The sequence below is a fragment of the Streptomyces sp. NBC_00576 genome (genome assembly GCF_036345175.1).
GTDB lineage: Bacteria > Actinomycetota > Actinomycetes > Streptomycetales > Streptomycetaceae > Streptomyces.
The window spans coordinates 1550648-2473393 of sequence record NZ_CP107780.1 but is presented as its reverse complement, the minus strand read 5'-3'; the positions used below and the strand labels follow the sequence as shown (position 1 = coordinate 2473393).

Annotated in this window: 727 protein-coding genes, 1 tRNA gene and 23 pseudogenes (2 of these 751 only partly in view); 422 read left to right on the top strand and 329 right to left on the bottom strand. The window is 70.2% G+C overall.

What is annotated here, in order from left to right; genetic code table 11:
* A protein-coding gene (locus OG734_RS10280; protein ID WP_330287184.1) for an SDR family NAD(P)-dependent oxidoreductase crosses the window boundary here: on the bottom strand, positions 1 to 248 show its 5' portion. It extends 556 nt beyond the left edge of the window; only the first 248 of its 804 coding nucleotides appear in the window; the start codon lies at positions 246 to 248; the stop codon falls past the left edge of the window.
* Positions 245 to 1309 (bottom strand): MupA/Atu3671 family FMN-dependent luciferase-like monooxygenase, encoded by a 1065-nt coding sequence (locus OG734_RS10275; RefSeq protein ID WP_330287183.1) that lies wholly within the window; start codon positions 1307 to 1309, stop codon positions 245 to 247. The genes OG734_RS10280 and OG734_RS10275 overlap by 4 nt, the downstream gene beginning before the upstream one ends.
* Before the next feature lie 159 nt (positions 1310 to 1468).
* Between OG734_RS10275 and OG734_RS10270 the strand changes: the two genes are divergently transcribed.
* The 11 genes from OG734_RS10270 (at position 1469) to OG734_RS10220 (ending at position 46652) form a co-directional block, all read left to right on the top strand.
* A complete protein-coding gene (locus OG734_RS10270) occupies positions 1469 to 15289 on the top strand; it encodes a type I polyketide synthase (RefSeq protein ID WP_330287182.1) in 13821 nt (4606 codons plus the stop codon).
* 63 nt (positions 15290 to 15352) lie between these two features.
* A complete protein-coding gene (locus OG734_RS10265; RefSeq protein WP_330287181.1) occupies positions 15353 to 21943 on the top strand; it encodes a type I polyketide synthase in 6591 nt (2196 codons plus the stop codon).
* Between the two features lie 26 nt (positions 21944 to 21969).
* Positions 21970 to 33594, top strand: a complete 11625-nt coding sequence (locus tag OG734_RS10260; RefSeq protein ID WP_330287180.1) for an SDR family NAD(P)-dependent oxidoreductase — start codon at positions 21970 to 21972, stop codon at positions 33592 to 33594.
* Positions 33595 to 33651: 57 nt separating this feature from the next.
* On the top strand, positions 33652 to 36936 hold the full coding sequence (locus OG734_RS10255) for a type I polyketide synthase (RefSeq protein WP_330287179.1): 3285 nt from the start codon (positions 33652 to 33654) through the stop codon (positions 36934 to 36936).
* Positions 36933 to 38432, top strand: coding sequence for an FAD-dependent monooxygenase (locus OG734_RS10250; protein WP_330287178.1), 1500 nt, complete (start codon positions 36933 to 36935; stop codon positions 38430 to 38432). Before OG734_RS10255 ends, OG734_RS10250 begins: the two co-directional genes overlap by 4 nt.
* Positions 38433 to 38727: 295 nt before the next feature.
* Complete coding sequence (locus OG734_RS10245; protein WP_330287177.1) at positions 38728 to 39972, top strand: cytochrome P450; 1245 nt, start codon at positions 38728 to 38730, stop codon at positions 39970 to 39972.
* On the top strand, positions 39969 to 40190 hold the full coding sequence (locus OG734_RS10240) for a ferredoxin (RefSeq protein ID WP_330287176.1): 222 nt from the start codon (positions 39969 to 39971) through the stop codon (positions 40188 to 40190). Before OG734_RS10245 ends, OG734_RS10240 begins: the two co-directional genes overlap by 4 nt.
* A complete protein-coding gene (locus OG734_RS10235; RefSeq protein WP_330287175.1) occupies positions 40187 to 41647 on the top strand; it encodes an MFS transporter in 1461 nt (486 codons plus the stop codon). Before OG734_RS10240 ends, OG734_RS10235 begins: the two co-directional genes overlap by 4 nt.
* 204 nt (positions 41648 to 41851) lie before the next feature.
* Positions 41852 to 42664 (top strand): hypothetical protein, encoded by an 813-nt coding sequence (locus tag OG734_RS10230; RefSeq protein ID WP_330287174.1) that lies wholly within the window; start codon positions 41852 to 41854, stop codon positions 42662 to 42664.
* A 26-nt stretch (positions 42665 to 42690) separates the two neighbouring features.
* A complete protein-coding gene (locus OG734_RS10225; RefSeq protein WP_330287173.1) occupies positions 42691 to 45864 on the top strand; it encodes a non-ribosomal peptide synthetase in 3174 nt (1057 codons plus the stop codon).
* Complete coding sequence (locus OG734_RS10220) at positions 45861 to 46652, top strand: AfsR/SARP family transcriptional regulator (RefSeq protein WP_330287172.1); 792 nt, start codon at positions 45861 to 45863, stop codon at positions 46650 to 46652. The genes OG734_RS10225 and OG734_RS10220 overlap by 4 nt, the downstream gene beginning before the upstream one ends.
* Before the next feature lie 78 nt (positions 46653 to 46730).
* On the opposite strand, the gene OG734_RS10215 is transcribed toward OG734_RS10220, so the two are convergent.
* Positions 46731 to 48275 carry an MDR family MFS transporter gene (locus tag OG734_RS10215; RefSeq protein WP_330287171.1) on the bottom strand — a complete coding sequence of 515 codons (1545 nt, stop codon included), beginning with the start codon at positions 48273 to 48275 and terminating at the stop codon, positions 46731 to 46733.
* 180 nt (positions 48276 to 48455) lie between these two features.
* Between OG734_RS10215 and OG734_RS10210 the strand changes: the two genes are divergently transcribed.
* On the top strand, positions 48456 to 49121 hold the full coding sequence (locus OG734_RS10210) for a TetR/AcrR family transcriptional regulator (RefSeq protein ID WP_330287170.1): 666 nt from the start codon (positions 48456 to 48458) through the stop codon (positions 49119 to 49121).
* A gap of 164 nt (positions 49122 to 49285) precedes the next feature.
* Here OG734_RS10210 and OG734_RS10205 read toward each other — a convergent pair whose 3' ends face one another.
* Entirely contained in the window at positions 49286 to 50062 is a 777-nt protein-coding gene (locus OG734_RS10205) for a thioesterase II family protein (RefSeq protein WP_330287169.1), read from the bottom strand.
* A 144-nt stretch (positions 50063 to 50206) separates the two neighbouring features.
* Between OG734_RS10205 and OG734_RS10200 the strand changes: the two genes are divergently transcribed.
* On the top strand, positions 50207 to 53749 hold the full coding sequence (locus OG734_RS10200) for a multifunctional oxoglutarate decarboxylase/oxoglutarate dehydrogenase thiamine pyrophosphate-binding subunit/dihydrolipoyllysine-residue succinyltransferase subunit (RefSeq protein ID WP_330287168.1): 3543 nt from the start codon (positions 50207 to 50209) through the stop codon (positions 53747 to 53749).
* Positions 53750 to 53804: 55 nt separating this feature from the next.
* Here the strand turns inward: OG734_RS10200 and OG734_RS47940 are convergent.
* Positions 53805 to 54069, bottom strand: a pseudogene (locus tag OG734_RS47940) (IS630 family transposase); the annotation flags it as partial.
* A 668-nt stretch (positions 54070 to 54737) separates the two neighbouring features.
* Positions 54738 to 55289: a non-ribosomal peptide synthetase gene (locus OG734_RS10195; RefSeq protein ID WP_330287167.1), complete on the bottom strand. Its 552-nt coding sequence runs from the start codon at positions 55287 to 55289 to the stop codon at positions 54738 to 54740.
* Here OG734_RS10195 and OG734_RS10190 point away from each other — a divergent pair.
* Positions 55264 to 55680: a hypothetical protein gene (locus OG734_RS10190; protein WP_330287166.1), complete on the top strand. Its 417-nt coding sequence runs from the start codon at positions 55264 to 55266 to the stop codon at positions 55678 to 55680. The two genes, OG734_RS10195 and OG734_RS10190, sit on opposite strands and share 26 nt — an antisense overlap.
* 1200 nt (positions 55681 to 56880) lie before the next feature.
* Here the strand turns inward: OG734_RS10190 and OG734_RS10185 are convergent.
* Complete coding sequence (locus OG734_RS10185; RefSeq protein WP_330287165.1) at positions 56881 to 58410, bottom strand: helix-turn-helix domain-containing protein; 1530 nt, start codon at positions 58408 to 58410, stop codon at positions 56881 to 56883.
* Positions 58411 to 58474: 64 nt separating this feature from the next.
* Entirely contained in the window at positions 58475 to 58672 is a 198-nt protein-coding gene (locus tag OG734_RS10180; RefSeq protein WP_330287164.1) for a DUF4236 domain-containing protein, read from the bottom strand.
* Between the two features lie 210 nt (positions 58673 to 58882).
* On the opposite strand from OG734_RS10180, the gene acnA reads away from it, so the two are divergent.
* Positions 58883 to 61600 carry an aconitate hydratase AcnA gene (gene acnA, locus OG734_RS10175; RefSeq protein ID WP_330287163.1) on the top strand — a complete coding sequence of 906 codons (2718 nt, stop codon included), beginning with the start codon at positions 58883 to 58885 and terminating at the stop codon, positions 61598 to 61600.
* 83 nt (positions 61601 to 61683) lie between these two features.
* On the opposite strand, the gene OG734_RS10170 is transcribed toward acnA, so the two are convergent.
* Complete coding sequence (locus tag OG734_RS10170) at positions 61684 to 62685, bottom strand: helix-turn-helix transcriptional regulator (protein WP_330287162.1); 1002 nt, start codon at positions 62683 to 62685, stop codon at positions 61684 to 61686.
* A 56-nt stretch (positions 62686 to 62741) separates the two neighbouring features.
* Positions 62742 to 66416 carry a S8 family serine peptidase gene (locus OG734_RS10165; protein ID WP_330287161.1) on the bottom strand — a complete coding sequence of 1225 codons (3675 nt, stop codon included), beginning with the start codon at positions 66414 to 66416 and terminating at the stop codon, positions 62742 to 62744.
* Between the two features lie 272 nt (positions 66417 to 66688).
* Here OG734_RS10165 and OG734_RS10160 point away from each other — a divergent pair.
* From OG734_RS10160 to OG734_RS10150, 3 genes and pseudogenes are all read left to right on the top strand, one after another.
* Positions 66689 to 67404 (top strand): annotated as a pseudogene (locus tag OG734_RS10160) (response regulator transcription factor).
* A gap of 309 nt (positions 67405 to 67713) precedes the next feature.
* A complete protein-coding gene (locus OG734_RS10155; RefSeq protein ID WP_330287160.1) occupies positions 67714 to 68814 on the top strand; it encodes a lytic polysaccharide monooxygenase auxiliary activity family 9 protein in 1101 nt (366 codons plus the stop codon).
* A gap of 375 nt (positions 68815 to 69189) precedes the next feature.
* A complete protein-coding gene (locus OG734_RS10150) occupies positions 69190 to 72477 on the top strand; it encodes a GH92 family glycosyl hydrolase (RefSeq protein ID WP_330287159.1) in 3288 nt (1095 codons plus the stop codon).
* A gap of 36 nt (positions 72478 to 72513) precedes the next feature.
* Here OG734_RS10150 and OG734_RS10145 read toward each other — a convergent pair whose 3' ends face one another.
* Positions 72514 to 76335, bottom strand: coding sequence for a GH92 family glycosyl hydrolase (locus OG734_RS10145; RefSeq protein ID WP_330287158.1), 3822 nt, complete (start codon positions 76333 to 76335; stop codon positions 72514 to 72516).
* Between the two features lie 453 nt (positions 76336 to 76788).
* Between OG734_RS10145 and ngcE the strand changes: the two genes are divergently transcribed.
* The 7 genes from ngcE to OG734_RS10110 all read left to right on the top strand — a co-directional run bounded on the left by ngcE (position 76789) and on the right by OG734_RS10110 (position 85395).
* Complete coding sequence (gene ngcE / locus OG734_RS10140; protein ID WP_330287157.1) at positions 76789 to 78285, top strand: N-acetylglucosamine/diacetylchitobiose ABC transporter substrate-binding protein; 1497 nt, start codon at positions 76789 to 76791, stop codon at positions 78283 to 78285.
* A 266-nt stretch (positions 78286 to 78551) separates the two neighbouring features.
* Positions 78552 to 79478 (top strand): carbohydrate ABC transporter permease, encoded by a 927-nt coding sequence (locus OG734_RS10135; RefSeq protein ID WP_330287156.1) that lies wholly within the window; start codon positions 78552 to 78554, stop codon positions 79476 to 79478.
* A gap of 5 nt (positions 79479 to 79483) precedes the next feature.
* Positions 79484 to 80413, top strand: coding sequence for a carbohydrate ABC transporter permease (locus OG734_RS10130; RefSeq protein WP_330287155.1), 930 nt, complete (start codon positions 79484 to 79486; stop codon positions 80411 to 80413).
* Between the two features lie 192 nt (positions 80414 to 80605).
* Positions 80606 to 81805: an ROK family transcriptional regulator gene (locus OG734_RS10125; RefSeq protein WP_330287154.1), complete on the top strand. Its 1200-nt coding sequence runs from the start codon at positions 80606 to 80608 to the stop codon at positions 81803 to 81805.
* Positions 81806 to 81927: 122 nt separating this feature from the next.
* Entirely contained in the window at positions 81928 to 83031 is a 1104-nt protein-coding gene (locus OG734_RS10120; RefSeq protein WP_443064847.1) for a sugar ABC transporter substrate-binding protein, read from the top strand.
* 250 nt (positions 83032 to 83281) lie between these two features.
* Positions 83282 to 84070: an ATP-binding cassette domain-containing protein gene (locus OG734_RS10115; protein ID WP_330287153.1), complete on the top strand. Its 789-nt coding sequence runs from the start codon at positions 83282 to 83284 to the stop codon at positions 84068 to 84070.
* Positions 84067 to 85395, top strand: coding sequence for a sugar ABC transporter permease (locus OG734_RS10110; protein ID WP_330287152.1), 1329 nt, complete (start codon positions 84067 to 84069; stop codon positions 85393 to 85395). The genes OG734_RS10115 and OG734_RS10110 overlap by 4 nt, the downstream gene beginning before the upstream one ends.
* Positions 85396 to 85403: 8 nt before the next feature.
* Here OG734_RS10110 and OG734_RS10105 read toward each other — a convergent pair whose 3' ends face one another.
* Positions 85404 to 86222, bottom strand: coding sequence for an IS5 family transposase (locus tag OG734_RS10105; protein ID WP_330285514.1), 819 nt, complete (start codon positions 86220 to 86222; stop codon positions 85404 to 85406).
* Positions 86223 to 86547: 325 nt separating this feature from the next.
* Here OG734_RS10105 and dxs point away from each other — a divergent pair, with 325 nt between their 5' ends.
* Both dxs and OG734_RS10095 read left to right on the top strand, forming a co-directional pair.
* Complete coding sequence (gene dxs, locus OG734_RS10100; RefSeq protein ID WP_330287151.1) at positions 86548 to 88473, top strand: 1-deoxy-D-xylulose-5-phosphate synthase; 1926 nt, start codon at positions 86548 to 86550, stop codon at positions 88471 to 88473.
* Between the two features lie 147 nt (positions 88474 to 88620).
* Entirely contained in the window at positions 88621 to 90144 is a 1524-nt protein-coding gene (locus OG734_RS10095; RefSeq protein WP_330287150.1) for an amino acid permease, read from the top strand.
* Between the two features lie 46 nt (positions 90145 to 90190).
* On the opposite strand, the gene OG734_RS10090 is transcribed toward OG734_RS10095, so the two are convergent.
* Positions 90191 to 90568: an NTP pyrophosphohydrolase gene (locus OG734_RS10090; RefSeq protein ID WP_330287149.1), complete on the bottom strand. Its 378-nt coding sequence runs from the start codon at positions 90566 to 90568 to the stop codon at positions 90191 to 90193.
* A 93-nt stretch (positions 90569 to 90661) separates the two neighbouring features.
* Between OG734_RS10090 and OG734_RS10085 the strand changes: the two genes are divergently transcribed.
* A complete protein-coding gene (locus OG734_RS10085) occupies positions 90662 to 91732 on the top strand; it encodes a hypothetical protein (RefSeq protein ID WP_330287148.1) in 1071 nt (356 codons plus the stop codon).
* A gap of 192 nt (positions 91733 to 91924) precedes the next feature.
* Here the strand turns inward: OG734_RS10085 and OG734_RS10080 are convergent, their stop codons facing one another.
* From OG734_RS10080 to OG734_RS10065, 4 genes are all read right to left on the bottom strand, one after another.
* Positions 91925 to 94051, bottom strand: coding sequence for a 3-hydroxyacyl-CoA dehydrogenase NAD-binding domain-containing protein (locus tag OG734_RS10080; RefSeq protein ID WP_330287147.1), 2127 nt, complete (start codon positions 94049 to 94051; stop codon positions 91925 to 91927).
* Positions 94048 to 95274, bottom strand: a complete 1227-nt coding sequence (locus tag OG734_RS10075; RefSeq protein WP_330287146.1) for a thiolase family protein — start codon at positions 95272 to 95274, stop codon at positions 94048 to 94050. The genes OG734_RS10080 and OG734_RS10075 overlap by 4 nt, the downstream gene beginning before the upstream one ends.
* A gap of 232 nt (positions 95275 to 95506) precedes the next feature.
* The gene (locus tag OG734_RS10070; RefSeq protein ID WP_330287145.1) at positions 95507 to 96553 is read right to left on the bottom strand and encodes a LacI family DNA-binding transcriptional regulator; all 1047 of its coding nucleotides are present in this window, start codon (positions 96551 to 96553) and stop codon (positions 95507 to 95509) included.
* A complete protein-coding gene (locus OG734_RS10065; protein WP_330287144.1) occupies positions 96550 to 99018 on the bottom strand; it encodes a glycoside hydrolase family 2 protein in 2469 nt (822 codons plus the stop codon). The genes OG734_RS10070 and OG734_RS10065 overlap by 4 nt, the downstream gene beginning before the upstream one ends.
* A 158-nt stretch (positions 99019 to 99176) precedes the next feature.
* Between OG734_RS10065 and OG734_RS10060 the strand changes: the two genes are divergently transcribed.
* From OG734_RS10060 to OG734_RS10050, 3 genes are read left to right on the top strand one after another with little or no spacing between them, the layout of a single operon-like run.
* Positions 99177 to 100490 (top strand): extracellular solute-binding protein, encoded by a 1314-nt coding sequence (locus tag OG734_RS10060; RefSeq protein WP_330287143.1) that lies wholly within the window; start codon positions 99177 to 99179, stop codon positions 100488 to 100490.
* Positions 100491 to 100510: 20 nt separating this feature from the next.
* A complete protein-coding gene (locus OG734_RS10055; protein ID WP_330287142.1) occupies positions 100511 to 101464 on the top strand; it encodes a carbohydrate ABC transporter permease in 954 nt (317 codons plus the stop codon).
* Positions 101461 to 102291, top strand: a complete 831-nt coding sequence (locus OG734_RS10050) for a carbohydrate ABC transporter permease (RefSeq protein WP_330287141.1) — start codon at positions 101461 to 101463, stop codon at positions 102289 to 102291. The genes OG734_RS10055 and OG734_RS10050 overlap by 4 nt, the downstream gene beginning before the upstream one ends.
* 13 nt (positions 102292 to 102304) lie before the next feature.
* Here OG734_RS10050 and OG734_RS10045 read toward each other — a convergent pair whose 3' ends face one another.
* The 3 genes from OG734_RS10045 to OG734_RS10035 form a co-directional block, all read right to left on the bottom strand.
* On the bottom strand, positions 102305 to 103594 hold the full coding sequence (locus OG734_RS10045; protein ID WP_330287140.1) for a ribonuclease D: 1290 nt from the start codon (positions 103592 to 103594) through the stop codon (positions 102305 to 102307).
* Between the two features lie 228 nt (positions 103595 to 103822).
* Complete coding sequence (locus OG734_RS10040; protein ID WP_235474254.1) at positions 103823 to 104482, bottom strand: helix-turn-helix transcriptional regulator; 660 nt, start codon at positions 104480 to 104482, stop codon at positions 103823 to 103825.
* 357 nt (positions 104483 to 104839) lie between these two features.
* Positions 104840 to 105463 carry a DUF3000 domain-containing protein gene (locus tag OG734_RS10035; protein WP_330293621.1) on the bottom strand — a complete coding sequence of 208 codons (624 nt, stop codon included), beginning with the start codon at positions 105461 to 105463 and terminating at the stop codon, positions 104840 to 104842.
* A gap of 171 nt (positions 105464 to 105634) precedes the next feature.
* Here OG734_RS10035 and hemE point away from each other — a divergent pair, with 171 nt between their 5' ends.
* Positions 105635 to 106729 carry a uroporphyrinogen decarboxylase gene (gene hemE / locus OG734_RS10030; protein WP_330287139.1) on the top strand — a complete coding sequence of 365 codons (1095 nt, stop codon included), beginning with the start codon at positions 105635 to 105637 and terminating at the stop codon, positions 106727 to 106729.
* A gap of 18 nt (positions 106730 to 106747) precedes the next feature.
* Here hemE and OG734_RS10025 read toward each other — a convergent pair whose 3' ends face one another.
* Positions 106748 to 107566: a rhomboid family intramembrane serine protease gene (locus tag OG734_RS10025; protein ID WP_330287138.1), complete on the bottom strand. Its 819-nt coding sequence runs from the start codon at positions 107564 to 107566 to the stop codon at positions 106748 to 106750.
* A 124-nt stretch (positions 107567 to 107690) separates the two neighbouring features.
* On the opposite strand from OG734_RS10025, the gene OG734_RS10020 reads away from it, so the two are divergent.
* Entirely contained in the window at positions 107691 to 108023 is a 333-nt protein-coding gene (locus OG734_RS10020) for a hypothetical protein (protein WP_319200062.1), read from the top strand.
* Positions 108024 to 108093: 70 nt separating this feature from the next.
* On the opposite strand, the gene OG734_RS10015 is transcribed toward OG734_RS10020, so the two are convergent.
* Both OG734_RS10015 and OG734_RS10010 read right to left on the bottom strand, forming a co-directional pair.
* Complete coding sequence (locus OG734_RS10015; RefSeq protein WP_330287137.1) at positions 108094 to 109509, bottom strand: FAD-dependent oxidoreductase; 1416 nt, start codon at positions 109507 to 109509, stop codon at positions 108094 to 108096.
* A 57-nt stretch (positions 109510 to 109566) separates the two neighbouring features.
* A complete protein-coding gene (locus OG734_RS10010; protein WP_330287136.1) occupies positions 109567 to 110556 on the bottom strand; it encodes a DUF4349 domain-containing protein in 990 nt (329 codons plus the stop codon).
* A 207-nt stretch (positions 110557 to 110763) separates the two neighbouring features.
* Here OG734_RS10010 and hemG point away from each other — a divergent pair, with 207 nt between their 5' ends.
* Positions 110764 to 112221: a protoporphyrinogen oxidase gene (gene hemG / locus OG734_RS10005; RefSeq protein WP_330287135.1), complete on the top strand. Its 1458-nt coding sequence runs from the start codon at positions 110764 to 110766 to the stop codon at positions 112219 to 112221.
* Between the two features lie 4 nt (positions 112222 to 112225).
* On the top strand, positions 112226 to 112957 hold the full coding sequence (gene hemQ / locus OG734_RS10000) for a hydrogen peroxide-dependent heme synthase (protein ID WP_330287134.1): 732 nt from the start codon (positions 112226 to 112228) through the stop codon (positions 112955 to 112957).
* A gap of 15 nt (positions 112958 to 112972) precedes the next feature.
* Here hemQ and OG734_RS09995 read toward each other — a convergent pair whose 3' ends face one another.
* The 7 genes from OG734_RS09995 to OG734_RS09965 form a co-directional block, all read right to left on the bottom strand.
* Positions 112973 to 114610 (bottom strand): alpha/beta hydrolase, encoded by a 1638-nt coding sequence (locus tag OG734_RS09995; RefSeq protein WP_330287133.1) that lies wholly within the window; start codon positions 114608 to 114610, stop codon positions 112973 to 112975.
* A 149-nt stretch (positions 114611 to 114759) separates the two neighbouring features.
* Positions 114760 to 115548, bottom strand: a complete 789-nt coding sequence (locus tag OG734_RS09990; protein ID WP_330287132.1) for a TIGR04222 domain-containing membrane protein — start codon at positions 115546 to 115548, stop codon at positions 114760 to 114762.
* Positions 115549 to 115642: 94 nt separating this feature from the next.
* A complete protein-coding gene (locus OG734_RS09985) occupies positions 115643 to 116455 on the bottom strand; it encodes a DUF4142 domain-containing protein (protein ID WP_330287131.1) in 813 nt (270 codons plus the stop codon).
* 319 nt (positions 116456 to 116774) lie between these two features.
* The gene (locus tag OG734_RS09980; protein WP_330287130.1) at positions 116775 to 118130 is read right to left on the bottom strand and encodes a DUF692 domain-containing protein; all 1356 of its coding nucleotides are present in this window, start codon (positions 118128 to 118130) and stop codon (positions 116775 to 116777) included.
* 109 nt (positions 118131 to 118239) lie between these two features.
* Entirely contained in the window at positions 118240 to 119037 is a 798-nt protein-coding gene (locus OG734_RS09975) for a DUF4142 domain-containing protein (protein ID WP_330287129.1), read from the bottom strand.
* 133 nt (positions 119038 to 119170) lie between these two features.
* Positions 119171 to 119779 carry a DUF4142 domain-containing protein gene (locus OG734_RS09970; RefSeq protein WP_330287128.1) on the bottom strand — a complete coding sequence of 203 codons (609 nt, stop codon included), beginning with the start codon at positions 119777 to 119779 and terminating at the stop codon, positions 119171 to 119173.
* 85 nt (positions 119780 to 119864) lie between these two features.
* Positions 119865 to 120605, bottom strand: a complete 741-nt coding sequence (locus tag OG734_RS09965; RefSeq protein ID WP_330287127.1) for an aminoacyl-tRNA hydrolase — start codon at positions 120603 to 120605, stop codon at positions 119865 to 119867.
* A gap of 55 nt (positions 120606 to 120660) precedes the next feature.
* On the opposite strand from OG734_RS09965, the gene OG734_RS09960 reads away from it, so the two are divergent.
* Both OG734_RS09960 and OG734_RS09955 read left to right on the top strand, forming a co-directional pair.
* Entirely contained in the window at positions 120661 to 121593 is a 933-nt protein-coding gene (locus OG734_RS09960) for an ABC transporter ATP-binding protein (protein WP_330287126.1), read from the top strand.
* Complete coding sequence (locus OG734_RS09955) at positions 121590 to 122261, top strand: ABC transporter (RefSeq protein ID WP_330287125.1); 672 nt, start codon at positions 121590 to 121592, stop codon at positions 122259 to 122261. Before OG734_RS09960 ends, OG734_RS09955 begins: the two co-directional genes overlap by 4 nt.
* On the opposite strand, the gene OG734_RS09950 is transcribed toward OG734_RS09955, so the two are convergent.
* The 9 genes from OG734_RS09950 to zapE form a co-directional block, all read right to left on the bottom strand.
* Positions 122253 to 122435, bottom strand: coding sequence for a hypothetical protein (locus OG734_RS09950; RefSeq protein WP_330287124.1), 183 nt, complete (start codon positions 122433 to 122435; stop codon positions 122253 to 122255). The genes OG734_RS09955 and OG734_RS09950 overlap by 9 nt on opposite strands.
* Before the next feature lie 22 nt (positions 122436 to 122457).
* The gene (locus tag OG734_RS09945; RefSeq protein ID WP_330287123.1) at positions 122458 to 123345 is read right to left on the bottom strand and encodes a PPK2 family polyphosphate kinase; all 888 of its coding nucleotides are present in this window, start codon (positions 123343 to 123345) and stop codon (positions 122458 to 122460) included.
* A gap of 68 nt (positions 123346 to 123413) precedes the next feature.
* Positions 123414 to 124808 carry a serine/threonine-protein kinase gene (locus tag OG734_RS09940; protein ID WP_330287122.1) on the bottom strand — a complete coding sequence of 465 codons (1395 nt, stop codon included), beginning with the start codon at positions 124806 to 124808 and terminating at the stop codon, positions 123414 to 123416.
* A 49-nt stretch (positions 124809 to 124857) separates the two neighbouring features.
* Complete coding sequence (locus OG734_RS09935; RefSeq protein ID WP_330293620.1) at positions 124858 to 126279, bottom strand: PhoX family protein; 1422 nt, start codon at positions 126277 to 126279, stop codon at positions 124858 to 124860.
* 104 nt (positions 126280 to 126383) lie between these two features.
* Positions 126384 to 127175 (bottom strand): slipin family protein, encoded by a 792-nt coding sequence (locus tag OG734_RS09930; protein WP_330287121.1) that lies wholly within the window; start codon positions 127173 to 127175, stop codon positions 126384 to 126386.
* Positions 127176 to 127288: 113 nt separating this feature from the next.
* Entirely contained in the window at positions 127289 to 128758 is a 1470-nt protein-coding gene (locus tag OG734_RS09925; protein WP_330287120.1) for a SulP family inorganic anion transporter, read from the bottom strand.
* A gap of 8 nt (positions 128759 to 128766) precedes the next feature.
* Entirely contained in the window at positions 128767 to 129363 is a 597-nt protein-coding gene (locus OG734_RS09920) for a carbonic anhydrase (protein ID WP_330287119.1), read from the bottom strand.
* 74 nt (positions 129364 to 129437) lie between these two features.
* Positions 129438 to 129836, bottom strand: coding sequence for a hypothetical protein (locus tag OG734_RS09915; protein WP_330287118.1), 399 nt, complete (start codon positions 129834 to 129836; stop codon positions 129438 to 129440).
* Between the two features lie 198 nt (positions 129837 to 130034).
* Positions 130035 to 131141: a cell division protein ZapE gene (zapE, locus tag OG734_RS09910; protein WP_330287117.1), complete on the bottom strand. Its 1107-nt coding sequence runs from the start codon at positions 131139 to 131141 to the stop codon at positions 130035 to 130037.
* Positions 131142 to 131409: 268 nt separating this feature from the next.
* Between zapE and OG734_RS09905 the strand changes: the two genes are divergently transcribed.
* The 4 genes from OG734_RS09905 to msrB all read left to right on the top strand — a co-directional run bounded on the left by OG734_RS09905 (position 131410) and on the right by msrB (position 134903).
* The gene (locus tag OG734_RS09905) at positions 131410 to 132246 is read left to right on the top strand and encodes a pyrimidine reductase family protein (protein ID WP_330287116.1); all 837 of its coding nucleotides are present in this window, start codon (positions 131410 to 131412) and stop codon (positions 132244 to 132246) included.
* A gap of 156 nt (positions 132247 to 132402) precedes the next feature.
* Positions 132403 to 132876: an indole-3-glycerol phosphate synthase gene (locus OG734_RS09900; protein WP_330287115.1), complete on the top strand. Its 474-nt coding sequence runs from the start codon at positions 132403 to 132405 to the stop codon at positions 132874 to 132876.
* 162 nt (positions 132877 to 133038) lie between these two features.
* Positions 133039 to 134427 (top strand): UDP-N-acetylmuramate--L-alanine ligase, encoded by a 1389-nt coding sequence (murC, locus tag OG734_RS09895; protein WP_330287114.1) that lies wholly within the window; start codon positions 133039 to 133041, stop codon positions 134425 to 134427.
* A gap of 68 nt (positions 134428 to 134495) precedes the next feature.
* Positions 134496 to 134903 (top strand): peptide-methionine (R)-S-oxide reductase MsrB, encoded by a 408-nt coding sequence (gene msrB / locus OG734_RS09890; RefSeq protein WP_330287113.1) that lies wholly within the window; start codon positions 134496 to 134498, stop codon positions 134901 to 134903.
* Between the two features lie 79 nt (positions 134904 to 134982).
* Here the strand turns inward: msrB and OG734_RS09885 are convergent, their stop codons facing one another.
* The 6 genes from OG734_RS09885 to OG734_RS09860 all read right to left on the bottom strand — a co-directional run bounded on the left by OG734_RS09885 (position 134983) and on the right by OG734_RS09860 (position 142194).
* Positions 134983 to 135390, bottom strand: a complete 408-nt coding sequence (locus OG734_RS09885) for a hypothetical protein (protein ID WP_330287112.1) — start codon at positions 135388 to 135390, stop codon at positions 134983 to 134985.
* A 252-nt stretch (positions 135391 to 135642) separates the two neighbouring features.
* Positions 135643 to 137784, bottom strand: coding sequence for a beta-galactosidase (locus OG734_RS09880; protein WP_330287111.1), 2142 nt, complete (start codon positions 137782 to 137784; stop codon positions 135643 to 135645).
* Between the two features lie 57 nt (positions 137785 to 137841).
* On the bottom strand, positions 137842 to 138780 hold the full coding sequence (locus OG734_RS09875) for a carbohydrate ABC transporter permease (RefSeq protein ID WP_330287110.1): 939 nt from the start codon (positions 138778 to 138780) through the stop codon (positions 137842 to 137844).
* Positions 138777 to 139658 carry a carbohydrate ABC transporter permease gene (locus tag OG734_RS09870; RefSeq protein ID WP_330287109.1) on the bottom strand — a complete coding sequence of 294 codons (882 nt, stop codon included), beginning with the start codon at positions 139656 to 139658 and terminating at the stop codon, positions 138777 to 138779. Before OG734_RS09870 ends, OG734_RS09875 begins: the two co-directional genes overlap by 4 nt.
* 1 nt (position 139659) lies before the next feature.
* Positions 139660 to 141048, bottom strand: coding sequence for an ABC transporter substrate-binding protein (locus OG734_RS09865; protein WP_330287108.1), 1389 nt, complete (start codon positions 141046 to 141048; stop codon positions 139660 to 139662).
* Between the two features lie 90 nt (positions 141049 to 141138).
* Positions 141139 to 142194: a LacI family DNA-binding transcriptional regulator gene (locus OG734_RS09860; protein WP_330287107.1), complete on the bottom strand. Its 1056-nt coding sequence runs from the start codon at positions 142192 to 142194 to the stop codon at positions 141139 to 141141.
* A 701-nt stretch (positions 142195 to 142895) separates the two neighbouring features.
* Here OG734_RS09860 and OG734_RS09855 point away from each other — a divergent pair.
* A complete protein-coding gene (locus OG734_RS09855; protein WP_330287106.1) occupies positions 142896 to 143099 on the top strand; it encodes a hypothetical protein in 204 nt (67 codons plus the stop codon).
* Positions 143100 to 143186: 87 nt separating this feature from the next.
* Here the strand turns inward: OG734_RS09855 and OG734_RS09850 are convergent, their stop codons facing one another.
* The 9 genes from OG734_RS09850 to OG734_RS09810 form a co-directional block, all read right to left on the bottom strand.
* A complete protein-coding gene (locus OG734_RS09850; RefSeq protein WP_330287105.1) occupies positions 143187 to 143630 on the bottom strand; it encodes a hypothetical protein in 444 nt (147 codons plus the stop codon).
* A 110-nt stretch (positions 143631 to 143740) separates the two neighbouring features.
* The gene (locus tag OG734_RS09845) at positions 143741 to 144346 is read right to left on the bottom strand and encodes a GTP-binding protein (RefSeq protein ID WP_330287104.1); all 606 of its coding nucleotides are present in this window, start codon (positions 144344 to 144346) and stop codon (positions 143741 to 143743) included.
* Positions 144333 to 144689 (bottom strand): DUF742 domain-containing protein, encoded by a 357-nt coding sequence (locus OG734_RS09840; protein WP_330287103.1) that lies wholly within the window; start codon positions 144687 to 144689, stop codon positions 144333 to 144335. The genes OG734_RS09845 and OG734_RS09840 overlap by 14 nt, the downstream gene beginning before the upstream one ends.
* A 1-nt stretch (position 144690) precedes the next feature.
* Positions 144691 to 145116 carry a roadblock/LC7 domain-containing protein gene (locus OG734_RS09835; RefSeq protein ID WP_053746758.1) on the bottom strand — a complete coding sequence of 142 codons (426 nt, stop codon included), beginning with the start codon at positions 145114 to 145116 and terminating at the stop codon, positions 144691 to 144693.
* 14 nt (positions 145117 to 145130) lie between these two features.
* Positions 145131 to 147575, bottom strand: coding sequence for a sensor histidine kinase (locus OG734_RS09830; protein ID WP_330287102.1), 2445 nt, complete (start codon positions 147573 to 147575; stop codon positions 145131 to 145133).
* A gap of 272 nt (positions 147576 to 147847) precedes the next feature.
* A complete protein-coding gene (locus OG734_RS09825; protein WP_330287101.1) occupies positions 147848 to 148867 on the bottom strand; it encodes a substrate-binding domain-containing protein in 1020 nt (339 codons plus the stop codon).
* Between the two features lie 452 nt (positions 148868 to 149319).
* Positions 149320 to 150135 (bottom strand): SAM-dependent methyltransferase, encoded by an 816-nt coding sequence (locus OG734_RS09820; protein WP_330287100.1) that lies wholly within the window; start codon positions 150133 to 150135, stop codon positions 149320 to 149322.
* A gap of 67 nt (positions 150136 to 150202) precedes the next feature.
* The gene (locus OG734_RS09815) at positions 150203 to 150502 is read right to left on the bottom strand and encodes a DUF397 domain-containing protein (RefSeq protein WP_443064846.1); all 300 of its coding nucleotides are present in this window, start codon (positions 150500 to 150502) and stop codon (positions 150203 to 150205) included.
* A gap of 1 nt (position 150503) precedes the next feature.
* The gene (locus OG734_RS09810) at positions 150504 to 151379 is read right to left on the bottom strand and encodes a helix-turn-helix domain-containing protein (RefSeq protein WP_330287099.1); all 876 of its coding nucleotides are present in this window, start codon (positions 151377 to 151379) and stop codon (positions 150504 to 150506) included.
* Between the two features lie 397 nt (positions 151380 to 151776).
* On the opposite strand from OG734_RS09810, the gene OG734_RS09805 reads away from it, so the two are divergent.
* From OG734_RS09805 to OG734_RS09770, 8 genes and pseudogenes are all read left to right on the top strand, one after another.
* Positions 151777 to 152535 carry an ATP-binding protein gene (locus OG734_RS09805; RefSeq protein ID WP_330287098.1) on the top strand — a complete coding sequence of 253 codons (759 nt, stop codon included), beginning with the start codon at positions 151777 to 151779 and terminating at the stop codon, positions 152533 to 152535.
* Between the two features lie 100 nt (positions 152536 to 152635).
* Positions 152636 to 153097, top strand: a complete 462-nt coding sequence (locus tag OG734_RS09800) for a hypothetical protein (RefSeq protein ID WP_330287097.1) — start codon at positions 152636 to 152638, stop codon at positions 153095 to 153097.
* A 226-nt stretch (positions 153098 to 153323) separates the two neighbouring features.
* On the top strand, positions 153324 to 154514 hold the full coding sequence (locus tag OG734_RS09795; RefSeq protein WP_330293619.1) for an MFS transporter: 1191 nt from the start codon (positions 153324 to 153326) through the stop codon (positions 154512 to 154514).
* Positions 154515 to 154603: 89 nt separating this feature from the next.
* Entirely contained in the window at positions 154604 to 156370 is a 1767-nt protein-coding gene (locus tag OG734_RS09790) for a glycoside hydrolase family 35 protein (protein ID WP_330287096.1), read from the top strand.
* Complete coding sequence (locus tag OG734_RS09785; RefSeq protein ID WP_330287095.1) at positions 156367 to 158766, top strand: beta-galactosidase; 2400 nt, start codon at positions 156367 to 156369, stop codon at positions 158764 to 158766. Before OG734_RS09790 ends, OG734_RS09785 begins: the two co-directional genes overlap by 4 nt.
* 97 nt (positions 158767 to 158863) lie before the next feature.
* Positions 158864 to 159949 carry a LacI family DNA-binding transcriptional regulator gene (locus OG734_RS09780; RefSeq protein ID WP_330287094.1) on the top strand — a complete coding sequence of 362 codons (1086 nt, stop codon included), beginning with the start codon at positions 158864 to 158866 and terminating at the stop codon, positions 159947 to 159949.
* Between the two features lie 9 nt (positions 159950 to 159958).
* Positions 159959 to 160315 (top strand): ArsR/SmtB family transcription factor, encoded by a 357-nt coding sequence (locus OG734_RS09775; RefSeq protein ID WP_330287093.1) that lies wholly within the window; start codon positions 159959 to 159961, stop codon positions 160313 to 160315.
* A 54-nt stretch (positions 160316 to 160369) separates the two neighbouring features.
* Positions 160370 to 160921, top strand: a pseudogene (locus OG734_RS09770) (cation transporting ATPase C-terminal domain-containing protein); the annotation flags it as partial.
* On the opposite strand, the gene OG734_RS09765 reads toward OG734_RS09770, so the two are convergent.
* On the bottom strand, positions 160912 to 162414 hold the full coding sequence (locus OG734_RS09765; protein ID WP_330287092.1) for an LCP family protein: 1503 nt from the start codon (positions 162412 to 162414) through the stop codon (positions 160912 to 160914). The pseudogene OG734_RS09770 and the gene OG734_RS09765 sit on opposite strands and share 10 nt — an antisense overlap.
* Before the next feature lie 93 nt (positions 162415 to 162507).
* Here OG734_RS09765 and tatA point away from each other — a divergent pair, with 93 nt between their 5' ends.
* Together tatA and OG734_RS09755 are read left to right on the top strand one after the other, a co-directional pair.
* Complete coding sequence (gene tatA, locus OG734_RS09760) at positions 162508 to 162792, top strand: Sec-independent protein translocase subunit TatA (protein WP_330287091.1); 285 nt, start codon at positions 162508 to 162510, stop codon at positions 162790 to 162792.
* 10 nt (positions 162793 to 162802) lie between these two features.
* Complete coding sequence (locus OG734_RS09755) at positions 162803 to 163543, top strand: peptidase E (RefSeq protein ID WP_330287090.1); 741 nt, start codon at positions 162803 to 162805, stop codon at positions 163541 to 163543.
* Here OG734_RS09755 and OG734_RS09750 read toward each other — a convergent pair.
* Together OG734_RS09750 and OG734_RS09745 are read right to left on the bottom strand one after the other, a co-directional pair.
* Positions 163465 to 164022: a DUF6114 domain-containing protein gene (locus OG734_RS09750; protein WP_330287089.1), complete on the bottom strand. Its 558-nt coding sequence runs from the start codon at positions 164020 to 164022 to the stop codon at positions 163465 to 163467. The two genes, OG734_RS09755 and OG734_RS09750, sit on opposite strands and share 79 nt — an antisense overlap.
* Complete coding sequence (locus OG734_RS09745; protein WP_330293618.1) at positions 164022 to 164753, bottom strand: DUF6230 family protein; 732 nt, start codon at positions 164751 to 164753, stop codon at positions 164022 to 164024. Before OG734_RS09745 ends, OG734_RS09750 begins: the two co-directional genes overlap by 1 nt.
* A 776-nt stretch (positions 164754 to 165529) precedes the next feature.
* Here OG734_RS09745 and OG734_RS09740 point away from each other — a divergent pair.
* Positions 165530 to 166189, top strand: a complete 660-nt coding sequence (locus OG734_RS09740; protein ID WP_330287088.1) for a Tat pathway signal sequence domain protein — start codon at positions 165530 to 165532, stop codon at positions 166187 to 166189.
* Between the two features lie 33 nt (positions 166190 to 166222).
* Here the strand turns inward: OG734_RS09740 and OG734_RS09735 are convergent, their stop codons facing one another.
* On the bottom strand, positions 166223 to 167194 hold the full coding sequence (locus OG734_RS09735) for a lytic polysaccharide monooxygenase (RefSeq protein WP_330287087.1): 972 nt from the start codon (positions 167192 to 167194) through the stop codon (positions 166223 to 166225).
* Between the two features lie 484 nt (positions 167195 to 167678).
* Here OG734_RS09735 and OG734_RS09730 point away from each other — a divergent pair, with 484 nt between their 5' ends.
* Positions 167679 to 169484 (top strand): S8 family peptidase, encoded by a 1806-nt coding sequence (locus tag OG734_RS09730; RefSeq protein WP_330287086.1) that lies wholly within the window; start codon positions 167679 to 167681, stop codon positions 169482 to 169484.
* 187 nt (positions 169485 to 169671) lie between these two features.
* On the opposite strand, the gene OG734_RS09725 is transcribed toward OG734_RS09730, so the two are convergent.
* Both OG734_RS09725 and OG734_RS09720 read right to left on the bottom strand, forming a co-directional pair.
* Positions 169672 to 170538: an SDR family oxidoreductase gene (locus tag OG734_RS09725; protein ID WP_330287085.1), complete on the bottom strand. Its 867-nt coding sequence runs from the start codon at positions 170536 to 170538 to the stop codon at positions 169672 to 169674.
* Positions 170535 to 171191: a ScbR family autoregulator-binding transcription factor gene (locus tag OG734_RS09720; RefSeq protein ID WP_330287084.1), complete on the bottom strand. Its 657-nt coding sequence runs from the start codon at positions 171189 to 171191 to the stop codon at positions 170535 to 170537. The genes OG734_RS09725 and OG734_RS09720 overlap by 4 nt, the downstream gene beginning before the upstream one ends.
* 257 nt (positions 171192 to 171448) lie before the next feature.
* Here OG734_RS09720 and OG734_RS09715 point away from each other — a divergent pair, with 257 nt between their 5' ends.
* From OG734_RS09715 to cyc2, 4 genes are all read left to right on the top strand, one after another.
* Positions 171449 to 172345: a ScbA/BarX family gamma-butyrolactone biosynthesis protein gene (locus OG734_RS09715; protein WP_330287083.1), complete on the top strand. Its 897-nt coding sequence runs from the start codon at positions 171449 to 171451 to the stop codon at positions 172343 to 172345.
* 73 nt (positions 172346 to 172418) lie between these two features.
* Positions 172419 to 173069, top strand: a complete 651-nt coding sequence (locus OG734_RS09710; RefSeq protein WP_330287082.1) for a ScbR family autoregulator-binding transcription factor — start codon at positions 172419 to 172421, stop codon at positions 173067 to 173069.
* 118 nt (positions 173070 to 173187) lie between these two features.
* Positions 173188 to 174402, top strand: coding sequence for a damage-control phosphatase ARMT1 family protein (locus OG734_RS09705; RefSeq protein WP_330287081.1), 1215 nt, complete (start codon positions 173188 to 173190; stop codon positions 174400 to 174402).
* Between the two features lie 126 nt (positions 174403 to 174528).
* The gene (gene cyc2 / locus OG734_RS09700; protein WP_330287080.1) at positions 174529 to 176682 is read left to right on the top strand and encodes a germacradienol/geosmin synthase Cyc2; all 2154 of its coding nucleotides are present in this window, start codon (positions 174529 to 174531) and stop codon (positions 176680 to 176682) included.
* 54 nt (positions 176683 to 176736) lie between these two features.
* Here cyc2 and OG734_RS09695 read toward each other — a convergent pair whose 3' ends face one another.
* Positions 176737 to 178317 (bottom strand): hypothetical protein, encoded by a 1581-nt coding sequence (locus tag OG734_RS09695; protein WP_330287079.1) that lies wholly within the window; start codon positions 178315 to 178317, stop codon positions 176737 to 176739.
* A 171-nt stretch (positions 178318 to 178488) separates the two neighbouring features.
* Between OG734_RS09695 and OG734_RS09690 the strand changes: the two genes are divergently transcribed.
* Positions 178489 to 179154: a PDZ domain-containing protein gene (locus tag OG734_RS09690; protein ID WP_330287078.1), complete on the top strand. Its 666-nt coding sequence runs from the start codon at positions 178489 to 178491 to the stop codon at positions 179152 to 179154.
* A gap of 10 nt (positions 179155 to 179164) precedes the next feature.
* Here OG734_RS09690 and OG734_RS09685 read toward each other — a convergent pair whose 3' ends face one another.
* Positions 179165 to 179920: a phosphodiesterase gene (locus tag OG734_RS09685; protein WP_330287077.1), complete on the bottom strand. Its 756-nt coding sequence runs from the start codon at positions 179918 to 179920 to the stop codon at positions 179165 to 179167.
* 191 nt (positions 179921 to 180111) lie between these two features.
* On the opposite strand from OG734_RS09685, the gene OG734_RS09680 reads away from it, so the two are divergent.
* Together OG734_RS09680 and OG734_RS09675 are read left to right on the top strand one after the other, a co-directional pair.
* Entirely contained in the window at positions 180112 to 181239 is a 1128-nt protein-coding gene (locus OG734_RS09680; protein ID WP_330287076.1) for an aminopeptidase P family protein, read from the top strand.
* A gap of 53 nt (positions 181240 to 181292) precedes the next feature.
* On the top strand, positions 181293 to 182246 hold the full coding sequence (locus OG734_RS09675; protein WP_330287075.1) for an aminoglycoside phosphotransferase family protein: 954 nt from the start codon (positions 181293 to 181295) through the stop codon (positions 182244 to 182246).
* Between the two features lie 15 nt (positions 182247 to 182261).
* On the opposite strand, the gene treZ is transcribed toward OG734_RS09675, so the two are convergent.
* Positions 182262 to 184007, bottom strand: coding sequence for a malto-oligosyltrehalose trehalohydrolase (treZ, locus tag OG734_RS09670; protein ID WP_330287074.1), 1746 nt, complete (start codon positions 184005 to 184007; stop codon positions 182262 to 182264).
* A gap of 184 nt (positions 184008 to 184191) precedes the next feature.
* Between treZ and OG734_RS09665 the strand changes: the two genes are divergently transcribed.
* The 3 genes from OG734_RS09665 (at position 184192) to OG734_RS09655 (ending at position 186693) form a co-directional block, all read left to right on the top strand.
* Complete coding sequence (locus OG734_RS09665) at positions 184192 to 184743, top strand: DUF1707 and FHA domain-containing protein (RefSeq protein ID WP_330287073.1); 552 nt, start codon at positions 184192 to 184194, stop codon at positions 184741 to 184743.
* Between the two features lie 163 nt (positions 184744 to 184906).
* Positions 184907 to 186238: a M14 family zinc carboxypeptidase gene (locus OG734_RS09660; RefSeq protein ID WP_330287072.1), complete on the top strand. Its 1332-nt coding sequence runs from the start codon at positions 184907 to 184909 to the stop codon at positions 186236 to 186238.
* Positions 186235 to 186693, top strand: a complete 459-nt coding sequence (locus OG734_RS09655) for an SSI family serine proteinase inhibitor (RefSeq protein ID WP_330287071.1) — start codon at positions 186235 to 186237, stop codon at positions 186691 to 186693. The genes OG734_RS09660 and OG734_RS09655 overlap by 4 nt, the downstream gene beginning before the upstream one ends.
* Positions 186694 to 186732: 39 nt before the next feature.
* Here the strand turns inward: OG734_RS09655 and OG734_RS09650 are convergent, their stop codons facing one another.
* The 3 genes from OG734_RS09650 to glgX form a co-directional block, all read right to left on the bottom strand.
* Positions 186733 to 187992, bottom strand: a complete 1260-nt coding sequence (locus OG734_RS09650; RefSeq protein WP_330287070.1) for a M14 family zinc carboxypeptidase — start codon at positions 187990 to 187992, stop codon at positions 186733 to 186735.
* A gap of 358 nt (positions 187993 to 188350) precedes the next feature.
* Positions 188351 to 190747, bottom strand: coding sequence for a malto-oligosyltrehalose synthase (gene treY / locus OG734_RS09645; protein WP_330287069.1), 2397 nt, complete (start codon positions 190745 to 190747; stop codon positions 188351 to 188353).
* Positions 190748 to 190857: 110 nt separating this feature from the next.
* Positions 190858 to 193011, bottom strand: a complete 2154-nt coding sequence (glgX, locus tag OG734_RS09640; RefSeq protein WP_330287068.1) for a glycogen debranching protein GlgX — start codon at positions 193009 to 193011, stop codon at positions 190858 to 190860.
* A 190-nt stretch (positions 193012 to 193201) separates the two neighbouring features.
* Here glgX and OG734_RS09635 point away from each other — a divergent pair, with 190 nt between their 5' ends.
* From OG734_RS09635 to OG734_RS09615, 5 genes are all read left to right on the top strand, one after another.
* Positions 193202 to 194035: a Tat pathway signal sequence domain protein gene (locus OG734_RS09635; RefSeq protein WP_330287067.1), complete on the top strand. Its 834-nt coding sequence runs from the start codon at positions 193202 to 193204 to the stop codon at positions 194033 to 194035.
* An 85-nt stretch (positions 194036 to 194120) separates the two neighbouring features.
* Positions 194121 to 195419, top strand: coding sequence for a copper amine oxidase (locus OG734_RS09630; RefSeq protein ID WP_330287066.1), 1299 nt, complete (start codon positions 194121 to 194123; stop codon positions 195417 to 195419).
* 114 nt (positions 195420 to 195533) lie between these two features.
* Positions 195534 to 196772 carry an SAV2148 family HEPN domain-containing protein gene (locus OG734_RS09625; RefSeq protein ID WP_330287065.1) on the top strand — a complete coding sequence of 413 codons (1239 nt, stop codon included), beginning with the start codon at positions 195534 to 195536 and terminating at the stop codon, positions 196770 to 196772.
* Between the two features lie 128 nt (positions 196773 to 196900).
* The gene (locus OG734_RS09620) at positions 196901 to 197623 is read left to right on the top strand and encodes a 3'-5' exonuclease (RefSeq protein ID WP_330287064.1); all 723 of its coding nucleotides are present in this window, start codon (positions 196901 to 196903) and stop codon (positions 197621 to 197623) included.
* A gap of 88 nt (positions 197624 to 197711) precedes the next feature.
* A complete protein-coding gene (locus OG734_RS09615; protein WP_330287063.1) occupies positions 197712 to 198065 on the top strand; it encodes a VOC family protein in 354 nt (117 codons plus the stop codon).
* On the opposite strand, the gene OG734_RS09610 is transcribed toward OG734_RS09615, so the two are convergent.
* On the bottom strand, positions 198019 to 199002 hold the full coding sequence (locus OG734_RS09610; protein WP_330287062.1) for a DMT family transporter: 984 nt from the start codon (positions 199000 to 199002) through the stop codon (positions 198019 to 198021). The genes OG734_RS09615 and OG734_RS09610 overlap by 47 nt on opposite strands.
* A 94-nt stretch (positions 199003 to 199096) precedes the next feature.
* Between OG734_RS09610 and OG734_RS09605 the strand changes: the two genes are divergently transcribed.
* Positions 199097 to 199999 (top strand): LysR family transcriptional regulator, encoded by a 903-nt coding sequence (locus OG734_RS09605; protein WP_330287061.1) that lies wholly within the window; start codon positions 199097 to 199099, stop codon positions 199997 to 199999.
* A gap of 89 nt (positions 200000 to 200088) precedes the next feature.
* Here the strand turns inward: OG734_RS09605 and OG734_RS09600 are convergent, their stop codons facing one another.
* Entirely contained in the window at positions 200089 to 200958 is an 870-nt protein-coding gene (locus OG734_RS09600) for a phosphotransferase enzyme family protein (protein WP_330287060.1), read from the bottom strand.
* Positions 200959 to 201162: 204 nt separating this feature from the next.
* Here OG734_RS09600 and OG734_RS09595 point away from each other — a divergent pair, with 204 nt between their 5' ends.
* The 3 genes from OG734_RS09595 to OG734_RS09585 are packed head-to-tail and all read left to right on the top strand — an operon-like array spanning position 201163 to position 204205.
* Complete coding sequence (locus OG734_RS09595) at positions 201163 to 202101, top strand: carbohydrate ABC transporter permease (RefSeq protein ID WP_330287059.1); 939 nt, start codon at positions 201163 to 201165, stop codon at positions 202099 to 202101.
* Positions 202098 to 202931 carry a carbohydrate ABC transporter permease gene (locus OG734_RS09590; protein ID WP_330287058.1) on the top strand — a complete coding sequence of 278 codons (834 nt, stop codon included), beginning with the start codon at positions 202098 to 202100 and terminating at the stop codon, positions 202929 to 202931. The genes OG734_RS09595 and OG734_RS09590 overlap by 4 nt, the downstream gene beginning before the upstream one ends.
* The gene (locus OG734_RS09585) at positions 202931 to 204205 is read left to right on the top strand and encodes an ABC transporter substrate-binding protein (protein ID WP_330287057.1); all 1275 of its coding nucleotides are present in this window, start codon (positions 202931 to 202933) and stop codon (positions 204203 to 204205) included. Before OG734_RS09590 ends, OG734_RS09585 begins: the two co-directional genes overlap by 1 nt.
* Positions 204206 to 204311: 106 nt before the next feature.
* On the opposite strand, the gene OG734_RS09580 is transcribed toward OG734_RS09585, so the two are convergent.
* Positions 204312 to 206582: an MMPL family transporter gene (locus OG734_RS09580; RefSeq protein ID WP_330287056.1), complete on the bottom strand. Its 2271-nt coding sequence runs from the start codon at positions 206580 to 206582 to the stop codon at positions 204312 to 204314.
* Positions 206583 to 206817: 235 nt separating this feature from the next.
* Between OG734_RS09580 and OG734_RS09575 the strand changes: the two genes are divergently transcribed.
* A complete protein-coding gene (locus OG734_RS09575) occupies positions 206818 to 207399 on the top strand; it encodes a DUF1697 domain-containing protein (protein WP_330287055.1) in 582 nt (193 codons plus the stop codon).
* A gap of 5 nt (positions 207400 to 207404) precedes the next feature.
* The gene (locus OG734_RS09570; protein WP_330287054.1) at positions 207405 to 207803 is read left to right on the top strand and encodes a nuclear transport factor 2 family protein; all 399 of its coding nucleotides are present in this window, start codon (positions 207405 to 207407) and stop codon (positions 207801 to 207803) included.
* A gap of 15 nt (positions 207804 to 207818) precedes the next feature.
* Here the strand turns inward: OG734_RS09570 and OG734_RS09565 are convergent, their stop codons facing one another.
* A complete protein-coding gene (locus tag OG734_RS09565) occupies positions 207819 to 208655 on the bottom strand; it encodes an aldo/keto reductase (RefSeq protein ID WP_330287053.1) in 837 nt (278 codons plus the stop codon).
* A gap of 49 nt (positions 208656 to 208704) precedes the next feature.
* Between OG734_RS09565 and OG734_RS09560 the strand changes: the two genes are divergently transcribed.
* Positions 208705 to 209754, top strand: a complete 1050-nt coding sequence (locus tag OG734_RS09560) for a ketopantoate reductase family protein (protein WP_330287052.1) — start codon at positions 208705 to 208707, stop codon at positions 209752 to 209754.
* A 61-nt stretch (positions 209755 to 209815) separates the two neighbouring features.
* On the opposite strand, the gene OG734_RS09555 is transcribed toward OG734_RS09560, so the two are convergent.
* The 21 genes from OG734_RS09555 to OG734_RS09455 form a co-directional block, all read right to left on the bottom strand.
* The gene (locus tag OG734_RS09555) at positions 209816 to 210568 is read right to left on the bottom strand and encodes a sirohydrochlorin chelatase (protein ID WP_330287051.1); all 753 of its coding nucleotides are present in this window, start codon (positions 210566 to 210568) and stop codon (positions 209816 to 209818) included.
* A gap of 6 nt (positions 210569 to 210574) precedes the next feature.
* Positions 210575 to 211495, bottom strand: a complete 921-nt coding sequence (locus OG734_RS09550; protein ID WP_330287050.1) for an ABC transporter permease — start codon at positions 211493 to 211495, stop codon at positions 210575 to 210577.
* Entirely contained in the window at positions 211482 to 212267 is a 786-nt protein-coding gene (locus tag OG734_RS09545) for an ABC transporter ATP-binding protein (RefSeq protein ID WP_330287049.1), read from the bottom strand. The genes OG734_RS09550 and OG734_RS09545 overlap by 14 nt, the downstream gene beginning before the upstream one ends.
* Positions 212268 to 212302: 35 nt before the next feature.
* Positions 212303 to 213415 (bottom strand): ABC transporter substrate-binding protein, encoded by a 1113-nt coding sequence (locus OG734_RS09540; protein ID WP_330287048.1) that lies wholly within the window; start codon positions 213413 to 213415, stop codon positions 212303 to 212305.
* A 230-nt stretch (positions 213416 to 213645) separates the two neighbouring features.
* Positions 213646 to 214974 carry a sulfate adenylyltransferase subunit 1 gene (locus OG734_RS09535; RefSeq protein ID WP_330287047.1) on the bottom strand — a complete coding sequence of 443 codons (1329 nt, stop codon included), beginning with the start codon at positions 214972 to 214974 and terminating at the stop codon, positions 213646 to 213648.
* Between the two features lie 2 nt (positions 214975 to 214976).
* Entirely contained in the window at positions 214977 to 215918 is a 942-nt protein-coding gene (cysD, locus tag OG734_RS09530; RefSeq protein WP_330287046.1) for a sulfate adenylyltransferase subunit CysD, read from the bottom strand.
* The gene (gene cysC / locus OG734_RS09525; RefSeq protein ID WP_330287045.1) at positions 215915 to 216502 is read right to left on the bottom strand and encodes an adenylyl-sulfate kinase; all 588 of its coding nucleotides are present in this window, start codon (positions 216500 to 216502) and stop codon (positions 215915 to 215917) included. The genes cysD and cysC overlap by 4 nt, the downstream gene beginning before the upstream one ends.
* Complete coding sequence (locus tag OG734_RS09520) at positions 216502 to 217212, bottom strand: phosphoadenylyl-sulfate reductase (RefSeq protein ID WP_330287044.1); 711 nt, start codon at positions 217210 to 217212, stop codon at positions 216502 to 216504. The genes cysC and OG734_RS09520 overlap by 1 nt, the downstream gene beginning before the upstream one ends.
* Positions 217209 to 217397 carry a hypothetical protein gene (locus OG734_RS09515; RefSeq protein WP_330287043.1) on the bottom strand — a complete coding sequence of 63 codons (189 nt, stop codon included), beginning with the start codon at positions 217395 to 217397 and terminating at the stop codon, positions 217209 to 217211. Before OG734_RS09515 ends, OG734_RS09520 begins: the two co-directional genes overlap by 4 nt.
* Positions 217394 to 219088: a nitrite/sulfite reductase gene (locus tag OG734_RS09510; protein ID WP_330287042.1), complete on the bottom strand. Its 1695-nt coding sequence runs from the start codon at positions 219086 to 219088 to the stop codon at positions 217394 to 217396. The genes OG734_RS09515 and OG734_RS09510 overlap by 4 nt, the downstream gene beginning before the upstream one ends.
* Positions 219089 to 219264: 176 nt before the next feature.
* Complete coding sequence (locus OG734_RS09505; RefSeq protein WP_309486338.1) at positions 219265 to 219348, bottom strand: putative leader peptide; 84 nt, start codon at positions 219346 to 219348, stop codon at positions 219265 to 219267.
* 150 nt (positions 219349 to 219498) lie between these two features.
* Positions 219499 to 220071, bottom strand: a complete 573-nt coding sequence (locus OG734_RS09500) for a GNAT family N-acetyltransferase (RefSeq protein WP_330287041.1) — start codon at positions 220069 to 220071, stop codon at positions 219499 to 219501.
* 122 nt (positions 220072 to 220193) lie between these two features.
* Complete coding sequence (locus OG734_RS09495; RefSeq protein WP_330287040.1) at positions 220194 to 221600, bottom strand: hypothetical protein; 1407 nt, start codon at positions 221598 to 221600, stop codon at positions 220194 to 220196.
* Between the two features lie 168 nt (positions 221601 to 221768).
* Positions 221769 to 223124, bottom strand: a complete 1356-nt coding sequence (locus OG734_RS09490) for a GAF domain-containing protein (RefSeq protein WP_330287039.1) — start codon at positions 223122 to 223124, stop codon at positions 221769 to 221771.
* Positions 223125 to 223369: 245 nt separating this feature from the next.
* Positions 223370 to 225004, bottom strand: coding sequence for an acyl-CoA dehydrogenase family protein (locus OG734_RS09485; RefSeq protein ID WP_330287038.1), 1635 nt, complete (start codon positions 225002 to 225004; stop codon positions 223370 to 223372).
* A gap of 76 nt (positions 225005 to 225080) precedes the next feature.
* On the bottom strand, positions 225081 to 226076 hold the full coding sequence (gene sbnA, locus OG734_RS09480) for a 2,3-diaminopropionate biosynthesis protein SbnA (RefSeq protein ID WP_330287037.1): 996 nt from the start codon (positions 226074 to 226076) through the stop codon (positions 225081 to 225083).
* Positions 226077 to 226173: 97 nt separating this feature from the next.
* Entirely contained in the window at positions 226174 to 227229 is a 1056-nt protein-coding gene (gene sbnB, locus OG734_RS09475; RefSeq protein ID WP_330287036.1) for a 2,3-diaminopropionate biosynthesis protein SbnB, read from the bottom strand.
* Positions 227229 to 228284 carry a TauD/TfdA family dioxygenase gene (locus OG734_RS09470; RefSeq protein WP_330287035.1) on the bottom strand — a complete coding sequence of 352 codons (1056 nt, stop codon included), beginning with the start codon at positions 228282 to 228284 and terminating at the stop codon, positions 227229 to 227231. The genes sbnB and OG734_RS09470 overlap by 1 nt, the downstream gene beginning before the upstream one ends.
* A 35-nt stretch (positions 228285 to 228319) precedes the next feature.
* Positions 228320 to 230674: an amino acid adenylation domain-containing protein gene (locus tag OG734_RS09465; protein ID WP_330287034.1), complete on the bottom strand. Its 2355-nt coding sequence runs from the start codon at positions 230672 to 230674 to the stop codon at positions 228320 to 228322.
* Positions 230671 to 233208 (bottom strand): Pls/PosA family non-ribosomal peptide synthetase, encoded by a 2538-nt coding sequence (locus OG734_RS09460; protein WP_443065075.1) that lies wholly within the window; start codon positions 233206 to 233208, stop codon positions 230671 to 230673. Before OG734_RS09460 ends, OG734_RS09465 begins: the two co-directional genes overlap by 4 nt.
* Positions 233209 to 233266: 58 nt before the next feature.
* Positions 233267 to 234517 carry a heparan-alpha-glucosaminide N-acetyltransferase domain-containing protein gene (locus OG734_RS09455; RefSeq protein WP_330287033.1) on the bottom strand — a complete coding sequence of 417 codons (1251 nt, stop codon included), beginning with the start codon at positions 234515 to 234517 and terminating at the stop codon, positions 233267 to 233269.
* Positions 234518 to 235208: 691 nt separating this feature from the next.
* On the opposite strand from OG734_RS09455, the gene OG734_RS09450 reads away from it, so the two are divergent.
* On the top strand, positions 235209 to 236372 hold the full coding sequence (locus tag OG734_RS09450; protein WP_330287032.1) for a YihY/virulence factor BrkB family protein: 1164 nt from the start codon (positions 235209 to 235211) through the stop codon (positions 236370 to 236372).
* A gap of 83 nt (positions 236373 to 236455) precedes the next feature.
* Positions 236456 to 237133, top strand: a pseudogene (locus tag OG734_RS09445) (helix-turn-helix domain-containing protein); the annotation flags it as partial.
* Here the strand turns inward: OG734_RS09445 and OG734_RS09440 are convergent.
* Complete coding sequence (locus tag OG734_RS09440; RefSeq protein WP_330293616.1) at positions 237125 to 237577, bottom strand: VOC family protein; 453 nt, start codon at positions 237575 to 237577, stop codon at positions 237125 to 237127. The pseudogene OG734_RS09445 and the gene OG734_RS09440 overlap by 9 nt on opposite strands.
* 239 nt (positions 237578 to 237816) lie before the next feature.
* On the opposite strand from OG734_RS09440, the gene OG734_RS09435 reads away from it, so the two are divergent.
* Complete coding sequence (locus OG734_RS09435; RefSeq protein ID WP_330287031.1) at positions 237817 to 238389, top strand: RICIN domain-containing protein; 573 nt, start codon at positions 237817 to 237819, stop codon at positions 238387 to 238389.
* A gap of 46 nt (positions 238390 to 238435) precedes the next feature.
* On the opposite strand, the gene OG734_RS09430 is transcribed toward OG734_RS09435, so the two are convergent.
* The gene (locus OG734_RS09430; RefSeq protein ID WP_330287030.1) at positions 238436 to 239560 is read right to left on the bottom strand and encodes a LacI family DNA-binding transcriptional regulator; all 1125 of its coding nucleotides are present in this window, start codon (positions 239558 to 239560) and stop codon (positions 238436 to 238438) included.
* A 409-nt stretch (positions 239561 to 239969) separates the two neighbouring features.
* Between OG734_RS09430 and OG734_RS09425 the strand changes: the two genes are divergently transcribed.
* The 10 genes from OG734_RS09425 (at position 239970) to OG734_RS09380 (ending at position 254996) form a co-directional block, all read left to right on the top strand.
* Positions 239970 to 241514, top strand: coding sequence for a glycosyl hydrolase family 28 protein (locus tag OG734_RS09425; RefSeq protein WP_330287029.1), 1545 nt, complete (start codon positions 239970 to 239972; stop codon positions 241512 to 241514).
* The gene (locus tag OG734_RS09420; protein ID WP_330287028.1) at positions 241511 to 244864 is read left to right on the top strand and encodes an alginate lyase family protein; all 3354 of its coding nucleotides are present in this window, start codon (positions 241511 to 241513) and stop codon (positions 244862 to 244864) included. Before OG734_RS09425 ends, OG734_RS09420 begins: the two co-directional genes overlap by 4 nt.
* Positions 244865 to 244902: 38 nt before the next feature.
* The gene (locus OG734_RS09415) at positions 244903 to 246180 is read left to right on the top strand and encodes an alginate lyase family protein (protein ID WP_330287027.1); all 1278 of its coding nucleotides are present in this window, start codon (positions 244903 to 244905) and stop codon (positions 246178 to 246180) included.
* 93 nt (positions 246181 to 246273) lie between these two features.
* A complete protein-coding gene (locus OG734_RS09410) occupies positions 246274 to 247929 on the top strand; it encodes a carboxylesterase/lipase family protein (protein ID WP_330287026.1) in 1656 nt (551 codons plus the stop codon).
* 178 nt (positions 247930 to 248107) lie between these two features.
* Positions 248108 to 248878 (top strand): GntR family transcriptional regulator, encoded by a 771-nt coding sequence (locus OG734_RS09405; protein WP_330287025.1) that lies wholly within the window; start codon positions 248108 to 248110, stop codon positions 248876 to 248878.
* 65 nt (positions 248879 to 248943) lie between these two features.
* Entirely contained in the window at positions 248944 to 249171 is a 228-nt protein-coding gene (locus OG734_RS09400) for a 4Fe-4S dicluster domain-containing protein (RefSeq protein WP_330287024.1), read from the top strand.
* 14 nt (positions 249172 to 249185) lie between these two features.
* Positions 249186 to 250625 carry an ABC transporter substrate-binding protein gene (locus OG734_RS09395; protein ID WP_330287023.1) on the top strand — a complete coding sequence of 480 codons (1440 nt, stop codon included), beginning with the start codon at positions 249186 to 249188 and terminating at the stop codon, positions 250623 to 250625.
* Complete coding sequence (locus tag OG734_RS09390; RefSeq protein ID WP_330287022.1) at positions 250622 to 251494, top strand: ABC transporter permease; 873 nt, start codon at positions 250622 to 250624, stop codon at positions 251492 to 251494. Before OG734_RS09395 ends, OG734_RS09390 begins: the two co-directional genes overlap by 4 nt.
* The gene (locus OG734_RS09385; RefSeq protein ID WP_330287021.1) at positions 251491 to 252273 is read left to right on the top strand and encodes an ABC transporter ATP-binding protein; all 783 of its coding nucleotides are present in this window, start codon (positions 251491 to 251493) and stop codon (positions 252271 to 252273) included. The genes OG734_RS09390 and OG734_RS09385 overlap by 4 nt, the downstream gene beginning before the upstream one ends.
* A 14-nt stretch (positions 252274 to 252287) precedes the next feature.
* Positions 252288 to 254996, top strand: coding sequence for a fumarate reductase/succinate dehydrogenase flavoprotein subunit (locus OG734_RS09380; protein ID WP_330287020.1), 2709 nt, complete (start codon positions 252288 to 252290; stop codon positions 254994 to 254996).
* Between the two features lie 16 nt (positions 254997 to 255012).
* Here OG734_RS09380 and OG734_RS09375 read toward each other — a convergent pair whose 3' ends face one another.
* Together OG734_RS09375 and mmuM are read right to left on the bottom strand one after the other, a co-directional pair.
* Positions 255013 to 256086, bottom strand: a complete 1074-nt coding sequence (locus OG734_RS09375) for a LacI family DNA-binding transcriptional regulator (protein ID WP_330287019.1) — start codon at positions 256084 to 256086, stop codon at positions 255013 to 255015.
* Between the two features lie 145 nt (positions 256087 to 256231).
* Positions 256232 to 257170: a homocysteine S-methyltransferase gene (gene mmuM, locus OG734_RS09370; protein ID WP_330287018.1), complete on the bottom strand. Its 939-nt coding sequence runs from the start codon at positions 257168 to 257170 to the stop codon at positions 256232 to 256234.
* A gap of 181 nt (positions 257171 to 257351) precedes the next feature.
* Between mmuM and OG734_RS09365 the strand changes: the two genes are divergently transcribed.
* Positions 257352 to 258788, top strand: a complete 1437-nt coding sequence (locus OG734_RS09365; protein WP_330287017.1) for an amino acid permease — start codon at positions 257352 to 257354, stop codon at positions 258786 to 258788.
* A gap of 15 nt (positions 258789 to 258803) precedes the next feature.
* Here the strand turns inward: OG734_RS09365 and OG734_RS09360 are convergent, their stop codons facing one another.
* Positions 258804 to 259415: a hypothetical protein gene (locus OG734_RS09360; RefSeq protein WP_330287016.1), complete on the bottom strand. Its 612-nt coding sequence runs from the start codon at positions 259413 to 259415 to the stop codon at positions 258804 to 258806.
* Between the two features lie 163 nt (positions 259416 to 259578).
* On the opposite strand from OG734_RS09360, the gene OG734_RS09355 reads away from it, so the two are divergent.
* A complete protein-coding gene (locus OG734_RS09355) occupies positions 259579 to 260697 on the top strand; it encodes an aminoglycoside phosphotransferase (protein WP_330287015.1) in 1119 nt (372 codons plus the stop codon).
* A gap of 92 nt (positions 260698 to 260789) precedes the next feature.
* Here OG734_RS09355 and OG734_RS09350 read toward each other — a convergent pair whose 3' ends face one another.
* From OG734_RS09350 to OG734_RS09335, 4 genes are all read right to left on the bottom strand, one after another.
* A complete protein-coding gene (locus tag OG734_RS09350) occupies positions 260790 to 260975 on the bottom strand; it encodes a DUF1737 domain-containing protein (RefSeq protein ID WP_330287014.1) in 186 nt (61 codons plus the stop codon).
* A gap of 155 nt (positions 260976 to 261130) precedes the next feature.
* Positions 261131 to 261385 carry a hypothetical protein gene (locus OG734_RS09345; protein WP_330287013.1) on the bottom strand — a complete coding sequence of 85 codons (255 nt, stop codon included), beginning with the start codon at positions 261383 to 261385 and terminating at the stop codon, positions 261131 to 261133.
* 100 nt (positions 261386 to 261485) lie between these two features.
* The gene (locus OG734_RS09340) at positions 261486 to 261821 is read right to left on the bottom strand and encodes a DUF6191 domain-containing protein (protein WP_330287012.1); all 336 of its coding nucleotides are present in this window, start codon (positions 261819 to 261821) and stop codon (positions 261486 to 261488) included.
* Positions 261822 to 261885: 64 nt separating this feature from the next.
* A complete protein-coding gene (locus tag OG734_RS09335) occupies positions 261886 to 264063 on the bottom strand; it encodes an autotransporter (RefSeq protein ID WP_330287011.1) in 2178 nt (725 codons plus the stop codon).
* Between the two features lie 230 nt (positions 264064 to 264293).
* Here OG734_RS09335 and OG734_RS09330 point away from each other — a divergent pair, with 230 nt between their 5' ends.
* Complete coding sequence (locus tag OG734_RS09330; RefSeq protein ID WP_330287010.1) at positions 264294 to 265412, top strand: glycoside hydrolase family 43 protein; 1119 nt, start codon at positions 264294 to 264296, stop codon at positions 265410 to 265412.
* A complete protein-coding gene (locus OG734_RS09325) occupies positions 265409 to 266821 on the top strand; it encodes an RICIN domain-containing protein (protein ID WP_330287009.1) in 1413 nt (470 codons plus the stop codon). The genes OG734_RS09330 and OG734_RS09325 overlap by 4 nt, the downstream gene beginning before the upstream one ends.
* Positions 266822 to 266836: 15 nt before the next feature.
* Here the strand turns inward: OG734_RS09325 and OG734_RS09320 are convergent, their stop codons facing one another.
* Entirely contained in the window at positions 266837 to 268525 is a 1689-nt protein-coding gene (locus OG734_RS09320; protein ID WP_330287008.1) for a rhamnogalacturonan lyase B N-terminal domain-containing protein, read from the bottom strand.
* A gap of 223 nt (positions 268526 to 268748) precedes the next feature.
* Between OG734_RS09320 and OG734_RS09315 the strand changes: the two genes are divergently transcribed.
* Positions 268749 to 269807 (top strand): rhamnogalacturonan acetylesterase, encoded by a 1059-nt coding sequence (locus tag OG734_RS09315; RefSeq protein ID WP_330287007.1) that lies wholly within the window; start codon positions 268749 to 268751, stop codon positions 269805 to 269807.
* A 152-nt stretch (positions 269808 to 269959) separates the two neighbouring features.
* Here the strand turns inward: OG734_RS09315 and OG734_RS09310 are convergent, their stop codons facing one another.
* On the bottom strand, positions 269960 to 271366 hold the full coding sequence (locus OG734_RS09310; RefSeq protein ID WP_330287006.1) for a hypothetical protein: 1407 nt from the start codon (positions 271364 to 271366) through the stop codon (positions 269960 to 269962).
* A 149-nt stretch (positions 271367 to 271515) separates the two neighbouring features.
* On the opposite strand from OG734_RS09310, the gene OG734_RS09305 reads away from it, so the two are divergent.
* Positions 271516 to 272301: an isocitrate lyase/PEP mutase family protein gene (locus OG734_RS09305; protein ID WP_330287005.1), complete on the top strand. Its 786-nt coding sequence runs from the start codon at positions 271516 to 271518 to the stop codon at positions 272299 to 272301.
* 47 nt (positions 272302 to 272348) lie between these two features.
* On the opposite strand, the gene OG734_RS09300 is transcribed toward OG734_RS09305, so the two are convergent.
* Together OG734_RS09300 and OG734_RS09295 are read right to left on the bottom strand one after the other, a co-directional pair.
* Complete coding sequence (locus OG734_RS09300; RefSeq protein WP_330287004.1) at positions 272349 to 273158, bottom strand: alpha/beta hydrolase; 810 nt, start codon at positions 273156 to 273158, stop codon at positions 272349 to 272351.
* 151 nt (positions 273159 to 273309) lie between these two features.
* On the bottom strand, positions 273310 to 274629 hold the full coding sequence (locus OG734_RS09295) for a jacalin-like lectin (RefSeq protein WP_330287003.1): 1320 nt from the start codon (positions 274627 to 274629) through the stop codon (positions 273310 to 273312).
* A 219-nt stretch (positions 274630 to 274848) separates the two neighbouring features.
* On the opposite strand from OG734_RS09295, the gene OG734_RS09290 reads away from it, so the two are divergent.
* Both OG734_RS09290 and OG734_RS09285 read left to right on the top strand, forming a co-directional pair.
* On the top strand, positions 274849 to 276552 hold the full coding sequence (locus OG734_RS09290) for a PHP domain-containing protein (RefSeq protein WP_330287002.1): 1704 nt from the start codon (positions 274849 to 274851) through the stop codon (positions 276550 to 276552).
* The gene (locus OG734_RS09285; protein WP_330287001.1) at positions 276549 to 277061 is read left to right on the top strand and encodes a hypothetical protein; all 513 of its coding nucleotides are present in this window, start codon (positions 276549 to 276551) and stop codon (positions 277059 to 277061) included. Before OG734_RS09290 ends, OG734_RS09285 begins: the two co-directional genes overlap by 4 nt.
* Positions 277062 to 277080: 19 nt before the next feature.
* Here the strand turns inward: OG734_RS09285 and OG734_RS09280 are convergent, their stop codons facing one another.
* From OG734_RS09280 to OG734_RS09240, 9 genes are all read right to left on the bottom strand, one after another.
* A complete protein-coding gene (locus tag OG734_RS09280) occupies positions 277081 to 277881 on the bottom strand; it encodes an ABC transporter permease (protein WP_330287000.1) in 801 nt (266 codons plus the stop codon).
* Between the two features lie 5 nt (positions 277882 to 277886).
* A complete protein-coding gene (locus OG734_RS09275; protein ID WP_330286999.1) occupies positions 277887 to 278690 on the bottom strand; it encodes an ABC transporter permease in 804 nt (267 codons plus the stop codon).
* 1 nt (position 278691) lies between these two features.
* Positions 278692 to 279705: an ABC transporter ATP-binding protein gene (locus OG734_RS09270; RefSeq protein WP_330286998.1), complete on the bottom strand. Its 1014-nt coding sequence runs from the start codon at positions 279703 to 279705 to the stop codon at positions 278692 to 278694.
* 40 nt (positions 279706 to 279745) lie between these two features.
* On the bottom strand, positions 279746 to 282676 hold the full coding sequence (locus OG734_RS09265) for a glycoside hydrolase family 2 TIM barrel-domain containing protein (RefSeq protein WP_330286997.1): 2931 nt from the start codon (positions 282674 to 282676) through the stop codon (positions 279746 to 279748).
* Between the two features lie 29 nt (positions 282677 to 282705).
* Positions 282706 to 283602 (bottom strand): carbohydrate ABC transporter permease, encoded by an 897-nt coding sequence (locus tag OG734_RS09260; RefSeq protein WP_443064845.1) that lies wholly within the window; start codon positions 283600 to 283602, stop codon positions 282706 to 282708.
* Entirely contained in the window at positions 283599 to 284564 is a 966-nt protein-coding gene (locus OG734_RS09255; protein WP_330286996.1) for a carbohydrate ABC transporter permease, read from the bottom strand. Before OG734_RS09255 ends, OG734_RS09260 begins: the two co-directional genes overlap by 4 nt.
* 20 nt (positions 284565 to 284584) lie before the next feature.
* Positions 284585 to 285847, bottom strand: coding sequence for an ABC transporter substrate-binding protein (locus OG734_RS09250; protein WP_330286995.1), 1263 nt, complete (start codon positions 285845 to 285847; stop codon positions 284585 to 284587).
* A gap of 222 nt (positions 285848 to 286069) precedes the next feature.
* Positions 286070 to 287305, bottom strand: a complete 1236-nt coding sequence (locus OG734_RS09245; RefSeq protein WP_330293614.1) for an ROK family transcriptional regulator — start codon at positions 287303 to 287305, stop codon at positions 286070 to 286072.
* A 175-nt stretch (positions 287306 to 287480) separates the two neighbouring features.
* On the bottom strand, positions 287481 to 288725 hold the full coding sequence (locus tag OG734_RS09240) for an FAD-binding protein (protein ID WP_330286994.1): 1245 nt from the start codon (positions 288723 to 288725) through the stop codon (positions 287481 to 287483).
* 149 nt (positions 288726 to 288874) lie between these two features.
* Here OG734_RS09240 and OG734_RS09235 point away from each other — a divergent pair, with 149 nt between their 5' ends.
* A complete protein-coding gene (locus OG734_RS09235; protein ID WP_330286993.1) occupies positions 288875 to 290197 on the top strand; it encodes a radical SAM protein in 1323 nt (440 codons plus the stop codon).
* A gap of 277 nt (positions 290198 to 290474) precedes the next feature.
* Positions 290475 to 291971, top strand: coding sequence for a cellulose binding domain-containing protein (locus tag OG734_RS09230; RefSeq protein WP_330286992.1), 1497 nt, complete (start codon positions 290475 to 290477; stop codon positions 291969 to 291971).
* A 91-nt stretch (positions 291972 to 292062) separates the two neighbouring features.
* On the opposite strand, the gene gndA is transcribed toward OG734_RS09230, so the two are convergent.
* Both gndA and OG734_RS09220 read right to left on the bottom strand, forming a co-directional pair.
* Positions 292063 to 293505 (bottom strand): NADP-dependent phosphogluconate dehydrogenase, encoded by a 1443-nt coding sequence (gene gndA / locus OG734_RS09225; RefSeq protein WP_330286991.1) that lies wholly within the window; start codon positions 293503 to 293505, stop codon positions 292063 to 292065.
* A gap of 347 nt (positions 293506 to 293852) precedes the next feature.
* Positions 293853 to 296192 (bottom strand): alpha-L-fucosidase, encoded by a 2340-nt coding sequence (locus OG734_RS09220; protein WP_330286990.1) that lies wholly within the window; start codon positions 296190 to 296192, stop codon positions 293853 to 293855.
* Positions 296193 to 296255: 63 nt separating this feature from the next.
* On the opposite strand from OG734_RS09220, the gene OG734_RS09215 reads away from it, so the two are divergent.
* Complete coding sequence (locus tag OG734_RS09215) at positions 296256 to 296411, top strand: hypothetical protein (RefSeq protein ID WP_330286989.1); 156 nt, start codon at positions 296256 to 296258, stop codon at positions 296409 to 296411.
* A 39-nt stretch (positions 296412 to 296450) separates the two neighbouring features.
* Here OG734_RS09215 and OG734_RS09210 read toward each other — a convergent pair whose 3' ends face one another.
* Positions 296451 to 298424 (bottom strand): glycoside hydrolase family 97 protein, encoded by a 1974-nt coding sequence (locus OG734_RS09210; protein WP_330286988.1) that lies wholly within the window; start codon positions 298422 to 298424, stop codon positions 296451 to 296453.
* A gap of 144 nt (positions 298425 to 298568) precedes the next feature.
* A complete protein-coding gene (locus tag OG734_RS09205; protein ID WP_330286987.1) occupies positions 298569 to 299753 on the bottom strand; it encodes an ROK family transcriptional regulator in 1185 nt (394 codons plus the stop codon).
* 317 nt (positions 299754 to 300070) lie between these two features.
* Between OG734_RS09205 and OG734_RS09200 the strand changes: the two genes are divergently transcribed.
* The 5 genes from OG734_RS09200 (at position 300071) to OG734_RS09180 (ending at position 306381) form a co-directional block, all read left to right on the top strand.
* Positions 300071 to 301342 carry an ABC transporter substrate-binding protein gene (locus tag OG734_RS09200; protein ID WP_330286986.1) on the top strand — a complete coding sequence of 424 codons (1272 nt, stop codon included), beginning with the start codon at positions 300071 to 300073 and terminating at the stop codon, positions 301340 to 301342.
* Between the two features lie 15 nt (positions 301343 to 301357).
* Positions 301358 to 302326, top strand: a complete 969-nt coding sequence (locus tag OG734_RS09195; RefSeq protein ID WP_330286985.1) for a carbohydrate ABC transporter permease — start codon at positions 301358 to 301360, stop codon at positions 302324 to 302326.
* Positions 302326 to 303198, top strand: a complete 873-nt coding sequence (locus tag OG734_RS09190) for a carbohydrate ABC transporter permease (protein WP_330286984.1) — start codon at positions 302326 to 302328, stop codon at positions 303196 to 303198. The genes OG734_RS09195 and OG734_RS09190 overlap by 1 nt, the downstream gene beginning before the upstream one ends.
* 65 nt (positions 303199 to 303263) lie before the next feature.
* A complete protein-coding gene (arfA, locus tag OG734_RS09185; protein ID WP_330286983.1) occupies positions 303264 to 304799 on the top strand; it encodes an arabinosylfuranosidase ArfA in 1536 nt (511 codons plus the stop codon).
* Between the two features lie 79 nt (positions 304800 to 304878).
* Positions 304879 to 306381, top strand: coding sequence for an RICIN domain-containing protein (locus OG734_RS09180; RefSeq protein ID WP_330286982.1), 1503 nt, complete (start codon positions 304879 to 304881; stop codon positions 306379 to 306381).
* Positions 306382 to 306792: 411 nt separating this feature from the next.
* Here the strand turns inward: OG734_RS09180 and OG734_RS09175 are convergent, their stop codons facing one another.
* The 5 genes from OG734_RS09175 to OG734_RS09155 all read right to left on the bottom strand — a co-directional run bounded on the left by OG734_RS09175 (position 306793) and on the right by OG734_RS09155 (position 319692).
* A complete protein-coding gene (locus tag OG734_RS09175) occupies positions 306793 to 308700 on the bottom strand; it encodes a hypothetical protein (RefSeq protein ID WP_330286981.1) in 1908 nt (635 codons plus the stop codon).
* Positions 308697 to 312665, bottom strand: coding sequence for a vWA domain-containing protein (locus OG734_RS09170; protein WP_330286980.1), 3969 nt, complete (start codon positions 312663 to 312665; stop codon positions 308697 to 308699). Before OG734_RS09170 ends, OG734_RS09175 begins: the two co-directional genes overlap by 4 nt.
* Entirely contained in the window at positions 312662 to 313822 is a 1161-nt protein-coding gene (locus OG734_RS09165) for an ATP-binding protein (protein ID WP_330286979.1), read from the bottom strand. The genes OG734_RS09170 and OG734_RS09165 overlap by 4 nt, the downstream gene beginning before the upstream one ends.
* A gap of 111 nt (positions 313823 to 313933) precedes the next feature.
* Positions 313934 to 318829: a DNA-binding protein gene (locus OG734_RS09160; protein ID WP_330286978.1), complete on the bottom strand. Its 4896-nt coding sequence runs from the start codon at positions 318827 to 318829 to the stop codon at positions 313934 to 313936.
* Positions 318826 to 319692: a DUF4132 domain-containing protein gene (locus tag OG734_RS09155; protein WP_330286977.1), complete on the bottom strand. Its 867-nt coding sequence runs from the start codon at positions 319690 to 319692 to the stop codon at positions 318826 to 318828. Before OG734_RS09155 ends, OG734_RS09160 begins: the two co-directional genes overlap by 4 nt.
* Before the next feature lie 131 nt (positions 319693 to 319823).
* On the opposite strand from OG734_RS09155, the gene OG734_RS09150 reads away from it, so the two are divergent.
* Together OG734_RS09150 and rsgA are read left to right on the top strand one after the other, a co-directional pair.
* Positions 319824 to 320027, top strand: coding sequence for a hypothetical protein (locus OG734_RS09150; RefSeq protein WP_330286976.1), 204 nt, complete (start codon positions 319824 to 319826; stop codon positions 320025 to 320027).
* A 404-nt stretch (positions 320028 to 320431) separates the two neighbouring features.
* Positions 320432 to 321544, top strand: a complete 1113-nt coding sequence (gene rsgA / locus OG734_RS09145) for a ribosome small subunit-dependent GTPase A (protein WP_330286975.1) — start codon at positions 320432 to 320434, stop codon at positions 321542 to 321544.
* A 207-nt stretch (positions 321545 to 321751) separates the two neighbouring features.
* Here rsgA and OG734_RS09140 read toward each other — a convergent pair whose 3' ends face one another.
* Positions 321752 to 322123 carry a PPOX class F420-dependent oxidoreductase gene (locus tag OG734_RS09140; protein WP_330286974.1) on the bottom strand — a complete coding sequence of 124 codons (372 nt, stop codon included), beginning with the start codon at positions 322121 to 322123 and terminating at the stop codon, positions 321752 to 321754.
* Between the two features lie 129 nt (positions 322124 to 322252).
* On the opposite strand from OG734_RS09140, the gene OG734_RS09135 reads away from it, so the two are divergent.
* Positions 322253 to 323524, top strand: coding sequence for an SGNH/GDSL hydrolase family protein (locus tag OG734_RS09135; RefSeq protein ID WP_330286973.1), 1272 nt, complete (start codon positions 322253 to 322255; stop codon positions 323522 to 323524).
* A 270-nt stretch (positions 323525 to 323794) separates the two neighbouring features.
* On the opposite strand, the gene OG734_RS09130 is transcribed toward OG734_RS09135, so the two are convergent.
* Complete coding sequence (locus OG734_RS09130; RefSeq protein ID WP_330286972.1) at positions 323795 to 324277, bottom strand: DUF456 domain-containing protein; 483 nt, start codon at positions 324275 to 324277, stop codon at positions 323795 to 323797.
* A 359-nt stretch (positions 324278 to 324636) separates the two neighbouring features.
* Between OG734_RS09130 and OG734_RS09125 the strand changes: the two genes are divergently transcribed.
* The gene (locus OG734_RS09125) at positions 324637 to 326904 is read left to right on the top strand and encodes a protein phosphatase 2C domain-containing protein (protein WP_330286971.1); all 2268 of its coding nucleotides are present in this window, start codon (positions 324637 to 324639) and stop codon (positions 326902 to 326904) included.
* 33 nt (positions 326905 to 326937) lie between these two features.
* Here OG734_RS09125 and OG734_RS09120 read toward each other — a convergent pair whose 3' ends face one another.
* On the bottom strand, positions 326938 to 328167 hold the full coding sequence (locus OG734_RS09120) for a transcriptional regulator (protein ID WP_330286970.1): 1230 nt from the start codon (positions 328165 to 328167) through the stop codon (positions 326938 to 326940).
* A gap of 263 nt (positions 328168 to 328430) precedes the next feature.
* Between OG734_RS09120 and OG734_RS09115 the strand changes: the two genes are divergently transcribed.
* The 3 genes from OG734_RS09115 to OG734_RS09105 all read left to right on the top strand — a co-directional run bounded on the left by OG734_RS09115 (position 328431) and on the right by OG734_RS09105 (position 330636).
* Positions 328431 to 329102: a hypothetical protein gene (locus tag OG734_RS09115; RefSeq protein ID WP_330286969.1), complete on the top strand. Its 672-nt coding sequence runs from the start codon at positions 328431 to 328433 to the stop codon at positions 329100 to 329102.
* 530 nt (positions 329103 to 329632) lie between these two features.
* Positions 329633 to 329821, top strand: coding sequence for a hypothetical protein (locus tag OG734_RS09110; protein WP_330294038.1), 189 nt, complete (start codon positions 329633 to 329635; stop codon positions 329819 to 329821).
* Between the two features lie 440 nt (positions 329822 to 330261).
* Positions 330262 to 330636: an ATP-binding protein gene (locus tag OG734_RS09105; protein WP_330293613.1), complete on the top strand. Its 375-nt coding sequence runs from the start codon at positions 330262 to 330264 to the stop codon at positions 330634 to 330636.
* Positions 330637 to 330694: 58 nt separating this feature from the next.
* On the opposite strand, the gene OG734_RS09100 is transcribed toward OG734_RS09105, so the two are convergent.
* Complete coding sequence (locus OG734_RS09100) at positions 330695 to 331738, bottom strand: DUF2637 domain-containing protein (RefSeq protein ID WP_330286968.1); 1044 nt, start codon at positions 331736 to 331738, stop codon at positions 330695 to 330697.
* Between the two features lie 332 nt (positions 331739 to 332070).
* Positions 332071 to 332913, bottom strand: coding sequence for a (2Fe-2S)-binding protein (locus OG734_RS09095; RefSeq protein ID WP_330286967.1), 843 nt, complete (start codon positions 332911 to 332913; stop codon positions 332071 to 332073).
* Positions 332914 to 333162: 249 nt separating this feature from the next.
* On the opposite strand from OG734_RS09095, the gene OG734_RS09090 reads away from it, so the two are divergent.
* Entirely contained in the window at positions 333163 to 334035 is an 873-nt protein-coding gene (locus OG734_RS09090; protein WP_330286966.1) for a GntR family transcriptional regulator, read from the top strand.
* 113 nt (positions 334036 to 334148) lie between these two features.
* Here OG734_RS09090 and OG734_RS09085 read toward each other — a convergent pair whose 3' ends face one another.
* Both OG734_RS09085 and OG734_RS09080 read right to left on the bottom strand, forming a co-directional pair.
* Positions 334149 to 334922 (bottom strand): hypothetical protein, encoded by a 774-nt coding sequence (locus OG734_RS09085; RefSeq protein WP_330286965.1) that lies wholly within the window; start codon positions 334920 to 334922, stop codon positions 334149 to 334151.
* Between the two features lie 194 nt (positions 334923 to 335116).
* Positions 335117 to 336814, bottom strand: a complete 1698-nt coding sequence (locus tag OG734_RS09080) for a PucR family transcriptional regulator ligand-binding domain-containing protein (RefSeq protein ID WP_330286964.1) — start codon at positions 336812 to 336814, stop codon at positions 335117 to 335119.
* Between the two features lie 299 nt (positions 336815 to 337113).
* On the opposite strand from OG734_RS09080, the gene OG734_RS09075 reads away from it, so the two are divergent.
* The 4 genes from OG734_RS09075 to OG734_RS09060 all read left to right on the top strand — a co-directional run bounded on the left by OG734_RS09075 (position 337114) and on the right by OG734_RS09060 (position 342224).
* Complete coding sequence (locus OG734_RS09075; protein ID WP_330286963.1) at positions 337114 to 338004, top strand: FAD binding domain-containing protein; 891 nt, start codon at positions 337114 to 337116, stop codon at positions 338002 to 338004.
* Positions 338004 to 338591, top strand: a complete 588-nt coding sequence (locus OG734_RS09070; protein WP_330286962.1) for a (2Fe-2S)-binding protein — start codon at positions 338004 to 338006, stop codon at positions 338589 to 338591. Before OG734_RS09075 ends, OG734_RS09070 begins: the two co-directional genes overlap by 1 nt.
* 1 nt (position 338592) lies before the next feature.
* A complete protein-coding gene (locus tag OG734_RS09065) occupies positions 338593 to 340992 on the top strand; it encodes a xanthine dehydrogenase family protein molybdopterin-binding subunit (protein WP_330286961.1) in 2400 nt (799 codons plus the stop codon).
* Positions 340993 to 341066: 74 nt separating this feature from the next.
* Complete coding sequence (locus OG734_RS09060; protein ID WP_330286960.1) at positions 341067 to 342224, top strand: XdhC family protein; 1158 nt, start codon at positions 341067 to 341069, stop codon at positions 342222 to 342224.
* A gap of 180 nt (positions 342225 to 342404) precedes the next feature.
* Here OG734_RS09060 and OG734_RS09055 read toward each other — a convergent pair whose 3' ends face one another.
* The gene (locus OG734_RS09055) at positions 342405 to 342845 is read right to left on the bottom strand and encodes an SRPBCC family protein (protein ID WP_330286959.1); all 441 of its coding nucleotides are present in this window, start codon (positions 342843 to 342845) and stop codon (positions 342405 to 342407) included.
* Between the two features lie 224 nt (positions 342846 to 343069).
* Here OG734_RS09055 and OG734_RS09050 point away from each other — a divergent pair, with 224 nt between their 5' ends.
* The 5 genes from OG734_RS09050 (at position 343070) to OG734_RS09030 (ending at position 348220) form a co-directional block, all read left to right on the top strand.
* Complete coding sequence (locus OG734_RS09050; RefSeq protein ID WP_330286958.1) at positions 343070 to 344338, top strand: cytochrome P450; 1269 nt, start codon at positions 343070 to 343072, stop codon at positions 344336 to 344338.
* Positions 344339 to 344450: 112 nt separating this feature from the next.
* Positions 344451 to 345797: an ABC transporter substrate-binding protein gene (locus OG734_RS09045; protein WP_330286957.1), complete on the top strand. Its 1347-nt coding sequence runs from the start codon at positions 344451 to 344453 to the stop codon at positions 345795 to 345797.
* A complete protein-coding gene (locus OG734_RS09040) occupies positions 345794 to 346738 on the top strand; it encodes a carbohydrate ABC transporter permease (RefSeq protein ID WP_330286956.1) in 945 nt (314 codons plus the stop codon). Before OG734_RS09045 ends, OG734_RS09040 begins: the two co-directional genes overlap by 4 nt.
* A complete protein-coding gene (locus tag OG734_RS09035) occupies positions 346735 to 347607 on the top strand; it encodes a carbohydrate ABC transporter permease (RefSeq protein WP_330286955.1) in 873 nt (290 codons plus the stop codon). The genes OG734_RS09040 and OG734_RS09035 overlap by 4 nt, the downstream gene beginning before the upstream one ends.
* Before the next feature lie 4 nt (positions 347608 to 347611).
* The gene (locus OG734_RS09030) at positions 347612 to 348220 is read left to right on the top strand and encodes a hypothetical protein (RefSeq protein WP_330286954.1); all 609 of its coding nucleotides are present in this window, start codon (positions 347612 to 347614) and stop codon (positions 348218 to 348220) included.
* A gap of 160 nt (positions 348221 to 348380) precedes the next feature.
* Here OG734_RS09030 and OG734_RS09025 read toward each other — a convergent pair whose 3' ends face one another.
* From OG734_RS09025 to OG734_RS08985, 9 genes are all read right to left on the bottom strand, one after another.
* Positions 348381 to 351386, bottom strand: a complete 3006-nt coding sequence (locus OG734_RS09025) for an SdrD B-like domain-containing protein (protein ID WP_330286953.1) — start codon at positions 351384 to 351386, stop codon at positions 348381 to 348383.
* Between the two features lie 163 nt (positions 351387 to 351549).
* Positions 351550 to 352503, bottom strand: a complete 954-nt coding sequence (locus OG734_RS09020; RefSeq protein ID WP_330286952.1) for a sugar phosphate isomerase/epimerase family protein — start codon at positions 352501 to 352503, stop codon at positions 351550 to 351552.
* Positions 352500 to 353108 (bottom strand): nucleoside deaminase, encoded by a 609-nt coding sequence (locus tag OG734_RS09015; RefSeq protein ID WP_330286951.1) that lies wholly within the window; start codon positions 353106 to 353108, stop codon positions 352500 to 352502. The genes OG734_RS09020 and OG734_RS09015 overlap by 4 nt, the downstream gene beginning before the upstream one ends.
* A gap of 40 nt (positions 353109 to 353148) precedes the next feature.
* Entirely contained in the window at positions 353149 to 354678 is a 1530-nt protein-coding gene (locus OG734_RS09010; RefSeq protein ID WP_330286950.1) for a GMC oxidoreductase, read from the bottom strand.
* 55 nt (positions 354679 to 354733) lie between these two features.
* Positions 354734 to 355891 carry an ROK family transcriptional regulator gene (locus OG734_RS09005; protein WP_330286949.1) on the bottom strand — a complete coding sequence of 386 codons (1158 nt, stop codon included), beginning with the start codon at positions 355889 to 355891 and terminating at the stop codon, positions 354734 to 354736.
* Positions 355891 to 357303: a carboxylesterase family protein gene (locus OG734_RS09000; RefSeq protein WP_330286948.1), complete on the bottom strand. Its 1413-nt coding sequence runs from the start codon at positions 357301 to 357303 to the stop codon at positions 355891 to 355893. Before OG734_RS09000 ends, OG734_RS09005 begins: the two co-directional genes overlap by 1 nt.
* The gene (locus tag OG734_RS08995; RefSeq protein ID WP_330286947.1) at positions 357300 to 358181 is read right to left on the bottom strand and encodes a carbohydrate ABC transporter permease; all 882 of its coding nucleotides are present in this window, start codon (positions 358179 to 358181) and stop codon (positions 357300 to 357302) included. Before OG734_RS08995 ends, OG734_RS09000 begins: the two co-directional genes overlap by 4 nt.
* Positions 358178 to 359134 carry a carbohydrate ABC transporter permease gene (locus tag OG734_RS08990; protein ID WP_330286946.1) on the bottom strand — a complete coding sequence of 319 codons (957 nt, stop codon included), beginning with the start codon at positions 359132 to 359134 and terminating at the stop codon, positions 358178 to 358180. Before OG734_RS08990 ends, OG734_RS08995 begins: the two co-directional genes overlap by 4 nt.
* 7 nt (positions 359135 to 359141) lie before the next feature.
* Complete coding sequence (locus tag OG734_RS08985) at positions 359142 to 360443, bottom strand: extracellular solute-binding protein (protein WP_330286945.1); 1302 nt, start codon at positions 360441 to 360443, stop codon at positions 359142 to 359144.
* Positions 360444 to 360739: 296 nt separating this feature from the next.
* On the opposite strand from OG734_RS08985, the gene OG734_RS08980 reads away from it, so the two are divergent.
* The 9 genes from OG734_RS08980 to OG734_RS08940 all read left to right on the top strand — a co-directional run bounded on the left by OG734_RS08980 (position 360740) and on the right by OG734_RS08940 (position 371849).
* Positions 360740 to 362521 (top strand): hypothetical protein, encoded by a 1782-nt coding sequence (locus OG734_RS08980; RefSeq protein WP_330286944.1) that lies wholly within the window; start codon positions 360740 to 360742, stop codon positions 362519 to 362521.
* Between the two features lie 59 nt (positions 362522 to 362580).
* Entirely contained in the window at positions 362581 to 363855 is a 1275-nt protein-coding gene (locus OG734_RS08975) for an AAA family ATPase (RefSeq protein WP_330286943.1), read from the top strand.
* Positions 363852 to 365111, top strand: a complete 1260-nt coding sequence (locus OG734_RS08970; RefSeq protein WP_330286942.1) for a vWA domain-containing protein — start codon at positions 363852 to 363854, stop codon at positions 365109 to 365111. The genes OG734_RS08975 and OG734_RS08970 overlap by 4 nt, the downstream gene beginning before the upstream one ends.
* Positions 365112 to 365215: 104 nt before the next feature.
* A complete protein-coding gene (locus OG734_RS08965; protein ID WP_330286941.1) occupies positions 365216 to 366550 on the top strand; it encodes a cytochrome P450 in 1335 nt (444 codons plus the stop codon).
* Between the two features lie 478 nt (positions 366551 to 367028).
* Positions 367029 to 367292 (top strand): hypothetical protein, encoded by a 264-nt coding sequence (locus tag OG734_RS08960; RefSeq protein ID WP_330286940.1) that lies wholly within the window; start codon positions 367029 to 367031, stop codon positions 367290 to 367292.
* A complete protein-coding gene (locus OG734_RS08955; protein WP_330286939.1) occupies positions 367292 to 369571 on the top strand; it encodes a heavy metal translocating P-type ATPase in 2280 nt (759 codons plus the stop codon). The genes OG734_RS08960 and OG734_RS08955 overlap by 1 nt, the downstream gene beginning before the upstream one ends.
* Positions 369568 to 370095 carry a copper chaperone PCu(A)C gene (locus OG734_RS08950; protein WP_330286938.1) on the top strand — a complete coding sequence of 176 codons (528 nt, stop codon included), beginning with the start codon at positions 369568 to 369570 and terminating at the stop codon, positions 370093 to 370095. Before OG734_RS08955 ends, OG734_RS08950 begins: the two co-directional genes overlap by 4 nt.
* Positions 370096 to 370254: 159 nt before the next feature.
* Positions 370255 to 370986 carry a hypothetical protein gene (locus tag OG734_RS08945; RefSeq protein WP_330286937.1) on the top strand — a complete coding sequence of 244 codons (732 nt, stop codon included), beginning with the start codon at positions 370255 to 370257 and terminating at the stop codon, positions 370984 to 370986.
* Between the two features lie 284 nt (positions 370987 to 371270).
* Complete coding sequence (locus OG734_RS08940; RefSeq protein ID WP_443065073.1) at positions 371271 to 371849, top strand: sigma-70 family RNA polymerase sigma factor; 579 nt, start codon at positions 371271 to 371273, stop codon at positions 371847 to 371849.
* Between the two features lie 62 nt (positions 371850 to 371911).
* Here OG734_RS08940 and OG734_RS08935 read toward each other — a convergent pair whose 3' ends face one another.
* Positions 371912 to 372433, bottom strand: a complete 522-nt coding sequence (locus tag OG734_RS08935) for a copper chaperone PCu(A)C (protein ID WP_330286935.1) — start codon at positions 372431 to 372433, stop codon at positions 371912 to 371914.
* A gap of 318 nt (positions 372434 to 372751) precedes the next feature.
* On the opposite strand from OG734_RS08935, the gene OG734_RS08930 reads away from it, so the two are divergent.
* The 29 genes from OG734_RS08930 (at position 372752) to hypE (ending at position 402625) form a co-directional block, all read left to right on the top strand.
* A complete protein-coding gene (locus tag OG734_RS08930; protein ID WP_330286934.1) occupies positions 372752 to 373504 on the top strand; it encodes an aspartyl/asparaginyl beta-hydroxylase domain-containing protein in 753 nt (250 codons plus the stop codon).
* A gap of 11 nt (positions 373505 to 373515) precedes the next feature.
* Positions 373516 to 374871 (top strand): MFS transporter, encoded by a 1356-nt coding sequence (locus tag OG734_RS08925; protein ID WP_330286933.1) that lies wholly within the window; start codon positions 373516 to 373518, stop codon positions 374869 to 374871.
* Between the two features lie 90 nt (positions 374872 to 374961).
* Positions 374962 to 376014 (top strand): beta-ketoacyl-ACP synthase III, encoded by a 1053-nt coding sequence (locus OG734_RS08920; protein WP_330286932.1) that lies wholly within the window; start codon positions 374962 to 374964, stop codon positions 376012 to 376014.
* Positions 376011 to 376250 carry an acyl carrier protein gene (locus OG734_RS08915; protein WP_330286931.1) on the top strand — a complete coding sequence of 80 codons (240 nt, stop codon included), beginning with the start codon at positions 376011 to 376013 and terminating at the stop codon, positions 376248 to 376250. Before OG734_RS08920 ends, OG734_RS08915 begins: the two co-directional genes overlap by 4 nt.
* 40 nt (positions 376251 to 376290) lie before the next feature.
* Positions 376291 to 377181 (top strand): (3R)-3-[(carboxymethyl)amino]fatty acid oxygenase/decarboxylase, encoded by an 891-nt coding sequence (scoE, locus tag OG734_RS08910; protein WP_330286930.1) that lies wholly within the window; start codon positions 376291 to 376293, stop codon positions 377179 to 377181.
* Positions 377178 to 377678, top strand: a complete 501-nt coding sequence (gene scoD, locus OG734_RS08905; RefSeq protein WP_330286929.1) for a (2E)-enoyl-ACP glycyltransferase — start codon at positions 377178 to 377180, stop codon at positions 377676 to 377678. Before scoE ends, scoD begins: the two co-directional genes overlap by 4 nt.
* 18 nt (positions 377679 to 377696) lie before the next feature.
* On the top strand, positions 377697 to 379259 hold the full coding sequence (locus OG734_RS08900) for a fatty acid--CoA ligase (protein WP_330286928.1): 1563 nt from the start codon (positions 377697 to 377699) through the stop codon (positions 379257 to 379259).
* Positions 379260 to 379303: 44 nt separating this feature from the next.
* Positions 379304 to 379549, top strand: a complete 246-nt coding sequence (locus OG734_RS08895; protein ID WP_330286927.1) for a phosphopantetheine-binding protein — start codon at positions 379304 to 379306, stop codon at positions 379547 to 379549.
* Positions 379546 to 383844 carry an amino acid adenylation domain-containing protein gene (locus OG734_RS08890; protein ID WP_330286926.1) on the top strand — a complete coding sequence of 1433 codons (4299 nt, stop codon included), beginning with the start codon at positions 379546 to 379548 and terminating at the stop codon, positions 383842 to 383844. The genes OG734_RS08895 and OG734_RS08890 overlap by 4 nt, the downstream gene beginning before the upstream one ends.
* A gap of 89 nt (positions 383845 to 383933) precedes the next feature.
* Positions 383934 to 384971, top strand: coding sequence for an ABC transporter substrate-binding protein (locus OG734_RS08885; RefSeq protein ID WP_330286925.1), 1038 nt, complete (start codon positions 383934 to 383936; stop codon positions 384969 to 384971).
* A 68-nt stretch (positions 384972 to 385039) separates the two neighbouring features.
* Entirely contained in the window at positions 385040 to 386014 is a 975-nt protein-coding gene (locus tag OG734_RS08880; RefSeq protein ID WP_330293612.1) for a FecCD family ABC transporter permease, read from the top strand.
* A 13-nt stretch (positions 386015 to 386027) separates the two neighbouring features.
* Positions 386028 to 386852, top strand: a complete 825-nt coding sequence (locus OG734_RS08875) for an ABC transporter ATP-binding protein (RefSeq protein WP_330286924.1) — start codon at positions 386028 to 386030, stop codon at positions 386850 to 386852.
* 77 nt (positions 386853 to 386929) lie between these two features.
* Positions 386930 to 387244 carry a DUF6400 family protein gene (locus OG734_RS08870; protein WP_330286923.1) on the top strand — a complete coding sequence of 105 codons (315 nt, stop codon included), beginning with the start codon at positions 386930 to 386932 and terminating at the stop codon, positions 387242 to 387244.
* Positions 387231 to 387488, top strand: coding sequence for a hypothetical protein (locus tag OG734_RS08865; protein ID WP_318323164.1), 258 nt, complete (start codon positions 387231 to 387233; stop codon positions 387486 to 387488). Before OG734_RS08870 ends, OG734_RS08865 begins: the two co-directional genes overlap by 14 nt.
* 154 nt (positions 387489 to 387642) lie before the next feature.
* Positions 387643 to 389424: a hydrogenase maturation protein gene (locus OG734_RS08860; protein ID WP_330286922.1), complete on the top strand. Its 1782-nt coding sequence runs from the start codon at positions 387643 to 387645 to the stop codon at positions 389422 to 389424.
* Positions 389425 to 389487: 63 nt separating this feature from the next.
* Positions 389488 to 390561, top strand: a complete 1074-nt coding sequence (locus tag OG734_RS08855; protein WP_330286921.1) for a hydrogenase expression protein HypE — start codon at positions 389488 to 389490, stop codon at positions 390559 to 390561.
* A gap of 82 nt (positions 390562 to 390643) precedes the next feature.
* Entirely contained in the window at positions 390644 to 392428 is a 1785-nt protein-coding gene (locus OG734_RS08850; RefSeq protein WP_330286920.1) for a nickel-dependent hydrogenase large subunit, read from the top strand.
* Positions 392425 to 392970, top strand: a complete 546-nt coding sequence (locus tag OG734_RS08845) for a hypothetical protein (RefSeq protein ID WP_330286919.1) — start codon at positions 392425 to 392427, stop codon at positions 392968 to 392970. The genes OG734_RS08850 and OG734_RS08845 overlap by 4 nt, the downstream gene beginning before the upstream one ends.
* Positions 392967 to 393608: a DUF5947 family protein gene (locus OG734_RS08840; RefSeq protein WP_330286918.1), complete on the top strand. Its 642-nt coding sequence runs from the start codon at positions 392967 to 392969 to the stop codon at positions 393606 to 393608. Before OG734_RS08845 ends, OG734_RS08840 begins: the two co-directional genes overlap by 4 nt.
* Positions 393605 to 394297 (top strand): DUF6084 family protein, encoded by a 693-nt coding sequence (locus OG734_RS08835; protein WP_330286917.1) that lies wholly within the window; start codon positions 393605 to 393607, stop codon positions 394295 to 394297. The genes OG734_RS08840 and OG734_RS08835 overlap by 4 nt, the downstream gene beginning before the upstream one ends.
* Positions 394294 to 395724 (top strand): hypothetical protein, encoded by a 1431-nt coding sequence (locus OG734_RS08830; RefSeq protein ID WP_330286916.1) that lies wholly within the window; start codon positions 394294 to 394296, stop codon positions 395722 to 395724. The genes OG734_RS08835 and OG734_RS08830 overlap by 4 nt, the downstream gene beginning before the upstream one ends.
* A complete protein-coding gene (locus OG734_RS08825) occupies positions 395721 to 396272 on the top strand; it encodes a hydrogenase maturation protease (protein ID WP_330286915.1) in 552 nt (183 codons plus the stop codon). The genes OG734_RS08830 and OG734_RS08825 overlap by 4 nt, the downstream gene beginning before the upstream one ends.
* A gap of 11 nt (positions 396273 to 396283) precedes the next feature.
* A complete protein-coding gene (locus tag OG734_RS47935) occupies positions 396284 to 396394 on the top strand; it encodes a DUF6893 family small protein (RefSeq protein WP_443064844.1) in 111 nt (36 codons plus the stop codon).
* Between the two features lie 144 nt (positions 396395 to 396538).
* Complete coding sequence (hypA, locus tag OG734_RS08820) at positions 396539 to 396946, top strand: hydrogenase maturation nickel metallochaperone HypA (RefSeq protein ID WP_330286914.1); 408 nt, start codon at positions 396539 to 396541, stop codon at positions 396944 to 396946.
* A 3-nt stretch (positions 396947 to 396949) separates the two neighbouring features.
* The gene (gene hypB / locus OG734_RS08815) at positions 396950 to 397726 is read left to right on the top strand and encodes a hydrogenase nickel incorporation protein HypB (RefSeq protein ID WP_330286913.1); all 777 of its coding nucleotides are present in this window, start codon (positions 396950 to 396952) and stop codon (positions 397724 to 397726) included.
* Positions 397723 to 400098, top strand: coding sequence for a carbamoyltransferase HypF (gene hypF, locus OG734_RS08810; RefSeq protein WP_330286912.1), 2376 nt, complete (start codon positions 397723 to 397725; stop codon positions 400096 to 400098). Before hypB ends, hypF begins: the two co-directional genes overlap by 4 nt.
* A gap of 31 nt (positions 400099 to 400129) precedes the next feature.
* A complete protein-coding gene (locus OG734_RS08805) occupies positions 400130 to 400435 on the top strand; it encodes a HypC/HybG/HupF family hydrogenase formation chaperone (protein ID WP_330286911.1) in 306 nt (101 codons plus the stop codon).
* Complete coding sequence (hypD, locus tag OG734_RS08800) at positions 400432 to 401562, top strand: hydrogenase formation protein HypD (protein WP_330286910.1); 1131 nt, start codon at positions 400432 to 400434, stop codon at positions 401560 to 401562. Before OG734_RS08805 ends, hypD begins: the two co-directional genes overlap by 4 nt.
* A complete protein-coding gene (gene hypE / locus OG734_RS08795) occupies positions 401555 to 402625 on the top strand; it encodes a hydrogenase expression/formation protein HypE (RefSeq protein WP_330286909.1) in 1071 nt (356 codons plus the stop codon). The genes hypD and hypE overlap by 8 nt, the downstream gene beginning before the upstream one ends.
* Before the next feature lie 38 nt (positions 402626 to 402663).
* On the opposite strand, the gene OG734_RS08790 is transcribed toward hypE, so the two are convergent.
* Both OG734_RS08790 and OG734_RS08785 read right to left on the bottom strand, forming a co-directional pair.
* On the bottom strand, positions 402664 to 403050 hold the full coding sequence (locus OG734_RS08790; protein ID WP_330286908.1) for a hypothetical protein: 387 nt from the start codon (positions 403048 to 403050) through the stop codon (positions 402664 to 402666).
* 110 nt (positions 403051 to 403160) lie between these two features.
* Positions 403161 to 404324 carry a magnesium and cobalt transport protein CorA gene (locus tag OG734_RS08785; protein ID WP_330286907.1) on the bottom strand — a complete coding sequence of 388 codons (1164 nt, stop codon included), beginning with the start codon at positions 404322 to 404324 and terminating at the stop codon, positions 403161 to 403163.
* 189 nt (positions 404325 to 404513) lie between these two features.
* Between OG734_RS08785 and OG734_RS08780 the strand changes: the two genes are divergently transcribed.
* Positions 404514 to 405755, top strand: coding sequence for a winged helix DNA-binding domain-containing protein (locus OG734_RS08780; RefSeq protein ID WP_330286906.1), 1242 nt, complete (start codon positions 404514 to 404516; stop codon positions 405753 to 405755).
* Positions 405756 to 405849: 94 nt separating this feature from the next.
* Here OG734_RS08780 and OG734_RS08775 read toward each other — a convergent pair whose 3' ends face one another.
* From OG734_RS08775 to OG734_RS08765, 3 genes are all read right to left on the bottom strand, one after another.
* Positions 405850 to 406641 (bottom strand): S1 family peptidase, encoded by a 792-nt coding sequence (locus OG734_RS08775; protein ID WP_330286905.1) that lies wholly within the window; start codon positions 406639 to 406641, stop codon positions 405850 to 405852.
* A 264-nt stretch (positions 406642 to 406905) separates the two neighbouring features.
* A complete protein-coding gene (locus OG734_RS08770) occupies positions 406906 to 409734 on the bottom strand; it encodes a helix-turn-helix transcriptional regulator (protein ID WP_330286904.1) in 2829 nt (942 codons plus the stop codon).
* A gap of 182 nt (positions 409735 to 409916) precedes the next feature.
* Complete coding sequence (locus OG734_RS08765) at positions 409917 to 410753, bottom strand: response regulator transcription factor (RefSeq protein ID WP_330286903.1); 837 nt, start codon at positions 410751 to 410753, stop codon at positions 409917 to 409919.
* Positions 410754 to 410910: 157 nt separating this feature from the next.
* Here OG734_RS08765 and OG734_RS08760 point away from each other — a divergent pair, with 157 nt between their 5' ends.
* The gene (locus OG734_RS08760; RefSeq protein WP_330286902.1) at positions 410911 to 412581 is read left to right on the top strand and encodes an AMP-binding protein; all 1671 of its coding nucleotides are present in this window, start codon (positions 410911 to 410913) and stop codon (positions 412579 to 412581) included.
* On the top strand, positions 412578 to 414191 hold the full coding sequence (locus OG734_RS08755; protein ID WP_443064843.1) for an AMP-binding protein: 1614 nt from the start codon (positions 412578 to 412580) through the stop codon (positions 414189 to 414191). Before OG734_RS08760 ends, OG734_RS08755 begins: the two co-directional genes overlap by 4 nt.
* A gap of 16 nt (positions 414192 to 414207) precedes the next feature.
* Here the strand turns inward: OG734_RS08755 and OG734_RS08750 are convergent, their stop codons facing one another.
* Both OG734_RS08750 and OG734_RS08745 read right to left on the bottom strand, forming a co-directional pair.
* Positions 414208 to 414714 (bottom strand): GNAT family N-acetyltransferase, encoded by a 507-nt coding sequence (locus tag OG734_RS08750; RefSeq protein ID WP_330286901.1) that lies wholly within the window; start codon positions 414712 to 414714, stop codon positions 414208 to 414210.
* An 83-nt stretch (positions 414715 to 414797) separates the two neighbouring features.
* A complete protein-coding gene (locus OG734_RS08745; protein WP_330286900.1) occupies positions 414798 to 415562 on the bottom strand; it encodes a hypothetical protein in 765 nt (254 codons plus the stop codon).
* A gap of 221 nt (positions 415563 to 415783) precedes the next feature.
* Between OG734_RS08745 and gcl the strand changes: the two genes are divergently transcribed.
* Positions 415784 to 417568 (top strand): glyoxylate carboligase, encoded by a 1785-nt coding sequence (gcl, locus tag OG734_RS08740; protein WP_330286899.1) that lies wholly within the window; start codon positions 415784 to 415786, stop codon positions 417566 to 417568.
* A gap of 264 nt (positions 417569 to 417832) precedes the next feature.
* Here gcl and OG734_RS08735 read toward each other — a convergent pair whose 3' ends face one another.
* Together OG734_RS08735 and OG734_RS08730 are read right to left on the bottom strand one after the other, a co-directional pair.
* Positions 417833 to 418723 carry a 2-hydroxy-3-oxopropionate reductase gene (locus tag OG734_RS08735; protein ID WP_330286898.1) on the bottom strand — a complete coding sequence of 297 codons (891 nt, stop codon included), beginning with the start codon at positions 418721 to 418723 and terminating at the stop codon, positions 417833 to 417835.
* Positions 418724 to 418773: 50 nt separating this feature from the next.
* Positions 418774 to 419613: a TIM barrel protein gene (locus tag OG734_RS08730; protein WP_330286897.1), complete on the bottom strand. Its 840-nt coding sequence runs from the start codon at positions 419611 to 419613 to the stop codon at positions 418774 to 418776.
* 261 nt (positions 419614 to 419874) lie between these two features.
* On the opposite strand from OG734_RS08730, the gene OG734_RS08725 reads away from it, so the two are divergent.
* The 7 genes from OG734_RS08725 to OG734_RS08695 all read left to right on the top strand — a co-directional run bounded on the left by OG734_RS08725 (position 419875) and on the right by OG734_RS08695 (position 424914).
* Entirely contained in the window at positions 419875 to 420699 is an 825-nt protein-coding gene (locus OG734_RS08725) for a hypothetical protein (RefSeq protein ID WP_330286896.1), read from the top strand.
* 125 nt (positions 420700 to 420824) lie between these two features.
* Positions 420825 to 421079 (top strand): hypothetical protein, encoded by a 255-nt coding sequence (locus tag OG734_RS08720; RefSeq protein ID WP_164415567.1) that lies wholly within the window; start codon positions 420825 to 420827, stop codon positions 421077 to 421079.
* Positions 421076 to 421456, top strand: a complete 381-nt coding sequence (locus tag OG734_RS08715) for a helix-turn-helix domain-containing protein (RefSeq protein WP_330286895.1) — start codon at positions 421076 to 421078, stop codon at positions 421454 to 421456. The genes OG734_RS08720 and OG734_RS08715 overlap by 4 nt, the downstream gene beginning before the upstream one ends.
* Before the next feature lie 180 nt (positions 421457 to 421636).
* Positions 421637 to 422149 (top strand): 2-oxo-4-hydroxy-4-carboxy-5-ureidoimidazoline decarboxylase, encoded by a 513-nt coding sequence (uraD, locus tag OG734_RS08710; RefSeq protein ID WP_330286894.1) that lies wholly within the window; start codon positions 421637 to 421639, stop codon positions 422147 to 422149.
* A gap of 5 nt (positions 422150 to 422154) precedes the next feature.
* Positions 422155 to 422580, top strand: a complete 426-nt coding sequence (gene uraH / locus OG734_RS08705) for a hydroxyisourate hydrolase (RefSeq protein ID WP_330286893.1) — start codon at positions 422155 to 422157, stop codon at positions 422578 to 422580.
* Positions 422581 to 422587: 7 nt separating this feature from the next.
* Positions 422588 to 423508 (top strand): factor-independent urate hydroxylase, encoded by a 921-nt coding sequence (gene pucL, locus OG734_RS08700; RefSeq protein ID WP_330286892.1) that lies wholly within the window; start codon positions 422588 to 422590, stop codon positions 423506 to 423508.
* A 32-nt stretch (positions 423509 to 423540) separates the two neighbouring features.
* Positions 423541 to 424914 (top strand): 8-oxoguanine deaminase, encoded by a 1374-nt coding sequence (locus OG734_RS08695; RefSeq protein WP_330286891.1) that lies wholly within the window; start codon positions 423541 to 423543, stop codon positions 424912 to 424914.
* 107 nt (positions 424915 to 425021) lie between these two features.
* Here OG734_RS08695 and OG734_RS08690 read toward each other — a convergent pair.
* The 5 genes and pseudogenes from OG734_RS08690 to OG734_RS08670 all read right to left on the bottom strand — a co-directional run.
* Positions 425022 to 425105 (bottom strand): annotated as a pseudogene (locus OG734_RS08690) (chitosanase); the annotation flags it as partial.
* Positions 425106 to 425177: 72 nt separating this feature from the next.
* Positions 425178 to 425600, bottom strand: a complete 423-nt coding sequence (locus tag OG734_RS08685) for an acyl-CoA thioesterase (protein ID WP_330286890.1) — start codon at positions 425598 to 425600, stop codon at positions 425178 to 425180.
* A gap of 132 nt (positions 425601 to 425732) precedes the next feature.
* On the bottom strand, positions 425733 to 426386 hold the full coding sequence (locus OG734_RS08680) for a hypothetical protein (RefSeq protein WP_330286889.1): 654 nt from the start codon (positions 426384 to 426386) through the stop codon (positions 425733 to 425735).
* Between the two features lie 85 nt (positions 426387 to 426471).
* Entirely contained in the window at positions 426472 to 427017 is a 546-nt protein-coding gene (locus OG734_RS08675) for an HAD domain-containing protein (RefSeq protein ID WP_330286888.1), read from the bottom strand.
* Positions 427018 to 427065: 48 nt separating this feature from the next.
* Positions 427066 to 428274 (bottom strand): pyridoxal phosphate-dependent aminotransferase, encoded by a 1209-nt coding sequence (locus OG734_RS08670; protein WP_330286887.1) that lies wholly within the window; start codon positions 428272 to 428274, stop codon positions 427066 to 427068.
* Between the two features lie 87 nt (positions 428275 to 428361).
* On the opposite strand from OG734_RS08670, the gene OG734_RS08665 reads away from it, so the two are divergent.
* A complete protein-coding gene (locus OG734_RS08665) occupies positions 428362 to 429006 on the top strand; it encodes a winged helix-turn-helix transcriptional regulator (RefSeq protein WP_330286886.1) in 645 nt (214 codons plus the stop codon).
* Positions 429007 to 429087: 81 nt separating this feature from the next.
* On the opposite strand, the gene OG734_RS08660 is transcribed toward OG734_RS08665, so the two are convergent.
* The 3 genes from OG734_RS08660 to OG734_RS08650 all read right to left on the bottom strand — a co-directional run bounded on the left by OG734_RS08660 (position 429088) and on the right by OG734_RS08650 (position 432759).
* Positions 429088 to 429891: a hypothetical protein gene (locus OG734_RS08660; RefSeq protein ID WP_330286885.1), complete on the bottom strand. Its 804-nt coding sequence runs from the start codon at positions 429889 to 429891 to the stop codon at positions 429088 to 429090.
* 32 nt (positions 429892 to 429923) lie between these two features.
* On the bottom strand, positions 429924 to 431189 hold the full coding sequence (locus OG734_RS08655) for a VWA domain-containing protein (protein WP_330286884.1): 1266 nt from the start codon (positions 431187 to 431189) through the stop codon (positions 429924 to 429926).
* A 61-nt stretch (positions 431190 to 431250) separates the two neighbouring features.
* Entirely contained in the window at positions 431251 to 432759 is a 1509-nt protein-coding gene (locus OG734_RS08650) for an IucA/IucC family protein (protein ID WP_330286883.1), read from the bottom strand.
* A 148-nt stretch (positions 432760 to 432907) separates the two neighbouring features.
* Here OG734_RS08650 and OG734_RS08645 point away from each other — a divergent pair, with 148 nt between their 5' ends.
* From OG734_RS08645 to car(A), 5 genes and pseudogenes are all read left to right on the top strand, one after another.
* Positions 432908 to 434425, top strand: a complete 1518-nt coding sequence (locus OG734_RS08645; protein WP_330286882.1) for an IucA/IucC family protein — start codon at positions 432908 to 432910, stop codon at positions 434423 to 434425.
* Between the two features lie 268 nt (positions 434426 to 434693).
* The gene (locus OG734_RS08640; protein WP_330286881.1) at positions 434694 to 435212 is read left to right on the top strand and encodes a DUF1203 domain-containing protein; all 519 of its coding nucleotides are present in this window, start codon (positions 434694 to 434696) and stop codon (positions 435210 to 435212) included.
* 46 nt (positions 435213 to 435258) lie between these two features.
* Positions 435259 to 435501, top strand: a pseudogene (locus OG734_RS08635) (hypothetical protein); the annotation flags it as partial.
* 951 nt (positions 435502 to 436452) lie between these two features.
* Entirely contained in the window at positions 436453 to 437904 is a 1452-nt protein-coding gene (hflX, locus tag OG734_RS08630) for a GTPase HflX (protein ID WP_443064842.1), read from the top strand.
* 331 nt (positions 437905 to 438235) lie between these two features.
* On the top strand, positions 438236 to 439888 hold the full coding sequence (gene car(A) / locus OG734_RS08625; protein WP_330286880.1) for an ABC-F type ribosomal protection protein Car(A): 1653 nt from the start codon (positions 438236 to 438238) through the stop codon (positions 439886 to 439888).
* A 55-nt stretch (positions 439889 to 439943) separates the two neighbouring features.
* On the opposite strand, the gene OG734_RS47930 is transcribed toward car(A), so the two are convergent.
* Both OG734_RS47930 and OG734_RS47925 read right to left on the bottom strand, forming a co-directional pair.
* Complete coding sequence (locus tag OG734_RS47930; protein ID WP_443065072.1) at positions 439944 to 440165, bottom strand: cytochrome P450; 222 nt, start codon at positions 440163 to 440165, stop codon at positions 439944 to 439946.
* Between the two features lie 143 nt (positions 440166 to 440308).
* Positions 440309 to 441139 (bottom strand): annotated as a pseudogene (locus OG734_RS47925) (nucleotide disphospho-sugar-binding domain-containing protein); the annotation flags it as partial.
* 1339 nt (positions 441140 to 442478) lie between these two features.
* On the opposite strand from OG734_RS47925, the gene OG734_RS08615 reads away from it, so the two are divergent.
* Positions 442479 to 443393: a HipA family kinase gene (locus OG734_RS08615; protein ID WP_330293609.1), complete on the top strand. Its 915-nt coding sequence runs from the start codon at positions 442479 to 442481 to the stop codon at positions 443391 to 443393.
* Positions 443390 to 443695 carry a SelT/SelW/SelH family protein gene (locus OG734_RS08610; RefSeq protein WP_330286878.1) on the top strand — a complete coding sequence of 102 codons (306 nt, stop codon included), beginning with the start codon at positions 443390 to 443392 and terminating at the stop codon, positions 443693 to 443695. The genes OG734_RS08615 and OG734_RS08610 overlap by 4 nt, the downstream gene beginning before the upstream one ends.
* A gap of 18 nt (positions 443696 to 443713) precedes the next feature.
* Here OG734_RS08610 and aceB read toward each other — a convergent pair whose 3' ends face one another.
* Both aceB and OG734_RS08600 read right to left on the bottom strand, forming a co-directional pair.
* On the bottom strand, positions 443714 to 445345 hold the full coding sequence (aceB, locus tag OG734_RS08605; protein ID WP_330286877.1) for a malate synthase A: 1632 nt from the start codon (positions 445343 to 445345) through the stop codon (positions 443714 to 443716).
* Between the two features lie 151 nt (positions 445346 to 445496).
* Positions 445497 to 446108: a nucleotidyltransferase family protein gene (locus OG734_RS08600; protein ID WP_330286876.1), complete on the bottom strand. Its 612-nt coding sequence runs from the start codon at positions 446106 to 446108 to the stop codon at positions 445497 to 445499.
* Positions 446109 to 446323: 215 nt separating this feature from the next.
* Between OG734_RS08600 and OG734_RS08595 the strand changes: the two genes are divergently transcribed.
* On the top strand, positions 446324 to 446611 hold the full coding sequence (locus OG734_RS08595) for a DUF5955 family protein (protein ID WP_330286875.1): 288 nt from the start codon (positions 446324 to 446326) through the stop codon (positions 446609 to 446611).
* Positions 446612 to 446871: 260 nt separating this feature from the next.
* Here the strand turns inward: OG734_RS08595 and OG734_RS08590 are convergent, their stop codons facing one another.
* The gene (locus OG734_RS08590; protein ID WP_330286874.1) at positions 446872 to 447675 is read right to left on the bottom strand and encodes an IclR family transcriptional regulator; all 804 of its coding nucleotides are present in this window, start codon (positions 447673 to 447675) and stop codon (positions 446872 to 446874) included.
* 280 nt (positions 447676 to 447955) lie between these two features.
* Here OG734_RS08590 and allB point away from each other — a divergent pair, with 280 nt between their 5' ends.
* The 5 genes from allB to OG734_RS08565 all read left to right on the top strand — a co-directional run bounded on the left by allB (position 447956) and on the right by OG734_RS08565 (position 454457).
* Positions 447956 to 449296, top strand: coding sequence for an allantoinase AllB (gene allB, locus OG734_RS08585; protein WP_330293608.1), 1341 nt, complete (start codon positions 447956 to 447958; stop codon positions 449294 to 449296).
* A gap of 67 nt (positions 449297 to 449363) precedes the next feature.
* Positions 449364 to 450479 (top strand): allantoicase, encoded by a 1116-nt coding sequence (alc, locus tag OG734_RS08580; protein ID WP_330286873.1) that lies wholly within the window; start codon positions 449364 to 449366, stop codon positions 450477 to 450479.
* A 98-nt stretch (positions 450480 to 450577) separates the two neighbouring features.
* The gene (locus OG734_RS08575; protein ID WP_330286872.1) at positions 450578 to 451204 is read left to right on the top strand and encodes a dihydrofolate reductase family protein; all 627 of its coding nucleotides are present in this window, start codon (positions 450578 to 450580) and stop codon (positions 451202 to 451204) included.
* A gap of 200 nt (positions 451205 to 451404) precedes the next feature.
* Positions 451405 to 453762, top strand: coding sequence for an alpha-L-fucosidase (locus OG734_RS08570; RefSeq protein ID WP_330286871.1), 2358 nt, complete (start codon positions 451405 to 451407; stop codon positions 453760 to 453762).
* A gap of 299 nt (positions 453763 to 454061) precedes the next feature.
* On the top strand, positions 454062 to 454457 hold the full coding sequence (locus OG734_RS08565) for a ribonuclease domain-containing protein (RefSeq protein ID WP_330286870.1): 396 nt from the start codon (positions 454062 to 454064) through the stop codon (positions 454455 to 454457).
* Positions 454458 to 454541: 84 nt separating this feature from the next.
* Here OG734_RS08565 and OG734_RS08560 read toward each other — a convergent pair whose 3' ends face one another.
* Positions 454542 to 454742, bottom strand: a complete 201-nt coding sequence (locus OG734_RS08560) for a hypothetical protein (protein ID WP_330286869.1) — start codon at positions 454740 to 454742, stop codon at positions 454542 to 454544.
* Between the two features lie 178 nt (positions 454743 to 454920).
* Between OG734_RS08560 and OG734_RS08555 the strand changes: the two genes are divergently transcribed.
* Both OG734_RS08555 and OG734_RS08550 read left to right on the top strand, forming a co-directional pair.
* A complete protein-coding gene (locus OG734_RS08555) occupies positions 454921 to 456246 on the top strand; it encodes a histidine kinase (RefSeq protein WP_443064841.1) in 1326 nt (441 codons plus the stop codon).
* Between the two features lie 158 nt (positions 456247 to 456404).
* Positions 456405 to 457085, top strand: a complete 681-nt coding sequence (locus tag OG734_RS08550) for a response regulator transcription factor (protein WP_330286867.1) — start codon at positions 456405 to 456407, stop codon at positions 457083 to 457085.
* Positions 457086 to 457148: 63 nt separating this feature from the next.
* Here the strand turns inward: OG734_RS08550 and OG734_RS08545 are convergent, their stop codons facing one another.
* Positions 457149 to 458162 (bottom strand): Gfo/Idh/MocA family protein, encoded by a 1014-nt coding sequence (locus OG734_RS08545; protein WP_330286866.1) that lies wholly within the window; start codon positions 458160 to 458162, stop codon positions 457149 to 457151.
* Between the two features lie 130 nt (positions 458163 to 458292).
* Here OG734_RS08545 and OG734_RS08540 point away from each other — a divergent pair, with 130 nt between their 5' ends.
* The 7 genes from OG734_RS08540 (at position 458293) to OG734_RS08510 (ending at position 467682) form a co-directional block, all read left to right on the top strand.
* A complete protein-coding gene (locus OG734_RS08540; protein WP_330293607.1) occupies positions 458293 to 459030 on the top strand; it encodes a GntR family transcriptional regulator in 738 nt (245 codons plus the stop codon).
* Positions 459031 to 459197: 167 nt separating this feature from the next.
* On the top strand, positions 459198 to 460385 hold the full coding sequence (locus OG734_RS08535; RefSeq protein WP_330286865.1) for an ROK family glucokinase: 1188 nt from the start codon (positions 459198 to 459200) through the stop codon (positions 460383 to 460385).
* Positions 460382 to 460975: a sugar kinase gene (locus tag OG734_RS08530; RefSeq protein ID WP_330286864.1), complete on the top strand. Its 594-nt coding sequence runs from the start codon at positions 460382 to 460384 to the stop codon at positions 460973 to 460975. The genes OG734_RS08535 and OG734_RS08530 overlap by 4 nt, the downstream gene beginning before the upstream one ends.
* Positions 460976 to 461089: 114 nt before the next feature.
* Complete coding sequence (locus tag OG734_RS08525; protein ID WP_330286863.1) at positions 461090 to 463921, top strand: DEAD/DEAH box helicase; 2832 nt, start codon at positions 461090 to 461092, stop codon at positions 463919 to 463921.
* Positions 463921 to 466065 (top strand): SWIM zinc finger family protein, encoded by a 2145-nt coding sequence (locus tag OG734_RS08520; protein ID WP_330286862.1) that lies wholly within the window; start codon positions 463921 to 463923, stop codon positions 466063 to 466065. Before OG734_RS08525 ends, OG734_RS08520 begins: the two co-directional genes overlap by 1 nt.
* A 228-nt stretch (positions 466066 to 466293) precedes the next feature.
* Positions 466294 to 466875 (top strand): hypothetical protein, encoded by a 582-nt coding sequence (locus tag OG734_RS08515; protein WP_330286861.1) that lies wholly within the window; start codon positions 466294 to 466296, stop codon positions 466873 to 466875.
* Between the two features lie 42 nt (positions 466876 to 466917).
* Positions 466918 to 467682: a YcnI family copper-binding membrane protein gene (locus OG734_RS08510; RefSeq protein WP_330286860.1), complete on the top strand. Its 765-nt coding sequence runs from the start codon at positions 466918 to 466920 to the stop codon at positions 467680 to 467682.
* Positions 467683 to 467880: 198 nt separating this feature from the next.
* Here OG734_RS08510 and OG734_RS08505 read toward each other — a convergent pair whose 3' ends face one another.
* The gene (locus tag OG734_RS08505; protein ID WP_330286859.1) at positions 467881 to 469329 is read right to left on the bottom strand and encodes a hypothetical protein; all 1449 of its coding nucleotides are present in this window, start codon (positions 469327 to 469329) and stop codon (positions 467881 to 467883) included.
* A 114-nt stretch (positions 469330 to 469443) separates the two neighbouring features.
* Between OG734_RS08505 and OG734_RS08500 the strand changes: the two genes are divergently transcribed.
* Positions 469444 to 470721, top strand: coding sequence for a molybdopterin-dependent oxidoreductase (locus OG734_RS08500; RefSeq protein ID WP_330286858.1), 1278 nt, complete (start codon positions 469444 to 469446; stop codon positions 470719 to 470721).
* Positions 470722 to 471046: 325 nt separating this feature from the next.
* Here the strand turns inward: OG734_RS08500 and OG734_RS08495 are convergent, their stop codons facing one another.
* From OG734_RS08495 to OG734_RS08485, 3 genes are read right to left on the bottom strand one after another with little or no spacing between them, the layout of a single operon-like run.
* Positions 471047 to 471808 carry a class I SAM-dependent methyltransferase gene (locus tag OG734_RS08495; protein ID WP_330293606.1) on the bottom strand — a complete coding sequence of 254 codons (762 nt, stop codon included), beginning with the start codon at positions 471806 to 471808 and terminating at the stop codon, positions 471047 to 471049.
* Between the two features lie 47 nt (positions 471809 to 471855).
* The gene (locus OG734_RS08490; protein WP_330286857.1) at positions 471856 to 472482 is read right to left on the bottom strand and encodes a TIGR04282 family arsenosugar biosynthesis glycosyltransferase; all 627 of its coding nucleotides are present in this window, start codon (positions 472480 to 472482) and stop codon (positions 471856 to 471858) included.
* Complete coding sequence (locus OG734_RS08485) at positions 472479 to 473201, bottom strand: glycosyltransferase family 2 protein (protein WP_330286856.1); 723 nt, start codon at positions 473199 to 473201, stop codon at positions 472479 to 472481. Before OG734_RS08485 ends, OG734_RS08490 begins: the two co-directional genes overlap by 4 nt.
* Before the next feature lie 126 nt (positions 473202 to 473327).
* On the opposite strand from OG734_RS08485, the gene OG734_RS08480 reads away from it, so the two are divergent.
* Both OG734_RS08480 and OG734_RS08475 read left to right on the top strand, forming a co-directional pair.
* A complete protein-coding gene (locus OG734_RS08480; RefSeq protein ID WP_330286855.1) occupies positions 473328 to 474089 on the top strand; it encodes a response regulator transcription factor in 762 nt (253 codons plus the stop codon).
* A gap of 2 nt (positions 474090 to 474091) precedes the next feature.
* Positions 474092 to 475204 carry a sensor histidine kinase gene (locus OG734_RS08475; RefSeq protein ID WP_330286854.1) on the top strand — a complete coding sequence of 371 codons (1113 nt, stop codon included), beginning with the start codon at positions 474092 to 474094 and terminating at the stop codon, positions 475202 to 475204.
* A 28-nt stretch (positions 475205 to 475232) separates the two neighbouring features.
* Here OG734_RS08475 and OG734_RS08470 read toward each other — a convergent pair whose 3' ends face one another.
* The 5 genes and pseudogenes from OG734_RS08470 to OG734_RS08450 form a co-directional block, all read right to left on the bottom strand.
* The gene (locus tag OG734_RS08470) at positions 475233 to 476231 is read right to left on the bottom strand and encodes an NAD-dependent epimerase/dehydratase family protein (protein ID WP_330286853.1); all 999 of its coding nucleotides are present in this window, start codon (positions 476229 to 476231) and stop codon (positions 475233 to 475235) included.
* Positions 476232 to 476279: 48 nt separating this feature from the next.
* Positions 476280 to 476530, bottom strand: a pseudogene (locus tag OG734_RS08465) (SulP family inorganic anion transporter); the annotation flags it as partial.
* A 203-nt stretch (positions 476531 to 476733) separates the two neighbouring features.
* Entirely contained in the window at positions 476734 to 480186 is a 3453-nt protein-coding gene (locus OG734_RS08460; RefSeq protein ID WP_330286852.1) for a family 78 glycoside hydrolase catalytic domain, read from the bottom strand.
* Positions 480187 to 480404: 218 nt separating this feature from the next.
* Positions 480405 to 483212: a family 78 glycoside hydrolase catalytic domain gene (locus tag OG734_RS08455; protein ID WP_330286851.1), complete on the bottom strand. Its 2808-nt coding sequence runs from the start codon at positions 483210 to 483212 to the stop codon at positions 480405 to 480407.
* Positions 483213 to 483326: 114 nt separating this feature from the next.
* Positions 483327 to 484370 carry a LacI family DNA-binding transcriptional regulator gene (locus tag OG734_RS08450; RefSeq protein WP_330286850.1) on the bottom strand — a complete coding sequence of 348 codons (1044 nt, stop codon included), beginning with the start codon at positions 484368 to 484370 and terminating at the stop codon, positions 483327 to 483329.
* A 321-nt stretch (positions 484371 to 484691) separates the two neighbouring features.
* Between OG734_RS08450 and OG734_RS08445 the strand changes: the two genes are divergently transcribed.
* The 5 genes from OG734_RS08445 to OG734_RS08425 all read left to right on the top strand — a co-directional run bounded on the left by OG734_RS08445 (position 484692) and on the right by OG734_RS08425 (position 490324).
* Positions 484692 to 486017 (top strand): ABC transporter substrate-binding protein, encoded by a 1326-nt coding sequence (locus tag OG734_RS08445; protein ID WP_330286849.1) that lies wholly within the window; start codon positions 484692 to 484694, stop codon positions 486015 to 486017.
* 68 nt (positions 486018 to 486085) lie between these two features.
* Positions 486086 to 487018 (top strand): carbohydrate ABC transporter permease, encoded by a 933-nt coding sequence (locus OG734_RS08440; RefSeq protein ID WP_330286848.1) that lies wholly within the window; start codon positions 486086 to 486088, stop codon positions 487016 to 487018.
* On the top strand, positions 487015 to 487842 hold the full coding sequence (locus tag OG734_RS08435) for a carbohydrate ABC transporter permease (protein ID WP_330286847.1): 828 nt from the start codon (positions 487015 to 487017) through the stop codon (positions 487840 to 487842). Before OG734_RS08440 ends, OG734_RS08435 begins: the two co-directional genes overlap by 4 nt.
* Positions 487843 to 487885: 43 nt before the next feature.
* The gene (locus tag OG734_RS08430) at positions 487886 to 489316 is read left to right on the top strand and encodes an RICIN domain-containing protein (RefSeq protein WP_330286846.1); all 1431 of its coding nucleotides are present in this window, start codon (positions 487886 to 487888) and stop codon (positions 489314 to 489316) included.
* A 444-nt stretch (positions 489317 to 489760) separates the two neighbouring features.
* Positions 489761 to 490324 (top strand): dihydrofolate reductase family protein, encoded by a 564-nt coding sequence (locus OG734_RS08425; protein WP_330286845.1) that lies wholly within the window; start codon positions 489761 to 489763, stop codon positions 490322 to 490324.
* A gap of 45 nt (positions 490325 to 490369) precedes the next feature.
* On the opposite strand, the gene OG734_RS08420 is transcribed toward OG734_RS08425, so the two are convergent.
* Together OG734_RS08420 and OG734_RS08415 are read right to left on the bottom strand one after the other, a co-directional pair.
* Complete coding sequence (locus OG734_RS08420) at positions 490370 to 491485, bottom strand: LacI family DNA-binding transcriptional regulator (RefSeq protein WP_330286844.1); 1116 nt, start codon at positions 491483 to 491485, stop codon at positions 490370 to 490372.
* A gap of 133 nt (positions 491486 to 491618) precedes the next feature.
* The gene (locus OG734_RS08415) at positions 491619 to 492632 is read right to left on the bottom strand and encodes a hydroxyacid dehydrogenase (protein ID WP_330286843.1); all 1014 of its coding nucleotides are present in this window, start codon (positions 492630 to 492632) and stop codon (positions 491619 to 491621) included.
* A gap of 309 nt (positions 492633 to 492941) precedes the next feature.
* Between OG734_RS08415 and OG734_RS08410 the strand changes: the two genes are divergently transcribed.
* The 7 genes from OG734_RS08410 to OG734_RS08380 all read left to right on the top strand — a co-directional run bounded on the left by OG734_RS08410 (position 492942) and on the right by OG734_RS08380 (position 503317).
* Complete coding sequence (locus OG734_RS08410) at positions 492942 to 494273, top strand: ABC transporter substrate-binding protein (RefSeq protein ID WP_330286842.1); 1332 nt, start codon at positions 492942 to 492944, stop codon at positions 494271 to 494273.
* A 57-nt stretch (positions 494274 to 494330) separates the two neighbouring features.
* Positions 494331 to 495293, top strand: coding sequence for a carbohydrate ABC transporter permease (locus OG734_RS08405; RefSeq protein ID WP_330286841.1), 963 nt, complete (start codon positions 494331 to 494333; stop codon positions 495291 to 495293).
* A gap of 23 nt (positions 495294 to 495316) precedes the next feature.
* Entirely contained in the window at positions 495317 to 496156 is an 840-nt protein-coding gene (locus tag OG734_RS08400) for a carbohydrate ABC transporter permease (RefSeq protein ID WP_330293605.1), read from the top strand.
* A gap of 30 nt (positions 496157 to 496186) precedes the next feature.
* On the top strand, positions 496187 to 499594 hold the full coding sequence (locus OG734_RS08395; RefSeq protein WP_330286840.1) for a Tat pathway signal sequence domain protein: 3408 nt from the start codon (positions 496187 to 496189) through the stop codon (positions 499592 to 499594).
* Positions 499595 to 499680: 86 nt separating this feature from the next.
* On the top strand, positions 499681 to 500910 hold the full coding sequence (locus tag OG734_RS08390) for a hypothetical protein (RefSeq protein WP_330286839.1): 1230 nt from the start codon (positions 499681 to 499683) through the stop codon (positions 500908 to 500910).
* 32 nt (positions 500911 to 500942) lie between these two features.
* Positions 500943 to 502535 carry a glycoside hydrolase family 43 protein gene (locus tag OG734_RS08385; protein ID WP_330286838.1) on the top strand — a complete coding sequence of 531 codons (1593 nt, stop codon included), beginning with the start codon at positions 500943 to 500945 and terminating at the stop codon, positions 502533 to 502535.
* A complete protein-coding gene (locus OG734_RS08380; RefSeq protein ID WP_330286837.1) occupies positions 502532 to 503317 on the top strand; it encodes an alpha/beta fold hydrolase in 786 nt (261 codons plus the stop codon). Before OG734_RS08385 ends, OG734_RS08380 begins: the two co-directional genes overlap by 4 nt.
* A 124-nt stretch (positions 503318 to 503441) precedes the next feature.
* Here OG734_RS08380 and OG734_RS08375 read toward each other — a convergent pair.
* A pseudogene (locus tag OG734_RS08375) lies at positions 503442 to 503846 on the bottom strand (hydrolase); the annotation flags it as partial.
* A gap of 92 nt (positions 503847 to 503938) precedes the next feature.
* Positions 503939 to 504331: a nuclear transport factor 2 family protein gene (locus OG734_RS08370; protein WP_330286836.1), complete on the bottom strand. Its 393-nt coding sequence runs from the start codon at positions 504329 to 504331 to the stop codon at positions 503939 to 503941.
* A gap of 125 nt (positions 504332 to 504456) precedes the next feature.
* Between OG734_RS08370 and OG734_RS08365 the strand changes: the two genes are divergently transcribed.
* A complete protein-coding gene (locus OG734_RS08365; RefSeq protein WP_330286835.1) occupies positions 504457 to 505032 on the top strand; it encodes a PadR family transcriptional regulator in 576 nt (191 codons plus the stop codon).
* Positions 505033 to 505116: 84 nt separating this feature from the next.
* Here the strand turns inward: OG734_RS08365 and OG734_RS08360 are convergent, their stop codons facing one another.
* The 3 genes from OG734_RS08360 to OG734_RS08350 all read right to left on the bottom strand — a co-directional run bounded on the left by OG734_RS08360 (position 505117) and on the right by OG734_RS08350 (position 509240).
* The gene (locus OG734_RS08360) at positions 505117 to 506415 is read right to left on the bottom strand and encodes a DUF3533 domain-containing protein (protein ID WP_330286834.1); all 1299 of its coding nucleotides are present in this window, start codon (positions 506413 to 506415) and stop codon (positions 505117 to 505119) included.
* 69 nt (positions 506416 to 506484) lie between these two features.
* Positions 506485 to 507291, bottom strand: a complete 807-nt coding sequence (locus tag OG734_RS08355) for an SGNH/GDSL hydrolase family protein (protein ID WP_330286833.1) — start codon at positions 507289 to 507291, stop codon at positions 506485 to 506487.
* A gap of 329 nt (positions 507292 to 507620) precedes the next feature.
* Complete coding sequence (locus OG734_RS08350; RefSeq protein WP_330293604.1) at positions 507621 to 509240, bottom strand: PucR family transcriptional regulator; 1620 nt, start codon at positions 509238 to 509240, stop codon at positions 507621 to 507623.
* Between the two features lie 293 nt (positions 509241 to 509533).
* On the opposite strand from OG734_RS08350, the gene OG734_RS08345 reads away from it, so the two are divergent.
* From OG734_RS08345 to OG734_RS08335, 3 genes are read left to right on the top strand one after another with little or no spacing between them, the layout of a single operon-like run.
* A complete protein-coding gene (locus tag OG734_RS08345; protein ID WP_330286832.1) occupies positions 509534 to 510802 on the top strand; it encodes an aspartate aminotransferase family protein in 1269 nt (422 codons plus the stop codon).
* Positions 510799 to 513666, top strand: coding sequence for an FAD-binding and (Fe-S)-binding domain-containing protein (locus tag OG734_RS08340; protein ID WP_330286831.1), 2868 nt, complete (start codon positions 510799 to 510801; stop codon positions 513664 to 513666). The genes OG734_RS08345 and OG734_RS08340 overlap by 4 nt, the downstream gene beginning before the upstream one ends.
* Complete coding sequence (locus OG734_RS08335; protein WP_330286830.1) at positions 513663 to 515102, top strand: NAD-dependent succinate-semialdehyde dehydrogenase; 1440 nt, start codon at positions 513663 to 513665, stop codon at positions 515100 to 515102. Before OG734_RS08340 ends, OG734_RS08335 begins: the two co-directional genes overlap by 4 nt.
* 356 nt (positions 515103 to 515458) lie before the next feature.
* On the opposite strand, the gene OG734_RS08330 is transcribed toward OG734_RS08335, so the two are convergent.
* Positions 515459 to 516202 (bottom strand): IclR family transcriptional regulator, encoded by a 744-nt coding sequence (locus OG734_RS08330; RefSeq protein WP_330286829.1) that lies wholly within the window; start codon positions 516200 to 516202, stop codon positions 515459 to 515461.
* A gap of 728 nt (positions 516203 to 516930) precedes the next feature.
* Positions 516931 to 517677, bottom strand: coding sequence for an IclR family transcriptional regulator (locus OG734_RS08325; RefSeq protein ID WP_330293603.1), 747 nt, complete (start codon positions 517675 to 517677; stop codon positions 516931 to 516933).
* Positions 517678 to 517939: 262 nt separating this feature from the next.
* Here OG734_RS08325 and solA point away from each other — a divergent pair, with 262 nt between their 5' ends.
* The 18 genes from solA to OG734_RS08235 all read left to right on the top strand — a co-directional run bounded on the left by solA (position 517940) and on the right by OG734_RS08235 (position 536364).
* On the top strand, positions 517940 to 519082 hold the full coding sequence (gene solA, locus OG734_RS08320) for an N-methyl-L-tryptophan oxidase (protein WP_330286828.1): 1143 nt from the start codon (positions 517940 to 517942) through the stop codon (positions 519080 to 519082).
* Positions 519083 to 519087: 5 nt separating this feature from the next.
* Positions 519088 to 520077, top strand: a complete 990-nt coding sequence (locus OG734_RS08315) for a succinylglutamate desuccinylase/aspartoacylase domain-containing protein (protein WP_330286827.1) — start codon at positions 519088 to 519090, stop codon at positions 520075 to 520077.
* Positions 520078 to 520204: 127 nt separating this feature from the next.
* Positions 520205 to 521278 carry an ABC transporter substrate-binding protein gene (locus OG734_RS08310; protein ID WP_330286826.1) on the top strand — a complete coding sequence of 358 codons (1074 nt, stop codon included), beginning with the start codon at positions 520205 to 520207 and terminating at the stop codon, positions 521276 to 521278.
* Positions 521271 to 522416, top strand: coding sequence for an ABC transporter ATP-binding protein (locus OG734_RS08305; RefSeq protein WP_330286825.1), 1146 nt, complete (start codon positions 521271 to 521273; stop codon positions 522414 to 522416). Before OG734_RS08310 ends, OG734_RS08305 begins: the two co-directional genes overlap by 8 nt.
* Before the next feature lie 5 nt (positions 522417 to 522421).
* Positions 522422 to 523345, top strand: a complete 924-nt coding sequence (locus OG734_RS08300; RefSeq protein ID WP_330286824.1) for an ABC transporter permease — start codon at positions 522422 to 522424, stop codon at positions 523343 to 523345.
* Positions 523342 to 524208 (top strand): ABC transporter permease, encoded by an 867-nt coding sequence (locus tag OG734_RS08295; RefSeq protein WP_330286823.1) that lies wholly within the window; start codon positions 523342 to 523344, stop codon positions 524206 to 524208. Before OG734_RS08300 ends, OG734_RS08295 begins: the two co-directional genes overlap by 4 nt.
* On the top strand, positions 524205 to 525614 hold the full coding sequence (locus OG734_RS08290) for an aminotransferase class III-fold pyridoxal phosphate-dependent enzyme (protein WP_330286822.1): 1410 nt from the start codon (positions 524205 to 524207) through the stop codon (positions 525612 to 525614). The genes OG734_RS08295 and OG734_RS08290 overlap by 4 nt, the downstream gene beginning before the upstream one ends.
* A 26-nt stretch (positions 525615 to 525640) precedes the next feature.
* The gene (locus OG734_RS08285) at positions 525641 to 526594 is read left to right on the top strand and encodes a succinylglutamate desuccinylase/aspartoacylase family protein (protein WP_330286821.1); all 954 of its coding nucleotides are present in this window, start codon (positions 525641 to 525643) and stop codon (positions 526592 to 526594) included.
* Entirely contained in the window at positions 526591 to 528045 is a 1455-nt protein-coding gene (locus OG734_RS08280; protein WP_330286820.1) for an aldehyde dehydrogenase family protein, read from the top strand. Before OG734_RS08285 ends, OG734_RS08280 begins: the two co-directional genes overlap by 4 nt.
* Positions 528042 to 528977 carry an aldo/keto reductase gene (locus OG734_RS08275; protein WP_330286819.1) on the top strand — a complete coding sequence of 312 codons (936 nt, stop codon included), beginning with the start codon at positions 528042 to 528044 and terminating at the stop codon, positions 528975 to 528977. Before OG734_RS08280 ends, OG734_RS08275 begins: the two co-directional genes overlap by 4 nt.
* Positions 528978 to 529021: 44 nt before the next feature.
* A complete protein-coding gene (locus OG734_RS08270) occupies positions 529022 to 529687 on the top strand; it encodes a haloacid dehalogenase type II (RefSeq protein WP_330286818.1) in 666 nt (221 codons plus the stop codon).
* A 42-nt stretch (positions 529688 to 529729) separates the two neighbouring features.
* Entirely contained in the window at positions 529730 to 531013 is a 1284-nt protein-coding gene (locus tag OG734_RS08265; protein WP_330286817.1) for an NAD(P)/FAD-dependent oxidoreductase, read from the top strand.
* 181 nt (positions 531014 to 531194) lie between these two features.
* Positions 531195 to 532604 (top strand): aspartate ammonia-lyase, encoded by a 1410-nt coding sequence (aspA, locus tag OG734_RS08260; RefSeq protein ID WP_330286816.1) that lies wholly within the window; start codon positions 531195 to 531197, stop codon positions 532602 to 532604.
* 166 nt (positions 532605 to 532770) lie between these two features.
* Positions 532771 to 533124: a cupin domain-containing protein gene (locus OG734_RS08255; protein WP_330286815.1), complete on the top strand. Its 354-nt coding sequence runs from the start codon at positions 532771 to 532773 to the stop codon at positions 533122 to 533124.
* Positions 533125 to 533234: 110 nt separating this feature from the next.
* Complete coding sequence (locus OG734_RS08250; protein ID WP_330286814.1) at positions 533235 to 533609, top strand: IS110 family transposase; 375 nt, start codon at positions 533235 to 533237, stop codon at positions 533607 to 533609.
* A 229-nt stretch (positions 533610 to 533838) separates the two neighbouring features.
* Complete coding sequence (locus OG734_RS08245) at positions 533839 to 534249, top strand: hypothetical protein (protein ID WP_330286813.1); 411 nt, start codon at positions 533839 to 533841, stop codon at positions 534247 to 534249.
* Positions 534250 to 534326: 77 nt separating this feature from the next.
* A complete protein-coding gene (locus tag OG734_RS08240; protein ID WP_330286812.1) occupies positions 534327 to 535442 on the top strand; it encodes a PfkB family carbohydrate kinase in 1116 nt (371 codons plus the stop codon).
* A gap of 1 nt (position 535443) precedes the next feature.
* A complete protein-coding gene (locus OG734_RS08235; protein ID WP_330286811.1) occupies positions 535444 to 536364 on the top strand; it encodes a pseudouridine-5'-phosphate glycosidase in 921 nt (306 codons plus the stop codon).
* Between the two features lie 1018 nt (positions 536365 to 537382).
* Here the strand turns inward: OG734_RS08235 and OG734_RS08225 are convergent.
* Positions 537383 to 537955 (bottom strand): DUF4760 domain-containing protein, encoded by a 573-nt coding sequence (locus OG734_RS08225; protein WP_330286810.1) that lies wholly within the window; start codon positions 537953 to 537955, stop codon positions 537383 to 537385.
* 154 nt (positions 537956 to 538109) lie between these two features.
* Here OG734_RS08225 and OG734_RS08220 point away from each other — a divergent pair, with 154 nt between their 5' ends.
* The 4 genes from OG734_RS08220 (at position 538110) to OG734_RS08205 (ending at position 541374) form a co-directional block, all read left to right on the top strand.
* On the top strand, positions 538110 to 538334 hold the full coding sequence (locus OG734_RS08220) for a hypothetical protein (RefSeq protein ID WP_330286809.1): 225 nt from the start codon (positions 538110 to 538112) through the stop codon (positions 538332 to 538334).
* A gap of 528 nt (positions 538335 to 538862) precedes the next feature.
* Positions 538863 to 539303, top strand: a complete 441-nt coding sequence (locus OG734_RS08215; RefSeq protein WP_330286808.1) for a hypothetical protein — start codon at positions 538863 to 538865, stop codon at positions 539301 to 539303.
* A complete protein-coding gene (locus OG734_RS08210) occupies positions 539296 to 539568 on the top strand; it encodes a hypothetical protein (protein WP_330286807.1) in 273 nt (90 codons plus the stop codon). The genes OG734_RS08215 and OG734_RS08210 overlap by 8 nt, the downstream gene beginning before the upstream one ends.
* A gap of 150 nt (positions 539569 to 539718) precedes the next feature.
* Entirely contained in the window at positions 539719 to 541374 is a 1656-nt protein-coding gene (locus OG734_RS08205) for a M48 family metalloprotease (protein WP_330286806.1), read from the top strand.
* Between the two features lie 274 nt (positions 541375 to 541648).
* On the opposite strand, the gene OG734_RS08200 is transcribed toward OG734_RS08205, so the two are convergent.
* The 4 genes and pseudogenes from OG734_RS08200 to OG734_RS08185 form a co-directional block, all read right to left on the bottom strand.
* On the bottom strand, positions 541649 to 542869 hold the full coding sequence (locus tag OG734_RS08200; RefSeq protein ID WP_330286805.1) for a metallophosphoesterase: 1221 nt from the start codon (positions 542867 to 542869) through the stop codon (positions 541649 to 541651).
* 11 nt (positions 542870 to 542880) lie between these two features.
* Positions 542881 to 543114: pseudogene (locus OG734_RS08195) on the bottom strand (Fic family protein); the annotation flags it as partial.
* A gap of 427 nt (positions 543115 to 543541) precedes the next feature.
* Positions 543542 to 543667, bottom strand: a complete 126-nt coding sequence (locus OG734_RS08190) for a hypothetical protein (RefSeq protein WP_330286804.1) — start codon at positions 543665 to 543667, stop codon at positions 543542 to 543544.
* A gap of 11 nt (positions 543668 to 543678) precedes the next feature.
* A complete protein-coding gene (locus OG734_RS08185) occupies positions 543679 to 544779 on the bottom strand; it encodes a barstar family protein (protein ID WP_330286803.1) in 1101 nt (366 codons plus the stop codon).
* A gap of 108 nt (positions 544780 to 544887) precedes the next feature.
* Between OG734_RS08185 and OG734_RS08180 the strand changes: the two genes are divergently transcribed.
* The 3 genes from OG734_RS08180 (at position 544888) to OG734_RS08170 (ending at position 549254) form a co-directional block, all read left to right on the top strand.
* Positions 544888 to 545532, top strand: coding sequence for a hypothetical protein (locus OG734_RS08180; protein ID WP_330286802.1), 645 nt, complete (start codon positions 544888 to 544890; stop codon positions 545530 to 545532).
* Between the two features lie 251 nt (positions 545533 to 545783).
* A complete protein-coding gene (locus tag OG734_RS08175) occupies positions 545784 to 546299 on the top strand; it encodes a hypothetical protein (RefSeq protein WP_330286801.1) in 516 nt (171 codons plus the stop codon).
* 276 nt (positions 546300 to 546575) lie between these two features.
* On the top strand, positions 546576 to 549254 hold the full coding sequence (locus OG734_RS08170; RefSeq protein ID WP_330286800.1) for an ATP-binding protein: 2679 nt from the start codon (positions 546576 to 546578) through the stop codon (positions 549252 to 549254).
* Between the two features lie 218 nt (positions 549255 to 549472).
* On the opposite strand, the gene OG734_RS08165 is transcribed toward OG734_RS08170, so the two are convergent.
* Positions 549473 to 549877 carry a hypothetical protein gene (locus OG734_RS08165; RefSeq protein WP_330286799.1) on the bottom strand — a complete coding sequence of 135 codons (405 nt, stop codon included), beginning with the start codon at positions 549875 to 549877 and terminating at the stop codon, positions 549473 to 549475.
* Positions 549878 to 550358: 481 nt separating this feature from the next.
* On the opposite strand from OG734_RS08165, the gene OG734_RS08160 reads away from it, so the two are divergent.
* The 5 genes from OG734_RS08160 (at position 550359) to OG734_RS08140 (ending at position 558132) form a co-directional block, all read left to right on the top strand.
* Positions 550359 to 550853, top strand: a complete 495-nt coding sequence (locus OG734_RS08160; protein ID WP_330286798.1) for a hypothetical protein — start codon at positions 550359 to 550361, stop codon at positions 550851 to 550853.
* 572 nt (positions 550854 to 551425) lie between these two features.
* Positions 551426 to 552910, top strand: coding sequence for a DUF3375 domain-containing protein (locus tag OG734_RS08155; RefSeq protein WP_330286797.1), 1485 nt, complete (start codon positions 551426 to 551428; stop codon positions 552908 to 552910).
* Positions 552907 to 553533 (top strand): DUF4194 domain-containing protein, encoded by a 627-nt coding sequence (locus OG734_RS08150; protein ID WP_055524872.1) that lies wholly within the window; start codon positions 552907 to 552909, stop codon positions 553531 to 553533. Before OG734_RS08155 ends, OG734_RS08150 begins: the two co-directional genes overlap by 4 nt.
* Positions 553530 to 556946 (top strand): ATP-binding protein, encoded by a 3417-nt coding sequence (locus OG734_RS08145; RefSeq protein WP_330286796.1) that lies wholly within the window; start codon positions 553530 to 553532, stop codon positions 556944 to 556946. The genes OG734_RS08150 and OG734_RS08145 overlap by 4 nt, the downstream gene beginning before the upstream one ends.
* Before the next feature lies 1 nt (position 556947).
* Positions 556948 to 558132: a Wadjet anti-phage system protein JetD domain-containing protein gene (locus OG734_RS08140; protein WP_330286795.1), complete on the top strand. Its 1185-nt coding sequence runs from the start codon at positions 556948 to 556950 to the stop codon at positions 558130 to 558132.
* A gap of 475 nt (positions 558133 to 558607) precedes the next feature.
* Here the strand turns inward: OG734_RS08140 and OG734_RS08135 are convergent, their stop codons facing one another.
* Both OG734_RS08135 and OG734_RS08130 read right to left on the bottom strand, forming a co-directional pair.
* Positions 558608 to 559504, bottom strand: coding sequence for a hypothetical protein (locus OG734_RS08135; protein ID WP_330286794.1), 897 nt, complete (start codon positions 559502 to 559504; stop codon positions 558608 to 558610).
* A 708-nt stretch (positions 559505 to 560212) separates the two neighbouring features.
* Positions 560213 to 561313: a barstar family protein gene (locus OG734_RS08130; RefSeq protein WP_330286793.1), complete on the bottom strand. Its 1101-nt coding sequence runs from the start codon at positions 561311 to 561313 to the stop codon at positions 560213 to 560215.
* A 240-nt stretch (positions 561314 to 561553) separates the two neighbouring features.
* Between OG734_RS08130 and OG734_RS08125 the strand changes: the two genes are divergently transcribed.
* The gene (locus OG734_RS08125; protein WP_330286792.1) at positions 561554 to 564004 is read left to right on the top strand and encodes an NACHT domain-containing protein; all 2451 of its coding nucleotides are present in this window, start codon (positions 561554 to 561556) and stop codon (positions 564002 to 564004) included.
* 26 nt (positions 564005 to 564030) lie between these two features.
* Here OG734_RS08125 and OG734_RS08120 read toward each other — a convergent pair whose 3' ends face one another.
* Entirely contained in the window at positions 564031 to 564459 is a 429-nt protein-coding gene (locus OG734_RS08120) for a hypothetical protein (protein ID WP_330286791.1), read from the bottom strand.
* Between the two features lie 950 nt (positions 564460 to 565409).
* Here OG734_RS08120 and OG734_RS08115 point away from each other — a divergent pair.
* From OG734_RS08115 to OG734_RS08105, 3 genes are all read left to right on the top strand, one after another.
* Positions 565410 to 567515: a hypothetical protein gene (locus OG734_RS08115; protein WP_330286790.1), complete on the top strand. Its 2106-nt coding sequence runs from the start codon at positions 565410 to 565412 to the stop codon at positions 567513 to 567515.
* A 262-nt stretch (positions 567516 to 567777) separates the two neighbouring features.
* On the top strand, positions 567778 to 568026 hold the full coding sequence (locus tag OG734_RS08110) for a helix-turn-helix domain-containing protein (protein WP_330286789.1): 249 nt from the start codon (positions 567778 to 567780) through the stop codon (positions 568024 to 568026).
* 44 nt (positions 568027 to 568070) lie between these two features.
* Complete coding sequence (locus OG734_RS08105) at positions 568071 to 569678, top strand: esterase/lipase family protein (protein ID WP_330286788.1); 1608 nt, start codon at positions 568071 to 568073, stop codon at positions 569676 to 569678.
* Positions 569679 to 569842: 164 nt separating this feature from the next.
* Here OG734_RS08105 and OG734_RS08100 read toward each other — a convergent pair whose 3' ends face one another.
* The 3 genes and pseudogenes from OG734_RS08100 to OG734_RS08090 all read right to left on the bottom strand — a co-directional run.
* A complete protein-coding gene (locus OG734_RS08100; RefSeq protein ID WP_330286787.1) occupies positions 569843 to 572215 on the bottom strand; it encodes a tetratricopeptide repeat protein in 2373 nt (790 codons plus the stop codon).
* 45 nt (positions 572216 to 572260) lie between these two features.
* Entirely contained in the window at positions 572261 to 572614 is a 354-nt protein-coding gene (locus OG734_RS08095) for a hypothetical protein (RefSeq protein ID WP_330293602.1), read from the bottom strand.
* Between the two features lie 96 nt (positions 572615 to 572710).
* Positions 572711 to 572929 (bottom strand): annotated as a pseudogene (locus OG734_RS08090) (ISAzo13 family transposase); the annotation flags it as partial.
* A gap of 501 nt (positions 572930 to 573430) precedes the next feature.
* Between OG734_RS08090 and OG734_RS08085 the strand changes: the two are divergent.
* A pseudogene (locus tag OG734_RS08085) lies at positions 573431 to 573769 on the top strand (alpha-ketoglutarate-dependent dioxygenase AlkB); the annotation flags it as partial.
* A 596-nt stretch (positions 573770 to 574365) separates the two neighbouring features.
* On the opposite strand, the gene OG734_RS08080 reads toward OG734_RS08085, so the two are convergent.
* The 3 genes from OG734_RS08080 to OG734_RS08070 all read right to left on the bottom strand — a co-directional run bounded on the left by OG734_RS08080 (position 574366) and on the right by OG734_RS08070 (position 576354).
* On the bottom strand, positions 574366 to 575031 hold the full coding sequence (locus OG734_RS08080) for a hypothetical protein (RefSeq protein WP_330286786.1): 666 nt from the start codon (positions 575029 to 575031) through the stop codon (positions 574366 to 574368).
* A 42-nt stretch (positions 575032 to 575073) separates the two neighbouring features.
* On the bottom strand, positions 575074 to 575733 hold the full coding sequence (locus tag OG734_RS08075) for a hypothetical protein (RefSeq protein WP_330286785.1): 660 nt from the start codon (positions 575731 to 575733) through the stop codon (positions 575074 to 575076).
* Positions 575734 to 576084: 351 nt separating this feature from the next.
* The gene (locus tag OG734_RS08070) at positions 576085 to 576354 is read right to left on the bottom strand and encodes a hypothetical protein (RefSeq protein WP_330286784.1); all 270 of its coding nucleotides are present in this window, start codon (positions 576352 to 576354) and stop codon (positions 576085 to 576087) included.
* Positions 576355 to 577154: 800 nt separating this feature from the next.
* Here OG734_RS08070 and OG734_RS08065 point away from each other — a divergent pair.
* From OG734_RS08065 to OG734_RS08045, 5 genes and pseudogenes are all read left to right on the top strand, one after another.
* Positions 577155 to 577793, top strand: coding sequence for a hypothetical protein (locus tag OG734_RS08065; RefSeq protein ID WP_330286783.1), 639 nt, complete (start codon positions 577155 to 577157; stop codon positions 577791 to 577793).
* A gap of 39 nt (positions 577794 to 577832) precedes the next feature.
* Positions 577833 to 580268, top strand: a complete 2436-nt coding sequence (locus tag OG734_RS08060; protein ID WP_330286782.1) for a WD40/YVTN/BNR-like repeat-containing protein — start codon at positions 577833 to 577835, stop codon at positions 580266 to 580268.
* A 90-nt stretch (positions 580269 to 580358) separates the two neighbouring features.
* Positions 580359 to 580649, top strand: a pseudogene (locus OG734_RS47920) (transposase); the annotation flags it as partial.
* Positions 580650 to 581054: 405 nt separating this feature from the next.
* Positions 581055 to 581369: a CU044_2847 family protein gene (locus OG734_RS08050; protein WP_330286780.1), complete on the top strand. Its 315-nt coding sequence runs from the start codon at positions 581055 to 581057 to the stop codon at positions 581367 to 581369.
* Positions 581370 to 581403: 34 nt separating this feature from the next.
* Positions 581404 to 585825: an nSTAND1 domain-containing NTPase gene (locus tag OG734_RS08045; RefSeq protein ID WP_330286779.1), complete on the top strand. Its 4422-nt coding sequence runs from the start codon at positions 581404 to 581406 to the stop codon at positions 585823 to 585825.
* 70 nt (positions 585826 to 585895) lie between these two features.
* On the opposite strand, the gene OG734_RS08040 is transcribed toward OG734_RS08045, so the two are convergent.
* Together OG734_RS08040 and OG734_RS08035 are read right to left on the bottom strand one after the other, a co-directional pair.
* Positions 585896 to 589696: a type VII secretion system-associated protein gene (locus tag OG734_RS08040; protein ID WP_330286778.1), complete on the bottom strand. Its 3801-nt coding sequence runs from the start codon at positions 589694 to 589696 to the stop codon at positions 585896 to 585898.
* A complete protein-coding gene (locus tag OG734_RS08035) occupies positions 589693 to 590100 on the bottom strand; it encodes a hypothetical protein (RefSeq protein WP_330286777.1) in 408 nt (135 codons plus the stop codon). The genes OG734_RS08040 and OG734_RS08035 overlap by 4 nt, the downstream gene beginning before the upstream one ends.
* Before the next feature lie 238 nt (positions 590101 to 590338).
* Here OG734_RS08035 and OG734_RS08030 point away from each other — a divergent pair, with 238 nt between their 5' ends.
* From OG734_RS08030 to OG734_RS08005, 6 genes and pseudogenes are all read left to right on the top strand, one after another.
* Positions 590339 to 590485 (top strand): hypothetical protein, encoded by a 147-nt coding sequence (locus OG734_RS08030; protein ID WP_330286776.1) that lies wholly within the window; start codon positions 590339 to 590341, stop codon positions 590483 to 590485.
* Positions 590486 to 590594: 109 nt separating this feature from the next.
* Positions 590595 to 591191, top strand: a pseudogene (locus tag OG734_RS08025) (MFS transporter); the annotation flags it as partial.
* 589 nt (positions 591192 to 591780) lie between these two features.
* Positions 591781 to 592878 (top strand): IS110 family transposase, encoded by a 1098-nt coding sequence (locus tag OG734_RS08020; RefSeq protein WP_330286775.1) that lies wholly within the window; start codon positions 591781 to 591783, stop codon positions 592876 to 592878.
* Positions 592879 to 592910: 32 nt separating this feature from the next.
* Positions 592911 to 594206, top strand: a complete 1296-nt coding sequence (pcaDC, locus tag OG734_RS08015; protein ID WP_330286774.1) for a bifunctional 3-oxoadipate enol-lactonase/4-carboxymuconolactone decarboxylase PcaDC — start codon at positions 592911 to 592913, stop codon at positions 594204 to 594206.
* Positions 594207 to 594278: 72 nt separating this feature from the next.
* Positions 594279 to 594911, top strand: a complete 633-nt coding sequence (locus tag OG734_RS08010; protein ID WP_330286773.1) for an MBL fold metallo-hydrolase — start codon at positions 594279 to 594281, stop codon at positions 594909 to 594911.
* A gap of 36 nt (positions 594912 to 594947) precedes the next feature.
* Positions 594948 to 595727, top strand: a complete 780-nt coding sequence (locus tag OG734_RS08005; RefSeq protein WP_330286772.1) for an exodeoxyribonuclease III — start codon at positions 594948 to 594950, stop codon at positions 595725 to 595727.
* Positions 595728 to 595851: 124 nt separating this feature from the next.
* Here OG734_RS08005 and OG734_RS08000 read toward each other — a convergent pair whose 3' ends face one another.
* Complete coding sequence (locus OG734_RS08000; protein WP_330286771.1) at positions 595852 to 597669, bottom strand: GDSL-type esterase/lipase family protein; 1818 nt, start codon at positions 597667 to 597669, stop codon at positions 595852 to 595854.
* A gap of 176 nt (positions 597670 to 597845) precedes the next feature.
* On the opposite strand from OG734_RS08000, the gene OG734_RS07995 reads away from it, so the two are divergent.
* The 3 genes from OG734_RS07995 (at position 597846) to OG734_RS07985 (ending at position 599363) form a co-directional block, all read left to right on the top strand.
* Entirely contained in the window at positions 597846 to 598286 is a 441-nt protein-coding gene (locus tag OG734_RS07995; RefSeq protein ID WP_330286770.1) for a DUF6278 family protein, read from the top strand.
* A gap of 125 nt (positions 598287 to 598411) precedes the next feature.
* Entirely contained in the window at positions 598412 to 599155 is a 744-nt protein-coding gene (locus tag OG734_RS07990) for an amino acid ABC transporter ATP-binding protein (protein ID WP_330286769.1), read from the top strand.
* 7 nt (positions 599156 to 599162) lie between these two features.
* Positions 599163 to 599363, top strand: coding sequence for a hypothetical protein (locus OG734_RS07985; RefSeq protein ID WP_330286768.1), 201 nt, complete (start codon positions 599163 to 599165; stop codon positions 599361 to 599363).
* Positions 599364 to 599399: 36 nt separating this feature from the next.
* Here OG734_RS07985 and OG734_RS47915 read toward each other — a convergent pair.
* Both OG734_RS47915 and OG734_RS07980 read right to left on the bottom strand, forming a co-directional pair.
* Positions 599400 to 599622: pseudogene (locus tag OG734_RS47915) on the bottom strand (acyl esterase); the annotation flags it as partial.
* Positions 599623 to 600381 (bottom strand): hypothetical protein, encoded by a 759-nt coding sequence (locus tag OG734_RS07980; protein WP_330286767.1) that lies wholly within the window; start codon positions 600379 to 600381, stop codon positions 599623 to 599625.
* 104 nt (positions 600382 to 600485) lie between these two features.
* Here OG734_RS07980 and ggt point away from each other — a divergent pair, with 104 nt between their 5' ends.
* On the top strand, positions 600486 to 602306 hold the full coding sequence (gene ggt, locus OG734_RS07975) for a gamma-glutamyltransferase (protein ID WP_330286766.1): 1821 nt from the start codon (positions 600486 to 600488) through the stop codon (positions 602304 to 602306).
* Between the two features lie 76 nt (positions 602307 to 602382).
* Here ggt and OG734_RS07970 read toward each other — a convergent pair whose 3' ends face one another.
* Positions 602383 to 602784, bottom strand: coding sequence for a GNAT family N-acetyltransferase (locus OG734_RS07970; protein WP_330286765.1), 402 nt, complete (start codon positions 602782 to 602784; stop codon positions 602383 to 602385).
* Positions 602785 to 602882: 98 nt separating this feature from the next.
* Positions 602883 to 603674, bottom strand: a complete 792-nt coding sequence (gene map, locus OG734_RS07965) for a type I methionyl aminopeptidase (protein WP_330286764.1) — start codon at positions 603672 to 603674, stop codon at positions 602883 to 602885.
* A 32-nt stretch (positions 603675 to 603706) separates the two neighbouring features.
* On the opposite strand from map, the gene OG734_RS07960 reads away from it, so the two are divergent.
* The 9 genes from OG734_RS07960 (at position 603707) to OG734_RS07920 (ending at position 615601) form a co-directional block, all read left to right on the top strand.
* Positions 603707 to 603967, top strand: coding sequence for a helix-turn-helix domain-containing protein (locus OG734_RS07960; RefSeq protein ID WP_330286763.1), 261 nt, complete (start codon positions 603707 to 603709; stop codon positions 603965 to 603967).
* 162 nt (positions 603968 to 604129) lie between these two features.
* Positions 604130 to 606448, top strand: coding sequence for a hypothetical protein (locus OG734_RS07955; RefSeq protein WP_330286762.1), 2319 nt, complete (start codon positions 604130 to 604132; stop codon positions 606446 to 606448).
* A gap of 163 nt (positions 606449 to 606611) precedes the next feature.
* Positions 606612 to 607454, top strand: a complete 843-nt coding sequence (locus OG734_RS07950) for a nitrilase-related carbon-nitrogen hydrolase (RefSeq protein ID WP_330286761.1) — start codon at positions 606612 to 606614, stop codon at positions 607452 to 607454.
* Positions 607451 to 608737: an aspartate aminotransferase family protein gene (locus OG734_RS07945; RefSeq protein ID WP_330286760.1), complete on the top strand. Its 1287-nt coding sequence runs from the start codon at positions 607451 to 607453 to the stop codon at positions 608735 to 608737. The genes OG734_RS07950 and OG734_RS07945 overlap by 4 nt, the downstream gene beginning before the upstream one ends.
* Before the next feature lie 22 nt (positions 608738 to 608759).
* Complete coding sequence (locus tag OG734_RS07940; protein WP_330286759.1) at positions 608760 to 610328, top strand: PucR family transcriptional regulator; 1569 nt, start codon at positions 608760 to 608762, stop codon at positions 610326 to 610328.
* Positions 610329 to 610517: 189 nt separating this feature from the next.
* Positions 610518 to 611360, top strand: a complete 843-nt coding sequence (locus OG734_RS07935; protein WP_330286758.1) for a nitrilase-related carbon-nitrogen hydrolase — start codon at positions 610518 to 610520, stop codon at positions 611358 to 611360.
* Between the two features lie 105 nt (positions 611361 to 611465).
* Positions 611466 to 612869 carry a dihydropyrimidinase gene (hydA, locus tag OG734_RS07930; RefSeq protein ID WP_330286757.1) on the top strand — a complete coding sequence of 468 codons (1404 nt, stop codon included), beginning with the start codon at positions 611466 to 611468 and terminating at the stop codon, positions 612867 to 612869.
* Positions 612870 to 612880: 11 nt separating this feature from the next.
* On the top strand, positions 612881 to 613900 hold the full coding sequence (locus tag OG734_RS07925; protein ID WP_330286756.1) for a TIGR03842 family LLM class F420-dependent oxidoreductase: 1020 nt from the start codon (positions 612881 to 612883) through the stop codon (positions 613898 to 613900).
* 156 nt (positions 613901 to 614056) lie between these two features.
* Positions 614057 to 615601, top strand: a complete 1545-nt coding sequence (locus tag OG734_RS07920) for an NCS1 family nucleobase:cation symporter-1 (RefSeq protein ID WP_330286755.1) — start codon at positions 614057 to 614059, stop codon at positions 615599 to 615601.
* Between the two features lie 41 nt (positions 615602 to 615642).
* Here OG734_RS07920 and OG734_RS07915 read toward each other — a convergent pair whose 3' ends face one another.
* The gene (locus OG734_RS07915) at positions 615643 to 616305 is read right to left on the bottom strand and encodes a hypothetical protein (protein WP_330286754.1); all 663 of its coding nucleotides are present in this window, start codon (positions 616303 to 616305) and stop codon (positions 615643 to 615645) included.
* Positions 616306 to 616591: 286 nt separating this feature from the next.
* Between OG734_RS07915 and OG734_RS07910 the strand changes: the two genes are divergently transcribed.
* The 3 genes from OG734_RS07910 to OG734_RS07900 all read left to right on the top strand — a co-directional run bounded on the left by OG734_RS07910 (position 616592) and on the right by OG734_RS07900 (position 620327).
* Entirely contained in the window at positions 616592 to 617428 is an 837-nt protein-coding gene (locus tag OG734_RS07910) for a class I SAM-dependent methyltransferase (protein ID WP_330286753.1), read from the top strand.
* A gap of 92 nt (positions 617429 to 617520) precedes the next feature.
* A complete protein-coding gene (locus tag OG734_RS07905; protein WP_330286752.1) occupies positions 617521 to 619395 on the top strand; it encodes a gamma-glutamyltransferase family protein in 1875 nt (624 codons plus the stop codon).
* An 86-nt stretch (positions 619396 to 619481) separates the two neighbouring features.
* Entirely contained in the window at positions 619482 to 620327 is an 846-nt protein-coding gene (locus OG734_RS07900) for an inositol monophosphatase family protein (RefSeq protein ID WP_330286751.1), read from the top strand.
* Here OG734_RS07900 and OG734_RS07895 read toward each other — a convergent pair.
* Entirely contained in the window at positions 620263 to 620925 is a 663-nt protein-coding gene (locus OG734_RS07895; RefSeq protein ID WP_330286750.1) for a hypothetical protein, read from the bottom strand. The genes OG734_RS07900 and OG734_RS07895 overlap by 65 nt on opposite strands.
* 96 nt (positions 620926 to 621021) lie before the next feature.
* Between OG734_RS07895 and OG734_RS07890 the strand changes: the two genes are divergently transcribed.
* A complete protein-coding gene (locus OG734_RS07890; protein ID WP_330286749.1) occupies positions 621022 to 622431 on the top strand; it encodes a phytoene desaturase family protein in 1410 nt (469 codons plus the stop codon).
* On the top strand, positions 622428 to 622940 hold the full coding sequence (locus OG734_RS07885) for an O-acetyl-ADP-ribose deacetylase (protein ID WP_330286748.1): 513 nt from the start codon (positions 622428 to 622430) through the stop codon (positions 622938 to 622940). Before OG734_RS07890 ends, OG734_RS07885 begins: the two co-directional genes overlap by 4 nt.
* A 183-nt stretch (positions 622941 to 623123) precedes the next feature.
* Here OG734_RS07885 and OG734_RS07880 read toward each other — a convergent pair whose 3' ends face one another.
* The 3 genes from OG734_RS07880 to OG734_RS07870 all read right to left on the bottom strand — a co-directional run bounded on the left by OG734_RS07880 (position 623124) and on the right by OG734_RS07870 (position 626150).
* On the bottom strand, positions 623124 to 623474 hold the full coding sequence (locus tag OG734_RS07880; RefSeq protein WP_330286747.1) for an ArsR/SmtB family transcription factor: 351 nt from the start codon (positions 623472 to 623474) through the stop codon (positions 623124 to 623126).
* A 291-nt stretch (positions 623475 to 623765) separates the two neighbouring features.
* The gene (locus OG734_RS07875; protein WP_330293601.1) at positions 623766 to 625499 is read right to left on the bottom strand and encodes a SulP family inorganic anion transporter; all 1734 of its coding nucleotides are present in this window, start codon (positions 625497 to 625499) and stop codon (positions 623766 to 623768) included.
* A 264-nt stretch (positions 625500 to 625763) separates the two neighbouring features.
* Positions 625764 to 626150, bottom strand: coding sequence for an ArsR/SmtB family transcription factor (locus OG734_RS07870; RefSeq protein WP_330286746.1), 387 nt, complete (start codon positions 626148 to 626150; stop codon positions 625764 to 625766).
* A 67-nt stretch (positions 626151 to 626217) separates the two neighbouring features.
* Here OG734_RS07870 and OG734_RS07865 point away from each other — a divergent pair, with 67 nt between their 5' ends.
* From OG734_RS07865 to OG734_RS07850, 4 genes are all read left to right on the top strand, one after another.
* Complete coding sequence (locus OG734_RS07865; RefSeq protein ID WP_330286745.1) at positions 626218 to 628197, top strand: heavy metal translocating P-type ATPase; 1980 nt, start codon at positions 626218 to 626220, stop codon at positions 628195 to 628197.
* A gap of 384 nt (positions 628198 to 628581) precedes the next feature.
* On the top strand, positions 628582 to 630090 hold the full coding sequence (locus OG734_RS07860; RefSeq protein WP_443065071.1) for an AlkA N-terminal domain-containing protein: 1509 nt from the start codon (positions 628582 to 628584) through the stop codon (positions 630088 to 630090).
* 17 nt (positions 630091 to 630107) lie between these two features.
* On the top strand, positions 630108 to 630599 hold the full coding sequence (locus OG734_RS07855) for a methylated-DNA--[protein]-cysteine S-methyltransferase (protein ID WP_330286743.1): 492 nt from the start codon (positions 630108 to 630110) through the stop codon (positions 630597 to 630599).
* A gap of 266 nt (positions 630600 to 630865) precedes the next feature.
* Positions 630866 to 633406, top strand: a complete 2541-nt coding sequence (locus OG734_RS07850) for a sugar-binding domain-containing protein (RefSeq protein ID WP_330286742.1) — start codon at positions 630866 to 630868, stop codon at positions 633404 to 633406.
* A gap of 11 nt (positions 633407 to 633417) precedes the next feature.
* Here OG734_RS07850 and OG734_RS07845 read toward each other — a convergent pair whose 3' ends face one another.
* On the bottom strand, positions 633418 to 634155 hold the full coding sequence (locus tag OG734_RS07845; protein WP_330286741.1) for an SIR2 family NAD-dependent protein deacylase: 738 nt from the start codon (positions 634153 to 634155) through the stop codon (positions 633418 to 633420).
* A 130-nt stretch (positions 634156 to 634285) separates the two neighbouring features.
* Here OG734_RS07845 and OG734_RS07840 point away from each other — a divergent pair, with 130 nt between their 5' ends.
* Positions 634286 to 634492 (top strand): DUF2191 domain-containing protein, encoded by a 207-nt coding sequence (locus OG734_RS07840; protein WP_330286740.1) that lies wholly within the window; start codon positions 634286 to 634288, stop codon positions 634490 to 634492.
* A 20-nt stretch (positions 634493 to 634512) separates the two neighbouring features.
* Here OG734_RS07840 and OG734_RS07835 read toward each other — a convergent pair whose 3' ends face one another.
* Entirely contained in the window at positions 634513 to 635004 is a 492-nt protein-coding gene (locus OG734_RS07835) for an NUDIX hydrolase (protein ID WP_330286739.1), read from the bottom strand.
* Between the two features lie 51 nt (positions 635005 to 635055).
* On the bottom strand, positions 635056 to 636135 hold the full coding sequence (locus OG734_RS07830) for an ADP-ribosylglycohydrolase family protein (RefSeq protein ID WP_330286738.1): 1080 nt from the start codon (positions 636133 to 636135) through the stop codon (positions 635056 to 635058).
* Positions 636136 to 636331: 196 nt separating this feature from the next.
* Here OG734_RS07830 and OG734_RS07825 point away from each other — a divergent pair, with 196 nt between their 5' ends.
* The gene (locus tag OG734_RS07825) at positions 636332 to 637450 is read left to right on the top strand and encodes a glycerate kinase (protein WP_330293600.1); all 1119 of its coding nucleotides are present in this window, start codon (positions 636332 to 636334) and stop codon (positions 637448 to 637450) included.
* A gap of 47 nt (positions 637451 to 637497) precedes the next feature.
* On the opposite strand, the gene OG734_RS07820 is transcribed toward OG734_RS07825, so the two are convergent.
* Positions 637498 to 638739, bottom strand: a complete 1242-nt coding sequence (locus OG734_RS07820) for a PucR family transcriptional regulator (RefSeq protein WP_330286737.1) — start codon at positions 638737 to 638739, stop codon at positions 637498 to 637500.
* Between the two features lie 198 nt (positions 638740 to 638937).
* On the opposite strand from OG734_RS07820, the gene OG734_RS07815 reads away from it, so the two are divergent.
* Genes OG734_RS07815 through OG734_RS07795 form a run of 5 tightly spaced genes read left to right on the top strand, consistent with a single transcriptional unit; the run spans position 638938 to position 643913 of the window.
* The gene (locus tag OG734_RS07815; RefSeq protein WP_330286736.1) at positions 638938 to 639843 is read left to right on the top strand and encodes an ABC transporter ATP-binding protein; all 906 of its coding nucleotides are present in this window, start codon (positions 638938 to 638940) and stop codon (positions 639841 to 639843) included.
* Positions 639844 to 639849: 6 nt separating this feature from the next.
* Complete coding sequence (locus OG734_RS07810; protein ID WP_443064840.1) at positions 639850 to 640665, top strand: ABC transporter ATP-binding protein; 816 nt, start codon at positions 639850 to 639852, stop codon at positions 640663 to 640665.
* Complete coding sequence (locus tag OG734_RS07805) at positions 640662 to 641552, top strand: branched-chain amino acid ABC transporter permease (RefSeq protein ID WP_330286735.1); 891 nt, start codon at positions 640662 to 640664, stop codon at positions 641550 to 641552. The genes OG734_RS07810 and OG734_RS07805 overlap by 4 nt, the downstream gene beginning before the upstream one ends.
* Positions 641545 to 642645 carry a branched-chain amino acid ABC transporter permease gene (locus OG734_RS07800; RefSeq protein WP_330286734.1) on the top strand — a complete coding sequence of 367 codons (1101 nt, stop codon included), beginning with the start codon at positions 641545 to 641547 and terminating at the stop codon, positions 642643 to 642645. The genes OG734_RS07805 and OG734_RS07800 overlap by 8 nt, the downstream gene beginning before the upstream one ends.
* Positions 642642 to 643913, top strand: a complete 1272-nt coding sequence (locus OG734_RS07795) for an ABC transporter substrate-binding protein (RefSeq protein ID WP_330286733.1) — start codon at positions 642642 to 642644, stop codon at positions 643911 to 643913. The genes OG734_RS07800 and OG734_RS07795 overlap by 4 nt, the downstream gene beginning before the upstream one ends.
* Before the next feature lie 82 nt (positions 643914 to 643995).
* On the opposite strand, the gene pssA is transcribed toward OG734_RS07795, so the two are convergent.
* From pssA to OG734_RS07750, 9 genes are all read right to left on the bottom strand, one after another.
* Complete coding sequence (pssA, locus tag OG734_RS07790; protein WP_330293598.1) at positions 643996 to 644814, bottom strand: CDP-diacylglycerol--serine O-phosphatidyltransferase; 819 nt, start codon at positions 644812 to 644814, stop codon at positions 643996 to 643998.
* A gap of 16 nt (positions 644815 to 644830) precedes the next feature.
* A complete protein-coding gene (locus tag OG734_RS07785; RefSeq protein WP_006377315.1) occupies positions 644831 to 645487 on the bottom strand; it encodes a phosphatidylserine decarboxylase in 657 nt (218 codons plus the stop codon).
* A gap of 169 nt (positions 645488 to 645656) precedes the next feature.
* Positions 645657 to 646862 (bottom strand): acyl-CoA dehydrogenase family protein, encoded by a 1206-nt coding sequence (locus tag OG734_RS07780; RefSeq protein WP_330286732.1) that lies wholly within the window; start codon positions 646860 to 646862, stop codon positions 645657 to 645659.
* A 2-nt stretch (positions 646863 to 646864) separates the two neighbouring features.
* A complete protein-coding gene (locus tag OG734_RS07775) occupies positions 646865 to 647434 on the bottom strand; it encodes a MaoC family dehydratase (RefSeq protein ID WP_266863553.1) in 570 nt (189 codons plus the stop codon).
* 5 nt (positions 647435 to 647439) lie between these two features.
* Positions 647440 to 648405: an HpcH/HpaI aldolase/citrate lyase family protein gene (locus OG734_RS07770; RefSeq protein ID WP_330286731.1), complete on the bottom strand. Its 966-nt coding sequence runs from the start codon at positions 648403 to 648405 to the stop codon at positions 647440 to 647442.
* Positions 648402 to 650552: a protein meaA gene (locus tag OG734_RS07765; RefSeq protein ID WP_443064839.1), complete on the bottom strand. Its 2151-nt coding sequence runs from the start codon at positions 650550 to 650552 to the stop codon at positions 648402 to 648404. The genes OG734_RS07770 and OG734_RS07765 overlap by 4 nt, the downstream gene beginning before the upstream one ends.
* 16 nt (positions 650553 to 650568) lie before the next feature.
* Positions 650569 to 651912 carry a crotonyl-CoA carboxylase/reductase gene (gene ccrA / locus OG734_RS07760; RefSeq protein WP_330286730.1) on the bottom strand — a complete coding sequence of 448 codons (1344 nt, stop codon included), beginning with the start codon at positions 651910 to 651912 and terminating at the stop codon, positions 650569 to 650571.
* Between the two features lie 409 nt (positions 651913 to 652321).
* Positions 652322 to 653152 carry a TetR family transcriptional regulator gene (locus OG734_RS07755; protein WP_330286729.1) on the bottom strand — a complete coding sequence of 277 codons (831 nt, stop codon included), beginning with the start codon at positions 653150 to 653152 and terminating at the stop codon, positions 652322 to 652324.
* Between the two features lie 172 nt (positions 653153 to 653324).
* On the bottom strand, positions 653325 to 655130 hold the full coding sequence (locus OG734_RS07750) for a 3-hydroxyacyl-CoA dehydrogenase family protein (protein WP_330286728.1): 1806 nt from the start codon (positions 655128 to 655130) through the stop codon (positions 653325 to 653327).
* A gap of 408 nt (positions 655131 to 655538) precedes the next feature.
* On the opposite strand from OG734_RS07750, the gene OG734_RS07745 reads away from it, so the two are divergent.
* Complete coding sequence (locus OG734_RS07745) at positions 655539 to 656120, top strand: adenylosuccinate lyase (protein WP_330286727.1); 582 nt, start codon at positions 655539 to 655541, stop codon at positions 656118 to 656120.
* A gap of 22 nt (positions 656121 to 656142) precedes the next feature.
* Here the strand turns inward: OG734_RS07745 and OG734_RS07740 are convergent, their stop codons facing one another.
* Both OG734_RS07740 and OG734_RS07735 read right to left on the bottom strand, forming a co-directional pair.
* Positions 656143 to 656670, bottom strand: a complete 528-nt coding sequence (locus OG734_RS07740) for a GNAT family N-acetyltransferase (RefSeq protein WP_330286726.1) — start codon at positions 656668 to 656670, stop codon at positions 656143 to 656145.
* A gap of 12 nt (positions 656671 to 656682) precedes the next feature.
* On the bottom strand, positions 656683 to 657729 hold the full coding sequence (locus tag OG734_RS07735; RefSeq protein ID WP_330286725.1) for an Rv2578c family radical SAM protein: 1047 nt from the start codon (positions 657727 to 657729) through the stop codon (positions 656683 to 656685).
* 176 nt (positions 657730 to 657905) lie between these two features.
* Between OG734_RS07735 and OG734_RS07730 the strand changes: the two genes are divergently transcribed.
* The 5 genes from OG734_RS07730 (at position 657906) to OG734_RS07710 (ending at position 665734) form a co-directional block, all read left to right on the top strand.
* Positions 657906 to 658349 carry an SRPBCC family protein gene (locus tag OG734_RS07730; protein ID WP_330286724.1) on the top strand — a complete coding sequence of 148 codons (444 nt, stop codon included), beginning with the start codon at positions 657906 to 657908 and terminating at the stop codon, positions 658347 to 658349.
* 189 nt (positions 658350 to 658538) lie between these two features.
* Positions 658539 to 660962 (top strand): MFS transporter, encoded by a 2424-nt coding sequence (locus OG734_RS07725; protein WP_330286723.1) that lies wholly within the window; start codon positions 658539 to 658541, stop codon positions 660960 to 660962.
* 197 nt (positions 660963 to 661159) lie between these two features.
* Positions 661160 to 663649, top strand: a complete 2490-nt coding sequence (locus OG734_RS07720; RefSeq protein WP_330286722.1) for an ATP-binding SpoIIE family protein phosphatase — start codon at positions 661160 to 661162, stop codon at positions 663647 to 663649.
* A 203-nt stretch (positions 663650 to 663852) separates the two neighbouring features.
* Positions 663853 to 664578: a class I SAM-dependent methyltransferase gene (locus OG734_RS07715; RefSeq protein ID WP_330286721.1), complete on the top strand. Its 726-nt coding sequence runs from the start codon at positions 663853 to 663855 to the stop codon at positions 664576 to 664578.
* Positions 664579 to 664813: 235 nt separating this feature from the next.
* Complete coding sequence (locus tag OG734_RS07710) at positions 664814 to 665734, top strand: hypothetical protein (RefSeq protein WP_330286720.1); 921 nt, start codon at positions 664814 to 664816, stop codon at positions 665732 to 665734.
* Between the two features lie 144 nt (positions 665735 to 665878).
* Here the strand turns inward: OG734_RS07710 and OG734_RS07705 are convergent, their stop codons facing one another.
* The 3 genes from OG734_RS07705 to OG734_RS07695 all read right to left on the bottom strand — a co-directional run bounded on the left by OG734_RS07705 (position 665879) and on the right by OG734_RS07695 (position 668398).
* A complete protein-coding gene (locus tag OG734_RS07705) occupies positions 665879 to 666901 on the bottom strand; it encodes an SDR family oxidoreductase (protein ID WP_330286719.1) in 1023 nt (340 codons plus the stop codon).
* Between the two features lie 100 nt (positions 666902 to 667001).
* Positions 667002 to 667628 (bottom strand): cysteine hydrolase family protein, encoded by a 627-nt coding sequence (locus OG734_RS07700; protein ID WP_443064838.1) that lies wholly within the window; start codon positions 667626 to 667628, stop codon positions 667002 to 667004.
* Between the two features lie 206 nt (positions 667629 to 667834).
* Positions 667835 to 668398, bottom strand: coding sequence for a hemerythrin domain-containing protein (locus tag OG734_RS07695; protein WP_330286717.1), 564 nt, complete (start codon positions 668396 to 668398; stop codon positions 667835 to 667837).
* Between the two features lie 177 nt (positions 668399 to 668575).
* On the opposite strand from OG734_RS07695, the gene OG734_RS07690 reads away from it, so the two are divergent.
* The 7 genes from OG734_RS07690 to OG734_RS07660 all read left to right on the top strand — a co-directional run bounded on the left by OG734_RS07690 (position 668576) and on the right by OG734_RS07660 (position 676468).
* Positions 668576 to 670390: a thiamine pyrophosphate-requiring protein gene (locus OG734_RS07690; RefSeq protein ID WP_330286716.1), complete on the top strand. Its 1815-nt coding sequence runs from the start codon at positions 668576 to 668578 to the stop codon at positions 670388 to 670390.
* A 105-nt stretch (positions 670391 to 670495) separates the two neighbouring features.
* Positions 670496 to 671329, top strand: a complete 834-nt coding sequence (locus tag OG734_RS07685; RefSeq protein ID WP_330286715.1) for a M55 family metallopeptidase — start codon at positions 670496 to 670498, stop codon at positions 671327 to 671329.
* Complete coding sequence (locus OG734_RS07680; protein ID WP_330286714.1) at positions 671322 to 672626, top strand: M20/M25/M40 family metallo-hydrolase; 1305 nt, start codon at positions 671322 to 671324, stop codon at positions 672624 to 672626. Before OG734_RS07685 ends, OG734_RS07680 begins: the two co-directional genes overlap by 8 nt.
* Positions 672627 to 672641: 15 nt before the next feature.
* A complete protein-coding gene (locus OG734_RS07675; protein WP_330286713.1) occupies positions 672642 to 674600 on the top strand; it encodes a prolyl oligopeptidase family serine peptidase in 1959 nt (652 codons plus the stop codon).
* Entirely contained in the window at positions 674597 to 675523 is a 927-nt protein-coding gene (locus OG734_RS07670; protein WP_330286712.1) for a S66 peptidase family protein, read from the top strand. Before OG734_RS07675 ends, OG734_RS07670 begins: the two co-directional genes overlap by 4 nt.
* An 88-nt stretch (positions 675524 to 675611) precedes the next feature.
* Entirely contained in the window at positions 675612 to 675866 is a 255-nt protein-coding gene (locus OG734_RS07665) for a DUF1049 domain-containing protein (RefSeq protein WP_330286711.1), read from the top strand.
* A gap of 26 nt (positions 675867 to 675892) precedes the next feature.
* Entirely contained in the window at positions 675893 to 676468 is a 576-nt protein-coding gene (locus tag OG734_RS07660) for a GNAT family N-acetyltransferase (RefSeq protein ID WP_330286710.1), read from the top strand.
* An 8-nt stretch (positions 676469 to 676476) separates the two neighbouring features.
* On the opposite strand, the gene OG734_RS07655 is transcribed toward OG734_RS07660, so the two are convergent.
* Positions 676477 to 676830, bottom strand: coding sequence for a VOC family protein (locus OG734_RS07655; RefSeq protein ID WP_330286709.1), 354 nt, complete (start codon positions 676828 to 676830; stop codon positions 676477 to 676479).
* 104 nt (positions 676831 to 676934) lie between these two features.
* On the opposite strand from OG734_RS07655, the gene OG734_RS07650 reads away from it, so the two are divergent.
* The gene (locus tag OG734_RS07650) at positions 676935 to 677423 is read left to right on the top strand and encodes a phage holin family protein (protein WP_330286708.1); all 489 of its coding nucleotides are present in this window, start codon (positions 676935 to 676937) and stop codon (positions 677421 to 677423) included.
* Between the two features lie 333 nt (positions 677424 to 677756).
* On the opposite strand, the gene OG734_RS07645 is transcribed toward OG734_RS07650, so the two are convergent.
* On the bottom strand, positions 677757 to 678716 hold the full coding sequence (locus OG734_RS07645; protein WP_330286707.1) for an LLM class F420-dependent oxidoreductase: 960 nt from the start codon (positions 678714 to 678716) through the stop codon (positions 677757 to 677759).
* Between the two features lie 227 nt (positions 678717 to 678943).
* On the opposite strand from OG734_RS07645, the gene OG734_RS07640 reads away from it, so the two are divergent.
* From OG734_RS07640 to OG734_RS07580, 13 genes are all read left to right on the top strand, one after another.
* Complete coding sequence (locus tag OG734_RS07640) at positions 678944 to 680335, top strand: NAD(P)/FAD-dependent oxidoreductase (RefSeq protein WP_330286706.1); 1392 nt, start codon at positions 678944 to 678946, stop codon at positions 680333 to 680335.
* A complete protein-coding gene (locus OG734_RS07635) occupies positions 680332 to 682203 on the top strand; it encodes a transketolase (RefSeq protein ID WP_330286705.1) in 1872 nt (623 codons plus the stop codon). The genes OG734_RS07640 and OG734_RS07635 overlap by 4 nt, the downstream gene beginning before the upstream one ends.
* Positions 682200 to 683123, top strand: coding sequence for a non-homologous end-joining DNA ligase (gene ligD, locus OG734_RS07630; protein ID WP_330286704.1), 924 nt, complete (start codon positions 682200 to 682202; stop codon positions 683121 to 683123). Before OG734_RS07635 ends, ligD begins: the two co-directional genes overlap by 4 nt.
* A gap of 74 nt (positions 683124 to 683197) precedes the next feature.
* Entirely contained in the window at positions 683198 to 683503 is a 306-nt protein-coding gene (locus tag OG734_RS07625) for a gas vesicle protein GvpO (protein ID WP_330286703.1), read from the top strand.
* A gap of 73 nt (positions 683504 to 683576) precedes the next feature.
* Positions 683577 to 684005: a gas vesicle structural protein GvpA gene (locus tag OG734_RS07620; protein ID WP_330286702.1), complete on the top strand. Its 429-nt coding sequence runs from the start codon at positions 683577 to 683579 to the stop codon at positions 684003 to 684005.
* 38 nt (positions 684006 to 684043) lie between these two features.
* Positions 684044 to 684844 (top strand): GvpL/GvpF family gas vesicle protein, encoded by an 801-nt coding sequence (locus OG734_RS07615; RefSeq protein ID WP_330293596.1) that lies wholly within the window; start codon positions 684044 to 684046, stop codon positions 684842 to 684844.
* Complete coding sequence (locus OG734_RS07610; RefSeq protein ID WP_330286701.1) at positions 684835 to 685101, top strand: gas vesicle protein GvpG; 267 nt, start codon at positions 684835 to 684837, stop codon at positions 685099 to 685101. Before OG734_RS07615 ends, OG734_RS07610 begins: the two co-directional genes overlap by 10 nt.
* The gene (locus tag OG734_RS07605; protein ID WP_330286700.1) at positions 685098 to 685697 is read left to right on the top strand and encodes a DNA primase; all 600 of its coding nucleotides are present in this window, start codon (positions 685098 to 685100) and stop codon (positions 685695 to 685697) included. Before OG734_RS07610 ends, OG734_RS07605 begins: the two co-directional genes overlap by 4 nt.
* Positions 685694 to 686806, top strand: coding sequence for an SRPBCC family protein (locus OG734_RS07600; protein WP_330286699.1), 1113 nt, complete (start codon positions 685694 to 685696; stop codon positions 686804 to 686806). The genes OG734_RS07605 and OG734_RS07600 overlap by 4 nt, the downstream gene beginning before the upstream one ends.
* Positions 686803 to 687132, top strand: a complete 330-nt coding sequence (locus OG734_RS07595; RefSeq protein ID WP_330286698.1) for a gas vesicle protein — start codon at positions 686803 to 686805, stop codon at positions 687130 to 687132. Before OG734_RS07600 ends, OG734_RS07595 begins: the two co-directional genes overlap by 4 nt.
* On the top strand, positions 687129 to 687932 hold the full coding sequence (locus tag OG734_RS07590) for a GvpL/GvpF family gas vesicle protein (RefSeq protein WP_330286697.1): 804 nt from the start codon (positions 687129 to 687131) through the stop codon (positions 687930 to 687932). Before OG734_RS07595 ends, OG734_RS07590 begins: the two co-directional genes overlap by 4 nt.
* Positions 687929 to 688117 (top strand): gas vesicle protein, encoded by a 189-nt coding sequence (locus OG734_RS07585; protein WP_330286696.1) that lies wholly within the window; start codon positions 687929 to 687931, stop codon positions 688115 to 688117. The genes OG734_RS07590 and OG734_RS07585 overlap by 4 nt, the downstream gene beginning before the upstream one ends.
* Positions 688114 to 688395 carry a gas vesicle protein K gene (locus tag OG734_RS07580; protein ID WP_307630331.1) on the top strand — a complete coding sequence of 94 codons (282 nt, stop codon included), beginning with the start codon at positions 688114 to 688116 and terminating at the stop codon, positions 688393 to 688395. The genes OG734_RS07585 and OG734_RS07580 overlap by 4 nt, the downstream gene beginning before the upstream one ends.
* Before the next feature lie 17 nt (positions 688396 to 688412).
* Here OG734_RS07580 and OG734_RS07575 read toward each other — a convergent pair whose 3' ends face one another.
* The 3 genes from OG734_RS07575 to OG734_RS07565 form a co-directional block, all read right to left on the bottom strand.
* On the bottom strand, positions 688413 to 688583 hold the full coding sequence (locus OG734_RS07575) for a hydrophobic protein (RefSeq protein WP_330286695.1): 171 nt from the start codon (positions 688581 to 688583) through the stop codon (positions 688413 to 688415).
* Between the two features lie 62 nt (positions 688584 to 688645).
* Positions 688646 to 689479 (bottom strand): class I SAM-dependent methyltransferase, encoded by an 834-nt coding sequence (locus OG734_RS07570; protein WP_330286694.1) that lies wholly within the window; start codon positions 689477 to 689479, stop codon positions 688646 to 688648.
* A 158-nt stretch (positions 689480 to 689637) separates the two neighbouring features.
* Positions 689638 to 691131, bottom strand: coding sequence for a bifunctional phosphatase PAP2/diacylglycerol kinase family protein (locus tag OG734_RS07565; RefSeq protein ID WP_330286693.1), 1494 nt, complete (start codon positions 691129 to 691131; stop codon positions 689638 to 689640).
* An 89-nt stretch (positions 691132 to 691220) separates the two neighbouring features.
* Between OG734_RS07565 and OG734_RS07560 the strand changes: the two genes are divergently transcribed.
* From OG734_RS07560 to OG734_RS07550, 3 genes are all read left to right on the top strand, one after another.
* Positions 691221 to 691877: a histidine phosphatase family protein gene (locus tag OG734_RS07560; RefSeq protein ID WP_330286692.1), complete on the top strand. Its 657-nt coding sequence runs from the start codon at positions 691221 to 691223 to the stop codon at positions 691875 to 691877.
* 86 nt (positions 691878 to 691963) lie between these two features.
* Entirely contained in the window at positions 691964 to 693583 is a 1620-nt protein-coding gene (locus OG734_RS07555; protein WP_330286691.1) for an ABC-F family ATP-binding cassette domain-containing protein, read from the top strand.
* A 74-nt stretch (positions 693584 to 693657) separates the two neighbouring features.
* Complete coding sequence (locus OG734_RS07550) at positions 693658 to 693891, top strand: DUF6158 family protein (RefSeq protein WP_330286690.1); 234 nt, start codon at positions 693658 to 693660, stop codon at positions 693889 to 693891.
* A 187-nt stretch (positions 693892 to 694078) separates the two neighbouring features.
* Here OG734_RS07550 and OG734_RS07545 read toward each other — a convergent pair whose 3' ends face one another.
* The 3 genes from OG734_RS07545 to OG734_RS07535 form a co-directional block, all read right to left on the bottom strand.
* A complete protein-coding gene (locus tag OG734_RS07545; protein ID WP_330286689.1) occupies positions 694079 to 694621 on the bottom strand; it encodes a type 1 glutamine amidotransferase domain-containing protein in 543 nt (180 codons plus the stop codon).
* A gap of 30 nt (positions 694622 to 694651) precedes the next feature.
* Positions 694652 to 695059 (bottom strand): DUF2795 domain-containing protein, encoded by a 408-nt coding sequence (locus OG734_RS07540; protein WP_330286688.1) that lies wholly within the window; start codon positions 695057 to 695059, stop codon positions 694652 to 694654.
* 185 nt (positions 695060 to 695244) lie between these two features.
* The gene (locus OG734_RS07535) at positions 695245 to 695820 is read right to left on the bottom strand and encodes an SDR family NAD(P)-dependent oxidoreductase (protein WP_330286687.1); all 576 of its coding nucleotides are present in this window, start codon (positions 695818 to 695820) and stop codon (positions 695245 to 695247) included.
* A gap of 155 nt (positions 695821 to 695975) precedes the next feature.
* On the opposite strand from OG734_RS07535, the gene OG734_RS07530 reads away from it, so the two are divergent.
* The 4 genes from OG734_RS07530 (at position 695976) to OG734_RS07515 (ending at position 700205) form a co-directional block, all read left to right on the top strand.
* A complete protein-coding gene (locus OG734_RS07530; RefSeq protein WP_330286686.1) occupies positions 695976 to 696770 on the top strand; it encodes an RNA polymerase sigma factor SigF in 795 nt (264 codons plus the stop codon).
* 339 nt (positions 696771 to 697109) lie between these two features.
* A complete protein-coding gene (locus OG734_RS07525; protein ID WP_330286685.1) occupies positions 697110 to 697814 on the top strand; it encodes a hypothetical protein in 705 nt (234 codons plus the stop codon).
* A 124-nt stretch (positions 697815 to 697938) separates the two neighbouring features.
* Complete coding sequence (locus OG734_RS07520; RefSeq protein WP_330286684.1) at positions 697939 to 699186, top strand: aminotransferase class I/II-fold pyridoxal phosphate-dependent enzyme; 1248 nt, start codon at positions 697939 to 697941, stop codon at positions 699184 to 699186.
* Positions 699183 to 700205, top strand: a complete 1023-nt coding sequence (locus tag OG734_RS07515) for an MBL fold metallo-hydrolase (RefSeq protein WP_330286683.1) — start codon at positions 699183 to 699185, stop codon at positions 700203 to 700205. The genes OG734_RS07520 and OG734_RS07515 overlap by 4 nt, the downstream gene beginning before the upstream one ends.
* A 452-nt stretch (positions 700206 to 700657) precedes the next feature.
* On the opposite strand, the gene OG734_RS07510 is transcribed toward OG734_RS07515, so the two are convergent.
* Together OG734_RS07510 and OG734_RS07505 are read right to left on the bottom strand one after the other, a co-directional pair.
* Positions 700658 to 701281 (bottom strand): DedA family protein, encoded by a 624-nt coding sequence (locus OG734_RS07510; RefSeq protein ID WP_330293595.1) that lies wholly within the window; start codon positions 701279 to 701281, stop codon positions 700658 to 700660.
* A gap of 2 nt (positions 701282 to 701283) precedes the next feature.
* Complete coding sequence (locus OG734_RS07505; protein ID WP_330286682.1) at positions 701284 to 702060, bottom strand: MBL fold metallo-hydrolase; 777 nt, start codon at positions 702058 to 702060, stop codon at positions 701284 to 701286.
* A gap of 122 nt (positions 702061 to 702182) precedes the next feature.
* Between OG734_RS07505 and OG734_RS07500 the strand changes: the two genes are divergently transcribed.
* The 6 genes from OG734_RS07500 (at position 702183) to dnaK (ending at position 710258) form a co-directional block, all read left to right on the top strand.
* Positions 702183 to 702617, top strand: coding sequence for a hypothetical protein (locus tag OG734_RS07500; RefSeq protein ID WP_330286681.1), 435 nt, complete (start codon positions 702183 to 702185; stop codon positions 702615 to 702617).
* An 80-nt stretch (positions 702618 to 702697) separates the two neighbouring features.
* Entirely contained in the window at positions 702698 to 704797 is a 2100-nt protein-coding gene (locus tag OG734_RS07495) for a phage holin family protein (protein WP_330286680.1), read from the top strand.
* Between the two features lie 112 nt (positions 704798 to 704909).
* Positions 704910 to 705971: an ATP-binding protein gene (locus tag OG734_RS07490; RefSeq protein ID WP_330286679.1), complete on the top strand. Its 1062-nt coding sequence runs from the start codon at positions 704910 to 704912 to the stop codon at positions 705969 to 705971.
* Positions 705968 to 707770: a vWA domain-containing protein gene (locus OG734_RS07485; protein ID WP_330286678.1), complete on the top strand. Its 1803-nt coding sequence runs from the start codon at positions 705968 to 705970 to the stop codon at positions 707768 to 707770. The genes OG734_RS07490 and OG734_RS07485 overlap by 4 nt, the downstream gene beginning before the upstream one ends.
* Positions 707771 to 707847: 77 nt before the next feature.
* Positions 707848 to 708276, top strand: coding sequence for an OsmC family protein (locus OG734_RS07480; RefSeq protein WP_330286677.1), 429 nt, complete (start codon positions 707848 to 707850; stop codon positions 708274 to 708276).
* 98 nt (positions 708277 to 708374) lie between these two features.
* Positions 708375 to 710258 (top strand): molecular chaperone DnaK, encoded by a 1884-nt coding sequence (gene dnaK / locus OG734_RS07475; protein ID WP_330286676.1) that lies wholly within the window; start codon positions 708375 to 708377, stop codon positions 710256 to 710258.
* Positions 710259 to 710357: 99 nt separating this feature from the next.
* Here dnaK and OG734_RS07470 read toward each other — a convergent pair whose 3' ends face one another.
* A complete protein-coding gene (locus OG734_RS07470; RefSeq protein WP_330286675.1) occupies positions 710358 to 711173 on the bottom strand; it encodes an SAM-dependent methyltransferase in 816 nt (271 codons plus the stop codon).
* Between the two features lie 94 nt (positions 711174 to 711267).
* The gene (locus tag OG734_RS07465) at positions 711268 to 712131 is read right to left on the bottom strand and encodes a helix-turn-helix domain-containing protein (RefSeq protein WP_330286674.1); all 864 of its coding nucleotides are present in this window, start codon (positions 712129 to 712131) and stop codon (positions 711268 to 711270) included.
* 224 nt (positions 712132 to 712355) lie between these two features.
* On the opposite strand from OG734_RS07465, the gene OG734_RS07460 reads away from it, so the two are divergent.
* Positions 712356 to 712772 carry a hypothetical protein gene (locus tag OG734_RS07460; protein WP_330286673.1) on the top strand — a complete coding sequence of 139 codons (417 nt, stop codon included), beginning with the start codon at positions 712356 to 712358 and terminating at the stop codon, positions 712770 to 712772.
* Positions 712773 to 712788: 16 nt separating this feature from the next.
* Here OG734_RS07460 and OG734_RS07455 read toward each other — a convergent pair whose 3' ends face one another.
* Entirely contained in the window at positions 712789 to 713655 is an 867-nt protein-coding gene (locus OG734_RS07455) for a helix-turn-helix domain-containing protein (protein WP_330286672.1), read from the bottom strand.
* Positions 713656 to 713809: 154 nt separating this feature from the next.
* Here OG734_RS07455 and OG734_RS07450 point away from each other — a divergent pair, with 154 nt between their 5' ends.
* Positions 713810 to 714115, top strand: coding sequence for a 4a-hydroxytetrahydrobiopterin dehydratase (locus OG734_RS07450; protein WP_330286671.1), 306 nt, complete (start codon positions 713810 to 713812; stop codon positions 714113 to 714115).
* Positions 714116 to 714136: 21 nt separating this feature from the next.
* Positions 714137 to 714877 (top strand): class I SAM-dependent methyltransferase, encoded by a 741-nt coding sequence (locus tag OG734_RS07445; RefSeq protein ID WP_330286670.1) that lies wholly within the window; start codon positions 714137 to 714139, stop codon positions 714875 to 714877.
* Between the two features lie 83 nt (positions 714878 to 714960).
* Here the strand turns inward: OG734_RS07445 and OG734_RS07440 are convergent, their stop codons facing one another.
* Positions 714961 to 716547 (bottom strand): hypothetical protein, encoded by a 1587-nt coding sequence (locus OG734_RS07440; RefSeq protein WP_330286669.1) that lies wholly within the window; start codon positions 716545 to 716547, stop codon positions 714961 to 714963.
* Positions 716548 to 716761: 214 nt separating this feature from the next.
* On the opposite strand from OG734_RS07440, the gene OG734_RS07435 reads away from it, so the two are divergent.
* On the top strand, positions 716762 to 718597 hold the full coding sequence (locus OG734_RS07435; protein ID WP_330293594.1) for a rhamnogalacturonan lyase: 1836 nt from the start codon (positions 716762 to 716764) through the stop codon (positions 718595 to 718597).
* Between the two features lie 41 nt (positions 718598 to 718638).
* Here the strand turns inward: OG734_RS07435 and OG734_RS07430 are convergent, their stop codons facing one another.
* The 3 genes from OG734_RS07430 to OG734_RS07420 all read right to left on the bottom strand — a co-directional run bounded on the left by OG734_RS07430 (position 718639) and on the right by OG734_RS07420 (position 724956).
* A complete protein-coding gene (locus OG734_RS07430) occupies positions 718639 to 718893 on the bottom strand; it encodes an SCO0607 family lipoprotein (protein ID WP_330286668.1) in 255 nt (84 codons plus the stop codon).
* A 168-nt stretch (positions 718894 to 719061) separates the two neighbouring features.
* Positions 719062 to 721734, bottom strand: coding sequence for a cellulose binding domain-containing protein (locus tag OG734_RS07425; RefSeq protein WP_330286667.1), 2673 nt, complete (start codon positions 721732 to 721734; stop codon positions 719062 to 719064).
* A 306-nt stretch (positions 721735 to 722040) separates the two neighbouring features.
* Entirely contained in the window at positions 722041 to 724956 is a 2916-nt protein-coding gene (locus OG734_RS07420) for a glycoside hydrolase family 48 protein (protein WP_330286666.1), read from the bottom strand.
* A 275-nt stretch (positions 724957 to 725231) separates the two neighbouring features.
* Between OG734_RS07420 and OG734_RS07415 the strand changes: the two genes are divergently transcribed.
* Both OG734_RS07415 and OG734_RS07410 read left to right on the top strand, forming a co-directional pair.
* On the top strand, positions 725232 to 726722 hold the full coding sequence (locus OG734_RS07415; RefSeq protein ID WP_330286665.1) for a cellulase family glycosylhydrolase: 1491 nt from the start codon (positions 725232 to 725234) through the stop codon (positions 726720 to 726722).
* Between the two features lie 67 nt (positions 726723 to 726789).
* Entirely contained in the window at positions 726790 to 728511 is a 1722-nt protein-coding gene (locus tag OG734_RS07410) for a glycoside hydrolase family 6 protein (RefSeq protein WP_330286664.1), read from the top strand.
* 111 nt (positions 728512 to 728622) lie between these two features.
* On the opposite strand, the gene OG734_RS07405 is transcribed toward OG734_RS07410, so the two are convergent.
* Positions 728623 to 729393 (bottom strand): phytanoyl-CoA dioxygenase family protein, encoded by a 771-nt coding sequence (locus OG734_RS07405; RefSeq protein WP_330286663.1) that lies wholly within the window; start codon positions 729391 to 729393, stop codon positions 728623 to 728625.
* A gap of 156 nt (positions 729394 to 729549) precedes the next feature.
* On the opposite strand from OG734_RS07405, the gene OG734_RS07400 reads away from it, so the two are divergent.
* Positions 729550 to 730470, top strand: a complete 921-nt coding sequence (locus OG734_RS07400) for a class I SAM-dependent methyltransferase (RefSeq protein WP_330286662.1) — start codon at positions 729550 to 729552, stop codon at positions 730468 to 730470.
* Positions 730471 to 730605: 135 nt separating this feature from the next.
* Entirely contained in the window at positions 730606 to 731307 is a 702-nt protein-coding gene (locus tag OG734_RS07395; protein ID WP_330286661.1) for an SDR family oxidoreductase, read from the top strand.
* A 129-nt stretch (positions 731308 to 731436) separates the two neighbouring features.
* Here the strand turns inward: OG734_RS07395 and OG734_RS07390 are convergent, their stop codons facing one another.
* Positions 731437 to 732129 carry a glycoside hydrolase family 75 protein gene (locus tag OG734_RS07390; protein ID WP_330286660.1) on the bottom strand — a complete coding sequence of 231 codons (693 nt, stop codon included), beginning with the start codon at positions 732127 to 732129 and terminating at the stop codon, positions 731437 to 731439.
* Positions 732130 to 732343: 214 nt separating this feature from the next.
* A complete protein-coding gene (locus OG734_RS07385) occupies positions 732344 to 733180 on the bottom strand; it encodes an aldo/keto reductase (protein WP_330286659.1) in 837 nt (278 codons plus the stop codon).
* 263 nt (positions 733181 to 733443) lie between these two features.
* On the opposite strand from OG734_RS07385, the gene OG734_RS07380 reads away from it, so the two are divergent.
* Positions 733444 to 734238 carry a Tat pathway signal sequence domain protein gene (locus tag OG734_RS07380; RefSeq protein WP_330286658.1) on the top strand — a complete coding sequence of 265 codons (795 nt, stop codon included), beginning with the start codon at positions 733444 to 733446 and terminating at the stop codon, positions 734236 to 734238.
* 9 nt (positions 734239 to 734247) lie between these two features.
* Here the strand turns inward: OG734_RS07380 and OG734_RS07375 are convergent, their stop codons facing one another.
* Positions 734248 to 736074 (bottom strand): AMP-dependent synthetase/ligase, encoded by a 1827-nt coding sequence (locus tag OG734_RS07375; protein ID WP_330286657.1) that lies wholly within the window; start codon positions 736072 to 736074, stop codon positions 734248 to 734250.
* Between the two features lie 283 nt (positions 736075 to 736357).
* Positions 736358 to 737221, bottom strand: coding sequence for a LysR substrate-binding domain-containing protein (locus tag OG734_RS07370; protein ID WP_330286656.1), 864 nt, complete (start codon positions 737219 to 737221; stop codon positions 736358 to 736360).
* 177 nt (positions 737222 to 737398) lie between these two features.
* Between OG734_RS07370 and OG734_RS07365 the strand changes: the two genes are divergently transcribed.
* A complete protein-coding gene (locus tag OG734_RS07365) occupies positions 737399 to 738421 on the top strand; it encodes a bile acid:sodium symporter family protein (protein ID WP_330293593.1) in 1023 nt (340 codons plus the stop codon).
* A 121-nt stretch (positions 738422 to 738542) separates the two neighbouring features.
* Here OG734_RS07365 and OG734_RS07360 read toward each other — a convergent pair whose 3' ends face one another.
* A complete protein-coding gene (locus tag OG734_RS07360) occupies positions 738543 to 740444 on the bottom strand; it encodes a sialidase family protein (RefSeq protein WP_330286655.1) in 1902 nt (633 codons plus the stop codon).
* Between the two features lie 302 nt (positions 740445 to 740746).
* Here OG734_RS07360 and OG734_RS07355 point away from each other — a divergent pair, with 302 nt between their 5' ends.
* The gene (locus OG734_RS07355; RefSeq protein ID WP_330286654.1) at positions 740747 to 741178 is read left to right on the top strand and encodes a MarR family winged helix-turn-helix transcriptional regulator; all 432 of its coding nucleotides are present in this window, start codon (positions 740747 to 740749) and stop codon (positions 741176 to 741178) included.
* An 84-nt stretch (positions 741179 to 741262) separates the two neighbouring features.
* Here the strand turns inward: OG734_RS07355 and fdhD are convergent, their stop codons facing one another.
* A complete protein-coding gene (gene fdhD, locus OG734_RS07350) occupies positions 741263 to 742120 on the bottom strand; it encodes a formate dehydrogenase accessory sulfurtransferase FdhD (protein ID WP_330286653.1) in 858 nt (285 codons plus the stop codon).
* 340 nt (positions 742121 to 742460) lie between these two features.
* On the opposite strand from fdhD, the gene OG734_RS07345 reads away from it, so the two are divergent.
* From OG734_RS07345 to OG734_RS07265, 18 genes and pseudogenes are all read left to right on the top strand, one after another.
* Entirely contained in the window at positions 742461 to 743795 is a 1335-nt protein-coding gene (locus OG734_RS07345) for an OFA family MFS transporter (protein ID WP_330286652.1), read from the top strand.
* Positions 743770 to 743919 (top strand): MFS transporter small subunit, encoded by a 150-nt coding sequence (locus OG734_RS47910; protein WP_443064837.1) that lies wholly within the window; start codon positions 743770 to 743772, stop codon positions 743917 to 743919. Before OG734_RS07345 ends, OG734_RS47910 begins: the two co-directional genes overlap by 26 nt.
* A gap of 137 nt (positions 743920 to 744056) precedes the next feature.
* Positions 744057 to 745013 (top strand): beta-ketoacyl-ACP synthase III, encoded by a 957-nt coding sequence (locus OG734_RS07340; protein WP_330286651.1) that lies wholly within the window; start codon positions 744057 to 744059, stop codon positions 745011 to 745013.
* A 244-nt stretch (positions 745014 to 745257) separates the two neighbouring features.
* Complete coding sequence (locus OG734_RS07335) at positions 745258 to 746439, top strand: ROK family transcriptional regulator (protein ID WP_330286650.1); 1182 nt, start codon at positions 745258 to 745260, stop codon at positions 746437 to 746439.
* A 140-nt stretch (positions 746440 to 746579) separates the two neighbouring features.
* Complete coding sequence (locus OG734_RS07330; RefSeq protein WP_330286649.1) at positions 746580 to 748154, top strand: sugar ABC transporter ATP-binding protein; 1575 nt, start codon at positions 746580 to 746582, stop codon at positions 748152 to 748154.
* Positions 748151 to 749170 carry an ABC transporter permease gene (locus tag OG734_RS07325; RefSeq protein WP_330286648.1) on the top strand — a complete coding sequence of 340 codons (1020 nt, stop codon included), beginning with the start codon at positions 748151 to 748153 and terminating at the stop codon, positions 749168 to 749170. Before OG734_RS07330 ends, OG734_RS07325 begins: the two co-directional genes overlap by 4 nt.
* Positions 749171 to 749187: 17 nt before the next feature.
* A complete protein-coding gene (locus tag OG734_RS07320; protein WP_330286647.1) occupies positions 749188 to 750237 on the top strand; it encodes a substrate-binding domain-containing protein in 1050 nt (349 codons plus the stop codon).
* 129 nt (positions 750238 to 750366) lie between these two features.
* Positions 750367 to 751602, top strand: coding sequence for a Gfo/Idh/MocA family protein (locus OG734_RS07315; RefSeq protein ID WP_330286646.1), 1236 nt, complete (start codon positions 750367 to 750369; stop codon positions 751600 to 751602).
* 15 nt (positions 751603 to 751617) lie between these two features.
* Positions 751618 to 752622: a sugar phosphate isomerase/epimerase family protein gene (locus tag OG734_RS07310; RefSeq protein ID WP_330286645.1), complete on the top strand. Its 1005-nt coding sequence runs from the start codon at positions 751618 to 751620 to the stop codon at positions 752620 to 752622.
* 83 nt (positions 752623 to 752705) lie between these two features.
* Positions 752706 to 755219, top strand: a complete 2514-nt coding sequence (locus OG734_RS07305) for a PQQ-dependent sugar dehydrogenase (protein WP_330286644.1) — start codon at positions 752706 to 752708, stop codon at positions 755217 to 755219.
* A gap of 12 nt (positions 755220 to 755231) precedes the next feature.
* On the top strand, positions 755232 to 756590 hold the full coding sequence (locus tag OG734_RS07300; protein WP_330286643.1) for a ThuA domain-containing protein: 1359 nt from the start codon (positions 755232 to 755234) through the stop codon (positions 756588 to 756590).
* Between the two features lie 108 nt (positions 756591 to 756698).
* Positions 756699 to 757859: pseudogene (locus OG734_RS07295) on the top strand (inositol-3-phosphate synthase); the annotation flags it as partial.
* A 224-nt stretch (positions 757860 to 758083) separates the two neighbouring features.
* Positions 758084 to 759241 carry a sugar phosphate isomerase/epimerase family protein gene (locus OG734_RS07290; protein ID WP_330286641.1) on the top strand — a complete coding sequence of 386 codons (1158 nt, stop codon included), beginning with the start codon at positions 758084 to 758086 and terminating at the stop codon, positions 759239 to 759241.
* Positions 759238 to 759912 carry an EboA domain-containing protein gene (locus OG734_RS07285; RefSeq protein ID WP_330286640.1) on the top strand — a complete coding sequence of 225 codons (675 nt, stop codon included), beginning with the start codon at positions 759238 to 759240 and terminating at the stop codon, positions 759910 to 759912. Before OG734_RS07290 ends, OG734_RS07285 begins: the two co-directional genes overlap by 4 nt.
* Positions 759912 to 760760: a TatD family hydrolase gene (locus tag OG734_RS07280; protein ID WP_330286639.1), complete on the top strand. Its 849-nt coding sequence runs from the start codon at positions 759912 to 759914 to the stop codon at positions 760758 to 760760. Before OG734_RS07285 ends, OG734_RS07280 begins: the two co-directional genes overlap by 1 nt.
* Positions 760761 to 760763: 3 nt before the next feature.
* Positions 760764 to 761933: a metabolite traffic protein EboE gene (gene eboE, locus OG734_RS07275; RefSeq protein ID WP_330286638.1), complete on the top strand. Its 1170-nt coding sequence runs from the start codon at positions 760764 to 760766 to the stop codon at positions 761931 to 761933.
* Positions 761930 to 763435 (top strand): nucleotide pyrophosphatase/phosphodiesterase family protein, encoded by a 1506-nt coding sequence (locus OG734_RS07270; protein ID WP_330286637.1) that lies wholly within the window; start codon positions 761930 to 761932, stop codon positions 763433 to 763435. The genes eboE and OG734_RS07270 overlap by 4 nt, the downstream gene beginning before the upstream one ends.
* Before the next feature lie 60 nt (positions 763436 to 763495).
* Complete coding sequence (locus OG734_RS07265) at positions 763496 to 764536, top strand: sugar phosphate isomerase/epimerase family protein (protein WP_330286636.1); 1041 nt, start codon at positions 763496 to 763498, stop codon at positions 764534 to 764536.
* Positions 764537 to 764610: 74 nt separating this feature from the next.
* Here the strand turns inward: OG734_RS07265 and OG734_RS07260 are convergent.
* Together OG734_RS07260 and OG734_RS07255 are read right to left on the bottom strand one after the other, a co-directional pair.
* Positions 764611 to 764859, bottom strand: a pseudogene (locus tag OG734_RS07260) (MFS transporter); the annotation flags it as partial.
* Positions 764860 to 765131: 272 nt separating this feature from the next.
* Complete coding sequence (locus tag OG734_RS07255; protein ID WP_330293592.1) at positions 765132 to 766523, bottom strand: OFA family MFS transporter; 1392 nt, start codon at positions 766521 to 766523, stop codon at positions 765132 to 765134.
* Between the two features lie 326 nt (positions 766524 to 766849).
* Between OG734_RS07255 and OG734_RS07250 the strand changes: the two are divergent.
* The 4 genes and pseudogenes from OG734_RS07250 to OG734_RS07235 form a co-directional block, all read left to right on the top strand.
* Positions 766850 to 767050: pseudogene (locus OG734_RS07250) on the top strand (succinate--CoA ligase subunit alpha); the annotation flags it as partial.
* 93 nt (positions 767051 to 767143) lie between these two features.
* Positions 767144 to 768700 carry an aldehyde dehydrogenase family protein gene (locus OG734_RS07245; RefSeq protein WP_330286635.1) on the top strand — a complete coding sequence of 519 codons (1557 nt, stop codon included), beginning with the start codon at positions 767144 to 767146 and terminating at the stop codon, positions 768698 to 768700.
* Positions 768701 to 768795: 95 nt separating this feature from the next.
* Positions 768796 to 770025 (top strand): formyl-CoA transferase, encoded by a 1230-nt coding sequence (gene frc / locus OG734_RS07240; RefSeq protein WP_330286634.1) that lies wholly within the window; start codon positions 768796 to 768798, stop codon positions 770023 to 770025.
* 103 nt (positions 770026 to 770128) lie between these two features.
* Positions 770129 to 770692: a beta-class carbonic anhydrase gene (locus OG734_RS07235; protein ID WP_330286633.1), complete on the top strand. Its 564-nt coding sequence runs from the start codon at positions 770129 to 770131 to the stop codon at positions 770690 to 770692.
* Between the two features lie 16 nt (positions 770693 to 770708).
* On the opposite strand, the gene OG734_RS07230 is transcribed toward OG734_RS07235, so the two are convergent.
* On the bottom strand, positions 770709 to 771401 hold the full coding sequence (locus tag OG734_RS07230) for a GntR family transcriptional regulator (RefSeq protein ID WP_330286632.1): 693 nt from the start codon (positions 771399 to 771401) through the stop codon (positions 770709 to 770711).
* Between the two features lie 202 nt (positions 771402 to 771603).
* On the opposite strand from OG734_RS07230, the gene OG734_RS07225 reads away from it, so the two are divergent.
* The gene (locus OG734_RS07225; protein ID WP_330286631.1) at positions 771604 to 772374 is read left to right on the top strand and encodes an acyl-CoA dehydrogenase family protein; all 771 of its coding nucleotides are present in this window, start codon (positions 771604 to 771606) and stop codon (positions 772372 to 772374) included.
* A gap of 42 nt (positions 772375 to 772416) precedes the next feature.
* On the opposite strand, the gene OG734_RS07220 is transcribed toward OG734_RS07225, so the two are convergent.
* Positions 772417 to 773106, bottom strand: coding sequence for a GntR family transcriptional regulator (locus OG734_RS07220; protein ID WP_330286630.1), 690 nt, complete (start codon positions 773104 to 773106; stop codon positions 772417 to 772419).
* Positions 773107 to 773357: 251 nt separating this feature from the next.
* On the opposite strand from OG734_RS07220, the gene OG734_RS07215 reads away from it, so the two are divergent.
* The 5 genes from OG734_RS07215 to OG734_RS07195 are packed head-to-tail and all read left to right on the top strand — an operon-like array spanning position 773358 to position 779507.
* Positions 773358 to 773861: a formate dehydrogenase subunit gamma gene (locus tag OG734_RS07215; protein ID WP_330286629.1), complete on the top strand. Its 504-nt coding sequence runs from the start codon at positions 773358 to 773360 to the stop codon at positions 773859 to 773861.
* Entirely contained in the window at positions 773858 to 775498 is a 1641-nt protein-coding gene (locus tag OG734_RS07210; protein ID WP_330286628.1) for a formate dehydrogenase beta subunit, read from the top strand. Before OG734_RS07215 ends, OG734_RS07210 begins: the two co-directional genes overlap by 4 nt.
* Positions 775495 to 778311: a formate dehydrogenase subunit alpha gene (gene fdhF / locus OG734_RS07205; RefSeq protein WP_330286627.1), complete on the top strand. Its 2817-nt coding sequence runs from the start codon at positions 775495 to 775497 to the stop codon at positions 778309 to 778311. The genes OG734_RS07210 and fdhF overlap by 4 nt, the downstream gene beginning before the upstream one ends.
* A 1-nt stretch (position 778312) precedes the next feature.
* A complete protein-coding gene (locus tag OG734_RS07200; protein ID WP_330286626.1) occupies positions 778313 to 778525 on the top strand; it encodes a formate dehydrogenase subunit delta in 213 nt (70 codons plus the stop codon).
* Positions 778526 to 778571: 46 nt separating this feature from the next.
* A complete protein-coding gene (locus OG734_RS07195) occupies positions 778572 to 779507 on the top strand; it encodes a LysR family transcriptional regulator (protein ID WP_330286625.1) in 936 nt (311 codons plus the stop codon).
* Positions 779508 to 779516: 9 nt separating this feature from the next.
* Here the strand turns inward: OG734_RS07195 and OG734_RS07190 are convergent, their stop codons facing one another.
* On the bottom strand, positions 779517 to 781091 hold the full coding sequence (locus OG734_RS07190; protein WP_330286624.1) for a FadD7 family fatty acid--CoA ligase: 1575 nt from the start codon (positions 781089 to 781091) through the stop codon (positions 779517 to 779519).
* Positions 781092 to 781347: 256 nt separating this feature from the next.
* Between OG734_RS07190 and oxc the strand changes: the two genes are divergently transcribed.
* Together oxc and frc (OG734_RS07180) are read left to right on the top strand one after the other, a co-directional pair.
* Positions 781348 to 783096, top strand: a complete 1749-nt coding sequence (oxc, locus tag OG734_RS07185) for an oxalyl-CoA decarboxylase (RefSeq protein WP_330286623.1) — start codon at positions 781348 to 781350, stop codon at positions 783094 to 783096.
* Between the two features lie 72 nt (positions 783097 to 783168).
* Positions 783169 to 784425, top strand: coding sequence for a formyl-CoA transferase (gene frc / locus OG734_RS07180; RefSeq protein ID WP_330286622.1), 1257 nt, complete (start codon positions 783169 to 783171; stop codon positions 784423 to 784425).
* Between the two features lie 72 nt (positions 784426 to 784497).
* Here the strand turns inward: frc (OG734_RS07180) and OG734_RS07175 are convergent, their stop codons facing one another.
* Positions 784498 to 784929, bottom strand: a complete 432-nt coding sequence (locus OG734_RS07175) for a PAS domain S-box protein (RefSeq protein WP_330286621.1) — start codon at positions 784927 to 784929, stop codon at positions 784498 to 784500.
* Between the two features lie 149 nt (positions 784930 to 785078).
* Complete coding sequence (locus tag OG734_RS07170; RefSeq protein ID WP_330286620.1) at positions 785079 to 786050, bottom strand: 2-dehydropantoate 2-reductase; 972 nt, start codon at positions 786048 to 786050, stop codon at positions 785079 to 785081.
* Positions 786051 to 786287: 237 nt separating this feature from the next.
* Here OG734_RS07170 and OG734_RS07165 point away from each other — a divergent pair, with 237 nt between their 5' ends.
* The 7 genes from OG734_RS07165 to OG734_RS07135 all read left to right on the top strand — a co-directional run bounded on the left by OG734_RS07165 (position 786288) and on the right by OG734_RS07135 (position 791995).
* On the top strand, positions 786288 to 786962 hold the full coding sequence (locus tag OG734_RS07165) for a GntR family transcriptional regulator (RefSeq protein WP_443065070.1): 675 nt from the start codon (positions 786288 to 786290) through the stop codon (positions 786960 to 786962).
* 177 nt (positions 786963 to 787139) lie between these two features.
* Positions 787140 to 787224 (top strand) — tRNA-Leu (locus OG734_RS07160).
* A 296-nt stretch (positions 787225 to 787520) separates the two neighbouring features.
* Positions 787521 to 789398 (top strand): DNA/RNA non-specific endonuclease, encoded by a 1878-nt coding sequence (locus OG734_RS07155; protein WP_330286618.1) that lies wholly within the window; start codon positions 787521 to 787523, stop codon positions 789396 to 789398.
* 349 nt (positions 789399 to 789747) lie between these two features.
* A complete protein-coding gene (locus tag OG734_RS07150; protein ID WP_330286617.1) occupies positions 789748 to 790686 on the top strand; it encodes a trypsin-like serine peptidase in 939 nt (312 codons plus the stop codon).
* A gap of 66 nt (positions 790687 to 790752) precedes the next feature.
* Positions 790753 to 791025 carry a carboxypeptidase regulatory-like domain-containing protein gene (locus OG734_RS07145; protein WP_330286616.1) on the top strand — a complete coding sequence of 91 codons (273 nt, stop codon included), beginning with the start codon at positions 790753 to 790755 and terminating at the stop codon, positions 791023 to 791025.
* Positions 791026 to 791177: 152 nt separating this feature from the next.
* Entirely contained in the window at positions 791178 to 791570 is a 393-nt protein-coding gene (locus OG734_RS07140; protein ID WP_330286615.1) for a hypothetical protein, read from the top strand.
* Positions 791571 to 791572: 2 nt separating this feature from the next.
* Positions 791573 to 791995 carry a DUF1036 domain-containing protein gene (locus OG734_RS07135; RefSeq protein WP_330286614.1) on the top strand — a complete coding sequence of 141 codons (423 nt, stop codon included), beginning with the start codon at positions 791573 to 791575 and terminating at the stop codon, positions 791993 to 791995.
* A gap of 111 nt (positions 791996 to 792106) precedes the next feature.
* Here OG734_RS07135 and OG734_RS07130 read toward each other — a convergent pair whose 3' ends face one another.
* The 7 genes from OG734_RS07130 to OG734_RS07095 all read right to left on the bottom strand — a co-directional run bounded on the left by OG734_RS07130 (position 792107) and on the right by OG734_RS07095 (position 800025).
* Positions 792107 to 792355 carry a hypothetical protein gene (locus OG734_RS07130; protein ID WP_330286613.1) on the bottom strand — a complete coding sequence of 83 codons (249 nt, stop codon included), beginning with the start codon at positions 792353 to 792355 and terminating at the stop codon, positions 792107 to 792109.
* Complete coding sequence (locus OG734_RS07125; protein WP_330286612.1) at positions 792352 to 793686, bottom strand: S8 family peptidase; 1335 nt, start codon at positions 793684 to 793686, stop codon at positions 792352 to 792354. The genes OG734_RS07130 and OG734_RS07125 overlap by 4 nt, the downstream gene beginning before the upstream one ends.
* A gap of 376 nt (positions 793687 to 794062) precedes the next feature.
* A complete protein-coding gene (gene sthA / locus OG734_RS07120; RefSeq protein WP_330286611.1) occupies positions 794063 to 795466 on the bottom strand; it encodes a Si-specific NAD(P)(+) transhydrogenase in 1404 nt (467 codons plus the stop codon).
* Positions 795467 to 795557: 91 nt separating this feature from the next.
* Complete coding sequence (locus tag OG734_RS07115) at positions 795558 to 796874, bottom strand: DUF3533 domain-containing protein (RefSeq protein ID WP_330286610.1); 1317 nt, start codon at positions 796872 to 796874, stop codon at positions 795558 to 795560.
* A 508-nt stretch (positions 796875 to 797382) separates the two neighbouring features.
* Positions 797383 to 798387, bottom strand: coding sequence for an RNA polymerase sigma factor (locus OG734_RS07105; RefSeq protein ID WP_330286609.1), 1005 nt, complete (start codon positions 798385 to 798387; stop codon positions 797383 to 797385).
* A 236-nt stretch (positions 798388 to 798623) separates the two neighbouring features.
* The gene (locus OG734_RS07100; RefSeq protein ID WP_330286608.1) at positions 798624 to 799016 is read right to left on the bottom strand and encodes an SCO5389 family protein; all 393 of its coding nucleotides are present in this window, start codon (positions 799014 to 799016) and stop codon (positions 798624 to 798626) included.
* Between the two features lie 58 nt (positions 799017 to 799074).
* Positions 799075 to 800025 (bottom strand): ATP-binding protein, encoded by a 951-nt coding sequence (locus OG734_RS07095; protein WP_330286607.1) that lies wholly within the window; start codon positions 800023 to 800025, stop codon positions 799075 to 799077.
* Positions 800026 to 800218: 193 nt separating this feature from the next.
* Here OG734_RS07095 and OG734_RS07090 point away from each other — a divergent pair, with 193 nt between their 5' ends.
* From OG734_RS07090 to OG734_RS07070, 5 genes are all read left to right on the top strand, one after another.
* On the top strand, positions 800219 to 800755 hold the full coding sequence (locus OG734_RS07090; protein ID WP_330286606.1) for a GNAT family N-acetyltransferase: 537 nt from the start codon (positions 800219 to 800221) through the stop codon (positions 800753 to 800755).
* A gap of 118 nt (positions 800756 to 800873) precedes the next feature.
* Complete coding sequence (locus tag OG734_RS07085) at positions 800874 to 802379, top strand: ABC transporter substrate-binding protein (protein ID WP_330286605.1); 1506 nt, start codon at positions 800874 to 800876, stop codon at positions 802377 to 802379.
* 3 nt (positions 802380 to 802382) lie between these two features.
* Positions 802383 to 804143: an ABC transporter permease subunit gene (locus OG734_RS07080; RefSeq protein WP_330286604.1), complete on the top strand. Its 1761-nt coding sequence runs from the start codon at positions 802383 to 802385 to the stop codon at positions 804141 to 804143.
* Between the two features lie 184 nt (positions 804144 to 804327).
* On the top strand, positions 804328 to 805512 hold the full coding sequence (locus tag OG734_RS07075) for an MDR family MFS transporter (RefSeq protein WP_330293591.1): 1185 nt from the start codon (positions 804328 to 804330) through the stop codon (positions 805510 to 805512).
* Positions 805513 to 805708: 196 nt separating this feature from the next.
* Entirely contained in the window at positions 805709 to 806620 is a 912-nt protein-coding gene (locus OG734_RS07070) for a UTP--glucose-1-phosphate uridylyltransferase (protein WP_330286603.1), read from the top strand.
* Positions 806621 to 806728: 108 nt separating this feature from the next.
* On the opposite strand, the gene OG734_RS07065 is transcribed toward OG734_RS07070, so the two are convergent.
* Positions 806729 to 807520 carry a CDP-alcohol phosphatidyltransferase family protein gene (locus tag OG734_RS07065; protein ID WP_330286602.1) on the bottom strand — a complete coding sequence of 264 codons (792 nt, stop codon included), beginning with the start codon at positions 807518 to 807520 and terminating at the stop codon, positions 806729 to 806731.
* Positions 807521 to 807626: 106 nt separating this feature from the next.
* Between OG734_RS07065 and OG734_RS07060 the strand changes: the two genes are divergently transcribed.
* The 7 genes and pseudogenes from OG734_RS07060 to OG734_RS07030 all read left to right on the top strand — a co-directional run.
* Positions 807627 to 808610, top strand: a complete 984-nt coding sequence (locus OG734_RS07060) for a zinc-dependent alcohol dehydrogenase (protein WP_330286601.1) — start codon at positions 807627 to 807629, stop codon at positions 808608 to 808610.
* A 113-nt stretch (positions 808611 to 808723) separates the two neighbouring features.
* Positions 808724 to 809122, top strand: coding sequence for a 6-pyruvoyl trahydropterin synthase family protein (locus OG734_RS07055; RefSeq protein ID WP_105971207.1), 399 nt, complete (start codon positions 808724 to 808726; stop codon positions 809120 to 809122).
* Positions 809119 to 810372: a glycosyltransferase family 4 protein gene (locus OG734_RS07050; protein WP_443064836.1), complete on the top strand. Its 1254-nt coding sequence runs from the start codon at positions 809119 to 809121 to the stop codon at positions 810370 to 810372. Before OG734_RS07055 ends, OG734_RS07050 begins: the two co-directional genes overlap by 4 nt.
* Complete coding sequence (locus tag OG734_RS07045) at positions 810369 to 810644, top strand: hypothetical protein (RefSeq protein WP_330286600.1); 276 nt, start codon at positions 810369 to 810371, stop codon at positions 810642 to 810644. The genes OG734_RS07050 and OG734_RS07045 overlap by 4 nt, the downstream gene beginning before the upstream one ends.
* On the top strand, positions 810641 to 810772 hold the full coding sequence (locus tag OG734_RS07040; protein ID WP_330286599.1) for a hypothetical protein: 132 nt from the start codon (positions 810641 to 810643) through the stop codon (positions 810770 to 810772). The genes OG734_RS07045 and OG734_RS07040 overlap by 4 nt, the downstream gene beginning before the upstream one ends.
* Positions 810769 to 811803 carry a trans-aconitate methyltransferase gene (locus tag OG734_RS07035; protein WP_330286598.1) on the top strand — a complete coding sequence of 345 codons (1035 nt, stop codon included), beginning with the start codon at positions 810769 to 810771 and terminating at the stop codon, positions 811801 to 811803. The genes OG734_RS07040 and OG734_RS07035 overlap by 4 nt, the downstream gene beginning before the upstream one ends.
* Positions 811800 to 812921 (top strand): annotated as a pseudogene (locus OG734_RS07030) (lysylphosphatidylglycerol synthase transmembrane domain-containing protein); the annotation flags it as partial. The gene OG734_RS07035 and the pseudogene OG734_RS07030, both read left to right, overlap by 4 nt.
* Positions 812922 to 813001: 80 nt before the next feature.
* Here the strand turns inward: OG734_RS07030 and OG734_RS07025 are convergent.
* Complete coding sequence (locus OG734_RS07025; protein ID WP_443064835.1) at positions 813002 to 813808, bottom strand: creatininase family protein; 807 nt, start codon at positions 813806 to 813808, stop codon at positions 813002 to 813004.
* A 38-nt stretch (positions 813809 to 813846) separates the two neighbouring features.
* On the opposite strand from OG734_RS07025, the gene ribA reads away from it, so the two are divergent.
* The 6 genes from ribA (at position 813847) to OG734_RS06995 (ending at position 819142) form a co-directional block, all read left to right on the top strand.
* A complete protein-coding gene (gene ribA / locus OG734_RS07020; RefSeq protein WP_330286596.1) occupies positions 813847 to 814503 on the top strand; it encodes a GTP cyclohydrolase II in 657 nt (218 codons plus the stop codon).
* 101 nt (positions 814504 to 814604) lie between these two features.
* Entirely contained in the window at positions 814605 to 815585 is a 981-nt protein-coding gene (locus tag OG734_RS07015) for an ornithine cyclodeaminase family protein (protein ID WP_330286595.1), read from the top strand.
* A complete protein-coding gene (locus OG734_RS07010) occupies positions 815582 to 815743 on the top strand; it encodes a hypothetical protein (RefSeq protein WP_330286594.1) in 162 nt (53 codons plus the stop codon). Before OG734_RS07015 ends, OG734_RS07010 begins: the two co-directional genes overlap by 4 nt.
* Positions 815740 to 816888, top strand: coding sequence for an NAD(P)/FAD-dependent oxidoreductase (locus tag OG734_RS07005; RefSeq protein WP_330286593.1), 1149 nt, complete (start codon positions 815740 to 815742; stop codon positions 816886 to 816888). The genes OG734_RS07010 and OG734_RS07005 overlap by 4 nt, the downstream gene beginning before the upstream one ends.
* Positions 816885 to 817964: a saccharopine dehydrogenase gene (locus tag OG734_RS07000; protein WP_330286592.1), complete on the top strand. Its 1080-nt coding sequence runs from the start codon at positions 816885 to 816887 to the stop codon at positions 817962 to 817964. Before OG734_RS07005 ends, OG734_RS07000 begins: the two co-directional genes overlap by 4 nt.
* Complete coding sequence (locus OG734_RS06995) at positions 817961 to 819142, top strand: saccharopine dehydrogenase family protein (protein ID WP_330286591.1); 1182 nt, start codon at positions 817961 to 817963, stop codon at positions 819140 to 819142. The genes OG734_RS07000 and OG734_RS06995 overlap by 4 nt, the downstream gene beginning before the upstream one ends.
* Before the next feature lie 54 nt (positions 819143 to 819196).
* Here OG734_RS06995 and OG734_RS06990 read toward each other — a convergent pair whose 3' ends face one another.
* The 3 genes from OG734_RS06990 to OG734_RS06980 form a co-directional block, all read right to left on the bottom strand.
* A complete protein-coding gene (locus tag OG734_RS06990; RefSeq protein ID WP_330286590.1) occupies positions 819197 to 820423 on the bottom strand; it encodes a serine hydrolase domain-containing protein in 1227 nt (408 codons plus the stop codon).
* A gap of 60 nt (positions 820424 to 820483) precedes the next feature.
* The gene (locus OG734_RS06985; RefSeq protein ID WP_330286589.1) at positions 820484 to 821812 is read right to left on the bottom strand and encodes an MFS transporter; all 1329 of its coding nucleotides are present in this window, start codon (positions 821810 to 821812) and stop codon (positions 820484 to 820486) included.
* A 77-nt stretch (positions 821813 to 821889) separates the two neighbouring features.
* The gene (locus OG734_RS06980) at positions 821890 to 822468 is read right to left on the bottom strand and encodes a TetR/AcrR family transcriptional regulator (protein WP_330286588.1); all 579 of its coding nucleotides are present in this window, start codon (positions 822466 to 822468) and stop codon (positions 821890 to 821892) included.
* Positions 822469 to 822553: 85 nt separating this feature from the next.
* On the opposite strand from OG734_RS06980, the gene OG734_RS06975 reads away from it, so the two are divergent.
* A complete protein-coding gene (locus tag OG734_RS06975; RefSeq protein WP_330286587.1) occupies positions 822554 to 822991 on the top strand; it encodes a PPOX class F420-dependent oxidoreductase in 438 nt (145 codons plus the stop codon).
* Between the two features lie 158 nt (positions 822992 to 823149).
* On the opposite strand, the gene OG734_RS06970 is transcribed toward OG734_RS06975, so the two are convergent.
* Together OG734_RS06970 and OG734_RS06965 are read right to left on the bottom strand one after the other, a co-directional pair.
* A complete protein-coding gene (locus OG734_RS06970; protein WP_330286586.1) occupies positions 823150 to 824523 on the bottom strand; it encodes an MFS transporter in 1374 nt (457 codons plus the stop codon).
* A 203-nt stretch (positions 824524 to 824726) separates the two neighbouring features.
* Positions 824727 to 825389, bottom strand: coding sequence for a TetR/AcrR family transcriptional regulator (locus OG734_RS06965; protein WP_330286585.1), 663 nt, complete (start codon positions 825387 to 825389; stop codon positions 824727 to 824729).
* A gap of 119 nt (positions 825390 to 825508) precedes the next feature.
* On the opposite strand from OG734_RS06965, the gene OG734_RS06960 reads away from it, so the two are divergent.
* Positions 825509 to 826402: a shikimate dehydrogenase gene (locus OG734_RS06960; protein ID WP_330286584.1), complete on the top strand. Its 894-nt coding sequence runs from the start codon at positions 825509 to 825511 to the stop codon at positions 826400 to 826402.
* 53 nt (positions 826403 to 826455) lie between these two features.
* On the top strand, positions 826456 to 828258 hold the full coding sequence (locus OG734_RS06955) for a bifunctional sugar phosphate isomerase/epimerase/4-hydroxyphenylpyruvate dioxygenase family protein (protein ID WP_330286583.1): 1803 nt from the start codon (positions 826456 to 826458) through the stop codon (positions 828256 to 828258).
* A gap of 245 nt (positions 828259 to 828503) precedes the next feature.
* Here OG734_RS06955 and OG734_RS06950 read toward each other — a convergent pair whose 3' ends face one another.
* The gene (locus OG734_RS06950; RefSeq protein ID WP_443065069.1) at positions 828504 to 829325 is read right to left on the bottom strand and encodes a helix-turn-helix transcriptional regulator; all 822 of its coding nucleotides are present in this window, start codon (positions 829323 to 829325) and stop codon (positions 828504 to 828506) included.
* Between the two features lie 335 nt (positions 829326 to 829660).
* On the opposite strand from OG734_RS06950, the gene OG734_RS06945 reads away from it, so the two are divergent.
* Together OG734_RS06945 and OG734_RS06940 are read left to right on the top strand one after the other, a co-directional pair.
* Positions 829661 to 830695 (top strand): hydroxyacid dehydrogenase, encoded by a 1035-nt coding sequence (locus OG734_RS06945; RefSeq protein WP_330286582.1) that lies wholly within the window; start codon positions 829661 to 829663, stop codon positions 830693 to 830695.
* Between the two features lie 11 nt (positions 830696 to 830706).
* Positions 830707 to 831384 (top strand): HAD-IA family hydrolase, encoded by a 678-nt coding sequence (locus OG734_RS06940; protein WP_330286581.1) that lies wholly within the window; start codon positions 830707 to 830709, stop codon positions 831382 to 831384.
* Positions 831385 to 831690: 306 nt separating this feature from the next.
* Here OG734_RS06940 and OG734_RS06935 read toward each other — a convergent pair whose 3' ends face one another.
* From OG734_RS06935 to tkt, 8 genes are all read right to left on the bottom strand, one after another.
* A complete protein-coding gene (locus OG734_RS06935; protein ID WP_330286580.1) occupies positions 831691 to 833160 on the bottom strand; it encodes a membrane-associated oxidoreductase in 1470 nt (489 codons plus the stop codon).
* Between the two features lie 101 nt (positions 833161 to 833261).
* Positions 833262 to 833861, bottom strand: a complete 600-nt coding sequence (locus OG734_RS06930; RefSeq protein WP_330286579.1) for a histidine phosphatase family protein — start codon at positions 833859 to 833861, stop codon at positions 833262 to 833264.
* Positions 833862 to 833867: 6 nt separating this feature from the next.
* Positions 833868 to 834746, bottom strand: a complete 879-nt coding sequence (gene gnd / locus OG734_RS06925; RefSeq protein ID WP_330286578.1) for a phosphogluconate dehydrogenase (NAD(+)-dependent, decarboxylating) — start codon at positions 834744 to 834746, stop codon at positions 833868 to 833870.
* 1 nt (position 834747) lies between these two features.
* Entirely contained in the window at positions 834748 to 836409 is a 1662-nt protein-coding gene (gene pgi / locus OG734_RS06920) for a glucose-6-phosphate isomerase (protein WP_330286577.1), read from the bottom strand.
* Entirely contained in the window at positions 836402 to 837337 is a 936-nt protein-coding gene (gene opcA, locus OG734_RS06915) for a glucose-6-phosphate dehydrogenase assembly protein OpcA (protein WP_330286576.1), read from the bottom strand. The genes pgi and opcA overlap by 8 nt, the downstream gene beginning before the upstream one ends.
* The gene (gene zwf / locus OG734_RS06910; RefSeq protein WP_330286575.1) at positions 837334 to 838911 is read right to left on the bottom strand and encodes a glucose-6-phosphate dehydrogenase; all 1578 of its coding nucleotides are present in this window, start codon (positions 838909 to 838911) and stop codon (positions 837334 to 837336) included. The genes opcA and zwf overlap by 4 nt, the downstream gene beginning before the upstream one ends.
* Entirely contained in the window at positions 838908 to 840056 is a 1149-nt protein-coding gene (gene tal, locus OG734_RS06905; RefSeq protein ID WP_330286574.1) for a transaldolase, read from the bottom strand. Before tal ends, zwf begins: the two co-directional genes overlap by 4 nt.
* A gap of 19 nt (positions 840057 to 840075) precedes the next feature.
* Complete coding sequence (gene tkt / locus OG734_RS06900; RefSeq protein WP_330286573.1) at positions 840076 to 842169, bottom strand: transketolase; 2094 nt, start codon at positions 842167 to 842169, stop codon at positions 840076 to 840078.
* Positions 842170 to 842315: 146 nt separating this feature from the next.
* Here tkt and OG734_RS06895 point away from each other — a divergent pair, with 146 nt between their 5' ends.
* The gene (locus OG734_RS06895) at positions 842316 to 843239 is read left to right on the top strand and encodes a helix-turn-helix domain-containing protein (RefSeq protein WP_330286572.1); all 924 of its coding nucleotides are present in this window, start codon (positions 842316 to 842318) and stop codon (positions 843237 to 843239) included.
* A gap of 78 nt (positions 843240 to 843317) precedes the next feature.
* Here OG734_RS06895 and OG734_RS06890 read toward each other — a convergent pair whose 3' ends face one another.
* The 5 genes from OG734_RS06890 to OG734_RS06870 all read right to left on the bottom strand — a co-directional run bounded on the left by OG734_RS06890 (position 843318) and on the right by OG734_RS06870 (position 849058).
* Positions 843318 to 844727 (bottom strand): glycoside hydrolase family 16 protein, encoded by a 1410-nt coding sequence (locus OG734_RS06890; RefSeq protein ID WP_330286571.1) that lies wholly within the window; start codon positions 844725 to 844727, stop codon positions 843318 to 843320.
* A 183-nt stretch (positions 844728 to 844910) separates the two neighbouring features.
* Positions 844911 to 846155: a L,D-transpeptidase gene (locus OG734_RS06885; RefSeq protein ID WP_330293589.1), complete on the bottom strand. Its 1245-nt coding sequence runs from the start codon at positions 846153 to 846155 to the stop codon at positions 844911 to 844913.
* Between the two features lie 135 nt (positions 846156 to 846290).
* Complete coding sequence (locus OG734_RS06880) at positions 846291 to 847046, bottom strand: IclR family transcriptional regulator (RefSeq protein WP_330286570.1); 756 nt, start codon at positions 847044 to 847046, stop codon at positions 846291 to 846293.
* Positions 847047 to 847152: 106 nt separating this feature from the next.
* Positions 847153 to 848520 (bottom strand): MFS transporter, encoded by a 1368-nt coding sequence (locus OG734_RS06875; protein WP_330286569.1) that lies wholly within the window; start codon positions 848518 to 848520, stop codon positions 847153 to 847155.
* Positions 848521 to 848632: 112 nt separating this feature from the next.
* Positions 848633 to 849058, bottom strand: coding sequence for a MarR family winged helix-turn-helix transcriptional regulator (locus OG734_RS06870; RefSeq protein WP_330286568.1), 426 nt, complete (start codon positions 849056 to 849058; stop codon positions 848633 to 848635).
* Positions 849059 to 849329: 271 nt separating this feature from the next.
* Here OG734_RS06870 and OG734_RS06865 point away from each other — a divergent pair, with 271 nt between their 5' ends.
* The 4 genes from OG734_RS06865 to OG734_RS06850 all read left to right on the top strand — a co-directional run bounded on the left by OG734_RS06865 (position 849330) and on the right by OG734_RS06850 (position 853218).
* A complete protein-coding gene (locus OG734_RS06865) occupies positions 849330 to 850247 on the top strand; it encodes an SDR family oxidoreductase (protein WP_330286567.1) in 918 nt (305 codons plus the stop codon).
* A 2-nt stretch (positions 850248 to 850249) separates the two neighbouring features.
* A complete protein-coding gene (locus OG734_RS06860) occupies positions 850250 to 851134 on the top strand; it encodes an amidohydrolase family protein (protein WP_330286566.1) in 885 nt (294 codons plus the stop codon).
* Between the two features lie 55 nt (positions 851135 to 851189).
* Positions 851190 to 852695, top strand: coding sequence for an o-succinylbenzoate--CoA ligase (gene menE / locus OG734_RS06855; protein WP_330286565.1), 1506 nt, complete (start codon positions 851190 to 851192; stop codon positions 852693 to 852695).
* Positions 852696 to 852762: 67 nt separating this feature from the next.
* Positions 852763 to 853218, top strand: coding sequence for a MaoC family dehydratase (locus OG734_RS06850; RefSeq protein ID WP_330286564.1), 456 nt, complete (start codon positions 852763 to 852765; stop codon positions 853216 to 853218).
* Here the strand turns inward: OG734_RS06850 and OG734_RS06845 are convergent.
* The 8 genes from OG734_RS06845 to OG734_RS06810 all read right to left on the bottom strand — a co-directional run bounded on the left by OG734_RS06845 (position 853209) and on the right by OG734_RS06810 (position 865227).
* Positions 853209 to 854066: a PaaX family transcriptional regulator gene (locus OG734_RS06845; RefSeq protein WP_330286563.1), complete on the bottom strand. Its 858-nt coding sequence runs from the start codon at positions 854064 to 854066 to the stop codon at positions 853209 to 853211. The two genes, OG734_RS06850 and OG734_RS06845, sit on opposite strands and share 10 nt — an antisense overlap.
* A 261-nt stretch (positions 854067 to 854327) precedes the next feature.
* The gene (locus OG734_RS06840) at positions 854328 to 855998 is read right to left on the bottom strand and encodes a PHP domain-containing protein (protein WP_330286562.1); all 1671 of its coding nucleotides are present in this window, start codon (positions 855996 to 855998) and stop codon (positions 854328 to 854330) included.
* Between the two features lie 79 nt (positions 855999 to 856077).
* Positions 856078 to 857937 carry a LamG-like jellyroll fold domain-containing protein gene (locus tag OG734_RS06835; RefSeq protein ID WP_330286561.1) on the bottom strand — a complete coding sequence of 620 codons (1860 nt, stop codon included), beginning with the start codon at positions 857935 to 857937 and terminating at the stop codon, positions 856078 to 856080.
* A 127-nt stretch (positions 857938 to 858064) separates the two neighbouring features.
* Positions 858065 to 861028, bottom strand: coding sequence for a glycoside hydrolase family 2 TIM barrel-domain containing protein (locus OG734_RS06830; protein WP_330286560.1), 2964 nt, complete (start codon positions 861026 to 861028; stop codon positions 858065 to 858067).
* The gene (locus OG734_RS06825) at positions 861025 to 861864 is read right to left on the bottom strand and encodes a carbohydrate ABC transporter permease (protein WP_330286559.1); all 840 of its coding nucleotides are present in this window, start codon (positions 861862 to 861864) and stop codon (positions 861025 to 861027) included. Before OG734_RS06825 ends, OG734_RS06830 begins: the two co-directional genes overlap by 4 nt.
* A 14-nt stretch (positions 861865 to 861878) precedes the next feature.
* On the bottom strand, positions 861879 to 862829 hold the full coding sequence (locus tag OG734_RS06820; protein ID WP_330286558.1) for a carbohydrate ABC transporter permease: 951 nt from the start codon (positions 862827 to 862829) through the stop codon (positions 861879 to 861881).
* On the bottom strand, positions 862829 to 864115 hold the full coding sequence (locus tag OG734_RS06815) for an ABC transporter substrate-binding protein (protein ID WP_330286557.1): 1287 nt from the start codon (positions 864113 to 864115) through the stop codon (positions 862829 to 862831). The genes OG734_RS06820 and OG734_RS06815 overlap by 1 nt, the downstream gene beginning before the upstream one ends.
* Positions 864116 to 864222: 107 nt before the next feature.
* Entirely contained in the window at positions 864223 to 865227 is a 1005-nt protein-coding gene (locus OG734_RS06810; protein WP_330286556.1) for a carbohydrate kinase family protein, read from the bottom strand.
* A gap of 127 nt (positions 865228 to 865354) precedes the next feature.
* Between OG734_RS06810 and OG734_RS06805 the strand changes: the two genes are divergently transcribed.
* From OG734_RS06805 to OG734_RS06795, 3 genes are all read left to right on the top strand, one after another.
* Positions 865355 to 866119, top strand: a complete 765-nt coding sequence (locus OG734_RS06805; RefSeq protein ID WP_330286555.1) for a DeoR/GlpR family DNA-binding transcription regulator — start codon at positions 865355 to 865357, stop codon at positions 866117 to 866119.
* Positions 866116 to 867453: a 6-phospho-beta-glucosidase gene (locus tag OG734_RS06800; protein WP_330286554.1), complete on the top strand. Its 1338-nt coding sequence runs from the start codon at positions 866116 to 866118 to the stop codon at positions 867451 to 867453. The genes OG734_RS06805 and OG734_RS06800 overlap by 4 nt, the downstream gene beginning before the upstream one ends.
* Positions 867454 to 867515: 62 nt before the next feature.
* Positions 867516 to 870563: an alpha-mannosidase gene (locus OG734_RS06795; protein WP_330286553.1), complete on the top strand. Its 3048-nt coding sequence runs from the start codon at positions 867516 to 867518 to the stop codon at positions 870561 to 870563.
* A 116-nt stretch (positions 870564 to 870679) separates the two neighbouring features.
* Here the strand turns inward: OG734_RS06795 and OG734_RS06790 are convergent, their stop codons facing one another.
* Both OG734_RS06790 and OG734_RS06785 read right to left on the bottom strand, forming a co-directional pair.
* Positions 870680 to 870838, bottom strand: a complete 159-nt coding sequence (locus tag OG734_RS06790; RefSeq protein ID WP_330286552.1) for a hypothetical protein — start codon at positions 870836 to 870838, stop codon at positions 870680 to 870682.
* Between the two features lie 102 nt (positions 870839 to 870940).
* Positions 870941 to 872086 (bottom strand): ATP-grasp domain-containing protein, encoded by a 1146-nt coding sequence (locus OG734_RS06785; protein ID WP_330286551.1) that lies wholly within the window; start codon positions 872084 to 872086, stop codon positions 870941 to 870943.
* A gap of 364 nt (positions 872087 to 872450) precedes the next feature.
* On the opposite strand from OG734_RS06785, the gene OG734_RS06780 reads away from it, so the two are divergent.
* A complete protein-coding gene (locus OG734_RS06780) occupies positions 872451 to 873359 on the top strand; it encodes a metallophosphoesterase family protein (protein ID WP_330286550.1) in 909 nt (302 codons plus the stop codon).
* Complete coding sequence (locus tag OG734_RS06775; protein WP_330286549.1) at positions 873307 to 874035, top strand: 4'-phosphopantetheinyl transferase family protein; 729 nt, start codon at positions 873307 to 873309, stop codon at positions 874033 to 874035. The genes OG734_RS06780 and OG734_RS06775 overlap by 53 nt, the downstream gene beginning before the upstream one ends.
* On the opposite strand, the gene OG734_RS06770 is transcribed toward OG734_RS06775, so the two are convergent.
* Positions 874010 to 874237, bottom strand: coding sequence for a hypothetical protein (locus OG734_RS06770; RefSeq protein ID WP_330286548.1), 228 nt, complete (start codon positions 874235 to 874237; stop codon positions 874010 to 874012). The two genes, OG734_RS06775 and OG734_RS06770, sit on opposite strands and share 26 nt — an antisense overlap.
* A 215-nt stretch (positions 874238 to 874452) precedes the next feature.
* Here OG734_RS06770 and OG734_RS06765 point away from each other — a divergent pair, with 215 nt between their 5' ends.
* The gene (locus tag OG734_RS06765) at positions 874453 to 875463 is read left to right on the top strand and encodes an alpha/beta fold hydrolase (RefSeq protein WP_330286547.1); all 1011 of its coding nucleotides are present in this window, start codon (positions 874453 to 874455) and stop codon (positions 875461 to 875463) included.
* Positions 875464 to 875512: 49 nt separating this feature from the next.
* Here OG734_RS06765 and OG734_RS06760 read toward each other — a convergent pair whose 3' ends face one another.
* From OG734_RS06760 to OG734_RS06750, 3 genes are read right to left on the bottom strand one after another with little or no spacing between them, the layout of a single operon-like run.
* Positions 875513 to 876691, bottom strand: coding sequence for an MAB_1171c family putative transporter (locus OG734_RS06760; protein ID WP_330286546.1), 1179 nt, complete (start codon positions 876689 to 876691; stop codon positions 875513 to 875515).
* Between the two features lie 13 nt (positions 876692 to 876704).
* Entirely contained in the window at positions 876705 to 877232 is a 528-nt protein-coding gene (locus tag OG734_RS06755; RefSeq protein WP_330293588.1) for a toxin-antitoxin system, toxin component, read from the bottom strand.
* 32 nt (positions 877233 to 877264) lie between these two features.
* Positions 877265 to 877921, bottom strand: a complete 657-nt coding sequence (locus OG734_RS06750) for a helix-turn-helix domain-containing protein (protein ID WP_330286545.1) — start codon at positions 877919 to 877921, stop codon at positions 877265 to 877267.
* Between the two features lie 239 nt (positions 877922 to 878160).
* On the opposite strand from OG734_RS06750, the gene OG734_RS06745 reads away from it, so the two are divergent.
* Entirely contained in the window at positions 878161 to 878832 is a 672-nt protein-coding gene (locus OG734_RS06745; protein WP_330286544.1) for an MmyB family transcriptional regulator, read from the top strand.
* Between the two features lie 72 nt (positions 878833 to 878904).
* Here the strand turns inward: OG734_RS06745 and OG734_RS06740 are convergent, their stop codons facing one another.
* The 9 genes and pseudogenes from OG734_RS06740 to OG734_RS06700 form a co-directional block, all read right to left on the bottom strand.
* Positions 878905 to 879765: an ABC transporter ATP-binding protein gene (locus OG734_RS06740; protein ID WP_330286543.1), complete on the bottom strand. Its 861-nt coding sequence runs from the start codon at positions 879763 to 879765 to the stop codon at positions 878905 to 878907.
* A 32-nt stretch (positions 879766 to 879797) separates the two neighbouring features.
* A pseudogene (locus OG734_RS06735) lies at positions 879798 to 880055 on the bottom strand (ABC transporter permease); the annotation flags it as partial.
* Between the two features lie 12 nt (positions 880056 to 880067).
* Positions 880068 to 881039: an ABC transporter substrate-binding protein gene (locus OG734_RS06730; RefSeq protein ID WP_330286542.1), complete on the bottom strand. Its 972-nt coding sequence runs from the start codon at positions 881037 to 881039 to the stop codon at positions 880068 to 880070.
* A 187-nt stretch (positions 881040 to 881226) separates the two neighbouring features.
* A complete protein-coding gene (locus OG734_RS06725) occupies positions 881227 to 882162 on the bottom strand; it encodes a PDR/VanB family oxidoreductase (RefSeq protein ID WP_330286541.1) in 936 nt (311 codons plus the stop codon).
* Positions 882159 to 882347: a hypothetical protein gene (locus tag OG734_RS06720; RefSeq protein ID WP_330286540.1), complete on the bottom strand. Its 189-nt coding sequence runs from the start codon at positions 882345 to 882347 to the stop codon at positions 882159 to 882161. The genes OG734_RS06725 and OG734_RS06720 overlap by 4 nt, the downstream gene beginning before the upstream one ends.
* The gene (locus OG734_RS06715; RefSeq protein ID WP_330286539.1) at positions 882344 to 883408 is read right to left on the bottom strand and encodes an aromatic ring-hydroxylating dioxygenase subunit alpha; all 1065 of its coding nucleotides are present in this window, start codon (positions 883406 to 883408) and stop codon (positions 882344 to 882346) included. Before OG734_RS06715 ends, OG734_RS06720 begins: the two co-directional genes overlap by 4 nt.
* Before the next feature lie 466 nt (positions 883409 to 883874).
* Positions 883875 to 885425: an alpha/beta hydrolase gene (locus tag OG734_RS06710; RefSeq protein WP_330286538.1), complete on the bottom strand. Its 1551-nt coding sequence runs from the start codon at positions 885423 to 885425 to the stop codon at positions 883875 to 883877.
* Positions 885426 to 885704: 279 nt separating this feature from the next.
* Positions 885705 to 886577, bottom strand: a complete 873-nt coding sequence (locus OG734_RS06705; RefSeq protein ID WP_330286537.1) for an aldo/keto reductase — start codon at positions 886575 to 886577, stop codon at positions 885705 to 885707.
* On the bottom strand, positions 886574 to 886705 hold the full coding sequence (locus OG734_RS06700) for a hypothetical protein (protein ID WP_330286536.1): 132 nt from the start codon (positions 886703 to 886705) through the stop codon (positions 886574 to 886576). The genes OG734_RS06705 and OG734_RS06700 overlap by 4 nt, the downstream gene beginning before the upstream one ends.
* Before the next feature lie 336 nt (positions 886706 to 887041).
* On the opposite strand from OG734_RS06700, the gene OG734_RS06695 reads away from it, so the two are divergent.
* Positions 887042 to 887578 (top strand): dihydrofolate reductase family protein, encoded by a 537-nt coding sequence (locus tag OG734_RS06695; protein ID WP_330286535.1) that lies wholly within the window; start codon positions 887042 to 887044, stop codon positions 887576 to 887578.
* 336 nt (positions 887579 to 887914) lie between these two features.
* On the opposite strand, the gene OG734_RS06690 is transcribed toward OG734_RS06695, so the two are convergent.
* From OG734_RS06690 to OG734_RS06675, 4 genes are all read right to left on the bottom strand, one after another.
* Entirely contained in the window at positions 887915 to 889975 is a 2061-nt protein-coding gene (locus tag OG734_RS06690) for a glycoside hydrolase family 2 protein (RefSeq protein ID WP_330286534.1), read from the bottom strand.
* 59 nt (positions 889976 to 890034) lie between these two features.
* Positions 890035 to 890241 carry a hypothetical protein gene (locus OG734_RS06685; protein ID WP_330286533.1) on the bottom strand — a complete coding sequence of 69 codons (207 nt, stop codon included), beginning with the start codon at positions 890239 to 890241 and terminating at the stop codon, positions 890035 to 890037.
* 142 nt (positions 890242 to 890383) lie between these two features.
* Positions 890384 to 892441, bottom strand: coding sequence for an RICIN domain-containing protein (locus OG734_RS06680; RefSeq protein ID WP_330286532.1), 2058 nt, complete (start codon positions 892439 to 892441; stop codon positions 890384 to 890386).
* A gap of 232 nt (positions 892442 to 892673) precedes the next feature.
* Positions 892674 to 893711 (bottom strand): LacI family DNA-binding transcriptional regulator, encoded by a 1038-nt coding sequence (locus tag OG734_RS06675; protein ID WP_330286531.1) that lies wholly within the window; start codon positions 893709 to 893711, stop codon positions 892674 to 892676.
* A gap of 340 nt (positions 893712 to 894051) precedes the next feature.
* On the opposite strand from OG734_RS06675, the gene OG734_RS06670 reads away from it, so the two are divergent.
* The 3 genes from OG734_RS06670 to OG734_RS06660 all read left to right on the top strand — a co-directional run bounded on the left by OG734_RS06670 (position 894052) and on the right by OG734_RS06660 (position 897460).
* Positions 894052 to 894471, top strand: coding sequence for an FAD-dependent oxidoreductase (locus OG734_RS06670; RefSeq protein ID WP_330286530.1), 420 nt, complete (start codon positions 894052 to 894054; stop codon positions 894469 to 894471).
* Positions 894472 to 895034: 563 nt separating this feature from the next.
* Positions 895035 to 896045, top strand: coding sequence for an arabinan endo-1,5-alpha-L-arabinosidase (locus OG734_RS06665; RefSeq protein WP_330286529.1), 1011 nt, complete (start codon positions 895035 to 895037; stop codon positions 896043 to 896045).
* On the top strand, positions 896027 to 897460 hold the full coding sequence (locus OG734_RS06660; protein ID WP_330286528.1) for a family 43 glycosylhydrolase: 1434 nt from the start codon (positions 896027 to 896029) through the stop codon (positions 897458 to 897460). Before OG734_RS06665 ends, OG734_RS06660 begins: the two co-directional genes overlap by 19 nt.
* A gap of 223 nt (positions 897461 to 897683) precedes the next feature.
* Here the strand turns inward: OG734_RS06660 and OG734_RS06655 are convergent, their stop codons facing one another.
* The 4 genes from OG734_RS06655 to OG734_RS06640 all read right to left on the bottom strand — a co-directional run bounded on the left by OG734_RS06655 (position 897684) and on the right by OG734_RS06640 (position 904039).
* A complete protein-coding gene (locus OG734_RS06655) occupies positions 897684 to 899117 on the bottom strand; it encodes a polysaccharide deacetylase family protein (RefSeq protein WP_330286527.1) in 1434 nt (477 codons plus the stop codon).
* 175 nt (positions 899118 to 899292) lie between these two features.
* Positions 899293 to 903093, bottom strand: a complete 3801-nt coding sequence (locus OG734_RS06650) for an nSTAND1 domain-containing NTPase (RefSeq protein ID WP_330286526.1) — start codon at positions 903091 to 903093, stop codon at positions 899293 to 899295.
* 107 nt (positions 903094 to 903200) lie between these two features.
* Complete coding sequence (locus OG734_RS06645) at positions 903201 to 903368, bottom strand: hypothetical protein (RefSeq protein ID WP_330286525.1); 168 nt, start codon at positions 903366 to 903368, stop codon at positions 903201 to 903203.
* A complete protein-coding gene (locus tag OG734_RS06640) occupies positions 903365 to 904039 on the bottom strand; it encodes a GntR family transcriptional regulator (RefSeq protein WP_330286524.1) in 675 nt (224 codons plus the stop codon). Before OG734_RS06640 ends, OG734_RS06645 begins: the two co-directional genes overlap by 4 nt.
* Before the next feature lie 119 nt (positions 904040 to 904158).
* On the opposite strand from OG734_RS06640, the gene OG734_RS06635 reads away from it, so the two are divergent.
* From OG734_RS06635 to OG734_RS06625, 3 genes and pseudogenes are all read left to right on the top strand, one after another.
* On the top strand, positions 904159 to 904590 hold the full coding sequence (locus tag OG734_RS06635) for a VOC family protein (RefSeq protein ID WP_330286523.1): 432 nt from the start codon (positions 904159 to 904161) through the stop codon (positions 904588 to 904590).
* Between the two features lie 52 nt (positions 904591 to 904642).
* A complete protein-coding gene (locus tag OG734_RS06630; RefSeq protein WP_330286522.1) occupies positions 904643 to 905296 on the top strand; it encodes an NAD(P)H-binding protein in 654 nt (217 codons plus the stop codon).
* A gap of 19 nt (positions 905297 to 905315) precedes the next feature.
* A pseudogene (locus OG734_RS06625) lies at positions 905316 to 905706 on the top strand (oxidoreductase); the annotation flags it as partial.
* A gap of 100 nt (positions 905707 to 905806) precedes the next feature.
* Here OG734_RS06625 and OG734_RS06620 read toward each other — a convergent pair.
* On the bottom strand, positions 905807 to 907081 hold the full coding sequence (locus tag OG734_RS06620) for an ArgE/DapE family deacylase (protein WP_330286521.1): 1275 nt from the start codon (positions 907079 to 907081) through the stop codon (positions 905807 to 905809).
* A gap of 170 nt (positions 907082 to 907251) precedes the next feature.
* Between OG734_RS06620 and OG734_RS06615 the strand changes: the two genes are divergently transcribed.
* Positions 907252 to 907689: an Lrp/AsnC family transcriptional regulator gene (locus OG734_RS06615; protein WP_330286520.1), complete on the top strand. Its 438-nt coding sequence runs from the start codon at positions 907252 to 907254 to the stop codon at positions 907687 to 907689.
* A gap of 100 nt (positions 907690 to 907789) precedes the next feature.
* Here the strand turns inward: OG734_RS06615 and OG734_RS06610 are convergent, their stop codons facing one another.
* The 9 genes and pseudogenes from OG734_RS06610 to OG734_RS06575 form a co-directional block, all read right to left on the bottom strand.
* The gene (locus OG734_RS06610) at positions 907790 to 909370 is read right to left on the bottom strand and encodes a ricin-type beta-trefoil lectin domain protein (protein ID WP_330286519.1); all 1581 of its coding nucleotides are present in this window, start codon (positions 909368 to 909370) and stop codon (positions 907790 to 907792) included.
* Positions 909371 to 909818: 448 nt separating this feature from the next.
* Positions 909819 to 911195 (bottom strand): poly(ethylene terephthalate) hydrolase family protein, encoded by a 1377-nt coding sequence (locus OG734_RS06605; protein WP_330286518.1) that lies wholly within the window; start codon positions 911193 to 911195, stop codon positions 909819 to 909821.
* 101 nt (positions 911196 to 911296) lie between these two features.
* A complete protein-coding gene (locus tag OG734_RS47905; RefSeq protein ID WP_443064834.1) occupies positions 911297 to 911467 on the bottom strand; it encodes a hypothetical protein in 171 nt (56 codons plus the stop codon).
* 128 nt (positions 911468 to 911595) lie between these two features.
* Positions 911596 to 911775 (bottom strand): annotated as a pseudogene (locus OG734_RS47900) (cellulase family glycosylhydrolase); the annotation flags it as partial.
* A gap of 584 nt (positions 911776 to 912359) precedes the next feature.
* Positions 912360 to 913031, bottom strand: a complete 672-nt coding sequence (locus tag OG734_RS06595; RefSeq protein WP_330286517.1) for an enoyl-CoA hydratase-related protein — start codon at positions 913029 to 913031, stop codon at positions 912360 to 912362.
* A 44-nt stretch (positions 913032 to 913075) separates the two neighbouring features.
* Positions 913076 to 913690 (bottom strand): TetR/AcrR family transcriptional regulator, encoded by a 615-nt coding sequence (locus OG734_RS06590; protein WP_330286516.1) that lies wholly within the window; start codon positions 913688 to 913690, stop codon positions 913076 to 913078.
* A 212-nt stretch (positions 913691 to 913902) separates the two neighbouring features.
* A pseudogene (locus tag OG734_RS06585) lies at positions 913903 to 914322 on the bottom strand (sensor histidine kinase); the annotation flags it as partial.
* A gap of 294 nt (positions 914323 to 914616) precedes the next feature.
* Positions 914617 to 916935 (bottom strand): glycoside hydrolase family 3 N-terminal domain-containing protein, encoded by a 2319-nt coding sequence (locus OG734_RS06580; RefSeq protein ID WP_330286515.1) that lies wholly within the window; start codon positions 916933 to 916935, stop codon positions 914617 to 914619.
* A 48-nt stretch (positions 916936 to 916983) separates the two neighbouring features.
* Positions 916984 to 918009 (bottom strand): LacI family DNA-binding transcriptional regulator, encoded by a 1026-nt coding sequence (locus OG734_RS06575; protein ID WP_330286514.1) that lies wholly within the window; start codon positions 918007 to 918009, stop codon positions 916984 to 916986.
* Positions 918010 to 918252: 243 nt separating this feature from the next.
* Here OG734_RS06575 and OG734_RS06570 point away from each other — a divergent pair, with 243 nt between their 5' ends.
* From OG734_RS06570 to OG734_RS06560, 3 genes are all read left to right on the top strand, one after another.
* Positions 918253 to 919572, top strand: a complete 1320-nt coding sequence (locus OG734_RS06570) for an extracellular solute-binding protein (RefSeq protein ID WP_330286513.1) — start codon at positions 918253 to 918255, stop codon at positions 919570 to 919572.
* A 62-nt stretch (positions 919573 to 919634) separates the two neighbouring features.
* Positions 919635 to 920480, top strand: a complete 846-nt coding sequence (locus OG734_RS06565) for a carbohydrate ABC transporter permease (RefSeq protein WP_443065068.1) — start codon at positions 919635 to 919637, stop codon at positions 920478 to 920480.
* Entirely contained in the window at positions 920480 to 921394 is a 915-nt protein-coding gene (locus OG734_RS06560; RefSeq protein ID WP_330286511.1) for a carbohydrate ABC transporter permease, read from the top strand. The genes OG734_RS06565 and OG734_RS06560 overlap by 1 nt, the downstream gene beginning before the upstream one ends.
* A 409-nt stretch (positions 921395 to 921803) precedes the next feature.
* Here the strand turns inward: OG734_RS06560 and OG734_RS06555 are convergent, their stop codons facing one another.
* Together OG734_RS06555 and OG734_RS06550 are read right to left on the bottom strand one after the other, a co-directional pair.
* On the bottom strand, positions 921804 to 922223 hold the full coding sequence (locus tag OG734_RS06555; protein WP_330286510.1) for a TOBE domain-containing protein: 420 nt from the start codon (positions 922221 to 922223) through the stop codon (positions 921804 to 921806).
* A 108-nt stretch (positions 922224 to 922331) separates the two neighbouring features.
* Positions 922332 to 922746: the end of an ABC transporter ATP-binding protein gene (locus OG734_RS06550; RefSeq protein WP_330286509.1), read on the bottom strand. Its footprint extends 674 nt past the window's final position; the window shows 415 of its 1089 coding nt (coding positions 675-1089); its start codon lies beyond the right edge, outside the window; its stop codon occupies positions 922332 to 922334.

The following is a 922746-nucleotide window of genomic DNA, read 5'->3' as shown; positions in this document are numbered from 1 at the left end:
TCCAGGCCGCCCAGCCGTTCGGCGGCCTTCGCCACGGCCGTGTCCACCGAGGCGTCGTCCGCGACGTCGCCGTACACCCCGATCAGCGGCTCGGGAACGGCCGACTTCCCGTCCGCGTCCAGCGCGTTGAGGTCCAGGCAGGCCACCTGCGCGCCCCGGGCCGCCAGCATGCGGGCGGTGGCCAGCCCGATGCCGGAGGCACCGCCAGTCACCAGGGCTGTCAGCCCGGTCAGTTCACCACTGCTCATCGGTCCTCCCCGTGGTCGTCGGCGCATCGCTCGCGCAGCGTGTTCAAGGGGTGCAAGCCCTCCAGCACCCGGTCCTCGGGCACCCCGAAGTCGATCAGGCAGGCGACCTCGTCGACCCCTGCCGCGCGCAGCCGCCCAACGGTTTCCAAGCCGTCCTCGATCGTGCCGAACAGTCCGCCCGTGTCGAAGTAGCGGTCGAACGAACGCGCCACGAGGAACTCGCGGTCCTGCGGCGACAGCCGTTCCAGATCGATGCCACCGGGCAGTGCCGCCGCGGCCGTCTTCGTGATCAGTCCGATCGAGCTGCGCAGGTAGTCGCCGAACGGCTCGCGGACCTCCTCACGGACCTTCTCGCGGTCCGTGCCCAGCAAGGTGTGCAGCATCAGCGCCACATGGCCGCGCGCCCCGGGGCCGTGCGCGGCCGCCAGTTCCGCGCGGTAGGCGGTGATGTTGCGCTCCAGGTCGGAGATCTCCTGGCCGATCAGATGCGTCAGCACACCCGTGCCGAGCCGGCCGGCCGTACGGAACGTCTCGGCGGAACCGGCGCTCGTCAGCCACATCGGCAGCTCCGACTGGACCGGCGGCGGGAAGATCCGCACCTTCGACTCCTGGCCCGCGCCGTCCGGGAACGCCACCTCCTCCCGCGCCCACAGCCGGCGCAGCGTCTCCACGGTGCGCACCAGGACCTCCTTGCGGTCCTGGTAGTTCTCCGGCCGCAGGACGAAGTCCACCGAGTGCCAGCCCGACGCCAGCGACACGCCCACCCGGCCCCGGGACAGGTTGTCCACCACGGACCACTCCTCCGCGATCCGCGCCGGATGGTGCAGCGGTGCGACCACACTGCCCGCGCGGATGGCTATCTGCTCGGTCGCCACCGCAAGCGCAGCGCCGGTGACGGCCGCGTTGGGATATTGGCCGCCGAATTCATGGAAATGGCGTTCCGGTGTCCACACTGCGGTGAATCCGTGGGTGTCCGCGAATTTCGCGCTGTCCAGCAGAAGACGGTAGCGGTCATCGGCCGCGGCCCCGTAGTCCGCGAAATAGAAGAGACTGAAGTCCACGAAACTCCTCCCACCTGGCGCGGCTGGTCATGCAGGACCGTAGCCGCGACTCGCTACGCAGGGAACTCGCCTTTAGTGCGCGCCAAGAATGCCTTTGGCCCAGGCCGTGACACTGACCGGACGATCTGCGATCGGCACCAGAGGGAGCAGTGAACCACCGTGGTGAAGAAGAGTTTTTCCGACGGTTTCCCCACGGATCAGGTGGGTCGGGCCGAACAGGAGGCGATCGCGGTGGTCGGCCTCTCCTGCCGGCTCCCGCAGGCCCCCGATCCGGCCGCGTTCTGGGACCTGCTTCGGACCGGCCGTGACGCCATCAGCCCGCCGCCGCCCGGCCGTTGGCAGGCCGACGCGCCGGGGGACCTCACGCCGGACGCCATCACCGGAGCCGCCCACGGCGGCTTCCTCGAGCAGGTCGACGCCTTCGACGCCGAGTTCTTCGGCATGTCGCCGCGCGAGGCCGCCGCCGTCGACCCGCAGCAGCGGCTGGTCCTCGAACTCGCCTGGGAGGTCCTGGAGGATGCCGGGATCCTGCCCGCCAGCCTGACCGGCAGCCGCACCGGCGTCTTCGTCGGCGCGATGCACGACGACTACGCCGCACTGCTCCAGCGCCGCGGAACCGGCTCTGTCACCCCGCATTCCGCGACCGGCCTGAACCGCGGAGTGCTCGCCAACCGGGTCTCCTACACGCTCGGCCTGCACGGGCCCAGCCTGGCTGTCGACACGGCACAGTCCTCCGCGCTGGTCGCCGTCCACCTGGCCTGCGAGAGCCTGCGCCGCGCCGAGTGCGACCTCGCGATCGCGGGCGGCGTCAACCTCAACCTCACCCTGGCCGGCACGGTCGAGGCGTCCCGATTCGGCGGCCTCTCCCCGAACGGACGATGCGCGACCTTCGACGCCGACGCCGACGGCTATGTACGCGGCGAGGGCGGCGGCCTCGTCCTGCTCAAGCCGCTGTCCCGTGCCCTCGCCGACGGCGACGAGATCCACGGCGTCCTGCTGGGCAGCGCCGTGAACAACGACGGCGCCACTCCCGGACTGACCGTGCCCGACCAGGCGGCCCAGCGGCGCGTCGTGGAGGCGGCCTGCAGTCGGGCCGGAGTCCGCCCCGAGCAGGTCCAGTACGTCGAACTGCACGGCACCGGCACCAAGGTCGGCGACCCGATCGAGGCAGCCGCCCTCGGCTCGGCCCTGGGCCGCGGCCGCGGGGTTCCGCTGGCGGTCGGGTCGGCCAAGACCAACGTCGGCCACTTGGAGGGCGCTGCGGGCATCGTCGGCCTGCTGAAGACACTCCTGAGCATCCGGCACCGCCAACTGCCCCCCAGTCTCCACTTCCGCACCCCCAACCCGCGCATCCCGCTCACCGAACTCGGCTTGACCGTCCAGCGCGAGCTGAGCGACTGGCCCCGCCCGGACGCGCCCCTCGTCGCCGGTGTCAACTCCTTCGGAATGGGCGGCACCAACTGCCATGTGGTGGTGTCGGAGGCACCCGCGCCGACGGAGGCGGTGCGACGGAGCGACGTGCACGAGGCGGACCGGGCGGCCGGCGACGGGCGCCCGGTGGTGTGGCCGTTGGCCGGGCGCGGGCCCGAGGCGCTGCGGGAGCAGGCGGCCCGGCTGCACGCCCGGCTGGCCGCCGACGGCGCGGCGCTCGACCCGGCGGCCGACGTCGGGTACTCCCTGGCCACCACCCGCACCCAGTTCGAACACCGTGCCGCCGTGGTCGGCTCCGAGCCCGAGCGCCTGCTCGACGGCCTCGCGGCCCTGGCCCGGGGCGAGGCGGCCCCCGGCACCGTCACCGGAACCATCGCGCGCACCGGCGATCTAGCCTTCCTCTTCTCCGGGCAGGGCAGCCAGCGGGCGGGCGCGGGCGCCGAGTCGTACCGCACCCATCCCGCCTTCGCCGAAGCGCTCGACCGTGCCTGCGCCGAACTCGACCGGCACTTGGAACGTCCTCTGAAGGAGGTGCTGTTCGCGCCCGACGGCACCCCCGAGGCCGCCCTGCTGGACCGCACCGGCTACACCCAGCCCTCCCTGTTCGCCGTGGAGGTGGCGCTGTTCCGCCTGCTGGAGACCTGGGGTGTCACCCCCGACCGCCTGTTCGGCCACTCGGTCGGCGAACTGGCCGCCGCCCACGTCTCCGGCGTCCTGGACCTCACCGACGCGGCGACCCTGGTGACCGCCCGCGGACGGCTGATGGAGGCGCTGCCCGGCGGAGCCATGGCCGCGCTGGAAGCCTCCGAGCAGGAGGTACTGCCGCTGCTGGAGGGCCGGGTCGGACAGGCCGACATCGCCGCCGTCAATGGCCCGCGCGCTGTCGTCGTATCGGGCGACGAGACCGCCGTCGAGGAGATCGCCGCGGCTGTGGCCGCACTCGGCCGCCGGACACGACGACTGAGGGTCAGCCACGCGTTCCACTCTCCGCACATGGACGCCATGCTGGAGGAGTTCCGCGCCGTCGCCGCCACGCTGACCTACGCCCCGCCGCGCATCCCCGTCGTCTCCGACGTCACCGGCCTGCCCGCGACCCCGGAGCAGCTGTGCTCGCCCGACTACTGGGTACGGCACGTGCGGTCCGCGGTCCGCTTCGAGGCCGGCATGGCCACCCTCCTCGAGGCCGGCACCACCGCCTTCCTGGAGATCGGCCCCGACGGTGTCCTCACCGCCATGGGCCGCGAGTGCCTGCGGGGTCGGCGGGCGGTCCTGCTGCCGACCATGCGCCGGTCGTCCGCGCCCGAGCCGGAGGTCCTGCTCACCGCCGTCGCCGGACTCCACGTCCACGGCCACGCGCCGGACTGGGAGCGCCTGTTCGAGGGCACGGGAGCCCGACGCGTCCCCCTGCCGGGCTACGCCTTCCAGCGCCGACGGCATTGGTACGGCGACGACGAGACGCAGCCGCTCGGGCAGCCGGCCCAGGGCGCGAACGTCACGCCGGTGCCCGCCCCGGAGCCGGCGCAGGTCGATCCGGCCCCCGGACAGGATCACGCCGACTCCGCTTCCCAGCCGTCGGCAGGGCCCCGCACCGATGCGGCTGACCAGGAGCGCGTCATGCTCGACCTGGTGCGCTCCACCGCCGCCATCGTCCTCGGCCACGGCACGGCCGCCTTCGTCGACCCCACCCGGCCGTTCCGCGACCTCGGCTTCGACTCGCTTCTCGCCGTCGAACTCCGGGACCGGCTGAGCGAGGCCACCAGCCTCACCCTGGAGTCCGGGCTGCTGTTCAACCACCCCACGCCCGCAGAACTGGCCCACTGGCTGGCGCAACACCTGTCCGACCCCGCCGACCGGGCCGATCCGCGCGGCGCCGAACCGGACACGGCCACGGTCACCACGGTGAACGATCCCGTGGTCATCGTCGGAATCGGCTGCCGCCTCCCCGGAGGCGTCGACAGCCCCGAGGACCTGTGGCGGCTGGTCACGGACGGCCGGGACGCCATCGGCTCCTTCCCCACCGACCGCAGCTGGGACCTGGACGCCCTCCACGATCCCGACCCCGAGCGCCCCGGCACCACCTACACCGGGGAGGGCGGCTTCCTGGCCGAGGCCGGCCACTTCGACGCCGCGTTCTTCGGTATCTCGCCCCGAGAGGCCACGGCCATGGACCCCCAGCAGCGGTTGCTGCTGGAAACCGCGTGGGAGTCGCTCGAACGCGCCGGCATCGTCCCCGAGAAGCTGCGCGGCACACGCACCGGCGTCTTCGTCGGCGGCACCGCCCTCGACTACGGCCCCCGTCTGCACGAGGCTGACGAGGAAACGGGCGGCTACCTGCTGACCGGCAGCACCGCCAGCGTGATGTCCGGCCGTATCGCCTACACCTTCGGTCTGGAGGGGCCGGCGGTGACGGTGGACACGGCGTGCTCGTCGTCCCTCGTGGCGATCCACCTGGCGATGCAGGCGCTGCGGCGCGGCGAGTGCACCCTCGCTCTCGCCGGCGGTGTGACGGTGATGGCCACCCCGGGCATGTTCGTGGAGTTCAGCCGCCAACGCGGGTTGGCAGCGGACGGCCGCTGCAAGGCGTTCGCGGCAGGGGCGGACGGCACGGCGTGGGCCGAGGGCGCAGGGCTCCTGGTCCTGGAGCGGTTGTCGGATGCGCGGCGGAATGGTCATCGGGTGTTGGCGGTGATCCGGGGGAGTGCGGTCAATCAGGATGGTGCGTCGAATGGGTTGACGGCGCCGAATGGTCCGGCTCAGCAGCGGGTGATCCGGCAGGCGTTGGCGGATGCGGGTGTGTCGGCGGCCGAGGTGGATGTGGTCGAGGCGCATGGCACGGGTACCACGTTGGGTGATCCGATCGAGGCGGAGGCGCTGATCGCGACCTATGGTGCGGCTCGTTCTGTGGATCGGCCGTTGTGGTTGGGGTCGTTGAAGTCGAATATCGGGCATGCGCAGGCGGCTGCGGGTGTTGGTGGTGTGATCAAGATGGTGGAGGCTGTCCGTCGGGGTGAGATGCCGCGGACGTTGCATGTGGATGAGCCGTCGCCGCATGTGGACTGGTCCGCGGGTACGGTCCGGCTGCTGACCGAAGCCCAGGAGTGGCGGAGCGACGGTCCGCGCCGGGCGGGGGTGTCCTCCTTCGGTATCAGCGGCACCAACGCCCACCTGATCCTGGAAGAGGCCCCCGAGGAGGCCCCGTCCGTCGCTGTCGACGGGATAGCGCCAGTGGCGTTGTCGGCGCGGTCGCCGGAGGCGCTGCGGGACCAGGCGAACCGGCTGCGTGCGCACCTGGCGGCGCGGTCTGACATCAGCGCGGGTGATGTGGCGTACGCGCTGACCACCGCTCGTACGGCGTTCAGGCATCGAGCTGTTGTTGTCGGTGGGGATCGTGATGAGCTTCTCCGTGCTCTTGAGGCTGTTGCCGAGGGGCGGGATGTGTCGGGTGTGGTGTGTGGGGAGGCTGTCGTCGGGGGGCGTACGGCGTTTGTGTTTACCGGTCAGGGTGCTCAGTGGGTGGGGATGGGCCGGGAGTTGTATGGGGTGTTTCCGGTGTTCGCGGCTGCGTTGGATGAGGTGTGTGGGTATCTGGATCCGTTGTTGGGGTGGTCGTTGCGGGAGGTGATGTTCGAGGGGCCGGGGGAGGTGCTGGATCGGACGGAGGTGACGCAGCCGGCGTTGTTCGCGTTCGAGGTGGCGTTGTTCCGGTTGGTGGAGTCGTTCGGGGTGTGGCCGGATGCGGTGGTGGGGCATTCGGTGGGGGAGTTGGCGGCGGTGTGTGTGGCGGGTGTGGTGTCGCTGGCGGATGCGTGTGCGGTGGTGGTGGCCCGGGGTCGGCTGATGGGTGCGGTGCGTGCCGGGGGGGCGATGGTCGCGGTGGAGGCGTCGGAGGCTGAGGTGGTGGCCGTCCTGGGTGAGGGGGTGTCGGTCGCGGGGGTCAACGGGCCTGCGGCGGTGGTGATCTCCGGGGACGAGGTGGCGGTGCTGACGGCCGCGGGGGTGTTGGAGGGGCGGGGGCATCGCACGCGTCGGCTGCGGGTGAGTCATGCCTTTCACAGTGCGCATATGGATGGTGTGCTGGAGGAGTTCGCTGCGGTGGTGCGGGGGGTGGTGTGGGGGCGGCCGTCGTTTGTGGTGGCGTCGACGTTGTCGGGGCGGGTGGATGCGGGGCAGTGGTCGGATCCGGAGTACTGGGTGCGGCAGATCCGTGAGCCGGTGCGTTTTCTTGACGGGGTGCGGGCGTTGGAGGCGGAGGGCGTCACGGCCTTCCTGGAGTTGGGTCCGGATGCGGCGTTGACCGGAGCGGTGTTGAGCAGTGTGCGGGCGGGGGTGCTGGCGGTGGCCGCTGCCCGTCGTGATCGTGACGAGGTCGCCTCGGTGTATGGCGCGTTGGCCGTGCTGCACACGCACGGGGTGGACGTGGACTGGTCGGTGCAGCTGGCTGGTGCCGGGGTGGTGGATGTGCCGACGTATGCGTTCCAGCGGCGTCGTTACTGGCTGGATGCCTCCGCGCAGGTCTGGGGCGCCGACCGGTTCGGGCTCGATGCCACAGGCCACCCCCTCCTCAGCGCCGCCGTGGAACCGGCCGAGGACGGAGGTCTGCTGCTGACAGGCCGGCTCGGCCTCGGCACGCATGGCTGGCTGGCCGACCACAACGTTGGTGGCGCCGTGCTGCTGCCCGGGACCGTCTTCCTGGAGTTCGCGCTGGCCGCGGCCGATTACGCGGGCTGTGACAGTGTGGCCGAGCTGACCATCGAGAGTCCGCTGGTGATGCCCGACCGTTCGGCCGTTCGTCTCCAGGCCGCCGTGGGCCGGCCCGACGCGGAGGGCCGTCGCACGATCGGCGTGTACTCCGCCACCGGGTCGGGCGAGTGGGCCAGGCACGCCACGGGCCTGCTGGAGACCGCGCGACCCGCCGCGGTCACTGGGCTCACCGACTGGCCGCCGCCTGGCGCGACCGCCGTACCGACGGACGGCGCCTACGCCGAACTGGAGTCGCGCGGTTATTCGTACGGCCAGGCATTCCAGGGCCTGCACGCGCTGTGGCGGCAGGGTGAGGAACTGTACGCGGAGGTACGTCTGCCCGCTGGTCCGGACGGTGAGGCCGGGCGGCTCGGCATCCACCCCGCGCTGCTCGACGCCGCGCTGCATCCCGTCGTACTGACCCAGCCAGAGGACAGGATGCTGCTGCCGTTCTCCTGGAACGGCGTACGTCTGCACGCGATCGGGGCCACCGCCCTGCGGGTGCGCTGGTCGCCGGCCGGAGCGGACACCGTGTCCCTCGCCGCAGCCGACAGCACCGGCGCGCCGGTGCTGAGCGTCGACTCGCTGGTGCTGCGTCCCTCGGCACCCGTCCGGCACCGGGCCGCCGGAGCCGACGACTGCCTGCACCGTGTCCTCTGGTCGCCGGCGTCCACGGGGCAGCCGCGGACCAGCGGTTGGGTGGTTGTGGAAGCGGAAGCCGGCCGGGGTGGCGAGCAGCCCGCCGACGCAGTGCTGCTGCCGGAGCTGCGCAGGTGTGCCGGACTCGGCGAACTGACCGCCGACGCAGGAGCGGTGCCGGACACGGTCGTCATCGAGTGCGGACCGGTCGGCGGCGAGGAACCCGCGGCCGACGCCACCCTCGGTGTGGGCCGGGTGCTGGAACTGGTCCAGGACTGGCTGGCCGAGGAGCGGCTCGCCGATGCCCAGCTCGTCGTGGTGACCCGGGGCGCGATCGGTGCCCTGCCCGAAGACACCGTCCCCGATCCGGCGGGCGCCGTGCTGTGGGGTCTGCTGCGCACGGCACAGACAGAACACCCTGGCCGGTTCGTCCTGGTGGACGTCGACGACACGAACGCCTCGGCACAGGCCCTGCCCGCCGCCGTGGCGGGTGGCGAACCGCAGCTCGCGATACGCGTCGGCGTCCCCCACGCGCCCCGCCTGACTACCGCCCGCGCCGGCGACGAACCGACGGTGTACGACAGCGACGGCACGGTGCTCGTCACGGGCGGTACGGGTGGGCTGGGCGCGCTGTTCGCCCGGCATCTGGTCGCCGAGTACGGCGTACGGCGTCTGTTGTTGACCAGTCGCCGGGGGTTGGAGGCTCCGGGTGCGGCAGAACTCGCGGCGGAATTGCGCGAGTCGGGTGCCGAGGTGACGGTCGCCGCGTGTGATGTGGCGGACCGGTCGGCGCTGGCGGACCTTCTCGCGGGCATCCCCGCCGAGCATCCGCTGACCGCCGTCGTGCACGCGGCCGGCGTTCTCGACGACGGGACCCTGGAGACGCTGACTCCCGAACGCTGCGCCGCCGTCCTGCGGCCCAAGGTGGACGCCGCCTGGAACCTCCACCTGCTGACAAGGGAGGCTCCGCTCGCCGCCTTCGTCCTGTTCTCCTCGATCGTCGGCCAGATCGGCAACGCCGGCCAGGCCAACTACGCCGCCGCCAACACCTTCCTGGACGCGCTCGCCCACCACCGACGGGCCCGCGGCCTGCCCGGCGTCTCCCTGGCGTGGGGCCTGTGGAACACCGCCGACGGCATGGGCGCGGGGCTGACGGACACCGAGCTGTCCCGCTGGCGCCGGAACGGGCTGGAACCGCTCGACGCCGAGGTGGGGCTCGCCCTGTTCGACGCGGCGCTCGCCACCGACCAGGCGCTGCTCGTGCCCGCACGGCTGGACGCGACGGCGCTGCGCGCCCGGTTCGAGGCCGGAGTCCTCCCCCCGATGCTCCGGCCGACGCTCCGCCGCCCGGCCCGGCAGCAAGCCGGCAACAGGGCCTCCGGCGAGAGCTCCTGGCTCCAGCGGCTCGCCGTCCTGGGGGCGGACGAACGCCGGGGAACCGCACGGGAGTTGGTGCTCTCCACGGTGGCCTCCGTGCTCGGTCACGGGGACCCGCAGACCGTCGACGCCCAACTCTCCTTCCGCGAACTCGGATTCGACTCGCTCACTGGAGTCGAACTGCGCAACCGCCTGAACTCCCTCGCGGGCACACGGCTCCCCGCAACTGTGGTCTTCGACCACCCCACGCCCGACGCACTGGCGGAACTGCTGCTCGGCCTCGTCCCGGGAACGACACCGTCCGGCGCCGGGGAGGAGACCACCGCCCCTGTCGTCTCCGACGACGAACCGATCGCCATCATCGGCATGGCCTGCCACTATCCCGGAGGCGTCGACAGCCCCGAGGACCTGTGGCGGCTGGTCACGGACGGCCGGGACGCGATCACCGGGTTCCCGACCAACCGCGGTTGGGACCTGGACTCCCTCCATGACCCGGATCCCGAGCACGCCGGCACCACGTACTGCCGCCAGGGCGGCTTCCTGCACGACGCCGACCGCTTCGACGCCGAGTTCTTCGGGATCTCGCCGCGCGAGGCTGTACCGATCGACCCCCAGCAGCGGCTGCTGCTGGAAACCGTCTGGGAGAGCCTGGAGCACGCCAGGCTCGACCCCGGCACCCTGCGGGGCAGCCGCACCGGCGTCTTCGTCGGCGCCATGTACAGCGACTACGGGTCGCGCATCGCCAAGGCGCCCGAGGAGTACGAGGGTTACCTGCTGACCGGCAGCACCGGGAGCGTGACCTCCGGCCGTATCGCCTACACCTTCGGTCTGGAGGGGCCGGCGGTGACGGTGGACACGGCGTGTTCCTCGTCCCTCGTGGCCCTCCATCTGGCGGCCCAGGCGTTGCGGCGCGGCGAGTGCACCCTCGCACTCGCCGGCGGTGTGACCGTGATGGCCACCCCCAACACCTTCGTGGAGTTCAGCCGCCAGCGGGCACTCTCCCCCGACGGCCGCTGCCGCTCGTTCGCCGCCGGCGCCAACGGCACCACCTGGAGCGAAGGCGTCGGCATGCTCCTGGTCGAGCGGTTGTCGGATGCGCGGCGGAATGGTCATCGGGTGTTGGCGGTGATCCGGGGGAGTGCGGTCAATCAGGATGGTGCGTCGAATGGGTTGACGGCGCCGAATGGTCCGGCTCAGCAGCGGGTGATCCGGCAGGCGTTGGCGGATGCGGGTGTGTCGGCGGCCGAGGTGGATGTGGTCGAGGCGCATGGCACGGGTACCACGTTGGGTGATCCGATCGAGGCGGAGGCGCTGATCGCGACCTATGGTGCGGCTCGTTCTGTGGATCGGCCGTTGTGGTTGGGTTCGTTGAAGTCGAATATCGGGCATGCGCAGGCGGCTGCGGGTGTTGGTGGTGTGATCAAGATGGTGGAGGCTGTCCGTCGGGGTGAGATGCCGCGGACGTTGCATGTGGATGAGCCGTCTCCGCATGTGGACTGGTCCGCGGGTACGGTCCGGCTGCTGACCGAAGCCCAGGAGTGGCGGAGCGACGGTCCGCGCCGGGCGGGGGTGTCCTCCTTCGGTATCAGCGGCACCAACGCCCACGTCATCGTCGAGGAAGCCGAGCCCGTCGAGCCCACCCCCGCACGGGCTCCGACACCGGGTGCCGTACGGCCGCTCGTTCTCCAGGCCCGTACACCTGCCGCACTGCGTGCCCAGAGCGACCGTCTCCGCCAGGCTCTCAGCGCCGACGCCGGCCTCGACCCGGCGGACGTGGCACTCTCCCTGCTGACCACCCGCGTCCCGATGAGGCATCGAGCTGTTGTTGTCGGTGGGGATCGTGATGAGCTTCTCCGTGCTCTTGAGGCTGTTGCCGAGGGGCGGGATGTGTCGGGTGTGGTGTGTGGGGAGGCTGTCGTCGGGGGGCGTACGGCGTTTGTGTTTACCGGTCAGGGTGCTCAGCGGGTGGGGATGGGCCGGGAGTTGTATGGGGTGTTTCCGGTGTTCGCGGCTGCGTTGGATGAGGTGTGTGGGTATCTGGATCCGTTGTTGGGGTGGTCGTTGCGGGAGGTGATGTTCGAGGGGCCGGGGGAGGTGCTGGATCGGACGGAGGTCACGCAGCCGGCGTTGTTCGCGTTCGAGGTGGCGTTGTTCCGGTTGGTGGAGTCGTTCGGGGTGTGGCCGGATGCGGTGGTGGGGCATTCGGTGGGGGAGTTGGCGGCGGTGTGTGTGGCGGGTGTGGTGTCGCTGGCGGATGCGTGTGCGGTGGTGGTGGCCCGGGGTCGGCTGATGGGTGCGGCGCGTGCCGGCGGGGCCATGGTCGCGGTGGAGGCGCCGGAGGCCGAGGTGCTGGAGGTTGTGGGCGTGGGGGTGTCGGTCGCGGGGGTCAACGGGCCTGCGGCGGTGGTGATCTCCGGGGACGAGGCGGCGGTGCTGACGGCCGCGGGGGTGTTGGAGGGGCGGGGGTATCGCACGCGTCGGCTGCGGGTGAGTCATGCGTTCCACAGTGCGCATATGGATGGTGTGCTGGAGGAGTTCGCTGCGGTGGTGCGGGGGGTGGTGTGGGGGCGGCCGTCGTTTGTGGTGGCGTCGACGTTGTCGGGGCGGGTGGATGCGGGGCAGTGGTCGGATCCGGAGTACTGGGTGCGGCAGATCCGTGAGCCGGTGCGTTTTCTTGACGGGGTGCGGGCGTTGGAGGCGGAGGGTGTCACGGCCTTCCTGGAGTTGGGTCCGGATGCGGCGTTGAGTGCGGCGGTGTCGGGCAGTGTGCGGGCGGGGGTGCTGGCGGTGGCCGCCGCCCGTCGTGAGCGCGACGAGGTCGCCTCGGTGTATGGCGCGCTGGCCGCGCTGCACACGCACGGGGTGGACGTCGACTGGTCGGTGCAGCTGGCTGGTGCCGGGGTGGTGGATGTGCCGACGTATCCGTTCCAGCGGCGTCGTTACTGGCTGGATGCTTCCACGCAGGTCTGGGGCGCCGACCGGTTCGGGCTCGATGCCACAGGCCACCCCCTCCTCGGCGCCGCCGTGAAACTGGCGGCTCGGCAGGAGCTGGTGCTGACCGGGCGGCTGTCGGTGGCGGCGCAGCCGTGGCTGGCCGACCATGCCGTGGGCGGCGCGGTGCTGCTGCCCGGCGCGGCCCTGCTCGACCTGGCGCTGCACGCGGCCGTCTCGAGCGGATGCTCCTCCGTCGAGGAACTGGCGTTGGAGGCACCGCTGGTCCTGCCAGAACAGGGTGCCATGGACGTGCAGTTGATCGTCGGCCAGCCGGCCGACTCGGGGCGGCGGCCGCTGGGAGTGCACTCCCGGCCCGGCGACGCTGAGCCGGACGCCCCCTGGACCACGAACGCGACCGGTGCTCTCAGCCCCGTACCGGCCGGTCCGCCGCCCGCCGATCCGGCGGCGGCCGGAGCCTGGCCGCCGCCGGACGCGGTCCCCGTGGCGCTCGACAAGGTCTACCCCCGGCTGTCCGAACTCGGGTACGCCTACGGGCCCGCCTTCCAGACCCTTCAGGCGGTGTGGCGGCTCGGCGACGACCTGCTGGCCGAGGTCCGGCTCCCGGAGGCCGCTCCGTCGGCCGACGGACACACCGTTCACCCCGCTCTGCTGGACGGTGCCCTGCACCCGCTGTTGCTCGATCTGCTCGACGAGACGTCCGAGCGGCCCGGGAGCGTACGGCTGCCCTCCGGCTGGCGCGGTGTCACACACCGTGCCCGGGCGGGGGAGGGGACTGTACGGGTCCGGCTCGGCCGGGTCGGCGCGGACGAAGTGTCCGTCACCCTGACCGACGCCGCGGGCGACGTCCTGCTGACCGCGGACTCGCTCACCCTGCGGACGGTCGCGGCCGACCGACTCGCCGACACGGCCGTGCGCGGCATGCTGTTCGGCGTCGAGTGGACCGCTCCACCCGCCGGTGCCTTCGAAGCTCCCGGCACGCCGGAACCGGCGCGCCCCTGGGCGGTCGTAGGTCCGCTGCCCGAGCCGCGCGACGCCGGCGCCCCGGTCCGGCACCATGAGGACCTCGCCTCGCTGCTGGCCTCGATCGCCGCGGGCGCCCCGGCTCCCGGCGTGGTCCTGCTGTGGGCCGGACCGGCGCCCAACGAGCCGGACGTCCCGGCGGCGGCCGGAGCGGCACTCGCCGACACCCTCGCCCTTGTGCAGCGGTGGCTCGCCGAGCCGGCCACGGCGGGCAGCCGCCTCGTCCTGGTCACCCGATCGGCGGTCGCCACCCGTGACGCCGAGGTGCCGGATCCGACAATCGCGCCGGTGTGGGGGCTGGTCCGCAGCGCACAGTCCGAGGAACCGGGCCGGTTCGTCCTGTTGGACACGGACGGGGCGGAGCTGTCCGGCCGTGCCGTGGCCGCGGCTCTGGCGGCGGGCGAACCCCAGCTCGCGGTGCGTGGCGCTACCGTCCTGGTGCCGCGGCTCACCCGGACCGCCGCACCGGCCGGGCAGGCCCCGGCCGACTGGGACGGCGACGGCACGGTGCTGGTCACCGGCGGTACGGGTGGGCTGGGCGCGCTGTTCGCCCGGCATCTGGTTGCCAAGTACGGCGTACGCCGTCTGCTGCTGACCAGCAGGCGCGGTACGCGGGCTCCGGGGGCGGCAGAACTCGCGGCTGAGTTGCGTGGGTCGGGTGCCGAGGTGACGGTCGCCGCGTGTGATGTGGCGGACCGGTCGGCGCTGGCGGACCTTCTCGCGGGCATCCCCGCCGAGCATCCGCTGACCGCAGTCGTGCACGCGGCAGGCGTCCTCGACGACGCCACCGTCGCCACCATGACCGCCCAGCAGTTGCGCACCGTCCTGTCCGCCAAGGTGGACGCCGCCTGGAACCTCCACCTGCTGACCCAGGACACCCCGCTCACCGCCTTCGTCCTGTTCTCCTCCGTCGCCGGCACCCTCGGTACCGCGGGGCAGGGCAACTACGCGGCGGGCAACGCCTTCCTGGACGCGCTTGCCCAGTACCGCCGGGCGAACGGTCAGCCGGCCGTGTCCCTCGCCTGGGGCCTGTGGGAACGGGAGAGCGGCATGGGCGGCGCACTCGACGCGGGCGCGCTGGCCAGGCTCAAGCGGTCCGGCATTGCTGGCATCGACGACGCCCAGGGCCTGCGGCTGTTCGACACCGCCCTGTCCCTCGACCGGCCCGTGCTGGCGCCGGCGCACCTGAACCTGGCCGCGTTGCAGGCCTCCGGGGAGGAACCGCCCGCCCTGCTGTCTGGTCTGGTGCACGTCACCCGGCACCCGGCCCGGGAGACTACCCGGGCCGCGTCCGCCGACGAAGCGTTCGCCGACCGGCTGCGCCGCCTCCCGGAGCAGGACCGCCGCCCGGCCGTACGGGACCTGGTCCGCGCCGAACTGGCTCGCGTGCTGGGCTTCGAGACGGCCGATGGCATCGACACCGAGCGCGGCTTCCTCGACATGGGCGTCGACTCGCTGACCGCTGTCGAACTACGGCGGCGGCTCGGCACACGCACCGGCCTGCAGCTGCGGACCACCGTCGTCTTCGACCACCCCACCGTCACGAGTATGGCCGATCACCTGCTCGCCGAGCTGCTCCCGGACGGCACCCACCGCGCGTGGACAGCCACGTTCGAACGATGGGAGACCGAGCTGGCCGAGCTGGCCACGGATCCGGAGGCACGCGGCGAGGTCGTGGCGAGACTCCAGCAGTTCCTGGGCAGGCTGCGCGGGCCGGAGCACGAGCCCGACTCCGGCCCGGTCGACGACGCGATCGACGACGCCAGCGACGAAGAACTGTTCCGCCTGCTCGACGGCACTCTCGAAACCCCCGAATGACCAGGTGGTCGCGGCTGCCCGCTTTAGCGACGGCTAAGGGGCCGCCAAGACCACCGACCTACCGTGAACGAATCGCGTGGCTGCCTCCCGGAACGGGAGGCCCATCCCGCCGTGGACCCTGAGGAGAGTGGATCGCCGATGGCGGACGAGGACAAGCTCCGTGCCTATCTCAAGCGGGCGACGACGGACCTTCAGGAGGCCCGACGCCGGCTCCAGCAGGTCGAGTCGGACAGGCGTGAGCCGATCGCCCTCGTCGCCATGTCCTGCCGGTATCCCGGTGACGTCCGTACCCCGGACGACCTGTGGCGGACGGTGGCCGACGGGCACGACGCCGTCGGGGAGTTCCCTTCCGACCGCGGCTGGGGCGTGGACGAGCTGTACGACCCCGACCCCGACAGCGTCGGCAAGTCCACCACCCGCCAGGGCGGCTTCCTGTACGATGCCGGCCACTTCGACGCCGGTTTCTTCGGCATCTCGCCGCGCGAGGCACTCGCCGTCGACCCGCAGCAGCGGCTGCTACTCACCCTCGCCTGGGAGGCGGTGGAGCGGGCCGGCATCCTGCCCGCCGCCCTCCGCGGCGAACAGGTCGGCGTGTTCACCGGCGTCATGTACAGCGACTACGGCACCCGTATCCACAAGCCCTCCGAAGAGTTCGAGGGCTACCTCGTGCAGGGCAGCGCCGCTAGCATCGCCTCCGGCCGGATCGCCTACACCTTCGGCTTCCACGGCCCGGCGGTGACGGTGGACACGGCGTGCTCTTCCTCCCTCGTGGCGATCCACCTGGCCGCCCAGGCGCTGCGGCGCGGCGAGTGCACCCTCGCACTCGCCGGCGGTGTGACCGTGATGGCCACCCCCAACACCTTCGTGGAATTCAGCCGCCAGCGCGGACTCGCCCCCGACGGTCGCTGCAAGGCCTTCTCCGCGCGGGCCGACGGAACCGGCTGGAGCGAGGGCGCCGGGGTGCTGCTTCTCGAGAGGCTGTCGGACGCGCGACGCAACGGGCACCCCGTCCTGGCGGTGATCCGGGGCAGCGCCGTCAACCAGGACGGCGCCAGCAGCCAGCTCACCGCGCCGAACGGTCCGGCCCAGCAGCGGGTGATCCGGCAGGCGTTGGCGGACGCCGGTCTGTCGGCGGCCGAGGTGGATGTGGTCGAGGCGCACGGTACCGGTACGGCGCTGGGTGATCCGATCGAGGCCGATGCGCTCATCGCCACGTACGGGCGGGAGCGCTCCGGGGACCGGCCGTTGTGGCTGGGCTCGTTGAAGTCGAACATCGGCCACACGCAGGCCGCGGCCGGTGTCGGTGGTGTGATCAAGATGGTGGAGGCCATCCGCCACGGCAAGCTGCCACGGACCCTGCATGTGGACGAGCCCTCTCCGCACGCGGACTGGTCCGCGGGCACGGTCCGGCTCCTGACCGAAGCCCAGGAGTGGCGGAGCGACGGTCCGCGCCGGGCCGCGGTGTCCTCCTTCGGGATCAGCGGCACCAACGCCCATGTGATCCTCGAACAGGCCCCGGACAAGGATTCCTCCGCCCCGCGGGAGGAGACGACGCTTCCGTTGTTGCTGTCGGGGCGGTCGCCGGAGGCGGTGCGGGAGCAGGCGGCCCGGCTAAGCGCGCACCTGACGGCGCAGCCCGGGATCGGGGCCGGGGACACGGCGTACACGCTGGCCACCGCCCGTACGGCGTTCCGGCATCGAGCCGTCGTCCTGGGCACCGACCGCGACGGACTGCTGAGTGCTCTCGAAGCCCTCGCGCAGGACAGGCCGTCCGCCGACGTGGTGTCCGGCGCCTCCCCCGACCACACCGGCAAGGCCGTGTTCGTCTTTCCGGGGCAGGGGTCGCAGTGGGTCGGGATGGGCCGGGAGCTGCTGGTTGGTGAGCCGGTGTTCGCGGAGCGTCTGGCCGAGTGTGCGGCGGCGTTGGAGCCGTTCACCGGGTGGTCGGTGGTGGATGTGCTGCGGGGGGTGGCGGATGCGCCGTCGTTGGAGCGTGTGGATGTGGTGCAGCCGGTGTTGTTCGCGGTGATGGTGTCGCTGGCGGCGGTGTGGCGGGAGTTCGGGGTGCGGCCGGCTGCTGTGGTGGGGCATTCGCAGGGTGAGATCGCCGCTGCGTGTGTGGCGGGTGCGTTGCGTCTTGAGGACGCGGCGCGTGTGGTGGCGCTGCGTAGCAGGGCGATCAGGGCGCTCGCCGGAAAGGGCGGCATGCTCTCCGTCGCGGCCTCCGCCGAACAGGCCGCCGCCCTCATCGCCGACCGGCTGGGACGGCTCGCGCTCGCCGCTGTCAACGGACCCGCTGCCGTGGTCGTCTCCGGCGACGGCGAGGCCCTCGACGAACTGGCCGACCGCTGCGCACACGAGGGCATACGCACCCGCCGGATCCCCGTCGACTACGCCTCGCACTCGGCCCACGTCGAGGCCATCGAGGAGGAGATCCGCACCGCCCTCGCCCCGATCGTCCCCAGGAGCGCGGAGATCCCGGTGTTCTCCACCCTCACCGGCGACTGGGCCGGGCCGACCGCCTTCGACGCCGACTACTGGTACCGCAACCTGCGTCACCCGGTGCGGTTCGGCCCGGCCACCCAGGCCCTCGCTGCATCGGGCCACACCGTGTTCATCGAGGTCAGCGCCCACCCGGTGCTGGTGATGGGCATCCAGGAAACGGTGGACGCGGCCGACCTGCCCGGCACCGCCTTCGGCACTCTGCGCCGTGACCAGGGCGGACTCAGGCAGTTCACCGAGGCCGTCGGGCACGCCCACCTGGCCGGCCTCCCCGTCCACTGGGGCCGACTCGCACCGGACGGCGCCCGCCCGGTCGAGCTGCCCACCTACCCGTTCCAGGAGGAACGCCTCTGGCTGGACTCCGAGTCGGCGCTGTCCGACGTCACCGAACTGGGGCTGCTCGCCGCCGGTCATCCGCTGCTGGGAGCCGCCGTCGATCTCGCGGACGGCGGCACGGTCCTCACCGGGCGGCTCTCAGCCGCCGCCCAGCCCTGGCTCGCCGACCACGCCGTCCTCGGCACGGTCCTGCTCCCCGGCACCGCCTTGCTCGAACTGGCCATCCGCCTCGGCGACGAGGTGCACTGCCCGCGCGTCGACGAACTCACCCTGGAGGCACCGCTTGTCCTGCCCGAGCACGGCACCCTGCGGATCCAGGTGGTGGCCGAGGCAGCCGACGACAGCGGGCGACGCGCCTTCGCAGTGTACTCCCGCACCGATGACGACCTGCCCTGGCAGCGGCACGCGTCCGGTGTCCTCGCCCCGGATGACGCGGCGGCCGCACCCTCGCCCGCCCCCGCGACCTGGCCGCCACCCGGCGCCCGACCCGTCGAACTGGACGGCTTCTACGCCCAACTGGCCGCCACTGGGTACGGCTACGGCCCCGCCTTCCAGGGCCTGCGGGCGTTGTGGCAGGACGGTGACGACCTGTACGCCGAGGTCGAACTGGCCGACGCGTCCGCCGCCGAGGCCGCACGGTACGGCATCCACCCCGCGCTGCTGGACGCCGTCCTGCACGCGCTCTGCTCCGACCAGCCGGACACCGTCCGGCTGCCTTTCGCCTGGGCCGGCGTCCGGCTGCACGCGAGCGGCGCCACCGCCGGCTGGGCCCGGCTCGGCCGTACCGGGCCCGACCGGGTCACCCTCACGCTCACCGACGCCAGCGGAGCGCCGGTGCTCACCGCCGACTCGCTCACCCTGCGCGCCACCGACGTCGCGCGGCTCGCCGACCGCCGCCACAGCCCCGACGCGCTGCTCGCCCCGCACTGGCGACCGGCCGCCCTGGACCAGGCCACACCGGTGGCCGTCTCCGCCTGGGCCCTCCTGGGGGACGCCCCGCTCGGCGACCCGAGCCGGGTGGCGGCCGACGCCCCGCGCCGCCACCGCCACCTGGACGGCCTCCGCGCCGAGCTGGCGTCCGGCGCGACGGCGCCGGAGATCGTCCTCCTGCCCGTCGACACGGTGGCCGGCCCGACGGCGGGCGCCGCCGGGACCCCGGTCGATCCGGCAGCCCCGGACACCACCAGGGCCACCGTCCTCACCGCGCTGACGGCCGTACAGCAGTTCCTCGCCTCGCCCGAGTTGGCGGAGAGCCGGCTCGTCCTGCTCACCCACGGTGCCGTCGCCGCGGCGCCCGGGGAGACGGTGGACAACCCGGCCGCCGCCGCCGTATGGGGTCTGGTGCGTACCGCGCAGTCCGAGCACCCCGGCCGGTTCGTGCTGGCCGACCTTGACGCGCCGGATGCCGCACCCGAGCTCCTGGCTGCCGCGCTCGGCGGAGCGGAACCGCAGTTCGCGATCCGGGGCGGCGAGATCCTGCTGCCCCGCCTGATCCGCACCGGCGAGCAGGAGCGGCTCGTCCCGCCGTCCGACACGGCCGGCTGGAAGCTCGGCACCACCGGCAGGGGCACCTTCGAGAACCTCGCCCTCGTCCCGTCCGTCGATGACACCCGGCCCCTGGAACCCGGTGAGGTCCGGGTCGCCGTCCGCGCCGCCGGCCTGAACTTCCGCGACACGCTGATCGCCCTCGGGATGTACCCCGGCGAGGCCGCGATCGGCGGCGAAGCCGCCGGAACCGTCGTCGAGGTCGCCCCCGACGTCACCGGACTGGCGCCCGGCGACCGCGTGATGGGCCTGTTCCCGCGCGGAGGCATCGCGCCCCTCACGGCCACCGACCACCGTTTGCTCGGCAGGATCCCGCTCGGCTGGACGTACACGCAGGCCGCCTGCGCCCCGGTCGTCTACCTCACCGCCTACTACGGGCTGCGCGACCTCGCCGACGTACGGCAGGGTGAGTCCCTGCTGATCCACGCAGTCACGGGCGGAGTCGGCATGGCCGCCCTGCAACTCGCCCGCCACTGGGGCCTGGAGGTGTACGGCACTGCCAGTCCCGGCAAGTGGGGCACCGCCCGCGCCCTCGGCCTGGACGGTGAACGGCTCGCCTCCTCCCGTGACCTGGAGTTCGAGGAGCGGTTCCGGGCCGCCACCGGTGGGCGGGGCGTGGACGTGGTGCTCAACTCCCTTGCCCGCGAGTTCGTCGACGCCTCGCTCCGGCTGCTCGGCCCCGGCGGACGGTTCCTGGAGATGGGCAAGACCGACATCCGGCCCGCCGCCGACCTGGCCCTCACCCACCCGGGAGCCGCCTACCACCCGTACGACCTGGTGTTGGACGCCGGACCCGACCGGATCGGCGAGATGCTCGCCGAACTCGCCGACCTCTTCGACCGGGGCGTCCTCACCCCCCTGCCCACCACCATCTGGGACGTGGCACGGACACCCGCCGCCTTCCGCCACCTCGCCCAGGCCCGCCACACCGGCAAGCTGGCCGTGGTGCTCCCGCCACGCCTCACCCCCGCCCACACCGTCCTGATCACCGGCGGCACCGGCACCCTGGGCGTCCTCACTGCCCGGCACCTGGTCACCCGGCACGGCGTACGGCACCTGCTGCTCGTCGGTCGGCAGGGCGAACGGGCGCCCGGAGCGGCCGAACTGCACGCGGAACTCACCGCGTTGGGCGCCGACGTCACCATCGCCGCCTGTGACGCCGCCGACCCCGAGGACCTGGCGGCCCTGCTCGCCCGCGTCCCAGCCGAGCATCCGCTGACCGCGGTCGTCCACGCGGCCGGCGTCCTCGACGACGCGACCGTGGACCGGTTCACCCCCGAACAGTTCGACCGCGTCCTGCGCGCCAAAGCGGACGCCGCCTGGAACCTGCACCGACTGACCCAGGACGCGGATCTGTCGGCGTTCGTGGTCTTCTCCTCCCTCGCCGGCACGCTCGGCAGCCCCGGCCAGGGCAACTACGCCGCCGCCAACGCCTATCTGGACGCACTCGTCCAGCACCGCCGCGGCCAGGGACTCCCGGCCACCTCCCTGGTCTGGGGCCTGTGGACCCAGGCCTCCGGCATGACCGGAGCGATGAGCGCGGCCGACGTACGGCGGGTCTCGGCCCTCGGCATCCGCCCGGTCGAACCCGCCGAAGGCCTGGCCCGGTTCGACGCGGCCCTCGCCCACGGCGGCGCCGTCCTCGTACCGGCCGCCCCCGACACCGCCGCACTGCGCGCCGCCGAGCCCACGTCCGTACCGGTGCTGCTGCGCGACCTGGCCCACCACACCGTACGGCCCACCGCGCGCACCGCGCGGCCCGCCCAGGGCGCGGTCCTGGACGGCATGGACGAGACCGAACAGCTCCGGTATCTGCTCGACCTGGTCCGCACCCACGCGGCCACAGTCCTCGGACACGCCACGGCCGAGGCGATCGACGCGGCACAGGAGTTCAAGAAGATCGGCTTCGACTCGCTGACCGCCGTCGAACTGCGCAACCGGCTCGCCGCCGCTACCCGGCTGCGCCTGCCGGCCACCCTCGTCTTCGACCATCCCACGCCCACCGGGCTGGCCGCCGAACTGCGCACCCGGCTCGCCCCCGCCGGCTCCACCCCGAGCGTCCTCGACGAACTCGACCGGCTCGCGGACCGGTTGCACACCGCCGACGCCGACGCCGACACCCGTACGGCCATCGGCGAACGGCTCGGCGCGCTGCTGCGCTCCTGGACCATCCCGCCCGACGGTGCCGGCGACCAGGCCGCCGAGGACCTCGGCTCCGCCACCGACGATGAACTGTTCAGCGTGATCGAGAACGAGCTCGGAATCTCCTGAGCCTGGCCGGAGGATGTTGACGTCGCATGGCAAACGAACAGACGGCGAACGACGCCAAACTGCGTGACTACCTGAAGAAGGTCACCACCGAGCTCCGGCAGGCCCGCCAGCAACTCGCCGACACCGAGGCCCGCGCACACGATCCGGTCGCCGTGGTCGGCATGGCCTGCCGCCTGCCCGGCGGCGTGGCCTCCCCCGACGACCTCTGGCAACTCGTCGCCGAAGGGCGCGACGCCCTCGGCCCCTTCCCGACCGGCCGCGGCTGGGACTTCGGCACACTGTTCGACCCCGATCCCGAGCGACCTGGCAGCTGCTACGCCCGCAGCGGCGGCTTCGTCGAGGACGCGGACGGCTTCGACGCCGGGTTCTTCGACATCTCCCCGCGTGAGGCGCTGGCCATGGCCCCGCAGCAACGGCTCATCCTGGAGACCGCCTGGGAGGCCCTCGAGCGCGCCGGCCTCGAACCCGGCACCCTGCGCGGCAGCCACACCGGTGTCTACACCGGCGCTGACGACCAGGACTACGCCACCGTGCTCGCCGGCACCTCCGCCGACCTGCACGGCTACATCGGCACCGGCACCCTCTCGGCTCTGATCTCCGGCCGTATCGCCTACACCTTCGGTCTGGAGGGGCCGGCGGTGACGGTGGACACGGCGTGCTCGTCGTCCCTCGTGGCGATCCACCTGGCGATGCAGGCGCTGCGGCGCGGCGAGTGCACCCTCGCCCTCGCCGGCGGCGTCGCGGTGATGGCCACCCCCAACGTCCTCACCGATTTCAGCCGCCAGCGCGGCCTCGCGCCGGACGGCCGCTGCAAGGCGTTCGCGGCCGGGGCGGACGGCACGGGCTTCGCCGAGGGCGCAGGGCTCCTGGTCCTGGAGCGGTTGTCGGATGCGCGGCGGAATGGTCATCGGGTGTTGGCGGTGATCCGGGGGAGTGCGGTCAATCAGGATGGTGCGTCGAATGGGTTGACGGCGCCGAATGGTCCGGCCCAGCAGCGGGTGATCCGGCAGGCGTTGGCGGATGCGGGTGTGTCGGCGGCCGAGGTGGATGTGGTCGAGGCGCATGGCACGGGTACCACGTTGGGTGATCCGATCGAGGCGGAGGCGCTGATCGCGACTTATGGTGCGGCTCGTTCTGTGGATCGGCCGTTGTGGTTGGGGTCGTTGAAGTCGAACATCGGCCACACGCAGGCCGCGGCCGGTGTCGGTGGTGTGATCAAGATGGTGGAGGCTGTCCGTCGGGGTGAGATGCCGCGGACGTTGCATGTGGATGAGCCGTCGCCGCATGTGGACTGGTCCGCGGGTACGGTCCGGCTGCTGACCGAAGCCCAGGAGTGGCGGAGCGACGGTCCGCGCCGGGCGGGGGTGTCCTCCTTCGGTATCAGCGGCACCAACGCCCACCTGATCCTCGAACAAGCCCCGGACGAGGAACTCCCCGCTCCCGCGAACCCGCCCGTCGGCACCCTGCTGCCCTGGGTGCTCTCCGCGCGGAGCGCCAACGCCCTGCACGAGCAGGCCCGTCGGCTCGCCGACCGGCTGCCTCTCATGTCGGCCGAGGCAGGCCTCACCGACATCGGACACGCCCTGCTGACCACCCGCGCCGCCTTCGACCACCGCGCGGTGGTCGTCGCCGGTGAGACGGACGACTTCCTTGCCGCGTTGCGCGCTGTTGCCGAGGGGCGGGATGTGTCGGGTGTGGTGTGTGGGGAGGCTGTCGTCGGGGGGCGTACGGCGTTCGTGTTCACCGGTCAGGGTGCTCAGCGGGTGGGGATGGGCCGGGAGTTGTATGGGGTGTTTCCGGTGTTCGCGGCTGCGTTGGATGAGGTGTGTGGGTATCTGGATCCGTTGTTGGGGCGGTCGTTGCGGGAGGTGATGTTCGAGGGGCCGGGGGAGGTGCTGGATCGGACGGAGGTGACGCAGCCGGCGTTGTTCGCGTTCGAGGTGGCGTTGTTCCGGTTGGTGGAGTCGTTCGGGGTGTGGCCGGATGCGGTGGTGGGGCATTCGGTGGGGGAGTTGGCGGCGGTGTGTGTGGCGGGTGTGGTGTCGCTGGCGGATGCGTGTGCGGTGGTGGTGGCCCGGGGTCGGCTGATGGGTGCGGCGCGTGCCGGCGGGGCCATGGTCGCGGTGGAGGCGCCGGAGGCCGAGGTGCTGGAGGTTGTGGGCGTGGGGGTGTCGGTCGCGGGGGTCAACGGGCCTGCGGCGGTGGTGATCTCCGGGGACGAGGCGGCGGTGCTGACGGCCGCGGGGGTGTTGGAGGGGCGGGGGTATCGCACGCGTCGGCTGCGGGTGAGTCATGCCTTTCACAGTGCGCATATGGATGGTGTGCTGGAGGAGTTTGCTGCGGTGGTGCGGGGGGTGGTGTGGGGGCGGCCGTCGTTTGTGGTGGCGTCGACGTTGTCGGGGCGGGTGGATGCGGGGCAGTGGTCGGATCCGGAGTACTGGGTGCGGCAGATCCGTGAGCCGGTCCGTTTCCTTGACGGGGTGCGGGCGTTGGAGGCGGAGGGTGTCACGGCCTTCCTGGAGTTGGGTCCGGATGCGGCGTTGACCGGAGCGGTGTTGAGCAGTGTGCGGGCGGGGGTGCTGGCGGTGGCCGCTGCCCGTCGTGATCGTGACGAGGTCGCCTCGGTGTATGGCGCGTTGGCCGCGCTGCACACGCACGGGGTGGACGTGAACTGGTCGCCGGCCTACGCCGGCCTGGTCGACGGGGACCGGTCGGTGCCAGTGGAGTTGCCCACCTATCCCTTCGAGCACCAGCGCTACTGGGCGGACGGCACGGGTGCCACCGCCTCGGTGGCGTCGGCCGGGCTGGAGACGGTCGAGCACGCGGTGCTGTCGGCGGCCGTCGACCTGGCGGACGAGGACGGCCTGGTGCTGACCGGCCGTTTCGCCCTCCGTGAGCAGGAGTGGCTGGCCGACCACACGATCGTCGGCACGGTCGTCGTGCCCGGCACGGCCTTCGTGGAACTCGCTGTCCGCGCCGCCGACCGGGTGGGCTGCGACGAGGTCGAGGAACTGGTCCTGGAGTCGCCGCTGGTGATGTCGGACCAGGAGACCGTCGACCTGCAGATCGTGCTGGGGCAGCCCGATGGCGCCGGTCGGCGCACCCTCGGCATCCACAGCCGCCCCGGTGGCGCGACCGGCCGTACCGCGCCGTGGACCCGGCACGCCACCGGTGTTCTCGCGCCCGGTACCCCGGTGCCCGACGCCGACCTGACGGCCTGGCCGCCGCCGGCCCCGGAACTCCCCATCACTGACGCATACCAGCGGCTGGCCGCGCACGGTCTCGGCTACGGACCGGCACTGCGCGGCATGACCCGCGCCTGGGGCAGCGGGGACGACCTGTGGGCCGAGGTCGAACTGCCCGCCGGTAACTCGGCCGCCGGGTACGGCGTGCACCCCGCGCTGATGGATGCGGCGCTCCACCCGTTCGCGCTGCTCGCGGTCGAGGGCGCCGGAGCGGACACCGCTCCAGTCCGGCTGCCCTTCTCCTGGAGCGGCGTCCGGCTGCACGCGACCGGCGCGACCGCGCTGAGGGTGCACCTCGCGCGCCGGGGCGAGGACGCGGTGGCCCTGGAGGCGGCCGACGCTGCGGGCGCGCCGGTCGTGTCGGTGGCGTCTTTGGTGTTCCGCGCCATCGCGCCGGAACAGCTGAGTGCCGCCGGTGCCCGGCGGCACGACACCCTGTTCACCACCGTGTGGAGTCCCGTACCGGCTGGCACGTCCGGCGGTTCGCGGGCGGCGCTCCTCGGCCCGGACGACCTGGGACTGACGGGCGTGGAGCGCCACCCGACGCCCGCGGCACTGGCCGAGGCGGCCGCGGCCGGGGCCCGGCTGCCCGATGTCGTACTGGTGGCTGTCGGCCCGACGGACGGGACGGACGCACCCGCCGACGGTTCGGCCCAGGGGCCCGTACCCGCCGCCGTCCACGACACCGTCTCCCACGTGCTGACGCTGCTCCAGGAGTGGGTGGCCGACGAGCGGCTGGACGGCTGCCGACTGGCTCTGGTGACCCGGGGCACGGTCGCCCCCGGCGCCGGGCCCGGCCCGGACGATCCGGTGGCGGCTCCGGTGTGGGGGCTGGTCCGTGCGGCGCAGGCCGAGCACCCGGGCCGGTTTCTGCTGCTGGACCTGGACGACGATCCGGCCTCGGCGCGCGCCGCGCTGACCGCGCCCGCCGTCGACGAACCCCAACTGTCCATCAGCGGCGGTACGTTGTACGCCCCCAGGCTGGCCCGGGTGCAGCTCGGCGGCCGGCTCCTGCCGCCGGCGGACGCACCGGCCTGGCGGCTGGACGCCGTACCCAGGGGTTCGCTCGCCAACCTGGCGCTGGTGCCGGCTGAGACCCCGGCCGGCCCACCCGGTGCCGGGCGGGTACGGATCGCGGTCCGGGCCGCGGCCCTGGACAACCAGGACGTGCTCGCGGCCCTCGGCATGCTGCCCGGTGAGGCGCCGCTGGGCGCGGAGGGCGCCGGAACCGTGACCGAGGTCGGTCCCGGCGTCACCGGACTCGCCCCCGGGGACCGGGTGTTCGGTCTGTTCCCCGGTGCCGTCGCCTCCCTCGCGGAGACCGACCACCGGCTCCTCGCGCCGATACCCGCCGACTGGACGTACACGCAGGCCGCGACCTTGCCCCTGACCTCGCTCGCGGCTCACCGGGCCCTGCGCGCGCTCGCCGTCGGCCGGCCGGGGCAGACGCTGCTGGTGCGCGCGGCGGACAGCGCGGCGGGCCCGGCGGTGGTGCGTCTGGCCCGGCACTACGGCTGGGAGGTCCAGGCGGTGGCCGCGGACTCCACGGAGGCCCCCGAAGGCCCGTTCGACGCGGTCCTCGACGCCGCCGAACTCCCGCCGTGGCCGGACCGGCACACCCTGGAGGAGGCCCTGGAGGCGTTCGCGGAACTGGTGCCGCTGTGGACGCGGGGCGTGCTCACCCCGCTGCCGGCTGTGGTGCGTGAGGTGGCCGGCGTCCGTGAGTCGCTGAGCCTGCTCAACGAGACCGGGCAGGCCCGGAAGGCCGTCCTGGCCATCCCGGCCGCACCCCGGCCCGACGGCACCGTGCTGATCACCGGCGGCACCGGCGGACTCGGCGCTCTGCTCGCCCGCCACCTGGTCGCCGAACAGGGCGTACGGCATCTGCTGCTGACCAGCAGGCGCGGTCCGCAGGCTCCGGGTGTGGCAGAACTCGCGGCGGAATTGCGCGGGTCGGGTGCCGAGGTGACGGTCGCCGCCTGTGATGTGGCGGACCGGGCGGCGCTGGCGGACCTTCTCGCGGGCATCCCCGCCGAGCATCCGCTGACCGCAGTCGTGCACGCGGCCGGCGTCCTCGACGACGCCTCGCTGAGCGCACTGACCCCCGGCCGGCTGGCCTCCGTGCTGGCCCCCAAGGTCGACGCCGCCTGGCACCTGCACGAGCTGACCCGCGGCCTCGACCTGGCCTCCTTCACGCTGTTCTCCTCGCTGGCCGGCGTCCTGGGCAACGCGGGACAGGGTAACTACGCGGCGGCCAACGCCTTCCTCGACGCTCTCGCCGCGCGCCGCCGCGCCGAGGGACTTCCCGCGGCCTCGCTCGCCTGGGGTCCCTGGGCCACCGCCGGGATGGCCGGCGATCTCGACGCGGCAGGCCTCGAGCGGCTGGCCCGGCTCGGTGCCGTACCGCTGACGGCCGACGAGGGCCTCGCTCTGTTCGACGCGGCGGCGGGACTGCCCGGAGCGTTCGTGGCGGCCCGCCTGGCGCCGCCCCGGCACCCGGACGGCGAGGTGCCGCATCTGCTGCGCGGCCTGCTCCCGCGTCCGGCCCGCCGGGCCGCCCAAGCGGCGTCCGCACCGCGCTCCGCACTCGCCGACCGGCTGGCCCGGCTGCCCGAGGCCGCCCGGGCGCAGGCCCTGACCGACCTGGTCCGCGAGCAGGCCGCAGACGTCCTCGGACATTCCGGGCCCGCCACCGTCGACCCGGTACGGCCCTTCAAGGAGTCCGGTTTCGACTCGCTCACCGCCGTCGAACTGCGCAACCGCCTCGACGCGGCGACCGGGCTGCGACTGCCCGCGACGCTGGTCTTCGACCACCCCACCCCCGAGGCCGTCGCCGCCCTGCTGCACGAACGGTTCGCTCCCTCCGTATCGCAGCCCGCTCTTCCCGACACCGACGCCACGGCGACTCCGGACGACGACGCCATCGCCATCATCGCCATGAGCTGCCGCTACCCCGGCGGTGCGAACGACCCCGAGGACCTGTGGCGGCTGGTTGCGGACGGCCGGGACGGGACCTCCGCGTTCCCGACCGACCGCGGCTGGCGCGTCGAGGACCTCTACGACGCGAACCCGGACGCCCTGGGCACCGCGTACACGCGGCGCGGCGGCTTCGTCGACCACGCCGACGGCTTCGACGCCGCGTTCTTCGGCATCTCGCCACGTGAGGCCCTGGCCATGGATCCGCAGCAGCGGCTGCTGCTGGAGACCGCCTGGGAGATCTTCGAACGAGCCGGCATCGACCCCGCCGCGGTGCGGGGCAGCGACACCGGAGTGATCCTCGGCGTCGTACCGGCCGAGTACGTCACCCGCCCGCCCGGCACCCCGCACGATCTGGAGGGCTACCTGCTGACCGGCAACACCACCAGTGTCGCCGCCGGACGCGTGGCCTACACGTTCGGCCTCCAGGGCCCCGCCTTCACCGTCGACACGGCGTGTTCCTCGTCCCTCGTGGCGCTGCACCTGGCCGCCCGCGCGCTGCGCAACGGCGAGTGCTCACTGGCCCTCACCGGAGGGGCCACGGTCATCGCCAGCCCCACGGTGTACGTCGAGTTCAGCCGCCAGCGCGCGCTCTCGCCGGACGGCCGCTGCCGGGCGTTCGCGGCGGGTGCGGACGGTACGGGCTTTGCCGAGGGCGCGGGCATGCTGCTCCTGGAGCGGTTGTCGGATGCGCGGCGGAATGGTCATCGGGTGTTGGCGGTGATCCGGGGGAGTGCGGTCAATCAGGATGGTGCGTCGAACGGGTTGACGGCGCCGAATGGTCCGGCCCAGCAGCGGGTGATCCGGCAGGCGTTGGCGGATGCGGGTGTGTCGGCGGCCGAGGTGGATGTGGTCGAGGCGCATGGCACGGGTACCACGTTGGGTGATCCGATCGAGGCGGAGGCGCTGATCGCGACCTATGGTGCGGCTCGTTCTGCGGATCGGCCGTTGTGGTTGGGGTCGTTGAAGTCGAACATCGGCCACACGCAGGCCGCGGCCGGTGTCGGTGGTGTGATCAAGATGGTGGAGGCCATCCGCCACGGCGAGCTGCCACGGACCCTGCATGTGGATGAGCCCTCTCCGCATGTGGACTGGTCCGCGGGTACGGTCCGGCTGCTGACCGAAGCCCAGGAGTGGCGGAGCGACGGTCCGCGCCGGGCCGCGGTGTCCTCCTTCGGAGTCAGCGGCACCAACGCCCATGTGATCCTCGAACAGGCACCCGACGGCGAACGGCCCGCTCCCGCCCCGGCGGTGCCGCAGGGCACGGTGCTGCCCTGGGTGCTCTCCGCCCGGAGCGCCAACGCCCTGCGGGAACAGGCTCGCCGGCTGCTCGACCGGCTCGCGGCCGACCCGGACGCCGAGTCGGCCCCGCTCGCGGCAGCGCTCGCCACCACCCGCGCCGAGTTCGAACACCGGGCCGTGATCGTCGGCGCCGGCCGCGCCGAGCTGATCCAGGGCCTGACCGCACTCGCCGACGACGTGCCCGCGCCGAACCTTGTCACCGGACTTGCGGAGAGCCGGATCGACCCCGTGTTCGTCTTTCCGGGGCAGGGGTCGCAGTGGGTCGGGATGGGCCGGGAGTTGCTGGTTGGTGAGCCGGTGTTCGCGGAGCGTCTGGCCGAGTGTGCGGCGGCGTTGGAGCCGTTCACCGGGTGGTCGGTGGTGGATGTGCTGCGGGGGGTGGCGGATGCGCCGTCGTTGGAGCGTGTGGATGTGGTGCAGCCGGTGTTGTTCGCGGTGATGGTGTCGCTGGCGGCGGTGTGGCGGGAGTTCGGGGTGCGGCCGGCTGCTGTGGTGGGGCATTCGCAGGGTGAGATCGCCGCTGCGTGTGTGGCGGGTGCGTTGCGTCTTGAGGACGCGGCGCGTGTGGTGGCGCTGCGTAGCAGGGCGATCAGGGCGCTCGCCGGAAAGGGCGGCATGCTCTCCGTCGCGGCCTCCGCCGAACAGGCCGCCGCCCTCATCGCCGACCGGCTGGGACGGCTCGCGCTCGCCGCTGTCAACGGACCCGCTGCCGTGGTCGTCTCCGGCGACGGCGAGGCCCTCGACGAACTGGCCGACCGCTGCGCACACGAGGGCATACGCACCCGCCGGATCCCCGTCGACTACGCCTCGCACTCGGCCCACGTCGAGGCCATCGAGGAGGAGATCCGCACCGCCCTCGCCCCGATCGTCCCCAGGAGCGCGGAGATCCCGGTGTTCTCCACCCTCACCGGCGACTGGGCCGGGCCGACCGCCTTCGACGCCGACTACTGGTACCGCAACCTGCGCCGGACCGTCCGCTTCCACGAGGTCGTCACGGCGCTGGCCGAGCAGGGCCACCGGCTGTTCGTGGAGAGCAGCCCGCACCCCGTCCTGGCCCCGGCGGTCCAGGAGACCCTGGACGCCGTGGCGCCCGGCACCGCCGGAGCCCTCGGCACGCTGCGGCGTGACGACGGCGGCCGCACCCGGCTGCTGCTGTCACTGGCCGAGGCATACGTCCAGGGCGCCCCGGTCTCCTGGCGCGCGCTGTTCGCCGCCGCCGAGGCGGCCCCGCTGCCGACCTACCCCTTCCAGCGGGAGCGGTACTGGCTCGACCCGGTCGTGCGGCCCGGCGCCGCCTCCGTCGCCGGCCCGGGGGGCCTCGGGCATCCGCTGCTCGACACCGTCGTCGTCCTGGCGGGCGAGGCCGGTGTCCTGCTCACCGGGACGCTCTCGCTCGCCGCCCACCCGTGGCTGGCCGACCATGCCGTGGACGGAGTGGTCCTGCTGCCCGGCACCGCGTTCCTCGAACTCGCCGTGTACGCCGGCCGGCAGACCGACTGCGCTGAGGTGGAAGACCTCACCCTGGAGGCGCCGCTCGCCCTGTCCGCCGCCGAAGAGATGCGGCTGCAGGTGCTGGTGGGCCCCGCCGACGCCGAGGGTCACCGCCCGGTCGCCGTGCACTCCCGCCCCGCGGCCGCCGCTTCCGCGGACGAGACGGACTGGACGCGGCACGCCTCCGGCACCGTACGGCCTGCGACCGCGCTGACCCCGCCGCTGGCGCCCGCCGGCACGTCCTGGCCGCCGCAGGACGCGGTCCCGGCCGACGTCGACGCGTTCTACCCGCTGCTGGCCGAGCGCGGCTACGGCTACGGCCCGGCCTTCCAGGGGCTGCGTGCCGCCTGGCGACGGGACGGGACCAGATTCGCCGAGGTGCGGCTCCCCGGCGGCGACGGCTTCACGCTGCACCCCGCGCTGCTCGACGCGGCCCTGCACGTGCTGGCCCTCGAAACGGCCGCCGAGCCGGCCGACGGCGGGATCCGGCTGCCCTTCTCCTGGAGCGGGGTCCGGCTGCACGCGACCGGTGCCACCGCCCTGCGCGTCGAGGTGACCCCGGTCGGCCCGGACGTCGTGTCGCTGGCCCTGAGCACGCCGGACGGCACCCTGCTCGGCACCGTGGACGAACTGACGGTCCGCCCGATCAGCGCCCGGCAGCTGGCCGCTCTCCGCGGCGCCGACCCCCTGCCGCTACACCAGGTGGAGTGGGCCGAACTGCCCTCCGTACCGGCCTCGCCCGCACCCTCCTGCGTCCTGCTGGAAACCGTGGACGAGACGCACACCCCCACCGGGAACCCGGCCGTGGACCCGGAACTGCTGGCCCTCGCCGCCCTGGCCGATGCCGAGCGGGTGCCCGAACTCGTGCTGGTGCGGTCCACGGCCGCCCCGGACGACGGCAGTCCCGAAACGGTCCGGGCCGCGCTCCACCGCGTCCTGGACCTCGTCCAGACCTGGCTGGAGGACGAGCGCTTCGACGGCTCCCGGCTGGTCGTGTGCACCAGGAACGCAGTCGGCGCCGACCAGGAGACCCGGCTCACCGGCCTCGCGGACGCCGCCGTGTGGGGGCTCGTCCGCTCCGCCCAGTCCGAACACCCCGACCGGCTGGCCCTCCTCGACCTGGACGAGGACGCCGACCGGCTCGCCGTACCGCACCCGGTGCTGTCCCGGCTGGCCGCCGGCGAACCCCAACTCGCCCTGCACGACGGGCGGATTCTTGCCCCCCGGCTCACCCCGGCCTCGCCCGCCGGGAACCCGGCGCCGAGCACCGACCCGGCGGCGCCCGCCGATCCGTCGGACCTCTCCGTGCTCATGGGCATCGACCCGGCGGGCACCGTCCTGATCACCGGCGGCACCGGCACCCTCGGTGCCCTCTTCGCCCGCCACCTGGTCGCCGCACACGGTGTACGGCACCTGCTGCTCGCCGGCCGGCGAGGCACGGGCGCCCCGGGAGTCGCCGAACTCGTCGCCGAGCTGGCGGAGTCGGGCGCCGAGGTGACGGTCGCCGCCTGCGACGTGGCGGACCGGACGGCACTGGCGGACCTGCTCACGGGCATCCCCGCCGAGCACCCGCTGACCGCCGTCGTGCACACCGCGGGCGTCCTCGACGACGGCGTCGTCGCCTCGCTCACACCGAGCCACCTCGACACCGTCCTGCGGGCCAAGGCCGACGCGGCCTGGCATCTGCACGAGCTGACCAGGGACATGGATCTGGGCGCGTTCGTGCTGTTCTCCTCCGTCGCCGGCACCCTCGGCAGCCCCGGCCAGGCCAACTACGCCGCCGCCAACGCCTACCTCGACGCCCTCGCCCGGCACCGCGGGGCCACGGGCCGGCCGGCCCTGTCGCTGGCCTGGGGACTGTGGGCCGAGTCCAGCGGCATGACCGGCCACCTCGACGGCGCTCACCTCGAACGGCTGCGGCGCGGCGGTGTCGTACCGCTCACCGGCGACGACGGGCGCGCCCTGTTCGACGCCGCGCTCAGCTCCGGACATCCCGCGCTCGTTCCCGTCCGGTTGGACACCGCCGAGCTGCGGCAGGCGGCGGCCCAGGGCACCCTGCCCGGCGTGCTCCGCGGCTTGGTCCCCGCCCCCGACCGCGAGGTCGCGAGCACCCAGGCGGAGGTCCCGGCGGTCGACCGGATCCTGGCCCTCCCGGCGGAGCAGCGCGACGAGGCCCTCCTCGGCCTGGTCCGGGCCTCCGTGGCCGCGGTCCTCGGCCACGCCTCACCGGACTCGGTGGATCCGCTCCAGGCGTTCAAGGAGATCGGCTTCGACTCGCTCACCGCCGTCCAGCTGCGCAACCGGCTGAACGCGGCCACCGGGCTGCGGCTGCCCGCGACCCTCGTCTTCGACCACCCCACCCCGGCGGCACTCGCCGCCCATCTGGGCACCGAACTGCTCCCGCCCGCCAACGCGCCGGCGGACCGTCTGCTGGCCAAGCTGACCGAGCTGGAGGACGCGCTGCCCGACGAGGCGACGGACGTGGCGGCCAGGGACCTGGTCACCGCCCGGCTGGAGGCCGTTCTCGCCCGCTGGCGCAGTCCCGCGGCCACCCAGCCGGCCGAGAAGCTCAAGGAGGCGTCCGCCGACGAGATCTTCGCCTTCATCGACAACGAACTCGGCCGACGCACCACCTGACAGGCCCCGGCGCGGCTGCGGCCGTCCCCAACGAGGCTGAGAAGAGGCTGAACCTGCATGACAAACGAAGAGAAGCTCGTCGACTACCTCAAGTGGGTCACGGCCGATCTCCAGCGGACCCGCGAACGCCTCCAGGAAGTGGAGGCCGAACGGCTGGAGCCGGTCGCCGTGGTCGGCATGGCGTGCCGCTTCCCCGGCGACGTCCGTGCCCCGGAGGACCTGTGGCACCTGGTGGCCTCCGGTACCGACGCCATCGGCGACCTGCCCACCGACCGGGACTGGGACCCGGACCTGTACGACCCGGATCCCGAGCGGCCGGGCCGTGCCACCACCCGCCAGGGCGGATTCCTGTACGACGCGGCCGAGTTCGACGCCGAGTTCTTCGGCATGTCCCCGCGCGAGGCACTCGCCGTCGACCCGCAGCAGCGGCTGCTGCTGGAGACCTCCTGGGAGGCGGTGGAACGCGCGGGCATCGTCCCCGGCACGCTCCGCGGCGAGCGCGTCGGTGTGTACGTCGGCGCGATGTACGGCGACTACGGCTCCCGGCTGCGGCAGGTACCGAGAGACCTGGAGGGCTTTATCGGCAGCGGCAGCGCGGGCAGCGTGGCCTCGGGCCGTGTCGCCTACACCCTTGGTCTGGAGGGCCCGGCGGTGACGGTGGACACGGCGTGTTCCTCGTCCCTCGTGGCGATCCACCTGGCGATGCAGGCGCTGCGGCGCGGCGAGTGCACCCTCGCACTCGCCGGCGGTGTGACCGTGATGGCCACCCCGGGCGTCTTCGTGGAGTTCAGCCGCCAGCGCGGGCTGGCCCCGGACGGCCGCTGCCGGGCGTTCGCGGCGGGTGCGGACGGTACGGGCTTCGCCGAGGGCGCGGGCATGCTGCTCCTCGAGCGGTTGTCGGACGCGCGGCGGAACGGGCACCGGGTGCTGGCGGTGATCCGGGGCAGTGCGGTCAATCAGGATGGTGCGTCGAACGGGTTGACGGCGCCGAACGGTCCGGCCCAGCAGCGGGTCATCCGGCAGGCGCTGGCGGACGCCGGTCTGTCGGCGGCCGAGGTGGACCTGGTCGAGGCGCACGGTACCGGTACGGCGCTGGGTGATCCGATCGAGGCCGATGCGCTCATCGCCACGTACGGCCGGGAGCGGTCCGGGGACCGGCCGTTGTGGCTGGGTTCGTTGAAGTCGAATATCGGCCACACGCAGGCCGCGGCCGGTGTCGGTGGTGTGATCAAGATGGTGGAGGCCATCCGCCACGGCGAGCTGCCACGGACCCTGCATGTGGACGAGCCCTCTCCGCACGTGGACTGGTCCGCGGGTACGGTCCGGCTGCTGACCGAAGCCCAGGAGTGGCGGAGCGACGGTCCGCGCCGGGCCGCGGTGTCCTCCTTCGGGATCAGCGGCACCAACGCCCACCTGATCCTGGAACAGGCACCCGAGGAGGACCGGCCCACTGCCATGGAGACGGCGGCGCCACTCCTGCTGTCGGCGCGGTCGCCTCAGGCACTGCGGGACCAGGCGAACCGGCTGCGCGTGCACCTGGCGGCGCGGACCGGGATCGGGATGGGCGATGTGGCGTACACACTGTCCACGGCCCGTACGGCGTTCAAACACCGCGCCGCCGTCCTGGGCACCGACCGCGAGGCACTGCTCACCGGACTCGAGGCCCTGGCCGAGGGCAGGGAGGCCCCCGGCGTGGTGCGCGGGAAGGCCGTCACCAAGAACCGTACGGCGTTCCTCTTCACCGGTCAGGGTGCCCAACGCGTGGGAATGGGCCGGGAGTTGTACGAGGGCTTCCCGGTGTTCGCCGCCGCCCTGGACGAGTTGTGCGGGCATCTGGATCCGCTGCTGGGACGGTCGCTGCGGGAGGTGATGTTCGACGGCCCGGCCCAGACGCTGGACCGCACGGCCTTCACCCAGCCCGCGCTCTTCGCGTACGAGGTGGCGCTCTTCCGGCTCGTCGAGTCCTACGGCGTACGTCCGGATGTGCTGATCGGGCACTCGGTCGGGGAGCTGGCGGCGGCGCACGTCGCCGGCGTGCTGTCGGCCGGCGACGCGTGCGCGCTGGTGGCGGCGCGCGGGCAGCTGATGGAGGCCGCCACGTCGGGCGGAGCCATGGTCGCCGTCCGGGCTTCCGCCGAAGAGGTGGCCGCCTCGCTGCCGGAGGGCGATCCGGTGGCGATCGCCGCGGTCAACTCGCCCGGCTCCACGGTCGTCTCCGGTGACGCCGACGCCGTGGCGGCGACGGCCGCGCACTGGAGGGAACGCGGCGCCAGGGTTCGCCGGCTGTCGGTCAGCCACGCCTTCCACTCCGCGCACATGGACCCGGCCCTCGACAAGTTCCGCGGGGTGGCCGCCACCGTCGAGTTCCGGCCGCCGACCCTGCCGGTCATGTCCAACCTGACCGGCGAGGAGGCCACCGCCGAGCAGCTGACGTCCCCGGACTACTGGACCCGGCACATCCGCGAGACCGTCCGCTTCGGCGACTGCGTCCGCGGCGCCGAGGCCCGCGGAGTGACCGCCTTCCTGGAGATCGGGCCCGACGCGGTCCTCGCCCCGCTCGCCGCAGAGTGCCTGTCGGCCGACGCCCTGTCCGCCGACGCGCTCACAGCTCCCGCCGTGCGGCGCGACCGGTCCGAGGCGCAGAGCCTGCTTGCCGCCCTGTGCCGGCTCCACCTGCACGGAGTCGCGGTGGACCGGTCTGCGCTGGTCCCGTCGGCCGGCGCCGTCGAGCTGCCGACGTACGCCTTCCAACGGCGCCGGTACTGGTTGCGGGACACGGCCTGCGAGCCGGGCGAGCGGCTGGACGGCTGGTTCTGGACGGCCGTGGCGAACGGCGACACCGAGGCGCTCGTCGACACCCTTGGTCTCACCCCCGGACAAGTGGCCTCCGCCGAAGGACTGTTGACCGCCGCGCGGCGGTGGCGCGAGGACGCGCTGAGAGCGGTCGCCGTACTCGATGGCCCACCGCCGGCGGGGGACGCCCGGGAAGCCGTCGCGGACGGTCTGCCGCACAGTCCCGACGCGCTGGCCGAGTGGCTCGCGGGGCACGACCGTGCCGGCCGGGAACGCCTGTTGCTGACACTGATCCGCACCATGGCGGCCGAGGTGCTCGCGCTGCCCGGTCCCGACGATCTCGACCCGGAGGCCGACTTCCTCGACGTCGGGTTCTCCTCGCTGACCGCCGTGGAGCTGCGCAACCGGCTGTGCGCCGTGACCGGGCTGGCGCTGCCGCCCGGCGTCATCTACGACCTGCCTACCCCGCGCGCGGTGGCGGCCTGTCTGGACGAGGAACTGAGCGAGAGGGAAGCAGTGGGCGAACCGACCCCGGAGGCGACGGCGTGAACGACACCGTGGTGATCGCCGGCGGGGGACCCGCAGGCCTGATGCTGGCCTGTGAACTCCAGCTGGCCGGGGTGCCCGCCGTGGTTCTGGAGGGCCGGCCGGTACGCGAGCGGTCGTCCGGCGGGATGCTGCTGCACGCCCGCTCGGTCGACGCGCTGCGCAGACGCGGCCTGGCGGACCGCTTTCGCGACGCCACCACTCCCGTCTGGCCGCGCACCCACTTCGCCTTCCTCTGGCTGGACCTGTCCGAACTCGGCGACACCGACTACGACCTGATCGCCCCGCAATGGCGCACCGAGGAGCTGCTGGAGCAGCGCGCGGTGGAGTTGGGCGTGCGCGTCCTGCCCGGCCACCGGCTTATCGGGCTGCGCGAGGACGCCGACGGGATCGCGGTTCGGGTGCGTTCCGCCGCAGCTGAGCAGGTGTTGCGCTGCGCCTTTCTGGTGGGGTGCGATGGCCCGCACAGCACCGTGGCGGAGCTGGGCCGTTTCGAATTCCGGACGTTGGCGCCGTCGTACTACGGAGTGATCGCCGACGTGCAAGTGTCCGGCGACGCCCAGGAGCACTTCCGGGCCGGTGTCCACCCCAACGGCCAGTTCGGCGTGCTGCCCATGAACCCGAGCGACCCGTCCGAAGTGCGGCTGATGACCGTCGAGTTCGACCGTGAACCGCCGGCCGCCGACGTTCCGGTGACCGCCGAGGAGATGCGCGCCGCGATCCGCCGGATCACCGGTGTCGACGCCGACTTCGCCGAGCCGCGCTGGATGACCCGGTACGGCAGTCCCACACGGCTGGCCACCTCGTACCGCAAAGGACGGTTGCTGCTCGCCGGCGACGCCGCCCACCCGCATCCCCCGTCCTCAGGCAACGGACTGAACACGGCCTTGCATGACAGCGTGAACCTGGGGTGGAAGCTCGCTGCGACGATCCACGGCTGGGCGCCGGCCGGCCTGCTCGACACGTACCACGACGAGCGGCACCCTGTCGGCCGCCGGGCCTGCATGCGCGCGCTTGCCCAGGTACCGCTCCAGCACCCGCCGGAGCGGGCGGAGCCACTGCGCGAGCTGTTCGCCGAGCTGATCGAGTTCTCCGATGTCAACCGGCACCTGGTCCAGGCCGTCACCCGGGTGCGCTACCCAATCGCCTACCCCGGCCTCCAGGGCAGGGGCCACCCGTTGCTCGGTGCCACGCTGCCCGACGTGACCCTGCGCACGGTGGACGGCGAGGTGGAGGCGGCGGGGCTCCTGGCGGACGGCCGCGGGCTGTTGCTGTCCCTCGGCGCGGACGAGACCCCCGATCTCACTGGCTGGACGGACCGCTTGGACGTCGTCCGCGCGGACAAGGCCGAGGGCCTGGACGCCCGATGGCTGCTGGTCCGGCCGGACGGTCACATCGTCTGGGTCGACACCGGCGAGGGCGACCAGGAGGCGCTGCGGGCTGCGATGACAAGCTGGTTCGGACCGGCCCGGAAACCCCGGACCGTGCACAAGGGTTGACGGGCGGCGCCCGGCCGGGAACCGGCCACGGCAACACACTGGGCCAGGCCCCGCGCCCAACGCACCCTCCGTACGAGATCCGTCCTGGTCACGGCGCGTTTCACCACCCCGCGCAAGGCTCGCCCCGCTCCCGCCGAAGGGTCGGCCCGTCGAACGGACCGGGCCCGTCGTGCCCGGCCGCAGGCGCTTAGTCCTGCCTTAAGGGCGTCCTTAGTGGCCCCCTCCATCCTGGCTGAAGATGCACCGTGTGCGGCCGGTCGCCGCACACGGTTCGGACGTCGGAGGGAGTTGGCGGATGAACCAGACGGCGGCGCAGCACCAGGGGTGCCCGGTGGCACCGGGCACCCCACAGGAGCGGATCCGGAGATGGAGCGCCTACCAACCGTGGCTCCAGGCAGACCCGGTCGGCGCGTGGCAAGAGATCCGGGAGTACGGACCGGTGCTGCGCTCCGAGGAGTTCGGCGGCTACTGGATCCTCACCCGGTACGCCGACATCGAGTGGGCGGCCCGCAATCCGGACCTCTTCTCCAGCGCCGACATCGGAATACCCAACCGCCAGATATACAAGGACAAGCTCATCCCGATCCAGCTCGACGGGGAGGACCACCGCAAGTGGCGGCAGGCCCTGTCGGCCCTGTTCAACCCCGCCGTGGTCAACCACATCACCCCGCAGATCCGCGAGGCGGCCGTGGACGCCATCGAGCCCATCGCCGCCCGCGGTTCCTGCGAATTCGTCGAGGACTTCGCGGTTCGGCTGCCCGCTGAGACCTTCCTGATCAACTTCGGTATCGACCGCTCCTACCTGCCGGAACTCCTCGACCACAAGAACTGGTTGCGCCGCGAGGGCCTGCCGAACGCCAGGAACGACGAGGAGCTGCATGCGGCCGGACGGCCGTTGTGGGAGTTCTTCAGCGCCGCCGTCGACGCGCGCCGCGCCGAGGGCATCGAGGGCCGGCGTGACGTCATCAGCTCACTGCTGCGCGCCGAGCACGAGGGCCGGCCGCTGACCCAGGACGAGATCGTCAACATCATCCTGATGACGATGTTCGCCAGCCTGGACACCTCCAACTCGTTGCTCAGCATGGTCTTCCGGCACCTCGCCGAGCACCCCGGGACCCAGCGCACGGTCGTCGAGGAACCGCACCGCGTCCCGGCCATGGCCGAGGAGCTGATCCGCCACGAGGCGATGGTCTCCACCGCCCGTGTGGTCACCCGGGAGGTCGAACTGCACGACGTCAAGCTCCGCGTGGGCGACCGGGTACTGATGTCCTGGGGCATGGCGGGAATCGACCCCGAGGTCTTCGAGCGTGCCGACGAGGTCGACTTCGACCGGCAGTCGGCGCGCCACCTCGCCTTCGGTATCGGCCCGCACCGCTGCCTCGGCATGCACCTCGCCCGCCGGATCGTGAAGGTCGCGCTGGAGGAGTGGCACGCCAGAATCCCGGAATACCACATCACCCCCGGCACCGAGCCGGTCTCCCGTTACTCGCCGATTCGCGGTCTGGACCGCCTGGACCTCACGCTGGGGGCGGCCCGATGAGCGAGCGGTTCGGCATCCGGGTCGACGCCGAGGTCTGCCAGGGGTACTCCCTGTGCCACGCCATGGCGCCCGATGTCTACGAGATCGACGAGAACACCGGTTTCAACGGCATGGGGGAGTTCGAGGTGCACGAGCGGCTGCGCGGCCCGGCCGCGCGTGGTGCCGCGGCCTGCCCCGAACGCGCCATCACGCTGCTGTCCGAGGCGGTGGAGCGATGAGCGAGCCCTCGCTGCTGTCCCAGAACACCGGCACACAGGACAGCGCGACTCCGGTACGGCATCCCGGTGTCACCCTCGCGGTGATCATCAGCTGCCAGCTGATGATCGTCGTCGCGACGACCGTGGTGAATATCGCGCTGCCCGGTATCCGGCAGGATCTCGGCTTCTCGCCGACCGACCTCTCCTGGGTCGTCAACGCCTACATGCTGACCTTCGGCGGCCTGCTGCTGCTCGGCGGTCGGTGCGGTGACCTGCTCGGCCGCCGTGCGGTCTTCCTGACCGGCATCGCGATCTTCACCGCCTGCTCACTGCTGGCCGCGCTCTCGCCGACGGCGCCGGTGCTGCTGGCGGCCCTCGTGGGCCAGGGCCTCGGCGCCGCGCTCGCTGAGCCGACCTCGCTGGCGATGCTGGCCACCACCTTCGCGGAGGGCCCGCAGCGCAACCGCGCGCTCGGCGCGTTCTCCACCGTGGCCGGCGCGGGCACCGCCGTGGGAATGATCCTGGGCGGCCTGCTCTCCCTGGCCTCCTGGCGCTGGACGCTTTTTCTCAACGTGCCGATCGGCATCGCCGTTCTGCTGGTCACCCCGCGGTTCGTCGCGGAGTCCGAACGCCGGCCCGGCCGGTTCGACCTGGCGGGCGCGCTGACCTCCACGAGCGGCATGGCGGCCCTGGTGAACACCTTCATCCAGGCGCAGAGCCACGGCTGGACCGACCGGGCCACGCTGCTCTCGGGAGGAGCGGCCGTGCTGCTGCTGGCGATCTTCGTGGTGGTCGAACTGGGGGCCGAGCAGCCGGTGGTGCCCCTGCGCCTGCTGGCCCGGCGTGAGCGCGCGGCCGCCTATGCGGACACCCTGCTGGTCGGCGCCACCGTCTCCGGACTGTTCTTCTTCCTCACCCAGTTCCTGCAGACGGTGCTGGGCTTCAGCGGACTGCGGGCCGGCTTCGGGTTCCTGCCTCTGGCTGTCCTCATGATGGTCTCCGCGGTCGCCGCGCCGCGCCTGCTGGCCCGGTGGGGTGCCCGGCCGCTGCTGGTCGTCGGCGCGGCGGTGCTCGGTGCCGGGACGTTCTGGTTCTCCCGTATCACCGAGCAGACCGGTTACGCGAGCGGGCTGGCCGTTCCGCTGGTCCTGGTCGGTCTCGGGCTGGGGCTGACCATCATGCCGCTCAACTCCATCATTCTCGCTGGAGTGTCCCGCGGAGAGGCCGGTGCCGCCTCCGGGCTCCAGCAGGCCATGCTGCGGGTGGGTGCCTCGCTGGGCCTGGCGTTGCTCGTCACGGCAGGCGGGGGCGGCCTCGGCGCCCATCGCGCGCCCGCTCCCGGTACGGGGCACGGAGCACTCGTCCACAGCATTGAGACGGGATTCACGGTCGCCACAGGTTTCGTTCTTTGTGCACTGGTTCTCGGACTGCTCGCATTTCGGAAGGGATCGACCAGCCCTGCTCGAAATGACAACTGACGATCATTCAGGGAAGTAATTCGACTGTTGTGGCATCGTGCGCGAGTGCTAAGTTGCCATTGCATCCATCTCCGACATGAAAGGAATTCCATAGGTTCGGAGTTGCTCATCTCGCAATATGAGATGAGGCATTCCAATCACCTATTCAGGCAAAGCGGTAGCCAAAGATTCCCCAAATTCACCTCAAGAATTCGGAATGGGATAATGACCGCGAATGTATGGAACGTTCTGAGCGGCACCGGAGCCACCGCGGCAGTGCTGGCCTCCGACTTTCCGGCGACCGGCCGCACCGTAGCCGGATTCGCCGATCTGGTGCGCGAGTTCGGCGATGCCGCGCCCACCGTGTGGGAGACCGCCCCGCCCCGGCCCGGCCGGGAGGCCGGAATGACCGGAGACGACTATCTCCGGCACTGGCAGCCGGGAGTGGAGTCCGCCGGACCGGTGAGCGCGGTGCTCGGCTTCTGTGTGGGCAGCGTGTTCGCCGCCGGGCTCGCCGCCGAGATCGGCCGCCGGCAGGGCAATGCGCCGCGCCTCGTCCTGTTCGACCCCGAGCGGCCCGACGCCGACCTGCTGCATCGCCACTACCACGAACTCATTGGCGGCCTCTCCCCGATGCTCTCTCCAGACGAGATCGACGAGGCGCGCCGCGCCGGCGAGGACACCCGGCGAGCACACACGGCCATGCGCCCGCTGGCCGAGGAACTGTGCGAGTTGTTCCGCAAGTACGGCGAGCCCGCCTTCCGGCGCACCGGCCTGGACGCGGAGCGCGGCGCCGAAGTCGTCGCCACGTTCGCCTCCTTTCTCGGCTACCTCGTCGCCGCCTCCGACCTCGACCCGCGCGAGGCCTGGGCGAACGCGGTCGCCATCAGCTCCGCCACGCCGCACAGTGGCCTCAACCCCCTCCCCGCACGGGAGCGCTCGGCGCTGGTGGCCCGCGAGATCTCCTTTGAACTCCCGCACACGGGACTGCTCCGTGACACCGGCGTCGCGCGAACGGTGTCCGAGCTTCTCGCGTGACGGTGTCCGAAAAGGAAGGAACAGCAATGCAGGCGTTGGGAATCGGGGCATCCACCGAGGTTCGCGGCCTGGACAGAGCAGAGGCCGCCGGCCGTAAGGAGGAAGCGCTCTGGCTGCTGGAGCGACTGGCCCCGCGCAGCGCGGCCAACAATCTGTCGGTCGCCTTCCAGGTGGACGGCAGGCTCCAGGAGTCCCCGTTGCAGGAGGCCCTCACCCTCCTGGTGCGCAGACATGAGGTGCTGCGCAACGTCTACCGGTCCTCCGGGGCCCACTTCACCCGGTCCGTCCTCGACCCCTCGACCGTGAACCTCGTCCCGCGCGTGCTCACCACGCGCCCGAAGGACCTCGACACCGACCTGACGGCCTTCGTCGCCGAGCGCTTCCCGCTTGACGGCAGTCTGCTGCAACGCGCCGCCGTCTTACGCGGCGCCGGCGGCGACGTGTTCTGCCTGGCCGTCCACCACCTGGTCTTCGACACCCTCTCGGGTGTCTCTTTCCTGTCCGAACTGGCCGAGGCCTACGGCGCCCTGGTCGGGACCGGTGTACCACCGTCGGCCCTGCTGGAGCCGGTGCCGGCCCTCGTCGAGCCCGAGCCCGCCGAGGAGAGCCTGGGGTTCTGGCGCAGCCAACTCGCCGACTATGACCTGAGCGCTCTCGACCTGTGGTGCGGCGTGCCGGACGCCGCCGAACCGACCCTGGTCGGGGACCGGGTGCTCCACGACCTGTCCGAGGCCGCCCGAGCGGCGGTGAAGCGACTTCAGCGGGAGCTCCGGGCCCCGGAGACGGCCGTCCTGCTCGCTGCCTACCAGCTGCTGCTGGCCGCCCATGGCGCCGGACCCGACCTGGCGGTCGGCTCGCCCGTGGACGTACGCCCGCGCGAGGCGGCGGGCGCCATCGGCTACCACGTGAACGTGCTGCCGCTGCGGGCCCGCGTGACACCCGGGCAGACCGTCCGCGCCTTCGTCCGCGGCACCCGTGACGTCTTCTTCGACGCCTTGGCGCACGCCGACGTTCCGGTCGACCACCTGACCCCGCTGGTGCCGCGCGGCGGCTCCAGCTGGCGGAACATGCTGTTCCGGCACCTCTTCAACTATGTGCCCGGCAGTGTCCTGCCCCGGTTCACCATCGGCTCACTGCAGGCCGAACCACTGGTGGTGGAGAACGGCTTCAGCAAGTTCGACCTGGAGTTCTTCGTGGTCGCCGCACCGGACCGGCTGCGTGTCCGGGCGGTCTACTGCACCGATCTGCTGGCCCGTCAGGACGTCGAACTGCTCCTGGAGCGCTACGACGCCCTGTTGGTCCAGCTGGCCGAGGACGTCGAGCGGCCGATCGGCGCGTTGCGGGTGTGGAGCGACCGGGACCGCGAGGTGATCGCGGCAGCCAACCGAACCCAGGCGGAGGTGGGTTCGGAATCGGTTCTCTCGGCGTTCACAGACGGGCTTCTGGCCCGCCCGGACGCCCCGGCGGTGCACACGGCGGACGGCACCACCAGCTACCGGCAGGTGTGGCATGCGGCGCTCACCGTACGGGAGCGGCTGACCGAGGCCGGGGTGCGGGGCGGCGACGTGGTCGCCGTCGCCGCCCAGCGCGGTCCCGAACTGGCCGCGGCCGTCCTTGGGAGCTGGCTGGCCGGTGCCGCGTACCTGCCGCTCGACCCCGAGCATCCCGAGCAGCGGATCGCCTACCAGCTCGCCGACTCCGGCGCCCGCGCCGTCCTTGCGGGGCCGGGAGTCCGCCTGACGGGCACGGGCGACCGGACGGTGCTGACCCTGGCCCCGGCCGGTGACGCGCCCGCCCGGCCGCTGCCGGCCGAGCCCGTGGCGGCCGACCCCGCCGCAGCCGCGTATCTCATCTACACGTCGGGCTCGACCGGCCGGCCCAAGGGCACTGTCGTCGGCCACCGGGCGCTGGCCAACCTCGTCGCACACTTCGGGACCGAGCTGGACGCAGGCCCGGACACCACCGCGGTGTGGCTGACCACCTTCTCCTTCGACATCTCCGCGCTGGAGTTGTACGTCCCCCTCGCGTACGGCGGCAGCGTCGTGGCCGCCCCGGACGCGGCCCGCACCGACGGCGGTGTCCTGCGCGAGCTGATCGAACGGCACGACGCGGACGTAGTCCAGGCCACCCCCACCACCTGGCGGTTGGTGCTCGATGCGGCCGGCTCCGCCCTGCGCGGCCGCCGCGTCCTGTGCGGCGGTGAGGCGGCGCCGCGACCGCTGGTGGAGCGGCTGGTGGCCACCGGCTGCACCCTGCACCATGTATACGGCCCCACCGAGACGACCATCTGGTCCACCTCGGGGATCCTGCGACCGGGCGACGACCCCGAGCCTGCCGGGATCGGCCGGCCCATCGCCAACACCCAGGTCATGGTGCTCGCACCGGACGGCACCGAACTGCCGATAGGCGTGCGCGGTGAGCTGTGCATCGGCGGTGACGGCGTCGCCCACGGCTACCACGGCAGACCCGAGCTGACCGTCGAACGGTTCGTGGACGACCCCGAGCGGGGCCGCTACTACCGGACTGGGGACCTGGCCCGCTGGCGGGCCGATGGCACCCTCGAACTGCTCGGCAGGGCCGACCGCCAGATCAAGCTGCGCGGCAACCGGATCGAACCGGGCGAGATCGAGGCCGTACTGCTCGCCCACCCCTCCGTCCGTGGCGCGGCGGTCGCGCTGGTCGGCGATCCCGACACCGACGCGGGCCTGGTCGCCTTCGTCGAACCGGCCGGCGCCGGTTCCGCCGATGCGACCGAGGACCTGGTGGAGCGGCTCTGGGAGCACGCCCGGGCCGAGCTGCCGCGCGCCCTGGTACCGCAGGAGTTCCTGGTCCTGGACGCGCTTTTGACCACCCTCAACGACAAGGTGGACTACCCTGCGCTGGCGGAGCTGGCCCGGGCACGGCGGGCCGAGACCGCGGCCCAGAGCTCGGCGGACCGCACCGAAGACACGTTGGTGCGAGACCTGATCGGGCTGTGGCAGCGCGTGCTGAATCGCCACGACATCACCGCAGACACCAACTTCTTCTCCCACGGCGGGCATTCACTGCTCGGAGCGCTGGTGGTGCAGGAGGCCGAGGCGCTCCTCGGGGCGCGGGTCGCGCTGTCCGAACTGTTCGAGCATCCGACGCCGTCAGGGCTGGCCGGACATCTGCGCGCGGCCGGAGGGGACCAGACAGAGGGAAGGCGGGAGAACGAATGAGATACCGGGTATTAGGGCCGCTCCAGGTCATCGACGACGAAGCCGTCCGTCAGATCAGCGCACCCAAGATGGAGAACGTCCTCGCCACCCTGCTGGCACGTGCCAACCAGGTTGTCTCGGTGCCGCAGCTCACACTGGAGATATGGGGCGAGAACCCGCCCCGGCGGGCCACCTCGGCAATCCACGTCTACATATCCCAGTTGCGCAAACTGCTGTCCGAAGCCACCTCGGACGAGTCCCCGCGAGTGGTCGGCCCGATCGTCACCTCGACCTCGGGCTACCTGCTCCAGGCGAAGCCGGACGACCTGGATTGCCGGGTCTTTCAGCGACTGGTGCAGCACGGGCGCAGCGAACTTACCGCACGCCGGTTCACGGCGGCCAGCACGATCCTGTCCGACGCGCTCGACCTTTGGCGCGGCTCGGCGTTCGGCCAGCTCGGCAGCGGGCCGATCGTCACCGGGTTCACCGACTGGCTGGAAGAACTGCGTCTGGAATGCATCGAGATGCAGATCGAGGCCGAACTGGCCCTCGGTCACCACCGCGAGCTGGTGGGCCGACTGTACCGGCTGATCTCGGAGCACTCGCTGCACGAGGTGTTCTACGCGCAGCTGATGCGCGCGCTGTTCGCCTCCGACCGGCGGGCCGACGCGCTGGCCGTGTACATGCAGGCTGCGGACGTGCTGCGCAACGAGCTGGGTCTGGAACCGGGTCTGCGCCTGCGCGAGTTGCAGCGGGTGGTGCTGATCGCGGACAGCCGGCACCGAGTGGCGCTGGCACCGGCGGTCTGACGCAACGTGGAGAATGGCCCTGTGGCGAGCGCTCGCCACAGGGCCATTCTCCACGTTGCGCACACCTGGTCCGTGGGCTCAGCTCGCGGACCCGGCCTGCTGGGGTTTGGCGGGCGCGGGGGCCTGTGCCTGCTTGCTCTTGTCCTGCAGGAACAGCGCCACCAGGAAGGCGACGACGAAGAACGGCAGGGCCCAGCGGAACATGTTCTGGGTGCCGCTGGCCACGGCGTCCACGTACGCGGTGTGGGCCGACGGGGACAGCGACTCGATCGCGCTCGAACCCGCACGACCGCCGTTGTTGTGCACGGCGCTCAGTTCGGCGGGGGAAAGCTTGGAGTTGAGGGAGTCGGTCAGCCGGCTGGTGAACACGGTCGCGAAGAGCGCCGTACCGAACGAGCCGCCGACGGAGCGGAAGAACGTCAGCGTGCCGCTGGCCACGCCCATGTCCTTCAGTTCGACGCTGTTTTGGGTGATGACCATGACGTTCTGGAACAGCAGCCCCAGACCGATACCGAAGACCACCATGTAGACCGAGGCGATGACGCGGGAGGTGTCCACGTCCAGCATCGACAGCAGGAACGAGCCGACGCTCAGGAACACCCCGCCGGCCAGGAGGATTGGCCGGTGGCGGCTGGACTCGCTCATCAGTCGGCCGCTGTACATCGAGGCGACCAGCATTCCGCCGAGCACGGGAAGCAGCAGCAGACCGCTGCTGGTCGCGGACAGATCCTGCACGCTCTGCTGATAGACCGGCAGGTAGGTGATGGTGCCGTAGAGGGCGATGCCGACGAGGAAGCCGAGCACCAGGCTGGCCACGAAGTTGCGGGAGCGGAACAGGTGCGGCGGCAGGATCGGCTGGGCAGCGCGGCGCTCGACCACCACGGTGGCGATGACGGCGACCACCGCGAGCGCGATCAGACCGAGGATGGTGGGCGAGCCCCAGGCGTACTGGTTGCCACCCCAGGTGGTGAACAGCACCACAGCGGTGCTGGCCACGGAGAGCAGGGCGGCACCGAGGTAGTCGATGCGGCCGGCGACCCGGTTGTGCGGCAGGTTGAGCCGGGCCGTCACGAACCAGACGGCGACGGCGGCGATCGGCACGTTGAGGTAGAACGCCCAGCGCCAGGAGGCGTGGTCGGTGAGCGCGCCACCGAGCAGCGGACCGCCGACGGTGGCGACCGCGCTGAGAGCGGCGATGTAGCTCTGGTACTTGCCGCGCTCCTTCGGGGGAGCCATGACGCCGATCACCGACATCACGCCCACCATCAGTCCGCCCGCGCCGATGCCCTGAAGAGCACGGAAGGCGATCAGCGCTCCCATGGACTGGGCGACACCGCAGAGCACGGAACCGATTGTGAAGATCAGGATCGAGGCCAGGAGCAGCTGCCTGCGACTGAAGAAGTCGCTCATCCGGCCCCAGAGCGGGGTGGAGACCGTGGAGGTCAGGATGTATGCGGTGATGACCCAGGAAAGGCGGTTGAACCCGCCGAGGTCGCCCGCGATGGTCGGCAGAGCGGTGGTGACGATCATCGCGTCGAGCATGGAGAGCAGGAGCGCGAGCATCAGCCCGGGCAGCACTCTGTGGAGGCCGGAGTTGGGGCTTGGCGCCGCTGAAGTTGACACGGTGGGGACTCCCCGGAAATGGAAGGAACGGGTGGAACCAGTCGAGCTAACCGGGTCCACTGACCCGGTTGCGGACGATACGGTGCCGCCGCCCCGGTTGTCAACGGAGTGCGGTTACAATCGAAGGCCTCCGCCGCCCTGAGGCGTACCCGCGGGGTCTTGTCACGACCGGGAGGCACCATGGCAGTCGGGAAGTCGACGGGGCTGGACTCCGCCATCCCCTATGCGCCGCCACCCCCACGGCCACTGCGCGCCGACGCCCGCCGCAACCGCGACCAGATCCTCGCCGCCGCACTGGAGACCTTCGCGCTGGAAGGGCACTCGGTCTCGCTGGATGAGATCGCGCGCCGCGCTGGCGTCGGGCCGGGCACCGTGCACCGGCACTTCCCCACCAAGGAGCTGCTGTTCGAGGCCGTGATCATCACCCGGATCCAGCGGCTGACCCAGAAGGCCCGCGCGCTGACCGGCCTGGCGGATCCCGTCGGTGTGCTGTTCGGCTTCCTCTTCGACGTCCTGGAGGAGGGGCGCGCCAAGAAGGACCTGGTCGATGCGCTGATCGGGGCAGGGGTCGACGTCGGTGAGGTCACGGGCCCAGCCGCCCTTGGCCTGAACGAGGCACTCGGCGAGCTGCTGACGCGGGCTCAGGAGGCCGGTGTCCGCGAGGACGTAACCGTTGCCGATCTCATGGCAGTCATGGCGAGCACCCTGATCGCGGCGCAGCGCACAGGTGACGCGCAGCTGCCCAGCAGAATACTCGCGGTCTACTGCGACGGTCTGCGTGGTGAGGGCAGCTTGGCGGCCGAGCGGTGGAGGCAGGCCGGTGACGGCCCGGCACGGGGGGAGTGACATGCGAAGCGGGGGTGGGACGCACGGCGGCGCGCGCCGAGGCGGGCGGGGGGTGACGACGGTCCCGACGGCGCCGCCCGACGGCGGGCGGCGCCACATGCCGACTCGGCCGCCGGAGAGCGTTGGGGGCCGCCATGACGAGCGGTCATGTCACGAGCCCCGGCTCACAGATGCTCGCGCAGCGCCGCCCGAATTCCGGCCACGACGGCATCCCTCTGCTGCTCCAGATAGAAATGACCGCCTGGCAGCACCCGCAGGTCGCAACCCCCGCTGGTGTGCTCCTCCCAGGGGTGGGCGTCCGCCTCCGAGACCCGGGGGTCGGCGTCCCCGATCAGCACGGTCACCGGGCAGGCGACCGAGGCCCCAGGCTCACCCCGATAAGTCTCGATCGCCCGGTAATCGGAGCGGATCGTCGGGAGAAGCAGGGCCCGCAATTCGGGATCGGTGAGCAGTGCGGGATGTGTACCGCTGAGCGCCTGCAACTCGGCGACCAGCCCGTCGTCGTCCTTGCGGTGCACGAATTCCGGGCGAAAGACGCTGGGCGCCCGCCGGCCCGAGGCGAAGAGGCGCAGCACCTGCGGACCCGGCCCGTCCTGCAGCCGACGGGCCGTCTCGAAGGCTACCGCCGCACCCATGCTGTGGCCGAAAAACGCCAAGGGCTCGTTCGGGTGACGCCCTCTCAGCACCTCGGCCGCCCGGTCCGCCAATGCGTCGATCGTGTCCAGGAACGGCTCTCCTCGCCGGTCCTGCCGCCCCGGATACTGCACCGCCAGCACCTCGATTCCGGGCCGCAGGAGTTTGGCGTACGGGAAGTAGAAGCTTGCCGAGCCCCCGGCGTGCGGGAAGCATACGAGGCGAAGTCCGGGGACTGCGGATCCGCTTTCCGAACCTGCGTCGAATGTCCGTATCCAGGCGTCGTAGTCGAGTGCTGCAGCGGTCATGGGTACTCCTTGTGTGCTGCGGAACTTGGCAGTTGCAGACTAACGGCAACTGGTCTTATTTTGCAGACCAATTACTGCAGATGAACGGAAGTGCGGAGTAGTCTCCGCGGAGAGTTTTTCGTTACCGACGGAAGTTGAATACCGATGCCCGAGGGATCAGTTCCGATTCAGAGTTTCGGCGCCAATGAGTGGGTCGTCGAAGAAATCCGCCAGCAGTACCGCGAGGACCCCGATTCGGTCGACCTGTCCTGGCGTGAATTCTTCGGTTCCCAGAGAGCGGGCGCCGGGACCCGGTCCGGGGCAACCGGCGGCAGATTGATCCCCGCCCCTTCGACCGCCCCCGCCGCGGCGCCGGAGCGGATCTCGGCCCTCACCGCCGACCTCTCCCCGGACATTCCCACGGCGACATCGGTACGGGCGTTTCCGGCCAAGTTGCTGATCGACAACCGGATCGTCATCAACAACCATCTCAAGCGAGCCCGTGGCGGGAAGACGTCCGTCACGCACCTCGTCGGATACGCCCTGGTACGAGCGGCGCGGCTCCATCCGGGCATGAACCACAGCTACACGATGCGGGACGGCAAGCCCACCCTGGTCAAGCCCGAGCACATCAACCTCGGCCTGGCCGTCGACGTGGTGGAGCCGAACGGCGCGCACCGGATGGACGTCGTGGTCATCAAGCAGGCCGAGACGATGGACTTCAGGACGTTCTGGCAGAGCTGCGAGGCCGCCGTGGCCCGGGCCCGGGAGAGCCGGCTCACCCCGGAGGACCGCACCGGGGCCACTCTGTCGCTCGCCAACCTCGGTGCCATCGGCACGGTCCACGCGGTGCCGCGCCTGCCGCAGGACCAGGGAACGATCGTGACCGTCGGCGCGATGGAATACCGGGCCGAGTTCCAGGGCACCTCCCAGGACACGCTGAACAGGCTCGGCATCTCGAAGACCATGACCCTGACGTCGACGTATGACCACCGGGTGATCCAGGGCGCCGCCTCCGGCGAGTTACTCCGGACCATGCACCAACTGCTGCTCGGCGAGGACGACTTCTACGACGAGGCCTTCACGTCGCTGCGCATCCCCTACGAACCGGTCCGCTGGGTCGCCGACGTGACTGAAGCGCACGACGACGTCACCAAGGCCGCCCGGGTCTTCGAGCTGATCCACTCCTACCGGGTCCGCGGCCACGTCATGGCCGACACCGACCCGCTGGAGTACCGCCAGCGCAAGCACCCCGACCTGGACATCACCGAGCACGGGCTCACCCTGTGGGACCTGGAGCGCGAGTTCGCCGTGGGCGGCTTCTCCGGCAAGTCCCTGATGAAGCTGCGCGACATCCTCGGCGTGCTGCGCGACTCGTACTGCCGCACCACCGGCGTCGAGTTCATGCACATCCAGGACCCGAAGCAGCGCAAGTGGATCCAGGACCGCATCGAGCGCCCGCACTCCAAGCCGGAGCGCGAGGAGCAGCTGCGCATCCTGCGCCGGCTGAACGCGGCGGAGGCCTTCGAGACCTTCCTGCAGACGAAGTACGTCGGCCAGCGACGGTTCTCGCTGGAGGGCGGTGAGTCGGTCATCCCGCTGCTGGACGCGGTGCTGGACTCGGCCGCCGAGTCCCGTCTGGACGAGGTCGTCATCGGCATGGCCCACCGTGGCCGGCTGAACGTGCTCGCGAACATCGTCGGCAAGTCGTACGCGCAGATCTTCCGGGAGTTCGAGGGCAACCTGGACCCGAAGTCGATGCACGGCTCCGGCGACGTGAAGTACCACCTGGGCGCCCAGGGCGTGTTCACGGGCCTGGACGGCGAGCAGATCAACGTCTCGCTGGCCGCCAACCCGTCCCACCTGGAGACGGTCGACCCGGTCATCGAGGGCATCGCCCGCGCCAAGCAGGACATCATCAACAAGGGCGGCACGGACTTCACGGTCCTGCCGGTCGCCCTGCACGGTGACGCGGCCTTCGCGGGCCAGGGCGTGGTGGCCGAGACGCTCAACATGTCGCAGCTGCGCGGCTACCGCACCGGCGGCACCGTCCACATCGTCATCAACAACCAGGTCGGCTTCACCGCCGCCCCGGAGTCGTCGCGCTCCTCCATGTACGCCACGGACGTGGCCCGCATGATCGAGGCGCCGATCTTCCATGTGAACGGCGACGACCCTGAGGCCGTCGTCCGCGTCGCTCGCCTGGCCTTCGAGTTCCGCCAGGCGTTCAACAAGGACGTCGTCATCGACCTCATCTGCTACCGCCGCCGTGGTCACAACGAGTCCGACAACCCGGCGTTCACGCAGCCCCTGATGTACGACCTGATCGACAAGAAGCGCTCGGTGCGCAAGCTCTACACCGAGTCCCTCATCGGTCGCGGCGACATCACCCTGGAAGAGGCCGAGCAGGCGCTCCAGGACTTCCAGGGCCAGCTGGAGAAGGTCTTCACGGAGGTCCGCGAGGCCACCGCGCAGTCCGCCGCGGCCGCCTCCCCGGAGCCGCATGACGACTTCCCGGTTTCGGTCCCCACCGCGATCTCCACGGAGGTCGTCAAGCGGATCGCCGAGTTCCAGGTCAACATCCCCGACCACGTCACCGTCCACCCGCGGCTGCTGCCGCAGTTGCAGCGCCGGGCGTCGATGATCGAGGACGGCACGATCGACTGGGGCATGGGCGAGACGCTCGCGATCGGCTCGCTGCTCCTGGAGGGCACCCCGGTGCGCCTCTCCGGGCAGGACTCCCGCCGGGGCACGTTCGGCCAGCGCCACGCGGTCCTCATCGACCGGGTCACCGGCGAGGACTACACCCCGCTCCAGTACCTCGCGGACGACCAGGCCCGCTACAACGTCTACGACTCGCTGCTCTCCGAGTACGCGGTCATGGGCTTCGAGTACGGCTACTCGCTGGCCCGCCCCGACGCGCTCGTGCTGTGGGAGGCCCAGTTCGGCGACTTCGTCAACGGCGCCCAGACGATCGTCGACGAGTACATCTCGGCCGCCGAGCAGAAGTGGGGCCAGACGTCCGGCGTCACCCTGCTGCTCCCCCACGGCTACGAGGGCCAGGGCCCGGACCACTCCTCGGCCCGCGTCGAGCGGTTCCTCCAGCTGTGCGCCCAGAACAACATGACGGTCGCGCAGCCGACGCTCCCGTCGAACTACTTCCACCTCCTGCGGTGGCAGGTGCACAACCCGCACCACAAGCCGCTGGTCGTCTTCACCCCGAAGTCGATGCTCCGTCTCAAGGCGGCGGCCTCGAAGTCGGAGGAGTTCACGACGGGCCAGTTCCGCCCGGTCATCGGCGACGCGTCGGTCAACCCGGCCGCCGTGAAGAAGGTCGTCTTCTGCGCCGGCAAGGTCTACTACGACCTGGAGGCCGAGCGCACCAGGCGCGGGATCACGGACACGGCGATCATCCGCATCGAGCGCCTGTACCCGCTGCCCGGCGCCGAGGTCCAGGCGGAGGTCAACAAGTACCCGAACGCCGAGAAGTACTTGTGGACCCAGGAGGAGCCGGCCAACCAGGGCGCCTGGCCGTTCATCGCCCTCAATCTGATCGACCACCTGGACCTCGCGGTCGGCGCGGACGTCCCGCACGGCGAGCGCCTGCGCCGTATCTCCCGCCCGCACAGCTCCTCCCCTGCGGTGGGCTCTGCCAAGCGCCACCGCCAGGAGCAGCAGCGCGTCATCGAAGAGGTCTTCATGCCCTGATGGCGTTGCCGGGTCGCATCGTCCGGTGCCCGAGACATCAACAGCGGCTGCTCGGAAACACCGTCAGCCACTCGCGTTCGGCGATCAACTCGCGCCTGGCGTAGGAGACATCGGTGTTCAGCCGGTCCCACACCAGCACGAGCTGCGCCTTGACCAGCCGGTGGACACCGTCGATCAGCGCGATGAAGTCGCGCTCGCCATGCTGCGACGCTTGACCTTGCCCGCAGGGTGGGTGTGTAGGCGGTGCTCAGACGGGTGCGTGAGCCGGGCCGCAACGCGATCAGCCCGGCGACCGAGAGCCGCCCCGAGCGGCGCCCACCGCAGTTCGGGCGCACGATCTCTACGAGCGCCATCTGCAGGATCTTCCTCAGCCAGCCGGCGCGTCCGCATCGCGCCGGCCCTGGCCGACCCGGCCGGTTCTCGGATGGCCGCCACGCTGGGCAACACGGCGGACCGGATGGGGCCGGCACATCCTGGACGGCCGTGACTCGTTGGTCTTTCCACGGCGGAAGCGCGTGAGCCGGAGCCGCCGGACGATCGACGACGGATGGCTGAGCATCACTACCGCGCGGTGCTCCAAGTGCTGGACGGGGCGCCGGTCGCGCAGGGTAGCCCGCCAGTTCGGTGCGTCGCGGCAGCCGGCGTACACCTGGAGCGAGCGGTACCACGCCGGCGGGCTGGAGGCGCTGGTGGCCAGGTCGTGCCGACCGTACTTCGCTGCGCATCAGGTGCCCGCCGAGGTCGGTCGATCGAGGCCCTGGTCTGCGAACTACGCCGCTCCTACCCACGCCGGGGCGCTCGCCGGATCGTCCACGAGCTGGGCGGCACGGGCTGGTGCCGGTGCCCAGCCTGTCCACGGTGCGCCGCGGCCCGTGTGACCGTACTGGGGTCTCCGACCCGGGCCGGGAGGACCGCAGCGCCCCGCGAGGGGTGCACACAACCCCGCCCGAAAGTTCCTCTGCCTGCGGTTGGTTGCAGTCGGACTCGCTCACTGGACCAGTTCGATGTGTGGATGGTCCGGGGATGCCGGGCAGACGTGGAGTTGCAGGTCGTAGCCGCTGGCGATGTCGATCAGGGTGAAGTTCGCGGGCGGGGTGCCGAGGAGGAGCGGAGTCGGGTACGTGCGTTCCTCCTCGGGGGTCCAGCTCTCGCTGCTGGAGTCCCATTCCGCGCACGCGATGGTGAGGAGGGGGGTCGCCTCGGTGCCGCATTCGGGGCAGGGGCGGGGCATGGGGTCGGTGAGGCCCCAGCGGGTCCAGCCGCCGGTCTTCCAGCCGGGGGCGTGGCACAGCTTGCTGAAGTAGAACTCCTGCGGGGTCATCGCGTCACCGCTGTCCCACGCGGATCCGACTGTCTCCCACCGGCTCATGTCGCCCAGCTGCTCTTGCAGCTCCTTGCTCAGTTCCATGGGGTTGGGGTACTCGGTGACCTGCTCCGGTGCGAGCAGGCACGGTTGCGGGAGGTGGCTTTCGAACTGGATCACGGGCGGCTCGGGCGGGGCGTCGAGGACGTCGGTGACGGTGGTGGAGGACCGGAACAACGGCAGCAATCCGGCCGACAGCGGCACCAACGACGACGTCAACGAGAACGGCAGCGGAGGCGACAACGACGAGTGGTACTCGGACGGCGGCTGGTGGGCCGACGCCTTCAACTACGTCAGCATCGGCGCGGGATTCATCTCCGCCGGCCTCGGGGTCGCCAGCCTCGTCTTTCCCCCGTTCGCCGTCGTCGGTGTCCCGGCCGCGGCGATCTTCGGCGGCATCGCGATGGGAGCCGGCGCGCTGAGCACCCTGTTCACCAGCATCGAATACGGCTTCACCAGCGGCGAGTTCATGTGGTCCGCGGCCGGCACCGCGCTGAGCCTGGTCACCTACGGCCAGTCCAGGTGGATCACCCCGGTCGCCAAGAGGGTGGCTCCCGCGGTGAAGTAGGTCGCGGAGGAGGGCAAGGAGCTCGTGTCCTCGATCACCAGCGGCCTGTCGTCGATGTTCTGACCGCCGTCCCGTGAGCCGTCTCGGCTCCCCGTCGGGTGATCGGCTTGGTGTTCAACCTTGGCCGGTCACCCGACCCGCTGATCTTGGTTTGAGTAGGGCGGCCGTTCTTCACGCTTCGAAGTGTCGAGCAACGTCGCGTGAAGGAACGGCTGCTGGTGAAGGGTCTCGCCCCTGAACAGCCCGATGACGCCGCGCTGGGCATCCTGTGGTACTCCAGCCCGCGGCGCACCCACATTCCGTCATGTGATGGCGCCAGTGCAGGTCGGCGCCCTCTGGCACACCGAGTTCATCGAAGTCCTGCACGACGATCCGCCGAAGCCTGCCGACGGTGGCGTAGGCGAGTGTCGTCTTCCCCGAGCAACTGGAGCCGGTGAGCTTGAAGAGCGTCGCGTCAGGAGTCAGTGAAGCGAGAGCGCCGAGCCCCTGCTCGAATTGTCTGACGGTGACAACCCGGCTGCAGGCAGGGAGTTGGGGTCGCTGTCCGAGATTGGATTGTCACCGGTGGTGACGAGGGAAGCGCAAAGGGAGCGCGGACGCCTTTGGATGGGGAGAGGCCGGTCAGCCGCTGCTCCAGGCGCGAGTTTTCCGCAGCACTCAAGTGTCGAATGGTACCCCTCAAGCGGCATAGGAATCGATTTGATACATCCTGGCGACGGTCGGCGGTCAGGGCGGATCGGGACAGTGATCCAGGCTGCCACGAACCCCAAGGTCAGGCTCTCGTCCCATGGGATTTCCAGATCCTCGACACCATCCAGGACCTGCTGAACTGCTGGACCGGCACCTGCACCACCTGCCACCGCCCCCTGCCCAGAACATCCACCACCAGCCCGAACCCAAGAGCCAGAGCAACCTAACGGAGTCCTACGAGGACTGAACTCCGAATCTCAGGAACGCCAGTGGCACCGCCGGTGCGGACATTGCGAGGCCCCTTTGGCGAGCACTCTCCGTGAAGGCTGACGGACGCTCAGATATCTCTGATGCATCGTCACCAATTTAAGATCATCTTGCACGCACGTTGCACAAGGTGATGAAAAACAGCGATGATCAATGGAGCGTCCCGCAAGTGTGTAACAGCAGGTCAGCAGGCATTTAGTAGTGTCGTACCCCTCATCTCCTAGGGGCACGACACTCCGCCGATCAGATGTCCCGGAAGATCTCGATCTGCGCCCCCACCGAGTTGAGCCGCTCCGCCAGATCCTCGTACCCCCGGTTGATGACGTACACGTTCCGCAGCACGGACGTACCCTCCGCCGCCATCATCGCCAGCAGGACCACCACCGCCGGTCGCAGCGCGGGCGGGCACATCATCTCGGCCGCTCGCCAGCGGGTCGGGCCCTCGACCAGCACCCGGTGCGGGTCGAGGAGTTGGAGGCGTCCGCCGAGGCGGTTGAGGTCGGTCAGATAGATCGCGCGGTTGTCGTAGACCCAGTCGTGGATGAGGGTCTTGCCCTGGGCGGAGGCCGCGATGGCCGCGAAGAACGGCACGTTGTCGATGTTCAGGCCCGGGAACGGCATCGGGTGGATCTTGTCGATCGGCGCCTCCAGCTTGGAGGGCCGGACCGTGAGGTCGACCAGCCGCGTGCGGCCGTTGTCCGCGAAGTACTCCTGCGTACGGTCGTGATCGAGCCCCATCTCCTCCAGGACCGCCAGCTCGATCTCCAGGAACTCGATCGGCACCCGGCGCACGGTCAGCTCGGACTCGGTGACGACCGCCGCCGCCAGCAGGCTCATCGCCTCGACCGGGTCCTCGGAGGGCGAGTAGTCCACGTCGACGTCGATCGTCGGCACGCCGTGCACGGTGAGCGTCGTCGTGCCGACGCCCTCGATCCGTACGCCCAGGGCCTCCAGGAAGAAGCACAGGTCCTGGACCATGTAGTTGGAGGACGCGTTGCGGATGACGGTCACGCCGTCGTGCCGGGCGGCGGCGAGCAGCGCGTTCTCGGTGACGGTGTCCCCGCGCTCGGTCAGCACGATCGGGCGGCCGGGGGAGACGGAGCGGTCGACCCGGGCGTGGTAGAGCCCCTCCGTCGCCGCGATGTCGAGCCCGAACCGGCGCAGCGCGATCATGTGCGGCTCGATGGTCCTGGTGCCGAGGTCACAGCCACCGGCGTACGGCAGCCTGAAGGCGTCCATGCGGTGCAGCAGCGGGCCGAGGAACATGATGATCGAGCGGGTCCGGCGGGCGGCCTCGGCGTCGATGGCCGCCATGTTCAGCTCGGCCGGCGGCACGATCTCCAGGTCGACGCCGTCGTTGATCCACCGCGCCCGTACGCCGATCGAGTTGAGCACCTCCAGCAGGCGGTACACCTCTTCGATGCGGGCGACCCGGCGCAGCACTGTGCGCCCCTTGTTGAGGAGCGAGGCGCACAGCAGCGCGACACACGCGTTCTTGCTGGTCTTGACGTCGATGGCGCCGGACAGCCGACGGCCGCCGACCACGCGCAGGTGCATGGGACCCGCGTATCCCAGCGAGACGATTTCGCTGTCGAGGGCTTCACCGATCCGAGCGATCATCTCAAGGCTGATGTTCTGATTGCCGCGCTCGATACGGTTGACCGCGCTCTGGCTGGTGCCGAGCGCTTCGGCAAGCTGCGTCTGTGTCCAGCCCCGGTGCTGCCTGGCGTCACGGATGAGCTTGCCGATACGTACGAGGTAGTCGTCTGCCATGGGGTTGAGGCTATCTCAGATATGAGATGGCGCCTTCTGGGGAGGCCGTGCGGGTGACGTACCGTCAGTGGCGCTTGCCGGAGCGGGTGCGGCGCCAGCCGAAGGGTCCGGGCAGATCCATCGACGTCGTACGGCGTCCTGTGCTGCTGTGGGTGTGGCGGGGGCCGTGGCTGCCGCCGGTCGTGATCGACCAGGAGCCCTTGTTTATGTTCAGTCGTACTCCCGGGAGTATCCGGAAGCTCTTGCGGAAGGTGAGAGGCATAGGGGTCGGTTACCCCGGATCGGCGTAGTGATGGGCCACATCACATGGCGGCGGGGCATGACCATCCGCCACCCATGTACTAGAGTTATCTCGACATCGAGATATCTCTGCCACTAAGGCTTACCTAACTTAGCCTTACCTTAGCGGATCGGCCAAGTCGTCGTGGCGGCAGGATGCGGTGGAACGCGCACATCAATGAAGGAGACTGTCGTGTCGGCGAACAGCTTCGACTCGCGTAGCACGCTCAGCGTGGGCGACGAGTCGTACGAGATCTTCCGGCTGGACAAGGTGGAAGGCTCGGCTCGCCTTCCGTACAGCCTGAAGGTGCTGCTGGAGAACCTGCTCCGCACCGAGGACGGCGCGAACATCACCGCCGACCACATCCGGGCCATCGGCGGCTGGGACTCGCAGGCGCAGCCCAGCCAGGAGATCCAGTTCACGCCGGCCCGCGTGATCATGCAGGACTTCACCGGCGTGCCCTGTGTCGTGGACCTCGCCACCATGCGTGAGGCCGTGAAGGCGCTCGGCGGCGACCCGGCGAAGGTCAACCCGCTCTCTCCGGCCGAGATGGTCATCGACCACTCCGTCATCGCCGACAAGTTCGGCACCAACGAGGCCTTCGCGCAGAACGTCGAGCTGGAGTACGGCCGCAACAAGGAGCGCTACCAGTTCCTGCGCTGGGGCCAGACCGCCTTCGACGACTTCAAGGTCGTCCCGCCCGGCACCGGCATCGTCCACCAGGTCAACATCGAGCACCTCGCCCGTACGGTCATGGTCCGTAACGGCCAGGCGTACCCCGACACCCTCGTCGGCACCGACTCCCACACCACCATGGTCAACGGCCTCGGTGTGCTCGGCTGGGGCGTCGGCGGTATCGAGGCCGAGGCCGCGATGCTGGGCCAGCCCGTCTCGATGCTCATCCCGCGTGTCGTCGGCTTCAAGCTCACCGGTGAGCTGACGCCCGGCACCACCGCCACCGACCTCGTGCTGACCATCACGGAGATGCTCCGCAAGCACGGCGTGGTCGGCAAGTTCGTCGAGTTCTACGGCGAGGGCGTGGCCGCCACCTCCCTCGCGAACCGCGCCACCATCGGCAACATGTCGCCGGAGTTCGGTTCCACGGCCGCGATCTTCCCGATCGACGGCGAGACCATCAAGTACCTGAAGCTGACGGGCCGCGACGCCCAGCAGCTCGCGCTCGTCGAGGCGTATGCCAAGGAGCAGGGCCTCTGGCTCGACCCGGCCGCTGAGCCCGACTTCTCCGAGAAGCTGGAGCTCGACCTCTCGACGGTCGTCCCCTCCATCGCCGGCCCGAAGCGCCCGCAGGACCGTATCGTCCTCGCGAACGCCGCCGAGCAGTTCAAGGTCGACGTCCGCAACTACGTCGACGACGTCGACGAGGCCGGCAAGGAGTCCTTCCCGGCCTCCGACTCCCCGGCCGTCGCCCCGAACGGTGCCCCGTCCAACCCGGTCACCGTGACCGCCCCCGACGGCTCGACCTACGAGATCGACCACGGTGCGGTGACGGTCGCGGCCATCACCTCCTGCACCAACACCTCGAACCCGTACGTCATGGTCGCCGCCGCGCTGGTGGCCAAGAAGGCGGTCGGGAAGGGTCTCACCCGCAAGCCGTGGGTCAAGACCACCCTCGCCCCGGGCTCCAAGGTCGTCACCGACTACTTCGACAAGGCGGGGCTCACCCCCTACCTCGACAAGGTCGGCTTCAACCTCGTCGGCTACGGCTGCACCACCTGCATCGGCAACTCCGGCCCGCTGCCGGACGAGGTCTCCAAGGCCGTCAACGACCATGACCTGGCCGTGACTTCGGTGCTCTCCGGCAACCGTAACTTCGAGGGCCGGATCAACCCCGACGTCAAGATGAACTACCTGGCGTCCCCGCCGCTGGTCGTCGCGTACGCCCTCGCGGGTTCCATGAAGGTGGACATCACGCGCGACGCGCTCGGCACGGACCAGGAGGGCAAGCCGGTCTTCCTGGCCGACATCTGGCCCTCCGAGGCCGAGGTCAACGACGTCGTGGCGAACGCCATCGGCGAGGACATGTTCAGCAAGTCCTACAAGGACGTCTTCGCGGGCGACGCCCAGTGGCAGGCGCTGTCCATCCCGAGCGGCAACACCTTCGAGTGGGACCCGCAGTCGACGTACGTCCGCAAGCCCCCGTACTTCGAGGGCATGACGATGGAGACCACCCCGGTCTCGGACATCGCCGGCGCCCGCGTCCTCGCCAAGCTCGGCGACTCGGTCACCACCGACCACATCTCCCCGGCCGGTGCGATCAAGGCCGACACCCCCGGTGGCAAGTACCTCACGGAGCACGGTGTCGAGCGCCGTGACTTCAACTCGTACGGTTCCCGCCGTGGCAACCACGAGGTGATGATCCGCGGTACGTTCGCCAACATCCGCCTGCGCAACCAGATCGCGCCGGGCACCGAGGGCGGCTACACCCGCGACTTCACCCAGCCGGACGCGCCCGTCGCGTTCATCTACGACGCCTCGCGCAACTACATCGAGCAGGGCATCCCGCTGGTCATCCTGTCCGGCAAGGAGTACGGCTCCGGCTCGTCCCGCGACTGGGCCGCCAAGGGCACCGCGCTCCTCGGCGTCAAGGCCGTCATCGCCGAGTCGTACGAGCGCATCCACCGCTCGAACCTCATCGGCATGGGCGTGCTGCCGCTCCAGTACCCGGAGGGCGCCACCGCCGAGTCCCTCGGCCTCACCGGCGAGGAGACCTTCTCCTTCACCGGCGTCGAGGAGCTGAACAACGGCACCACCCCGCGCACGGTCAAGGTGACCACCGACACGGGCGTCGACTTCGACGCGGTCGTCCGCATCGACACCCCCGGTGAGGCCGACTACTACCGCAACGGCGGCATCATGCAGTACGTGCTGCGCAACCTGATCCGCAAGTAAGCGGTCAAGTAAGCAGTTCGGTAGGGCAGTTGGGCCGCACTCCCCGCTCAGGCGGGGGTGCGGCCCTTCGCGCTGTACTACCCCTACACCCAGCCCCGCTGTGCGGCCCGCACCCCCAGCTGGAACCGGCTCGCCGCGCCCAGCCGGTCCTGCAGCTCACTCACCCGTCGTCGCAGGGTCCTGAGGCTCACCCCCAGATGGCGGGCCACCGCCTCGTCCTTCATTCCGGCCGCCAGCAGCCGGGTCAACGTCCGCTCTCCCTCTGAGAGTTCACCGTCACCGGCCCCCTGGCCGAGCGGTGTCGCCTGCTGCCAGGCCAGGTCGAAGAGCTTCTGCAGGGCCTCGGTCACCGCCGAGTGCCGCACGACCGCCGCGCAGTAGCCGCCCGCGTCGGACGAGGTCAATGGAAGCATCGCCCGACGGCCGTCCACCACCAGCAACTTGACCGGCACCGAGGGCAACACCCGGGCCTGCTCGCCGAGTTCGACCATCTTCCAGGCGTGGAAGAGGACGTCCGGATCCTCCAGGGCGGTCGCCGCGTACACCGTGCGGTACACGATCCCTCGGCTGAGCAGATCGGACTGGAGGTCCAACTGTGGGGTGCGCGGGGCCAGATACGGGGGAGTGTCGAAGACGCACACCTCGCGCTCGGCGCCCGCGTACAGCTCTTCCAGCCGGGCCGCGTTGGCGCCCTCCCCGGACACCACCTCGACCAGCCGGGACGGCTCCTCCCGCAGCAGCCCCGCCTCGTACGCGGTCGCCATCTCCTCGGCGGTGGCGGTGAGCAGTTCGGACTCCGTCTCGCGCCGCCGGATCAGTGCGCGGATCGCCACCCGCGGGTCGACAGCGCGTAACCCGCCCATGGAGTCCGGCGGTTGCAGCAGACCGAGCGCGAGCAGCCGGTTGCAGGACTCGCGGATCCGGGCCGGATCCGCGCCGGTCAGCAGGGCCCAGCCGGCCGCGCCCGCGTCGGGCTGATGGAGGATCGACTGGTACACCAGCTCGTCGAAGGCGGATACCCCCACCGCGGACCATGGGCTCGCGGCAGGGGTCTGTCCTGGCGTGTCATATGCCGTGTTCACCATGACTCGGCACGCTAGAGGATCTCTGTTAAGGCCAAGGCACAGGTTACGGGCGTCGCCTACTTCAGCCCGAAGGCCCGCAGCACCGTCTGGTCGATCCCGTTGCCGTCCCGGTCGGCGGCCCGGACACGCAGCGACACCGACTCGGCGCCCTTCGCGGCCTTGAACCGGGCCGTACCGCCCTTGACCTTCACCTCCTTCCAGGACGTACCGTCGTCGTAGGAGACCCACGCCTTCAGATTGCTCGCCCGCACGCTGCCCAGCTGGTTCGCGACAGGCAGCCCGATCTCCAACTCCCGCTTTCCGTCAGCCCGGTTGAGGAGGTCGAGCCCCTTCGGGGCGATGCCGACGGTGAGCAGCGGAAGCGCCGTGGCGGCGCCGGTGTGGGCCGAGTCGAAGGTCCACTCGGTGTGCGTGCTCGTGGAGTACTTAGCCCAGGCCGCCCGGCGCTGCACGTCCAGTACGAAGCGGTACGAGGCCTTGTCCGCCGGTACGTCGAAGATGCCGTACCCGCCGAACGTCGAGTCGCCGACCAGCTGCCCGTCCGCGTAGAGCCTGCCCTTCGCGGTGTTGTCGGCGCCGTCGATGTATCCGTAGTGACCCGGCGTGGAGTCGTTCAACTCCGTCACCGACATGGTGAGTTGGTCGCCGGTTCGCTCGGAGAGGCCGTACTCCTCGCTGGTTCCGGGGCGGACGACCTGACGCAGCCAGTTCTCCGTCGTCTTGTCCGTGGCCGCCTTGTCGAAGGTGCGCAGCGGGCTCCACTGGCCCCTGGACGTGTTCCAGTTGGGATAGGCGACGTGCCAGGTACGGGTGTCCGGGTCGACGTAGTAGTACTCGTCGCGTTCCGTGCCCAGCTGCGTGTACTTGCTGTTCTCGATGCCGTAGAGCTGCCAGGGACGGAAGGTGTACAGGGTGTCCGCGCCGATCTCCCCGGCCGTCGCTCCGTAGTAACGGGCCTTCCGCTTCACGGTGTTGGACTTGTCCAAGCTGTACGTCTGGTTCGCGGAGATGGCGCCGCTCTGCGCGGCGAGCAGGTTGTAGACGTACGGACTGACCGGCGTACCGCCCAGCTTCAGCGTGACCTTCTTGCCGGTCTTCAGCAGGCCGGCCAGCCTGGCGCCCTCCTCGCCGGTGGCGATCATCAGCGGGACAGTGGTCGCGCGGTCCACGGCCTCGATCCAGAAACCGGGGGTCTTGCGGTACGCGATGAGGTAACCCGCGCCTGCCTTGGTCGCGTTGTCCAGAGCGCCCTGAGCCCGCTCCGTGGCGCCGAGCCCGACCACGGCGACCTTGCCCCGGACGTCCAGCCCCGCGAAGTCGGCCGCGGTACCACCGCCGGCGTCCACCGCCCGGACCGTGTGGTCACCGCTGATCTTCAACGGGAAGCCGTTGTACGTCTGCGAGTAGTAGAGCGAGGACAGCGCGGACTTCTCCGGGCTGGTGACACTGGCGGTCAAGTCCCTCGCGTACAGCCGGAACTTGGCGGAGAACTCCAGGGTTCCCTCGGTGACCTGCGGGGTCGGCGCCACATAGACGTGGTCGGTCCAGAAGCCCTGGCTGTAGGTGAGCCCCCAGGCGCTGCCCGGCCCCTCGCGGTGCCAGCTGGTGGCGAAGCCCTGGAACTCGGAGTCCTCCTTCGTCTTCGGCTTGATCTCCACCGCCTCGCGGGCGTCGAGGACGACCTCGGTGTCCCCCTCGACCTTGATCTCGGGGTTGCCGACAATGGAGGTGCCGACGGCCAGACCGCCCGCGTCCAGGTCCGAGATCCAGGTCGCGATGGAGTACTTACCGGCCGGGACCTGCCAGGTGTGGGTGGAGCCGAGGAAGCCGTAATCGTTGGGGAAGGCGCCGCCCAGCTCCTGCATCGTGAAGAGCGACCCGCCGGTGGTCGGCTTGCCGTTGCGGCCCACCAGCGACACCTTCAGGTCGTAGGTCTTGGGCAGCTTCTCGAACCCGACGCCCGTGGTGACCAGGACGCCGTCCGCGCTCGCCGTGATGTGCCCCGCGTACCGGCCCTGGGCCTGCTCCGCCGGGTCCACACTGACCGGGACCGTGGCGGTGCCTCCCGCCGCGACGGTCACGGTGCCGGCTCCCGGGGCGGCCTCGGCGAGCGAGGTCGTGATCTTCAACTCCACTGCCTTGTCAGTGGTGTTGGTGTACGTGATGTCCTTGCTGACGACCTCGGTGTCGCCGTCCTCGTACCTGCCGAAGCTCAGTGCCGGCGTCGCGAAGACGCCCTGCCCGACCGCCCGTACGGCGTCGACCCGCCCGTCGCCCTGCTCGAAAACGGAGTTGTCGGCATTCGTCTTCGCCGTGCTGGCCAGCGCCTCCTTGAGCTGCGCTCCCGTCCAGTCCGGATGGGCCTGCGCGACCAGCGCCGCCGCGCCCGCGACATGCGGGGTCGCCATCGAAGTACCGTTCGCCGTCGTGTAGTTGTCGTCGACCGGCGTACCCATGGTGGTGCCCGCGGCCCGGGCCGCCGTGATGCTCACGCCCGGCGCGGTGATCTCCGGCTTGACCGCGAAATCACCGGTGCGGGGACCCCGGCTGGAGAACGGCGCCAGCTTGTCGGACTTGTCGACCGCGCCCACCGTCAGCGCCGAGTCGGCGATGCCCGGGGTGCCCACGGTCTGCTCGCCCGGGCCCGCGTTGCCCGACGCGATCACGAAGAGGGTGCCGGTGGACGCGGACAGCTCGTCGACGGTCTCACTGAGCACGTCGGAGGGGCCGGTCGCCGTGCCGCCCAGCGACATGGAGACGATCTTCGCACCGGAGTGCGCCGCCCACTCCATGCCCGCGATGATCCAGGAGGACTGGCCCTTGCCGAGGTTGTTCAGGACCTTGCCGACCAGCAACTCCGCACCCGGCGCCACACCCTTGAGGCGGCCCGCCGAGGCGGTGCCCGAGCCGACGATGGTGGACGCCACATGGGTGCCGTGGCCGTGGCCGTCCTGCACCGACTCGTCCGGTACGAAGCTCGTCGACTCCGCGATCCTCCCCGCGAGGTCCGGGTGCCCGGCGTCCACGCCCGTGTCCAGGACCGCGACCTTGACGCCCTTGCCGTCGTAGCCGGCCTGCCACACCTCGGGTGCGCCGATCTGCGGGACACTCGCATCGAGGGACGCCTTCACCTGGGCGTCCAGCCAGAGCTTGTCGATGCCCTCGCCGAGTTGCTTCGCGGCCTTCGCGGTGGGCTCGGTGCCGAGGGCCGGGGCGATGTCCGCCCAGAACGCGGTGGACTTGCTCGCGCTCAGCGCGGCACCGTCGATCCCGGGCAGCGCGAGCGTCCGGCGCGCGCCCTCGGGGGTCGTGCTGCCCTTGCTGTACGTCGCGATCACGGGGGTGGCGCCGGTCTTCGCGTCCGTGTAGCCCTGCTTCACCAACTGGCTGACGTTGAACAGGGTCGGGTCGACGCGACCCGCCTGGATCAGCGGGACGGCGTCCGCGGGCAGGACGCTGACCTCGCCGTCCTTCTCGCTGGACAGGAAGGTGGCGGCCTCGCGCCCCTTGGCACGCCGGACGTCGACGGCGTTCCTGCCGTCTGCTCCGGTGGTGAGCGACACGGTGTCGCCGGTGATGAGGGTGACGGTCTGGGTGCTCGTAGCGCCCTGCTGGGTCTTGGGCGTGGAGACACTCTGGGGGCCTGTGGTGCCCGGCTCGGTGACCGGGGACACGGGACCGGCCGCCGCGGGCGTGACCACGCCCGCGACCAGTCCGGCCGCTCCTGCCACGGCCCATAAGGAATGGAGTCTTCGCATGTGTGGACGTCCTCCCCTGAACGCTGAAAACGCTTCCGGCCCGGTGAGCGGAAGCCAGTGATCAGCGTGGGCGCTGCACGGAACGGGGCTCAAGGGATTCCTGTGGCCGGGGAGTGCCAATGCCGCCTTCGGCCACGGCAGTTGACGGCATCCCGGCCTGCATCCGCTGCCGCCACGAGGGCGTCCCACGGCAGCCGCCCAGGCTGAACACAGGGTTCCCCAGCGAACCGCGACACGATTCGTACATGTCTGGCACTTCTGGGGTTTGCGGCGGTCACGTCCGTGTGCTGATCGTCGACCACGAGCCGGCGCTCACGGAACTGTTGTACGTGGCCGTCACCGAGGCGGGCCGACGGCCCTGTCCGGCCGCCGACGGCGAGGGCGCGCTGCGCATCGCTCGCTCCTCGGCTCCGCATGCCGTCGTCCTCGACGGCATGCTGCCCGTCCTCGACGGCCTCCAGGTGCTCCGCAGCCTGCGGTACGAGAGCCCGCGGCTGCCCGTCCTCATGCTCACCGCCCGCGATGCCCTCGAACACCGTCTCGACGGACTGGAGGCGGGCGCCGACGACTACGTCACCAAGCCGTTCTCCCCGGAGGGGGTCGTGCTGCGGCTGCGCGGACTGCGGCGCCGAACAGACACGCACCGACGACTCCGTACGCGTCCTCGGCGACCTGGTGATCAACGAGGAGACCCGCGAGGTGCACCGCGACGGCACGCCCGTCCGGCTCACCGCCAAGGAGTTCGACCTGCTCAGCCTGCTGATGGGCCGTCCGCGCCAGGTGATCGGCAAAAGGGCAGATCCTCGACCGGGTGCGGACCGGCTGCTTCGACAGCGGCGACAACCTCGTCGAGGTGTACATCTCCAGCCTGCGCCGCAAGATCGACAGGGGCCGGGCCCCGATGATCCACACCGTGCGCGGACTCGGCTACGCGATCCGGGCGGGGGAGGCCGAGAGATGACCGTACGTCTGCCCCCGGCTTCAGGTTTCGCGAGGACCGAAACTAATCGAGGGCGGCCCCCGTGCGTCAGCCGTTTACAACTTCACCCCGCGGCGCTAGCTTCGAGAGGGAGTGAGGTGGGAGCGCTCCCATACCGAGCGGACCGGAACCCGTAAGCGGGAGTCGCTCCCACCCCACCACCCCCCACGCATCACACCGTGCACATCGCACATCACGCGCACCCCCAGCCGGGCGCGCCCCTTCACCCGGACGTTCCGTACGTACCGCACGACGTACGGCGCATCGCGTACGACTGAAGGAGATCATGACATGGCCCTGACATCAACGTCCCCACCATCCCCCCGCACCCCACGCCGATTACCTCTCCCCACCCGAGGCAGAGCCCTCCTCCTCGTCCTCCTGGCCCTGCTCACCGCGATCCCGGCCCTCGGCCTGGTCGTCACGGCGGGCGGCGACGCGGAGGCCCACGGCACCCCGATGAAACCCGGCAGCCGTACCTTCCTGTGCTGGCAGGACGCCCTCACGGACACCGGCGAGATCAAGGCGATCAACCCGGCCTGCAAGACGGCACAGCAGGTCAGCGGAACCACGCCGTTCTACAACTGGTTCTCGGTCCTGCGCTCCGACGGCGCCGGCCGCACCCGGGACTTCGTCCCGGACGGCCAGCTGTGCAGCGGCGGCAACACCAACTTCACCGGGTTCAACACCCCCAGCGCCGACTGGCCGTTGACCCACCTCACCTCGGGCGCCAACATCGACTTCTCGTACAACGCGTGGGCGGCGCACCCGGGTTGGTTCTACGCCTACATCACCAAGGACGGCTTCGACCCGACCAAGACGCTCACCTGGGACGCGATCGAGTCCCAGCCGTTCCTGAGTGTCGACCACCCGCCGCTCAACGGCTCCCCGGGCACGGTCGAGGCCAACTACTCGTGGAACGGCAAGCTTCCGGCGAACAAGTCCGGGCGCCACCTCATCTACATGGTGTGGCAGCGTTCCGACAGTGCGGAGACCTTCTACTCCTGCTCCGACATCGTCTTCGACGGCGGCAACGGCGAGGTGACGGGCATCAAGGACCCCGGCAACCCGCCCACCGAGCCCCCGCCCGGCGCGTGCACCGCCACCCGCCGTACGACGGGCAACTGGAACGGCGGCTACCAGTCCGAGGTGACCGTCACCAACTCCGGGACCGTGCCGATGCTCGGCTGGATGGTCGACTGGGCACTCCCGGCGGGCCAGAAGGTGGACAGCCTCTGGAACGGGAACGCGACCTACAACGGCCAGGCGGTGATGGTCCACAACGCCAACTGGAACGGCTCGCTCGATCCGGGCAAGACCGCGACGTTCGGGTACGTCGTCCAGGGCTCCGGTGGTGATGCGGCAACCACCCTGCCCTGCCGGGTCGGTTAGGCACGCGGGGCCGCACGTTCGAGTCAGGCAGGTGCAAGGCTGCTCAGGGCGGACCCGGTGGTCGAAACCCACCGGGTCCGCGAGCCGGGCCGGCACGGGGGATGAGGCCCGGGTAAGTAGGTCTTCGGGGGTGCGACCGACTGGAGAGACAACGTTGTCCAGTGGTCTAAACATCACTCTATCGCCCCAACGGACAACATCGTCAAGCCGGTTGCCTCCCCCACAGGAGTGCACCCGATACCCCGCACGCGTGACCGACGTGCGCGTCCCCTCGGATGCCCGCGCCCTCCCGTGGTACCGCTGGCGCACGTCACTGTCCCCGCGGCTTGTGCGACCTGTGGTGCGCGACCCGTCCGAACGAGGAGGGGCCGCGTCATGCGTGTCCGCCCTACGTCCCTGCTGCTGGCCGTTGCCCTGGCCCTCGGCACCCCCGCCCCGACGCTCGCGGCGACCGCGCCCCCGAACCCCCTGGCCCAGGACCCCACGCCGTACGTCGATCCGCTCATCGGCACCAGAAACGGCGGCGATGTCTTCCCCGGCGCGGTCGTCCCGTTCGGCATGCTCTCCTGGAGCCCGGAGAACACCCGGGGCGACGCCACCCGAACGGCCGCCCCCGGCGGCTACCACTACGACGCCACCCGCATCCGGGGCTTCAGCCTCACCCACATGTCCGGCACGGGCTGCGCGGGCGGCAGCGGCGACATCCCGTTCTTCCCGTACGCCGGAGAGGTCACGTCCTCCCCGGCGAGCGACACCAAGGACGCCGTGTACGCGGCCGACTTCAGCCACGCCGACGAGACGGCGGAGCCCGGCCACTACAGGGTGGGCATGGCGTCCGGGGTCACCGCCGACCTCACGGCAACCACCCGCACCGGTTCCGCCCGCTTCACCTACCCGCCCGGCAGACCGGCCTCGATGCTGATCCGCACCGCCAACTCCGAGGTGGGCTCGACGGATTCGACGGTCACCATCGACCCCGCGGCCCGTACGGTCTCCGGTTCGGTCACCTCGGGCAACTTCTGTGGCCACCTCGACCCCGAAGCCCGACGCCCTTACTACACCCTCCACTTCACGGCCCGCTTCGACCGCGCCTTCAAGGCGACGGGCACCTGGCAGGACGACCGGCTGATCCCGGGTGCCACCTCCGCGTCCGGCGGAACAGGAGGCTTCACCGCCAACAGCGGCCGTCCCGTCGCGGGCAAAGGGGCAGGCGGATACGTGGAGTTCGAGCCCGGCGCGGGCCCGGTGGGCGTCAAGGTCGGTATCTCATACGTCAGTCGGGCGGGCGCCGAGGCCAACCTGGCGGCCGAGAACCCGCCCGCCCGCTCCTTCGCGTCGGTCCGGTCCGCAGCCCGACTCGCCTGGCAGGACAGGCTCGACGCCATCAGGATCGGCGGCGGCACGGAAGCCGAACGCACCACCTTCTACACCGCCCTCTACCACTCCCTCCTCCACCCGAACGTCATCAGTGACGCCGACCGCCGCTACCGGGGCGGCGACGCCAGGGTCCACCTGGTCGAGGCGAGTCACGCCAACCAGTACGGCACCTTCTCCGGCTGGGACGTCTACCGCTCGCAGGTCCAGCTGCTCACCTTCCTCGACCCCGACACCGGCTCGGACATCGCCCAGTCCCTCTACGAACTCGCCCGCCAGAACAACGGGTTGTGGGACCGCTGGCTGCACGGCGCGAGCGGCACACACGTCATGAACGGCGACCCCTCGCCCGCCGCCCTCGCCGGCATCCGTGCCTTCGGCGGCACCCACTACGACCTGCGCGACGCGCTGGACTCCCTGGTACGGGCGGCGACGGTACCGACGGCACAGGACCTGTCACCGGCAGGCAGGCCGGTCCTTTCGGTCGGTCAACGCCCTTCCCTGGACAAGTACTTGGACCACCACTACATGCCGTCCGTGTCCAACGCCTGGGGCGGGGCGGCGGAGACCCTGGAGATGTCGGGCGCGGACTTCGCCCTCGCCGAACTGGCCCGCGCAGCCGGGGGGACCAGGACGGCGGACAGCTTCATGAAGCGCGCCCAGTGGTGGCAGAACAACTTCGACATCGCGGCCCATCGAAGCGGCGGCTACATCGCCAACCGCAGGGCGGACGGCAGTTGGGCCCCCGGTTTCACCCCGGCCACCGGCAACGGCTTCGTCGAGGGCACGGCGGCCCAGTACACCTGGATGGTCCCGCACAACCCGGCGGGCCTCTTCTCGGCGATGGGCAACACCGCCACGGCAGTCGACCGCCTGGACGCCTTCTTCCACCACGCCGACGGAAGCTGGGCCCTCACCGGCAGCGGCGGCGAGAAGTCCGAGCTGGACAACGAACCCTCGGTCAACGTCCCCTACCTGTACGCCTACGCGGGCGCACCCCACAAAACCCAGGAGACGGTGCGCGCGGCGATGACGAGGCTCTGGTCGACGGGCCCGGGCGGTATCCCCGGCAACGACGACCTCGGCGCGATGTCCTCCTGGTACGTCTTCGCGGCGCTCGGCATGTACCCACAGGTGCCGTCCCGAGCCGAACTGGTCCTGGCCTCACCCCTGTTCCCGAGGATCGAGATCAACCGCCCGTACGCCAACGACATCTCGATCCGCGCACAGGGAGCGGCGGCGACCGCCCCGTACGTCCAGTCCCTCGCGGTCAACGGCCGTACGAGCGACCGCCCCTGGCTCCCGGCGTCCTTCGTCCGGCACGGAGGCACCCTGGACTACACCCTCGCCGCCACCCCCAACCCCACCTGGGGCGCCGCTCCGTCCGACGCCCCGCCGTCCTTCCGGGCGGGCGAGCAGCCGTACCAGATCGGCGTCGGCCCCACGACGGCGACGATCGCACCGGGCGGCAGCGCGGGGGTGGACATCCGCACCCTGTCCCTGACGGGCGGGGGCGGCGACGCGAGCCCGGAGCCGCGCTTCGAGGTGGAGACACCGACCGGAATGACAGCAACGCCCGCCTCCGGAAGGGTTGTTGGCGGCCGACAGCGGATCACGATCTCCGTCCCGCCCACCGCCGAGCAGGGTTTCCACGAGGCGAAGGTCAAGGTCACGTCGACGGACACGACATACGAGCAGCCGATCTTCCTCACGGTGGCGGCCCCCGGCTCCCTCCTCGCCGCCTACAACAACACGGGCACCTCCGACGACACCGGCGACCACACCGAGGCCGACTACGACGGCGGCGGCTGGAGTTACTCACGACAGGCCCTGGCAGCGGCGGGCCTGGCCCCGGGCACGCAGGGCAGGCTGCCGTCAGGCCTGGCTTTCACCTGGCCGATCTCGCCGTCGGGACGTCCCGACAACGCGTCGGCGACCACCCGGACAATCCAACTCCCCGCCAGCGCTACCCAGTTGTCGTTCATCGGCAGCGCGGCCTTCGGCAACCAGCGGACGCAGACGACCGTCACCTACACCGACGGCACCACCGACACGGTCGACCTGGCCCTCACCGACTGGACGCTCGACGGCGGCACGGGCAGTGTCCGTTACGGCAACGAGGTCGTTACGAGGACCGGGTACCGGAACGTGGCGGGAGCGGGCCGGGACCCGGTCCCGACGTACGTCTTCGCCACCAGCCCGTTCCGGGCACCGGCCGGCCGGAGCATCGCGAGCGTACGTCTCCCGGCCGACGCCAACCTGCACGTCTTCACCCTCGCCACCGCCTGACCGTCGCCGCCTCCGGCGGGCCACACCGGGGAGCAGTCAGCCCAGCAACTCCACCTCCGCCAGTGTCGACTCACCGTCGAGGACCAGCCGGTACCGCGTGTACGAGCCCACCGACGCCACCGAGAACGCCCGGGTCTGCCTGTCCCACCTGAACGATTCGCCGGAACGCCGGTCCAGCGTCCGCCAGTTCGTGCCGTCCGAGGAGCCCTGCACCACCCAGCCCGTCGGGGCCTGGGTCCGGTCCGAGGACGTCAGCGTGTACTGAACGGCCTTCGTGCGACCGGCGATCGGCAGGTCCACGGACGCCACCGCTGCGTCGGTCGCCGAGGTGTTGTCGAACAACGCGCCCTCACCCACCACCACATCCGCCCGCGGCGTCGGCACCTCGTCGTCCTGGGTGATCGAGACCGGGGCCGCGTTCCTGGCCGTTCCCCAGGCGGAGGGCTCGGGGCCCATGTCGAACTCCAGGGTTCCGCCCTGGGAGACGATCGAGTGGGGGAGCGAAGTCGACGTCCAGGGCAGGCCGTTGACCTTCAGGCCCTGTACGTACACGTTCCGCGCGCTGTTGCCCGGCGCCTTGATCACCAGGTCACGGCCGTTCTCCAGGTGGACCGTCGCCTTGGTGAACAGCGGGGAGCCGATGGCGTATTCGCCGCTGCCCATGACCAACGGGTAGAAGCCGAGCGCCGAGAACAGGTACCAGGCCGACTGCTCGCCGTTGTCCTCGTCACCGTGGTAGCCCTGCCCGATCTCGCTGCCCGTGTAGAGCCGGGACAGGACCTCGCGGACGTTCTTCTGCGTCTTCCAGGGCCGGCCGGCCGCGTCGTACATGTAGTTCACGTGGTGGGCCACCTGGTTGGAGTGGCCGTACATGCCCATCCGGACGTCCCGGGCCTCCGTCATCTCGTGGATGACCCCGCCGTACGAGCCCACGAACTCCGGGGAGGCCGTCTCCGGGGTCTCGAAGTAGTCGTCGAGCTTGTCCGCGAGGCCCGCCCGGCCGCCGTACAGATTGGCCAGGCCCCGGCTGTCCTGCGGGGCCGTGAAGGCGTACCCCCAGCCGTTCGTCTCCGTGTAGTCGTGGCCCCAGACGCGCGGGTCGTACGCCGACGACTCCACCCGCCAGTCGCCCCGCGCGTTCCGGCCCTGGAAGAAGCCGGCCTTCTTGTCGAACAGCCGCACATAGTCCTGGGCGCGGTTGAGGAAGTACTCGGACTCCTCCTTGTACCGTTTCTGCCCCGTCTCCCTGTGCAGCTCCTGACCCATCCGGGCGATGCCGTAGTCGTTGAGATAGCCCTCCAGCGCCCAGGACAGGCCCTCATGCGTCTCGGTGCTCGTGTAGCCGAGGAAGGGCGAGGTCGCCATGCCCTTGCGGCCCACGCCAGACATGGGGGGCACGACGGTCGCGTTCTTCACGGCCGCGTCGTACGCCGACTTCGCGTCGAAACCGACGCCCTTCACATAGGCGTCGGCGAACGCCACGTCCGACGAGGTGCCCGTCATCAGGTCGGCGTACCCGGGGGAGGACCAGCGGGAGGTCCAGCCGCCGTCCTTGTACTGCTGCACGAACCCGTCGACCAGTTCACCTGCTTGACGGGGCGTCAGAAGCGAGTACGCGGGCCAGGTGGTCCGATACGTGTCCCAGAAGCCGTTGTTGACGTACACCTTGCCGTCCACGATCTTCGCCCCGGTGTGCGTCGGGGTGTCGGGACCCGGCATGGGGGAGAACGGAGAAGCGTACTGGTACTTCGAACCGACCTTCTCGAAGCCGGAGTTGGGGTACAGATACAGCCGGTACAGGCTGGAGTACAGCGTCGTCAGCTGGTCCGGCGTCGCCCCCTCCACCTCGACCTTCCCGAGCAGCCCGTCCCACTGCCGCTGCGCTCCGGCCTGCACCGCCTCGAAGGTCGTACCCTCCGGAATCTCCTGACGCAGATTGTCCTTGGCCTGGTCGACGCTGATGAGCGAGGTGGCGAGCCGCAGCGTCACCACCCCGGTCGGAGCCCTGAACCGGAGATAGCCCTTGACCCCGCTCGACGACCCCTCCGTGACCACCGCGTCGTCGTCGAACACCCCGTACACGAACAGCCGGGTCGCCCCCGTAGACAGCCCCGACTTCACGTCCGAGTAGCCGGTGAAGGTGCCGTTCTCCTGGTCGAGGGTCAGACCGGCCTGGTCGGTGACGTTGTCGAAGAGCACGCTGGCGTCGTCGCCGGGATAGGTGAAGCGCAGGACCGCCGCATGGTCCGTCGGCGTCATCTCGGCCTTGACGCCGTTCTCGAACCGCACCCCGTAGTAGTACGGCCGCGCGGTCTCGTTCTCGTGCCGGAAGGCCAGCGCCCGTGCGGTACGGCCGGTGTCCGGGGTGCCGGCGGCGGCCGACGGCATCACCTGGAAGGTCTGCCGGTCGCCCATCCAGGGGCTCGGCTCATGACTCGCGCTGAACGCCTGGATCGTCGGCAGGTTGTCGGCGTTGTTGGCCCGCGCGTAGTCGTACAGCCAGCTCAGCGAGCCCGCGTTGGTCACCGGCGTCCAGAAGTTGAAGCCGTGCGGCACGGCCGTCGCCGGGAAGTTGTTGCCCCGCGAGAAACCACCGCTGGAATTGGTGCCCCGGGTCGTCGACGCATAGTCGGACAGGTGTTCCCGAGGCGGCTCGGGGGCGACGGCCCGAAGCGTCACGTCGTCGATCCAGCCCCGGAACTTCGCGGGACCGGCCGGCGAGTCGTACGCCACCAGCACCCGGTCGACGGTCTTCCCCGCCGCCACCGCCCCGATCCGCGAGGCGACATGGTTCCACTGGTTGACGTACAGCACCTTCGCCGCGCCCTGCCCCCGCGGCGTCAGCGCGAAGCCGTGCTGGTCGACCGCCGACAGTTCACTCAGCAGCGTTCCGTCCGTGAAGACCAGGTCCATCGACACGTTCGTGGCGTCGTAGTCGAGATCGCCGTCCGCCATCGACGGGAAGACCCGGTACGACAGCTCGGTGTCCCGTTCAACGGCCACGTCCACGTCGAACACCTTGTTGTACGAGTACGCCCGGCCGGCCGCCCGGTGCGTACCGGCGTACCGCAGCGCCCGTTTGCCCGTGAAACCGGCGCGGGCCTTCGCGGTCGGCGAGCCGCTCGGGCCGCGGTCGACCAGTGACCGCATGTCCCGGGGCACGGGTGCGTCGACGCTGCCCGTCGAAAACTGGACATCGGCGAGCTGGGTGATGGCGCCCCCGTTGTTCCGCCCGATGTCGAGCCGGAAGTGCCGGTACTCGGCAGGCACGGCAAGGTCGTACGACCTGGTCTGGAACCGCTCGGCGAACAGCTCGTCCGTGCGGCTGTCGAGGGTCTTCCAGCCCGTCGTCCCGTCCGCCGAGCCCTGGAGCGTCCAGTCGGTGGGGTCGCGCTCCGCGTGGTCGTTGGCCGAGGTCAGTGCATAGGTGACGACCCCGACCGGCTCGTCCAGGTCGAACTCCGCCCAGCCGGTCGACGCGAACGTCAGCCACTTGGTCCCCGGCACACCGTCGACGAGGTTCTCCTTCACCTCGCCCCCGCCGATGTTCTCCGCGCTCGCCCGTACGTCGGTCACCTGGTCGGTCACATTGCCCGGGATGCCGCTGCTGTAGCCGCCGTCGACACCGGAGGCCCGCCTCGTGCCGTCCGGCCCGGCATCGACGGTGTTCAGCCAGTCCGGCGCCGGCTCACCCGCCTCGAACGAGGAGACGAACTCCCGGTCGACGGCTTTTGCAGCGGCGGGCAGGGCGGTTGCCGCACCCTGTGCGCCGATCACCAATGCGAACACCGCTGCGATGGCCGGAAGTGATCCGAACTGCCATCCGTATCGAGCCCTGTATCGAACTCCCTGCCGCATGCGAGAGCACCCTCCCTGCCGTCGGACAACGTTGTCACCTTGGCTGCGCAGGACCAGTAGGGAGTCAAGTGGTCAGTGGTGTCAAGGGCGTTGGGTGTGGCATTCGGGTCCCATATCGCGAACATTTCGCGCAAAGGGATGTGTGCGGTCCGCATATTTCCGCGAGGTCTCAACTCGGAAAAGACCCGCGACCAACCCTGCATTCGATCTTGCCCCTTTGACGGGAAGTGGACTATACCTGTCGGCGTCAGCCACTGTTCGACCGGTCGACGACAGGTGGGAGGGGAGCCGGAAGGGTGGTTCGACGTGCTGAACGCGCGGCCCGCCGGGTATTCCCTCTGATCAGGGCGCATCACGCACTAAGTACTTCCTGCACGACCCAGTTCGACCCGATCGCGGTGCCGGGAGGATCCGGTTCACCGCCTGAGTCCTGGAGAAGGCGAGGACTTGAGCATGGGATCCACTTCCGACGAGAGCCGCACCCCCGACCGCAGCACCGCCACCACCGGCACCACCACTGGCACCACGGCCACCGGCCTCGGCCGTCGCGACCTGATCAAGCGGTCAGCAGCGCTCGGCCTGATCTCCGTCCCCACGATGAGTTTCCTGTCCGCGTGTGCGAGCAGCGGCGGAGGTGACGAGGACAAGGCCGAGTCGGGCAAGAAGACCGCGAAGAACCCCCTGGCGGTCAACGACAGCGCCCAGATGGAGTTCGTGCTCTTCGACGGCGGCTTCGGCAAGGAGTACGCCGAGGACGCGGTCAAGATCTACGAGCAGAACTTCCCGAAGGCGAAGGTCAAGTTCTCCGCCACCCAGAAGATCCAGTCCACGCTCCAGCCCCGCTTCAACCAGGGCACCCCGCCGGACCTCATCGACAACTCCGGCGCCGAGCAGATGGACATGGGCGTCCTGGCCGGCAAGAGCCAGCTCGCCGACCTCACCCCGCTGCTGGACGCCCCGTCCTTCGACGACCCGAACAAGAAGGTCCGCGACACGCTGCGCCCGGGCATCGTCGAGATGGGCCAGCTCGACGGCGACCCGGTGTGGATCATGTACTACGCCTACACGGTGTACGGCGTCTGGTACTCCCAGAAGGCCCTGGACTCGCTCGACGCCACCTACCCCCAGACGTGGGACGAGATGCTCGCCGTGTGCGAGAAGGCCAAGAAAAAGGGCATCGCCGGCTGGACCTACGCGGGCAAGTACCCGTACTACCTGCCCTTCTCGCTCTACGCGATGATCGGCAAGGTCGGCGGCGTCGAGGTCCTCGACGCGATCGACAACCTGGAGCCGAACGCCTGGAAGGCCCCGGCTGTCAAGGCTTGTTTCGAGGCGTACTACGAGCTCTACAAGAAGGGGTACGTCCTCAAGGGCACCCCCGGCCTCGACCACATCCAGTCGCAGACCGCGTGGGCCAAGGGCAAGGCGCTGTTCATCCCGAACGGCTCCTGGGTGGAGAACGAGTCGGCCAACGTCATCCCCGCCGACTTCGACCTCGCCGTCTCCGCGCCGACCGGCATCGACAGCTCCGACAAGCTGCCGTTCGGCACGATCTGGGCCTCCGGCGGCGAGCCGTTCATCGTCCCGGCCAAGGCGAAGAACACCGCCGGCGGCATGGAGCAACTGCGCATCATGCTCAGTGAGGCCTCCTCGAAGAACTTCACCACCAAGGTCAAGTCACTGACCGCGTACAACGGCGGCACCGACGGAATCACCCTCACCCCCGGCCTCAAGTCGGGTGTGGCGGCGCTGGAGAAGGCCGGCGACAACGTGGTGAACCCGCGCCTGCAGGACTGGTACGTGCAGCTCCAGAAGGAGAAGATCGGCGTTTCCGGGCTCGGCGAGATGATGGCGGGACGGCTCACCCCGGCCGAGGCCATCAAGAAGATCCAGGGCTACGCCGACGAGACCGCGAAGGACTCGTCGATCAAGCACTACAAGCACCATTGAATCCTCCCCCAGCCGAAGCAGGGGGATTCCTGGCTCACGCCGCCTGCGGGTCAGCGACCCAACAGGTCTTCCACGATCAACACCAGCCGGGTTGAAACCAGCCCGGTTTGTGCCGCAAAGCTTGGAGGTGCATGTGCTGTCTTGGTTCTCGATCAGCACGTCGTACGCGCTTGGTTCTCGCAACGCACGGCGATCAGCCTACCCGACTAGCAGCCGATGATCTGTCACCAGCGGCGGCACCCGCGTACGGAACGGGGTCTGTGGTAATGCAGCACGGCAAGTACCGCTTCATCGTGGGATTCCTGGCGGTCCCCCTGGGGCTGTACGCACTATTCGTCATCTGGCCGTTCATCCAGTCCATCTATTACTCGTTCACCGACTGGACCGGACTGAGCCCGGAATTCAAGATGGTCGGCTTCGACAACTACAAGAGGATGCTCGACGACGACATCTTCTGGAAGTCGTTGCAGCACAGCCTCCTGTTCGCGTTGGTGCTGCCGCTGGTGACGATCAGTCTGGCGTTGTTCTTCGCCTTCATGATCAATGTGGGCGGGAAGCGCCGCCGCGGTGGACCGGTGATTTCCGGTGTCCGCGGTTCCTCGTTCTACAAAATCGTCTATTTCTTCCCGCAGGTGCTGTCCATCGCGATCGTCGCGCTGCTGTTCGCCTTCGCGTACAACCCGGACAGCGGCTCGATCAACTCGCTGCTGCGCGGCATCGGGCTCGACAGTGTCCAGCCGCTCTGGCTGGGCGACCCGAGCCTCGCCCTGTGGTGTGTGATGGCGGTACTGGTCTGGTCGACGGTCGGCTTCTTCGTGGTGCTGTTCTCCGCGGGCATGGCGTCCATCCCGGCCGACCTGTACGAGGCCGCGCTGCTCGACGGTGCGGGCCGGGCGACCACGTTCTTCCGGATCACCCTGCCGCTGCTGTGGGACACCGTGCAGTCCGGCTGGGTCTACATGGGCATCCTCGCGCTGGGCGCCGAGTCGTTCGCGGTCGTCCAGATCATGACGACCGGGCCCGGCGGCCCGGACTACTCGACGACCGTCATGGTCCTGTACGTGTACCAGAAGGCCTTCCGCGACGGTCAGGCCGCCTACGCAACCACCATCGGGGTCGCCCTGCTCGTCGTCACGCTGGCCTTCGCGGCCCTCGTGATGCGGCTGGGCCGGCGCGAGCGGCTGGAGTACTGACACATATGAAAACGACCGACAGCACACCGTCGGAGACGGTTCCCCAGCAGTCCGGCGGGCCCGTACGCAAGGAGAACGGGCCCGGCAAGGAGACGCCGCGGGAGAAGAAGGAGGGCAGGGCGCTCAACGTCTTCTCGCACGGCATGCTCGTCCTGTGGGCGTTCATGGTCGTGATGCCGCTCCTGTGGGCGGTGATGACGTCCTTCAAGGACGACAACGCGATCTTCAGTTCGCCCTGGTCCCTGCCGGACAAGCTGCACTTCGACAACTGGGCGCGGGCGTGGACCGACGCCAACATGAGCGACTACTTCCTCAACACCATCCTGGTGGTGGGCGGTTCGCTCATCGGCACCCTGGTGCTCGGCTCGATGGCGGCGTACGTCCTGGCCCGCTTCGACTTCCCGGGCAACCGGTTCATCTACTACCTGTTCATCGGCGGCATGAGCTTCCCGATCATGCTGGCGCTGGTCCCGCTCTTCTACGTCGTGAACAACATGGGTCTGCTGAACACGATCCACGGGCTGATCCTGGTCTACATCGCCTACTCGCTGCCGTTCACGGTCTTCTTCCTGACCGCGTTCTTCCGGACCCTGCCGACCTCGGTGGCGGAGGCGGCCTTCGTCGACGGCGCCTCGCACTCCCGGACCTTCTTCCAGATCATGCTGCCGATGGCCAAGCCCGGGCTGATCAGCGTGGGCATCTTCAACTTCCTCGGCCAGTGGAACCAGTACATGCTGCCGACGGTGCTCAACACCGACCCCGACAAGCGGGTCCTCACCCAGGGTCTGGTGCAGCTGGCCGCCAGCCAGGGCTACAAGGGTGACTGGTCGGGTCTCTTCGCCGGCCTGGTGATGGCGATGATCCCGGTACTGGCCGCGTACATCGTCTTCCAGCGTCAGGTGGTGACGGGACTCACGGCGGGTGCGCTGAAGTAACCGGAACCTTCTGTTCAGCTGCCGTACGCGCGCGTGCATGCCACAAACGGCGCACGCGCGCCACTATGTGTACAAGACCTCGGATGCAGTTCAACCTCTTGACGGGAGGTGACCCGAACGGCTCAGCTTAGAGTTCACTAGTTGGACATAGACGGGGCCTCATCGAAGCGGTCCCGCGCGCAGGAGGTCGTCGTGGAGACTCCAGGTTCGCAGTCGTCGCTGCACCGGGCCAACCTGGAACGGGTCGTACGGGCCGTGCGCCTCGCCGGGTCGCTCACGCAGGCCGAGATCGCCAGGACCACCGGTCTGTCCGCGGCCACGGTGTCCAACATCGTGCGCGAGCTGAAGGACGGCGGAACGGTCGAGGTCACGCCCACCTCGGCGGGTGGCCGAAGGGCCCGGGCCGTCTCGCTGAGCGGCGACGCCGGCATTGTGATCGGTATCGATTTCGGCCATACGCACCTACGTGTCGCAATCGGCAACCTCGCCCACCAGGTGCTGGCCGAGGAGTCCGAGCCGCTGGACGTCGACGCCTCCGCCGCGCAGGGCTTCGACCGGGCCGAAGAGCTGGTCAGTCGCCTGATCGCAGCAACGGGGGTCGACCGATCCAAGATCGCCGGCGTGGGCCTGGGTGTACCGGGTCCGATCGACGTGAAGTCGGGCACCCTGGGCTCCAGCGCGATCCTGCCCGGCTGGATCGGCACCAGGCCCGGCGAGGAGATGCGCGGGCGCCTCGGCGTACCGGTGCACGTGGACAACGACGCCAACCTCGGCGCCCTCGGTGAGCTGGTCTGGGGCAGTGGCCGGGGGGTGCGCGACCTGGCGTACATCAAGGTCGCGAGCGGTGTCGGGGCGGGACTGGTGATCGAGGGCAAGATCTACCGGGGTCCGGGTGGCACAGCGGGAGAAATCGGGCATATTACTCTTGATGAATCCGGCCCCGTCTGCCGCTGTGGAAACCGGGGCTGCCTGGAGACCTTCGCGGCCGCGCGCTATGTGCTTCCGCTCCTCCAGTCCAGCCACGGAACCGACCTGACCATGGAAGGTGTCGTGCGGCTGGCGCGGGACGGCGACCCGGGCTGTCGTCGCGTGATCGCCGACGTCGGCCGGCATATCGGCAGTGGAGTCGCCAATCTTTGCAACCTGCTGAACCCGAGCCGGGTGGTCCTCGGCGGTGATCTCGCCGAGGCCGGTGAGCTGGTGCTCGGTCCTATAAGAGAGTCTGTCGGCCGCTATGCGATCCCCAGTGCGGCACGTCAACTGTCCGTTCTTCCGGGGGCACTTGGAGGTCGTGCGGAGGTGCTCGGAGCGCTCGCTCTCGCGTTGAGCGAGATGGGCGATTCGACCCTTTTGGACGGCGCGCTGACCACAGCCACTCCTGTCTTCACCTAGAGAACGAACAAAGCCGTTGCCAACCCGTTAAGGATTTACTTCTTGACGTCGCACGTGTGGCCGAGTTGACTTCCAGCCACCTCGGCCGCAGCGTTGCGGCCCTGTCAGGGAGGCACCACCGAATGAACGCCATGATGCGTAGAGTCGTTATCGGAACCACGGCGATTTCCATGGCCCTTGCCGTGGCCGCCTGTGGCAAGGCCGGCGACGACAAGTCCGACAGCGGCGACAAGACCAGCTCGGGCGGCGACAAGTCGATCGGCCTGCTCCTGCCCGACAGTGTCACCACCCGGTACGCCAAGTTCGACAAGCCGTACTTCGACGCCAAGGTCAAGGAACTCTGTTCCGACTGCACCCTGGAGTACGCGAACGCGGCGGGCAGCGCTGCCACGCAGGCCCAGCAGGTCAGCAGCATGATCACCAAGGGCGTCAAGGTCATCGCGATCAGCGCCGTGGACTCCGCCGCCATCAAGTCCTCCATCCAGGCCGCGGTCGACAAGGGCATCAAGGTCGTCGCGTACGACCGTCTCGCGCAGGGCCCCGTCTCCGCGTACGTCTCCTTCGACAACGCGAAGGTCGGCGAGCTCCAGGGACAGGCCCTGCTCGACGCGATGGGCGCCAAGGCCACCCCGAAGGCCAAGGTCGTCATGATCAACGGTCTGGCCTCGGACCCGAACGCCGCCCTCTTCAAGTCGGGCGCCCACAAGGTCCTCGACAGCAAGGTCGACATCGCCTACGAGCAGGCCGGAGACTGGGACGCGGGTGTCGCCGCGCAGAAGATGTCGGCCGCCATCACCCAGCTGGGCGCCAAGAACATCGCGGGCGTCTACGCGGCCAACGACGCCATGGCCGGTGGTATCGCCACCGTCCTCAAGGGCAAGAACATCAGCTCCACTCCGCTGACGGGCCAGGACGCTGAGCTGACCGGTATCCAGCGGATCGTCGCCGGCACCCAGTCCAGCACCATCTACAAGGCGTACAAGCCGGAGGCCGACGGCGCCGCCGAGCTGGCCGTCAACCTGCTGCAGGGCAAGAGCATCGACTCCATCGCCACCTCGACCGAGACCAGTGGTTCCGGCGACAAGGTGCCCTCGCTGCTGCTGCCCCCGGTCTCGCTGACCAAGGCCAACATCAAGGACACCGTGGTCAAGGACGGCCTCTACACGGTCGCCGAGATCTGCACCGGCGAGTTCGCCGCCGCCTGCAAGACCGCCGGTCTCCAGTAGGCACACCCCGACCGCCGACACCGGGTGGGCGCTCACGGGCGCTCACCCGGACATGACCGCCCGGCGGTCCCGCGAGACCTGTCCGACGCCCGCCCCGGCCTTCATACCCCGCTGCCGGGACGGGCGTCGGACGGAACCGTTGCCAACGGCAGCGGAATCGCGCATGTTCACCTTGTAAACCAGTGCCTTGTGCACAACCCTCCGCGCCTTTTGACAGCGCGGCATCCCCGCCGGTCAGGCGGCGAAGGAGATGGTTCACGTGTCCGCTACGCCCGTGTTGGCGTTGCGCGGAGTCTCCAAGCGATTCGGTGCGGTGCAGGCCCTCACCGATGTCGAACTGGAGGTCCACGCCGGAGAAGTGGTCGCGCTCGTCGGCGACAACGGCGCAGGAAAGTCCACCCTGGTCAAGACGATCGCGGGTGTGCATCCCATCGATGACGGCGTCATCGAGTGGGAGGGCAGTCCGGTCAGTATCAACAAGCCGCACGACGCCCAGGGACTCGGCGTCGCGACGGTCTACCAGGACCTCGCGCTGTGCGACAACCTCGATGTCGTCGGCAACCTCTACCTCGGACGAGAACTGCTGCGCCGCGGCGTCATCGACGAGGTCACGATGGAGAAGAACTCGCGTGAACTGCTGAGCACGCTCTCCATCCGCATCCCGAGCGTGCGCATCCCGATCGCGAGCCTCTCCGGTGGCCAGCGCCAGGTCGTCGCGATCGCCCGCGCGCTGATCGGTGACCCGAAGGTGGTCATCCTCGACGAGCCCACCGCCGCTCTCGGCGTCGAGCAGACCGCGCAGGTCCTCGACCTGGTCGAGCGGCTGCGCGAGCGCGACCTCGGCGTCATCCTCATCAGCCACAACATGGCCGACGTCAAGGCCGTCGCCGACACCGTCGCGGTGCTGCGCCTGGGCAAGAACAACGGTTCCTTCGCGGTGAAGGACACCACCCACGAAGAGATCATCGCCGCGATCACCGGTGCCACGGACAACGCCGTGACCCGTCGCGCGGGGCGCACCACGGAGGCGGCAAAGTGAGTGACACGTCCAAGACCGTGAAGCCGGACCCGGCCGACCCAGAGGCGCGGGACCGGAAAACGTTGGCCCCGGCCGACGACCCCACCTCGGCGCACGTCCCCGTCGTCGACCCGCGCCTGCTGGTCCGCGAAGAGGGATTCAAGGGCTACTGGACCGAGTTCAAGCGCAAGACGAAGGGCGGCGAGATCGGCTCCCTGCCGGTCGTCGTCGGCCTGATCATCATCTGGACCATCTTCCAGGTGCAGAACGACCGGTTCCTCAGCGCCGAGAACCTGTCCAACATCAGCTACTACCTGTCGGCCACCGGCATGCTCGCCATCGGCCTGGTGTTCGTACTGCTGCTCGGTGAGATCGACCTGTCCGTCGGCTCGGTCAGTGGTCTCGCGTCCACCCTGTTCGCCGTGTTCGTGGTCAACCACAGCCTGAACTCCTGGCTCGGCCTGCTGCTGACCGTGCTGATCGGTATCGGTATCGGTGGGTTGCAGGGCTGGTTCTTCGCCAGAATCGGTGTGCCGGCCTTCGTCGTGACCCTGGCCGGCTTCCTCGGCTGGAACGGTCTGATGCTGTGGCTGCTCGGCAGCAGCGGCACCATCAACATCCCGGACGACGGTCCGATCCACCTCCTCGGCCAGCGTTCCTTCTTCATGGACCAGGCCATCATCGGTGCCTACCTGCTGGCCGGCCTCGGGGTCGTCTCCCTGCTCGCCGGATCGCTCATCGAGCAGCGTCGCCGCAAGGCGGCGGGGGTGCCGTTCCGGCCCACCAGCGAGATCGCGGCGCGCGTCGGCGCGCTCGCGGTGGCCGCGTTCGTCGCCGCGTACGTTCTGAACTCCGCCTCAGGTGTGTCCAACGCGCTGGTGATCTTCCTCGGCTGCCTGGTGATCGTGGACTTCGTACTGCGGCGTACCCCGTTCGGACGCAAGGTGTTCGCGGTCGGCGGCGGGATCGAGGCGGCGCGGCGTGCCGGTATCAACGTGCCGATGGTGCGGATCACCGTGTTCGCCATCGCGGGTGGATTCGCGGCGATCGGCGGCATGTTCTTCGCCGGACAGACGCAGAGCGCTTCGCTGACGTCGGGTGGCGGCAACACGCTGATGCTGGCCATCGCGGCGGCGGTCATCGGTGGCACCAGCCTCTTCGGTGGGCGCGGCACGGTGTGGTCGGCGCTGCTGGGCATGTTGGTGATCCAGTCGATCCAGACGGGTCTGGACCTGCTGAACATGAACACGTCGATCCAGTACATGATCACTGGTGCGGTGCTGTTGGGTGCGGTTGTCATCGACTCGGTGTCGCGTAAGAGTCAGAAGGCGGCGGGTCGGGCTTAGGGGTCCTTTCAGAATGCTGGATTCTTCCGGGCCAGGGTCATGCAGTGGGCGAGCTGGAGGAAGGCGTCGTGCATGTCGTCGCGTGCTTCCCAGCGGGTTCGTAGGCGGCGGGGGCCGTGGAGCCAGGCGATGGCGGACTCGGCAACCCACCGGACTTTGCCCAGGCCGGAGCCGTGCGGCTGGCCGCGCCGGGCGATCTTCGGTGTGATGCCGCGCTCGCGCAGACGGCGGCGGTAGATGTCGTGGTCGTAGCCGCGGTCGGCGTATAACGTGCGGGGCTTGCGCCGGGGCCGGCCCCGCTTGCCGCGTACCGGTGCCAGCCCGTCGACCAGCGGCAGGAGCTGGGTGACGTCGTTGCGGTGACCGCCGGTCAGGGACACCCGCAGCGGGATGCCGTGCGCCTCGGTCAGCACGTGATGCTTCGAGCCCGGCCGCGCGCGGTCAACCGGGCTCGGACCGACTTTTGGGCTGCTGCGCCCCCGCTTGGCCTGCACGTGCGAGGCGTCGATCGTGGCGCGGGAGAAGTCGAGGCGATCAGCCGCCCGAAGCCGGTCCAGCAGCACCCGCTGGAGTTCCTCCCACACCCCGGCCTCCTGCCACTCGGCCAGCCGCCGCCAGCACGTGGGACCCGAACCGAACCCCAACTCCTGCGGCAGGAACTCCCACTGGACACCGGTGTACAGGACGAACAGCACCCCCTGGAGCGTCTTGCGGTCATCGATCCGCTTGCGCCCCGGGTGCCGGAACCGCCGCTCATGCTTCGGCAGCAGCGGCTCGATCACCGCCCACAACTCGTCACTGACCTCCCACGGCTTCCGCCGCGCCATGATCACACCCCACAAAACACGGAGTCACATACAACCCCACCGTGCCACAAGAGGATCATTCTGCAAGGACCCCTTAGCGGGGGGCTGGTCGCGCCCACGCGGCGGAGCCGCAGATCGAACACAGCCCCGCGCCCCTGAAGGGCGTTCCTGTGGCCCGGCATCGAATGTGATGCCGGGCCACAGGCATGTCATAGATGTGGTCGTTGTTGGGTACGGCCGATCGCGTGACGTATCACGCAGAGGCCGGGCGTCGGTCGCGAAGGCGGAACACTAGACTCGACACGCCCGGCGAAAGCTCGATCAGCTCTACTGCAAGGAGGCACGGGTGCCGCTGCTGACCCGCATCAAGGGACCGCGCGATCTTGACCGGCTCAGCCTGGAGCAGCTGGACCAGCTGGCCGAGGAGATCCGGACCTTCCTCGTCGACGCGGTCTCCAAGACCGGTGGCCACCTCGGCCCCAACCTCGGTGTCGTCGAGCTCACCATCGCGCTGCACCGGGTCTTCGACTCGCCGAAGGACAAGGTGCTGTGGGACACGGGCCACCAGTCCTATGTCCACAAGCTGCTCACCGGCCGTCAGGACTTCTCGAAGCTGAAGATGAAGGGCGGCCTGTCGGGCTACCCCTCGCAGGCCGAGTCCGAGCACGACATCATCGAGAACTCGCACGCATCGACTGTCCTGGGCTGGGCCGACGGTCTCGCGAAGTCCAACCAGGTACTGAAACGCGACGACCACCACGTGGTCGCCGTCATCGGTGACGGAGCGCTCACCGGCGGTATGGCCTGGGAGGCGCTGAACAACATCGCCGACGCGAAGGACCGCCCGCTGGTCATCGTCGTCAACGACAACGAACGTTCGTACGCGCCGACCATCGGCGGTCTCGCCAACCACCTGGCCACCCTGCGCACGACGGACGGCTACGAGCGGTTCCTCGCCAGGGGCAAGGACCTGCTGGAGCGGACCCCGGTCGTCGGCAGGCCGCTGTACGAGACCCTGCACGGCGCCAAGAAGGGCCTCAAGGACTTCATCGCCCCGCAGGGCATGTTCGAGGACCTGGGACTCAAGTACGTCGGCCCGATCGACGGCCACGACATCGAGGCCCTGGAGTCCGCGCTCGCCCGCGCCAAGCGCTTCGGCGGCCCGGTCATCGTGCACTGCCTCACCGAGAAGGGCCGCGGCTATCAGCCCGCCCTTCAGGACGAGGCCGACCGCTTCCACGGCATCGGCCCCATCCACCCCGACACGGGTCTGCCGGTCAAGGCCTCCGGCGCCGACTGGACTTCCGTCTTCGGCGACGAGATGGTCAAGCTGGGCCAGGAGCGCGAGGACATCGTCGCGATCACGGCCGCGATGCTCCAGCCGGTCGGTCTGAAGAAGTTCGCGGACGCCTTCCCGGACCGCATCTACGACGTCGGTATCGCGGAGCAGCACGGCGCCGTGTCCGCGGCCGGGCTCGCCACCGGGGGCGTGCACCCCGTCTTCGCGGTGTACGCCACCTTCCTGAACCGGGCCTTCGACCAGGTCCTCATGGACGTGGCGCTGCACAAGTGCGGCGTGACGTTCGTGCTCGACCGGGCCGGCGTCACCGGCACCGACGGTGCCTCCCACAACGGTATGTGGGACATGTCGATCCTCCAGGTCGTACCCGGACTCAGGCTGGCCGCCCCGCGTGACGCCGACCAGGTCCGTGCCCAGCTCCGCGAGGCCGTCGAGGTCGACGACGCGCCGACCGTCGTCCGCTTCTCGAAGGGCGCCGTCGGCCCCGCCGTACCCGCCGTGGGACGCGTCGGCGGCATGGACGTGCTGCGCGAGCCCGGCACCGACACCCCGGACGTGCTCCTCGTCTCGGTGGGCGCGCTGGCGCCCATGTGCCTGGAGATCGCCGGGCTGTTGGAGCAGCAGGGCATCTCGACCACGGTCGTCGACCCGCGCTGGGTCAAGCCGGTCGACGAGGCCATGGCGCCCCTTGCCGAACGGCACCGCGTGGTGGTGACGGTCGAGGACAACTCCCGGGTGGGCGGCGTCGGTTCGGCCGTCGCGCAGGCCCTGCGGGACGCCGGGGTCGACGTACCGCTGCGTGACTTCGGTATTCCGCCGCGCTTCCTCGACCACGCCTCCCGGGCCGAGGTCATGGCGGAGATCGGCCTGACGGCACCGGACATCGCCCGCCAGGTCACCGGGCTGGTCTCCAGGATCGACGGACGGTTCGAGCAGGCCGAGGTCGACTCGGTGGAGCCGGCCCGCGACTGACCCACTGTTGATCCCCAATGGGCCGGTTTTCCCCACCCTTTACGGTGGTGAGACCGGCCCATTAGCGTGAAATCCCCCGCGCCGGGGCATGCGCACCACGCCCCCTCTCGATCATGTCCGGGACGACGCAGCGTGGGAGGTACACCCGTGAGCAGCACCCTCTTCAGGACGAAGAAGGTCGAACAGTCCATCCGCGACACCGAGGAACCAGAGCACACGCTCAAGAAATCCCTGTCCGCGTTGGATCTGACGGTCTTCGGCGTCGGCGTCGTCATCGGCACCGGGATCTTCGTCTATACAGGCTCGGTCGCCAAGCTGAGCGCCGGCCCGGCGATCTCCCTGTCGTTCGTCGTGGCGGGTGTCGTCTGTGCCCTCGCCGCGCTCTGCTACGCGGAATTCGCTTCCACGGTCCCGGTGGCGGGATCCGCATACACCTTCTCGTACGCGTCGATCGGTGAGCTGCCCGCCTGGATCATCGGCTGGGACCTGGTCCTGGAGTTCGCGCTGGGCACGGCTGTGGTCGCGGTGGGCTGGTCCGGCTACTTCCGATCGTTCCTGGACAACAACCTCGGCTGGCAGGTTCCCGAGGTGCTGGGCGGCCGGGACGGTGCGTCAGGCTTCGGCTTCGACCTCTTCGCCGCCCTTCTGGTCCTGGCACTCACATGTGTGCTCGTCCTCGGTATGAAGCTGTCCGCGCGGGTCACCACGGTGGTCGTGGCGATCAAGGTGACCGTCGTGCTCATCGTGATCATCGCCGGGGCGTTCATCGTCAAGTCCGCCAACTACCACCCCTTCATCCCGCCCGCCGAAACCGTGCCGGCCGGGAACAGTCTCAAGGCCCCGCTGATTCAGTTGATCTTCGGCTGGGCGCCGTCCAACTTCGGTGTGATGGGCATTTTCACCGGTGCCTCGATCGTGTTCTTCGCCTTCATCGGTTTCGACGTGGTGGCCACGGCTGCCGAAGAGACCCGCAATCCGCAGCGCGACATGCCCCGTGGCATCCTCGGTTCACTGCTGATCTGTACCACCCTTTATGTCGCGGTCTCGATCGTCGTCACCGGCATGTTGAAGTACACGGAGCTGTCTGTGACCGCCCCGCTCGCGGAGGCGTTCAAAGCCACGGGACACCCCTGGTTCGCGGGTGTGATCAGCTTCGGTGCCACGATCGGCCTGATCACCGTCTGCATGATCCTGCTTCTCGGTCAGACCCGCGTGTTCTTCGCGATGAGCCGCGACGGGCTTCTGCCGCGATTCTTCTCGCACACCCACCCGCGCTTCAGGACGCCGTACCGGCCCACCATCCTGCTCGGCGTGGTCATCGCGATCGTCTCGGGTTTCACCAGTCTCGAGACACTCGGTGAACTGGTCAACATCGGCACGCTGTTCGCGTTCATCGTCGTCGCGATCAGCGTCGTCATCCTCCGCAGGACCCGCCCCGACCTGCATCGGTCCTTCCGTACCCCGTGGGTGCCGGTCCTGCCGATCCTGTCGGTGCTGGCCTCGCTGTGGCTGATGCTCAACCTGCCCACCGAGACCTGGCTGCGGTTCGGCATCTGGATGGCCATCGGGTTCGTCGTGTACTTCCTCTACGGCCGCTCCCACAGCCGTCTCGGACGACAGGAGGGGGCGCCGGCGGGCCAGGCGCCCAAGCCACCGATCGACACCAACTGACCTGAACGGTCAGCGGAGTTGGTCATCGGATTCGGTACGGTACGGGCTAGTCGCTCCGTACCGTACGGGGCCCGGTGACCTCGGCGCCCAACTCCAAGACCCTGCGCCGCAGTTCACGATCAGCAGTGACGACAAGAACGTCCCGCCCTCCGCCCTCGGCGACCAGCTCGACCATCCTGTCGTCCCCGCTGCCGGGCGCCGACACGACTCGTACACCCGGAACCGAAGCCACCCCACGGGCGGCGCCCTCGACCACCAGGACGAGCTCCAAGGGCCCCGCGCGCCCCGGCAACCCGCCCTCCACGTACGCCACCAGCCGGTCCCGCAGACGTTCCGTGGCCCCACGCCGGTCCCGCCACCAGCCGTCGGGAACCGAGCCGACGACATTCGCGGCGTCGACGATCACGAGCAGGGGGGCATCCATGGGAATCAGGGTCGCACGCGGCACCGGAATCCGAGGTACCGGATAAGGGGGCCGGGGGGCGCGGTGAAGGTAAGAGCACACTAAAGTAGTCCAGTGCCCATTGTTCCTCCTTCCGCGACCGCGGCCGCGGGGCGTCCCGAGTCGGTCAACGGCGACTGGCTCATACGGGGTCGCGACGGCCGGTTGAGTACGTACGACGCCGTGGGAGACGCGATCGTCTGCCGCGCGGAGTCCCGACCCGGCGGGTCCTGGCTCCCACCCAGGCGCATCGGCGGCGACCTACGTCTGCACGCCATGGTCGGCGTCGGCCAAGGCGCCGACGAATACGCCCACTTGGCGACGTGGCGGCCCACGGTGAAGGGCGAGGCGGGCCTCGTCCACACCACGCACTTCCGGCCCGCCCTCGCCGCCCTCGACTGGACGCGCCTGGGCCACCCGAACGACAAGGGCGACTGGACCGGCGTACCGGCTGTCGCCGTCGACGCGGAGGGCCGCGCCCATGTCTTCGTACGGAACGCCGTGGGCGGTGTCAGCATGCGCGGCCAGAAGGAGCGCGGCGGCTGGGGCCCCTGGCGTGACCTCAAGGGCGAGGACGTGGAAGAGCAGTTGGCGGCTGTCACGCGTGCCTCCGGACGCGTCGAGCTGTACGGCAACTCGCCCCACGGCATCCTGCGCTGGACGCAGCGCGGCCCAGGCCATATCCCGGAACTCGACGAGACCCCGCTGAAGGTGACGGCCCGTCCGGGCAGCCTGCGGGCGCTGGTCACGTCCGACGAGCACGTGACCCTCTTCTACATGGACGAGACGGACACGGTGTGCGTGTGGCGTCCGGGCAGTGACCCGATCGAACTGCTCCCGGGCGCGGGCCCCGGCCCGGTGTCGGTGATCCGCTGCACCCTGGACGAGGCCGACTGCACGCTGCTGGCCCAGCGCTCGGCGAGCGGACGGGTGGCCTTCGCCGCGTATCCGACCGAGCAGGAGTCGGCGGGGGCATGGTGGACCGAGTCGGGTCCCCAACTCCCGCTGAACGCACGGGTGTCACTGTCGGAGGACGCGGACGGCAGGGTGGTGGCGGCGACGGCGGTGCCCGGGGGCGGGGAACTGAGGGTGGCGCGGCGGAAGCGGGAGGCGGGGCTCGCGTTGGAGGCGTGGGAGACGGTGTGAGAGCCCCGTACCTGGGGGTTGCGCCCCCGGACCCCCCTGAACTACTCAGCCCCTCCGGCGTTTGAGGAGCGGGGGTTCGGGGGCAGCGCCCCCGCGGATGGGACGGGTAGGGGCGGCGGGGGCGAAAAACCAAGCGCCCCGCACACCACACGGCATGCAGGGCACTCGGCTCGGAACGATCACAGCAACCCGTTACGCCGGGACGGAAGCCACCCCAGCCTCCAGGAACCGCTTCCCGTTCACCCGCTCGGAGACACCCTCACGGTCCAGGTAGGGCGTGATCCCACCCAGGTGGAAGGGCCACCCCGCGCCAGTGATCAGGCACAGGTCGATGTCCTGCGCCTCGGCCACGACACCCTCGTCGAGCATGAGCCCGATCTCCTGGGCGACCGCGTCGAGCACCCGGTCCCGTACCTGCTCCTCGCTCAGGGACACATCCCCCTGCTTCAGCAGCGCGGCGACCTCGGGGTCCAGCTCGGGCTTCCCGCTGTCGTACACATAGAACCCACGCTTGCCCGCCTTGACGACGGCGGCGAGGTTCGGGGAGACCGTGAAGCGGTCCGGGAACGCCCGGTTCAACGTCTCCGACACGTGCAGACCGATCGCCGGCCCGACCAGCTCAAGCAGCACCAGCGGCGACATGGGCAGCCCCAGCGGCTCCACCGCCTTCTCCGCGACCTCGACCGACGTACCCTCGTCGATCACGTTCTGGATCTCGCCCATGAAGCGGGTAAGGATACGGTTGACGACGAACGCCGGGGCGTCCTTCACCAGTACCGCGGTCTTCTTCAGCTTCTTGGCGACACCGAACGCCGTGGCCAGCGAGGCGTCGTCCGTCTGCTCGCCGCGCACGATCTCCAGGAGCGGCAGGATCGCGACCGGGTTGAAGAAGTGGAAGCCCACGACCCGCTCGGGGTTCTTCAGCTTCGAGGCCATTTCCGTCACCGAAAGCGAAGACGTGTTCGTCGCGAGGATCGCGTGCGCCGGGGCGACCGCCTCGACCTCCGCGAACACCTGCTGCTTGACGCCGATCTCCTCGAAGACGGCCTCGATGATGAAGTCGGCGTCGGAGAAGCCCTCCGCCTTGTCCAGGACACCGGTGACCAGGGCCTTCAGGCGGTTGGCCTTGTCCTGGTTGACGCGGCCCTTGCCGAGCAGCTTGTCGATCTCGGCGTGGACGTAGCCCACACCCTTGTCGACGCGCTCCTGGTCGATGTCGGTCAGCACGACCGGCACCTCGAGGCGGCGCAGGAAGAGCAGCGCGAGCTGCGAGGCCATCAGACCCGCACCCACGACGCCGACCTTGGTCACCGGACGGGCCAGCGACTTGTCCGGCGCACCGGCAGGCCGCTTGGCGCGCTTCTGCACCAGGTTGAACGCGTAGATACCGGACCGGAGTTCGCCGCCCATGATCAGGTCGGCGAGGGCAACGTCCTCGGCGTCGTACCCCTGCTGGAGGTCGCCGTTCTTGGCCGCGGCGATGATGTCGAGGGCGCGGTACGCGGCCGGAGCCGCCCCGTGCACCTTGCTGTCCGCGATGAACCGGCCCTTGGCGACGGCCTGGTCCCAGGCCTCGCCGCGGTCGATGGCCGGACGCTCGACCTTGATGTCGCCCTTGAGGACGGAAGCCGTCCAGATCAGCGACTGCTCCAGGAAGTCCGCGCCCTCGAACAGCGCGTCGGCGATGCCCAGGTCGAGGACCTGCTGCCCCTTGAGCTGCTTGTTCTGGTTGAGCGAGTTCTCGATGATCACGCTCACCGCACGGTCCGCGCCGATGAGGTTCGGCAGGATCGTGCAGCCGCCCCAGCCTGGGACGAGGCCCAGGAAGACCTCGGGGAGGGAGAAGGCGGCGATGGACTTCGACACGGTCCGGTACGCGCAGTGCAGACCGACCTCGACGCCACCGCCCATGGCGGCACCGTTGTAGTAGCCGAAGGTCGGGACCGCGAGCCCGGACAGCCGCTTGAAGACCTCGTGACCGCCCTTGCCGATGGCGAGCGCGTCGTCGTGGTTCTTCAGGAGCTCGACGCCCTTGAGGTCCGCGCCGACGGCGAAGATGAACGGCTTGCCGGTGATGCCGACACCGACGATCTGGCCGGCCGACGCCTCCTTCTCGACCTGGTCGATGGCGATGCTCAGGTTCGCCAGCGAGGCCGGGCCGAAGGTGGTCGGCTTGGTGTGGTCGAAGCCGTTGTCGAGGGTGATCAGCGCGAAACGGCCGGCGCCGAACGGCAGGTCGAGGTGGCGTACGTGCGCGGACGTCACGACCTCGTCGGGGAACAGCTCGGCCGCGCCCTTGAGGAGTTCGGTGGTGCTCACTTGTCGCCTCCGGCGTCCTTGTGGTGCGGGTTCTCCCAGATGACGGTCGCGCCCATGCCGAAGCCGACGCACATGGTGGTGAGGCCGTAACGGACCTCCGGCTGCTCCTCGAACTGGCGGGCGAGCTGCGTCATCAGACGCACACCCGACGAGGCCAGCGGGTGACCGAAGGCGATGGCACCGCCGTACTGGTTCACGCGCGCGTCGTCGTCCGCGATGCCGTAGTGGTCGAGGAAGGCCAGGACCTGGACCGCGAAGGCCTCGTTGACCTCGAACAGACCGATGTCACCGATGCCGAGGCCCGCCTTGGCGAGGGCCTTCTCGGTCGCCGGGATCGGCCCGTAGCCCATGACCTCGGGCTCGACGCCGACGAAGGCGTAGGAGACGAGGCGCATCTTGACGGGCAGGTTGTTCTCGCGCGCGAAGTCCTCGGACGCGATGATCGACGCGGTGGCGCCGTCGTTCAGACCGGCCGCGTTACCGGCGGTGACCCGCCCGTGCACCCGGAACGGCGTCTTGAGCCCGCTCAGGTTCTCCAGGGTGGTCCCCGGCCGCATCGGCTCGTCGGCGGTCACCAGACCCCAGCCGGTCTCGCCGACCTGGTCGTTGGTGTTCCGTACGGAGATCGGCACCAGGTCCTGCTGGATCTTGCCGTTGGCGTACGCCTTGGCGGCCTTCTCCTGCGAGCGCACGGCGTACTCGTCGGCGCGCAGCTTGGTGATGTGCGGGTAACGGTCATGCAGGTTCTCGGCGGTCATGCCCATGAACAGGGCCGACTCGTCGACGAGCTTCTCGCTCACGAACCGCGGGTTCGGGTCGACGCCCTCGCCCATGGGGTGGCGGCCCATGTGCTCGACGCCACCGGCGATGACGGCGTCGTAGGCGCCGAAGGCGATCGAGCCGGCGGTCGCGGTGACGGCGGTCAGCGCGCCGGCACACATGCGGTCGATGGAGTAGCCCGGGACGGACTGCGGCAGACCGGCGAGAATCCCGGCCGTACGGCCGAGCGTGAGCCCCTGGTCACCGATCTGCGTGGTCGCGGCGATGGCGACCTCGTCGATCTTCTTCGGGTCGAGACCCGGGTTGCGGCGCAGCAGCTCCCGGATCGCCTTCACGACGAGGTCGTCGGCGCGGGTCTCGTGGTAGATGCCCTTCGGGCCCGCCTTGCCGAACGGGGTGCGGACGCCGTCGACGAAGACGACATCCCTGACGGTACGAGGCACGATGGCTCTCCTCCAAAGGTGCGGGACGGCACTGCTGCGATACGCAACCGCTGAGCGGGCGCTCAGCCCCATGCTACTTGTGAGTAACCGCGCTGCACACCCCTGGATGGAGGAGCGGCGAAGGTCACACGGGGTTCGCATGTTACCCCCGGTTACATCTCTTCGCCCGAGGGGCGCGCCGGGCTGCGTGACCAGCCGCAACAGGCCCGCAGCCCGCAAGCAACAGCAGCCTCTACCCCCTGGGTGGAGCGGTGGACCCCCGAGGAGTAAGTACAGGCGTGGCCACCGGATGGGACCGATGAGGTCCATCCCCACCCCCGGCGATCACCCCGAACAGCGTCCGGGCAACGTCCGCCCCGAACCCGTGCACGTCATGACTCATCGCCGACAGCGTGGGCCGCGTCAACCGGCACAGCTGCGAATCGTCCCAAGCCAGCAACGACACGTCACCCGGCACGCTCAGCCCCATCTCCGCGGCCACGGACAGGCTCGCCACGGCCATGATGTCGTTGTCGTACAGGATCGCCGTGGGCCGGTCCGCCGCCGCGGAGGACAGCAGCGCCCGGGTGGCCCGGGCCCCCGCGTCGCCGGAGTAGTCGGTCGCCACCTGCGACGCTCCGGCCAGTTCCAGACCCCACGCCGCCTCATCGAATGCTGCCGTACGCATGTTCGAATGCCCGAGTGTCGCCGGCCCCCCCACCCGGGCGATCCGCCGATGCCCGAGCGCCGCGAGATACCGCACCGCCTCCGTCACGGCCGTGGCGTCGTCGGTCCACACGGAGGTGAGGCCGCCGGTGAACGACGGATGCCCGACCGCGACCGCGGGCATCCCGAGCCGCTCGACGGCCGGGACCCTGGGATCGTCGGCGCGGAGGTCCACCAGGATCGCCCCGCCGATGAGCCGCCCCTTCCACCAGGACTCCTGGAGCCCGACCTCCTCCTCCAGGGTCCGTACGAGCCTGAGCAGCAGCGAACACGCATGCTCGGTCAGGACGCTCTCCACGCCCGAGATGAAGTCCATGTAGAACGGTTCGAGCCCGAGCAGCCGGGCCGGCCGGCAGATCGCCAGCCCCACCACGTCCACCCGGGACCCGGCCAGCGACCGCGCGGTGAGGTTCGGCTCCCAGCCCAGCTCACGGGCGGCGGCGAAGATCCGGTCCCGGGTCGCCTCGGCGAGCCCCGGCTTGTGGTTGAAGGCGAGGGACACCGCCCCCTTGGACACGCCGGCGCGCGCGGCGACGTCCTTGATGGTGACGCGGGGGGTCGGCAATGCCGTCATCTGGCGGGCTCCACGCAGTACAGGGCCGATCGGGCGGTCTCGGCATCCGGAGTCTCCCAGCCGCGCACCCCGATGGTCACCTGTTCCCCGGGCAACAGGGTCACCAGCCCACGATCGGCCCGCGCTCCCGGGTCCAGCCGGTCGGCCTGCAACAGCAGATCCCGTACGAGGGTGCGAGCCGTGACGGTAACCGCCCCCGGACCGACACTCACGTCGAACTCCGGGCGGGGGTAAGGGATTTCACTGTCCCGAACGGGAAAGTACAGCGCCCGCAGCCCCACCCCGTCGGCTCCCTCTGCTCTCTCTGCCCCCTCTGCCCCCTCGACGTCCGCGACCAGGAACTCCTTCGCCCCCACCGGCACGACGTCCCCCGGCACCCGCACCTCGGCAACCGCCCGTCGCTCCGCCACGAACGGGACCCGCACCGACTCGCCGGCAACGCCCCCGTCCACGGACACCCGCCGCAGCTCCACCGTCCCCGCCCACCGCTCCGCCGTCTGATTGACGACGGCCAACACCACGTCCTCACCCCGCACTTGAAGGCTGAGCAGTCGGTCCGCGTACAGCCGCCGCAGCTCGTGGTAGAGCGGCTTCTCGCGCCCGTCCCCGTCGATCGCCGCCCAGGACGTCACCGGCCAGCAGTCGTTGAGCTGCCACACGATCGTCCCCGCACACACCGGCCAGTGCGCACGCCAGTGCTCGATCCCGGTGGCGACGGCCCGGGCCTGGTTGACCTGGGTGAGGTAGTGCCAGCGGTCGAAGTCCCCTTCCGGCAAGGGGAAATGCCGGGCGAGCCCGCGCTCCAGCTTCCCGTTCCCGTCCTCCGCCTTCTGGTGGTGCAGCATGCCGGAGGAGTCGGCGGCGAGCCGCTCACCCGGCAGCGCGCGCCGCATAGTGGCGTACGCGGCCGGTGCCTGCCACCCGAACTCGGCCACGAAACGCGGGACTTCGAGCCGATAGTCGGCGTAGTCCTCCCGGTTCCACACCTCCCACGAGTGGTGCGTACCGTGCGCCGGATCGTTCGGATGCCGCTCCCAGGACCCGGACCAGGGACTGCCCGCCGTGTACGGCCGTGTGGGATCCAACTCGGCCACCACACGCGGCAGTACGCCCAGGTAATAGCCCTCGCCCCACGACTCCCCGGCGAGGCGCTGCTCCCATGCCCAGTCCCTGAAGCCCCACAGGTTCTCGTTGTTCCCGTTCCACAGCACGAGCGAGGGATGCGGCATCAGCCGTACGACGTTCTCCCGGGCCTCCGCCTCCACCTCACCCCGCAGCGGCTGCTCCTCGGGGTAGGCGGCGCACGCGAAGGGGAAGTCCTGCCAGACAAGGAGCCCCAACTCGTCGCAGGCGTCGTAGAAGTCCTCGCTCTCGTAGATCCCGCCGCCCCACACCCGGACGAGATCCACACCGGCGCCGGCCGCCTGCGTGAGCCGCTCCCGGTACCGCTCCCGGGTGATCCGGGACGGAAACACGTCGTCCGGGATCCAGTTGACGCCCCGCGCGAACAGCCGCTCCCCGTTGACGACCAGGGTGAACCCGGTCCCGTGGGCGTCGGAGGAGGTGTCGAGCCCGACGGTCCGGAATCCGACCCGCCGCCGCCAGCCGTCCAGCAGGACGTCTGCATGACGGAGCGTCAACTCAACGTCGTACAAAGCCTGTTGCCCGTATCCACGCGGCCACCACAGCTCCGCGTCGGGCACTTCGAGCCGTACGACACCGCTGGTCCCGTCGATCTCGCCCCGCGCCAGGACCTCACCGCCACCGGAAAGGCCGCGACCACTCACCCGCGCCTCCAGGGTGAGCCCGGCCTCGACTCTGGTGCGCTCGACGTCGACCGCCAACTCGACGTGTCCCAGCCCGTGTTCGTCCACCGTCACCTCGGGGCGCACCCGGGCGATCCGGGCCGTCGACCAGTGCTCCAGGCGCGCCGGCCGCCAGATCCCGGCGGTGACGAGGGTCGGACCCCAGTCCCAGCCGAAGGAGCAGGCCATCTTCCGGATGTACTGATAGGGCTCGGCATAGGCGCCGGGCCGCTCGCCCAGCCGCTCCCGAACGGCCTCGGCCTCGGCGTACGCGGAAGCGAACCGCACGGACAGCCGCCCAGTCATACCGGTCACATCGAAGCGGTACGAGCGGTGCATGTTCCGTACCCGGCCGAGGAGTTGACCGTCGAGCCGGATCTCGGCGGCGGTGTCGAGCCCGTCGAAGACGAGATCGGTCTGCTCATGAACCTCGTGCCGGCCATGGACCGAAGGGGCCGCGAGCTGTGTCTCGTAGGTCCACTCCCGGCGCCCCACCCACGCGACCTCGGTCTCGTTCCGGCCGATGAAGGGGTCCGGGATCACTCCGGCCGCCAGCAGGTCGGTGTGCACGCACCCGGGGACGGTGGCAGGCAGTTCGCCCCCCTCGCCTCCCTCGTACCGCACGGTCCAGCCCTCGGTGAGTGGTGTGGCCTCCAGCATGCGCACTCCTAAACCGTTCCATTCCCGCAGGGGTCAAGCGCGGAAAACATGGCGGCACCCTTGGCGAAATAGGGACTTTACCGGTTCAGTAAGTGGTGTCAGAGTGCCGAATCAGCCATCCCTGTAGTGCTCGTCCGTCCCGAACGGAGCTGATGCACATGAACCGCCGAACGATTCCCGCACTCCTCACCGCCGGCCTGCTGCTTTCCGCGTGCACAGGAACCGGAGGAACCTCAAAGGGCGCCGATGCCAAGGCTGTTGACGACCCGTCAAAAGTGAGTGGAACCATCAAGGTCCTCACCGTGCGGACCGATCTCGTGCAGGACGGCACGATGAAGAAGTACGCCGACGACTTCCGGAAGACGTATCCGAAGGTGAAGGTCGAGTTCGAGGCGCTCACCAACTACGAGGCCGAAGTCAAGATCCGTATGAACACGGAGAACTACGGCGATGTCCTGCTGATCCCCGCGGTGATCAAGAAGAGCGACTACCCGAAGTTCTTCGCCTCGCTGGGCACCCAGGCGGAGCGCGCCAAGAAGTATCGCTTCACCGACTACACCACCGTCGGGGGCAAGGTCTACGGCCAGAGCCCGATCGGGGTGTCCCCCGGGTTCCTCTACAACAAAAAGGTCTGGCGGGAGGCCGGGATCACCGACTGGCCCACCACACCCGCCGAGTTCATCACCGCCCTGAAGGCGATCAAGTCGAAGACGGACGCGGACCCGTACTACACCAACTTCGCCGCCCAGTGGCCGCTCACGTCATGGACGTCCGTCAACGGCTCGGTCGGCTGCGACACCGGGGCGACGACGAAACTGGTCGAGAGCGACCCCTGGGCCAAGGGCGCCGACCTGCGCGTCGGCGACACCCTGCTCTACGACATCGTGCACGACGGGCTCGCAGAGAAGGACCCGACGACCACCAACTGGGAGGCGTCCAAACCCCGTATGGCGAAGGGTCAGATCGCCACGCAGTGGCTCGGCACCTGGGCGATCATCCAGTTCCAGGACGCGGCCAAGAAGGCCGGCACCGACCCCGCCGACATCGGGTTCATGCCGTTCCCGGCCCAGGTGGACGGCAAGTTCTGCGCGGTGATCGGTCCCGACTACAACCAGGCGGTCAACGTCCACAGCAAGCACAAGGAGGCGGCCCGCGCCTGGATCGACTGGTTCACCGACAAGTCCGGTTACGGGGAGGACAACCTGGCCATCTCTCCGCTCAAGGACGCTCCGCTGCCCACCGTGCTCCAGCCGTACGAGGACGCCGGAGTGAAGTTCATCGAGGTCGACGACAAGGCGGGCGCCCAGCTCAAGCTCATCGACACCGAGTCGGAGGTCGGCCTCTACGCCCCCGACTACCGTCAGGATCTCGTCGACCTGGCCCGCGGCGCCCGCAAGGGCAGCCTCGACGACTTCCTCGGGGACCTCGGCAAGCGCTGGACCGACGCCCAGCAGTCCGTGGGGACGCAGTGACGGACACGACCGAGGCAGGCATGACGGGACGAAGGGCGGCGCGACGAAAGGAACCGCCGCCCGCGCCCCCCACCGGCACCCCCGGACCGCCTCCACCCCCGCCCAGGGCACGCCTGTGGCGGGGCGTGACCCCCTGGCTGTTCCTGATCGCCCCGCTCGCGCTGCTGCTGACCTTCACCTACGCGCCGATCGTCAACATGGTCGCCTACAGCTTCACCGACTGGGACGGCGTCAGCCCCGAACTGCACTACACGGGCACCGAGAACTACACCGAACTCCTCACGCGCCCCGAGCTGTTCGAGGTGTTCTTCGTCAGTGGCTACTACCTGGCCGCCTCCGCGCTCCAGATCGTCGCCGCGCTCTACTTCGCGACGATCCTCAGCTTCAATGTCCGTTTCCGGAGCTTCTTCAAGGGCGTGCTGTTCTTCCCGTACCTGATCAACGGGGTCGCGATCGGCTTCGTGTTCCTCTACTTCTTCCAGGACGGCGGCACCCTCGACTCGGTGCTCAGCCTCTTCGGCGTCCACACGGACCATGCCTGGCTGGGCACACCGGAGTCGGCGAACATCTCGCTCGCCGGCGTCTCGGTGTGGCGCTACATGGGCCTGAACTTCGTTCTGTTCCTGGGCGCGATCCAGTCCATTCCGCGGGAGTTGTACGAGGCCGCGGAACTCGACGGGGCGAACCGCTGGCACCAGTTCCGGTACATCATCGCGCCGGGCATCAAACCGGTGCTGAGCCTGACCGTGATCCTGTCGATCTCGGGATCCCTGTCGGTCTTCGAGATCCCGTACATCATGACCGGCGGGGCGACCGGCACCGAGACGTTCGTGATCCAGACGGTGAAGCTGGCGTTCCAGTTCAACAAGACGGGGCTCGCCTCGGCGGCGGCCGTCGTACTGCTGCTGATCGTGCTGGCCGCGACCTGGGTGCAGCGGCGGCTCGTTCCGGACGACAGGGTGGACCTCGTATGACGCGCCGAGCGGTTGCCCGTACGTTCGTGTACCTGTCCCTGGTCCTCGCGGCGGTGATCGTCCTGCTGCCGCTGGGCGTGATCGTCCTGACCTCGCTCAAGACCGAGCAGGAGATGGCGGACGACAGCGGGGCGCTCTCGCTGCCGGGCGACCTCCTGAACTTCCACAACTACGTGACCGCGTTCCAGGACGGCGAGATGCTGGCCGCGTTCGCCAACACGGCCTTCATCCTGCTGTTCGCCGTCGCGGGAACCGTCCTCATCGGCTCGATGACGGCGTACGCGATCGACCGCTTCACCTTCCGCTTCCGGAAGCTGGTGATCGCCCTGTTCCTGGTGGCGACCCTGGTCCCCGGCGTCACGACGCAGGTGGCGACGTTCCAGATCGTCAACAGCTTCGGCATGTTCGACACCCTCTGGGCGCCCATCGCGCTCTACATGGGCACGGACATCGTGTCGATCTACATCTTCCTGCAGTTCGTCCGGTCGATCCCGATCTCCCTGGACGAGTCGGCACGCCTCGACGGAGCCAACGCCTTCACGATCTACCGGAAGATCATCTTCCCGTTGCTCAAACCGGCGATCGCGACGGTGGTGATAGTGAAGGGGATCACCGTCTACAACGACTTCTACATCCCCTTCCTCTACATGCCCTCCGAAGATCTTGGCGTGATTTCGACGTCCCTTTTCCGCTTCAAGGGCCCCTTCGCGGCCCACTGGGAGACGATCTCGGCAGGCGCGGTCCTGGTCATCCTGCCGACACTGATCGCTTTCCTGTCCCTACAGCGCTTCATCTACAACGGCTTCATGAAGGGAGCGACGAGGTGAGGGGCTTGTCTCCCTACGGCACCTCGGCGGAAAGCGCCTCCACCAAAACCGGCGTCACCTGCTCCACCTGCCAGCCCCTCGCCCCGTACCCCGCAAGCGCCGCAGCCACGGACTCGGAGTCGACAGGAGTGGGCGGCTCCCAGCAAACCCTTCTCACCGTGTCCGGGGTGATCAGATTCTCCTGAGGCATGTTCAGCTGCTCGGCCAGGGCGGAAACCCCGGCCCGCGCAGCCGACAACCGCGCCGCGGCCACCGGATCCTTGTCCGCCCAGGCCCGCGGCGGCGGCGGCCCGACCACAGGCTGCCCCGGCTGGGGCAACTGCGCGTCGGTGAGTGTCTTCACGTGATCCACCGCCGCCTGCCACTGCTCCAGCTGCCGCCGCCCCATCCGATGCCCGAACCCGGTCAGCGCGGCCAGCGCCTGGACGTTGGCCGGCACGGCGAGCGCGGCCTCGACGATGGCCGCGTCGGACAGCACCTTGCCCGGCGAGACGTCCCGGCGCTGCGCGATCCGGTCCCGGGTCTCCCACAGTTCCCGTACGACGGCGAGCTGTCGACGTCGACGCACCTTGTGCATGCCGGACGTCCGACGCCAGGGGTCCTTGCGGGGCTCCGGCGGCGGCGCCGACGCGATCGCGGCGAACTCCTCGCGGGCCCACTCCAGCTTGCCCTGCCGGTCCAGCTCCTTCTCCAGCGCGTCCCTCAGGTCGACCAGGAGTTCGACGTCAAGCGCCGCGTACCGCAGCCAGGGCTCCGGCAGGGGCCGGGTCGACCAGTCGACCGCGGAGTGGCCCTTCTCGAGTACGAAGCCCAGGACGCCCTCGACCATCGCGCCCAGGCCGACCCGGGGGAACCCGGCCAGCCGTCCGGCGAGTTCGGTGTCGAACAGGTGGGCGGGGATCATACCTATCTCGCGGAGACAGGGCAGGTCCTGCGTGGCGGCGTGCAGTACCCATTCCACGCCGTCGAGCGCCTCGCCGAGGCCCGACAGATCGGGGCAGGCAACGGGGTCGATGAGCGCGGTGCCGGCGCCCTCGCGGCGCAGCTGCACCAGATAGGCACGCTGTCCGTAGCGATAACCCGACGCGCGTTCGGCGTCGACGGCGACGGGGCCGCTGCCGGCGGCGAACGCGGCGATCACCTCGGCGAGCGAGTTCTCGTCGGTGACGACGGGCGGAATTCCGTCACGGGGTTCGAGGAGAGGGATCGGCGCCTGAGCCTCAGAAGATCCGTTGTCGTCCGGAGGGGCGCCTCCGGTGGTTCGCAGTGAGCTGTCTGCTGCGGTCTCTTGGGCTTCGGTCACCTGTCAAGGGTATCTGTGTATGGACGGCGCCCGCCGACGGAACGTTCCGTCGACGGGCGCCTTGGGGTCGTAAACCGGTCACGTGTCACACGTGTCAGTGAATTCTGTCGGTCATCTCGGTCAGGAATGGTGGCGAAGCGGTCGTCAGGAGCCGGTCGCCGATGGTCGTTCGTCAGTGATCAGGATCGTGATCGGGAATCAGTGATCGGGATCAACGCCGGTGTCAGGTCAGTGGATGATTCCGGTCCGCAGGGCGACCGCCACCATCCCGGCGCGGTCGCCCGTGCCGAGCTTGCGGGCGATACGGGCGAGGTGGCTCTTGACGGTCAGCGCGGACAGGCCCATCGAGACGCCGATCGCCTTGTTCGACTGGCCCTCGGCGACCAGTCGCAGGACCTCGACCTCGCGGCCGGACAGTTCGCGGTAGCCGCCCGGGTGGCTCGGGGCACCCGGGGGGCGGCGGTGCATACGGGCGCCGGCGCCGATGGGCGCGGCGCCAGGTCGGCTGGGAAGCCCGACGTTGTTGCGGGTGCCGGTGACGACGTAACCCTTCACACCGCCCGCGAGGGCGTTGCGTACGGCTCCGATGTCGTCGGCGGCGGACAGGGCCAGGCCGTTGGGCCAGCCCGCGGCACGGGTCTCGGACAGCAGGGTGAGCCCGCTGCCGTCGGGCAGGTGGACGTCGGCGACGCAGATGTCGCGGGGGTTGCCGATGCGGGGACGAGCCTCCGCGATGGACGAGGCCTCGATCACATCGCGCACACCGAGCGCCCACAGATGGCGGGTGACGGTGGAGCGGACGCGGGGGTCGGCCACGACCACCATGGCGGTCGGCTTGTTCGGGCGGTAGGCGACCAGGCTTGCGGGCTGCTCAAGAAGAACGGACACCAGGCCTCCTGGAGTGCGGGACGGATCCGGCTCTGGGGGTGAATCCGGATCGACCGTGCTTTCAAGGTCACAGAGGTCTTCGGCATCAAACCTGTGCTCCTTTAGAGAAAGATCACGATCTGGTGAGTAACAATCTGTGCAATTCGGACACGCGATCGATCATCCGAAGATCGAACGGTTTCGCTCTACGTCGATACGCGGCCGAAAGTGGCCGTATCGACAAAGAGCTACTAAAGACGGCGTGCCGATACCGGGAGAAGGAGGACGCATGGAGGGGGGGCGCAAAGGAACGGCCTTGCGGTCCCCGTGCAGGGACCGCAAGGCCGTTCAGTGGGTTGAGCGGAGTTGCCGGGTGGGTCAGCGGGTCTGGGGCCCCCGCCGCTGCGGCAGCGACACCACCGACGCGTCCCCGGGGCCGGCCGGCGGCAGGCCCGCGATCTGGGCGAGCAGGTCGCACCAGGAGGCGAGGTGGGACGCGGTGTCCGGGACGCCGCCGAGGCTCTCGCGGGGTGTCCAGGAGGCGCGGATCTCGATCTGGGAGGCGGCCGGCCGCTCCGACATGCCGCCGAAGTAGTGCGAACTCGCGCGCGTGACCGTGCCGCTGGCCTCGCCGTACGACAGGCCGCGCGCCTGGAGTGCCCCCGTCAGCCAGGACCAGCACACGTCCGGCAGCAGCGGGTCCGCGGCCATCTCCGGCTCCAGCTCGGCGCGCACCAACGTCACCAGCCGGAAGGAGCCCTGCCAGGCGTCGTGCCCGGCCGGGTCGTGCAGCAGGACGAGCCGGCCGTCGGCCAGGTCCTCCTCGCCGTCGACGACCGCCGCCTCCAGGGCGTACGCGAACGGCGCCAGGCGCTGGGGCGCCCGCGTCGGCTCGATCTCGATCTGCGGCCTCAGCCGCGCGGACCGCAACGCCTCGACAGCAGCCCGGAAGGGCAACGGAGCCGTTTCCGCATCCCGGTCCCCCTCCTTCGCGTCGTCCATTCCGCCAGCGCCGTCCGACAGTCGTCCCTGAGCCGCAGCCATGCGGGGAAGATTAAGGGGAACGGAGCCTCCGCGCGGGGAGGGACACCCGTGGGACGGACCACAGTCCGGTAAGAGCCGTCAGCAGGGCTGTTCGCGGGACTGTCGGTGGGGCGTGCGAGACTTTGGGTCGTGAGCGCGAACCAGAGCCCCGCGGGCCAGCAGCCGACAGCGACGTCCGCCGCCGTGAAGAACGACGCCGTGCAGGATTCCGCCTTCCTGAAGGCGTGCAGACGCGAGCCGGTGCCGCACACGCCCGTGTGGTTCATGCGGCAGGCCGGGCGTTCCCTGCCCGAGTACCGCAAGGTCCGCGAGGGCATCCCCATGCTGGAGTCCTGCACCCGGCCCGAGCTGGTCACCGAGATCACGCTCCAGCCGGTGCGCCGGCACAACGTGGACGCGGCGATCTACTTCAGCGACATCGTCGTCCCGCTCAAGGCCATCGGTGTCGACCTCGACATCAAGCCCGGCGTCGGCCCGGTCGTCGAGAAGCCGATCCGCACCCGCGCGGACCTCGCCCAGCTCCGCGACCTCACCCCCGAGGACGTCCCGTACGTCACCGAGGCCATCGGCCTGCTCACCCGCGAACTGGGTGCCACCCCGCTCATCGGCTTCGCCGGAGCGCCCTTCACCCTCGCGAGCTACCTCGTCGAGGGCGGCCCGTCCAGGACGTACGAGAACGCCAAGGCGATCATGTACGGCGACCCGCAGCTGTGGGCCGACCTCCTCGACCGTCTCGCCGACATCACGGCAACCTTCCTCAAGGTCCAGATCGAGGCGGGTGCCAGCGCCGTCCAGCTGTTCGACTCCTGGGCAGGAGCCCTCGCCCCGGACGACTACCGCCGCTCGGTGCTCCCGGCCTCCGAGAAGGTCTTCAAGGCCGTCGAGGGGTACGGCGTGCCGCGCATCCACTTCGGCGTCGGCACCGGCGAACTGCTCGCCCCCATGAGCGAGGCCGGCGTGGATGTCATGGGCGTCGACTGGCGCGTCCCGCTCGACGAGGCGGCCCGTCGGGTCGGCCCCGGCAAGGCACTCCAGGGCAACCTCGACCCGACGGTCCTGTTCGCCTCCACGGAGGCCGTCGAGGCGAAGACCCGCGAGGTCCTCGACTCCGCGAAGGGCCTTGAGGGCCACATCTTCAACCTCGGCCACGGCGTCATGCCGAACACGCCCCCGGACGCCCTGACCCGCCTCGTGGAGTACGTCCACACGAACACCGCCCGCTGAGCCGCGGGCCGGCGCCCGTCACCACGTATGCCGTGCCTGCCTGCCCCACAGCAGGCGGCCCGGCTCGGGCGGCGACGGGGTCCCGGCCCTGAGCGGCCAGGCGAGCAGCATGCCCGCGAGAAAGCCGACGACATGGGCGGCGTACGCCACGGTGCCGGCCTCGGAGATGCCCTCGCCGGACGAGTACACCGCCTGCAGGACGAACCAGAAGCCCAGCACCAGCCAGGCCGGCAGCCGCAGCGGCAGGAAGACCAGGAAGGGCACCAGGACCCAGACCCTGGCCTTCGGGAACAGCACCAGATAGGCGCCCAGGACACCGGCGATCGCCCCGGAGGCGCCGATCAGGGGGTCGCCCGAGTCCGCGTTGAGCAGCGCGAAACCGTACGACGCCGCGTAGCCGCAGATGACGTAGAAGAGCGCGTACCGCACATGTCCGAGGCGGTCCTCGATGTTGTTGCCGAAGATCAGCAGGAACAGCATGTTGCCCAGCAGGTGCAGCCAGCCGCCGTGCAGGAACATCGCCGTGAACACGGAGAGCGCGGGCGACTTGTCGTAGCCCGGCGGGCCGATCACACAGCCCGGCCCTTCTCTGCCGATCCCGACGTCGCCCGTCGGCACCAGGCGTGGCAGCTGGTGGTGGATCAGCTCCTGGGGCACGGCGGCGTACTGGTCCAGGAAGGCCTGGAGATGGCACAACTGTGCAAGGCCGCTCTCGCCTGTCACCGAACCCGCTGTGCCGGGCATGGCGAGGAACACGAGGACGTTGGCGGCGATCAGCGCGTACGTGACCCAAGGGGTCCGGCTTGCCGGGTTCACGTCATGGACGGGGATGACCACAAGGAAGTAGTGCCCCCGATGCGTCCCGCGAATCGGTGAACGCGGCTGTGCGTGTGTCCGTATCTGTCCTCAACGTCCGCGACACGACGAAGGCGCGTCGCGGGGACGACGTGAGGAACAGGCGATGAACGACCGAGTTACTCCTCCGATGCAGTCGGTGCAGGCTCTGCCGAACGGAGAGGCCGAACTCGCGCTGGTGGTCCACCTGCCCTGGGAGGACGTGGCCAGGCTCGGCCAGGAGGCGGGGCGGCTGGCCACGCAGATGCAGCGGCCGGTGTCGCTCGACGAGGCGGTGAGTCATCGGTTGCGGTCCAGTGGACTTGGCGCCCACGCGAAGCCGGCACAGGCTCAGCAGGCGCCGTCGGTTTCGGCCTCGGCGTCTGTGTCCGCGTTGCCTTCTCGGCCGCCGGGGGAGCAGGCTCGGCAGGCTATTGATCGGATCAACGGGACGGCGTAGCGCCATAGGGGTGCGGCGGTTGGTTGCCGGGTGCCGCCCTGCGCCCCTGGGCGGGTGAGCTGCTCCCCTGTCAAGAAGTGCCCTTGCGTACCGCTGTGGTTGCTTTCCTTGCCGCTACCAGTACCGGGTCCCAGACGGGGGAGAACGGTGGGGCGTAGCCCAGGTCCAGGGCTGTCATCTGTTGGACTGTCATGCCTGCTGTGAGGGCTACTGCCGCGATGTCCACCCGTTTCGCCGCGCCCTCGCGGCCGACGATCTGGACGCCCAGGAGGCGGCCTGTGTGGTGTTCGGCGAGCATTTTGACCGTCATCAGGGCTGCGCCGGGGTAGTAGCCCGCGCGGCTCGTCGACTCGATGGTGACCGATTCGAAGCGGAGGCCCGCCCGGTGTGCGTCTTTCTCGCGCAGGCCGGTGCGGGCGATCTCCAGGTCGCACACCTTGCTCACGGCGGTGCCGACGACGCCGGGGAAGGTGGCGTAGCCGCCGCCGACGTTCGCGCCGATGACCTGGCCGTGCTTGTTGGCGTGCGTGCCCAGAGCGATGTGCCGTTCCTGGCCGGAGACCAGGTCCAGGACCTCCACACAGTCGCCGCCCGCCCAGATGTTCTCGTGCCCGCGCACCCGCATCGCCAGGTCGGTGAGGACGCCGCCGTGGGCACCCACGGGGAGTCCCGCCGCTCGTGCGAGCGTCGTCTCGGGACGGACGCCGATGCCGAGCACGACCACGTCCGCCGGGTACTCGGCGTCCTCCGTGGCGACCGCGCGCACCCGGCCGTCGTCGCCGGTGAGCAGCTTGGTGACCTCGGCGTCGTTCACCATGGTGATCCCCAGGCCCTCCATCGCCTCGTGCACCAGGCGGCCCATGTCCGGGTCGAGCGTGGGCATCGGTTCCTTGCCGCGGTTGACGACCGTCACCTCGTAGCCGCGCTTGATGAGGGCCTCCGCCATCTCCACGCCGACGTAGCCCGCGCCGACCACGACCGCGCGGCGGCCCCTGGTGGCGGCCAGGGTGTCCAGGAGCGCCTGGCCGTCGTCCAGGGTCTGTACGCCGTGGATCCCGGGGGCGTCGACGCCCGGCAGGGAGGGGCGGACAGGACGGGCGCCCGTGGCGATCACCAGTTTGTCGTACGAGGTCCATGACTCGGCGCCCGTTTCGAGGTCCCGGGCGCGTACCCGGCCGCCAGGGACGTCGATCTCCATGACCTCCGTACGCATGCGCAGGTCGATGTCGCGGTCCCGGTGCTCCTCGGCCGAGCGGGTGATCAGCTGGTCCCGGTCCGGGACGTCGCCGCTCACCCAGTAAGGGATGCCGCACGCCGAGTAGGAGGTGAAGTGGCCGCGTTCGAACGCCACGATCTCCAGTTCGCCGGGGCCCTTCAGCCGCCGTGCCTGCGACGCGGCGGACATGCCCGCCGCGTCGCCGCCGATCACCACCAGCCGCTCGGTCCCACGCTTCGTGTCGCTCGTACGGCCATCGCTCATGCTCATACGAACACGCTACGGGGACCGGGCATTTCAATCCTGGCCAGTCCCGGTCAACCCTGATCAGTCCTGGTCCGGGCCGTTCGACTGCGCCGGGGGTGTCGTCGGCAGGGTCGTCGTCGGTGCCGGTCCCGTGGCCGTAGCCGGGGCGGGGTTCCGACGGCGGGCGAGACGCAGCCAGGCGAACACCAGCAGGGCCGCCACCGCCGCGAACGGCAGTACCGCGGCGAGGGCCACGACGATCCAGCGCAGCATCGTCACGAACGCGCTCCAGCCGCCCGCGAGGGCGTCCAGGAAGCCCGGGTCGTCGTCCTCGGCGGACTCCTCGGCCGGGTTCTCGGACAGTGAGACGTTGATCGTGGCCAGGGAGGTGCGGTCCTTCAGGGAGGCCTGGCGGGCGAGCAGCGACTCCAGATCGGCCTGACGGCGGCTCAACTCGCCCTCCAGAGTGACCACATCGGCGAGTTTGGTGGCCTTGTCCATCAGCTCACGGATGCGGTTCACACTGGCGCGCTGGGTGGTGAGGCGGCTCTCCACGTCGACGACCTGCTCGGTGACGTCCTGCGCCTTTGCCTCACGGTGCAGGAGCTTGCCGGTGCCTTCCAGGTCTTTGAGGACCTGCTCGTACTCGCCGACGGGCACCCGCAGAACGACGTCGGTGTTCTCGTTGCCCTCCTCCTCGTCCAGGGTCGTGGTCTCGCTGCCGACGAAACCGCCCGCGTTCTCCGCGGTGGTGCGAACCTTGGCCAGGGCCTTGGGTACGTCCTTGACCTGTACGGAGACGGATACCGTGCGGATGATGTGCGGGCCGGTGGCCGCCTGGGGTGCCGTACTGGCCTGGGCGCCGCTGCCCTTGCCGCCCCCCGGCTTGCTGTCGGTCCTGGCCTCGTCCGCGTAAGCGCCGGCGCCACCCTTTGCGGCGGAGTCGGAGTCGCCGCTGGAGTCGTCGGCGCCGGCGCCGGCGCCGCAGCCGGCGAGGGCGAGGGACGCGGCGAGGAGGATGCCCGCCAGGACCTGAACGGGTCGGGTACGGCTTGTGCGCAGGGTGTTCATCTTGCGGATCCCCCCGAGGGTTGTCGTTGGACCGTCTTGGACTGTCCTGGACCGTCGTGTTGCACGACTGACGCTCCTTCGACGCCCGAAGGGGCCCGGACGTTGGCCGGTTAGGGTCCCGATGAGGTCACGGTCGGGACTCGCGCCGGACACCTTGGGCGGACGTGCGCCGACGGGAGTGTCAGAGGGGTCTGAGAAGGTGGTGGCATGAGCGCAGTGGAGGCCCGTGCGGGTGCCGGGCATGTCATCGTCATCGGGGGCGGGATCGCGGGTCTGGCCGCCGCCCACCGACTGCTGGACCGGGGCGCCAGAGTCACGGTCCTGGAAGCGTCCGACCGCCTCGGCGGCAAGCTCCTGCCCGGCGAGATCGCGGGCGCGCGGGTCGACCTCGGTGCCGAGTCGATGCTCGCGCGCAGACCCGAAGCCGTCGCGCTGGCCCGTGAGGTCGGCCTCGACGACCGCCTTCAGCCGCCCGCCACCTCGACGGCCTCGATCTGGACCCGGGGCGCCCTGCGCCCCTTTCCCAAGGGGCACGTCATGGGCGTCCCCGGCAGTGCCTCGGCGCTGGCAGGCGTCCTCTCGGACGAGGGGCTGGCCAGGATCGGGCTCGATGCCGACCTGCCGCGCACGGAGGTCGGGGACGATGTGGCGGTGGGGGAGTTCGTCGCCGCGCGCCTCGGCCGCGAGGTCGTCGACCGGCTGGTCGAGCCGCTGCTGGGCGGGGTGTACGCGGGCGACGCGTACCGCATCTCGATGCGCTCGGCCGTACCCCAGCTCTTCGAGGTGGCCAAGAAACACGCGTCCCTGACAGAAGGGGTGCGCGGCATCCAAGCGCGGATGGCAGCCGCTCCGCAGCAGGGCGGGTCGGTCTTCATGGGCATCCAGGGGGGCGTTGGCCAACTGCCGCTCGCCGTCGCGGAGTCGGTGCGCGCGCGAGGCGGCGAGATCATCACCGGGGCGCCCGTGACCGAGCTGCGCCGGGCGGCAGGCACATCGACGGCATGGCGGGTCGTCGCGGGGGAACGGGTGCTCGACGCCGACGGGGTGGTCGTCGCCGTTCCGACCCCGGTGGCCGCCGGACTGCTGCGCGCCGAGGCACCGGCCGCCGCGGCCGAACTCGCGGGCGTGGAGTACGCGTCGATGGCCCTGATCACCCTGGCCTACCGCCGCGCCGACGTCAGCCTCCCCGAGGGCAGCGGCTTCCTGGTGCCGCCCGTCGACGGACGGACCATCAAGGCGTCGACGTTCGCCTCCCAGAAGTGGGGCTGGATCGCCGAGGAGAACCCGGACCTGCTGGTCCTGCGGACCTCCGTGGGGCGGTACGCCGAAACGGAGATCCTCCAGCGCCCCGACGCCGACCTGGTCGAGGTCTCACGCCACGACCTCAAGGAGGCGACCGGACTGACGGCGGCCCCCGTCGAGACCCGCGTCACCCGCTGGGACGACGGCCTGCCCCAGTACCCCGTCGGCCACCACGCGCGCGTGGACCGTATCCGCGAGCACATCGCCAAGCTCCCGGGCCTCGCCGTGTGCGGCGCAGCGTACGACGGAGTCGGCATCCCGGCCTGCATCGCGAGTGCGTACGCGGCGGTGGACGCCCTGGAACCGCTTCAGCGGCCTGAGGCCAACCCGGTGCGAAGCGCGACCGACGGAGCGGGAGAATAGGCACATGAGTGACGACGCCCCCACCACCGACGCGGCCCGCATCCCGAACAAGGGCAAGCTGGCCAAGGACCTCAACGAGGTCATCCGCTACACCCTGTGGTCCGTCTTCAAGCTGAAGGACATCCTGCCCGAGGACCGCACGGGCTACGCCGACGAGGTCCAGGAGCTCTTCGACCAGCTCGCCGCTAAGGACGTCACCGTCCGCGGCACGTACGACGTGTCGGGTCTGCGCGCCGACGCCGACCTGATGATCTGGTGGCACGCGGAAACCGCCGACCAGCTCCAGGAGGCGTACAACCTCTTCCGCCGCACGAAGCTGGGCCGCGCCCTTGAGCCGGTGTGGTCGAACATGGCGCTGCACCGCCCCGCCGAGTTCAACCGCTCGCACATCCCCGCGTTCCTGGCCGACGAGACGCCCCGGAACTACATCAGTGTCTACCCGTTCGTGCGCTCGTACGACTGGTACCTGCTGCCCGACGAGGACCGCCGCCGGATGCTCGCCGACCACGGCAAGATGGCCCGCGGATTCCCGGACGTGCGCGCCAACACGGTCGCCTCGTTCTCCCTCGGCGACTACGAGTGGCTGCTGGCCTTCGAGGCCGACGAGCTGTACCGCATCGTCGACCTCATGCGCCACCTGCGCGCCTCCGAGGCCCGCATGCACGTCCGCGAAGAGGTCCCGTTCTACACGGGGCGCCGTAAGGACATCGGCGAGTTGGTCGCCGGTCTCGCCTGACGGTTACCCCCTGCCTCAGGAGGCCTGGGCGGCCTTTTCCTTCCGGGATCGGTCGGCCCCGGCCGCAGGCCGCGGCTCCGGATGCGGGGCGCACTCCGCACTCCGTCCCGGCAGGCGGCCGTCCAGCAGATACGCGTCCAGGTGGCCGTTGACGCACCGGTTCGGGCCGCCGGCGATGCCGTGCGTGCCCGCGCCGCGCTCGGTCACCAGGGCCGAGCCGGGCAGCCGGCGTCGCAGTTCGAGCGCGCCCGCGTACGGCGTCGCCGCGTCCCGCTCGGCCGCGAGGATCAGCACCGGCGGCAGGTCGCCGGGCCCGGTCCGCACGTCGAGGGGTGTCTGGCGGGGCGCCGGCCAGTAGGCGCACGGCAGGTTCATCCACACGTTGTCCCAGGTCTCGAACGGCGCCGTGCGCGCGAGCCGCGTGTTGTCCTGGTCCCAGACCCGCCAACTCGTCGGCCAGGGCGCGTCGTTGCACTCGACGGCCGTGTAGACCGCGTTGCCGTTCTCCGCCTCGACGGCCGCCTCCGTCACCGGCGCCGCCTGGTCGATCAGCGGCTTCGGATCACCCTTGAGGTAGGCGGACAGGGCGTGGGCGCGGTGCGGCCAGTAGTCGTCGTAGTACCCGGCCTGCAGGAACGCGCCCTGCAACTGCCCGGGCCCCACCTTCCCTCCGGCCGGCTCGGCGGCGAGTCGTGCCGCCGCCTTCTGGTAGCTCCGCTGCACCGCCTCCGGCGTGGCGCCCAGCCCGTACACGTCGTCGTGCCGGGCGACCCACGCCCGGAAGTCCGCCCAGCGGCTTTCGAACGCGGCCGACTGGTCGAGGTTGTTGCGGTACCAGATCCCGCCCGGGTCCGGGTTCACCGCCGAGTCGAACACCATCCGCCGTACGTGCGAGGGGAACAGGGTCGCGTACAGCGCCCCGAAGTAGGTGCCGTAGGAGGCGCCCATGAAGGTCAGCCGGTCCTCGCCGAGTGCGGCGCGCAGGACGTCCAGGTCACGGGCGTTGTTGAGGGAGTGGTAGTGGCGCAGCGCGTCGCCCGAGCGCTCGGCGCACCCGCGCGCGTACGCCTTGGCCTCGGCGACGCGCTCCATCTTGTACGACTCCGAGGGGTGCACCGGGGCCTGCGTGGGTCCCTTGAAGAAGTGCTTCGGGTCCTTGCAGGACAGCGGCGCCGACCGGCCCACGCCGCGCGGGGCGTATCCGATCAGGTCGTACGCCCCCGCGATGCGCTTCCACTCCGGGATGACGCCGATCATCGGGAAGAACATGCCGGAGGCGCCGGGGCCGCCCGGGTTGTAGACGAGGGCGCCCTGGCGTTCCACCTTGTGCTCGGGGTCGCGCGGGTTCTTGCCGGTCGCCTCGGCCTTGCTGACGGTGAGCTTGATCTGCTTGCCGTCGGGGTGCGCGTAGTCGAGCGGCACGGTGACGGTGCCACAGCGCAGACTGTCCGGCAGTTCCTCGTCCGCCGCGCACTTTCCGAAGCGGATACCGGCCGCCTCGGCGCGCGCGGCGGCCAGCACGGAACCCCGGAACTCGGCCGAGCCGGGGCCTCCTGGGAGGCCGGACAGGCCCGGGGCGCTGTCCGCCGGGGCGGCGGCCAGGGTGGTCAGCAGCAAGGACCCGGCAGCCGAGTAGAGGGCGGCAGCTCGCATCGCGTATCCCTTCGGTGGCAACAGAAGGGATGTTTCGGGCGGCGACCGGAGAAGGCAAGCACCGGCCGCCCGGTGTCGCCGCGAGCACTCCTATGCGCCCCCGCACACTCCCGGGGCGCCGGGGCAGCGCGGAAGTCGGCAACCGGGACCTAGGACTCGCGGTGCGCGAAGGCCGCGCGAAGGTCGGGCTCGTCGACCGCGCGAACGCCGAGTACGGCGACGGAGGTGAGGTACGTCCGTTCGTCGCCGGCGCTGTGGGGGCCGGTGGTCCGGGTCCGCCGGGTCAGGGTGGTGAGGAGGCGTTGCCCGGCCGGTGACGCCCAGCGCGAGTAGGGGTGGACCTCGATCCGGGCGATGGCGAGGCAGCTCAGGGTGAGGACGAGGGGGAGCGCGAACCAGAGGGCGACCAGGTCGCGCGGCACGGTGCCGCGCCCCGGCACCAGCAGCGCCACCGCGCCCAGCGCGAGGACTGCCAGCGCGGCGGTCTGCACCTGGCGGACCGCGAACGCGATCCCGCGCCGGGCGCCTTCGGGTACGGCCAGGCCCGCCGCGACGAGCCGGTCCGCGAGCCCCCGTACGGCCTCTGTGCCGGCCGCGGCCGTCCGTACCGGAGCGATGCGCGACTGGCCCTCCGGCCCGATGGCGCCTATCACCGACCGTTCCATCTCGTCGCGCCCGCTGGGGTCCACGACGGTCGCCCAGCCGGTGTGGGCAAGCAGCAGACGTCGCTGGCGGGCCATCGACACCAGGGTCAGATCGGCGACCCGCGCCGGTCCGCCGGACAGGAACGCGGCCTCGTACAGCGTCAGGTCGCGCCCGCGTCCGCCGGGGCCCGCGTCCGGATCGGCGGCAGCCGCGTGTACGGCGGCCAGACACAGCCGGGTGCACGCCGTACCGGCGGCGATCCAGGCCAGCAGCAGGAGGAAGGACCAGAACATGCCGTTGTTCTATGCGAAGGGTGCCAGGAACGCCATGGGCTTTCAGGATATGGACGAGGTATGGCCGGTACGTGCCGTATGGGCGGTGGCCGGATCAGGCTGCTTCGGACGGCTCCGCGGGCTCGGTGGGCTCGGTGCGCTTCGCAGCGGCCGATGGCGGGCTGGTCGCGGGCGGCGGCAGCGGATAGGTCGTGACCGGCGAGGGCGTCACCGGCACGGCCGACGCGGGGGCGGGCGTCGGGCCGGGTGGGGCCGGGGAGTTGGTGAGCGGCGGGGTGCTCGCGGCGGCCATGTCGCTCGCGAGGGCGTCGAAGTCGACGTACCCCGTGGCCTCCAGGACCTGGATGTGGTCGAGCACGGTCGTGTTCGCGTCGTCGGCGAGGGTGCGGACCAGGGAGTTGCGGGTGCTCGCACGGACCTGCGCGACGACGGAGAATACCTTGCCGTGCGCCATGCGCAGCAGGTTGGCGAACTCACGGTCGAAGTCCTCGCCCTGGGCCGCGTCCATCGTGCTGAGCCACTCGCGCTGCTGCTCACTCGGCTGGTTGGGCAGCTCGAACCGGAGCCGCGAGGCGACGTCCCGGACCCGTTCGTCGAGGAACGTGTGCCCTGCGATCAGATGCCGGCCCGCGATCCGTACGGCCTCGGTGGTGCCGCGTTCCTGGGCCTGCTGGCCGGCGGGCAGTTCCCACAGCCCGGCCAGCCGGACCTTGGTGAGGAACTCGCGGTCGAGCGCCGACAACGGACCGAACTGTGTCGACACGGTCTGCGCGTTGAGCACGTCCACACCGGTTCCGGAACGGTCCGTGTACGACCAGACAGGAAAAATCAGTGCTACGAGGGTCGCCGCCAGCCCCGCGACGATGAGCCCGGTGCCGCCGAGACCGGAACGTTGGATGGATCGCATGGTGCCTTGCCTCCTGTTGCGGCACCGCACGCTAATGCGCTTCGGGCACGGAGTTGGCATCGTACTGCGGGTCCTACGCCAACTGCGGTATGGGAGGAGGTGACCGCGGGGGAGGGGGCGGGCGCCGGATGAGGGAGCGCGACCCCTGTGCATACCTCACGAAACGCCGACAAAGGCGACGGCGAAGTGCGCTGTATTGGGTGGCACTGTTAACCCCCGCACAGTTTGCGCGGGTTGAGGCGGAGGTGCCCCGTCCGGTGGGGCAGGTGGGGCGGAGTACGCGGGGGGAGTGACGTTCGTCGCTCGGTGCCCCGGCGCGTCAGCGGCGCAGGAGCACGCGGCGGGTGGCCCGGGCCAGCCGGGCCGTGGGGTGCTGGGAGCGCGGGGCCGGGCCCGAGCGGTCCAGCCACCACTCGCGCAGCCGCCGCAGGCGCTCTGTGTCCTCGGGGGTCTCGGGGGACTTGGGTTGCCCGCCGAGCAGCAGATGCGCGGCGAAGTCCAGCGCGTCGTGCCGGTAGCCGTCGGACATGGGGTGCCCGTGCGCGTACGCGAGGAAGGCGGGCCGGTATTCCGCCCCGAGGATCTCGGGCAGCTCCGGCGCGACCTTCGCCACGACCTCGGCCCGCTTCGCCCCGAGCGCCCGTGACTGCACCGCGAGCCGCGCCCGGTCGAATCCCTCCGGCGCGGGCGTCCCCGCGACGAGCGCGGAGAGCAGCGCGGCCTGCGCGAGGGCGACGCGCTGACGGGCGGACGCGGACGCGGAGGTGTCGGGCGGGTCGACCGCGTCGCCGATGGTGGGCGCTTCGCCCGGCTCCGGAGTCGCGGCCCGCGCCAACGCACCCCGGATCGCGCCCAACTCCCGCTCCAGCTCGCCCGCCTCGGGGAAGTTGTCGTCCCTTTCCAGCAGAACGCCGGGCGGGGTGACCCGGGAGGCGAGGTCCGTGAGGATGTGGAGAACGGCGTCCGGGACCGGGTGGGCGTGGCTGTCGTGCCAGACGCCGTCCCGCTCGAAGCCGCCCGCGACATGGACGTACGCGATGGCCTCGACGGGCAGCTCGGCGAGGGCCTTCGCCGGATCCTCGCCCCGGTTGACGTGGTTCGTGTGCAGGTTGGCGACATCGACGAGGAGACGTACGCCGGTCCGGTCCGCCAGTTCGTACAGGAACTGGCCCTCGGTCAGCTCATCGCCCGGCCAGGCGATGAGCGCGGCGATGTTCTCGACGGCGAGCGGCACCGGCAGCGACGCCTGCGCGATGCGGACGTTCTCGCACAGCACGTCGAGCGCGTCCCGGGTGCGGGGCACCGGCAGCAGGTGTCCGGCCTCCAGCAGCGGCGACGCGGTCAGTGGACCGCCTGCCCGGACGAACGCGATGTGCTCGGTGACCAGGGGCGAGTCCAGCGCCTCGGCCCGCTCGGCGAGCGCGGTGAGCCGGTCCTCGGCGGGCCGGTCCGCGCCGCCCAGGCCCAGGGAGACACCGTGCGGGACCACGGTCACCCCGCGCTCGCGCAGCCGCAGCAGCGACTCGGGGAGATGCCCCGGGCAGAGGTTCTCGGCCACGGCCTCGACCCAGTCGATGCCCGGCATGGCCTCCACGGCGTCCGCGATCTCCGGCCGCCACCCGATGCCCGTACCCAGTCGCCCCGGTCGCTGCTGTCGCTGTTGTTGCTGCTGCATCGTGTTCTCGCCTTCTCCGACCTTCTCGGTCCACGGAGTGATGGCCCGTGTCCCCGGAGCCGAACCCCTCCAGGGACACCTTCAGAGCAACATTTGAGCTTTCGACCGCCTACTGGGTCGGAACAACGCTGTTGGGGTCCTTCGCCGCCGGCCGGTTGGTGTTGACCACGCCCGGTGTCGTCGGTGACGGCTTCGACTTCCCCGGGGTGTTGCCGGTCGGCTCCACCGCGGGTGCGTTGGGCGGCACCACTCCGGCGGAGGGCGGCGGCGGACCGGTTGGACTGGCGCTCGGCCCGGCGGCGGCCTCGGCGATTTCCTCGAAGTCGACCTGGCCGGTCTTCTCCAGAATCGTGATGTGGTCGAGCACGGTCTGGTTGGCGTCCGAGGCCAGCTGACGCACCAGCGTGTTGCGGGTTTGGTTCCGTACCGTCGCGATGGCCGGGAAGATCTTGCCGTGCGCGTTCCGCAGGAGGTTCGCCCAGACCTTGTCGTAGTCCGAGGCCGAGGCATCCGTCATCTGCTTCAGGAAGCCCTGCTGCTGTGCGTTCGGCTGGTTGGGCAGGGGGACGTTGAGCTGGGCGGAGATGGTCCGCACCCGCATGTCGAGGTCGTTGTGACCCACGATCAGGTGGTTCGCCGCTTCCTTGACGGCGGCGCTGCTGGACCGCTGCATCGCCTGCTGACCCGCGGGCAGCTCCCACAGCCCGGCCAGGCGCACGCGCACGATCAGGTCGCGGTCGACGGCGGTCAGCGGCCCCCACTGGGTGTTCACCGTCTCTCCGGTGACCGCGGCCGCCTTCGCGGCGTCGTCGCGGTGGGGGTACGAGTAGATGACGGGGTATGCGAGCGCGCCGATCGTGCCTGCGATTGCCAGGCCGACGAGGATCGAGCCGTTCATGCGGGGCAAAGAAGCCTCCCGGGGGAAACCAACTGGTCGTTGGGGACTGTCACTTGGCCAGTGAGGGAGATACGTGAGGCGTATCGGGATGGTCGGATGGGCGGGCCGGGGCCAGGGCCTTGGCCCGCGTTGCCGACACGTGTCAGATCGTGCCGTTGGCGATGGAGTCGAAGTCGACCACGCCGGTCTTCTCCAGCATCGTGATGTGGTCGAGCACGGTCTGGTTGGTGTCCGTCGCCAGCTGACGCACCAGTGTGTTGCGGGTGTTGTTCCGCACCGTCCCGATGGCCGGGAAGATCTTGCCGTGCGCGGAGCGCAGGAGGTTCGCCCAGGTCCGGTCGAAGGATTCCCCCTGAGCCGCGTCCATCTGCGCCAGGAAGCCCTGCTGCTGTGCGTTCGGCTCGTTGGGAATCGCCACACCGAGCTGGGACGCGACGGTCCGTACCCGCTGGTCGAGGTCGGCGTGGCCCACCAGCAGGTGGTCCGCCGCGTCCTTGACCGTGGCGCTGCTGGAGCGTGCCATCGCCTTCTCCGCCGCGGGCAGCTCCCACAGCCCGGCCAGCCGGACGCGCACGATCAGGTCGCGGTCGGAGGCGGTCAGCGGACCCCACTGTGTGTTCACCGTGCCGGAGGCCACGTTGGCCACCCCGGTGCCGGAGCGGTCGGCATACGACCACACAGGGAACGAGAGTGCGGCAATGGTGGTCGTCAGGGCCGCGATGACGAGGGCCGAGTGGTTGAAGCGCGGCAAAGGAGCCTCCCGGGGAAACCAACTGGTCGTTGGGCAGGTGTTGCATGGCCAGCGACAGAAGGTACGCGCGGGAACCCGATGATGTTCAACGAAGATGTTTGAACCCTGTGCGGCCCAGGGGACGATGGTCGGCGACCACCGTCGCCGAACCGGGCGCGATCTCCGTGAAACCGGCATCACGGACCAAAGGGAGCCCGCCGGAGGTGAGTTCACGCCAGCGGTCCGGCTCCGCCGTGCGGACGGCGAGCGGGAAGCCCGCGTCGCGCCAGAGCGCGCGAGCCTCGTCCGACAGCTCCCACCACGCCAGCTGGGCGCCGTGTCCCGTCTGGGCCATCGCCTTGCCCGCCGACATGTCCAGCTCAGGGTTCAGCCAGAGGACGGGCACCGCAGGGTCGGGGTCGAGCGGCGGCTCCGGGTCGTCCAGGTCGGTGCCGGAGACCTGGAGCCGGGCCAGGTCCTTGGGCCAGCCGTCCAGCGGAACGGGTGGGAAGACCCGCACCTCGGCCGACTTGCCGGTGACCGTGATGCCGGGCAGCGCCTCGGCCCGCCGCCACTCGGCGCCCCGTGCCCGCCGCACGACCTTGCGGATCCGGGCGTCCTGCCAGTCCCGCATGACCTGCGCCCACTCACCCTCACTGGCCGACCGCTCGTCCCCGAGGATCACGAGAACGGCCCGGGCGGCGGTCTCCAACGCGTCCGTACGAGCGGGCGGTTCGGCCTTCTCGATCCGGGCGACGAGGGGGAGGACGAACTGAGGGGCCTCATCACGTGAGGAAGGCTCGGAGCGGAAAGGGCTGTCGCCGGGAACGGCCGGGTCATTGGTCACGTCCTTCAGTTTGCCAGGCGGAAGATCGGTTCCTCTGGGGAGAGGGCGGGGGCGTATGGGACACGAACTTCGACTGGACGGCGTGGGCCGCCGCTACGGCATACGCGGCCCCTGGGTCCTACGCGGCGTCGACCTGACTCTCACCCCCGGCACCCTCACCCGCATCGAGGGTGCCAACGGCACAGGCAAGTCCACGCTCCTGCGCGTGCTCGCCGGCATCGACGCCCCCACGGAGGGCACCCGCACCGGCCGCCCACGCACCGCATACGTCCCCGAACGCTTCCCAACGGTGCTGCCTTTCACCGCGCACGGCTACCTCACCCATCTCGGCGCCGTGCACGGACTGTCCCGTACGGCCGCCGCCCGCGCCGCCGACGAGTGGCTGGAGCGCTTCGGCGCCGCCGCATACGCCCGCACGCCCATGGCGCAGCTGTCGAAGGGCAGCAGCCAGAAGGTCGCGGTCGCGCAGGCCCTGCTCGCCGACCCGGAGCTGCTCGTCCTCGACGAGGCGTGGACGGGCCTCGACACCGCCGCCCGGGGCGAGTTGGAGCGGGTCGTCGCCGAACGGACCGCGTCCGGCGCCTCGGTGGTGTTCGTCGACCACGACCCAGGCCGCCTGGCGGGGGCGCCCGACGCGACGTACATCGTGACCGAGGGCAGCCTCAACCGCCGTACGGCACAAGCCGGTTCACCAAAACCCTCCGGCCCGCACCTGGTCGTCGAGGCCCAGGGGCCGCCGGGCGCTCAGCCCCCGGCCGAGGCGTTGAAGTGGACGACGTCGAGCGCGGAGGCCGTGCCGTCGGGCGGCCACCGGCTCACCGTCCCCCGGACCCACTCGGACGTCGTGCTCCGCGCCCTGCTCACGGCCCGTCCGCCCTGGCACGTGGTGAGCGTCGGACCAGCGGCGACGGGAACCCCCGGCACGACGGGAACGTCCGCCGACACCGCCGCACACGCACCCCTCGCCACCGACGAAAGCCGCCGATGACCCACCTCCTGCGCTACCAGGCAGCCCTGCTCGTGCGTTCGCAGCGCTGGCTGCCGCCGTTCATCCTGTACGCGGTGTTCCTGGGCGTCGGGGTGCAGGGCGGGCAGCCGGTGCTCGACTCGCTCGGGTACGCCGCGGCGGCCGTACTGCCGGTGGCCGCCTGGCTGGTGCGGATCTGCGCGGGCAACGAGCCGCCCGCCGCCCGCGCCGCCGTGGCCGCGGCCGCCGGCCCCGGACGGGCGCACCTCGCCTGTCTCCTGGTGGCACTGTCCGCCGCGGCGGCCCTCGGCACGACCGCGACCGTCGTGGTGACCCTGATCAGCGACCCGGCGAGCGCCGACCACCAGATCCGGGTGGAGCCGCTTCCGGCAGGGGCCGCCGGACTGCTCGCCGCCCTGGCGTGCGCCCTGCTCGGCACGGCCGTCGGCGCGCTCACGACGTGGCCGCTGCTGCGCTCGCCCGGCCGGGCGGTGCCCGCGATGATGCTCGGCGCGCTGCTGGCGATGGTGGGGACGGGGTCCCCGGCGAAGTCGGCGATCACGTCCCTGGTGACCGGCTCGCGCTCGGGCACCGTCCCGGTGCCCCTGCTGCCGCTGGTTGCGGCAGCCCTGCTCACGGTGGCGGCGACCGCCGTGGCCTGCGCGCTCACCTCACGCCGCTCACCCTGAACACGCGGTGCGCTGCGCCTCCTGCCATTCACACACCGGGCAGAGGGTGATGCCCTTCTGCGACTCCGGGTACTCGGTCGGCTTCCGGCACAGCACACACTCCGCGTACGGCGGCCCGTCGCCTCCGTCCTCGTGCGCCTCGCGCTCGGGGCGCTCGTCGTGCTTTTCGCTCATGACACCAGCGTAGGCCGGTCGCCTACGTGGCGAGCAGGCGCGCCCTGGACTCCGCCACGTCGAAGTCCGCCTTCGGGTACTGCGGGGCGAGCGCCTCCAGGTGCTCCAGCAGCAGTCGGCTGATCGCCCAGTTGCGGTACCACTTGCGGTCCGCCGGGATCAGGTACCAGGGAGCGTCGGCCGAACACCGCTCCAGGGCGATCTCGTACGCCTCCTGGTACGCGGGCCACAGGGCGCGCTCGTCGATGTCGCCGACGTTGAACTTCCAGTGCTTGTCGGGGTTGTCGAGGCGTTCGAGGAGACGGCGTCGCTGCTGGTCGTAGGAGATGTGCAGGAAGCACTTCACGACGGTCACGCCGTCGTCGGCGAGGGACTTCTCGAAGCCGTTGATCTGGCTGTAGCGGCTGGTGAGCTGGGCCCGGGAGACGAGTTCGCGGACCCGGGCGATCAGGACGTCCTCATAGTGCGAGCGGTCGAAGATGCCGATCTCGCCGGGCTGCGGGAGGGCCCTTTTGATGCGCCAGAGGAAGGAGTGGCCCAGTTCCTCGTGGGTGGGTGCCTTGAACGCCTTGATCCGGCAGCCCGACGGGTTGAACAGGCCGATGACGTGCTTGACGGTGCCGCCCTTGCCGCTGGTGTCCATGCCCTGCAGGACGAGCAGCAGCCGCCGCCGGTCCCCGGCCGAGCCCGCCGCCCACAGGCGCTCCTGGAGGTCCGCGAGCCGTTCGCCCATCCGAGCGGTGTCGACGAGCCCGGCGGCCTTGCCGGCGGGCCCGCCCGGGGTGGCCCCGGTGTCGTACGCGCCGAGGTCCACGTGCTCCCCGCCCGGGACGCGCAACAGCTCACTCAGCGTGTTCGGGGCACTCTCCGTATGCTTCCCGGCGTCCTGTTTCGAGCCCTTCTCGGCCATGGGGCACCTCTTCCGGTCCGGTCCCTCGATCCTGCGGCGCGGGAGCGTGACGCGCCAGCCGTCGGCGGCTACCGGCGCGTGCAGCGCCCGGTGGGGTTGGCGGCGGGCGGGCGGCACTGGTCGGCGAAGTCGGTGGCGCTGGTGCTCAGGTAGCGGCCCAGGCAGGTGGCCAGTGTCGTGCGGCCGCGTTCGTGGCAGAAGGCCAGTGCGGCCCGGCCGTCGGCGAACGGGCCTGGGGCGTAGATCACCCAGTAACCCGGTCGCAGGGACGCGTATGTGTCGCTGCGCACGAACACCGCCTCCGGCACGGACTCCCTGACCTCGGCGAGCCGTGCGTCGCGGGCGGCGGTCCCGGAGCCGACCGGCTCGGAGTGGAGCTGGGCGATCCAGCGGCCGGCCGCGGCGGGCGAGGGAGCCGGTGAGGTTCTCGTACCGGAGGCCCGGCCCGAGTCGCCGTCCGTCTTGTTCCCGTCGAGGACGCGCGGCGCGAGGAAGAGGGCGGCGAGGGCGACGAAGACCGCGAGCACGGCGGACCCGACGACCCGCTTGCGACGGTTCGGCGACGGCAGGAGCCGCCCTCCCGCCCTACGTGGCTCCGCGCCGGTCGCCATGTGTCGGGGCGCCGCCAGCGTCCGCTGAACGGATCCCGCTGTTCCGCCCGTCGCCACCTGCTCCAGCATCGCCGCCAGTCGGCCCGCCTCGGGGCGCGCCGCCGGGTCCCGTTCGAGCAGTGCTTCGAGTACGGGGGCCAGCGGGCCGGAGCGGGACGGCGGCGGGACCTCGGACTCCAGGACGGCGGCCAGGGTCGTGAGCGAGGTCTCGCGGCGCAGGGGGCTCACGCCCTCCACACACACGTACAGCACGATTCCCAGGGACCACAGGTCGGCGGCCGGGTCGTCGGAGGGGCCACGGATGCGTTCCGGGGCGATGTACTCGGGGGAGCCGATGAGTTCGCCGGTCACCGTCAGGGCCGTCGCGCCCTGGAGCGCGGCGATCCCGAAGTCGGTGAGGACCGCGCTCCCGTCCTCTCGCACCAGGATGTTCGCCGGTTTGACGTCCCGGTGCTGGACGCCCGCCGCGTGCGCCGCGCGCAGCGCGTCCAGTACCTGGCCGCCGATCCGCGCTGCCTCCACCGGCGTCAACGGGCCCGATTCCAGGCGCTTGTCGAGCGAGACGCCGGGCACCAGTTCCATGACGATCCAGGGCTGCGGATCGTCGTCGATGATCTGATGGACCGTCACCACGTGCGGGTGGCTGAGCCGGGCGAGCGCCCGTGCCTCGCGCATCACCCGTTCCCGTACGACGTCGGACGCCGCCGCGTCGTGCCGGACCCGTACCGCCTTCAGGGCCACCTCGCGGTGCAGTACGGCGTCGCGGGCCCGCCACACCGTGCCCATCCCGCCGCTGCCGAGCCGCTCCAGCAGCTCGAACCGGCCGTCGATCACGTCCCCCGGTACGTTCATGGCGGACAGGTTATGGCCTGCCCGCCATGTCCCGTTCAGGGGGCGCCCGTTACCGCTTCCACGGGCCCCGCACCGCGAAGGTCGTCCCCGGCGTGTAGCAGTTGACGTACATCGTCCTGCCGTCGGGAGAGAAGGTGACGCCCGCGAACTCGCCCCATTCCGGGGCGCTTTCGGTGCCGATGTTCTGCGCGTTGCGGGCCATCGCGTACACCGTGCCCTTGCGCGTCACGCCGTACACGTGCTGGGCGCCCTCCCCGTCCTCGCACACCATCAGGCCGCCGCTCGGGGCGAGGGTGATGTTGTCCGGGGATTCGCCGGGCAGTTGGACGTCCGTGTCCGGGCCGAAGACGATGACGAGGGTGAGGCGGCGCGCGGCGGGGTCGTAGCGCCAGATCTGGCCGAAGTGGGTGGCCGCCGAACCCTCGCCCGCGTGGGCGAACGACGACACGAAGTACACGCACCGCCCGCCCCAGTAACAGCCCTCCAGTTTCTGCGCGTGCGTGATGCCCTTCGGGCCGAAGTCCTGGAGGCGGACGGGGGTCTGGGCGGCCAGCGGGTCCGGTACGTCCACCCACTCGACACCGTCGAAGGTGGCGCCCGGCTCCTGGATCGAGGAGAGGTCGGGCACTCCCGGTACGCGCATCGCCTGGAGCCGGCCGCCCGCGCGCAGTGAACCGACCCCGCCCAGCGGCCTCTTGGGCAGGAAGCGGTAGAAGAGACCGAAGGGTTTGAGGAAGGCGTCCTCGGTCTCGTAGACGATGCCGTTCCTCGGGTCGACGGCGATCGCCTCGTGCTGGAAGCGGCCCATCGCGGTGAGCGGGACGGCGCCGGTGCGGTGCGGGTCGGCCCCGTCGACCTCGAAGATGAAGCCGTGGTCCTTGGTGTAGCCGTTGGTGCCGGCCTTGTCCTCGGTCTCCTCGCAGGTCAGCCAGGTGCCCCAAGGCGTGGGCCCGCCCGCGCAGTTGACGGCCGTACCGGCGATGGCGACCCGTTCCGAGAGGACGTCCCCGTCCCGGTCGAGGGTGAGGGACGTACAGCCGCCCTTGCCCATCGGGTCGTAGGTGAGGCCCTTGACCGTCGGGACCGGGATTCTGGGAGTGGCTCGGTTCTCGTGGTTGCGGACCAGATGGACGCGGCCGTGCCGGCCCGCGAAGGCCGCCATGCCGTCGTGGTTGGAGGGGACCGGTCCCTCGCCCGAGCGCAGGGGATCGCCCTCGCGGGACAGGACCCGATAGCGGAAACCTTTCGGCAGGTCGAGCAGACCCTTCGGGTCGGGGACCAGGGGGCCGTAGCCCGAGTGCCCCAGCTCCTGGGCGGCGGCCGTCCCGGCGAAGAGTTCGGAGAGGGCTCCGGTGAAGGCGATCCCGGCCCCCAGGGCGCCGGTGCGGGCGAGGACCTGGCGTCGGGAGGCGGGCGAGCTGTCAACTGCCTTGGAATGACCGGCTGTTGAGGAACCATCGATTTCGGGCATATCGATTTCGGACATGAGGCGACCTTCCTGCTGGCGGACAGGACTGTGACCTTGCCGTGTGTATCACGCCCTACGGGCCTCGGGAACCACGCGCGTAGCGCGCCTCATCCGGGTGACCCTTCTGGAGGCGGCTGCTGGGGCTGCGCCCGTTCCAGGAAGCGGAGCAGTTCCACCGGGAAGGGCAGGACGAGCGTCGAGTTCTTCTCGGCCGCGACCGCCACCACCGTTTGGAGCAGCCGGAGTTGGAGTGCGGCGGGCTGCTCGGACATCACTCCGGCGGCCTCCGCCAGTTTCTTCGAGGCCTGCAACTCGGCGTCCGCGTTGATGATCCGGGCCCGCCTTTCCCGGTCGGCCTCGGCCTGGCGGGCCATCGAGCGCTTCATCGTGTCCGGCAGGGACACGTCCTTGATCTCGACCCGGTCGATCTGCACGCCCCAGCCGATGGCCGGGCTGTCGATCATCAGCTCCAGGCCCTGGTTGAGCTTCTCCCGGTTGGAGAGGAGGTCGTCCAGGTCGCTCTTGCCGATGATCGAGCGCAGCGAGGTCTGCGCCATCTGGGAGACCGCGAACCGGTAGTCCTCGACCTGGATGATCGCGTTCGCCGCGTCGACGACCTTGAAGTAGACGACCGCGTCCACGCGCACGGTCACGTTGTCCCGTGTGATGCCCTCCTGGGCCGGCACCGGCAGCGTGACGATCTGCATGTTGACCTTGTGCAGTCGGTCCACGAACGGGACCACCAGCGTGAAGCCGGGCGGCCGTACGTCTCCGGTGAGGCGGCCGAGCCGGAAGACGACCCCGCGTTCGTACTGCTTGACGACCCGTGCCGCCGCCCCGATGTAGACGAGCCCGGCGCTTGCGGCGGCGACGCCCGCGGCCAGCAGTTCCTCAAGCATGACGACGACCTTTCGCAGCCGTCCCGTACGTGCCGATCGGCACCCTTAACAAACGATATGCCCGGTCCGGGGCTCGGGGCGAGTCCCGGACCGGGCAACCTCGTACGCGGAGGCTATGGCGCGGTCGTCATCATCCTCACGGGTTCCGTCCCGGCCTCGCTGTGTCGCTCCGCCCAGCTCTCCAGGGCCGTGCGGCAGGCGTGGTCCAGGTGGTGCAGGCCCGAGAGGTCCAGCTCTATCGGCCGGTCCTGGGGCAGCGCCTCAAGGTTGTCGAGGATCTTCGGCAGCCGCAGGAAGGTCGCGTTGCCCGACAGATACGCCTGGATGGGCCCGGCGCCCTTGTCTATGACCTCCAGCTTGAGGTGCGAGGCCTCCCAGGCGGTCTTGCCCACCGACAGTGCGAGACCGATCAGCACGCCCTCGAACATGTTCACGGACACGATCGCCACGGCCGTGACCACCAGGATCAGCGCCTCACCCCGGTGCTCGCGCCAGAGCGAAACGACCCCGCGCACCGGTATGAGCTTCCAACCGGCGTGGACGAGGATGCCGGCCAGTGCGGGCAGCGGGATGAGCGCCAGCGCGCCGGGCAGCAGCGCCGCGAACAGCAGCAGCCATACGCCGTGCAGCACCCGGGACGCCTTCGTCCGCGCGCCCGCCTGGAGGTTCGCCGAGCTGCGCACGATCACCGCGGTCATCGGCAGCGCGCCCAGCAGGCCGCACACGGTGTTGCCGGCGCCCTGCGCCATCAGTTCCTTGTCGTACTGGGTGCGCGGACCGTCGTGCAGCCGGTCCACCGCGGCGGCGCTGAACAGGCTCTCGGCGGACGCGATCAGCGTGAACGCCACGACCGTGCCGAGGACGCTCAGGCTCGCCAGTTCGCCGAAGGCGCCGAGCCCGGGCAGCTGGACGGCGTCCAGCAGGCCCTTCACCTCGACGGTTCCCACCGGCAGGTTGAACACGAGGGTGACGGCGGTCGCCAGGACCACCGCGGCGAGCGCGCCCGGTACTGCCCGCACCTTCTTGGGCAGCCGCTGCCAGAGCACGATCACGGCTATCGTGCCCGCGCCGACCGCCAGCGAGGCCAGCGCGCTGGTGCTCCCCACGGCCTTCGCGGCGGCGTCGGGCAACCCGGTGATCTTGTCGAGCCCGGCGGCCGGCGCCTTCAGCCCGGCTGCCGCGTACAGCTGCCCGGCGATGATCACCAGCCCGATCCCGGCCAGCATGCCCTCGACGACGGACACCGATATGGCCCGGAACCAGCGCCCCAGCTTCAGGGCGCCCATGGCCAGTTGGAGCAGCCCGGCGGCGAGCACGATCACCCCGAGCGCGGGCAGCCCGTGCTCCCGTACGGCCTCGAAGACCAGCACGGTGAGGCCGGCGGCGGGTCCGGAAACCTGGAGGCTGCTGCCCGGCAGGAGTCCGGTGATGATGCCGCCCACGATGCCGGTGACCAGGCCGAGTTCGGCCGGCACGCCGGAGGCGACAGCGACCCCCACGCACAGCGGCAGGGCGACCAGGAACACGACGAGCGAGGCGGCGAAGTCCTGCCGCAGATGGGGGACCTTGGCAAGTATGGACATGGCGGCCCTCACAGCGCTTCGAACGCGTCGGTGGCGGCGCGGTGTTCGCGCACGGAGCCGGTGTGCACCTCGTAGTACCAGCCGCGCAACCGCAGTTGACCCTTCGCCAGGCGTTGCTCCACGCACGGGTAGGAGCGCAGCCGCAGCAGCTGTGCGAGGACGTGGTTCTGGACGGCCGAGGCGACCGTCGGGTCGTCGGTGGCGGACGAGGCCGTGGCTGCGGCCGTGGGGTCGTCGGCGGCGTGCGCGAGCCAGTCGCGTACGGCGGGTACGGCGGTGAGGTCGTCGCCGCGCACCAGGGCGCCGACGGCACCGCAGTGCGAGTGGCCGCAGACCACGATGTCGCTGACGCCGAGGACCTCCACGGCGTACTCGATGGTGGCCGCCTCGCCGGTGGGGCGGGCGGAGGCGTACGGGGGAACGATGTTGCCCGCGGTGCGCAGTTCGAAGAGCTCGCCGGGCCTGGCACCTGTGATCAGGGCCGGCACGACCCTCGAATCGGAGCAGGTGATGAACAGGACCTGGGGGGACTGGCCTGCGGCCAGCTTGGCGAACTCCTCAGGGCGCTGACCGAAGGTACGGGCGTTCTCGATGAGGGGCTGCATGTGGTGACTCCTCCTGGCGCGCCTCGATGGCGCGTCGGACGTACATGACAGAGCGTGGGGGGAGGCTTCTGCTGTCAGCAGCGGAACACTTGGAGCGCGGCCGGGGTGTGCGCGGTCAGCGATCTGGGCGCCTGATGGCGGGACGTGACGCGCGTTTCCGGTTCGTGCGGGGCGGCGGGGTCCACTGCGCGGAGCGGGCGCTCGGGTATCTGGGGACCTGAATCGGCGATGCGATGCCGGTCGCGGGTGCGCAGAGGCAGGCTCGGGTCGTGATGGCGGCCGCCATCACCGCAGGTGACGTACTCGTCGCGCTGGGCTGCTGCCCTGGGTTTGATTCTGGGCTCGGTCTTGGCCTCGGCTTGACGGACTGTGTGCGCGGATGCGAAGGAGGCTGTGGGAGCGAAGAACTGGAGGGCCAGCAGGGCGGCGGCGAGGAGCGAAATCACGGTCCGGGCCGTAGTACCTCGGAACATGCGCCCCCCTCCAGGTGTTCGCGGTCTCTTGCGCTCGTCAACGGTTGGTCAACTGCGGGTCAAGAAACACGTTAACCCTGCGAAGTTGTTTGCAGGGTTAACTTAACGTTTCAAGCTGAAGAGAGCCTGAAAAGCGCGGGTGGGATGACGTGAACTGAGCCTTGACCTGCGGTAGTTCATATGGCTGACGAGCGAGGCTCAGGCGTGTTCCACGAGACCCTTGGCGTCGCGGGCCAGTGCGGTCAGGCGGGAGATCGCGCGGAAGTACTTCTTGCGGTAGCCGCCGTTCAGCATCTCCTCGCTGAACAACTGGTCGAAGGGCAGACCGGAGGCGAGCACCGGCACCTCGCGGTCGTACAGCCGGTCGGCGAGCACGACGAGCCGCAGCGCCGTCGACTGGTCGGGAACCGGCCGCACGTCGGTGAGGCACACGGCCTTCAGGCCGTCCGTGAGGGCGCCGTACCGGCTGGGGTGCACGCGTGCGAGGTGGTCGAGGAGGTGCGGGAAGTCGTCGAGCGACGAGCCCTCGGTGGCATACGCCGCCTTGGTCACCTGCTCCTCGGAGTACGGCGCCGGGGCCTGGGGCAGCCCCCGGTGGCGGTAGTCCTCGCCGTCGATGCGCAACGCGCGGAAGTGGGCGGACAGGCCCTGGATCTCGCGCAGGAAGTCGGCCGACGCGAACCGGCCCTCACCGAGCTTGCCCGGCAGGGTGTTCGAGGTCGCGGCGAGCGCGACACCCGCGTCGACGAGCTTCCCGAGCAGCGTCGAGACGAGGACGGTGTCGCCCGGGTCGTCCAGTTCGAACTCGTCGATGCAGAGCAGCCGGTGTCCGGACAGGGTCTGGACGGTCTTCTGGAAGCCGAGGGCGCCGACCAGGTTCGTCAGCTCCACGAAGGTGCCGAAGGCCTTGAGGGCGGGCTCGGCCGGGGTGGCGTGCCAGAGGGAGGCGAGGAGGTGGGTCTTGCCGACGCCGTAACCGCCGTCGAGGTAGACGCCACGGGGACCGGCCGGCACCTTGGGCGCCTTGACCTTCCCGAACCCGAAGAACCCCCGCTTGCCGCCCCCCACGGCGTGGGCCCCGCCGAGCCCGCCCGCGAAGCCGTCGAGGACGCGCACGGCCTCGGTCTGGCTGGGCTGGTTCGGGTCCGGGATGTACGTACCGAAGCGCACCGAGTCGAACCGGGGCGGCGGCACCATCTCGGCGACCAGCCGGTCCGCGGGGACGTGCGGCTCACGGACGCACAGGGACAGCGGGGCCGTGTCGGCTATCGGGCCGAAACCGGGGGCGGCGGGGGTGGTAGGCACGGTTCACCATGCTAGTTCCTGTCCGGCGGGCCCAGCCGGTCTGGATCGACCGTGCACGGACACGATGCCGGGTGGGGGCCGGTGTGTGCGGCGGCAGGCAGGAGGAGGGCGGCGGCCTGCGGGGGTCCCTCCGGCCGAGCGAAGCCGGGAGCGCGGGGAGTGAAGGAGCCGGTAACCAGGGCAAACGCCGCATACAGGCGCACCGGGCCTCGCGATCCAGGGCTCGGCCCGCCGGACAGACCCTGGGTACCGTGCCAGACTGCCTGGCATGCGACGCCTGTTCCCTGTGACCGAAGAGACAGTTGCCGGGGCCTCGGGAGGGGCCGTGGAAACCGGTGGTGCCGGTGGTTCGCCCGGCGGTGCCGGGACGGGCGACCGGGAGTGGAGCCTCGATGAGCTGGCCGCCGCCTACGCCTACCCCGAGCGGACGAACGGGCGCCAGGAAGCCTGGCTACGCGCCAACATGGTGTCCACGCTCGACGGCGCCGCCCAGCACGACGGCCGCTCGCAGCCCATCTCCTCCGCCGCCGACATGCGTGTCTTCGGCACCCTGAGGCAACTGGCCGACGTGGTCCTCGTCGGTGCGGAAACGGTACGCCAGGAGGGTTACCGTCCCGTTCGCGCACGTCCGGAGTTCACCGCGGCCCGGGAGGCGGCCGGACAGGCCGAGGTCGCGGCGGTCGCGATCGTCAGCGCGAGTCTGGAACTGGACTACTCGCTCCCGTTGTTCACCTCGCCCCTGGTTCCCACCCTGATCCTCACGGGTGCCGCGGCCGCTCCCGACCGGGTCGCGGCGGCCGAGAAGGCGGGTGCCCAGGTGGTCGTCGCCGGTGACGGCATGGGCGTGGACCCGGCGCGCGCCGTACAGGCCCTCGCCGACCTCGGGCACACCCGGCTGCTGGCCGAGGGCGGGCCTCGACTGCTGGGGCAACTGGTGGCGGCCGGTGTGCTCGACGAGCTGTGCCTGACGATCTCCCCGATGCTCACCGTCGGGGACGCCCAGCGGATCTCGGGCGGGCCTTCGGTGGGGGTTCCCCGTCACTTCGAACTGGTGTCGTTGCTGGAGGAGGCCGGCTTCTTGTTCAGCCGGTATCACCGCTCCTGACGCGTGAGTTCCCGCCCGTGTCGACACGATTCGGAATCGCTCGTTCCGTTTGACTTTCGCTGGGCACACTAAATTTCGCAGTCCCCGTGCGATCACGGGGCAGGATGGTTTCAGCAGGGGCCTACGGACGGCCCACGGAGGAGAAGGGCACCTGTCGTGTTCACAAGCGTACTGATGATCGAGAAGGCCCTGACGTCCGCCGACGTGGAGTTCGTCACCACCTTGCACGGCGAGGAGGGAGTGGCCTTCCACGTGCTGCTCCAGCCCCGTGGCGATCAGGCCGACCGGTTGCTGCGGGCCATCGACGACATCGCACTGGGCGAGCTCGACGACGCGGCGCACGAAGGGGAGACCCCCGAGGGCGAGGACGCGGCGGCGACGGCGGAGCGGGCGCTGGAGGTGTCGCTGGCGGCGTTGCGGGTGGCGGGGCACGAGGCGGACGGGCAGATTGTCGAGGACCATCCGCTCGATGCGTTGAAGGGCTTGGTGGAAGAGATCGACGCGGATGAGGTCATCGTGCTGACCGATCCCCACTACGTGGAGGAGTTCTTCCACCGGGACTGGGCCTCTCGGGCTCGGCACAAGGTGGGGGTGCCGGTTTTGAAGTTGTTCTCGCACAGTAAGGCGTAGTTGTCCGGGTGCGGGTGCGTGGGGGCCGGTCGCGCCCACGCGGCGGAGCCGCATATCGATACAGCCCCGCGCCACTCAGGGCGATGCGGTCACCCTCGTTTCACAGGCAATAGGCTGACTCCTCGAACGTCCGCCGTACGCACCACGCACAGGGAGACACACATGGCACCCGGCCTTCCCATCGCCATGGACCGACCGCACTTCATCGGCATCGGTGGTGCAGGGATGTCGGGGATCGCGAAGATCCTGGCGCAGCGTGGGGCCGTGGTGGCCGGGAGTGATGCCAAGGAGTCCGAGACCGCCGCGGCGCTTCGGGCGCTGGGGGCGACCGTGCACATCGGGCACGCGGCCGGGCATCTGGCCGACGACGCCACCTGCGTCGTGGTCTCCTCCGCGATCCGGGCGGACAACCCGGAGCTGGCGCGGGCGGCGGAGCTGGGGATCCCGGTTGTCCACCGTTCGGACGCGCTCGCCCGGCTGATGGACGGCCTGCGGCCGATCGCGGTCGCGGGCACCCACGGCAAGACGACCACGACGTCGATGCTGGCGGTGTCGCTGAGTGAGCTGGGACTGAACCCCTCGTACGCGATCGGCGGCGACCTCGACGCGCCCGGCTCGAACGCCCTGCACGGCGACGGCGACATCTTCGTGGCCGAGGCGGACGAATCGGACCGCAGCTTCCACAAGTACGCGCCCGAGGTCGCGATCGTCCTCAACGTCGAACTCGACCACCACGCCAACTACGCCTCCATGGACGAGATCTACGAGTCCTTCGAGACGTTCGCGGGCCGCATCGTGCCCGGCGGGACGTTGGTGATCGCCGCCGACCAGGACGGTGCCCGCGAGCTGACGCGGCGCCTGCCGGACTCCGTGCGGGTGGTGACGTACGGGGAGTCGGCGGACGCGGATGTGCGGGTGCTGTCCGTCGTGCCCCAGGGGCTGAAGAGCGAGGTGACCGTCGAACTGGACGGGGCCTCGCTCACCTTCACGGTCTCGGTGCCCGGCCGGCACTACGCGCACAACGCGGTGGCCGCGCTGGCGGCGGGCGTCGCGCTGGGCGTGCCCGCCGGCGAGCTGGCCCCCGCCCTGGCGGCGTACACGGGGGTGAAGCGGCGGCTCCAGCTGAAGGGCGAGGCGGCGGGCGTCCAGGTCATCGACTCGTACGCCCACCACCCGACCGAGATGACGGCCGACCTGGAGGCGATGCGGGCGGCGGTCGGTGACGCGCGCATCCTGGTGGTCTTCCAGCCGCACCTCTTCTCCCGTACCCAGGAGCTGGGCAAGGAGATGGGCGAGTCGCTGGCGCTGGCGGACGCGTCGGTGGTCCTCGACATCTACCCGGCCCGCGAGGACCCCATCCCCGGCGTGACGAGCACGCTGATCATCGATGCCGCGCGGACCGCGGGCGCCGATGTCACGGCCGTGTCCGACAAGGCGGAGGTGCCCGAGACCGTCGCGGGAATGGCGAAGCCCGGTGATCTCGTTCTCACCATGGGCGCGGGTGACGTGACGGACCTGGGCCCGCGGATCCTGGACCGCCTGTCACGGTGACGTTCACGGTTCCGCAGTGACTGTCGCGGTGATTTCGCGGTGACTTTCGTAGTGAGGGGCTGAGCTTCATGTCGTACGACGTCGAAAAGCCGGATGAGCAGTGGCGCGCGGAGCTGACGCCGGCCGAGTACACGGTCCTGCGCCAGGCCGGCACGGAGCCCGCCTTCGTGGGTGAGTACACGGACACCAAGACGAAGGGTGTCTACTCCTGCCGGGCCTGTGGCGCCGAACTCTTCACCTCGGACACGAAGTTCGAGTCGCACTGCGGCTGGCCGTCCTTCTTCGACCCGAAGGACACCGACGCGGTGGAACTGCTGTCGGACCGGACCCACGGCATGGTGCGGACCGAGGTGCGATGTGCGCGGTGCGGGTCGCATCTCGGACATGTGTTCGAGGGGGAGGGGTATCCGACCCCGACCGATCAGCGGTACTGCATCAACAGCATCTCGTTGCGGCTGGCGGCCGACGAGGGCTGAGGACGGGAAGCGCAACTGACTGTCGCAACCGACGACCGGGGCCCTGCCGTCTGCGGACGGCAGGGCCCCGGTGGTGTTCCTACGATGTGCAGACGTCCGTCAGCCTGTCGGCGGCCGCGTCGATCCTGCTGGAGTCCGGGTTCGTGTCGCCGTTCAGGATCGACTTGTTGTAGTCGTCGATCGCCTTGTCCAGGTCGTCGACCGCCTTGTCGACCTTGTTGTCGTCCGTCTCCTTGTTGATCTTGTCGAGGTTCTTGTCGATGGTGTCGATGGAGTCGTCGGTCTTCGACGGGTCCTTCACCGCGTCCCAGCCGGCCTCGTGGATCGCCTTGACGCTGTCCGAGATCGAGTCGGCGTTGCTGAGGCAGTCCAGGGAGCTGTCGAGGTCCTCGCAGCCGGTCAGGAGCCCGGCGGTCAGGGTGACGGCGGCAGCGGCGGTCGCGATGGCGGCGATACGACGACGTCCACGGCGGCGGTTCGAGGGCATGGAAAGGGTCCCTTCACTTCATGGGTTGACGAGGGCTTCGGCGATCGGGCGATCAGGCGAGACCAGGCACATGCCCCGTTGTGATCTCCTGCCGACTACGATCCCGCCGTCCGCCCGCCGCCACGAGGGACCGCTCTCCCGAATGCATGGTGTAGCCCGCTCCACCATCCGCCGTGCCGCGCGCTTGTCGGTGCTCTGGAACCGCTCAGGGGCTGTTGTCGTCACGTGACGACAACAGCCCCTGAGCGGAGGTCAGTTGGTGCTGAATACCCGTACGTCCCAGGCGCCGAGGTCCAGCTCGGTGCCCGCCGGGACCGGGCTGCCGTTCAGTACGTCCGTCAGGTCGGCCGGCGCCGTGACGCGCACGGGCTCCCAGCTCCAGTTGTGGACGATGTGCACGCGCCGCCCGTCCTCGGCCGTGCCGGTGGTCGCCGTGACCGAGGCCGGCAGGTCCCCCCAGACACTGCGCGCGGCGGGGGTCAGCCAGCCGGCCAGCTCCCGGGCGAGGTCCCGGCCCGGCACCGTGCCCACGTACGTCACCTGGCCCGCGCCGTGGCGGCGGGTGGTGACCGCCGGCCAGCGGCCGAAGTGCGGGTGGTCGTACGTGACCAGCGGCTCGGCATCGGTGACGGTGAGACCGTCGACCCAGTGCGACGCCGTTGCGCTGTCCGGCAGCCGGAGCGGGCCGCCGGGTACGGCACGCACCGGGATCTCGGCGGTCAGGTTGCTGAACTCGTCGTAGCCGACGCCCGCCGCGTCCACCAGTCGACCGGGAGCGAGCTCGTTGCGGGCCCGCGCCTCGTGGTCGGCGTACGCCGTGCGCGGGCCGAGGACCAGGTGGCCGCCCGCGTGGGCGTACGCGGCGAACCAGTCGAGGGTCGTGTCGTCGACGACGTACAGCGCCGGGACGACCAGGACCGGGTGACGGCTCGCCGCCTCCTCGGGGGTCAGGCTCTCCCGCTCACCGCTCGGGTCGTGGAGCTGGCGGGCGTGGACGATCCGGACCTGCCGGCCGGCGTCGAAGGCGCCCCGGTAGAACGGGTCGAAGATCCGGTGGTAGGCGGTGTCGTCCGGCTCGCCGTCGCCCGTCGCGAGCGGCGGGTACTTCTGCATCAGCCACTTGCTGGGCGTCGAGTAGACCATCGTGATGTCGGCGTCCGGTTCGAGACCGGCGACCAGAGAACCCGCCGTGTCCAACTCGGCGCCCAGCTTGGCCAGTTCGGCGTACGTACGACCGGGTCGGCCGCTGTGCGGGATGACTCCGCCCCAGTACGTCTCGGCGCCGAAGTGCAGGGTGTGCCAGTGCCAGTACTCGATCATCCTGGCACCGCGCCCGACCAGCGCCCAGGCGGCCTGGCGCCACTGGCCGTCGTAGGCGGGGCGGTTGTCCCACGCGAAGCCGATGGAGCCGGCGTTGGTCTCGGTGACGAGGAACGGGGCCTGCTTGGAGGAGAACATCCAGTCGGCGGTCTGGTACAGGGCCCAGACGCCCGTGGTCTTCCAGCGCTGGGCGTGCGCGTCCGGCGTACGGTCAGGGAGCGCGAGGCCGTCCTGCATGTCGTAGTACGGGTTGCCCGACGCGATGTCGAGCCGGTCGGACATCTCGTCGTCCTCCACCCCCGGGCGGGTGTACGAGATACAGGTGGTGACGAACTGGTCCGGGTTCGCGTACTCGCGGACGATGTCGGCCTGCCATCCGATGAACTCGGTGACCTGCCGGGCCTGGAACTCCCGCCAGGCGACGTCGTACTGGGGCTGGACATTGCCGTCCGGGGTCCACAGGTCGGCCCAGGTGGACAGACGGTGCGACCAGTAGACGAGGCCCCATTCGCGGTTCAGGGTCTCGATGTCCCCGTACTTCGCCCGGAGATGGTCGACGAAGCGCTCGAACACGCCCCGGTTGTGCAGGAGTTCGTTGCCGGGTTCGTTGTCGACCTGGAAACCGATGACCGCCGGATGCCCGGCGTACCGTGCGACGATCTTCCGGATCACCCGCTCGGCGTGGAACCGGAACGCGGGGTGCGTGAAGTCGACCTCCTGCCGGGCGCCCCAGCCGATGCGCTGCCCGGTGGCCCGCTCGCCGGTGATCTCCGGGTACTGGCGAGCCAGCCACGGCGGCACGGCGTACGTCGGGGTGCCGAGGACCACGGCGATGCCGCGCTCATGGGCGCCGTCGAGCACCGGCTCCAGCCAGTCGAGGTCGAAGTGCCCGTTTTCCGGCTCCCAGGTCGACCAGACCGACTCGCCGACCCGGATCACGGTGAACCGGGCGTCGGCCATCAGATCGAGGTCGGTCTTGAGCTGTTCGCCGGGACGGAACTCGCGGCCGTGGGTGGGCTGGTACTCGTGGTAGTACGCGGCGCCGAAGAGGACGCGGGCGGGCAGAACCGCCATGAAGTCAACCTCCAGGGGAGAAAGGGGAGTTGGGCAACCGGTGTGACCGGCCGGGAGCTACTGCTTCACACCGCCGGTGGCCAGGCCGCTCTGCCAGTACCGCTGGAGCAGCACGAAGGCCACGACGAGCGGGACCACCGAGATCATCGACCCGGTCACGACGAGCGCGAGCATGTCGCTGCTGGCACCCGCCCCGCCGTTCTGCGCCTGGGCGGCCCAGGAGGAGAGCCCGACCGTGATCGGGTACAGGTCCGGGTCGTTGAGCATGATCAGCGGCAGGAAGTAGTTGTTCCAGGTCGCCACCAGCGTGAACAGCAGCACCGTCACCAGCCCTGGCGCCAGCAGCCGCAGCACGATCTGGAGGAAGATCCGGAACTCACCGGCCCCGTCCATCCGCGCGGCTTCGAGGATGCTGTCGGGCACGGCGTCCTGCGCGTACACCCGCATGAGATACAGCCCGAAAGGACTCACCAGCGAGGGCAGGATGATCGCCCACGGCGTGTTCACCAGCCCCACCTTGGCGAACAGCAGGTACGTCGGAATGGCCAGGGCGGTAGCCGGCACCATGACCGCGCCTAGTACGAGGTTGAAGGCGGCGCCGTTCCCGCGGAACCGGAACTTGGCGAACCCGTACCCCGCGGCTGCCGCCAGGACCGCGGCGCCGACGGCGCTGACACCGGCGTACAACAGGGTGTTGAGCAGCCAGTGCAGGAAGACGCCGTCGTCCTGGGTGAAGGTGTCGCGGATGTTCGTCAGCAGTTGCGGGGTGTCGGAGAACCACAGACCGAAGCTGTTGATCAGGTCCTGGGTGCTCTTGGTGGAGGCGATCAGCAGCCAGAGGAGGGGGAGGAGGAAGTAGGCGAGCACCGCCAGCATGGCGATCGTCAGGGGGGTGCTGCGGCGGCCGGCCGGTCCCCCGCGTCGCCGCTTCGGCGCTTTGGGCGCCTGGGCCGTCGTACGAACCACTCCGGTCGCGGGGGGAGTTGTGGTGGTCACGCGGGCCTCCTGCGGTTCGCGGTGAGCAGGAAGGCGTACGAGATGATCACGATGAGCAGGCCGAGGAGGAAGGAGACCGCTGCCGCGTAGTTGATCTGCTGGCTGGTGAAGGCCAGCGTGTACGCGTAGAGGTTGGCGGTGTACGAGCTGTCGATGACGTCCGGGACGATCTTCATCAGCAGGTTGGGCTCGTTGAAGAGCTGGAAGCTGCCGATCACCGAGAAGAGCAGGGTGAGCGTCAACGCGGGCCGCAGCGCCGGGAGTTTGATGGACCAGGCGACCCGCCAGGCGCCCGCCCCGTCCAGTGCGGCGGCCTCGTACAGGTCATGCGGAATGGTCCGCAGGGCCGCGTACAGGATGATCATGTTGTAGCCGACGAACTCCCACGTCACGATGTTCGCCAGGCTGCCGAGCATCCAGCTGTCGGTGAGGAAGTGCGGGGCGGGCAGGCTCAGTTTGTCGCTGAGCTGGGCGAACGGGCCGAAGTCGGGGCCGTAGAGGTAGCCCCACATCAAGGTGGCGACGACGCTCGGGACGGCGTACGGCACGAAGATGCCCAGCCGGATCACCCGGGACAGCCGCAGCAGGCCGCTGTCCAGGGCGAGGGCGAAGAGCAGGGCGAGCAGCAGCATCACCGGGACCTGGATCACGAAGAAGGTCGCCACCCGGATGACACCCTCGCGCAGCTGCGGGTCCTTGACGGCGGTGAGGTAGTTCTCCAGGCCGACGAACGACGTGCCGCCGACCAACTTCTCCTGGAACAGGCTCAGATAGGCCGCGTAGCCGAGCGGAGCGAGGAAGAGGAGGAGGAACAGGACCATGAAGGGGGCGATGAACAGCGGGCCTGCCGACCGGGGTCGTGCGAGATGCTTGGCCATGTCAGGGAGCCGCCTTCACCGTGAAGCCCTGGCTCTTGGCGAACGTGGTGATCCGCGTCTGCCAGCCCCCGAGCGCGGCGACCGTGTCGGTCTTTCTGGCCAGCGAGCGGCCGACGGTCTCCGTCCAGTCGGTGGCCACCTGGTCGAGGAACGGCGGCCACTGGAAGGCGGGGTCGACCTGGGCGCTGATACCGGCGAAGACCTCGTTGACCTTCTGGCCACCGTAGAAGGCGGGCGTGTCGCCGATGTAACTCGCGTCCGCGAGCAGCGCCTTGGTGGCCGGGAAGAAGAACTGCTTCGTCGCGAACATCTTCGCGGTCTCGGGGTCGCTGTTGATGAACTGGGCGAACTGGGCCGCGGCGATGGGGTTCTTGGTGGAACGGATCACGGCGGTCGTCGAGCCGCCCCAGTTGCCCGCGCTGGGCGCGGAGGCGTCCCACTGCGGCATCGGCGCGGCCCGCCACTTGCCGGAGGTGTCCTTGGCCGAGCCGGAGAGGAAGGCCGGGCCCCAGGCCCCGGTGAGCCAGGTGGCGTACTTGCCCTTGTTGAGCGCGGCGTACCAGGAGTCCGTGAAGTCCGGCTCGACGCCGATGACGCCCTCCTGAGCGAGCCCGCCCCAGAACGCGCCGAGCTTCTTGGAGACCGCGTCGTCGACACTGATGGTGATGTCACTCTTGCCGGAGGTGATGTAGGGCTTGGCGCCCGCCTGCCACAGCAACCCGTGCCACGCGGCCACCTGGTTGGCGGCGAGGTTGGTCAGATAGACGTTCGGGTCGGCCTTGTGCAGCTTGCGCGCGGCTTCGGCGAACTCGTCCCAGGTCTTGGGGACTTCGATGCCGTGCTTGTCGAAGATGTCCTGCCGGTACAGCATGCCCATCGGACCGGTGTCCTGCGGGACCGCCCACACCTCGCCGCCGCTGCCGCTGACCTGGCTCCAGGTCCAGTCGACGAACTGCGACTTGAGAGCGGAGACGCCGTACGGCCGCAGGTCCAGCAGGCTGTCGGTGATCGTGAAGGTCGGGATGGCCTGGTACTCGATCTGCACCATGTCCGGGGCGCCGCTGCCGGCCTTGAGAGCGGTACGCAGCTTGGTGTACTCGGGGGTGCCCTGACCGGCGTTGACGGCCTTGACCTTGATCGCCGGGTACTTCTTCTCGAAGAGGGCGATCTCCTGCGCGATCTCAGGGACCCACGTCCAGAACGTCAGCTCGGTCGGGGTCTTCATGGCCTTGTCGATGTCGGCCTGGCTGACCGGCTTCGACGAGGACGATCCGCTGTCCGACCCGCCCCCGCCGCAGGCGGTGAGGGCCGCCCCGAGCGAGGCGGCGCCGGCCGCGGTGAGGAGGAGACGACGGCTGATGGCAGAGGAGGAGACGATGTTTCTGGGCATGGTGAACTCCGGCCGGGGCGAAAGGGAGTGGAGAGAGGGAAACAGGGGAGGGGGCCGCAGGTGGGGCTGGCCGGCCTCTTGTCGGTGCGGCTACCGGTGGGGCGGGGGTGCGGTGGAGGACCGTACGACGAGGTCGACCGGTGGGTCGCTCGGCGGCAGGGGATCCGCGTCCGGGTTCTCGATGGCGTGCAGGAGCCGCTTGAGGCCTTCCTGCGCCACGGCGTCGAACGGCTGCCGCACCGTGGTGAGGGGCGGCGTGACATACGCGGCGACCGGGATGTCGTCGAACCCGACCACGCTGACGTCGTCCGGCACGCGCCGGCCGGCCTCCGTCAGAGCCCGGATCAGCCCGATGGCCATGTCGTCGTTGGCGGCGAAGACGGCGGTCACCGAGGGATCGGCGGCGAGCTGACGGCCCGCCGCGTATCCGGAGGCGGCCGACCAGTCGCCCACGACGACGGGCGGCTCGGGCGCGCCGTGGGCGGCGAGGGCGGCCCGCCAGGCGGTGAGCCGGTCCCTGGCCGCGAACCAGCGTGGCGGTCCGGAGAGGTGATGGACCGTCACATGTCCGAGATCCAGCAGGTGTTGGGTGGCGGCCCGGGTCAGTACGTCCGCACCGCCGCCCGAGGTGACCGGGCGGGAAGTAGCTAAGGGGGACGGCGCACCGATGACCAGGACAGGTACGTCGACGGACAGCTCCGCCAGGCCCGCACCCCTGCCATGGCCTTCGTCGATCGGCTCGGAGACGACGATGCCGTCCACCCCCTGTTCGAGGAGTGAGCCGACGGCACCGGCGACGCCCGAGGGGTCGCCCTCCACCGTGTTGACGACCCGCAGTGCGTACCCGGTGTCCCGGACGGCGCGCTCGATGCCCATGAGCAGCGACGCGGGCCCGTACAGGGCGGTGCCCAGCGTCACCACGCCGATGGATCTCGTCCGCCCGGAGGCGAGTGCCCGGGCGGCGTTGTTCATCCGGTAGCCGAGGTCCTCGGCGGCCTGGAGAACACGGCGCCGCACGTCTTCGGAGACGTACGGCTCGCTGTTGAAGACCCGGGACACGGTCTTCTGCGAGACCCCCGCGAGACGCGCCACGTCGACACTGCGGGGCGTCGACGAGGTCGCGCCCCGTCCTGTCTGTCGTGTCACGGTGACTCCCGGTGGTCGTTGCCCACGGTAGCCGGAGGATGACCGCGGCTGCCGTGGACTGAAGGTAGGACAGCGCCCGCCGGTGTTCTGACTGCGCTGTCATGACTGCGCAGTCATATCTACGCAGTCGGAGCCGCCGCGTCAAGGGTTCGCGCAATCTCGGCGTAACTTTCGAGGTCCGTGCGGTGGCCGTGCGGCGGTCGTAGCGCGGCCGTGCGGTGATCGCCGGGCGACCGTGGGGCGGGCTTCACCGGCGGCCGGCGTCCGTGATTCGCCGGGTTCCTGGGTAGCTACCGTGTCTCCCGGCGTCGTCCGTCGTCCGAGGAACTGCCCATGTCGGTGCATGACAGCGAGACCCTGGCCCGTACCGCCCTGCCCGAGATGACCGGCGACCTCGCGGGCGCTGGTGGGGTACGAGACGCCCAGCGACGAAAAGGAGCTGCTGTCCGCCGGGCTTGCCGCCATCGAAGAGTGGGCGCTTCGGCGCCTCGGCCCGCCGGACGAGGCCGTGCGCCACGACGGTGGTCGGCACGGACGGCCCAGGCCCGGTGGGCGGGAGCGCATACCCGCGACGAACATGTGCTGCTGGCCCACATCCCCGCCTGTACCGCGCTCCTCACGGGGCTGCTGAACTCACGCGGGAGCGTCGGACCCTCACGTACGCTGGAATCGCGGGTCGGCTCAAGCGAACGGGGACTGAGATGACGTACGAAGCGAAGATCGAAGTGCCGCAGACCGTAGCGAGGGTCACGGAAACCGCCGAGGCCGCGCGCCAGGCCCGCTTCGGGCGGCTGCCGGAGCGGATCCGCCTGGAGGACATGGTGGCGGCTCAGCCGGCGTCGATGCCGGATCCGGCGAAGGACGCGTACAACGAGGACGAGTGGCTGGTCCGGTACTGCCTGTGAGGTGAGGCGGCGTCGGCTGGACATGAGTGGGCGGGCCGCCGGAGGAATTCCCGTGGCCCGCCCGTGGGGACGTGCGGAGCAGGGCGGTCAGCTGACGTCGGAGGCGTCCAGGCGGTACAGACCGCTGCTGGTCGACGTGGACGTTGACGTCGATGTGGAAGTCGATGTCGTCGGGCTGGTGGTCGAACTGGAGCTGTACGCCGAGGCGTTGACCGCCGTGCCGTGCTCCTTCACCCAGGTGGCGATCTCCGAGTCGGTGCCCTGGCCGGTGTCGCTGCTGACGATGATGTAGTGCAACTTCCCCGACTTCACGAGGCTCTTGAGCTTGGCCAGGGTCATCGCGTCGTCCGTCGAGCGGCTCCGCACGTTGGCGTTGTCCGCGGCCGTGATCCGGAACGGGAACGGGAAGGAGGCTTCGAGGTCGGCGTGGGGACGGCCGATGCTGTCGGCGAGTGCGTGCGCCTCGTTGTACACCGGCACCACGATCTCGGCCGAACGCCGCCGGACGCCCCTCGCGTTCGTTTCGTTCATGCCAGTGACGATCGAAGCCCCGTCTGGGGCGACCCTGAGGCGACTCTGAGCGACGAATGAGAATCAGCGAACTCACAGCTTGCCCACAGGCAGCCTGTGCGGACGCTGTCTCAGGTGCTGTGCGCGCTTGCGCCGCCCGAAGCCGCCGACGCTATCAACTGGTCGATCAGCGCGATCAGCACGTCCCGGCACGACTCCCGGTTCCGCGCGTCGCACAGCAGGACCGGCGTGTGCTCCGGCAGCGCCAGCGCCTCCCGGATCTCGTCCGGCTCGTACGGATGTTCCCCGTGGAAGCCGTTCACCCCGACGACGAACGGGATGTTCCGGCGCTCGAAGAAGTCGATCGCGGCGAAGCTCGACTCCGGCCGGCGTACGTCGATGAGGACCACGGCCCCCAGCGCGCCGATCGCCAGGTCGTTCCACATGAACCAGAACCGCTGCTGTCCCGGCGTACCGAAGAGGTACAGGATCAGTTCCCGGCTGAGGGTGATGCGGCCGAAGTCGAGGGCCACCGTGGTGGACTTCTTCTCCTCGATGCCGTCGAGGTCGTCGATGCCGAGGCCGGCCGCGGTGAGCGGTTCCTCGGTGCGCAGGGGCACGATCTCGCTGACCGAGCCGACCATCGTCGTCTTGCCCACGCCGAAGCCGCCGGCGATGAGGATCTTGACCGTGTCGGGCGCCGAGGTCCCGTTCAGGGTCGGGTCAGAGCCGGCCAAGGCCGTCCCTCACTTTCTGGAGCAGGTCCATGTCCGTGGTGCGCGAGATCTGGCGCGGGGACTGGGCGGTGATCCGGCCGGCCTCCAGCAGGTCGCACAGCATGATGACGACCACGCTCACCGGGAGATCCAGATGGGCGGCGAGTTCCGCCACCACGACGGGCCGTGCGCACAGCCGCAGGATCCGAGCGTGCTCGGGCTGCGGCCGCGCGCCCCCGTCGGGCTGTGGATCCACCGCCGTCACCGAGGTGATCAGTGTGAAGTCGGCGCGGCTGGGCCGGGTCCGCCCGCCGGTGAGCGTGAACGGCCGTACGAGACGGCCGGCCGCGTCGCTTCCGCTCACTTCACTCGCCGGCCGCGCCGGCGACCCCGGCACGCGGCGCCGCGCTGAGGTGCTCACCGATCTTCTTCACCAGCATGTTCATCTGGTACGCCACCACGCCGACATCCGCGCCCTGGCTGGTCAGGACGGCGAGATGGGCGCCCGGGCCGGCCGCGGTGAGGATCAGGTAGCCGTTGCGCATCTCGATCAGCGCCTGGCGCACCGGTCCGCCCCGGAAGTCCATGCTGACACCCTTGCTGAGGCTCATCAGCCCGGACGCGGTCGCCGCGAGCCGCTCGGCGTCGTCGCGCAGGAACGCCGTGGACCTGCTGACGACCAGTCCGTCCTCGGAAAGCACTACGGCGTGGTTGACCTCGGCTACCCGGTCCACGAGTCCGGTGAGCAGCTGGTCGAGCTCGGTGTGCGTGGCGGGGGTGGGGCGTGTCATTTCTCTGTCCTTCATCAGCGGTCTGCGGGCGGAGTCGAGGTGACCGGAGTGCCTGCGTCGGGGAGCGGTGCGTCAGGTTCCTGAGGCGGGTTGTCCTCCCCATGGTCGTACTGCTCTTCGGCGTCGTCGTCACGGGCCTGGAGGGTTCCGCGCTGGAAACCGGAGAGCGAGGAGGCCGCGCGCTCCGCCGAGAACTCGTCGAGGGCGTCCTCGGACGTGCCGTCGGCTTCGGTGTCCAGCAGTTCCGCGGCCAGACTGGTCTGCGGCACACGGCGCGGCAACGGCGTGAGTCCGCCCTTGCGCGCGGCGCCGCCGCCTTCGGCTGTGCGGTCACCACCTCGCCCGCCCCGGTCCGCCCCGACGAGAGCGGCCGGCCGAGGCGCGGAACCGGCGTCGGCGGTCCGGACGCGGGCCGCGGTGGGTTGCGTCTCGCGGATGCGCTCGTGCGCCGGGCGCTCCGCGGCGACCGGGCCGGGGGTCTCGGCGGACGCTTCCGTCTCGGCGGACAAGTCCGCGTCCGGCGCGGTGAGTTCCCGTACGACGACCTCGTGCGGGATCAGCACGATCGCCGTCGTGCCGCCGTACGGCGAGGAGCGCAGCGTGACGTGGATGCCGTGCCGGACAGCGAGGCGCGCGATCACGAACATGCCGAGCCGCAGGTCGTCGGCGAGTGCCACGACGTCGAACTGCGGGGCCTGGGCCAGGTGTTCGTTGAAGGACGCGTAGTCCTCCTCGGACATGCCGAGACCGCGGTCCTCGATCTCGATGACCAGCCCCTTGGCGACCATCGCGGTCCGTACGCCCACCGGGCTGGGCGCGGGGGAGTAGGCGGTCGCGTTGTCGATCAGCTCGGCCAGCAGATGGATGACGTCGGCCACCGCGGGCGGCGCGAGATACACGTCCTCCTCGGTCTGCACCTCGACCCGCTGGTACTCGGCGACCTCGCCGACGGCGCTGCGCAGGATGTCGATCAGTGCGACCGGCTCGGTCCAGCTGCGGCCGGGGCGCTCGCCGCTGATGATGACGAGGTTCTCCTCGTAGCGGCGCAACTGGCTCGCCGTGGAGTCGAGTTCGTACAGCCCCTTGAGGATCTCCGGGTCCTGGTGGGCGCGTTCAAGCGCGTCCAGCTTGGTGAGCTGGAGGTTGACCAGGTTCTGGCTCTGCCGGGCGATGCCCAGGATGACCTTCTGGAAGCCCCGCCGGGTGTCGGCGAGTTCGACCGCGGTGTGTACGGCGGTGCGCTGCGCGGCGTTGAACGCCTGGGCCACCTGGCCGAGTTCGTCGTGGCCGTAGTCCAGTGGCGGGGTGGCCGACTCGACGTCGACCTTCTCGCCCCGGTTGAGCCGCGCCACCACGTCCGGCAGCCGCTCCTCGGCCAGGCCCAGGGTGGCCATGCGCAGCCCGCGCAGCCTGCGGGACAGGGACCGGGTGATGCGCCAGGACAAGGCGATGCACAGCAGCAGTCCGCCGAATCCGCCGGCGCTCAGCGAGGCGGCCTTGATCAGCAGCGACCGTGCTTCGTCGGCGCTGCGGCTGAGCAGCCCCTGGGTCTCGTCGTGGATGAGCGAGCCGTACTGGATGCTCAGTTCGTCCATCGCCGCGGTCCACTGCTTCTGCCTGTCGGGCAGGGTGATCTTCCGTTCGGTGCCGCCGCCGGGCGTGCCCGACGCGAGCACCTGGTCCTCGATGGAGGTCAGTGTCCGCCAGGCGGCCCCCCGCAGGATCGCCTCGGTGCGGGCCTTCGCCGAGCCGCTCAGCGACTGGATCAGCTGGTCCTCGACGACCCAGCGCCGGGCGCTTACCAGCCGGACGTACGACTCCCACTCCTTCTGGTCGAACCGCCCCGAGGGCCACGCGAGCATGAGCTGCGAGTCCTCCTGGGCGACCAGTTCGGCCGCCTGCTCCAGCGAGACGAGCGGGCCGGCCTGTGAGGTGAGGTCGCCGTCGTCGACCTGGGAGAGCTCCTGGAAGGAGTGGATCTGGTTGCCGATGATCGACGAGTACTGGTCCAACACCTGCTGGGGGGAGATGTCGGTGAGATGGTCGACCTGCCCGCGGTAGTACTCCAGGCTGCCCGTCGCCGCGATGACCGAGTACATGCGTTCCCCGATACGGTCGGGGGCCTCCTGGATCGCCCTGGTCTGGCCGACCAGCTTGGCGACCGCAGCGTCCGTCGCCTTGCGCTGCGCGTCCAACTCGGTGCGGTCACCCCTGGGCGAGGCCAGCCACGAGGCCGACAGGGTGCGCTCCTTCTGCAGCGCGAGCGTGGCGTCCGTACCCATGGCACCGGTCGCCTTGCTGAGTCCCGTCTGGTCCCGCAGCCGCAGGCCCTCCGAGAACATCTGAATCGTCGTCACACCCCACATCGCGGCGAGCGTGACGGTGGGAACCAGCGCGAGCAGGATCAGCGAGAGACGTATGGAGCCGAGACGGCGCCGGGCACCTTTGCGTGGAGGCATCGTCGTCCTAGGGCGATCAGCGGTGGGTGGGAGGGACAAGTGGCAGGTGACAAGTAGCAGGTGACAGCGGAAACGGAACGGGTGGCGGAACTCGCCGGGGTCCGCAGGATGCTATCCGTACAAGTGAACATACGCACCGTGAGCCCCCAAAGCTTGGTGCAGCCGTTGTACGACGGTTGCTGTGCAAAGGGGTTCGGGAGCGGGGCGGAAGGGGATACGGAACCGGCTGCGGAAGGGGAGGAGGGGTCGGGAGGTGCGTACGGGGGTGACGCTCAGCGGGTGCCGTTGGCCATGAACCTGGCGACGTCGGCGATGTTCTGCTTGGTGACGAAGGCGGGCCCGGTGAGTACGGGAGCCGCTCCACCGCCGCTGAAGTTGCCGTTGGACCTGTACAGCCAGAGCGAGTCGACGGCGAGATAGCCCTGGAGGTACGGCTGCTGGTCCACGGCGAACTGCACGTCACCGCTCTTGATGGCCCCCACGATGTCGTTGTTCAGGTCGAAGGTCGCGATCTTCGCCTTACTGCCCGACTCGTCCACCGACTTCGCCGCCGAGAGCGCGAACTGCGCGCCCAGTGTGACGACTTCGTCGATGCTCGGGTCCTGGTTCAGCCGGGCCGCGATGACCGTCGTCACCGCGTCCGTGTCGGTGCCGTTCACGTACAGGTTCTCGGTCTCGCCGGCGAACGTCTTCTTCACCCCGGCACAGCGCGCCTCCAGGGCGACGTTCCCCTGCTCATGGATGACGCAGAGGGCGTGTTTGACCTTGAGCGTGTCCAGTTTGTCGCCGAGCGCCCGGCCGGCGGTGCTCTCGTCCTGGCCGAAGAACTCCAGCAGGCCCGCGGAACGCCAGGCGTCGATACCCGAGTTGAGGCCGACCACGGGTATCCCCGCCGCCTTCGCCTGCGCGACCGCGCTCTTCATCGCCTCCGGCTTGGCGAGGGTCAGGGCGATTCCGTCGACCTTGTCCTTGACCGCGTCGCGCACCAGACCGGCCTGGCCGGCGGCATCAGGGTCACTCGAGTACGTCAGCTCGATGTTGTCCTTGGCCGCCGCGGCCTGCGCGCCTTTCCGCACCCGCTCCCAGAAATCGTCGCCCTTGGCTCCGTGGGTGATCAGGGCGACCTTGAGCCGGGCGGTGCCGACGGCGGCGGAGCCCTTGTCGGAGTCCGACCCGTCGGAGCCGGAGCCCGAACAGCCGGCCGCGAGAAGACAGACGGCGGCCACGCCGGCGGCAACAGCCGTGGCACGGGCGGATCGTGCGGAACCGGAAGAGGCGGGGGGTGTGTTCATGGGAGTGCGGCACCTCGCTGCGCGGCCGAGGAGGAGAAGGGGGGTGGGATGAGCAAGAGAGGGGGACGAGAGAGGGGTGTGGGTACGCCGAAATCTGCGCGATCGTCGGGCGACCTGCACTGACTGTCCGACTTTCGCTGGGCGGAGCCAATCGGATGTGACGCCTGGTAGTCAAGTGAGCAACCAGCTGGAACCAGGGTGCATGGGCCGGTGCGGGGTGTGTCCGGCGCGTGTGATCCCCTCGGTCGGTCCGGGGTGGTGTCAGAAGGATTGCCGGTGTGGAGGGGGAATGGAAGGGGAAATGGGACCTCCGGTTCCCTTTCGCGCCGCGATGCACCGGCTGGGGGCGAACAGCCCGTTCACCCTGGCGGTGCGCCAGGGTGAACGGGCTGTGCCGGGACTTCGAACCGCAGCCGGAGGGACCACGGTCGCCCTTACGGCTCCTACGGCTCCTACGGCTTCCGAGCCACCGCCCCGTACATGGCGATGTCCTCGTCCCGGATCCCCTCGCCGCTCGTCGTGTCCGGGTGCCACTTGTGGACCTGGACGATGCCCGGCTCGACCAGGTCGAGACCCTCGAAGAACTCCTCCGCCTCCGGGAACGTGCGCAGACGCATCGGCATGTTGCGGGCCTTGTACTCGCGGGCGACCCGGCCCACCTCCTCCGGGGCGAACTCGGCGGTGCCGATGGACATCGCCAGGTAGCTGCCCGAGGGGAGGGGGTCGAGGAGGCGCCGGACGATGCCCACCGCGTCGTCCTCGTCCAGGACGAAGTGGACGATCGCGATCACCGTGAGGGCGACCGGCTTGGTCAGGTCCAGGGTCTCGCGGAAGTCGGGGGAGTCGAGGATGGCCTCCGGGTGCTGGAAGTCGGCCTCGATGTACGCCGTCCGGCCCTCCGGTGTGCTGGCCAGCAGGCCCTGGGAGAGGGTGAGGACGATCGGGTCGTTGTCGACGTAGACGACCCGGGACTCGGGGGCCACCGACTGGGCGATCTCGTGCAGGTTGGGGGAGGTCGGGATGCCGGTGCCTATGTCGAGGAACTGGCGGATGCCCGCTTCCTTGGCCAGGTAGGCCACCGCCCGGTTCATCCAGTCGCGGTTGGCCTTCATATGGATCGGCAGGGCGGGCCACTCGTGCGACATGGCGTCGCCCGCTTCCTTGTCGGCGGGGTAGTAGTCCTTGCCGCCGAGGATGTAGTCGTAGATCCGCGCGGAGTGCGCGTTCTCCGTGTCGATTCGGTCGGCCGGCCATCCGTTGTCGGGCACGCCGCCCCTCCCATTCGGTTCGTAAGTCTGAGTCAAGCCAGTCAAGTCTCAGTAGAAACAAGGCAGTTCAGAGCAGGAAGTCTGCGTCACCCGCCTTCACACCGGCCAGGAAACTCGTCATCTCGTGCGGGGTGAAGACCAGGGCCGGGCTGTCGGGGTCGGTCGACTGGCGGACTGCGACCCGGCCGTCGGCGAGCTTCTTCACTTCGACGCAGGCGCCGCCCGCGTCGTCGCTCCACGGCTTGGACCAGCCGCGGGAGCCGAGTTCACGGGCCGGCATGCCGTTTCGTACGGGGTGGGAGTGGTTGGATTGGCTGGAGTGGTTGGCGTGGGCGTTCGGGAGGTGGGGATGTGTGGGGTGGTGCATGTCAGAGCTCCTTGCGAATCGCACCGAGGAGGGCCTCGGTCTTTCTGGCGGGCGCCGACTGCGCGCCCAGCCGGTCCAGAGCCTCGCGATAGACGACGACGTCGTCGCCCTTGTCGAGATACACCGCGCCGACCAGACCGCTCAGATAGACGATGTCCGGCAACTCGGGTGCCCTGAACCGGAAGAGATGGAACGCCCCGGCCCGCATCGCGGGATGCGGGCCGTTGCCGAACGGCATGATCTGCAAGGTCACATGGGGCAGCGCGTTCATCGCGATCAGATGGTCGATCTGCGCGCGCATCACCTCCGGACCGCCGACCGGCCACCGCAGCACGGTCTCGTCCATCACGATCCACACCCGCGGCGGTGCCTCGCGGGTCAGCAGCTCCTGGCGGCGCAGACGTAGCGCCACCCGGCGGTCCGTCGCCTCCGAGGAGGCGTGCGGATTGCCGGCGCCCAGCAGGGCACGCGCGTAGTCCGCCGTCTGGAACAGACCCGGCACGAACTGCGCCTCGTACGCACGGATCTGCAACGCAGCCTGTTCCAGGCTCAGATACGCGGCGAACCAGTCGGGCAGTACATCCCGGTAGTTGTGCCACCAGCCGCGCTTGTTGGCCTCGCGGACCGACTTCAGGAACGTGTCGATCTCCTGCTGGTCCGTCACCCCGTACGTCTGCAGCAGTTTCTCGACGTCCGGCAGGCGGAGCCGGGCCACCTTGGCCGCTTCCATCCTGCGGATCGTGGAGTGGCTGACACCGATCGCCATACCCGCGTCCTCGAACGAGAGACCGGCGCGCGTCCGCAGCTCCTCCAACTGTCTGCCGAGGATCATGCGCAGGACGGAAGGGGCGCCGCCCCAGTCGGTCTCCGCGGTCACGCCTACCCCCTCACACCGGGCTCAGGGTCGCAGTCTGTCACGATCATCTTTCGACGGGAGCAGCATGCACCTCACAAATTGCAAATTTCAACTTGCTGGTTGCGAGCCGTTGTTGTCAGGTGTCACAGTGTTCGTACCTTCCCGGAAACGGTGAACGACGAGAGTGAACGGCCCAGTTGGGGGAGAAGGGGCCGCAACCTGCGCTGTTTTGATGCGGGTTGACCTGCTCGCGGCTCACGTCGGGGCGGTGTCGCACCGGCCAGGGTGCGCAGGCAACGAAAGGCGAACGGCGATGGCTCCGCCCTCCCTCCCCCAGCCACTCGGCCGAATGCCCAGGGGCCGGCTCGCCGGCCACCCACACCTCCCCGACCACTCCGGTCACTCTCCGCAGTCGGACATGTTCGTTCTGACCGCGACTCCCGCCTCCGTCGGCACGGCCCGGCGGAAGGTGCGCGAAGTGCTCGGCGCCTGGGGCGTCGGCCCCGACACCTCCGACAACGCCCTGCTGGTGACCTCCGAGCTCGTCACCAACGCCCTCACCCACGCCGCCAGTGAGCGGATCGTGTGCCGGCTGCACCTCTCCACCGGGCGGCTGTACATCGAGGTCGAGGACGAGAACCGCGGCGGCACCCTGCCGGCCCAGCGCAGACCCGGCCCCGACGAACAGTGCGGACGCGGACTCCTGCTGGTCGGCGTCCTGAGCAGTGACTGGGGTGTCCGCGACGCCCCGCACGGCTCCGGGCGCGTCGTCTGGGCCGAACTCCCCACCGAGCAGACGGAGCCGGCGGAGGCCGCCGCACCGGCGGCGCCGGTCGCGTCATCGGTGCCGGTCACGGCGTCGGTTCCCGTCGAGACGGCAACTCCTGCCGGGGCGAAGGTGTTTGTCGCGACGCAGGCCTCTGCCGCGGTGTCGGCCCCCTCCGGGAGTGCGCCCGACGCGGCCGACGCGCCGGCGCCGGTCGGCCCCGTAGCCGCACCCGTACCCACCCTCCCTCCGACTCCCCCCGCCGCCCCCGTAGTACAGGCCGCCGCAGCTGCCCCCTGGCACCCGTCGGCCCCGCACCGCATCCGGCCCGTCCCCCACTCGGCCGAAGGAATCGCCTCACATGGACCGTATGGAACGCCAGTACCGCATCCCCCGTACTCCCGCTCCTGACCCGCGCCCGCACAGCCCGCACGGCCCGGTCACCCACCCGCCCCATACGCCCCCCGCACCTCGCACGCCCCACGCGCCTCGCCCCGTCCAGTCCTCGGCCATGCACCCCCCGTCCCCGCCGCTCCACGCACCCCCCTCGATCAAGTCCTCGCGCGAGCATCCTGGCCACCCCGGCCGCACCGGCCGGCTCGTCCTCCCCGCCCGCCTGACCGCCGGCCTCGGCTGTGACGCCGTGGGCACGCCCCGTGAGCACGGGCAGCGGATCATGGACTCCCTGCCCCGCGTCGGCTGTGTCTTCGCCGACGACCAGCGCTGGTGGTGGATCGTCCCGTCCGGTTCCCACCTCGGGGTCACCTGGCCGCCGAGCACCCGTTACGTGGTCGGTGCCCAGCTGGCCGACCCGTCCTGGACGCGCACCCGGCCGGCGTCCCCGTCCGCCCGGCCCCGGCTGATCCACAGCCCAGAGGGCGACTCCCCGTACACCCCGCCGATACCGCTGTACGTCGTCGCCTGCCGACTGGCCGGCAGCGTTCCCAGCTGGTCGCTCGGCCCGGGCGGCTGATCCCGCCCACCCCCTTGTGAATCCCCTGGGGCGAAAGGCCCCGGGGGTCTCTTGACGGCACGTATGTTACCGGTAACATCGTTGCCGTCCCCGCACCGGAGCGAGGGCGAGTCAGCCGCGTTCTCGACCACAGGCGACGGGAGTCCACGTGACCGATCGACCCACCGGACAACCGGCGGTCACCGAGCAACGGGACCCACCACCTGCTCCGACGGCTCCGCCCACCCTGCCTGCCCCGACCACCCCGACCACCCCGGCCACTCCCGTCTTCAGCCCCGTCGCCGTGGTCGCCTCCTGCGTCGGCTTCGTGCTGATCGGGGTCGTCCAGGCCCTGTACGGTCCGTCGATCCCGGCGTTCCGTGACGAGTTCGGGCTCTCCCCGTCGGCCGCGGGTCTCGGGCTGAGCGCCCATTTCGCCGGCGGGGTCGTGGGGGTGCTCCTCATCGACCGGCTGTACGTGCGGCTGGGCAACCGGCGCGTTCTCGGCAGCTCGTACATCCTGATGGCCGTCGGCGCCGCGGGCTTCGCGCTGGCGCCGAACTGGCCGCTCGCGCTGGCCGCCGCCCTGCTCACCGGGCTCGGCTTCGGCGGTATCGACTACGGCCTCAACCAACTGTTCGCGGTCGGCTTCGGCGACCGTTCGACGGCGATGCTGAACATCCTCAACGCCCACTTCGGCATCGGCGCGATCCTCGGGCCGGCACTGATCGGTGCGGTCGGCTCCGAGCACTATCCGGCCGTGTTCCTCGCCTTCTCCCTCGCCAACCTGCCCCTGTTGCTGTGTCTTCGAGGCGTACGGGAACACGTACCGCAGCAGACCCCCGCGCCCGGGTCCGGCGCCTCCGGCAGCCCCGGCGGGCAGGTGCTCGCCCGCAGCCTGGGTTCCGTACTCGGCGTCTTCGTCACCCTCTATGTCCTGCACGTGGGCATCGAGGCGGGCGTCGGCGGTTGGGAGCCGACGCACCTGGAGACCGTCGGATACGGGGCCGCAGCAGCCGCCACGGCCACCTCCGTGTACTGGCTGATGATGACCGTCGGCCGTTTCCTGGCCGCTCCGCTCGCCCTGCGCTTCTCGCCCCAGTCGATCATCGCGGTGTCCTGCGCCGGCATGACCGTCTGCCTGCTCCTGGCCGCCGTACCCGCCCTCGCGCCCTACGCCTACGCGGGCGTCGGCCTCTTCATCGCGCCGATCTTCCCCACCGGGCTGCCCTGGCTGAACCGGGCCGCCCCAGCGGCGCGGAGAGCCGGTGCCGTGGTCATCGCCGCGTCGATGGCCGGTGGAGTGGCCGCGGGACCGGCGCTCGGCAAGGCCATCGAGTGGTCCGGCGTACGGGCGGTGCCGCTGCTGCTGTGCGGGATCTCGGCGCTGTGCCTGGCGGCCACGCTCTGGCTGATCCGGGCTACCCGGACCCACTGAACGCCCCCGACCGAACGACCTCCACCGACCGCCTCACCCCCCAGCGAACCGGCTGGAACCCACGAACCGAACCGAAGGGAAACCCCCGCATGCCCGCTCCCGCTCTGACAACGACGTCCGACGGTTTCCTGCTGCACGGCGAACCGTTCCGGATCATCTCCGGCGCGATGCACTACTTCCGCGTCCACCCCGACCAGTGGGCCGACCGGCTGCGCAAGGCCCGCCTGATGGGCCTCAACACCGTGGAGACGTACGTCCCCTGGAACCTCCACCAGCCCGAACCCGGCACTCTCGCCCTCGACGGCATCCTCGATCTGCCGCGCTATCTGCGGCTGGCCAAGGCGGAAGGGCTGCATGTCCTGCTGCGGCCCGGCCCGTTCATCTGCGCCGAATGGGACGGCGGCGGGCTGCCCTCCTGGCTCACCACCGACCCCGACATCCGGCTGCGCTCCAGCGATCCCCGCTTCACGGGCGCCATCGACCGCTACCTCGACCTGCTGCTGCCGCCCCTGCTGCCGTACCTCGCCGAGTCCGGCGGTCCCGTCATCGCCGTCCAGGTGGAGAACGAGTACGGGGCGTACGGCGACGACACCGCGTATCTCGAACATCTCGCGGAGGCTCTGCGTTCGCGCGGGATCGGGGAGTTGCTCTTCACCTGCGACCAGGCAAACCCCGAGCACCTGGCGGCCGGCAGCCTCCCCGGCGTGCTCACCACGGGTACCTTCGGCAGCAAAGTCGCCGCGTCGCTGGAGCAGTTGAGGGCACATCAGCCCGAAGGGCCCCTGATGTGCGCGGAGTTCTGGATCGGCTGGTTCGACCACTGGGGCGAGGAGCACCACACCCGGAGCGCGGCCGACGCCGCCGCAGACCTGGACCGGCTGCTCTCGGCAGGTGCGTCCGTCAACATCTACATGTTCCACGGCGGCACCAACTTCGCCTTCACCAACGGCGCCAACCACGACCACGCCTACCAGCCCATCGTCACCTCCTACGACTACGACGCCGCCCTCACCGAGAACGGCGACCCCGGACCGAAGTACCACGCCTTCCGCGAGGTGATCGCCCGGCACGCACCCGTCCCGGACGAGCCGGTCCCCGCACCGAGCGTCAAACTCCCGCCCACCGTCGTCGAGTTGGGTCAGCGCGCGCCTCTGCTGCCCAACGCGGGGCTCCTCGCCAAGCCCGTGCGCACCGAGGACCCGGTGACCATGGACGAACTGGGGCTGCGCGCCGGGTATGTGCTCTACCGCACCACCGCTCCCCTCGCGGGCGACGGGCTGCTGCACTTCGCCGGCGGGGTGGGCGACCGGGCGCAGGTGTTCGTCGACGGCGCACCCGTCGGCGTACTCGAACGCGAGCGGCACGACGAGAGCCTGCCGGTCCGGATTCCCTTCACCGGCGCGGTGGTCGAGGTGCTCGTGGAGAACATGGGCGGGGTCAACTACGGTCCGCGTATCGGCTCGCCCAAGGGGCTCCTCGGGGCGGTCACCTTCAACGGCACCGCCCTGCACGGCTGGGACAGCCATCCCCTCACCCTGGACGACCTCGGTGCGCTGCCCTTCGCCCCCTCGGACGCGGCCCCGGCCACCCAACCGGCGTTCTACCAGGGCACGTTCGAGGTCGCCACGCCCGCCGACACCTTCCTGTCGCTGCCCGGCTGGACCAAGGGCCAGGCCTGGATCAACGGCTTCCATCTCGGCCGCTACTGGAACCGCGGCCCGCAGCGCACCCTCTACGTGCCCGCGCCCGTACTGCGCCCGGGCAGCAACGACCTGCTGCTCCTGGAGCTGAACGCCACCACCTCGGCGCAGGTCCTGCTCACCGACACGCCCGACCTCGGACCGGTGAAGCCATGACCCACCATTCCCTCCGGGTCCCCACTCCCGCCGGGCCCCCGCTGGTCGGCCACCTTCCCTTCGCCGACGCGCCCGCAGTCGCCGACCCGATCGCGGTGACCAGCCGCTGGTTCACGCGTGGCGGACGTCCCTGGTTCCCCGTCTCCGGCGAGTTCCACTACAGCCGCTACCCGGCGGACGAGTGGGAGGAGGAGCTGCTGAAGATGAAGGCGGCCGGTGTGACGGCTGTCGCCAGTTACCTCATCTGGATCCACCATGAGGAGATCGAGGGCCGGATCCGCTTCGACGGTGATCGCGACCTGCGCCGTTTCGCGGAACTCTGCGCCCGCCACGGCCTGGACTTCATCCCGCGCATCGGCCCCTGGAGCCATGCGGAGGTACGGGGCGGCGGACTGCCCGACTGGCTGCTCGCCCGCACCGGCGCCGGGATGGCCCCCCGCACCGACGACCCCGCCTACCTGGCGCCCGTACGCGGCTGGTTCACGGCGATCGCCGAGCAGTTGAAAGGGCTCGACCGGGCGCACGGCGGCCCGATCGTCGCCATCCAGATCGAGAACGAGCTCTACGACCAGCCCGGGCATCTCCTCACCCTGAAGCGGATGGCGCAGGAGGCCGGGCTGAGCGCACCGCTCTGGACCTCGACGGCCTGGGGCGGAGTCCAACTCCCGCCCGACGAACTGCTGCCGCTGTACGGCGGCTACCCGGAGACCTTCTGGACCGACTGGGACGGCGGCTGGCCCGACACCTGCCGCAAGCACTTCTTCTTCACCCACCAGCGCGACGACGAGGGCATCGGCGCAGACCTGCGGCCGACACACGTGCGAGGCGGAGAACCGGCGCCGACCGGCCGATTCCCGTGGGCCACCTGCGAGTTGGGCGGCGGGATGGCCGTGGCCTACCACCGCAGGCCGCGGGTCGACGCCGCCGACATCGGCGCCCTCGGGCTCACGAAGATCGGGTGCGGGTCGGTCTGGCAGGGCTACTACATGTTCCACGGCGGCACCAACCCGGCGGGCGAGCTGACCACCCTCCAGGAGTCCCACGCCACCGGCTACCCCAACGACCTCCCCGTCCTGACGTACGACTTCCAGGCACCGCTCGGCGAGTACGGGCAGTACCGGCCCTCGTACGACGAACTACGGCTGCAGCACCTGCTGTTGGCGGACTTCGGCGAGCTCATCGCGCCCATGGAGTCCGTGCTGCCCGAGCGGCAGCCGACCGGGCAGGACGACCGCACGACGCTGCGCTGGGCCGTGCGCGGTGACGGTGGGTCGGGCTTCCTGTTCGTCAACAACCACCAGCCGCACGAGCCGTTGCCCGACCATCCGGACACGTCGTTCACCGTGGAGTTCGCGGACGCCCCTGAACTGACGCTGCCCAGTGCGCCGGTGACCGTCCCTCAAGGTGCCTATTTCTGCTGGCCGTTACGGCTGGACGTGGCCGGTCTCCGGCTCGACTGGGCCACCGCCCAGCCGGTGTGCACGGTCGACGCCGACGGACGTACCGTCCTGGTGCTGGCGGCCACGGACGGGATTCCCGTCGAACTGGCTCTGGACATCGGGACGTTGAGGTACGTGCACACCCCCATGGGGAAGGTCGTGTCCGCCGACGGACGCTTCCTCGTCACCGGACTGCGCGCCGGCACGGATGCCCTCGTCGAGGTGGGAACGTTGGACGGCGGCCAGGTCGGCCTGCTGGTGCTGGACGCGGCGACCGCCCGTACCGCCTACCGGGGTATGGCCTGGGGCGCCGAGCGGCTCATCCTGTGCGGCGACGGCGAGGACGGCGGGGGTGGGGTCGTCTTCGACGAGCCGGCGGGGGAGGTACGGTTGCACAGCGCGGCGGCGAAGACGTCGTTCGCCGTGCTGCCCGCGCCCGAGAGGCCTCCCGGCGAGAACCTGACGGTGGCGGCCGACGGGGTGTTCACCCGCTACACGCTCCCGACCGGCGAAGAGCGCGGCGGCTACGGCACCCTCGACGTGTCCCTCGTCCGGCCCGCCGGGCCCGCCCCCGACACAGTCACCGGCGTACTGGACCGGGCCAGTGCCCCCGCCGACAAGTGCTTCGACACGTCCGCAGCCGAGTACCTCATCGACGTGCCGGACGAACTCCCGCGCCCCGGCACGCTGTTGCGCATCCACTGGACCGGAGACGTGGCCCGAGCGTATGCCGGGGACACGCTGGTCGCCGACCAGTTCCACTCGGGACGGGTCTGGGACATCGCCCTAGACCGGCTGCCGGCCGATGCAATGCGAGCCAGCGGGGGGCTGCGGGTGAAGGTGCTGCCGTTCGCCGCCGACCCACCCGTGTACCTGCCGGTGCCCGTGCCGGTGGGGGAGGCCGGGATCGCGTGCGTCGAGTGGGTCACCGTACGGACTCAGGCGATCGTCGGGTAGGTCCCGGTCGGTGGTGACCTCCGTCCGGCGGCCTATCCTGTGGGCCAGCCGGGCGGGGCACCACCCGCCACCGGACGAAGCCGAAGGATGCGACCCCATGACCCGAAGTGCCGGTGGCGGCGCCGCTCCCAAGGGACGCAGCCGGCGCAACTTCGCGGGAACGCGGCCGGTGATGGACGACGTGGCACGGCTGGCCGGTGTCTCCAAACAGACCGTGTCGCGGGTGCTCAACGACAATCCGGCCGTCCGGGCGGAGACCCGCGAGTCGGTGCTGGAGGCCATGCGGTCGCTCGGGTACCGGCCGAGCCGCAGCGCGCGTTCGCTGGCCAGCGGGCGGACCCGGATGCTCGGGGTGATCTCCTTCGACGCGGCCCGCTACGGGCCCGCCTCCACGCTCACCGCGATCAACACCGCCGCCCAGGACGCCGGTTACCTGGTCAGCTCCATCGCCCTCGACACCGCCGACCGGGACACCGTCGTCCAGGCCGTGGACCGGCTGTCGGCGGAGGGCGCCGACGGGGTCATCGCCATCGCCCCACAGCGGCGCGTCGGCAAGGCGCTCGCGGAGGCCCACCTCGACATTCCCCTCGTCGTGATGGACAACGCGCTGGGTGACGACACCCCCATGGTCACCGCCGACTCCCGGGGCGGAGCGCGCCTGGCCACCGAACACCTCCTGGGCCTGGGCCACCGTACGGTCCGGCACATCGCCGGACCGACCGGCTGGACGTCCGCCGAACGCCGGGCCGCGAGCTGGCGCGAGACCCTGGAGAGGGCCGGGGCCGAGGTGCCCGAGCCGCTCGTCGGCGACTGGAGCGCGGACTCCGGGTACGAACTGGGCCGGTGGCTCGCCCGCGATCCGGACGTCACCGCCGTCTTCGCCTCCAACGACCAGATGGCGCTCGGGGCGCTGCGCGCCTTCCACGAGGCCGGCCGCCGGGTCCCGGACGACGTCAGCGTCGTGGGCTACGACGACATCCCGGAAGCCGCCCATCTGCTGCCCCCGCTCACCACCATCCGCACCGACTTCCAGGAGATCGGCACCCGTTCGCTGCGGCTGCTCCTCGCACGGATCGACGGTCGGGCGGACACGGGTACGAAAGCGGAGACAGACCTTGTCACCGTCATCCCCGCGCACCTCATCGTGCGGCGCAGCACAGGTCCGGCACCGGGCAGGTCCTAAACTGGGCCGGTGGTGACAGGTACCGACAGTTCCGGTTTCGACGATCCGTCCGCCGAGGTGCTGGTGGAGGCCGCCGGGGTCTTCGGGTTACTCGCCTCGCCCGCCCGCCTGCACATCGTGTGGGCGCTGGCGCAGGGCGAGAGCGATGTGACCGGGCTCGCCGAACGGGTCGGCGGCGCGCTGCCCGCCGTGAGCCAGCACCTCACCAAACTGAGACTCGCCGGGCTCGTACGGTCACGGCGCGAAGGGCGCCGGCAGGTCTACTTCGTGGACGACCCGGACATCGTCACCGTCGTACGGCTGCTGGTCGGACGGCTGACCGACCGGGCCGAGCACGTCCCCGCACGGCACCTCCGTGGAGTCTGATTTCCGGACGCTGTGGCGACTCGACAGCTCCCCGCACGGTCTGACCGCCAGCGCGCGATGCTCGCCGCCGGACTCCTGCTGCCCTTCCTGCCGATGCTCCCCGGCCCAGGTCCTCGCACACAACCTGTGCTTCGATGTCGCCCAACTGGCGTTACGCGTACGACCGTCCCGCCCTCGGCGCCCTGGCCCGGCCGACCGTTCTGCGCCCCCGTGACCTGCTCCGCTTCCTCGGCGGCTTCGGCGCGGTCAACACCGTCGCAGACCTCGCGTCCTTCGCCGTGCTCGCCCTCGCGCTGCACGGGCCCGACACCTGGACGACCGGGCCGTCTTCCACTCGTCCTGGTTCACCGAGAACCTCCTCACCCAGGCCGTGGTGATGGTGCTCCTGCGCGGCGGCGGCGGGGGCCGGGCCATGGGAGCCGTCGGGCGGGCGACGGGTGCGCTCGCGGCCCTGGGCCTCCTGCTGCCGGTGTCTCCGCTCGGTCCGACGCTGGGGCTGGTTGGGGGCTGCCGGGTCCGTACTACGCGGTTGTGGTGGTCGTGCTGGGGCTGTACGGGGGTGCCCTCGCCGTCGCTCGGCGGTGGCGGGGTGCCCGTCAGCCGTAGGTGAGGTTCGAGCAGGGGTTGTCGTCCGCCGAGCGGGCGTCCTCGGTGACGTCCTTTGGGATCGCGGTGGGCTGCGGCGAGGCGGTTGAGCCGCCCTTGTACGACTCGCCGACGACCACGTTGATGCCCGCCCCCGGCACCGGCTGGACGGCCGCGCCGGGGAAGGCACGGGCTACGGTCTGGGCCTTCGACCTGTACTCGGGGCCGTACTCGATGACTGTCGTCGCATGGTCCTGGCTGCGCGCGGTCGCCGTGCCGGTGACCGTGAATCCGGCGGCGGTCAGCTCGGTGGCGGCCTTCGCGGCCAGGCCGGTCACGGTGGTGCCGTTGTAGACGGTGACGGTGATTCCCTTACCGGACACGGGAGTCGCGGCGGCCGTGGGACGGGCGCTCGGTGAGGTCTTCTTCTTGCCGCTCGCGTCCTTGCCGTCCAGGGTGCGGTCCGCCTTGAGGGCGGCCCAGAGGTCGCTCGCGTCGGGTTCGACGATCGCGACGCGTGCACCCTTGTACCGCCAGGGGATGGTGACGAACTTGGTGTTGTGCAGGTCGATGTCCTTCAGCGACATCGCGAAGGAGATCAGCTTGTCGGCGGAGCCGAGACCGGGGTCCACGGTCAGGGACTTGGTGGCCGCGTCGGCGAGGGGGAGCAGCTTGGTCGGGCTCAGGCCGTTGCTCTTCACCTCCTTCATCAGGCTTGCCACAAAAGCCTGTTGGCGCTTGATCCGGCCTATGTCGGAGCCGTCGCCGATGCCGTGCCGGATCCGGACGTAGTCCAGCGCCTTCTGCCCCGAGACCTCCTGCTCGCCCTTCTCGAAGAGCAGCTTGCCGCGCGTGGGGCGCTTGGGATTGAGATCACGCTCGTACACGTTCTGGGGGACGCACACCTTCACCCCGCCCACCACATCGGTCAGCGCGGCGAAGCCCTTGAAGTCGACGACCACCGTGTGGTCGACGCGCAGACCGGTGATGCTCTCGACCGTGTTCTGGGTGCAGGCGGGGTTGCCCTTGGCGGTCTCGCCGACCGAGTAGGCCGCGTTGAACATGTCCGGCTGCGCGGTCGTCCACTTGCCGTCGGGCAGCTTGCAGGGCGGGATCGTGACCAGGGTGTCGCGGGGGATGGAGACGGCGACGGCGTTCTTGTGGTCGGCGTAGACGTGCAGCAGGAACGCGGTGTCGGAACGGCCGATGTCGTTGACGTCGCCGCCGCCGAGCGCGGCGTTGCCGTCGTTGCGCGCGTCCGAGCCGATGACGAGGACGTTCTCGCCCTTGGACGAACCCGCGGCCGGGCGGTTGTCCGAGAGGCCGCCCGCGTCGAAGGTGTTGATGTCACCGTCCAGCTTCAGATACACCCAGCCGGCGCCGGCCGCGACGAGCAGCAGGAGTGAGAGGGAGATCGCCAGTGCCAGCCGTCCACGCCGAACCGGCTTGCGCCGCCGGGTGCCCGCAGCGGACCGGTGTCGCGGGGGTACGGCCCTGCTGGTGCTGGTGGTCATCGGCGCCCTTCTGACGTCTCACCCTGGTTGTACAGTTGCGCAAAGTAGCAACTGTTATGTGTGATGTGAGACGAAGGAAAGGGCGGTGAGGTTGTGCTCCGGAACGGACTGGAACCCTGGCACCTGCTGGTCGTGGCCATCGTGTTCATCGTGATGTTCGGCTCGAAGAAGCTGCCGGACACGGCACGCGCGCTGGGCCGCTCGATGCGCATCCTCAAGAGCGAGGCGCAGGCGATGAAGGCGGAGCAGCCGACAGGGGATGCGTCTTCGCAGGTGGGCGGGGGTTTCGCCACTGAGCCTGTGGTCGACCGGACCGAGTCTGCCGGCCATCGGGGCGAGTCTGCCGCCGACCGCCGGGAGCCCGTCGTCGATCGGTAAGATCATCCGCATGGCCGCTTCCGAACCGACCATCCTCGCGACCTCCGGCGGACACCGCACCGGCGGCCGGACCATGGTGGCGTTCGACGCCCTCGTGCATCACGCCGTCGACCTCTCCGGGGCCCACGGCCGCAGGCCGCGCGTCCTGTACGTCGGTACGGCCATCGGGGACGCCGAGCACTTCACCGCCCGCATGGGCGAGGCCGCCCGGGTCGCGGGCTTCGACCTCACGCCGCTGCATCTCTTCCCCATGCCCAACCTGGACGACATCGAGGGAACGGTGCTCGATCAGGACGTCGTCTGGGTCATGGGCGGCTCGGTCGCGAATCTGCTGGCCGTGTGGCGGGTGCACGGCCTCGACCAGATCATGCGGCGCGCCTGGGAGGCCGGCGTGGTGCTCAGCGGGGTGAGCGCGGGCTCCCTCTGCTGGTTCAGAGGGGGCACCACCGACTCCTTCGGTCCCGAACTCCGGCCGCTCACCGACGCGTTGGGCTTCCTGCCGTACGGCAACGGAGTGCACTACGACAGCGACGCGGGCCGCCGCCCGCTGGTCCACCGGCTCGTTGCCGACGGCACCCTGCCCACCACGCACTGCACCGACGACGGGGTCGGTCTCGTCTACCGAGGAACCGAACTCGTCGAGGCCGTCGCGGAGTTGCCGGGCAGGGGCGCCTATGTCGTCAGGTGCGAGGCTGACTCGGCGGTGGAGGAGCGCATCGAGCCGCGCAGGCTGCCTTCGCCGCCTTCGTGACCGTCGTCCGCCGCCGCGGGCCCGGTGGATTCCGTGGCGTCACGGTCCGCCATGGTGGCCTTGCTCTCTTCCTTTTCCTTGTCCATGCGCCGCTGGCTGCGGCTGGCGCGCGGTTCCTGGTCGGGAAGCCAGCCGAAGGCCATACAGCTGCCCACGGCTCCCAGCAGGAGGCCCACGAAGAAGCCGCCGAGGTTCGAGGTGACCCAGGTGCCCAGCGTCAGCATGATGCCGACGATCGAGTAGAACAGGCGCTGCGCGGGGTTGAAGAGGATCAACAGACCGCACACCACCATCAGCGCCGGCAGCAGATAGCCCGCCAGCCCCTGCATGCCCAGGTGCACGACGAGCTTCAGCGAGATCTTGATGGTGAGCAGGATCTCCACCCCGCCCAAGGTGAGCAGCAACCCGCCCACGAACGGACGGTGGGCCCGCCAGGTTCTGAAGGCGGGCCCCACCCCCTCTTGCTCGATGCCGGACATCAGCAACCCGACGCGCTGAAGCTGAGCTTCAGCCCGGGCAGCTTGAACACGGCTGCCGTAGTGGCGTAGTTGGTCGACCGCAGGTTGGCGATCGTGACGGTTCGCGACTGCTGGCCGAAGACACCGGCAGGACCCTTGACGCCCGCCCTGTCGAGCGTGCTGGCGTCGTTCCCGATCTCGATGTCGTCGAAGGACGCGTCGCCCGCCAGCTCGGTGCCGTCGAGCGTCAGATCGGTCGCGGACACCGGAGTGCCGTTGCCGCCCGCCTTGATCAACAGGTTGATGCCGCCGAGGTCGACGCTCTGGCACAGCTTGGTGATCGTCGCGGTCTTGATCGCGGAGGTGACGACCAGGACCTGGCCGCCGGTGTCGCCCTCGTTCGGGCTGTCCTTGATCATGTTGTCGAGGGCGCCGAACTGCTCGAAACCGGTGCCCTTCATCTCGGTCGCGGTGACCGTGAACGGCATGCCCGAGATGGCGAACTGGACGCCCAGGGCGCCCTGGGCGGTGAGGACCGCGAGCGTGGCGGCGACCAGGGTGGCCGGCACCGCCATCACGGCGGCGCGGCGCGCACGGACCCGCCCGCGTCGTTCGGCGACCTTTCCGGCACCTTCGAAGAATTCGGACACATTGGCGGATCCCGTGGCCCCGGCGGCTTCGGAAGCGTTACCGCTTCCTGGCTGCTCGGGGCTGGATCCGGCGGACGACGAGGCGTCCGAGGACGAGGCCATGGCTGCTCCCAGTACATAGTCAACTGCGTCAATGCTGGTCACGCTTCAGTGGCACGTTGTCCTGGCGCGGACAGCGGCTGCGGCGTACGCCTCCTCGCAACTCCCGGCGGTTGCAAGGGCTTTCATGGTTACGCCCCAGTAGCCGACGAGGAAGTTACCCGTGGTTACTTTGGAGGGTCAAGGGAGTTGTGGAAAAAGGGTGCGGATTATGCGCCACCTGTGACTTCACGGGGTGATCGAGGCCCTTTCGGGCCCTCCGGAGGGCCCTGAGAGGGGTGTCGCGGGGGTCGCCGAAGCACGCGAGGTTCACGGAGAAGTCGGCAGGGAGGTCCCTGGGGAAGTCGACGGGCGTCATCAACTTCCGTTCGATGCCTTGACGTTGACGGTCCCTCAGGTCTACAACTCATCCTGGTTTCCCCGGATCCGTGGCGCCGGATCCGCAGCGGTGCGAGTCACCGCTCTTCCCGGACTCATTGCTCATTTCCGAAGTCCGCCTCCGAGGCGCCGGCGTGGCCGTTTCCCCCCTGGGCCGCCGCCGGTCCGCCCTGTCCCGCCCGGTCCGGCAGGAAGCCTCCCTCCAAGTCTTCCTGCCGGTCACCGGCCGGTTGTCGTTGCCGGTCCGTCGCGTACGGAGAAGGCGTCACGGGCCGGCGACGCCGTCCTTCCCCGCGCCCTTCAGATGTCCTGAAACGCGTACTTCCGCGTGTCCTGACCTCCTCGGCACCCCCCGACACCACCCCCCAACACCCCCAGTTCCAGAAAGAGGCACCCGCATCATGCGTACTCGTACTCGCTCCGCCCTCGCCCTCGCCGCCGCCGTCGCCGGGCTCTCGGTCGCGGCGGTCACCCCCGCGTCCGCCGCCGACACCGTGCTCACCATCAACAGCGCGGCCGGCGACGCCGTCGCAGTGGGCGATGTCCTCAGTGCCTCCCTCGCCACCGGCACCTCGGCCACGCTCTACTCCAGCGCGACCGGCACGAGTGGTGTCAAGTGCGCGGCGTCGACCTTCACGGCGGCCGTCACCGACAACCCCGCCGCGCCCGGCGTGGCCACCGAGTCGGTCACCGCGCACACCTTCGGTACTTGCACCAGCAACGTCCTGGGTGTGCTGGGCGTGAACAGCGTGACCGTCAACAACCTGCCGTACACCACCGTGGTGGGCTCCGACGGCTCTGTCAGCGTCACCCCGGCCGAGGGCTCCACCATCCAGACGACCGTCGTGCTGCGCACCCTGCTGGGCACCATCAACTGCGTCTACCAGGCGCCCAGCCTGTCCGGTACGACCGGCGCCGACGACAACAGCATCAACTTCGCCGCCCAGGCGTTCACCAAGACGTCCGGCTCGTCGCTGTGCTTCGCCAACGGCTACTTCACCGCCAAGTACGCCCCGGTGCAGGACGTGACGCAGGGCAACGCCACGGTCTTCGTCAACTGACGGACCGTCAATGAACGGCTGGGCGGCCGGTGTTCACCGGCGGCGCAGCCGCAGGAGGAGGGCAGCGACCACGGCGAGCAGTACCGCCGCGGCGCCGCCCGCGATCAGGTGCCGCGGCCCGGTACCGTCGGTGGTTGACGCCACCGGCGCACCGGCCACGGTGCTTGCGGCCTGCGGGGCGGCGGAGTCGGCGGACTCCGTCGCCCCTCCTGTCTCCGCGGCCGGTGCCGGCTGCTCGGCCGGGGCGCTCGACTCGGTCGTCCTGGGCCGAGCGGCCGGGGAGGCGGAGGCCGTCGGCGCGGAGGCGCCGGAGTTGCCGGAACCCTCAGCGCCGCCCGTGCTGCTCTTCGCTGCCGGGAACACCACGTCCGAGCACGAGTAGTACGTGTCCGCCGTACTGGAGTTCTGCCAGATCGTGTACAGCACATGGCGCCCGCTCCGGTCCGACGGCAGCGTCATCCCGATCCGGTACGCGTCGCCCGTCATCGCGGGATCCTTGACCTCGGCGAACGGCCGGTCCGGCAGGTCGGACCACTTCAGCGGGCCGGACGGGTCGTACCCGGGCTTCGTCAGGAACATCTTGAACGTGCCGGTGTGCGTGATGGTCGAGCGGTACGTCATCGTCAGCCGGGCGCCCGGCGACAGTGTGGTCGAGGGCCAGTCGGTGCGGGCGAGGTCGAGTCCCCGGTAGTCGGACTTCCCACCGCTGCACAGTCGGCCGTCGGGGATCACCGCGCGGTCCCGGCCGTTCACGTCGGCGACCCGCAGGTTGTCCCAGAAGGTGAAGGGCGCCCCGCCGTTCGCGGTGAGAGCCGCCCGGCAGGCCGCCGTACCGGCCAGGCTGCCGCCGTCGGGGGAGCAGGCGAAGGCGCGACTGACCGGATTCGTCGGCGCACCGTGCGCCTGAGCGGGAACCGCCGCCGACAACGTGAGCAGCAGCGGAGCCGCGAAGGCGGCGCTGCCGGCGAGTGCGGCGGCCGAGAGGGTGCGGCGGTGGGCGGTCATCCGGGAAACGTCTCCTCGACCGAGGGGGAACAGGTCTGCTGCGGGCCGACCCGGGAACGGGTCTCCTTTCGGGCAGTACGGGAAGCAGGCGGGCCGCGTTCAATCGGCGGTCCTCGCCCCCGACGGGACGACCATCCTCGTGTCGTCCTGCCCCGCTCGTCACGATGGCCCGCCCCCATGTCCAGGCAATCCGCCGTATCTCACCCAACCCGGTCAACTGGCCGCCGTTCAGGGGCGGTTTTCGGCGTACGAGGGTGGGGATCCGGACCGATCGAGGGTTTCCCCTGTATCCGGATGACCTTCCCTTTGCCTACTGTTCCACCACAGCCGCCCCACAGGTAACCCCGGAACGGGCCGCTCGCGCTCAGGCCGGCCGCCGCGCCGCTTTTCGAACCGCACCCCCCGCCGCTTCGACGACGAAGCGATTCGACCGCCACTCCCCGCTGCCCGCGCGGCCCGGAGTACGGCCCCGAAAGGCAAGCCCTTGCGTACTTCACCCACCCGTGCCACGGGGCGGAAGCTGATATCCGCCGCTGCGGTCTCCGCCGCTCTGGTGGCCGCGGCCACCACCTCGGTCGCCGTCGCCCAGGAGCCCGCAGCCCCCGGCGTCACGCTGGACGCCGCCGCGCAGGCGGTAGCCGTACCGGCCGAGCGACTCATCGTCGGCTACAAGACCGGCGCCGCCGAGGCCACGTCGAACCAGGCCGCCGACGCCGACGCCGCCGCCAAGGGCAAGGAGGCCGGCGAGAGCCTGGACTTCCAGCGCCGCCTCGGCACCGGTGCCGCCCTCGTCGACCTGGGCGAGCAGCTCAGCAAGACGGACGTCGCCGATGTCATCGCCGAGTACAAGGCCGACCCGCAGGTCGCCTACGTCGTGCCGGACCGCCTCAACAAGCCGATGGCGGACCCGAACGACACCGAGTACGCCAAGCAGTGGGACCTGTTCGAATCGACCGCGGGCATGCGCGTCCCGGGCGCCTGGACCACCGCGACCGGCACCGGCGTGACCGTCGCCGTCATCGACACCGGCTATGTCACGCACTCCGACGTCGCCGGGAACATCGTCGCCGGCTACGACTTCATCTCCGACACTGCCGTCTCCGTCGACGGTGACGGCCGTGACAGCAACCCGGCGGACCCCGGCGACTGGTACGCCGCCGGTGAGTGCGACCAGGCCGAGGGCAGCAGCTCCTCCTGGCACGGCACGCACGTCGCTGGCACCATCGCCGCCGTCACCAACAACAACAAGGGTGTCGCGGGCATCGCGTACAACGCGAAGGTCTCCCCGGTCCGCGCGCTCGGCAAGTGCGGTGGCTACGACTCCGACATCATCGACGCCATCACCTGGGCGTCCGGCGGCACCGTCTCCGGTGTACCGGCCAACACCAACGTCGCCAAGGTCATCAACATGAGCCTCGGCGGGGGCGGCGCCTGCTCCTCGGCGACCCAGAGCGCCATCACCGGCGCGTTCAACCGCGGCACCACGGTGGTCGTCGCGGCCGGCAACGAGAACGCGAACGCCTCCACCTCCAACCCGGCGAACTGCAACAACGTCATCACCGTCGCCGCGACCGGACGCACCGGCGCCCGGGCCTCGTACTCCAACTACGGCTCCGTCGTGGACATTTCGGCCCCCGGTGGCGAGATGAGCACCGGCAACGCCAACGGCATCCTCTCCACGCTGAACTCCGGCGCGAAGACCCCGTCCACCGAGTCGTACGCCTACTACCAGGGCACCAGCATGGCCACCCCGCACATCGCGGGCCTGGTCGCGCTGATGAAGTCGGCGAACTCCTCGCTCACCCCGGCCCAGATCGAGACGGCCATCAAGAACAACGCCCGTGCCCTGCCCGGCAGTTGCTCGGGTGGCTGCGGCGCTGGCCTGGCCGACGCCGCCAAGACCGTGCAGGCCGTGAGCGGCAGCACCGGTGGCGGCACGACGGGGACCGTCTTCTCCTCCAGCACCGCCGTCTCGATCCCGGACAACGGCTCCGCCGTCGAGTCCTCGATCGCCGTCAGCGGCCGGACCGGCAACGCCCCCTCGGCCCTCCAGGTCGGCGTGGACATCACCCACACCTACCGCGGTGACCTGGTCGTCACCCTGGTGGCGCCCGACGGCACGACCTACCCGCTGAAGGCCTCCAGCACCTCGGACTCCGCCGACAACGTGAACACCACGTACACGGTGAACGCCTCCAGCGAGACCGCCAACGGCACCTGGAAGCTGCGTGTCCAGGACGTGGCCTCCTCGGACACCGGCAAGATCAACGGTTGGAAGCTCACCTTCTGATCTTGTGGCCGAGTGGCCGAGTGGCCGAGTGGCTGAGTGGCCGAGTGGTCGGCGGCCGAGTGGCCGCGTGGCCGAGTGGGTGAACCACTCGCCGGTGGATGAACCGGCGGTGTGACAGAAAGCGGGCGGGTCGGTCGGCGTGGATGGACGCCGGCCGGCCCGTCGTCGTGTGTGAGCCCCGCGCTCGTCACTCGGCCGTCGGGCCGGTGAACTCCGTCAACTGCTCCGCGGCCCACTCCCGGTACCCGCGTGCCGGCCGGCCGAGCAACTCCGCAACGTCCGGCTCCGCTTGACCCTTCGACCCGTGCCGTCCCCGCGCCGCACTCTCCACGAGGGCGCGGGCCACCGGCTCCGGACAGCGTGCGAGCAGCGACTGCAATACCTGATCTTCCGTCAGTTCAACGAACTTCAGCGGCCGTTGCAGCAACTCGCCCAGGATCTCCGTCTGTTCCACCGGGGTGATTGCCGCGGGCCCGGTCAGCGCGTACGCCCGCCCGGCGTGTCCCGCCGGGTCCGTCAGTGCTCGCACCGCCACATCGGCGATGTCCCGCGGGTCGATCGCCGCGGTTTCCACCGTGCCGTTCGCGCCCCGCACCACGCCCTCCGCCCGGATCGAACGGGCCCAGCCCAGCGTGTTGGACATGAAGGCGCGCGGTCGCAGCAGGGTCCAGGACAGTCCCGAGGCGCGCAGCAGCCGCTCGTTCTCCCGCTGCCACTCCGTCACCAGGTCGGTCGCGTCGGGCTCGGTCACCGACAGGGTCGTCAGCTTCACCACGTGCCGGACTCCCGCGTCCCGGGCGGCCGTCAGGAAGTTCTCGTCGTGGGCGTGCGTCAGCGGATTCGTGGTGACGAGCAGCGCCGACCGTACGCCGGTCAGGGCCCGGCGCAGACTGGCGGAGTCCTCGAAGTCACCGCCGACCACCTCGGTATGCGGGCCCGCGAGGGCGGCGGCGCGGGCGGGGTCGCGGGACAGCAGCCGTACCGGCTCGGCGGCGGGAAGGCGCTGGGCCACCAGGCGGCCGACGGTGCCGGTCGCCCCGGTCAGCAGGATCATGACGCCTTCAGATCGAGCGAGTCCAGCGAGGAGAGGACCCGGGAACCCCGGTCCGCCCTGCTGTCGAGGCCGAGCAGCAGCCCCGGCACCGCGATGCTCGGCAGGATGTGCGCCCACAGTACGGACAGCCGGTGGCCGAGATCGGCCCGGTCGGTCATCGCCCGCGACATCAGCTGGATGCCGGTGAAGCCGCCGACCAGTAGGTCCACCGTCTCCGGCGGATCCACCGTGGGCAGCAACTCGCCCTGCTCGCGGGCCTGTTCCATGAGAGACGTCAGCCGCTCCGACCACTGCCGGAAGGGCTGCGAGTGATCGACATGGTTCGGGGTCTCCTGGTCCACCGCCAGCCGGACACTGCCCCGCAGCAGGGAGTTGGTCAGCAGCCGCTGGCCGACCACGAACGTCATGTCGATGATCTCCTGCAACTTGCAGGGCTGCTCCGGCACACTGCCGAACGGCACCTGTTCGTCGAGGACCGCCTGTGCCAGCGATTCCTTGGAAGGGAAGTGGAAGTACAGGGCGCCCTTGGTGACCTCGGCCCGCTCCAGCACCATCGAGATGGTCGTGGAGGTGTAGCCGTGTTCGTCGAAAACCGCGCCCGCGGCTTCCAGGATCGCCTTTCGCGTCCTGATGGCGCGCTCCTGTTTCGCCATAAGAGCCCCTCCCTGGCGCCCAGTTGGCCGGTGTCCGTGTCGGCGTCGAATTGGCGCCGTGCTGGTGCGTGACGGCGCGTGGCCGGTGCGCCGGAACCGCCGATCATAGGGCCGGACCGACTCATCTCGTTGAAAACAAACCGGTCGCCTCGTACTCTATCGCTCATCCAAGCGGGCGCCTTTCCGTCTGCCACGCCATACGGGGGACCGAGGGAAAGACATTGCTTCCAGTGCCGCAGTCTGCCGAAATCCAGACCATGACGTCGAGCGTTCCGCGCCAGCTCGTGCACCGCGCGGCGATCGCCGAGACGTTCCTCACCGGCTGGTCCCGAACAGAAACCGACCGGTTCAGCGTCTCCGCACAGTGGCCGCGCGTCCACTGTTTACACGTGTCGCCCGACCGGACGGCGTACGATCCACTGCTCGTCGTGGAGACCGTACGCCAGGCCGGAACCCTGCTCAACCACACCGAGTACAAGGTGCCGTTGGATCACCAGTTCGTGCTCCAGGAGTTCCGGATCACCACGTTCCCCGAGCGCCTGGGTGTCGGGCCGGTCCCGGCCGAACCCGTCGTCGACATCACCTTCTCCGACATCCGGCATCGGGGCAAGCGCCTGGTCTCGGCCCGGTATGAGGCCGACGTACGGCTTGACGGGGAGCGGGTCGCGCACGCCGACGTCGCCTTCACCTGCACCAGCGGCGCCGTCTTCAGCAGGCTGCGCGGCGGCCGTACGGCGGCCACCGTGACCGCGCTGCCCGTGCCGGCGGGCCTGCCGGCCGCCGACGTGGGCCGGGACTCGGATGCGGACGTGGTCCTGGCGCTTCCCCAACAGGCGCATGGATACTGGCAGTTGCGAGTTGATACCGGTCATGCTGTTTTCTTCGATCATCCCCTCGATCACATACCGGGCATGCTGCTCCTGGAATCCGCCCGGCAGGCCGCGATGGCACGAACGGGCCCTGACAGCGGCCTGATACCCGTCTCGTTCGACACGACCTTCCATCAGTTCGCCGAACTGGACCTGCCCACCTGGATCGAGTCGACGGACGAAGGCGACGGGACGCGGAAGGTGGTGGGAACGCAGGAGGGGCGCACCGTTTTCGAGTGTGTGGTGGGCATCGCGGAACGGTCGGCTATCTTGTACGAGGAGTAAGAAACAAACGGCATATCCCGTTTTTCTTCGGGGAGTTCGAGAGCACCGGGACGGTGGGGAGGGGTGGGTGCCGATGGCGAGGCAGTTACGCGCCGAGCAGACCCGCGCGACGATCATCACGGCAGCGGCCGACCTGTTCGACCGTCACGGCTATGAATCGACCAGCCTGAGCGACATAGTCGAGCACGCGCACGTCACCAAGGGCGCCCTCTATTTCCACTTCGCGGCGAAGGAGGACCTGGCCCACGCGATCCTGGAGATCCAGTCCAGGACTTCCCGGCGGATGGCCAGAGACATCGACGGCCGCGGCTACTCCTCGCTCGAGGCGCTGATCCGCGTCACGTTCGGGATCACGAGGATGGCCGTCGAGGGCCCGATCGCCAGGGCGGGCCTGCGCCTGGCCGCCGGCGATGTCTCCGTACGGCCTCCGCTGCGCCACCCGTTCCGCGAGTGGTCGGAGATGGCCTCCGGCAAACTCCTCGGCGCGGTCAAGGAGTCCGACGTACACCCGGACGTCGATGTCGACGCGATGGCGCACTCCCTCGTCAGCTTCTTCGTCGGCAGCCGCATGGTCAGCCGCGCGGTGGAGCCGGTGGCGCGCCAGCCCCGTCGGACGGCGGACATGTGGCGCCTCACCATCCGGGCGCTGGTGCCCACGCCGAGGCGGGCGCGGTATCTGAGCCTGGTGGCCCAACTGGAGCGGGAGATACGGGCGGTGGCGTGAAACGGGCGATACGGATGAGGCAGGCGGTCTGATCCGGAGTGCGGTGGGCTCAGGAGCTGCCCGTCTGTGCGTGATGACGTCCCCGGCCTCGCGTTTCGCGGACGGTACGGTGAGTCGCATGCCTGCCTCCGACTCCGTGTCCTCGCCCGTGATCCTCGGCAACGAGCCGGGCTCGTTCCCCTGGAGCGTGCTGGCCGAACGGCATCCCGCGCTCATCCAGAAGGTGCGGGACGCCTTCCCGTACGGCCCCGAGCAGCACCGCGCACTCGACGCGCTCCTCAAGAACTGCACCGAGGGTGTCGTCGAACCGCTTCCCGCCGGCGCTGAGGACCGGGAGCAGTGGGAACAGTGGGGGATCCGGGAGTACGCGGGCCGGTCCTGGTTCGACGTGCCCTGGCTGTGGGCGGAGGGGTACTTCTACCGCCAACTCCTCGAAGCGGTCGGGTACTTCGGCGGAGCCGGCGGAGAGGCGGGCGCTTGGCGCGGGATCGATCCCTTCCGCCCTTTCAAACTCGCCGAACTGGATGCCCCCGAGACCGACGAGGAACTGGCCGCGCTCGACGACCTGGTGAGCAGGCCCGAGGAGGAGCAGGCGCGCGCTCTGCTCCTCGGGTCGGTGTGGGGCAACCGGGCCGACCTCGGTTTCCGGCTCTCCGGCGCGGACGAGGGAGGGGAGGCGGCGGGACTCGTCGCCGACGACAGCGAGGCCCTCTGGTCGCTGCTCAGGTCCGCCCGACGAGGCGCCGGCCCGGTGTGTCTGGTCGCGGACAACGCGGGCCGGGAACTCGTCCCCGACCTGCTGCTCCTGGACCACCTGCTGACCCGGGGGTACGCCGAACGCGCCGTCCTGCACGTGAAGCCGCACCCGTACTTCGTCTCCGACGCGACCACCGCCGACGTGGTCGACGCCCTGCGCCGGCTGACCCGCGCGCCGGGGGTCGCCGCCGCGTACGGCCGCCGCCTCTGGTCCGTGCTGGCCGAGGGCCGCCTCGCGGTACGCGCCCACCCCTTCTCCTGCGCCCCGCTCCCGTACGCGGCGATGCCCGGCGATCTCAGCGAGGACTTCGCCTCGGCCACGGTCACCCTGATGAAGGGCGACCTGAACTACCGTCGCCTGGTCGGTGACCGCCTCAGGCCCCCCACGACGCCCTTCGCGGACGTGACCGCGTACTTCCCCGGCCGGGTTGCCGCCCTGCGCACCCTGAAGTCCGACGTGATCGTCGGCCTCGACGACCGTACCGAGGCGGCGCTCGTCGCCGCGGAAGGGCAACGCTGGCGCACGAGCGGTACGCGTGCGGTGATTCAGGTGTCGTCGACCGAGGTGTCGTCGTAGTCCTCGCATGTCGAGTGAACTCACAACGCCCGCCCGCAATCCCGGAATCGGCCCTGATTCACGCGATGGTGTGATCATGTCCCGCCCCGTGGATGGCAGGTCCAGGGCAGGGGTAGGGCCCCGCCCATGACACAGCCGTTCGTACTCCCACACTTCTACATGCCGTATCCCGCGCGGCTGAACCCGCATCTGGACGAGGCGCGCGCCCATTCGACCGTCTGGGCACGGGAGATGGGAATGCTGGAGGGCTCAGGCGTCTGGGAGCAGTCCGACCTCGACGCGCACGACTACGGGTTGTTGTGCGCGTACACGCACCCCGACTGCGACGGGCCCGCCCTCTCGCTCATCACCGACTGGTACGTGTGGGTCTTCTTCTTCGACGACCACTTCCTGGAGGTCTTCAAGCGCAGCCAGGACCGCGACGGCGGCAAGGCGTATCTGGACCGGCTGCCCCTTTTCATGCCGCTCGACCTCTCGACTCCCGTACCGGAGCCGCAGAATCCGGTGGAGGCGGGCCTCGCCGACCTGTGGGCGCGCACGGTTCCGGCGATGTCCGTGGACTGGCGCAGGCGGTTCTCCGTCGCCACCGAGCATCTGCTGAACGAGTCGATGTGGGAACTGTCCAACATCAACGAGGGGCGCGTCTCCAACCCCGTCGAGTACATCGAGATGCGCCGCAAGGTGGGCGGCGCCCCCTGGTCGGCGGGGCTCGTGGAGTACGCGACCGCCGAAGTGCCCGCCTCCGTCGCGCAGGCGAGGCCGCTGAGGGTACTGATGGAGACCTTCTCGGACGGCGTCCACCTGCGCAACGACCTGTTCTCCTACCAGCGGGAGGTCGAGGACGAGGGCGAGCTCAGCAACGGCGTGCTCGTCCTGGAGACCTTCTTCGGGTGCACGACCCAGGAGGCCGCCGACACCGTCAACGACATCCTCACCTCACGGCTCCACCAGTTCGAGCACACCGCGCTCACCGAAGTGCCCGGGCTGGCCCTGGAGAAGGGCCTCACGCCGGACCAGGTCGGCGCGGTGGCCGCGTACACGCGCGGGCTGCAGGACTGGCAGTCGGGCGGCCACGAATGGCATCTGCGCTCCAGCCGGTACATGAACGAAGGAGCCCTGGAGGAGTCGAGGCCGTTCGGAGTGGGCGGGTTCGGCACGTCCGCCGCCAACATCGGCGCACTCCTGGCCTCGGCCGGCGCCGAACGCCTGCGCGCCTACACGCACGTGCCCTACCAGCAGGTCGGCCCGTCCCTGCTGCCGGATTTCTACATGCCGTTCGGGCTCTCTCTGAGCCCTCATCTGGACGGCGCCCGGTCCCGTCTCGTCGACTGGTCGCACAGCATGGGCATCCTCCAGGAGGGCGTCTGGGACGAGGACAAGCTCGCTGCGGCCGACCTGCCGCTGTGCGCGGCAGGCATCCACCCGGACGCGACGGCCGACGCCCTCGACCTCAGCTCCGCCTGGCTGGCCTGGGGCACCTACGGCGACGACTACTACCCCCTCGTCTTCGGCCACCGCCGCGACCTGGCCGCGGCCCGCCTGTGCACGGAGCGCCTCTCCGCCTGCATGCCCATCGAGGGCGACGGGTTCCCCGCTCCGGTCAACGGCATGGAACGCGGCCTGATCGACCTGTGGCGTCGCACCACGGCCGGGATGGCCCCCGACCAACGGCGCACGTTCCGTGCCGCGGTGGACGTGATGACCGAGAGCTGGGTGTGGGAACTGGCCAACCAGACCCAGAACCGTATCCCCGACCCCATCGACTACCTGGAGATGCGCCGCGCCACCTTCGGCTCGGACCTCACGATGAGCCTGTGCCGCATCGGCCACGGCCGGACCGTCCCGCCGGAGGTCTACCGCAGCGGCCCCGTCCAGTCGCTGGAGAAGGCGGCCGCCGACTACGCGATGCTCATCAACGACGTCTTCTCGTACCAGAAGGAGATCCAGTACGAGGGCGAGATCCACAACGGCATCCTCGTCGTCCAGAACTTCTTCGGCTGCGACTACCCGACCGCGCTCGGCATCATCCACGATCTGATGACGCAGCGCATGCAGCAGTTCGAGCATGTCGTCGCTCATGAATTCCCCGTCCTGTACGAGGACTTCAAGCTCACGGAGGATGCGCGCGCGACGATGGACGGCTATGTGGCCGAGCTGCGGAACTGGCTGTCCGGCATCCTGAACTGGCACCGGGAGGTCCCCCGCTACAAGTCCGACCACCTGGAGAGCAGGTCCCACGGGTTCCTGCCGGACCGCGGCTCGGCACTGACGCTCGGCTGACGGCTTCCCGCACGCCGGGTCCGAGGCCGATCGACGGTGCCGAGCCGCTGTCCGTCAGCCGAGGTCGCGCACCCGCTCCGCTGTCTCCTCGGCGAGCTCCCGGACACCCGCTGCGGCATTCCCCGAGAGCTCGCCGAGTATCGCGTCGGAGGAGGCCAACAGGGCGCGGGCCTCCTCCGGGAGGTCGGCGTCGGCCAGCGCGCGGGTCAGGGCGTAGTGCTCCTCGGCGATGGAACGGCCCAGGTTCACGCCGTGCCAGAGCCGCAGGGACGTGTCCCGGGGGTCGGTCAGCGTGGCGCGCAGGGTCGTCAACGTGGCCGTGGCCCGCGGCAGCAGGCCCAGCTCCCGTTCGAGGCGGGCCTGCGTCAGACGGGCCGACACCCGGGCCCAGGCCGTGTCCTGGAGGTCGGCGGACAGCCGCTGGGCGCGCAACGCCTGGAACAGGTCGCCCAGTTCCTGGAACTCCCGGCTGAGCGCACGCAACGGCGAGGTGTCCAGCGGCTCCGACGCCCCGCCGGGCGCCCGGAGCAGGTACTGCCCCAACTCGATCTCGTCCAGCAGGCGGATCAGCGCGACCCGGGCAAGTTCCGTCATGCCCTGGTCGCGGGCCAGCTCCGTCCAGGAGAACACCGGCTCGTCCGCCGGTTCCGTGCCGAACATCGAGGCGTCCGTCTCCAGCGCCCACTGCCGCAGATCGGCACCTGTGTCACCGGGCCCGGGCAGCTCGCTCAGACCGCACGCCGTGTCGAAGTCCGTGTCCCGGACCTCGTGCAGCAGCGCCAGATCCTCGGCCAGGCCGTGCAGGCCCACCAGGACGGCTCCGAGACGCAGTTCATCCGTCATCGACGACTGGGCCTCGTACCTCACCAGATGCCGCAGCAGGTCCAGATCGCCGTCCGCGCGGTCGAACTGCGCGGCCCGCAGGGCTAGGCGGCGGCGCAGCGGATCACGGGCCACCGCGTCCCACGCCGCCGGGCCCCCGCCCGCCCGCAGCGTGGCCAGGTCGGCCCGGCCGCGGGCGAGCACCGGCTCCCACAGGGGCGGGCGCGGATGCGGGTCGAGTCGTTCGTACGCACCGCCCTCCTCCGCGTTGAGCAGCAGGAAGTCGGGCTCGGTGCGTAGCAGCGCCGTGTGCAGCATGCCGATCAGCTCCACAGGGGAGCGCTCGGGCAGCCCCAGGGTGCCGCGCAGTTCGGCGCGTTCGGCGTCTATGTTGCCGTCGTTGCCGTCGTTGCCGTCGTTGCCGTCGTTGCCGTCGTTGTTGTCCTCGTACTCGCGGATCTCGTCTTCCGTCTCCGCGACCCGCGCGAGGATCTTCTCCCTGCCGTCGGCGGGCGACAGGTCCAGGTAGTCGTGCCAGCCGGGCAGGCCGATCACAATCTCCAGCGCCTCGTCGGCACTGGAACCGATGATCCCCGCCGAGCCCTCCGAGTCGGCGTACAGCACGGATCCGTCCGCGCACACGAAATACGTACCTCCCGCGCCGTCACCCGCCACCGGAGTCAGCGGTCCGCCCGAGGCGAGGCGGACCTCCTCTCCGTGGTCGGCGCGGTCGAGGTCGAACTCGAAGGGGAACGCGGCCAGTTCGGCGGCGGAACGGCTCTGTCGCAGCAGCCGCAGGGCGTGATCGGTCATGCCGCAGAACGTAACAGCCCCCACTGACAACGGGAATATCGCGTCCTATTATCAGTTTCCGTACCAAGGTGGACGCCTATGGCTGCCCATTTCTGACCCTGCGTCAGTCTCACTCGTTCGTGGCTCGTGGTGCGCAGGTGTGCCGGGTAGAGCACCTGCCGGAGGCGAACCATGGAACAGACTGCGCTGCGTCCCAAGCCGATGCCCGGGCGGGAACCGGCCGACGGCACCACATCCCGCCCGGTCCGGCGCCCGCATGCCGCGCGCCGACGCGGCCGACGGCTGACGACCCTTCTGTTCGGCCTGTTCATCGGGATCGTCCTGGTTCTCGCGGGCGTCGGGCTCGGCACGCTCGGCGCCACGGTGATCGGCATGAGCAAGCTCGCGGACCTGCAGCGTCAGGCGGGACAGGGCGAGCGGACGGGGCAGCCGGGGGAGGGGCCGGGCGCACGGGGCGGGGCGCACGCCGAGTCCGGACCCGGAGTCGGGCCCGGGTCCGGATCCGCGTCCGGAGCGGGCCCTTCCAGGTCGCCCTCGCGCGGCGCGAGTGCGGCCTCCTCGCCGCCCTCCGTGACATCGACGCTCGGCCTGGAGGCCGTCGACGCCGGGAAAGCGGGAGCCCTGCTCGTCGGCGTCCATGTCCCCGGCCCGGGCTACACCGCGGGCCTCGTTCGAGGCGACGTACTCCTCGTGTTCGGCGGGACCCGGATCGACTCGGCGGCCGATCTCGCCCGTGTGGTCGCCCGCGCCCGCCCTGGTGCGGAGATCACCCTCACGGTCCTTCACCGCAGCGGCGGCTACCAGCAGTTGGTCGCGATCCCGGGCGTCGTCACCTGACCGACCCCCGTCACACGACCACCCGGAAGTGGCTGGTCAGCCGCCCGGTGTCGGCCAGTACGTGAAAGGCGAGACCGACCGGCGCGTCCCGGTCCGCGACCTCCTCGCCCTCCCAGGGCAGCCGGAGGGTCCAGGTCACCCCCGGGCCGACGAGCAGTGGCCGGCCGGCGAAGGTCGTGGCGGCCGGTGTGTGCGCGTGCCCGGTGATGAGCCCGGCGATCTGGGGTCTGCGCTCTAGCAGGGCGGCCAGCCGGCCGGGGTGGCCCAGCTGATAGGCGTCCGGCAGCGGATGGTGCAGGGCGACCGGCGGATGATGGAAGGCGAGCAGTGCCGGGACGCCGTCGTCCAGTTCGTCGAGCGTTGCCTCGATCCAGTCGTACGTCTCGTCGTCGAGGGCGCCTTCGTCCTTGCCCGGCACGCTGGAGTCGCACATCAGAACGGCGGCGTCGTCGAAGACGTGCGCGCTGTTGACCGGCCCCTCGGCGTCGGGCAGTCCGAGCAGCGCCTTGCGGTACGGCGCGCGGCTGTCGTGGTTGCCCGGGCAGGTGAGCACCGGGAAGGGTGCGTCGCCGGTGCGCAGACCGAGGATGCGCGCCGCCTCCTCGTACTCGGCCTCCGTGCCGTGGTCCGCGATGTCCCCGGTCACCAGCAGGGCGTCCACGTGCCCCGGCAGCTCCCACAGCCGATCGCGCACCCGTTCGGCGCGCGCCGTCGACCGCGCGGTTCCGTCGAGGTGCAGATCGCTGATGTGGGCGAGTACGAGCATGGCCTTCCGCCTCCCTTAATGGTTCGGTTAGATCTAAGCATTAGATCTAATGGTTACTCAACTCCCATCCGTTAGTTGAGGGGAGTGAAGGCAGGTGCGGAAGGTGATTACAGCCGTCAACCGGCTCGCGCCGCCCCCTGCATCCGGGCAGGATGCTGCCCGTAGCCCCTCGCCCTTCCACGGAGGCCCGGATGACCGGCAGCAGTCCCGCGCCCTTCACCGCCGACGACTACCGGGCCCGGATGCGGCGCGCCGCCCGGGCAGCCGAGGACGCGGGACTCGCCGGGCTCCTGGTGGCGCCGGGACCCGACCTCGTCTGGCTCACCGGCTACGCGCCCACCGCCGTCACCGAGCGCCTCACCCTGCTGGTCCTGGCCGCCGGACAGGACCCGGTCCTCGTGGTCCCCGCGCTGGAGGCCCCGGACGCGGCACACGCGACGGGTGCGCCCGCCCTGACCCTGCGCGACTGGACCGACGGTAAGGATCCGTACGCGGTCACCGCCGACCTCCTCGACGGAGCAGGCCGCTTCGGGGTCAGCGACAACGCGTGGGCCCTGCACCTGCTGGCACTCCAGCAGGCGCGGCCCGGCACCTCGTACGTCTCCCTCACCGAGGGGCTGCCGATGCTGCGCGCGGTCAAGGACGCGGCGGAACTGGCACGCCTGGCAGCCGCGGGCGCGGCTGCGGACGCAACGTACGAGGAGATCCGGAAGGTTCCCTTCGGCGGACGCCGGGAGAGTGACGTCGCGGGCGAGCTCGCCGATCTGCTGCGGCGGTTCGGGCACTCCCAGGTCGACTTCACGATCGTTGCCTCCGGCCCCAACGGCGCCAATCCCCATCACGAGGCCGGCGACCGCGTCATCGAACAGGGCGACATGGTCGTCCTCGACTTCGGCGGCCTCCTGCACGGCTACGGCTCCGACACCTCGCGCACGGTCCACGTCGGCGAACCGGACGCCGAGCAGCGCAGGGTCCACGACATCGTGCGTGAGGCCCAGGAGGCCGGTTTCCGCGCCGTGCGCCCCGGCGCCGCGTGCCAGGACGTCGACCGGGCGGCCCGCGCTGTCATCACCGAGGCCGGGTACGGCGAGTACTTCATCCACCGCACCGGCCACGGCATCGGCGTCACCACGCACGAGCCGCCCTACATGATCGAAGGCGAGGAACGGCCCCTCGTCCCAGGCATGTGCTTCTCCGTGGAACCCGGCGTCTACCTGCCCGGACGCTTCGGCGTACGCATCGAGGACATCGTCACGGTGACCGAGGACGGCGGCCGACGCCTCAACAACACGGCCCGCGAGATGGTCATAGTGGACTGACCGCACACCAGGAGCCCCCCCCGCCATCACCCCCGGACGACAGTGGCGCGACCATGACCCAGGCACCGACACCCACCGCGGACACGGTCCGCCGACTGGTCCGTTCCCTGCTCGCGGACGGCACCGTCGGCGCGGGCGGCACCACCGGTACCGGACCCGACATCCGGCCCGCCGACACCGGCGGCGAGTACTCCACCTGGTGGGTCGGCTCCCGGCACGTACTGCGACTGGCCCCCGACCGCGAGGCCTCCGCGCGACTGCGCCGCGAACTGCGCCTGCGCGACCTCGTACGCCCGCACATCGGTGTCGCCGTCCCCGTCGGCGTGGCGCACGGCGAGTGGGCCGACGGACTGGCCTACACGCTGGACACCAGGGTGCCCGGCGGCACTGCCGAGGAGCACGAGGTCTCCGCCGTCGGCGAGGCCGACCTGGCCGCGCTGCTCACGGGCTTGCGTGAGGTGCCCGTACGCCAGGCCGAGACGCTCGGCGTGCCGCGGGCCGCGCCACGGTCCCTGGAGGCGCTGCGCCGGGCCGCCGCAGGCGCTGTCGAACGCCTCGCCGCGGCCGACGAGTTCGACCCCGCGCGGCTCCACCAGCTGACCCCGTCCGCCACCACGCAGCTCGCCGCGCAGGCGGGTACGGCGGTCCTCGTCCACCACGCCCTCAAGGGCGAGCGCCTCGTGGTGAGCGACGACGGGCGGGTGCGCGGTGTCGTCGACTGGACCGACGCGGTCGTCGGCGACCCGGCCGAGGACATCGCCGGCCTCGCCCTCGCGGTCGGCTCGCCCGCGGCCGTACGTGCCGCCACGCTCGCCGGCTACGCGGCCCGCCCCTGCCTGCGCGGCCTGTGGCTCGCCCGCTGCGACACGGTCGTCCGGCTGGCCGAGAGCCTCGCCGGCCGCGACGCGGACCCGCTGCCGCTCGTCAGAGTCCAACTGCGGCGCGCGTGGGAGGCGATCCTGCTGGAGCGGGTGACGGAGTTGCGGGAGGAGGACGACAAGGGGTAGTTCGCACCCTCCGGCTCACCCCTGCTCCAGCACCACACACGACTCGCCGAGAACGTGCAACAACCCGTCCGCGCCCGGCAGTTCGACCGGTTCCCAGGCGGCCAGCACCCGCGCCCGTCGCGGGCCCAGGGGGATCGCCGCCGACTTCGGGGCGAGGTTCGCCACGACCCGTACGTCTCCGCGCCGGAAGCCGATCCAGCGGGCGTCCTCGTCGTACGCGACCTTGATGTCCGAGAGGTCCGGGTCCGTGAGGTCGGGCTGGGCGTGGCGCAAGGCGATCAGCTGCCGGTACCAGGACAGCACGCGCGCGTGCGGCTCGCGTTCGGGCTCGGACCAGTCGAGGCAGGAGCGGTCACGGGTCGCCGGGTCCTGGGGGTCGGGCACGTCCTCCTCGGCCCAGCCGTGCGCCGTGAACTCCCGCCGCCGGCCCCGCCGTACGGCCTCCGCGAGCTCCGCGTCCGTGTGGTCGGTGAAGAACTGCCACGGGGTGCCCGCCGCCCACTCCTCGCCCATGAACAGCATCGGCGTGAACGGCCCGGTGAGCATCAGGGCGGCGGCGCAGGCGAGCAGCCCGGGGGAGAGGGAGGCCGAAAGACGGTCCCCCTGGGCCCGGTTGCCGACCTGGTCGTGGGTCTGCGTGTAGCCGAGCAGCCGGTGCGCGGCGACACCGGTGCGGTCGAGCGGGCGGCCGTGCAGGCGGCCCCGGAAGGTCGAGTACCTGCCGTCGTGGAAGTAGCCGCCCGAGAGCGTCTTGGCGAGCGCCGCGAACGGGGCCCGCGCGAAGTCCTCGTAGTAGCCCTGCGATTCACCGGTCAGTGCCGTGTGCAGGGCGTGGTGGAAGTCGTCGCTCCACTGCGCGTGCAGTCCGAGGCCGCCGCCCGCGCGCGGGGTGACGATCCGCGGGTCGTTGAGGTCGGACTCGGCGATCAGGGAGAGCGGCCGGTCGAGGTCGGCGGCGAGGGCGTCCACGGCCGTCGACAGCTCCTCCAGGAAGTGGCATGCACGCGTGTCCCGCAGTGCGTGCACCGCGTCCAGCCGCAGCCCGTCGATCCGGTAGTCGCGCAGCCAGGCCAGCGCGCTGCCGAGCAGATACGCGCGCACCTCGTCCGAGCCGGGCGCGTCCAGGTTCACGGCGGAGCCCCAGGGCGTCTGATGCGTGTCCGTGAAATACGGGCCGAAGGCGGGCAGGTAGTTGCCGGACGGTCCCAGGTGGTTGTGCACGACGTCCAGGACCACGCCGAGACCGAGTGCGTGCGCCTGGTCGACAAAGCGCTTCAGCGCCTCGGGGCCGCCGTACGGCTCGTGCACCGCCCACAGGGAGACCCCCTCGTACCCCCAGCCGTGCCGCCCCGGGAACGGGCACAGGGGCATCAACTCGACGTGTGTGACACCCAGTTCCACGAGGTGGCCGAGCCGCTCGGCCGCCGCGTCCAGCGTGCCTTCAGGCGTGTACGTGCCGACGTGCAACTCGTACAGGACCGCACCCGGCAGCGCGCGGCCGGCCCACTCGGTGCGCCAGGTGTGGCGCCCGTGGTCGACGACGGCGCTCAGCCCGTCCGGGCCGTCCGGCTGGCGGCGCGAGCGCGGGTCGGGCAGCACCGGTCCGTCGTCCACGGCGAAGCCGTAACGCGATCCGTCCCCGGCCTCGGCCTCGCCGGACCACCAGCCCGTGCGTTCCGGATCGCGCTCCAACGCGCGCGTGGCGCCTTCGCACCGGAGCGTCACACGACTGGCCTGCGGTGCCCACACCTCGAAGTGCACGGACGGATCCCCTTACTCTGCCGAGCGGTGCTCACCGGGACGTAGCCCGTTCCATGGTGCTTCAAACGCGGACGCTCCGCGCTTGCATCCTCACGTTTGCCTCGGGTGTCGTCAGATCGGCCCAGCGAGCCGTCGTTTCCGAGTTTTCTGGACACCCCGCGCGCGCTGCCCGACAATCACGAACGTGACGTCGTCCTTCGAGTTCCACACGTATCCCGCTCGCCTGTCCGACGCGGAGCGCGACCGGGCGCTGAAGGTGCTGCGGGACGGGGTCGCCCTGGGCCGGCTCTCGCACGACACCTTCATCCGGCGCATGGAACTGGCGCTCGCCGCCCGCCGGTCCGACGAACTGGCCGTCCTCACCGCCGATCTGCCCACCGAGAGCCGGATGTCCCGCCTGGTGTTCGGGACGGTCGAAGCGGTCTCCGGCTTCACGGTACGGCTGCGCAGGGCCTGGCAGTCCGAGCGGCTCCCCAAGCTGCTGCTGCCCCACCCCGGCAACGGTCACCCGCTGCGCATAGGACGCGACCCCGCCAACGGCCTGCGGCTCACCCACGAGACGGTCTCGCGCGTCCACGCCGAACTCCGCCACCAGGGCAGCCTGTGGGTGCTGCGCGACCTCGGTTCGACCAACGGCACGACGGTGAACGGCCGCCGCGTGATCGGCGCGGCCGTCGTCCGCGACGGCGACCAGATCAGCTTCGGGCACATGGTGTTCCGGCTCTCGGCGCAGTGAGAGCGCTCCCGTAGAAGTTGCTCTTTGGAGCAATTCGCTTTGTGTGCCGCGGTGTTGACGTGCCCCCTCAGCCGTGACTGACTGTGCGTGCGCCATACACGTCAAGTGAACCCACGGCCCCGTTGCGGAGGTTGCCCTGTCGCCACTCCTCCGCTACCCGTCCGTGGACGAGCTGGCCGACCGGGCCGCCGCACTCGTCGCCCGCCACCCCGCCGACGCCCGGCTGCGCACCGTCGGCACCTCGCGCGCGGGCACGCCCCTGTGGCTGCTCTCCGTGGGACACGGCAGCCGTCAGGCCCTGGTCGTCGCCGGACCGCACGCCAACGAGCCCGTGGGCGGCGCGACCGCCCTCCGGCTGGCCGAACGGGCCCTCGCCGACCCCGGACCGACCCTCCGCGCGGACGCCACCTGGAACCTGCTGCTGTGCCTCGATCCCGACGGCTCGCGCCGCAACGAAGGCTGGCTCGCGGGCCCCTACACCCTCGGCCACTACTTCCGGAACTTCTTCCGGCCCGGCTTCCTGGAACAGCCCGAATGGCTGCCCGACGGCGCGGCCGGAGCCGTCCTGCCGGAGACCCGCGCCCTGCTCGCCCTCCAGGACGAACTGCGGCCGTTCTTCCAGTGCTCCCTGCACGGCGTCGACGTCGGCGGCGCCTTCGTGGAGCTCACCCGCGACCTGCCGGGCCTCCCGCAGCGCGTCGAGCAGACGGCGGCCCGGCTCGGCATCCCGCGTGAGCTGGGCCCGTACGACACCCTGTACTGGCCCAGTCTGGGACCCGCCGTGCACCGCATACCGCCGCCGAGACCGGGCGACCTGGCCGCCGCGATCACAGAGGCCGCCGTCGAGTCGACCTGGTTCCACCCGCACCGGTACGGCACGGTGACAGCGATCGTCGAGGCCCCCATGTGGGGCGTGGCCGCCGTGGAGGACGACACTCCTGCCGTCGACGCTGACGCCGATGCGGTGCTGCGCACCGTCAGCCACACGCTGCGGCACGACACGCGGTACCTGGAGGTGGTCCTCGGACGGCTGCGGCCCCACCTCGCGCGCGTACCGGACGCGGACCGTCTCCTCGCCCCGGTGGGCGACTATCTACTGGTCTGTCCCGGTCTCGCCGACGCCTGGGACCCCGACACGGACGACGCCGCCGCGCACCCGCTGCCACCGCTCAACACCGCCCACCTGGTCGCCCTGCGCATCGCAGGGCGACGGCTGGCACTGCGTACGGCGGGACTGCTGTACCAGCTGGCGCGCGGCGCCGGTCCGGGGGCCGCCGACGTCCTGTGCACCCTCGAACGGCTGATCGATGAATGGTGCGCCGACTACCGCGAAGGCTGCGGGGCGCGCTGGATACCGGTCGCCCGTCAGGTCGAGTACCAGTCGCGGGTGGTGCTCGCCGCGTTCGAACTGGCGGGCCGCAACGCGCGCGCGGGCTCCCGTTCGGGTGAGTCGGACTGGGGCGCGGGGACCGCGGTGCCGATGCACAGGGAATGACCCACACGATCGACACCGCCGACACGAACAACCCCGTAGGCGTCATCGCAACCGTCAGGACCGCGCGAGCGGTACGCGGTGCCCTGCTGGCCGTCGGCCTCCTCGTCGCGGGCTCCGCCCCCGCCCAGGCGGTCTCCCAGGAGGACGTCCGGGACAACTGGCTCTACGTCACCGTCACCCGGGGCGAGTCGGGCTCCGGGGACACCCGCGGCACCTTCGTGCTGTGCGACCCGCCCCAGGGGCACTCCCAGGCGGCCCGGGCCTGTGCGGAACTCGCCAGGGCGGACGGTGACATCGGCGGCATCCCGCCGAAGAAGGCCATCTGCCCGATGCTCTACTCGCCCGTCACCGTGCACGCGCACGGCGAGTGGAACGGCCGTCCGCGGGAGTACGACAGGACCTTCTCCAACGGATGTGAACTGGCGGCACGGACCGGGGCGGTGTTCGCGCTGTAGGGCCCGTCGAGGGCGCCCTGAGGAGGTGAACGGTTTTGCCTAGTCCCTCCGAGGGGCCCCCTCGCGCGCGTGCCGTGCCGCGGCCACCACCGTGCGGGCCTGGTGCTCGACCTGATGCTCCAGAGGCACCCAGCGGGCGCGGAAGCGGTCCATGAAGGCCTCGCTCCAGGTCGCGACCAGGTGTTCGAGGTGTGGTGCCGCGCGGTCGTCGGTCTCCAGCAGGACCCGCAGCAGCATCGCGGCGGCCCGCAGCGGCAGCCGGCGGCCGAATGCGTCCACGCTGCCGACGTACGCCATCGTCGTGTCGGCGGGCGGCGTGTGCGTCCAGTCGGAGGCCAGCCCGGGCACCAGCTCCAGCGCCCACTGGGCGGCCCGCAGCAGTGGCCCCTCGGGGCCCGTCAGACGGGGCAGCGCGTCGGTGAGGACCCGTTCGACCTCCAGGCCGTCCCGCAGCAGCCGGCCCGCCAGCCGCCGTATCGCCGCCGCCGGCGCGGGATGCGGGGCCGGGTCGTCCACCAGGTCGCTCGCCCACATCGGCACCTCGACGACCGCGGTCAGGCCGCCGTAGCGGTGGGCGTGGTACCAGGTGCTGTGCCGGGCGTCGTCCGGCATGCTCGGGTACGCCGCGTCCGAGCCCGGCGCCGGCATCACGTGCACGCCCGGCCCCGACGCGGGCCAGCCCGCCGCGTCCGAGGCACCCGTCTCCACCGGGATGTGCAGTTCCGCCGCCGACTTGGCGAACGGCTCGGCGAGCCCGGGGACGTCCTTCGTCAGCTGTACCCAGCTGCCGCCCACGTCGGTGCCGTGCAGGGTGACCTGGAGGTAGGGCCGCAGTTCGTCGATGACACGGGTCAGGGCACGGGTCTCCGGGGGCAGCCGGTCCGGGGGCAGCACGGAGGGCGACCACTCCGGCTGCTCGGGCCCGGCGGGCCGGTAGAAGCCGTGGTGGTAGTCGAGCAGGCTGCGCGGCGCCGGTGTGACGTGCAGGCTGGCCCCGTCCGGGTCCGCGCACAGCAGGAAGTGCCAGGAGGTGCCCGTCCGCAACTCGCGGTCGTGCACGGCCCGTTCCGCGAGTGCCAGGAGCGTGGAGCCACCCGTGGGTTCGTTGGCGTGGGCGCCCGCGACGACGAGCACGGCGCGTCGTGCGTGGCCCACGGACAGCAGGTGCAGGGGCCGTCCGGCGCTGGAGGAGCCCACCTGTCTCAGGGCGCACAGGCCGGGCCGAAGAGCCGCCAGCGCCCGGGCGGACGAGACGAGTTCGTTCACACTGGGGTAGCGCAGCTCCGGCAGGAGACTCACCCCCGTTAGGTCCACCCTGCGTCGCAATCCGCAGTACCCCATGGCGTCCAGGAACTGTCAAGGAGGTAGTGGGGGCGGCTCCAGGGGGCGCCAAGGAGCATTCACCGCCGACGGCGCGGACGGGTACGGCCGACGGGACGGTGAGCAGGGACATCCGCCGCGCGGGACGGCCCGCACACCGCCCGCCGAAGGCGAGTACGCGTGCCACCGCCCGAGCGCGAAGGGTGCGAAGTCGTTCACCACCACGCGCCGGTCGTCCCGCGCGGGCGCCGGGAGCACGCGCTCCGTGAGCCTGGCGCCTGGGCGCGTGAAAGAGCGCGCGGTGAACTGTTCACGCCCCAGCCCCAGCCTCCTGCCGTCATTCCTCGCCGACCCGCTCCAGCAGCGCCACCGGCAGTCGCGCGAAGAGCTCCTCCACGCGCGCGTACTCGGTGAACTCCCGCTCCGGAGTCAGCAGATCGGCCCACCGGCCCGGCGGCAGCGGCAGCCGCGTGTCGTGCCAGCCGCCCGTGTCCGACAGCCGCAGGGACAGCCGGGTGACCGCCGTGACCACCTCCCCGGAGCGCGCGTACGCCAGGCAGTGCGCCGCCGCGGGGCCCTGCGCGACGAGCGGCGTGTACGTCGCCGTGTCGCCGAACACCGCCGGGCGCCGCGCCCGCAGCCGTAGCGCGGTCGCCGTCAGCTCGTCCTTCTCGCCGGGTGCCTCCGGAGGGAAGCGGACGGGACGGCGGTTGTCCGGGTCCACCAGGGCCCGGTACTCGCTCTCCGTGCCCTGATACAGGTCCGGTACGCCCGGCATCGTCAGGTGGACCAGGGCCGCGCCCAGGACGTTCGCCCGGACGGACGGCTCCAGGGCGCTCCGCAGCGCGGCCACGTGCTCGCCGGGCGCCCCGCACGGGCCCGCCGCCACGAACGCCGCCACCGCCTCCTCGTACGCGGGTTCCTGCTCCGTCCAGGCGGTGTGCAGGCCCGCCTCCCGTACGTGCTTCAGCAGGGCGCCCTGGAGGCGCTCCCCGTCCGCCGGGCCCAGGCCGAAGGCCGTCTGCCAGGCCGCCCACGCGAGCTGGGCGTCTGGCACGCCCTCGCCGGTGCGTGTGACCTCCGCGAGGACGTCGGCCCAGCGCTGCGGGCACTCGGTGAGGACGGCCAGCGCCGCGCGTACGTCGGCGCTGCGCTTCGTGTCGTGTGTCGACAGCGCCGTCCCCGTGGCCGGCCAGTCGCGCTGCACGCGCGCGCAGTAGGCGTGGAAGTCCTCCGGGGACACCGCGGGGCTGCCCGGGCTGCCGCCCACCTCGGTCGCCGACAGCAGCGGCACATAGCGGTAGAACGCCGTGTCCTCCACGGACTTGGCCCGCAGTGCCGACGAGGTCTGCGCGAACCGGTCCCGGAACTCGGCATGCTCGGGCCCGGCCGCGTCTCCGCCTTCGACCCGTCCGAGCAGCAGGTCCCGTACGACGTCCACGGCCCCGCCCTCCTCCGGGACGACGAACGCCTGCCGGGCCTCGGCGGCGGCCTCCTCGGTGACCACGGAGGCCGTGTCCCCGGGGGTGTAGGGGCGGTAGACCTCCAGCCGGACCAGCAGCTCGCGCAGCGCGGTACGCAGGGCCCAGGGGGCGCGGTCGCGCAGCGCGGGGTCGGGGGAGGCGGCGCAGAGACGGTTCGCCACACGTGTCAGCCGGTCCACCTCGGTGGCCAGCTCGTGCGTCACCACCTTGTACGCGGCCCGCCGTACCGTCGCCTCCCAGTGCCCGCCCCGGTCGGCCTGCGGGGCCGCGAACCGCCGGTACTGGCCGAGGAGTTCGCCCGCGCCCGCAGGGTCCGTGAACAGGCCGTCCACGTGCCGCAGGGCGTCGTAGCCGGTGGTCCCCGCGACCGGCCAGCCCGCCGGCAGCTGCTCGCCGTCCGCCAGGATCTTCTCGACCACCGTCCAGCGGCCCCCGCTCGCCTCGTGCAGCCGGCGCAGATACCCGCCCGGGTTCGCGAGACCGTCGGGGTGGTCGACCCGCAGCCCGTCCACCACACCGTCGTCGAGCAGCTCCAGCAGCTTCCCGTGCGTCGCCGCGAACACCTCCGGGTCCTCGACCCGCACCCCGATCAGCTCCGAGATGCTGAAGAAACGCCGGTAGTTGAGCTCGGTGCGCGCCAGCCGCCACCACGCCGGGCGGTACCACTGCGCGTCGACGAGCTGCGGCAGCGGCAGCTTCTCGGTGCCCTCGCGCAGGGGCAGGACGTGGTCGTAATAGCGCAGGACGTGGCCGTCGTAGCCCAGGTGCGCGTCCGCCCAGTGCTCGACCTTCAGCTGGTCCCACTCCGTGCCGAGCGGCTGCCCGAGCACCGGCAGCAGCAGCCGGCCGTCCTGTGCCTCCCAGTCGATGTCGAACCACCGCGCGTACGGTGACTCGGGGCCCTCCCTCAGCACCTCCCACAGGGGGCGGTTGTGGCGTGGGGACATGGCCATGTGGTTCGGCACGATGTCGGCGACCAGCCCGAGACCGTGCTCACGCGCGGTGCGTGCCAGCGCGCGCAGCCCCTCCTCGCCGCCGAGTTCGCCGCGCACGCGTGCGTGGTCCACGACGTCGTAGCCGTGCGTCGAACCCGGGACGGACTCCAGGAACGGCGACAGATGCAGATGAGAGACGCCGAGCGAGGCCAGATACGGCACGGCGGCCGCCGCGGCACCGAACGGGAACGCGGGCTGGAGTTGCAGCCGGTAGGTGGCCGTGGGTACGACCGGGTCAGGACGCTCAGGTGTCATGGGAACCTACGTACCCGCCAGACGGCCTTTCGTGTCATCGACTCCTGCACCCGGCCGCCGAAACGGCCCTTCACGCGCGCGTGAAGGGCCGTAGGGCGGACTCGGACGGATCAGGCGGGGCGCTGCAGCACCGTCAGGCTGTGGTCCAGCAGGGTCAGGCGGTCGCCTGCCTTCACCTTCGCGCCCGTGCCCGGTGTCACGCCCTCCGGGCGGGCCGTGTCGATGACGACCTGCCACTGGCGGCCGTGGTTGACCGGCACCACGAACTCCAGTGTCTTCGCCGAGGCGTTGAACATCAGCAGGAACGAGTCGTCGGCGATGCGCTCACCGCGCGCCCCGGGTTCGGAGATCGCGTTGCCGTTGAGGAACACGCTCATCGCGCCCGCCTGCGCCGAGTCCCAGTCGCGCTGGACCATCTCCTCGCCCGCCGGAGTGAACCAGGCGATGTCCGACAGGTCGTCGTGGGTGCCTTCCACGGGGCGGCCGTGGAAGAAGCGGCGCCTGCGGAAGACCGGGTGGTCCTTGCGCAGCCACACCATCGCGCGCGTGAAGTCCAGGAGTTCCGCGGAGCCGGGCTCGGCTTCGGAGCCGGGTTCGCCGTCGGCGTTGTCGGCGGAGTTCGGCCACGGCACCCAGGAGATCTCGTTGTCCTGGCAGTACGCGTTGTTGTTGCCGCCCTGGGTGCGCGCGAACTCGTCGCCGTGGCTGAGCATCGGCACACCCTGGGACAGCATCAGCGTCGCGATGAAGTTCCGCAGCTGGCGCGCCCGGAGAGCACGGACGGCGGGGTCGTCGGTCTCGCCCTCCGCACCGCAGTTCCAGGACCTGTTGTGGCTCTCGCCGTCCCGGTTGTCCTCGCCGTTGGCCAGGTTGCGCTTCTCGTTGTACGACACCAGGTCGTTGAGGGTGAAACCGTCATGGCACGTCACGAAGTTGATCGAGGCCAGTGGACGGCGACCGTCGTCCTGGTACAGGTCCGAGGAGCCCGTCAGGCGGGACGCGAACTCCGCGAGCGTGCGCGGCTCGCCCCGCCACATGTCCCGGACGGTGTCGCGGTACATGCCGTTCCACTCGGTCCACAGCGGTGGGAAGTTGCCCACCTGGTAGCCGCCCTCGCCCACGTCCCACGGCTCGGCGATCAGCTTCACCTGGGACACCACCGGGTCCTGCTGGACCAGGTCGAAGAACGACGACAGCCGGTCCACCTCGTGGAACTGCCGGGCCAGCGTGGCCGCGAGGTCGAAGCGGAAGCCGTCGACGTGCATCTCGGTGACCCAGTAGCGCAGCGAGTCCATGATCAGCTGGAGCACGTGCGGGGACCGCATGAGCAGCGAGTTCCCGGTGCCCGTGGTGTCCGTGTAGTAGCGCTGATCCTCGGCGAGCCGGTAGTACTGCGCGTTGTCGATGCCCCGGAAGGACAGCGTCGGGCCCAGATGGTTGCCCTCCGCGGTGTGGTTGTAGACCACGTCCAGGATGACCTCGATACCGGCCTCGTGCAGCGCCCGCACCGCCGACTTGAACTCCAGGACCTGCTGGCCGCGGTCACCCCAGGAGGCGTACGCGTTGTGCGGGGCGAAGAAGCCGATCGTGTTGTAGCCCCAGTAGTTGTTCAGGCCCATGTCCACCAGGCGGTGGTCGTTCACGAACTGGTGCACCGGCATCAGTTCCAGGGCCGTCACGCCGAGTTCGGTCAGATGTTCGATGATTGCGGGGTGGGCGAGCGCCGCGTAGGTGCCGCGCAGTTCCTCGGGCAGCGCCGGGTGGCGCATCGTGAGGCCCTTCACATGGGCCTCGTAGATCACCGTGTGGTGGTACTCGGTGCGCGGGCGCCGGTCGTCGCCCCAGTCGAAGTACGGGTTGACCACGACCGACGACATGGTGTGCGGCGCCGAGTCGAGATCGTTGCGCCGCTCGGGCTCGCCGAAGTGGTAGCCGTACACCTCCTCGCCCCAGGTGACCGAACCGCTGATCGCCTTCGCGTACGGATCGAGCAGCAGCTTCGCCGAGTTGGTCCGCTGCCCGCGCTCGGGCGCGTACGGGCCGTGCGCCCGGAAGCCGTACCGCTGTCCCGGCATCACTCCGGGCAGATACGCGTGCCGGACGAACGCGTCGCTCTCCCGCAGTTCCACCGCCGTTTCCGAGCCGTCGTCGTGGAGCAGACACAGCTCGACCCGGTCGGCGGCCTCCGAGAAGACCGCGAAATTGGTGCCGGCGCCGTCGTACGTGGCACCGAGTGGATATGCCTCTCCTGGCCAGACCTGCATGCACTCGACTCTTTCAGTTGTGGTCCGCCGCTGGGGGCGACTCCACTCCGAGTCTCCCCGAAAGTGATGGAACCACCTACGACTTACGTCCCTCTTACCGATCGACCAGTGCGTACCCGCGTACACGGGTACGCCAAAACATTCCATCTTCACGTACTCCCTGGGCTCTGAGGGGGAGTAAGGGGACAACGTGCGCAAGATCGTGCGCCGCCACCTTGGCAAGGTGGTGGCGGGTACGGGGATAGCGGTGGCCGGCACGGCGGTGATGGTCGCGGTGACGCTGCCGGGATCGGCGGGGGCCGACGACTCGGGAGGGACGGGCCCCTCCGGGAGCACGGCGAGTACGGCGAACACGGGCGGGGGTGCGGGGCAGTCCGCGCAGCAGCAGGGCGCGGTGCCGCCCGGTGTCGTCGAACAGGTGCCCGCCGAGGGCAAGAAGGGCAAGGGCCGTGATCCCCTCACCGATGGTGAGATGGCCCAGGTCGAGCGGCTCGCCCTGAACCGGCAGCTGCTCAACTCCGGTGAGAACGTGGAGGGAGCGCGCGGCCCGCAGCGGCTCGGCATCGACCTCGCCGACCCCGAGGCCGCCGAGGTGGACGACCCGAACGCGCCCCGGCGCGCGGACGTGTCGTACTACGACTACAAGGACGACACCCTGGTCACCAGGACCGTCAATCTCGACACCGGCAAGGTCGAGCGGACCGACACCCAGCACGGCGTGCAGCCGCCCCTGAGCCGCGCCGAGACGGTTGAGGCGACCAGGCTGCTGATAGCCGACCCGCTGGGCGCGGGTCTGAAGGCCGACTACAAGGACGCCACCAGCTCGGAACTCACCTCGCCGGACCAGCTGCTCGTCACCAGCATGGTGTACAAGGCCGTTCCGGGCGCCCAGCCCGCCGTACTCGACTCCTGCGGCGACCACCGCTGTGTGCGGATCTTTCCGAAGGTGAAGAACGGACCGTGGATCGACGCCCGTTCGCTCGTGGTCGACCTGAGCGCCCACAAGGTGGCCAAGCTCGGCTGACCTGGGGCGACGACAGGCCCTGGTTCACCACCACCTCCGAACCTCTCCCCTTCTCAACTCTCTCCTCCTAGGGAGTCTCTTCGTCATGCGTGAAAAGTATGTGCTCGTCGGCCTCTCCGCGGTCGCGCTGGCCGCCGGGCTCACCACGGCGGCGGGCCCGGCCACCGCCCAGCCCAAGGCCGCCCCCGTACCGCCCGCGGAGTGCAGTGCGCCCTACCGCATCGAGCAGAAGCTCACCTCCGGTACCACCTGGCGGATGTGCTGGCGCTACGAGAGCGAGGCCGGGCTCGTCCTGGAGAAGGTCTCGTACCAGCCCCCGGGCGAGCCCCGGCCGATCAAGGTCCTCAACTCCGCGAAGCTCGCCCAGATACACGTCCCCTATGACGACGGAAAGGCCGAGTACCAGGACCTGACCGCGGCGGGCTTCGCCCAGGGCCTGATGAACATGGCGCCCGGTGAATGCCCCGGCGGCACCATCAAGACCGTCAAGGTCCCCGAGGCCTGGGACCCGGAGCACGCGAACGTCAAGGGCCTGTGCACCACGACCCGTTCGCGCGGCCACGCCTACCGTATGCAGGGCGACACCGCGAACAAGGTCTGGCAGACCCAGGGCAAGGACCTGCTCGTCTACACCGTCAACCAGACCGGCTGGTACGAGTACATCACCGAGTGGCGCTTCCAGGACGACGGCACCATCAACATGAGCGTCGGCGCCACCGGCAGCCTCGCGCCCGACGACTACGACGCGGGCGACGGCCGCGGCTGGCCCATCGGCAAGGGCGCCAAGGACTACGCCACCAGCCACAGCCACAACGTCTTCTGGCGGCTCGACTTCGGCCTCGACGGCTCCTCCAAGGGCAAGGTCGAGCAGTACGACTCCGTGGTCAGCCCGCCCGCGAGCGGCCAGGAGGGACCCACCACCAAAACGACCCGCACCCAGGTCAAGAAGGAACTCGCGGGCGACGCCAAGACCATGCGCTGGTGGCGGATGGTCAGCGCCACCGGCAAGAACAAGGACGGCCACGCACGGTCGTACGAGATCGTCCCCGGCGCCACCACCAAGTACCCGGGCCGCAGCTACACCCGGCACGACGTCTACTTCACCGAGTACAACAAGTGCGAGCAGTTCGCCAGCGACAACCTGCCCAACTGCGGCGTGGGCGCCAAGAAGTCCGTCGACGGATGGGTCAACGGACAGACCCTCACCCACCCGTTGGCCTGGGTGAACGTGGGATTCCACCACATCGCCCGGGACGAGGACCAGCAGCCCATGCCCGTCCACTGGCAGGGCTTCGCCATCGCCCCGCGCGATGTCACCGCTATGAATCCGCTCACTCCCGCCGCCCTCGCCAACCAGAACGGGCATGTCGAAAGCGGTAGTTGAGAAACGACCCTGTCCATCCTGCTGCACCGCCGACCACTCCCGGAGTACCCTTCCTTGATCGTTGGCCGGGACCGGCCACGGGGAGAGCTCGGGGGAGCGGAAGGCGGTGCGCGGGTGGGCTCGGGAGGGCTGGAGCTGCCCCCTGGTGACGAGGGTCACGAGGGTCACTCCACAGAGGTCCCGCCCGGCGCGGTGTCCCTGGCACGGCCGATGGAGACGGGTTCCATTGGACCGGAACTGGACTGGGACGCCGACGCCTGGCGCGAGGTGCGTACACGCGCCCAGCGGGCCGGCCGGGCCTACATCTGGCTGAACCTGGTCGAACAGCGGCTGCGCGCGGTCGTGGCCGCCGTCCTGCGCCCCATCTACGAACCCGTCCACGGCGACGAGTGGGTGGTCGCCGCCGCAGGACCGGCCGGCCAGGAGTGGGTGCAGCGCGCGGTCGCCGTACGCGAAGTCAGCCGCCGCAAGGGCTACTTGCTCGACCCCGCCGACGACAACGTCCTCAGCTTCCTCACCCTGCCCCAGCTGCGCGAGCTGATGGTGCAGCACTGGCCGTGCTTCGAGCCGTACGTCGACGAGCGCCGCGACGTCGAACTCGCTCTGGACGAGCTGGAGGTCACCCGTAACGTCGTCTCCCGCAACCGGGCCCTGTCCGAGGCCGTCCTGGGCCAGGCCGAGCGGGCCTCGGGCAAGCTCCTGGAGACCCTCGGCGCGGGGGGTGACGTGCCCTCCGCGCGCCGTCTGCCGGTGGACGCGGTCGAGGACCTGGTGGGCGACCGGTACGGGGACGTGGTTGCCGTACACACCGACCGCGTACGGCTGATGCGCCAGTTCCCGGCCGAGGACATCTTCGGCGGCGCGCGTCGCCTCGACGCCATCGGTATCGGCCTCAACCTGCTCGTGCAGAACTTCTCCGGGCGGCGGCTGGTGCGGCTGGCGGAGTCGGGCTGCCGGGCGAGGCTGCTGTTCCTGAACCCCGCGTCCAGTGCGGTGAAGCGGCGTGAGCGGGAACTCGGCATCAAACGAGGCGAGCTGAGCCGCGCGGTGGAGATGAACATCCTGCACATGCGCCGGGTGCGGTCGAAACTGCGCGACCCGGGCGCCTTCGAGATCCAGGTCTTCGACGAGACGCCCCGCTTCACGGCCTACCTCGTCGACGGGGACGCCTCGGACGGGGTCGCGATCGTGCAGACCTATCTGCGCCGGACGCGCGGGATGGAGGCACCCGTGCTGGTGCTGCGCGCCGGAAGCCGGACGGTCAGATCGGACGACGCGGAGGAGAGCGGCCTTCTCCCGACATACCGCGAGGAGTTCGAGGTGGCCTGGGCGGATTCGCGGCCTGTGTCCTGACCTGTCCGATGCGCTCGACTGCTCACCTTCCACAAGCGGAACGCGGTCCCCTGATTGTCAGTGGCTCATGGGATCGTGGAGACCACTGGGGGAAAGCACCACCAAGAAGGTAAGAAGGGGGGCCAGGCATGGGCTGGCACCATGAGCTGCTGATCGGCTTCGACCTGGAGACGACCGGGACGGACCCGCGCGAGGCACGCATTGTCACCGGCGCGGTGATCGAGGTGAGGGGCGGTGAGCCGCTCGGCCGCCGCGAATGGCTGGCCGATCCGGGCGTGGAGATCCCGGCGGACGCGGTCGCCGTGCACGGCATCACCAACGAGCGCGCGACCAGCGAGGGCCGACCGGCCGACCAGGTCGCGGACGCGATCGCGGACGTACTGGCGACGTACTGGAAGACCGGTGTGCCGGTGGTCGCCTACAACGCGAACTTCGACCTCACGCTGCTCTCCGCCGAGCTGCGGCGGCACGGTCTGCCGTCCCTGCGGGAGCGGTTGGGCGGCCTGGATCTGGCGCCGGTGATCGACCCGTACACGATCGACCGCTCCGTCGACCGGTACCGGCGCGGCAAGCGCAACCTCGAAGCGGTGTGCACGGAGTACGGCGTCCTGCTGGAAGCGGCCCACGACGCGTCGGCGGACGCTTTGGCCGCGGCGCGCCTGGCGTGCGCGATAGCCGAGCGGCATCCGAAGGTTGCGGCACTCGGGCCGGTGGAGCTGCATCGGCGCCAGATCGAGTGGTACGCGGAGTGGGCGGTGGATTTCCAGAGCTTCCTGCGCCGCAAGGGGGAGACGGACGCGGTGGTGGACGGCACGTGGCCGGTACGGGAGGTAGTGGACGAGGTGGTGTGAGGCACAGCGAGAACGCCACGCTCAACTTCCACCGCGAGCGTTGGTGTGGTGGCGGACCGCCCGGTCGCCGTCCTGGCAGGATGGCGGCATGGAACGTGTGCTGGGGATCGGTGGATACTTCATGCGGGCTGCCGACCCGGTGGTACTGAGCGCGTGGTATCGCGACTGCCTGGGTCTGGAAGCCGACGAGAACGGCCTGTGGGGTCAGGAAGCCGGGCCGACGGTGTTCGCGACGTTCGAGTCCGGGACCGACTACTTCGGGTCCCGCACCCAGCAGACGATGCTCAACTTCCGGGTCCGCGACCTGGAGGCGATGCTCGCGCAACTGCGCGCCAAGGGTGCGGACGTGGCCGCGGAAACGCAGGACATGGAGGGCGTCGGCCGCTTCGGCTGGGTCACCGATCCTGAGGGCAACCGGGTGGAGCTGTGGCAGCCGGTATGACGGCGGCGGGGGCGAGCACCCTGGCGGGTGCCCTCCGCGTGCGGTGGGCGCGTTCCACCGACTGGCCCCAGTACGTGCCCGTGACCATCAGCGTCGCGCCCAGCGCCGTGAGCGGCGTCAGATGTTCGCCGCCCAACGCGATGCCGATCGCGGCGGCCCAGATCGGCTCCGTACCCAGCAGCAGGCTGGCCCGGCTCGCCGACGTCCGCTGCACGGCCCACGTCTGGGCGAGAAACGCGAACACGCTGCAGAACAGGGCGAGATAGACCAACTGTGTCCAGGTTCCGGAGTCGGCGCGGGTGAGCGCCGACAGGTCGGGAGCGGCGGCCGGCAGGAACAGAGCCGTGCCGATCACGGTCTGGAGGGTCGTCAGATGGAGGGGGCGGATCGGCCGGCCTGTGGTGAGGCGTCCGACCAGGGCGACATGACCCGCCCGTACCAGCGCCGCGCCCAGCATCAGCAGGTCACCGAGACGCAAAGCGTGGAAGCCGTTGCCGGACATGAGCAGGCCGACGGCGAGGACACACACGCCGGCGGCTGCGTAGAAGGCCGGGGGCAGGCCGTAGGGGTGTCCGGCGCGGTCCAGGAGAGGGGTGAGCACAATGGTCAGGCTGATGATCAGGCCCGCGTTGGCGGCGGTGGTGTGGGCGACTCCGTACGTCTCCACGACGAGTACGGCGGCCTGCGTGACCCCGAGCGGCAGCCCGGCCCGCACCTCCTCCCGGGTCCACAGACGGAAACCCCGGCCACGCTCCTGGTCCTTCCCCCGTCCGGCGCCGACCAGGCCGAGACAGGCGAGCGCGGAGAGGGCGTACCGCGCGAACAGGACCACGAGGACGGGCAGGGCGGAGGTGGCCGTCTGGGCGGACAGATAACTGGAACCCCAGACAAGCGCGACCAGGAGGAGTACCGCGTCGGTACGGCGGGAGTCGGACACGCGACTACGGTGCACCGGCGACGACCCTGAAGCCTAGAACCACCTTCTAAAACGATCTTTTAGATCCCCTACACAGTCTGCCTACACTCGTCCCATGGACGAACGTCAGCTGAGGATCCTGCGCGAACTCGGTGAGCTGGGCAGCGTCACCGCCGTCGCCGACGCGTTGCTCGTCACGCCCTCGGCGATCTCGCAGCAGTTGCGGCTGCTCCAGCGCGCCATCCCGGTCCCGCTCACCGAGCGACAGGGGCGGCGGCTGGTGCTGACCGACGCCGGGCAGGCGTTGGCGGGCGCCGCGACCGAGGTGGAGTCGGCGCTGGCGCGGGCCCGGCACACCGTCGAGGAGTTTCTGGACCGGCCGGACGGGGAGGTGTCCGTGGCTGCGTTCTCCAGCGCGGGCGCCGCCTTCTTCCCGCTGCTGCTGTGGGCCCTCGCGGGAGTGGACGGGCCGGTGCTCGCGCTGGCCGACGAGGACGTGACGCAGGACGACTTCCCGCCGCTGACCAGGGAGTACGACCTCGTCCTCGCTCACCGTCTGGACCACGCCCCGCCCTGGCCGCGCACGGTGGCGGCGACCCCGCTGCTGCGCGAACCCCTCGACGTGGCCATGCCCGCCGACCATCCGCTCGCCGCCAGGCGACGACTGACCCCCGCCGATGTGGCCGACCAGCCCTGGATCGCCGTACACGACGGCTTCCCGATCATGGCCACGATCGAGGCCATCGCCACCGCGGCGGGGCGTCGGCCCCATCTCGCCCATCGCATCAACGAGTTCGCGGTGGCGGCGGAGGTGGTGGCCGCCGGCGGAGGCCTCGCACTGATGCCCCGCTGGACCTCGCGCCCGCACCCCGCCCTCGTCCTCAAGCCCCTCAGCGGCGTCCGGGCCAGACGCCGAATCGACGCCCTCCACCGCCCGGAACGATCAGCCCGCAGGGCGGTACGAACGGTACTGACGGAACTGCAGCGAGCAGCACAAACAATCCAGGCCAAGGAGTAGCGCCCCCGACAGGGGCGCGGGGAACTGCGCGACAAGCCACACTCAACTCGCAGCCGCCGAAAAACAGCAAGCCCCAACCCACTGGGCGCTCAGAACGGATACCACCGCACCGTCGAATCCCCCGCCCGCAAAGACCCCACCCGCCGCGAGAACTCGGCCAATGCCTTCGGATTGACAGGCGCATGCTGCGCAACCCACGCACAGCTCGCCGTCTCCCGCGCCCCGCGGAGCGTCCCGCACCCCTCCCACTCCCGTACGTCCCACCCGTACGCCTCCGTGAACGCGTCGTAGGACTCGGTCGGGAGGGCGTAGCGGTCGTGGGAGAGGGCCATGACCACCAGGTCGTGTTCGCGCAGGTCGGCGGAGAAGGTCTCCAGGTCGACCAGGACGGGGCCGTCGGGGCCGATGTGCACGTTCCGGGGAAGCGCGTCGCCGTGGATCGGGCCGGGCGGGAGCTGCGGGGTGAGCGCGGCGGCGGCCGTGGCGAAACCGTCGCGACGCTCGCGCAGATACGCCGCGTCCGCCGGGTCGATCGCGTCGCCCGCGAGCCGCAGCCAGCGTTCGACGCCGCCCAGGAGTTCACGGGGCGGCAAGGTGAAGGCGCGGGGGAGCGGCAGGGCGTGCACGATGCGTAGGAGTTCGGCCAAATCCCCGGGTTCGGCCGGGCGTACGGGATCGGGCAGCCGGTGCCACACCGTCACCGGGTGGCCCTCGACGAGTCGCGCCGTCGGGTCGGCCGCGCGTACCGCCGGGACGTCCGCCTCGGCGAGCCAGAGCGCGATGTCCAGCTCCCGCCGCGCCCGGTCGAGGAGTTCGGCGTCGCGGCCCACCTTGACGACCAGGTCACCGGCCGCGAACACCGCGTTCTCGCCCAGCGCGAGGAGCCGCGCGCCCGCTGCCGGGCCGGGCGGCAGTACGCCCGCCGCGGCCAGTACGTCCCGGGCCCGTGCCTCGTCCATCGTCCGCCTCCCGCGCAGTCCCTCGTACACAGCTGGGTACCGCTGTGCACGCCCATGTACATCCGCGAACGGCGTCGGGTTCACGCCATCCGCCGGTCAGTGTCGCATTCGCACTGGTGGGGGCGTGTGCGCGGTGCCTTGACTGTGTACCCGGGTTTCACGACCATGACCGGGTCGTCCGGGGCGTCCGAAGGAGCCGACCACGTGACACTGGTGACCGGGGCGAGGCGGCCGGCCAAGCGCGTGACCCGCGCCGGACCCGGCAGTCGGCCGCTCGGCGGACACGGCGCCTGGTTCCTCGTCCTGCCCGCCCTGATCCCCATCCTCGTCCTGAGCGTGGGGCCACTGCTGTACGGGATCCTGCTGGCGTTCACCGACGCCCAGTCCGGCCGGACCGCGTCCACACAGTGGATCGGCACGCTCAACTTCCAGGACCTGCTGCACGACACGCTGTTCTGGCAGTCGTTTCGGATCGGGCTGGTCTGGGCGGTCGGGGTGACCGTGCCGCAGTTCCTGCTCGCCCTCGGCCTCGCCCTCCTCCTCAACCAGGAGTTACGGCTGCGCTGGCTGGCCCGCGCCCTCGCGATCATCCCGTGGGCGATGCCCGAGGTCGTCGTCGGCATCATGTGGCGGCTCGTCTACAACGCGGACGCCGGCGTCCTCAACGAGACACTGCGCGACCTGGGCCTGGGCGACGGACACGACTGGCTCAGCGGCCTGACGACCGCACTGCCCGCCGTCATCGTCGTCGGCGTCTGGGCGGGGATGCCGCAGACGACGGTCGCGCTGCTCGCCGGGCTGCAGAACACGCCGCGCGAACTGCACGAGGCGGCGGCGATGGACGGCGCCGGTGCCTGGCGCCGCTTCCGGACGGTCACCTGGCCCGCCCTGCGGCCGGTCGCGCTCGCCATCACCGCCCTCAACCTGATCTGGAACTTCAACTCGTTCGCCCTGGTGTACGTCCTGACGAACGGCGGCCCCGGCGGCCGTACCCGGCTGCCCATGCTCTTCGCCTACGAAGAGGCCTTCCGCTACGGGCAGTTCGGCTACGCGGCGGCGATGGGCTGTGTGATGGTCGCGCTGATCTCCGTCCTGCTGGCCGTGTTCCTCGTCGGCAGGCTGAGAGGAGGTGAGGAGCGTTGAGGACGAGCAAGAGCGCCCGCATCGGCCAGTACGCGGCCCTTCTCGCCTATCTCGCCTTTCTGGCCCTCCCGTTCCTGTGGCTTCTGTCCACCGCCTTCAAGCCCCCGCGTGAACTGGGCAGTCTGCACCCCACCTGGGTCCCGAGGAACCCCACCCTCGACAACTTCCGTCAGGCCTTCGACGAACAACCGCTGCTGCACGCCGCGTTGAACTCCCTGCTCGCGGCGGCCTCGGCCGCGCTGGTCGCCGTACTGCTGGCGACCCCGATGGCGTACGTCATGGCCAGGCACCGCACGTTGCTCGGGCGGGCGGCCACCGGATGGGTGGTGGTCAGCCAGGCGTTCCCGTTCGTGCTGGTGATCATTCCGCTGTTCCTGGTGCTGAAGAACCTGCGCCTGATCGACTCCGTCTTCGGGCTGGTGATGGTTTACGTGGTGTGGTCGCTGCCCTTCGCGCTGTGGATGCTCGTCGGGTATGTACGGGCCGTACCCGCCGAGTTGGAGGAGGCGGCGGCCGTCGACGGGGCCGGACGCCTGCGCACCCTGGTCTCCGTCATGGCGCCGTTGCTCGCGCCGGGGATCGTGGCGACGGCACTGTTCGCGTTCGTCACCGCCTGGAACGAGTTCTTCTTCGCCCTGGTGCTCCTCAAGACCCCGGAGAAACAGACCCTGCCGGTCGTCCTCACCCACTTCATCGGCGCGGAGGGCGTGGCGGATCTCGGCCCGCTGGCCGCCGCCGCGTTCCTGGCGACGCTGCCCTCGCTCGTGGTGTTCGCGATCGTCCAACGCCGCATCACCGGCGGCCTGATGGCAGGGGCGGTGAAGAGCTGATGCGTGCACGATGGCTCGTCGTCCTCGTGCTGCTTCTCGCCGGCTGCACAGGCGGTGATGGCGGTAGCGAGGACGGCACGATCACCCTCCGCTTCCAGTCCCTCGCCTGGCAGGACGAGTCGGTCGCCGTCAACAAGGCACTGGTGAAGGAGTGGAACGCGATCCATCCGAACGTCAAGGTCGAGTATGTACAGGGGAGTTGGGACAGCGTGCACGACCAGCTCCTCACCTCCTTCGAGGGTGGCGAGGCCCCCGACATCATCCACGACGCCTCGGACGACCTCGCGGACTTCGCCTACGGCGGCTACCTCGCCGATCTGCGCCGGCTGCTGCCCGAGCGGCTCAAGTCCGACATCCCGCAGCGCAGTTGGGAGACGACGACCTTCGGGGACGGTGTCTACGGCGTGCCGTTCCTCCAGGAGCCGCGCGTGCTGATCGCCAACGCGAAGTGGCTGCGGGAGTCCGGGGTGCGTGTCCCCACCCCCGAACACCCCTGGAGCTGGGCCGAATTCCGGTCGGTCACCCGCGAGTTGAGCGGGGACGGCAAGTACGGCGTTGCCTGGCCGCTCAAGGAGCCCGTCTCCGCCACGCTCAACCTGTCACTGTCGGCGGGCGGGCAGCTGTTCCACCGGGGAGCGGACGGCAAGGTCACCGTCCGGTTCGCAGCGCCCGAGGAAGTGGTCCCCCGTACGATCCACGACCAGGTCAACTCCGATGACAGCGCGTCGAGTTCGACACTGGGCAGTGGCGGCTCCGACACCCTGCCCGGGTTCTTCGGCGGCCGGTACGCGATGGTCCCGCTCGGCTTCTCCTACCGCCAGCAGATCACACAGCAGGCACCGAAGGGCTTCGAGTGGCAGGTGCTGCCCGCCCCGGCGGGCGCCGACGGACTCACCCAGGGCGTCAGCCCGCAGACCCTCTCCATCGCCGAGGACAGCCGACACCAGGCGGAGGCAGCCGAGTTCATCGACTTCATACTGCGCCCCGAGAACATGGTCCGTCTCGCCCTGGGCGACTGGATGCTCCCCACGGGCACCCAGGCCCTGAAATCCCCTTCCCTGCACACACGGAAGGACGGCTGGGCCACGGGCACCGCCCTCGCCACCCACCTCCGGTCGGCCCCCGCCCAGTCCGTACGGGGCTACCCGGAGTGGAAGGACAAGGTCGCGACCCCCGCGTTCCAGGAGTACTACAGCGGCGCGATCGACCTCGCCGAACTGCGGAAACGGCTGGAGGACGACGGGAACCTGGTGCTGGCGCGCTATCAGCGGTAAGTGAAAGTGCAGAGGGCCCGCTGGCTCCCCGGTGACCAACGGGCCCTCAGATCAAGGGACTTGCAGAGTGTTCAAGGGGTGTGGAGGGTGGGGCGCGGGGGAGTGATCAGACTCCGACCCGCTTGCCCTCCACGGCGGGCGGCGGAGGCGGTGACACGGGCTCCGGGGCCTCGTCGTGGGTCAGGTCCGGGAGGCGGCTCAGCCACTTCGGGAAGTACCAGTTGCGCTCGCCGAGCAGGGCCATCACCGCAGGCAGCAGCACACCCCGGATGATCGTCGCGTCGATGAGTACAGCCGCCGCGAGGCCCACCCCCATCTGCTTCATGGACTGCATCGACAGCGTCCCGAAGATGGCGAAGACGGCGACCATGATGACGGCGGCACTGGTGACGACCCCGGCCGTGGTGACCACCCCGTGCTGGATCGCGTCCTTCGTCGTACGGCCCCGTATGTGCGCCTCGCGGATGCGGGAGACGACGAACACGTGGTAGTCCATCGACAGGCCGAACAGGATCACGAAGAGGAACAGCGGCAGCCAGGTGATGATGGCGCCCACGCCCTCCGCGCCCACCAGTGACGCACCCCAGCCGTGCTGGAAGACGGCGACCAGGATGCCGTAGGCCGCCCCGACCGAGAGCAGGTTGAGCACGATCGAGGTGATCGCGATCGTCAGGGAACGGAACGACAGGAGCATCAGCAGGAAGGCGAACACGACCACGAAGGCGAAGACCGGGGCGACCGCGCCGGCCAGCTGGTCGTTGAAGTCCTTCGAGCCCGCGACCTGCCCGGTGATCGGCGCCTGGACGCCGTCGACCTTGCCGAGGGTGGCCGGGCGTACCTCGTCGCGCAGCTTGTCCAGGCTCTCGCCGGCCTTGTCCAGGTCGGAACCGCCGACCAGCGGGACGTACACGAAGGCGATGTTCTCCGCGTCGTGCAGCTTGATGTCCACCGGGCCGCGCGAGGCACCCGAACTGATCGCCCGCGCACGGAAGTCGGCGAGCGCGGACTTCACGTCGGCCGCGTTGATGTCCTTTGCCTTGACGATCACCTCGGCGGGGTCGGAGCCGCCGGGGAACGCGTCGTTGACGCGGTTGTAGGTGCCGACGATCGGCAGCGAGTCGCCGAACTCCTGGTCCAGGGTGAGGTTCTGGGTCTTCATGCCGAGCGCGGGCGCGGCCACGGCGAGCAGCGCACCGGCGGCGACGACCAGCGAGATGGCAGGCCTGGCGAGTACAACCTTCAGCACCGCCGTCCAGAAACGGCTCTCCCCGTTGCTCTTGCCACGGTTGCCGTTCTTGCGCCGCTTGTCAGGGTGCAGGAACGGAATCCGGCCCTTCTCGACCCGCTCACCGAGCAGCGACAGCAGCGCCGGAAGGACCGTCACCGAACCGACCATGGCGACCGCCACGACCATCAGCGAGGCCAGTCCCATCGCCTCGAACGTGGCGAGCCCGGTGAACAGCATGCCCGCCATCGCCACGCACACCGTGACACCGGAGACGACGATCGCGCGGCCACTGGTCGCCGCGGCGATCCGGAGCGCGGCCTCGGGACTGCGGCCCGCCGCCCGCTCCTCGCGCTCCCGGCGCAGATAGAACAGGCAGTAGTCGACGCCGACGGCGAGGCCGACGAGCAGCATCACGGAACTGGCGGTGTCGTCCATGGGCTGGAGGTGGCTGACGATGCCCATCAGGCCCATCGTCGCCATGATCGCGGTGACCGCCAGCGCCACCGGCAGCAGCGCCGCGACCAGCGCGCCGAACGCGATCAGCAGAATGCCGAGGGCCACCGGCACGGCGGACAGCTCCGCCTTCTTGAAGTCGTCACCGAAGGCGTCGCTGAACGTCTTGTTCATACTGGCGCCGCCGATCTCCTCGATCCGCAGCTCCGAGTGGTCCTTCTGGACGTCCGCGACGGCCTTCAGCACCGGCTCGACCCGGTCGCCCGCTGTCTCGGCGTCGCCCCGCATGTCGAACTGGACGAGCGCGCTGCGTCCGTCCTTCGAGAGGGTGTCCGTGTCGTAGGGCGACTGGACGTCCGTGACCTTGCCGGTCCCGTCGACCGCCTTCATGACATCGGCGACGGCGGTCCGGAACGCGGCGTCCGTGGCCTTGACGCTCGCGTCCTTCGCCTGGATGAGGACGGTCTCGCTCGAGGGCTCGTCGATCCCGGCATCTTCGATGATCTTGGCGGCTGTGTGGGTCTCGCCCCCCAGCTGGTCGCTCTCCTTGACATCGACGCTGCCGGCGGCGGACCCGAGCCCCATCGCCAGGACGACGAACAGCACCCAGATCCCGACGGCCGCCCAGCGATGCTTGGCGCTCCAGCCGCCGGCCCGGGCGGCTATGCCCCGTACCCGCGTTTCTCCGTTCCCCATGACGGGCTTGCCCCCTCGTATGCGGCAACAGCCCCCTGCCATCACCTTTAGTTCGAAGGTATGGGCCGGATAAGACCATCTCCTCGTACTCGCCGGTGAGGTGCGGTCGGCCCAAGTCCTCCCCTCGGGTACCGGTGTCTCCCCACTGGGTAGGACACTGGCCCCTTACATCTAAAAGATGATCTCGGGGTGGTTCGTCAGGGGGACTGCCAGTAGGCCGCCTTATGGTGTGCGGATGACACCGGGTGAGCAGGCGACGACCACGTACGCGGCGCTGCTGCGCGGCGTCAACGTGGGCGGCCACAAGAAGGTCCCGATGGCCGAGCTGCGCACGCTCCTGGAGGGCCTCGGGTACGACGGCGTCCGGACATATCTGCAGAGCGGCAACGCCGTGTTCGCCGCCGGTCACGGGGACGAGGAATCCCTCGCCGGGGAAATCGAGAAGGCCATTGCCCAGCACTTCGGATTCACCGTCGACGTGATCGTGCGCGACCACGCGCACCTACGGGCGATCAGGGACGGCTGCCCTTTCCCGGCAGCCGAGTTGGAGGCGAAGCAACTCCACGTCACCTACTTCTCGACCCTGGTCGACGAGACCCGCTTCGCGGACATCGACCAGGCCGCCCACCTCCCCGAGGAGTTCCGGCTCGGCGACCGCGCGCTGTATCTGTACGCCCCCGACGGACTCGGCCGCTCCGAACTCGCCGAGCAGCTCGCCAAGCCCCGATTTCTGAAGGGCCTGATCGCGACCACCCGCAACTGGAACACCGTCGTCAAGCTGGTGGAACTGACCGAGGACGAGACCCCGGGGAGGTGAGACCGATGCCCGCCCACGACCGTGACCGGGATCGCGACCCCGCAGTGGAGGCCGCCATCGAGGCCGAGCTACGGCTCCTCGACCCGGAGGTCCGCAGCTCCCCCGAGCTGACCGGAGCGCTGCTGCACCCCGGGTTCCACGAGTTCGGCGCCTCGGGGCGGCACTGGGACCGGGCGTCGATCATCGAGGCCCTCGCCGCGACCACCGAACCGGGCACCCGTCCCTTCGCCGTCTCGCACATGAAGGGCGCACGGCTGGCCCCGGACCTGGTCCACCTGACCTTCGACACGGAGAACAACGGCCGCTGCGCCCACCGGAGTTCACTGTGGCGCCGGAACACTGAGGGCGACGGCTGGCTGCTGTACTTCCACCAGGCGACACCGTTCGGCGACACCGTCCAGTGACGCCGAACGGCTGCCCTATCGGAGGTCCAGGCGCGACAGCTCGGCCCCGGACAGCCGTACCGCCCCGGCGCCCAGGTTCTCCTCCAGGTGTACGAGGGAGCTGGTGCCCGGGGTCGGGCAGAGCACCGGGGAGTGGTGCAGCAGCCAGGCCAGCGCGATCTGGGCCGGGGTCGCTCCGTGTGCGGCGGCGATCTCCGCGCACACCGGGTCGGCCGCCAGCTCGCCGTTGCCCAGCGGAAACCACGGCAGGAACGCGATGCCGTGGGCTTCGCACAGCCTGAGCAGCGGCTCGGAGGCCCGGTCGAGCAGGTGGTAGCGGTTCTGGACGGACGCGATCGTCGTCAACTCGCGTGCGGCGCCGAGCTGTTCGACCGTCACTGAGTCGAGGCCGAGCTGCCGGATCTTGCCCTCCGCCCGCAACTCGTCGAGGGCGCCGAGCTGTTCGGCCATCGGGACGTGCGGATCGAGCCGGTGCAGCTGATACAGGTCGATCGTGTCGCGGCGCAGCCGCCGCAGGCTCCCCTCGCACATCGCGCGCAGCCGCTCCGGCCGGCCGTCGATGTGCCAGGCGTCGGGGCCGGTCCGCACGACCCCGCCCTTGGTGGCGACCAACACCCCGTCCGGGTACGGGTGCAGGGCCTCGGCGACGAGTTCCTCGGCGATCGACGGCCCGTAGTTGTCGGCGGTGTCGATCAGCGTCACGCCACGGTCGACGGCCCGGCGCAGTACGGCCACCGCGTCGGCAGTGTCGCCACGCGGGCCCCAGCAGCCGGGGCCGGTCAACTGGACCGTGCCGTACCCGAGGCGGCGGACGGGCAGTTCGCCGCCGATCGTGAATCTTTCCGAAGCCATACGACGGACGCTACCTGTCCGGTGCACGCACCATGGCAGGCTGATCGGTATGCGTTACATCATCATCGGGGCAGGGGCGGTCGGCGGTGCCATCGGCGGGCGGCTGGCCGGGGCGGGACACGAGGTCGTCCTCGTCGCCCGGGGTGCCCAGTACGAGGCGCTGCGCGCGTACGGGCTGCGCCTGGTGACGCCGGACGGGACGCACACGTACCGCCTGCCGACGGTAGACGGACCCGCCGGACTCGGGGAGTTGCGCGCCGACGACGTGCTCGTCCTCGCCGTCAAGACGCAGGACAGCGAAGGCGCCCTGGCTGCCTGGGGACCGGTGCCCGTCGCCGGCGGCGGCACGGCGGCCGAGCGGTTGCCGTTGCTCTGCGCGCAGAACGGTGTGGAGAGCCCACGTCTCGCGCTGCGCCGCTTCCGGCGGGTGTACGGCGTCTGCGTCTGGCTGCCCGCGGCCTACGAGGAACCCGGCGTCGTCTCCGCGGCAGGCGCCCCGCTCACCGGCATCCTCTTCCTCGGCCGCTACCCGCACGGCACCGACGACACGGTCCGCCGGATCGCCGCCGACCTGGAGAAGACGACGACGTTCGAGGCGCCGGTCGTGGCGGACGTGACCCGCTGGCAGTACGCCAAGCTGCTCACCAACCTGGGCAACGCCATCCGGGCACTCAGCGGCGCGGCGGACAGCGAGGAGAGCGAACGGCTGCGCCAACGGGTGTATGCCGAGGGCGAGTCGGTGCTCGCGGCGGCCGGCATCCCGTACGCGAGCGCCGCGGAGGAGAGGACACGGCGCGGTGACAAGATCACCCTGCGGCCACTGCCCGGCGCCGAGCCCGGCGGCGGCTCCTCCTGGCAGTCCCTGAACCGGGGCACCGGCACGATCGAGACCGACTACCTGAACGGCGAGATCGCGCTCCTGGGACGGCTGCACGGCGTACCGACGCCCTTGAACGAACTGCTGCAACGACTGGCCAACACGTTCGCACGGGAACGGCGACCGGCGGGTTCTCTGCCGTCGGCGGAACTCGTACGGCTGGCTGACGAGGCAGTGTTCCACCGGGCATCGGCAGCCCATGGGCGGGAGCCGGGGGAGTGATGACCCGAACTCCGCCTGCCCGCAAGGCGGTTCAGGCGGGCGAAGGTACCTACGCAGCCACCTACGCGCTCACCGCGGTCCGCCCCGGCAACGGCACCCGCACCGCCGCCTCCGCGTACCGCCGCAGCAGCAGCCGGGCCACCTCGGGCGCCGGTCCCAGGACGTCCGCGAGTACGTCCGCCTGCGCCGCGCCCCGTGCGATGCGGTCCGGGAGGAAGCCCGGGGCGAGGACGTAGGGCGCGACGGCGACGCGCTCGCAGCCCAGGTCCCGCAGCTCCCGTACCGCGTCCTCGGTGCGCGGAAGGGATGCGGAGGCGAACGCAGGCCGCACGGCGCACCAACCGGTGTGCCGCCACTCCCGCGCGATTTCAGCGATCACTGCGATCGCCTCCGGGTCGGTGGACCCCGCCGAGGCCAGCACGACCCCGGTCGAGGACTTGTCGGCGGGCGTCAACCCCGCCTCGTACAGCCGTCGTTCGAGCGCGGAGAGGAGCAGCGGCGACGGGCCCAGCACCTCCGCCTGGCGGATGTTCAGCCGCCTCGGCGCGTCCCGCAGGACCGCCGGGATGTCCGCCTTCGCGTGGAAGGCGCGGGTCAGCAGCAGGGGCAGGGCCACCACGTCCCGTACGCCCTCCGCGGCCAGGGACTCCAACACCCCTTGTACGGACGGGATGTTGAAGTCCAGGAAGCCGGTCTCCACGCGCAGCCCCGGCCGCAACGACCGTACGCGCCGCACGAGGGCGTGCACGGTCGCCGCGTGCCGCGGATCGCGGCTGCCGTGGGCGATGACGAGAAGAACCGGCTTCTGGAACACGTGACGTCAGCCCTTCACCAGCAGGCCCCGGCTGCGCAGCACCCGCCGCTCCAGTGGGCTGAAGATCAGCAGGTCGACGGCGATACCGACGAAGAGGATCAGGAAGATCGCCTCGAAGATCATCGGCATGGAGCTGGCGTTGCGGCCGTTCTCCAGCAGCGCGCCCAGACCGATGCCCAGCTCGGGGGAGGAGGCGATGATCTCCGCCGCCATCAGCGAGCGCCAGGAGAACGCCCAGCCCTGCTTCAGACCGGCCAGATAGCCCGGCAGCGAAGCCGGCAGGACGATGTGCCAGGCACCCCTCCACCCGGTCGCGCCCATCGTGCGGCCCGCCCGCAGGAACAGCGGCGGCACCTGGTCGATGCCGGAGACCAGGCCGTTGGCGATGGACGGGACCGCGCCGAGCAGGATCACCGCGTACATCATCGAGTTGTTCAGGCCCAGCCACAGGACCGCCGGCGGCACCCACGCCACCGAGGGCAGCGACTGGAGACCCGACAGGACCGGTCCGATCGCCGCACGCACGAACTTCACGCGGGCCACGATCAGACCCAGCGGGGTGCCGATCGCCAGCGCCAGCAGGAAGCCGAGCAGACCGCGCTCGACACTGGTCCAGATGTAGCCGAGAAGCTTGCCCTTCAGCCAGGAGTCCTTGAACTCGGCCGCCACATCGCCGGGCGAGGGCAGCCTGGTCGGGTCGCTGACGATGTTGAACGAGATCAGGGCCTGCCAGATCACCAGCACCACGGCGGTCGCGACGAGCGGCGGGAAGATCTTGGTGCGGAAGGTCACCGAGAAGGGCGTACGCCCGGTGGCCACGTTCTCCAACGCGTCCAGACCGGCCTCCAGGCCGCCGAACTGCTGGTTGCCGTCAGCCCGCGTCTGGCGCGTGTCCGTCAGGCCCGACTTCGTGTCACTGCTGGCCATGACGGCGGATCTCCCCACGCAGTTGTTCGGTGATCTCAATGGACAGTTCGGCCACGGGAGCGTCCTCGATGCGGCGCGGCTGCGGGATGTCCACCGTCCACTCGTGCGCCACCCGTCCCGGCCGGGACGACAGCAGGACGACGCGCTGCGCGAGTCGCACCGCCTCCCGCACGTTGTGCGTGACGAACAGGACGGAGACACCCGTCTCCGCCCAGATCCGGGTCAGCTCGTCGTGCAGCATGTCGCGTGTGATCGCGTCGAGCGCCGCGAACGGCTCGTCCATCAGCAGCAGCCGGCTCTCCTGGGCCAGCGCCCGCGCCAGCGCGACCCGCTGGCGCATACCGCCCGACAGCTCGTGCACCCGCTTGTCGTACGAGCCCTGCAGCCGGACGAGGGCGAGCAGCTCGTCGGCGCGTCCGCGCCGCTCGTTCTTCGGAACTCCCCCCAGTTTCAGGGCGAGTTCGATGTTCTTGCCCGCGGTCAGCCACGGGAAGAGGGCGTGCTCCTGGAACATCAGGGCAGGACGCCCGTCGGTCTTGATGCTGCCGGCGCTCGGGTCGTCGAGACCCGCGACGAGGTTGAGCAGTGTGGACTTGCCGCAGCCCGAGGCCCCCAGGAGGGTGACGAACTCACCCGGTGCGACATCGAGTGTGATGTCGTCGAGGACGAGCTGCTGCCCGGCGGGCCCGGCGAAGGACTTCGATACGTGCTCGATTCGGGCGGCGTACTCGACTGACTCGGCCCGTTCGGCCTTGGCGATCGCGGTGGCCATGGTCGTCACCTCCTGGGAACTCTCGGGGATCGGGACTACTTGACGCCGAGACCGGCGTCGTCGACCGGGCTCTCGCCCTCGGCCTTGAGGACGTTGTTGAGCGGCGTGAGGTCGTAGATGCCCTTCAGCAGCGGGTCCTCCAGCAGACCGGCCTTGACCGCGTGCTCCGCCTCGGAGTTGAGGGTGGCGGCCAGCGGGTCATTGGTGAACTGAATGGACTTCCACGCCGGGTCGATGACCTCGGGCTTCAGCGCCTTGCCGGAGTCGATCTCGAGCTGGGCGTTGGCAGCAGCCTTCGCCGCGTCGGAGTTGGCGTTGATCCACTTGTTGGTGTCGACCGAGGCCTTCAGGACCGCCTCGACGGCCTTCGGGTGCTCCTTGAGGAACTTCTGCGACACGATGATGTTCGTGATCACGAACTTCTTGTCCGGCCACAGGTCCGCCTCGTCGAGCAGCACCTTCGCACCCTCGGCAACCAGCTTGGACGCGGTCGGCTCGGGCACCCAGGCACCGTCGATGGAACCGGACTTGTAGGCGTCCGGGGTGACCTTGTTGTCGGTGCGGACGACCGACACATCGCCCTTGCCGCTCTCCGCGTCGACCTTCCAGCCCTGGTCGGCGATCCAGTTGAGGAACGCCACGTCCTGCGTGTTGCCCAGCTGAGGGGTGGCGATCTTCTTGCCCTTGACGTCCTTGATGGACTTGATCTTCTTCGGGTCGACGACGAGCTTCACACCGCCGGACGCCGAACCGCCGATGATGCGCAGGTTGGTGCCCTTGGACTTGGTGTATCCGTTGATCGACGGGGAGGGGCCGATCCAGCCGATGTCGATGGAGCCGGAGTTGAGGGCCTCGATCTCGGAAGGACCGGCGTTGAAGACCTGGTACTTCGCTTCCGTGGCGCCCAGCGCCTTCTGGAAGTACCCCTTGTTCACACCGACCAGCGCGGTGCCGTGGGTCAGGTTGCCGAAGTAGCCGATCTTGACGGAGTCGAGCCCGTCGATCTTCTGGGCGCCGGCGGCGACCTTCGCCTTGGAGCTGTCGTCCTTGGAGTCCGACCCGTAACCGCAGGCGGCGAGCGTCAGGAGGGGCAGTGCGGTCGCTGCGGCGAGGCCGCGGCGGAGAAGTGCTGAGCGGTTGGCAGGCACGGGAGGTGTTCCTCTCGTTGGCCCGGCGGTCACGGCCCCAAGGGCGTGGCCGGGAGGTCGGCAGGTCTTCGTCGATGTCGGGACGTCCGGTGGGGGGACAGGGCGCGCAGGCAGTGCGCGTACGTCAGCACGCACATCGCGCGACTCCGCCCTGCCCGCTGCCGAGGGCGCCGCTGCCGACGCGGCCGCCCTCCTTCGCGAACGTGGAGTAGTAGTCGGTGGAGTTCATGTCAGAAGTCCCACCCGTCGTCCTCGGCCTCGTCCTTGACGGGCTCGGGGGACGCGAACGACTCGCCGACCATGCCCGCGGTGAGCGTGGTGCCGTCGTTCGGGTCGATCAGGATGAACGAGCCGGTGCGCCGCGAGTCGGCGTACGAGTCGACGGGCAGCGGCTCCGCGGTACGGATCTTCACCCGGCCGATGTCGTTGGCGACGAGCTGTCCCGGATGCGGGTGCAGGGACAGGTCGTCGAGGGTGAGACGGGACGGGATGTCCTTGACGATGGCCTTGACCGTGCGGGTGCCGTGCTTGAGGAGCACCCGGTGGCCGACGGTGAGCGGCGCGTCGGCGACATGGCACACGGTCGCCTCGATGTCCTGCGTGGTCGGCGGGGCGTCCTTGCTGGGCACGATCAGGTCGCCGCGCGAGATGTCGATGTCGTCCTCCAGGAGGACGGTCACCGACTGCGTGGTGTATGCGACCTCGACCGCCTCGCCGAGCAGGTCGATGCCGGAGATCTTCGACGCGTGGCCGGACGGCAGGACCGTCACGGACTCGCCGACACGGAAGGAACCGGCGGCGATCTGGCCCGCGTAGCCCCGGTAGTCGGGGTGCTCGGCGGTCTGCGGCCGGATCACGTACTGCACCGGGAGGCGGGCGTGGCAGTGGCTCAGGTCGTGGGCGACCGGAACCGTCTCCAGGTGCTCCAGGAAGGTCGGCCCGCCGTACCAGTCCATCTTCGCGGACGGGTCCACCACGTTGTCGCCGGCCAGCGCCGAGATCGGGATCGCGGTGATCTCCGGGACGCCCAGCTCCAGCGCGTACGCCGTGAACTCCTGGGCGATCGCGGCGAACACGGACTCCTGGTAGTCGACGAGGTCCATCTTGTTGACGGCGAGCACCACGTGCGGGACGCGCAGCAGCGCCGCGAGGGCGGCATGCCGACGGGTCTGCTCGACGACGCCGTTGCGGGCGTCGATCAGGATCACCGTCAGCTCGGCCGTGGAGGCACCCGTCACCATGTTGCGGGTGTACTGCACGTGGCCGGGCGTGTCGGCGAGGATGAACCGGCGCTTGGGCGTGGCGAAGTAGCGGTAGGCCACGTCGATGGTGATGCCCTGCTCGCGCTCGGCGCGCAGGCCGTCGGTGAGGAGTGCGAGGTCCGGGGCGTCCTGGCCGCGGCTCGCCGAGGCGCGCTCCACCGCTTCCAGCTGGTCGGTGAGGATCGACTTGGAGTCGTGCAGCAGCCGGCCCACGAGCGTGGACTTGCCGTCGTCGACGGAACCGGCGGTGGCGAACCGCAGGAGCGTGGTCTCGGTGAGTTCCGTGGTCGTGGTCATGGCTAGAAGTACCCCTCGCGCTTACGGTCTTCCATCGCGGCCTCGGACATCTTGTCGTCGGCGCGGGTGGCGCCCCGCTCGGTCAGCCGGGAGGCGGCGATCTCGGCGATGACGTCGTCCAGCGTCACCGCGTCGGAGTCGACTGCGCCCGTGCAGGACATGTCGCCGACCGTGCGGTAGCGGACCTGCCGCTTCTCGACGGTCTCGTCGGCCTTCGGGCCGCCCCACTCGCCGGCGGTCAGCCACATCCCGGCCCGCTGGAACACCTCACGCTCGTGCGCGAAGTAGATGTCCGGCAGCTCGATGCCCTCGCGGGCGATGTACTGCCAGACGTCCAGCTCGGTCCAGTTGGAGAGCGGGAAGACACGGACGTGCTCGCCGGGCGCGTGCCGACCGTTGTAGAGGTTCCACAGCTCCGGACGCTGCCGGCGCGGGTCCCACTGCGAGAACTCGTCCCGCAGCGAGAACACCCGCTCCTTGGCCCGGGCCTTCTCCTCGTCGCGCCGGCCACCGCCGAACACGGCGTCGAACTTCTCGGCCTGGATCTTCTCGGTGAGCGGCAGCGTCTGGAGCGGGTTGCGGGTCCCGTCCGGACGCTCCTTGAGCACACCCCGGTCGATGTAGTCCTGCACGGAGGCGACATGCAGCCGCAGCCCATGAGCCGCCACGGCCCGGTCGCGGTACTCCAGCACCTCGGGGAAGTTGTGCCCGGTGTCCACATGCAGCAGCGTGAAGGGGACCGCGGCCGGCGCGAACGCCTTGAGCGCCAGATGCAGCATGACGATCGAGTCCTTGCCGCCGGAGAAGAGAATCACCGGCCGCTCGAACTCACCCGCCACCTCGCGGAAGATGTGCACGGCCTCGGACTCGAGGGCGTCCAGGTGGGAGAGGGTGTACGGGGCGTCCGTGTCGCCCCCGTGCACCTTGGCAACGGTCGTCGTCATGCCAGTCCCCTCTCGGTGAGCAGCGCGTGGACAGCCGCCGCGGACTCCTGGACGGTCTGGTCCTGCGACTCGATCCGCAGATCCGGCGTCTCGGGCTCCTCGTACGGGTCGTCGACCCCGGTGAGCCCGGTCAGCTTGCCCGCCGCCTGCTTGGCGTACAGACCCTTCACATCGCGTACGGAGCACACCTCGACCGGGGTCGCCACATGCACCTCGACGTACGCGGTGCCGCTCTCCTGGTGCCTCTTGCGCACGGCCTCGCGGCTGTCCGCGTACGGCGCGATCACCGGGACCAGTGTCTTGACGCCGTTACGGGCGAGCAGCTCGGCGAGGAAGCCGATGCGCTGCACGTTCGTGTGCCGGTCCTCGCGGCTGAAGCCGAGGCCCGCCGAGATGAACTCACGGATCTCGTCGCCGTCCAGCACCTCGACGAGGTGGCCCTCCTCGCGCAGCCGGCCGGCCAGTTCGTACGCGATGGTGGTCTTGCCGGCGCTCGGCAGACCCGTGAGCCATACGGTGGCTCCGGTCGTCACTGGTGTCTCCTGGTCCTCGGGGGTCGCGGTCGCGATCTCGGTCTGGGTCATCAGCCGTGCAGCCCGCACTCGGTCTTGCCGCGGCCCGCCCAGCGGCCGGCGCGCGCGTCCTCGCCCTCCAGCACCCGGCGGGTGCAGGGCGCGCAGCCGACGGAGGCGTAGCCGTCCATCAGCAGCGGGTTGGTGAGTACGCCGTGTTCGGCGACGTACGCGTCCACGTCGTCCTGCGTCCAGCGGGCGATCGGGGAGACCTTGACCTTCTGCCGCTTCTCGTCCCAGCCGACGACCGGGGTGTTCGCCCGGGTCGGGGACTCGTCGCGGCGCAGGCCGGTCGCCCAGGCCGCGTACTCCTTGAGGCCCCGCTCCAGGGGCTCCACCTTGCGCAGTGCGCAGCAGAGGTCGGGGTCGCGGTCGTGCAGCTTCGGCCCGTACTGGGCGTCCTGCTCCGAGACCGTCTGGACCGGGGTCAGCGTGAGGACGCGGACGTCCATCACGGCCTCGACCGCGTCACGGGTGCCGATGGTCTCGGGGAAGTGGTAGCCCGTGTCGAGGAACACGACGTCCACACCGGGCATGGCACGGGAGGCGAGGTGGGCGACCACCGCGTCCTCCATGGAGGAGGTCACGCAGAAACGCTTGCCGAAGGTGGCGGTCGCCCACTGGAGGATCTCCAGCGCGGAGGCGTCCTCCAGGTCACGTCCCGCCTGCTCGGCGAGCGCCTTCAGATCGTCGGTCGTACGGTCTTCCTGAACCGCGGTCATATCTCGTCCCCTCCCGGTTCCGTGTGCTGAAGTCCACGGGCGAGCAGCCCGAGGAACTTCAACTGGAAGGCTCGATTGCAGGCTCCGCATTCCCAGGCGCCATGGCTGCCCTCGATGGATTCATTCGGCCGAAGGTCCTCGTCGCCGCAGTAGGGGCAGTAGAAGGGCGCGGCACGCTCGCTCATGACAGTGCCTCCTCGGAGGCGCGGGACGCCCACGTGGCGAAGCGCTCGCCGTCCTCGCGCTCCGCCTGGAAGTTCTTCAGCACGCGCTCGACGTAGTCCGGCAGCTCCTCCGAAGTCACCTTCAGACCACGGACCTTGCGGCCGAAACCGGCCTCCAGACCGAGGGCGCCGCCCAGGTGGACCTGGAAGCCCTCGACCTGCTCGCCCGCGTCGTTGAGGACCAACTGGCCCTTGAGACCGATGTCCGCGACCTGGATACGGGCGCAGGCGTTCGGGCAGCCGTTGAGGTTGATGGTGATCGGCTCGTCGAACTCCGGGATACGGCGCTCCAGTTCGTCGATCAGGGAGGCGCCGCGCGCCTTCGTCTCGACGATCGCGAGCTTGCAGTACTCGATGCCGGTGCAGGCCATCGTGCCGCGCCGGAACGGGGACGGCTTGACGATCAGGTCGAGCGCCTCCAGGCCCTCGACGAGCGAGTCGACCTGCCCCTCCTCGATGTCGAGCACGATCATCTTCTGCTCGACGGTGGTGCTGAGGCGGCCCGAGCCGTGGGCTTCGGCCAGGTCGGCGATCTTCGTGAGGATCGTGCCGTCCACGCGGCCCACGCGCGGGGCGAAACCGACGTAGAAGCGGCCGTCCTTCTGACGGTGCACGCCGACGTGGTCGCGCCAGCGCTCGACGGGCTGGGCCGGGGCCGGGCCGTCGGTCAGCTTGCGCTTCAGGTAGTCGTCCTCCAGGACCTGGCGGAACTTCTCCACGCCCCAGTCGGCGAGCAGGAACTTCAGGCGGGCGCGGGTGCGCAGCCGCCGGTAGCCGTGGTCGCGGAAGATCGAGATGACGCCCTCGTAGACGTCCGGGACCTCGTCCAGCGGGACCCAGGCGCCCAGGCGCTGGCCGATCTTCGGGTTGGTGGAGAGGCCGCCGCCGACCCAGACGTCGAAACCGGGGCCGTGCTCGGGGTGCTCCACACCGACGAACGCGATGTCGTTGATCTCGTGCGCCACGTCGAGCAGCGGCGAGCCGGAGATCGCGGACTTGAACTTGCGGGGCAGGTTCGAGAAGTCCTTGTTGCCGATGATCCGGCGCTGGATCACCTCGATGGCGGGCGTGCCGTCGATGATCTCGTCCTCGGCGATCCCGGCGACCGGCGAACCGAGGATGACGCGGGGCGTGTCACCGCAGGCCTCGGTGGTGGACAGGCCGACCGCTTCGAGCCGGTTCCAGATCTCCGGGACGTCCTCGATACGGATCCAGTGGTACTGGACGTTCTGCCGGTCCGTGAGGTCGGCCGTACCGCGCGCGAACTCCTGCGAGATCTCGCCGATGACCCGCAGCTGGTCGGTGGTGAGCCGGCCGCCGTCGATCCGGACGCGCAGCATGAAGTACTTGTCGTCCAGCTCCTCCGGCTCCAGGATCGCGGTCTTGCCGCCGTCGATCCCGGGCTTGCGCTGCGTGTACAGGCCCCACCAGCGCATCCGGCCGCGCAGATCGTTGGGGTCGATCGAGTCGAAACCCCGCTTGGAGTAGATCGTCTCAATGCGTGTCCGCACATTGAGACCGTCGTCGTCCTTCTTGAACTGCTCGTTTCCGTTGAGCGGGGTGAAGTGTCCCGCGGCCCACTGACCCTCACCACGGTGACGGCTCACCTTGCGGCGGGGCGCGGCGGCAGGGTTCTGCGGGGTGGCGGCCATGATTTTGGTCCTTCGGGACAGAGACGGAAGGGGTCGGCGCGAAGCGCCGTCCGTGAGGGGCGGCGGTCGGGTGGCGGGTGGGAGGCTCTTACCTGCGCATAAGGGCGCACGGTCAGACTGGCGCGGCTCTGCGCAGGCTGAGGCAAAGGGGAGGAAGCGGCGGTGCTGAGGGCTGGTCAGCTCGCCGGACAGATGGCGCTGGACATGCGGCCGAGGTCGACGTGCCGCCGACTCACCAAGGCAATCCCAGTTCCAGACATGACGGAAGCGTGTCACGGCGATCTGGACACAGTCCAGCATTGTCCGCCATGCGGACACCCTGGTCCCGTAGGGTGAGACGAGGGTGTCGTCGGTCACATGGCGGGGTCACGACAGGTCGAACGCCCGGCGGCCGACCGTTCCCGACCAGGTCAGATGCGGTGCGCCCCCGGCCAGGGTCCGGGTGCGGACACCTCGGCCTCCTCCTCGACCTTGGTGTCGAAGAGGGTGAAGCCGCGGCGCAGATAGTTGTCCATCGCGTGCTCGCCGTCCTTGCTGCATGTATGCAGCCAGACCCGCTTCGTCGGCGCCAGCCCCGGCCACCGTTCCCCGAGGTCCCAGGCCCGGGCGGCCCCGTACGACAGCAGGTGCCCGCCGATCCGCCGGCCCCGGAAGGCGGGGATCAGCCCGAAGTAGGCGATCTCCACGACGCCGTCGTCCTGGGGCTCGAACTCCACGTAGCCCGCCGGGGTGCCGCGGTCGTAGGCGACCCAGGTCTCCACGCCCGGGCGCTCCAGATACTCCTGCCACCGTGCGTACGTCCAGCTCAGCCGGTCGGTCCAGCGGATGTCGCCGCCGACCGAGGCGTAGAGGAAGCGGCTGAGCTCCGGTGAGGGGAGTTCGGCGCGGGTGATTCTGACGTCCCCGTCGGGGGTCTCTGCGGGGAGCAGGTCGGTCGGTGCGGTTTGTTCGAGGGACCAGGTGGTCACGGCGATGTTGCTCATAGCGGTCAGGGAATCATTCGGGGCTGTCGGCTGTCGATCGCCTGCGGGCCCGGTGTGGGCTTGTCGCGCCCCGGGGCGGAGCTGCAGATCGCTACAGCCCCGCGCCCGACATCATCCCGTGGTTATTTCAGCGAACCGGTGATCGATGACAGGGGTACGGCGTACAGCACTCGCTCCGGGACCGGCGTCCCCCGCCATCCGGCCCGTTCGTCCGCCGCCCATTCCGTCAGTGACCAGACCTCGCCGGTGGTCTCCCAGTAGGAGAGGGACTCGGCGTGTTCGGCCCAGCAGCGGCGGGACGCGTCGTCTGAGCCGCAGCGGGCGGCCTTCGCGCCGTCGGAGTCCAGCCGCCAGAGGGTGCCGTGGCGGTCCTTGTCGTCGGGGGCGAGGCCGATGTACCAGTCCGCCTTCTCGTCGCCCGCCGACCGGTAGGACAGCACGCCCTGGATGGCGGTGGCCTTCGTCGAGTACGCCTCGACCGCGTTCACGCGGCCGAACGCGTTGGCGGCGAGGAGGCCGGAACGGTCGCCCGCGCGGCTGAACGAGTAGCGCCAGAGGCGGCTGCGCTGATCGGCGCCGGCCGGGAACCACTCGCTCGCGACCAGGCTGTCGGGCGTGGAGGTGCGGTCAAGGGAGAGCGAGCCGAAACAGGGGACGCGGTCGTCGGCCGCCGGGTCGCACGTGCCACCGGCCAGGCTGTACGAGGCGACGGCGGGCATCACGTACCCGTAGCCGTGCGCCGACCAGCCGCCGGGCACCCGGCCGACCGCCGGGCTGTCGACCGAGGCGCGCTGGATGCGGTTCATGTCGTACACGTACAGCGACTTGCGGTCGGTGTCCTTGGGCGAGGCGGTGACCAGCAGCTTGTCCTGGTACCAGACCATGCCGGAGATCGAGGACTCCAGCTTGCGGTAGTCCGAGCCGTCCTCGGTCGGGACGACCAGCAGCACCCAGCGGTACGTCATGCTGCTCAGGTCGTTCGCGTCGATGACGGCGACCCGCGCGAGACCCCGCGAGACCTCGGGCTCGCCCGGTTTGGCGTCGTTGTGCGTCCAGCCCGAGAGAATCACACGGTTGGCGCCCCAGCGGCCGTCCTCGTCCGCGTCACCGGAGGTGGTGACGGACTGCGGCAGCCAGCGCTGACTGGCCGAATCGGCGTGGTCCCAGCAGTACCCACGGGTGGCCGTCGGAGCGACGGGCAGCGCCTCGGTCTCGGTGGGGGCACAGTCGGCCGCGTCGCGCATCGTGCGGTTGGTGTGTTCCAGGACGGTGCTCACACCCACCGTGCCGCCCATGGAGGTGGCCAGCCGGTCGAGTGAACTCTTGGACGCCAGGTGCTCCTTGAGCTGGAAGTTCTTCAGCTCGGCGGCGGACGTGACGGACTTCAGGGGCCCCGGGTTGTCGCTGCTCACTGCCTGGGAGGCGCTGACGATGGTGGCCGCGGCGGTCAGGGCGAGAGCGGTTCCGGCGAGAACTCCGCGCAGCGCTCTGCCCCTCCTCTGCCTGCGGTGTCTGCCGCGATGTTTCATTCATCCTCCCGAGGCAGGCCAACTGCGGCTCACGGTCCGTGCGTTCAACCGGGAAGGCAGTGTGGGGGGCCGTGGGAAGGATGGTACGTCAGGGGGCACCGGGCCTGGTCGAATACTCCGGAATCCGTCGGCCTGTGTTGAACCCGGCGGCCGTTCGGGTGCGTTTTCTCACACCGGTGTCACCGACGGGTCACTGTGCGCCAGTATCGGCTCCGCTCGTCTCCCGGAATCCTCGCCGCCCTCGGCCTCCGTGCCCCGCCCCTTCGCCACGGTCGGCGCCGTCGAGTGGGGAAGCAGATCGCGGGGGTCGTCCGGGAGGAGGAGGGCCACCTCCGTGTCCTCGCTGAAGCGGTACGGGCGGTGGTCGAGAAACGCCCCGAGATATCGCCGTATCCGCGACATCTCCGCGCGCACCGTGACCGTGCGACTCGGGTCACCGAACACGTCGTCGGCCAGGCCCGCCGCGCTGCGGCCGGCCGGGTGCAGTGCCAGGAGGTACAGCAACTCGGCGTGCCGGGGGCTCAGTTCGTGGGTCCAGGAACCCGCGGGGCCCGACACCGCCACCGACCAGCGGCGCGCACGGCCCAGGTCCAGGACGATCCGCGTGGCACCGCGCGGTTCGAGCTCGGCGGCGACGCGGATCAGCCAGCCCCCGGCCAGCGGCTCCACCGCGCACAGTCCCAGCGCCGGCAGCCAACGGCGGCCCGGGGACAACGACTTGGGCAGGGCGACGCGGTTCGTGTACGGCAGGCCGGTGACCGCGGCCGTCCAGCCGTCCCGGTCCACCGCCAGGGCCCGCCCGCCGAGCCGCGCCAGCACCGGCGCCGCCGACGCGCGCAGCCGCTCCAGCGAGTGATGGTGCCGCTCCCGCAGCCGCGCCTCGGCGAGTTTGGCGACCGAGTCGACCCAGGCGAGCGTCGCCGGATGCATGGTCTCCAGCGGCCCGCTGACATCCACCACGCCGATCAGCCGGCCGTCACGCGGGTCGGTGATCGGGGCGCCCGTGCACGTCCAGGTGGCGAGCGACCGTACGAAGTGCTCGGAGGCGAAGACCTGTACGGGGCGCCGGGCGACCGCCGGGGTGCCCACACCATTGGTGCCGACGACCTCCTCGGCCCAGTCGGCGCCGGGCTCGATCCCGAACCGGTCGGCCCTGCGCAGCACCGGCGTACTGCCCTCGCGCCACAACACCCGGCCGTCCTCGTCCGCGACGAGCATGATGTGCTGGGTGGCGTCCGCGACCGACAACAGCCCCTGCCTCAGCACCGGGAGGACATGCCGCAGCCGGGACGTCTCGCGCCGCCGTTCCAGTTCCTCGCGGGTCAGCAGCCCCGTCCGGACGCCGTGGTCGGGGTCGACGCCGCTGCGCAGCATGCGGTCCCAGGACTGGTCGATCACCGGGCGGGGTGCCAGGCGCGGTCGCTGTCCGGTGAGGCGGGCCGCGCGTACGTCGCTGAGCAGCCGCGCCGCCTGCGCCGTGTCACGGCCTGCGAGTCGCGTGACGTCCATCGGCGGGTTCGCCACTGTGTTCTCGTCCTCCCGGCCCGTACTGACTCGATGTCTTATGGTGCCGCCCCGGGGGCGCGGAGGACCACACTCCGCACACAGATGCCAACAAGTTGCAACCCCCTGCAACCCTGGTGAACCGCTCTGCGGTGGCTGAAACTTGGGCGACGCCGCCGCGCGGCGTCCGTGCTCCCGATCGATGCGGGGCAAGTGAGCGGGGGTGGTGCCGTGTCGGCGCAGCACCACCCCCGCGACTCCGGCGCCTACGCGACCGGCCGGGCCCGCTCCACGACCGACGCCAGGTCCAGGGTGTGCGGGAGGGTACCGAAAGCGTTGCCCCAGTCGCCGCCCAGGCGTGAGGCGCAGAACGCGTCGGCGACCTCCGGGGGTGCGAACCGGACCAGCAGCGAGCCCTGGAGCACCAGCGCGATCCGCTCGACCAGCCGTCGCGCCCGGCCCTCGATGCCGTCCAGATCGGCGAGTTCGGTCAGCAGGTCCTTGATGGCGCCGTCCAGACGGTGGTCCGCTCCGCGCGCCTTCCCGACCTCCTGGAGGAACGCGTTGAGGGCTGCGGGCTCCCGCTGCATCGCCCGCAGCACGTCCAGCGCCTGGACGTTCCCGGCGCCCTCCCAGATCGAGTTGAGCGGCGACTCGCGCAGCAGCCGGGGCATGCCCGACTCCTCGACATAGCCGTTGCCGCCCAGACACTCGGACGCCTCCACGACCAACGGGGTGCAGCGTTTGGTCACCCAGTACTTGGCGGCCGGCAACGCGAGCCGCAGGAACGCCCGTTCCTGCTCGCCGCCGTCGTCATAGGCGGCGGCCAGCCGCAGCGCGAGAGTCGTCGCCGCCTCCGACTCCAGGGCCAGATCGGCCAGCACGTTGCGCATCAGCGGCTTGTCGACGAGTTTTCCGCCGAAGGCCTCGCGGTACGTGCAGTGGTGTACGGCCTGGGCGACCGCCTGTCGCATCAGCGCGGTCGCGCCGAGCACACAGTCGAGCCGGGTCATCGCGACCATCTCGATGATGGTGCGCACCCCGCGCCCCTCGTCCCCGACCCGGCGCACCCACGTCCCGTCGAACTCGACCTCGCCGGACGCGTTGGACCGGTTGCCCAGCTTGTCCTTGAGCCGCTGGATGCGGAACTCGTTGCGCGTGCCGTCAGGCAGGACGCGCGGCAGCAGGAAGCAGGTCACCCCGCCGGGAGCCTGCGCCAGCACCAGGAAGCCGTCCGACATGGGCGCCGAGCAGAACCACTTGTGGCCCGTCAGCTCGTACGTCCCGTCCTCGGCGAGCGGCGTCGCGACGGTCGTGTTGGCCCGTACGTCGCTGCCGCCCTGTTTCTCCGTCATGCCCATCCCGAAGAGCACGCCGGCCTTCTGGTCCGCCGGCCCGAGCCCCTCCTCGTAGACGGTGGACGTCAGCCGGGGCTCCCACTCGGCGGCGAGCGTCGGGTCGGTGCGCAGCGCGGGTACCGCCGCGTGGGTCATCGACAGCGGGCAGCCATGGCCCGCCTCGGCCTGCGACCAGACCACGAATCCCGCGGCGCGCCGCACATGTCCGCCCGGTCGCGTCCAGGCCGCCGTCAACCCGGCCGACACGCCCTTGCCGAGCAGCCGGTGATAGGCCGGATGGAACTCCACCTCGTCGACCCGGTTGCCGTACCGGTCGTGCGTCCGCAGTTTCGGGGGGTTCTCGTTGGCGAGCGCCCCCCATTCCTGCACCTGCGCGGACCCGGTCGACTTACCGAGCCCGGAGAGGTCCTCCCGGGCCTCGTCGAGAAGCCCGGGGTCCAGATGCCGTTCGACGGCCGCCACCAGGGCCTTGTCGGCGGTGAACACGTCATATCCGACCAGGGGCGGCGCCTGGTTGGTCACGGTGTGGGTGCTGGCTGCCATGGAAGGAACCTACCCCCCGGTACGGTGTCGGTCACCGGATTCCCCGCCGCGCAGCACCCCATGCCGTGGTGGCCTGTCAGGCCGGCCCGGAGAGTGCCGCCAGTTCGTCGGAGGCCAGGGAGGCCAGGTCCTGGTCGGCCTGGAGGGACTCCAGCCAGCCGGGGTGGTACACGGTGTCGAGGTAGCGCTCGCCGAGGTCCGGGGCGATCGCCACCGCCGTGAGGTCCCGCCCGTCGTGCCGGGCCAGCCACTGGGTCGCCCCGCTGATCACCGTGCCCGTGGACCCGCCGAACAGGAAGCCCCGGGAGGCGAGCCGGCGGCAGACGCGCACCGCGTCCGGTTCCTCGACGTGGATCACCTCGTCGATGTACGACTCGTCCAGCATCGGCGGCCGTACGCTCGTGCCCAGGCCCGGGATCATCCGGGGCCCGGGCGGCCCTCCGAAGGTGACCGAGCCGACGCTGTCGACGGCGACGATCCGCACCCGCCGGTTCCACTGCCAGAACCAGCGCGCGCAGCCCATCAGGGTGCCGGTGGTGCCGGCGCCGACGAACAGGACGTCCAGGCCGGGGAACCGGCGGGCGATCGCCGGTGCCGTGGTGCGGTAGTGCGCCCGCCAATTCCCCTGGTTGGTGTACTGGTTGAGCCAGACGTACCGCTCGTCGGAGGCGCACAGCGCGCGGACGTATCCGATCCGGGCGCCCAGGAAACCGCCGTGCAGGTCGGGCTGGTCGATGACGTGCACCCGGCTGCCCAGCGCCTCCATCAGACGGATCGCCTGCGCGTTGCAGCGTGAGTCCGTCACGCACAGGAACCGGTAGCCCCGGCTCGCCGCGAGCACACTGAGCGCCACGCCCAGGTTGCCCGAGGAGGACTCCACGAGAACGGATCCCGGTCGCAGCCTGCCGTCCCGTTCGGCGGCCGTCACCATCTCGTAGGCGGCCTTCATCTTGATCGAACCGGCGAAGTTGAAGCCCTCGCACTTCAGGAAGAGGGGGAGCCCGACCGTGGCCCGCAGGTCGACGTAGAGCTCATCCTCGTTGAAGTCCGATGGCTGGGAAATGACTGGCATGTTGTCCCCCTGTGTCGGCGCGCCTGTTCCTCGACACGCCTGCTGATCTGTGGCACGGCGCCCGGCGACCGGGCGCTGCGACCGACCCCCTGACGGGTCAGCCGTGCCGGCGCAGTTCGTGGAAGAAGCCGTCGACGACACGCAGTTCGCCGCGGCGGGCCACCTCGTCGTGGACGAACCTGCCGACGGCGAGGTCGAGCACCCCGAGGCCGAAGGGCGAGAACACCACCGGCCGGTCCACCGGGACCTTTGTGCGCCCGGTGAGTACGTCGTCCAGTGTGCCGTCGATGAAGTCCCGGCCGCCGGTGAGCTGTTCGGCCAGGTGCGGCGAGGTCTCCGCCTTCAGGCAGTGCTCGATGTCGTCGACGTAGTTCGCCGAGGCGAGCAGGATCTCCGGCGCGAGATCGCGGAGCGAGATGTGCAGGACGAGCGGATGGTGGTCGAACCACGACACGTCGTGGATGTGCGGTTTCGCGGTGACGGTGGCGAACACCAGCAAGTCGCTGGACCTGACCAGTTGTTCGGCGCTGTCGTGCACGGTGACCTTGCCGCCGCCGTCCGACCGTTCCAGGTAGCCCCGGAAGCCGGCCGCGCTGTCGGCGGACAGGTCGTACACGCCCGTTTCGTCGAACTCCCAGCCGGTGGCGGCCAGATAGGTGTGGATGTAGCGGGCGATGAGCCCGGTGCCGACGAACCCCACCCGGGTCGGCCGACCGCGTCCCCGGCTCAGCCGGTCGGCGGCCAGTGCGGCAGAGGCCGCCGTGCGGGAGGCGCTGATGATGGAGCTCTCCAGGCAGGCGAACGGGTAGCCGGTGTCGTGGTCGTTGAGGATCAGCACGGCCGACGCCCGCGGAATCCCGGCCGCCACGTTCTCCGGGAAGCTGGAGACCCACTTCAGTCCGTCCACGTGCACGTCCCCGCCAATCGACGCGGGCAGCGCGATGATCCGCGACGACGGACGGTCCGGGAACCGCAGGAAGTACGAGGGCGGGTTCACCGAGTCCCCGGCCCCGTGCAGCAGGTACACCGCCTCGACGAGGTCGACGACGTCCGATTCCCGCCCCTGGAGAGCCTGTTGGACCTGCCCGCCGGAGACCACCGCGAACGGCGGGACGGTGAGGGGGGCCGACTGCTCCGAGTTGTACGTGGTCATCAGGCTGTCCCTTCGAAGGAACCGGCGGAGCCGGTCGAGTCGGCGGAGTCGGGGGAGTCGGTGCGGCGGACCGGGTCGGCCAGGGCGGCGAGGACCTCGCGTGGCCCCTCGAAGGGCTCCCGGCTGTGTGCCGTACGGATGTTGTCGACGAGCAGCAGATCGCCGCCGCGCCACGGCTCACGCACGGTGTGTGCCTCGTACACCTCGTTGAGGGTCTGGACGACGTCCAGGCCGATCGGATCGCCGTTGCCGTAACGGGTGTTGAAGGGGAGGCCGTCGGCGCCGTACACGTCGACCAGGTACTCGTGGACCTCCGGGTCCATCGTCCACTCGTTGAGGAAAGCGATCTGGTTGAACCAGCAGCGGTGGCCGGTGACCGGGTGGCGCAGAACGGCGCTACGGTGCTGGCGGGTGCGCAGGGAGCCGTCCAGCTCCCAGGCGAACTCGATGGCGTGGGCCCGGCAGTAGCGTTCGACCGAGGCCCGGTCGGAGGTGCCGAAGGCCTCGGCGACCGTTGCGCCCATCTCGTCGTTGAACGTCCGGGTGAGCAACCAGCCCTCCCGCTCGAAGCGTTGGACGAGTTCGGCGGGTAGCGCGTCGAGCACGGCCGCGGAGTCGGCCACCCCGGTCGCGCCGCCCTCGGCGGGCGCTTCCAGACAGGCGAACATCAGCAGGCCGGGGAACTCCAGCGCGTAGCTCAGCTCGTGGTGCATGCACATCGGCTGGTTCGGCGGCCACTTGGAGGACGAGTACACGCCGTCGGCGTACCGCCGCCGGGGCGCGAAGGCCTCCTGGTCGATCGTCAGGCGGTCGGCGAGCCGCCGCAGGACGGCGCCGGTCATGGCAGGCTCGTGCAGGCCTAGGCCGCGCACCAGCAGCGAGCCGTGTTCGGCGACGGCCGCCCGCAGCGCGTCCCGGTTGACGCCCGCCCACTCCGCCGGGTCGGCGACGGGCGGGGTGCGCAGGGTCGGCGGCCGGCCGGGGAGCAGTTCGATGCCGGGAAGTACGGCCTGGGGTACGGGAGTTGAGGCCGGTGAAGCGGATGAGAGTGTCATGGTGTCGTTCCTTTCGGTGCGGCGCGCGGCCGTCGTCAGGCTGTGGTGGCCGGCGCGTCGAGCAGCTCGGCCAGGTCCGCGAGGACCGGGTGGCGGATGACGTCCTTGAGGGTGATCGCCCGGTTCAGGGCGATCGCGAGCCGGACCGCCGACAGCGAGGTGCCGCCGCGGTCGAAGAAGTGGTCCAGACGGCCGATCCGGTCCGCCGGAACGCCGAGCACCTCGGCCCAGGCGGCGGCCAGCCGCCGCTCACCGGCGCTCTCCGGCCCCACGAGGCCTTCCCCGGCGCGGTCTTCGGCGGAGTCGAGTTCCTCCGCGAGCGCGGTGAGTGTCCTGCGGTCGGTCTTGCCGTTGGCGGTGAGCGGCAGCCGCTCCCGCCAGTGCACAGCCGCCGGAACCATGTACGCGGGCAGAGACTCGGCCAACCGCTCCTTTACGCCGACGAGTTCGGCGCCGGTGCAGAACGCCACCAGCCGCGCACCCCGCACGACCACCACGGCGCCGTCCCGGACCCCGGGCACCCGCAGCAGCGCGTTCTCGATCTCGCCGATCTCGATCCGGAAGCCCCGCAGCTTGACCTGGGTGTCCCGGCGGCCGAGGAACTCCAGCCTGCCGTCGGGCAGCCAGCGCCCGTGGTCACCGCTGCGGTAGAGCCGCTCACCGGGCCGGTACGGGTCCAGTGTGAAGGCCGCCGCCGTGCGCTCGGGGTCGTTGACGTACCCGCGCCCGACACACACCCCGGAGAACACGATCTCGCCGGGCGCCCCGAGCGGCACGGGCGCGAGGTGCTCGTCGACCACGTACACGCGTACGTTGCGCACGGGCCGGCCGAGCGGAATGCGGGGCCCGTCCGGTACCCGGTCCATCACCTCGTGGTTGGTGTCGTCCGAAGTCTCCGTCAGGCCATAGGCGTTGGCGACCTTGATCCCCGGCTGGGCCGCGAACCAGCGCTGCACCAGCTCCCGCTTCACCGCCTCCCCGGTGACCGACACACAGTGCAGATCGGGGAGTTCACGAGGACGCTGCTCCAACTCGGCCAGCACGGCTTCGAGATACGACGGCACGATCTGGAGCACATTGACGCCACCGTGCACGATCGTGTCCACGAACCGGGGGACGTCCAGGATCACGTCCTGCCCGACCAGCAGCGTCCGGCCGCCGACGAGCAGCGCGGACACCAGTTGCCACAGTGAGATGTCGAAGCACTGGGGAGCGGTCTGCGCGACCACCTGTCCCTCGCCGACACCCAGGTCCTCCAGCTTGGCGAGGACGTGGTTGACGAAGCCCGCGTGCTCGCACATAGCGCCCTTGGGCTCACCGGTCGACCCGGACGTGAAGTAGATGTAGGCCAGCTGGTCCGCGCCGACGCTCACCCCGAGGTCGTCGTCCGCGTGCCCCAGGGCCGCGATCTCGTCGACGTACAGCCTCGGTACGTCCGTCCCCGTCCCGTCCAGCGTGGTGGTGCTGCCGTGTTCGGTGACCACGTACGCGCACTCGGCGCGGATGAGGGTGGCGGCGATGCGCTCGGCCGGGAAGTGCGGCTCGACCGGCAGATAGACACCGCCCGCCTTGAGGACCCCGAGCACGGCGGCCATCCAGTCGAGGTTGCGCTCGGTGACCACGGCGACGACACCCTCACGGGTCAGTCCTCGAGCCAGCAGTGCCCGACCGAGCTGGTTCGCCCGGGAGTTGAGCTCCCGGTAGGTCCACTCCGTCCCGCCCTGCACCGCCGCGACGGCGTCCGGGTGGTGCCGTACCCGCTCCTCGAACAGCTCGTGCACCCGGCGGTCCGGGAGTTCACGGACCGCGCCGGCCAACCCGTCCAGCTGGAAGGCGAGTTCGTCTCCCGACAGCAGGCTCTGCTGCTCGTGGTCGGCGTCCGGGTCGGCGGCCATCAGGGAGAGGGCGGTGAGGTGGTAGCCGGCGATCCGGGCGGCGGCGCCGGTGTCGAGGACATCGGTGCGGTGGTGCAGCCGCAGGGTGCGCTCTCCGACGCTCAGGTACAACACGGCGCTGTCGGCGCCGTCGTCCGAGGGGGCGCCGCCGTGCGGGTCGAGCACGCTCTCGTACGGGGGCTCGTCCGCGTCGCTCACCTCGTCGGCGAGGTCCGTCAGCGCCAGCAGCTCCTGCCAGGAGCCGGGGGCGACCACCATCCGGCGGGGCACGGGCCGTTCGCCCTTCACCGCCACGTACCCGGTGGTGACCTCCCGCTCACCGGAGAGCGCGGCGAGGACCTTGGCGTGCGCGGCGAGCAGCGCCGACTCGAACCAGGCCGACCTCGACAGGCTCGCGTCGAGCGGGACTTCGTATTCGGCGTACGCCGAGTGGCGCGGGTGCTGCGGGTCCTCGCCCGGGACCGGGCCGGGTACCCAGCGTGGGATCGTGTTCATCGGACTGCCCCCGTCGAAATCTGTGCGATGTGTGCGAGCTGGTTGGTCTGTTCGGAAGGCGCGATCTGGTCGCTGCGCAGGGCCGTTGCCGGGTTGCCGCCCCAGCGGGCCAGGCACGGCACGTCCTCGCCCTTCATCAGGAAGGAGTCCGGGGCGAGTTGGGATCCGTCGCCCATCGACACGCCGTAGTGGACCAGCGCGCCGGTGCCGAGCGTGACGCCCGAGCCGAGGACGATCTGGTCGGACTTGTAGGTGCCGTCCTCCTGCGAGTGGGCCTGGATCTTGCTGTGGGCGCCGAGCGTGCAGTCGTCGCCGATCGTGGTGAGCGTGCGCTCGGTGATGGCGGCGCCGTCGTCGAAGACCCGGCGCCCGATGCGGACGCCCAGCAGCCGCCACAGCACGTTCTTGAACGGCGTCCCGTTGAACACGACGAGGAAGTCGACCGGCACCTTCCACAGGCGTTCCTGCCACCAGAAGTGCGGATCGTAGATGGAGACCAACTGCGGTACCAGGCGCCGGAACCGGGTGATGAACCGCTCGACCAGCACGTAGTACCCGGCGGTGAGCACGAGCCCGAGGACCAGAGAGGCACCGACCAGCGCGCCGGCGGCGATGCCGTGCGTGCCGTACACGGCGAACGCGGCGAAGCCGAGCACCGTCAGGAGGAAGGAGTGCAGCCAGCGGACGAACAGGAACAGGCCTATCGTGCGCAGGTTGTAGCGGTTCTTCGCGGCGAGACGGCGGTGGAACTCGTCGCCCTCCCGCAGATGGTCGAAGCTGCTGTCGCGCTCCACCGACCGCGGGATCTCGAAGGACGGTGATCCCAGCAGGCCGACGTTCTCCCGGAGTTGGCCGTCGAGCGGCACCTGCACCTTCGTCGCCAGCAGGACGTTCTCGCCGGTGCGGCCACCGGTGGGGTAGGCGATGTGGTTGCCGAGGAAGCTGTGCGCTCCGATCGACGCCCGCGAGACACGGAAGGACGTGGCGGAGTAGTCGGCGTTGAGCACCGACAGTCCGTCGGCGACCATCGTGCCGCGACCGACGGAGACCAGGTACGGGTTCTCGTGCTGGACCTCCGTACCGAAGTTGGAGCCGGTCTGCTCGACGTGCGAGAGGTCGTAGCCGAGGGCCCGCAGATAGTGGACGATGTACGAGCTGTCGCCGCACAGCCACTTGAAGAACTTGAGGTTGGTCAGACGGGTGACGGCCCGCTGCGCCGAGTAGTGCGGCCCGTACAGCGGATAGACCCGGTCCGGCCTGATCACCAGGTTCAGCAGCCGGGGGACCAGGGTCACGGTCGTGGCTCCGACGACGATCACGGCGGCGAAGAGCGTGAGGGAGACGCCCAGGGCCTCGGCGTAGAAGCGGACAGAGCTCATGTCGGCCACGTCCGGGTCGAACAGCGCCTTGAGGCGGGGTGCCAGGTCGAGCAGCAGAAAGCTGCCGCCGACCGCCAACGGCACGTACACCAACAGGAGTTGCAGGAGACTGGCGAAGCCGTAGGCGAAGCGTCGGACGGTGGAGCAGTGGGCTCCGGGGATCCGTACGTAGTCCACGTCGGTGGGCTCGGCGGGCGAGCCGTGCCGGCGAAGGCCCGCCGGCACCGTCTGCCCCTCGAACAGCGCGGAGGTGTGGCCGAGCTGGGACCCGTCGCCCATCGAGGTACCGATGTCGAGGACGGTCTTCTCGCCGACGTACACGTCCCTGCCGAGGGTGACCGGGCCGGTCTGGACGCGTCCGGCGACGGCTCGGTAGCAGAGGAAGTAGGAGTCCTTGCGGATGACCGTGCCCGCGCCGACCGTCAGCAGGTCGGTGCAGACCGGAACGGCGGGCGAGAGGATGGTCACGCCCTTCCCGATCCGCGCGCCGAGCGCCCGCAGATAGAGCACATAGAGCGGGTTCCCGGTGAACAGGCGCATCGGGTTGGCGTTCAGCAGCGACCTGACCGTCCAGAAGCGCAGATAGGCGAGACCCCAGACCGGGAACTCGGTCGCCTTCCACCGGCCGACCAGCACCCACTTGGCGACCACCGGCAGCACACACATCCCGGCGAAGGCGGCGCCGCCGAACAGAACCGACCGCAGATAGACGTCGACGGCCCCCGCACCGGCGTTGATCCACTGGTAGCCCTCGACCGTGACGAGCCCGGCGAGGAAGCAGTACGCGGCGAAGACGATCAACTGCGCGGCCCCGCACAGGACATACCGCGAGGTACTGCCGGGCACCGGGGCCTCGGCCGGCGGCGCGACGGGAGCCTCGGCCGGGGCGGCGGTGAGCGCCGCCGCCAGGCTCCGGATCGTCGGATTGCCGTACACGTCCTTCATCGACACCGAGGGCAGGTCTTCCCGCTTCCTGACCCGGGCGCAGAAGTGGGCCATGACCAGGGAGTTGGCGCCGAGGTCGTCGAAAAAGTGGCTGTCGAGCGGAACTTGGTCGGTCTTCACGACGCCCGCGAGCACCTCGGCGAGGATCCCCTCGGTGCCGCCTCCGGCGTCGGTCGGGTGCCCGGTCGGGTGCCCGTTCGTGTGCTTGATCGGATCGGTCGGCGGTACGGGCGCCAACTCGATCGGCTTTCCCCCCACAGTGAGCTCCTTAGCGGTGCTGGTCCTGGCTTTCGGTTCGTTCGGTTCGGTCCGTTCGTTCTGTTGGTTCGGATCGGTGGACCGGCAACTCGGGCGGGCTCCCCTGCGCCCGCCCCCGTTCCCACCCCCGGGCGCGCCGCGCCGTCCCCGCGACCAGGGCTTCCAGGGGTCCCTGGCCCCTGGTGAGCCGCCACCCGGCCGCGAAGAGCAGCGAGCCCGCGACGAGTACGGCGTACTGGAGGCCGGGGGAGCCGTTCAGGGTTCCGGTGGCGAGGAACAGGACGTGGGCGGTGTAGAGGGTCAGCGGCATGCTTCCGGCAGCCGCCAGCGGGAGCAGCGCGCGCCGCACCACGGTGATCCGGGTCAGCAGCAGGACCGCCGCGAGCAGGGCCGTGGCCGCGCCGAGGGTGTGCAGCAGGTCGAACGGCGAGGTGGAGTGCGGGGCGCGGGAGAGCATCGACCACCAGGTCTCGCCGTCCGGGGGGTCCCACAGGACCTCGTCGCGGGCGTGCGGCCCGGTCGCGTCGGGGAACTCGGTCTGCCGCAGCCGCTCCAGACCGCCCCAGCGGAAGAGCCACAACGAGCAGGTCAGCCAGGCGGTGGCGGCGAGCGCCAGCCCACCGGTCAGCAGCCGGGTCGCGGTGCGCCGGTCGAAGAGGTCGAGGCGCCCGATGGCGAGACCGGCGCACAGGTACGCCGTCCACGCCAGGACCGGGTAGGGGCCGTGGACGAGAAGGTCGCCGAGGAGACCGGCCGGGTCGGTGACGACGTCCTGGAGCGTCGGATCACCGTCGAAGGCGGGTTCGGGCAGTGCGCCCCGGAGAAGGTGGACGAGGAACGGCGCGACCACGCCCAGGGCGAGCGCGAGGCAGGCCAGCGTCCTGGCCCGCAGGGCCAGCAGCGGCAGCGCGAGCAGGAACAGCAGGGCGTAGAAGGCGAGGATGACGTCGACGCTGAGCCCGCCCGCGTTGGCGGCGTAGCCCAGCAGCAGCCCGATCAGACCGACGGTCGCCGCCCGGGCGGCGACCGAGGCGAGCGAGCCCCGGTCGACGCGGGGTGTGCGGCCGCCGGTGGTGAAGGCCAGGCCGACACCGGCCACCAGTGCGAAGGTCGCCGAGGACCGGCCGCCCGCGAACTGCCAGGCCGCCGTCGGGGAATCGTCCGGCTCGAACGTTCCGAAAACGTGCACGGAGAACATACCGAGCAGTGCGAGGCCACGGGCCACGTCTACACCGGCAATGCGCGGTGTCGATAAAGGCATGGGTCGCTCCGTAAAATGGCACGATGGATTTCGCGTCCACTGTGTGTCCGCGGTGCAGCTGTGAGCGGGAGTGGCAGTTGACGCGATATGGGAATGACGTACGAACGAATGACGTACGAACAAATGAAGTACGGGACGAATGGCGTATGGGCGTATGAGCGGAAGTTGTCGGTGAGCGCGGCGTGCGGCACGGCGTCGATCCGCACGTTTTCGTGCGGATCACAGGCAACGCGGCTCGATCGGGCTTGGTCGGAGCCCGGATGCCCCCGTGTCGTGGTACTTCGCACTCCCTTGGGCGGGTGTGCCCCGGCGAATGCAATCCGAATTGTTTCGACCTGGTTATGAACGGGTCAAGGTGAACTGGCGTAATGTCGCTTTCCTGTTACAGAGTCACGACTTTTCGTACAGATGGCGACCGCCTGTTCGCCCACTTCACCAGGGAGCTTTCTGCAAGCCAGGTGTAATTGCCGGGCGGTATTCCGTTTAGAGGCACCCGAATGTGGCCGCCAAGGGCATGACAGGAATAGTATTCGATTTCCCTGCCGAATCGTTCCGCCTGGTTTCCGCTGGGTTTCTCTTCGCTTTCTGCTGTGTCACGGGAACGGAGGGGAGGGAGCGGCGCAGGAGTGCTGCGCCGTGACCGGGGCACCGGAGGGTGAGAGGGGTAGCGCCCGCCCGATACCGTTAGGGCGTGCAGGCAGCAAGTGAACCCTCCGAGAACCCCAGCGGCCGACTCCACCGCGCGCGCGTCCTCTACCGGAACGTCTCCAAGCGCAGGACCGCGTGGCTGTTGCTCAAGGACACCGTCAACTCGTGCATCGAGTACCGGATCCTGGGTCTGGCGGCGGAGGCGGCGTTCTTCACGCTGCTCTCCGTGCCGCCGCTGCTGCTGAGCCTCATCGGGCTGCTCGGCTACGTCGACGACTGGACCGGCACCGACACGATCACCAGCCTGGAGACCAACCTTCTGGAGGCGTCCCGCACGGTCCTGTCCGACAAGGGCGTCACCGAGATCGCCCGGCCGATCCTGGACGACGTGATGAAGGGCGGCCGGCCCGACGTCATCTCCATAGGGTTCCTGTTCGCCCTCTGGTCCGGCTCGCGCGCGGTCAACGTCTTCATCGACACGATCACCGTGATGTACGGCCTCGACGGCGTCCGCGGCATCGTCAAGACCCGCCTCGTCGCCTTCGTCCTCTTCGTCGTGGCGCTGCTGATCGGCTCGGTCGCACTGCCGCTGATGGTGGCGGGCCCGGACGCGGTGCTGGGCGTCCTGCCATGGTCGGAGACGCTCGTACAGGTCCTGTACTGGCCGGTCGTGATCCTGCTGTCGATCGCCTTCCTGACGACGCTGTTCCATGTGTCGGTCCCGGTGCGCTCACCGTGGATCGAGGACGTCCCGGGCGCGCTGGTGGCCCTCGGGATGTGGGTGCTCGGCAGCTTCCTGCTGCGCATCTACCTGACCAAGACGATCGAGGGCGCCACGATCTACGGATCGCTCGCCGCGGCCGTCGCGGTCCTGCTGTGGGTCGGGGTGTCCGCGTTCGCGGTGCTCGTCGGGGCCGCGGTCAACGCGGCGATCGACCGCGTCTGGCCGGCCGCCTCGACCGCCGCCGCGCGCGCCGCCAACGAACGGATCCGTGAGGAGGAGGCCGCCGAGTACGTCGCCCGGATGACCGCCCTCCACTCCCACGAGCGCGACGACGACCCGGACGACCCCGACGACTGCGACATGCCCTCCGAGTTCCCGGAACGCTGGTCGCGCTTCCTGCCCCCGGAGGACGTGACCTCCCGTCTGCGGACCCATGTGAAGAGCACACCCAAGACGGGAGAGGGCCCGCCCGCCGAGAAGTGACGGAATGACGCCCAGCACTGGCCGAAGGCCCTCACCACCACAACCTCTGCGGCCGAGGCGATGGGCGGCGTAGCCTTTCCTACGTGTACGAGGAACGGCCCTCCCGACTGGCGGGCGCGGTGGTGTGGACGAACACCCCGGCCGGGTCCGGCGTACAGCCGGTGCTGCCCGACGGCTGCATGGACCTCTTGTGGCGCGAAGGGCGACTGCTGGTCGCGGGCCCCGACACCCGCCCGTACGTCCCCGAAGGCGCCCCCGCGCCCTGGGCGGGCGTCCGTTTCCACCCCGGCACCGCGCCCGCCCTGCTGGGCGTGCCCGCGCACGAACTCCGGGACCGGCGCGTCGAGTTGGCCGACCTCTGGGGAGCGGCCGAGGTCAGACGCCTGAGGGCACGCGTCGACGCGGCGCCCGACCCGGCGACGGCACTCGAGGAACTGGCACTGGATCGGGCGGCGCACACGGATCCGCCCGACGCCCTGCTGGGCGGCCTGGTCGAGGCGCTCCGAGCGGGCCGCCCGGTCGGCCGTACGGCAGATGAACTCGGCCTCAGCGCCCGCCAGTTGCACCGCCGTTCCCTGTCCGCCTTCGGCTACGGCCCCAAGACGCTGGCCCGCATCCTCCGCCTCCAGCGCGCGCTGGCCCTGGCCCGGAAGGGGGTGCCCTTCGCGGAGACGGCGAGTCTCGCGGGGTACGCCGACCAGGCCCACCTGGCGCGGGACGTCAGGGAATTGGCGGGGATGCCGCTGGGGAAGCTACTCGGGGGCGGGAGCGGGGGAGGAGGCCAGGGGCGCGAACAGGTCGACGCCGTTGCCGTCCGGGTCCAGCACGCACGCGTACCGCTGTCCCCATACGGCGTCCCAGGGCTTCAGCTCGCTCCGATATCCGGCGCCCACCAACTCCTCGTACAGGGAGTCGACTTCGGTGGCCGAGCCGCAGAGCAGGGCCAGCCCGATCCGCCCGCCGCCGCTGGGTGGCTGCCACCGGGGGTGGAAGGACCGGACGGTCGCCTCGGTGTCGAGCAAGAGCCGCATCCCTCCCGGGAGCTCGGCCTCGACGTGCGGCTGCTCATCGGCGCCCTCGGGGAAGTCGAGCCCGAGCCGACGGTAGAAGGTGACGGACGCGGCGAGGTCGGCGGTGACGATGCCGATGGCGTCGAACCGCGGCGTGGGGCGTGAGGTCGGTTGTGAGGTCGGTTGTGTGGTCATACGGCCAGGTTAGGCATAGCGTCGACGGCCGGTCTTGAAGGAATCGGACGCGACGGCGTCCTCGTTCCACCCCCGGTTGCGGGCCCGGCGGAGGGCGCCAATAGTGGGAGGGACAGCTGCACCTTGATCGGTGGCCAGAGCCCCTCGCCCGGAGCCGGCCCGGTCTCCCGACCGCGGCAGCCCACCGCCCCGCACCCCTTTGCTGGTCTCCCCTTGCCTGCCGAGAGAGGAGTGCTGCCATGCGCAAGCACACTCGGGCACATCGACTTATGACGGTATCGACGGTCCTGTTCGCCGGAGGCGTCCTGCTACTGCCGACTCCCACGATCGCCCAGCCCGAGAAGGTGGACTCCAGGACCTCCCCGGCAGTGATCTCGGGAGCCGCGTTCCAGATCAAGAACCCGCAGACCGGCAAGTGCATGACGGTCGCGGGCGGGCGTTCCACCGAGAACAACGTCGAACTGGTCCAGTTCAACTGCGACACGGACCCCTCGCGCCGCTGGAAGCTCACCAACGGGGAGGACAACTCCTACCAGCTGGTGAACACGCAGACCCGCAAGTGCGCGACGGTCGCGGGCGGGCGTTCGACCGAGAACAACGTCGAACTGGTCCAGTTCGACTGCGATTCGGACCCCTCGCGCCGCTGGAGCCTCGCCAACTGGGACGGCAGGTCCTACGAACTCGTCAACGACCAGACGGGCAAGTGCGCGACGGTCGCCGGTGGCCGTTCGACCGAGAACAACGTCACGCTGGTGCAGTTCGACTGCGACAAGGACCGTTCCCGCACCTGGAACCTGAACCTGGCGGGCTGACGCCGGACTGAGGGGGCGTGGCAGACTCCGGTGCGCTGGGCGCCCGTCAGGGGCGCGGGGCTGTATCGGTCAGCGGCTCCGCCGAGGGGCGCGACAAGCCCCCACCGACCCGCAGCGTACGAACTGCCTGACCCGCCGGCGAACCCGTACTCCCCCGTTCCACCAGCCGCGTAGACAGTTCCGTACGCGTACCCTCCGGCCGTTCCCCCGCCATCATCCGCACCAACAACCGCAGCGCCGTCGCCGCCATCTCCGAGAGAGGCTGGCGGACGGTCGTGAGCGCCGGCGAGACCCACCGCGCCTCGGCAAGGTCATCGAAGCCGACCACGCTGACATCCTCCGGCACCCTCAACTTCCGCTCCGCCAAAGCCTTGTACGCCCCGAGCGCCATCTTGTCCGAGCACACGAACACCGCCGTCGGCGGCTCGGGCAGGTCGAGGAGCTCCAGCATGCGCCGGTGGGCGACCGTCTCGTCGAAGCTCCCGTAGCGGACGTACTCGGGGCGCTGGCGCACACCGGCCGTGACGAGCGCCGAGCGGTAGCCGGCCACCCGGGCGCTGCTGCACATCTTGCGCCGGTACCCGGCGATGACCGCGATGCGTTCGTGACCCAGCGCCAGCAGGTGTTCCGTCGCCGTCACCCCGCCGTGCCAGTTCGCCGCGCCCACCGACACCACGCCCGGCGGCGGTTCCAGTACCGGGTCGATCATCACGAACGGGATGTGGTGCTGGTCGAGCCAGGCGTACTGGGACGGAGTCAGCTCGGCGAGGTTGAACAGGACGCCGGCCGAGCCGCGGGTCGTCAGTTTGTCCAGCCAGCCGCGTTCCGGGCGCCCGCCCCGGGTCCGGGTCAGGCCCGCCGACACGACCATCTCCAGGCCCGCGTCGTGCGCGGCCTCCTCCACGCCGTGCAGCACCGCACCCGACCAGGAACTGTCCAGCGAGTGGACTACGAGATCGACCAGGCCGGGCGCCTTCGACGCGTCGAAGCGGGGTCTGCGGACATAGCCGAGCCGGTCCAGCGCCTCGGTGACCCGCCGCCGCGTCTCCGGCGCCACGTCCTCCCGGCCGTTCACGACCTTCGAGGCGGTCGGTACGGAGACCCCGGCCTCCCGGGCGACGACCGCCAGTGTGGGACCCGTGGGGGCGGCGCCGCCTCCGGTGCGGACCATCTTCCAACCGCCTCTCCGGCCCGCCCGAGGGCCGTCGAAAGTTTCGAATAGCACTGCTCACGCGACGGAAACATTGACCGCGCAGCAAGCGCTTCCTACATTAGGCCCGCCCCAACGTGGCGGGAAGACGTAGGGATTCGAAGGGTCCCGGCGACCGAAAATCTCGAAAAACCGAAACTCCGGCAACCGGCGGAAGATGTCAGCAACCGGTTGCTGATCTGGCCGCCACGATCCACCTGGCTGCTCCTCCAGCGACGCTGTCGTCCGGGAAGCCCCAACGCGTCACTGACTCGTGTAAACGACGACAACCAGTCTTTTCGAAAGTCGTCCGAGAGTCTTGACGCCGTTTGCGGACAGGAAGAAGCTCTGCCACGAATAACGACAACCGGTTGTCATCGAGGAGTTGTTCATGACCCCGTCCCAGGCCCCGTCCCCCTCTCTGTCCCGCCGCACCGCACTCCAGGCGGCCGGTGTCACCGCGCTCGCGGCCGGTCTCACCAACCTGACGGCCACGACGGCCGGGGCGGCCGACGCCGGGGCGGCGGCGACACTCGTCACGTACCCCCGCCCGTCCGCCATGCCGACCAACACCAGCTTCAAGGTGCGGGTCCGTACCGCCCCCGACGGCGAGTGGCAGACGCTGGACATCTGGCGCCCGCAGCTGTCGGAGATCAACGCGAACACCGGGTCGAGCAAGGTCTACAACTCGTCGCTGGCGTACTTCGACTTCCAGGGCTCCGTCGAGGTCGAGGTCACCTACCTCAAGGGCGGCACCACCAAGGTCCGGGTGAGACCGGATTCGTACGGCATCAAGCCCGAAGTCCTCGGTGACACCCTGCGCTTCACGCTCGACCAGCCGCGCAACATCGTCGTCCAGATCAACGACGACATCTTCGACTGTCTCCATCTGTTCGCCCGCGCTGTCGAGAAGAAGAAGCCCGCGACGGACGACCCCGACGTCATCTACTACGGCCCTGGCGTCCACACCACCGCCGACGGCTACCTGACCGTCCCCGCCGGCAAGACCGTGTACCTCGACGGCGGTGCCGTCCTCAAGGCGACCGTCCTCTTCCGCAACGTCGAGCACGCCGGGCTCGCCGGCCGTGGTGTGCTCGCCGGGACGGTGGACGGCGGCGTCCTCGTCGAGAACTCGCGGAACATCTCCATCGGCGCCGTCACCGTGCTCAACCCCGCCGGCTACGCCGTCAAGACCGGCGAGGCCACCGGCGTCACGATCAAGGGCCTCGGCTCCTTCAGCTCAAAGGGCTGGGGCGACGGCATCGACATCTTCTGCAGCAGCAACGTCGTCATCGACGGCGTCTTCATGCGCAACTCCGACGACTGCATCGCCATCTACACCCACCGCTGGGAGTACTACGGCGACACCACCGATATCACCGTCCGCAACTCCACCCTCTGGGCGGACGTCGCCCACCCCGTCAACGTCGGGACGCACGGCAACTCCGACAATCCCGAGGTGCTGAAGAACCTCACCTTCCGGAACCTCGACATCTGTGACCACCGTGAGCCTCAGATGGGCTACCAGGGCTGCATCGCCCTCAACCCCGGCGACAGCAACCTGATCAAGAACGTGAAGGTCGACAACGTCCGCGTCGAGGACTTCCGTTGGGGCCAGCTCATCCATATGCGGGTCATGTACAACACGAAGTACAACACCTCGGTCGGCCGTGGCATCCAGAACGTCTACGTCAAGGACCTCTCCTACACCGGCAAGCCGCTCGCCACATGCCTGCTGCTCGGCTACGACGCCAAGCACGCGATCAAGGACGTGACGTTCGAGAACCTGGTCGTCAACGGCACGGTGATCGCCGACTCGATGAAGAAGCCGACCTGGTATCTCACCACCGACACCATCCCGATGCACACGAACGAGCATGTGACGAACCTCCGCTTCCTCACCACCGCCGAGGCCGAGGCGGCCGCGACCTCATGACGATCTCCCCACTCAGCCGCCGGGGCTTCCTCGGCGGCACCGGCGCCGCGGCGCTGCTGCTGGCATCCGGCGCGACCGGCCTCGCCGTTCCCGGCCCCGCCTGGGCGGCGCCCCGTGAACGGACCTTCACCCACCCCGGACTGCTGCACGGTGCCACCGACCTGACCCGGATGAAGGAAGCGGTCGCAGCACAGCAATCCCCGGTGTACGAGGGCTACTTGGCACTCGCCGCCCATGCCCGCTCGAAGTCGACGTACACCGTGCAGAACACCGGCCAGATCACCTCCTGGGGCCGCGGCCCGTCCAACTTCATGAACCAGGCCGTCGCCGACTCGGCCGCCGCCTACCAGAACGCCCTCATGTGGTGCGTGACCGGCGACCGCGCCCACGCCGACAAGGCCCGCGACCTCCTCAACGTCTGGTCGGCCTCGCTCACCGCCGTCACGGGCGCCGACGGACCGCTCGGCGCCGGACTCCAGGCCTTCAAGTTCGTCAACGCGGCCGAACTCCTGCGCCACGGCGGCGACTACGACGGCTGGACGGACACTGACATCGCCCGCTGCGAGGCGTCCTTCCTCGATGTCTGGTATCCGGCGGTGTCCGGCTACATGCTCTACGCCAACGGCAACTGGGACCTGACGGCCCTGCAGACCATCCTGGCCATCGGTGTGTTCTGCGAGGAGCCGACCCTCTTCGAGGACGCCCTGCGGTTCATGGCGGCCGGCGCAGGCAACGGCAGCGTCCGCCACCGCATCGTCACCGACGCCGGCCAGGGCCAGGAGAGCGGCCGCGACCAGGGCCACGAACAGCTCGCTGTCGGCCTGCACGCCGACACCGCCCAGGTCGCCTGGAACCAGGGCGTCGACCTGTACGGCTACGACGACAACCGGCTCCTCGCCAACGTCGAGTACGCGGCCCGCTACAACCTCGGCGCCGCCGTCCCCTTCACCCCCGACCTCGACCGCACCGGCAAGTACATCAAGACGACGGTGTCGGACAAGGTCCGCGGCAGCCTGCCCCCGATCTACGAGATGGCGTACGCGCACTACGCGGGCGTACGCGGCCTCGACGCCCCGTACACGAAGGCCGCCGTTTTCCGGGGAACAGGCGGCGCCCGTGTCGTGGAGGGCAGCAACGACGACCTGCCGAGCTGGGGCACCCTGACCTTCGCGGGCACAACGGCGCCCGCACCGGCCGCGCCCACCGTCCCGGCGGGCGTCACGGCACACGGCGCGGACGACACCGTCACCGTCTCCTGGCTCCCGTCCGCGTGGGCGACCGGCTACACGGTCCGGCGGGCCACCCGCCCCGAGGGCCCGTACGAGACGATCGCCGCCGCGGCGACCACCGACACGTACACGTACACGTACACGGACCGGGACATTCACCGGGGCCGGACCTTCTACTACACCGTCATCGCGTCCAACTCCCTTGGTGTGAGCGGTAGTTCGGGATGGGCTGCGGGATCCGCCGGCCTTCCCGCGCCCTGGTCGAGCCAGGACGTCGGGGAGACGGGCGTCCCCGGCTCGGCGGTCTTCGACGGCGAACGATTCGTGCTGGAGGCGGGCGGCACGGCGGACACCCACCACCTGGCCCACGTGCCCCTGCGCGGCGACGGCACGGTCACCGCGCGGATCGTGTGGCCGCTCAGCTCCCAGTACTCCAAGATCGGCGTCACCCTGCGCGCCTCCCTGGACGCCGCCGCCCCGCACGCGTCGATGCTGATCCAGGGCCTGCCGCTGCACACCTGGAGCGGCGTGTGGACCGTACGCCCGGCGCCCGGAGCGGCGGTCTCGGCGACGGGCAGCACCCCGGTACCGCCCTCGCAGCAGCAGACGATCACCACGGCCGCGTCCTTCCCGATCTCCGACCTCGGCACGCTCCCGGAATCGGCGACACCACTTCAGGCGCCCTACGTCGAGGCCGCCGGCGACGGCTACCGGCTGCGGGCCCCGTACTGGGTCCGCGTCGCGCGCAAGGGCCGCCGCTGCACGGGGTCCATCTCCCCGGACGGTGAGCACTGGACCCAAGTAGGCGTCACCGAGGTCGAGTTGGGGCGCACGGTGTACGCCGGGCTCGCGCTCACCTCCTGCCTGGGCATCGACGCGGAGTACGCCGAGACCGGCACCGGCGCCTTCGACAACGTCCAGGTGACCTCCGCTTCCGGCCCCGTCTGGTGCGTGCCGCGTCCCCGGCGTACCGCCACCGATCTGCGGGCGGCCACCGGAGCCGACGCCATCGAGCTGATGTGGACCGACCCCGACCTGTCGGCGCGGTACACGGTGTTGCGGGCCACGCGTCCCGAGGGCCCGTACGAGAGTGTCGCCACCGGCGTCGGACCGGTCGGGTTCGGCACCCGCGTGCGGTACGCGGACGCCACCGGAACGCCAGGACGGACGTACCGCTACGCCGTCGCCAAGACCAACTCGGGTGGCCGTGGCCCGCGTTCGGCGCCCACCTCCGCCCTGATGCCGACACCGTCGGTGCCCGAGGCGCTGTCGGCCGGCATGGCGTTCGCCAACGTGGGCGTCCCGTTCCGGCACCTGATCCGGGCCTCGCACGAGCCTGTGCGGTTCACCGCCGCCGGGCTGCCGAAGGGGTTGACCGTTGACCGGCGTACCGGGCTCGTCTCCGGAACGCCCGCCGAGAGTGGGGAGTTCGCCGTCACCACGGCCGCGAGCAACGCCTCCGGCACGGCGACGGCCCCCCTCACGCTCACCGTCTCCGCCCCGCCGCCCGCCCCCTGGACGTACGGCGACCTCGGTGATGTCGTCGTCGACGAACGGGAGTTGGGGACCTACGGCGTGGCGGCGGTACGCACGCCCGGCTCGACCTCGTACACGGACGGGACCTTCGTCGTGCGAGGCGCCGGGACCGACCTGAACGTCAACGGGCAGGGCATGACCGGGCAGTTCGTCCGACGGCCGGTCACCGGGGACAGCGTCCTCACCGCCCGGCTGGTCTCCCGCACCGGAGCCACGGCCGCCGACCGGGTCGGGCTGCTCATGGCCAAGTCCCTGTCGCCGTTCGACCAGGCGGCCGGGGTGATCGTCACCGGTGGTACCAGCGCACAGCTGATGCTGCGCAAGACGGTGGCGGGCGCCTCGGCCTTCACCGGAACCGCCGGACCGACCCTTCAACTCCCTTCCCTGCTAAGGCTGAAGCGCACGGGGACCACCTTCTCCGCGGCCTTCTCCACCGATGACGGCGTCAGCTGGACCCCCCTCGCCGAGGGAGACATCCCCGGCTTCGGCGACGCCGCCTACTACGTGGGCCTCGTGGTCTGCTCCCGCGACCCCCTGGCCCGCTGCACCTCGTACTTCGACGAGGTGAGCATCAGCCCCACCTGATCACTCCTGGACCCCACCAGGATTGGAGATGCATCGCAATGAGCCGCGAAAACCCCCACAAGCACTCCTACGCCCACCAAGTTCACGACAACCAGCCCAAGTTGAGCCGCCGCGGACTGCTGAGGTCCGCCGGCGGTCTCACCGCCGCTCTCGCCGTGGGCGCGTCAGCCGCCGCGCTCACGGCCCCCGCCGCGGAGGCCGCGCCCGCGACCTTCACCCACCCCGGCATGCTCCACGCGTACGGCGAACTCAACCGCGCCAAGGTACGGGTCGCCGCCGGCGACGACCCCTGGCTCTCCGGCTGGAACCGCCTCACCGCCAACTCCCACTCGGCGTCGACCTGGACGGCCCGGCCCCAGGCCACGATCGTCCGGGGCGGCACCGGCGAGAACTACAACCTCCTCTACAACGACATCCACGCCGCGTACCAGAACGCCCTGCGCTGGAAGATCGCGGGCACCACGGCCAACGGCGACAGGGCGGTCGCCATCCTCAACGCCTGGTCGTCGACCCTCACCAACGTCACCGGCAACGCCGACCGCTTCCTGGCCGCCGGGATCTACGGCTACCAGTTCGCCAACGCCGCCGAACTCATGCGCGGCTACAGCGGGTTCGACCTCGGCCGGTTCAAGACGATGATGCTCGACGTCTTCTACCCGCTCAACAACCAGTTCCTCACCGGCCACAACGACGCCTGCATCACCAACTACTGGTCCAACTGGGACCTCTGCAACATGAACTCGATCCTCGCGATCGGGATCCTGTGCGACGACGCGGCCAAGTACGACCAGGCGGTCAACTACTTCAAGACGGGCGCCGGAAACGGCTCCCTCGCCCATGCCGTCCCCTACCTCTACACCGACTCCGCCGGCTACGCCCTCGGCCAGTGGCAGGAGTCGGGACGCGACCAGGGGCACACCATGATGGGCATGGGCCAGATGGGTGCCTTCTGCGAGATGGCCTGGTCCCAGGGCGACGACCTGTACGGCTACGACAGCAACCGGTTCATGAAGGCTGCCCAGTACGTCGCCAAGTACAACCTGGGCAACGACGTCCCGTTCACCACCTACACCTGGGGCACCGGCCAGAACTGTTCCCAGTCGTCACAGACCGTGATCTCCTCCGTGAACAGGGGCCAGGTCCGCCCGGTCTGGGACATCCTCTACTACCACTACGCCAAGCGGCGCGGCCTGTCCGTGCCGTACATCCAGGCGATGGCCGAGAGCATCCGCCCCGAGGGCGGGGGAGGTGACTACGGCACGACGAGCGGCGGCTTCGACCAGCTCGGTTTCGGGACGGTGATGTACGCCAAATAGCTCCACCTCGGCCCCTTCCGCGGGAATACCGGCAGGTCATGTGTTGCTCTGATCTGAACGGTTCACGCGCGGCGGCGAGGGGCTGGTGGGCAGATGACGGCAGAACTGGCGGAGCCCGTGGTCAGGACGCCCTACGGGGACGTCCGTGGCAGATACGAGGTACGCGAAGGGCACGGGGGCGACCGGATCGCCGTGTTCCGTGGCATCCCGTACGCCGCACCGCCCTTCGGCCCCCGCCGGTTCCGGCCGCCCGTGCCGCCCACCCCCTGGGACGGGGTGCGCGACGCGGGCGGCTTCGGTCCCACCGCGCCGAAACCGCCGTACTCCGAGGCCTTCGCCCGGCTGCTGTCGGACCCGGTGGTGCCCGGCGACGACTGTCTCAACCTCAATGTGTGGACACCTCAGCCCGCTCGTGGCGCCCGGCTCCCGGTCATGGTGTGGATCCACGGCGGCGCCCTGACCCGTGGCTCATCGGCTGTCCCCGTCTACGACGGCCACGCCTTCGCCCGCGACGGTGTGGTCCTCGTCTCGGTCAACTACCGTCTGGGCGTGGAGGGTTACGGCCTCTTCCCGGACGCACCCCCGAACCCCGGCCTGCGTGACCAGCTCGCCGCGCTGGAGTGGGTACGGGCGTCGATCGCGGCCTTCGGCGGCGACCCCGACCGCGTCACCGTCTTCGGCCAGTCGGCCGGTGCGATCAGCATCGGCGCGCTGCTCGCCTCCCCACGGGCACAGGGGCTCTTCCGGCGGGCGGTGCTGCAGAGCGGTCCGCCCGAGGCGAGCGACCGCGAGAAGGTACGGCGGATGGTGCGCCGGATGGCGACCCGGCTGAAGATCCCGGCGACCGCCGAGGCCTTCGCTGCCGTCGACCGGGAGTTGCTGCTGCGTACCCAGGGCGAGGTGGGGCGGCTGAGCAGTCCGGTGCTCGGCGGGCCCGCCTTCGGCATCGTCGTCGACGGCGACCTCGTACCCCGCGACCCCCTGGAGGCACTGGTCGACGGGGTCGCCGCCGACGTCGACCTGCTGCTGGGCTGGACCCGGGACGAGTACCGGCTGTGGCTGGTGCCGGGCGGGCTCGTGGAGCGCGTCGACCGGCTCGGTACGGTCGCCCTGGCCGGCGCGATGGCCCGCTGCCACTGCGGCCCCGAGGTCCCGCGCGGCTACCGCACGCTGCATCCCGGCGCCGGTACGGCCGACCTCGTCGGCCAGCTGGTCACCGACCACCTGCTCCGCGTACCGCTGCACCGGCTCGCGGACACACGAGGCGACGGCAGCGAGGGCAGCGAGGGCAGCGCGGGCGGCGAGGGTGGACGGGCACATGTGTACGAATTCGCCTGGCCGTCCACCCATCCCGGTCTGGGCGCCTGCCACGCCATCGAACTGGGATTCGTGTTCGACACCCATCACGCCCCCGAATCCGCCAAGCTCGCGGGCGAGGGCGCCCCGCAGGACCTCGCCGAGGCCATGCACACCGCGTGGGTACGCTTCGCCGTCGACGGTGACCCGGGCTGGCAGCCCTGGGACGCCTCGCACCCCGTGCGGATCTTCGGCGACGGCGACCCGCACACCGTAGAGGGCCCACGGGACCGCGAACTGGCCCTGTGGGCCGCCGACCGGACCGCCGAGACCCCGGCGACTCCGGACTCCGCGCCGGGGTCGGCTGCCCGGCCCCGGTTGCCCGTACGGGGCGCGGAAACGCTGTCCGCCGTACGGCGTCTCCGTCGCCCGGGTGGGATCCCCCGACGCTGATCACCGCCACCTGGTGAGATGCGGCCAGGTGGCAGATCTGTCACTCGCGGCGGCAAACGGCCAGTTCACACCGGTGAACGACCGATTCCGGGGTGGCGCAACACTGCCGCAACACCACGGAGGGCGGCCCACGGTTATGGTCCGGGGGACACGAACCCCCGCCCCGCTGGGAGCCCCGATGCCCGCCGACCGCATTCGCGAACACACCGCGCCCGTCGCGGCCGCGCGACGCCGCCGGCTGCGCGCGGACCGGGCCCGGCAACTCGCCGACCTGTTGCGTCACCAGCTCCTGACGGAGGGCTTCCCCGACGGCGTACTCCCGCACGAGGACGCCATCGGCGCCGACTACGGAGCGTCCCGCAACACGGTCCGCCAGGCCCTTGACCTGCTCCGAACCGAACAACTGGTCGAACGGCTGCCCGGCGTTGGAACGGTCGTCACCTGTCAGAAGTACCCGCACGGCCTGGACCGGCTGATGGGACTCGCCGAGACCCTGCACGAGCACGGCCACGTCACCAACGAGGTCCGCACCATGAGCCCGGTCCCCGCACCCGGGCCGGTCGCCGCCCGCCTCGGACTGCAGCCGCGCGCCGAGGTCCTGTACGTGGAGCGGCTGCGCCGCCTGGGCGGGGTGCCGCTGTCGCTGGACCTCACCTACATCCCGATGGACATCGGCGTCGAACTCCTCGGCGCCGATCTGGAGAACACCGACGTCTTCCGGCTGCTGGAGCAGATCACCGGCCGGCGCCTGGGCACCGCCGAGATCACCCTGGAGGCCGTCACCGCCGACGCGCACTCCGCCGCCGTCCTGGAGGCTCCGCGCGGAGCGGCCGTACTGATGCTGGAGCGGCTCACCTGTCTGTCCGACGGGCGGCCCGTGGACCTGGAGTTCATCCGCTTCCGGGGTGACCGGATCACTATGCGCGGGCTGCTCCACCGGTCCGCCTGACACGCCCCTGCTCCTCCCGCTCTTCCTTTCTCACACCCCTCGCCAGCCGATTCCCGGAGACAGCCATGCCTCTCGTCCCCCAGCGTGCCGACGTGCCCGTCACGATCGACGGGTCCAAGTGCATCGACGGCTGCACCCTCTGCGTCGACATGTGCCCGCTGGACTCCCTCGCCATCGACCCGGACACCAGCAAGGCGTACATGCACGTCGACGAGTGCTGGTACTGCGGCCCGTGCGCCGCCCGCTGCCCCACCGGCGCGGTCACCGTCAACATGCCCTACCTCCTCCGGTGAAAGGTTCCTCCCGCATGGCTTCCGTGGCCCGCACCCAGGCACGCGCGACAGTCCGGTCCCGCAGAATCGCTCCGGCCGTCCTCGCCGCCGCCCTGCTCCTCCCGCTCACCGCCTGTGGCGGCTCCGCCGACGCGAGCGACAGCAAGTCGGTCACCGTGACCGTCGGCTACCAGTCCAAGACCATCAACACCGTCACCGCCGGGACCCTCCTGCGCTCCCTCGGCTACTTCGAGAGCGCCCTGAAGGCCCAGGGCGCCCGCGACGGCATCACCTACAAGGTGGAGTGGCAGGACTACGCCACCGGCGCCCCGATCACCGCCGCGATGGTCGCCGGGAAGGTCGACATCGGCTCCATGGGCGACTTCCCGCTGCTCATCAACGCCTCCCGGGGCAAGCAGCTGGGCGCCCCGACCCGACTGGTCTCCGTCACCGGCTACAACGCGCGCGGTGCCCTCAACACCGTGGTCACCGCCCCGGACTCCGACCTGAAGTCACTGGCCGACCTGCGCGGCAAGAAGGTGTCGACGAGCGTCGGATCGGCCGCCGACGGCACCCTCGTCCGCGCCCTGGAGCAGGCGGGGCTCGACCCCGACAAGGACATCGGCAAGCTCAACCAGCAGCCCGCGGTGGGCGCTTCGGCGCTGGAGGCGGGCAGTGTCGACGCGCTCTCGCAGTTCGTGGCCTGGCCCGGCCTGCTGGCCTTCCAGGGCAAGGCGAAGGCCCTGTACGACGGCGGCTCGCTCGGCCTGCCCACCCTGCACGGCGTCACCGTGCGCGACGCCTTCGCCGACCGGCGCCCGGCGGTCGTCGAGGCCTTCCTCGCCGCCCAGATCAAGGCCACCGCGTATCTCGACGCCCACCCGGTCACCGCCGCCGAGAAGGTCGCCGAGGTCACCGGCCTGCCCGCCGAGGTCGTCTACCTCTACAACGGCAAGGGCGGCATCGCCACCTTCGACCCCACCCTCAAGCCGCAGTTGGTCGCCGCCCTGAAGAAGGACGTCCCGCTGCTGGTCTCCGCCAAGCTCGCCGGCCCGGTGAACGTCTCCGACTTCGTCGACGACAGCTACCTCAAGAAGGCCTACGCAAACGGAGAAGGAGAGGGAGCCGGGACCGGCGGCGGAACCGGGACCGGATACGCCAAGGCCGTCGCCGCCACGGCCCCCGCCTCCCGGCCCGAAGTCTGGCTCAAGGGCGCGTCCACCACCAGCACCTACGCCGACCCGGCCGCCCTGCTGCGCTACGTCGCCGCGCACAGCACCGCCGTACGGGCCGCGTACGTCCCTGACGCCACCACCGGCACCCGCTGGTTCGCCGACAAGTCGGTCTGGGCCCAGGACGGCACCGACCTGGAGCCCTTCGTCACCGAGGCCGCCGCCGACGCGTGGACCGCCGCCCACCCCGGAGCACGGATCGTCAGCTACGCCACGGCACTGCGGCAGGCGGCAGCCAAATGACCGCCCCCTCCGCCGCTGCCTCCTCCTTTTCCCCGTGTACCCGCTACGCGCTGCGCGCGGCCTCGCTGCTGGCCGCGCTCGGCATCTGGCAGCTGCTCACCAGCCGGCACGTCAATCTGTGGCTGCGGTTCGCCCAGTTCCCCACCGCCACCCAGGTCGCCCGCGAGTTCGGGCACCGCCTCGGCACGGCCGTCTACTGGCAGGACCTCACGGACAGCCTGACCCGCATCCTCACCGGCTTCGCGCTCGCCGCGGTGGCCGGGATCGCGGTCGGCACCGCCATCGCCCGCTCCCGGATCGCCGCCGACCTGCTCGGCCCGCTCCTCGAAGTCCTGCGCCCCATCCCGGCGATCGCCCTCGTACCGGTGGCGATCCTGCTCTTCCCCACCAACGAGCAGGGCATCGTCTTCATCACCTTCACCGCCGCCTTCTTCCCGGTCCTGGTCTCCACCCGGCACGCCGTCCGGGCCCTGGCCCCGGTCTGGGAGGAGGCCGTCCTCACCATGGGCGGCGGCCGGCTGCGCATCCTCGCCTCCGTCGTCCTGCCCGGCGCACTGCCCGGCATCCTGGGCGGGCTCTCGGTGGGCATCGGCGTGTCCTGGATCTGTGTCATCTCCGCCGAGATGATCTCCGGCCAGTACGGCGTCGGCTACCGCACCTGGCAGGACTACACCATCGTCAACTATCCCGGCGTCCTCGTCGGCATGGCCACCATCGGCCTCCTCGGCTGGCTCACCTCCACCGCCGTCGAGGTCGCCGGACGCCGCGTCACCCGCTGGCTACCGCGCCCCGCCGCCGAACGGGCGGTGCCCGTGCGGGTCCGCCGGCCGGCCGCCACCCCGCAAGCGTCCGGGAGGGCGGCCTCATGACGACCCAGGTCAGCACGTCGACGGTGGAGACCGAGGCCCCCAAGGGCGTACGGCTGCGGCTGTCGGACGCGACCATCGGGCGCCCGGGACTGCCGGTGCTCAGCGGCCTCGACCTCGACATCGCCCCCGGCGAACTCCTCACCGTCGTGGGCCCGTCCGGCTGCGGGAAGTCGACGCTGCTGCGGACCCTGGCCGGGCTGCTGCCCGCGCTCGACGGACACGTCAGCCAGGACGACCGGCCGATCACCCGGCCGGAGGCCGACCGGGCACTGGTCTTCCAGGAAGACGGCCTGCTGCCCTGGCGCAACGCCCGCCGCAACGTCGAACTCCCGCTCGCCATACGGGGGTTGCCGCGCGCCGAACGCCGAGCCCAGGCAACGGAGTGGCTGACCCAGGTCGGCCTGGCCGGCCGGGAGGAGCAGCTACCGCACCGTATGTCCGGCGGCCAGCGCCAGCGCGTACAGCTGGCCCGCGCCCTGGCCGGCCGCCCGCGCGCCGTGCTGATGGACGAACCGTTCGGGGCGCTGGACGCGCAGACCCGGGCCGGGATGCAGAACCTGCTGGTCGACGTCCTGAACGGGACCCGCGCGACGGTCGTCTTCGTCACCCACGACGTCGACGAGGCGGTGTTCCTCGGCGACCGCGTCGCCCTCCTCGGCACCGGCCAGGTACTGGACGTCCCTCGGCCGCGCGAGCGCACGGCCCACGGCGAGCCCACGACGGTCGCCCTGCGCCGCGAGATCCTCGCTTCCCTCGGCACCGCTTCCCACGGCATTTGAGAGGCACCACCCCCATGGACCGCACCGAGATCCCCGCCCTCCACGACGCCGACGAGCTGACCTGCGACGTCCTGGTCATCGGCGGCGGCACCGCCGGCACCATGGCCGCGCTGACCGCCGCAGAGCACGGCGCGAACGTCCTGCTCCTGGAGAAGGCCCACGTCCGCCACTCCGGCGCCCTCGCCATGGGCATGGACGGCGTCAACAACGCCGTCGTCCCCGGCCGGGCCGAACCCGACGACTACGTCGCCGAGATCACCCGCGCCAACGACGGCATCGTCAACCAGGCCACCGTCCGCCAGACCGCCACCCGCGGCTTCGCGATGGTGCAGCGCCTGGAGTCCTACGGCGTGAAGTTCGAGAAGGACGAGCACGGCGAGTACGCGGTCCGCCAGGTCCACCGCTCCGGCTCCTATGTGCTGCCGATGCCCGAGGGCAAGGACGTCAAGAAGGTCCTCTACCGGCAACTCCGCCGCCGCGAGATGCGCGAACGCATCCGCATCGAGAACCGAGTGATGCCGGTCCGGGTCCTCACCGCCGGCGGCAGAGCGGTCGGCGCCGCCGGTTTCGACACCCGCACCGGACGGTTCGTCACCGTAAGGGCGGGGGCGGTGATCCTGGCGACCGGCGCCTGCGGCCGCCTCGGCCTGCCCGCCTCCGGCTATCTGTACGGCACATACGAGAACCCCACCAACGCGGGCGACGGCTACGCGATGGCGTACCACGCGGGCGCCGAACTCAGCGGCATCGAGTGCTTCCAGATCAACCCCCTGATCAAGGACTACAACGGCCCGGCCTGCGCCTACGTCGCCAACCCCTTCGGCGGCTACCAGGTCAACCGGCACGGCGAACGCTTCGTCGACTCCGACTACTGGTCGGGCCAGATGATGGCCGAGTTCGCGGCGGAGGTGGCGAGCGAACGGGGCCCCGTCTACCTCAAGCTCAGCCACCTCCCGGAGGAGTCCGTAACCGCTCTGGAAGACATCCTGCACTCCACGGAACGGCCGACCCGCGGCACCTTCCACGCCAACCGCGGCCACGACTACCGCACCCACGACATCGAGATGCACATCTCCGAAATCGGCCTGTGCGGCGGCCACTCGGCGTCCGGAGTCTGGGTCGACGAGCACGCCCGCACCACCGTCCCCGGCCTGTACGCGGCCGGCGACCTGGCCTGCGTCCCGCACAACTACATGATCGGCGCCTTCGTCTTCGGCGACCTCGCGGGCGCCGACGCGGCCACCGAACACCGCGCCTACGAAGGCGAGTTGCCGCCCGACCAGCTTCGCGAGGCGCACGAGCTGATCTACCGTCCGCTGCGCAACCCCGACGGGCCCCCGCAACCGCAGGTCGAGTACAAGCTGCGCCGCTTCGTCAACGACTACGTCGCCCCGCCCAAGAGCGGCGCCCGACTCTCCCTGGCCGTCGAGGCGTTCGAGCGGATGCGCGACGAGATCGCCGGCATGGGCGGCCAGACCCCGCACGAGTTGATGCGCTGCGCCGAGGTCGACTTCATCCGGGACTGCGCAGAGTTGGCCGCCCGGTCGTCACTGGCGCGTACGGAGAGCCGCTGGGGCCTCTACCACGAGCGCACCGACATTCCGCAGCGCGACGACACGGACTGGCTGGTGCACCTCAACGTCCGTAAGGCGGCGGACGGTTCGATGGAGTTCCTGACCCGACCGGTGGCGCCCTACCTGGTCCCGGTCGAGGGATTCGACCCGACGGGCGGCGCCGTGAACGTCCTCGGCGAGGTCCACCCCGAACAGGTCGCCACCGCCGGCCCGCGCGAGGTCGCCCCGGTCGGCTCCGGCACAGTGAAGACCCGCACGGTCCTGCCCACGGCGACTGCGCCCTCCCCGCGCATCCTCGAACTCCTCGCCCTGGCCGAGGACCAGCCCGGCCTGCTGGAACTGCGCCCCTACCTCACCGACCCCGACCCGGCCGTACGCCGCACCGCCGTCGCCACGCTCACCGAAACCACCCCCGACGGCACCGGCCCGGCCCTGGCCACCGCACTCGGCGACCCGGACCCGGGCGTACGCGAGGCAGCGGCGGCCTCCCTGCGCGAACTGGTCGAGGTACTGCCGCCCGAGGACGCGCTGCGCGACGCCCTGATCGCCGCACTGGCCCTGGACGACCCCGGCCGGGAGGGCGTACGGGCCGCCGCGCTCGACGTTCTGCGCGCCCTGCGCCTGGGCTCCGCCGCCCTGTACGCCCGCACCCTCGCCGACCCCGACCTCGGGGTGCGCATCCAGACGGTCCGGGCCCTGGTGTCGGTGGACGCGGTCCCCGAACTGGCCCGCGCCGCCGCCGACGCCTCCCGCGAGGTACGGGTCGCCGCCGCCCAGGGCCTTGGCACCGTCGGCACCCCGGACGACCTCAAGGCCCTCCTCGCCGACACGGACGCCCTGGTCAGGGCCGCCGCGCTCACCGGCCTCGCGACCACCGGCTGCCCACCGCCCCTGGACATGGCGGCTGCCGCCGCGCTGACCGACCCCGCCTGGCAGGTCCGTTCGGGCGCGGCGACGGCACTGGGTGCCGCCGCACCGGGCGTGGCGATTCCCGCCCTGACGGAGGCGCTGTCCGACACGTTCGCCGACGTCCGCAAGGCGGCCGTCCGGGCGCTGCGCCGCCATGACGGGCGGCCGGGGGTCACCGATGCCCTTGCCTCGGTGGCGGGGGACGCGGACGCGGATGTGCGGGCCTACGCCCGGCTGTGACAAGGGCGGCAGTGGTTCAGCGGTGAGCCGTCGCCACCGGCGCCAACGAGTTCCGTACGACGACATGTGTGCCCAGCAGCAGATGCTCGTCCGGGTCTTCCGGCGTACGGCCGAGGGCGGTGCGGACTGCGAGGCGGCCCAGTTCCTCGTACGGGACGTGGACCGTGGTGAGCGCCGGGTGCAGGTCGCGGGCGAACGGGATGTCGTCGTACCCGGCGAGTGAGACATCGCCGGGTACGGACAGGCCGGCCTCGTGGAGGGCGGTCAGCGCACCGGCGGCGACCATGTCGGTGGCGGCCATCACGGCCGTGAACTCCAGCCCCTGGGACAGAGCTTGGCGCACCAGACGGTGGCCCGAGTCCCGGGTGAAGTCGCCGTGCAGAAGCAGCGCCGGGTCCGGCGCCAGGCCGCGTGCACGGTGGGCGGCGGTGTAGCCGCGTTCGCGGCCCTGGGCGGTGGTGTGATCGGGGCGACCGCCGAGGAAGAGGACGCGCTGATGGCCCTGGGCGAGGACGTGCGCGCACAGGGCGTAGGCGCCGCCCTCGTTGTCGTACTCGATGACCGTGACCGGCGTACCGGGATCCAGCGGAGGCCGCCCGCACAGCACCAGGCGGGAGCCGACGGAGGCCAGGGAATCGGCGATGCGGGCCGTGCGGGCGCGGTACTCGGGGGTGTCGGCGGTGCCGCCGACCAGGATCACGGCGGCGGCACGCTGGGCGCGCATCATCTCGACGAACTCCAGCTCGTGCCCGGCGTCGCCGTCCGTGCTGCACACCAGGCAGAGATGGCCCAGCCGGGCCGCCTCGCGCTCCACGCCGTGCGCCATCAGCGCGAAGGAGGGGCCGGTGATGTCGTCGAGCACGAAAGCGAGCGTGGGCGTCCCGACACCGGCGACCGCCTTGGCACGCGCGTCGGCGACGTAGTCCAGCTCACGGACGGCCCGCATGACGCTGGTGCGGGTCGCGGCGCTCACCGGGTAGTCGCCGCCGAGCACCCGGGACACGGTGGACGCGGACACCCCCGCCCGGGCCGCCACGTCGCGGATGGTGCTGCGCGTCGGGCTGTCCCCGGTGCTGCTCTTCCTCGTCATGCTGGGTGCCGCCCCTCTCGTGGGAGGTACGGCAGCAACACGTCAGCAACCGGTTCCCGTCCGGAGGCTAACAGCGGACGCGAACGGACGGGAGCCGCAGAACGCGGGCCCCGAAGCCGAAACTTTCACTACAGCGCGTACGCGGTCACCGCAACGTGTCGGCGATCGCCGTGATCGCCTGCGGACCCACCCGGCAGCACCCGCCGATCAACCGCGCCCCCGCGTCCCGCCAGCCCGTCACCTGACCGGCGGCGAAGGTCGAACTGCCGCGCCAGGCACGGGCGTCGGCGTCCCAGACCTCACCGCTGTTCGGATAGACCACGACCGGCTTCCCGGTCACCCGAGCCGCCAGCTCCACCGCGCCGTCCACATCCTCGGGCACACAGCAGTTCACGCCGACCGCGACGACCTCGTCCGCCTCGCCGGCCAACGCGAACGCCTCCGCCAACGGCTGCCCGGCCCGCGTCTTCTCCCCGGCCACGCTGTACGACAGCCACACCGGCACCCCGAGCCCACGCACCGCGCGCAGCAGGGCCTCGGCCTCGTCGGCGTCCGGAACCGTCTCCAGGGCCAGCACATCGGGCCCGGCGGCGGCCAGCACCTCCACCCGCGGCCGGTGGAAACGCTCCAACTCGGCCACGCTCAGCCCGTACCGCCCCCGGTACTCGGACCCGTCCGCGAGCATCGCCCCGTACGGCCCGACGGACGCCGCCACCCACAACGGCCGCTCCGTTTCCGCCCGGCGCGCGGCCTCGCGGGCCAACTCCACGCTGAGCCCGAGCAACTCGGCGGCACGCTCCCGGCCGACGCCACGCTTGGCGAACCCCTCGAAGGTGGCCTGGTAGCTGGAGGTGATCGCGACGTCCGCGCCCGCCTCGTAGTAGGCGAGGTGCGCGTCGACGATCGCCTCGGGCTGCTCGACGAGCAGCCGAGCCGACCACAACTCGTCGCTCAGATCGTGCCCGGCGGACCCCAGTTGGTTGGACATGCCACCGTCGAGGACGAGGGGCGCGCCCGAGGCCAGGGCGGCGGAGAAGGAGTCGGCAGAGGAGGCGCGGGAGGCTTCGCTGGTCTCGCTGGTCATGCCTCGACGCTAGTCGACGGCGGACCCGACGGCCGTATGTGTCCAGCACATGAACAGATGGCCCACAATGTGGGATGGCGAGTTACGATCGCGCCCTCCCCACGCTTTCTCGCTCTTTCCCGCTTTTTCTCGCAGGTTTTGCCGCACCCTTCCCCGTCCGTCCCCGTCGACCGGAAGTGTCATGACTGCCCCCAGCACCACCGAGGCCGACGAGCCGGAGCTGAATCCCACCGCGCCGGCCGCTTCGAACGACCCCTCGCCCCGCCGCCGCACCTTCGGCCTGGCCGCCGCCACCGCGCTCGTCATGGGCAACATCATCGGCGGCGGCATCTTCGTCCTGCCCGCCACGGTCGCCCCGTACGGCTCGATCAGCCTGCTCGCCTTCCTGGTCCTGTCGATAGGCGCGGTACTGCTCGCCCTGCTCTTCGGCAAACTGGCCCGCCGCAGCCCTGTCACCGGCGGCCTGTACGTGTACCCGCGCGACGCGTTCGGCCCCTTCGCGGGCTTCCTGTCGGCGTGGTCGTACTGGACGATGACCTGGGTCAGCATCGCCGCCCTGGCGGTGGCGGTGGTCGGCTACGTCGACGTACTGATCCCCCTGAACGACAACCACGCCCTGGGAGCGCTGGTCGCGATACTGGCGCTCTGGCTGCCGGCCGCCGCGAACTTCGCGGGCACCCGGTGGGTGGGCGGCGTACAGATCGTGTCGACGATCCTGAAGTTCGTACCGCTGCTGGTGGTCGCCACGGTCGGCCTGTTCTTCATCGACACCGACAACTTCGGCGCCTTCAACGCGTCGGGCGACAGCGTCCCCGGCGCCCTGGCCGCCTCCGCCGCGCTGCTCCTCTACAGCTTCCTCGGCGTCGAGTCGGCGGCTGTCAGCGCGGGCGAGGTCGAGGACCCCGAGCGCAACGTGGGCCGTGCGAGCGTCCTGGGCACGCTCGGCTCGGCCCTCGTCTACATCCTCGGCATCGTCGCCGTCTTCGGCCTGGTCCCGCACGACAAGCTGGTGAACTCCGGCGCCCCCTTCGCCGACGCGGTGAACGCGATCACCGGCGGCAGCTGGGGCGGCACGGCCATCGCGCTGGTGGCTGTGGCGTCGATCGTCGGCTGCCTGAACGGCTGGATTCTCCTGGCCGCGCAGATGCCGTACGCGGCGGCCCGGGACGGTCTCTTCCCGGCACCGTTCGCGAAGGTCGGCAAGGGCGGGGTGCCCGGCTTCGGCGTCTGGGCCTGCGCGGTCCTCGGCACGATCCTTATCGCGTTCAACTACACGGCGGGCCCGGACACCACGTTCCGCGTCCTCGTCCTGATCACGACGTTCACGGGCTGCGTCCCGTACCTCCTCTCGGCGGCGGCCCAGCTGTACTGGCTGGCCAAGGGCACGCGCGACGCCGTCCGCCCGGCCGGCCTGATCCGCGACCTGATCGTCGCCGCCCTCTCCTTCGCCTTCTCCTTCTGGCTGATCGCGGGCGCGGGGTACGCGGCGGTGTATCAGGGGGTGCTGTTCCTGTTCGCGGGGATTCCGGTGTACGTGTGGATGCGGGGGCGGCAGGTGACGGAGGAGGCGGAGGAGGCGGTCGGCGCTGAGGAAGCGCCGGGAATCAAGGCCCTGTGACCCCACCCGCTCGCTTCACCCGCTCCGCACCTCGGAGAAGACGACCTCGAACTCCTCCAGCCCGGTCACGGTGACATGGGCCTTGGCGGCGCCCTCATGCCGGGCTGCCGCCTGGCCTGCGCGGGACGCGGCAAGGGAGTCACGGTCGGTGAACACGGTGGCGACCAGCCCGCGTCCCCGGTCCCGGTCGATGAGCAGGGACGCCCTGGCCAGTCCCTGGAGCGTTTCCAGCTTGGGGATCACCGTCGCCCGGAATGTCTCGGCGAACAGATCCGCGTCCGAGGGGTCGAACTCCACCCTGGTGATCCGCAGTCCCGCTCCCGCCTTCGGCTGTCGGACCGGGTGGAAGACCACCGCTTCGTAATTGTCGATCGTTGTCGTTGCCGCGAACCGCTCCAGGAGTGCCGCCCGCCGCTCGCGCAACACCTCGTCGCTGTTCCTCCGGTCCTCCTCCGTCTCCCACCAACTGGCCGCCAGCAGCTTTCCGAGTTCGCGGTCCACGAAGATCCCGAAACCGCGGAATCCTGGCTGCTGCGCGATCAATTCCCTGCCATTGGTGTTGAGCCCCTCGATGGCCGTGTCGATGTTTGCCGGATCACCGGTCGCGTACATCGCGCGTACGAACATGACGCCTCCCTGAAGCCGCGCGTACATCCGAAAGCTTCTGACAGGGCCAGTCTTCTACCAGGGTCGAACCGGGGCAAACGGGTGATTGGCGGCGTCAGGGCTTCAGGATGCTGGGCTCGCCAGGACAGACGGTCAGCAGGCGTGCGGTCGCTAATCTGGGGCCATGTCGGAGATCCCTTTCGCGGAAGCCGAAGCGCGTGAGGTCCTGGGCCCGTTCACCGGGCCGATGTTCTACGCGACCAACACGCACAACCCCAAGAACGGCGTCACGGCAGGCGTGTGGACCGTGAGCGCCGGGGAGAATCACGCGGTTCTGAAGATCCTCACCCGGCGCAAGGAGACGGAGGCCCACTGGGCGGCTTCCGAAGACCCGCGACACTGGAACTACTGGCGCCGCGAGGCACACGTGTACCAGTCGGGTCTGGCCCAGCTCTGGCAGCCGTACGGCATCCGCGCGCCCCGGCTGCTGGCCTGCGTCGAACGCGCGGACGGCGATGTCGCGCTGTGGCTGGAGCCCCTACGGGGCAGACCCGCCACGGTGTGGCGCATCCCGAGCCACACCGCACACGCCCGCCGGCTGGGCGCGGCCCAGGGTGCGGTGGGCGAGACGGCGGACCAGCCGTGGCTGTCCCGCGGCTTTCTGCGGGAGTACGTAGGGGGCAAGACGCTCGGCCAGGAACTCCTGGACGACGACGAGGCCTGGCAACAGCCCCTGATCCGCGACCACTTCCCGCCGGGCCTGCGCAAGGACATGGTCCGACTGCACCACGACCGCGAATGGTTCCTGGGCATCATGGAGTCGTTGCCGAGAGCACTCAGCCACCTCGACCACTGGCCGGCCAACGTCCGCTCCAGCGGCCGCAACAGCGCCCTGTTCGACTGGTCCTTCACCGGCGACGGCGCGCTCGGCGAGGACATCGGCAACTACATCCCGGACACCTTCTTCGACCTGTTCCTGCCCGCCGCCCGCCTGCCCGAACTGGCGTCGGCCGTGTACGGGGCATACCTGGACGGGCTGCGCGAGGGCGGGTGGCGGGGCGATGAGCGGCTCGTACGGCTGGGGGTGTGTGCGTCGGCGGTCAAGTACGACTGGATCACCGCGCTGATGCTCGCGCGCGCGAGCGAGGAACAGCAGGTCGGTTACGGGGGCGGGGAGCGGGTGTCTCCGGAACAGCTTTATCGGGAGCGGGGGTTGGTGCTGGCCTTTCTGGCGGGGTGGGCTGCGGAGGCGCGGGAACTGGCGTCGGAGGTTGGGTTTCCCGAGGCGCCCGGCGGGCGTTGAGAGGGGTCGTCCCGGCGGACGTGCCCGACACTGCTCGTACTGGCGTGCGGCAGCCGGCGGCGCAGACACCCGAGCGTGACCAGGAGCCGTCGCTACGGCAGTGTCGGCCAGACCAGCGCCTGGACGACGATGACGTTCTCACCGTTGAAGGTGACGGCGGGGCCTTCGTGCAGTTCGTAGCCAAGCCCCAGCGCTTCGCTCACTCGCCGGCAGAACGCGGCGTCGTCCGGACCGGTCAGAACTCGGTAGACGGGCAACCCGTCTGGTGGCGTGCTCATGAGGAGAAGGATCGCAGAGTCCTCCGTCAACCGTGCTGTTGGACGGGCACGTCCGCGCAGGGACAGGAGATAGCTGACACGCACGACGATTGAGCACGTTCAGCCAGCCCTCCTCCTGCCGTGAGGGTTGCCGTGAGGGAGCGCCTTCGTGCTGACTACGTGGCGTTCTTCTGCGCCAACTCGTCAACGTAGTTGTACGCCGCGTTGCTCCCCTGCTTGCCGGGCGAGATCTTCATGATCGCCTGGTCCTTCTCCGGGTTGCCGCTGAGATACGCCTCGGTCAGGACGTAGGGCAGTCCATCGACGCGGAAGCGGATGCTGCCGTCGGGATACGCGCTCACGCGGACCTTCCGGCCGTCGGGAAGGCTCACGGTCTCGGTGAAGTGTGCCTCGAGCGGCTGTTCAGCCATACAGACCCCCAGGTCAAACGGGCTCGACTGGTCGCACGAGAGTACAGCCCGGCCCTCGGACGGAAAGTGGCGACTGCCGCTCCGACGCAAGGGCGAGCAATTACGGCGTGGCGGAAGCGGTGGGGGCCAGCGGCATCCGGACGACCGCGACCCCGCCCTCCAGATCCACGGTCGTCCTGTTCGGCGGCGCCCCGTCCTCCTCGTCGTCCCGCATGATCAGGGCCGACTGCCGCTCCTTGAGTTCGTTCTGCTTCCCGGGCGAGAAGGTCGCGTGGAGCTGCTCGAACCCGGTCGCCGATATCTGGCCCTGGCGACCGCTGTTGCGCCAGGGGAGCCATCCCGCCCGCCCGGCCCGCAACAGCAGCTGATCTGCGAAGGCCGCGGCGGTCAGCAGGATGACGAGCCCCGGCAAGGTCATGAAGACGGCGAATCCCATGTCCTCCAGTATCCGGCGCAGGGGCCGACGCCGACAGGTTTCGCCCGCCCCGGATCAGTCCCGCTCAGCCCTGCGCCGCATGCCGTCCGCCCCGCCGCCGTCCGTTTCCACTCCTGCGCCCCCGCACCTTCCGAGCAGCCGGAACCATCAGCCCCGCCAGGAGCCCGACCGCCATCGCGTAGGGCCACCAGCCGAGCCCCGTACCGGCCGCCGCAGGAGCGGAGTTGGTGCTCGCGTCGGCCGCCGCCACCGAATCGGACCCCGCCGCAGACCCCGAGCGCACCCCCGCACCCGCCGTCGGTGAGGCGCTCTTCGTGACCGCTGTCAGGACCACGTCGTTGCCGTCGCCGCCCCGGTAGCTGATCCGGTAGGTCCTGTCGCCGAGCTTCAGCGAGGTGCCCTCCTTCAGCCCACTGAACGCGCCCACCGTCTTCGCCCGCCCCGTGTGGTTCAGCACCGTGATCGTGCGGGCGGGGTTCGAGGCCGCACCCGCCGCCGACAGATCCACCGCCCCCGCCAGCCGCACCGCCCCGCCAACCTTCAACGGCCGCCCCCGCAGCACCAGTTCACCCGTCGCGCCCTGCGTGTAGCCTCCCGTGACCGTCAACCCGCCTGCCACCAGGCCCTCGTTCGTCACCGAACCCTTCACCGTCCCCGAGCCGGTGAGCGTGTTCCTCACCCGCAGCCCCGCCGAGCCCACGTCCAGCCGCGCGCCCGCCGTGGTCAGCCCGATCACCTTGCTGCGTGCGAGAGTTGCCCCGCCCGTCAGCGCCAGCGTCCCCTTCGTGACCGTCGTTTTGCCGGTGTACGTCACTCCACTGCCCGTCAGCGTCGTCGTGGCCGCGCCCGACTGTGTGAACGACCCGCTGCCGCTGACCCGCGACAGCGTCAGCGCCCTGCTCGTGTTCCGCACCACCAGCGAGCCGTTGTTCACGACTCTGTAGAGCGACCCCTTCGTGTACAGACCGCCGTCGCCGCCCGCCTTCCCGCTCCCCAGCCGCAGTACCGCGCCCTTCTCGACCGTCGTCGACCCGTCGTAGTACTGCACCGCCGCGAACGTGACGTCGTTGCCGCGGGTCCCCTTGATGACGATGTCCCCGGCGCCGGGCGCGGACAGCGTGTCGTGGAATCGGCCGCCGCCGATGGGGGCGCCCAGCGTCACCGGGCCGTTGTAGTCGAACGTGAGCAGTGAACGGGACCTCGCCGCAAGGAGGTTGATGTACACCGTCTCGGCCGTGCCCGGCATGAAGATCTTGTTCGTCGTGCCGTCGCCCCACTGGACGTTCGCGCCCTTGATGTTGGTGCCGCGCTTGTTGACGTTCTTGCGGGCGGGCGTCCAGTTGAGGGCGGGGTCGCTGAGCGACGGATTGGTGTCGCCGCCCTGGTTCGACCAGCTGTACTGGCCGGTCAGGACCACCTTCGAGCCCGGGCGGGACTGGACGTTGATGTCGCTGCCGTACTCGCGCTGGTAGAAGTCCATGCCCATGCTGACCGTCTGGCCGAGCGGGGTGTCGACCGTCCAGGTGCCCTGGTTGAGGACCTTGCGCACCCGGGGGAGGGACGTCGCGAACTCCGGTCGTCCCGCGTTGACCTGGGTGCCGTTGTCGATCACCCCGGAGAAGGCGTGGATGCCCGAGAGGTCCCAGGTGCCCCAGAGGAAACGGGGTTGGGTCACGAGTCCGGCGCCGCTGATCGTGCCCAGGTTGTACGCGCTCTTCAGGGACAGGCGCAGGGTGCCCTCGACCCGGATGTTGTCCTGGTTCAGGCGGAACGCCGGGGTGTTGTACGGGAAGTGGCCGATCAGGCCCGTCGTACCGCCGTTGCCGTACTGGAGGGTGGCTCCCCGTTCCACCGTCACCGCCGGCGGGTCGGGGTTCGTCACCGTGACGTACGGATGGTTGCCGCCCGGGATGCTCACCTTCTGCCCCTGCCGGGACCTGGGCAGCGTGAAGTCGCTGTCCCTCGTCAGGATCAGGGTGCCCGTGCCGCGCACGGTGAGGGTGCCCTCGCCGCGGAAGACACCGTTGTACGTCGTCGTCCCGGCGGGCACCCGCACCACCGTGTCGCCGGTGAGGGTGACGTCCCGGCCGGCGAGTACGTCGGCGGTGGCGTCGCGGGGGCCGGCCGCCGAGGCGGGCGGGGCGCCGAGCAGCAGAGCGGCCGTCGCGAGGGCCGCGGCAGCCGTCACTGTCCGGTGGGCGGCCCTGGGGGCGGGGCTGGTGAGGGGGGAGTGGCTGTGCACGTGACAGGAGACGGACCGGACTTCCCGGTAATAACAGAAAGTTGCTCAGTGGTTTTCGTCCCCTCCGACCCGTTGACCTTCCCGTAACACACGCTTACCTTTTCGGCGTTCGGAATGACAGATCTTGTTCGTAATTACGAACATTTCTCGTGTCACCCCCCACAAAAGCACACACATACACACGCACACACGCCACCAATCTCGCGCCCCACCCCCGAGAGGCAGTCCGCATGAGCCGCGCCGATGACCTGTCCGAAGACTCCGACCTCTCCCCCCTCTCTGCCCGCAGGACGCTCCTGAAGGGCGCCCTGGCCGCAGGCGCCCTGGTGAGCGTTCCCGGTGTCGCGCACGCCGCCGCAGCCCCGGCGGGCGCCCCCTGCGCCACCACCCCGTACGTCAACCCCCTCGTCCGCAACCGCGCCGACCCCCACATCCACCGCCACACCGACGGCCGCTACTACTTCACGGCCACCGCCCCCGAGTACGACCGCATCATCCTGCGCCGATCCCGCACCATCCGCGGGATCGCCACCGCCGACGAGTCCGTCATCTGGCGCAAGCACGAGACCGGGCCCATGGGCGCGCACATCTGGGCGCCGGAGATCCACCACATCGACGGCAAGTGGTACGTCTACTTCGCCTCCGCGCCCGCCGAGGCCATCTGGGACATCCGTATCTGGGTGCTGGAGAACGCCAACCGCGATCCGTTCAAGGGCACCTGGGTCGAGCGCGGGCAGTTGAAGACCGCCTGGGAGACCTTCTCCCTCGACGCCACCACCTTCACCCACCGCGGTTCCCGCTACCTCGCCTGGGCGCAGCACGAGCCCGACATGGACAACAACACCGCCGTCTGGCTGTCGAAGATGGCCGACCCGGTGACTCTGACGGGACCTCAGATCCGGCTCACCACACCGGAGTTCGACTGGGAGCGCATCGGCTACCGGGTCAACGAGGGGCCGTCGTTCATCAAGCGCAACGGCCGGATCTTCATGTCGTACTCGGCGAGCGCCACCGACTTCCACTACTGCATGGGCCTGTTGACCATCGACGCCCGCGCCGACCTCATGGACCCGGCCAACTGGACCAAGTCGCCGACGCCCGTCTTCACCAGCAACGACACGACCAAGCAGTACGGCCCCGGCCACAACTGCTTCACCGTCGCCGAGGACGGCCGTACCGACGTCCTCGTCTACCACGCACGGCAGTACAAGGAGATCGTCGGCGATCCGCTCAACGATCCCAATCGGCACACCCGAGTGCAGAAGCTCGGCTGGAACATCGACGGCACCCCGGACTTCGGCATCCCCGTCGCCGACACGCAGGTCAACTCAACGGAGAGTGGCTCATGAGACGTGTGTACGCGGTTCTCCTCGCCCTGTGTCTGGCACTGGCCGGTGCCCTCGCCACCGCCGGGCCCGCCCAGGCAGCGGCCGTGACCATCACCAACGGCACCCAGTTCACCGCCACCAACGGCGACCCCGTGCACGCGCACGGCGGCGGAGTCATCAAGGTCGGGTCCTACTACTACTGGTTCGGCGAGCACCGCAACGCGGACAACACCTTCCAGTACGTGGACGCCTACCGCTCCACCGACCTGAAGAACTGGGAGTTCCGCAACCATGTCCTGACCCAGTCCAGCGCCTCCGAACTCGCCGCCGCCAACATCGAGCGGCCGAAGGTCATCTACACCGCGGCCACCGGCAAGTACGTGATGTGGATGCACAAGGAGAACGGCACCGACTACAGCGAGGCCCGCGCCGCGGTCGCCGTGTCGGACACGGTGGACGGCAACTACACCTGGCGGGGCAGCTTCCGTCCGCTGGACACCCACATGTCCCGTGACATCACGGTGTTCGTCGACACCGACGGCACCGGCTACATGATCTCGGCGGCCCGCGAGAACTACGACCTCCAGATCTACCGGCTCACCGCCGACTACACCGGCATAGCCGCGCTGGTCGCGGATCCCTGGCACAACGGTCACCGCGAGGCGCCGGCCCTCTTCAAGCGGGGCGGCGTCTACTTCATGGTGACGTCGGCCGCCACCGGCTGGAGCCCCAACCAGCAGCAGTACGCCACCGCGACCAGCATCACCGGCCCGTGGACCGCGATGACGAACGTCGGTGACTCGACGACGTACGGCTCGCAGGCCGCGTACGTCCTTCCCGTGCAGGGGAGTTCGGGCACCTCGTACCTCTACATGGGCGACCGCTGGGGCAACGCCTTCGGCGGGACCGTCAACGACTCCCGTTATGTCTGGCTGCCGTTGAGCTTCCCGTCCTCCACCACGATGTCCATGTCCTGGTCCCCCGAGGTCACCCTCGACACCGCCACCGGTACGGTGACGGGCAACAGCGCCACGTACAACACGCTGATCGCCCGGCACTCCGCCAAGTGCGCCGATGTCACCAGCCAGTCGCTGTGGGCGGGCGCCCAGATCAAGCAGTACGACTGCAACAGCGGCAACAACCAGAAGTACTGGTTCAAGTCCGTGACCGGTGGCTACTACCAACTCGTGGGCAGGGGCAGCTCCCTGTGCGTGGCCGAGGGCGCCACGACCGTCACCCAGGAGAACTGCAGCGCGACGGCCACCAACCAGCAGTGGTCGGTGACCGCCTCCGGCAGCTACGTCCTGCTGAAGTCCCGCGCCACCGGCGAGTGCCTCGACGTGAACGGCGCGTCCACCGCCAACGGCGCCGCGCTGCTCACGTACACCTGCAACGGAGGAACCAACCAGCAGTGGACGCGCGGAACGTGACGTCCTGTCAGGCGACTAGCCCAGCAGGTCCAGCGCATCGATCGAGGTGCCCGCACTGAGATAGCTGGTCGTTCCCGAACCGCTCACCACGTTGATCTTCAGCACGTTGTACTGACTGGTGTCCGTGAGCCAGGCGCTCGCCGGCACGCTGTAGGTGAACGTGTTGTTGTTCCCCCGGTAGGACCCGTTGGTCAGGGACCGGGTGTTCGGCTGGGTGGGCGGGGACGGGATGGCCGACGTCCAGGTGTCGTTGACGACGACCTGCGGGCGGCCGTTGGCGTAGGCCGTCGTCACGCCGATGCGCAGGGTGTGCGCGGCGGCGGCCTGGGCCGCGGTCAGCTTGAAGTACACCAGCAGACCGCTGTTGACGTCCTTCCAGATGTAGCAGGGGAACCCCGACGTCTCGGTGCCGCTGCCGACCACCACGTTGCCGGTCCAGGCGGCGGCCCGGACGTCCGACGGATGCGCGTACGTCATCAGGTCGGCGTTCTTGAAGCCGCTCGGGGTGCCGTTCCAGTCGTTGATCCGCCAGATCGCGCTCGCGTTGCTCGGGTCGTTCGAGGACGGGATCGCGATCGAGTTGAGCGTGGTCGTGCCACCGGCCGACACCGACACCGAGGTGGTGTAGACGGCGAGTTCACCCTTGAACACGGTGAGCGTGTACGTCCCCGGCAGGACTCCCGCGATGGAGAAGTAACCGTCGGAGGCACGGGCCGAACCCCAGTACTGGGCCGCTGAGTTGGCGATCCCGACCGTGTACGCGTACGCCGTGTTGCGCCCGGTGATCCCGACGCCCGCGACCCGGCCCCGGCCGCCCGCGCCGACGTAACCGGAGATGCCGAGCGAGTCAGCCCACGAGGTGGTGAGCGTGCCCGCGTACAGGGACGACGAGGGCGCTCCGCCGTCCGTGAACGCGATGACGTACGGGCCCTGGAGGCCGAAGCGCTGGTCCTCGGTCTGGTTCTGGCCGTAGTACAGGATCTCGTACAGACCGCCGCCGTCCGCGCTCTGGTGGCGCAGGAGGGAGCGGTAGAACGGGCCGCCGGAGGCCTTCTCGTGGTTGCTTCGCACCACGTACAGGCCGACGCTGCCGGTCTTCCAGCCGACGTAGTTGTAGTCCATGACCCGCAGCCTCGAGTAGTGCTTCGAGCGGGTCTGGCCGTCGGACTTCGCGAAGACGTCCGAGGCCTCGATGGTGCTGTTCGTGTACGTGTACGAGTCAGGCTCGTCGTTGAGGAACAGGCCCGCCTTGACGCGCAGGATGAAGCGGGTCGCCGAGACCGACGTGTCGGCCTTGTTGGTCCACACGTAGACGTTGTTCTCGCCGCTGCGGGCCGCGTAGTAGTGCTTGAGCGTGCCGTAGGTGACGCTGACCAGGATCGTCGAACCGGACTGCTGGATCGTCACCGTGGAGGAGCCGAGGCCGGACTCGATGTGCGAGTTCATGCCGCCGTAGCCCTGGTACTCCGTGCCCCGGTAGACCAGCGAGGACAGGTCGCCGTTGGACTTGCGGACCTTGAAGACGAGGTTGGCGCCGGTGTCGATGACGTAGTTCGTGCCGTCGTCGGTGTAGCCGAAGGTCGCCGCCTGCGCGGTGCCGGGGAGAGCGAGTCCGGCGGCGGCGGCCGTGGCGCCGAGGACGAGCGCACGGCGGCCGAGGTGGGTCACGGAGTGCCCGGGGTGTCTGTCGTTGGCTGCGGACATGTGGGGGTGCCTCCTTCGGAGGTGGGGTGTGGGGGTGTGGGGCGTGGGGGGTGCGCGGTGTTCGGAAGACTGACAGTTGAATCGATTTCGCGAAAGGGCTTTCGTTGTAAGGAAGTTGGCAGTTGTGTGAAATCGTGCACGACTCTAGAAAGCGCTTGCCAGACGATGTACGGTCCTGCCGCTGGGCCTTGTCGAGCGTCGGAGGACTGCTGTGGGAAACACAATGAGACGTTTCAACCGAGCCGTGCTGGCGGCCGTGACCCTGAGCACGGCCACCACCCTGGCCGCCGTACCCGCAGCCGCCCACCAACGGCCCTCGCACGGCCCGCGCGCCCTGGGTATCGAGAACTGCACCGCCACCGCCTGCCACTTCGACGTCGCGCCGGGCACGTACGACGTACGGGTGCTGCTGGGCGGTGAGGCCGCCGCCGGTACGGCCGTCACGGGCGAGACCAGGCGCGCGCTCCTCCCGGAGACCGCCACGGCCGCCGGCGAGCACGTGGCCCGCAGCTTCACCGTCAACGTCCGTACGCCCGAGGGCGAACCGACCGGCCCCGAAGGCACACCAGGCCTCGACCTGGTGCTCGGCGGCTCGGCGCCGGCCCTGGCGGACATCCGGGTGACCCCAGCCGCCCGCCACACCCGGCAGATCTTCCTGGTCGGCGACTCGACCGTCTGCGACCAGCCCGGCGACCCGTACACCGGCTGGGGTCAGGAACTCCCGCAGTACCTCCGCAAGGGCCTGTCCGTCGCCAACTACGCGGATTCCGGCGAGAGTACGGTCACCTACCTCGCCAACTCGGCGCTCTTCCCGACCGTCCAGCCGCTGATCCGCCCCGGCGACCTGGTCCTCGTCCAACTCGCCCACAACGACAAGCAGACCGACGGGCCGACGTACCGCGCGAACCTGGAGACGCTCGTCGCGGGTATTCGCGAGCGAGGGGGGAAACCGGTACTGGTGACCCCGATCGTGCGCCGCTGGTTCAACTCCGACGGCACCTTGAACAACGGCACCGCCCTGCTGGTCAACGGCCTCGGCGTCGACCACCCGGCGGTGATCCGCGCGGTCGCCGCGGAGCGCGGTGTGCCGTTGATCGACCTCACGGCGAAGACGAAGGCGCTGGTGGAGTCCCTCGGCGTCGAGGGCTCCAAGGCGCTCTACCTCTACAACGAGAAGCGCGACAACACCCACACGTCCGTCCACGGGGCCACCGTGTACGCCGAGTTGGTGCGCGACGAGCTGGTGGCGCAGCGGCTGGTTCCGCGCGGCGGGGTGCGCTAGCGCCGCCCCTGGCCCGGCAAGAGCCCCTGGAGCGTCCCGACCGGAACCGGGGCGCTCCAGGTTTGACAGCAGCGCGCCCCGGCTGCTCAGTACCTCTCCGGTGCCGCGATTTCGCGGGCCGAGATGCATGTGGTCCTGCCGGTGCGGCCGGTTCAGAGCGCCAGACGGGCGATGCGCAGCGTCGCGGCGGTCGGGGACGCGCCTGTGAGCGGGGTCGCGTAAGACGGGGTCACCGGTGCGTACGCCCAGGCCAGAGAGCCGTCCTTCAGGGCCGCCATGTCACCCGTGATGCGCGCCGGCACGACCTTGTCCGGTGTCTTGAACGCGCCGTTCCAGTCGATCAGCCGCAGATGCGTGCCCGTGAACGTGCCGGTGCAGGTGCCGCTCGCGCACTTGGCGTTCTTCAGGGACTCCCAGGACACCAGCAGCCGGTTCTTGCCGTACGGGGCGACCCGGACGTTCACGTGCTCGGTGCCCGGCGCGTTCGTCAGGTAAATGGCCTTGCCCGCAGGGGAGTTGCGGTTCTTGAGGAACGACACCGCCACCTGGTGGGTGCTCCACCTCGGCTTCACCGTCCAGCCCCGGCCGCTCGAGTCGTCCGGGTTCTTCGCGGCGGAGGCCGAGCCGCGGGAGCCGTAGGCGGTGGCGTAGCGGCCCGTGGACGCCTTCACCAGGTCGCCGGTGCGGCCCGCGTACGTGCCGCCGCAGTAGCCCGCCCAGCACTGCTCGCGCTGCACGGCCGGGGCGTTGTCCGGGGCGCCGATGCCCGTCGACACGAACAGGCCCGAGCGCCAGTCGTCGAAGCAGAGGGAGGTGAAGGCGCCGGTGGCCTCGGCGTGCAGGGCGATGCCCTCGTTGTGGGAGCAGCCCCAGCCCCAACCACCGCTGAGCTTCGCCCCCTTGGAGCTCAGGTACGACAGCTTGTCGCCGAAGTGTCCGTCGGCGAAGCCGCCCGCGCCGTGTACGACGAAGTAGGCGCCGTACTTGGTGCCGTTCCAGGTGAGCTGGCCGTCCAGAGTCGGGGACGTGTCGTGGGACGCGGTGCCGGTGAGCTTGGTGCGCCAGGCCTCCTTGCCCTGCGAGAAGCGGACCAGGGCCGCCGCCGTCTCCTTCCACTTGTTGGTGTCGGCGACCCGGGTGAGCAGCGCGAAGCCGTCGTTGTGCGCGACCAGTCCACCGACCTCCTTGGCCCCCCTGACGACCGAGTCGCCGCCCGCGCGCTTGCCCGCCGAGGTCAGCGGCGTCACGTGCACACCGTCCGAGGCCGGCCACGCCACCCGCAGCGTGCCGTTGGGCGCGACCGCTGTCGCCGTGCGAGTCCACTCCCGCGTGTTGTTGTAACCGGCGGACAGATAGGGGAACTTGGCCGGCAGCGTCACGGAGGTGCTCGTGACGGCGAGGGTGGGCGCGGCGGGCGTCGCCGTGGTGGTCGCCGCCCCGGCGGTCGCGTACCAGGCGCCGGCGAGCAGCCCGACCGCCGCGAGCCCGCCGATCAGGGGCTTGCGGGCCGCGTGGGTGCGGCGGTGGGCGGGGGTGCGGGGGAGTGGTGCTGATGTCATGCCTGTCTGTTGCCGGGGGGTGGGGAAAGGTTGCCGCCGGGGGTGAGGAAAGGTTGCTGCCGGATCGGGCCGGACCGGGTCTGGCCGCAGGCCGATCAGGCGGGGACGGTTCGGCGGGCGCCGAACGATTGCGCCCTTACCGTGGCCGCATGACCGCGCCCATGTCCGCCTTCGCCGCCCTCCACCACCGCGACGAGCCGCTCCTGCTCCCCAACGCCTGGGATCACGCCTCGGCCGTGCTCCTCGCCGCACAGGGCTTCGCGGCGATCGGCACCACAAGTCTCGGCGTCGCCGCGGCCGTCGGACTGCCCGACGGTGCGGCGGCGACCCGCGACCACACTCTTCAGCTCGCCCTGAACCTCGGCACGGAGGACTTCCTGCTGTCCGTCGACGCCGAGGGCGGCTTCAGCGAAGATCCGTTCCAGGTAGGGGAGTTCGCCCGGGAACTGTCCGTGGTCGGCGCCGTCGGCATCAACCTGGAGGACGGTCTCGGACCGGCCGCACTGCACGCCGAGAAGATCGCCGCCGTCAAGGCCGCCGCCCCGGGCGTCTTCGTCAACGCCCGGACGGACACGTACTGGCTCGGTGACCGTCGGTCCACCACTCTGGCCCGGGACACCATGACCCGCCTCGACGCCTACCAACAGGCGGGCGCGGACGGGGTGTTCGTGCCCGGCCTGACCGACCCGACCGGGATCGCCGCGTTGGTGAAGAGCCTGGACGTGCCGCTCAACATCCTCTGCTCGCCTACCGGACCCACCGTCGCCCAACTCGGTGACCTGGGCGTACGCCGCGTGAGCGTCGGTTCGCTGCTCTACCGGCGGGCACTCGGCGCGGCCGTGGAGGCGCTCGGCGACATCCGGGCGGGCCGGGCGCCCCGGGGCGCGTCACCCTCGTACGACGAAGTGGCGGCGCTCGGTCACCAGCGTCGCTAGCGCCAACCAGTGTCATTGGCGCCAGGGCTCCAGGACGCCGGCCCGGATCAGCCGACCGGAATCAGCGTCTCCCTGAGACGCGCCGTGAACTCCGCCGGGTGGGTGAGCAACCCGAGATGCCCTCCCGGGAACTGGCGGGCGGCGCTGCCTGTGCGGCGGGCGAGGAACGTGGCGGTGCGGTGCAGGAGTTGACCGGCGGAGTCGATGCCCACGGCGACGGTGAGCCGGGGGGAGGGGGCGGAAAGGGCGGCGAGATCGGGGGCGTAGGAGGTGAACGGGACCAGGACGCGGGTGAGAAGGACGGCCATGGGCGTCGTCAACTCATCTGCGGGGGAGGGGGCTTGGGCTTCCGGATTCGACTCCTTGGCCAGTTCCTCCTGGGTGAGGGCCCGTTCCTCGAAGCCCGCCGTCATATGAACCGAGGCGGCCTCGATGCCCCGGGCGCGGTAGGTGTCGCGCACCTCGGTGAACATCGTCCGCTGCCGCTCGGCGTCCGGCAGGACCGCGACGACCGGTGGCTCGTGCGCGATCACATGGCGCAGTCGGTCCGGGTGCCGGGACGCCAGGTCGAGGGCGGCGATGGCGCCCGAACTGGTGCCGAACACATAAGCGGACTCGCCTTCGGGGAGCACCGCGTCGAGAACCCGGGCCGCGCCCTCGCTCCACCACTCGACGCGCTGTTCCTCGACGGGCTTGCCGAGTTGGCCGTGGGCGAGGCCGAGGGGATCGTAGGTCACGACGGTGAAGCGTTCGGAGAGGAGAGCGGTGGTGTTCTCGAGGCCCATGGGGTGTCCGGCGCCGCCGGGGATGATGAGGAGGACGGGGCCGGAGCCGCGCACGTCGTAGTGATCACTCATTCTCCCGAAGCTACCGGCTGGCAGGGCCCGGCGCGGAATGATTTTCCGGAAGCGCGGACGCGCGGACGGGCGCGGAGGCGGGGATGCGGGCGGCCACCGGAGTGATGTCCGCCCACACAACAGCCCTACGTAACCAGGAGAGTTGGCCGGGTCAGGCGATCGGCGCGTACACCACGCCCAGCTTGTCGATCTCGTCGCCCGAGCGGCCCGTGAAGCCCACGATCTGCCAGCCCGACGGTGCCGTGAACGTCGCGGTGTCCGTCGTGGTCGTGCCGGAGGCCAGGGTGCGGGACTTGTCCGTGGTGAACGCCGCCGAGAAGATCCTTGTACGGCCGTCCTTCTGACCCTGCGTCAACTTCACCGAGGTGAGGTGTTCGCCGGACGCCAGGGTGAGGGAGGTGGCCGTGCCGCCCGTGCCGCCGTGGGTCAGCGTCGTGCCGCCGTCGTGCGTCAGGGACACCCCGTCCAGCCGGGAGCTGCCGCGCAGGGTGAGCGTGCGGGGCGCGGGCGTCGCCGGGAGGTCGTCGGCGTCGGTGAACGCCGTGCCGTGCGGGCCGCCTACGACGTCACTCGCGCGCAGCTTCGAGGGCAGCGTCCAGGAGAAGTCGACCGTGTGCGGGAAGTGGTCGGAGAGGTTGCCGCCCGCCGAGTCCAGGAACGACGCCCACTCGTTGTTGTAGCGGGTCGCGGAGAGGTTCACGAGCTTGCTGCCGCGGTAGAGGACCTTGTCGACGACCTCACAGCTGTTCGTCGGCGCGGTCGTCGGGCACATGAGCGGCTCGGCGCCCTGCGTCGGCTGTACCCCGCCCTTCGCCAGCTGGACCCAGGCGTCGGTCAGGCCGTTGTCCGACACGAGGGTGCGGATGTTGTCGGGAGTGCGCGTGTACCGCGTGTTCGTGTCACCGGCGACGATCACCGCGTTGCCCGCGGAGTTGGCCTGGATGAAGGCGGACAGCTGCGAGATGTTGGCCCGACGGGCGGCGTACGCCTCTTCGGAGTCGTCCGCGTTGGGGTGGGCGTTGTACACGTCCACGTAGACGCCCTCGGCGAGTCGCACCCGGGCCAGTGAGAAGCCCTTCGGGGTAAGGCAGTTGGTGCCGGTGCACTTGTTCCACTTCACCCGCTCGAAGTCCTGGAAGGCGTAGTCCGAGAGGGTGTTGAGACCGTCCCCGAAGGGCACTCCGCCACTCGTCGCGGTGCGGTACGCGTGGTTGTCGTTCGCGTACAGCGCCGCGTGGTAGTTGAAGTCCTCCTGCACGTTGACGATGTCGTACGCGCCCAGACGCGGCGAGATCAGCGGGGTGTTCACCTTGGGGTTGCCCGAGCTCACCAGGTCCGGAAGGCCCGCGACGTTGTACGTGAGGACGTTGAAGGTGCCCGAGGTGGCGGCGGCCGCCGGGGTCGAGCCGGTCGCGGCGAGCCCGGCCAGTGCCAGGGCGCCGGCCGCGAGGGTACCGATGAGTCTTCTCATGGTGGGGGTGTCTCCAGGGGGGTTAGGTGAACACTGCTCAGGTTCACGGCCAACAGTGTGATGGACAAGGGCTGTTGGGGGAACAGTGAGTGGAGTGACGATCTGCCGTGTCGGGGTCGCCCGGCGATCACCCGCTGGTTGAACAAGGTTCATGTTTGACACCGATTCTCCTCGGGCGGCACACGACTACGGGCGCCGTGACACGGAGGAGGCGCAGCCATGGGGCACGGGCACTCGCACGGACACGGGGATCACCACCATCACGATCACGGTCACGAGGGCGGTACCGGTACGGCGCTGCCCGCGGCCTTCGACACCTCGGTGCCCGACGAGGCACTGAGCCCCGAACAGCAGTCGCGCCGCTCGCTCCTGCGCAGGGCAGGGCTGCTCGGTGCCGGTCTCACCGCCGCGAGCGTCGTCGCCCCGGCCGCCGCCCCCGCGTACGCGGCCACCAACGGCCGCCGCACGAACGGCTTCCTGTGGCTGGCCGGTGACCACCACATCCACACGCAGTACAGCAACGACGGCAAGTACCGTGTCGTCGACCAGGTCCGTCAGGGCGCCCGGCACGGCCTGGACTGGCTGGTCATCACCGACCACGGCAACGTGACGCACTCGAAGATCGGTGTCGAGAAGGTCAACCCGGACATCAGGGCGGCCCGGGCCGCCTACGAGGACACCCTCGTCTTCCAGGGCCTGGAGTGGAACATCCCGGCCGCCGAGCACGGCACGGTCTTCGTGCACCCCGGCAAGAACGAGGTCTCCGTCCTCAAACAGTTCGAGACCGACTACGACGGCGGTGTGAAGGGCGCCACCGACTCGACGCCCGCCAATGAGGCGCTCGCCGTCGCCGGTCTCAACTTCCTCGCGGAGCAGGTGAAGCGGCGCAAGGTCAAGGACGCGCTGATGCTCGCCAACCACCCGGCGCGAAAGGGCATCGACTCGCCGCACGAGATCCGCGCCTGGCGCGACGCCACCGCGGTGCGCCGTATCGCCGTCGGCATGGAGGGCGCTCCCGGACACCAGGCCGCCGGGATGCGCGCGGACATCGGCATGGGCCGGGCCCGGGGCCTCTACGACGGCAGCCCGGGCGCGAACTCCTTCGCGGGGTACCCGCTGGAGAGCTACCGCACCTGGGGCGGCTTCGACTGGATGACGGCCACGGTCGGCGGCCTGTGGGACAGCCTGCTCGCCGAGGGCAAGCCGTGGTGGATCACCGCCAACTCCGACTCGCACAACGTCTACACGGACACCGCGGTCCGCGGCCCGAACAGTAACTTCGAGGCCAACGGCAAGCAGGACGACCCGGTCTACGGCGGGAAGATCGACCTTACCGAGGGCGACTACTGGCCCGGCCAGTACAGCCGCACCCACGTCGGCTCCGACGGCTTCTCGTACGCCGCCGTCATGGACGGCATCCGGGCCGGCCGGATCTGGGTGGACCACGGCCGGCTGATCAGCGCCCTCGACGTGCGCGTCTCGGGCGGCGGCCGATGGAGCACGCTCGGCGGCGCCCTGCACGTGAAGAAGGGCACGAAGGTCACCCTCACGGTGGACGTGGCATCGGCCGACGGCCCCAACTGGGCGGGATTCGTACCGAAGTTGGCCCGCGTCGACGTCATCCAGGGCGATGTCACCGGCCCGGTCGCGGACCGGGACACCTTCACGGCGCCCACGGCCAAGGTCGTCAGGTCGTACGACGTGAACCAGTCCACCGGCAGGGTCCGGCTGACGTACGACCTCGGGCGCGTCGACCGTCCGGTGTACGTCCGGCTGCGCGGCAGCGACGGCAACCGGTCCGCCGTGGGCGCGTTGGGCGCTGCGGTCGACCCGGCGGGCCCGGCCATCGACGTGGTCGGAGACGCGGACCCGTGGCGCGACCTGTGGTTCTACTCGAACCCGGTGTGGGTGCTGCCTTCGTGACGTCATACGCACTCTGGGCGGGCACTTCGGTGTCGGCCCTGCGCGAGGCCGATCACCTCGTCCTCGGCCTCGCGGCCGAACTCGCCTTCCCGGAGGCCGCGTTCGGCTGCACCCACTTCCTGCGCGGTGACCGGCCCCGGATGGCCCTGTCGTTCACGCTGCCGTCGGAGCCGCTCCTGCGCACCGCCGAGGAGCGGCTCCGAGCCCAGGGTTACGAGGTGACGCCCGGGGTGCCCGACGCGGCGGGCCGCGCGGTGGTCTACCCGGGCGCCGACGCGCTCACCGGCACGCTGACGGTGGGGGAGTTGCTGGCCCGGAGCGCGATCGACCGGGTGACGGTGCTGGGAACTCCGGGCCAACCGCCTCCGGCACAGCGGCTGGTGACGCATGGTCATGTCCGACCGCAGTGGCAGGGCGGCGAACTCGTCCTCGCCGCCATGCCCGCCGTCGGGGGCACCCTGGTGCCGTTCGAGGTGCCCGACCCGACACCGTGCTGCGCGGATCACTGAAGGGATCACCGCACGGGTGTCACCCGTTGACCCCCGTGTAGTGCCCCAGACTCCACCGCCACAGCAGCCGCGCCCCCAGGAACGCCACCACCCCCAGCAGCGGAGAGGCCGCCGCCAGCCAGTACGGGACGCCCGTGTCGTGGCCGTGGCCGGTCAGTACCGCTGCCGGGAAGTACGCGACGAAGGCGAGCGGCAGCCCGAAGGTGAGGAAGCCGCTCACCGCCCTCGGCAGTACGTTCAGGGGATAGCTGCCGAACGTGCCGAGCAGCTCCTCCAGCCAGCGGCCCCAGTAGTCGGCGGCCGGGAAGCGCAGCGAGGCGCAGGCCACCGCCGTGAACAGGGCCGCCTCCAGGAGCATCCCGCCGAGGACGCAGACCACGAGGTACGTGATCCGGCCCGCCGTCCAGTCCAGGTCGCTGCGCGAGAGCGCGCCCGCCATCAGGCCCACGGCCACCGTCAGGTCGCCGATGGCGTTGGTGGGGAAGTAGGACAGCTGGACCTGCCGGAACACCGGCATCGGACGTACCAGATAGGTGTCTATCGCGCCCTCCTGGATGATCCGGCCGATGCCGTGCATCCGCCCGAGGAACAGTACGAAGATGCCGTGCGCCAGCATCCGGGTCGCCGGGATCAGCAGCACCTCCGAGCTGTCCCAGCCGCCCATCCCGGTGAACCGGGTCAGCAGCACCGTCGCGAACACGATCACCGACACCTGCCAGATGGCGCCGATCCCGATCATCAGGAGGAACTCGGAGCGGTACTCCAACTGGGCGCGGAAGTTGAGGCGCGTGATGCGCCACGCGATACGCACACCGTTCACGGGCCTCAGCCTCCCTGGGAGACGACACGGAGGGCGGCGCGCCGCCACAGGAACCGGGTGAACAGGGCCAGGACGAGGATCCAGCCGGCCTGCACGGCGAGCTGGAAGGCGGCGTCCGGGAGCGGGATGCGCCCCACGTACAGCGACAGCGGCACGCTCAGCGTGGCCTGGAAGGGCAGGAAGGAGCTGAGGGTGACGAACCAGTCCGGGAAGAACCACAGCGGTGCGTACACCCCGGACAGCAGGTTCTGCGCGAAGATCAGGATGAGCATCGCGGCGCCGTTGCGCAGCGTCCAGAAGCACAGCTGGTCGATGACGAGCATGACGTAGTAGAGAACCGACTGGCCGAGCAGCAGACTGAGCGCGAACACCCCGGCCACAGCTGCCGATTCGGGCGGCTGGACCACCCCGAAGGCCAGGCAGAGGGCGAACCCGGCCAGCGCCCACGCGAACCCGTACAGCTGCTCGCCGAGCGCCCGCAGCGCGTAGTAGCGCTGGGGTGGCAGCGGCCGCAGGTACCAGTACACGATCGTGCCGAAGTGCATGTGCTGGAGCACGGTGTCGCGGCCCGCGTACTGGTCCAACTCCCGCAGCCGGGAAGCGAGTACGGCCATGACGGCGTACGTCACCGCCTGCTCGCGGTCGAGGCCGGCCGTCGTACCGGTCTGCTGGTACAGGCCGTTCCACAGGGACGCGACCAGGACCACCTGGACGGTCAGCCGGATCAGGGCGGCGGTCATCCGGGGCGGGGCGTACAGCTCGCCGAGGGGGGTGACCCTGGCGGCCCGCCAGGAGTGCAGGACGGCCATGTCAGCCGCCTCCGCGAGACTCGGGTATCTCGGCCTGGACGTACGCGGCCCGCATCACGTCCTCCAGGTCGGCCTCGTCGAGGGCGATGTCTGTCACCTCGTACCGCTCGATGACCCGCTTGAGCGCCTGGTGGACCGTCGGGGCGTCCGGACCGTCGGGGCCGAAGACCACCTGCGGGCCCTCGCGGCGCAGCAGCGCGATGCCGGGGAGTGCCGAGACCTCCGTGTGCGGGTCCGCCAGGGTGGCGCGGACCTGCCAGGTCGAGCCGAACTTCTTCTTGATCTCGTCCAGCGTGCCGTCCAGCACGAGCCGGCCGTGGTTGACGAGGACGACCCGCTCGGCGAGCCGCTCGACCTCCGTCATGTCGTGGGTGGTCAGCAGCACGGTCCGGCCGCGCTCCTCGACCTGGTGGCGCAGGAACTCCCGTACCTGCTCCTTGACCACCACGTCCATCCCGATGGTGGGCTCGTCGAGGAACACCACCGGCGGGTCGTGCAGCAGTGCCGCCGCCAGGTCGCAGCGCACCCGCTGGCCCAGCGACAGATGCCGTACGCGGGTGTCCCAGAACGTGGACAGTGCCAGCAGGTCGTCGAACTCCTGGAGGCGTAGGGCGTGTTCGGGCCCGGGTATCTCGTAGATGTCCCGCAGGATCGAGAACGACTCGCGCACCGGCAGGTCCCACCAGAGCTGGGTGCGCTGGCCGAACACCGCCCCGATGTTGCGGGCGTTGCGCTCCCGCTCCAGGTACGGCACCACGCCGACGACGCGTGCCTCGCCGGACGTGGGGGTGAGGATGCCGGTGAGCATCTTGATGGTCGTCGACTTGCCGGCGCCGTTCGGCCCGAGCAGGGCGAGGAGTTCACCCGGCGCGACATCGAAGGTGATGTCGGAGACGGCGTCCTTCGCGACCCGCTCCGGCTGGACGAGGGAGCGCAGCGCCCCGGTGAAACCGGGACGCCGCACTGTGGTGTGGAAGGTCCGGGACAGGCCACGGACCTCGATACTGCCGCTCACTGACCCTCCGGGTGGAGCGAGTTGACGGAATTTCAGTCGATCATTCGATGGCGGAGAACACAAACGAGAATTCCGCCGGCGCCACCCGCAGCAGGTACTGCTCAAGCGCGCCCGGCCCGCAGGACTGCGAGCCGATGCCCTGCTGCCCGTGGTCGAGGTTGACCCACACCGTGTCGGTGGGCGTCAGGTCGGTGAGGTGGTCGGCCGCGTCGAGCTGTTCGCTGGTCCAGCGGCGGGCCGTGAACCAGAACTCCGGGTCGCCGTCGACCCGCAGCCCGCCGATCTCCGCCCAGCGGACGTCGGCACGGGCGCCGTTCTCCTGCGGGCGGACGTAGGGAGTCTGGAGGTCGTCGACGGTGGTCTCCCAACGGCCCAGCATGGAGGCCGACTTGGTGTCGGGATAGCCCTCGCCGGGGCCGCCGCCGAACCAGGTCACGCGGTCCGCGCCCGACAGCCCGAGACGGATACCGAGCCTCGGCAGCGGCAGCGTCCAGTCGCCCTCCGGGACGACGGACACGGTCAGCCTCAGCTTGTCGCCGTCGGACGTCCAGCGGTACACCGTGTTCAGGCCCAACTCGGCCGCCGCAGGCGCCACCCGGGTCCGTACCGTCAGCGCGTCCTCACCCAACTCGACGGAATCCAGGCGGTGTTGCATACGGTGCAGGCCCAGCTTGCGCCAGAGCATGCCGTAGCGCTCGTCGGGCTGCCAGGCAGCGCCGTCGTCGTTGTCGGTGGGCGCCCGCCAGACGTCCAGCTTCGGGCCGATGACATCGACCCCGTTGATCGACATCAATGCGCCGGTCGACGGGCTGAATACGGCAGGACCGAGCATGATGCCGTCCCACTCGTCGCGGGCGGAAGGCTCGCCCCCTGTGCTGATCCGCAGCAATCTGGACTCGGCGGGACGCTCGCTCGCGGCGACGTTCACCAGGGTGCGTGCCTGGACGGGGAGTTGGCCCCACGCCACCGGATGCCCCTTCGGTCCCCACGCCGTGTCCTCGGCGAGCATGGCCCGCACGGTCCAGCGGGTTTCGGCGCCCTGGCCGTCGGACGGCGGCTCGGGCAGCTTCACGTCGGCCGACTCGCCGGGGGCGAGGGTCGCGGGCACCGCCAGGGTGCCGGCCTGGACCGTCGTGCCGTCGACGTCGTACGACCACTCGAAGGTGAGCGCGGACAGGTCGGCGAAGTCGTACGCGTTGGTCACGCGCACGGTGCCGTCCGTGCCGTCACCGTCGATCCGGACCGGCTCGATGACCTTCTTGTACTCGACGAGCCCCGGTGACGGCGTCCGGTCCGGGAAGATCAGTCCGTCACAGACGAAGTTGCCGTCGTGCAGCTCCTCGCCGAAGTCCCCGCCGTACGCGTAGCCGAACCGTTCGTCCTTGATGCCGTGGTCGATCCACTCCCAGATGAAGCCGCCCTGGGTGCGTTCGTGGGCCTCGAAGATGCGCTGGTAGTCGGCGATGCCGCCGGGGCCGTTGCCCATGGCGTGCCCGTACTCGCAGAGGATGAAGGGCAGTTGGCGGCGCTTCTCGGTGCCGCCGTCCAGGCGCCCGCCGATGCGCTCGGTCTCCGCGTGGTCGGCGTACATGCGGGAGTACATGTCCGTGTCGCGGCAGTCCCAGTCGCCCTCGTAGTGCACGAGCCGGGAGCTGTCGCGGCCGTGGATCCACTCGGCCATGGCGGTCAGACCGCGTCCGGTGCCGGCCTCGTTGCCCAGCGACCAGATGACGACCGAAGGATGGTTCTTGTCGCGCTCGACCATCCGGGACGCGCGGTCCAGGAGGGCCGGGGTCCAGCGGTCGTCGTCGACGGGGTTGTCGCGCCAGTTCTGCTCGGTGAAGCCGTGGGTCTCCAGGTCGCACTCGTCGATGACCCACAGGCCGTACTCGTCGCACAGGTCGAGGAAGGCCGGGTGCGGCGGGTAGTGCGAGGTGCGGACGGCGTTGACGTTGTGCCGCTTCATCAGCAGCACGTCGGCCCGCATGGTCTCCAGGTCGAGGGCGCGCCCCTTCTCGGGGTGCCACTCGTGCCGGTTGACGCCCTTGAAGAGGACGGCCCTGCCGTTGACCTTGATGAGCCCGTCCGCCAGTTCCACGGTCCTGAAGCCGATGCGCAACGGAACCCGCTCGCCCTCCGTGACCAGCTCACCCTCGTACAGGCGGGGCGTCTCGGCGGTCCACGGTTCGACCGCGACCGTCACCGGCTCGCCCGTCCTGACATCGATGTCCAGCTCGGGGACGGTGACCCGCCCGTCGACGTCGGACTCGACGCGGAGGGTGCCCTCACCGGTCGTGTGGTCGTACGAGGAGTGCGTGAAGAAGTCGAGGACACTGCCCGCCGGGCGGTGCAGCAGCGTGACGTCCCGGAAGATGCCCGGCAGCCACCACTGGTCCTGGTCCTCCAGGTACGAGCCCGCCGACCACTGGTGGACCCGGACGGCGAGGACGTTGCCGCCGGGCTTCAGCAGGTGCCCGACCGCGAACTCGTGCGCCAGGCGCGAGCCCTTGAACTCGCCGATGTCCGTGCCGTTCAGCCACACCCGGGCACACGACTCGACCCCGTCGAAGCGCAGCACCGCCCCGCCGTCCGACAGGTCGGGCCAGTCGGACGGCAGGTCGAAGACGTGCAGGTGGTCGCCGGTCGGGTTCTGGGTCGGCACGCGCGGCGGGTCCACCGGGAACGGGTAGAGAACGTTGGTGTAGATCGGAGCACCGAAGGCCCCGTCGCCCTGGAGGACCCAGTGACCGGGGACCGTCACCTCGGCCCAGTCCCCGGTGTCGAAGCCCGGCTCGGCGAACGAGTCGTCCGCGCCGTCGGCGGTCGGCGACAGCCTGAAACTCCAGCTGCCGTTCAGGGACAGCGAAGCGGCGTCCGAGGACGCGTACCAGGCGCGGGGCAAAAGGGCCCCGCTGCCGGGTGAGACGTCCTCGACGTAGTCGGTCGAGGTGGCCGTGGTGCGGAAGGACATCGGTCTCCTAGTTCAGCCCGATAGGCGGCTCAGCCCTTGATGCCGGTCTGTGCGATCCCCTGCACCAGCCAGCGCTGGAGGAAGAGGAACACGAACACCAGGGGCAGGATGGAAAAGGCGGTGGCCATGAAGACCATATGGAAGATGACGGTCTGGTTGCTCATGTAGTTGGACAGCGCAACCTGAACGGTCCACGCATCCGGACTCTGACCGATGACCAGCGGCCACAGGAAGGAGTTCCAGCCCTGGATGAAGGTGATGGTCGCCATCGCCGCGAAGAAGTTCAGCGAGTTGGGCACCACGATGCGCCAGTACGCACCCCAGTAGCCCAGGCCGTCCACGCGCGCCGCCTCCTCCAGCTCTTTGGGGAACCCCAGGAAATACTGCCGGAACAGGAAGCAGGTGAAACCACTGAACAGGCCCGGGACGATGAGACCCTGGTAGGTGTCCACCCAGCCGAGCGACGAGACCAGCACGAAGCTCGGGACGAAGGTGACCGCCGTCGGGACCATCAGGGTCCCCAGGACGGCGTAGAAGACCTTGTTGGCGTGCTTGTACGGGATGCGGGCCAGACCGTAGCCCGCCAGCGAGCACACCAGCAGGACGCCGACGGTGTGCAGGGTGGCCACTACCGCCGAGTTCCACAGGGACTGGGCGAAGGGCACCGTCCCGTCGTTGAACAGTTCGCTGATGTTGCCCCACTGGATGTCCGTGGGGAAGAACTTCCAGTTCTCGCCGGTGATGTCGGCGTCCGTGGAGAGGGCGTTGCGGACCAGCAGGTAGAACGGGACCAGGAAGAGGAGGCCGGCGATCCCGGTGGCGATGTAGAGCCCGGTGGAACTCATCACGCCGCCACCGTGCTTGACGCGACGGGGCTTGTCCGGCGGTGGTGTGGATTCCCGTACCTCGGGCATCGTGGTGGTCACTTGGACTCCTCCCCCCTTCCGAAGCCCATGAGCTTGCCCTGGAGCAGGGTCACGGCACAGATCAGCACGGTCAGGATGAGCGCTCCCGCGCTGCCGGCACCGTAGTCCTGGCTCTCGCCCAGGGCCTTGTAGTACAGCTCGAGGAGGGGCGGGCGGCCCCAGGTGGTCTTCGACAGGAGGTTGTAGAACTCGTCGAAGGCCTGGTACGCGGCGACCAGCAGCAGCAGGACCACGGCGGTGGACGTGGCGCGCAGCTGGGGCAGGGTGATGTAGCGGAAGGTCTGCCAGCCCGGCTTGGCGCCGTCGATGGCGGCGGCCTCGTACAGCTCGCCCGGGATGTTCTGCAGCGCGGCGATGAACAGGATCATGTAGAAGCCGGCCTGCAGCCACAGCCGCGCGCTGACGATGACCACCCAGTACCAGGGCGGATTGGGGTCGGCCAGCCAGGCGATGTTCTCGATCCCGAACCAGCCGAGGACCGTGTTCATCAGGCCGAACCGGACGCCGCTGAAGATGGACATCTTCCAGATCATCGAGGCGGCCACGTAACTGCAGGCGGTCGGCAGGAAGAAGACCGACCGGAAGAACGCCCGCATGAAGCGTAGCCGGTTCACCAGCAGGGCCAGCCCCAGCGAGAGCGCCCAGGTGGTGGGCACGATGAACGCGGCGAAGGCGGTGAAGGTGCCGAGCGAGCCGACGAAGTCGTCGTTCGTCAGCATGTACGTGTAGTTCTCGAAGCCGACGAACTTGTCGGGCGTGACGGTGAAGCGGGCCTCGAAGAAGCTGAGCCAGAGGCTCCAGAGGATCGGCGCGTAGACGAAGATCGCCAGGCCGATGAGGAACGGCCCGGTGAAGAGCCAGAAGTTGAAGGTGGGGCTGCCCCGCAGACCCCGCCGCGGCTTGGCCGGTGAGGCCTTCGCCGGGGCGGGGCGCGCGAGGTCGCGCGTGTTCGTCGTCGACATCTCGTGGTCCGTCCCGCGGCCTATCCGAACAGCTTCTTGAGCTCGCGGTTGACTGCCGCGTCGGCCTTGTCGAGCGCGGCCTCCGGGTCCATGTCCTTGCGGACGGAGTTGGCGAAGACGTCCTCGAGGGCGGTGATCATGGCCTGGGTCCAGCCGATGTTGTCGAAGTGCCCGAACTCGTTGAAGAGTTTGACGCCCTCAGCGGCGTTGCCCGACTTGAGCTTGGTGGCCGACTGCGCGAGCGAGGCGCGCGGCGGGATGTGGAAGCCGAAGTTGGTGGCCCACTCCTCCTGGTACTGCTTCTGGTCGATCCACAGCCACTTGACGTACTCCTTGGCGGCCTCGACGTTCTCGCTCTTGGCGTTGACGAACATCGACCAGCCGCCGTTGTAGACCGACTGCTTGCCGGAGTCGACGGTCTTCGGGAAGGGGAAGACGCCCCAGTCGTCGCCGAGCGCGGCCTGGATCCCCGGCATCGCCCACATGCCGCAGAACTGGATGGCGCACAGGCCCTGGTTGAGCGAGGAGGGGTCCCAGGACTCGGTCGGCGCGCCGAGGAGAAGGTCGCCGCTGGTGAACAGCTTGCGCATCTTCTTGATGCCCTCGACGACGCCGTCCGTGTGGTAGGCGATCTCGTTCTTCTCATTGAGGGTGTCGGCGCCGGCCGACCAGATCATCGGGTTGATGACGTTGTGCAGGTCGTTGCCGATGTACAGGCCCTTGACCTTGTTGGTGGTCAGCTTGGCGGCGGCCTCCATCAGCTCGTCGAGCGTGGTCGGCACCTCGACCTTGGCCGCCTCCAGCATCGACTTGCGGTAGAAGAAGAACTGCGGGTCGTCGATCATCCGGACGCCGTAGATCTTGCCGTCGACCGTGTGCGACTTGATGTCCGCCGGGTTGAAGTCCGACTTGACCGGCTCGATGATGTCGGTCAGGTCCGCCACCTGGCCGCTCTTGATCATCTGGATCTGCGGGTGGAACTCGAAGAGGTCGGGCGCGCTCTTGGTGAGCAGCGTCGCGAAGAGCTTGCTCTCGAAGTCGGCGCTGGTGATCCACTGCGTGGTCACGTTGGCCTTGTCGTAGGCCTTGGCGTACTTCTTGATGGCCTGCTCGGTGCCCGCCTCGCCGTACGCGTGGAAGTACTGCGTGAGGTTCGTGCCCGAACTTCCCCCACCGGAGCGGCCGTTGTTGCCGCCACAGGCGGTCAGCGCGCCCGCGGCGGACAGGCCTGCTGCGGCGCGGAGGATGGATCGGCGGTCCCAGTTGCTGCTCATGGCCGACATGGTGACGTCCTTGTCTCTGGTGCGGCTGCGGGCCACGGGCTCAACGCCGAGTGGCTGAAACAGGAGGTGCGGAGCGGGACGTTAACCTTCGGCTAAGGCTTCGGCAAGGGGTTGGACGAAGCCCGTTCGAAACGTTGCGGAGTGTTCGGCATGTCGGACATGGCGAAGTGGCGGACCGCTCAACGGCGGTTCGCGCGAAGGTGATTGACGATTGGACCAGATCTATTTCAGTGGCATCGGGCCAGTGCGCCGGGCGGCCGACGACCGCTGGATGACCGAGGACAGCGCGCCTTCCAGGGCGAACGTCGCCGCACCCAGGCACGCCGGATCGGTGGGGATGGGGGAGAGGACGATCTCGGTGGCGGCGAACGGCCGCCTGAGCGCGTGCCGACCGACGGCCTCGCGCACTTCGCGCAGCAGTGGTTCGCCGAGCCTGCGCGCGACCCAGCTGCTGAGCACGACCACTTCGGGGTTGAGGACGTTGACCAGGTTCGCGATGCCCGCGCCGATGTAACGGGCCGTCTCCCGTACGACCTTGATGGCCACGGGGTCGTTCGCCTCCACGCCGCGGGCCAGCGCGTCGATGGTGGCGGTCTGGTCCTCGGGATGCAGCAGCGGGCTCTGCGGGCTGAGCTCCCGCAGGTTCAGCATGATGCCCGGCGCGCCGACATAGGCCTCCACGCAGCCGTGGTTGCCGCATCGGCACAACCGCCCGTCCAGGACGAGCGTGGTGTGACCCCACTCGCCGGCACTGTTGCTCACCCCCCGGTACAGCGCGCCATGGAGCGCGAGTCCGGCGCCGACTCCCGTCCCGAGGTTGACCACCACCACGTCCTCGCGCCCGCGCGCCGCCCCGAACCACATCTCGGCGACCGCGCCCGCGCGCAGCGGATTGTCCAGGTAGAGGGGGTAGGCGATGACCTCGGACAGCAGGTCGAGCAGCGGCACGTCGTGCCAGTCCCAGTTGGGCGCGTACTCCGAGACGCCGGTGTCCCGGTCCACCTGCCCCGGCACACTCACCCCGACGCCCAGCACCCGCGCGCCCTCGATGCCCGCCTGCGCGACCACGGACCCGACGGCGGCGGCCACATGGCTGACCACCTGCTCGGGCAGGCTCTCGCCGGGACGCATGTCCTCGTCGGCGCGGGCCAGCACGTTCAGCGCGAGGTCGAACAGCTCGACATGGACGTACGTCTCCGCGATGTCGACGCCGATCAACGCGCCCCCCGACGCGTTGACAGCCACGAGGCCCCGGGGACGGCCGCCCGCCGAGTCCTCGAACCCGACCTCCGTGATCATCCGCAGCTCGAGCAGCTCGCCGACGAGCGTGGCGACCGTGGCCAGACTCAGCCCACTGGCGGCGGCCAGCTCCTGCCGGGAGGTAGGAGAGTGGGCGATGATCTGGCGCAGCACCTCATAGCGGTTCGCGGTGCGGATATCACGTGAAGTGCGCTTCACCACCGGGCTTGCCCCCTCGCCGTGCAGACCTCAGTGCAGATCTGAATGCGGACAGACCGGAGCACGACGGCACCGGCGCGGCGCAAGGCTATGGGCAGCGGGGGAGGTTCGACAAGGGGTTAGGAAAGGGGCTGAAGAAAGTCCACCCGCACGTGGCGCCGCCCCTGGCCGGAGGTCAGTCGCCGAGCACCTCACGCACGAACGCGTTCGTGAACTTCGCCGACGGGTCGAGGAAGGCCGCCAGCGCCCTGAAGTCCGACAGCCGCGGATACCGTCCGCGCACCACCTCCGCCGGTACGGCGAACACCTTGCCCCAGTGCGGACGCGGCCCGAACGGGTTGAGCGCCGCCTCGACCCGCCGCACCACGGGCAGCACCGCGTCGGTGTCCGCCACCCAGGTGAAGTGGAAGGCCACGCTGTCCCGCCCGTACGCCGGACTCAGCCACTGGGTGTCGGCGGCGATCGTCCGGACCTCGCACACCTGCAGCACCGGCGCGACGACGTCCCGGATCGCGTCGAGCGAACGCAGGGCGTCCAGGGCGTACGGGCGCGGCAGCAGGTACTCCGACTGGAGCTCCTCGCCGCTGCTCGGCGTGAACTCCGCCCGGAAATGCGGGAGTCGCTCGTGCCAGGGCCCCGGCACCCCGAACTGCTCGGTGCAGTTCACGGCCGGCATGCCCGGCACCGGGTGCATCGCCTCGGTGGCGGGCGCGGCCCACGGGAAGTCCGGCCGAGCCTGGTCGGTACGCCGCTTCAGCCACACCTGGCGGAAGCCCGGCGCGCGCCAGTCCGTGAACAGACTCACGCTGTACGCGGCACCGGCGACGGCCTCGAAGTCCAGCCCGTCCAGCGGCAGTTCGGTGAACACGTACTGCTCGACCTCGAAGTCCGCCTCCAGGTCCAGGGTGAGGGCCGTGACGACTCCCAGGGCGCCGAGCGCGGTGACCGTGCCCTCGAACCGCTCCTCGCCCCGCGTGATCGTCACCGTGGAGCCGTCCGCCGTGACCAGCTCGACCTCGCGCACCGCGGCGGCGAGCGCACCGTTGTCGACCCCCGAGCCGTGCGTACCGGTGGCCACCGACCCCGCCACCGAGATGTGCGGCAGGGACGCCATGTTGTGCAGCGCGAGCCCGCGCCCGTGGACGACCCGCGCCAGCTCCGCGTACCGGACCCCGCCCCCGACCCGGACCGTACGGGCCGCCGTGTCCACGTCGACCTCCTGCGGCAGCGCGGACAGGGAGAGCAGGACACCGCCCGCGCCCGGCTCGGCGATCTCGTTGAACGAGTGGCCGCTGCCCAGCACCCGCACCCGCTCGCTGTCCGCCACGAGCGCCCGCAGGGCGTCCAGGGAACGCGGTCGGTGCAGCTCCTCGGGCGTGTAGATGATGTTGCCCGCCCAGTTGGTCAGCGCCTCGGCCATGGGGTTTGTCCCTCCGCTCAGATGCGTCGACCCTCTCACGGGGCGGCGCGTGACATGCCCGAGGGGCCCCGCAGCCACGGACACGCAGGCGGGGGCATACCGTGAGGAGTCGAACGCCGGAGTACCGCCGGAGCTGGAGGAGACACGGGATGGGCAGCCGCACCGCGCTGGTCGAGGATCTGATGGAGCGCTTTCCCCACGTACCGCGGGAAGCCGTCTTCAAGGAAGACCTGCTCAGGGGTGGTGTGGCCTTCGATCCGTCCGCGCTCAGCGACAATGAGGGCGGCGACGTCAAGCCGAAGTCGTACTTCATCTTCTCCTTCGACCACGGCACCCTCCCCGAGCTGGGCGAGGCCGCGCTGCGCCGCCCGCCGGAGGAGATCATCCTCACCGGCGGCCCGTACGACCTGCGCCGGACCGTCGTGTCGGTGCGGGTGAACCCGGCGTCGCCCTACCGGGTGGCCGCCGACGAGGACGGCGTCCTCGGCCTCTACCTGGACGGGAAGCGGATCTCCGACGTCGGCGTGCCGCCCATGCCGGAGTACTACCGCCACACCCTCTCCAACGGGAAGTCGGTCATGGAGGTGGCCCCGACCATCCAGTGGGGCTATCTGATCTACCTGACCGTCTTCCGGGTCTGCCAGTACTTCGGCGCCAAGGAGGAGTGCCAGTACTGCGACATCAACCACAACTGGCGCCAGCACAAGGCGGCCGGGCGGCCCTACACGGGCGTGAAGGACGTCGACGAGGTCCTGGAAGCCCTGGAGATCATCGACCGCTACGACACGGCGAAGGCCTCCACCGCCTACACCCTCACCGGCGGCGCGATCACCTCCAAGCTCCAGGGCCGTGACGAGGCCGACTTCTACGGCATGTACGCCAAGGCCATCGAGGAGCACTTCCCGGGACGCTGGATCGGCAAGGTCGTCGCCCAGGCACTGCCGAAGGACGACGTACAGCGCTTCAAGGACTACGGCGTGCAGATCTACCACCCCAACTACGAGGTGTGGGACCGCCGGCTCTTCGAGCTGTACTGCCCCGGCAAGGAGCGCTACGTAGGCCGCGACGAGTGGCACAAGCGCATCCTCGACTCGGCGGAGGTCTTCGGCGCGCACAACGTCATCCCCAACTTCGTGGCCGGCGTGGAGATGGCCGCGCCGTCCGGGTTCACGACGGTCGACGAGGCGATCGCCTCCACCACCGAGGGCCTGCGCTTCTTCATGTCGCACGGCATCACGCCCCGTTTCACCACCTGGTGCCCCGAGCCCACCACCCCGCTCGGCAAGGCCAACCCCCAGGGCGCGCCGCTGGAGTACCACATCCGTCTGCTGGAGGCCTACCGCGCCACGATGGACGACTTCGGCCTCGCCGCGCCCCCCGGTTACGGCGAACCCGGCCCCGGTCGCGCGGTATTCTCCGTCAGCTCCTTCATGGACAGTCTGCCGGCCCGGGATTCGGTGCCGACGGTCTGAACGGAACGCCGCCGCGATCCGTATGGGGGGACGGTGGTCGGACTCAAGGGGAACGAATCCGGTCGTTTTTCGCACCTCGTGACCACCGTAGGGTGAGCCCGCATTGACAGATGGCGACATGTGAGTACGTCGCTTGTCAGTTGTGCGGGAAACGTGAAAAGCTCTGGGCTCCGCTTTGGGAAACGTTCCCCAACTCCCCTGTTCCTGGGGGTAGTTGACGTTTTGCCTTGACCTTGACGTTGGCGTGTGCAAGCCGTTGATGCTGGAGTCCCCCCATATGCCAGATCTGCCGACCCCTCAGGACGCCGCCGAAGCAGCGCTGTTCTCCGAGTGCTGGGACGCGGTCCTCTCGTACGCCGACCTGTGCACGTCCGGCTCGTCCGCCGGCACCGAACTGGCCGCCGAGGCGTTCACGCACGGTATCCACGCGGCCCGGGCCGCCGACTTCGGGGCCCGCAGCACCGGGCGCCGCATACCCCGCCTGCCCTGGATACCCCTGCTGCTTGCGGCAGTTCGCAGTACCGCCGCGTCCTGGGAGGAGACCGGGCACGGCAACCATCTCGCCCCCGACCTGCGGCTGTGGCTCAACTCCGACCAGGCCGCCCGGTACGTGGGGCCGCCGCTGCGCCGCCCGCTCGCCCTGCGCACCCTGCGCGACATGCAGGAACCGGACGCCGCCCTGCTCTGGCTGGCCGAGGTGGAGGCGCTGCCGCTGCCCCAGGTGGCCCGTCGGCTCGGCCTCGACCCGGAGAGCGTCGCCGAGGAACTCGCCCAGGTACGCGTCCTGTTCAGGGACCGCTGCCAGCGCAACCTCCTCGACACCCCGATGAGCCCCCACTGCCGCAGCTTCGCCCGGCTGCTCGACGCGGTCACCCGCTCGCAGGGCGCCGAGGTCCCCGAGGACCTCTCCCGGCACCTCGCGACCTGCGTGGACTGCGCCGAGGCCGCCGCCTGTCTGCGGCTGTACGGCGGGATCGGCGGACTGCCCGCCGCGCTCGCCGGCGGTGTCATCGGCTGGGGCGGGCTCGCCTACCTGGAACGGCGCCGCCGCGCGGCCGAGGCCGGTCTGCTCGGCGGGCGCACCGAGGCGGGCGTGAACACCGGTCTCACCATCGGGGAGTTCCGCCCGCGCATCGGACGTACGGCGATCATGGTCGCGGCCGTCATCGTCTCGGCGCTGACGCTCACGGTCTCGCTGATGCCCTTCGACGGCTCGGGCGGCGACGCCACCGCGCGGGGCGGCGCGACCGACAACAAGCCCGTGGTGGACCCGGCGCCCGTCCTGCCGTCCGGCCTGACCGTGCCGGTGGGTGCCACCCCGTCCGCGTCCCCCCTGCCGTCGGACTCGGACACCGGCTCGTCCCCGACGCCCGCCGACAAGCCCGACCCGGAGCCCCAGGGCACCTCCTCGTCCACGGAGCCCGGCGGGACACCGAAGCCGAGCCCCGACAAGAGCGACCCGGTGTCCTGCGAGGTCGAGTACGACCTCGTCAACGAGTGGCCCGACGGCTTCCAGGCCACCATCAGCGTCACCTCCGCGAAGGCCATCGACGGCTGGACCATCGCCTGGAGCTTCCGCAACGGCCAGCAGGTCAGCCAGATGTGGGACGCGAACTTCGCGCAGGACGGCGCCCGCGTCACGGCCACGTCCGCCGACTACAACAGAACGGTCGCGGCGGACGGCACGGTCTCCTTCGGCTTCCTCTCCAGCTGGCAGGGCAGCAACGCGGCCCCGTTCGACTTCACACTGAACGGCAGCAGCTGCACGAGCTGAGTCCCCTGCAGTCAGAACCTGGGCCGGCCACGTCGAGCGATACCGCTACAGGCGTGGCCGGACCGTTCTTGCGGTTCGGGCGGGCCCGAGGTCAGATCACCTCGGTCTCACTCCGGTCGGCCCGCTCCCAGAGGGTGTGGAAGCGGCCCTCGCGGTCGGTGCGCCGGTAGGTGTGGGCGCCGAAGTAGTCGCGCTGCCCCTGGGTGAGGGCGGCCGGCAGACGCTCGGCGCGCAGGGTGTCGTAGTACGAGAGGGCGGCGGAGAAGGCAGGGACCGGGACGCCGTGCCGGGCGGCCGTGGCGACGACCTCGCGCCAGGGGACCTGGGCGTCGGCGATCTCGGCCGCGAACCCCTCCTCGGTGAGCAGGGTGACCCGGCAGGGATCAACGGCGTAGGCGCCGCGGACCCGGTCGAGGAAGGCGGCGCGGACGATGCAGCCGCCGCGCCAGATTTTCGCGATCGCGCCGAGGTCGATGTCCCAGCCGTACTCCGCCGACGCGTCCAGGATCATCTTCCAGCCCTGGTCGTAGGCGATGAGCTTCGACGCGTACAGGGCGTGCTCGACCAGACAGGCGAACCGCTCCGCCTCGTACGCGGTGAGGTCCCAGCTGGTTCCGCCGGGCAGCTCCCGGTACGCGGCGCGCAGGGCCCGCTGGCCCGAGGCGGCGCGGGCGAAGGTGGCCTGGGCTATGGCGGTGACCGGGGAACCGAGCTCCAGGGCCGTGCGTACGGTCCAGCGGCCCGTGCCCTTCTGCCCGGCGGCGTCGGCCACCACGTCCACGAAGGGTCTGCCTGTGGCGGCGTCGGTGTGGGCGAGCACCTCGGCGGTGATCTCCATCAGATACGAGTCGAGACGGCCCTTGTTCCACTGCCGGAAGACCTCGGCGATCCGCGCCGGTTCATAGCCGCCGACCTGGCGCAGCAGATGATAGGCCTCGCCGATCAACTGCATGTCGGCGTACTCGATGCCGTTGTGGACCATCTTCACGAAGTGCCCGGCGCCGTCCGTGCCGACATGGGTGACACAGGGCTCGCCGTCCACCTTGGCGCTGATCGTCTCGAACATCGGCCCGAGCGCGGCGTACGCCCCCGCAGAGCCGCCGGGCATGATGCTCGGCCCGTTCAGCGCGCCCTCCTCACCGCCCGAGACACCCACACCGACGAAGTGGATACCGAGCCCGCGCAGGGCCTGTTCCCGGCGGCGGGTGTCGGCGAAGTGGGCGTTGCCCCCGTCGATGATCATGTCGCCGGGTTCCAGGAGCGCGGCGAACTCGTCGACCACCGCATCGGTGGCCGCCCCGGCCTGCACCATGATCATGAGCCGCCGAGGGCGCTCCAGGGCCGCCACGAACTGCTCAGCCGTCTCGGCTGCCACGAAGTCGCCCTCGTGCCCGAAATCCTCGACCAGCGCCTTGGTCCTGGCGGGGGTCCGATTGTGAAGGGCCACGGTGTAACCGTGCCGGGCGAAGTTCCGGGCCAGATTCCGGCCCATCACCGCAAGGCCGGTGACGCCGATCTGCGCGGTCGCCTTCATGGTGTGCTCCTTCGCTCGGTGCGGTCCCAACCGCCACACAGATCAGTTACGGCTGGTGGGGCCCCAGTTGTTCAGCCGGATATTCGATGGCGCCGGGAGCGAGGGCACGCCTGGGGTGAGAGAGCTTTCCGCGACGGCCGTCAGAGCCCGGGTGCTGAGGGCCGACCAGAAGGGACAACGAGGAGGTGGGACCACGATGAAGGCCCGGTGCTGTCCTGACGTGGTCGGCTGCCGAACACCCCGGTGGCGACAGCGGAACGGCCGGGACACGACAGTCACCGGCGACCAGATTTCCAGAGGGCATGGCAGGGGCGCGCCGTCCCGCGGCGCACCCCTGCCATGCGCCGTCACAGCGCGAGGATCTGCCAGTCCTGGTTGGCGCCGCCGGTGGAGGGCCACTGGATGACGTTGGCACCGTCTGCGGTGGAGGCGTCCTTGACGTCGGCGCACCAGCCGGTGCGGACGTTGACGAGCCGGTAGTAGCCGCTGGTGGCCGAGGGGACCAGCTTCCACCACTGGTTGTCGCCGCCGTTGTCGGACAACTGGGTCAGGGCGGCGCCCTGGGTGCTGTCGGGGCTCTGCAGGAGCTTGCCGCTCTTGGCGTTGACCAGCCGGAACGATCCGTCAATGTTCGGCAGGAGGCTCCACTGCTGGTTGGTCCCGCCGCCGTAGGGCCACTGGATGAGCGTGGCGCCGTCGGTTGTCGAGGCGTTGGCGACGTCCAGTGCCTTGCCGCTCTTGCGGTTGATCACCTTGTAGGCGCCCAGGTCCGCGGTGAAGGGACGGTCGTAGACCTCCAGGTTGCGGATCGACGCGTACACCCCGGCGGGCAGCCCGGTGACGGTGACGCGGACGTACCGTGCCTGGGCCTGGAACACGGCCGTCTGGACCTGGCGCGTGCCGGGGGTGGCGGTGTTGTCGACGAGCGTGGTCCACGTGCTGTTGTCGGTGGACCCCTCGATCTTGTACCGGTAGTTGGTCTTGTCCAGTTCCCAGGAGACCCGGGTGCCGGTCAGCGAGCGGGTCGAGCCGAGGTCGACCTTGACCCAGTGGCCGGTGCTGCCGTCGTTCGCGCACCAGCGGGTGGCGGTGGCTCCGTCGACCGCCTTGGCCGCGGTGTTGCCCTTGGACGTCTCCTCGCTGTCGGCGGTCGCGGTCTTGCCGGCGGCGATGTCGGCCGGCTGCACGGAGCGGTCCAGCGTGACCCCGACGACGCTGTCCTCGGGGATGCGGGTGCGGTTGATGCCGGTGATGGTCACCCTGCCGTCCGCGCCGACGGTGTACGGGAGGTCGGTGCCCGCGGCGACGTCGAAGACGCGCGTGACCTTGGCGTCCCCGATCGACGGGGTGGTGAAGGAGGTTCCGCTGTAGCCGGGCAGCAGATGGATGTAGAAGGTGCTGTCCTTGGACGTGAAGCCGTACTTGCCGTCCACCGGTTGCCAGGGTCCGCCGCGGGTGCCGTAGACGGCCTGGCCGCAGGAGGTCAGGAAGGAACCGACCCGGCGCACCACTGCGGCCTGGTCGGCGGGGACCGCCCCGGTCCGGTCGGGACCGATGTTGAGCAGGCAGACCATGTTGCGCACCCAGGCGTTGACCAGGATGGCCAAGATGGTGCCGAAGCTCATCACGGGTGCGCCGGCCTTGTAGCCCCAGGCACCGCCGATGGTGAAGTTCTTCTCCGCCAGAAGCCCGGTGCGCATGGCGCCGGAGGGGATCGAACCGCCTTCCTCGCTGAGGTAGTCGCCCATCCAGCCGGAGCGCGGGTTGACCGCGACGTCGGGTTGGTGCTTGCGCACCAGGCCCATCACACCGAGGGGGCTGCCGGTGGCGGAGTCGGTATCGCTGTAGGCGGCGTCCACCGGCCACTGATTGGCGCTGTCGCGAACCTTTCCGGGCTCCCAGAAGAAGGCAGCGTCCGCGTCCGTGCCTTGTTGGCCCAGCCAGCCGCCGTCGAAGTAGATGTCATCGATCTTGCCGTACTTGGTCATCAGCTCCTTGACCTGCTGGTACACCTCGTTCTTCATGATCCGCGCGTTCTCCTTGTGCGCGGGATCGGTGGTGTAACCCCACTTGTTCGGCAGGCAGTTGGTGCCGGTGACGTCGTAGTAGCCGGGGTAACGCCAGCTCAGCGGGGAGAAGTACAGGCCCACCTTGAGCCCGGCGTCGCGTACGGCGGTGACGTACTCGCCGACCAGGTCCCGCTGCATCGGGGCCTGTCCGGCATGGAAGGCGTTCGGGTGGGTGGACGGCCACAGGGCGAAGCCCTCGTGATGACGGGTCGTCAGGACGGTGTATTTCGCGCCCATGTCCTTGGCCAGCTGGGCCCAGTCGGCCGGCTTGTAGGCGCTCGCCGTGAACTGCTCGGTGGTCGCGTCGGTGAAGTACTTCTTGTAGTTCTCCGGAGTGACCGCGGAGTTCTCCATGTACCACTCGCCCTTGGCCGGGCCCGAGTACACACCCCAGTGGATGAACATGCCCAGTTTGGCGTCCTGCAGCCACTGGAGCTTCTCGTTGGACTGCTGCTCGATGCCCAGCTCCGACTTGGGGATCCGCAGCGGGAGAAGGGGCAGCGGCTGAGGGGAGGTGGCGGCGTGTGCGGGTGTCGCCAGCGTCGGTGAGACGGCAGCGGCAACCGTCATGGCAGCCATGCCGGACAGCACTCGGCGGCGACTCAGCGGTTCGGACAAGGTTCTCTCCTGATTGTGCACAGAACAGCACGGACGGTCATGCGGCTCAGGTGTGGAGCGAGCATGTCTGGGGGCACCGGGGCGATGCGCCGCATGTCATCGCTGACCAAGAAACATGGGGTCTCCCGCAGCCGCCTCCGGGTGCCGCGGGGGCGGGGCTCGTCGTACGTCAACGGCTCCTCCGGCGACTCCGTCAACTCCACGACCCACGGCGCCTGAAGTGCGTCACCATCACCGACGGAAGCCGCGTCCGTCGCGTCAGCTCGGTTTGAGGATGATCGCCTGACCGCCCGCGGGAGCCATCGCCACGTCCAGCGTGGTGGCCGAGGTGACCCTCCGGGTGCTGACCACGACCGGCGTCTGGTAGGGGCTGGTGCCCGGGGTGCCGTCGGCGTAGACGGTCGCCGTGTATGTTCCGCCGCCCAGGAACGTCAGCGGGAGCGACAGGGTCCGGGACGTCTCGTTGGTCATCGCTCCGAGGAACCAGGTGTCGCCGTGGCGGCGGGCGACGGCGGCGTACTGGCCGATCGATCCGGTGAGGGCGCGGCTCTCGTCCCAGGTGGTGGGGATGGCGTCGAACCATGGCAGCCCCGGCCAGTTGGACGTGTTGGCGAACCTGGACGGGGAGTCGTACCAGTACAGGAAGTTCAGCGGCTGGTAGAAGACCGCCGCCATGGCCATCTGGTGGACGTTGGTGGTCCGGTCCCGCGACTGGCCGTAGCAGATGGTGTAGTCCAGCGGCCCGCCGATGTTGCGGGCGAACGGCAGGGTCACGTTGTGGCTCGCGGTGGGGAAGCGCTCGTTGCCGCGCACGCCCTCCATGCTGATCCAGTTCGGGTAGGTGCGCTCGTAGCCGAACGGCCGCACGTCGTCGTGCAGGTCGATCAGCAGCTTGTACTTGGCCGCCGTCCTGACCCAGCTCGTGATCTGGTTCGTCATCGCCTGGGTGCCGTCGTTGATGAACCCGAGCTTGATGCCCGCGGCGCCCCAGCTCTTGTAGAGGCCGAACAGGCTGTCGGGGTTGCTCGCCGCTCTGCGGTCGACGTAGAGGATGACGCCGATGCCCTTGCTCGTGGCGTAGGAGATGACCGAGGGCAGGTCGATGTCCGGTATCGGCTTCGTCGCGTCGGTGCTGTGGTCGGCGTCGCCGTACCATCCGCCGTCGTACTCGATGTACTGCAGGCCGCGAGCCACGGCGAAATCGACGCCCGCCATCCCGGCGGCGGTGGTCAGCTGTACCCGGAAGGCCTTGCCGGGCTTGATCCACGAGGTGTCGGCCAACGCGTTCGCGGGGGCCAGGTTGAGCACCAGCTCGGCGTTGTCGACCAGTTCGGCGTGGGTGGAGCCGGTCACCACCGCCCGCCAGGGCGTGGCGAACGGTGTGGTGACCGTCGTGGTCGTCTGGACCGTGCCCGAACCGCGGGCGGTGTGCTCCATCAGGTAGGCGGCGAGGGTGCCCGGCTGCCCGGACACGGAGCTGAGCATCAGCCGCGGGAAGTTGAGACGGGAGGATTCGCAGATGCAGGCGATCACGCTGCCGCCGGCGTAGGTGGCGGTCAGCGGCAGGTCGGTCAGCGGGCCGGTGTCCGTGGTCGAGGTGCCCGTGGAGGGGATCGAGCCGGGCGCGACCGGGTTGTAGGGGTCCTCGTCACGCGCGCTGTAGACCAGGGTGCTGTCGGGGAATGCGAACGTGGTCAGCTCGTCGGCGATGGTGGCGGTGCCCTTGTCGAGCAGCACGTACCGGAAGGCTACGCCGGTCGGGTAGGCGCGGATCTGGAGGCTGAAGTTGATCAGCGAGGCGGTGTCCTGGAGGTTCCAGCGCATCTCCTGGTACCGGTCGCGGACGGTCGCGTTGCGGCCGTACACCGGAGTCCAGGTGTTGTCGATGGTCCAGTGCTGGTAGTTGGTGATCACCGTGCCGGCGGAGCCGAGCACCGTCCCGTCGCTCAGCTTGAGGCCGAGAGTCGAAGTGCCGACCACCGTCGCGCCTTTTCGCTTCGCCGACCAGCTGAGCGCGCCCGAAGTCAGCGACATCGTGATGGTGTTGCTGCCGTCGGGGGCCGTCGCGGTGACCGAGGCGTCGGCCGCCGCGGCCGTCCCGGCGGCGCCGGCACCCAGCGCCGCGGCTCCCATGGTGACGGCGGCGCCCTTGAGGAGTCGACGCCGCGAAAGCTGTCCCGGGGTGTCGGCCGACGGCTGGTCAGGTATGGCGTGGCTCGCTGAATCTGCCATGACTCGTGCACCTCTCCATTGCGTGCATTTCGATTTGAAAACAGATAAGAATGAACAAATACTGTCAAATGTTCCTGGTCGCAGGCGCAGTTGGGCACGCGCGGGCGTTCCGTCCTCAAGCTGGAGCCGCTCACAGCAGGAGTGTCAGGACAGGAACCCTTCCAGGACGAGGGTCGCTGCGCCGAGGCTGACCGGGTTGCGGTCGATGGGGCAGAGACTGATCTCGGTGCCTTCCCAGGGTTCGGCCAGTGCGTAGCGGGCGGCGGTGGCGCGTATGTGCGGCAGGACGGCGCTTCCCAGACTGTCGGCGACCCAGCCGGTGAGCACGATGATCTGCGGGTTGCACAGGTTGATCAGGTTGGCGATGGCGATGCCGAGGTAGCGGCCGGTCGTGGCGATCACCTGTTGTGCGGCGGGGTCGCCGGCCGCGTGGGCGGCGGCCAGGGCGTGGATGGTCGCCGTCTGGTCGTCGGGGTGCAGGAGCGGGCTGTCCGGGTCGGTCTCCGCGAGGTGCTGCATGATGCCGGGTGCGCCCACGTAGGTCTCCACGCAACCGACGCATCCCCGGCGGCACTCGCGGCCGTCGATGACGAGGTTGGTGTGGCCCCATTCGCCGGCCGTGTTCGTGGCCCCGCGGTAGAGCGCCCCCTGGACGGCCAGGCCCGCGCCGACGCCGGTTCCCAGGGTGAGGACGGCGACGTCGTCGCGTCCTCGGGCGGCACCGAACCACAGTTCGGCGACGGTGCTCGCACGCAGCGGGTTGTCGAGGAAGATCGGTAGATCAGGGATCCGATCGGTGAGCAGGGCTCGCAGCGGTACGTCGTTCCAGTTCCAGTTCGGGGCGAAGACGGAGGTTGTGCCGTCCGCGCGCACCTGGCCGGGAATGCTGACGCCGACTCCGAGAATCCTGCCGCGCTCCACCTGGGCCCGCGCGATCGCGTCGTCGACTCCGCGGACGATACGGTCCACGACGTAGTCCGGCGGGTTGTCGTGCGGGTGAAGTTCGTACTCGGCTCTGGCCAGAACCTGCAGAGACGGATCGAAGACCTCGACGTGGACGTAGGTCTCGGCGATGTCGACGCCGATGAGCCGGGGGCCCTCGCGGGCGGGCGCGAGAAGGTTCCGCGGGCGTCCGCCCCCCGAAGCCTGCTGTCCTATCTCGGCCAGAAGCCCGAACTCGTGCAACTCGTTGACGATGTCGGAGGCAGTGGCCACGGACAGGCCGGTGGCCGCGGCGATGTCGCGCCTGACGACGGGCGCCGAGGCAATGAGATGCCGCATCACCGCGAAACGGTTGGTCCGGCGTATGTCCTGGTACGTCCGCTTCAACGGCGCTGTCCTGTGCTCGATGGGGCTTGGGCGCCTGATCGTAACCACGGGTGGCGTGCCGTTGGAACTGCCGTGCACAGACTTTTTCTGGCTTGTTGACGAAGGGGTGTAGCGCGCATAACCTGCGTCTCGCTCCGCTCGCTGCAACCCCGTCAGCGGCAGGAATGCCCTCCTCCGATTGCGTGCCCCCACCCTGCGGGCTTCGCGTCGCGCTCAATCCGGCCGCACTCCGCGGCCGTCCACAGCGTCATCACCAGCCGTCTCGGCCCCGTCCCCAAGGGCCGGACCCACACCCGTTCTTCACAGCAGAGGTAGCCATGTCCCCTGAGCAGAACCCCAGCAGATCGTTCGGCCGCAGGTCCTTCCTGCACGCCTCCGGCACCGTGGCGGCGGCGGGATTCCTCGCCGCGTGCGGCGGGAACACCGGTCGCGGCGGCTCCACCGGCGGTACGGCGGCGATCAGCCAGTGGTACCACCAGTACGGCGAGGCCGGCACCCAGCAGGCGGCGCTGCGGTACGCGAAGGCGTACAGCAAGGCCGACGTGTCGGTGCAGTGGATCCCCGGTGACTACGCCTCCAAGCTCTCCAGCGGCCTGGTCTCCAGCAGCGGCCCGGACGTCTTCGAGTTCCACCCCGACGTCCAGATGGCCAAGTCCGGACAGATCGTGCCGCTGGACGACATCATCGCGGACGTGAAGTCCGACTTCACGGAGAACGATCTGGCCGCCAACTCGGTTGACGGCAAGGTCTACGGCATCCGCATGATCGACGACCCGCAGTTCCTGTACTACCGCAAGAGCCTGCTGGAGAAGGCGGGCGTCCAGCCCCCGACCACCTTCGACGAGCTGATAGACGCCTCCCGCAAGCTCGACAAGGACGGGGTCAAGGGCCTGTACCTCGGCCTGAAGGCCGGCAGCGACATCCTGGCCAGTCCACTGGTCTGGGCCACCGGCAGTGAACTGCTGACCGCCGACCACAAGGTCGCCTTCGACACCCCGGCGACGGTCGAGGGCCTGAAGAAGATGCGCGAGCTGTACACCAGCAAGACGCTGCTGCTCGGCGCGCCCACCGACTGGTTCGACCCGTCGGCGTTCATCCAAGGCCTGACGGCGATGCAGTGGTGCGGCTTGTGGGCGATGCCCGGCATCCAGAAGGCATTGGGCGACGACTTCGGCATCGTCCCCCTGCCCGCCATCGGCAGCGCCGGCCGCCCGGTGGTCTACAACGGCGGCTGGTCCACCTACGTAAGCGCCAAGGCCAAGGACGTCGACGCGGCCAAGGCGTTCGTGAAGTGGCTGTGGATCGAGCAGACGAAGCTCCAGGAGGACTGGTGCACCTCCTACGGCTTCCACATCCCCCCGCGCAAGAGCCTGGCGGCGAAGGCCACCAAGCTGCAGAGCGGCACCGCCGCCGAGGCGGTGAAGCTCTTCGGGACCAACGGGCACTACGACGACCCGTACTGGACCCAGGCCATGGCGACGATTTCCCAGGACATGGTGAACAACGCCGTGGTCAGCGGAAAGAACCCCGAGTCCGAGGTGGCCAAGGCCCGCACCCGGGTCGAGGCCGAACTCAAGAAGATCGCCTGAGGGGCCCTGACAAGCATGACGACCACCACCACCGGTGGCGCCCGTCCGGGCGCCACCGCGCCACCCGGCCACGCGGTGAAGGCGAAACGTGACAGGCACGGGGTGCGCGGCAGCACCCGCACCTTCTGGCTCTTCGCGGGTCCCTTCCTGGCCGGTCTCCTGCTGTTCGTCTACGTGCCGGTCGGCTGGAGCTTCTACCTGAGCCTCTTCCAGGCCCAGAACACGGTCAGCCCGACGAAGTTCGTCGGCCTGGACAACTACGCGGACATTCTCACCGAAGGGCCGTTCACCGACAGCCTGTGGACTTTCACGCTCTTCGCGCTGATCGTCGTCCCTCTCACCTACGTCCTGGCTCTGGCGCTCGCGCTGCTCGTCCACCGCATCCGCGTCGCCCGCGCCTTCTTCCGGTCGGTGTTCTTCATACCCACCGCGTGCTCCTACGTCGTGGCCTCGATGGTGTGGAAGCTGTCGATCTTCAACGGGGTGCGCTTCGGTCTCGCCAACACCGTCCTGGGCTGGTTCGGGATCGAACCCATCGCCTGGATCGGCACCGTCTCCCCGCCCTGGTACTGGATGGTGCTGGTCACCCTACGGCTCTGGCTCCAGCTGGGCTTCTACATGATCCTCTTCCTGGCCGCCCTCCAGCAGATCCCCAAGGAACTGTACGAAGCGGCCTGGACGGACGGCGCCCGACCCGGCTGGCAGACCTTCCGGCACATCACCCTGCCGCAACTGCGTACCACCTCGGTCGCCGTGGTGCTCCTCATGCTGATCGCGGCCTACCAGGCGTTCGACGAGTTCTACAACCTGCTGCCCAACACCCCCTACGCACGGCCGCCGTTGGTCTACCTCTACTACACGGCCCTCGGGCAGGGTCAGGACTTCGGCCACGGCAGCGCCGGGGCGCTGGTGCTGTCGGCACTCATCACGATGGTGACGCTGCTGCAGGGCAGGATCTTCGGCTTCGGAAAGGCGGACAGCTGATGGCCACCTCCTCCACCACCCCGGTCCGCGGCCGTCCACGCGCAGTGCGCGGACAGGCCGGCAGCGTCGCCGTCTACACCGTCGCGGTCGTCGCGGCGCTGCTGTTCCTGGTCCCGTTCTACCTGCTGCTCCGCAACAGCCTGGCCAGCGACGCCGACATCACCGGGACGAACTGGAAGTTCTTCCCGACCGAGCTGCACTGGGAGAACATCTCCGAGCTGTTCAACGACCCCGCGGTACCCATGGCGCGCAGCATGTGGAACTCCCTCGTCGTCGGGGTGCTCGGCACCGCCGGGCAGCTGCTGGTCTGCTCCCTGGCCGGCTACGCGCTGGCCCGCGTCCCGTACCGGCACGCCAACAAGATCTTCTATGCGGTGCTGGCCACCCTCATGATCCCCAGCGCGGTCACCTTCGTGCCCAGCTTCGTCCTCGTGTCGTCACTGGGCTGGGTCTCCAGCCTGCAAGGTCTGATCGTGCCCGGCCTGTTCAGCGGCTTCACCGCCTTCCTCTTCCGGCAGTACTTCCTCGGCTTCCCCAAGGAACTGGAGGAGGCCGCCCGCATCGACGGTCTCGGCAGCTGGGGCACGTACTGGCGGATCGTCGTCCCCAACTCCACCGGCTTCTTCGCGGCGATCGCGGTGATCACCTTCATCACCAACTGGAACGCCTTCCTGTGGCCGCTGGTCATCGGGCAGGACTCGTCCAGCTGGACGGTGCAGGTGGCCCTGTCGACCTTCACCACCGCGCAGACCGTCAACATCCACGAGCTGTTCCTCGCCGCCACCGTGTCCATCCTGCCGCTGGTGCTCGTCTTCCTCTTCCTGCAGCGCTACCTGGTCGAAGGCGTCGCGCACACCGGCATCAAGGGCTGACCGCAGAGCGCCCCGGCAACCGCACAGAACGCCACTCTTCGCACCGATCCATCCCGGAGTGACCCATGCCCAACCCCGTCAGCCACCCGCCGCTCGCAGCGGCCGTCCATCTGGACCCCAACTTCACCGTCGGCGAGGTGAATCCGCGGCTGTTCGGATCCTTCGTCGAGCACCTCGGCCGCTGCGTCTACACCGGCGTCTTCGAACCGGACCACCCGAGCGCCGACGAGGACGGACTGCGCACCGACGTCCTGGCCCTGATCCGGGAACTGGGCGTCACCATGGTCCGCTACCCCGGCGGCAACTTCGTCTCCGGCTACCGCTGGGAAGACGGAGTCGGCCCGGTGGAGCAGCGGCCGCGCCGACTCGACGGCGCCTGGCGGACCGTCGAGACGAACCGGTTCGGGCTGAACGAGTTCATGCGCTTCGCGGCCAAGGCCGACGTCGAGCCGATGCAGGCCGTCAACCTCGGCACCCGCGGCCTGCAGGAGGCACTCGACCTCCTGGAGTACACCAACCACCCCGGCGGCACGGCCTTCTCCGAGCTGCGCCGCTCGCACGGCGTGGACAAGCCGCACGGCATCCACCTGTGGTGCCTGGGCAACGAGATGGACGGCCCCTGGCAGCTCGGCCACAAGAGCGCCGACGAGTACGGCCGCCTCGCCGCCGTCACCGCCAAGGCCATGCGCGACGTCGACCCCGGTCTGGAACTGGTCGCCTGCGGAAGCTCCAACCGCTCCATGCCGACCTTCGGCGCGTGGGAGGCGACGGTCCTGGAGCACACGTACGACCTCGTCGACTTCATCTCCTGCCACGCCTACTACGAGGAGAGCGACGGCGACGTCGACAGCTTCCTCGCCTCGGCCGCAGACATGGAAGCCTTCATCGACGGGGTGGTCGCCACCGCCGACCACATCGGGGCCAAGCGCCAGCTGAGCAAGCGGATCAACCTCTCCTTCGACGAGTGGAACGTCTGGTACCAGAGCCGGCCGGTCAACAACACCGACACCCCGGAGTGGAGCGTGGCCCCGCGCCAGCTCGAGGACGTCTACAACGTCACCGACGCCGTCGTGGTCGGCAGCCTGCTGATCACCCTGCTGCGCCACTGCGACCGCGTCACCGCGGCCTGCCTCGCCCAGCTGGTGAACGTCATCGCCCCCATCATGACCGAGCCCGGCGGCCCGGCCTGGCGGCAGACCATCTTCTATCCCTTCGCCGACGCGGCCCGCCACGGTGGCGGCCAGGTGCTCCGGCTCGCCCTGGACAGCCCCGTCCACGACACCGCCCGCTACGGCGAGGTGCCCCTGCTGCACGCGACCGCCGTCCAGCGCGAGGACGGGACGCTCACCGTCTTCGCTGTCAACCGGGACACCACGAGGCCGCTCGAACTCACCGCGGACCTGCGGGCGTTCAGCCCGGTGTCTGGGCAGGTGACGCATACCGCCCTGGCCGACCCCGACCGCCGCGCGGCCAACACGCTCCAGCATCAGGACCGTGTGACGCCGAAGCCGGTGACCGGCACCGTCACGGACGGCGGGCGGCTGAGCGCCCTGCTGCCGCCGATGTCCTGGAACACCATCACCATCCCGCTCGCCCCCTGAGCGGCCCCAGGATCCCACCGCTCGACCCGTACACCCGTACGCCCGCACCATCCCCGGACCTCAACGGAGAGGCGAGACCATGCCCTTCACCACATCGCACCGCACACCGCCACCGCGTGCCCGATGGCGGACCACGCTCGTCACGCTCCTGACCCTGCTCGGCGGTCTCGCCGCCCTGCTCGTCCCCGCCACGCAGGCACAAGCGGCCTCGGTGACGTTCACGACGGGTGCCGACCGGACCGACCAGAACGGCAACACCCTGCAGTTGCACGGCCTGGGCATCATCAAGGTGGGCAGCACCTGGTACGGCTTCGGCGAGGACAAGACCGGCAAGGCGTCGGGGGACACGTCCTTCCAGGACATCCCGTGCTACACCTCGACCGACCTCGCCAACTGGACCTACCGGGGTCAGGCCCTGGGGCTGCAGGCCAGTGGTGACCTGGGCCCCAGCCGCATCGTGGAGCGGCCGAAGGTCATCTACAACGCGTCGACCAGCACGTACGTGATGTACATGCACATCGACAGCACCAACTACGCCGAGGCCAAGGTCGGTGTGGCCACCAGCAGCACCCCGTGCGGCCCGTACACCTACCGGGGCAGCTTCCGGCCGCAGGGCAACCTCAGCCGGGACCTCGGCCTGTTCCAGGACACCGACGGCACCGGCTACCTGCTCAGCGAGGACCGCAACAACGGCCTGCGCATCTACAAGCTGTCCGCCGACTACCTCTCCGTGGACAGCTCGGTGGCGGTGCTGGGCAGCAGCGGCAGTGGCAGCGTCGAGTCGCCCGCCATGGTGAAGATCGGCGGCATGTACTACGTCTTCGGCTCCCACCTGACGGGCTGGAGCCTGAACGACAACGTCTACGCCACCGCCACCTCACTGAGCGGCCCGTGGTCGGCGCTCCGGAACTTCGCCGCCCCCGGCACCAAGACCTACGGCAGCCAGACGGCGAACGTCATCACCGTCCAGGGCACCTCCGGCACCACGTACATCTACGCCGGTGACCGCTGGGACACCGCCAACCTGGGCGCGTCGAAGCTGATCTGGCTGCCGCTGACCATCCGGGGCACGACGGTGAACCTCGGCCAGTACCCGACCTGGTCCCTCGACGTGGACGCGGGCACGTGGACGGCCGGCAGCGGGATCCCGTCGGAAGGGGTCCACACGCTGAAGAACCTCGGCAGCTCGATGCTGATGGACGTGTCGAGCGGGTCCACGGCGACCGGCGCCAAGATCATCCAGTGGCCGTCCACCGGCGGTACCAACCAGCAATGGACCCTCACCCGGGTCGCGGACAACATCTACACGCTCAAGAGCGTCAAGAGCGGCCTGTGCCTGGACGTCCCCGACAAGTCGGCCACCACCGGCGTCCAGTTGCACCAGTGGACCTGCAACGGCCAGACCAACCAGCAGTGGGCCCTCGACCTGACCGGCAGCTACACCGGCAGCAACTACATGCTGGTGGGCATCGGCAGCGGCCTGCACATCGGCGTCGCGGGCTCCACCACCCAGGGAGCGGCGGTGGACCAGGAACTCGGCGGCAGCGCCAGCACCAACAGCGAGACCTGGACCGTCTCCTGACCGCGTGCCCCGGCGGCCCCGCCACCGAGCGGACCGCCGGGGCACGTCCCCTACGGGGGATCATCCCAACTCCCGCATTCCGCACAGCTCTCCGCAGACAAAGGAGTTTGTGCAATGGACCACTCCCTGGATCGTGCGGCCGGCCGCACGGTCGACACCACCCTGAGCGTCAACACCGCGCTCGACGGGGTGCCGAGCAGCGTCGGTTTCACCACGCGCGCCACCACGAGCAACGGATCCGGCTACCTGAACCTGCGCGGCACCTACCAGTCCGGGCAGGGCGCCTTCGGCTACGAGGGAGTCACCCGGGGTCGTCGCCACGGGATCGGGGGCCTCCGTCAGCGTCAGCGGCTCCACCATCGTGGTAGCGAGGGCGTAGCCCTGGGCCATGGCCAAAGCCTCTCCTGGCATTCACGGATCGATGTTCGACGCGGCATCTACAGATCGTCGGTCATGGACCTCCGAGGTTTCCTGGTGGGCCTGCCAGGTGGCTTGGACCAGAACCCGTTCGGTGCTCGCCAGATGGACCGCCGCGGCGAGCCAGGCCGACGCGTAGTGGTCGGGGTCGGCTTCGTCGAGCCGGCCGAAGACGTCACGGGTGCGGCGGTCGGCCGCTGCGGTGAGGGCCGCGGCCAGGTCGGCGGCGGTGCGGAATCCCGTACGGCGCAGGGAAGCCGTGTCGCGGTCGAGATCGCCGCTGCGGGCGGGCTCGGCGACCGCACGGCGGCCCCCGGCGACGGCCAGCTCGACCAGCCGCCGCACCCGCCACAGCGGTGAGTCGGCCAGCGGGTCGGGCGGGGACGGCGTGAGCGTTTCGGCGGGCGGACCGGCGTCGGGGGGCGGAAGGTGCGCGCCTTGGATGCGGTCATAGCCGAGATCGGCGCGGTCCAGCCACTCCGGAGGCAGACGGAGTGTCGCTTCGGCGCCGGGTACCGGGCCGACGGCGAGTGGGTGCAGGGTGGCGGCCCGGTCGGGGTCGAGCCGGCCGATCACGCGTATGTGGAGGCCGGGGCGGGAGGCGAGTCGGCGGAGGTTGGCGGTGTGGGCGAGGTCGGGGTGGGCATTGGCGGGGGCCAGACGGATGACGGGGCCGGTGGCGGCCTGCAGTTCGCGGGCCAGGAGGTGATCACCGGAGGCGCCGACGACGACCAGGTCGCAGCCGATCGGTTCACCTGGCCGCCCGTCCTCGCCGTCCTGGCCGGGGGCCGTGGCGAGCCTTTCGGCGACGGTCTCGGCAAGCGGGCGGGCGAACAGGGCGGCCAGAGGCACCGATGACCAGGGGACGCCGGTCAGGGGGGTGGCCCGGACGCCCTTTCCGGAGCCTAGGCGGCCGTCCGGGGAGACCGTGGCCCCGGTGATCAGCAGGCCGCCGCGCGCGAGTTGGGCGTGGTTGAGCGCGGCCGGGCCGAGGGAGACGGGAGCCGTGGCGGCGCCCCGGGCGCGGGCCGGGCCGCCGGGCTTGACGTCGGCGACGGAGAACCAGCGGCCGTCGTCGGTGACCAGGTGGGTGACCACGCCGCCGTAACCCGTGGCGCTGATCACCGGCTCGCGGCAGACCCCGTGGACGCGCAGGCCGCCGTCGCCCGGCCGGTAGCCGCGGCGGGCGGTGCCGATCAGGGCCGGGTCGGGGTGGGCTGCCGCCAACAGGCGTGTGGTGAGCAGGAGTTCGCGCAGAGCGGCGACCAGGTCGGCCAGGCGATGGCCGTCGTGCCGGGCGCGGGCGCCGCGCAGGCCGCGTACGACGCGCACGGCGGCGGCCTCGGCCCGGTGCAGGCCGGCCAGCCGGGCCGTGTGGGCGGCCCGCAGCAGCTCGGCCTGGGGCACCGCTCCGGCGGCGGGCACCCCTGCGGCGAGGACCGCCGCGGCGGCCGACCACAGGCCGGCTGCCGCCGTGGTCTGGGCCGGGGTGAGGGCGGCGGTCACCGGCTCGGGGAGTGCCGGGGCCGCGACGGGCTCGGGCTCGGGTCTGTCCGCGCTCCCTGCCGCCGGGGCCTCCGCCGCCGGGGCCTCCGCCGCCGGGGCCTCCGCGTCCGCCACCGGGCAGGCACCCAGGACGGCGGCCCGGTGCAGGCAGCGGGGCGCGAGCAGGCATGTGCAGCGGGCCTGGTCGGCGGTGGTGACCGTACCCGAGGGCCCGGGCGCCAGGGTGACCACGGCGTCCTCGCCGCAGTTGACGGAGACGGTGTCGCCCTCAACCGCGGCGGGCACGGCGGCGTACTGCTCGATCGCCGCGTCCAGCTTCTTGCGCAGCCGGGAGGTCAGGCCCTCCACAGCGGCGGCCACCACATCCGGGGCGACGGGCGGGAGTTGCTCGTTCATCGGGGTTCTCCGCGGAGGCGGTCGCCCACCCAGCGGGCGAGGGCGAGTGGGCTGAGGGCGGCCACGGGCATTCCGGCCGCGACGAGTTGCTGGGCGACGGACACCGAGTAGCGCGGGGCTCCGGTGTCGTCCAGGGCGGCGCAGCCCATCAGGTGGACGCCGGACGCGGCCAGCGAACGTACCTCTCCGAGCAGGCCGCCCAGCGGATACCCCTCCTCGAAGTCGCTGACGACGACCACGAGGGTGCGGCTGGGCACCGTCACCAGCGAGCGGGCGTGCGCGAGCCCGGCCGCGATGTGGGTGCCGCCGCCGACCCGTACCTCCAGGAGGAGGGACAGGGGGTCGGTGACCTGGTCCGTCAGATCGATCACGCGGGTGGAGAAGGTGAGGAAGTGGGTGGAGAGGGTGGGCACGCCGCCCAGTACGGCGGCGGTCAGCGCCGACCAGATGACGGAGGCCTCCATCGAGCCGGACACATCGACCACGAGGATCAGCCGCCAGTCGGCCTCGCGCCGGGACCGGGTGCTGAAGACCGGCTGCTCCGGAACGACGACGGTCCGGCCGTCGTCGAGCCGGCGGGTGTGGACGAGGTTGGCCCGCAGGGTGCGGGGCAGATCGAGCCGGCCGCCGGGACGACGCGTCGGGCGCGGGGTGGCGAGGCCGGTCAGGGCGGGGCGCAGCCGGGTGGCGAGTTCGCGGGCCAGTTCGTCGACCAGGCGGCGTACGAGCGGCCGGAGCCGGGCGAGTTGCTGCTCGGGCATACCTCCGGCGAGAGAGAGGACGGAGGCCAGCAGCTCGACGGAGGGGCGTACGGAGTCCGGGTCGAGCTGTGTGAGTACGTCGGTGCGGCCAGTGCCGGCGGCCTTGCCGAGGACCTCCTCCCGGACCTCGGCCCCGAACAGGGCGTCGAGTTCCTCGGCCCATTCGCGAGCGGTGGGGAAGGCCCCCTCCTGGCCGCCGCCCGTTCCGTCGGCGAGGTCGGTGGCGCCCTCGCCGCGCCCGGCCCCGTACAACTCGTCGAGGGCGTGCGCGTAACGGCGGGCTCCGGCAGGGAGCCGGTCGGTCTCCCTGCCGAGCAACAGCCGCCACCGGTCGGCGGGAACGAGGCGCGGCTCCGCCGCGGCTGCCGGTGCCGTTGCGCTGCCGGCCGGCGCAGTGGTCGCCATCGCACCGGCCGGCTCGTCCCCCGTGCCTACCGGGACGGCCACAGCCCCGGGCGCGGTCGCGACGGCGGCCGGTACTGCGGGTTGTGTGAAGGCGTCCCCGGCGTCAGCCGGTTTTCCCTTCGCGGTTTCCGGCTCGGTGTGCTCGGGTGCTGTCGCGGCGGTCTCGGGCGGCTGCGCCGATCCGCGGGCTCCTTCGGACGTGTCCAGGGCCCCCTGCGCCACCCGATGGGCTGAGCCGTCGGCACCGGGCACGCCGTCCGCCGGGAACGGCAGGTGCAGGGCGTTGAGCGCGGCGAGCCCGGCGGTGTCGGCGGCGGTCCACAGGGCGATGAGTTCGGGCGGGGCGGCCAGCGTGAGGTCGAGCCGGTCGCCGAGGCGTTCGGTGATGGTGTGCAGCAGCCGGTCGCGGGCCGCCGGGGAGAGAGTGTCGAAGCCCCCGCGCAGCGCGGGCAGGCGGTCCAGGAAGGCCTGGTCGGTGAGTCTGTCGATGCGGTCCAGCAGCGGGGCGAGGGTGGCGGGGGCCGCCTGGAGCAGCGGTCCGGCGGCGGTGAGCAGGCCGGTGAGCAGTCGCGCCAGGCGGTGGCGGCCGTCGGGGCCGGTCGCGGTGTCGACCCAGCCTGCGGCTCGGGCGCCGAGCGCGTCGGGGCTGTCGAGGTCGAGCAGGACCCTGGCCGCCGACGCGGCCCCCTGGACGAGTGGGGAGCCGGTGCGCGCGAGAGCACCCAGGGCGTCGTCCATCCGCAGCCCGAGGTGGTGTTCGCCGGCCCTGGCCGCCAGGGCGACCAGCGCGGCGGCGTCCTGCGGATCGTCGCTGCCGGCCAGTCCGGGGAGGGCCCTCACGGCGGCTTCGAGCAGGGTGACGGCCAACTCGGCGGCCTGCCCGCGCCCCTCCGGCGTGGTGCCGGGCAGGTGGCCTCGGCGCAGCGCCTCCAACAGGTCGAGTGCGTCGAGCAGTTCGGGGAGGGTGGCGGCGGAGGGAAGGACGACGGCGGCCTCGGCAAGACGGTCGGCGACCAGATCGGGCAGGTCGCACCGGGCCGCGTCGCGCAGCCCGCTCAGGAGCTGTGCGCAGGTGGCGCCGCCGTCGGCCGTCTCGCGACGGTAGGTCTCGCGCAGCGTTCCGGCGGCGGCCTGGGCGGCGCTGACGCCGCGTACGCCCGCCAGGTCGAGCCGCGCCGGCACGGACGGGGTCCAGGCCAGCCGCCATCGTGTGGTGAGGGCGGACGCGTCCCCCGTACCGGCCACCGCGACCGGCTCGCCGTATCCCACGCCGCACACCCGGAGCCGCTGGAGCAGGGTCTCCCGTCCGCCGTCGAGTGCGGACCGCAACGGGTCCAGGCGCATTTCACGGGGTTCCGCGCTGTCCGGGCCCGGCAGCCGCAGCGTGACCAACTCCGCCTCCACCGACGGGCCCAGGCCCGATCGGGGCGTGCCGGGCGCGATGCGTCCCCGCTCGGCACCGACCAGCACTGTTTCGAGCGCGCGGGCCAGCGCCCGGCCCCGGCCCAGGGGTTCGCCCTGGCCGAGCACGGTGGTCACCGCCTCCAGCAGCTCCCCCCGGCCGGGTGCGGGCAGGCCGCGCAACCTGGCGAGGTCGCAGGCCAGTCGCAGGGTCTCGGTCGCCTCACCGGTGCCCGCGGTGTGCCCGGCAGCGCGCATCTCCCGGACAAGCGCGGTGATCGCGCGGGCGGCGGCGTCACGCACCCGGTCGGGGTCGCCGCCGGCCGTGAGGACCGCCTGCTGCCAGCGGGGGTCGCGGATTCCGGCGGGGTACCCGGAGCGCGAGTCCAGCAGATCGAAGGCGTACGGGACCAGCGAGGTGACCGGCGCTCGGCGCGCGGCCTCACTCGTCGGCTCCGCGCCGGGCAGGATCGGGACCGAAGCAGTGCTGTTCGGACCGGACAGGTCGGCTGCGGCGCCGATGGGGGCGTTCGGAACGGCCCCCTCGGTCGCGGTGCCGGATCCGGCTCCGGTGCGGTTCGCATCGGCCACGGGCGGCACCGTGTCGTCCGGGCCGGTCAGGGCCGGGGCGTGGAAGGCGCCGACGACGGCTGCGACGCGGCGGCCGTCGGCGGCGGCCTCGGTGAGGACGTGGCGCATATGGGCTTCGCGGGCGAGGTCGGTGGCGGGGATGCCGCCGGTGGCCGCCGCGTCCTGGCGGAGGGCCCAGCCGACGCCGAGGGCGGCGCGGCGGACGGCTTCGGGGGTGCAGCCGGGGGCGAGGACCTCGACGGCGCGGTCCCAGAGGTCGTCGCCGTCGCGTCCGGTGCCGGCGGCGGTGAGGCCATCGGTGTAGACGGTTGCGGCGTGGGCCGGTGGGGTGTGGGCGCCGGTGTCCACACCGCTGCCCGTACCGGGCTTTCCGCCGCCTTGCGTCGGGCTCGGCCCGGCCGGTGCGGACCAGCCCGCATCGGCCAGCGGAAGGTCGCAGCACAGCACGGCGGCCCCTCGCTCGCGGGCCCAGCGGATCGCGGCGAGTTCCGGCGAGAAGTCGGCGAAGGGGTAGAAGGCGAGCCCGCCGTCCTCTCCGGCGCCGGCGACGGCCAGCGGGGCGACGGCGCGCGGGTCGGCGAGATACGGCAGCCACCGCTGGAAGTCGGCCGGCAGCTCGACGCACACCACCTCGGCCCCGGCGGCGTCCAGCAGGGCGGGCACGGCGGAGGCCAGCGCGGGGCTGTGGTGGCGTACGCCGAGAAGGTACGGCCGTACGGAGGCCGCGAGGGTTGCCACTGCCTCCCGGGGGTCGGCGACGGATGTCCTCGGCGGCGCGGCGGTCACCGCCGCCTGGTCGACGGTCAACGCAGGTTCTCCCGCAGGTCCCAGAGGCGGCGCCACATGGCGGAGCCGTCCTCGGCGCGGCGGCGGACCGGGCCGTCCCAGTAGCCGAGCAGGCGCCCGTGGTCGGCGGGGTCGTCCTTGCGTACGACGCCGAGGAGGTGCCCGGGCACGAGGTCGAGGAGGTCCCCGGCGGGGAGGTAGGCGGCGGCCAGGCCCAGGGAGGCGGCGACCTGTACGGCCTCGGCGGTGGACATCACCGTGCCGGGCCGCTCGACGTCCCAGCCTTCCGCCGAGCGGCCGGAGCGCAGGTCGCGGAAGACGGTGACCAGCGCGTCCAGTACGGCGTCGTCCACCGCGAAGGCGGCACCTGCCCGCTGGACGGCGGCGGTGGCCTGGCCGTGCACGAGGGCGGTTTCGGCGTCGGCGTCGGCGATGGGGTGGACGGTCTCGAAGTTGAAGCGCCGCTTGAGGGCGGCGGACATCTCGGAGACGCCCCGGTCGCGGAGGTTGGCGGTGGCGATGACGCTGAAGCCGGGGGCGGCGGGGACCAACGCGTCGGCCGTGCCCGCGAGTTCGGGCACGCTCAGCCGCCGGTCGGACAGGATCGACACCAGGGCGTCCTGCACCTCCGGCAGGCAGCGGGTGATCTCCTCGATCCGGGCGACCTGTCCGCCGCGCATGGCGGTCAGCACCGGGGAGGCCACGAGGGCCTGCGGGGTGGGCCCCTGGGCGAGCAGCAGGGCGTAGTTCCAGCCGTAGCGGAACGCGTCCTCCGTCGTGCCGGCGGTGCCCTGCACGGTGAGGGCGCTGGTGCCGCTGACGGCGGCGGCCAGCAGCTCGGAGAGCATCGACTTGGCGGTGCCCGGTTCGCCGACCAGCAGCAGGCCGCGTTCACCGGCGAGGGTGACCACGCAGCGTTCCACCAGGGCGCGTTCGCCGACGAATTTGGGGGCTATGACCAGCCGCGCGGGCAGCGTCTCATGCGGTTTTGGCAGTTGCAGGCTCTCGCCGCCGCTGCCGCAGACGAAGGTGACCACGGCGCGCGGGGTCAGCGCCCAGCGGGGCGGGCGCGGACCGTCGTCGTGGGCGGCGAGGAAGGCGAGTTCGGCGGCGTGGCGCTCCTCGGCCGGCAGTGTCTGCCGGGCGGGGAGCGCTGTCGCCTGTTCCATCAGGGTCATGGGGTTCCTTGTGCTGTGTGCTTTACGGGGTGCCGTACAGAAGTCGGGGTCCGGGGCGGGTAGGGGTGCGGCGCCGGGCAGTCCGGCGCCGCACCCCGTCCACCGCCGGGCTCAGCGGCGCCGGCCGCGCCGGACCTTGAGCTCCTGGAAGCGCGGTCCTTCGCCTTCGCGGACCCGCTGCCAGGCCCGGCGGTAGAGGTCGGCGACGGGTTCGGCCGGGACGATCACCCCGAGCGCCGGGTGGTCACCGCTGACCAGGTCGTACAGCGGCAGCTTCCACTGCTCCAGCGGAAGGCGCGGGGACCTGGGGTCCACCCAGCCGCCGGGCAGGAAGAGCGAACGCCCGGCCCGGGTACGGCTGGCCTCGACGACCAGGCCGGAGGCGGCCAGTTCAGCGCGGGCAGCCTTGAGCCGGGCGGCCCCACCTCGATGTTGCGGCCAGCCGGTCCAGCGCGCGGTGTTGCGGTCGGTCGGGTCGGGCATCGCCAGCAGCATCAGGTAGAGCACGGCGGCGTCCTCCCCGATGCCGTACTCCTTCGCCGCCTCGCCGACCAGGTCGGGCACCGACCGGGCAGGGTCCTGCGGCCACCAGGTGCCGTCCTTGTCCGGCGCCCCCGCCTCCGGGGCACCGGGATCGGCCAGGAGGGCCGCGAAACGCGGGTCGCCGGCGGTGCGCAGTGCCACCTCGGCCGGGAACGGCCGCTGGTCACCGGTGCGCAGAACAGACAGGAACGGGTCGGTCCCGGCCTCGTCCAGCAGCGCCGTACGGATTCCGGGGGCGGGCTGGTCGTCGTGGGTGGCCATCATGACGGCGCCGTAGCGCTCGTAGCCCTCGCCGGTCTCGGTGGGGGCGCCGGCCACCTTGCGGAAGTCGGGCAGGCTGACGTACTCGCCGAGGTCGAGCATCAGCCCGGGGCCCGCCAGCCGGTCCCGTACGGCGGTCAGCGCGGCCGGGAGGACGGCCCGGATCGGATCACCCGCCGGGAGCCGGTGGGCCAGCCAGGCGGCCAGGGCGACGGTACTGACCAGGGTGCGGGCGGTGAAGCCGGTGGTGTCCTGGTCGACCGGGCGGACCCGGTCCCCGCTGACGTGCCAGGCCAGGTCGCGACTCAACTGCGGTTCGGCGGCCGGGTCGAGGAGCGCGGGCAGCGCCCGGCTCGGCTCCCACGATGTCTTCACCGCGCGGGCGGCCTCCGCGAGCAGCGCTTCGGGGACTGCGGCCCGCCGGCCCAGCTCGGCGTTCCAGACCTGCGCGGCGGCGGCCACGTCGGGGCCTTCCGTCCACAGCCGTGCGGGTTCGGCGGGCAGCAGCGCTCGGACGACGGCCCGCCGGAAGCCCGCGTCCAGGCCGCGCAGCTCGTCCTTGGCCAGGGCGGCGTCGGCCACCTTCACCCCGAGCGTCGTACGAGCCTCGGGGCTGAGGAAGTTCCGCTCGTATGTGTCCATCTGCGGGAGGCCGGCCACGACCAGCCTGGCCGTGGTCGGCATGACCCCGGTCAGACGGGCGAACTCCTCGGCGGCCTCCGGGAACCAGGGCGCCGCACCGCGCCCGGCCAGCTCGGTCAGGAACGCCCCGAGCCACCCGGCCTCCCGGGCCTCGCCCACCGGGGACGAGGACGCCACCGTGTAGGGCGCGGGGACCTCGAACAGCCCGGCCGGGTCGTGGAAGAGCGCCGTGAACTCGCAGCTGCCGGTGTCCGGGCGTTCCACGTCCACGAAGGCCAGGAACGCGCCGCCCTTCAACCGGAGCAGATGCAGCCAGGACCCGGACCGTTCTGTGCCGTCGGCCATGGTGAACAGGCTGCTGTCGAGACGCAGCTCGAAACGGCGCCACCGGGTCGGCTCAAGGACCGCCAGGCCCTGGGCGTCCACCTCGCGGAGGAGTTCCCCCAACGCGTCCCGGTGCCCCTGCTCGGTGGTCGCCGCCGCGGCCCGGAAAGCCGCTGCGACGGGCAGGTCGGGAAGGGACCTCCAGCCCAGCCTCGCCCACGGCACCTCCGGCCCGTCGAAGTGCAGCCGGATCGCCGGCGCCGGCTCGGGGGCGTCCCGCAGCGCCTGGCCGACGAAGCGCAGCTGGCGGCAGACCTGGTCGGTGCCATCGGCGCCGTACCAGGAGTTGACGAGGCCGAGGCCGTTGAGCGCGTCGGCGAGCACCTGGTCGGCGGGACCGATCAGCCCTGTCTCCGGCTGCCCGCCCGCGAGCTCCTGGTCGAGGCGCTCCGCAGCCGCGTCCAGCGCGGCCTGCTGGGTGGCCGCGAACCGCACCACGGCGGCGATGCCCGTCACCAGCGCGTCATGACTGACCTGCGGCAGCAGCGTACGGATCAGCGCGGGCAGCTCGTCCGGGTCCGTCGCCCCGCGCTCCCGGGCGGCGTCGGTCAGCAGCGCCGCCGCTGTGTCGCGGTCGACGCGGCGCAGCGCCTCGGAGCCCTGCGGGTCGCGGGGCCGGAGGAAGTGCCAGAAGCGCAGCGGCGGCAGCACCAGGGTGCCGGCCGCGAACGTCCCGGGCCGGTTGTCCGTCTTGGCCGTGGCCGTGACGACGCCGTCCTGGTCGATCAGGCTGAGGTCGTAGGAGCCCGTGACGACGGCCACCGGCCGGTCGGCGCCGGGGAAGAGCAGAGCCCGCACCGGCCGTCCGGTGTCGGCGGGCAGGGCGACGGCGTTCCCGGCCGGGTCCTCGCCGCGCAGCGAGCCGTCGGGCAGCTTCACCACGCGCCAGCCCAGCAACCCGCCGTCCTCAGCGGGCAGCACCCAGCCGGACTCGAAGGTGCTTCCCGCCGGGGCCGTACTGGTGGCGTCGGCGAGGTAGCCGGGCAGGCTCCGCCGGCCGCGTTCACCGGTGGCCGGGTCGTACTCGTACCATCCGGCGGTCTCGCGGTTCTGGCCGTCCCAGTCCCACACCCAGTGCGAGGTGCCGTCGCTGATCACCGACCGTTCCTCGGGTACGGAGGTGTCGCCCCGGTGCACCACACCGGCGCCCGTGGTCCGGCCCCCGCCGGGCAGCGGGAGGGTGACGGCGCCGAGGCTGCCGAGATAGTTCACCTGAGTGCCCCGGGGGCTGGGGCCCTGCACGGGCTGCCGGCGGTCGGCGGAGTGGTGCCAGTAGCCGCGCAGTTCGCCGTTCGCCTCGCGGGACCGCCAGTAGACGAGCAGTTCGCCGTCCACGTAGTGGCAGCCCGGCTCGCCGTAGCAGTCCTTGTCCGGAATCCGCAGGTCGTGGGTGAGTACGGTGCCCTCGGCGCCGAGCACCCGGACCTGCGAGGAGCCGGAGGCGATCAGATGCGGCCAGGCGTCCGCGACGACGAGGTCGTCGATGTCCTTGGCGGGTACGAGGGCGGCGGCCGCCTCCTCCCAGGTGGGCCAGCCCAGCTCGTCGAGGAGGCCGGCCCGCAGGGTCCGTACGACGACCGGGGTGAGGTCGGTGCCGACCGCGGCGCGTACCTCGTCCTCGGCGAGGGCCAGCGTCTCGCCCGGCAGCCACGTCAACCGGCCCAGGGCGTCGGGCAGTTCCGGCAGACCGACGGCGGCGAACCGCCCGGCGACCTCGCGCACCCACTCCGTCAGCATCGGTCGCCCGCCGGGGGACCGGGCCAGTACCCGCAGGGCCCGCAGACCGTCCTTGTCGTTGCCGAACCGGTCGGCCCCGCGCCGGAACGCGGGCCGGAAGCGGGCATCGGCCTCCAGCGCGACCAGATCACGCCGGTCCTCGCCCTCCGCCCACTGCTCCAGGTTCAGCCGGGCGCGCTCCTCGGGGTCGGCGACCGGCAGTTCCAGTGACAGCAGCAGGTCCAGCAGGTCCACGTCATCGGTGGTGACCGGCAACGTGCCATCGGACCCGGCGAGTTCGGCGCGCAGCCGGTCGGCCATCCGCTCCACCAGCGGATACAGCCCCGGCAGTCGGCCACGCCGCCGCCACCCGGAGTCACGGTATGTCAGGAACCGCCCGAGCCAGCCCGCGGTCCCGTCCGCCGGGCGCTCGGCCTCCGGCAGCGTGTCGTCGCAGAGCCCCGCCGTGGCGCCGGACTCCTCCAGCAACTCCAGCCACAGTCCCGGCAGTTCCCTGTCGTCACTCGAAGGCATCAGCTCCAGCAGCGTCCCGCGCACCTGCGGTTCCTGCCGGGCCAGTGCCGCCAGCGCCGGACGGTGGGCCTTCCACCATCCCGCCGCAGCCCGCAACGTGGCGGGCAGCGCCAGCAGTTCGGCCAGATACGCGCCCTCCTCCGCCACCGGGTCCAGGCCCGCGGCCCTGGCCAGCTTGCGAAGGTCGCCCGCCATCTGCGCGGACGGTGCCAGCCCACCCGCCGTACGTCGCACGCACAGCTTGCGGAACCGGTGGAACGCCTCCTGCGCCGGGACCCGTGCGACCAGCTCCTTCGCGTACCCCGACAGCACCTTCACCGGCAGCGCCCCGGCGAGCGCGAACTCCAGGAACACCGCGTCCAGTCGCTCCTCGTCGACTGTCAGGCCGTGCTCGGCCTCGGACCTGCGGGCCCGGGTGAACATCTGCGCCGCGTACGTGGCGTTCTCCACCCCCAGGAAGACCCGGCCGGCCTGCTCGTAGAAGGTCGGCAGGAAGTGCGGCACGGCGGCTGCCAGCTGACCGGCGAGCAACTGGTAGGCGTCCAGCGCGGCCTTCGGTTTGGACTTCGCCTGCCGTGCCACCCGGTCCAGCTCCGGTACGACGCCCAGCGCGTGGTGGCCGTCCGCCGGGTGGTGCACCAGCACCCACTCCGGGAAGCCCAGCGACTGCCGCAGGCCAAGACCCACGTCGGCCGGTTCGCCGGCCGGCTCCAGGCCGAGGAAACCGGCGGCCAGGTCCTCCGCCGCGCCCAGTTCGGCCGCGACCAGCCGCACCACCACCCGGCCGTCCAGCCCCGGATGCCGGTACGCACGCGCGGTCAGCGGTACCGCCCGCTCACCGGCCCCCTCCGTACCCGGCGGCAGCACCGCCCCGGCCGTCAGCAGTTCGGCGGCCTCCGTCTGCCCGACGGTCCCCGTGTCGCTCATGCGTCCTTGCCCTTCTCGATCTTGCGGCCGGCATACAGCGCCGCCGCCATGCGCATCCCCTCGGACCAGGCAACCGGGCCGACCCGGGACGGCCGCACTGTGCGCCCCTCCTCGTCACTCCAGGTCAGGCCGCCGGTCTCGGTGTCCCCGTCCCAGTACGGCTCCCCGATCCACACCGACGCCTCGATGCTGCGCCTGGCGTCCCGCACCCGGCAGGTCGCGTAGCCGCCGGACACCCGGTAGCCCAGCGAGGTGGCCCGCGCGGCCAGCCCGAAGCGCGAGTCGTACGTCCCGCCCGCGAACTCCCGTATCTCGGTGACCGTTTCCGCCAGGCCGTCCGGCCTGAGCCAGGTGGCCCGGTGGATCTGCTCCACCCGCTGCGTCACGCCCAGCTCCGCCGCGAACTCCCGCAGGTCCTCCAGGTCGGGCAGCAGCACCGGGTGCGGCAGCGTCACCGTACGAGGCGACAGCCGGACCGTCTCGCCGTCCAGGTTCACCACCCGCAGCTCACCGGCGTCCGTCGCGTCCCGCAGGAAGCCCACCTCGTCCGGGTCGTCCCCGACGACCGCGAGGTCACGCAGCGCAGACTGCCACGCCTCGTCCGGCCACAGCCGGGCCAACAGCCCGGTGGGCACCGGCAGCGACGACACCATCCAGGTGTCCACCTGCGCCACGCACGCCACCGCGTGCCGGTCCAGCCACTCGCCGAACCGCCGCAGCCGGTCCGTCTCCGGGTGCTCCCGGACCGCCTTCGGCAGCGACTTCAGCTGCCGCCCCGCCGCACGTCCGGACGTGGCCCGCGCGGCCACCCGGCCCTCCACCAGGGCGACTTCGTACCCGTCGCCCGCCGACAACCAACCCATCGGTCTCCACCCCTGACACCGTCCGGAAACAGCACGCTTGAGCCGGTGCGTCCCGGTCTTGCTGTGACGATGCGGCGAACGCTATCGGCAGCCACTGACAAGCGGTCCAGCGGAGCCTCCAGCAGGGTGTCGTGGCTGAGGCGTATGACGGGTCGGGGCGGCGTACGGGCATGGCGCCGTTCGTCAGCAGGACAGCGGAACTCGGCCTGCTGGAACCGCTGTTGGAGAGCCCCGGGGAGGGCGGTCCGGCGATCGTCGACATCACCGGCGAGGCCGGTGTCGGCGAGAGGCGACTGCCGGCGGAGTTCTGCGCGCGGCCCCGCCGCCGGGGCTGACCGTGCTGCGGGGCTGGGCCACGGGGTACGAGCGGCACGGTGGCGACGAGGGTGCCACAGTGGTCGTGCTCGGCGTCACCGGCGTGATTTCGCGAGCCGGACCAGATCACGGGGCGGGAACGCGGTGGGCACGTTCGACTCCGCGCGAGTCGCCGTCGGACGCGCCGTTATTCGGTGGCGCCGCGACCTCGGACACCTCTAGGGTCGGTGGTGTTCGAGCGGCGACCTGGCGTTGCCGCGGGTGACTTGGTTGGTTTGGGAGGTGTGACCGATGGCTGTCGTTGAGATGGGCGCTGCCCGCATCCGGAAGTTCATCAAGTCCACTTCTGTGGCCTCCGGCTGACCTCACTCTTTCCCGCGCTCGTGAGCGCGGTGCCGGTGCCACCCTTGTGAAGGGTCACCCCTTGTCTTTCTCTTCTCTCCTGGGTTCGTCCTCGTCTTCCTCGCATCCGCTCGTGCCGTACGGCTGGGATGCGGACTGGGAGGCCGAGTTCGCCCCGTATGCCGGGCAGGGTCTGCTGCCCGGTCGTGTCGTACGGGTCGACCGCGGGCAGTGCGATGTCGCCACCGCCGATGGTGTGCTGCGCGCCGACACCGCGTTCGTCACCCCGCACGATCCGCTGCGGGTCGTGTGCACGGGCGACTGGGCCGTGGTCGAACCGGCCGGTGATCCCCGTTACGTCCGTACGTATCTGCCACGCCGGAGCGCGTTCGTACGGTCGACCTCCTCCAAGCGCTCCGAGGGCCAGATCCTCGCGGCCAACGTCGACCACGCCATCGTCGCCGTGTCGCTGGCCGTGGAACTCGACCTCGGCCGCGTCGAACGGTTCCTGGCGCTGGCCTGGGAGTCCGGTGCGCAGCCCGTCGTGGTGCTCACCAAGGCCGACCTCGTACCGGACGCGACGACACTCGCGTATCTCGTCCAGGACGTGGAGGCCACCGCCCCCGGGGTGCCGGTGCTCACCGTCAGCTCCACCAACGGGGACGGCATCGACGTCCTCGCGGCCGTGGTCGCCGACGGTACGGCCGTGCTGCTCGGGCAGTCCGGTGCGGGCAAGTCGACGCTCGCGAACGCCCTGCTCGGCGCGGATGTCATGGAGGTCCAGGGCATCCGTGACGCCGACGGCAAGGGCCGGCACACCACGACCACCCGCAATCTGCTCGTGCTGCCCGGTGGCGGCGTACTCATCGACACCCCAGGGCTGCGCGGCGTCGGTCTCTGGGACGCCGGTACCGGCGTCGGACAGGTCTTCGCCGAGATCGAGGAACTGGCCGCCGAGTGCCGTTTCCTGGACTGCGCCCACACGGCGGAGCCCGGGTGCGCGGTGCTGGACGCGGTCGACTCGGGGGCGCTGGCTCAGCGACGCCTCGACAGTTACCGCAAGCTGCTGCGGGAGAACCAGTTCATCGTCGCCAAGACCGATGCGCGGTTGCGGGCGGAGATCCGGAAGGACTGGAAGAAGAAGGGGGCGGAGGGGAGGGCGGCGATGGAGGCGAAGCGGGGGCGTCAGAGGTAGGTGCGCCGGGGTGGCGGGGGTTTCTTCGCCCCCGCCGCCCTTACCCGTCCCACCCGTTTCCGGGGGCTGTGGCCCCAGACCCCCCTTTCGCGCTGAACGCGCTCGTCCTCAATCGCCGGACGGGCTGGAAAAGCTGGCCGGCGCTTCAGGGCACCGGGCCGGCATCTACTGCCGCCTCGGCTGGCCGGCCGTCACCCTGAAGCGGTCTCACTCCTCCTCCAGGCCCCAGCTGTGGATACGCCTTGGATGGACGCGGATCACTTCCTCGCTGAAGTGCGGGCCCAACTCGTGGGGGCCCGTGAGGAGTTCGGCCTCGCCGCGGATGTCGACGCCGCGCACCTTCCAGGGGCTCACGCTCACCACGTCGTCGACGACCAGTGCGACCTTCGGGTTCTTCTCCAGGTTGCGCCACTTCTTGGTGGTGCCCATCGCGAAACCGCCGATCAGGATCGTCCCGTCGTCCTGAGGGAAGAAGGCGACGGGGTTCGCCTGTGGCTGCCCGTTGGGATCGACGGTGGCCAGCCGCCCCAGCCGCTGGGTCCGGAGGTAGGCCCGCTCGGCCGCGCTGAATTCGGTCATGGCGGAAGCCAAACACGGCGGCCCCGGCAGGCGCAGCGAAAACGCGGGGGTACGTGCGAACGTACGTGCGTGCCGCCAGGGGTGTGACAAGTGCGTTGGCGCGACCGACCGGGCGGGAAACCATGCGCCATGACCCGCGCGATCATGGTTCGGCATGTCCTCGTGGCCCTGGTGACCGCCCTGGCGATCGTCCCGCCCGTAGCGAGAGCCGACACGGGGAGCATCCCCGTACCGCCCCCGGCTCCCTTCTCGTCTCCCGTCCGGGAAACCCCCGTTGCCCGCGTCTGGACCGGGACCTGGGAGGCCGCCGCCTCCGGAACCGTCCCGGCCAGGCCCGGCGCCTCCATCCGCAACGTCCTGCACATCAGCGTCGGTGGCAGCGCGCTGCGCATCCGCCTCACCAACCGGCTCGGCACGAAGCCCCTGCGTCTCGGCGCAGTCACGGTAGCCCTCCAGGAACCCGGCGAACCGAAGAGCCCGGACGCCGCACCCGGCTCGATGCGTACGGCCACTTTCGCGGGCGTCCCCACGGTGACGATCCCGGCGGGCCGGGACCGGGTCACCGACGCCGTCAAGCTCGCCGTACCGGCCGGCGCCAATCTGCTCGTCACCGTCCACACCCCGGGCGACTCCGGACCGGTGACCTACCACCGTACGGCGAGGCAGACCAACTTCGTTGCCCCGAGCGGCGACTGGGCGGCGGCGGAGGACGGCGACGCCTACACCAGGACTCTCGGCTCCTGGTACTACGTCACCGGCGTGGACGTCCTCGACGCACCCGCCGCCGGCAGCGTGGTCGCGCTCGGCGACTCCCTCACCGACGGCGGCAACACGGCCTCCGACACCAACCGTCGCTGGCCCGACCGCCTTGCCGACCGGCTCGCCGCACTGCCCCCGAGTCGCCGCCTCGGCGTCCTCAACGCGGGTATCTCCGGCAACCGAGTCCTCCTCGACGGCGTCGGCCCGCGCGCCCTGACCCGCTTCGACGCCGACGTCCTCTCGCGGACCCGGGTGCGCGCGCTGATCGTGTACGAGGGCATCAACGACATCAACGGCACTCCCGAACAGACCGTCCCGCGCGCCTTCGAGGAGGCCTACAAGTCGCTCGTGTCCCGCGCCCACGCCCACGGCATCCGTGTCATCGGCGCCACCATCACCCCGTACGGCGGCCATGCCCGGTGGAGCGAGGCCCGCGAATCCGTACGCCGCCAGGTGAACACCGTCATCCGTGGCCGCGGTCTCTTCGACGCGGTCGTCGACTTCGACGCCGCCGTCCGGGACCCGGCGTTCCCGCACCGTTTGCGCGCTGCCTACGACCCCGGCGACCACCTCCACTTCAACGCCGCCGGCATGCGGGCCATGGCCGACAGGATCAACCTGGCCGACCTCAGGAGTCTTTGAATCCTCCCCTCCTTGAAGGGAAGGGGGTTCCCGGCTCAGGCAGCCGTCCGGGGCGGCGCCCCGGACGGTCTTGTGCCCTCGAGACCAGCCGGCTTGAGACCAGCCCGAATGAACATCACGCGTGCGGATCGTGGTGTGCGCGGGGTGGACCAGGTGCACGCGGCGTGCGTGGCCCTGGGCGATCAGCTCGCCAATTCATCGGAGCTATCCCCGGATGCAACGTAGAGAAGAGGTGAGTGGCCGTCAATGATGCGAGAGAGATCCGATGTATCAGCCCCAGAATATGGCGCCAAGCCACGCGCCCATGATCAGTAGACAGGTGAAGAGTTCGACGAGGACACTGGTGCCGCCCGCCCGCATCACCCTCCGTACCGCCGCCTTCGCCTCGCCGTGCCGGCCGAGCCGCATGCGTTCGTGGAGATAGACACCTCCGATGAAGCCGGGGAGCGCGCCGAGCACGGGCAGCAGGAAGAAGCCGAGAAGGGCGCCGGTCCCGGCGTACACCGCCATTCGGCGGGTGGCGCCGCTCGCACGCAGTCGGCGCGGGGGCAGTTGCCAGCGCACCACCTGGGACAGGAACAGGACGACGGTCGTGCCCACGAGCACCCACCAGGAGACCGCCTGTGGATCCTTCAGCGCCCACCACAGGACCGCGGCCCACACGAGCCACGACCCCGGCAACCCGGGTACCAGAACTCCGCACAGACCGAACAGCATGACCAGGCCGATCAGCAGGAGATCCCACGCTCCCATCTGCCCAGCCTGCCGGAGGACGGAGGAAAGCGCAGGCCAGGAGATGGGGGGAGAGGGAGGACAGGGGCAGCCACGGCGGTCCTGGGCCGGCCGGCCCCGCTCGTACGCGTGCCGCCACCGCGAACCACAGCGGAACCCAAGGAAGACCGGTCACACTCGGGTCGGAGTGGACCGGAACAGGTCACCCTGGCGTCGCCGGGCGGTTCTCCCGTGGGGGGTGGGATCGCCCGGCGACTTTCGTACGGACGTTCGCCGTGTCATCCGACACGCCGTCGAACACGCCGTTCACGACGGGGCGTCCCGCCGGATTTTCCGGATGCCCCGTTTTCAACCGGCCCATACGGTGGACAATTGGGGGCATGAGCCAGCAGGGGGAGAGGTCCACCGGTCACGAGGACGACTGGTGGGGGCAGTTGTACGACGACTCCACCGAGGACACCGGGCCCACGGCCGCGGGCGACTCCCTGGACGACCGGTTCGCCTCGGCGTCGGGCACGGTCGACGCTTCGCAGGCCGACGCGGTGTTCGGGCGCGAAAGCGTGTCCGAGAAGGGGGACGACTTGGGGGCGGGGCCCCTGCCACCGCTGCCGCCGCGGCCGTCGCAGCCCGCACCGACTCAGGACTCGCCTCCCGCGCCCGCCTGGCGCAGTCAGGGCGAGGGACGAACACCGGAGCCGCCGTTCAGTGGCCCCGGCCCCGGGGTTCCGCCACAGCGCGGCGGCGCCCCCTACGGGACGTGGGACGTACGGCGCGGCAGCGGCCCGGGGCGGCCCCGGGCCCCGTGGGAACCCCCGCCCGCCATGCCCTCGCGCCCCGTGACCTTCCCGCCGGGGCCCAAACCCCCGGGCTTCCGGGACCGCACCCCCGCGCCGTCGGCTGACAGCGGCGGCACCCTGAGCCCGACAGAGACCCCCACGACACCCGCTCCCGGACGGGCACCGACCCCCGAGAAACCCCCAGGCGCACCGGGACGCCTCGACGGGGAAGCCGCCGTGGACCCGCCCGCTCCGGGCACTGAGTTCATGGACGCAGGCGCAGGCGCAGGCGCAGGCGAGGGCGTGGCGTCGGCTCGTGAGGCTGCCCGGGCGGCGAGCTCCGACGCATCGGATTCCGCCGACGCCACCGGTGCCCCGTGGGGCGCTTTGCCGCGTCCGTCTGCCGCGCCTGGTGCTGGGTTCGTGGACGCGGGTGGGGTTGGGTACGTGGGGTCGGCCCGTGAGGGTGGCCGGGTGGCAGGCTCCGAAGTCCCGGATTCCGTCGATGTCACCGGTGCCGTGTGGGACGTTCCGCTGCGTCCGTCCGCCCCGCCCGGCCCCGTATCCGTATCCGCATCCGCATCCGCGCGGGAAAGTTCACCAGCGCAGCCCTCCGGGGATGCCTCGGCCGGAGAGGGCGGGCAGGGTTGGGGTTCCCCGGGGAGGCCGGCCTCGGGGAAATCGCCCCATTCCGCCTGGGGGAGCCCGCCGGCCGAGCCGCCGCGCGACGCCACCCCCGCCGATAGCGGCCAGGACAGCCCCCTGCCCAATCCCCCTTCCCGCCGGACTCCCACCCGCCCGGACCTCCCCGCACTCCCGCCCGAGACGCCGAAGGCGCTGGAGCCGCCGGAGAGTTCCGGGACACCCGGGTCCGCCGTCGCCGTCGCCATCGCCGGGCCTCCCACCACCGTCGACTACGTCGGCTCAGGTCCCCCCACCTACGCGCCCGAACCCACCGCCCTCCCGCCCGCCGACCCCGACGACCTGGGGGACCTCGTCGCGGACACCGTGCTCGACGGGGCGCAATACGGCGCCTGCACGCTCCGGGCCGTCTCGCTGCGCGGGGACTCCGCGCGCTTCAGGGGTGAGCCCCGCCGCGACTCCCTCCTCACCGCCCGCTTCGGAACGGGCGACCACGCACTCGTCCTCATCGCGATGGCGACCGGCGCCCGTGCCACGCCCGGCGCGCACCGGGCCGCCGCCGAGGCATGCCAGTGGATCGGGCGGGCGGTGGGCCGCAGCCATGTACGGCTCGCCGAGGACCTCCGCGCCGCCCGGCGCGGCGACCTCAAGTCGGGGCTGCACCGGCTCACCGACCGCAGCCTCGGCAAGCTCCGGGCGAGCGCCGCCGAGCAGGGCATCGAACCCGAGGAGTACACCGCGGGCCTGCGCTGTCTGCTGCTTCCCGCCGACCCTGACTGTCGTACACGAGTCTTCTTCGGCGTCGGCGCCGGCGGACTGTTCCGGCTGCGGGACGGCGAATGGCAGGACATCGAACCGCGGGTCGCCGACATCCCGGCCGGTGAGCCCGTCGTCGGATTCGGTTCGCTGCCCCACGAGACCCCGGACGGGGACCGGCTCACCATGGACCTCGGGATCACGACACCTCCGAGCCCCTACGAGCCCGCCCCCGAACCGCCCCGCGAACCCTTCCGTTTCCGCGCCTCCGTCGCCCGCCCCGGGGACACGCTCCTGCTGTGCACCGGCGGCCTCGCCGAGCCGTTGCGCGGTGAGCCCGAGCTGTGCGAGTACCTCACGGGACGGTGGTCCGGCGGTACCCCGCCCGGCCTCGCCGCGTTCCTCGCGGACACCCAGGTACGGGTCAAGGGATACGCGGACGACCGTACGGCCGCCGCCGTCTGGGAGACGTGACCGGGCGCAACGGGACGTTGTGGATGGGGCTGGTCAGTCCGTGCGCGGGACCCACTCGCGCATCGAGTACCAGTAGCGGGGCAGCCCCTTGATGCCGCTGGTCCGGAACGGGCGTCCGGCGTCGTCGATGCGCACGGTGCCGGTGCGGCCCTGGGAGGACCAGTCGAGCTCCAGGTACCAGCGGCAGTCGCAGGTCACGGTCCGGGCGGTGACCAGCAGCACCTCTGGATCCTGGGCGGAGACGCGGTAGGGGAAGCGCACCGCCGGAATCGGCGTCCCCACGTCGTTGCCGGGCGCCGAGCGGGCGATGGGCCGGTCCTTGTCGAGGTCGACGGAGAAGGAGCGGGGAGTGATCGAGCCGCCGCAGCCCTGGTCCATGGAGTACGCGGTGCCCTCGGCGGGAGCGCTCCGCCCGACCACCCGGACCCGGAGCGCCTCCAGGACCACCGCGGTCGATGTCCGCCCCTGCACCGAGATCTCGACGTTGGTGTCGCCGCCGTGCACCGCGTGCTGGGTCGCCGCCCATGGACCGGCGTCCTGCGCGGCGGGCGGCGGAGGGACCTGCTTCGGTAACTTGGCGATGACGTAGTCGTGGCCGCAACCGAGCGCCCAGGCCTGCGAGTTAGCGGTCCAGGTGATCGGCGCGGGGGAGGTCTTGGTCGGGGTCGGGGAGGGCGACCGGGCCGGGGGCGTCTTGGGCGGGGAGCGGTCGGCGGACAGGGCCGACAGGCTGCCCAGTGTGGCGAGGAGTGTGCCGGCCACGGCCGCGGTGACCGCGATCCGACGGTGCTGGTACCAGGGGCGGCGGCCGGCGGGACGGTCAGCGGGACGGTCGGCGGGAGTGGGCTCGCCCGGGGTGGCGGGCGCAGAGGGGGCGTCCCCCGCGTCGGACGTACCGGGTTCCGCGAACGTTTCCGGTTTTGCGGACGTACCCGGTTCGGCGGACGTACCGGGTTCCTCGAACGTGGTCGGTTCGGCGGATGTACCCGGTTCCGCTGCCGTACGCGTGCGTTGCCGTGCCGCCACCGCCAGGATCCACCGGCGGTGCAGTTCCACGCGCTCCTCCGGCGACGCTCCGCACAGCGCGGCGAACCGTTCCACCGGGGCGAAGTCCAGGGGGACCGTGTCGCCGGAGCAGTAGCGGTGCAGGGTGGACGTGTTCATGGCCAGGCGCCGGGCCAGTGAGCCGTAACTGCGGTCCGTACGCCCCTTCAGTCGCGTCAGCAGCGCCGCGAACTCCGCCACGTCGTCGTACGTCGACACACCCTTCCCCCGTCCTCATCTGATCCTCGCGTCCCGGAACGGCATCCCAGGCACTCCATATACCTGCACGTCAGGGGGGATGGGATGGTTCCACCGTGGCGGATCGCGTGTCACCGGTTGCGGTCGCGCCGAGTGGCGGCCGATGCTTTGGGTGTCGCACCGACCGCCGCCGGACCGACGACCACCCGGCGCGGCGACATCCGACACATCACCCGCTCATGCGAATCCGTGCACAGTCGTGCACCCAGACACGGGGGACACCCATGCCCACTCGCGATGTACACGCCACCACCCGCACCACCCGCACCACCCGCGCCGGCATGCTCACCGCGCTGTCCGCACTCACCGCCCTCGCCGCAGCCGCAGCGGGGGTCGCCCTGGCGGCCCCGGCCGGTGCCACCGCGAAGGCGAGCGCCCCGACCCCGCCCGCCTTCCTCTCGGCCGCCGAACTGCCGCCGCACCCCAGCTCCGCCTGGACGGCGGACAAGGTCAAGGACGGGGTGCCGGACGAGCTGAGGTTCTGCCTCGACGCGGCGCTGCCGGGTTACGACTCCCGGTACCGCGCGTTCCGCACCGACCTGGACACCAGCGCCCGCCAGCTCACGATCGTCGTCGCCAGCGACGCCAAGGCCAAGGCTCTCGCCACGCGGCTCAACAAGGAGATCCGCTCGTGCCCGACGCGGATCGAGCAGTCCGACCCCGAGGTCGAGGCCGAGTTCAAGGACTACGGCACGCTCCCGGTCGAGGAGGGCGCGCACGTCTACGGCCTGCACACCGAGACCTCGTACGGCGCCACCGACATCCGTCTCCTGTCGGTCGGCCGGGACGGCCACGCCGTCACGGTCGTGGACTGGAGCCAGTTGGGCGACTTCGAAGACGCCCCGGTGCCGGCCTTCAAGAAGACGACGACCACGGCGGTCAAGAAGCTCTACTGACCCGGCCTCGGCCCAGGCGACCCCGGCCAAGGCCGCCGCCTCGGCGCCCCGGACGCTGACCGGCAGCCCGTCCGACTCCGTGACGCGCGTCGCCGACTTCTACGGCGCCTACATCGACGCCCAGAGCGGCCCCGGTGCCGGCGGAAAGCTCCGGCGCTCCGCAAGTACTACATCCACCGTTCCTGTGGACTGAGCGGGCGTGAGTCCGTTCAGCCGCGCGCCCCGAACGGTCTTGGGCGAGCTGGTCCCCGGCGTTCTCGACCCCGGGTGGCGACACGCATCGTGTGCGTGGTCCGAGCCCGGGAGGCCCCCGCGGCCGGAGGCCGCTGATGGACACAGCCCTCGCGACCTGGCCGGTTGGGTACGGCCAGAGGCGACGGGGAGGCCCTGAACCATCACTCTGGTGGAGCAGGGGCCCCGCACGCTGACGCCGTACCCAACCGGCCAGGTCGCACAACCACGTTAGCCCGAACAGCCCAGGGCGCCGCAAGCCCTCACGCGGACGATCACACGATCGAGCTAGTTCGGCCTTGTGCGCACTCCTTGGCGAACAGCTCCAACCCCTCCGCTGGACGGTCACCGACAACGGCACCGCCGACCACACGGAGGCCGGCATCACGCTGACCTGGGGCTCGGGGAGCACCACCAAGCTGGTCGTCGACATGACCCGGGACCACCGGATCATCCACATCGGCACGAAGGGCATCGGCGGGAAGTGACCTACGGCCGGATCGGCAGCCCGCCCTGGACAGTTCGGCCGATCCGCCGCCCTCACGCGCCCGTCCTCGGCTGGACGGGCGCGTGAACTGCCGCAGCGTCCGCTCCAGACGTCCCTCCAGCCGCGCCCGGCGGGCGCGGTCGATGTCCTGATCCGGCCAGTAACAGTCCAACCAGCCCCGTACATCCGGTCGTTGAGGATTCGACATGACTGGCGTGTTCAGGTCGGGGGCATGGATCCCGTGAACGCGTTCGATCAGGAGGGGACTACACCAGCGTCCGGGCGGGGGTCATGAAGAGGCAGGCACGAGGGGGCGGTCCCGTGATCATCGGGGCCTTCGCGGCGAAAACGGCGGAGGAAACGGCCGAGAACGACATCGACAACGACAACGGCATCGGCATCGGTGATGACGGTGGCGTGGACCGGGGGGAGGCGTCGCAGATGAGGCGCAGGCTGGGTTGTTCGGATCTGCGGGAGGTACCGGAGGCCCGCAGAGCACTGCGCGAGCTGCTGCGGCACTGGGGGAGGCCCGGCAGTTCGGAGATAGCGGAACTGCTCACCAGCGAGCTGGTCACCAACGCGCTGGTCCACACCGACCGCGACGCGGTGCTGACGGCCACCGTCTCGCCGCACGGATTACGCGTGGAGGTACGGGACTTCGTGGGACGCAGGCCGAGGCTGCGCGCACCGATCGCCGACGACGGTACGCATGGCAGAGGTCTGGTCCTGGTGGAGTCCCTCGCCGACGCGTGGGGAGTCCGGGCGCACGGCGTGGGCAAGGCGGTGTGGTTCGAACTGAACGGGGGCGCGGCCTGAACAGGCCACGCCCCCATGTCGGTTCGCGCTCAACTCGTGCTCAGCAGTGCTGCTCTGCTCAGCCGTACTGCTGCTCGAGGTCCCGGAGCTTGCGCTCCAGGGAGTCCAGGCGGGGCAGGGCCATCGTGTCGTCCTCCGCCGTCAGGTCGACAGTGATCGAGTCACTGCTGCCACGAACGGGCTGAAGGGAGGGACGGGCGCGCAGGGGCAGCTGCTCCGCGGAGGATATGGCAGGTTCCGAGGTGACCTGGGCGGGCGCCCGCTCCACCTCGACCTGCTGACCGCCGCCACCGCCACCGCCGCCGAACGGGCCGCGGTGGCCCCGGCTGATCGCCTTGAGGTGCGCGCGCTCGGCTCGCTCCTGCTCACGCCGGCGCAGACGCGCCTGCTCCTTCTGGCGCCGGTCCTCGCGCACCTCGTCGACCGCTTCGTCCAGGCTGCGGACGCCCTCGAGGAGCATCAGCGACCAGGCCTTGTACGTCTCGCGGGGCGCCCGCGCCCAGCGGACCATACGGATCTGCGGCAGCGGACGCGGCACCAGACCCTGCTCGCGCAGGGCGGCCCGGCGGGTCTGCTTCAGCGCGCGGTCGAAGAGCACCGCGGCGGACAGGGACATACCGGCGAAGAATTGCGGGGCGCCCGCGTTGTCGAGACCCCGGGGCGCGTGCACCCAGTTGAACCAGGCGGCCGCGGCCGCGAACAGCCATACGAGTATCCGGGAGCCGAGGGCGGCGTCACCGTGGCTCGCCTCGCGCACCGCGAGTACGGAGCAGAACATGGCCGCTCCGTCGAGACCGAACGGGACGAGGTACTGCCAGCCGTCGGTGAGGTTCAGGTTCTGCTCGCCGAAGCCGACGAGGCCGTGGAAGGAAAGCGCTGCGGCGACCGCTGCACAGCAGAAGAGGAGGACGTAGGACGCCGAGGCGAATATGGCTTCCTTGCGCCTGCGGCGCTCTTCGGTGCGCTCCCACGAGTCGTCCTGGCTCGCTTTCGTCCCCGAGGAGCGCTTGCCGCGCGCCAGCACCGCCACCGCCGCCAGCACGCCCAGGAGCAGTACGGCGCCCGGAAGCAGCCAGTTAAGCGATATGTCGGTCAGTCTCATCTGGGGTCCCTTGCATTGGGATAGGGCGTAACGCCCGCCATAGTGGCCCAATCCCCTCAGCCCTCAGGGGGTTTCGGGGCAAGAGGCCGCCTAAGGAGGTGCAAGGGGATGCTCAGGGCGACATTCTGCTCGAACTGCCGCTTGAGGGGCGGGAGTTGAGTTCGAATAAGACTACCCGTACGGGTGGTTCCACGGAAAGTTCCTGCGACAAGTGAGGAACTTGTGAAGTGGCTGTAACCGTACGAGGCCTCAATCGAACATGATCTTACGGCGGCGATCCTACGGCACGCCCTGCCGGGTCACGGGGGGAGGGGCCCATTGCTGAGGGTTCCTCAACTGGTGGCTGCGGCCGTCAGCTTGGCGATGCGGTCGTTCTCGCAGGTCCGTGGGCAGTTGTCGCACATCTCGTCCGGGCGGATCGTGTAGAAGAAACAGCAGCCGGCCCGGTCGCGGGTGGGCAGTGGAGTGCCGTTCGGCCCGGTCAGTTCCCCGAAGCCCGCCGACCCGACGAACGGCCGGGTCGAGCCCGGCAGCAGCAGCTCCAACTCCCGCTGTGCCCGGTCCCCTTCCCCGACGACTTGTCCTATGTAATGCAGGCCCTCCACGACGTCGTCGGTCACCACGGCCCACAGGGCCCGTCCGCGCCGCCGCATGCGCGGCCCGAAACCGCCGAGCAGGGGCTCCAGATGCTCGGTGAGCGCCGCCCGCACCTCCCCGCGCAGCGCCTCCTCGTCACCGACGACCCGGGCGCCGGGCAGGGCCGCCGCCGGGTCGCCGGGCAGGCAGGTGAAGGCGCCGGTGCGGATGCTGAAGCGACCGTCGGTGCGGTGGTAAGAGACGTCCTCGACGGGCAGTCGGGGCACCCGGCGGTGCAGGAACCACGGCACGGTGATCAGAAGGCAGGCGGTCCACGCGTACCGGTGCAGCCCGAAACCGGCGATGACGTCCGGGCGGCCCCGCTGACCGTAGTCCCGCAGTACCTGCTCGTCGTCCCACGCGAGGAAGGAGTCGAGGTCGCCGTCGCCGGCCGCGAGCCCGGCGGCCCGAACCCATCCGGCGCCGCGCGGATGAGGCTGTCCGGGGCCCAGTTCGATGACGGCCGCGTCCGGGTAGGCCTCGGCGAGCCGGTCGTACGCATCCGCGACGGCGGACCGGGTCTGTACGGGAGCGGACATGTCGGGACCACCGAATCTCGATAGATCGCTCGAAGATCATAGGCAAGCCTTACCTTACCCATCATGCCCGCGATGTGATCCGGATTTAACACCGGATCCGGCCGGGGATCCGGCGCAAATCCGAACCTGGACTCGAATCGGGATTTGAACTGACGGAATGTGCGCCTATGGTGCTTGACGGGCGAGTAACAACCCGCCGCAATGACCCCATGTGCCGTCAAGGTGCCATCTAGCCCGGAGGAGGCCCCCGTGCAGCACGCCGGCCCGCAGGGCGCGCACGGCTCGCCCGACACCAGGGCCCCGGCCTCACACCCGGCCGCCGTACGCGTTCCACCGCAGCTCAGGGCTGCGGACGTGGACCGAGGGTGGCGCCCCGGGGCGACGGGTCCGGCGGTCCGTCCCGACGCGGCAGCCGGTGCGCCGGGAGTCGGTGCCCGGGGCGAGCACACGCACAGTGAGCAGCCGATCCCCCTGCCTCGCACCGAACAGGCACGTCCCGTCGTCCAGCGTTCCTCCGTGCGCGGCCAGATCCTCGACGCGCTGCGCACCGCGCTCGTCGGGGGCGAGCTGGCACCCGGGGAGGTGTACTCGGCCCCCGCACTGGGCGACCGCTTCGGGGTGTCCGCGACGCCCGTCCGCGAGGCGATGCAGCAGCTCGCGCTGGAAGGCGCCGTCGAGGTCGTCCCCAACCGGGGCTTCCGCGTCGTGGAACGAGGCGCCCGCGAACTGGCCGAGCTGGCCGAGATCCGGGCCCTGATCGAACTCCCGGTGCTGCTCCGCCTGACCCGCACGGTGCCCCCCGAACGCTGGACGGAACTCCGCCCCCTCGCCGAGGCAACGGCCCGCGCGGCGTCCACCGGCTGCCGGGCCACCTACGCGGAAACCGACCGAGCCTTCCACCGGGCGGTCCTGTCCCTCGCCGGCAACACCCAACTGGTGCAGATCGCCGACGACCTCCACCGCCGCGCCCAGTGGCCCCTGGTGGGCGCCAAGGCGACGCCGGGCCGAGCGGCACTCCTGGCGGACGCGGAGGACCACGTCACCTTGCTGGACGCCCTGATCGCAAGAGACGTCCAGCTGGTCCAGTCACTGACACGTGACCACGTGACAGGCGCTCACTGACCCACCGTCAGGGGCGCGGGGCTGTATCTGATCTGCGGCTCCGCCGCGTGGGCGCGACAAGCCGCAGGGCACCCGCAGCCGACGAACAACCGAACCCCCCCGGTCGGCGCGACCTACGCAGACGCAGCCGGCGGAGCCAACTGCCGCGCCAGCCAGGTGGGAACACCCCCGAGCAACCGGAACAACCGCCCCGCCTCGGCCCGCAACCGCGAAGCCTCCGGCTCGGACTCCGCATCGGCGAGCGAGGCCAACGCGGGCGCCGTCCCCACCAGATACCCCAACTCCTCCCGAATCCGCAGGGATTCGCTGAACCCGTGCCGCGCCTCCGCCAACTCCCCGTCCCGCAGGGCAAGTCCGGCCAGATGACGCCACGTGAACGACAGCAGCAGCGGATCGGCATGCGCGGTGGCTCCCGCGTGCGCCCGCCGATACGCGGCCCGCGCGGCCTGCGGAGACCGCGCCAGGTTCTCCGCCAGCAGCCCCCGCCGGAAGTCCAGCACCGCCCGCCCCGACGCCCCCGGCGGGATCAGCGCCGCCGCCCGGCCGAGCGCGGCCCGCGCCTCGTCGGCACGGTCCCGTACGCCGAGCAGTGTCGCCGCGTACGCCAACTGCCCGCGCTCACAGGCCGCCGCGCCGCGTTCCTCGTCGCTCTGGGCCAGCGCCTCCGCCGTACGGAGCGCGTCCTCGGCCTCTCCCCAGCCCTGCTCGGTGTAGAGGCATCGCTCCACCAGCAGCGCGGCCCGCTGGAGCGAGGCGTCGGGGGTGGCGGCGTCCAGCAGCGCCGCCGCGTCCGCCCAGCAGGCGCGCGAGCGCAGCCGCCATACCGCGGTCTGGAGTGGATCGTCACCAGAGGTCGTTCCGGAACCAGACATGGCGGTGTACGCCACGTTGCCCTCCCCGAGCACGCCATCGAGCCTGTTGAGTGGTGGCGGCATCTCAACACGAATCTTGGTGCCGGGCCAAGAGGGTAGGTGAAAGAATTCACAAAGTCGGGGAAGAACGAGCACCCCGGTTGCCGCACAACCGGCCCCACCCGGCGCGCGCCAGGACCGCGCACGCCCCGCTTTCTCTGTGCGTGGGCTCAACTCATGCGCAGTGCCAGGAAGAAGTCCAGCTTGTCCTCCAGCCGCGACAGATCACGGCTCGTCAACTGCTCGATCCGCCCCACCCGGTACCGCAGCGTGTTGACATGCAGATGCAGCCGCGCAGCGCACCGTGTCCATGAGCCGTCGCACTCCAGGAACGCCTCCAGCGTCGGGATCAGCTCGGCGCGGTGGCGCCGGTCGTAGTCCCGCAGAGGGTCGAGGAGGCGGGCCGTGAAGGCGCGGCGGACGTCGTCAGGGACGAACGGGAGCAGCAGCACGTGGGAGGCCAGCTCCTGGTGGCCCGCCGCGCACACCCGGCCGGGGCGCGCCGCGGCCACCCGGCGGGCGTGCCGCGCCTCCTCCAGTGCCCCGCGCAGCCCCTCCGCCGAGTGCACGGCCGCACTGACACCGATCGTGAGCCGCCCGTCGTCGTCCAGGCCGGCCGACAACGGGTCCCGCACGCCGGCGAGCAGCTTTTCGGCCAGAATTCCCTCCTCCGAACCGTCGTGCTCCGCCGACACCGACGACACCGCCGGCAGCGGTACGAGGGCGATCGCCTCGTCCCCCGTATGGGCCACGGCGATCCGGTCGGAGTGCTCCGGACCCGTCAGGAGGGGGTCGACAAGGATTTCCTCCAGCAACGTCTGGGCCACCGGGCCGCCCTCGACCTCGCCGCCGGCCCAGTCCACGCGGGCCACGACGACCTGCCAGTGCGGGGCCGCGCCGAGGCCGGGCAGCAGCACCGGTGCGGCGACCCGCAACCGGGCCGCGATCTCGGCGGGCGCGGCGCCTGTCTGCACCAGCTCCAGGACCTCTTCTGCGAGCCGTCGCCGCACCACGCGTTCCGCGTCGCGCCGGTCGCGTTCTACCGCGATCAGCTGTGTGACGCCCTGGAGCAGATCGAGCCGCTCCGCCGGCCAGTCCCCGGCGTCCGCCTCGACGGCGAGCAGCCAGTCGGACAGCAGGCTCTCGCGTACGTCCCGTGAGCCGCCCTGTGCGGCGGTGCGGCCGCCCGCGCGGACGGGGAAGAGGGAGTACGCCGTGCCGCCCACCGCCACCCGGTGGGGGCTGAGCACATGTCGGCTGCCGGTGCGGGCCGCCGTCAGGTGCTCGGCCGCCAGTGCCGCGCACACGTCGGGGGCCGGGGCGGGGCCGGAGACCTTCGAGCCCGCGATGAGACGTCCGGCGGGGGAGAGGACCCAGGCGCGCAGGTCGAGGTCGGAGCCGAGCAGGTCCAGGACCACGTCGGGGCCGCCGCCCGCCGGACCGGAGGTCATCATCCGGCGGTGCCGGTCCACGACCGCCGCCAGATCCCCGGCGCGCTCGCCGGACACCTGCCGGACGACATGCTCGGTGATCGTCGCGAACGCCACCGACTCGTGCACCGCGAACAGTGGCAGCCGGTGCCGGGCGCAGGCCGCGACCAGGTCGGCCGGGATGTTCCCCAGTTCGGCCTCACCGGCACCCAGGGCCGTGACCCCGGCCCCCGCCAGGAGCCGTACGAACGACTCCGAGTCCCCGGGGTCCCGGCGCCAGGCCAGGCCCGTGAGCACCAGCTCGCCGCCCGAGAGGTAGCGACTGGGATCCCTGAGGTCGGTGGTCATCACCCCGCGTACGGTGCGGTCCAGCTCGTCCTCGCCGCCGAGCAGCGTGAGGCCCAGCGCGTCGGTGTCCAGCAGTGCGCGCAGCCGCATTCTCGTCGCCGCCGTTCTGTTTGCGAGCCGCGCTTTTCCGCCTGCGCGGCGATCACTGTTTCCGGGGAAAATCGGAGAGGTTACTGATGGCCTCTGTTCATACGAATCTACAAGACGATCGCCCTGGCCAGCCAACTCCTTCATGGTTTCCGTGACTGACCCAGGCGGAGCACAGCCCTGTGTACTGGTTTCACCGCACGTGAACAGCACATGAACGAGCCATTGGCACGACCCACGGGCACGGCCCACTGGTACAGCCCACTGGTACGACTCATGCGACGAAGAGGAAAAGAGCGGTCATGGACTTCCTTCGCCCCGCCAGCTGGGAGGAGGCGCTCGCCGCGAAGGCCGAGCACCCCACCGCTGTGCCGATCGCGGGCGGCACCGACGTGATGGTCGAGATCAACTTCGACCACCGCCGGCCCGAGTACCTCCTCGACCTGACCCGCATCGGAGATCTCTACGAGTGGGAGACCGGCGAGCAGAGCGTGCGGCTCGGCGCCTCGGTCCCGTACACCCGGATCATGGAGAGCCTGCGCGGCGAACTGCCGGGCCTGGCCCTCGCCTCGCACACGGTCGCCTCCCCGCAGATCCGCAACCGGGGCGGCGTCGGCGGCAACCTCGGCACCGCCTCCCCGGCTGGTGACGCCCACCCGGCGCTCCTCGCCGCGGGCGCGGAGGTCGAGGCCGAGTCCGTACGAGGGACCCGGCTGATCCCGATCGACGACTTCTTCACCGGTGTGAAGCGCAACGCGCTCGCCCCCGACGAGCTGATCCGCGCCGTCCACATCAAAAAGGCGGACGGGCCCCAGCAGTACTCCAAGGTCGGCACCCGCAACGCCATGGTCATCGCGGTCTGCGCCTTCGGACTCGCACTGCACCCGTCGACCCGGACCGTCCGTACGGGCATCGGTTCGGCGGCGCCCACACCCGTCCGGGCGAAGGCCGCCGAGGAGTTCCTGAACGCGGCGCTCGAAGAGGGCGGCTTCTGGGACAACGGGAAGATCATCACTCCGTCGGTCGCCAAGCAGTTCGCCGATCTGTGCGCGGGCGCCTGCAACCCCATCGACGACGTCCGGGGCACCGCGAGCTACCGCCGCCACGCCGTCGGCGTGATGGCCCGCCGCACGCTGACGTGGACCTGGGAGTCGTACCGCGGCACCGCCGCTCGCACGGAGGGAGTCGCGTAATGCGCGTCAATTTCACGGTCAACGGACGTCCGCAGGAGGCCGACGACGTGTGGGAGGGCGAGTCCCTGCTGTACGTCCTGCGGGAGCGGCTCGGTCTGCCGGGCTCCAAGAACGCCTGCGAGCAGGGTGAGTGCGGCTCGTGCACCGTCCGCCTCGACGGCGTACCGGTGTGCTCGTGTCTCGTCGCGGCAGGGCAGGCGGAAGGGCGCGAGGTCGTCACCGTCGAAGGGCTCGCCGACTACGCCAAACAGCGTACGGAGCACGGCAGTTGCGCAACGGGCGCCTGCGGTACGTCACTTGACGCGGCCAAGCGTTGGGAGCCCAGGGGCAGCAGCGACTCCCAGACCGGCGAGGGCGTCGAACTGGCCCCCATCCAGCAGGCGTTCATCGACGCCGGCGCCGTCCAGTGCGGGTTCTGCACGCCCGGTCTGCTGGTCGCCGCCGACGAGATGCTGGAGCAGAACCCCAACCCGACCGACGCGGACATCCGCGAGGCGCTGTCGGGCAACCTGTGCCGCTGCACGGGCTACGAGAAGATCATGGACGCGGTCCGGCTGGCGGCGGCCCGACAGGGAGAGGCGGTCTGACATGCCCGGCAAAAGTGCTCCCCTGGGGACCCCCACCAAGGTCACCCAGGGCTCGAAGACCAAAGGCGGCATCGGCGAGTCCACGCTCCGCCCCGACGGCATCCTCAAGGTCACCGGCGAGTTCGCGTACTCCTCCGACATGTGGCACGAGGACATGCTCTGGGGCCAGACCCTGCGCTCCCCGGTCGCCCACGCCGAGATCGTGTCGATCGACACGGGCGAGGCCCTCGCGCTGCCCGGCGTCTACGCCGTCATGACGTACGACGATCTGCCGGCCGACATGAAGAACTACGGCCTGGAGATCCAGGACACCCCGGTCCTCGCCCACGGCAGGGTCCGCCACCACGGTGAACCGGTCGCCATCGTCGCCGCCGACCACCCGGAGACCGCGCGCCGCGCCGCCGCCAAGATCAGGGTCGAGTACCGCGAGCTGCCGGTCGTCACCGACGAGGCCTCCGCGACCGCGCCGGACGCGATCCTCATCCACGACAACCGCACCGACCGCCACTTCGGTCACGTCGCCCACCCGAACATCGTCCACCGCCAGCCGATCGTCCGCGGCGACGTCGAAGCCGCCCGCGCACGCGCCGACTTCATCGTCACCGGTGAGTACACCTTCGGCATGCAGGACCAAGCGTTCCTGGGCCCGGAGTCGGGACTGGCCGTCCCCGCGGAGGACGGCGGCGTCGACCTCTACATCGCCACCCAGTGGCTGCACTCCGACCTGCGCCAGATCGCGCCCGTGCTCGGCCTGCCCGAGGACAAGGTCCGGATGACGCTCTCGGGCGTCGGCGGCGCGTTCGGAGGGCGCGAGGACCTGTCGATGCAGATCCACGCCTGCCTGCTCGCCCTGCGCACCGGCAAACCGGTGAAGATCGTCTACAACCGTTTCGAGTCCTTCTTCGGCCACGTCCACCGGCACCCCGCGAAGCTCATCTACGAGCACGGGGCCACCAAGGACGGCAAGCTGACCCACCTGAAGGCGCGGATCGTCCTCGACGGCGGCGCGTACGCCTCCACCTCCGCGGCGGTCGTCGGCAACGCGGCCTCGCTCGGCGCCGGCCCGTACGTCGTCGACGACGTCGACATCGACTGCATCGCCCTCTACACCAACAACCCGCCTTGCGGCGCGATGCGCGGCTTCGGCGCGGTCCAGGCCTGCTTCGCCTACGAGGCCCAGATGGACAAGCTCGCCGACGCGGTGGGCATGGACCGGGTCGAGTTCCGCCGCCTCAACGCCATGGAACAGGGCACCCTGCTGCCCACCGGACAGGCCGTCGACTCCCCGGCCCCGGTCGCCGAACTCCTGCGCCGAGTGAAGGCGATGCCTTTGCCTCCGGAACAGCAGTGGCTGACGGCGGGCGAGGCGGCGGACGTACGTCAGTTGCCGGGCGGCCTCTCCAACACCACCCACGGAGAGGGCGTCGTCCGGGGCATCGGCTACGCGGTCGGCATCAAGAACGTGGGCTTCTCCGAGGGCTTCGACGACTACTCGACTGCCCGTGTACGTATGGAGGTTGTCGGCGGCGAGCCGGTGGCCACCGTGCATACGGCGATGGCCGAGGTCGGCCAGGGCGGGGTCACCGTCCACGCCCAGATCGCCCGCACCGAGCTGGGCGTCACCCAGGTGACGATCCAACCGGCCGACACCCAGGTGGGCTCGGCCGGTTCGACCTCGGCCTCCCGGCAGACGTACGTCACCGGTGGCGCCGTCAAGAACTCGTGCGAGCTGGTCCGGGAGAAGGTCCTGGAGGTCGGGCGCCGCAAGTTCGGTTCCTACCACCCCGCTTGGGCCACAGCCGAGCTGCTGCTGGAGGGCGGCAAGGTCGTCACGGACGCCGGCGAGGTTCTCGCCGACCTGGTGGACGTCCTGGGCGACGAGGCCGTCGAGGTCGAGGCGGAGTGGCGGCACCGGCCGACCGAACCCTTCGATCTCCGCACCGGGCAGGGCTTCGGACACGTCCAGTACTCGTTCGCCGCGCACCGGGCCGTCGTCGAGGTCGACACCGAACTGGGCATGGTGAAGGTCATCGAACTGGCCTGCGCACAGGACGTCGGCAAGGCGCTCAACCCGCTGTCGGTCATCGGCCAGATCCAGGGCGGCACCACCCAGGGCCTCGGCATCGCGGTCATGGAGGAGATCGTCGTCGACCCCAGGACGGCCAAGGTGCGCAACCCGTCCTTCACGGACTACCTGATCCCCACCATTCTCGACACCCCGACCATCCCGGTCGACGTCCTCGAACTCGCCGACGAGTACGCCCCGTACGGCCTCCGAGGGGTCGGCGAGGCGCCCACGCTGTCGTCAACTCCGGCCGTCCTGGCGGCGATCCGCAACGCGACGGGACTGGAACTGGCGAAGACACCGGTACGTCCTGAACACCTGACGGGTACGGCGTAGTCGGTTGGTTGTCGGGTGCGCGACCAGCCCCCACCGGACCCGCACCCGACCACGCACACCGCAAGGAGAACGAGATGCTGGACATCGCCGAAGAACTCCACCGGTGGGTCGAGCAGGGACGTGACTTCGCCGTGGCCACGGTGGTGGCCGTGAGCGGCAGTGGCCCCCGTCAGCCCGGTGCCGCCCTCGCGGTGGACGCCGACGGCACCGCGATCGGCTCGGTCTCCGGCGGTTGTGTGGAGGGCGCGGTGTACGAGCTGTGCCAACAGGCCCTGGCAGATGGCGAGTCGGTCCTCGAACGCTTCGGCTACAGCGACGACGACGCCTTCGCGGTGGGCCTGACCTGCGGCGGTGTCATCGACATCCTGGTGACGCCGGTACGGGCGTCCGCGCCCGTCCGTGCCGTGTTCGCCTCGGCTCTGGCCGCCGCCGCGAACGGGGAGGCGGCGGCCGTGGCGCGGATCGTCTCCGGCCCGGGAGAACTGCTGGGCCGCGCCCTGGTCGTCGGCCCGGACGGCTCGTACGAGGGAGGCTTCGGCGCCCACCCGGAGCTGGACCGTACGGTGGCCGCCGAGGCGCGTGCCTACCTCGACGCCGGCCGCACCGGCGCCCTGGAGATGGGCGAGCAGGGCTCTCGTTGCGGAGCACCGCTCACGGTCCTGGTCGAGTCCTCGGTGCCGCCGCCCCGCATGATCGTGTTCGGCGCGATCGACTTCGCGTCGGCGCTGGCCCGCATGGGCAAGTTCCTCGGCTACCACGTGACGGTGTGCGACGCCCGCCCGGTCTTCGCGACGCCCGCCCGTTTCCCCGAGGCGGACGAGATCGTCGTCGAGTGGCCGCACCGGTACCTGGAACGGACGGCTGTGGACGCCCGTACGGTCCTGTGCGTCCTCACCCACGACGCCAAGTTCGACGTACCCCTGCTCCAGCTCGCACTGCGGATGCCGGTGGCGTACGTCGGCGCGATGGGGTCCCGCCGGACCCACCTGGACCGGAACGAGCGGTTGCGTGAAGTCGGCGTCACAGAGCTGGAGTTGGCGCGGCTCAGGTCACCGATCGGGCTGGACCTCGGCGCTCGTACGCCCGAGGAGACGGCGTTGTCCATCGCGTCGGAGATCGTCGCCAACAGGCGTGGCGGGAGCGGGGTTTCGCTGACGGGGGCGCACACCCCGATCCATCACGACGTGACCTCGGGGTCGGTACCGGCGGGGCGGATCGGGTCCGTGGCCTGACGTCACACGCCCTCGAACCGGGATCTCGAAGCCCCGGCCGAACCGCGCGCCGTCACGTCGGGACCGGGCATCCGGGCGTTCAGGACGGTGACCAGGTTCTTGACGACCTCGGCGACCGGGAACGGTCGTTGGAGCAGGCGAGTAGCACCGGGGCGAGGCCGGCATCGTCGATGCCGAGGGTCACCCCATCCTCAGCAGCCGGTTCACCGCCCGCCCGAACACATACCGCGCCGCCACCCCGAGCAGGCGGTCGAACAGCGACGGCAGCAGGCGTACGCGCAACTCCTCGCGCCAGACCACCCGCGAGCGGCCGCCCGGGCCCGGGCCCACCTCGATCTCCGCCCAGCCCAGGACGACCCGGCCGCGTTTCTCCAGGCGGACGAGACCCGGGGCGTCGTCCGTCGGGGGCCGCCAGACGGTGACCTCCATACGGTCGTCGAAGGCGAGGGGGCCGATCCCCGAGCGGGCGACGAACACGGTGCCCTGGCGGGTCGGCGGGTCGGTGAGCAGCGTGACGCGGGTGAGGGGGACCACGGATGCGTGGCGGGGCCACTCCGTGAGCCGGCGCCAGGCCTCGTCGAGGGGGAGCGGCACCGTGCGTTCGAGGAGGAAGTTGACCACGGCACGATCGTAGGGAACCCGAGGGGCGGCACGGCACGTTCCGGGGTTCTGTCGCCCCTGTTCTTGTGCGACTTCTTGTGCGACTCGCACAAGAACCGCGGTGGGAGTGGGGCCCACGACGAGGTTGTGCCCCGAAGACCGCTTCCGCCCCCGCACCGTGTACGGCAGCATGGGCGCGACCTCGTGACAATGACCCGCACCGCACCCAGGCCGAAGGGCACCGCGTGGACAGTCAACCGCACGACAGACTCGACGAGTTGCAGAGCGACCCCTATCCCCACTACGCCCGCGCCCGTGACGCCCAGGGGCTGACCTTCGTCCCCGAACTCGACGCCTGGCTGGTCGCCCGGGACGCCGACGTACGCGAAGTGCTGCGCCGCGCCGGGGACTTCTCGTCGGCCGGTGCGCTGCGCCCCGACGTCATGCCGTCGCCCGCCGCGTTCGCCGTGCTGGGCGGCGGCTTCGGCGGGCGGCCCGTGGTCGTCGGCGCGGACGGCGCCCAGCACCAGGAACTGCGGGCCCCGATCGTCAAGGGCCTCTCGCCCGCCCGGGTCGCCGCGGTCCTGCCGTACGCAGCCGAGCGCGCCGCCGCCCTGGTCGACGCGTTCGTGAACGGTGAGCAGGTTCAAGGCAAGCCCGGGCACGTCGAGTTGATGTCCGCGTACGCCCGCCGTCTGCCCGGAGACGTCATCGGCAGGATCGTCGGACTCGCCCCCGCCGACATACCGGCCGTCGTGCACGGCGGCTACCGGGCCGAGGAGCTCCTCTTCCGTCCCCTGCCGGAGGACGAGCAGATCGCCGTCGCCCAGGACATGGTGGCGACGCAGCACATCCTCGACCGGTACGCCCGCGACCGGCACGCCGAACCCCGCGAGGACCTCTGCACGGACATCGTCGCGTCCGTCACCCACCCCGGAGACGCCGATGCTGCTGCCGCCGACGGCGGCGCCGAACTCACCCTCGACCAGCGCCATGAGGCCGTCTCCCACCTCCAGAACCTGCTGATCGCCGGCCACCTCACCACCACCGCGCTCATCGGCACGACGGTCCTCCATCTGCTCCGGCACCCGGACCAGTGGGAGCTGCTGTGCGCGGAACCGGACCGCATCCCGGCTGCCGTGGAGGAGGCCGCCCGGTACGACACGGCGCTCCAGGGATTCCGCCGTGTCACCACCCGGCCGGTCACCCTCGCGGGCACCGAACTCCCCGCCGGGGCAACGCTGTTCGTCGCCTTCGGCGCCGCCAACCGGGACGGTGAGCGGCACCCGGGCCCGGACGAGTTCGACATCACCCGCACCCCGGTCCGGCACCTCGCCTTCGGCTTCGGCGCCCACGCCTGCCCCGGCTCCCAGCTCGCCCGCGAACAACTCCGCCTCACGCTGCAGGAGTTGACCAGCCGCCTGCCGGGCCTACGACTGGCCGAGGACCATCCGGTCACCATGCGCCCGACGATGATCCACCGCTCCCCGGAGAGCCTTCACCTGACCTGGTGACGGGCGGCCGGACCGTCCATGCGGTGCAGGGGTCTTGTTCTGACATCCGGACCTTCCCTAGGGTCGTGCGAGGGGGGTGGAAGCGCTTTCTAGCGAAAGAGGTGACCCACTCATGCCCGGAAACAGGACAAAGGAGTCCTGGAGGCCTTGGAGCTTCCGAAGGTCCCGGCGGTCCCGCACGGGCGTCGCCGTCACCGCGGCGGGTCTCGCTCTCGGTGCCGTACTCACCGCCTGCTCCGGCACGGACGGTTCGACGAGCGCGGGCGGCAAGGTCGTCCTGCGCTACACCTGGTGGGGCAACCCGGACCGGGCGGCCAGGACCCAGTCGGCGGTCGACCTCTTCGAGAAGAAGCATCCGGACGTCGACGTACAGACCTCGTTCGCCGGATACGACGCCTACAAGCAGAAACTGGCGACCCAAGCGGCCGGCGGCGACGCCCCCGACGTCATGCAGCTCGACTACCGGATGATCGACCAGTACGCCTCGGGAGGCGTCCTCCTCGACCTCGGCACACAGCAGAACGCCCTGAAAACGGGGGAGTTCGAGCCAGGACTGCTCGCCACCGGCAAACTGAACGGCAAGCAGTACGCCGTCCCGCAGGGACGCGGCACCGAGACCGTCGTCTACGACCCCACGCAGTGGAAGGGAGCCGGCCTGGAGCCGCCCGCCGACGCCTCGGACGGCGGCTGGACCTGGGACCAATGGGCCGACGCCATGCGGGTGTTGAAGGAGAAGACCGGCAAGCCCGGCGGCACCGACCCCGGGCACAGCGAGGACGCCTTCGAGGTGTGGCTGCGCGGCCAGGGCAAGGCCCTCTACACCAAGAGCCATGAACTCGGCTTCACCGCCGACGACTTGACCCGCTGGTGGACCTTCTCCGACAAGCTTCGCCGGGAGGGTGTCGTCTCGCCCGCCGAGCAGACCACCCAGATCGACGGCTCGGTCGAGAACACCCCGCTCGGCCGTCGGACCGCCTTCTCCGACATGAACTGGGACGCCCCGGCCAGCGGATACCTCGCCCTGATCCCGGACGGCATCGCCCTCGCCCCCATGCCGTCGGGCGCGGACGGCACCCCCGGCCAGTACTTCAAGCCCTCCATGTTCATGGGCATCGCCGCCGACACCGGCAGCCCCGAACAGGCCGCCCAGCTCATCGACTTCATGCTCAACGACCGCGAGGCCGCGGCGATCCTCGGTGCGACCCGGGGCATCCCCGTCAACGAGTCGATCCGCGAGGAACTCGCCCCGAAGCTGAAGGACTTCGACAAGACGATCTACGCCTACCAGGCCACCCTCGAAGGAAAGCTCAACACCCCGCCCCAGGCGCCCCCTTCGGGTGACAGCGCCCTGCAGACCACCTTCCAGCGCGACTACGACCAGGTGTCGTACGAACGCATGTCACCCCGCGAGGCGGCCCAGGACTACGTCACCGAGGCGAAGGCGGAGCTGAGGTCATGACCACCACCGAGATACCGGCCCCAGCCCGCACCGAGAAGACCACTCCCGTGAAGCGGCCGGGGCGCCAACGCGAGGGCGCCGCCTGGGTGTTCCTGTCCCCGTGGGTGCTGGGCGCCTGCGTGCTCACCCTGCTCCCCATGGCCGTCTCGCTCTATCTCTCCTTCACCGACTACGACCTGTTCAACTCGCCGAAGTGGGTGGGCCTGCGCAACTACACGCAGATGTTCACCGAGGACCCACGCTACTGGCGGTCGGTGGGCGCGACCCTCATGTACGTCGTCATCGCGGTCCCGCTCCAGCTCGGACTCGCGCTCGTCGTCGCCCTCGCCCTGAAGAACATGAAACGCGGCCGGGCCTTCTACCGCTCCGCCTTCTACGCCCCCTCCCTCCTCGGCGCCTCGATGTCCGTGGCCCTCGTCTGGCGGGCACTGTTCAACGAGGGCGGCACCGTCGACAACCTCTTCGGCACCGGCGGCTGGATCTTCAAGCCGGGCTGGGCGCTCGTCACCGTGGCCCTGCTGACGGTGTGGCAGTTCGGCGCGCCGATGGTCATCTTCCTCGCCGGACTCCAGCAGATCCCAGGGGAGTTGTACGAGGCCGCCGAGGTGGACGGCGCGAGCAGATGGCGCCAGTTCCTCTCCATCACCGTGCCGATGCTGTCCCCGGTGATCTTCTTCAACCTGGTCCTCCAGACGATCCAGGCCTTCCAGGTCTTCACCCCCGCCTTCGCGGTGAGCGGCGGCAAGGGCGGCCCGGCCGACTCCACCCTCTTCTACACGCTCTACCTCTACGACCGGGGCTTCGTCGCCTCCCACATGGGCTACGCGTCCGCGATGGCCTGGGTACTGCTGATCGTCATCGGTGCAGTCACCGCCGTACTGTTCCGGACCTCACGCTCCTGGGTCTTCTACGCCTCCGACACCGAAGGGGGCGTCCGATGACGACCACCGCGGCCCCAACTCCCGGCGTACGCAAGCCCGTTGCCTGGCGCCGGATCGCCCTGCACCTCGGCTGTCTGGCCGCGCTCCTCGTCATGCTCTACCCGCTGGCCTGGCTGCTGTCGACCTCCCTCAAGCCGGCGAACGAGGTCATCGCCAGCCTCGACCTGCTGCCGAGCCACCTGGAGTGGTCCAACTACAAGACCGCCCTCGACGGCGTGAACGACGTCTCCGTCTGGCGCCTGCTCACCAACTCCCTGTTGATCGCGGGCGGCGCGGTCCTCGGCAACGTACTCAGCTGCTCCCTGGCGGCCTACGCCTTCGCGCGTCTGCGGTTCCGCTTCCGGGGCCCGCTGTTCGCATTCATGATCGCGACGATCATGCTGCCGCATCACGCGGTGCTGATCCCGCAGTACATCATCTTCAACCAGCTCGGCATGGTGAACACCTACTGGCCGCTGATCCTGCCCAAGTTCCTTGCCACGGAGGCGTTCTTCGTCTTCCTGATCGTGCAGTTCATGCGCGGACTGCCGAGGGAGCTGGAGGAGGCGGCGCGCATCGACGGCTGCGGCCCGTTCCGCTCCTTCTTCCTGGTGATCCTCCCCCTCACCCGCCCGGCGCTGATCACCACCGCGATCTTCACCTTCATCTGGACCTGGAACGACTTCTTCACCCAGCTGATCTATCTCTTCTCGCCGGACAAGTTCACGCTCACCCTGGCGCTCAGGTCGTTCGTGGACGCGTCCAGCACGTCCGCCTTCGGACCGATGTTCGCCATGTCGGTGATCGCGCTGCTGCCGATCGTCCTGTTCTTCCTCGCCTTCCAGCGGTTCCTGGTGGAGGGCATGGCCAATTCCGGGATCAAGGGGTGAACCGATGAGCGGTATACGCGGTACGACCCGTGAGCCGGGCGAGATCTTCGGCCCGCGCATGACCCTCTTCGCGGACGTCCTCAGCGTCGGCCTCGCCACGGCGGTGGCGAGCCTGCCGCTGCTGACCGCCCCGGCCGCGCTCTCCACGGCCTGCGAGATCCTGCGCGGTACCCGGGAGGACCGCCCGGCCACCGCCGGACGCTACTTCCGCCTCCTGCGGCAGCGACTGCGCGTCGGTGACCTGGCTGCCGGGCTCGCCGCCGTGGCGGGCGTCCTGCTGGTGCTCGCCGACCTGGCGCTCGCCCGCACCGGCCTGCCGGGCGGCCCGGCCTTCGCGGCCGTCGCCGCCGCGATCGGCGCGTACGCGGCTGTGACCGGCCTGCGTGCCTGCGGACGCCCCGAGTCGCTCACCGACTGGCCGGCCGCCGTACGCCACGCGGCCCGGGACACCGCACACGACCCGGGCGGCAGCGCCCTCGTCCTGCTCGCCCTGGCGACCGCCGCCCTGTGCGCCTGGACGCTGCTCCCGCTCGCGTTCCTGGCGCCGGGGCCCCTGGCGATGGCGGTCACGGCGATCGACGTACGGGGCGTCGCGCGCACCCGCTCGGGCTGAGCGTTCTGCGGCATCTCGCGTCTTCTCGGTCGTGCCGATCCTGATGCGTCGCATGGGACGTCTCTTCATACGGGCGGGCCGCGTACCGGTCGACACCGGTACGCGGCCCGCCCCGCGTCACCCTCCCGGGTGCGCGGCCGTCATCCCGCTGGGCAGGGCGTCAGCACGTGGTGTCCTTGCACGGCTCACCCTGCTCGTCGGCGATCTCCACGACCAGCCCGTCGGTGGCCGTGCCGTTCGCCAGGGTCAGCAGGTACGGGCCGAAGACCGGGTTCTGGGGGAGGACATGGCCCTCGGGGACGTCCATCTCCACGAGGTAGTACGTGCCGATCCGGTTGTCGTCGAAGGAGCACCTGCCCGTCCGGCCGGTGACACAGTCGCCGGCCATCCGGTCCCGGCCCGCGCCCTGGCGCTGGAGACCGGGCTTGTCGTTGCTGTCGAGCCACAGCTGGAAGACCGCCCCCTGCAGCGGCTCGCCGGTCTTCCGGTCGGTCCTGACGACCGTCAGCCCCAACTCCCCGACCAGGCCCGCTTCGAGGGTGAGGTCTGTACGGTTGCCCGCGCCGAGGGTGACCACCGGGGAGCAGCCGCTGGTCGGGTCGACGACCGAGTCGTCATCCGTGGCGCCCGCGTTCTGTCTGGTCCAGAGGTAGCCGCGCGGGCCGCGGAAGCAGACCATGTAGCGCCCGTCGGGCAGGTCCGGGAACAGGTAGTGCCCGCTCGCGTCCGTCCTGGCCGTCCTGAGTACGTCACCTGTGACGGGGTCGGTCAACTCGACCGGGACGTCCTGCGCACCGGGCTCGCCCGGGTCCTGGACGCCGTTGCCGTCGGTGTCGTACCAGACGCGGTCGCCCAGCTTGTTGACCGGACCGACCAGACCCGCGGCGATCGTGTGGTTGACGTCGCCGGGGTCGCCGACGGCCACCCTGGTCCCGCCCGCCGAGTCGACGTTCGAGCCGAGCGCGCGGTCGGAACCGGCATGCTCCTGGGTCCACTTCAGCTCCGCCATGGTCGGGGAGCCGGGCAGCGTCGACGGGGCGATGCCACTGTGGTCGAAGGTGGCGGCGTACGTCGTGTTCGGCGTCAGGCCGTCCTTCGTGCCCAGGTAGTACTCGCCGTTCGCATCGGTCGTGGCGGTCAGCGCTGTGCCGGTCGGCGGGGTCAGCGTGACGACGACGCCCGCGACCGGCGGCTCGGACGGATCCTGGACGCCGTTGCCGTTCGAGTCGTACCAGACCCGGTTGCCGATCTGGACGGGCGCCTGGTCGCAGACGAGTTCCAGGTCGGCGAGACCGTTGGCCTTGCCGAAGAGGTTCTGGCGGAGGGCGAGATCGCTGTTCCAGGTCGGCTGGATGAGCAGGTTGCCCTGGACCGCGCCGTTGTTCACGGTCCGGCTGCGAACGCCCTGCTGGAAGGCGCTGTACGGGTCGTATACCGTGCCCCACAGTTTGTCGCGGTACGGCTGGAGTGCCGTGGCGCCCTCGCCGACCTGGTCGTGGAACGCGTCGTCGAGTGCGGTGGAGTCGTCGTAGAACTCGCCGCCGCCCGGACCCTCGCCGTTGCGCGGCAGATTGCCGGTCAGTGAGCCGCAGGAGCCGTTGTTCTCCAGCGTGTACGTCGTTCCCGACTTGCAGGCGCGCAGTACGTCACCGGCGGCGACGCCGGTGACCAGCGGATTCTGCGTGGAGTTGTGGGCGAACGTCGCGGTACCCGTCATGTCGCCGAAGCGGTCGCGGTAGCCGAGCACCAGGTCACCGTTGTCGGCGATCTCGATGTTGGACAGGATGGGTTGCGGCGCGGAGATGAGGTAGTGCTGCTCGGCCTTCGGGACCCGCTCGTTCCAGGCCTCCCACGCGGCACTCATCTCGGCGCCCACCGTCGTCTTGCCCGTGCAGCGGGGGCCGGCGGGCGGCTTGGTGAACCGATAGGCGCACCCGCGCGGATGGTTCAGCGTGTGCGTGAAGATCTCGTCGAACGCGCTGTTCCTGAACTCGTAGACGTGCGCGCTGAGTTGCGTCGGGTCGCCCCAGGGGACGTGCGTGGTGACGCTCGTCTCGGCGCCGCACACCCCGCCCACCAGCACGCGCCCGCCGCGCACGCCGATGCCGTACGGGTGCCACTCGCCGACGCAGGCCTTTGGCCTCGGGATGTCGTACCCCGTCCGTGTGCCGGGCGTGACGGTGTTGCCGGAGCCCTGGATGGCCACGCCGTACAGCTTGGTCTCGCTGATGTTGACCGCGTACAGCGTTCTGCCGTCGCCGGACACGTCGACGTCGCCGATGCCCTCGCGGCCGACCCTGCCGTAGACGGCGTTGTCGTGCAGCCAGTTGTCGCCTGTCTCGTGCGCGGTGAGCGTGCCGGGCAACGTGACGAAGGGGGCGACGGTGGTGTCGGCGCCGAACTGGCGGTAGATCGTGTTGGTGTTGCCCGCCGGGCCGTAGGCCGTGTGCCGCTTGACGAGTGTGCCCAGGTACTTGTTGCCGGTGCGGTCCACGCCGATGCCGAACACGGCCTGCTGCTTCGTGTTGTCGGTCAGTTGGGTGACACCCGTGTCGGGGGAGGCGCCCGTGAAGCCCCCGCTGAAGGACACCAGACCCTTGTACGTGTTGGGGGCGTCGCCCTTGGCGAGGTTGCAGCTGACCAGGTCGGGGTTCTCCTGGCAGTAGACGCCGGGCTCCCAGAAACCGGTGGTGTACGTGACGTTCGTACCGCCGGACACGTCGACGAAGCCGATGTTGCCGCGGATGACATCGGAGCCCGTGCCCAGGCCCGCGACGGCGGGGGAGAGGTTGCCGGGATCCGGGTTGGTGACCTGGACGCGGTACTTGCCGCCGGTGAGCTCGGACGTGGCGGTGAAGGTGACGGTGCCGCCGGCGCCGGTCGTCAGGTTCCGGACGGTGCCGGCGTCGTCCGTCAGGCTGACCTTGACGCCGGCGAGGCCCGGCTCCAGCATGCGGTCGTAGGCGCCGTCCGCGTCCACCTCGGTGACGACCCGTACGGTCACGGTGCCGTCGCCGGGAGCGGCGGCCCGCGTGGTCACGGCGAGCGGGCCGAGCCCGGTGACGGCGGCGGCGGGTGAACCGGCCGCGACCAGCGCGAGACTCAGGCCGGTCAGGCCGGTCAGGCTGGTCAGCCGTCTCCGCCGGCCCGGCGGAGCGACGTGCACGCGCCGGAGCGAGGCGGCGGTGCCTGGTTCTGCTCTGAACACTGTGTCCTCGTCTCGTGGAACGAAACACCCCCATCAAGCTATGTATAGGAACGGTGAAGATGATCAAATCGACCCGTTAGGAGGAAACAGCGGATTATCGGACCAGCCGGGTGGGTGCTTCTCACGCACGCGCCCGCGCCCGCCGTGCGACGGCCACCCCCGCCCGGAGTGCTGCCACGGGGTCAGGCGCCTCGTCCAGTTCGATGAGCACCGTGCCGGCGCCGGGCGTGCGGGACATCGCGTCCGCCCAGCCACGCCAGTCCACGATGCCCGTGCCCAGTTCGGTCATGTACGGCTGCTGCTGGGTGAAGACCGTGTCGTCGATGACGAGTTCGACGTCGATCGGCCGGACCGCGTCCTTCCAGTGCGCCAGCGCGATCCGCTGCGCGTGGCGACGCGCGACGGCCACCGGGTCCCCGCCGCCGAGCGCGATGTGGCACGAGTCGGGGCACAGCCACACATAGCGCGGGTCGGTCAGCGCCATGAACAGGTCGATGTCCCGCTCGTACCAGAGCGTGCTGTTGGACTCCGTGTGGAAGGCGAGCCGCACGCCGTGCCGGGCGACCGCGTCACCGACCGCGTGGGCGATGTCGGCCATCCGGGACATGTACGCGGCGTCGACGAAGAAGGGCGGACGCGTCCCGAAGGTCGTGCGCATGGGCAGCCCGGTGACGAGGAGGTCCGCCCCGACGTCGGCGAGGAAGGCCGCGCGTCGCTCGGCGTCGGCGACGATCGCGGCCAGGTTGTCGCCGTGGCGCCAGTCGGGTGCGTCGCTCCCGGCGACGAAGGCGCCCACGACGCTCACGCCCCGGGCCTGAAGCGCGCGCCGGAACGAGGACGCGCTGCCGAAGGCGCGCAGGGCCGACTCGATGTCGCCGGGCGCGAAGGTCAGCTCGATGCCGGTGACGCCGGCCTCGGCCAGCGCGTCCAGTACCCGCCCCCAGAAACCGCCGGGATCTGCGAGAGCCAACTCCCGTACGGCGTCCGGGGATTCAAGGCCCCAGAACGCCGGATGGTAGAAGGTGATGACGTCGGTGGCGAAGCGCGGTTCGGCGCTGTCGGTCGGCAGGGTCACTCGGCACCCCCGCGCGCGTTGTAGACGACGACATCGTCGGCGTCGACCGCGTTGCGGTAGTTGCGGAACACGGTGAGTGCCTCCTCCCTCAGCACGTCCCCTGCGACCTTGATGCCGCGGGTCTCGAACTGCTCGGCCCAGTCCGCGCCCAGCGGGCCCTCGTCGAACGTGGTGATCTCCTCCAGTTCCGGCCCCTCGCCCGCGACCACGAGACCGCGCACCCCGGACCACATGGTCGCGCCGTAACACTGCACGCACGGACGCCAGTTGACGACCAGCTCGTGCGCCGGCAGCCCGTCGCCGCCCAGGTCCCAGCCGCCGACCGCCGTCTGGGCCAGGCCGAGCGCCACGACCTCGGCATGCGCGCTGGAGACACCGGAGGCGAGGACGACGTTCACCCCGACCGAGACGATCCGGCCCGTGTCCTGTTCGGCGACGAGCGCCGCGAACGGACCCCCGTTGCCCTCACGCCAGTTGCGGTCCGCCAGGCGGTGCACGAGGCGCATCCGGTCGTCGCGGTCCGGGATGACGGGAGGCACCTGAGCCAACTCGTCGTCGATCCAGGCCGGCAGCGCCACCCGGTATTCCTTCGCGATGTCGATCACGTTCCAACTCCCTTGCAAAGTAAAGAGGTTCGGCGGAGGTTCAGTGCGCGGCAAGCGCGGCACGGTGTTCGGCGACAGCGCGGGCCGCCCGTACGGCCGTCACCGCGCCCGTCAGCGTGACGTTGGCCGCCATCGGGGTGGGGATCACGCCGTTGCCGGCGAGGTACAGGTTGTCGAAGCCCCACACTCTGCCGTCCGGTCCGCACACGCTCGTGCCGTCGTCGGCCGCACCGCAGCGGACGGTGCCCGTCAGATGCAGCGACGAACCGGGCGGCAGCAGCGCCGACTCGGTCGCCGGATCGAACGGGCCGAACTCCTCGGCGATCACCCGGACTTCGTCCAGCGCGCGTCGGACGAGTGCCCGGTCGGCGTCGGCGTAGTCGAACTCGACGCCGATCCGAGGCAGTCCAGCGAGGTCGGTGTCCGACTCCGAGAACACGAGCCGGTTCTCGGGGCGCGACTGGACGGGGACGTACAGCGCGAGGCCCACGGAGTGCGCGAGGGGGCGGCCGTCGTCGTCCACGTACGTCCTGTTCATGATCTGACCGTGGAACGGCTGCGCCGCGCCGTTCTGCGGCAGCCACAGCGAGTCCGTGCAGAACTCGCCGGCGCGCGGGAGCGGCAGGGTGTCGAGGGCGATGCCGAACCGGTCGAGGTCGAGCAGTACCCGGGCGGTGACGAACGCGTGCTCGTTGAGATACCCCCCCAGCGCGTCGGGCCGGATGCCCGAGGCGAACAGCAGCTGCGGGGTGCGCAGGGCGTCGGCGCACACCACCACGGTGTCGGCGCGCAGTTCGGACTCGGCGCCGTCGGCGACGCGCCGCAGCCGGGCGCCGGCGACCCGGCCGTCCGACGACACGATGAGCGAGGTCGCGAGTGTGCCGGTGACCAGGGTGAACTCGGGGTCGCCGCCCGCCGCGAGCGCGGGGAAGATCGTGCCCGGGGCGGTGCGTGGCAGCGGGCCCGAGGCCGTCGCGGTGACCGCCATGGGCATGGGCTGCGGTCGCCGGTCGTGCGGTCCGGCACCGTCGTAGCGGCGGCGCAGTACGTCGAGGACCAGCTCGCCGACCTCGGTGGGGCCGATCGGGGCGGGCGTGACGGCGAGTATCCGGCGCGCGGTGTCCAGGTCCGCCGCCCAGCCGGCCGGGTCGCCGAAGTCGAACACCTCGGAGCCGGCGGGCCACGGCGTCGCGGCCGTCCAGTGCACACCCATGCCGCCCGCGTTCCACGCGAGCGCCGTCGCGGGCATCGCCTCGGCGTCCTCGCCGAAGGCCAGCGCGTGGAACATGCCCGGCGTCAGCCCGTCGAGGCCGTCCGCCACCTCGCGTACCACCTCGGCGCCCGTGTACATGCCCTGGATGCCGGTGGTGACCCGGTCGTTGTAGCGCTCCCACAGGACGGGGTCGTCGACGTCGTGCAGGTGCACCCCGGGTGCCGTACCGATCGCCTCGCCGCCGTCGACCATCGTGATGCGCAGCGCCGGGTCGGTGTCCCGCAGCAGCCGGGCCACGGCGGCTCCCATGATGCCGCTGCCGACGACAAGGACATCGGTGTGGGGGGTGTCGGTCACAGTGAAACTCCATGTCTTGTACCGCGTCTTGTACCGCTGTTGGCGCTGGGAGGGGTCACACACGGGGGATGAGCGGGCCGAACAGCTCGGTGTCCATCCGGTCGAGGGCCAGCTTGACGGCGCCGACGAGGGGGGCGTCGCGGCCCAGGAGCGTGGCACGCAGTTCGACGGCCGGGGTGCGGGCACGGCGCAGCGCCGCCTGTACCCGGGGCAGCAGCACGTCGGCCGCGTCCTCCAGGCCGCCGCCGAGCACGATGAGGGACGGCGCGATGGTCCACGACAGGGTCGTGAGGATCGACGCGATGTTCTCCACGAGCTCGTCGACCTCGGCGAGCGCGGTGGCGTCACCCTCGCGGGCCGCCTCGAACCGACCTAGTGCGAGCGTGCGCCTGGCCGGTTCCGGTGAGGTGAGCCACGCCACCGGGCGGTTCTCGACCGAGCCGGCCGGTATCGAGGCCGCCTCGACTATCTCGCCCGCGGCGCCGTCGACACCACGGTGCACCTCACCCCGGATGAGGATCCCGAGGCCGGTCCGGTTCCCGAGCACCGCCCATACGACGTTGTCGTGGTCGCCTGCCGCGCCCCGCCAACGCTCCGCGAGCGCACCGAGGTTGGAGTCGTTGTCCGCGAACCAGGGCACCCGGACGCGCCGCGTGAGTTCGTCGGGCAGGCGCACGCCTTCCCATCGGGTCGTGTGCACCAGGCGCCGGATGACTCCGTCGTCGTCGATGGCACCGCCGCTCGCGACCGCACCGGCCCGCAGCCGGTCCGCCGACCCACCCGCGTCGTCGAGCGCCTCCCGCACCAGCGCGGCCATGTCGTCCAGCGTGGCCTGCGGATCCTGGTAGGCGCGCAGCGGCCGGTGCGCACGTCCGAGGACGCGGCCCCGGACATCGGCGACAGCCGCGGACGCGTCCGAGGTGGTGAAGTGCACGGCCGCCAACAGGGCGTGTTCCGCCCGCAGTTCGTACCGTCGGGCGGGACGCCCCGCACAGCCGCTGGTCGGCACCCGCGCCAGCTCCGTCACCCAGCCCGCCTCGACGAGCGAGTCCAGGACGATTTCTATGGTGCGCCGCGAGAGACCGGCCCGCTCGGCGAGCACGGTCAACGTCATCGGCTCGGCCGACACCGCCAACGCCCGCAGGATCACCGAGGTGTTGACGCGTCGGACAGCGCTCTGGTTCATCCCGTTCATGCCGCTCACCCCGGACATCAGCATGCCTCCACCACCCCGGACACCGCCCGTACGGACGGTTCGGTTCGTACGACGGGATCGAACACGCCTGAGGTGTCGGCCACGAGGGCCGCGCCGGACCGGCCGTACTCGCGCGCCGGATCACCGGGCCCGCCGGTCGCCCGCGCCCAGTCCGGCTCCCGGCCGTGGACGAAGCCGGACAGATCGGCGTGCATCGCCGCGGCCAACTCCACGGGCGGATACGGTCCGAGCGCCTCCGCGCCGCCCGGTGCGTCGAGCAGGTCGAAGAAGAACGGGAGGTCGACGCAGTGCGCGGCGCCGCCGAGCACGGGGGACGGCCACTCGAAGGAGTACAGCCAGGTACCTGCGTCGGCGTCGCGCCGCGCGCCCGCCACGCGCGGGCAGGCGGCCCGGAACAGGGTGTCCGTCACCCGGGTGCCCGCCGCGCGGGCGGCGACGAGTTCGGCGGGCCTGTACGGACTCGGATGCGGGTTCTCGGGCGCGGCACCGCAATCGAACTCGTCGCCCGTCGCGCCGAGCAGCAGAGGTACGTCGTGTCCGTGCCCGGCGAGTCCGTCGGCGACGGAAACCGGCAGGATGTCGTCGCCGATGATCGGGCCCAACGGGAGTATGTCGGCGCCGAGTTCGTCCCGCAGCGCGAGAACGGCACCCTGGAGTCGCTGCACGGTACGGTCGCCGAACCCGGCGCGCGTGGGCGGCACGCCCAGCCGCTCCCCGAGCCGCCCGACGAAGTGGCGGGCCGCGTACCCGTCCCCGTCGAAGAGGCCGCCGGAGAGGCTCACCGCCCGCTGGAAGAGACTGCTCGCGGCGGGCGACGACAGCAGCGCGAGCACCGCGGCGCCCCCGGCCGACTGACCGGCGAGGGTGACCCGGCCCGGATCACCGCCGAACGCGGCGATGTTCTCCTGGACCCAGTCGAGCGCGAGCAGGATGTCGCGCAGCCCGAGATTGGTGGGTACGTCGTCCAGCGGGGCGAATCCGTCGACGCCCAGCCGGTAGCCGACGGTGACGCAGACGACGCCGCCCCGTGCGAAGGAACGGCCGTCGTACCACGGACTCGCCGGGCTGCCCGCGAGGAAGCCGCCGCCGTGGATCCACACCAGGACCGGGCAGGGCGCCGCCTGTCCGTCGACGGGGGCGGGAGCGACGACGGAGAGATTCAGGATGTCGTCGCCGGGCACCGACGGTTCCGGCACCGTGGTCGTGGGAAACAGGGGCACACGTTGGGAGGTCGGCCCGTGCCGGGACGCGTCGAACGGCTCCGGGAACCGGCCGCGTCGGACCGGCGCCGCGAACCGCCGTACACCGGTGGGTGGTTGGGCGTACGGGATGCCGAGGAAGCGCTGTACGGGGCCGGTGCGACGGCCGACGACCGGGCCGGCGGGGGCGTGCACGGTGATGTGGGTCATCGCATTCCCGATCCGGAGATGCCCTGCACGAAGTAGCGCTGGAGGAACAGGAAGAGCACCAGTACCGGCAGCATCACGACGATCGCGCCGGCGAGCAGCAGACCGTAATCGGTGACGTGGGCGGCTGCCTGGCTGGTCGCGGCGAGGCCCACCGGCAGTGTGTAGGTGTCCATGCTCTGGGCGACGATGAGCGGCCAGATGAAGTTGTTCCACGAGGTGAGGAACGACATGATCGTGATCGTCGCGACCGCGGGGCCTGCCAGCGGCAGGAAGATGCGGAAGAAGATCCGGAACTCGCCCGCGCCGTCGATGCGTGCAGCCTCCAACAGCTCGTCGGGGACGGACATCGCGTACTGCCGCATGATGAACACCGACAGCGGCAACGCCACGCCGGGCAGGGCGATACCGGTCAGGGTGTCCGCGAGCCCCATGTCCACGGTGAGCACGAACTGCGGGACGAACACCGTGCTGAGCGGCACCATCATCGCCGCCATGACCGCGCCGAACGCGATCCGCTTGCCCGCGAAGTCGAGCTTGGCGAGCGCGTACCCTGCGGCCGACGCGGCCACGATGTTGCCCGCCACCACCAGGCCCGCGACCACGACGCTGTTGACCAGGAACCGGCCGAAACCCGCGGTCCGGAACAGCCGGGTGAAGTTGTCGAGTGTGACGTGGTGCGGAAGCCAGGCGCCGGGATCGGAGCGGATCTCGTCGAGGCTGCGCAGCGAGCCGCTCGCCACCCAGACGAACGGGAGCAGGGTGAGCAGCGCGCACAGCACCAGCGCGCCGTACAGCAGCGGCCGGGAGAGGGACCGGCGGGGCGCGGTGGCCCGGGCAGTGGCCGGGCGGGCGGTCGCCGGCGTGGCGAGGGTGGTCATGAGCGGGACCTCAGCAGTCGGAACTGGACGACGCTCACCAGGGCCACGAGCAGCAGCATCACGAAGGACGCGGCCGAGGAGACCCCGAACTCGCCCGAGCCGAACTGGCGGTAGGTGTACAGCGCCATCGACTCGGTGGAGCCCAACGGGCCGCCGTTCGTGAGCAGATACGGCTCGTCGAACACCTGGAGGTAGAAGACGGTCAGCAGGACCGAGACCATGAGGGTGGTCGGCAGCAGCAGGGGCAGGGTGATGTGCCTCAGCTGGCGCCAGCGGCCCGCCCCGTCGAGGGCGGCAGCCTCGTACACGTCCTCCGGAATCGACTGGAGACCGGCGAGGAACAGCACCATCGCGGTGCCGAAGTTGCGCCACACGCCGAGCAGGATGACGACGGGCATCGCCAGGTTCTGGTCGTCCAGCCAGTTCGGCCCGGCGAGACCGACAGCGCCGAGCACCTTGTTGACGGTGCCGTCGGCGTTGAAGGCGTACTGCCAGATCAGGGCGACCGCCACGACGTTGGTGACCACCGGCGCGAAGAAGACCGTACGGAACACCCCGCGCAGCCGCCTGATACCGGAGTTCAGCGCGACGGCCAGCGCGAATCCGAGCCCCATGGTCAGCGGAACCCCGACGCCCACGAAGAGGCCGGTGTTCAGGATGTCCCGCAGGAAGCTCTGGTCCTGGAACAGCCGGAGATAGTTCTCCAGGCCCGTGAAGTCGACCGCGAACGGATGCCGCAGGTCCGCGCCCCGGAGGTCGGTGAGGCTGAACCCGAGCGCGGCGACGGTGGGGATCGCCGTGTAGAGCAGGAACACGACGGCGAACGGGGCGAGGAACAGCCAGGCGACGGCGGTTCGGCGGGCACCCCGGGAGCTTCGGGAACTCCGCACACTCCCGGAGCTTCGGGAGCGGCGCGCCCGGCGAGGCGTCCCCGGACTGATGGTGGTCGTCATCCGCGGCTCACTTCGCGCCCGTGCCGAGGCTGTCGGCGTACGACTGGACGTTCGCGGCGGCCTTCGCGGCGGTCTCCGTACCCTTGGCCACGGCCTCCATCTCCTTGCCCAGCCGGGTCGCGACCTGCTGCCAGGTGTTCACCTGTGGGAAGGCCCGGGTGTTCTTCAGCTGGGTGAGGAAGGCGTCGAGGAGCGGCTGGTTCGCGATGGCGGGGTCGTCCCAGGCGGAGATGACGGCCGGCAGCGAGCTGTACGCCTTGTACTGCGCGACCTGGGCGCTCGGCTCCGTGAGATACCGGACGAGCTTCCACGCCGAGTCCGCGTTGCCTGCGCCCGCGAGCACGCCCCAACTGCCCCCGGCGGAAAAGGACTTGCTACCCGAGGCCCCGGCGGGCAGCGGTGCGGTGGCGACATTGGCGGCCGTCCAGCCGTCCTTCTTCGCGGCGGCGTCGAGCTGTCCGATCACCCACGGCCCCGTGATCATCATGGCGGTCTTGCCGGACACGAAGTACGGCTGCGCGTCGAGGAACGTGGGCCCGCTGGTGTCGGCGGTGCCGGAGGTGAAGAACGACGCGTTGTACTGGAGTGCGTCGACCATCGCCGGGGTGTCGAGGGTCCATTTCCCGCCGGACGAGAGCAGCGAACCGCCGGCCTGCCAGGCGTACATCGCGACGTCCTGACCGTTGAAGATGTCCCAGCCGATGTCGGCCCCGAGGCCGCGCCCCGCGCCGGCGCCCTGGAGCGCCTTGAGGAACGGCACCGTCTCGTCCCACTTGGACGGTGCCTTCACGCCTGCCTTCCTGGCGAGGTCGGCGCGGTAGACGAGGGCGTAGGTGTAGGCGTACCAGGGGACCGTGTAGGCGACGTCCCCGACGACGCCCGCGGCCCAGAGACTCTCGAAGAAGCCTGCCTTGTCGACGAGGCCGTCCGGGACTGGCCGCAGGATCGACGGGTCGAGGAACTGAGACTGCGACTCGGGGAAGAACTGGGCCAGATCGGGCCCCTTGCCGGCCGCGATCGCCGACTGGAGCTTGGTGTAGTACTCGCCGTTCGGGATCAGAGTCACCTTCACGGTGACGTCGGGGTTCGCGGTCTTGAAGGGCTTGATGACCTTGTCGAGCACGTCGGCATCGCCCTGGGCGGCCCAGAGGGTGACGGTGCCGGTGGCTGGGGAGGCGTCGACGGGTGCGGCGGTGGCTGTCGCGGCGGCGGTGTCGTCGCTGCGTCCGCAGCCCGTGAGGGCGAAAGCGCCCCCGAGAGCCAGGCCCGCGGTCAGCCTGAGGGCGCCGCGTCGGGAGGGGTTGGGCATCCGGGGCTCCTGTGCAGGGATTGTGCCGGGGGCTGATGGCGGAAAAGCTACGAGTGGGGTATTTCGGCCGAGTGGCGGACCCGTCACGAATAATTTCGGAACTTGTAGCGAAATTGATTTGCGATGTTTTGTCGTATTCACGCGAAAGGTCGAGTGAAAGGGTGCAGGCAAAAAGTCAGGTGAAAGGGCAGGCGAAAAAGAGGTGGCGGACCGCGGCCGGGGATCGATACCGTCCGCACGATGACCACTCACTCTGTTGGCAGAATGGGGGTCCCGTCCGCGCAAGGTGAGTGCTGATGCTCACTGGGAACGCGTACGGGGACACCCACCTCTCTTTTTGGCCGCGCGTGCGAGAGTTCGCCGTGCCGCCGTCCATGATCGAGACCGCGACGGCTCGCAGGCTGGCCGGGGACTGGGCGGGCGCGTGTGCCGCCGCAGGCATCGATGTCGATCTGAACCTGCGGTCCGTGGCACGCACCCACGGCCACGAACTCGCGGCCCAACTCCGCGCCGATCTCCGACACTTGGTACCCGACCTGCTGCGCTGGCACCTGCCGAGGATCGCCCCCGACGGGCTGCTGCGCCCGGGTCTGACGATCAGCCTGGCCCGGTACGACGCCACCGGGCCGGCCGACGCACACCCGGTGCACCTCGTGGCCCGGACTCCGCCGGCCTGGGCGGACGCCGGCCAGCGGATCAGCCTCACGCTGTGGGATGCGACCCAAGCGGACGCGGGCGCCCGCCGACATCCGCACCCCCACCCCAGCCGACGGTTCCGCCTCGACCTGCACCGCCACCTGTGGGACGCGGGCAGAACCGACGAACTACGAATCCGCTCCGGGGCCGACCGGCCACCCGGCGGCGACTGTCCTGCGCCGTCGGCGGATCTCCTGCCGCAGATGCCGCAGGCGCGTCGCTGTGCCGTAGACCGGTGGGCGGTTGAGGCGTGGCTGCTGCTCCGGGCCGACGGCGGGGCCACGGGCACTGGTGCAGGCGCCGGGATTGGCGGCGGGACTGTCACCGGCAGCGGGACGGGCAGCGGAACTGGTACCGGCGCCGGGACTGGCGCCGGCTCCGCCACCAGCGCCGGCTCCGCCACCAGCGCGGGCTCCGGCACGGGCACGGGCTTCGGCTCCGGATCCCGTGCTGGCACTGGCAACGGAGTTGGCGTTGGCTCGGGCACCGGCGCGGGAACTAGCGCCGGCACTGGCTCCGGCTCGGGCACCGGCGCCGGAGTTGACACGGGCTCCGGCACCAGCGTGGGCACTGGCATCGGCTCCGGCGTCGGAGATGGCGCGGACTCGGGCACCAGCGTGGGCACTAGCACCGGTTCCGGAACCGGAGTTGGCGCGGGCACTGTCATCGTGCGGCTCGGGGCCCGGCACCGGTTGCTCCTGGACCTGGGCGCGGCGCCCGACGGCAGTGCGCCGCCCACGCTGCGGATCACGGCGGCGCCCACGGACGGCGGCGCCTCCGGGCTGCCGGTCCTGCCCGATGCGGCGACCTGGGTGCTGCCCGACCTGGAACTGATCCGGGCCGGCGCGATCGAGGCGGACCGGCTGCACCCGCTGGTCGCCTCGGCACTCGTACCGGACCGTCCACCCACCCGCCCACCCCGGACCCCGGACCGGGAAGGTGAGCCGCGTCTCGTGGAGTGCCGGGGTGCCCGGCACCGGATCGGCCTGGTCGACGGGGTGCTCGCCCCGCTGGACCACGACCCGGCCGAGATCCGCCGGGAGGAACTCCTGGTCGAGCTGACCGGTACGCCACTGCCCTGCCTGCAGGCCATCGACGAGGCCCACCGTCACCCGGAATGCCTCACCGGCGTCCGCGAACGCCTGGACCACGGGGACATCGCCGGTGCGCTGGCCGTCGTAGAAGGCCTGCTTGGCCCCGACGCGGTGCTGCGCGGCGGCGCCCTGCGCGACGAACTGGAGCGGGCCGCCGAGCGACGGATCACCTACGGACTGTTCAGGGCGGGCCTGATCGGACCCGGGCCCGCTTCCGGCCACGTCCGCCCGGATGGCCCTCGTACCCGCGACCACCGTTACCGCCCGCGCCAGGCGACCTTCCGCTGACCTGGGGACGGCCGTCCCCAGCACCCACCCCCAACGACGAACACAAAAGGTGATCGAACATGTCCATAGGTATGCGCTGTGCCGCCCCCGAGACTCCCGCAACCGCGTCCCCCACCCCCCAACTCGACATCGCCGCCGACTTGCTGACCCTCCTGCGCGACACCACCACCGAACCCCGCCCTGACACCCAACTGGAGGCGCTGACACTGGCCGTGGCCGCCGACCTGCCCGTACTGCTGTGGGGTGAGCCGGGGATCGGCAAGACCGCGGCCCTGACACAGCTGGCCACGGCCCTGGACCTTCCCCTCACCACGGTGATCGCGAGTGTCCACGAACCGTCCGACTTCTCCGGGCTGCCCGTCATCGGCGATGATCCCGCGACACACGGCGTTCCGATGGCCCCGCCGGACTGGGCGGTACGACTCGTACGGGCCGGCCGGGGGCTGCTGTTCCTCGACGAACTGTCCACCGCACCGCCGGCCGTTCAGGCCGCCCTGCTCCGGCTGGTCCTGGAGCGGCGGATCGGCGCCCTCCAACTGCCGCCCGGCGTACGGATCGTGGCCGCCGCCAACCCCCGGTCCTCGGCTGCCGACGGCTGGGAACTGAGCCCGCCGCTGGCCAACCGGTTCGTCCATCTCCAGTGGACCCACGACCACGAGGTCGTCGTACGCGGCCTCGGAGGGACCTGGCCCCGGGCCACCCTGCCGCTGCTCGCGCCCGAAAGGCTGTCGGAGGCCGTGGACTTCGCCCGCCGCGCGGTGTGCGGGCTCCTCGCCGCCCGTCCCAAACTCGTGCACCAACTGCCCGGCAACGAGACGCGCCGGGGCGGCGCCTGGCCGTCACCCCGGAGCTGGGACATGACCCTGAGCCTGATCGCCTTCGCGACCGCCGCCGGCTCCTCCCGGGAGGTACTCTCGCTGCTGGTCAGAGGCGCGGTCGGGGACGGTCCCGGGCTGGAACTGCTGGCGAGCCTGGACCGGATGGACCTCCCGGACCCCGAGACGCTGCTCGCCGACCCGGCGAGTGCCGTCCTGCCCCAGCGGGGCGACCTGCGCCAGGCCGTACTTGACGGTGTGGTGGCGGCGGTCCGGGGGCGCCCGGAGAAGTCCCGCTGGGACGCGGCGTGGGCGCTGCTGGTCCGGGCGCTGGAGACCGGGGCTCCGGACCTGGTGGTCGTCCCGGCGACCACCCTGGCCGCGCTGCGTCAGGAGAACTGGGACGTTCCGGAGGCGATCGAGCAGCTCGCCGGAGTGGTGTCCCTGTCGCGGCGGGCGGACCGGGCGGCGGACCGTGTGGCGGGCCGGATCGGGGCCGGATCGGCCGGTGGCCGATGAACGCCTACGCGCCAGGGACCCTGGACCTCGACAAACTCTTCGCCGCTCGGCTGCACGCAGTCCGGGCCCGGCCGTACCTGGCCACGGCGCTGTTCGCCCTGCACCCGGTCGAGTCACGGCAGGTCCCGACGATGGCCGTCGACCGGCACTGGCGGTGCTATGTCTCACCGTCGTTCGTGGACCGCACCCCGGTCGAGGAGCTGGCCGGGGTGTGGGTGCACGAGGTGTCGCACCTGCTGCGCGACCACCACGGGCGCAGCGACCGCTTCGCCCGGGAGCATGGGCTGACAGGCTCCGGGGAGCGGCTGCGGATGAACATCGCCGCGGACTGCGAGATCAACGACGACGCGTTCGGCGACGGGCTCGTCCACCCCGAAGGCGCGGTCGAGCCAGAGGCGTTGGGACTTCCGACGGGGGAACTCATGGAGGAGTACCTGCGCCGCTTCCGGCTCGGGCCGAACACACTGAGCCTGTCCTGGCTGGACTGCGGCAGCGGCGCCGACGGACTGGGCCGGGAATGGGAACTGGGGCCGAACGGCGCGCACGGACTGAGCGAGCAGGAACGGGACGCGGTCCGGTTCCGGGTCGCGCAGGGCATCAACGGCCGCCCCGGGAATGCCCCGAAGGGGTGGCGGCGATGGGCGGAGGAGGCGTTCCATCCGCCGCTGCCATGGCGGGAGTTGCTCGGGGCGGCGGTCCGCTCGGCGGCCTCCGACAGCGGCGTGGGCGAGGACTACACCTACGGCCGGCCGTCGCGCCGCTCCGCCGGCCTGCCCGGCGTCGTACTGCCGAGCCTGCGGCGCAGACCGCCCCGGGTCTCCGTGATCATCGACACCTCCGGGTCGGTGAGCGACGCCGAACTCGGCAGCGCGCTGCTGGAGGTCACGGCGATCTCCCGCGCGGTGGGCGGCCGACGCGACCTCGTCACCGTGCTGCCGTGCGACGCGTCGGCCGGGATCGTGCACCCGCTGTGCCGAGCCGAAGGCATCCCCCTGATGGGCGGCGGAGGCACGGACCTGCGCACCGGATTTGCCAAGGCCCTGCGGGCGAGCCCGCGCCCCGACGTCGTCGTGGTGCTGACCGACGGCCAGACGCCCTGGCCGGACACTCGGCCACCGTGCCGGACGGTGGTGGGCCTGTTTCCCCGGCAGCACACGCTCCGGCGGCGGCCCGTCCGGTCGTGGGGCGAGGACGAGGACGATCGCTATGTGCCGGACTCGCCGCCCGCGTGGGCGCGAGTGGTCGACATCGGGTGACTTCCACGGTGTGACGCCCCGTCCCGGCGGCTTGCGGAAATCCCAGCCAGGCGGAAATCCCAGCCAAGCGGAATCCCCGCCAACAGGACTGAAAGAATGGCCCGATGCGCACCCCCTCATCGCTTCTGTCGGCCTTTCGGCCCCAAGTCCAAGAGCGTCTCTACGACTTCTACGAAGAACTCCGGAGCGCCGACGACCTCTTCTGGGACCGTCGCACGGGCGCCTGGATCGCGACCGGGCATGCGGTGGTCAGCAGCGCGGCAGGTCACCCGGGACTGTCCTCGGTGCGCTACCCCGACATCGAGGCCGTCCCGGAGGAACTGCGGCCGCTGGCCCGGGTCCTGAGCCGGCAGATGCTCTACAACGACGTCCCCGACCACCCCCGCCTGCGGGCCCTGATCAGCAAGGCGTTCGCTCCGCGAGCGGTGGCGAAACTTCGCGCCGGGATCGTCGAAGCCGTCGACGGGATCATCACGCGGGCGGCGCCGACCGGCCGGATGGACGTCGTCGCGGACCTCGCCCGCCCCCTCCCGCTCACCATCATCTGCGACCTCCTCGACGTACCGGAGGCGGACCGAGCCGTCGTCGCCGCCTGGTCAGAGCCGGTCGCCGAGGCCATCGGCAACTCCCGGCTCGACGCGGACCGCAACCGCGAGGCCTCGCAGAGCATGGCGGACATGCTCGCGTACCTCCGTGACCTCCTCACCCGCCAGGACACCCCGCCGGCCCCCGACACCCTGCGCGCCACGGTGACCGACCAGGCCGGGAACAGCGACCAGGACCTCGACGAACTCCTCGCCAACTGCGCCCTGTTGCTGATCGCCGGCCACGAGACGACCACCCACTTCATCGGCAACGCCACCCTCGCCCTGCTCCGCCACCCGGACGCGGCCGACCAACTGCGCCGCCGCCCCGAGCTGATGCCCGCGGCGGTCGAGGAACTCCTGCGCTACGACGCCCCGGTACAGCTGATGTTGCGCCGGGCGCGGCACGATCTGGACCTGGCGGGCCGCAAGATCGCCGAGGGGCAGACGGTGCTCCTGGTGGCAGGCGCCGCCAACCGGGATCCGGCCGTCTTCCCCGATCCCCATGCGCTGGACTTCGAGCGGTCCGGATCCGGCGGACGGCACATGGCGTTCGGACACGGTCCGCACTTCTGCCTCGGCGCGGCGCTGGCCCGGCTGGAGGGCGCGATCGTCCTGGAGGCACTCCTCACGCGCCTCCCCGACCTGCGGCTCGACAGCACCGAGCCGCCGCGGTGGCAGCGCAGCCTCAACTTCCGTGGCCTCACCCGCCTGGACGTCGCCTTCACCCCGACTTCGGACGCCCACACCAGCGGCCCGCGGACCACGCCTGCCGCCGTCTCCGGCCTCGGCCCCGCGACACCTGCCGGCGGCTGCCCGGTCCGGCCGGGAAACGGTGAAGCAGCGGGCGCGTGACCGCACAGCAGCGAGCGGTGCGCTGTCCTCGACCTGCGCACCGGCGAGAATGCCCGTCGCCTCCCAGGGCCGGGGCGCCGCCGCGCTGTCTGACCAGGAACCCGGGTGTGTGGAAGGGGCGGGACGGGGGACTTGGTCCGTAGGCCAGGTTCGGCGTCCCATGGGGCTGATCCTGTTCAGGTTCCTCTGGTTCGGACGTTGTGCCGGGGGGGCCGCCCTCCAGCCGATCCGGTGATCCGTCGGAGTGTGGCATCGACCGAATCCTGCACCAGGAGATCCCGCGCCCTCGACGCCATCGACGCCCTCTGCTGTACCCCGGTCACAAACAGTTACTGCCGACGGTGAACGACGGGCCGTCGCCCTCAGTGTGACGCGTGGCACAAGCACGTGCCGGAACTTCGCCGGCGGGCCGCCCGACTACTGAAGCGGTACGGCGCGACCCACCGACGTCGTACGACGTGACCTGGAGACGCGGTTGATGGACGAGTCCCGGCAATCCTCCTTACCCGGCGCGAGCGCGGCCCTGAGGACGGCGGCGCCCCCGCCCGCCCTCTGCGGCTTCCTCCTGCTGCTGGCCCTGATCTTCACGGTGTCCTACGCCGTCGGTACCGCCTCGGGACCCGTCGCGCCCGGCATGCACGGCACCGGAACCGGCACGAGCGGAGACGGCGGCGGAGCCGGAGACGTCGGAGGCACGGGAGACATGGGAGGCATGGACGGCATGCCCGAGGGGGGCCGCTGATGAGCGCGGAACCGGTGACCACCCTGGTCACCACTGATCTGACGGTCGGCGGCATGACGTGCGCGGCCTGCGTGACCCGTGTCGAGAAGAAGCTCGGCAAGTTGGACGGGGTCACGGCGACCGTGAATCTCGCCACCGGGCGCGCCCGGGTGAGTCATCCGGCGGACGTCAGCCCCGAGGAGCTCGTCGCGACCGTGACGAAGGCCGGCTACACGGCCGCCCTCCCCGAACCGCCCAGGAGCAGCAAGGAGCAGCAGGCCGCGGACGGCGGTGAATCCGAGGACGCGGAACGGCAGCGGGAGCGGCACCGGCTCGTCGTCACCGCACTGCTCGCGTCGCCCGTGCTCGTTCTGTCGATGGCCCCGGCGCTGCAGTTCCGCAACTGGCAGTGGCTGTGCTTCGTGCTGGCAGCGCCCGTCGCAGTGTGGGGCGCCTGGCCCTTCCACGAGCGGGCGGTACGAGGGCTCAGGCACTCCGCCGCGACCATGGACACCCTGGTGTCGCTGGGCGTCGTGGCGTCCTTCTCCTGGTCGGCGTACGCGCTGTTCCTCGGGGGCGCCGGTGATCCTGGCATGCGGATGCCGTTCACTCTCGTGCCCACCGCCTCGGAGGGCGTCGCGCACATCTATCTCGAAGCGGCCGTCGCCGTACCGCTGTTCGTGCTCGCGGGGCGTTTCCTGGAAGCGCGGGCCCGGCACGGGACCGGGGCGGCGCTGCGCTCGCTGGCCCGGATCGCCGCCAAGGAGGTGTCCGTCCGCGACCGCGACGGCTCCGAACGGCTCCTGCCCATCGAGGAGTTGGGGGTCGGCCAGGTCTTCGTCGTGCGGCCGGGGGAGCGGGTCGCCACCGACGGGCAGGTGGTGGAGGGCAGTTCCGCCGTGGACCTGTCCCTCGTCACCGGTGAGAGCGAGCCCGTCGAGGTCGGCCCCGGCTCGGACGTGGTCGGCGGGGCCGTCAACGCGGGCGGGCTGCTGCTCGTGCGGGCCATGGCTGTCGGGGCCGACACCCAGCTCGCCCGGATCACCCGGCTGGTGACCGAGGCCCAGGCAGGGAAGGCGCGGGCCCAGCGGCTCGCCGACTCGGTGGCCGGTGTCTTCGTGCCCGTCGTCATGGCGTTGGCCGTCACGGCGCTCGGGTTCTGGCTGGGCGCCGGTGCCGATCCGCAGGCGGCGATCACCGCGTGCGTGGCCGTTCTGGTGGTGGCCTGCCCGTGTGCGCTGGGCCTCGCGACGCCGACCGCGCTGATGGCCGCGACGGGACGAGGTGCCCAACTGGGTGTTCTCGTCACCGGGCCGCAGGCGTTGGAGGGGCTTCAGCATCTCCACGCCGTCGTTCTCGACAAGACCGGCACGCTCACCTCGGGGCATATGAGCGTCGCCCGGGTCACCGCCGTACCGGACGGGCTCGGGCGTGACGCGGTACTGCGGCTGGCGGCGGCCGTGGAACAGGGGTCGGAGCATCCGCTCGGCCGGGCTGTGTGCGCGTACGCCCGGCGGGAGTCGGGCGGGGAGCGGCTGCCGGACGTGAGCGAGTTCAGTGCCCTGCCCGGACGGGGGGTGCGCGGGCAGGTGGAGGAGCGGCTCGTCGAACTCCTCGCGCCGGACGGCGAGTTGACCGACGTACTGCAGAAGGCACTCGCGGAGTCAGAAGCCGTCGCCCGCACGCCCGTGCTCGTGCGCGTGGACGGGGTGGCCGAGGCGCTGATCGAGATCGGTGACGTCGTACGGCCCGGAAGCTACCGGGCCGTCGACCGGCTGCGGCGGCTCGGTGTGCGTCCGGTACTCGCCACCGGCGACCGCGAGGCGCCCGCCCGGGCCGTCGCCGAGGCGCTCGGCATCGACGAGGTGCACGCCCGCCGTACGCCCGAGGACAAGGCCGAGCTAGTCCGGGAGTTGCAGGAGCAGGGCTACCGGGTCGCGGTCGTCGGCGACGGCGTGAACGACGCCGCCGCGCTGGCCGGTGCCGACCTCGGGATCGCCATGGGCACCGGGACGGACGTGGCCATCGGTGCCGCCGACGTGACACTCGTACGCGGCGACATCGAGGCGCTCGCGGACGCGGTCCTCCTCGCCCGGCGCACGCTGGGCACGATCCGCGTCAACCTCGTCTGGGCGTTCGGCTACAACGTCGTCACCGTTCCGCTGGCCATGGTCGGGCTGCTCAACCCGATGCTCGCCGCGGCGGCCATGTCCGCCAGTTCGGTGCTGGTCGTCGCCAACAGCCTGCGGTTGCGCGCCTGGCAGCCCCCGGCCTCTTCTGTTCGGGGGCGCGCACGATGACCGGACAACGGCCGTGGTGGCCGGACCGCCGCCGGCTCACCGACACCCTCCTCGCCGCGTTCGCGCCCGTCGCCGCCTGCGGGCTCGCCCTCGGCGGGCTCAGCGCGTGGACCGCGTACGGCAGCGCGGGCACCCCGGCCCGCGTCACGGTCACGGTGGGCAAAATGTTCCTGCCCGTCGGCGATGTCCAGGAGACGGCCGCCTTCTTCCGGATCACCAACAGCGGGGGTTCGGCGGACCGGTTGCTGAAGGTGACGTCGACCGAGGTCGGCGTGGGCTCGCTCACTCTCAGCCGGCATCGCATGACCGGCGCCGGCTCGGCCTCCGCGCAGACGGTGGCCTCCGTCGCCGTACTGGCCGGCGACAGCATCGCCATGTCCCCGAAGAGTCTCGACGTGATCGTGCCGGTGAAGGCGGGCTGGCAGCCCGGGGACCTCGTCGCGTTCACCCTGCACTTCGAGCGCGGCGGGGCGGTGAAGACGCTCGCGGCGGTGATCCAGCCGGGGAGCGACGGTGGTACGTGACCCGGTTGGACCCGGGTGGTTGGTGGTCGGCTGGGCCATCCGCCCGGCTCCGGTGCGGTGGCATGTCCTGCGTCCCTGTCCCGGGGCTGAGTTCTGGGCCTGGGTGCCGTGCGTACGCACCCGTGACGAGCCGGGCATCGATGCGAGGATGAGGCCGTCATGACTGCTGGGCGGGGTGTGCGCACGGTACGGGCCGGCGTGTTCGCGGCCGTCTGTGTGCTGCTCGCCGCCCTCGGCCACGTGCTGATGTCCGGCTCCACCGTGCCCTGGTGGACGATGGCCGCCGGGTTCGCCGCCACGAGCGGGCTCGGCTGGTCTCTGGCGGCCCGTGAACGCGGGCTCCCGCTGGTGGTGTCGGCCGTGGTCCTCGCGCAGGGCGCGCTCCACTCGGCCTTCTCGCTCGTCCAGTCGGCGGCATTGGGGGCGGCCTGGTCCGGCTCGGACTCCGCTGCGCACCGCATGAGCAGCATGGCCATGGACGCGATGGACATGGGTTCCATGGGTTCCATGGATGCTTCGGGCTCCATGGACATGAGCGCCATGGGCATGAGCGCCATGGGCATGGGCCACTCCGCGCACGCCGACCACCTCGGCCATCTGGCGCACGATACGGGCGGCACCTCGTCGCTCGGCATGCTCGCCGCCCACACGCTGGCCGCTCTGCTGAGCGGTCTGTGGCTGGCGTACGGCGAACGGGCCGCGTTCCGAGTCCTGCGCGCCGTCGCCGGGTGGCTGGCCGCTCCGCTGCGGCTGCCGCTCGTCGTTCTGCCCACCCCGCCGCACCGGCCGCGCCCGCGGCAGACTGGTGAACGCGCGGAGCGGGTGCGACGGCTGACGTTCGCGCACTCGATCGTCTCCCGGGGGCCTCCGGCCGGGATCGCTGTCGTCTGAGACAGCCGGTTTCCCTGAGGCCGTTCACGAGCGCCGCGTCGCCGGCGTCCTGGCTTCGGGTCCGGGCCCTACACGTCCTGCGCGTACGGCTCGATCCCACTCCTCCCGTCCGGGGCCTCTCCGCGGTGGCAGCCCGCGCGCCCAGCGCGTCAGGGCGCCGTCGCGCGCGCCGCAGTGCCCGGTCCCGGACCACCCGAGAAGGACATCAGGTGATCATTCCTGTCCTCCCCGCTTCGCGCAGAAGGCGCGAAGCGGGCCGCACGGCGCCGGATCAGGCCGAGGCCATATCGGCGCCCCAAGACCCGGCCACCGTCTGGGCCCTCGCCGCCCGTACCGGCGATCCCGACGCTGTCGACCGCTTCGTACGGGCCCTGCATCCCGAAGTCGTCCGCTATGTCACCTACCTCTCCTCCGACCGTCAGATGGCCGACGACCTGACGCAGGACACGTTCCTCCGGGCGCTCGGCAGCCTCCACCGGTTCGAGGGGCGCTCGTCGGCGCGTACGTGGCTGATGTCCATCGCGCGCCGCACGGTCGTCGACAGCCTGCGGTACGCCGCCGCCCGGCCGCGGGTGACCGACGTGGACGACTGGACGACATGGGCCGAGCGGGCCCAGCCCAGCGGGCTGCCCGGCTTCGACGACGGCGTGGCCCTGCTCGACCTGCTGGACGAGCTGCCCGCCGAGCGCCGCCAGGCTTTCGTCCTCACCCAACTGGCCGGGCTGCCCTACGAGGAGGCCGCCGAGTTCAGCGGCTGCCCCGTAGGGACGATCCGTTCACGGGTCGCCAGAGCCCGGGCGACCCTCGTCGAACTCCTGGCCGACGCGGAGGAACCGCGCGTCCCGGCCGCCGTGGCCGCGTGACGACCGGGGTGCCGGCGCCCCGGCGGACGCGGGACGCCGGCACCCCCTCCCCGCCCGCTGACTCACCTCGCGCCCTCGGTCACGGTCGCCCGGACGACGACCCGCCCGCTCTGCCGGAACCACAGGGTGTACGGCACGGTCCGGCCGGCCTCCAGGACCGGGGGATCCAGGATCACCACTCCGAGTCCGCCCGGCGCCATACGCACCGTCCCGCCCGCCGGAACACCCACGGCCCAGACGGGATCCGTGCGCCCGGTCCCGGTCCGGCGGACCGTACGGCGGAGCACACTGATCCCCAGTTCCGGTGAGTCCGCGTACAGCAGCGTGTCCTTCGACGAACCTGTGTTGTGGATCTCGAAGTACGCGGCGGTGGAGCGGGAACCCGCGGGCGCCGCGATGATGCGCGCGTCGACGACCTCGATCCTGGGCGGCGGATCGCCCGCCGCGCCGGTCGCGGTGTAGCCCACCAGCAGGGCCAGCGCGCCGAAGGAGGCGCCCAACGGCGGTACGACGGCCCACAGGGCGCCGGCCAACGGCGTGTTCCGCATCCCGCGCGGCACTCGGATCAGGCTTCGCAGCTCCATGTGTCAGTGGTCGGAGCGCGGTCCTGCCAGGTTCCCGGCTTCCGCCGAGTCGGCCGGTTCCGGCCCGTGCCGGCGGGGAAGGCCCCCTCCGGAACCACGTTTCCCCAAGTGCCGCCGCAACGAGGGAAATTGAGCCGGAAGCGCGGGAACTCGAACCCGTCGGCGACCGACTACTAGTCCGACAGCGCGACTCACCGTCCGCCGACCGCCGTGCGTGGTCGACGGGCCCGGGCGCGGGACTTCGGGCGAAGGCGGTTCGGCACAGGTGAAACGCAGACAACCGTGGCGGCCCTGCGCGGCGGCGATCGGCAGCCTCCTGTGACACCAGAGGTGGAGGACGCCTTCGCCGCGGTCAGAGCCGAGTTCGGTGCGGAATCGATCACTCGGGTCGAGCGGATGCTGGAGCCGGGCCGGGGTGAACGGCAGCCGCTGCAGAAAGCCGCCAAGTGGATCATGCCGGGGCTCTCTCCCACTCCCTGGCACGACCCCTACGCCTACCCCGAACTGGCTCCCGTCGTCCGTGGACTGGAGGCCGGCCATCAGGCGATCAAGGAAGAGCTGAACATCGCATGGTCGGCGCGCCGGGAGGCGTTCTCCGACTACCAGCACTATCTGACCCGACAGGAGAACTGGCAGGCCCTCTACCTGTTCCGAAAGGGGGGGCTCGTCGAGGAGTCGGCGACCACGGTTCCCACCGCTCATCGGATTCTGAAAGAAGTCGCCGTCGACACGGAGAAGATCTGTCCTCTCCTCGAATGTCACTTCTCCACCCTGCTGCCGGGCGCCCGCATAGAACCCCACTGCGATCTGTGGAACTTCAGCATCAACCTGCATCTCGCCGTGGACATCCCGGATGGCTGCAGTATCACGGTCGCAGGAGAAACGCGCTCCTGGGAAGAGGGCAAGTGCCTGCTCTTCGACTACTCCTTCGAGCACGAAGCGCGCAACGAGGGCACCCGCCCCCGCACCTGCCTGCTCATCGACCTGTGGCACCCGGAAACCACCGCTGCGGAGCGCCGGGCGCTGGTCGCCCTCATCACCGAGATCCGTCGGCTCATGGGGGATGAATGACGACCGGGGTCATGTCCTTGTTGGTTCTCGCGTCGGGGCAGCTCGTCATCTCCCTCGACTACAACATCGTGTATGTCGCGCTGCCCGACATCGGCGCCGGGCTCGGTTTCTCCGACCACGACCTGCAGTGGGTGGTGAGCGCCTATGTCGTGGCCACCGGCGGTTTCCTGCTGCTCGGTGGCCGGGCCGCGGACCTGCTCGGGCGGCGCCGGATGTTCGTCCTCGCGGCGCTGCTGTACGCGGGGTCGTCCCTCGTGGGCGGACTCTCGCAGACACCCGGCGTCCTGGTCGCCGTCCGGGCGGTCCAGGGCATCGGCGGGTCCCTGCTGTTCCCTGCGACACTGTCCCTGATCAACACCCTGTACGACGAGGGACCGCAACGGAACCGGGCCCTGGCGGTGTGGGGCGCGGCCGGAGCCGGCGGACTCTGCTTCGGGTCCCTGCTGGGCGGGGTCCTGGTCGAGGCGTTCGGCTGGCCGTCGGTGTTCTTCGTCAACGTGCCCATCGCGGGAGCCCTCGCGGTGGCCGGATGGCTGCTCTTCCCCGCGGACGGGCCCTGGGACCGCTCGCGGCGCTTCGACGTGACAGGTGCCCTGGCTGCGACGGGCGGAGTCACCCTTCTGGTGTTCGTGCTGGTGCAGGCCCCGGCGGAGGGCTGGGACACACCGGCGACCCTCACGAGCGCGGCGCTCTCCGGCTGTCTGCTGACGGTCTTCGCCGTCGTGGAACGGCGATCCCGTGAACCACTCGTCCCGGCCCGGATGTTCGCCCACCGCGGGCTGCTGGTGGCCATGGCGGTGACCGCCCTGTTCAGCGCCACGTTCAGTTCGGTGCCGTACTTCCTGACCCTCTACTTCCAGACCGTCCACGGTTACAGCGCCGTCGCGACCGGGCTCGCGTTCCTTGTGCCTGCCGTGGTCGTGGCCGTCGGTACACAGGCCGGCGAACGGGCCGTGTCCGCCTTCGGGGTACGCCGGATGCTCGTGGGCGGCATGGTGCTGGGCGCCGCCGGAGCCACGCTGCTCGGTCTGGGGCTCACCTCGGCCGGCTCGTACCCGGTGCTGTTGCCGGGGATCGTGCTGCTGGGCCTCGGTCAGGGCGCCGCGTGGACGGGGATGTGGATCGCCGCGTCCGCCGGAGTGGCCCCCGGCGACCAGGGCGTCGCCTCAGGGATGGCGTCGACATCCCTGCAGGTGGGCGGCGCGGTGGGCCTCGCCGTGCTGGTCGCCCTCGCCGGCGGGGTCGGGCAGAACGCCTCCGGCCCCGGGCTCCTCGACGGCATCCGTACCGCCCTCTTCGCGATCGCGGCCGGCATCGGCTGCGGCGCGCTCGCACTGCTCGTCAGCCGCCGGACCACCGGTCCCTGAGCGCGCCCTCCACCTTCCTCCAGTTGCCCATCAGTCGTCCGGGCCGCCCGGGCCGCCCGGTCCGTCCTCCGCCGTGCCAGGAGAACTCCCATGTCCCCTACCACCGCCGGTCCTTCCACTCCACCGGCCGCCGTCCTGTGCGGGCTGGCCGGATGGGTGCCGTCCCGCGTGGTGACCAACGAACACCTCGCGCGGCGGCTCGACACCGACGACACGTGGATCCGCACCCGGACCGGGATCAGGCAGCGGCACGTCGTCGATCCCGGGCAGGCGACCTCCGACCTGGCTGTCGAGGCGGGCCGCCGGGCTCTCGCAGCCGCCGCAGCGAACGGGACGGACCGGGTCGACGCCGTCGTCGTCGCCACGACCACTCCGGACCGCACCTGCCCGGCCACCGCGCCCTCGGTCGCCGCACGGCTCGGTCTGGCGGGAGCGGCGGCCTTCGACATCGGCGCCGTGTGCACAGGGTTCGTGTACGGGCTCGCCTCGGCCGCCGGGCTGATCGCGGCCGGCGTGGCCGGGCGGGTCCTGCTCATCGGGGCGGACACCTACTCCACGATCGTCGATCCGCTGGACCGGGCCAACGCGATCATCTTCGGCGACGGCGCCGGAGCCGTCGTCCTGCGCGCCGGACACCCCGGTGAGCCCGGCGCGGTCGGCCACTTCGACCTCGGCAGCGACGGCGCCCACGAGGCCCTGATCACGGTCGCGGCCGGCGGCTCCCGCCAACGCTCCCGGCCGGGCGAACCCAGCCACCAGGACCGGCACTTCGCCATGCGGGGCCAGGAGGTCTACCGCCACGCGGTGACACGCATGGCCGAGTCGGCGCGCGCCACCCTCTCCAGGGCCGGCTGGAAGACCGACGACGTCGACCACTTCGTACCCCACCAGGCGAACCTGCGGATCCTGCACTCGGTGGCCGACGACCTCGGTCTGCCCCGGGAGCGCTGTGTGACCCACGTCGAGTCCGTCGGCAACACCGGTGCCGCGTCCATCCCGCTGGCCCTCGCCGACGCTGCCGCCCGTCAGACGGTCCGGCCCGGCGACCGGCTGCTGCTCACCGCCTTCGGCGGCGGCCTCACCTGGGGCTCCTGCCTTCTGACCTGGCCCTCGCTTCCCCACCAAGAACGGACGACGCCATGACCACCACCTACGAGCGACTCGTCGACATCCTCGCGAGACTCCACGACTCCCCGGCCGACCGGATCCGCCCCGAGGCGACCCTCGGCGAACTGGACGTCGACTCGCTGACGACGGTCGAGATCAGCATCCGCATCGAGCGCGACCTCGGTGTCACGGTCGGCGACCACGAACTCCAGCCCGATCTCACCCTCCGCGAGATCGCCGGTCTCGTCGACGCCCGACAGACAACCGTCTGAACTTCCTTCCCCACCACGCGATACCGAAAGGCAGCACCCCGTGCGGATCAACGAACAGCCCGGTAACGCGATCGGTGCCACGGTCGAGGGCTTCGACCACACCACCGCCTCCGATGCCGACATCACCGCCCTCAAGAGCACCGTCTACACGAAGAAGATCGCCGTACTGAAGGGCCAGCACCTCTCCCCGCAGGAGTTCCTCGACCTCGGCAGGCTGCTGGGCCGCCCGGAGACCTACTACGAACCGATGTACAAGCACCCGGAGGTCCCGGAGATATTCGTCTCCTCCAACGTGCCGGAGAACGGCAAGCAGATCGGCGTACCGAAAACCGGTAAATTCTGGCACGCCGACTACCAGTTCATGCCCGACCCCTTTGGGATCACCCTGATCTACCCGCAGGTCATTCCGGAGAAGAACCGCGGTACGTACTTCATCGACATGGGCCGGGCGTACGAAAGGCTGCCCGAGAATCTGAAGAAGGAAATAGACGGAACCCACTGCCGGCACTCTGTGCGCAAATACTTCAAAATACGGCCGCACGACGTCTACCGTCCCCTCTCCGAGATCATCGACGAGGTAGAGCAGAAGACCCCTGCCGTCGTCCAGCCGACCACGTTCACCCACCCCATGACCGGCGAGACGATCCTCTACATCAGCGAGGGCTTCACCGTCGGCATCGAGGACCAGGACGCCAACCCGCTCGACGAGGAGTTGCTCAAGCGGTTGTTCGAGGCCACCGGCCAGCTCGACGAGACCTTCGAGCACGGCAACATCCACCTCCAGAGCTTCGAGCGGGGCGACCTGCTGATCTGGGACAACCGCAGCCTCATCCACCGCGCCCGGCACACGAGCACGCCGGAGCCGACCGTCTCGTACCGCGTGACCGTGCACGACGAGCGCAGGCTGCACGACGGGATCAGGGCGGCATGACCGACGAGGCGCTGCTCGACCGGGTGTTGGAGCCCTACAAGGAGCACTGCAAGTACCTGCGCTCGGGCGTGGTGACCGTGAACGACGCCGGACAGGCCGCCGCCCGCTGCGAGTTCGTGATTCCCGAGTCGTGCTACATCGACGACACCGGCCATCTGAATTCCGTCGAGGTGAACATCTGCTACAACCAGATGATGTATTACCTCGTTGCCAAGTCCGTGAAGGAAGGACTGCAGACGGGGTTCGCTTCCTGGACGCTGGACGACTTCTGGAAGCATCAGCTCCCGGACATTCTCATCGCCCGCTTCTCCTCGAATTTCCGACGGCCGGTCAACCCCCGTGCGTTCTCGGGGGAGATGGAATTCCGGTCCGTCACCCGGCGCGCCCCGGCCGGCGCCCGCCCGTTCCTGCACGCCGAGACCGCCTTCCGCTACCGGGACGCCGAATCGGGCCGCTGCGACGGCGAGGCGACCCTGGCGTTCGTCAACGTCCCCTGACAGCGAGGCGAGAGGCCCATGCCCACGAACAGGCTCCACCACCCGCAACTCCGGACGCTCGTCCAGACCACGAGCTTCCACGCCCGGCACCAGCCCGCCACCCCCGCGGTCCGCTGCGAGGGCCGCACCCTGACGTACGAGCAACTGCACCGCGAGAGCAACCGCGTCGCTCACGCCCTCAAGGCCGCCGGACTCGTGCCGGGCGACCGGGTCGCGTACCTCGGCAAGGAGTCCGAGCACTACTACGAGATCCTCTTCGGCTGCGCCAAGAGCGGCACCGTCCTCGTCCCCGTCAACTGGCGGCTCGCGGCACCCGAGGTCAGCCACATCCTCCAGGACTCCGGCACCCGACTGCTGTTCCTGGAGGACGAGTTCGCGCCGATCGTCGAGAAGATGCCGACCGCGCCCCCGGAGACGGTCGTCGCGCTCGGCGCGCGCTTCGTCGCCTGGAAGGCATCCCACCAGGACACGGACCTGCCGCAGAGCGCCACCCCCGACACCCCCGTCGCCCAGCTCTACACCAGCGGCACCACCGGACTGCCCAAGGGCGTCGTGCTCGCCCACCGCAGCTTCTTCGCGATCCGCGACGCCCTCGCGAGCGAGGGCCTGGACTGGATCGACTGGCGCGCCGGTGACATCGCGCTGATCGGCATCCCCGGTTTCCACATCGGCGGCCTGTGGTGGGCGACGCAGAACTTCAACGCGGGTACGACCGTGGTCGCGATGCGTGCCTTCGCCGCCCGCCAGGCCGTCGACCTGATCCGTGACCTCGGCATCACCACCGCCTGTGTCGTCCCCGCCATGCTCCGCATGATGCTGACCGAACCGGGCGTCGGCGCAACGGACTTCACCACCCTGCGCAAGACGGTCTACGGCGGCTCCCCGATCTCCGAGACCTTGCTGGAGGAGAGTCTCGCCGTCCTCGACTGTGAGTTCGCCCAGATCTACGGCCTCACCGAGACCGGCAACACCGCCGTCTGCCTGCCACCGGCGGCCCACATCCCCGGCGGCTCGCTCATGCAGGCCGCGGGACGACCGTATCCGGGCGTGCGCAGCAAGGTCATCGACGGTGAAGGGCGCGAACTGCCGCCGGGCGCGGTCGGGGAGGTCTGTCTGGCCACTCCCGCGCACATGGTCGAGTACTGGGGGCTGCCCGAGAAGACCGCCGAGACCCTCGTCGACGGCTGGATCCACACCGGGGACGCCGGCTACCTCGACGAGGACGGCTACATCTTCATCCGCGACCGCATCAAGGACGCCGTCCTCGTCGCCGGGGAGAACGTCTACCCGGCCGAGATCGAGAACGTGCTGGAAGGCCACCCCGGCGTGGCCGAAGCCGTCGTCGTCGGGGCTCCCGACGAACGCTGGGGCGAGTACGTGCACGCCTTCGTCGTCCCGGCCCCCGGGGAGCAGCCCACCCCCAGGGACCTGCACACCTTCCTCGTACCGCAGCTGGCGAGCTTCAAGCTGCCCGCCCGCTACGAGTTCATCGACAGCGTCCCGCGCAACCCCAGCGGCAAGGTCCTGCGCCGCGAACTGCGCGACCGCTTCTGGGGCGACTCCGCGCGCAAGGTCAACTGACCGGCCCTACCGGAGAGATCCGGCCCTACTGGAGAGATGACGACATGCCCGCTCCCCTCACGCTGGAGGGCTTCCGCGCGGACCTGGCGGAGTACCTGTACCAGCAGCCCGACGAGGTCGACCTCGACGAGAACCCTCTCTACGCGGGAATGGACTCCCTGCGCATCGTCACCCTCATCGAACGGTGGCGGGGGACCGGCGTCGACGTGACCTTCGTCGAACTCGCCGAACGCACCTCGTTCGCCCAGTGGTGGCAGCTGCTCGCCGCCCGTCAGGGGGGAAGCGCATGACGGGGTCGATCCATCCGCTGCTGGCCGCCCAGGAGGGCATCTGGACCGGCCAGCAGCTCGACCCGGACAGCCCGGCGTACAACACCGCCGAGTACGTGCACATCCACGGGCCCGTGGACGGGGCGGCCTTCGACGCCGCCCTGCACCATGTGGTCGCGGAGACGGAGGCGCTGAACGTCGCTTACGTCGTCGACGACCGGGGGCGGCCCGGGGAGACAGCCGCCCCGGCCGACGGCTGGCGCCTGCACACGGCCGACCTCACCGCCGAGCGGGAACCGCACGCGGCGGCGCTGGCCTGGATGGACGAGGACATGGCCCGCCCCGTCGACCTCGCGCGCGGTCCCGTCTTCGGCCACGCCCTGCTGCGGATCGCGCCCGAGGAGTACCTCTGGTACCACCGCGTCCACCACATCGCCCTCGACGGCTTCGGCCTGTCGCTGGTCGCGCGTCGGGTCGCCGAGGTCTACACGGCCCTGACGGCGGGTGATCCGCCGGAGGCGGGCGGGTTCGGCACCCTGGCCTCGGTGCGGGACGAGGAACGCGCCTACCGGGAGTCGCCCCGCTTCGCCAAGGACCGCGCCCACTGGACGGACCGGTACGCGGACCGGCCGCCCGTACCCACACCCGCCGGCCGTACGGCCCTGCCCACACACACCTTCCACCGCCAGGTCACCGACCTGGACGCCGCACAGACGGAAACCCTGCGCACCGTGGCCCGCGACCTCAAGGTCACCTGGTCCGAGGTCCTGCTCGCGGTCACCGCAGCCCACCTGCACCACGCGACCGGCGCCCCGGAGATCGTCCTCAGCCTCCCGGCGATGGGACGTCTGGGCTCCGTGTCGCTGCGCGTCCCCTGCATGGTCCGCAACATCCTGCCCCTGCGCGTCCCCGTCACCGGGTCGGACAGTCTGCGCGACCTCGCGGCCCGCGTCTCCCGCGAACTGCGCGCCGGACTTCCGCACCAGCGCTACCGCTACGAACAACTGCGGCGCGACCTCGGACTCGTCGGCGGACAGCGCCGGTTGTCCGGGCCGGGCGTCAACATCATGCCCTTCGAGTACGACCTGCGGTTCGCAGGCCACCGCAGCACGGTCCACAACGTCTCCGCGGGCCCCGTGGACGACCTGTCGGTCAACGTCTACGACCGCTCGGAGGGCGCGGGCCTGCGCATCGCGGTGGACGCCAATCCCGAGCTCTACGACGAGGTGGACGTCGCAGCGCTCCAGGGGGAGTTGCTCCGCCTGTTGAGGGAAGCGGTCGAGGCCCCCGACCGGCCACTCGGCGAGCTGCGCGCGCATGCGGCCGTCCCCGTCCTGGACGGCGGGCCGCTGCCCGGCCCGGTGCGCCCGGTGCTCGGCCTGATCGCCGAGCACGCCGCCCGGCGCGGCGGATCGGTCGCCGTCGAGCACGACGGGCGCGGCATCACGTACGCGGAACTCTTCGGCTCGGCACGTGACCTCGCCCGCCGACTGGCCGCCCGCCGGATCGGCCGCGGCGACCTGGTGACCGTCGCCCTGCCCCGGGGCATCGATGCCGTCACCGCCATCCTGGGCGTCCTGTTCTCCGGCGCCGCCTACAGCCCGCTCGACCCGACGGCGCCCCCGGCTCGCAGGGCGGAGCTGCTGGACGACATCCGGCCCGCCCTCGTCGTCACCACCGTCGCCCACACCACCGACTTCGCGGACCACGCCGTACTCCTGGTCGACCGACCAGAACGCCGCACAGCTCAGCCCACCGCACCGACGCCGGAGGACCTCGCCTACGTCCTGCACACCTCCGGCTCCACCGGCCGCCCCAAGGGCGTCGAGATCGGCCACCGCGCCCTCGCCCAATTCGTCGCCGGCGCCACCCATCGCTACGGCCTCCGACGCACGGACCGCGTCCTGCAGTTCGCGCCCCTGCACTTCGACACCAGCGTCGAGGAAATCTTCCTCACCCTGTGCGCGGGCGCCACCCTCGTCGTCCGCGGCGACGACATGACCGAGTCGGTCCCCGGGTTCCTGCGAGCGTGCGCAGGGCTGCGGATCAGCTTCCTCGACCTGCCCACGGCCTACTGGCACGAACTGGCGTACGCCGTCTCGACCGGCGCCGCCGCCCTGCCCGCCGAGGTACGCACCGTCGTCATCGGCGGCGAGGCGGCCCTTCCCGAACGGGTCGACCGCTGGCGCAAGGCCGTCGGCACGTCGGTCCGGCTACTGAACACCTACGGCCCCACCGAGGCCACGGTGGTCGCCACCGTCGCCGACCTCCACGACCCCGCCCTCGCACCGGGCGACGTACCCATCGGGCTGCCGCTCCCCGGCACCCGCGCGGCGGTCGTCGACGGCGAACTCCACCTCCTCGGCGACAACCTGGCCCTCGGCTACCGAGGAGACCGGCCGCCGGGCGCCTCCCGTTTCGCCCCGCTCGACCGACTGCCCGGAGCGCCCCGCGCCTACCGCACCGGCGACCTGGCGCGGATAGGCGAGGACGGACAACTGCGCCACCTGGGCCGGGCCGACACCGAGTTCAAGATCAGCGGACACCGGGTGCACCCCGCCGAGATCGAGAGCGCCCTGCTGGCCCACTCGGGCGTCCGTGACGCAGCTGTCGTGGGACAGGTGCTGGGGGACGGGACGCGACGCCTGGTCGCCTACGTCGTCCCGGACGGGCCCGCCCCGGACGCGTCCCTGATCAGGGGGCATCTGCGGGGGATGCTGCCCGCCGCGATGGTCCCCTCGGCCGTCGAGTTCCTGGACCGGCTGCCCCGGACGAGCTCGGGGAAGACCGACAGGAACGCGCTCACGACGGCAACTCCGGCTTCTGGTACGGCCGTTGCCGTGTCCGACAGTCCTCTGGAGCACACCGTCACCGCCGCCTGGAAACGGGTACTCGGCGTGTCCGCGCTCTCCGCCCGCGACGACGTGTTCGACCTGGGCGCCCAGTCGCTCCAGGCCATCCAGGTCGCCAACCGCCTCGGCGTCGACCTGGGCCGCGACGTGAAGGTCGCGTGGCTCTTCCAGCACCCGACCCCGGCCGAGCTGGCGGGGTTCCTGGAGCAGCGGGAGCGGCCGACAGCTGCCGTTGTTCCGGCCCCCTCCGGGCTTCCGGCGACCCTGCCGGCCGACGCCGTCCTCGCTGCGGACATCCGCCCCGGCGGCGCAATCCGGGCGTCCGGCCCACCGGACCGCGTCCTGCTCACGGGAGCCACCGGCTTCGTCGGCGTACACCTGCTGGCCGAACTCCTCACGAGCACCGGCGCGGAGATCGTCTGCCCCGTCCGCGCCACGAGCCCGGCCAAGGCCGCCGCCCGCATCCAACAGGCCCTGGAAATACACCGGTTCGACCTTCCGGATGCGGCGCTGAAACGCATCACGGCGGTTCCCGCAGACCTCGCCCGTCCCCGCCTCGGCCTGGACGAGAAGCTCTTCGCCGAACTCGCCCGTACCTGCGGCGCGATCCTCCACAACGCGGCGACGGTCAGCATCATGCGTGACTACGCCACCCTCCGCGCCGCCAACACCGAGTCGACCAGGGAGCTGCTGCGCCTGGCGGCCGCACGCTCGATCCCCCTGCACTTCGTCTCCACCCTCTCCGTCGCCCCGCCGCTCGGCCTCAGCCCCGAGGTGCCCGAGGCGTTCCTCCCGCCCCACCCCGGGCTGCGATACGGCTACCAGCAGTCGAAGTGGGCGGCCGAACGCCTGCTGGAACAGGCGGCCGAGCGGGGACTGCCGGTCACCGTGCACCGGCTCGGCCGTGTCGTCGGCCCGCGCGCCACGGGCTATGTGAACGAGCGGGACTTCCTGTGGAGCGTGCTGCGCGCGGGGGTGCCCGCGGGCATCGTCCCCGACCTGTTCGAGGAGGAGACCTGGACGCCGGTCGACCACGTGGCCCGGACCCTCGTACACCTCTGCCTCGGACAACGCCCGCGGACCGCGACGGTGTTCAACCACGCCGCCGTCGCTCCCGTACGGCTGAGCGACGTCTACGACTGGCTTCGGGAGTACGGCTATCCGCTGCGCCGGCTGCCGCTGAGCCAGTGGCGTGCGCAGCTGGCGGGTTCATCGGGCGTCGCGGCGACCACGCTCGCCTTCTTCGACTCCTGGGACGCGGAGGCCGACGACACGACCGGAGTCGATCTACGTCTGGGGCGCGTCCGTACCGACAACGTCGTGACCGGACTGCGTGGCAGTGGCATCACCGCCCCGACCGTCGACCGGGACCTCGTCTTCCGCTACCTCGACCACTGCGTCACCACCGGAGCGCTGCCCGCGCCGGCCGGGAAGGACGGCCATCTCGCCACTCCCGCAAAGTAGTTGGGGCCCTCCGGGAACTCACCGCGCTCGCCTCCCGACTACTGGAACAGAACCCGTCGAGTCACGAGCACCCCGCAACAAGGAGCCGCATGTCGAAGAAACGGCCGGTCGCCGTGGCCCTGGCCGGTGCCCTCTGTCTGGTCACCACGGCATGCGCCGACAGCTCGACCGACGCGCAGGCCCCCGCAGGCGACAAGGCGGCCGCCGCGACGTCCGGTTACCCGGTGACCCTCGACAACTGTGGGGTGTCCGAGAAGTTCACCAAGGAGCCCGGCCGGGTCGTCGTCATGAACGGCGCCTCGGTCGCCGAGGTCTCCACGCTGCTCGCCCTGGGCCTCCAGGACAGGATCGTCGCCAACCAGCAGACCTACGGCATGTCCGAGGTCGAGGGCCGGGCCGCGGCGATCAAGGCGCTGCCCACCGGTGAGGTCAAACTCAACGACGCCTACGACATCCCGCGCGAGGCGATGATCGGGCTGCGCCCGGACCTGGTGCTGTCCACGACGTCATACGGCTTCGACGAGAAGAACGGCTTCGCCACCCGGGCCCAGTTGAAGGACGTGGGCGCGGGCACCTACGTCTCCCCGCAGGGCTGCGACCAGGACACGTCCAAGATGACCGTCGCCGACAGCTACACGCTGCTGCGCGACATGGGCAAGGTCTTCAACAAGGGCGAGCAGGCCGAGAAGCTCATCGCCGCCTCGCAGAAGCACATCGCCGAGGTCTCCGCCAAGGTCGCGGGGGAGAAGCAACCGAAGGTCATGGTCCTGTTCTCCAACATGACCATGGGCGGCAACGACTTCAGTTCGGTCGTCGCCAAGGGCATCTACAACGACATCCTCGCCAAGGCGGGCGGCTCCAACGCCTTCGAGAACGCCTCGAAGACCTCCTTCGCCGACCTGAGCAAGGAGAAGGTGGCCGCCACCGACGTCGACGCCCTCGTCGTGATCGGCTACAACGACCCGAACCCGGCGGCCTACGCCAAGACACTGCTCAAGGAGTTCCCCCAGTGGCCGGCCGCGAAGAACAACACGTACGTGGCCCTGTCGGACTCGATGTACCTCGGCCCCAGCAACGACCTGGCGGTCGAGAAGATCGCCAAGGCGCTGCACCCCGACAAGTTCTGAGCCCCCGTCCGACCCGTCTGCGGCTGCCGCTCGCGGTCCTCGGGCTGCTGGTGGTACTCGTCGCCGTCATGGTGGTGGCGGTGAGCATCGGCGCGGTCAACATCCCGGTGGCCGACGTGTGGAGCATCCTCCTGCATCACGTCACCGGCCGCGGCGCCACCGGTGATCCGGCGCTGGACCAGATCGTGTGGACCTTCCGGGCACCCCGCGTCGCCCTGGCCGCCCTGGTCGGCGCGGGCCTGGCCGTCGCCGGGGCGGTCCTCCAGACCCTGGTCTCCAACCCGCTCGCCGACCCGGTCGTCCTCGGTTTCTCGTACGGTGCCTCGCTCGGCGCCGTGCTGGTCATCACCCTCGGCGGCGTGGCGCTCGGCGGCCTTGGCGGTCTCGGTGTGTCGGGCGCGGCGTTCGTCGGCGCGCTGGCGGCCGGGGCGCTGGTCTTCGCCCTGGGACAGCGTCAGGGCCGGCTGGCCCCGACCCGGCTGGTGCTGGCCGGGGTCGCGGTCGGCTACGTACTCCTCTCGATGACGAGCTTCGTCCAGTTGCTGGCGACGCCCACCGAACTGCGGACCGTGATGTTCTGGATGCTGGGCAGCGTCGCGGGCGCCCAGTGGAGCCAGCTGCCCACCGTCACGGTCGTCGTCCTGACGAGCACCGTCGTGCTGACCCTGTTCGGGCGGCGCCTCAACGCCCTGCTCGCCGGCGACGAGTCCGCCACCGCGCTCGGCGTGGACGTCAACCGGCTGCGCGCCGTCCTGCTCGTCATCAGCGCGCTGCTCACCGGCACCGTCATCGCCGTCGCGGGAGGTGTCGGCTTCGTCGGCCTGATGATCCCCCACCTCGTCCGCCTCACGACCGGCGCCGACCACCGCAGACTGCTGCCCCTGACCGCGCTCCTGGGCGCCGTCTACCTCGTGGCCGTCGACCTGCTCTCCCGCACTCTCACCCGCCCCAACGAACTGCCGCTGGGCATCCTCACCGCCCTGCTCGGCGCCCCCTTCTTCCTGTGGCTGCTGCGCCGCAACAAGGGCCTGGACTCCGTATGAAAAAGACGCCCGTATGAAACTGACCGTGGACGGTCTCCACATCACCCTGGACCGCAGGCCGATCCTCCGCGAGGTGAACCTGGAGGCGGCCAAGGGCGACATCGTCGGCCTGGTGGGCCCCAACGGCAGCGGCAAGTCCACCCTGCTCCGGACCGTCTACCGCTCCCTGCGCCCGGCTGACGGAGTCGTCAGCGTGGGCGGCGACGACGTCTGGCAGCTGTCCGCACGCACCGCCGCCCGCCGCACGGCGGCCGTCCTCCAGGACGCCGGCACCACCACCGGCCTGACGGTGACCGAGATCGTCGCCCTCGGCCGGACGCCCCACCACGGCCTGATGGGCCGCGATGGCGCCGAGGACCGCGAGGCGGTGACCGAGGCGGTCGACCGCTGCGGAGTACGCCCTTTCGCCGACCGCGACTACGCGACCCTCTCCGGCGGCGAACGCCAGCGCGTACTGCTGGCCCGCGCCCTCGCCCAGCGCCCCCAGCTCCTCGTCCTGGACGAACTCACCAACCACCTCGACATCCGGGCCCGCTTCGAACTCCTCGACCTGATCCGCAGCACCGGGATCACCACCCTGGCGGTCCTGCACGACCTCGACCTCGCCGCCCGACTCTGCGATCACCTCGTCGTCCTCCACGAGGGCGCGGTGGTGGCGGCGGGCCCGGTCCTGGAGGTCCTCACGCCGGACATCCTCCGTGACGTCTTCGGCGTACGAGGTGCCACGGACCGCCACGCCGACGGCGTCGTCCGCATCACGTACGAGGCGCAGCCGCTCGCCCGGGACCGGGATCGGGAGCGGCAGCCGGAGCCCGAGCCCGAGCCCGCCGAGCGGTGACGCGGAGTCGCGGACCTGCTGTGACTTCTCCCACCTGCTCTTGCCGGGGCGGGGAACGTTTACCTACGTTCGGTCGCATGTCCTCCCAAGGCCGCGCCCTTCCTGGCGAACCGGACGAACCCACTGAGGCGAACAGGCCTGCGGCGGACCGACCTGGCGCCCTCCCGACGGTCGACTTCGCCGTCGACCTGAGCTCACACGAACTGCTCCGGCGCGCTCATGTCCTGGACGCTCTCGGCCCCGACTGGGACCCCGTCGCCGTACTGCGCGGCGAGGAAGCGGCGTACGACCTGCTGTACTCCGGCCTCAGCGCGGAGCAACAGCGCGTGTACGACGAGCTGGTCTCGGCCGGTGTGCTGCCGCGGAGAGGGGACGGCCATGCTGCCGCTTGACCCGCAGGCCGACATCGGGCGCCGCGCCTGGGTGGCCTGTCCGAACTGCGACGACCGTCGCGGGTGCGGCACCTGCGAGCAGGGGCGCACCTGCTCCGAGCACTGGCGCTACCTGCTCTCCAACGTCGGCAGCCTGCTCCACCTGCAGTGCCGGTCGTGCACCCACATCTGGACACACGAGACCCGGTTCGGTGCCACCCGCTCCCCGTGGGAACGCATCACCAGCGGCCTGCGACGACAGTGATCGTTCACCACCGCGGCCGGTGAGGCCGGACGGCGGATCGGCGCCCGCTTTCGGATGACCTCACCGTCTGTCGTCGGGAACGGCAGGCCGCCTCGGCCGAGGATCGCGGTCGGTCGGCCATCCCTGCCTGCCGTTCGTCCGCCCGGAGGCAGCCGTGCACATCCTGATCCTGGCCAGCGCGTTCAACAGCCTCACTCAGCGCGCCCACGCCGAACTGCGCGACCGCGGCCACACGGTGGCGGTGGAACTCGCCCTGCCCGGCAGCCCGTTGCCGGAAGCCGTGCGCCGGCACGCACCTCGGCTCATCGTGGCGCCGATGCTGAAGACGGCGATTCCCGAGGAGGTGTGGGCGGCGCACACGTGCCTCGTGGTTCATCCCGGGCCCGTGGGCGACCGAGGGCCGTCCTCCCTGGACTGGGCGATCCACGAGGGCGTCGACCAGTGGGGCGTCACCGTCCTGCAGGCCGACGGGGAGATGGACGCCGGTGACGTATGGGCCTCCGTACCGTGCCGGGTCCCTCCTGTCGCCAAGAGCGAGCTGTACCGGGGTGAGATCGCCGACGCCGCGCTGGAGGCCGTCCTGCTCGCGGTGGAGCGCTTCGCCGGGGGTACCTACGTACCGCGTGAGCAGGACGCGGCAGGCACGGCCGACGCTCGCCCGCGCCCCCGTCCGTACCTCGACCAGAGAGTCCGGCGGATCGACTGGGCCGAGGACTCCACACAGGACGTCCTGCGCAAGCTGAGAGCGGCCGACTCGCAGCCCGGTGTGCTGGACGTGCTGCTCGGTGGTGAGTGGTATCTGCACGGCGGTCATCCCGAGAGCGTGTTGCGCGGCCACCCGGGCGAGCTGCTGGCCACCCGGGCCGGGGCGGTCTGCCGGGCCACCAGGGACGGCGCCGTGTGGATCCCCGAACTGCGGCCCAGGCGCGCGCCCGGGCAGCCGCCCACTTTCAAACTGCCTGCCGTACGGGCCCTGGGCGACCGGCTGCCACCGTTGCCCGAGCACGCCCCGCCCCTGCTGCCCGAGGAACGGCACCGTACCTGGACGGACATCCGCTACCGGGAGGACGGGAACGTGGGCCTCCTGTCGTTCTCCTTCCCCGGCGGTGCCATGAGTACGGAGCAGTGCCGACGCCTGCTGGACGCCTACCGGGAGGCATGCGCACGGCCCACGTCGGTGCTGGTGCTGGGCGGCGAACGGGACTTCTTCTCCAACGGGATCCATCTCAACGTCATCGAGGCCGCGGACGACCCCGCCGCCGAGTCCTGGGCGAACATCAACGCCATCGACGACCTGGTCGAGGCGGTCCTGACGACGACGGACCGGCTGGTGGTCTCGGCGGTCGCGGGCAACGCCGCGGCCGGCGGGGTGATGCTCGCCCTGGCAGCCGACGAGGTGTGGTGCCGCTCGGGCGCCGTCCTGAACCCCCACTACCGTCTGATGGGCCTGTACGGCTCGGAGTACTGGACGCACACCCTGCCGCGCAGGGTGGGTCCCGCGACGGCCGAACGGCTCATGAGTGAGGCACTGCCGGTGAGCTCGGCGAGCGCACTGCGCCTCGGGCTCGTCGACCGGGTGGTCGACTGCGGTCCTGATCAGTTCGCGCGGGAGATCGGCGGCCTGGCGGCCCGTCTGGCGTCACTGCCGGCGACGGCGTCACGGATCACCGCGAAGAAGACGGAACTGGACCGGCTGGAGAGCGCGACCCCGCTGGCGGGCTTCCGTGAGCGGGAGCTGGCCCGGATGCGCCGGACCTTCGACGACCCGGACGCCCCGTACCACGCTCTGCGTCGTTCCTTCGTCCACAAGGAGCGGCCGGTGTGCACCCCGCCGCACCTCGGTCCGTCCCCGGTTGCGCAAACCGGTCCGATCCCCTCTGCCGCGGATGTCACCGGAACGGCCCTGGATGGCATCTCGTCACGGTCGAACGGCTGATACGAAGAAAAGCGACGGTCGAAATACAGGCCTTCATCCCTTACCTCCCCAGGAGGCGGTCCCATGACTGAGGCGACGACGAAGACAGTCGGCGCTGCGCCCGCCGACGAGACACCCACGATCCACATTCTCTGGATCAACGCGGGGCTGAGCTGCGACGGCGACTCGGTCGCGTTGACGGCGGCCATGCAGCCCAGCATCGAGGAGATCGTGCTCGGTGTGCTGCCGGGTCTTCCGAAGATCGCGGTCCACTGGCCGCTCATCGACTTCGAGTGCGGTCCGGTCGGCGGCTCGGACACGTTCATCGAGTGGTTCTTCAAGGGGGAGCGGGGCGAGATCGACCCGTTCGTCCTGGTCGTCGAGGGCTCCATCCCCAACGAGGCGATCAAGCCCGAGGGCTATTGGTGCGGCTTCGGCGACAACCCGGAGACCGGCCAGCCGATCACCACCAGCGAGTGGATCGACCGGCTCGCCCCGAAGGCGCTGGCGGTCGTCGCCATCGGCACCTGCGCCACCTACGGCGGCATCCACGCCATGGCGGGCAACCCGACCGGCGCCATGGGCGTGCCGGACTACCTCGGCTGGGACTGGAAGTCCCACGCCGGCATCCCCATCGTGTGCGTCCCCGGCTGTCCGATCCAGCCCGACAACTTCTCCGAGACGCTCACCTACCTGCTCTACCAGGCGGCCGGCTCCGCCCCGATGATCCCGCTGGACGACAAGCTGCGCCCGACCTGGCTGTTCGGGGCCACCGTGCACGAGGGCTGCGACCGCGCGGGCTACTACGAGCAGGGCCAGTTCGCCCTGTCGTACGACTCGCCGACGTGCCTGGTCAAGCTGGGCTGCTGGGGCCCGGTCGTCAAGTGCAACGTGCCCAAGCGCGGCTGGATGAACGGGATCGGCGGCTGCCCCAACGTCGGCGGCATCTGCATCGCCTGCACCATGCCCGGGTTCCCCGACAAGTTCATGCCGTTCATGGACGAGCCCCCCGGCGCAAAGCTGTCGAGCAACGCCAGCGGAGCGTACGGCGCAGTGGTCCGCAAGCTGCGGTCGATCACGGCCAGGACGGTGGACAAGGAGCCCAAGTGGCGCCGCACCGGAGAGAAGATCACCACCGGCTACCGACCCCCGTGGTGAGCGTCCGACGCAGCTGATCCGCTCCCAGATCCGCGCACCCACACACACCAACCTCCCGCGCAACGAAGGGCACGGCACACAGATGGCACCGAAGACGAAGGCGGCCGGCGACGGCAGCGGCCTGGTGGAGATGGCCTGGGACCCGATCACCCGGATCGTGGGCAGCCTGGGCATCCACACGAAGATCGACTTCAAGCAGAAGCGGGTCGCGGAGTGCTACAGCACCTCGTCGGTCTTCCGCGGCTACAGCGTCTTCATGCGCGGCAAGGACCCCCGCGACGCGCACTTCATCACCAGCCGCATCTGCGGGATCTGCGGGGACAACCACGCCACCTGCTCGGTGTACGCGCAGAACATGGCGTACGGCGTGAAGCCCCCGCACCTCGCTGAGTGGATCATCAACCTCGGCGAATCCGCGGAGTACATGTTCGACCACAACATCTTCCAGGAGAACCTGGTGGGGGTCGACTACTGCGAGAAGATGGTCAGGGAGACCAACCCCGGCGTCCTCGAACTCGCCGAGCGCACCGAGGCCCCGCACGCGGCCGAGCACGGCTACCGCACGATCGCCGACATCATGCGCTCGCTGAACCCTCTGGAGGGGGAGTTCTACCGCGAGGCGCTCCAGGTCAGCCGCTACACGCGCGAGATGTTCTGCCTGATGGAGGGCCGCCATGTTCACCCCTCCACGCTCTACCCCGGCGGCGTCGGAACCATCGCCTCCGTGCAGCTCTTCACGGACTACCTCAGCCGTCTGATGCGCTACGTGGAGTTCATGAAGCGCGTCGTGCCCCTGCACGACGACCTGTTCGACTTCTTCTACGAGGCACTGCCCGGGTACGAGGAAGTCGGCCGCCGGCGTGTCCTGCTCGGCTGCTGGGGCGCGCTCAACGACCCCGAGTACTGCGACTTCACCTACGCCAACATGACCGACTGGGGACGGAAGATGTTCGTCACCCCGGGCGTGATCGTCGACGGCAAACTCGTCACCAACGACCTCACCGAGATCAACCTCGGCATCCGCATCCTGCTCGGCAGCTCCTACTACGAGGACTGGCAGGGCCAGGAGCAGTTCGTCACCCACGACCCGCTCGGCAACCCGGTGGACCCGCGCCACCCGTGGAACCAGCACACCATCCCGGCCCCGCAGAAGCGGAACTTCGACGACAAGTACAGCTGGGTCATGTCCCCGCGCTGGTTCGACGGCAAGGACCACCTCGCCCTGGACACGGGCGGCGGCCCCATCGCCCGCCTGTGGTCCACCGCCCTGTCCGGCCTCGTCGACATCGGGTACGTCAAGGCCACCGGCCACAGCGTGGTCATCAACCTGCCCCGCACGATGACCAAGCCGGAGACCAGCTTCGAGTGGAAGATCCCGAAGTGGTCCAACGCGCTGGAACGCAACCGCGCCCGCACCTACTTCCAGGCGTACGCCGCCGCCGTCGCCCTGCACTGCGCGGAGAAGGGCCTCGCGGAGGTCCGCGCCGGACGCACCCAGACCTGGGAGAAGTTCGAGGTCCCGGACGAGGGCATCGGCGTCGGTTTCACCGAGGCGGTCCGCGGCGTCCTCTCCCACCACATGGTGATCCGCGACGGCAAGATCGCCAACTACCACCCGTACCCGCCGACCCCCTGGAACGCCAGCACCAGGGACAGCTTCGGTACCCCCGGCCCGTACGAGGACGCCGTGCAGAACACGCCCATCTTCGAGGAGAACACCCCGGAGAACTTCAAGGGCGTCGACATCATGCGCGCCGTCCGCAGCTTCGATCCCTGTCTGCCGTGCGGCGTCCACATGTACGTCGGCGGCGGCAAGACGGTGAAGTCGATGCACGTGCCCACCGGCCTGAGCGGACTGGGCGGATGAGCGCGCCGACGGCGGCCCGACCCGCCAACGCCGAGCAGACCGGACGCCGGGTCGAGGAGGTGCTGGAGCGGCTGACCGCGAGCGGCGACCCGGCCGCCGCCGCGGCGGCGGAGGAACTCGTCCGGTCCCTCATGGACTTCTACGGTGCCGGCCTGGCCCGCATCCTCCACCTGCTGTCCTCCGCGCCCGGCGAACCGCCGTCGGGACTGCTCGGTGACGAGCTGGTCGCGAGCCTCCTCGTCCTGCACGACCTGCACCCCGAGGACCGCGACACCCGTATCGCCCGCGCCCTCGACAGCGTCCGGGAACACGCTCTGGACGTCGTGGGCTTCGACGAGGAGAGCGGCACCCTGACGCTGCGGGCCCGGGAGGCCGGCGGCTGCGGTTGCGGCTCAGGCGCGGGCGCGGGCGCGGGCGCCCGGGAGACAGCGGAGGCGGCGCTCGCCTGCTTCGCACCGGAGGTCAGGGCCGTGGACGTACAGACCGCACCCGCGGGTCCCACGCTCCTCCAGATCGGCACCGCGCCGACGGGGGCCCGATGACGGCGTCCCCGGCGACGCGCACCCCCGGCCTGCGGAGATTCCTCACCGAGAGACCTCCGCAGCCCGAACGGTGCGAGCTGTGCGCCGTGACCGTCGACGCGGACCACCGCCATCTCGTCGACACCGAGAAACGCGCCCTCGCCTGCGCCTGCGCCCCCTGCGCGCTGCTGATGGAACAGCCGGGCGCAGCCGCGGGACGCTTCCGCACGGTCCCGGCCCGCTACCTCACCGACCCCGGACACCGCCTCGACGACAACGCGTGGGACGCGTTGCAGATCCCGGTCGGCGTCGCCTTCCTCTTCCGCAACGCGGCGCTCGACCGGCTGGTCGCCCTCTACCCGAGCCCGGCCGGAGCCACCGAGAGCGAACTCGAACCGGCCACGTGGACAGATGTCCTCGGCGGCAGCCGCCTCGCCGAACTGCTCGAACCCGACGTGGAGGCACTGCTGCTGCGCCGCACCGACGGCCGTTTCGAGTGCCACCTCGTACCGATCGACATCTGCTACGAACTCGTCGGCCGTATGCGCCTGTTGTGGCAGGGCTTCGACGGTGGAGCCGAGGCCCGCGCCGCGCTGGACGCGTTCTTCGCGGACGTCGCGCGGCGCGTCAGGCCCCTGGACGAGGTGGGTCACCCGTGACGGAGTTCTCCTTCGCCTGCACCGGCGTCCGCGCCGACCGGTACGCCGCCGGACCGACCCTCGTCTTTCGGCTACGCGTCACCGCCGCCGACAACGCACGCGTGCACGCCCTCGCGCTGCGCTGCCAGATCCGCATCGAACCCGCCCGCCGCGGCTACGAGCCCGCCGAGGCGGACGGCCTCGCGGACCTCTTCGGCGAGCGCTCACGCTGGGGCAGCACCCTCCAGCCGGTGCAGTTCGCCCAGGTCTCGGTCATGGTCCCGAGCTTCACCGGAGAGATCGAGACCGACCTCGTCGTGCCCTGCACCTACGACATGGAGATCGCCGCCACCCGCTACCTCACCGCCCTCACCGACGGCGAGGTCCCCCTGCTGATGCTCTTCTCCGGTACGGCGTTCACCGGTGCCGGCGGTTTCCAGGTCGAGCCGGTCCCGTGGGACCGGGAGGCGGCCTTCCGGATGCCGGTCGCCACCTGGCGGGAGATGGTCGAGCAGCACTTCCCCGGGTGCGGCTGGATCCGGCTGCCCCGCGACACCATGGACACCCTCCTCGCCTACCGCTCCCGACGGGCGCTGCCTTCCTGGGAGGCGACCCTCAAGGCACTGCTCGACGCCGACAGCGCCGCGGACCCGCCCCGGAGCGACCCGCTGCGCGCGCTCACCGGCACCACCGGAAGGACGGAACCGTGACCGTGACCGCGTTCGCCTCCGAGACGGAGGAGCGGTTCGCCCTCGCCCGGCAGGTGGCCGACGCCGTTCTCTTCGAGGGCTATGTGCTCTACCCGTACCGCGCCTCCGCGGCCAAGAACCGGCTGCGCTGGCAGTTCGGCGTGCTCGTGCCACCCGGCTGGGGCGCCGAGTGCGAGGAGCACGACTTCCAGCACACCGAGTGCCTGATGGAACCGAAGGCGGGCGCGACCCTCTCGGTCGAGGTGCGCTTCCTGCACGCCCGACGGCGCACCGTGCAGCGGGTACGCCCGGACGGTGGCTTCGACACGGTCGCCGAGCTCCGCCTCGACGACCGGGTGCTGGTGCCCTGGGACGAGGGCGGCGAGGAACGTGTCGTGGTGGTCGCGTCGGTGGACGAGCTCCTCGGCGACGGCGTCACCCATCCGTTTCGGCTCCCCGCCCGGGAGACCACCGCACCGGTCCTGGACGCGGCCGGCCGGACCGTCGGCCGGCTGGTCCGGCGGTGCGCGGAGGTCAGCGGCACGGTCCGGCTGTCCGCCCGGGAGCTCGACGGTCCCTACCGGGCCATGCGGCTGACCGCCGTCGTCGAGAACACCAGCGACTGGACACCGCCCGAGGGCCGCGCCGCCGACCGGGACGCGGCGCTGCCGCACTCCCTGGTGGCCACCCACCTCCTCATGGCCCTCAGCGCCGGATCGTTCCTGTCGATGACCGATCCCCCCGAGTGGGCGAAGGGCGCGGTCGCCGCCTGCCGAAACCTGCACACCTGGCCCGTACTCGCCGGCGAACCCGGCAGCGCCGACCTGGTGCTGTCCTCGCCGATCATCCTGGAGGACCATCCGGCCATCGCACCGGAGAGCCCCGGCGCGCTCTACGACGCCACCGAGATCGACGAGATCCTCGCGCTGCGCACAGCGGCCCTCACGGACGAGGAGAAACGCGAAGCCCGGGGCACCGACGACCGGGCGGCCGCCGTGATCGAACTGGCCGACTCGATGCCGGCCGAGGTTCTGGAACGCCTGCACGGGGCGGTACGCAGTCTGCGCGAGGTCACCGGCCCGGGCCCCGCGGCCCCGGACGGCGGCTTCCCCGACGAGTACGGGGTGCAGCGTCCGGACACCCCCTGGTGGGACCCCGCGAGCGACGCGGGCTTCGACCCGGAGCGGGACCGTGTCGTCGTGGACGGCCGGTCGGTGGCCAAGGGCAGCCGCGTCGAGCTGCACCCGGGCCTGCGGCGCACCGACGCGCAGGACATCTTCCTGCGGGGCCGCACCGCGAAGGTCGAGGCGGTGCTGCACGACGTCGACGGCGGGGTGCACCTGGCGGTCACGGTCGAGGGCGACCCGGGCGCCGACATCCGCCGCGAGCAGGGACGGTTCCTGTACTTCCAGCCCGACGAGATCACACCGCTGGAGGACGACGTATGAGCCCCTCCCCGCAGTCGGGCCCCAGGACCCTCGTCGCCGGCATCGGCAACATCTTCCTCGGCGACGACGGCTTCGGCGTGGAGACCGCGCGCCGGCTCGGCGAACGCGACCTGCCCGGACACATCGAGGTCGTGGACATCGGGGTACGCGGGATGCACCTCGCGTACCAGATCCTGGACGGCTACGACACCCTCGTCCTCGTGGACGCCACGGCACGCGGCGAAGCCCCCGGCACGCTGTACGTGATCGAACACGATGTCGGCGCCGGGAACCCCTTGCCCGCCGCCCCCGCGCTGGACGGCCACCGGATGACCCCCGACGCCGTCCTGGCGCTGCTGGACACCCTGTGCGCCGGGACCGGCGGCGAGCCACCACGCCGCGTCCTGGTCGTCGGATGCGAACCGGCCTCGCTGGAGGAGGGCATCGGTCTCAGCGCACCGGTCTCCGACGCCGTACCGGAGGCCGTCCGGCTGATCGAAGAGCTGGTGCACAACGGAGAGCCGGGAGAGTCCGCGCCGCGGGCCACGGCCGGTGGGAAATCGACATGAGGAGAGACGGGATGAAGAAGACGTTCATCGTCATCGGCGCAGCGACCCTGGCCACCCTGGGCGCCCTCGCCGCCGGGGTGCTTCCCGACGTCAGGCGCTATGTGCGGATCCGACGGATGTGAACCGTGGGCGCCACCCGGTGTGCCGTGCGGTTGCGTCGAACGGCGTACCTGCCCGCCGGTGACGGCGCGCCGGGCCGCGCGACCCGGGTGCGCGCACCTCTAATGAAGGCCGACCGGAGGCAGGCCGCGGAAGGACGGAGACCGATGCACGAGATGTCCGTCGCGCTGGCCGTCGTCGACCAGGTGGCAGAGGCCGCCACGCGGGCCGGTGACGTCACGGCGGTGCGGTCGGTACGGCTCCAAGTGGGTGAACTGGCCGGTGTCGTACCCGATGCGCTCGCCTTCTGCTTCGAACTGGCCTGCGCCGGAACCCTGCTGGAAGGCGCCGAACTGGTCACCGAGGAGGTGCCGGGGCGGGCCCGCTGTACGCCCTGCGCACACGAATGGGCCGTCGGCATGCCGCCGCGACTGACCTGCCCCGAGTGCGGCGGGACGAGTACCGACCTGCTCGCGGGCCGGGAACTGCAGATCGTCGACGTGTACTGGGAGGACAGCCACAGGCACAGCCCCACGCCCGCGCCCGCCCGCGAACCGATCTCCGAGGAGCGCTGAACCATGTGCCGAGTTGTCGACCTGCGCCAGGCCGTACTCGCGAAGAACGACGCGAGCGCCCATGAACTGCGCGCACACCTCGCGGCGCGAGGAACCGCGGTCGTCAACCTGCTGTCCAGTCCGGGCAGCGGCAAGACCGCCCTGCTGGAGCGCGAACTGCTGCGGGCACGGGAGCGGTCCGTTCCCGTCGCGGCGCTGACCGCCGATCTCGCCACCGAGAACGACGCGGCACGCCTGGCGCGTTCGGGCGTCCCGGTCAAGCAGGTGCTCACCGACGGACTGTGTCATCTGGAATCGGGAATGCTCGCCGGGCACCTGGAAGGGTGGCTGCCCGACGACACCCGGCTGCTGTTCGTGGAGAACGTCGGCAACCTCGTCTGCCCGGCCTCCTACGACCTGGGGGAGACGCTGAGGGTCACCCTCGCCTCCGTGACGGAGGGCGAGGACAAGCCACTCAAGTACCCCACCGCCTTCGGCCTCGCACACCTGGTCGTGATCACCAAGACCGACATCGCTCAGGCCGTGGAGTTCGACGAGGCCGCGTTCCGCGCGAATGTGGAGCAGGTCAACCCGGGAGTCGAGGTGGTCCTGACCTCGGCACGCCGGGGGCAGGGAGTCGGCGTGCTGCTCGACCGGGCGATGGCAGCCGCGGACGGCGCGCCCGTCCACTCGCCGGTCATGGCCCGGCAGCCTCATCACCACGGCCACACGCACGCGGACAGCGGTCACACCCATGCGCACCCGGAGGCCACCGGCACGATGGCCCACACCCACTCGTGAGCGGTCCGCAGGCGCAGGCCGCCGTCGCCGAGGACACTCCGCGCCGCCGCCGGGTCACCGTCCGGGGCGTGGTGCAGGGCGTGGGCTTCCGGCCCTATCTGTACGGCCTCGCCACCGAACTCGCCCTCGCCGGACACGTGACCAACACTCCGGAGGGCGTCGTCGCGGAGGTCGAGGGCACCGCCTCGGCCGTGGCCCGGTTCTGCGACCGGATCGCCGCCCAGGCACCCCCGTTGGCCCGCGTCGAGTCCGTCCACCACCGGGAGATGCCTCCCGCCGGCACCGCCGCGTTCAGCATCCTCACCTCCCGCACCGACGGCCCGGCCCGCACCCTGGTCTCCCCGGACTCCGCCACCTGCGCCGACTGCCTCACCGAGCTGGCCGACCCGGCGGACCGCCGGTACCGCCACCCGTTCGTCAACTGCACCCACTGCGGCCCGCGCTTCACGATCGTCACCGGCCTGCCGTACGACCGGGCCAAGACCACCATGGCCGGCTTCGCGATGTGCCCCGACTGCGCCCGCGAGTACGCGGATCCGGCCGACCGCCGTTTCCACGCGCAGCCGGTCGCCTGCCCGGCCTGCGGGCCACGTCTGCGGCTGCTGGTCCCCCGGTCCGAGGAGGTCACGGGGGCGGACCCGGTCACCGAGGCCCGCGCACTGCTGTCGGACGGCGCGATCCTCGCCGTGAAGGGCCTGGGCGGCTACCACCTGGCCTGCGACGCCACGAACGAAAAGGCGGTCGCCCGTCTGCGCCGGCGCAAGGCGCGCGGGGACAAGCCGTTCGCCGTCATGGCCAGGACCGCGGACGACGTCCGGCACCTCGTCCGGCTGAGCCCCGAGGAGCGGAGCCTGCTCGAAGGCCGGGCCAGGCCGGTCGTACTGATGAGGCGGCATCCGCACCCGTCCTGCGCCGCCGGGGACCCGCGGCCCGCCGAGGCCGTCGCGCCCGGCAGTCCCGACCTGGGCGTGATGCTGCCGTACACGCCCCTGCACCAACTGCTGCTCGGCCTGCCCGGCGACCCGGACGGCCCTCGGCTGCTCGTCATGACCAGCGGCAACGTGTCCGGTGAGCCGATCGTCACCGACGACACCGAGGCGCTGGAGCGGCTCGCGCATCTGGCGGACGCCTGGCTCACGCACGACCGGCCGATCCACGTCCCGTGCGACGACTCCGTGGTCCGCGTCTGCGACGGGGAGCCGTTGGTGATCCGCCGCTCCCGTGGCTACGCCCCGTTGCCGGTCTCCCTCCCGCTGCCCGTGCGGCCGGCCCTCGCCGTGGGCGGAGATCTGAAGAACGCCTTCTGCCTGGGGGCGGGCCGCCGCGCCTGGCTGTCGGCGCACATCGGTGACATGGACGATGTCGGTACGCAGCGGGCCTTCGAGCGCGCGGCGGCGCAGTTGGAGTCCATCACGGGGGTGCGGCCCGAGACCCTGGTGTCCGACCGGCATCCCGGCTACCGCTCCGCCGGCTGGGCCGACCGGAACGCGGCGCACCGGCCCGTCGTACGCGTCCAGCACCATCACGCGCACGTCGCCGCCGCGATGGCCGAGCACGGCCTCGACGGCAGCCGGGCGGTGATCGGGGTCGCCTTCGACGGCACGGGCCACGGCGACGACGGCGCCGTGTGGGGCGGGGAGTTCCTGCTCGCGGACTACGACCGCTTCACCCGGTTCGGACACCTCGCGTACGTCCCGCTGCCCGGCGGCGACGCCGCGGTGCGCCGGCCGTACCGCATGGCGCTGGCCCATCTGCGGGCGGCCGGGATCGGCTGGTCCGACGACCTCGCCTGTACGGCCGCCTGCCCGCCCGATGAACTCCGGCTCCTGGCACGGCAGTTGGAGCGCGGCCTGAACTGTGTCCCCACGTCCAGCATGGGCCGGCTCTTCGACGCCGTGTCCTCTCTCGCGGGGGTGTGCCACCGCGCCGGATACGAGGCGCAGGCCGCCGTCGAGCTGGAGGGCGCGGCTGTGCACGCACCCGCCGAGGACACCACCGCGTACGCCTTCGCCCTGCACGAGTCGCAGGAGGACCGGGGCGGCGTCGTACGGGCCGATCCGGCACCCGTCCTTGCGGCGGTCGTCCGCGATCTGCGTGCGGGCATCGGGACGGCCCTGGTCGCGGCTCGCTTCCACCGGGGCGTGACCGACCTGGTGCACCGGATGTGCGCGCGGGCGCGAGAGCGGCAGGGGCTGGACACGGTCGCCCTGACGGGAGGCGTGTTCGCCAACACGCTGCTCTCCTCGGCCTGTGCCGCAGCTCTGAGTGCGGACGGCTTCACGGTCCTGCGCCACCACCTGGTGCCCCCCAACGACGGTGGCCTGGCCCTGGGCCAGTTGATGGTGGCCGCCCGGACCACTCCCACCGACTGACCGACGCGCGACCCACAGCGAGGAGAGGCTCATGTGCCTGGCGGTACCCGGCAGAGTGCTGGACATCGAGGAACGGGACGGCACCCGGATGGCCACCGTCGACTTCGGCGGCGTGGTCAAGGAGGTGTGTCTGGAGTACCTGCCCGACCTCCAGGTCGGTGAGTACGCCATCGTCCACGTCGGGTTCGCCCTGCAACGGCTGGACGAGGAGTCGGCACGCCAGACGCTCGAACTCTTCGCCGAACTCGGTCTGTTGCAGGAGGAGTTCGGCGACCCCTGGGAAACGGCGGCGGCACAGGCGGGCGTGGACCCGGTGGAAGAGGTGCGCAACCAGTGAAGTACATCGACGAGTTCCAGGACCCGGAGCTGGCGCGTCGGCTCCTTGACGACATCCACGCCACGGTGACCAGGCCGTGGGCCCTGATGGAGGTGTGCGGAGGGCAGACGCACAGCATCATCCGGCACGGCATCGACCAACTCCTGCCGGAGGAGGTCGAGTTGATCCACGGGCCGGGCTGCCCTGTGTGCGTGACCCCGCTGGAGGTCATCGACAAGGCTCTGGCGATCGCCTCCCGACCGGAGGTGATCTTCTGCTCCTTCGGCGACATGCTGCGGGTGCCGGGCACGGGACGGGACCTGTTCCAGGTCCGCGCGGAAGGCGGTGACGTGCGCGTCGTCTACTCGCCGCTCGACGCGCTGCGGATCGCACGCGAGAACCCGGGCCGCGAGGTGGTGTTCTTCGGCATCGGCTTCGAGACGACGGCACCCCCCAACGCCATGACGGTCCATCAGGCCCGGAAGCTGGGCATCCAGAACTTCAGCATGCTGGTGTCCCATGTCCGCGTACCCCCGGCCATCGAGGCGATCATGTCCTCGCCGAGCTGCCGGGTGCAGGGCTTCCTCGCGGCCGGGCACGTCTGCAGTGTGATGGGCGTGGGGGAGTACCCGGAACTGGCGGAACGCTTCCGTGTCCCGATCGTCGTGACGGGCTTCGAGCCACTGGACATCCTCGAAGGCGTGCGCCGGGCGGTTCGTCAGCTGGAACACGGTGAGCACACCGTCGACAACGCCTACGCCCGCGCCGTCCGCCCGGAGGGCAACGCGGCCGCCCGGGCCATGCTGGAGGACGTCTTCGAGGTCACCGACCGTGCCTGGCGCGGTATCGGGGTGATCCCCGGCAGCGGCTGGCGGCTGTCGTCGAAGTACCGCGACCACGACGCCGAACACCGCTTCTCGGTCAGCGGAATCCGGACGGCCGAACCCGCCGAGTGCCGCAGCGGAGAGGTCCTCCAGGGGCTGCTCAAACCGCACGAGTGCGAGGCCTTCGGCACCCTGTGCACCCCACGTACCCCCCTGGGAGCCACCATGGTCTCCAGTGAGGGCGCCTGCGCGGCGTACTACCTCTACCGGCGTCTGGACGTGCCCACCACCACGACGGTTCGGGAGGCGAGCCCCGTTGTCTGACACCACTCTCCCCACCCTCGACGTCGAGGGCTGGACATGTCCGGCGCCTCTGCGTGACCGGCCACGGGTCGTCATGGGCCACGGCGGCGGTGGAGTCCTCTCCGCCGAGCTCGTCCAGCAGATCTTCGCCCCCGCCTTCGGGGGCGAGGTGCTCGCCCAGATGGGTGATGCCGCCGTCCTCTCCCTCGGCGGTGCCCGGCTGGCGTTCTCCACCGACTCCTACGTGGTGCGGCCGTTGTTCTTTCCCGGCGGCAGCATCGGCGATCTGGCGGTCAACGGCACCGTCAACGACCTCGCCATGAGCGGCGCCCGCGCCGCCTACCTCTCCTGCGGATTCATCCTGGAGGAGGGCGTCGAGCTGGACGTGGTCACACGGGTGTCCCAGGCGCTGGGCACGGCCGCGCGCGCCGCCGGTGTGGAGGTGGCCACCGGCGACACCAAGGTGGTGGAGACCGGCCACGGCGACGGGATCTACATCAACACCGCGGGCATCGGTCTCGTCCCGGCGGGTGTCGATCTGCGCCCTCAGCGGGTCGTCCCCGGCGACGTCGTGATCGTCAGCGGTGCGATCGGCGTCCATGGGGTGGCGGTCATGAGCGTTCGCGAGGGCCTGGAATTCGGAGTGGAGATCAAGAGCGACTGTGCGGCGCTCGGCGGGCTGGTCGACGCCATGCTCGCCGTCACCCCGGATCTGCACGTACTGCGTGATCCCACCCGAGGCGGCCTGGCGGCAACGCTCAACGAGATCGCGCAGGCCTCCGGTACCGGGGTCGTCATCCGGGAACGCGACGTCCCGGTCCCGCCGGCCGTGGCCAACGCCTGCGCCATTCTCGGACTGGACCCCATGTACATCGCCAACGAGGGCAAGCTGGTGGCCTTCGTCCCCCGTGAGCACGCCGACGCCGTCCTGGAGGCGATGCGAGCCCACCCGCTGGGCGCGGACTCCGTGATCATCGGTGAGACCGTCGAGGCGCATCCCGGCATGGTCGTGGCCCGGACCGGCCTGGGGGGAACACGCGTGGTCGATCTGCCGATCGGAGAGCAACTGCCGCGGATCTGCTGATACGGGCCTCGCGCGTCGAGCAGGCGGCCGGCCAGGCCCTAACCCGGTCGGCGCCCGGTCGGCGGGTCCTGTGGGTCCACGCCGGTTGAGGCAGAAGCGTCCTTGGTGCCGCTCGGGCGCTGGGAGCGGCCTTTGCGTCCGGTATCGCGTCTGCCCTTCTCGTCCGCGGCGCCGTACTCCTCGCCGCTCGTACCGAGACCCTTGGCCGTGTCGCCCGGGACGGACTTCGTCTCCTCCGCGGACTTCGTCCGACCCCGGCCCCTTTCACCGGCGTGCTCAGCCGTACGGAAGGAGCGATGGGCGCTCGGGTTGTCCTGCTGACGGGTCTCATCCACATCGGGCGACCAGCCGTGCTGCCCGGTGCCCTGATGACGGCTGGGACCCTTTCCCTGCGCCGGCTCGGACGAACCTGATTTCTTCGACATGGTCCGATCTGCCTTTTCATGGTCAGTGGGGGACGCTGGTCACGCGTACCCGGGATGAGTAAATCATTCCACCTTGTGATATTTCGGGCATCTTCTAGCGTTCTGACTGCTCAGAGCCAGTCCCGCCGCTTGAAAATGACGTACAAGCTGGTGCAGACAACCGCCATCAGGACGATCGCAAAGGGATACCCGAACACCCAGCGCAACTCCGGCATGTGCGCGAAGTTCATGCCGTAGATCGTCCCGACCAGCGTCGGAGCGAACAGGATCGCCGCCCACGACGAGATCTTCTTGATCTCCTCGTTCTGTTCGAACCCCGCCTCCGCCAACGCCCGCATCTCCGCGTTCTGCTGCTGTGTCACCAGGGTGGAGTTGACCGTCAGGATGTCCGTCAGTGCCTGGCGGAAGCCGTCGACGCGTTCGCTGGTGTGGGTGACATGGTCGGCCACGTCCCTCAGGTAGCGCTGGAGTTCCTCGTCCGTGCGGTACTTCGCGAAGCCTGCAATCAGGCTGTGCAGCATGCCTACCAGGGGGCGGGTGGCGCGCTGGAACTCGACCATTTCGCGGGAGAGTTCGTAGATACGGCGGGACACCTTCGGGTCGCCGCGGAAGACCTCGGTCTCGATCTCGTCGATGTCGTTCTGGACGCCCTCGACGACCGGCGCGTAGCCGTCGACCACCGCGTCCAGGATCGCGTACAGCACCGCCTCCGGACCCAGCTTCAGCAGCTCCGGGGTCGCCTCCATGCGGCGGCGTACGGCCGACAGGTCCGGGGCCGCGCCATGGCGGACCGTGATCAGGAAGTCGGGGCCGATGAAGACGTGCAGTTCGCCGAAGTCGACCTCCTCGGCCGCGTCCAGATAGCGGGCGGCGCTCAGGACGACGAACAGGGTGTCGCCGTAGCGCTCCAGTTTCGGGCGCTGGTGGGCCTCCATCGCGTCCTCGACGGAGAGTGGATGCAGGTCGAACTCGGCGGCCAGTGAGAGGAGTTCGGCCTCCGTGGGGCGGGCCAGGCCGATCCACGCCATGCCGTCGGGCTCGTCGCGCAGCTCACGGAAGGTCTCGGCGAGGGTGGCGGGCGTCGAGACGCGCACGCCGTCGCGATAGAGGGCCGCGTGCACGATGCTGTCGGCCGGTTCGGCCGGCGCCGGGGAAGGTGGCTCGGTCCGCGGGGCGGCGGGTTTCGCGGGCGGCGCGGAGGGTGGCGTCAGGGCGCGACGCCAGGCGGACTTCCGCCCGTTCTCCGAGGCCGGGCGGGCACGTCGCTCGGGCATCGCGGCTGGCTCCCGTCTCGACGGTTCCCGAACGTGCGTTCAGGTGCGACTGGGTGGATCAAGGGGCAGGATATACGGGTCAAATGACGCGTACCCCGGGCCCGGACAAGCATCCGGGCAGGCTTCCGGTCGGGATGCGTCAGGGATTGCGGACCGAAGCTGTCCGCAAGGGGAGCTAGCGTGCGGAACATGCAGAACACGGCGAAGCAGCAGACGGTGCAGCGGAACACGGCGAAGCAGAACACGGCGAAGACGACGTCGGCAGCCGCCCCGACGACGCGCCCCGGCTCGGGCTCGACAACCGCGCCCGCCGCGGCCCCGGTCCTCGGCCCCCGCGCCCTGAACCGGGCCACCCTCGCCCGGCAACTGCTTCTCACCCGGTCGCAGATGTCCGCCAAGGACGCCCTCGCGCACCTCCTCGGTCTCCAGGCGCAGAACGTGAAGCCCCCGTACTACGCCCTCGCCGCCCGCCTCGACGGCTTCGCCCCCGAGGAGCTGTCCCGGCTCATGGCCGACCGGGAGGCCGTCCGCATCGTCACCATGCGCTCGACCATCCACACCCACACCGCCGACGACTGCCTCACCCTGCGACCGCTCGTCCAGCCCGCCCGGGACCGCGAACTCACCTACTTCCGCAAGGGACTTGTGGGCGTCGACCTCGACCGGCTCACTGCCCTCGCCCGCGCACTCGTCGAGGCCGAGCCACGCACGATGAAGCAGTTGCGCGAGGCGCTCCTCGTCGAGTGGCCGGACGCCGACCCGCAGTCCCTGTCCGTCGCCGCCCGCTGTCGGCTCCCGCTCGTCCAGGTCACCCCGCGCGGCCTGTGGGGCCGCAGTGGCCAGGTCGCCCTCACCACCGCCGAGCACTGGCTCGGTCGCTCGGCCGAACCGGACCCGGCCTCGCTGCTGGACACGACTCTGCTCCGCTACCTCGCCGCCTTCGGCCCGGCCTCCGTGAAGGACATGCAGACCTGGGCCGGTCTGACCCGGCTGCGCGACGCCTTCGAGCGCCTCCGCCCGGAGCTGCTCACCTTCCGGGACGAGTACGGCACCGAGCTCTTCGACCTCCCCGACGCTCCCCGCCCCGACCCGGAGACCCCGGCCCCGCCGCGTTTCCTGCCCGAGTTCGACAACCTGCTCCTCTCGCACGCCGACCGCACGCGCGTCGTCCCCGCCGACCTCAAGGGCCGTACCTGGACGGGCAATCAGGCACACTGCACCCTGCTCGTCGACGGCTTCCTCGCCGGTCTGTGGCGCCTTGAGGACCGCACGCTCACCGTCGAGCCGTTCGGCGAGTTCACAAGGGACCAGCGGGCGGCGGTGGTTGAGGAGGGCGAGCGGATGCTCGCGGTGCTGCACGAGGGAACGGCGTACGACATCCGGTTCGCCACCGTCGTACGGGAACAGGAACGGGAAAAGGAACGTGGATAGGGGGCGCTGCGGACCGCTCGTGGCCGGTCCGCAACGCCCCCTGGCATTCACCCGAGGGGTACTCGGGAGACTGTGGTGGCTGTACCGCTGGTGATTACGACGCGACCTGCGTCGCCACCAGGCTGGAGAAGGTGGTCAGCCGGGTGTAGATCCCGGGGTAGCCGGCCGCAGCGCAGCCCTCGCCCCAGGAAGTAATACCTGCCAGGACGCCGCCGATCATCAGCGGGCCGCCGCTGTCGCCCTGGCAGGTGTCAACGCCACCGGCGGTGAAGCCGGCGCAGACCATGTCGCTCGCGATGTAGCTGGAGCCGTACGAGCTGGAGCAGCTGGAGTTGGAGACGGTCGGGACCGTCGCCGTGCGCAGCTGGTTGGAGGAGCTGCCGTTCGAGGAGGTGGTGCCCCAGCCGATGATGCGGGCGGTGGTGCCGGCCGCGTACACGCTGGTCTGGGACGAGGTGACGTACGACGCCGCCGTGTACGGCATCGAGGTCGCGAGGGTCAGCACGGCCACGTCGTCGCCGTTGGTGGCGTCCGTGTAGCTCGGGTGGATCCAGATCTTGGTGACCCGGCTGACCGTGCCGTTGGTGCCGTTGAGGTAGGTACGGCCGCCGACGACTCTGACGCTGCTCGTCGTCTCGTCGACCATACAGTGGGCGGCGGTGACGACCTTGGTGGCCGAGACGAGGGTGCCACCGCAGAACTGGTTCTGCGAGGAGTCCGTGATCTGCATGACGTACGGGTACGCAGACGCGGTCGTCGTCGTACCGCCCACGATGGGCTGGGGCGCGGCGACGGCGCCGGGAGCGGCGATCAGTGCGGTCGAGGCGGCGGCAGCGGTGGCCACCAGAACAGCGGCGGCCTTCTTGGCACGGGCGAGCCCGAACATGGGTTCTCCTCTTGTGGGGATTGCCGGTGGGGGGACGCGCGGGTGTGGGGGGTTGTGCACGGGGCGCTGGGGGCTGCTCCGTATGCCCGGCGAGCGGCACATCCACAAGGTAGGAGCCGGATAAGGGCCCTCCCAATGAGGGAACCCCCTAGGGGAGTTGAGGGAGGGAAAACCCTCGGTCGTTCGGGGTCGACGGCACGGTACGGTGAGAGCGCAAGGATGGATTGCGCGCAGGCGTACGGCCGTACGACGGGTATGCGGGAGTCAGTTGGTGTGGCGTCCCGCCGCCAGCCTGACGATGTCCACCCGGGACCGGATACCCAGCTTCCGGTACACCCGGGTGAGTGTCGCCTCGACCGTCTTGACGCTGATGAACAGGCGTCCGGCGATCTCGCGGTTGGTCGCGCCCTCCATGACGAGCGCCGCGACCTGACGCTCCATCGCGGCCAGCCCGTCGAGCGCGGCGACCGCCTGCGGCTGCTGTACGAGCGGCTGCGGCGCGGGATTCGGCACGGTGGCCGCGTCCACCTGGCGCAGCCAGGGCAGCGCGCGGGAACGTCTGAACAGGCGTGCCGCCTCGTCGTAGGACGTCGGCGCGGGTGTGGACCCCGGCCCCGGCGGCCCGGTGCGCAGCTCGGCCAGGGCGAGGGCGGCGCGCGCCTCCTCAAGTCCGTAGCCCAGCTTGGCGAGTCGGTCCTGAGCGGACGTCAACTGGGCGAGAGCCGCCTCGTGTTCGCCGCGCGCGGCCCGCACCAGAGCCTCCGCCCGGTCGAGCACCGCGAGCACGCTCTCGCGCCCCAGCCGCAGCGCGTGGGCGCGCGACACGTCGATGACCTCCTGCGCCTCGTCCAGCTCGCCGACGCGGACCAGCGCCTCCGCGAGGTCGCCCTGCCAGCGTCCGCGCGCAGGGTCGTCGACGCCGAGATCGTGCTCCAGCTCCCGTGCCCGGCGCAGCGACTGCACCGCGCCCGGCGCGTCTCCGGCGACCAACCGGGCGTATCCCAGGGCGGCTTGGGCCCGGGACAGGTAGAGCATGTCGCCGTTCTCCTCGGCGTGCTCGACCGCCTCCCGGGCCAGTGCCAGCGCCCGGTCCACGTCGCCGCCGGACGCCTCCGCCAGTGCGGCGAGCATCGCGGAGGCGACCTCGCCGATGCCGGTGTCCCGGGCCAGCCGCAGGCTCTCCCGGGCCAGGTCGAGGGCCCGGCCGCAGTGCCCGCAGCGCAGTTCGGTCTCGGCGAGGCCGCGCAGGAAGTGCACCTCGCTCTCCACCGAGCCGCGCCGGCGCACTTCGCGCAGCAGGGTGGTGGCCGTGGCCCGTGCCTCGGGCAGTTGGTCGCTCATGATCAGCCAGCGGAACCGGGCCGACCCGATGCCGTTGTGATGGACGGTCACCTGCGGGTCCTGGGGCTCCTTCAGCGCGCGCTTGATGGTCGCGGGCGCGTCCGGGTGACCCATCAGGGTCTCGGTCTGGGCCTGGAAGGAGAGCGACATCAGCTCCGTGTGCCGGTCGCCGCCCCGCGCGGCGAGTTCCGCCGCACGCGCCGCCTCCTCGCGGCACTCGGCGAAGTCGCCCTCCACGAGCAGCGCCCGCCAGGCCAGTTGGTAGTGGATCAGGGCGAGCAGCCGTGGGTCGTCGCCCGCGTCGGCCAGTGCCTGCGGGAAGACGGCGTCGACCTCCGTCATGGCATGGCCCGCCGTGTCGATCACGATGATCCAGGCCCGCACCCGCTCCGCGGGCACCGTGGACCGGGCGAGCACCTGGCGGGCGATGTCCCGCGCGAGGTCCAGCTCACCGGCGGTGATCGCGTCCTCGGCGGCCCGCAACCGGTGCTCGTCAGGGTTCGGCACACCGTCGGCCGGGGTGTACCGGGCGGCGAGCAGCCCGAGCGAGGAGGCCACCGTCGGCGCCCCGCGGTCCCGGGCCAGCGCGGCGGCCTCTGCGAGGCGTGCGCCCACCTCCGGATCCGTGCCGTCGGTGGCCAGGGCGAGGTGCCGGGCCCGCTCGATGGGGTCGGAGGCGGCCGTGGACAGCGCGGCGTGCGCGGCCCGGCGCTCCTGGGCGCTCGCCTCCGCGTACAGCGCGGCCGAGACGAGGGGATGCGCGAACCGTACGGCCGGACCCTCGGGCTCGGTCGCCAGCAGCCCGAGGGAGGCGGCCTGGGCGGTCTCGGCCTCGGCGTTCTTCCGGCCGGCCGCGTGCAGCAGGGCCAGGGTGGGGCGGGCGCCTGCGCTCACCACGAGGAGGGTGCGGCGGGCGTCGTCCGACAGCATCTCCAGGCGGCTGAGGACCAGGGCGCGCAGCGAGGTCGGCACCGGCAGCGGCTCGCCAGGGCGCGGAGGGGTGGGGTTCTCGGCCAGGGCCCGGCCCAGTTCGAGGGCGTACAGCGGGTTGCCGCCGCTGGTGCGGTGGATCTCCCGCACGGTGGAACGCGGGAGGTCGTAGCCCCGGTGCTCCAGGAGTGTCTCCACCTGGGAGCGGGTCAGCGGGTTCACCCGGACCGCCAGGGTGTCGAGTGTGGACGCGCGTAGATAGCGGTCGTACTGCTGTCCGTCCGTCCGCCCCGCGAACAGCATCCGGACGGGGTCGTCGCCGAGTCGGCGGGCGGCGAAACCGAGCAGTTCGGTGCTCGCGGTGTCCAGCCACTGGAGGTCGTCGGCGACCACGAGGACGGGGCCTTTTGCGGCCAGCGCGCGCAGCGCGGAGAGTACGGCCAGCCGCAGGGCGAGCCCGTCGCGCTGGAGCGTGGACTCGCCACGGCCGGTGAGCGCCGACTCCAGGGCGACACGCTGGGCGACGGGCAACTGGCCGGAGACCTCGTCGAGGGCGAGCCCCAGAAGATCGGCGAGTGCGAGGAAGGGAAGATGCGATTCGGACTCGGTGGCGGAGCAGCGCAACACAGTCCGCACCGATTCGCCACATTCTGCGGCCAATGTCCGCAGAACGGTCGACTTTCCTATTCCGGCCGGTCCGTGCAGTAGTACGCTGCCGCCGCGCGAAAGCTGCTCGCGCGCTGCTGTGAGTGCTTCGTCCCGGCCTATGAGCAGGTCAGAGCGGCATCGGCCAGACTCCTGGAAGTCCCGTCGCACGGTCACCGCTCCCCTCCTGTGTCGTGTGGGGCCCAATATTAGGCAACAGATCTTTGAAATTCGGACCTGCGGCGTGGTGAGCCGAATAACAGGACGGTAGCGGCATGGGAAAATTCAAGTCACTTATGAGTGAATTATCTGTATACGTGTGCGGAGCGTGACGACGGACCCCTCCGGGGCGGGGGCCTTCAGGGCAGCAGCCCCGCCCGTCGCGCCGCGACGACCGCCTCCCCGCGCGAGTGGGCGCCCAGCCTGCGCATCGCCGAGCGCAGATACCCCTTCACCGTCTCCGGACGCAGCCCCAGCCGGTCCGCGGCGACCGCGTTGGACGCCCCCGAGGCGACACACGCCAGGACGTCCAGCTCGCGCGGAGCGAGCTCGACCCCGGCCACGGGCCGCCCGGCGGCCAGCAGGCCACACGCGTCGAGCAGCGCACTGCGCAGCTCCGGGTCGGCGATGCGCGGCGCCAGCGTACGCAACGCCGCGTGCGCCTCCCGCACCTGCTCCCACGCCCCGCCGCCCGGCCCCCCGGCAGCGGACGCCTCCGGACGCGCCGCGGCCAGCAGCTCCCGCGCCTGGTCCCGTACGACAAGCGCCTGCTCCACGTCCCGGGCCGCCTCGACCGCCGCGCCGATCGTGCGGTCACCCAGAGGCTGGGCGGTGCGCAGGGCGCCGTACAGGACCCCGCGCACCTGGCGCCGTACGACGACCGGGACCGCGACCACGGAGCGCAGGCCCTCGGCGGCGACCGGGATGTCGTACTCGTGGCTGATCTGCTGGGAGACGGAGTAGTCCGTCACCGCGCACGGGCGGGCCAGGGCCACCGTCCTGCCGCCCAGCCCGTTGCCCGGGGTCACCGCGAGTGCGCGCAGCGCCTGGGTGGAGGTGCCGCTGAGTTCGCTGATGCGCATGTGCCGGCGCCCGGGTTCCATCAGCCCGCCGAAGGCGACCGGCAGCCCGGTCGCCCGTCGCAGCCGGGCCAGCGCCCGGCGCACCTCCGCCGTCTCGGCCGTGTCTGCTGCCACGTCATCGCCCCTTCGTCGCGGCCCGCTCGTGGTGTGTTCGGAGTGTGTTCGCCCTCGCACGTCGCACTCACCCCCGTTCGGGGGTAGTGAGAGCTGCATCACGGATTACACGATGTCAGAGTGTCGCCCGGCAATGGTCCGGGATCGAGGAGGACTGATGACGACGGTGACTGAGCGCTTCCGCGAGGCGCGGGACTTCCTGCTGACCCATCGCGAGGACTACGCCACCGCGTACGAGGGATTCAGCTGGCCCCGCCCCGAGCGCTTCAACTGGGCCCTGGACTGGTTCGACGTCATCGCGGACGGGAACGACCGCACCTCCCTGCACATCGTCGAGGAGGACGGCTCAGAGGCCAGGGTGTCCTTCGCCGACATGTCGGCCCGCTCCAACCGGGTCGCCAACTGGCTGCGCGGGCTCGGGATCCGACCTGAGGACCGAGTCCTCGTGATGCTCGGCAACCAGACCGAGCTGTGGGAGACGGCCCTCGCCGCGATGAAGATCGGCGCCGTCGTCATCCCCGCCACCCCGCTGCTCGGCCCCGCCGACCTGCGAGACCGGGTGGACCGCGGCAGGGTCGGCCACGTCCTCGTCCGAGCCGAGGACACCGGCAAGTTCGACGAGGTGCCCGGCCGCTACACCCGGATCGCGGTGGGCGGCGCCCCCGAGGGCTGGCAGTCGTACGAGGACGCGTACGACGCCCCCGCGGAGTTCACACCGGACGGGCCGACCCACTGCGACGACCCCCTGATGCTCTACTTCACCTCGGGCACGACCGCCCGCCCCAAACTCGTCGAACACACCCACGCCTCGTACCCGATCGGGCACCTGGCGACCATGTACTGGATCGGCCTCAAGCCCGGCGACGTCCACCTGAACATCTCCTCGCCCGGCTGGGCCAAGCACGCCTGGTCCAACCTCTTCGCGCCCTGGAACGCGGAGGCCACCGTCTTCATCCACAACTACACGCGCTTCGACGCCACCCGGCTGATGGCGGAGATGGACCGCGCGGGCGTCACCTCCTTCTGCGCGCCACCGACCGTCTGGCGCATGCTCATCCAGGCCGACCTGACCCAGCTGCGCACCCCGCCGCGCGAGGCCGTGGCCGCCGGGGAGCCGCTCAACCCCGAGGTCATCGAACGGGTGCGCCGCTCCTGGGGGGTCACGATCCGGGACGGCTTCGGCCAGACGGAGACCGCCGTCCAGGTCTCCAACAGCCCCGGCCAGCCGCTGAAGACGGGCTCCATGGGCCGCCCGAGCCCCGGCTACCGGGTCGTCCTTCTCGATCCCGTCTCGGGCGAACCGGGCGCGGCCGAGGGCGAGATCGCGCTCGACCTGTCCACCCGCCCGGTCGGCGTGATGACCGGCTACCACGGCGACGCCGACCTCACGGCGGAGGCGATGGCAGGCGGCTTCTACCGCACGGGGGACATCGGTTCGCGTGACGGCGACGGCTACATCACGTACGTCGGCCGGGCCGACGACGTCTTCAAGGCCTCCGACTACAAGATCTCCCCCTTCGAGCTGGAGAGCGCCCTGCTGGAGCACGAGGCGGTGGCGGAGGCCGCCGTGGTTCCCGCGCCGGACGAACTGCGCCTGGCCGTCCCGAAGGCGTACGTCGTGCTCGCGGCGGGCTGGGAGGCGGGACCCGACACCGCGAAGGTGCTGTTCGAGCACAGCCGCGAGACCCTCGCCCCCTACAAGCGCCTGCGCCGCCTGGAGTTCGGTGACCTGCCCAAGACCGTGTCCGGCAAGATCCGCCGGATCGAACTGCGCGAGGCGACGGCGGCCGGCTCGACGGACGAGTACCGCGAGGAGGACTTCCGGTGAACCAAGGGGAGTTGACGGCCACCGAGTCGTCGTACACGCACGGTACGAGCGGTACAGCTCTGCTCGGGGACACCATCGGCGCCAACCTGGACCGGACGGTCGCCGCCTGGCCGGACCGCGAGGCGCTCGTCGACGTACCGTCGGGCCGTCGCTGGACCTACGCCCAATTCGCCGCCGACATCGACGAGTTGGCGTACGCGCTGCTCGCCGCCGGGGTCGCCAAGGGCGACCGGGTGGGGATCTGGGCCATCAACTGCCCCGAGTGGGTGCTGGTCCAGTACGCCACCGCGCGCATCGGCGCGATCATGGTGAACATCAATCCGGCCTACCGCACCCATGAGGTCGAGTACGTCCTCAATCAGGCCGGGATCTCGCTCCTCTTCGCCTCCCTCAGCCACAAGGCGAGTGACTACCGGGCGATGGTCGAAGAAGTGCGGGGCAGGTGCCCGCAGTTGAGGAAGGCCGTGTACATCGGAGACCCGAGCTGGGACGCGCTGATCGCGCGCGGCACCCCGGTGCCGTTCCCGGAGCTGTCCTGTGACGACCCGATCAACATCCAGTACACCTCGGGCACGACGGGCTTCCCGAAGGGGGCCACGCTCTCCCACCACAACATCCTCAACAACGGTTATTTCGTCGGGGAGTTGATCGCCTACACCGAACAGGACCGGGTGTGCGTCCCGGTGCCCTTCTACCACTGCTTCGGCATGGTGATGGGCAACCTCGCGGCCACCTCGCACGGAGCGTGCGTCGTGATCCCGGCGCCGTCCTTCGAACCGGCGGCGACCCTGCGGGCGGTGGCCCAGGAGCGCTGTACTTCGCTGTACGGCGTACCGACGATGTTCATCGCGGAGCTCAACCTCCCGGACTTCGCGACGTACGACCTGTCGTCCCTGCGCACCGGCATCATGGCGGGCTCGCCCTGCCCGGTCGAGGTGATGAAACGGGTGGTCGCCGAGATGCACATGGCCGAGGTGTCCATCTGTTACGGCATGACGGAGACCTCCCCGGTGTCGCTGCAGACCCGCCGGGACGACGACCTCGAACACCGCACCGGCACGGTCGGCCGGGTCCTCCCGCACATCGAGGTGAAGGTCGTCGATCCGGCCACCGGAGTGACCCAACCGCGAGGCAGCGCAGGGGAGTTGTGCACCCGCGGCTACAGCGTGATGCTCGGCTACTGGCAGGAGCCCGAGAAGACCGCCGAGTCGGTCGACGCCGGCCGCTGGATGCACACCGGCGACCTCGCGGTGATGCGCGAGGACGGCTACGTCGAGATCGTCGGCCGCATCAAGGACATGATCATCAGGGGCGGCGAGAACATCTACCCGCGCGAGATCGAGGAGTTCCTGTACGGCCATCCGAAGATCTCCGACGTCCAGGTGGTCGGGGTGCCGCACGAGCGGTACGGCGAGGAGGTCCTCGCCTGTGTCATCCCGCACGAGGAGACCGAACCGCTCACTCTCGCCGAGCTACGGGCCTTCTGCGAGGGGCGGTTGGCCCACTACAAGATCCCGAGCCGGTTGCAGGTGCTGGACGCCTTCCCGATGACGGTGTCGGGCAAGGTGCGGAAGGTGGAGCTGCGCGAGAGGTACGCCGGGGAGGTGTGACCGTGACGGGCGCCGGTCAGGGCCGGCGCATGCAGACACGGGGCCAGCGGTCGAGGCCTTGCTCGGCCTCCGTGGCGCGGATCTTCCGTAGCCCCGGGGTGAGTTCGGCCTCGTCGAGGGTGCGGAAGCCCAGGCGGGCGTAGTAGGGCGCGTTCCATGGGACCTCGGCGAACGTCGTCAGGGTGAGGTGGGCCAGGCCTTCGTCGCGGGCGCGGTCGGCGGCGTACGCGAGAAGGGCCTCGCCGATGCGGCGGTGCGCGAAGTCGGGGTGGACGGAGACCTGTTCGATGTGGAGGGCGCCGTCCACCGGTTCGGCGATCAGATAGGCGAGGGGACGGTCGTCGTCGGTGGCGGCGGCGATCCAGGCGTGGCCTGCTCGGCGGTACCGCTCCAGTAGGTCCAGGGCAGGGGGCTCGTCGTCCGCGATCTCGGCCATACCGAAGGCGCGGAAGGGGGAGCCGGCGGCGCGCTCGACGGCGCGCAGGGCGGGGAGTTCGGCGGGGGTGGCGGGGCGGATGCGCATCCGCCGAGTATCCGACGGGGGTGCGCTTCGGGCACGCGGATATCCGGCCTCAGCAAGGCCGTTGGGGGCATCGAGGGGGGGGCTCAGACCCCGGTGGCGTCGAGGTCGTCGGCCGGGCTGTTCACCGGCTGCGGGGTGCCGGTGAGGTCGAGGACGAACAGGGGGATGCCGAGGGTGTCGGCGCGGGCGCGGGCCTCGCTCTCGAACCCGGCGAGGGAGAAGTAGACGCAGTCCGAGGACTCCGTCATGGCCGTCAGCCACAGGCACTCGATGTCCCGCAGTGATGCCGGGCTCACCGTCGGGTCGACCTGCGCCAGGACTCCGCGGGCGGCGAGTCCGACGCCGGACGGGGGTCGCTGGTCCGCGCGGCGGATGTCCTGGTAGCCGAGCCAGCGCAGATAGAGGGCGGCGGCGGTGACGGCGTCGCGTGCGGTGCGGATGGTGACGGGCTGGAAGGCGCGGCGGGGGCGGGCGGTGGAGCGCGGGACGCGGAGGGCGCCGGGGAGCTTCGCGGTGCCGGGCGGGGGCGGGGTGTCCGTCCCCTGCGGGTCTGCCGCCTGGGTGGCTGCCGAGTGGCTGTCCGGGGCCGGCCGGGTCACGGGGATGCGCAGGACCGTGCCGCAGGGACAGCCCAGTTCGGGGTGTGGCCACTGGTCCTGTCGGGAGCAGGCCGTGCAGCGCACGGTGATCCACTGCTCGTCCCAGACATGGTGGGTGACGGCCGTCGCGGTCGCTCCTTCGTCGAGTGAAGGGCTGACCGGCGCACCGCACGCGCACGGATAGGACGGCGCCGCGTACAGATGCTCGCGCAGGCAGGCCGGGCACCGCACCGGCATGCTCTCGGCCATGGCCCACTCCACTAAGTGACGTCGGGGTCAGAGCCCCATCGTGCTCCACGGAACCCCCGCTTGTCCGTCTCTTGACGGCCTTCGAGGTCACACTTACATTGTTTCCAGATAGCAGAAAACAAATTCCGCAATGCGGAAATATATGGAACATGCTGATAACGTCACGGAAGCTTTCTCTCTCCGCGGGGCGCGACGGGAGTACGAATCCGAGGAGTTGCTCAATGGCTCGTATGACCGCTGCCCGCGCGGCAGTCGAGATCCTCAAGCGGGAGGGTGTCACGCACGCGTTCGGCGTTCCCGGCGCGGCGATCAACCCCTTCTACGCGGCGCTCAAGGCCTCCGGCGGGATCAGTCACACCCTCGCCCGCCATGTCGAGGGCGCCTCGCACATGGCCGAGGGCTACACCCGCACCCACCCCGGCAACATCGGTGTGTGCGTGGGCACTTCGGGTCCGGCCGGCACCGACATGATCACGGGGCTGTACTCCGCGACCGGCGACTCGATCCCGATCCTCTGCATCACCGGCCAGGCACCCACCGCGGTGATCCACAAGGAGGACTTCCAGGCCGTCGACATCGCCTCCATCGCCCGGCCGGTCACGAAGATGGCCACCACCGTGCTGGAGGCGGCCCAGGTCCCCGGCGTCCTCCAGCAGGCCTTCCACCTGATGCGGTCGGGCCGTCCCGGGCCGGTGCTGGTCGATCTGCCGGTCGACGTCCAGCAGACGGAGATCGAGTTCGACCCGGAGACCTACGCGCCGCTGCCCGTCTACAAGCCGGCCGCGACCCGCGCCCAGATCGAGAAGGCGCTCACACTACTGAATGCGTCGCACCGGCCGCTGATCGTGGCGGGCGGCGGCATCATCAACGCTGACGCGGCCGAACTCCTCGTCGAGTTCGCCGAGTTGACGGGCGTCCCGGTTGTCCCCACCCTCATGGGCTGGGGTGCGCTACCGGACGACCACGACCTGAACGCCGGCATGGTCGGCCTCCAGACCTCGCACCGCTACGGCAACGCCACGTTCCTGGAGTCCGACTTCGTCCTCGGCATCGGCAACCGCTGGGCCAACCGTCACACCGGCCGGCTCGACGTCTACACGGCCGGCCGCACCTTCGTCCACGTCGACATCGAGCCCACCCAGATCGGCCGTATCTTCGCCCCCGACTACGGCATCGCCTCCGACGCCAAGGCCGCGCTGGAGCTCTTCGTCGCGGTGGCAAGGGAGTTGAGGGACACCGGCGGCCTCCCGGACCGCTCCGAGTGGGCGGCGGCGACCCAGGAGCGCAGGGCCCGCCTCCAGCGCCGTACGCACTTCGACGACATCCCGATCAAACCGCAGCGCGTGTACGAGGAGATGAACAGGGCCTTCGGCCCCGAGACGCGGTACGTGACGACGATCGGCCTCTCCCAGATCGCCGGCGCCCAGCTGCTGCACGTCCAACGGCCCCGTCACTGGATCAACTGCGGCCAGGCGGGCCCCCTCGGCTGGACGATCCCGGCCGCACTGGGCGTTGCCGTCGCCGACCCGGAGGCGTCCGTGGTGGCCCTCTCCGGAGACTACGACTTCCAGTTCATGATCGAGGAGTTGGCGGTCGGCGCCCAGCACCGCATCCCGTACGTCCACGTCCTGGTGAACAACTCCTACCTCGGCCTGATCCGGCAGGCCCAGCGGGCCTTCGACATCGACTTCCAGGTGAACCTGGAGTTCGAGAACCTGGGCTCGCCCGAGCTTGGCGCCTACGGCGTCGACCACGTCAAGGTCGCCGAGGGTCTCGGCTGCAAGGCGATCCGCGTGACGGACCCGGCCGAACTGGGCACCGCCTTCGAGCAGGCCAAGAAGCTCGCGGCGCAGCACCGGGTCCCGGTGGTCGTCGAAGCGATCCTGGAACGCGTCACGAACATCTCCATGTCGACGACCAACGACATAAGCAACGTGGTGGAGTTCGAGGACATCGCGACCGAGCCGGGTCATGCGCCGACGTCGATCAGGGCACTGAAGATCTGACGCCGAGGACATGGAAGAAGGGGGTGCCCATGGGCACCCCCTCTTTGTTTCCCCCGTTGATCCCCCGTGCGTTGTTTCCCTTGTTCCCCCGTACTGTTCCCCCGTGCTGACCACAATGTGCCCTACCCCGGGGGTGGTTGAAGCCCCCGGGGCCGGGTTCAGAGCTAGATTTGAGGTTTCCGGGCGACGCCAACGCCTGGGCGCGACAGGACAGTTGTCAGCGGTGGCGCCACCCGGAAGATCAAAGGAACGGGGAGCGGGGCGTCAGACCTCGGCGCCCGACAGACGTTCCACGCCCCGCAGCAGCGCCGAGTGGTCCAGGCCCCCGTCGCCCTGTGTACGCAGGGACGCGACGAGTTGGGCGACCACCGCGCCGACCGGCAGCGCGGCGCCGACCGTGCGGGCCGCGTCCGTCACGATGCCCATGTCCTTGTGGTGGAGGTCGATACGGAAACCCGGGGCGAAGTCGCGGTTGATGAAGTTGTCCTTCTTGCGCGCCAGTACCGTCGAGCCGGCCAGCCCGCCGCCCAGCACCTCCAGCGCCGCCTTCAGGTCCACGCCGGACTTCTCGAGGAAGACCACGGCCTCGGCGCACGCCTGGATGTTCACGGCGACGATCAACTGGTTCGCGGCCTTCACCGTCTGGCCCGAGCCGTGCGGACCGCACAGCACGATGGTCCTGCCGAGCGCCTCGAAGAGTGGCTTCGCCGTGTCGAAGTCGGCTTGTTCGCCGCCGACCATGATGGACAGCACGGCCTCGACCGCCCCTGCCTCACCGCCGGACACGGGTGCGTCGAGCACCCGGACACCCTTCTCCGCCGCCGCCTTCGCCAGGTCCACCGACGTCCGCGGGGTGATCGACGACATGTCGACGAGCAGGGTCCCGGGCCGCACGTTCGCCAGGATGCCCTCGGGGCCGTACGCGATCGCCTCGACCTGTGGTGACGCGGGCACCATCGTGATCACGACGTCGGCGTCGTGCGCGGCCTCGGCGATCGAGCCCGCAGCCGTGCCGCCGGCGGTGACGAGGCGGTCGAGTTTGTCCTGTTCCAGGGTGAAACCGGTGACGTCGTAACCCGCCTTGATCAGGTTCTCGGACATGGGGGAACCCATGATGCCGAGGCCGATCCAGGCGACCTTGGGGAGACTGCTCATGATGGGACGCCTCTCTGCTGCTGTTGCCGCTGTGCTGCTGCTCTGCGATGTCAGGGGGTTCGGCGCGCTTCGCGCGGCAGCCAGTCGAACGCCTCGGCGCTCGGCCGGTCGCCCGGCTTGTACTCCAGGCCCACCCAGCCCCCGTAACCGGCCTTACGCAGCTGGTCGAGGTGGTCCGCGAGGGGGAGCGTGCCGGTGCCGGGGGCGCCGCGGCCGGGGTTGTCGGCGATCTGGACATGGCCCGTCTTCGCGGCGAACCGGTCGATCACCGACGGGAGGTCCTCACCGTTCATGGACAGGTGGTAGAGGTCCATCAGGAAGCGGGCGTTGTCGAGACCGGTCGCAGCGTTGACCTTGTCGACGACCTCCACGGCGGCCGGGGCGCTCACCAGCGGATACCGGGGTGACTCCGGCTTGTTGAGCGCCTCGACGAGGAGGATCGCGCCGATGCGGTTCGCGGCGCGCGCCGCGAGGACCAGGTTCTCCAGCGCCAGCGCGTCCTGCTCCGCCGGGTCCACGCCCTCGATCCGGTTGCCGTACAGCGCATTGAGCGCACCGCAGCCGAGCGACTCGGCCAGACCGGCGGCCACCTCGATGTTGGCGCGGAACCGCTCGGACTCCTCCCCGGGCACCGACAGGGCACCCCGGTCCGGGCCCGGCAGCTGTCCGGCGTAGAAGTTCAGGCCGGTGAGCCGGACGTCCGCGTCCTCGATCGCGGCCCGCAGGGAGTCCAGCTCGGACTGCTGCGGTGTGGGGGAGTCGAGCCAGGGCCACCACAGCTCGACCGCGGTGAAACCGGCGGCTCGGGCGGCTGCCGGGCGCTCCAGGAGCGGGAGTTCCGTGAAGAGGATCGACAGGTTGACGTTGAAGCGCTGCTCTGGGAATCCCATGGCCGTCGGCGCCTCCCTTTAATTCCGCATTGTGGAAACTACTTTCTGCCTGATGGAAGCCTGCCGTCGAGTGTCGGAGCTTGTCAAGGGGGCTCTCCCAAGTGGCGGGGTGGGCAGGGGGCGGTTAGACAGGGATCAACGTGCATATGAGCGGGGGTGCACGTTTCCCGTGTGCCAGTGCACTGAAGTTGTGAGGCGAACATGGCCGTCGAGCCGTTCCCGGCCTGCCCGGAGAACTCCGGAACAGGCGAACACCGTCCCGTGACCCGAATACGTGCCGACGGGCTCGTGCGCACCGTGGTCGTCGTCAGACCCCTGGACGATGTCGTCGAGTTGGTCACCCTTCTGGAGCAGTCTCCCGACGGTCTGCCGACCGCGGCGTCGGTCCTGCGGGTGGCGGCGGTGGCGCGCTCCGTGGAGGACGTCTCGCGCCTCGTGGAACTGCTGGGTCCGCCGGGACACGGTGTGGACCGGATGGACGAGGCGATCCGGACAGCCGCCGAGCAGCGGCCGGCGGCCGAAGTCGGCCGCCTCGTCGCGCTCCTGCACGCGGCCCCGCGCGCCGCACACGCCGAGGCCCAGGACAAGGGCCTCGCGACGGGGCGCGCCGCACGTCAGGGCGAGAAGGTGGTTGCCGCAAGGAACCCGGGTGGCGGTGACGTCCTGTGGCTTCGCCGTGCCGTCGCCGTCCTCGTCCTGCTCTGCGGCGCGGCCCACTTCCCCCTGGACTGGGTCGACACGCCGAGGCACGGGCTGGCCGCCTCGCTCGGCATCTCCACGCTGTGCCTGCTGGCCGGTGCCGCGCTGTGGTTCAGCCGCTCGCCGGCCGCGGCCGCCGCGGCCGTGGTCGTGCCGGGCGCGCTGGCCGCCGCCCAGCTGCTGGGTGCGCACCTCGACTCGGCGGTACTCGCGTACGTACGGCAGGCCGGCGGAGCCGTGTACCCGCTGCCCGCTCTGGCGGCCTGTGTCGCGACGCTCGGCGCGCTGACGGTGCCGGCCCTGTCCCTCGCGCGCCGACGGCGCGGCACCGGTGCGCGGGACACCGCCCCGGACCCGGTCCTGAGGGTGAACTCCCTCCGGTTGTAGGCAAGTTCGCGGTGCGGGGTGCATGTTCTGCGGCGCGGGTGCGCATCGCTTCTGATTGTCGCAGGGGAGTCCGTTAGGGTCGTGTCCGAGCGGCTGGGACACGACCTGACGGAAGAATGTGCACAGTGCGACTGCGAGTGGAGTTCACGACCGAGCCCTTCGATCTCGACGAGGCGCCCGCACACGCGCTGGTCGCCCGTGAGGTCATCGAGGCGGCCGAGCTGGACGCGGTGGACGTCGGCCCGTTCGGCAACACCGCCGAGGGGCGTGCCGACGCCGTGCTCACCGCCCTGGACGCGCTGCTGCGCAGGACCCTGGAGGCCGGGGCGACCCGGATCTCGCTCCAGGTCAACGTGATCGACGGGGAGGGCGGTCGGTGACCGGCGTCGGGGACGGCTCCGTCGGTGCGGCCTTCGTCGCGGCCGTGAAACCCCTGGTCGATGCCATGGGCGGCGAGTTGGTCGCGCCCGGCCAGGCCGGCCCCGACGACGTCGTGCTCGCCTGGGAGGGCGCCGACGTGGTCGCCGTACGCCTGCCCCAGCTCGCCGACTCGCTCGATCACATCCTGGCCGCCCTGGAGCGGGGGCACGGCAAGCCACTGGCCGAACTGGACCGCAAGGCCAAGCAGGAGACCGTACGGATACTCGAGGCGCGCGGCGCCTTCTCCGTGCGGCACGGGGTCGAGACCGTGGCGAGCGCCCTCGGGGTCAGCCGCTTCACGGTCTACAACTACCTGAACCGCGAGAAGCAAGCCTGACGGGGCTGGGGCGTTGGGCCCGGAGTGGCGGGCCGGGGTGACGGTGCCGTAACCCCGAATTTTCAACAAAGTGTTGACGTCTTGTCGCCGGAAGGCGTTAGCTGTGCGCAGCCAGCCCGGCGTGCGTCCAGCACGCACCCCCCACGCACCCCAGCACGCACAAGACCACGGAGGCTTGCCGTGACGTCGAGTACGACCCCTGGCGGCCTCGTCCGGTTCAACGCCCTGGAGGAGTCCGCGGCCCGCGCCGCCCTCCACGAGGCCTGCGCCTCGACAGCCTGGGGACGGCACCTGCTCGCCGAGCGCCCGTACGCCACCGCCGAGGCCCTGTACGCGGCGAGCGACGCGGCGACGGCCGAACTGACCGCCGACGACCTCGCCGAGGCGATGGCCGGGCATCCGCCGATCGGCCGTCCCAAGCCCGGTGACCCGACCTCCGCCCGCGAACAGCGCGGGATGGCCGGCGCTTCCGAGGAGCTGAAGGCGGAGATGCTCGAACTGAACCTCGCCTACCAGGAGCGGTTCGGCCATGTCTTCCTCATCTGCGCGACCGGCCGGACCGGCGAGCAGATGCGCGACGCCGTGCGGGAACGGATCGGGAACACGCCGGAGCGGGAGCGGGAGACCGTCCGCACCGAACTGGGGAAGATCAACCGCATCCGGCTCGGCAACCTCGTACGGGAAGAGCAGTGACAGACATGAGCACCGGCACCACGGACACCGCCGACCCCAGGGCCTTCGTCGCCTCCGTGTCCACGCACATCCTCGACACGAGCGTCGGCCGGCCCGCCGCCGGCGTCGCCGTCCGGCTCGCCGCGCGCAGTGGGCGGGGTGCGGACTGGCGGGCGCTCGGCGGCAGCGCGACCGACGCCGACGGGCGGTGCAAGGACCTGCCGGCGCTGCCGGAGGGCACGACCCACGTACGGCTCGATTTCGAGGTCGAGCCCTACCTGGAGAAGAAACAGGCCGATGCGCAGCAGGACGCCCCCGCGAATCGGGACAGCGGTGCGGCGGGAGCGTTCTTCCCGGAGGTGGCGATCACGTTCGCCGTCGTGCCGGGCGAGCACTACCACGTACCGCTGCTGCTCAACCCGTTCGGCTACTCCGTATACCGAGGGAGCTAGCAGCACCATGACCGACTCAGGCAGCCAGGCCCGCCCCGTGTTTCTCGGGCAGAACCAGTACGGCAAGGCCGAGAACCGCGTCGTCCGCGTCACCCGTGACGGCGCCACCCACCACATCAAGGATCTCAACGTCTCGGTGTCGCTCTCCGGCGACATGGACGAGGTCCACCTCTCCGGCTCGAACGCGAACGTCCTGCCGACGGACACCACCAAGAACACGGTGTACGCCTTCGCCAAGGAGCACGGCATCGACTCCGCCGAGCAGTTCGGCATCCATCTGGCCCGGCACTTCGTGACCAGCCAGGAGCCGATTCTGAAGGCGCGCATCCGGATCGAGGAGTACTCCTGGGAGCGGATCGAGGCGGCGGGGGAGGGCGAGCACTCCTTCGTCCGCCAGGGTCAGGAGACCCGGCTGACCCAGATCACGTACGACGGTTCGTCGTGGGAGGTGGTCTCCGGGCTCAAGGACCTGGTCGTGATGAACACGACCGACTCCGAGTTCTGGGGCTACGTGAAGGACAAGTACACGACGCTCCCCGAGGCGTACGACCGCGTCCTGGCGACCCAGGTGTCCGCGCGCTGGCGCTTCAACTGGTCCGACGAGGCACGGGAGATGCCGGACTGGGAGGAGTCCTACGCGCAGGCCCGGAAAGCTCTGCTCTCGGCTTTCGCGGAGACCTACTCGCTCTCGCTCCAGCAGACCCTGTTCCAGATGGGCGCGCGGATCATCGAGCAGCGGGACGAGATCGACGAGGTGCGTTTCGCCCTCCCCAACAAGCATCACTTCCTGGTGGATCTGAAGCCGTTCGGGCTGAAGAACGACAATGAGGTGTACTTCGCCGCCGACCGGCCGTACGGCCTGATCGAGGGCACGGTCCTGCGTGACGGCGCCGAGGCGCGCATCCCCGCCGACCTCACCAACCTCTGAACCCCTCCAAGACCTCTAAGGACGTTCGAACGATGGTTCAGCGCATCGTCATCGAGAACTGCGCGATCGCGACCGTGGACGCCGCCGACACCGAGTACGCGTCCGGCCATGTGGTCATCGCCGGCAACCGCATCGAGTCGGTCGGCGCGGGCAGGGCCCCCGAGGGCCTCGCGGACGTGGTCCGGCGTATCGACGCGAGCGGGCACCTCGTCACCCCAGGCCTGGTCAACACGCACCACCACTACTACCAGTGGATCACCCGGGGCCTGGCCACCGACCACAACCTCTTCAACTGGCTGGTGGCGCTGTACCCGACGTGGGCACGCATCGACGAGCCGATGGTGCGCGCGGCGGCGCAGGGCTCGCTGGCCATGATGGCCCGAGGCGGAGTCACGACCGCCATGGACCACCACTACGTCTTCCCGAAGGACTCCGGCGACCTGTCCGGCGCGATCATCGGCGCGGCCCGCGAGATGGGCGTCCGCTTCACCCTCGCCCGCGGCTCGATGGACCGCAGCGAGAAGGACGGCGGTCTGCCCCCGGACTTCGCCGTCGAGACCCTGGAAGGTGCCCTCGCCGCCACCGAGGCCACGGTCGACGAGCACCACGACCCCTCCTTCGACGCCATGACACAGGTCGCGGTCGCCCCCTGCTCACCGTTCTCCGTCTCGACCGAACTGCTGCGCGAGGGCGCGGAGTTGGCGCGGCGCAAGGGCGTACGCCTGCACACGCACGGATCCGAGACGGTCGAGGAGGAGCAGTTCTGCAAGGAACTGTTCGGCATGGGTCCGACCGACTACTTCGAGTCCACGGGCTGGCTCGGCGAGGACGTGTGGATGGCGCACTGCGTCCACATGAACGACTCGGACATCGCCGCCTTCGCCCGTACGAAGACGGGTGTGGCCCACTGTCCGTCCTCCAACGCCCGGCTGGCGGCGGGCATCGCGCGCGTCCCCGACATGCTCGCGGCCGGCGTCCCGGTCGGCCTCGGCGTCGACGGCACCGCGTCCAACGAGTCCGGCGAACTCCACACCGAACTGCGCAACGCCCTCCTCATCAACCGCCTCGGGGCGCACAGGGAAGCGGCTCTGAATGCCCGTCAGGCACTGCGCCTCGGGACGTACGGCGGCGCCCAAGTCCTGGGCCGGGCAAGGGAGACGGGGTCCCTGGAGCCGGGCAAGCTCGCCGACCTGGTCCTCTGGAACCTGGACACCCTGGCTCACGCGTCGATCGCCGACCCGGTCACGGCGCTCGTCTTCGGTGCGGCGGCACCGGTCACCGCGTCCTTCGTGAACGGCGAACAGATCGTCGAGAACGGGCGGTTGCTGCACGTCGACGAGGACGAGATCGCCCGCTCGACGCGTGCGGAGGCCCGGCGGCTGGCTGCCATCGCGGCGCGCGCCTGAAGCAGCGCTGGCAGCAGCGCCTGAGCAGCGGGGCCGGAAAAGACCTCCGGCCGAGGGGGACGGCCCTCGGCCGGAGTCCTGTCGTCATGACCGGCCGTCTCAGCCGGTCAGCCGATGCAGTGACTGTCGCCGTACACCTTCCAGTCGAGCGGCGGATCCAGGTTCAGGTTCCCCTGGTCGAGGAAGACGCGGAAGAGGCTGAGGGTCGCGCGCCAAGTCGGGAATGCCGGGGGGTGACGGTAGGAGGCCGCTGTGAGTACCGGTCAGAGGCCGAAAAGCTGCGGCTCCGACGCCAGTGCGCGGAAGTACTCCTTCGGGTCCGCGACCAGCTTGCGCGCCTTGAGGTCCATCAGCCCGCCGACCGCCGTGATCTCCGCGGCGACCGTACCGTCTGTCTTGCGGATCGTCTGCCGGATGCGGAACGTCTTGCCCTCGCCCCAGACGAAGTCGCACGTCACCTCGACCTCGTCGCCCGCGAGCAACTCCCGCTGGTACCGGATGGTCGTCTCCAGGGCCACCGGACCCACGCCCTTCGCCACCAGCCCGGCCTGGCTGACCCCGGCCGCGTGGAGTAAGGACCAGCGGGCGTGCTCCGCGTAGTTGACGTACACGCTCTGGTTGACGTGCCCCTGCACATCGGTCTCGTACCCGCGCACGGTCACCGGCACGGAAAACGGTTCGGCCACGACTTCCCCTTCACGACGGCTCGACTTCAGGCCTGCTCGACTTCACCGAGAGCGGTTCTGCGGCGAACAAGGCGAGTGCCAGCGTACTGAGCGGTTGCTCACGGCCGTCAACTGCCTTCGTGAATCGGTCCGTTACGTCCGCCGGGGTGACGCCAGCAGATAGCGCGCGCCGGTACGCGGCTCGGTGTGCTCGCCGACCTGCCAGCCCGCTTTCTCCAGTGTGGCCGCGCAGGCCCGCAGCGCGTCTCCGTCGGGCTCGCGCACGGCGACGGCCTCCGGTTGCGGAGTCGCCCGCACCCGATAGCCACCACCGACCCCGACCCCGCCCCCGTCCGCCGGGCGGTGGCCGGCCGCCTCCAGCGCCAACGCGGCGGCCTGCACCAGATGCGTACGCTCCCAGCCGCACGGACGGTCCATGGCCCCGTCCGTATTGGTCATCCGACGCAGCTCCAGCAGCCCCTGCCAGGCACTGTGCACCTCACGCGTCCGGGCGGGCCCGGCGGCCGGTATCTCCTCCTCGCCGCCCACGCGCGCGGCGAACACACCGGCGGTCCCGGAAGCAGGGGCAGAGTCGGCGGAGGCTTGTGTCTCCGTGTGCTGGGGCTCCTCCCGCACGCGATGGCCCGTCGGCGTCAGGAAATGGTCGTGCGGTGGCCGCGGGTGCCGGAAGGCGAGCCCGCGCTTCACCAGCGCGGCGAGCTGGTACTCCGTACCCCGCAGCCGTCCGGTGACGGGGTCGGCGGCGTCGATGACGCGTCGCTGGGCGGCGGTCGGCGGTCGGGTCATGGCGCACTCCACTCCTCTCCGGTCGTCGGGCATCGGAGCGAACCGGCCGGCATGACGTATGCGACCGATTCGACCCGTTCGAAGACTACGACCCGGGTCTGACATCGCGAGCCCAGCGCTCCAGCTCCGCGAACTCGCGCTCCCTGAGGCCCCTGCGCGGGTCGATCCGCAACAGCAGCGCCCGCCCGCTGTGGTGCTCGGCCACATGGCGGACGTCGAGATCGGTGATCATGTCGTCGACCCAGACGAAGGGGCGCCCGTCGGCCCACTCCACGACGCGTCGCGTCTTCCAGTACAGCCCGTCGGGATCCTCGGCGAACAGGTTGGTGAACTCGATGACCGGGAGGGCGGCCGGAAGCCCGATCACCGGGCCGATCATCTCGTTGGCGTCGTGCATCCAGGTCGTGGCCCACGCCAGGTCGTACGGCAGGGCGAGCAGTCGGGCCCCGTGCCCCGGGTGCAGTCGTATCCGCAGGCCCCGGCGCAGTCGCCGGGAGCCCGGCTTCTGCCGGGAGGACCAGTTGGCGGGGTGCACCCGGCAGGTCACGTAGCCGCGATGGCGCAGGAGCCGGGCGCGAAACGGGTTGAGGGGGCCGTCGACGTCGAGGAGCAGTAGCGGTCGGTCCGTCATGGGGACGGATTACCCATGACGGACGGCGGTCGACCACCCCGGCGGGCGCTACTGCCGATATCCGCTCAGGAACCGCCCGATCCTGCTGATCGCCACGTCCAGGTCGTCCGCGTGGGGGAGGGTGAGGATGCGGAAGTGGTCGGGGGAGGGCCAGTTGAAGCCCGTGCCCTGTACGACCTGGATCTTCTCCTGGAGGAGCAGGTCCAGGACGAACTTCTCGTCGTCGTGGATCTTGTGTACGGCCGGGTCGAGACGCGGGAACGCGTACAGCGCGCCCTTCGGCTTGACGCACGAGACGCCGGGGATCTCGTTGAGGCGTTCCCAGGCGCGGTCGCGCTGTTCGCGCAACCTGCCGCCGGGGGCGGTGAGTTCATAGATGGACTGCCGGCCGCCGAGCGCGGCCTGGATGGCGTACTGCGCGGGCGCGTTGGGGCACAGGCGCATCGAGGCCAGCATCGTGAGGCCTTCGAGGTAGCTGCGCGCGTGCTGCTTCGGGCCGGTCACCACGAGCCAGCCCGAGCGGAAGCCGGCCACCCGGTACGTCTTGGACAGGCCGCAGAAGGTCAGGACGACCAGGTCGGGGGCGAGCGCGGCGGCCGAGTGGTGCACCTCGTCGTCGTACAGGATCTGGTCGTAGATCTCGTCGGCGAAGACCATCAGGCCGTGGCGGCGGGCCAGGTCGAGGATTCCCTCGATGATCTCCTTCGGGTAGACCGCGCCGGTGGGGTTGTTGGGGTTGATGATGACCACGGCCTTGGTGCGGTCGGTGATCTTCGCCGCCATGTCGTCCAGGTCCGGGTACCAGTCGGCCTGTTCGTCGCAGAGGTAGTGGACGGCCTTGCCGCCGGCGAGGGTCGTGACCGCCGTCCAGAGGGGGAAGTCGGGGGCGGGGATGAGGACTTCGTCGCCGTCCTCGACCAGTGCCTGGACGGCCATCGAGACCAGTTCCGAGACGCCGTTGCCGAGGAAGACGTCGTCGACGTCGACCTCCAGGCCGCGTTCCTGGTAGCGCTGGGCGACGGCCCGGCGGGCGGAGAGGATGCCGCGCGAGTCCGTGTAGCCGTGGGCCTGCGGCAGCATGCGGATCATGTCCTGGAGGATCTCCGCGGGCGCCTCGAAGCCGAAGAGCGCGGGGTTGCCGGTGTTGAGGCGCAGGACGCTGTGGCCTGCCTCCTCCAGTGCGTTGGCATGCTCGATCACCGGTCCGCGGATCTCGTAACAGACCTCGCTGAGCTTGCTCGACTGCCGGAACTCCATGCGCTTACGCCCCTCCGGTTCGTGGTGATGCTTGGTTTTACCAAGTTTCAGCTTGGAAAGTCCAACAACATGTCTAGACTGCGTCGCATGTCACCTCGCCGAAGCTACGACCAGTACTGTTCCACCGCTCGCGCCCTCGACGTCGTCGGCGACCGCTGGACCCTCCTGATCGTCCGGGAGTTGCTGGCCGGTCCGCGCCGCTACACCGACCTGCACGTGGATCTCCCGGGCGTCAGCACGGACGTACTGGCCTCGCGGCTGAAGGACATGGAGCGCGACGGCCTCGCGACTCGGCGCCGGCTGCCTCCGCCCGGGGCCGCGTACGTCTACGAACTCACCGGCCGCGGGAGGCAGTTGCTGCCGGTGCTCCAGGCGCTGGGGGAGTGGGGCGCGCCCGAGCTGGTCGAGCGGCGGGCCACGGACGCCGTACGGGCGCACTGGTTCGCGCTGCCGCTGCTGCGCGGGCTCGGTGCGGTGGATGGGGCGGGAGGCGGAGGGCTTGTCGAAGTCCGGCTTGAGGAGGGCGAGTTCCATCTGTATGTCGGTGCCGAGGACGTGCCGGTGTACGGGGCCGGGCCCGCCCCCGGGGAGCCCGACGCGCGCCTGTCGATGGACACCGGCACGTGTGCGGCGGTCGGCCGGGGAGACGTGAGCGTGCTCGACGCCGTACGGGACGGACGTATCGAGGTGACCGGCGAGGGGACGCTCGCCAAGGCGCTGCGCGAGGCCTGACGTGGCCCCGAGGCCCGGAACGGGGCATGCCCGCCGCGCGACCGTGCGCGGCAGGCATGTTGACGAACCGTCAGAGACTGGTCAGGCGCCCGGCGGAACCTGCCTCGGCCGGCCCGAGCCGCGCGTCAGGGCGTAGCCGCCGACACCCGCCAGGGCCGCCAGCGCGCCACCGAGCGCCGTCCAGACCCAGCGGTCGGACCACCAGCCGGAGGACCAGCCGTCGTCGGGCTCGATGCTCGACAGCACGGCGGACGTGGTCGAACTGTCCTCCGAGTCCTCGGACTTGACTGAGATCCCGGGTACCAGCGGCTCGGCCAGCGAGCCGTCCACGGCAGCCGCACCGCCGATGTCCTTGGAATCGACCCGGACTTCGGCGTTGACCGGGAGGCCGAGGTCGGACGTCGCGAGGTTCACCGCCGTGAGCCTGACGTAATACGTGCCGGGCAGCGGGTCGTTGGCCCACTGCTCCGACCAGGCGCGGACCGTGCGCAGGACGCACGCCAGCTCCACGGACGCGGTGCCCGAGGCGGCGGTGCGGGTCTGGGCGCCGTACTGGCAGGCCTGGCGGCGCCGCAGACCGTCGTACACGTCGAGCTGCCACGCCTCGGCCGCGTGGGTGTCCGGCAGCTTCACCGTCGCCTTGACGGTGGGGCGTTGACCGGCGTCCGCGGGGAACGACCAGTACAGATAGTCGCCCGCCGAGCCGCTCGCGGTGGCCTGCTGGCCCTGGTCGATCTCCGTCGCCGTACGGAACGACGTGCCGGCCGAGGTGGGGGCCGAGCTGCCGTCCGAGGGGCTCGCGGAGGGCGAGGCGTCGGCGACGGCCGGGGTGGCGGCCAGCCCGAGCATCAGCATCGCCGACCCCAACGCACGGGTACCGCTCATCAGTTGATCCTTGAGAGCTCTCATCACTCGCATCAGTTGGTCCTCCATACCGAGACCCGCAGACGCGAGATCCAGCCCCACAGGACACCCGTGAGGAAGCCGACCAGGACGAGCGCGCCCAGCAGCCACCAGCCGCGGCCGAGGCCGAAGGAGGCCACGTCGCTCGCCTGGCTCGGGCCGTCGACGATGTCGACGGTCAGTTCGAGCGGCAGACCGGGTGTGGACTGCACACCACTGGCCGCCGAGAAGGAGTTGGTGACCTGGAGACACACCGTCTCGGCCGTCGACTCGTCCTCGTCGTCCGCCTCCGCCTTGGGATAGCGCAGGCCCGTCGAGATGACATCGGTACGCCCGGTGTCGTTGCCCTCGCCGCGGACGATCTCGCGGCCGTGCGCGGTCACCGCCCGCAGCAGCACCCCGTAGTCGGGGTTGACGGCCCGGTCGGCGGACACGCTCACCGAGGCGCGCAGTTCCTGACCCGGCTGGACTTCGACGCGGTACCAGCGCTGCTGGCCGAACTCCTCGCGGTCCGTGTAGAGACCGGACTTCACCGCCGGGGCGTTCGTGCACCCGGCCGCGCCCTCGACGGCCACCGGCGTCACCACGGGGTCGGCGGCCCGGACGACCAACTGGTTGACCTTGTCGGCGAGTTCGTCGGTGTGCTCGACCGACGTGTACGTGCCGCCGGTCGCCTCCGCGATACAGCTCAGCTGCTGCCGCATCTTGGTGTTCGGGACCAGACCCAGGGTGTCGATGGTGAGGCCGATGCCCTTGGCCGCGATCTCCCGGGCCACCTCGCACGGGTCGAGCGGCGCGCAGGTGTCCTCGCCGTCGCTGATCAGCACGATGCGCTTGGTGCCCTCACCGCCGTCGAGGTCGCCGGCGGCCTTCAGCAGCGCGGGGCCGATCGGTGTCCAGCCGGTGGGCGTGAGCGTCGCGACCGCCGTCTTGGCCTCGACGCGGTCGAGCGGGCCCACCGGGTAGAGCTGCGCGGTGTCCTTGCAGCCCTCCTTGCGGTCGTCGCCCGGGTAGTTGGCGCCCAGCGTGCGGATTCCGAGCTGGACCTCCTCGGGTGTCGCGTCCAGCACCTCGTTGAACGCCTGCTTCGCCGCGGCCATCCGCGACTGGCCGTCGATGTCGCGTGCCCGCATCGAACCGCTGACGTCGAGGACGAGGTTGACCTTGGGCGCGAGTGCGGTGGTTTCGTCGGCGACGGCTCCGGCCGGGACCGCGATCCCGGCCGCCAGGGCGGCGAGCAGGGCGCAGGCGCCCGCCGCCAGCCGTTGTCTTGTGATCATCGATGGATCCTATTGACCCTGGGTGACCCGCTTCAAAACGGGGTCTTCAAAACGGGTCCCGTCAGTTGCCTCCTCGCTTCACCTCTCCCAGAGGGCTGGGGAGTTGGGTCCACAGGTCCCCGGGCGTGGCAGGCGACAGTCGCATCAGGGTCAACGCCTTGGTGGGCAGGGGCTGTTCGAGCAGCGCGAGGAGATCGGGCGTGCGCGGCAGCCCGCGTACGGCCGTCTCCAACGCCTCCCGCAGGGCCGCCTCCGAACCGGCGGTCGCACCCAGTGCTCCCGCCACCAGAGAGCCGAACAGCTTGCGGCGCAGGGTGGGTTCGTCGTCGGTGACGATCCGTCCGGTCAGTTTCGGTGCCGGGATGCCGTGCCGGGCCAGCCGGGCCGGGCTGACGCGGATGTCGGCGAGGTCGCGGTAGACCAGCCGCAGGGGGTCTCCGGTCGCCGACAGCACGACGAGGAGGTTCTGGCCGTGTGCCTCCAGGGCGACGCCCAGATCGAGCAGGCACAGACCGACGGTGAGGGCGAGACGCGTGAACTCGGCCAGCCAGGAGGGCGATTGGGGCAACCCTGTGGCGGCGAGGGCCCCGACGGGGACCACTTGCTCACCCGCCGCCGAGCCCGCGTACAGGTCGGGCGGCTCCCTCAACACCGCTGCCAGATCGGGGGAGTCGGCGGTGACCGCGCCGAGGGTGCGGGTGATGTGCAGCAGTCCGTCGAGACGCGCGGCCATCGACTCCATGAACGCCGACACCGTCGCCGCCGTCTCGATCGAGTACGGCGAGATGTCCCGTACCGAGGAGGTGAGCCGGGCGCTCAACGCCGTCTTGAGATGCGGTCCGCCGTCCGGGAGGGCGAGGCTGCGCAGGGACATCAGGGGATGCGCCGACAGCTCGCCCGCGCTGGGGAGTTGGAGCACATGCTCCGCCTGCCAGGGATGCACCGTGATCAGCGGACGCTCCCCGTCCCACAGCCACTTGGGCCACTCGCCCCGCACGGCACAGTCGTCCACCGCCACCAGCGCCAGCTCCACGACCGGCCGGTGCTCGGGCCCGTACGCGAGCTGCTCGGCCACCGAGAACCCGGGCCGGGAACGGCAGTTGGGGTGGAAGGGGTGCCCGTCGACGACCCGCTGCTCCCACGCCCAGCTCGTCACGGGATCAGCCGCGACGCCTTCCTGGTTCGCGCGTGACAGGGCCAACGAGGCGACGCTGTGGCCGAGTTCGGCGGCGAACGCGGGGCCGTGCGGCACGGCCAGGTCCGTCATCAGCCGCGCCGGATCGTCGTACGACACCGCCCCGAGCCGTACGGCGGTGACGCGGCCGTCGACGGCGTACGGATCGGCGTACGGGCCTTCCAGGCGGCGGCCGTCCGCCAGCAGGAGACCCGCGCCGCCGCCCTCGCGGCGGACGATCCACGGCAGCGGCTCATGGACGAGCGCCCGCCACAGCCGGGTCAGGACGGCTGCCCGCGCGCCGGGCAGCTCGGCCGCGTAGCGCGACGCGAGGTCGGGGCGTACGGCTGCCAGTTCGTCGGCGACCTCGGCCTCAGCGCTGGAGGGACGGTGCACGGCGGGCTCCTCGGGTGCGGGTTTGGGTGCGGGTATGTGCTGGTGAGCGGGCGGGGACGACGACAGACATACTGATCGCCAGTGCACCGCGGGAAACCGCAACCGTAGGAAAGCACCGCAAGAAACGAGGGAACGCGTGGACCCCACCATGCCCCCCACCAGGCCTTCGGCCGTACCCCCGCAAGGCGACACCGGAGCGCGCGCCGACGCGTACGCGACCGCTCCGCTGCTCAACTGCCTGCTCCGGGAGGTGGCGCGGCCGGTCCCGGGCGCGGGCGAGCCGCGCGTGTACCGGCTGCCGAGCGGGGAGCGCCTGCTGCGCGTGCGTGGGGGACGGCGGCCCGCCGCGCCCGAGGTGAACGCGGGCGGCACCTGGCACCGGGTCGGTCACGCCGAACTCGTCAAGCTCGTCGCCGAGGAACTCCAGGCACACACCGGCCTGTCCAACCCCGAGCTGCCCGCCGAGATGGCCGACAGCCGGGACGCGGTCGCCGCGCTGCTCACCGCCCGCGACCGCACCACCCCGCCCGACGACCCGTACCGGCGTTCCGAGCAGTCCCTCCTCACCGGGCACCCCTACCACCCGGCGCCCAAGGCGCGCGGCGGCGGCCCGGTCGCCGCCTGGCTGCCGTACGCGCCCGAGGCGTACGCCGCCTTCCCGCTGGTGCTGCTCGGCGTGCGCGAGGACGCAGTGGCCGAGGAGGGCGACGTGTCCGCCCTGGACGCCTTCGGCACCGCCCCGCCCGGCTACCAGCTGCTGCCCGCGCACCCCTGGCAGCTCGACCTCGTCGGCCCGAGCCTGACGGACGCCTTCGCCGACGGCCGACTGATCCGGCTGGGCACGACCGCGTTCGACACCTGGCCCACGGCGGCCATCCGCACGCTGTACGCGCCCGAGCACGACCTCTTCGTCAAGTTCAGCCTCGACGTCCGCATCACCAACGACGTACGCCGGCTCTGGCGCCACGACCTGCTGAAACTGCGCCGCACCAACACCGCGGTGTCCGCCGCGGCTCCCTCCGTGACCCCCGGCGCCTGGCTGAGCGACCGCGGCTACCGCACCGCCGACTTCGCCTTCGAGGAACTGGCGGTACTGGTACGGGACGGCCTGCACACCCACCTCGCCCCCGGCACCACACCCCTGCTCGCCGCCGCCCTGGTGGAGAGCTTCGACGACACCCCGCTCGACGGCCTACACGACCCCGCCGCCTGGTGGACCGCGTACCTGCGGGCGGTCGTACCCCCGACCCTCGAACTGTTCGCCCGGCACGGCGTTGTCATCGAGGCACACCTCCAGAACTGCCTGATCGCCGTCGACGCCACCGGAACCCCCGTACAGGCGCTGTTCCGGGACGCGGAGGGTGTGAAGCTGCTGCCGGAGGTGAGCCGGGCGGCCGGATGGGAGCGGCTGGTGTACTGCCTGGTCGTCAACCACCTCGTGGAGATCGCCGAGGCGCTGTGCGAGCGTCACCCGGACCTCGACCCGTGGCCCGCCGTACGCACCGCATTCGAACGCCAGAGCCTCCGCCTGGATCTCCCCGAGGCCACCGCCCTGCTCACCGCGCCCACCCTCCCGGGCAAGACGAACCTGCTGCTGCGCTGGACGGGCGCGGACGGGGCGGACGCCCGGTATCTGCCCCTGCCGAATCCGCTGCGAGCCCGGTGAGGAATCCGGTGCCGGATCCGGTGCGGAGTCCGCAGCGCGAATAATTCCAGATTCTCCCCAGGGGGAGAACCGACGTCACCAGCGGCGACATTACGGAAACCGCGGACAAGTTGAGCGACTGATCCGGGCCGAGGCCGCCCTTTCGGCTCTAGATGATCGATCCAATGGGCCGGCGCGCGTAGGCGGCCTGCGTTCAGCGGGGGGTGCGCACCAACGTGACGTCCGTTTCCTGCCAGCAACCGCCCGTGTGTCGATCCAGCATGGGCACATGACCAGATACACCGTGCTCCCCGTCGACGCAGCCGTCCTGAAGGAACTGCGGATCGTCGACGACGCGGGCCGTCCCTGCGCCTCGTACATCGCGACCGGCGACGACGTGGGCTCGCCGCTGCGTTGCTGCCTGCGCCCCATCACGCTCGGCGAGCGGATTGCCCTGGTCTCGTACGCCCCGTTGCGTCGCTGGGCCGCTACGAGGGGTGCAGATCCGGGCGCGTACGACGAACAGGGTCCCGTCTTCATCCATGCCGATGACTGCGGCGGGTTCACCCCCGGCGAGAACTACCCCTTCGCTCGGCCAGGCGCACTGCGTACCGTGCGCCGCTATGACGCCCGGGGCCATATCGCAGGTGGCCGCCTTCTGGAGATTGCGGCCGACGCCACGACCGGCTTCGATGCAGCCTTCGACGATGCGTTCAACGATCCGTGCGTGGTGCTCCTACACGTCAGGGCACTGGAATACGGATGCTTCCACTTCGAGGTGCGACGGCCCTCCGCCAAGGAGCAGTAGCAGCCGTACCACCTGCATGATCGGCCTCAAGGGATCGGCTGCGCACATGAGACGAGGGCGTCCAACATCAGTGTGTGAAGACAGAGTTGGCACCCTCGCAATCGCACTCCATGTGAAGACCTACGACCTGCTGAAGGCGTCTGCGCATCTCGCGCCATGGCGTCCGGCCGTGGGAATCGCCCCTCAGCTCACCGCCGCCGAACTGGTCACACTGGCGATGATGCAGGCCATGCTCGGCTTCACCTCCGAGGCCAGGTGGCTCCGCCACGCCGTCCAGCACCTCCGCCACAGCCCGGAACCGATGCTCCACTGTCCAGTCTTCGTCTCCTTTTCCGTACGCTACGGGCCGTGTCGGCGGGTCGCAAGAACGGATCTGGCACAGTGACTTTTCCTTTCGCGAAGATGACAGAGTCCCAGGCCGCACCTGGTAATTGCGATTGGTGTTGGCTGGGTAGCGAAAGGCGACGGAGGTGCGGAAGCCGGGGATTTCAGGGGTGGAAGTCGAGGAAGGAGGACGGAGTATGAAACGCGACCTTGGGGATCTCGCGCTGCCCGGAGGCCCGCCGGGTTCCCCGAGCGCCTGCGTGTAGGGCGCTCCAACGGAGCCGACCGGGCGGGGCTGTTCGCCGTGGCTGTCCGGGGTGCTGACCATCGGCACCGTGCGGTGGAGCCGCGCGCGGGTGACGAGTGTTTCGTGGACGGCTTCGACCAGGTGATCACGGCTCGACTGAACCGGTCGGAGACCGACACCACCAATGACTGGGCCGCCCACCGGGGCTCCCTGTGGTGGCCGGGGAGGGTGAGGGGGTGAGGTGTGGTGACCGGTTTTCGCCGTCCGGGAAAGGTGGATGCGGTCGACCGAAGAAGCTACTACGATCGACAGCGTGTGAGATTCGGCATTGATCCTCTGTGACGCGGCGCTGGGCGCGACGCCCCAAGCGGCCCTTGGCTGAGCCTTCCGGCGAGACATAGCGCCGGGCCCGGCTCGTCTGCCGTGGTGCTCGTATGCCCGTCCGTTGTCGCCGATGGTGTCCACCTCTCTTTCCTTCTGGCCTTTGCCCTGCCGTCAGACCCGTCGATGGGTCTGACGGGCTGTCGCGCATCCCGGACATCCACAGCGGACCTCGGGCAGCGGCCGGACAACGATCACGCGACCGGTAGGAACTGCCACCCCCCAGGAGGGCCCGCAGCGCACCCGCGCCGGGCTCCACCAGCAGTCCCTGCCCGAGAAAGGACTCATATGACCCACCCCGAAGGTTCCGCCGCACGTCAGCAGCGGGCGGACGCCCTGATGGACGAACAACTCATGTCGGATCCCGACAGCTTCGACGGTGAGCAGTACGACCGCGAGGAGCGGGCCGCGCTGCGCCGGGTCGCCGGACTCTCCACCGAACTCGCCGACGTCACCGAGGTCGAGTACCGCCAATTGCGCCTGGAGCGTGTCGTACTCGTCGGAGTCTGGATGTCGGGCTCCGCAGACGAAGCCGAGAGCTCACTCGCCGAGTTGGCGGCGTTGGCGGAGACGGCGGGCGCCTTGGTGTGCGACGGGGTCATCCAACGGCGGCAGAAGCCCGACCCGGCGACCTACATCGGATCGGGCAAGGCCGCTGAACTGCGGGAGATCGTGGAGGAGACCGGTGCCGACACGGTCGTCTGCGACGGGGAGCTCAGCCCGAGCCAGCTGGTCCACCTCGAGGACGTCGTACGCGTCAAGGTGGTGGACCGTACCGCGCTGATCCTGGACATCTTCGCGCAGCACGCGAAGTCGCGTGAGGGCAAGGCCCAGGTGGCGCTGGCGCAGATGGAGTACATGCTGCCGAGGCTGCGCGGCTGGGGCCAGTCGATGTCCCGTCAGATGGGCGGCGGTGGCGGGGGCGGGGGCGGCATGGCGACCCGCGGACCCGGTGAGACGAAGATCGAGACCGACCGGCGGCAGATCCACGAACGGATGGCCCGACTCCGCCGGGAAATCGCCCAGTTGAAGACCGGACGGGACATCAAGCGCGAGGAGCGGCGGCGCAACAAGGTGCTGTCGGTCGCCCTGGCGGGTTACACCAACGCCGGCAAGTCCTCCCTGCTGAACCGGCTCACCGGCGCCGGAGTGCTGGTGGAGAACGCGCTGTTCGCCACCCTGGACACGACCGTGCGCCGGGCGGAGACCCCGAGCGGCCGTTCCTACACCATCGCCGACACCGTCGGCTTCGTACGGCACCTTCCGCACCACCTCGTCGAGGCGTTCCGCTCGACCATCGAAGAGGTGGCGGACGCGCACCTGGTGCTGCACGTCGTGGACGGCTCGCACCCGGAACCTGAGGCGCAACTCGCCTCCGTTCGGGAGGTCCTGGCGGAGGTCGGCGCGGGCGGGATCAGGGAGGTCGTGGTCGTCAACAAGGCGGACGCTGCCGACCCGGACGTGCTGTCCCGGCTGCTCGAGGCGGAACCGGGCTCGATCGCGGTCTCCGCGCGAACCGGAGACGGTATCGAGGCACTGCGGGACTTCATCGACATCCTGCTGCCGCGGCCCGAGGTGGAGGTCGAGGCCATGGTGCCCTACACCGAGGGCGGCCTGGTTTCGCGGGCCCATCGGGAGGGCGAGGTGCTGTCCGCCGAGCACACAGATCAGGGCACCCTGCTGAAGGCGAGGGTGGGGCCGGAACTGGCGTCCGCTCTGCGGGCCTACCCCCAGCCGTGACCCGAGTGGGAGGGCCGGAGGAAGGGCCGGCTCTCCCACCAGGTCCCTGCCGGACCGGTTGCCGGTGCAGCTTCGTGCCATCTACAATGGGCACATGGGTTCTCTGTGACCGGTATGTGTGGTCCGCGAGGGTGTGGGACGTCGAGCTTGGCTCCGTCACCGCGCCTGGCCGTGCACGCCTGAGAAGACGGACGCGCTGCGATTCATTCGTCATGCGCTGTTTCCGCCGGACGGAACCGCTCCCGATGGTGCGAGTTCTGACCGTCTGTGTTTTCCCACGGTCTGCTGTGCGCGGCGACATCACTCAACCCAGATACAGGAGGACTTCTGCGTGTCGACAGCGCAACTCGCTCTGCATGACATCACCAAGCGTTACCAGGACCACGTCGTACTCGACCGGATCGGCTTCACGATCAAGCCGGGCGAGAAGGTCGGTGTCATCGGGGACAACGGAACCGGAAAGTCCACGCTGATCAAGCTCATCGCCGGGCGGGAACAACCGGACAACGGTGCACTGACGGTGGTCGCGCCCGGTGGCGTCGGCTATCTGGCCCAGACACTGGAGCTGTCGTTGGACGCCACGGTCCAGGACGCCGTGGATCTGGCCCTGGCCGACCTGCGGGAGCTGGAGGAGGGTATGCGCCGGGTCGAGGCCGAGCTGGCGGAAAGGCCGTACCAGGCGGGCCAGGACCCCGAACTCGCCGGCCTCCTGGAAAGTTACGCCGCGCTGGTGGACCGGTACCAGGCCCGGGGCGGCTACGAGGCCGACTCCCGCGTGGAGATTGCGCTGCACGGGCTCGGGCTGCCCGGGCTGGACCGCGGCCGGAGGCTGGGCACTCTGTCCGGTGGCGAGCGGTCGCGCCTCGCCCTGGCCGCGACTCTGGCCTCGGAGCCCGAGTTGCTGTTGCTGGACGAGCCGACCAACGACCTGGACGACCGGGCGGTGGGCTGGCTGGAGGAACACCTGCGCAAGCACCGCGGCACGGTTGTGGCGGTCACCCATGACCGGCTCTTCCTCGACCGGCTCACCACCACGATCCTGGAGATCGACTCCGGAAAGGTGGTGCGCTACGGCAACGGCTACGAGGGCTACCTGGCGGCCAAGGCAGCGGAACGGCAGCGCAGGCTGCTGGAGTACGAGCAGTGGAGCGCCGAACTGGACCGCAGCCGCGGGCTGATCGCGTCCAACGTGGCGCGCCTGGACGCCATCCCGCGCAAGCTGCCCTTCGCCATCTTCGGCGCCGGACAGTTCCGCATGCGCGGGCGGGGCCACGGGGCGATGGTGCGGATCCGCAACGCCAAGGAACGAGTCGCGCGGCTGACCGAGAACCCGGTCGCGCCGCCGCCCGAGCCGCTCACCTTCACCGCGGAGATCACCACCGAGGCCGCACAGCAGGAGACGGTGGCCGAACTCACCGGTGTCCGGGTCGGGGACCGGCTCGGCATCGACTCCCTGCGCCTCGGGTCCGGTGAACGGCTGCTGATCACCGGACCCAACGGGGCAGGCAAGACGACGCTGCTGCGGGTGCTCTCCGGAGAGCTGTCACCTGACAGCGGATCGGTGCGGGTGTCGGGCCGGGTGGGACACCTGCGGCAGGAACAGATGCCGTGGCAGCAAGGGATGACCGTCCTTCAGGCGTTCAGCAGCGGGCGGGTCGGCCACCTCGACGAGCACACCGAGGCGCTGCTCTCTCTCGGGTTGTTCAGCCCGGACGACCTGCGGCACAGGGTGCAGGACCTGTCGTACGGTCAGCGGCGGCGCATCGAGCTCGCCCGGCTGGTGACCGAGCCGGTCGACCTGCTGCTGCTGGACGAACCCACCAACCATCTCTCGCCCGCGCTCGTCGAGGAACTGGAGGAGGCACTGACCGGCTATCAGGGGACGGTCGTCGTCGTCACCCACGACCGGCGCATGCGGTCCCGCTTCAACGGCGCCCATCTGACGCTGCGGAACGGGCACGTCGCCGAGTTCACCACCGCCTGATCGCCGAAGCGGTGTGGGGGAGGGACGGCACAAGGGTGTCCGTCCCTCCGGACGGTCAGAGGCGGACCGGCAGGCTCTTCAGACGCCAGGCGCCCGGGAAGGACTGCCGTTCCAACGCGGACGGCGGTACGGCGAGGGCGAGGCCGGGGAAGCGGTCGAACAGGGTGTCGAGGGCGACCGCGGTCTCCTGGTGAGCCAGGGCGGCGCCCAGGCAGTAGTGCGGGCCGAAGCCGAACCCGACGTGTGCCTCGTGCGGTGCGCGGTGGTCCCGGGTGATGTCGAACCGCTCCGGCTCGGGAAACTGGTCCGGATCGTGTCCGGCGGCCCCGATCCCCCCACCACCTGCTCGCCCTTGCGTACGACGATGCCGCCGATGTCGAGGTCCTCGGTCGCGTAACGCAGGGCGATCGCGTCTGCGGGCGTCGGCATCAGTGCCATGTCCTCGGCGAGCCGGGCCGTCGCCTTCGCGTACACGGGGTTTCCCAGCAGCTCGGCGCAGCCTGCGGATACGGCCCCGGGTGTCACGTCCGAAGGTGGTATGAGCACGGCAGCGCCCGCCGCGGACAGCGCTTCGGCGTTGTCGAACTGGTCGTCCAGGTGCGGTACGACCACCTGCGGGCGGCCCGCGGCGACCGCGGTCAGCGCGGTTCCCTGCCCGCCGTGCGTCACCACCGCGTCGCAGGTCGGCAGCACATCGGCCAGCGGCAGCCGTCCGGCGTGCCGTACGGCGGAGGCCGGCGGCGGTTGGCGCGTGACGATGTCGTCGTCCACGGCGATCAGCAACTCGACGTCGAGTCGGGCCAGTTCACTGATCAGGTTTGTCATGCGGGCGGGGGCGCCGGTCGCCCCGTAGCGTGGCAGGAGGGTGCCGAGCGTCACGCAGATCCGGGGCCTGTCGCGCCGTTCGAACAGCCAGTCCGGCAGGGCCGCGTCACCGTTGGCGGCGACATGCCGGACGCCAAGGTGACCGACGGCGTGGGCCCGGCGCAGGCCCGGCGGCCACGGGTCGAGGACGAGGTCCGGCTCCGGTGGACCGGGGATGCCGAGCCGGTCCAGTTCCGGGGCGAGTTCGACGTCGGCGGCGTGGCGGTACTCGCGCAGGTCGGAGACCGACCAGTGGTACCGCACCCAGGGAATGCCGAGGGCGGCCGCGGTCAGCGGCCCGGCGGACTCGGCGCGTTCGCTGACGATCAGGTCAAGGCGCCACGCCCGGGCGAGTCTCCCGATCCCCGCCAGGCTTCCGCTCGCCATGCGCGCCAGTGCGTGGCCGTGCGCGTAGCGCTGTCCGCTCATGCCGTCCGGCGGCGGGGGCGGCGGCTCGCCGTCGACCAGCTCGGTGAACTCGGCGGCCGGACCGCACGAGACGGCGGGCAGTCCCGACCGCAGGGCGATGGGAACGGCATTCTCCCGGGTCGTCAGGAGCACGTCGTGGCCGGCAGCCCGCAGGGCCCAGGCCACGGGGACGAGGGGGAGCAGGTGACCGGCCAGAGACGCGGTGGTGAAGAGGACTCGCATGTGCGTCTCCAGTGGCCGGTGTCGGTGAACGGTGCGGGAACGCGTGTTGTCGGTGCTGGGACGGATCACGGCCGGAGTGTGCCAGGAGGGATCGGCCTGGCGCAGGCGCAACCTGACGGATCAGCGACCACTTTCGCCGCCGGACGACCGCCCGGCACCCCTTTCGGCCGGTGGCCAAGAGCCGTCGGCGGCATGCCAGTTGACGCCGTGTCGCCCGGATGCACTCGGCTGTGCTCGGCACGTTGCGACGGACCACGGCCAGTGGCGCCCAGCCCCCGAAGTATGGGCGGACACGGGTTACCCGGAGATGGCGATCAGCAGACGGGGGGCGTCGGGTTCCGGACGCGGCGCGCTCGCTGAGCGCTTCGGGCACTGCCTTCGGAGGCCGACGCGGGCAAGCGATCCCCTGGGACCGCGTCGAAGCCGCCCTCGCCCTTCCTGAGATGGGAGGGGGACGAGTCGACGAACACTGAGCGCCGTCCTCAGCGCCGCGCTGCAGCTTGCCCGGACATCTCGCCACATCACCAAAGGCGACGGGTGGGCGGAGAAAGGACTCTCCGTCAACCGCCCCGTTGCTACCGTTCCACATGGGGTATCTGAGCGAACTCCCGCTCCTGAACATCACGGCGGCCGAACTGCGCGCGTACATGGCCAAGCTGGAGACAACAGTCTCTTCGGTCGATTACCGGCGTGGCATCTTGTCCGAGCTGTCGAGCATTCTGGAGGCTGCCGTCGGCGACAAGCGGCTCGCCAGGAACCCCATGCACGGGAAGTCCGTGCGCTTGCCGAAGGGGCGAAGAAGGCCGGCGTCATTCCGCCGCGCGCCAAGGGTGCGAAGGACTGGCAGTGGGAGGCGGTGCCGGAGGACGGCTTCCACGACGGCTCGGGACTCGTCCCCGGCTGTCACGCTTGGTTACTATGCTCACTTCATGGGCTGCTGGGGAGAATGGGGGACGAGCATGCCGGCCGAAACTCCCCAGGTTCTCCCCCAGGGCTGAGCGGGGAGGTCTTCCCGGATTGGACCGCATTGGAGCGCCGTGAAATATAAGGTGATCGACCTGTGGGGCTTTTGAAGATGATGAGAGAGGTCACCGCGACCCGCTACATCGAACCTCTGCGGGCGGGTGGCTCCGTGCCCGGCGTCGTCGAGGCCGACGACCTGGGGACGTATGTCGTGAAGTTCACCGGCTCGGCGCAGGGCCGCAAGGCGCTGGTCGCCGAGGTGGTCGTCGGGGAACTTGCCCGCGCCCTGGGGCTGCGCTTCCCCGAGCTGGTCCTCGTCCACTTCGACCCGGCCACCGGCGCCCACGAGCCCCACCAGGAGGTCCAGGACCTGCTGCACGCCAGCGCCGGCCTCAACCTCGGCATGGACTACCTGCCGGGCGCGAAGGACTTCACCCCGGAGACGGCGGCCTCCTTCGACGTCGATCCACTGGAGGCGGGCCGGATCGTCTGGCTGGACGCCCTCACCGTCAACGTGGACCGTACGACGCACAGCTCGAACCTGATGGTCTGGCCCACGTTCGGCATCGCACCGCCGCGCCTGTGGCTGATCGACCATGGCGCAGCCCTCGTCTTCCACCACAGGTGGGACCTGTCGGCACCGGAGAAGGCCTACGACTTCCGCCGCCACGCCCTCGGCCGCTACGCCCCGGACACCCGCGCCGCCGACGCCGAACTGGCGCCCCGCGTGACGCGGGAGCTGCTGCGCGAGGTGCTGGCCGAGGTACCGGACGCCTGGCTGGAGGTCGAGGGGAACTTCACGACCCCCGACGAGGTCCGGGACGCCTACGTGACGTACCTCCACGCGCGCGTGCAGGCATCGGAGTCCTGGCTGCCCACCGATTTCCCCGGCCACGAGGAACTGGCCGCCGAGGACGCCCGACGTGCGGCGAAGACACAGCGAGACCGGCCGAACTGGCTCAAGCGGGTCCCCGACCTGCACGGCAAACCGGCGGCGGAACAGGATTGGTCGGTGCATCTCGGATGACGGACACACAGACGGTGGAGATCGAGATGGACGCCGTGCACCGCGTGGAGATCGAGTACTGCACCCAGTGCCGCTGGCTGCCCCGCGCCGCCTGGCTGGCGCAGGAACTCCTCACGACCTTCGAGACCGAGCTGACGGAACTGTCCCTCAGGCCCGGCACCGGGGGCGTCTTCGTCGTACGCGTGAACGACGAGGTGGTCTGGGACCGGCGCGAGCAGGGCTTCCCCGAGCCGACGGCGGTGAAGCGGCTCGTACGCGACCGAGTGGCCCCGGACAAGTCCCTGGGCCACTCGGAGAAGTAAGCAACTTCCGTGCTGTGACTAGCCGTTGAGCTGCTCGTACGCCGGCAGGGTCAGGAAGTCCGCGTAGTCGTCGTCGAGGGCGACCGTGAGGAGCAGGTCGTGGGCCTGCTGCCAGTGGCCGGCCGCGAAAGCCTCCTCGCCGATCTCGGCGCGGATGTCGGCGAGTTCCTCGGCGGCGACCTTGCGGGCCAGCTCCGGGGTGGCCGTCACGGTGCTTCCCGCGTGCTCGAACTCGACACCCGCGTTGATCCACTGCCAGATCTGCGAGCGGGAGATCTCCGCGGTGGCCGCGTCCTCCATGAGGTTGAAGATGGCGACCGCGCCGAGCCCACGCAGCCACGCCTCGATGTAACGGATGCCGACCTGCACGGCGTTGACCAGTCCGTCGTACGTCGGACTGGCCTTGAGCGAGTCGACGGCGATCAGATCGGCGGCCTCGACGTGGACGTCCTCGCGCAGGCGGTCCTTCTGGTTCGGCCGGTCGCCGAGGACCGCGTCGAAGGAGGCCATGGCGATCGGGACGAGGTCCGGGTGGGCGACCCAGGAGCCGTCGAAACCGTCACCGGCCTCACGGTCCTTGTCGGCCTTGACCTTCTCGAAGGCGACCTTGTTGACCTCTTCGTCGCGCCGGGACGGGATGAACGCCGCCATGCCGCCGATCGCGTGCGCGCCGCGCTTGTGGCAGGTGCGGACGAGGAGTTCGGTGTAGGCGCGCATGAACGGGGCTGTCATCGTCACGGCGTTGCGGTCCGGGAGGACGAACTTGGCGCCGCCGTCACGGAAGTTCTTGACGATGGAGAACAGATAGTCCCAGCGGCCCGCGTTCAACCCCGAGGCGTGGTCGCGGAGTTCGTAGAGGATCTCCTCCATCTCGTACGCGGCCGTGATCGTCTCGATGAGGACGGTCGCGCGGACGGTGCCCTGCGGGATGCCGACGTAGTCCTGCGCGAAGACGAACACGTCGTTCCACAGGCGGGCTTCGAGGTGCGACTCGGTCTTGGGGAGGTAGAAGTACGGGCCCTTGCCGAGGTCGATGAGCCGCTGCGCGTTGTGGAAGAAGTAGAGACCGAAGTCGACGAGGGCGCCGGGCACCTGCTCCCCGTCGAGCTGGAGATGGCGCTCGTTGAGGTGCCAGCCGCGGGGCCGCATGACAACGGTCGCGAGTTCGGCATCGGCCTTGAGGGCGTACGACTTGCTGCTCTTCGGGTCGGTGAAGTCGATGTTCCGCGTGTAGGCGTCGGCCAGGTTGACCTGACCGAGGACCACGTTCTCCCAGGTCGGCGCCGAGGCGTCCTCGAAGTCCGCCAGCCAGATCTTCGCGCCCGAGTTGAGGGCGTTGATCGTCATCTTGCGGTCGGTCGGGCCGGTGATCTCGACGCGCCGGTCGTTCAGGGCCGCGGGGGAGGGCGCGACCCGCCACGAGTCGTCGGCGCGGATCGCGGCCGTCTCGGGGAGGAAGTCCAGGGTCGAGGTGCGGGCGATCTCGGCGCGGCGCTCCGCACGGCGCGCGAGGAGCTCGTCACGCCGGGGCGTGAACCGCCTGTGCAGTTCGGCCACGAAGGCGAGTGCCGCGTCGGTGAGCACCTCCTCCTGCCGGGGCAGGGGCTCGGCGTCGACGATGGCCAGCGGGGACGGCGCTGGTGCGGACATGAGCGGTCACTTCCTTCAGCGGGCTGATGTGGGTTGCTGTGGGCTGCTCTGGACTGCATGGCACGGATGTTTCTGATCAGTGGATGCTAGTTTCCTCATCGTGGAAGTTCAATAATTTGTTGACGTCGAGATTCTTCGTGACGAGAAGCCGTCACTCCAGGCGGTCCAGGTCGGTCGGCGTGTCGATGTCGTACGGCAGGGCCACGTCACCGCACTCGACGAGGGTGATCGCGTCGTCGTGGGCCCTGAGATAGTCGCGGGCGCCGCGGTCGCCGACCGCGGCCGCCGCTACGCCCGCCCAGTGGGCCGAGCCGAACAGCACCGGATGCCCGCGTTTTCCGTCGTACGAGGCCGCCGCCAGGGACTCCTCGGAGGTGTACGCGGCGAGGACGCGAGCCATGGCCTCCGGTCCGATGCCCGGCTGGTCGACCAGCGAGACGAGGCAGGCGCGGGCTCCCGTGCCGCGCAGGGACGCCAGCCCAGCCCGCAGCGAGGACCCCATGCCCTCCGCCCACTCCGGGTTGTCCACCAGGACGCACCCGGGCAGGACGGCCAGCTTCCGTACGTCGTCGGCCCGCGCCCCCAGGACGACATGTACCGGGCCGCAGCCCGCCGCGCGCAGGGCATCGGCCGCGTGTTCGATGAGAAGGCGTCCGCGGTGCTCGAGCAGGGCTTTGGGCCGCCCGCCGAGCCGTCGACCCCCTCCCGCTGCGAGCAGCAGCCCTGCCATCTGGTCCGGCACCTGGTCCGGTTTCTCCGTCATGCGTCCTGCATACCTGACGGGGAGCCGGACCGGCGGTGTTCATGAGCGTTCACGCGCGTTCATGGGCTGAATTTCGGTCCTTGGTGTGGCGCCTGTCGCATGGGTGGCGTTTACTGTCCCGCGTCCCCGGCGCCCGACCAGCGCAACGGGGGTGTGCGGGCGCACGTGGGGGCCAGTGGGGGAGAGCCGTGTTGCGGAGCTTGGGGCAGAGGTCGGTGGCCGGCAGCGACGAAGATCCGAGAGTGGCGGCGTTGCGGACCGCGGTGTCCCGGCTACGCCGTGAACTCGCCGCGCATCCGGCCGAGTTCCCCGACCGCGGCATCGCCGAGGACGAACTGGCCAGCCTGGCCGCGATGGTGATCACCGGCAGCCCCGAAATCCCGCGCCTGCGCCGCTCGTTGCTCCTGATCGCCGGCGCGATCGGCTCGGTCAGCGCACTCGCCCGGGGTCTGTCGGACGTCCGCACGGCGGTCGAGCTGTTCGGCAGTCCGCCGCGCCGCTGAGTGCTCCACTGAGTGCTCAGCTGGATTTGCGGCGAGCGGCTGTGCCAGGGCCGCGTGGTTGGTGTCGGCGACGAAGTCGGTCTCCACCGCGGGCGGCCCGTACGGCTCGGTGAGACCGGGGTCGTCTGTGAAGGACAGCGCCCCGAGAGCGAGCCCGTGGGGCGATGGCCTTGGTGCGCCCCGATTGGTTCGAACGCCCCGCCACTCAGGGGCGCTGTACCGCACCGGACCTCACCGCTCCGCTGCTCGACGGCCGGAAGTCAGTGGGCGGGGCTGCCCGAGCTCGCCAGTGCCTCCGACAGTTCGACCGCGACCTGCTTCAGCACGGGCACGATCTTCTCCGTCGCCTCCTCCGTGACCCGGCCGGCCGGGCCCGAGATCGAGATCGCGGCGGCGGTGGGGGAGTCGGGGACGGAGACCGCGAGACAGCGGACGCCGATCTCCTGCTCGTTGTCGTCGACCGCGTAACCGAGGCGGCGCACAGCCTCCAGGGCGGCCAGGAAGCCGTCCGGGGTCGTGAGCGTCTTCTCCGTCGCGGCCGGCATGCCCGTACGGGCGAGCAGTGAACGCACCTCGTCCGGCGGGAGGTTGGCGAGGAGGGCCTTGCCGACGCCGGTGGAGTGCGGCAGGACGCGGCGGCCCACCTCCGTGAACATGCGCATCGAGTGCTTGGACGGAACCTGCGCCACGTACACGATCTCGTCGCCGTCCAGGAGCGCCATGTTGGCCGTCTCGCCGGTCTCCTCGACCAGCCGGGCCAGATAGGGGCGGGCCCAGGTGCCGAGCAGCCGGGACGCGGACTCGCCGAGGCGGATCAGGCGCGGGCCCAGTGCGTACCGGCGGTTGGGCTGCTGTCGTACGTAACCGCACGACACGAGCGTGCGCATGAGCCGGTGGATGGTGGGCAGGGGCAGCCCGCTGCTCACGGACAGTTCGCTGAGGCCGACTTCACCGCCCGCGTCCGCCATGCGCTCCAGCAGATCGAAGGCACGCTCCAGGGACTGGACACCGCCGCTGGCGGCGGGTTTGGCGGCGTCGGTGGAGCTGGCGCTGGGCGTCGGCACGGCGCGTTCCTTTCACTGCTGACAGGCGATGGTGCAGCCTACCGGTCGGTTGCTTGACGGCCTGCTGGTGCATAGCTACGTTCTGTCGTTCGGAACTCTAATTCCGTCTTGTGGAAACATCCAGGTTGCTGCTCCGGTTGGCGTCGGGTCGGGTGGGTCGGCAGGGTGACTCTTGACGGTGTGAGGCCGTCGGTGAAGACTCCTTCAACAGAAAGTTGAATTCCGTTACGTGGAAGTTAACGGCGGGATTCAGGTGGCAGAGGTGACAGAGAGGGGTCCGGTGTCCGACATCGAACTGGTGTTGCGCTCGACGCGCGTCATCACGCCCGAGGGGACGCGCGCGGCCACCGTGGCGGTCGCCGACGGCCGGATCGCGGCCGTACTCCCGTACGAGGCGGACGTGCCGTCCGGCGCCCGTCTGGAGGACTTCGGCGACGACGCCCTGCTGCCCGGGCTGGTCGACACCCATGTGCACGTCAATGATCCCGGACGCACGGAGTGGGAGGGCTTCTGGACCGCCACGCGCGCCGCGGCGGCCGGCGGCATCACCACCCTCGTCGACATGCCCCTCAACTCCCTCCCGCCGACGACCACGGTCGACCACCTCCGTACGAAGCGGGAAGTGGCCGCGGGCAAGGCGCACATCGACGTCGGCTTCTGGGGCGGTGCGCTGCCCGACAACGTCAAGGACCTGCGCCCCCTGCACGACGCCGGTGTCTTCGGTTTCAAGGCCTTCCTGTCGCCGTCCGGCGTGGACGAGTTCCCGCACCTCGACCAGGAGCGACTCGCCCGGTCGATGGCCGAGATCGCCGGCTTCGACGGCCTGCTCATCGTGCACGCCGAGGACCCGCACCATCTCGACGCGGCCCCGCAGCAGGGCGGTCCCGAGTACGCACACTTCCTCGCCTCCCGCCCGCGCGGCGCGGAGGACAGGGCGATCGCGAACCTGATCGAACAGGCGAAGCGCCTGCACGCGCGCGTGCACGTCCTGCACCTGTCGTCGAGCGACGCGCTGCCGCTGATCGCCGCGGCGAAGGCGGAGGGGGTGCGGATCACCGTGGAGACGTGCCCCCACTACCTGACCCTCACCGCCGAGGAAGTCCCGGACGGCGCCAGCGAGTTCAAGTGCTGCCCGCCCATCCGCGAGGCCGCCAACCAGGACCTCCTCTGGCAGGCGCTCGCCGACGGCACGATCGACTGCGTGGTCACCGACCACTCACCGTCCACCGCCGACCTCAAGACCGCCGACTTCGCCACGGCGTGGGGCGGCATCTCCGGGCTGCAGCTGAGCCTCGCGGCGGTGTGGACCCAGGCGCGCACAAGGGGCCACTCCCTGGAGGACGTCGTGCGCTGGATGTCCACGCGCACGGCAGCACTGGTGGGCCTCGGCGCGCGCAAGGGTGCCATCGAGGCGGGCCGGGACGCCGACTTCGCCGTACTCGCGCCGGACGAGACGTTCACCGTGGACCCGGCGGCCCTCGAACACCGCAACCGCGTGACGGCGTACGCGGGCAGGACCCTCAGCGGTGTCGTCAGGTCGACGTGGCTGCGTGGCGAACGCATCGTGGCGGAGGGCGAGTTCACCGAACCGAAGGGACAACTCCTCACCCGTACCCCCTGACCGGATCCTCCTCCCCCAGGCACCCGCAACGGCCGACTCCGAAGTCCGAAAGGCAGAACTGATCACCGTGACCGCGATTCCGAGCTTCACCGGCGACGCGAACCCCTACGGAGGCGGCGACCCGTACGCGGACTACCGCACCGCGGACTTCCCCTTCACCCAGCACGCGAATCTCGCCGACCGTCGTCTCGGGGCCGGGGTGATCGCCGCCAACGACGAGTTCTTCGCCGACCGCGAGAACATGCTCGTGGCCGAGCCCGCCGAGTTCGTGCCCGAGCACTTCGGCCACAAGGGCAAGATCATGGACGGCTGGGAGACCCGGCGCAGGCGCGGCGCGTCCGCCGAGCACCCGTGGCCGACGGCACAGGACCACGACTGGGCGCTCGTACGGCTCGGCGCCCCGGGCGTCGTACGCGGCATCGTGGTCGACACGGCCCACTTCCGCGGCAACTACCCGCAGGCCGTGTCGGTGGAGGGCGTGTCGGTGCCCGGCTCCCCGTCCCCCGAGGAACTGCTGGCGGACGACGTGAAGTGGACGACGCTGGTGCCGCGCACGAAGGTGGGCGGCCACGCGGCCAACGGCTTCGAGGTGTCGCTCGAACAGCGCTTCACGCACCTGCGGGTCAACCAGCATCCCGACGGGGGGATCGCGCGCCTACGGGTGTACGGCGAGGTGGTCCCGGACCCGAAGTGGCTGGCGGTGCTGGGCACCTTCGACGTGGTCGCCCTGGAGAACGGCGGCCGGGCCGAGGACGCGTCCAACCTCTTCTACTCACCGGCGTCGAACACCATCCAGCCGGGGCGCTCCCGCAAGATGGACGACGGCTGGGAGACGCGCCGCCGCCGCGACCAGGGCAACGACTGGATTCGCTACCGGCTGGTGGCCCGGTCGGAGATCCGGGCCGTCGAGATCGACACGGCGTATCTGAAGGGCAACAGCGCGGGCTGGGCGACGGTGTCGCTCCGGGACGGCGAGAACGGCGAGTGGACGGAGATCCTCCCGCGCACCCGCCTCCAGCCCGACACCAACCACCGCTTCGTCCTGCCGACCCCGGCGACGGGCACGCACGCGCGCGTGGACATCTATCCGGACGGCGGAATCTCACGGCTGCGTCTGTTCGGCTCCCTGACGGAGGAGGGGGCGGGCGAACTGCGGGCTCGGCACCAGGAGCTCGGAGGCTGAACCGGCCGCCGGTGGACTGTCTCTCCCGCCGATGAGTTGCGGGCGCCGGAGGGGTCTGAGGTGATGAACAGACCCCTCCCAGAGAGCAGGCATCCGCCATGGGCACCCTCACCCTCACTTCCTTCGTCACCCTCGACGGCGTCCACCAGGCCCCCGGAGGCCCCAAGGAGGACCCGCGTGACGGCTTCGTGCAAGGCGGCTGGAGCGTCCCGTACGGGGACGAGGACTTCGGCCGGTTCGTGGGCGAGGTCTTCGAACGCGTCGACGCGTTCCTCCTGGGCCGCCGTACGTACAACATCTTCGCCTCGTACTGGCCCAAGGTCACCGACCCCGCAGACCCGGTCGCGTCCCGGCTGAACGCCCTGCCGAAGTACGTCGCCTCCGCCAGTCTGAAGGACCCCGAGTGGGCAGGGACGACCGTGCTCGGCGGTGACCTCGGCAAGGAGGTCGCCGCCCTCAAGGAGCGCACCGACCGTGAAGTCCAGGTGCACGGCAGCGGCGCCCTCGCCCGGTCCCTCCTCGCTCTCGACCTCGTCGACAAGTTCCACCTGCTGACCTTCCCGGTGGTCCTCGGTGCAGGCCGCCGCCTCTTCGCGGAGGGTGCCGTCCCGAGCGCCTTCCGGCACGCCGGGGGCCGAACGACCGCGGCGGGCGTCTCCATCCAGACGTACGAGTTCGCGGGCCGCCCGGAGTACGGCACGTACGAGCTTCCGGAAAACGCGTAACGCGGTGGACGCCGGCCCGTGGCGGCGTCCGGCTGTCTCCCGTTGAGGTGACGGGCCATCAGCGCTCTTGTCGCCGCCGATAGGTCCTATCAATCTGTCAGTTGCAATGCCTGTACGCCTCATTGACAAGCGTGTGTCTCGCTTCCATCATCTGAACATCCGATGAATGGAGAGCCGCAGTGCAGGAATCCGGTTCATTCGTGAGACGCCGTGCACTCGGAGCCGCAGCGGGGGTTGCCGCAGCGAGCGTGATCCCCGCGGCCGCCCCGGCCCTGGCCTTGTCCATAAGGGCGGACAGTGCGGAGAAGCCGAATGCGGGGCTCGGGACAGGCATTGTCTGGGGCGCCGTCCCGGACCCCGTGCCAGTCCCGATCGACGCCTACGCCGACAACGACGGAATCGACACCGCCTCCGCACGCGGCGGAGACTTCGACGGCTCCGGCTACACCTTCCCCGGGGAGGAACTCCCTGCCGGCCACATCGAAGTCGACGGGGTGCCCTACCTCTTCCCGTCGTCCGGGCCGGGCCCGAACAACGTCGTCGCGATGGGGCAGCGCATCGAACTCCCCAAGGGCCGTCATCTGTCGCTGCTGTTCCTGACGGCCGGCAGCTACGGCGACGCGGCCGGCACGGCGACGGTTCACTACGCCGACGGAACGACGACCACGGCCCCGCTCGGCGGTGGTGACTGGTACTCGACGGGCGGCTCGCTCTCCGCCGCGTACCGCTACCGCCCCGACGGCGTGAAGGACGAGCACCGCGTGGGCATCGGCTCGGCGGAGGTGTGGTGCGACCCCCGACGCGAGGCCGTCGCGGTCACGCTGCCCGTCACCCACCGGCCGGAGGCGAACAAGGCCTCTCTCCACGTCTTCGCGCTCACCGTCCAGCCGGCCGCCCAAGGGAAGGCCCTGGCACTGCGCCACGCCCGCTCCACGGTCTCGCTGCTCGAACCCGCCGGCGCCCAGAGCGTCGAGGCGACCCTCGTCAACGCGGGCACGGAACCCGTCCTGGCGGCCGATCGCGTGACCGTCCGAGTCGATGTGCCCGGCGCCCGCACCGTACGACCCGCCGCAGTACCGCGCCTCGATCCGGGCGAACAGAGCCGACTCCGCATCGGAATACGCAGTCGGGGGCAGACCGCACCCGGAACCCAGCAGGACGGCCGTGTCATCGCCTCCGGACGCGGCGGACAGGCCGCCGTCGCGGACAGCAGGCTCACCCTCGGGGTGGCGGACTACGAACCGACGGACACCTCCCTGGCCCGGCACCAGGCGCCGTACTGGTTCAGCGATGCCAAGTTCGGCATCTTCATCCACTGGGGCGTCTACTCCGTCCCGGCCTGGTCGCCCGTCGGCAAGCAGTACGCCGAGTGGTACTGGAACCACATGCAGGACCCGAACAACGCCGTGTACGCCTACCACGCCCAGACGTACGGCGAGGACTTCGCCTACGACGACTTCATCCCCATGTTCCGGGCCGAGCGGTTCGATCCGCGGGCGTGGGTGGAGCTGTTCCGGGACGCGGGCGCGCAGTACCACGTACTGACCTCGAAACACCATGAGGGCTTCGCGCTGTGGGACACCAAGTTCTCCGACCGGAACTCGGTGAAGATGGGGCCCGGACGGGATCTGGTACGCGAACTCTTCGACGCGTCCGCGAAGTACACGCCCGAGCTGCACCGTGGGCTGTACTTCTCGATGCCGGAGTGGTTCAACCCGGACAACCCCTGGATGGGACACGCACCGCGCAATCCCTACACCCTCGAACCGGTGCCGTACACCGGATACACCCCTGGCAAGAACTTCGTGACGGGCTATCAGGCCCCGCAGATGCTGGAGCTGATCCACAACTACGCCCCGGAGCTGCTGTGGTGCGACATCGGCGGGGACAACGACAGCCGCAACGTCCTGGCCGAGTACTTCAACACGGCGAAGAAGAGCCGGAAGCCCCGCGACGTGACGATCAACGACCGCTCCGGCATCCCCTTCCACGACTTCACCACGCCCGAGTACACGACCTACGCGAACACCGTCGTGGCGAAGTGGGAGTCCAGCCGTGGCCTCGACCCGTTCAGCTACGGCTACAACCAGGCCACGCCGGACGATGCGTACATGACCACGGAGCAGGTCGTGCGGAGCCTGGTCGACATCGTCTCCAAGAACGGTAACTTCCTCCTCGACATCGGCCCGCGGGCAGACGGCACGATCCCGGAGATCATGCAGACCCGACTGCGTGAGACGGGCCGCTGGCTGAAGGTCAACGGCGAGGCCGTCTACGGCTCCACCTACTGGTCACGCATGGCGCAGCTCGGCCAGGACCTCCGTTTCACGGTGCGGCAGGGCAAGGCGTTCTACATCCACTCCCTGGCCGAGCCGGGCAGCCGGCTGACCGTCGAGGCACCGGTGCCCATCCGCAGCGGGGACAAGGTCACGATGCTCGGCCACGACAGGCCACTGACCTGGACCTGGCGAGGCAAATCCCTGGTCATCGAGGTGCCGGCGGCAGCTCGGGCGGCGGGTGAGCACGTGTGGGTCTTCAAGGTGGAGTGGCGCGGTTGATCGCACAGCCGTTCGCTCACCGGCATTCGCGGATGTGATCAGAAGGTCGCGTCGAGGATCTCGCGCACCTCTTCGGCGGTCCGCTGCCGGGGGGGTGCGGGTGGTGTGTGGGCGTCGGCGACGACGCCCTGCGCGATCGAGGGCAGCATGTCGTGCCTCACGGCCAGGTCGCGCAGCGGCTGCCGGCTTCATGGAGTCGTCGCGCGCCAGGTTAACTTCCCGAAAACTCATCGCACATGACGGGAAAATCTACGGACTTGTCATTGACATGCCACTGTCTACGCGCGTCATCATGAGGCATGAGATTCCCCCCACGGATCACTCGCATCGGCGCCGCGGTCGCCGTCCTGTCCGCTCTCCTGGTCGGCGGTGCCGTCACCGCCGGCACGGCCGGCGCCGCCACCTCGGCGGTCGGCAGCATCTGCTACGGCGACCTGCCGTCGCAGGCCTACACCACGCTCAACCTGATCGCGAAGGGCGGCCCCTACCCGTACTCGCAGGACGGCGTCGTCTTCCAGAACCGGGAGCGCCTCCTGCCCTCGCAGTCCACCGGCTACTACCACGAGTACACGGTCAAGACGCCCGGCTCCTCCACGCGCGGCGCGCGCCGCATCATCACCGGTGAGGAGTACCAGGAGGACTACTACACCTCCGACCACTACGCGTCGTTCGACCTGATCGACTACGGCTGCTGATACTGCCGCTGAGCGAACAGCGCGACCGGCCGGAAGCCCGGGCCGGGCCGAACCCCACTTCGGTCCTGCCGAACCCCACATCGGTCACCCGGACTTCCGGCTCTCGGCGGCGGCGAACAGCGCGAACGACAGCACGAGCAGTGTCACGCTCGCGTAGATCTCGTAGCCGTCGAGAAAGCCGAGCTTCTGTACGAGGCCCCAGTGCAGGTCGGTGAATTCGTGCAGCAGGCCCGCGACGCCCTGCACCAGGGCGAGGAAACCGACGATCTCCAGTGACTGCTTCATGCCAGGATCCTCACCCCGCGGACGCCCCACTTCCGTCGGCCGCGGGGTGGGACCTGCCCTCCCGAAGTCGCCGGTCGCTGCCGGAAGCAGCGCCGAAAGTCTGCGATGGCCCGACTTTGGTCGACGATCATGATTCGACGAGGGCTGCGGGGCCCGTCACTGCGTAGATTTGGCGACCGTGAGTGGTGACAGGTCGACGTCCGTTCCCGAGGCCCCGACGGCATTCCCGGGGCGGCGATGGCTCTTCCCGTCGGCCGTGCTCGACGGACTCGATCCGGAACCCGGTATCGACCCCGGTTCCGGCCCCGAGCGGAAGTGGGCCGAACGGTTCGGCATGTCCGCACGGCCCCGGCGCACCGCGCGCGACTGGGTTGTCGACTTCACCTGCTTCCTGCTGGCCGTACTCGTCGGCGTGCTGGGCGCGGACGCCCTGGCCGACGACCCGAACACCCCCCACGCCGTCGCCGTCGTCGACCAGTGGCTCGGCGCTCTCTCCTGCGCCGCCGTCTGGCTGCGGCGCCGTTGGCCGCTCGGCCTCGCCGTCGCGATGCTCGCGGCCGGCCTTGTGTCGAGCACCGCGGGCGGCGCCAGCCTGGTCGCCCTGTTCTCCCTTGCCGTGCACCGGCCCTTCCGGTACGTCGGCCTGATCAGCGGTGCCTCCGTCGTGGTGATCCCGTTCTTCTACTGGCTGCGCCCGGACCCGGACCTGCCGTACGTCGTCTCGGTGATCCTCGGTGTTCTGCTGACCGCGACCGCGACCGGCTGGGGCATGTTCGTGCGGTCCAAGCGGCAGCTCATGCTGAGTCTGCGGGACCGGGTGCGGCGGGCCGAGACGGAGGCGGCGCTGCGTGCCGAGCAGGCGCAGCGGCTCGCCCGGGAGGCCATCGCGCGCGAGATGCACGACGTGCTCGCCCACCGGCTCACCCTGCTGAGCGTCCATGCCGGCGCCCTGGAGTTCCGGCCCGACGCACCCCGCGAGGAGGTCGCGCGGGCCGCCGGGGTCATCCGGGAGAGCGCCCACGAGGCACTGCAGGACCTGCGGGAGATCATCGGCGTCCTGCGGGCCGGCGACGCGGAGGAGGCGGGGCGCCCACAGCCGACACTCGCCGCTCTCGACACCCTGGTGACCGAATCCCGCGAGGCCGGCATGAAGATCGTGCTGGACAGCCGGGTGACGGCACCGGCCGCCGTCCCCGCCTCCGTCGGCCGCACCGCCTACCGGATCGTCCAGGAAGGCCTCACGAACGCCCGCAAGCACGCCCCCGGCGCCGAGGTCACGGTCTCCCTCGCGGGCGGCCCGGGCGGCGGCCTGACCCTCTCCGTACGCAATCCCGCGCCCCCGGGGGAGGTCCCGCACATCCCCGGTTCCGGACAGGGCCTCATCGGCCTGACCGAGCGCGCGACGCTGGCGGGCGGCCGGCTGGAGCACGGCGCGGAGGAGGACGGGGGAGGGGACGAGGTCGGCGGATTCGTCGTGCGGGCCTGGCTGCCGTGGGGCGCCTGACGGGACCGGCCGGCGACTACGTCGACAGGGACTTCTTAAAGAGGAGGGCCGGCATCCGGTGGTCACGAAAGGCCCCTCACGCCACGGGAGTTCAGGTCGGCAATGCAGCTGTGCGGCGCCCGCGCACGTCCGGGCGCCGTACGTGATTACGTAGGCCCATGACCGCGATCAGACTGCTCCTCGTCGACGACGACCCCCTGGTTCGGGCAGGCCTGTCCTTCATGATGGGCGGCGCCGACGACATCGAGATCGTCGGCGAGGCCGCCGACGGCAGCGAGGTCGAGGAGCTCGTCGGCCGCACCGGCCCGGACGTCGTGCTCATGGACATCCGGATGCCGACGGTGGACGGCCTCACCGCCACCGAACGCCTGCGGGCCCGCAAGAACGCCCCGCAGGTCGTGGTCCTCACCACCTTCCACGCCGACGACCAGGTACTGCGCGCCCTGCGCGCGGGCGCCGCCGGTTTCGTCCTCAAGGACACCCCGCCCGCCGAGATCCTGGCCGCGGTACGCCGCGTCGCGGCCGGGGACCCCGTCCTCTCGCCCGCCGTGACCCGCCAGCTGATGGCCCACGCGGCGGGCGGCACGGCCCACACCCGGCGGGCCGGCGCCCGGGAGCGGATCGGCGCGCTGAACGACCGGGAACGCGAGGTCGCGGTCGCCGTCGGCCAGGGCAGGGCGAACGCCGAGATCGCCGCCGCGCTGTTCATGAGCGTCGCCACCGTCAAGACGCACGTCTCCCGCGTCCTCGCCAAGCTCGACCTCAACAACCGGGTGCAGATCGCCCTGCTGGCGTACGACGCCGGACTCCTGGAAGAAGGCGGGCAGGACGGGCACTAGTGCACACGTAGCAGGCCGCCCGGGAACACCCCCGGGCGCCGTCGCTCCGGTCCTCCCCGGTTCTCACTCCCACCCGCCCGCAATCTCCGCGAGGTGTACGGGTCTGCGCTCCCGTCTGGACAGTTCGCAGGCCTCGGCGACACGCAGGGCCTGGAGCGCCTCGCGGCCGTCGCACGGGTTGGCGCGTTCGCCGCGCACCACCTCGACGAAGGCCGACAGCTCCGCCTCGTAGGCCGGGCCGAAACGCTCCAGGAAGCCGGTCCAGGGCTTGCTCGCGGCCGGCGGTCCGGCCGTTTCGGTGGACGCGATCGGCGTACGGTCGTCCAGGCCGACGCCGACCTGGTCCAGCTCGCCGGCCAGCTCCATGCGGACGTCGTAGCCCGCGCCGTTCATGCGCGTCGCCGTCGCTGTGGCGAGTGTGCCGTCGTCCAGGGTGAGTACCGCGGCGGCCGTACCGATGTCGCCCGCCTCGCGGAACATCGGGGGTCCGGCGTCCGACCCCGTCGCGTACACCTCGACGATCTCGCGCCCCGTCACCCAGCGCAGGATGTCGAAGTCGTGGATCAGGGTGTCCCGGTACAGGCCGCCGGACAGCGGCAGATACTCGGGCGGGGGCGGCGTCTGGTCCGACGTCATCATGCGGACGGTGTGCAGACGGCCGAGCTTCCCGGAACGCACGGCCTCGCGGGCGCCCGTGTAGCCGGTGTCGAATCGGCGCTGGAAGCCCATCTGGAGGATTGTTCCGGCAGCCTCCACCTCGGCGATCGCGGCCAGGGTGGCAGGCAGATCGAGCGCTATGGGCTTCTCGCAGAACACCGGGAGACCCGAGCGTGCTGCCCGACCGATCAGTTCGGCGTGGGCCGAGGTGGCGGCCGTGATCACCACGGCGTCCACGCCCCAGGTGAAGATCTCGTCGACACCCGGCGCGGCCGTCGCTCCTAAGCGGTGCGCGAGATCCTGCGCACGCCCGCTGTCCGCGTCCGTGACGATGAGGGAGCCCCCGACCTCGCGATGACGGCTGAGGGTGTCCGCGTGGAATGTACCGATACGGCCCGTCCCGATGACTCCGATGCGCATGAGAACCAAACTGGGGTCCGACCAGGCACGCTGTCAATGCGTATGTCCGGACAACCGAACTACACGACTTCCCGTCAACAGTCCCCGGAGCTACGCTCGGCCCGTGCCGAAACCAGATGTGGATCCGACAGTGCCGCTGGAGCTCCGCGTGGACCGGAGCAGTCCGGTGCCGCTCTACTTCCAGCTGTCCCAGCAGCTAGAAGCCGCGATCGAGCACGGAGTACTCACTCCCGGCAGCCTGCTGGGCAACGAGATAGAGCTGGCCGGGCGGCTCGGCCTGTCCCGCCCCACCGTGCGCCAGGCCATCCAGTCCCTCGTGGACAAGGGCCTGCTCGTACGCCGCCGGGGAGTCGGCACACAGGTCGTGCACAGCCAGGTCAAGCGCCCCCTGGAGCTCAGCAGCCTGTACGACGACCTGGAGGCGGCGGGCCAGCGCCCCGCGACCAAGGTCCTCGTCAACACGGTCGTGCAGGCCTCCGCCGAGGTCGCCGCCGCGCTCAACGTGGCCGAGGGCAGCGACGTACACCGCGTGGAACGGCTGCGGATGGCACACGGCGAGCCGATGGCTTACCTCTGCAACTACCTGCCGCCCGGCCTGTTCGACCTGGACACCGGCCAACTGGAGGCCACCGGGCTGTACCGGCTGATGCGCGCCGCCGGAATCACCCTGCACAGTGCCCGGCAGTCGATCGGCGCGCGCGGGGCAACGGCCGAGGAGGCGGAACGCCTCAGCGAACGCGAGGGCGCCCCCCTGCTCACCATGCAGCGCACGACCTTCGACGACACGGGCCGCGCCGTCGAGTTCGGCACCCACACCTACCGCCCGACGCGCTATTCGTTCGAGTTCCAACTCCTGGTACGCCCCTAGAGGAAGGGGCGCAGCCCCGTTCCTCCAGGGGCGCGGGGCTGTGACATCTGCGGCTCCGCCGCGGGGCGCGAGCAACCACAACGCGCCCGCACCCGGCAAACAACCCACACCGCCCCATTGCTCCCCCGCAACGCACCCGCATTGCCGGTGAGGCAGAATCACTTCCGATGAGCAGCTACCGCGACCTCGCACTCCCCAGGGCACTGGCCGGCTCCGCCCGAGAGGGCAGCGCCCCCATCGGCTCCCGCAGAGCGCCTGCGCTGCGTACCGTCGGCACGCGCGAGCGCCGTTCCCACCTCACGGCCCCGCGCGTGCCCACCGTCGGCATCGACATCGGCGGCACGAAGGTGATGGCGGGAGTGGTCGACGCCGACGGCAACATCCTGGAGAAGGTCCGCACCGAGACGCCCGACAAGTCGAAGAGCCCCAAGGTCGTCGAGGACACCATCGTCGAGCTGGTCCTGGACCTGTCCGACCGGCACGACGTGCACGCCGTCGGCATCGGCGCGGCCGGGTGGGTCGACGCCGACCGCAACCGGGTCCTGTTCGCGCCCCACCTGTCGTGGCGCAACGAGCCCCTGAGGGACCGCATCTCCAGCCGTCTGGCCGTCCCCGTCCTGGTCGACAACGACGCCAACACCGCGGCCTGGGCCGAGTGGCGCTTCGGTGCGGGCCGCGGCGAGGACCACCTCGTCATGATCACGTTGGGTACCGGCATCGGCGGCGCCATCCTGGAGGACGGCCAGGTCAAGCGCGGCAAGTTCGGCGTGGCCGGCGAGTTCGGCCATATGCAGGTCGTGCCCGGCGGCCACCGCTGCCCCTGCGGCAACCGCGGCTGCTGGGAGCAGTACAGCTCGGGCAACGCACTGGTCCGCGAGGCCCGTGAACTCGCTGCCGCCGACTCCCCGGTGGCGTACGGGATCATCGAGCACGTCAAGGGCGACATCTCCGAGATCACCGGCCCGATGATCACCGAGCTGGCCCGCGAGGGCGACGCCATGTGCATCGAGCTGCTCCAGGACATCGGCCAGTGGCTCGGCGTCGGCATCGCCAACCTGGCCGCCGCCCTGGACCCCTCCTGCTTCGTCATCGGCGGCGGTGTCTCCGCGGCCGACGACCTGCTGATCGGCCCCGCCCGGGAGGCCTTCCGCCGCCACCTCACCGGCCGCGGCTACCGCCCCGAGGCCCGCATCGCCCGCGCCCAGCTCGGCCCCGAGGCCGGCATGGTGGGCGCCGCCGACCTCGCCCGCCTGGTCGCGCGCCGCTTCCGGCGCGCCAACCGGCGCCGTGTCGAGCGGTACGAGCGCTACGAGAAGTTCGTCGAGACCCGCCGCACCACCCAGGGGCCGCTGTGACCGCCTCCCTGCCCCGCCAGGCCATGCTCCCGGACGAGCCGCCCGAGGACCGCGGTCACGTCATCCGCCGCCGGGCCCTGACCCTGCTGATCATCGTGCTGCTCATCGGTGTACCCGCCGGCTATCTGGTGATCTCCGCCAACCAGAGCCGCGACAGCGGCAAGGACAAGGAACGCAAGTGGGCGGCGCGAGGCCTCACCAAGGCCTGGCCCTCCAAGGTCCAGCGCCACATCTACGAGGTGCCCGTCCCGCGCCAGGCCGACGGCGAGGGAATCCTGTCGACGAAGGTCGCGTACTACGAGACGAACAACTGGCGCACCAGCCGTCTGTACGTCCAGTTCATGACCACGAACGCGGGGCTCGACTACTTCTTCAAGGCCATGGGCGTCCCCCGCACGAGCCTGAAGAAGGACAAGTTCACCATCAGTGCCCGCGACCAGAAGATCGTCGGCTGGGAGTTCAAGGAGCCGGGCCCGTGGTGGGGCCTCGCCCACCAGCAGAAGAACCCGGCACCCACGCAGCACATCGTCGTGAAGTGGTCCCACCCCAACCACTACATGGTGTACGTCGTCGCGCGCACAACCCCCTGACCAGCTGTGCGAACGGCTTCGGCCTGTTTCCGCGACCGATTGTCAGACCCCGCCCGTACAGTCGAAGACGTCCGACTCGACGGACACGACACGAGGGCGGGAGGTGAGGTGCGAATGAGCGCCGAGGCATCGGCGACTGCGACGGCGGACGTGTCCGTGCGCCTCGCCGCAGTCTTCCTCCCCGCCCCCCTCCCGCGTGAGGGCCGCATCGCCTTCTGGGACCCGGAAGGGGACACGGGCCTACCGGATGAGGGCGACGGTCATACGGAACTCACGGTGGTACGACGGCACGGCGCCGGCGTCCGCCGCCGGACCACCCCCGCGCTGACGTTGCCCGTCGACGCGGCGCTGCCGCTGCTCGTACGGGCCCGCCGAGACCCCGCCGCCCATCCCGCCACGGCCTGCTGGGGCGCCGCCGCGCTGCACGCCCTCCGCCTCACGGCCCGCGGCAGGCTGCTGCCCGGGCTGACTCCCACCGGCCACGACGCCTGGCGCGCGGGCCCGCTGGACCCCGACGACATCGCCCACCTCAGGGCCATCGCCGCGGCCCTGCCCCACGAGGGCCACGCGGTGCCACTCCCCGGCTCCGGCCCGCTGCTGCTGCCCGAGCCGGAGGCGCTGCTGCGCGCCTTCCTGGACGCCGTCGCGGACACTCTGCCGCGCACTCCGGCGGCGCCGTACGCGTCGGGGATGCCCTTCGCCGCGCGCCCGGCCCAGCGGCTGCCGGACGCCCACGACTGGGCGGCGGAGGTCGCCGCGGGCATGGACGCGGGGGTGCGGATCTCGCTCCGCCTCGACCTGTCGGCGTACGACCTGTTCGACGACCCCGACCGGGTGCGCACCGCGGGCGCGGCGATCGTCCAGGTGCACAGCCTCGCCGACCCCACCCTGGTGACCGACGCGGCAACCCTGTGGGCAGGTACCGCGGACGATGCCTTCGGCACACGCGCCCGCGTGGACGCCGCACTGGCGGTGCGCCGCGCGGCCCGTGTCTGGCCCCCGCTCGACCGCCTCACCGAGCAGGAAGCGCCCGACGTCCTGGCCCTCTCCGAGGAGGAGCTGTACGACCTGCTCGGGGTGGCCGCGACCAGGCTGGCCGCCGCCGGCGTCGCCGTGCACTGGCCCCGGGACCTCGCCCAGGACCTGACCGCCCAGGCCGTCGTACGCCCGGCACCCGGCTCTGCGAAGGACGGCACCGGCTTCTTCGAGAGCGAGGAACTCCTCCAGTTCCGCTGGCAGTTGGCGCTCGGCGGAGATCCGCTCACCGAGGCCGAGATGGACGTGCTGGCGGAGGCCCACCGTCCCGTCGTACGCCTCAAGGACCAGTGGGTGCTCGTCGACCCGGCGCTCGTCCGCAAGGCACGCAAGCGTGAACTGGGCCTGCTCGACCCGGTCGACGCGCTCTCGGCGGCACTCACCGGCCGCGTGGAGGTCGACGGCGAGAGCGTCGAGGCGGTCCCGGTCGGCGCGCTGGCGGCCCTGCGCGACCGGCTGACGGCGGGCATCACCCCGGTGGAACCGCCCCCGGGTCTGCAGGCCCGTCTGCGCGACTACCAACTCCGGGGACTGGCCTGGCTGGACCTCATGACCTCCCTCGGCCTCGGCGGCTGCCTCGCCGACGACATGGGGCTCGGCAAGACGATCACCGTCATCGCCCTGCATCTGCGGCGGGCCCGCAGCGAACCGACGCTGGTGGTCTGCCCGGCCTCCCTGCTGGGCAACTGGCAGCGCGAGATCACGAAGTTCGCGCCCGGCGTCCCCGTCCGCCGCTACCACGGCCCCGACCGCACCCTGGAGGACATGCCGGGCGGCTTCGTCCTCACGACGTACGGCACCATGCGGTCGACGGCACCCCAGCTGGCCGAGCAGCCGTGGGGGATGGTCGTCGCGGACGAGGCGCAGCACGTCAAGAACCCCTACTCGGCGACGGCGAAGGCGCTGCGCACGATCCCGACCCCCGCGCGCGTGGCGCTCACCGGCACCCCCGTGGAGAACAACCTCTCCGAACTCTGGGCCCTGCTCGACTGGACCACCCCCGGCCTCCTGGGCCCCCTGAAGTCCTTCCGGGCCCGGCACGCGCGCGCGGTGGAGACCGGTGAGGACGAGGAGGCGGTGGCCCGACTCGCCCGCCTGGTCCGCCCGTTCCTCCTGCGCCGAAAGAAGTCCGACCCGGGCATCGTCCCGGAATTGCCACCGAAGACGGAGACGGACCATCCGGTCCCCCTGACGCGTGAACAGGCCGCGTTGTACGAGGCGGTGGTGCGCGAGTCGCTGCTCGCCATCGAGACGGCGGACGGCATCGCCCGCCGGGGCCTGGTCCTGAAGCTGCTGACATCCCTCAAGCAGATCTGCGACCACCCCGCCCTGTACCTGAAGGAGGAGGCCCCCGGGCCTGCCGCAGGCGACCGGCTGGCTGCCCGCTCCGGCAAACTCGCCCTGCTGGACGAGCTGTTGGACACCCTGCTCGCCGAGGACGGCTCGGCACTGGTGTTCACGCAGTACGTGGGAATGGCCCGCCTGATCACGGCCCACCTCGCGGCCCGCGCGGTCCCGGTGGAACTGCTGCACGGCGGCACCCCGGTCCCCGAACGGGAACGCATGGTGGACCGTTTCCAGAGCGGCGCGACCCCGATCCTGATCCTCTCCCTGAAGGCCGCCGGCACCGGCCTGAACCTCACGCGCGCGGGCCATGTCATCCACTTCGACCGCTGGTGGAACCCGGCGGTCGAGGAACAGGCCACGGACCGCGCCTACCGCATCGGCCAGACCCAGCCGGTCCAGGTGCACCGCCTGATCACCGAGGGCACGGTCGAGGACCGCATCGCGGAGATGCTGGAGTCCAAGCGGGCCCTGGCCGACGCGATCCTGACCTCCGGCGAGTCGTCCTTCACGGAACTGACGGATCGGGCACTGTCCGACCTGGTGTCGTTGCGGGGGGCGGTGTGATGGCCTCGGAGGAACGCCGGGAGGGCGGGGAAGGGCGCGACGCGGTGGAGGAGGAGCCGGTGTCGGGCGGGCACCCTCTGTCGGACGTACCCGAGCGGGACCGGCCCGCCGACGCGGCGCGCAGGGCCTTGCGGGCGGCACGGGAGCACGTCGCGGGTCAGGAGACGAGCGGGTCGCGTGGCGGGGCGGAGGCCGACGCGCGTGATGCCCGGCCAGGAGACGCGGCCCGGGCGGCTCTGCGGCGCGCGACGCCGCCGACCGGCAGCCAGGTCACGGAGGCACAGGCGGCGGACGACACCGAATCGGCGGTTGGGAAGGTTCCGGAAGGGCGCGCCGACAACGAAGGGCGCAAGGGCGGGCGTCCCGGGGACGTCGCCCGAGAGGCATTGCGCGCCGCGCGGGGGGAGGCTCGACGGGCCCGTCTCGACGCGGAGTCGGCGGCAGCCGAGGCCACGCGGCGGCCCGCCCCGCCCGTGCCGGGGCAGAACCCACGTGACCGGATCCCCGAGGACCGGACGCATGCCGTACGGGAACTGCTCGCCGGGTCCTTCCAGTTGCCCACCGACACGTCCCCGGCGGCTTCGGCGAGTGGGCCGAAGACTCCGGACGACGAGCCGAGCACGGACACGTCGACGCCGATGACTGTCGGGGACGTCCTGCGTGCCGTGGCTTCGCCGGTCTCGCGGAATGCCACTCTGGGTGTCGAGGCTCCGCAGGCATCATCAGGCGCGTCGCGGGACGTCCCCAACGCCCTGGGTACCCCGAACACCCGTAACACCGCCGGGTTCCGGCAGGCGGCGCTCCTCGACGGTCCCCTCGACAACCCACGCATCGCCGCCTCCTCCGCCTCTTCTTCGCCCTCCTCCATGGCCGCCCCCGGCCGTGACGGTGAGCTGCGCCGCACCTTCCCCGCGCTGCCGGCCTCGGGGAACCGGGAGGCGACGTCCCGACCCGGCGGCTTCGCGGAGAGCTGGTGGGGGAACGCCTGGGTGGCCGCCCTGGAGGAGGGAGCGCTGGATGCCGCCCGGCTGGTGCGGGGGCGCGGGTACGCCGCAAAGGGGCATGTCGATGCCATCACCGTGACACCGGGGCTTGTACTCGCCTATGTGCAGGGCTCCCGGCCGCGGCCGTACCGCGTCCAGGTGCGGCTGCGCACCCTCGGCGACCAGGAGTGGGAGCGGTTCCTGGACGCCGCCGTGGCGCGGCCCGGGCACATCGCCGCGTTGCTCGACAAGGAGATGCCCCAGTCCCTCGCCGACTGCGGGGCGCCGCTGCTGCCCGGCCCGGGGGACCTCGAACCCCGGTGCAGCTGCCCCGACTCCGGGCACCCCTGTAAGCACGCCGCCGCCCTCTGCTACCAGACCGCCCGCCTCCTCGACGCCGATCCCTTCGTCCTCCTCCTGCTACGGGGCCGGGGCGAACGAGAGGTGCTCGACGAGCTGTCCCGGCGCAACGCCGCGCACGCCGCCCGCGCCGCTCAGGAGCAGCGGCCGGCCTCCTTCCCCGGGGTCCGGGCCTCCGATGCGCTCGCCCCGCGCACCCTCCCGCCCCTTCCGGCCCCGCTGCCTCCCCGCCCGCACCCCGACCCGCCCCCGGCCTACCCCGCGTCCCCGGGCGGCCCGGACCCCTTCGCGCTGGACCAGTTGGCGACGGACGCCGCCGCCCGCGCCCACACACTGCTCACGACCGGCCACGACCCCGTCGGTGAGCTGACCCTGTGGCAGGACGCCGTCCGTCTCGCCGCCGCCCGCCCCGGCTCCGGCCTCACCGCCGGCACCCGCACCCTCTACTCCTCGCTCGCCAGAGCCGCCGACCGAACCCCGGCCGAACTGGCGCGCGCGGTGGCCGCCTGGCGGCAGGGCGGGCTCGACGGACTCGCGGTCCTCGAAGAGGCCTGGGACCCGCCGGCCGGACGGTTCGACCGCGCCCGCCCCCTCCTCCTCGCCGCCGACCTCCCCGCCTTCAGACCCCGGCGCAACCACCTCACCCACCCACGCGGCCACATACAGCTGCGCCTGGGCCGGGACGGCCTCTGGTACGCGTACGAGTCCGAACCGGGCCACGACGACTGGTGGCCCCGCGGCACCCCCGACCTGGACCCGGTCGGCGCCCTCACCGGCCTCGGCAACCCGACTGAGCCCTGAGCCGGGGCGGCCAGATCTTCCGCCATCCGACGCAGGGCGGCGAGCCGATCCGGCTGTGACAAGGGAGTGCAGGAAACGGCTACCGCATTCAGCACGCCGCCCTCGGGTGCTTCCGCTGCCCTCGTTTTTTCGCGGAGGCGGGAACTGAACGGTGTCCGTGGGCGTGGCGGTGGTGCGTATGCGGGGGCGAGGGGAGAGACCCTCGCGCCGCATGGCAGCATCTGCGACGTGAGTGCTTCCCTGGCGGTGCGGAGCCTGCGTGCGGCGGTGCTCGCCGTGCTGTGCGTGCTGCTCGCCGCTGGGGGACATGCGCTGGCCGTGGGAGTGACGCCGCCGGTGTGGGTGCAGGTTGCGGGGGCTGTTCCGGTCTTCGTGGTCGGCTGCCTGCTCGGTGGGCGGGAGCGGTCGCTGACCGGGATCGGTGGCGTGACGCTGGCGTCCCAGGGCGGACTGCACCTGGCCTTCGGCGCTGCCCGGCCGCACGCCGCGATGGTCATGCACGGGATGCGGATGTCCCACTCCCACGCGCTGACCCCGCACGCCACCGCCGCGCATATCGGGGCGGCCCTGGTGCTGACCTGGTGGCTGCGGTGCGGCGAGGCCGCGTTGTGGTCGCTGCTGCGGTGGGCGGCCGCGTTCTTGCCGGGGCTCGCTGCCTGGTGGCAGGTGGTGAGGGGATTCCGGGGCGCATCGAGTGCGCCTGGTCCCGCGCGTCTCGGCGCCGACGGGGCATGGCAGCCGCGGCAGGTGCTGTTGCGGTACGCCGTGCACCGGCGCGGACCGCCGAAGGGGATGTCGTACGCGATGTGAAACCCGACATCCCCTCCCCCCAGTACGGAGATCCACTCAGCCATGTCCACGACTCGCACCACCACCACGCTGCGCCGGTCCGGCGTCGTCGTCGCCCTCGCCGCCGCCGGCGTTCTCACCGCCGCCGGTGTCGCCTCCGCGCATGTCACCATGCACCCCGAGAGCTACGCCAAGGGCGCCACGGACGGCGTCCTGACCTTCCGCGTCCCCAACGAGGAGGACACGGCCGGCACCACGAAGGTGCAGGTCTTCCTGCCGACCGACCACCCCGTGCTCGGCGTGCTCGTCTCGCCGCGGGACGGCTGGACCGCCAAGGTCACGAACACGAAGCTCAAGACGCCGGTCAAGACCGACGACGGCACCATCACCGACGCCGTTTCCGAGATCACCTGGACCGGCGGGAGGATCGGTGCCGGGCAGTTCGAGGACTTCGACGTGGCCTTCGGACAACTTCCCGACGACGCCGGTCAGTTGACCTTCAAGACCCTCCAGACGTACTCCGACGGCAAGATCGTCCGCTGGATAGAGGAGGCGGAGTCCGGCGGGGACGAGCCGGAGAACCCGGCGCCGGTGCTCAAGCTCACGGCCAAGGACGCGGACGATGCGGAGGGCGCGGAGGGCGGCGCCTCGACCGCCTCCGCCTCGGCGACCACGAAGAGCTCAGGCAACTCCACGGCCACCGCGTCCAGCAGTGACTCGACCGCCCGCGGGCTCGGTGTGGCTGGGCTGGTCGTGGGCGTGCTGGGGTTGGCGGCAGCGGTCTTCGCCGTCGTCCGCAGTCGCTCCGCCGGATCCCGGGCCGAGTAGGCGGCCGGTGGTCCTGCCGTCAGGTGCCCGACGGCAGTACCGGCCCTCGTCCGGGGACCGGGAGAAGCGCTCCCACCGGCGAAGCCGGCATGCTTCCCCGCCACCGAGCGGGCGATCATGGGACTGGAGGGTGAGGCGAACTGGCGGAAGGGGCCGCGCCGGGCCGGCACCGTCGGTCAGCCGTTTTCACCAGCCGTTTCACCAGCCGGTCAGCAGCAGGTGATTGACCAGCAGGGCGATCACGGCCTGCGTGGCGAGCCAGGTGCGGGGTCGGGTCAGGAACGCGCATGAGGCGAGCAGCCACATCGCGAACGGCAGCCAGATGCGTTCGGTCTCCGCCTTGCTCATGCCGGACAGGTCGGCGATGAGCAAGGCGGAGAACGCCGCGGCGACGAGCAGGGCGAGGCGGAGGTCGGGGGAGGCGCCGGGACCACCCGACCGGGGCACAACACGTCGGCGCAGGGCGGAGACGACCCGCCCGGGAGGGCCCTGGTGGTCGGGTGTCCGGACGGGCGGGGGAGCATCGGGGGAGGAACGTGGACTGAGCCGTGCCGTGGCCGAGAGGAGTGTGGCACCGCTGCGCCGCAGGCCCGCCACTGTCGCCGGGCCCACGACCAGGACCGTGCAGGCGAGGTTGGCCCACACCCAGTACCCGTAGGGCCGGATGCCGCCGGCCCCCTGGTAGTAGCGCTCGACCAGGAGGCGGTACGCCTCCCACCAGTTGAAGCCCACGAAGGTGAACGCGAGCGGGACGACGGCGACTCCGGCGAGCGCGTACGGCAGGGGTCGGGTTCGGCGCGGGCCGCCGAGCAGCAGGGCGGCGCCCCCGATGACGGCGAGGAGGGTGAGGCCGTAGGAGAGGTAGCAGGTGAGGCCGAAGAGGAGGCCGGAGGCGAAACCGGTGAGCCGGGGCCGGTGTCCGGTGACCGCGAGGGCGAGGAAGGCGATGGTCCAGGCGGCGACCGCCGCGAAGTAGCCGTCCGCGGACGTCCCCATCCACACGGCGGCCGGCGCCATCACCAGGAACGGCGCGGCCCGGCGCGCGAGGGCCTCGTCCGTGAGCGCCCGCACGGCGACCAGCACCGCCACGCATGCCGACGCACCCACGGTGATGCAGAAGACTCCGGCCCAGCCCCCGCCGCCGAGTCCGACCCGGTCGAGCAGGACGAACGTGACCGTCGCCGCCGGAGGATGGCCCGCCACATGGGCCGGCCAGTGGTCCGGGGAGTCGATCAGGATGTGGCCGGTGAAGTCCCGCAGCGTCGCGGGGATGTCCTGGAAGCGGTCGATGACCTGCAGGTACTCGTACCTGGTCGTGAGCCGTACCGCGATTCCGCGCTGCCAGCCGTCGATCAGTGCCAGTGACCACGTCCACGCCATCGCCGTGCCCCACGCGGCGCCGAGGAGCGCGCGCCACGGCAGCCGGGAGGCCAACTGCGGGCCGTACGCCACGACCCCGGCCGCGACGACGAGCGCCGCCGGGGTACCGGGACCGATGTGGGGACGCCAGTAGGCGTACAGGGGAGGCCAACCCACGTGCAGGGAGCCGTTCGCCCGCTGGATCACAATGCCGACCAGCGCGGCCGTCACGACAAGCAGGGCGGCGGCCACGGTCGCGTACAGGTCTCGGAGAAGATCACGGGTCACGACGGGAACGCTAGGCCGCGCGGGCCGTGCCGAGGCCGCCGCGCGTGCGGACGTCAGCGTTTCGTCATGTGTCGAAGGCCCCTTACCGCGCCCGCGGCGTCCTACGGTCGGCGCATGTCACGGTTGCCCGCCCCTTCCTCCTCGCCCACGTCCCCCGGTTTCTGGCGCAGTCCCGTACGCGGTCCCTGGTTCACCTCCGTCCTCGGTCTTGTGCTGCTCGGCGGGATCACCGTGCTGTTCGTGACGGGTCTGCTGTCGTACGCCGCCTACAACCCGGACCTCGCACGGGTGAACGACAAGACCCCGGACAAGGGGCTGCTCGGCTTCTACCTCTTCGCCTGGCCGACGCGTCCCTACTGGCTCTACCGGCTCAACCAAGGCGTCCATGTCACGCTCGGGATCACCCTCGTCCCCGTCCTGCTGGCCAAACTGTGGTCGGTGGTGCCCAAACTGTTCGCGCTGCCGCCGGCCCGGTCCCTCGCGCACGCCCTGGAGCGGATCTCCCTGCTGTTCCTGGTCGGCGGCGTGCTGTTCGAGTTCGTGACGGGTGTGCTCAACGTCCAGCTGGACTATGTCTTCCCCGGCTCCTTCTATCCGCTGCACTTCTACGGCGCCTGGGTGTTCTTCGCCGCGTTCGTGGTGCACGTGGTGCTCCGGGGCCCCGCCGCCGTACGCAATGTGCGTCGCATGCGGGCGGGCAAGGGCCCCGAGGAGGAGGCGGGAGGGGAGCCGGACTTCCCCCTGGTCTCCCCGCGGCCGACCGAGCCCACCGTGTCCCGGCGCGGGGCGCTGTGGCTGGTCGGGGGTGGCTCGCTGCTGCTGTTCGGGACCACGGTGGGGCAGAACTTCGACGGACCGCTGCGGCGCACGGCCCTCCTCGCGCCGCACGGAGGTGCCGATCCGGGCAGTGGCCCCGGCGGCTTCCAGATCAACAAGACGGCCGCGTCCCGGGGGATCAGCGCGCGGGAGACGAGCGAGGACGTGTGGCGGCTGGTCGTCACCGGGCCCTCCGGGACGATCCGGCTGAGCCGCGCCGAGCTGCTCGAACTGCCGCTGCACAGTTCGGCGTTGCCGATCGCCTGTGTCGAGGGGTGGTCCACCGGCGACCAGTGGTGGCGGGGCGTACGGCTGCGGGAACTCGCCGCGCTGGTCGGCTACGAAGCGGACGCGGCCCCCGACGTCCTGGTGGAGTCCCTCCAGCGACGTGGCGCCTTCCGCAAGGCCGCCCTGCGGTCCAACCAGGTGCGTGACCCGCGTTCGCTGCTGGCCCTGGACGTCAACGGTGAGCCGCTGACCTCCGACCACGGCTACCCGGCCCGGATCATCGTGCCCGCGGCGCCCGGGGTGCTCAACACCAAGTGGGTGGCCCGGATGACGTTCGGAGACCTGTGATGCGCAGAGCGTTCCCTCCGCTCCCTCCGCTGGGAAGCCCCCTGCAGATTCTGTTCCTGGCCTGCTCGTTCGCGCTCACGGGGTACGCGGGCATGCGTCTGCTCTCCGGGGACCGGCTCGGCGTGACGCTGTGGTTCGTGGGCGCGGCGGTCCTGCACGACCTGGTGTTTCTGCCGCTGTACGCGGTCCTGGACCGGGCGGTCACCGGTGTGCTCGGTGCCGTCGGCCGCCGGGACCGGACCCTGTACGTCCGGGTGCCGGCGGCTCTGTCCGGGCTCCTGCTGCTGGTGTGGTTCCCGCTGATCAGCGGCCGGGTCGCGGCCGGCTACGAGTCGGCCACCGGCCTCTCGGCGGACGGCTTCCTCACCCGCTGGCTGCTGATCACCGCCGTACTGTTCGGCGGGTCCGCCCTGCTGCTGGTGCTGCGGCTGCGCAGGGAGACGAAACAGCGGCCGCCGGCCGTCCACTGATCGACGGTGCGCCAGCCCAGCGGGCGGGCGTACCGCAGCAGCGCCGGGGTGCCGAGCCGGGCCCAGGGGAACGCGGCGCCGGTGGCACCCTGTGCGTCGGTGCCGCACACGATGCGGACGTCGGCGCGCTCGTCCACATCCACCGGGACTGTCTCGGCGATCAACAGGCCGCCGGGCAGCAGCAGTCGGGCCAGTCTGCGCAGCAGGGCGCGTGGGTCGCCGCCGATGCCCAGGTTGTCGTCCAGGAGCAGGGCGGTGTTCCAGCGGCCCTCGCCCGGCAGGGGATCGAAGACCGAGCGCCACAGGGCGGGCCCGCCGAGGCCCACGGTGTGGGCGACCGCGGCCTCGCTGACGTCGATGCCGAGCACGGTCCGGCCCCGGGCGGCGAGTTCCGCGACCAGTCTTCCCGGCCCGCACCCGACGTCGAGGACAGCACCCTCGCACCGGTCCAGGACCTGCCGGTCCACGGTGTCGGCCCGCGCACACCACCGCTCCACGTCCAGCGGCAGCAGCCAGCCGTCGCCGCGACGCAGGAAGAGCGGTCCGCGGCCGGCCCGGAGGGCGTCGGCGTAGGGATCGGCGGACCAGCTGTGCCCGGAGGTGTCCCGCGCCGTCATCTCACGTGCCGTCACCTCACGAGCTGTGCTCACCTCATGCGCTGTGCTCATCGGCGGCCGGCCGTCCGCAGCCGGGCCAGCCGGGCCAGTTCCGCGGCGAAGCAACCGTACGGCGCCACCGCGGCGACCGCTTCGGCGTCGGCTGCGGTGTCCACGTCCCGCAGCCGCGGCAGCTCACGTACCCGCAGGCCCGCGGCGACCAGCCGGTCGCGCTGGACGGCGCCGGTGGCCGGCGTCGACATGGGGACGCCACGCAGCAACTCGGGGTCCGGCTCCGCCAGCCCGAGCGCCCAGAAGCCGCCGTCGTCGGCCGGACCGAAGCAGGCGTCGTACCCGTCGAAGTCCACAGTGAGCAGGCCCGGGGTGACCTGCGGGGTGTCCATCCCGATCAGCAGAGCCGGGCCGTCGCAGCCGGCGAAGGCCGCCGCCAGCCTCTCGTCGAGGCCGCCCGCGCACTGCGGTACGACGTCGAAGCCGGGCGGCAGCCAGGGCCCGGCCGTCCCGTCGAGGACCAGGACCCGGCGCCGGACGGGTGTCCCGGCCACCGTTCGCAGGGTGTCCGTGAGGGCCGCCTCGGCGAGCGCCGCGGCCTCCTCGGGCGTGAACGGCGGAGTGAGCCGGGTCTTCACCCGTCCCGGCCGGGGTTCCTTGGCGATGACGAGCAGAGTGGTCATCGACGGATTCCTTCGTGGCCCTGTACTTCGGCCGCCGTGGGTACGACGGGCGCTTGAGCCAGGACGCGGCTCATGTCCCGTACCGCCTCCCAGGTGCCGCGCCAGGTCCCGGTCACTTTCGAGGCACCGGAGCGCGGCAGGTACGGGACGTCGTGCTCGGTGACGCGCCAGCCCGCGTCGGCGGCGCGCACGACCATCTGCAACGGGTAGCCGCTGCGCCGGTCGGTCAGGTCCAGACCGAGCAGCGCCTCGCGGCGCGCGGCGCGCAGGGGACCGAGGTCGTGCAGCCGCAGGCCGGTACGCCGGCGCAGCATCCGGGAGAGCGCGAGATTGCCGGCCCGCGCATGGACGGGCCAGGCACCCCGGCCCTGCGGCCGACGCCGCCCGAGCACCAAATCGGCCTCGCCGCCTTGCACTTCGCGTACGAACGGCATGAGCAGGGCCGGATCCAGCGAGGCGTCGCAGTCGCAGAAACACACGATCTCGGCCGTCGCGGCAGTCAGCCCGGCATGGCAGGCGGCGCCGAAGCCGCGCCGGGCTTCGTGCACGACGGTCGCGCCGCGCTCGCGGGCGATGTCGGCCGAGCCGTCGGTGGAGCCGTTGTCCACGACGATGGCGCGCCAACCGGGAGGAACGCGGTCGAGTACCCACGGCAGGGCCTCGGCCTCGTTCAGACAGGGGAGGACGACATCGACGTCCTCGGGTGCGGAAGAGGTCATCACGACTTTCACCCTACGAACGCGAACAGTACATATCGGACTTCGGCTCCTTACGAAACGCGGACGTCAGTGCCTGCGGACGGCTGCGGGGCGCCGCGCGAGAGCACGTGGTGCGACGCTGGCTGTATGGAACAGCAGCCACACGAGCAGGCAGCGGACACCTCCGCCGGCCGAGGGGCCGGGGCCGCCCGCGCCCGGGTCCTCGTCGTCGACGACGATCCCACCGTCGCCGAGGTCGTCTCGGGCTACCTCGATCGCGCCGGATATCTGGTGGACCGGGCGGAGGACGGGCCGACCGCCCTCGCCGGCGCCGCCGCGCACTGGCCCGACCTGGTGGTTCTCGACCTGATGCTGCCCGGCATGGACGGCCTGGAGGTGTGCCGGCGGCTGCGCGGACGCGGCCCCGTCCCGGTCATCATGCTCACCGCCCGCGGCGACGAGGACGACCGCATCATGGGCTTGGAAGTGGGCGCGGACGACTACGTGACGAAGCCGTTCAGCCCCCGGGAGCTGGTGCTGCGAGTGGAGTCCGTACTGCGCCGCACCCGGCCCCCGGTGGGCGCGCGGCCCCTCGGCGGGGCCGGCCTCACCGTCGACCCGGCCGCCCGCCGCGCCGCCAAGAACGGCGCCGAACTGGCCCTCACCCTGCGCGAGTTCGACCTGCTCGCGTTCTTCCTCCGGCATCCGGGCCGGGCCTACAGCCGCGAGGATCTGATGCGCGAGGTGTGGGGCTGGGACTTCGGCGACCTCTCCACTGTCACGGTGCACGTCCGCCGGCTGCGCAACAAGGTCGAGGACGATCCCGCCCGGCCCCGCCTGATCCAGACGGTGTGGGGCGTCGGCTACCGATTCGATCCGGCGGGCGCCGCCGGCCAGGGCCAGGAGTGATCATGCGCGACACCCTTCTCATCGCCCTGTACGCCTTCCTCGGCGCCGGCGGGGCCGGGCTGCTCGGCGCGGGCACCCTGTGGCTGCTGCGCCGCCGGTCGCTGACCAGCTCGCTCACCGTGGTGGCGGCGGTCGCCGTGACCGCGATGCTCGCGGGCACCCTGGCCGTGGCGCAGGCGATGTTCCTGTCCGCGCACGACCTGTCCGTGGTCACGACGGTGGTCGCGATGGCGGCCGTCGTCTCCCTGGCCACCGCGCTGGTGCTCGGCCGCTGGGTGGTCGCCGGCAGCCGCGAACTCACCCTCGCCGCCCGCTCCTTCGGAGACGGCGGCGACTTCACCGCGCCCCACGGTCCGGCCAACGCCGAACTCGCCGCGCTCAGCCGCGAGTTGGAGGCCACCAGCGCGAAGCTGGCCGAATCCCGGGAGCGCGAGCGCGCCCTTGAGTCGTCCCGCCGTGAACTCGTCGCCTGGATCTCGCACGACCTGCGCACCCCGCTCGCGGGCCTGCGCGCGATGTCCGAGGCGCTGGAGGACGGCGTCGCCACCGACCCCGGCCGCTATCTGCGCCAGATGCGCACCGAGGTCGAACGCCTCAACGACATGGTCGGCGACCTCTTCGAACTCTCCCGCATCCACGCCGGCGCGCTGGCTCTGTCGACCTCCCGGATGTCCGTGTACGACCTGGTGGGCGATGCCCTCGCCGGCGTGTATCCGCTGGCCCACGAACACGGGGTACGACTCGTCGGAGGGCGCGTCGAGCAGGTGCCGGTGGAGGTGGACGGCAAGGAGATGAGCCGCGTCCTGGGCAACCTCCTCGTCAACGCGATCCGGCGCACCCCCACGGACGGCACCGTCATGGTGGCCGCCGAACGCCTGGCCGACGGCGTGATGCTGTCCGTGTCCGACGGCTGCGGCGGCATCCCCGAAGAGGACCTGCCCCGCGTCTTCGACACCGGCTGGCGCGGCACCCACGCCCGCACGCCTCCGGCCGGCGCCGGGCTCGGCCTGGCCATCGTCCGCGGCATCGTGGAGGCCCACCAGGGCCGCGCCACGGTCCGCAACATCCCCGGCGGCTGCCGCTTCGAAGTGGTGCTGCCCGCAGCCGCTTCCTGAGGCGGGCAGCACCACCGGTCCTCCCGCCCTACGACCGCATTCCGGCCCGGGCGAACTCCCGCATGCCCTCCTCGAATCCGACCTCCGGCTTCCACCCCAGCTCCGACCGCAGCCGGGACGAGTCCGCCGTGATGTGCCGTACGTCCCCCAGCCGGTACTCGCCGGTCACGACCGGTTCGGGCCCGCCGTGCGCGGCGGCCAGCGCCCGCGCCATCTCGCCCACGGTGTGCGGTTCGCCGCTGCCCGTGTTGTACGCGGTGAGCGCGCCGACAGCCCGCTCCGCTTCCAGCGCCGTCGCGTTGGCCGCCGCGACATCCCGTACGTGTACGAAGTCCCGCCGCTGCCGGCCGTCCTCGAACACACGTGGGGCCCGACCCCGGGCGAGCGCCGACCGGAAGAAGGAGGCGACCCCGGCGTACGGGGTGTCCCGCGGCATCCGCGGCCCGTACACGTTGTGGTAGCGCAGCGAGACCGCCGACCCGCCGGTTGCCCGTGCCCACGCGGCGGCAAGATGCTCCTGGGCGAGCTTGGTGGTGGCGTACACGTTCCGCGGGTCCACCGGTGCCTCCTCGGCGACCAGTCCCGGCGACAGGCCCTCCCCGCACCCGGGACACCGTGGCTCGAACCGCCCGGCCTCCAGATCGGTGACCGCCCGAGGCCCCGGCCGCACCACCCCGTGCCGTGCGCAGGTGTACCGCCCTTCCCCGTACACCACCATCGATCCGGCCAGCACCAGCCGCTGTACGCCCTTCTCGGCCATGGCGGTGAGCAGTACGGCGGTGCCGAGGTCGTTGCGGGAGACGTACTCCGCCGCGTCGGTGAAACCGGTGCCCAGCCCGACCATGGCCGCCTGATGGCACACGGCGTCGATACCGGACAGGGCACGGGCCACGGCCTCTTGATTCCGTACGTCCGCGTCGGGGTCGTCGCACACGTCGAACACGACGGGCTCGTGTCCGCGCGCCCGAAGGGCCTCGACGACATGGGACCCGATGAACCCGGCACCGCCGGTGACCAGTACACGCATGCGCCCACGGTAGGGCGGCTCAGCCGTCGTGATCCCTGGCCGCGGCCGTCACGTCACGACTCCGTAAGACAACGCGCTGCCGTCCCGGAGGGCCGTGGGGGTGCGCTGCCTTCCCGCGGCGCCAGTTGTGTTGCCGGAGTACTTGGTCTCGACGGCGTCCAGAGCGGCGACACCTCCTCCGTCGCACTGGCCACCAGGTCGTTGGAGGGGGCGAAGAACAGTGCACCCGTGACCCGGTAGACCACCGTGCTGCCGTCGGGGTCGGTGACGGCGGTGACCTCGGCGACGTGTCTCGACCGGCCACCTGGGGCCGCTGCACGGCTCCCTTCCAAAAAAAGACACGCTCTCCTGCCGGCCTGAACCAGGCCGGCAGGAGAGCGATGTCAGCGGCAGCTGCCGCTGTTCCGGCGGGCGATCCTGATCGGGACCGCGGAGCCGGGCAACCACATGGCGACTGCGGGCCGCCATCGTGGTTCGGTGTTCACCGGCGGGACGGGCAGACTCACAGTCCCTTTTCGACGCGGTCGACGAGCGCTCGCACCGCGTCTCCCTGGGAAGCTGTCAGGGTTCCGTTGCCAACCTGCTGAGCGGTCCAGTCTCCGATGTCACCGAGCCGTGCCAAGGCCCGGTCCACGTGTTCATCGGTGCCGTGCGCGCCATCCGCCACGTGGGTGGTCCATGCGGATCCGACCGAGGTCTGGACCTGCCGGGCCCAACGACTGGCCGTCGATGCGCCCGGAGCGTCCAGGCCCGCCACCAGATCCCGCAGTTCTCCGGCTGCCTCCTTGGCCTCGCCGAGGCCGCCGAGGACGGTGTCGACGCCGAAACGGTAGGCGCCCGACCCGACCTCGAACACGGCAGCCCCCTTCTCCATCCGGAGGAACCGGACTCCCTTGGCGGAATCCGCAGGCCGGCCGCCCTCGGTGACCGCCCAGCGGGTCGTCGACGGCACGTGAACCTCCGCGACGGTGTTGACCGGAACGGTCACCTTCAGGTCGAGGGCTCCGTCGCGGGTGCTCCACTTCGAGGAGAGAAGGCCGTAGACGGTCTTGAGGCTTCCTGAGCCCTTCGTCAGGTTTCCGCCGGGCATCGGAGCGATCCGGGAGCGCTTGTAGCCGGGGTCGATCGCGGAGAGGCCGCCGATGTTCTGGAACATCCAGTCGCCCACGGCGCCGTAGGCGTAGTGGTTGAAGGAGTTCATGTCGACCGGGCCGAAGTCGCCGTTGGGCATGATCGAGTTCCAGCGCTCCCACATGGTGGTGGCACCGCCTGCGACCTCGTAGCCCCAGGACGGGTAGTCCTTGTGCAGCAGCATCTTGTAGGCCAGGTCGGCCCGGCCGATTTTGCTCAACGCGGGCAGCAGCAGCGGTGTGCCGATGAAGCCGGTCCTGAGGTGGTTGTCGGTGAGCGCCAGTTTGGCCACGAACTTCTCACCGACCTTCTCCACCAGTGCCGGATCCGGGACGAGGTTCATGCCGAGGGCCATCGCGTACCCGGTCTGCGAGTTGCCCTTGACGGTGCCGTCGGCTGCGACATAGGCCTTGGTGAAGGCGTCGCGGATGTCGGCGGAGAGCTTGCCGTAGTCGGAGGCCGCCGCGTCGTCGCCGAGGGCCTTGGCCATCTCCGCCATCATGCGGGCGTTCTCGGCGTAGTAGGCCGTGCCCAGGATGCCCTGCTCGGTCGGGTCGTCCAGATGCAGCCAGTCGTTGGTGAAGAACGTGGTGCGGCCGGGTTCGAGAAGGTCCGCTCCGGCGCTGTCGCGCACGAACTGGAAGAACTTCCGCATGGCCGGGTAGTTCTCCCGCAGGATGCGGGTGTCGTCGTAGGAGCGCCACACGGAGTACGGCACGGTGATCATCACGTCGGACCAGCCGACACCGCTGTCACCGAACTGGCCCTGGGGCGTCGGTACGACCGCGGGCAGATCACCGTTGGCGTACTGGGAGTTGCGTACGTCCGCCATCCAGTGGGACAGGAACGCGCGGGTGTCGACCAGGTAGTTGGCCGTCGGCGCGAAGAGGCTGATGTCTCCCGTCCAGCCCAGACGTTCGTCGCGGGCGGGGGTGTCGGTGGGGATGGAGAGGAAGTTGCCCCGCTGGCTCCAGGAGATGTTGCTCACCAGCTGGTTCAGCATGGTGTCCGAGGTCTTCAGTGCACCGGTGGAGGGGAGGTCGGATCCCCACACCACACCCTTGACGTCCCAGAGCGCGGGAGGCCCGCTCACCCCGGTGATCTCGATGTAGCGGAATCCGTGCTGGGTGAAGGTGGGCTCGTAGGTCGCCGTTCCGGTCTTGGCGAAGGTGTAGCGGTCGGTGACCCTGGCGGTGCGGAAGTTGTCGGTGTAGAGGGTGCCGTTCTTGTTGAGCACCTCCGCGTAGCGGATCCTGACGGTCTGGCCGGCGGAGCCGGTGAGGGTCAGCCGCGACACTCCGACCATGTTCTGCCCGAGGTCGTAGACGTAGGCGCCGGGGGTGGGCTCGGTCATCGTCCGGGCCTGGAGCACCTGGGTCCGGCGTACCGGCTCGTCGCTCTGCGGGACCAGCAGGGCGGTCCGGGACTCCAGGCCCGCGGCGGGCTCCCACGTCGCGTCGTCGAATCCCGGCCGGCTCCAGCCCGAGGGCTTCAGACGGGCGTCATAGGTCTCGCCGTCCTGCAGGTCGGCCTTGACGTACGGGCCCTCTGCCGTCTTCCACGAACCGTCCGTTGCGATCCACTGGACCGAACCGTCGGTGTAGGTGATGCGCAGCTTCGCCACGAGAGCGGGAGCGTCCCCGTACTGGCGGCTCCAGCCGAGTCCGACCTTCCCGGCCCACCAGCCGTTCGCCAAGGACGCGCCGATCGCGTTGTCGCCGCGGGCGAGCAGCTTCGTCACGTCGTAGGTCTGGGACTGGATGCGCTTGTGGTAGTTCGTCCACCCCGGGGCGAGCACCTGGTCGCCGACCGGCTCGCCGTTGATCTCCAGCTCGTAGACGCCGAGCGCCGACGCGTAGACCCGCGCGGAGGCGACCTTCTTGCCCGCCTTGGTCGCGAAGCCCTTGCGCAGCAGCGGCATCGGCCGGGCCGCGGGTCCGTAGAGGGCGTCCGTGGTGCCGGACACCACGAGGGCGGAGTCGACGATCTCACCGCCGGTGAACGGGTTCCGGTCGGAGGCGAAGTCGGTGTCGACCAGCGTGGCGCCGTCGGCGCCGGTCACGACGGCGTCGTAGACGGTTCCCTGCTCGCCACAGCATCCGTGGGTGCGGAAACCGAGGTAGCCCTTGCTGAACGTGGTGTCCGTGAAGGTGTTGACCAGCTTGCCGTCGAGGGTCGTCCTGATGGTGGTGCCCACCACGTCGTAGCGGACGGTGTGCCGGCCGGTGAGGAGACTCGCGTCGGTGAAGCCGTAGGGTGCGAGATCCACCTCCTGCAACACGCTGTAGTTGCTCTTGACCTGTTTGTGCAGCCTCAGCATCGGGGTCGGGCCCGTGACGTTGAACTGCCACATGTAACCGTTGCTCGCGTCGGAGGCACGCAGGAACATGCCGAAGGCGGCACTGTCGATCTTGAACTCGACCGTGGCGACGTAGTCGGTCCACTTGTCCAGCTCACTCGCGGCCTCAGGACGGGTGATCCACTGGGCGCCGTCCCAGTCGCCGGAGTTCAGCAGACCCGTCTCGAAGGACGCGTGTGCGCTCCACGGGCTCGCGGCCTTCCTGTCGTCCCAGGCCCGTACGCGCCAGTAGTAGCGGGTGGCCGGTTTCAGGGCAGGACCGCCGTACCGGACGCCGACCTGTCGGTCGGAGGCGACCTTGCCGGACGACCACACATCGGCGGACCCGGGCGTGCTTCCGACCTGGATCTCGTACGCCTTCTGCGAAGTCGCCCGCCGGGCCGACGCCAACTCCCAGCCGAAGACCGGGTCCTCACCACCTATGCCCAGGGGGTTCACCCGGCCGTTGGTGGTCGGAGTCCTCACGGAGAACGGCGCGTCCGAAACCGACGCCGCAGGCGCCGCAGGGGAAGCGGACGCAGGCACGACCGCTGTGCCTCCGACCACGGCGAACACGAGAAGGCCTCTCAGGAGTACGAACAGAAGCGGGCGTTTACGGAGCATGGCAATCCCATCCGAATGGTTTCAGGCTCTGATGCGTGCGCGGCCGGTGTCGCCGCGAAGCACGATGTGCGTGGTGAAGGTCAGTTGGCCGTGCTGTTCAGCAGGGTCTCCAGAGCGGCGGCCGCGTCGGCGCCGCCGTCTTCGAAGAGGACCCTGTTCAGCAGCCCGGGCAGTCGGCCGACGGGCAGGTCCAGGAAGGGCGCCAGCCGCCGGGCCACTTGCGCCGAGTCGCCGCCGAGGCCGTGCCGGATCAGGACGCCGGCCGTGCGCTCCCAGAGCCGGGGGTCGTCCATCAGGTCCCGGACAGTGACCACCTCGGACGGTTTCGGGGCGGGGCAGACGTCGTCGGTGGTCCAGGTGTGCGTGCCATGGGCCACGGTCACCGGGGGCTGTGCGGAACCGGGCAGATGGACAGTGGCGCGCGCTCCCGCGGGCACGACGACCTTGAGGTGGAAGAGCCCGTCCTCGCGCCGCCAGCGCACTGACGCCTCGCCGTACGGAGTGAGGTGCACGGCGGCGGCGTGGGTCAGCGCCCCGTCCGGCAGCGGGCGCACGCGGATCTCGCGGTAGCCGGGTGCGGCCGGGGCCAGTCCCGCGACGGTGCGGTGGATCCAGTCGGCGACGGCTCCGAGCGCGTAGTGGTTGAAGGAGGTCATCTGGCCGGGGTTGACCGTGCCGTCGGGCAGCATGCTGTCCCAGCGTTCCCAGACGGTGGTGGCACCCATCGTCACGGGATACAGCCAGGAGGGGCAGCCCTTCTCCAGCAGCAGCCGGTGGGCGAGGTCCGGGTGGCCGGAGGTGGTGAGGGCGTCGGTCATCAGCGGGGTGCCGACGAACCCGGTGGCGATGCGGAAGCCGTTGGTGCGGACGAGGTCGGCGAGCCTGTCTCCGGCTGCCGCACGATGCTGCGGTGAGGCCAGCAGGTCCCATTGCAGGGCCATGGCGTACGCGGTCGGCGAGTCGCCCAGAATCCGGCCCGCCGGGGTGACGAACGCGCGGGCGAACGCCGCCCGGGTCCGGGCGGCGAGCGCGGAGTACCGTGCGGTCTCCTCGGAACGGCCCAGTACCTCCGCGGTGCGGGCTACGACGTCGGCGCACCGGGCCAGACAGGCGGTGGCGACGACATCCGGCGGCGTACGGGCGGCGAACGGGTCGCCGGGCGGGGCGGCCGGGTCGAGCCAGTCGCCGAACTGGAAGCCGCCCGCCCACACGCCGTCGGTGGTGAGCGAGGCGGCCTTGTCGACCCATGCGCGGGCGCTGGTGAACTGCCGCTGCAGGATGCCGCGGTCGGCGTAGCGCTCGTACAGCACCCAGGGCACCACCGGGGCGGCGTCGCCCCAGGCCGCCGCAGTCGGGGCCGCGTCGTCCAGGATGTCGGGGACCACCCAGGGCACCGCGCCGTCGGAGTGCTGGTCCGCGGCGAGGTCGGCGAGCCACGAGGACAGGAAGCCCGCCGCGTCGAAGAGGAAAGAGGCGGTAGGGGAGAAGACCTGGATGTCGCCGGTCCACCCGAGCCGCTCGTCGCGCTGCGGGCAGTCCGTCGGTACGTCCAGGAAGTTGCCGCGTGTGCCCCGGACGACGTTCTCGTGGAACTGCTCCAGGTCCGGGTCCGAGCAGGAGAACCAGCCCGTACGGCGCAGGTCGCTCGTCACCACCAAGGCCTGCAGGTCCTCCGCTTCCAGGCTCGGTATGCCGGAGACCTCCGCATACCGGAAACCGTGGAAGGTGAGAGAGGGTTCGAGGACCGTCTCCTCGGCGTCGGCCAGGAGGTAGGTGTCGGTGGCGTCGGCCGCGCGCAGGGGCCGGGTGCACAGCTCCTCGTTCTCCAGGACCTCCGCGTGCCGGACGACGACCTCCGTGCCGGCCGTGGTGTCGCGCAGGCGCAGCCGGACCCAGCCGACGATGTTCTGCCCGAAGTCGACGAGGGTACGGCCGGACGGCGACTGCCAGACCTTCAGGGCCGGCAGCACCTCGGTGGCGCGTACGGGCGGGCCTTCCGCAGCCACGAGCCGGGACAGGTCCGCCTCGTCGTCAGGCAGCACGTCCACCGGGCCGTCGGCCTCGCCCGGCGTGAACCGCAGATCGGTGCGCTGGCCCTTGTAGAGGTCGTCGGCCACGACCCCGGTGTCACGCGCGCGCCACTCCTCGTCGGTGCCGAACACCTCCACCGACCCGTCGGCGTGACGGACTTCCAGTTGGGCGAGCAGAGCGAGCCGGTCGCCGTACCGGGCGCGGGCGCCCCACCAGCCGAGATGGCCCCGGTACCAGCCGTTGCCGAGCAGGACCGAGAGGGTGTTCTCGCCCTCTGTCAGCAGCGCGGTGACGTCGTGGGTCTGATAGCGCAGCCGGTGACGGTAGCTGGTCCAGCCGGGCGCGAGGACCTCGTCGCCGACGCGGGTGCCGTTCAGTGAGGCGGTGTAGACGCCGTGAGCGGTGGCGTACAGCCGTGCACTCACGATCCCGGGGCGCAGGACGACCGTGCGGAGGAGCTCCGGGGCGGGCGAGTCCAGGGCGCCGTGGTCGCGAGGACTGATGAAGCGGGCGCTCCAGTCGTGCGGATGCAGCAGTCCCGTCTCCACGGTTGCGGGCGCACTCCAGTCGCTCCAGCCGCCGTCTTCGGAGGCCACTCGTATCCGAACCGTCGCCAGGGTGCGGGAAGGCAGGGGCTGGAACGGCCACGGTACGAGGACCTGTTCGGCCGAATGGATCTGTACGGCGGTGGCGCCGTCCAGTTCCACCTCGTACGCCGTCTGACGCCACGCGGAGTCGTCCGTGCGCACCTGCCAGGAGAGGCGTGGTGCCGAGGTGCCCACACCGAGCGGGTCGTCCCGGTGTTCGAAGCGGATCGCTACAACGGTGGTGCTGGGCTCCGGATGCTCCAGGGTCATGCTCGTCCCCTCCCGCAATGTGGAACGTTCCACGTTTGAAACGACTCAACCATGAGCCGGGAAGGGCCGTGCGTCAAGAGGTGACGGGCGGGTGAATCTGCGGTTTCGCTCAGTTCACAGATGTGCCGGCGGCGCTGTGCTGCCGCGCACCACGAGGTGCGGTGTCGACGCCAGGACGACGGCACGGTCACGGCTCTTCTCGATCCGCTCCACCAGGAGCCGGGCCGCCGTTTCGCCCATCATGGCGCCCGCCTGGTCCACGCTGGTCAGGCTCACCGGAACGAGGGCGGCCACGGAGGTGTTGTTGTATCCGGTGAGCGAGAGGTCCTCGGGAATGCGCAGGCCGAGTTCGGCGGCGGCCCGGAAGACGCCGGTCGCGGCGACGTCCGCGCCCGCGAATATCGCGGTCGGCGGCCGCTGCGACGTGAGCAGTTCCATGGCACCGCGGTAGCCGCCCTCGTCCGAATACCCCGAGTTCACGACGCGGGCCAGGTCGGCCAGACCGTGCCGGGCCATCGCCTCGCCGTAGGCGGCCCTGACATGGTGTTCCGGCCGCTGCACCCACTGGGTGCCGCGCACCGTCGGATGCGACAGGTGGGCGATGTCGCGGTGCCCCAGGCCGACCAGGTGGTCCACGACGAGATCGACACCGAGACCGTCCTGGTTGACCACGCAGTCGTACGCCGGTGAGGGGTCGTGGTGGCCGATCACCACTGTCGGCACATCGGCCGCGATGCGCACCACCTCCGCACGCGCGACGGCGGGGGCGACCAGGATCAGGCCGTCCATCTGCCGGTCGACCATGGCGTGGATCAGCTTCGTCTGGTCGTCCATCTCGGCGGAGCCGCTGGAGCCGATGAACACCGCGTACTCGGTGTTCCGCAGTGTCGCGTCGACCCCCTCCAGGAGGTCGGCGTAGAAGGCGTTGCGGATGCTCGCGAGGAGAACGCCGATCGTGTAGGTGCGGCCCCGCATGCCGCGGGCGGCGGCATGCGGCCGATAGCCCAGCTCGGCTATGGCCGTCTGTACCCGCTCGCGCATCGCGGGGCTCACTCCGTAGGCGTTGGTCAGCACTTTCGACACGGCGGAGGTCGACACACCTGCGCTGCGTGCGACGTCGGCGATGGTTACCCTCTTCGAGCCGCCCGTTGATCGCATGGGGATCCCCACCTCCGTTGTCACGCGCCGCCCGCCCCACTTCGGCGTTTCCGGAACGTTACTCGCAGATGACTTGACGACTCCGGGTGGTTCGCCTCAATCTTTGGGGCATTCCGTTTGTGGCACGTTACACGAAAGACCTGCCACGGCAGGCTGAGTGGACGCCCACAGCACAGCGGAGCGCCAAGGACCTTATGAACGGCCGCAGCGAACGACCGCCCGAGCCGGCCACCGTGCCGCGTCTCCTCCCACCGCCCAGTCGCACCGGACCCCGCCTTCAGCACTGAAACGATTCACAGCCGCTCGAACGAAGGAACAACCATGAGGTCAAGCACTCTCGCCAAGAGAAGGGCCGTGGTGGCCGCGGCCGCCGTGCTGCCGCTGGTGCTCAGCGCCTGCAGCGCCGGTTCTCTCGGCTCGGCCGACGAGGACGGGGCCGCGACGTCGATCAAGCTGCTCGTCGACAACGCACCCGACAACCTCCAGTCCGCCGAGCAGCTGGCCAAGGCCTTCGAGGCGAAGAACCCGAAGATCAAGGTGAGCGTGGAGACGCGTCCCGGCGGGACAGAGGGCGACAACCTCATCAAGACGCGGCTGCAGACGGACAGCATGGACGACCTCTTCGTCTACAACGTGGGGTCCCTGTTCCAGCAGATCGACCCGACCAAGACGCTCACGCCGATCACCCAGGACCCGTATGTCAAGAACCTCGACGAGTCCTTCCTCCCGCAGGTCACGGTCGGTGGTCAGACCTACGGCGTCCCGTTGGGCTCGGCTCTCGGCGGCGGTGTCCTCTACAACAAGAAGGTCTACGACCGGCTCGGCCTGACGGTGCCCAAAACCTGGGCGGACTTCATCGCCAACAGCAAGAAGATCAAGGCCGCCGGAATCGCCCCGGTCATCCAGACCTACCAGGACACCTGGACCTCCCAGCTGCTGGTCCTGGGTGACTTCCACAACGTGGCGGCGGCACAGCCGGACTTCGTCAAGGACTACACCGCCAACAAGGCGAAGTACGCCACCGATCCCAACGCGTTCAAGGGCTTCCAGCACCTCCAGGAGATCCACGACCTGAAGCTGCAGAACTCCGACTACGCGTCGGCCACCCTCGTCAAGGGCCTGCAGATGCTGGCCACCGGCAAGGGCGCCCAGTACCCGATGCTCTCCACCGTCATCAGCGGGATCAAGACGAGCAACCCGGACCAGCTCAACGACATCGGCTTCTTCGCACTGCCGGGTGACGACGCCGCCACGAACGGCCTCACGGCGTGGTTCCCCAACGCCCTGTACGTCCCGAAGACGACCACGGGAGACAAGCTCGCCGCGGTCAAGAAGCTCCTCGCGTTCGCCGCGAGCCCGGCCGGCTGCACGGCCCAGGCCAAGGCGTCGACCCCGACCGGGCCGTACCTGGTCAAGGGCTGCACCCTGCCGACGGACGTGCCGACGATCACCAAGGACGTCGCCGCCTACTTCACGGGCGGCGTCCAGAGCCCGGCGCTGGAGTTCCTGTCGCCGGTGAAGGGGCCCAGCCTCGACCAGATCGGCGTCCAGGTCGGCTCCGGCATCACCAGTGCGAAGACGGGCGCGACCCAGTACGACAACGACACGAAGAAGCAGGCGCAGCAGCTCGGTCTGCCGGGCTGGTAGGAACACGCACGCCAGTGCCTCCCCGCCTGCGTAAAAGGGGCGGGGAGGCACCCGAGAGAGGTCGAACGATGACCACAGTTGTACCGACCGGGCCACCGACGGCCGAGCAGCCGAAAGCGGCGAGCAGGGCGCGCCGGTCCCCCGGAACGCACAGTTCCTACCCCACCTGGTTCTACCTGCCCGCGGCTGCCGTCTACGGGGCCCTGTTCCTGGTCCCCACCCTCGCGTCGTTCTACTTCAGTCTGACCAGGTGGACGATCTTCAAGTCGACCTTCATCGGCCTGGACAACTACACCGAGTTCTTCCAGGAACCGGCCCTCGTCAAGGGCTTCGTCAACACGTTCCTGTACGCGATGGTCACCTCGGGACTCAAGGTCGTCATCGGCCTCCTCCTCGGGATCCTGCTGACCAGCCAGATCCGCGCCCGGGGCTATCTGCGCTCGGTGGTGTTCTTCCCCGTGCTGGTCAGCACCGTGGGCGTCGGCATCACCTTCACCGCGTTCATGGACCCCTCCACCGGAGCGATCAACAGGGCCCTCTCGGCGATCGGCGTCGACGGTCCCGGATGGCTGACGGATCCCTCGCTCGCGCTGTTCTCGGTGGCATTCGTCGACGTGTGGAAGGGCGTCGGCCTGGCGACCGTCATCTACATCGCCGGCATCGTGTCCATCCCGGACGAGTACTACGAGGCGGCGAAGCTGGACGGCGCGGGTGCGTGGCAGTTGCTGCGCAACGTCGTCCTGCCGCTGAGCTGGCCGGCCACCTCGACAGTCATCATCCTGTCGCTCATCGGCGGCCTGCGTTCCTTCGACCTCATCTGGGCGATGACACGCGGCGGACCGGGCTTCAGTTCCGACGTGGTCGCCTCCGTCATCTACAAGCAGTACCAGGCGGGCTTCTACGGCCTGTCGACCGCCGGGAACGTCATCCTCTTCCTGGTCGTGACGGCGATCATCGTCCCGCTGTCCCGCTTCCTGGCCCGCAAGGAGGTGCAGCGATGAGGAAGTCCACCCGCACCTGGCTCGGCGCCCTGTCGGTCGCCGTCAGCATCGTCGTCTTCGTCGTCCCGTTCGCGTTCATCGTGCTCACGGCCGTCAAGGATCCGCAGCAGGCCTCCCAGCTCGACTTCTCCTGGCCACGCCACTTCCAACTGGTCGACAACTTCGTCCAGGTACTCGAAGCGCGGGACTACATCCTCGTCATCGCGTTCGTCAACAGCATGATCCTGACCGTCGTCAGCGTGACGGCGATGGTCGTCCTCGGCGCGATGGTCGCCTTCGTGCTGCAGCGCCGCATCACCCGCTGGACGGGCCTGATCAACTTTCTGGTCCTGTCCGGGCTGATCATCCCGCCGGCGGTCGTACCGACCATCTGGGTCCTGCAGAAGGCGGGCCTGTTCGGCACGCTCCCCGGACTGATCCTCGTGGAGATCGCCTTCGGACTGTCCTTCTCCATCCTGCTGTTCCGCGCATTCATCGCCACCATCCCGCGCGAACTCGACGAGGCCGCGATCATCGACGGCGCCTCCCCGCTGCGGCTCTTCTTCCGGGTTGTCCTCCCGATGCTCCGCTCGGTCGTCGTCACCGTGATCGTCGTCCAGTCGGTCGCCGTCTTCAACGACTTCACCAACCCGCTGTACTTCCTGCCGGGCGAGCAGAACGCCACCGTCCAGCTGACGCTGTTCAACTTCCAGAGCCAGTACAGCACCAGCTACAACCTGCTCTTCATGGACATCCTCCTCATCACCGTGCCGCCGTTGATCATGTTCCTGTTCTTCAACCGGCAGATCGTGGCGGGCATGACCGCGGGTGCGGTCAAGGGCTGAGTCCTGCCCGTACCAACACCTCACCGATACAAAGGAGTTTCGTGTGACGAGCCCACATGCCGAAGGCCTCCTTCTCCGGATACACAGACGACGGCGCCGTCCCGTCCTCGCCGCTCTGCTGGCCGCCACCCTGGCCGTTCTCGGTCTGGTCGCGACCGGCCGGGCACAAGCGCTCAGCGGTGACGTCCGTATGCACGACCCGTCCGTCATCAAGGTGGGCAACTGCTACTACGGCTTCTCCACCGGGTTCGAGAACGACTCGCTCAATCCGAGCGGGGCCATCACCGAGCGCAGGACATGCGACGCCACGGCGGCTACCGGCTGGACCAAGATCGGCAACGTATGGGGGTCCACTCCGTCCTGGATCACCTCCAAGCTCGGTTCGACCCCGCCGAACATCTGGGCCCCCGACATCAAGTACTTCAACGGCAAATACCACCTGTACTACGCCGGTTCGCTCTGGGGCACCTCGTATGCGGTCATGGGCCTCGCCACCGCCACCAACATCGAAGGCCCCTGGACCGACCAGGGCATGGTCACCGACGTCAACTACCCCATCGACCCCAACGTCGACTGGGGAGCCGACGGCCGGCTGTACATCTCCTGGGGCTCCTGGACCGGCTCCGGCACCTACATGCACGTCCTGGACGAGTCCACCGGCAAGCTGTCCACCACCGACAACAACCTCTGGCACATCGCCGTCGGCATCGAGAATCCCACGATCATCCTCAACGGCGGCTACTACTACCTGTTCGGCTCGAAGGGCCTGTGCTGCAGCGGAACCAACAGCACCTACTACACGGTGGTCGGACGGTCCACCGCCGTCACCGGCCCCTATCTCGACCAGAACGGCACGGACATGGCTTCCAACGGCGGAACCACCGTCCTCACCGGCGCCTATCCCCGGGTGGCCGCCGGCGGTGCCGACGCCTACGACGACGGCTCGTCCAAGTTCCTCGCCTACCACTACTACGACGGCGACAACTCCGGGCGGGAGGCCCTCGACATCCGTCAGGTGACCTTCGCGAACGGCTGGCCGGTCATCGGCAGTCCGCTCGGCGCCGCGAACAACCACCTGCTGAACCGCAACAGCGGCAAGTGCGCGGACGTCTGGTCCGCGAGTACGGCTGACGGGGCATCGGTGAACTCCGGCAACTGCAACTCCGGGTCCAACCAGCGGTGGGTGCCCACCGCTGTCGGCTCCAACTACAGACTCGTCAACGTCAACAGCGGAAAGTGCCTCGAAATCCCCGGCGGCTCCACTGCCGACGGCGCGACTGCCGACCAGTGGACCTGCGACGGCGGAACGCATCAGCTCTGGCGCCGGACGTCGGTGATCGGCGGTTACGTCACTTTCACCAACGTCAACAGCGGCAAGTGCCTCCAGGTCGCCGGGGCGTCGACCGCCAACGGCGCGGCCCTGAACCAGTCGACCTGCACCTCCGGCGCGAACCAGCAGTGGATGGTCGTCTGAGACGCGCAGAACACCCCAGACCGGCGATGGCTCCGGGCAGGCCGAAGCGCACGTCGGCCTGCCCGGAACGGACGCCCCGCGACCACGCCGTCGGAGCCGAACAGGGCACCACCGCGACCTCCGCCGAGCTCCCTTCCCACCTTCAGGCCGCGCCCTACCTGAGAGAAGTGGACCGGGTGATCGACCCGTCAGGCTGCCTGCTCTCCATGACCGCGTCACGCACGCGGTACCGCTCGTCGGAGCAACCGGCGTAGCCGCAGTCCGGGTCGGTTCGGGGGCGTTCGCAGGTGATGTCCGCGAAGGAGTCCTGGTCCCAGGGCAGTGAGGTCTTCCCAACGAGATGATCTCGTGAAGTGACTCGGCCCGAGGGATCCCGCGAGTCGCGATGAGTCCTGCGGCGTCCGGCAGTCGTACTGTCGAACCCGTTACGGAGGAGGACTTCTGATGCGCAGCGTGACCTACTCGATGAGCGTCTCACTCGACGGCTACATCGTCGGGCCGGACGGCAACTTCGACTGGACGGCCCCCGACGAGGAGGTCTTTCGCTTCTGGATCGACGAGATTCGAGAGGTCGGCGTCCACCTGATGGGACGACGGCTGTACGAGACGATGCTGTACTGGGAGACCGCCGACCAGGATCCAACGCTCGACGACGCAGATCGCGAGTGGACCGCGCTCTGGAAGCCGCTCCCGAAGGTGGTGTTCTCCACCACGCTGTCGACGGTGCAGGGCAATGCCCGCCTGGCCTCCGGCGGCCTGGCGGAGGAGATCGAGCGGTTGCGGGCCGAGCCGGGGGAGGGCGACATCGCGATCGGCGGCGCGACTCTCGCCGCCGAGGCGGCCGCGTCGGGTCTGATCGACGAGTACCGGGCCATGGTCTACCCGGTGCTGGTCGGCGGTGGCATTCCGTTCTTTCCCCGACATGAGCGCCGGGTGGATCTCGAACTCGTCGAGACCCGCACCTTCCGCTCGAAAGTCGTCTACCTCCGCCACCGCGTGACGCGTTAGCCGGCTCCGAGGGCCGCGGCCTCCGGAAGCGGCCGGCTGCGCCGGTCAGTCCACCGTCCGCACCGACTGGCGGATCACGAGCTGGGTGCTGAGGACCACGTGGTCGTCGGCAGCAGGCCGGTCCTCGCGCTGGAGGGCCAGGCGTACGGCGGTGCGGCCGAGATCCTCGAAGGGGACGCGGACCGTGGTGAGGGCAGGGGTGAGGTCTGCGGCGAAGGGGACGTCGTCGAAGCCGACGAGAGAGATGTCGCCGGGGACGTCGAGACCAGCCTCGCGGAGGGCCGCCAGGGCGCCGACGGCGACCATGTCGGTGCTGGCGAAGACGGCGGTGAAGTCGAGGCCCTCCCGGAGGGCGGCGCGGATCCGCTGGTAGCCGGAGATGCGGGTGTAGGAGCCGGGGACGTCGAGTTCGTCGGCCGGGGGAACGCCGTGGGCGCGCAGCGCGTCGCGGTAGCCGGCGCGGCGGGCTTCGACGCTGCTCATCAGGGCCGGGCCGGCGAGGAAAAGGATCCGGCGGTGCCCTGCGGCGACCAGATGGCTGACGGCCTGGAACGCGCCGCCCCGGTCGTCGTACGCGACGACGGTGACGGGCACCCCGGCGGGCAACGGCGGACGGCCGACCAGCACCAGGCGGGAGCCTACGGCGTCAAGGGCCCTGGCATAGTCGGCCATGCGCCGGTGGTACGCCTCGTCGGGGTTGACGCCGCCGACCAGGAGGACCGCGCCCGCGTGCTGCTGCCGCATGAGCTGGACGAGGTCGTCCTCACGGTCCAGGTCGCCATGGGTGGCGCACACCAGGCTGAGCCGGCCCTGGTCGGAGGCCTCCTGCTCCACACCGGCCGCGACATGGGCGAACGACGGCCCCGTGATGTCCTGGATGACCAGCGCGATAGGGCCCGCGACGCTCCCGGAGAGCGCCTTGGCGTGGACGTTGACGACGTAGTGCAGCGCCTCGACCGCCGCCGTCACGCGGGCCTTTGTCGCGGCCGCCACCGGGTAGTTCCCGGCGAGCACCCGGGAAACGGTTGCCACCGACACGCCCGCCTGTGCGGCGACGTCACGAATGGTGCTCGGGCGGCCGTCCCCCGCAGTTCCGCCGCTCCGTCTACGGCTGCGTTTGGCGGCGGGCGCGGGCTGGGGCGGGGTTCCGTGGTCCGTCACGCGGCCCGACGTTACTGCATCCGCGGTCGCCTGTGCCCTCTTCGACGGCAAGAACCCGCCTTCCCGATGGAACCGTTTACTGTGCTGGCTTTGGTTGGGGCGCGTCTCTACGTGGCCCGCGCATGACCCCGCGTCACGCCGCCCGGGCCAGGTCCGCATGGCGGACCTCATGGGCCGGCGGCAGCCCCGCCGCGTCACGGGCGAGCTCCTCGACCACCGTGGCGCCGAGTCGTTCGAGCTCATTGCCGAGGGAACCGGCGATGTGCGGGGTGAGGAAGACGTTGGGCAGCCGGTACAGCGGGGAGGACCGGGGGAGCGGCTCGGGCTCGGTGACGTCCAGGACCGCGCCGAGCCGCCCGCTGACCAGCTCGTCGGTGAGCGCGTCGTGGTCGACGAGCGCACCGCGCGAGGTGTTGACGAGGACCCCGCCGTCGGGGATCAGAGCCAGGCGCTCGCGGTCGAGCATGCGGTAGGTCTCGGGGATGTCGGGGGCATGGAGGCTGACGATGTCGCTGCTGCGGAGCAGTTCGTCGAGCGAGAGCGCCACCGCGCCGAGGGCGGCGGCTTCGGCCTGGTCGACGTAGGGGTCGTAGAGCGAAACGGAGAAGTCGAAGGGCCGCAGCAGTTCCAGGAGCCGGCGGCCGACCCGCGAGGCACCGATGACGCCGAGGCGGCGGCCGAGGTTGCCGACGTGGGCGTAGTCGCCGGGGGCCGGGTAGACCGCTTCGGCGCGGAAACGCTCGCGCAGTGCGAAGGCGTCCTTGCCGGCGAGAAGAATCGAGGCGAGGGCGTATTCGGCGACGGGGAGCGCGTTGGCCCGGACCGCGCTGGAGACGGTGATGCCGCGCTCCCAGACCGCCTCGCCGAGGAGACCGCGCACGCTCCCGGCCGCGTGGAGGACGCGGCGCAGCCGGGGCGCGGCGGCGAGGACGTCGGCGTCCACGCGGGGGCAGCCCCAGCCGGTGATGAGGATCTCGGCCCCGGCCAGGGCCGCGGTGGCGGCCGGGTCGGTGAAGTCCTGGACGACGAGCTCGGTGTCGATCCTCACCAGCTCGCTGAGGCGGGCCAGGACGGAAGGGGGGAAGAGTTCGGGCAAATGGATTGGGTCCATGGCGAACAGGGCTGCTGGCAGTGGTGTGGAGGACATGGTTCTCCTGCTTCGGCACGGAAGGGGGGGGAGGGCGAGGGAGGAAGACGTGATCTAGAAAACGTATTCCAAGCTAGTGACGTCTCCGTGCTCCGGTCAATGTTCATGCGGATGGCCGCCCCATGCCCCAAACCGAGACACAACGCCATTTCCGCAGCTCATGGCCACCCCGGAGGAAACCTCGATGAGGGTTCGTCGAAACAAACAAGCCGCAACCTCTTGTCGCAGCGGCTGGTTTCGCCCTACGGTCCACGGCAAACGGTTACTGCACTGTGGCACGAAGCAGCACCTGCCCCCGGAGGACCCACCATGAGTAAGTTCCGCAAGAGAGCCGTCACCGGAGCCGCCGCCGCTGCCGCGCTCTCCCTGCTGCTGGGCGCGTGTTCGGGCAGCGGCGACGACACGGCTTCCTCCTCGCCCAGCACGAGCGGCAAGGTCAAGCTGCAGTTCTGGAGCTGGACCGAGGGCGTCGAGGCACAGGTCAAGACCTGGAACAAGGCGCACCCCGAGACACAGGTGGAGTTCTCGATGGAGGCGGGTGACACCGTTTACCAGAAGCTGCGTGCGGCGGTGAAGGCCGGCACCGCGCCGTGTCTGTCCAAGATGGACGGGCAAAACCTGGCGACGTTCGCCGCCGACGGCCTGTTGACCGACATCAGCAGGACAGCCGCCCCGTACAAGAGCGCGTACACGACCGCCGCGTGGAACTCGGTCAGCCCGGGCGGCGCCACGTACGGCATCCCGATGGGCTCGTCCCCGCTGTTCACCGCGTACCGCGCGGATCTGTTCCGGAAGTACGGCATCGACAAGGCCCCGGCGACCTGGGCGGAGCTGATCGCGGACGGTATCGCGATCCAGAAGAAGAACAAGAACATCAAGATCTTCAACATGGCGGGCGAGGACCCGAGCACCCTGGTCGACCTGTCCTGGCAGGCCGGCGCCTCCTGGTACAAGGTGGACGGCAACCAATGGAAGATCGGCTTCACCACCCCCGAGGCCCTCAAGGCCGGTGACGTGGTCCAGCAACTCGTCGACAACAACCTCGCCTCCAACGCCTCCTACGCCGACCCGGGCGTCTTCAAGACCTGGGACCTCGGCAAGACCATCCTGATGACCACCTCCACCTGGCAGCTGCCGATCTACAACACCAACTTCCCCAAGTCCCGGGGCGAGTGGCAGCTCGCCGACGCCCCGCTGTTCGACACGGCCGCCCCCCGGACCTCCAGCTTCTTCGACACCACCGCCGTACTGAAGGGCTGCAAGTACCCGGACCGCGCCGCCCAGTTCGCGGCCTGGCTGAGCAGCAGCAAGGAGTCGGTCACCACACTGACCGATCCCAAGTCCAAGTCCGGGCTGTTCCCCGCGCTCAAGGACGTCACCCCGTACGTCGACAAGATCATCCCGACCGAGATGTTCAACGGAAAGTCCGACAGCGCCCAGATCATCACCACCGCCGCGTCCCGGGTGGGCGACCAGTGGCAGTACGGCCCCGACTACGCCGACATGTTCGCGGAGATGCAGAAGGACTGGGGCAAGGTCATCAAGAAGCAGATGACCGTCAAGGACATGCTGACCCGCCTCCAGTCGTGGACCCTCTCCGACCTCAAGAGCAAGGGCGTCAACGCCGGCGCCGCGAGCTGACGCGACGCCGCCCGCGACGTCACCTCGACGAACAGCCCCCGACCGTAGGAGAGATCCGTGTCAACCGCCCTGCGACGCAGCAGCGTCGCCCTCCCCGCCCCCGTGCCCGGGCGGGCAGGCAAGAGCCCCCGCCCCGCCCGGGCGCGGGGAGCGTACAAAGGGCTGCTGTTCACGCTGCCCTTCCTGGTCGGCTTCCTGGCGACGTACGTCATTCCCATCGGATACGCCGTCTACCAGAGCCTGTACCAGAAGAAGAGTTCCGGCCTGGGCTTCGGCACGCCCCGGACGGTCTTCAGCGGGCTCGCCAACTTCACCGACACGTTCTCCGACACCTCGTTCTGGTCGAGCATCGTGCGGGTGGTGCTGCTGGGGGCGATCCAGATCCCCGTGATGCTGGGCATCTCCCTGCTGATGGCTCTGCTGCTGGACAGCGTCGCCGCCCGCGCGGTGCGGTTCTTCCGCTCGGCGCTGCTGATCCCCTACGTCATCCCGACCGTGGTCTCCACGCTGATCTGGCTCTTCCTCTACAGCCCGACCGGCAGCCCGATCCACGACGTGCTGGGCCGGGCGGGGGCCGACTTCGACTTCTTCGGCGGCGTCACGACGTATCTGGCGCTGGGCAATGTGCTCACCTGGCAGGGCATCGGGTTCAACATGATCCTGATCTCCGCCGCGCTGCAGTCGCTGCCCCGCGAGATGTACGAGGCCGCGCATCTGGACGGCGCCGGCGAGTGGCGGATCGCCTGGTCGGTGAAGGTGCCCAACATCACCGGGATCCTGGTCCTGACCGGCATGTTCTCGGTGATCGCCCGGCTCCAGCTCTTCGGTGAGCCGCTGATCCTGCGGCAGGTGGCACCGGAGTCGATCAACACCGACTTCACCCCGATGCTCGCGATCTACTACAAGGCCTTCCAGACCGGCGAGTACCAGTACGCCGCCGCCCAGTCCCTGATCCTGGCGCTGGTCACCGGCGTGCTCGCCCTCGCGTACTTCCGTTTCACGAACCGGGGGGCCAAGTGAGCACCGCCAACGTCAAGTCGCCGATGGCTCCGAGCCTGCGGGCGAAGGCTGTCACCACCGGCCTGCTGGTCCTCTTCGTGCTGTACTCCCTCGCGCCCACCTGGTTCCTGCTGGTCTCCAGCACCAAGAACCAGAGCGACCTCTACTCCACGTTCGGCCTGTGGTTCTCCGCCAACCACTTCATGGACAACCTCCGTGACATCTGGGCCTATCACGACCACCTGTTCGTCCGCTGGATCGGCAACTCGATCCTCTACTCGGCCGTCGGCGCGTTCGGCTCCACGCTGATCTCGGTGGCGGCCGGCTACGGCCTGGCGAAGTTCGACTTCCGGGGCCGGGGTGCGATCTTCGGCACCATCGTCGGCGCTTCGCTGCTGCCCGGCACGCTGCTGGCCCTGCCGCTGTATCTGTTGTTCGCCCAGATCGGGCTGACCAACACGGTCTGGTCGGTGCTGATCCCGTACTTCGTCAACCCGTTCGGTGTGTACCTGGGCAAGGTCTACGCAGACAGCTCGGTGCCGGCCGAACTGCTGGAGGCGGCCCGGCTCGACGGCGCGGGCGAGCTACGGATCTTCTCGTCGATCTCGTTGAAGCTGATGACCACGGGGGCCATCACCATCTTCATGCTCGACTTCGTCGGTATCTGGAACAACTTCTTCATTCCCCTGTTCATGCTCAACGGCGAACGCTCCTTCCCCGTCACCCTCGGGCTGTTCGCCTGGGAGAAGCAGTCCCAGTCCGGCATCAACATGAACACCCTGGTCCTGACCGGGTCCCTGCTGTCGATCATCCCGCTCGCCGTCTTCATGTTCGCCCTGCAGAAGTACTGGCGCAGCGGCGTGCTGGTCGGCAGCGTCAAATAGCTTTCGCGAACGCCGACGAAAGGCACAGCCATGTCCACGGCCCCACGACGACGTGAGGTTCTGAAGTACGCAGGCACCACCGGCGCCGCAGTCGGCCTCGGCTGGCTGGGCAGCGCACCCGCCGCCGCCGTCACGCCGGTCGAACCGGGCTCAGCGGCCGCGTCAAAGGCCTCGGCAGCCGCCTGCGAGCCCCTTGACATCGTTATCTTCGGTGACCCGGCCTCCGAGACCGCGCACCACCTCGACGCAGCCCTCTCCGATACCGTCACCGGCGGCCTCGGCCAGAGCGCCCGCGTGCTCAACCCCGCCGACACGGCTTCCTACTGGGGCGGCACGCTCACCTTCGACGTCAAGGTCAGCCCCACCGGCACCACATACGTGACAGTCCGGCTCTGGGGCGACGACCACGACCCCACCGCCACCGAGGCGGGCTTCGGCTCCAAGAACTGGCGGCTGCAGTTGTTCTGCGAGGGCCTTCAGATCGGCTACCAGGACGAGGGCGCGGTCGACAGCCTCGACATCCTCGACACCTCGCCCCGCGCCCCGGGCCGTTTCTTCTTCCACACCCTGCCGCTGCCGGAGAGGCTCACCGCGGGCAAGAAGACGGTGAGCCTGGAGATCCGCTCGATGGGCCGCATCTGGTCCTACGGCCAGAACCAGGCACAGCTGTACTACAACCAGACCACGCCCTCGCGTGGCATCTACCGCCTGTACACCCACACCGACCCCTACTTCGTCGCGCCCAGGGGCGAGGTCCAGGGCACGGCTCCGGTGCCCGTGGCGCGCACCACGGGCGCGGAGGTCCTGGACGCCGTCAAGGCCCGGGTCCAGAAGGAACAGTCGGACTACCTCAACACCGCGACCCCCGCCGCCATGGACGGCTGGGCGATGCAGTCGCTCGCCGAGGGCTATCTGTGGTCCGGCAGCCCCGCCTACCAGCAGGACGCCGCCGTCGAGCGCGTCCTGCAGGCGATCGACGGCCGTTATATGGCCTGGCAGTCCGACGCGACCGTGCTCACCGGCTCGGACCAGCAGTGGCAGGGCTTCGGCCGGGTCGGGCTGTGCCTGGACCTGCTCTGGGAGCACCTCGGTGACCGGCTCGACGCGAAGGTCACCGGGTCCCCGTACGAGATAGCCAACGCCGGCTTCGAGGACGGCGGCGCCACTCCCACCTCCTGGGCCATGCCCAGCTGGGCCTCCGGCGGTGGCGGCACCTGGGCCCGCGACACCACCGTCTCGCGCACCGGCTCGGCCTCCCTCAGACTCACCGCCACAGCCGCGAGCGGTTACAGCTACGTCTACTCCACCCCCAGGACCAAGGTCGGCTCCGGCACCTACACCTATGGTGCCTGGATCAGGACCGACGGCGTCACCGGCGCGGGCGCGCACATCGACCCGCTGTTCTTTGACGCGAGCGGCACTCTGGTCGGCAGCGACCACAAGGTGTTCTCGACGACCGGCACCCACGACTGGGAGTACGTCTGCGTCGACCTGGCGACGCCCGGCACCGCCACCCAGATGGAGCTCCATCTGCGCCTGACCGGTCCCGGCAGCGCCTGGTTCGACTCCGTCACCCTCGTCAAGCCCACCGAACTGCGCAATCCCGGGTTCGAGAGCGGGGGTGCCACCCCCGACCACTGGGTCATGCCCAGCTGGGCCTCCGGCGGTGGCGGCACCTGGGCCCGCGACACCACCGTCTCGCGCTCCGGCTCAGCCTCGCTCAAGCTCACCGCGACCGGCTCCGCCGGCTACAGCTACGTCTACGCCACCCCGAAGATCCGGGTCGGTTCGGGCACCTACACCTATGGTGCCTGGATCAGGACCGACGGCGTCACCGGCGCGGGCGCGCACATCGACCCGCTGTTCTACGACGCGAACGGCAGCCTGGTCGGGAGCGACCACAAGCAGTACGCGACCACCGGCACCCACGACTGGGAGTACGTCTCCCTCGACATCGCGACCCCCGACGGCGCCACCCAGGTCGAGTTCCATCTGCGCCTGGCCGGCCCCGGCAGCGCCTGGTTCGACGACATCGACCTCATCGCCCCGGCCGCCGAAGCCGCGCAACAGCCGGTGCGCCGGGCGGCGTACAGGACGATGCTGCAGACCAGCCGCGACTACTGGCGGCAGCACTTCCCGCACTACTCCAACCAGGCCCAGATCTGCGCCATCGGCATCTACCAGGCCAACCGCGGCCTGGGGCTGCTCGACCCGGGCCTGGCCCTGCCGGAGGACAAGGCCCGCGACTACCTGTACCAGTCGATCGGCATGGCGCCCTACCTCGGCCCCGAGGACGCGGACGGCAACCCGGCCAAGCCGCTGGGCGCGGACTACTACCAGGTCACCAAGGCGGGTCTGACCCGCGAGCTGGGCTATGTCGGCAGCTACGGCGAGGTCACCGACTGGCTGGTCATGATGTACGAGTCGGTGACCCGGGGCCACGGCGGCCAGGAGGCCCCCGAGTTGCGTGAGCACATGATCAAGATGGTCAAGGCGCGTGGCCGCTTCCGGGTCGTGGACGTGGACGGCGCGGGCGCCCGGGTCTCCCGGACCGAGACCGTCATCGGCTGGCGCAACGAGGTCTACCCCGGCGCGATCGCCTACGCCTCCCGTACCGCCTGGGACTCCAACCCGCTGATGTCCGCCGCCGCCTTCAAGGACCCCGACCTCGTCGGCTGGACCCAGGAAATGGTGGACGACGGCCAGCTCTACCCGCAGCTCCAGCTGATCGCCACCTACAACTGGACCCGGGTCGGCCTCAACGCACTGCGCCTGGTCTCCCGCGACTGGGACGACTTCCAGACGCTCGCCGCCCGCCCGGGCCGGCTGCCCACCGGCTGGGAAAGCCCCGACTTCGTCTTCACCGACGAGGAGAACGGCGCCGTCGCGATCAAGCACGGTCAGGAGGTGCTCTTCGCCTCGCTCTACTGGCGGGCCCGCCAGGGCGTCAACAACTACGCCCGCGTCCACCACGTCACCCCCGTCGACCAGCGTTCGGCGACGATCCGCCAGCACTCCGCGGGCACCACCGACGACACTTTCACCGCCCGCGACTGGATCCTGTGGGACTACGCCATCAACGACCCGGGCGCCGGCCACCTCCCGCCCGGCGGTTTCCCCCCGCCCGGCGACACCCTCCATCAGTCCCAGGAGGGCGACGTCTACCGTCTCGCCCCCGTCCCGGCCGACGTCCCCGACCCGACCCTCGGCGTCCACTTCGACGGCGTCGAGACCATGCTCGTCGGCAAGGCGCCCTTCTACTACTGCGAGTACGGCGACTACCTGATCGCCATGAACACCAGCACCGACAAGGCCTTCACCCTCCCCGCCCGCCAGGACTTCGGCCCCGCCCGTGACCTGGCCACCGGCAGGACCGTCGGCGCCGGCGTACGCCCCAAGGTCGGCCCGCGCAGCACGCTCGTCCTCCGCCGGATCTGACCGCCGTCCCGTCCCGTTCCCCCTCATCCCGTTGTCCTCATCCCGTTCCCTTCACCGCACTCAGCGCCGAGTCGACAAGGAACCCCGTGAACGAGCCGCCGCGTTTCCCGCCCCCTCTCACCTCCGAACTCCCGGCCCCCGCCGACCCGTACGGCCCCTCCGCCCCGCCCAGTCGGCGCCGCCTGCTGAAACTCACCGCGATCGGCGCCGGCGCGGCCGGGATCGCGGGCGCCGCAGGACTGGCGGGGGCGACGAGTGCCGCCGCCGTCACTTCGGGCCTGACCTCGCTGACCCATCCCGGTGTGCTGCACAGCCTCACCGACCTCAACCGGATGCGTACCAAGGTCGCCGCCGGAGCCTCACCCTGGATCGAGGGCTACAACGTCTTCGCGGCCGACTTCTTCTCGTCGTCCTCGTACGTGGTCGCGGGCGGCCGGGCGACCGTCACCCGGGGCACCAGCCCCGAGGACGGCAACACAGATCTCTGGTACGACTGCAACGCCGCCTACCAGAACGCCGTCATGTGGTACATCACCGGCGACACCGCCCACGCCTACAAGGCACTGGAGATCATCAAGTCCTGGACCGACGCGCTCGAGACCATCAACGGCGCCGACGCGGAACTCGCCGCCGGGATCTACGGCGCCAAGCTGGCCGCCGCCGTCGAGATCATGCACTACACCGGCCCGTCGGGCAGCTGGTCGGTCTCCGAACTCGCGGCCACCGTCGCGATGTTCCAGAACATCTTCGTGCCGCTCATCAACATCTACGGTGACGGCGGCTACGGACTGATGGGCCTCAAGGGCATGCTGCAGATCGCCGTGGCCTGCAACAACCTCACCCTCTTCAACGACGCGTACAACGCCTTCTACACCAACAGCTGCTGCGGGTTGACCAAACTCGTCCAGTCCGGCACCGGCCAGTGCTGCGAGTCCGGCCGTGACCAGGCGCACACCCAGCTGATCCTGGGTTCGCTCGCCGAGATCTGCCAGACCGGCTGGATCCAGGGCCTCGACATGTACGGGGCGTCCACCTCGCTGCTGCTGTCGGGCTTCGAGTACACGGCGAAGTACAACCTCGGAAACAAAGTCCCCTACGACGCCACCTTCGGACGGTGCAACTGGCACTGGTCGGCCCTCTCCACCACCGGGCGCGGCACCTTCCGGCCCATCTACGAGATGGCGTACAACCACTACGTCAAGCGGGCCGGCAAGTCCGCCCCGTACACGGCACAGGTGGCGGCCAACCTCCGGCCGGAGGGCGCGCCGTTCCAGTGCGACCACCCCGGCTTCGGCACCCTGCTGTTCTCCCTCTGATCTCCCTCTGACGTCTGATCGGACGACGCTACGTGATCCACAATCCCGTCCTGCGCGGCTTCGAGCCCGACCCGGTGATCCTGCGGGTCGGCGACGAGGACTACTACATCGCCACGTCGACCTTCGAGTGGTACCCCGGAGTGCGTCTCCACCACTCCCGGGACCTGGTCGACTGGCGTGCGCTGGGCGGCGCGCTGGACAGCCGCCGGCTGCTCGATCTGGCCGGGGTCCCCGACTCCGGCGGGATCTGGGCGCCGGGGCTGTCCTACGCGGACGGTCTGTTCCACCTGGTCTTCACGGTGGTGGACACATACGCGGAAGGCTGGAAGGACCTGCCGAACTTCGTGACCACCGCGCCCTCGATCGAGGGCCCGTGGTCCGACCCGGTACCACTGCACGGGCGGGGTTTCGACGTATCGCTGTTCCACGACGACGACGGCAGCAGCTGGCTGCTGAACATGCGCTTCGACTGGCGGCCGGAGAAGGAGTCCTTCGCCGGGATCGAGCTGCAGGAGTACGACCGTACCTCGCGCAAGCTCCTCGGGAAGCCCCGGACGATCACCGTGGGCACGGCCGCAGGCGTCGCCGAGGGCCCGCACCTCTACCGCCGGAACGGCTGGTACTACCTCGTGCACGCCGAGGGCGGCACCGGCTACGAGCACGGAGCCGCCGTCGCCCGCTCCCGCGACCTCTTCGGCCCGTACGAGCCGGACCCGGCCGGGCCGCTGCTCACCGCCCGCCACGACCCGAAACTGGAACTGCAGAAAGCCGGCCACTGCTCGCTGGTGGAGACCCCGTCCGGTCAGTGGTACGCGGCCCACATCACCGCCCGCCCCTACACCGAGCGCGGCCGCTGCGTCATGGGCCGGGAGACCGCCCTCCAGCCCGTGACCTGGACCGAGGACGGCTGGCCGCGCATCACGGGCGGCATCCCCGCAGTGACCGTCCAGGGCCCCGGCCTGACACCCGCCCCGTTCCCGGCGCAGCCCGCGACCGACCGTTTCGACCCGCCCGTGCTCGGCCCCGACTGGTCCACCCTGCGCCGCCCGGCCGGGGAGGACTGGCTCAGCCTCACCGAACACCCCGGCTCCCTGCGGATCCGGGGCGGCCAGTCCCCGGTCGGCCGCCGGTCCCCGAGCCTGGTCGCCCGCCGGGTCACGTCCGCTCGCTGCTCGTTCGAGACGCGGGTGACCTTCGACCCCCGTACGCCGGACCACCTGGCGGGCGTCACCGCTTACTACAACACCCGCAACTGGCACTACCTGTACGCCACCGCCGAGGACGACGGCAGCCCGGTCCTCAAGGTCCTCAGCTGTGAGCAGGGCGCCCTCACCGCCCGCCCCGCCCGGGTGCCGCTCACCGCCGGCGCGCCCGTCGTGCTGCGGGCCGAACTCGACGGCCCCGTGCTGCACTTCGCGTACGACGCCGGCAGCGGCCCGCACGCCCTGCCGCTCGCACTGGACGCCACCGTGCTGTCGGACGAGGCCGCCGACGAGTTCCACGACGGCCAGCTGAGGGTCCTGGGCTTCACCGGCGCGATGCTCGGCCTGTGGGTACAGGATCTCGACGGCGCGGGCGTGCACGCCGACTTCGCCTACGCGACGTACGAAGAAGTGACGCCGTGACAACCGCCGTGGAACTCTTCCACACCGTTCTCGGACCCCCCGGCGCGCCCGCCCTGCTGCTGGTCCACGGCTGGGGCGGCGATGGCCGCGAGTGGTCGCCGCACGCCGAAGTACTGGCCGCCGAGCACCGAGTCATCGTCCCCGACCTACGGGGGCACGGCCGTTCCCCCGTCCCGGACGAGGACAACACACCGGCGGCGATGGCCCATGACCTGATGGCGCTCCTCACGTGCCTGGGGACCGGTCCGGTCATCGCCGTCGGCCATTCCATGGGCGTCCAGGTCGTCAACCTGCTCGCCATCGGCCACCCGGACCGCGTACGGTCCGTCATCGCCCTCGACCCCGCCCACGGCGCGCACGGCGCCGAGCTGGACGACATCCCCCTGCGTCTGGCCGCCTACCGCGAGAACGGCGCCCGCGAGGCCGCCTCGTTCGTGGCCGGGGCCTTCTCGCCCCAGGCCCCGCCCGGCCTGCGCACCGCGCACATCCGGACGGTGCTCGGCACCCCGGACCATGTCATCGCCCAGGCGTACGCGGGCATGTACACCGACCCGGGCGCGGTCGGCATCCGCCCGCACAGCGAGGCGTACCTGCGCCGCCGCATCCAGCCCGCTCTGACCGTCTGGACCTCGGCGGAAGCCGCCGAGTGGGAGAGCCGGCACCTGCACGTACCCGGCTCCCACGTCGACCACTGGCCTGCCACCGGGCACTACCTGCATGAGGAGCGCCCGGAGCGGACCATCGCAGTCATCGGGGAGTGGGCAGCTCGGGACAAACACTGACGTGCTCGGGTCTGCGATCCGTGTGAAGCCGGATGTGGAGGATCTTCGTCCGGCGGCTGAGGTGCCCCGGCCCGTCCGCGCGAGCTCTTACGGATACTGGTTGCTGGCTCTCTTTGGCCTACTGGCTCAGCCACTCGGTGGCGTTCAGGGCGAGGGCGGCGTTGGTGGCGCCGGTGTCGTTCCAGCCGTCGTGGAGGGTGTTGCCGGACTGGCCGGTACCGTCGTCGATCGGCGAACTGTCGCCCCAGAAGGCGACCTTGCCGCTGCCGAAGGTGCTGGTGGCGAAGAAGGCGCCGGTGTTGCCGGAGTAACCGGTGCGGTAGAGCAGGCCCTTGACGCCGGAGTTGTCGGCCGGCTTGAGGGTGGCCGTGGTGCCGCTGGCGATGAGGGTCTTGGTGACGGTGCCGAAGGAGCCGTGCAGCACGGGGTTGCTGCTGTCGCTGATGGCGCTCGGGTAGTCGGAGCTGATGCTGAGCGAGTCGATGGAGAAGCCGAACGGGTCGGTGGAGTCGACGCTGTTGTTGGTCAACCACAGCCCCACGAGCCAGCGGCGAGCGATCCGCATCACAGGAAATCCCGTGGAAAGCAACATGACCACCGCGTCGAAGTCCGTCGTCGTGGTTACTGTTCGGCGGCCTCTCGGGCGATCTGCTCGAACTGGGCGCCCATGGCCTCGCCGAGCGCCTGGGCGGCGGAGAGCGGGCGCACCATCACCGTGAACTCGTCGATCTTCCCGTCGTCGTCGAAGTGCAGGAAGTCGCATCCCTGGAGCTGCTTGCCGGCCACAGTGGCGGTGAAGACGAAGGCGTGATCGCGGCCGTCGGAATTGGCGATCTCACGGACGTAGGTGAAGTCCTCGAAGACCCGGAGCACGCCGCGCAGGATCGCCGCGGTGATCGCCTTGCCCGGGTACGGCTTGAAGGTGACGGGGCTGGTGAAGACGACGTCGTCGGCCAGCAGAGCGGCCACGGCGTCCAGGTCGCGGCTCTCGACGGCCTTGCGGAAGGGATGCATGAGCCCACCTTCGATACTCAAAAATGTGAATAGGTGTGGCAGAGAATAGAGGGCCCTATAGGGCTTGTCTACAGGGGAGGGGTGACTATCAGTCACGTTGTTGATTAATCTGTTAGCGTGCATCCATGGCTTTGCGGAACGCGGTGATGGCCGCGCTGTTGAAGGGCGAGGCGTCCGGGTACGACCTCGCGAAGGCGTTCGATGCGACGGTCGCCAACTTCTGGATGTCGACGCCTCAGCAGCTCTACCGGGAGCTGGATCGCATGGAGGCCGAAGGACTCGTCACGGCCCGCGTCGTCGAGCAGAAGCGCCGCCCCAACAAGCGACTGTTCTCCTTGACGGAGGCCGGGCGAAAGGCCGTCCACGCCTACACCGCCGAGCCCTTGGGTAAGCCGGCGGTGATCCGGGACGAGTTGCTTGTCAAGGTGCAGTGCCTGGACGCGGGCGACATGGAAGCGGTCCGGACCGCCATCGCCGAGCGCATGGAGTGGGCCACCGCCAAGCTGGCCCGCTACGAGCAGCTCCGGCAGCGCCTGCTCGACGGGCGCTCCGAGGAGGCGTACTTCGCCGAGGCCGAGCGCATCGGCCCGTATCTCACCCTGCTGCGCGGGATGTCGTTCGAGCGGGAGAACCTCCAGTGGGGGGACATGGCGCTGCGCAGGATCGAGCAGCGCACAGCGGCACAGCGGGCCGACGGCTGACCGCGACGATCCCACCTGCACGATCGGTCAAGAAATTGGGGGTGGGGCGATCGTGCCCGCCTCCACCCCTCACCGGTCGTCGGACTATGCCCGGGCGAGGAGCGGCTGCGGTTCCTCGTCGGCGGGAATGCGATGGAGTCCCTTGCGGTCGTAGAACCGGGTCACGCCGAAGCCGAAGAGGCCGGCGACCGCGAGTCCCACGCCCAGCATCACCCAGCCCCGGGTCAGACCCGCGTCGGCCTGGGCGTCGTAGTAGAGGATCGAGCGGACGGCGCCCGTGATCTGGCGCAGGGGCTCGAACTCGCCGAGGACGCGGTAGAAACCGGGGAGGGCTTGGAGAGGGACCGTGGCGCCGGACGTCGGTACCGCCATGGCGATGTAGAAGATCGTGATGAACAGCATCCCCGGCGTGCCGAACACAGCGAGCAGTCCGAGCCCGCCGATGCCGACAACCGCGATCGTGCACACGGAGAAGAGCCACAGCAGGGGCAGGTGAGAGGCGTCCATGCCCATGATGCCCACCGCACCGGCCAGGGCCAGGCTGCCCATGAGCAGGGACAGACCGATCATGAGCGTGCTGCTGATGGCCAGGGTCTGGACGCGAGTCGCGCGCAGCAGCGGGTTGTGGACCCGCAGCGGGCCCAGGTCGCTGTGGGTGTAGCCGAGGGCGTGGTCCACCTGGCCGCTGATGACGTTGGCGGCGAGCATGCCGCAGACGACGAGGACGAGGGAGTAGTAGAAGGCACTCAGACCGAGGCCGCTGTGCGAGTCGAGCGGATGCCCGTCCTCGATCTGCACCACGGCCGGGTCGGCCAGCAGCAGGCGCGCGGCAGCGGGCAGCTGGGCCTGCGCGGCCTCGGCCTGAGCGGTCAGCTGTTCACCCACCTGCGCGGAGGCCGACTGCGCGGCCGTCGTCGTGGCCTGCCGCGCCATGCTCGACCCCACGCTGCCGGCGGACTGGTTGGTCAGCACGGTGAGTGTCGGGCGGACGGGCTTGCCGGCTACCCCGGGGCCGGTGAGGGCGGCGACAGTGGCGGTGAAGTCGCGGGGCACGACGAGCGCGCCGAACAACTTGCCCTTGCCCAGTTCCTCCTTCATCTCCTCCTCGTCCATCAGCTTCCAGTCGATCCTGTCTCCGCCCTGGGACGACTTCTTGATCGACTGGGTGATCTGTGCACCGAGGTCGGTCTGCTTGCCACCGACCTTCGACCCCTCATCGGCGCTGACCAGGCCGACGGGCAGCTTGTGCAGGTGACCGGCAGGGTCGACGTTGGCGCCGACGTAGAACACCGTGAACAGCAGTGCCACGAAGCCCACGATGACGCCGTTGACGGTCCACAGACGCTTCGCGCGCAGGACGCGGAAGGGGTGGGCGTTACTCATTTCCAGCTCCGGTACGAGGAAGAGAGACGTGCAGCAGGAGGAGCCGCCGGCGTCGTCGCGGGCGGAGCCTCACACGGCTGAGGAGGTGTCCCCGGTGGACGCGGCCACCGGAAGCAGGGTCGGCCGCTTGGCCTGGCGGCCGTCGCCGGAGGAGCGGCCACGCAGGCGGCGGCCGACCCAGGGGCCGAGGAAGGTGCCGGCCCAGCGCAGTTCGGCACCCACGGTCCTCCAGCCGGAGATGCCTGTCCTCTCGGCCGGAAGGGGGAGGGTCCATGTGTCGTCGCTGTCCGGCAGAGCGAGCGCATGGGCCACGGCAGCCGCGATGCGCGCGTGCCCCAGCGGGCCGGCGTGCAGCCGGTCAGCACTCCACAACCGCGGATCGGTCGCCGCCGCGTGCGCGGCCGTCTCCGCCACCACCACACCGTGGCGGTCGGCGGCCTCCCGGATGCGTGCGTTGAGTGCGAGAACCCGGTGACCGATCGGGCGGGCCAACGGCGTGATACGCCCGACATCGGGAAACATGAGGGTCGCGACGGTGGCGCCCTGCGCGGTGAGGGCGGCGAACATCGCCTCGACATGGCCGGCCACCTCGTCGAGGTCGCAGCCCGGGCGCAACACGTCGTTGACCCCAGCCACCACGGTGGCGAGGTCGGGCCGCATCGCGAGAGCCGGAGCCAGCTGCTCGACGCGCACCTGACCGGCCTTACGGCCGCGCACCGCGAGGTTGGCGTAGCGCAGGCCGGGGCTGTGGCGGGCGACCTGCTCGGCGAGCCGGTCCGCCCAGCCCCGAAGACCACGGACGTCGTCGCCGTCCCCGAGCCCCTCGGTGTGACTGTCGCCCAGGGCGACATAGCGCAGATACCCACTGCTCGACACGGGGCCGACCGCCTCTCGTCAACGCTGCTGATGGGGGTGGCACACGGCCATCGCTAAACAACTAGGCACCTAGTCGCATTGTTGAATATGAGGATAGCTGCGGGCTCACCTTCCTGCAAAGTGACGCCGCTCAGGCAGGAGCTGAGGCCGTCGAGGGCGGTCCACCGCCGCAGTCCACCACCTTGGTCCCGCGCCGACCTCACCGCCCATTCCCTCTTCAGGCCCGAGCACCGACCACGGTCTGCGCCGGCATCTGAGCGCCCGGGTCGCAACGGCAGGCACAAGGCGCGGCGGTTCCTCGACGGAACATCCGCGGGCGAGGTACAGGGTCAGCCGGTGCGCAAGACGTCCAGCACCATCAGGGCCACGTGCAATGCGGTGCGCTGTTCGCCGGATTCGAGGTCGCAGTCCAGCAGGCGCTCGATGGTGCGCAGGCGTTGGTAGAACGTCTCGCGGGACAGCCCGCCGCGGCGGGCGGCGCTGGTTTTGTTGCCGGCCACGTCGAGGTAGTGGCGGAGGGTCGTCAGCAGGTCGGTGCCGTGTCGGGCGTCGTGATCGAGGAGGCGGCCGAGTCGTCGTTCGGCGTATCCCTGGATCCGGGTGTCCTCGCGGAGCGCGTACAGCAGGCGGCGCAGGTCGACATCGCGGAGTTCGTGGAAGGAGCGGCCCGGGGGCAGAGGCTGGTCGGGCGGGGTGGCCTCGGCCACGCGGCTCGCCTGATGAAAGGAACGGGGAGTGTCAGTGAGGTGGTCGACCTCCAAGCCGACGCTCACGACGGCCCTCGGGGACAGGTCGCGCGCCACGTGGCTCAGCCGTTCGACCGCGGGTTGCCAGGGGTGTGAGGGGCTCAGGGCGAGCAGTACTCCCAGGCGGCCGGGGGTCAGTTCGCCGATGAGCGCCGGGATTCCCGTGGCGTGCAGGACTTGGGAGAGGAGGGCCTCGGCATGCGTTGTGGTGTCTTTTGCGGGGAGGTCCACCACGACCGTGAGGAAGCGGCTGTTCTCGGCGGGCAGGCCCAGTGCGGCCAGCCGGGCGCAGGCGTCCGCTGCGGAGCGGTGGCGCTGCTCGACGAGGTCGCGCAGAGCGTTGCGGTGCGCTGTGCTTTCCCAGGGGGTCGGGTGGGTGAGGCGCGCGACGGTCAGGGCCATCGCCGTCCTTTCCAGGACGGTGATGTGCTCCGGTCCGAAGGCCGGTTCGATGGTGGGGACGGGCAGCATGGCCACGCGGCCCCAACGTTCACCTTGATACTCGACCGATGCCGTGAGCCAGCCTTCCGGGCCGCGTCGGCTCGTGCGGTCGCCGGGCGGGGTTGCTCTCGAGCGCTGCTCCCAGTCGGTGAGCGCTTCCTCCAGGGTGGCGCCGGAGGGTTCGCAGATCAGTGCCTGGTGGACCAGATTTTCCAGGACGACCGTGCGGCCGCTCATCTCGGCTGCCGCGCGCATGACGTCCTCGGGTCCGGCGCCGCGCAGGGTCAGCGTCGTGAACGCCTCGTGGACGCGCTGGGTGCGGCGCATCGCCTCGGCCTGGTTGCCGAGGATGAGGCCGTGGACGACCTGGGTGACCTCGAGGAAGTTGACGTCCTTGGTGAGGGTGATCAGGGGCAGCCCGCGGGTGCGGCAGGCATGGACGAGTGCGTCGGGCGGGCGGTGGTAGCGCCGTACGAGTTCGATGACCAGGGCCGCCGCCCCGATGCGGGCGAGTTCGTCGACGTAGCGTTGGATGCCTGCGGACTCCTCGGGCAGGGGCATGCCGGTGGTCAGGACGAGTTCGCCGCCCTTGAGGAAGGACGCGGGATCCGTCAGCTCGGTGATGTGGACCCAGCGGACCGGCCGGTCGAGCAAGGTCACGCCGGTCACGACCTGGGGCTGGCCGGCGGCCAGGACGGGCAGAGCAAGGACGTCGGCGATGGTGAGGGCGCGGGCGGGCGGGGTGCTGTCCGGGCCGCCCATGTCCGGCGGTCGTGCCGTCGAACGGCTGTCGTTCACGGTGTCTCCATGGGGGTGCCCCGCCCGAGCGAAGCCGAGAGGGGGAGTGCCCGGCCACTGTGACAAGCCTTGCTGACCTGCGCAAGGGCAGCCCTGCCTCGGTGGATGAGGCAGTGAGCGCCGCATTTCCGGCCCGTGCTTGACACAACGTCCGAACAGCGGGCCCGTACCGGACAGATCGCGCGTTGGCTCGCCGCCGGGCGGCGGAGATGCTCGGCAGAGCGCACCAGTCCGACGACCCACGCCGGGAGACGACCATGACCGCACTGTCGCCGCACCTTCGCCAGGCCACGCCCGTCGTGGCGGCCCGGGGCGAGGGCGTCCACCTCTTCGACCAGGACGGCCGCCGCTACCTCGACTTCACCGCGGGTATCGGCGTGACCAGCACCGGGCATTGCCACCCCAGGGTCGTGGCGGCGGCGCAGGAGCAGGTAGGCACGCTGATCCACGGCCAGTACACGACGGTCATGCACCAGCCCCTGCGCCGCCTCGTCGACAAGCTCGGCGAGGTGCTGCCGGCCGGCCTGGACAGCCTGTTCTTCACCAACTCCGGCAGCGAGGCCGTCGAGGCCGCGCTGCGTCTGGCCCGCCAGGCCACCGGCCGGCCGAACGTCATCGTGTGTCACGGCGGCTTCCACGGCCGTACGGTCGCCGCCGCCTCCATGACCACCTCGGGTACCCGCTTCCGCTCCGGGTTCTCGCCGCTGATGAGCGGGGTGGTCGTCACCCCGTTCCCGTCGGCCTACCGCTACGGCTGGGACGAGGAGACCGCCACCCGCTTCGCCCTGCAGGAGCTCGACTACACGCTCCAGACGATCTCCTCGCCCGCCGACACAGCCGCGATCATCGTCGAGCCGGTGCTCGGCGAAGGTGGGTACGTGCCTGCCAACCGGGTCTTCATGGAAGGGCTGCGGGAGCGCGCGGACCGCCACGGGTTCCTCCTGATCCTCGATGAGGTGCAGACCGGCGTCGGCCGCACCGGCCGCTTCTGGGGGCATGACCACTTCGGTGTCACGCCCGACATCCTCGTCACTGCCAAGGGTCTGGCCAGCGGCTTCCCGCTGTCCGGGATCGCCGCCTCCGAGGAGCTGATGGCCAAGGCGTGGCCGGGCTCGCAGGGTGGCACGTACGGCGCCAACGCCGTGGCCTGCGCCGCGGCCTGCGCCACCCTCGACGTCGTACGCGACGAGAAGCTCGTCGAGAACGCCGAGGCGATGGGCGAGCGGCTGCGACACGGTCTGGAGGCGGTGGCCGACCGGACGCCGGGCATCGGCGACGTGCGGGGCCTCGGGCTGATGCTGGCCACCGAGTTCGTCACCGAGGACGGCAGCCCCGACCCCGAGACCGCCGCCCGCGTGCAGCGCGCCGCCATCGACGAGGGCCTGCTCCTGCTGCTGTGCGGCGCCTGGAACCAGGTTGTACGGATGATCCCGGCCCTCGTCATCGACGAGACGGCGGTTGACGAGGGCCTCCAGGCGTGGGCGACCGCTGTGGAAGCCGGTACCTCAGGAGCATCGCCGCGATGAGCGACAGCGCGGCGCGGCTGACCGCCCGCCTCACCGAGACGGCTCCCGGCCTGCGGGTGGAATCCGGCCCGGGCGCCCTCGGCCCGTACGCCTACGACGCCTCCAACTACCGTGTCCCCCCGCAGGCTGTGGCCTTCCCCCGCAGCGCCGACGACGTGGTCGCGGTGCTGCGGGCCTGTAAGGAGACGGGCGTCCCCATCACCGCGCGCGGCGGCGGCACCAGCATGGCCGGCAACGCGGTCGGGCCGGGCGTCGTCCTGGACTTCTCCCGGTACATGAACCGGATCCTGGACATCGACCCGGCCGGCGGGACCGCGCGTGTCGAGGCCGGAGTCGTCCTCGACGCGCTGCAGAGCGCGACCGCCCTGCACGGGCTGTCTTTCGGCCCCGACCCGTCCTCGCACAGCCGCTGCACCATCGGCGGGATGGTCGGCAACGACGCGTGCGGCAACCGGTCCGTGCGGCACGGACGGACCAGCAGCCACATCGAGGCGCTGGAGATCGTGACGGCCGACGGCGTGCGGGCCGTCGCCGACCGTACCGGCCTGCACCCGACCGACCCACGCGACACCGACCACGTCACCCGCCTCGAAGCGGACGTACGACGCCTGATCGGCGACAACCTGGGGCCGATCAGGACCGAGCTGGGCCAGATCCCCCGTCAGGTCTCCGGCTACCAGCTGCACCACCTGCTGCCCGAGCGCGGCTTCGACATGGCCCGCGCGTTGGTCGGCACCGAGGGCTCCTGTGCGGTCGTCACCGCCGCGACGGTCCGCCTGGTGGCGACTGCACAGGCTTCGGCGCTGCTGACCCTCGGCTACGACGACGTCGTCGACGCGGCCGAGGATGTGCCGGAGATCCTGCGGTGGAATCCGACCGCCGTCGAGGGCATGGACGAGGCGATCGTCGCCACCATGCGCGCCCGCCGCGGCCCCGACTCCGTCACGGGACTGCCCGAGGGGCGCGCCTGGCTGTACGTCGAGCTCGACGGCGACGACCAGGCCACGGTCAATACGCGCGCGGCCGAGCTCCTCGACGTGCTCAAGGCACAGGGTCGGACGACCGGCGGGCGGGTTGTGGAGAGCGCGTCCGAGCGGCGCTCCTTGTGGCGGGTCCGCGAGGACGGGGCCGGCCTGGCCGCCCGCCTCGTCGACGGCGGAGAGTCGTGGCCGGGCTGGGAGGACTCGGCGGTGGCGCCCGAGAACCTCGCCGGATACCTGCGGGACTTCCGCAGGCTGCTGGCCGATCACGGGCTCACGGGTGTGATGTACGGGCACTTCGGCGCCGGATGCGTCCACGTGCGCATCGACTTCGACCTCGCCACGGACGAGGGCCGCGCCGCCGCCCGCCGCTTCCTGCACGAGGCGGCCGCCCTGGTCGTCGCGCACGGCGGGACACTGTCGGGCGAGCACGGTGACGGACGGGCCCGCGGTGAGCTGCTGGAGGTCATGTACAGCCACCGGATGATCCGGGCGTTCGCCGCCTTCAAGGAGGTCTTCGACCCCGAGGGGCTGCTGAACCCGGGCGTCATAGTGGCGCCGGCCCCGCTCGACGCCGATCTCGCGCTGCACCAGATCCAGCCCCTGGCCACGGAGTTCACCTTCCCGCACGACGAGGACGGCTTCGCGGGCGCGGCCCGCCGCTGCGTCGGCGTCGGCCGATGTCGCAGCGACGCGGGCGGCGTGATGTGCCCCAGCTACCGGGCCACAGGCGAGGAGAACGACTCCACGCGGGGCCGGGCCCGCCTCCTCCAGGAGATGGTGCGCGGCGAGACCATTCAGGACGGCTGGCGGTCCACGGAGGTACGGGACGCCCTCGACCTGTGCCTGTCCTGCAAGGCATGCTCCAGCGACTGCCCGGTCGGCGTCGACATGGCCACCTACAAGGCGGAGTTCCTGCACCAGCACTACAAGGGCAGGATCCGGCCGCGCTCCCACTACTCGCTGGGCTGGCTGCCCTTGACCTCCGCCCTCGCCGGATACGCCGCCCGTCCTCTCAACGTCCTGTTGCGCGGACCGATCGGCACACTGCTCGCCCGTCTTGGAGGCGTCACGACGAAGCGCAGGATCCCCGCCTTCGCCCCCCGGCGCAGCCTGCGCCGGGTCCTGCGCAAGGCGAAGAGCGGCGAACCGGCGAAGGCCCTGCTCTTCGTCGACAGCTTCACCCGCGCCTTCCGTCCCGAGGTCGCGGGAGCCGCGAGCCGCGTGCTCGCCGACGCGGGAATCCCCTGCACGGCTCAGGACGGCTTGTGCTGCGGTCTGACCTGGGTCAGCACCGGCCAGCTCTCCGTGGCCCGCAAAATCATGGCCCGTACGGTCGCTCACCTCGACAACGGCGACGAACGGCCCATCATCGTGGCCGAACCGAGCTGTGCCGCCGCGCTCAAGCGCGACGTGCCCGAGCTTCTCGGGACGGACGCCGCCCGTCGGGTCGCGGACCGCGTTCACACCTTCACGGGCGCCCTGACCGACCTGGCCGCCGCCGACTGGATGCCTCCCGAGCTGCCGGACGACGTCGTCCTGCAGACCCACTGTCACGAGTACGCCACCTTCAAGGGCAGCCGCCCCGCCGACCTGCTGCGCCGACTGGGTGTGGGCAAGGTCGACGAGGCCGAGGGCTGCTGCGGACTCGCCGGCAACTTCGGCTTCGAGGAACAGCACTACGACACCTCGATGGCCGTCGCCGGCCTGGCCCTGAAACCTCGCCTCGACGGCATCGGCCAGGACACGCCGACCGTCGTCGTGGCCGACGGCTTCAGCTGCGCCACCCAGATCGACCATCTCGCCGGTGACCGGGGCCTCCGGGCCCTGCACCTCGCGGAGCTCCTCGACCCCGCTGCCGACCAACCAGGAGAGACGTCATGACCGACACACCCACGCAGTTGTTCATCGGTGGGTCCTGGCTGGACGCCGCGGACGGCGCCACCATGCCCGTGGACGACCCCGCGACCGGTGAGATCATCGCCCGTGTTGCCGACGCGGGCGCCAAGGACGCCAAACTCGCGGAGGAAGCTGCGGTCCAGGCGCAGGAGGAGTGGGCCCGTACGGCCCCGCGGGCGCGCAGTGAGATCCTGCGCCGGGCCTACGAGATCATTCTCGAGCGCACCGACGAGCTCGCCCACCTGATGACGTCGGAGATGGGAAAGCCGCTGGCCGAGGCCAGGGGAGAGGTGGCGTACGCGGCCGAGTTCTTCCGGTGGTTCTCCGAGGAGGCCGTCCGTATCGACGGCGGCGGAGGCATCCTGCCCGACGGCCGCAACCGCATGCTGCTGTCCCGCCGCCCGGTCGGCCCCTGTCTGCTGATCACCCCGTGGAACTTCCCCCTGGCCATGGGCACCCGCAAGATCGGCCCGGCGATCGCGGCCGGCTGCACGATGGTGCTCAAGCCGGCCCCGCAGACCCCTCTGTCCAGCCTGGCCCTCGCCGCAATCCTCCAGGAGGCCGGGCTGCCGGACGGCGTGCTGAACGTCGTCACCACCTCGCGTGCGGGAGAGGTGTGCGAACCGCTCCTGCGCGGCGGGCAGATCCGCAAGCTCTCCTTCACCGGCTCCACCAACGTCGGGCGGCTGCTGCTCGCCCAGTGCGCCGACGCCGTCGTACGCACCTCGATGGAGCTGGGCGGCAACGCGCCGTTCATCGTCTTCGAGGACGCCGACCTGGACAAGGCCGTCGACGGCGCCATGCTCGCCAAGATGCGCAACATGGGCGAGGCGTGCACCGCCGCCAACCGCTTCTTCGTACACCACTCGGTGGCGGAGGAGTTCGGACGTCGCCTGGCCGAGCGCATGGGCGCGCTCGTGGTCGGTCCCGGTACCCGGGACGGCGTCGACGTCGGACCGCTGATCGACAGGGCCGGGCGGGCCAAGGTCGAGGAACTGGTCGCCGACGCGGTGGAGCGCGGCGCGCAGGTGCTCGTCGGCGGCCGCGCGCCCGAAGGGCCGGGTTGCTTCTACCCGCCGACCGTCCTCACCGACGTCGACTCGGGCAGCCGGCTGATGGACACGGAGATCTTCGGCCCCGTGGCGGCGATCCTCACCTTCGATGACGAGGACGAGGTGATCCGCCGGGCCAACGACACCCCCTGGGGACTCGTCGGCTACGTCTTCACCGAGGGCCTGGACCGCGCCCTTCGCGTCAGTGAACGCCTGGAGGTGGGCATGGTCGGTCTGAACACCGGCCTCGTCTCCAACCCTGCTGCCCCCTTCGGCGGCGTCAAGCAGTCCGGGCTCGGGCGCGAGGGCGGCCGGGTCGGCATCGACGAGTTCCTGGAGTACCAGTACCTCGCGGTGCCCGTGCGATGACGGCGGTCATGCCCTGACTCCTCCGCCTCGCGCACCGCGACGGGCCGCCCCCGTGCCTGGTTTCCACACCGCCGGGCACGGGGGCAGACGGCCTTCAGCGACACCGGGTGGTGTCCCTTTGCCGTCACCGACTGGCATCCCGGACTGGTACCACCCGGTGTCGGCCAGGGCGTTGGCGATGGCCCTCACCGGCTGCCGGGTGCGGCGTCCGGGTGGAACGAGCGTGAGCTCTTGGGTGTCCGGCTTGTCGTGGAGGCAGGCACCGGTTTCTCGGCTCCACCTCGATGCGGAATGAAGCGCGGCACCTGCGCGGCACCCGCCCCTGTTTCGACCAGGGGCGCGCAGGGGAGCGGCTGTCAACCCAGGCGGCGAGCGGTGATCTCCGCTGCGGTGTCGGCGACCAGCCGGCCCAGCTCGGGCAGCCGGTCCGCCGAGAAGCGGGAGTCGGGAAGGGAGACAGCCACGGCGGCCAGCGGGCTGCCGTCGCCGTCCAGGACGGGCGCGGCGATGGCGCAGACACCGGCCAGGTACTGGTTGCGGTTGACGGCGTAACCGTTCTTGCGGACGCGCCGCAGTTCGGCGCGCAGTTCCGCGGGGTCGGTGGGGGTGGAGTCGCTGTAGCTCTCCAGTCCGCGGGTGACGATCTCGTCGATGTCCGCCTCCGGCAGATGGGCGAGGACGGCGTGTCCGGTGGCGGTGGCGTGCAGGGGCGAGGTGTCGCCGATGGCGTGGTAGGTCCGTACGGCATGGTCGCAGTCGACGCGGTCGACGACGACCATGCACTGGGGTGCGTCCGGTACGCAGAGGTGGATGGTCTCGTTCACTGTGTCGCGGAGGCGGACCATGGGTTCGCGTGCGGCGGCGTAGAGGCTGGATCCCTGGAGGGCGGCGGGGCGTACGGCGAGGACGCGGGCGCCGATCTCCCAGCGGGTGGTGTCCTTGCGGTTGGCGCGCAGCCAGCCGGCTCCCGCCAGGGAGACCAGGGTGCGCTGCACGGTCGACTTGGGCAGCCCGAACAGCTTGGTGAGTTCCCCCACGGTCACCGGCTGGTGCTGGGCGACGGCCTCCAGCATGCGCAAGGACCTGGTCACGCTCTTCATTTCCATCTGGTTTCCCCCCGTTGGTCCTCGAAATTTTCGGACGACACCCTCTTGACTCCCTCCCGGGTGGCTGCCATTCTCGTGCCAGATTTCAGCATAGCATGCCACTATGTGGCACGGCTGAGTCGGGGGTGAGAGAGCCGGCCTCGCTCACTGAGAAGTTCCTCGGCACCTTGTACCTCGCGGATGCCGTTGCGAGGACGGCGGTCACGCCCTGACCGCGCCGTCTCGCGCATCGCGCGGGGCCGTCCCGCGCCCAGGTCGGCGGGGATCGCGCCGGCCGCCCGGCTCCACCAGGAGATCGGCGTCCAGAGGATTCACGAGCGGCTGCGGGAGCTGACTCGTTACTGGGTGGATCTCGCCGGGGACATTCCCGGATTCCGGCTGCACACGCCGCTGGACACCGAGAACCTGGGCGCCGTCACCCTGTTCTCGATCGACCACCTCGACAACAGGGCCGTGGAGCGGGAGCTGAGAGAGGCCCACCAGGTCCATACGAAATACCGCGAGGTACGGCATCTGCGGGGGGTTCCGCGTGTCACCGCACATCTACATGCGCAAGGACGAGCTCGACCGCTTCGTCGCGGCGCTCTCAGAGGTGGTCCAGAAGGAGTACTCGGCGCGCGGGCTCCGCTGACCTCCGGGTCGGCTGCTGGTTCGGCGCCCGGCGGGTCGCTCCGCCTGCGCGGCTGCCTGGCCGCGTGCCGGGGCCAGGCAGCCGTCCCTTCTCAGCCGCCCAGGCGGCGCGCCGCGATTTCCGTCGCCGTGTCAGCGACGAGGCGGCCCCACGTGGGCAGCCGGTCCGGCTCGAACCGGGAAGCGGGCATCGAAATCGCCACCGCCGCGAGCGGCGTGGCGTCCGCGTCCAGGATGGCTGCGGCCACCGCGCACACGTCCGGCCGGTACTGGTTGAGATTCACCGAGTAACCGTCCCCCCGCACGCGGTCCAGCTCCGCCCGCAGTCCGGCGGCATCGGTCGGCGTGGAGTCGTTGAAGCGCTCCAGTCCACGCTCGACGAGTTCCTCGACGTCCGCCCTCGGCAGGTGCGCGAGGATCGCCCGCCCGGTGGCGGTGGCATGCAGCGGCGAGGTGTCGCCGATGTTGATGAACGTCCGTACCGCCTGGTCACAGTCCACGCGGTCGACCACCACCACGCACTGCAACGCGTCCGGCACCGAGAGGTGGATGGTCTCGTTCACTGTGTCGCGGAGGCGGACCATGGGTTCGCGTGCGGCGGCGTAGAGGCTGGATCCCTGGAGGGCGGCGGGGCGTACGGCGAGGACGCGGGCGCCGATCTCCCAGCGGGTGGTGTCCTTGCGGTTGGCGCGCAGCCAGCCGGCTTCGGCCAGGGTGACCAGGGTGCGCTGCACGGTCGACTTGGGCAGCCCGAAGATCTTGGTCAGTTCGCCGACGGTCACAGGCTGGTGCTGCGCGACCGCTTCCAGGACGCGCAGAGACCTGATCACGCTCTTCATTTCCATCCGGTTTCCCCCTGTTAATCCTCGAAATATCTGATCGACACCCTCTTGACTCCCTCAGGAGTGGCTGTCATTCTCGTGCCAGATCCTAGCACATCGTTCCACAATGTGGCACGGGCTAGCAGGGGGCAATTACGAAGTCCCCTTCCCCGGACAGTGCAGACGTGGTCATCGACCCGGCGCCGCGGTCCATCCGGAATCCAAGAGTCCGCAACCGGGCGTTCAGCATCCACGCCCCGGGAGACGAAAGGAACCCCTTGTGTCTGCCAAGAAGCGCGTCGCCGTCGTAGGCGTCGGAACGATGGGCAGCCAGGCCGCCTGGCGACTGGCCGCCCGCGGAGCCGAGGTCGTCGGGTACGACCGCTTCGCCCCGGGCCACGACCGCAGCGCCGCCGGCGGCGAGACCCGGATCTTCCGCAGCGCGCACTTCGAGGACTCCCGGTACGTCCCGCTCCTCAAGCACGCCGACGCCCTGTGGGAGCAGCTCCAGCAGGACACTGGCCGCGAACTGCGCCGGCTGACCGGCTGCCTGCTGATGGGGCCGACCGAGCATCAGCAGATGGCCACCGTCCTCGAGTCCATCGCCGAGCACGGCCTGGACCACGAGGTGCTGGACGCCGAGGCGCTCGCCAAGCGCTTCCCGCAGTTCCGGATCGAGGACGGCGACGCGGCCGTACTCGACCGCCGGGCGGGCTTCATCCGGCCCGAGCTGACGATCCAGACCGCCGCTAGCCGCGCCGAAGAGCTCGGCGCCCGCATCCACCGCTACACCACGGTCCGCGAGATCGTGCCCGTCGCGAACGGTGTCGAGATCCGCACCGACGAGGGCAGTGAGCATTTCGACACCGCCGTCGTCAGCCCCGGCCCGTGGGTGAACGACCTGCTCCCGGACCTGCCGTGGGAGGTGGACATCCGCCGGCTGATCAGCGCCTGGTACGTGCCCACCGCGGACGCCTGGTTCGGCGAGGAGCGCCCGGCGTTCATCCGTACGGCACCCACCCACTGCTACGGCCTGCCCTCCCCGGACGGCATCTCCGTCAAGCTCGGCCTCTCCCGAGCCCTGCACCGTCCGGCCGGCGACCCGAACCAGCTGGACCGGACCGTGCAGCCGGAGGAGCTGGAGGTCTTCACCGAGCTCATCGGCCAGTACATGCCGGACCTGAACCCCGACCCGACCCGGCTCTCCGTCTACATGGAGGGCTACACCGAGAGCAGCCGTCCGCTGGTCGGACCGTTGCCAGGCGGGCAAGGGAATGAGCATATTGTCCTTCTTGCCGGGTTCTCCGGTCACGGTTTCAAGCTCTCGCCCGCCTTCGGCGACATCGCGGCCGACCTGGCGCTCGACGGCGCCTCGCCGCAGCCCATCGACTTCATCTCGACCCTCGACCGGACGGAAGCGTAACGACGATGACCACGAACACGTCCCTCCTCGTCGGCACGCTCAGCGCCGAGCCCGGCAGCAAGACCCGCGGCACCCTGCCCGTAGACCTCGGCACGCTCACCGTCGACGTCCCGCTCACCCTCGTCAACGGCACCAACCCCGGGCCCCGCGTCCTCATCACGGCCGGTGTGCACGGCGGCGAGTTCAGCGGCATCGACGCGGCCACCCGGCTCGCCGCCCTGCTGGAGCCCGGCGAGGTGCACGGCCAGGTCGTCATCTGCCCCGTCGCCAACCCCCCGGCCGTCTACGAGGGACGCCTCGGCGTCTCCCCGGTCGACGGTGTGAACATCAACCGCGTCTTCCCGGGCGACCCGGAGGGCGGCCCCACCGAGCGTCTCGCGGCGTGGCTGTTCGCCAACCTGGTGGACGGCGCCGACGCCTACGTCGACCTGCACTCCGGCGGCATCGACGAGGTCCTGAAGAACTTCGTCGGCTACCGCCTCACCGGCGACCCGGAACTGGACGCGAAGACCGCGGACATGGCCGGCGCCGTCGGCATCGAGGACGTCATCTTCGGAACGAACGCCGACGGCGGCAACAGTCACGCGGCAGCCGCCCGCCAGGGCGTCCCGGCGATCCTCGTGGAGACCGGCCAGCTCGGCGAACGCGACGCGGACACCGCCCGTCGCCTCGTCGACGGTCTGTACGGGGTACTGGGCCGGCTCGGCGTCCTGGAGACCAAGCCCCAGGACGACCCGGCCGTCCGCGCCTGGGTCTGGGCCGCCGGCGTCACCTCCGAGGCGACCGGCCTGTGGTACCCGGAGTTCAGCGTCGGCGACGACGTGACGGAGGGCCGGCTCCTCGGCCGGGTCATCGACCCGGCCGACGGCACCGAGCACAAGGTCCACGCCCCGGCCGCCGGGCGGATCTTCTACGGCATGCGCGGCCTGACCGTCGCCCTCGGCGCCGAGCTGGCCGCCATCGCCGCCCCCGCGCCGCGGGATCCCGGCCACTGAACCCCCACTCCAAAGCCCCCCGTACCGGCAAGAACCGCATCGCACCCCCCGCGCACATCCCCTCCTTTCTCCCCTCGTACCGCACCCTCAGGAGTCCCCGGTGAAAGATGTTCGGATAGACCGCAGAGTGTTCCTTCGCGGAGTCGGCGGCGTCGCCGCAGGCATCGCCGCGACATCGCTCACCGCCTGCGGCACCGGCAGCAGCCGCTCCGTCGGCAGCGGCGGCAAGAGCTCCAAGACGCTCGTCGTCCGCGACAGCGGCGGCACCTACGGCGAGGCCAACCAGAAGGCGATCTACGAGCCGTTCACCAAGGAGACCGGCATCCAGGTCAAGGTGGTCAACATCGCCTACGCGCAGATGCTCGCCCAGATCAAGCAGGGCCGTCCGCAGTTCGACGTGATCGACGACTCGATGGCCGACTACGTCCTGTTCAAGAAGGAGGACGCCACCGAGGAGCTGGACTTCGACCGGCTGAAGAACTTCAAGAACGCCGGCATCGCCAAGTCCCTCGTGACCTCCAACGCGGTCGGCAAGAACTACTGGGCCAGCGTGATGGCGTACCGAACGGACGCATTTGGGGGGAAGAAACCTTCCTCCTGGGCCGACTTCTGGGACACCGGATCGTTCAAGGGCAACCGTGGCCTCCAGGCGCTGGACGCCGACTACCCGGAGCTGGAGTTCGCCCTCCTCGCCGACGGCGTGGCACCGGACCAGCTCTACCCGCTCGATGTGGACCGGGCCTTCAGGGTCCTCGACGAGATCAAGGGCTCCGTCCGGAAGTTCTGGGACACCGGCGCGCTGCCCGGCGTGCTGCTGGGCCGCAAGGAGGTCGTCGCCTCCAGTGTGTGGCACGGCCGCCTCGACGAGCTGATCAAGGGCGGCGCCCCGCTCGCCTACCAGTGGAACGGCGCCCGCAGGCAGAGCAATGGATGGGGCATCCCCAAGGGCGCCTCCAACCTCGACGCCGCCTACCAGCTCATCGACTTCTCGCTGCGGCCCGAGGTGCAGGCGGCCTACGCCGAGCTCTACCCGATGGCCCCCACGGTGCCGGCCGCCTACAAGAAGCTCTCCACGACCGCCGCCGAGAACCTGGCCAGCTCGCCCGGGCACCTGGAGTCCGGCTTCGACCTGGACGTCGAGTGGTGGATCAAGAACCAGGACGCCGTGTCCAAGCGCTGGCAGGAGTGGACGCATGCCTGACATCGACCTGATGCCCTCACGGACCGTGCTGGCGCCGGCGACCGGTACCGGAAAGCCCTTGTCAGTGAAGGCACTGCGCAAGACCTACAGCGGCGTCACCGCCGTCGACGAGGTCTCCATGGAGATCGCCGCCGGCGAGTTCGTCACCTTCCTGGGTTCCTCCGGCTCCGGCAAGACCACCACCCTGATGATGATCGCCGGGTTCTGCGAGCCCGACTCCGGCAGCATCGTCGTCGGCGGCCGGGACGTGACCCGCCTGGCCCCGCAGAAGCGCGGCCTGGGCTTCGTCTTCCAGCAGTACCTGCTCTTCCCGCACATGACGGTGTGGGAGAACGTCGCCTTCCCGCTGCAACTGCGCGACATCCCGAAGGCGGAACTGCGCCGGCGGGTCGGCGAGACCCTGGAGATGGCCGGACTGTCAGCCATGGCGCGCAGGCGACCGCGCGAGCTCTCCGGCGGCCAGCAGCAGCGCGTCGCCCTGTGCCGGGCACTGGTCTACCGGCCCCCGGTGATCCTCATGGACGAACCGCTCGGCGCCCTCGACAAGAAACTGCGCGACCAGCTCCAGACCGAGATCAAGCGCATCCAGCAGGAACTCGGCCTGACCGTCATCTACGTCACGCACGACCAGGAAGAGGCCCTCGTCCTCTCCGACCGCATCGCGGTCATGCGGGACGGGCTGATCGACCAGTTCGACACCCCGCAGGAACTCTTCGAGCGCCCCCGCACCCCGTTCGTCGCCGACTTCCTCGGCGCGGCCAACTTCCTCCCCGGCGCGCTCCAGCAGCAGACGTCCGAGCACACCCTCGTACGGCTCGACACGGGAGGACTGCTCAAGGCCCGCCCGCAGTCGGCGATGGAGGGAACTCGGGTACGGGCCGCGGTTCAGCCCGGCCGGCTCGCGCTGTGTCCGCCGGGCGACGGGTTCTGTACCGGGACCGTCGAGACGGTCACCTACGTCGGCACCCTCGTCCGTGTCACCGTCCGCCCCGTCGGCGGTCCGGCCACCGAACTCGTACGCCTGGAGCTGCCCGCCGGACGCGCCCCCGCACTCGGCGAAAACGTCGGCCTGACCGCGGACCCCGCCAACGTCAGTGTCTTCCCCGACGTGCTCCCCGACCCGGAAAGCGGGGGGTGACAACCATGGCCGTGCTGGCTCCCGCACCGAGCTCCATCGCCCCTGTGCCCCACAAGAAGCGACGCACGCGCGCTTCGCTGTCCGACCGGCGCACCCGCTTCGGACTGCTCAACGCCACACCCGTCGTCGTCTACCTCCTGATCCTCTTCGTCTATCCGATCTTCAGCACCCTGATGCTGAGCCTCAAGGGCGACAACGGCGGCTTCACCCTGCACTGGTATGCCGACGCCTTCGCCGGCGCCAACCTGGAGATCCTGCTCACCACCCTGCGGATCTCGGCCGAGACCTCCCTGCTCGCCCTGGTCGTCGGGTTCACACTGGCCTCCGCGATCTCCCGGCTCAAGCCGCTGTGGGCCGGCCTCGCAATGCTCGTCGTGGTCGTCCCGCACTTCATCAGCGCCCTGGTGCGCACCTACGGCTGGATCATCCTGCTGGGTGACAACGGCGTCGTGAACAACACCCTGACGGATCTTCACTTCCCGGGTGCGCCCTTCGAGTTGCTCTACAACGAGATCGGCGTCGTCATCGGCACCACCGCCGTGATGCTCCCGTACACGGTCCTGCTGCTCTACGCCGTGATGAAGGGCATCGACCGGCGGCTGCTCGCCGCGGCGGCCAGTATGGGCGCCGGACGGATCACCATCTTCCGTCGCGTCTACGTCCCCCTGGTGGCCCCCGGCCTGGTCAACGCGGGCGTCCTGTCCTTCATCCTGTGCCTCGGCTACTACCTCACCCCCGCCCTGATGGGCGGCGAGAAGCAGACGATGGTCGCCTCGCTCATCGACGAGCAGGTCATGAAGCAGAACCAGTGGAACGGCGCCTCCGCACTCGGCATCATCCTGCTGCTCCTCACCTTCGCCGGACTGCTGCTGCTCAGGCTGCTGAAGTCGGCCGGCGAGGCCCTTCGGAACCGGGGTACGGCGTCATGATCGAGCTCCGCTCCACCCTGGCCGGCCGCATCACCCTGGCCGTGCTGGCGACCCTGATCCTGGTGTTCCTGGCCCTGCCGATCATCGTCATCGTCGTCACTTCCTTCGGCAAGGACGCCTTCGGCAACTTCCCGCCGGCTGCCTGGACGTTCGGCTGGTACAAGCAGCTGTTCGTCGAGGGCAGCAAGTGGCCGGCCGCGCTCTCCCTGAGCGCCCTGGTCGCCGCCATGACCACGGTCTTCTCGCTCGTCCTCGGCATGACCGCGGCCACGGCGCTGGTCCGCAGCGAACTGCCGCTGCGGACGGCGGTCTACGGCCTGGTCCTCGCTCCGCTGGTGATCCCCCAAGTGGTCATCGCTCTCGGCCTGTTCCTGCTCTTCGAGCCGGCCTCGATGCTCGGCAGCCCGGTCGCCATCGCCCTCGGTCACACCGTGCTCGCCTCACCGATCGCGGTGATGATCCTCATGGCCACGCTCAAGGGCATCGACGAACGGCTGGAGGACGCGGCCGCCAGCATGGGCGCCGGCCGGCTGACCGTCTGGCGCAGGATCACCCTGCCCTTGGCCATGCCCGGCATGGTCGCGGCAGGCATCTTCGCCTTCATCACCAGCTTCGACGAGTTCTTCATCTCGCAGTTCCTGTCCTCCGTGGACACCGTGACCCTGCCGGTCCAGGTGTTCAACGTCCTCCAGTACAACGTCGATCCCTCGGTGACCGCGGTCAGCGCGATCCTCATCGCGGTCGCAGTCGTGGCCCTCGGCCTCGTCGGCGTGGTGCGCAGGCTCAGCGGCTCCGGCAAGCAGGACGGCCTGCTGCCTACAGAACCGGGACTGGGCGTTCCCGCCGGAAGTGAGACCTCATGACCACCAGCACCAGCACCAGCACCAGCACCTGCACCCCGGCCGGCGAACTGTCCGCCACGGCGGCCAGACACCTGCTCCTGAACATGACCCCCAACGGCTCGCTCGGCCAGGAGGGCGAGAACCTCTTCGTCGTCCAGCGCGGCGAGGGTCCCTATGTCGACGACGCGAACGGCAGACGTTACATCGACGGCCTCTCCGGTCTGTACTGCTGCCAACTCGGCTACTCCTACGGCCCCGAGTTCGCCGAGGCGGCGGCCAAGCAACTGCGCGAGCTGTGCTTCAGCCCGCTGTGGTCCTGCTCCGCGCACCCGACGGCCATCGAGCTCGCCGAACGCCTGTCCCTGATAGCCCCCGTCGGCATCGAGCACACCTTCTTCTCCGGCGGCGGCGCCGAAGCCGTCGAGACGGCCTGGAAGATGGCCCGCCGCTACCACTCCCTGCGTGGCGAACCGGGCCGGGTCAAGGCGATCTCCCGGCGCGGCGCCTACCACGGCCTGACCGTCGGCGCCCTCTCCCTCACCGACGACCCCGGCCTGACGGACCCGTACGGACCGCCGGCCATCGACACCCGGTTCGTGTCCAACACCAACCGCTTCGGCCTGGCCCCCGAGTTCGCCGACGACAGGGCGTACACCGCGCACCTGCTCGCCGAGCTGGAGGCCGAGATCCTGGCCGAGGGCCCGGAGACCATCGCCATGCTGATCGCCGAACCGGTGCAGAACCGGGGCGGGTGCATCACACCTCCGGTGGGCTACTGGGAGGGACTGAGGGCGCTGGCCGACCGGTTCGGCTTCCTTCTGGTCGCCGACGAGGTGATCACCGCCTTCGGACGGCTGGGGGAGTGGTTCGGCGGAGACCGCTACGGCGCCCGCCCGGACATGGTCACCGTCGCCAAGGGCATCACCGCCGGATACGCCCCCATGGGGGCGACCCTGGTCAGCGGCCGCGTGGTCGAGGTCATCAACCGGCCCGGTGCGGTCCTCAACCACGGCTACACCTTCGCCGGCCACCCGCTCAGCGCGGCAATCGCGCTGCGCAGCCTGGAGATCATGGAACGGGACCGGGTCCTGGACAACGTCCGAGGGCTCCAGGACCACCTCGCGGGACGGATGGCGTCCCTCGCCGACCTGCCCATCGTCGGCGACGTCCGCGGCGCCGGATTCTTCTACGCCTGCGAACTCGTCGGAGATCTCGACGGCGGCGGCTTCAGCGACCGCGCCCGGGCCGACCTGGTCGTCGACCTGATCCCGCGCCGCCTGCGCGAGGCCGGTCTCCTGGCCCGCGTCTACAACCGGTCGGCGCCGCTGGTCCAGATCGCGCCCCCGCTGATCAGCGACCGCCTACTCCTCGACCGGATCGCCGACATCCTCGCCGACACCCTCGTCGAGGCGTCCGCCCGCCTGTGACCCACCCCGTTTTCGAAAGGAACGACATGTACTCCATCGGTCCGCTGACCGTTTCCCCCGGCGAACGCGCCCAGGGCCTCATCCCGGTCGGCACCAGCAGCTACGGCGTCGAGCTGGGCATCCCGCTCATCGTCGTCAACGGCGCCCAGGACGGTCCCGTGCTGTGCGTGGACGCGGGTGTGCACGGCGACGAGTACGACGGCCAGGAGGCCATCCGCCGCGTCCTCGCCGACCTCGACCCGGCCACCCTGCGCGGCACCCTCGTCGGCATCCCCTGCATGAACACCCCCGCCTTCGAGGCAGCCGCCCGCACCAGCGGCCTTGACTACCTGAACCTCAACCGGATCTTCCCGGGTGACGCAGACGGCTCGTACTCCCTGCGGCTGGCAGCCACCTTCGTCGAGCAGGTCGTCCCCGCCATCGACGCGCTCGTGGACCTGCACACCGGCGGCACGTTCGGCGAGATCGCCCCGCTGGTCATCCTCCAGGGCGGCTATGAGGAGCTCGCCACGGACCTGGCTCTCGCGGCCGGTCACGAGCTGGTCTGGAAGGGCGGCAAGTGGGGCGGTACGGTCCGCCACCCCACCCTCGCGGCGGGCAAGCCCGCCGTCACCATCGAGGCGGGCGGCGGCACCTACCGCGAGGCCAACGTCGAGCTGCACGTCGAGTCGATCCACAACATCATGCGGCAGCTGAAGATGATCGACGGCGAGGTGAAGCTGCGCGACAGCTACACCGCCACCTCCGGCACCTTCGCCCGTTCCGCGTCCGGCGGCTTCTTCCTCGGACACGCCGAGCCGGGGGAGACCTGCAAGGAGGGCGACCTGATCGCCCACATCGTCGACCACTACGGCAACACGCTGGAAGAGGTGATCGCCCCGCAGGACGGCATCGTGCTCTGGGTGCGCCGGATCCGGACCGTCCGTCCGGGCGACGAGGTCGTCATCTTCGGTGAGGTGCAGGGGGAGATACGGCCATGAGCGGCGGCACCCAGTTGCTCCTCGTCGACGGCAAGCAGCTACCCGCCGCCGACGGCCGCACCTTCACCGTCCTCGACCCGTCCGACGGCACGGCCATCACCACGGTGGCGCTGGCCGGCAAGGCGGACGTGGACCAGGCCGTGGCCGCGGCCAGGGCAGCGTTCACGGCGCCCGAATGGGCCCGGATGCGGGCAGCCGACCGTGGCCGGCTCCTGTACCGGATCGCCGAGGCCATCCGCTACCAGGGCGAACGGCTGGCGCGGCTGGAGAGCCAGGACACCGGCAAGCCGCTCAGCCAGGCGAAGGCCGACGTCGAGGCCGCCGCCCGCTACTTCGAGTTCTACGCGGGCTTCGCCGACAAGCTGGGCGGTTCCACGATCCCGCTGGGCCCGGGGCTGCTCGACTACACCGTGCGCGAGCCGATCGGCGTCTCCGGCCAGATCATCCCGTTCAACTACCCGCTGCAGAACACCGCGAGGGGCTCTGCTCCGGCGCTGGCCGCGGGCTGCACGGTGGTGCTCAAGCCCTCTCCCGAGGCGCCGCTGACGCCGCTGGAGATCGGCAGGATCGCACTGGAGTGCGGGCTTCCGCCGGGTGTCCTCAACGTCGTCCCCGGCGACGGCGAGACGGGAGCTGCCCTCGCCGGGCATCCCGGCATCGACCAGGTCACCTTCACCGGCTCGGTTCCCACCGGCATCAAGGTCGCCCAGGCAGCCGCCGCCAACGTGGTGCCGTCGGTCACCGAGCTGGGCGGCAAGTCGCCGTTCGTCGTCTTCGCCGACGCCGACTTCGACCTGGCGCTGACCGCGATCCTGGGCGCCTCGTTCAGCAACGCGGGACAGATGTGCTCCGCCGGGACGCGCCTGCTGCTCCAGCGCGGCGCGGAGGAGTTCCTGGACCGGCTGGTGGAGAAGATCGCCACCCTGCGCGTCGGCCCCGGCCTGTCCGACCCGGACATCGGCCCGCTGGTCGCCGCCCGCCAGCGCGACCGGGTGCTGGGCTACCTCGACCTGGCCCGGCAGGAGGGCGCGACGGTGCGCGTCGGCGGCGGCGCACCGTCCGACCCGGCTCTGGCCGACGGCTACTACATCGAGCCGACCGTCCTCACCGGCTTGACCAACCAGGCCCGTTGCGCCCGCGAGGAGATCTTCGGCCCCGTCGTCACCGTCATCGACTTCGACGACGCGGACCAGGCCCTGGACATCGCCAACGACAGCCCGTACGGCCTTTCCTCCTACGTCTGGACCCGCGACATCGACAAGGCGATGCGCCTCGCGGAGGGCATCCGGGCCGGCCAGGTCTCCGTCAACGCCACCGGCGTCGGCACCGGCGTCGAGCTGCCCTTCGGCGGCTACAAGCACAGCGGCTGGGGCCGGGAGAAGGGCCTCGAAGCCCTGGCGAGCTACACGCAGACGAAGAACGTCTGTATCGGGTTCGGGAGCCGGTCATGAGGTACCGCACGCTGGGCGAACGCGGTCCGGCCGTCTCCGTGGTCGGAGTCGGCGGCAACAACTTCGGCTCCCGCCTGGACGAGGACGGCACGAAGGCCGTCGTCCACGCGGCCCTCGACGCCGGGGTCACCCTGTTCGACACCGCCGACATGTACGGCGGGTTCGGCGAACAGGGCGGCACGCGCGGTGACGGCGAACGGCTGCTCGGCGCCGCCCTCAAGGGCAACCGCGACGACGTCGTCCTGGCCACCAAGTTCGGCATGGAGATGGGGCCGGAGGCCGATCAGTACGGTCGGCGAGGTGCCCGCGCCTATATCCGGTACGCCGTCGAAGCCTCGCTCCGCCGTCTCGGCACCGACCGCATCGACTTGTACCAGTACCACGAGCCGGACGTCACCCCGCTCGACGAGACGATCGCCGCCCTGCGCGAACTCGTCGACGAGGGCAAGATCGGGTACTTCGGCTGCTCCGCTCTCCCGGCCGAGGACCTGAGCGATGCCTTCGTGTCCACCCAGGCCCGCTACCACCTGCTCGACCGCAGCGTGGAGGAGGACCTGATCCCGGCCTGTCTGCGTCACGGCATCGGACTGCTGCCGTACTACCCGCTGGCCAACGGCCTGCTCAGCGGCAAGTACCGGCGCGGCGAGCAACCCCCGCCCGGCAGCCGGCTGTCCTGGCGGCAGGGCTGGCTCACCGACGCCGCCCTCGACCGCGTGGAGGCGCTCACCGCGTACGGCGCCGAACGCGGCCTGACCCTCCTCCAGGTCGCCGTGGGCGGACTGGCCGCCCTGCCCGCCGTCGGCTCCGTGATCTGCGGCGCCATGAACCCCGGACAGGTCACCGCCAACGCGGCGGCGGCCGACTGGATCCCCGACGCGGCCGACCTGGCCGCCCTGGACGCGATCGTCATCCCCGGCGAGCGGATCGTCTGACCCTTCCCCCTCCCTGTAAGAACCGGAAACCGAGGTTGAACACCATGCGAGAGATCGTCACCTTCGACGCCTACGGCACCCTGATCGACTTCCAGCTCGGCCCCACGACCCTCAAGGTCCTCTCCGACCGGCTGGACCTGGACAACCTGGACGTCGACGAGTTCCTCGACGACTTCCGCGTCATGCGCTTCCAGGCCGTCCTGGAGGCATACCGCCCCTACCACGAGATCCTGCACTCCAGCCTCCAGATGGCCATGCGCCTGCACGGTCTGGAGTACCGCACCTCCGACGGCGACGCCCTCGTCGAGGCCGTCCCCACCTTCGGCCCCTTCCCGGAGGTCCCGGACGCCCTGCGCGCACTGAAGACCAAGTACGAGATCGCCATCATCACCAACAGCGACGACAACCTGATCGCGCGCAACGTCGAGAACATCGGCGTCGAGTTCGACCACGTCATCACCGCCCAGCAGGCCGGCGCGTACAAGCCGGACCGCCAGACCTTCGAACACGCCTTCAAGACCATGGGCGTCGAGCCCTCGCAGGTCATCCACACCGCGCAGGGCTGGGAGTACGACCACATCCCGACCCGCGACCTCGGCCTGAAGCGCCGCGTGTGGATCAACCGCTTCGGCCGCCCCGGCAGCGCCGACTACCAGCCCTACGACGAGCTGACCGACCTGTCGGGCCTGCCGAAGCTGCTCGGCTGCTGACAACACGGCGACACAGGACAGAGAACACAGAGGACGCACGCCATGAAGCAGATCCCCTACTGGCTCGACACCGCGCCAGCCCTGCCCGACCGGTCCGGAAAGGACCTGCCCGCCGAGGCGGACGTGGTGGTCATCGGCGGCGGCCTCACCGGCCTGTCCACCGCGTATCACGCCGCCCGCAAGGGTGCCCGGGTCGTCCTCGTCGAGAAGGACAAGGTCGGCTCGGGCGCCTCCGGCCGCAACGGCAGCATGTGCACGCAGGGCCTCACCATCGGTGTCGGCGAGGCCCGCAAGCGCTATGGCCAGGAGCGCGCCCGCGAGCTCTACGACTCCTTCCGCGAGGCCGTCGACGTCGTCGAGGAACTCGCGCACACCGAGAAGATCGACTGCGACTTCAACCGCGCAGGGCGCCTCGGTGTGGCCTTCAAGCCCCAGCACTTCGAGTCGATGCGGGCCACCCAGCGTGATCTGGCCGAGAACTTCGACCACGAGACCCAGCTCCTGACCCGCAGTGACCTGAAGTCCGAGCTGGGCTCGGACTACTACCACGGCGCTCTGCTCGACCCGCTCAGTGCCGCCCTGCACGTGGGTAAGTACGTCCACGGCCTGGCCGAGGCCGCCGAACGCGCCGGCACGGAGATCCACGAGCGGAACGCGGCCACCGGCCTCACCCGCCTCCCCGGCGGCGGGTTCGTGGTCGAGACCCTCAACGGCACGATCCGCGCCAAGCAGGTCATGGCAGCCACGGACGCCTACACGGACAAGGCGCTGCCGTGGTTCCGCAAGCGGCTGATCAACGTCGGCAGCTTCATCATCGTCACCGAGCCGCTCGGTGAGGCACGCGCCAAGGAGCTCATCCCCAACGCCCGGCTGGTGGTCGACTCCAAGAACATCGGCCACTACCTCCGCCTGACCCCCGACAACCGTCTGGCCTTCGGCGGCCGGGCCCGCTTCGCGCCCTCCGACCCGGCCTCCGACGTCAAGAGCGGAGACATCCTCAAGCGGGAGATGACGGAGATCTTCCCGCAGTTGGCGGGTGTGCGGGTCGACTACGTGTGGGGCGGCATGGTCGGCTTCTCCTGGGACCGTCTTCCGCACGCGGGGGAGGAGAACGGCCTGTACTACTCGATGGGTTACTGCGGTCACGGTGTCCAGATGGCCACCTACATGGGCCGGGCGGTCGCCGAGATGATGGACGGCAAGCCGGAGGCCAACCCGCTGCGCGGCCTGGGCTTCCCCAAGGTCCCCGTCCCCTTCTACAACGGCACGCCCTGGTTCCTGCCGTTCGGCGGCGCCTACTACAAGGTGAAGGACCGCCTGCGCTGAGGCGACGCCGACCTCGGTGACACTGCGGGGGCTTTCCGCGAAGTGGTCGTGGGAAGCCCCCCGCCGTTACGGGACACAGCGTCCCCCTTGAGACGTTCGTGTGGCGGCTGACGCCCCGATGACTGCGGGTGTGCCCCGTTTGCCATGCCTGAAACCGCTCCAAGAGAAGGTCCGCACAGCCATGACCGCCGCCACCCGCAGAGAACACGACCTGCTCGGAGACCGGGACGTTCCCGCCGAGGTGTACTGGGGCATTCACACCCTGCGCGCGACGGAGAACTTCTCCATCACAGGGACGCCGATCTCCGCCTACCCGCACCTCATCGACGCCCTCGCCGCCGTGAAGGAGGCCGCCGCCCTCGCGAACGAGGAACTCGGGCTCCTTGAGCCGAAGAAGGCCGCCGCGATCGTCGAGGCGTGCCAGGAGATCCGCGCGGGCAAGCTGCACGACCAGTTCGTCGTCGACGTCATCCAGGGCGGGGCCGGCACCTCGACGAACATGAACGCCAACGAGGTGATCGCGAACCGGGCGCTGGAACTCCTGGGCCACGAGAAGGGCCAGTACCGGCACCTGCACCCCAACGAGGACGTCAACCTCGGGCAGTCCACCAACGACGTGTACCCGACGGCCGTCAAGGTCGCGACCGTCTTCGCGGTGCGCGGGCTCCTCCAGGCGATGACCGTGCTGCAGGACGCCTTCGCCCGCAAGGCGGTCGAGTTCCACGACGTGCTGAAGATGGGTCGCACCCAGCTCCAGGACGCGGTACCGATGACGCTCGGTCAGGAGTTCTCGGCGTACGCCGTGATGATCGAGGAGGACCGCAGCCGACTCGCGGAGGCGGTCGAGCTGATCCATGAGATCAACCTCGGCGCCACCGCGATCGGTACGGGCCTCAACGCCCCCGCCGGGTATGCCGAGTCGGCCCGCCGTCATCTCTCCGCGATCACCGGGCTGCCGCTGGTGACAGCCGCGAACCTGGTCGAGGCGACCCAGGACTGCGGGGCTTTCGTCCAGATGTCGGGGGTGCTGAAGCGGGTCGCGGTCAAGCTCTCCAAGAGCTGCAACGACCTGCGGCTGCTGTCCTCCGGGCCGCGCGCCGGGCTCGGGGAGATCAATCTGCCGCCGGTACAGGCGGGTTCGTCGATCATGCCCGGGAAGGTGAACCCGGTGATCCCCGAGGTCGTCAACCAGGTCGCCTTCGAGGTGATCGGCAACGACGTCACCATCACCATGGCCGCCGAGGCCGGACAGCTCCAGCTCAACGCCTTCGAGCCGATCATCCTGCACTCCCTGTCGGAGTCCATCACCCACCTGCGCGCCGCCTGCCTCACCCTCGCCGAGCGCTGCGTGAACGGCATCACCGCCAACACCGAGGCGCTGCGCGCGAGCGTGGAGAACTCCATCGGCCTGGTCACCGCCCTCAACCCCTACATCGGGTACACGGCCGCCACCGACATCGCCAAAGAGGCACTCGTCACCGGCCGCGGTGTCGCCGAACTCGTCCTGGAAAAGGGCCTGTTGCCCGCCGAACGACTCGCCGACCTGCTGCGCCCGGAGGCGGTCGCGGGCAGCGACCAGGTCCTGGTCTGACACGCCGGCGCGCCAGCTCGGCGGGCAACAGACGCTTCGTTGGGACGGCGGCCGTGAAGCCTGGGTGCGAAGTCGTCCCGACTGCTGATCGATCTACACCGGCACCCGGCCAGGCTCATCGACCGGTGCTGCGGCTACTGACCTTCAAGCTCAGAAGAGGAAAAACATGTCGCTTCTGCAGACCATCGACAACAATCCCTCCTTCGCTCCGCGCGAGTCCGGACCGCTCCCGGAACGCCTGATCTCCGGCAACCCCGCCTTCAAGACCTGGGCCCAGGACGTCGCCCGCGGGGAGATGATCCGTACGGGCGTCTGGGAAGCGACGCCCGGCGAGACGCGCTCGATCAAGGGCGAGACCTTCGAGTTCTGCCACATCCTCTCCGGCATCGTCGAACTCACGCCGGAAGGTGGCGAGCCGGTGGTCTACAAGGCAGGCGACAGCTTCGTCATGAAGCCCGGCTTCGTCGGCGTCTGGAAGACCATCGAAACCGTGCGCAAGATCTACGTGATCGTAGTGTGAGGCAGCGGGCTGACCGGACTCATCGGCTAACTTGTCACCCGCAGTGAGCAGTTCGGGGCGTCGGGGCGGCATGAGGTGGCCGCTGTTGTCACGCGGCCGGACGCGTCGGCGTGACAGGGGCAGAGATAGCCACCGACGAGTTCCCGGCCACTGTGGCTGGCTACCGGGATCTGCTGAAGTGGGCCAAGAAGTTGGGAGCCGTGCGGCGGGCCGGGGTGGAGGGGACCGGCTCCTACGGGGCGTCCCTGTCGCGCTATCTGCTGGCCCAGGGCGTGGACGTGTTTGACGTGAACTGGATGGATCGGGCAGATCGCCGCCGGCGCGGCAAGTCGGATCCGCTCGATGCCCAGAACGCGGCGCGAGCCGTGTTGAGCGGGCGGGCGCGCGCCCGGGCCAAAGCGGGCGACGGGCCGGTGCAGATCGCGAGAGCACGGTCCGCGGGGCCGTGTCTCTCGCCGTCTTTATCCCGTCTCGGTGGCGGCTGAGTCAACCGTCGCCGGCACCGGGAGCCTGACGGAGTGGGTGCTCAGGTGGGTCCGTAGGGGTAGGGGCTCCAGCCGTGCATGAACGGTTGGAGGTCCTCGGTGCGCGGCTCGGGGATTTCCGTAGCAGCGGTGAACCGTTGAGCGGATTCAGGCGTTGGACGTGGCTCTCGGCCCACGCGATCCATGCCTCGGCTTCCTCCCTGCCCGGCCCGGCTGGCAGAGCCTCTGCGTGAAGTCGGAGGGCGCCGACGTACTCGACGAGGCCCGCTGCGCGCTGCCACGCCGCGTGCTGTGCTTCGAGGTGGCGGACACGGTATGCCTCTGCGTATTCGGTCGTGGCCTGACGCTTGGCGGCTTCCCATCGCAGGCGCTTCTGGTGTGCTGCCTCCAGGTCGGCCTGTCGCTTGTGTTCGGCTGCCTGGCCGCGAAGGCCGATCTCCTGCACGATCTCGGCGAGCTGGCCCTCGAGAGGGCGTGCGGCCGTGTCGGCCCACTCGCCGGCCCGGTGGTGCAGCCCACCGCTGACACAGATTCGCAAACGGTCGGCGGGCCGCCCGCGCACCAGCTGCCTCCCCAGGAATGGATCGGACGCGCACTGTCTTCCTCGCCCCGTTCCGAGCCTTGCGCTCGATGGCCCTGACAGAACGCCCCGCGCACCGGCGCTCTCGCGACTACCAGCATTCCTTATTCGAGCAAGGAAGCCTTATTATGGTAAGCATGATGCTGACGCAACGGGAGCGCGAGATCCTGGCACTCTTGCGGCGTGACCCCCTGGCCGGGCCTCAAGCGCTGGCCGACGCGTTGGGCACGACCCGCACCGCAGTGAACGTCCACCTCTCCAACCTCGGAAAGAAGGGCGCCATCCTGGGGCGCGGCTACATCGTGCGCCAGGAGAACGCGGTGGTCGTGGTCGGCGGGGCGAACATGGACCACAAAGTGCGCAGTCTGGCACCGGTGACCCGGCACACCAGCAACCCCGGCCGCTCACACACCAGTCCGGGCGGAGTCGGGCGCAACATCGCCGAGAATCTCGCCCGGCTGGGTACGCCGACCCACCTGGTCGCCGCCATCGGCCGGGACCCGGCCGGCGAATCGCTGTTGCGCCACACCCAGGCCGCAGGGGTGCGGACCGACCATGTCCACCGCAGCACCCACCCCACCGGCACCTACACCGCCGTCCTCGACGCGGACGGCGACCTGCTGGTGGCCGTCGCCGACATGACTGCCACGGACGAGCTGTCCCCCGCCGATCTCCACCACATCCGCGAGCTGGTGGCCGGCGCCGCCATGCTGGTGCTCGACGGCAACCTCGCCACGGCGACGCTCAACTACGTCGCCGACCTGGCCAAAGCGGCCGACGTTCCGGTGGTGATCGACCCGGTGAGCGTCCCCAAGGCAGCCCTGCTGGGCCCCGGGATCGTCCCAGAGCGGCCGTACTTCGCCGTCACGCCCAACAAGGACGAGCTCCAGGCACTGGTGGACCTCCCCGTCGGGACCGACAAGGAGATACTGTCCGCCGCCGCCGCACTGCACGACCGGGGCGTCAGCCACGTCTGGGTGCGGCTCGGCCCCGGGGGAAGCCTGCTGAGCAGCGCGGGCCAGGGCCACACCTTCCTGCCTGCGCCCCGGACCGAGGTCGTGGACGTCACCGGCGCCGGAGACTCGATGCTCGCCGCCTTCGTCCACGCCGTCCTGGGCGGCGCCGAGCCCGTCGAGGCCGCGCGCTTCGGCCACGCCGCCGCCGCGCTGACCGTCGCCGCCACCGACACCGTACGACCCGACCTGACCCCGCGCCTCGTCGAGGACGCGCTGAACCACCCTTACGGAGACTGAGATGACCGCCTACCACCCCCGGCTGACGATCACCGACGAGGTCCGCGACGCCCTGCACGAAGGCCATCCGGTCGTCGCCCTGGAGAGCACGATCATCAGCCACGGCATGCCCTACCCCCAGAACGTCGAGATGGCCACCGAAGTCGAGCGGATCATCCGGGACAACGGCGCCGTCCCCGCCACCGTGGCCATCCTGCACGGCCGGCCCCGGATCGGCCTGGAAGCCTCCGACCTCGAACTCCTGGCCACCAGCCCCGACGTCGCCAAGGTCAGCGTCCGCGACCTCGGCCACGTCGTCGCCCGCGGAGCCCACGGCGCGACGACGGTGGCCAGCACCATGCGACTGGCAGCACTCGCCCGGATCCCCGTCTTCGTCACCGGAGGCATCGGCGGTGTGCACCGGGGCGGCCAGACCACCTTCGACACCAGTGCCGACCTCACCGAGCTCTCCATCTCCCGCGTCGCGGTCATCAGCGCCGGGGTGAAGAGCATCCTGGACATCGGGCTGACCCTGGAAACCCTGGAGACCCTCGGCGTCCCGGTCATCACCTACGGCACCGACCAGTTCCCCTCCTTCTACTCCCGGACCAGCGGCCACGCCTCCCCCCTGCGCGCCGACTCCCCCGAGGAGATCGCCGCCGTAATGCGCGCCCACTGGGAACTGGGCGGAACAGGCGGTCTCAACATCGCCAACCCCATCCCCGAGGCCGACGAGATCCCCGCCGAACGCATCGAGGGGATCATCCAGCAAGCCATCGCCGAGATGGAGAAGGCCGGCGTCGGCGGCAAGGACGCCACCCCGTATCTGCTGGGCAAGATCGTCGAACTCACCGAGGGTGAAAGCCTCCGCGCCAACATCGCCCTGGTCAACAACAACGCTCGCCTGGGCGCTCGCATCGCCAAGGCATACGCCCAGAAGTAGGTGACAGCGTGACCGCCAACGGCAGCATCGCCGACCGGGACGAACGAAGGCCGCATCGCCGAGGGCAAGACCCGGCGTGAGATCGTCCGATTGTCTCAAACGCCAGGTCGCCCGCGAGGTCTTTCACCTGATCCGGCCCACATCCTCACACCCCCCGTCATAGGGGCAGTTGTGAGATGTGGGAGCGTAAGTCGGGTGAGCGACGCACAGACCAACACCCTTCAATACCGCTTTGACGGGCCAGAAGACGCACCTGTCCTGATCTTGGGTCCCTCACTGGGTACAACATGGCACAGGTTGGAAACGCCGTCCATACCGGTCCAGTGAGAGCATGTGGGGCCACGAAAGGCCAGGTCAGAGCGTAGAGAATCGGTGGCGTCGATCCAGTCCGTGACAGATTTGTGAGACGCGAAGGCAAGAGGGGCACGGTACGAGGGGCCGTGCTCTCGCCGTCTGTATCTCGTCTCGGCGGCGGCTGGGTCACCCGTCGCCGGCACCGGGAGTCTGACGGAGTGGGTGCTCAGGTGGGTCCGTAGGGGCTCCAGCCGTGCATGACCGGTTGGAGGTCTTCGGTGCGAGGCTCGGGGATTTCGGGTAGCAATGGTGAACCGTTGAGCGGGTTCAGGCGTTGGACGTGGCTCTCGGTCCACGCGATCCATGCGTCGGCTTCCTCCCTGGCCGGCCCGGGCGGCAGACTTTCTGCGTGAAGTCGGAGTGCGCCGACGTATTCGACGAGGCTTGCTGCGCGCTGCCACGCCGCGTGCTGTGCTTCGAGGGCCCTGGCAAGATTTTTGTAGCCGGAGATCATTACGGGGACGTGGTCTTGGAGGAGCCGTGGCGTCTCAAGTGTGCGATCAGGACGACGCGTTGCCGTAGGAGCGGGACGCCGGCGCGACCGGCCATGATCCGTTTCTGGAGCTTGATGTCCGTGGCGGTTTCGGCGTGGTTACTCAGGTTGAACTCGTAGAGTCAGGCTGAGTACTCATCGCGGTATTGCCGTAGCTGTGCTGGCCCCGGATCACATGCCGTCCGGTGCGGAACGTCGGCGGCTTGTCCAGAAGGAGAACCGCCTTCGCCGGTTGCGCCGGGTGTCGAGAATGCGGTCGTGGATATACGTGCTGGGCAGTTCGGCCGTCCGGCGGGCGAGTTCCTGGAACGCTGAGAGGTATGAGCTGTCGCTTCCTCGCAACTCGCGCTCTCGTTCTACGAATGGCTGGGTGGCCCTCCAGACGTTGATGATCCGGTGACGTAGAAGCGGAAGAAACAACTTCTCGTCCACGAGCTGGAAGACGGTCAGGGTGGCGAAGGACTGGTAGTAGTACACGACATTGCAGAAGGCCGCCTTCGCCTCGCCGGGAAGCCCGCGCACTCCCTCGCTCGGGTCGTGTTCCTGCTGAAGACGGTTGCACACATAGTCGTGCTGGTCGTGAAACGCGGCTGACCGGAACTCGTCGAGCAGAGTGATCATCGCCTGAATATTGTTCACGTGCTGGCTGATCCGCGTCTGCCGGACACCAATCCAGGTGGGAACAGCGATGGCGACCACGGCGATGACGACTGGGAGCACGTTGATGAGGAACGCTTTGAGCATCCGATCAAGCTAGAGAGGAATCGCAGCTGACAAGCCGGATGCACACATCTGGAACATTTCTGCCTGCTCTTGTAGTGAGCCCGTCGCTACTCAGGTTCACTCGTAGCGCCTGCGGGATCGTGACGTTTCTTGATCCCTGCGGTACGACGGGATCATGAGGTACGCGCAGAGGGGCGGGTACACGCCCGCCGAGCAGGAGAAGCGGGAACTGCTGAGGCTGGAGGCGGCCGAGCGGTTCGAGCGCGGTGAGGATGCCGCGGTGATCGCGGCCGAAGCAAAAAGACGCGGCGACGACACGATTCTTGCGGCCATCTGGCGGTGGATCAGCTCGGTCATCCCTGGACCAGATCAGAACTTCAGGCCGCCGCCAGGTCCATAACCGGTGGGGAAGGATATTCGACCGCCGGTGAGGAAGCCGCTGAGCGTCTCCGGTGGAACAACATGGGGGACAGGGGCGAGCTGTGTTCCGCGGGCCGGATGTGGTGGTGGGAGTTGGCCACTGTCGCAGCGGGCCGGAGGGACTCCAACGCCCGGCATCCCGACGTCCTCGCCGCGCGACATGAGGAACGCGCCAGCGTCCGTAGGCGGAAGGGCATCGGCTGGGGTGGACGCCCCCTCGCCTTGCTCCCCACGCTGTTGTCAAGCGATGTTATTGACTTCGGCTCGTTTGGGTGAACATCTCCGAAGTCTGCGACGGGCGTGGTGTGGTGACCGTATTCACTGGTGCGAGAGATGCGGATGGGGGCGGGAGGGCTGGTGCGGGGCGGCTGCGCCGGGAGGCGGTGCGGATGCAGGCGGCTGAGGGATCACCTTTTTCGTGATCTGCGTGAAGCGAAAGCTGGACTCGCGGTATCGAGCCAGTCGCGGCTCTGCCGTGTGCGTCCAATATCGAGGGTGAGGAATTTTCGTGGATCCAGCAGTCATGGAAGTTACCCGGCAGGCTTTCCTGTCTTCCTATCCGGACGAAGTCGAGGATCTCGACGCGGCCCTGGAGCGGTTTGAGCGCCAAGGCCGCCCCCGGGCGCGGCCGCCGGTCGGCATGGGTGTCGACATGCTGCCGCTGGCCGACTTCTTGCTTCCAGCGGTGGCAGCGCTGTTCGGCGCGGTCGGCGGTGCTCTCGCGGAGCAGACCGCTGCGGCGCTGAGCGAGAAAACCAAGGCGGGACTGGCGCGGCTGCGTGGCCACTCGCAAGGCTCGTTCGATCCGTTGGCCCCGGAGCAGGAGGAGGAGGTTTGCGCCGCAGTCGTCCTGATGCTTCAGGGAAAGGTCACATCCGAGGAGGCTGACACCTTGGGTTTGGCTGTGGTCGGTGCGTTGCGCCTGCGCAACGGCGGCAAGCGTGACTGAGACGTCATTAGCTGATACCGAAGCAGCTGAGGACCGCGCACGTCCGAACCAGCTCACCTCACCGACCCGCGGACATTACTTGCTGCTGATGGTCGTTATGGCGGTCGCCGGAATCACCGCTGGTGCGCTGATTTTCAACGAGGTGCGCGGTGCGGCGTGGCTTGAGACGCAGCTGAGGTGCGCGCAGTCGGTCGGGCCACTGCTCAGCGATCCGCAGGAGTGGCTGCAACTCCAGACCAGATACCTCGCCTGCGTTGCCCCTTAGGAGCGCCAGCGGGCCGCGTCCGGGTTCGTCGGGGGCGCGGCGATCGTCGCGATCGGACTGATTCTGACCTGGTGGCTGCCGCGCCGGCTGATGCGCCGGATCGGACCACTGTCCGATCCTCCGCCGCACTGGCCTGCCCCAGGCCCGCCGGTGCTGCTCGGCCGGCCTGAGCTCGTCGAGCCGTTCACTGTCCAGTACCTGGGCAAGCCGCACATCGTGATGCCGCGCGGCGCGAGGCGCCGACCCGCAGCTGAGATCGCGGCGGTGTTGCAGCACGAGAGCGCGCACGTCGCCGCCGGCGACGTGCGCCTGGTGTGGCTGGTTCGTGGGCTGCGATGGGCTTTGCCGATTGTCGCCGTGCTTCCGGTTCTCGTGACCACGATCGCGGCGCTCGTCGGGCGTGACCGTTCGGTGCTGGGCTCATTGATCAGCTGGATCTGGCTGGACTACGCCGCCCGGGTCGCTCTGCTGGCCGTGGCCGCGTGGATCATTGCGGCACGTATCGGCCGAGCTCGGGAACACGAGGCGGACGCGCACGCAGCGGCCGACGGCGCGGGTCCCGGCTTGACCGCCATGCTCGAGCGGGCCAAGGCCCGACCAACTTTGCTGCGGGAGCGTCTGGCCGGGACGCATCCCACCCCGCAGCAACGACTGACCTACCTGGGCACCCGGACACCACCGGCTGTACTCGGCCGTCTTGACGAGTTGGTCGCCGGAGCCCTCGCGGTGACCGTGATCACGGCCTCCTATCAGGTGACAACGCCGGCGTTCACCAACACGCCGGTAGCTGGTTGGACCCTGGCGATTGACGCCACCCTCGCCGGTCTGATGTTGGCGGTGGCGTGCGGTCCGGCATGGTGGCACCAGCCGCCCCCAGACTCGCGGGCACCCTGGTGGCACCGCGCGGGCGCATACCTGACAGTCCCGTTGGCTGTGCCGATCGGGCTGTACATCGGAGTCAATCGCACCGGCGCCACGTCCGACGGCCCGTACGGCACCTGGTGGGTGCTGGTCACTCTTCCCCTGGCGACCGCCGGGGCGACTGTGATCTGCGTGTCGTTGGCCCGGGCGTGGTGGCGTGCCGAGGGCGTAGGCGGATGGATGGTGCCGATGCTGGCGACCACGATCCTTTATGGACTCGCGTTTTGGATCGGCACAGCCTCATCGGTGTACGTGCGGTTGTTCAAACCGTCCGAATATCTGATCCTCGCGACGAGGGCGGCATGGACCGGGCCCCTCGCGGTCGCCGCCGTACTGGGCTGCGTGTTCGCTTGGCGTCTCCGTGGGACCACGGTGTCGCGGATCCCACCGCTGATCGTCCTGCTCTCCGCTGGCGCCGCGGCCGCAGCGTCCTGCACAGTACGCCTGCGAACGGTATCGCCCATCGAGGCGGACGAGAAGGCCGCGGTCCAACTGCTCGACATGTGGTCAGCGGCCGGAGCTGGCCTGGCCGTGCTCCTGGCCATCCTCATAGCAGGAGCCAACGCGGTGCCTGACATCCTGCGAGCGGCGCCACTGGCCACCACTCTCACCTTTGTGGCGATCTACATCCGGTGGGCGACAATCTGGACCGACCCACTCGAAACGGCCCGTCGTTTCCTGGTGACACCGCTTGCGGTCCTGGCCGTGTCCTTCCTGCTTCTCGCCGCGTTCGTACCCCTGCTATCGTCCCGAACCCGACCCCTGCATCGAACGGTCCTGTACCTGCTTCCACCACTGTCGGCCGGGATCGCCGCAGCCTTGACCACCTTGCTGATCAACTACGCAGGTCTGATGGACTATCACGTCCTGCTCGCCTTCGGGTAACGGCAGGAGGCATCGGCAGCCGCGACGTAGTCGACCGCCGCGTCAACTCGGTACGACGGTAGTCACTACATGGCGAGGATGACGGTGGTCGTTTCGTTCGGCAGCCGTTGAGGACTTCGGCGAGCGGGACGAGGTGGCCGACGTCCAGGCCGCGGGCGCTGAATCAGTACTCGGACGAGGTTGAAATGGCCGACCGACGGCGTCCGGCATGGGTGGACGAGGCAGGCTGCGACTCGGTGAACCGGTCCATGAGAGATGGTCGGCCTGCTCCGTGTTACGGCGTGGGGGGTCGTTGCGGGGAGCGGAGTACGAGCAGGGTGATCTCGCTGGGGGCGAAGACGCGGAACGGCGGGCCCCAGAAGCCGGTGCCGCGGCTGGTGTAGAGGAGGGTCCGGGTGCCGTGGCGGCTGAGGCCGGCGACGGCGGGCTGGTCGAGGCGGACGAGGTGGTGGAAGGGCCAGATCTGGCCGCCGTGGGTGTGGCCGGAGAGCTGGAGGTCGATGCCGTCTGCTGCCGCCCGGTCGACGAACTTGGGCTGGTGGGCCAGGAGCAGGACGGGCAGGTCGGGGTCGGCGCCGTGCAGGGCTCCGGCGAGGTGGGCGCGGTGGCCGGCGAGGCCGGAGGACTCGGCGGTGACGTCATCCACGCCCGCGACCACGAGGGTGTCGCCGCCGCGTTCGAGCAGCAGATGACGGTTGCGCAGCGGCTCCCAGCCCAACTCGTCCATCAGGTCGACCCAGCCCTGGGCCTTGCTGTAGTACTCGTGGTTGCCGGTGACGTAGACCCGGGCCCGGGTGGCCCGCACGGTACCGAGTGGGACGGCCTGGGCGCGGCGGCGTTCGGCCGTGCCGTCCGCGATGTCGCCGGTGTGGCAGACGAGGTCGGCTTGCAGCGTGTTCACCGTCTCGCATACCCGCGCCGACCAGCGAGTGCGGTCGAGCGGGCCGTAGTGGGTGTCGGTGATGAGGACGACGCGGAGGCCGTCCAACCCGGCGCCCAGGCGCGGAAGCTGCACGTCGAGCTGGCGCACGCGTGGCACCCGGCGGGCCTCGGCGTACCCCCAGACGAGCAGCACGGCGGCTGTGCCGAGGACCGCCCAGGTGACGATCCGGGCCCGGTCCTGACTCTCGCCCACGCCGGTCACGGTCAGGGCCAGGCGCAGCAGGACGCCGAGCAGAACGGACCAGGTGAACAGAACCCAGCTGGTCCCAAGGAGGGTGTCTCCGATGATCGCCGCCCGGTCCTGCTGCCGTCGGCCGTGGCCGCGCACCATCGCGAGCGGCATACCGACGAGGCCGAGGGCGAACAGGGCGGTGCCGCCCAGCGCCACGGGGAGCGACCAGTGCTGGCCAGCGTGCAGCAGCAGCCAGCAGGGCACGGTCCACAGCAGGACGGGGGCGATCAGGGGGAGGTAGCGCATCAGGCGGTGCAGTCGCGTCCGCTGGGTCTCGTGCGCTGCACTGTCGTCGGATCGGGCTTCGCTGGTGGCGGTCACGCTTTCTCTCCTTAAGTCAGAGCCGCACGCAAACGCTCCACCAGCGGGTTCAGTTCGCCCGTGTTGGCGCCTCGTAGTGCCTTGAAGTAGGCGGGCCGGCCGGCTGTGAGGTCGGTGGCGACGCCTCTGCGGCGGAGTTCGAAGGCCGCCTGTTCGAGGATAATCCGGGCCAGGCGACCGTTGCCGTCCGGGAACGGCATGATCGAGACGAATTCGTGGTGGAACCCGGCTGGCGTGTGGAGAACGACCTCCCGGTCGGCTCCTACGGCTTCTGCTTACGCGTGTCGCCACCTGTCGAACAGCCAGGCCAGTGCTTCCTCGATGTGCTCGGACGGGACTCCGGCATGGAGGAAATCGCCATCCAAGTCCACAACGCAAGTCTGCATTGCTCGTACCCGGCCGCCACGGACTCGCGGCCCGACAATTGGGCTGCTTCACTCGGTACTGGGGAGATTTTCGAACCTGGCGGCGTGGAGCAGCCTGAGCAGTGAGCTGTCGAGCCTGGCCACGGTCGGGAATAGCCGCTGATACGGAGGATCCCAGCGCACAGACGTTCAGCGACGACCTGCCCAAGTCGCCAGGGATTGATGCTCGAGTCTCGGCAGAAGCCCGACATCTCGGTTGAGAAGGCTCAGTTGAGCCTGCATACACTGCGCGCGGCTGAGTGCCACATCACTCCGTATTCCGTGCCGTCTTGATGTACGTCCCCAGCTGCTGTCGCCCTGGGGGTGCCTGGGGTTCGGCCGATCTGTTGGGCAGCACCACGTCGGACGCGGTGGTGGCGTCGGTGCCTGGCATCGGGGAATCGTTCATGCCAGGGTGACGTGCATGCCGCCCTCGGCCAGGACATCGAGGAGTTCGGCGAACAGGTTGTAGGGCCGGCCGTCCGGTGTGAGGGTCCGGGACAGGTGTTCGCGTGCGGTCGCGGCCTCCCGCCAGAGCAGGGTTGCGGGGGCGGTGTAGCCGAAGGTGCCGCGCAGGCAGTCGTCGAGGGCGTCGAGGCAGCCGCCGAAGTAGCCGCCCGGACCGTTCACCGCGTCGCCGAGTGCCAGGTAGAGGCCCGGTACGTCGGTGATGGGCCGACCGGCGAGTTCATAGGCATGATCAGCGGGCCGGTCATGGTGGGTACGCCGGCAGGCCCGTTCTCGGACGAGATCGAGCCAGGCCCCGCGGCGGCGGGTGTCGAGCCCGGCCCAGGCACCCAGAGTGTCCGGCGGCCCGGCGAACCAGCGCTCCCAGATGGGCCGGGCGTATTCGGGAACGGGCGTGAAGAGCTCGCCGTGGAGCTCCAGGTCGATCAGATTCGTCCCGTAGGGGGATGGGCGCCAGGTGCTGACTTGGGCCCACAGCAGTCGTTCGGTGAGCGGCTCGCCCCGGTCGTCCTGTATCTCCAGGGCGGCCTCCTCCAGATCCAGTGCCCGCCGGGTGCCCTTTGTCAGTGCTGCCCGCAGCCGATCCCCCTGGGCGAGCCCCTGCAGGACGAGCGGGGGCGCCACCTGCTGCTCGGGCGGCAGGACACGGGCGAATTCCCGGCAGGAGCCCAGCCATCGGTGCCCGTCGTGCACTCGGACGGGACCCCTGTGCCCCTCGGGCGGACCTTCGTAGTCGTCCAGACCGGTGAGTACGAGGCTGTCTGTCGCGAGCAGTTGCCCTACGCTCTCCGCGTCCTCCAGCAGCCAGGGCCCGAGTGCCTCGTCTTCCGGCACCAACCACACCCGGCTGCCGGCCCAGCCGTGCACCTCCGCTCCTTCGCCAACCCAGCCGAACAGCTCGTATGTCCCACGCAGGGGTTCCCCGAACAGCCCCTCCGCCTCGGCGCAGACGCCCCAGGCATGGCCATGCTCCGTCCCGGTCAGCGTGTATCGTGCCCGCCCGTGATCGTTCTTGTCCTCATGCACGGTGGAAATCATGCCCGGACCCGGCTTTCGAGGCGCAGCCCTTTTCCGCACGGCAGGGGCGAAACGTTGGGCTGCCAAAGTGAAGTGCGGTCCGTGCTCGCCACGCCGTAGCGTCCTGGGATGAGCAGCTTCAACACGCACCGGAGACGGGTCTACGACGAGGGCCTGCCCGCGCGTGTCCGGCATACAAATCTGCGGTCCTGCCTCGTCCACTTCGTGCCCTACGGCTTTCGAGCCACCTACCACCACCTCTGCGTCAGCGCGGGGATTCCCAAGGATCTGGAGAAGGATCCGAGCTCGCTGATGCGCGCCGTCGAGGAGTTGCACCATGCCCGACAGCTCTGGCTCGCCGATGAACGTGCCTATGCCTGCAGTCGCCGAGCGGACAAAGCGCGTGGCATTCGGCAGGTGAAAGCAGACGAGTCCTGGCGAGACCGGCAGCGTGGGTGGGGGAACATCGCCTACTGTCCCGAGCCGACAATCCATCCCGACGAGCCGCTGCCAGTGGTCGTCGGGCGGGTACTCCGGTCGTCGGTCCCGCCCGATGAAGCTCCTGCCCTGACGTGCCGTGTATGCGAAAGCCGGGACAACACCAGCGCCTGGCACGACGGCGTCTACCGGATCCATCAGCTGTGCAGGGAATGCAGGGTCAGCCTCGCGGTGCAGCGGGCCGACGCGCCCGACCCGCTGTTGGCGGCCGATCACGCCCGCCGGTGGAAGGAAATCTGGAGGCTGCGCAACGAATCTCCTGGCAACCCGAGCTGAGTTGGGTGTGGCTCCTCTGTAGCGAGCTGGTGATGCCGTGCGCCGTTGCCGTTCGTGGTCGGACGGCGGATCGTCGTGTCCCAGGACGTCGCCTTGGAGGCGGCGATGGTGTCGTGGCTGGAGGAACTCGGGCGAGGGGTGTCCGTCAAAGCGCATCAAGCCCAGGGGTGACTGGTCTCGCGCAGGGGTGGAGTGAGTAACAGCTTGGACTCGTGCCCCCTGGCCTGTCTGGGCACCGGCATGCTCGGGTCATGGGGAGACGCGACGGGGTGCGGAGTGGAACGGCCAGAGGGTGTCTGTTCAACGGTTGTCTGGCTGTGCTCGTGCTGCTGTTTGTGTGCATCATCGGACTGTGGATCCGGGTGGCCACGGCGGATGACCGCGCCGAGGGAGAGGCCCGCGCTGATATGCGGAGTGGTGCTGAGACTCGGCAGGAAAAGCTCGTCGGGGCGGCGGCCGACGGTGTGCTGGACGACAGCGAGATCGCTCGGGTTTTCCCTCAGGGAAAGCCGGCTCAGGGCCTGGTCAGGATCGAGCGCCACGGTCCCGATGTCATAGTGACGGCAGAGCTATTGGGCGTCGGGCCGGGGGTCCTCCTCACCAGCGAGACATATATGACAGGGTGCTTCACCTTCACCGTCACACCGGACGGGCGCGGCCATCGGAGGTCCGAGGTCACCATCAGGGAACTGGCCGTAGAGAACGAGCCGCAGTCCGCGTGTACGACGGCAGGGGTGCCGTCTCCCAGCGTCTTCCCGAGCCACTGAATGAGGGATGCGGCTGGGGCGATCAGCCGAAGCGTTGACCCGGCAAACCACCGTGATCAGCAACGATCCATGCCGAGGGAGCTGGAGAAGAGCAACACCCGTGCAATTTCAGCTGCCACAGCCGTACTGCGCGATCCGCGCTGCTGGTTGAACTGCACCGGGATCGGTGGAGGGGGTGCCGTTTAGCGGCGTTCTGGGCATGACTGCTGTCGGGGCGGCTGTCGGCAGTGCGTTGTGGGACGGCGCGGTTGTTGCAGCTCCGGATGGGGGCGGTCGATGACGGTTGAGGAGCTCGTGGCGGCAGTTGTCGCTTTGGCGATCGTGTCTGCGAAGAGGCTGGGCGCTGGTCTGGCGGATCGTGCGGTGGAGGGTGTGGAGCAGTCGGTGGCCGACCGGCTGGGGCGGCTGTACCGGTGGATCGTCGGACGGTTGCCTGGTGAGGAGGGTGCGGCCCTGGTCGAGGAGGCGGGTCGTTCTTCTGCTGCACAGGCTCAGCTGAGACGGCGGCTGGTACTGGCTCTGGGTGAGGATCCCGTAGGCGTTGAGGAATTGCGGATGCTGCTGTCGCCGCACGCGCTGGCTCTTCTTTCGGAATCGTTCGGTATCCCGCGTCAGTTGCCGCCGGCGCTGGCGGATTTCACTGGGCGCGGCCAGGAGGTGGCGCGGCTGGTGGAGGCTGCTGAGCGTCCTGGCGGGTGCAGGGTGTGTCTGGTGCACGGGCCGGGTGGGATCGGCAAGACATCTGTCGTGGTGCAGGCTTCTCACCAGCTGATGCAGTTTTTCCCCGACGGTCAGCTCTTCGTCGATCTGAACGGGGCGGAGGAACGTGCTGCTGCGGTGGGCGAGGTCCTTGGCGACTTCCTAGCGGCTCTGGGGACACCGCGCGGAAGAATCCCCGATGATGTGGCCGGGCGGACACGGCAGTTCCGTACGGAGTTGGCCGATCGGCGTGTCCTGATCGTCCTGGACAACGCGGCCAGTGAACAGCAGGTAGGTGCGCTGATTCCGGGTGGGTCTTCGTGCGTTGTCCTGATCACCAGCCGACAGGCCCTTGCCACGCTGGCCGTTGATGAGCGCGTCGCTTTGCCGGGGTTGGACGAGGGCGCCGCCTGGGACTTGTTGAGACGGATCAGCGGCCCGGACCGGGTGGACGAGGACCCTGAAGCAGGCCGCGCTGTGGTCGGTCTGTGCAGCGGGCTCCCGCTGGCCCTTCGTATCGCGGGAGCGCGGCTGGCCACCTTTCCCGCGCGTACCTTGGACTCGTTCGCCCGCGATCTGGCCGACGACCACCGGAGGCTGGATGTGCTGAGCCTGGGCGAGCGCAGCGTACGGGCGGTCTTCCGCGCCGGTTATGAGGCGCTCCCGTCGTTGCAGCGGCGTGCGTTCCGGCTGTTGTCGGCCCTGGACGCACCCGACCTGCCGACGTGGGCGCTGTCGCCATTACTGGACGTAGGCGCTGATGCGGCTGACGCGTGCCTGGAGGGGCTCCTGCTGGCTCATCTCGTGCAGGCTCGCCGCGGCGAAACGGGCGGCCAGCGGATCGTTCTGCATGATCTCACGCGCGGTTTCTCCAAGGAGATGGCGGCCGAGCAGCCGGAGGACGAGGCCGACAGCGCCGTGCGGCGTCTGCTCGGTGCCTTCCTCAGCGCGGCCGATGCAGCCGACTTGCAGCTACGGCCGGCAGGTGCCCGGCACAGCGGTCGTGACGGGGCAGTCCGTCGTTGCCCGCCGGAGGACGCCGTGGCAGGCGACGTGTGGGAGGCCGTCCATTGGTTCGAAGCCGAGCGTGCCGTTCTGGTGGCAGCTGTCTCCCACGCTCACGCTCGGGGGTGGTGGGAGCTGTGCTGGGAGATCACCGATGCGATGAGTATCGCTCTTGAGCATCAATGGCGCTGGGACATCAGCGGTCAGGTCCACGGGCTCGCTTTGGACGCGGCCGACCGGCTGAGGGATGGCCAGGCCAGTGCCGCCCTGTTGCGCAACCTTGGCGAAGCCTTGCGCGATGGCGGCGATGACCTGGACGGGGCCGCAGAGTGCTTCAGCGAAGCGATCGCTCTCTTCCGCAGCTCAGGTGACGCACACGGCGAAAGCGACGCCCTGGGCAACCTGGGAATCCTGCAGCGCCAGCGGGGCGCACTGCGGGAAGCCGAGCGAACGCTCACCGCGGCCGAGCTGCGCTTCCGGGCCCTGCCACTGGAGCGCGGGCTGGCCTGGACCCTGCGGGAAAAGGCGGTGATCAGCCGGCACCACGCTCGATACACCCAAGCCCTCGCTCAACTCGACGAAGCCCAGGCTCTGTTCGCTGCCAACGAGGAAATCCGTGGCGTCGGCTGGATCCTGCGCACCCGCGCCGATACCGAGAAGGAGAGCACGACGGGCGGCTGCCCGCTCCCTCGCCGCTGGTATGGAGGCCCTTGGCCCGGATGCCCCGCCACGAGTCGTCCTGCACAGGATCCGCGATGGGCCGCGGCCCGCACCCACTACGAGGACGCTGCTCAAATCCTGCACGCCGTCCGGGACCACCGCGGGCACACCTGGGTCACTTTGGGGCTGGCAGACATGGCCCTCTATGAAGGCGACCACACCGCCGCAGAACTGATCAGGCGTGCGCTCCAGGAGACCGACGCCTGCGGCGACCATCGAGGCCACAGCAGGGCATTGACCCTCCAAGCTCTGCTGCTCGCCGAGGCAAACCGCCTCAGCGACGCCATCACGCTGGCAGAACAGGCCCTCGCCACTTTCCGCGACCACGCCGGCGCCGCTCAGGCCAGCTTCCGCCTGGCCCGCCTCTACGGCGCCGCCGGCCGGCACCAAGACGTCCTCCGCACACTGCAGCAGTCCCGCACCCATCACCACGCCGCCGACATACCTTTTCCCGCCCTTGCCGACCCCGAACTCGCCAAGAGCCTCACCCACCCCGTGCCCCGCGCCCGGCGCTTCCGCCGGCCTCAGTGAGTTGAATACACAGATCCGCGAGGCCATCAGGAAACCAGCTCACACGTAGCCGGCAAGACCGCTCCCGTATCCGGAGACCCGTCCGGGGCACCTTGGCGCGGTCCCGACCTGAGACGCATCCGCTTTTCGATAACAGGACTGGCCTGGAGAAACTCGTCCCGGACGCTCAGCGACGGTGAGGGACGGCTCGCGTCGGTGAAGCGCTCTGCGGTGGCCGGTCAGTGTCTGCGTAGGCCGGCGCCTCGGTGTCGCCGGGCCGCGTAAGCAGCTGCCGCAGCGAGGGAGGTGCAGGCCAGGGCCGTGCCCAGGGTCCGCTCGAAGTCGGCGGGGCCGGTGCTGCCGCCGATGCCGCCCTGGACGCCGCGGGTGGGCAAAGGCGTGGGCGTCGTCGTGCTGGTGGTGCTTCTGTGGGGCAGGGTCTCGCAGGCGATGCCGTCGTCCGGCCCTTGGTCCTCGTCCAGCCGGTGGGGGTCGCTGGGGTCTCGGTTCAGCTCTGCCTGTGCGTCTTCCTGGAAGGCGAAGTCTCGGCAGTCCAGATCGGGTTGGGCATGGGCCAGGCCCGCCGAGGGGCCGGCGGCGAGGGCAACCGTCACTGCGGCGACGAACGCGGTGCGTATCCGCATGGGTCATTCCTTTCGGTTCGGTGGCCTGCACGACCGTCACAGCGACCTTATGGAGATGACGCCGGCCCGGCGCGTGGTGCTGGGCCGAACGGACACGGATCGGCGTTCGCCCAGGACGGAGCCCGGGGCGGCTGCCAGCCGGTGGCCGATCGGGGACGATGTCGTACTGACTGAGAAGACGACGATCCGCTTGGAAGCAGTTGCTGCTCCTGACTCCTGGTGCGGGCCCTGTTTCAGAGGCCGGCGAGCTGGCGGTCCTGGTGTCTGCGTGGGCTGACCACGGCCTCCAGTTGGGGTAGCTCCCCTGTCGCAGCGCAGTTGTGCTGTCGAATTTCGGCCAAGTTGCGGTGAACGTGTGCGGACGTAGGCGGACGTCCACGGACTGACGCGAACACAGTGAGAACTACTGAGACTGAATGGGACTGGCTAGGTTCAATCCACGATGGGTTACCTGCTTCGTTTCGCGGGCCACACTGCATCCATGACGAGCTTTCAGCAACGGAAAGCAATAGGTGACGCGCATGAGCGGCACGTCGCCGAGCAGCTCACCGAGCGAGGGTGGCAAGTCGACTTCTGGGGCCAAGGGCAGCTGAGCCGGGCGCTTCAATGCGCGCTCCGGAAGAGCGACAGTTCCATTCGCTGGTTCCCGGATCTCATTGCGGCGAAGGCCAAAGACCTCGTACTGATCGACTGCAAGGGCGGCGTTACCAGCAGGCGAACGGGCCGACATGCTGTCGAACGCGCGGCCGTGCTGGCGCATTTGCAGCTCGTTGCCTGGACGCAGCTGCCGGTCTACTACGTGTTCGATGGCCTCGATGCGTGGTCGCCGTACGACGTGCTTGTCGCGGGACAGAAAGGGCCGCACAGCATTGCGGGATCGGGCGCCCCGTACTTTCTGATCTCTGCCCAGGGAGCCCGTCGCTTCGATGACCTGTTCGGCACGCCGGACGTCGCCCAGGTGGGTATTGCCTCGTAGTCCTGGTCGTTACTCGCTCGGCCGCCTTCAAGTCGGCGATGCGGGACAGCAGCGTCACGCCGGCCGCACCCAACCGGCTCAGGGATCTTTCTGATCTTGCTGTGTCCTGCCGTGCTTTCAGGTGTCTCGGCGTATGGATGGCACCCTCCGCCCAGCTCCGACTGGGCACGATCGAGATTCGATGACGTGGCCTTGCGTCCGGCAGATGGCATGTGCCCAAGACCCGATGACGCAGGACGCTGGCAGATCGGTCGGCGGGCCAGAATCTTCGGGTTGGGATTCGAAATTTCGTTCGGAAATGACTGCGGGGATGAGGATCGGAAAAGTTCTGGAATCAGGGTAGGTAGGCCCTCCTGCCTGCTGTCTTCCTTCCCTGAGTCCGCGTGTGACCCATCCGGCCGCCTCTCCTGCGAAGCCCGTTGTCAGTGGCGGCCTCTACGGTTCTTTTGTGGCCGCCACGGAATGTCCGTGCACGGCTATGCGGGCGTGGGCGTCGGCCGTGTGGGGCGTGCGTTTTTCGCCGCTGGCGAGAAATACCGTCATGCGCGGTGGGGTAGCGAGGGGCAGGATGCATGGAGTTGGACTACGACCGTCTGGTCGCGTTGCGGAAGCAGAGCTCCGCGTGGCGGCTGCTGACGGCCGGTAACGCGGCGCTGATGTTGAGCTTCTTCAACAAGGTGTTCGTCGAGCAGGGGGCGCGCTCGATTGCCGGTGCGGAGCTTGTTGAACGGCTGGACGACGAGTTGTTCGCGCTCAATGAGCGGCTGGGGCGGACCACGTTTCCCCAGTCTGCGAAGGCGTATCTGGATGTCTGGTCGGCGCCGGAAAACGGCTGGCTGCGCAAGTATTACCCGCCGGATTCGGACGAGCCGCACTTTGACGCCACGGCTGCGGTGGAGAAGGCCATCTCGTGGATCCGGTCCCTGGAGGAGCGCTCGTTCGTCGGTACCGAGTCGCGCTTGAACACCATCTTCGATCTGCTGCGGCAGATGACGTTCGGGGCCGAGACCGACCCCGATGCGCGACTGGCCGAGCTCACCCGGCGTCGGCACGAGATCGACCAGGAGATCGAGCGGGTTGAGGCCGGCGAGGTAGATGTGCTGGACAGCGCGGGGCTGCGGGACCGATATCAGCAGATGACTGCGACCGCGTCCGGGCTGCTGGCCGACTTCCGCGAGGTCGAGGCGAACTTCCGGGACTTGGACCGCGACCTGCGGAGCAAGATCGCCGCGTGGGACGGGGCCAAGGCCGGACTCCTCGATGAGGTGCTGGGCAGTCGCGAGAGCATCGCCGAGTCGGACCAAGGCCGGACCTTCCAGGCGTTCTACGACTTCCTGCTCGCCCCGAGCCGACAGGACGAACTCAAGACGCTGCTGGCCGAGGTCGAGACCATGGAGGCCATCGGCGAGCCCGACCCGAGGATGCGGCGCATGCCCCGGGATTGGCTGGAGGCCGCCGAACGCACCCAGGGCACGGTGCGGCAGCTCTCGGACCAGCTGCGCCGCTTCCTGGATGACCAAGTGCGCTCGGAGGACCGCCGCGTCCTGCAGTTGGTGCGCGGGATCGAGTCCCGGGCCCTGGCCCTGCGCGACGTTCCCGGTGCGGATCTGATAGCTGAGCTCGACGCGACGGCACCGGCCATCGTGCTGCCGATGGAACGGCCCCTGTACACGCCGGTGGTCAAGGCGCCGATCGACAGTACCGGTATCCAGGCGGGCGACGAGGAGTTCGCCGCTGACGTCCTGTTCGAGGCGGTGTACGTGGATCCCGCCCGGCTCACGGCCGCGGTCCACCGCGCTCTTGGCACCCGCACCCAGGTCTCCCTTGCCGAGACGCTGCGCGAGCACCCGCTCGAGCAGGGGCTGGCCGAACTCGTCGCCTACTTCGCCCTCCCGGACGACGGGTTCACCACAGTCTTCGACGACCACCGCCAAGAAGAGATCACCTGGATCGGCGGGGACGACGTCCGGCAGGTCGCCACCGTGCCCGTGGTCACCTTTGCCCGCACCAGCCCCGGTGTTGCCTGGGCCACGAGCCAGAAGAAGGAGGGGCGATGACCACGCCTTCCACCCCCACCGCGCAGCCATCCCACACCCTGTCCTTGCCGGTCAACCAGTTGCTCAAGGGGCCGATCTTCCGCGACCAGCACGAGCGGGCCTGGGACGCACTGCTGTACATGAGTGCCCGCGTCAAGGACTACGTCGAGGTCATGGGTCTGCGCGTGGTGATCGACGAGGTGGAGGGCTACGCCTTCCTCCAGTCGAAGCCCGACGCCGAAGACGAAGTTCACGATCCGCGTACGAGGCCGCCGCGGCTGATGCCCCGCCGGTCGCTGTCCTACCCGGTCAGCCTCCTGGTCGTGCTGCTGCGCAAGCGGCTCGCCGAGTTCGACGCGGGCGCCGACGGCACCCGGCTCATGATCACCAGGGACGAAATCGTCGAGATGATCCGCACGTTCCTCCCGGCCGGCACCAACGAGGCGCGCCTGGTCGACCAGATCGACGGCCACATCAACAAGGTGGTCGACCTGCAGTTCCTGCGGCGCGCCCGCGGCCAGGAGCAGCTGTTCGAGGTGCAGCGGATCATCAAAGCCTTCGTCGACGGGCAGTGGCTCGCCGACTTCGAAACGAACCTGGCCCAGTACGCGGCCTCCCACACCCCCCAGGAGAAGCAGCAGTGATTCCCGCCCAGTCCGGCCCCGCCGGCACGGCCACCTCCACCGACCTTGCCGCGGCCGGGTTCCGGCTGGAGCGCCTGGAGGTCTACAACTGGGGCACGTTCGACAAACACGTGTGGTCGTTCGGCCTCGGCGGCGCCAACGCACTGCTGACCGGAGACATCGGCTCCGGCAAGTCCACCCTGGTGGATGCGATCACCACCCTGTTCATGCCCGCCCACAAGATCGCCTACAACCGTGCGGCCGGCGCGGAGAGCCGCGAGCGCAGCCTGCGCTCCTACGTCCTGGGCCACTACAAGTCCGAACGCAACGAAGAGACCGGTACCACCAAGCCGGTGGCCTTGCGCAAGCCCGGGAACTACTCGGTCATCCTGGGGGTGTTCCGCAACCCGGCGCTGGAGTCGACCGTCACGCTGGGACAGGTGTTCTGGTTGGCCGACGCCAACGCCACCAGTCCGGAGCGGCTGTTCCTCGTCGCCGACCGGGCTCTGTCCGTCGCCGGCGACTTCGCCGACTTCGGCACCGAAGTGCGGGCCCTGAAGAAGCGCCTCGACGCCGACGATGTCCGCGTGCACAAGACGTTCCCGCCCTACAGCAAGGACTTCCGGCGCCGCATGGGCATCGAGTCCGAGCAGGCCCTGGATCTCTTCCACCAGACGGTGTCGATGAAGTCGGTGGGCAGCCTGGACGACTTCGTGCGCAGCCACATGCTCGAACCATTCGACGCGGCCGCCATGACCGACAACATCGTCAGCCACTTCGACGCCCTGACCACCACTTACAAATCCGTTCAGCGGGCCCGCGCCCAGATCGAGGCCCTCACCCCGCTGCTCAAGGACTGCCACACCTACGAGGGCCTGGCCGCGCGGATCGAGGAGGCCGAGGCCCAGCAGGCCGCCCTGCGGTACTTCATCGCCGAGCGCACCTCGGTCCTGCATGAGGCCGAGCGCACCGACCTGGAACGGTCGCTGGCCCGCCTGGACAGTCAGATGAAGGCAGCGAAGGACGAGCTGGAGCGGCTGCGGGGCCAGGAGCGCCGGTGGGAACTGCAGCGTGAGGGCCTGGGCGGCGGGCGGCTGGGCGAACTGGAGCGCCAGATCGAGGAGACGGAGCGACTGCGCACGACACGGGACAGGCGCGCCCGCGAGCATGCCCTCCTGCTGGAACAGGCCGAGTTGGCCCCGGTCACTGATCAGGCCCAGTTCACCGACCGCCTGGAGGAGATCTCCCGGGCCCAGCACGACGTCGCCGCGGGCAAGCAGGAGTCGCTCACAGCCCTGGAGACGCTCGCGGTCGACGCCGATCGCCTGCACCAGCAGGCAGAGGACCTCAACAAGGATCTGGTCAGCCTGCGCTCGCGCCGCAGCAACGTCCCTCGCCGGCAGCTGGAGGTACGCGCCCGCCTGTGCCGCGAACTCGGCATCGAGGAGAGCGCCTTGCCGTTTTCCGGCGAACTCATCCAGGTGAGCGACGGGGAACAAGCCTGGGCCGGCGCCGCCGAGCGGCTGCTGCGCGGCTTCGCCCTGTCCCTCCTCGTCCCTGGCGATCAGTACGCCCGCGTCTCCGAGTGGATCAACAACCACCACCTGGGGACGAAGCTGGTCTACTTCCGCGTCCCCGACAAGCTCCCGCCCCGGCGCCCCCAGGCAGCCCCTTCGGCCGCACTGTTCGCCAAACTCGAAGTACGCGACGACTCATCCTTCGCCCCGTGGGTGGCCGGTGAGCTCGAACGCCGTGCGTCGCACACCTGCGTGCTCACCCTGGAGGACTTCCGGCATGCCGAACTGGCCGTCACCGCACAGGGACTGATCAAGGGAGCGCGGGGCCGCCACGAGAAGAACGACAGCACCCGCATCGACGACCGCAGCACCTACGTGCTGGGCTGGACGAACCAGGCGAAGATCGATGCCCTCGTGGACCAGGCGGGCCGGGTCCACGCCGCCCAGCGCGAGATGGCCGGCAAGAAGCGCGGCCTGGAAGCCGCCCACGAGGACTCCATCAGCCGCGACAAGGTCCTCGACCGGCTGGCGGCGATGCGCGACTACAGCGAGATCGACTGGACCTCCGCTGTGCGGCACATCACCGAGCTGGCCAAGGAGAAGCAGCGCCTTCAGGCCGACTCCAAGGACCTGGACGAACTCACCCGCCACCTGGAGGAGATCGCCGTCGAGATCGGAGAGCAGGAAGCCGCCTACGAGAAGGCGAACCAGAACTGGGGGAAGGTGTCGGGCGAGCGGGACACGGCCATCCACGCCCGCGATGCGGCCCGCGCCGTACTCGATGAACCGGCCGCCGCCGATGCACAGGCCCACTCTCCGGCCCTCGAACAGCGCCTGGCCACCGCCCGGTTGACGTGCCGTACCGCGCAGGAGTGCGGCCAGACCGAGACCCGGCTGCGCGAGGAGCTGACAACTCAGAAGAACCGCTGGGGCAAAGAGCAGACCCGCCTCGCCCAGGCGATCGCCTCCCAGATGGGCACCTTCCGCACCAACTACCCGGCCGAGACCAACGAGCTCGATGACTCCGTCGCCTCCGCCGGTGGCTACCGCGCCCTGCACCAGCGGCTCGTCGCCGACGACCTGCCTCGCTTTGAGGATCAGTTCCGCACGTATCTGAAGACCAACGTGATCCGCGAAGTCGCAGGATTCCATGCACAGTTGAACATCTGGGCCGATGAGATCGGCGAGCGCATCGCCACCATCAACGAGTCGCTGGCCGGCATCGACTACAACCCGGGCCGCTACATCATGCTCAAGCCCGAGCAGACCCCGAACACCGAGATCCGCGAGTTCACCGCGGAACTGCGAGCCTGCACCGACGACGTCCTGTCGGGCGACGATTCCGACCTGTACTCCGAAGAGAAGTTCCACCAGGTCCAGCGCCTGATCGAACGCTTCAAGGGCCGCGAGGGGTACACGGATGCGGATCGTGCCTGGACCAAGCGCGTCACCGACGTGCGCTACTGGTTCGTCTTCAGCGCCAGCGAACGGCGCCGCGAGGACAACTCCGAGTACGAGGTGTACTCCGACTCCGGCGGCAAGTCCGGCGGGCAGAAGGAGAAGCTCGCCTACACCATCCTGGCCGCCTCCCTCGCCTACCAGTTCAAGCTCGACACCACCAGCAACAGGAGCCGCACGTTCCGGTTCGTTGTCATCGACGAAGCCTTCGGCCGTGGCTCGGAGGAATCCGCCCGCTTCGCCCTGGACCTCTTCAAGCGCCTCGGCCTGCAACTCCTCATCGTCACGCCCCTGCAGAAGATTCACGTCATCGAGCCCTACGTTTCCGCCGTGGGCTTCGTCGACAACCCCACCGGACACCACTCCCGCCTGCGCACCCTGACCATCGCCCAGTACCGCCAAGAACGCCTCGCCCACACCCTGGCCGCCCTGCAGCCCGTATCCGGACAGGTGAGCTGACATGGCAACCGCCAGCACCCCGAACTGGACCACGCCCCGCGACGTCGTCGCTCGCCTGCGCAAGCGCTGGGATCGCGGCGAGTTCCTCAGCCAGGTCGCCGACGGCAGCGACTGGGAACCCCTCGCCGTCCCCCTGCGGGGTCCGAAGGCCGGCGACATCACCCAGCACTACGACGACGTCCTCGCCTGGGCAACGTCCTGGGCTCCCGCAGCACACCGACACCTGCGCATCGAATACCGGCGGCTCGGCGGACGCCTCGCCGGCGTGAACAACGCCCCCGCCCGGGTCTGGATCGAGCGCCGCGACGACCTGTTCAAACTCCTCGGCGTCACCAACACGGTCAACCGCTACGCGTCTCTCCTCGCCGCCGCAAACGAGACCCTGCCCCCACTGGCCACGTGGATGGCCGAGAACCCGATGAAAGTTGTCCAACGGGAAGCCGACTGGCCACGCCTCCAAGCCACCATCCGCTGGATCACCGACTACCTCGGTCCGGCCGTCTACCTGCGCCAGCTCGACGTACCGGGCGTGGACACCAAGTTCATCGAACAGAACAGAGCCATCCTGACCACCCTGCTCGAGCACTGCCTTCCCGAAGACCGCATCGAGGCCGAGGCCGCGCGCACCGACTTCGCCGCCCGCTTCCGCTTCCTGCGCAAACCCGCCTACCTGCGGTTCCGGCTGCTCGGCGGCGAGTCGCTGGCGGGCTTCAGTGAACTCACGGTGCGCGCGGACGAGTTCACCGCGCCACCGCCCGCCATCACGACTGTCTATGTCGTCGAGAACGAAACCACCTACCTCGCCTTTCCCGACCAGCCTCACAGCATCGTGATCCACGGCGGCGGCTACGCCGTCACCCAACTGTCCGCCCTGTCCTGGCTGTACGACGTACGCCTGGTCTACTGGGGCGATGTGGATACCCACGGCTTCAGTATCCTTGACCGGCTGCGCCGGAGCTTCGCGCACACGCAGTCGATCCTGATGAACCGGCCCACCCTCCTGGAGCACCGCGGGCAGTGGGTGAAGGAAGATGCGCCCACCCACCGGCCGCTCGCCACGCTCACACCGGACGAAGCCGATGTCTACGACAGCCTCGTGGACGGCGAGTTCGGCCCGAATGTGCGGCTCGAACAAGAACGCGTGCGGTTCCACCTGCTTGAGGACGTCCTCAACGAGCTTCGCTAGGTGCTGAGCAGCCATCGGCCGGGCTGTCAGTGTGAAAGGGGGAACAGAGGGGGCGGGCGGCATTGTCAGGGGTTGCCCGGCGGGGTGGCGTGTCGGCGCCCGCCTTGGCCCGCCCGGCGCAGTGGCCTGCTCCGCCTGTGGGGTCGTGGCCGTCGCCGTCCGTATCGTCACCACGGATCAGCCGCGCTGGCTCGACCTCGCCGCACCCAGGAGGGCAAGACCCGCCGTGAGATCATCCGATGCCTCAAGCGATATGCCGCCCGAGAGGTCTTCAACCTGGTCAGGACGGTATCCATCGACCCCCAATCATAGGGGCGTCTGTGAGAGGTGAGGAGCTCCTGCCGGCTGATGCCGATGAGGGTTCCGCGTGTGGTTGGTGGCCATCTCGGAGTCCTGGTCCCAGGTCAGTGACCGCGTCAGACATGGCGGTAGGGTCTTCTCGGTGGTGCAGGACAAACGAGGTGGGGCCGCATAGCTAGAACGGGGCACGCGGAGCGAAGAAGTCCCAGCCCTTGTCGAGGAAATCTCGCAGAAGGAGGGCGGCCTCCCACAGTTCCTGCGACGCGCCTTCGTCCTTGTACGGGTCCCAGAATCGCCGATGCCGAATCTTCCCCGCCTTCTTGTCATGGAAGGGTTTGTCGACGGCAGTGAAGACGACGCCGATCCGGGACGTGTGGCGCAGCGCCTCGAAGAGCGCCTCGTGATATTCGTCCCCGCGACCAGGGCTTACCCAGGCAGTCGGGACGTGGATGAACAGCCACCCGACTTGGTTCCGCGGCAGTTGTTTGGCCGCACCCTTGACGGTATTGCGAACCGTGGCCTCGGAGAAGGGTGTGTCGTCCTCCTTGTACTTCACTTCGACGGCGACGTCGCCAATGTGCGCCAAGTTGAGGAGGATATCGAAGTCCTGGCCCTTGACTCCCGACTCGGTCACCCTGGTGATGCCGACGGGCATGCGCATGAGGGTCTGGAGGACGTCGGCTTCGAAGATCGCCGATGCGACCTCGTTCGTCTTGGTGTAGGAGAGGAAGTCAGCGAACCATGGTTCGCTCTGAAACTCGAACACTCTCCTGGCCAACTCCTGGCGCTGCCGGGCCTGGTGCACCCAGGGACCGAGTTCCTCCCGGTGGTCCGCGAGGGGGAACCTTTCCTTCACCCAGTCGGCGCCGAAAGCGGATTCGAGGAAGGCGGTTGCTGCGATTTCCGCCACGGTAGCCTCCTGACGGTTCGCCACGACCTCCGGGTGGGCGAGGAGGGCCTGCATGCCTCTATACACCCGGTCGTCATAAACCGCCCACGCGGTTGCCGCGTTGGGAAAGCCCTGGGACCGGTTTGTCTCCATCCAGGCCGCGAAGGTCGGTATTTCGATCATTCCCGGACTGTAGGGGCGTCCGGGACGCCGTCGCAGGGGTTTTCGCTCAACGACTCGAACAGAGTTCCCTGGTGAGGAAGCCGTCCGCCGTTGCTTACCAGCCCTCTGGCCTCATGGTCTTCCCTTCTTCAGTGGGTCTGTACCACGCCGAGGACCGCGACCTGACCGATCCCAAACTCGTTAGGACTTGTCCGGCCGATCATGCGTCCACACCGCCTTACTGGTAGGAACATGCCCAGCTCTGAGCGGCCTGCCCTCACCACGGAACGAGTCAGGTCAGGGTCACGCCAAGGTGTCCCGAACGGGTCTCCGGCGCACGAACATCCTTGCCCGCGATGTGTGAGCAGCTTTCCTGATGGCCTCGCCGATCTGTGGATCCAACTCGCCTTGGCCGGGAAGACCAACGAAATGCTTGGCACAGAGTGCATATTCCTCAAGGGCAGCGGCCAGAAGGACTGCGGATTCCCTCTGGAGTACTTGGAGCCATGCGGCGATGTGGTCCTGTGCCTTGTACTGGTTCCAGATGCTGTCCCAGGTGCACATCGTGCGAGCGGCTTCGTCCAGCAGGTTCCATGCGCTCCTGGCTGCGGCGAAGGCTGATATGCGCTGGAGCCACAGGGTGGCTCGATTCGCCTCCGTGTGATGGATGCGGCAACTCCGCGTCGCCGGACGCGGTGGTGGCGTCGGTGCATGGCGTCGGGGAATCGCTCACGCCAGGGTGACGTGCATCCCGCTCTCGGCCAGGACATCGAGGAGTCCGGCGAACAGGTTGTAGGGCCGGCCGTCCGGTGTGAGGGTCCGGGACAGGTGCTCTCGTGCGGTCGCGACGTCCCGCCAGAGCAGGGTTGCGGGGGCGGTGTAGCCGAAGGTGCCGCGCAGGCAGTCGTCGAGGGCGTCGAGGCAGCCGCCGAAGTAGCCGCCCGGACCGTTCACCGCGTCGCCGAGTGCCAGGTAGAGGCCCGGTACGTCGGTGATGGGCCGACCGGCGAGTTCATAGGCATGATCAGCGGGCCGGTCATGGTGGGTACGCCGGCAGGCCCGTTCTCGGACGAGATCGAGCCAGGCCCCGCGGCGGCGGGTGTCCAGGCCGGCCCAGGCACCCAGAGTGTCCGGCGGCCCGGCGAACCAGCGCTCCCAGATGGGCCGGGCGTATTCGGGAACGGGCGTGAAGAGCTCGCCGTGGAGCTCCAGGTCGATCAGATTCGTCCCGTAGGGGGATGGGCGCCAGGTGCTGACTTGGGCCCACAGCAGTCGTTCGGTGAGCGGCTCGCCCCGGTCGTCCTGTATCTCCAGGGCGGCCTCCTCCAGATCCAGTGCCCGCCGGGTGCCCTTTGTCAGTGCTGCCCGCAGCCGGTCACCGTGGGCGAGCCCTCGCAGGACGAGCGGGGGCGCCACCTGCTGCTCGGGCGGCAGGACACGGGCGAATTCCCGGCAGGAGCCCAGCCATCGGTGCCCGTCGTGCACTCGGACGGGACCCCTGTGCCCCTCGGGCGGACCTTCGTAGTCGTCCAGACCGGTGAGTACGAGGCTGTCTGTCGCGAGCAGTTGCCCTACGCTCTCCGCGTCCTCCAGCAGCCAGGGCCCGAGTGCCTCGTCTTCCGGCACCAACCACACCCGGCTGCCGGCCCAGCCGTGCACCTCCGCTCCTTCGCCAACCCAGCCGAACAGCTCGTATGTCCCACGCAGGGGTTCCCCGAACAGCCCCTCCGCCTCGGCGCAGACGCCCCAGGCATGGCCATGCTCAGTCCCGGTCAGCGTGTATCGTGCCCGCCCGCGATCGTTCTCGTCCTCATGCACGGTGGAAATCATGCCCGGACCGGGCTTTCGCGGCGCAGCCCTTTTCCGCACGGCCGGGGCGAAACCTCGGGCTGGTGCCTACCGAGATTTCGAAGCCGATGGCGTCTGCGCCAGCGTGTCGTGTTTGCGATTGCGGGCTCCGGTGCGCGCTGTGCGTGCTTCCAAGCGCCGATAACCCGGTGACGTGAGGCGCGTTGCGCACAGTGAGGACGCTGCGAAGCAGGGCAGCGTGCCCGGGGTGGGGAGGATGGGATGCGACAACCACGCGATTCCGGAGTCAAGTTGTTGCTTGCGCTGGGCTTCGGAGCCATGGTCCTGGTAGTGGCCGCTGGGCTGGTGGTGGCCACATCGGACGTGACGGATGATGAGCGGCAGGACCTGTTCGCGGTCCTGGCACTGTGCCTCACCGGAGTCGCGGCCGTAGCCGCGCCCCTGCTCACCCGGTTCCTTGGGGCGCCGTCCGAAAACTTGGACAGCCGCCTGGAGCGCGCTGCGGAAGCCCTTACTGTTGCGGTGCGCGGCCAGTGGAGGGCCGAGGCGCGTCTGCGGCGGCTGCAGGATCCGGCCCCGATGGATGTCCGCTGGGTACGGGCTGATCTCGGCCTCGGCGATCACCTTCACAACCTGCGGTACGACGCAGTCTCCGGCTTGCTTGAGAGGCCCGGCGGGGTCGACGAGCTGGTGGAGGCGTTCGCCACCTGCCCGGCCCGGCGTGTGGTGATCCTTGGCGGCGCGGGAGCCGGAAAAAGTGTCCTGGCGATACGCTTCACCCTGAGCCTGCTCGAGAGACTGCCGCAGGGTCGTCCACTGCCGGTGATCTTTCCACTGGCCACGTGGGACGCGGAGCGTGTTTCCCTGGTCGACTGGCTGGCTCAGCGCCTGGCCACCGACTACGAAGCGCTGGGGGCCACCACTCCGGGCGGGGCCACCGCGCGGGAACTTCTTGCCCGCGAGCACATCCTTCCCATCCTGGACGGATTCGACGAACTCCCCGTATCTCTGCGTCCCTTGGCGCTGCGTCGCCTCAATGCAGAGCTCGACGCGAACACCCCGCTACTGCTGACCAGCCGCCGGGAGGAATATGTGCGTGTCGTCGAATCCACCGACGTACTGACCGCCTCCACCGTCCTGGAGCTGAAGTCGGTGGAGCTGGAGACGGCCTGCTCCTACCTGGCCGCCACGGCACCGCCCCTGCGCACGCCCGACGGACGACTGGAGACCGCATGGGCACCCGTTCTGGAGCGGCTGCGCCAGGATCCCGAAGGAACACCGGCTGTCGCACTACGCACCGTACTCAGCTCACCCCTGATGGTGGCGATGGCGCGGGCAATCTGCGACGGCTCCCGCAGCGAACCCACCCGGCTGCTCGACGAACGGTTCCGTACGCCGCAGCAAATCGAAGAGCATTTGCTCGATGCCTACCTTCCCGCCGTCTACAGCCCGTCCTCCACCGCGCCGTGGACCGCCGCACAGGCCCGGAAATGGCTGGGCCGCCTGGCCCGGCACGCCTGGAACGAGGGCGACGGAGTGGTCGCCTGGTGGCGTCTGGAAGCCGCCACGCCCCGGGTGTTCCGGGCACTTGCACCTGCCCTCTTCTCCGTCCTGGGCGCATGGATCGTACTGACCCTGCTGTTCGCAAGCCTGGATTCCAACGTGTACGCAGGGTTCTGGGATACCGGTGAGCCGCAGTACTTCCTGCTGGTCAAAATCCCCTGGATCATAGGCTTCAGCCTGGGGATCGCCCTGCTGACCCCACGTGCCCACGCCTGGCCCGGACGTCGGCTGCCTTTCCTCCGGGCACGCAAGACACTGATCGTGCTAACCGTGGTCCTTGTCGACAGCCTCACCAAGTGGCTGGCCGACCAGGAGTGGCTGTGGGGCCACAAGGACGCAACGGACGGCCGGGTTGATTGGGCGTTCTGGGCGGAGCGCGAGGGATTCCAGCTGAGCTTCGGGCTGATGACCGCACTGGCCTTCGGCTTCTTCGGCATCCGGCGCACTCCGCTGCCTGTGCTCCTGCCCCGGCGAGGCACCAGCGGGCTCAGTGCCCGCCGTCTCGGGCGTGCCCTGCTCCTGGGCACGGTGGTGGGCGCACAAGCCGGGGCGGTGATCTTCACTCTCGGTGCGCTGATCGCAGAGGCAGCGCGGGAGGCGACGCCCACGCCGCTGGCCTCGCTGGGGCTCGGAGCTGCGGCCGGCGGATTCCTCGGAGGGATCTCGGTGCTGATCGGAGGGCTGTTCCATTCGCTGGACCGTCCCATTGATGTCGCAACGGTCGCGACGCCCACACGCAGTCTGCGCCACGACCGCACGGCCGCACTGGCCCGAGCCGCCTTCCTGGCCACGCTCTCGGGCGCGCTGCTGTTCGCGGCCCTGTGGGACGCCAACCCGGGCAACCTCCGCGGAGGTTGCGGCCAGATGTGGCTGACCATGGGCTCCACGGCACTCGCCTTGAGTGCCTGGGGACGGTGGGTAGCCGCCCGCCTCTGGCTCGCGGCCCGCGGGCAGCTGCCCTGGCGGCTGATGGCCTTCATGCAGGACGCGCACGCCCGCGGAGTACTCCGACAGGCCGGCGCCATCTACCAGTTCCGGCATCTGCGGCTCCAGGAGCGGCTAGCCCCACGGACGTCGTCGGCCCTGGCGCCTACAATCATTCCGCACCCAAGAGACGGCCGCCCTGGGGGTGTTCACGAACCGGGCTGACCAGGCATGACAGAAGCAGTTGGAGATCACTGCCCACTCGGTCGTTGGCCCAGGACGCCGATGGAACCCTGTCCCGTGCCGGGGTGGGAAAATCCGATGGATGCGGTTCTTCTGAACGGAACCTCGTCGTGATCAGGCTGACCGCGGGCAACGGGAATCCCACGCGCCTCACGGCTGTCACGCGGCTTCGAGTGGTTGGTTGTGTGCTGCTTATGGCTCACGTCGACTCGCTGATGGTGAGAGCGGAACGGAGGGAAGGGATGCTGATGCTGCTGGGCTTCTTCGAAGAGCTCGGGTATGCGGGCGAGTTGGCGAATGGGTCGCTGCGGATGCAGGTTCAGCCGGTCGGCGAACCGGATGAGGCGCGCATCGTGGAGTACCTGGATGTCGGTCACCGGATCACGGCTGTCATGGAGGCAGGCGTCGATGTCCTCACAGGCTCGGTTCATCGACACACGTCCGGCTGCTCCTCGCTGGTCACCGACGGGGAGTGGATGTGGCGGGCCGACTTCGCGCACTACCTGGAGACGTACCAGGTGCCCCTGCCCGCAGCTTTCACCGCACGAGTCCGAGGGCTCTGTCATCAGATGCCGGACCTGGACAGTGCGGACTTCGCTCCGCGCTGCAACGAGACACTGCTGAACCTTGGATGGGACTCGGTCGGTCCTTGGGACGCTGCGCAAGAAGTTCTCCGCCCCCGGCCGCGAGCTGTCCTCACTCGGGCGGAGTTCGTGGCACGGGCTCGCCAAGAGCAACCGGCCGGCCCCTGGGGAAGATCACCGCGAAAGCCTCGGTGGCCCAAGGGATAGCACCCTGTTCGAAAGGCGGGCGGGCTCGGCGCTCGATGAGGCCAAGGGGCATTGTCAGTGGCGCTGGGTACGGTCGGCATCATGACACCGACTCCTGACTCCAGCTCTGTGCGGTGGCTGCTGGAGGTCACACCGCCGCAGCTCCCGCGGACCCGGCCGCCTTCGAGGAGCAGCGGCAACTGCTGTGCGCCATCGCCCAGTTCGACTCGGTATCGCGGATGTGGTGGGCGTATATCGGTGCCCTTGATGTCCGGGCGCTCCATGTCCTGCAGCGTATGTATGAGGCTGCCCGGCGTTTTGGGACCGAGGTCCGTGTAGAGGTGATCGCCGCTCCCGACGCGTGGAAGGGGCCCTGTTTCAGCGACGCAGGCGAGCTGGCGGACCTCGCGATGGCACGGACTGACCACGGCCGGTTGTTGGGCCATTTTCCCCTCTCCTGACGCAAGGAGAGAGCATGGGGCCGGCGACCGGGTGCGCAATGGCTTCGCCCCCCGGTAGCTGAACCGGCCGATGTGCTGCGCGGGCGTTTTACGGCCGTCGGGGCGGTGGAACGATGGATGAACAGCCTTGTCGTGCGGTGGTGTTGGGGGTTTCGTGTGCAGGGGGATACACGGCGGATCCAGACGGCGGTGCTGGGTGGTGCGGAGTCGGAGGTGCCACTGCTCCTGCCCTTGGAAGCCATTGAAGTGGACGCCTTCCGGCAGCGGCACGCCGGGGATGCGTTCTGGTGCGGGTTGCTGCTGGGCGGCTGCGGCGGGCAGTTGACGACGAAGCTGTACACCGACCGGGTCTGCCACTTCGCTCACCATCCGGATCCGGACGGGCTGCCTCACGTGTGCGGGCGCCGCGCCCGGGATGTTTCCAGCGCGGACCACCTGTACCTGAAGGCGGCGGCCCAGGCGTGGCTGGCCGGCCGCGGCGAGCGTGCCCGGTTCGCGTTCACACAGCCGGGCGGTGTGCCGATCGGGTCGCTGCTGGACATCGCCTTCGAACGTGTCGGCCGCGCCCTGCGTGTGCATCTCGATCCGGCGATCACGCCGGTGTGGAGCGACGACACGATCGAGCCGGTGCTGGGCATGTCGGTGCCCGTCGACAACGACACGCTCGTACGGCGCTGGTATGTGCACCGGGTGCGGTTCGACAGCGCCGGCACCACCCGGCAGGTCAGCATCGGCACGCAGGCATTCGCGCGGCCCACCGAATGGTTCGGCCTGGACGACTGCGAGATGACCGACGACGGCCTGCGCACCCCGGCGGTTGAACAGATCGTCCGCTCCCACCGCACCCCGCCGCCCCGCCAGGTGGGATTCTCTCGTATCCCGGCGGCCGGATCTGGATCCGTCGCGGTGGGCCAGGACGACCGGGTGCGGCGCCTTCGCGATGCCCTGCGGGCCGGTTCGGTGCCTGCTATCACCGCCCTGTGTCAGGAGTTCGACGTCGGCCTGCCGCCGGGGGATGACGCCGGGGTCCTGGCCGCCGCCCTGGAGGATGCGCACGCCTTCCTCGATCGGCAGCGCGAGGTACGCGGGGAGTTGGTGCAGCAGCTGTGGCAGGCCGTCCGGGACCGCACGTCGGTGAAGGTGCGCTCCCTGCTGGTCAAGGTCGAGACCGCGGTCGGTCACGACCGTTCCCGGGAGGAGGACGAGGCAATCCGCGCCGCCGGAATGTTCCTGGAGGAGCAGAAACGGACGGCCGGCTGGGAACACCGCGATGCGGCGCCTCCCGTCCGCGGACCGAAGTTCTCCCGCATCCGCACCCCGACCTCTCGTCGCCCCGGCGCGGCTGCGGTCTCTCCGCGGCCGGATCCGGCCGCGGCTGCGCACCGTCGTATGCGCGACCTGCTCGGCGATCTGCGGCGCTTGGCCGACCGGTTGCCCGAGCGTGAGGTCAACCGGATGATCGGCCAACTGAAGAAGACCGCCGATGAGGCCAGCGACCACGTCACCGCGCTGCAGCGCGAAGAAGTCGACTCCTGGGTGACGGCCACCCACGCGCTCCACCCGGCCGCCTCGGGACCCACCCCCTACGTCAGCCCGGCCCGGGCCGCCCAGTACCACGTCCGCACGGCCCTTCAGCATCTGAGCCGCCTGTCCGACCGGCCACTCACCCGCGAAATCCGGCGGCAGATCGCCCTGTTGGAGAAGGACCTCCGTGAGGCCGGCAGCGAGGTGACGCGGGCGCAGCGGCGCCAGGCCGACGGGTGGATCGCGCGCCTGCATACGCCGCAGTCCCGTCCCGAGCGCAACCCGTCCCAGGCGGCGGAGGCCCGAAGCCCGGGCCGGCCACGTGACGCCACCGGCGGGGCCAAAGGACGGGACGGTACAAGGGGTGCGGAACGGGAGCGGCTGGCTGAGGAGAAGGTCACCGAGGTGGCAGCCGCAGTGCGTGGCGCGCTGAAGAAGGCCGCCCGCGAGCGCTCCGCGACGTCCTGGCCGCGGCTGCGCCGTCAGCTCGGCTCTGTCATACCCCATCACCTTCACCCGGACGATCAGGTGGAGGTGATGGTCCAGCTCGACGCCAACACCCCGGCGGACGAGCCACTTCTGACAGCGCTTCTGGCCGCCACCGACACGAACTCGCCGTCCCTGTACGGGAGGGTGGCGAACCGGCTGGGCCGAGACGTGCCCGGCGAGGCCCAGGCAGCCCGCTCGCAGTGGCAGACCGACGTCCTTCACCTCCACCAGCTCTACCGCTACAAATGACTGCACCCTGTCAGCCGACGCGCGCCCATCAGGAGATCTGGTACAGAGGTCCTTGGGTTGAACCCGTTCACGGTGTCGGAGCCGAACGGCGTCGACCGGCTCGTCGTGCAACATGACTTCGACCTGGCTTTACGGAGGCGCCGGGCAGTGGTTGCGACTTCAGGGACAGAAGTGGCCCGCATCGTCCACTTCTAGGCCGCGGAGGATGCGAGCCTGTGGGGAACTCGCCGCCGCGGGACACGGAGCACCGGGATCAGTACGGGTGGAACTCCTGACAGCGCGGCAGCTCCAGACGGCGCGCGACCGGCAAGTCCTCACCAATGGAGAGGCGGCGACGGTCCTCTTCCTGTCACGCAAGACCGTGGAGGCCCACCTGGCCCGGATCTACCGCAAACTCGACCTCCGGTCCCGCACGGACCTGCCCGCCACCTGGCACGGGCCGGGGTGGAGCGCTGACGCCGACGGACCCGGAATCCCTCCATACTCCGCCCGGGATGACAGAGGGGTATGACCTGCGTCACTCTTGACAGTGGGAATGTCCATGGACGAACGAACGTGGGGAACGCCATGGCCGACGAGTACGCGCCTGCCAGGAGCGGGCGGTTGATCGTGTACGTCGCTGGGCTGACCGAGCGGCGGGACGACTGCATGGAGCTCTTCGAACAGCTGCGGAACGAATCAGGGCATGCTAACGACAAGCTGTGGTGGTACCCGGACCGGGTGCGCCCGCTGACACGCGGTTCTCTGGCTGCGCTGGGTGACACCCTCCATCAGCGCATTGATGCCTACTGGGTGGACGGCGGGCGCCCACACGAGGTGGTTCTCGTCGGACACAGCGCGGGCGGCGTACTGCTGCGGTACGCCTACCTGCGTGGCCAGGGCCGACTGGGCGGGTCTGAATCCGAGTGGACGCGTCACGTGAGCCGCATCGTGCTGCTGGCGGCGCCGAACCGTGGCGTGAAACCGTCCCGGCTGCCGTGGCCCACGCGGATCGTCACGATCATCGGGGCCGGCGTCGCCCGGAAGTTCGCGGCGCTTGGGCTGCTGGCCGGGGCCGCCTTCATGACTGACCTGCGGCTGGAATGGATCCGGCTGTTCCGTGAGCTCGGTGCCGAGGCGCCCCTGGTGGTGCAGGTGCGAGGTTCCGCAGACCCCCTGGTCGAGCCCGAGGACAGCCGGGACGTCGAGGGCGGCGTGACGGGCGCGGGGTTGTACGTCCCGGATGCCACCCACGGGGACATCGTGAGGGTCAGTGGCGTGAAAGAGGATAGGAAAGGGCAGCGGTACGCAATCCTGCGCCGGGCGATCATCGGCACCGTCGAGATCACCGAGCCGGAGTCGCTCCCCGCGGAGGAAGAGAACGTCACCGACATCGTCTTCTTGTTGCACGGGATCCGTGCCGGGATCAACACCTGGGTCACCGACCTGGGCGACGCGCTCCAGATCGGCGACGACTCGCACAACACCATGGTGCTGCGGAGCTCCTACGGATGGCTGTCGGCGTTCAACTTCGCCTTCCCGATCAGTCGGCGTCGGACCCTGCGCTGGTTCCAGGACCAGTACAGCTATCTGGCGGCCCGGCATCCGGACGCGCACATCCACTTCGTCGGGCACAGCAACGGCACGTACATGCTCGGCCAATCCATCTCCCAGGTGCGAACCCTGCGCTTTGAGCGGGTCTATCTCGCCGGCAGCGTCCTCCCACGGCAGTTCGCCTGGCGCGACCTCGCGGACCGCAATCAGATCGGCACGCTGGTCAACGCCTGCGGCGCCGAGGACAAGCCTGTGGGCTGGCTGTGCAGCGGTCTGCGCGGGCTTGGCATGAGAGACATCGGGACCGGCGGGTTTAGCGGTTTCGACGTCACTCCGCAGGGCACCGTGGAGTTCCTCCACCTCGTAGGCGGCCACGGTGCCGGACTGACGAACCAGCGACTCCCGGATGTCGTGCGCTACATCCGTGACGGCTCGCGACCAAGCGCGGACACCGAGTCCCCTTCCGGCCTGTTCCTCCAAGTGTCCCGGCTCGCTCCCTACCTGGCCTGGTTGCTCGTGCTCGGCTTCTTGGCCATGGTGACCTGGACAGTGATCGCGTTCAGTATTGTCCTGCTCGTCGCCCTACTTGCCGGTATGGCGCTGATCTACCTGATACTCAAGACGGTTTAGAGCGTTGTGGCCAACCGAACCGCAGCTCGAAGAGCTGCGGTTCGGTTGGCCACAACGCTCTTACTTTGGCACCCCTCTGGGGGATCTGCGGGGAATTCCGTGTCCCGGGGTGTGGGCACGAGGAGAATCGGGGCAGGCGGGAACGCCAAGTAGATCTCCGCGTCTCACGAACGATCGCTACTCGGCGGCCTTGCCGTCGTCCCTGGCCAGAATTTCTCCCGCCATCGGGCGAGTTCGTGTCGGACGGCCAGGGTGTGGGGGTGGTCAGGGCCCAGTACCCGTAGGTAGTCCTCCAGGAGTTCGGCGAGGGCCGAGGCAGCGCCGGCCGCGTCCCCCGCCCTCCTTCGCCACGAGGCGAGGCTGCGCCTCGCGGCCAGGGTATGCGGGTGGTCGGGGCCGAGCACGCGTGTGCGGTCATTCAGCAAGTCGGTGAAGGCACTTGTGGCCCCAGCGGCATCACCGGCTACCCCTCGCCATTGGGCGAGTTCGTGCCGGACGGCCAGGGTGTGGGAGTGGTCCGGGCCCAAGACACGCAGATAGTCCGCCAGCAGTTCGGCGAGGGCTGAGGCGGCGCTGGCCGAGTCCCCCGCCTTCCCGTGCCACCGGGCAAGGTGGCCCCGGGTGGTGAGGGTGTCCAGGTGGTCGGGGCCGAGCACGCGTGTGCGGTCATTCAGCAAGTCGGTGAAGGCATTTGTGGCTCCAGCGGTATCACCGGCGGCTCCTCGCCATCGGGCGAGCTCGTGTCGGACGGCCAGGGTGTGGGGGTGGTCAGGGCCCAGTACCCGTAGGTAGTCCTCCAGGAGTTCGGCGAGGGCCGAGGCAGCGCCGGCCGCGTCCTCCGCGCTCCCCTGCCACAGGGCAAGGCTGTGTCTCGCAGTCAGGGTGCAGAGGTGGTCGGGCCCAAGGCGCAGGAGGGCGAGGTCGGCTAGCTGCCGGTAGTGGGCGACAGCGGCAGTGAACTGTCCGGTCTCGCCGAGGCTGTTGCCGGTTCGGTACAGCACGGCATGTGCGTCGGGGCGGTACAGGGCGTCTTCGGCGCAGGCGGTGAGGGCGGCGGTGTTGGCGCGCAGGGTCTGGGCGAAAGCGGTGTCGCGTTCGATCTCGGGCCATGCGGCGAGCAAAGCGTCGGCGGCGGTGCGGGCGTACTGGTCGTGCTGGGTGGGGGTGAGGGTGTCGCGGGTGGCGCGCTGAATGAGCTGGTGGACACGGACGGCCTGGTGCGGAGTGCCGGGGGCGTGGTCGATGAGGCTGAGCCGGTACAGGGCCCGCAGCGCGCGCACGGCGTCGCGGGGAGAGACCGGGTCCGGTTCTTCGGTGGGGTCCTGGCCGGTCCGGGTGCGGTGTGCGGTGAGGTGGGTGAGCGCGGGGGTACTGGTCAGCACGTCCTGGGGGATGCCGTTGGCATCGAGCAGGGCGGCCAGGTGGAGCAGGGGACGGGCCAGGCCGACGGGGCGGAGGGTGTCGGCGCGGCCGATGGACAGGGACCAGGCGGCGGCCAGCGGCAGGGTCTGTTCGTCGGGTAGCGCGTCGGGGGCGGCATCGGCGAGGGTGGTGGTGCGGTCGGTCAGCAGGGCGCGGTAGGCGGCTACGTCGTCGCCGGAGTCAACCAGGTAGGCAGCGGCCTGGGCCAGGGCCAAGGGCAGGTACCCGAGGTCGGCGGCGAGTGCGGCGAGCTGGGCTTCGGGCTCGGTGCGGCCGTGCGCGGCCAGGAAAGCCGTGAGGTAGGCGAGGGCCTCTTCCTTGGTGAACAGGCCGACCTCGACCAGGGTTCGGCCATCTCCGGTCAGGGCGGCATCCCGGCGTCGGGTGGTGACCAGGGTCCGGCCGTGTTCGCTGGCGGGCGGCCACAGGCCGCGCAGGTCGTCGGGGTCGGCTACGTCGTCCAAAACGATCAGCCACCGGCACAGCTGCGCTGCGGCCTTCGGGGTCAGCCAGGCCAGGAAGGAACGCGCGGCCTGCTCGGGGTTGCCGGGGTCAGCCCGGCACAGCTCGATGCCAGCCTGCGCGTATCCGGTCACGACCGCCAAGCGGGTACTGGCAGTAATCCAGACCAGGACGTCCAGAGTGCCGTCCACCCAGGCGGCGCGGGCGTAGTCGACGGCAAGCTGAGTCTTGCCCACCCCGCCCATGCCGGTCAGGACCTGGCCCGGCACACCTCCGCCAGCCGGGACTTGGTGCAGCACGGCGATCCCGCCACCGTCGGTCGCTGCCTGAAGCTTCTCCGTTTCGGCACGGTGCTGGAAGGAGTCTGCCGAGGGCGGGATGACGCCGATCTGGTGCGGCCAGGCAGCTGGCTCCTGCGGTCCACGCCGCTGCTGCACCACTGTCATGCTGCCGCTGACGGCCGTCGCGCCCGGCCCCGTGGCGGTCGCAGGCCCGGTCCGGGACACCGCCAGCCCCACTCCCGGGGCCGACCCTCGGTGGCCGCTCACCGCTGCCGCACCGGAACCGGCCTGCGCCGTACCGGTGTCCGTGACGTCCGCCTCTCCGTCCAGGCCCTCTCCGCCCAGGACAGCCTTACGCTTGCGCCATCTCACCGTGCCCCGCACCTTTCGCATCGTGACCACGGGTCCGACCGGCCGTCAGGTGTAGTCGATACCGCTGACGGCGCTACTGCTCCCGCCGGTGGCCGTGGAGTTCCCGGTCCGCTCCGCCTTCGCCGATCCGCTGCCCCGGCCCTGGGGACGCCTGATGCCCGTGACGGCCGAGCCCCCATCGCTCGCCTCTGCCGCTCCGGTCCGCATGGCCGTGTCGTCCGTACGATTTCCCGGCCTTTGGAACCACGCCCAGACCAGGGCCGCGATACCGACGGCTGCCTGGACGGACGCCCCGACAAGCTGTCCCGCATCGGGGCTGCCCAGCAGCCAGATCATCGGCGTGGACACCACTCCAGCCGCAGCCAGCACGATGACCGCGATCCTCCACCTCAGCGACATACCAGCCCCACCCCTCGCTGCGCCCGCCGACGGTCGGCTGACGGTCCGCCACTTTTCATGGTGACGTGATGTTTCGTCTGAGAATCCGTATTTCCGTCGTTTGCGGCTGCCGTCGGCCCTGCGGAGCCGTCCCAACGGAGCGTCTCCGGAGTCGAGTTCTCGCAGACCGAGCGAGACAGTGACCTCCCGGACACGGGCGGCCCGGGCGACCGCGCTGATCCCGCCGTGACCGAGCGACCGGGCCTCCGCCTCTATCAGTAGACGGCTGCCGCTCGTCGAGATGGGGCAGGTCGCCCCGAACTTGGCTGCCAGCATCGCCCGTTGTCCTACCAGCCCCCCCCCATGCTGGACCAACGAACCGCAGAGCGGTGAGCCACGGGTTAAGGTTCTGCACGCCCTTGGATTCACCCCCGCTGTCAGCGGTCACATAGTTCGGCTCTGTCGACGATCTTGTGACATTGCAAAGATCACGGGCTGTGAAGTATGCGTCTGCGGAGGAGATCGAGGTTGGCCCGGCCAAATCCCACACCTCGCCGATGAGCTGCGGGTTCCGCCTACAGACGGGTTGGCCGAGCAGGTGCGTACGGCCCGGTGCGATCACGGGAACAAGCGGTGGCGGCGTGTCTGGGTGACTCATGGTCCCGCAGCGCCTGTACGAGGCGGCGCAGCGGTTCGGGAACGAGGTGCGTGTGCAGGTGATCGCTGCCCTGGACGCCTGGAACGGGCCGTGTTTCACCGAAGCCAGCGAACTGGTGGCGCTTGCGGCGACAGAGGCCAGCTCGGGCACCTTCCAGTCTCGTGACGCGGACAGTGGTTCTCAGCGCCCACTACGCGCCCGAGCTCGGCCAACCCTTCGTCAGCGCCGGACTCTGCCTCTACCGCGACGGGTGCGACAGCGTCGCATAGCACGGTGACCGGACCAGGCCGGTACTCCATACAGAACAGATGGTCGCCACCTCTCCCTTGGGCGACCCGCGCGACCTTGCGCTCCGCCCGCGCTGCGGCGGGCCCGTCGCGCTCCGACTCCCGCTCGGACACGGCGACCTGGTTGTGATGGGCGGCTCCTGCGAGCGCACCTGGGACCACGCGATCCCCAAGACCAGCCGCGCTGGCCCCCGCATCAGCGTCCAGTATTGCCCGCGCGGCGTCGGCTGAGCCCCGGTCCGCGCGGAAGCCGAGCTCGAGCCTGCGGACCTGTCTCTCCGTGACGGCGCCGAAGACCCCATCGACTGCGAGGGCCTGAAGGTTCGGCACGCGGGCGTTCAGGAGCCTCTGGAGCTTGCGGACCGCCGGGCCGTGCGAGCCTCTGCTCAGGGTCGGCGTCCCGGCGGCGGACTCCTGCTCTAGCTCACGGGGGAGGCGGTCCTCGGAGTGGACACGCGCCGGGGCGCCCATGTGGCTGCCGTACTCTCCTTGCGGGGGCAGTGATCGGTACCGACGAGTTCCCGGTCACCGCGGCCGGGAACCGCGAACTGCAGCGGTGGGCATGAGGGTTGGGCGCGGTGCGGCGGGCCGGGATGGAGCGGACCGGCTCCTGTGGGGCGGCGTTGTCCCGCTACCTGCTGACTCAGCGCGTGGAAGTGTTCGATGTGAACCGGCCCGGCCGGCCCGGCGAGCGTTGCTTCCGTTCTTTTCCCATCTTTTCCCAGGCGAGGTCGGGATCGATGCCCGGCATCGCCGATCGCTGGGTACGGGCGACGCTTGGCGGTGGTGACCACGCTGGCGTCGGACACTCTGTCTCGATCCGTACTTCAGACGATGGTGAAGCCCGGGTGCGTGGCGAAGGCGTTGTCGATAACTACGTTTCCTCGCTGTTTGGCAGCTTCACGAAGGGCCGTCGTGGTGCGTCGCCCGTCGGCGTAGAACCACCAAAGGTAGAGGGCTCCGTACATCCAGGCGCCCTCGTAGTCCCAGTTCGCGTCGGCTCCGTTCTTGCCCGCGCCGAAGGTGGACCCTGCGGGGAACTTCGCGTTGTGGGGTTTTCCGCCCCGATGCCGGGCCTCGTGGACAAGGGTCTCCGCCCGGCCGGATACGTCCTTGGTGTAGAAGCAGAGGGAGTACAGCTCGATCCGGTCGCTGAAGGTGGTGGCGACGGCGCTGCCGTCGCCACATCTGGCCCACAACTCGTTGATCTGCTCGCGGACATAACGGCAGGCCCAGTGCAGGGCGTTGCTGTTGTAGTCCTCATTCGTGTAGTCCTCGGCCGAGTAGTTCAACAGCCAAATCGAATTCAGGATCCGGGCGAGGGGAAGGTCGGTGTCGGCGACGTTCTCCCAGCCGAAGCCTTCGTCCCATTCGGTTTTTTTGAACTTGTAGGCCGGCCACGCCCAGTCGATGAACTCCTGGGTGACGCGTGGCTCGTACAGATTGTCGCCGCTCGTGTTCTTGTCGGGCACGGTCGCGCTGCATGCGGCCATCGGCTTTCCTCTTCCGAGTAGGGGCGGGTACGGTCGCGGGTTTCAGCTGGGTCGGAGCCGCGGGGCGTCGGAGCCGTTCGTCCCGCCGTGATCGTCCCGGTCCTCCGGAAGGAGCGGGTGTGGCGGCGAGGGCTCGGCCCCCGCGCCTTCGGCGAGGTGTGCGCGGGGATCGCGTACCTGCGGTACATCGCGTACGTCGACCCGCCGGACGTCGAGCAGGAACCGCTGGCCCTCCGGCAGGAGTTCCATCAGCCGGGACCGGTGGCGCTCGCCTCCCGGGGTGGCCAGCAGTGCCTGGACGGCAGCGCGCCGCATCGACAGCGAGGGTTGCTCCAGGGCCAGAAACAGGGCCTCGACGGCCTGTCCGCTTCCCTCGACCGCGAGGTGTTCAATGCCCTCTACCGCCGTCGTGCGCAGGATCGTCTCCTCGGTGACCGTCGAGAAGCTGTGCGCGTCGGCGGACTCCTCGGGCGGGATCGGGGTCGCTACGACCGAGCGCAGATAGGGCAGGGCGGCATCGTGCCGCAAGGCGGAGGCGGTGTGGATCAGGGCCCAGCGACCGGCAAAGTCGCGGGAGCCGACTCGGCCTTCTGCACGGGCGATCTCGGCGACGGCGTCTTCGGGCCGCTCCCGGAGGCGGCCCAGCATCTCGTCGTAGCGGGCCTGCGCGCCCTCGTCGGCGGCGGTCATGGCGGCGGCCATCAGACCCTGAAGCAGGGCACCCGTTGCGCTTGGCTCAGACTGTACGCGCGGGCGCTCCACATGAAACGAGTCGGAGACGCGAGGGATATCCCCGTAACGGGAATCAGACGATTCAGGCGGCATGTCGCGAGCATCCCGTGATGCCCTGCTGAGGGCAATCGCCTGTTCAGGTGGAGCCCGAGCGCGGCTGCCGTTTCGGACATGGCCCTTCGGATGGGGTGATGGCGGTCAGTGGCGCACAGCTATTGCCACCCCTGGTGGACCGTTTCCGGTGCGGGTAGTCCCAGTCCACCAAGTCCATGAACTGACCGCCTGATACCGGTCGGTGTCGAGCGGTGTTCCACATGTCGGTCATCGGTCATCGGTCATCCTCGTGAGTGATGATGTGACGTTTGGCTTGTGTCCGCCGGTGAACTTCCCTTCGCTCCACACTTCGCGGAGTGTGCCGGTGAACAGCTCGTTCTCCCAACCGTTGGCGGCCAGCTGATTGTCCGCGCAGGCGCAAATGAGTAGGACGCTGGCCGCTACTTCGAGGGTGTCCTTCGGATTCAGGTTCCGCTGGACCGTGCCGTAGAGGGTCTTGTCCCTCGCGTACGCCTTGTGCTGTGTGTCCGGCGGCATGACCCGGGAGGCGACCTCGATGTGGTTTGCGATCAGCTCGCGCTCGGCGAGCGGCGGGACGCGCCCTTCCCCCGGCCAGCCAATCCAGGTCTGATATCGCCTATACCGGGCCGCTACTGGATTGATGGTCTGGCATCTGTCCGGCGGGCCACGCCCGTTCCCTCGTGTGCGTGACTGTGGGCAGGGTTTGGTCCGAGATGCGGGCCACCGGCACGGGGCGCACGATGAAGGAGTGGGGGTGTTTGGCTACCACGGAGGGCCGTGGAATGAAGGTGCGTGGATGGGTGGAGACTGCGGGGGCATTCCTCAGTGGCCTCGCGTTCGTCTTGGTGTTGGTGTGGCCTGACTGGATCGAGGCGCTCTTCGGAGTCGACCCCGACGCAGGGAGCGGTGCCCTTGAGGCAGCCATCGCCGTCCTGGCGCTGTCTGCCACCGTCACGTTCTCCCTATTGGCCCGGTTGGAATGGCGCAGGGCACGGTCCAGTCACACACTCTGACGGTACGTCGGCAGTGATTCGGCTTCTTCGGCAGCTGGATTGTGGCTGCCCGTACCTGGGTGGTGCACCGAGACACGAGGCGGACAGCAGCGAGTTGACGGCCTGCTGGCGTCAGTGGTCCAGCAGCCAGGGTGGCCAGTCCGGCCATCTTCGGTCTCGTTGGGCGGCCTGCACGCGTCAGGGCCCCGAACCCGTGATTCTGCGTTCCTTGTCCCACTAGGGGGCCGGATGGCGAGAGTTCCGCGTGGCGTGGTCGATGCGCGCGGCCGACAAGCCGTCGTACACGATCACGAAGGCGCTCTGATGGCATTGGACCTGGAGAGCGGCGTGCTGCTGTGGCGCCACGGGCCCAGTCTGCGGCCGTGTGCTCTGCTCGCTGATTCGGTCGTTGCCCTGCGGATCAGTCCGTCGCCGACGGTGGTGATCGTGGTGCTCGATGCCGCGACCGGTGAGGACCGCTGGGCGGAGCCGGTCGACCTGCCGTCATGGGCTCGTTGCGCCCTCAACGACACCCGCGATTTCAGCCTGCGCACCGAGACCGACGAAGATGTCGTGGTGATCAACTGGGTTGCCCGGACCCGGTACGGCGGTGGCGCCGCACCGAGCGCACAGGTCCTGGAGGATTCTCGGCGGGAGGCGTACGGCAGCCTGCGGGTCGATCCGGCGGGTCCTCCGGTGGAGGTGCTTCCGGAGGTGGAGGCACCGCCGGAGCCTACCGACGCCGGTGCGCCTTCCCTCGTATCACCGGCGGTTGTCTCATCACGGTCGGCCGACGATGTGCTGGACCAAAGCATGGTCGGCGACGTGCTTGTGGAGCTCGCCCTTCGCTCCGACTCCGGCGCCATTGTCCTGAGGGCGGTGGATCCCCTCGTCGGCACGGTCAAGTGGGAGGTGCAACTGGACCACGCGACCACGAGGCGGGCGCCCAAGCTTCCGCCCTAGCCACACCCCGCACGTTCTCATCCCAGTCAGGGGTGCATCATGACCATCTCGGACGAACAGATCGCCCAGTCGAAGAACATCAGCGTCGAGCAGGTGCAGTTGCTGTGCCGAGCCCGGGGGACGACGAACGAGACGCTCAAGGCCCTGCCCGAAGCCGCAGTGCGGCGGGCCTTGCTCCGTCTCGACTTTCCCGACCTGCCGACCGCCCGTGGGCTCTTCCGCCTCAAGCAGGAGCGCAGCGACGACGGCAGCGTCCGACCGCACGCCCTGGGAACAGCATACGAACAGGTGCAGGCTCTGCTGAGTCGCGATACCCCACCGGCGACCGCAGGCGTACCGACCGGTCCCAATGGTCATAGGCTCCGGGGAGGGCCGGCCCCGATGGGCGGTTTGCAGCTGGCTAACTGGGTGTGGCTCGGCCCCGGAAACGTCGGTGGGCGTACGCGCGGCATGGTGATCCACCCGGTGCAACCGGACAGGATGTGGGCCGTGAGCGCCGGCGGCGGCGTGTGGCACACCGAGGACGGCGGCGTCCAGTGGGAGCCCGTCGACGACTTTCTGGAGAACCTCGCGTGCGCCTGCATAGCGAGGGACCCGTCCGATGCGTCCACCATGTACGTGGGGACCGGTGAGGCGTTCCACAATCTCGACGCCATCCGGGGCAACGGCATTTTCGTGACGACCGACGCGGTCAACTGGACTCCGATCGCGGCCACCCAGACTCCGGACTTCCAGTTCGTGAGCCGGATCACGGTGTCACAAACCGGGAAGGTCGTCCTCGCCGCCACCTCCACCGGCCTCTTCCGCAGCGCCGACGCCGCGCGGGCCACCTGGACCAAGGTCCTCAACAACCCGCTCGGCGACGTGAGATTCGATCCGCAGGACAGCAGCAAGGCGGTCGCCGGCGCGCTGCGGGACGGCGCGGCCTGGTTCAGCCGGAACGGTGGTGTTACGTGGGACCTCGCGGTCAACGGCCCGTGGACCGGCCGGGTCGAGCTGGCGTACGCGGCGCAGGACCCCGACGTCGTCTACGCGTCGGTCCAGATGACCACCGGTCAGATCTGGCGGTCGCAGGACGGCGGCGCGACCTACCAGCAGAGGAAGACACTGACCCCGGACGGTCTCCCGTTGGACTACCTGGGCAGCCAGGGCTGGTACGACAACGCCATCTGGGCCGGGGACCCGACCGACGCGGACCTGGTGCTGGTCGGCGGCGTCAACCTGTACCGCAGCACGGACGGCGGCGACCACCTGGCCGAGATCAGCACGTGGTGGGATCCCGGCTCGGCCCACGCCGACCAGCACGCCATCGTCTCGCACCCGTCCTACGACGGGATCACCAACCGAACGATGTTCTTCGGCAACGACGGCGGAGTGTTCAAGGCGGAGGACCTCGCGGAGGTAGGAAGCGAGCCGGAGCCTCCGTTCGTGCACGGCTGGACCGAGCTGGTCAACAACTACGGCGTGACCCAGTTCTACAGCGGGGCGGGCCACACCGGCAGCGGGAAGATCATCGGCGGTGCACAGGACAACGGCTCCCTCACCTTCGACCCGACCCTCGGCACCCAGGACTGGCGACCGTTCTTCGGCGGTGACGGCGGCTATTGCGCCTCCGACCCGACCGACCCCGACGTCTTCTACGGCGAGTACGTCTTCCTGAACATCCACCGCAACACCGACGGTGCCACCACCGACGACACACAGGGTGACCGCTACATCAGCGGCCAGTTCTTCAACTTCGCGACACGCGACTGGGACTGGAAGCAGGTGCCCTTCCGCATCACGGACGCGAAGAACGAGGACGCGCTCTTCATCGCACCGTTCGTACTCGATCCGAACAACGAGAACCGGATCCTGGCCGGCGGAGTGTCACTGTGGCGGACGGACAACGCCAAGCAGCCGAACACCGCCACCACCGGGCCGACCTGGAAGGCGGTCAAGCCCAACGCCGGCACGATGATCAGCGCGATCGCGGTGGCACGCGGCGACTCGAACACGGTGTGGGTGGGCCACGAGGACGGCATGGTCTTCCGCACCGCCAACGGCACCGCAGCGACACCCACTTGGGCGCGCGTCGGCGCGACCGGTCCGAGTCCGCTGACGCCACGGCGCTTCTGCACCTGCATCACCGTGCATCCGACGGACCCGGACACCGTCTACGTCGCGTTCGGCGGATACGAGCACGGCAACCTGTGGGTGACCGCGGATGGCGGCGAGCACTGGACCAACCTCGCCACCGCTCTGCCGCGCGCTCCGATCCGCGCCCTGGCGGTACACCCGCGGAGGACGAAGCTGCTCTACTGCGGTACCGAGGTCGGGCTGTTCGCCAGCGAGGACGCCGGAGCGAGCTGGTCGCCGACGAACGAGGGCCCGACAAACTGCTCGGTCGACGACCTGTTCTGGATGGACGAGACGCTGGTCTGTGTGACTCACGGCCGCGGGATGTTCCGCATCGACCTGTCGGTGATCCCGTAGGTCGCCGCGCTGCGGTCGACGATGGACCTCAGGACGTCGGCGGGAGATTCCGGTCGACGCCCAGGTGGGGGTCCACGGTTCGCCCTCTGAGAGCCTCTGGGCGGTGAGGCGTCCTTCGCCGCGCTGTGCAGGGTGAGCCCCGTCGAGCGGTCCTTGGGCAGTCGGCAGTACCGCCGGCTCAACCGCGGCGGCGACCGCCAGGCCAACGTCGCCCTGCACCGCATCGTGGAGACCCGGCGACGCTTCGACCCCCGTACCCGGGAGTACTACGAGCGACGCATCGCCGAGGGCAGGACCCGCTGCGAGATCGTCCGATCCCTCAAGTGCTACGTTGCTGGAGAGGTCTTTCACCTGACCCGGCCTGCATCCTCACAGCCCCCGTTATACGGGGCAGCGAGAGAGCGGGTGAGACGGCGACGCCCCGCCGGAAGGCTACGGCGGGGCGTATGCGTGCGGCGGGCTACGACGGCGTGCAGGGTCTGCGAGAGCAGCGTCGTACTCCGGCTTTCATGGTCATGACTGTTGGATGCAGCTGGAAGTCCCGGAAAGGTCCCAGAGCACTCCCACTGCCCTGAAGCCCCTGGTATTCGTGTATTCGATGGTCACCCGTGAGTGGTCGGCCGCGTACTGCTCGAACGGTTCGTCGGCCGCCCAGAAGACGTCGGCGTAGGAGAAGCCACCGCTCCGCTCCTCTGAGTCTGGGACGCCGGCCTGTCTGGTCCGCTAACTTGTCGGCACATGCCATAAATGGCCCGATGACGTCTGCTTCAGGCTAGGGAGGGATGGATGCGTAGTTTCGCGCGTCTTCCTATGGAAAACGGGGGCTCGATCCTCTTCGAGTCGCCGGAGTTCTCCGACGGGCCGGTGAAGGCCGGGCGGATCGGCGAGGCGGTCCGTGAGCTGCCGTCGAGTCTGCGGGAGGCACTGGGCCCGGTCACGGACATGGCCCGGGAGGCGATGGAGCAGGTGCGGAGTGCGGGCCCGGACGAGGTCGAGATCGAGTTCGGGGTCGATCTCGCAGCTGAGGCCGGCGCGGTGATCACGCGGACCTCGGCGGGCTGCCATCTGCGGGTCACCGTGAAGTGGTCCCGGGAACGGTGATGTCATTCGGCGGCGCTCCGGCGGGGCGTGCGTGATGCCAGCGAACGAGGCTGGCGCTCATGCCGACCGCGGGCCGGCGTACCGGGTCCAGGCGGCTGCCGCGCAGATTCTGACGGCCGACGGTGAGGTGGCCGGGGCGGGTTTCCTGATCGGCGCGGACGTGGTGGTCACCTGCGCGCACGTGGTACGGGCCGCTGGGAACGGCCCCGGGGACGGTGTGCGGCTGACCTTTCCGCGCGCCGAGGGGGCGCCGCCTGCCGAGGGGCAGGTGCTGGTCGAGCCGTGGCGGGCCCCGGACGCGAACGACGTGGCCATCATCCGCCTGAGCGCTCCTGTGGGGGTGTCGCCGCTGCCGCTGGGGTCGGCGGCCGACTGCCGGGGGCACCGGGTGCGCTCCTTCGGCTTTCCGGCACAGGCCCCGCAGGGCGGTCACTTCGGCTACGGGACGGCCGGCGATCTGCTGCCGGGCAGCGGAACGGAGGGCGGTGGCGGCGGGCTCTTGCAGCTGACCGAGGCCAACGATCTGGCCCAGGGGTTCAGCGGCGGTCCGGTCGTCGACGAGGTCACGGGGCTGGTGGTCGGCATGGTCACCGCCATCACGGCCCCTGACGGCTATCTGCGGGGGCAGGGCATCGCCTACGCCACGCCCTCACAGGTCCTGCGTGAGGCGTGGCCGGCGCTGATCGAGCTCGAGACTAGCCCGTACCGGGGTCTGGAGCCCTTTACCGCTGAGCATGCTGCTGAGTTCCACGGGCGGGAGGCGGCGGTGGAGGCCGTGTTGTCGGCTCTGGCCGGACACGAGCGGGCCCTGTTACTGCTCGGCCCCTCCGGGTCGGGCAAGTCATCTCTGATCCAGGCGGGTGTGCTGCCGGCCCTCGGCGACGGCCGGCTGCCCGGCAGCGACCGATGGACGACCATGCTGGTGCCACGCCCGGGGCAGGACCTGAGCGTGGAACTGGAGCGGCACGGTCTGCCCGGGGCCGCGACCGAGGGACTCGTGGCTGCGGTGCGACGTCGGTCCGCAGCAGCCGCGGAAGAAGGCTGGGACCGGATCGTGCTGGTGATCGACCAGTTCGAGGAGGCGTTGGCGCAGCCCTCGTCCTCGGTGCTTGAGTCGGTCAAGGCGGTGATCGACTCCGACACTGCGGTCAGCGTGATCCTGGTGATGCGGGACGACTTCTACCCTCAGCTGGCCGCGCAGGCTCCCGAATTGCTGAAGGCCCTCACCTCCGGCCTGGTCAACATCCCCGCCACGCTGAGCCCGCAGGACCTACAGGCCATCGTGACCCGCCCCGCTCACGAGGCCGGGGCGAGTTTCGAGGAGGGCCTGGCGGAGCGCGTCGTCGCCGACGTCCTGGCTGCCGACCCGCAGGGTGCCGCCGCCCGAAGAGCCCCGGTCACGCTGCTCGCGCCACTGGAACTCGCCCTGGACCGGCTGTGGGAGCGCCGCGTGGACGGCCGCCTCACCCACACCGCCTATGAGCGCATCGGTCAGATCACCGGATCCCTGGCCACCTGGTGCAATGCCGCGATCACCCAGCTGCCCGAGAGCCACCGAGCCACCGCGCGACGCATATTGACCTCTCTGGTACGCCCTGCCGACCCCGCCCGCCACATCCCCGCCACCCGCCAGCAGATGCCCCTCGACGTCCTCCGGGAGCTTGCGGCGGACGCCCCAGACGCGGCCACCGACCGGCAGCCCGCCGAGGAGGTCACCGACGCGGTCCTGGCGTCACTCACTCGCCACCGCATCGTCACCACCGCGGCCCGAGACCCCGGCCCACCACCCACCGGTGTGGTCGCCGAGCTCGTCCATGACACGCTCGCGCGCGACTGGGGGGAACTGCGCGACTGGGTGGAACAGGACAGACGCTTCCAGACCTGGCTGCGCCGCGCCGACGAACAGCGGGCCCGCTGGACGGCCCGCCGGGACTCCGATGACCTGCTCCACGGGACCGATCTGGCCGAGGGTCTGGACTGGATGCAGCAGCGCCGTCTGCCCAGCGCCACGGCGGACTTCCTCGCAGCGAGCCGCCGCAGTCAGCAGGCCGCCGTCCGCCGAACCCGGCGCCTGAACGCCGTCCTCGCCGGCCTGCTGGTGGTGGCGCTCGCCCTGACCGGCTTCGCGTTCCTCCAGCGCCGCTCGGCGCAGACGCAGCAGCAGGTCGCGACGGCCCGACTGCTCGTGTCGCAGGCCGAGGCCGCACGCGCCACCGATCCGAGGCTCGCGCTGCAAATCGGCATCGCCGCCGAGCGGATTCACTCCGATTCCCAGACACGGGCCAGCCTGGTCGAGACCCTCACCGGGACCCGGTATGCGGGAACCGCCTCGGGATTCAGCGACTCGGTCGACGCCGTGGCGTTCTCTCCGCGCGGCAGGATCCTGGCCACGGCAAGTACGGTGCGAACGCGCAAGCCAGTGCCCGTCGAATCATCGAACGCGATCTCCAAGCCAACGGGCATTGGGCGTTCCCCCACACCCACCGTCACGACGTCTGTCACATCGACGACCGTGATCACTTTATGGTCCACCTCCGAGACGACTCCGCTACGTCGGTTGAGTTCGCGCGTGCGCGTCAACGACACCGAGTCCGATCTGATGGCGTTCTCTCCGGACGGGCGTTCGATGCTCACGGCCGACGACGACGGCTCGAAGGTCGACGTATGGGACCTTGCCGACCCGGCGAAGCCGGTGCGGCGCACGTCGTGGGAGGCACTCAAGGACGAGGACGTCGGTTCGGTGGCCTACTCCCCGGACGGCAAAGTCCTGGCCGTCGGATCGGACTACGGCGACCGGGTCGCCCTGTGGGACGTCTCCCGTCCGGACCGGATCAGCCCGCTTGGCGCTCCGTTCAGCACGGGGACTCACCAGATGGACTCTATGGCTTTCTCCCCGGACAGTGGGGTGCTCGTCGTGGGCAGTGACGACTCCGTGGTGCTCTGGGACATCGCCGCCCCGACCCGGCCCCGCCGTCTGGGCTCTCCCCTCGCTGGTAGATCACCCGTCGTGTTCTCACCCGGCCGCCATCTCCTGGCGACACGCGACAAGGACCCCAAGTCCAAGAACCAGAACGCGTTCGTGCTCTGGGACGTCAGCCGCCCGGCCGCGCCCAAGCGGTTCGGGGGACGGATGACCGGAAACAACGCCACGCTGGCGTTCTCGCCCATGGGGGATGTGGCGGCCATCGCCAGGTTCGACGGCACCACGGTGTTGTGGGATCTGTCCCATCCGGCCCGTCCCCTCACCGCAGGATCCCCGCTGACCGGTCACACCGACTTCGTGGTGTCGGTGGCGTTCTCCCCCGACGGGCGGACTCTGGCAACGGGCAGCAAGGATCGTACCGCCATGCTCTGGAATCTCACTGACCCTGGCCAGCCCGCACCGCGTGGCGAGGCCGTCGCAGGGGCGCAGTCCCTGGCATTCCGCGCAGGGGCACGAGCGTTGGCCAGCGGCGCCAAAGACGGCTCCGTGGTCCTGTGGGACATGGCCGATCCGGCCCGACCGGTCGAGGAGAAGACGGGTGTGCCAGGAGAGAGCACGGCACTCTCGTGGGACGGCAGGACTCTCGCCGTCTTCGACCACGAGGTGACCACCCTGTGGGATATCTCGGACATCACGCATCCTGTGCGGCGCGGGCGGGCTCTGCCGGGCAGCGGCAGCCCGGCCATGTTCTCCCCAGACGGCCGGATGCTGATCACCGGGGACAAGGACAAATCGATGCTCTGGGATCTGTCCAACCCGGCGCACCCCGTGCTGCGGACCAAGGACCTGCCCGCCGTCATCGTCCTCGTCGCAAAGTTCAGCCCGGACAGCCGCACTCTCGCGATCAGCAACATCTACGACTTCGACGCAGAGGTGACACTCTGGGACGTCTCCGACCCCGCGCACCCCGCTGCCCGGCCGCGACCGCTGCCGGCCGGTGACTCAGCCGACGTCACGTCAGCGGCATTCTCGCCGGACAACCGCACGCTGGCCGTCGGCCGTTCCGACGGCACGATCGCCCTGTGGGACGTGTCCCGGCCCACCAAGCCCTCACGGATCGGTCAGCCGTTGGTCGGCCCGAGCGACCCCAACGGCAACACGGCTGCCCTGAGCGTGACGGTCGCGGTGCTCGGCATGACCTTCTCCGGCGACGGCCGCACCCTGGCAACCACGAACCTGACGAAGACACTCATCCTCTGGGACGTGACCGACATTGCCAGCCCGCACCGACTCGCCGCTCCGCTGTCGATGCCTGGCCAGCAAGTGTTCGGGCTCGTGTTCTCCCCGGACGGTAAGGGCCTCGCCACCGTCAGTTTCGAGCAGCGTGCCGCTCTGTGGGACCTCACCGCTGGCATCGATTTGCAGGACCACGCGGCCGAACATGCATGTGCGATCACCGGATCCGGCCTCAACCACGCGGCCTGGTCCCGCTATGTCCACGCCCTTCCGTACCGACAAACCTGCGCCTCCTAGGGTAGGAGGGCCCGCAGTCCGCCTGAAACAAGATCACAGGACTCTACGAAACTCGGGCAGCTCAATGCGATCAGCCATAGACCAGCAGGTCCGCAGCGGAAATCTGCAGCGAATGAGGTCCCTCATTGTTGACCACTACATAGGTCGCGGGGGGAAGCGCCTTGAGGAGGTCGCCCATCATCGCTTCGGACAATCGAGCCCCTTCAAAGAAGGCCAGCACGCTTGTCGAGGCAAGCTCGCGCGAACTGTAGACGAAGACGGCGGGACGCCCGTCATACAACCGCGCGATGATGCGGTGATGACGGTCGCCGCTCGTGGTGATGTGCCAGACGCGGCTTCTGCTGAGTGCGGCTGCGAGTAGATCGAATACTGGCTCACCGTCGGTGTACCGGGCACACAGCCGGGCGACTTCGTCTTCCGGGATGGCGGGTTGGGCAAGGGCACGGGGGGCAGATGGAGGCGGGTGCTGACGGGGGGCTCCGGGAGCACGGAGGGTCACTGTGTCGGGCGTGCTCTTGCAAGGCTGCTCCGATTCTCCTGGGCCTTCTGCGATCCGGCCAGTCCGATCGAGCCTGTAGGCGACCGGTGAGGCAGGGTTGATGCGGATCACGACCCCCGCCGGGAGCGACGCCAGCAGTTTCTCGCCGGAGATCCAGGTGGCCGCAATGCCTTCGGGAATGTGGCTCGCCGAGGTGAAAACCGCCGTCTCCAGCGCTGACTTACTGGACGGGGCCGACTCAGCAACTGCGACCGTGGCCGACCTAAGCGCACGCTCCAACGCCGATTCAGACCCGTAGCCGGCCAGAGCCAGCTGAGTGGCCTCGTCCACAGGATCTGTCGTCGCCGGGAAGTTCAGCGCGACGGGCGAGGGACGATAGCGTTCGTTGGCTTCGAATCCAGTGATCTCGCCATTGGCGCCGACTTGGAACGCGCCCTTGATTCCGTGCGCCGGCACCTCGCCCTGTGGATCGAAGGCGGGGTCGATGACGTACAGATGGCCTCCAGACATCCGTCGCGCCGCAGCCCTCAGCTCCTCGGTTACCGGCGGGATCTCGGTCTTGACTTCAGCCGCTGTTCGTATGACGGGAAGGGCTGGGCTTTGCTCCCTGGGATCGAAGAAACGGGCGCGTACCCGTTCCGCCCGGGTGTCGTCTCCCAGCTGACTCAGGGCCAGTGAAAGATTGTGTGCCGTTGTCTTGATGTCGTTGAATGCCCCATTCAGACGCGCATCTGGGGTTTCCGTGAGGGCCAGAGCTTCTTCGAGGAAGCGCACCGCACGTGCCGGATCGCCGCACTCTCCGTACAGAGTCCCGAGGTTGGCCAGCGCGCTCGCCAGTTTCTCCGTCACGCGAGGCTCGGCACGCATGCCTCGGAGCGTGCTGACGGCCTCCTCCAAGTGGCGACACCCCGCCTCCTGGGAGCCGGTCTCGGCGACGGTCGCCCCCAGTTGGTTGAGCGCGATCGCGAGATCCATGGTGGCGTCGGGGTCATGCGTGGCCAGTGCGCGCTGCACCTCGACCGCTTCCTCGACGTAGGGAATCGCGTGTGTCGTTCGCCCGAGATCACGCAGGACCGCTCCGTATGCGCGCAGTGTCAGTACCAGGCTGTAGCGGGTGCCTGGCCTGTCGTTGGCCGCAAGGTAGCGCCGATATGCGGTGAGAGCGTCGGCAAGATAAGGCTTCGCCTGCTGTGAACAGTGTGCCGCCAACAGCTTCATGCCGTAGTCAGCTTGTGCGCGGGTCAACTCCAGTTCGTAGCGGCCGGGCTTCTGCCGCGCTGCCTCACGGTACAGCGCCAGCGATTCTGCGGAGCATCCGGCGGCGGCGTGCGTCTGTTGAAGGGCGGACAACCGCTGGGAGTGGCTGTTCAGGATCGCCGCACGATCCGCGACCTCCAGGGGTTCGGGAGAGGACAGTGACGACCATGCGCTCTCCACCGCGACGGCACTGAGTTCGAGTGCTGCGTCGTCCAGGCCGGCTGCGGCCAGTTCGCTGCTCGCTCGTGACAGTCTCTGTGCGATACGTCCGTTGGCTGCCGCCTCACCGGACTCCCACATCCAGTGCACCAGAGCCACCGCTTCACTCGCGACGCTGGAGGCGGTCTGCAGGTCGCACGTCCGCTGGAGGGCGCGGGCGTAGCGAACGAGTTTCGTCAGCTTGTCGGTTGCCTGCCATGCACTGATGCCCTGCCGGTCCACCGGTGCATGGACGAGTCTGTCGGAGATCGAGACAGCGATCCTGGCCCGGCTGTCGCTGCTCGTGAGGGAGCCGAGAAGGAGGTCGAGTGCCTCGAGCTCACCGACTCCCAGCCTGGACGCGGGAGCGGTTCCGCTGTGTCCGTCGATTGCTGTCCGGATCTGCTGCTCGAACCGGTCCGCGGCCGTTTCCAGCGCCGCCGCCACATATCCTCGGGGGTGCTCGAGAATCAACGCGCTCACGGCCTTGTCGATGCGTTGGGTGAGGGTTGCTGAAGCTGTCGGTTCTTCGCTTGCCGTTCCCAGCGCCCTGATCAGGACGCGGGCGCAGTCCCCGCCCTCGAACCAGTCGTCCGTTCCGCACAGGATACGAAACAGACGCTCGGCTTCGATATCCGATCGGCTGCCGGCCGCCAGTGCATGCAGGACTGAGTCGGCCAGGCGGTCCGGTCCCGGAGCCCGCCACAGCGATCGACCACCACCCGGGTAGAGGGCTTGCAACTGTCTCGCCATCCTGGCGAGATCGCCGCGCGCTACCGTCGTCTCGACGCGCCCCAGCGTGCGCACTGCGGCTGGCTCATCCGGCGGGGCGTGGAGGCAGACCAGTGCGAGGAGCATGCGCGCGCGGTCATGACTGATGGGCACGCCGACGGCGGCGAACGCGCCTGCCATATAGCGCTGTTCGTGTTCGACCAACCCCGTGATCGGGTGGTCCAGGTAGTCCAGCGAGGCGGCCTGTCCTTCCACGGCGTCGAGGATGCGCAGGAGCGCTGCGGCGTACAGATGCAGAGTGGTCGGGACGACGGTGGGGCAGCCCTCGGCGATCGCATCCGCTGATCCGGGGGCGAGGTTCATGCCCGCCTGTTCGGCAGCCCGGGTGAATCCCGCGGTCGCGTCACGCCACATCTCGCCCAGCCCGGCGGCGCTCATCCCTTCCGTGGCGGGTGCCAACCACATCACCCGCCGCTCGATCCAGTAGTGGCGGTCGCTACCGACGGAGAGTTCCTCCCACCACGCTCCAGTGTCCCGAGCGAGCAAGAGCAGTTTCACGGGCGGCACGCCTTGCACGGTGGGGAGTTCGGCGACCGTGTGCAGCAGTTCCTCGATCCGCGATCGGTGTACTTCGGCGGAGTCGACCACGAGCAGGGCTCGGCCGGACAGCCTCGGGAGAGCTGCGACCGCGGCGAGTTGACGATCCCAGCGCCGGACCGACCGCGCCAGTGACCCGGCCATCGCCTCCGTGCCGGCGGCAGACGGGGAGAGAATCCGTTCGAGATCGAGGACACCTGCTGTCCAGCCCAGATCCCGGAGCCGGGCGCAGACCTGCAGGGCCAGGGTGGTCTTGCCCTGGCCCGAGGGTGCGCAGACAAGTCGCAACGCGGTTCCACGGCCGTCGCGTGCCCACTCGATCAGCTGAGCTTCCTCAGGCCGGCTCACCAGGGGATGTACTCCGGCTTCCGGGGTGAGCCAAGCCCACGGCCGGGATGCCGGGACGGTCGGCTCCGGCCCGAAAAGCAGGCGCACGGCATCGGCGCGGGAGGCGGGAGCGACAGGTTCGACGTGCCCGCCGTCGGCGTAGTAGATGACGATGTTTCCGTCACCGGTCACCACGACGGAGTCGACGATGCGCTCCGCGGCCACCCAGCGGTCGCCCGAGGGTGAATCCTCGGAAGTCACCCGCTGATCCGGTTGCGATCGCCGGTGACGACATTGCCGCCGGTCATGTGCCCAATGTTCACAGCGCGTTCACCCAGCGCCGTGATGTCAGCGCCCGACTCGGTCAGCAACGTGCCGAGTTCGGCGGCCAGCTCCGGATCCCCCTCGAGAATGCGGCGCAACTGTCCGCGCAACGCCGCCTGGAAATCGGAGTCTTGAGGATCTTCCGCCACATCGCTGACAGCGGATTCCAGCTCCTGCCGATGCCGGTTCCGCCGCGTGAAGCGCTGCAAGATCTCCCGCCCGAGCGAAACGGTGGCGTCCGCTGCCTGATCTCTGGCACGAGTGAGCACCGCGGTCCCGTAGGCACCGATCGCGCTCACCACGTAAGGAGTGACTTCCGCTGCGGTCAGACTGGCATCCATGTGCCACCCCAGTTCACTCGTCGGCGTCACTCCCCGAGCGAGCATGCGCCGGTTCTCACACTTCGACGATAACGCCGACCGCCATTCGATGTGAGGCGATACCGGGCCTCAGAGATGCTCCGGTCTTACACTGGATGCCGGCGCTTGCACCCATCGTGATCGCAGCAATCCGCCCCGGCAGAGACTCCCACGCACGGATCACACAATCTCGCGTGAACCGTTCGGTACATTCATAAGAATGTCTTTTCGTCGCCCTGCGGCGCAGCTCCCGCCGCAGTCGCGAACGGCCACGCGGGGTCGGCTCGATGTGGTGGGCGCGGTACTGGTCATGGCCGCCACCGGCACTCTGACCTACGCTCTGATCAGGGTCGGCGACAAGGGATGAAGCACGATGGCGACAGCCGGGCTGGTCGCCGCTGCGGTGCTCCTTTACGGGGCCTTCGTCGTCCGTCAGCGCCGGGCGGCGTCTCCGCTGATGGACGTCAGGCTTCCGTCGGCCGGTCGCGACGGGAGCGCTGCTGATCCTCGTGGCCACCGCCTTGATGATCATGATGTTCTTCCTCGGTACGTTCTCCCTGCAGGACCACCGTGGATTCGGGGCGTTCGAAACCGGCCTGCTCTTCCTGCCCGTCGCGCTGGCGACGATGGCAGGGGCGACCGCGGCAGGCCGCGTGATCGGGAGCGCCGGACCCTGGATGCTGGGGGTGTCCGGTCGTCTCCTCGCCGCCGTCGGCATGATGATTCCCGCGCTCTGGGACAGCACCCCCGCCCTCGTGATCGGCATCGCGGTGGCTGCCGCCAGCACCGGAGTGCTCTTCGTCGTCGCTTCCGCCACCGCGCTGGGGCAGATCGAACCCCACGAAGCTGGCCTCGCCTCCGCAATCGTGAGTACCTTCCACGAGTTCGCCGACTCGCTGGGCGCCGCCGTCGTCTCCAGCATGGCCGCGGCGAGCATCGCCGGAACCGATGAGGCGGGCTTCTCGCGAGGCTTCACCACCGGCGCCGTCGTGGCCGCCGCAGCGGTCGTGGCATTGATAGTGACGCCGGGCCATGGTCCCCGTGAGAGCGTCCAGCAGCCGGATTCGGTGTGATGTGACGGGCTGAGCAGGTGGACGTAATGCCCCGCCCGCCGTACTGCGGCGGGCGGGGCAGCATGCGCACGGCGTGAGCGGGGTGTCTGATGCCGGAGCCCCTGGCCCCGCAGGAGTTGACGTTCGTTCTCAGGCTCGGAAGCGGAGGCTGGCGGGCATGCCGACTTCGTCCAGCCCGTTCGTGCCATGGCCGACGACGGACTCCCGGTAAGGCGGGCCACACGGCTGTCCGTCAATGCCGGTCATGGGTGGACGAGAAGTCAACTCACTGTCAGCCCGTCCAGGCCAGATTGAGCACCAGTTCGGACGAAGCCATCCGGCAGCGATCGGATCATGTCGTTGTGCCGGTGCTGGTGGGACTGTTGCGTGGTGCTGTCCCGGGCGGGGGTCTGACTCATGAGATCTTTGACCGAAGTGTCCAGTCACGGGCTTGTCGACTGTCGTTGCGGGATGGTGTCTGCTGTCACCGAGCCACAGGGCGTGTCCCAATAGGGGCCTTGCCGAAGTTCAGGCGCCATCACGGTTCAGACCGCCCGAGCAGCCTGGTGCCAGCCACCCAGTACGTCACCACGCGGGAGGCGAACCAATCATGACGACCAGACAGCGCAGCACCTCCTCGAGCACGGATCCGCCCGTTCGGCGCGAGGTCGTTCTGGGCGTGGACACGCACAGTGAGGTGCATGTTGCCGCCGTGATCTCCCCGCTCGGGAAGATCCTGGGCACCGAGTCCTTTCCGGCCACGGCGGCCGGCTACCGACAGTTGCTCGTGTGGGCCCGCAGGCTGGGGATGGTGCGCCGGGCTGGTGTGGAGGGCACGGGCACTTTCGGCGCGGGCCTGTCCCGCTATCTGCTGGCTCAGGACGTCCAGGTGTATGAAGTGAACCGGCCCGATCGCTCGGCCCGCCGTCTGCTCGGGAAGTCGGACCCGCTCGATGCGCAGGCTGCTGCGCGGGCTGTGCTCAGTGGTCGCGCCCGGGCGCGGGCCAAAACCGGCGACGGTCCGGTGCACAGCGCCCGGATGTTCAAACTCGCCAAGGACTCCGCGGTCAAGGCCCGCACCCAGGCGATCAACCAGCTCAAGGCCGTCCTGGTCATCGCCGACCCCGCTCTGCGGGAACGGCTGTCGAACCTCGGCAATGCCGAGCTGTTCCGCACCTGCGCGCGCTTCAGCCCGCGCGACGGTGGGGGAGACGAGGACGCGGTGGCCCAGGCCACCCACATGACGCTGCGCTTGCTCGCGGAGCGTATCGAGCAGCTCACCGGGCAGATCGATGAGCTGAACCGGCGCCTGACCCGGCTCGTCGGGCGCCACGCCCCGCAGCTGCTCGTCCCGGTGGGCATCGGCCCGGACAGTGCCGTCACGCTCCTGATCACCATGGGAGACAACCCCGAGCGGCTGAACACCGAGGCATCCTTCGCCGCCCTTTGCGGAGTCAGCCCCGTCGAGTACTCCTCGGGCCGGCGGAGCACGCGCCGGCTCAACCACGGCGGCGACCGCCAGGCGAACGCCGCCCTGCACCGCATCGTGTTCACCCGGCTGCGCCACGACCCGCGCACCCAGGCGTACTACGAACGCCGCACCCAGGAGGGCAAGACCCGCCGTGAGATCATCCGATGCCTCAAGCGATATGCCGCCCGAGAGGTCTTCAACCTGGTCAGACCGGTTTCCCGCACCCCCGCGTTATAGGGGCGTCCGTGAGACGTGAGAGGGTCTGACGCGTGAGTGAGACACCGTCGAACACCCTGCAATACCGCTTTGACGGGCCAGAAGAGGCTCCCGTCCTGATCTTGGGCCCCTCACTGGGTACCACATGGCACATGTGGGACCGGCAGGTGCCGGAGCTGGTGAAGCAGTGGCGGGTCTTCCGTTTCGACCTGCCCGGGCACGGCGGTGCCCCGGCCCACCCCGCCGGGTCGGTCACCGACCTGGCCACCCGTCTGCTCGTCACGCTCGACGCCGTCGGCGTGCAGCGCTTCGGTTACGCGGGCTGCGCGCTCGGCGGCGCGATCGGCACCGAACTGGCGCTGCGCCACCCACAGCGGCTTGCCTCGCTCGCGCTGATCGCCGCCTCGCCCCGGTTCGGGACGGCCGACGAGTTCCGCCAGCGCGGGGTGATCGTCCGGACGAACGGGCTCGATCCCATCGCCCGCACCTCCCCCGAGCGCTGGTTCACCAGCGGCTTCGCCGCCGCGCAGCCCGCGATCACCGAGTGGGCCGTACAGATGGTCCGCACCACCGACCCCGGTTGCTACATCGCGGCCTGCGAATCGCTCGCCGCCTTCGACGTACGGGGCGAACTGGCCCGCGTCGGTGTGCCGACCCTCGTCCTCGTCGGCTCGGACGACCAGGTCACCGGCCCCGCCGAGGCCCGCACTTTGGTCGCGGGTATCCCGGACGCCCGCCTCGCGGTGGTGCCCGGCGCCTCCCACCTGGTCCCGGTCGAGCAGCCCGCGGCCGTCACCGACCTTCTCGTACGTCATTTCTCGACGGCCTGGCAGCCCGCGTACGACATCGGCACCGGCCAGACGGCCATCTCGGCGGCTCCCGTCAAGCCGGCCCTGGCAGCACCCCAGCCGATCACCCCCATCGCGGAGATCGCCCCGCCCGCCGTACAGCCCGAGGCACAGGGCCGTCCGGACCAGTACGACGCGGGGATGAAGGTCCGGCGCGAGGTGCTCGGCGACGCCCACGTCGACCGGGCGCTCACGCAGGCGGACGAGTTCTCCGGGGACTTCCAGGACTTCGTCACCAGATACGCGTGGGGCGAGATCTGGAACCGGCCCGGTCTCGACCGGCGGTCCCGCAGCTGTGTCACGCTCACCGCCCTCGTCGCGGGCGGCCATCTCGACGAACTCGCCTTCCACACCCGCGCCGCCCTCCGTAACGGCCTCACCCCGGTCGAGATCAAGGAAGTGCTGCTCCAGGCCGCCGTCTACTGCGGGGTACCGGCCGCGAACAGCGCGTTCAAGGTGGCCCAGCAGGTCATCCGCGAGGAGACGACGCCCGAGGGGTGACCTTCCCAGCCGGGTGGTGAGAGCACCAGCCCCAGCCGTTCACAGCCCGGGCCCGCGCGGCAGGATGGACCCATGAAGCTCACGAAGAAGTCGCACGCCTGCATCCGCCTGGAGAAGAACGGGCAGACGCTCGTCCTCGATCCCGGGGGATTCAGCGAGGAGAACGCCGCGGCCGGCGCCGACGCGATTCTGGTCACCCACGAGCACGCCGACCACTTCGACGAGGGCAGGCTGCGCGCCGCCCTGGACGCCAACCCGGCCGCCGAGCTCTGGACCCTCGCCGCGGTCGCGGAACAGCTCTCCGCGGCCTTCCCGGGCCGCGTCCACACCGTCGGCCACGGCGACACGTTCACCGCCGCGGGCTTCGACGTCCAGGTCCACGGCGAACTGCACGCCGTGATCCACCCGGACATCCCGCGCATCACGAACGTCGGCTACCTCGTCGACGGCGCCGTCTTCCACCCCGGCGACGCCTTCACCGTCCCGGACCACCCGGTCGACACCCTGCTGCTCCCGGTCATGGCCCCGTGGAGCAAGCTGTCCGAGGTCGTCGAGTACGTCCGCGAGGTCAAGCCGCAGCGCGCGTACGACATCCACGACGCCCTTCTCACGGACCTCGCCCGCCCGATCTACGACCGGCTGGTGGGCGGCCTCGGCGGATCAGAGCACCTGAGGCTGGCGCCGGGAACGTCGGCGGAGGTCTGAGAGGCGTTGTCAGACCCGGCGGGTAGGTTGTGGGGCATGCGTATCGCGACCTGGAACGTGAACTCGATCACCGCCCGCCTGCCGAGGCTGCTGGCCTGGCTGGAGAGCAGCGGCACGGACGTGCTGTGCCTCCAGGAGGCCAAGGTCGCCGCCGAGCAGTTCCCGTCCGACCAACTGCGCGAGCTGGGCTACGAGGTGGCGGTCAACGCGACCGGCAGGTGGAACGGCGTCGCGGTGATCTCCCGCGTCGGTCTGGAGGACGTGGTGCGCGGCCTGCCCGGCGACCCCGGCTACGAGGGCGTCGAGGAGCCCCGCGCGGTCTCCGCGACCTGTGGCCCGGTCCGCGTCTGGTCGGTGTACGTGCCGAACGGCCGCGAGGTGGCCCACCCCCACTACGCCTACAAGCTCAGCTGGTTCGAGGCCCTGAAGGCGGCGGTCGCGGCCGACGCGGCCGCCGGCCGCCCCTTCGCCGTCCTGGGCGACTTCAACGTGGCCCCGACCGACGACGACGTCTACGATCTGGCCGCCTTCGAGGGCCTCACCCATGTCACCCCGCCGGAGCGTGCCGCACTGGCCGCCCTGCGCGAGTCGGGCCTGACGGACGTGGTGCCCCGGCCCCTGAAGTACGACCGTCCGTACACGTATTGGGACTACCGCCAGCTCTGCTTCCCCAAAAACCGGGGCATGCGCATCGACTTGGTCTACGGCAACGAGCCGTTCGCCAAGGCGGTGAAGGACGCGTATGTCGACCGCGAGGAGCGCAAGGGCAAGGGCGCGTCGGATCACGCACCGGTGGTGGTGGACCTGGAGGTGTAGGGGAGACGCTTTTCAGCGCCGGACACACACCTCCAGCCCGTCCGGCGATTGAGGACGAGCGCGTTCAGCGCGAACGGGGGTCCAGGGGCGGAGCCCCCGGAGACGGCAGCCGCACCCACGGCCCCTACGGAACCAGCGCCCCCAATTCCACCGCCCCCGCCAGCGCAGCCAACCCCGCATCGCCGGGATGCAGATGGTCACCACTGTCATACGCGGGCAGCAACCGCGTCGGCTGCGCCGGATCCCGCAGCGCCGCATCGAAGTCGACGAACCCGTCAAAACCGGAACCGGAACCGGAGTCGCCGTCGGACACAGCCTCCTCCCGGATCCACGTGTTCACGGCCCCACGCTGCCCGTCGACCACCGAAGTGCACCGCGCTTCACCCCCGCACGGCCCGATGGTCGCGACCAGCACCCGCACCCCGCGCGCACGCACCCGCTCCGCCAGCTCCCGCAGACCAGCGATGACATCCTCCGCCGCCGCACCCGTCCGCAGGTCGTTCACGCCCTGGAAGACGATCGCCGTACGCGCCGAGGTCTGGGCGAGGACGTCCCGGTCCAGGCGGTGCAGGGCGCTCACCCCGCCCGAGTCGGTCGAGACGCCGTCGCCCGGGTAGCGGTCGGTGAGGACACGGTTCGCGGAGATGCCCTGGTTGAGGACGCCGTAGGAGGGAACCGCGCTCTGGGCCCGCAGCCGGTCGGCGAGCACATCGGGCCAGCGCCGGTTCGCTTCCAGGGTCGAGCGCTGGCCGTCGGTGATCGAGTCGCCGAGCACCACGACCGAGCCCGGCCCGTCACCGACGTCCACCCCGGTCAGCAGCGGCCACGTCGTCAGCGTCGAGGTGTACGGCGTCGGGGAGCCGTCCGCCGTGTGGTCGCCCGGCTCACTGACGTACGAGCGTTGCTGCGCGAGCTGGTGCAGCGGGGCCGCCGTCACCGTGCCGGGCAGATGGAAACTCACCAGCAGATTGGCGTCCGCGGGCACCGCGAAGTCCAGCGGGTCGCTGAACGCCTGTGCCCCGGCCGGGAGTTCGGCGCCGCGCGCACCTCGGAACGTCAGCGGTACCGGCGTATCGCTCGCCGTGGCGCCCGTCGCCTGCACGGCCACCGTCGCGCTGCCGATCCGTACCGGCGCCGACGCGAAGGTGTTGTCGAAGCGGACCCGTACCCGTGGCCCGCCGGCCGACGTGTGGACCACCAGCCGCAACGTCCGGTCGGTCCACGGGCCCACGGTCGCGTACGTCGAGGTCGGTGCCGCCCAACTGCCCGTCCAGCCGGCCGTGTCGGGCCGTACCGAGAGTGCGAACACATGCAGGTCGGCCGCGTACGGCAACCGGACGGAGGCGACCTCGTGCCCTCGTGTGATCGGCACGGTGACGACGAACAGCCGTGCCTTCTCGGCGAGTTGGCCAGTGGGCGTGTTCACGTGCGGCAGCGCGACCGTCTTGGCGCCGAGGGGGCCGGCGCGCCAGTCGGGGGCGGTCAGCCAGTACGGGGACTGCGTGCCGTCGGCGTACGAGACCATGCCCGCGCCGCTCACTTCGGAGCCGCTGGTGCCGGCGACGAGGAACGCCAGGGCGTCACCCTCCCCATGGACGCGTACGGGCTGGCCGGCGGCGCGGACGTTGTCCGGCTCGCCCGGGTCCCGCTGCGGCCAGGTCAGCCGGGCGCCCTGGACGGTGAGGGCGCGGCCCCTGGTCCAGCCGGCGGAGTTCAGGTCCTGGGCCGACAGGGAGGCGCCCGAGCCGTCGAAGTCGGCGGCGTCGGGGAGGGCGTCGTCGCTGACGGCGGTGTTGTCGAAGTACCGGGTGAGGGGGAGGGGTTCGGCTGTCCGGTCCGTGGACGACAGGGGTGTCAGTGTCGCGCACAGGGCGAGGATGATGCCCGGCCCCGAGAGACTCCGGATTCCCGGTGCCCGCTCGCCTCGGCCACCTAGCCGCATGCCTGTTCTCCCGGTCCGCTCGGCCCTCCGCTCAGTGCAGTGTGAAGCTAAAGAGCTACCAGGGGGCCCGTCAAGCGGGAGCCGTACCGGGCAGGAGGACACGGGGAACTTGGCCGGAACCGGCGTCTCCGCGCGCCCTGTGGTGCGGTCGGCGGTGTGAATGACAGGCTGGACGTATGAACATCCCTTTCCTGGGCAACTGGCGCAAGAGGCATGGACCCGCCCGAGGTGTGGCGGTGTTCTCCGAGGGCGAGCCGGATCCCGAGGCGGTCGCCGGGCTTCTTTCCGAGTGCGAGCTGCTGCGCTCCCAGGCGGAAGGGGCGGGTGTCGAACTCGACGACTCCGCCGCCTCGTTGGAGGCGCTGGACCAGTTGCTGCCGGGCTGGCGGGACGACGAGGAGTCGCTGTCCTGGCTCGGCAACGACGCGGGCCTCTACCTCGGCACGGTCATCGTGCGGACGGTCCCGGGTGCCGCCTGGGACTTCTGGCCGAACGGCCAGCCCGTCGTACGGCTGTCGTCGGGCCGTGAGTTCGATGTCGTCGCCTCCGGTCATGAGTGGGCGTCCAGCGGAGCTCCCGAGTTGTCGCAGTTGTACGCGGAGGTCGCGGAGGCATAGGCACGGGGACCGCATTTGGCGTAAATACGGCTAATGCCCGGAAGTGCGTGTCGGGTATTAAGTCCACTCCCGTCTGGATAGTTTGCGGCGACCACGACACAGCTGAGAAGTGAGTAGGGCTGGGCATGGCTGTCGATCCGTTGATCGAGCTGCATGAAGTCAACAAGCACTTCGGTGAACTGCATGTTCTCCAGGACATCAACCTCACCGTCAGCAGGGGGGAGGTGGTCGTGGTCATCGGCCCGTCAGGGTCGGGCAAGTCCACTCTGTGCAGGGCGATCAACCGGCTGGAGCCGATCGAGTCCGGGACGATCAGACTCGACGGACAGCTGCTGCCCGACGAGGGCAAGCCTCTCGCACGGCTCCGTGCCGAAGTCGGGATGGTCTTCCAGTCGTTCAACCTCTTCGCCCACAAGACCGTCCTGCAGAACGTCTCGCTGGGCCAGGTCAAGGTGCGTGGACGCAAGAAGGAGGAGGCCGACAGGCGCTCCCGTGAACTCCTCGACCGCGTCGGCCTCGCCTCGCAGGCACCGAAGTACCCGGCTCAGCTCTCCGGCGGCCAGCAGCAGCGTGTGGCCATCGCCCGCGCCCTCGCCATGGACCCCAAGGTCATGCTCTTCGACGAGCCGACGTCCGCGCTCGACCCGGAGATGATCAACGAGGTTCTGGAGGTCATGCAGCAACTGGCCCGCGAAGGTATGACGATGGTCGTCGTCACCCACGAGATGGGCTTCGCCCGCTCGGCCGCCAACCGGGTCGTCTTCATGGCCGACGGTCGTATCGTCGAGGACCGCAGCCCCGAGCAGTTCTTCACCGACCCGCGCAGCGACCGCGCCAAGGACTTCCTCTCCAAGATTCTCAAGCATTGAGGCCAGGATGCCAACAGCGGTTGTCACCAAGGGAGTTGAGGATGCGGTCAACCCGCCGACGGGCAACCTCCCGACGACGGCCCGGGCCGGGAGGCCGGCCGCGCCGAACCTCGACTACGATTTGCCGTTCATCCCCATCGGGACGGGGACCGAGGCCGAGGCCGTGGCGCCGGCCGAAGCAGGGACGCTGCTGCCAGGCGGGCAGTAGTTGGAGGGCATGCGTTCGCTCGGCGGCAGCCGGAGATCACTGCTTGCGCAGGGGTATCGACACCCATGAGGGGTCGTGCTCCGGCAAGCAGGAGGTCAGCTGCGCCGGTCGGGTTGTGCTCGACGCAGAGCGGGTCGACCGGGCTGACCAGCTTGCCGAGGCCGAGCGGGCCCACGTCGCAGAAGTACGCGACGAGGGTGCCGCTCTCCTTGGTTCTGGCGCCCGTCATGTGCAACGTGGCCGCTTCGCGTACGTGCTGCTAGGAGGCGCGGTGTGCGGTGCGTGCTGCCGCAACGGCCGGCAGCGGGGTCTGCGCGGCTCGGGTGATGTCCGTGACGACCTCGACGACATCGGGTCCGTACGCCTGCGAGTTGACGACCTTCAGAAGCAGGGCGAAGGAGTTGTTGCCGTGTTTGCGCGCCAGCCGTTCGTGGTTGCGGGCGAGATAGCGGGTCGCCGCCTGGTTGGTGATCGCGCGCTGGCCGCAGAAGAGGAAGACGGGTCGGGTTTCGCCGCTCTGGACGGCGGTGAGCCGAGCGAGGATCACGTACTCGCCCATGCCCGCCTCCAGCCGGTAGCGCTCGGTGCCGATCTGGAAGGCGCCACGGTCCGGGCCGGGTTCGGCGTCGACGTTGACGCGGACGCCGGGGAGCAGCGAGTGCAGATGGGCCAGCATGCGGCGGTTGGAGGCCGGGCCGCCCACGCAGAACTCGGTCCGCTCGCCGACCCCCTGCTGCGTGGCGTCGTGAGCGACGACCTGCGCGTGGGCGTTGCAGTCCTTGATGAGCGCGGCGAGTTCCAGCAGGGCGAACACGTCGTGGCGCATCACCGTCAACTCGGGGCCACCGGCCTCGCGGTTCACCACGAGCAGCGACTCGGAGTTGTCCGGCAGCCCGAAGAAGGCCTGCTTGCGGCGGAGTTTGCGCTTCCACAGATAGGTGCGGGCCAGCCAGCCGAGGGCTGCGCTGATACCGGCCGCGACCACACCGAGGACGATATTGCGCACGTCGTCAGTCATGGGCGCGCATGCTAGCGGTCAACCGCAACGGTGTTCGAGGGGCCCTTACGGGACCATCGGGATGCAGTTACGCTGCGCGGACGGTCGTTGACTGGAGGTATTTGATGCGTCGCCCTGTCGCGCGGAATCTGGCGGTCCTGGCGGTTTCGGCTGCCGTGGTGTCGGTGGGGGCGGCGGCTCCGCCCTCCGCGACCACGTCCACGGACGCGGCTGCGGGTACGTCGGTGAAGAAGGTCCCGGTCGCCGTCGGATACGGCGGTGCCGTGGCAAGCGTCGACGCGGATGCCTCGGCTGCCGGGATCGAGGTGTTGCGCAAGGGTGGCAACGCGGTGGACGCCGCTGTCGCCACGGCTGCCGCGCTCGGGGTGACGGAGCCCTACTCCAACGGCATCGGCGGAGGCGGCTACTTCGTCTACTACAACGCCAAGTCCCGTACGGTACAGACGCTCGACGGCCGCGAAACGGCACCCCTGACGGCCGACTCGGGCCTGTTCCTGGAGAACGGGCAGCCCATCGCCTTCGCCGACGCCGTCACCAGCGGACTGGGCGTCGGTACGCCGGGCACGCCCGCGACCTGGCAGGCGGCACTGGACAGTTGGGGCAGCGAACGGCTCGGGACGCTGCTGAAGCCGGCGGAGCGGCTCGCGCGGGACGGCTTCACCGTGGACGCCACGTTCAGATCGCAGACCGCGTCCAACGAGGCGCGGTTCAGATCCTTCCCGGACACGGCGAAGCTGTTCCTGCCCGGCGGTGCGCTGCCGGTGGTCGGGTCGAGCTTCAAGAACCCCGAACTGGCGCGTACGTACGAGGAGTTGGGACGCAAGGGCGTCGGTGCCCTGTATCGGGGGAAGCTGGCGAAGGAGATCGTCGACACGGTCAACAAGCCGCCGGTGGACCCGGGTTCGGGCTACAACGCGCGCCCCGGCGATCTGTCGCTGAGGGACCTGGCGGCCTACCGGGTGAAGCGGCAGGCGCCCACGAAGACGTCGTACCGCGGCCTGGGCGTCTACTCGATGGCACCCTCCTCGTCGGGCGGTACGACGGTCGGTGAGGCCCTCAACATCCTTGAGGAGACGGACCTTTCGAAGGCGAGCGAGGTCCAGTTCCTGCACCGCTACATCGAGGCGAGCCGGATCTCCTTCGCGGACCGGGGACGCTGGGTGGGCGACCCGGCCTTCGAGGACGTACCGACCAAGGAGCTGCTGTCGCAGTCGTACGCCGACTCGCGGGAGTGCCTGATCAAGGACGACGCGGTCCTCACGAGCCCGGTCGCGCCCGGGGACCCGCGCCACCCGACTGCCTGCACGAGCACCGGCATCGCGGCGCCGACGACGTACGAGGGCGAGAACACGACGCATCTGACGGTGGCCGACAAGTGGGGCAACGTCGTGTCGTACACGCTGACGATCGAGCAGACCGGGGGCAGCGGCATCACGGTCCCGGGTCGCGGTTTTCTCCTCAACAACGAACTGACGGACTTCTCCTTCGCCCCGGCCAGTCCGGCCGTCCACGACCCGAACCTGCCGGGCCCGGGCAAGCGACCGCGCTCGTCGATGTCGCCGACGATCGTCCTGGACGCACACGGCAAGCCGGTGGTCGCCCTCGGGTCCCCGGGTGGCGCGAGCATCATCACCACCGTCCTCCAGACTCTGACGGGCTTCCTGGACCGGGGGCTACCGCTGGTCGACGCGATCGCCGCACCGCGCGCGAGCCAGCGCAACCAGACGACCACCGAGCTTGAACCGGGCCTGTGGGACAGCGAGTTGAGGACCAAGCTGGAGGCCATCGGCCACGGCTTCCGGCTCAACCCCGAGATCGGCGCGGCGACCGGCGTACAGCGTCTGCCGAACGGCAAGTGGCTGGCGGCAGCCGAGACAGCGCGACGGGGTGGCGGGTCGGCCATGGTGGTGCGGCCGGCGTCCTGAGTCACCTGGAGGCGGGCGGCGGCACGGTGTTCGAGGGCGGCCGCCCGTCCCCGTAGGGGCTGACCTTCGCCGCGGGTCAGGTGTAGTCGATCTCCGTCCGGGTGAAGCCGGCGTCCATCCGCAGGGGGCGTTCGGCGGTGCGCAGGCCGCCCGCGCGCTCGTAGAACGAGATCGCGCGGGCGTTGCCGCGCAGCACCTCCAGGCAGACATCCCGGCCGGGGTGCCGACGGGCCGCCCAGGCGCAGTCGAGGTGCAGCAGGATGCGGCCGACGCCGGCGTCGAGGCGGCCCAGCCGGGCGTGCAGGTCGTCCACGTGGACCCGGCCGTCCGCGGACGTGTCCAGATGGATGAAGCCGCGCAGCTCGCCGTTCTGCTCGGCGAGCAGCAGACACCGCTCGTCGGACAGCGCCCTCGTGCCTGCCTGCCACTTCGCGCGGTTCTCCGCCGCCGGCAGGACGCCCTGATGCGCGGCGGGCATCAGCGCGCAGTACGCGCTGTGCCAACTGGCCGTGTGCAGGGCCGCGATGCTCTACGCGTCGGAGGATGTGCCGTTCCTGATGCGCATGCGGCCGTAGGTCACGCCCGGCTCGTACGCGCCTCCTGCCGCGCCGTGAGCACCCGCGGCCCCGACTCCGTGATCGCCACCGTGTGTTCCGCATGGGCCGCGCGGGAGCCGTCGTTCGTGCGGAGGGTCCAGCCGTCCGGGGCCTCGTGGTAGCCGTCCTTGCCGCTGCCGATCAGCATGGGCTCGATCGCCAGGACCAGCCCGTGGCGCAGCGGCATGCCCCGGCCCGGGCGGCCCTCGTTGGGGACCGGGGGGTCCTCGTGCATACGGCGGCCGATGCCGTGGCCGCCGAAGCCGTCGGGGATGCCGTACCCCGCCGTACGGCACACCTCGCCGATCGCGTGCGCGATGTCGCCGATGCGGTTGCCGACGACCGCCGCCGCGATGCCCGCCGCGAGGGCCCGCTCGGCGGTCTCGACGAGCCGTACGTCGGCCGGGCGTGGTTCGCCCACGATGAAGCTGATCGCCGAGTCGCCGGCCCAGCCGCCCAGTTCGGCGCCGAAGTCGGCGGAGACGAGGTCGCCGTCGCGCAGCCGGTAGTCGTCCGGGATGCCGTGCACGATCGCGTCGTTCACCGAGAGGCAGAGCACCGCCGGGAACGGGGTGGGCGCGAAGGAGGGGCGGTAGCCGAGGAAGGGGGAGGTCGCCCCGGCCGCGCGCAGCACCTCGTGCGCCACCTCGTCCAGCTCTCGTAGAGAAACGCCCACGTCAGCGGCTTCCTGGACGGCGGTCAGGCCTCTGCCGACCACCTGGCCAGTCTCGTACATGGCGCCGATTGCTGTGTCCGTCTTGAGTTCCACCATGCCAATTACTATACCGGTATTAGAATGGTGGCATGGTACGCACTCCTCTCACTCCCGAAGAGCGTGAACGCGGCGAACGGCTCGGCCGGTTGCTGCGTGAGGCACGCGGTGGCCGCAGCATGGCGGAGATCGCGGCCCGCGCCGGGATCTCCGCCGAGACCCTCCGTAAAATCGAGACAGGCCGTGCGCCGACCCCGGCCTTCTTCACGGTCGCGGCGCTGGCGCCGGTTCTCGGGCTGTCCATGGACGAACTCATCGGGCGGTGCGCGCCGCCCGCCCCGATCGCGGCGTGAGTCGCGTGGGGCGGTTTTGGCCATTGTGACCGTGGCTCACGTCACGTTCCGCTGGGCGCGCGGTACTCTGCGTCTGGTCCGAAAACCCCTCGTAGCCCATCCGTAACACGGCTGGTGTTTTCTACGGGGCGGAGAACTCCGGTCGGGCATGGGGTGGACGTCATGGCGGTGGAACAGCTCCCGGGGCAGGTGCGGGAGTTCGCGCGGTATCTGAACGGCCTGTTGGCCCGCCTCGACCAGGGCGCGGGCTGGTGCGGCGTGTTCTGGCAGCGCGACCCCGACGGCATGCGTGCCTGCCTGGAAGGGCGCGAAGTCCCGCCGTGGGACGTCGTGGAGGCGCTGCTCCAGGATCTCGCGGCCGAGTACGGAACGGGCGCCGTCACCCCGGAGGCCGAGCAGGTGCGTGCCCTGCACCAGGCCTCGCTCACCGCGTTCGACGCCCGGCCCGGCGCCCGCGACACCCTCGGGGACCGGCTCGACGTGATGCTCCGCGAACAGAAGTACGCCGCCGAACGGCTCGCCGAACTGGGGCGGTTGCTCGGCTCCGCCGCCACCCACGAGGAGGCCGAGGGTCTCCGCCTCGACCTCGCCTGGGCCCACGACGACCACGAACGCGCCTCCGCCCGCTGCGTCGAACTCCGGTACCGCCTTGACCAGTTGGCCCGCAGGGCGGTGAGTCGAGCGCCCTTTCCCCGCCGCGACGGCGACGAAGAGGCGGACCTGTTCGCCGGCCGCGTCCAGAGCGCCCCGCATCCCGCCGCCACGCACAGTACGGACCCCCTGACCCTGCCGGGGCAACGCACCGACACCGACCAGCAGCGCCCGCACGACGGGGCGGCCGCCTGGTACGACGAGTCCGGCGCGCCTGGACAGCGTGCGGACGACCGACCGACCGCCGGGTACGAGCCCGGGCGTGGCCCGCAGCAGCAGACCTCGGACGGCTCCGGCTCCGGCCCCGCCCCCTACGCCGACGAACGCGGCCCCGGCCGCCAGGGCTCCGGCAACGAGGCGTCCGCCTGGCGCGGCGACAGCCGGGCGGACGACCCTGATGGCGCCCGCTACGCCTCCTACGGGGACGATCGCAGCGTCGGCCGTCAGGTTTCTGACACCGGCGGACATGCCTGGCGCGGCGACAGTCGCGGGGCGGACGATCGTGACGGTGTCCGTCCCGGTCCTTACGGGGAGGATCGCAGCGTCGGCCGTCAGGTTCCTGACACCGGCGGACATGCCTGGCGCGGCGACAGTCGCGGGGCGGACGATCGTGACGGTGTCCGTCCCGATCCTTACGGGGACGATCGCAGCGTCGGCCGTCAGGTTCCTGACACCGGCGGACACGCCTGGCGTGACGACAGCCGGGCGGACGACCCTGATGGCGCCCGCCACGCCTCCTACGGGGACGATCGCAGCCCCGGCCGTCAGGGTTCCGGCGGTGAGGTTTCCGGCGGCTGGCGCGACGACAGCCGCCGTGCAGGCCACACGGACGACCCTGACGGTGCCCGCCACGGAGACGACGGTGGCCCAGGCCGAGCAGGTTCCGGCGACGACCTGCGCCCCTGGCGCGGACACACTCGCCGCTCCGGCCGCGCGGACGACCACGACGACCCCCGTCCGGCCGACGCTCCCGGCACCTCGGACACCCCCGCCGAGCGCACCGCGCCGCAGCTCCCCGCCGACTGGTACGAGCCTCCGGCCGCCACCCCCGAGGCCGCCCCCGCGGACCCCCGCCCCGCTCCCAAGCAGCGCTCAAAGCGTCGTACCCGAGGCAGTGCCCGGTTCGCCGGTGCGATGGACGACGCGGATACCGGCGCCACGCCCGTCGTCGACCCCACCCCCGTACCGGCGGCACTGCCCGCGCCCGCTGCCCCGAGCCGCCGTACCCCGCGTGGGGCCCGGTTCGCCGGGGCCGCCGCTGCCGCCAAGCCCGCGGTGCCCGTGCGGGAGGCGCTGGACGACGACGCCCGGCACGACACCATCGACGCCGTCCGCAGGCTCGTACGACTGCGCGGCGAGGGTCGCAGCGGTGAGGCGCACGCGCTGCTCGTCGAGGCCGCCTACTGGCCCGCCGCCCGTTTTCCGCTGCTCGCCGCCGAGCTGCACCGTGCGGGGCTCGGCGCCGACTGGGCCACCCTGCTCTGGGAGGCCGCCTCCCTGCCGGCCGAGCAGCTGGTCGCCGCCGCCGACGCGCTCGTCGCGGCGGGGCGGGGGAGCGACGGTCAGCAGATCCTGCGGCAGGGCATCGTGCGGCCGGCCCAGGAGGTCGGCGAGGCGGTGCTCGGGCTCGTCGAGAAGGGCAGGCAGCGTGAGGTGCGTGCACTGCTCGACGCGTACGTCCGGGTCCGTACTCCCGAGGAGGCCGCCCGCAGCGTCGCCGCCGACCCCCAGCGACTCGTACCCCTGCTGCTCGAGGCGGCCCGGGGTGCCTCCGAGGACTGCTACTGGGATCTGGTGCACGCCCTCCGCGTCGCCGGGCACAGCGCCTGACCCGGCTGCCCGAGACTCACCCACCGGGGTGTGAAACGTGATCGACTCCGCGGGTTAACGACGATGGTCTTGGCAAGGCTCTTCCGGAGGCTTACTTTCAAGCCCCTACGACCTCTGTCTACGGGCGTAGAGGCTCTCAGACGTCCAGCCGAAGGAGCAGGTCATGGCCAACGTCGTACGTGCCGCTCTGGTCCAGGCCACCTGGACCGGCGACACCGAGTCCATGGTCGCCAAACATGTGGAGCACGCCCGTGAGGCCGCCCGGCAGGGCGCCAAGGTCATCGGATTCCAGGAAGTCTTCAACGCGCCCTACTTCTGCCAGGTCCAGGAGCCCGAGCACTACCGCTGGGCCGAGCCCGTGCCCGACGGGCCGACGGTCACCCGTATGCAGGAGCTGGCGCGCGAGACCGGCATGGTCATCGTCGTACCCGTGTTCGAGGTCGAGCAGTCCGGGTTCTACTACAACACCGCGGCCGTGATCGACGCCGACGGCACCTACCTCGGCAAGTACCGCAAGCACCACATTCCGCAGGTCAAGGGGTTCTGGGAGAAGTACTACTTCAAACCCGGCAACGCCGGCTGGCCCGTCTTCGAGACGGCCGTGGGGAAGGTCGGTGTCTACATCTGCTACGACCGGCACTTCCCGGAGGGCTGGCGCCAGCTCGGTCTGAACGGCGCACAGCTCGTCTACAACCCGTCCGCGACCCACCGGGGCCTCTCCTCCCACCTGTGGCAGCTGGAGCAGCCCGCGGCGGCCGTCGCCAACGAGTACTTTGTCGCCGCCATCAACCGGGTCGGCCAGGAGGAGTACGGGGACAACGACTTCTACGGGACCTCGTACTTCGTGAACCCGCGCGGCCAGTTCGTCGGCGAGGTCGCGAGCGACAAGGACGAGGAACTCGTCGTGCGAGATCTTGATTTCGATCTCATCGAGGAAGTCCGGCAGCAGTGGGCCTTCTACCGGGACCGGCGGCCGGACGCGTACGAAGGGCTGGTGCAGCCGTGAGCGATCTGTACGGGCGTCACAAGGCGGTTCTGCCGGACTGGCTCGCCCTCTACTACGCGGACCCGATCGAGATCACGCACGGCGAGGGCCGGTACGTGTGGGACGCGGCCGGGAAGCGGTACCTCGACTTCTTCGGCGGCATCCTCACCACGATGACCGCGCACGCGCTGCCCGAGATCACCAAGGCGGTGAGCGAACAGGCCGGGCGGATCATCCACTCGTCCACGCTCTACCTCAACCGGCCGATGGTCGAACTCGCCGAGCGCATCGCCCAGTTGTCCGGCATCCCGGACGCCCGCGTCTTCTTCACCACCTCCGGCACGGAGGCCAACGACACGGCGCTGCTCCTCGCCACCTCCTACCGGCGCAGCAACCAGATCCTGGCGATGCGCAACAGCTACCACGGCCGTTCGTTCAGCACGGTCGGCATCACCGGCAACAAGGGCTGGTCCCCGACCTCCCTGTCCCCCCTCCAGACCCTGTACGTCCACGGTGGCGTCCGCACCCGTGGTCCGTACGCCGAGCTGAGCGACGACGAGTTCATCGCCGCCTGCGTCGCCGACCTGGAGGACCTGCTCGGGCACGTCCGCCCGCCCGCCGCCCTGATCGCCGAGCCCATCCAGGGCGTCGGCGGCTTCACCTCGCCGCCCGACGGGCTGTACGCGGCCTTCCGCCGGGTGCTTGATGAACGCGGCATCCTGTGGATCGCCGACGAGGTGCAGACCGGCTGGGGCCGCACGGGCGAGCACTTCTGGGGCTGGCAGGCGCACGCGGAGAACGGTCCGCCGGACATCGTCACCTTCGCCAAGGGCATCGGCAACGGCATGTCCATCGGCGGGGTCGTGGCCCGCGCCGAGATCATGAACTGCCTCGACTCCAACTCCATCTCCACCTTCGGCGGCACCCAGATCACCATGGCCGCCGGCCTCGCCAACCTCACCTACCTCCTGGAACACGACCTCCAGGGCAACGCCCGGCGCGTCGGCGGACTCCTCATCGAACGGCTGCGTGCCGTCACCGCACAGCTTCCGGGCGTACGGGAGGTCCGTGGGCGCGGGCTGATGATCGGCGTCGAGCTGGTGAAGCCGGGCACCGACACCGCCGACCCGGAGACCGCCGCTGCCGTGCTCGAAGCGGCCCGGGAAGAGGGGCTGCTCCTCGGCAAGGGCGGCGGCCACAACACCAGCGCGCTGCGTATCGCACCGCCACTGTCGCTCACCGTCGCGGAGGCCGAGGAGGGTGCCGCGATCCTCGAACGTGCTCTGAGGAGCTGCGTCCAGTAACACCACAGCAAGGAAGTCCGTCATGCTCACGACCACCACCTTGGAACCCGCCCTGTCGGTCCGCCAGGTCCTCGGCCTGGAACGGGTGCTCGCGGGCGAGCCCGAGGTGGTGGCCGGGGCCGGCCAGCTCGACCGGGCCGTGCGCTGGGTGCACGTCGCCGAGGCCGCCGATGTCGGCGTGATGCTCAGCGGCGGTGAGATGGTGCTCACGACGGGGGTGCTGCTCGCCGGGGACGAGGAGGCCCAGGCCGAGTACATCCGCTCGCTCCACCGCGCGGAGGCCTCCGCCGTCGTTCTCGGGCTCGGCCGCGCCTTCCCCGCCCCGCCGGACGTCATGCGGCGCGCTGCCGAGCGGTGCGGGCTGCCGATGGTGGTGCTCCACCGGCCGTTCCCCTTCGCGGAGTTGACGGAGGAGGTCCAGTCCCGGCTCGTGCGGCGGAAGTTCGCCGCCGTGAGCCTGTCCGAGGCCGTACGGACCGCTCTCACGGGGCTCATCACCTCCGGCGCCCCGCTGCAGAGTCTCCTCGACGAGGTCGCCTCGCACAGCGGCTGTCCCGTCGTCGTCACCAACCTTGCCCATCGCGTCCTCGCCACGTCGGGGGAGCGGTCGTCCGTCGACGACGTGCTGCGTGACTGGGAGCGCATCTCCCGGCAGGCCGGCGGGAGCGAGGGCGACGGGTGGATCCGGGCCGAGCTGGGCGGGCGCGGGGAACGCTGGGGGCGGATCGTGCTGTGCGGGTACCGAGGTGACGTCGCCACCGGACGGCTGCTCGCCGACCGGGCCGCCGAGGCACTCGTCCTGCACCGCATGCTCGGGGGCTCCGTGCACACCTGGGAGGAGCAGTCCGCGCAGAGCCTGCTGACGGACCTGGTGAGCGGAGTCGTACCGGCCCGGCAACTGCTGCCGCGGGCGCGGGCCGCCGGGCTGCCCGTCAACCGGCGGACGTTTGTGCCGCTGGTCGTACGGCACGGTGACCCCGCCGAACTCGACCGCGTACTACGGCTGTTGGGGCTGTCGGGGCTGGTCGCCGAGCTCGCCGACGACGCGACCGCCGTCCTGCTGAGCCTCGCCCGGGACCAGGACGCCAAGGCGCTGGCCGCGCACTTCGCGCTCCGGCTGCGCACCGAGACCGGCGGGGTCCGGACCGTCGTGGCCGCCGCCGAGGCGCTCGCCTCCTGGGACGACGTACCCACCGGACTGCGCGAGGCGCTGCACGTCGCCGCGGCTGTCGCGGACACCCCGGCGGGGCAGGAGCTGCCGGTGCTGGTGCATCTGAGGGACGTACGGTTGCGCGGCCTTGTCCGGCTGCTGCGGGACGATCCGCACGTCCAGGCGTTCGCGGAGCGGGAGCTGGACGGGCTGCTGTGCGGGGCCGTGGGCGAGTCCGAGCTGCTGCCCGTACTGCGGACCTATCTCGCCACCGGGCGCAACAAGTCACGCACCGCGCAACTGCACCACGTTTCGCGGCCCGCGCTCTACCGTCGGCTGGAGGCGATACAGACGCGGCTCGGGCTCGATCTCGACGACTTCGAGCAGGCCGCCTCCGTGCATATCGCACTCCTCGCGCACGACGCTCAGCAAGGTCGATGACCGCACTCTCCATCGCACCGTCTTACCGCTCCGAAACATCAAAGGACCTGGGAAAACAGTGGTGAAACATGGGCCGACGTCAGGGTGACACCGTGGAACGCCGAACGACCGCAGGCGTGACACCGTGCAACTCAAACCCGCTCTTCGGGCTTCCTAGGCTCGCCGTACACCGAGTGACCGGAGGTCCCGATGAGCAGGGTGATTCGCGCCGCCATTTTCCAGACTGCCTGGACGGGCGACAAGGAGTCGATGATCCAGGTCCACGAGCAGGCGGTCCGCGACGCCGCGGCCCAGGGTGCTCAAGTCATGTGCTTCCAGGAGCTGTTCTACGGCCCGTACTTCTGCCAGGTCCAGGACAAGGCGTTCTACGAGTACGCCGAGCAGATCCCGAACGGCCCGATCGTCAAGCGCTTCCAGGCGCTCGCCAAGGAACTGGGCATCGTCCTCGTCCTGCCCATGTACGAGGAGGAGCAGCCCGGCGTCCTCTACAACACGGCCGCCGTGATCGACGCGGACGGCTCGTACCTCGGCAAGTACCGCAAGCACCACATTCCGCAGGTCAACGGCTTCTGGGAGAAGTTCTACTTCCGCCCGGGCAACGCCGGCTGGCCCGTCTTCGACACCGCCGTGGGCAAGATCGGCGTCTACATCTGCTACGACCGGCACTTCCCGGAGGGCTGGCGTGCGCTGGGCCTCGAAGGCGCCGAGATCGTCTTCAACCCGTCGGCCACCTCGCGCGGCCTGTCCTCCTACCTGTGGCAGCTGGAGCAGCCGGCGGCGGCCGTCGCCAACGAGTACTTCGTCGGCGCGATCAACCGGGTCGGCGTCGAGGAACTCGGCGACAACGACTTCTACGGGACCTCGTACTTCGTGGACCCGGAGGCGCAGTTCGTCGGCGAGGTGGCGAGCGACAAGGAGACCGAACTCGTCGTCCGCGACCTGGACCTGGCCAAGCTGCGCGAGGTCCGCGACCGCTGGCAGTTCTTCCGCGACCGCCGCCCGGACGCATACGGCCCCCTGACGGCACCGTAAATAGCAGACGCTCACACCCGCGCCCCGCTTTTAGGGGCGCGGGGAACTGCGCGATCAGCCACACACAACCGGCACCTTGCAGACAACCGAACGGAGCGTGAACCCATGGCCGGCCGTACTCTCATCCGTGGCGGACTAGTCATCACCGCGTCCGACGAGATCCACGCCGACGTCCTCATCGAGGACGGCCGAATCGCCGCCCTCGCCACCAGCGGAAGCGCCACGGCAGAGGCCTGGACGGCCGAGCGGACCATAGACGCCACAGGGAAGTACGTCATCCCCGGCGGCGTCGACGCGCACACCCACATGGAACTGCCGTTCGGCGGTACGGCCGCCTCGGACACCTTCGAGACCGGCACCCGGGCCGCCGCCTGGGGCGGTACGACCACCATCATCGACTTCGCCGTGCAGAGCGTCGGCCAGTCGCTGCGCGACGGCCTCGACACCTGGAACGCCAAGGCCGACGGCAACTGCGCCATCGACTACGGCTTCCACATGATCGTCTCCGACGTGAACCAGGACACGCTCAAGGAGATGGACCTGCTGGTCGAGGAGGGCGTCACCTCCTTCAAGCAGTTCATGGCCTACCCGGGCGTCTTCTACAGCGACGACGGCCAGATCCTGCGCGCCATGCAGCGCTCCGCCGACAACGGCGGCCTGATCATGATGCACGCCGAGAACGGCATCGCGATCGACGTCCTCGTCGAACAGGCCCTGGCCCGCGGCGAGACCGACCCCCGCTACCACGGCGAGGTCCGCAAGGCCCTCCTCGAAGCCGAGGCCACGCACCGCGCCATCAAGCTCGCGCAGGTCGCCGGCGCTCCCCTGTACGTCGTGCACGTCTCGGCGCAGGAGGCAGTCGCCGAGCTGGCACGGGCGCGCGACGAGGGGCTCAACGTCTTCGGCGAGACCTGCCCGCAGTACCTGTTCCTGTCGACCGACAACCTCGCCGAACCCGACTTCGAGGGCGCGAAGTACGTGTGCAGCACGCCACTTCGGCCCAAGGACCACCAGGCCGCGCTCTGGCGGGGCCTGCGGACCAACGACCTCCAGGTCGTCTCCACGGACCACTGCCCGTTCTGCTTCGAGGGCCAGAAGGAACTGGGACGCGGCGACTTCTCGAAGATCCCCAACGGCCTCCCGGGCGTCGAGAACCGCATGGACCTCCTCCACCAGGCCGTCGTCGACGGGCACATCAGCCGCCGCCGCTGGATCGAGATCGCCTGCGCCACCCCGGCCCGGATGTTCGGCCTCTACCCGAAGAAGGGCACCATCGCCCCGGGCGCCGACGCCGACGTCGTGATCTACGACCCGACGGCCGAGCAGATCGTCTCCGCCGAGACGCACCACATGAACGTCGACTACTCGGCGTACGAGGGCAAGCGGCTCACCGGCCGCGTCGAGACCGTCCTGTCGCGCGGCGAACTGGTCATCACCGAGCGGGAGTTCACCGGACGCGCGGGCCACGGCGTCTACACCCCCCGCTCCACCTGTCAGTACCTCAACTAGGAGCAGCGTTCATGGACTTCGGACTCGTCCTGCAGACCGACCCGCCGGCCTCGCGTGTCATCGAGCTGATGCAGCGCGCCGAGGGCAACGGCTTCACATACGGCTGGACCTTCGACTCCGCCGTGCTGTGGCAGGAACCGTTCGTGATCTACAGTCAGATCCTTTCCAGCACCGAGAAGTTGACGGTCGGCCCGATGGTCACCAACCCGGGCACCCGCACCTGGGAGGTCACCGCCTCCACCTTCGCCACTCTCAACGACATGTTCGGCAACCGCACGGTGTGCGGCATCGGCCGCGGCGACTCCGCGATGCGCGTCGCCGGCCGTACGCCCAACACGCTGGCCCGGATCAGCGGCGCGATGAAGGTCATCCGCTCGCTGGGCCGGGGCGACGAGGCCGACCTCGGCGGTACGGTGATCAAGTTCCCGTGGGTGCGGCCGGGAGCCGAACTCCCCGTCTGGATGGCCGCGTACGGCCCCAAGGCGCTCAAGATGACCGGCGAGGAGGCCGACGGGTTCATCCTCCAGCTCTCCGACCTGTACCTCACCGAATACATGGTGAAGACGGTCAAGGACGCCGCCGTCGCCGCCGGACGTGACCCGTCCGAGGTGAAGATCTGCGTCGCCGCCCCCGCGTACATCACCGAGGACGACTCGCCCGAGGCGCTCGCCCACGCCCGCGACCAGTGCCGCTGGTTCGGCGGGATGGTCGGCAACCACGTCGCCGACCTGGTGTCGAAGTACGGCGAACACTCCGCCGCCGTGCCCGAGGAGCTCACCGACTACATCAAGGCCCGCGAGGGCTACGACTACTCCCACCACGGACGGGCCGACAACCCCGACACCCAGTTCGTGCCCGACGAGATCGTCGACCGGTTCTGCGTCATCGGCACCCCCGAGATGCACATCGAGAAGCTCAACAAACTGCGTGAGCTCGGCGTCGACCAGTTCGCCGTCTACGACATGCACGACGCCCAGGAAAAAGTCATCGACGCCTACGGGTCGACGGTGATCCCGGCCGTGAACGCCTGACGTACACCGGCTGCTGTGTTACTTACCCATCAACTCCCCTTCCCCGGCGTTCAGGTAGCCGGGGAGGGGGTCAGGACACCTCCGGGTGTACTGAGCGCGTCCCCCAATGCGCCACCCGCACGGCCTTTCCCGCCCACCTCATTGATTGGCCTGCCCATGACCGACACCGCTCCCACGGCCATACCGCCGTCCTCCCAACTCACCCTCCCCGACGGCCGGGTGGAGATCTCCCCCGGCGCGCCCGTTCCCAGCGGGCCGTACGCCAACGAGGACCTGCTGCCGGTTCCGGTCGAGAAGCGCACCTGGAACACGTACAACTTCTCGGCTCTCTGGGTGGGCATGGCCCACAACACGGCCTCCTGGACCCTCGCTTCGGGTCTGATCGCCGTGGGCATGGACTGGAAGCAGGCCGTGCTCACGATCGCCCTGGCGAACGTGATCGTGCTGATCCCGATGCTGCTCACCGGGCACGCCGGGCCCAAGTACGGCATCCCCTTCCCCGTCTTCGCCCGCGCCTCCTTCGGGGTGCGCGGCGCCAACCTCCCCGCCGTCGTACGGGCGTTGGTGGCGTGCGGCTGGTTCGGCATCCAGACCTGGATCGGCGGCGAGGCGATCTACTTCCTCGCCGGAAAGCTCATCGGCAACGGCTGGAGCGACGCCGGGAAGGTCGGCGGCTACGCCTGGACGATGTGGCTGTCCTTCGCCATCTTCTGGGCGATCCAGGTCGCCATCATCTACCGGGGCATGGAGACCATCCGCCGGTTCGAGAACTGGGCCGCGCCCTTCGTGCTCCTCGGCGCCGGCGTGATGCTGTGGTGGATGGCGAGCAAGGCCGGCGGCTTCGGTCCGCTGCTCGACCAGCCCTCCAAGGTGGGCTACGGCGCGGACTTCTGGAAGATCTTCGCGCCCGCCCTCATGGGCATGATCGGCTTCTGGTCCACGCTGTCCCTGAACATCCCGGACTTCACCCGCTACGGGAAGAGCCAGAAGGCCCAGACGTGGGGGCAGGCGCTCGGTCTGCCGACCACGATGACGCTGTTCGCGTTCCTGTCCGTCATGGTCACCTCGGGCTCGCAGGCCGTGTACGGCGAGGCCATCTGGGACCCGGTACAGCTCGCCGCCAAGACCGACAACGTCTTCGGGCTGCTGTTCGCCCTGGTCACCGTGCTGGTCGCGACCCTGTCCGTGAACGTCGCGGCCAACCTGGTCTCCCCGGCCTTCGACTTCTCCAACATCGCGCCGCGCAAGATCAGCTTCCGGGCCGGTGCGCTCGCCACCTGCGTACTCGGCGTCCTGATCTTCCCGTGGAAGCTGTACTCCGACCCGCAGGGCTACATCTTCACCTGGCTCGGCCTGGTCGGCGGTCTCCTCGGCACGGTCGCCGGCATCCTCATCGCCGACTACTGGATCCTGCGCCGCGGCAAGCTCGACCTCGCCGACCTGTACAGCGCGGGCGGGCGCTACTGGTACGACAACGGCTGGAACTGGCGTGCGGTCGTCGCCTTCCTGGTCGGCGGCGTACTGGCAGTCGGCGGCGCCAACTTCGCGCCGCTGATCGACGGGCGGCCCATCCCGGCACTGTCCTCACTGGCGGACTACGGCTGGGCCGTGGGCCTGGGCACGTCGATGGTGCTCTACCTGGCGCTGATGCTGGCGAGCGGGAAGGCGAAGACCGGGCTGCAGGAGAAGACGACGGTCTGACCTGGTGACGTGATGTGACGCGCGGCGGAGGGCGGCCGGTTCTACCGGCCGCCCTCCAGTGCTGCCACCGCGTCCCGGGCGGCCTTGATGGCGCCCTTGTTGATCACATCCGTGGTGGGCGCCTTCTTCGACTCGAAGTCACTGCCGTTGTACGTGATCACCACCAGCGCGTTCGACGCGCGGACCAGGACCACGCCCTCGCGGGTCTGCTGCTTGTCCTCGGTGGAGAGGTTCACAACGGAATAGGCGGCGTCACCGAGACCTGGCACGACTCCGCCGCCGCTCTTCTCCGTCAGGCGTTCCTTGTACGTCTTCTCCGCCGCCGCGTCCGTGTCCGACAGCTCGAACGACACGTCGAGCCAGCGGTAGTCGTACTCCTTGAGCGCGTTCCAGGAGCAGGTGCGGCGCGCCTTCGTGTCCGTCGACGGGATCTCCTTGCCGGCCGTCTTGGCGCCCGGGACCAGGGACTTGATCGTCTTCGCGGTCACGGCCGTGCAGGGCGCGGGCGCGGCGGTGAACGTCTTCGTGGCCGCCGCCGTCGAGGGCGCGGTGGGTGATGCGGACGCGCCCTTGGTGGCCGAGTCATGGTTGTCGGCGGCCGGCGCGGGGGCGAGCGGGCCCGAGGACAGCGCCCAGCCGGCCGTGGCGAGCACGGCGACCGGGGCCAGCCGGGTGGTGAGTGCGAGCGGCAGAGGAAGGCTCAAGGCGCACTTCTCGTGGGGGACGGTGCGGAGGGGGGTCCGCACTCCGGACGGGACGCCAGTGTCACATGGCTGCCTGTGGGGCGGAAGTATGAACTCGCTCCGTGGCTGTGCGATGACTGTCATTCATGGTCGGCTGCCCGTACTGTCCGTCGGAATGCGCAAATCGCCGCCGGTAGCGCTCAATTCGCCTTTAATGCCATGGAATGCGCCGAAACTCGCATAGGTGACGAGGCGGACGCGTCGATAACGGCTTGCGCCTCTGCGTGCCCATCCGCAGCCTTGACGTATGTCCTCCACATCACCCACCACAGACGACACGCCTGCCGAACTCCCCGCCGTACGGGAAGAGATCCTCGCCTACTACGCGCGCGGCAAGGAGGACGCCCGGATCCGGCGGGGTTCCGGTCGGCTGGAGTTCTGGCGGACCCAGGAAGTGCTCCGACGGCTGCTGCCCACGGCTCCCGCGCGCGTGCTGGACGTCGGCGGAGGCAGCGGCGTGCACGCGGAGTGGCTGGCGCGGGACGGGTACGAGGTCGAGCTGGTCGATCCCGTGCCGCTGCATCTGGAGCAGGCGGCGCGGTTGCCCGGTGTCACCGTGCGGCTCGGGGACGCCCGTGCGCTGCCCACGGACGACGCCTCCCGCGACGTGGTCCTGATGCTGGGGCCGCTGTACCACCTGCCCGAACGGCCCGACCGGGTAAAGGCGTTGGGTGAGGCGCTGCGGGTCGTCCGGCCCGGGGGACTGGTGGTCGCGGCCACCATCAACCGGCACGCCGCGCTGCACGACCTGCTCAAGGAGGAGTACTACTTCGACCCGGCGCACCGGGTTCACACGGACGAGGTCAGCGCCACCGGACGACACGCTGACGACGGGGGCCTGTTCACGACCGCCTACTTTGCCGAACCGACCGAAGTCCCGGCCGAGTTCAGCGAGGCCGGACTCGTCCCGGAGGGCCAGTACGGGCTGGAGGGCGTCGCGTGGCTCATGGGCGGTGTCGAGCAGTGGCTGGACGACCCGGAACGCCGCGAGGCCGTCATGTCCGCGACCCGCCGCATCGAGTCCGAGCCGGCGCTGCTCGGTGCGAGCGGTCACGTGCTCACGGCGGGACGGCGTCGCCCGTAGCCGAGCAGCGAGCCGGCACGGGCGGTGTAACAGGGGCGCGGCGTGGGGTACGTACGATCATCGGATCGTGTGCCGCAGTGAAGGAGTCGCCCGTGTTCACCACCCGACCCACGCTCCAGGGCACCTTCGGGATGGTGTCCTCCACGCACTGGCTGGCCTCGCAGTCGGCGATGGCCGTCCTGGAGGACGGCGGCAACGCGTACGACGCCGCCGTCGCCGCGGGCTTCGTCCTGCACGTCGTCGAACCGCACCTCAACGGACCCGGCGGTGAGGTGCCGATCATCATCGCCCCGGCCGGCGGCGAGGTGCGGGTGCTGTGCGGGCAGGGCGTCGCGCCCGCCGGCGCCACGATCGCGCACTACCGGGGACTGGGGCTCGATCTCGTACCCGGCACCGGACCCCTCGCCGCTGCCGTGCCCGGTGCCTTCGACGCCTGGCTGCTCCTGCTCCGCGACCACGGCACCAAGCCGCTCGCCGACGTCCTGCAGTACGCCATCGGGTACGCCGAGGACGGGCACGCGCCCGTGGAGAACATCGGCGCGACCGTCGAGACCGTACGGGAACTGTTCGAGACGGAGTGGCCCTCCTCCGCGGACGTGTATCTCCCCGGCGGCCAGGCGCCCCGCCCCGGCGAGCTGTTCCGGAATCCCGCCCTGGCCGCCACCTGGCAGCGCCTGCTCGCCCGGATCGCCGGGGCGGGCGACCGCATCGCCCAGATCGAGGCGGCACGGGAGGTCTGGCGGACCGGCTTCATCGCCGAGGCGCTCGTCCGGCAGTCCGCGCGGCCCACCCTCGACACCAGCGGCGAGCACCACACCGGCACGCTGAGAGCCGCCGACCTCGCCTCCTGGTCCGCGACCTACGAAGCCCCCGCGACCTACGACTGGCACGGCTGGACCCTCTGCAAGGCCGGCCCCTGGAGCCAGGGCCCGGCCTTCCTCCAGCAACTCGCGCTCCTCCCGCCACAGCTGCCCGCGTACGAGTCCGCCGACTACGTCCACCTCCTGATCGAGGGCTGCAAGCTCGCCATGGCGGACCGCGAGGCCTGGTACGGGGACGCGTCCGGCGGGGCCGACGTGCCGCTCGACGAACTGCTGTCCGACGCCTACAACGCGGCCCGGCGGACCCTCGTCGGGGGCAAGGCCTCCTACGAGCTCCGTCCCGGCAGCCCCGGCGGGCACACACCCCGACTGTGCGCGCACGCGCGCGTGGTGGCGACGGACGAGCCCGGTTTCAGCCCGCTGGGGGCCGGGGAGCCGACGGTCGCGGTCGGTGGCGCGCCGGGGGCCGGTGAGCCCACGGTGGCCAAGCCTCCGACCTCCCCGGTGCGGGGCGAGCCCACCGTCGCCGCCGACGGGCGCACCCGGGGCGACACCTGCCACCTCGACGTCGTCGACCGCTGGGGCAACATGGTCGCGGCCACACCCAGCGGCGGCTGGCTCCAGTCCAACCCCGTCGTACCCGAACTGGGCTTCCCCCTCGGCACCAGGCTCCAGATGACCTGGCTGGAGGAGGGCCTGCCGAACTCCCTCACCCCGGGTCGCCGCCCCCGGACCACTCTCACCCCCTCCGTCGCGCTGCGCGACGGGGTGCCGGTGCTGGCGTTCGGTACACCTGGTGGGGACCAGCAGGACCAGTGGCAGCTGCACTTCTTCCTCGCGGTCGCCCTGCGCCCCAAGGTGCGCGGCGGCCTGGATCTCCAGGGCGCGATCGACGCCCCGAACTGGCACAACGACAGCTTCCCGGGTTCGTTCTACCCGCGCGGCATGCGCCCGGGCAGTGTCACCGTGGAGGCGCGTATGCCGGGCGGGGTGGTCGATGAACTGCGCCGCCGGGGGCACGACGTGACGATCGGCGACGGCTGGTCCGAGGGCCGGATGTGCGCGGTCGCCCGGGACCCGGAGACGGGTGTGCTGTCGGCGGCGGCGAATCCGCGGGGGATGCAGGGGTACGCGGTCGGGCGCTGATGTCCGAATCCCGGTGTTCAGGCCGATTCCACCCCCTGTCCACCGGCCGGGCGGGGATTGTCAGTGGCGCGTGCTCTCATGGAGCCATGATCGAAGAAAACGAAACCATCGAAGAGTTTCTCGCCAGGCACGCGTCCGATGTCGAAGAAGCGGTCCGCCAGGCGGCGGCCGCGGAGATCATGCCGCGCTTCCGTCAGCTCGCCGCCCACGAGGTCGACCAGAAGAGCGGCCCGCACGACCTGGTGACGGACGCCGACCGCAAGGCCGAGCTGTATCTCACCGAGGTGCTGCCCAAGCTGCTGCCCGGCTCCGTCGTGGTCGGCGAGGAGGCGGTGCACGCCAACCCCGCTTCGTACGAGGCGATACAGGGCGAGGCGCCCGTCTGGATCGTCGATCCGGTGGACGGCACCCGGCAGTTCGTCCACGGCGACCCCGGCTTCTGCACGCTCGTCGCGCTCGCACACCGTGGCGTCCTGCGCGCCTCGTGGACGTTCGCCCCGGCCCGCGATCAGCTCGCCACGGCGATCCGCGGACAGGGCGCCTTCCTCGACGGCACACCCCTGTACGCGGGCTCGCCCGAGCCCGGCAGCGACCTCCAGGTGGCCACCTCCCACCCGGACTACACGACGGACGAGCAGAAGCGTGCGCTGCTCGGCCTGTGGACAGAAGGCGTCCGGCCCCGTGCCTGCGGCTCGGCGGGCCTGGAGTATCTGGCCGTCGCCCGGGGCGAGTTGGACGCCACCGCGTTCTCCTGGGAGGCCGCCTGGGACCACGCGGCAGGCATCCTCCTCGTCGAGGAGGCCGGCGGCGCCCACCTGACCCGCGCGGGCGAGCCGTTCCGCATAACCGGCGGCAACATGCTGCCCTTCACCGCGGCACGCGACGCGGCCACGGCTCGCCGGGTGGTGGAACTGCTGTCGGGCGGAGCCTGATCTGTGGGCGGGCCGAACTGAAGCGCAGGGTGACGACCTCGAACTCGGCCACGGTCCCGACCACCGGCCAGTCCGCCGGGTCGAAGGGCAGCCAGGCGATGTCCACGAAGGCGTCGATCGGCAGGTTGATGTCGACGAACAGTCCCGTACGGCCCGGCCCCCACGGCAGCGCGCACACCATGCCGGTGACCTTGGCGCCCTCCGGCAGCGGGCCGGTGACGTAGTGGCTCAGGTGCCGATGCTGCAGGGCGGTGGACCAGGCCCGCTCGAACTCCGACTCCGCCACGTCCACCGCCTCCGGCGGCACATCGACGGCGCCCTCGGTGAACGGCCCGTAAACGGTCTGGTAGAGCTGCACGCCCAGACGTCCGAACCGTTCGCGGACAAGGGCCAGTTGGGTCTGTGCGGCGGCCATCGAGGCGCCGCCGGAGGTGGTGCCGTCGGCATTCCGGAGGGGCTCGCAGGTTCGCGGGATCTCCAGTGCCGCCTCGAACACCGCCTGCCGCAGCACCCAGCCGTCGTCCTCGACCTCGAACCAGTACCAGGCGGTGTCGTCGGCGTCCTCGCCGGGCGATTGGATGCGGAAACGGCGCGTCATCCGGCCGAGATTACCCGCGCCGGGCAGTGTCGGTGTCCCGGCATATCCTGATCTCAACTGGCCGTCGGCTGACAAAGGAGTCCGAAGGTGCCGTCGATGCTCGATGCGGTCGTGGTGGGAGCAGGGCCCAACGGGCTCACGGCTGCCGTGGAGCTGGCCCGGCGGGGCTTCTCCGTGGCCGTCTTCGAGGCGCGCGACACCGTCGGCGGCGGCGCCCGCACGGAGGAGCTGACGCTGACCGGCTTCCGTCACGACCCGTGCTCGGCGGCGCACCCGCTGGGTGTCAACTCCCCGGCGTTCAGGGCGATGCCGCTGGACAGATACGGGCTGGAGTGGCTGCACGCCGACCTGCCCATGGCGCACCCCTTCCCGGACGGCACGGCCGCGGTCCTGTCCCGTTCCGTCGCCGAGACGGCCGCCTCCTTCGGGCCACGGGACGCGGGCGCGTACCGCAGGCTGGTCGAGCCGTTCCTCAGTAAGTGGGACACGCTGGCCCACGACTTCATGTCCCTGCCACTGACCTCGCTGCCCCGCGACCCGGTCACCCTCGCCCGCTTCGGCCTGGCCGGCCTGCCGCCCTCGACCTGGCTGATGCGCCGCTTCCGCGACGAGCGGGCGAAAGCCCTGTTCGCAGGCCTCGTCGGACACGTCATGGCCCCCCTCGACGGAGTGGCCACCGGCGCCGTGGGCCTGGTTTTCGCCCTGGCGGCACACGCCCGCGGCTGGCCGGTCGCGCGCGGTGGCTCCCAGTCGATCTCCGACGCGCTCACCGCGTATCTGACGGACCTCGGCGGCACAGTCCACACCGGCTACGAGGTCAAGCGGCTGGACGACCTGCCACCCGCGCGTGCGTACGTCTTCGACACCTCACCCACCGCACTGGCCCGCATCGCGGGCTTCGGCGGCTACTACGAGCGCTATCGCTACGGCGCGGGCGTCTTCAAGATCGACTACGCGCTGGACGGCCCCGTGCCCTGGACGGCGAAGGAGGCCCGCACGGCCACCACCGTCCAGGTCGCTGCGGACAGCGCCGAGATCGGCACCGCCCTGCGCGTCGCCTCCCGCGAGGGCCGGGCCCCCGACACCCCCTTCCTGATCACCGTGCAGCCGAGCATCGTCGACCCCTCCCGGGCACCCGACGGCAAGCAGGTCTTCTGGGCCTACGGACACGTCCCGAACGGCTGGACGGGCGACCTCACCGACGCCATCGAACGCCAACTGGAACGCTTCGCCCCCGGCTTCCGTGACCGGGTCCTCGCCCGCGCCACCGCCGGACCGCCCCAACTGGCGGCCCGCAACGCCAACTACGTCGGCGGCGACATCGGCTCCGGCGCGGCGAGCGGCCTCCAGCTCATGCTGCGCCCCAAGCTCTCCCTGTTCCCGTACGCCACCCCGCACCCGGCCGTCTTCATCTGCTCCTCGGCCACCCCGCCGGGCCCCGGCGTGCACGGCATGTCGGGACACAACGCGGCGAAGGCCGTCTGGCGAAGGCTGAGGCAAGCATGACCGCGATCACGCTTGTCAAGGGCGACATCACCCGACAGAGTGCCGACGCGATCGTCAACGCGGCGAACTCCTCACTCCTGGGTGGCGGAGGCGTCGACGGAGCGATCCACCGCAGGGGCGGCCCGGAGATCCTCGCCGCCTGCCGAGCGTTGCGCGCCGGTCACTACGGCAAGGGGTTGGCCGTCGGCAAGGCGGTCGCCACGACCGCGGGCGAACTGGACGCGCGCTGGGTGATCCACACGGTCGGGCCCCGCTTCCTCCCCGAGGAGGACCGGTCGACCTTGCTGGCCTCCTGCTACCGGGAATCGCTGAGGGTGGCCGACGAACTCGGCGCCCGCACGGTGGCGTTCCCGGCGGTTTCCGCCGGCATCTACGGGTGGCCGATGGAGGACGCCGCTCGTATCGCCGTGGAGACCGTGCGGGCCACGGAGACCGCGGTCGAGGAGGTGCGGTTCGTCCTCTTCGACGAACAGGCGTACGTGGTATTCGCCGGGCAAGTCCGTTGCTGACGGCCGGGGTTCGGTCCGCTTAGCCGATCTGCTTAGCGGGTGCGGGTGCGGGTGCGGGTGCGGGTGCCCGTTGCCGGTGAGCGGTCGCCGTTGGCCGGGCGGAGGGGCCCGTGGCGAGGCCCGGGAAACCGAAGCCCGGCGGCGGGCAGGCCGACACCGAGCCCGTCTCGGGCCCTCGCGGAGTCAGGACGGCGGTTTCGTCTCCCCCTCGGCTGCCTGCAGGTCGGCCAGCAGTTCCGCCTGTCCGGTCAGCACGCCGGACAGGATGATCCGCGCGACCCGGAGCAGTTCGGCCACATGCGGGCTGGTCAGCGAGTAGTACACGGTCGAGCCCTCCCTGCGGGCGACGACCAGGTTGGCCCGGCGTAACACCGCCAGCTGCTGCGAGAGGTGCGCGGGCTCGATGCCCACCTCGGGCAGCATCTCGGCGACCGCGTGCTCACGCTCGCTCAGCAGTTCCAGGACGCGGATACGGGCCGGATGTCCGAGGGTCTTGAAGAACTCCGCCTTGAGCTGGTACAGCGGCGTGCTCATCGTCCCGTCGCCTCCCCGGGACAGCGGAACCACCGCACTGGCCGATCCTCGGCGCATCGCACCCACCCCTTCATGAACACCATGGCGCTCATCCTCGCCCGCGACGCCCGCCGGACAGAATCCGGCCGCGGACACCCGGCCGCACGAACCCCGACCGTGCCGTCCCGGGAGGTGTAGGACCAGCCGACGGGCGTACGGCGTACGGGTGCACCGCCATGCCCCTGAGGCAGCGGGGGAGGGCGGCCCATGCTCCGGACACGTAGACCGCGTACCGGGCGGCGGATGCGGTGCTCATCGGGGCGGCGCCCCCTCACGGTCGGCCGTGCTGTTGTCGGTGCTATCGGTTTTGTCCGCGGACACGGCCGCGGGTGTGCTCCTGGCCTCGTCCGTGGTGCCGGGCCTGGTCCTCGGGGCGGGTACGGCGGACAGGACTCCGGTGGATTCCAGATGAGCGCGCGCCCCCTGGATCGCCTCGGGCGTGGTGCCGTACTCGCGGTCCGCCTGTCGTAGCAGGTCCAACAGGCCGACGGAGTCGAGGACCTGGCGCTGGCCGGGACGTACCCCGGAGAACATGACGACGATGCCGCGCCGGTTCAGCTTCTGGACCGCGTCCTTCAGCATCAGCGCACCGGTCGCGTCCATGGTCGACACCCGGGACATCCGAAGGATCACGACCCGTACGTCCGCCACATCGGTCAGCTCGAGCAGGAATCGGTGGGCGGCGGCGAAGAACAGTGGCCCGTCGATGCGGTAGGCGACGATGTGCTCCGCCAGCAGGGCGTGCTCCTCGGCGCTGTGGTCGCCCCGGTCCAGCGGGACCTCGTCGAGGCGGGCCTGCGCGGCCACGGCCCGGAGCGCGAGGGCGCCCGCGACGATCAGGCCGATGATCACCGCGTACACCAGGTCGAGGGCGAGGGTGGCGAGGGCGGTCAGAGCCAGGATCAGCGCGTCGGAGCGGGTCGCCTTGGCCATCACCCGCAGTGAGCCGACCTCGACCATGCGGATCGCGGTGGCAAGCAGGACGCCTGCCAGCGCGGCCAGCGGGATCTTCGAGACCAGCGGCGCCGCCGCGAAGACGATCACCGCCAGGACCACGGCATGGGTGAGCGCGGCGAGCCGGGAACCGGCGCCCGTACGGACGTTCACGGCCGTTCGTGCGATCGCGGCCGTGGCCGGGACGCCGCCGAACAACGGGGCGGCGAGGTTGGCGAGGCCCTGCCCGAACAGCTCCCGGTCAGGATCGTGTTGCTGGCCGACCGTCATGCCGTCCGCGACGGTCGCCGACAGCAGTGACTCCAGCGCGGCCAGCGCCGCCACCGCCACGGCCGGGGCGAGCAGCGAGGACAGCGCCGACAGGTCGAGGAACGCCAGCGAGGGCGCGGGCAGGCCGGCGGGCAGATCTCCGATCGGAGCGGCCCCGTCCAGGTGGAGGACCTGCGCCAGCACGGTGGCGACGATCACCGCGACGATCGAGAACGGAACGGTCGGCCGCCAACGCGCACCGAGCAGCATGACCAGCGCGACACCCGCGGCCAGTGCCAGCGCCGTCCAGTTGGGATGGCGTACGAACGCCTCCACGGCGCGCCAGGCGACCGTGAGGACCTTGTCGCCCTCGGGCCGTGCCACCCCCAGCGCGTTCGGCAGCTGCTGCAGTCCGATGACGCAGGCGATGCCGAGCGTGAAACCCTCGACGACGGGGGCGGGCACGTACCGCATGTACTTGCCTGCACGGGCCAGGGCGAGCCCGATCAGCAGTAGCCCGGCCAGCAGCCCGACGGTCAGGACACCGCCCGGCCCGTACTGGGCGACGATCGGTACGAGGACCACGGTCATCGCCCCGGTCGGCCCCGACACCTGCAGATTCGATCCGCCGAACACCGCGGCCAGCGCGCCCGCGACCACCGCGGTCGCCAGCCCCGCCGCCGCACCGAGTCCGGAGGAGACTCCGAAGCCGAGCGCGAGGGGGAGCGCCACGATCGCCACGGTCAACCCGGCGAGGAGATCCCGACGCGGATCGCGGGCCATCGCCTCGAAGTCTGCACGCACGGGCAGCAGAGACCGCACCGCGCCCCATGCGTGGCCTGCTCGGCGGACAATGGACCCGCTCACTCCGCCGTGGCCCGATACAGCGAAACGGACACGTCCGGCTCCCTTGTTTCCGCATGGCTGCCTGTGGACGGACGCAGATGTCTGCGAACATGGCGAGTGAAGCATCTAGTCAATTGCGAAATTTTGCAATTAGGCATCCGTGCGGCAGTAGCGGCGCGAAGTGCCCTGCCGACCCGGGAGTTATCCGGCGGCGCCCGTATCGGTGTCGGCGTCGGTGTCGCTCAGGCCGAGTCGCAGGTGTTCCACGTGGTAGACCGCCTGGTCGAGGAGCTCGGCGACATGGTGGTCGTGCAGCGCGTACACCACTGACCGGCCACGCCGCTCGCCGACAACCAGGCGCAGATTGCGCAGCAGTCGCAGTTGGTGCGAGCACGCGGACTGCTCCATGCCCACCTCGGCCGCCAACTCCGTCGCCGGTAGCGGACCTTCGCGCAACCTCGCCAGGATCAACAGGCGGGAGGGTGTGGACAGAGCCTGGAGCGTGGTGGCCACCTTCGCGACATTGTCCGCGTCGAGGCGTACACGCTCGGCGGCGTCCTGCGCGGTGACGACGGCTCCATGACCCATGGCCGTATCTTACTCATCGCATATGAACGAATGAATGAGTGTTCATGTGTTCCTGTATGGTGCTCGGGTGTCTGCCACTCTCACCCCGTCTCCGGTCGCCCCGTCGTCCGCCGTCCTCACCGCACCCCGGCGCCGCACCCGCGTCCTCGCGCTCCCCGAAGCTCGCTGGGCCACCGCGGCCACCGCCCTTTTCCTGCTCGCGCTGCCCCTGCAGCTGACCGGCGCGCCCACCTGGACCTGGGGCGCGCTCTACGCGCTGGCGTACGCCGGCGGCGGCTGGGAGCCCGGCTGGGAAGGCCTGAAGGCTCTGCGGGAACGGACTCTCGACGTCGACCTGCTGATGATCGTCGCCGCCCTCGGTGCCGCCGCGATCGGCCAGGTCATGGACGGCGCCCTGCTGATCGTCATCTTCGCGACCTCCGGCGCCCTGGAGGCCCTGGCCACCGCCCGCACCGCAGACTCGGTACGCGGCCTCCTCGACCTGGCCCCTGCCACGGCGACTCGGTTGGATGCGGAGGGCGGCGAAGCGGCCGTCTCCGTCGAGGAGTTGACCGTCGGCGACACCATCCTCGTACGCCCCGGAGAACGCGTCGGCGCCGACGGCCGCGTACTGGACGGCGCTAGCGAGGTCGACCAGGCGACCATCACCGGCGAACCGCTGCCCGCGCCGAAGGAGCCGGGGGACGAGGTCTTCGCCGGCACCCTCAACGGCACCGGCGCCCTGCGTGTACGGGTCGAACGAGACGCCTCCGACTCGGTGATCGCCCGGATCGTGCGGATGGTCGAGGAGGCGTCCGAGACCAAGGCACCCACCCAGCTGTTCATCGAGAAGGTCGAGCAGCGCTACTCGCTCGGCATGGTCGCCGCCACCCTCGCCGTGTTCTCGGTACCGCTCGCCTTCGGTACGGACCTCACCGACGCCCTGCTGCGCGCCATGACCTTCATGATCGTGGCCTCGCCCTGCGCGGTCGTGCTCGCCACCATGCCGCCACTGCTCTCGGCGATCGCCAACGCCGGGCGGCACGGCGTCCTGGTCAAGTCGGCGGTGGTGATGGAACGCCTCGGGCAGATCGACGCCGTCGCCTTCGACAAGACGGGCACGCTCACCGAGGGCACGCCGTGGGTGACGGAAGTACGACTGCTGCCTGGATCCGACCTGGACGAGGACGGACTTCTGGCGCTCGCGGCGGCGGCAGAGCACCCGAGCGAACATCCGCTGGCCCGGGCCGTGGTGGAGGCGGCGCGTGAACGTGGGCTCGCGACGCCGGCCGTCGCAGAGGACTTCGACTCGACGTCCGGAGTGGGTGTGACGGCGGTCGTGGACGGGCGCGCGGTCGCGGTAGGGGCACCGGAACGCCTGCTGGACAGAGCCGGTGTGCTGGACGGCTCGCCAACTCGGCTGCTGGTCGAGGAGGTTGAGGCGTCCGGTCGTACGGCGGTCCTGGTCGTCGTCGACGAGGTGCCCGTCGGAGTGCTCGGTCTCGCCGACCGCCTGCGTCCCGGCGCCGCCGCCACCGTCGCCTCGCTCACCGAACTCACCGGCACCGCACCCGTGTTGCTGACCGGCGACAACCCGCGAGCCGCCGCCCGGCTGGCCGCCGAGGTCGGGATCAAGGACGTACGGGCTGGGCTGCTTCCCCAGCAGAAACTGGACGCGGTAAGGGAGTTGGAGGCAGCCGGGCGCAGGGTGCTGGTCGTCGGGGACGGTGTCAACGACGCCCCGGCGCTGGCCGCCGCCCACACCGGCGTGGCCATGGGCCGGGCGGGTTCCGACCTCGCGCTGGAGACCGCGGACGCGGTGATCGTGCGGGACGAGCTCACCACCGTGCCCGCCGTGATCGCTCTCTCCCGGCGCGCCGGACGCGTGGTCGTGCAGAATCTGGTGATCGCAGGCGTGTTCATCGCCTGCCTCGTCGCCTGGGACCTGATCGGCACGCTGCCGCTCCCGCTCGGCGTCGCGGGCCACGAGGGCTCGACCGTCCTGGTCGGCCTCAACGGGCTGCGGCTGCTGCGGGAGGCGGCCTGGCGGGGTGCGGCGAGTGAGTGAGTCAGCGAGTTGGTGGCTCAGAGGGCCGGTGGCTCAGAGGCTCAGTGGCTCAGTGGCTCAGCCGGTGAGTGGGCCGGGGAGTGGGCTAGTGGATCAGCCAGTGAGCCAGTGAGCCAGTGAGCCAGTGAGTCAGTGAGTCAGTGGGCCGGCGGCCCATTGGCTCAGCCAGTGAGCGGGCCGGCGGGGCAAACGATCAGCCAGCGACCCAGCGAGTGACTGAGTGGGTCAGCCAGTGGACCAGTGGATCAGCGAGCCAATAAGCCACCCAGTCCTCGACGAGGGACGGAAATTGATCCGGAGCGTCCCTGGACACGCCACCCTGATGTCGGATTTCCGCCAGCCCTGGCTTGGCCCGTCCCCGATGCTGGACGTATGCGGAACGCGATGCACACCGACACCGAGCGCTGCGTACGTGCCGTCCAGTCCAAGGACGCGCGCTTCGACGGCTGGTTCTTCACGGCAGTCACGACCACCCGAATCTACTGTCGGCCCAGCTGCCCGGTGGTGCCGCCCAAGCCCGAGAACATGACCTTCTACCCGAGCGCGGCGGCTTGCCAGCAGGCAGGATTCCGGGCCTGCAAGCGGTGCCGTCCCGACACCAGCCCCGGCTCGCCGGAGTGGAACCAGCGCGCCGACCTCGTGGCGCGCGCGATGCGGTTGATCGGTGACGGGATCGTGGACCGCGAGGGCGTCCCCGGCCTCGCTGCCCGCCTCGGCTACAGCACCCGGCAGATCGAACGACAACTCCTCGCCGAACTGGGCGCCGGCCCGCTGGCCCTCGCCCGGGCGCAGCGCGCCCAGACCGCGCGGCTCCTCGTCGAGACGACCGCGCTGCCCATGGCGGAGATCGCCTTCGCGGCGGGCTTTGCCTCGATCCGCACCTTCAACGACACCGTTCGCGAGGTCTTCGCCCTCTCCCCGAGCGAGCTCCGCGACCGCCTTCCGAAGCCACGCGCCGATGCGGATCCGGGCCGTACGAGCACGGTGAGCGCGGCCGTCAGTACCCCGGCCGCGCTGAACCTCCGCCTCCCCTTCCGTGCCCCGCTCAACCCCGACAACCTCTTCGGTCACCTCGCCGCGACCGCCGTACCCGGCGTGGAGGAATGGCGCGACGGCGCATACCGCCGCACCCTGCGCCTCCCGTACGGACACGGCATCGTCGCCCTCACTCCGAAGCCCGACCACATCGCGTGCCGCCTCACCCTCAGCGACCTGCGTGACCTGCCCGTCGCCATCAGCCGTTGCCGCCGGATGCTCGACCTGGACGCGGATCCGGTCGCGGTCGACGAGCTGTTGCGTACGGATCCGGTGCTGGCGCCGCTGGTCGCGAAGGCCCCGGGGCGACGAGTCCCGCGCACGGTCGACGAGGCGGAGTTCGCCGTACGGGCGGTGCTCGGTCAGCAGGTCTCGACGGCCGCCGCCCGTACTCACGCGGCCCGTCTCGTCACGGCGTACGGCGACCCGGTGGACGATCCGGAGGGAGGCCTCAGCCACCTCTTCCCGACTCCGCAGGCACTGGCCGCCCTCGACCCCGATTCCCTGGCCATGCCCCGCACCCGGCGGATCACTTTCACCAACCTCGTCGACCAACTAGCCGACGGAACCCTCCACTTGGGTGTCGAGAGCGACTGGCCTCAGGCCCGCGCCCGGCTCCTCGCCCTCCCTGGCTTCGGCCCCTGGACGGCCGACGTCATCGCCATGCGTGCCCTCGGCGATCCCGACGCGTTTCTCCCCACGGACCTCGGAATCCGGCGGGCGGCCCAGGAGTTGGGTCTTCCGTCGACACCGGCAGCGCTCACCGCGCGTGCGGCGGAGTGGCGGCCGTGGCGGGCGTACGCGGTCCAGTATCTGTGGGCGACGGACAGTCACCCGATCAACTTCCTCCCGGTATAAGGACGTCAGGAGCGGCAGTGAAACAGCACACGGTCATCGACAGCCCGTACGGCCTCCTCACACTCGTAGCCGACGACGGAGTCCTCTGTGGTCTCTACATGGTCGACCAGCGTCACCGCCCACCCGAGGAGAACTTCGGCGCACGCGACGACACACCTTTCGGGGAAACGGTCGATCAGCTGAAGGCCTACTTCGCGGGCGAGTTGAGGGAGTTCACCCTCGAACTCCGGCTGCCCGGCACGGACTTCCAGCGCAGCGTCTGGGAGCAGCTGTGCCGAATCCCGTACGGCGAGACGCGCTCGTACGGCGAACTCGCCGACGCCCTCGGCAATCCGAAGGCGTCCCGTGCCGTGGGCCTCGCCAACGGCAAGAACCCGGTCGGCATCATCGTGCCCTGTCACCGCGTGGTCGGCGCCGATGGCAGCCTCACCGGGTACGGGGGCGGTCTGGAGCGCAAGCAGCGGCTGCTGGACTTCGAACGAGGCGAACGCGGGGCGGTGCTCTTCTAGCCCCTTCCAGCACTCCCGGCCCTTCTGACCCCTTCTGACCCGTTCCGGCCATCTCGGCCCTCTCGGCCCCTCTGACCCCTTCCAGCCCTCTCAGCCCTCCCGGGCCCTCTCACCCCCTCCTGGCCTTCCTGCGTCTTCCGCCCCCGCATCCACCTGAACGACCTTCGTCCCGCACCTTGTCGCCCGTAACACCTCGGCGCATGATGGGAAGCGCTTTCTGTCGCGTTCCTGACAATGGTTCGTATCGATGGTCTGGGGGTGGGCCGATGTCCACAGCTGACGGTGTGAGCAGGCGTCGTGTGCTGCAAGGGGTCGCCGTGGGTGCGGGTGCGGTGACCCTCCCGGCGAGTGGTGCCGCCCTGGCGGCGCAGGTCGAGGCCGCTGAGCGGCAGACTTTCGGTCTGAATCTCGACTGGCGGTTCATCAAGTCGAACATCGCCGGCGCCGAAGGGATCGCGTTCGACGACTCAGCGTGGTCCGTGGTCAGCGTGCCGCACACCTACAACGACGTGGACTCCTTTGACAACTGGATCGGCAGCTCGGGCGAGTCCTCGGTGGCGATGCAACCCACCTGGTACCGCAAGCGCTTTCAGTTATCGACCGAGCATGCGGGCCACCAGGTGATCCTCGAACTGGAGGGCATCCGGCAGGCGGCGACGGTCTACCTGAACGGCACCCTGATCGGCAGCTACGAGGCCGGCGTCACCCCCTTCGGCTTCGACCTCACCGACGAGGTCCTGTTCGGCGCCGACAACGTACTCGCGATCTGCGCGGACAACACCAAGTGGCGGCCCGAGGCCGCCACCGGGATGCCCTTCCAGTGGGACACCCGGGACTTCAACCCCACCTTCGGCGGTCTCACCAGGAACGTCATCCTGCATGTCGTCCCGAAGACCCACTTCACGCTCCCGCTCTACAGCAACCTGGGCACCACGGGGACCTACGTCTACCCGTCCGCCGTCAACGTCTCCGGCCACACCGCGACGATCAACGCGGAAGCGCAGATCAGCAATGGGGAGAACCGGTCCCGGACGTTGTCGGTGTCGGCCGAAGTCCTCGACGAACAGGGCGCGTTGGCGGGCACGCTGCCCGCCTCGACGGTGACGCTTGCCGCCGGGACCAGTCATGTCTTCAAGGTCGGCAGCCGGATCAGCAGGCTGAACTTCTGGTCACCGTCGTACCCCGCCCTCTACACCGTGCGGTTGACGCTCGCGGAGGGGACGACGGTCGTGGACACGTACACGGTCCGCACCGGTTTCCGGAAGGCCGAGTTCCGTGGCGGGGCGAGCACCGGCGGCGTCTACATCAACGACCAGCAGATCTTCCTCACCGGGTACGCCCAGCGCGCCACCAACGAGTGGGCGGTCCTCGGGGACGCCGTACCCGAGTGGTTGCGCGACCACGACGGGCGGCTCATCCGGGAGAGCAACGCCAACCTGATCCGGTGGATGCACCTCGCCGCGCAGCCCGCGAACATCCGGATGACCGACCGGTACGGGCTGGTGTCGGTCCAGCCCGCCGGGGACAAGGAGGCCGACGCCACCGGTGTGCAGTGGGACCAGCGCCTCGCGGCCATGCGGGACGTGATGATCTACTTCCGCAACAGCCCGAGCATCCTGTTCTGGGAGTCCGGCAACAACTGGCTGACCGCCGACCACCAGCAGCAGATGCGCGCCCTGAAGCAGACCTGGGACCCCAGCGGCATGCGCGCGATCGGCTCCCGGGCCACATCCGACAACTCCGCCTACGGCGGCACGGCGGCCGTGGACCAGTGCGAGTACATCGGCACGATGCTCAACCGTCACTACAGCGACTACGCTCGCGACCGCATGCCGCTCATCGAGTCCGAGTTCACCCGCGACGAGGCCCCGCGCCGCGTCTGGGACACCGCCTCCCCACCCGACTTCGGCTACGTCACCGGCCCGGACGTCACCTACCACTGGACCTCGGAGGACTTCGCCGCCACCGTCGCCGCGAGCACCCGCTACGAGTTCTGGAGCCAGCGCATCCAAGGCCCGGGGAACAAGCGCTACTCCGGGGCGGCGGCCCTGACCTGGGCGGACTCCAACCAGCACGGCCGCCAGTACAACTGGGAGACATGCCGCCTCTCCGGCCGGGTCGACGCGGTCCGCATCCCCAAGGAGACCTACTACACCCACCGCGTCATGCAGAGCCCGACCCCGGACCTGCACATCGTCGGCCACTGGACCTACCCGTCCGGCACGGTGAAGACGGTGTACGTCATGGCCGCGGGCGTCGCCAGGGTGGACCTGCTGGTCAACGGCAGGGCGGTCGGTACGTCCACCTCCCCGCAGTACGACTTCCTGCACACCTTCACCAACGTCACGTGGCAGTCCGGCACGATCACCGCCGTGGGCTACGACCCGGCAGGCACCGAACTGACCCGCGCCCAGAAACAGACGACGGGCACCCCGGTCGCCCTCCGCCTCACGGCACACGTCTCCGCAGACGGTCTGAAGGCCGACGGCACCGACGTGGCGATGATCGACGTCGAGGCGGTGGACTCGGCGGGCCGCCGCGTACCGACCGACCAGGCCCGGGTGGACTTCACGATCACCGGCCCGGCGAAACTGCTCGGCGGCCACAACGCGGGCATCCCGTACAGCGTGTTCCAGTCCTACGTCAGCACGGAAGCGGGTATCAACCGAGTCTTCGTACGGACGACGCGCACTGCTGGTGCCATCACGCTCCGCGCCACTCGCGGTGGCCTGGCCGCCGCCACGGTGACGGTCACGTCCACACCTGTCACGACGACGGGAGGGCTCACTGAACCCCCGCCGCTATGACCTTCACGCTCCTAGGCTGCCCCGGACTCCCTCAGTCCGCGCAGCAGTCGGGGCAGTGCCGTGCCGATCGGCTCCCGTACGACCTCGTCGGCCCGGTCGTCGTACGGGGTCGGCTCGGCGTTGACGATGACCAACCGGGCCCCGTGATCGGCGGCGACACCGGCGAGCCCTGCGGCGGGCTGGACCTGGAGACTCGTCCCGACGGCGATGAACACCTGGCAGGCCTTGGTGATGGCGAGCGCGTCGCCGAGGACGACCGGGTCGAGCCGCTGACCGAACATGACGGTCGCCGACTTGAGAATCCCGCCGCACTTCAGGCACGGCGGATCGTCCTCTCCGGCCTCGACCCGGGCGAGGGCGTCCTCCATAGGCCCGCGCGCATGGCACTCGGTGCACACGAACTCCCGTGCGGTGCCGTGCAGTTCGAGCACCTTGCGGGCCGGCATCCCGGCGAGCTGGTGCAGCCCGTCCACGTTCTGTGTGATCACCCGCACGGGCACCCCGGCCCGCTCCAGCTCCGCCACGGCCAGATGCGCGGCGTTGGGCTCGGCCCGAAGGGTCCGGTTCTGGCGCCGCATCTGCCAGGAACGGCGCCGGATCTCGGGATCGCCCATGTAGTAGTCGTACGTCACGAGCTTCTCGGCCTCGGGATCGCGCCGCCACAGGCCGTTCGGTCCGCGATAGTCGGGGATCCCGGAATCGGTCGAGATACCGGCGCCGCTGAGGACGGCGACGAGGGGCTTGGTCATGTTGCCGAGGGTAGATCCCGGCGTTCGGGGCGGCGACTGGTTAACGGCCCCAGGCCGTGGCGGCGGCCGGGGTCGTGACCGTAGCCGCCGCACCGGTGTACGAACGCATGCTCGGTGTTAGTGTCCGCGCATGGCAGCCAAGGTCTCCGTCTCGCTCGACGCCGAACTCGTCGTCGAAGTCATGGTCCTCGCGGGCGTCGGGAACCCGCAGGACGCCGTCGAGCTCGTCGTCCGGGACTACATCGCGCGTGGCCACCGCACGGAGGCCCGGGTCGTCGAGCGCGACGACACACGGCGGGCGGCGGACGCTGTGAAGCCGCCGGACGTCCAGGGCTGAACCCCGGCCTGGGGCGCTCGTCAGGCCACCCGGTGGCCGTTCTCCAGTTCCACCGTTCCCGCGCCCTCCGCCAGGACGTCGAGGGCATGCAGGACCCGGCGGCCCAGTGAGCCCTGGAGGTACTCGGAGAGGTCCTCGCGTGCTACGAGCCGCCACGACAGCAGCTCCTCCTCCTGCAACGTGATCGACTTGAGCTCGTCCTCGTCGAGGACGCCACCGTCGTACAGATATGCCACCAGCGGCGGGTGGCCCGCGATGTGGACCCAGTCGACGGCCAACAGGCGGCCGAGTTCCCGGTCGAGGCCGATCTCCTCAAGGGTCTCCCGGCGCGCACCCTGGCGCGGGGTCTCCCCGTCGTCCGACTCGATCGTGCCGCCCGGAAGGGCCCAGCCCTCACGGTAGTTGGGCTCGACGAGCAGGACCCGTCCGTCGGCGTCACGGAAGAGCGCGGCGGCGCCGGCCAGCACACGGGGCAGGCCGGCGATGTATGTGGCGAAGTCTTGAATGGTCACCCGGGAAGCGTAACCAGGGGAAAGGGAGTAAAAGGGGCCGTCGGGGTTCCATCACACCTGCGGGTGTCCCAACCGCATGGTCCGCTCCGCCAGTTCACTGATCCGTACGCCGTCGAAGCCGAACACCGCGCTGCGTACCGTGTCCTCCAGCGGGTCCTTCCACTGGCTCGGGATCGCCTGCGCGCCGCACAGCACGCCGGCCACCGAGCCCGCGGTCGCGCCGTTCGAGTCGGTGTCCAGGCCGCCCCGGACGGTCAGTGTGATCGTGCGGGTGAAGTCGCCGTCGCCGTACAGCAGCCCGGCGGTGAGGACGGCGATGTTCGGCACCGCGTGGATCCAGCCGAGCCCGGCGGTCTCCTCGGCGACCGTAGTGAGCGTGTCCTCCCAGGTCAGTCGGGTTTCGTGCAGCGCCACGACGCGGCGCACCGTACGGGCCAGGCGGCTGCTCGCCGGGATGACCGTCAGCGCCGTGTCCAGGGCGTGACGCACAGTGGGTGCCGTGAACGCCGCCGAGATCAGTGCCGCAGCGAACATCGCCCCGTACACGCCGTTGCCCGTGTGGGAGAGGACGGCGTCCCTGCGGGCGAGGTATGCGGCGCGGTGGGGGTCGTCCGGACAGGTCCAGCCGTAGATGTCGGCGCGGATCAGGGCGCCGATCCATTCCTGGTACGGGTTGTCGTACGTGGCGGTCAGCGGCGGCTTGAGACCGGCCGCGAGGTTGCGATAGGCGGCGCGTTCCGCCGTGAACGTCTGGAGGAACGGCAGCCGCAGCAGCCACAGTTCGCCGACCTGCTCGGTGCTGAAGTCGAAACCGCGCGTCTCCAGCAGGTCCAGACCGAGGATCGCGTAGTCGACGTCGTCGTCACGGCAGCTGCCGTGGATCCGGCCGCGTACGCACTGACGCCACTCGGGGCGCAGTTCGAAGCCGTCGCCTTCGCTCCCTGCCGGGGGCTCCGGCAGATAGTCGGTGAGCGGCACGGCGCCGGTCAGCCGCAGATAGCGGTCGATGCGGTCGCGCGTCCAGTAGTCGCCCCGCTCGACCGGCTTGCCGAGCATGTTTCCCGCGATCCGGCCCAGCCAGCCGCCGAGAACACGGTCGGCCTGTCCGGTGGCGGTGCCCACAGCGGTCATCCCTCCGGTTTACCACCATCTGCTGCCGGTGGTGCCCTGGCTGTGAGCGGCCGGGAAGGCATGACGTGGCGGGTCTCCTGCGGTTAAGGTCGCAGCGGCGCGACTGCCCTGACATGTACGGGGCCGAGAGCAAGGGGAATACAGGGTGGCGGACGCTGCGGTTACGGCGAATGGGACAGGTGTGCGGACGGCGCGGGTGCTGATCGCCGCCGACAAGTTCAAGGGATCGCTGACGGCTGTGGAGGTCGCCGAGCGGGTGACTGCCGGACTGCGCAAGGCAGCCCCCGGTGTCGAGATCGAGGCGCTTCCCGTGGCCGACGGTGGCGACGGGACCGTGGCCGCCGCGGTGGCCGCCGGATTCGAACGGCGTGAGGTACGGGTCGCGGGGCCGCTCGGGCACGAGGTGACGGCCGCGTTCGCGCTGCGCGGCGACACCGCGGTGGTGGAGATGGCGGAGGCCAGCGGGCTGCAGCGGCTGCCCTCGGGCGTCTTCGCACCGCTCACGGCATCGACGTACGGCTCCGGGGAACTGCTTCGGGCCGCGTTGGACGCGGGGGCGCGCACGATCGTCTTCGGGGTCGGCGGCAGCGCCACCACCGACGGGGGCGCGGGCATGCTGTCCGCGCTCGGCGCGCGCTTCCTGGACGCCGACGGCGAACCGCTGCCGCCCGGGGGCGGTGGGCTGGACGGACTCGCCACGGCCGACCTCTCGGGCCTCGACACCCGCCTCGCGGACGTCGATCTCGTGCTGGCCAGCGATGTGGACAACCCGCTGACCGGGCCGACGGGCGCGCCCGCGGTGTACGGCCCGCAGAAGGGCGCCTCCCCGGACGATGTGGCCGCCCTGGACGAGGCTCTCGCGCACTACGCGAAGATCCTGGAGACGGCGATCGGCTCGAAGGCCGCCGGGTACGCCGCCGCGCCGGGTGCGGGTGCCGCCGGTGGCATCGGTTACGGCGCCCTGGTTCTCGGCGCCCGGTTCCGGCCCGGCATCGAGGTCATGCTCGACGTCCTCGGCTTCGCGCCCGCCCTGGACCGTGCCACGCTGGTGATCACCGGCGAGGGCTCCCTCGACGAACAGACCCTGCACGGCAAGGCCCCGGCCGGCGTGGCGGCGGCGGCCCGGGCTCAGGGCCGCGAGGTCATCGCGGTCTGTGGACGCCTCGCCCTGCGCCCGGAGGCTCTGGGCCGGGCCGGCATCCGACGCGCGTACCCCCTGACGGAGCTCGAGCCGGACCTCGCGAAGTGCATCGCCGACGCCGGACCGATCCTGGAGCGGGTCGCGGAGAACATCGGACGGGACTTCCTGGTCTGAGGCCGGCCCAAGGCTGGTCGGAGGCCGAGGGGTGATCCCTCTCGGGATCACCCGTTCCCCGCGAGCCGCGCGGCCTCCTCCGGCGCGCCCGCCGGTCCCGACAACCGGTACGCGTCCAGGGCCAGCGTCAGCTCGATCAGATCGCGTGGTCTGGCCAGTGACCTGGACGTCAGCTGCTCCAGCCGCCGCAGCCGGTTGAACACGGTGTTGCGGTGGCAGTACAGCCGCCCGGCCGCCCGTCCCGCCGACCCCTCGCAGGCCAGCCACACGTCCAGCGTCTCCAGCAGCACTTCCCGGTCGGCGGGCTCCAGCCCGACCAGGGCGCCGAAGACGGCCGACACCAGCCGGTTCGCGAGTTCCGGCTGACTCACCACCAGCGCCGTCGGCATCCGCTGATCCAGCCGTACGACCTCGCTCGCGTCCGGCGGGCAGGTGCGCAACGCCAGTTCGGCCAGCCGCCGGGCACGCCCCAGCTCCGCCAGCCCCGGCACGACGGGACTGATCCCGCCCGCCCCCGAGCACCGCCCGCTCAGCGCCTGCGCCACCGCGTCGAGCCCCTGGTCGGGCCCCAGCAGCACCACGCCCACCTCCCGGTCGGCCCGCATCCGCCACACGAACCGGTACCCGGCGCCCCGTAACGGCCGGTGGAAGGCCTCCCGGGGGTCCCGCCGCTCCGCCCGCAGCACCACCACCGCGTACGCGCCCCGCTCAGGCAGATCGAGCCCCGCCGCGGCCCTGGCGGCCAGCCCCGGCGACTCCTGGCCGTCGAGCAGCGCGTCCAGTAACGCCTGCAACTGCTCGTCCGTACGCCGCCGTAACTCCATCTCGGTCGCCCGGTACGCCTCCGACGCCACCGCCGCCTGTGCGTCGATCGCCGCCCACACAAGGGTCGCCGACCGCATCAGGACGCCGAGCCGCTCCGGTTCCTGGCCGCCGGCGCCCTCCAGCAGCGCGTCCCACACCAGATAGCCCGCACTCCGGTACGCGTGCACCAGCAGTTCCAGCGGCAGCCCCTGCTGGGCGCGGCGTCGGCCCGCGTCCTCCGCGTACTCCAGGTCGCGGCGCGGTGAGCCCCGGGGCGCGGAGATCGTCCCGATGCCGATCCGCATCGCCTCCTCCGCCTCCCGCCACTGCTGGTCGTGCGGGAGGACCTGGCCGTAGACGGGGGAGTGCTCCGACAGTTGCCGCACATGTTCGTCCACCAGCTCCGGCACCCGTTCCAGCAGCGCCGCGCAAGCCTCGGCGAGCACCTGCCAGTCATGACCCGTACGCCTTCTGCGCGGTCCCATGAGCGGAGGATGCCACCCTCCGCGCCCCTTCGGCAGGCCCCTGACACGCAGCGTTGTGCGCGTGCACAACGGGCGGCGGAGTCCGCTGGTCTCCGGCCACGTTTCGGCGGAGTTTCGGCCGCGACCCGTGGACGGACGCCCGCCCCGGTGCTGGGCTGAGCGCCACACCGGACGGGTGTGCGGGAGGGAGCGGACGCCATGGGCGGCGGAACAAGGGGATCTCCGAGCGGTTTCGCGGGCGGATCTCCGCGCAGGTCTTCGGGCAGCTCTCCGGGCGGCGCCGATCTCGTCGTACGGGATCTGTCGGTCGGGTACGGGCCCGTGCGCGCCCTTCGGCAGGTGTCGCTGGAAGTGCCCGAGGCGGCCGTCGTGACGGTGCTGGGCGGCAACGGCGCCGGAAAGTCCACGCTGCTGCGCGCCATCAGCCGCACCCTCTCCTTCCAGGGCGGGGCGACGACCGGCGGCACCGTCACCCTCGGCGGACGCCGGATCGACGCGCTCGCCCCCGACCGGGTGGTGGCCGCCGGGGTGTCCCAAGTACCGGAAGGGCGGCGGGTGTTCGCCCGGATGACCGTCGCCGACAATCTGCGCGCCGGAGCCCTTGGCGCGCGCGGCGGACGTGTGGAACGGGCCGCAGCCCTGCACCGCGTGCACGAACTGTTCCCCGTCCTCGCCGACCGCGCCCAGCAGCGCGCCGGGCTGCTGTCGGGCGGCGAGCAGCAGATGCTGGCCGTCGCCCGTGCCCTGATGGCCGCCCCCAGGGTCCTGCTCCTCGACGAGCCGTCGCTCGGCCTGGCCCCGCTGATGGCCGCGCGCATCGCCGACACCGTGCGCGAGATAAACGCCCAGGGCACCTCCGTCCTGCTCGTCGAACAGAACGCGGCCCTGGCTCTCCGGCTGGCCACCCAGGCGTACGTCCTGGAGGTCGGCGAAGTCACCCTCTCCGGCCCCTGCACGGAACTCGCCGCCTCCGACGAGGTGCGGCGCCGCTACCTGGGCGTGGTGGACGAGGACGCGGCGGCGGACGCGGCAGGGGCGACGGGTGGAGCGGGGGCGCCCGGCTTGACGCGCTCCATGCCGAGGTTGACCAGATGGGAGGGCTGATCCACATTGACCAGACTTGACGGACCGACGTCCACCATTGACGCCCACGCCGTGCCCGCCCTCAACGTTGACCACCTCACTGTCCGCTTCGCCGGCCTCCTCGCCCTCGACGACGTCAGCTTCACAGTCCGCCCCGGCACCGTCCACGCCCTCATCGGCCCCAACGGCGCGGGCAAGTCCACCTGCTTCAACGTGCTGTCCGGTGTCTACCGGGCCACCTCCGGCAGTGTCCGCTTCGGAGAGCACGAGCTGACCGGCATGCCCCCGCACCGCATCGCCGGCCTCGGTGTCGCCCGTATCTTCCAGAACCTCGCCCTGCCGCCCCACGCCACCGTCGAGGACAGCCTGCTGCTCGGCCGCCACCGGCTGACCAGGACCGGCTTCGTCGCCGCCGGACTTCGGCTGCCGTCGGCGGCGCACGAGGAACGCAGGCACCGCGCGCGCGTGCGGGAGATCGCCGAGTTCGTCGGCCTGGAGGAGCAGCTGAGACGCCCGGCCGGTTCCCTGCCCTACGGGCAGCAGAAGCTCGCGGAACTCGCCCGGGCCCTGTGCATGGAGCCACGGCTGCTGCTCCTCGACGAACCGGTGGCCGGGATGACCGCCGACGAACGGCGCCGGGTCGCGGCCGTCATCGCCGGGGTCCGCGACAGTCTCGGCATCTCGATCGTCCTGGTGGAGCACGACATGGGGGTGGTGATGAGACTCGCGGACACGGTCACGGTCCTGGACTTCGGCCGGCTGATCGCGGACGGGGCCCCGGCGGACGTACAGAACGACCCGGAGGTCGTACGCGCCTATCTCGGCGAGGAGGCCACCCCGTGAGCACCTTCGCCGAGCTGCTTCTCAACGGCATCTCCATGGGCAGCGTCTACGCCCTGATCGCCCTCGGCTTCGTCGTGATCTTCCGGGCCACGGAGGTCGTCAACTTCGCGCACGCCTCACTGCTGCTGGCCGGCGGCTATGTCACCGCCTCCCTCCACGACGACATCGGCTTCTGGCCCGCGCTGCTGGCGGGAATCGCCGGTGCCGCGCTCGTCGGCGCGGCAGTGGAGTTCCTGGTGATGCGCCGCGCCCGGGGCGGCGACCACAGTGTGCTGGCCATCGTCACCATCGGCGTCGACATCCTGCTGACCACCGAACTCACCCGCCGCCTCGGTACGGACGTCCTCGCGCTCGGCGACCCCTGGGGCGACGCCGTCCTCACCCTCGGCCCGATCTCGCTCGCGCACACCCGGATCGCCGCCTTCGTCGCCGCGGCCCTGCTCATCACCGCCTTCCTGCTCGCCTTCCGGTACACCTCCTGGGGCGTGGCGATGCGGGCGGCGGCCGAGAACACGGAGACGGCGGCCCTCATGGGGGTCAGACTGGGCCGGGTCTCGCTGGGCGCCTGGGCAGTCGCGGGCGGACTCGCGGCCGTCGCCGCCCTGTTCCTCACCGTCTTCCCTACCCCGGGCCTGGAACGGGCCACCTCCCTCGCCGCGCTCAAGGCTTTCCCCGCAGCCATCCTCGGGGGACTCGACTCCACGACCGGCGCCCTCGTCGGCGGCCTGGTGGTCGGCGTCACCGAGTCCCTCGCCACCGGCTACCAGAGCGACCTGGCCTTCATGGGCCGGGGCCTCGGCGACCTCGCGCCCTATCTGGTCATGGTCGTGATCCTGCTCGTCCGGCCCGCCGGGCTCTTCGGCACCAAGGAGCTGGCCCGTGTCTGACGTCCTCGCCGGCACGGCCGAACCCCGGCGCGCGCTCCGACGGCCGGACGCGCGTACGTACGCGATCGCCGCGGGCACCCTGCTGCTCCTCGCCCTCCCGTTCTACCTGGACCGCTTCTGGCTCCAGGCGGGCCTGTTCGCCATGGCCGCCGCGATCGGAGCCATCGGCATCAACCTCCTCACCGGCGCCACGGGACAGCTGTCCATGGGCCACGCCTTCTTCCTCGCGGTCGGCGCCTACAGCTACTGCGTGTTCGCCGCGGACGGGGGCGACGGCCTGAGCGGGCTCGGACTGCCGACCTGGCTCGCGGTGGTGCTGGCCACGCTGGTCGCGGGCGCCGCGGGCGGCCTGTTCAGTCCGATCGCCGGGCGCCTGCGCGGCCCCTACCTCGGTATCGCCACCATCGCCCTGATCTTCATCGGCCAGCACGTGCTGTTCAACGCCCGCGACCTCACCGGCGGCTTCAACGGCCGTGACGTACCGCCGCTGAACCTCTTCGGCCTCACCTTCGACGACCGTGAACTCCTCGTCGCGAACGTGCCGTTCGGGTCCGCGGAGAAGCTCTGGTACGCCGGACTCGTCCTCCTGCTCGGCTGCGCCCTGTTCGCCCGGGGCGTCCTGCGCGGGCGGCCCGGGCGGGCCATGAACGCCATCCGCGACCACCGCATCGCCGCCGGGGTGATCGGCGTGCCCGTGGCCCGCTACCGGGCCGGCGTCTTCGTCCTGTCCTCGATGTACGCGGGGCTGGCCGGTGTCCTGCTCGCCCTCGTCTTCCAGCGGACCGTGCCCGACTACTTCGGCATCACGCTCTCACTGGAGTACCTCGCCATGATCGTCATCGGCGGGCTCGGGTCGGTCTCCGGGGCGGTGGTCGGCGCGGTCTTCGTCTCGCTGCTGCCGCAGCTGCTGACCCGCTACAGCGACGCCCTGCCCCTGGTCTCCGACCCGGGCACGGGCGGGATCGCACCGGGCGAGGCGTCCCGGTACCTGTACGGCGCCGCCGTCGTGGCGGTGGTGCTCTTCCTGCCGGGCGGGCTGGTCAGGGTGGCCGCCCGGCGCCGCTTCGGACGCAATCCAGGGGAGGAACGATGACCACGAGATACGCGGCCCGAGCTGCCGCGGGCGCGCTCGCCGTGCTGCTCGCAGTGGCCGGGTGCAGCTCCAAGGCCAAGGACGACGACGGGGGCGACAAGGGTTCGGCCTCGGCGGGCGGCGTCAAGACCGATGTGGGCGTGTCCGCCAAGACGATCACGCTCGGCGCGCTCACGGACATGACCGGGGTCTACGCCACCCTCGGCAAAAGCGTCACCCAGGCCCAGCAGCTGTACGTGAAGCAGCTGAACGCCGCCGGCGGCGTCTGTGGCCGCCAGGTGGACCTCACCGTCCGCGACCACGGCTACGACCCGCAGAAGGCCGTCTCCGGCTACACGGAACTGGCACCGAAGGTGCTGGGCTTCGCCCAGTTCATCGGCTCGCCGTTCGTCGCGGCGGTGAAACAGCGCGTCGACGGCCAGGACAAGGTCCTCGTGCTGCCACAGGCGTGGGCGGCCTCGCTGCTCGGCAGTCCGTACATACGCGTGATCGGGTCAACGTACGACATTGAGACGATCAATGCGGTCGACTTCCTGATCAATGAGAAGGGGATCAAGAAGGGCGACAAGATCGGGCATGTCTACTTCGAGGGGGACTACGGGGAGAGCGCCCTGGCCGGTGCCAAGTACATGGCGGAGAAATCGGGGCTGACGGTCGTCGAACAGAAGATCAAGCCGACCGACAACGACATGACCGCCCAGGTCGCCGCGTTGAAACAGGCGGGCGTCAAGGCGATCGTGATCAGCGCCGGCCCGCGCCAGGCCGCCTCACTGGTCGGCGTGGCCGCGGCCGGCGGCTTCGACGTTCCCGTCATCGGCAACAACTCGGCCTTCGCGCCGCAGCTCCTGGCCACCCAGGCGGGCCCGGCCCTGTCCAAGAACTACTGGGTCGCCTCCCCGTCCCTGCCCATCGGGGCGGACACCCCGCAGGCGAAGAAACTCGTGGCCGACTACCAGGCCGCGTATCCGAGCGACTCGCTGGACAACGGTGTGGTGGCCGGCTGGACGGCGGCCTCCGTCTTCGGCGAGGCCCTGAAGAAGGCCTGCGCGAGCAAGGACCTCACGCGTGCGGGCGTGGACAAGGCCCTGTTGACGATCAACGCCTTCGACGTCGGTTTCGGCAGCCCGCAGAACTTCACCGACCCCAAGGCCCCCTCCTCCAAGGAGAGCGTGATCCTGCAGCCCGACAAGAGCGTGACAGGAGGCATGAAGGTCGTACGGGAGCCCGAGGCGTCGTCCGTCGCGGAGGGCTACTCGCCGGGCGCGTGAGCCCGAAGAACCCCGCACGCAACGCGGAGGGCCCCGAACCGTCCGGTTCGGGGCCCTTCGTACGACTGCGTCGCTGCGTCCGCTACGGCAGCTGTGCCGCCCGTGCCTCGCGGCGGTTGCCGCGGAAGTTGTTCACCCGGCGGGCCGTGGCGAAGAGCGGGATCACCGCGCCCAGGACGAGCTGCAGGGCGCAGCCGGTCTGGAGGAGCAGCTGGCCGCCGGGGGCGTCGAAGGCCCAGGCCGCCAGGAGGCCCATTCCGGAGACGATCCAGGCGATCATCGCCACCGCGAGCGGACCCCGCGGCTTCGGGTACTCGACCCGGCTCACCATCAGCCAGGCGGTGCCGACGATGGCCATGAGCGTGGCCACGAACGGCAGCTCGAGGAGCACGATCGAGACGACCGTCAGAGCGCCGAAGGGACTCGGCATGCCCTGGAAGGTGCCGTCCTTCACCGTCACGCACGAGAATCTCGCGAGCCTCAGCACCACCGCGAGCAGTACGACGATCCCACCGACCGCGGCCACCTTCTGGTACGCGTCGTCCGCGACCATGCCGTACACCAGCACGAAGTACGCCGGTGCGAGACCGAAGCTGATCAGGTCGGACAGGTTGTCCAGCTCGGCGCCCATGGGGGAGGAGCGCAGCTTGCGGGCGACCAGACCGTCGAAGAGGTCGAAGACAGCCGCGCAGAGCATCAGGATCACCGCGGTCGCCGCCGAGTGACGGGCCATGCCCGACTCGTCACTGCCGGTGAGGTGCGGGATCAGGATGCCGGTGGTGGTGAAGTACACCGCCATGAAGCCGCAGGTGGCGTTGCCGAGGGTGAGGGTGTCCGCTATTGAGAGGCGGAGAGAAAGAGGCATCTCCTCCTCGTCATCCACCTCGTCGGCCTCCGGCACCCACTGGGTCTCGGGATCAATCACGGTCAATGCGAGTCACCCCTGCCACCGTCTTCTGGCCGACCTCGACCGCGACCTCGACACCCTCGGGGAGGTAGATGTCGACGCGCGAGCCGAAACGGATCAGGCCGATCCGCTCGCCCTGCTCGACCTTCGTTCCCTGCGGGACGTACGGGACGATGCGGCGAGCGACCGCACCGGCGATCTGGATCATCTCGATGTCACCGAGCTCGGTGTCGAAGTGCCAGACAACTCTCTCGTTGTTCTCGCTCTCCTTGTTGAACGCCGGAACGAACCCGCCGGGGATGTGCTCGACGGACGTCACCGTGCCGGAGAGAGGCGCGCGGTTGACGTGTACGTTGAGCGGGCTCATGAAGATCGCGACGCGGGTTCGGCCGTCCTTCCACGGCATGATGCTCTGCACCACGCCGTCGGCGGGAGAGATGACCCGGCCCTGGGTGATCTCGCGCTCGGGGTCACGGAAGAACCACAGCATGCCCGCCGCCAGCGCGGTGACGGGTACGGCCACGGCCTTGGCGGCGCCGGACTTGCGCGCGCGTACCAGGCTGAGGGCTGCGGTGGCGACGGTCGGGAGGAGCCACGGCGATGCTCCGCGCGCCAGGCGTACGCCTGCCAGGCTGTCGCGAGGTGCAGAGGTTTGGCTGTGGGGCATGGATGACCTTCGTAGCGGATGATGCCGCGCGGTATCAGGGGACGGCGGCTTTCCGGCGATCGTAGCGGCTCACAGCCGCAACTGGGTAAGCCAGGAAGCGGAGTCGGCGGCTGAACAGTGCTGACGGGGTGTGATCTTCTTCTCCAAGAAAACACCCCGAACCGGACAATCAGCCCTGGAATTTGTACTCTTCGAGCAACCTGCGCCCGATGATCATTTTCTGGATCTCGGCGGTACCTTCGCCGATCAGCAGCATCGGCGCCTCGCGGTAGAGGCGCTCGATCTCGTACTCCTTGGAGAAGCCGTAGCCGCCGTGGATCCGGAAGGCGTCTTCCACGACCTCTTTGCAGTACTCGGAGGCGAGGTACTTCGCCATCCCAGCTTCGAGGTCGTTTCGCTCACCGGAGTCCTTTTTGCGTGCTGCATTCACCATCATCGCATGAGCGGCCTCGACCTTGGTAGCCATCTCGGCCAGCTTGAACTGGATCGCCTGGTGCTGGGCGATCGGCTTGCCGAAAGTGTGCCGTTGCTGGGCATACGAGACGCCGAGTTCGAACGCACGCTGAGCGACACCGCAGCCACGCGCCGCCACATTGACGCGCCCCACCTCGACACCGTCCATCATTTGGTAAAAACCTCGGCCGGTGGCGCCTCCGAGAACGCGATCGGCCGGAATTCGCAGGTCGTCCATGATGAGCTCGGTGGTGTCGACGCCCTTGTACCCCATCTTGTCGATCTTCCCCGGGATGGTGAGCCCGGGCCGGACCTCACCGAAGCCCGGCTCCTTCTCGACCAGGAAGGTGGTCATCGACTTGTGGGGCGCGGTCCCCTCCGGGTGTCCTTCGTCACTTCGGACGAGTACGGCGACCAGGTTGGACGTTCCGCCGTTCGTCAGCCACATCTTCTGGCCGTTGAGGACGTACTCGTCGCCGTCCTTGACCGCCTTCGAGGTGATGGCCGACACGTCCGAGCCGAGCCCCGGCTCCGACATCGAGAAGGCGCCGCGGACGTCGCCCGCCGCCATCCTCGGGAGGAAGTGGTCCCTCTGCTCCTGCGTGCCGTGCTGCTTGAGCATGTACGCCACGATGAAGTGCGTGTTGATGATCCCGGAGACCGACATCCAGCCGCGCGCGATCTCCTCGACGCAGAGCGCATAGGTCAGGAGCGACTCGCCCAGACCGCCGTACTCCTCAGGGATCATCAGGCCGAACAGGCCCAACTCCTTGAGGCCGTCGACGATCTGCTGCGGATACTCGTCGCGGTGCTCCAGCTCGGTCGCGACCGGGATGATCTCCTTGTCCACGAAGTCCCGGACCGTGGACAGGATCTCCTGCTGGATGTCGGTCAGACCGGCGGTCTGGGCGAGTCGCGCCATGGCTACTTCTCCTGCTCCTTGAGCTGCGAACTGGGGGTGTCGCCACGCAGGGGCGTCGTTTGAGGGTGGTGGTGGGAGACGGGCGGGCGGCCGGGCTGTTCGCCGCCGCGCTCCTTGATGTACGTCTCGGTCGGCACCATCACCTTGCGGCGGAACACGCAGACCAGCGTGCCGTCCTGCTTGTAGCCCTTGGTCTCCACGTAGACGATCCCGCGGTCGTTCTTCGACCGGGAGGGCGTCTTGTCGAGGACCGTCGTCTCGCCGTAGATCGTGTCGCCGTGGAAGGTCGGCGCCACGTGCTTCAGCGACTCGACCTCCAGGTTCGCGATCGCCTTGCCCGACACGTCCGGCACAGACATGCCGAGGAGCAGGGAGTAGATGTAGTTCCCCACGACCACGTTCTTGCCGAAGTCGGTCGTGTTCTCCGCATAGTTGGCGTCCATGTGGAGCGGGTGGTGGTTCATCGTCAGGAGACAGAAGAGGTGGTCGTCGTACTCCGTGACCGTCTTTCCGGGCCAGTGCTTGTAGACCGCCCCGACCTCGAACTCCTCGTAGGTGCGTCCGAACTGCATGGTGCTCAGGCCTCCGGGGCTTCGAACTTGGACGTGCGCCGCATACCGGCGGCCCGGCCCTTGCCCGAGATGACCAGGGCCATCTTGCGGCTGGCCTCGTCGATCATCTCGTCGCCGATCATCGCGGAGCCCTTCTTGCCGCCGGCCTCGGACGTGTAGTACTCGTACGCGTCCAGGATCAGCTCGGCGTGGTCGAAGTCCTCCTGCGAGGGCGAGAAGATCTCGTTGGACGCCTCGACCTGGCCCGGGTGCAGTACCCACTTGCCGTCGAAGCCGAGGGCGGCGGCACGCTGTGCGACCTCGCGGTAGCCGTCGACGTTGCGGATCTGCAGGTAGGGGCCGTCGATCGCCTGGAGATTGTTGGCGCGGGCGGCCATCAGGATCTTCATCAGGATGTAGTGGTAGGCGTCCGCCGGGTAGCCGGGCGGCTGCTCACCCACCACCAGCGACTTCATGTTGATCGACGCCATGAAGTCGGCCGGCCCGAAGATGATCGTCTCGACACGCGGCGAGGCCGTCGCGATCTCGTTGACGTTGTTGAGGCCCTGGGCGTTCTCGATCTGCGCCTCGATGCCGATCTTGCCGACCTCGAAGCCCATCGTCTTCTCGATCTGGGTGAGGAGGAGGTCCAGCGCGACGACCTGCTGGGCGGTCTGCACCTTCGGCAGCATGATGCAGTCGAGATTCGGGCCCGCGCCCTCGACCACCGTCACGACATCGCGGTACGTCCACTCGGTCGTCCAGTCGTTGACGCGCACGACCCTCGTCTTGCCCGTCCAGTCGCCCTCGTTGAGGAACTTGACGATGGTGTGCCGCGCCTCGGGCTTGGCGAGCGGGGCGCACGCGTCCTCGAGGTCCAGGAAGACCTGGTCGGCCGGCAGGCCCTGGGCCTTCTCCAGGAAACGGGGGTTGCTCCCGGGGACCGCGAGACAGGAGCGTCGCGGACGCAGTCGGTTGACGGGCGTGGTCATGCGGGGACCTCCAGGGGGTCGAGCTTGTTCGCTTTCCGGATCTCGTCGACGATGCGGCCGATGATGCCGGTGATGTCGAAGTCCTTCGGGGTGAAGACCGCGGCCACGCCCGCAGCCCTGAGCTGTTCGGCGTCACCATTGGGGATGATCCCACCGGCGATGACAGGTATATCTGTGGCACCGGCCACACGAAGCCGTTCCAGCACGTCCGGCACCAGTTGGGCGTGCGACCCGGACAGGATCGACAGGCCGACCGCGTGCACGTCCTCGGCGACCGCCGCCTCCACGATCTCCTCAGGGGTGAGCCGGATGCCCTGGTAGACCACCTCGAACCCGGCGTCACGGGCCCGCACCGCGATCTGCTCGGCACCGTTGGAGTGCCCGTCCAGACCCGGCTTGCCCACCAGGAAACGAAGCTTGCCGACGCCCATGTCCTTCGCCGTGGCGTCCACCTTGCGGCGGACCAGCGCCAGCGCGGTGCCCTCCCCGGCGGTCACCGCGACCGGCGCGGACGAGACACCGGTCGGCGCCCGGAACTCCCCGAACACCTCGCGCAGGGCCCCGGCCCACTCGCCGGTCGTGACCCCGGCGCGAGCGCACTCAAGGGTGGCCTCCATGAGGTTGTCGGTGCCCTTCGCGGCCTCCTTCAGCCGCTCCAGAGCCTTGCATGGGCGCGGGTGGTTGAAGGGCGGCTGGTACCGCGTGTCGCGCCAGCCCTGGAGCGCCGACGTCACCTGGGCCTCGACGGCCGGATCGACGGTCTGGATCGCCGCATCGAGGTCGGCCGTGAGCGGGTTCGGCTCGGTCGACTCGAAGATGTTGACGCCCACGATCTTCTCTTGACCGGACTCGATACGGGCCCGCCGCTCGGCGTGCGAGGCGACGAGGTTCGACTTCAGATAGCCCGACTCGACGGCGGCCATCGCGCCGCCCATCTCCTGGATGCGGCCGATCTCGGCGAGCGACTCCTCGACCAGCTCGGCCACCTTCGCCTCGACGACGTGCGACCCGGCGAAGATGTCCTCGTACTCCAGCAGATCGCTCTCATAGGCGAGCACCTGCTGCATCCGCAGCGACCACTGCTGGTCCCAGGGCCGGGGCAGCCCCAGCGCCTCGTTCCACGCCGGGAGCTGGACGGCACGCGCGCGTGCGTCCTTCGACAGCGTCACGGCCAGCATCTCCAGCACGATCCGCTGGATGTTGTTCTCCGGCTGCGCCTCGGTCAGCCCGAGGGAGTTGACCTGCACGCCGTACCGGAAGCGCCGCTGCTTGGGGTCCTCGATGCCGTACCGCTCGCACGTGATCTGGTCCCAGATCCGCCCGAACGCCCGCATCTTGCACATCTCCTCGATGAACCGCACACCCGCGTTCACGAAGAAGGAGATACGGGCGACGACGTCACCGAACTTCTCGGCCGGGACCTGCCCCGAGTCCCGTACGGCGTCCAGCACCGCGATGGCCGTCGACATGGCGTACGCGATCTCCTGGACCGGGGTCGCCCCCGCCTCCTGGAGGTGGTAGCTGCATATGTTGATCGGGTTCCACTTGGGGATGTGGTTGACCGTGTAGCAGATCATGTCCGTCGTCAGCCGGAGCGAGGGTACCGGCGGGAACACGTGGGTGCCCCGGGACAGGTACTCCTTGACGATGTCGTTCTGGGTCGTCCCCTGGAGCGTGGTGATGTCGACACCCTGCTCCTCGGCGACGACCTGGTAGAGCGCCAGCAGCCACATGGCGGTGGCGTTGATCGTCATCGAGGTGTTCATCTGGTCCAGGGGGATGTCCTGGAACAGCCGGCGCATGTCACCGAGGTGCGAGACAGGCACGCCGACCCGGCCGACCTCGCCGCGGGCGAGGATGTGGTCGGGGTCGTAGCCGGTCTGGGTCGGCAGGTCGAAGGCCACCGACAGACCTGTCTGGCCCTTGGCGAGGTTGCGCCGGTACAGCTCGTTGGACGCCTCGGCCGTGGAGTGACCGGCGTACGTGCGCATGAGCCACGGCCGGTCCCTTTCCTTTTGCGTCTGCGCCCGAGGGCGCTCTTCGCCGGTGCCGACGTTCCTCAGCCCGCGGTCGCTTCGCTCCCTTGTCTTCGTCTCTTTCGGCACCGGCGCGCCCTCGGGCGCAGACGTGGACTGACGCTCAGTCATCGATGACCTCCGGTCCTCAGATGTTCCGGAAGCGGTTGATGGCGTCGATGTGCTGGGCGCGCTTCTCCGCGTCGCGCACACCGAGACCCTCCTCGGGGGCCAGGCACAGGACGCCGACCTTGCCCTGGTGGAGGTTGCGGTGGACGTCGTAGGCGGCCTGCCCGGTCTCCTCCAGGGAGTACACCTTGGAGAGCGTCGGGTGGATCTTGCCCTTGGCGACCAGCCGGTTGGCCTCCCAGGCCTCGCGGTAGTTGGCGAAGTGGGAGCCGATGATGCGCTTGAGGGACATCCACAGATAGCGGTTGTCGTACTCGTGGTTGAACCCGGAGGTCGAGGCGCAGGTGACGATCGTGCCGCCCTTGCGCGTGACGTAGACGGACGCGCCGAAGGTCTCGCGGCCGGGGTGCTCGAAGACGATGTCGACGTCCTCGCCGCCGGTCAGCTCACGGATGCGCTTGCCGAACCGCTTCCACTCGCGCGGGTCCTGGTTGTGCTCGTCCGCCCAGAACTTGTAGCCCTCGGCGTTGCGGTCGATGATCGCGTCGGCGCCCATCTTCCGGCAGATGTCCGCCTTCTGCTCGCTGGAGACGACACAGATGGGGTTGGCGCCGCCGGCCAGTGCGAACTGCGTGGCGTACGAGCCGAGTCCGCCGCTCGCGCCCCAGATCAGGACGTTGTCGCCCTGCTTCATCCCGGCGCCGTTGCGCGAGACCAACTGGCGGTACGCGGTGGAGTTGACCAGGCCGGGTGCGGCGGCCTCCTCCCACGACAGGTGGTCCGGCTTGGGCATCAGCTGGTTGGATTTGACAAGTGCTATCTCTGCCAGCCCGCCGAAGTTCGTCTCGAAGCCCCAGATGCGCTGCTCGGGGTCGAGCATCGTGTCGTTGTGCCCGTCCGACGATTCCAGCTCCACCGACAGGCAGTGCGCGACGACCTCGTCTCCCGGCTTCCAGGAGTTGACACCGGGACCGGTGCGCAGGACGACACCCGCGAGGTCGGAACCGATGATGTGGTACGGCAGGTCGTGGCGCTTGGTGAGCTCGCTGAGCCTGCCGTAGCGCTCCAGGAAGCCGAAGGTCGACATCGGCTCGAAGATCGACGTCCAGACCGAGTTGTAGTTGACCGAGGAGGCCATGACGGCCACCAGGGCCTCGCCCGGGCCGAGCTCCGGCACCGGGACGTCGTCCAGGTGGATCGACTTACGGGGGTCCTTGTCGCGGGTTTCGAGGCCCGCGAACATGTCCGTCTCGTCCTTGTGCACGGTGATGGCACGGTAGGACTCGGGGAGCTGCAGAGCGGCGAAATCGGCCGGAGTCGAGTCCGGCGACTGGATCGCGTCCAGGATGTCCTTAACGGTCACGGTGTTGCCTCCGGCGAATGGCGTCTTGAGGGAAGACGCTGAGGGTGACGTCGGTGCTGCTGAGGGTTGGGTGAGACGTGCCGTCGGTTCGGCGGTTGGTGCTTCGGCAGCGCGTGGTGGCGCGGGAGGTTGCCTGTGACGCAGGCGTCCGGGCGGCGCAAGCACGTGGTTTGCGGGGACAGCCGACGTACGAATGGTCTCTGCACGCCGGCCGCCCGGACACCTTCAAGATATGGCACCCCGTGTCAGCCTGCAAGGCACTGGGTGCCAGAAGCTGCTCTCAAATGAAATCTTTACGTAACAAATGAGCGATGATCGATCAAAAGCTACTGGAGAGTAGCGCTCGCGGGGCACAGAAGAGGCGGGCCGCAGTATCTGCGACCCGCCTGTTCCGTACGGCTCTGCTGCTCTACGACCGTTCCTTCAGTGCCTGCTCGATGGTCCGCATCACCTCGTCGAGAGGCGCGTCGGTCCGTGCCACCGCCACCAGTACCTCCCCCTGTGAGGCCACCGAGGCCGGCACCGTGCGAGGCGGGGTGTCCCGCCCGACTCCGATGCCCGTACCGAAGGTCTTCTGCACGATCCCGAAGGCATGGTCGAGCTGTGCCTCGACGTCGCCCTGGCCGCCCGCCCGCAGCCAGCGTCGCAGGACGTGGTTGTGGGCGGTGACCACGGCCGACGCGGCGACCTCGGCCAGCAACGGGTCGTCGTTGGAGTCGTCGTCGTGGGCATGCTCGTCGAAGTGGCCCAGGAGATAGCGGGTGAAGAGGCGTTCGTAGCGGGCGACCGACGCGATCTCCGCCTCCCGCAGGGTGGGGACCTCGCGGGTCAGTTTGTAGCGGGCGACAGAGATCTCCGGCCGGGCCGCGTACATCTTCATGACTTCCTTGATGCCGCGGCACACGGTGTCGAGCGGATGTTCGTGCGCGGGTGCCGCGTTGAGCACCGCCTCGGCCCGGATCAACGTGTCGTCGTGGTCCGGGAAGATCGCCTCTTCCTTGGAGCGGAAGTGCCGGAAGAAGGTGCGGCGGGCCACGCCGGCCCGGGCCGCGATCTCGTCGACGGTGGTGCCTTCGTAGCCCTTGGCCGAGAACAGCTCCATTGCCGCGGCCGCCAGTTCGCGGCGCATCTTGAGCCGCTGGGCGGCGGCGCGGCTGCCCGCGGCGCTTTCCGGCGCGTCGGGCGTGGCTGGGGTACGGGAGGACTTGGCGGCCTGGGACATGACCCGAACGTACTGCATGTGCGCAGGGTGGCGCGCCCGCCCGGGATCACCCCCGCCCGGTGCGGGCGGGGGCGGAGAGGCCGGGTCGAGCAGTCCGCCCCAGTCTCCTTCATGTCCGAACGCATGGCCGAACTCGTCTCCGAACCCGGGTTCGGGTTCCAAGTCGGGCCCGGACCGGTCGCCGGTCCCGTCAGCGGCGGGCATATTCGCGGAAACCGCGGCCCGTCTTGCGGCCGAGGCAGCCCGCGGCCACCAGGTGCTCCAGGAGCGGCGCGGGGGCCAGGCCCGGGTCACGGAACTCGCGGTGCAGGACCTTCTCGATGGCCAGGGAGACGTCCAGCCCGACCACGTCCAGCAGTTCGAACGGGCCCATCGGGTAGCCGCCGCCCAGCTTCATCGCCGCGTCAATGTCGTCAAGAGATGCATAGTGCTCCTGCACCATCTTGATCGCGTTGTTGAGATACGGGAAAAGCAATGCGTTGACGATGAATCCGGCTCGGTCACCGCAGTCCACGGCGTGCTTCTTGATCCTGACGCAGACCTCGCGGACCGTCGAGTGGACGTCGTCGGCCGTCAACACCGTACGGACGACCTCGACCAGCTTCATCGCCGGCGCCGGGTTGAAGAAGTGCATGCCGATCACGTCCTCGGGACGCGAGGTGGCGCGGGCGCACGCGACGACGGGCAGCGACGAGGTGGTGGTGGCCAGCACCGCGCCCGGCTTGCAGACCTTGTCCAGTGTCGCGAACAGCTGCTGCTTGATCTCCAGGTCCTCGGCGACGGCCTCGACGGCCAGATCGACGTCCGCGAAGGCGTCGTACGAGCCCGCCGCCGTGATCCGGTCGAGGGTCTGCGCGGCGGCCTCGGCGGTGAGGCGGCCCTTGTCGACGGAGCGGGCCAGGGACTTGCCGATCCTGGCCTTGGCGATCTGGGCCTTCTCCTCGCTGCGGGCGGCGAGGACCACCTCGTACCCGGCCTTCGCGAAGACCTCGGCGATACCGGAGGCCATCGTGCCGGAACCGGCGACACCGACGGAGCGGACAGTGCGGCCGGGGGTCTCTGGCGCTCCGGAGAGCGGGGTGTGCGCATCCGCCACGACTGTCGCGCTGCCGGGTGCCTCGTAGGAGTAGAAGCCGCGTCCCGTCTTCCTGCCGCTCAGGCCCGCCTCGCTGAGCTGCTTGAGGACGGGCGCCGGGGCGTGCAGCCGGTCGTGGGACTCGGCGTACATGGCCTCCAGGACCGTACGGGCGGTGTCGATGCCGATCAGGTCGAGGAGGGCGAGCGGACCCATGGGCAGACCGCAGCCCAGCCGCATCGCCGCGTCGATGTCCTCACGGGAGGCGTACTTCGCCTCGTACATCGCGGCGGCCTGGTTGAGGTAGCCGAACAGCAGTCCGTCGGCGACGAATCCAGGGCGGTCGCCGACGGCGACGGGCTCCTTGCCGAGCTCGATCGCCAGATCGGTGACCGCGGCGACGGCCTGCGGCGCGGTCAGCACCGACGAGACCACCTCGACCAGCTTCATCGCCGGCGCCGGGTTGAAGAAGTGCAGGCCCAGAACGCGTTCGGGGCGAGCCGAGTCGGCGGCGAGGCGGGTGACGGAGAGAGCGTTGGTGCCGGTCGCGAGGATCGTCCCGGGGCGCACGATGTCGTCGAGGGCGCGGAAGATCTGGTGCTTGATGTCGTACGACTCCGGCGCCACCTCGATGACCAGGTCGGCGTCGGCCGCCTCGCGCAGGTCGGTGGACGTACGGAAGCGGGCGAGGACGCCCTCGCGCTCCTGTTCGGTGAGTCGGCCGCGCACCACGGCGCGGGCGGTCGAGGTCTCCAGGGCGGCGACCGCCTTCGCGGTCGTGGCCTCGCTGATGTCGATGCCGACGACCTCGCGGCCGGCGCGGGTGAGGACCTCGGTGATGCCGGTGCCCATCGTGCCGAGGCCGACCACGGCGACGGTCCTGAGCGGGGACAAAGAGGTGTCGGACAGGGGAGTGGCCATCGCGGGACTCCAGGAATGAGGGTGACGACTGGAAGTGCGCCCGGATGCGCCGAAGGGACCCGCCCTGAACAGGAAGCGAACAGGGAGCCCTGTGAACGGCACACCGGGAGCGAGGAAAGGAGTGCGGAGTGCGGGTGATGCCGGGCTGCGAGCGCACACGCCCGGTGCCGTGGTCGCGGGCGTGCACACGCCCGGAGAACGGTGAGGTCCGACCGGCCCTGTCCCAAGCCGTGTCGCACTCACGACGGCTGCGTCACCAGGCCGTCGTCAGTAAGGAAAACAGGCGAGTGGGTAACTCGCTCGTCTGAGCTTAACCGGTGAGTAACGAGCGCGCCAGCCCCCGGTTTTGTGATGTACGTCCCGGGATCCTGCCCACGCGGTGCCGCCCACGCACCTAATCTCGGCTTCATGGACGAAGAGTTGCGATCACTCACGGAGCGCTTACGGGCCGAGGCGGGGACGGATGCCGCGAAGGTGTACGAGCACCTTGCGGCGACCGGAGACCTCGACGAACTGGCCGATGTCCTCACCGCCCCCGGACGGCCGCTGTGGGCCAGGGAGTTGGCCGCCTTCCGGTTGGGACTCGCGGGGGACCGGCGCGCCTTCGAGGCCCTCGTCCTCCTCCTCAACCACCGTGACCCGCAGCGCTGCGCCTCCGCCGCGTATGCCCTGGCCTGCCTCGGTGACCCGCGCACGGCCCGTGCGGCAGCCGCCCTCGCGACCAACGAACTGCGCGTCGCCTACGCCCTGCACCCGGTCCGGCTGCTGGCCGAACTGCGCGCCCCCGAGTCCGTACCCGCGCTGATCACCACGCTGGCCCGCCGCCTGAGACCGCACGACCCTCACCGGCGGGTGGCGCTCGCCTGCGTGGAGGCGCTGGGCGCGCTGGGGGACCGGCGTGCGGCACCGGTCCTGAACGAGGCCCTCGCGCACCCGGCCCTCGCCGAGGCGGCGGTGCACGCGCTGGCGCGCATCCCGAAGCAGAGGTGAACTGACGGAACCGGGGGAACTGTCAGCCGAGCAGTTCCCGCACGTACCGCACCTCCGGTACGGCGACCCCGTCCACGTCGAAGGGCTCCTCGGCGCCGTCGGCCGCGAACCCCGCCCGCTCGTAGAACCGCCGCGCGCGGTCGTTGCCCTTGAGTACCCACAGGAGCATGCGCCGGTGCCTGGCATCGGCGCACCGGCGTATCGCCTCCTGCAACAGCGCCTGTCCGACGCCGGCGCCGAACTGCCCGACGTCCACGTAGATCGCGTACAACTCGGCGTCGTCGGTGCGGATTTCGCCGTCCCGGTAGGGCCCGTGACAGGCCCAGCCGACGACCTCGCCGGCCTGCTCCGCGACCAGGTTGACGACCTCCGACCCCGCCCGCACGAAGAAGGTACGCCGACGTTCGGCGTCCTCCGCCACGTCGAGGGCGTCGAGGTACGGCTGCGGCATCAGGTCCTTGTAGGCGTGCTGCCAGCCCCGGATACGGATTTCGGATACGCGGTCGCAGTCGTCGAGGGTCATCTCGCGGACGAGGAGCGGGTCGTTCATGGCTGCACCCTTTCAGAGAAGGGTCAGCTGGACCGGCTCGGGTGCCTCCGTCCCCGGTGCGACGGTCTCGACGACCGCCGGAATCCTGCGCGGCATTCCCGCGCGCGTGGGACCTATGCCGTACTCCTGGGCCAGGTCGTGGACCTGGCGGGTGATCCGGCGCTGGTACCACTTGGGGGCGTAGGCGCCCTCCGCGTACAACCGCTCGTAACGGCGCACGAGATGCGGGTGGTGGTGCCCGAGCCAGGCCATGTACCACTCGCGGGCACCGGGGCGCAGATGCAGTACCAGCGGGGTCACGGAGGTCGCCCCGGATGCGGCGATCGCCCGCACGGTGTCCCGCAGTCGATCCGGGTGGTCGCTGAGGAAGGGGAGCACGGGGGCCATCAGCACCCCGCAGTCGATGCCGTGCTCGCCAAGCGTCCGTACGACGTCCAGACGTCGTTCCGGAGCGGGGGTGCCCGGCTCGACCGTGCGCCACAGGTCGGGGTCGGTGAAGCCCACGGAGACGGAGATGCCGACGTCCGTGACCTGGGAGGCCTGCACCAGGAGGTCGAGATCGCGCAGGATCAGGGTGCCCTTCGTCAGGATCGAGAAGGGGTTCGCGTGGTCGCGCAGGGCGGTGAGGATGCCCGGCATCAGCCGGTAGCGGCCCTCCGCGCGCTGGTAGCAGTCGACGTTGGTGCCCATCGCGATGTGCTCGCCGAGCCAGCGGCGCGAGCCGAGCTGGCGGCGGAGCAGCTCCGGCGCGTTCACCTTGACGACGATCTGGGAGTCGAAGCCGAGACCGGTGTCGAGGTCCAGATAGCTGTGCGTCTTGCGCGCGAAGCAGTACACACACGCGTGCGTGCAGCCCCGATAGGGATTCACCGTCCACTCGAACGGCATGCGTGAGGCTCCCGGCACGCGGTTGATGATCGAACGGGCCCGGATCTCGTGGAAGGTGATCCCGCGGAACTCGGGGGAGTCGAAGGTACGGGTGGTCACCGCGTCCGCGCCGAACAACGCGGCGTCGGCCGGGCCGGAGCCGGACTCCACAGTGAGGTTCTCCCAGCGCATGACACCTCCTCGGTTGGTACTGACCACAGAATAGAACACATGTTCCCTTGATCGTGCGATCGCATGTTCGAGTGTTGTGAAGCTCCTCGATAGTCATCACCCCGATTTGGGTGGCCGGGCGGCGGGGTGGTTGGGTGAGCCCGAACCCCCGAAGAACCAGCTGCTGGAGGAACGCAATGGCGCAGGTCGAGGCCACCACGGAGCGCATCGTCGCGGCGGACGCGGAGACGGTGTTCGACGCCCTCGCCGAATACAGCGGCACGCGTGCGAAGGTGATGCCCGAGCAGTTCAGCGAGTACGAGGTGCGTGAGGGCGGCGACGGCGAGGGCACCCTCGTCCACTGGAAGCTCCAGGCCACCAGCAAGCGCGTCAGGGACTGCCTCCTGGAGGTCAGCGAGCCCACCGACGGCGAACTCGTCGAGAAGGACCGCAACTCCTCGATGGTCACCACCTGGCGCGTCACCCCCGCCGGCGAGGGCAAGTCACGGATCGTCGTCACCAGCGTCTGGGACGGCGCCGGCGGCATCGGTGGCTTCTTCGAGCGGACCTTCGCCCCCAAGGGTCTCGCCCGCATCTACGACGGACTCCTCGACAAGCTCGCCACCGAGGTGGAGAAGTAGCCCAAGGAACAGTCCAAGGAGCAGTCCAAGGAGCAACCTCTTGAGGGGCGTTGGCTCCCGCCGTTGTGCCCCTCACCGGTTCGAGTGGATCTCTTTCCAGCGCGCCGGTACGCCGTAACTCGTCGCGCTTGCTCACAGTTGTCGCCCAAAGCGGGAATTGTGCGGTAGGTGCGACGAGGGGAGCGGTACGTGGGCGGGATCACTCTGGTGCAGGACGAACCGGCGACCGCGCTCGCTCCACCCCCGCCGGAGCCCCCGCAACTCGGCCCGCGCCAGGTGCGGTTGGTGTTCTTCGGCCTCATGCTCGCACTGCTGCTCGCTGCCCTGGAGCAGATGATCGTCGCCACCGCCCTCCCGAAGATCGTCGGAGAGCTGCACGGCCTGGACAAGATGTCCTGGGCGATCACCGCGTATCTGCTCACCGCCACCGTCGGACTGCCGATCTACGGCAAACTCGGCGATCTGCTCGGCCGCAAGGGCGTCTTCCAGTTCGCGATCGTCGTCTTCGTCGTCGGCTCGGCGCTGGCCGGCCGGTCGCAGACCATGGACCAGCTCATCGCCTTCCGCGCCCTCCAGGGCGTCGGCGCGGGCGGGTTGATGATCGGCGTGCAGGCGATCATCGCGGACATCGTGCCGCCGCGCGAACGTGGGCGGTTCATGGGCCTGATCGGCGCCGCGTTCGGCCTCGCGTCAGTGGCCGGACCCCTCCTGGGCGGCTACTTCACCGACCATCTCTCCTGGCGGTGGTGCTTCTGGTTCAACGTGCCGTTCGGGCTGCTGACGCTGGCCGTCGTCACCGTCGTACTGAAGCTGCCGAAGCCCACGGCCAAGGCCCGTCTCGATCTCCTCGGGGCGCTGTTGCTCGCCGTGGCCTCGACCTGCCTGGTGCTGCTGACCAGTTGGGGCGGCACCGAGTACCCGTGGGGCTCGCGCGAGATCCTCGGGCTCGGCGCCGGAGCGGTCGTGGCCACCGGGCTCTTCCTCGTCGCCGAGCGTTTCGCGCCCGAACCCCTCATCCCCCTGCGGCTGTTCAGGGACTCCGTCTTCAACGTCACCGGTCTGGTGGGCCTGGTGATCGGAGTGGCGCTGTTCGGGGCTGCCAGCTACCTGCCGACGTTCCTCCAGATGGTCGACGGCGCCACCGCCACCGAGTCCGGTCTGCTGATGCTGCCCATGATGGCCGGCATCGTCGGCGCTTCGATCGTCTCCGGGCAGCTCATCAGCCACACCGGCCGCTACAAGGTCTGGCCGGTCCTCGGCAGCGCCCTGGCCGTCCTCGGCATGTGGCTGCTGTCCCGCCTCGAAGTGGACACGCCCCGGCTGCACTACAGCCTCTGGATGGCCGTCCTCGGCGCCGGTATCGGCATGGTGATGCCGGTCCTGGTCCTCGCCGTACAGAACTCCGTGCGCCCCACCGACCTCGGCACCGCGACCAGCGCCAGCAACTACTTCCGGCAGATCGGCGGCAGCGTCGGCGCCGCGATCTTCGGCACCCTCTTCGCGAACCGGCTCGCCGAGTCCCTGCGCGACAGCCTCCCCACGCGCGCGGGTGCCCCTCTCCCCGACCCCGACTCGATCAGCCCGCAGCTCGTGCACGCGCTTCCCCCCGCGCTGCGCGACAGCTACATCAGGGCGTACGCCGACGCCATGCCGCGCATCTTCCTGTACCTCGTGCCGGTACTGGTCCTCGGCCTGCTCATCGCCTGCTTCCTCAAGGAGAAACCCCTGGTGTCCCACCACACCGCCCCCGCCGACCTCGACCCCGCGGGCCCCTCGACCACCCTGGCGATTCCGCGGCCCCTCCCTCACGCTTCGGGCGGGGGGACCCCCGTCTCGCTCCGCTTGCCGCACACCGACGGGATCCCGGTGTGCGGCACCGTCCAGCACCCGGACGGGACCGTCGTACCGCGCGCGGCGCTCACGCTCATCGACGTCACGGGAACGCAGATCGGGCGCGGCGCCAGCGCCGAGGACGGGCGGTACGCGCTGTCCACGCCCGGCTCGGGCACGTACGTCCTGATCGCCGCGGCGGGCGGCCACCAGCCGCAGGCGGTCTCCGTGACCGTCGGCGAGCGACCCGTCGAACTGGACCTCGTCCTCGGTGGTGCGGGGCGCCTGGCGGGCCGGGTACGGACCGCGGACGGCACTCCCGTCCCGGACGCCACCGTCACGCTCACCAATGTGCACGGCGAGGTCGTCGCGACCACCCGCAGCGGACACGAGGGCGGGTATGTCGTCACCGAGCTGATGGCCGGTGAGTACACCCTCGCCGTCGGCGCTCCCGCGTTCCGCCCGGCCGCGCTCCCCGTCGCCGTGAAGGCGTCCCGGGAGACCCGCCAGGACGTCGAACTCGCGGGCGGCGCCGTCCTGAAGGGCACCGTGCGGGCGGACGGCGGCAGGCCGGTCGAGGACGCGCGCGTGACGCTGCTCGACCCGGCCGGCAACGTCGTCAACACGCTCACCACCCCGGCCGACGGAACGTTCCGGTTCGTCGACCTGGCATCCGGCGAATACACGGTCATCGCCTCCGGTTACCCGCCGGTCGCCACCGTCCTCCAGGTGGCCGGCGGCCGCCGTACGGAACGCGACCTCCAGCTCGGGCACGACGACTGACCTCCGGGTACGGGGCCGGCATCGGGCCGACCGGCCGGTCGGTACGGCCGTACAGGCGCGTGGGGCGCGCGTCCGCGCGCCGGAGTGGACCGGCCAAGACCAATTACCGGATTGCCACACATCGCGACGGACCGGAGTCGTACGGTGGTGACGACGGCACAGATCTTGCGGAGCCGTGGGAAGAAGGGGCCTGCGCCATGGACGGTGGCACCGAGACGGGCGCACCTCCCAGCCGCGGAGCTGGGGAGAGCGCGTCGGCGGAGCACGCCGCGGCGGGCCGTATCCCGCTGGCCGTGGTCGTCGTCGACCGCGAAGGCCTGGTCTCGCACTGGAGCCAGGGTGCGCGCCGCCTGTTCGGCGCCTCCAAGGAGGAAGCCCTCGGTCAGCCCGCCGTCGACCTGCTGCCCGTCTCCGGAGCCCTCCCCGACGCCGACGCCGACGACATCACCCCGTACGGGGTGTACGGGGTCTACGACGGCCTGGGACCCGACCTGGAGTCCTCCCTCGACGGCCGATTCGCCTACCGGGCCGCGGGCCGCGCGCGTCTCGCGGTGCCCGGGCGTGACGGCGACCGCATCGACGTGCTCTGGTGGGCCTATCCTCTCGTGGGCCCCGGACATGAGCGCCTCGTCGTGCTGGCCGCCGACGCCGACGTACTGCGCCAGGAGGACGACGACGTCGCCGTCGAGCGCATCGCGCCCGGATTCGCCCTGCACACGGACTTCCCCGGCGCCGACGAACTCGCCCGCAGGCTCCCCGAGATCCTGCCCAGCATGAGCGTCGGGGAGAGTGCCCGCATCGTCGCCCAGGTCCTCGAACTGGGCTATCCCGTCCTGGAGTTCAGCCAGAACGACCTGGTCCCGGTCACCCCCGACTGGGGCGTGCCCCGGCGTGCCGAGCGCAAGGCCCGCCGGGAGCGGGCGGCCCGGGCGGTACAGGCCGGCGAGCCTCTGCCCGAGGACCTCCAGGACGATGTCGAGGACCTCGAATACGCGGCCGTACGCGAACGGTTGGAGTTCCTCAACGAGGTCAGCGGGCGTATCGGCACCTCGCTCGACCTGTCCCGCACGATCATCGAGGTCAGCAAGGCCGTCGTACCCCGCTTCACGGACGTGGCGGGCACCTATCTGCGCGAACAGGTCGTCGCCGGTGAGGGGTTCCCCGAGGGCGTGCCCGACACGACGACGATGTGGCACCGCGTCGCCCTTGAGCACACCGACGAACCGGGCCGCTGGGACGACGTCGTACCGGTCGGCGAGGCCATGCCGTTCCCGGCGCAGACCCCGTTCTTCCAGTGCATGACCAGCGGTCAGCCCGTCCTCGTGCCGCGCATCAGCGAACAGATGGGGCACATGATCGCCTCGCAGTTCGAGAAGCGTGACATCCGGCCGCTGATCACGGGCCGCTCCATGCTGGTCGTACCGCTGAAGGCACGCAACGTCGTCCTCGGCTTCATGATCCTGCTGCGTCACCCCGAGCGCGTCGAGTTCAACGACATGGATCGCGTCACCGGCGCCGAACTGGCGGCCCGCGCGGGCCTCGTGCTCGACAACGCGCGCATGTACACCTACCAGGAGAGCGTCGCCGAGACCCTCCAGGACAGCATGCTGCCGCACATCCCGCCGCGCATGGCCGGCTGCGACATCGCCACCCGCTATCTGCCCGGCACACTGCTGGGCCGGGTCGGGGGCGACTGGTTCGACTCCGTGAAACTGCCCGGCGCCCGCACCGCCCTCGTCGTCGGCGACGTCATGGGGCACGGCCTCAACTCGGCCGCGATGATGGGCCAGTTGCGGACGGCCGTCCAGACCATGGCCGCCCTCGACCTGCCGCCCGCCCAGCTCCTGCGCAACCTGGACGACCTCGCTCAGCGCCTCGGCGACACCTACCTCGCGACCTGCCTCTACGCCGTCTACGACCCGATCGCGGGCGAGCTGCACATCGCCAACGCGGGCCATATCCCGCCCGTGCTGGTCCGTGCGCAGGACGGCCGGAGCGAGCTGCTCGACCTGCCCACCGGCGCGCCCATCGGCGTCGGCGGAGTGCCCTTCGAGGCGGTACGCGTGCGCGTGGAGCCCGGCGACCGGCTCGTCATGTGCACCGACGGCCTGGTGGAGGTCCGCGGGGAGGATATCGGCGTGGGCCTGGCGACGCTCTGCGAGTCCGCCGCCCACCCGGCCGCCTCCATGGACGACGCGTGCGACACGATCATCCGCGCCCTCGCTGTGACCTTTTCGAAGGCGGGTCGCGGGGGCCGCAAGGACGACGTGGCGCTGCTGATGACCCGGCTGGGCGGCATCGAACCGGACGACGTCGCAGAATGGCGGCTCGCCCCCGACCCGGCCGAGGTAGGCCGGGCTCGCGCCGTGGTCCGCGAACAACTCCACGACTGGGGCCTGGCGCGGCTGGTGGACAGCGCCGAGCTGCTGGTCAGCGAACTCGTCACCAATGCCGTACGGCACTCGCACGGACGCCCGCTCGAACTGCGGCTCGTGCGCGGCGAGACACTGCTGTGCGAGGTCGACGACGACGATCACACCCTGCCCACGCTGCTCAGCACCGAGCCCACGGCCGAGGTCGGGCGTGGGCTGCGCGTGGTGAGCACGCTGGCCAGGGAGTGGGGCGCAAGCCGTACGGGCACGGGCAAGACCGTGTGGTTCGAACTCACGCTGCCGCGCCGGCGCTGACGCTCCGCCGTCGACGTCAGTGCCCTGTGCTTGGATTGATGTTGCCGCGGGGCCGGGGAGGCGTGCGAGGCGCACACCGGCGTACACCTCTCGAACGAGCCGTGAAGGTATGCACGGTGCGCTTGTGGGCGTAACCGGGGCGCGATAGACCGAACTGGCCCGTCACCTCGGACGGGCAGCCGTCGCACCCTGGGGAGTTGGGCATGAGCGTGACGAGTCGGTACAGGGAGTCCTGGGAGGGCTTCTGGCGCGAGGCCCCCCACGGCCCGGGGGCCGTCTTCTGGGACTCGGAGCCCATGCTGACCGCCGGGCTCCACCTCGCCGTCTACGAACCGCACCTCGCGGACTTCGAGTTGCCACTGCTGGACCTGGGCTGCGGCAACGGCACCCAGACCCGGTTCCTCACGGACCGTTTCACCCGGGTCGTCGGCGCGGACATCTCGCCCGCGGCACTCGAGCGCGCCCGCCAGGCCGACCCGGAGGGTGCTGCCGAGTACGAACTGCTCGACTGCGCCGAGAAGACCGAGGTCGAGGAACTGCACAAAAAGCTCGGCGACACCAACGTGTACATGCGCGGGGTGCTCCACCAGTGCGACGCCGACGACCGGCAGAGCCTCGTCGACGGCATCGCGACCCTGATCGGTCAGCGCGGCCGGGCCTTCCTGGTCGAGCTGTCGCAGGACGCGCGCCCCATCCTCATGGGCCTCGCCCAGAGCCCCGACGGGCCGCCGCCCAAGTTGCGCCCGGTTCTCCAGCACGGCATCGCACCCGGCGAGGTGGCGGACTCGGCGGTGCCCGTGTATCTGGGCGCGGCGGGCCTCGAGGTCCTTGCGAGCGGCGAACTCCCGCTCACCACAACGGAGTACACGCCGGAGGGCACCCGCATCGTGCTGCCCTCGAAGTGGGTCGTGGTGGCGCAGCAGCGGTGAGGACCACGGCGGCCGGGGGCGCGACGCCGACCGCCGTGACCAACTTGGAATGTGAGGAACTCGTGCAGGATTGACGGGAGTCGCGAAACGTGGCGAGAATGCGGATCACTTCGCTGGGCCTGAAGCGAGTGAAGTGACGCGAGTGACCTGGTTGCGCATGCCTTCGTGGTGTCCGCCCGCGCCGGTCACTGGCACCCCCACACCTCCCGCACATCTCGATCCACAGAGGCTCATTTTGTCGCGTTCGCAACAGTCCAGAACTCTGGCTGTCCTCGCCGCAACCGCTTTCGCCGCCGCTGCCGCACCCGTACTCGGGGCGGGCACGGCGAGTGCGACCACGGGCGGGGCGTGCCAGACCGCCACCGTCCAGTACCGCATCGCCGGCGGCGACTGGACCTCGCAGGGCGGGTTCCACGCCTGGGACAGCGCTCCCGGCGCCGTCGAGGTGCGGCTGGCCCCGGACCAGAACGTCGGGGAAGGCTGCAAGTACCCCGTGTCCCTGGCCGAGTACACGACCGAGGGCCCGGACTGGAACACCTCCGGCCACCAGACCCTGGTCGACAAGGACACCGTCTACCTCACCTCGGCCGACGTGGCCGATGCCGGCGGCGCGGACTACGCCTGGCAGAAGCTGAGCGTGAAGTCCCCGGAGTGCTACGGGCAGATCGACCTGTACGGCGACGACATCACGTACGACGGCCAGACGGGCGAAGGCCACGGCCCCGCCCCCTACAAGCCCGACAACGTGGTCACCCCCTACCACCTCATAGCGGCCTGGAACGGCGGCGACAAGGAGTGCGAGACCGGCGCCTCCGAGCCGCCCGCCCCCACTCCGTCGGAGCCGGCGCCGAGCACCCCGGCAACACCGACCACGCCGGCGACCCCCACGACCCCCGCGGGCAGCGAGCCGCCGGTCGAGGAGACGACCCCGCCGACCACCCCCGACACCTCCACCACGCCGCCCACCACCCCGGACGTGCCCCCGGCGGAGTCGACGCCGCCCACCACCCCGGAGCCCACGCCCAGCGAGAGCACCCCGCCGCTGGCGGAGACCGGCGCCGGCGCGCCTGTCGGCCCGATCGCCGGTGCGGCGGCCGTGGTGGTCGCCCTCGGGGCGGGAGCGCTCCTGCTGGCCCGGCGCGCCCGCCGCTCCTGACCGGGAGCACAGGGACCACCGTCGTCCCGTAGCGCGACAGCCTGACCGACAGCCCCGTCTCCGCAGGGAGGCGGGGCTGTCGCCGTGGGCCCCGACTGCTGAACGGTTCGGTGAGGAGATCCGTGAGTGCGCCCTGCGGCGGGTTCAGCGCGGCGCCTCACGAGCACCCGTGAGGTGGCGCCGTATGCCGACGGCGGCGGCCGCCAGGCCCGTTGCCGTGGTGAGAGCGGTGGCCACGGGGTGTCGGGCGAGGGCGGCCTGACCGGAGTGGGGATGCGCCCTGTCGTCGAAGACGCCGTGAGCTCCGTGATCGCTGCCCGGCGGTTCGTCGGCCGGTGCGAACAGGTTCCCGGAGCCGGTCGGGGCCACACCGTCGGTCTGTTGGGAGTCGAAGCCCGTGCGGGCGAGGTAGCGGTCGAGGAGGGCCGGGGCGAGGCGGTTGGCCCAGATCGTCGCCGTGGTGCCGGCCCCGATGTAGCGCTGTTTGCGTTTCGGATGGTCGGCGGCGTGCAGGATGCCGCGTGCGGCGACCTCGGGCTGGTAGATCGGCGGTACCGGCTGTGGATGCCGGGGGAGCCGGGAGCGGACCCAGGAGAACTGCGGGGTGTTGACCGCGGGCAGCTGGGCGATCGTGATGTGCACATGGCTGCCGCGGTGGAGCAGTTCGAGGCGTACGGACGAGGAGAACCCGTTGATGGCGTGCTTGGCGCCGCAGTAGGCGGACTGGAGTGGGATGGCCCGCTCGCCGAGTGCGGAGCCGACCTGGACGATGGTGCCGCGGTCGCGCGGCAGCATCCGGGCGAGCGCTGCCCGCGTGCCGTTGACGAACCCTAGGTAGGCGACTTTCGTGACCCGCTCGTACTCGTTCGGCCCGATCTCGGCGAAGGGTGCGAACACGCTGGTGAAGGCGCAGTTGATCCAGACGTCGATGGGGCCGAGGGCCCGCTCGGTGGCTTCGGCGGCGGCCTCGATCTGCCGGGCTTCGGCGGTGTCGGCCTGCTGGACGAGGGCGCGCCCGCCGAGGTCCGCGACCTCCTTCGCCGCCGCCTCCAGCCCGTCGCGGCCTCGTGCGATCAGCGCGATGCTCGCGCCGCGGCGAGCGTAGAGCCTGGCTGTGGCACGGCCGATGCCCGCGCTGGCTCCGGTGATGACAACGACTTCGGGCATGGTCTGTTCCTCCGGTGTGCGTGGTCGGCGGGTTCTGAGCCAGAGGGTGATGCCCCGCACCGGGGGTCCCCGGTCCGGGGCGTCGTATGAACGGGCTCGCTCATCGTCGGCCTCCGGGCCGGTCCGGTTGTCCGTCCGACACCGGGCCGCCGGTGTCCGGGAAATCGACTTCCTTCGCCGTGACGATCCGGGCGCCCATGTTGCGTTCCATCATGTCCAGGGCCGCGGCCGCGAGACGCGGGTGAATGGAGGCGACGGCGTCCCTCGGCACGGTGACCTCCAGGTGGCGGATGTGGGCGTCCAGGGCGGAGTAGAGGACGCACTGCTCGGTGACCTGGCCGCTGAGCACCACATGTCCGGCGCCCAGCTGCCACAGGAGATAGGCCATGGGAGTCTCGTAGAAGACGGAGTGGCGCGCCTTCATCACGAAGAGCGAGTCGTCGTCGGGCCGGATCGGTTCGATCAGGTCGGCGTGCGGACGCGACAGCGCGGTCTCCATGAGCTCTCCGTGGTGGGAGCGCCAGAGCCCGAAGTTGTCGTTCGCGTAGACGACCGGTACGTCCGCTGCACGAGCCCGGCCGATCAGTTCCGCGAGGACGGGCACGACTCGCCGGGCGGACGACAACAGCAGCTCGGCGTCCTCGTGGTCGTACGTGTTGATCATGTCGATCACCACGAGGGCACTGCCCGTAGCCTCTCCGGACCCGTACACGGCTCCCACCACCATCCGGTGCCCTCAGCGGCACGGCTGCGGCAGCTCCGCGTGGGAGAGGAGGAATTCGAAACCGGCCATCACGCCTCCCTGGTGGACAGTCCTGCCGCGCGGGAACGCGCTCCGGGTACCCGGCCCTGCCGCGCGGGAACGCGCTCCGGGTACCCGGCGTACCGGATCTTCAACCGCGTCGGTGCCTGGTGCCTGGTGCCGTGGGCGCCTCAGCCGGACTTGCCCCGCCCGGTGAGAGCGTCGTGCAGCCGGTCGATCATGCCGACTCCCGGCGCCAGCAGTTTGTTGGCCGGCGGCTCGTCCGGGGCGGAGGGGTGGGGGCGGGTCGGGGCCGTTTTCTTCGCCCGGCGGACCTTGTCGCCCAGATCGTCCAGCGCATCGCCGGGACACGAGGCGCGCAGCCTCGGGAAGAGGTTCTCCTCCTCGTCGGTGATGTGCGCCCGGACGTCGCTCATGAGTGAGGTGATCAGCTGATCGAATTCGGGGTTGTCCGCCTCGCGGCTCTCCAGATCCTTCATGATCCGCTCAGCCTGCGAGTGCTCCTCGATCTCCTTGTCGGCCAGCTCGTTCCCGCCCGCCACGTGCGCGCGGACCGCAGGGTAGAGGTATTCCTCCTCCGCCACGGAGTGCCGGACCAGCTCCATGGTGGCCTGTTCGGCGTACACCTTGCGGTTCTTGTCACCGGGGGGCAGTGCCTCGATCTTCGCGAAGAACTCCTCGACCTCCCGGTGGTCGGCCTTCAGCTCGTCGATCACATTTCCACCGTGTCCCATGCCCTTCACCTCCGGTCGTGGCGCGACGGTCCGGACAGATCCGTCGGCAGTGCCACGAGTGCCCGAGAACGGTCGGCTGACACGGAATGGACGGCCCTGCGGACAGCACGTGCGGGGTCGTGCGAACCGGGTACCCGGGCCGGACGTACACAGCGAAAGCATCGAAAGGTCATCACCATGTCGATGAAGGTCTCCGACCACGTCCTGGAGCGGCTGCGCGCGTGGGAGGTGGAGCACGTCTTCGCGTACCCGGGCGACGGCATCAACGGACTGCTCGCCGCATGGGGCCGTGCCGACAACAGGCCGCAGTTCGTCCAGTCCAGGCACGAGGAGATGTCTGCCTTCGAAGCGGTCGGCTACGCCAAGTTCTCCGGCCGGGTCGGGGTGTGCGCGGCCACCTCGGGGCCGGGGGCGATCCACCTGCTCAACGGGCTGTACGACGCCAAGCTCGACCATGTGCCCGTGGTCGCCATCGTCGGGCAGACCAACCGCAGTGCGATGGGCGGCTCGTACCAGCAGGAGGTCGACCTGCTCAGTCTGTACAAGGACGTCGCCTCGGACTTCTGCGAGATGGTCACCGTGCCCGAGCAGCTGCCGAACGTGCTGGACCGCGCGATGCGCACCGCCCTCGCCCGCCGCTCGGTGACGGCAGTCATCCTCCCCGCGGACGTGCAGGAACTCGACTACTCCCCGCCGGAGCACGCCTTCAAGATGGTGCCCTCCAGCCTCGGCATGGCCTGGTCCGCGCCGGTGCCCGCCGGCCCCGACATCGAGCGCGCCGCCGAACTGCTCAACGCGGGCGAGAAGGTCGCCGTCCTCATCGGACAGGGCGCCCGGGGAGCCCGCCAGGAGGTCATGGAGGTCGCCGACCGGCTCGGTGCCGGAGTCGCCAAGGCCCTGCTGGGCAAGGACGCCCTCGACGACGACCTGCCGTACGTCACCGGCTCGATCGGACTGCTGGGCACCCGCCCGTCGTACGAGCTGATGCGGGACTGCGACACCCTGCTGGTGATCGGATCCAGCTTCCCCTACACCCAGTTCCTGCCCGAGTTCGGCCAGGCGCGGGCTGTGCAGATCGACATCGATCCGCACATGGTCGGTCTGCGCTATCCGTTCGAGATCAACCTCGTGGGCGACGCCCGTGAGACGCTGCGCCGGCTGCTGCCGCACCTGCGACCAGCCGGTGACCACGACTGGCGCAAGAAGATCGAGAAGAACACCGCCCGCTGGTGGGAGGTCATGGAGCGGCGCGCCGCGGTGGACGCCGACCCGATCAACCCCGAGTACGTGGTCCACGCGCTGAACGACCTGCTGCCCGACGACGTGATCCTGGCCGCCGACTCCGGCTCGGCCGCCAACTGGTACGCCCGCCATCTGCGGCTGCGCGGCGACATGCGGGGTTCGCTGTCCGGCACGCTCGCCACCATGGGTCCCGGTGTTCCGTATGTGATCGGCGCCAAGTTCGCGCACGGAGACCGGCCGGCGATCGCACTGGTGGGTGACGGGGCGATGCAGATGAACGGGCTGGCCGAGCTGATCACCGTGGCCAAGTACTGGGAGCAGTGGGCCGATCCGCGTCTGGTGGTGGCCGTTCTCAACAACCAGGACCTCAACCAGGTCACCTGGGAGATGCGCGCCATGTCCGGCGCCCCGCAGTTCCTGCCCTCGCAGGCCCTTCCCGATGTCGCCTACGCCGACTTCGCCCGCTCGCTGGGTCTGGACGGGCTGCGGGTGGACAAGCCCGGGGACGTGCGCAGCGCCTGGGAGGCGGCCCTGGCGGCCGACCGACCCTGCGTGCTGGACTTCCGCACCGACCCGGCCGTGCCGCCGATCCCGCCGCACGCCTCCCTGGACCAGATCGAGGCGGCGGCCGCCTCCGTCCTGAAGGGCGACAGCGACCGCGCCGCCATGGTCCGGCAGGGCTTCAAGGCCAAGGTCCAGGAAATGCTGCCGGGTCACCGTCACCGCGAGGACCGGCCCGGCACGGGGTGAGGAGGAGTGACGGTCGGCCGGATCGTGGAACGGGTCGACAGCGCCGTCCGCATCGTGTGGCCTGTTCGTAGCCGCGTTCCGCCTCGACGCGTAACGTGACGCAGCATGAAGATCCTCATCAGCGCCGACATGGAGGGTGCCACCGGCGTGACCTGGCCGGCCGATGTGCTGCCGGGCACCCCGCAGTGGGAGCGGTGCCGCTCGATGTTCACCTCGGACGTCAACGCCGCCGTGCTCGGCTTCTTCGACGGCGGCGCCGACGAGGTGCTGGTCAACGAGGCCCACTGGACCATGCGCAATCTGCTCCTCGAACGGCTGGACGAGCGGGTGGAGATGCTCACCGGGCGCCACAAGTCGCTGTCCATGGTCGAGGGCGTACAGCACGGCGACGTCGACGGGATCGCCTTCGTCGGCTATCACGCGGGTGCCGGCATGGAGGGCGTCCTCGCCCACACCTACCTCGCCAACTCCATCACCGGCGTATGGGTGAACGACGTACGGGCCAGCGAGGGGCTCCTCAACTCCCATGTGGTCGCCGAGTACGGGGTCCCCGTCGTGCTCGTCACCGGCGACGACCTCGCCTGCGAGGACGCGCTCGGATACGCGCCCGAGGCGCTGAAGGTCGCCGTCAAGGACCATGTGTCGCGGTACGCCGCCGTGTGCCGGACGCCCGCCAGGACCGCCGCCGACATCCGGGCCGCCGCGAAGGAGGCCGCCGCTCTGGCCGTGCGGCACGAGCCCGTCGTCGGCGGGCCGTTCACCGTCGCCCTGGAGTTCGACGCCGAGCATCTCGCCATGGCCGCGACCGTCGTACCCGGGGTCACGCGGACCGGGGAGCGGAAAGTGGCGTACACCAGCGGCACAATGTACGAGGGGATTCGTACCTTCAAGGCGGTCACGACGATCGTCTCGGCCGCGGTGGAGGAGCAGTATGGCTGAGCAGCAGGCGCTCGACGAGGTGGTGTCGTTCACCTCCGATCTCATCCGGATCGACACGACCAACCACGGCGGCGGCGACTGTCAGGAGCGGCCCGCCGCCGAGTACGCCGCCGCACTCCTCGCCGAGGCGGGCCTGGAGCCCACGCTCCTTGAACGGACCAAGGGGCGCACCAACGTCGTCGCCCGGATCGAGGGCACCGACCCGTCCGCCGACGCGCTGCTCCTGCACGGGCATCTCGACGTCGTGCCCGCGCGTGCCGACGACTGGAGCGTGCACCCGTTCTCCGGGGAGATCCGCGACGGCGTCGTCTGGGGGCGGGGCGCGGTCGACATGAAGAACATGGACGCGATGATCCTCGCCGTCGTCCGGGACTGGGCCCGCCAGGGCGTCCGGCCCCGGCGCGACATCGTCGTCGCGTTCACCGCCGACGAGGAGGCCAGCGCCGAGGACGGCTCCGAGTTCCTGGCCGCCGAACACCCAGGGCTGTTCGAAGGGTGCACCGAAGGGGTCGGCGAGTCCGGGGCGTTCACCTTCCACGACGGCGGCGGACGGCACCTGTACCCCATCGCCGCCGGCGAACGCGGCACCGGCTGGCTCAAGTTGACCGCCAAGGGCCGCGCCGGGCACGGCTCGAAGGTCAACGACAGCAACGCGGTCACCCGCCTCGCCGCCGCCGTCGCCCGCATCGGCGCGCACGAGTGGCCGCTGCGCCTCACCCCGACCGTCCGGGCCGCCCTCACCCAACTCGCCGCCCTCTACGGGATCGAGCCCGACCTGGACGACGTCGACGGGCTCCTCACCAAGCTCGGCCCCGCCGCCCAGCTCGTCGAGGCGACCGTCCGCAACAGCGCCAACCCGACCATGCTGAACGCCGGCTACAAGGTCAACGTGATCCCCGGGGAGGCTGTCGCGTACGTCGACGGACGCTTCCTGCACGGCTGCGAGGACGAGTTCCTCACGACCCTCGACGAACTCACCGGCCCCGACGTCGCATGGGAGTTCCACCATCGCTCGGTGGCGCTGCAGGCCCCGGTGGACTCAGCCACGTATGCCCGAATGCGCGCCGCCGTCGAGGAGTTCGCGCCCGAGGGGCACGTGGTGCCGTACTGCATGTCCGGTGGCACCGACGCCAAGCAGTTCTCGCGGCTCGGCATCACCGGGTACGGATTCGCGCCGCTCAGACTGCCCGAGGGCCTCGACTACCAGGCACTCTTCCATGGTGTGGACGAGCGCGTCCCGGTAGAGGCGTTGCACTTCGGCGTCCGGGTCCTCGACCGGTTCCTGCGGACGGCCTAGCGAGTGGGGGAGACAGTGCAGACACTGCCGTACGGATCGTGGCCCTCGCCCATCGAGGCGGCACTGGCCGCCGAGCACGACGGGTCTCCCGAGTACGTGGGCTTCGTCGGCGACGAGGCATGGTGGACCGAGCCGAGGCCCACCGAGGGCGGCCGGCGCACCCTGGTGCGACGCCGGGCCGACGGCTCCCAGGAGTCGGTCCTGGACGAGCCGTGGAACGTGCGCAGCAGGGTCATGGAGTACGGCGGGCATCCGTGGACCGGCGTGATGCGCGACGCCGGGCCGGTGGTCGTGTTCGTGAACTTCACCGATCAGCGGCTGTACTGCCTGGAGGAGGGGCAGGAGCCGCGCCCCCTCACGCCGTTGTCCCCGGTCGGCGGCGGACTGCGGTGGGTGGAACCGCAGTTGCGGCTCGCGCTCGGTGAAGTCTGGTGCGTGCTGGAGGAGTTCACCGGCGACGGTCCCGTCGATGTGCGGCGTGTGCTCGCCGCCGTGCCGCTGGACGGTTCGGCGGCTCAGGAGCGGGACGCCGTCCGCGAACTCACCGACGACCGGCACCGGTTCGTCACCGGGCCCCGGATCTCGCCCGACGGGCGGCGCGCGGCCTGGCTCGCCTGGGACCATCCGCGGATGCCCTGGGACGGGACCGAACTGGTGGTCGCGGAGGTGGGCACCGACGGCACGCTGAACGGTGCCCGGACCGTCGCCGGAGGGACCGACGAGTCGATCCCGCAGGTGGACTGGGCGGCCGACGGAGCGCTTCTCTATGTCAGCGACCGTTCGGGCTGGTGGAACCTGCACCGGGACCACATGCCGGTGTGCCGTCGCGAGGAGGAGTTCGGCGGGGCGCTCTGGAAGGTAGGGCAGCGCTGGTTCGCACCCCTGGAGGGCGGCCTCGTCGCCGTGGTGCACGGGCGGGGGTCGACCTCGCTCGGGATCCTGGACCCCGAGACCGGCGACGTCGTCGACACGTGCGGCCCCTGGACCGAGTTCGCGGCCACCCTCGCCGTGCACGGGGAGCGGGTCGTCGCCGTCGGGGCCAGCCCGCGCAGCGCGTACGAGGTCGTCGAGCTGGACACCCGTACGGGACGGGCCAGGGTCATCGGCGCCGCGCACCGCGACCCGGTCGACCCCGTGCACTATCCGGAGCCGCAGATCCGCACCTTCACCGGCCCGGAGGGCCGGGACATCCACGCGCACATCTACCCGCCGCACCACCCCGGGTACACGGCGTCCGACGACGAGCTGCCCCCGTACGTCGTGTGGGCGCACGGTGGGCCGACCGGGCGGGCACCCCTCGTGCTCGACCTGGAGATCGCCTACTTCACCTCGCGGGGCATCGGCGTCGCCGAGGTCAACTACGGCGGCTCGACCGGGTACGGGCGCGAGTACCGGGGCCGGCTGCGCGAGCAGTGGGGCGTCGTCGACGTCGAGGACTGCGCGGCCGTCGCGCTCGCCCTCGCCGACGAGGGCACCGCCGACCGCGCCCGGCTCGCGGTCCGGGGCGGCAGCGCGGGCGGCTGGACCGCGGCGGCCTCCCTCACCGGCACCGACGTCTACGCCTGCGGCACGATCCTCTACCCCGTTCTCGACCTGGCCGGCTGGGGCTCGGGGGAGACCCACGACTTCGAATCGCAGTACCTGGAGACCCTGGTCGGCCCGCTCGCCGAGGTCCCGGGCCGCTATCTGGAGCGCTCGCCCGCCGAGCACGCCGCCGACATCACCGCGCCCTTCCTGCTGCTGCAGGGGCTGGACGACGTCATCTGCCCGCCCGCGCAGTGCGACCGGTTCCTCGCCCGGCTCGCGGCGGAGGGACGGCGCGTGCCGCACCGGTACATCGCGTTCGAGGGGGAGGGGCACGGCTTCCGGCGGGCGGACACGACCGTACGTGTCCTGGAGTCCGAACTCTCCCTGTACGCACAGGTCTTCGGGCTCACCCCGCCCGGTATCCCGACCCTGGAGCTCGTCAAGTGAAGCCACTGGTACGGCCGTCGAGGCTCGCCCCCGGGGCCCGCGTGGCCGTCGTCGCACCCAGCGGACCTGTCCGCGAGGAGCGGCTGCAGGCCGGCCTCGACATCCTGCGCGGCTGGGACCTCGACCCCGTCGTCGCACCCCATGTCCTGGACCGGCACGGGCAGTTCGACTACCTCGCGGGGACTGACGCCGGCCGGGCCGCCGACTTCCAGGCCGCCTGGTGCGACCCGACGGTCGACGCGGTGCTGAGCGCCCGTGGCGGGTACGGCGCACAGCGCATGGTCGACCTGCTCGACTGGGACGCGCTGCGGGCGGCCGGGCCCAAGGTGTTCGTCGGCTACAGCGACGCCACCGCGCTGCACGAGGCGTTCGCGGTCCGCCTGGGACTCGCCACGCTCCACGGGCCGATGTCATCCGCCGTCGACTTCCTCAAGAACGCGCGGGCGCAGGAGCATCTGCGGGCCACCCTGTTCGATCCGGAGTCGGTACGGGTCATCAACGCCGCGGCGGGTTCCGCGCTGGCGCCCGGGCGGGCCCGGGGTGTCACCCTCGGCGGCTGCCTGGCCATACTCGCCGCAGAACAGGGCACCCCGCACGCCCGGCCCGGTGCGCGCGGCGGGCTGCTCATGATCGAGGACGTGGGCGAGAGCGCGTACCGCATCGACCGGACCCTCACCCAGCTGCTGCGCACCGGCTGGCTCGACGGTGTCGCCGGGATCGCGCTGGGCTCGTGGGAGCGGTGCGGTCCGTACGAGGGGCTGCGCGCCGTGTTCGCCGACCGGCTAGGCGGGCTCGGGGTGCCGGTGGTGGAGGGATTCGGGTTCGGGCACTGCGAGGGGGCGCTGACGATCCCGTTCGGGATGGCCGCCGAGCTGGACGCGGACGCGGGGACGCTGACGCTGGAGGAACCGGCGCTGCGGTGAGGGCGGTGCGGGTCGGCCTCCGGCGCCGTCACCCGTCCGGCGTACCTCCGGGCGCGCGGGAAGCCCCGGGTCGGCCCATGCTGGCCTCATGAGCCCGAAGACCTCCGAGAGTGGTGGCAAGGCCGGTGGCGGGGCCGGTGGTGCGCGGGGGCTGCTGACGCCCACCCGGGTCGCCGTCGGGGCGCTCGGCCTGCTCGCCCTGATCTTCATCTTCGAGAACACCCGCGCCACCGAGATCCGGCTGCTGATCCCCGAGGTGACCATGCCGCTGTGGATGGCGCTGCTCGGCACCGGGGTCATCGGCGCCCTCTGCGGGGCCTACTTCATGCGGCGCCGAAGGTGAACAGGCGCCGCGCGTAAGGTGGCTGAGTGTCTGAGCACCGTGGATATCTCACCGAAGGGCCCCGCGTGGGCGTACGTCCGTTCACCTATGAGGACGGCGGTGAGTTCATCGCCCGGGTGCGGGAGAGCCGGGAACTGCACCATCCCTGGCTGGCTCCGCCGGCGAGCCCGGACGCCTATGCCTCGTATGCGGGGCGGCTGATCGAGGATCCGACGAAGGCCGGGTTCCTCGTGTGCGAGAAGGGTGAGCGATCCGACGGCGCCGACGACCAGGGGGGCGCCGTCGCCGGGTTCATCAACATCAACAACATCGTCCAGGGCGGCTTTCTGTGCGGGGCCCTCGGGTACGGGGCCTTCGCGCACGCGGCCGGGCGGGGGCTGATGAGCGAGGGTCTCGGTCTCGTCGTGCGGTACGCCTTCGGGCCGCCGCTGCGGCTGCACCGGCTGGAGATCAACGTGCAGCCCGGCAACACCGCCTCGATCGCCCTCGCCCGGCGCTGTGGCTTCCGGCTGGAGGGCTACTCGCCGAGCTTCCTGTACATCGACGGCGCCTGGCGGGACCACGAACGGTGGGCGATCACCTCGGACATGCTGAAGCGCTGAGCCGACGCCTACTGTGCTGTGCGGCGGTCCGCGTACTCGTACACCGAACCGTCCGGATGCAGCGCGATCAGGTTGCGGCCCGCCGGAGTCGCCAGTGGGCCCGCCAGGACGCGGGCGCCCGAATCCGTGAGGACCCGGTGGGCCTCGTCGACGTCGGACACCGCGATCGTGGCCGTGATCTTGCGCAGTACCTCCAACTCGGCCTCGGGGCCGCTCATCAGCAGGAAGCAGCCGACCGCGGCGACGGAGACCCCGCCGCGCTCGAAGCGCTGGGCTCTGCCGCCCGCGAGCCGTTCGTAGAAGGGGACCGTGGTCTCCAGGTCGTCGACGCAGACGCGCAGCGTTGCTCCCAGAATGTCCATGCGGACGAGGGTAGTTGGGGATGACTGGGGAGGGAGATCGTTTCGGCCGATCTCCGGAACCCGCCCGGTGGCGTCAGCCGCCCGGGGCGGGGTACCCGGCGCCCATGGACCGTATCGATCACCTGGAACATCTCGACAAGAACCTGGTCGACGAGCTTGCGCAGGTGGCGCGCGAGGCCGTGCGCGACGAACTGCGTGAGCAGACCCGCAAACAGCGCCGCGCCGCCGCGCTGTACGCCACATCGGGCGCCGTCGCCCTGTACGCGGGCGCGGCTCTCGCGCTCACCCTGGGACTGGCCCTGGCAGAAGGCCTGCCGGGCTGGGCCGCCGCCCTCATCACCGCGGCGGTCCTCGGTGCCCTGGCCTACGCCCTGCGCAACATGGCCCGCCCCGGACCCTCGCGCACGCACCCCCCGGCCGGCAGTATCGGCGCTGCCGGGGACCCGGCGGCAACGGTGCTCGGGAGCGGGCCGGGCGTGCCCGTTCCGCCCGTACCCCCGGTGCCGCCCGGCGGACCCGCGCCGGACATCTCCCCGCCGGGAACACCGGGCCGGGACGACAGCGATCCCGGGGCGCCGCACCACCGGGCGTGACGGTGAGTGTGCCGGCACGCGGACAAACGCGCGAACGGGCCGCCGACCCAGCCGGGTCGGCGGCCCGTTCCCTGTCCAGTCCAGGCACCGTCCAGGCACCGTGGTGGTGACCGGGCCGTCGGCGGGGCCTGGTGCGCGTACGCGGAACGGTCGAGCCGGTCGGTTTCGCGCTCGCCCACCGGTAGGCCCATGACGCCCCCGCCAGGGGAGTCCGCTTGAGGCGGGCCCCACCGGAGACACAGCGCCGGGCATCGTCACATGGCTTCGTCCTGGCGGACTGGGTGCCGTGGTGTCCGCCGGTGCGGCACGCGGCGGACCCTGGCTTCAGCTTCTTCAGCCGCCCGTCAGCTGAGGCAGCACCTTCGTACGGTAGAAGTCGAAGAAGCCGCGTTGGTCGGGGCCGATCTGGCTGACGTAGACCCGGTCGAAGCCCGCGTCGGCGAAGGCGGACAGTTCCGAGACGTGCTCGTTCACGTCGGGGCCGCAGACCGTGTTCTCGCTCACCATGGACTCGGTGACCAGCGCCTCCAGCTGTTCGAAGTGGCGCGGCGTGGGCAGGATCTGGCCCATCTCGCCGGGCAGCAGCTGGTTGGACCACAGCCGGTGCACCGTGCGGACGGCCTCCTCGCGGTCGGGGCCGTAGCAGACCTTCGTACCGCCGCTGACGAGCCCCGAACCCCCGCCGCCCTTGCGGAACTGGGTCGTGAGGTCCTCGTCGGGGCCCATGGTGATGTAGCCGTCGCCGACGCGGGCCGCGAGCGCCGTCGCCTGGGGGCCGAAGCCGGAGACGTCGATCGGGACCGGCTCGTCGGGGACGGTGTACAGGCGGGCGTTCTCGACGGTGTAGTGGGGGCCGTGGTGATTGACCTCCTCGCCGGTGAAGAGGCGGCGCATCACCTGGATGGCCTCTTCCAACATCTCCAGGCGGGTGTGCGTGGGCGGCCACCGGTCGCCGAAGATGTGCTCGTTCAACGCCTCGCCCGATCCGACGCCGAGCCGGAACCGGCCGTCCGTCAGCACCGCGCTCGTCGCCGCCGCCTGCGCCACCACCGCCGGGTGTATCCGCACGGTCGGGCAGGTCACGGCCGTCTCGATGGGCAGCGACACCGCCTGCGACAGCGCGCCGATCACGGACCAGACGAAGGGGCTCTGGCCCTGGGCGTCGTTCCACGGGTGGTAGTGGTCCGAGATCCACAGTGCCTGGAACCCGGCCTGTTCGGCCTGCCTCGCCTGGTCGACGAGGTCCGCCGGACCGAATTCCTCGCACGCGAGGAAGCAGCCGTATTCGGGCATGGGACAGCACCTCCGGAAATAAGCGGGTCGGGGTCCGTTCCGGGTACCCAGCGGGCGGCGGGGAAACCGGCGCGCGGATGTCGGGGAGTGGTCGGCCGAACCGGGACCCGACAGACGTTTGGGGGCCCTGACCAGGGGGACGCGGAAAGTTCCGTACGGGCGTCCACGACGGCGTTCGTACGAATGACCGAAGGCTCTGCACGCGCGACACCGCCGGAGGCGAAAACGTGAGTCGACCCCGCATCCTGATCGTCGGCGCGGGCTTCGCCGGGTACCAGACGGCCCGCACCCTGGCCCGGCTGACCCGGCAGAAGGCCGACATCACCCTGCTGAACCCGACCGACCACTTCCTGTATCTGCCCCTGCTGCCCCAGGTCGCCGCCGGTGTCCTGGAACCGCGCCGCGTCACCGTCTCCCTCCCCGGCACCCTGTCCCGGGTGCGTCTGGTGCTCGGCGAGGCCGACGCCGACGGCATCGACCTCGATGCGCGCACCGTGCGCTATACGGACCCCGAGGGCGAGAGCGGCACTCTCGGCTACGACCGGCTCGTCCTCGCCGTCGGCAGCGTCAACAAGCTGCTGCCCATCCCCGGCGTCGCCGAGAACGCCCATGGCTTCCGCGGTCTGCCCGAGGCGCTGTATCTGCGCGACCACGTGACCCGGCAGGTCGAACTGGCGGCTGCCGCCGACGACCCCAAGAGCTGCGCCGCACGCTGTACGTTCGTCGTGGTCGGCGCGGGCTACACCGGTACCGAAGTCGCCGCGCACGGGCAGCTGTTCACCGACGCGCTGGTGCGGAGGCAGCCCCTGCGCGAAGGCATGCGGCCCCGCTGGCTGCTGCTGGACACCGCCCCGCGCGTCCTGCCCCAGCTGGACGAGAAACTGTCGCGCACCGCCGACCGCGTGCTACGGCAGCGGGGCATCGACGTACGCACCGGAACCTCCGTGAAGGAGGCGACAGCCGGCGGAGTCCTGGTGTCCGACGGGGAGTTCGTCGAGTCACGCACCCTGGTGTGGTGTGTCGGCGTCCGTCCCGATCCGCTGGTGGAGAGCATCGGGCAGCCACTGGAACGCGGACGGCTGATCGTCGACCCGTTCCTCCAAGTGCCGGGCCACCCCGAGGTGTTCGCGTGCGGGGACGCCGCCGCTGTTCCCGACCTGACCAAACCCGGTGAGTTCACGGGGATGACGGCGCAGCACGCCTGGCGACAGGGCAAGGTCGCGGCCCGTAATGTCGCCGCCTCGCTCGGGATCTGCTCCCGCCGCGCCTACCGCCACCGTGACCTGGGGTTCGTCGTCGATCTGGGCGGGGTCAAGGCCGCCGCCAACCCGCTCGGCGTCTCCCTGTCCGGGCCGCTCGCCGGTGCGGTCGCTCGTGGCTACCACCTCGCGGCGATGCCCGGGAACCGGGTGCGGGTCGCGGCCGACTGGCTGCTGGAAGCCGTACTGCCGCGCCAGGGCGTGCAGTTGGGGCTCGTCCGGTCCTGGTCGGTGCCGTTGGACACGGCGTCGCCTGAGCTGGCGCGGGTGCCGGGCGCGCGGAGGTCCCCGGAGCGGGACACGCAGCAGCCACCGGAACGGGCTCCGGAACAGTCCGCCGCATCGGAAGGAGAGTCGTGAAAACCGCCGAACCACTGCACAGCACCGCTGAACTCGCCGAACTGGGACAGCAGTTGCGTGTCGACAGCGTCCGGGCCTCGGCCACCGCGGGCTCCGGGCATCCGACCTCGTCCATGTCCGCCGCCGATCTGATGGCCGTACTCCTGGGCCGTCACCTCCGCTACGACTTCGACCGCCCGACCCACCCCGGCAACGACCGCTTCGTCCTCTCCAAAGGGCATGCCTCACCGCTGCTCTACGCCGCCTACAAGGCAGTTGGTGCCATCGATGACGCCGAACTGCTCACCTACCGCACGCTCGGCAGCAGGCTCGAAGGGCATCCGACACCCCGGCGGCTGCCGTGGGTCGAGACGGCCACCGGCTCGCTCGGCCAGGGGCTGCCCGTGGGTGTCGGGATCGCGCTGGCCGGCAAGCGGCTCGACCGCACCGGGTACCGGGTCTGGGTGCTGTGCGGCGACAGTGAGCTGGCCGAGGGGTCGGTTTGGGAAGCCGCCGAGCACGCGTCGTACGAGCATCTCGACAATCTGGTCGCCGTCGTCGACGTCAACCGGCTGGGGCAGCGCGGGCCGACCCGCCACGGGCACGATCTCGACGCCTACGCCCGCCGGTTCAAGGCCTTCGGCTGGCACACCATAGAGATCGACGGGCACGATGTCGACGCCGTCGACCGGGCCTACAGCGAGGCCGAGTCCACGATCGGGCAGCCCGTGATCATCCTCGCCCGCACCCTCAAGGGCAAGGGCGTCGCGGCTGTGGAGGACCGCGAGGGACTGCACGGCAAACCGCTCCCGGACCCGGACGAGGCGATCGCCGAACTCGGCGGCCCCCGCGATCTGCGCGTCCGCCCGCCCGAACCGCCTGCCGCCCGGGCGCTGCACGCCGTACGCGCCGGACACCTCGAACTGCCCCGCTGGGACGAGGGAGAAGAGGTCCCTACCCGGGACGCCTACGGGCAGGCGCTCGCCGCGCTCGGCGACGCCCGCGCCGACGTCGTGGCCCTCGACGGAGAGGTCAGCGACTCGACGCGCGCCGAGGCCTTCGCCAAGGAATATCCCGACCGGTTCTTCGAGTGCTACATCGCCGAACAGCAACTGGTCGCCGCCGCAGTGGGGTTGGCGACCCGCGGCTGGATACCGTACGCGTCGACGTTCGCGGCCTTCCTGACCCGCGCCCACGACTTCCTGCGGATGGCGGCGGTCAGCGGAGTCGCCATCAACCTCGTCGGCTCGCACGCGGGTGTCGCCATCGGCCAGGACGGGCCATCCCAGATGGGCCTGGAGGACCTGGCGATGTTCCGCGCGCTGTACGGCTCGACGGTGCTGTATCCGTGCGACGCCCACCAGACCGCGCAGCTCGTCGCCACGATGGCGGGCCTCGACGGCATCGGGTATCTGCGCACCTCGCGCGGCGGGACACCGGTGCTGTACGGGCCCGACGAGAAGTTCCCGGTCGGCGGAAGCAAGGTGCTGCGCTCCGCCGGGCGCGAGGACCGGCTGACCGTGGTCGCGGCCGGCGTGACCGTCCACGAGGCGCTGAGCGCCGCGGACGCGCTCGGCGCCCAGGGCATTGCGGTCCGGGTCGTCGACCTGTACTCCGTCAAGCCCGTCGACCGGCCCACCCTGCGCCGGGCCGCCGAGGAGACCGGCTGTCTGCTCACCGTCGAGGACCACCGCGAGGAGGGCGGCATCGGGGACGCGGTCCTCGACGCCTTCCTCGACGGACGGCCGCTGCCACGTCTGGCACGCCTCGCCGTTCGTACGATGCCCGGCTCGGCGAGTCCCGACGAGCAGCTGCACGCCGCGGGCATCGACGCCGAGGCGATCATGGCGGCGGGCCGGCTGCTCGTGGAGGAGGCGATCGTGGCGTGAGCGACGGCGCGGTACGACGGGTGCGGGCCGGGCGGCGGACCGTCGAGGTCCACCGCCCCGACAAGGTGCTCTTCCCCGGCGGCGACGACGCCAAGGAGTACACGAAGGCCGACCTCGTCGACTACTACCGGTCCGTCGCGCCGTTCATGCTGCCCCACCTGCGCGGGCGCCCCCTGATGCTGGAACGCCACCCGGACGGGATCGACGGCCCCCGCTTCATGCAGAAGAACGTCTCCGACAACTACCCGGAGTGGATCAACCGGGTCGAGGTGGCGAAGGAGGGCGGTACGGTCGTCCACCCGGTCTGTGACGACACGGCGACCCTGGTCCACCTCGCCGACCAGGCCTCCGTCACCCTGCACCGCTGGCTCTCGCGGGTCGGCCGCGTCGAATACCCGGACCGCATGGTCCTCGATCTCGATCCGACGGTGGACGACTTCACCCGGGTGCGCGAAGCGGCCCTGTACCTGCGGGAGTTGCTCGACACGTTGCGACTGCCGTCCGCGCTGATGACCACCGGCTCGCGCGGCCTGCACATCGTCGTACCGCTGAGCGGGCACCACGACTTCGACGAGGTACGGGAGTTCGCCAGGGGCGTCGCCGAGGTGCTGGCCGCCGCGCACCCCGACCGGCTGACCACCGCCGCCCGCAAGAAGGAGCGCGGCGACAGGCTCTACCTCGACGTGCAGCGCAACGCGTACGCGCAGACCGCGGTCGCGCCGTTCTCCGTCCGGGCGAGGCCCGGGGCACCCGTGGCCGTCCCCATCGGCTGGGACCAGCTGGACGACCCGGAACTCAACCCCGGACGCTGGACGATCGCTGACGCGGTCGAGCAGGTCCGTACCGATCCGTGGGGCGGGGTGATGGGGCGCGGACGGGCGCTGGGGCCGGCGCGGCGAAGGCTGGACTCGCTGGTCTGAGCCTGCTGGGTTCGAGTAGCTGCCCGCTGGTTTGAGTAGTCCTTCCCTGGCCACCCGAAGGCCAGGGAAGGGCTATGACGAATTCATCGCAGACCGAATCGAACGAACCCAAGTCGACCCTGGACATCATGCGCGGGGCACGCGACCAGCTCGCGGAGCTCACCGGCATGACCGCGGAGACCGTGTCGTCCCTCGAACAGACGGAGAACGGCTGGGCGTTGGAGATCGAGGTACTGGAGCTCTCCAGAGTCCCCGACACCATGAGCCTTCTCGCGAGCTATCAGGTCGACCTCAACCAGCGCGGTGAACTCACCGGCTACCGGCGGGTCCGCCGCTACGAACGAGGGCGCGCCGACGCACGCAGGTCCGAGGGCCGGTGAATCCGGTGCCGGCATCCATGAACAGCCGAAGCACCTCGACAGACAACTCGACAGACAAGGAGGGATGGACGGTATGACCGTTGTCCCGGCACAGCAGAGCAGCAGGGGAGGCGGCTCCAGCGGCCTCTACGACGTACTTGAACTCGTTCTCGACAGGGGGCTGGTCATCGACGCGTTCGTGCGGGTCTCCCTGGTCGGTATCGAGATCCTGAAGATCGATGTCCGGGTCGTCGTGGCCAGCGTCGACACGTACCTCCGGTTCGCCGAGGCGTGCAACCGGCTCGACCTGGAGGCCGGGCCGCACCGGGACCCCGGACTGCCCGACCTGGTCGGTGAGATCACCGAGTCCGGGGCGAAAGGCAAGTCCAAGGGGGCACTGTCCGGCGCCGCCGAGACCGTCTCCGACGCCTTCCGGCAGTCCCGTGAGGAGGGGCAGGCCGAACCCAGGCAGCAGCGCACCCGCAAGACCACGGCCGCACGCAGGAAGGAGGAGCAGGAGTGAGTACGAGCAGCGGCACGGAGACGGGCAACGACACGAGCATCGGTACGTACGTCTACGGCGTCACCGACGCCGCCCATCCCGCACTCCCTTCTTTCGCCGAGGAGTTGCGGGGTGTCGGCGACCCGCCGCGTTCGGTGCGCGTCCTGACGGCGGGCGCGCTGGCGGCGATCGTCAGCGACGCACCCGAGAAACTGCGCCCCAAGCGTAAGGACCTGCTCGCCCACCAGCACGTACTGGAGGAGGCGGGCGGGGCCGGCTGTGTGCTGCCCATGCGGTTCGGCAGCGTGGCACCGGACGACGACGCGGTCGCCTCCGTACTGGCCGAGCGCGCCGAGCACTACCAGGAACGCCTCGAAGCCCTCGAAGGCAACATCGAGTACAACGTCAAGGCGAGCCACGAGGAAGAGGCCGTCCTGCATCGCGTGCTGGCGGAGAACCCGGAGATCCGGGCGCTCACCGAGGTCAACAGGCAGGCGGGCGGCGGAAGTTACGAGGACAAGGTGCGCCTCGGCGAGATGGTCGTGGCCGCGGTGAAGGCCCGGGAGGCCGAGGACGCCGTCGAGGTGCGGCAGACGCTGGCGCCGTCCGCGGTGGCGGTGAGTGTGGGCGCCGAGTCGACCGGCTGGCTGGCCAACGTGTCGTTCCTGGTGGCCCGCGACTCGGCGGAGGTGTTCCTCACCGCGACCGAGCAGCTCCGCAAGGCCCGTCCGTACCTCGAAGTGCGGGTCCACGGGCCGCTGCCGCCGTACAGCTTCGTCGAGCCGGGCCCGGCCGAGCCCGCGGGTTCCACGACGGGCGGTGTCGAAGCCGGGGCGGAGCAGAGCCGCACATGGGACTGATCTCAGAGGTGCTGCTGCTGCCGTTCGCACCGGTGCGCGGCAGCGCCTGGGTGATCGAGCAGGTGCTGCACGAGGCGGAACGGCTGTACTACGACCCCGTCACCGTGCGCACCGAACTCGCCCAGCTGGAACAGCAGTTGGAGGCGGGCGAAATCGACGACGAGGAGTTCGACCGCCGCGAGGACGAGCTCCTCGACCGGCTGGAAACCGGCCTGCGCACGGGCGCGGGCACCGACAACGGGACGGCACGAGAATGAACCGAGTGGGACTGGGCCTCGCGGTAGGGGCCGGATACGTCCTTGGACGTACGAAAAAACTGAAACTGGCGTTCGCCGTCGGCACTTTGGTGGCCGGCAAGCGGATGCAGCTGAGCCCGCGGGCACTCGCGGACCTGGTGTCCACGCAACTGCGCGACAACCCGCAGTTCAAGGAGATCGGCGACCAGCTGCGCGAGGACCTGCGGGGCGTCGGCAAAGCGGCGTCGGGTGCGATGGTCGAGCGGCAGGTCGAGGCACTGGCCGACCGTCTGCACGGCCGCACGGCGGAGGTACGCGACCAACTCGCGGGCGTCGTACCGGACCCGACGAACCTCGGGCGCGACGACGAGGAGGAGGAGACCGACGAGGAAGCGCCCGCCGAGAAGAGTGGGAGGAGCGAGAAGCCGGCGAAGAGGACGGCGGCGAAGAGGACGGCCGCCACGAAGAAGGCGGAGCCCCGGAAGACAACGGCATCCGGCCGTCCCTCCGCGAGGAAGGCGACCGCGAGGAAGGCGACCGCCAAGAAGACGGCCGCCGCGCGGGACGCCGGTCGCGGCACCCGGGCGCGACTGCCCAAGGGAGGCGGTGAACGATGACCGACACCCTCAAGTCCGTCAAGTCCGCCGGGTCCGTGAAGGACAACCCGCTCACCGGTGTCGCCCACAGCGAGGCGGCCGACCGGCTGAAGGCGGAGGTCCAGGAGTATCTCGCCGCCCAGGCGCAGCGCCTGCTGACGGGCGTCGGACACCGGCTCGGTGAGACGACCGTCAAACTCAACGACATCGCGGCCGGCAACAGCCCCGGCTTCGCCAAACTGGCCCTCGACGGTGGCCGCAAACTCGCCGAGGGCAAGGGCCCCCTGCGCTCCGCCGTGGAAGTCGGCGCCGGACGAGCCAAGGACAGTGTGGTCGGCGCCTTCAAGAACCTGACCGGCGGCAAGGGCAAGCGCAAGGGCGGGGCGGGAAAGAAGCCGACAGTCGTCATCGAGTTCATCGACGTCGGCGTCCCGCTGCGCACCGCCTACGACCAGTGGACCCAGTACCAGGACTTCAGCACCTTCGCGAAAGGCGTGAAGAGCGCGAACCGCGCCGACGACACGACCTCCGACTGGCAGCTCAAGGTCTTCTGGTCCAACCGCAGTTGGAAGGCCCACACCACCGAACAGGTGCCCGACGACCGGATCTCCTGGACGTCGGAGGGCGCGAAGGGCACCACGAAGGGTGTCGCCTCCTTCCACGAGCTCGCCCCGAACCTCACCCGTGTCCTGCTGGTCGTCGAGTACTACCCCAAGGGGCTGTTCGAGAAGACCGGCAACATCTGGCGCGCCCAGGGCCGCCGCACCCGGCTCGACCTCAAGAACTTCGCCCGCTTCATCACGCTCAAGGGTGAGACGGACGACGGCTGGCGCGGCGAGATCCGCGACGGCGAGGTGGTCCGCAGCCACGAGGACGCCCTCGCGGAGGAGGAGGAAGACGAAGGGGCGGAGGCAGAGTACGAGGACGACGCCGACGAAGAAGCCGAAGGGACCGAGCCGGAGGGCGACTTCGAGGAGGAGGCGGACGACCAGAAGCCCGAGGAGCCCGAGTACGAGGACGAGGATGAAGAGGAGGCAGCGTACGAGGAGGACGAGGACGACGCCGCGTACGAGCCCGAGGCCGCCGAAGAGGAAGCCGAATCCGGGACCCGGGCCGGGAGCCGTCGATGACCTCGCCGGCCAGCCGGCTGCCCCAGCCCTACAGCCATGACGGCGGCTCCAACCTCGCCGACATCCTCGAACGCGTGCTGGACAAGGGCGTCGTGATCGCGGGCGACATCCGGATCAATCTGCTCGACATCGAACTGCTCACGATCAAGCTGCGGCTCATCGTCGCCTCCGTCGACAAAGCCAAGGAGATGGGCATCGACTGGTGGGAGGACGACCCGGCGTTGTCCTCCCGCGCCCACCGGGGCGAACTCGCCCGCGAGAACGCCGAGTTGCGCGAACGTCTCGCCGAGCTGGAGCGTGGGGGAGCGCCGAGGGAGACCGAATGACCGGACTGCGGTACGTGTATGCCGTCTGCCGTCCTTTCGACGCGGCCCTGCCCCTGCAGGACCGGTTGACGGGGGTGGCCGGCGCTCCGCCCGAACTGCTCGCGCATCGCGGCCTGATCGCCGTCGTCAGTACGGTGCCGGAGGAGGAATTCGCCGAGGAGTCGCTCCGGCGCCGGATGGAGGACCTCGACTGGCTGACCGCGACCGCCCGCGCCCACCAGGCCGTGATCGACGCGCTGACCGCCGTCACGACCCCCCTGCCGCTGCGGCTCGCCACCGTCTTCCGGGACGACAGCGGCGTACGCGGGATGATGGAGGAAAGCGAGGACGACTTCCGCCGCGCTCTCGACCGCCTTGACGGGCGAGTGGAGTGGGGCGTGAAGGTGTATCTCGAAAAGGCCGACGCGGCCGACGAGGGAACGGATTCCTCGTCGGCTGCGTCCGCCACGACCGGCCGGGACTATCTGCGTCAGCGGCGCCGGCTCGCCAGGACGAACGAGGACCGGTGGCAGAGCGCCGAGGCATTCGCCGGCGAATTGCACCGCACCCTTTCCGGCCGCGCCGAGGACCACCGGCTGCACGCGCCGCAGAACTCCGCGCTTTCCGGCGCGGCCGGACAGAATGTACTCAACGCTGCTTATCTGGTTCCGCGCGAGGATTCCGAACAATTCGTGGAACTGGTCGATTGGACGAAGAGCGACGCGCCCGGGACCACCCTCGGCCTGCGGGTCGAACTCACCGGTCCCTGGGCCGTCTACTCCTTCACCGCAGGCATCGGAGAGACCGAGGAGGACGCGTGACCGTCGTCGAACGACGTGAGGTCGCCCTGGTCGACCTGCTCGACCGGCTGCTCGCCGACGGGGTCGTCATCACCGGCGACATCACCCTGCGCATCGCGGACGTGGACCTCGTACGGATCGACCTGAACGCGCTGATCAGCTCAGTGAACGAACAAGTACCCTCGCCCTGGGGAGAGTTGACGTGAGTGCCCGCAACCGTCTCGACCTCGAACCCGACACCGTCGAACGCGATCTGGTCAAACTCGTCCTGACGGTGGTCGAACTGCTCCGGCAGCTCATGGAGCGGCAGGCCGTGCGCCGCTTCGACACGGGGGAGATGAGCGAGGAGCAGGAGGAGCGCGTGGGGCTCACTCTCATGCTCCTCGACGACCGGATGGCCGAGCTGAGGGAGCGGTACGGGCTGCGGCCCGAGGACCTTAATCTGGACCTCGGGCCGCTGGGCCCTCTGCTACCGAGGGACTGATCATTTACCGGTGCCGGCTACCAGCGGTACCAGCGACCCCTTGATCCGCTCGCGCTCGTGCCCCGCACCAGGAATCCCAGTAGCCAGACCACCAGCACGATGATTGCGATCCACCAGAGAATTTTCACCGCGAATCCGGCACCGAAGAGAATCAGGGCCAGAAGCAGGACGAGCAGAATGGGAACCATAATGTGAACCTCCTGCACTCCGAGTTTCCCGAAATCGCCGGATCAGACATCGGCCGGGCGAATCAGACTGCCTTTCGACAGAGAATCTCTCCGTGCGGCACGGTGAACCAGGCGTCCTCCTGCCGCCCCCACTCCCGCCAGGCCTCCGAGACCGCCCGCAGCTGCTCCGGGGTCGCCAGCCCGCCTTCCGTGGCCCGGTCCGCGTACGCCGACGCGAGGGTCCGGTCCGCCCACAGGCCGCTCCACCAGGCGATCTCGTCGGTGTCGGCGAACGTCCATGTGCTGGAGGTGGCCGTGATGTCCGTGAGCCCGGCCCGCAGCGCCCAGGACTTCAGCCGGCGCCCCGCGTCCGGCTCGCCCCCGTTGGCCCGGGCCACCCGCCGGTACAGGTCCAGCCAGTCGGCCATGCCCGCCGACGCCGGATACCAGGCCATGGCCAGGTAGTCCGAGTCGCGGACGGCGACGTACCCACCCGGTTTGGTGACCCGGTGCATCTCGCGCAGCGCCTGCACCGGGTCACCCACGTGCTGGAGCACCTGATGGGCGTGGACCACACAGAACGTGTCGTCGGGGAAGTCCAGCGCGTGGATGTCCGCGACCGCGAACTCGACGTTTTCCAGACCCCGTTCGGCGGCCGTGGCCCTGGCCTGGTCCAGGATGTCAGGCGCCCGGTCGACGCCGGTGACGTGCCCGTCGGGGACCAGTTCGGCCAGGTCCGCGGTGATCGTTCCCGGGCCGCAGCCGATGTCCAGGATCCGCATGTGCGGCTTCAGCGAGCCGAGGAGGTACGCCGCCGAGTTGGCTGCGGTGCGCCAGGTGTGCGAGCGGAGCACGGACTCGTGATGCCCGTGCGTGTAGACGGCGGTCTCCTGCGGCTGCGACTGCGGCTTGGACATGACCGTGCCCCTTCTCGTCTTCTCGAACGACCAGCTTCGAACGACCAGCTTCGAACGACTCGCTCATCACCGTACGCAGTTGTGCCGAATAATGAGACCCGCGTCTTGGGATATGGACAAGGTGGAGGCGAGGTGGGGGCAGGGCGTGGCGGGCGTGGTCAGTTCCGGCCGAGCGGGCGGTAGACCGTCAGTGCCTCGGGGAGCTTTTCGAGGGTCACCGCGCCCGCCACCTCCGTGACTTCGCCGTCGTACGCGAGGAGGGTGCCCGGCGCCACGTCGTCCACGTGGAGACGGTGGACCAGGACGCCCGCGTGGGCGGGGGAGCGGGTCAGCGGGCCCGCCACGGCCGCCGCCAGGAGGCGCAGCGCGGGTCCGCGACCGCCGTGCACCACCCGTACGTCGAGCCGTCCGTCCGCCAGGTCGAGCCGCCGGGCCGGCACGAGGCCCAGCCGGTGGTAGGTGCCGTTGCCCGCGAACAGCAGCCACAACGGGCGGCGCCCGCCCCGGAGTTGAGCCTCCAGGGGATGACGGTCGGCGCGCAGGACACGTGCCGCCGCGACCACCCCGGCCGGCCAGCCGCCGATCCGGTCGGACCAGCGCTCCCGTTCACGCACCAGCTCCGGATAGACGCCCAGGCTGCATGTGTTGAGGAAGACGCCCTCCTGGTCCCCGGACCGGAACCGGCCCACGTCCACGCGCACCGCCTCGCCCTGCCGAACTGCCCGGCCGACATCCCGGGCGTTCTCGATGCCCAGGTCGAGCGCGAAGTGGTTGAGCGTCCCGCCGGGCAGCACCGCGAGCGGCCGTCCGTGGCGCAGGGCGATCTCGGCGGCCGTGTTCACCGTGCCGTCGCCGCCGCACACGCCGAGCACCTGGCAGCGGGCCGCCGCCTTCTCCAGCTCGCCCGGCAGATCCTCCGGTGCGCACTCCACGATCTCCGCCATCGGCAGCGCGATCTCCAGGGCGCGGACCCGGTCCGCGGTGCCCGCCGCCGTGTTCGCCACCAGGACCAGACCCTCGCCGTCGGGCAGCGCCGGGGCCGTCGCGTGCGGCCCGGCCGGGGACACGTACTGGTCGCGGATCGGCAGGAGCTCCCGTACGGCGAACGCGGCGCCCGCGCCCAGGGCCGCGCCGGCGAGCACGTCACTGGGGAAGTGGACGCCGGTGTAGACCCGGGACATCGCCACCGAGAAGGCGAGCGGCGCCACCACTGCCCCCAGACCCCGGGACTCCAGGGCGACACCAGTCGCGAAGGCGGCCGCCGACGCGGCGTGACCGGACGGGAACGACGTCGTGATCGGCTGCCGCTTGAGCTGCCTGACCAGCGGTACGGGGTCCAGGACGGGGCGGGGGCGGCGTACCGAGCGCTTGCCGACGGTGTTGATCGTCGCCGAGGCCACGGCGAGGGAGGCGAGGCCCCGCACGGCGGCCCGGCGGGCCCGGGGGCTGCCGGTGGCCGCCAGGGCGGCGGCCGTCGCGAACCACAGGACGCCGTGGTTCGCGCTGCGGCTCAGCCTGGGCAGAACGCGCTCGGCGCCCGGCCAGTGCCGGGTGGCGGCGGTCTCGAACAGCCGGAAGTCGAGATTCAGCAGTTTCTCGCGCAGGGCGTGGCTGCCGAGCTGCGGAACAGTGAGGTCGATGTCTGCGGTCATGACGCCCTGGGTACCCTGAAGTGAGCCTTTTTGTCTTGTCGGACAGGTCACGGGGCTCGTCGCACGTCGTAGGGCGAGAGGGAATCCGTATGCGTCTGCTGCTCATCCGGCACGGTCAGACCCCGTCGAACGTGAAGTACCTGCTGGACACCGCGGTTCCGGGGCCCGGACTGACCGAGCTGGGAGAGCGGCAGGCCGCCGAGCTGCCGGAGGCACTCGCGGGCGAGGCCATCGACGTGCTGTACGCCTCCACACTGATCCGTACGCAGCTGACCGCCGCTCCGCTGGCCGGGGCGCGTGGCCTCGACGTACCGGTGCGGGACGGGATCCGTGAAGTGGCCGCCGGAGACCTGGAGATGCGGGGCGACCCCGAGGCGGCGCACACGTACATGACCACCCTGTTCGCGTGGGCGGCCGGTGACACGGAGCTGCGGATGCCGGGCGGGGAGAACGGGGTCGAGGCCCTCGGGCGGTTCGACGCGGTCGTCGCGGAGGCCGCCGGCAGCGGTGCCGGCACGGTCGCCATGGTCAGCCACGGCGCCGTGATCCGGATGTGGGCGGCGGCCCGCGCGGTCAACGTCGACATTCCCTTCGCCGCCGAGCACCGGCTCGACAACACCGGTGTGGTGATCCTGGAGGGCTCACCGGCGGACGGCTGGAAGGCGGTGTCCTGGGCGGGCGCGGTCGTCGAGGCGGCCGGGCCGGGTACGGGCAGCGGGCCGGCGGGAGAGGCGCTGCACGGTTAGTCAGGTGCGCGTCGCCGCCCCGGCCCGCTCGGGTGTGTGTTTATGGGTTTGCCCGGGGTCGTGGTCGGCCCGCAGAATGCGTCCTCATGGGACACCTCGAAGCAGCGCACCTTGAGTACTACCTTCCCGACGGGAGGGCGCTGCTCGGCGATGTGTCGTTCCGGGTGGGCGAAGGGGCCGTCGTCGCCCTCGTGGGGCCCAACGGCGCAGGGAAGACGACCCTGCTGCGGCTGATCTCCGGCGAGCTGAAACCGCACGGCGGAACCGTCACCGTGAGCGGCGGGCTCGGCGTGATGCGCCAGTTCGTGGGCTCCGTACGGGACGAGACGACCGTACGGGACCTGCTCGTGTCGGTCGCCACGCCCCGGATCCAGGAGGCCGCCAAGGCGGTCGACCTCGCCGAGCACGGCATGCTGACCGTCGACGACGAGGCGGCCCAGCTCCAGTACGCCCAGGCGCTCTCCGACTGGGCCGAGGCACACGGCTACGAGGCCGAGACGCTGTGGGACATGTGCACCACGGCTGCGCTCGGGGTGCCGTACGAGAAGGCACAGTGGCGACTGGTGAGCACCCTGTCCGGTGGTGAGCAGAAGCGGCTGGTGCTGGAGGCGCTGCTGCGCGGCACGGACGAGGTGCTGCTGCTCGACGAGCCCGACAACTACCTCGACGTACCCGGCAAGCGATGGCTGGAGGAACGGCTCGCGGAGACCCGGAAGACCGTTCTGTTCGTGTCCCACGACCGGGAGTTGCTCTCCCGTTCCGCCCAGAAGATCGTGTCCGTCGAACCCGGTCCGGCCGGCGCCGACGCCTGGGTGCACGGTGCCGGCTTCGCCACCTATCACGAGGCGCGGCGTGAACGGTTCGCGCGCTTCGAGGAGTTGCGCCGGCGCTGGGACGAGAAGCACGCCCAGCTGAAGAAGCTGGTGCTGAACCTCCGTCAGGCAGCTTCCATCAGCCATGAGTTGGCGTCCCGCTACCAGGCCGCGCAGACCAGGCTGCGCAAGTTCGAGGAGGCCGGGCCACCGCCCGAGCCGCCGCGCGAGCAGGACATCACCATGCGGCTCAAGGGCGGCCGGACCGGCGTAAGGGCCGTCACCTGCAAGGGACTTGAGCTCACCGGGCTGATGAAACCCTTCGACCTGGAGGTCTTCTACGGCGAACGGGTCGCCGTCCTCGGCTCCAACGGCTCCGGCAAGTCGCACTTCCTGCGGCTGCTCGCCGGGGACACCGTGAACCACACGGGCGAGTGGAAGCTCGGCGCGCGGGTCGTGCCCGGGCACTTCGCGCAGACGCACGCGCATCCCGAGCTGCTCGGCCGTACGCTCCTCGACATCCTGTGGGCCGAGCACGCGCAGGACCGGGGCGCGGCCATGTCCCGGCTGCGCCGCTACGAGCTGACCGCGCAGGCCGAGCAGCGCTTCGAGCGGCTCTCCGGGGGCCAGCAGGCCCGCTTCCAGATCCTGCTCCTGGAGCTCGAGGGTGTGACGGCGCTGCTGCTGGACGAGCCGACGGACAACCTCGACCTGGAGTCCGCCGAGGCGCTTCAGGAGGGGCTGGAGGCGTTCGACGGAACGGTTCTCGCTGTCACACACGACCGCTGGTTCGCTCGTTCGTTCGATAGGTATCTGGTGTTCGGCAGCGACGGGCGGGTCCGTGAGACCCCGGAGCCGGTGTGGGACGAGCGACGGGTGGAGCGAGCGCGGTAAGAGCCTGGCTTCGCCCGTGCGGCCCCGGGTACCCGGCCGGTACCGTAGGAGTGGACGACGAGTGGGGTGCAACCATGAACGGAGTCGACCCGGGCCGGCTGGACGACCAGCAGCTGATGAAAGAGCTGGAGACGATCCACCGCACCCGCCACGACACGCTGCTGCACGCGTCGAACGACGCGCTGCGCGCCCACAACGACCGGATGGCGCAGTTGGAGGGCGAGTATCTGCGCCGCCATCCGCGCCGCCCGGTTGCCGCGGGCCGCACTCGCGAGGGCGCCCGGGACCGGGACTGCGCACAGGAGTGAGCATCGGTGCCGCTGGCGGGGGCGAGAGGGCTTCCGCCAGCGGCACCGGCCGCAGCGGTGACGCTCAGCGGGGCACCGGGGGTAGATTCCCAGGCCGGTGGGCCGCGACCGCTGCGACGAGGGCTCGGCTGTGGTTCTTCCAGCAGCCGAAGGCCGTCAGGCAGGCCATTCAGAGCAGGCAGGCCCTTCAGGCGGCCTTCTTGCCGAACTCGGCCACGAGTGCCCCGCAGAACGCCTTCAGATCGTCCGGTTTGCGGCTGGTGATCAGGACGTTGGGTCCGTGGTCGCAGATCCGTACCTGCTCGTCGACCCAGTCACCGCCCGCGTTGCCGATGTCGGTACGCAGACTCGGCCACGAGGTGAGCACCCGGCCGCGGACGACGTCCGCCTCCACGAGGGTCCACGGGGCGTGACAGATAGCGGCGACAGGACGGCCCCGGTCGAAGAAGTCCCGGACGAACGCGACGGCGCGCTCGTCGGTGCGCAGGAAGTCCGGGTTGGCCACCCCGCCGGGCAGCACGAGCCCGTCGAAGGACTCGGCCGGTACCTCGCCGACCACCTCCTCCACGGGGAACGAGTCCGCCTTGTCGAGATGGTTGAAGGCCTGTACCTGTCCGTGCTCGGTCGACACGAGCACGGGTTCGCCGCCCGCGTCGGCCACCGCCTGCCAGGGCTCGGTGAGTTCGATCTGTTCGACGCCCTCGGGGGCGGTCAGAAACGCGATACGCATGGCTTCCTCGGTGTCCTTTCTTCAGGCTGCCTACCCGTCCCGCTCGGGGCCGGGCGGGGATTCCGGGCCGCTCACGACCGCCACGGCGAGCTCCTGCACGGAGGTGTAGCGCGCGTTCCTCGGCAGCTCCTCCAGTGGTTCGACCAGGGTGTCGGGGGCGTGGCCCGCGCGCAGGAGCCCGCGCAGTTCGCGCGGGCCGGCCGGGAAGGACGTACGGCCCAGGTAGCGGGCCAGTTCGAAGCGCACCGTCTCCAGCCCGGCCGGCGCGCGGCCGGGAGCCACCGGGCCGCCCGCGATCCGCGGATCGTCCTCGGCGGCGGGTTCCGGGTCGTGCCACTCCTCGGTGCGGGTCGGATGGCCAGACCTGAGCAGGCCCTGGACCTCGTGTTTCATCTCGTCGTCGCGATGGGCGCTGACGCGGCCGCTGCCTCGTTGCATGAGAGCCTCCAGACTTCGGGGGTGCCCGCCGCGTACCCGACGATCCGCCGCCGACACACCTCAGCGGCGCCTCATCGGCAGATCTTGTTCGGAGGCGGTCATGCAACCATCCCGGTGCGGCCCAGATCACAAGGGGGAGAGATACATCAGAGCCGGGGCGCCGTGTTGTTCCTGACATCAGGTGGTCAGGAAGTCCCGCCTTCTCGCGCGTCGAGGCGTCCGAGAATGCTCTGGACCGTGCGATCCCGCGTCAGGCCGGAGTCCAGGGCGGGTGCGACGATGCCGCGGACCCTCGAGACCACTGTCCATCTGCGCGGACGAAACACCCGCACATCCCGGCGACACAGACCCTCGACGATGGCCTCCGCCGCCTGCTCGGGGGTGATCCGCTTGCGCAGGAGCCTCGGCTGGGTGTCGAGCAGCGCCTGGGCTGCCGGATCCTCGTCGATGCTCTGCCGGATCATGTCTGTGTTGATCATCGCAAAGCCCGCTGCCTTGCTCATCGCGTACGGGATCGTGCCGGCCCCGTTGACGAAGGCGAACACCGACGAGATCAGTACGAGCCGACCACGGTTCTCGATGAGGGCCAAAAGGGCGGCACGGACCGTGTTGAGCACACCCCCGACGTTCACGTCGAAGAGTCGATCGACCACCGGCGCCGATGACGCCCGGACGGTCACGCCCCGCGCAACGACACCTGCATTCGCAAGCGTGTGGTACCGGCCGAGTCCCAGAGGGCACAGCCGAAGGCCGTTTGGCACGCATACGGCGGGGCAGGCGCAGTGACAGTGCTTCGGACAGGAGGCACGTCCGTGGGAGCGGTGGATCGCCGACCCGGGTGTGTCTGTCCGGATTGGACGCGCCCTCCCACGGGGACCCGTCCAACCCAAGCACTCCAAGGGAGTTGCGACGCACCATGCGAACTCACACGAGTCCGAGGCGCCACCCCCATGACGACGCCCCCGACACCACGGAAGCGTTCCGCAGGCTTACCGCCCTTCCTCCCGGTCAGCAGCGCGACACACTCAGGGCGAAGATCGTCGAGGCCTGGCTGCCCATGGCAGACCGGCTCGCGGGCCGCTTCCGGAGCCGCGGCGAGAGCATGGACGACCTGCGCCAGGTCGCCGCGCTCGGCCTGGTCAAGGCCGTCGACCGCTACGACCCCGAACTCGGGAACGCCTTCGAGAGCTATGCCGTCCCCACGGTCACCGGTGAGATCAAGCGCCACTTCCGTGACCACATGTGGACCCTGCACGTACCGCGCCGGGTCCAGGACCTGCGTAACCGCGTACGGTTCGCCGCCCAGGACCTGTCGCAGACCATCTCGGGCCGCAGGCCCACCGTGGCCGAGATCGCCGAGCACGCCAACATGAGCGAGGAGGACGTCAAGGTCGGCCTGGAAGCGCTGGAGAGCTTCACCGCGCTCTCGCTCGACGCCGAACTGCCCGGCAGTGAGGACGGATACTCCCTCAGCGACGCCCTCGGTGCCGCCGACCCGGCTCTGGACACCGTCATCGACCGCGAGGCCGTCAAGCCACGGCTGCGCGCACTGCCCGAGCGCGAACGGGCCATCCTCTACATGCGGTTCTTCGGGGACATGACCCAGAGCCGGATCGCCGAGCAACTGGGCATCTCCCAGATGCACGTCTCCCGCCTGATCAGCCGCTCCTGCAACCGGCTGCGGGACCAGGTCATGAAGGACGCCGCCTAGACCGGCGCCCGGACCGTCCTGGACCGGCTCGTCCTGGGGCCCCTTCGGCAACGGCCGGGCGCCGGTGCGGAACAGGAGACCACCAGCGGGCAGTCGGCGGGATCCGGCGCCGCGACGGCGCCCGTATCCGCCCCGGACGGCCCCAACACGCTCGTAGGGGACGGGCAGGGGCGAGCGGGGGCGGGCCGGTACGGACAGACACGGGCATCGTCACCCGCTCGGGCGTGCCCGTCCCGCGAATGGGGCCCGGCGGCGCGCGCCCCGCCGCCGGGCGGGCTGTCATGGGGTGCGGGGCACCACCCGACGTGCTCCGCAGCCGCCGCTCGAAGGAGCCCAGCCATGCGCCGCACCGCCCGTGTCCTGTCCGTCGCCGCCCTGGCCGGTGCCGCTCTGGCCACCACCGCGTCGGCCGTGTCCGCCGACGCCGCCGGGGAGGTCAGTCCGGGCAGCGTCGGCCCCGGCGGCACCGTCACCGTCTCCGTGGCCTGCGAGGCGACCGGTGGGACCCCGCCCGCGTCCATCGACGCGCACTCCCAGGGCTTCGAGCAGGGCACCGTCCAGCTCCAGCAGGTCCCCGGCAACGACGACCAGGTGACCGGCCCCGCTTACAGCGGCACCGCGAAGATCGCGCCCGCCGGGAGCTTCGAGGGCGACCAGAACGCGAACGCCCCGGCCTCCGAATGGTCCGCCGACGGTACGTGTCCCGGGCAGGCCGGGGCCGAGGGCAAGGCGTGGAAGGCGCCGTTCACGGTGACCCGCGACGGCACCGGCACCGGCACCTGCGGCACCGACTCCCACGGCGACGCCCCCCAGAGCAGCGGCTTCCAGGACTGGTCCTCCTGCCCGACGAACCTCCCCACGGCCATCCCCACACATGCCCCCCTGCCCACCCCTGCCCCGGTGCAGCGCGGGGTACAGGCCGGTCAGGGCGGTGCGTTCACCGACTCGGTGCCCGCGCTGGTCGCCGGCGGAGTGCTGATCGCGGGCGCGGCCGGGGCCGCCGTACACCGACTGCGCCGCAGGGGGACGTCCGCGCGCCGCTGACCCCGGGCGCCGCCCGTACCCGGCGGAAGCAACCCGAGCGGGCGCCCATGGGTCCCTGTGACCGTGGGTACACGAAGCCACATGCAGCCACAGGCACCACACCAGCAACCGCGCGGAGGTACGCATGCGGCGGACGGATCCCCAGGGGCACGGCCCCGTCCGCTACGGCCCGCCGTTCCCCGACGACGGACTCCCCGTACTGCCCGAACTCGCCGCCGTGCTCGCCGCCGCGGCCACCCGCCCCGATGCCCAGCCGACCGGCGGCGGCCCCGCCCTCCTCGACGCGGCCTGCGGCTACTGGGCCCGGCGCGGACTGCATGCCGAGCCCGAGCAGGTGGCCGCCGCGCCCGGCGCCCCTGCGCTGCTGCACGCGCTGACCGCCGCGATCGGCGGCGACGTCCTGGTACCCCGGCCCTGCGCGGCCTGGTGGGCGCCCCAGGTACGGGCGTTGGGCGGATCCGTGTTCCACGTGGGCACGCCGGCCGAGTGCGGGGGCGTGCCGGATCCGTACGCCCTGCTGGAGACCGTACGGAGGGTGCGCGCCGAGGGCGGTGATCCACGGCTGCTCGTGCTGTCCGTGGCGGACGATCCGACGGCCACCGTGGCGCCGCCCGAACTCCTGCACGAGACCGTGGAGGCCGCCGCCGGGGAGGGGTTGCACCTGGTCAGCGACGAGACCTGGCGCGACACCCTGCACCGGCCGCAGGACACCGTGCTGCTCAGCCCGGCCGAGATGCTGCCCGACCGGGTCACCGTCGTCACCGACCTGAGCGGCGCGCTGCTGCCACCGGGCTGGCCCGCCGCCCTCGCCCGCTTCCCCGCGAACGCCCCCGGCGACGCCCTACGCGCGCGCGTGCTCGATGTACTCACCGCGCTCGGCGCCCGGATCGCCGAACCGGTCGCCGCCGCGGCCGGCTACGCGCTCGGCGAGCCCGAGCCCGTCACCGAACGGCTCACCGCCGCCGTACGCCTGCACGCGCGCGTGGCGACCGCCGCGCACCGCGCGGTCGTGGCCGCCGGCTGTCTGGCCCTGCCCCCTCGGGCCGGCCGCCATCTGTACGTCGATCTCGGCCCGCTGCGGACCGCGCTCGGCGCCCACGGCGTCGGTGACGCCCAGGAACTGGAGGACTTCCTCACCGCCCGGCTGGGGATGCCCGCGCCGGGCGGTCACCGGTTCGGGGACGACCTCGCGGCGCTCCGCGTCCGGCTGGCCACGGGGGCGCTGCTCGGCGACACGCCCGGGGAGCGGGGGCAGTCGCTCATGTCACCCGAACCACTGGAACTGCCACACGTGCAACGCGCGTTGACCCTGATGGGATCGATCTTCGACGATCTCTGTGACGACGCTCAGCGACGGGAGCCTCCTCGATGACGCAACAGTCCGAGTCGACCACGAGCACCAGCCTCAGCGACAGCATCGGCACGACCACCGAGGTGCTTCAGCCGCTGCACGGGCACCGGGTGTGGCCCCGGTCCTTCGCCGACCGGCTGACCGCTCCGCTGCCCGGCCTCAGCGGCATGGCCAGATTCGCCAGAGAGGGCGCGGTACGACCGACCCTGGAAGGCCTCGCCGACATCCCGCGGCTGCCCTTCGAACCCGGCCCGCTGCCCCGCGTGGACACACGCACGGTCGCCGTCTCCTGGGCGGGGCACGCCAGTTGGGTGGTCAGGATCGGCGGGCTCACCGTCCTCACCGACCCGGTCTGGTCCCGCCGCATCCTGGGCACGCCGGCCCGGATCACCCCGGTGGGCGTCGCCTGGAGCGCGCTGCCGCGGGTCGACGCCGTCGTCATCAGCCACAACCACTACGACCACCTGGACGCCCCGACGCTGCGCCGACTCCCGCGCGACACCCCGGTGTTCGTGCCGGCCGGACTCGGCCGCTGGTTCAGGCGGCGCCGGTTCACCCACGTCACCGAGCTGGACTGGTGGGAGACGGCCGAACTGCACGGCGTCCGCTTCGACTTCGTGCCGGCCCACCACTGGTCCAAGCGCGGCCTCACCGACACCTGCCGCACGCTCTGGGGCGGCTGGGTACTCACCGACCTGGACGGCCAACGCGTCTACTTCGCGGGCGACACCGGATACGGCCACTGGTTCGCCCGTATCGGCCGGCGCTACCCGGGTATCGACCTCGCCCTGCTGCCGATCGGCGCATACAACCCGCGGTGGTGGCTCAGCGACGTCCACTGCGACCCGGAGGAGGCGGTCCAGGCCGCCGTGGACCTCGGTGCGCGCCGGATGGCGCCCATGCACTGGGCGACCTTCGTCCTGTCGGCCGAGCCGGTCCTCGAACCGCTGACCCGGGTGCGGGCCGCCTGGGAGAAGGCCGGCCTGGACCGCGACGATCTGTGGGACCTGCCGATCGGGGGTTCGCGGGTGCTGGTCTGACGCGACGGGAGGCGGGAAGGGTGCCGGTACCCGCCCGACGGACGGGCGACAGTCGCGCCGACGCCTGCGTGCTGAACCTTGTCTGACGGGCGGGCCGGGAGCGCGCCGGTTCCTGTTCGATGTGCGGGCGGGAGATTCGGAGCCTGCCCGACGCGAGGGCGGGAGGCGCGCGGGTCCTGCCTGCCGCGTGGCCGAGCGGGTCCCGGCTCGGGCCCTTCGGGGCCTGCCGCCCATGCTCGTCTGCCCGGCGACGCCATGCGTGCTCCCGCGCTGCCGCAGGGCGCGGGAGGTGCCCCCGACTCGCCGTTCCGGGCACAGACCCGCGTACGACCAGTACGAGGGCCTCACCACCTGCGCGGGCATCTGCCGCTGCCACGGCGGGCGCCAGGCCCGCCACTCACGCGGTCGGCGGGGGTTGACGACGGGCCCCGCGGCCCGGCCCTCCCGCTCGCTCAGGCCGTCCCGCGGATTCCGCGCACCCGCCGCCACACACTCGGTGCCGCGCTGATCGTCAGGGTCAGCGCGACCGCCGCCACCACGCCCTGCCAGGGCTCGTCGAAGAGCGAACCGCCGAGGACGCCGATCAGTTGGTACGTCGCGGCCCAGGCGAGGCAGGCCGGGACGTCCCCGCGGGCGAAGCGGCGCACCGGCCACTTCGCCATCAGGCAGGCCAGCATCACCGGGATGCGGCCGGCGGGCACCAGCCGGGACAGCACCAGGACCGTCACCCCGTTCTCGCTCAACTTCTTCTGGGCCTGCGCGAGACGGTCCTCGGGTGCCCGTGACCGGATCGCGGCCAGCCAGCGCGAGCCGTTCTTCGAGTCCATCCCGCGCCGGCCCAGCCAGTACAGCGCGACATCGCCGAGGAACGCGGCCAGCGAGGCCACCGCGAACACCAGGACCATGCCGAGCGGCGTGGTCTGGTGAAAGGCCACCACGGCCGCCGAACTCACCAGAGCCCCCGTCGGCACCACCGGCACCAGTGCCCCGATCAGCACCAGCAGGAACAGCGTCGGATAGCCGATCGCCTGCCCCGCCGACCCCTGCCCGGAGGTCGCCGCGGCGGCCAGGACCACGTTCACCGCGCGACCTCCAGGCGCACGCTCTCCCCGTGCTCCAGCCGGTACACGTCGACCGCGGGCGCGCGCACCGCCGCGAGGCGCACGAACTCCTCGCCCGGCGCATGGAACTCATGGGGGCGCACGGCGTCCATCCCGATCGGCCAGTACGTGCCGTAGTGCACCGGCACCGCGCTGCGCGGCGCCAACCGGGCCAGCGCCTCGGCCGCCCGCGCCGCGTTCAGATGCCCCTCGCCGAGATACGGCCCCCAGCCGCCCACGGGCAGCAGCGCCGCGTCGACCGGCCCGACCTCCTCGGCCATGGACGCGAACAGGCCCGTGTCCCCGGCGAAATACGTCCGCGCCTCGCCCTCGATCACATAGCCGAGCGCGGGAGCCCGCTGCGGTCCGACGTTCAGCCGCCGCCCGTCGTGGCGCGCGGACACGGCCCGAACGACCAGGTCACCGATTTTCGTATGGTCCCCCGGTTCCACTTCGGTGATCCGCAGGTGCGCCAGCCGGCGCGACAGAGCCGGCACCGCCTTCGGTGCGCCCCGGGGCACGATCAGGCGTGCGCCCGGCGCGAGTCGGGCGAGGGAGGGCACATGGAGGTGGTCGGAGTGCAGATGGGAGACGAGCGCCACCTGCGCGCTCCATGCGCCGGGCGGGGGCAACTCGCCCCGGCGACGGCGCAGATGGGCGAGCCGGCGCACGAACAAGGGGTCGGTGAGCACGCGTACGCCCGAGTCCTCGACCGTACAGGTGGCGTGCCCCCACCACGTGATCTCCACCGGCACCCCTTTGCCTCCTTCGCGCGACTCCCCGAAGACTACGGGCAGGAGTAGGGTCGGCGGGAAACCCGGGGCGAGTGGGGAAACCCTGAGGTGAACGGGGAAGCCCGGAGCTTAGGGGGGACGCCATGGGACACGTGCACGCCGCCGTCGGTCTGCCCGGTCCGGTACCGCGGGTCACCGCGATCGCCAGCCTGACACCGCTCGAGGAACTGGACGAGGAGCCGTTCCTCGTCGACTCCCGCAGCCAGCACGCGATGTGTGCCCGCTGGGCCGCCGAGCACGGCTACGTCGTCACCCGGGAACTGCTCGTACGGAGTCTGCGCCCCGACCACTCCGCCCTCTGGGACGGCGTCGAGGCGGGCCTCGACCTCTTCGTGGCACCCAGCCAGCGGGTCCTGGAGCAGGCGCTGACGTCGGTCGACGAGTTCACCGCCGAGTGCGCGCGGCGCGGGGTGCGGGTGGAGACGGTGGGCTGCGCGGAACCGTCGTACGACGCCCAGATGAAGGCCCGTGTCCACCGCCGTCTGTCCATGCCGACCGCCGGGTACGACGGCCGCTGACCAGGGCACACCGGGCGCCGCCCGCCCGTTGTGACAGGGTGGGCACAGGCCAGCCGCGGGGACGGGCCGGGACGTGAGGTGTGCGGGACGTGGGTGCGGGGCGTTGGCGGCGGATCGTCAGCCAGATCGGGCGGAGCGTCGCGGTGTGGGCCGTGTCGACGCTCACGATGCTGGTGCTCGCCGGCATCCTGCCGGACTTCCAGATCCGCACCGGTGACGGCGACAGTGCCACCCGGATCGCGGTCACCGCGGCCTTCGGTGCCGGCGCGTTCGGTCTGCTGTCGGCCCTGGCCTGGCCGGTGCTGGTTAGGCTGCTGCTGCTCGTGCCCGCCCTCGTACTCGGCCTGCTGGTCTTCTTCCTGAACGGTGCGCTGCTGCTCGTCGCCCTGCGGCTGACCCCGGCCGAGCGCCCCGAGGCGGCCCCGGAGACGGCGGTGGTGGTCGCCGCGGTGATGTCCGCCGTGGCCTCCGCGACGGGCGCGGCACTGGCCGTACGGGACGACGACGCCTACCGAAGACGGCTCTACCGCCTCGCGGACCGACGCGGCACCGCACGGCCGTTCGGGGGTCCCGCCACGCCCGGCGTGGTGTTCCTGCAGCTCGACGGCGTCGGCCACGACGTGCTGGCGCGAGCCGTGCAGAAGGGGCTCATGCCGACCGTCGCGGGCTGGCTGGGCGCCAGCCACCGGCTCACCCCCTGGCGCACCGACTGGTCCAGTCAGACCGGCGCCAGCCAGCTCGGCATCCTGCACGGCACCAACCACGACATCCCGGCCTTCCGCTGGTACGAGAAGGACACCGGGGAGGTCATGGTCTGCAACCGGCCCGCCAGCGCCGTCGAGCTCCAGCGCCGGGCCGTCGAACGCACCGGCGACGGAGGGCTGCTCACCGTCGACGGGGCCAGCCGGGGCAACCTCTTCAGCGGCGGCGCCGACGAGCAGGCCCTCGTGTTGTCCACCGCGCTGCGACGCGGCCGGGAGAACCGTTCCCGCGCGGGCTACTTCGCCTACTTCTCCGACCCCGCCAACGCCGTCCGTACCGCCCTGTCCTTCATCGCCGAGGTGGGCCGCGAGATCGGTCAGTCGACGATGGCCAGGATGCGCAAACGGCGCCCGCGGGTCGCGCGCGGCGGCCTCTACCCCTTCATCCGCGCCTTCGCGACCGTCGTCGAGCGGGACGTGGTCGTCGCCGCGGTGATGGGTGACATGCTCGCCGGACGCACCGCCGTCTACGCCGACCTGGTTGCCTATGACGAGGTCGCCCACCACTCCGGGCCGCACAGCCGGGACGCCGAGAAGGTCCTCCAACGCCTCGACCGCAGCGCCGCGTTGATCGCGAAGGTCGCCGAGCACGCCCCACGCCCGTACCGGATCGTCCTCCTCTCCGACCACGGGCAGAGTCCCGGCGAGACCTTCCGGGGGCGGTACGGCCTCGGCCTCGCCGACCTGGTCCGGGCCGGCTGCGGACTGCCCGTGCCGCGCAGGGCGCGGCGCACCCACAGCGGGGCCGAGGCGCGGGCCGCCGTGCGCGCCGCGCTGCGCAGGCCCGTCGAGGAGAACGGCGGGCGGCACGTGCCCCCGGGCCGCCACTCCGAACCGCTGGTGCTCGCCTCCGGCAACCTCGGGCTGATCTCCTTCCCGGACGTGCATCACCGCATGACCCGGGAGGAGATCGACGCCCGCCATCCCGCGCTGCTCACCACCCTCGCCAACCATCCCGGCGTCGGCTTCGTCCTCGTCGCCAGCGAGGAGCACGACGGGCTGGTGCTGGGCGCGCACGGCGCGGAGATCCCGGTGGACGCGCTGGACGAGCGGGACGGAAAGGGCAACGAACACGGCGGTCCGCTGGCCGACTTCGGGCCCGGCGCGGCAAGCGCGGTGCGCCGTACGCACTCCTTCCCGCACACCGCCGACATCATGGTCAACTCCTGGTACGACCCGGCCGAGGGCGAGGTGCTCGCCTTCGAGGAGCAGATCGGCTCGCACGGCGGGCTCGGCGGGGCCCAGGGTGAACCCTTTCTGCTGGCGCCACTCGCACTGTCGGCGGCGGTCGAGGAGGGGGAGGAGCTCATCGGCGCCGAGCACATACACCGCGTACTGCGGCGCTGGCTGCGCGAGTGCAACGGGCCGCAGGTGCCCCTGGAGGCTCCTCGGGACCCTTCGGGCCAGCAGGCCGCCTGAGCGCGGGCCGCCGGAAAATCGGCTGCGCTCCTGCCTCTCCGTACCCACACTGTTCGTACCGGACCTCGCGCCGTCGCGCGCTCCGTTCCCTGCGAACCCCCTGGAGTATTGCGTGCAGGCTGCCGTGACCGTCACTCCCGCCCGGATCCCCGAGCTGCTGCTCGGTCTCGCGACCGTGCGGCCCGTGTTCCTCTGGGGCGCTCCCGGTATCGGAAAGTCCTCTCTGGTAAGGGAGTTCGCCGAGTCGCTGGGACTGGAGTGCGTGAGTCTGCTCGGTACGCAGTTGGCGCCGGAGGACCTGATCGGCGTCCCGCAGATCCGCGACGGGCGGTCCGTGTTCTGTCCGCCGGAGGCCATCGCCCGGGACGAGCCGTACTGCCTGTTCCTGGACGAGCTGAACGCGGCCACGCCGGACGTCCAGAAGGCGTTCTACTCGCTGATCCTCGACCGCCGTATCGGCAACTACGAGCTGCCGAAGGGCTCGATCGTGATCGGCGCAGGCAACCGGGCCACGGACAACGCTCTCGCCCGGCCGATCGCCTCTGCCCTCGTCAACCGCCTCGCCCACGTCCACCTGGAGGCCTCGCCGAAGGACTGGCTGGTCTGGGCCGCGAACAACGACATCCACCCCTGGGTCGTGGATCACCTCACCGACCGGCCCGACCACCTCTGGTCCAAGCCGCCGAAGACCGAGGAGCCCTTCTCCACGCCTCGCTCCTGGCACATGCTCTCCGACGCCCTGCACTCCTTCGGGTCCGCCCTCGACGAGGAGACCCTGAAGGTGATCGCGCACGGCGCGCTGACGCCGACGCACGCCACCGCGTTCTGCGGGTACGTCAAGATCGTGCGCAGCCGGTTCGGCATCGACGCGATCATCAAGGGCGACGCGCGCTGGCCGCACCGCATCGAGGACCGCGACCTGCTCTACTACCTCGCCGAGTCGTTCCGCGGGCGCCTGGTCAAGGAACTCCCCGTCAGCAAGGGGCACATGTCGCCGAACGGGCGGGAGGCCGCGTACCGCGCCAAGTCGCTGCTCGTGCAGCTCGCCGAGATCTCGGTGGAGGTCGCGCAGAGCGTCATCGCCGCGGACGCCGACGGCAACCCCCTGCTGCCCGCCTGGTTCCTGGTCGAGGCGGCGCGGGACATGCCCCGGCTGGTGGAGGCGCGGCGTTGAGCCGGGCGCGCAAGCAGGCGGCGAAGAAGAAGGACCTCGCGAGGGAGGCGTACGAAGCCGGGTTGGCCCTCGTGCGCGCCAACCCGGCGCTCGGCTCGGTGCACTTCTACACCTGCCGGAACCCGGACTGTGTCCTCTCGCCCGTCGACGGACTGGTGCGCACGGACTCCGACGGAGTGCTGCACGCCCATTCCACCCGGCGGGCCGAACCGGCCGAGTGGGCGTGGGCGATCGCGCACGGCCTCATCCACCTGGGCTTCGGGCACGTTCCGGCGGCGAAGGGCGAGCGCGTCCAGCCCGACCGCTACGACATCGCAGCCCGCTGCGTCGTCGTCAACCGGTTCCTGCTCGGCTTCCCGGTCGGCACCGCCCCCGAGCACCTGCCGGGCGCCTACCCCGACGGCGACGAGGAGCAGCTCGCCGCCCGCTGGCGGCGCGCGGGCTCGATCCCGGCCGCGTTCGGGAACTGCGGTACGGCGGGCAGCAAGCCCGACCAGTGGCTCGGACCGTACGAGAAGTGGGCCCCGTCGGTCCCCGACTGGCAGCTCGCCTTCGCGTCCGCCCTGACCCGCACGATGGCGACGGCGATGGACGTGGCCGGCGGCCGACGCGAGTCCATGTCCGACGAGGCGGCCCAACACCGCCCCTGGGAGAAGGCGTTGGCCTGGTTCGTCACCTCCTACCCGCTGCTCGGCGGGATCGCGGCCGGTATCAAGCTCGTCGCCGACCTCGAACTCGCCCACGCCCACGGCATCTCAGTCGCCGCCGTGAACGCCGAGGCGGGCGAGATCTACATCAACCCGCTGCGTCAACTGGAGGACGAGGAATGGCGGTTCGTCCTCGCCCACGAGATGCTGCACGCCGCCCTGCGCCACGGCGACCGCTGCGGCACCCGCGACCCGTACCTCTTCAACGTCGCCTGCGACTACGTAATCAACGGCTGGCTGGCGGAGATGGAGGTCGGCACGATGCCCGAAGGGCTGCTGTACGACGCCGAGTTGAAGGGTCTCTCGGCGGAGGAGGTGTACGACCGGATCGCGCAGGACCTGCGCCGGATGCGTCGGCTGTCCACGCTGCGCGGAAAGGGCGCCTGCGACGTCCTGGGCGCTCCGCTGGGCTCGCCGCGCGACTATGTCGACCTCGACGAGTTCTACCGGCGCGGCCTCGGCCAGGGACTGAACCTGCATCAGCAGCACGAACGCGGGTACCTGCCCGGCGGGTTGGTGGAGGAGATCCGCGCGCTGAACCATCCGCCGCTGCCCTGGGACGCCCAACTCGCCCGCTGGTTCGACGAGTTCGTGCCCCGCCCGGAGCCCGTACGGTCGTACGCCCGCCCCTCGCGTCGCCAGTCGTCCACCCCTGACATCCCGCGCGCGGGGCGGTACTTCCCGCCCGAGGAGATCGCCCGCTGCACCTTCGGCGTCGTCCTTGACACCTCCGGGTCAATGGACCGGACGCTGCTCGGGAAGGCGCTGGGCGCGATCGCCTCGTACGCCGGCGCACGGGACGTACCGGCGGCGCGGGTCGTGTTCTGTGATGCCGCTGCACACGACGCGGGGTATCTGCCGGTCACCGAGATCGCCGAGCGGGTCCGGGTGCACGGGCGGGGCGGGACCGTGCTGCAGCCGGGCATCGATCTGCTGCACCGGGCCGACGACTTTCCGCCGGGGGCGCCCGTACTGGTCATCACGGACGGCTGGTGCGACGTGCTTCGGGTGCGGCGCGAGCACGCCTATCTGATTCCGCAGGGTGCTCGTCTGCCGTTCACCGCCCGTGGGCCGGTCTTTAGGGTGCAGTGAGCCGGAAGTGAGCCGGAGTGTGATCGGATGGGGGATACGGAACCCCGGCATCGGGACCACACGCGAAAGGAAGAACCGTGGCTACCACGCGCTCTGCACACACCGTCTGGGAAGGCAACCTGCTGGAGGGCAACGGCGTTGTCACCTTCGACTCCTCCGGTGCCATCGCCGAGCAGCCCGTGACATGGGCCTCGCGCGCCCAGGACGCGAACGGCAAGACCAGCCCCGAGGAGCTGATCGCCGCCGCCCACTCCAGCTGCTTCTCCATGGCGTTCTCGCACGCCCTGGCCGGCGCCGGAACCCCGGCGACCAAGCTCCTGACCTCGGCCGACGTCACCTTCCAGCCGGGTGAGGGCATCACCGGCATCCACCTCACCGTGGAGGGCACCGTGCCCGGCCTCGACGAGGACGCCTTCGTCGCCGCCGCCGAGGACGCCAAGGAGAACTGCCCGGTCAGCAAGGCCCTGACCGGTACGACGATCACCCTGTCGGCGAAGCTCGCCTGACGTTCCTCAACGCCCGCTGCCGCGCCCCTCGATCCGAGGTGCGCGGCAGCGTCGTTTCCGGGTACCCCATAGGAGGGGCCCGGAGGAAGGGGACAGCTATGGCACGTGCGGTCGGGATCGATCTGGGGACCACGAACTCGGTGGTGGCCGTACTGGAGGGCGGTGACCCCACCGTCGTCGCGAACGCCGAGGGGGCGAGGACCACACCGTCCGTCGTGGCCTTCGCGAAGAACGGCGAGGTGCTCGTCGGCGAGGTCGCCAAGCGGCAGGCCGTGACGAACGTGGAGCGCACGGCCCGCTCCGTCAAACGCCATATGGGCGACGGGCACTGGCGGTTCCCCGAGCAGGGCTCCGTGGACGGCACCAGCTACCGCGCCCAGGAACTCTCCGCGCGCGTGCTGCAGAAGCTGAAGCGGGACGCGGAGGCGTATCTCGGCGAGGACGTCTCGGACGCGGTGATCACGGTGCCGGCGTACTTCGACGACTCCCAGCGGCAGGCCACCAAGGAGGCCGGGGAGATCGCCGGCCTGAAGGTGCTGCGGATCATCAACGAGCCGACCGCCGCCGCCCTCGCGTACGGCCTGGACCGGGGCGAGGAGCAGACCGTGCTCGTCTTCGACCTGGGCGGCGGCACCTTCGACGTGTCGCTCCTGGAGATCGGCGACGGCGTCATCGAGGTCAAGGCGACCAACGGCGACACCGGGCTCGGCGGTGACGACTGGGACCAGCGGATCGTCGACCACCTCGTCAAACGGTTCAAGGGGCAGCGGGGCGTCGATCTCGGCGGCGACAAGATGGCGCTGCAAAGGCTGCGCGAGGGCGCCGAGAAGGCGAAGATCGAGCTGTCGAGTTCAACCGAGACGACCGTCAATCTGCCGTACATCACGGCCTCCGTCGAGGGCCCCCTGCACCTTGAGGAGAAACTGACGCGCTCTCAGTTCCAGGAGCTCACCGCCGACCTGCTCGACCGCTGCAAGAAGCCCTTCAGCCAGGCGATCAAGGACGCGGGTGTGCAGCTCTCCGCGATCGACCATGTGATCCTGGTCGGCGGCTCGACCCGGATGCCCGCCGTCACCGAACTGGTCAAGGAACTCACCGGCAAGGAACCGCACAAGGGCGTCAACCCGGACGAGGTGGTCGCCCTGGGAGCCACCCTCCAGGCGGGTGTCATCCGCGGTGACGTGAAGGACGTCCTGCTGCTCGACGTCACCCCGCTGTCCCTCGGTATCGAGACCAAGGGCGGCATCATGACCAAACTCATCGAGCGCAACACCACGATCCCCACCCGGCGTTCGGAGATCTTCACGACGGCTACCGACAACCAGCCCTCGGTCGGTATCCAGGTCTACCAGGGCGAGCGTGAAATCGCCGCGTACAACAAGAAGTTGGGCGTCTTCGACCTCACCGGGCTGCCGCCGGCCCCGCGCGGCGTGCCGCAGATCGAGGTCGCCTTCGACATCGACGCCAACGGGATCATGCACGTCTCGGCGAAGGATCTGGCCACCGGCCGGGAACAGAAGATGACCGTCACGGGCGGCTCCGCACTCCCCAAGGACGACATCGACCGCATGATGCGCGAGGCCGAACAGTACGCCGACGAGGACCGCAGGCGCCGGGAGGCGGCCGAGGCGCGCAACCAGGCCGAGCAACTCGTCTACCAGACCGAGAAGTTCGTACGGGACAACGAGGAGCGGGTGCCGGCGGACGCGAAGTCCGAGGTCGCGGAGGCCGTTGCCGAGGTGAAGGGGCTTCTGTCCGAGGAGACCGACGTCAGCGCGTTGCGGGCCGGTGTCGAGAAGCTGGCCACCGTCAGTCAGCGGATGGGGCAGGCGATGTATGCGCAGCAGGAGTCTCCGACGGCGGGACGGGGCACCGGTGACTCTGGCTCGGCGGGGGAGGACGAGGGGGTGGTGGATGCGGAGATTGTTGATGATGAGCGGGAGGAGGGTGGTGACGGGAAGGGGAAGGGGGAGGGGGCGTAGGTGCGGGCTGCGGCTGCGTTGTGGCTGGTCGCGCCCACGCGGCGGAGCCGCACAGTGATACAGCCCCGCGCCCCTGACGGGGCGCGGGACCGCGCCCGTTCAGGGCTTGCGGGCTACGCCCGCGTACACCGGCACTATGCCCTCCGCCTGGGCGGCGACGTCTTCCGGTTCCGGGCGCCAGCCGTAGACGGGGATCACGCCGGGGCCCAGTAGTTCCAGGCCGTCGAAGAAGCGGTGGAACTCGGCGAGCGGGCGAGGGAAGAAAGGGGTGCCGCTGCGGCGGAAGTGTTCGGCCGCCTTGGCGATGGCCTCGGGGCTGAGATCGGGGGTGACCTGGGACAGGATCAGGTAGCCGCCGGGGGCGAGCGCGTCGACGTATGTCTTCAGCAGGCCGTGCACATCGTCGCCGTCGGTCTCGTCGCCCAGGTAGTGGGTCAGCGCGACCAGCGACAGCGCGACGGGCCGGCTGAAGTCCAGGGACTCGCCGGCCAGGCGCAGGATCGTCTCGGGGTCGCGGGCGTCGGCGTGCACATAGTCGGTCGTGCCCTCGGTCGTGCCGTGCAGCAGGGCCTGGGCGTGCCGCAGGACGATCGGGTCGTTGTCCGCGTAGACCACCTTGGACTCGGGGGCGACGCTCTGAGCCACCTGGTGCAGGTTCGGCTCGGTGGGGATGCCCGTGCCGATGTCCAGGAACTGGCGGATCCCGGCCTCGGCGGCGGTCCGCGTCGCCCGTTGCATGAACCGGCGGTTGGCACGCGCGCCGCGCAGCACCGTGCCGTCGACGGCGAGGATCCTGCGGGCCAGCTCCTCGTCCACCGGATAGTTGTCCTTGCCGCCGAGCCACCAGTCGTAGACGCGGGCGGGGTGGGGCCTGCTGGTGTCTATGCGGGTGGGCGCGCCCTCGGGTGCGGTCATGCGGTGTGTGCTCCTCAAGTGCCGTGAGTTCGTGTCGCAGGTCCTGCAGCCGGTTCTGTGCACCGGCGGATCAGCGGATCAGCGGATCAGCGGATCAGTAGCCGTCGCGGTACTCGGCGATGATCTCCTTGGTGCGCTGGGCCGACGTGGCACCCGCCGTCATGTGGTCCAGGACCTCAAGGTGCGCGGCGACCTCCCGGCGGGAGTCCAGATAGAGCGCACCGGTCAGGTACTCCGTGTAGACCATGTCGGGCAGTTCCGGCTCGGCGAAGCGGAACAGTTCGAAGGGCGCCGACGTGCCCGGATGCGGACCGTCCCTGAACTCGGCGACCTGGATGGTGACATGGCCGCTCTCCGACGCGTCGAGGAGCCGGTCCAGCTGGTCGCGCATGACCTCGCCGTCGATGCTCACGGGCCGCCGCAGCACTGTCTCGTCGATGATCACCCAGAGGTGGGGCGGGTGTTCGCGGGTCAGCAGCTTCTGCCGGGCCATGCGCAGCGACACATGCCGCTCGACCGCCTCGGGGCCCGTGTGCCCGATCGTCCCGGCCTCCATGACGGCACGCGCGTACTCCGGGGTCTGCAACAGGCCGGGCACGAAGTGGGGTTCGTAGGAGCGGATCAGCCGGGCGGAGCCCTCCAGGCTCACATGCAGACTGAACCAGTCCGGCAGGACATCGGAGAACCGCTGCCACCAGCCGGGCTCGTTCGCCTCCTCGGTCAGGTCCACGAACATGGCCACTTCGTCCTCGGGGACGCCGTACGCCGTCAACAGCACGTGGACGTACGGGATTTTGAGGGAGACCTCGGCCATTTCCATCCGCCGTACGGTCGCCGGGGCCACCCGCAGAACCCGCGCGGCCTCTTCCCGCTTCAGCCCGGCGGCCTCGCGCAGCTCCTGGAGCCGTCTCCCGAGCACCACTTGGCCCACGGTGGGCGCAGCCCGCCGCTCACTCACGCCACGCCTCCCCTACGCGCCGAAGTAACGCGAGCAGTGTGTCACGTTCCGCTGTCGCCCTGACAGGTTCGGGCCACGGGGATTACCCCGGAGGTAATCGACCCCGCCGGGCCCACGCGGAAGAGTGGTGCCAACGGGTTCCGGGCCGGCGCACTCCGGTCCGGCACCCGGGTTCCGGTATTCGCCGCTCTACCTCGACCCAACCTCGTCGGAGGGGATTCGCCATGTCCGCAACCCAGTTCGCCGCGCTCGCCGCCCGGACCACCGAACCGCCCGTGATGCTTCGCCGCTTCCTGGCGCTGGACGCGCTGGTCACCGGAGCTAACGCGGTCGCCTACCTGGCGGCGGCCGGACCGCTCGCCCGCCTCTTCGGCGTCGACTCGGGGCTGCTGCTCGAACTCGGCCTGGTTCTCGCCGTGTACGCGGGCGCCGTCGGATGGCTGGCCTCGCGCAAACGGCCGGCCGTACTGCCGGTGCGGGCCGTGATCGAGGTCAACCTCGCCTGGGCAGCGGTCAGTTGCGTCGCCCTGGCGCTGTGGCTCACGCCGAGCACGGCCGGGGCGGTCTGGGCGGTGATGCAGGCCGCCGTCGTGGCGGGGTTCGCCACGCTGCAGTACGTCTCGCTGCGTGCCTGTCGCTGAGAAATCGGAGAAATAGTCAACTCATCATCGAGTGAAGGTACTTGACCGTCGCCGGATCGGCCGGGAGGAGCGTCTCGATGGCCAGCTCGGCGACGGTGATGTCCATCGGGGTGTTGAAAGTGGAGATCGACGAGACGAAGGAGAGCAGCCGGCCCTCGTGCTCGATCCGCATCGGCAGCGCGAACGCGAACGCGGACGCGGACGATGCGTCCACGGAGTCGGCCGACGGGTCCGCCGCGCCCTCCTTCGTCTCCGGTATCGGGTACGCGGCGACCTCCTCGTACAGCGCCCGTAGCGGTGCCGAGCGGTGCAGGGCTATCTGGCGTTCCATCTGGGCGAGCAGGTGCCCGCGCCACTCGGGGAGGTTGCGGATGCGCGGGGCGAGGCCCTCGGGGTGCAGGGTGAGGCGCATCGCGTTCAACGGGGGCGCCAGCACGGACTCGGGGAGACCGTCGAGGAGCATCAGGATGCCCCGGTTCGCGGCCAGCACGTCGTACGTGGCGTCGACGACGAACGCCGGGTAGGGCTCGTACCCCTGGATCAGTCGCTCGACGCCGTCGCGCAGGGACTCCAGCGCCGGGTCGTCGAGCGGGGTCTCACGGTAGCGCGGGGCGTAACCGGCCGCCAGGAGAAGGGAGTTGCGCTCCCGGACCGGGACGTCCAGGTGCTCCGCCAGCCGTAGGAGCAGTTCCTCGCTGGGGCGGGAGCGGCCGGTCTCGACAAAGCTGATGTGGCGGGCGGACGAGTCGGCCCGCAGCGCCAGTTCGAGCTGGCTGACGCGCCGCCGCTCCCGCCAGGCCCGCAGCAGCGGGCCGACTCCGTCGTGCGTCCTGTCCGCCGAGGCGGTGGGGCGGGCGGCGCCGCCGGTCCGGACCGTGGTCATAGGACGACCGTAGTCGAAGAGCGGCGGGGAGGGCGTGGACACCCGAGCGGACCGGTCTGGCGAAGCGACCATCGGGCACCCTTCTGACCTGGGCCGGAACGCCCGGCCTGTGGCACGCTGGGAGGACACCCCACAACAGGGAAGGAGCGTGGTCATGCCCGTCGAACCGCTGTCGCAGAAGGAGGTCGAGGACCGGCTGGCGGAGCTGCCGGGCTGGTCGCTCGACGGAGACCGGATCGCCCGCTCCTACCGCCTCGGCTCGCACTTCGCGGCGACGGCGCTGGTCATCCATATCGCCCAGGTTCAGGAGGAGCTGGATCACCACTCCGACCTCACCCTCGGCTACAACACCGTGTCACTCACCGTGAACACCCACAGTGTGGGCGGTGCTGTCACGGACCTCGACTTCGAGCTCGCCCGCAGAGTCGAGGCCCTCGCACCGGGCCATGGGGCGAGCTGACCGGGCCGCGGGATCGCGATCGTGCTGGACTACAACCAGGAGGCGGAGCGGTACGACGCCTCACGCGGCGGCGAGCCCAGAGCGGCGGCCGCCGCGGAGGCCGTGCTGAGCCTCGTACCCGAAGAAGCGCGCAGCCTGCTCGACGTGGGGTGCGGTACGGGCATCGTGACCCGGCGGCTCGCGGTGGCGCGGGCCGGGACGCGGGTGGCGGGCGTCGACCTGACCAACGCGATGGCCAGGCGGGCCGCCGCCCGGCTCCCAGGTGCCGTCGTACTCGCCGACAGTCGTCGACTTCCCTTTCCGGAAGGCGAGTTGGATGCGGTGACCAGTGTGTGGCTGCTGCATCTCGCCGGCCAGGCCGAGGACGTCCGGGCCATCATCGGGGAGTGCGCACGGGTGCTGCGCCCGGGCGGGGTGTACGTCACCACCGTCGACAAGGGCGCCTCGCACAACGTGGGCAGTGACATCGACGCCGTCCTCGCCTCGCGCCCGCGGCAGGCGGCATCGGACGCGGCCGCTGTCGTCGAGGCGCATGCCGTCGGGCACGGGCTGGTTCCGGCCGGGGAGGCGCGTTTCCGGGGGCGCGGGCAGGGGCGCAGTCCCCGGCGGGCCATCGCTGACCTGCGGCGCGGGTGGTTCATGACGTTACCGCCGGGCGACCCCCTGGCCGACGGCTTCGCCGCCCGCCTGGAGGCGCTGCCCGACCAGGACAGGCCCCGCCCGGACCCGGTGTTCACGCTGCGGGCGTTCCGGAAGCCGTAGCGCTCACTTCGGGAGTGCTCACTGATGTGGAGCGGGCGCCAGGATGGCGGGGGCCGGTCGCCGTCCTGGCCGCGCGGTATGCCTCAGATTCCGAACCGCAGGGTGCGTCGCAGCAGGTCAAGGGTCTCGTCGGCCCAGGCGAGCACCCGGAGTCCTGAAGTCAGGTTCCCCGGCGGGTGGTTGATGAGCGTGTCGCGGCGGATGAGGCGCTCGAAGTCCACGAGGACCGGATCCTGACGGGGCGTCACGCCGTCCGGCCGGAAGAACGGGATGCCGGCCAGACGCATCACGTTCACGATCTCCTGCGCGATGAGACCGTAGCCCACCGTCGTCGGGTGCACGCCGTCCAGGGAGAACACGCCGCCGTTGACACGGCGTTCACCATCGCTGGTCAGGAAGTGGGTGTTGGGCACCGGATCAAGTGCCCGCAGTGCGGAGGGCAGGGGATACGGCTGCCACCAGGACGGGCGCGCGAGCGGGTCCTCGATGTAGCGGCGGGAGCCGAGCCGGTCCAGCAGCGCCACGATCTCCAGGAGGTACCAGTCCTTCTTGTCGGCCCCGGCCCCGTTGCCGTCCCGGGCCTGCCGGACCACATCGGCGATGGCGTAGTTGTAGCCGTCGATGGCCTCGTCGATCTGGCGCGCCTCCTCGCCCGTGAGATGCGGGTCCTCGGTGGGGTCGAAGTCTCGATCGGCGATCCACGGGCGGGTGTAGTACGGGAAGTACGAGGAACCCCGTTCCGTCTTGATGGAGACGCCTCGGGCGACGGGGGCGATCGTCACATGCGGGACCGTGCACCAGATCACGTGCCGTGCCTTGATGGTGTGCACCGCGGCGGCGACCTTCTCCAGCTCGCTCTTGAAGTGCTGGAGCCGCCAGACGGTGAACTGTGCCTTACGGTCGAGGTCTTCGAAGGCATGGTTTCTGCCGTCGCTCCAGACGAGCTTCAGATCCAGCACCGACCCCAGCGCGTTGTTCGCCCCGAGGAACACGACGAGCGTTTCGATGCCGTGGTCCGGATCCATGCCGCGGCCGGTGTCCTCGCCGAGGCGGGCGGCCGCGGTGAACTGGGTGAGAGTGCCGTCGGGAGGGGAGGGCAGCACGCGAAGGGCGGAAAGGTCGTCGGCGTGGTTCACGACCTGGCGCAGCAGGTTGTCCGTGGGGTTGGCAAGGCGCTTGCTGCACACGGCCGCGGTCTTGTCCAACGCGTCCCTGAGGTCCCAGCCGAAGACCGCGAGGTTGTGGTTGATGGCTGTGGTGCTGGGGAGAACGCTGCCCGGTCCCCGCTCCCAGTAGTCCTCGGCCTTGTCCATGGACCGCCGGGCGTGCAGTAGCGCGGGTACCGTCTCCCACCAGTTCACGTCCCGCCCGAAGCGCGCTTCGAGGTCACGCAGAAACATTTCGATGTTGAACGGGAGCCCGCCGAACCCGTCGTATTTCGGATACCGGAACTGATCCGCCCATCCCAGTTCGTGGGCGATGATCGCCGGATACGACAGATCGGTGTTGAAGACCGCTCCGCTCTGGAACCCGTGGGTGAGTGAGTCCCCGATGGTGACCAGCCGATGCCTGGGGCGGGACTCGGACTGCCATGGTGGATCGAACTCGATCCCCAGCTTCGGGTCCTGTTCCGGCGTCCGTGGGATCGGTCCGGATGTGCCATTGCTCATGCTTCCCCCTACACCAGCCCAAAGGGGAGAACACCGCTGATTCATCTGGTTCATCGGAGCGGTGCGAGGAATTCGCCTGACCCCGGCAACTCGCGCCGCACGGGTGGCGACAGAAGAACAGAACCCCTCTCGTTTCTTTTCACCGGAGAGGTATCCGTTCATTTACGGAGAGGCTTCCATCGTGCAGCACCCGCATGAGCACCGCAAACGCAGAATGACGACCGCCGTGACGGCCGTCGCACTGATCGCCGCAGGACTCACCGCCCTCGGCGGCACCGGTACCGCCGAGGCCGCCACCGCCCGTCAGGTCGAGGCGCTCGACCGGGGTGTCGTCAGCGTGCACACCGACAGCGGCAACCTGGTCAGCTGGCGCTGGCTCGGCACCGACCCGAACGACGTGTCCTTCAACGTCTACCGGGCCGGTACGAAGGTCAACTCGACGCCGGTCACCGGTTCCACGAACTACTTCCATTCGGGTGCACCGGCCCAGGCCGACTACACGGTCCGTGCGGTCGTCGGCGGCGTGGAACAGGCCGACTCCGTCCACGCGATCCAGTTCCGTACCGGATACAAGGACGTCCCGATCACCCCGCCCGCCGGCGGCACCACTCCCGACGGGGTCGCCTACACCTACGAGGCGAACGACGCCTCCGTCGGCGACCTGGACGGTGACGGCGCGCTCGACTTCGTACTGAAGTGGCAGCCCACCAACGCCAAGGACAACTCCCAGTCGGGGTACACCGGCAACACGATCGTCGACGGGATCAAGCTCGACGGTACGCGGTTGTGGCGGATCGACCTGGGCCGCAACATCCGCTCGGGCGCCCACTACACGCAGTTCCAGGTGTACGACTACGACGGCGACCGCAAGGCCGAGGTGGCCATGAAGACGGCCGACGCGACGGTCGACGGGACGGGTGCTGTCATCGGCAACTCGTCGGCGGACTACCGCAATTCGAGCGGGTACGTGCTCTCCGGGCCCGAGTACCTGACCATGTTCAACGGGCAGACCGGCAAGGCCATGGGCACCGTCGACTACGTCCCGGCCCGCGGCACCGTCTCTTCGTGGGGCGACTCCTACGGCAACCGGGTCGATCGGTTCCTCGCCGGAACCGCCTACCTGGACGGCGCCCGGCCCTCCCTGATCATGGCGCGCGGCTACTACACCCGTACGGTGCTCGCGGCCTGGGACTGGCGGAACGGGGCGTTCACGCGTCGCTGGACCTTCGACTCCAGCTCCTCCACCAACAGCGGCAAGGGATTCGACGGCCAGGGCTCGCACAGCCTGTCCGTCGGGGACGTCGACGGCGACGGCAAGGACGAGATCGTCTACGGGGCGATGGCCGTCGACGACAACGGCAACGGGCTGTGGACGACGAAGACGGGGCACGGCGACGCCCAGCACCTCGGCGACCTGGACCCGGCCCGCGCGGGCCTGGAGTACTTCAAGGTGTCCGAGTCCACCTCGCAACCGGCCGAGCTGTACATCAACCCGGCCAACGGCACCGTCAATTGGAGCATCGCCGCCTGCTGCGACAACGGCCGGGGAGTCGCCGGGGACATCTGGGCCGGCAACGACGGGGCGGAGGTCTGGTCGGCCTCGGACTCCTCGATCCGCGACAAGGGCGGCGCCACCAAGGGCCGCGAACCGTCCTCCGTCAACTTCCTGTCCTGGTGGGACGGCGACCCGGTCCGCGAACTCCTCGACGGCACGCACATCGACAAGTACGGCACGTCCTCCGACACCCGTCTGCTGACCGGCGCGTCCGTCCACTCCAACAACAGCACCAAGGCGACCCCGGCGCTCTCCGGGGACCTCTTCGGCGACTGGCGCGAGGAGGTCGTCTGGGCGACGAGCGACAACACGGCCCTGCGCATCTACTCGACGCCGATCGAAACGACGACGAAGATCACGACCCTGCTGCACGACACGATGTACCGCACGGGCATCGCCTGGCAGAACACCGCCTACAACCAGCCCCCACACCCCAGCTTCTTCATCGGCAACGGCATGCCGACGGCACCGAGGCCCACGGTCTACACGCCGTGACGTCGTGAGGGCGGCCGCCCGCGTGCCCGGGCGGCCGTCGCTCACTCCTTGGGGGCCTTTATGATCTTGCCGCTCTCGTCGAGTGTGTGGGTCTCCCAGTAGACGTCCCACTTGTCGCCGGACTGCTCGGGGACCTTGCCCTCCGGGTAGCGGGCGTATCCCTTCGGCGGGTCCTCGCCGTTGGGGACACAAGCGTTTCCGGTGCTCCCCACGGTGAGAACCGGAAACTCGTCGCCGCCGCAGGTCGCCTGCTCGATCGAGCAGCCGGTCAGCAGGACGGCGGTCACGCCGGTCATGGCGAGAAGCGACAGAAGGCCGGTTCGGCTGGTCCTACGCACAGGTGACTCCCTCTTGAGGTGGTGTGCGACCAGCCTGTGCGACACGGGGAATCCCGGCATGAGTACGGCTACTCAAAGGCTCTGGGTCGGAGGGCGCGCGCCGCTCCAGGCGCGCGCCCTGGGTACTCAGGCGACCGTGCAGCTCTGGTCGCCCAGCTTGAACGCGGTCGGTTTGCCGTTGGTCCCGGACGAGGTCCCCGTGAACCCGAAGCTCACCGACGACCCCGCGGCGACGTTCCCGTTCCAGTTCACGTTCTTCGCCGTCACCGCGGCACCCGACTGGGTGTACTCGGCGTTCCAGAGCTGGGAGACGGTCTGGCTGTTCGGGAAGGACCAGCCAAGTGACCAGCCGTTCCAGGCAGTTGTGCCCGTGTTGCTGAGCTTTACGTCCGCCTGGAAACCGCCCGACCACTCGCTGGTGACCTTGTACGTCACCGCACAGGCCCCCGTGGGCGTCGGCGTCGGCGTCGGGTCCGTGCCGCCGCCCCCGCCACCACTGCCCGCATCCGACGACTCGCCGTAAACGACACCGCGTCCGTTCGTCGACACGTACACGCGCCCGTACACCCTCGGGTCACCGGTGATCGCCGCGCCCGTCCAACCCCACTGGTGGGCATCGTCGTTGATGCGCGTCCAGGTCGCACCCTTGTCCGTGGAGCGGAAGATGCCGCGTACGCCGGCGATCTTCGCGCTCGTGTACAGCGTCTGGTACGTCGCTCCTGTCGCCGCCTTGCCGAAGCCGATCGTGTCGGCCTGGTCGACGTTGGACAGCTTGGTGAACGTCGTACCGCCGTCCGTCGAGTGCCACAGGCCGTACGCGCCGTCCGTCGCGCCGCCCGCCAGCCAGATGTCGCCCTTTGCGCCGGGCAGCGCCTTGAAGCGCACGCTGTCGCCGGCGGGCAGGCCGGACGCCGCCGACGCGGTGAAGGTCGCTCCGCCGTCCGAACTCACGTAGAACTTGCCCGACTTGAAGCCGTAGAACGTCTTCGCGTCCACCCGGTCCGACTCGACGATCGCGCCCGCCGGGATACCCGTCGACGCCGACCACGACGTACCGAAGCCCGTCGCGTACTGCACGCCCGTGCCCGCCGGGCTCCACACGAACCGGCTGCCGTCCGACGCCGCCGCGATCGTTCCGCCACCCGAAACGCCCGAAGGGTCGCTCCCCGCGAACCAGTTGGCGCCGTTGTCCGTCGAGAACGCGACATGCGGACCCGAGTCCAGGTCGCCGACGCGGGCCACGATCCCCGGGTTCGTCTCGGCGTAGTCCAGGCTCGTCGTGGTGGTGAATGTCGGTGAAGTGAACATCATCGAGGGGACCTTGGTGAGATCCGTGTGGCGGAAGCCGCCGACGTCGCCGAGCGCGCTGAGCAGTACGGCCCCGCCCGACGGGGGAGCGGCCAGGTCGTTGACCGCCGTCTCCTCCAGGCCCTGGACCATCGGCCTGATACTGAACTGGCTGCCGCTGTCCCAGTTGGTGAGGTTCTCGGTACCGTAGATCGTCGCGCCCGTTCCGTACATCATGCGGTTCGAGTTGAACGGGTCGATCTCCAGCGCCTCCGTCATCCACCCGAGTTTCGGTGACTGTTCCGGCGGCGACGGGTTCGCGCCGAACGTCAGCCACGGGGAGGACGAGACGTCCATCGTGTAGCGGTTCGCGCGGGTGGGGTACGAGGTGTAGTCCCAGGCCTTCGTCCAGGTGCCGCCGCTGTCCGTGGAGCGGAAGAGCTGTGTGTCAGGCCACCAGGAGCTGTACGCCGTCGCCATCACCGTGCCCGGCTTCTGCCGGTCGATCGTCAGACCGCTGAAACCGTAGTAGGTGTCCGCCTCCGCGACCGGGCTGATGTTCGTCCACGTGCCGGTGGCCGTCGCGTACCGCCACAGCTGGCCCTTGCCGCCGTCGTACGGGCCGCCCTTGTCGCTGTACGGCAGATACAGATAGCCGTTCTTCGCGTCCAGTACGCCCTTGTGGGCCAGATAGCCGGTGGGCTGCCCGGCCAGCCGCGACCAGGTCGCGCCGGCGTCCGTCGAGCGGTACACCGCGTTGTCCTTGTCGGCGACGCCCACGTAGATCGTGCGGGTCGCGTTGCCCGCCGTACCCGTCGACTCGTCGAAGGTGACCCAGACGATGCCCTGGTTGTCGCTGGCGTACCCGCTGGTGTCGGTGGGGTCCTGCGCGTAGTTGCCGACGTTGGGGAAGTTCGCCACCTGCGACCAGGTCGCCCCCGAGTCCGTCGACCGCCACAGCCCCTTGCCGCTGGGTGCGCCCAGATACAGCACGCTGTTGCGGTTCGGGTCGACGGCGAGGCGCTCACCCATGCCCCGGCCGGGCATGTTGCCGCCCAACTTGAAGGGCAGGTCGGCCCGTTGCCAGCTCGCGCCCCGGTCGCCCGACCTCAGCACGGCACCGTTTCCGGGGTCCCAGCTGTTGGTGTACGTGCCGACAGCCGCGTACACCTTGTTCGGGTCCACGGTGTCGGAGGCGAGGCTGACCACACCGGTGTGGCCCCAGCGGTCCCAGCCGACGGAGTCCGTCAGCGGGGTCCACGTCTTCGTCGACTCCTGCCAGCGGTAGGCGCCGCCGATGTCCGTACGGGCGTACGCCAGGTTCTTCTCGGCGCGGTTGAAGACGATGCCGGGGACGAAGCCGCCGCCGTCGATCCGGGCGTTCTTCCAGGTGTACGTGTCGGCCGCGAGTTTCACCTCCGCGGCGGACGGGGCGGCGAGCGCGAGTGGGCTGCCGGCCAACAGGCCTGCGGTCAGGGCCAGTACGGCCGTGAGGATACGGGTTCTTCGCATGGGGGTCCTCTCCGGGTGGGGGGATCAGGGAAGGCACCGGACGGTAAGCGCTTTCCATGCGGCGCGAGAGTTGCCGGGCGGCCCCCAGTGCGGGTGGGGGCCGCCCGGCCAGGTGGCCTCGTCGTCCGGTGACGAGACCGCGTTACGCGGAGCTTTCAAGCGGTTCCACGGAAGGAGCGGTGCCTGCCCCGCGCCCTCGTGGAGCGCGGGGCTGTATCCGATATGCGGCACCGCCGCGCGGGGCGCGACCAGCCACAACGGATCCGCAGCCGAACATTGCTCAATCCGCGGAGCGCTCGGCGGGGGCTATTCGAGTAGCTCCGCGTACGAACCCATGGCGAGGGCGATGTCCGCCTGCGCCCAGAACCGGTGATAGGTGAACGAGGGCGCGGCGCCGCCCGCCAAGTACGCTTCGATCTTCGACCAGTTGGGGTCGTTCTTGTAGAAGGAGCGGAGCGAGGCGAACGTCGACGACGAGTTGATCGTGTCGCCGTTCGGCATCTTTCCCGTCCAGCCCGACGGAACATAGACACTGTCGTTGAAACGGCTGTAGTCCGTGCGGGTCTCCGGAACGGCGACACCCAGGGTGTCCTGGTAGTTGGTCCACATGCCGTCCAGCAGCGCCTTCGCCGTCGTCGCCGCCTCGGTGTCACCGGAGCGGTCGGCGTAGTACGTCAGCGTCTTGGCGTACGCGGCAGCCACGCCCACGTCGTTGGTGTAGTCGGCGACGGTGACATGAAGTCCCGCGTTGGCGCCAGGAGTTGTGGCGTTCCAGGTGTCGGGCTGGCCCGACCACTGGAGCGTCGACGGGATGCGGTAAGTGCCGTCGGGGTTGATGGTCGTCTTGGACAGGGCCCAGTCGACCCACTTGTCCAGGACGCTCTTCGCCGCCGCGTTGCCCGTTTGCTGGTAGTACTCGGCGACCCGCTCCATGGACCACGCCTGGAAGCCGAACCACTGGTTGGACGGCGGGTCGTGGTACACCGGCTTCTCGTCGTAGTACATGCCGTAGAAGGTCGACGTACCGGCCGGCGGGGACGCGTAGCGGCCCGCCCAGCTGTTGGTCGCGCCGCCCGCGATGGCACCCTCGTCGGACTGGAGCCAGCGGTAGAACTCGACCTGCCGCTGCAGCGACTTCGACCAGTCCGCCTGCCCTGTCGCCGACTTGGGCTTCAGGTCGGCGTACGAGCTGAGCGCGTAGGCGGCCAGGGGGTTCTGGTAGCCGCCGTGCGTGTGACTGGAGCCGATGCGCCAGGACCAGCCCGCCGAGGTGTCGGTGGCGCCGCCCCAGGCGTAGTACCAGGACAACAGGTAGAAGGAGGCGTCCTTGCCGGTGCCGGCGGGGCAGGCCGTCGGGCCGACACAGTTCCCGACCTTCTTGAAGTACTTGTCGTACATGGAGTAGCGCAGATAGTCGCCCATCTTCGCCGCCTTGCCGACGGTCGCCGAGACGTCACTCCCCTTGCCCTGCTGCTTCGCCCAGACATCCGCCCAGTAAGCGGCCTGCACGGCGCGCGCGTCGGCGTCCGGGGCGTTGGTGAACTTCCACTGCTTGGCGTACGACGCGTCCCCGGTGAACAGGTCCAGGTAACCGTTCTTGCCGCCGTACTTGAAGGCGTCGCAGGTCGGCTGCGGGATGGTCTCCCACACCGATTCCTGCGGGCCGCGCTGGAAGGTGTTGATGTACGACGGGCCGGTGTCCGTCGGGCCAGCCTCGCACTTGCCGGGCGAGTTGCCGTAGCCGTACACGTTGTCGACGTCCTGGATCCAGTGCATGCCGTACACGTCGTCCGTGCCGTACGCGCTCTTCAGCTCGGCGGCTATCGGATCCGTGCCGACCGAGACGCCGGTGTTGAGCGCGGCCGGGTACTGGCTCGGCAGGTCCTGCTCGGGGGCGTACGTCGCCGGTTTCGACGCGTTGTAGAAGGAGTTGGTCGGCTGGTCGGCGTGGGTGGGGATCATGTACTGCTCCATGATCGACCAGGCGCCGTTGAACTTGCTCCAGTCTCCCGTCACCTTGCCGTACATGGCCTGGAGCCACAGGAGGTAGCTGTACGCCTCCGAGGTGGTCTCGTGGCCGTGGTCCGGCGCCTCGACGATCAGCGTCTCCACCGAGTGGTAAGGGATGCCCTCGGGGGAGAAGTAGCCGCTCGCCGGGTTGGTGATCTTGCCGTAGAGATCCAGGAAGCGGGCGTCGTACAGCTTGGACGCGGCCAGCTCGGTGACGGTGACCGTCGCCTTGGCATGACCGGTGGCCGTCGAGTCGAAGGCCGCCGATCCGGTGCCCGTCGCGTTGGCGGTGATCGTCACCTTCTGGGCCGTGTTCCAGTTCGACGGCGTGAAGGTGAGCGAGGCGCCGCCCGTCACCGACAGGCCCGTGTTGCCGCTCGCACGAGCGGTCGCCACGGTCACGTTCGCACTCGGCTGCGTCGACAGCTTGATGTCGTACGTCGCCGACTTGCCCTGCTGGACGCCGAGTTGGGTCGGTACGGCGACCACGGCGGGACCCGAGGCGACCGTGATGCCGACCGGCGTGGACGGCGCCGAGGCGCCCAGGCTGTCGTACGCCTTCGCCAGCAGTGAATGACTGCCCACGGCCAGTCCGGTGGCCGAGTACGTGTACGGCGAGGTCGTGTCCGTGCCGAGCAGCGTGGTGTCGTCGTAGAACTCGACCTTGGTGATCGTCGCGCTGTCCGCCGCCGCTGCGGTGGCCGCCATCGGCACCGCGTCACCCTGCGAGTAGACGGCGCCCGCGGCCGGGCTGGTCAACACCGTCATCGGCGGCTGGTGGGCCCCGGCGCAGGTCGTCCCGTTGATCGCGAACGACGTCGGCGCCGCGTTGGCGCCGCTGTACGTGAACTGCCCGCCGGTGCTGACCGCCGCGCCGGCGGCGATCGTCGCGTTGTACGTCGCGCTCTGCACGGTGACCGTCTGGCCGGACTGGGACCAGGTGCCGTTCCAGCCATTGCTGAGCTTCTGGTTGCCCGCGTAGGCGTACGTCAGTGTCCAGCCGTTGATGACATCCGTACCGCGGTTGGTGATCGTCAGATCCGCGGTGAAACCGGAGCCCCAGTCATTGGTCTTGTAGTCGACGCTGCACTGAACTGCCGCCGCCTGTGCGGGAGTTGTGCCGGTCGCGAGCGTGGTCAGGGGCAGGGCCAGGGCCGCCACGGCAGCGGTCCAGAACCGCCGCGCGCGGCGGCGTCTGTTTCGGGGGTGCATGGTGCTGGTTCCTCCTAGCGGCTCGGAGGTGCTCGCGGAGATGGGGGGAGGAGCAACAAGCCTTGAACCAGTGGGAGCGCTCCCATAGTGCGGACAGCTGTGTCAAGGGTCAAGGTGTTTGAAGACTCGAATTGATTCGACGGCGACATCTGATGGAAACACGTCAACCCCTCTGTCCTTTGCCGTCACTTGGCGCTAACTTCGTTGACACCAGTGGGAGCGATTCCGTCAGTCGACGCGTCCGAACGGCGTGCCCGATCTGCAAGGAGTCGCTCATGCGACACCCTCCGCGTTCAGGTCTTTTAGTCGTGCTCGGCGCTGCCGTCGCCCTTGTGGGCACCGCGGTCGCACCGGTCCTCACGGCGTCGGGAGCCACCCCCGCGTGCACGGTGGAGTACTCGGTCACCAGCACGTGGGACACCGGCTTCCAGGGCTCCGCCAAGATCACCAACAACCAGGCGGCGCTCAGCAGTTGGAGTCTCACCTTCGACTTCGGCGCAGGTCAGAAGCTCACCCAGGGCTGGAACGCCAAGTGGTCCCAGTCCAACACCACCGTCACCGCGGCCAACGAGAGCTACAACGGCTCGCTGGGCACGGGAGCGAGCGTCAGCGCGGGGTTCATCGCCTCGCGGTCCGGGAGCAATCCCGTACCGGCGTCGTTCAAGCTCAACGGGACGACGTGCAACGTGGATTCGGAGCCGACCCCGACCCCGACCCCGACTCCACCGCCCACTGATCCGCCGGCCCCCGAGGCGGGGGCACCCGCTCTGCACGTGTCCGGCAACAAGCTCGTCGACTCCGGCGGCGCCACCCGGCGGCTGCTCGGCGTCAACCGCTCCGGCGGCGAGTTCGCCTGCGTCCAGGGCAACGGCATCTGGGACGGGCCGGTCGACGACGCCTCCGTGCAGGCGATCGCCGACTGGAAGGTGAACACCGTACGCATCCCGCTGAACGAGGAGTGCTGGCTCGGCCTGTCCAACATCAAACCCGAGTACGCGGGCGCCAACTACATCGCCGCCGTCAAGAGCCTGGTGGCGAAGGTGAAGGCGCACGGTATGACGCCGATGGTCGAGCTGCACTGGTCCTGGGGCCAGTACACGGGCAACTCGGCCGGCTGCTCCGACGTACACGCAAGCTGCCAGAAGCCGATGCCCGACATGCAGTACTCGCCCGCCTTCTGGACCTCGGTGGCGAACACCTTCAAGGGCGACCAGTCCGTCGTGTTCGACCTGTTCAACGAGCCCTACCCGGACCGCGCCACCTCCACGGCGGCCCAGGCCTGGACCTGCTGGCGGGACGGCGGCACCTGCCCCGGCATCGGGTACGAGGTCGCCGGTATGCAGGATCTGATCGACGCGGTCCGGGCCACCGGCGCCAAGAACGTGGTCCTCGCCGGCGGGCTCGCGTACTCCAACGACCTCAGCCAGTGGCTGACGTACAAGCCGACCGACCCGGCGGGCAATCTCGCCGCCGCCTGGCACATCTACAACTTCAACTCCTGCGCCAGTGAAAGCTGTTGGAACTCGACGCTCGCGCCGGTCGCCGCCCAGGTCCCGCTGGTGGCGGGCGAGATCGGCGAGAACACCTGCGCGCACTCCTTCGTCGACCGGGTCATGAAGTGGTTCGACGACCGCTCCCTGTCCTACCTCGGCTGGACCTGGAACACCTGGAACTGCGCCACCGGCCCATCCCTGATCTCCGGTTACGACGGCACACCCACAGCCTTCGGAATCGGACTGCGCGACCATCTGCGCGCCATCGGTTAGTGCACCAACTCCCCATCCCAGTAAGGCGCTTCTCACCCCACAGGAAATCGAGAGGACACCCGCACTCATGAGTCGTACCAGAACAGCGATCCTCGCCGCCATGGCGCTGGTCGCCGGCGCGACCGGCGCCGCAGCAGCGGTCACGCAGGCCGACCTAGGCATCGCCGCGATCCCCTGCACCGTCGACTACAAGGTGCAGAACCAGTGGTCCACCGGCTTCACCGCCGCAGTGACGGTCACCAACAACAGTGCGGCCAAGTCGAGTTGGGCCGTAAAGTGGTCGTACGCCGGTAACCAGCAGGTCACCAGCGGCTGGAGCGCGAAGTTCACCCAGAGCGGTCCTGCCGTGACCGTCGCCAACGAGACCTACAACGGGACGCTCGCCACCGGTGGTTCGGTGAGCTTCGGCTTCAACGGCAGCTACAGCGGCACGAATGCGCTCCCGACCTCCTTCACCCTCGACGGCGTCACCTGCAACGTAGACGGCGGAGGCGGCCCCACGGACCCGGGTCCGACGGACCCGGGCCCGGGCACCGGCACCAGGGTCGACAACCCGTACGCCGGCGCCAAGGTGTACGTGAACCCGGAGTGGTCGGCGAAGGCCGCCGCGGAGACGGGCGGCAGCCGGATCTCCAGCCAGCCCACCGGCGTGTGGCTGGACCGGATCGCCGCGATCAACGGGGTCAACGGCGGGATGGGTCTGCGCGCCCACCTCGACGCGGCCCTCCAGCAGAAGGGCACCGGCGAAATGGTCGTCCAGCTGGTCGTCTACGACCTGCCCGGACGCGACTGCGCGGCCCTCGCCTCCAACGGCGAACTCGGCCCGACGGAGATCGACAAGTACAAGACCCAGTTCATCGACCCGATCGCGGCGATCCTCGCGGACAGCAAGTACGCGGGCCTGCGCATTGTCACGACCGTCGAGATCGACTCGCTGCCCAACCTCGTCACCAACGCCGGCAGCCGGCCCACGGCCACGCCCGCGTGCAATGTGATGAAGGCGAACGGCAACTACATCAAGGGTGTCGGCTACGCGCTCAACAAGCTCGGTGACGTGCCGAACGTCTACAACTACATCGACGCCGCCCACCACGGCTGGCTCGGCTGGGACGACAACTTCGGCCCCGCCGCCGACCTGTTCAAGCAGGCGGCGACCGCCGAGGGTGCGACGGTCAACGACGTGCACGGGTTCATCAGCAACACGGCGAACTACAGCGCCCTGAAGGAGAACAACTTCACCATCAACGACACCGTGGCCGGCAAGTCGGTCCGCGAGTCGAAGTGGGTGGACTGGAACCGGTACACCGATGAGCTCTCTTTCGCGCAGGCCTTCCGCAACCAGCTGGTCACGGCCGGCTTCCCGTCGGGCATCGGCATGCTGATCGACACGTCCAGGAACGGCTGGGGCGGCACCGCACGGCCCACCGGACCCGGTGCGACGACCAGTGTCGACACATACGTCGAGGGTGGACGCTACGACCGGCGCATCCACGTCGGCAACTGGTGCAACCAGTCCGGCGCGGGTCTGGGCGAGCGCCCGAAGGCCGCTCCGGCGACCGGGATCGACGCGTACGTGTGGATGAAGCCTCCGGGCGAGTCCGACGGCGCCAGCTCGGCGATCCCGAACGACGAGGGCAAGGGCTTCGACCGGATGTGCGACCCGACGTACACGGGTAACCCGCTGAACAACAACAACATGTCGGGTGCGCTTGGGAACTCGCCGCTCGCCGGGCACTGGTTCTCCGCGCAGTTCCAGGAGCTCATGAGGAACGCCTACCCGGCGCTCTAAGCTCCGCTGGATCGGCGGTTCGCTTTTTGCCGCGGGTTCGGTGGGGGCTGGTCGCGCAGTTCCCCGCGCCCCTGTCCGGGCACGGTGCGCACCCGACCTCATCGGACCCGCTCAGGCGTCTCTTCTCAGTCCCCGGCGGATCGCCTGCTCCACCGGTGAGTAGTTTTCGTCCTCACGTTCCAACTCGTACGGCATTGCCGGATCCAGCGGTGGCTGGGCCATGAAGCGTGGTCGGGTGCCGTGGTGCGGCTGCGCCGCATGGACCAGGAAGGGGTGGCAGAGGTATACGTCGCCGGGGCGGCCCGTGGCGTAGGCGAGCGGGCGGTGTGCCGAGGCCGTTACCAGGGCCGGCGCTATTTCCAGGCCCGAGACGCCCTCCTCGCCGTACGGCTCCAGCAGTGGCGGTACGTCCAGATGCGAGCCCACCCGGATGCGCGTCGGGGCGTCCGCCTCGCCGACCTCGCTGAACAGGAACAGCATCAGCAGGGCCCGGTCCCGGGAACGGAGATTCGTGTACGGCCAGGTCGCGCCCTCGGGGGAGTAGCTTCCCTCGATGTGCCAGCCCGCGTCGTCCGGTTCCTCCTCGTGCGGGAACCGCAGCGGAAAAGTGCCCAGCGAATAGCGCGACGCCCAGCGGCCCTCGCCCACCAGCGCGTCGAACGCCTCGTGCAGCACAGGGGTGTTGACCGCGGCGGCGAACGGGCCCTGCGCCATTCCCGGCACCCAGTGCACGGGTTTCGTCCAGGTGCCCGGGTCGTCCGGGTCGCAGCCCGTCTCCCGCCACAGCAGCCGTGCGCAGTGCTCGGCGACGCGTGGCGGGAAGGCGCCCTCGATCTTCACGAACCCGTCTTCGAGGAAGCGCTCCACCAGATCGTCGTCCATAGAGACATCGTGGGGGAGCGGGGTGGGCCCGCGCATCCGGTTTTTGCCGTGAGTGGTTGTTCAGGAGATTCCCGTTTGCCGTAACGGCAACAGAACTGGCCTGGTCGCCGGGGTCGGAGCAGGCTGGTGCCAACGACAACGGGAGGCCCGTACACCATGGCCCATCAGCACCGGCACAACCACGATCACGACCAGGCGCCCGCTCACGCCCACAACCATTCCCACGACCACGCCGACATCGACTTCGCCAAGATGATCCCTCATCTGGAGGGGCAGGCCGAACTGTTCGCGCCGCTCTACGCCGACGCCCTGGCCTGGTTGTCCGGGCAGCAGCCCGAACCGGGGCTGATCGTCGACGCGGGCAGCGGCCCCGGCATCATCTCGGGCTTCTTCGCGAAGGCGTTCCCCGAGGCACGCATCGTCGCGGCGGACAGTTCGGCGGCGCTTCTGGAGCGGGCCCGCGAGAACGCCGACCGTCGCGGCACCGCCGACCGCTTCAGCACCGTCGAGGCGGAACTCCCTGGCGGCCTCGGCGAGTTGGAGTACCCCGCCGACCTGGTGTGGTCCAGCAGGGCCGTGCACCACGTGGGTGACCAGCGGGCCGCGCTCGCCGCGCTCGCCGCCGTACTCGCACCCGGCGGCACACTCGCCGTGATGGAGGGTGGCCTCCCGGAGCGAAACCTGCCGCGCGACCTCGGTTTCGGACGCCCCGGCCTGGAGGCGCGTCTAGATGTGATCGAGCAGTCCTGGTTCACCGAGATGCGCACCAGCCTGCCCGGCCATGTACGCGAGACCGAGGACTGGCCGGCCCTTCTCACCGCAGCCGGCCTGCGTCCCTCCGGTACCCGTTCCTTCCTCCTCGACCTCCCCGCCCCGCTCACGGACGAGGCACGCGCCTATGTGATCGGCGTCTTCGACCGCCGCCGCACGATGTTCGCGGAGGAGCTGGACGCCGCGGACCGTGCCACCCTCGACCGCCTCCTCGACCCTGACGACAAGGCGGGCCTGCACCACCGCCCGGACGTCTTCGTGCTGGCCACCCACACGCTGTACGCGGGCAGCAAGCCGCAGGGGTAGTCGCGGTCCGGGGGTCGGTCGGGACGCCCAACGCGCCCGCCCCGAGCTTGACTTCGAGGGCGCTTCAAGTGATGGACTCCCCGCTGTTCACCGACGCGCATGGCACATGCGTGGCCTACACAGGGGGCAATCACCATGACCGACTCACCCGTCGCACTGATCACCGGTGGCGGCAGCGGCATCGGCGCGGCCGTCGCGCGGCAGCTGCTCGACGCCGGCCACCGGGTCGCCGTCACCGGCCGGGGCGAGCAGCGGCTGCGGGGCTTCGCCGAGGAACTCGGGCGTCCCGAGGGCCTGTTGACGATCGCAGGGAACGCGGCCGAGTACGACGATGTGCGTGGCGCCGTCGCGACGACGCTGAAGGAGTTCGGGCGGCTGGACACGGTGATCGCCAACGCCGGGTTCGCCACCCACGACTCGGTCGCCGACGGTGACCCGGCGGGCTGGCCGGAGATGGTGCTGACCAATGTGCTCGGGCCCGCGCTGCTCATCAGGGCCTCGATCGACGCGCTGAAGGAGACCCGGGGCCGGATCGTGCTGATCGGCAGTGTCGCCGGGTTCGTCCACACACCGGGCAACATCTACGGGGCGACGAAGTGGGCGGTGACCGGTCTCGCCGAGAACACCCGCCGACAGGTCACGGAGTTCGGCGTCGGCGTGACGCTGGTGGCCCCCGGGCGCGTCGAGACCCCCTTCTGGGACAGCTACGGCAGCCTGCCTCCGGGGCATCTGCTGACGGCCGACCAGCTGGCCGACTCGATCGTCTGGGCGATCCGGCAGCCGGAGGGAGTCGACGTCAACACGGTGGTCGTACGGCCGATCGGGCAGCCCAACTGATCCGCGCGTGACCCGAGTTGCTTGCCCGGGGGTCCGGTTCCGCGTGCGGGAACGCGGTACCGGACCCCCGGACTCCCCCGGCTGCACAGCTTCGTTGTCCCGTCGCCCGGGCGTCCCGTCGCCCCGGGCTCAGTTGTCGCGGATGAACTGCTTGGCCAGCTGATCACCCAGGGAGACCGCCGCGCCGTGGCTCTCTATGGGGGAGACCTGCGCGTTCTTGAACAGGATGTACGTCACCCCGGAGTCCGTGCCGCCGCTCTCCGGGTCGGGGTCGATGCCGAGGGCCTGGGCGGTGGCGTACGACGCCTCGCCGATGATCTTCGAGGGGCCGGTGTCGCCGACGACCGCGTACTGGACCTTGTTGTTGTAGATCACCGCGACCACGCCACCGCCCTTGATGCCGGCGCCGGAGTAGTTCCAGATGCTGCTGGAACTGGGCACGACGACGTAGGGCAGTGAATCGGCCTTGAGCGGCTTGCCGTTGGACTGGTGGAACGCCGTGTCGTCCTGGTACCAGGGGTCGGTGTTCTCGTTGCACTTCGACGTGCGTTGGCCGTCGCAGTCGATGTCCATGTCGGCCTTCCAGAACACGGCGCCGTTCTTGCCGCACACGGGGATCGAGGCCGAGGTCTCGTCATCGGTCCGGTACTTGCCGCTGGAGAGCTGGGAGCAGGACGTCACCTTGGCGAGCAGATCGGCCGCGCTGACCGAGCCCTCCTTGGTGGACGCCGGTCCAGCGGTGCCGGAGGCGTACGAGGGGAGCGCGGCGGCGAGCAGGGCTGCGCCGGCGGCCGCGGTGAGGGGCAGTGTTCGAGAGCGCACTGTGGGGGGACCCTTCTGTTAGGAAAGTTTCCTTACCGGGTGCGATCCAAGGTGGCCCTTTCGGCATGGCTGCGTCAACCCTGTCGACCGGGGCGACGTTCCGTCCGCGCCGGATGTCTGCCTCGCGACGGTCGAACAGCTGCGTGAAGACAAGCGAAAGGCCCCGGAACCGCGACCGTGGTCGGTGCGGACCGGGGCGTTGTCGTGGCAGTCGTCAGCCGGTCTCGAAGGTGGCCGGGTCCGGGCCCAGGCGCCGGTTCTCGTTCAGTGCGCTGATCGCCGCGAGATCCTCGGTGTCCAGGCTGAAGTCGAAGACCTCGATGTTCTCCTTGATCCGGGACGGCGTCACGGACTTGGGGATCACCACGTTGCCCAGCTGGAGGTGCCAGCGCAGCACGATCTGGGCCGGTGTGCGGCCGTGCTTCTGGGCGATGGCCACGATCGCCGGAACCTCCAGCAGGCCCTTGCCCTGGCCGAGCGGGGACCAGGCCTCGGTGGCGATGCCCTGCTCCCCGTGGTACTCGCGGGCCGCGTGCTGCTGGAGATGCGGGTGCAGCTCGATCTGGTTGACGGCCGGGATGACCGACGTCTCGGCGAGGAGCCGGTCGAGGTGCTCCGGAAGGAAGTTGGAGACCCCGATGGCCCGGGCGCGGCCGTCCGCGGCGAGCTTCTCGAACGCCTTGTACGTGTCGACGAACCTGCCCTTCGCCGGCTGCGGCCAGTGGATCAGATACAGGTCGACGTACTCCAGGCCGAGCTTCTCCAGGGACGTGTCGAAGGCGCGAAGTGCGGACTCGTACCCCTGGTCGCCGTTCCAGAGCTTGGTGGTGACAAAGAGGTCCTCACGGGGCACGTCGGATGCGGCGAGCGCCTTTCCGGTGCCCTCTTCGTTGCCGTAGATCGCCGCTGTGTCGATGCTGCGGTACCCGGTCTCCAGCGCGGTGGCGACCGCCTGCTCCGCCTCGTCGTCCGGCACCTGCCAGACGCCGAAGCCCAGTTGGGGCATCTCGACGCCGTTGTTCAGAATGATCGGGGGGACCTTGCTGCTCACGCGCTCTCGATCCTTCAGTCGTCGGGTGGGACTTCCCATGGTCAACGAACACGAGCCCTGATGCATTCCTGATCGCAAACCTCATGGACCTGTACCCGGATTGGCCGGAAATACCTTCCACGGCACACGCGCATTGGTACGGACTATTGACCGTGGGCTGTCATGCCGCGACCCTGTATCGCGCCACAGGTCGTGATGGTGAACGACGAGCACATATGTAACCCGACGCAGGCAACCAACCCCCATGCTGAGGTGGTCCCACCATGAACACATCCAGGCGCAACCTGCTCGGCGCCGCGCTCGGCGGCGTTGCCGGAGCCGCCGTCGGAGTCCCGGCCCTCACCACCGCCGCCCATGCCGCCTCCTGGCAGCAGAAGTGGGCACCCTCCGCGAGCGGCGCCGGGCTCGGCGCCTTCGAGACCATCGAGGACGACCGAGCCGACTCCCACACCGCCGGACAGCCGCACATCTTCACCACCGGCGAGAACTGGCGCTTCAACATGCACACCGGCGACCGTGACACCTCGACCGACCGCCAGCGCCAGGAAGTCACCGGGCTGCGCAACGGCAGTGGCGGCAACTACCTCAAGTGGACCGAGGGACAGACCTGGCGGGTCACGTACTCGATGTACATCCCCAGCTCGCTCAAGGCGACGACCACCTTCACCCACATCATGCAGATGAAGCAGCCGGGCGCCGGCACCTCGCCGATGGTCGTGCAGTCGCTGCGCCGGGTGAACGGCGTGCAGACCATCGAACTCAAGCTGCCCATCGACGACGTCCTCGTCGGCCGTACGAACCTCGAACCGCTCCACGACAAGTGGACGGACGTCGACTTCCAGATCAAGGTCGGCAACGGCTCGGCGGGAACGGTCCGTTGGATCCTCAAGAGCGGCTCGACCACGATCGTCGACGCCTCACGTACCGGCGTCGACACCTTCCTCGCCGACCGCGTACGCCCCAAGTGGGGCATCTACCGCTCCCTCGGCGACACTTCGGGCTCACTCCAGGACTGCTACCTGCTGCTCAGGAACCTGCGCGGATACCAACTGGTGTGACCAGGGGGCCTAGGCCCGGTACAGGGCCTCGACCTCCTTCGCGTACGCGTTCTCGATCGCCTTGCGCTTCAGTTTCAGGGACGGGGTCAGCAGGCCGTGTTCCTCGGTGAACGGCTGGGCCAGGATGCGGAACGTGCGGATCGACTCGGCCTTGGACACCAGGGTGTTCGCGGCGACCACCGCGCGCCGCACCTCCTTCTCCAGGTCCGGGTCTCGGACCAGTTCCGTCGGGGTCAGCTGAGGCTTGTCGCGCATCGTCAGCCAGTGTTCGACAGCCTCCTGGTCCAGGGTGACCAGGGCCGCGATGTACGGGCGGTCGTTGCCGACCAGGATGCACTGGGCGACCAGGGGATGGTCCCGGACGCGTTCCTCCAGGCCTCCCGGGGCGACGCTCTTGCCGCCCGACGTCACCAGGATCTCCTTCTTGCGGCCGGTGATCGTGAGGAACCCGTCCTCGTCGAGGGAGCCCAGGTCGCCGGTGGCCAGCCAGCCGTCGTGCAGGGTCGCGTCCGTCGCCTTCTGGTTGTTCAGATAGCCCTGGAAGACGTTGTCGCCACGCAGCCAGATCTCGCCGTCGTCCGCGATGTGCACAGTCATGCCCGGGATGGCCTGGCCGACCGTGCCGTAGCGGGTGCGCTCGGGCGGGTTCGCGGTGGCCGCCGCCGTCGTCTCCGTGAGGCCGTAGCCCTCGTAGATGTGGACGCCCGCGCCCGCGAAGAACAGACCGAGCCGCCGGTCCATCCCCGAACCGCCCGTCATGGCGTGCCGGACCCGCCCGCCCATCGCGGCCCGGATCTTGGAGTACACGAGCTTCTCGAAGAGCTGGTGCTGCATCCGCAGGCCCGCCGACGGGCCGGGGCCCATGTCCCAGGCCTTCTCCTCCACGGCCTCCGCGTAGCGCACCGCGACCTCGACGGCCTTCTCGAAGGGGCCGGACCTGCCCTCCCGTTCGGCCTTGCGGCGGGCCGCGTTGAAGACCTTCTCGAAGATGTACGGCACGCCGAGGAAGAACGTCGGCTTGAACGCGGCGAGGTCGGGCAGCAGGGCCGCCGCGTTCAGCTGTGGCTGGTGGCCGAAACGCACCCCGCCGCGGATCGCGGCCACCTGCACCATCCGGCCGAAGACATGCGCGAGGGGGAGGAAGAGGAGGGTCGCCGCCTCGTCGCCCTTCCGGGAGTGGAACACCGGTTCCCAGCGCTCGATGACGGTGTCCGCCTCGAACATGAAGTTCGCGTGGGTGATGACGCAGCCCTTGGGGCGGCCCGTGGTGCCGGAGGTGTAGATGATCGTCGCCGTCGACTCGGGCGTGACCGCGAGCCGGTGCCGGTGCACCGTGTCGTCGTCGAGGTGTGCGCCGGCCTCGTACAGCTCCTGCACGGCGCCGACGTCCAGCTGCCACAGCTGTTTCAGCCGGGGCAGCCGGTCGATGACCGTGGCGATGGTCATCGCGTGGTCCTCGTGCTCCACCATCGCCGCCGTCACCTCGGCGTCGTACAGCATCCAGAAGACCTGCTCGGCCGAGGACGTCGGATAGACCGGCACCACCTGCGCGCCGACCGTCCACAGCGCGTAGTCGAAGAGCGTCCACTCGTAGCGCGTACGGGACATGATCGCGACCCGGTCCCCGAACCGGATGCCCTGCGCGAGCAGGCCCTTGGCGAGGGCCAGGACCTCGTCACGGAACTCACCCGCGGTCACGTCCTGCCACTGGCCGGCCTCGTCCTTGCGGCCGAGCGCGACCCGGAGGGGGTCTTCCTGGGCATGTTCGAACACCACGTCGGCCAGTCCGCCCACGGGCGGCGCCAACGCCAACGGAGGGTTGGTGAATTCGCGCAAACCCGCTCCTAGAGACGCTTTGCACAGCGCCGTGAAAGCTACCCCACCGCCCCGCACCGCGGGAGGGGGTGCCAAGCCGAGTCGTGTTCGGCTTCGGCGCCGACGCGGGGCGGAAAATGCGTCTGTATGGGTAGGGGACGGACAGAATTTCTTTCGTCGAAGTGCGTCCCGGTCCAGTAATCTCCACCGAATCCGACCGACCCGCTCACCGCCCGCGCCAGGCCTCTTGGGACTCTCTTTACGTTTCCGGAGGCGCTGTGGGCGGCCGCCCACAGCGGTGTGGTCACCGCCGGTGCAGCCGGTCCCCACTCGTCAGGATCGCCGCCGCCAGCGCGTCCGCCGCGCTCTGGGCCGACGTACGGCGGTGGCCGTGGACCAGGACGAAGTCGACCCGGCCCAGCTCCGGCAGCCCGGCTCGGTCGGGCACCCGGACCAGGCCGGGCGGGATCATCCCGCGTGAGTGGGCCATCACTCCGAGGCCCGCGCGGGCCGCCGCGATCAGTCCGTTGAGGCTGCCGCTGGTGCAGGCGACGCGCCACGCACGGCCCTGCCGTTCCAGGGCCTCCATGGCGAGGGCACGGGTGATGCCCGGCGGCGGATACACGATCAGCGGCACCGGACGGTCCGGGTCCAGCCGGAGCCGTTCCGCGCCGATCCACACCAGCTCGTCGTGCCAGACCGGTTCGCCGCGCGGATCCTCGGGCCGCCGCTTGGCCAGGACGAGGTCCAGTTTCCCGGCGGCCAGCTGCTCGTGCAGGGTGCCCGACAGCTCGACCGTCAGCTCCAGATCGACCTCGGGATGGTCGTACCGGAAGGCCTCCAGGATCTCCGGCAGCCGGGTCAGCACGAAGTCCTCCGAGGCGCCGAACCGGAGCCTGCCGCGCAGCCGCGTGCCCGTGAAGAACGCCGTCGCCTGCTCGTGCACCTCCAGGATGCGGCGGGCGAAACCGAGCATCACCTCGCCGTCCTCGGTCAGCTCCACGGAGTGCGTGTCCCGGGAGAACAGCTGCCGTCCGGCCGCGTCCTCCAGGCGCCGCACATGCTGGCTGACCGTCGACTGGCGCAGCCCGAGCCGCCGGGCGGCCTGCGTGAAACTGAGCGTCTGGGCCACGGTCAGGAAGGTCCGCAGCTGAGAGGGGTCGTACACCCCTCCACGCTACCGGGTTATCGCGAAACGCGATGACAGTCAGAGCGGTGTACGGGATTCCCGATCACGAACCGGAGGAGGACGATGGAAAGGGCACGACCGTCCCTGTACCTGACGTCCCCAATCCCCCCCCATGCGTAGTGGAGCACCGTGAAACGCCTGAAGTGGCCGAGCTGGATGCCGATCGACCCCTACATCCTGCTGTTGCTCGGGACGGTCGGCCTCGCCGCGCTCCTCCCGGCGCGCGGGACGGGCGCCGACGTCGCCTCGGGTGCCTCCACGGCCGCCATCGCCTTCCTCTTCTTCCTCTACGGCGCCCGCCTCTCCACCCGCGAGGCGCTGGAGGGACTGAAACACTGGCGGCTGCACGCCACGGTCCTCGCCTGTACGTTCGTCGTCTTCCCGCTGCTCGGCCTGGCCGCCCGTGGACTCGAACCGGTGTTCCTGACGCACGACCTCTACATCGGCCTGCTCTTCCTCACCCTCGTCCCGTCCACCATCCAGTCGTCGATAGCCTTCACCTCGATGGCCCGGGGCAATGTGCCCGCCGCGATCTGCGCGGGCTCCTTCTCCTCCCTCGTCGGCATCGTCGTCACCCCGCTGCTCGCGGCCACGCTGCTCGGCAGCACCGGCGGCGGCTTCTCGCTCGACTCGCTCCTCGAAATCGTGCTCCAGCTACTGGTCCCCTTCCTCGCCGGGCAGGTGCTCCGGCGCTGGATCGGCGGGTTCGTCACCCGGCACAAGAAGGTGCTCGGCCTGGTCGACCGGGGCTCGATCCTTCTCGTCGTCTACACCGCGTTCAGTGAGGGCGTGGTCGAGGGCATCTGGCACCAGGTCAGCCCCGGCCGGCTCGCCGGACTCCTGGTCGTCGAGGCCGTACTGCTCGCGGTGATGCTGGCGCTCACCTGGTACGGCGGCAAGACGCTCGGTTTCAACCGGGAGGACCGGATCACGATCCAGTTCGCCGGCTCGAAGAAGTCCCTGGCCGCCGGACTGCCCATGGCGAGCGTCCTGTTCGGCGCCCAGGCCTCGCTGGCGGTGCTGCCGCTGATGCTCTTCCACCAGATGCAGCTGATGGTGTGCGCGGTGATCGCCAAACGCCGCTCGCACGACCCGGTGACCGGGTCCGAGATCGACTCGGGGGTCACCGCACAGGACTCGTCCCGCATCTCGGCTGGTACAGCAACACATCCCGGCTGAGCCGCGGACCGGGGAGGTCGGGTGGGCCCCGCGCCCCGAAAGGGGGTGCGGGGCTGTGTCGATTTGCGGCTCCGCCGCGGGGCGCGACCAGCCCCCACCGGGCCCGCGGCAAACAAACCGCCTATCGCGCGGAGCGACTCGCGTTCACCTGATCCATGGGCAGCCACAGCACCGTGCTGCTCGTGGCCGTGGCCGGGTCCACCGTCGCCGTCATGGAAGCCGTGGACAGTTCCGACGCGCCCAACGCCCGGTCCCAGACCCGGACATCGTCGATCGCACCGCTGAAGTGCTGCAAGCTGTCCACCCGTTGCCCGATGTGCACCCCGAACGCCGAGTTGCGGCTGACGGTACCGGCCACGTCCGCCACGCTGACCGCCGTACCGTCGACGAAGAGGGTGAACTGGCCGCCGCCACGGCGCAGTGCCACGAAGTGCCACTGGCCGTCGTTGTAGGTGCCCACGGAGGTCGCGGACGCCGTCCTGACGGCCGACGCGCCCTCCCGGACGGTCATCAGGCCCCGGACGCGGTTGCTCGCGGGCTCGGCGCGGAGCCAGATCTGCGGCTGGGTGGAGCCGACCCCGCCCATCCACAGCAGCGGCCGGTCGCCCGTCGTCGCCGTGGAACGGAACCAGAGGGCCACGGTGAAGTCCTTGGTGCCGAGCGGCAGCCGGTCGCTGTACGGGAGGCGTACGGCGTCGTCCACGCCGTCGAACTCCACCGCACCGCCGCCGAACACACCGGTCGTCTGCGCGGCGCCGCCGAGGACGGCGGCCGGACGGGCGTTCGGGGCCAGGTCACGGGTGGTCGGGTCCGGACCGCGCGCTGGTGTCAGCCAGTCCTCCGTGAAGCGGGCGAAGCGGATCTCGTCGCGCGCCTCGACGGTGCCGCCCTCGTACATCAGGCCCACCGTCTCGCTGTCGATCTTCACCAGGTCGGAGTAGCCGGACCAGTCCCGGGTGACCACCGTGCCCCGGTCCACGCTGTCCCAGGTGCGCCCGCCGTCGTACGAGGAGCGGATCATCATCGTCCGGCGCCGGTCGGGATCGGCCGGGCAGGCCAGCAGCACACGGACGCCGAAGCCGACGGTGGAGCACTGGACCTGGGGTGCGTAGAGATCCGGGAGGGCGCGGAACGGGGTGAGGAAGCTGCTGCCGCCGTCCGCGCTGAAGGCCTGGGTGCGGTGGCCGAGATCGGTCCCGTCCTGTTCGCGTCCGCTGACCAGGATCACCCCGTCCGAGCGCTCGGTGAGCGTCACCTCGGACGGTTTCTGCCGGAAGGTGCCGTCCGCCGCGATCGGCCAGCTGTCGGTGGCCCCGACCTTCCAGTGGTCGCCGCCGTCGTCGCTGAAGATCAGTGCGGCGTGGTTGGCGCTGATCCGACTGCCTTCCCACGTCTCGGTGTTGACACCGAAGACGAGCCGGCCCGCGTGCTCGCCCCGGGTGAGCTGGATGCCGTGGACGGGGCCCGTCGCATACCAGGAGTTCCACTCGGGCGGCATGATCTCGGCGCTCAGGTCGCGCGGCTCGGACCAGGTCAGCCCGTCGTCGTCGCTGTACTGCAGATGGGGGCTGCGGTCGCACGGCACCGGGCAGTTGCCGCCGCCCCGGCCCGTGTTCCAGCTCTCCGCGAGGATGATGCGACCGGTCTCCCGGTCCACGATCGGCGTCGGGTTGCCGTGCGTGTCGACCCCGCCGTCGTTGACGACCCGGAGCGGGCCCCAGGTGCGCCCGTCGTCGGTCGACCGCTTGACGACGATATCGATGTCACCGGCGTCCCCGCAGTTGTCTCTGCGCCCCTCGGCGAAGGCCAGCAGAGTGCCCTTCAGGGTCCGGACGATCGCGGGGATCCGGTAACAGGAGTATCCGGGGTCCTGGGAGGCCCGGAAGAGCACCTGCTGCTCGAACGTGGCCGTCGCGGTGGCCTGTTCGGCGCCTGCGGGGCCCGGCAGTGCGAGCAGCAGAGCGGCCGTGGTGAACACGGCCGTGAGGGTGAATCTGAGACGTGCGCGAAGACTTGACGGCATGTACGGCCCTGCCCTTCAACGTCTGGACTTCATGCGTCTGGACTTCAGAGTTCGTGACTTCAGAGGTCTGGACATCTGAACAATTGGGCATCCGGAAATCTGGACATCCCACGTCCAACGTGCGCGCATCAGACGGTAGTTGGATGCTCAGCCGCCCCACAAGAACCGTGTGTCGTGGGTTCAGGACAACCTTGCTATTCGGCCGTACGTGATCACATCGCTCCTCCGCGGAACCATTGGGAGTCCCAACGATAAACGTATAACCGTTGGAAGGTCCAATGATTATTGGTTAGTCTTTCCGTATGTCTGTCGAACTTCGTTCCATACGGGTCCTCCCCAGCTGGATCCTGGGGAGGGCTGCCGACCGCGGGCGGGCACTGGTCGCCGCCGCGCTGGCCGGCGAAGGGCTGAAGATGTGGCATCACGTGGTGCTCTCCGCCGTCGCGGAGCTGGGCCCGGTCGCGCAGGCCGAACTGGTGCGCGGGGTGGGGCTCGACGCCAAGGACATGGTCGGCGTCCTCAATGACCTCCAGACCGCCGGACTGGTCGTACGCGCACCCGATCCGCACGACCGGCGCAAGAACGCGGTGACGGTCACGGCCCAGGGGCGGCGGCTGCTGGCCCGCTGTGAGCGGGCCGCGCGAAAGGCCAACGACGAGCTGCTGGCGCCGCTCACGGTCGTGGAACGCGAGCTGTTGACGGCCCTGCTCACCCGGGTTTCGGGCACCGGATAGCGGACCGGTAGAGGCGGGGCCCCACCGGCGCAGGGGGCGCTCCCCGCCGTTCGGGGCCCCGCCGCCGTGCCGCGGGGAAGCCGGTCAGCCCTGGGAGGCCGCGGCCTGCAGGGCGATACGGTCCTCGCCCGCGTACACGTTCATGTTGGCGCCCCGGAGGAAGCCCACCAGGGTCAGCCCCGACTCGGCCGCCAGGTCGACGGCGAGCGACGAGGGTGCCGAGACGGCCGCCAGCACCGGAATCCCGGCCATGACCGCCTTCTGCGCCAGCTCGAAGGAAGCCCGGCCCGAGACGAGCAGGATCGTGCGGGACAGGGGCAGGCCGCCGTTCTGCAGAGCCCGGCCGACCAATTTGTCGACCGCGTTGTGCCGGCCCACGTCCTCTCGGATGTCGAGCAGCTCGCCCTCCTCCGTGAACAGGGCAGCCGCGTGCAGACCCCCGGTCCGGTCGAACACCCGTTGGGACGCGCGGAGCCGGTCGGGGAGGCTCGCGAGCAGTTCGGGCGCCAGTCGGACCGGGGGAGCGCCGGCGCCGTCGTCGATGGCCCAGCGGGCCGTCGTGCGGACGGCGTCGAGGCTCGCCTTGCCGCACAGGCCGCACGAGGACGTCGTGTACACGTTCCGCTCCAGTGTGATGTCGGGCAGCACCACGTCCGGGGCCGTGCTCACGTCCACCACGTTGTAGGTGTTCGAGCCGTCCGTCGTGGCGCCCGCGCAGTACACGATGTTCCGCAGTTCGCGCCGCTCGGCGAGCACGCCCTCGCTCACCAGGAAGCCGACGGCGAGCGCGAAGTCGTCGCCCGGCGTCCGCATGGTGATGGCGATCGGCTTGCCGTTCAGCCGGATCTCCATGGGTTCCTCGGCGACGAGCGTGTCCGGCCGGGTGGAGATCGCCCCGTCCCGGATCCGGATCACCTTGCGTCGTTCCGTGACTCGTCCCATGTTCTGATCAGCCCCGGTTCTGTACGTGCTGGTAGGTGACCTTCGCGATCCATTGTCCTGCACGGGCGCAGTGGCACCGCGGCCCACCGGGCTCTGTTGCCGCAAGGGAACGGGTTGACGACATATTGTCTACAGTATGGAAGTAGGGTGGGCAAGAGGTGTGGCACGGGTTGGAGCGATGGCGGCATGGCCTGAACGCCACTCCGCGTGCGCTCCGGTACGCCGTTCGTCCGGTCCGAACGACCGTTCGGCGCACCCCGGATACCGTTCACCGCATACGGTCGGCGAGTTCGCCTGGCCGTCTTCCCAACCATGCGGCCGGTTCCTATCGTCCGGGATCATGAGTCCCCCTGTAGCACCGCCCGGCTGGAGCCGCTGGCTCGTTCCGCCGGCCGCCCTCTCGGTCCATCTCTCCATAGGTCAGGCCTACGCCTGGAGCGTCTTCAAGCCGCCCCTGGAATCGGCCCTCGGCCTCAGCGGCACGCAGAGCGCGCTGCCCTTCCAGCTCGGCATCGTCATGCTCGGCCTGTCCGCCGCGTTCGGCGGCACCCTCGTCGAGCGCAACGGGCCGCGCTGGGCCATGACCGTCGCCCTGATCTGCTTCTCCTCCGGCTTCCTGATCGCCTCGCTCGGCGCCGCGACCGAGCAGTACTGGCTGATCGTCTTCGGCTACGGCTTCGTCGGCGGCATCGGCCTCGGCATCGGCTACATCTCGCCCGTCTCCACCCTGATCAAGTGGTTCCCGGACCGGCCCGGCATGGCCACCGGCATCGCGATCATGGGCTTCGGCGGCGGCGCGCTGATCGCCTCGCCCTGGTCGGCGCAGATGCTGGAGTCGTTCGGCTCCGACAGCTCCGGGATCGCGCTCGCCTTCCTGGTGCACGGACTGTCGTACGCCGTGTTCATGACGCTCGGGGTGCTTCTGGTGCGGGTACCGCGCAGCGAGAAGCCCGCCGACAGCGGGGCGAGCGGGCCGGGCGTCCTCGCGGGCGTCCAGGTCTCCGCGCGCAGCGCCGTGCGGACCCCGCAGTTCTGGTGCCTGTGGGTCATCCTCTGCATGAACGTGACCGCGGGCATCGGCATCCTGGAGAAGGCCGCGCCGATGATCAAGGACTTCTTCGCGGACAGCTCAACGCCGGTCTCGGTGTCGGCTGCGGCCGGCTTCGTCGCGTTGCTGTCGGCGGCCAACATGGCGGGCCGGATCGGCTGGTCGTCGACCTCCGACCTGATCGGCCGCAAGAACATCTACCGCGTCTACCTGGGCGTGGGCGCGCTGATGTACGCGTCGATCGCCTGGTTCGGGGACTCCTCCAAGCCGCTGTTCATCCTGTGCGCGCTGGTGATCCTCTCCTTCTACGGCGGCGGGTTCGCCACCATCCCCGCCTATCTGAAGGACCTCTTCGGGACCTACCAGGTCGGCGCGATCCACGGGCGGCTGCTCACCGCCTGGTCCACGGCCGGGGTCCTCGGCCCGCTGATCGTCAACTGGATCGCCGACCGGCAGGAGGAGGCAGGCAAGCACGGCTCTGCGCTCTACGGGCTGTCGTTCTACATCATGATCGGACTGCTCGCCGTCGGCTTCGTCGCCAATGAGCTCGTCCGCCCCGTCGACCCCCGCCACCACATCCCCGCGCCGAAGGAGGCCGCCGATGTCCAGCGAGAGCAGTCCGTCTGAGAGCGGGGGCCCGTCGCCCGACCGCCGGCCCCTGATCGCGTTCGCCTGGCTGTGGGTGGGGGCGCCACTCTGCTACGGGCTCTATGAGCTGGTGCAGAAGGCGACACAGCTGTTCACAGGGTAAGTGTTCGGTCACAGAGGAGTCTGATGGAAGCCGACAACCCGGCCGCGCTAATCCTGTGGCATCGCGTGCCGTCGTACTGGTGAGTCACTGAACAGACTGGTGGATCCCGCTACCGAAAAGCAGAGGGGGACCCACCCATGAACGGCTCGCGTATCACCGCCGTCGGTCACTACCAGCCCGCCAAGGTGCTCACCAACGAGGATCTGGCGGGTCTGGTCGACACCAACGACGAGTGGATCAGAAGCCGGGTGGGCATCCGTACGCGCCACATCGCCGGACCTGACGAGCCTGTCGACGAGCTCGCCGCGCACGCCGGCGCCAAGGCGCTCGCGGCGGCGGGCCTGGCCGCGAGCGACATCGACCTCGTCCTCGTCGCCACCTCGACCGCCGTCGACCGTTCCCCGAACATGGCCGCCCGGGTCGCGAACCGGCTCGGCATGCCCTCGCCGGCCACGATGGACCTCAACGTCGTGTGTGCCGGCTTCACCCACGCCCTGGCCACGGCCGACCACGCCGTCCGGGCCGGGGGATCGGTGCGGGCACTGGTCATCGGCGCCGACAAGATGTCCGCGGTGACGGACTGGACCGACCGCACGACCTGCGTACTCGTCGGAGACGGAGCGGGCGCGGCGGTCGTCGAGGCCTGTCCGGCGCCCGTCGGGCCGGAGCCCGCCGGCATCGGGCCCGTGCTGTGGGGTTCGGTGCCCGAGATGGGACACGCGGTACGGATCGAGGGCACACCCTCGCGGTTCGCCCAGGAGGGGCAGAGCGTCTACCGCTGGGCCACCACCCAGCTGCCGGGCATCGCCCGCCAGGCCTGCGAGCGCGCCGGTCTCACCCCCGAGGACCTCGCCGCCGTGGTCCTGCACCAGGCCAACCTGCGCATCATCGAACCGCTGGCGGCGAAGATCGGCGCGGTGAACGCCATCGTGGCACGCGATGTCATCGAGTCCGGCAACACCTCGGCCGCCAGCATCCCGCTCGCCTTCTCGAAACTGGTCGAACGCGGCGAGATCTCCACCGGTGACCCGGTCCTGCTGTTCGGCTTCGGCGGCAACCTCTCGTATGCGGGACAGGTCGTCCGCTGCCCGTGAGCGGGGCGAGCCCTCGGGCTCACCATGGACGGGTGGGCCGATCTGTGGCCCGCCCACGGCGCCCTCGTGGCGCCTTCTTCTTTGTCCTCTCAGTGGAAGAAGTAAGCAGCAATCTGTGCTCGACTTCTTCCCAGCCCCGGCAGTCGCTGCTACGTTCCACTCGAAAGCTCGGCGATGTGGCCGGAAAACCCGGAAAACGCAGCCGGTTGGTGCCTGACTAGGCGGGGAGGGGCTTGTGAGACGTATGACCGCACGACCCGCGAACGCCCACCAGGCCCGGCTGCTGCGGCTGTTGCGTGACGGTGGGCCCAACTCCCGGGCCCAGCTGGGGGATCAGGTCGACCTGTCACGGTCCAAACTGGCCGTGGAGGTGGACCGGCTCCTGGAGACGGGCCTGGTCGTGGCCGACGGACTCGCCGCCTCGCGCGGCGGACGCCGGTCCCACAACATCCGGCTCGCCCCCGCCCTGCGCTTCCTCGGCGTCGACATCGGCGCGACCTCGATCGACATCGCGGTCACCAACGCCGAACTCGAAGTGCTGGGGCACCTCAACCAGCCCATGGACGTACGCGAGGGCCCGGTCGCGGTCTTCGAGCAAGTCCTGTCCATGGCAGCCAAGTTGAGAGCCACCGGGCTCGCGGAGGGGTTCGACGGCGCCGGCATAGGCGTCCCCGGTCCGGTCCGCTTCCCCGAGGGCGTACCGGTCGCCCCGCCGATCATGCCCGGCTGGGACGGCTTCCCCGTACGGGAGGCGCTCAGTCAGGAACTGGGCTGCCCGGTGATGGTCGACAACGACGTGAACCTGATGGCGATGGGGGAGCAGCACGCGGGCGTCGCCCGTTCCGTGGGCGACTTCCTCTGCATCAAGATCGGCACGGGTATCGGCTGCGGCATCGTCGTCGGCGGTGAGGTCCACCGTGGAGTGACGGGCAGCGCCGGCGACATCGGGCACATCCAGGCGGTGCCCGACGGCCGTCCGTGCGCCTGCGGCAACCGGGGGTGCCTGGAGGCCCACTTCAGTGGCGCCGCTCTCGCCCGCGACGCCAAAGAGGCAGCCCAGCAGGGACTTTCGGCGGAACTCGCGGCCCGGTGGGAGGCGAGCGGCGCACTGAGCGCCGTCGACGTCGCTGCCGCCGCTGCCGCCGGGGACGCCACCTCGCTCGACCTGATCCGCGAGGGCGGCAACCGCACCGGCCAGGTCATCGCCGGTCTGGTCAGCTTCTTCAACCCCGGCCTGGTGGTGATCGGCGGCGGGGTGACCGGCCTCGGCCACACCCTGCTCGCCGCGATCCGGACCCAGGTCTACCGCCAGTCGCTGCCATTGGCGACCGGCAACCTGCCCATCGTTCTGGGGGAGTTGGGCCCCACCGCCGGAGTCATCGGCGCGGCCCGGCTGATCAGCGACCACCTGTTCTCACCCGCGTAGACCGCTTCGTACCCACGTCTCACCAGTACAGCGCCCTGCTCTGCCCTGCTCTGCCTTGCTCAAAAGAGCTTGCTCAAAAAGCCTGCCCAGCAAGCGATCTGCCCTGCAACCGGCCCGCACGCCCGCCAAGGGGAACCGTCATGGCACCAGAACCACCGCTGCTCAGCATGTCCGGCATCACCAAGTCGTTCCCCGGCGTCCGGGCCCTCGACGGCGTCGACCTCGACGTCCAGGCCGGTGAAGTGCACTGTCTGCTCGGCCAGAACGGCGCCGGGAAGTCCACGCTCATCAAGGTCCTGGCCGGCGCCCACCAGCCCGACGACGGCACCATCAGTTGGCGCGGCGAGCCGGTCACCCTGCGCTCGCCCATCGCCGCAATGCGCCTCGGCATAGCCACCATCTACCAGGAACTCGACCTGGTGGAGCACCTGTCGGTGGCCGAGAACGTCCACCTGGGTCACGAACCCACGACCGCCGGATTCGTCGTACGGGGGAAGGCCGCGAAAGCGTCAACTGCCCTACTGCTCAAGCGACTTGGACATCCAGAGGTCGATCCGGGCCGTCTGGTCGGGGAGTTGTCGGCGGCGCAGCAGCAGATCGTGTCGATGGCGCGGGCGCTCTCCCACGACGTACGGCTGATCGTCATGGACGAGCCCTCCGCCGCGCTCGACCCGGAGGAGGTCGACAACCTCTTCCGCATCGTCGGCGACCTGACCACCGACGGGGTCGCCGTCGTCTACATCTCACACCGTCTGGAGGAGATCCGCCGTATCGGCGACCGCGTGACCGTCCTCAAGGACGGCCGGGCGGTGGCGGGCGGGCTGCCCGCGAAGTCCACGCCGACCCGCGAGGTCGTCGCCCTGATGACGGGCCGCAACGTCGAGTACGTCTTCCCGGAGCGCCCCGCGCCGAAGGACGCGGGCGCCGCACCGGTTCTCGAAGTCCAGGGGCTGGCCAGACAGGGCGAGTTCGCGCCCGTCGACCTCTCCGTGCGACCCGGCGAGATCGTCGGACTGGCGGGCCTGGTCGGGTCCGGGCGCTCGGAGATCCTGGAAACCATCTATGGCGCCCGTAAGCCGACGGCCGGTCAAGTCCTCGTCGACGGACTGGTGTTGAAGCCGGGCAGTGTACGAGCCGCAGTGCGTGCCGGGCTCGGGCTCGCCCCGGAGGAACGCAAGGCACAGGCCCTGCTGATGCTGGAGTCCGTCACCCGCAATGTGTCGGTCTCCTCCATGTCCCGCTTCGCACGCGGCGGTTGGATCAACCGGGGCGCCGAACTGGGCGCCGCCCGCGCCGCCACCCGTGAGCTGTCGCTGCGGCCCGACAACCCCTCCGTACCCGTCCGCACCCTCTCCGGCGGCAACCAGCAGAAGGCCGTCCTGGCCCGCTGGCTGCTGGGCGGCTGCCGCGTCCTGCTGCTCGACGAACCGACCCGGGGCGTCGACGTCGGTGCCCGAGCCGAGCTGTACGCGGTGATCCGCCGCCTCGCCGACGAGGGCCTCGCCGTCCTGCTGGTCTCCAGCGAAGTGCCCGAAGTGCTCGGCCTCGCCGACCGTGTCCTGGTACTGCGCGAGGGCCAGGTCGTCCATACGGCACCCGCCTGGGAACTCGACGAACACCGCGTGCTCGACCTTGTGATGGAAGGAGCCCCCGTGGCCAGTGGAAGCTCTGTGGCCGGCAGCTCTGCGGCCGGTGAAAGGGGCCCGGCATCATGACGCAACCCGTGTCCCCGCCGCGCAGCAGCACCGACAAGGTCCCGTCGGCCGGTCAACTCCCCGCCTGGAGAGGCATGGTGGCCCGCGCCGATGTCCGCACCCTCTCCCTCCTCGGTGTCCTGGCCGCGCTGATCGTCGTCGGCGGCATCACCAAGCCCGACGAGTTCCTCGACACCCGCAACCTCCAACTCGTCCTCACCCAGGCCTCGGTGATCGGCGTCGTCACCGTCGGTATGACCTTCGTCATCATGTCGGGTGGCATCGATCTGTCGGTCGGCGCGATCGTCGCCCTCTCCTCGGTGTGGGCGACCACCGTCGCCACCCAGGAGTACGGCTTCGCCGGCATCCTCTTCACCGCGGTGCTCGTCGGAGTGGGCTGCGGACTGGTCAACGGGCTGCTCATCGCGTACGGCGGGATGGTCCCGTTCATCGCCACGCTCGCCATGCTGGCCTCGGCGCGCGGACTCGCCCTCCAGATCACGGACGGCGCGACGCAGATCGTCACGATCAACAGCGTTCTCGACCTGGGCGAGCGTGAGGCGTACATCCTCGGCATCCCGCCGTTGGTGCTGGTCTTCGCGGTAGTGACGATCCTCGGCTGGCTGATCCTGAACCGCACCACCTTCGGCCGCCGCACGGTCGCCGTGGGAGGCAACGCGGAGGCGGCCCGCCTGGCCGGCATCGACGTACGCCGCCAGCGCCTCTACCTCTACCTCCTGTCCGGACTGTGCTGCGGGATCGCCGCCTTCCTGCTGATCATCCTGACCGGCTCGGGTCAGAACACCAACGGCAACCTGTACGAGCTCGACGCCATCGCCGCCGCGATCATCGGCGGCACCCTGCTCAGCGGAGGCCGCGGCACCATCGTCGGCTCCGTCCTGGGCGTCCTGATCTTCATCACCATCACCAACATCTTCTCCCTGAACAACCTGCAGAGCGATGTGCAGCAGATCGCCAAGGGCGCGATCATCGTCGTCGCCGTGCTCGTCCAGCGCCGTACCGCCAGCACGACCTGAGGGAAGGGTTCACCGCCATGCCAGAGCCGACGCCTTTCACCAGCCGCAGAGGGCTGCTCTTCGGAACCGCCGCCGTCGGGGCGGGAGTCCTGCTCGCCGGTTGCACCAGCAACGAGCCCGATGACGAGCCCGCTGCGAACGACGACCAGCCGGCCGCCGCAGACACCCCCGGCAAGGCCGTCACCATCGGCTTCGCCGGACCCCAGGCCGACCACGGCTGGCTCAACGCGATCAACGACAACGCCAAGAGCCGGGCGAAGAAGTACTCCGACGTGACGCTGGAGATCACCGAGGGCGCGAACGACACCGCCGCACAGATCGGCCAGATCGAGACGCTGATCAACAAGAAGGTCGACGTGCTGGTGATCCTGCCCGCCGACGGCAAGGCGCTCACCCAGGTCGGTCTGAAGGCGATGCGCGCCGGCATCCCGGTCGTCAACCTGGACCGGATCTTCAACACCCCGCAGGCGTACCGCTGTTGGATAGGCGGCGACAACTACGGCATGGGACTCAACGCCGGTCACTACATCGGCGAGCAGCTCAAGGACGTGGACGACGCCAAGGTCATCGAACTCGCGGGCCTCGACAACCTGGAACTGACCAAGCAGCGCACCCAGGGTTTCGACGACGCCCTGAAGAACTACCCGAACATCAAGAAGGTAGCCCGCCAGGCCGCCGAGTTCACGGTCGAGTCGGGCCAGGCCAAGATGTCCCAACTCCTCCAGGCCCAGCCCAAGTTCGACGCGGTGTGGAACCACGACGACGACCAGGGCGTGGGCGCGCTGCGGGCGATCGAACAGGCCGGCCGCGACGACTTCCTGATGGTCGGCGGGGCGGGCGCCCTCTCCGCCTTCCAGGCCATCAAGCAGGACAACGGCGTCCTGAAGGCGACGGTGCTCTATCCGCCCACGATGGCCGCGTCGGCGATCGACCTGGCCCGAGCGCTGGGCCAGGGCAAGGGGGTGAGCGGCCTCTCCGAGTTCGAGATCCCGTCCTCCCTGACGCTCTACTCGGCGGTGGTCGACAAGACCAACGTCGACCAGTACATGCCGACCGGCTTCAAGTAGAGGCAACGGGCCAGGGCCGCGCCCCAAAGGGCCGCGGGGAACTGCGCGACCAGCCACGATGCGCCCGCAGGCGACACACCGCGCTGCCTGCGGAGCGCTTGGCGCCACCACCACGAGGAGGACATCCGCATGGGACAGCCGCAGGCAGACGCCGCCGAGACCGGGAAACCGGCGTTGGGCGTCGGCATGGTCGGGTACGCGTTCATGGGCGCCGCCCACTCCCAGGGCTGGCGCACCGTGGGTCATGTCTTCGATCTGCCACGGCGCCCGGCACTCGCCGCGATCTGCGGCCGGGACGCCGGTGCCGTCCGAGCGGCAGCGAACCGGTACGGCTGGGCGGCGGCCGAAACCGACTGGCGTGCCCTGATCGAACGGGACGACGTCGACCTCGTCGACATCTGCACCCCCGGCGACAGCCACGCCGAGATCGCCCTCGCCGCCCTCGCCGCGGGCAAACACGTACTGTGCGAGAAGCCTCTCGCGAACACCGTCGAGGAAGCCGTGGCGATGACGGCGGCGGCCGAAGAGGCCGAACAACGCGGTCAGTTGGCGATGGTCGGCTTCAACTACCGTCGGCTGCCGGCCACCGCGCTCGCCCGTTCCATGGTCGCCGAGGGCAGGCTCGGCAGCCTGCGGCACGTACGGGTGACGTACCTTCAGGACTGGCTGGTGGACCCGGAGTTCCCGCTCACCTGGCGACTGCGCAAGGAGACGGCCGGATCGGGCGCGCTCGGCGACCTGGGTGCCCACATCGTCGACCTCGCCCAGTACCTCGTGGGCGAACCGCTCGCCGGAGTCTCCGCCCTCACCGAAACCTTCGTACGGGAACGCCCGTTGCCCGGCGGTCCCACCAGTGGCCTGACCGCCGCCGCGACCGCCGGCGTCGGACAGGTCACCGTGGACGACGCCGCCGTGTTCACCGGCCGTTTCGCCTCGGGTGCCCTCGCCTCCTTCGAGGCCACCCGGTACGCGACCGGCCGCAAGAACGCCCTGCGCATCGAACTCAACGGCGAACACGGTTCGTTGGCCTTCGACCTGGAACGCCTCAACGAACTCGAGTTCCACGACGGCACCGAACCCGGCACCCACGCGGGCTTCCGCCGTATCCTCGTCACCGAACCCGACCACCCCTATCTGGACGCCTGGTGGCCACCGGGTCACGGCCTCGGCTACGAGCACAGCTTCGTCCACCAGGCCCGCGACCTCGTCCACGCGATCGCAGCGGGCAACCGGCCCCGGCCGTCCTTCGCGGAGGGCCTCCAGGTGCAACGCGTTTTGGCGGCGGTCGAGGAGAGCGCGGAGAAGAACTCCGTCTACACGCCCATAGCGGGCTCACCCGTATCGGTTTCACCCCTGTCGGACTGAGGAGGCTCGACGAGTATGCCGCGCGATTTCACACTTTTCACCGGCCAGTGGGCCGACCTGCCCCTCGAAGAGGTCTGTCGCCTCGCTCGTGACTTCGGCTACGACGGACTCGAACTCGCCTGCTGGGGCGACCACTTCGAGGTCGACAAGGCACTCGCGGACCCCTCCTATCTGGCGGGCCGCCACCAACTCCTCGACAAGTACGGCCTCAAGTGCTGGGCGATCTCCAACCACCTGGTCGGCCAGGCCGTCTGCGACGCCATCATCGACGAACGGCACCAGGCGATCCTGCCCGCCCGCATCTGGGGCGACGGCGACGCGGAGGGCGTACGGCAGCGGGCGGCGGCCGAGATCGCCGACACCGCGCGGGCCGCCGCCGCCTTCGGGGTCGACACCGTCATCGGCTTCACCGGCTCCGCGATCTGGCACCTGGTCGCGATGTTCCCGCCCGCCCCCGAGTCGATGATCGACCGCGGCTACCAGGACTTCGCCGACCGCTGGAACCCCATCCTCGACGTCTTCGACGCCCAGGGCGTGCGCTTCGCACACGAGGTCCACCCGAGCGAGATCGCCTACGACTACTGGACAACCCAGCGCGCTCTGGAGGCAGTCGACCACCGGCCCGCCTTCGGGCTGAACTTCGACCCCTCGCACTTCGTGTGGCAGGACCTCGACCCGGTCGGCTTCCTGTGGGACTTCCGCGACCGGATCTACCACGTCGACTGCAAGGAGGCCCGCAAGCGGCTCGACGGCCGCAACGGCCGCCTCGGCTCGCATCTGCCCTGGGGTGACCCGCGCCGCGGCTGGGACTTCGTGTCGGCCGGCCACGGCGACGTCCCCTGGGAGGACGTCTTCCGCATGCTGCGTTCCATCGACTACCGGGGCCCCATCTCCGTGGAGTGGGAGGACGCCGGCATGGACCGGCTCCAGGGCGCACCCGAGGCACTGACCCGCCTCAAGGCGTACGACTTCGACCCGCCGTCGGCCTCGTTCGACGCGGCGTTCGGCAGCAACGACTGAGCTGCTCCTGAATGTTCCGGGGTGACGGCGCACCCCGGCGTATCGCACCCGCATGTACCACGAGCTCCATTCTGGAGGCATTCGTGCACGCGAAAGATCGCACCACCCGCACCGGCAGTATCGGGAGTCGCAGACGAAACCCCGGAGTCCGCAGAGCGCTCGCCCTGTTCACCGGCGCGCTGCTCGCAGGAGCGTCACTGACCCTGGTCGCACCCCAGGCCGGCGCAGCCGTCGCCGACCCGGCGGGAGCCCCCGCGGCGGCTGCCGCCGAGGACTTCCAGCAGGTCACCCTGGCCAAGGGCGAACCGGAGGTCGGCGAGCCCATGTCGCTCGCAGTCCTCCCCGACCGCTCGGTCCTGCACACCTCGCGCGACGGCGAACTCCGCATCACCGACGCCGCCGGAAACACCCGGCTCGCGGGCAAGCTCGACGTCTACTCCCACGACGAAGAGGGCCTCCAAGGCATCGGTGTGGACCCGCAGTTCAGCACCAACCGCTTCATCTACCTCTACTACGCACCCCCGTTGAACACCCCGGCGGGTGACGCCCCCGAGACGGGCACCGCCGCCGACTTCGCGCCCTTCGACGGCGTCAACAGGCTCTCCCGGTTCGTCCTCAACGCCGACGGCACCCTGAACAACGCGAGCGAGAAGAAGATCCTCGACGTCCCGGCCTCACGCGGACTGTGCTGCCATGTCGGCGGCGACATCGACTTCGACGCGGCGGGCAACCTGTACCTGTCGACCGGCGACGACACCAACCCCTTCCAGTCGGACGGCTTCACGCCCATCGACGAGCGCGCGAATCGCAACCCGGCCTTCGACGCCCAGCGTTCGGCCGGCAACACCAACGACCTCCGCGGCAAGATCCTGCGCGTCAAGGTCAACGCGGACGGCTCGTACACCGTCCCCGACGGCAACCTGTTCACGCCCGGCACGGACAAGACGCGCCCCGAGATCTACGCGATGGGCTTCCGCAACCCGTTCCGCTTCAGCGTCGACAAGGCGACCAGCATCCTCTACATCGGCGAGTACGGACCGGACGCGGGCGCGGCCGACCCGGCCCGAGGCCCTGCGGGCCAGGTCGAGTTCGCCCGCGTCACCGGCCCAGGCAACTTCGGCTGGCCGTACTGCACCGGCGCCAACGACCCGTACGTGGACTACGACTTCGCGACCGGGACATCGGGCGCCGCCTTCGACTGCGCGGCCCCGAAGAACAACTCCCCCCACAACACCGGCCTGACCGACCTTCCCCCGGCGCAGGCCGCCTGGATCCCGTACAACGGCGCGTCCGTACCGGAGTTCGGCGACGGCTCCGAGTCGCCTATGGGCGGCCCGGTCTACCACTACGACGCCTCGCTCGACTCCCCGGTCAAGTTCCCGCAGGCGTACGACGGCGACTTCTTCGCCGGTGAGTTCGGCCGCCAGTGGATCAAGCGGATCACCAGCGACGACAACGGGACCGTCCAGTCCATCAACGACATTCCGTGGACCGGCACCCAGGTGATGGACATGGCCTTCGGCCCGGACGGCGCGCTGTACGTCCTCGACTACGGCATCTCGTGGTTCGGCGGCGACGAGCACTCCGCCCTGTACCGCATCGAGAACGCCACCGACGGCCACTCCCCGGTGGCACAGGCCGCCGCGGACGTGACCTCCGGACAGGCCCCGCTGAAGGTGAAGTTCTCCTCAGCGGGCACCACCGACCAGGACGGCGACGCCCTCACGTACAGCTGGGACTTCGGCGACGGCGGAACATCGACCTCGGCGAACCCCTCCCACAAGTACAAGAAGAACGGGACGTACACGGCGACGGTGACCGCCAAGGACACCACCGGCCGCACGGGCGGCGCGAGCGTCCAGGTCGTGGTCGGCAACACGGCGCCCAAGGTGATCCTCCAACTCCCGCAGGACGGACAGCTGTTCGCGTTCGGAGACGCGATCCCGTTCAAGGTGAAGGTCACCGACCGGGAGGACGGCCGGACCATCGACTGCTCCAAGGTCCAGGTCACCTTCATCCTCGGTCACGACAGCCACGGCCACCCGCAGACCTCGGCGAACGGCTGCTCCGGCACCATCCAGACCAGCGCCGACGGCGGCCACGACCCGAACGCCAACATCTTCGGGGTCTTCGACGCCCAGTACACCGACCTCGGAGGCGGCGGCCAGGCACCCCTGACCACGCATGACCAGAACGTCATCCAGCCCACCCACCGCCAGGCCGAGCACTTCAACAACTCCTCGGGCACAGCGGTGAGTTCACGGGTGTCCGCGAACGGAGGCAAGACGGTCGGCGACATCGACAACGGCGACTGGATCGCCTTCACGCCGTACGTCCTGAGCAACGCCAAGTCGCTCACGGCACGCGTCGCCTCGGCCGGCGCGGGCGGCAAGCTGGAGATCCGCGCGGGTTCCCCGACCGGCAAGGTGCTGGGCCGCGCGACCGTACCGGCGACCGGCGGCTGGGACACCTACCAGGACGTCACCGCCAAACTTTCCCACGCCCCACAGGGCACGACCACGCTCTACCTGGTCTTCAAGGGAGCCGCGAGCGGCGACCTGTACGAGGTGGACGACTTCGCCTTCACCACGGGCTGAGGGGAGTGAGCCATGCGATCAACAGGACGAACCGTCACCGCTGTTGTGGGCACGGCACTTCTCCTTGGAAGCGTGTCGACCCCGGCCGCCTCCAAGCCCGCACCACGGCAAGCCGACCGGGTACTGGTCTTCTCCAAGACGGCGGCCTTCCGGCACGACTCCATCCCTGACGGCGTCACGGCGCTCAAGGAGCTCGGCGCGAGCGCCGGCTTCAGGGTCGACGCGACCGAGGACGCGGCGGCGTTCAACCCGGCGAACCTCCGCCGGTACGCCGCGGTCGTCTTCCTGTCGACGACCGGCGATGTACTGACGGACCGTCAACAGGCGTCGTTCGAGAGTTACATCCACCACGGCGGCGGCTATGTGGGCATCCATGCGGCGGCCGACACGGAGTACGACTGGGCGTTCTACGGCGGCCTCGTCGGCGCCTACTTCCAGGGGCACCCGGCGATCCAGCCGGCCCGGACGGTGGTGGAGGACCGCGCCCACCCGGCGACCTCGGATCTGGGCGCGGACTGGAACCGTACCGACGAGTGGTACAACTACCGTTCCAATCCCCGGAGTTCGGTGCGTGTCCTGGCCTCCCTCGACGAGTCGTCGTACACCGGCGGCACGATGAACGGCGACCACCCGATCTCCTGGTGCCACAACTACGCGGGCGGCCGCTCCTTCTACACCGGCGTCGGCCACCTGTCGTCCGCGTACACCGAACCGGCGCTCCGGCAGCACCTGTTGGGCGGACTCCGCTGGGCCACCGGCAAGGCCCAGGCGGACTGCCGTCCGGAGAACGGCTACCAGTCGCTCTTCGACGGCACCTCACAGGAAGGGTGGAGGCAGGCGGGGCCGGGCACCTTCACCGTCTCCGACGACGGCACGCTGACGTCGTCCGGCGGCATGGGCCTGCTCTGGTACGCCGACCGGAGCTTCGGCGCCTACTCGCTGAAGCTCGACTGGAAGGCCCGCGGGGACGACAACTCCGGTGTGTTCGTGGGCTTCCCGCCCTCGGGCGACCCGTGGTCGGCGGTCGACAAGGGCTACGAGATCCAGATCGACGCGACCGACGCCCCCGACCGCACCACCGGGGCCGTGTACGGCTTCCGCTCCGCCGACCTGAGGAAGCGCGACCGCGCGCTGAATCCGCCGGGGGAGTGGAACACGTACGAGATCCGCGTGGAGGGCGAACGGCTCCGCGTCTGGCTCAACGGCGTGCAGATCAACGATTTCACCAACACCGATCCCACCCGCAGCCTGCGGGACGGTCACGTCGGCATTCAGAACCACGGAGCCGACGACCAGGTGTCCTTCCGTGACATCCGGATCAAGGAACTGCCCGCGAACGCGCCGGCGAGCCCGGCCGCCACGGGCGACTGAGCGGCGGCGGGCGGGGGACGCCGGACCTCCGCCCGCCGCCTTCCTCCCCTCTCGGCCTGCTGCCGGAGGGCGTGAACACCGTGAACGACAAGGAGGCTGCCCATGTCCATGTCCACGTTGTCGTCTCATCCTCGAACTCGTGTGGGGGTATGGCTGATCGGAGCCCGCGGCTCCGTCGCCACCACCGTCGTCGCGGGCTGCGCCGCCGTGACAGCGGGACTGCACAGTCCCACCGGCATGGTCACCGAAACACCCCCGTTCACGGACTGCGACCTCCCACCTCTCTCCGCCCTCGTCTTCGGCGGCCACGACACCGTCGACTGCCCGCTGCCCAAACGCGCCGAGGCACTGACAGCGGCCGGCGTCCTCCCGTACGGCCTCCCGTCGGCGATCGCCTCCGAACTGGCCGCCGCGGACCGGGAGATCAGGCCCGGCGGCCCTGCTCCCGGCGACACCACCCGAACCCCGGACGAGCTGGTAGCGGCCTTCGCCGCGGACATCCAGGACTTCGTACGACGCCACGACCTGGCCCGAGCCGTCGTGGTGAACGTCGCCTCCACGGAGCCGACCCCGGCCGGCACCGCACTCCCGCCGAGCTCGCTGTACGCGGCGGCGGCCCTGCGCGCGGGCTGCCCGTACGTCAACTTCACACCGTCGACAGGGCTGCACCACCCCGCGCTGGCCCACACGGCGGCGACGAGCGGTCTGCCCTACGTGGGCCGGGACGGCAAAACGGGCCAGACACTGCTCAGGTCGGTCCTCGGCCCGATGTTCACGCAACGGGCACTGGAGGTGCGCGCCTGGTCGGGCACCAACCTCCTCGGCGGGGGAGACGGCGCGTCCCTCGCCGACCCCTCCGCGGCGGCGGCGAAGAACGCCGGCAAGGAACGGGTCCTCACCGACACCCTCGGCACGACACCGCAGGGCGTGGTCCACATCGACGACGTCCCGTCCCTCGGCGACTGGAAGACCGCGTGGGACCACATCGCCTTCGACGGCTTCCTCGGCACCCGCATGATCCTCCAGACCACCTGGCAGGGCTGCGACTCGGCCCTGGCGGCCCCCCTGATCCTCGACCTGGCCCGCCTCACCGCCCGCGCCCACGAAACCGGCCTCTCCGGCCCCATGAGCGAGCTCGGCTTCTACTTCAAGGACCCGATGGGAGACGGCCCGGCGGGGCTGGGGGAGCAGTACACGGCACTGGTGGGGTTCGCGGCGCGGCTGCGGGGAGAGTCGGGGGGACCGGCGGAGCTCTCAGGACCGGCGGGGCTGTCGGGACCGGCGGGGCTGCCGGGACTGGCGGGGCTCTCAGGACCGGCGGGGCTCTCAGGACCGGCGGGGCTGCCGGGACCGGCAGGGCTCTCAGGACTGGCGGGGCTGTCGGACAAGCGGTCGGGCGGGGACGCGGGCACCCGGGCAGAGGGCCACCGGCCGAGCGGGCCCCTGGGCGAGCGCCCCGGCGACCGACCGGACGTCGGCGACAGGGAACGCCGGTGAGCCCCCGACCCGGCGCGACACCCCGAGACAGCGCACGGGACCGGGGCAAGCCACGGGACCGGGGCAACCGGGAACGCGCCCGGTCCAGGGCCCCATACGACTCCGCCTCCACCCCCTCCACCCCCCTCCGCTTCGGCTACGGAACCAACGGCCTCGCCGACCTCCGCCTCGACGACGCCCTCGGCCTGCTCGCCGACCTCGGCTACGACGGCGTCGGCCTGACCCTCGACCACATGCATCTCGACCCGCTCGCCCCCGACCTCCCCGCCCGCACCCGGCAGATCGCCCGCCGCCTGAACACCCTCGGTCTGGACGTCACCGTGGAGACCGGCGCCCGCTATGTACTCGACCCACGCCGCAAACACGGCCCCTCGCTACTCGACCCGGACCCGGACGACCGCTCACGACGCGTCGACCTCCTGCTCAGGGCCGTCCGAGTCGCCGCGGACCTCACCGCTCACGCCGTGCACTGCTTCAGCGGCATCACCCCCGCCGCCACGGACCCGGACACCGCCTGGCACCGCCTAACCGAAACCCTCGCCCCCGTCCTGGACGCCGCCACCACAGCCGGCGTTCCGCTCGCGATCGAACCCGAACCCGGCCATCTGCTCGCCACCATCGCCGACTTCCACCGCCTCCGCCACGCACTCGACGACCCCGAGGCCCTCGGCCTCACCCTCGACATCGGTCACTGCCAGTGCCTCGAACCCCTCCCTCCCGCCGACTGCGTCCGCGCCGCCGCACCCTGGCTGCGGCACGTCCAGATCGAGGACATGCGCCGCGGAGTCCACGAACACCTCCCCTTCGGCGAGGGAGAGATCGACTTCCCGCCCGTACTCGCCGCGCTGGCCGCCACCGGCTACCAGGGCCTGACCGTCGTGGAACTCCCGCGCCACTCCCACGCGGGCCCCCACTACGCCGAACACTCCCTCCGCTTCCTGCGCGGCACAGTCCGCGCCACCCAGGCCCCTTCCGTCGGCTCCTCCGAGACCGCAGATCCGACCGCCACTGCGCCCCGGCCCACCAAGGCCCCGCAGACCACCCCTCCGCATGCCGCCACCTCGATCGCCACAACCCCGACGGCCGCTGCCCTCACCTCCTTCACCACTCCGGCCAAGCACTCCGCCACCCCAGCCGAAGGGAGCACCCCATGACCCAGCCCCACCCAGGCCCGGGCACCCCTGCGGCCGACAGCCACCACTCCTTCCCCCTCACTCCGCCGGCCGACCTCCGCACACAGGTCACCGCCCACCTCGGCGAAGCCGCCCGCGCCTGGCTCACCCTCGCGCTGGACGAGGCAGCCGCCCGCTCCGGCACCCACGGCCCCATCTCCACCTGGGAGTTGCGCCTCGCCGAAGCCGGCCGCCGCTGCGGCACCGACCATGCGGACGCCGTACGCGTCCTGATCCTGCACGCAGCCCACGCCGACCCGGACGCCCTCACCCGGGTCTACCGACAGGGCACCGCCGCCGAACGCCGAGCCGTCCTGCACGCCCTGCCCCACCTGGTGCCCGGCCCCGAGGCCCTCCCCCTCGTCGAGGACGCCCTGCGCACCAACGACACCCGCCTCGTCGCCGCAGCCGTCGGCCCGTACGCCGCCCGTCACCTTGACGCCCACAACTGGCGCCACGCCGTGCTGAAGTGCCTGTTCACCGGAGTACCCGTCGACACCGTGGCCGACCTCCACCACCGGGCCCGGGCCGACACGGAACTCGCCCGCATGCTCGACGACTACGCCGCCGAACGAGTCGCCGCCGGCCGCCCCGTCCCCGAGGACCTGCACCGCGTCCTGGCCCTGACGGCGTCCGAAGCCAAGGAGTCCTGATGCGCATCTTCGACCCCCACATCCACATGACGTCACGGACCACCGACGACTACCAGGCCATGTACACCGCAGGTGTCCGCGCCGTCGTCGAACCCTCCTTCTGGCTCGGCCAGCCACGTACCTCACCCGCCTCCTTCTTCGACTACTTCGACTCCCTCCTGGGCTGGGAACCCTTCCGCGCCGCCCAGTACGGCATCGCCCACCACTGCACGATCGCCCTCAACCCCAAGGAGGCGGGCGACCCCCGCTGCACCCCCGTCCTCGACGAACTGCCCCGGTATCTCGCCAAGGACCGCGTCGTCGCCGTCGGCGAGATCGGCTACGACTCCATGACTCCGGCCGAGGACACCGCCTTCGCCGCCCAGCTCCAGCTCGCCGCCGACCACGGGCTGCCCGCGCTCGTCCACACCCCGCACCGCGACAAGCTCGCCGGCCTGCGCCGCACCCTCGACGTCGTACAGGAGTCCGCCCTGCCCCCGGAACGCGTCCTGGTCGACCACCTCAACGAGACCACCGTCAAGGAAGCCAAGGACAGCGGCTGCTGGCTCGGCTTCTCGGTCTATCCGGAGACCAAGATGGACGAGGAACGGATGGTCGCGATCCTCCGCAACTACGGCCCTGAGCAGGTGCTGGTCAACTCCGCGGCCGACTGGGGCAGAAGCGACCCCCTCAAGACCCGCAAGGTCGGCGACCTGATGCTGGCGGAAGGCTTCACCGAGGACGACGTCGACCGCGTCCTGTGGCGCAATCCGGTCGCCTTCTACGGGCTCAGCGGCCGGCTGGACCTCGATGTCGACGCGACCGACGCCACCCACGAGGGCAACTCCGTACTGCGCGGCGGGGAGTGACCGATGCGCTTCCGCCACCCCGACGGCTCCACCGTCCACCTCGCCTACTGCACCAACGTCCACCCCGCCGAAACACTCGACGGCGTACTCGCCCAACTCCGCGACTACTGCGAACCCGTACGCCGACGCCTCGGCCGCGACCGCCTCGGCATCGGCCTGTGGCTGGCCAGGGACGCCGCCCACGCCCTGGTCACCGACCCCTCCGCCCTGCGCGGCCTGCGCACAGAACTCGACCGGCGCGGCCTCGAAGTCGTCACCCTCAACGGCTTCCCGTACGAGGGCTTCGGCGCCGAAGAGGTCAAGTACCGCGTCTACAAACCGGACTGGGCCGATCCCGAGCGGCTCGCCCACACCACCGACCTGGCCCGGGTCCTCGCCGGTCTGCTCCCCGACGACGTCACCGAAGGCAGCATCTCCACCCTGCCGCTCGCCTGGCGCACCGTCCACGACGGCGAGCGCGCGGCCACTGCCCTGGCCGCCCTGGTCACCCTCGCGGAACGCCTCGACGCCCTCGCCGAACTCACCGGCCGCTCCATCCGTATCGGCCTGGAACCGGAACCCGGCTGCACCGTCGAGACCACCGCCGACGCCATCGCCCCGCTCACCGAGATCGGCCACGACCGCATCGGCATCTGTGTCGACACCTGTCACCTCGCCACCTCCTTCGAAGATCCGCACACCGCCCTGGACGCGCTCACTCAGGCCCGCGTCCCCGTCGTCAAGTCCCAGCTCTCAGCCGCCCTGCACGCCGAACACCCCCATCTCCCCGAAGTCCGCGAGGCACTCGCCGCCTTCGACGAACCCCGCTTCCTGCACCAGACCCGCACGGCCACCGCCGCCGGACTGCGCGGCACGGACGACCTCGGCGAGGCCCTCCACACCGACGCCCTGCCCGACGCCTCCCCCTGGCGCGCCCACTTCCATGTCCCGCTCCACGCGGCCCCCGCCGCGCCCCTCACCTCCACGCTCCCCGTGCTCAAGTCCGCGCTGACCCGCCTCGTCGGCGGCCCGCACCCCCTCACCCGGCATCTGGAGGTCGAGACCTACACCTGGCAGGCCCTCCCGCCCGAGCTGCGGCCCCGCGCCCGCCCCCAGCTCGCCGACGGCATCACCGCCGAACTCGCCCTGGCCCGCGATCTGTTGACCGACCTGGGCCTGAAGGAGCTGCCATGAGCCTCCATCCCGCCCACGAAGACCCCGCCCACGAAGACCCCGCCCACGAAGACCCAGGCCATGAAGCCCCCGCACCTCCGGAGGCACCAGTACCTCCAGAGCTCGTATCTCCGGAGCCGGTATCTCTCGACCCCGTACCCCTCCTCGTCCTGGACGTCGTAGGCCTCACCCCCCGTCTCCTCGACCACATGCCCCGGCTCAAAGCCCTCGGCCAATCCGGCTCCCGTGCCCCGCTGGGTACCGTCCTGCCCGCCGTCACCTGCGCCGCCCAGTCCACTTTCCTGACCGGCACCCTGCCTTCGGAGCACGGCATCGTCGGCAACGGCTGGTACTTCCGTGAACTCGGCGACGTACTCCTGTGGCGCCAGCACAACGGTCTCGTCGCCGGCGACAAGCTGTGGGACGCCGCCCGCCGCGCGCACCCCGGCTACACGGTCGCCAATATCTGCTGGTGGTACGCCATGGGTGCCGACACCGACATCACCGTCACTCCCCGTCCCGTCTACTACTCCGACGGCCGCAAGGAACCCGACTGCTACACCAGGCCCCCGGCCCTGCACGACGAACTCACCGCAGAGTTCGGCACGTTCCCCCTGTTCCACTTCTGGGGCCCCGGCGCCGACCTCACCTCCAGCCGCTGGATCATCGACGCGACCCGGCACATCCTGCGCACCCGCCACCCCGACCTGGCCCTGTGCTACCTCCCCCATCTCGACTACGACCTGCAGCGCTTCGGCCCCGACGACCCGCGCTCCCTGAAGGCGGCCGCCGACCTGGACGCGGCCCTGGCTCCGCTCCTGGACGACGCCCGGGCCGAAGGCCGAACCGTCGTCGCGCTGTCCGAGTACGGCATCACCCGCGTCGACAGGCCCGTCGACATCAACCGGACCCTGCGACGCGCCGGACTGCTCGAAGTGCACACCCAGGACGGCATGGAGTACCTCGACCCGATGACGTCACGCGCCTTCGCCGTCGCCGACCACCAGATCGCCCACGTCTACGTCCGGCGACCGGAAGATCTGGAGACTGTCAAAGAAGCGCTCGCCGATCTGCCCGGGATCGAGCAACTCCTCGACGACGAGGGCAAGAAGACCCACCATCTCGACCATCCGCGCTCCGGCGAACTCGTCGCCGTGGCGGAGCCGGACGCCTGGTTCACGTACTACTACTGGCTCGACGACGCCCGCGCGCCCGACTTCGCACAGCTCGTCGAGATCCACCGCAAACCCGGATACGACCCGGTCGAACTCTTCATGGATCCGCTCGACCCGTTCGTCAAGGTCAAGGCGGCCACCGCACTGGCCCGCAAGAAGCTCGGCCTGCGTTACCGCATGGCGGTCGTGCCCCTGGACCCCTCGCCTATTCGCGGCAGCCATGGCCGCCTCCCGACGAGCGACGACGACGGTCCGCTCCTCATCTGCTCCACCCCCCGTGCCGTCGACGGCCGCATCGCGGCCACCGATGTGAAGTCACTCCTGCTCCAACTGGCCGGTCTCTCCTGACTGGTCACAAGTGAAGCACCCACCACTGACAACGCCTTCCGATCCAGAGGAGTTCCAGGCATGAGCCGCACCCACCACACGGACCCCGAACTCACCCACCGCCTCAGCAGACGAGGAATGCTCGGCGTGGCCGCGGGCGCCACCGCCGCCGCACTGCTGGGCGCCGCCGCGGCCCCCGCGGGCGCAGCCACCGAGACAGCGTCCGCCGCCGCGGGCCGGGGCCGTCCCGTCCTGCCGCCCGGCCGGCTCGGCATCCAGCTGTACAGCCTCCGCGACAAGGTCTCCACGCTGGGCTTCGCACCCGTCTTCGCCGAGCTGAAGAAGTACGGGTACGACGAGGTCGAGTTCGCCGGATACACCCAGGGTTCCGCGGGCCCCATCACCCTCGCCCAGCTCAAGCGACTGGCGCGCGACCACGGCCTGAACCCGATCGGCAGCCACGTCGGCTACTACGCCGACGACCCGAACGCGTACACCTTCGCGCAGAACCTCGACAAGGTCCTCGACGACGCCCAGGCCCTCGGTCTCAAGCACATCGGCACCGCCTCCGGCCCGTTCCGCTACGGCTCCACCGTCGACGCCTGGAAGCGGGCGGCGGAGGAGTTCAACACCTACGGCGCGGCGGCCAGGGCGCGCGGCATGAAGTTCTACCAGCACAACCACTCCGAGGAGTTCTCCTTCGCCACCGACAACCCGAAGGTCCGGCTCTACGACGTACTGCTCGCCGAGACCGACCCCAAGCTCGTGTACCTGGAGATGGACATCTTCTGGGCGTACTCGGGCCAGTTCCGCTTCTCCAAGCGCCCCGACGGCACACCGGCGCCGTTCGAGCCGCTCGACTACGTACTCAAGCAGCCCCACCGCTACCCGCTCTTCCATGTGAAGGACGGCGTGAGCGACCCGGGCAACCAGTACGGCTACCGCATGACCGACGTCGGCGACGGAGACATCGACTACCAGCGGTTCATCTCCGGCGTCACCCGGCTGCATGGTGAGCGTCTGGCCCACCACTGGCAGGCCGAGCACGACAACCCGGCCGAGTCCTTCACCTTCGCGCGCCGTTCCAGCGCGCATCTCCACTCGCTGCGCGAGAAGTGCTGACGCAGTCGGCGTACACATGAGGAGGCCCTCCCGGAACGGCGCATCCCGGGAGGGCCTCCTCACGCGCGCGTCCGTCATCCAGCGGGCTGCGGCTCCGCGGTCCGGGCAGCCGTGGTGCGACCCGGCTGCCGCAGCAGCAGGGCGATCCCCGCCGCCACCATGGAGACGGCGCCGGCCAGGGCGTAGGCGCCGTCGTATCCCCAGGCCGCGACCACCATGGAGCCGAGGCCGCCGCCGAACAGGCCGCTGATCAGCTTTCCGCTGTACACCAGCCCGTAGTTGGAGGCGTTGTAGTTCTCCCAGAAGTAGTTAGGGGTGATGGCCATCATGGCGATCCACGGCAGATACACCATGAGCTTGCGGGAGTGACCGAGGATGTCCCGGTCGGTCTCGCCCACGCGGTAGACGCGGCCGCCTGAGTCGGTCACTTCTCGGTAGGGACGGTGTGCGGCTCGGGGTTCGGTCGACGAACTGTTCGTCGTATTGCTCGTATCCCTCGTACGGCTCGTCTTGCTCGTCGAACTGTTCGTCGCGATGGGATCTGACGTCATGTCAGGCTGATTCCTCCGTGTCAGGCCGTTTCCTTGCCGATGCGTCAGGCCATTTCCTCGCCGAGCGGTTGGGGGTTGGGGGAGACCCGGCGGTCGGCCGCCGGCCTGCCGGGCGCCTTCAGGAACACCGCCAGTACCGCGGAGGCCAGGCCGATGCAGCCGGCCAGGACGAACGCGCCCTCGTAGTCCCAGTGGTCGACGACGATCGCGCCGACTCCGGAGCCGACGAGGCCGGAGATGAGTTTCGAGCTGTAGACCATTCCGTAGTTGGAGGCGTTGTTGTTCTCACCGAAGTAGTCCGCGGTCATGGCCGCGAACAGCGGGAAGATCGCCCCGCCGCCGAAGCCGGACACCATGGAGCAGAACAGGAAGAACGGCATGCTGCCCATCTGGCCGGAGGCCAGCACGCCGAACTGGGCCGTGCCCAGCACCAGACACACGATGATCAGCGTGTTGCGTCGCCCGTAGCGGTCGGATATCCAGCCGATGACACCGCGGCCGGTGCCGTTGACGATGGCCTTCAGGGACATCGCCGTGGCCACGATCCCGCCCGCGAAGCCCATGTCCTTGCCGAACGGCACCTGGAAGGCGATACCGAAGATGTTGATGCCGGCGGTGCACAGCAGGCAGAACCACATCATCCACAGGACGGGCTGACGGGCCGCCTCCCTCGGGACGTACTGCTTGACCGCCGGCGGGTTCTTCTCCAGGGCCCGGCGGATCTTCGGGTCGTCCGTGGCCTTGAGCGGGTCGACGTGCGCGGGCCACCAGTTCTTCGGCGGGTCCTTGAAGAACCAGCCGGCCGATGCCACGACCAGGCACAGTCCGACGCCTACGCAGGCGAGCACGGTCTGGTAGTTGCTCAGGTCCATGTACGAGGTGAACAGGAACACGAAGGGCACCGAGCCGTAGGCGAACCCGCCGTTGACGAAGCCGGTCTTGCCGCCCTTGCGCTCCGGATACCACTTGCCGACCATGTTGACGCAGGTCGCGTAGACGAGACCGGCGCCGATACCGCTGCACATGCCGAAGCCGAAGTAGGCCACGAGCACGTTCGGCGCGTACGCCAGTGAGAGGTAGCCGAGCATGGTGCCGACCGCGCCGATCATCATCGCCGTACGGGCGGGCAGTTTGCCGCTCTCCCGCAACTGACCGGCGGGGAAGGCCACGGCCGCCTGGAAGAACACCCAGACGCCCATCAGCCAGAAGATGTGCCCGCTGTCCCACAGATGGGCCTCGTGGAGGGTGTCCTCCGCGGACGTGAACGCGTATTCGGCGGAGCTGATGCCCATCATGCCGATCCACGGCAGGATGACCATCCACTTACGCCTTCGGCCCATGATGTCGACGTCGGATTCCCCGATGCGGTACATGCGGCCGTTGTGGTCCGTCACCTCCCGGTACGGGAGGGACGTCGAGTAGTCGATGGTTGTCATCTTGGTCAAGACTCCTTGCGTCGAAAGATCTGGCCAGCGCCCCCTGTCCAAATGCCTTTCGTGCGCGCATGGGTCCCGGGGCCGGCCGACGCGCACCGTCGGACGCCCCCTGTGCCTGGTTACGTCATGAACCGCCCCCCAACAGCTGGGTCACCTTGTTTGGCATATTGCATACAGTCGACGAATACTGTATGAAGATTGTTATCCCGCATTCGATGGGTGATGTCCAGGGGGCGTGCAGCACTTTTAAGACGGGAGCCGAATCATGGACCTGTACGAGCATCAAGCCCGCGGACTCTTCGAAGAACACGGCATCCTCGTGCCGAGGGCGGGTCGCCGGATTCACCACGCCCGAGGGCAGAACCATGGGGCACGCGGGCGCCATCGTGTCCGGTTCGGCGATCGCGGCTCAGGCGAAGAAGGAAGCACTGGAGGCGGTCGGCGTCCAGGTCGCAAACACCCCGACCGAGACGGCCCGCCTCGTGCTCGCCCTGCTGGAAGCCGAACAGGACGCCACCCACGACTGACAGGCGGTGACTGCCGGACCAACCGGCGCCACGCCACTCCTGTCCCCTTCACACCCCCCGCCCCCGACTGTGCACCGAGAGCGGAGACACCGAATGACCACCACCCTCAACTCCACCCACCTCGTGGTGAAGTCCGGTACGTCCTGGACCGACGCCTGGCAGCGATGCCTCGCCGTCGCCCCGGAGGCGTTCCGCGACGACCGCGTCCTCAACCTCTGGAACTCCGCCTGGCAGGCGGACGGCCGGGCCCTGCCCGCCACCAGCCCCGTCGACGGCAGCCCGATCGCCGGACCGCCGCGCCTGGACCGGGACGCCGCCCACCACGCCGTACGTGCCTCCCTCGACCAGCACCGGGCCTGGCGGCACGTCCCGCTCGACGAGCGCCGCGCCCGCGTCGCGGCCACCCTCGACGCCCTCACCCAGCACCGCGAACTTCTCGCACTCCTGCTCGTCTGGGAGATCGGCAAGCCGTGGCGGCTCGCGCAGGCGGACGTCGACCGGGCCATCGACGGTGTGCGCTGGTACGTAGACGGCATCGAGCCGATGGTCGCCGACCGGGTGCCGCTGGACGGGCCGGTGTCCAACATCGCCAGCTGGAACTACCCGATGAGCGTGCTCGTTCACGCACTACTGGTACAGGCACTGGCAGGCAACGCGGTCATCGCCAAGACCCCGACCGACGGCGGTGTCGCCTGTCTGACCCTGGCCTGCGCGCTCGCCGCCCGTGAGGGGATTCCCGTCACCCTCGTCAGCGGCAGCGGGGGAGAGCTGTCCGAGGCGCTGGTGCGGGCGCCCGAGATCGGCTGCGTCTCCTTCGTCGGCGGTCGCGACACCGGCGCCGCGGTCGCCACGGCCGTCGCCGACCTCGGCAAGCGCCACGTCCTCGAACAGGAAGGGCTCAACACCTGGGGCATCTGGAACTACTCGGACTGGGACACCCTCAAGGCCGTCGTCCCCAAGCTCTTCGACTACGGCAAGCAGCGCTGCACGGCGTACCCGCGCTTCGTCGTCCAGCGGCACCTGTTCGACGACTTCCTGGCGGCCTACCTCCCGGCGGTGCGCACCCTGCGTGTGGGGCACCCACTCGCCGTCGAGAAGGCCGACGACCCCTACCCGGCACTGGACTTCGGGCCCGTGATCAACGCGGCCAAGGCGAAGGGCCTGCACGACCAGATCGCCGAGGCCATCGCCCGGGGTGCCGTCCCCCTGCACCGCGCCAGTGAGGCCGACGCCCGCTTCCTGCCCGGCCAGGACACCTCGGCGTACGTCCAGCCGGTCACCCTCCTGGGCCCGCCGCCGTCCTCGCCGCTGCATCACGCGGAGCCGTTCGGGCCGGTCGACACCATCGTCCTGGTCGACACGGAGGCGGAGCTGCTGGCCGCGATGAACGCCTCCAACGGCGCGCTGGTGGCCACCCTGTCCACGGACGACCGGGCGACCTACGACCGGCTCGCCCCGCAGATCCGCGCGTTCAAGGTCGGCCACGGCAAGCCGCGTTCACGGGGCGACCGCGACGAGCTGTTCGGCGGGTTCGGCGCGTCCTGGCGCGGGGCATTCGTCGGCGGCGAGCTGCTGGTGCGCGCGGTGACCCAGGGACCGGCGGGAGAGCGGCTGCCCGGCAACTTCCCGGAGTACCAGCTCATGCCGTGACAGGCGGCCGGGCGGCGCCCGTGCGGGGGCGCCGCCCTCCGGACATCGCGTGACATCGCACGCATACACGTCGACGTACAAGTGAGGTGGCGATCATGACGAAGGCTCTTGAGGGGATTCGTGTTCTGGACATGACGCATGTGCAGTCCGGTCCGTCGGCGACGCAGTTGCTGGGGTGGCTGGGTGCGGATGTGGTGAAGGTGGAGGCTCCGGGTGGGGACGTCACGCGGGGGCAGTTGCGGGATGTGCCGGAGGTGGACTCCCTGTATTTCACGATGCTGAACTGCAACAAGCGCAGTGTCACGCTGAATACGAAGACGGGGCGGGGCCGGGAGATCCTGACGGAGCTGATCCGGCGTTCGGATGTGCTGGTGGAGAATTTCGGGCCGGGTGCGGTGGAGCGGATGGGTTTCTCCTGGGAGCGGATCAGGGAGATCAATCCGCGGATCGTGTATGCGTCGATCAAGGGGTTCGGGGAGGGCCCGTACACGGGTTTCAAGGCGTACGAGGTGGTGGCGCAGGCGATGGGCGGGTCGATGGCGACCACCGGTTTCGAGGACGGGCCGCCGATGGCGACGGGTGCGCAGATCGGGGATTCCGGGACGGGTATTCATGCGGTGGCGGGGATCCTGGCGGCGTTGTTCCAGCGGGAGTCGACGGGGCGCGGTCAGCGGGTGAACGTGGCGATGCAGCACGCGGTGCTCAACCTGTGCCGGGTGAAACTGCGGGATCAGCAGCGTCTGGCCCACGGTCCGCTCCCGGAGTATCCGACCGAGGACTTCGGGGACGAGGTGCCGCGTTCGGGCAACGCCTCGGGTGGCGGTCAGCCGGGCTGGGCGGTGCGGTGCGCGCCGGGTGGCCCCAACGACTATGTGTACGTCATCGTCCAGCCGCCCGGCTGGAAGCCTCTGGCGGCGCTGATCGGGCGGCCCGAACTCGCCGACGACCCAGAATGGGCCACACCGGAGGCCCGGCTGCCGAAACTGGCGAAAATGTTCCAGCTGATCGAGGAATGGACCCTCACGCTGCCCAAGTGGGAGGTCCTGGAACGGCTGAACGCGCACACCGTTCCGTGCGGGCCGATCCTGTCGACCAAGGAGATCATCGAGGACTCCTCTCTCGCCGCGAACGACATGATCGTCACCGTCGGGCATCCCGAGCGCGGTGCCTTCACCACGGTCGGTAATCCCCTCAAACTCTCCGACTCCCCCACCCACATCACCACCCCGCCCCTCCTCGGCGAACACACCGAAGAAATCCTCATCGGCGAACTCGGCCTCGGAGACGAAGAACTCCACCTCCTCAGGGCACAGGGCGTGATCTGACCGGCGGCGGCCGACGCCGCTCCCACTCCGTCCCGGGCGTGGCGCAGACCGCCGTGCCCGGGACGGCTCCCGTTCGAATCCGACCGGAGTGAGGCAGCCCAGCATGTCGACAAACGCACCCCGTTTCGCCCAGCCTGCCCGCAGCGCACCCGGCCCCGGCACAGGGATCAAGACGGTCACCGACCGGCTCGTGGAGTCCAACCGCGCCTACGCCGCCGGTTTCGCCGACCCGGGAATGGACGCCCGCCCCGTACTCCAGGTGGCCGTCGTGGCCTGTATGGACGCCCGCATCGACCTGCACGCCGCCCTCGGTCTGGAACTCGGCGACTGCCACACCGTCCGCAACGCCGGCGGCGTCGTCACCGACGACACGATCCGCTCCCTGACGATCAGTCAACGTGCCCTGGGTACCCGCAGTGTCGTCCTCATCCACCACACAGGCTGCGGTCTCCAGACCCTGACCGAGGACTTCCGGCACGAACTGGAGCTGGAGGTCGGACAGCGCCCGGCATGGGCCGTGGAGGCGTTCCGGGACGTCGACCAGGACGTGCGCCAGTCGATGCAGCGGGTGCGCACCTCGCCGTTCCTGCCGCACACGGACGACGTCCGGGGCTTCGTCTTCGACGTGACGACCGGGCTGCTGCGGGAGATCGACCCGCGCTCGTGAACCTCCGTTGCCGTCGTCACGTGCTGCGGTCGGTCAGCGCGGCGATCTGCTCGCAGTAGAAGTCGGTGGTGTTGGCGGTGTGCCGGCGCATGAGCTCTTCGGCGCGGTCCGGGTCTCCGTCGGCGATGGCCTCGATGATCCGTGCGTGCTCGCTCCAGGCGTCCGTGCCCCGGGGCCTGGCGATGGGCATGTAGTACCAGCGCACGCGCCGGTCGACCTGGGGGATGAGTTCGGCCAGGACCGCGTTGCGGGAAAGGTGCGTGATGTGGGCGTGGAGGGCCGCGTTGGCCTCCACGATGGCCCGGGCGTCGCCGGCCGCGAGCGCCGTGAGGCCGATCTGCTGGAGTTGCCAGAGCCGGGCGACGTCGCCGGCAGTGGCGTGCTCGGCGGCGCCACGAGCGGAGTGCGTCTCCAGGATGGCCCGGACGCTGAGCAGTTGGGCGCACTCGTCGGGCGTGGGGGAGTGGACGAAGGCGCCCTGTGCGGGCCGCAGGTCGACCCAACCGGCGGTGTGCAGCCGCTGGAGGGCTTCGCGGATGGGCTGGCGGCTCACGCCGAGATGCTCGGCCAGGTCGGCTTCGACCAGGTGCTGACCGGGCTTGAGCGAGCCGTTGATGATCAGTTCGGTCAGGGTGTCGTAGACGGCCTGGCGCAGCGGGGCGGGCCGGGGGATCGGGCTGCGCGCTGCCACGGTGGGTGTGTCGGGCATGGACCCTCTCCCTCGTTCGACTGCTGACGGCAAGCGGGCGAACAGCAACGACGAACATCGACTACGGGATACTGAGTTTAGTATGCAATAGCCATTCGTGGACCATGCTGGCAGGGTCGTGGAAATTTGACCCCTTCCAACCTCTGGTGCCCATCGAGCGCGTACAGAATACTGTATGCAATAACTCCGAGGGGGTCACTCCGTGTCGTACCGCACCGCTCTCGCAGCAGTCCTGGCCCGTGCCGTCGCGCCCTGCGCCGAAGTCACCGGCGCGGAGGGCAGGTTCCCCCGTGGCGCAGTGACGGCCTTCGGGGCCACCGGGCTGCTGGGACTCACCGTCTCCACCGAGTTCGGCGGCGCCGGACTGGGCCTGCCGGAAGCCGCCGACGTGGTGGCCCGGACGGCGCGGGTCTGCCCGGCAACGGCGGCCGTCCTCCGGTCCCACTACGCGGCGGTCGCCGTCATCGAGTCGTACGGCAGCCCCTGGGTGCGCGGCGAGATCGCCGCCGGACGCCACCTCGGCAGCCTCGCCCTCATCGAGGACGACACCGGCGGCGAACAGGAGACGGAGGCCCAACTGCTCATGCCGCACTGCACGGCCGTCCGCTCCGGTGGTGTGGTCGCCCTGCGTGCGCGCAAATGCCGGGTGGTCGCGGCGGGGGAGGCCGACAGTTACGTCTGGTCCTCCCGGCCGCTCGGCATGCCGGACGGACTCAGTCTCTGGGGGGTTCCGGCGCACGCGCCTGACCTGTACGTGCCGGCTCGCCCCGACGCCGCGGGGCCGCCGGGCAGCGCCACGTCCACAGTGTTCGCCGACCCGGTGCTGGTGCCCTCGGACGCCCGGCTCGGTCCGGACGGGGGTGGGGGCGACCTTGTGCTGGGCACGGTCCTGCCGTGGCTGTTCGAACTGGGGGCCGCAGCCAGTACGGGGGCGCACCATTTCACGCCCGCCGACTCTCTCGCGCCGTCCTGAACTCCAGCCTGCGGAGGGCCCGTTCAGATGTTTCTCGGACTGTCAGTCCTGGCCCGCCCCGGCGGCGATCTGCCTGCGGTAGAAGTCGGTCGTGCGTTCAGTGTGCTTGCGCATGACCTCGCCCGCGCGGTCCGCGTCGCCCTTGGCGATGGCCTTGATGAGCTGCGTGTGCTCGTTCCAGGCTTCCTTGCCCCGGGGCTTGGCGATGGGTGTGTAGTACCAGCGCACCTTCTGGCCCACCTGCGAGAGCATCTCGGCCAGTACGTCGTTGGCGGCCAAGGCGGTGACGTAGGCGTGCAGGGCGGTGTTGGCCGCGACGAGTCGCTCGACGTCGCCGGCGGCGAGCGCGTCGACGCCCTCCGTCTGGAGCTCGCAGAGGCGCTCGACGTCCTCGGATGTCGCGTTGCGGGCGGCGAGCTGGGCCGAGTAGGTCTCCAGTACCGAGCGGACGCCGAGGAGTTGGGCGGCCTCTTCCTCGGTGGGGGAGTGGACGAAGGCGCCCTGTGCGGGCCGCAGGTCGACCCAGCCGGCGGTCTGGAGGCGCTGCAGGGCCTCGCGGACCGGCTGGCGGCTGACTCCGAGGTGCTCGGCGAGTTCGGCCTCGACCAGGTGCTGGCCGGGTTTGAGCGAGCCGCTGACGATCAGTTCGGTCAGGGCGTCGTACACGGCCTGGCGCAGAGGTGCCGGGCGGGTGACGCGCCGGGACGCTGCGGCCGTGAGTGCCTCGCGCATGATTGTCCCGTTCTGCTCTGCCGCCGGGCCGACGGCTTTTACCAAGAGGTGGCCGCCGAGAGGGCTGCCGACGACGATTTCAGCATACAGGTTTTGGTATGCAACATGGCGGACGGTCGGCCGCGAGAGTCGATCACGGGTGGAGTTCTGACTGTCGTCTGTATACAGAAGCCTGTATGGGGTATTGTCTCAGTCTCCTGCAACCCTCACCCAGGACGCCGGGGACCCGCGTGACGGAAGGCGGAGCGATCATGACGACCAGCGGGAGCGACATGTCGGTCGAGAGTGTGGTCCGGAGGGTGGTGGCCGATCATCGAGGTCAGCGCGGTGCGCTGCTGCCCGTACTGCACGCGGTTCAGGCCGAGTTGGGCCATGTGCCGCAGGAGGCGATTCCGGTGCTCGCCGACGAGCTCAACCTCTCCCGGGCGGACGTCCACGGAGTGGTGACCTTCTACCACGACTTCCGCCGCGAGCCCGCGGGCCGTACCACCGTGCGCATCTGCCGTGCGGAGGCCTGCCAAGCCCTGGGCGCCGACCGCCTCGTGGGATACGCGCGCGAGAGCGGACTGACCCTGGGGGAGACCTCGGCGGACGGTTCGGTGACCGTCGAGCAGGTCTTCTGCCTGGGCAACTGTGCGCTGGGTCCGGCGGTGGAGGCGAACGGAAGGCTGTACGGACGAGTGGGCCCGGCCCGACTGGGCTCGATCCTCAACGGGACGCTCAACGAAACACTCGACGGGGCGGTCTCCTCATGAACAACTCTTCGCACACCGCCGCGACGGTCTACGTTCCGCGCGACTCGGCGGCCAGGTCCGTCGGCGCGGACGAGGTCGCCGACGCCCTGCAACGGGCCGCCACGCGTGGGGACTTCGCCATCGACGTCGTACGCAACGGATCACGCGGCATGCTCTGGCTGGAGCCGATGGTCGAGGTCGTGACCCCGCGGGGCCGCGTCGGCTACGGCCCCGTGACCGCCGAGGACGTTGACGCACTCCTGGCCGCCGGCATGCTGGACGGCGCGGAGCACCCGCTGCGGCTCGGCCTGGTGGACGAACTCCCTTGGCTGGCCCGCCAGACGCGCGTGACCTTCGCCAGAGTCGGCGTGACCGACCCCCTGTCGACGCAGGACTACGTCGACCACGGCGGCCTGGCCGGGCTGCGCGCCGCCTTGGACATGACGCCCGCCGACGTGGTCGCCGAGGTCACCGAATCCGGACTGCGCGGCCGCGGCGGCGCCGGATTCCCGGCCGGCATCAAATGGAAGACCGTACTGGACTGCGCCGACGAGCTGAAGTTCGTCTGCTGCAACGCCGACGAGGGCGACAGCGGGACCTTCGCCGACCGCATGGTCATGGAGGGCGACCCGTTCCTGCTCATCGAGGGCATGACCATCGCCGCGCACGCGGTCGGCGCCTGCGAGGGCTACCTCTACATCCGCTCCGAATACCCCGGCGCGATCGCCACGATGCGCGAGGCCATAGCGATCGCCCGCGAGCACGGCTGGCTGGGCCACAACATCCTCGGTTCCGCACTCGACTTCGACCTGCATGTCCGCGTCGGCGCCGGCGCGTACATCTGCGGCGAGGAGACCTCCATGCTGGAGAGCCTGGAGGGCAAGCGGGGCACGGTGCGCGCGAAACCGCCGATCCCGGCGATCGAGGGCCTGTTCGGCAAGCCGACCGTGGTGAACAACGTCCTCACCCTGACCACCGTTCCCATGGTCCTCGCGAACGGCGCGAAGGCCTACCAGGACCTCGGCGTCGGCCGCTCGCGCGGCACCCAGGTCTTCCAGCTCGGCGGCAACATAGCGCGCGGCGGCATCGTGGAGACCGCCTTCGGCGTCACCCTGCGCGAACTCATCGAGGACTACGGCGGCGGCACCCGTACCGGACGCCCGCTGCGCACGGCACAGGTCGGCGGCCCGCTCGGCGCCTATCTACCGACGTCCATGTTCGACCTGCCGATGGACTACGAGGCGTTCGCCGAGGCCGGCGCGATGCTCGGGCACGGCGGGATCGTCGTCTTCGACGACAGCGTCGACATGGCGGCGCAGGCCCGCTTCGCGATGGAGTTCTGCGCCGAGGAGTCCTGCGGCAAGTGCACCCCGTGCCGGGTCGGATCGGTGCGCGGCGTCGAGGTGATCGACAAGATCGTCGCCGGCACCCACCCCGACGAGAACCTGGCCCTGCTCGAAGACCTCTGCGACCTGATGACCGACGGCTCGCTGTGCGCGATGGGCGGGTTGACCCCGATGCCCGTACGCAGCGCCCTGACGCACTTCCCCGACGACTTCCTCGGCGGCCGTCGACTCCTGGACATCCAACCGATCCAACCGGTCCAGGCGATCCAACCCGTACAAGCCAGCGGCGTGAGGACGGAGGGAACGGCATGACACTCCTCAAGGAACCCGACTTCGGAACCCCGGAACGGCCCGGCCCGGCAACGGTGTCGGTCGAGGTGGACGGTCTGCCGGTGACCGTCCCCGAGGGGACCTCGGTGATGCGCGCCGCCGCACAGGCCGGCGTCGACATCCCCAAACTGTGCGCCACCGACAGCCTGGAGGCCTTCGGCTCCTGCCGGCTGTGCGTGGTCGAGATCGACGGCCGGCGCGGTACCCCGGCGTCCTGCACCACACCGTGCGCCGACGGCATGAAGGTGAGCACCCAGACACCGAAGGTGGAAAAACTCCGCCAGGGCGTCATGGAGCTCTACATCTCCGACCACCCCCTCGACTGCCTCACCTGCCCGGCCAACGGGGACTGCGAACTCCAGGACATGGCAGGCGTGGTGGGGCTGAGGCAGGTCCGCTACGGCTACGAGGGGGAGAACCACCTCGACGCCGAGAAGGACACCTCCAACCCCTACTTCGACTTCGATCCGTCCAAGTGCATCGCCTGTTCCCGCTGCGTACGGGCCTGTGGCGAGGTGCAGGGCACGTTCGCGCTGACCATCGAGGGGCGCGGCTTCGACTCCAAGGTCTCGGCGGGCGCCGGCGAGACGTTCATGGACTCCGAGTGCGTCTCCTGCGGAGCCTGCGTCCAGGCCTGCCCGACGTCGACCCTCCAGGAGCGTTCGGTCGTCGAACTCGGCATGCCCACCAGGTCGGTTGTGACCACCTGCGCCTACTGCGGTGTCGGCTGCTCCTTCAAGGCCGAGCTGCGCGGCGACGAACTGGTGCGCATGGTGCCGTACAAGGACGGTGGCGCGAACGAGGGCCACTCATGCGTGAAGGGCCGCTTCGCCTTCGGCTACGCCACCCATCCCGACCGCCAACTCAAGCCCATGGTGCGGGACCGGATCACCGACCCGTGGCGCGAGGTCGAGTGGGACGAGGCGATCGGCACCGTCGCCCGCCGCATGCGCGAGCTCCAGGACCGGTACGGAACGAGCTCGGTCGGCGCCATCACCTCCTCGCGGTGCACCAACGAAGAGGTGTACGTCGTACAGAAGATGGTGCGCGCGGCCTTCGGCAACAACAACGTCGACACCTGCGCCCGTGTCTGCCACTCCCCGACGGGATACGGGCTCAAGCAGACCTTCGGCGAGTCGGCCGGCACCCAGGACTTCCGTTCCGTGGCCGAGGCCGACGTGATCATGGTGATCGGCGCCAACCCCACCGACGGGCACCCGGTGTTCGCCTCCCGGATGAAGCGTCGGCTGCGCGAGGGCGCCAAGCTCATCGTGGTCGACCCGCGCCGCATCGACCTCGTACGCTCGCCACACATCGAGGCCGAGCACCACCTCCAGCTCAGGCCGAGCACCAACGTCGCCGTCGTGAACGCCATGGCCCATGTGGTGGTCACCGAGGGCCTGTTCGACCGGCCCTTCGTGGACGCCAGGTGCGAGGACTTCGACGAGTGGGCGGAGTTCGTCGCCCGCTCCGAGAACAGCCCGGAGGCGGTCGAACCGATCACCGGCGTACCGGCCGCCGAACTGCGCGCCGCAGCACGGCTGTACGCGACCGCCCCCAACGGAGCCATCTACTACGGCCTCGGCGTCACCGAGCACAGCCAGGGCTCGACCATGGTCATGGGAATGGCCAACCTCGCGATGGCGTGCGGCAACATCGGCCGGGACGGCGTCGGCGTGAACCCGCTGCGCGGCCAGAACAACGTGCAGGGCTCCTGCGACATGGGCTCGTTCCCGCACGAACTCCCCGGCTACCGGCACGTCTCCGACGACGCGGTACGCACCGTCTTCGAGAACCTCTGGGGCGGAACTCTCCTCGCCGAACCGGGACTTCGTATCCCGAACATGTTCGACGCGGCGATCGACGGCACCTTCCGCGGCCTGTTCGTCCACGGCGAGGACATCGCCCAGTCGGACCCCAACCTCAAGCACGTCACCGCCGCGCTCGAAGCGATGGAACTGGTCGTCGTACAGGACCTGTTCCTCAACGAGACGGCCAAGTTCGCGCACGTCTTCCTGCCCGGGGCGTCGTTCCTGGAGAAGGACGGCACGTTCACCAACGCCGAACGCCGGATCAACCGGGTCCGCGCGGTGATGAAGCCGAAGACCGGCAAGCACGAGTGGCAGATCGTCAGCGAGATCGCCACCGCCATGGGCTACCCGATGGCGTACGACCACCCGAGCCGGATCATGGATGAAATCGCCTCCGTCACACCGACGTTCACCGGTGTCTCCTTCGACCTCCTAGACAAGCTCGGCAGCGTCCAGTGGCCCTGCAACGAGGAGGCGCCGGAAGGAACGCCCATCATGCACGTGGACGAATTCGTGCGCGGCAAGGGCAGGTTCGTGGTCACCTCCTACGTACCGACCAACGAACGCAGCACCCGGCGCTTCCCACTGGTGCTGACCACGGGACGTATCCTCAGCCAGTACAACGTCGGCGCGCAGACCCGCCGTACCGGCAACGTCGCCTGGCACCCCGAGGACATCCTCGAACTGCACCCCCACGACGCCGAGGACCGCGGCATCAAGGACGGCGACATGGTCACCCTCGCCAGCCGCGTCGGGCGGACGACACTGCGCGCGGAGATCTCCGACCGGATGCCGACCGGGGTCGTCTACACCACCTTCCACCACCCCGTGACCGGCGCCAACGTGGTGACCACGGAGAACTCCGACTGGGCGACCAACTGCCCGGAGTACAAGGTGACCGCCGTACAGGTCGGCCTCGCCCGCCCCAGCCAGGCCGCCGAAGCCGAACCGGCGGCGGACGACCTGGTCATGGTGGTGGACTGAGATGGCCGCGACCGTGCCGGCGGAGCGCAGGATGGCGAACGACATCGCCGCGAACCTCGGACACCTGCCGGGTGAGCGGGCCGCCAAGGAGATCGCGGGGCACATCGGCAGGTTCTGGGACCCGCGCATGCGTACCAGGCTGTACGAGTTCGTCGACGCCGGAGCGGACGGTCTTGACCCCCTGGTGGTGGCCGCCGTGAAGCTCCTGCGCTGACGCGCTGACCTAGGCTGGGGCGGCCCCGGACAGAGAGGAGTCGTTCATGCTGTTCCGGCAGCTGGAGTACTTCGTGGCGGTGGCGAGGGAACGGCATTTCGCCCGGGCGGCGGAGTCCTGCTACGTGTCGCAGCCGGCGCTCTCGGCGGCGATCGCCAAGCTGGAGCGGGAGTTGAACGTCACCCTGATCAACCGCGGCCACAACTACCAGGGCCTCACTCCGGAAGGCGAACGGCTCGTCGTGTGGGCCAAGCGCATCCTCGCCGAACAGGACGCGTTCAAGGCCGAGGTGGCCGCCGTGCAGTCCGGCATCACGGGAACGCTGCGCCTGGGCACGGACCCCACGGCGTCCACGACCCTGGCGCTTCCCGTGGCCGCGTTCTGCGCGGCACACCCGCTGGCCAAGGTGCAGGTCCGCTCCCGCCTCTCGACCAAGGAACTCCACCGCCAGCTGCGCGACTACGAACTGGACGTGGCGATCGCCCACTTCGACCCGGGCGACCAGGAGGGCCTGCAGGTCGTCCCCCTCTACCAGGAGCGGTACATGCTGCTGGTCTCGGACGACCAACTCGTGGCCCAGTCCGCCACCGTGACCTGGGCGGACGCGGCCCAGCTGCCGCTCGCGCTGCTGACGCCCGACATGCGGATCCGGCAGATTGTAGACACCGTGTTCGCGGAGAAGGGGTTCGTGGTGACCCCGCAGGTCGAGACGGACTCCATTGCCTCCCTCTACGCCCATGTGGGCGGCGGCGGTTGGGCCAGCATCGTGCCGCACACCTGGCTGCGCGCCATGCCGGTCGTCGGCCGGACGAGAGCGCTGCCCCTGGTCGACCCGGAGGCCGGCGCCCAGGTCTCGGTGGCGATCCACGCGGCCACCCCCGGCTCGGTCGCCGCGCGGGCGTTCGTCAACGCCGCGACGGGCCTGTCCCTGGACGACTTCTTCGCCCGCCCCCTGCCGACCGCCGAGCCCCGCGTGCGCTGACCCCTGTCCTCAGGGCGCGTACCGGGCCTGTACCGCCTTCCGGTCCAGTCCCCCCTTCGCGGTGTACGGCAGGGCCGCGACCACATCGAGCCGGTCGGGCACCTCGAACGCGGCGAGCCGGTCCCGGCAGTACCGCAGGATCTCCGCTGTCCCCACGCTCTCGCCCTCCCGCACCACCACGACGGCGCCGACCCGCTGCCCGTACACCGCGTCGGGTACGGCGAACACGGCCGCCTCGGCGACGCCCGGGCAACCGGCGAGGATGTCCTCGACATGCTCGGGCGAGATCTTCTCCCCGCCCCGGTTGATGAGGTTCTTGATCCGCCCCGTCAGCGACAGATACCCGTCCTCGTCCAGCGTGCCCAGGTCACCGGTGCGCAGCCACCCGTCGACGAAGGTGTACGCCGACCCGTCACGGTCGGCGAGATAGCCCCGGGCGACGGTCGGACCATGCACCCACACCTCGCCCTCGACGCCCACCGGACACGCCCGCCCGCTCCGGTCGACGACCCGCACCTCGACCCCGGTCGGCCGTCCGACCGACCCCTGCTTCAGGGCGCCCCGCTCGGGCAGCGGCTCGCTGGTCGCCTGGTGCGAGGACTCGGTCATCCCGTACGCGGACAGCAGCGGCGCGCCGAACGTGCGCTCCAGCGCGCGCTGCGTGGCGGTGTTGAGGGGAGCGCTGCAACTCCGTACGAACTTCAGGGGCGGAGTCTGCGGGCCCGGATACTCCCGCTCCGAACGGTCCAGGAGGATCTCGTGGATGGCCGGCACCGCGGTGAACCAGGTGGCGGTCACGGCCCGCATGTCGTCCCAGAACGTACCCGCAGAGAACCGTCCGCGCGCGGGCAACAGGACGCACCCTCCGCTGGCCAGGGAGGCCAGCAGCGCTGCGAACAGCCCGTGGCCGTGGAAGAACGGCATCACCGCGACCGTCGCGTCCCCTGGGCCCAACTCATAGGTGGCGCAGACGCCTTGGACGGATGCGGCCACGTTGGCGTGGGTCAGTGGGACCATCTTCGCCCGGTCGGTGGTCCCCGCGGTGAACAGGACGAGGGCGTCACGGTCCGACAACTCGCCAGCGGCGCCCGGCACTTCGGGAGCGGCCCCGGTCTCGAGCGTGACCGTCGCCGTACCCGCCCGGGAGACGTCCACCCGCAGGGGCCACACAGGGACCGGAAGCGCACCCCCGGACACCGAAGGGCCGACAACAACTGCCCGCGCCCCCAACGCCCCCAGCCGCGCCGAGAGTTGAGACACGGGCAGCGCGGGATCCAGCGGAGCGACCACCAGGCCCGCCCGCGCCGCACCCAGCAACGCCACGACGAACTCGACGGTGTTGGCACAGATCAGACCGACCGCGTCACCCCGCCCCAGCCCGGTACGGCCGAGGCGATCCGCCACGTCGTCGGCCAGCGCGGCGAGGCCCCGATAGGACACGTGCACCCGTTCGCCGGTGACGACGAGAGCCCGGGCGTACGGGCGTTCCCGCACCTGCCGGTCGAGGAGATCGACGAGGCCCGTGACCGCCGGCGGCCGGTACCGGTTCGCGTCGCGCACGGATGCCGCGGCCGGAACGGCCATGACCCCACCCCCTCGCGCCAGATCTGATGAAGCAGTCCTCTGCGAGCCTGCGGTGACCTGCGGTCGGCGTCCAATACGCACTGGTGAACGGCCGATAGCAGCCGTCTATCAAGGGAGTTGGCGAGGCCTCCACCAGCGTTCGATAGACGCTGTTTATCGGCTGGTCGCCGATGGGTCTTGGACGCGGGCGGACGCGCTGCGGATGGTGAGAGAAGTAGCCGCTCCGGCAGAACCTGCCCAAGGAGGACCTCGGACCATGACCGCCCCCTCGCCCCTGGAGACCGCGGCAGCAGCCGACGTTCCGACCGAGCTCACCGACGGGTACCACCTGGTCGTCGACGCGCTGAAGATGAACGACGTCGACACCATCTACGGCGTGGTCGGCATCCCGATCACCGACCTGGCCCGCCTCGCCCAGGCACAGGGCATCCGCTACATAGGCTTCCGGCACGAGAGCAACGCCGGACACGCGGCGGCGGCGGCCGGCTACCTCAACAAGAAGCCCGGCGTGGCACTGACCGTGTCGGCGCCCGGCTTCCTCAACGGCCTGGTCGCGCTGGCGAACGCGACCACCAACTGCTTCCCGATGGTCCAGATCTCCGGCTCCAGCGAGCGCCACCTCGTCGACCTCAAGCAGGGCGACTACGAGGAGATGGACCAGCTCGCCGCCGCGCAGCCGTTCGTCAAGGCCGCCTACCGGGTCAGCCGCGTCGAGGACATCGGCCGGGGCATCGCCCGCGCGCTGCGCACCGCGATCTCCGGGCGCCCCGGCGGCGTCTACCTCGACATCCCCGCCGCGGTGCTCGGCGCCATCATGCCCGCCGCGGACGGCGCGAAGACCCTGAGCCGCCTCGTCGATCCCGCCCCGCGCCAACTGCCCGCGCCGGAGGCAGTGGACCGGGCCATCGAGCTACTGGCGGGCGCCGAGCGGCCGTTGGTGGTGCTGGGCAAGGGCGCCTCGTACGCCCAGGCCGACGACAGGGTCCGCGAGTTCATCGAGTCCACCGGCATCCCGTACGTACCGATGTCCATGGCCAAGGGCCTGCTGCCCGACGACCACCCGCAGTCGGCGGCCACCGCGCGTTCGCTGGCGCTGAAGAAGGCCGACGTCGTGATGCTGATCGGCGCCCGCCTCAACTGGCTGCTGGGCCACGGTCAGACCGGGTGGAACCCCGATGCCAAGTTCGTCCAGATCGACATCGACCCCAGGGAGATCGACAGCAACCAGCCCATCGCGGCCCCGCTCGTCGGCGACATCGAGTCGGTGCTCGAAGCGCTTGCCGAGCGGACCAAGCCAGGCCAGATCACGGCCCCTTCGGCCTGGCGGGAGGAACTGGGCGCCCGCTCGGCGCAGAACGTCGCCAAGATGGCGAAGCGCCTGGAAGCCGACCCGCACCCCATGCAGTTCATGGGCGCCCTGAAGGCCGTACGCGACGTCGTGCGCGCCCGCCCGGAGACGTACATCGTCAACGAGGGCGCCAACGCCCTGGACATCGCGCGCAACGTCATCGACATGCACGTACCGCGCCACCGCCTGGACAGCGGCACCTGGGGTGTCATGGGCATCGGGATGGGGTACGCCATCGCCGCCGCCGTCGAGAGCGGCGCACCGGTCGTGGCCGTCGAGGGCGACAGCGCCTTCGGGTTCAGCGGGATCGAGATCGAGACGATCTGCCGCTACAACCTGCCCGTCGTCACCGTGATCATGAACAACGGCGGTGTCTACCGCGGCGACGACGTCAACCCGTACGACGACGCCCCCTCGCCGACGACCCTCATGGGCGCGGCCCGCCACGACCTCATGATCGAGGCGTTCGGCGGCAAGGGCTACCGCGCGACCACACCCGCCGAGGTCACCGCCGCCCTCACCGAGGCGCTCGCCTCGGGCGGCCCGGCCCTCATCGACTGCGTGATCGACCCCTCGGCCGGCACCGAGAGCGGCCACATCTCGCACCTCAACCCCAAGGGCATCACCGTCGGCAACATCACGCCGGCGAAGAAGTGACCCTGACCCTCTCGTACCTCCCTGCCTCGAACTCCCGCTCCGTACGCGTACGTTCACGAAAAGGAAGCTGACATGAGTGAAAAGCCGCTCGCCGGAATCAAGGTGATCGACTTCACCGGGGTCCAGGCCGGTCCCGCCTGCACACAGTTGCTCGCCTGGTTCGGCGCCGACGTCCTGAAGGTGGAGCGCCCCAACGGCGGCGACGTCACCCGCAAGCAACTGCGGGACATCGAGGACCTCGACGCGCTGTACTTCACGATGCTCAACAGCAACAAGCGCTCCCTCGCCATCAACACCAAGACCGCCGAAGGCCTCGAGGTGTTGGAGAAGCTCATCACCGACGCGGATGTGCTGGTGGAGAACTTCGCGCCGGGCGCCCTGGACCGTATGGGCCTGACCTGGGAGCGCATCCAGGAGCTCAACCCGCGGCTGATCTTCGGCTCGGTCAAGGGCTTCAACGACGACTCGTCCTGGAACGACCTCAAGGTCTACGAGAACGTCGCCCAGTGCGCGGGCGGCGCCGCCTCCACCACCGGCTTCTGGGACGGCCCGCCGACCATCTCGGGCGGTGCCCTCGGCGACACCAACACCGGTATGCACCTGGCGATCGGCATCCTCACCGCGATCATCGACCGGGGCAGGACCGGCAGGGGCCAGAAGGTCTCCGTGTCCATGCAGGACGCCGTGCTGAACCTCTGCCGCGTCAAGCTGCGTGACCAACAGCGCCTGGAGCGGGTCGGCTACCTGGAGGAGTACCCGCAGTACCCCAATGGCGAGTTCACCGATGTCGTACCGCGCGGCGGCAACGCGGGCGGCGGCGGCCAGCCCGGCTGGGTGCTCAAGTGCAAGGGCTGGGAGACCGACCCGAACGCGTACATCTACTTCACCGTCCAGGAGCAGAACTGGAAGCGCACCGCCGAGGTGATCGGCCGCCCCGAGTGGGCCGAGGACCCGGAGTACGCCACCGCGCGCGCCCGGCAGTCGCACATCTTCGAGATCTTCGAGGAGATCGAGAAGTGGCTCGCGGACAAGACCAAGTACGAGGCGGTGAACATCCTGCGCGAGTGGGAGGTGCCCTGCGCCCCGGTCATGAGCATGAAGGAGCTGGCCTACGACGAGGATCTGCGCAAGAGCGGCACGGTCGTCGAGGTCGAGCAGAAGGGCCGGGGCACGTATCTGACGGTCGGCAGCCCGGTGAAGTTCTCCTCCTTCAAGCCGGACATCGCCGGCGCCCCGCTGCTGGGCGAGCACAGCTCCGAGGTGCTGGTCGAACTCGGCTACGACGAGGAGACCATCGGCCGGCTGAAGGAGAGCGGGGTCATCGTCTGACCCGCCCCTCCCCGGAGACGGAAGCGGCCGTGGCCCGAAGGCCACGGCCGCTTCCGTGTGGTCCGGCGAAGCTCAGACCCTCGCTTCGGCCTCAGCGCGCCGCCGCATCAGCTCGCGCTCCCGCTCGCGTCGCGCGGTGACGTCCCGGATGACCGCCCCGACGTACGTGGTGCCGTCGGGCCCGGGCAACAGGGCCACGCTGAACTCGATGGACAGCTTGCGGCCGTCCGCCGCCAGTGCGGGAACATTCAGCAGATCGGCGTCCCCGTACTTGGTCGTCCCACGGTCCATGGCCTCCTGGAAACCGTCCCAGTGACGCTTCCGGTGCCGCTCGGGGATGATCACGTCCAGACTGCGGCCGTCCACGTCGCCCGCCGAGAAGCCGAAGATGCGCTCGGCGCCCCGGTTCCAGAAGCGGATCAGCCCTTCGCCGTCGATGATCACTATGCCGTCGGGCGCCTGGGCGGCCATTCCCAGCACCACCTCGGGATTCAGATCTTCCATGTCGCCTCCGCGCTGGGGCAGTTGGGATACTGAACGCATACAGATAGACAGTATACAGATTGATGGTATACAGAATCCATACCAGCAAAGGCGGGACCTCCATCGCCGGAGGTCCCGCCGTCGCGCGCCGCGGCTCGACTACTTCGGCATCATGCGGCGGTCCCCAGCGCGAGGAGGTCGCTGATGGCGTGGACGGTCCGAAGGGTGGGGACGTCCACACCGGTGATGTCGGCGAGTTCGATGACAGCGGTCAGGAGGACGTCGAGTTCGAGGGGCTTGCCGCGTTCCAGGTCCTGGAGGGTGGAGGTCCGGTGGTCGCCCACGCGTTCGGCGCCGGCGAGACGGCGTTCGATGGAGATGTCGATGCGGCAGTTGAGGGCCTCGGCGACGGCGAGGGTCTCTTCCATCATGGTGTGGATGACCTGACGGGTGCCGCCGTGGTGACACATCTGGCGCATCGTGGCGCGAGCGAGCGCGCTGATGGGGTTGAAGGAGATGTTGCCGAGGAGTTTGAGCCAGATGTCGTTGCGCAGATCGGGCTCGACCGGGCATTTGAGTCCACCGGCCCGCATGGCCTCGCTGAAGGCCCGGCAGCGCGGGGAGACGGAGCGGTCCGGTTCGCCGACGGAGAACCGGGTGCCCTCCAAGTGCCTGACGACCCCCGGTCCTTCCAGCTCGGTCGCCGCGTACACCACGCAGCCGATGGCCCGTTCCGGCGCGAGTACCGCACTGACCGCGCCGCCAGGGTCCACACTCTCGATGCGATGGCCGTCGTGGGGTCCGCCGTGATGGTGGAAGTACCACCACGGGATGCCGTTCTGGGCGGCGATGACGGCGGTGGACTCCTGGAGCAGGGGCTCGATGAGCGGCCCGCACGCCGCGTACGAGTTTGCTTTGAGCCCGAGGAAGACGTAGTCGACGGGGCCGATGTCGGCGGGGTTGTCGGTGGCGTGCGCATGGGCGGTGAAATCACCGCGGGGGCTGAGGACCCGTACGCCGTGTTGCCTCATCGCCGCGAGGTGCGGTCCACGGGCGACGAGGTGGACGTCGGCGCCTGCTTGGTGCAGGGCGGCGCCGACATAGGCGCCGATGGCTCCGGCGCCGAGGATGGCGACTTTCACTGGGTGGCGCTCCGTTCGGTCGAGGGTGTACCGCGGAACTGTCGAAAACTGTCGACGAAATATTGTCTACAGGATGGAGTTGATGGCAGCAAGGGTTCGGGGCGGTGCCCGGACGGCCACCCGTGCGGCGTGAGCTGGGTTTCCCCTCGGTTGTGCGCCGTAGACTGTAGGCGAAAGCCAATTCATACTTGGCTCTCACATACGTGGCGACGACGCTGCGGAGGAGGGGCTGTGATGTTGTCGACGACAGGACTGCCGCAGGGCGCGGTACCCAAGCTCGAACGCCCCGGCCCGCTGCGCGACCGGGTGTACGAGGCGCTGCTCGAACTCATCACCACCCGTGCCCTGCAACCCGGGCAGCATCTGGTCGAGAGTGAGCTCGCCGGGCATCTCGGGGTCTCCCGGCAGCCCGTACGTGAGGCGCTGCAACGGCTGAACACGGACGGGTGGGTCGATCTGCGGCCTGCCCAGGGTGCCTTCGTGCACGAGCCGACGGAGGCGGAGGCGGATCAACTCCTCACCGTCCGCACGCTGTTGGAGGCCGAGGCCGCCCGGCTCGCCGCCGCCAACGCGAGTGCCGTGTCCATCGCCGTGCTGGAGGAGCTGTGCGTGGAGGGCGAGCGCGCGGTCGCCGCCGACGACGTGGACGGCGCGGTGGCGATGAACGCCCGGCTCCACGCGAAGATCATGGAGCTGGCCGGCAACACGGTCCTCGCCGAGCTGGCGGCACAGGTCGACCGCCGGGTCCGCTGGTACTACACGCCGGTCGCCCGGCAGCGCGGACAGCAGTCCTGGATCGAGCACCGCGACCTGATCGCCGCGATCGCGGACCGCGACGAGCAGCGCGCGACGGAGATCATGCGGGCCCACACGGAGCACACGCGGAAGATGTATCACGAGCGGGAGAAGTAGCCGTCTGTGCAGGTCGTAACGGTCGCGTCGCTCGCGGTGAGCCTCCGGGAGGCGCCCCCGTCACCCGGCCGGGACCGCTGCCCGAGGCACGGATATGCAGGTGAAAGGCACCCCGAAAGCTTGGTATTGTTGTCCATGTCGCCGCGCGGAACACTCCCACGAGGCGACAGACACCTAGTCCGGGTGGCGGAATGGCAGACGCGCTAGCTTGAGGTGCTAGTGCCCTTTATCGGGCGTGGGGGTTCAAGTCCCCCCTCGGACACATCGTTCACATCATGGCTCCGCCTCACTGGCAGCGCACACCGGCACCCGCCTCCGACTCCTGGTCGGGCGCGGGTGTTTCGTCGTCTTGGTGGGCCACGCACGGACGCCCGCTCTTCGCTCGTCGTCAGTGTCGACCCGACCCCCGGTCCGATGGCGCGTGAGGACGTCCGCCGAGACATCGCACCTGTAGGCGCTCTGACTCCTTCGGGCGACCATTTGAGGCATATGTAACGTATAGCTGATTTGCTGATTGGTGGCACGCAGTCCCCTGCCTGCGAAAGGACGCACCGTTTCATGGCCACCAACAGCAAGAAGAAGACCGCCGCGCCGCCCCGGAAGTCGGTCTCTGCCGAGGGCAAGATGATCGAGTCCCTTCGGCACTACATCCGTGCTCAAGGCCAGGATCTGCTCAGGGATCCCAACATCTCGTCCGTCGGCATCGGTCAGAAAGTCAAGAACGGCACGCGTGGAAAGCAGATAGTGCTGCAGTTCACGGTCGACAGCAAGGCCGAGCCGGAGGCGCTGGAGGCGCTGGGGACGACTCGAATACCGGCGGCCATCACGGTGAACGGTGTCGAGGTACCCACCGACGTCATTGAGCGCCGCTACACGCCGCACTTCCGCGTGGTGGCCGAGGTCAGGAAGCCGGAGCGCAAGACCCGCCTGAACCCTGTCATGCCCGGGGCGAGCGTCGGGGGCGTGACCGTCTCGGCCGGCACGATCGGCTGCATCGTGTTCGACAAGGCCGACGGCACCCCGTACGTGCTGAGCAACTGGCACGTTCTGCAGGGGCCGGACGGCGACCTGGGTGAGGCTGTCGTGCAGCCCGGCAAGTTTGACGACAACCGTGTGTCCCGAAACCGCCTCGGCGCCCTGAGGAGGTCCCATCTCGGTGCCGCGGGCGACTGTGCGGTCGCGACCATCGATCCAAGCCGCGACTTCGATCGGAGGATCTGCGAACTTGGCGTATCGCCCGAGGAGTTGGGCGAGCCGGAACTCGGTGACAAGGTGATCAAGAGTGGCCGGACCACCGGGGTCACTCATGGGGTGGTTCGCCGCATCGACACCATGGTCAAGATCGACTACGAGGGCGACGTCGGCGAGAAGATAATCGGCTGCTTCGAGATCGGGCCCGACGACGACCACCCGGCGGTGGACGGGGAGATCAGCAGCGGGGGCGACTCCGGCGCCGTATGGCTGTTCAAGCAGAGCAACGGAAGGCCGAGCAAGATCATCGCCGGAGTGCACTTCGGCGGTGAGGACGCAAGCAACTCCGATGAGCACGCACTTGCATGTCTGTCGAGCTCAGTCTTCGAAAAGCTCGACATCGGCCTGCAGCGGCCGTCGCCCGCAGAGGTCACGCCACTACAGGGTTACAACCCGGACTTCCTGGGTGAGCAGATCGAGATCCCGCAACTCACCGCGGAGATCAGCGGCGACGCCGTGCGGCTCGACGGCTCCGAGGTCATTCCCTACACGCACTTCTCGCTGGCGATCAGCAAGAAGCGCCACTTCCCGTTCTGGGTCGGGTGGAACATCGACGGCGGCTCCCTCAAACGGCTCAGCCGGTCCGGTATCCCGTTCACCAAGGACCCCCGGCTCCCGGCCAACGCGCAGGTGGGCAACGAGCTGTACGAGGCCAACCGTCTCGACCGCGGCCACATAGCGCGCCGCGCCGATCTGCTGTGGGGCGGCTTGCCGGAGGCGCAGAAGGCGAACACCGACTCGTTCTTCTACACCAACATCACCCCGCAGATGGACGACTTCAACCAGAGTGCCAAGAACGGGCTGTGGGGGAAGCTGGAGGACGCCGTCTTCGCCGATGTCGAGGTCGACGACCTCAAGGTCAGCGTCTTCGGCGGGCCGGTCTTCCAGGATGACGATCACGTCTTTCGGGGCGTCAAGATCCCTCGAGAGTTCTGGAAGGTCATCACCTTCGTCGAAGGGGGCGAGCTGAAGACCAAGGCGTTCGTGCTCACCCAGAACCTGGACCGGCTCGAAACCCTGGGCCTGGAAGAGTTCCGCGTCTTCCAGGTCACGCTCGACGAAATCGAGGAACGCGCCCACATCCGCTTCCCTTCCTCTCTCCACGGGGGAGACAAGCTGCTCGTACCTGAGGCGGCGGCCGAGCGGACGCCACTGGAGAGCCCGGCCGACATCAACTGGGACTGATCTCCCGGCGCCGCTACGGGTGAGCCGGCAACCAACTCCGGAGGCCTCGTCCCGTGTCGGACGGGGCCTCCCGAGCGGGCTTTTCCGTGTGGAAACGTTGTCGGTGCCGCTCGCTGGAAGCTGATGCCGGATCACCCGGATGGGCTTATTGTGGCTGATGAGGGAATTTATACCGATTATGGGCCAAGGCGGTGCCATGGAAGGGCACAGTCGGTCACGACCCTCTGCCGCGCCTTCCCCGACCCTGTCGGTCCCTTGTCTTCCGTCCGCGTTTCCGCCCCTCAGCCGTCCACCGGCAGCCGCCGGTGGATCGTGGCGCGTCGGTCTCCCCATGGAAGGAACCAAGGACATGACACGTGATCAGCACACGGCCGTGTCGAACCAGCCTGAAGAACTGTCGGCTCTCGGCGCAGAGCAGCCACTCTTCCGCAGCCCGTCGGAGGGCGTGGCAGGAACACCCGCCCCGCCGCCGGTTTCGAACGACGGTCTGGAAGACGTGGAGGGGTACCGGCGCCCGGAGTACGACGCGCTCTCCGCCGAGGTGTGGACGGCGCCGACCGCCGTACTGCCCGACATCGGTGAGGCGTCGTTCGGCCCCGCGCACCCGGTGGTCGAGACCGTTCACGGACCGGACGACCGTGTCCAGATCCAGAACACGGCGATCTATCCGTGGCGGGCGCACGCGTCGTTGCTCATCACCGCCGCGGACAACTCCCGGTGGATCGGCACCGGATGGTTCATCGGGCCGCACACGCTCGCGACGGCCGGTCACGTGGTGTACATCAAGAACAGCGGTGTGGCCGGACGTGACGGGTGGGTCAAGAGCATCCAGGTCATGCCGGGCCGCAACGGCACGGCACTGCCGTACGGCTCTGTCACGAGCACCAACTTCCGCTCAGTGATGGGCTGGACCCAGTCCGGAGACGAGAACTACGACTACGGCGGCATCATCATCCCCACGGAACTGGGCTCCACCACCGGGTGGTTCGGCTTCGGGGCGTGGCCGGACGCGGATCTGCTCAAGTCCGTCGGCAACATCTCCGGGTACCCCGGGGACCAACCGCCGGGAACGCAGTGGTACGACGGCCGTGGCATCAGCTCGGTGAACCCGCTGAAGGTGTACTACGACATCGACACGGCCGGCGGACAGAGCGGCAGCGCGGTGTACCGCGTGGTCAACGGCGGCCGCTACGGCATCGCGGTGCACGCCTACGGTGGCGCGACCACCAACTCCGGCACCAGGATCACCAGGCCTGTCTATGACAACCTGTCGAACTGGACCGCATGACGGCGGCGTCCAGGGTGCCCTGGGCGCCCTCCAGCCGCCCGAGGCGGCGAAGGTGGTGAGACGCCGGTGCCGCACAGCGACGAGTCGGCCCGCCTGATCACCGGAGTGGTGCAGGACATGACCGGCAACCCCGTTCCGGACGCCAGTGTGTACCTCGCCGGCGGACCGGAGCCGTATCCCGACATCGCCGTGCTGTCGGCCGCCGACGGGAGTTTCACGCTCTCCGTCCGCGCCGACGGCGTCTACACCGTCCAGTGCAGGACACCGGACGGCGGCGTCTCGGAGACGAGCGTGACCGCAAGCGGCGGCCGACCGGCCCAGGCGCTGATCCGCATCTGAGGCCCGCACGCGGACGTTCCAGGTCTGCGTCGGGTCCGTCTGTCCATCCATCCATCCGGACGGACCCGACGCGCGCGATTCCACCCACCCCTCACCGCCACTGCTCCCACTTCTCCACCACCTGTCGAGCCGACGGACACCAGGAGGAAGAGATGAGCGACAACGCCCCGCGAAAGCAGCTCGACCCCACCAGTGACTTCGATATCGAGGCATCGCCACAGCGAACCGACGCCGACCTGTGGGAGGCGTTCCACGCGGCTCAGGGCACCGGGTCCCCGACGGACGCCGGCTCCGCGCCCATGACGGACGAGGCCCTTCCGCCGGGCGACGAGCACCTCGACCCGCGGCCGCTGCGGCAGCAGTTCAAGAAGCCGCAGGAATCCGACGGCCAACGGCCGACGGATCCGACGTCCGCTTTCGGCAGTGCCCCGGTCATGTCCTCCGTCGGTGCTACCGACGGGATGTCGAACCACCAACTCCCTCCGGGTGACGGGCTCGTCGATCAGACGCCGCTCCGCATCCGGTTCCAGGAAGGTGAGAGCTGATCATGGAACTTCGCATCCGAAACCGATACCACCTCACCGTCTCCACCGCCATCCTCTTCTTCAGCCCCGACACCTGCGCCGACTACGGCCGCTGGGGAACCCGCGGCTGGTGGAACATCCCGCCCGGCGGTGAGGCGTACGTCCTCGACACGGACAACACCTGGTCGTACATCTACGGAGAAGCCTCCGACGGCACCCTGTGGACCGACGCGAACGGCCCGCAGATCTACGTCCGCCAGGAGGCGTTCCGGTCCTGCCTGCTGATCGGCGACACCCAGAGCCGGGTGGTCGGCACGGTCAAGGTCCGTTCCGGCGTCGTCAATCTCAACCCGCCGACCAGAGCGGTCACGGCGCTCCCGGCCGCCGTCTCCGGCCGACTCGAGGTGTCCGCCGCCGGCCCGGCGGGGCTCACGGGACGACACTGACAGGGCCGACGGCACGGCGCAGGTGTGGCCAGGGACGGAAGGAAGGTCCCTGGCCACACCTCGCTGATCCCGCACCCCGCTTCTCGGATTCACTTCATCACTGGATCGGACTCACTGGATGGGGGAGTCGGGCGGGGGGAGGTCGATGGTGCGGTCGCGGTCTACGGATTCGACGCCGGCGACCGCCTTCAGAGCCGGGATCCGGTCCTCGGCGATGGTTCCCGACAGCGTGCCGAGGATCGGTTGCTCGCCCGTGACGGTCAGCCCGGTCCGTCGCGCGTCCTCGATGACCTCCGCGAACCGGTCGACGTCGACCGCGAGGACGACCCCGACCGGTTCGGACCGGGACGACTCGTTCACGGGGCCTGGAGCAGACCCGAGCCGACGTCCTTGACCGGCCGCATCAGTGGGAACGCACTGGACAGCAGATCGGCCTTGAGATCCGCCGCAGAAGCGTTGGGGTTCGCCTGGGCGAGCAGTGCGAGGACACCCGCGACGTGCGGCGTGGCCATGCTGGTGCCCATGAACCGGTCGTACCCGCCGCCGGGGACGGACGAGTGGATGTCGACGCCTGGCGCGGCGATGTTGACCTCGCCGCCCTGGCCGTTGATGCCTGCACATGAGAAGAACGCCGTCCTCAGGCCCTTGTCGAGAGCGCCCACCGCGAGGATGGAGGGGCAGTTGGCGGGTCGGCCGACGGGCCGGACGGACCCTGGCCGTCGGCTTTCGTTGCCCGCGGCGGCGACGATCACTGTCCCGCGTTCGAGCGCGCGCCGGGCCAGGATCTCGTACGTCTGCGGGAAGAGCTCGCCCGGCTGGACCGCGGCGCCGAGCGACATGGAGATCACCCGTGCGCCGCGGGCGACCGCCCAGGCCATGCCTGCCAGGATCTGGCCGTCGGTGCCGCTGCCCGCGTTGCTGAGTACCTTTCCGGCGAGAATCCGGGCCTCGGGTGCCACGCCGTAGCGGGGCCCGTTCTGGGGTTTGGCCGGACCGGCAGCAGTGCCGATGCAGTGCGTGCCGTGGCCGAAGACGTCCTCGACGGTCTCGCCGGGCACGAAGGACGCCGTCTCCTCGATGCACCCGACCAGGTCCGGGTGGTCGGTGTCCACACCGGTGTCGAGAACGGCGATCTTCACACCGCGTCCCGTCATACCGGAGATGGTGGCCCTGATCGCCTGGAGGCCCCAGGTCGCGTTCTGCTCGTCCCAGGCCGGGCCCTGGGATGCGGCGGCTTCGGCCGAGCTTTGCCGGCTGACCACTTCCTCATCGCTGCGGTAGGCCGGGAAGAACGCGGTCGGCGCCTGGTTCGGAGCCATGATCTGCGAGGCGTAGACCATGCGCTCCGGCTCCGCAGCGAGGATCGAGGGGTCTGCCTCGGCGGTGGTCACCAGCGAGTGGCGCTGCTCGGATCGCACTTCCACGACGGCGGCGGCGAGGTCTTCGAAGTGCACCGAGACGTCGGGGCGCTCAAGGAGTTCGGCGACGTTGACGTTCTCGGTTCCTCGGACACGCTCCACGGGCGCGATGTCGGCGGCGGAACGCAGTGCGTTCAGCCCGCCCTCCTGGTTGCTCGGGTCGAGCAGGACCACGTACCGGCCGGTGTACTCCGTGCCCTGGTCCCCGAGGGAGCCGTTGGGCCGATTGGGCTGCTCGCCGAAGGCGCGCCTGTCCATGGGACCGTTCGCCATTGAATTTCCCGCTTTCTGTGCGATGTCCCCCGGGGTTGATGGACACGCGCCGAATTACGGAGTGGCAGGCGCCGGGAATGGTGGGGCGCGATGCGGTTCGTGTATCGACGCGTATGCCGTGACCTGCAAGGTCAAGGTTGCCTCTTGCCAGGCCATCGGCGGTGCCCCCTCGTACACGGTCGCACTGGGTACGCAGGCCCGCAACACAGAGCCACCACGCAGTCAGACCAGACCCCGCGAGAAGTACAAACGTACGGTCTAGGGGCAGCCGGTGGGATCCCGCACTTCGCGGTCGGGCGGGACGGCTGGACCTCGTTCGTACGGTACGCCGCGTACGGCTGAGCCCCTTGGGGCAGGCCCAGCCGTACGGCGTGACTCAGTCCCGCAACCGGTCGATCTGCCGCAACTTGTTCGTCGCGTCCAGCGCCGCCACCTTGTAGGACTCCGCGAGCGTCGGGTAGTTGAAGACCGCGTTGACGAGATAGTCGACCGTGCCGCCGCAGCCCATCACGGACTGGCCGATGTGGATCAGTTCGGTCGCTCCCGTGCCGAAGCAGTGGACGCCGAGGAGTTTGCGGGTCTCGGGGCAGACCAGCAGCTTGAGCATGCCGTGGGAGTCGCCGATGATCTGGCCCCGGGCCAGCTCGCGGTAGCGGGAGATGCCCACCTCGAACGGGATGCTCTCCTCGGTGAGTTGGTCCTCGGTGCGGCCGATGAAGCTGATCTCGGGGATGGTGTAGATGCCGATGGGCTGGAGGTTGTGCATCCCGTCGACCGGCTCGCCGCACGCGTGGTACGCCGCTGACCGGCCCTGTTCCATCGAGGTCGCGGCGAGGGCCGGGAAGCCGATGACGTCGCCGACGGCGTAGATGTGCGGCACCTCGGTGCGGTAGTGCTCGTCGACGGTGATCCGGCCGCGCCGGTCGGCGGACAACCCGGCCTTGTCGAGGGCGAGTTCGTCGGTGAGGCCCTGGCGGCCCGCCGAGTACATCACCGCGTCCGCGGGGATCTTCTTGCCGCTCTCCAGGATGGTGAGCGTGCCCCGGGCGTGGCGTTCCACCGCCGCGACCGTCTCACCGAAGCGGAAGGTGACGGCCAGGTCCCGCAGATGGTATTTCAGCGACTCGATCACCTCGATGTCGCAGAAGTCGAGCATCCCGGGCCGCTTCTCGACCACCGTGATCTTGCTGCCCAGGGCCGCGAACATGGAGGCGTACTCCATGCCGATCACCCCGGCGCCGACGATGACCATGGAACGCGGCACGCCCTCGAGGTTGAGCACGTTGTCGGAGTCCATGATCGTGCGTTCGTCGAACTCGACGGTGTCCGGGCGGGCCGGCCGGGTCCCGGTGGCGATGACGATGTGCTCGGCGCTCAACAGCCGTTCGTTGCCGGTCACTTCCTGGAGCGCCACGGTGTGGTCGTCCACGAAGCGGCCGGTGCCGGCGAACAGGGAGACGTGGTTGCGGGACAGTTGGCTGCGGATGACGTCGACCTCGCGACTGACCACGTGCTCGGTGCGCGCGGTCAGGTCGGCGACGGTGATGTTCTCCTTGAGGCGGTAGCTCTGGCCGTACAGATCGCGCTGGGTGAGGCCGGTGAGGTAGAGCACCGCCTCGCGGAGCGTCTTGGAGGGGATGGTGCCGGTGTGGATGGAGACCCCACCGACCATGTCGGGGCGGTCGATGACGGCGACCCGGCGGCCGAGCTTGGCCGCCGCGATGGCAGCCTTCTGGCCGCCAGGGCCGGATCCTATGACAAGCATGTCGAAGTCGGGCACCCTGGTGAGTCTGTCAGCCGGAGGCCACCGCCCGGAAGGGTGAACGGGCAACTGCTGACGTCAACACCGCCACTCCGGCGCCGGCTTCGGCTCAGGAAGGCTGCGGAGTGAGGCGTTCGAGACCCTTGCGGTCGTAGTAGCGGGCCATCGCGAAGCCGAAGAGCAGCGCGAGCGTGGCGCCGACCGCGATCATGATCCAGGCGCGGGTCAGTCCGGCGTCGCCGCGGGCGTCGAAGTAGAGGATCGCGCGCGCCCCGTCGCCGAGCTGCCGCATGGGCTCGAACACGGACAGGAAGCGGTAGAAGTCCGGGACCGCCTGGAGCGGGACCGTGGCCCCGGACGAGGGCAGGCCCAGGACGATGAACACGAACATCGACACGAGCTGCCCGATCCCGCCGAAGGCCGCGTTGATGGCCTGGACGCCGAGGCCGACCGCGAGGGTGGCGCAGTACGAGTACAGCCACAGCAGGGGCAGGTGGTCGGCGTCCATGTCGAGGATGCCGATGGTGGCGACCATGATCAGGGAGACGCTCAGGAGTGTGATCCCGGCGGTCATGCCCATCTTCAGCAGCAGCGTCTGGGTGCGGTTGACGGGCACGGTGGGTCGGCGCGTGTGCCAGGGGCCGATCTCGTTGTCGGCGTAGCCCAGGGAGGTGTCCACCGCGTTGCTGATGACGTTGGCGCCCAGGAATCCGGCCAGCACGAGCAGCAGCGTGTAGTAGAAGGTGCTGAGGCCGAGGCCGCTGTGGGTGCCGATGGGGTGGCCGACCTGGGGGGTGACCGTGACCGGGTCGGCCAGCAGCAGCTTCGTCGTGGCGTTCGCCCCCGTCGCGCTCGCCGTCAGCTGCTTGCCGATGGTCTGCGAGGCCTGGTGCGCGGCCAGCGTGGTGATCTGACTGGCGAGGGAGGAACCGAGGCTGCCCTTGCCGGGGTTCGTCAGCACGGTCAGCGCCGGACGGGCGGTGGCGTCGGCGCCGGTCAGCGCGGCGACCGAGGCGGTGAAGCCGTCGGGCACGACCAGCGCGCCGTAGAGCTTGCCCGAGTCCAGCTCGTCCTGGGCCCGGGCGAGGCTCAGTTCACGCCACTCGGCCTTGTCGCCGTTGGAGGTGTCGGTGGTGATCGCCCGGGTGATCTGCGCACCCAGGTTCTCCTTCTGCCCGGGCAGCGGCTCGTCCCGGTCCGCGTTGACGATGCCGATGGGCAGGTCGTGCAGGTCGCGGTTGGGGCTCACGATGCCGCCCATGTAGAGCAGCGACAGCAGCAGCGCGAGCAGCCCGGTCAGGACGGTGGGCAGCAGCCACAGCTTGGGCCGGCCCAGCAGCGCGGTGGCACGCGCCTGGACGCCGGGGGAGGGGGTGGGAGAGGGGGAGGGGGCGGGAGAATCGGACGTGCTGTCGTCGGTTGCCATGCTTCTCCGGTGGCTCTGGAGCGGTGCGAGACCGTGCGGGGAGACGGTCGTCGTATCGGCGTGGAGCGGGAAGTCGCCGCCCGCCGGCCCAGGATCGGGGTGCGGCGGCACGGCCACGTCAGCGACTCGCCGAGCTGGAGACTACGTCCCCCGGTGAACACACGTGAGACGGGGGCGAGCCCTGGCGGGCCGGCGCGGCGGGCCGCCGCTCACGTCGGCCGTGAACAGCCGGAGCAGCAGCTGGGAGCAGGGTTGCCTGGCCGGCCCGTCCTGCTCGGGGCCGGCGCGTCGACCCGCCGATGGCCGGAGGCGCTGTGCGTGGCTGTCGCGCCGCGCGAGGCCGGCGTACCCGTCACGGCTGTCCGCCACCAGGGCGCCATCCACGACTTCGTGATGCTCGACGCCCCGCGCGAAACCCACGCCGCCGAAGTCACCATCGGCAGGTGCTCGGCTTCCTCCGTACGGCACTTGGCACCGTCTGACTCCCGTGCCCCGGAGGGCGGCCGGGTCACATCGCGTCGAGATAGTCCCGCAGCACCTGGGAGCGGGACGGGTGGCGCAGCTTGGACATCGTCTTGGACTCGATCTGGCGGATGCGTTCGCGGGTGACGCCGTACACCTGGCCGATCTCCTCCAGGGTTCTGGTGCGGCCGCCGGACAGGCCGTAGCGCAGGGAGATGATCCCGGCCTCCCGAGGGGACATCTCCGCGAGGATGGACTGGATGGTCTCCTGGAGCAGCAGGAAGGTGACCATGTCCATCGGGGTGACACTGTCTCTGTCCTCGATCAGGTCGCCGAACTCGCCGTCACCGTCCTCGCCGAGGGCGGTGTGCAGCGAGACGGGCTCCCTGGTGTAGGCGGTGAGTTCCGACAGTCGCTCCACGGGGACGCCCGCCTTCTCCGCCAGTTCCTCCGGTGTGGGCTCCGTCCCGAAGTCCTGGATCAGCTCGCGGCGGGTACGGGCCACCCGGTTGATGACTTCCACCAGGTGTACGGGGATGCGGATGGTCCGGCCCTGGTCCGCCAGTGCGCGCGAGATCGCCTGCCGGATCCACCAGGTCGCGTACGTGGAGAACTTGAAGCCCTTGGCGTAGTCGAACTTCTCGACGGCCCGGATCAGGCCCGTGTTGCCCTCCTGGACCAGGTCCAGGAACAACAGTCCGCGACCCGTGTAGCGTTTGGCGACCGACACCACCAGGCGGAGGTTCGCCTCGATGAGGTGGGACTTGGCGCGCTGTGCGTCCGCGGCGAGGATCTCCAACTCCCGCTGGAGTACGGCGTCTGAGGGCGGTTCTTCCAGGAGCTTGTACTCCGCGTACAGCCCGGCCTCGATCCGTTTCGCGAGGTCGACCTCCTGCTCGGCGCTGAGGAGCCGGACCCGGGCGATGAGCCGGAGGTAGTCCCGCACCTGGTCGACCGAGCCACCCCCGGTGGCGAGTCGGGGGAGGGGAGCGTCGCTCTCGTCCTCGGTGGCCGGGTCGAACACATCGGTCACCTCGGTGTCGGTCGCCATCGTGCTCACTTCCTCTCCAGGAGTGCACGCAGGAACGTCCCTGTATGAGAACGAACCTCGACCGCCACGTGTTCCGGAGTGCCCCGGGCAATCACCCGGCCACTGTCGATCCCACCCCCCGGACCCTATGTCGATCGCCCGTTCGACCTTACGGCCCGGAAGGCCATGGGGTTGTCGAATCGTTATCGAGATTCTCGGGGCGGGCATTCGGGCGCGCGGGTGTCCGGGCCGACGCGTCAGCAGTCGCGGAACTCCGGTGACTGGTTGAGAACCTGGGAGCGCAGCGAGGTGAAGCGGGCATAGGTCGCGCCACTCTGCGCGCCGGGGTGGAAGGCCGCGACCCGGTGGCAGTTCTGGAAGGCGAGCGCGATGCCGAAGTGCCGCTCCAGGCTGCCCCGGATGGCGTCACTGGCCAGCGCACGCAGCAGCTGACCGCGCTCCTTCTCGGAGGGCGGCGGGGTCTGGTTGTCGGCGAACTCGGCGGTGCCGCCCTGGAGTTCGGAGGCGAGGCCGGCGATGAGGTCGTAGGCGTAGGGGAGGGAGATGCGGACGGTTTCGACGAAGTCGTCCGCACGGATGTCACCCTGCTCGGCTTCGGCGAGGAGTTGGGGGGAGACGTCGAGCGACATGAGGGGGTTTCCTGTTCTTTCGTTCTCACGGGTGCGTGACGGGTTGTCCATGTGGGGGTCAGGCGAGGGCGGCGGGCCCGTGGACGAACTCCGGGTCCACCTGCTCGGACAGGTCCAGGCCCGTCGCCCGGTCCGCCCACGCGCGGGCGTTGCGCAGATGGAACTCGACGGCGTGCCGCTGGAAGGTGGCCCAATCCTTGGGGCGGGCGTCGACCGCGTCCCGGAGCTGGTTCAGCGCGTGCAGGTTCTGCGGCTCCAACTCGCCCTGGTCGCGGCCCTGTTCGGCGGCGCGCACCCAGCTGGACTGGACGAGGTGGGTGAGCAGGTCGTCGCCCGTCTCCTCCTTGAGGAAGAGCAGGTCGTCCTCGCCGGTGACCTTGTTGCCGATCACCGCGAGCGGAATCCCGAACTCGCGGGCGTGGTCGCGGTACTGGCGGTAGACGGAGACGCCCTTGCGGGTCGGCTCGGCGACCAGGAACGTCATGTCGAACCGGGTGAACAGCCCGGAGGCGAATGCGTCCGCTCCGGCGGTCATGTCGACGACGACATACTCGTCGGGGCCGTCGACGAGATGGTTGAGGTACAGCTCCACCGCGCCCAGCTTGGAGTGGTAGCAGGCCACACCCAGGTCGCTCTCGTCGAAGGCGCCGGTCGCCATCAGCGGTACGCCGCCCACGCGTTCGACGTGCCGGTGGTGGATCTCGTCGTCGCCGAGCGGACGCAGCAGCCGTGAGCCCCGGCCGGCCGGGGTCGTCTTGACCATGGCCTCGCGCGACTCGATGCGCGGGTTGGTGCCGCGCAGGAAGTCCTTGATGTCACCCAGGTGGGCGCTGAGCGGCGGCGCGGCGAAGGCCTCGCCGTCGACCGGGTCGAGTGCCTCGGCCAGGTGCTGGTTGATGTCGCCGTCGATGGCGACCACGGGCGCGCCGGAGCGTGCGAGATGGCGGGAGAACAGTGCGGACAGCGTGGTCTTGCCGCTGCCGCCCTTGCCGACGAACGCGACGCGCATTACCGGGCCGCTCCTCGTCCTTGGGCAGCCGGCTCGGCCGGTTCTTCGCCGGTCATTTTGAAAATGAATGTCATGTGGCAAGTTTTTATGCGGCGCTCGGGGCTCTGTCAAATCGCCTCGCCCTCAACTGGGCTGCGATGGCATGGAGTTGGCGATCATTTGTTCGATCAACCTAAATGCATATGATGTGCAGGTGCTGAATTACTGCATCAGGGCGGCGACCCCCGACGATCTCGACGGCGCGCGAGCCATCATGCTCGACACCGTCTACCGCGACTTCGGAACGGGCTACGTACCTCGCTGGCACGGTGACATCGTGGACCCGGCGTCCGCCTATCTCGCGCCCGCCCGCCACGCTCTCCTGGTCGCGGTCGACGAGCGTGACGCGAGTGTCGTGGCCACCGCCGCCCTCGACTCGCGCGGCCCCGTCCATCCGCCGAACCCGCGCCAGGTCGCCGAGCGCTATCCCTCGGGCGCCACCGCGCAGTTGCGCCGGGTGTACGTCCGTCCGGAGCACCGCAGGCGCGGTCTGGCCCGGTGGCTCGTGGCCGAACTGCTGGCCTTCGCGGCGGCCGACGGAGGCTATCGAGCCGTGTATCTGCACACGGACCCGGCCGTGTCCGGCGCCGAGGAGTTCTGGCTGTCGCTGGGCAAGGTCGTGTGCGACGAGCGTGAGGACGCTGGTGGCGGGCAGGGCGTCGTGCACTTCGAGGTTCCGCTGACGCGGTGATCGGCGGTGATCGGCGGTGGCCGACCCGGGTGGCTATTGGAAATGATTATCAGATACTCTTCCGTTTCTGTGCGGCTCCAGTCCGCACCACCCCGCCCCTCTTACGGAACTGAGGACCATGCGCACCCCCCGCCGTCGCCGACTGCTCGTCGGACTGCTGCTCTCCCCGCTGCTCACCGGCTGCTTCGCCTCCGGCGGCGACGACAGTGACTCGTCGTCGGACGCCGGGTCCGGCTCCCGGCTGCGGGTCGCGCTCGCCTTCCCGCCCGCCGAGAACTTCTCGCCGTACGGTGCCGACGCCACGCTCCTCAGCCGCCTCGGCGTCACCGAGGGCCTGACCGCCCTGGACGCCAACGGCTCCGCCGCCCCCGCACTCGCCGAGTCCTGGACCCGCAAGGACGACCGCACCTGGCTGTTCACGCTGCGCGAGGCGACCTTCCAGGACGGCACCGGCGTCACCGCGGCCAACGTCGCCGCCGCCCTCACGCTTGCCACGCAGACCAAACCCGAGCCCGCCGCCCTCACCGGCGTCACCCTCACCGCGAAGGCCGCCGGCGACGGACGTATATCCGTCACCACCGCCGAGCCCGACCCCGTGCTCCCGCTGCGCCTGTCCAGCCCCGGCCTCGCCGTCCTCGCGCCCAAGGCGTTCGCGAAGAAGGGCGCCGTCGACCCGGTCGGCACCGCCACCGGACCCTTCGAGCTGACGAAGACGACGGGCACCACCGCGGCCACCCTCGACCGCTTCGACGACTACTGGGGCGGCCGTGCCCAATCCGTCGGGATCGACGCCCGGTTCATCGCCGACGGCACCGCCCGCACCAACGCCCTGCGCACCGGCCAGGTCGACATCGCGGAGTCGATCCCCGTCGCCCAGGCCGCCTCCCTCGACGAGGAGACCCGCCGCGAGACCGCCACGGCCCGCACCACCTCCCTGCACCTCAACACCAGGTCCGGCGTCTTCAAGGACCCGAAGCTCCGCGCCGCAGCCCGCGCCGCCGTGGACACCTCCGCGCTCGCCGACGGCGTCTACGAAGGTCACGCCGACGCCGGCCAGGGCATCTACGGCCCGGCGCTCACCTGGGCCGAGGGCAAGCGCGTCCAGCCCACCGGCCGGGCGAAGGCGGCGGCGGCGCCCGACGGTGCCTCCGTCACCCTCGCCACGTACGACAACCGGCCCGAACTTCCGGAAGCCGCCCAGGTGTTGAAGCAGCAGCTGGAGAAGGCCGGGTTCAGGGTGACGCTGGAGGTGCGGGAGTACTCGCGCCTCGAAAGCGACCTGCTGGCCGGAAAGTTCGACGCCGCCGTCGCCGCCCGCAACACCATGCTCGACACCGGTGACCCCGTCTCCGTCCTCGCCGGTGACTACACCTGCGACGGCGGCAACAACCTCTCCCTGCTCTGCGACCAGAAGGTCGACCAGGCCGTCGCCAAGGCCGAGGGCACCGAGGACACCGCCGAGCGGCAGGACGCGGTCATGGCGGCGGAGGCCCTGATCCTCGGCACCGACGCCGTCGTCCCGCTGGTCCACCAGCGGATCATCACCGGCGTCGACGCCGGCGTACAGGGCGTGCGCCTCGATCCGTACGAGCGCACGCTGGTCGGTACCGGAACGCGGCGCTGACCCGTGCGAGGACGTGTGGGCACGCTCCTGTGGCGTGCCCTGCTCGCAGCGCTGCTCGTGTGCGGGATCGGCCTGCTGCCCTGGCTGACCCGCACCGACCCGGCGCTCACCGTGCTCAAGGCCCGGTCGGCGGAGCGCGAGGCCACCCCGGCCGTGCTGGCCGACATCCGGGACCAACTCGGCCTGGACGCCGAGCCGTTGCGGCTGCTCGGGGACTGGCTCGGCGGGCTGCCGCGCGGCGACGCCGGGCGGTCCTGGATCTCCGGGGCCGAGGTCATGCCCGGAGTCCTGCAGGCGCTCGGCGCCTCGCTGCTGCTGATGGCCGTGGCGCTGACCATCGCCTTTCTCGTCGCCGCGCTGGTGTGTGCCCGGACGCTGTGGAGCGGCGGGCGGCGGTGCGGCGGTGGCAGCGGGTCGGCGATGGTCTCCGCGCTGCCCGAGTTCCTCACCGCGTCCGTGCTGGCCACCGTCGTCGGCGTCCAGCTCGGCTGGCTGCCCGCCCTCGGCTGGTACGGACTCCAGTGGACGATCCTGCCCGCGCTCGCCCTCGGCCTGCCCGCCGGAGCGCTGCTCGGACGCCTCCTCGACGACCTGCTGCCCGGCGCCTTCGCCGAACCCTGGGCCCTGGCCGCCGCCGCACGCGGCATCCCCGCCCGGCGCATCGCGAGCCAGGCCGTGCGGCGCGCTCTGCCCGCACTGCTCCCCAACGCCGGGCTGTTCGTCGTCGGACTGACCGGCGGCTCGGTCGCCGTCGAGCAGATCTTCGACATCCCCGGCCTCGGCCGCACCGCCCTCCAGGCAGCCGTCGCCCAGGACCTGCCCGTCCTCCAGGCGAGCACCCTCGTCCTCGTCCTGCTCGCGTCCCTCGCCGCGGGCGCGACCCGGGTCGCCGCCCGCCTGCTCATCGGCCCCGCCCTGCGCGACGGCGGCCTTTCCTCCCTGCACCGGCCCGCACCGCCCGCCCGCCGCACCCCGCCCCTGCTGTACGCCGGTGTGCTGCTCGGCGTCGTCGCCCTCGGGCTGCCGCGTGACCCGCTCGCGCTGGACACCAGGGCCCGGCTCCAACCCCCGTCCTGGGCACACCCGTTCGGCACGGACGCGCTCGGCCGAGACGTTCTCGCCCGCGTCGGACACGGCGCCCTCGACACGCTGCTGCTCGCCTCCGCGATCAGTGCCGCCGCCCTGCTGATCGGGGTGGTGCTCGGGCTGGCGCCCCGGCTGTCGGGACCACTCGTCGACACGGTCAACGCGATACCTCCGGTACTCGCCGCGCTGCTCGTCACGGCGGTAGTGGGCAGCGGCGGGGCCACCCCCGCGCTCGCCGTGACCGCCGTCGCGTGGGCGCCGCTGGCCGCGCACACCGCCGCCCTGCTGCGCCAGGAACGGGCCACCCTCCATGTCACGGTCACCCGCGGTCTGGGCGCCGACCGCTGGTACGTCCTGCGCCATGAACTCCTGCCCGCCGCGCTGCCCCCGGTGACCCGACACGCCCTGCTGCGGCTGCCCGGTGTCGCCCTAGCCCTGGCCGCCCTCGGCTTCCTCGGCCTCGGCGCCCAACCACCGTCCCCGGAATGGGGGTTGCTCCTCGCCGAGAACCAGCCGTACGCCGAACGCGCCCCCTGGGCGGTCCTCGCCCCCGCCGCCGTACTCGCCCTGCTCGGCGCCCTGGCCGTCACCGCCGCAGGCCTTACGGTCCGGCGGCGGCGGAAGACGGTGCGAGCGGCCCAACCACTCCCAAAGGCACGAGAGTTGGCCGTCCAGTGACCGCCCCCGCAACTGTCGGTCTTCAGGGCGAGGCGCTTGCCCGGATGCGCCTGTCGCCGCTGCTCAGGATGCGGTGGCGACGGAAGACGCTGCAGGTGGCCCAATCGCGTCCGCAGACTAGAGAGTTGGTCTTTCAGTGACCGCCCCCGCAACCGTCGGCCTTCAGGGCGAGGCGCCCGCCCGGATGCGGCTCTCACCGTTGCTGCGGCTGCTGATCCTGACCCAACTCGCCTTCAACGTCGGCTTCTTCGCCGTGCTGCCCTTCCTCTCCGAGCACCTGGGGCAGGGCATCGGCATGGCGGGATGGCTCGTCGGGTTCGTCCTCGGCCTGCGGACCTTCAGCCAGCAGGGGCTGTTCGTGGTGGGCGGCGCGCTCGCCGACCGGTACGGCATCCGGCCGGTGGTGCTCGCGGGCTGCGCCCTGCGCATCGCCGGCTTCGCCTGGCTCGGCTACGCCGACTCGACCGCGACCGTCATCGGCGCCGTCCTTCTCATCGGCTTCGCCGCCGCGCTGTTCTCGCCCGCCGTCGAGTCCGAGGTGGCCCGGCAGGCGGTGGTCTGGGAGGAGACAGGCAACGGCTCGCGCACCCGGATCCTCGCGCTGTTCACCGTCGCCGGACAGGCGGGCGCCTTCGTAGGGCCGTTGCTGGGCGGACTGCTGCTGTCCGTCGACTTCCGGGTGGTGTGCCTCGCGGGCGCCGGAATCTTCGTACTCGTCCTCGCCGGGCACGCCTGGCTGCTCCCGCAGCACATACCCGGCCGGGAGCGCATCCGCGCGAAAGGGGGCGTGCGCACCCTGCTGAGCAACCGGCGATTTCTCGCACTTTGCTCCGCGTACGGCGCCTATCTGCTCGCGTACAACCAGCTGTATCTGGCGCTTCCCGCCGAGGTGGAGCGCGCGACCGGCTCACAGACCGCGCTGGCCTGGCTGTTCGCCCTGTCCTCGCTGCTCGTCGTGACCGCTCAACTGCCGGTCACCCGCTGGGTCGGCGACCGGCTCGCCATGCGCCGCTCGATGGTCGCCGGGATGCTGCTGATCTCCGCCGGGTTCGCTGTCGTGGCCCTGGCCAGGCCCGCAGGGTGGACCGGCATCGTCGGGCTGCTGCCCGCCGCCGGCTTCGTGGTCCTGCTCACCTTCGGCCAGATGCTGGTCGCGCCGGTGGCCCGCGCCTGGGTGCCCGACCTCGCCGAAGAGGGCCGGCTCGGCCTCTACACCGGCGCCCTGTCGTCGGTTTCCGGCCTGATCGTGCTGGTCGGCAGCTCGCTGACCGGCACCCTTCTCGACACCGGACTGCCCGCGATGACGCCCTGGCTGGTGCTGGCCGCCGTACCCCTCGTGGCGATCGCCGTACTGCCGCGCCGGGCCTGAACCATGGCCGGCGGAAGCCCCGAGGGTCTGGCCGGCACGGCGGTGGGGCATGCCGAATTGGTAGCGTCACACACCACTCGCGCCGACCGGCACGGGTGAGCATCGAGCAGTACCACTGAGCACCACGATGCGGAACAACGCACGACCAGGCACAACGACCGTTGATACGCGTACGCGCTTTCGTACAGGGGGGCCTATGGCCACGATTCGCAGGGCAGTCATTCCCGCAGCCGGACTGGGGTCCCGGCTGCTGCCGCTCACCAAGGCGACACCGAAGGAGATGCTGCCCGTTGGTGACAAACCGGTCATCGAGCACACCGTCCGGGAGCTCGTGGCCTCCGGCATCACCGACATCACCATCGTGGTGTCCGGCGGAAAGGGCCTGATCCAGGACCACTTCCGGCCCAACCCCGGCCTCGTCGACCAACTGCGGGCCGATGGCAAGGCCGCCTACGCGGACGCCGTCGAGGAGGTCGGCGAGCTGTCCCGGCTCGGCCACATCACCTACCTCGACCAGCACGGCCCGTACGGCAACGGCACCCCGGTCCTCAACGCCGCCCGCAACTTCGGCGACGAGCCGATGCTCGTGCTGTGGCCCGACGACGTGTTCGTCGCCGAGGTCCCGCGGGCCCAGCAGCTGATCAAGGCGTACGAGGCGACCAACTCCCCGGTCCTCGCGTTGATGCCGATGGACCCGGGCGACTCGCAGCGCTACGGCGTCCCCGTCGTCAAGGAGGACCTCGACGACGGTCTGCTCCGCATCACCGGCCTGGTCGAGAAGCCCCGCCCGCAGGACGCGCCCTCCGGGTACGCGGCCATCGGCGGCTACGTCATCACGCCCGGCATCATCGACGAACTACGCGACCAGACCAAGCGCTGGTACGACCATCGCACCGGCGAGGTCTACCTCACCGACGCCATCAATGCCTACGCCGCCAGCCGGGCCGTCTACGGCCAGGTGATCCACGGCCGCTGGTACGACACCGGCAACCCGCTCGCCTACCTCACTGCTCAGTTCGCGGCAGCGCTCAACCACCCGGAGTACGGGCCGCATCTGCGCCGCCTGGCGAAGGAGCTGGAGGACGAGGCGACCGGCGGAGCCGAGTGACTCCCCGGTCCCCAGCCCTGGGGCTCCGCCCCTGGACCCCCGGGTCGCGCTGAACGCGCAAGTGAGTTGAGGCACACGCGGTCCGCGCCTTGTTGCGCGGACCGCGTCTCAGCGGGACACGGACTCGGGCACCAGCGCGCGCAGCTGCTGCTCGACCGAGGCGATCGACGCGACGGGCGCCGTACGCGGGCGGGACGTCCGGTACAGCCACAGGATGTCCCGGCCGAACGACCAGACCAGCGTCCCCAGGGCCAGCGCGATCACGGCCTGCGTCGCCGCGAGGGGCAGGTATCCGGAGGCGCCGAGCAGCAGCAGGATGCCCTGGAGGGCGGCCACGGTCTTGCGGGCGGTGCTCGGGGGGAGCGGGGCGTTCAGCCAGGGCAGGACACGGGCCGCGGCGACGAAGGCGTAGCGCATGCCGCCGATCAGCAGGACCCACGGGCCCAGCGACATCGACACGTACACGCTGAGCACCAGGATCAGGAACGCGTCGACCTCCATGTCGAAGCGCGCGCCCAGTGTCGAGCAGGTGCCGGTGCGGCGGGCGACCTTGCCGTCCACGCCGTCGAGAATCAGGGCCACGGCCGTCAGCCCGACGAACAGCGTGACCGGCGGCGAGCTCTCGAAGGAGTCCGCGACCAGGGCCGTCACCCCGCCGACCAGTGTCGCCCGGCCCAGGGTCACACGGTTGGCCGGACCGAACGACTTCGACCCGGACCGGTGCAGCGCGCGGGACAGGACGGCCCAGGTAGCGATCGCGAACGTCAGCCCGGTCAGCCACCCCGCCGGGCCCAGGCCGATCGCCGAGCCGAGCAGGGTCAGCAACAGGACCTGCAGGCCCGCCCCCAGAGCCGTTTCCTGCTGGACGAGCCTCGCCTCGTACGTGTTGTTCAGGGCCACCGCGAGTCCTCCGCCGTATGTACAGAGTGGATCATGCCGCGTACTGTGCGCGGACTGTGCACATCGCAGTACGTGAACAACTTCCCAAGTGTTCAGGAGGACGCCGATGAAGCGCGCCGCACGTGCGTTCTGGATCGGTTCGCCGGACCACGGAGAGATCCGTGACGTCGAGCTGCCGGATCCCGGCGAGGGCGAGGTACTGGTCCGCACCCTGTGGTCCGGGGTGAGTCGCGGCACGGAGACGCTCGTCTTCCGGGGCGGGGTCCCGGTCAGCCAGTACGCCGCCATGCGGGCGCCGTTCCAGGAGGGCGACTTCCCCGGTCCGGTCAAGTACGGCTACCTCAACGTCGGTGTGGTGGAGGAGGGCCCGGACACGCTGGTCGGCCGTACGGTCTTCTGCCTCTACCCGCACCAGACGCGGTACGTCGTCCCGGTGGCCGCGGTGACAGTGGTGCCGGACTCGGTGCCCGCCGAACGGGCCGTGCTCGCCGGGACCGTGGAGACCGCGGTGAACGCCCTGTGGGACGCGTCGCCGCTGGCCGGTGACCGGATCGCGGTGGTTGGCGGCGGGATGATCGGTTCGTCGGTGGCCGCGCTGATCGCCCGGTTCCCTGGTGTGCGCGTGCAGTTGGTGGACGCCGATCCCGGGCGGGCGGAGATCGCGGAGGCGCTCGGCGTCGACTTCGCGCTGCCGGCGGACGCCCTGGGGGAGTGCGACCTGGTCGTCCACGCGAGCGCGACGGAGGCGGGCCTGGCCCGCTCGCTCGAACTCCTCGGCGCCGAGGGCACGGTGATCGAGCTGAGCTGGTACGGCGACCGGCGCGTCAGCCTGCCGCTCGGCGAGGCGTTCCACTCCCGGCGGCTCACCGTCCGCAGCAGCCAGGTGGGGACCGTGTCGCCGGCCGCGCGGCCCGGCCGCACCTACGCCGACCGGCTCGCCCTGGCCCTCGACCTACTGGCCGATCCGGCGCTCGATGCCCTGATCACCGGTGAGTGTGCTTTCGAGGAACTGCCGGACGTACTGCCGAGGCTCGCCGCCGGGGAGATTCCGGCACTCTGCCATCGCGTCCGCTATCCGGACGCCGGCTGACAGAATCGTTTGAACAAGCCGTTGAACATGCTGCCCCGGGCAGCCGTACTACTCGGCATGCCCCCGCAGCGATCAGCAGGGGGCAAGACGCGCCGCACCTGGAGGGTCGTCCGTTGTTCAGCATCACCGTCCGCGATCACATCATGATCGCCCACAGCTTCAGCGGAGAGGTCTTCGGGCCGGCACAGCGCCTGCACGGAGCGACCTTCCTCGTCGACGCCACGTTCCGCCGCGAACAGCTGGACGAGGACAACATCGTCGTCGACATCGGCCTGGCCACCCAGGAACTCGGTGCCGTGGTGAGCGAGTTGAACTACCGCAACCTCGACAACGAGCCCGACTTCGCCGGGATCAACACCTCCACGGAGTTCCTGGCCAAGGTCATCGCCGACCGGCTCGCCGCGCGGATCGAGAAGGGCGCCCTGGGTGAGGGCGCGCGCGGCCTGGCGGGCCTCACCGTCACGCTGCACGAGTCGCACGTCGCCTGGGCGAGCTACGAGCGTGCCCTGTGACCGACACGACCCTCGACCGCGCGGTTCCCCTCTCCCCGGCGGCGCCTTCGGCCGCCCTGGCTCAGGTACAGGTACAGGTACAGGCTCACGTGACCACGCTCAACTACGTGCCCGTGCAGAACGCGGCCCTCAAGAACGCGGCGATCATCCCCATGTCCCTGCGCTCCGTGCACTTCGTGATGCCGGGCGGCGTCGACGACCCCGCCAAGCCGAGCGGCGGCAACGCCTACGACCGGCGGATCAGCCTCGACCTGCCCGGCTTCGGCTGGCAGGTCCACAAGCACGCCGTCGCCGGTGACTGGCCCCGGCCCGGCGCGGACGCCCGCGAGGAACTGGCGCGGACGCTGCGCGAGTTGCCGGACGGCACGGTCGTCCTCCTCGACGGGCTGGTGGCCTGCGGGGTCCCCGAGATCATCGTCCCGGAGGCCGAACGCCTGCGCCTCGCAGTGCTGGTGCACCTCCCGCTGGGCGACGAGACGGGCCTCGACCCGGTCGTCGCGGCGGAGCTGGACGCGTTGGAGCGGACCACCCTGAGGGCGGTCCCGTCGGTGATCGCGACCAGCGACTGGGCCGTCCGACGCCTGGTCTCCCACCACGGACTCGCCCCGGACCGCGTGCACATGGCGGCCCCCGGCGCCGACATCGCCCCCCTCGCCTCCGGCACCGACGGCGTCTCCCGCCTCCTCTGCGTGGCCGCCGTCACCCCGCGCAAGGGCCAGCACCGGCTGGTGGAGGCGCTGGCCGCGGTGACCGACCTGCCGTGGAGCTGCGTCTGCGTCGGCGGGCTCGAACAGGACCCCGAGTACGTCGCCGAACTGCGCACCCTGATCGCGAAGCACGGCCTGCAGGACCGGCTGCACCTGGCCGGCCCCCAGGCGGGCGCCCAGCTCGACGCCAGCTACGCCGCCGCCGACCTGATGGTCCTCACCTCCTACGCGGAGACCTACGGCATGGCGGTCACCGAGGCCCTCGCGCGCGGCATCCCCGTCCTCGCCACGGACGTCGGCGGCCTCCCCGAGGCGGTCGGGCGCGCGCCCGACGGCGGCGTCCCCGGCATCCTCGTACCGCCGGAGAACCCGGCGGCGCTCGCGGCGGAACTGCGCGGCTGGTTCGGCGAGGCGGATGTCCGCCGGCGCCTGAAGGCGGCCGCCAGAGGCCGCCGGGCAGCCCTGGACGGCTGGGCGGCGACGGCACGGAGCCTGGCCGGAGTACTGGGCCGGATCCCCTGGGAACCCCGGAGGGCCGCATGAAAACGGCGATGCCATCAACGGCGACGACGACTTCGGCCGGGTCGGTCTCCGCGCGGGGACGCCGGGCGGCCTCGCTGCGGAGTGCCGTCGGGGGCCGGGGGCGGATCCTCTCGGGAACCTCGGAGAGCGGCCTGCACAAGGGGACGACGACGGCGACCATCCTGGACGCCGACATCGAACTGGTCGCCGCTCGGGGACGCCGGGCGGCTGCGCTGCGGAGTCTCGTTGCGGCGCCGGGGCGGACTCCCCGGGACGCAAGGAGCGCGGCATGAAGAAGACGGCGACGGCCACGACTTCGGTCTGGTCGCAGGCCGGTCGGCGGGCTCTGGTGGTTCTCGTGGGCGCCGATGTCGAGTCGGCTCGGGGTCTGCTTCCCCGGGATGCAAGGAGCGCGGCATGAAGAAGACGACGACGGTCACCGCTTCGGCGGCGTCGGAGATCCAGCGACGGGGACCGGTGACTCCGGTGGACGCGAATGCCAAGCCCGCCGCCGGGATTCCGGCCCAGCCCACGCACCGTGACGTGAAGGCCGGTGCCGGGCCGGTGGGCCCGGGGGAGCGGGGCACCATCCGGCTGCGCGACGCCGGCCCCGACGACCCGCCGCGGTACGCGCCCGACTGGCTGGAGCTGCGCGAGGGCGCCGACGCCGCCGCGCGCTCCGTCGAACTGCTCGACCCCCTGCGCATCCGGCTGGCCAACCTGCCCGGAAAGGCGGGCGGGCGCGTCATCCACGACCTGGGCTGCGGCACCGGCTCCATGGGCCGCTGGCTCGCACCCCGGCTCGACGGCGCCCAGCACTGGGTCCTGCACGACCGCGACCCCTACCTCCTGCACTTCGCCGCCGTGGCCTCGCCGCGCGCCGCCGCCGACGGCAGCCGCGTCACGGTCGAGACGCGGCGCGGAGATGTCGCCCGGCTCACCTCCGACGCGTTGTTCGGCGCCTCGCTGGTCACCGCGTCCGCCCTGCTGGACGTGCTGACCCGTGAGGAGGTCGACGCCCTCGCCACCGCCTGCGCGGGGGCCGGCTGCCCCGCCCTGCTGACCCTGTCCGTGGCCGGTCGCGTCGAATTCGGCACCCCCGACCCGCTGGACGGGGACATCGCCGACGCGTTCAACACGCACCAGCGACGGGGGGGACTGCTCGGCCCCGACGCGGTCACCGCGGCCTGCGAGGCCTTCGACCAGCGGGGCGCGACGGTCCACGTCCACCCCAGCGCCTGGCGTCTCGGCCCCGTGGAGGCCCCGCTCACCGCGGAGTGGCTGCGCGGCTGGGTCGCGGCGGCGGTCGAGGAACGCCCGGCACTGAAGTCCCGCGCCGACACATACCTCGCCGACCGCCTGGAGGCCTGCGCGGCCGGCGAACTCCGGGTCGAGGTCCACCACAGCGACCTTCTGGCCCTGGCCAGGCCGATGAGCGGGCCGACGTCATGAGCGTGCAGACGGTCGACGCGGCGGAGGTCGTGCTGAGGGGCCTCGGGGAAGTCGGGTGCGCGCCGGCGCCCCGACAGGGGAGCGGGGCTGTATCGATCAGCGGCTCCGCCGCGATGGGGGTCCCCCCGCTCGAGCGAAGCCGAGAGTGGGGGAGCGACCGGCCCCCGCCGGCCCGCAGCAAAAGCGCCGCATATCCCGCGGAGCGCTCCTCGGCCGGCCGCGCCGGAGTCATCGGCTTCGTCGGGCCCCGGGACGCCGCCCCGCAGGCATCCAACCCGAGCCGCCTCCGCCGCGCCGCCCGAGCCCTGCGTCCCCACGTCGGCACCCTCGCCGGAGTAACGATTCTCGGCATCCTGCTCTGGCGCCTCGGCACCGGTGTCTTCCTGGACGGGCTGCGCCGGATCGACGTACCGACACTGTTCGTGGGCCTCGGCATCGGACTGCTCACCACCGTGTTCAGTGCCTGGCGCTGGGCCCTGGTCGCCCGCAGCCTGCGCATCAAGCTGCCCCTCGGCCCCGCGGTCGCCGACTACTACCGCTCGCTGTTCCTGAACGCGGCCCTCCCCGGCGGCGTCCTCGGCGACGTGCACCGTGCGGTACGGCACGGGCAGAGCGCCGGTGACATGGGGCGCGGGGTCCGTGCGGTCGTTCTCGAACGGGTCGCCGGACAGATCGCGCTGATCGCCGTCGGCGGAGCGGTGCTGCTCACCCAGCCGTCGCCCGTGCTGGCCGATGCCCGCCGGGTCGCCCTGATGGCGGCCTTCGCCACCGTGGGCGCCGTCGCGGTCGCCGTCGCCGTCCGGATGAACCGCGCCCCGAGCGTCGCGGCCAGAAGGGCGCGGGCTCTGCGCGCCGCGCTCACCGAGGCCCGCGGCGCCCTGCTCTCCCGCGAGAACCTGCCTGGCGTGGCGTTCTCCTCCGTGGTCGTCCTCTCCGGCCACCTCGGGATGTTCGTGGTCGCCGCCCGGGTCGCCGGATCCTCGGCCTCCGTCGCCGAGTTGCTGCCGCTGGCCGTACTGGCGCTGCTGGCGATGGGCCTGCCGCTGAACGTCGGCGGCTGGGGCCCCCGCGAGGGTGTCACCGCCTGGGCGTTCGGCGCGGCGGGGCTGGGCGCCAGCATGGGGCTGAGCGTCGCCGTCGTGTACGGCGTGCTGAGCTTCGTGGCCGCCCTGCCCGGAGCGGTCGTCCTGGTCGTCCGCTACTTCTGGTCGCCGGCCCCGGTAACCGCCCCGGCATCGGCAGCGGTGAGCATCGAGAAATACGCCCCGAAGGACTCGGCGAAGCTGGCCAGCAACGCCTTCCCCTTTTCGGCGGAACCCAGCGAAGGGCGGCCGATGACACCGGAATCGGTGTAACCGGCCATGCCGAGAGTCAGGAGATGCCGGCGGTCGTCGGCGACGAAATCAGAGGTCTCAAAACCGGGACGGAGCAATTCGGGATGAGCGTGCAGAAGGATGGAGGTCTCGATTTCCCCCGCGTGCATGTCGGTGAGCAGCGAGGTCACCACCCCGGCCCGCTCACGCGCCGTCTCCCAGTCCTCCCCGGCCGGGAACAGCGCGATGCGCTCACCACGCGCGGAGGATTCCTGAACGACATTGCCCAGTACGTAGTTTCCGCCGTGTCCGTTGACGACCACCAGGGCGTCCACGCCCGAGCGGCGCAGCGAATCGGCGATGTCCCGTACTACCGCGTGAAGGGTCACGGAGGAGATGCTGACGGTTCCCGGCCAGGCGGCGTGCTCGTGCGAGCAGGCGATGGTCACCGGCGGAAGGAGGTGCACCGGGTATGCGGATGCGATCTCCCGGGCGATGGCACAGGCGACCAGGGTGTCGGTCGTCAACGGAAGGAAGGGACCGTGTTGTTCGAAGCTCCCGACCGGAAGAACCGCGACCTGCGTTGAGACGCCGGCGGCTCGTGTCCGTACGTCTTCCGTAGTGTCCACCGGCAACAGGCCGCCAGTGGGCAACGCTACGGACGCCGTCGACCGTATTCCCGAATCATCCATGTTCTCCCGGCCTTTCGTCTCTGCTTAGGAACCAGATCATGACAGAAAAAATTGGCGTACTCGGCAAAGCCTCCCAGGCCTCGGGAGTGGAACGCGTGGTGAATGCGCCGTTGCCCACCGTGTACGGCGATTTCCAGGCGGTCGGTTACATGGACCACGATCGCGGTGACGAGCAAGTGGCGCTGGTCTACGGCGAGATCGCCCAGGACGACGTTCTCACCAGGCTGCATTCCGAATGCCTGACCGGCGACGCCTTCGGCTCCCAGCACTGCGAATGCGGTGACCAGCTCGACTCCGCGCTGCGCGCGATAGTCGCCGAGGGAAGCGGCATCCTCGTCTACCTGCGAGGGCATGAAGGCCGGGGCATCGGTCTGCTCGCCAAGCTCCGGGCGATGCAGCTCCAGGCGGAGGGCCTGGACACCGTCGAGGCGAACCTCGCGCAGGGCCTGCCGGTGGACTCCCGTGACTACGGCGTCGCGGCGGAGATCCTCCACGACCTCGGTGTCCGTTCGGTGCGCCTGATGTCCAACAACCCGCGCAAGCGCGAGGCGTTGCTCCGCCACGGCATCAAGATCGCCGAGGATGTGCCGCTGCTGATCCCGCCGTGCGAGAACAACATCACCTACCTGCGGACCAAGCGCGAGCGCCTCGACCACGTCCTGCCGCATCTGGACGCGGTGGCGCACTGGTCCTGACGTGACCGGGAGACCCGGCCGGGAGACCTGATCAGGGGGCGCGCCTCACTCGGACGCGCGCGGGGGGTGCCAGAAGCCCCGATTCCGGAAAGGAAGAGGGAATGAACGATGACGTCCTCTTCCTCTCCCGGGACCAGGTGACGGCTCTCCTCGACGCCGACACGGCGATCGCCTCGCAGCGCGCGGCGTTCGGCGCGTTGGGCGCGGGTGGCGCCCGTACGCCTGATCTGCCCGGGAAGATCATGCATCCCAGCCGATTCGACGACAGTGTGGTCTTCGCGTACGTCTCCCGGCTGTCCCGGGACACCGGCGCGGTGGCGAAGTTCGGCAGCGTCAACCCCGGCAACGCGGCGGCCGGCCTGCCGACCGTGCACGCCGTCATCACCGCCCTCGACCCGGTGACCGGCGAACTCGCCGCCGTCATGGACGGCACGGCGGTCACGACCCTGCGCACGGCCGCAGCCAGCGCCGTGGCCTTCGGCGCGCTGTCCAACGCCGACAGTGCCGAACTGGCCCTCATCGGCTCGGGCACCCAGGCACTCGCCCACGCGCGGGCCGTCGCCCGGGTACGGGACCTGAAGTCCGTACGGGTGTGGAGCCCGAACCCGGAGCGGCGCGCGCGGGCGGCGGAACTGCTCGCGGCCGAACTCGGCATCGCCGCCGAGGCGACCGCCACACCCCGGGAGGCGGTGACCGGCGCGTCCCTGGTCGCGGCCTGCACCCTCAGCACCACCCCCGTCGTACGCGGCGCATGGCTCGCACCGGGGTGCACGGTGGTCAGCGTGGGTTCCTTCGAGCCGACCCGCAGCGAGGTCGACGCCGGGGTCGTACGGCGGGCGTCGGCCGTCGTCGTCGACGATCCGGCGACCGCGGCGGAGCACGCCGGACCGGTGGTCGACGCCCTGCGGGACCGCCTTCTTTCCCGCGAGGACCTGATCGGGCTCGGGGAGGTCCTCACCGGCGCGCGGACCGCCCGTACCGGCCCGGACGACATCGTCTTCTACAACAGTGTCGGGCTCGGGGTACAGGACGCGGCGGCGGCCTGGGCCGTCATCCACGCGGCACGGGAGGTGGGGCGATGACGGTTCCCCGGACGGTTGTCGAGGCCCTGCGGGTCGGGCTGCCCGCTCACACGGATCGGCAGGTCCGCACGGGGGTGCGGGCGGCTCGTACGGGCTCCGACGGCCTCGTCTCCTGTGTGGCACCTGTCTCCTGCGCGGCGAAGGGGGTGGCTCGATGACCCCGACGCGGGCGGACGTGGTCGTGATCGGCGGTGGGGTGATGGGCACGAGCATCGCCTACCAGCTGGCCCGGGCGGGTGTACGGGACGTGGTTCTCGTCGAGCGTGACGAACTGGCCTCCGGGTCCACCTCACGCGCGGCCGGCGGGGTCCGGGCGCAGTTCTCCGACGAGCTCAACATCCAGCTCGGGGCGCGGAGTCTGGAGGCGTTCGGGCGGTTCGGGGAGGAGATCGGGCACGACATCGGACTGCACCGGGTCGGCTATCTCTTCCTCCTCTCCACGCCCGAGGACGTCGCGTCCTTCGAGGCGGGGGTGGCGCTGCAGAACGGCCTGGGCGTGCCGAGCCGGATGCTCGCCCCGGCCGAGGCGCAGCGTCTCTCGCCGCTGATCAGCACGGACGGCCTGCTGGCCGCGGCCTACTCGCCCGACGACGGCCACTGCACCCCGGAAGCGGTGGTCCAGGGCTACTCCGCCGCCGCCCGCCGCCACGGCGCCACCGTCCTGCGCCACACCGAGGTCACCGACATCGAACGCGACGGCGACACCATCACGGCCGTCGTCACGGACAAGGGACGCATCGCCACCGACACCGTGATCTGCGCGGCCGGCGCCTGGTCCCGGGCGGTCGGCGCGATGGCGGGCGTGGACCTGCCCGTGGACCCCCTGCGCCGGCAGATCGCGGTCACCGAACCGGTCCCCGGACTGCCGCCGACGCTCCCCATGACCATCGACTTCAGCAGCAGCCTCTACTTCCACACCGAGGGCCCCGGTCTGCTCCTCGGCATGTCCGACCCCGACGAGACGACCGGCTTCGCCACCGACACCCACGACCGCTGGATCCCGCGTCTGTACGAGGCGATGGAACACCGGGCGCCCGCCCTGCTCGACCTGCGCCGCACCGGCGGCTGGGCGGGCCTGTACGAGATCACCCCGGACCACAACGCCCTGATCGGGGAGGCGAGTTCACCCTCCCGCTTCCTCTACGCGACGGGGTTCTCCGGCCACGGATTCCTCCAGGGACCGGCGGTCGGCGAGGTGGTCCGCGACCTCTACCTCGGCCGCGTACCCTTCGTCGACATCAGCCCCTTGAACGCCGGCCGTTTCGCGGCCGATGCCCTGCGCCCGGAGGTCAACCTCGTATGACCGAGCTCCACTTGTGGCTACGCCACGAGACCCGTACGACCGAACGCCGCACGCCCGTCGTCCCGTCCGACGCCCGGCGGCTCGTCGAAGAGGGCGTGCGCCTGACCGTCGAGGAGTCCCCGCAGCGGATCTTCCCGACCCGGGAGTACGAGGCGGTCGGCTGCGGCGTCGCCGACGCCGGGTCCTGGGTCTCCGCGCCCTCGGACGCGGTGATCGTCGGTCTCAAGGAACTCCCGGACCAGCCCGGCGAGTTGCGCCACCGGCACATCTACTTCGGGCACGCCTACAAGGGCCAGCCGGGCGCCGCCGAGCTGCTGAGCCGCTTCGTCGCCGGGGGCGGGGCGCTGCTGGACCTGGAGTACCTGGCGGACGACCGGGGGAGGCGGCTGGCCGCCTTCGGCTTCTGGGCCGGATATCTGGGGGCGGCCCTCGCCGTGCTCCAGCACCGCGGCAAGCTGGCGACTCCGTTGCTGCCGACCACCAAGGAGGCGCTGGAGGCCGAACTCCGGGCACCCGGGACCCGGATGAGCGCGCTGGTGATCGGTGCCCTGGGCCGCAGCGGCCGGGGTGCGCGGGTCGCGCTCGACGAGGCCGGGATCGACCCCACCTGCTGGGACCTGGCCGAGACCCGGAACCTGGACCGACCCGCTCTGCTGGCTCACGAGTTGCTGGTCAACACCGTCCTCACGACGAGCCCGGTGCCGCCCTTCCTGACGGACGGGGATCTGGACACACCCGGCCGCCGTCTGCGCACCCTCTCGGACGTCACCGTCGACGTCGGCTCGCCGATGAACCTTCTCCCGGTGTACGACACCGCCACCACCTGGGACGACCCCGTGCGCCGGCTGCGGGACGAGCTGCCGCTCGACCTGATCGCCATCGACAACCTGCCGTCCCTGCTGCCCCGCGAGGCGAGCGCGGACTTCTCGGCCGCCCTGGTGCCCCAGCTGCTCGACTTCGAGGTGGGCGGCCCCTGGGGGCGCTGTCTGGAACGGTTCGACGAGACATGCCGTGAACTCGGCCTGGTCAAGGGCGAGTCGGGGAGTTCCGGTAGCGACGGAGGAGCCCGCGCATGACTGACACCGTTCCCGCGAGCGGCACGGTCCACTGGATCGGTGTGGGCCTGTCCACGGGCGGCGGACTGGCCGCGCTGTGCGACAGCGACGCCGTACGACACGTACGGGTGTGGCACCGTACGGAGGAGCGTGCGGCCGAGGCGCTGGCCCACCTGGGCCTCACCGGCCGCGCCGAACCCCGCGCCTACACCCTCGCCGCACTCAGCGCCGAACTGGCCCCCGGAGACGTCGTCGTCTCCATGCTCCCCGCCCCCGAACACGCCCCGCTGCTGGCGGCCTGCGTACAGGGTGGGGCTCACTTCGCGTGCTCGAGTTACGTGTCGGATGCGGTACTTGAGCACGTCCCGGCGGCGGAGGCGGCCGGTCTGGTCGTCCTCACGGAGTGCGGGCTCGACCCGGGCATCGACCATCTCTTCGCGCACAGCCTGGTCACCCGCGCCGAGCACGCGATCGGCGCCGGCACGCCGGCCTCGTACCGCCTCACGTCGTACTGCGGAGGCATCCCCGCGGTGCCCAACGACTTCAGGTACCGGTTCAGCTGGGCGCCCGCCGGAGTCCTGAACGCCCTTCGCTCGCCCGCCCGTTACATCGAGGACGGTGCCGAGACCGTCGCCGAGCGGCCCTGGGAGGTGACGCACCCCCATGTGATCGACGGGGAGACCTTCGAGGTGTACCCGAACCGGGACAGCGTGCCGTTCGTCGAGCAGTACGAGCTGCCGTCGGCCTGGCAGGCGCGGACCTTCGTCCGGGGCACCCTGCGCCTGGACGGCTGGCTGAGCGCCTGGAACTCCGTCTTCGAGGAGCTGAAGGGCGGCGACGACGACCGGATCGGCGCCCTGGCAAGGGAGTTGGCGGCCCGGTACCCGACGACTGACGCCGACCGCGACCGCGTGGTCCTTGCCGTCTCCCTTGAGGTGGATGCGGACGCGGAGGGGGCCGGCGATTCGGGGCGCCGGCGGAGCTGGTCCGGCCGCTTTCTCCTCGACGTGGAGGGTGACACGGCCGAGAGCGCGATGGCCAGGTGCGTCTCCCGCACGCTGGCCCTGGGCGTCCGGCACATCCTCGACGGTTCGCTGCCGCCGGGTCTGAGCCGTGCCGCCGAGACGGCACGGCGTTCGGAGGAGTGGCTGAGTGAACTCGGCGGGGAGGGACTGGAGTTCAGGCTCACCGTCGGCTGACGACGGCACGCTCCCCACCTGTTGCTTCTACAACTGCCCACTGCCCACGGGCGACTACTCGGTGACGACCGCCTCGTGCACCAGTCGTTTGAGGTCCTGCCAGTAGGACTGACTCGTCCTGTGTCGCACCTGGGTCATGAACTGCACCGTCAGATCACGGCTCGGGTCGACCCAGAACGTCGTCGTCGCCACCCCGCTCCAGCCGTACGTGCCGAGGCCGGCCGGGGCAGTGGTGCGGCCCGGGTCGATCACGACCGAGACCCCGAGGCCGAAACCGACGCCCGCGTTGCCGGGTTCGTCGTGGGGACGGGCGCCGAAGGTGCGCAGGTCGGCGCCGCCCGGCAGCTGGTTGCGGGTCATCAGGGCCACGGTCTCGGCCGACAGAATGCGGACGCCGTCGAGTTCACCGCCGCGGCGCAGCATCTCCATGAACCGGTGGTAGTCGTGGGCGGTGGCGACGACACCGCCGCTGCCGGACAGGAAGCGGGGCCGGTACTTCAGCGGCAGGCCGAGGGTCGGCTCGATACCGCCGTCCCCTGTCTCCCCGTACAACTCGGCCAGTCGGTCCGCCTGTTCGGCGGTCACCCAGAAGCCCGCGTCCGTCATGCCGAGCGGGCGGAAGACACGGTCGGCGACGAACTCGTCGAGCGGCTGCCCGGAAGCCACTTCGATGACCCGGCCCAGGACGTTCGTGGCGACCGAGTAGTTCCACTGGGTGCCCGGCTCGAACTGGAGCGGCAGGTTCGCGTACACCGCGCAGGTCTCGGCCAGGGTCGAGCCCGGCACCACCGAGGACTCCAGGTTCGCCTCGCGGTAGAGGGCGTCGACGGGGTGCGAGTGGTAGAAGGCGAAGGTGAGGCCCGCCGTATGGGTCAACAGATGCCGGATCAGGAGGGGTTGGGCGGGCCGGGTGACGAGGTCGCTCCCGGAACCGCTCACATACACCTGCGGGTCGGCGAACTCCGGCAGGAAGCGGGACACGGGGTCCGTGAGCGCGAGCCGGCCCTCCTCCAGCAGTATCAGCGCGGCGACCGAGGTGATCGGCTTGCTCATGGAGTAGATCCGCCACAACGTGTCGGACTCGACCGGGAGTGCGGCCGCCCGGTCGCGGTGGCCGTGCGTCGTGAGGTGTGCGACGCGGCCGGCGCGGGCCACGGACACGAGGAAGCCGGGGAGGCGTCCTTCGTCGACAACGTGGGCGAAGTGCTGGTCGAGGCGGTCCAGCGCCTTCGCGTCCAGTCCGACCTCGCTCGGCTCGACCTCTTGTCGCAGCTGTGCCATCGTTCCCCTCCGGTCGCTTGAAGTGCCGTCCTGTCATACCCCGACAGGATCACCTCAGGCCTAAGACCCCCCATGGTGACGCAGGGACCCGACAGGCGTCGCCTTCGCGTCGCCCATGACCGGCAGTTTTCGGGCGGCGAGTACGCCGACGAGGGCCACGCCCGCGAGCACGGGCAACGCGGTCCGCAGTCCGTCGGTGGCGGTGGCGAGCGTGGCCGCCGTGGCCACCCCGAGGACCGGGCCGACGTTCATCGCGGTCTGCTGCAACCCGCCCGCCACCCCTGCGGACCCGGCCGGGACATGCCGTACGACGACGGCTGTCGCGGTCACCATCACGGCGGCGAAACCTGCTCCGAGCAGCAGGAATCCACCGCCGACAGCCACCGTCCCGGACGCCCGGGACAGTATGAGCACGCCCAGCGCGAGCATGACCAGACCGGCCACGGTCGTACGCCGGGCCCCGTACCGACGCAGCAGCACGGCGGCCACGGGTGCCCCCAGCACCATCGCCACGCCGCCGGGCAGCGCGGCCAGACTCGTGCGCAACGGGTCCATGCCCAGCTCGTCCTGGAGTACGTAGCTGGCCACGAAGAGTGTGCCGAACATCGCAGCCGACGCGGCCACGAGAATGCCCAGCGCGGCGCCCACGACCACCGATCCGAGCACGTCGGGCGGCAGCAGCGGGTCACCCGTACGCCGCTCATGGCGTACGAGGACGAGGCCCGCGCCCGTCGCCGTGAGCAGCCCGAGGACGCCTGATGTGCTCCAGCCGTGCTCCGGGACACCGACGAGCGTGTGCACCAGGCAGGCGAGGGACAGCGCAAGCAGCGCGGCGCCGGGGAGGTCGAGCCGCCCCTGTCCGGGTTCGGGTGACCGGCGAGGGCCGGGAGCACGGACGGCCAGCGCCAGGACGCCCAGCACCAGCGCCGGTACGACATTGAGGAAGAACACCGCCCGCCAGCCCACCTGGGTCACCAGGACACCGCCCACCAGCGGACCGGCCGCCGCGGCCACCCCGATCGCACTGGTCCGCAGCGCGATCGGCATCCCGAGCCGCTCGGGCGGGAACGCGGCGCGCAGCATCCCGAGCGTGGCGGGTTGCAGCAGCGCGCCGAAGACCCCCTGAACGGCCCGCAGTCCGATCACCCAGCCCACCCCGGACGCGAACCCGATGCCCGCCGACACCGCCCCGAACCCCAACACCCCGATGGCGAACAGCCGTTGATGCCCATACCGGTCGCCGAGCCGCCCGGCGAACACGAGGAGGCTCGCCACCGCGATGAGATACGTGGTGCTCGTCCACTGGACCTCGGCGAACGAGGCGTGCAGTTCCCGTTGCAGGGTGGGCTGCGCGATGGTCAGCACGGTGCCGTCGAGAGCGACGACCACCGCCCCGATCACACTGCTCGCGAGAGCACTGCGCCTTCCCGGGGGACGACTCCCGGACCCCCGGACCCGATGCGCGCTCACCGCTCCTCCGGTCCGAGGTGCGCGTCGAGGGCCGTACGCAGCAGGGGTGCGAAGTCGTCGGCGCCCGTGGTGAGTTGGAGGCTGCCCCAGGTCCACAGCTGGGCGATGCCGTAGAGGTTCGCCAGCAGTGACCCGGCGAGGAGCCGGGCGTCGGCCTCCGGCCGGGCCTGCCCGACGAGATCCACCAGCTGGGCGAAGACGGGCAGGCTGGCCTCACGCAGCCCCAACGTGTTGCTCTCCAGCAGGTCGTGACGGAACATCAGCTCGTGCATGCCCCGGTTGGCGAGCGCGAAGTCGAGGTACACGCGCCCGAGGACGGCGATCTGCTCCCGGGGTCCCGCCGTACCGCGCCCACTGTCCTCGATCGCCTGTGCCCCCCTGGCCGCCAGCTCGGTGAAGCCGCGGCGGGCGATGGCGGACAGCAGCTCCAGGTGGGTCGGGAAGTAGCGGCGAGGGGCGCCGTGCGAGACGCCGGCGCGGCGGGCGATCTCCCGGAGGGTGAGCGCGTGCACGCCTTCCGAGGTCACCAGGTCGACGCCGACATCGATCAGGCGGGTACGCAGGGAATCGCTCATAGACACTGTCTACCAGCACCGAGTAGACAGTGTCTACTCGGTGTGAATCGGAATGAAAGGGCGGTGGCGTTCTGTTGAGCGAGACATGACTCAGGACGACGCGCAGGACCCGCTGCTGAAGCTGCTCTCCGAGTACGACGGCGGAGTGCTGGTCACCCTCAAGGCCGATGGCCGTCCCCAGCTCTCGAACGTCAACCACGCCTACGACCCCGACGAACGTGTCGTCCGTGTCTCCCTCACCGACTCCCGCGCGAAGACCCGCAACATGCGCCGGGACCCGAGGGTCTCCTACCATGTGACCAGCGCTGACCGCTGGACGTACACCGTGGTCGAGGGCGTGGCCGACCTGACGCCCGTGGCGCGGGACCCGTACGACGAGACCGTCGAGGAACTGGTCCGCCTCTACCGGGCCGTGCGGGGCGAACATCCCGACTGGGACGACTACCGCGCGGCGATGGTCCGGGACGGGCGGCTCGTGCTGCGGCTCAGGGTGGAGCGGGTGTACGGCATTCCGCGCAGCTGAGCGCCCCGATGGAAGCGCGGTGAGGAACCTGTGGGCCGGTTGGGGCTTCTCGCGCGGTTCCCCGCGCCCCTTTCGGGGCACGCGTGCGTGCCGGCCGCCCCTGATATGCCCAAATCCCCGAACAGCGCATTGCTGTCGGGGACTTGGGAGGGGGAGGCTCAGGCCGACACGGTCTCGCGCGTCGCGAGGTTCTCGGCGCCGCGCTCGCCGAGCCGCTCCGTCGGCACCCGGTGGGTCTCGCGCGCCGTGATCGCGGCCAGCACCGGTGGGATGCACAGGGCCGCCGTGAACAGGGCGACGGAGAACCAGTCGTCCCCGTCCGGACCGGCGATCTCCGCGGCGAAGGTGACCGCGAAGCCGGCGACTGCGAAGCCGATCTGTGTGCCGATCGCCATGCCCGACAGGCGTACCCGGGTCGAGAACATCTCGCCGTAGAAGGAGGGCCACGTGGCGTTCGCGGCGCTGTAGACCAGGCCGAAGGTGGCGATGCCGAGGACCAGGATCAGCGGGTACGAGCCCGTGGAGATCGCCCACAGGTAGACGAACATCATGACCCCGCTGCCGGCGGCGCCGGCCAGGAACACCGGGCGGCGGCCGATGCGGTCGGAGAGCGTGGCCCAGAGCGGAATCGCGGCCAGCGCGACCAGGTTGGCGAGCGCGGCCACCCACAGCATGGACGAGCGGTTCATGCCGACCAAGTCGCTGGTCGCGTACGCCAGCGCCCACACCGTGAAGATCGTGGAGACCGAGGCGACCAGTGCGCCCGCGATCACCCGCAGGACGTCCGCCCAGTGCTCGCGCAGCAGGATCAGCAGCGGCATCTTCACGACACCCTCGGCGGCGGCCTGCCGGGCGAAGGCCGGGGTCTCCTCCAGCTTGCGGCGGATGACATAGCCGACGACGGCGACCGCGATGCTCAGCCAGAACGGCACACGCCAGCCCCAGGACAGCAGCTGGTCCTCGGGCATCGCGGCGATCGGGATGAAGACCAGCGTGGCGAGGAGCTGCCCGCCCTGCGTGCCGCTCAGGGTGAAACTGGTGAAGAAGCCGCGCCGGTTCGGCGGGGCGTGTTCGAGCGTCATGGAGTTGGCGCTGGCCTGCTCTCCGGCGGCCGAGATGCCCTGGAGGACGCGGCAGAGCACGAGCAGGACCGGGGCGAGGGTGCCGACCTGGTCGCGGGTGGGCAGACAGCCGATGAGGAAGGTCGACAGGCCCATCAGGATCAGCGTGAAGACCATGATCTTCTTGCGGCCGACCCGGTCACCGAAGTGCCCGAGGAAGAGCGCGCCGACGGGGCGGGCGGCGTACGCGACACCGAACGTGCCCAGCGACAGCAGGGTCGCCGTGGCCGGGTCGGACTCGTCGAAGAAGACCTTGGGGAAGATCAGGGCGGCCGCACTGCCGTAGATGAAGAAGTCGTAGTACTCCAGCGCGCTGCCGATCCAGGCGGCCGTGGCGGCCTTCCTCGGCTGGCCACCCGGCGGGGCGTCCAAGGGTGCTGCGGGGTCGCGGGGTGCGACGGAATCCGCCACGGCGTGCTCCTTCGAGGGAACTCCAACATAGGTGGAGTGAGCGGAGGGGAGGGAGAGATGCCGGATCCCTGGGGTGATGGGACGGCCATGCCGGGAGCTGCCCGGCTAATTAACCCACTGGTTAGTTAGTAGCGGTTGGCTACGGATGTTGCGCCCACGTTTCCCGGGTGTCAAGAGGCCGCGGCGAAGGATCTTGCCCCGTGTCAGGCCGTGCGGTCCGCCGTCAGATAGGCGATGACCATGTCCCCGAGCATCGCCCGGTAGTGCTCCCGCTGGTCCGGGGCCGTCAGGTCACGGCCGAACAGCGCGCCGAAGGTGTGCCGGTTGGACACCCGGAAGAAGCAGAAGGAGCTGATCATGGCGTGCAGGTCCACGGCGTCCACCTCGGCCGTGAACAGGCCCGACTTGCGGCCCGACTCCAGGATCCGGTGGATCACCTCCAGCGCGGGCGAGCCGATCTTCCCGAGCTGCTCGGAGGCGGCGATGTGCTCGCCCTCGTGGATGTTCTCGATACTCACCAGGCGGATGAAGTCGGGGTGCGCCTCATGGTGGTCGAAGGTGAGCTCCGCCAGGCGTCGGATGGCCGCGACCGGGTCCAGGTGCTCGACGTCGAGGTCCTGTTCGGCCTGCCGGATCGCGGAGTACGCGCGCTCCAGGACGGCTGTGAACAGCTGCTCCTTGCCGCCGAAGTAGTAATAGATCATCCGCTTGGTGGTGCGGGTGAGGGCGGCGATCTCGTCCACCCGGGCGCCCGCCAGGCCGGCTCGGGCGAACTCCTTGGTGGCCACGTCGAGGATCTCGGCCCTGGTCCGGACGGCGTCGCGGATGCGCCCGTGTGTGTGTGCCGGTTCTTCGACGCTGGTCATCGGGTTCCTTCGGGCGAGGGGCCAGTCCCGTGATTCTAGAAGCCCTCGTGGGGCTTCCCCGTAGCCCGGTCATGCTGATATAGCTAACGTACTAGTTCGTACATTAGTGGAGGTCGGCCGTGGCCAAGGACTCGTTTCTCGTCGGGCTCATCGGCTCCGGCATCGGTCCGTCGCTGAGCCCCGAGCTGCACGAGCGGGAAGCCGACCGGCAGGGGCTGCGCTATCTGTACCGGCTGATCGACATCGACACGCTGGGCGTCGAGGCGCACGCGGTGGGCGATCTCGTACGGGCCGCCCGCGACCTCGGATTCGACGGCTTGAACATCACCCACCCGTGCAAGCAGCTCGTCATCGAACACCTCGACGGCCTCGATGCGCAGGCCGAGGCGCTCGGCGCCGTCAACACCGTGGTCTTCGAGGACGGTCGTGCGATCGGCCACAACACCGACGTGACCGGCTTCGCCGCGTCCTTCGCCCGCGGACTGCCCGACGCCCCGCTGGACCGGGTCGTACAGCTCGGGGCCGGTGGGGCGGGCGCGGCCGTCGCGCATGCCACGCTCACCCTTGGCGCCGGTCAGGTCACCGTCGTCGACGCGCTGCCCGATCGCGCCGCCGACCTCGCCGCGTCCCTCAACCGGCACTTCGGCGCCGGCCGGGCGAGCGCTGCGACGCCCGACCGGCTGGGGGCGCTGATCGGCGGGGCCGACGGCGTCAGCGCCATCGATGGCTTGGTGCACGCGACGCCCACCGGTATGGCGACCCATCCTGGCCTGCCCATTCCCGCCGAACTGCTGCATCCCGGCCTCTGGGTCGCCGAGGTGGTCTACCGCCCGCTGGAGACCGAGCTGCTGCGCACGGCCAGGGCGATCGGCTGCGCCACGCTCGACGGCGGCGGCATGGCTGTCTTCCAGGCCGCGGACGCGTTCCGGCTCTTCACCGGCCGGGAACCCGACACCGCGCGCATGCTGGCGGACATCGCGGAACTGGCGGGCGCGCTACCGGCGCCGAAGTAGAAGTCGCGCTACCGGCGCCGAAGTAGAAGTAGAGAGAAGGCAGAGGTACCGACGTGCGTACGTCCATCGCCACCGTGTCGCTCAGCGGCTCCCTGACCGAGAAGCTCACGGCCGCCTCCCGGGCCGGCTTCGACGGGGTCGAGATCTTCGAGAACGACCTGCTCGCCAGCCCTCTCACCCCCGAGGAGATCCGCGCCCGCTGCGCCGACCTCGGTCTCACCATCGACCTCTACCAGCCGATGCGCGACATCGAGGCCGTGCCCGAGGACGAGTTCGCCCGCAACCTGCGCCGCGCCCGGCACAAGTTCGAGCTGATGGGGCGGCTCGGCACCGACACCGTCCTCGTCTGCTCCAGCGTCTCCCCGCTCGCCCTCGACGACGACACGCTCGCCGCCGCCCAACTGAGCCGCCTGGCGGACCTGGCCCAGGACTTCGGCGTCCGCGTCGCCTACGAGGCGCTCGCGTGGGGGCGGCACGTCAACACGTACGACCACGCCTGGAGCATCGTCGAGGCCGCCGATCATCCCGCGCTCGGCACCTGCCTCGACAGCTTCCACATCCTCTCCCGGGGCTCGGAACCCAAGGACCTCGAAGGCATTGCGGACATCCCCGGCGAGAAGATCTTCTTCCTCCAGTTGGCCGACGCCCCGCTGCTCGCCATGGACGTGCTGCAGTGGAGCCGCCACTACCGCTGCTTCCCGGGGCAGGGCGGCTTCGACATCGCAGGGCTTCTCCAGCACGTCGTGCGAGCCGGCTACGACGGTCCGCTCTCCCTGGAAGTCTTCAACGACGTCTTCCGACAGGCCGAGGCCGGACCCACCGCCGTCGACGCCCGACGCTCCCTCCTCGTCCTCCAGGAAAGCGTCGGCCTCGCCCGGCTGCCCGAACCCGTCGTCCCCACCGGCATCGCCTTCGCCGAACTCGTCACCCCCGACGCCGAACCGGTCGCGGCGGTCCTCGGCGCCCTCGGCCTCAGCCGTACGGCGCGCCACCGCAGCAAGCCCGTCGACCTATGGGAGTGCGGCGAGGCCCGCATCCTCGTCAACACCGGCCCGGCCGCACGCCGTGACGGCGCCGGACTCGCCGCCGTCGGTCTGGAATCACCGGACCCGACAGGTGCCGCCCGCCGCGCCGAGGCCCTCCTCGCCCCGGTCCTGCCCCGCCGCCGCGCCCCCGAGGACGCCCCGCTCGACGCGGTCGCCGCCCCCGACGGCACCGAACTCTTCTTCTGCGCCACGCACCGCCCCGAACTCCCCAACTGGCGCACCGACTTCGAGGCCATCGGGACCGTCGGGGACGTCGGGGGCGGCGTCGATCGCATCGACCACCTGGCCCTCACCCAGCCCTGGCACCACTTCGACGAAGCGGCCCTCTTCCACCGCAGCGTGCTCGGGCTGCACGGCCAGGAGAGTGTCGACGTCGCCGATCCGTACGGGCTCTTCCGCAGCCGCGCCGTCACCAACTCCGTCGGCAGCGTACGGATAGCGCTCGCCGTCGGCCCCGCGCCCACCGAGGACGAGACCCGCGCCCAGCACATCGCGCTGGCCACCGACGACGTCGTCACCGCCGCCCGGCGCTTCCGGGCAGCGGGCGGCAGACTGCTGCCGATGCCCGCGAACTACTACGACGACCTGGCGGCCCGATACGAGTTCACCGAGGGCGAGTTGGCGACCTACCGCGAACTCGGCATCCTCTACGACCGGGACGCCCAGGGCGAGTTCAGGCACTGCTACACGCAGACCGTGGGCCGCGTCTTCTTCGAACTGGTCCAGCGTGACGGCGACTACCAGGGTTACGGCGCCCAGAACGCACCGGTGAGGCTCGCCGCACAGCACGCACAACGCCCGCTGCGCTGATACGAGTTACCGCTGTTATGGACTGAGGCTGCGGCTGTTCGGGCGACTCCCCGATCCGCGGCCACTCCTTGCTGATTTCGCGTCACGCCAGAGCTGCATCTGACATTGGCGCGAGGGTTTTTCACCGTAGCCGATCATCACTTCCGGCCCGCAGTCTGCTCCACCGGGAGTGCAGTGGCCGCGCCGTCCGGCAGGCCGGGTCCGCGGTACCCGGTCCTGACGGGTGGGGCCGGGCGTCGGTGGCGTCAGAGGCGATCGGCAGGGGAGGCGCCGCCCTGGGACGCGGCCCAGGAGGCGAGCAGGCGCAGGGCTTCTTCGGAGGGTGAGCCTGGTTCGGCCGTGTAGATGAGGAGGGTGAGACCGGGTTCGTCGTCCACGGCCGAGCCGTGCCAGGTGAGGGTGAGTTCGCCGACGAGCGGGTGATGGAAGCGTTTGACGCCGGTGCCGTGACGGCGGACGTTGTGGGCGCCCCAGCGGGTGCGGAAGGCGTCGCTGCGGGTGGAGAGTTCGCCCACCAGGTCGTGGAGGCCTTTGTCGTGCGGGTTGCGGCCGGCCTCGGTGCGCAGCACGTCCACGGTCATGTCGGCGATGTGCTCCCAGTCCGGGTAGAAGCGGCGTGCGGCCGGGTCGAGGAACTGGAAGCGGGCCATGTTGGGCGGCTGGGTGTCGCTGTCGTAGAGGTCGGTGAAGAAGGCGCGGCCGAGCGGGTTGGCGGCGAGCAGGTCCTGGCGGCCGTTGGTGACGAGCGCGGGTCCGGCGGTGACGACGTCCAGCGTCCACTGCAGGCTCTTGGGCAAGGCCCGCTGCCGGCCGGAACGTGACCTGGGACGAGCGAGTGTGTCGGAGCCCTCCTGAGCCTGGGCCAGGTGAAGCAGGTGGGCCCGTTCGGCGTCGTCGAGCTGGAGCGCGCGGGCGACCGATTCGAGCACCGCGGGTGAGACGCCGGCGAGGTTGCCGCGTTCCAGCTTGGCGTAGTACTCGCCCTCGGCTGACCGTGAACGGGGCGTCCGGCATGCGCTGAAGCAGCGGGGCGCCCCGGCAGGCGGTGGTGGCGACGTCCCGCTCAGCGAGACTGTCTGTACGGGCCGTGCTCGCGTACGGAACGGCCCGGGATCATCACGAACGAAGCCACCAGTCGAGTGACCTCGAATTCTCCACCGGCGGGTGCCGTGGCCGGGGAGGGGCTGAACCACGCCGCCAGATCGCCGTGGTCGCCGCCCAGCACATCGCCGTATCCGTCCGGGCGAGTGCACCCTGGAGTCGCTCGCGCAGGCCGTGGTTCATGCGCATCCGGGATGCTGACTTCGAGAGTGCCTCCGATCGTCGCCCTGGTCACCGGCGCCAAGAGCGCCGAGCTGCGACCGGCGGGCGAGCCGATACCCGTACGCACGCAAGGAGTTCTGTGAGCACCCCGTCCCCCACCCCCAAGCCCGTGGTGGTCCTGCGCCCCACCCCACAGCGCACGGACCGCATCTTCACCGCCGCCACCCTGGAGTCGCTCCGCGACCGCTTCACCGTGGTGGACCTGGAGAAGGATCCCTCCGAAGAAGCACTTGAGGAGGTTCTGCCCGACGCCTTCGCGATCGTCGGACAGCCCGACCTGCCGGCCGGGCGGCTCGCCCGCGCGGGCAGGTTGCGCGCTCTTATGAACGTCGAAGGCAACTTCTTCCCCAACGTCGACTACGCGACCTGTTTCGAGCGCGGAATCCACGTCCTGGGCTGCGGACCCGCCTACGCACAGGCGGTCGCCGAGTACTCCCTCGGACTCGCCCTCGACCTTGCCCGGGGCATCAGCCGTGAGGACCGCGCCTTCCGCGCCGGACGGGAGCGGTACGTCTCCGACGGCAACGCCGACGCCGTACTGCTGCAAGGCTCCGATGTGGGCCTGGTCGGCTTCGGCAACCTCGGCCGCAGCCTCAACCGGCTCCTCGCCCCCTTCCGGCCCACCATCCGCGTGTACGACCCCTGGCTGCCGCCCGGCGTCCTGCACGAACACGGTGTGCTGCCTGCCTCACTGGACGAGACCCTGTCCCGCAGCCGCTTCGTGTTCGTGCTGGCCACTGTCACGGACGACAGCCGCCACCTGATCGGGGAACGCGAACTCGATCTGCTGCCCGACGGCGCCCGCCTCGTCCTGGTCAGCCGCGCCCCGGTCGTCGACTACCCGGCACTCCTCGCCCAGGTCGCGCGGGGACGCCTGCTCGCGGGCATCGACGTGTGGCCGGACGAACCGGTCGCCGCCGACGACCCGGCCCGTGCTCTCGAGGGTCTCGTGCTGTCCGCCCACCGGGCGGGCGGCATCCCGGAAGCCTTCCGGACCATCGGCGACATGGTCCTCGACGACCTGACCCTCCTCGCTCAGGGGCTTCCACCTGTCCGTATGCAGAGCGCCGCCCGTGAACTGGTCGGCCGCTACCGCAACCGCCCCGTGGCCTGAAGGGACGATCCATGACCGCACAGCCCCACCCGCCCACCGTGCTCGACATCCTCTGCGAGGGCCTGCTCTTCGACAACGACGGTGTCCTGGTCGACTCCGACCACGGTGTCGACCAGGCATGGAGCCAATGGGCACGCGACCGCGACCTGCCGCCGGAGCAGGTGACCGCCATGGTGCACGGCCGCCGTTCGGCCGACACCGTCGCACTCCTGGTGACCGACCCGAAGGAGCGACCGGCCGCACTCGCCTCGATCGACCGCCTGGAGGTCGAGGCCGCGGCCACCACCACAGCGCTCCCCGGCGCCCTCGACTTCCTCGCCGGCCTGCCGCGCGAGCGGTGGGCGGTGGTGACCTCCGGAGTCACCGCCCTGGCCCGGGCCCGCCTCAAAGCGGCGGGACTACCCACTCCACCCGTACTCATCACCGCGGACGACGTCAGCCACGGCAAACCGGCCCCCGACGGCTACCGCACGGCGGCCAAGAAGCTGGGCTTCGCCCCGGCGCGGACTGTTGTCTTCGAGGACAGTACCGCGGGGGCGAAGGCCGGAGCCGCAGCGGGCGCAACCGTCATCGGAGTCGGCCGGCGCGGACTGGCCACCGACGCCCCCGTCGTCGTCCGCGACCTGCGCGGCCTGAAATGGCACGACGGCGTACTCAGTCTCGCCGCCGCGGACCTGCTGCGGTCCTGACCACGCCCTGCGCATCCGACGTGGGGCGCCGACCGCTACGGCCGGTGTCCCACGGCACACAGAGGACTTCAGATGCCGAGCCACGCACCACGAACGGGCATGAGCAGCCTGCGTGTTCCACGTGTTCCACGGCGAGGACCCCCTGATCGAGACGGGCGAACAGGGCACTGAACTCCCGCATGACCTCCGTCGCCTCGCGTGGCCACGCCCGCTCCCGGCGAGTGGAGTGCACTCGCCATCCCGTGATTGACACGGCGCCGGACAATATCGGCGGACAGCTCGACAGCGCATGGTCCAAGGCCGGACTCACTGCCGGGCGACGCTCCTGCTCACACCGGCGATGACGGTCGTGGCCAGGATCCAGCCGGTCAGGATGAGGACGTACGACAGGAACTGGTACCCGCCCTTGGGCGCGAACGCCCCCTCCTGGCCGAAGGAGATCACCGGGAGGAGCAGGTCGAGGGTGAAGAAGACCGGGTTGAACTCTGGGGCCTCGTCGGCCTTGAGCGGGCCCGGGTGGTGCAGGGCGAACGCGATCGAGCCCGCCGCCAGCAGCGACAGCAGCCAGACGGCGGCGCGCAGCGGGCGGAAGCCGTAGCCGACGGTGGTGTCCTGGAGGTGGCCCCAGGTCCGGCCGAGCCAGGGCAGGGTGGCCCGGTGCCGGCGCAGCTTGGCGAGCTGGACCCGGCGGGCCGCGCCCTCGTCGCCGACATGCCGGTAGGCGGCGGCCAACTGCTCGTAGGCGTAGGGGACATAGCCGTCGCCGTCGCGCTCCAGCAAAGGCAGGCGACGGTGGGTCGGCTCGTGCGGATTGAGCGCCGTGTAGCTGAGGTTGTTGAAGAGCACCTCGCCCGGTGCGACCTCCGACTCGAAGCCCAGTACGTCGATCCGGGAGCGGCGCAGATGCAGCCGGCCCTCGATGGGCTCGCACCGGTACAGCCACAACTCACCGATGGTGCAACTGCTGGCCCGCAGGGCCGTACCGCCGGGGTTGGACAGCCGCGCGCGCGTGAAGTCGAGAGAGCCCGCGATCCGGGAGCCGCGCAGGTCGATGCCTCCCTGGGTACGCAGGTTCCGCGCCCGTACGTCGGCCCGCACTTCGAGAGACCGCGCGCACAGCGCATGGCCGCCGGGGTTGCTCAGGTCGGCGTCGTCCAGGGCGATCGACCCGCCCACCGTGGCACCGTCCAGCCGCATCTCGCCCCGCACCCGCAGCCCGGGTGCCGCGAAGCCGTCGCTGAGGACGGACTGATGGAGCTGGAGCACCGGCACGGACGGATCGGACGTGGTGAGTTCGGCCCCGTCCATGAAGAGCGCGCCCGCTATCTGCGACCCGGCCAGCTTCACCGGCCCGTGCACCCGGCAGTCCGTCATCCGCAGTGGGCCGTCGATCCGGGTACTGGCGAGGCTGACGGCCGGGAGCACCGAGCTGCGCAGATTCAGCTGACGCAGCCGGGAGCCGTAGAAGTCGGGGGACTCGTCGAAGTGGCAGTGCCGCAGATGAAGCGGGTGGTCCACCACCGCGTACATGAGGTTCAGCTGCCCGGTGATGCGGACTCCCGACAGCCTGAGCCTGGGGATCTCGCCGTCCAGCTGCGGGGTGCTGAGCAGCAGGGCCCTCAGCACCGAGGCGCGTACGGTCCGCTCCGGTCCCCAGCCGGAGCCGGTGGCAGGGTTGTCGGCCTCGGCCTCACCCTCGCGGAAGTCCACGGGCTCGCCCCTGGGGAAGGCCCGCCACACGCGCTCTTCGGCCGCCGTCAGATCGTTGATCTCCATCGGGGGGACTCTGACGCGCCTCGGACACACATGTCAATCGGGTCCGGGGACAATGCCCCGGACCCGATCGCCACTTCAGTCGCCCAAGCCCAGCAGGCGGCTCAACTCCCCGCCTGCCAGCGGGTGTTCCACTCCGCGACCACCGGACGGTCGTGCTCCGTGGAGAGCGTGCTGACCGTGCCCGTGGCGAGCTGGAACAGCCGGCCGTAGGAGGGCGGCAGCCCGAGGTAGCGGGCCGTCAGCACGCGCAGGAAGTGCCCGTGCGCCACGAGGACCACGTCACCCTCCCCGAGAGCGTCCTCGACGTGGGCCAGGACGCGGTCCGCGCGCCGGCCCACCTCGTCGGGCGACTCGCCCGGGTGCCCTTCCGGACCGGGCGCCACGCCGTCCGTGAACAGGTACCAGTCGGGCCGGGTGCGATGGATCTCGTCGGTCGTCACACCCTCGTACCCGCCGTAGTCCCACTCGTGCAGATCCGGATCGGCCGACGTCCCGGACAGGCCCGCGAGTTCGGCGGTGCGCACCGCGCGGGTGAGGGGGCTGGTCAGTACGCGTGCGAAGGTCCGTCCGGCGAGGAGCGGAGCGAGGGACTTGGCCTGCTCCTCACCGTGCGGGGTGAGGGGCAGGTCGGTCCAGCTGGTGTGCTGTCCCGACGCGCTCCACTCCGTCTCGCCATGGCGGACCAGAAGAAGGTCACCCACGGGTTCCTACTCCTTGGACTCGACGGCGTGACCGCCGAACTGGTTGCGCAGCGCCGCGATCATCTTCATCTGCGGGGAGTCGTCCTGCCGGGACGCGAACCGGGCGAAGAGGGAGGCCGTGATCGCGGGCAGCGGCACGGAGTTGTCGACGGCCGCCTCGACCGTCCACCGGCCCTCGCCGGAGTCCTGAGCGAACCCGCGCAGCCGCTCCAGGTGCTCGTCCTCGTCGAGGGCGTTGACCGCCAGGTCGAGGAGCCAGGAGCGGATGACCGTGCCGTCCTGCCAGGACCGGAAGACCTCGCGCACATCCGTGACGGAGTCGACCTTCTCCAGGAGCTCCCAGCCCTCGGCGTAGGCCTGCATCATCGCGTACTCGATGCCGTTGTGGACCATCTTCGAGAAGTGCCCGGCGCCCACCTTGCCCGCGTGGACATAGCCGTACGGGCCCTCGGGCTTCAGTGCCTCGAAGATCGGGTGGAGCCGCTCGACGTGCTCCTTGTCGCCGCCGACCATCAGGGCGTAGCCGTTCTGCAGCCCCCATACACCGCCGGAGACACCGGCGTCGACGAAGCCGATGCCCTTGGTGCCCAGTTCCTCGGCGTGCTTCTCGTCGTCCGTCCAGCGGGAGTTGCCGCCGTCGACGACCGTGTCGTTCGCCTCCAGCAGACCGCCGAGCTCGTCGACGACGGACTGGGTGGCGGCGCCGGCCGGGACCATCACCCAGACCACGCGCGGCGCTTCGAGCTTGTCGACCAGCTCGGCGAGGCTGCTCACGTCGGAGACCTCGGGGTTGCGGTCGTAGCCGATGACGGTGTGGCCGGAACGGCGGATGCGCTCGCGCATGTTGCCGCCCATCTTGCCGAGACCGATCAGACCAATCTGCATGTCAGTTCACTTCCTGAGCGTCACGAAGAGCGCGGTACGTGGCCACGAGGGCGGCGGTGGAGGAGTCGAGGCCGGGGACGGCGGCACCCGTGGTGAGCGCGGGCTCGACGCGCTTGGCGAGGACCTTGCCCAGCTCGACGCCCCACTGGTCGAAGGAGTCGATGTTCCAGACGGCGCCCTGGACGAACACCTTGTGCTCGTACAGCGCGATCAACTGGCCGAGCACGGAGGGAGTCAGCTCACGCGCGAGGACGGTCGTCGTGGGGTGGTTGCCCCGGAACGTCTTGTGGGCGACCAGTTCCTCGGGCACCCCCTCCGCCCGCACTTCCTCCGGCGTCTTGCCGAAGGCCAGTGCCTGGGTCTGCGCGAAGAAGTTGGCCATCAACAGGTCGTGCTGGCCCTTGAGTTCGTCGCTCAGCTCGGCGACCGGCTCGGCGAAGCCGATGAAGTCCGCCGGGATCAGCTTCGTCCCCTGGTGGATCAACTGGTAGTAGGCGTGCTGCCCGTTCGTGCCGGGTGTGCCCCACACGACCGGCCCGGTCTCCCACTCCACCGGGTTGCCGTCGCGGTCGACCGACTTGCCGTTGGACTCCATGTCCAGCTGCTGCAAGTACGCGGTGAACTTGGACAGATAGTGCGAGTAGGGCAGCACGGCGTGCGACTGCGCACCGAAGAAGTTCCCGTACCAGATGCCCAACAGGCCCAGCAGCAAAGGTGCGTTGGCTTCCGCCGGAGCCGTGCGGAAGTGGTCGTCGACCAGCGCGAAGCCGTCCAGCATCTCCCGGAACCGCTCCGGCCCGATCGCGATCATCAGTGACAGCCCGATCGCCGAGTCGTACGAGTACCGTCCGCCGACCCAGTCCCAGAACTCGAACATGTTGTCCGTGTCGATGCCGAAGTCCGACACCTTCCCGGAGTTCGTCGACAGCGCCACGAAGTGCCTGGCGACCGCCTTGTCGTCGCCGCCCAGACCCGCAAGGAGCCAGGAACGGGCCGAGGTCGCGTTCGTGATCGTCTCGATCGTCGTGAACGTCTTCGACGCGACGATGAACAGCGTCTCCGCCGGATCCAGGTCCCGCACCGCCTCGTGCAGATCCGCACCGTCGACGTTCGACACGAACCGGAACGTCAACTCCCGTGCCGTGAACGCCCGCAGCGCCTCGTACGCCATCGCGGGACCGAGGTCCGAGCCGCCGATGCCGATGTTGACGACGTTCTTGATACGCCGACCGGTGTACCCGGTCCACTCACCGGACCGCACCCGGTCCGCGAAGCCGGCCATCCTGTCCAGGACCGCGTGCACGGCCGGTACGACGTTCTCCCCGTCGACCTCGATCACCGCGTCCCGCGGTGCCCGCAGCGCGGTGTGCAGCACCGCACGGTCCTCGGTGATGTTGATCCTCTCGCCCCGGAACGTGGCGTCCCGCAGCCCGAACACATCGGTGGCGGTGGCGAGTTCCTGGAGGAGGGCGAGGGTCTCGTCCGTGATCAGCTGCTTGGAGTAGTCGATGTGCAGGTCACCCACCCGCACGACGTACCGCTCCGCGCGCCCGGGATCGGCGGCGAACAGCTCACGCAACTGCGGCTCGGAGAGAGCACCGGCGCGGTGGTCCTCCAGTGCGGTCCACTCGGGGCGCAGAGTGAGCTTGGGGGAGTCAGACATGGCGGGGGGTCTCCTTGGTGCCGTCGCCCCGCAGGGCGACCGCGTACATCTCGTCGGCGTCGAGGCGGCGCAGTTCCTCGGCGATGAGTTCGGAGGTGGGGCGCACCTTCAGCGCGAGCGTGCGGGAGGGCTGGCCCGGCAGGGTGAGCGTGGCGAGCGGGCCCTCGGGGCGGTCGATGACGATCTCGCCCTTGTCGGTGCCGAGGCGGACGGCCGTGACGACCGGCCCCGCGGTGACGACGCGGTCGACCTTCACCTCCAGGCGGGCGCCGAGCCAGCGGGCCAGCAGTTCGGCGCTCGGGTTGTCGGCCTCGCTCTCGACGGCCGCCGAGATGATCTTCGTGCGGGCCTGGTCGAGGGCCGCGGCCAGCATCGAGCGCCACGGGGTGAGACGCGTCCACGCCAGGTCGGTGTCGCCGGGCGCGTACGAGCGCACCCGGGCCTCCAGGGCGATGAGCGGCTTCTCGACCGCGTACATGTCGGTGATCCTGCGCTGGGCCAGCGCGCCCAGCGGGTCCTTGGCGGGCACCTCGGGGGCGTCCACCGGCCACCAGACGACGACCGGCGCGTCCGGCAGCAGCAGCGGCAGGACCACCGAGTCGGCGTGGTCGGACACCTCGCCGTACGTCCGCAGAATGACCGTCTCGCCGGTGCCGGCGTCCGCGCCCACCCGTACTTCGGCGTCGAGGTGGGACTTGGTGCGGTCGCGCGGGCTGCGGGCGTGCCGCTTGATGACGACCAGGGTGCGCGCGGGATGCTCGTGCGAGGCATCCTCGGCCGCCTTGATCGAGTCGTAGGCGTTCTCCTCGTCCGTGACGATCACCATCGTCAGGACCATGCCCACGGCAGGGGTGCCGATGGCGCGCCGCCCCTTCACCAGTGCCTTGTTGATTTTGCTTGCCGTGGTGTCGGTGAGGTCGATTTTCATGGCCTGCGCCAGCTCCGTCCGTCTCGTGCGAGCATCTCGTCGGCTTCCTCCGGGCCCCAACTGCCCGAGGAGTACTGCGCGGGCCTGCCGTGCGTGCCCCAGTACTCCTCGATCGGGTCGAGGATCTTCCAGGACTCTTCCACTTCCTGGTGACGGGGGAACAAATTGGCGTCGCCGAGCAGGACGTCCAGGATGAGCCGTTCGTACGCCTCCGGGCTGGACTCCGTGAAGGACTCGCCGTAGGCGAAGTCCATCGTGACGTCCCTGATCTCCATCGAGGTACCCGGGACCTTGGAACCGAAGCGCACGGTCATGCCCTCGTCGGGCTGGACGCGGATGACGATCGCGTTGGCGCCGAGCTCCTCCGTGGCCGTCGAGTCGAACGGCGAGTGCGGGGCGCGCTGGAAGACGACCGCGATCTCCGTGACACGCCGCCCGAGCCGCTTGCCGGTCCGCAGATAGAAGGGGACGCCCGCCCAACGGCGGTTGTCGACCTCCAGCTTGACGGCCGCGTACGTGTCCGTGCTGGACTGCGGGTCGATGCCGTCCTCTTCGAGGTAGCCGGACACCTGCTCGCCGCCCTGCCAGCCCGCCGCGTACTGTCCGCGCACGGTGTGCTCGCCCAGGTGTTCGGGCAACTTCACCGACTTCAGGACCTTGAGCTTCTCGGTCAGCAGCGATTCGGCGTCGAAGGCGATCGGCTCCTCCATGGCCGTCAGGGCCATCAGCTGGAGCAGATGATTCTGGATCACATCGCGCGCCGACCCGATGCCGTCGTAGTAGCCGGCCCGGCCGCCGATACCGATGTCCTCGGCCATCGTGATCTGGACGTGGTCGACATACGACCGGTTCCAGATCGGCTCGTACATCTGGTTGGCGAAACGGAGCGCCAGGATGTTCTGGACGGTCTCCTTCCCCAGGTAGTGGTCGATCCGGAAGACCTGCTCCGGGTCGAACACATCGTGCAGGACGCGGTTCAGCTCACGCGCGCTCTTCAGGTTGTGCCCGAACGGCTTCTCGATCACCCCGCGCCGCCAGGAACCTTCAGGCGCGTTCGCCAGCCCGTGCTTCTTCAGCTGCTGGACGACCTTGGGGAAGAACTTCGGCGGTACGGAGAGGTAGAAGGCGTAGTTGCCACTCGTACCCCGGGACGCGTCCAGCTCCTCGACGGCCGCGCGCAACTGCTTGAACGCCGCGTCGTCGTCGAAGTCGCCGGGGATGAACCGCATCCCCTCCGCGAGCTGCTGCCAGACCTCCTCGCGGAACTCCGTACGGGCGTGTTCGCGCACCGAGTCGTGGACGATCTGTGCGAAGTCCTCGTCCTCCCAGTCCCGGCGGGCGAACCCGACGAGTGAGAAGCCCGGCGGGAGCAGGCCCCGGTTGGCCAGGTCGTAGACGGCCGGCATCAGCTTCTTGCGGGACAGGTCACCGGTCACCCCGAAGATGACGAGCCCTGACGGGCCCGCGATCAGGGGGAGACGGCGGTCGCCGGGGTCGCGCAGCGGGTTGTTCCACTCGCCCTCGCTGCCGAGGTCCCCTTCGAAGTCCGCCGTCAGGGTCGATTCGTCGCTCATTCCCCGTCAACTCCCTTGCTGTCCAGCGACTTCGTGACGGCGTTCAGCAGGTCGTTCCAGGCGATCTCGAACTTCGCGACGCCCTCGTCCTCCAGCAGCTGCACGACCTCGTCGTACGAGATCCCGAGCCCCTCGACGGCCGCGAGATCGGCGCGGGCCTGGGCGTAACCGCCGCTCACCGCGTCGCCGTGGATGTCGCCGTGGTCGGCAGTCGCGTCGAGGGTGGCCTCGGGCATCGTGTTGACGGTGCCGGGCGCGACCAGCTCGTCGACGTACAGGGTGTCCTTGTACGCGGGGTCCTTCACTCCGGTCGAGGCCCACAGCGGACGCTGCTTGTTGGCGTGGGCGCCGCCCAGGGCGGTCCAGCGGTCGCCCTCGAAGACCTCCTCGTACGCCTCGTACGCGAGTCGCGCATTGGCCAGCGCCGCCCTGCCTTTGAGTGCGAGGGCCTCGTTCGTGCCGAGCACCGTCAGGCGCTTGTCGATCTCGGAGTCGACGCGGGAGACGAAGAAGGAGGCGACGGAGTGGATGGTCGCCAGGTCGATACCCGCGGCCTGTGCCTTCTCCAGGCCGGCCAGATAGGCGGTCATGACCTCGCGGTAGCGCTCCAGGGAGAAGATCAGCGTGACGTTGACGCTGATCCCGAGGCCGATGACCTCGGTGATCGCAGGCAGGCCCGCCCGCGTCGCCGGGATCTTGATCATCACGTTGGGCCGGTCGACCAGCCAGGCCAGCTGTTTGGCCTCGGCGATCGTCGCCGCCGTCTCGTGGGCGAGACGCGGGTCGACCTCGATCGAGACGCGGCCGTCCCGGCCCGCCGTGGCGTCGTACACCGGGCGCAGGATGTCGGCGGCGGCCCGTACGTCGGCGGTGGTCATCATCCGTACGGCCTCGTCGACCGTGACGCCGCGCACGGCCAGGTCGGCGAGCTGCTCCTCGTACCCCTCGCCGGAGCCGATGGCTGCCTGGAAGATCGAGGGGTTCGTGGTCACGCCGACCACGTGCTTGGTGTCGACGAGTTCGGCGAGGTTGCCGGAGGTGATGCGCCCCCGGGAGAGGTCGTCCAGCCAGATCGAGACGCCCTCGTCGGAGAGGCGCTTGAGTGTTCCCGCGGTGGTGGTTGTTTCGGTGGTCACTGTGATCATCTTCTTTCTGGCGTTCGGATCAACCGCGGGCGGCGGAGAGGCCGGTAGTTGAATTGAGCGCGGCCCGCGCGGCCTCGGCCACGTTCTCGGCGGTGAAGCCGTACTCGGCGAACAGGGTCTTGGCGTCGGCGGAGGCGCCGAAGTGTTCGAGGGAGACGATGCGTCCTGCGTCACCGACGTAGCGGTACCAGGTCAGACCGATGCCCGCCTCGACCGCCACGCGTGCCTTCACGGACGGCGGAAGGACACTCGCGCGGTACTCGGCCGACTGCTCCTCGAACCACTCCACGGACGGCATCGACACCACCCGCGTACCCACACCCTCAGACTCCAGCGCCTCACGTGCGGCGACAGCGAGCTGGACCTCGGAGCCGGTGGCGATCAGGACGACGTCCGGGGTGCCGGTGGAGGCGTCCCGCAGGACGTAACCGCCCTTCGCGGCGTCCTCGTTCCTGGCGTACGTCGGTACACCCTGCCGGGTGAGCGCGAGGCCGTGCGGGGCCGGGTTCGTGGCGTGCCGCTTGAGGATCTCGGCCCAGGCGACGGACGTCTCGTTGGCGTCGGCCGGGCGCACGATGTTCAGGCCCGGGATGGCGCGCAGGGAGGCCAGGTGTTCGACCGGCTGGTGGGTGGGGCCGTCCTCACCGAGGCCGATGGAGTCGTGCGTCCACACGTACGTCACCGGCAGTTGCATCAGCGCCGACAGGCGTACGGCGTTACGCATGTAGTCGGAGAAGACCAGGAAGGTGCCGCCGTAGATACGGGTGTTGCCGTGCAGGGCGATGCCGTTCATCTCGGCGGCCATCGAGTGCTCGCGGATACCGAAGTGGACGGTACGGCCGTAAGGGTCCGCCTCCGGCAGCGGGTTGCCCTTGGGGAGGAAGGAGGATGTCTTGTCGATGGTCGTGTTGTTCGAGCCGGCCAGGTCGGCGGAGCCGCCCCACAGTTCGGGCAGGACCGGGCCCAGGGCCTGGAGCACCTTGCCGGAGGCCGCGCGGGTGGCGACGGACGCGCCCTCCTCGAACACCGGGAGGGCGTCCTCCCAGCCCTCGGGCAGCTGACCTGCCACGACCCGGTCGAACAGCTTTGCCCGCTCGGGCTGCGCGGTGCGCCACTCGGCGAGCCGCTTGTCCCAGGCCGCGTGTGCCTCCGCGCCCCGGTCGAGGGCCTGGCGGGCGTGGGCGAGGACTACGTCTGCGACCTCGAAGGTCTGCTCCGGGTCGAAGCCGAGGAGTCGCTTGGTGGCCGCGATCTCGTCGGCGCCGAGGGCGGAGCCGTGAGCGGCCTCGGTGTTCTGGGCGTTCGGGGCGGGCCAGGCGATGATCGTGCGCATCGCGATGATCGAGGGGCGCGCCGTCTCGGCCCGCGCCTCCCTGAGCGCCGTGTACAGCGCGCGTACGTCGATGTCGCCGCCGAGTTCGGGCTCGATCCGCTGCACGTGCCAGCCGTACGCCTCGTACCGCTTCAGCACGTCCTCGGAGAACGCCGTCGCCGTGTCGCCCTCGATGGAGATGTGGTTGTCGTCGTAGACGAAGACGAGGTTGCCGAGCTTCTGGTGGCCGGCCAGTGAGGAGGCCTCGGCGGAGATGCCCTCCTCCAGGTCGCCGTCCGAGACGATGCCCCAGACGGTGTGGTCGAAGGGCGACTCGCCCTCCGGCGCCTCGGGGTCGAAGAGGCCGCGCTCGTAGCGGGCGGCCATCGCCATGCCGACCGCGTTGGCGACGCCCTGCCCGAGCGGGCCGGTGGTGGTCTCGACGCCGGCCGTGTGGCCGTACTCGGGGTGGCCCGGTGTCTTCGAACCGTGCGTGCGGAACGCCTTGAGGTCGTCCAGCTCCAGCTCGTACCCGGACAGGAACAACTGGGTGTACAGGGTCAGCGAGGTGTGGCCGGGGGAGAGGACGAAGCGGTCACGGCCCGTCCACTCGGGGTCCGCGGGGTCGTGTCGCATCACCTTCTGAAAGATCGTGTACGCGGCGGGGGCCAGGCTCATCGCGGTGCCGGGGTGGCCGTTGCCGACCTTCTGTACGGCATCGGCCGCGAGTATGCGGGCCGTGTCGACGGCACGCTGGTCGAGATCGGTCCACTGAAGGCTGTCGGATGTCTGCGTACTCATCTTCAAGAAGTCCTCGATAGAGGGGGATGAACTGCTCGGACGTGTTCAAACTTAAAAGTCTGACTTTTACGGGGCCAGGTGCCGGTGTGTCACCCTTTGGTGAATGTGGGACACGGACGGCGGGGACCGGACGGCAAGAGAAGGACATGGCGGACAGAACCATCCAAGACACCATCCAGGACACCACCCAGGACACCCTCCAAGACGGAGACGGCATCAGGACGTTTCCCTTCCCGGTCGATCTGAGCGTCCTGGGCGTGGGCATGCAGGTCGGCCCGATGTCACCCGACCGCACCTGGCACGAGGACGCCCCGCTGGAACGCGTCCACCGCATCGACTTCCACGTCGTGATGCTGTTCGACGACGGCCCGGTCACCCACATGGTCGACTTCGCCGAATACGAGGCGACAGCGGGCGACCTGCTGTGGATCCGCCCGGGTCAGGTCCACCGCTTCTCCCGCACCAGCGGGTACCACGGCACCGTCCTCACCATGCAGCCCGGTTTCCTGCCCCGGGCCACGGTCGAGGCGACCGGCCTCTACCGCTACGACCTGCCCCCGCTGCTGCGCCCGGACGGGCCCCAACTCGCGGGCCTGCGCGCGGCCCTGGCCCAACTGGGCCGCGAGTACGAGGACACCGCCACCCTCCCGATCGGCCTGCACACCTCGGTGCTGCGTCACTCACTCACTGCGTTCCTGCTGCGTCTGTCCCATCTGGCCGCGAGTTCCGCGGAGGCGGCGCGTGGGCAGACCGACACCACGTTCACCCTCTTCAGGGACGCGGTGGAGAAGGGCTTCGCCACCAACCACAGCGTCAGCGCGTACGCCGACGCCCTTGGTTACTCCCGTCGCACCCTCGTCCGCGCGGTGCGCGCCGCTACCGGTGAGACGCCCAAGGGCTTCATCGACAAGCGGGTGGTCCTGGAGGCCAAGCGTCTGCTGGCCCACACATCCCTGCCGATAGGGCGCGTCGGTGTCGCGGTCGGTTTTCCGGACGCGGCGAACTTCTCCAAGTTCTTCCAACTGCACACCGGGACCGCGCCGGTGGCGTTCCGGGCGGAGCTGCGCTGAAGGGCGAGAAGGCCTGAAGGGGCGGACCTGTTGGTCCGCCCCTCGGTAAAGCTCAAACAAGGACCGTCAACGACCGCCTCAGTGGCCGAAGTTGAACCAGTTCACGTTCACGAACTCCTGTGCCTGGCCGCTGGTGAAGGTCAGGTAGACGTCATGGGTGCCCGTGACCGCGCTCATGTTCACCTGGAGCGTGCGCCAGCTCTGCCAGCCGCCCGTGTTGCCCACCTCGAAGCGGCCGATCGGTGTGCTCGTACGGCTGTCGAGGCGCACCTCGACCAGCCCGCTCACGCCCGAGTTGGCGCCGCTCGCGACCCTGCCGACGAACTGGGTGGCGGCCGTGGAGCCGAAGTTGACGCCCTGGTAGAGCGCCCAGTCGCCGTTGGCGAGCGAGCCGATGTTCTGCCCGCCGCCGGTGTCGGTGGTGGTCTCCGTGCTGGTACCCGACTGGCTGTTGTAGGACTCGGCCTGGATGGCCGCGTACGCGTCCCGGGTGCCGGTCGGCGGAGGCGTGGTCGTGCCGCCGCCGGTGGTCGACTGGAGCACCTGCACGTAGTCGACGACCATCGGGCGCCCGGAGACCGTGCCCGCGTCCGGGCCGCCGCCGAACGCCGCCGGGAAGGCGCCGCCCATCGCCACGTTCAGGATGATGAAGAAGCCGTGGTTCGTGGCGTTCGCCCAGGTCGTCGCGTCGACCTGGTTCGCGGTCACCGTGTGGTAGTTGGTGCCGTCGACGTAGAAGCGGATCGCCTCCGGACTCACCGAACGGTCCCACTCCATGCTGTAGGTGTGGAAGGCGGCGGTACAGGCCGTGCCGGGGCAGGACCTGGAGCTGCCGATGCCGGTCGTCTCGTTGCACGGGCCGCCCGGACTGGTGCCGCAGTGCATGGTGGCCCACACGGTGTCGCGGCCCTGGGTGTTCTCCATGATGTCCAGCTCGCCGACGCTCGGCCAGTTCTGGAAGTTGCCCCGGTAGGGCGCCCCGAGCATCCAGAACGCAGGCCAGTAACCGAGGGCGGACGCACCGGTGACGTTCGGCACCTGGAGGCGGGCCTCGACGCGCAGTTTGCCGCCGGCCGGGGGCTGGAAGTCGGTGCGGTTGGTCTCGATGCGGCCCGAGGTCCAGTTGCCGGCGGAGTTGCGCACCGGGGTGATCCGGAGGTTGCCGCTGCCGTCGAGTGAGACGTTGGTCGTGCTGTTCGTCATCGTCTCGATCTCGCCGGTGCCCCAGTTCGCGGGGCCGCCGGGATACGAAGTCCCGGTCGCGTACTGCCAGTTGGTGGTGGAGACGCCGGTCCCGGCGGTGCCGTTGAAGTCGTCGAGGAAGACCTGCGTCCAGCCGGTCGGCGGCGTCGGCGCGTCCGCCTGGGCCACCGACACGGCGGCTGCCGCGAGGCTGAGGACGGCGCCGACGGCGACGAGCGCGCGCCGGAGCGGGCCGCGTCTGACGGGCGGGCCTGAAGTGAGCGAAGTGCCTGAAGTGTCCCTCATGGGTGCCTCTTCGGGTACGGAGTGGGGGTGCGCGGGTGCTTCCAAGAGCCTTTGAGAGCGCTCTCAGGGTGCGCCCAATGTGCTCTTGCTCCCTCCGGCCGTCAAGAGGTGAAACCCAGAATTTCCTTCCGTCACAGGTGAGTTCACCCGATGAAGACATGAATGTGATAGGGCTGCACGGCCCTAGAGCGCGCTGCCCGCCTTCCAGTCCGCCCAGGACAGGTTCCAGCCGTTGAGCCCGTTGGCCGGATCGACCGTCACCTCACCCGAGTTCTGGACGACCACCACGTCCCCGAGCATGGAGCTGTCGTAGAACTCGTAGCCCGGTACGGAGGTGTCGTTCGCGCCCTTCGTGTCGTGCAGTCCCACGCAGCCGTGACTGGTGTTGCTGCTCCCGAACACCGAGGCCGAGGCCCAGTAGTTGCCGTGCACGAAGGTGCCGGAGGTGGTCAGGCGCTGGGCGTGCGGGACGTCGGAGATGTCGTACTCGTCGCCGAGCCCGACCGTCGAGGACTCCATCCGCGTCTGCTTGAACCGCTCGCTGATCACCATGATCCCGGACCAGGTGGTGTGCTCGGCGTCGCCGCCGGAGACGGGATAGCTGGCCGTGGCCCTGCCGTCCCGCCGTACGGTCATGGTCTTCGCCGCCAGGTCGACGGTACTGATCTGCTCGCGGCCGATGTGGAAGGTGACGTCCTTGGACTGGGTGCCGTAGACCCCGTCCGCGCCCTGGACGTCCTTGAGCCGCAGCCCGAGCGTGATCTTCGTACCGGCGGCCCAGTAGGCCTCGGGCCGGAAGTCGAGCCGGGTGTCGCTGAACCAGTGCCCGACCACCTCCACGGCCGGCTCGGCGGTCACCGTGATCGCCTGCTGGACCGCGGCCCGGTCGGTGACCGCCTCCGTGAAGTTGATCGACACCGGCATGCCGACGCCGGAGGTGGAATCGGCCTCCGGAGTGAAGTACCCGACGAAGGTCGCGGACGGTGAGGCGGTGGTGAAGGCCGCGGTCTGCGTGGCGGCACCGGTGACCTGCGCCGACACCTTGTATGTCGTCCCGGAGTACGGGTTCCCGGTGGAGGTCCACTTCGTACGGGCCTCGTTGAGGGTCCCGGCCAGCCCGCCGCCGTCGCCGGTGGCCGTGACGGAGGCGAGGGTGCCGTCGGTGACGGTGACCTCGACGGGGGCGGCGAAGTCGGCGTGCCGCGTACCGTCGGCGGGGGTGACGGTGACGACGGCCTTCGTGGCCGCCTTCGTCGACGCGCTCGCGCTCGCCCTGGTCGTCGTCGACGAGGCGTCCGCGGAGCCGCTGCAACCGGTCAGTGCGGCGGCCGGGACAGCCCCGAGCGCGGTGAGGATCCCGCGTCGGGACCACGACGGCGACTGCCGGCCGCCCTGCTCGGACGGATTCGATATGTGCGGAACACCCACGGCACGCCTCTCTGACACGACCAGGAAGTGATCGATGATGCGCGTGCATCGTGCATCTTCTGTATGGGTTTGTTCTTTGAAACAGGGGCCTGCCGTCTGAGATTCAGGTAAGGACGCGCAGTCGTGTACCCGGACTCAGCGCCGCTGCTCCGGCTGCCAGCCCAGCGCCCGGGAGATGCCCCGCGCCGCCAGCCGCACCGCGGGCACCAGCACCGGTACCTGGGCGTCGACGTGGGGGACCACGACCGACACCGCGGCGATCACCGCGCCGCCCGGACCGCGCACCGGGGCCGCCACGGACAGGGCGTCGTCGGTGACCTGACGACTGCTCACCGCCACGCCCGCGCGCCGGACTTCGGCCAGGACGCGGCGCAACTGGGCCGGGTCGGTGATGGTGTGGGGGGTGAAGGCGGCCAACGGGCCCTCGCAGTAGTCCTGCTGGAGCATGGGGTCGCCGTGTGCGAGCAGGGCGAGGCCGACGCCCGTGGCGTGCAGCGGCCAGCGGGCGCCGACCCGGATGTGCACCCCGACCGCCGAACGGCCCGACAGCCACTCGATGTAGACGACCTCGCCGCCGTCCCGTACCGCCAACTGCACGTTCTCGTGCGTCGCTTCGTACAGGTCCTCCAGATACGGCAGCGCGATCTGCCGCAGCGCCAGCCCGCGCGGGGCGAGCGCCGCGACCTCCCACAGTCTGAGGCCCACGTGGTAGACGCCGGCCTCGTCCCGCTCAAGGGCGCCCCATCGGGCGAGGGCGCCCACGAGGCGGTGCGTGGTGGTGAGGGTCAGCCCGGCCCGCCGGCTGATGTCCGTGAGGGACAGCGCCGGGTGCTCGTGGTCGAAGGCGCTGAGCACGGACAGCAGCCGGTCGGGCGCGGAGCGGGTGGTCATGGGCGGGCAGCTCCCCGGGGTGTGGACGTCAGGTCCCTGTATACCGAGGACCGGTGCGGCATCCGCGTGTGGTCGACGCCCGTGTCCGTGACGGAAGAGCCGGAGTTCACGGGTGGATTCCTTCGGGGGCGGGGGCCTCCTGGGGAAGGGCCGAGGAGTCGAGCGTGTCGGTGCGGGTCTCCGGCATCCGCCACACCGTGACCGCGGTGATCACCGCACCGCCGCACAGCAGCAGCGACACGGGCGTGCTGCCGCCGCCGTTCGAGGCGAGCAGGCTGGTCGCGATCAGTGGCGAGAACCCGGCGCCGACCAGGGTCGCGGCCTGATAGCCGAGCGAGGCGCCCGTGTAGCGCACCTTGGTGCCGAACATCTCGGAGAACAGGGCGCCCAGCGGCCCGTACATCGTCGACTGGGCGATGCCGTGACCGAGGACGAGGGCGAGGATCAGCAGCCCGGGCGAGCCGGAGTCGACCAGCCACAGCACGGGGAAGGCGAGCGCGGCGGAGGCGACGGCACCGGCGAGGACCACCGGGCGGCGGCCGACGCGGTCGGTGAGCGCGGAGGCCGTGGGCAGGACGATCAGCGCCACGCAGGAGGCGATGGTCACGGCCGTGAGGACCTGTGACCGGCTGTACCCGTTGTCGGTGGCGTAGGAGATCATGAAGCCGGTCAGCAGTGACTGTGCGGTGAAGGCGCCGATGCCGACGCAGCAGGCGAGCAGTACCGGCTTCGGGCGGCGCAGCACCTCGAAGATCGGCGGCTTGGCGGAGATGTCCCGCTTGGCCTCGGTGAACAGCGGGCTCTCCGCGACCCGCAGCCGCACGAACAGGCCGACCCCGAGCAGTACGAAGCTCAGCAGGAACGGTACGCGCCAGCCCCAGGCGCGGAACTGGTCGTCGGGGAGCGTGGAGACGAGGGTGACCACTCCGGCGGAGATCACGGAGCCGAGCGGTGCGCCGAGCTGGGTGGAACTGGACCACAGGCCGCGCCGGGAACCCTGGGTGCGTTCGGCGTGCTCGACGACCATGAGTGTCGCGCCGCCCCACTCGCCGCCGATGGCGAGGCCCTGGACGACCCGGAGGGCGACCAGCAGGACCGGGGCCCAGACGCCGATCGCGTCGTACGTCGGCAGCAGTCCGATGAGGAAGCTGCCGCAGCCCATCAGGGTCATTGTCAGCAGCATCATCGACTTGCGGCCGAGCCGGTCGCCGAAGTGGCCGAAGACGATGCCGCCGAGCGGCCGGGCGACATAGCCCGCGGCGAAGGTGCCGAAGGCGGCGATGGTGCCGACCGTGGGGTCGGCCTGGGGGAAGAACAGATCACCGAAGACGAGTGCGGCGACCGTGCCGTACACGAGGAAGTCGTAGAACTCGACGGTGGTGCCGAGCAGCCCGGACAGTGCGACGCGGCGCAACTCCCTTGTGTCCGGGGAGGGTTGGGGGATGTAGCCGGAGGACGAGCGGGATGGCCGCACGGGGAGCTCCCTGATGCCGATGTCGTGGGGGACGTCACCGGTTGGGGGGACCGTACCGGTGCCTGGGTGAAGTTAGGCACCAATCAAGCGACAGTCAAGAATATGCACAACATCAGTTGAGTCCGTCCTCCGCGAGCCGCTGCAGCAGCAGGTGCAGAGACTCCCGTTGGGCGGGGTCGAGCGGGCCGAGCAATTCGTTGGTCACGCGCTGGCCGGCCTCGTCGGTGTCGCGGAGGAAGGTGCGGCCGTTCCCGGTCAGGGCGACGATCCGGCTGCGGCGGTCGTCGGGGGCGGGGCGGCGTTCGGCGAAGCCGAGCTTCTCCAGATCGTCGACCAGGCCGACGATCGCGGAGGGGTCGTAGCCGAGCTGTGCGCTCAGCTCGCGCTGGAGGGTGCCCTCGGCGGTGCTCAGGAAGCGCAGTACAGCGTAGTGGCGCAGGCGCAGTCCCGACTCCTGGAGGAAGGAGTTGAAGAGCTGTCCCGAGCGCAGGCCGAGGCGGTAGAGCAGATAGCCGGTGTCCGCGTGCAGCCCACGCATCCACGGCTCGTGCGCGTCGATCGAGGCGGGGTTCTGGAGGGGCTGCTGGGGGGCGATGGCGGGCTCCCTGGTCGAGGCCCCGGGCGGGGCGGTTTTCGGGTCCTGATCCGTGTGCTGATCCGTGTGCTGATTCCAGCATGACTCACACACCTGATGGCAACAACTATTGACGTCAACAATTATTGCTCTTAGCTTCGATCTCGAGCAGTCGTCTTGAGCAGTCGTCTTGAGCTGTCGTCTTGAGTTGTCGTCTTGTGAAGGGACCCCCCTCGTGCCCAGCATCGATCTGACCGGCAAGGTCGCCGTCGTCACCGGCAGTGGCCGTGGCCTCGGCCTCGCCTACGCGCACGCTCTCGCCGCCGCCGGCGCCTCCGTGGTCGTCAACGACGTCGACGAGAACGTGGCCGAGCAGGCCGTGAAGTCCATCACCGCGGCGGGCGGCACCGCCGTCGCCGAGGTGGTCCCGGTCGGCACGACCGAGGCCGCCGAGCGGCTCGTGAACCGTGCGGTGGAGGAGTTCGGGCGGCTCGACATCCTGGTCACCAACGCGGGCATCCTGCGCGACAAGGTGCTGTGGAAGATGACCGACGACGACTTCGACGCGGTGATCACCACCCACCTCAAGGGCACCTTCACCTGCGCCCGCGCCGCCGCCGTACGCATGCGCGAGCAGGGCGAGGGCGGCACACTGATCCTCGTCGGCTCCCCGGCCGGCCAGCGCGGCAACTTCGGGCAGACGAACTACTCCGCCGCCAAGGCCGGCATCGCCGCCTTCGCCCGCACCTGGTCGATGGAGCTGGGCCGCGCGAACATCACCGTCAACGCGATCGTGCCGGTGGCCGCGACCGCGATGACCGAGACCATCCCCGCCTTCGCCCCGTACATCGAGGCGCTGAAGAACGGCGAGCCGTTCCCGGCCTTCCTGCGCAAGGGTGAGGGCTTCGGCACCCCCGAGGACTGCGCCGCCCTCGTCCCGTTCCTCGCCTCCGAGGCCGCCCGGGGCATCACCGGCCAGGCCATCGGCATCGGCGGCGACAAGGTGGCACTCTGGTCGCATCCGCAGGAGATCAGGGCGGCGTACGCCGACGGCGGCTGGACCCCCGAGGCCCTGGCCGACGCCTGGCCCACCTCGGTCGGCGCCGAGCTCCAGTCGGTGGGCATCCCCGCCCCCAAGTTCCCGGAGGCGTAACCATGGCGAACCTCAACGTCGAGGAACTCGTCGCGATCGACGTCCACACCCACGCCGAGATCTCCTCCAAGGGCGCCTCGTCCCTGGCCGACGACCTCCACGACGCCTCGTCGGCCTACTTCAAGGTCGAGGGCAAGCGGAAGCCGACCCTGGAGGAGACCGCCGCGTACTACCGCGAGCGGAAGATGGCCGCCGTCATCTTCACGGTGGACGCCGAGTCCGCGACCGGCACCGAGCCCGTCCCGAACGAGGAGGTCGCCGAGGCCGCCGCGGCCAACCCGGACGTGCTGATCCCCTTCGCCTCCATCGACCCCTTCCGGGGCCGGGCAGGCGTCAAGCAGGCCCGCCGCCTGGTCGAGGAGTACGGGGTCAAGGGCTTCAAGTTCCACCCCAGCATCCAGGGCTTCTTCCCCAACGACCGCTCGGTCGCCTACGAGCTGTACGAGGTGATCGAGGAGACCGGCACGATCGCGCTCTTCCACACCGGCCAGACGGGCATCGGCGCCGGAGTCCCCGGTGGCGGCGGGATCAGGCTCAAGTACTCGAACCCGCTGCACATCGACGACGTGTCCGCGGACTTCCCGCAGATGAAGATCATCCTGGCGCATCCGTCGTTCCCCTGGCAGGACGAGGCGCTCGCCGTCGCCACGCACAAGCCGGGCGTGCACATCGACCTGTCCGGCTGGTCGCCGAAGTACTTCCCGCCGCAGTTGGTGCAGTACGCCAACACACTACTCAAGGACAAGGTCCTCTTCGGCTCGGACTACCCGGTGCTCACCCCGGACCGCTGGCTCGCCGACTTCGAGAAGCTGCCGATCAAGGACGAGGTCAGGCCGAAGATCCTCAAGGAGAACGCGGCCAGGCTGCTCGGGCTCACGAAGCCGTGACCCCGTAACTCGTATCTCTCAACTCATGTCTCGTAACTCGTAGAGGGGCGCAACGATGCGCAACGAGGGACTGGGGTCTTGGCCCGCCCGCCGGGCCCGCAAGACCCCCCAACGCACCGCCCTGATCCACGGCGACACCACGATCAGCTACGCACGGCTGTACGAGCGCACCACCCGGCTCGCACACGCCCTGCGTGACCGGGGCGTGCGCCGGGGCGACCGGATCGCCTATCTGGGCCCGAACCATCCCTCCTACCTGGAGACACTGTTCGCGGCGGGGACGCTCGGCGCGGTCTTCGTACCGCTCAACACCCGCCTCGCCGGCCCGGAGATCGCCTACCAGCTCGCCGACTCCGGCACCAAGGCCCTGGTCTACGGCCCCTCGCACGCCGGCCTCGTCGCCGGACTGCCCGGCAGCACGGACGTGCGTGCGTACGTCGAGGTCGGCGCCGAGTACGAGGAGGCGCTCGCCGGTTCCTCCGCCGAGCCGATCGACGCGCCGGTCACCGCCGACGACACCTGCATCATCATGTACACCTCGGGCACGACCGGCCGTCCCAAGGGCGCCATGCTCACGCACGGCAACCTGACCTGGAACGCCGTCAACGTGCTCGTCGACCAGGACGTCATCACCGACGAACGCGCCCTGGTCTCCGCCCCGTTGTTCCACACGGCCGGGCTGAACATGCTCACCCTGCCCGTGCTGCTCAAGGGCGGTACATGTGTGCTGGTCGAGTCCTTCGCGGCGGACGAGACCTTCGACCTGATCGAACAGCACCGGATCACCTTCATGTTCGGGGTGCCGACCATGTTCGACCAGGTGGCGAGACATCCGCGCTGGGCCGAGGCCGACCTGTCGTCGCTGCGCATGCTCTCGTGCGGCGGCTCACCGGTACCGACCCCGCTCATCGCCGCCTTCCAGGAGCGAGGGCTCACCTTCCTCCAGGGGTACGGCATGACCGAGGCCTCACCCGGGACCCTCTTCCTGGACGCCGAACACGCGATCAGCAAGGCCGGTTCGGCGGGCGTACCGCACTTCTTCAGCGACGTACGGGTGGTACGGCCGGACCTGACCCCGGCAGAGGTCGGCGAGCCCGGCGAGATCGTGGTCCGGGGACCGCACGTCATGCCGGGCTACTGGGGGCTCCCCGAGGAGACGGCCGCCTCCTTCACGGACGGCTGGTTCCGCAGCGGGGACGCCGCCCGGATCGACGAGGACGGGTACGTCTTCGTCGTCGACCGCATCAAGGACATGATCATCTCGGGCGGGGAGAACATCTACCCCGCCGAGATCGAGGATCTGCTCCTGGCCCACCCCGACATCGTCGAGTGCGCGGTCATCGGCGTCGCCGACGAGAAGTGGGGCGAGGTGCCACGCGCGGTCGTCGTGCCCCGCGAGGGCGCGGCCCTGGACGAGGACGAGGTACTGGCCTCACTGTCCGGGCGGCTCGCCAAGTACAAGATCCCGAAGTCGGTCGTCATCGCGGACGAACTCCCGCGCACCGCCTCCGGAAAGCTCCTCAAGGCCCGGGTGCGCAAGGCCTTCGGCGCGGGTTCCTAGGCCCTGGCCCTCGCCGGGCCCGCTCCCGCAACAACTACCAGCTCAACTCCCAGTTAAGGAACGCGATATGAGCATCACGGTCAACGGCATCGACGAACTCAAGAAGCTCGCCGGCAGCGACCTGGGCACCAGTGAGTGGATCGAGGTCACGCAGGAGCGCATCAACACCTTCGCCGACGCGACCGGCGACCACCAGTGGATCCACGTGGACCCGGAGAAGGCCGCCGAAGGCCCCTTCGGCGCCCCGATCGCCCACGGATACCTCACCCTCTCCCTCTTCATCCCGCTCTTCACCGAGCTGCTGGACGTCCAGGGCGTCACCACGAAGGTCAACTACGGCCTCAACAAGGTGCGTTTCCCCTCACCCGTGAAGGTCGGCTCGAAGATCCGCCTGGTCGGCAGGCTGGCCGACGTCGAGGATGTGAAGGGCGGGGTGCAGATCACCGTCGACGGCACGATCGAGATCGAGGGCGCCCCGAAGCCGGCGGCGGTGCTGCAGAGCCTGTCCCGTTTCTACGCCTGATCCGTCTGATCCGTCTGATCTGTTTGGTCCTCGCGTACGGGCACAAGGTCGACAAGGCGTTCCGAGGCTTCCTGGGCGAGCGGTGTGAGCCGCTCGTACACCGTCCGGAACGTCTTCTCGGCCTGTTCCGCCGCCCAGCCGTCCGGAAGGTGCTTCACCGGGAGACGCGGATCGTCGCGGATGATGCCCAGCCACTCGGCCTGCAGGACCAGGCGCAGGGAGAGGGAGTCGTCCGCCGCCGGAAGCTCGGTCTCCCAGGGCTGCCACCGCCGTACGAACGCCTCGTAGCGCGCGGCCAGTTCGGCCAGCTCCCAGGTCTCCTCGATCATCGCACCGATGTCCATGCCCGCTTCGGCGTGCGCCCGGAACACCTTCACATGGGCGGACAGGCCGAGTTCGGTCAGCAGGGCGGACACGTCGACCTCGCCCGGCGCGATCCACAGACCGTTGAACAACGCCCCGAAGCCGCTCCACGTCAACTGCGAGCGCAGGTCGTGGCGTTGGCGCTGCCAGGACTCGGGAAGCGAGAATCCGAGCAGGGTCCAGGTGCCGTCCCAGTGGCGGTTGACCGCGCCGGTGTGCCAGATGCGCTGGTCGCCGTCCGCCAGTACGGCCGCCGAACGCCCGGTCAGCCCGAAGTACATCCGTCGGCCCGCGCGCTGGCGGCGCAGCAGACCGCGGCTCACCATCCGGGTCAGCGTCGAACGGGTCGCCTGCTCGCCGATGCCTGCCCGCGCGAACACGTCGATGATGCTGCCCGAGTACACACAGACATCACGCCCGAACACCTGATCGCCCAGGAACGTCAGCATCAGGGACTGCGGCCGCAGCGGCTCCTCGGTGGTCACGCTGCCCACGCTACGCCCCTGTCGATCACTTCGTCAGCCTGTGACCTGCTGGTACGCCGCCCCGCCCGGACCGCACGCATCCTGTGCGTCCGGGGCCCGGGAGGCCGCCGCGGCGGAGGGCGCGATGGACACGGCCCTGCCCAGGGCGCCGCAAGCCCGCCGGCGGCGGATTGCTGTTTATCCGCCGCCGAGCACGAGCGCCCCCGACAGGCCTAATAACGCCCCGAGGGGCAGAAGTCGCCCCTTCATCAGATTCATCAGTCAGCCGCCTACGACGTCGACGAACACCGGGTTGGAATAGAACCACGTGTCGGCCCACGGGTCACCGTTTCCGGGCTCGTGCGGTATCGGCCCGTGCGGGTCGACGGCGGCACCGAGGTAACCGGCGCCGTGCCGGTTGCCGTCGCTGCCGCGCAGCCGGACGTAGAACGACTCGTCGCCGGCGGTCAGCGCCACACGCAGGGTGTACGTCCCCTTGCGCCCCGTCACGTCCTTCGACTTCACGACCTTCGTGTCCGGCGCCCGCCAGGTGTCCCGGTCGGTGGCCGGACCGCGCACCGCGCCCCGGATCACGTCGACGTGCGCCAACTCGGGCAGGACTCCCTGGGGGTTGAGACGGGACGCGGTGGTCACGGTGATGTTCAGCGTGAGCTTCTCGCCCCTGCGGACGCGGAGCCGGCCGCCCAGCGTGACACCCCGGCCGAAGTCGCAGTCACGCGTCAGCCGTACGTCGAGCCCGTCCAGCAGATGACCGTGGTCCAGCCAGACCCGGCCCGCGCGCATACCCGCCATCACCGAGCGGTAGCCGTAGCCCGTGACGCCCACGTGGGTGCGGCTGAACTGGCCGGGCCAGAAGTCGCTGCCGGGCTGTGGGGTGTCGGTGTTCACCGGGTCGGGCAGCTTGCCGGTGTTGTCGAAGTTCTGCCCGGCCGCCCAGTCGCCGTTCTTCCAGGTGTCGAAGACGATCCGGTGGGCGTCGGAGTTCGTGGTGATCGAGAACAGGCTGCCTTCTGCCAGCATCGAGTCCCACAGACCGCCGACCGTCGCGGTCGCCCAGTCGAAACCGCCGTACGTCAGATACCCGTCCGCGGGATAGCCCTGCCAGGACTGTGCCGTGGGCTTGTTCTCGTACTCGCCGCGGATCGAGGTGGCCCCGCGCCAGCCGGGGATGGCCGCACCCTGGGCGCCGGGCGCGCCCTCCATGCCGACCATGATCTCGGGAGCAGCGTCCCGCCAGTTGCGCATCTCGTGCGGGGAGTCGATGCCCAGGCGCATCGGGTGGTTGGCGAGGACCAGCACGTCGTCGACGTAACCGGTGCGGCGCTGCTCGGCCAGCCACTTGATCGCCTTGACCGCGTGCGCCTCGTTGCGGGCGGTGTCCGCCGCGCCGGCCGAGCCCTCGGTGTAGCCGAGGAGCTTGCCGTCGTAGGCGCTCTCGAACTTGGTGAGCAGCTCGACCTCGTGGCGGCCGGGCGGCGAGAAGACCGTGCAGTGCTCGGCGCCCGGGATGTACCACTCCAGGCCCTGGAAGATCAGCTGACGCGGGTTCTCGGCCCGCGCCTTGAGGATCTCGGCGTGCTCCAGCGGGGCGCCGTACTGGGCGTGCCCGAAGTTGGAGTGCTCGGTGAACACCATCCAGTCGAGGCCGAACTTCTCGCCCGCTGCCGCCAGTTGGGAGAACGTGTACTTGGCGTCGTGGCTGTACACGCTGTGGATGTGATGGTCGCCGACGAGGTAGGCGAGACGCGGGTCGCTTCCGCCGAGCCGTCGCGGGCCCGCCGCGGCAGCGGGCGTCGCCAGCGAACCGGCGGCGAAGGCGGCGCCGAACAGGCCCGCCCGGTGCAGGAGTTGACGCCGGGAGACGCCCTGGGCGTCGAGGCCGGCGGGGGAGACGGCGGGGTCGGCCCAAGCAGGCAGCTGTTGCTCTGTCATGGTCTGTGAGTCCCTTGGGATCTGGTGGATCTGCAGAGTTGTGAAGTCCAGGAGGCTTGGCGGAGCCCGACGGTGTGCGTCAGTGGTTCATGAACGAGCTGACGGGCAAGGCCCGTTCGACGATCCGTACGTCGCCGAGGCGGGCGTGCAGGATCTGGTCGATCTTTCCCGCGTACTCGTAGCCGCCGAGCAGCCACGGCAGCCCGACCGAGGTGAGTCCGACCGCGGTGGCGTGCGGATTGCGGGCCACCGGGCACCCCTGGACGTACAGCGTGGTGTGCCGGCCGTCGTTGACCACGGCCACGTGCCACCACACCTCCCGCGCGGTCTCGTCGCCCCAGTTGGTCGCGATGCCCTCCTGGTTGAGTGGCCGGACCGCCCACTGCGGGCCCGGCCCGTCGGAGAGCGACAGCGTGGCCAACGGCTCGTCCGGATCGTCCGCGGTCTTGCCCGCCGCCCCGCCCGTACCGGTACGGCTGACGAGTCCGCCCCAGGCGTGGTGCGCGGGGTCCCAGTCGGCCGGGAGGCGGTAGAACGCCTCGATGGTGTAACCGGCCTTGAACGTGGCCGAGTTGAGGGGCGCTCCGTCGACCGTGCGCAGATACGCGCCCCTCAGCGGGGACTTGTAGCCCTGGAACTCAAGGCTGCCGTGGCCCGGCTGGTCCGGGTGGTGGTCGGACGACCAGGTGAGCGCGGCTGCGCCGACCGTGACGAGGGTCAGGTCGTTGCCACGGCCCGACTGGTCGCGGACTGTGCCGGTCAAGGCTGCGCCGTCCCGCTGTCCGTCGAAGCGCCAGTATGCGACTGTCCCGGGAACCAGCATCTTCTTCGCCGGCCGGGCCGGCCGCGGCGCCACCGGCGCGAAACCCGAGAACCGCTGCTCGAAGTCGATGTCCACGGAGAAGCGGTCCGCGTCGCCGGAGAGCTCCATCTCCTCGCGCTCCAGCTCGTTGAGCCCCTTGGCCGCCCGGCCCAGGATCCACGGCGAGACCGTCTCGACGTCGATGGTGTTCCGGTCGAGGTCGAAGTGGTAGAGGCGGATCATCGCCGCGCCGCCGTAGTAGCGGTTCTGATAGTTCGTCAGGTGCAGGTGTACGTCGTTCCCGGCCGCGTTCTTGCGGGTGGCGCGGGCGGCGGGCCAGTAGTGCCCGTTGAGGGTGAGGAAGATCTGGTCGTGGTTGTTGACCAGCTTGTCCCACAGCTGCTGCCCGTATGCGGAGAGCGTGTCGTCCTCGTAGACGAGTTCGTGCGTGGTGAGGACGACCGGCAGGGTCGGATGCTGGGCGAGGACGCTCTCGGCCCAGGCGTAACCCTCGTCCGACAGCCGCCAGTCCAGGGCGAGAACGAGCCACTCGCGGCCGGCCGCCTTGAAGAGGTGGAAGGTGTTGTAGCCGTCGGCCGAGGCGCCGCCGAAGGTCCGCTTGGACCGGAAGCGCTCCGGTCCGAAGACGTCCAGGTACGGGGTCGCCCCGCGCTGGTCGGTGGTGGACGAGCGGACGTCGTGGTTGCCGGCGAGGACGCTGTAGCCCACTCCGCGCCGGTCGAGCACCTCGAAGGCCTTGCCCGCAGCGGTGACTTCGGCCTGTGCGCCGTTCTCCGTGATGTCGCCCAGATGCGTGAGGAAGACGATGTTCTCGTCCCTACCGTGCTCCAGCAGATAGCGCAGCGAGGCCTCGATCGGCGCCGGGTTGATGCTCGGCCCGTCGAACAGGTACTGGGTGTCGGGCATCACGGCGAGCGTGAACCGGCGGCTCTCGGTGTCGGGTCGCCAGGACGAACGTGCCTTGTCCGTCAGGGCCTCGGCGGCCGTAGGCAGGGTGACGGACGTGGTCGCCGCCGCCCCGATCAGCGCGGTCGCCCGCAGGAAGGTACGCCGTCCGGCGCCCGCCTGGGGTGCTTCGAGGGCAGGTTCGTGCCCGGACTCGTGCGAGGTGCACACAACTGACTCCGTGAGGTTCTGTGAGGTGAGAGGAGGTGTGTGGGGGAGGGCCTGTCGTCACATGCCCGTCGTCCGCCCGAAGGGCGGGCCTGGCGTCGCGAGGCAGGCGGGAATGTGACGACAGGTCCTAGAGGGTGCGAAGAGTCCAGGCCCAGTGGTGGGTGCCCGGCTGCAGGAGGTAGGAGGGGAAGGTGTCGGGGCCGCACGACGCCGTGCCGAGCCCCCGGTGTGCCGCGTCGATGTGCACCACACAGCCGGGCCGTGGCGTCAGCTGGTCGTGGTGCGTGGCGGCGGCCAGATCCTCGGCGCGGAACCGGGTCACGGAGACCTGGCGCGGCCGGTCCAGCACGACCGAGAGACCGGTGGCATCCGGCGCCGACAGCCTGAACCGTCGTACACCGTGCCGTCCACCGCTCTCCTGCGGTCGCAGATAGGGGGTGAACAGGGAGTCCACGGGGGCCGAGTGATGCCCGACGGGCGCTCCGGCGGCGCGGTCCGGGTAGGACTCCCAGGGGCCCTGTCCGTACCACTCCAGCAGGTCGAGCCCGGACACCGTCTCGAACACGGAACCGACCCGCGCCACATCGGCGTACGCGTCCGGCAGTTCGACGCTCTCCTCGACGCGGATGCCGCCCTGGACCGGGGTGAACACCTGCTCGTGGCGGATGACGCCCGCGTTCCCGGCGTACTCGGCGAGCACGGTCACCCTCCCCCAGCCTCCGGCCGGGGGGACCCCCATCTCGCTGCGCTCGCCGTCACGCCGCACGTCCGCGGCCTTGCGTACGAGGGTGTCGAGGCCCCAGTCCTGCCAGCGGGCCGCCATGCCGCCCAGCTCGTCGTTGTCGGTCGGGGCCCGCCACAGGGACAGCACGGGCGCGGACGTCAGCAGCGGGTGAACCAGCAGCCCGTCCGCGTCGACCTTGACGCGCGGTCCCGTGACCGCCGCCTCCGACACGTCCGGTGCGGCGCGCAGCAGCAGCTGGGGCGTGCAGATCTCGGTGCCGCGCGGGGCCCACGGCTCGTCGCCGGCCGTAGTCACCCGCAGGGTCAGCCAGGCCTCGCCGCCGTCGGCGGGGAGTTCGATGGGCAGCGGCACGGCCGCCGTCTCGCCGGGGCGCAGATCCGGCAGTTCGGCGGGCGCGGTCAGCGTACGGCCGTCGGAGAGGGTCAGTTCCCAGGTGCCCGCGAGCCAGTCCAGGCCGCGGAAGCACTGGTGGTTGGCGACCACGAGCCCCTCGTGCCGGAAGGCCTCCAGGCGCACCGGAGCCGCGATCTCTCGGTGCTCGTACATGACGGGCTTGGGCGTGCGGTCGGGGAAGACGATCCCGTCGGCGATGAACGCCCCGTCGTGGGGTGTCTCGCCGAAGTCGCCGCCGTACGCCCAGCGCATGCCGGGGGCGGCGACACCGTTGTCATAGAGTCCGGCGCCCACGCGCCCGACCGGTCTGCCGCTGTTCACGCACTGGAGAATGCCGTGGTCCCAGAACTCCCAGATGAACCCGCCCTGAAGTCCCGGGGTTGACTCGATGGCGGCCCAGTGGTCCGCGAGCGTGCCGTTGCTGTTGCCCATGGCGTGCGAGTACTCGCACTGGATGAGCGGCTTGGTCTGCTCACCGGACAGGGCGTGCGCGACACAGTCCTCCAGCGGCGCGTACATCGGGCACGCGATGTCGGAGGCGACCGCAGGGTCGGCCCACCCCAGTTTGGCCGCGCCCTCGTACTGGAGCGGCCGGGTCGGATCGTGCCGGCGCAGCCAGCCCGCCGCCGCGTCGTGGTTGGCGCCGTAGTCGGACTCGTTGCCCAGCGACCAGATGATGATCGAGGGGTGGTTCTTGTCCCGCAGGACCATCCGCGAGACGCGGTCCACGAAGGCGTTCAGATAGCGAGGGTCGTCCGCGATCTCATGGGCGTGGTCGTGCGACTCGATGTCCGCCTCGTCGACCACGTAGAGACCGAGCTCGTCCGCGAGGTCGTACAGCGTCGGGTCGTTGGGATAGTGCGCGGTGCGGATCGCGTTGAACCCGAACCGCTTCAGCAGCACGAGATCGGCGCGCATGTCGTCCTGCGACACGGTCCGCCCGGTCAGCGGATGGAAGTCGTGCCGGTTGACGCCCCTGACGTAGATCCGCTCCCCGTTGACCAGCAGGTCCCGGCCGACGATCTCGACATCCCGGAAACCGACGCGGTGCTGCGCGGTGTCGGCGACCGTTCCGTCGGTGCGGTGCAGCCGGACAGTCAGGTCGTATAGCTCGGGCGTCTCGGCTGTCCAGGTGCGTACGTCGGACACGTGCGCGCCCAGCCGGGGTTCGCCGAGGAAGTCGGAGACGCGGTCGTCCTCGGCGTTGGCGCGGTCGAACTCGGCGTCCTGGAGGAGGAGTTGACCGTCGATCTCGCCGGTGACGTACCACCCCTCGGGCAGCGCGCCGCCCGCGTCCCGCACCCGGCAGTCGACCCGCAGCTCACCGGAGGCCGGCGCCCGGACGGTGACGTCCGCGAGATACAGCGGGTCTGTCGCGTACAGCAGCACCGAGCGGGTGATGCCGCCGTGCCACCACTGGTCCTGGTCCTCGATGTGGGTGGCGTCGGACCACTTGACGACGGTCAGCCGTACGGTCGCCGAGGCGCCCGGCCATACGACGTCGGAGAGGTCGAACTCGGCCGCCAGATGGGAGTCCTTGGAGATGCCGACCGGCCGCCCGTCGACGTGCACGAGCAGCACGCTCTCGGCGGCGCCGATCTGGAGCACGATCCGCCGGCCCGCCCACTCGGCCGGAATGTCGAACTCACGCTCGTACACGCCCGTCGGGTTGGCGGCGGGGGACGCGGGCGGGAAGTCCGGCCACGGCATCTGGACGTTGGTGTACCAGGGCAGATCGGTGGTGTCCTGGAGGGTCCAGGCGCCGGGGACCCGGGCCGAGGACCAGTCCTCGCCGACCGGAGCCGTCGGCGTCGGGAGCAGCTGGAAACGCCAGTCGCCGTCCAGGGAGAGGGCCTGGGCACGCCGGTCGACGGCGTTCATGGGCAGTCGGCCCCAGGAGGTCACCTCGGGCGATTCCCAGGGGCGCAGGGCCAGCAGCGGATCACTTGTCATCCGCGGACCGCTCCCTTCGCGAGGTCGCCGATGATCTGCTTGGCGCCGATCGCGAACACGATCAGCAGGGGGATGAGGGCGAGCAGCGCGCCGGTCATCACGATGCCGTAGTCGGTGGTGCCGTGGGTGCCGTTGAGCTGGGACAGCGCGACCTGGAGGGTCACGTTGTCGGGATTGGTGAGGGAGATCAGGGGCCAGGCGAAGTCGTTCCACTGGCCCATGAAGGTGAAGATGCCGAGGAAGGCGAGACCGGGGCGGACCACCGGCAGTGCCACGTGCCAGAACTGGCGCAGGAAGTTCGCGCCGTCGAGCTTGGAGGCGTCGAGCAACTCGTCGTGGATGGCGGTCTTCATGTACTGGCGCATCCAGAAGATACCGAAGGCGTTGGCCGCGGCCGGCACGATCAGCGCGGTCATCGAGCCGATCCAGCCGATCTTCGCCATGACGACGAACTGCGGGATGACCGACAGCTGTGCCGGGACCATGAAGATGACCATGAGCAGCCCGAACAGCACACCCTTGCCGGGGAACTCGAACTTGGCGAAGACGAACGCCGCGAGCGAGTCGAAGAGCAGGACCAGGAAGGTCACCGCCGTCGCGACCAGCAGCGAGTTCCACATCGACCCGAAGAAGTCGATGGCGTCGAAGAGGTTGCGGACGTTCTCCAGGAAGTGCGTGCCCGGCAACAGCTTCGGCGGGTACGAGAAAATCTCTGTCGAGCTGTGCGTCGACATGATCACGGCCCAGTAGAACGGGAAGGCCGAGACCAGCGTGCCGATGATCAGCGGTAGGTGCAGCGAGAGTCCTCTGCGGCGGGACCCCTTTATGGATGCCATGATGCGGGCCCTTCCTAGTCGCCCCGGCGCTGCACGAGGCGCCAGTTGATGATCGAGAAGAGGACGACGACGAGGAAGATGCCCCACGCCACCGCGGCTCCGTACCCGAAGTCGTTGTTGTCGAAGGTCTGCTGGAAGAAGTAGAGGACCATCGTCTGGCCCGAGTGGCCGGGCCCGCCCGCGAACGTCGAGTCGTTGGACGAGGTCTGCAGCAGGACCTGTGGTTCGGAGAAGCTCTGCAGGCCCGTGACCGTCGAGACGACGAGCACGAACAGCAGCGTGGGCCGCAGCAGCGGCAGCGTGATCCGGAAGAAGGTCTGGATCGGGCCGGCGCCGTCCATGCGCGCCGCCTCGTACAGCTCGCCCGGGATGGTCTGGAGCCCGGCGAGGAAGATGATCGCGTTGTAGCCGGTCCACTGCCAGGTCATCAGCGCCGCGATGGTGACCTTGATACCCCATGGAGTGTTCAGCCAGGCCACCTGGTCGATCCCCACCGAATGCAGGACGGCGTTCACCACGCCGTTGTTGGTGGAGAAGATCGAGCCGAAGACGATCGCGATCGCGACGACCGAGGTGACGTTCGGCAGGAAGTACGCGACGCGGTACCAGCTCTTGAACCGGACCGCGGAGTTGAGCATCACGGCCAGGACCATCGCCAGGATGATCATGGGGAAGGTGGCCAGCGCCCAGATGATGATCGTGTTGCCGATCGAGTTCCAGAAGTCGCTGTCGCTCAGCAGGTACTGGTACTGCGAGAGCCCGGCCCACTCCATCGAGCCGAGGCCGTCCCAGCGGTGGAAGGACAGATAGAGCGAGAAGCCGACCGGGAACAGGCCGAAGCCGAGGAAGATCAGGTAGAAGGGGGAGATCGCGGCGTAGAGGTGCCAGTACTTGCGGAAACCCTTCTTCGGCCCGACCGGGGAAGGCTGGGTCACGACGGGCGGCGTTCGCTCGATGACTGCCATCAGTAGCTCACCCCCAGGTGCTTCGCGATCCGGCGGCACTTGCTCATGGCGTCACTCCAGGCCTTCTCCGGGTCCTTGCCGAGGACTCCGACGTTCTTGATCTCGTCCTTGATGGGGGTCCCGAGCGCGATGTCGTACGGGCTGTTGTAGGCGACCACGATCTTCTGCGCGGCGGGCCCGAAGATGTCCGTGGTGACCTGGCCGCCGAAGAAGGGGTCGGGCTCCCGCAGCTGCTTCAGGTCGTAGGAGGCGGGTGTGGAGGGGAAGAGACCGGCGTCGACGTATCCCTGGGCCTGGTTGGCCGCGTCGAGGATCCAGGTGATGATCTTGAACGCCTGCTCGGGCTCCCGGCACGCCTTGGTGATCGACAGGAACGAGCCGCCGTTGTTGGCGGGCCGCACCGGCATGTCGGCGATCCGCCACCTGCCCTTGGTCTTCGGCACACCGTTCTTGATGTCGAAGCTGGCCCAGGAGGCGCCCAGTTGGCTCGGCAGCTTGCCGTCCTGGATGGCCGACAACTGGTCCGGGGTGCCGTTCACCAGGTCCGACACGATCCCGCGCCGCTTGGCCTCGACGGCGAGCGCCCAGGCGTCGCGCACATGCTGCTCGTCACCGATGAAGTGGCGGTCCTTGTCGACGAACCGCTTGCTGCCCTGGTTGACGACGTTGTCGAAGACGGAGTTGACGTCCGTGAGCAGCGCGCTGCCCGGAACGCGCTTCTTGAGCTGCTCGCCCGCGTCGAAGAACGCCTCCCAGGTGGAGAGCTGCTTCGACACGTCGGCGGGCTCGTACGGCAGGCCCGCCTTGCGGAACACCTCGTACTGGTAGAAGTGCGCGACCGGCCCGCAGTCGATCGGGAAGCCGACCATCGTGCCGTCGTCGGCTATGCCCTGGTCCCATTTCCAGGGCAGGTACTGGCTCTTGTACTTCTCCGCGCCCAGCGTCCGCAGATCGATGAACTGGTCCGCGTTCGGCAGGTAGGCGGCCATGTCCTCGCCCTTGAGTCCCGCGATGTCGGGGACATGGGCCTGGCCGGTGATCGTGGTGATGAGCTTGGAGCGGTACTGGCCGCCGATCTGGATGGCCCGGAGGTCGACCGAGCTGTCGAAGCGGGCCTTGGCGTTCTTGACGACGGTGTCGCTCAGACCGCCGCTCCAGTACCACAGGACCATGTTGCGTCCGGTGGAGCCGGTCGGAACGGCGCAGCCGCTCGCCAGGCCGCCGAGCGCGGTGGCGGCCGTACCGGCCAGGCCCGCGCGCAGGAGGCCTCTTCGTGAGAGCTGCACAGCTCCCACCGCCTTTCGGATGTTCGGTGCGTGCTTGAGGGGAAAGTCAGTAAGGGGCATCAAGGAGGGGCATAAAGGAGGGGGCAATGCGGTGGGGGTGGCAGGTCTCAGGGTGTGACGGGCGCGTACCGCACCGGCGGTCCCGGATCGGCCGGCAGCCGGTCGGCCAGGAAGCCGTAGGCGCGCCGCAGTTCGGGGTCGTCGAGCGTGTCCCACCAGCGCTGGACGTGGTACCAGCCGGGTGCGGCCAGCGCCCCGCCGTGCTCCCGTACGGACAGGGAGGCGGCCAGTACGGCGAACCGCAGCCGTTCCTCCAGTGGCCAGCCGCCGAGCGAGGCGGCGACGAAACTGGCGCCGAACACGTCACCGGCGCCCGTCGAGTCCACGACGTCCACGGCGAGGGCCGGGACCTCGGCGTACTCGCCCGTCGTCTGGTCCACGGCGATCGCGCCGTCACCGCCACGGGTGACGACGGCCACCGGGACGAGCTCGCTGAGCGTGCCCAGCGCGGCGACCGCGGTGTCCGTGCGGGTGTACGCCATCGCCTCGGTCTCGTTGGGGAGGAAGGCGTGGCACAGGGCGAGCTGGTCGAGGAGGTCGGAGGACCACACCTGGGTGGGGTCCCAGCCGACGTCCGCGTAGATCTGCGTGCCGTTCGCCGCCGATTTGGCCAGCCACCGGTGGGGCTCGGCCTCAAGGTGGACGAGGGCGGTGCGCGCCTCGGGCGGGTCACCCAGCAGGGTGTCCTGGGAGTACGGGGGCGGCTGCCCGTGGGTGATCAGGGCGCGGTCGCCGTCGTAGGCGAGCGAGACGGTGACGGGTGTGTGCCAGTCGTCCGCGGTGCGCGAGAGCGAGAGGTCGACGCCCTCCTGACCGGCGAGGACGGTTCGGCAGTGGGTGCCGTACGCGTCGTCGCCGAAGACGGTGGCCAGCGAGGTCTTCAGACCGTACCGGGCGGCGGCCACCGCGAGGTTCGCGATCCCGCCGGGGCTGGTGCCCATCCCCGACGTCCAGATCTCCTCGCCGGGTGTCGGGGGCTTGCCCAGGCCGGTGAGGACGAGGTCGAAGAAGAGCAGCCCGGTCAGCAGCACATCGGGCCGTTCGTCGTCCACGCGTGCATCCTCTCGTCAAAACTCGTCAATTTGATGACCGGAATCGTGCGCGCCTTCGGAAGATTTGGCAAGAGTCGAGCAGAAGCAAGCATAGAAATGATTGAAGATGACGAGTACTGTTCACCGCGTGCTGGCAGAACGACGACATCAACTCATCCTGCGGGCCCTGCGCTCAGGGGGCCCCGCAGCCGTGACCGATCTCTCCGAGCAGTTGGGCGTGAGCCCCGCCACCATCCGGCGTGACCTGGTCAGACTGGAGGAGGAGGGCCTGCTCACACGTGTACACGGCGGCGCCGTGGTCGAGGAGGGCGACCAGCCCTTCGCCGAGGTCGCCGAGGTGCGCGTGGCCGAGAAGGACGCGATAGCCGCCAAGGCCGCCTCCCTCGTCGAGGACGGCTCGTCCGTGCTGCTCGACATCGGCACCACCGCCTACCGGCTGGCCCGGCAACTGCACGGCCGCCGGCTCACCGTGATCACCAGCAACCTGGTGGTCTTCGAGGAGCTGGTGGACGACGAGGGCATCGAACTGGTGCTCCTCGGCGGCATGGTCAGGCGCGAGTACCGCTCCCTGGTCGGGTTCCTCACCGAGGACAATCTGCGCCAGCTGCACGCCGACTGGCTCTTCCTGGGCACCAGCGGCGTCCGGCCCGGCGGCCAGGTGATGGACACCACGGTGGTCGAGGTGCCGGTCAAGCGCGCCATGATCAAGGCCGCCGACCGGGTCGTCCTGCTCGCCGACCGCGCCAAGTTCCCCGGCACGGGCATGGCGAAGGTCTGCGGCCCGGACGAGCTGGACATGGTGGTGACGAACGCGCCGGTGGACCCGGCGACGCAGTCCTCTCTGCAGGAGGCCGGGGTGCAGGTCATCACGGCAGGAAAGGTGCAACCTTGAAGCTGACGATTCTGGGCGGCGGCGGATTCCGCGTGCCGCTCGTGTACGGGGCGCTCCTGGGCGACCACGCCGAGGGCCGGGTGACGCATGTCGTCCTGCACGACCTGGACGCGGGCCGTCTCTCGGCGGTCACCCGGGTCCTGGCCGAGCAGGCGGCCGGGGTGCCCGACGCCCCCGAGGTGAGCGCCACGACCGACCTCGACGAGGCGCTCACCGGCGCCGACTTCGTCTTCTCCGCGATCCGCGTCGGCGGCCTGGAGGGCCGCGCGAACGACGAGAAGGTGGCGCTGGACGAGGGCGTCCTCGGCCAGGAGACGGTCGGCGCGGGCGGCATCGCCTACGGCCTGCGCACGGTCCCGGTGGCCGAGGACATCGCGCGCCGCGTCGCGCGGGTCGCCCCCGACGCCTGGGTCATCAACTTCACCAACCCGGCCGGCTTGGTCACCGAGGCCATGTCCCGCCACCTCGGCGACCGTGTCATCGGCATCTGTGACTCGCCGGTGGGCCTCGGCCGCCGTATCGCCCGGGTGCTCGGCGCCAACCCCGGCGAGGCGTGGATCGACTACGTCGGCCTCAACCACCTCGGCTGGGTACGCGGGCTGCGGGTCAACGGCCGCGACGAACTCCCGCGACTGCTCGCCGACCCCGACCTCCTCGGTTCCTTCGAGGAGGGCAAGCTCTTCGGCACCGACTGGCTCCAGTCGCTGGGTGCCATCCCGAACGAGTATCTGCACTACTACTACTTCAACCGCGAGGCCGTACGCGCCTACAGCCAGGCCGAGAAGACCCGCGGCGCCTTCCTGCGCGACCAGCAGGCCGGTTTCTACGACGAGATGAAACGACCCGACGCCGCCGCCCTCACCGCCTGGGACCGCACCCGCGCCGAGCGCGAGGCGACGTACATGGCTGAGGCCCGCGAGACGGCGGGCGCGGGCGAACGTGACGCCGACGACCTGTCCGGGGGCTACGAGAAGGTCGCCCTCGCTCTGATGCGGGCCATCGCCCGCGACGAACGCACCACCCTGATCCTCAATGTCCGCAACCGCGGGACGCTCTCGGTGCTCGACACCGAGGCCGTCATCGAGGTGCCCTGCCTGGTCGACGCGGGCGGCGCCCACCCCGTCACCGTCGACCCGCTGCCCGACCACGCCTCCGGCCTGGTCTGCTCGGTGAAGGCGGTCGAACGCGAGGTGCTCGCCGCCGCCGAGTCCGGCTCCCGTTCGACGGCGGTCAAGGCGTTCGCGCTGCATCCGCTCGTCGATTCCGTGAACGTGGCGCGCAGACTGGTAGACGGATACACCGCGGTCCACCCCGGCCTGGCGTACCTTAAGTAAGCGCTTTCCCCGCTCGAATCTGCTCGTATCTGGTCTGCTCGAATCTGGTCTGGAGACTTCTCATGCACGACGAACGCCGGCGGATCGAGGAGCGCGTCCAGCGCCTCCACGACCAGCGGATCAAGGCGGCGATCTACGCGGCCACGGTTCCCTTCGAGGTCGAAGCCTGGCAGGCGCCCGGCGAGCCGGTCTCCTTCGAGGAGGCGGCAGCCGCGTCGTATGCCCCCTTCGCCATGGACACCCTCTGGGGCCCGCCCTGGGGCACGACCTGGTTCCGGATGCGCGGCCGGGTGCCCGCCGAGTGGGCCGGCCGGCGCGTCGAGGCGGTCATCGACCTCGGCTTCGTCGGCGACTGGCCCGGCAACCAGGCCGAGGCCCTGGTCCACCTCACCGACGGCACCCCGCTGAAGGCGGTCAACCCGCTCAACCAGTACGTGCCGATCGCCAACCCGGCCACGGGCGGCGAGGAGATCGACTACCTCGTCGAGGCGGCCTCGAACCCCGACATCCTCGCCGCCAACTTCTCCAAGATCACCCCCATGGGTGACATCCTCACCGCCGGTGACAAGCCGATCTACACCTTCCAGCGCGCCGACCTCGCCATCCTCGACGAGGAGGTCTTCCACCTCGACCTCGACGTCCAGGTACTGCGCGAGCTGATGCTGGAGCTGGGCGAGCACGACCCGCGCCGCCACGAGATCACGCACGCCCTGGACCGCGCCCTCGACCTGCTCGACCTGGACGACGTGGCCGGTTCGGCGGCGGCGGTACGAGCAGCCCTGGCGCCCACGCTGGCCAAGCCGGCCAACGCCAGCGCGCACAAGATCTCGGGTGTCGGCCACGCGCACATCGACTCGGCGTGGCTGTGGCCGATCCGCGAGACCAAGCGCAAGACGTCCCGCACGTTCTCCAACGTCACCTCGCTGGCCGACGAGTACGAGGACTTCATCTTCGCCTGCTCGCAGGCCCAGCAGTACGAGTGGGTGCGCGACAACTACCCCAAGGTGTGGGCCCGCATCCAGGAGTCGGTGAAGAAGGGCCAGTGGGCGCCGGTCGGCGGCATGTGGGTCGAGGCGGACGGCAACCTGCCCGGCGGCGAGGCGATGGCCCGCCAGCTGATCCACGGCAAGCGGTTCTTCATCGAGCACTTCGGCGTCGAGACCAAGGGCGTGTGGCTGCCGGACTCCTTCGGTTACACCGCGGCCTACCCGCAGCTCGCCAAGCTCGCCGGCAACGAGTGGTTCCTCACCCAGAAGATCTCCTGGAACCAGACCAACAAGTTCCCCCACCACACCTTCTGGTGGGAGGGCATCGACGGCACCCGCATCTTCACCCACTTCCCGCCGGTCGACACCTACAACGCCCGCTTCAGCGGCGAGGAGATGTCCCGCGCGACCCGCAACTACCAGGAGAAGGGCGTCGCGAACCGCTCGCTGGCCCCCTTCGGCTGGGGCGACGGCGGCGGCGGCCCCACCCGCGAGATCATGGAACGGGCGCGCAGGCTCGCCGACCTGGAGGGTTCGGCGACGGTCGAGGTCGAGCACCCCGACGAGTTCTTCGCCAAGGCCCGCGAGGAGTACCCCGACGCCCCGGTCTGGGTCGGCGAGCTGTACCTGGAGCTGCACCGGGCCACGTACACCTCCCAGGCCCGCACCAAGCAGGGCAACCGGCGCAGCGAACACAAGCTGCGCGAGGCCGAGTTGTGGGCGACGACGGCCGCGCTGCACGCACCGGGCTACGCGTACCCGTACGAGCACCTGGACCGCCTCTGGAAGACGGTTCTGCTCCACCAGTTCCACGACATCCTGCCGGGTTCGTCCATCGCCTGGGTGCACCGCGAGGCGGAGGCCGAATACGCCCGTGTGGCCGAGGAGTTGGAGGCACTGACCGCCGAGGCGGTGGCCGCGCTCGGCGGCGGCGAGTCCCGTGCCTTCAACACGAGCCCGTACGACCGGTCCGAGGTGGTCCGCACCTCGACGGGCGTCCCCATGTACGTGGAGGTCCCGGCGAGCGGCAGCGCCCCGCTGGCCGTCGCGGAACCCCCGCAGCCGGTGACGATCGCCGCCGGGCGGATCCTCGACAACGGGCTCGTACGGGTGGAGGTGGCCGAGGACGGCACGCTGGCCTCGGTCCGCGACCTGAAGGCGAACCGCGAAGTCCTCGCCGACAAGGGCAACCTGCTCCGCCTGCACACCGACCTCCCGAACTACTGGGATGCCTGGGACATCGACAAGCACTACCAGAACCGCTACACGGACCTGCTGGAGACGTCCTCCGTCACGGTGACCGACGAGGACCCGCTCCTCGGCGCCATCCGCGTGGAGCGCGACTTCGGCAAGGGCTCGAAGATCGTCCAGACGATCACCGTGCGGGCCGGCAGTCCCCGGATCGACTTCGAGACGGAGATCGACTGGCACGAGGCGGAGAAGATCCTCAAGGCCGCCTTCCCGGTGGACATCCGCGCGGCCCACTCCAGCGCGGAGATCCAGTTCGGCCATGTCCAGCGGCCCACGCACACCAACACCACCTGGGAGTCGGCCCGCTTCGAGGTCTCCGGCCACCGCTGGGTGCACCTCGCCGAGCCCGGCTACGGCGTCGCGGTCCTCAACGACTCGACGTACGGCCACGACGTCTCCCGCACGGTCCGCGAGGACGGCGGTACGACCACCACGGTCCGCCTGTCGCTGGTGCGCGCCCCGCGCATCCCGGACCCCGGGGCCGACCAGGGCAAGCACCGCTTCACGTACTCGCTGCTGCCCGGCGCGAGCATCGAGGACGCGGTCGCCGAGGGCTACTCCCTCAACCTTCCGCTGCGCGTCGCGGATGCCGGGGGTGCTCCGGAGCCGGTCGTGTGGGCGGACGGCGACGGTGTCACGATCGAGGCGGTCAAGCTCGCCGACGACGCGTCCGGCGACGTCGTCGTCCGCCTCTACGAGTCGCGCGGCGGCCGGGCGGAGGGCGTGCTGTGCACGGGCTTCCCGCTGACTGGCGCCAAGATCACCGACCTGCTGGAGCGGCCACTGTCCGAGGCGGCCGTCGACGGTGACTCGGTGGCGGTGACGCTGCGGCCGTTCGAGGTGCAGACGCTGCGGCTGACGGTGGGCAAGTAGGAGTCGGCAGGGCAGTAGGGGCAAGGGCGGGTCGCTGTGCGGCTCGCCCTTCGCATGCCCGACCGGCTCTCTGGTGAAGTCGGGTGCGCGACCCAGCCTCCCACCGGCCCGCAGGTTCAGCACCGCTCTTCCAGCGGAGCGCTCAGCGCGGCCTCGTAGGCGGGGCAGGCGAAGACGTACGGGCCCAGCCGCAGCTCCCCCCACCCTTTACGGAAGGGCTGAGGGAAGGACAGCCAGGTGACGGTCGCCGGGGTGGCGGTGACGATCGCTGGCAACGGCCGGCAGCCCCGCACACCGCAGTCGCAGCCGGGTCGGGCCCGGTCATGGCGTCAGGATGCTTCGCCATGACCGGGCCCTGGTGGCGTGGAAGGCCCGGGCTAGGCCGATGCCCCCGCAGCCGCCCCGGCCGACGTCTCGACGGCCTCCGGTTCCGGCTGCTCCGGAGTGCGCGCGGGTACGGCGGACAGCGTGGGCGCCGGGACCTCGTCCGCGGGTGCCGACACCGTGCGCACCGGGCGCGGTGCGGAGATCACCGCGTAGTCCTGGCCGAGGAACGGCGGCACCAGATCGCCCGGGTCCTCGCCGAGCGCCAACTGCACTGCCGCCCAAGGGGCGTTGATGCCGCACAGCTGGAGCTGGTGCAGGCCGCCGGCCGGCCGCGTGTTGACGTCCATCAGGACCGGCCGGTCCTCGTACATCCGGAACTGGATGTTGCTCAGGTGGTGCAGCCCGAAACCCTCGGCGATGAGCCGCGCGGGCTGCAGCCAGGCCTCGTCGAGGGTGAAGCCGCGCCGCCGGCCGTTCTTGGTGCGGCCGATCGCCATCCGGATGCGCGAGTCGGGGCCGGTGAGGCAGTCGACGGACACCTCCGGCTGCTCCAGACGGGGCATCACCAGCCAGTCGACGTCCTCCTCCGTGTTCTGCAGCACGTCGAGGACCATGTCCAACTGGACGTAGGGGGTGGGGAACCCGTTGAGGTGCGACATCGAGAAGGGGGCGCGCGTGATCACGCGGAAGCCCACCCCGCCCGCGCCCGCCGCCGGCTTGAAGCACGCCTTGTGCCCGTCGGCCTCCAACTGCTCGACGGCGACGAGGAGTTCGTCGGCGCTGCGCACCCGCCACCACGGCGGCACCGGAACACCGACCGCCTCGACGGCCTGGTACGCGGTCGCCTTGTCCTGGAAGACGGCCACCGCCTCGGGCGTCGGCGCGAGCAGCTTGGTGCCGACGGCCTCGAAGTCCGCGCGGTGCTCGACGATCGCGTCCTGGTGCAGCCGCGGCACGAACACGTCGATCTCGCGGCGGTCGCACTGGTCGAGCGCGTACTCCACGTACGCGGCGGGTGACAGGCCCTCGGGCTCCATGGCGGCGGTGTCGGCGGCGGCCAGGACGGGGGAGTCGGCGTCCCCGTGGGTGGCGTGGATCTCGACCGCGCGGTCGCTGGGATTTCTCCGCAGCTGTTCCATGAAGAACACGTTCTCCGCGTACGTGCGGTTGAGCCAGACGCGTACGCGAGAGACCATGCAGGGCCACCTTTCAGGGTTCACGGGCGCGGCAGAGCAAGGCCGAGCCCGGCCAGGGGAGATTTGGGAACACGACAAGCCGCCGGGTGCGAACCGGGTTTTTGGCGGAAGTGTTGAGGCGATCATAAGGCTCCGCAGACCCTGTTCCTGCTACGCGCGTGTTACGGAATTGACAGCAGTACCCCGTGTGTTGCCTTGTGCACCAACCGTGGTCCCCTGTAATGATCTTCGGCCCGCCCGGTGAGCTGCGCCGAGAGGGCGGCGGGAGGGCCGGAAGCCGTACTTGTCCGGCTGCCGGTGATGTGTTCTTGTGGGTCCGAACGTGCGCTCGCGAGGGCGGAGTTCGGATAGGGAAGGGGCTGGAGTGGAGACGACGGCCGGCGGTGCCGGACAGCTGCTGGCGATCAGTGATCTGCACATCGGCTACCCGGAGAACCGCGCCCTGGTCGAACAGATGCGCCCGGAGACGGACGACGACTGGCTGCTGGTCGCCGGCGACGTGTCGGAGTCGGTGGCCGACATCCGCTGGGTCCTGGAAACCCTCGCCGGCCGATTCCGCAAGGTGATCTGGGCGCCCGGCAACCACGAACTGTGGACCCACCCCAAGGACCCGGTCACCCTGCGTGGAGTCGCCCGCTACGAACACCTGGTCGACCTGTGCCGTGAGCTGGGTGTGACGTCGCCCGAGGACCCGTACCCCGTGTGGGAGGGCCCCGACGGCCCGGTGGTCGTCGCGCCGCTGTTCCTCCTCTACGACTACTCCTTCCTGCCGCAGGGCTGCGCGACCAAGGAGGAGGGGCTGGCGTACGCGGAGAGCACGGGCATCGTCTGCACCGACGAGTACCTCCTGCACCCCGACCCGTATCCGACCCGTGAGGCCTGGTGCCGGGCCCGGGTGGCCCGGACCGAGCGGCGGCTCGCCGAGCTGCCCGAGGACCTGCCGACGGTGCTCGTCAACCACTATCCGCTGGACCGGCACCCCACAGACGTCCTCTGGCACCCCGAGTTCGCCATGTGGTGCGGCACCACGCTGACCGCCGACTGGCACCGCCGGTTCCGCGTCGCGACCATGGTCTACGGCCATCTGCACATCCCTCGGACCACCTGGCACGAGGGCGTCCGCTTCGAAGAAGTGTCCGTGGGCTACCCCCGCGAATGGCAGAAGCGACCGGGAGACCCGGGAAGGCTGCGCCGCATACTGCCGATGGAGGTCGGATCCGGTGATCGAGGAGCTGCTTCCGGCCACGGTCGTGGCCGTGGAAACGTACGGTGACGAGACGGCCGACGGCGCGTACGGGGCCGGTGGGCCCGGGGGCACGACGCTGTATCCCGAGGAGCAGGCGCTCGTGAGCCGGGCGGTGCCCAAGCGCGTCCGAGAGTTCACCCTCGTACGCGGGTGTGCACGCCGCGCAATGGAGAAGCTCGGCGTGCCGCCGCAGCCCGTGCTGCCCGGTGAGCGGGGCGCCCCGCAGTGGCCGGCCGGTCTGGTCGGCAGCATGACCCACTGCGAGGGCTACTGCGCCGCCGCACTGGTCCGCGCCACCGACCTGGCCTCGATCGGCATCGACGCCGAACCCCACCAACCGCTGCCCGAAGGCGTCCTCGACTCCGTGTCCCTGCCCGCGGAACAGGTGCACCTGCGTGCACTGGCGGCGGCCGGCCCGGGCGGGCACGGTGCCCCTGTGCACTGGGACCGGCTGCTGTTCAGTGCCAAGGAGTCGGTCTACAAGGCGTGGTTCCCGCTCACCGGCAAGTGGCTGGACTTCAGCGAGGCCGACATCGAGTTCACGGCCGCCTCCGGCCCGCATCCGTGCGGAACCTTCCGGGCCCGCCTGCTGGTGCCCGGACCGGTCGTCGACGGCCGGGAACGCGGGTACTTCGACGGGCGCTGGACCGTTCGAAACGGGCTGCTGGGCACGGCGGTCAGTGTGCCGCACCAGCCTGTCTGAGCAACTGGAAGAACCTCTCCTCGTTGCCCGTCAGGCCCGCCTCCGCCAGAGCCGCTTCCGCCTCCGCCAGGACGGCGGGCGGCACGACGGGTGGTCGGCGGCTGCCAGGCGGTACGTCGAAGGCTGCGCGGACGGTGTGCAGCAGCCGCAAGTAGGCCTGGACGGCGGTGCGCTCACGGTCGGTCAGTACGGCGGTCGGCATCGGACGGCTCTCCCCATGTCGGCGTCATCTGTGCTCATCTCTGCACCTCCCAGCTTGCCGCCCGCCACTGACAATCCCGTTTCGATACACGTCGGTTCGCTCGCTTAGCGGAGGCGAAACGTCATCGAAACGCCTCGTGAGAATGGGGTTCTACGCTGAGGGGAAAGGGTTTTCGGCGAGGAGTTCAGGGCACAGGAAGCGGGGAGGTGAGCGGCGTGACGGACATCCCGCGTCACGGACCGGCACGCGCCGTACGGCTGCGACCGGTGGGCGACGGTGAGCTGGAACTGCGGTACCGCGTCGTCCACGGATATCGCCGGGCCTTCCGCATGGCCGGCGAGGGTCCCGCGCTCGTCCTCATCCACGGCATCGGCGACTCCTCGGCGACCTGGGCCGAGCTGATCCCCGACCTCGCCCGCAGCCACACCGTGATCGCCCCCGACCTGCTCGGCCACGGAGCCTCCGACAAGCCGCGCGCCGACTACTCGGTGGCCGCCTACGCCAACGGCGTGCGCGATCTGCTCACCACCCTCGGCATCGAGTCCGCGACGCTCGTCGGACACTCCCTCGGCGGCGGGGTGGCCATGCAGTTCGCCTACCAGTTCCCCGAGCGCACCGAGCGGCTCATCCTGGTCAGCGCGGGCGGCGTGGGCCGCGAGGTCAACCCCGTCCTGCGGGCGGTCTCACTGCCCGGCGCCCATCTCGCGCTGTCCGCGCTGCGGTTGCCGGGCATGCGGCTCCAAGTGGGTCTCGCTGTACGGTTGATGAGGCTTTTGGACACCGATCTGGGGCAGGACGCGCCCGAGTTGCTGACCCTCGTGGACGCGTTGCCCGACGAGACGTCGCGCAACGCCTTCATCCGTACGTTGCGGGCGGTGGTCGACTGGCGGGGGCAGGTCGTGACGATGCTCGATCGGTGCTATCTCACCGAGGGCATGCCGACGATGTTGCTGTGGGGGGACCGGGACAGCGTGGTGCCGGTGCGGCACGCGTACGGGGCGCACGAGGCGATGCCCGGGAGCCGGCTGGAGATTTTCGAGGGGGCGGGGCATTTTCCGTTCCACAGTGATCCGGCGCGGTTTGTCTCTCTTGTCGAGGAGTTCACCGGGGGGAGTGCGCCGGCGGCGTGGAGTCGGGAGCATTGGCGGGAGTTGCTGGTTGATGGGCGGCCCGGGCAGGTGGTGGAACAGGGCTTGCGCGAGGTGAGCGAGCGCAGTGCGACGTAGAGTTTCGGCCGCGGGCACGTTGTGGCTGGTCCCGCAGTTCCCCGCGCCCCTAAAAGCCCCTTCCCTCCCGTACGTCGGCGACCACCGGAGACCGGTGCAGGGCGTGGGACATGGCCACCAGGTCACGCGGGCCCTCAGTTGCCGTCGGAGGCCCGTCGTCCTCTGCCGCCGCCTCGCTGATGACCCTGCCCTCCGGGTCTGCCGCCCGAGCCCGTAAGGCCGCCGTCACCATGGCCGCGTCCGCCTCGGCTCGGGCGCCCTCGGGGGAGGAACCCGCGGCGCGGGCTGCTTCGTAGGCGCTTGCCCGGACGGTCGGGTCGAAGTACGGGTACAGGCTGAGCATGCCGTCGTGGATGTCGGACTCCCGTTGGGTGACCTGGAGTTCGGCCGGTGACCACCAGGCGATCCGGACCGCGCGGTCGCCGTGGTCCGACAGCGGGGCGAGCTCCCGCCACAGGGGGCTGAGACGGCGGTACGTCGACCAGGTGTTCCACACGTCCCCGACGCGCTGGAAGGCCAGCGGGATGCAGAAGCCGGCCGCGGCGATGACCTCCGCGGCAGCGGCCATCGCGGGGGCGACGTACGTGCTCAGATAGTCGAGGTTTCCGCCGTTCCAGCGGGCGACGACGGCTGTCAGCTTGGTGGCCGCGACAGCGATGTTGCAGAAGAAGCCGGCCACGATGACGAGCAGCCCCACCCGCAGCCAGCCGTGCACCTGCAGCGCCCACGGCCAGCACATCATGTTCATCGCGATGTTCGCGACCGTGAGAGCGACGAGGTACAGCACGATCATCTCTCGGATGAACGGCGTGTTGGCGTAGTACGTGTCGAAGTCGCGCAGGCGCTGGTCGGGCGCGTCCCCCAGGGCGAACAGGGCGGCCGTCGTCACGATCACCACTGCGTACCCGGCGATCCAGCGACGCGAGGCGCGCCGGGTGGCCTCGGGCGGTCCTCCGCGCCAGTTGATGATCAGCACCAGGCAGGAGGCGCTGAAGGCGCTCAGCAGGCAGTACACGAGCGGTGCCGAGATGTTCGGGACAGCGGTGACGCGGTTGACCCAGGCGATGGTCGGCGGGGCGGCGAAGAGGAACACCAGCACGGAGAGAAGGAGCAGTGCGTACACCGACCGCAGCAGGGGGTCGCGCCAGGCGCGCAGTATCGCCCGCCCCTTGAGGAGAAGGACGATCATCATCGCGGCGGACGGCACGTAGTAGCTGGAGTCGTTCACAGCGGGCGCCGCCTCAGCTCTGCGGCCCGCGATAGCCCAGGGAGGCCTCGATCCGGCCCGCGAGCTGGTCACGCCGTACCGGTCGGCGCGCCGAACCGGCAAGCCACGTACGGCACTTGCTGGCCAGCAGCAGGCCGAAGCTCTCGGCGTCCTGCTCGTCGGCGAGGTCGGAGCGAGTGCGGGCGGCCACCTTGCGGACCGTTGCCTGCAGGTCCGCGGTGTCGCTGAGCAGCCGCGCGGCGACCGCGGCGCCCTCGACGTGGTGGCCGCAGTGCCCGGCCTGCATGTGCCACAGTTCGTGGCCCAGGATCACCAACTGGTGGTCGGGCGCTGTGCGTTCCTCGACCACGATGAGGTCCTGATCGGCCATGTCGAGCCACAGCCCACTGGCCGTGCCGGGCGGGAAGGGCGCCGCGCGGAACAGCACGGGACGTCCGCGGCGCCTGCTCATGGCGGCGCACAGCGCGGCGTAGAGGTCGGTGGGTTCCGCAGGTGCCGGAAGATTCAGCTCGGTCACCAACTCGCCGCACAGGCGGCGCATGTCCTTGCCGATGTTCACAGTCATCCCTCGGATCACGACTCCGGCCGCTTGACGCTCTCCAGAAGCATGTCCAGCCATTCGGCGACCTTGTCGCGGTGCTGGTCGGAGGGCAGCTGCGCGGCCCGCCAGGCGATTCCGCGGACGCCGTGGTCCTGCAGCAGCCGCTCCAGCGGGTCGTCGGCGGCCTTCGCCGCCTCGCGCTCACGGCCGGCGAGCTGCTGGAGAAGCTCCTGTTCGGAGCGCTGGAGGGCCCCCGCGAGCGCTTCGGGATCCTCCGCGGTGAGGAAACCGGCGTGCACTCTGAAGAAGCGCTGGATGGCGTCGCAGTGCTCCATGGTGGGGCGCCGGTCGCCGTTGATGAGGGCGCCCGCCTGCTGGCGCGACATTCCGGCACCGTCGGCGATCTCCTGCTGTGTGTACTTGCGGCCGTTCGGCTTGAGCCGGGTACGGCGCAGGAGGCCCAGCCGCTGAAGGAAACGGGCCTGGAGATCGGGTTCGCCGGCGCTCTGCCCGCTCAGCAGGGCCTTGACGACGCTCTCCGGGACGCCGGACGCGGCGGAGAGCCGCCCGGTGTGGAAGACCTCGGTATGCGGTACGCCGAGCCGGTCCGCGAGCGCGGTGACGCGGGTCACGACTGCGGCCAGCAGAACCGTCGCCGTGGCGCCCGGAACCTCGTAGCCATCCGTCACCGACAGGTCTCCTACGTCTTCTGTGTCTTCTGGGTTTTCGTATACGTCGCCGCTGTTGCTGTGAACTGCCCGGAGAGAGTAGCGGGTTGTTCGAACTCACATCCAGCTCTCGCCACATCTGTGGCCAGATTCAGCCGTCAACGGGCATGAAATGCCACGATAGTTGACACGGGTTATAGCGGGGCAGCAGGATCAGGGCGCCGCGTGAAGGCCGCATGAGCAAGAGGGGTGACCTCCCGATGGCATTTCAGGCAGGTGGGCAGCGGCCGGCGCCGCGGCCCGTCCCCGAGAGTCCCGAGGCCCAGGCGTATCTGCGGGACTACGCCACGCTCCTGGAGGCCGTGCCCTTTCCGTCGGTCGTCCTCGACCACCGGTGGGACGTGGTCCTCTCCAACACCGGGTTCGAGACACTTTTCCGCGCGGTCGGCCCGCACCCCACAGCCATGCCGGGCGACAACTTCCTCCGTTTCGTCCTTTTCCACCCGGACGCGGGCACGGTCCTCGGCGAGCACGAGTCGAGTTGGTGCCTGCCGATGCTCGCCCAGTTCGCCGCCGCCGTGGAGAGGCACGCCCAGGACCGCGGCCTCCAGTCCATCCGCCGGGACATCGCCCAGGACCCGATCATGGAGGCGGCCTACCGGCAGGGTCTGCCGCACTGGATCCGGGCGGTCGGCGCGGAGGCCGTCGAGCAGGACGGGGCCGTACGCCCGCTGGTGCACCCCGACCCGCGCTGGGGCGCCACCACGTGCCGCATCGTGTGCGAGACCCCCAAGGCCCTTGAGGACATGGGCTATACGAGGCTGACGCTGGTGCTCCGCGAGACGCGGCGCCCGGCGGACGCCCCGCGCAGACCACGCCGCCCGCGTCGCTCGGCGAGCCACCTGAGCGTGGTGCCGGCCCCGGAGGCGTGAGACGGGACCTGGCCCCGGAACCGTCGGCGTTCAGGTCGCCGACGGCACCGGGGCCACCGCCCTGTCACCGGCTCAGGTCCTGTCCTCCGTCCTGTCCTCGATCGTCTTGTCCCTGATCGTCTTGTCCTCGGTCCTGTCCGGCGGGTCGGGTGTCGGGTTTCCGCGCTTGGCCGCCTGGATCTGCTCGTAGACATGCGTGCGCAGCTCGGCGAAGCGCGGGGCGACCCGGGTGTGCAACTGGTCGCGCTCGTCCGGCAGATCGATCTTCAGCTGCTCCTTGACGACGGTCGGGGACGCGGACAGGACGATCACCCGCTCACCCAGGTACACGGCCTCGTCGATGTCGTGCGTGACGAACAGGATCGTGATCCCGCGCTCCTTCCACAGCCCTCGTACGAGATCCTCCAGATCGGCGCGGGTCTGGGCGTCGACCGCCGCGAACGGCTCGTCCATCAGCAGCACTTCGGGCTGGTAGGCGAGCGCGCGGGCGATCGCGACCCGCTGCTGCATACCGCCCGACAGCTGCCACGGGTACGCCCCTGCGGCGTCCGCCAGGCCGACCGAGTGCAGTGCGTCCGCGACCAGTTCGCGGCGCCGAGCCTTGGTCAAGTCCTTCTGTTTGAGAGGCAGTTCCACGTTGTCGCCGACACGCATCCAGGGGAACAGGCTGCGGCCGTACTCCTGGAAGACGACCGCCATTCCGGGCGGCGGCCCGCTCACCGGCCGCCCCGCGAGCGTCACTTGGCCTGCCGTCGGCGCCAGCAGTCCGCCCACACACTTCAGCAGTGTCGTCTTGCCGCACCCCGACGGCCCCACCAGGCAGACGAGTTCGCCCGCCCCGACGCTGAAGGTGAGGTCCCGCACCGCCTCGACCCGGCGCCCTGAACCCTCGTAGACCTTGTTCAGGCCGGATACATCGAGAAGCGCACCCATGGACCGCCCTTTCACGTTCGCTCGGAAAATGCGGCACGGGGTTCGCTGCCGTAGAGGAGGACGGCGAGCGGGATCAGCGCGACCGACGGGAACGGGCGCAGGAACTCGATCGTCGAGGCCGTCGCCTCGCGCCGATACGGCATGACCGGCACGACCACGCCGACGACGATTCCGGCGCTCACCGCGACAGCCAGTCCCAGCGCCCAGCAGGTGAGCGTGTCGCCGAGCACCGTCCAGAACGTTTCGTCGGACAGTTCGTCGCCGAGGGCGGCGACGATCCGGGCGACGGGCGTTCGTACCCCTCACGGCAGCAGCTTGTCCAGGTCCGGGGGCTGCTTGAAGAGCCCGTCCGCCTCGCCCAGCTTCTCCAGTGCCTCGATCGAGGCACGGTCCGCCTCGGCCGGCCACTTCGGCAGGGTCACCTTCGCCAGCACGTCGACCGGGATCTTGGTGTACGTCGTAACGGCCTGGCGGGCCTCGTCCGGGTGGGCGTCGGCGTATGCGAGGGACTCGGCAGTGGCCTCCTGGAACTTCTTCACCAACTCCGGGTTCTTCTGGGCGTACTGGGTCGAGGTGAAGTACATGGCGACGGTGCAGTTCGGCGCGACGTCCACCAGTGGCCAGGCGATCTCACGGCCCCCCTGGCTCTTGACGGTCGCGAGGGCCGGCTCGACGACCTGGGCCGCGTCGATCTGCCCGCCGTCGAGGGCGGCGGGCATCTGGTCGAAGGCCAGCTCGACGAAGTCCACCTTGTCGGGGTCGCCGCCCGCCTTGCGTACCGACTCGCGCACCGAGGTCTCGTTGATGTTCTTCAGGGTGTTGACGGCGACCTTCTTGCCCTCCAGGTCCTTCGCCGACCTGATCGGGCTGTCCTTCTTCACGGTGAGGGCGCTGAAGTCCTTGCCCTGCACGCCGGTCGATGCGATGCCGTTGGCGACGGCCTTGACGGGCACGTTGTTGGCCTGGGCGATCATCAGTGAGGTCACATTGCTGAAGCCGAACTGGAACTGACCGCTGACGACTCCCGGCACGATGGCCGCGCCGCCCTGCGCGGGGGTCAGGGACAGTTTGAGCCCGCGCTCGCTGAAGAAGCCCTTCTGCTGACCGAGGTAGAGGGGCGCGACATCGACGATGGGGATGATGCCGACCTTGAGGGTGGTGGTGCCGCCGGACGACGTGGTGCCGTCCGACGGACCGGAACCGTTCGACGAACCGCAGGCCGACGCGGTGACCAGCAGCGTGACGGCTGTGAGACCGGTTAAAAGACGACGCAAGACTCCTCCTGTGGTACCGCTCCTGGTACTCCGACAGGTTGTGCCAAGTGGTGGCGAGTTGTGCACAGCCAGCACAGACGTGCTCAGTCGTTCTCTGCGGGAACGTAAAGCCCCGGGTGAAGCAGGGTCAATGCCCGTACCGTCACGGTCGCCGCCCCGGTACGCGACCGGGGCGGCGAGGGCGTGACTACAGGTCGAGGACGAGCCGTGGTCCGCGGCAACGGGACACGCAGATGAGCATCGTCTCGCCCGCCTCCCGCTCCTCGTCCGAGAGCACCGAGTCCCGGTGGTCCGGGGTTCCTTCGAGCACGTCCGTCTCACAGGTGCCGCAGGTGCCCTCGGTGCAGGAGAAGAGCACCTCGACCCCGGCGCCGCGCACGGTGTCCAGCACGGAAACGTCGACGGGCACGGTCAGCGTACGACCGCTGCGCTGCAGGACGACCTCGAACTCACTGTCGTCACCGCCCTGTTGGGCCTTGGGTGTGAACCGCTCGACATGCAGTGCACCGGCCGGGCAGACCGACTCCACCGCGTCCAGAAGCGCACCGGGCCCGCAGCAGTAGACGAGGGTGCCTTCCGCCAGCTGCCCGACCTCCGAGTTCAGGTCCAGGAGCCCGGTCTCGTCCTGCGGAGCGAACGTGACCTTGTCCCCGTACCGCCTCAACTCCTCCGCAAAAGCCATGGAGTTACGGGTGCGCCCGCCGTACAGCAGCGTCCACTCGGCGCCGGCGGCCTCGGCGGCGGCGAGCATCGGCAGGATCGGCGTGATGCCGATACCGCCGGCGACGAAGCGGTAGCGGGGCGCCGGCTTGAGGGCGAAGTGGTTCCGGGGCCCCCGTACCCGCACCTTGTCCCCAAGCCTCAACTGCCCGTGCACGTACGCCGATCCACCGCGGCCGTCCGGTTCACGCAGCACCGCGATCCGCCATGCCGACAGGTCGGCCGGGTCGCCGCACAGCGAGTACTGCCGCTCAAGCCCTGGTCCGAGCAGGACGTCGACATGGGCGCCCGGCTCCCAGCCCGGCAGCTCATCGCCCAGCGGATGCCGCAGGGTGAGCGCGAGCACGCCGTCGGCGGCGGACTCCCGCCGCTCGACGACGAGTTCGGCTTCGTACACGTTCATGAGCTGTTTCCCTGTGCCTGGTCTGCCTGCGCTTGATGTCCCTGCGGATGGGCGAGCATCCACTCCCACATCTCGATGGGGTCCTGCGAGCTGTGTTCCCGGCCGCAGTGACAGGTGCCGTGCAGGATGTCCGTACCCGGCAGCCAGTCGATGCGGTAGACCTCGCCTGTCGGGCTGCTGCTCACAGGACCTTCTCCACCGGCTTGTCGCCCTCCTCGACCAGCCGGGCGAGGATACGGCGGGCGGCGAGACCGCCGGTGTCGATGTTGATGCTCAGCTCCTGGTACCCCGACCGTTCCGAACCCAGCGTGCGCTGAAGGAGGTTGAGCGCGTCGACGTCCTGCATGACCACGGTGTGGTTGTTGCCCCGCAGGAACTCGGTGACCTCGTCGTCTTCCGTGGCCCAGTCGCGCGAGACCATCCAGAAGTCGTACACCTTGCCGTCGGCCGACGGCGTGATGGCGTAAGTGATCTCGGTGTGGAAGCCGTTCGGGTCGCTGCCGTCGGCCTCGGGCAGGACACCCACCGGCGCGATCCGGCTGTGCAGCAGGTACAGGCACGGCGCGTGGTACTCGATGTCCTGCCAGCGCGTGATCCGCCCCTCGATGCCGGTCGACCTGGCGTAGAACGGCGGGCACTCGGCGTCGTCCATGTGCCGGCTCACCCGCACGATGCCGGCGCCCTCGTCGACCTCCGTGGTGATCGGCGTCTCGGCGACCTCCGGGGTGCCGATGTAGCCACCGTGCAGGTAGGTCTCGTGGGAGAGGTCGAGGAGGTTGTCGACGAGGAGTCCGTAGTCGGCGTCGATCGGCTCCATGCCACGGACGGTGACCCAGCCGGGGGAGTCGAGGTGCCGGGCCCGCGGAATCGTGTCGGCGTCGGCGAGGGCCGGGTCGCCGATCCACACCCAGATCAGGGCATCCTGCTCGACCACCGGGTAGGAGGCGACGCGGGCGGTACGCGGGATGCGCTTCTGCCCGGGCACGTACACGCACGTACCGGTCGTGTCGTAGGTGAAGCCGTGGTAACCGCACACGATCCGGTCGCCGTCGAGTCCGCTCTCGGAGAGCGGGTAACGCCGGTGCACACAGCGGTCGGCGAGGGCGATGGGCGTTCCCTCGCCCTCGGTGCGGTAGAAGACGAGGGGCTCACCGAGGATGGTCCGGCCGAGCAGCTCCCGCCCCACCTCGTGGCTGTAGGCGGCGACGTACCACTGGTTCCTCGCGAAAGTCGTCGTGTGCGGCATGGCTGCGGCTCCCGTCGTTGGGTGATGGCGACATCGTCCAGAAGGGCGTCACGGGGGCGCAATACCTCTTCCGTCTCACGGAAGGGGCTGGGGAAACTACCTGTTCAGGGCGGGTGCGTGTCTGAGGGAGTGGCATCGGGAGGGCGCTGAGCCAGCGACCTTGCTGAGCGTTTTCCGACGATGGTTGAGTCGAGCTTGACAGTTCCGCTTTGCGAGGTATAGCAGCTCTGGGTATTTTGTATCGATTATTGCGCCGCAAACTGTTGGTAAACCGGCAGAAGTCGCATCGTCGCAGGTCAGATGCGGTTTGAGGGGGTGGGGCGGCAGGCGGCGTGAGGCCAATTTCTGAGACTGTGGCTACAGCTGGAGTACTGGCCGGCTGAGGAGGCCCTCTCACGCTCCGTTCGAGTGTGAGAGGGCAATCAACCTGTTCAGGATCGCGTGGGGTCGGGCCGCGTCACGTTGTTCACCTGCGGGTTCCCGTGCCCAGCAGTTCGGGCAGCGGGTTGACGAGGCCGCCGGTCGGCGACTGCCGCTGGGCGGAGGGTCCGGTCGGCCAGACCGCGGGGCAATGGGTGCCGTTGCGGGGGGTCTTGAGGGTGAGCAGGTAGGTGTCGATGGCGTCGCGCGCGCACGGGCTCAGCCAGTAGTCACCGTGGCCGACACCGTCGTACGTGAGGAACACGGCCTCGCGCCCGATCTGGCGGGCCGCGTTGGAGCCCCAGGAGTGCGGGGTGGCCACGTCGTAGCGGCTGTTGGTCACCAGGATCGGCGGGGTGCCGTCGGCACGGAGCCGGTGCGGTGGGTTGGTCACCTCGGTCGGCCAGTCCTGGCAGCCGGTCAGGTCGGTCCACGCCAGGGAGTTGAGGCGGGTCAGCGGGGCGAGACGGGCCAGCTTGCGTTCGTAGCGGGCGAGCGTGCCGTACGACGGGACGTCGAAGTCGTAGTCCTGGCACATCACCGGCAGGTACGCGAACTCCGTCGGCTCACCGCGCTTCCCGACGGACCGCGCCGCGGCGGGGTCGGGCGCGTCCAGGTAGGCGAGGTCCTCGGCGAACTGGAACCAGGAGGCCGGGTCGTACATGTAGCCGAAGGCCAAGGACTGGAGGTCCTGGGTGGTGAAGGTGTAGGGCGGGTCACCCGGCAGGACCAGGTCACCCGCGTCGGCCCGCCGGTAGAGCGAGTCGAACAACGCGCGGGCGTCCTGGTCGTGCAGCACGCAGGAGGCGGTCCGGGCACACCAGTCGGCGAACTGGCCGTACGACTCCTCCATCGCGATGGTCTCGGTCTTCTGGTAGTTCCACGGGTCGAGGCTGTGGTCCATGTTCGAGTCGATCGTCATCGCGCGGACGCGGTGCGGATAGCGCTCCGCGTACTGCTGGCCGATCCCGGTGCCGTAGGAGACGCCGTAGTAGCTGATCCGCTGCTCGCCGAGGCCGGCGCGGATCGCGTCCATGTCGCGGATGACGCTCGCGGTGTCCATGTTGTCGACGAGCGGCCCGGTGAGGTGGCGGCAGTTCTCGCCGAGCGCGCGGTTGGCTCCGCGGAGGGCGGTGAAGGAGGCGGCGCTGTCCGGGTAGAGCAGCCCGCCCTGTGCTGCGACGAGGTCCTCGTCGCACAGCACCGGGTTGCTGCGGCCGACGCCGCGCGGGTCGAAGCCCACGATGTCGAAGCGCTCCAGCAGTTCGGGGGAGAAGCTGTCGGGGGCGCTGAACGCGAAGTTCACGCCGGAGCCGCCTGGGCCGCCGGGGTTGATGAGGAGCGAACCGATCCTGCGTGCGGGGTCGGTGGCCGGATGACGGGCGAGTGCCAGATCGATGGTGGCGCCGCGTGGACGCTTCCAGTCCACGGGCACGGTGATCGTGGCGCACTCGAAGGTGCCCTGGCCGGAGGGTGATTCGCAGGGTTCCCAGGCTATGCGTCCGGGTGGCGGGGTCTTGGCCGAGGGGGTGGCGACGGCGGTCCCGGCGAGCAACTGCCCGAACAGTGCGGTGACCAGTACTCCGACGATCAGCATTCCACGTCGTCTCGGATGCGGTGCCGGTGGGGGGTTGGATGGCACGGATGTTCCTCCAGGAAACAGGAGTTCACAGGGGAATCACAGCATGACCCCAAACATCCTTGCCAATCAAGGAATATGACGGGCCGTCAGATTCTGCGAATTCAGACCGCAGGAACCGGGGAGCGCGTTCCTTCGACGGGCTGGAGGAATGCGGGATCGTGTGCCCGTCGATGTGTGGCACTGACCTCTCTGACGGTTCGTCATCACTAGGCGCCTGATGTACGAGTGCGTGTCTCAGGAGGCTTGAGGTTTTCTGGCTGTCCTCGCGTTCGGATGTGACCCGGATCTTGCTGAGAGGGTCGGAATTCCTCCCCTCCTTGACGGTGATCTCTTCGCCTTCATGGAGGATGCGGAAGTGGGCGTCCTCGATGACGACCGTGACCAGCTGACTCCGGTCGGCAATACCGGTGCAGGAAAGTGCCCGCCGGCGGTTCTGATGCTGCGCAAGGAGGGCAGTTGGTCGCGGCTCACAGGGCAGGACCAAGTGCTGATGAGCGTCTCGTCGGAGATGGCGTGCATGAGGTGTCCATCGAGTCGCAGGGTGAGTGCGTACGTGGACCCGTCCGGCGCGGCTATGCGTGACCGAGAGGTGCGTCGCTTCCGCCGGCGATGAGGTTCGCCTGGGCTTTGCTGCCGCGGAGGGTCGCGGGAGCGCTGCGCGGTGCCGAAGCCGCCGTAGGGGTAACCGCCGTGCTGGGGTGCGCTGACGGTGTTGAGGGCGGCGGTGGTGTCGGCGTCGAGGTGTAGCTCGGCGGCACCCAGGTTGTCGGTGAGGTGGCTGAGGGTGCGGGCGCCGACGACGGGAGCGGCGACGGAGGACTGGTCGGCTGCCCGGGCCAGGGCGACCTGGCCGGGTGTCGCGCCAATCTCGCGGGCGATGCCGCCTGCGGCGATGGCCCGGCCCACGGCTCGCTCGTTCTCGTATGCCGCGGCGGTGTCGAGCAGGCGGTACCCGGCTTCGAGCGCGGCCTCGACCGTCTGCTGGGTCTGGTCTTCGGGGATCTGGAAGACGCCGAAGCCGAGGATCGGCATCTGCACGCCGTTGTTGAGGGACACGTTGGGGACCTGCCCGGTCACGGAGAGCCTTTCTCGTAATACGGGTTTCATGGATGGGGGCGCCGGACCGGCACCGCGGAAGCCGGCGCCCCCGGTTCGGTGTCAGCTCTGCGCTGCTCCCGCCCTGCGCCGGGACCGGTGTGGTCGACCGGGTCGGTCGTGTTGGTCGTCGTAGTCATGGATCTCTCCTTGAAAAGGCATGAAGGGCTTGCGGGGTGTGGACGACTTCGAAGGCTGGCGGGTGGGGTGTCGCTGGCGCGCTCGGCGGCGACGCCCACCCCGGTCGGCGCCGTCGGCCCGCGGATGCGGTCACGCGGCGGCGGTGTCGGTGACGGCCGCTTCCCAGGCTGCGCCGGAGGCGATGAGGGACCGCCAGGCCGACGGCCAGCATCAGCACGTCGATGAACACCGCGGTGGCGCCATTGGACAGGTCCAGGTCGTGGCTACCGCCGGAGAAGGTGTTGCTCACCGACCTATGATGCGATCCCGGCCCTCCACCTGCTTGGAGAAGACGCATGACGGATGCGAGCACCGGCAAAGTGGTCGTGAACAGGGTGATGTCCCTCGATGGGTTCATCGCCGGTCCGGGCCACACGATGGACTGGATCTTCGAGCACATGACGTCGGCGACGTTCCCGGAGGTCATGGCGGCCACGGGTGCCATGCTCATCGGCCGGGGCACGTACGAGGTCGGCAAGCGCATGTCCGACGAGAACCCCGACTACGACGGCGGGGCGCAGTTCGTCCTCACCCACCGCCCGCCCGACGAGCCGGACCCCAACGTCACCTTCCTCACCTGCGACATCGAGGAAGCCTTGGCCACGGCACGCCGCGCCGCCGGCGACAAGAACCTGGAGATCCTCGGCGCCGACGTGGCCGCCCAGTGCCTGCAGCGCGGCCTCGTCGACGAGATCCTGGTGTACGTGCTGCCGGTGCTGCTCGGCGACGGCGTCCGCTTCGCGCCGCCGGGCCTCGACCGGATCGACCTGGAACCGTTCAGCAACGTCCAGTCGGGCGGGGTCACCATGCTGCGCTTCCACGTGCGCAAGTAGGCACGGGTGTCCGTGCGCGGCAACTCCCGCCATCTGGCCCGGCCCGCCGCGCCGGATCAGCGGAGGGACTGGCGACCGCGTAGGTCACCATGCCCCGCCCTCCCAGAATCACCCCGCCGAGCGTGAGCCGCACCCGTCGTTTCAGGCTCAGCGGTCTGTACGCACGCGACGTACGACGACTCTGCGGCGATGCCGATCACTGCGATGTGCCGGGCGGGTCCTGCGTACGGGCCACCGGACAAATATCCTCCGACCGGGTCCCGCATCAGATGTTCACACCTCAAAGCGCGGCCTGGGCAATGCCGTCGGCGCCGACTGTCCCAGCGTTTTAAATTGTCAGCCGAGAGTCCACTCGACGCTGTCGGTGTAGGTGGAGCCGTTGATGGTCGCGGTGACTGTCACGGTGTTCTGCCCCTGCTTCAGTGTGACGTTGGCCCATCTGAAGATGTGGTCGCTGCTGCTCAGGGTTCCCAGGGAGGTGCCGTTGAGGGTGGCGGTGACCTGACTCGCGTTGGAGTAGACCTTCAGTTCGGTGGCGGCGTCGGTGCGCTGGGTCCAGCGGCGGCTGGTGATGTAGAGGGTCGGAGTGCTCGCCCAGTTGGCCTTGTACCAGTAGAAGGCGTCCTTGCGGATCTGCCGGTCGCGGGTGACCAGGCCCTTGTCGTTGATGCCGGGCCGGCTTCCTTCGTTACGGCCGTCGGAGGCGAAGTCGAACATGGCCCAGACGAACGAGCCCCAGATGTACGGACGGGCGGCGAGCTGCTTCCAGGCCGCTTCGTGGAACAGCGACTGGTACTCCTCGGGGTGCCAGGAGCCACCCGGTGAGGGCTTCGGCGGGTTGAGGGCGTGCTGGGTGGTGTTGGCGCCGGCGCCGTACTCCGACATGGCGATCCTGCGGGACGGGGAGGTGGTGTGCAGGTTGTCTGCCCATGCACCCAGGTCACCGTCCGCGGAGCCGTAGTACCAGCCGTAGTACTTGTTGAAGCCCGTTGTCTGCGTGTGCAGCCCTGACTGCGCGTTGTCGGGGTCCTCGCCGCGCACGGCGTAGGTGGAGAGCCGGTCGGGGTCCTCGGACGCGACGATGTCGGCCAGTGACTGGAGCAGCGTGTTCGTGGCGGTGCCGTTGTAGTCGGTCTGCTCGTTGCCGATGCCCCAGAAGACGATCGACGGGTGGTTGTAGTTCTGCCGGATCAGCTCACGCATCTGGTTCTGGGTGCCGGCGGTGAAGGCGGTCGAGTTGGTGACGGAGTTGACCACGGGGATCTCCGCCCACACGATCAGCCCGCGTTCGTCAGCGAGGTTGTAGTCCTTCTGGTCGTGCTGGTAGTGCGCCATCCGGATGGTGTTGGCGCCGATCTCCTGGATGAGATCGAAGTCCTGGGTGTGGTCGGCGTCGGTTGTCGCCCACCCCTTGACGGCCCGCTCCTGGTGCAGGTTGACGCCGTGCAGGCCGAGGTGGCTGCCATTGAGGTGGAAGCCGGTATCGGCGTCCACGGCGAAGGAGCGAAGGCCCAGGCGTTCGGTCACCACATCAGTGACCCTGTCCGTGCCCGCGGTGACGTCGTGGATCTCGACGCTGGCGTTGTAGAGGTACGGATCCGCCAGACCGTTCCACAGGCGTGGGCTGTTGACAGTGACGGTCTGGCTGATGTCCGCGCCGGCGGCCGCGGCAAGGGAGCGCGCAGTGGTGCTGGTGTCCGCGACGACGTTCCCGCTGCTGTCGGCGATGACGGTGCGGACCACCACCGATCTGGTGGCACTGTTGTCGTTCCACAGCTTCGTCGTCACGGTCACCGTGGCCGACGCCGTGGTCACATTGCTCTGCCGCAGGTAGACGCCGGGACCCGCGTAGTCCGTCATCCGTACGTGCAGGTTGTCGATGGCCCACAGGCTGACGTTGCGGTAGATGCCGCCCTCGAAGGTGTAGTCCGCGCTCACCGGCGCGATGCCGGTGTCGTAGGCGTTGGTCACCTTCACCGCGATGACGTTGTCCCCGCCGGGGACGAGCACGCCGGTGACGTCGAACCTGAAACGGGCGTATCCGCCTTTGTGCTGCCCGACGTACGTGCTGTTGACCCAGACGTCGGCGACCTGGTTGACCCCGGCGAACTGCAGGTAGAGCCTCTTCCCGGCCATTGCGGACGGCACCGTGTAGTGGCGGCGGTACCAGCCCACTCCGCGGTAGTAGTTGTTGCCGCCGTCGGCGCCGTCGACGGCGTTCCAGGTGTGGGGCGTGGTGACCGACGTCCATCCGGAGTCATCGAACCCGGGCGCTTGTGCACCTGTGACGTCTTGCCTGATGAATCGCCACCCGCTGTTGAGATCGATGCGGACACGCGGATTCGGCGCCGTGTACGTCGCAGCGGACGCGGTACCGGCAAGTGGAATCCCCGCCAACGAGGCCAGCACTCCTGCAGCTGCCCCGCTCAGCACATGCCGGCGAGAAGGGGAACCTGTCATGTCAGAACTCGCTTTTCAGAGGTGAAGTGGTAGGTCTTCTTCGCGCGCGTCACGCCGACGAACGCGGTGGGTCGGCGGCATCCGGGTCGGATGACCGGCTGCGCGAGAAGACTGGGAGACGTGCCCCGGTTGCACCTCGCGTCCAGCCGGCCGTTGGCCCGGATCGCGGCGCCGTACTCGCACGGCATGTGGTTCTCGGACATGAGGGCGCGGACGGTGAGTCGTCGTCATCGTCGTCACACGGCTGCGGGCAGTGGACGCGGTACGGAGCAGGGGTGGCCGGGCTCGTCGGCTTGGTCGGCGAGCCCGGCCGGCGGGATGCCGGACACCCTGCCTTTCGTCGGGTCAGTTGATGCGGACGATCTTCCAGAGCTGGTCGTCGACGGTGAGGCTGTTCCACTGGACGACGGCCGCGCCGTCCGCGGCGGAGGACTGGGCGACACCGGCGACGAGGCTGCTGTTCACATTGCGGAGCTTGTAGTAGCCGTTGCCCGCGTCAGTGAGCGTCCACTTCTGCGAGTCGGCGCTGGAGGCGGTGTTCTGGACGATGGCCGCGCCTGCCGTGCTGGAGGAGTTGCGGATGTCCAGGTTGAGGTTGCTGTTGACGTTCTTGATGGTCCAGGCTCCGCCGCCGGCGGACTGGAAAGCGAACAGCTGGCAGAGGCAGGCGGAGTTCTGATACTGCTGGGCGGCCGTGTTGGTGGCGGTGGAGGCGCCGGGGATGTCGAGGTACTTGCCGCTGTTCTTGTTGACGAGGATGTACTGTCCGGTGCCCAGCGGCGGCAGAGCGGTCTGGGTGAGGTTCCAACGCTGGCAGGCGCAGCCGGTGTCGCTCCACTGGCCGGCGCTGGTGCCGGTGGCGGTGGAGGCGCCCGGGATTTCGAGGTTCTTGCCGGTGACGCGGTTGGTGATGTTGTACCCGCCGGCGGGGTGCGGGGCGACGGCCCATTCGTGGTCGAGAGTGCCGTTGTCGTCCCACTGGAGGATCTTGGCGCCGTTGGCGGTGGACTGGTTCTGTACGCCGAGGACCTTGCCGCTGGCGACGTTGAGGATCTTGAAGTAGCCGGAGGGCTGCTGGACGAAGCGCCACTGCTGGTCGGTGGCGTTGTCGGCGTTCTGCTGGGTGGCGGCGGTGCCGTTGGTGGTGGAGCCGCCCGCGATGGTCAGCATCAGGTTGCTGCCTGCGTTGGAGGCGGTGTAGGTGGCGCCGTCGGAGATCCCGCCGCCCAGGTCGATGACGCTGTACTGGACGGGATTGAGGGTGCTTACGCCGGCCCGGCCGCCGGTGAACACCATGAGGCTGTGTCCGTCGGACAGGGGGAGCAGGCCGCGGCTGTAGCCGCGGGGGACGTTGGCGCGGATGCGGGTCCAGGCGTTCGGGTCACCGTTCTGGGTGTTGAGGAACAGGTCCTCCACGGTGTCACCGCTGACGGCGAGGGTGCCGTTGGGGCCGCCGGTGGGCAGCCAGGTGACGAAGGGCGCCCCGCTGGGGATCGTACCGTCGGTCGCCCGCAGGACCTGGTCGGTGGCGGAGTTGAACGCCTCGGGGTCGGCGGAGATCTTGTAGTACACGGAGCAGCCGCCTTCGGGCGCGTTGCAGTACTCGTGTGTCATGACGTAGTTGCTGTTGGGCAGCCGGGTGACCACCGGCATGCCGGGCCGGTCCGCGTAGTTCGGCTTCGACACGTCGTCCACGACCGGGCCCCAGATGCGAAGGTCCGTGGAGACCTGGTGGACGATCTCCTGGCCGTGGGCGGTGTCGCGCTGGTCGGAGTAGTAGACGATCAGCTTGCCGTCGGCCGCCAGGAAGTAGGGCTCCCACACGGGGGTGTGGCCGTTGCTGGATATCGCCTCGCCGCCGGTGGCGATGTTGGTGACGAAGGTCCAGGTCTGCCCGCGGTCGGTGCTGGCGTACAGGTCGATCTTGGTGCCCCCACGGTTGCTGGGGACGGAGTCGCCTGCGGCCAGGACGGTGCCGGCCGGGAAGCCTCCCATCGCCGTGGGCAGTTCGAACAGTTCGGGCTCCCAGCGCATGCCCCAGCCGTTCTGGGTGTCGGCGACCTCGGAGATCTTCGACCAGGAGTTGCCGTTGTCGGTGCTGCGGTAGATCGGGAAGACCGGGGTGCTGTTGGTGTACTGCTCGAAGGTGGCAAGGAGGGTGCCGTTGGCCGACCCGTTGTGCTGCAGACGCAGCCCCCGCGGGTAGAGCGCGCCAGGGGCGGGTGAGCCGGACGGCGGGGTGTACAGGGTCTGGGCGGGGCGGGAGACGGCGTCTGCCCTGCCCGCGGCGGGCAGGACCAGTGTCGCCCCGGCCAAGGCCAGAGCGAGCAGCAGGAACAGGAGAGTGGTGAGACGGGGGCGCGGAGCGGCGCCGGGTCTGGCGCCTGGCTGTACGGGGGACATGTGCGGCTCTCAAACGGGGAAGGGAAGGGGTTTTCCGGTGCCCCGTCGCCCCTCGGACAGATCCGGCGGGAGCGGCGGGGTTCGTTGGGCGCGTCGTCCGGGGGAACGAGCGGGCGACGCTGCCCGGGCGTGGCTCGCGAGCGCAGGGAACGCGGCGGGCAAGTGCGCAACGGCGGAGGTGGGGTGCCCCGGCGAGCGGGCCTGCGCCGGAGCATTGGCACGGGAGGGTGGGTCAGGGGGAGGGGGGAGGTGCGGTCGAGCCGCGGACGATGAGTTCGACGGGTGGGTCGTTCGCCGGCGGCGGCACGGTGTCGGGCTTCTCGATGGCGTGGAGGAGGAGCCGGATTCCTTCCCGTGACGCGGCCTCGAAGGGCTGACGGACGGTGGTCAGAGGCGGGGAGACGTAGGCGAAGACGGGGTTTCCGTCGAAACCGACGACGCTGATGTCCTCCGGCACCCGGCGGCCGGCTTCCCGCAGGGCATGGATCAGGCCGATGGCCATCTCGTCGCCCCCGGCGAACACCGCGGTCACTAAGAGGTCCGAGGCCAGCCCAAGGCCCGCGGCATACCCGGAGGCCGCCGACCAGTCACCGTTCAGCACGGGCGGTTCGTGCGCGCCCCGGGCCGCGAGTGCCGCCCGCCATCCCTCGATGCGGTCCGTGGTGGCGTACCACCGCCGCGGCCCGGCGAGGTGATGGACGGTCGTATGCCCCAGGTCCAGGAGGTGATCGGTGGCCGCGCGCGCCAGCTGATGGGCGCCCACACCGACGGTCAGGGTCCGGGCGGCACTGAAGGCGGCTGGGGCTCCGAGGAACAGGACCGGCACGTCGACGCCGAGCGGGACTTCTCCTTCGACAATGGGTTCGGAGACGACGATGCCGTCCACGCCCTGCTCCAGGAGTGATTCCAGCGCGGCGGCGATGGTTTCCGGGTCGCCGTCCGGTGTGTTGAGCACGCGAAGCGCGTAACCGGCGTCCCGTACGGCTTGTTCGATGCCCACGAGCAGGGAGGCGGTTCCATACCCGGCCGTCCCCAGAGCGACCACACCGATGGAGCGGGTACGGCCGGAGGCCAGCGCCCTGGCGGCGTGGTTCAGCCGGTAGCCGAGTTCCTCGGCGGCCGCCAGAACGCGTCGTCGGGACTCGTCGGAGACGTACGGCTCGTTGTTGAGGACCCGGGAGACCGTCTTGCGGGAGACGCCGGCCAGCCTGGCCACGTCCTCACTGCGCGGCGCGGAGGAGCCCGCACCGCGCTCCAGCCCTGTTGTCATGAAGTCTCCCCATGGCCGTGTGTTCTCCATCGAACGAGGTCAATTACATGACCGCGCGGTCTGACCGCGCGGTCAATGTGTACGCATCCACCGACCGTCCGTCAAGAGTTCTCGCAACACCACTTGCCGCACGCGTTGGCCTTCGCCGAGGCCGGTGGCTGCGCGGCGGAGGTCGTCGCGCGGGTCCGAATATTCATGCCAGGGATGGATCGATGCTGGTCAGGACGCAATTGCCCAGCGGAAAGCGGCATGACGGACGGTCCGGTCGATCAAGATTCATGGTCTGCCCGGGTCCTCTCGTCGAGAAGGACAAGGTCGCCTCGGGCCGCAACGACAGAATGTGCGCCCAAGGCCGCACCATCGGTGCCGGTCACGCCCGCAAACGCATCGGTCAGGAGCGTGCCCGCGTTCTGTCCGACGCGTTCCGCGAGGCGGCCTGGCCGAGAACTTCGACCACGAGACACAGCTCCTCACCCCGAACGAACTGAAGTCGGAGCTGGGCTCGGACTACTACCACGGCGCCCTGTTCGACCCGCTCCGCGCCGGCCGGCACGTCGGCAGGTACGTCCACGGCCTCGCCGAGGCCGCCGCACGTGTCGGCGCCGACATCCGCCAACGCGACGCGACCACCGGACTCACCCGCCTGGCCACCGGCGGCTTCCTGGTCGAGACCCTGCACTGCATCATCCGTGCCGAGCAGGTCAGGCCGCCACCGATGCCTGGACCGACAAGGCGCTGCCCTGGTTCCATAGGCGGCTGATCAATGTCGGCAGCTTCGTCATCGTCACCGGGCCACTCGGCCCCAACGCCTTCTACCTCTACCTCCGCGACCCCGACGGCCACCGTGTCGAGATCTACGCCAGCGGCTACTGCACCGGTGACCCCGACCACGAAACCTACCGCTGGAACGTCCACGACGACCGCCGCCGCGACTTCTGGGGCAACGTCGTCGTCGAGTCCTGGTACAAGGAGGCCACGCCGGTCCTCGGCCTCGACGGGCGCCCGCAACCGGTGTCCGATGCCGTGCTCGACGAGTCCGCCGTGCAGGTCGGCGCGGACGGTCTCGGCCGACCCGCCGAAGTAGGGGGTGTCCCATCAACGGCCCTGGCTCACATGCGGTGGTGACCGGGCGCGGGGCGGGTTGTGGGCGCCGCCGGCAGGTGTGCGACAGGTGGGCTGTCGAACGCGATTCGACGACCACCGTGATGCGAGTTGCTGCGCGAACCGTTGACGCGCAAGGGGTTCGATTCTACGTTCCCGTTCGAAGTCGTGACCGGCGTTCGCGATACCGAACGGGCCGTCCCCCCTCCAAGGAGGATCCGCGTGAGCCGCACCTCCCGCAAAGACGCTCACAGTTCAACCCGCGGAACCACCCGCAGAACCGCTCTCCTCGCTGTCCCCGCGGCGATCCTGCTCGCACTCGTCCCGAGCTCGGCGTCCGCGTATCCGAACCCGGGCACCGTCACTGGCTCGACCGCGGTCCACGATCCGACGATGATCCGCACATCGTCGGGCCAGTACCTGCTGTACGCCACCGGCGGCGGTATCAGCAACCGCACCTCCACCGACCGCATCGCCTTCAGCGGCGGCGCGGACGCCTTCTCCGGCCGGCCGGGCTGGTGGCGCACCTACTCCTCCGTGCCGGAGGCCTGGGCACCCGACCTCTCGTACCACGGCGGCAAGTACCTGATGTACTACTCCGTCTCGTCCTTCGGCTCGCAGAACTCGGCCATCGGACTGGCGACGTCGACAACCGGCCGGCCGGGCAGCTGGACCGACCAGGGCATCGTCTACACGTCGAGTTCGGCGAACGACTACAACGCCATCGACCCGAACCTCTTTGTGAACGACGACGGCAAGTGGTGGCTGTCCTTCGGCAGTTGGTGGACCGGGATCAAGATGATCCAGATCAACCCGTCGACCGGGAAGCAGCTCTCGTCCAACACCACCCGCTACTCGCTGGCCTCCCGCCCCACCGGCACCAAGGCCGTCGAGGCCCCCTACATCGTCAAACGGAACGGCTACTACTACCTGTTCGCCTCCTACGACACCTGCTGCGCCGGCACCGGCTCCACGTACAAGGTCAAGGTCGGCCGGGCCACCAGCGTCACCGGCCCGTACTCCGACAAGAACGGCGTCGCCATGATGAACAACGGCGGTACGCCCGTGCTGGAGTCGCACGGCCGGTACATCGGCCCCGGCGGACAGTCGATCATGAATGACGCGGGCGGCGACCTGATCGTCTACCACTACTACGACGGCCAGGCCAACGGCACTGCGAAGCTCGGCATCAACCTCCTGGACTGGAGCAGCGGATGGCCCGTCGCCTACTGACCCTGCTGGCGGCCCTCCTGCTCGCGCTGTCCCTGGGCCAGTCCCCGGCGAGTGCCGCCTCCTTCACCAACCCGGTCAAGGCACAGAAGGGCGCCGACCCCTGGATCACATACCACAACGGCAACTACTACCTGGTGACCACGAGTTGGACCGACGCCATCACCATCCGCAAGGCGCCGACACTCGCCGGTCTCGCAACCGCGCCGAGCGTCCAGGTGTGGACGGGTGACGCGGCCTCACGCTGCTGCAACATCTGGGCGCCGGAACTTCACTTCCTGAACGGCCGCTGGTACCTCTACCACGTCGCCGGCCAGAACGTCTCCGACTACGTCCCCACCCAGCGCACCCACGTCCTGGAGAGCGCCGGCTCGGACCCGCTGGGCCCCTACATGTACAGGAGCCGGCTGAACAGCGCCTGGATGCTCGACCCGAGCGTCGCGACCATCAACGGAAGCCTGTATCTGTTCGGCAGTGCGAGCGGCGGCACGCAGAACCTCGTCGCCGCGCGGATGTCCACCCCGTACACGGTCAGCGGCTCCTTCTCGACGATCTCCACGCCCACGTACGACTGGGAGCGCTCGGGCGGGACGGTCAACGAGGGCCCGGAGATACTCCAGCGGGGCGGCCGTACTTTCCTGATCTACTCGGCGAGCGGCTGCTGGACGCCCGACTACAAGCTCGGCCAGCTGGAGCTGACCGGCTCCAACCCCCTGTCCGCCTCGTCCTGGACGAAGAAGTCCACGCCCGTCTTCCAGCGCAACGACGCGAACGGGGTCTACGGGCCGGGGCACAACGGATTCTTCAACTCGCCGGACGGCACCGAGAGCTGGATCGTCTACCACGCCAACGACAGCGCGGGCGACGGCTGCGACAACGGCCGGACGACGCGTGCGCAGAAGTTCACCTGGAACCCGGACGGTACGCCGAACCTCGGTACGCCGGTGCGGCTCGGCGCGTCACTCGCCGGGCCCTCGGGGGAGCCGTCGTCCGCCTCGACGACATACACGGTCGTCAACCGCGTAACTGGCAAGTGCCTTGAGGTGACGGGGAGTTCGAGCGCCGACGGGGCCAACGTCCAGCAGTGGACGTGCAGTGGGGCCAACAACCAGCGCTGGCGCCTCGAAGACCTGGGCGACGACACCCATCGCCTGGTCAACGTCGCCGGCGGAAAGGTGCTGGACACGGAGAACTGCTCCTCGGCCGACGGTGCGGACCTGCGTCAGTGGTCCTGGCTGAACAACACCTGTCAGCGGTTCCGGTTCCTCGCCACGAGCGGCGGCTATGTACGGATCGTCAATCAGGCCACCAGTAAGGTCGCCGACGTCGCCGACTGCTCCTCGGCCGACGGAGCCGACGTACGCCAGTGGTCGTGGCTGAACAGCAACTGCCAGCAGTGGCAGCTCAACCCGGCCTGAGCGTGCCTCACCACGGCGGAAACCACGGCCGGGAGGACAGAGGGACAGACTTCCTCTCGGTGCGCGACGGCGCCGCACACTCGCGTAGCCGTCGGCCTCCAGCTCAGCGGCCCTTTTTTCCTCGGCCCGGAGACGGGCCGGCACACCCGCAGCGCGGCGAGAACACCGTACGAGTCGTGGCGCCTGCGGCTTCCTGCCCAGGGACGCCGCGTCGAGCCTCTGATCACAGCGTGGCACGCAGGTGGCTCACCGTGACGAAGCGGAAGCCCTCGGCGGTGAGGGTGCGAAGGATCTCCGGGACGGCGGCGACGGACGTCGGGTGGATGTCGTGCATCAGGACGACGCTGTTGCGCCGAGCCTTGGCGATGACTGTCCGAGCGACCTTGGCGCCGTCCCGGTACTTCCAGTCCTCGGTGTCGACGTCCCACAGCACCGGCGACAGTGTGGTGGCGGCCTTCACCTTGGCGTTGACCGCGCCGTACGGCGGCCGGAAGAGGGTGGGGGCCTTGCCGGTGGCGGCCTTGATCGCGCCGCTGGTGCGGCCCAGCTGGTAGGCGATCTGTTCGGGGGTGAGCTTGGTGAGGTCAGGGTGGTTCCAGGAGTGGTTGCCGACCTCATGGCCGGCCTTCACCTCGGCGCGTACGAGCTCGGGATGGGCGGCCACGTTCTGGCCCACGGTGAAGAAGGTGACACGCGCCTCGTATCGGTCGAGGTGGTTGAGCAGGGTCGCGGTCTCCGGGGCGGCCGGGCCGTCGTCGAAGGTCAGGGCGATGCACTTGACCTTCTTGCAGTCGGTGTCGTCGTCGGCGGAGGCGGAGTGTGTGGGCACGGCCGCGCTGGGTGTGCTGGGGGCTCCCAGGTCGAGGTCGTTGCCGGGGTGCTCGGTCTGCTGCTGGGCGCGTAGGCCGAAGGGAGACAGCCAGGGGGTGATCGTCGCCTTGTCGAGGGAGACGACGTGGGACCCGGCCGCATCGGCTCCCACCGTGCCCCGGTCGAGCTCCGCTCGGAGATTGCCATCGGCGGTGAAGGACAGGTCGTCGAGAAGGTCGGCAAGATGGGTGGTGTCGGCGAATGCGTCGTCGAGGTAACTGGGGTCCACCCCCTCGCGGCCCCTGAGCTGCTTTTTCAGAGCGGCGGTGAAGGCGTCCCGTGAACCGTCGGATATGAGGTCGAGTGCCTGGCGGTAGGCGCCGTTCTCCCCGTCGTACCAGTACGTGCTGGTCGACTGCCCGTTGCCGACCCCACTGCCGTCCAGCGTCGTGAGCCGGACACCGAGCACGTCACCGGAGGCGACCAGGAACCGGTGGCTGACGTTGAGCTCGCCGGCCGAAGGTGAGCCGTTGTCGCACCGGCTGGAGCGGAAGGCCGCCAGGCGCTGGTCGACGTCCTTCCTCATCGCGGATGTCATTTCCTCCGCTCCGGGCACGTCCGGGTAGCTGATGGCGAACGGGCAGGAGCTCTGCTCGCTACCGTCGTTGACAATCCTCAGGCCCTTGATCCTCGACGGATCGACCGTCCGGGACGCGGAGGAGGACGGTCCGGCCTGCATGGACTCGGGGGAGGGGTCCGGGGTTCCGGACCCGTTGGCGCAGGCCGCGGTCAGGGTGAGCGAACCGAGCAGGAGAAGCGCCGAGGGGAGGAGGGCGTGAGAACGCATGCGGAGCACCTGAGGGAGAGAGGACGTGCCGGGCGTCGCGGAACGGGCGCCGGTCGGCCGTCCTGCGCAGAAGTGCGCGGACGGCCTTCGTGCTCTCGATGTTCCAGGTCAGGAGCGTTTTTCAGCGACCCTCGGGGTCCCTCTGAACAATCCTCCGCCCCCGACTGCGGCTTCCTCAGCGCTGGACGGGGCACACCTCGCGGTACGGGGCGTCGGGGACATAGCTGCGCCACTGGGCCTGGGTGAGCCCGCCGCCCGCTCGCTCGCAGATGGTGCGGACCGCCTGATCCGGTGCGATGGGCAGGGCCTGGAGCGGCACGTCCGGGCCTGATGCGTACACCGTGCCCCCGTCGCCGGCGAAGGAGAGCGAGCGGATCTCGTCACCGGATGTCGGCAGATCGCTGCCGAGCAGCTGCTGGCCCTCGGTGTCCCACAGGCGTAGCGTGCCGGCGGTCCCGCCCACGGCGAGGGTGTGGCCGTCGGCGGAGAAGGCGAGCGCGCTGACGGGCTCGGGCTCGCCCCGCGAGACCGTGTCGGCAGTGCCGGTCAACACGCCCGTGCGACGCCGGGCGTCGCCGTCCCAGAGGGTGACGTGCCCGGTCTTGTCGCCGACTGCCAACCGCGTGCCGTCGTGGCTGAAAGTGAGCGCGGTGACCTCCCGGCCGTCGGCGAGGGCGCGCCCGGTGACCTTGCCGGACGCCAGGTTCCCGTACTCGTCGTCGTAGCCGACCAGCAGCCGCCCGTCCGGCCGGAGGGTCAGGGCGGTCTCGGACATGCCGTGCAGGATCCGTGACCTGCGGCCGCGTGCGGTGTCCCACACCTCGACCCCGCCTTCGCGCAGGGCCAGCAGAGTCCGCCCCCCGGGACCCGCGACGAGACCGGCCAGGGGGCGGTCGGCGGCACCGGAGGTGTCGAACGACGTGCGCACTCTGTGCGCCGGCACGTTCCACAAGGTGAACCGCAGCCGCAGGGAACCCTGCGAGGAGGTGGTGTCGGCGATGGCGAGCGACCGGCCGTCCGGACTGAAGGACAGCAACGGGGTCGTTGTGCTGTCGGGCGAGGGCAGGGGGCCGAGCGTGGCCCGGCCGAGCACCCCGCCCATCGGGGTCCCTCCGCTCGAGCGAGGCCGAGAGTGGGGGAGGGTGGAGCGCAGCTCGAACCGGTAGCCGCCGCCGGACCGGGTGACGGTGGCCAGCGACGTGCCGTCGGGGCTCAGGGCGGTCGCGTCGGCCTCGGTGCCCTGCCATCGAGCGCCGAGGCGGTCGGTGAGGTCGTAGCTGTGGACGGTGGCGCCGTCCAGGTGGCGCAGGACGCGTTGCTTGCCCGGATCCCAGGTCAGGCCTCTTACTTCAGCGCCGGACAACGGCCGCTGGAAGGCCATGGTGCCCCCGTTGGCCAGTCGCCACACGGCGATCTGCTGGTCGTCGGCCGTGGCCAGGAATCGCCCGTCGGGGGAGAGTGCGAGCTGTGTGAACCCGGAGATGCCACCGCTCTGGAAGTCGGCGACCGTGCGTCCGCCGCCCACGTCCCAGACGGCGGCGGCCGTACCGTAGGCGACGGCCAGTCGCCGGCCGTCCGCGCTGAACCGCAGGAGGCGGGATCCGCCGTCCGCGCCGGAGCCGGTGCCGCAGACGGTGCCGTCGGCCTTGTCCCAGTCTCCCGTCAGCCGCAGGTGCCGGACGGTGTCCCACACCTGCGGCGGGGCTCCGGCCGGGCACAGCGCCAGCAGCCGGCCGTCCGGGCTGACGGCCGTCATGGACAGACCGTCCGGGACACCGGCTGAGAAGGCGGGCCCGGATCCGTCGGTCCGCTGTACCCGCACGGTGCCTCCGTCGCCCGCCGGGCCGGTGACGTACGCGCTTCCGTCGTCCGAAGTGTCCATCAGCGTGGTGTCGCCCAGTTCGGCGGCGGGTTTCCTGGCAGCGAGGTCCCACAGCACATCACCGTCCGGCCCGCTGAGATCGAGAAAGCGGGAGTCGGCACCGGCGGCGGTCACCTCCATACCGCTGGGCAGCTGGTAGGTCGCGGTACGCCGGTGGTCGGCGACGCTCCACACATTCACCGCGCTGTTCGCGACACTGACGAGGGTCCGGCCGCGGTCGGTGAGGAAACGCCGGGCGTCTCTGCCTGTCTGGGGGTCGGTGAAGGCGTCCCGTTCCGGCTGGACCAGCGCCGCCAGCAGCGCGGAGCGCGACTCGGTCAGCGGAGCGAGCTTCCAGGCCGCGACGCCGAGCAGGGAGGCGGTGCGGGGGTCGCTGGAACGCAGACTGTCGGCGATCGTGGCCAGGCGGCGGGCGGCGGCCTTCGCGGCCTCCTGTGTGCTTGCCCGGTCGCGTTGCCAGGCGAGCAGGCCGGCCGTCAGCGCGCACACGAGGAAGACCGACAGGCCCACCGTGAGCGCGCGCGTACGACGGGCGGCGCGTGCCCCGGCGTCCCGCTCGGTGTGCCGGGCATCCAGGGAAGCGGTGAGAAACGCCCGCTCCAGCTGGGCCAGGTCGTCTTCCTCGGCCTTTCCTCCGGCCCCCGCCGCGTTGTCCGCGAACAGTTCCTCGGACCGGGCCAGCCGGGTGCCCCGGTACAGGGCGCCGGGATCGCGGTCCAGCCCGTCCCAGGCGCGGGCGGCCTCGCCGAGCAGCCGCTGCACGTGCAGCCGCTCGCGGCTCTCCTCGATCCAGCCGGCCAGCCGGGGCCAGCTCGTGATCAGTGCCTCGTGGACCAGCTCGACGGTGTCGCCGTCAAGGGTGATCAGGCGGGCGGCGGCAAGACGTTCCAGTACGTCCTGCGTGTCCGGCCCGGTCAGTTCGGCGCGGGACGCCGGGCGGCGCGTGTCGGGGACGCCCGCGGGCAGGATCGGACCCTGCTCGAAAGCGGAGCCGCCAGGTGCGATCAGCCGCAGCAGTATGCGGCGGACGGTCCGTGCCTGAGGTGCGGTCAGGTCGCCGTACACCTGCTCGGCTGTGGCGGCGATCGCCCCTCGCACGCCGCCCGTCTCCTCGTAGCCGGTCAGCATCAGCGTCCGGCCCCGGCGACGGCGCCACGTCTCCAGCAGTGCGTGCGAGAGCATCGGCAGCGCGCCCGGCTGGTCGCCGACCTCCTCGATGATCCGCGCGGTCAGCACTCGCTCCACGTTCAGTCCCGCTGCGGTGGCCGGGCCGGTGATCACCTCGCGCAGCTCGTCCCCGTTCATGGGCCCGACCAGCAGGTTGGCGCGGCTGACGGCCTCGGCCAGCTCTCGGTGGGCGGCGCAATGGCCGTAGAAGTCGCCGCGCACCGCGACCACCACGCGCAGGCGGCTGCCCGGCTCACGCGCGCTGAGCAACAGGTCCAGGAAGCGGTCGCGCTCCTCGCGGTCGTGGCAGAGGGTGAACAGCTCCTCGAACTGGTCGACGATCACCCAGGTGTCCGACTCGCCGTCCTGCGGAACGAGCGCCTGCCCGTGTGTGCGAGCGGGCCGTTCGCCGGGAGTGACCACGCGGATCACCGCGGGGCGGCCGGTACCCTCGCTCTCCCGCAGCTGCGGGACGAGGCCGGCCCTCAGCAGCGAGGACTTGCCGCTGCCGGACGGCCCGAACACCGCCGCGAACCGGTGCGCGTGCGCCAGGTCCAGGAGTTCGCGTATCAGTGCCTCTCGGCCGAAGAACAGGTCGCTGTCAGCCGGTTCGAAGCGGGCCAGCCCACGGTACGGAGTCCGCTCGTCGGCCGCGGGGGCACGGAACTCGGCGTCCGCCTCCCGCCAACGGGCCTCCCACTCGTCCGGGTCGGCGTCGAGCGACGCCGCGTATGCGCGCACCACAGCCAGAGTCGGCAGCTGGTCGCCGGCCGCGGCCTGCGAAAGCGCTGTTGTGGAGTAGCCCGCCCGCTCGGCCATCTCCCGGTACGGCGGCTTCCCGGCTTTCTCCCTCAGCAGGCGCAGGTCGTGCGCGAGACGCTGGACCGGACCGGCACTGGGGTCGACTGGTTTCTCTCGTCGGCCCACCTGGTGGCACCTTTCGACCAGCAAACAAGAAACGGTGCTCAACCTACGTTTTCACCCGACCGGAGGCAATCCCGGTCCCAGCCGATGAGGCCGGGACTCCCTCGGGCTCAGGGCACCAGCTCGATGGCGTCGTAGGACACCCCGGGGTTGAGGTAGGCGGTGCCGCCGGAGCCGCTGGTTATGTCGATCGTCAGCTCATGGCAGGTGTCGGCGGACTTCGTCCAGGTGCTCGCCGGGATGGCAATGGTCGCGGAAGATCGTGGCCTACGGCTCAAGGGCGGTTCGGGTCGGCGTTCCCGGTCACCACATCGACGGCGTGGCGGCGGTGTGCGGCGAAGAGGTGGAGCGCGGTTTCGGTGTCGCGGGAGCGCAGCGCGGTTACGAGCCCGTGGTGCTCGCGCGGGATGCAGCCGAGGTAGCCGTCGGTACTGATGTTGATCCGGGTCAGCAGAAACAGGTGGACCTGGCACCGTATGCCGTCCCACGCGTCGGCGAGGCGCTGGTGGCTGGCGACGGCGAAGACGGCGTCGTGGAAGGCGATATCCAGTCGCACCATCTCGTGGGCGTCCGTTACATGCTTCATGACCTCGGCCGCCTTGGCGAGAGATGCGAGGTCCTCGTCCGAGGCGCGCGTGATCACTTGGCGGACAGCCAGGTCTTCCAGCGCGCCACGCAGGCTGTCGAGCTCCGCGACATCCTCAGGAGACAGTGTGGTCACTGTCGTCCCACGGTGCCACGCGCAGTGGACCAGTCCCTCGCGCTCCAGTACGCGCAGTGCTTCGCGTACGGGACCGCGGCTGACGTCCATCATGGCGGACAGTTCCACCTCGCGCAGCTGGGCGCCGGGGGCGTAGGCCCCGCTGAAGATGGCATCGCGGACCTGGTCTGCGACCTCGTCCGACAGGCCACGGCGACGGGCCGGGGACACTTTGCCCTGATCACTCATGTCTGACTTGTACCTCCTCCAGCTACGTCCGAATGTTAACATTCGCTTGTTGTCCTATTGTCAACATTGCGACAATGAAGCGATGATCCCTCCCGACCCTCTCTCGGAAAGGCAGTGCCGTGACTGTTCTCGACTCCCCGATCCCCCGGTTCCACCTCGCCATGCCGGTCGACGACCTGGCTGCCGCGCGCCGCTTCTACGGCGACGTACTGGGCCTGGAACAGGGCCGCAGCGCGGACACCTGGGTTGACTGGAATCTGCACGGCCATCAGTTCGTCACGCATCTGGCACCGGAGCGCGCGCAGCGCATACACAACCCGGTCGACGGTCACGACGTCCCGGTACCGCACTTCGGGCTGATCCTGACGATCCCGGTCTTCCAGCAGCTTGCCGAGCGGCTGCGCGCGGCGGGTGCCGGATTCGTCATCGAGCCCTACGTGCGCTTCGCGGGCCAGAAGGGCGAGCAGTGGACGATGTTCCTCCTCGACCCGGCCGGCAACGCGCTGGAGTTCAAGGCGTTCGCCGACGACTCCCAGGTGTTCGCTTCCTGACCGGCGGACTTCGCACCCCTCCCTCTCGCCACTCGAAAGACGGGACCAGCTCATGAAGGTGTTCCAGATAGGCGCTGCCGGAGGAGTCGGCCGCCGCCTCACCCGACTCCTTTCCGCACGCGGGGACTCGGTGACCGGCATGCATCGCGGGCCCGCTCAGGGCGAGACCGTGCGGGAGGCCGGTGGGCATCCGGTGATCGGTGATCTCATCGCCGACTCGGTCGACGGCCTCGCACAGAAGATGCAGGGCCATGACGCGGTGGTCTTCTCGGCCGGTGCGCACGGAAGCGGCATGGACAAGACGACCCTCATCGACGGCAAGGGCCTTCAGAAGGCCGCCGACGCGGCTGCGCTCGCCGGTGTGTCGCGGTTCGTCCTCGTCTCGGTGTTCCCCGACGCCCTGCGCGGCGGCGGGGGCGGTGAGGGCTTCGAGCACTACATCAAGGTCAAGAAGACCGCCGACGTGTACCTGACGCGCACGGCTCTCGACTGGTTGATCGTCCGTCCCGGAACCCTCCTGGACGCCCCCGGCAGCGGCCGGGTCACGGCAGGCCCCGCCGTCGAGTACGGCGATGTGCACCGCGACGACGTCGCCGCGTTCATCACCGCCGCCCTCCACGAGCCCGCCCTGAATCGCGTGATCGTCGAGCTCACCTCCGGCGACACCCCCGTCGCCGACGCCGCAGCGCAGCTCGCGGCCGCTTGAACTCCCACCCCACTCGATCTTCGAGAACCGGATCCGCTTCGCCCTGCAGGTCGTCGACGTCGTCCGCGCGGTGTGGCCCGAGGGCCGGCCGGTCTTCTTCAGCACCGCGGCCACCGGCTGGCTGACCGAGAACCCCGAGGACGAGCGCGAGGGCTGGACCGAGGACGACACCGTCCGCCTCACCAAGAAGCTCCAAGATCGTCGCCGGACGGAACCACCAGGTGCCCTTCGCCACCCAGCCCCGCCCCGCCACCGCCATCCCCACCGCTGCCGTCGGCATCATCACCGAGCCGCAGCAGGCGGGGGAGATCCTCTCCAGCGGACAGGCCGACGCCGTCTTCCTCGGCCGCGAGCTTCTCCGCAACCCCTACTGGGCCCAACACGCCGCACTCGAACTCGACGCCGAGCCGCTGGCCCGACCGACCAATACGCCTACGTCGTCAAACGCCGCAAGCACCTACCTACCCACCCCCTGCAACCTCCGCGCCCTGCCCCACCAGGGAAGACGTACTACTTGGTGCCGACCGCGCGCAGGGTGGCGAGCACCAGTGCCCGGGTGACGGTGACGATTTCGCTGACGCGGACCTGTTCCTGCGGGCCGTGTGCGAGGCGTACGTCGCCGGGGCCGTACTGGAGTGTGGGGATGCCCGCCTCGGAGTACAACCGCAGGTCACTGCCGTAAGGGGCGCCTCGCTCGAACGGTCGCGGGCCGCCGGTGACGTCGGCGCACGCGTCGCCGACCAGGGCTGCGAGCGGGTGCCCGGCCGGCAGCCGGCCGCTGGCGAACTGGCCTCCGGGCCACGTCACCGTGGCGGGGTGAGAGCGCAGCCACGGGTCGGCCGAGCAGGCTTCGGCCACGCACGCCTCCAGTTCGCTGCGCGCCCGCTCCGGATCCTCGCCCAGCCGGACACCCAGTCTTCCCTCGGCCACCAGCAAGTCGGGCACGCTGCTGGCCCAGTCGCCGGCCCGGACGATGCCGACGGACAGCGGGTACGGAATGGGGTATTCGGCCATCAGGGGGTCGGCGCCGGTGTTACGGCGGGCTTCCAGACGGGCGAGCGCGTGGTGGATGGGCAGGTAGGCGTCGATGGCGCTCATGCCCGCGTACCGGGTGCTGCCGTGGGTGGCGCGGCCGGGTACGTCGATGTGGAAAGTCAGCGCTCCGGCGTTGGCGGTCATAAGGGCGCCGCTGGTCGGTTCCGTGATGATGCAGGCGTCTCCGGTGTGGCCGCGTTCGAGGGTGCCGAACGCTCCGAGCCCGCCGTCCTCCTCGCTGACGACGAAGTGTGCGGACACTTGGCCGCGCAGGTTCGCGCCCGCTCTCCGTATTGCGGCCAGGGCAGCGAGGATCGCCACGACGCCGGCCTTCATGTCGCACGCTCCCCGGGCGTGGACCACGTCTGCGCCGACCCGAGGGCGGAACGGGTCTCCCTCCCACTGCGCCAGGTCCCCGGGAGGCACGACGTCGACATGGCCCTGGAGGACCAGGGTCGGCCCGTCGCCCTGCTGCTGCGTGCCACCCACCAGACCCCACGCCTCCGTGCGCGGGGCCTCGCTGCCCGGGAAGCGGGGATGAGCACGCAGCTCGGGCAGGTTCATGGACCACAGGTCGACATCGAGATCCATCCGCTCCAGATGCCGGGCCAGGACGTGCTGCAGCTCGGACTCCGCGGCACTCCCCGTCACGCTGGGAACGGCGAGCAGTTCCTGCAGAATCCGGGCGATCGCCGCCTCGTCCACTGCGGTCAGCGCGGACGCCTCCACATCGCTCACGTTTGCTGTCATCGGAACGCTCCCCCGGCATGTGACATCAGGACAAGCTGGAGGCTACGGTTGCGGCCGCGGCGCAAACAATCACTATTTACTGCGATCAACCGTCGTTTTCTTGCAATGTCGACGATGGAACAGCTCTTTGTTGCGCCTGTGCCGCACCTACTGACGTCTGGAGTGAAGTCGTGGACACCATCGACGAAGCGATCATCCGCTGCGTGTTGCGCAACGCCCGCTCCACGTACGCCCAGATCGGCAAGGAGGCCGGCTTGTCCGCTCCTGCCGCCAAGCGGCGTCTCGACCGCCTGGTGGCCACAGGCGCGATCCGCGGTTTCACCGCTCTCGTCGACCCCCAGGCGCTCGCCTGGCACACCGAGGCGTTCGTCGAGGTCTATTGCACCGGCAACCCCACCCCCGCCCAACTGCGCCAAGCCCTGGAAGGCATCCCCGAGGTCGTCGAAGCCTGCACTGTCTCCGGTGCGGCCGACGCAGTCCTCCACATGCTTGCCAGAGACATCCCCCACCTGGAACAGGCCGTCCAGCGGGTACGCGCCACCGCCCCTGTCGACCGGACCGAGAGCGTCATCGTGCTCTCCCGGCTGCTCAACCGGCCTCGGCTGTGACCACAACCCAGGCTCGCCGCGGGCAACGAGATCGCGTCAACCGGCCACCAAGGCGGTGACCATCTCGCCAGTACCAACGGTGTCGGTCACCAGGGATCGGTCAGACGTGGGTCCATTTCTGGTTGGCTGCGCCGCCGCAGTCCCAGATCTGGACCTTGGTGCCGTTGGCGGTGGCGCCGCCACTGACGTCGAGGCACTTACCGGAATGGACGGCCGTGATGGTGCTGTCGGTATTGAGGCGGAACTGCTGGTTTGACTGGCCGTTGCAGTCCCAGATGTTCACGGCGGTGGCGTTGGCGGTGGCGGCGCCGACGACGTCCAGGCACTTGGCGCCGCCGTAGACACGCAGTTCGCCCGCGCTGGTGCTGGTGAACCGTTGGTTGGCGGCGCCGTTGCAGTCCCAGATCCCAGCGAGGGTTCCGTTGGCCTGGGAGCCGCCGGTGATGTCCAGGCAGCGGCCGGAGCCCTGGCCCTTGAGTGAGTAGGTGCTGCTGCCGGGCGGCGTCCCGCCGCCGGAGACCACGTACATCGCGGCGCCGTGAGCGGGGACGGAGGCGCTGATGGAGCCGCTGGTCGTGCTGGTGGTGTGCGCCCACAGGTCGCGTACCGAGTAACTGGACGCCGAGCCGAGGCCGATCTGCGCAGCGGAAGTGGAGACGGTGGCCGTGCCGCTGCCACGGTTGAGGAGGACCACTGCGACCGAGCCGTTGGCCATCGGCTTGGTCCACACCTCGGTGTTGCCGTTGTCGACGAGGCGGTTGCCCTGTCGGCCGCCCCAGTCCTGGTTGACCCCGATGACCTCGGTGTTGGTCAGGATCGACTTGGTGGCGGCGCTCATGGTGCGCAGGTCGTTGCCCGCGATCAGAGGCGCGTTCAGCAGTGCCCAGAGGCTGAAGTGGGCTCGGGACTCGGTGTCGGACAGGCCGTTACCCACTTCCAGCATGTCCGGATCGTTCCAGGCGCCGGGGCGGGAGAAGCCCGCCCAGCCGGGCTGGGCGTCCAGGATGCCCATGACGGAGTTCCAGTTGGCCTGGATGTCGCCGGTGTTGCGCCAGGAGTTGCCGGTGGCGGGGCCCCAGGTGCCGACCTGGTCGTTGCCCCAGTTGCAGAGGGCGAAGAGGATGGGGCGGCCGGTCCTGGCGAGAGCGTCGCGCATGGCGGTGTAGCGATCCTGACCGCTGCGGCCCTGGTGGTCACCGCAGTTGTCGTACTTGAGATAGTCGATGCCCCAGGATGCCCACAGGTTGGCGTCCCGCTGCTCGTTGCCGAGGCTGGCGGGGAAACCGGCGCAGGTGGTCAGGCCGGCCGACGAGTAGATGCCGAGCTTCAGCCCCTTGCCGTGTACATAGTCGGCGACTGCCTTCATGCCGTTGGGGAACTTCACGGGGTCCGCGACCAGATTGCCGCCCACGTCACGGTTCCGTGTCGACCAGCAGTCGTCGATGTTGACGTACTGGTAGCCGGCCGCGGCCATGCCGCTGGATACCATCGCGTCGGCGGTCTCCCGGATCAGACGGTCGCTCACGTTGCAGCCGAAGCTGTTCCAGTCGTTCCAGCCCAACTGCGGGGTACGGGCCAGGCCGTTGTCGAGCGCCAGGGCCTGGGGGGCTGGTAGGAGAGCGATAGGTACCGCGGCGGCGACCAGGGCCGCAGACAGCACCGCGCGGATGAGTCTGAGCATGGTTTCTCCTCGTTTGGTCGTGTGTGTCCGAGGGCGTCGAGCGTGGGCCCGATCCCGTTGTGCGCCGGCAGACGGTGCGGGATGAGCCGGAGCGGCCAGTCAGGGCCGTTGCGAGGGCCGGTGCCCGGTGCCCGGCGCCGTCTGCGACGCGAGCTGGTGGAACGTGACCGGGTCGGCCGTCGCTGCTGCGGACGCTGCCGGTCACCGGTCACCGGTCACCGGTCACCGAGACGCGGCCGAGGCGGGTCGGCGCAGCGAGTGCCGTACCGAGCGTCCCGTATCGGACAGCCACACGACGATGCAACGACCATGCCCAGGTCTGCGCCCGTCCGCTGGAGTACGGCGAGACCCTCGCAGCCGTCCCCTCCCCGGGACGCAGAGGTGCCTGCAACGGCCGAAGTGCCGGGCGCTGAGCGGCACTTCGGTCTCCTTCTGCCTCGGGTCGGGTTCAGTCCTCGTCATTGGAGGTCCAGCGCTGAGCGGACGCGCCGTTGCAGTTCCCCAGGACGGTCTGGGCGCCGCTCCCGGTGCCGCCGTTGTTCGTGTCCAGGCACAGGCCGGTCGGGACGCTGGTGATGGTGCCGTTGGCGTTGACGTTCCAGCGCTGGTTCTGACCGCCGTGACAGTCCCAGATGATGACCCGTGTGCCGGCGGACGTTCCCGAGGCCTCGGCGTCCAGGCACTTGTTGCCGTACACGCGCAGTTCCCCGGCGTCGGAGCGCGCCCACTTCTGGTTGGGCCGGTCCGCGCAGTCCCACAGTTGGGCCTGGGCGCCGTTGGTCTGCGACGAGTTCGCCACGTCCAGGTAGCGGCCGGAGCCGGCGCCGACGATCTGCCCGCCGCTGGCCGGCGGAGTGGTCGTGCCGCCTGGTGGCACGTACGGGCACTTGGTCTGGGAACGGGAGACCCCACTGCTGTCCGCAAGCGACGGGCACAGGAACTGGGTGTAGCGGGTGTCGTTGTCGAGGAAGATCTTGAGCCAGGGGATCGTACGGCGCGTCACGTTGGAGTTCCCCCAGGTGGGGAAGCCGTGGCCGCCGCTGGTGAGCTCGATGTAGGCGCTCTGCGTGGCGGCCGGCATCCCGCCGTAGAGCCCGTTGAGGTAGGAGGGGGTGACCGTGCCGTCGTCCCGTGCGCCCATGATCATCGTGGGCACACGCAGGCCGGACAGGTTCTGTGAGGGGGAGAAGGGCGCGAGCGGTAGGGCTGCCTTCAGTGACGGCCGGCGTTCGGCCGCGCTGATGGCGCCACCACCGCCCATGGAATGGCCGAGCACGCCCAATCGGTTGGGATCGACCCGGTCGCGCACCGGGCTCTTCTGGGTGAGGTAGTCCAGCGCCGCGAGCAGCTGGGTGCCGCGGGCGGTGTCGAAGTCGTTGGGGCTGTTGGTGTCGATGCCGATGACGACGAACCCGAAGGACGCGAGCCACGGCCCCATCCACGCCCCTTCGGCGGCCCACCGGGCGGTGTAACCGGGCACGGCCGCGACCGCACCCCAGGTACCCAGAGAGGTGTCCGTCGGGTAGTAGATCTTCCCGCCGTTGAAGCCGTTGCCGGGCGGCACGGTCACCTCCGCGGTCGCGAACGTGCCCCGCTGGGCCGCCACGCTGCTCACCGTGGGAGCCGGGCCCCGCTCGTACGGGTTGGCCGCGGCCGACGGCGATTGCGCCGACGCCGGCTGGATCGCCACCAGTGCGGTGATCAGGCCGGTCACGGCCGCGACCACGGCCGCCTTCAACGTGACCGTCCTGCTCCTCCTGCCGGATCTCGTCCGGCTGGTGGGGGCGGCGCCGGACAGCGGGACGTCGGTGATGCTCGAGTGCATCGTCCTGTTCCTCCATGCCTTTGTCGTGGTTACGGGAGTCGCGCCGAACGGGCGACCCTTTATGAATGGCGTGCACATGACAGGCGTAAGGTCGAGTCGCGTCAGTGGTGGAGCAGCGGAACGGCCGGGGGAGTGGTGCGCGTGGCGCCGGCGGAGAAGACCGCGGCCTCCTTGGCCGTGGCGACGATGCCGTTCGATCCGTTGAAGAGGCGTCGGCCCCAACTGGTGAGCTGACCGGGATCGAAGTTGGTGACCAGGTCCAGGTACTGCACATCGCTGCTGTTGCCGCTCCACGGCCAGCCCGGGTAACCGAGGCGGAGCCGCTGGGCGGCAGCAGGACGGCGTCCTCGTCGGGATTACCGTCCGAGTGGTCGTGGCCGAACTCTCCGACCACGATGGGGAGTTTCGCGGCCGCGAAACGGTTCAGGCAGTCATTGACCTTCGCGGCCGTATTGAAGACGCCGTACATGTGGACCGAGAACACCGTGTTGCGGTCCAGGTCGGCGGCGAACACCGACGCGGCGTTGTCGCGCATCGTGAACGCCCAGTCCTGGCCCCGGTTGGGCGCGTCCACCATCAGCGTGTGATTGAACCCGGCGCTCCGCGGCTTCTGGACGGCGGCCTTGGTGTCGGCCGTCCACCTCGTGCAGTTCCCGAAGAAGCATCCAGGGTGCGGGGCTGGTTGTCGGTGGTGTTCTGTCAGGCCGGCGCGGTACTGGGTGTCATGGAGCGGCGGGGTGACGCGCGTGCCGGTCAGTGCGGCGGCGGTGATGCCGCCGAGTGGTCAGCCTCTGGAAACCGCATCCTTGTTCTCTGCGGTGGTGGCGTGGTGCCGGGGCGTGCGTCGGTCACGATGGCCTCCGATGCGTGGGGGTGCCGAGTGAACCGGTGCCCTGAGGGCCGGAAGATGATCATTCACTCAGGCGAGCATGGGAACGCTCCCACGGGGAGCGTAGGAAGGCGCCGAGGAGCCGTCAAGGATTCTGTCGAAACCTGGTGTTCGACCATGCTCGAATTCGTGACTTCGGTCGTATGCGGTGTCCCGTCCACAGTCAGCACCATGCAGACCAAGCCGGTGCTCGACACCTATGCCGAGACGCCTATGCCGACTTCCGCGCCCAGGGTGAGCCCGGGGCGCGGAGTGTGTGGGTGCTGAGGTGCTGGTCAGCCGAGCGGGTTGGTGGTGTCGCGCAGGGTGGCCAGGGCGGGGGCGTACATGCGGGTCTTGATGGTGCCGAGCGTGTCGCCGGCCTTGGCCACCTGTGCCTGGGCGATCTCGATGGCGGTGGAGCGCACGGCGTCTTCGGCGACCGACTGGTCGACTATGCCGGCGGTTGCGGCGTCGGAGCCGCCGTAGCGGCGGGCGGTGACCATGGCCTCGTGGGCGGTCTGCGGCGCCAGGCGGGACTGGATGAGGGCGGCCATGCCCCGGGTGAAGGGGATGTTGATGTCCGCTTCGGGGAGGCACCAGTAGCCGCGGTCGGCGCGCATCACGCGGAAGTCGTGGGCGAGGGAGAACATCGCGCCGGCGGCGAAGGTGTGCCCCTGCAGTGCGGCCACCGTGATGACCGGCAGTGACAGCATCCGCGCGAACAGCTCATGGACCGAGACGACGTAGCCGTCGTACTGGTCGGCGTGGGCGAACAGCCAGTCCAGGTCGAGCCCGTTGGAGTAGAACTTGCCGGTGGCGGTGGTGACCAGGGCGCGGGGTCCCTCCGCCTTCTCCACCTCGTCGAGCGCGGCACTGACGGCAGTGAGCCAGTCGGGGTGGAAGCGGTTCTCTCCGTCTCCGAGGTCGAGGACGAAGACGTTGTCGTGGCGGTCGAGTGAGGGCATGGCGTTTCCTTCGAGCTGAGTTGACTGGGTGAAGTGGCTGCGCGCTATGGCCGGGGCCCTGGTTCGGCGGCCCTGGGGCGGTCGCGCAGGGTGTGGAGGAGCAGGTCGTGGATCTCGGTGGCGGCTGCCTCGATCGGGGCGGTGCTCTGCTCGGCCCGGCACATGATCACCGCACCTTCGGCCGCGGCGATGATGAAGGCGCCCAGCCGACGGCTGCGTTCTTCGGTCAGGCCGTGCCGGACGAACAGGGTCGCGAGGGCCTCCTGCCAGCGGGCGAAGACAGCGGCTGCCGAGAGGGCGAGCCGGGGTGCGTCGTCGTTGGTCTCGACGGCCACCGCCACGATCGGGCAGCCGGTCCGGAAGCCACTCTCCACGAGTCGGTCTCGCCACAGCGCGAAGAACGCGTCGACGGCCTCCACCGGGTTGTCCGCCTGCATGGCGGCGTCGATCAGACCCGCGATGAAGTCCCCCGCCAGGGCCACCGCCTCGTCGATGAGCTGAGTCCGCCCGCCGGGGAAGTGGTGATACACCGAGCCCCGAGGTGCTCCGCTGTGTGCGAGCACCCGGTCGATGCTGGTCGCGTTCGCCCCGTACTCACGCAGCAGGGCGGCAGCACTGAGGATCATCCGGTCACGGCTGTCACTTCTGCGCGGGCCCATTCGCCCACCACCCTTCCGCCGGCGGTGTGGCCCGCCGAGCGAGCTACCTGTCGGTAACTTATGGGGTATGGCATAGAACATGCAAGAGGAGATCAGTAACTGCTGCGCGCGAAGGGCTCGTCGGCCCGCACTTCCTGGAAGGCCTGTGTGGAATGCGGAATGGCGAGGCCCGCTTTCGGGGCACCTGGGCGGAGCCCGTCGCCGAAGCCTGCTCAGCGCCCTGCCGGAAGGACCGCTTGGGTCTCCCATCCATGGTCGATGCGTGGCCCGGCGCGGAGTCGGCCGCCCAGTGCGGTTACCCGTTCCTCCAGTCCGACGAGGCCGAAGCCGCCGCCGTGTGCCCCGTCCGGGAGTTGGGTGCCGCCGTGGCCGTCGTCGGTCACGGTCACCGACAGGCGGTCGCCGTCCTGATGCAGGCGGACGGTGACCTCGGTGGCGTCGGCAGCGTGGCGTCGTACGTTGGTCAGCGCCTCCTGGACGACGCGGAAGGCTGCGGCCTGCACCTCGTGCGGGAGGTCGTCCGACATGGAGGGCTCGCGGCGCAGGACGGCGCGCTGGCCGGGGGCGGCGAAGTCCTCGGTGAGTTCGGCGATGCCCGCCAGGTCGCCGACGGGGCGGCGGTCGGCCGCCTCCGGCAAGGACACGATCGGCGACGAGCTCCCAGGAGCCCTCGACGGCGCTGTCACCCCTCTCGCCGTCGTCGCCGAAGGCGACCGGCTGGGCGTGCGCTACGACGTGATCGGCACCCACAGCGGCAGCGACCCGACGGGGATCCCGGCCACGGCAAGCGGTCCGTTTCGCGGAGATCCGTATCCGCCATGCGCTGGACGGCAGGTTCGCCGAGCACTGGGGCCTGTTGGGCGCGACCACGCTCCTCGGCCGGCTCCGGCAGGACTGCGGAGCGCTGGGCGGAAACCGGCGTGGGGTCAGTCGACGCGTACCGGTGTGTCCATGACCCGGTCGTGCCCGGCCCGGCGGATCGGGCCGGTGAGACGGAGGGTGCCGGTGAGGCGGGTGTCGGTGCTGGATGCGCCGAGCATGACAGCGATGTCGCCGGGATCGACGATGCGGTGCAGGTCGGGCCCGGTATAGGCAAGACGGTCGGCATGCAGGCGGAACGTGACCCTACGCTGCTCGCCGACGGTCAGCCGGACGCGGGCGTAGCCGGTCAACTGGGTTACAGGCCGGGGCAGTTGAGCTATGGGGTCAGCGGTGTAGAGCTGCACGACCTCGGTGCCGGGGCGGTCGCCGGTGTTGCGGACCAGGCAGCTGACCTCGACCTCGCCGTCGGTGGGAATCTCCTCGGCGCTCAGTTCGAACCCGTCGTAGGAGAACGTCGTGTAGGACAGGCCGTGCCCGAAGGGATAGGCCGGGGTCGGGTCGAGGTTGCTCACCCCCTGGGTGTTGCCGCCCAGCGGAGCGTGCAGATACGTGCCGGGCTGGCCGCCCGGTGTGCGGGGGACCTGGACCGGCAGTCTGCCCGACGGGGTGAGCCGTCCGGAGAGCACACCCGCGAGGGCTGACCCGCCCTCCTCGCCGGGGAAGAAGGACTGGACGAGGGCCACCGCGCGGTCGGCGTAGGCCCCGAGCGCGTACGGGCGGCCGGAGACGACGAGCAGCACGACCGGCGTGCCGGTGGCGAGCAGCGCCTCGACGAGCTCGTCCTGGACGCCGGGCAGCGAGAGGTCCTCGGCGTCGCAGCCTTCGCCGGAGGTGCCGAGGCCGAACAGTCCGGCGCGGTCCCCGACCACCGCGATGCACACGTCCGCCCGCTGTGCCGCTTCCACTGCCGCGTCGAAGGCGGTGCGGTCGATGTCCTTGACGGGGCAGCCCTGTTCGTACGCGATCAGGGTCCCCGGCAGTTCCGCGGCCAGGGCGTCCAGCAGCGAGTGAGCCTCGATGCCGTTGTCGTACCCGGGGTGGTGGGGGAGGACGTGGTTGGGGAAGGAGTAGCAGCCGAAGAAGGCGTTGGGGTCGTCGGCGCAGGGGCCGACCAGGGCGATGGACGCCGTGTCCCGGGCCAACGGCAGGAAGCCGTCCCGGTTGTCGAGCAGGACGATGCTCCGCTCGGCGAGTTCGCGGGCGATGGCCCGGTGCGCGGGCGGGTCGAGGTCGATGGGGTCCGAGACGTTGGCGGCCGCGTCGACGGCTGGGTCGAAGTCGGCGTCCAGGAGGCCGAGTTCGGCCTTCTGGCGCAGGACGCGGCGTACGGCGCGATCGACCAGGTCCTCGGGGACGGTGCCCAGGCGGACGAGTTCCGCGAGGGGTTCGCCGAAGCAGAGAGTGTCGGGCAGCTCGACGTCGATCCCGGCCGCCAGCGCACGGGCGCCGGCCTCGCCTTCGGTCGCGGCGATGCGGTGCATGGTGCGCAGGAAGGCGATCGACCAGTAGTCGGAGACCACCGTCCCCTCGAAACCCCACTCCTCCCGCAGGAGCCGGGTGAGCAGTGACGAGTCCGCCCCTGCCGGTACCCCGTCGACGTCGGCGTACGAGTTCATCACCGAACGCGCGCCGCCGTCCCGCAGAGCCATCTCGAACGGCGGCAGGATCACGTCGGCGAACTCGCGAGGCCCCATGGAGACGGGCGCGTGGTTACGGGCGGCCTTGGAGGCGGAGTACCCCGCGAAGTGCTTGAGGGTGGCGACGATCCCGGCGCTCTCCAGGCCGCGCACGTAGGCGGTGCCGGTGGTGGCGACGAGGTAGGGGTCCTCGCCGAGGGTCTCCTCGACGCGGCCCCAGCGGTGGTCGCGCACGACGTCCAGGACCGGGGAGAGCCCCTGGTGGACGCCGACCCGGCGCATGCTCGTGCCGATGGCGTGCGCCATGCGTTCGACGAGTGCGGGGTCGAAGGCGGCGGCCCAGGCGAGGGCGGTGGGGAAGACCGTCGCGTGGTGCGTGGTGAAGCCGGTGAGGCACTCCTCGTGCGCGATCGCCGGGATGCCGAGCCGCGTGTTGTCCATCAACTCGCGCTGGAGGGCGGCGAGTTGGCGGGCGCCGTCGGCCGGCTCGACCGGCTTGGTGCCGAACGGGCGGGTGATGTGGCCCAGCCCGTCCTTTCTGGCCTTTTCGAAGTCGGTGTGCCGGGCGAAGACGTCCTGCATGGGTGCCACGTTGCCGCTGACGTGTTCGACGCCGGGCCAGGCACTGCCGAGCTGGGCGAGCTTCTCTTCCAGGGTCATCTCCGCGAGCAGGGCATCGACCCTTTCGTCACGGGGGCAGGCCGGATCGGCCCAAGGTGTGGTCATGGCGCGTCCCTCGGGGTGGTGGCGTGCGGTGGGGGTTGGGCGTGAGGTCTAGACGGGGTGGGGCGGCGGGGCGGTGGAGGCCCGGACGACGAGCTGCGTGGCCAGTTCGACCCGGTGGCTGTCCAGGGGCTCACCCGCGATGAGCCGGAGCAGGGCGCGCAGTGCGGCGCGGCCGATCTCGGCGAAGGGCTGGCGGACGGTGGTCAGGGGCGGGGCGGAGGTGCTGGCGGCGGCGGTGTCGTCGAAGCCGACGACGCTGACGTCGTCGGGCACCCGCAGCCCCTGCACGCGGGCGGCCTCGATGACGCCGAACGCCTCCAGGTCGTTGCCGGTGAAGACGGCGGTGGGCGGTTCGTCCATGGCGAAGAGTTCCAGAGCGGCCTGGTAGGCGGGTTCGAACCGGAAGGATCCGCGTTTGATGAGCCGGGGGTCGGGTGTGATGCCGACACCGCTGAGCGCGGCCTGGTAGCCGTGCAGGCGGGCGGTGTTGCACACGGCGTCGTGCCGGCCCTCGATCATCGCGATCCGGCGATGCCCGAGCTTCAGCAGATGCTCGGTCGCCGCCATGCCGCCACTGAAGTTCGTCGCGCCGATGCTCGGCACACTGTCGTCCGGCACGTTCATCGGGTCGATCAGTACGACCGGGATGCCGTGTTGCGCGAACTGCGCCCGCTGTCGGGTCGTCAGCTCGGACGTCACCAGGATGAGGCCCTCCCGCCCCGCGTTGGTGATCTTCCGGGCCCAGGTGGCGCCCAGTGGGTCGTCGGGCGCCGTACTGATCACGACATCGACTCCGGCCTCGGCCGCGGCTTCCGTCACGCCCTGGGTGATCACCAGGTTGTTGGGGTTGACCAGCTTGTCGAAGGTCAGGTCGATGGTGCGCACCGGGGCCTGTGCGCCCCCGGGGCCCCGGGCCACATAGTCGTGCTCGACCAGCAGCCGCTCGACGCGTGCCCGCGTCTCGGGCGAGACGTCGCTGCGGCCGTTGACCACTTTCGAGACGGTGGCCACGGAGACCCCGGCCGCTTCGGCGATGCCGGTCAGGGTCGTCCGCTCGACGGCTCTCTTCGCCATGCTGGTCCTTTCGCTGGTTTACGGGGAAGCTAGCGCAAGCTTTCGCAACGGTCCAGTGGCAGCACAGGTCAGAAACTAGTTCAATCCAGCACCTTGACCCCGGGCAGGCAGCTACCTACTTTATCGGCCAGAGAACGCAGAGGTTTCGAAAAGTTTCGAGCCGCGCGCCGCGCCCCATGCACCTGACGAGCCCGACGAGCCGTCCAGCGCGTTCGAGCCTCTGGTGAGCCGAAGGAGCTCCTGATGATCCCGAGAATTCCCTCCCGCGTCCTGGTCACCGCCTCGGCGGCAGCCCTCGCACTCACCCTGTCCGCCTGCGGTAGCAGCGGTCGGTCCGCCGGCGGCGGTTCCGGTGACGGCGCGCTGCTCTGGGCGCTGACCCAGGGGTCCGAAGCGACCTTCCGGGCCTCGGCCACGGAGTGGAACAAGCAGCACCCGGACAGCACTGTCACCTACCAGTACTTCCAGAACGACCCGTACAAGCAGAAGCTGCGCACCGCCGTCGGCGCCGGCAACGGCCCGGTCCTCTTCGAGAACTGGGGCGGCGGCGGCCTCAAGAGCTACGTGGACGCGGGCAAGGTCGCCGACCTCACCTCCGACCTCGACGCCAATCCGGAGTGGAAGAACCGGATCTTCCCGTCGGTGCTCCAGTCCACCACCTTCGACGGCAAGATCTACGGCGTCCCCGTCAACGGTGTGCAGCCCGTGGTCCTGTACTTCAACAAGGAGGTGTTCAAGGAGGCGGGCGCCGAGGCACCGAAGACCTGGGACGACCTGCTCGCCCTGGTGAAGAAGTTCAAGGCCGAGGGCATCGCGCCGATCTCGATGGGCGGCGCCTCCAAGTGGCCCGACCTGATGTGGCTGGAGTATCTCGTCGACCGGGTCGGCGGACCCGAGACCTTCGCGAACATCGCCGCCGGCAAGGAGGGCGCGTGGTCCGACCCGGCCGTCCTCAGGGCCGCCGAGATGATCAAGCAGCTGGTGGACGCGGGCGGCTTCGCCAAGGGCTTCACCTCGGTCTCCGCCGACACCGGCCAGGCCGAGGCTCAGCTGTACACCGGCAAGGCCGCGATGATCCTGCAAGGCAGCTGGGCGTTCGGCACCATGGCCACCGGCTCGCCGAAGTTCGTCTCAGAGGGGAACCTCGGCTGGTCCGGCTTCCCGGCCGTCGAGAGCGGCAAGGGCGACGCGAGCAACATCGTCGGCAACACGGCCAACTTCTTCTCCCTGTCCGCGCAGGCGAGCGCCAAGGAGAAGAAGACCGCGGTGTCGTACCTCAAGGACGGCGTCTACAACGACAGTTACGTCGACAACCTGCTCAAGAACGGCGACGTCCCGCCGGTGAAGGACCTGGACGCCAAGCTCAAGACCACGGACAACGCCGACTGGACGACGTACGTCTACACCCTCGCCCGCGACGCGAAGAGCTTCCAGCTCTCCTGGGACCAGGCACTCACCCCCGAGCTCGGCAACGAACTGCTCACCCACCTCGACCAGCTCTTCCTCGGCGAACTCAGCCCGCAGCAGTTCTGCTCCCAGATGGACGAGGCGGCGCAGAAATGAGCATCGCCCGTACGTCCAAGGCGCCACCACCGCGCACCCGCACCGACGGCGCGCCGTTCCTCATGGCGCTGCCCGCCCTGCTCCTCTTCGCCCTGTTCGCCCTCGTGCCGATGGCGATCGTGGTCTACCTCAGCTTCACCAGCTGGGACGGTCTGGGCACCCCCGCCTGGACCGGGCTCGACAACTGGCGCACTGCTCTCACCAGCGACGTCACCCGCCACGCCCTGTGGCTCACCGCCAAACTGATGGTCTTCTCGTGGATCGTGCAGACCCCGATCAGCCTGCTGCTGGGCGTCTTCGTCGCCGGGAAGCAGCGCTACCGGGCCCTGCTCGGCGTCTTCTACTTCGTTCCGCTGCTCATCTCGACGGCGGCGATCGCCGTCATCTTCAAGAACCTCCTCGACCCCAACTTCGGCCTCGGCGCGGCCCTCCATCTGTCCCTCCTCGGACAGGACTGGCTGGGCGATCCCCAACTCGCCTTCTACACCGTCGTGTTCGTCATCTCCTGGCAGTTCGTTCCCTTCCACACGCTGCTGTACCAGGCCGGCGCCCGGCAGATCCCCGCCTCGCTGTACGAGGCCGCGTCGATCGACGGCGCCGGCCGGCTCGCCCAGTTCTGGCACATCACCCTGCCCCAGCTGCGCTACACGATCGTCACGTCCTCGACGCTGATGGTCGTCGGCTCGCTCACCTACTTCGACCTGGTCTTCGTGCTCACCGGCGGTGGCCCTGGATACGCCACCCGCATCCTGCCGCTCGACATGTACATCACCGGCTTCCAGAGCAACCAGATGGGCCTCGCCAGCGCCATCTCCGTGGTGCTCGTCGCGGCAGGACTCCTCGTCTCCCTCGCCCTCGTCCGGTTCTCCGGCTTCAGCCGGATGCGCAGCCAGCAGGCAGGTATGTGATGTCCACGCTCTCCCATGCCCCGTCCACCGACTCGCCCGGCGCACCGCGGCGCGCCCAGTCGTCCGTAACCTCACCGGGCCGCAGCAGCCTCAGGCGTCTGGGCCGTACCAACCCCCTCGGTGCGCTGGGCGGGCTGGTCTGGCTGGTGATCGTCCTCGTCCCGGTGTACTGGGTCGTCGTCACCAGTCTGCGCACCCGAGACGGCTTCTTCGACGCGAACCCGCTCTCCGTACCGACAAACCCCACCCTGGAGAACTACCGCCAGGTCCTGGACAACGACTTCACGCACTACCTCCTCAACAGCGCGCTGGTCACCGTCGGAGCGACGCTGCTGACCCTCCTCGTGTCGTTCCTGGCGGCGTACGCCATCGTGCGCGGCACCAGCCGGGCCCTGCGCTGGGCGTTCAGCGTCTTCCTGCTGGGCCTCGCCATCCCGCTCCAGGCCACGATCATCCCGGTGTACCTGCTGATCGCCAAGGCGCAGATGTACGACACCCTGGGGGCGATCGTGCTCCCCTCGGCGGCGTTCGCGATCCCGCTCACGGTGATCATCATGGTCAACTTCCTGCGCGACATCCCGGACGAGCTGTACGAGTCCATGCGCGCGGAAGGCGCCGGGCACTGGCGCATGCTGTGGAGCCTGGCCCTGCCGCTGTCCCGCCCCGCGCTGATCACGGTCACGATCTACGACGCCCTGAACGTCTGGAACGGCTTCCTCTTCCCGCTGATCCTCACGCAGAGCCCCGACAAGCGCGTCCTGCCGCTGTTCGTGTGGAGCTTCCAGGGCGAGTTCACGATCAACGTGCCGGCGATCCTGGCCGCCGTGGTCCTCTCCACGCTGCCGATCCTCGCCCTCTACATCGTGGGTCGCCGCCAGCTCATCAGCGGGCTCACCGCCGGCTTCGGCAAGTGAGCGACCGCAGTCCGGCCGCAGCCTCCGTGCGGGGGACGAGGTCACCGTTGTCGTCCACGGGGGCGCCGGCCCACCCGCGCAGGGCGTTCATGGCGGGGCCGAGGTGCCGTTCGTCGCGTCCGGTCCGAGTGGTGTGGCCCCCCGGACCCGCCTCAAGCAGAAGGGAATCAAGCACGCCCCGGACGGTTACCGGTCGCAGCGAGAGCGGCATGCGAAGCCCCGGCGGCCCGCGGGTACCGGAGGACCGGCCGGCTGCTGTGCGGGCCGACCGTGAGGCCGGAGACTGTCTCCGATCGCCTCTGCCGGCGGGGCCACGCCGCCCCCGGTGCCATGGTTGGATCCGGATTCCCGTCGGCGGGTCTGCGATCGCCGGCCCAGCAATTGGACGGCAGTCTCCGGTTACGGTGTGTCATCTGGTCGCGAGGGAGACCTCGGTCGACTTGATCAGGGCGACGACCGGGGAACCGGCGACCAGGCCCAGGTCGTTCACGGCGTCGGTGGTGATCGCGGCCGTGAGTGCGCCGCCCGCGACGGTGACCTTCACGGACGCCATGGCGGCGCCCGTGGTGATGTCGGAGACCGTGCCGGGGAGCTGGTTGCGGATGGAGATGCCCTGGACGGCGGCCGTGGCGAGCGAGACCTCGGTCGACTTGACCAGTGCGCGCACGGCGGTGCCCGTGGCCAGGTCGAGATCCTTGACGGACTCCCGGGTGATCGCGGCGGTGATCTCCTGACCGCCGTCGAGGCGGACCTTGACGGCGGCCATGACCTCTCCGGTGGTGACGGCGATGACGGTGCCGGGGATCTGGTTGCGGATGCTCAGGCTCATGGCGGTACGCCTCACAGGAAAGGGGATGCGGCGGGAACGGGGGTGCGCAACATCGGCTTCGGGGCTGTTGTGAGGCTCACGCTAACCGGGCTGAGGGCCGGGTCCCGGTCAGGCCGGGTACGCGTGGGTCTGTGTCGCCTTGACGGTCGCCCAGATCTCGGCACCCGGGTGGAGATCGAGTTCGGCCGCGGCGACAGTGGTGAGATCGGCGGCGAGGGGGAGCTCGCCGGCGAGGTTCGCGCGGATCTGGTCGCCGTGGGTCTCCAGGCCGGCCACCTCGCAGCGCCACAGGTTGCGGGCGCTGGAGCCGGTGGGACGGTGGCGGTGGAGGGTCACGGCGCCGGGCGGGAAGGCGACGAAGACCGGGCCGGTGAGATCCTCGGTGGTGGTGATCGTCGGCCCGGTGTCCAGCGTGACGGTGTGACCCTGCGCCCGGCCCGGGTAGAGGTTGAGGCCGACGAGCTGGGCGATGTAGTCGGTGCGGGGCCGACGGGCGATGTCCTGCGGCGTCCCCTCCTGCACG

Bases quoted from the DNA above. Each gene is read 5' to 3' on its own strand.
- OG734_RS10260 (WP_330287180.1), top strand. From the start codon at position 21,970: ATGGCAAACGAACAGACGGCGAACGACGCCAAACTGCGTGACTACCTG.
- OG734_RS10255 (WP_330287179.1), top strand. From the start codon at position 33,652: ATGACAAACGAAGAGAAGCTCGTCGACTACCTCAAGTGGGTCACGGCC.
- OG734_RS10245 (WP_330287177.1), top strand. From the start codon at position 38,728: ATGAACCAGACGGCGGCGCAGCACCAGGGGTGCCCGGTGGCACCGGGC.
- OG734_RS10240 (WP_330287176.1), top strand. From the start codon at position 39,969: ATGAGCGAGCGGTTCGGCATCCGGGTCGACGCCGAGGTCTGCCAGGGG.
- OG734_RS10235 (WP_330287175.1), top strand. From the start codon at position 40,187: ATGAGCGAGCCCTCGCTGCTGTCCCAGAACACCGGCACACAGGACAGC.
- OG734_RS10230 (WP_330287174.1), top strand. From the start codon at position 41,852: ATGACCGCGAATGTATGGAACGTTCTGAGCGGCACCGGAGCCACCGCG.
- OG734_RS10225 (WP_330287173.1), top strand. From the start codon at position 42,691: ATGCAGGCGTTGGGAATCGGGGCATCCACCGAGGTTCGCGGCCTGGAC.
- OG734_RS10220 (WP_330287172.1), top strand. From the start codon at position 45,861: ATGAGATACCGGGTATTAGGGCCGCTCCAGGTCATCGACGACGAAGCC.
- OG734_RS10210 (WP_330287170.1), top strand. From the start codon at position 48,456: ATGGCAGTCGGGAAGTCGACGGGGCTGGACTCCGCCATCCCCTATGCG.
- OG734_RS10205 (WP_330287169.1), bottom strand. From the start codon at position 50,062: ATGACCGCTGCAGCACTCGACTACGACGCCTGGATACGGACATTCGAC.
- OG734_RS10200 (WP_330287168.1), top strand. From the start codon at position 50,207: ATGCCCGAGGGATCAGTTCCGATTCAGAGTTTCGGCGCCAATGAGTGG.
- OG734_RS10185 (WP_330287165.1), bottom strand. From the start codon at position 58,410: ATGGCAGACGACTACCTCGTACGTATCGGCAAGCTCATCCGTGACGCC.
- OG734_RS10180 (WP_330287164.1), bottom strand. From the start codon at position 58,672: ATGCCTCTCACCTTCCGCAAGAGCTTCCGGATACTCCCGGGAGTACGA.
- OG734_RS10170 (WP_330287162.1), bottom strand. From the start codon at position 62,685: ATGGTGAACACGGCATATGACACGCCAGGACAGACCCCTGCCGCGAGC.
- OG734_RS10155 (WP_330287160.1), top strand. From the start codon at position 67,714: ATGGCCCTGACATCAACGTCCCCACCATCCCCCCGCACCCCACGCCGA.
- OG734_RS10150 (WP_330287159.1), top strand. From the start codon at position 69,190: ATGCGTGTCCGCCCTACGTCCCTGCTGCTGGCCGTTGCCCTGGCCCTC.
- OG734_RS10145 (WP_330287158.1), bottom strand. From the start codon at position 76,335: ATGCGGCAGGGAGTTCGATACAGGGCTCGATACGGATGGCAGTTCGGA.
- ngcE (WP_330287157.1), top strand. From the start codon at position 76,789: ATGGGATCCACTTCCGACGAGAGCCGCACCCCCGACCGCAGCACCGCC.
- OG734_RS10135 (WP_330287156.1), top strand. From the start codon at position 78,552: ATGCAGCACGGCAAGTACCGCTTCATCGTGGGATTCCTGGCGGTCCCC.
- OG734_RS10130 (WP_330287155.1), top strand. From the start codon at position 79,484: ATGAAAACGACCGACAGCACACCGTCGGAGACGGTTCCCCAGCAGTCC.
- OG734_RS10120 (WP_443064847.1), top strand. From the start codon at position 81,928: ATGAACGCCATGATGCGTAGAGTCGTTATCGGAACCACGGCGATTTCC.
- OG734_RS10115 (WP_330287153.1), top strand. From the start codon at position 83,282: ATGGTTCACGTGTCCGCTACGCCCGTGTTGGCGTTGCGCGGAGTCTCC.
- OG734_RS10105 (WP_330285514.1), bottom strand. From the start codon at position 86,222: ATGGCGCGGCGGAAGCCGTGGGAGGTCAGTGACGAGTTGTGGGCGGTG.
- OG734_RS10090 (WP_330287149.1), bottom strand. From the start codon at position 90,568: ATGGATGCCCCCCTGCTCGTGATCGTCGACGCCGCGAATGTCGTCGGC.
- OG734_RS10070 (WP_330287145.1), bottom strand. From the start codon at position 96,553: ATGACGGCATTGCCGACCCCCCGCGTCACCATCAAGGACGTCGCCGCG.
- OG734_RS10065 (WP_330287144.1), bottom strand. From the start codon at position 99,018: ATGCTGGAGGCCACACCACTCACCGAGGGCTGGACCGTGCGGTACGAG.
- OG734_RS10060 (WP_330287143.1), top strand. From the start codon at position 99,177: ATGAACCGCCGAACGATTCCCGCACTCCTCACCGCCGGCCTGCTGCTT.
- OG734_RS10055 (WP_330287142.1), top strand. From the start codon at position 100,511: ATGACGGGACGAAGGGCGGCGCGACGAAAGGAACCGCCGCCCGCGCCC.
- OG734_RS10050 (WP_330287141.1), top strand. From the start codon at position 101,461: ATGACGCGCCGAGCGGTTGCCCGTACGTTCGTGTACCTGTCCCTGGTC.
- OG734_RS10035 (WP_330293621.1), bottom strand. From the start codon at position 105,463: ATGGACGACGCGAAGGAGGGGGACCGGGATGCGGAAACGGCTCCGTTG.
- OG734_RS10020 (WP_319200062.1), top strand. From the start codon at position 107,691: ATGAACGACCGAGTTACTCCTCCGATGCAGTCGGTGCAGGCTCTGCCG.
- OG734_RS10015 (WP_330287137.1), bottom strand. From the start codon at position 109,509: ATGAGCATGAGCGATGGCCGTACGAGCGACACGAAGCGTGGGACCGAG.
- OG734_RS10010 (WP_330287136.1), bottom strand. From the start codon at position 110,556: ATGAACACCCTGCGCACAAGCCGTACCCGACCCGTTCAGGTCCTGGCG.
- hemG (WP_330287135.1), top strand. From the start codon at position 110,764: ATGAGCGCAGTGGAGGCCCGTGCGGGTGCCGGGCATGTCATCGTCATC.
- hemQ (WP_330287134.1), top strand. From the start codon at position 112,226: ATGAGTGACGACGCCCCCACCACCGACGCGGCCCGCATCCCGAACAAG.
- OG734_RS09995 (WP_330287133.1), bottom strand. From the start codon at position 114,610: ATGCGAGCTGCCGCCCTCTACTCGGCTGCCGGGTCCTTGCTGCTGACC.
- OG734_RS09990 (WP_330287132.1), bottom strand. From the start codon at position 115,548: ATGTTCTGGTCCTTCCTCCTGCTGCTGGCCTGGATCGCCGCCGGTACG.
- OG734_RS09985 (WP_330287131.1), bottom strand. From the start codon at position 116,455: ATGCGATCCATCCAACGTTCCGGTCTCGGCGGCACCGGGCTCATCGTC.
- OG734_RS09980 (WP_330287130.1), bottom strand. From the start codon at position 118,130: ATGCAGCAGCAACAACAGCGACAGCAGCGACCGGGGCGACTGGGTACG.
- OG734_RS09960 (WP_330287126.1), top strand. From the start codon at position 120,661: ATGGGACACGAACTTCGACTGGACGGCGTGGGCCGCCGCTACGGCATA.
- OG734_RS09955 (WP_330287125.1), top strand. From the start codon at position 121,590: ATGACCCACCTCCTGCGCTACCAGGCAGCCCTGCTCGTGCGTTCGCAG.
- OG734_RS09950 (WP_330287124.1), bottom strand. From the start codon at position 122,435: ATGAGCGAAAAGCACGACGAGCGCCCCGAGCGCGAGGCGCACGAGGAC.
- OG734_RS09945 (WP_330287123.1), bottom strand. From the start codon at position 123,345: ATGGCCGAGAAGGGCTCGAAACAGGACGCCGGGAAGCATACGGAGAGT.
- OG734_RS09940 (WP_330287122.1), bottom strand. From the start codon at position 124,808: ATGAACGTACCGGGGGACGTGATCGACGGCCGGTTCGAGCTGCTGGAG.
- OG734_RS09935 (WP_330293620.1), bottom strand. From the start codon at position 126,279: ATGCCCGAAATCGATGGTTCCTCAACAGCCGGTCATTCCAAGGCAGTT.
- OG734_RS09930 (WP_330287121.1), bottom strand. From the start codon at position 127,175: ATGCTTGAGGAACTGCTGGCCGCGGGCGTCGCCGCCGCAAGCGCCGGG.
- OG734_RS09925 (WP_330287120.1), bottom strand. From the start codon at position 128,758: ATGTCCATACTTGCCAAGGTCCCCCATCTGCGGCAGGACTTCGCCGCC.
- OG734_RS09920 (WP_330287119.1), bottom strand. From the start codon at position 129,363: ATGCAGCCCCTCATCGAGAACGCCCGTACCTTCGGTCAGCGCCCTGAG.
- OG734_RS09915 (WP_330287118.1), bottom strand. From the start codon at position 129,836: ATGTTCCGAGGTACTACGGCCCGGACCGTGATTTCGCTCCTCGCCGCC.
- OG734_RS09905 (WP_330287116.1), top strand. From the start codon at position 131,410: ATGCGACGCCTGTTCCCTGTGACCGAAGAGACAGTTGCCGGGGCCTCG.
- murC (WP_330287114.1), top strand. From the start codon at position 133,039: ATGGCACCCGGCCTTCCCATCGCCATGGACCGACCGCACTTCATCGGC.
- msrB (WP_330287113.1), top strand. From the start codon at position 134,496: ATGTCGTACGACGTCGAAAAGCCGGATGAGCAGTGGCGCGCGGAGCTG.
- OG734_RS09885 (WP_330287112.1), bottom strand. From the start codon at position 135,390: ATGCCCTCGAACCGCCGCCGTGGACGTCGTCGTATCGCCGCCATCGCG.
- OG734_RS09880 (WP_330287111.1), bottom strand. From the start codon at position 137,784: ATGGCGGTTCTGCCCGCCCGCGTCCTCTTCGGCGCCGCGTACTACCAC.
- OG734_RS09870 (WP_330287109.1), bottom strand. From the start codon at position 139,658: ATGGCCAAGCATCTCGCACGACCCCGGTCGGCAGGCCCGCTGTTCATC.
- OG734_RS09865 (WP_330287108.1), bottom strand. From the start codon at position 141,048: ATGCCCAGAAACATCGTCTCCTCCTCTGCCATCAGCCGTCGTCTCCTC.
- OG734_RS09855 (WP_330287106.1), top strand. From the start codon at position 142,896: ATGACGTACGAAGCGAAGATCGAAGTGCCGCAGACCGTAGCGAGGGTC.
- OG734_RS09850 (WP_330287105.1), bottom strand. From the start codon at position 143,630: ATGAACGAAACGAACGCGAGGGGCGTCCGGCGGCGTTCGGCCGAGATC.
- OG734_RS09835 (WP_053746758.1), bottom strand. From the start codon at position 145,116: ATGACACGCCCCACCCCCGCCACGCACACCGAGCTCGACCAGCTGCTC.
- OG734_RS09830 (WP_330287102.1), bottom strand. From the start codon at position 147,575: ATGCCTCCACGCAAAGGTGCCCGGCGCCGTCTCGGCTCCATACGTCTC.
- OG734_RS09825 (WP_330287101.1), bottom strand. From the start codon at position 148,867: ATGAACACACCCCCCGCCTCTTCCGGTTCCGCACGATCCGCCCGTGCC.
- OG734_RS09815 (WP_443064846.1), bottom strand. From the start codon at position 150,502: ATGCACCACCCCACACATCCCCACCTCCCGAACGCCCACGCCAACCAC.
- OG734_RS09805 (WP_330287098.1), top strand. From the start codon at position 151,777: ATGTTCGTTCTGACCGCGACTCCCGCCTCCGTCGGCACGGCCCGGCGG.
- OG734_RS09800 (WP_330287097.1), top strand. From the start codon at position 152,636: ATGCACCCCCCGTCCCCGCCGCTCCACGCACCCCCCTCGATCAAGTCC.
- OG734_RS09790 (WP_330287096.1), top strand. From the start codon at position 154,604: ATGCCCGCTCCCGCTCTGACAACGACGTCCGACGGTTTCCTGCTGCAC.
- OG734_RS09785 (WP_330287095.1), top strand. From the start codon at position 156,367: ATGACCCACCATTCCCTCCGGGTCCCCACTCCCGCCGGGCCCCCGCTG.
- OG734_RS09780 (WP_330287094.1), top strand. From the start codon at position 158,864: ATGACCCGAAGTGCCGGTGGCGGCGCCGCTCCCAAGGGACGCAGCCGG.
- OG734_RS09765 (WP_330287092.1), bottom strand. From the start codon at position 162,414: ATGACCACCAGCACCAGCAGGGCCGTACCCCCGCGACACCGGTCCGCT.
- OG734_RS09755 (WP_330287090.1), top strand. From the start codon at position 162,803: ATGGCCGCTTCCGAACCGACCATCCTCGCGACCTCCGGCGGACACCGC.
- OG734_RS09750 (WP_330287089.1), bottom strand. From the start codon at position 164,022: ATGTCCGGCATCGAGCAAGAGGGGGTGGGGCCCGCCTTCAGAACCTGG.
- OG734_RS09745 (WP_330293618.1), bottom strand. From the start codon at position 164,753: ATGGCCTCGTCCTCGGACGCCTCGTCGTCCGCCGGATCCAGCCCCGAG.
- OG734_RS09740 (WP_330287088.1), top strand. From the start codon at position 165,530: ATGCGTACTCGTACTCGCTCCGCCCTCGCCCTCGCCGCCGCCGTCGCC.
- OG734_RS09735 (WP_330287087.1), bottom strand. From the start codon at position 167,194: ATGACCGCCCACCGCCGCACCCTCTCGGCCGCCGCACTCGCCGGCAGC.
- OG734_RS09725 (WP_330287085.1), bottom strand. From the start codon at position 170,538: ATGATCCTGCTGACCGGGGCGACCGGCACCGTCGGCCGCCTGGTGGCC.
- OG734_RS09720 (WP_330287084.1), bottom strand. From the start codon at position 171,191: ATGGCGAAACAGGAGCGCGCCATCAGGACGCGAAAGGCGATCCTGGAA.
- OG734_RS09715 (WP_330287083.1), top strand. From the start codon at position 171,449: ATGACGTCGAGCGTTCCGCGCCAGCTCGTGCACCGCGCGGCGATCGCC.
- OG734_RS09710 (WP_330287082.1), top strand. From the start codon at position 172,419: ATGGCGAGGCAGTTACGCGCCGAGCAGACCCGCGCGACGATCATCACG.
- OG734_RS09705 (WP_330287081.1), top strand. From the start codon at position 173,188: ATGCCTGCCTCCGACTCCGTGTCCTCGCCCGTGATCCTCGGCAACGAG.
- cyc2 (WP_330287080.1), top strand. From the start codon at position 174,529: ATGACACAGCCGTTCGTACTCCCACACTTCTACATGCCGTATCCCGCG.
- OG734_RS09695 (WP_330287079.1), bottom strand. From the start codon at position 178,317: ATGACCGATCACGCCCTGCGGCTGCTGCGACAGAGCCGTTCCGCCGCC.
- OG734_RS09690 (WP_330287078.1), top strand. From the start codon at position 178,489: ATGGAACAGACTGCGCTGCGTCCCAAGCCGATGCCCGGGCGGGAACCG.
- OG734_RS09685 (WP_330287077.1), bottom strand. From the start codon at position 179,920: ATGCTCGTACTCGCCCACATCAGCGATCTGCACCTCGACGGAACCGCG.
- OG734_RS09680 (WP_330287076.1), top strand. From the start codon at position 180,112: ATGACCGGCAGCAGTCCCGCGCCCTTCACCGCCGACGACTACCGGGCC.
- OG734_RS09675 (WP_330287075.1), top strand. From the start codon at position 181,293: ATGACCCAGGCACCGACACCCACCGCGGACACGGTCCGCCGACTGGTC.
- OG734_RS09655 (WP_330287071.1), top strand. From the start codon at position 186,235: ATGACCCACACGATCGACACCGCCGACACGAACAACCCCGTAGGCGTC.
- treY (WP_330287069.1), bottom strand. From the start codon at position 190,747: ATGACACCTGAGCGTCCTGACCCGGTCGTACCCACGGCCACCTACCGG.
- glgX (WP_330287068.1), bottom strand. From the start codon at position 193,011: ATGCAGGTCTGGCCAGGAGAGGCATATCCACTCGGTGCCACGTACGAC.
- OG734_RS09630 (WP_330287066.1), top strand. From the start codon at position 194,121: ATGCGTGAAAAGTATGTGCTCGTCGGCCTCTCCGCGGTCGCGCTGGCC.
- OG734_RS09620 (WP_330287064.1), top strand. From the start codon at position 196,901: ATGGGCTGGCACCATGAGCTGCTGATCGGCTTCGACCTGGAGACGACC.
- OG734_RS09615 (WP_330287063.1), top strand. From the start codon at position 197,712: ATGGAACGTGTGCTGGGGATCGGTGGATACTTCATGCGGGCTGCCGAC.
- OG734_RS09605 (WP_330287061.1), top strand. From the start codon at position 199,097: ATGGACGAACGTCAGCTGAGGATCCTGCGCGAACTCGGTGAGCTGGGC.
- OG734_RS09600 (WP_330287060.1), bottom strand. From the start codon at position 200,958: ATGGACGAGGCACGGGCCCGGGACGTACTGGCCGCGGCGGGCGTACTG.
- OG734_RS09585 (WP_330287057.1), top strand. From the start codon at position 202,931: ATGCGTGCACGATGGCTCGTCGTCCTCGTGCTGCTTCTCGCCGGCTGC.
- OG734_RS09580 (WP_330287056.1), bottom strand. From the start codon at position 206,582: ATGGGGAACGGAGAAACGCGGGTACGGGGCATAGCCGCCCGGGCCGGC.
- OG734_RS09575 (WP_330287055.1), top strand. From the start codon at position 206,818: ATGACACCGGGTGAGCAGGCGACGACCACGTACGCGGCGCTGCTGCGC.
- OG734_RS09570 (WP_330287054.1), top strand. From the start codon at position 207,405: ATGCCCGCCCACGACCGTGACCGGGATCGCGACCCCGCAGTGGAGGCC.
- OG734_RS09565 (WP_330287053.1), bottom strand. From the start codon at position 208,655: ATGGCTTCGGAAAGATTCACGATCGGCGGCGAACTGCCCGTCCGCCGC.
- OG734_RS09560 (WP_330287052.1), top strand. From the start codon at position 208,705: ATGCGTTACATCATCATCGGGGCAGGGGCGGTCGGCGGTGCCATCGGC.
- OG734_RS09550 (WP_330287050.1), bottom strand. From the start codon at position 211,495: ATGGCCAGCAGTGACACGAAGTCGGGCCTGACGGACACGCGCCAGACG.
- OG734_RS09545 (WP_330287049.1), bottom strand. From the start codon at position 212,267: ATGGCCACCGCGATCGCCAAGGCCGAACGGGCCGAGTCAGTCGAGTAC.
- OG734_RS09535 (WP_330287047.1), bottom strand. From the start codon at position 214,974: ATGACCACGACCACGGAACTCACCGAGACCACGCTCCTGCGGTTCGCC.
- cysD (WP_330287046.1), bottom strand. From the start codon at position 215,918: ATGACGACGACCGTTGCCAAGGTGCACGGGGGCGACACGGACGCCCCG.
- cysC (WP_330287045.1), bottom strand. From the start codon at position 216,502: ATGACCCAGACCGAGATCGCGACCGCGACCCCCGAGGACCAGGAGACA.
- OG734_RS09520 (WP_330287044.1), bottom strand. From the start codon at position 217,212: ATGACCGCGGTTCAGGAAGACCGTACGACCGACGATCTGAAGGCGCTC.
- OG734_RS09515 (WP_330287043.1), bottom strand. From the start codon at position 217,397: ATGAGCGAGCGTGCCGCGCCCTTCTACTGCCCCTACTGCGGCGACGAG.
- OG734_RS09510 (WP_330287042.1), bottom strand. From the start codon at position 219,088: ATGGCCGCCACCCCGCAGAACCCTGCCGCCGCGCCCCGCCGCAAGGTG.
- OG734_RS09505 (WP_309486338.1), bottom strand. From the start codon at position 219,348: ATGTCTGGAACTGGGATTGCCTTGGTGAGTCGGCGGCACGTCGACCTC.
- OG734_RS09500 (WP_330287041.1), bottom strand. From the start codon at position 220,071: ATGAGCAACATCGCCGTGACCACCTGGTCCCTCGAACAAACCGCACCG.
- OG734_RS09495 (WP_330287040.1), bottom strand. From the start codon at position 221,600: ATGAAACATCGCGGCAGACACCGCAGGCAGAGGAGGGGCAGAGCGCTG.
- OG734_RS09485 (WP_330287038.1), bottom strand. From the start codon at position 225,004: ATGGCAGCCAGCACCCACACCGTGACCAACCAGGCGCCGCCCCTGGTC.
- sbnA (WP_330287037.1), bottom strand. From the start codon at position 226,076: ATGCCAGTCATTTCCCAGCCATCGGACTTCAACGAGGATGAGCTCTAC.
- sbnB (WP_330287036.1), bottom strand. From the start codon at position 227,229: ATGACCACGTACAACTCGGAGCAGTCGGCCCCCCTCACCGTCCCGCCG.
- OG734_RS09470 (WP_330287035.1), bottom strand. From the start codon at position 228,284: ATGACACTCTCATCCGCTTCACCGGCCTCAACTCCCGTACCCCAGGCC.
- OG734_RS09465 (WP_330287034.1), bottom strand. From the start codon at position 230,674: ATGAACACGATCCCACGCTGGGTACCCGGCCCGGTCCCGGGCGAGGAC.
- OG734_RS09455 (WP_330287033.1), bottom strand. From the start codon at position 234,517: ATGCCTTTATCGACACCGCGCATTGCCGGTGTAGACGTGGCCCGTGGC.
- OG734_RS09440 (WP_330293616.1), bottom strand. From the start codon at position 237,577: ATGACCACACAACCGACCTCACAACCGACCTCACGCCCCACGCCGCGG.
- OG734_RS09435 (WP_330287031.1), top strand. From the start codon at position 237,817: ATGCGCAAGCACACTCGGGCACATCGACTTATGACGGTATCGACGGTC.
- OG734_RS09430 (WP_330287030.1), bottom strand. From the start codon at position 239,560: ATGGTCCGCACCGGAGGCGGCGCCGCCCCCACGGGTCCCACACTGGCG.
- OG734_RS09425 (WP_330287029.1), top strand. From the start codon at position 239,970: ATGACCCCGTCCCAGGCCCCGTCCCCCTCTCTGTCCCGCCGCACCGCA.
- OG734_RS09420 (WP_330287028.1), top strand. From the start codon at position 241,511: ATGACGATCTCCCCACTCAGCCGCCGGGGCTTCCTCGGCGGCACCGGC.
- OG734_RS09415 (WP_330287027.1), top strand. From the start codon at position 244,903: ATGAGCCGCGAAAACCCCCACAAGCACTCCTACGCCCACCAAGTTCAC.
- OG734_RS09410 (WP_330287026.1), top strand. From the start codon at position 246,274: ATGACGGCAGAACTGGCGGAGCCCGTGGTCAGGACGCCCTACGGGGAC.
- OG734_RS09405 (WP_330287025.1), top strand. From the start codon at position 248,108: ATGCCCGCCGACCGCATTCGCGAACACACCGCGCCCGTCGCGGCCGCG.
- OG734_RS09400 (WP_330287024.1), top strand. From the start codon at position 248,944: ATGCCTCTCGTCCCCCAGCGTGCCGACGTGCCCGTCACGATCGACGGG.
- OG734_RS09395 (WP_330287023.1), top strand. From the start codon at position 249,186: ATGGCTTCCGTGGCCCGCACCCAGGCACGCGCGACAGTCCGGTCCCGC.
- OG734_RS09390 (WP_330287022.1), top strand. From the start codon at position 250,622: ATGACCGCCCCCTCCGCCGCTGCCTCCTCCTTTTCCCCGTGTACCCGC.
- OG734_RS09385 (WP_330287021.1), top strand. From the start codon at position 251,491: ATGACGACCCAGGTCAGCACGTCGACGGTGGAGACCGAGGCCCCCAAG.
- OG734_RS09380 (WP_330287020.1), top strand. From the start codon at position 252,288: ATGGACCGCACCGAGATCCCCGCCCTCCACGACGCCGACGAGCTGACC.
- OG734_RS09375 (WP_330287019.1), bottom strand. From the start codon at position 256,086: ATGACGAGGAAGAGCAGCACCGGGGACAGCCCGACGCGCAGCACCATC.
- mmuM (WP_330287018.1), bottom strand. From the start codon at position 257,170: ATGACCAGCGAGACCAGCGAAGCCTCCCGCGCCTCCTCTGCCGACTCC.
- OG734_RS09365 (WP_330287017.1), top strand. From the start codon at position 257,352: ATGACTGCCCCCAGCACCACCGAGGCCGACGAGCCGGAGCTGAATCCC.
- OG734_RS09360 (WP_330287016.1), bottom strand. From the start codon at position 259,415: ATGTTCGTACGCGCGATGTACGCGACCGGTGATCCGGCAAACATCGAC.
- OG734_RS09355 (WP_330287015.1), top strand. From the start codon at position 259,579: ATGTCGGAGATCCCTTTCGCGGAAGCCGAAGCGCGTGAGGTCCTGGGC.
- OG734_RS09350 (WP_330287014.1), bottom strand. From the start codon at position 260,975: ATGAGCACGCCACCAGACGGGTTGCCCGTCTACCGAGTTCTGACCGGT.
- OG734_RS09345 (WP_330287013.1), bottom strand. From the start codon at position 261,385: ATGGCTGAACAGCCGCTCGAGGCACACTTCACCGAGACCGTGAGCCTT.
- OG734_RS09340 (WP_330287012.1), bottom strand. From the start codon at position 261,821: ATGGGATTCGCCGTCTTCATGACCTTGCCGGGGCTCGTCATCCTGCTG.
- OG734_RS09330 (WP_330287010.1), top strand. From the start codon at position 264,294: ATGAGCCGCGCCGATGACCTGTCCGAAGACTCCGACCTCTCCCCCCTC.
- OG734_RS09325 (WP_330287009.1), top strand. From the start codon at position 265,409: ATGAGACGTGTGTACGCGGTTCTCCTCGCCCTGTGTCTGGCACTGGCC.
- OG734_RS09320 (WP_330287008.1), bottom strand. From the start codon at position 268,525: ATGTCCGCAGCCAACGACAGACACCCCGGGCACTCCGTGACCCACCTC.
- OG734_RS09315 (WP_330287007.1), top strand. From the start codon at position 268,749: ATGAGACGTTTCAACCGAGCCGTGCTGGCGGCCGTGACCCTGAGCACG.
- OG734_RS09310 (WP_330287006.1), bottom strand. From the start codon at position 271,366: ATGACATCAGCACCACTCCCCCGCACCCCCGCCCACCGCCGCACCCAC.
- OG734_RS09305 (WP_330287005.1), top strand. From the start codon at position 271,516: ATGACCGCGCCCATGTCCGCCTTCGCCGCCCTCCACCACCGCGACGAG.
- OG734_RS09300 (WP_330287004.1), bottom strand. From the start codon at position 273,158: ATGAGTGATCACTACGACGTGCGCGGCTCCGGCCCCGTCCTCCTCATC.
- OG734_RS09295 (WP_330287003.1), bottom strand. From the start codon at position 274,629: ATGAGAAGACTCATCGGTACCCTCGCGGCCGGCGCCCTGGCACTGGCC.
- OG734_RS09290 (WP_330287002.1), top strand. From the start codon at position 274,849: ATGGGGCACGGGCACTCGCACGGACACGGGGATCACCACCATCACGAT.
- OG734_RS09275 (WP_330286999.1), bottom strand. From the start codon at position 278,690: ATGGCCGTCCTGCACTCCTGGCGGGCCGCCAGGGTCACCCCCCTCGGC.
- OG734_RS09265 (WP_330286997.1), bottom strand. From the start codon at position 282,676: ATGTCCTTCCGCACCACGGCCACCTCGACCGACTACGTCGAGGACGTC.
- OG734_RS09255 (WP_330286996.1), bottom strand. From the start codon at position 284,564: ATGTCGACGACGAACACGCGCGACCTCGCGCGCCCCGCCCCGGCGAAG.
- OG734_RS09250 (WP_330286995.1), bottom strand. From the start codon at position 285,847: ATGTCGGCCATGAGCAGCAACTGGGACCGCCGATCCATCCTCCGCGCC.
- OG734_RS09240 (WP_330286994.1), bottom strand. From the start codon at position 288,725: ATGGCCGAGGCGCTGACCAACTGGGCGGGCAACATCATCTACACGCCC.
- OG734_RS09235 (WP_330286993.1), top strand. From the start codon at position 288,875: ATGGGCAGCCGCACCGCGCTGGTCGAGGATCTGATGGAGCGCTTTCCC.
- OG734_RS09230 (WP_330286992.1), top strand. From the start codon at position 290,475: ATGCCAGATCTGCCGACCCCTCAGGACGCCGCCGAAGCAGCGCTGTTC.
- gndA (WP_330286991.1), bottom strand. From the start codon at position 293,505: ATGAAGGCGACCGCGCAGATCGGCGTCACCGGCCTTGCGGTGATGGGC.
- OG734_RS09215 (WP_330286989.1), top strand. From the start codon at position 296,256: ATGTCTGGGGGCACCGGGGCGATGCGCCGCATGTCATCGCTGACCAAG.
- OG734_RS09210 (WP_330286988.1), bottom strand. From the start codon at position 298,424: ATGGCAGATTCAGCGAGCCACGCCATACCTGACCAGCCGTCGGCCGAC.
- OG734_RS09200 (WP_330286986.1), top strand. From the start codon at position 300,071: ATGTCCCCTGAGCAGAACCCCAGCAGATCGTTCGGCCGCAGGTCCTTC.
- OG734_RS09195 (WP_330286985.1), top strand. From the start codon at position 301,358: ATGACGACCACCACCACCGGTGGCGCCCGTCCGGGCGCCACCGCGCCA.
- OG734_RS09190 (WP_330286984.1), top strand. From the start codon at position 302,326: ATGGCCACCTCCTCCACCACCCCGGTCCGCGGCCGTCCACGCGCAGTG.
- arfA (WP_330286983.1), top strand. From the start codon at position 303,264: ATGCCCAACCCCGTCAGCCACCCGCCGCTCGCAGCGGCCGTCCATCTG.
- OG734_RS09180 (WP_330286982.1), top strand. From the start codon at position 304,879: ATGCCCTTCACCACATCGCACCGCACACCGCCACCGCGTGCCCGATGG.
- OG734_RS09175 (WP_330286981.1), bottom strand. From the start codon at position 308,700: ATGAACGAGCAACTCCCGCCCGTCGCCCCGGATGTGGTGGCCGCCGCT.
- OG734_RS09165 (WP_330286979.1), bottom strand. From the start codon at position 313,822: ATGACCCTGATGGAACAGGCGACAGCGCTCCCCGCCCGGCAGACACTG.
- OG734_RS09160 (WP_330286978.1), bottom strand. From the start codon at position 318,829: ATGAGCGACACGGGGACCGTCGGGCAGACGGAGGCCGCCGAACTGCTG.
- OG734_RS09155 (WP_330286977.1), bottom strand. From the start codon at position 319,692: ATGGGTTGGTTGTCGGCGGGCGACGGGTACGAAGTCGCCCTGGTGGAG.
- OG734_RS09140 (WP_330286974.1), bottom strand. From the start codon at position 322,123: ATGACCGAATTCAGCGCGGCCGAGCGGGCCTACCTCCGGACCCAGCGG.
- OG734_RS09135 (WP_330286973.1), top strand. From the start codon at position 322,253: ATGACCCGCGCGATCATGGTTCGGCATGTCCTCGTGGCCCTGGTGACC.
- OG734_RS09130 (WP_330286972.1), bottom strand. From the start codon at position 324,277: ATGGGAGCGTGGGATCTCCTGCTGATCGGCCTGGTCATGCTGTTCGGT.
- OG734_RS09125 (WP_330286971.1), top strand. From the start codon at position 324,637: ATGAGCCAGCAGGGGGAGAGGTCCACCGGTCACGAGGACGACTGGTGG.
- OG734_RS09115 (WP_330286969.1), top strand. From the start codon at position 328,431: ATGCCCACTCGCGATGTACACGCCACCACCCGCACCACCCGCACCACC.
- OG734_RS09105 (WP_330293613.1), top strand. From the start codon at position 330,262: ATGAGGCGCAGGCTGGGTTGTTCGGATCTGCGGGAGGTACCGGAGGCC.
- OG734_RS09100 (WP_330286968.1), bottom strand. From the start codon at position 331,738: ATGAGACTGACCGACATATCGCTTAACTGGCTGCTTCCGGGCGCCGTA.
- OG734_RS09095 (WP_330286967.1), bottom strand. From the start codon at position 332,913: ATGTCCGCTCCCGTACAGACCCGGTCCGCCGTCGCGGATGCGTACGAC.
- OG734_RS09080 (WP_330286964.1), bottom strand. From the start codon at position 336,814: ATGCGGCTGCGCGCACTGCTGGACACCGACGCGCTGGGCCTCACGCTG.
- OG734_RS09075 (WP_330286963.1), top strand. From the start codon at position 337,114: ATGGACTTCCTTCGCCCCGCCAGCTGGGAGGAGGCGCTCGCCGCGAAG.
- OG734_RS09070 (WP_330286962.1), top strand. From the start codon at position 338,004: ATGCGCGTCAATTTCACGGTCAACGGACGTCCGCAGGAGGCCGACGAC.
- OG734_RS09065 (WP_330286961.1), top strand. From the start codon at position 338,593: ATGCCCGGCAAAAGTGCTCCCCTGGGGACCCCCACCAAGGTCACCCAG.
- OG734_RS09060 (WP_330286960.1), top strand. From the start codon at position 341,067: ATGCTGGACATCGCCGAAGAACTCCACCGGTGGGTCGAGCAGGGACGT.
- OG734_RS09045 (WP_330286957.1), top strand. From the start codon at position 344,451: ATGCCCGGAAACAGGACAAAGGAGTCCTGGAGGCCTTGGAGCTTCCGA.
- OG734_RS09040 (WP_330286956.1), top strand. From the start codon at position 345,794: ATGACCACCACCGAGATACCGGCCCCAGCCCGCACCGAGAAGACCACT.
- OG734_RS09035 (WP_330286955.1), top strand. From the start codon at position 346,735: ATGACGACCACCGCGGCCCCAACTCCCGGCGTACGCAAGCCCGTTGCC.
- OG734_RS09030 (WP_330286954.1), top strand. From the start codon at position 347,612: ATGAGCGGTATACGCGGTACGACCCGTGAGCCGGGCGAGATCTTCGGC.
- OG734_RS09005 (WP_330286949.1), bottom strand. From the start codon at position 355,891: ATGTCCGGGGTGAGCGGCATGAACGGGATGAACCAGAGCGCTGTCCGA.
- OG734_RS09000 (WP_330286948.1), bottom strand. From the start codon at position 357,303: ATGACCCACATCACCGTGCACGCCCCCGCCGGCCCGGTCGTCGGCCGT.
- OG734_RS08995 (WP_330286947.1), bottom strand. From the start codon at position 358,181: ATGACCACCCTCGCCACGCCGGCGACCGCCCGCCCGGCCACTGCCCGG.
- OG734_RS08990 (WP_330286946.1), bottom strand. From the start codon at position 359,134: ATGACGACCACCATCAGTCCGGGGACGCCTCGCCGGGCGCGCCGCTCC.
- OG734_RS08985 (WP_330286945.1), bottom strand. From the start codon at position 360,443: ATGCCCAACCCCTCCCGACGCGGCGCCCTCAGGCTGACCGCGGGCCTG.
- OG734_RS08980 (WP_330286944.1), top strand. From the start codon at position 360,740: ATGCTCACTGGGAACGCGTACGGGGACACCCACCTCTCTTTTTGGCCG.
- OG734_RS08975 (WP_330286943.1), top strand. From the start codon at position 362,581: ATGTCCATAGGTATGCGCTGTGCCGCCCCCGAGACTCCCGCAACCGCG.
- OG734_RS08970 (WP_330286942.1), top strand. From the start codon at position 363,852: ATGAACGCCTACGCGCCAGGGACCCTGGACCTCGACAAACTCTTCGCC.
- OG734_RS08965 (WP_330286941.1), top strand. From the start codon at position 365,216: ATGCGCACCCCCTCATCGCTTCTGTCGGCCTTTCGGCCCCAAGTCCAA.
- OG734_RS08960 (WP_330286940.1), top strand. From the start codon at position 367,029: ATGGACGAGTCCCGGCAATCCTCCTTACCCGGCGCGAGCGCGGCCCTG.
- OG734_RS08955 (WP_330286939.1), top strand. From the start codon at position 367,292: ATGAGCGCGGAACCGGTGACCACCCTGGTCACCACTGATCTGACGGTC.
- OG734_RS08950 (WP_330286938.1), top strand. From the start codon at position 369,568: ATGACCGGACAACGGCCGTGGTGGCCGGACCGCCGCCGGCTCACCGAC.
- OG734_RS08945 (WP_330286937.1), top strand. From the start codon at position 370,255: ATGACTGCTGGGCGGGGTGTGCGCACGGTACGGGCCGGCGTGTTCGCG.
- OG734_RS08935 (WP_330286935.1), bottom strand. From the start codon at position 372,433: ATGGAGCTGCGAAGCCTGATCCGAGTGCCGCGCGGGATGCGGAACACG.
- OG734_RS08925 (WP_330286933.1), top strand. From the start codon at position 373,516: ATGTCCTTGTTGGTTCTCGCGTCGGGGCAGCTCGTCATCTCCCTCGAC.
- OG734_RS08920 (WP_330286932.1), top strand. From the start codon at position 374,962: ATGTCCCCTACCACCGCCGGTCCTTCCACTCCACCGGCCGCCGTCCTG.
- OG734_RS08915 (WP_330286931.1), top strand. From the start codon at position 376,011: ATGACCACCACCTACGAGCGACTCGTCGACATCCTCGCGAGACTCCAC.
- scoD (WP_330286929.1), top strand. From the start codon at position 377,178: ATGACCGACGAGGCGCTGCTCGACCGGGTGTTGGAGCCCTACAAGGAG.
- OG734_RS08900 (WP_330286928.1), top strand. From the start codon at position 377,697: ATGCCCACGAACAGGCTCCACCACCCGCAACTCCGGACGCTCGTCCAG.
- OG734_RS08895 (WP_330286927.1), top strand. From the start codon at position 379,304: ATGCCCGCTCCCCTCACGCTGGAGGGCTTCCGCGCGGACCTGGCGGAG.
- OG734_RS08890 (WP_330286926.1), top strand. From the start codon at position 379,546: ATGACGGGGTCGATCCATCCGCTGCTGGCCGCCCAGGAGGGCATCTGG.
- OG734_RS08885 (WP_330286925.1), top strand. From the start codon at position 383,934: ATGTCGAAGAAACGGCCGGTCGCCGTGGCCCTGGCCGGTGCCCTCTGT.
- OG734_RS08880 (WP_330293612.1), top strand. From the start codon at position 385,040: ATGGTGGTGGCGGTGAGCATCGGCGCGGTCAACATCCCGGTGGCCGAC.
- OG734_RS08875 (WP_330286924.1), top strand. From the start codon at position 386,028: ATGAAACTGACCGTGGACGGTCTCCACATCACCCTGGACCGCAGGCCG.
- OG734_RS08870 (WP_330286923.1), top strand. From the start codon at position 386,930: ATGTCCTCCCAAGGCCGCGCCCTTCCTGGCGAACCGGACGAACCCACT.
- OG734_RS08865 (WP_318323164.1), top strand. From the start codon at position 387,231: ATGCTGCCGCTTGACCCGCAGGCCGACATCGGGCGCCGCGCCTGGGTG.
- OG734_RS08855 (WP_330286921.1), top strand. From the start codon at position 389,488: ATGACTGAGGCGACGACGAAGACAGTCGGCGCTGCGCCCGCCGACGAG.
- OG734_RS08850 (WP_330286920.1), top strand. From the start codon at position 390,644: ATGGCACCGAAGACGAAGGCGGCCGGCGACGGCAGCGGCCTGGTGGAG.
- OG734_RS08845 (WP_330286919.1), top strand. From the start codon at position 392,425: ATGAGCGCGCCGACGGCGGCCCGACCCGCCAACGCCGAGCAGACCGGA.
- OG734_RS08840 (WP_330286918.1), top strand. From the start codon at position 392,967: ATGACGGCGTCCCCGGCGACGCGCACCCCCGGCCTGCGGAGATTCCTC.
- OG734_RS08825 (WP_330286915.1), top strand. From the start codon at position 395,721: ATGAGCCCCTCCCCGCAGTCGGGCCCCAGGACCCTCGTCGCCGGCATC.
- OG734_RS47935 (WP_443064844.1), top strand. From the start codon at position 396,284: ATGAAGAAGACGTTCATCGTCATCGGCGCAGCGACCCTGGCCACCCTG.
- hypA (WP_330286914.1), top strand. From the start codon at position 396,539: ATGCACGAGATGTCCGTCGCGCTGGCCGTCGTCGACCAGGTGGCAGAG.
- hypB (WP_330286913.1), top strand. From the start codon at position 396,950: ATGTGCCGAGTTGTCGACCTGCGCCAGGCCGTACTCGCGAAGAACGAC.
- OG734_RS08805 (WP_330286911.1), top strand. From the start codon at position 400,130: ATGTGCCTGGCGGTACCCGGCAGAGTGCTGGACATCGAGGAACGGGAC.
- OG734_RS08790 (WP_330286908.1), bottom strand. From the start codon at position 403,050: ATGTCGAAGAAATCAGGTTCGTCCGAGCCGGCGCAGGGAAAGGGTCCC.
- OG734_RS08785 (WP_330286907.1), bottom strand. From the start codon at position 404,324: ATGCCCGAGCGACGTGCCCGCCCGGCCTCGGAGAACGGGCGGAAGTCC.
- OG734_RS08780 (WP_330286906.1), top strand. From the start codon at position 404,514: ATGCAGAACACGGCGAAGCAGCAGACGGTGCAGCGGAACACGGCGAAG.
- OG734_RS08775 (WP_330286905.1), bottom strand. From the start codon at position 406,641: ATGTTCGGGCTCGCCCGTGCCAAGAAGGCCGCCGCTGTTCTGGTGGCC.
- OG734_RS08760 (WP_330286902.1), top strand. From the start codon at position 410,911: ATGACGACGGTGACTGAGCGCTTCCGCGAGGCGCGGGACTTCCTGCTG.
- OG734_RS08750 (WP_330286901.1), bottom strand. From the start codon at position 414,714: ATGCGCATCCGCCCCGCCACCCCCGCCGAACTCCCCGCCCTGCGCGCC.
- OG734_RS08745 (WP_330286900.1), bottom strand. From the start codon at position 415,562: ATGGCCGAGAGCATGCCGGTGCGGTGCCCGGCCTGCCTGCGCGAGCAT.
- gcl (WP_330286899.1), top strand. From the start codon at position 415,784: ATGGCTCGTATGACCGCTGCCCGCGCGGCAGTCGAGATCCTCAAGCGG.
- OG734_RS08735 (WP_330286898.1), bottom strand. From the start codon at position 418,723: ATGAGCAGTCTCCCCAAGGTCGCCTGGATCGGCCTCGGCATCATGGGT.
- OG734_RS08730 (WP_330286897.1), bottom strand. From the start codon at position 419,613: ATGGGATTCCCAGAGCAGCGCTTCAACGTCAACCTGTCGATCCTCTTC.
- uraH (WP_330286893.1), top strand. From the start codon at position 422,155: ATGAGCACCGGCACCACGGACACCGCCGACCCCAGGGCCTTCGTCGCC.
- pucL (WP_330286892.1), top strand. From the start codon at position 422,588: ATGACCGACTCAGGCAGCCAGGCCCGCCCCGTGTTTCTCGGGCAGAAC.
- OG734_RS08695 (WP_330286891.1), top strand. From the start codon at position 423,541: ATGGTTCAGCGCATCGTCATCGAGAACTGCGCGATCGCGACCGTGGAC.
- OG734_RS08680 (WP_330286889.1), bottom strand. From the start codon at position 426,386: ATGACCCGACCGCCGACCGCCGCCCAGCGACGCGTCATCGACGCCGCC.
- OG734_RS08675 (WP_330286888.1), bottom strand. From the start codon at position 427,017: ATGACGGACCGACCGCTACTGCTCCTCGACGTCGACGGCCCCCTCAAC.
- OG734_RS08670 (WP_330286887.1), bottom strand. From the start codon at position 428,274: ATGGAGTTCCGGCAGTCGAGCAAGCTCAGCGAGGTCTGTTACGAGATC.
- OG734_RS08665 (WP_330286886.1), top strand. From the start codon at position 428,362: ATGTCACCTCGCCGAAGCTACGACCAGTACTGTTCCACCGCTCGCGCC.
- OG734_RS08660 (WP_330286885.1), bottom strand. From the start codon at position 429,891: ATGAGCGGTACCCGTGCGTTGGGGTCGGCGATGCTGATGCTCGGGCTG.
- OG734_RS08655 (WP_330286884.1), bottom strand. From the start codon at position 431,189: ATGATCACAAGACAACGGCTGGCGGCGGGCGCCTGCGCCCTGCTCGCC.
- OG734_RS08645 (WP_330286882.1), top strand. From the start codon at position 432,908: ATGCCCCCCACCAGGCCTTCGGCCGTACCCCCGCAAGGCGACACCGGA.
- OG734_RS08640 (WP_330286881.1), top strand. From the start codon at position 434,694: ATGACCAGATACACCGTGCTCCCCGTCGACGCAGCCGTCCTGAAGGAA.
- hflX (WP_443064842.1), top strand. From the start codon at position 436,453: ATGACCCACCCCGAAGGTTCCGCCGCACGTCAGCAGCGGGCGGACGCC.
- OG734_RS08615 (WP_330293609.1), top strand. From the start codon at position 442,479: ATGATGAGAGAGGTCACCGCGACCCGCTACATCGAACCTCTGCGGGCG.
- OG734_RS08610 (WP_330286878.1), top strand. From the start codon at position 443,390: ATGACGGACACACAGACGGTGGAGATCGAGATGGACGCCGTGCACCGC.
- aceB (WP_330286877.1), bottom strand. From the start codon at position 445,345: ATGTCCGCACCAGCGCCGTCCCCGCTGGCCATCGTCGACGCCGAGCCC.
- OG734_RS08600 (WP_330286876.1), bottom strand. From the start codon at position 446,108: ATGACGGAGAAACCGGACCAGGTGCCGGACCAGATGGCAGGGCTGCTG.
- OG734_RS08575 (WP_330286872.1), top strand. From the start codon at position 450,578: ATGGGCACCCTCACCCTCACTTCCTTCGTCACCCTCGACGGCGTCCAC.
- OG734_RS08565 (WP_330286870.1), top strand. From the start codon at position 454,062: ATGAGATTCCCCCCACGGATCACTCGCATCGGCGCCGCGGTCGCCGTC.
- OG734_RS08560 (WP_330286869.1), bottom strand. From the start codon at position 454,742: ATGAAGCAGTCACTGGAGATCGTCGGTTTCCTCGCCCTGGTGCAGGGC.
- OG734_RS08550 (WP_330286867.1), top strand. From the start codon at position 456,405: ATGACCGCGATCAGACTGCTCCTCGTCGACGACGACCCCCTGGTTCGG.
- OG734_RS08545 (WP_330286866.1), bottom strand. From the start codon at position 458,162: ATGCGCATCGGAGTCATCGGGACGGGCCGTATCGGTACATTCCACGCG.
- OG734_RS08535 (WP_330286865.1), top strand. From the start codon at position 459,198: ATGAGCAGCTACCGCGACCTCGCACTCCCCAGGGCACTGGCCGGCTCC.
- OG734_RS08525 (WP_330286863.1), top strand. From the start codon at position 461,090: ATGAGCGCCGAGGCATCGGCGACTGCGACGGCGGACGTGTCCGTGCGC.
- OG734_RS08520 (WP_330286862.1), top strand. From the start codon at position 463,921: ATGGCCTCGGAGGAACGCCGGGAGGGCGGGGAAGGGCGCGACGCGGTG.
- OG734_RS08510 (WP_330286860.1), top strand. From the start codon at position 466,918: ATGTCCACGACTCGCACCACCACCACGCTGCGCCGGTCCGGCGTCGTC.
- OG734_RS08500 (WP_330286858.1), top strand. From the start codon at position 469,444: ATGTCACGGTTGCCCGCCCCTTCCTCCTCGCCCACGTCCCCCGGTTTC.
- OG734_RS08495 (WP_330293606.1), bottom strand. From the start codon at position 471,808: ATGACGGCGCGGGACACCTCCGGGCACAGCTGGTCCGCCGATCCCTAC.
- OG734_RS08490 (WP_330286857.1), bottom strand. From the start codon at position 472,482: ATGACCACTCTGCTCGTCATCGCCAAGGAACCCCGGCCGGGACGGGTG.
- OG734_RS08485 (WP_330286856.1), bottom strand. From the start codon at position 473,201: ATGACCTCTTCCGCACCCGAGGACGTCGATGTCGTCCTCCCCTGTCTG.
- OG734_RS08480 (WP_330286855.1), top strand. From the start codon at position 473,328: ATGGAACAGCAGCCACACGAGCAGGCAGCGGACACCTCCGCCGGCCGA.
- OG734_RS08475 (WP_330286854.1), top strand. From the start codon at position 474,092: ATGCGCGACACCCTTCTCATCGCCCTGTACGCCTTCCTCGGCGCCGGC.
- OG734_RS08470 (WP_330286853.1), bottom strand. From the start codon at position 476,231: ATGCGTGTACTGGTCACCGGCGGTGCCGGGTTCATCGGGTCCCATGTC.
- OG734_RS08455 (WP_330286851.1), bottom strand. From the start codon at position 483,212: ATGACCCTGGAGCATCCGGAGCCCAGCACCACCGTTGTAGCGATCCGC.
- OG734_RS08450 (WP_330286850.1), bottom strand. From the start codon at position 484,370: ATGCGATCAACGGGCGGCTCGAAGAGGGTAACCATCGCCGACGTCGCA.
- OG734_RS08445 (WP_330286849.1), top strand. From the start codon at position 484,692: ATGAGGTCAAGCACTCTCGCCAAGAGAAGGGCCGTGGTGGCCGCGGCC.
- OG734_RS08440 (WP_330286848.1), top strand. From the start codon at position 486,086: ATGACCACAGTTGTACCGACCGGGCCACCGACGGCCGAGCAGCCGAAA.
- OG734_RS08435 (WP_330286847.1), top strand. From the start codon at position 487,015: ATGAGGAAGTCCACCCGCACCTGGCTCGGCGCCCTGTCGGTCGCCGTC.
- OG734_RS08425 (WP_330286845.1), top strand. From the start codon at position 489,761: ATGCGCAGCGTGACCTACTCGATGAGCGTCTCACTCGACGGCTACATC.
- OG734_RS08415 (WP_330286843.1), bottom strand. From the start codon at position 492,632: ATGTCCTCCACACCACTGCCAGCAGCCCTGTTCGCCATGGACCCAATC.
- OG734_RS08410 (WP_330286842.1), top strand. From the start codon at position 492,942: ATGAGTAAGTTCCGCAAGAGAGCCGTCACCGGAGCCGCCGCCGCTGCC.
- OG734_RS08400 (WP_330293605.1), top strand. From the start codon at position 495,317: ATGGCTCCGAGCCTGCGGGCGAAGGCTGTCACCACCGGCCTGCTGGTC.
- OG734_RS08395 (WP_330286840.1), top strand. From the start codon at position 496,187: ATGTCCACGGCCCCACGACGACGTGAGGTTCTGAAGTACGCAGGCACC.
- OG734_RS08370 (WP_330286836.1), bottom strand. From the start codon at position 504,331: ATGCATCCCTTCCGCAAGGCCGTCGAGAGCCGCGACCTGGACGCCGTG.
- OG734_RS08365 (WP_330286835.1), top strand. From the start codon at position 504,457: ATGGCTTTGCGGAACGCGGTGATGGCCGCGCTGTTGAAGGGCGAGGCG.
- OG734_RS08360 (WP_330286834.1), bottom strand. From the start codon at position 506,415: ATGAGTAACGCCCACCCCTTCCGCGTCCTGCGCGCGAAGCGTCTGTGG.
- OG734_RS08350 (WP_330293604.1), bottom strand. From the start codon at position 509,240: ATGGGCGGCCCGGACAGCACCCCGCCCGCCCGCGCCCTCACCATCGCC.
- OG734_RS08345 (WP_330286832.1), top strand. From the start codon at position 509,534: ATGACCGCACTGTCGCCGCACCTTCGCCAGGCCACGCCCGTCGTGGCG.
- OG734_RS08340 (WP_330286831.1), top strand. From the start codon at position 510,799: ATGAGCGACAGCGCGGCGCGGCTGACCGCCCGCCTCACCGAGACGGCT.
- OG734_RS08335 (WP_330286830.1), top strand. From the start codon at position 513,663: ATGACCGACACACCCACGCAGTTGTTCATCGGTGGGTCCTGGCTGGAC.
- OG734_RS08330 (WP_330286829.1), bottom strand. From the start codon at position 516,202: ATGAAGAGCGTGACCAGGTCCTTGCGCATGCTGGAGGCCGTCGCCCAG.
- OG734_RS08325 (WP_330293603.1), bottom strand. From the start codon at position 517,677: ATGAAGAGCGTGATCAGGTCTCTGCGCGTCCTGGAAGCGGTCGCGCAG.
- OG734_RS08315 (WP_330286827.1), top strand. From the start codon at position 519,088: ATGACCACGAACACGTCCCTCCTCGTCGGCACGCTCAGCGCCGAGCCC.
- OG734_RS08305 (WP_330286825.1), top strand. From the start codon at position 521,271: ATGCCTGACATCGACCTGATGCCCTCACGGACCGTGCTGGCGCCGGCG.
- OG734_RS08300 (WP_330286824.1), top strand. From the start codon at position 522,422: ATGGCCGTGCTGGCTCCCGCACCGAGCTCCATCGCCCCTGTGCCCCAC.
- OG734_RS08295 (WP_330286823.1), top strand. From the start codon at position 523,342: ATGATCGAGCTCCGCTCCACCCTGGCCGGCCGCATCACCCTGGCCGTG.
- OG734_RS08290 (WP_330286822.1), top strand. From the start codon at position 524,205: ATGACCACCAGCACCAGCACCAGCACCAGCACCTGCACCCCGGCCGGC.
- OG734_RS08285 (WP_330286821.1), top strand. From the start codon at position 525,641: ATGTACTCCATCGGTCCGCTGACCGTTTCCCCCGGCGAACGCGCCCAG.
- OG734_RS08280 (WP_330286820.1), top strand. From the start codon at position 526,591: ATGAGCGGCGGCACCCAGTTGCTCCTCGTCGACGGCAAGCAGCTACCC.
- OG734_RS08275 (WP_330286819.1), top strand. From the start codon at position 528,042: ATGAGGTACCGCACGCTGGGCGAACGCGGTCCGGCCGTCTCCGTGGTC.
- OG734_RS08270 (WP_330286818.1), top strand. From the start codon at position 529,022: ATGCGAGAGATCGTCACCTTCGACGCCTACGGCACCCTGATCGACTTC.
- OG734_RS08265 (WP_330286817.1), top strand. From the start codon at position 529,730: ATGAAGCAGATCCCCTACTGGCTCGACACCGCGCCAGCCCTGCCCGAC.
- aspA (WP_330286816.1), top strand. From the start codon at position 531,195: ATGACCGCCGCCACCCGCAGAGAACACGACCTGCTCGGAGACCGGGAC.
- OG734_RS08255 (WP_330286815.1), top strand. From the start codon at position 532,771: ATGTCGCTTCTGCAGACCATCGACAACAATCCCTCCTTCGCTCCGCGC.
- OG734_RS08240 (WP_330286812.1), top strand. From the start codon at position 534,327: ATGATGCTGACGCAACGGGAGCGCGAGATCCTGGCACTCTTGCGGCGT.
- OG734_RS08235 (WP_330286811.1), top strand. From the start codon at position 535,444: ATGACCGCCTACCACCCCCGGCTGACGATCACCGACGAGGTCCGCGAC.
- OG734_RS08225 (WP_330286810.1), bottom strand. From the start codon at position 537,955: ATGCTCAAAGCGTTCCTCATCAACGTGCTCCCAGTCGTCATCGCCGTG.
- OG734_RS08220 (WP_330286809.1), top strand. From the start codon at position 538,110: ATGAGGTACGCGCAGAGGGGCGGGTACACGCCCGCCGAGCAGGAGAAG.
- OG734_RS08190 (WP_330286804.1), bottom strand. From the start codon at position 543,667: ATGCCAGGCACCGACGCCACCACCGCGTCCGACGTGGTGCTGCCCAAC.
- OG734_RS08185 (WP_330286803.1), bottom strand. From the start codon at position 544,779: ATGATTTCCACCGTGCATGAGGACAAGAACGATCACGGGCGGGCACGA.
- OG734_RS08180 (WP_330286802.1), top strand. From the start codon at position 544,888: ATGAGCAGCTTCAACACGCACCGGAGACGGGTCTACGACGAGGGCCTG.
- OG734_RS08175 (WP_330286801.1), top strand. From the start codon at position 545,784: ATGGGGAGACGCGACGGGGTGCGGAGTGGAACGGCCAGAGGGTGTCTG.
- OG734_RS08170 (WP_330286800.1), top strand. From the start codon at position 546,576: ATGACGGTTGAGGAGCTCGTGGCGGCAGTTGTCGCTTTGGCGATCGTG.
- OG734_RS08165 (WP_330286799.1), bottom strand. From the start codon at position 549,877: ATGCGGATACGCACCGCGTTCGTCGCCGCAGTGACGGTTGCCCTCGCC.
- OG734_RS08160 (WP_330286798.1), top strand. From the start codon at position 550,359: ATGACGAGCTTTCAGCAACGGAAAGCAATAGGTGACGCGCATGAGCGG.
- OG734_RS08155 (WP_330286797.1), top strand. From the start codon at position 551,426: ATGGAGTTGGACTACGACCGTCTGGTCGCGTTGCGGAAGCAGAGCTCC.
- OG734_RS08150 (WP_055524872.1), top strand. From the start codon at position 552,907: ATGACCACGCCTTCCACCCCCACCGCGCAGCCATCCCACACCCTGTCC.
- OG734_RS08140 (WP_330286795.1), top strand. From the start codon at position 556,948: ATGGCAACCGCCAGCACCCCGAACTGGACCACGCCCCGCGACGTCGTC.
- OG734_RS08135 (WP_330286794.1), bottom strand. From the start codon at position 559,504: ATGATCGAAATACCGACCTTCGCGGCCTGGATGGAGACAAACCGGTCC.
- OG734_RS08130 (WP_330286793.1), bottom strand. From the start codon at position 561,313: ATGATTTCCACCGTGCATGAGGACGAGAACGATCGCGGGCGGGCACGA.
- OG734_RS08125 (WP_330286792.1), top strand. From the start codon at position 561,554: ATGCGACAACCACGCGATTCCGGAGTCAAGTTGTTGCTTGCGCTGGGC.
- OG734_RS08095 (WP_330293602.1), bottom strand. From the start codon at position 572,614: ATGTCGCTGAGGTGGAGGATCGCGGTCATCGTGCTGGCTGCGGCTGGA.
- OG734_RS08080 (WP_330286786.1), bottom strand. From the start codon at position 575,031: ATGGCCGCATGCAGCGCGACCGTGCCCGACAAGAACACGAGCGGCGAC.
- OG734_RS08075 (WP_330286785.1), bottom strand. From the start codon at position 575,733: ATGGCCGCCGCCATGACCGCCGCCGACGAGGGCGCGCAGGCCCGCTAC.
- OG734_RS08070 (WP_330286784.1), bottom strand. From the start codon at position 576,354: ATGCCGCCGGACACACAGCACAAGGCGTACGCGAGGGACAAGACCCTC.
- OG734_RS08065 (WP_330286783.1), top strand. From the start codon at position 577,155: ATGGCATTGGACCTGGAGAGCGGCGTGCTGCTGTGGCGCCACGGGCCC.
- OG734_RS08060 (WP_330286782.1), top strand. From the start codon at position 577,833: ATGACCATCTCGGACGAACAGATCGCCCAGTCGAAGAACATCAGCGTC.
- OG734_RS08050 (WP_330286780.1), top strand. From the start codon at position 581,055: ATGCGTAGTTTCGCGCGTCTTCCTATGGAAAACGGGGGCTCGATCCTC.
- OG734_RS08045 (WP_330286779.1), top strand. From the start codon at position 581,404: ATGCCAGCGAACGAGGCTGGCGCTCATGCCGACCGCGGGCCGGCGTAC.
- OG734_RS08035 (WP_330286777.1), bottom strand. From the start codon at position 590,100: ATGGATGCCAGTCTGACCGCAGCGGAAGTCACTCCTTACGTGGTGAGC.
- OG734_RS08030 (WP_330286776.1), top strand. From the start codon at position 590,339: ATGTCTTTTCGTCGCCCTGCGGCGCAGCTCCCGCCGCAGTCGCGAACG.
- OG734_RS08020 (WP_330286775.1), top strand. From the start codon at position 591,781: ATGACGACCAGACAGCGCAGCACCTCCTCGAGCACGGATCCGCCCGTT.
- OG734_RS08010 (WP_330286773.1), top strand. From the start codon at position 594,279: ATGAAGCTCACGAAGAAGTCGCACGCCTGCATCCGCCTGGAGAAGAAC.
- OG734_RS08005 (WP_330286772.1), top strand. From the start codon at position 594,948: ATGCGTATCGCGACCTGGAACGTGAACTCGATCACCGCCCGCCTGCCG.
- OG734_RS08000 (WP_330286771.1), bottom strand. From the start codon at position 597,669: ATGCGGCTAGGTGGCCGAGGCGAGCGGGCACCGGGAATCCGGAGTCTC.
- OG734_RS07995 (WP_330286770.1), top strand. From the start codon at position 597,846: ATGAACATCCCTTTCCTGGGCAACTGGCGCAAGAGGCATGGACCCGCC.
- OG734_RS07990 (WP_330286769.1), top strand. From the start codon at position 598,412: ATGGCTGTCGATCCGTTGATCGAGCTGCATGAAGTCAACAAGCACTTC.
- OG734_RS07985 (WP_330286768.1), top strand. From the start codon at position 599,163: ATGCCAACAGCGGTTGTCACCAAGGGAGTTGAGGATGCGGTCAACCCG.
- OG734_RS07980 (WP_330286767.1), bottom strand. From the start codon at position 600,381: ATGACTGACGACGTGCGCAATATCGTCCTCGGTGTGGTCGCGGCCGGT.
- ggt (WP_330286766.1), top strand. From the start codon at position 600,486: ATGCGTCGCCCTGTCGCGCGGAATCTGGCGGTCCTGGCGGTTTCGGCT.
- OG734_RS07970 (WP_330286765.1), bottom strand. From the start codon at position 602,784: ATGCCCGCCGCGCATCAGGGCGTCCTGCCGGCGGCGGAGAACCGCGCG.
- map (WP_330286764.1), bottom strand. From the start codon at position 603,674: ATGGTGGAACTCAAGACGGACACAGCAATCGGCGCCATGTACGAGACT.
- OG734_RS07960 (WP_330286763.1), top strand. From the start codon at position 603,707: ATGGTACGCACTCCTCTCACTCCCGAAGAGCGTGAACGCGGCGAACGG.
- OG734_RS07955 (WP_330286762.1), top strand. From the start codon at position 604,130: ATGGCGGTGGAACAGCTCCCGGGGCAGGTGCGGGAGTTCGCGCGGTAT.
- OG734_RS07950 (WP_330286761.1), top strand. From the start codon at position 606,612: ATGGCCAACGTCGTACGTGCCGCTCTGGTCCAGGCCACCTGGACCGGC.
- OG734_RS07940 (WP_330286759.1), top strand. From the start codon at position 608,760: ATGCTCACGACCACCACCTTGGAACCCGCCCTGTCGGTCCGCCAGGTC.
- OG734_RS07935 (WP_330286758.1), top strand. From the start codon at position 610,518: ATGAGCAGGGTGATTCGCGCCGCCATTTTCCAGACTGCCTGGACGGGC.
- hydA (WP_330286757.1), top strand. From the start codon at position 611,466: ATGGCCGGCCGTACTCTCATCCGTGGCGGACTAGTCATCACCGCGTCC.
- OG734_RS07925 (WP_330286756.1), top strand. From the start codon at position 612,881: ATGGACTTCGGACTCGTCCTGCAGACCGACCCGCCGGCCTCGCGTGTC.
- OG734_RS07920 (WP_330286755.1), top strand. From the start codon at position 614,057: ATGACCGACACCGCTCCCACGGCCATACCGCCGTCCTCCCAACTCACC.
- OG734_RS07910 (WP_330286753.1), top strand. From the start codon at position 616,592: ATGTCCTCCACATCACCCACCACAGACGACACGCCTGCCGAACTCCCC.
- OG734_RS07900 (WP_330286751.1), top strand. From the start codon at position 619,482: ATGATCGAAGAAAACGAAACCATCGAAGAGTTTCTCGCCAGGCACGCG.
- OG734_RS07895 (WP_330286750.1), bottom strand. From the start codon at position 620,925: ATGACGCGCCGTTTCCGCATCCAATCGCCCGGCGAGGACGCCGACGAC.
- OG734_RS07890 (WP_330286749.1), top strand. From the start codon at position 621,022: ATGCTCGATGCGGTCGTGGTGGGAGCAGGGCCCAACGGGCTCACGGCT.
- OG734_RS07885 (WP_330286748.1), top strand. From the start codon at position 622,428: ATGACCGCGATCACGCTTGTCAAGGGCGACATCACCCGACAGAGTGCC.
- OG734_RS07880 (WP_330286747.1), bottom strand. From the start codon at position 623,474: ATGAGCACGCCGCTGTACCAGCTCAAGGCGGAGTTCTTCAAGACCCTC.
- OG734_RS07875 (WP_330293601.1), bottom strand. From the start codon at position 625,499: ATGGCCCGCGATCCGCGTCGGGATCTCCTCGCCGGGTTGACCGTGGCG.
- OG734_RS07870 (WP_330286746.1), bottom strand. From the start codon at position 626,150: ATGGGTCATGGAGCCGTCGTCACCGCGCAGGACGCCGCCGAGCGTGTA.
- OG734_RS07860 (WP_443065071.1), top strand. From the start codon at position 628,582: ATGCACACCGACACCGAGCGCTGCGTACGTGCCGTCCAGTCCAAGGAC.
- OG734_RS07850 (WP_330286742.1), top strand. From the start codon at position 630,866: ATGTCCACAGCTGACGGTGTGAGCAGGCGTCGTGTGCTGCAAGGGGTC.
- OG734_RS07845 (WP_330286741.1), bottom strand. From the start codon at position 634,155: ATGACCAAGCCCCTCGTCGCCGTCCTCAGCGGCGCCGGTATCTCGACC.
- OG734_RS07840 (WP_330286740.1), top strand. From the start codon at position 634,286: ATGGCAGCCAAGGTCTCCGTCTCGCTCGACGCCGAACTCGTCGTCGAA.
- OG734_RS07830 (WP_330286738.1), bottom strand. From the start codon at position 636,135: ATGACCGCTGTGGGCACCGCCACCGGACAGGCCGACCGTGTTCTCGGC.
- OG734_RS07820 (WP_330286737.1), bottom strand. From the start codon at position 638,739: ATGGGACCGCGCAGAAGGCGTACGGGTCATGACTGGCAGGTGCTCGCC.
- OG734_RS07815 (WP_330286736.1), top strand. From the start codon at position 638,938: ATGGGCGGCGGAACAAGGGGATCTCCGAGCGGTTTCGCGGGCGGATCT.
- OG734_RS07795 (WP_330286733.1), top strand. From the start codon at position 642,642: ATGACCACGAGATACGCGGCCCGAGCTGCCGCGGGCGCGCTCGCCGTG.
- OG734_RS07785 (WP_006377315.1), bottom strand. From the start codon at position 645,487: ATGCCCCACAGCCAAACCTCTGCACCTCGCGACAGCCTGGCAGGCGTA.
- OG734_RS07780 (WP_330286732.1), bottom strand. From the start codon at position 646,862: ATGGCGCGACTCGCCCAGACCGCCGGTCTGACCGACATCCAGCAGGAG.
- OG734_RS07775 (WP_266863553.1), bottom strand. From the start codon at position 647,434: ATGCAGTTCGGACGCACCTACGAGGAGTTCGAGGTCGGGGCGGTCTAC.
- OG734_RS07770 (WP_330286731.1), bottom strand. From the start codon at position 648,405: ATGACCACGCCCGTCAACCGACTGCGTCCGCGACGCTCCTGTCTCGCG.
- OG734_RS07765 (WP_443064839.1), bottom strand. From the start codon at position 650,552: ATGACTGAGCGTCAGTCCACGTCTGCGCCCGAGGGCGCGCCGGTGCCG.
- OG734_RS07755 (WP_330286729.1), bottom strand. From the start codon at position 653,152: ATGCAGTACGTTCGGGTCATGTCCCAGGCCGCCAAGTCCTCCCGTACC.
- OG734_RS07750 (WP_330286728.1), bottom strand. From the start codon at position 655,130: ATGGCCACTCCCCTGTCCGACACCTCTTTGTCCCCGCTCAGGACCGTC.
- OG734_RS07745 (WP_330286727.1), top strand. From the start codon at position 655,539: ATGGACGAAGAGTTGCGATCACTCACGGAGCGCTTACGGGCCGAGGCG.
- OG734_RS07740 (WP_330286726.1), bottom strand. From the start codon at position 656,670: ATGAACGACCCGCTCCTCGTCCGCGAGATGACCCTCGACGACTGCGAC.
- OG734_RS07735 (WP_330286725.1), bottom strand. From the start codon at position 657,729: ATGCGCTGGGAGAACCTCACTGTGGAGTCCGGCTCCGGCCCGGCCGAC.
- OG734_RS07730 (WP_330286724.1), top strand. From the start codon at position 657,906: ATGGCGCAGGTCGAGGCCACCACGGAGCGCATCGTCGCGGCGGACGCG.
- OG734_RS07720 (WP_330286722.1), top strand. From the start codon at position 661,160: ATGGACGGTGGCACCGAGACGGGCGCACCTCCCAGCCGCGGAGCTGGG.
- OG734_RS07715 (WP_330286721.1), top strand. From the start codon at position 663,853: ATGAGCGTGACGAGTCGGTACAGGGAGTCCTGGGAGGGCTTCTGGCGC.
- OG734_RS07705 (WP_330286719.1), bottom strand. From the start codon at position 666,901: ATGCCCGAAGTCGTTGTCATCACCGGAGCCAGCGCGGGCATCGGCCGT.
- OG734_RS07700 (WP_443064838.1), bottom strand. From the start codon at position 667,628: ATGGTGGTGGGAGCCGTGTACGGGTCCGGAGAGGCTACGGGCAGTGCC.
- OG734_RS07695 (WP_330286717.1), bottom strand. From the start codon at position 668,398: ATGGGACACGGTGGAAATGTGATCGACGAGCTGAAGGCCGACCACCGG.
- OG734_RS07690 (WP_330286716.1), top strand. From the start codon at position 668,576: ATGTCGATGAAGGTCTCCGACCACGTCCTGGAGCGGCTGCGCGCGTGG.
- OG734_RS07685 (WP_330286715.1), top strand. From the start codon at position 670,496: ATGAAGATCCTCATCAGCGCCGACATGGAGGGTGCCACCGGCGTGACC.
- OG734_RS07680 (WP_330286714.1), top strand. From the start codon at position 671,322: ATGGCTGAGCAGCAGGCGCTCGACGAGGTGGTGTCGTTCACCTCCGAT.
- OG734_RS07665 (WP_330286711.1), top strand. From the start codon at position 675,612: ATGAGCCCGAAGACCTCCGAGAGTGGTGGCAAGGCCGGTGGCGGGGCC.
- OG734_RS07655 (WP_330286709.1), bottom strand. From the start codon at position 676,830: ATGGACATTCTGGGAGCAACGCTGCGCGTCTGCGTCGACGACCTGGAG.
- OG734_RS07650 (WP_330286708.1), top strand. From the start codon at position 676,935: ATGGACCGTATCGATCACCTGGAACATCTCGACAAGAACCTGGTCGAC.
- OG734_RS07645 (WP_330286707.1), bottom strand. From the start codon at position 678,716: ATGCCCGAATACGGCTGCTTCCTCGCGTGCGAGGAATTCGGTCCGGCG.
- OG734_RS07625 (WP_330286703.1), top strand. From the start codon at position 683,198: ATGACGAATTCATCGCAGACCGAATCGAACGAACCCAAGTCGACCCTG.
- OG734_RS07620 (WP_330286702.1), top strand. From the start codon at position 683,577: ATGACCGTTGTCCCGGCACAGCAGAGCAGCAGGGGAGGCGGCTCCAGC.
- OG734_RS07610 (WP_330286701.1), top strand. From the start codon at position 684,835: ATGGGACTGATCTCAGAGGTGCTGCTGCTGCCGTTCGCACCGGTGCGC.
- OG734_RS07605 (WP_330286700.1), top strand. From the start codon at position 685,098: ATGAACCGAGTGGGACTGGGCCTCGCGGTAGGGGCCGGATACGTCCTT.
- OG734_RS07600 (WP_330286699.1), top strand. From the start codon at position 685,694: ATGACCGACACCCTCAAGTCCGTCAAGTCCGCCGGGTCCGTGAAGGAC.
- OG734_RS07595 (WP_330286698.1), top strand. From the start codon at position 686,803: ATGACCTCGCCGGCCAGCCGGCTGCCCCAGCCCTACAGCCATGACGGC.
- OG734_RS07590 (WP_330286697.1), top strand. From the start codon at position 687,129: ATGACCGGACTGCGGTACGTGTATGCCGTCTGCCGTCCTTTCGACGCG.
- OG734_RS07575 (WP_330286695.1), bottom strand. From the start codon at position 688,583: ATGGTTCCCATTCTGCTCGTCCTGCTTCTGGCCCTGATTCTCTTCGGT.
- OG734_RS07570 (WP_330286694.1), bottom strand. From the start codon at position 689,479: ATGTCCAAGCCGCAGTCGCAGCCGCAGGAGACCGCCGTCTACACGCAC.
- OG734_RS07565 (WP_330286693.1), bottom strand. From the start codon at position 691,131: ATGACCGCAGACATCGACCTCACTGTTCCGCAGCTCGGCAGCCACGCC.
- OG734_RS07560 (WP_330286692.1), top strand. From the start codon at position 691,221: ATGCGTCTGCTGCTCATCCGGCACGGTCAGACCCCGTCGAACGTGAAG.
- OG734_RS07555 (WP_330286691.1), top strand. From the start codon at position 691,964: ATGGGACACCTCGAAGCAGCGCACCTTGAGTACTACCTTCCCGACGGG.
- OG734_RS07550 (WP_330286690.1), top strand. From the start codon at position 693,658: ATGAACGGAGTCGACCCGGGCCGGCTGGACGACCAGCAGCTGATGAAA.
- OG734_RS07545 (WP_330286689.1), bottom strand. From the start codon at position 694,621: ATGCGTATCGCGTTTCTGACCGCCCCCGAGGGCGTCGAACAGATCGAA.
- OG734_RS07540 (WP_330286688.1), bottom strand. From the start codon at position 695,059: ATGCAACGAGGCAGCGGCCGCGTCAGCGCCCATCGCGACGACGAGATG.
- OG734_RS07530 (WP_330286686.1), top strand. From the start codon at position 695,976: ATGCGAACTCACACGAGTCCGAGGCGCCACCCCCATGACGACGCCCCC.
- OG734_RS07525 (WP_330286685.1), top strand. From the start codon at position 697,110: ATGCGCCGCACCGCCCGTGTCCTGTCCGTCGCCGCCCTGGCCGGTGCC.
- OG734_RS07520 (WP_330286684.1), top strand. From the start codon at position 697,939: ATGCGGCGGACGGATCCCCAGGGGCACGGCCCCGTCCGCTACGGCCCG.
- OG734_RS07515 (WP_330286683.1), top strand. From the start codon at position 699,183: ATGACGCAACAGTCCGAGTCGACCACGAGCACCAGCCTCAGCGACAGC.
- OG734_RS07500 (WP_330286681.1), top strand. From the start codon at position 702,183: ATGGGACACGTGCACGCCGCCGTCGGTCTGCCCGGTCCGGTACCGCGG.
- dnaK (WP_330286676.1), top strand. From the start codon at position 708,375: ATGGCACGTGCGGTCGGGATCGATCTGGGGACCACGAACTCGGTGGTG.
- OG734_RS07470 (WP_330286675.1), bottom strand. From the start codon at position 711,173: ATGACCGCACCCGAGGGCGCGCCCACCCGCATAGACACCAGCAGGCCC.
- OG734_RS07460 (WP_330286673.1), top strand. From the start codon at position 712,356: ATGTCCGCAACCCAGTTCGCCGCGCTCGCCGCCCGGACCACCGAACCG.
- OG734_RS07455 (WP_330286672.1), bottom strand. From the start codon at position 713,655: ATGACCACGGTCCGGACCGGCGGCGCCGCCCGCCCCACCGCCTCGGCG.
- OG734_RS07450 (WP_330286671.1), top strand. From the start codon at position 713,810: ATGCCCGTCGAACCGCTGTCGCAGAAGGAGGTCGAGGACCGGCTGGCG.
- OG734_RS07440 (WP_330286669.1), bottom strand. From the start codon at position 716,547: ATGAGCAATGGCACATCCGGACCGATCCCACGGACGCCGGAACAGGAC.
- OG734_RS07435 (WP_330293594.1), top strand. From the start codon at position 716,762: ATGACGACCGCCGTGACGGCCGTCGCACTGATCGCCGCAGGACTCACC.
- OG734_RS07430 (WP_330286668.1), bottom strand. From the start codon at position 718,893: ATGACCGGCGTGACCGCCGTCCTGCTGACCGGCTGCTCGATCGAGCAG.
- OG734_RS07425 (WP_330286667.1), bottom strand. From the start codon at position 721,734: ATGCGAAGAACCCGTATCCTCACGGCCGTACTGGCCCTGACCGCAGGC.
- OG734_RS07420 (WP_330286666.1), bottom strand. From the start codon at position 724,956: ATGCACCCCCGAAACAGACGCCGCCGCGCGCGGCGGTTCTGGACCGCT.
- OG734_RS07415 (WP_330286665.1), top strand. From the start codon at position 725,232: ATGCGACACCCTCCGCGTTCAGGTCTTTTAGTCGTGCTCGGCGCTGCC.
- OG734_RS07410 (WP_330286664.1), top strand. From the start codon at position 726,790: ATGAGTCGTACCAGAACAGCGATCCTCGCCGCCATGGCGCTGGTCGCC.
- OG734_RS07405 (WP_330286663.1), bottom strand. From the start codon at position 729,393: ATGGACGACGATCTGGTGGAGCGCTTCCTCGAAGACGGGTTCGTGAAG.
- OG734_RS07400 (WP_330286662.1), top strand. From the start codon at position 729,550: ATGGCCCATCAGCACCGGCACAACCACGATCACGACCAGGCGCCCGCT.
- OG734_RS07395 (WP_330286661.1), top strand. From the start codon at position 730,606: ATGACCGACTCACCCGTCGCACTGATCACCGGTGGCGGCAGCGGCATC.
- OG734_RS07380 (WP_330286658.1), top strand. From the start codon at position 733,444: ATGAACACATCCAGGCGCAACCTGCTCGGCGCCGCGCTCGGCGGCGTT.
- OG734_RS07365 (WP_330293593.1), top strand. From the start codon at position 737,399: ATGCCGATCGACCCCTACATCCTGCTGTTGCTCGGGACGGTCGGCCTC.
- OG734_RS07360 (WP_330286655.1), bottom strand. From the start codon at position 740,444: ATGCCGTCAAGTCTTCGCGCACGTCTCAGATTCACCCTCACGGCCGTG.
- OG734_RS07355 (WP_330286654.1), top strand. From the start codon at position 740,747: ATGTCTGTCGAACTTCGTTCCATACGGGTCCTCCCCAGCTGGATCCTG.
- fdhD (WP_330286653.1), bottom strand. From the start codon at position 742,120: ATGGGACGAGTCACGGAACGACGCAAGGTGATCCGGATCCGGGACGGG.
- OG734_RS07345 (WP_330286652.1), top strand. From the start codon at position 742,461: ATGAGTCCCCCTGTAGCACCGCCCGGCTGGAGCCGCTGGCTCGTTCCG.
- OG734_RS47910 (WP_443064837.1), top strand. From the start codon at position 743,770: ATGTCCAGCGAGAGCAGTCCGTCTGAGAGCGGGGGCCCGTCGCCCGAC.
- OG734_RS07340 (WP_330286651.1), top strand. From the start codon at position 744,057: ATGAACGGCTCGCGTATCACCGCCGTCGGTCACTACCAGCCCGCCAAG.
- OG734_RS07335 (WP_330286650.1), top strand. From the start codon at position 745,258: ATGACCGCACGACCCGCGAACGCCCACCAGGCCCGGCTGCTGCGGCTG.
- OG734_RS07330 (WP_330286649.1), top strand. From the start codon at position 746,580: ATGGCACCAGAACCACCGCTGCTCAGCATGTCCGGCATCACCAAGTCG.
- OG734_RS07325 (WP_330286648.1), top strand. From the start codon at position 748,151: ATGACGCAACCCGTGTCCCCGCCGCGCAGCAGCACCGACAAGGTCCCG.
- OG734_RS07320 (WP_330286647.1), top strand. From the start codon at position 749,188: ATGCCAGAGCCGACGCCTTTCACCAGCCGCAGAGGGCTGCTCTTCGGA.
- OG734_RS07315 (WP_330286646.1), top strand. From the start codon at position 750,367: ATGGGACAGCCGCAGGCAGACGCCGCCGAGACCGGGAAACCGGCGTTG.
- OG734_RS07310 (WP_330286645.1), top strand. From the start codon at position 751,618: ATGCCGCGCGATTTCACACTTTTCACCGGCCAGTGGGCCGACCTGCCC.
- OG734_RS07300 (WP_330286643.1), top strand. From the start codon at position 755,232: ATGCGATCAACAGGACGAACCGTCACCGCTGTTGTGGGCACGGCACTT.
- OG734_RS07285 (WP_330286640.1), top strand. From the start codon at position 759,238: ATGACCCAGCCCCACCCAGGCCCGGGCACCCCTGCGGCCGACAGCCAC.
- OG734_RS07280 (WP_330286639.1), top strand. From the start codon at position 759,912: ATGCGCATCTTCGACCCCCACATCCACATGACGTCACGGACCACCGAC.
- eboE (WP_330286638.1), top strand. From the start codon at position 760,764: ATGCGCTTCCGCCACCCCGACGGCTCCACCGTCCACCTCGCCTACTGC.
- OG734_RS07270 (WP_330286637.1), top strand. From the start codon at position 761,930: ATGAGCCTCCATCCCGCCCACGAAGACCCCGCCCACGAAGACCCCGCC.
- OG734_RS07265 (WP_330286636.1), top strand. From the start codon at position 763,496: ATGAGCCGCACCCACCACACGGACCCCGAACTCACCCACCGCCTCAGC.
- OG734_RS07255 (WP_330293592.1), bottom strand. From the start codon at position 766,523: ATGACAACCATCGACTACTCGACGTCCCTCCCGTACCGGGAGGTGACG.
- OG734_RS07245 (WP_330286635.1), top strand. From the start codon at position 767,144: ATGACCACCACCCTCAACTCCACCCACCTCGTGGTGAAGTCCGGTACG.
- frc (WP_330286634.1), top strand. From the start codon at position 768,796: ATGACGAAGGCTCTTGAGGGGATTCGTGTTCTGGACATGACGCATGTG.
- OG734_RS07235 (WP_330286633.1), top strand. From the start codon at position 770,129: ATGTCGACAAACGCACCCCGTTTCGCCCAGCCTGCCCGCAGCGCACCC.
- OG734_RS07230 (WP_330286632.1), bottom strand. From the start codon at position 771,401: ATGCCCGACACACCCACCGTGGCAGCGCGCAGCCCGATCCCCCGGCCC.
- OG734_RS07220 (WP_330286630.1), bottom strand. From the start codon at position 773,106: ATGCGCGAGGCACTCACGGCCGCAGCGTCCCGGCGCGTCACCCGCCCG.
- OG734_RS07215 (WP_330286629.1), top strand. From the start codon at position 773,358: ATGACGACCAGCGGGAGCGACATGTCGGTCGAGAGTGTGGTCCGGAGG.
- OG734_RS07210 (WP_330286628.1), top strand. From the start codon at position 773,858: ATGAACAACTCTTCGCACACCGCCGCGACGGTCTACGTTCCGCGCGAC.
- fdhF (WP_330286627.1), top strand. From the start codon at position 775,495: ATGACACTCCTCAAGGAACCCGACTTCGGAACCCCGGAACGGCCCGGC.
- OG734_RS07200 (WP_330286626.1), top strand. From the start codon at position 778,313: ATGGCCGCGACCGTGCCGGCGGAGCGCAGGATGGCGAACGACATCGCC.
- OG734_RS07195 (WP_330286625.1), top strand. From the start codon at position 778,572: ATGCTGTTCCGGCAGCTGGAGTACTTCGTGGCGGTGGCGAGGGAACGG.
- OG734_RS07190 (WP_330286624.1), bottom strand. From the start codon at position 781,091: ATGGCCGTTCCGGCCGCGGCATCCGTGCGCGACGCGAACCGGTACCGG.
- oxc (WP_330286623.1), top strand. From the start codon at position 781,348: ATGACCGCCCCCTCGCCCCTGGAGACCGCGGCAGCAGCCGACGTTCCG.
- frc (WP_330286622.1), top strand. From the start codon at position 783,169: ATGAGTGAAAAGCCGCTCGCCGGAATCAAGGTGATCGACTTCACCGGG.
- OG734_RS07175 (WP_330286621.1), bottom strand. From the start codon at position 784,929: ATGGAAGATCTGAATCCCGAGGTGGTGCTGGGAATGGCCGCCCAGGCG.
- OG734_RS07155 (WP_330286618.1), top strand. From the start codon at position 787,521: ATGGCCACCAACAGCAAGAAGAAGACCGCCGCGCCGCCCCGGAAGTCG.
- OG734_RS07150 (WP_330286617.1), top strand. From the start codon at position 789,748: ATGACACGTGATCAGCACACGGCCGTGTCGAACCAGCCTGAAGAACTG.
- OG734_RS07140 (WP_330286615.1), top strand. From the start codon at position 791,178: ATGAGCGACAACGCCCCGCGAAAGCAGCTCGACCCCACCAGTGACTTC.
- OG734_RS07135 (WP_330286614.1), top strand. From the start codon at position 791,573: ATGGAACTTCGCATCCGAAACCGATACCACCTCACCGTCTCCACCGCC.
- OG734_RS07125 (WP_330286612.1), bottom strand. From the start codon at position 793,686: ATGGCGAACGGTCCCATGGACAGGCGCGCCTTCGGCGAGCAGCCCAAT.
- OG734_RS07115 (WP_330286610.1), bottom strand. From the start codon at position 796,874: ATGGCAACCGACGACAGCACGTCCGATTCTCCCGCCCCCTCCCCCTCT.
- OG734_RS07105 (WP_330286609.1), bottom strand. From the start codon at position 798,387: ATGGCGACCGACACCGAGGTGACCGATGTGTTCGACCCGGCCACCGAG.
- OG734_RS07100 (WP_330286608.1), bottom strand. From the start codon at position 799,016: ATGTCGCTCGACGTCTCCCCCCAACTCCTCGCCGAAGCCGAGCAGGGT.
- OG734_RS07095 (WP_330286607.1), bottom strand. From the start codon at position 800,025: ATGCGCGTCGCGTTCGTCGGCAAGGGCGGCAGCGGCAAGACCACGCTG.
- OG734_RS07085 (WP_330286605.1), top strand. From the start codon at position 800,874: ATGCGCACCCCCCGCCGTCGCCGACTGCTCGTCGGACTGCTGCTCTCC.
- OG734_RS07075 (WP_330293591.1), top strand. From the start codon at position 804,328: ATGCGGCTCTCACCGTTGCTGCGGCTGCTGATCCTGACCCAACTCGCC.
- OG734_RS07070 (WP_330286603.1), top strand. From the start codon at position 805,709: ATGGCCACGATTCGCAGGGCAGTCATTCCCGCAGCCGGACTGGGGTCC.
- OG734_RS07060 (WP_330286601.1), top strand. From the start codon at position 807,627: ATGAAGCGCGCCGCACGTGCGTTCTGGATCGGTTCGCCGGACCACGGA.
- OG734_RS07045 (WP_330286600.1), top strand. From the start codon at position 810,369: ATGAAAACGGCGATGCCATCAACGGCGACGACGACTTCGGCCGGGTCG.
- OG734_RS07040 (WP_330286599.1), top strand. From the start codon at position 810,641: ATGAAGAAGACGGCGACGGCCACGACTTCGGTCTGGTCGCAGGCCGGT.
- OG734_RS07035 (WP_330286598.1), top strand. From the start codon at position 810,769: ATGAAGAAGACGACGACGGTCACCGCTTCGGCGGCGTCGGAGATCCAG.
- OG734_RS07025 (WP_443064835.1), bottom strand. From the start codon at position 813,808: ATGGATGATTCGGGAATACGGTCGACGGCGTCCGTAGCGTTGCCCACT.
- ribA (WP_330286596.1), top strand. From the start codon at position 813,847: ATGACAGAAAAAATTGGCGTACTCGGCAAAGCCTCCCAGGCCTCGGGA.
- OG734_RS07015 (WP_330286595.1), top strand. From the start codon at position 814,605: ATGAACGATGACGTCCTCTTCCTCTCCCGGGACCAGGTGACGGCTCTC.
- OG734_RS07010 (WP_330286594.1), top strand. From the start codon at position 815,582: ATGACGGTTCCCCGGACGGTTGTCGAGGCCCTGCGGGTCGGGCTGCCC.
- OG734_RS07005 (WP_330286593.1), top strand. From the start codon at position 815,740: ATGACCCCGACGCGGGCGGACGTGGTCGTGATCGGCGGTGGGGTGATG.
- OG734_RS07000 (WP_330286592.1), top strand. From the start codon at position 816,885: ATGACCGAGCTCCACTTGTGGCTACGCCACGAGACCCGTACGACCGAA.
- OG734_RS06995 (WP_330286591.1), top strand. From the start codon at position 817,961: ATGACTGACACCGTTCCCGCGAGCGGCACGGTCCACTGGATCGGTGTG.
- OG734_RS06990 (WP_330286590.1), bottom strand. From the start codon at position 820,423: ATGGCACAGCTGCGACAAGAGGTCGAGCCGAGCGAGGTCGGACTGGAC.
- OG734_RS06980 (WP_330286588.1), bottom strand. From the start codon at position 822,468: ATGAGCGATTCCCTGCGTACCCGCCTGATCGATGTCGGCGTCGACCTG.
- OG734_RS06975 (WP_330286587.1), top strand. From the start codon at position 822,554: ATGACTCAGGACGACGCGCAGGACCCGCTGCTGAAGCTGCTCTCCGAG.
- OG734_RS06965 (WP_330286585.1), bottom strand. From the start codon at position 825,389: ATGACCAGCGTCGAAGAACCGGCACACACACACGGGCGCATCCGCGAC.
- OG734_RS06940 (WP_330286581.1), top strand. From the start codon at position 830,707: ATGACCGCACAGCCCCACCCGCCCACCGTGCTCGACATCCTCTGCGAG.
- OG734_RS06935 (WP_330286580.1), bottom strand. From the start codon at position 833,160: ATGGAGATCAACGATCTGACGGCGGCCGAAGAGCGCGTGTGGCGGGCC.
- gnd (WP_330286578.1), bottom strand. From the start codon at position 834,746: ATGCAGATTGGTCTGATCGGTCTCGGCAAGATGGGCGGCAACATGCGC.
- pgi (WP_330286577.1), bottom strand. From the start codon at position 836,409: ATGTCTGACTCCCCCAAGCTCACTCTGCGCCCCGAGTGGACCGCACTG.
- opcA (WP_330286576.1), bottom strand. From the start codon at position 837,337: ATGAAAATCGACCTCACCGACACCACGGCAAGCAAAATCAACAAGGCA.
- zwf (WP_330286575.1), bottom strand. From the start codon at position 838,911: ATGAGCGACGAATCGACCCTGACGGCGGACTTCGAAGGGGACCTCGGC.
- tal (WP_330286574.1), bottom strand. From the start codon at position 840,056: ATGATCACAGTGACCACCGAAACAACCACCACCGCGGGAACACTCAAG.
- tkt (WP_330286573.1), bottom strand. From the start codon at position 842,169: ATGAGTACGCAGACATCCGACAGCCTTCAGTGGACCGATCTCGACCAG.
- OG734_RS06895 (WP_330286572.1), top strand. From the start codon at position 842,316: ATGGCGGACAGAACCATCCAAGACACCATCCAGGACACCACCCAGGAC.
- OG734_RS06890 (WP_330286571.1), bottom strand. From the start codon at position 844,727: ATGAGGGACACTTCAGGCACTTCGCTCACTTCAGGCCCGCCCGTCAGA.
- OG734_RS06880 (WP_330286570.1), bottom strand. From the start codon at position 847,046: ATGACCACCCGCTCCGCGCCCGACCGGCTGCTGTCCGTGCTCAGCGCC.
- OG734_RS06870 (WP_330286568.1), bottom strand. From the start codon at position 849,058: ATGCGTGGGCTGCACGCGGACACCGGCTATCTGCTCTACCGCCTCGGC.
- OG734_RS06860 (WP_330286566.1), top strand. From the start codon at position 850,250: ATGGCGAACCTCAACGTCGAGGAACTCGTCGCGATCGACGTCCACACC.
- menE (WP_330286565.1), top strand. From the start codon at position 851,190: ATGCGCAACGAGGGACTGGGGTCTTGGCCCGCCCGCCGGGCCCGCAAG.
- OG734_RS06850 (WP_330286564.1), top strand. From the start codon at position 852,763: ATGAGCATCACGGTCAACGGCATCGACGAACTCAAGAAGCTCGCCGGC.
- OG734_RS06840 (WP_330286562.1), bottom strand. From the start codon at position 855,998: ATGACAGAGCAACAGCTGCCTGCTTGGGCCGACCCCGCCGTCTCCCCC.
- OG734_RS06830 (WP_330286560.1), bottom strand. From the start codon at position 861,028: ATGACAAGTGATCCGCTGCTGGCCCTGCGCCCCTGGGAATCGCCCGAG.
- OG734_RS06825 (WP_330286559.1), bottom strand. From the start codon at position 861,864: ATGGCATCCATAAAGGGGTCCCGCCGCAGAGGACTCTCGCTGCACCTA.
- OG734_RS06820 (WP_330286558.1), bottom strand. From the start codon at position 862,829: ATGGCAGTCATCGAGCGAACGCCGCCCGTCGTGACCCAGCCTTCCCCG.
- OG734_RS06795 (WP_330286553.1), top strand. From the start codon at position 867,516: ATGCACGACGAACGCCGGCGGATCGAGGAGCGCGTCCAGCGCCTCCAC.
- OG734_RS06785 (WP_330286551.1), bottom strand. From the start codon at position 872,086: ATGGTCTCTCGCGTACGCGTCTGGCTCAACCGCACGTACGCGGAGAAC.
- OG734_RS06770 (WP_330286548.1), bottom strand. From the start codon at position 874,237: ATGCCGACCGCCGTACTGACCGACCGTGAGCGCACCGCCGTCCAGGCC.
- OG734_RS06755 (WP_330293588.1), bottom strand. From the start codon at position 877,232: ATGCGCCGCCTGTGCGGCGAGTTGGTGACCGAGCTGAATCTTCCGGCA.
- OG734_RS06745 (WP_330286544.1), top strand. From the start codon at position 878,161: ATGGCATTTCAGGCAGGTGGGCAGCGGCCGGCGCCGCGGCCCGTCCCC.
- OG734_RS06740 (WP_330286543.1), bottom strand. From the start codon at position 879,765: ATGGGTGCGCTTCTCGATGTATCCGGCCTGAACAAGGTCTACGAGGGT.
- OG734_RS06725 (WP_330286541.1), bottom strand. From the start codon at position 882,162: ATGAACGTGTACGAAGCCGAACTCGTCGTCGAGCGGCGGGAGTCCGCC.
- OG734_RS06715 (WP_330286539.1), bottom strand. From the start codon at position 883,408: ATGCCGCACACGACGACTTTCGCGAGGAACCAGTGGTACGTCGCCGCC.
- OG734_RS06710 (WP_330286538.1), bottom strand. From the start codon at position 885,425: ATGCTGATCGTCGGAGTACTGGTCACCGCACTGTTCGGGCAGTTGCTC.
- OG734_RS06705 (WP_330286537.1), bottom strand. From the start codon at position 886,577: ATGAAACCCGTATTACGAGAAAGGCTCTCCGTGACCGGGCAGGTCCCC.
- OG734_RS06700 (WP_330286536.1), bottom strand. From the start codon at position 886,705: ATGACTACGACGACCAACACGACCGACCCGGTCGACCACACCGGTCCC.
- OG734_RS06695 (WP_330286535.1), top strand. From the start codon at position 887,042: ATGACGGATGCGAGCACCGGCAAAGTGGTCGTGAACAGGGTGATGTCC.
- OG734_RS06685 (WP_330286533.1), bottom strand. From the start codon at position 890,241: ATGTCCGAGAACCACATGCCGTGCGAGTACGGCGCCGCGATCCGGGCC.
- OG734_RS06680 (WP_330286532.1), bottom strand. From the start codon at position 892,441: ATGTCCCCCGTACAGCCAGGCGCCAGACCCGGCGCCGCTCCGCGCCCC.
- OG734_RS06675 (WP_330286531.1), bottom strand. From the start codon at position 893,711: ATGACAACAGGGCTGGAGCGCGGTGCGGGCTCCTCCGCGCCGCGCAGT.
- OG734_RS06660 (WP_330286528.1), top strand. From the start codon at position 896,027: ATGGCCCGTCGCCTACTGACCCTGCTGGCGGCCCTCCTGCTCGCGCTG.
- OG734_RS06655 (WP_330286527.1), bottom strand. From the start codon at position 899,117: ATGCGTTCTCACGCCCTCCTCCCCTCGGCGCTTCTCCTGCTCGGTTCG.
- OG734_RS06640 (WP_330286524.1), bottom strand. From the start codon at position 904,039: ATGAGTGATCAGGGCAAAGTGTCCCCGGCCCGTCGCCGTGGCCTGTCG.
- OG734_RS06630 (WP_330286522.1), top strand. From the start codon at position 904,643: ATGAAGGTGTTCCAGATAGGCGCTGCCGGAGGAGTCGGCCGCCGCCTC.
- OG734_RS06620 (WP_330286521.1), bottom strand. From the start codon at position 907,081: ATGACAGCAAACGTGAGCGATGTGGAGGCGTCCGCGCTGACCGCAGTG.
- OG734_RS06610 (WP_330286519.1), bottom strand. From the start codon at position 909,370: ATGCTCAGACTCATCCGCGCGGTGCTGTCTGCGGCCCTGGTCGCCGCC.
- OG734_RS06605 (WP_330286518.1), bottom strand. From the start codon at position 911,195: ATGCACTCGAGCATCACCGACGTCCCGCTGTCCGGCGCCGCCCCCACC.
- OG734_RS06595 (WP_330286517.1), bottom strand. From the start codon at position 913,031: ATGCCCTCACTCGACCGCCACGACAACGTCTTCGTCCTCGACCTCGGA.
- OG734_RS06590 (WP_330286516.1), bottom strand. From the start codon at position 913,690: ATGGGCCCGCGCAGAAGTGACAGCCGTGACCGGATGATCCTCAGTGCT.
- OG734_RS06580 (WP_330286515.1), bottom strand. From the start codon at position 916,935: ATGACCACACCTTGGGCCGATCCGGCCTGCCCCCGTGACGAAAGGGTC.
- OG734_RS06575 (WP_330286514.1), bottom strand. From the start codon at position 918,009: ATGGCGAAGAGAGCCGTCGAGCGGACGACCCTGACCGGCATCGCCGAA.
- OG734_RS06570 (WP_330286513.1), top strand. From the start codon at position 918,253: ATGATCCCGAGAATTCCCTCCCGCGTCCTGGTCACCGCCTCGGCGGCA.
- OG734_RS06565 (WP_443065068.1), top strand. From the start codon at position 919,635: ATGGCGCTGCCCGCCCTGCTCCTCTTCGCCCTGTTCGCCCTCGTGCCG.
- OG734_RS06560 (WP_330286511.1), top strand. From the start codon at position 920,480: ATGTCCACGCTCTCCCATGCCCCGTCCACCGACTCGCCCGGCGCACCG.
- OG734_RS06555 (WP_330286510.1), bottom strand. From the start codon at position 922,223: ATGAGCCTGAGCATCCGCAACCAGATCCCCGGCACCGTCATCGCCGTC.